The sequence below is a fragment of the Alteromonas macleodii ATCC 27126 genome (assembly GCF_000172635.2).
Lineage (GTDB): Bacteria > Pseudomonadota > Gammaproteobacteria > Enterobacterales > Alteromonadaceae > Alteromonas > Alteromonas macleodii.
In genome coordinates this window covers 2,133,846-3,056,591 of the sequence record NC_018632.1, presented here as the reverse complement: position 1 = coordinate 3,056,591, position 922,746 = coordinate 2,133,846, and the positions used below count along the sequence as shown (strand labels likewise).

General features: G+C 44.1%; 768 protein-coding genes, 8 tRNA genes, 4 rRNA genes, 13 pseudogenes and 1 other annotated feature (2 of these 794 running past the window's edge). Of the genes and pseudogenes, 404 read left to right on the top strand and 389 right to left on the bottom strand.

The genetic code is table 11. The features are described 5' to 3' along the window. Together MASE_RS13120 and MASE_RS13115 are read right to left on the bottom strand one after the other, a co-directional pair. On the bottom strand, positions 1 to 1,010 hold the 5' portion of the coding sequence (locus tag MASE_RS13120; protein WP_014950228.1) for a glycosyltransferase. It extends 220 nt beyond the left edge of the window; the window shows 1,010 of its 1,230 coding nt (coding positions 1–1,010); its start codon is at positions 1,008 to 1,010; its stop codon lies beyond the left edge, outside the window. A gap of 5 nt (positions 1,011 to 1,015) precedes the next feature. Continuing rightward, positions 1,016 to 1,960 carry a polysaccharide deacetylase family protein gene (locus MASE_RS13115; RefSeq protein ID WP_014950227.1) on the bottom strand — a complete coding sequence of 315 codons (945 nt, stop codon included), beginning with the start codon at positions 1,958 to 1,960 and terminating at the stop codon, positions 1,016 to 1,018. A gap of 162 nt (positions 1,961 to 2,122) precedes the next feature. Here MASE_RS13115 and wecB point away from each other — a divergent pair, with 162 nt between their 5' ends. The 5 genes from wecB to MASE_RS13095 all read left to right on the top strand — a co-directional run bounded on the left by wecB (position 2,123) and on the right by MASE_RS13095 (position 6,175). Then, entirely contained in the window at positions 2,123 to 3,250 is a 1,128-nt protein-coding gene (gene wecB / locus MASE_RS13110) for a non-hydrolyzing UDP-N-acetylglucosamine 2-epimerase (protein WP_014950226.1), read from the top strand. Further along, the gene (locus tag MASE_RS20430) at positions 3,247 to 3,381 is read left to right on the top strand and encodes a UDP-N-acetyl-D-mannosamine 6-dehydrogenase (RefSeq protein WP_014950225.1); all 135 of its coding nucleotides are present in this window, start codon (positions 3,247 to 3,249) and stop codon (positions 3,379 to 3,381) included. The genes wecB and MASE_RS20430 overlap by 4 nt, the downstream gene beginning before the upstream one ends. A 718-nt stretch (positions 3,382 to 4,099) precedes the next feature. Continuing rightward, on the top strand, positions 4,100 to 4,810 hold the full coding sequence (locus tag MASE_RS19830; RefSeq protein ID WP_014950224.1) for a right-handed parallel beta-helix repeat-containing protein: 711 nt from the start codon (positions 4,100 to 4,102) through the stop codon (positions 4,808 to 4,810). Between the two features lie 71 nt (positions 4,811 to 4,881). Continuing rightward, positions 4,882 to 5,124 (top strand): hypothetical protein, encoded by a 243-nt coding sequence (locus tag MASE_RS13100; protein WP_014950223.1) that lies wholly within the window; start codon positions 4,882 to 4,884, stop codon positions 5,122 to 5,124. Beyond that, positions 5,117 to 6,175, top strand: a complete 1,059-nt coding sequence (locus MASE_RS13095; protein ID WP_014950222.1) for a FemAB family XrtA/PEP-CTERM system-associated protein — start codon at positions 5,117 to 5,119, stop codon at positions 6,173 to 6,175. Before MASE_RS13100 ends, MASE_RS13095 begins: the two co-directional genes overlap by 8 nt. Here MASE_RS13095 and MASE_RS13090 read toward each other — a convergent pair. Beyond that, positions 6,165 to 7,277: a GNAT family N-acetyltransferase gene (locus MASE_RS13090; RefSeq protein WP_014950221.1), complete on the bottom strand. Its 1,113-nt coding sequence runs from the start codon at positions 7,275 to 7,277 to the stop codon at positions 6,165 to 6,167. The genes MASE_RS13095 and MASE_RS13090 overlap by 11 nt on opposite strands. Positions 7,278 to 7,361: 84 nt before the next feature. Here MASE_RS13090 and MASE_RS13085 point away from each other — a divergent pair, with 84 nt between their 5' ends. The 3 genes from MASE_RS13085 (at position 7,362) to MASE_RS13075 (ending at position 12,263) form a co-directional block, all read left to right on the top strand. After that, the gene (locus MASE_RS13085) at positions 7,362 to 8,438 is read left to right on the top strand and encodes a glycosyltransferase (protein ID WP_148275223.1); all 1,077 of its coding nucleotides are present in this window, start codon (positions 7,362 to 7,364) and stop codon (positions 8,436 to 8,438) included. Between the two features lie 16 nt (positions 8,439 to 8,454). Further along, positions 8,455 to 11,124, top strand: a complete 2,670-nt coding sequence (locus MASE_RS13080) for a tetratricopeptide repeat protein (RefSeq protein WP_014950219.1) — start codon at positions 8,455 to 8,457, stop codon at positions 11,122 to 11,124. Positions 11,125 to 11,291: 167 nt separating this feature from the next. Then, complete coding sequence (locus MASE_RS13075; protein WP_014950218.1) at positions 11,292 to 12,263, top strand: PEP-CTERM sorting domain-containing protein; 972 nt, start codon at positions 11,292 to 11,294, stop codon at positions 12,261 to 12,263. Between the two features lie 80 nt (positions 12,264 to 12,343). Here MASE_RS13075 and MASE_RS13070 read toward each other — a convergent pair whose 3' ends face one another. Next, on the bottom strand, positions 12,344 to 13,174 hold the full coding sequence (locus tag MASE_RS13070; RefSeq protein ID WP_014950217.1) for a PEP-CTERM/exosortase system-associated acyltransferase: 831 nt from the start codon (positions 13,172 to 13,174) through the stop codon (positions 12,344 to 12,346). 294 nt (positions 13,175 to 13,468) lie between these two features. Between MASE_RS13070 and MASE_RS13065 the strand changes: the two genes are divergently transcribed. After that, positions 13,469 to 14,254, top strand: coding sequence for a S1 family peptidase (locus MASE_RS13065; protein ID WP_014950216.1), 786 nt, complete (start codon positions 13,469 to 13,471; stop codon positions 14,252 to 14,254). On the opposite strand, the gene MASE_RS13060 is transcribed toward MASE_RS13065, so the two are convergent. Beyond that, positions 14,251 to 15,903, bottom strand: coding sequence for an FAD-binding oxidoreductase (locus tag MASE_RS13060; protein ID WP_014950215.1), 1,653 nt, complete (start codon positions 15,901 to 15,903; stop codon positions 14,251 to 14,253). The genes MASE_RS13065 and MASE_RS13060 overlap by 4 nt on opposite strands. Before the next feature lie 264 nt (positions 15,904 to 16,167). Here MASE_RS13060 and MASE_RS13055 point away from each other — a divergent pair, with 264 nt between their 5' ends. The 4 genes from MASE_RS13055 to MASE_RS13040 all read left to right on the top strand — a co-directional run bounded on the left by MASE_RS13055 (position 16,168) and on the right by MASE_RS13040 (position 20,093). Next, on the top strand, positions 16,168 to 16,848 hold the full coding sequence (locus MASE_RS13055; protein WP_014950214.1) for a twin-arginine translocation signal domain-containing protein: 681 nt from the start codon (positions 16,168 to 16,170) through the stop codon (positions 16,846 to 16,848). Positions 16,849 to 17,076: 228 nt separating this feature from the next. Then, the gene (locus MASE_RS13050) at positions 17,077 to 17,928 is read left to right on the top strand and encodes an HprK-related kinase A (RefSeq protein WP_014950213.1); all 852 of its coding nucleotides are present in this window, start codon (positions 17,077 to 17,079) and stop codon (positions 17,926 to 17,928) included. Beyond that, positions 17,925 to 19,073 (top strand): nucleotidyltransferase family protein, encoded by a 1,149-nt coding sequence (locus MASE_RS13045; RefSeq protein WP_014950212.1) that lies wholly within the window; start codon positions 17,925 to 17,927, stop codon positions 19,071 to 19,073. The genes MASE_RS13050 and MASE_RS13045 overlap by 4 nt, the downstream gene beginning before the upstream one ends. Before the next feature lie 3 nt (positions 19,074 to 19,076). Beyond that, positions 19,077 to 20,093, top strand: coding sequence for an NAD-dependent epimerase (locus tag MASE_RS13040; protein WP_014950211.1), 1,017 nt, complete (start codon positions 19,077 to 19,079; stop codon positions 20,091 to 20,093). 33 nt (positions 20,094 to 20,126) lie between these two features. Here the strand turns inward: MASE_RS13040 and MASE_RS13035 are convergent, their stop codons facing one another. The 4 genes from MASE_RS13035 to MASE_RS13020 form a co-directional block, all read right to left on the bottom strand. After that, on the bottom strand, positions 20,127 to 21,011 hold the full coding sequence (locus tag MASE_RS13035; protein ID WP_014950210.1) for a patatin-like phospholipase family protein: 885 nt from the start codon (positions 21,009 to 21,011) through the stop codon (positions 20,127 to 20,129). A gap of 397 nt (positions 21,012 to 21,408) precedes the next feature. Next, positions 21,409 to 23,604: a malate synthase G gene (locus MASE_RS13030; RefSeq protein WP_014950209.1), complete on the bottom strand. Its 2,196-nt coding sequence runs from the start codon at positions 23,602 to 23,604 to the stop codon at positions 21,409 to 21,411. A gap of 98 nt (positions 23,605 to 23,702) precedes the next feature. After that, positions 23,703 to 24,647: a LysR family transcriptional regulator gene (locus tag MASE_RS13025; RefSeq protein ID WP_014950208.1), complete on the bottom strand. Its 945-nt coding sequence runs from the start codon at positions 24,645 to 24,647 to the stop codon at positions 23,703 to 23,705. Between the two features lie 282 nt (positions 24,648 to 24,929). Next, on the bottom strand, positions 24,930 to 26,525 hold the full coding sequence (locus MASE_RS13020; protein WP_014950207.1) for an isocitrate lyase: 1,596 nt from the start codon (positions 26,523 to 26,525) through the stop codon (positions 24,930 to 24,932). 437 nt (positions 26,526 to 26,962) lie between these two features. Here MASE_RS13020 and MASE_RS13015 point away from each other — a divergent pair, with 437 nt between their 5' ends. The 3 genes from MASE_RS13015 to glsB all read left to right on the top strand — a co-directional run bounded on the left by MASE_RS13015 (position 26,963) and on the right by glsB (position 30,645). Further along, positions 26,963 to 27,922 carry a chemotaxis protein CheV gene (locus tag MASE_RS13015; RefSeq protein ID WP_014950206.1) on the top strand — a complete coding sequence of 320 codons (960 nt, stop codon included), beginning with the start codon at positions 26,963 to 26,965 and terminating at the stop codon, positions 27,920 to 27,922. A gap of 233 nt (positions 27,923 to 28,155) precedes the next feature. Continuing rightward, positions 28,156 to 29,634, top strand: a complete 1,479-nt coding sequence (locus MASE_RS13010; protein ID WP_014950205.1) for an alkaline phosphatase — start codon at positions 28,156 to 28,158, stop codon at positions 29,632 to 29,634. A gap of 102 nt (positions 29,635 to 29,736) precedes the next feature. Then, positions 29,737 to 30,645, top strand: coding sequence for a glutaminase B (glsB, locus tag MASE_RS13005; protein ID WP_014950204.1), 909 nt, complete (start codon positions 29,737 to 29,739; stop codon positions 30,643 to 30,645). Positions 30,646 to 30,685: 40 nt separating this feature from the next. On the opposite strand, the gene MASE_RS13000 is transcribed toward glsB, so the two are convergent. The 12 genes from MASE_RS13000 to MASE_RS12945 all read right to left on the bottom strand — a co-directional run bounded on the left by MASE_RS13000 (position 30,686) and on the right by MASE_RS12945 (position 42,728). Then, the gene (locus tag MASE_RS13000; protein WP_014950203.1) at positions 30,686 to 32,122 is read right to left on the bottom strand and encodes a lipocalin-like domain-containing protein; all 1,437 of its coding nucleotides are present in this window, start codon (positions 32,120 to 32,122) and stop codon (positions 30,686 to 30,688) included. Beyond that, positions 32,119 to 35,058 (bottom strand): ABC transporter permease, encoded by a 2,940-nt coding sequence (locus tag MASE_RS12995; protein WP_014950202.1) that lies wholly within the window; start codon positions 35,056 to 35,058, stop codon positions 32,119 to 32,121. The genes MASE_RS13000 and MASE_RS12995 overlap by 4 nt, the downstream gene beginning before the upstream one ends. A gap of 71 nt (positions 35,059 to 35,129) precedes the next feature. Further along, entirely contained in the window at positions 35,130 to 35,852 is a 723-nt protein-coding gene (locus MASE_RS12990) for an ABC transporter ATP-binding protein (RefSeq protein WP_014950201.1), read from the bottom strand. A 335-nt stretch (positions 35,853 to 36,187) separates the two neighbouring features. Then, a complete protein-coding gene (locus tag MASE_RS12985; RefSeq protein WP_014950200.1) occupies positions 36,188 to 36,889 on the bottom strand; it encodes a VC0807 family protein in 702 nt (233 codons plus the stop codon). Between the two features lie 46 nt (positions 36,890 to 36,935). After that, complete coding sequence (locus tag MASE_RS12980; protein ID WP_014950199.1) at positions 36,936 to 37,475, bottom strand: rhomboid family intramembrane serine protease; 540 nt, start codon at positions 37,473 to 37,475, stop codon at positions 36,936 to 36,938. Between the two features lie 19 nt (positions 37,476 to 37,494). After that, a complete protein-coding gene (locus MASE_RS12975) occupies positions 37,495 to 38,661 on the bottom strand; it encodes a glutathionylspermidine synthase family protein (protein WP_014950198.1) in 1,167 nt (388 codons plus the stop codon). 2 nt (positions 38,662 to 38,663) lie between these two features. Then, positions 38,664 to 39,332 carry a DUF1190 family protein gene (locus tag MASE_RS12970; protein WP_014950197.1) on the bottom strand — a complete coding sequence of 223 codons (669 nt, stop codon included), beginning with the start codon at positions 39,330 to 39,332 and terminating at the stop codon, positions 38,664 to 38,666. A gap of 10 nt (positions 39,333 to 39,342) precedes the next feature. Continuing rightward, positions 39,343 to 39,759: a DUF350 domain-containing protein gene (locus MASE_RS12965; protein WP_014950196.1), complete on the bottom strand. Its 417-nt coding sequence runs from the start codon at positions 39,757 to 39,759 to the stop codon at positions 39,343 to 39,345. 15 nt (positions 39,760 to 39,774) lie between these two features. Then, a complete protein-coding gene (locus MASE_RS12960; protein WP_014950195.1) occupies positions 39,775 to 40,419 on the bottom strand; it encodes a YjfK family protein in 645 nt (214 codons plus the stop codon). A gap of 11 nt (positions 40,420 to 40,430) precedes the next feature. Then, positions 40,431 to 41,486 (bottom strand): potassium channel family protein, encoded by a 1,056-nt coding sequence (locus MASE_RS12955; protein WP_014950194.1) that lies wholly within the window; start codon positions 41,484 to 41,486, stop codon positions 40,431 to 40,433. Between the two features lie 148 nt (positions 41,487 to 41,634). Continuing rightward, complete coding sequence (locus tag MASE_RS12950) at positions 41,635 to 42,315, bottom strand: PspA/IM30 family protein (protein WP_014950193.1); 681 nt, start codon at positions 42,313 to 42,315, stop codon at positions 41,635 to 41,637. Between the two features lie 23 nt (positions 42,316 to 42,338). Next, entirely contained in the window at positions 42,339 to 42,728 is a 390-nt protein-coding gene (locus MASE_RS12945; RefSeq protein WP_014950192.1) for a DUF2170 family protein, read from the bottom strand. 267 nt (positions 42,729 to 42,995) lie between these two features. Here MASE_RS12945 and MASE_RS12940 point away from each other — a divergent pair, with 267 nt between their 5' ends. The 6 genes and pseudogenes from MASE_RS12940 (at position 42,996) to secF (ending at position 49,248) form a co-directional block, all read left to right on the top strand. Next, positions 42,996 to 43,271, top strand: coding sequence for a DUF6471 domain-containing protein (locus MASE_RS12940; protein WP_014950191.1), 276 nt, complete (start codon positions 42,996 to 42,998; stop codon positions 43,269 to 43,271). Between the two features lie 434 nt (positions 43,272 to 43,705). Continuing rightward, positions 43,706 to 44,752: a tRNA preQ1(34) S-adenosylmethionine ribosyltransferase-isomerase QueA gene (gene queA / locus MASE_RS12935; RefSeq protein ID WP_014950190.1), complete on the top strand. Its 1,047-nt coding sequence runs from the start codon at positions 43,706 to 43,708 to the stop codon at positions 44,750 to 44,752. A gap of 173 nt (positions 44,753 to 44,925) precedes the next feature. Then, positions 44,926 to 46,038, top strand: a complete 1,113-nt coding sequence (tgt, locus tag MASE_RS12930) for a tRNA guanosine(34) transglycosylase Tgt (protein WP_014950189.1) — start codon at positions 44,926 to 44,928, stop codon at positions 46,036 to 46,038. Positions 46,039 to 46,062: 24 nt separating this feature from the next. Beyond that, positions 46,063 to 46,397: pseudogene (yajC, locus tag MASE_RS12925) on the top strand (preprotein translocase subunit YajC). Between the two features lie 55 nt (positions 46,398 to 46,452). Beyond that, positions 46,453 to 48,297 carry a protein translocase subunit SecD gene (gene secD / locus MASE_RS12920; RefSeq protein WP_014950187.1) on the top strand — a complete coding sequence of 615 codons (1,845 nt, stop codon included), beginning with the start codon at positions 46,453 to 46,455 and terminating at the stop codon, positions 48,295 to 48,297. A 9-nt stretch (positions 48,298 to 48,306) separates the two neighbouring features. After that, positions 48,307 to 49,248, top strand: a complete 942-nt coding sequence (secF, locus tag MASE_RS12915) for a protein translocase subunit SecF (protein ID WP_014950186.1) — start codon at positions 48,307 to 48,309, stop codon at positions 49,246 to 49,248. Between the two features lie 74 nt (positions 49,249 to 49,322). On the opposite strand, the gene MASE_RS12910 is transcribed toward secF, so the two are convergent. Beyond that, complete coding sequence (locus MASE_RS12910) at positions 49,323 to 50,219, bottom strand: LytR/AlgR family response regulator transcription factor (protein WP_014950185.1); 897 nt, start codon at positions 50,217 to 50,219, stop codon at positions 49,323 to 49,325. Positions 50,220 to 50,328: 109 nt separating this feature from the next. Between MASE_RS12910 and MASE_RS12905 the strand changes: the two genes are divergently transcribed. Next, positions 50,329 to 51,606, top strand: coding sequence for an acyltransferase family protein (locus tag MASE_RS12905; RefSeq protein ID WP_014950184.1), 1,278 nt, complete (start codon positions 50,329 to 50,331; stop codon positions 51,604 to 51,606). Positions 51,607 to 51,753: 147 nt separating this feature from the next. Here MASE_RS12905 and suhB read toward each other — a convergent pair whose 3' ends face one another. Then, on the bottom strand, positions 51,754 to 52,530 hold the full coding sequence (gene suhB / locus MASE_RS12900) for an inositol-1-monophosphatase (protein ID WP_014950183.1): 777 nt from the start codon (positions 52,528 to 52,530) through the stop codon (positions 51,754 to 51,756). Between the two features lie 255 nt (positions 52,531 to 52,785). On the opposite strand from suhB, the gene trmJ reads away from it, so the two are divergent. From trmJ to MASE_RS12785, 23 genes and pseudogenes are all read left to right on the top strand, one after another. After that, entirely contained in the window at positions 52,786 to 53,550 is a 765-nt protein-coding gene (trmJ, locus tag MASE_RS12895) for a tRNA (cytosine(32)/uridine(32)-2'-O)-methyltransferase TrmJ (RefSeq protein WP_014950182.1), read from the top strand. Positions 53,551 to 53,555: 5 nt separating this feature from the next. Next, positions 53,556 to 54,380: a serine O-acetyltransferase gene (gene cysE, locus MASE_RS12890; RefSeq protein WP_014950181.1), complete on the top strand. Its 825-nt coding sequence runs from the start codon at positions 53,556 to 53,558 to the stop codon at positions 54,378 to 54,380. A 168-nt stretch (positions 54,381 to 54,548) separates the two neighbouring features. After that, positions 54,549 to 56,003, top strand: coding sequence for a flavin-containing monooxygenase (locus MASE_RS12885; RefSeq protein ID WP_014950180.1), 1,455 nt, complete (start codon positions 54,549 to 54,551; stop codon positions 56,001 to 56,003). A gap of 49 nt (positions 56,004 to 56,052) precedes the next feature. Beyond that, entirely contained in the window at positions 56,053 to 56,964 is a 912-nt protein-coding gene (locus MASE_RS12880) for an alpha/beta fold hydrolase (protein ID WP_014950179.1), read from the top strand. Between the two features lie 248 nt (positions 56,965 to 57,212). After that, complete coding sequence (gene iscR, locus MASE_RS12875; RefSeq protein ID WP_014950178.1) at positions 57,213 to 57,698, top strand: Fe-S cluster assembly transcriptional regulator IscR; 486 nt, start codon at positions 57,213 to 57,215, stop codon at positions 57,696 to 57,698. 18 nt (positions 57,699 to 57,716) lie between these two features. Then, the gene (locus tag MASE_RS12870; protein WP_014950177.1) at positions 57,717 to 58,883 is read left to right on the top strand and encodes an IscS subfamily cysteine desulfurase; all 1,167 of its coding nucleotides are present in this window, start codon (positions 57,717 to 57,719) and stop codon (positions 58,881 to 58,883) included. Between the two features lie 394 nt (positions 58,884 to 59,277). Further along, positions 59,278 to 60,714, top strand: coding sequence for a Fe-S cluster assembly protein SufB (gene sufB / locus MASE_RS12865; RefSeq protein ID WP_014950176.1), 1,437 nt, complete (start codon positions 59,278 to 59,280; stop codon positions 60,712 to 60,714). 3 nt (positions 60,715 to 60,717) lie between these two features. After that, positions 60,718 to 61,479 (top strand): Fe-S cluster assembly ATPase SufC, encoded by a 762-nt coding sequence (sufC, locus tag MASE_RS12860; protein WP_014950175.1) that lies wholly within the window; start codon positions 60,718 to 60,720, stop codon positions 61,477 to 61,479. Beyond that, positions 61,476 to 62,732, top strand: a complete 1,257-nt coding sequence (gene sufD, locus MASE_RS12855; RefSeq protein WP_014950174.1) for a Fe-S cluster assembly protein SufD — start codon at positions 61,476 to 61,478, stop codon at positions 62,730 to 62,732. Before sufC ends, sufD begins: the two co-directional genes overlap by 4 nt. Further along, positions 62,729 to 63,946, top strand: coding sequence for an aminotransferase class V-fold PLP-dependent enzyme (locus MASE_RS12850; protein WP_014950173.1), 1,218 nt, complete (start codon positions 62,729 to 62,731; stop codon positions 63,944 to 63,946). The genes sufD and MASE_RS12850 overlap by 4 nt, the downstream gene beginning before the upstream one ends. Before the next feature lie 9 nt (positions 63,947 to 63,955). Beyond that, positions 63,956 to 64,312, top strand: coding sequence for a HesB/IscA family protein (locus tag MASE_RS12845; RefSeq protein ID WP_014950172.1), 357 nt, complete (start codon positions 63,956 to 63,958; stop codon positions 64,310 to 64,312). Positions 64,313 to 64,362: 50 nt separating this feature from the next. Further along, positions 64,363 to 64,896: a putative Fe-S cluster assembly protein SufT gene (sufT, locus tag MASE_RS12840; RefSeq protein WP_014950171.1), complete on the top strand. Its 534-nt coding sequence runs from the start codon at positions 64,363 to 64,365 to the stop codon at positions 64,894 to 64,896. A gap of 59 nt (positions 64,897 to 64,955) precedes the next feature. After that, positions 64,956 to 65,366, top strand: coding sequence for a SufE family protein (locus MASE_RS12835; RefSeq protein ID WP_014950170.1), 411 nt, complete (start codon positions 64,956 to 64,958; stop codon positions 65,364 to 65,366). A 271-nt stretch (positions 65,367 to 65,637) separates the two neighbouring features. Next, positions 65,638 to 66,069, top strand: coding sequence for a nucleoside-diphosphate kinase (gene ndk / locus MASE_RS12830; protein ID WP_012519000.1), 432 nt, complete (start codon positions 65,638 to 65,640; stop codon positions 66,067 to 66,069). Positions 66,070 to 66,383: 314 nt separating this feature from the next. Further along, a pseudogene (gene rlmN, locus MASE_RS12825) lies at positions 66,384 to 67,500 on the top strand (dual-specificity RNA methyltransferase RlmN). Between the two features lie 24 nt (positions 67,501 to 67,524). Beyond that, a complete protein-coding gene (gene pilW / locus MASE_RS12820) occupies positions 67,525 to 68,715 on the top strand; it encodes a type IV pilus biogenesis/stability protein PilW (protein WP_014950169.1) in 1,191 nt (396 codons plus the stop codon). A gap of 6 nt (positions 68,716 to 68,721) precedes the next feature. Continuing rightward, positions 68,722 to 69,759: a RodZ domain-containing protein gene (locus tag MASE_RS12815; RefSeq protein ID WP_014950168.1), complete on the top strand. Its 1,038-nt coding sequence runs from the start codon at positions 68,722 to 68,724 to the stop codon at positions 69,757 to 69,759. An 8-nt stretch (positions 69,760 to 69,767) separates the two neighbouring features. Then, the gene (ispG, locus tag MASE_RS12810) at positions 69,768 to 70,886 is read left to right on the top strand and encodes a flavodoxin-dependent (E)-4-hydroxy-3-methylbut-2-enyl-diphosphate synthase (RefSeq protein ID WP_014950167.1); all 1,119 of its coding nucleotides are present in this window, start codon (positions 69,768 to 69,770) and stop codon (positions 70,884 to 70,886) included. An 82-nt stretch (positions 70,887 to 70,968) separates the two neighbouring features. Further along, entirely contained in the window at positions 70,969 to 72,252 is a 1,284-nt protein-coding gene (gene hisS / locus MASE_RS12805) for a histidine--tRNA ligase (RefSeq protein ID WP_014950166.1), read from the top strand. 12 nt (positions 72,253 to 72,264) lie between these two features. Then, entirely contained in the window at positions 72,265 to 72,885 is a 621-nt protein-coding gene (locus MASE_RS12800) for a YfgM family protein (protein WP_014950165.1), read from the top strand. Between the two features lie 44 nt (positions 72,886 to 72,929). Continuing rightward, positions 72,930 to 74,189 (top strand): outer membrane protein assembly factor BamB, encoded by a 1,260-nt coding sequence (bamB, locus tag MASE_RS12795; RefSeq protein ID WP_014950164.1) that lies wholly within the window; start codon positions 72,930 to 72,932, stop codon positions 74,187 to 74,189. A 290-nt stretch (positions 74,190 to 74,479) separates the two neighbouring features. Beyond that, on the top strand, positions 74,480 to 75,925 hold the full coding sequence (gene der, locus MASE_RS12790; protein ID WP_014950163.1) for a ribosome biogenesis GTPase Der: 1,446 nt from the start codon (positions 74,480 to 74,482) through the stop codon (positions 75,923 to 75,925). Positions 75,926 to 76,344: 419 nt separating this feature from the next. Next, positions 76,345 to 77,070 (top strand): choice-of-anchor E domain-containing protein, encoded by a 726-nt coding sequence (locus MASE_RS12785; protein WP_014950162.1) that lies wholly within the window; start codon positions 76,345 to 76,347, stop codon positions 77,068 to 77,070. Positions 77,071 to 77,369: 299 nt separating this feature from the next. On the opposite strand, the gene MASE_RS12775 is transcribed toward MASE_RS12785, so the two are convergent. Next, the gene (locus MASE_RS12775) at positions 77,370 to 78,527 is read right to left on the bottom strand and encodes a hypothetical protein (RefSeq protein WP_014950160.1); all 1,158 of its coding nucleotides are present in this window, start codon (positions 78,525 to 78,527) and stop codon (positions 77,370 to 77,372) included. A gap of 15 nt (positions 78,528 to 78,542) precedes the next feature. Then, complete coding sequence (xseA, locus tag MASE_RS12770) at positions 78,543 to 79,895, bottom strand: exodeoxyribonuclease VII large subunit (protein ID WP_039228354.1); 1,353 nt, start codon at positions 79,893 to 79,895, stop codon at positions 78,543 to 78,545. Between the two features lie 100 nt (positions 79,896 to 79,995). Between xseA and guaB the strand changes: the two genes are divergently transcribed. The 4 genes from guaB to MASE_RS12750 all read left to right on the top strand — a co-directional run bounded on the left by guaB (position 79,996) and on the right by MASE_RS12750 (position 85,959). Next, on the top strand, positions 79,996 to 81,465 hold the full coding sequence (gene guaB, locus MASE_RS12765; RefSeq protein ID WP_014950158.1) for an IMP dehydrogenase: 1,470 nt from the start codon (positions 79,996 to 79,998) through the stop codon (positions 81,463 to 81,465). Between the two features lie 70 nt (positions 81,466 to 81,535). Continuing rightward, the gene (gene guaA / locus MASE_RS12760; protein ID WP_014950157.1) at positions 81,536 to 83,113 is read left to right on the top strand and encodes a glutamine-hydrolyzing GMP synthase; all 1,578 of its coding nucleotides are present in this window, start codon (positions 81,536 to 81,538) and stop codon (positions 83,111 to 83,113) included. A 211-nt stretch (positions 83,114 to 83,324) separates the two neighbouring features. Beyond that, positions 83,325 to 84,947, top strand: a complete 1,623-nt coding sequence (locus MASE_RS12755) for a methyl-accepting chemotaxis protein (RefSeq protein WP_014950156.1) — start codon at positions 83,325 to 83,327, stop codon at positions 84,945 to 84,947. A 109-nt stretch (positions 84,948 to 85,056) separates the two neighbouring features. Beyond that, positions 85,057 to 85,959, top strand: a complete 903-nt coding sequence (locus tag MASE_RS12750) for a histone deacetylase family protein (protein ID WP_014950155.1) — start codon at positions 85,057 to 85,059, stop codon at positions 85,957 to 85,959. A gap of 81 nt (positions 85,960 to 86,040) precedes the next feature. On the opposite strand, the gene MASE_RS12745 is transcribed toward MASE_RS12750, so the two are convergent. The 6 genes from MASE_RS12745 to folD all read right to left on the bottom strand — a co-directional run bounded on the left by MASE_RS12745 (position 86,041) and on the right by folD (position 92,369). Continuing rightward, positions 86,041 to 87,057, bottom strand: a complete 1,017-nt coding sequence (locus MASE_RS12745) for a phospholipase A (protein ID WP_014950154.1) — start codon at positions 87,055 to 87,057, stop codon at positions 86,041 to 86,043. A gap of 35 nt (positions 87,058 to 87,092) precedes the next feature. Then, positions 87,093 to 87,935, bottom strand: coding sequence for an MBL fold metallo-hydrolase (locus tag MASE_RS12740; RefSeq protein WP_014950153.1), 843 nt, complete (start codon positions 87,933 to 87,935; stop codon positions 87,093 to 87,095). 37 nt (positions 87,936 to 87,972) lie between these two features. Beyond that, positions 87,973 to 89,691 (bottom strand): proline--tRNA ligase, encoded by a 1,719-nt coding sequence (locus tag MASE_RS12735; protein ID WP_014950152.1) that lies wholly within the window; start codon positions 89,689 to 89,691, stop codon positions 87,973 to 87,975. A gap of 182 nt (positions 89,692 to 89,873) precedes the next feature. Then, positions 89,874 to 90,593 (bottom strand): tRNA (N6-threonylcarbamoyladenosine(37)-N6)-methyltransferase TrmO, encoded by a 720-nt coding sequence (tsaA, locus tag MASE_RS12730; protein WP_014950151.1) that lies wholly within the window; start codon positions 90,591 to 90,593, stop codon positions 89,874 to 89,876. A 237-nt stretch (positions 90,594 to 90,830) separates the two neighbouring features. Continuing rightward, positions 90,831 to 91,409 (bottom strand): DUF1415 domain-containing protein, encoded by a 579-nt coding sequence (locus MASE_RS12725; protein WP_014950150.1) that lies wholly within the window; start codon positions 91,407 to 91,409, stop codon positions 90,831 to 90,833. A gap of 105 nt (positions 91,410 to 91,514) precedes the next feature. Continuing rightward, a complete protein-coding gene (folD, locus tag MASE_RS12720) occupies positions 91,515 to 92,369 on the bottom strand; it encodes a bifunctional methylenetetrahydrofolate dehydrogenase/methenyltetrahydrofolate cyclohydrolase FolD (RefSeq protein WP_014950149.1) in 855 nt (284 codons plus the stop codon). Between the two features lie 195 nt (positions 92,370 to 92,564). Here folD and MASE_RS12715 point away from each other — a divergent pair. From MASE_RS12715 to dapE, 10 genes are all read left to right on the top strand, one after another. After that, positions 92,565 to 92,640 (top strand) — tRNA-His (locus MASE_RS12715). Between the two features lie 75 nt (positions 92,641 to 92,715). Continuing rightward, positions 92,716 to 92,792: transfer RNA gene (locus MASE_RS12710), tRNA-Pro, on the top strand. A 24-nt stretch (positions 92,793 to 92,816) separates the two neighbouring features. Continuing rightward, positions 92,817 to 92,893 (top strand) — tRNA-Arg (locus MASE_RS12705). Positions 92,894 to 93,391: 498 nt separating this feature from the next. Continuing rightward, the gene (tig, locus tag MASE_RS12700) at positions 93,392 to 94,696 is read left to right on the top strand and encodes a trigger factor (RefSeq protein WP_014950148.1); all 1,305 of its coding nucleotides are present in this window, start codon (positions 93,392 to 93,394) and stop codon (positions 94,694 to 94,696) included. 98 nt (positions 94,697 to 94,794) lie between these two features. After that, the gene (gene clpP, locus MASE_RS12695) at positions 94,795 to 95,424 is read left to right on the top strand and encodes an ATP-dependent Clp endopeptidase proteolytic subunit ClpP (RefSeq protein WP_014950147.1); all 630 of its coding nucleotides are present in this window, start codon (positions 94,795 to 94,797) and stop codon (positions 95,422 to 95,424) included. Between the two features lie 74 nt (positions 95,425 to 95,498). Continuing rightward, a complete protein-coding gene (gene clpX / locus MASE_RS12690) occupies positions 95,499 to 96,773 on the top strand; it encodes an ATP-dependent protease ATP-binding subunit ClpX (protein WP_014950146.1) in 1,275 nt (424 codons plus the stop codon). 341 nt (positions 96,774 to 97,114) lie between these two features. Continuing rightward, positions 97,115 to 99,466: an endopeptidase La gene (lon, locus tag MASE_RS12685; RefSeq protein ID WP_014950145.1), complete on the top strand. Its 2,352-nt coding sequence runs from the start codon at positions 97,115 to 97,117 to the stop codon at positions 99,464 to 99,466. 322 nt (positions 99,467 to 99,788) lie between these two features. Beyond that, complete coding sequence (gene hupB, locus MASE_RS12680) at positions 99,789 to 100,061, top strand: nucleoid-associated protein HU-beta (RefSeq protein ID WP_012518978.1); 273 nt, start codon at positions 99,789 to 99,791, stop codon at positions 100,059 to 100,061. A gap of 313 nt (positions 100,062 to 100,374) precedes the next feature. Continuing rightward, positions 100,375 to 102,267 carry a SurA N-terminal domain-containing protein gene (locus MASE_RS12675; RefSeq protein ID WP_014950144.1) on the top strand — a complete coding sequence of 631 codons (1,893 nt, stop codon included), beginning with the start codon at positions 100,375 to 100,377 and terminating at the stop codon, positions 102,265 to 102,267. Between the two features lie 534 nt (positions 102,268 to 102,801). After that, positions 102,802 to 103,977 (top strand): succinyl-diaminopimelate desuccinylase, encoded by a 1,176-nt coding sequence (gene dapE, locus MASE_RS12665; RefSeq protein WP_014950142.1) that lies wholly within the window; start codon positions 102,802 to 102,804, stop codon positions 103,975 to 103,977. Between the two features lie 76 nt (positions 103,978 to 104,053). Here the strand turns inward: dapE and olsF are convergent, their stop codons facing one another. The 3 genes from olsF to MASE_RS12650 form a co-directional block, all read right to left on the bottom strand. Next, a complete protein-coding gene (gene olsF, locus MASE_RS12660) occupies positions 104,054 to 105,772 on the bottom strand; it encodes a bifunctional ornithine lipid synthase OlsF (RefSeq protein ID WP_041693804.1) in 1,719 nt (572 codons plus the stop codon). A 235-nt stretch (positions 105,773 to 106,007) separates the two neighbouring features. Beyond that, complete coding sequence (locus tag MASE_RS12655; RefSeq protein ID WP_014950140.1) at positions 106,008 to 106,805, bottom strand: UDP-2,3-diacylglucosamine diphosphatase; 798 nt, start codon at positions 106,803 to 106,805, stop codon at positions 106,008 to 106,010. A gap of 103 nt (positions 106,806 to 106,908) precedes the next feature. Beyond that, positions 106,909 to 107,814 carry a LysR family transcriptional regulator gene (locus MASE_RS12650; protein WP_014950139.1) on the bottom strand — a complete coding sequence of 302 codons (906 nt, stop codon included), beginning with the start codon at positions 107,812 to 107,814 and terminating at the stop codon, positions 106,909 to 106,911. 119 nt (positions 107,815 to 107,933) lie between these two features. Between MASE_RS12650 and MASE_RS12645 the strand changes: the two genes are divergently transcribed. The 4 genes from MASE_RS12645 to MASE_RS12630 all read left to right on the top strand — a co-directional run bounded on the left by MASE_RS12645 (position 107,934) and on the right by MASE_RS12630 (position 111,857). After that, the gene (locus MASE_RS12645) at positions 107,934 to 108,833 is read left to right on the top strand and encodes a bile acid:sodium symporter family protein (RefSeq protein WP_014950138.1); all 900 of its coding nucleotides are present in this window, start codon (positions 107,934 to 107,936) and stop codon (positions 108,831 to 108,833) included. A 127-nt stretch (positions 108,834 to 108,960) separates the two neighbouring features. Then, on the top strand, positions 108,961 to 109,791 hold the full coding sequence (locus MASE_RS12640; RefSeq protein ID WP_014950137.1) for an SDR family oxidoreductase: 831 nt from the start codon (positions 108,961 to 108,963) through the stop codon (positions 109,789 to 109,791). A 183-nt stretch (positions 109,792 to 109,974) separates the two neighbouring features. Further along, the gene (locus MASE_RS12635) at positions 109,975 to 111,105 is read left to right on the top strand and encodes a phosphotransferase family protein (protein WP_014950136.1); all 1,131 of its coding nucleotides are present in this window, start codon (positions 109,975 to 109,977) and stop codon (positions 111,103 to 111,105) included. Further along, positions 111,105 to 111,857, top strand: a complete 753-nt coding sequence (locus tag MASE_RS12630) for an SDR family oxidoreductase (RefSeq protein WP_014950135.1) — start codon at positions 111,105 to 111,107, stop codon at positions 111,855 to 111,857. Before MASE_RS12635 ends, MASE_RS12630 begins: the two co-directional genes overlap by 1 nt. A gap of 182 nt (positions 111,858 to 112,039) precedes the next feature. Here the strand turns inward: MASE_RS12630 and rpsT are convergent, their stop codons facing one another. Beyond that, entirely contained in the window at positions 112,040 to 112,303 is a 264-nt protein-coding gene (gene rpsT, locus MASE_RS12625) for a 30S ribosomal protein S20 (protein WP_014950134.1), read from the bottom strand. Positions 112,304 to 112,753: 450 nt separating this feature from the next. Between rpsT and murJ the strand changes: the two genes are divergently transcribed. From murJ to MASE_RS12570, 11 genes are all read left to right on the top strand, one after another. Continuing rightward, positions 112,754 to 114,313 (top strand): murein biosynthesis integral membrane protein MurJ, encoded by a 1,560-nt coding sequence (gene murJ, locus MASE_RS12620; RefSeq protein WP_014950133.1) that lies wholly within the window; start codon positions 112,754 to 112,756, stop codon positions 114,311 to 114,313. 120 nt (positions 114,314 to 114,433) lie between these two features. Next, entirely contained in the window at positions 114,434 to 115,354 is a 921-nt protein-coding gene (ribF, locus tag MASE_RS12615) for a bifunctional riboflavin kinase/FAD synthetase (protein ID WP_014950132.1), read from the top strand. A 270-nt stretch (positions 115,355 to 115,624) separates the two neighbouring features. Further along, entirely contained in the window at positions 115,625 to 118,444 is a 2,820-nt protein-coding gene (gene ileS, locus MASE_RS12610; protein WP_014950131.1) for an isoleucine--tRNA ligase, read from the top strand. Beyond that, entirely contained in the window at positions 118,437 to 118,985 is a 549-nt protein-coding gene (gene lspA, locus MASE_RS12605; protein ID WP_014950130.1) for a signal peptidase II, read from the top strand. Before ileS ends, lspA begins: the two co-directional genes overlap by 8 nt. A 14-nt stretch (positions 118,986 to 118,999) precedes the next feature. Next, on the top strand, positions 119,000 to 119,467 hold the full coding sequence (gene fkpB, locus MASE_RS12600; protein ID WP_014950129.1) for an FKBP-type peptidyl-prolyl cis-trans isomerase: 468 nt from the start codon (positions 119,000 to 119,002) through the stop codon (positions 119,465 to 119,467). Positions 119,468 to 119,469: 2 nt separating this feature from the next. Continuing rightward, on the top strand, positions 119,470 to 120,414 hold the full coding sequence (ispH, locus tag MASE_RS12595) for a 4-hydroxy-3-methylbut-2-enyl diphosphate reductase (protein WP_014950128.1): 945 nt from the start codon (positions 119,470 to 119,472) through the stop codon (positions 120,412 to 120,414). 394 nt (positions 120,415 to 120,808) lie between these two features. Next, the gene (locus MASE_RS12590) at positions 120,809 to 121,459 is read left to right on the top strand and encodes a PilV family protein (RefSeq protein WP_080589202.1); all 651 of its coding nucleotides are present in this window, start codon (positions 120,809 to 120,811) and stop codon (positions 121,457 to 121,459) included. Beyond that, positions 121,456 to 122,313, top strand: coding sequence for a PilW family protein (locus MASE_RS12585; protein WP_014950126.1), 858 nt, complete (start codon positions 121,456 to 121,458; stop codon positions 122,311 to 122,313). Before MASE_RS12590 ends, MASE_RS12585 begins: the two co-directional genes overlap by 4 nt. Beyond that, positions 122,310 to 122,873, top strand: a complete 564-nt coding sequence (locus MASE_RS12580; protein WP_014950125.1) for a PilX N-terminal domain-containing pilus assembly protein — start codon at positions 122,310 to 122,312, stop codon at positions 122,871 to 122,873. The genes MASE_RS12585 and MASE_RS12580 overlap by 4 nt, the downstream gene beginning before the upstream one ends. 8 nt (positions 122,874 to 122,881) lie before the next feature. Then, entirely contained in the window at positions 122,882 to 126,952 is a 4,071-nt protein-coding gene (locus MASE_RS12575; RefSeq protein WP_014950124.1) for a PilC/PilY family type IV pilus protein, read from the top strand. Between the two features lie 2 nt (positions 126,953 to 126,954). After that, on the top strand, positions 126,955 to 127,419 hold the full coding sequence (locus tag MASE_RS12570; RefSeq protein ID WP_014950123.1) for a type IV pilin protein: 465 nt from the start codon (positions 126,955 to 126,957) through the stop codon (positions 127,417 to 127,419). Positions 127,420 to 127,499: 80 nt separating this feature from the next. On the opposite strand, the gene MASE_RS12565 is transcribed toward MASE_RS12570, so the two are convergent. Genes MASE_RS12565 through MASE_RS12550 form a run of 4 tightly spaced genes read right to left on the bottom strand, consistent with a single transcriptional unit; the run spans position 127,500 to position 129,952 of the window. Further along, positions 127,500 to 127,760, bottom strand: a complete 261-nt coding sequence (locus tag MASE_RS12565; RefSeq protein ID WP_014950122.1) for a hypothetical protein — start codon at positions 127,758 to 127,760, stop codon at positions 127,500 to 127,502. Between the two features lie 47 nt (positions 127,761 to 127,807). Next, positions 127,808 to 128,779, bottom strand: coding sequence for a hypothetical protein (locus MASE_RS12560; RefSeq protein WP_014950121.1), 972 nt, complete (start codon positions 128,777 to 128,779; stop codon positions 127,808 to 127,810). Next, positions 128,766 to 129,404 carry a potassium:proton antiporter gene (locus tag MASE_RS12555; protein ID WP_014950120.1) on the bottom strand — a complete coding sequence of 213 codons (639 nt, stop codon included), beginning with the start codon at positions 129,402 to 129,404 and terminating at the stop codon, positions 128,766 to 128,768. Before MASE_RS12555 ends, MASE_RS12560 begins: the two co-directional genes overlap by 14 nt. Then, positions 129,398 to 129,952, bottom strand: coding sequence for a prepilin-type N-terminal cleavage/methylation domain-containing protein (locus MASE_RS12550; RefSeq protein ID WP_014950119.1), 555 nt, complete (start codon positions 129,950 to 129,952; stop codon positions 129,398 to 129,400). Before MASE_RS12550 ends, MASE_RS12555 begins: the two co-directional genes overlap by 7 nt. A gap of 78 nt (positions 129,953 to 130,030) precedes the next feature. Here MASE_RS12550 and MASE_RS12545 point away from each other — a divergent pair, with 78 nt between their 5' ends. Further along, a complete protein-coding gene (locus MASE_RS12545) occupies positions 130,031 to 130,423 on the top strand; it encodes a type IV pilin protein (RefSeq protein ID WP_014950118.1) in 393 nt (130 codons plus the stop codon). Positions 130,424 to 130,461: 38 nt separating this feature from the next. On the opposite strand, the gene MASE_RS12540 is transcribed toward MASE_RS12545, so the two are convergent. Then, on the bottom strand, positions 130,462 to 131,007 hold the full coding sequence (locus MASE_RS12540) for a GspH/FimT family pseudopilin (RefSeq protein WP_039228301.1): 546 nt from the start codon (positions 131,005 to 131,007) through the stop codon (positions 130,462 to 130,464). 413 nt (positions 131,008 to 131,420) lie between these two features. Here MASE_RS12540 and nadE point away from each other — a divergent pair, with 413 nt between their 5' ends. After that, positions 131,421 to 132,257: an ammonia-dependent NAD(+) synthetase gene (gene nadE / locus MASE_RS12535; protein ID WP_014950116.1), complete on the top strand. Its 837-nt coding sequence runs from the start codon at positions 131,421 to 131,423 to the stop codon at positions 132,255 to 132,257. 2 nt (positions 132,258 to 132,259) lie between these two features. Beyond that, a complete protein-coding gene (locus MASE_RS12530; protein ID WP_014950115.1) occupies positions 132,260 to 132,598 on the top strand; it encodes a P-II family nitrogen regulator in 339 nt (112 codons plus the stop codon). Between the two features lie 84 nt (positions 132,599 to 132,682). On the opposite strand, the gene MASE_RS12525 is transcribed toward MASE_RS12530, so the two are convergent. Then, the gene (locus MASE_RS12525) at positions 132,683 to 133,168 is read right to left on the bottom strand and encodes an FKBP-type peptidyl-prolyl cis-trans isomerase (protein ID WP_014950114.1); all 486 of its coding nucleotides are present in this window, start codon (positions 133,166 to 133,168) and stop codon (positions 132,683 to 132,685) included. Positions 133,169 to 133,227: 59 nt separating this feature from the next. Then, positions 133,228 to 134,274 (bottom strand): CAF17-like 4Fe-4S cluster assembly/insertion protein YgfZ, encoded by a 1,047-nt coding sequence (ygfZ, locus tag MASE_RS12520; RefSeq protein ID WP_014950113.1) that lies wholly within the window; start codon positions 134,272 to 134,274, stop codon positions 133,228 to 133,230. A 187-nt stretch (positions 134,275 to 134,461) separates the two neighbouring features. On the opposite strand from ygfZ, the gene MASE_RS12515 reads away from it, so the two are divergent. The 3 genes from MASE_RS12515 (at position 134,462) to MASE_RS12505 (ending at position 136,116) form a co-directional block, all read left to right on the top strand. Further along, on the top strand, positions 134,462 to 134,713 hold the full coding sequence (locus MASE_RS12515; protein ID WP_014950112.1) for an FAD assembly factor SdhE: 252 nt from the start codon (positions 134,462 to 134,464) through the stop codon (positions 134,711 to 134,713). A 121-nt stretch (positions 134,714 to 134,834) separates the two neighbouring features. After that, positions 134,835 to 135,230, top strand: coding sequence for a hypothetical protein (locus MASE_RS12510; protein ID WP_014950111.1), 396 nt, complete (start codon positions 134,835 to 134,837; stop codon positions 135,228 to 135,230). A gap of 13 nt (positions 135,231 to 135,243) precedes the next feature. Continuing rightward, positions 135,244 to 136,116, top strand: a complete 873-nt coding sequence (locus MASE_RS12505; RefSeq protein WP_014950110.1) for a MaoC family dehydratase — start codon at positions 135,244 to 135,246, stop codon at positions 136,114 to 136,116. Positions 136,117 to 136,429: 313 nt separating this feature from the next. On the opposite strand, the gene nadB is transcribed toward MASE_RS12505, so the two are convergent. After that, positions 136,430 to 138,115, bottom strand: coding sequence for an L-aspartate oxidase (nadB, locus tag MASE_RS12500; RefSeq protein WP_051129059.1), 1,686 nt, complete (start codon positions 138,113 to 138,115; stop codon positions 136,430 to 136,432). A 197-nt stretch (positions 138,116 to 138,312) separates the two neighbouring features. Between nadB and rpoE the strand changes: the two genes are divergently transcribed. From rpoE to MASE_RS12450, 10 genes are all read left to right on the top strand, one after another. Then, positions 138,313 to 138,891, top strand: a complete 579-nt coding sequence (gene rpoE, locus MASE_RS12495; protein ID WP_012518957.1) for an RNA polymerase sigma factor RpoE — start codon at positions 138,313 to 138,315, stop codon at positions 138,889 to 138,891. 99 nt (positions 138,892 to 138,990) lie between these two features. Continuing rightward, positions 138,991 to 139,572 (top strand): sigma-E factor negative regulatory protein, encoded by a 582-nt coding sequence (locus MASE_RS12490; RefSeq protein WP_014950108.1) that lies wholly within the window; start codon positions 138,991 to 138,993, stop codon positions 139,570 to 139,572. A 124-nt stretch (positions 139,573 to 139,696) separates the two neighbouring features. Next, positions 139,697 to 140,881, top strand: a complete 1,185-nt coding sequence (locus tag MASE_RS12485; protein WP_014950107.1) for a MucB/RseB C-terminal domain-containing protein — start codon at positions 139,697 to 139,699, stop codon at positions 140,879 to 140,881. A gap of 18 nt (positions 140,882 to 140,899) precedes the next feature. After that, complete coding sequence (locus MASE_RS12480) at positions 140,900 to 141,361, top strand: SoxR reducing system RseC family protein (protein ID WP_014950106.1); 462 nt, start codon at positions 140,900 to 140,902, stop codon at positions 141,359 to 141,361. Positions 141,362 to 141,669: 308 nt separating this feature from the next. After that, positions 141,670 to 143,466 (top strand): translation elongation factor 4, encoded by a 1,797-nt coding sequence (gene lepA / locus MASE_RS12475; protein WP_014950105.1) that lies wholly within the window; start codon positions 141,670 to 141,672, stop codon positions 143,464 to 143,466. After that, on the top strand, positions 143,466 to 144,368 hold the full coding sequence (lepB, locus tag MASE_RS12470; RefSeq protein WP_014950104.1) for a signal peptidase I: 903 nt from the start codon (positions 143,466 to 143,468) through the stop codon (positions 144,366 to 144,368). The genes lepA and lepB (MASE_RS12470) overlap by 1 nt, the downstream gene beginning before the upstream one ends. Further along, positions 144,368 to 145,054 (top strand): ribonuclease III, encoded by a 687-nt coding sequence (gene rnc / locus MASE_RS12465; RefSeq protein WP_014950103.1) that lies wholly within the window; start codon positions 144,368 to 144,370, stop codon positions 145,052 to 145,054. Before lepB (MASE_RS12470) ends, rnc begins: the two co-directional genes overlap by 1 nt. Before the next feature lie 19 nt (positions 145,055 to 145,073). Further along, positions 145,074 to 145,985 (top strand): GTPase Era, encoded by a 912-nt coding sequence (gene era / locus MASE_RS12460; RefSeq protein WP_014950102.1) that lies wholly within the window; start codon positions 145,074 to 145,076, stop codon positions 145,983 to 145,985. Positions 145,986 to 146,198: 213 nt separating this feature from the next. Continuing rightward, positions 146,199 to 146,837, top strand: a complete 639-nt coding sequence (gene pdxH / locus MASE_RS12455) for a pyridoxamine 5'-phosphate oxidase (RefSeq protein ID WP_014950101.1) — start codon at positions 146,199 to 146,201, stop codon at positions 146,835 to 146,837. A 115-nt stretch (positions 146,838 to 146,952) separates the two neighbouring features. Beyond that, positions 146,953 to 147,774, top strand: coding sequence for a TatD family hydrolase (locus MASE_RS12450; RefSeq protein ID WP_014950100.1), 822 nt, complete (start codon positions 146,953 to 146,955; stop codon positions 147,772 to 147,774). Positions 147,775 to 147,791: 17 nt separating this feature from the next. On the opposite strand, the gene MASE_RS12445 is transcribed toward MASE_RS12450, so the two are convergent. Beyond that, positions 147,792 to 148,508: a hypothetical protein gene (locus MASE_RS12445; protein ID WP_014950099.1), complete on the bottom strand. Its 717-nt coding sequence runs from the start codon at positions 148,506 to 148,508 to the stop codon at positions 147,792 to 147,794. Between the two features lie 118 nt (positions 148,509 to 148,626). Here MASE_RS12445 and serB point away from each other — a divergent pair, with 118 nt between their 5' ends. Further along, entirely contained in the window at positions 148,627 to 149,610 is a 984-nt protein-coding gene (gene serB, locus MASE_RS12440) for a phosphoserine phosphatase SerB (RefSeq protein WP_014950098.1), read from the top strand. Positions 149,611 to 149,781: 171 nt separating this feature from the next. Here serB and MASE_RS12435 read toward each other — a convergent pair whose 3' ends face one another. After that, complete coding sequence (locus MASE_RS12435) at positions 149,782 to 152,307, bottom strand: PilZ domain-containing protein (RefSeq protein WP_014950097.1); 2,526 nt, start codon at positions 152,305 to 152,307, stop codon at positions 149,782 to 149,784. Between the two features lie 189 nt (positions 152,308 to 152,496). Between MASE_RS12435 and radA the strand changes: the two genes are divergently transcribed. Further along, positions 152,497 to 153,864, top strand: coding sequence for a DNA repair protein RadA (gene radA, locus MASE_RS12430; RefSeq protein ID WP_014950096.1), 1,368 nt, complete (start codon positions 152,497 to 152,499; stop codon positions 153,862 to 153,864). A gap of 108 nt (positions 153,865 to 153,972) precedes the next feature. Here the strand turns inward: radA and MASE_RS12425 are convergent, their stop codons facing one another. After that, positions 153,973 to 154,380 (bottom strand): PilZ domain-containing protein, encoded by a 408-nt coding sequence (locus tag MASE_RS12425; protein WP_014950095.1) that lies wholly within the window; start codon positions 154,378 to 154,380, stop codon positions 153,973 to 153,975. Between the two features lie 210 nt (positions 154,381 to 154,590). Continuing rightward, a complete protein-coding gene (gene ettA / locus MASE_RS12420) occupies positions 154,591 to 156,258 on the bottom strand; it encodes an energy-dependent translational throttle protein EttA (RefSeq protein WP_014950094.1) in 1,668 nt (555 codons plus the stop codon). A 292-nt stretch (positions 156,259 to 156,550) separates the two neighbouring features. Between ettA and lpxD the strand changes: the two genes are divergently transcribed. From lpxD to MASE_RS12370, 10 genes are all read left to right on the top strand, one after another. Continuing rightward, entirely contained in the window at positions 156,551 to 157,579 is a 1,029-nt protein-coding gene (gene lpxD, locus MASE_RS12415; protein ID WP_014950093.1) for a UDP-3-O-(3-hydroxymyristoyl)glucosamine N-acyltransferase, read from the top strand. Between the two features lie 154 nt (positions 157,580 to 157,733). Further along, complete coding sequence (glyA, locus tag MASE_RS12410) at positions 157,734 to 158,990, top strand: serine hydroxymethyltransferase (protein WP_014950092.1); 1,257 nt, start codon at positions 157,734 to 157,736, stop codon at positions 158,988 to 158,990. Positions 158,991 to 159,088: 98 nt separating this feature from the next. Next, complete coding sequence (gene nrdR / locus MASE_RS12405; protein WP_012517538.1) at positions 159,089 to 159,538, top strand: transcriptional regulator NrdR; 450 nt, start codon at positions 159,089 to 159,091, stop codon at positions 159,536 to 159,538. 50 nt (positions 159,539 to 159,588) lie between these two features. Further along, positions 159,589 to 160,728: a bifunctional diaminohydroxyphosphoribosylaminopyrimidine deaminase/5-amino-6-(5-phosphoribosylamino)uracil reductase RibD gene (ribD, locus tag MASE_RS12400; RefSeq protein WP_014950091.1), complete on the top strand. Its 1,140-nt coding sequence runs from the start codon at positions 159,589 to 159,591 to the stop codon at positions 160,726 to 160,728. A 20-nt stretch (positions 160,729 to 160,748) separates the two neighbouring features. Then, positions 160,749 to 161,411 carry a riboflavin synthase gene (locus tag MASE_RS12395; RefSeq protein WP_014950090.1) on the top strand — a complete coding sequence of 221 codons (663 nt, stop codon included), beginning with the start codon at positions 160,749 to 160,751 and terminating at the stop codon, positions 161,409 to 161,411. A 20-nt stretch (positions 161,412 to 161,431) separates the two neighbouring features. Further along, positions 161,432 to 162,532 (top strand): bifunctional 3,4-dihydroxy-2-butanone-4-phosphate synthase/GTP cyclohydrolase II, encoded by a 1,101-nt coding sequence (gene ribBA / locus MASE_RS12390; RefSeq protein ID WP_014950089.1) that lies wholly within the window; start codon positions 161,432 to 161,434, stop codon positions 162,530 to 162,532. 174 nt (positions 162,533 to 162,706) lie between these two features. Then, a complete protein-coding gene (ribH, locus tag MASE_RS12385) occupies positions 162,707 to 163,180 on the top strand; it encodes a 6,7-dimethyl-8-ribityllumazine synthase (protein WP_014950088.1) in 474 nt (157 codons plus the stop codon). 12 nt (positions 163,181 to 163,192) lie between these two features. Beyond that, a complete protein-coding gene (gene nusB, locus MASE_RS12380) occupies positions 163,193 to 163,615 on the top strand; it encodes a transcription antitermination factor NusB (protein WP_014950087.1) in 423 nt (140 codons plus the stop codon). Between the two features lie 48 nt (positions 163,616 to 163,663). After that, entirely contained in the window at positions 163,664 to 164,629 is a 966-nt protein-coding gene (thiL, locus tag MASE_RS12375; protein WP_014950086.1) for a thiamine-phosphate kinase, read from the top strand. Positions 164,630 to 164,670: 41 nt separating this feature from the next. Then, complete coding sequence (locus MASE_RS12370) at positions 164,671 to 165,171, top strand: phosphatidylglycerophosphatase A family protein (RefSeq protein ID WP_014950085.1); 501 nt, start codon at positions 164,671 to 164,673, stop codon at positions 165,169 to 165,171. A 135-nt stretch (positions 165,172 to 165,306) separates the two neighbouring features. Here the strand turns inward: MASE_RS12370 and dxs are convergent. From dxs to xseB, 3 genes and pseudogenes are all read right to left on the bottom strand, one after another. Beyond that, a pseudogene (dxs, locus tag MASE_RS12365) lies at positions 165,307 to 167,186 on the bottom strand (1-deoxy-D-xylulose-5-phosphate synthase). A 32-nt stretch (positions 167,187 to 167,218) separates the two neighbouring features. Next, the gene (locus MASE_RS12360; protein ID WP_014950084.1) at positions 167,219 to 168,109 is read right to left on the bottom strand and encodes a farnesyl diphosphate synthase; all 891 of its coding nucleotides are present in this window, start codon (positions 168,107 to 168,109) and stop codon (positions 167,219 to 167,221) included. Positions 168,110 to 168,138: 29 nt separating this feature from the next. After that, a complete protein-coding gene (xseB, locus tag MASE_RS12355) occupies positions 168,139 to 168,381 on the bottom strand; it encodes an exodeoxyribonuclease VII small subunit (RefSeq protein ID WP_014976981.1) in 243 nt (80 codons plus the stop codon). 412 nt (positions 168,382 to 168,793) lie between these two features. On the opposite strand from xseB, the gene pomA reads away from it, so the two are divergent. Both pomA and MASE_RS12345 read left to right on the top strand, forming a co-directional pair. Next, on the top strand, positions 168,794 to 169,555 hold the full coding sequence (pomA, locus tag MASE_RS12350; protein WP_014950082.1) for a flagellar motor protein PomA: 762 nt from the start codon (positions 168,794 to 168,796) through the stop codon (positions 169,553 to 169,555). Continuing rightward, on the top strand, positions 169,555 to 170,484 hold the full coding sequence (locus tag MASE_RS12345) for a flagellar motor protein MotB (protein WP_014950081.1): 930 nt from the start codon (positions 169,555 to 169,557) through the stop codon (positions 170,482 to 170,484). The genes pomA and MASE_RS12345 overlap by 1 nt, the downstream gene beginning before the upstream one ends. Positions 170,485 to 170,570: 86 nt before the next feature. Here the strand turns inward: MASE_RS12345 and MASE_RS12340 are convergent, their stop codons facing one another. From MASE_RS12340 to MASE_RS12320, 5 genes are read right to left on the bottom strand one after another with little or no spacing between them, the layout of a single operon-like run. After that, a complete protein-coding gene (locus tag MASE_RS12340; protein WP_014950080.1) occupies positions 170,571 to 171,827 on the bottom strand; it encodes an SAM-dependent methyltransferase in 1,257 nt (418 codons plus the stop codon). A gap of 2 nt (positions 171,828 to 171,829) precedes the next feature. Next, positions 171,830 to 172,573 (bottom strand): DUF1365 domain-containing protein, encoded by a 744-nt coding sequence (locus tag MASE_RS12335; RefSeq protein ID WP_014950079.1) that lies wholly within the window; start codon positions 172,571 to 172,573, stop codon positions 171,830 to 171,832. Then, a complete protein-coding gene (locus MASE_RS12330; protein ID WP_014950078.1) occupies positions 172,570 to 173,835 on the bottom strand; it encodes an NAD(P)/FAD-dependent oxidoreductase in 1,266 nt (421 codons plus the stop codon). The genes MASE_RS12335 and MASE_RS12330 overlap by 4 nt, the downstream gene beginning before the upstream one ends. A 10-nt stretch (positions 173,836 to 173,845) precedes the next feature. Continuing rightward, positions 173,846 to 174,565 carry an SDR family NAD(P)-dependent oxidoreductase gene (locus MASE_RS12325; protein ID WP_014950077.1) on the bottom strand — a complete coding sequence of 240 codons (720 nt, stop codon included), beginning with the start codon at positions 174,563 to 174,565 and terminating at the stop codon, positions 173,846 to 173,848. Continuing rightward, positions 174,562 to 175,017, bottom strand: a complete 456-nt coding sequence (locus MASE_RS12320) for a nuclear transport factor 2 family protein (protein WP_014950076.1) — start codon at positions 175,015 to 175,017, stop codon at positions 174,562 to 174,564. The genes MASE_RS12325 and MASE_RS12320 overlap by 4 nt, the downstream gene beginning before the upstream one ends. Before the next feature lie 256 nt (positions 175,018 to 175,273). Here MASE_RS12320 and MASE_RS12315 point away from each other — a divergent pair, with 256 nt between their 5' ends. The 3 genes from MASE_RS12315 to MASE_RS12305 all read left to right on the top strand — a co-directional run bounded on the left by MASE_RS12315 (position 175,274) and on the right by MASE_RS12305 (position 177,315). Continuing rightward, positions 175,274 to 175,849, top strand: a complete 576-nt coding sequence (locus MASE_RS12315) for an LON peptidase substrate-binding domain-containing protein (RefSeq protein ID WP_014950075.1) — start codon at positions 175,274 to 175,276, stop codon at positions 175,847 to 175,849. 118 nt (positions 175,850 to 175,967) lie between these two features. Beyond that, positions 175,968 to 176,579 carry a sigma-70 family RNA polymerase sigma factor gene (locus MASE_RS12310; RefSeq protein ID WP_014950074.1) on the top strand — a complete coding sequence of 204 codons (612 nt, stop codon included), beginning with the start codon at positions 175,968 to 175,970 and terminating at the stop codon, positions 176,577 to 176,579. Next, a complete protein-coding gene (locus MASE_RS12305; protein WP_014950073.1) occupies positions 176,572 to 177,315 on the top strand; it encodes a ChrR family anti-sigma-E factor in 744 nt (247 codons plus the stop codon). Before MASE_RS12310 ends, MASE_RS12305 begins: the two co-directional genes overlap by 8 nt. Positions 177,316 to 177,424: 109 nt before the next feature. Here MASE_RS12305 and MASE_RS12300 read toward each other — a convergent pair whose 3' ends face one another. After that, on the bottom strand, positions 177,425 to 178,189 hold the full coding sequence (locus tag MASE_RS12300) for an outer membrane protein assembly factor BamD (RefSeq protein WP_014950072.1): 765 nt from the start codon (positions 178,187 to 178,189) through the stop codon (positions 177,425 to 177,427). A gap of 186 nt (positions 178,190 to 178,375) precedes the next feature. Between MASE_RS12300 and rluD the strand changes: the two genes are divergently transcribed. The 5 genes from rluD (at position 178,376) to MASE_RS12275 (ending at position 184,817) form a co-directional block, all read left to right on the top strand. Beyond that, positions 178,376 to 179,359: a 23S rRNA pseudouridine(1911/1915/1917) synthase RluD gene (rluD, locus tag MASE_RS12295; RefSeq protein WP_014950071.1), complete on the top strand. Its 984-nt coding sequence runs from the start codon at positions 178,376 to 178,378 to the stop codon at positions 179,357 to 179,359. 16 nt (positions 179,360 to 179,375) lie between these two features. Beyond that, the gene (gene pgeF / locus MASE_RS12290; RefSeq protein ID WP_014950069.1) at positions 179,376 to 180,131 is read left to right on the top strand and encodes a peptidoglycan editing factor PgeF; all 756 of its coding nucleotides are present in this window, start codon (positions 179,376 to 179,378) and stop codon (positions 180,129 to 180,131) included. Between the two features lie 249 nt (positions 180,132 to 180,380). Continuing rightward, complete coding sequence (gene clpB, locus MASE_RS12285) at positions 180,381 to 182,957, top strand: ATP-dependent chaperone ClpB (protein WP_014950068.1); 2,577 nt, start codon at positions 180,381 to 180,383, stop codon at positions 182,955 to 182,957. Between the two features lie 231 nt (positions 182,958 to 183,188). Further along, the gene (locus tag MASE_RS12280) at positions 183,189 to 183,509 is read left to right on the top strand and encodes a hypothetical protein (RefSeq protein WP_014950067.1); all 321 of its coding nucleotides are present in this window, start codon (positions 183,189 to 183,191) and stop codon (positions 183,507 to 183,509) included. A gap of 180 nt (positions 183,510 to 183,689) precedes the next feature. Further along, positions 183,690 to 184,817, top strand: coding sequence for a DcaP family trimeric outer membrane transporter (locus MASE_RS12275; protein WP_014950066.1), 1,128 nt, complete (start codon positions 183,690 to 183,692; stop codon positions 184,815 to 184,817). Between the two features lie 62 nt (positions 184,818 to 184,879). On the opposite strand, the gene MASE_RS12270 is transcribed toward MASE_RS12275, so the two are convergent. Continuing rightward, complete coding sequence (locus tag MASE_RS12270) at positions 184,880 to 185,785, bottom strand: LysR family transcriptional regulator (protein ID WP_014950065.1); 906 nt, start codon at positions 185,783 to 185,785, stop codon at positions 184,880 to 184,882. A 160-nt stretch (positions 185,786 to 185,945) separates the two neighbouring features. Here MASE_RS12270 and MASE_RS12265 point away from each other — a divergent pair, with 160 nt between their 5' ends. Next, on the top strand, positions 185,946 to 187,655 hold the full coding sequence (locus MASE_RS12265) for an L-lactate permease (RefSeq protein ID WP_014950064.1): 1,710 nt from the start codon (positions 185,946 to 185,948) through the stop codon (positions 187,653 to 187,655). A gap of 37 nt (positions 187,656 to 187,692) precedes the next feature. Continuing rightward, positions 187,693 to 189,396, top strand: a complete 1,704-nt coding sequence (gene dld, locus MASE_RS12260) for a D-lactate dehydrogenase (RefSeq protein ID WP_014950063.1) — start codon at positions 187,693 to 187,695, stop codon at positions 189,394 to 189,396. Positions 189,397 to 189,414: 18 nt separating this feature from the next. Here dld and prsT read toward each other — a convergent pair whose 3' ends face one another. From prsT to xdp1 (MASE_RS12245), 3 genes are all read right to left on the bottom strand, one after another. Next, positions 189,415 to 192,228: an XrtA/PEP-CTERM system TPR-repeat protein PrsT gene (prsT, locus tag MASE_RS12255; RefSeq protein ID WP_014950062.1), complete on the bottom strand. Its 2,814-nt coding sequence runs from the start codon at positions 192,226 to 192,228 to the stop codon at positions 189,415 to 189,417. Between the two features lie 105 nt (positions 192,229 to 192,333). Continuing rightward, on the bottom strand, positions 192,334 to 193,200 hold the full coding sequence (gene xdp1, locus MASE_RS12250; protein ID WP_014950061.1) for an exosortase-dependent surface protein XDP1: 867 nt from the start codon (positions 193,198 to 193,200) through the stop codon (positions 192,334 to 192,336). A 182-nt stretch (positions 193,201 to 193,382) separates the two neighbouring features. Further along, entirely contained in the window at positions 193,383 to 194,318 is a 936-nt protein-coding gene (gene xdp1, locus MASE_RS12245; RefSeq protein ID WP_014950060.1) for an exosortase-dependent surface protein XDP1, read from the bottom strand. 376 nt (positions 194,319 to 194,694) lie between these two features. Here xdp1 (MASE_RS12245) and pssA point away from each other — a divergent pair, with 376 nt between their 5' ends. From pssA to MASE_RS12210, 7 genes are all read left to right on the top strand, one after another. Further along, complete coding sequence (gene pssA, locus MASE_RS12240) at positions 194,695 to 195,498, top strand: CDP-diacylglycerol--serine O-phosphatidyltransferase (RefSeq protein WP_014950059.1); 804 nt, start codon at positions 194,695 to 194,697, stop codon at positions 195,496 to 195,498. Between the two features lie 427 nt (positions 195,499 to 195,925). Further along, positions 195,926 to 197,458: ribosomal RNA gene (locus tag MASE_RS12235) — 16S ribosomal RNA — on the top strand. 273 nt (positions 197,459 to 197,731) lie between these two features. Further along, a 23S ribosomal RNA gene (locus MASE_RS12230) occupies positions 197,732 to 200,608 on the top strand. A 135-nt stretch (positions 200,609 to 200,743) separates the two neighbouring features. Further along, positions 200,744 to 200,859, top strand: a 5S ribosomal RNA gene (gene rrf / locus MASE_RS12225). 142 nt (positions 200,860 to 201,001) lie between these two features. Next, positions 201,002 to 201,117 (top strand): 5S ribosomal RNA (rrf, locus tag MASE_RS12220). The 16S, 23S and 5S rRNA genes sit together here, the layout of an rRNA operon. A 684-nt stretch (positions 201,118 to 201,801) precedes the next feature. Next, positions 201,802 to 202,539, top strand: a complete 738-nt coding sequence (locus MASE_RS12215) for a substrate-binding periplasmic protein (RefSeq protein ID WP_014950058.1) — start codon at positions 201,802 to 201,804, stop codon at positions 202,537 to 202,539. Positions 202,540 to 202,675: 136 nt separating this feature from the next. After that, positions 202,676 to 203,644, top strand: a complete 969-nt coding sequence (locus MASE_RS12210; RefSeq protein ID WP_014950057.1) for a sensor domain-containing diguanylate cyclase — start codon at positions 202,676 to 202,678, stop codon at positions 203,642 to 203,644. Positions 203,645 to 204,289: 645 nt separating this feature from the next. On the opposite strand, the gene MASE_RS12205 is transcribed toward MASE_RS12210, so the two are convergent. Continuing rightward, positions 204,290 to 204,628 (bottom strand): DP-EP family protein, encoded by a 339-nt coding sequence (locus MASE_RS12205; RefSeq protein ID WP_014950056.1) that lies wholly within the window; start codon positions 204,626 to 204,628, stop codon positions 204,290 to 204,292. Next, positions 204,606 to 207,956, bottom strand: coding sequence for an nSTAND1 domain-containing NTPase (locus MASE_RS12200; protein WP_232300869.1), 3,351 nt, complete (start codon positions 207,954 to 207,956; stop codon positions 204,606 to 204,608). The genes MASE_RS12205 and MASE_RS12200 overlap by 23 nt, the downstream gene beginning before the upstream one ends. 230 nt (positions 207,957 to 208,186) lie before the next feature. Between MASE_RS12200 and MASE_RS12195 the strand changes: the two are divergent. The 7 genes and pseudogenes from MASE_RS12195 to MASE_RS12170 all read left to right on the top strand — a co-directional run. Next, positions 208,187 to 208,507: pseudogene (locus tag MASE_RS12195) on the top strand (HvfA family oxazolone/thioamide-modified RiPP metallophore); the annotation flags it as partial. Positions 208,508 to 208,665: 158 nt separating this feature from the next. Next, positions 208,666 to 209,517 (top strand): HvfB family MNIO-type RiPP peptide maturase, encoded by an 852-nt coding sequence (locus MASE_RS12190; RefSeq protein ID WP_014950053.1) that lies wholly within the window; start codon positions 208,666 to 208,668, stop codon positions 209,515 to 209,517. After that, a complete protein-coding gene (locus tag MASE_RS12185) occupies positions 209,514 to 210,278 on the top strand; it encodes an HvfC family RiPP maturation protein (RefSeq protein ID WP_014950052.1) in 765 nt (254 codons plus the stop codon). Before MASE_RS12190 ends, MASE_RS12185 begins: the two co-directional genes overlap by 4 nt. A 153-nt stretch (positions 210,279 to 210,431) precedes the next feature. Continuing rightward, complete coding sequence (locus MASE_RS20425; protein WP_256253717.1) at positions 210,432 to 210,554, top strand: hypothetical protein; 123 nt, start codon at positions 210,432 to 210,434, stop codon at positions 210,552 to 210,554. A 22-nt stretch (positions 210,555 to 210,576) separates the two neighbouring features. Then, positions 210,577 to 211,113 (top strand): adenine phosphoribosyltransferase, encoded by a 537-nt coding sequence (gene apt, locus MASE_RS12180; RefSeq protein ID WP_014950051.1) that lies wholly within the window; start codon positions 210,577 to 210,579, stop codon positions 211,111 to 211,113. A 41-nt stretch (positions 211,114 to 211,154) separates the two neighbouring features. After that, a complete protein-coding gene (dnaX, locus tag MASE_RS12175) occupies positions 211,155 to 214,274 on the top strand; it encodes a DNA polymerase III subunit gamma/tau (protein WP_014950050.1) in 3,120 nt (1,039 codons plus the stop codon). A gap of 38 nt (positions 214,275 to 214,312) precedes the next feature. Further along, on the top strand, positions 214,313 to 214,639 hold the full coding sequence (locus MASE_RS12170; protein WP_014950049.1) for a YbaB/EbfC family nucleoid-associated protein: 327 nt from the start codon (positions 214,313 to 214,315) through the stop codon (positions 214,637 to 214,639). 136 nt (positions 214,640 to 214,775) lie between these two features. Here the strand turns inward: MASE_RS12170 and MASE_RS12165 are convergent, their stop codons facing one another. Next, positions 214,776 to 215,564 carry a ferredoxin--NADP reductase gene (locus tag MASE_RS12165; protein WP_014950048.1) on the bottom strand — a complete coding sequence of 263 codons (789 nt, stop codon included), beginning with the start codon at positions 215,562 to 215,564 and terminating at the stop codon, positions 214,776 to 214,778. A gap of 267 nt (positions 215,565 to 215,831) precedes the next feature. Between MASE_RS12165 and MASE_RS12160 the strand changes: the two genes are divergently transcribed. The 6 genes from MASE_RS12160 to MASE_RS12135 all read left to right on the top strand — a co-directional run bounded on the left by MASE_RS12160 (position 215,832) and on the right by MASE_RS12135 (position 222,007). Next, positions 215,832 to 216,524, top strand: a complete 693-nt coding sequence (locus MASE_RS12160; protein ID WP_232362761.1) for a hypothetical protein — start codon at positions 215,832 to 215,834, stop codon at positions 216,522 to 216,524. A gap of 241 nt (positions 216,525 to 216,765) precedes the next feature. Further along, positions 216,766 to 217,713 carry a hypothetical protein gene (locus MASE_RS12155; protein ID WP_014950046.1) on the top strand — a complete coding sequence of 316 codons (948 nt, stop codon included), beginning with the start codon at positions 216,766 to 216,768 and terminating at the stop codon, positions 217,711 to 217,713. Between the two features lie 5 nt (positions 217,714 to 217,718). After that, the gene (recR, locus tag MASE_RS12150; RefSeq protein ID WP_014950045.1) at positions 217,719 to 218,318 is read left to right on the top strand and encodes a recombination mediator RecR; all 600 of its coding nucleotides are present in this window, start codon (positions 217,719 to 217,721) and stop codon (positions 218,316 to 218,318) included. A gap of 240 nt (positions 218,319 to 218,558) precedes the next feature. Beyond that, positions 218,559 to 220,481: a molecular chaperone HtpG gene (gene htpG / locus MASE_RS12145; protein ID WP_014950044.1), complete on the top strand. Its 1,923-nt coding sequence runs from the start codon at positions 218,559 to 218,561 to the stop codon at positions 220,479 to 220,481. 338 nt (positions 220,482 to 220,819) lie between these two features. Further along, on the top strand, positions 220,820 to 221,464 hold the full coding sequence (gene adk, locus MASE_RS12140) for an adenylate kinase (RefSeq protein WP_014950043.1): 645 nt from the start codon (positions 220,820 to 220,822) through the stop codon (positions 221,462 to 221,464). A gap of 147 nt (positions 221,465 to 221,611) precedes the next feature. After that, on the top strand, positions 221,612 to 222,007 hold the full coding sequence (locus MASE_RS12135; RefSeq protein ID WP_014950042.1) for an MAPEG family protein: 396 nt from the start codon (positions 221,612 to 221,614) through the stop codon (positions 222,005 to 222,007). 517 nt (positions 222,008 to 222,524) lie between these two features. Here MASE_RS12135 and MASE_RS12125 read toward each other — a convergent pair. Both MASE_RS12125 and lepB (MASE_RS12120) read right to left on the bottom strand, forming a co-directional pair. After that, positions 222,525 to 225,119, bottom strand: a complete 2,595-nt coding sequence (locus MASE_RS12125; RefSeq protein WP_014950040.1) for a TonB-dependent receptor — start codon at positions 225,117 to 225,119, stop codon at positions 222,525 to 222,527. A 448-nt stretch (positions 225,120 to 225,567) separates the two neighbouring features. Next, positions 225,568 to 226,221, bottom strand: coding sequence for a signal peptidase I (gene lepB / locus MASE_RS12120; protein WP_014950039.1), 654 nt, complete (start codon positions 226,219 to 226,221; stop codon positions 225,568 to 225,570). Between the two features lie 330 nt (positions 226,222 to 226,551). Here lepB (MASE_RS12120) and MASE_RS12115 point away from each other — a divergent pair, with 330 nt between their 5' ends. The 3 genes from MASE_RS12115 (at position 226,552) to MASE_RS12105 (ending at position 231,523) form a co-directional block, all read left to right on the top strand. Continuing rightward, positions 226,552 to 229,467, top strand: a complete 2,916-nt coding sequence (locus tag MASE_RS12115; RefSeq protein ID WP_014950038.1) for a M16 family metallopeptidase — start codon at positions 226,552 to 226,554, stop codon at positions 229,465 to 229,467. A 258-nt stretch (positions 229,468 to 229,725) separates the two neighbouring features. Further along, positions 229,726 to 230,571: a formate/nitrite transporter family protein gene (locus MASE_RS12110; RefSeq protein ID WP_014950037.1), complete on the top strand. Its 846-nt coding sequence runs from the start codon at positions 229,726 to 229,728 to the stop codon at positions 230,569 to 230,571. Between the two features lie 91 nt (positions 230,572 to 230,662). After that, positions 230,663 to 231,523 carry an alpha/beta hydrolase gene (locus MASE_RS12105; protein WP_014950036.1) on the top strand — a complete coding sequence of 287 codons (861 nt, stop codon included), beginning with the start codon at positions 230,663 to 230,665 and terminating at the stop codon, positions 231,521 to 231,523. Between the two features lie 218 nt (positions 231,524 to 231,741). Here the strand turns inward: MASE_RS12105 and MASE_RS12100 are convergent, their stop codons facing one another. The 9 genes from MASE_RS12100 to hisG form a co-directional block, all read right to left on the bottom strand. Then, the gene (locus tag MASE_RS12100; protein WP_014950035.1) at positions 231,742 to 232,569 is read right to left on the bottom strand and encodes a lectin-like domain-containing protein; all 828 of its coding nucleotides are present in this window, start codon (positions 232,567 to 232,569) and stop codon (positions 231,742 to 231,744) included. A 261-nt stretch (positions 232,570 to 232,830) separates the two neighbouring features. Continuing rightward, on the bottom strand, positions 232,831 to 233,448 hold the full coding sequence (gene hisIE / locus MASE_RS12095; RefSeq protein ID WP_014950034.1) for a bifunctional phosphoribosyl-AMP cyclohydrolase/phosphoribosyl-ATP diphosphatase HisIE: 618 nt from the start codon (positions 233,446 to 233,448) through the stop codon (positions 232,831 to 232,833). After that, the gene (gene hisF / locus MASE_RS12090) at positions 233,445 to 234,257 is read right to left on the bottom strand and encodes an imidazole glycerol phosphate synthase subunit HisF (protein WP_014950033.1); all 813 of its coding nucleotides are present in this window, start codon (positions 234,255 to 234,257) and stop codon (positions 233,445 to 233,447) included. Before hisF ends, hisIE begins: the two co-directional genes overlap by 4 nt. Continuing rightward, entirely contained in the window at positions 234,239 to 234,976 is a 738-nt protein-coding gene (gene hisA / locus MASE_RS12085; RefSeq protein ID WP_014950032.1) for a 1-(5-phosphoribosyl)-5-[(5-phosphoribosylamino)methylideneamino]imidazole-4-carboxamide isomerase, read from the bottom strand. The genes hisF and hisA overlap by 19 nt, the downstream gene beginning before the upstream one ends. After that, on the bottom strand, positions 234,976 to 235,605 hold the full coding sequence (hisH, locus tag MASE_RS12080) for an imidazole glycerol phosphate synthase subunit HisH (protein WP_014950031.1): 630 nt from the start codon (positions 235,603 to 235,605) through the stop codon (positions 234,976 to 234,978). The genes hisA and hisH overlap by 1 nt, the downstream gene beginning before the upstream one ends. Then, positions 235,605 to 236,675: a bifunctional histidinol-phosphatase/imidazoleglycerol-phosphate dehydratase HisB gene (gene hisB, locus MASE_RS12075; RefSeq protein WP_014950030.1), complete on the bottom strand. Its 1,071-nt coding sequence runs from the start codon at positions 236,673 to 236,675 to the stop codon at positions 235,605 to 235,607. The genes hisH and hisB overlap by 1 nt, the downstream gene beginning before the upstream one ends. Then, positions 236,672 to 237,751 (bottom strand): histidinol-phosphate transaminase, encoded by a 1,080-nt coding sequence (hisC, locus tag MASE_RS12070; RefSeq protein ID WP_014950029.1) that lies wholly within the window; start codon positions 237,749 to 237,751, stop codon positions 236,672 to 236,674. The genes hisB and hisC overlap by 4 nt, the downstream gene beginning before the upstream one ends. Beyond that, the gene (hisD, locus tag MASE_RS12065) at positions 237,751 to 239,055 is read right to left on the bottom strand and encodes a histidinol dehydrogenase (protein ID WP_014950028.1); all 1,305 of its coding nucleotides are present in this window, start codon (positions 239,053 to 239,055) and stop codon (positions 237,751 to 237,753) included. Before hisD ends, hisC begins: the two co-directional genes overlap by 1 nt. 13 nt (positions 239,056 to 239,068) lie before the next feature. Beyond that, entirely contained in the window at positions 239,069 to 239,971 is a 903-nt protein-coding gene (gene hisG / locus MASE_RS12060) for an ATP phosphoribosyltransferase (protein WP_014950027.1), read from the bottom strand. Positions 239,972 to 240,021: 50 nt separating this feature from the next. Continuing rightward, positions 240,022 to 240,140, bottom strand: a sequence feature (His leader region). Positions 240,141 to 240,370: 230 nt separating this feature from the next. On the opposite strand from hisG, the gene MASE_RS12055 reads away from it, so the two are divergent. Beyond that, entirely contained in the window at positions 240,371 to 240,610 is a 240-nt protein-coding gene (locus MASE_RS12055; RefSeq protein ID WP_014950026.1) for a hypothetical protein, read from the top strand. Between the two features lie 15 nt (positions 240,611 to 240,625). Here MASE_RS12055 and MASE_RS12050 read toward each other — a convergent pair whose 3' ends face one another. Beyond that, positions 240,626 to 241,399, bottom strand: coding sequence for a ParA family protein (locus MASE_RS12050; protein WP_014950025.1), 774 nt, complete (start codon positions 241,397 to 241,399; stop codon positions 240,626 to 240,628). Between the two features lie 219 nt (positions 241,400 to 241,618). Here MASE_RS12050 and MASE_RS12045 point away from each other — a divergent pair, with 219 nt between their 5' ends. Further along, on the top strand, positions 241,619 to 242,602 hold the full coding sequence (locus tag MASE_RS12045) for an MBL fold metallo-hydrolase (protein WP_232362759.1): 984 nt from the start codon (positions 241,619 to 241,621) through the stop codon (positions 242,600 to 242,602). Positions 242,603 to 242,680: 78 nt separating this feature from the next. Here the strand turns inward: MASE_RS12045 and MASE_RS12040 are convergent, their stop codons facing one another. The 4 genes from MASE_RS12040 to MASE_RS12025 all read right to left on the bottom strand — a co-directional run bounded on the left by MASE_RS12040 (position 242,681) and on the right by MASE_RS12025 (position 245,609). After that, complete coding sequence (locus MASE_RS12040; RefSeq protein WP_232362758.1) at positions 242,681 to 243,670, bottom strand: hypothetical protein; 990 nt, start codon at positions 243,668 to 243,670, stop codon at positions 242,681 to 242,683. A gap of 303 nt (positions 243,671 to 243,973) precedes the next feature. Then, entirely contained in the window at positions 243,974 to 244,546 is a 573-nt protein-coding gene (locus MASE_RS12035; RefSeq protein ID WP_014950022.1) for a lipid-binding SYLF domain-containing protein, read from the bottom strand. A 180-nt stretch (positions 244,547 to 244,726) separates the two neighbouring features. Further along, entirely contained in the window at positions 244,727 to 244,996 is a 270-nt protein-coding gene (locus MASE_RS12030) for a DUF6482 family protein (protein WP_332306444.1), read from the bottom strand. Positions 244,997 to 245,126: 130 nt separating this feature from the next. After that, entirely contained in the window at positions 245,127 to 245,609 is a 483-nt protein-coding gene (locus MASE_RS12025) for a DUF2244 domain-containing protein (protein WP_014950020.1), read from the bottom strand. Between the two features lie 153 nt (positions 245,610 to 245,762). Here MASE_RS12025 and MASE_RS12020 point away from each other — a divergent pair, with 153 nt between their 5' ends. The 3 genes from MASE_RS12020 to MASE_RS12010 all read left to right on the top strand — a co-directional run bounded on the left by MASE_RS12020 (position 245,763) and on the right by MASE_RS12010 (position 248,393). Continuing rightward, entirely contained in the window at positions 245,763 to 246,671 is a 909-nt protein-coding gene (locus tag MASE_RS12020) for a sulfite exporter TauE/SafE family protein (RefSeq protein ID WP_014950019.1), read from the top strand. Between the two features lie 113 nt (positions 246,672 to 246,784). Next, complete coding sequence (locus tag MASE_RS12015; protein WP_014950018.1) at positions 246,785 to 248,089, top strand: alpha-amylase family glycosyl hydrolase; 1,305 nt, start codon at positions 246,785 to 246,787, stop codon at positions 248,087 to 248,089. Between the two features lie 85 nt (positions 248,090 to 248,174). Then, positions 248,175 to 248,393, top strand: a complete 219-nt coding sequence (locus tag MASE_RS12010; RefSeq protein WP_014950017.1) for a hypothetical protein — start codon at positions 248,175 to 248,177, stop codon at positions 248,391 to 248,393. A gap of 50 nt (positions 248,394 to 248,443) precedes the next feature. Here the strand turns inward: MASE_RS12010 and MASE_RS12005 are convergent, their stop codons facing one another. The 3 genes from MASE_RS12005 to MASE_RS11995 form a co-directional block, all read right to left on the bottom strand. After that, a complete protein-coding gene (locus MASE_RS12005; protein WP_014950016.1) occupies positions 248,444 to 249,139 on the bottom strand; it encodes an EF-hand domain-containing protein in 696 nt (231 codons plus the stop codon). 320 nt (positions 249,140 to 249,459) lie between these two features. Then, on the bottom strand, positions 249,460 to 249,858 hold the full coding sequence (locus MASE_RS12000; RefSeq protein ID WP_014950015.1) for a GFA family protein: 399 nt from the start codon (positions 249,856 to 249,858) through the stop codon (positions 249,460 to 249,462). A 47-nt stretch (positions 249,859 to 249,905) separates the two neighbouring features. After that, positions 249,906 to 250,961, bottom strand: coding sequence for an aromatic ring-hydroxylating oxygenase subunit alpha (locus MASE_RS11995; protein ID WP_014950014.1), 1,056 nt, complete (start codon positions 250,959 to 250,961; stop codon positions 249,906 to 249,908). Positions 250,962 to 251,122: 161 nt separating this feature from the next. On the opposite strand from MASE_RS11995, the gene MASE_RS11990 reads away from it, so the two are divergent. Together MASE_RS11990 and MASE_RS11985 are read left to right on the top strand one after the other, a co-directional pair. Next, on the top strand, positions 251,123 to 252,043 hold the full coding sequence (locus tag MASE_RS11990; RefSeq protein WP_014950013.1) for a cation diffusion facilitator family transporter: 921 nt from the start codon (positions 251,123 to 251,125) through the stop codon (positions 252,041 to 252,043). Between the two features lie 102 nt (positions 252,044 to 252,145). Beyond that, positions 252,146 to 252,478 carry a hypothetical protein gene (locus MASE_RS11985; RefSeq protein ID WP_014950012.1) on the top strand — a complete coding sequence of 111 codons (333 nt, stop codon included), beginning with the start codon at positions 252,146 to 252,148 and terminating at the stop codon, positions 252,476 to 252,478. Between the two features lie 152 nt (positions 252,479 to 252,630). Here MASE_RS11985 and MASE_RS11980 read toward each other — a convergent pair whose 3' ends face one another. Then, a complete protein-coding gene (locus MASE_RS11980) occupies positions 252,631 to 252,870 on the bottom strand; it encodes a hypothetical protein (protein ID WP_014950011.1) in 240 nt (79 codons plus the stop codon). Positions 252,871 to 253,122: 252 nt separating this feature from the next. Here MASE_RS11980 and MASE_RS11975 point away from each other — a divergent pair, with 252 nt between their 5' ends. The 11 genes from MASE_RS11975 to MASE_RS11925 all read left to right on the top strand — a co-directional run bounded on the left by MASE_RS11975 (position 253,123) and on the right by MASE_RS11925 (position 263,854). Beyond that, entirely contained in the window at positions 253,123 to 255,042 is a 1,920-nt protein-coding gene (locus MASE_RS11975; protein ID WP_014950010.1) for an ATP-dependent DNA helicase, read from the top strand. A 78-nt stretch (positions 255,043 to 255,120) separates the two neighbouring features. Next, positions 255,121 to 255,837 (top strand): tRNA (adenosine(37)-N6)-threonylcarbamoyltransferase complex dimerization subunit type 1 TsaB, encoded by a 717-nt coding sequence (gene tsaB, locus MASE_RS11970; protein WP_014950009.1) that lies wholly within the window; start codon positions 255,121 to 255,123, stop codon positions 255,835 to 255,837. 128 nt (positions 255,838 to 255,965) lie between these two features. Beyond that, on the top strand, positions 255,966 to 256,259 hold the full coding sequence (locus MASE_RS11965; RefSeq protein ID WP_014950008.1) for a hypothetical protein: 294 nt from the start codon (positions 255,966 to 255,968) through the stop codon (positions 256,257 to 256,259). A gap of 343 nt (positions 256,260 to 256,602) precedes the next feature. Continuing rightward, on the top strand, positions 256,603 to 257,256 hold the full coding sequence (locus MASE_RS11960) for a Slp family lipoprotein (protein WP_014950007.1): 654 nt from the start codon (positions 256,603 to 256,605) through the stop codon (positions 257,254 to 257,256). A gap of 99 nt (positions 257,257 to 257,355) precedes the next feature. After that, positions 257,356 to 258,195, top strand: a complete 840-nt coding sequence (locus MASE_RS11955; RefSeq protein WP_014950006.1) for an alpha/beta fold hydrolase — start codon at positions 257,356 to 257,358, stop codon at positions 258,193 to 258,195. Between the two features lie 121 nt (positions 258,196 to 258,316). Beyond that, positions 258,317 to 259,969: a long-chain-fatty-acid--CoA ligase FadD gene (gene fadD, locus MASE_RS11950; protein WP_014950005.1), complete on the top strand. Its 1,653-nt coding sequence runs from the start codon at positions 258,317 to 258,319 to the stop codon at positions 259,967 to 259,969. A gap of 62 nt (positions 259,970 to 260,031) precedes the next feature. Beyond that, positions 260,032 to 261,189, top strand: a complete 1,158-nt coding sequence (gene rnd, locus MASE_RS11945; RefSeq protein ID WP_014950004.1) for a ribonuclease D — start codon at positions 260,032 to 260,034, stop codon at positions 261,187 to 261,189. Between the two features lie 120 nt (positions 261,190 to 261,309). Then, positions 261,310 to 261,606, top strand: coding sequence for a YcgL domain-containing protein (locus MASE_RS11940; protein ID WP_014950003.1), 297 nt, complete (start codon positions 261,310 to 261,312; stop codon positions 261,604 to 261,606). Between the two features lie 6 nt (positions 261,607 to 261,612). Further along, positions 261,613 to 262,695 carry a lytic murein transglycosylase gene (locus tag MASE_RS11935; RefSeq protein ID WP_014950002.1) on the top strand — a complete coding sequence of 361 codons (1,083 nt, stop codon included), beginning with the start codon at positions 261,613 to 261,615 and terminating at the stop codon, positions 262,693 to 262,695. Then, complete coding sequence (locus MASE_RS11930; RefSeq protein ID WP_014950001.1) at positions 262,695 to 263,363, top strand: fumarylacetoacetate hydrolase family protein; 669 nt, start codon at positions 262,695 to 262,697, stop codon at positions 263,361 to 263,363. The genes MASE_RS11935 and MASE_RS11930 overlap by 1 nt, the downstream gene beginning before the upstream one ends. Next, on the top strand, positions 263,360 to 263,854 hold the full coding sequence (locus tag MASE_RS11925; RefSeq protein ID WP_014950000.1) for a YcgN family cysteine cluster protein: 495 nt from the start codon (positions 263,360 to 263,362) through the stop codon (positions 263,852 to 263,854). The genes MASE_RS11930 and MASE_RS11925 overlap by 4 nt, the downstream gene beginning before the upstream one ends. Positions 263,855 to 263,869: 15 nt before the next feature. Here MASE_RS11925 and MASE_RS11920 read toward each other — a convergent pair whose 3' ends face one another. From MASE_RS11920 to nhaB, 3 genes are read right to left on the bottom strand one after another with little or no spacing between them, the layout of a single operon-like run. Then, on the bottom strand, positions 263,870 to 264,424 hold the full coding sequence (locus tag MASE_RS11920; RefSeq protein WP_014949999.1) for a GNAT family N-acetyltransferase: 555 nt from the start codon (positions 264,422 to 264,424) through the stop codon (positions 263,870 to 263,872). Continuing rightward, positions 264,421 to 264,948: a disulfide bond formation protein DsbB gene (dsbB, locus tag MASE_RS11915; RefSeq protein WP_014949998.1), complete on the bottom strand. Its 528-nt coding sequence runs from the start codon at positions 264,946 to 264,948 to the stop codon at positions 264,421 to 264,423. The genes MASE_RS11920 and dsbB overlap by 4 nt, the downstream gene beginning before the upstream one ends. Positions 264,949 to 264,951: 3 nt before the next feature. Continuing rightward, positions 264,952 to 266,526 carry a sodium/proton antiporter NhaB gene (gene nhaB, locus MASE_RS11910; RefSeq protein ID WP_014949997.1) on the bottom strand — a complete coding sequence of 525 codons (1,575 nt, stop codon included), beginning with the start codon at positions 266,524 to 266,526 and terminating at the stop codon, positions 264,952 to 264,954. 430 nt (positions 266,527 to 266,956) lie between these two features. Between nhaB and fadR the strand changes: the two genes are divergently transcribed. The 4 genes from fadR to MASE_RS11890 all read left to right on the top strand — a co-directional run bounded on the left by fadR (position 266,957) and on the right by MASE_RS11890 (position 271,668). Continuing rightward, complete coding sequence (fadR, locus tag MASE_RS11905; RefSeq protein WP_014949996.1) at positions 266,957 to 267,667, top strand: fatty acid metabolism transcriptional regulator FadR; 711 nt, start codon at positions 266,957 to 266,959, stop codon at positions 267,665 to 267,667. Between the two features lie 354 nt (positions 267,668 to 268,021). Continuing rightward, on the top strand, positions 268,022 to 270,199 hold the full coding sequence (locus MASE_RS11900) for a S9 family peptidase (protein WP_014949995.1): 2,178 nt from the start codon (positions 268,022 to 268,024) through the stop codon (positions 270,197 to 270,199). 176 nt (positions 270,200 to 270,375) lie between these two features. Next, positions 270,376 to 270,735 carry a phasin-related domain-containing protein gene (locus MASE_RS11895; RefSeq protein ID WP_014949994.1) on the top strand — a complete coding sequence of 120 codons (360 nt, stop codon included), beginning with the start codon at positions 270,376 to 270,378 and terminating at the stop codon, positions 270,733 to 270,735. Positions 270,736 to 270,918: 183 nt separating this feature from the next. Continuing rightward, entirely contained in the window at positions 270,919 to 271,668 is a 750-nt protein-coding gene (locus MASE_RS11890) for a hypothetical protein (protein WP_014949993.1), read from the top strand. Positions 271,669 to 271,896: 228 nt separating this feature from the next. On the opposite strand, the gene MASE_RS11885 is transcribed toward MASE_RS11890, so the two are convergent. Next, the gene (locus MASE_RS11885; RefSeq protein ID WP_014949992.1) at positions 271,897 to 273,330 is read right to left on the bottom strand and encodes a hypothetical protein; all 1,434 of its coding nucleotides are present in this window, start codon (positions 273,328 to 273,330) and stop codon (positions 271,897 to 271,899) included. 78 nt (positions 273,331 to 273,408) lie between these two features. Next, positions 273,409 to 274,869, bottom strand: coding sequence for a DUF3336 domain-containing protein (locus tag MASE_RS11880; protein WP_014949991.1), 1,461 nt, complete (start codon positions 274,867 to 274,869; stop codon positions 273,409 to 273,411). A 411-nt stretch (positions 274,870 to 275,280) separates the two neighbouring features. Here MASE_RS11880 and MASE_RS11875 point away from each other — a divergent pair, with 411 nt between their 5' ends. From MASE_RS11875 to MASE_RS11865, 3 genes are read left to right on the top strand one after another with little or no spacing between them, the layout of a single operon-like run. Further along, positions 275,281 to 276,489 (top strand): DUF445 domain-containing protein, encoded by a 1,209-nt coding sequence (locus tag MASE_RS11875; RefSeq protein ID WP_014949990.1) that lies wholly within the window; start codon positions 275,281 to 275,283, stop codon positions 276,487 to 276,489. 56 nt (positions 276,490 to 276,545) lie between these two features. Beyond that, positions 276,546 to 277,211: a TetR/AcrR family transcriptional regulator gene (locus MASE_RS11870; protein ID WP_014949989.1), complete on the top strand. Its 666-nt coding sequence runs from the start codon at positions 276,546 to 276,548 to the stop codon at positions 277,209 to 277,211. 10 nt (positions 277,212 to 277,221) lie between these two features. Beyond that, positions 277,222 to 278,661 carry a wax ester/triacylglycerol synthase domain-containing protein gene (locus MASE_RS11865; protein WP_014949988.1) on the top strand — a complete coding sequence of 480 codons (1,440 nt, stop codon included), beginning with the start codon at positions 277,222 to 277,224 and terminating at the stop codon, positions 278,659 to 278,661. A gap of 28 nt (positions 278,662 to 278,689) precedes the next feature. On the opposite strand, the gene MASE_RS11860 is transcribed toward MASE_RS11865, so the two are convergent. Continuing rightward, complete coding sequence (locus MASE_RS11860; RefSeq protein ID WP_014949987.1) at positions 278,690 to 279,415, bottom strand: DUF1439 domain-containing protein; 726 nt, start codon at positions 279,413 to 279,415, stop codon at positions 278,690 to 278,692. A gap of 215 nt (positions 279,416 to 279,630) precedes the next feature. On the opposite strand from MASE_RS11860, the gene MASE_RS11855 reads away from it, so the two are divergent. After that, on the top strand, positions 279,631 to 281,283 hold the full coding sequence (locus MASE_RS11855; protein WP_014949986.1) for a GMC family oxidoreductase: 1,653 nt from the start codon (positions 279,631 to 279,633) through the stop codon (positions 281,281 to 281,283). A gap of 43 nt (positions 281,284 to 281,326) precedes the next feature. On the opposite strand, the gene MASE_RS11850 is transcribed toward MASE_RS11855, so the two are convergent. Continuing rightward, positions 281,327 to 281,947 carry a TetR/AcrR family transcriptional regulator gene (locus tag MASE_RS11850; protein WP_014949985.1) on the bottom strand — a complete coding sequence of 207 codons (621 nt, stop codon included), beginning with the start codon at positions 281,945 to 281,947 and terminating at the stop codon, positions 281,327 to 281,329. Between the two features lie 137 nt (positions 281,948 to 282,084). On the opposite strand from MASE_RS11850, the gene MASE_RS11845 reads away from it, so the two are divergent. The 3 genes from MASE_RS11845 (at position 282,085) to MASE_RS11835 (ending at position 285,587) form a co-directional block, all read left to right on the top strand. Beyond that, complete coding sequence (locus tag MASE_RS11845) at positions 282,085 to 282,924, top strand: crotonase/enoyl-CoA hydratase family protein (RefSeq protein ID WP_014949984.1); 840 nt, start codon at positions 282,085 to 282,087, stop codon at positions 282,922 to 282,924. Positions 282,925 to 283,042: 118 nt separating this feature from the next. Further along, on the top strand, positions 283,043 to 285,085 hold the full coding sequence (locus MASE_RS11840; protein WP_014949983.1) for an NADPH-dependent 2,4-dienoyl-CoA reductase: 2,043 nt from the start codon (positions 283,043 to 283,045) through the stop codon (positions 285,083 to 285,085). Positions 285,086 to 285,227: 142 nt separating this feature from the next. Next, positions 285,228 to 285,587 carry a HopJ type III effector protein gene (locus MASE_RS11835; RefSeq protein WP_041693793.1) on the top strand — a complete coding sequence of 120 codons (360 nt, stop codon included), beginning with the start codon at positions 285,228 to 285,230 and terminating at the stop codon, positions 285,585 to 285,587. Positions 285,588 to 285,650: 63 nt separating this feature from the next. Here MASE_RS11835 and MASE_RS11830 read toward each other — a convergent pair whose 3' ends face one another. The 3 genes from MASE_RS11830 to MASE_RS11820 form a co-directional block, all read right to left on the bottom strand. Then, positions 285,651 to 286,886 (bottom strand): retropepsin-like aspartic protease family protein, encoded by a 1,236-nt coding sequence (locus MASE_RS11830; RefSeq protein WP_014949981.1) that lies wholly within the window; start codon positions 286,884 to 286,886, stop codon positions 285,651 to 285,653. Beyond that, entirely contained in the window at positions 286,883 to 287,332 is a 450-nt protein-coding gene (locus MASE_RS11825) for an acyl-CoA thioesterase (protein ID WP_014949980.1), read from the bottom strand. The genes MASE_RS11830 and MASE_RS11825 overlap by 4 nt, the downstream gene beginning before the upstream one ends. A gap of 64 nt (positions 287,333 to 287,396) precedes the next feature. Beyond that, entirely contained in the window at positions 287,397 to 288,107 is a 711-nt protein-coding gene (locus MASE_RS11820) for an FFLEELY motif protein (RefSeq protein WP_014949979.1), read from the bottom strand. Positions 288,108 to 288,261: 154 nt separating this feature from the next. On the opposite strand from MASE_RS11820, the gene MASE_RS11815 reads away from it, so the two are divergent. From MASE_RS11815 to MASE_RS11785, 7 genes are all read left to right on the top strand, one after another. Beyond that, positions 288,262 to 288,984: an elongation factor P hydroxylase gene (locus MASE_RS11815; RefSeq protein ID WP_014949978.1), complete on the top strand. Its 723-nt coding sequence runs from the start codon at positions 288,262 to 288,264 to the stop codon at positions 288,982 to 288,984. 13 nt (positions 288,985 to 288,997) lie between these two features. Further along, positions 288,998 to 290,161, top strand: a complete 1,164-nt coding sequence (locus MASE_RS11810) for an ATP-NAD kinase family protein (RefSeq protein ID WP_014949977.1) — start codon at positions 288,998 to 289,000, stop codon at positions 290,159 to 290,161. Between the two features lie 96 nt (positions 290,162 to 290,257). After that, a complete protein-coding gene (locus MASE_RS11805) occupies positions 290,258 to 290,551 on the top strand; it encodes a YfcL family protein (protein WP_014949976.1) in 294 nt (97 codons plus the stop codon). A 204-nt stretch (positions 290,552 to 290,755) separates the two neighbouring features. After that, positions 290,756 to 293,509 carry a M16 family metallopeptidase gene (locus tag MASE_RS11800; RefSeq protein WP_041693791.1) on the top strand — a complete coding sequence of 918 codons (2,754 nt, stop codon included), beginning with the start codon at positions 290,756 to 290,758 and terminating at the stop codon, positions 293,507 to 293,509. Positions 293,510 to 293,775: 266 nt separating this feature from the next. After that, positions 293,776 to 297,897: a hybrid sensor histidine kinase/response regulator gene (locus MASE_RS11795; RefSeq protein ID WP_014949974.1), complete on the top strand. Its 4,122-nt coding sequence runs from the start codon at positions 293,776 to 293,778 to the stop codon at positions 297,895 to 297,897. A 67-nt stretch (positions 297,898 to 297,964) separates the two neighbouring features. Next, the gene (locus tag MASE_RS11790; RefSeq protein WP_014949973.1) at positions 297,965 to 299,272 is read left to right on the top strand and encodes a short-chain fatty acid transporter; all 1,308 of its coding nucleotides are present in this window, start codon (positions 297,965 to 297,967) and stop codon (positions 299,270 to 299,272) included. Between the two features lie 85 nt (positions 299,273 to 299,357). Further along, positions 299,358 to 299,915, top strand: coding sequence for an isochorismatase family protein (locus MASE_RS11785; protein WP_014949972.1), 558 nt, complete (start codon positions 299,358 to 299,360; stop codon positions 299,913 to 299,915). A 32-nt stretch (positions 299,916 to 299,947) separates the two neighbouring features. Here MASE_RS11785 and MASE_RS11780 read toward each other — a convergent pair whose 3' ends face one another. Next, on the bottom strand, positions 299,948 to 300,472 hold the full coding sequence (locus MASE_RS11780) for a cysteine hydrolase family protein (RefSeq protein WP_014949971.1): 525 nt from the start codon (positions 300,470 to 300,472) through the stop codon (positions 299,948 to 299,950). Between the two features lie 125 nt (positions 300,473 to 300,597). Between MASE_RS11780 and MASE_RS11775 the strand changes: the two genes are divergently transcribed. The 3 genes from MASE_RS11775 to MASE_RS11765 all read left to right on the top strand — a co-directional run bounded on the left by MASE_RS11775 (position 300,598) and on the right by MASE_RS11765 (position 303,523). Continuing rightward, positions 300,598 to 301,554, top strand: a complete 957-nt coding sequence (locus MASE_RS11775) for a GlxA family transcriptional regulator (RefSeq protein ID WP_014949970.1) — start codon at positions 300,598 to 300,600, stop codon at positions 301,552 to 301,554. Positions 301,555 to 301,635: 81 nt separating this feature from the next. Next, the gene (zigA, locus tag MASE_RS11770; protein ID WP_014949969.1) at positions 301,636 to 302,838 is read left to right on the top strand and encodes a zinc metallochaperone GTPase ZigA; all 1,203 of its coding nucleotides are present in this window, start codon (positions 301,636 to 301,638) and stop codon (positions 302,836 to 302,838) included. 1 nt (position 302,839) lies between these two features. Beyond that, complete coding sequence (locus MASE_RS11765) at positions 302,840 to 303,523, top strand: DUF1826 domain-containing protein (protein WP_014949968.1); 684 nt, start codon at positions 302,840 to 302,842, stop codon at positions 303,521 to 303,523. 223 nt (positions 303,524 to 303,746) lie between these two features. Here MASE_RS11765 and MASE_RS11760 read toward each other — a convergent pair whose 3' ends face one another. Continuing rightward, entirely contained in the window at positions 303,747 to 305,273 is a 1,527-nt protein-coding gene (locus MASE_RS11760; protein WP_014949967.1) for an ATP-binding cassette domain-containing protein, read from the bottom strand. Between the two features lie 119 nt (positions 305,274 to 305,392). Here MASE_RS11760 and MASE_RS11755 point away from each other — a divergent pair, with 119 nt between their 5' ends. Then, the gene (locus MASE_RS11755; RefSeq protein WP_014949966.1) at positions 305,393 to 306,124 is read left to right on the top strand and encodes an SDR family oxidoreductase; all 732 of its coding nucleotides are present in this window, start codon (positions 305,393 to 305,395) and stop codon (positions 306,122 to 306,124) included. Between the two features lie 5 nt (positions 306,125 to 306,129). After that, on the top strand, positions 306,130 to 306,618 hold the full coding sequence (locus MASE_RS11750; RefSeq protein ID WP_080589185.1) for a GNAT family N-acetyltransferase: 489 nt from the start codon (positions 306,130 to 306,132) through the stop codon (positions 306,616 to 306,618). Between the two features lie 60 nt (positions 306,619 to 306,678). On the opposite strand, the gene MASE_RS11745 is transcribed toward MASE_RS11750, so the two are convergent. Further along, on the bottom strand, positions 306,679 to 307,098 hold the full coding sequence (locus tag MASE_RS11745) for a helix-turn-helix domain-containing protein (RefSeq protein WP_014949964.1): 420 nt from the start codon (positions 307,096 to 307,098) through the stop codon (positions 306,679 to 306,681). Between the two features lie 90 nt (positions 307,099 to 307,188). On the opposite strand from MASE_RS11745, the gene MASE_RS11740 reads away from it, so the two are divergent. From MASE_RS11740 to MASE_RS11705, 7 genes are all read left to right on the top strand, one after another. After that, positions 307,189 to 307,686 carry a DUF2938 domain-containing protein gene (locus MASE_RS11740; RefSeq protein ID WP_014949963.1) on the top strand — a complete coding sequence of 166 codons (498 nt, stop codon included), beginning with the start codon at positions 307,189 to 307,191 and terminating at the stop codon, positions 307,684 to 307,686. Between the two features lie 73 nt (positions 307,687 to 307,759). Further along, the gene (locus tag MASE_RS11735; protein ID WP_014949962.1) at positions 307,760 to 308,197 is read left to right on the top strand and encodes a GNAT family N-acetyltransferase; all 438 of its coding nucleotides are present in this window, start codon (positions 307,760 to 307,762) and stop codon (positions 308,195 to 308,197) included. A gap of 45 nt (positions 308,198 to 308,242) precedes the next feature. After that, positions 308,243 to 308,617: a VOC family protein gene (locus tag MASE_RS11730; RefSeq protein WP_014949961.1), complete on the top strand. Its 375-nt coding sequence runs from the start codon at positions 308,243 to 308,245 to the stop codon at positions 308,615 to 308,617. Then, complete coding sequence (locus MASE_RS11725) at positions 308,614 to 309,033, top strand: GNAT family N-acetyltransferase (RefSeq protein WP_014949960.1); 420 nt, start codon at positions 308,614 to 308,616, stop codon at positions 309,031 to 309,033. Before MASE_RS11730 ends, MASE_RS11725 begins: the two co-directional genes overlap by 4 nt. 410 nt (positions 309,034 to 309,443) lie before the next feature. After that, positions 309,444 to 310,109, top strand: coding sequence for a FlgO family outer membrane protein (locus tag MASE_RS11715; RefSeq protein WP_014949958.1), 666 nt, complete (start codon positions 309,444 to 309,446; stop codon positions 310,107 to 310,109). A 4-nt stretch (positions 310,110 to 310,113) separates the two neighbouring features. After that, positions 310,114 to 310,878 carry a FlgO family outer membrane protein gene (locus tag MASE_RS11710; RefSeq protein ID WP_014949957.1) on the top strand — a complete coding sequence of 255 codons (765 nt, stop codon included), beginning with the start codon at positions 310,114 to 310,116 and terminating at the stop codon, positions 310,876 to 310,878. Between the two features lie 10 nt (positions 310,879 to 310,888). Beyond that, positions 310,889 to 311,614 (top strand): FlgO family outer membrane protein, encoded by a 726-nt coding sequence (locus tag MASE_RS11705; RefSeq protein WP_014949956.1) that lies wholly within the window; start codon positions 310,889 to 310,891, stop codon positions 311,612 to 311,614. A 124-nt stretch (positions 311,615 to 311,738) separates the two neighbouring features. On the opposite strand, the gene mnmC is transcribed toward MASE_RS11705, so the two are convergent. Next, positions 311,739 to 313,799 (bottom strand): bifunctional tRNA (5-methylaminomethyl-2-thiouridine)(34)-methyltransferase MnmC2/FAD-dependent 5-carboxymethylaminomethyl-2-thiouridine(34) oxidoreductase MnmC1, encoded by a 2,061-nt coding sequence (gene mnmC, locus MASE_RS11700; RefSeq protein WP_014949955.1) that lies wholly within the window; start codon positions 313,797 to 313,799, stop codon positions 311,739 to 311,741. A 3-nt stretch (positions 313,800 to 313,802) separates the two neighbouring features. Beyond that, positions 313,803 to 315,077: a Kelch repeat-containing protein gene (locus MASE_RS11695; protein ID WP_014949954.1), complete on the bottom strand. Its 1,275-nt coding sequence runs from the start codon at positions 315,075 to 315,077 to the stop codon at positions 313,803 to 313,805. A gap of 223 nt (positions 315,078 to 315,300) precedes the next feature. Between MASE_RS11695 and MASE_RS11690 the strand changes: the two are divergent. From MASE_RS11690 to MASE_RS11675, 4 genes and pseudogenes are all read left to right on the top strand, one after another. Next, positions 315,301 to 316,865 (top strand): annotated as a pseudogene (locus MASE_RS11690) (AMP-binding protein). 293 nt (positions 316,866 to 317,158) lie between these two features. Continuing rightward, positions 317,159 to 318,373 (top strand): beta-ketoacyl-ACP synthase I, encoded by a 1,215-nt coding sequence (gene fabB, locus MASE_RS11685; protein WP_014949953.1) that lies wholly within the window; start codon positions 317,159 to 317,161, stop codon positions 318,371 to 318,373. Positions 318,374 to 318,727: 354 nt separating this feature from the next. Continuing rightward, on the top strand, positions 318,728 to 318,958 hold the full coding sequence (locus MASE_RS11680; RefSeq protein ID WP_012518842.1) for a type II toxin-antitoxin system ParD family antitoxin: 231 nt from the start codon (positions 318,728 to 318,730) through the stop codon (positions 318,956 to 318,958). Continuing rightward, on the top strand, positions 318,955 to 319,224 hold the full coding sequence (locus tag MASE_RS11675; protein WP_014949952.1) for a type II toxin-antitoxin system RelE/ParE family toxin: 270 nt from the start codon (positions 318,955 to 318,957) through the stop codon (positions 319,222 to 319,224). Before MASE_RS11680 ends, MASE_RS11675 begins: the two co-directional genes overlap by 4 nt. Before the next feature lie 67 nt (positions 319,225 to 319,291). On the opposite strand, the gene MASE_RS11670 is transcribed toward MASE_RS11675, so the two are convergent. Then, positions 319,292 to 319,981, bottom strand: a complete 690-nt coding sequence (locus MASE_RS11670) for a Crp/Fnr family transcriptional regulator (RefSeq protein ID WP_014949951.1) — start codon at positions 319,979 to 319,981, stop codon at positions 319,292 to 319,294. 176 nt (positions 319,982 to 320,157) lie between these two features. Here MASE_RS11670 and MASE_RS11665 point away from each other — a divergent pair, with 176 nt between their 5' ends. From MASE_RS11665 to purF, 10 genes are all read left to right on the top strand, one after another. Then, the gene (locus tag MASE_RS11665; RefSeq protein ID WP_014949950.1) at positions 320,158 to 320,913 is read left to right on the top strand and encodes a class II aldolase/adducin family protein; all 756 of its coding nucleotides are present in this window, start codon (positions 320,158 to 320,160) and stop codon (positions 320,911 to 320,913) included. A 237-nt stretch (positions 320,914 to 321,150) separates the two neighbouring features. Next, on the top strand, positions 321,151 to 322,353 hold the full coding sequence (locus MASE_RS11660) for a 4-phosphoerythronate dehydrogenase (RefSeq protein ID WP_014949949.1): 1,203 nt from the start codon (positions 321,151 to 321,153) through the stop codon (positions 322,351 to 322,353). A gap of 29 nt (positions 322,354 to 322,382) precedes the next feature. Next, positions 322,383 to 323,399 (top strand): aspartate-semialdehyde dehydrogenase, encoded by a 1,017-nt coding sequence (locus tag MASE_RS11655; RefSeq protein WP_014949948.1) that lies wholly within the window; start codon positions 322,383 to 322,385, stop codon positions 323,397 to 323,399. 520 nt (positions 323,400 to 323,919) lie between these two features. Continuing rightward, positions 323,920 to 328,806, top strand: coding sequence for a FimV/HubP family polar landmark protein (locus MASE_RS11650; RefSeq protein WP_014949947.1), 4,887 nt, complete (start codon positions 323,920 to 323,922; stop codon positions 328,804 to 328,806). A 204-nt stretch (positions 328,807 to 329,010) separates the two neighbouring features. Further along, positions 329,011 to 329,802: a tRNA pseudouridine(38-40) synthase TruA gene (gene truA, locus MASE_RS11645; protein ID WP_014949946.1), complete on the top strand. Its 792-nt coding sequence runs from the start codon at positions 329,011 to 329,013 to the stop codon at positions 329,800 to 329,802. Between the two features lie 309 nt (positions 329,803 to 330,111). Then, on the top strand, positions 330,112 to 330,957 hold the full coding sequence (gene accD, locus MASE_RS11640; protein WP_014949945.1) for an acetyl-CoA carboxylase, carboxyltransferase subunit beta: 846 nt from the start codon (positions 330,112 to 330,114) through the stop codon (positions 330,955 to 330,957). Beyond that, positions 330,957 to 332,288, top strand: coding sequence for a bifunctional tetrahydrofolate synthase/dihydrofolate synthase (gene folC, locus MASE_RS11635; RefSeq protein ID WP_014949944.1), 1,332 nt, complete (start codon positions 330,957 to 330,959; stop codon positions 332,286 to 332,288). Before accD ends, folC begins: the two co-directional genes overlap by 1 nt. A 46-nt stretch (positions 332,289 to 332,334) precedes the next feature. After that, complete coding sequence (locus MASE_RS11630) at positions 332,335 to 332,955, top strand: SPOR domain-containing protein (RefSeq protein ID WP_014949943.1); 621 nt, start codon at positions 332,335 to 332,337, stop codon at positions 332,953 to 332,955. Positions 332,956 to 333,121: 166 nt separating this feature from the next. Beyond that, positions 333,122 to 333,610 carry a CvpA family protein gene (locus MASE_RS11625; RefSeq protein ID WP_014949942.1) on the top strand — a complete coding sequence of 163 codons (489 nt, stop codon included), beginning with the start codon at positions 333,122 to 333,124 and terminating at the stop codon, positions 333,608 to 333,610. A 14-nt stretch (positions 333,611 to 333,624) separates the two neighbouring features. Further along, positions 333,625 to 335,148, top strand: coding sequence for an amidophosphoribosyltransferase (gene purF, locus MASE_RS11620; protein WP_014949941.1), 1,524 nt, complete (start codon positions 333,625 to 333,627; stop codon positions 335,146 to 335,148). A gap of 76 nt (positions 335,149 to 335,224) precedes the next feature. Here purF and MASE_RS11615 read toward each other — a convergent pair whose 3' ends face one another. After that, entirely contained in the window at positions 335,225 to 335,824 is a 600-nt protein-coding gene (locus tag MASE_RS11615) for a Yip1 family protein (RefSeq protein WP_014949940.1), read from the bottom strand. A 216-nt stretch (positions 335,825 to 336,040) separates the two neighbouring features. Then, entirely contained in the window at positions 336,041 to 336,817 is a 777-nt protein-coding gene (miaE, locus tag MASE_RS11610) for a tRNA isopentenyl-2-thiomethyl-A-37 hydroxylase MiaE (protein WP_014949939.1), read from the bottom strand. 182 nt (positions 336,818 to 336,999) lie between these two features. Between miaE and MASE_RS11605 the strand changes: the two genes are divergently transcribed. The 4 genes from MASE_RS11605 to MASE_RS11590 all read left to right on the top strand — a co-directional run bounded on the left by MASE_RS11605 (position 337,000) and on the right by MASE_RS11590 (position 341,321). Further along, on the top strand, positions 337,000 to 337,587 hold the full coding sequence (locus tag MASE_RS11605; RefSeq protein WP_014949938.1) for an acyl carrier protein phosphodiesterase: 588 nt from the start codon (positions 337,000 to 337,002) through the stop codon (positions 337,585 to 337,587). 150 nt (positions 337,588 to 337,737) lie between these two features. Then, the gene (locus tag MASE_RS11600) at positions 337,738 to 339,354 is read left to right on the top strand and encodes a S10 family peptidase (protein ID WP_014949937.1); all 1,617 of its coding nucleotides are present in this window, start codon (positions 337,738 to 337,740) and stop codon (positions 339,352 to 339,354) included. Between the two features lie 178 nt (positions 339,355 to 339,532). Continuing rightward, a complete protein-coding gene (locus MASE_RS11595) occupies positions 339,533 to 340,789 on the top strand; it encodes a nidogen-like domain-containing protein (RefSeq protein ID WP_014949936.1) in 1,257 nt (418 codons plus the stop codon). A gap of 157 nt (positions 340,790 to 340,946) precedes the next feature. Then, on the top strand, positions 340,947 to 341,321 hold the full coding sequence (locus MASE_RS11590; protein WP_014949935.1) for an invasion associated locus B family protein: 375 nt from the start codon (positions 340,947 to 340,949) through the stop codon (positions 341,319 to 341,321). A gap of 16 nt (positions 341,322 to 341,337) precedes the next feature. Here MASE_RS11590 and MASE_RS11585 read toward each other — a convergent pair whose 3' ends face one another. Next, entirely contained in the window at positions 341,338 to 342,267 is a 930-nt protein-coding gene (locus MASE_RS11585; RefSeq protein WP_170826510.1) for a LysR family transcriptional regulator, read from the bottom strand. A 99-nt stretch (positions 342,268 to 342,366) separates the two neighbouring features. Between MASE_RS11585 and MASE_RS11580 the strand changes: the two genes are divergently transcribed. Both MASE_RS11580 and MASE_RS11575 read left to right on the top strand, forming a co-directional pair. Continuing rightward, on the top strand, positions 342,367 to 343,380 hold the full coding sequence (locus MASE_RS11580) for a zinc-binding alcohol dehydrogenase family protein (RefSeq protein WP_014949933.1): 1,014 nt from the start codon (positions 342,367 to 342,369) through the stop codon (positions 343,378 to 343,380). Positions 343,381 to 343,456: 76 nt separating this feature from the next. Beyond that, positions 343,457 to 344,218, top strand: a complete 762-nt coding sequence (locus tag MASE_RS11575; protein WP_014949932.1) for a TerC family protein — start codon at positions 343,457 to 343,459, stop codon at positions 344,216 to 344,218. Positions 344,219 to 344,282: 64 nt separating this feature from the next. Here MASE_RS11575 and MASE_RS11570 read toward each other — a convergent pair whose 3' ends face one another. Continuing rightward, positions 344,283 to 345,278, bottom strand: a complete 996-nt coding sequence (locus MASE_RS11570) for a YhdH/YhfP family quinone oxidoreductase (protein ID WP_014949931.1) — start codon at positions 345,276 to 345,278, stop codon at positions 344,283 to 344,285. Between the two features lie 228 nt (positions 345,279 to 345,506). Between MASE_RS11570 and MASE_RS11565 the strand changes: the two genes are divergently transcribed. Continuing rightward, positions 345,507 to 345,947 (top strand): winged helix-turn-helix transcriptional regulator, encoded by a 441-nt coding sequence (locus tag MASE_RS11565; protein WP_014949930.1) that lies wholly within the window; start codon positions 345,507 to 345,509, stop codon positions 345,945 to 345,947. Between the two features lie 212 nt (positions 345,948 to 346,159). On the opposite strand, the gene gtfA is transcribed toward MASE_RS11565, so the two are convergent. From gtfA to MASE_RS11550, 3 genes are all read right to left on the bottom strand, one after another. Further along, positions 346,160 to 347,656, bottom strand: coding sequence for a sucrose phosphorylase (gene gtfA, locus MASE_RS11560; RefSeq protein ID WP_014949929.1), 1,497 nt, complete (start codon positions 347,654 to 347,656; stop codon positions 346,160 to 346,162). Between the two features lie 373 nt (positions 347,657 to 348,029). Further along, positions 348,030 to 348,209: an oxidoreductase-like domain-containing protein gene (locus tag MASE_RS11555; RefSeq protein WP_014949928.1), complete on the bottom strand. Its 180-nt coding sequence runs from the start codon at positions 348,207 to 348,209 to the stop codon at positions 348,030 to 348,032. A 230-nt stretch (positions 348,210 to 348,439) separates the two neighbouring features. Then, positions 348,440 to 349,195 (bottom strand): SDR family NAD(P)-dependent oxidoreductase, encoded by a 756-nt coding sequence (locus MASE_RS11550; RefSeq protein WP_014949927.1) that lies wholly within the window; start codon positions 349,193 to 349,195, stop codon positions 348,440 to 348,442. A gap of 112 nt (positions 349,196 to 349,307) precedes the next feature. Between MASE_RS11550 and MASE_RS11545 the strand changes: the two genes are divergently transcribed. Beyond that, entirely contained in the window at positions 349,308 to 350,213 is a 906-nt protein-coding gene (locus MASE_RS11545) for a LysR family transcriptional regulator (protein WP_014949926.1), read from the top strand. 58 nt (positions 350,214 to 350,271) lie between these two features. On the opposite strand, the gene MASE_RS11540 is transcribed toward MASE_RS11545, so the two are convergent. The 4 genes from MASE_RS11540 to MASE_RS11525 all read right to left on the bottom strand — a co-directional run bounded on the left by MASE_RS11540 (position 350,272) and on the right by MASE_RS11525 (position 354,144). Further along, the gene (locus MASE_RS11540) at positions 350,272 to 352,041 is read right to left on the bottom strand and encodes a flotillin family protein (RefSeq protein WP_014949925.1); all 1,770 of its coding nucleotides are present in this window, start codon (positions 352,039 to 352,041) and stop codon (positions 350,272 to 350,274) included. An 18-nt stretch (positions 352,042 to 352,059) separates the two neighbouring features. Further along, the gene (locus MASE_RS11535; RefSeq protein WP_014949924.1) at positions 352,060 to 352,674 is read right to left on the bottom strand and encodes an OB-fold-containig protein; all 615 of its coding nucleotides are present in this window, start codon (positions 352,672 to 352,674) and stop codon (positions 352,060 to 352,062) included. Between the two features lie 113 nt (positions 352,675 to 352,787). Then, positions 352,788 to 353,513: a UDP-2,3-diacylglucosamine diphosphatase gene (gene lpxH, locus MASE_RS11530; RefSeq protein ID WP_014949923.1), complete on the bottom strand. Its 726-nt coding sequence runs from the start codon at positions 353,511 to 353,513 to the stop codon at positions 352,788 to 352,790. A 139-nt stretch (positions 353,514 to 353,652) separates the two neighbouring features. After that, the gene (locus MASE_RS11525) at positions 353,653 to 354,144 is read right to left on the bottom strand and encodes a peptidylprolyl isomerase (RefSeq protein WP_014949922.1); all 492 of its coding nucleotides are present in this window, start codon (positions 354,142 to 354,144) and stop codon (positions 353,653 to 353,655) included. Positions 354,145 to 354,329: 185 nt separating this feature from the next. On the opposite strand from MASE_RS11525, the gene cysS reads away from it, so the two are divergent. Further along, entirely contained in the window at positions 354,330 to 355,712 is a 1,383-nt protein-coding gene (gene cysS / locus MASE_RS11520; protein ID WP_014949921.1) for a cysteine--tRNA ligase, read from the top strand. A 122-nt stretch (positions 355,713 to 355,834) separates the two neighbouring features. On the opposite strand, the gene ctlX is transcribed toward cysS, so the two are convergent. Next, the gene (gene ctlX / locus MASE_RS19825) at positions 355,835 to 357,841 is read right to left on the bottom strand and encodes a citrulline utilization hydrolase CtlX (protein ID WP_014949920.1); all 2,007 of its coding nucleotides are present in this window, start codon (positions 357,839 to 357,841) and stop codon (positions 355,835 to 355,837) included. Positions 357,842 to 358,054: 213 nt separating this feature from the next. On the opposite strand from ctlX, the gene MASE_RS11510 reads away from it, so the two are divergent. Continuing rightward, positions 358,055 to 358,489, top strand: coding sequence for an Lrp/AsnC family transcriptional regulator (locus MASE_RS11510; protein ID WP_014949919.1), 435 nt, complete (start codon positions 358,055 to 358,057; stop codon positions 358,487 to 358,489). 19 nt (positions 358,490 to 358,508) lie between these two features. Here the strand turns inward: MASE_RS11510 and MASE_RS11505 are convergent, their stop codons facing one another. The 4 genes and pseudogenes from MASE_RS11505 to gloB form a co-directional block, all read right to left on the bottom strand. Then, a complete protein-coding gene (locus tag MASE_RS11505) occupies positions 358,509 to 358,934 on the bottom strand; it encodes a halomucin (protein ID WP_231506506.1) in 426 nt (141 codons plus the stop codon). A 120-nt stretch (positions 358,935 to 359,054) separates the two neighbouring features. Beyond that, on the bottom strand, positions 359,055 to 360,086 hold the full coding sequence (locus MASE_RS11500) for a hypothetical protein (RefSeq protein ID WP_014949917.1): 1,032 nt from the start codon (positions 360,084 to 360,086) through the stop codon (positions 359,055 to 359,057). Between the two features lie 80 nt (positions 360,087 to 360,166). Further along, positions 360,167 to 361,830, bottom strand: a pseudogene (locus MASE_RS11495) (lytic transglycosylase). 64 nt (positions 361,831 to 361,894) lie between these two features. Continuing rightward, positions 361,895 to 362,686 (bottom strand): hydroxyacylglutathione hydrolase, encoded by a 792-nt coding sequence (gene gloB, locus MASE_RS11490; protein WP_014949916.1) that lies wholly within the window; start codon positions 362,684 to 362,686, stop codon positions 361,895 to 361,897. Between the two features lie 84 nt (positions 362,687 to 362,770). On the opposite strand from gloB, the gene MASE_RS11485 reads away from it, so the two are divergent. Further along, positions 362,771 to 363,628 (top strand): class I SAM-dependent methyltransferase, encoded by an 858-nt coding sequence (locus MASE_RS11485; RefSeq protein WP_014949915.1) that lies wholly within the window; start codon positions 362,771 to 362,773, stop codon positions 363,626 to 363,628. A 187-nt stretch (positions 363,629 to 363,815) separates the two neighbouring features. Here the strand turns inward: MASE_RS11485 and MASE_RS11480 are convergent, their stop codons facing one another. Beyond that, positions 363,816 to 364,655: a mechanosensitive ion channel family protein gene (locus MASE_RS11480; protein WP_014949914.1), complete on the bottom strand. Its 840-nt coding sequence runs from the start codon at positions 364,653 to 364,655 to the stop codon at positions 363,816 to 363,818. Positions 364,656 to 364,997: 342 nt separating this feature from the next. Then, complete coding sequence (metG, locus tag MASE_RS11475; RefSeq protein WP_014949913.1) at positions 364,998 to 367,025, bottom strand: methionine--tRNA ligase; 2,028 nt, start codon at positions 367,023 to 367,025, stop codon at positions 364,998 to 365,000. Positions 367,026 to 367,133: 108 nt separating this feature from the next. Here metG and apbC point away from each other — a divergent pair, with 108 nt between their 5' ends. From apbC to MASE_RS11460, 3 genes are all read left to right on the top strand, one after another. After that, positions 367,134 to 368,240: an iron-sulfur cluster carrier protein ApbC gene (apbC, locus tag MASE_RS11470; RefSeq protein ID WP_014949912.1), complete on the top strand. Its 1,107-nt coding sequence runs from the start codon at positions 367,134 to 367,136 to the stop codon at positions 368,238 to 368,240. A 224-nt stretch (positions 368,241 to 368,464) separates the two neighbouring features. Then, positions 368,465 to 369,058 carry a dCTP deaminase gene (gene dcd, locus MASE_RS11465; protein ID WP_014949911.1) on the top strand — a complete coding sequence of 198 codons (594 nt, stop codon included), beginning with the start codon at positions 368,465 to 368,467 and terminating at the stop codon, positions 369,056 to 369,058. 124 nt (positions 369,059 to 369,182) lie between these two features. Further along, positions 369,183 to 370,619: an SLC13 family permease gene (locus MASE_RS11460; protein ID WP_014949910.1), complete on the top strand. Its 1,437-nt coding sequence runs from the start codon at positions 369,183 to 369,185 to the stop codon at positions 370,617 to 370,619. On the opposite strand, the gene MASE_RS11455 is transcribed toward MASE_RS11460, so the two are convergent. Continuing rightward, on the bottom strand, positions 370,606 to 371,502 hold the full coding sequence (locus tag MASE_RS11455) for an AraC family transcriptional regulator (RefSeq protein ID WP_014949909.1): 897 nt from the start codon (positions 371,500 to 371,502) through the stop codon (positions 370,606 to 370,608). The two genes, MASE_RS11460 and MASE_RS11455, sit on opposite strands and share 14 nt — an antisense overlap. Positions 371,503 to 371,630: 128 nt before the next feature. Between MASE_RS11455 and MASE_RS11450 the strand changes: the two genes are divergently transcribed. Together MASE_RS11450 and MASE_RS11445 are read left to right on the top strand one after the other, a co-directional pair. Beyond that, complete coding sequence (locus MASE_RS11450; protein ID WP_014949908.1) at positions 371,631 to 372,092, top strand: YHS domain-containing (seleno)protein; 462 nt, start codon at positions 371,631 to 371,633, stop codon at positions 372,090 to 372,092. A gap of 111 nt (positions 372,093 to 372,203) precedes the next feature. Next, a tRNA-Pro gene (locus MASE_RS11445) sits at positions 372,204 to 372,280 on the top strand. A 151-nt stretch (positions 372,281 to 372,431) separates the two neighbouring features. Here the strand turns inward: MASE_RS11445 and MASE_RS11440 are convergent. From MASE_RS11440 to MASE_RS11410, 8 genes are all read right to left on the bottom strand, one after another. Next, positions 372,432 to 372,602: a YrhK family protein gene (locus MASE_RS11440; RefSeq protein WP_232362849.1), complete on the bottom strand. Its 171-nt coding sequence runs from the start codon at positions 372,600 to 372,602 to the stop codon at positions 372,432 to 372,434. A gap of 28 nt (positions 372,603 to 372,630) precedes the next feature. Beyond that, positions 372,631 to 373,122, bottom strand: a complete 492-nt coding sequence (locus MASE_RS11435; RefSeq protein WP_014949906.1) for a carboxymuconolactone decarboxylase family protein — start codon at positions 373,120 to 373,122, stop codon at positions 372,631 to 372,633. Between the two features lie 5 nt (positions 373,123 to 373,127). After that, positions 373,128 to 373,484: a helix-turn-helix domain-containing protein gene (locus MASE_RS20270; protein WP_014949905.1), complete on the bottom strand. Its 357-nt coding sequence runs from the start codon at positions 373,482 to 373,484 to the stop codon at positions 373,128 to 373,130. A gap of 14 nt (positions 373,485 to 373,498) precedes the next feature. After that, entirely contained in the window at positions 373,499 to 373,828 is a 330-nt protein-coding gene (locus MASE_RS20265; RefSeq protein ID WP_014949904.1) for a hypothetical protein, read from the bottom strand. 195 nt (positions 373,829 to 374,023) lie between these two features. Beyond that, on the bottom strand, positions 374,024 to 374,887 hold the full coding sequence (locus MASE_RS11425; RefSeq protein WP_014949903.1) for an alpha/beta fold hydrolase: 864 nt from the start codon (positions 374,885 to 374,887) through the stop codon (positions 374,024 to 374,026). 144 nt (positions 374,888 to 375,031) lie between these two features. Further along, positions 375,032 to 376,384 (bottom strand): sensor histidine kinase, encoded by a 1,353-nt coding sequence (locus MASE_RS11420; protein ID WP_014949902.1) that lies wholly within the window; start codon positions 376,382 to 376,384, stop codon positions 375,032 to 375,034. Then, on the bottom strand, positions 376,381 to 377,910 hold the full coding sequence (locus MASE_RS11415) for a DUF3369 domain-containing protein (protein ID WP_014949901.1): 1,530 nt from the start codon (positions 377,908 to 377,910) through the stop codon (positions 376,381 to 376,383). The genes MASE_RS11420 and MASE_RS11415 overlap by 4 nt, the downstream gene beginning before the upstream one ends. A 242-nt stretch (positions 377,911 to 378,152) precedes the next feature. Then, a complete protein-coding gene (locus tag MASE_RS11410; protein ID WP_041693780.1) occupies positions 378,153 to 379,655 on the bottom strand; it encodes a catalase in 1,503 nt (500 codons plus the stop codon). A 229-nt stretch (positions 379,656 to 379,884) separates the two neighbouring features. Here MASE_RS11410 and MASE_RS11405 point away from each other — a divergent pair, with 229 nt between their 5' ends. Further along, entirely contained in the window at positions 379,885 to 380,556 is a 672-nt protein-coding gene (locus MASE_RS11405; RefSeq protein ID WP_014949899.1) for a nitroreductase, read from the top strand. Between the two features lie 146 nt (positions 380,557 to 380,702). Here MASE_RS11405 and MASE_RS11400 read toward each other — a convergent pair whose 3' ends face one another. From MASE_RS11400 to MASE_RS11385, 4 genes are all read right to left on the bottom strand, one after another. Then, positions 380,703 to 382,586, bottom strand: coding sequence for a putative bifunctional diguanylate cyclase/phosphodiesterase (locus MASE_RS11400; RefSeq protein WP_014949898.1), 1,884 nt, complete (start codon positions 382,584 to 382,586; stop codon positions 380,703 to 380,705). Positions 382,587 to 382,733: 147 nt separating this feature from the next. Next, positions 382,734 to 383,840, bottom strand: coding sequence for an NADH:flavin oxidoreductase/NADH oxidase (locus tag MASE_RS11395; protein WP_014949897.1), 1,107 nt, complete (start codon positions 383,838 to 383,840; stop codon positions 382,734 to 382,736). Between the two features lie 65 nt (positions 383,841 to 383,905). Further along, positions 383,906 to 385,060, bottom strand: a complete 1,155-nt coding sequence (locus MASE_RS11390; RefSeq protein WP_014949896.1) for an iron-containing alcohol dehydrogenase — start codon at positions 385,058 to 385,060, stop codon at positions 383,906 to 383,908. A gap of 14 nt (positions 385,061 to 385,074) precedes the next feature. After that, a complete protein-coding gene (locus tag MASE_RS11385; protein WP_014949895.1) occupies positions 385,075 to 385,941 on the bottom strand; it encodes a type 1 glutamine amidotransferase domain-containing protein in 867 nt (288 codons plus the stop codon). Between the two features lie 108 nt (positions 385,942 to 386,049). On the opposite strand from MASE_RS11385, the gene MASE_RS11380 reads away from it, so the two are divergent. Then, a complete protein-coding gene (locus MASE_RS11380) occupies positions 386,050 to 386,958 on the top strand; it encodes a LysR family transcriptional regulator (RefSeq protein ID WP_014949894.1) in 909 nt (302 codons plus the stop codon). A 110-nt stretch (positions 386,959 to 387,068) separates the two neighbouring features. Here the strand turns inward: MASE_RS11380 and MASE_RS11375 are convergent, their stop codons facing one another. After that, on the bottom strand, positions 387,069 to 387,473 hold the full coding sequence (locus MASE_RS11375) for a type 2 periplasmic-binding domain-containing protein (protein ID WP_014949893.1): 405 nt from the start codon (positions 387,471 to 387,473) through the stop codon (positions 387,069 to 387,071). 163 nt (positions 387,474 to 387,636) lie between these two features. On the opposite strand from MASE_RS11375, the gene MASE_RS11370 reads away from it, so the two are divergent. The 6 genes from MASE_RS11370 to MASE_RS11345 all read left to right on the top strand — a co-directional run bounded on the left by MASE_RS11370 (position 387,637) and on the right by MASE_RS11345 (position 398,863). Next, positions 387,637 to 387,888: a hypothetical protein gene (locus MASE_RS11370; protein WP_014949892.1), complete on the top strand. Its 252-nt coding sequence runs from the start codon at positions 387,637 to 387,639 to the stop codon at positions 387,886 to 387,888. 206 nt (positions 387,889 to 388,094) lie between these two features. After that, on the top strand, positions 388,095 to 390,014 hold the full coding sequence (locus MASE_RS11365) for a methyl-accepting chemotaxis protein (protein ID WP_014949891.1): 1,920 nt from the start codon (positions 388,095 to 388,097) through the stop codon (positions 390,012 to 390,014). A gap of 226 nt (positions 390,015 to 390,240) precedes the next feature. Further along, positions 390,241 to 392,889, top strand: a complete 2,649-nt coding sequence (locus tag MASE_RS11360; protein ID WP_014949890.1) for a M1 family metallopeptidase — start codon at positions 390,241 to 390,243, stop codon at positions 392,887 to 392,889. 337 nt (positions 392,890 to 393,226) lie between these two features. After that, the gene (locus MASE_RS11355) at positions 393,227 to 397,237 is read left to right on the top strand and encodes an ExeM/NucH family extracellular endonuclease (RefSeq protein WP_014949889.1); all 4,011 of its coding nucleotides are present in this window, start codon (positions 393,227 to 393,229) and stop codon (positions 397,235 to 397,237) included. An 11-nt stretch (positions 397,238 to 397,248) separates the two neighbouring features. After that, positions 397,249 to 397,860 carry a PEP-CTERM sorting domain-containing protein gene (locus MASE_RS11350; protein WP_014949888.1) on the top strand — a complete coding sequence of 204 codons (612 nt, stop codon included), beginning with the start codon at positions 397,249 to 397,251 and terminating at the stop codon, positions 397,858 to 397,860. A gap of 115 nt (positions 397,861 to 397,975) precedes the next feature. Next, positions 397,976 to 398,863, top strand: coding sequence for a WYL domain-containing protein (locus MASE_RS11345; RefSeq protein WP_014949887.1), 888 nt, complete (start codon positions 397,976 to 397,978; stop codon positions 398,861 to 398,863). 52 nt (positions 398,864 to 398,915) lie between these two features. Here the strand turns inward: MASE_RS11345 and MASE_RS11340 are convergent, their stop codons facing one another. The 4 genes and pseudogenes from MASE_RS11340 to MASE_RS11325 all read right to left on the bottom strand — a co-directional run bounded on the left by MASE_RS11340 (position 398,916) and on the right by MASE_RS11325 (position 405,038). Continuing rightward, a complete protein-coding gene (locus MASE_RS11340) occupies positions 398,916 to 401,039 on the bottom strand; it encodes a response regulator (RefSeq protein WP_014949886.1) in 2,124 nt (707 codons plus the stop codon). Between the two features lie 91 nt (positions 401,040 to 401,130). Beyond that, a complete protein-coding gene (locus MASE_RS11335; protein ID WP_014949885.1) occupies positions 401,131 to 402,321 on the bottom strand; it encodes a pectinesterase family protein in 1,191 nt (396 codons plus the stop codon). Between the two features lie 13 nt (positions 402,322 to 402,334). Next, positions 402,335 to 403,799, bottom strand: a pseudogene (locus tag MASE_RS20490) (glycoside hydrolase family 28 protein). 33 nt (positions 403,800 to 403,832) lie between these two features. Then, on the bottom strand, positions 403,833 to 405,038 hold the full coding sequence (locus tag MASE_RS11325) for a glycoside hydrolase family 88/105 protein (RefSeq protein WP_014949883.1): 1,206 nt from the start codon (positions 405,036 to 405,038) through the stop codon (positions 403,833 to 403,835). A gap of 681 nt (positions 405,039 to 405,719) precedes the next feature. Here MASE_RS11325 and MASE_RS11315 point away from each other — a divergent pair. Beyond that, positions 405,720 to 408,419: a TonB-dependent receptor gene (locus MASE_RS11315; protein WP_014949881.1), complete on the top strand. Its 2,700-nt coding sequence runs from the start codon at positions 405,720 to 405,722 to the stop codon at positions 408,417 to 408,419. A gap of 203 nt (positions 408,420 to 408,622) precedes the next feature. Continuing rightward, on the top strand, positions 408,623 to 409,558 hold the full coding sequence (locus MASE_RS11310) for a rhamnogalacturonan acetylesterase (RefSeq protein WP_014949880.1): 936 nt from the start codon (positions 408,623 to 408,625) through the stop codon (positions 409,556 to 409,558). A 144-nt stretch (positions 409,559 to 409,702) separates the two neighbouring features. Here the strand turns inward: MASE_RS11310 and MASE_RS11305 are convergent, their stop codons facing one another. The 11 genes from MASE_RS11305 to kduD form a co-directional block, all read right to left on the bottom strand. Next, positions 409,703 to 410,674 (bottom strand): sugar kinase, encoded by a 972-nt coding sequence (locus tag MASE_RS11305; protein WP_014949879.1) that lies wholly within the window; start codon positions 410,672 to 410,674, stop codon positions 409,703 to 409,705. Further along, entirely contained in the window at positions 410,671 to 411,309 is a 639-nt protein-coding gene (gene eda, locus MASE_RS11300) for a bifunctional 4-hydroxy-2-oxoglutarate aldolase/2-dehydro-3-deoxy-phosphogluconate aldolase (protein WP_014949878.1), read from the bottom strand. The genes MASE_RS11305 and eda overlap by 4 nt, the downstream gene beginning before the upstream one ends. Continuing rightward, positions 411,309 to 412,850 carry a mannitol dehydrogenase family protein gene (locus MASE_RS11295; protein ID WP_014949877.1) on the bottom strand — a complete coding sequence of 514 codons (1,542 nt, stop codon included), beginning with the start codon at positions 412,848 to 412,850 and terminating at the stop codon, positions 411,309 to 411,311. Before MASE_RS11295 ends, eda begins: the two co-directional genes overlap by 1 nt. A gap of 2 nt (positions 412,851 to 412,852) precedes the next feature. Then, positions 412,853 to 414,268, bottom strand: coding sequence for a glucuronate isomerase (gene uxaC, locus MASE_RS11290; protein WP_014949876.1), 1,416 nt, complete (start codon positions 414,266 to 414,268; stop codon positions 412,853 to 412,855). Between the two features lie 11 nt (positions 414,269 to 414,279). Then, positions 414,280 to 415,770, bottom strand: a complete 1,491-nt coding sequence (locus tag MASE_RS11285) for a UxaA family hydrolase (RefSeq protein WP_014949875.1) — start codon at positions 415,768 to 415,770, stop codon at positions 414,280 to 414,282. Positions 415,771 to 415,979: 209 nt separating this feature from the next. After that, positions 415,980 to 416,996, bottom strand: coding sequence for a LacI family DNA-binding transcriptional regulator (locus MASE_RS11280; RefSeq protein WP_014949874.1), 1,017 nt, complete (start codon positions 416,994 to 416,996; stop codon positions 415,980 to 415,982). Between the two features lie 146 nt (positions 416,997 to 417,142). Further along, positions 417,143 to 418,438 (bottom strand): TRAP transporter large permease, encoded by a 1,296-nt coding sequence (locus MASE_RS11275; RefSeq protein ID WP_014949873.1) that lies wholly within the window; start codon positions 418,436 to 418,438, stop codon positions 417,143 to 417,145. Next, entirely contained in the window at positions 418,438 to 418,923 is a 486-nt protein-coding gene (locus MASE_RS11270) for a TRAP transporter small permease (protein ID WP_014949872.1), read from the bottom strand. Before MASE_RS11270 ends, MASE_RS11275 begins: the two co-directional genes overlap by 1 nt. A 2-nt stretch (positions 418,924 to 418,925) precedes the next feature. Continuing rightward, positions 418,926 to 419,909: a TRAP transporter substrate-binding protein gene (locus MASE_RS11265; RefSeq protein WP_014949871.1), complete on the bottom strand. Its 984-nt coding sequence runs from the start codon at positions 419,907 to 419,909 to the stop codon at positions 418,926 to 418,928. Between the two features lie 30 nt (positions 419,910 to 419,939). Continuing rightward, the gene (kduI, locus tag MASE_RS11260; protein ID WP_041693774.1) at positions 419,940 to 420,785 is read right to left on the bottom strand and encodes a 5-dehydro-4-deoxy-D-glucuronate isomerase; all 846 of its coding nucleotides are present in this window, start codon (positions 420,783 to 420,785) and stop codon (positions 419,940 to 419,942) included. 40 nt (positions 420,786 to 420,825) lie between these two features. After that, positions 420,826 to 421,584 (bottom strand): 2-dehydro-3-deoxy-D-gluconate 5-dehydrogenase KduD, encoded by a 759-nt coding sequence (gene kduD, locus MASE_RS11255; RefSeq protein WP_014949869.1) that lies wholly within the window; start codon positions 421,582 to 421,584, stop codon positions 420,826 to 420,828. Between the two features lie 178 nt (positions 421,585 to 421,762). Here kduD and MASE_RS11250 point away from each other — a divergent pair, with 178 nt between their 5' ends. The 3 genes from MASE_RS11250 (at position 421,763) to MASE_RS11240 (ending at position 427,108) form a co-directional block, all read left to right on the top strand. Beyond that, entirely contained in the window at positions 421,763 to 422,992 is a 1,230-nt protein-coding gene (locus MASE_RS11250) for a DUF4861 family protein (RefSeq protein WP_014949868.1), read from the top strand. 451 nt (positions 422,993 to 423,443) lie between these two features. Then, positions 423,444 to 425,300, top strand: a complete 1,857-nt coding sequence (locus tag MASE_RS11245; protein WP_014949867.1) for an alkaline phosphatase PhoX — start codon at positions 423,444 to 423,446, stop codon at positions 425,298 to 425,300. Between the two features lie 65 nt (positions 425,301 to 425,365). Then, a complete protein-coding gene (locus tag MASE_RS11240) occupies positions 425,366 to 427,108 on the top strand; it encodes a hypothetical protein (protein ID WP_014949866.1) in 1,743 nt (580 codons plus the stop codon). 31 nt (positions 427,109 to 427,139) lie between these two features. Here the strand turns inward: MASE_RS11240 and MASE_RS11235 are convergent, their stop codons facing one another. Genes MASE_RS11235 through MASE_RS11225 form a run of 3 tightly spaced genes read right to left on the bottom strand, consistent with a single transcriptional unit; the run spans position 427,140 to position 429,432 of the window. After that, the gene (locus MASE_RS11235) at positions 427,140 to 427,733 is read right to left on the bottom strand and encodes a DUF1989 domain-containing protein (protein WP_014949865.1); all 594 of its coding nucleotides are present in this window, start codon (positions 427,731 to 427,733) and stop codon (positions 427,140 to 427,142) included. Positions 427,734 to 427,760: 27 nt separating this feature from the next. Further along, positions 427,761 to 428,426: a guanitoxin biosynthesis heme-dependent pre-guanitoxin N-hydroxylase GntA gene (gntA, locus tag MASE_RS11230; RefSeq protein WP_014949864.1), complete on the bottom strand. Its 666-nt coding sequence runs from the start codon at positions 428,424 to 428,426 to the stop codon at positions 427,761 to 427,763. Between the two features lie 22 nt (positions 428,427 to 428,448). Continuing rightward, on the bottom strand, positions 428,449 to 429,432 hold the full coding sequence (locus MASE_RS11225) for a glycosyltransferase family 2 protein (RefSeq protein WP_014949863.1): 984 nt from the start codon (positions 429,430 to 429,432) through the stop codon (positions 428,449 to 428,451). 555 nt (positions 429,433 to 429,987) lie between these two features. On the opposite strand from MASE_RS11225, the gene MASE_RS11220 reads away from it, so the two are divergent. Then, positions 429,988 to 430,536, top strand: a complete 549-nt coding sequence (locus tag MASE_RS11220) for a hypothetical protein (RefSeq protein WP_014949862.1) — start codon at positions 429,988 to 429,990, stop codon at positions 430,534 to 430,536. Between the two features lie 17 nt (positions 430,537 to 430,553). Here the strand turns inward: MASE_RS11220 and MASE_RS11215 are convergent, their stop codons facing one another. Then, positions 430,554 to 431,537, bottom strand: a complete 984-nt coding sequence (locus tag MASE_RS11215) for an endonuclease/exonuclease/phosphatase family protein (RefSeq protein WP_014949861.1) — start codon at positions 431,535 to 431,537, stop codon at positions 430,554 to 430,556. 400 nt (positions 431,538 to 431,937) lie between these two features. On the opposite strand from MASE_RS11215, the gene MASE_RS11210 reads away from it, so the two are divergent. Then, entirely contained in the window at positions 431,938 to 432,537 is a 600-nt protein-coding gene (locus MASE_RS11210) for a BON domain-containing protein (RefSeq protein ID WP_014949860.1), read from the top strand. A 120-nt stretch (positions 432,538 to 432,657) separates the two neighbouring features. Here the strand turns inward: MASE_RS11210 and MASE_RS11205 are convergent, their stop codons facing one another. Together MASE_RS11205 and MASE_RS11200 are read right to left on the bottom strand one after the other, a co-directional pair. Next, positions 432,658 to 433,464, bottom strand: coding sequence for a TIGR03915 family putative DNA repair protein (locus tag MASE_RS11205; RefSeq protein WP_014949859.1), 807 nt, complete (start codon positions 433,462 to 433,464; stop codon positions 432,658 to 432,660). 16 nt (positions 433,465 to 433,480) lie between these two features. Then, a complete protein-coding gene (locus MASE_RS11200; RefSeq protein ID WP_014976821.1) occupies positions 433,481 to 434,722 on the bottom strand; it encodes a putative DNA modification/repair radical SAM protein in 1,242 nt (413 codons plus the stop codon). A gap of 464 nt (positions 434,723 to 435,186) precedes the next feature. On the opposite strand from MASE_RS11200, the gene MASE_RS11195 reads away from it, so the two are divergent. Further along, complete coding sequence (locus MASE_RS11195; protein ID WP_014949857.1) at positions 435,187 to 435,564, top strand: hypothetical protein; 378 nt, start codon at positions 435,187 to 435,189, stop codon at positions 435,562 to 435,564. A gap of 77 nt (positions 435,565 to 435,641) precedes the next feature. On the opposite strand, the gene MASE_RS11190 is transcribed toward MASE_RS11195, so the two are convergent. The 3 genes from MASE_RS11190 to MASE_RS11180 form a co-directional block, all read right to left on the bottom strand. Next, complete coding sequence (locus tag MASE_RS11190) at positions 435,642 to 436,550, bottom strand: 5'-methylthioadenosine/S-adenosylhomocysteine nucleosidase (protein WP_014949856.1); 909 nt, start codon at positions 436,548 to 436,550, stop codon at positions 435,642 to 435,644. 195 nt (positions 436,551 to 436,745) lie between these two features. Then, positions 436,746 to 438,182 carry a pyruvate kinase gene (gene pyk, locus MASE_RS11185; RefSeq protein ID WP_014949855.1) on the bottom strand — a complete coding sequence of 479 codons (1,437 nt, stop codon included), beginning with the start codon at positions 438,180 to 438,182 and terminating at the stop codon, positions 436,746 to 436,748. 238 nt (positions 438,183 to 438,420) lie between these two features. Continuing rightward, entirely contained in the window at positions 438,421 to 439,272 is an 852-nt protein-coding gene (locus MASE_RS11180) for a MurR/RpiR family transcriptional regulator (RefSeq protein ID WP_014949854.1), read from the bottom strand. A 284-nt stretch (positions 439,273 to 439,556) separates the two neighbouring features. Here MASE_RS11180 and zwf point away from each other — a divergent pair, with 284 nt between their 5' ends. Genes zwf through MASE_RS11155 form a run of 5 tightly spaced genes read left to right on the top strand, consistent with a single transcriptional unit; the run spans position 439,557 to position 445,181 of the window. Beyond that, positions 439,557 to 441,050 (top strand): glucose-6-phosphate dehydrogenase, encoded by a 1,494-nt coding sequence (gene zwf / locus MASE_RS11175; protein ID WP_014949853.1) that lies wholly within the window; start codon positions 439,557 to 439,559, stop codon positions 441,048 to 441,050. Between the two features lies 1 nt (position 441,051). After that, on the top strand, positions 441,052 to 441,744 hold the full coding sequence (gene pgl, locus MASE_RS11170) for a 6-phosphogluconolactonase (protein WP_014949852.1): 693 nt from the start codon (positions 441,052 to 441,054) through the stop codon (positions 441,742 to 441,744). Between the two features lie 9 nt (positions 441,745 to 441,753). Next, entirely contained in the window at positions 441,754 to 443,580 is a 1,827-nt protein-coding gene (gene edd, locus MASE_RS11165; protein ID WP_014949851.1) for a phosphogluconate dehydratase, read from the top strand. Continuing rightward, entirely contained in the window at positions 443,580 to 444,533 is a 954-nt protein-coding gene (locus tag MASE_RS11160) for a glucokinase (protein WP_014949850.1), read from the top strand. Before edd ends, MASE_RS11160 begins: the two co-directional genes overlap by 1 nt. A 3-nt stretch (positions 444,534 to 444,536) precedes the next feature. Then, a complete protein-coding gene (locus MASE_RS11155; RefSeq protein WP_014949849.1) occupies positions 444,537 to 445,181 on the top strand; it encodes a bifunctional 4-hydroxy-2-oxoglutarate aldolase/2-dehydro-3-deoxy-phosphogluconate aldolase in 645 nt (214 codons plus the stop codon). Positions 445,182 to 445,303: 122 nt separating this feature from the next. Here the strand turns inward: MASE_RS11155 and MASE_RS11150 are convergent, their stop codons facing one another. Then, on the bottom strand, positions 445,304 to 446,155 hold the full coding sequence (locus MASE_RS11150; protein ID WP_014949848.1) for a D-hexose-6-phosphate mutarotase: 852 nt from the start codon (positions 446,153 to 446,155) through the stop codon (positions 445,304 to 445,306). A 188-nt stretch (positions 446,156 to 446,343) separates the two neighbouring features. Then, complete coding sequence (gap, locus tag MASE_RS11145; RefSeq protein WP_014949847.1) at positions 446,344 to 447,339, bottom strand: type I glyceraldehyde-3-phosphate dehydrogenase; 996 nt, start codon at positions 447,337 to 447,339, stop codon at positions 446,344 to 446,346. A gap of 235 nt (positions 447,340 to 447,574) precedes the next feature. On the opposite strand from gap, the gene malQ reads away from it, so the two are divergent. The 5 genes from malQ (at position 447,575) to msrB (ending at position 456,660) form a co-directional block, all read left to right on the top strand. Beyond that, complete coding sequence (gene malQ / locus MASE_RS11140; protein WP_014949846.1) at positions 447,575 to 449,773, top strand: 4-alpha-glucanotransferase; 2,199 nt, start codon at positions 447,575 to 447,577, stop codon at positions 449,771 to 449,773. 158 nt (positions 449,774 to 449,931) lie between these two features. Further along, positions 449,932 to 452,115, top strand: coding sequence for a 1,4-alpha-glucan branching protein GlgB (gene glgB, locus MASE_RS11135; protein ID WP_014949845.1), 2,184 nt, complete (start codon positions 449,932 to 449,934; stop codon positions 452,113 to 452,115). A 47-nt stretch (positions 452,116 to 452,162) separates the two neighbouring features. Continuing rightward, the gene (gene glgX / locus MASE_RS11130) at positions 452,163 to 454,250 is read left to right on the top strand and encodes a glycogen debranching protein GlgX (RefSeq protein WP_014949844.1); all 2,088 of its coding nucleotides are present in this window, start codon (positions 452,163 to 452,165) and stop codon (positions 454,248 to 454,250) included. 328 nt (positions 454,251 to 454,578) lie between these two features. Further along, entirely contained in the window at positions 454,579 to 456,132 is a 1,554-nt protein-coding gene (gndA, locus tag MASE_RS11125; RefSeq protein ID WP_014949843.1) for an NADP-dependent phosphogluconate dehydrogenase, read from the top strand. A gap of 99 nt (positions 456,133 to 456,231) precedes the next feature. Further along, positions 456,232 to 456,660 carry a peptide-methionine (R)-S-oxide reductase MsrB gene (gene msrB / locus MASE_RS11120; protein WP_014949842.1) on the top strand — a complete coding sequence of 143 codons (429 nt, stop codon included), beginning with the start codon at positions 456,232 to 456,234 and terminating at the stop codon, positions 456,658 to 456,660. Positions 456,661 to 456,812: 152 nt separating this feature from the next. Here the strand turns inward: msrB and MASE_RS11115 are convergent, their stop codons facing one another. Next, a complete protein-coding gene (locus MASE_RS11115; RefSeq protein WP_014949841.1) occupies positions 456,813 to 457,697 on the bottom strand; it encodes a DUF2989 domain-containing protein in 885 nt (294 codons plus the stop codon). Between the two features lie 191 nt (positions 457,698 to 457,888). On the opposite strand from MASE_RS11115, the gene MASE_RS11110 reads away from it, so the two are divergent. The 7 genes from MASE_RS11110 to MASE_RS11080 all read left to right on the top strand — a co-directional run bounded on the left by MASE_RS11110 (position 457,889) and on the right by MASE_RS11080 (position 466,461). Then, positions 457,889 to 459,334 carry a glyceraldehyde-3-phosphate dehydrogenase gene (locus MASE_RS11110; RefSeq protein ID WP_014949840.1) on the top strand — a complete coding sequence of 482 codons (1,446 nt, stop codon included), beginning with the start codon at positions 457,889 to 457,891 and terminating at the stop codon, positions 459,332 to 459,334. A gap of 168 nt (positions 459,335 to 459,502) precedes the next feature. Then, the gene (locus MASE_RS11105; protein ID WP_014949839.1) at positions 459,503 to 460,642 is read left to right on the top strand and encodes a M14 family metallopeptidase; all 1,140 of its coding nucleotides are present in this window, start codon (positions 459,503 to 459,505) and stop codon (positions 460,640 to 460,642) included. Between the two features lie 109 nt (positions 460,643 to 460,751). Then, positions 460,752 to 462,410, top strand: a complete 1,659-nt coding sequence (locus MASE_RS11100) for an alanine/glycine:cation symporter family protein (protein WP_014949838.1) — start codon at positions 460,752 to 460,754, stop codon at positions 462,408 to 462,410. 266 nt (positions 462,411 to 462,676) lie between these two features. After that, the gene (locus MASE_RS11095) at positions 462,677 to 463,003 is read left to right on the top strand and encodes a zinc ribbon domain-containing protein (RefSeq protein WP_014949837.1); all 327 of its coding nucleotides are present in this window, start codon (positions 462,677 to 462,679) and stop codon (positions 463,001 to 463,003) included. Continuing rightward, positions 463,004 to 463,297: a YeaC family protein gene (locus MASE_RS11090; RefSeq protein ID WP_014949836.1), complete on the top strand. Its 294-nt coding sequence runs from the start codon at positions 463,004 to 463,006 to the stop codon at positions 463,295 to 463,297. Further along, the gene (locus MASE_RS11085) at positions 463,287 to 466,229 is read left to right on the top strand and encodes a DUF349 domain-containing protein (RefSeq protein ID WP_014949835.1); all 2,943 of its coding nucleotides are present in this window, start codon (positions 463,287 to 463,289) and stop codon (positions 466,227 to 466,229) included. Before MASE_RS11090 ends, MASE_RS11085 begins: the two co-directional genes overlap by 11 nt. Before the next feature lie 13 nt (positions 466,230 to 466,242). Next, entirely contained in the window at positions 466,243 to 466,461 is a 219-nt protein-coding gene (locus tag MASE_RS11080) for a hypothetical protein (protein ID WP_014949834.1), read from the top strand. Between the two features lie 83 nt (positions 466,462 to 466,544). Here MASE_RS11080 and MASE_RS11075 read toward each other — a convergent pair whose 3' ends face one another. The 13 genes from MASE_RS11075 to MASE_RS11010 all read right to left on the bottom strand — a co-directional run bounded on the left by MASE_RS11075 (position 466,545) and on the right by MASE_RS11010 (position 476,915). Continuing rightward, complete coding sequence (locus MASE_RS11075; RefSeq protein ID WP_014949833.1) at positions 466,545 to 466,739, bottom strand: hypothetical protein; 195 nt, start codon at positions 466,737 to 466,739, stop codon at positions 466,545 to 466,547. A 38-nt stretch (positions 466,740 to 466,777) separates the two neighbouring features. After that, on the bottom strand, positions 466,778 to 466,954 hold the full coding sequence (locus MASE_RS19930) for a DUF1328 domain-containing protein (protein WP_014949832.1): 177 nt from the start codon (positions 466,952 to 466,954) through the stop codon (positions 466,778 to 466,780). Between the two features lie 246 nt (positions 466,955 to 467,200). Next, the gene (locus tag MASE_RS11065; protein ID WP_014949831.1) at positions 467,201 to 467,896 is read right to left on the bottom strand and encodes a DUF2490 domain-containing protein; all 696 of its coding nucleotides are present in this window, start codon (positions 467,894 to 467,896) and stop codon (positions 467,201 to 467,203) included. 116 nt (positions 467,897 to 468,012) lie between these two features. Next, complete coding sequence (locus tag MASE_RS11060) at positions 468,013 to 468,657, bottom strand: hypothetical protein (RefSeq protein ID WP_014949830.1); 645 nt, start codon at positions 468,655 to 468,657, stop codon at positions 468,013 to 468,015. 516 nt (positions 468,658 to 469,173) lie between these two features. Beyond that, positions 469,174 to 469,752 carry a CC0125/CC1285 family lipoprotein gene (locus MASE_RS11050; protein WP_014949828.1) on the bottom strand — a complete coding sequence of 193 codons (579 nt, stop codon included), beginning with the start codon at positions 469,750 to 469,752 and terminating at the stop codon, positions 469,174 to 469,176. A 24-nt stretch (positions 469,753 to 469,776) separates the two neighbouring features. Continuing rightward, positions 469,777 to 470,034, bottom strand: coding sequence for a hypothetical protein (locus tag MASE_RS11045; RefSeq protein WP_014949827.1), 258 nt, complete (start codon positions 470,032 to 470,034; stop codon positions 469,777 to 469,779). A gap of 52 nt (positions 470,035 to 470,086) precedes the next feature. Next, the gene (locus tag MASE_RS11040; RefSeq protein WP_014949826.1) at positions 470,087 to 470,644 is read right to left on the bottom strand and encodes a hypothetical protein; all 558 of its coding nucleotides are present in this window, start codon (positions 470,642 to 470,644) and stop codon (positions 470,087 to 470,089) included. 4 nt (positions 470,645 to 470,648) lie between these two features. Further along, positions 470,649 to 470,978, bottom strand: a complete 330-nt coding sequence (locus MASE_RS11035) for a hypothetical protein (protein ID WP_014949825.1) — start codon at positions 470,976 to 470,978, stop codon at positions 470,649 to 470,651. A 230-nt stretch (positions 470,979 to 471,208) separates the two neighbouring features. Beyond that, positions 471,209 to 473,293 (bottom strand): response regulator, encoded by a 2,085-nt coding sequence (locus tag MASE_RS11030; protein ID WP_014949824.1) that lies wholly within the window; start codon positions 473,291 to 473,293, stop codon positions 471,209 to 471,211. An 88-nt stretch (positions 473,294 to 473,381) separates the two neighbouring features. Beyond that, positions 473,382 to 473,834 (bottom strand): response regulator, encoded by a 453-nt coding sequence (locus tag MASE_RS11025; RefSeq protein ID WP_014949823.1) that lies wholly within the window; start codon positions 473,832 to 473,834, stop codon positions 473,382 to 473,384. Next, positions 473,824 to 475,338, bottom strand: a complete 1,515-nt coding sequence (locus MASE_RS11020; protein ID WP_014949822.1) for a sensor histidine kinase — start codon at positions 475,336 to 475,338, stop codon at positions 473,824 to 473,826. Before MASE_RS11020 ends, MASE_RS11025 begins: the two co-directional genes overlap by 11 nt. Positions 475,339 to 475,342: 4 nt before the next feature. Then, complete coding sequence (locus MASE_RS11015; RefSeq protein ID WP_014949821.1) at positions 475,343 to 475,567, bottom strand: hypothetical protein; 225 nt, start codon at positions 475,565 to 475,567, stop codon at positions 475,343 to 475,345. Between the two features lie 16 nt (positions 475,568 to 475,583). Continuing rightward, positions 475,584 to 476,915, bottom strand: coding sequence for a sigma-54-dependent transcriptional regulator (locus MASE_RS11010; protein ID WP_014949820.1), 1,332 nt, complete (start codon positions 476,913 to 476,915; stop codon positions 475,584 to 475,586). Positions 476,916 to 477,460: 545 nt separating this feature from the next. On the opposite strand from MASE_RS11010, the gene MASE_RS11005 reads away from it, so the two are divergent. Further along, positions 477,461 to 478,066: an exopolysaccharide biosynthesis protein gene (locus MASE_RS11005; RefSeq protein ID WP_014949819.1), complete on the top strand. Its 606-nt coding sequence runs from the start codon at positions 477,461 to 477,463 to the stop codon at positions 478,064 to 478,066. Positions 478,067 to 478,074: 8 nt separating this feature from the next. Here MASE_RS11005 and MASE_RS11000 read toward each other — a convergent pair whose 3' ends face one another. After that, complete coding sequence (locus MASE_RS11000) at positions 478,075 to 478,998, bottom strand: LysR family transcriptional regulator (RefSeq protein ID WP_014949818.1); 924 nt, start codon at positions 478,996 to 478,998, stop codon at positions 478,075 to 478,077. A 56-nt stretch (positions 478,999 to 479,054) separates the two neighbouring features. Further along, positions 479,055 to 479,405 (bottom strand): rhodanese-like domain-containing protein, encoded by a 351-nt coding sequence (locus MASE_RS10995; RefSeq protein WP_014949817.1) that lies wholly within the window; start codon positions 479,403 to 479,405, stop codon positions 479,055 to 479,057. A 184-nt stretch (positions 479,406 to 479,589) separates the two neighbouring features. Here MASE_RS10995 and MASE_RS10990 point away from each other — a divergent pair, with 184 nt between their 5' ends. Further along, positions 479,590 to 479,901, top strand: coding sequence for an ArsR/SmtB family transcription factor (locus tag MASE_RS10990; RefSeq protein WP_014949816.1), 312 nt, complete (start codon positions 479,590 to 479,592; stop codon positions 479,899 to 479,901). 96 nt (positions 479,902 to 479,997) lie between these two features. Here the strand turns inward: MASE_RS10990 and MASE_RS10985 are convergent, their stop codons facing one another. Together MASE_RS10985 and MASE_RS10980 are read right to left on the bottom strand one after the other, a co-directional pair. Further along, positions 479,998 to 480,747, bottom strand: coding sequence for a PRC-barrel domain-containing protein (locus MASE_RS10985; protein WP_014949815.1), 750 nt, complete (start codon positions 480,745 to 480,747; stop codon positions 479,998 to 480,000). 192 nt (positions 480,748 to 480,939) lie between these two features. Beyond that, entirely contained in the window at positions 480,940 to 481,296 is a 357-nt protein-coding gene (locus MASE_RS10980) for a MaoP family protein (protein WP_014949814.1), read from the bottom strand. Between the two features lie 399 nt (positions 481,297 to 481,695). On the opposite strand from MASE_RS10980, the gene MASE_RS20075 reads away from it, so the two are divergent. The 7 genes from MASE_RS20075 (at position 481,696) to MASE_RS10945 (ending at position 491,348) form a co-directional block, all read left to right on the top strand. Next, complete coding sequence (locus MASE_RS20075; RefSeq protein WP_014949813.1) at positions 481,696 to 481,863, top strand: hypothetical protein; 168 nt, start codon at positions 481,696 to 481,698, stop codon at positions 481,861 to 481,863. 126 nt (positions 481,864 to 481,989) lie between these two features. Then, the gene (locus MASE_RS10975; protein WP_014949812.1) at positions 481,990 to 482,820 is read left to right on the top strand and encodes a LysR family transcriptional regulator; all 831 of its coding nucleotides are present in this window, start codon (positions 481,990 to 481,992) and stop codon (positions 482,818 to 482,820) included. Positions 482,821 to 482,892: 72 nt separating this feature from the next. Beyond that, the gene (locus MASE_RS10970; protein ID WP_014949811.1) at positions 482,893 to 483,243 is read left to right on the top strand and encodes a DUF2750 domain-containing protein; all 351 of its coding nucleotides are present in this window, start codon (positions 482,893 to 482,895) and stop codon (positions 483,241 to 483,243) included. A gap of 124 nt (positions 483,244 to 483,367) precedes the next feature. Further along, positions 483,368 to 483,601 (top strand): DUF2789 domain-containing protein, encoded by a 234-nt coding sequence (locus tag MASE_RS10965; RefSeq protein WP_014949810.1) that lies wholly within the window; start codon positions 483,368 to 483,370, stop codon positions 483,599 to 483,601. A gap of 68 nt (positions 483,602 to 483,669) precedes the next feature. Further along, a complete protein-coding gene (locus MASE_RS10960) occupies positions 483,670 to 485,058 on the top strand; it encodes a ribonuclease J (RefSeq protein ID WP_014949809.1) in 1,389 nt (462 codons plus the stop codon). 216 nt (positions 485,059 to 485,274) lie between these two features. Further along, on the top strand, positions 485,275 to 489,447 hold the full coding sequence (locus MASE_RS10955) for an EAL domain-containing protein (protein WP_014949808.1): 4,173 nt from the start codon (positions 485,275 to 485,277) through the stop codon (positions 489,445 to 489,447). Between the two features lie 221 nt (positions 489,448 to 489,668). Further along, positions 489,669 to 491,348, top strand: coding sequence for an AMP-binding protein (locus tag MASE_RS10945; RefSeq protein ID WP_014949806.1), 1,680 nt, complete (start codon positions 489,669 to 489,671; stop codon positions 491,346 to 491,348). A gap of 159 nt (positions 491,349 to 491,507) precedes the next feature. Here the strand turns inward: MASE_RS10945 and MASE_RS10940 are convergent, their stop codons facing one another. Next, positions 491,508 to 492,161: a dUTP diphosphatase gene (locus tag MASE_RS10940; protein ID WP_014949805.1), complete on the bottom strand. Its 654-nt coding sequence runs from the start codon at positions 492,159 to 492,161 to the stop codon at positions 491,508 to 491,510. A 635-nt stretch (positions 492,162 to 492,796) separates the two neighbouring features. Here MASE_RS10940 and recC point away from each other — a divergent pair. Genes recC through recD form a run of 3 tightly spaced genes read left to right on the top strand, consistent with a single transcriptional unit; the run spans position 492,797 to position 502,632 of the window. Then, on the top strand, positions 492,797 to 496,429 hold the full coding sequence (gene recC, locus MASE_RS10935; RefSeq protein ID WP_014949804.1) for an exodeoxyribonuclease V subunit gamma: 3,633 nt from the start codon (positions 492,797 to 492,799) through the stop codon (positions 496,427 to 496,429). Beyond that, positions 496,426 to 500,391, top strand: coding sequence for an exodeoxyribonuclease V subunit beta (gene recB / locus MASE_RS10930; protein ID WP_014949803.1), 3,966 nt, complete (start codon positions 496,426 to 496,428; stop codon positions 500,389 to 500,391). Before recC ends, recB begins: the two co-directional genes overlap by 4 nt. Positions 500,392 to 500,424: 33 nt before the next feature. After that, positions 500,425 to 502,632: an exodeoxyribonuclease V subunit alpha gene (gene recD / locus MASE_RS10925; protein ID WP_014949802.1), complete on the top strand. Its 2,208-nt coding sequence runs from the start codon at positions 500,425 to 500,427 to the stop codon at positions 502,630 to 502,632. 54 nt (positions 502,633 to 502,686) lie between these two features. On the opposite strand, the gene MASE_RS10920 is transcribed toward recD, so the two are convergent. Next, positions 502,687 to 503,094 (bottom strand): hypothetical protein, encoded by a 408-nt coding sequence (locus MASE_RS10920; RefSeq protein ID WP_014949801.1) that lies wholly within the window; start codon positions 503,092 to 503,094, stop codon positions 502,687 to 502,689. A 107-nt stretch (positions 503,095 to 503,201) separates the two neighbouring features. After that, complete coding sequence (locus MASE_RS10915) at positions 503,202 to 504,629, bottom strand: aminotransferase-like domain-containing protein (protein WP_014949800.1); 1,428 nt, start codon at positions 504,627 to 504,629, stop codon at positions 503,202 to 503,204. 259 nt (positions 504,630 to 504,888) lie between these two features. Between MASE_RS10915 and MASE_RS10910 the strand changes: the two genes are divergently transcribed. The 4 genes from MASE_RS10910 (at position 504,889) to MASE_RS19820 (ending at position 506,726) form a co-directional block, all read left to right on the top strand. Continuing rightward, positions 504,889 to 505,509, top strand: a complete 621-nt coding sequence (locus MASE_RS10910; protein WP_014949799.1) for a LysE family translocator — start codon at positions 504,889 to 504,891, stop codon at positions 505,507 to 505,509. Positions 505,510 to 505,594: 85 nt separating this feature from the next. Then, positions 505,595 to 505,933: a nuclear transport factor 2 family protein gene (locus MASE_RS10905; RefSeq protein WP_014949798.1), complete on the top strand. Its 339-nt coding sequence runs from the start codon at positions 505,595 to 505,597 to the stop codon at positions 505,931 to 505,933. A 39-nt stretch (positions 505,934 to 505,972) separates the two neighbouring features. Next, positions 505,973 to 506,353, top strand: coding sequence for a VOC family protein (locus MASE_RS10900; RefSeq protein WP_014949797.1), 381 nt, complete (start codon positions 505,973 to 505,975; stop codon positions 506,351 to 506,353). 37 nt (positions 506,354 to 506,390) lie between these two features. Continuing rightward, positions 506,391 to 506,726, top strand: coding sequence for a hypothetical protein (locus tag MASE_RS19820; protein ID WP_052160396.1), 336 nt, complete (start codon positions 506,391 to 506,393; stop codon positions 506,724 to 506,726). 16 nt (positions 506,727 to 506,742) lie between these two features. On the opposite strand, the gene MASE_RS10890 is transcribed toward MASE_RS19820, so the two are convergent. The 3 genes from MASE_RS10890 to MASE_RS10880 form a co-directional block, all read right to left on the bottom strand. Beyond that, entirely contained in the window at positions 506,743 to 507,342 is a 600-nt protein-coding gene (locus MASE_RS10890; RefSeq protein ID WP_014949795.1) for a DNA-3-methyladenine glycosylase, read from the bottom strand. 28 nt (positions 507,343 to 507,370) lie between these two features. Then, positions 507,371 to 507,589: a hypervirulence associated TUDOR domain-containing protein gene (locus MASE_RS10885; protein WP_014949794.1), complete on the bottom strand. Its 219-nt coding sequence runs from the start codon at positions 507,587 to 507,589 to the stop codon at positions 507,371 to 507,373. A gap of 297 nt (positions 507,590 to 507,886) precedes the next feature. Then, positions 507,887 to 508,771, bottom strand: a complete 885-nt coding sequence (locus MASE_RS10880) for an EamA family transporter (protein ID WP_014949793.1) — start codon at positions 508,769 to 508,771, stop codon at positions 507,887 to 507,889. A 247-nt stretch (positions 508,772 to 509,018) separates the two neighbouring features. On the opposite strand from MASE_RS10880, the gene MASE_RS10875 reads away from it, so the two are divergent. Next, positions 509,019 to 509,468 carry a GyrI-like domain-containing protein gene (locus tag MASE_RS10875; RefSeq protein WP_014949792.1) on the top strand — a complete coding sequence of 150 codons (450 nt, stop codon included), beginning with the start codon at positions 509,019 to 509,021 and terminating at the stop codon, positions 509,466 to 509,468. Positions 509,469 to 509,541: 73 nt separating this feature from the next. Here the strand turns inward: MASE_RS10875 and MASE_RS10870 are convergent, their stop codons facing one another. From MASE_RS10870 to MASE_RS10855, 4 genes are all read right to left on the bottom strand, one after another. Then, positions 509,542 to 512,382 (bottom strand): TonB-dependent receptor domain-containing protein, encoded by a 2,841-nt coding sequence (locus tag MASE_RS10870; RefSeq protein ID WP_014949791.1) that lies wholly within the window; start codon positions 512,380 to 512,382, stop codon positions 509,542 to 509,544. A 727-nt stretch (positions 512,383 to 513,109) separates the two neighbouring features. After that, positions 513,110 to 514,150: a methionine synthase gene (locus tag MASE_RS10865; protein ID WP_014949790.1), complete on the bottom strand. Its 1,041-nt coding sequence runs from the start codon at positions 514,148 to 514,150 to the stop codon at positions 513,110 to 513,112. A gap of 125 nt (positions 514,151 to 514,275) precedes the next feature. Then, on the bottom strand, positions 514,276 to 515,250 hold the full coding sequence (locus tag MASE_RS10860; protein WP_014949789.1) for a DUF1852 domain-containing protein: 975 nt from the start codon (positions 515,248 to 515,250) through the stop codon (positions 514,276 to 514,278). 299 nt (positions 515,251 to 515,549) lie between these two features. Beyond that, entirely contained in the window at positions 515,550 to 515,813 is a 264-nt protein-coding gene (locus MASE_RS10855) for a DUF7218 family protein (RefSeq protein WP_014949788.1), read from the bottom strand. A 370-nt stretch (positions 515,814 to 516,183) separates the two neighbouring features. Here MASE_RS10855 and MASE_RS10850 point away from each other — a divergent pair, with 370 nt between their 5' ends. Beyond that, entirely contained in the window at positions 516,184 to 517,365 is a 1,182-nt protein-coding gene (locus MASE_RS10850) for a pyridoxal phosphate-dependent aminotransferase (RefSeq protein ID WP_014949787.1), read from the top strand. A gap of 74 nt (positions 517,366 to 517,439) precedes the next feature. Here MASE_RS10850 and MASE_RS10845 read toward each other — a convergent pair whose 3' ends face one another. The 4 genes from MASE_RS10845 to trhP form a co-directional block, all read right to left on the bottom strand. Then, positions 517,440 to 518,615 (bottom strand): saccharopine dehydrogenase family protein, encoded by a 1,176-nt coding sequence (locus tag MASE_RS10845; protein WP_014949786.1) that lies wholly within the window; start codon positions 518,613 to 518,615, stop codon positions 517,440 to 517,442. Positions 518,616 to 518,752: 137 nt separating this feature from the next. After that, on the bottom strand, positions 518,753 to 519,982 hold the full coding sequence (locus tag MASE_RS10840; RefSeq protein ID WP_014949785.1) for an aminotransferase class I/II-fold pyridoxal phosphate-dependent enzyme: 1,230 nt from the start codon (positions 519,980 to 519,982) through the stop codon (positions 518,753 to 518,755). Between the two features lie 117 nt (positions 519,983 to 520,099). Next, positions 520,100 to 520,345 (bottom strand): YfhL family 4Fe-4S dicluster ferredoxin, encoded by a 246-nt coding sequence (locus MASE_RS10835; protein WP_014949784.1) that lies wholly within the window; start codon positions 520,343 to 520,345, stop codon positions 520,100 to 520,102. A 3-nt stretch (positions 520,346 to 520,348) separates the two neighbouring features. Next, positions 520,349 to 521,845, bottom strand: a complete 1,497-nt coding sequence (trhP, locus tag MASE_RS10830; RefSeq protein WP_014949783.1) for a prephenate-dependent tRNA uridine(34) hydroxylase TrhP — start codon at positions 521,843 to 521,845, stop codon at positions 520,349 to 520,351. Between the two features lie 333 nt (positions 521,846 to 522,178). Between trhP and MASE_RS10825 the strand changes: the two genes are divergently transcribed. The 6 genes from MASE_RS10825 (at position 522,179) to MASE_RS10805 (ending at position 527,950) form a co-directional block, all read left to right on the top strand. Continuing rightward, positions 522,179 to 524,626 (top strand): zinc-dependent metalloprotease, encoded by a 2,448-nt coding sequence (locus MASE_RS10825; protein WP_014949782.1) that lies wholly within the window; start codon positions 522,179 to 522,181, stop codon positions 524,624 to 524,626. A 15-nt stretch (positions 524,627 to 524,641) separates the two neighbouring features. Further along, positions 524,642 to 525,298 carry a hypothetical protein gene (locus MASE_RS10820; protein ID WP_014949781.1) on the top strand — a complete coding sequence of 219 codons (657 nt, stop codon included), beginning with the start codon at positions 524,642 to 524,644 and terminating at the stop codon, positions 525,296 to 525,298. Positions 525,299 to 525,391: 93 nt separating this feature from the next. Further along, positions 525,392 to 525,649, top strand: a complete 258-nt coding sequence (locus tag MASE_RS10815) for a type II toxin-antitoxin system Phd/YefM family antitoxin (protein WP_014949780.1) — start codon at positions 525,392 to 525,394, stop codon at positions 525,647 to 525,649. Positions 525,650 to 525,696: 47 nt separating this feature from the next. Further along, positions 525,697 to 525,933, top strand: coding sequence for a type II toxin-antitoxin system RelE/ParE family toxin (locus tag MASE_RS19925; protein WP_232362845.1), 237 nt, complete (start codon positions 525,697 to 525,699; stop codon positions 525,931 to 525,933). A 222-nt stretch (positions 525,934 to 526,155) separates the two neighbouring features. Next, positions 526,156 to 526,941 (top strand): hypothetical protein, encoded by a 786-nt coding sequence (locus tag MASE_RS19815; RefSeq protein ID WP_014949779.1) that lies wholly within the window; start codon positions 526,156 to 526,158, stop codon positions 526,939 to 526,941. Positions 526,942 to 527,074: 133 nt separating this feature from the next. Continuing rightward, entirely contained in the window at positions 527,075 to 527,950 is an 876-nt protein-coding gene (locus MASE_RS10805; protein ID WP_014949778.1) for a DUF5677 domain-containing protein, read from the top strand. A 339-nt stretch (positions 527,951 to 528,289) separates the two neighbouring features. On the opposite strand, the gene MASE_RS10800 is transcribed toward MASE_RS10805, so the two are convergent. After that, positions 528,290 to 529,408: a M14 family metallopeptidase gene (locus MASE_RS10800; RefSeq protein WP_014949777.1), complete on the bottom strand. Its 1,119-nt coding sequence runs from the start codon at positions 529,406 to 529,408 to the stop codon at positions 528,290 to 528,292. Between the two features lie 90 nt (positions 529,409 to 529,498). Then, positions 529,499 to 530,269: a HesA/MoeB/ThiF family protein gene (locus tag MASE_RS10795; protein WP_014949776.1), complete on the bottom strand. Its 771-nt coding sequence runs from the start codon at positions 530,267 to 530,269 to the stop codon at positions 529,499 to 529,501. A 124-nt stretch (positions 530,270 to 530,393) separates the two neighbouring features. Here MASE_RS10795 and moaB point away from each other — a divergent pair, with 124 nt between their 5' ends. The 7 genes from moaB to MASE_RS10760 all read left to right on the top strand — a co-directional run bounded on the left by moaB (position 530,394) and on the right by MASE_RS10760 (position 535,428). Then, entirely contained in the window at positions 530,394 to 530,900 is a 507-nt protein-coding gene (gene moaB, locus MASE_RS10790) for a molybdenum cofactor biosynthesis protein B (RefSeq protein WP_014949775.1), read from the top strand. Then, positions 530,897 to 531,376, top strand: coding sequence for a cyclic pyranopterin monophosphate synthase MoaC (gene moaC / locus MASE_RS10785; RefSeq protein ID WP_014949774.1), 480 nt, complete (start codon positions 530,897 to 530,899; stop codon positions 531,374 to 531,376). Before moaB ends, moaC begins: the two co-directional genes overlap by 4 nt. A 154-nt stretch (positions 531,377 to 531,530) precedes the next feature. Next, complete coding sequence (locus MASE_RS10780; RefSeq protein WP_014949773.1) at positions 531,531 to 531,779, top strand: MoaD/ThiS family protein; 249 nt, start codon at positions 531,531 to 531,533, stop codon at positions 531,777 to 531,779. A gap of 2 nt (positions 531,780 to 531,781) precedes the next feature. Next, entirely contained in the window at positions 531,782 to 532,255 is a 474-nt protein-coding gene (locus MASE_RS10775; RefSeq protein ID WP_014949772.1) for a molybdenum cofactor biosynthesis protein MoaE, read from the top strand. Beyond that, positions 532,237 to 533,487 (top strand): molybdate ABC transporter substrate-binding protein, encoded by a 1,251-nt coding sequence (modA, locus tag MASE_RS10770; RefSeq protein WP_014949771.1) that lies wholly within the window; start codon positions 532,237 to 532,239, stop codon positions 533,485 to 533,487. Before MASE_RS10775 ends, modA begins: the two co-directional genes overlap by 19 nt. Positions 533,488 to 533,489: 2 nt before the next feature. After that, positions 533,490 to 534,185 carry a molybdate ABC transporter permease subunit gene (modB, locus tag MASE_RS10765; protein WP_014949770.1) on the top strand — a complete coding sequence of 232 codons (696 nt, stop codon included), beginning with the start codon at positions 533,490 to 533,492 and terminating at the stop codon, positions 534,183 to 534,185. Position 534,186: 1 nt separating this feature from the next. Continuing rightward, entirely contained in the window at positions 534,187 to 535,428 is a 1,242-nt protein-coding gene (locus MASE_RS10760) for an ATP-binding cassette domain-containing protein (RefSeq protein ID WP_014949769.1), read from the top strand. Positions 535,429 to 535,430: 2 nt separating this feature from the next. Here MASE_RS10760 and hemN read toward each other — a convergent pair whose 3' ends face one another. Then, positions 535,431 to 536,804, bottom strand: a complete 1,374-nt coding sequence (hemN, locus tag MASE_RS10755; protein ID WP_014949768.1) for an oxygen-independent coproporphyrinogen III oxidase — start codon at positions 536,802 to 536,804, stop codon at positions 535,431 to 535,433. Between the two features lie 161 nt (positions 536,805 to 536,965). On the opposite strand from hemN, the gene MASE_RS10750 reads away from it, so the two are divergent. From MASE_RS10750 to MASE_RS10740, 3 genes are all read left to right on the top strand, one after another. Next, the gene (locus tag MASE_RS10750) at positions 536,966 to 537,703 is read left to right on the top strand and encodes an SGNH/GDSL hydrolase family protein (RefSeq protein ID WP_232362754.1); all 738 of its coding nucleotides are present in this window, start codon (positions 536,966 to 536,968) and stop codon (positions 537,701 to 537,703) included. Positions 537,704 to 537,785: 82 nt separating this feature from the next. Beyond that, positions 537,786 to 538,463, top strand: a complete 678-nt coding sequence (locus MASE_RS10745; RefSeq protein WP_014949766.1) for a DsbA family oxidoreductase — start codon at positions 537,786 to 537,788, stop codon at positions 538,461 to 538,463. A gap of 27 nt (positions 538,464 to 538,490) precedes the next feature. Further along, positions 538,491 to 539,483, top strand: coding sequence for an XdhC family protein (locus MASE_RS10740; RefSeq protein ID WP_014949765.1), 993 nt, complete (start codon positions 538,491 to 538,493; stop codon positions 539,481 to 539,483). Here MASE_RS10740 and MASE_RS10735 read toward each other — a convergent pair. After that, positions 539,480 to 542,110 carry a TonB-dependent receptor gene (locus MASE_RS10735; protein ID WP_014949764.1) on the bottom strand — a complete coding sequence of 877 codons (2,631 nt, stop codon included), beginning with the start codon at positions 542,108 to 542,110 and terminating at the stop codon, positions 539,480 to 539,482. The genes MASE_RS10740 and MASE_RS10735 overlap by 4 nt on opposite strands. 338 nt (positions 542,111 to 542,448) lie before the next feature. Between MASE_RS10735 and MASE_RS10730 the strand changes: the two genes are divergently transcribed. The 4 genes from MASE_RS10730 to MASE_RS10715 all read left to right on the top strand — a co-directional run bounded on the left by MASE_RS10730 (position 542,449) and on the right by MASE_RS10715 (position 546,539). Next, positions 542,449 to 543,135: a histidine phosphatase family protein gene (locus tag MASE_RS10730; RefSeq protein ID WP_014949763.1), complete on the top strand. Its 687-nt coding sequence runs from the start codon at positions 542,449 to 542,451 to the stop codon at positions 543,133 to 543,135. An 11-nt stretch (positions 543,136 to 543,146) separates the two neighbouring features. Next, complete coding sequence (locus tag MASE_RS10725; protein ID WP_014949762.1) at positions 543,147 to 544,382, top strand: acyl-CoA dehydrogenase family protein; 1,236 nt, start codon at positions 543,147 to 543,149, stop codon at positions 544,380 to 544,382. 49 nt (positions 544,383 to 544,431) lie between these two features. After that, the gene (locus MASE_RS10720; RefSeq protein ID WP_014949761.1) at positions 544,432 to 545,490 is read left to right on the top strand and encodes a phosphotransferase family protein; all 1,059 of its coding nucleotides are present in this window, start codon (positions 544,432 to 544,434) and stop codon (positions 545,488 to 545,490) included. A gap of 74 nt (positions 545,491 to 545,564) precedes the next feature. After that, positions 545,565 to 546,539, top strand: coding sequence for an NADPH:quinone oxidoreductase family protein (locus MASE_RS10715; protein ID WP_014949760.1), 975 nt, complete (start codon positions 545,565 to 545,567; stop codon positions 546,537 to 546,539). A gap of 78 nt (positions 546,540 to 546,617) precedes the next feature. On the opposite strand, the gene MASE_RS10710 is transcribed toward MASE_RS10715, so the two are convergent. The 3 genes from MASE_RS10710 to MASE_RS10700 all read right to left on the bottom strand — a co-directional run bounded on the left by MASE_RS10710 (position 546,618) and on the right by MASE_RS10700 (position 549,498). Then, on the bottom strand, positions 546,618 to 548,033 hold the full coding sequence (locus tag MASE_RS10710; RefSeq protein WP_080589184.1) for an alpha-amylase family protein: 1,416 nt from the start codon (positions 548,031 to 548,033) through the stop codon (positions 546,618 to 546,620). Between the two features lie 175 nt (positions 548,034 to 548,208). Further along, on the bottom strand, positions 548,209 to 548,850 hold the full coding sequence (locus MASE_RS10705) for a YchJ family protein (RefSeq protein ID WP_041693515.1): 642 nt from the start codon (positions 548,848 to 548,850) through the stop codon (positions 548,209 to 548,211). Positions 548,851 to 549,087: 237 nt separating this feature from the next. Beyond that, a complete protein-coding gene (locus tag MASE_RS10700; RefSeq protein ID WP_014949757.1) occupies positions 549,088 to 549,498 on the bottom strand; it encodes a hypothetical protein in 411 nt (136 codons plus the stop codon). A gap of 328 nt (positions 549,499 to 549,826) precedes the next feature. Between MASE_RS10700 and MASE_RS10695 the strand changes: the two genes are divergently transcribed. Next, on the top strand, positions 549,827 to 550,225 hold the full coding sequence (locus MASE_RS10695; protein ID WP_014949756.1) for a YqaA family protein: 399 nt from the start codon (positions 549,827 to 549,829) through the stop codon (positions 550,223 to 550,225). Positions 550,226 to 550,247: 22 nt separating this feature from the next. On the opposite strand, the gene MASE_RS10690 is transcribed toward MASE_RS10695, so the two are convergent. The 5 genes and pseudogenes from MASE_RS10690 to MASE_RS10670 all read right to left on the bottom strand — a co-directional run bounded on the left by MASE_RS10690 (position 550,248) and on the right by MASE_RS10670 (position 555,405). After that, the gene (locus tag MASE_RS10690) at positions 550,248 to 550,907 is read right to left on the bottom strand and encodes a protein-methionine-sulfoxide reductase heme-binding subunit MsrQ (RefSeq protein WP_014949755.1); all 660 of its coding nucleotides are present in this window, start codon (positions 550,905 to 550,907) and stop codon (positions 550,248 to 550,250) included. Positions 550,908 to 551,004: 97 nt separating this feature from the next. Further along, a complete protein-coding gene (gene msrP / locus MASE_RS10685) occupies positions 551,005 to 552,012 on the bottom strand; it encodes a protein-methionine-sulfoxide reductase catalytic subunit MsrP (protein ID WP_014949754.1) in 1,008 nt (335 codons plus the stop codon). Between the two features lie 152 nt (positions 552,013 to 552,164). Then, the gene (locus MASE_RS10680) at positions 552,165 to 553,508 is read right to left on the bottom strand and encodes an anti-phage deoxyguanosine triphosphatase (protein WP_014949753.1); all 1,344 of its coding nucleotides are present in this window, start codon (positions 553,506 to 553,508) and stop codon (positions 552,165 to 552,167) included. Between the two features lie 76 nt (positions 553,509 to 553,584). Further along, entirely contained in the window at positions 553,585 to 554,184 is a 600-nt protein-coding gene (gene yfbR, locus MASE_RS10675) for a 5'-deoxynucleotidase (RefSeq protein WP_012519109.1), read from the bottom strand. Between the two features lies 1 nt (position 554,185). Further along, positions 554,186 to 555,405 (bottom strand): annotated as a pseudogene (locus tag MASE_RS10670) (pyridoxal phosphate-dependent aminotransferase). Between the two features lie 271 nt (positions 555,406 to 555,676). Between MASE_RS10670 and MASE_RS10665 the strand changes: the two are divergent. Both MASE_RS10665 and MASE_RS10660 read left to right on the top strand, forming a co-directional pair. Further along, positions 555,677 to 556,471 carry a DUF2189 domain-containing protein gene (locus MASE_RS10665; protein WP_014949751.1) on the top strand — a complete coding sequence of 265 codons (795 nt, stop codon included), beginning with the start codon at positions 555,677 to 555,679 and terminating at the stop codon, positions 556,469 to 556,471. A gap of 417 nt (positions 556,472 to 556,888) precedes the next feature. After that, on the top strand, positions 556,889 to 557,233 hold the full coding sequence (locus MASE_RS10660; RefSeq protein ID WP_014949750.1) for a DUF3718 domain-containing protein: 345 nt from the start codon (positions 556,889 to 556,891) through the stop codon (positions 557,231 to 557,233). Positions 557,234 to 557,358: 125 nt separating this feature from the next. On the opposite strand, the pseudogene MASE_RS10655 reads toward MASE_RS10660, so the two are convergent. From MASE_RS10655 to MASE_RS10635, 5 genes and pseudogenes are all read right to left on the bottom strand, one after another. Beyond that, positions 557,359 to 560,537: pseudogene (locus tag MASE_RS10655) on the bottom strand (efflux RND transporter permease subunit). Continuing rightward, positions 560,534 to 563,917 (bottom strand): efflux RND transporter permease subunit, encoded by a 3,384-nt coding sequence (locus MASE_RS10650; RefSeq protein ID WP_014949749.1) that lies wholly within the window; start codon positions 563,915 to 563,917, stop codon positions 560,534 to 560,536. The pseudogene MASE_RS10655 and the gene MASE_RS10650 overlap by 4 nt, the downstream one beginning before the upstream one ends. A 25-nt stretch (positions 563,918 to 563,942) precedes the next feature. Continuing rightward, on the bottom strand, positions 563,943 to 565,076 hold the full coding sequence (locus MASE_RS10645; protein WP_014949748.1) for an efflux RND transporter periplasmic adaptor subunit: 1,134 nt from the start codon (positions 565,074 to 565,076) through the stop codon (positions 563,943 to 563,945). 213 nt (positions 565,077 to 565,289) lie between these two features. Continuing rightward, positions 565,290 to 565,682 carry an OsmC family protein gene (locus MASE_RS10640; RefSeq protein ID WP_014949747.1) on the bottom strand — a complete coding sequence of 131 codons (393 nt, stop codon included), beginning with the start codon at positions 565,680 to 565,682 and terminating at the stop codon, positions 565,290 to 565,292. 84 nt (positions 565,683 to 565,766) lie between these two features. Continuing rightward, a complete protein-coding gene (locus MASE_RS10635; protein ID WP_014949746.1) occupies positions 565,767 to 566,651 on the bottom strand; it encodes a CvfB family protein in 885 nt (294 codons plus the stop codon). A gap of 65 nt (positions 566,652 to 566,716) precedes the next feature. Between MASE_RS10635 and MASE_RS10630 the strand changes: the two genes are divergently transcribed. The 4 genes from MASE_RS10630 (at position 566,717) to MASE_RS10615 (ending at position 570,137) form a co-directional block, all read left to right on the top strand. Beyond that, positions 566,717 to 567,454 (top strand): 5-oxoprolinase subunit PxpA, encoded by a 738-nt coding sequence (locus tag MASE_RS10630; RefSeq protein WP_014949745.1) that lies wholly within the window; start codon positions 566,717 to 566,719, stop codon positions 567,452 to 567,454. 135 nt (positions 567,455 to 567,589) lie between these two features. Next, complete coding sequence (gene pxpB, locus MASE_RS10625; protein WP_014949744.1) at positions 567,590 to 568,330, top strand: 5-oxoprolinase subunit PxpB; 741 nt, start codon at positions 567,590 to 567,592, stop codon at positions 568,328 to 568,330. Next, on the top strand, positions 568,327 to 569,274 hold the full coding sequence (locus tag MASE_RS10620; RefSeq protein WP_014949743.1) for a 5-oxoprolinase subunit C family protein: 948 nt from the start codon (positions 568,327 to 568,329) through the stop codon (positions 569,272 to 569,274). The genes pxpB and MASE_RS10620 overlap by 4 nt, the downstream gene beginning before the upstream one ends. Further along, positions 569,271 to 570,137, top strand: a complete 867-nt coding sequence (locus MASE_RS10615) for a D-amino acid aminotransferase (RefSeq protein ID WP_014949742.1) — start codon at positions 569,271 to 569,273, stop codon at positions 570,135 to 570,137. The genes MASE_RS10620 and MASE_RS10615 overlap by 4 nt, the downstream gene beginning before the upstream one ends. Positions 570,138 to 570,187: 50 nt before the next feature. On the opposite strand, the gene fur is transcribed toward MASE_RS10615, so the two are convergent. After that, positions 570,188 to 570,616, bottom strand: a complete 429-nt coding sequence (gene fur, locus MASE_RS10610; RefSeq protein WP_014949741.1) for a ferric iron uptake transcriptional regulator — start codon at positions 570,614 to 570,616, stop codon at positions 570,188 to 570,190. A gap of 315 nt (positions 570,617 to 570,931) precedes the next feature. Between fur and MASE_RS10605 the strand changes: the two genes are divergently transcribed. Continuing rightward, on the top strand, positions 570,932 to 572,938 hold the full coding sequence (locus MASE_RS10605) for a methyl-accepting chemotaxis protein (protein WP_014949740.1): 2,007 nt from the start codon (positions 570,932 to 570,934) through the stop codon (positions 572,936 to 572,938). A 98-nt stretch (positions 572,939 to 573,036) separates the two neighbouring features. On the opposite strand, the gene fldA is transcribed toward MASE_RS10605, so the two are convergent. The 5 genes from fldA to MASE_RS10580 all read right to left on the bottom strand — a co-directional run bounded on the left by fldA (position 573,037) and on the right by MASE_RS10580 (position 576,963). Next, complete coding sequence (gene fldA, locus MASE_RS10600) at positions 573,037 to 573,561, bottom strand: flavodoxin FldA (RefSeq protein ID WP_014949739.1); 525 nt, start codon at positions 573,559 to 573,561, stop codon at positions 573,037 to 573,039. 26 nt (positions 573,562 to 573,587) lie between these two features. Continuing rightward, complete coding sequence (locus tag MASE_RS10595) at positions 573,588 to 573,806, bottom strand: DUF2788 domain-containing protein (RefSeq protein ID WP_012519093.1); 219 nt, start codon at positions 573,804 to 573,806, stop codon at positions 573,588 to 573,590. Between the two features lie 124 nt (positions 573,807 to 573,930). Then, a complete protein-coding gene (locus MASE_RS10590; RefSeq protein ID WP_014949738.1) occupies positions 573,931 to 574,710 on the bottom strand; it encodes an alpha/beta fold hydrolase in 780 nt (259 codons plus the stop codon). A gap of 82 nt (positions 574,711 to 574,792) precedes the next feature. Further along, positions 574,793 to 575,191, bottom strand: a complete 399-nt coding sequence (locus tag MASE_RS10585; RefSeq protein WP_014949737.1) for an H-NS histone family protein — start codon at positions 575,189 to 575,191, stop codon at positions 574,793 to 574,795. A gap of 122 nt (positions 575,192 to 575,313) precedes the next feature. Then, the gene (locus tag MASE_RS10580) at positions 575,314 to 576,963 is read right to left on the bottom strand and encodes an electron transfer flavoprotein-ubiquinone oxidoreductase (RefSeq protein WP_014949736.1); all 1,650 of its coding nucleotides are present in this window, start codon (positions 576,961 to 576,963) and stop codon (positions 575,314 to 575,316) included. Between the two features lie 371 nt (positions 576,964 to 577,334). Between MASE_RS10580 and MASE_RS10575 the strand changes: the two genes are divergently transcribed. Then, positions 577,335 to 578,087, top strand: a complete 753-nt coding sequence (locus MASE_RS10575; RefSeq protein ID WP_014949735.1) for an electron transfer flavoprotein subunit beta/FixA family protein — start codon at positions 577,335 to 577,337, stop codon at positions 578,085 to 578,087. Further along, positions 578,084 to 579,010, top strand: a complete 927-nt coding sequence (locus MASE_RS10570) for an electron transfer flavoprotein subunit alpha/FixB family protein (RefSeq protein ID WP_014949734.1) — start codon at positions 578,084 to 578,086, stop codon at positions 579,008 to 579,010. Before MASE_RS10575 ends, MASE_RS10570 begins: the two co-directional genes overlap by 4 nt. A gap of 120 nt (positions 579,011 to 579,130) precedes the next feature. On the opposite strand, the gene MASE_RS10565 is transcribed toward MASE_RS10570, so the two are convergent. Further along, on the bottom strand, positions 579,131 to 579,439 hold the full coding sequence (locus MASE_RS10565; RefSeq protein ID WP_014949733.1) for an isoamylase early set domain-containing protein: 309 nt from the start codon (positions 579,437 to 579,439) through the stop codon (positions 579,131 to 579,133). 380 nt (positions 579,440 to 579,819) lie between these two features. Between MASE_RS10565 and MASE_RS10560 the strand changes: the two genes are divergently transcribed. The 4 genes and pseudogenes from MASE_RS10560 to MASE_RS10545 all read left to right on the top strand — a co-directional run bounded on the left by MASE_RS10560 (position 579,820) and on the right by MASE_RS10545 (position 586,904). Then, entirely contained in the window at positions 579,820 to 581,055 is a 1,236-nt protein-coding gene (locus MASE_RS10560) for an efflux RND transporter periplasmic adaptor subunit (RefSeq protein WP_014949732.1), read from the top strand. Next, positions 581,052 to 584,185 (top strand): annotated as a pseudogene (locus tag MASE_RS10555) (efflux RND transporter permease subunit). The gene MASE_RS10560 and the pseudogene MASE_RS10555 overlap by 4 nt, the downstream one beginning before the upstream one ends. A 47-nt stretch (positions 584,186 to 584,232) precedes the next feature. Then, the gene (locus MASE_RS10550) at positions 584,233 to 586,395 is read left to right on the top strand and encodes a prolyl oligopeptidase family serine peptidase (RefSeq protein ID WP_014949731.1); all 2,163 of its coding nucleotides are present in this window, start codon (positions 584,233 to 584,235) and stop codon (positions 586,393 to 586,395) included. A gap of 152 nt (positions 586,396 to 586,547) precedes the next feature. After that, complete coding sequence (locus MASE_RS10545; protein WP_014949730.1) at positions 586,548 to 586,904, top strand: hypothetical protein; 357 nt, start codon at positions 586,548 to 586,550, stop codon at positions 586,902 to 586,904. 94 nt (positions 586,905 to 586,998) lie between these two features. Here MASE_RS10545 and MASE_RS10540 read toward each other — a convergent pair whose 3' ends face one another. Both MASE_RS10540 and MASE_RS10535 read right to left on the bottom strand, forming a co-directional pair. Next, positions 586,999 to 589,245: a TonB-dependent receptor gene (locus MASE_RS10540; RefSeq protein ID WP_014949729.1), complete on the bottom strand. Its 2,247-nt coding sequence runs from the start codon at positions 589,243 to 589,245 to the stop codon at positions 586,999 to 587,001. Positions 589,246 to 589,507: 262 nt separating this feature from the next. Beyond that, positions 589,508 to 590,440 (bottom strand): GlxA family transcriptional regulator, encoded by a 933-nt coding sequence (locus MASE_RS10535; protein ID WP_014949728.1) that lies wholly within the window; start codon positions 590,438 to 590,440, stop codon positions 589,508 to 589,510. A 142-nt stretch (positions 590,441 to 590,582) separates the two neighbouring features. Here MASE_RS10535 and MASE_RS10530 point away from each other — a divergent pair, with 142 nt between their 5' ends. From MASE_RS10530 to MASE_RS10515, 4 genes are all read left to right on the top strand, one after another. Further along, the gene (locus tag MASE_RS10530) at positions 590,583 to 592,385 is read left to right on the top strand and encodes an acyl-CoA dehydrogenase (protein ID WP_014949727.1); all 1,803 of its coding nucleotides are present in this window, start codon (positions 590,583 to 590,585) and stop codon (positions 592,383 to 592,385) included. A 77-nt stretch (positions 592,386 to 592,462) separates the two neighbouring features. Next, complete coding sequence (locus MASE_RS10525) at positions 592,463 to 593,230, top strand: SDR family NAD(P)-dependent oxidoreductase (RefSeq protein WP_014949726.1); 768 nt, start codon at positions 592,463 to 592,465, stop codon at positions 593,228 to 593,230. A 76-nt stretch (positions 593,231 to 593,306) separates the two neighbouring features. Then, positions 593,307 to 594,068: an SDR family oxidoreductase gene (locus MASE_RS10520; protein WP_014949725.1), complete on the top strand. Its 762-nt coding sequence runs from the start codon at positions 593,307 to 593,309 to the stop codon at positions 594,066 to 594,068. Between the two features lie 25 nt (positions 594,069 to 594,093). Next, complete coding sequence (locus MASE_RS10515) at positions 594,094 to 594,552, top strand: YaiI/YqxD family protein (protein WP_014949724.1); 459 nt, start codon at positions 594,094 to 594,096, stop codon at positions 594,550 to 594,552. Between the two features lie 126 nt (positions 594,553 to 594,678). Here the strand turns inward: MASE_RS10515 and MASE_RS10510 are convergent, their stop codons facing one another. The 4 genes from MASE_RS10510 to MASE_RS10495 all read right to left on the bottom strand — a co-directional run bounded on the left by MASE_RS10510 (position 594,679) and on the right by MASE_RS10495 (position 599,607). Then, positions 594,679 to 594,930 carry a hypothetical protein gene (locus MASE_RS10510; protein WP_014949723.1) on the bottom strand — a complete coding sequence of 84 codons (252 nt, stop codon included), beginning with the start codon at positions 594,928 to 594,930 and terminating at the stop codon, positions 594,679 to 594,681. A 104-nt stretch (positions 594,931 to 595,034) separates the two neighbouring features. Continuing rightward, positions 595,035 to 597,200, bottom strand: coding sequence for a S46 family peptidase (locus MASE_RS10505; RefSeq protein ID WP_014949722.1), 2,166 nt, complete (start codon positions 597,198 to 597,200; stop codon positions 595,035 to 595,037). A 286-nt stretch (positions 597,201 to 597,486) separates the two neighbouring features. Continuing rightward, positions 597,487 to 598,677 (bottom strand): amino acid aminotransferase, encoded by a 1,191-nt coding sequence (locus MASE_RS10500; protein WP_014949721.1) that lies wholly within the window; start codon positions 598,675 to 598,677, stop codon positions 597,487 to 597,489. A 147-nt stretch (positions 598,678 to 598,824) separates the two neighbouring features. Next, the gene (locus MASE_RS10495) at positions 598,825 to 599,607 is read right to left on the bottom strand and encodes an NRDE family protein (protein ID WP_014949720.1); all 783 of its coding nucleotides are present in this window, start codon (positions 599,605 to 599,607) and stop codon (positions 598,825 to 598,827) included. Positions 599,608 to 599,848: 241 nt separating this feature from the next. On the opposite strand from MASE_RS10495, the gene MASE_RS10490 reads away from it, so the two are divergent. Then, positions 599,849 to 600,484, top strand: a complete 636-nt coding sequence (locus MASE_RS10490; protein ID WP_014949719.1) for a 1-acyl-sn-glycerol-3-phosphate acyltransferase — start codon at positions 599,849 to 599,851, stop codon at positions 600,482 to 600,484. Positions 600,485 to 600,581: 97 nt separating this feature from the next. Next, positions 600,582 to 601,823 (top strand): cystathionine gamma-synthase family protein, encoded by a 1,242-nt coding sequence (locus MASE_RS10485; protein ID WP_041693510.1) that lies wholly within the window; start codon positions 600,582 to 600,584, stop codon positions 601,821 to 601,823. A 110-nt stretch (positions 601,824 to 601,933) separates the two neighbouring features. On the opposite strand, the gene MASE_RS10480 is transcribed toward MASE_RS10485, so the two are convergent. Then, on the bottom strand, positions 601,934 to 604,399 hold the full coding sequence (locus tag MASE_RS10480) for a CHRD domain-containing protein (protein WP_014949717.1): 2,466 nt from the start codon (positions 604,397 to 604,399) through the stop codon (positions 601,934 to 601,936). A 239-nt stretch (positions 604,400 to 604,638) separates the two neighbouring features. On the opposite strand from MASE_RS10480, the gene MASE_RS10475 reads away from it, so the two are divergent. Then, positions 604,639 to 605,241 carry an FMN-dependent NADH-azoreductase gene (locus MASE_RS10475; protein WP_014949716.1) on the top strand — a complete coding sequence of 201 codons (603 nt, stop codon included), beginning with the start codon at positions 604,639 to 604,641 and terminating at the stop codon, positions 605,239 to 605,241. 170 nt (positions 605,242 to 605,411) lie between these two features. On the opposite strand, the gene MASE_RS10470 is transcribed toward MASE_RS10475, so the two are convergent. Further along, positions 605,412 to 605,966, bottom strand: a complete 555-nt coding sequence (locus MASE_RS10470; protein ID WP_014949715.1) for a glutathione peroxidase — start codon at positions 605,964 to 605,966, stop codon at positions 605,412 to 605,414. Between the two features lie 177 nt (positions 605,967 to 606,143). Between MASE_RS10470 and MASE_RS10465 the strand changes: the two genes are divergently transcribed. Further along, positions 606,144 to 608,639 (top strand): S9 family peptidase, encoded by a 2,496-nt coding sequence (locus MASE_RS10465; RefSeq protein WP_014949714.1) that lies wholly within the window; start codon positions 606,144 to 606,146, stop codon positions 608,637 to 608,639. Positions 608,640 to 608,843: 204 nt separating this feature from the next. Here MASE_RS10465 and rrtA read toward each other — a convergent pair whose 3' ends face one another. Continuing rightward, positions 608,844 to 609,428 carry a rhombosortase gene (gene rrtA, locus MASE_RS10460; RefSeq protein WP_014949713.1) on the bottom strand — a complete coding sequence of 195 codons (585 nt, stop codon included), beginning with the start codon at positions 609,426 to 609,428 and terminating at the stop codon, positions 608,844 to 608,846. Between the two features lie 111 nt (positions 609,429 to 609,539). On the opposite strand from rrtA, the gene MASE_RS10455 reads away from it, so the two are divergent. After that, a complete protein-coding gene (locus tag MASE_RS10455; protein ID WP_230598867.1) occupies positions 609,540 to 610,304 on the top strand; it encodes an enoyl-CoA hydratase in 765 nt (254 codons plus the stop codon). 14 nt (positions 610,305 to 610,318) lie between these two features. Beyond that, complete coding sequence (gene ggt / locus MASE_RS10450; protein ID WP_014949711.1) at positions 610,319 to 612,076, top strand: gamma-glutamyltransferase; 1,758 nt, start codon at positions 610,319 to 610,321, stop codon at positions 612,074 to 612,076. Positions 612,077 to 612,233: 157 nt separating this feature from the next. Here ggt and MASE_RS10445 read toward each other — a convergent pair whose 3' ends face one another. From MASE_RS10445 to cysK, 17 genes are all read right to left on the bottom strand, one after another. Further along, positions 612,234 to 613,025 (bottom strand): PhzF family phenazine biosynthesis protein, encoded by a 792-nt coding sequence (locus MASE_RS10445; protein ID WP_014949710.1) that lies wholly within the window; start codon positions 613,023 to 613,025, stop codon positions 612,234 to 612,236. Further along, positions 613,015 to 613,392: a DUF3703 domain-containing protein gene (locus tag MASE_RS10440; RefSeq protein ID WP_014949709.1), complete on the bottom strand. Its 378-nt coding sequence runs from the start codon at positions 613,390 to 613,392 to the stop codon at positions 613,015 to 613,017. Before MASE_RS10440 ends, MASE_RS10445 begins: the two co-directional genes overlap by 11 nt. Positions 613,393 to 613,405: 13 nt before the next feature. After that, positions 613,406 to 613,774, bottom strand: a complete 369-nt coding sequence (locus MASE_RS10435; RefSeq protein ID WP_014949708.1) for an MmcQ/YjbR family DNA-binding protein — start codon at positions 613,772 to 613,774, stop codon at positions 613,406 to 613,408. A gap of 26 nt (positions 613,775 to 613,800) precedes the next feature. Next, on the bottom strand, positions 613,801 to 614,655 hold the full coding sequence (locus tag MASE_RS10430) for an acyl-CoA thioester hydrolase/BAAT C-terminal domain-containing protein (protein ID WP_014949707.1): 855 nt from the start codon (positions 614,653 to 614,655) through the stop codon (positions 613,801 to 613,803). A gap of 392 nt (positions 614,656 to 615,047) precedes the next feature. Beyond that, positions 615,048 to 615,317 carry a hypothetical protein gene (locus MASE_RS10420; RefSeq protein WP_014949705.1) on the bottom strand — a complete coding sequence of 90 codons (270 nt, stop codon included), beginning with the start codon at positions 615,315 to 615,317 and terminating at the stop codon, positions 615,048 to 615,050. Positions 615,318 to 615,479: 162 nt separating this feature from the next. Further along, positions 615,480 to 615,932, bottom strand: a complete 453-nt coding sequence (locus MASE_RS10415) for a DUF3291 domain-containing protein (RefSeq protein ID WP_014949704.1) — start codon at positions 615,930 to 615,932, stop codon at positions 615,480 to 615,482. Positions 615,933 to 616,567: 635 nt separating this feature from the next. Further along, on the bottom strand, positions 616,568 to 616,933 hold the full coding sequence (locus tag MASE_RS10410) for a DUF7674 family protein (protein WP_041693755.1): 366 nt from the start codon (positions 616,931 to 616,933) through the stop codon (positions 616,568 to 616,570). A gap of 117 nt (positions 616,934 to 617,050) precedes the next feature. Next, a complete protein-coding gene (locus tag MASE_RS10405; protein ID WP_014949702.1) occupies positions 617,051 to 617,461 on the bottom strand; it encodes a thiol-disulfide oxidoreductase DCC family protein in 411 nt (136 codons plus the stop codon). Positions 617,462 to 617,574: 113 nt separating this feature from the next. Continuing rightward, complete coding sequence (locus MASE_RS10400; RefSeq protein WP_014949701.1) at positions 617,575 to 617,925, bottom strand: hypothetical protein; 351 nt, start codon at positions 617,923 to 617,925, stop codon at positions 617,575 to 617,577. A gap of 48 nt (positions 617,926 to 617,973) precedes the next feature. Next, positions 617,974 to 618,816 carry an IS3 family transposase gene (locus MASE_RS10395; protein WP_041693506.1) on the bottom strand — a complete coding sequence of 281 codons (843 nt, stop codon included), beginning with the start codon at positions 618,814 to 618,816 and terminating at the stop codon, positions 617,974 to 617,976. An 11-nt stretch (positions 618,817 to 618,827) separates the two neighbouring features. After that, complete coding sequence (locus tag MASE_RS10390) at positions 618,828 to 619,139, bottom strand: transposase (RefSeq protein WP_014949699.1); 312 nt, start codon at positions 619,137 to 619,139, stop codon at positions 618,828 to 618,830. 166 nt (positions 619,140 to 619,305) lie between these two features. Continuing rightward, entirely contained in the window at positions 619,306 to 619,749 is a 444-nt protein-coding gene (locus MASE_RS10385) for a hypothetical protein (protein ID WP_014949698.1), read from the bottom strand. A 78-nt stretch (positions 619,750 to 619,827) separates the two neighbouring features. After that, a complete protein-coding gene (locus MASE_RS10380; protein WP_014949697.1) occupies positions 619,828 to 620,262 on the bottom strand; it encodes a hypothetical protein in 435 nt (144 codons plus the stop codon). A gap of 63 nt (positions 620,263 to 620,325) precedes the next feature. Next, positions 620,326 to 620,745: a hypothetical protein gene (locus tag MASE_RS10375; protein ID WP_085929483.1), complete on the bottom strand. Its 420-nt coding sequence runs from the start codon at positions 620,743 to 620,745 to the stop codon at positions 620,326 to 620,328. Positions 620,746 to 620,942: 197 nt separating this feature from the next. Beyond that, positions 620,943 to 621,272 (bottom strand): hypothetical protein, encoded by a 330-nt coding sequence (locus tag MASE_RS10370; protein ID WP_014949694.1) that lies wholly within the window; start codon positions 621,270 to 621,272, stop codon positions 620,943 to 620,945. A 616-nt stretch (positions 621,273 to 621,888) separates the two neighbouring features. Then, entirely contained in the window at positions 621,889 to 622,347 is a 459-nt protein-coding gene (locus tag MASE_RS10360) for a nuclear transport factor 2 family protein (RefSeq protein ID WP_014949692.1), read from the bottom strand. 245 nt (positions 622,348 to 622,592) lie between these two features. After that, positions 622,593 to 623,558, bottom strand: a complete 966-nt coding sequence (cysK, locus tag MASE_RS10350; RefSeq protein ID WP_014949690.1) for a cysteine synthase A — start codon at positions 623,556 to 623,558, stop codon at positions 622,593 to 622,595. Positions 623,559 to 623,829: 271 nt separating this feature from the next. Between cysK and MASE_RS10345 the strand changes: the two genes are divergently transcribed. Genes MASE_RS10345 through MASE_RS10335 form a run of 3 tightly spaced genes read left to right on the top strand, consistent with a single transcriptional unit; the run spans position 623,830 to position 626,615 of the window. After that, complete coding sequence (locus tag MASE_RS10345; RefSeq protein WP_014949689.1) at positions 623,830 to 624,666, top strand: AAA family ATPase; 837 nt, start codon at positions 623,830 to 623,832, stop codon at positions 624,664 to 624,666. Continuing rightward, positions 624,666 to 625,847: a vWA domain-containing protein gene (locus tag MASE_RS10340; protein WP_014949688.1), complete on the top strand. Its 1,182-nt coding sequence runs from the start codon at positions 624,666 to 624,668 to the stop codon at positions 625,845 to 625,847. Before MASE_RS10345 ends, MASE_RS10340 begins: the two co-directional genes overlap by 1 nt. Positions 625,848 to 625,895: 48 nt before the next feature. Then, entirely contained in the window at positions 625,896 to 626,615 is a 720-nt protein-coding gene (locus tag MASE_RS10335) for a nucleotidyltransferase family protein (RefSeq protein ID WP_014949687.1), read from the top strand. A 55-nt stretch (positions 626,616 to 626,670) separates the two neighbouring features. On the opposite strand, the gene MASE_RS10330 is transcribed toward MASE_RS10335, so the two are convergent. From MASE_RS10330 to cmoA, 9 genes are all read right to left on the bottom strand, one after another. Further along, positions 626,671 to 628,044, bottom strand: coding sequence for an MATE family efflux transporter (locus MASE_RS10330; protein WP_014949686.1), 1,374 nt, complete (start codon positions 628,042 to 628,044; stop codon positions 626,671 to 626,673). Positions 628,045 to 628,144: 100 nt separating this feature from the next. After that, the gene (gene moeA / locus MASE_RS10325) at positions 628,145 to 629,359 is read right to left on the bottom strand and encodes a molybdopterin molybdotransferase MoeA (RefSeq protein WP_014949685.1); all 1,215 of its coding nucleotides are present in this window, start codon (positions 629,357 to 629,359) and stop codon (positions 628,145 to 628,147) included. Between the two features lie 138 nt (positions 629,360 to 629,497). Next, positions 629,498 to 630,169 carry a phosphoglycolate phosphatase gene (locus tag MASE_RS10320; RefSeq protein ID WP_232362753.1) on the bottom strand — a complete coding sequence of 224 codons (672 nt, stop codon included), beginning with the start codon at positions 630,167 to 630,169 and terminating at the stop codon, positions 629,498 to 629,500. A gap of 99 nt (positions 630,170 to 630,268) precedes the next feature. Continuing rightward, positions 630,269 to 632,023 (bottom strand): sugar phosphorylase, encoded by a 1,755-nt coding sequence (locus MASE_RS10315; protein WP_014949683.1) that lies wholly within the window; start codon positions 632,021 to 632,023, stop codon positions 630,269 to 630,271. Between the two features lie 5 nt (positions 632,024 to 632,028). Continuing rightward, positions 632,029 to 633,252: a glycosyltransferase family protein gene (locus tag MASE_RS10310; protein WP_014949682.1), complete on the bottom strand. Its 1,224-nt coding sequence runs from the start codon at positions 633,250 to 633,252 to the stop codon at positions 632,029 to 632,031. Between the two features lie 12 nt (positions 633,253 to 633,264). Further along, the gene (locus MASE_RS10305; protein WP_014949681.1) at positions 633,265 to 634,074 is read right to left on the bottom strand and encodes an HAD-IIB family hydrolase; all 810 of its coding nucleotides are present in this window, start codon (positions 634,072 to 634,074) and stop codon (positions 633,265 to 633,267) included. Further along, the gene (locus MASE_RS10300) at positions 634,071 to 634,943 is read right to left on the bottom strand and encodes a kinase (protein WP_014949680.1); all 873 of its coding nucleotides are present in this window, start codon (positions 634,941 to 634,943) and stop codon (positions 634,071 to 634,073) included. The genes MASE_RS10305 and MASE_RS10300 overlap by 4 nt, the downstream gene beginning before the upstream one ends. Positions 634,944 to 635,037: 94 nt before the next feature. After that, positions 635,038 to 636,036, bottom strand: a complete 999-nt coding sequence (gene cmoB / locus MASE_RS10295) for a tRNA 5-methoxyuridine(34)/uridine 5-oxyacetic acid(34) synthase CmoB (protein WP_014949679.1) — start codon at positions 636,034 to 636,036, stop codon at positions 635,038 to 635,040. A gap of 53 nt (positions 636,037 to 636,089) precedes the next feature. Then, positions 636,090 to 636,821, bottom strand: coding sequence for a carboxy-S-adenosyl-L-methionine synthase CmoA (gene cmoA, locus MASE_RS10290; protein ID WP_014949678.1), 732 nt, complete (start codon positions 636,819 to 636,821; stop codon positions 636,090 to 636,092). Between the two features lie 173 nt (positions 636,822 to 636,994). Here cmoA and MASE_RS10285 point away from each other — a divergent pair, with 173 nt between their 5' ends. Next, positions 636,995 to 637,630, top strand: a complete 636-nt coding sequence (locus MASE_RS10285; protein ID WP_014949677.1) for a response regulator transcription factor — start codon at positions 636,995 to 636,997, stop codon at positions 637,628 to 637,630. A gap of 35 nt (positions 637,631 to 637,665) precedes the next feature. Here the strand turns inward: MASE_RS10285 and MASE_RS10280 are convergent, their stop codons facing one another. From MASE_RS10280 to purM, 5 genes are all read right to left on the bottom strand, one after another. Next, a complete protein-coding gene (locus MASE_RS10280; protein ID WP_014949676.1) occupies positions 637,666 to 638,379 on the bottom strand; it encodes a CAP domain-containing protein in 714 nt (237 codons plus the stop codon). After that, complete coding sequence (fadE, locus tag MASE_RS10275) at positions 638,363 to 640,825, bottom strand: acyl-CoA dehydrogenase FadE (protein WP_014949675.1); 2,463 nt, start codon at positions 640,823 to 640,825, stop codon at positions 638,363 to 638,365. The genes MASE_RS10280 and fadE overlap by 17 nt, the downstream gene beginning before the upstream one ends. Positions 640,826 to 641,211: 386 nt before the next feature. Next, the gene (locus MASE_RS10270) at positions 641,212 to 641,973 is read right to left on the bottom strand and encodes a DUF3108 domain-containing protein (protein ID WP_231506486.1); all 762 of its coding nucleotides are present in this window, start codon (positions 641,971 to 641,973) and stop codon (positions 641,212 to 641,214) included. Beyond that, a complete protein-coding gene (gene purN, locus MASE_RS10265; RefSeq protein ID WP_014949673.1) occupies positions 641,933 to 642,583 on the bottom strand; it encodes a phosphoribosylglycinamide formyltransferase in 651 nt (216 codons plus the stop codon). The genes MASE_RS10270 and purN overlap by 41 nt, the downstream gene beginning before the upstream one ends. Next, on the bottom strand, positions 642,580 to 643,620 hold the full coding sequence (gene purM, locus MASE_RS10260) for a phosphoribosylformylglycinamidine cyclo-ligase (RefSeq protein WP_014949672.1): 1,041 nt from the start codon (positions 643,618 to 643,620) through the stop codon (positions 642,580 to 642,582). Before purM ends, purN begins: the two co-directional genes overlap by 4 nt. Before the next feature lie 304 nt (positions 643,621 to 643,924). On the opposite strand from purM, the gene MASE_RS10255 reads away from it, so the two are divergent. Beyond that, entirely contained in the window at positions 643,925 to 645,376 is a 1,452-nt protein-coding gene (locus MASE_RS10255; RefSeq protein WP_014949671.1) for a DUF2066 domain-containing protein, read from the top strand. 6 nt (positions 645,377 to 645,382) lie between these two features. Beyond that, a complete protein-coding gene (gene hda, locus MASE_RS10250; protein WP_014949670.1) occupies positions 645,383 to 646,120 on the top strand; it encodes a DnaA regulatory inactivator Hda in 738 nt (245 codons plus the stop codon). 131 nt (positions 646,121 to 646,251) lie between these two features. Here the strand turns inward: hda and MASE_RS10245 are convergent, their stop codons facing one another. The 4 genes from MASE_RS10245 to arsC all read right to left on the bottom strand — a co-directional run bounded on the left by MASE_RS10245 (position 646,252) and on the right by arsC (position 649,705). Next, positions 646,252 to 648,219, bottom strand: a complete 1,968-nt coding sequence (locus tag MASE_RS10245) for a hypothetical protein (protein ID WP_014949669.1) — start codon at positions 648,217 to 648,219, stop codon at positions 646,252 to 646,254. Positions 648,220 to 648,262: 43 nt separating this feature from the next. After that, positions 648,263 to 648,685, bottom strand: coding sequence for a DUF2069 domain-containing protein (locus MASE_RS10240; RefSeq protein ID WP_014949668.1), 423 nt, complete (start codon positions 648,683 to 648,685; stop codon positions 648,263 to 648,265). A gap of 76 nt (positions 648,686 to 648,761) precedes the next feature. Next, positions 648,762 to 649,352: an NAD(P)H:quinone oxidoreductase gene (gene wrbA / locus MASE_RS10235; RefSeq protein ID WP_014949667.1), complete on the bottom strand. Its 591-nt coding sequence runs from the start codon at positions 649,350 to 649,352 to the stop codon at positions 648,762 to 648,764. Continuing rightward, on the bottom strand, positions 649,352 to 649,705 hold the full coding sequence (gene arsC, locus MASE_RS10230) for an arsenate reductase (glutaredoxin) (protein WP_014949666.1): 354 nt from the start codon (positions 649,703 to 649,705) through the stop codon (positions 649,352 to 649,354). The genes wrbA and arsC overlap by 1 nt, the downstream gene beginning before the upstream one ends. Before the next feature lie 218 nt (positions 649,706 to 649,923). Here arsC and MASE_RS10225 point away from each other — a divergent pair, with 218 nt between their 5' ends. Continuing rightward, a complete protein-coding gene (locus MASE_RS10225; protein ID WP_014949665.1) occupies positions 649,924 to 650,436 on the top strand; it encodes a TlpA family protein disulfide reductase in 513 nt (170 codons plus the stop codon). Positions 650,437 to 650,453: 17 nt separating this feature from the next. On the opposite strand, the gene bepA is transcribed toward MASE_RS10225, so the two are convergent. Next, the gene (bepA, locus tag MASE_RS10220) at positions 650,454 to 651,917 is read right to left on the bottom strand and encodes a beta-barrel assembly-enhancing protease (RefSeq protein ID WP_014949664.1); all 1,464 of its coding nucleotides are present in this window, start codon (positions 651,915 to 651,917) and stop codon (positions 650,454 to 650,456) included. Positions 651,918 to 652,261: 344 nt separating this feature from the next. Between bepA and MASE_RS10215 the strand changes: the two genes are divergently transcribed. Next, on the top strand, positions 652,262 to 653,335 hold the full coding sequence (locus tag MASE_RS10215; RefSeq protein WP_014949663.1) for an AI-2E family transporter: 1,074 nt from the start codon (positions 652,262 to 652,264) through the stop codon (positions 653,333 to 653,335). A 161-nt stretch (positions 653,336 to 653,496) separates the two neighbouring features. On the opposite strand, the gene bcp is transcribed toward MASE_RS10215, so the two are convergent. Together bcp and MASE_RS10205 are read right to left on the bottom strand one after the other, a co-directional pair. After that, on the bottom strand, positions 653,497 to 653,961 hold the full coding sequence (gene bcp, locus MASE_RS10210; RefSeq protein WP_014949662.1) for a thioredoxin-dependent thiol peroxidase: 465 nt from the start codon (positions 653,959 to 653,961) through the stop codon (positions 653,497 to 653,499). Beyond that, positions 653,939 to 654,502: a glycine cleavage system transcriptional repressor gene (locus MASE_RS10205; protein ID WP_014949661.1), complete on the bottom strand. Its 564-nt coding sequence runs from the start codon at positions 654,500 to 654,502 to the stop codon at positions 653,939 to 653,941. Before MASE_RS10205 ends, bcp begins: the two co-directional genes overlap by 23 nt. A 178-nt stretch (positions 654,503 to 654,680) precedes the next feature. On the opposite strand from MASE_RS10205, the gene dapA reads away from it, so the two are divergent. The 6 genes and pseudogenes from dapA to MASE_RS10175 all read left to right on the top strand — a co-directional run bounded on the left by dapA (position 654,681) and on the right by MASE_RS10175 (position 662,224). Beyond that, positions 654,681 to 655,565, top strand: a complete 885-nt coding sequence (gene dapA, locus MASE_RS10200) for a 4-hydroxy-tetrahydrodipicolinate synthase (RefSeq protein WP_014949660.1) — start codon at positions 654,681 to 654,683, stop codon at positions 655,563 to 655,565. A gap of 12 nt (positions 655,566 to 655,577) precedes the next feature. Beyond that, on the top strand, positions 655,578 to 656,681 hold the full coding sequence (gene bamC, locus MASE_RS10195; protein ID WP_014949659.1) for an outer membrane protein assembly factor BamC: 1,104 nt from the start codon (positions 655,578 to 655,580) through the stop codon (positions 656,679 to 656,681). Between the two features lie 12 nt (positions 656,682 to 656,693). Beyond that, positions 656,694 to 657,407 carry a phosphoribosylaminoimidazolesuccinocarboxamide synthase gene (gene purC / locus MASE_RS10190; RefSeq protein ID WP_014949658.1) on the top strand — a complete coding sequence of 238 codons (714 nt, stop codon included), beginning with the start codon at positions 656,694 to 656,696 and terminating at the stop codon, positions 657,405 to 657,407. Positions 657,408 to 657,595: 188 nt separating this feature from the next. Then, positions 657,596 to 658,471, top strand: coding sequence for a DMT family transporter (locus MASE_RS10185; protein ID WP_014949657.1), 876 nt, complete (start codon positions 657,596 to 657,598; stop codon positions 658,469 to 658,471). A gap of 170 nt (positions 658,472 to 658,641) precedes the next feature. Continuing rightward, a complete protein-coding gene (locus MASE_RS10180) occupies positions 658,642 to 659,826 on the top strand; it encodes a diguanylate cyclase (RefSeq protein ID WP_014949656.1) in 1,185 nt (394 codons plus the stop codon). Positions 659,827 to 659,891: 65 nt separating this feature from the next. Continuing rightward, positions 659,892 to 662,224: pseudogene (locus MASE_RS10175) on the top strand (sensor domain-containing phosphodiesterase). Between the two features lie 37 nt (positions 662,225 to 662,261). On the opposite strand, the gene MASE_RS10170 reads toward MASE_RS10175, so the two are convergent. Further along, the gene (locus MASE_RS10170; RefSeq protein ID WP_014949654.1) at positions 662,262 to 663,359 is read right to left on the bottom strand and encodes an NADH:flavin oxidoreductase; all 1,098 of its coding nucleotides are present in this window, start codon (positions 663,357 to 663,359) and stop codon (positions 662,262 to 662,264) included. A 330-nt stretch (positions 663,360 to 663,689) separates the two neighbouring features. Beyond that, the gene (locus MASE_RS10165; RefSeq protein WP_014949653.1) at positions 663,690 to 664,001 is read right to left on the bottom strand and encodes a hypothetical protein; all 312 of its coding nucleotides are present in this window, start codon (positions 663,999 to 664,001) and stop codon (positions 663,690 to 663,692) included. 326 nt (positions 664,002 to 664,327) lie between these two features. Between MASE_RS10165 and MASE_RS10160 the strand changes: the two genes are divergently transcribed. Beyond that, positions 664,328 to 664,570, top strand: coding sequence for a DUF2164 domain-containing protein (locus tag MASE_RS10160; RefSeq protein WP_014949652.1), 243 nt, complete (start codon positions 664,328 to 664,330; stop codon positions 664,568 to 664,570). 82 nt (positions 664,571 to 664,652) lie between these two features. Here the strand turns inward: MASE_RS10160 and MASE_RS10155 are convergent, their stop codons facing one another. From MASE_RS10155 to ubiG, 5 genes are all read right to left on the bottom strand, one after another. Then, a complete protein-coding gene (locus MASE_RS10155) occupies positions 664,653 to 665,390 on the bottom strand; it encodes an SDR family oxidoreductase (protein WP_014949651.1) in 738 nt (245 codons plus the stop codon). Positions 665,391 to 665,504: 114 nt separating this feature from the next. Continuing rightward, positions 665,505 to 665,777 carry a class I ribonucleotide reductase maintenance protein YfaE gene (yfaE, locus tag MASE_RS10150; protein WP_014949650.1) on the bottom strand — a complete coding sequence of 91 codons (273 nt, stop codon included), beginning with the start codon at positions 665,775 to 665,777 and terminating at the stop codon, positions 665,505 to 665,507. A gap of 12 nt (positions 665,778 to 665,789) precedes the next feature. Then, positions 665,790 to 666,920, bottom strand: a complete 1,131-nt coding sequence (nrdB, locus tag MASE_RS10145) for a class Ia ribonucleoside-diphosphate reductase subunit beta (protein ID WP_014949649.1) — start codon at positions 666,918 to 666,920, stop codon at positions 665,790 to 665,792. Between the two features lie 122 nt (positions 666,921 to 667,042). Next, positions 667,043 to 669,364, bottom strand: a complete 2,322-nt coding sequence (gene nrdA, locus MASE_RS10140) for a class 1a ribonucleoside-diphosphate reductase subunit alpha (protein WP_014949648.1) — start codon at positions 669,362 to 669,364, stop codon at positions 667,043 to 667,045. A gap of 549 nt (positions 669,365 to 669,913) precedes the next feature. Next, positions 669,914 to 670,618 (bottom strand): bifunctional 2-polyprenyl-6-hydroxyphenol methylase/3-demethylubiquinol 3-O-methyltransferase UbiG, encoded by a 705-nt coding sequence (gene ubiG, locus MASE_RS10135; protein ID WP_014949647.1) that lies wholly within the window; start codon positions 670,616 to 670,618, stop codon positions 669,914 to 669,916. Positions 670,619 to 670,920: 302 nt separating this feature from the next. Here ubiG and gyrA point away from each other — a divergent pair, with 302 nt between their 5' ends. From gyrA to pyrF, 10 genes are all read left to right on the top strand, one after another. Further along, positions 670,921 to 673,635 carry a DNA topoisomerase (ATP-hydrolyzing) subunit A gene (gene gyrA, locus MASE_RS10130; protein WP_014949646.1) on the top strand — a complete coding sequence of 905 codons (2,715 nt, stop codon included), beginning with the start codon at positions 670,921 to 670,923 and terminating at the stop codon, positions 673,633 to 673,635. Between the two features lie 145 nt (positions 673,636 to 673,780). Further along, positions 673,781 to 674,866 carry a 3-phosphoserine/phosphohydroxythreonine transaminase gene (gene serC, locus MASE_RS10125; RefSeq protein WP_014949645.1) on the top strand — a complete coding sequence of 362 codons (1,086 nt, stop codon included), beginning with the start codon at positions 673,781 to 673,783 and terminating at the stop codon, positions 674,864 to 674,866. 1 nt (position 674,867) lies between these two features. Continuing rightward, the gene (aroA, locus tag MASE_RS10120) at positions 674,868 to 676,151 is read left to right on the top strand and encodes a 3-phosphoshikimate 1-carboxyvinyltransferase (RefSeq protein WP_014949644.1); all 1,284 of its coding nucleotides are present in this window, start codon (positions 674,868 to 674,870) and stop codon (positions 676,149 to 676,151) included. Positions 676,152 to 676,334: 183 nt separating this feature from the next. Next, on the top strand, positions 676,335 to 677,006 hold the full coding sequence (gene cmk, locus MASE_RS10115) for a (d)CMP kinase (protein ID WP_014949643.1): 672 nt from the start codon (positions 676,335 to 676,337) through the stop codon (positions 677,004 to 677,006). Positions 677,007 to 677,124: 118 nt separating this feature from the next. Next, positions 677,125 to 678,795, top strand: a complete 1,671-nt coding sequence (gene rpsA, locus MASE_RS10110) for a 30S ribosomal protein S1 (protein ID WP_014949642.1) — start codon at positions 677,125 to 677,127, stop codon at positions 678,793 to 678,795. Between the two features lie 76 nt (positions 678,796 to 678,871). Beyond that, positions 678,872 to 679,159: an integration host factor subunit beta gene (ihfB, locus tag MASE_RS10105; protein ID WP_014949641.1), complete on the top strand. Its 288-nt coding sequence runs from the start codon at positions 678,872 to 678,874 to the stop codon at positions 679,157 to 679,159. A 206-nt stretch (positions 679,160 to 679,365) separates the two neighbouring features. Next, positions 679,366 to 681,708, top strand: a complete 2,343-nt coding sequence (locus MASE_RS10100; RefSeq protein WP_014949640.1) for a PilZ domain-containing protein — start codon at positions 679,366 to 679,368, stop codon at positions 681,706 to 681,708. 129 nt (positions 681,709 to 681,837) lie between these two features. Continuing rightward, positions 681,838 to 682,095: a LapA family protein gene (locus MASE_RS10095; RefSeq protein WP_014949639.1), complete on the top strand. Its 258-nt coding sequence runs from the start codon at positions 681,838 to 681,840 to the stop codon at positions 682,093 to 682,095. Further along, a complete protein-coding gene (gene lapB, locus MASE_RS10090; RefSeq protein ID WP_014949638.1) occupies positions 682,095 to 683,264 on the top strand; it encodes a lipopolysaccharide assembly protein LapB in 1,170 nt (389 codons plus the stop codon). Before MASE_RS10095 ends, lapB begins: the two co-directional genes overlap by 1 nt. Before the next feature lie 6 nt (positions 683,265 to 683,270). After that, entirely contained in the window at positions 683,271 to 683,969 is a 699-nt protein-coding gene (pyrF, locus tag MASE_RS10085; protein ID WP_014949637.1) for an orotidine-5'-phosphate decarboxylase, read from the top strand. Between the two features lie 115 nt (positions 683,970 to 684,084). Here the strand turns inward: pyrF and ald are convergent, their stop codons facing one another. Beyond that, positions 684,085 to 685,218 (bottom strand): alanine dehydrogenase, encoded by a 1,134-nt coding sequence (ald, locus tag MASE_RS10080; protein WP_014949636.1) that lies wholly within the window; start codon positions 685,216 to 685,218, stop codon positions 684,085 to 684,087. Positions 685,219 to 685,403: 185 nt separating this feature from the next. Here ald and lrp point away from each other — a divergent pair, with 185 nt between their 5' ends. The 9 genes from lrp (at position 685,404) to MASE_RS10035 (ending at position 699,189) form a co-directional block, all read left to right on the top strand. Then, the gene (lrp, locus tag MASE_RS10075) at positions 685,404 to 685,889 is read left to right on the top strand and encodes a leucine-responsive transcriptional regulator Lrp (RefSeq protein WP_014949635.1); all 486 of its coding nucleotides are present in this window, start codon (positions 685,404 to 685,406) and stop codon (positions 685,887 to 685,889) included. Between the two features lie 284 nt (positions 685,890 to 686,173). After that, the gene (locus MASE_RS20460) at positions 686,174 to 688,969 is read left to right on the top strand and encodes a DNA translocase FtsK (protein WP_014949634.1); all 2,796 of its coding nucleotides are present in this window, start codon (positions 686,174 to 686,176) and stop codon (positions 688,967 to 688,969) included. A gap of 16 nt (positions 688,970 to 688,985) precedes the next feature. Then, a complete protein-coding gene (gene lolA / locus MASE_RS10065) occupies positions 688,986 to 689,810 on the top strand; it encodes an outer membrane lipoprotein periplasmic chaperone LolA (RefSeq protein ID WP_014949633.1) in 825 nt (274 codons plus the stop codon). Then, on the top strand, positions 689,797 to 691,104 hold the full coding sequence (locus MASE_RS10060; protein ID WP_014949632.1) for a replication-associated recombination protein A: 1,308 nt from the start codon (positions 689,797 to 689,799) through the stop codon (positions 691,102 to 691,104). Before lolA ends, MASE_RS10060 begins: the two co-directional genes overlap by 14 nt. A 72-nt stretch (positions 691,105 to 691,176) precedes the next feature. Then, entirely contained in the window at positions 691,177 to 691,560 is a 384-nt protein-coding gene (crcB, locus tag MASE_RS10055; RefSeq protein ID WP_014949631.1) for a fluoride efflux transporter CrcB, read from the top strand. Positions 691,561 to 691,570: 10 nt separating this feature from the next. Continuing rightward, on the top strand, positions 691,571 to 692,872 hold the full coding sequence (serS, locus tag MASE_RS10050) for a serine--tRNA ligase (RefSeq protein WP_014949630.1): 1,302 nt from the start codon (positions 691,571 to 691,573) through the stop codon (positions 692,870 to 692,872). A 495-nt stretch (positions 692,873 to 693,367) separates the two neighbouring features. Then, positions 693,368 to 696,304, top strand: coding sequence for a TonB-dependent receptor domain-containing protein (locus MASE_RS10045; RefSeq protein WP_014949629.1), 2,937 nt, complete (start codon positions 693,368 to 693,370; stop codon positions 696,302 to 696,304). Positions 696,305 to 696,368: 64 nt separating this feature from the next. After that, positions 696,369 to 698,333, top strand: coding sequence for an alpha/beta hydrolase family protein (locus tag MASE_RS10040; protein WP_014949628.1), 1,965 nt, complete (start codon positions 696,369 to 696,371; stop codon positions 698,331 to 698,333). A 142-nt stretch (positions 698,334 to 698,475) separates the two neighbouring features. Then, entirely contained in the window at positions 698,476 to 699,189 is a 714-nt protein-coding gene (locus tag MASE_RS10035) for an SOS response-associated peptidase family protein (RefSeq protein ID WP_014949627.1), read from the top strand. Between the two features lie 76 nt (positions 699,190 to 699,265). Here MASE_RS10035 and MASE_RS10030 read toward each other — a convergent pair whose 3' ends face one another. Further along, positions 699,266 to 699,703: a host attachment protein gene (locus MASE_RS10030; RefSeq protein WP_014949626.1), complete on the bottom strand. Its 438-nt coding sequence runs from the start codon at positions 699,701 to 699,703 to the stop codon at positions 699,266 to 699,268. A gap of 377 nt (positions 699,704 to 700,080) precedes the next feature. Here MASE_RS10030 and MASE_RS10020 point away from each other — a divergent pair, with 377 nt between their 5' ends. Next, positions 700,081 to 700,857 carry a hypothetical protein gene (locus MASE_RS10020; protein ID WP_232362752.1) on the top strand — a complete coding sequence of 259 codons (777 nt, stop codon included), beginning with the start codon at positions 700,081 to 700,083 and terminating at the stop codon, positions 700,855 to 700,857. Positions 700,858 to 700,901: 44 nt separating this feature from the next. Here MASE_RS10020 and MASE_RS10015 read toward each other — a convergent pair whose 3' ends face one another. The 5 genes from MASE_RS10015 to MASE_RS09995 are packed head-to-tail and all read right to left on the bottom strand — an operon-like array spanning position 700,902 to position 703,080. Then, on the bottom strand, positions 700,902 to 701,249 hold the full coding sequence (locus tag MASE_RS10015; RefSeq protein WP_014949623.1) for a TusE/DsrC/DsvC family sulfur relay protein: 348 nt from the start codon (positions 701,247 to 701,249) through the stop codon (positions 700,902 to 700,904). Further along, the gene (locus MASE_RS10010) at positions 701,246 to 701,602 is read right to left on the bottom strand and encodes a hypothetical protein (RefSeq protein ID WP_014949622.1); all 357 of its coding nucleotides are present in this window, start codon (positions 701,600 to 701,602) and stop codon (positions 701,246 to 701,248) included. Before MASE_RS10010 ends, MASE_RS10015 begins: the two co-directional genes overlap by 4 nt. Then, complete coding sequence (locus tag MASE_RS10005) at positions 701,602 to 701,970, bottom strand: DsrE family protein (protein ID WP_014949621.1); 369 nt, start codon at positions 701,968 to 701,970, stop codon at positions 701,602 to 701,604. The genes MASE_RS10010 and MASE_RS10005 overlap by 1 nt, the downstream gene beginning before the upstream one ends. After that, positions 701,970 to 702,359 (bottom strand): sulfurtransferase complex subunit TusD, encoded by a 390-nt coding sequence (gene tusD, locus MASE_RS10000; protein WP_014949620.1) that lies wholly within the window; start codon positions 702,357 to 702,359, stop codon positions 701,970 to 701,972. The genes MASE_RS10005 and tusD overlap by 1 nt, the downstream gene beginning before the upstream one ends. Positions 702,360 to 702,414: 55 nt before the next feature. Next, complete coding sequence (locus MASE_RS09995; RefSeq protein ID WP_014949619.1) at positions 702,415 to 703,080, bottom strand: Bax inhibitor-1/YccA family protein; 666 nt, start codon at positions 703,078 to 703,080, stop codon at positions 702,415 to 702,417. A gap of 239 nt (positions 703,081 to 703,319) precedes the next feature. Between MASE_RS09995 and MASE_RS09990 the strand changes: the two genes are divergently transcribed. Both MASE_RS09990 and MASE_RS09985 read left to right on the top strand, forming a co-directional pair. Then, a tRNA-Ser gene (locus MASE_RS09990) sits at positions 703,320 to 703,411 on the top strand. Positions 703,412 to 703,554: 143 nt separating this feature from the next. Beyond that, entirely contained in the window at positions 703,555 to 705,021 is a 1,467-nt protein-coding gene (locus tag MASE_RS09985) for a DUF3360 family protein (RefSeq protein WP_014949618.1), read from the top strand. Positions 705,022 to 705,203: 182 nt separating this feature from the next. Here MASE_RS09985 and MASE_RS09980 read toward each other — a convergent pair whose 3' ends face one another. Further along, entirely contained in the window at positions 705,204 to 706,109 is a 906-nt protein-coding gene (locus tag MASE_RS09980) for a LysR family transcriptional regulator (RefSeq protein ID WP_014949617.1), read from the bottom strand. A gap of 194 nt (positions 706,110 to 706,303) precedes the next feature. Here MASE_RS09980 and MASE_RS09975 point away from each other — a divergent pair, with 194 nt between their 5' ends. Both MASE_RS09975 and MASE_RS09970 read left to right on the top strand, forming a co-directional pair. After that, on the top strand, positions 706,304 to 706,753 hold the full coding sequence (locus MASE_RS09975) for a DoxX family protein (RefSeq protein ID WP_014949616.1): 450 nt from the start codon (positions 706,304 to 706,306) through the stop codon (positions 706,751 to 706,753). A gap of 176 nt (positions 706,754 to 706,929) precedes the next feature. After that, positions 706,930 to 707,820, top strand: a complete 891-nt coding sequence (locus MASE_RS09970) for a DODA-type extradiol aromatic ring-opening family dioxygenase (protein WP_014949615.1) — start codon at positions 706,930 to 706,932, stop codon at positions 707,818 to 707,820. 282 nt (positions 707,821 to 708,102) lie between these two features. Here MASE_RS09970 and MASE_RS09965 read toward each other — a convergent pair whose 3' ends face one another. Continuing rightward, positions 708,103 to 708,504, bottom strand: coding sequence for a hypothetical protein (locus MASE_RS09965; RefSeq protein WP_014949614.1), 402 nt, complete (start codon positions 708,502 to 708,504; stop codon positions 708,103 to 708,105). Between the two features lie 429 nt (positions 708,505 to 708,933). Between MASE_RS09965 and ovoA the strand changes: the two genes are divergently transcribed. The 17 genes from ovoA (at position 708,934) to MASE_RS09880 (ending at position 723,494) form a co-directional block, all read left to right on the top strand. Further along, positions 708,934 to 711,045, top strand: a complete 2,112-nt coding sequence (gene ovoA, locus MASE_RS09960) for a 5-histidylcysteine sulfoxide synthase (protein WP_041693498.1) — start codon at positions 708,934 to 708,936, stop codon at positions 711,043 to 711,045. Between the two features lie 137 nt (positions 711,046 to 711,182). Then, a complete protein-coding gene (locus MASE_RS09955; protein ID WP_014949612.1) occupies positions 711,183 to 712,646 on the top strand; it encodes an aminotransferase class I/II-fold pyridoxal phosphate-dependent enzyme in 1,464 nt (487 codons plus the stop codon). A 207-nt stretch (positions 712,647 to 712,853) separates the two neighbouring features. Continuing rightward, positions 712,854 to 713,582, top strand: a complete 729-nt coding sequence (locus tag MASE_RS09950) for a pirin family protein (protein ID WP_014949611.1) — start codon at positions 712,854 to 712,856, stop codon at positions 713,580 to 713,582. Between the two features lie 180 nt (positions 713,583 to 713,762). Beyond that, complete coding sequence (gene uvrY / locus MASE_RS09945; protein ID WP_014949610.1) at positions 713,763 to 714,407, top strand: UvrY/SirA/GacA family response regulator transcription factor; 645 nt, start codon at positions 713,763 to 713,765, stop codon at positions 714,405 to 714,407. Positions 714,408 to 714,438: 31 nt separating this feature from the next. Continuing rightward, entirely contained in the window at positions 714,439 to 716,256 is a 1,818-nt protein-coding gene (gene uvrC / locus MASE_RS09940; RefSeq protein WP_039227661.1) for an excinuclease ABC subunit UvrC, read from the top strand. Between the two features lie 123 nt (positions 716,257 to 716,379). Then, a complete protein-coding gene (pgsA, locus tag MASE_RS09935) occupies positions 716,380 to 716,952 on the top strand; it encodes a CDP-diacylglycerol--glycerol-3-phosphate 3-phosphatidyltransferase (protein WP_014949608.1) in 573 nt (190 codons plus the stop codon). A gap of 169 nt (positions 716,953 to 717,121) precedes the next feature. Beyond that, positions 717,122 to 717,197: transfer RNA gene (locus tag MASE_RS09930), tRNA-Gly, on the top strand. A gap of 42 nt (positions 717,198 to 717,239) precedes the next feature. Continuing rightward, positions 717,240 to 717,313 (top strand) — tRNA-Cys (locus MASE_RS09925). A gap of 59 nt (positions 717,314 to 717,372) precedes the next feature. Further along, positions 717,373 to 717,459: transfer RNA gene (locus tag MASE_RS09920), tRNA-Leu, on the top strand. Between the two features lie 128 nt (positions 717,460 to 717,587). After that, the gene (locus MASE_RS09915) at positions 717,588 to 718,280 is read left to right on the top strand and encodes a tRNA-uridine aminocarboxypropyltransferase (protein WP_014949607.1); all 693 of its coding nucleotides are present in this window, start codon (positions 717,588 to 717,590) and stop codon (positions 718,278 to 718,280) included. 74 nt (positions 718,281 to 718,354) lie between these two features. After that, positions 718,355 to 718,852, top strand: a complete 498-nt coding sequence (gene tpx, locus MASE_RS09910; protein ID WP_014949606.1) for a thiol peroxidase — start codon at positions 718,355 to 718,357, stop codon at positions 718,850 to 718,852. 122 nt (positions 718,853 to 718,974) lie between these two features. Further along, positions 718,975 to 719,805 (top strand): sulfurtransferase, encoded by an 831-nt coding sequence (locus MASE_RS09905; protein WP_014949605.1) that lies wholly within the window; start codon positions 718,975 to 718,977, stop codon positions 719,803 to 719,805. An 82-nt stretch (positions 719,806 to 719,887) separates the two neighbouring features. Beyond that, positions 719,888 to 720,613 carry a Sir2 family NAD+-dependent deacetylase gene (cobB, locus tag MASE_RS09900; protein ID WP_014949604.1) on the top strand — a complete coding sequence of 242 codons (726 nt, stop codon included), beginning with the start codon at positions 719,888 to 719,890 and terminating at the stop codon, positions 720,611 to 720,613. 12 nt (positions 720,614 to 720,625) lie between these two features. Further along, on the top strand, positions 720,626 to 721,252 hold the full coding sequence (locus MASE_RS09895) for a LysE family translocator (RefSeq protein ID WP_014949603.1): 627 nt from the start codon (positions 720,626 to 720,628) through the stop codon (positions 721,250 to 721,252). A gap of 82 nt (positions 721,253 to 721,334) precedes the next feature. Further along, positions 721,335 to 722,066 carry a YciC family protein gene (locus MASE_RS09890; protein ID WP_014949602.1) on the top strand — a complete coding sequence of 244 codons (732 nt, stop codon included), beginning with the start codon at positions 721,335 to 721,337 and terminating at the stop codon, positions 722,064 to 722,066. Continuing rightward, positions 722,059 to 722,850, top strand: coding sequence for a glucosaminidase domain-containing protein (locus MASE_RS09885; RefSeq protein WP_014949601.1), 792 nt, complete (start codon positions 722,059 to 722,061; stop codon positions 722,848 to 722,850). Before MASE_RS09890 ends, MASE_RS09885 begins: the two co-directional genes overlap by 8 nt. After that, positions 722,847 to 723,494, top strand: a complete 648-nt coding sequence (locus MASE_RS09880; protein ID WP_014949600.1) for a DUF2987 domain-containing protein — start codon at positions 722,847 to 722,849, stop codon at positions 723,492 to 723,494. The genes MASE_RS09885 and MASE_RS09880 overlap by 4 nt, the downstream gene beginning before the upstream one ends. Before the next feature lie 14 nt (positions 723,495 to 723,508). Here MASE_RS09880 and MASE_RS09875 read toward each other — a convergent pair whose 3' ends face one another. The 12 genes and pseudogenes from MASE_RS09875 to ccoN all read right to left on the bottom strand — a co-directional run bounded on the left by MASE_RS09875 (position 723,509) and on the right by ccoN (position 734,813). Beyond that, entirely contained in the window at positions 723,509 to 724,531 is a 1,023-nt protein-coding gene (locus MASE_RS09875) for a patatin-like phospholipase family protein (RefSeq protein WP_014949599.1), read from the bottom strand. Further along, positions 724,532 to 725,485 (bottom strand): tRNA 2-thiocytidine(32) synthetase TtcA, encoded by a 954-nt coding sequence (gene ttcA, locus MASE_RS09870; RefSeq protein ID WP_014949598.1) that lies wholly within the window; start codon positions 725,483 to 725,485, stop codon positions 724,532 to 724,534. Positions 725,486 to 725,633: 148 nt separating this feature from the next. After that, positions 725,634 to 726,557 (bottom strand): universal stress protein UspE, encoded by a 924-nt coding sequence (uspE, locus tag MASE_RS09865; protein WP_014949597.1) that lies wholly within the window; start codon positions 726,555 to 726,557, stop codon positions 725,634 to 725,636. A gap of 244 nt (positions 726,558 to 726,801) precedes the next feature. Next, positions 726,802 to 727,539 (bottom strand): fumarate/nitrate reduction transcriptional regulator Fnr, encoded by a 738-nt coding sequence (gene fnr / locus MASE_RS09860; RefSeq protein WP_014949596.1) that lies wholly within the window; start codon positions 727,537 to 727,539, stop codon positions 726,802 to 726,804. Positions 727,540 to 727,584: 45 nt separating this feature from the next. Continuing rightward, positions 727,585 to 728,244: a sulfite exporter TauE/SafE family protein gene (locus tag MASE_RS09855; RefSeq protein ID WP_014949595.1), complete on the bottom strand. Its 660-nt coding sequence runs from the start codon at positions 728,242 to 728,244 to the stop codon at positions 727,585 to 727,587. Next, positions 728,231 to 728,461: a cbb3-type cytochrome oxidase assembly protein CcoS gene (ccoS, locus tag MASE_RS09850; RefSeq protein ID WP_014949594.1), complete on the bottom strand. Its 231-nt coding sequence runs from the start codon at positions 728,459 to 728,461 to the stop codon at positions 728,231 to 728,233. The genes MASE_RS09855 and ccoS overlap by 14 nt, the downstream gene beginning before the upstream one ends. Before the next feature lies 1 nt (position 728,462). Beyond that, positions 728,463 to 730,930: pseudogene (locus MASE_RS09845) on the bottom strand (heavy metal translocating P-type ATPase). Continuing rightward, a complete protein-coding gene (locus MASE_RS09840) occupies positions 730,930 to 731,409 on the bottom strand; it encodes a FixH family protein (RefSeq protein ID WP_014949593.1) in 480 nt (159 codons plus the stop codon). The pseudogene MASE_RS09845 and the gene MASE_RS09840 overlap by 1 nt, the downstream one beginning before the upstream one ends. Before the next feature lie 216 nt (positions 731,410 to 731,625). Then, on the bottom strand, positions 731,626 to 732,579 hold the full coding sequence (gene ccoP, locus MASE_RS09835) for a cytochrome-c oxidase, cbb3-type subunit III (RefSeq protein WP_014949592.1): 954 nt from the start codon (positions 732,577 to 732,579) through the stop codon (positions 731,626 to 731,628). Between the two features lie 16 nt (positions 732,580 to 732,595). Next, positions 732,596 to 732,757: a cbb3-type cytochrome oxidase subunit 3 gene (locus MASE_RS09830; RefSeq protein ID WP_014949591.1), complete on the bottom strand. Its 162-nt coding sequence runs from the start codon at positions 732,755 to 732,757 to the stop codon at positions 732,596 to 732,598. 1 nt (position 732,758) lies between these two features. After that, positions 732,759 to 733,364 (bottom strand): cytochrome-c oxidase, cbb3-type subunit II, encoded by a 606-nt coding sequence (gene ccoO / locus MASE_RS09825; protein ID WP_014949590.1) that lies wholly within the window; start codon positions 733,362 to 733,364, stop codon positions 732,759 to 732,761. Positions 733,365 to 733,379: 15 nt separating this feature from the next. Next, positions 733,380 to 734,813 (bottom strand): cytochrome-c oxidase, cbb3-type subunit I, encoded by a 1,434-nt coding sequence (gene ccoN, locus MASE_RS09820; protein ID WP_014949589.1) that lies wholly within the window; start codon positions 734,811 to 734,813, stop codon positions 733,380 to 733,382. 229 nt (positions 734,814 to 735,042) lie between these two features. Here ccoN and MASE_RS09815 point away from each other — a divergent pair, with 229 nt between their 5' ends. Continuing rightward, positions 735,043 to 735,522 carry a hypothetical protein gene (locus MASE_RS09815; RefSeq protein ID WP_014949588.1) on the top strand — a complete coding sequence of 160 codons (480 nt, stop codon included), beginning with the start codon at positions 735,043 to 735,045 and terminating at the stop codon, positions 735,520 to 735,522. A gap of 122 nt (positions 735,523 to 735,644) precedes the next feature. On the opposite strand, the gene bfr (MASE_RS09810) is transcribed toward MASE_RS09815, so the two are convergent. From bfr (MASE_RS09810) to MASE_RS09800, 3 genes are all read right to left on the bottom strand, one after another. After that, complete coding sequence (gene bfr, locus MASE_RS09810) at positions 735,645 to 736,112, bottom strand: bacterioferritin (protein ID WP_014949587.1); 468 nt, start codon at positions 736,110 to 736,112, stop codon at positions 735,645 to 735,647. Next, a complete protein-coding gene (gene bfr / locus MASE_RS09805) occupies positions 736,112 to 736,588 on the bottom strand; it encodes a bacterioferritin (RefSeq protein ID WP_014949586.1) in 477 nt (158 codons plus the stop codon). The genes bfr (MASE_RS09810) and bfr (MASE_RS09805) overlap by 1 nt, the downstream gene beginning before the upstream one ends. Positions 736,589 to 736,722: 134 nt before the next feature. Continuing rightward, entirely contained in the window at positions 736,723 to 738,294 is a 1,572-nt protein-coding gene (locus MASE_RS09800) for a cation:proton antiporter family protein (protein WP_014949585.1), read from the bottom strand. 339 nt (positions 738,295 to 738,633) lie between these two features. On the opposite strand from MASE_RS09800, the gene MASE_RS09795 reads away from it, so the two are divergent. After that, positions 738,634 to 740,265, top strand: coding sequence for an FMN-binding glutamate synthase family protein (locus MASE_RS09795; protein WP_014949584.1), 1,632 nt, complete (start codon positions 738,634 to 738,636; stop codon positions 740,263 to 740,265). 77 nt (positions 740,266 to 740,342) lie between these two features. Here MASE_RS09795 and MASE_RS09790 read toward each other — a convergent pair whose 3' ends face one another. Beyond that, on the bottom strand, positions 740,343 to 740,819 hold the full coding sequence (locus MASE_RS09790; RefSeq protein ID WP_014949583.1) for a c-type cytochrome: 477 nt from the start codon (positions 740,817 to 740,819) through the stop codon (positions 740,343 to 740,345). A gap of 203 nt (positions 740,820 to 741,022) precedes the next feature. On the opposite strand from MASE_RS09790, the gene MASE_RS09785 reads away from it, so the two are divergent. Both MASE_RS09785 and MASE_RS09780 read left to right on the top strand, forming a co-directional pair. Continuing rightward, the gene (locus MASE_RS09785; RefSeq protein WP_014949582.1) at positions 741,023 to 741,445 is read left to right on the top strand and encodes a universal stress protein; all 423 of its coding nucleotides are present in this window, start codon (positions 741,023 to 741,025) and stop codon (positions 741,443 to 741,445) included. A gap of 125 nt (positions 741,446 to 741,570) precedes the next feature. Continuing rightward, positions 741,571 to 741,927 (top strand): diacylglycerol kinase, encoded by a 357-nt coding sequence (locus tag MASE_RS09780; RefSeq protein WP_014949581.1) that lies wholly within the window; start codon positions 741,571 to 741,573, stop codon positions 741,925 to 741,927. Positions 741,928 to 741,965: 38 nt separating this feature from the next. On the opposite strand, the gene MASE_RS09775 is transcribed toward MASE_RS09780, so the two are convergent. The 3 genes from MASE_RS09775 to MASE_RS09765 form a co-directional block, all read right to left on the bottom strand. Beyond that, positions 741,966 to 742,316, bottom strand: coding sequence for a hypothetical protein (locus tag MASE_RS09775; RefSeq protein ID WP_014949580.1), 351 nt, complete (start codon positions 742,314 to 742,316; stop codon positions 741,966 to 741,968). 204 nt (positions 742,317 to 742,520) lie between these two features. After that, positions 742,521 to 743,717 carry a tyrosine-type recombinase/integrase gene (locus MASE_RS09770; RefSeq protein ID WP_014949579.1) on the bottom strand — a complete coding sequence of 399 codons (1,197 nt, stop codon included), beginning with the start codon at positions 743,715 to 743,717 and terminating at the stop codon, positions 742,521 to 742,523. 1,771 nt (positions 743,718 to 745,488) lie between these two features. Next, a complete protein-coding gene (locus tag MASE_RS09765; RefSeq protein ID WP_014949578.1) occupies positions 745,489 to 746,793 on the bottom strand; it encodes a DUF2254 domain-containing protein in 1,305 nt (434 codons plus the stop codon). 160 nt (positions 746,794 to 746,953) lie between these two features. On the opposite strand from MASE_RS09765, the gene MASE_RS09760 reads away from it, so the two are divergent. Then, complete coding sequence (locus tag MASE_RS09760) at positions 746,954 to 747,643, top strand: response regulator transcription factor (RefSeq protein ID WP_014949577.1); 690 nt, start codon at positions 746,954 to 746,956, stop codon at positions 747,641 to 747,643. Beyond that, positions 747,640 to 749,014 (top strand): annotated as a pseudogene (locus MASE_RS09755) (histidine kinase sensor domain-containing protein). The gene MASE_RS09760 and the pseudogene MASE_RS09755 overlap by 4 nt, the downstream one beginning before the upstream one ends. Before the next feature lie 19 nt (positions 749,015 to 749,033). On the opposite strand, the gene MASE_RS09750 reads toward MASE_RS09755, so the two are convergent. The 12 genes from MASE_RS09750 to MASE_RS09695 all read right to left on the bottom strand — a co-directional run bounded on the left by MASE_RS09750 (position 749,034) and on the right by MASE_RS09695 (position 764,251). Continuing rightward, the gene (locus MASE_RS09750) at positions 749,034 to 750,155 is read right to left on the bottom strand and encodes a heparan-alpha-glucosaminide N-acetyltransferase domain-containing protein (protein WP_014949575.1); all 1,122 of its coding nucleotides are present in this window, start codon (positions 750,153 to 750,155) and stop codon (positions 749,034 to 749,036) included. 44 nt (positions 750,156 to 750,199) lie between these two features. Beyond that, a complete protein-coding gene (locus MASE_RS09745; protein ID WP_014949574.1) occupies positions 750,200 to 751,741 on the bottom strand; it encodes a PepSY-associated TM helix domain-containing protein in 1,542 nt (513 codons plus the stop codon). Positions 751,742 to 751,987: 246 nt separating this feature from the next. Beyond that, positions 751,988 to 752,323, bottom strand: a complete 336-nt coding sequence (locus MASE_RS09735; protein ID WP_014949572.1) for a hypothetical protein — start codon at positions 752,321 to 752,323, stop codon at positions 751,988 to 751,990. A gap of 38 nt (positions 752,324 to 752,361) precedes the next feature. After that, positions 752,362 to 753,207, bottom strand: a complete 846-nt coding sequence (locus MASE_RS09730; RefSeq protein WP_014949571.1) for a sugar phosphate isomerase/epimerase family protein — start codon at positions 753,205 to 753,207, stop codon at positions 752,362 to 752,364. Beyond that, complete coding sequence (locus MASE_RS09725) at positions 753,204 to 754,457, bottom strand: DUF6005 family protein (protein ID WP_232362839.1); 1,254 nt, start codon at positions 754,455 to 754,457, stop codon at positions 753,204 to 753,206. Before MASE_RS09725 ends, MASE_RS09730 begins: the two co-directional genes overlap by 4 nt. Before the next feature lie 74 nt (positions 754,458 to 754,531). After that, a complete protein-coding gene (locus MASE_RS09720; RefSeq protein ID WP_014949569.1) occupies positions 754,532 to 755,836 on the bottom strand; it encodes an AMP-binding protein in 1,305 nt (434 codons plus the stop codon). Next, on the bottom strand, positions 755,829 to 757,643 hold the full coding sequence (locus MASE_RS09715; protein WP_014949568.1) for an IucA/IucC family protein: 1,815 nt from the start codon (positions 757,641 to 757,643) through the stop codon (positions 755,829 to 755,831). Before MASE_RS09715 ends, MASE_RS09720 begins: the two co-directional genes overlap by 8 nt. Beyond that, positions 757,633 to 759,525 (bottom strand): IucA/IucC family protein, encoded by a 1,893-nt coding sequence (locus MASE_RS09710; protein WP_014949567.1) that lies wholly within the window; start codon positions 759,523 to 759,525, stop codon positions 757,633 to 757,635. The genes MASE_RS09715 and MASE_RS09710 overlap by 11 nt, the downstream gene beginning before the upstream one ends. Positions 759,526 to 759,605: 80 nt before the next feature. Further along, positions 759,606 to 760,982 (bottom strand): MATE family efflux transporter, encoded by a 1,377-nt coding sequence (locus MASE_RS09705; RefSeq protein ID WP_014949566.1) that lies wholly within the window; start codon positions 760,980 to 760,982, stop codon positions 759,606 to 759,608. Positions 760,983 to 761,145: 163 nt separating this feature from the next. After that, a complete protein-coding gene (locus MASE_RS19915; protein WP_014949565.1) occupies positions 761,146 to 761,298 on the bottom strand; it encodes a DUF2256 domain-containing protein in 153 nt (50 codons plus the stop codon). Continuing rightward, positions 761,285 to 762,823, bottom strand: coding sequence for a cryptochrome/photolyase family protein (locus MASE_RS09700; RefSeq protein WP_014949564.1), 1,539 nt, complete (start codon positions 762,821 to 762,823; stop codon positions 761,285 to 761,287). The genes MASE_RS19915 and MASE_RS09700 overlap by 14 nt, the downstream gene beginning before the upstream one ends. A 3-nt stretch (positions 762,824 to 762,826) precedes the next feature. Continuing rightward, complete coding sequence (locus MASE_RS09695) at positions 762,827 to 764,251, bottom strand: cryptochrome/photolyase family protein (RefSeq protein WP_014949563.1); 1,425 nt, start codon at positions 764,249 to 764,251, stop codon at positions 762,827 to 762,829. 111 nt (positions 764,252 to 764,362) lie between these two features. On the opposite strand from MASE_RS09695, the gene MASE_RS09690 reads away from it, so the two are divergent. Both MASE_RS09690 and MASE_RS09685 read left to right on the top strand, forming a co-directional pair. Further along, the gene (locus MASE_RS09690) at positions 764,363 to 765,670 is read left to right on the top strand and encodes a DASH family cryptochrome (RefSeq protein WP_014949562.1); all 1,308 of its coding nucleotides are present in this window, start codon (positions 764,363 to 764,365) and stop codon (positions 765,668 to 765,670) included. A 12-nt stretch (positions 765,671 to 765,682) separates the two neighbouring features. Next, entirely contained in the window at positions 765,683 to 767,314 is a 1,632-nt protein-coding gene (locus MASE_RS09685; RefSeq protein WP_014949561.1) for a cryptochrome/deoxyribodipyrimidine photo-lyase family protein, read from the top strand. A gap of 5 nt (positions 767,315 to 767,319) precedes the next feature. Here the strand turns inward: MASE_RS09685 and MASE_RS09680 are convergent, their stop codons facing one another. Beyond that, positions 767,320 to 767,607: a hypothetical protein gene (locus MASE_RS09680; protein WP_051129053.1), complete on the bottom strand. Its 288-nt coding sequence runs from the start codon at positions 767,605 to 767,607 to the stop codon at positions 767,320 to 767,322. A 208-nt stretch (positions 767,608 to 767,815) separates the two neighbouring features. On the opposite strand from MASE_RS09680, the gene fabA reads away from it, so the two are divergent. Continuing rightward, entirely contained in the window at positions 767,816 to 768,334 is a 519-nt protein-coding gene (fabA, locus tag MASE_RS09675; RefSeq protein ID WP_014949559.1) for a bifunctional 3-hydroxydecanoyl-ACP dehydratase/trans-2-decenoyl-ACP isomerase, read from the top strand. Positions 768,335 to 768,435: 101 nt separating this feature from the next. Here the strand turns inward: fabA and rmf are convergent, their stop codons facing one another. The 28 genes from rmf to MASE_RS09535 form a co-directional block, all read right to left on the bottom strand. Then, positions 768,436 to 768,612 (bottom strand): ribosome modulation factor, encoded by a 177-nt coding sequence (gene rmf / locus MASE_RS09670; protein ID WP_014949558.1) that lies wholly within the window; start codon positions 768,610 to 768,612, stop codon positions 768,436 to 768,438. 302 nt (positions 768,613 to 768,914) lie between these two features. Beyond that, entirely contained in the window at positions 768,915 to 770,672 is a 1,758-nt protein-coding gene (locus tag MASE_RS09665; RefSeq protein ID WP_014949557.1) for a DUF3466 family protein, read from the bottom strand. Positions 770,673 to 770,684: 12 nt separating this feature from the next. Continuing rightward, positions 770,685 to 772,625 (bottom strand): ATP-binding cassette ATPase Uup, encoded by a 1,941-nt coding sequence (gene uup / locus MASE_RS09660; protein WP_014949556.1) that lies wholly within the window; start codon positions 772,623 to 772,625, stop codon positions 770,685 to 770,687. Then, on the bottom strand, positions 772,622 to 772,855 hold the full coding sequence (locus MASE_RS09655; RefSeq protein ID WP_014949555.1) for a glutaredoxin family protein: 234 nt from the start codon (positions 772,853 to 772,855) through the stop codon (positions 772,622 to 772,624). Before MASE_RS09655 ends, uup begins: the two co-directional genes overlap by 4 nt. Further along, entirely contained in the window at positions 772,852 to 774,948 is a 2,097-nt protein-coding gene (gene rlmKL, locus MASE_RS09650) for a bifunctional 23S rRNA (guanine(2069)-N(7))-methyltransferase RlmK/23S rRNA (guanine(2445)-N(2))-methyltransferase RlmL (RefSeq protein WP_014949554.1), read from the bottom strand. Before rlmKL ends, MASE_RS09655 begins: the two co-directional genes overlap by 4 nt. An 84-nt stretch (positions 774,949 to 775,032) precedes the next feature. After that, positions 775,033 to 776,040 carry a quinone-dependent dihydroorotate dehydrogenase gene (gene pyrD / locus MASE_RS09645; protein ID WP_014949553.1) on the bottom strand — a complete coding sequence of 336 codons (1,008 nt, stop codon included), beginning with the start codon at positions 776,038 to 776,040 and terminating at the stop codon, positions 775,033 to 775,035. Positions 776,041 to 776,206: 166 nt separating this feature from the next. After that, a complete protein-coding gene (locus MASE_RS09640; RefSeq protein WP_014949552.1) occupies positions 776,207 to 781,045 on the bottom strand; it encodes an NAD-glutamate dehydrogenase in 4,839 nt (1,612 codons plus the stop codon). Positions 781,046 to 781,241: 196 nt separating this feature from the next. After that, on the bottom strand, positions 781,242 to 783,560 hold the full coding sequence (locus tag MASE_RS09635) for an efflux RND transporter permease subunit (protein ID WP_014949551.1): 2,319 nt from the start codon (positions 783,558 to 783,560) through the stop codon (positions 781,242 to 781,244). Positions 783,561 to 783,575: 15 nt separating this feature from the next. Beyond that, positions 783,576 to 784,622 (bottom strand): WD40/YVTN/BNR-like repeat-containing protein, encoded by a 1,047-nt coding sequence (locus MASE_RS09630; RefSeq protein WP_014949550.1) that lies wholly within the window; start codon positions 784,620 to 784,622, stop codon positions 783,576 to 783,578. A 79-nt stretch (positions 784,623 to 784,701) separates the two neighbouring features. Continuing rightward, positions 784,702 to 786,069, bottom strand: a complete 1,368-nt coding sequence (locus MASE_RS09625) for a DUF1329 domain-containing protein (RefSeq protein ID WP_014949549.1) — start codon at positions 786,067 to 786,069, stop codon at positions 784,702 to 784,704. Between the two features lie 11 nt (positions 786,070 to 786,080). Continuing rightward, entirely contained in the window at positions 786,081 to 788,141 is a 2,061-nt protein-coding gene (locus tag MASE_RS09620; protein ID WP_014949548.1) for a DUF1302 domain-containing protein, read from the bottom strand. A 333-nt stretch (positions 788,142 to 788,474) separates the two neighbouring features. Next, positions 788,475 to 788,717: a DUF2835 family protein gene (locus tag MASE_RS20410; RefSeq protein WP_014949547.1), complete on the bottom strand. Its 243-nt coding sequence runs from the start codon at positions 788,715 to 788,717 to the stop codon at positions 788,475 to 788,477. Beyond that, entirely contained in the window at positions 788,704 to 791,313 is a 2,610-nt protein-coding gene (pepN, locus tag MASE_RS09610; protein ID WP_014949546.1) for an aminopeptidase N, read from the bottom strand. Before pepN ends, MASE_RS20410 begins: the two co-directional genes overlap by 14 nt. Positions 791,314 to 791,360: 47 nt before the next feature. Next, positions 791,361 to 792,836, bottom strand: a complete 1,476-nt coding sequence (nhaC, locus tag MASE_RS09605) for a Na+/H+ antiporter NhaC (protein ID WP_014949545.1) — start codon at positions 792,834 to 792,836, stop codon at positions 791,361 to 791,363. A 72-nt stretch (positions 792,837 to 792,908) separates the two neighbouring features. Next, positions 792,909 to 794,243, bottom strand: coding sequence for a sodium-dependent transporter (locus tag MASE_RS09600; RefSeq protein WP_014949544.1), 1,335 nt, complete (start codon positions 794,241 to 794,243; stop codon positions 792,909 to 792,911). Between the two features lie 82 nt (positions 794,244 to 794,325). After that, positions 794,326 to 796,368, bottom strand: coding sequence for a carboxy terminal-processing peptidase (gene prc / locus MASE_RS09595; RefSeq protein WP_014949543.1), 2,043 nt, complete (start codon positions 796,366 to 796,368; stop codon positions 794,326 to 794,328). Between the two features lie 3 nt (positions 796,369 to 796,371). Next, positions 796,372 to 797,040 carry an RNA chaperone ProQ gene (gene proQ, locus MASE_RS09590; RefSeq protein ID WP_014949542.1) on the bottom strand — a complete coding sequence of 223 codons (669 nt, stop codon included), beginning with the start codon at positions 797,038 to 797,040 and terminating at the stop codon, positions 796,372 to 796,374. A gap of 16 nt (positions 797,041 to 797,056) precedes the next feature. Next, a complete protein-coding gene (locus MASE_RS09585; RefSeq protein ID WP_014949541.1) occupies positions 797,057 to 797,347 on the bottom strand; it encodes a hypothetical protein in 291 nt (96 codons plus the stop codon). 2 nt (positions 797,348 to 797,349) lie between these two features. Beyond that, positions 797,350 to 797,805: a GAF domain-containing protein gene (locus MASE_RS09580; RefSeq protein ID WP_014949540.1), complete on the bottom strand. Its 456-nt coding sequence runs from the start codon at positions 797,803 to 797,805 to the stop codon at positions 797,350 to 797,352. A gap of 12 nt (positions 797,806 to 797,817) precedes the next feature. Next, complete coding sequence (locus tag MASE_RS09575) at positions 797,818 to 798,549, bottom strand: SIMPL domain-containing protein (protein ID WP_014949539.1); 732 nt, start codon at positions 798,547 to 798,549, stop codon at positions 797,818 to 797,820. Between the two features lie 391 nt (positions 798,550 to 798,940). Continuing rightward, complete coding sequence (locus MASE_RS09570) at positions 798,941 to 800,062, bottom strand: pyridoxal-phosphate-dependent aminotransferase family protein (protein ID WP_041693493.1); 1,122 nt, start codon at positions 800,060 to 800,062, stop codon at positions 798,941 to 798,943. Positions 800,063 to 800,581: 519 nt separating this feature from the next. Beyond that, positions 800,582 to 801,106 carry a gamma carbonic anhydrase family protein gene (locus MASE_RS09565; RefSeq protein ID WP_014949537.1) on the bottom strand — a complete coding sequence of 175 codons (525 nt, stop codon included), beginning with the start codon at positions 801,104 to 801,106 and terminating at the stop codon, positions 800,582 to 800,584. A gap of 10 nt (positions 801,107 to 801,116) precedes the next feature. Next, positions 801,117 to 801,977 carry an acyl-CoA thioesterase II gene (tesB, locus tag MASE_RS09560; protein WP_014949536.1) on the bottom strand — a complete coding sequence of 287 codons (861 nt, stop codon included), beginning with the start codon at positions 801,975 to 801,977 and terminating at the stop codon, positions 801,117 to 801,119. Continuing rightward, complete coding sequence (locus MASE_RS09555) at positions 801,970 to 803,850, bottom strand: protein kinase domain-containing protein (RefSeq protein ID WP_014949535.1); 1,881 nt, start codon at positions 803,848 to 803,850, stop codon at positions 801,970 to 801,972. Before MASE_RS09555 ends, tesB begins: the two co-directional genes overlap by 8 nt. Before the next feature lie 83 nt (positions 803,851 to 803,933). After that, the gene (locus MASE_RS09550) at positions 803,934 to 804,812 is read right to left on the bottom strand and encodes a 23S rRNA (adenine(2030)-N(6))-methyltransferase RlmJ (protein WP_014949534.1); all 879 of its coding nucleotides are present in this window, start codon (positions 804,810 to 804,812) and stop codon (positions 803,934 to 803,936) included. A gap of 146 nt (positions 804,813 to 804,958) precedes the next feature. Further along, on the bottom strand, positions 804,959 to 806,659 hold the full coding sequence (locus tag MASE_RS09545) for a dihydrolipoyllysine-residue acetyltransferase (protein WP_014949533.1): 1,701 nt from the start codon (positions 806,657 to 806,659) through the stop codon (positions 804,959 to 804,961). A gap of 16 nt (positions 806,660 to 806,675) precedes the next feature. Then, positions 806,676 to 807,653 carry an alpha-ketoacid dehydrogenase subunit beta gene (locus MASE_RS09540; protein ID WP_014949532.1) on the bottom strand — a complete coding sequence of 326 codons (978 nt, stop codon included), beginning with the start codon at positions 807,651 to 807,653 and terminating at the stop codon, positions 806,676 to 806,678. Continuing rightward, positions 807,653 to 808,840, bottom strand: a complete 1,188-nt coding sequence (locus tag MASE_RS09535; RefSeq protein ID WP_014949531.1) for a thiamine pyrophosphate-dependent dehydrogenase E1 component subunit alpha — start codon at positions 808,838 to 808,840, stop codon at positions 807,653 to 807,655. Before MASE_RS09535 ends, MASE_RS09540 begins: the two co-directional genes overlap by 1 nt. 710 nt (positions 808,841 to 809,550) lie before the next feature. Between MASE_RS09535 and MASE_RS20405 the strand changes: the two genes are divergently transcribed. Then, positions 809,551 to 813,309, top strand: a complete 3,759-nt coding sequence (locus tag MASE_RS20405) for a S8 family serine peptidase (RefSeq protein ID WP_014949530.1) — start codon at positions 809,551 to 809,553, stop codon at positions 813,307 to 813,309. Positions 813,310 to 813,351: 42 nt separating this feature from the next. Here MASE_RS20405 and rmuC read toward each other — a convergent pair whose 3' ends face one another. Together rmuC and MASE_RS09520 are read right to left on the bottom strand one after the other, a co-directional pair. After that, positions 813,352 to 814,641 (bottom strand): DNA recombination protein RmuC, encoded by a 1,290-nt coding sequence (gene rmuC, locus MASE_RS09525; RefSeq protein WP_014949529.1) that lies wholly within the window; start codon positions 814,639 to 814,641, stop codon positions 813,352 to 813,354. A gap of 233 nt (positions 814,642 to 814,874) precedes the next feature. Then, entirely contained in the window at positions 814,875 to 816,404 is a 1,530-nt protein-coding gene (locus MASE_RS09520) for a fumarate hydratase (protein ID WP_014949528.1), read from the bottom strand. 268 nt (positions 816,405 to 816,672) lie between these two features. Between MASE_RS09520 and pabB the strand changes: the two genes are divergently transcribed. The 3 genes from pabB (at position 816,673) to MASE_RS09505 (ending at position 820,274) form a co-directional block, all read left to right on the top strand. Next, entirely contained in the window at positions 816,673 to 818,112 is a 1,440-nt protein-coding gene (gene pabB / locus MASE_RS09515) for an aminodeoxychorismate synthase component I (RefSeq protein WP_014949527.1), read from the top strand. Positions 818,113 to 818,174: 62 nt separating this feature from the next. Further along, positions 818,175 to 818,747, top strand: coding sequence for a CoA pyrophosphatase (locus tag MASE_RS09510; RefSeq protein ID WP_014949526.1), 573 nt, complete (start codon positions 818,175 to 818,177; stop codon positions 818,745 to 818,747). Between the two features lie 153 nt (positions 818,748 to 818,900). Then, the gene (locus MASE_RS09505) at positions 818,901 to 820,274 is read left to right on the top strand and encodes an L-serine ammonia-lyase (protein WP_014949525.1); all 1,374 of its coding nucleotides are present in this window, start codon (positions 818,901 to 818,903) and stop codon (positions 820,272 to 820,274) included. A gap of 85 nt (positions 820,275 to 820,359) precedes the next feature. Here MASE_RS09505 and cysB read toward each other — a convergent pair whose 3' ends face one another. Further along, positions 820,360 to 821,334: an HTH-type transcriptional regulator CysB gene (cysB, locus tag MASE_RS09500; RefSeq protein ID WP_014949524.1), complete on the bottom strand. Its 975-nt coding sequence runs from the start codon at positions 821,332 to 821,334 to the stop codon at positions 820,360 to 820,362. A gap of 208 nt (positions 821,335 to 821,542) precedes the next feature. Between cysB and MASE_RS09495 the strand changes: the two genes are divergently transcribed. Then, positions 821,543 to 822,247 carry a sensor histidine kinase gene (locus MASE_RS09495; protein ID WP_014949523.1) on the top strand — a complete coding sequence of 235 codons (705 nt, stop codon included), beginning with the start codon at positions 821,543 to 821,545 and terminating at the stop codon, positions 822,245 to 822,247. Between the two features lie 95 nt (positions 822,248 to 822,342). Beyond that, positions 822,343 to 823,101 carry a hypothetical protein gene (locus tag MASE_RS09490; protein WP_014949522.1) on the top strand — a complete coding sequence of 253 codons (759 nt, stop codon included), beginning with the start codon at positions 822,343 to 822,345 and terminating at the stop codon, positions 823,099 to 823,101. Between the two features lie 37 nt (positions 823,102 to 823,138). Here the strand turns inward: MASE_RS09490 and MASE_RS09485 are convergent, their stop codons facing one another. Next, positions 823,139 to 824,023 (bottom strand): LysR family transcriptional regulator, encoded by an 885-nt coding sequence (locus tag MASE_RS09485; RefSeq protein WP_014949521.1) that lies wholly within the window; start codon positions 824,021 to 824,023, stop codon positions 823,139 to 823,141. A 122-nt stretch (positions 824,024 to 824,145) separates the two neighbouring features. Here MASE_RS09485 and MASE_RS09480 point away from each other — a divergent pair, with 122 nt between their 5' ends. The 4 genes from MASE_RS09480 (at position 824,146) to MASE_RS09465 (ending at position 827,855) form a co-directional block, all read left to right on the top strand. Beyond that, a complete protein-coding gene (locus MASE_RS09480; RefSeq protein WP_014949520.1) occupies positions 824,146 to 824,853 on the top strand; it encodes a CoA transferase subunit A in 708 nt (235 codons plus the stop codon). After that, the gene (locus MASE_RS09475; protein WP_014949519.1) at positions 824,853 to 825,506 is read left to right on the top strand and encodes a CoA transferase subunit B; all 654 of its coding nucleotides are present in this window, start codon (positions 824,853 to 824,855) and stop codon (positions 825,504 to 825,506) included. Before MASE_RS09480 ends, MASE_RS09475 begins: the two co-directional genes overlap by 1 nt. A gap of 245 nt (positions 825,507 to 825,751) precedes the next feature. Next, the gene (locus MASE_RS09470) at positions 825,752 to 827,077 is read left to right on the top strand and encodes a DEAD/DEAH box helicase (protein ID WP_014949518.1); all 1,326 of its coding nucleotides are present in this window, start codon (positions 825,752 to 825,754) and stop codon (positions 827,075 to 827,077) included. Between the two features lie 244 nt (positions 827,078 to 827,321). After that, the gene (locus tag MASE_RS09465) at positions 827,322 to 827,855 is read left to right on the top strand and encodes a hypothetical protein (protein ID WP_014949517.1); all 534 of its coding nucleotides are present in this window, start codon (positions 827,322 to 827,324) and stop codon (positions 827,853 to 827,855) included. Between the two features lie 155 nt (positions 827,856 to 828,010). Here the strand turns inward: MASE_RS09465 and MASE_RS09460 are convergent, their stop codons facing one another. From MASE_RS09460 to MASE_RS09435, 6 genes are all read right to left on the bottom strand, one after another. Next, entirely contained in the window at positions 828,011 to 828,526 is a 516-nt protein-coding gene (locus tag MASE_RS09460) for a restriction endonuclease (RefSeq protein WP_014949516.1), read from the bottom strand. Positions 828,527 to 829,300: 774 nt separating this feature from the next. Then, positions 829,301 to 830,578, bottom strand: a complete 1,278-nt coding sequence (locus tag MASE_RS09455; RefSeq protein ID WP_148275222.1) for a hypothetical protein — start codon at positions 830,576 to 830,578, stop codon at positions 829,301 to 829,303. Between the two features lie 224 nt (positions 830,579 to 830,802). Beyond that, complete coding sequence (locus MASE_RS09450) at positions 830,803 to 831,441, bottom strand: hypothetical protein (protein WP_014949514.1); 639 nt, start codon at positions 831,439 to 831,441, stop codon at positions 830,803 to 830,805. 430 nt (positions 831,442 to 831,871) lie between these two features. Next, positions 831,872 to 832,120 (bottom strand): EF-hand domain-containing protein, encoded by a 249-nt coding sequence (locus tag MASE_RS09445; RefSeq protein WP_039220280.1) that lies wholly within the window; start codon positions 832,118 to 832,120, stop codon positions 831,872 to 831,874. A gap of 52 nt (positions 832,121 to 832,172) precedes the next feature. Beyond that, the gene (gene trhO / locus MASE_RS09440; protein ID WP_014949513.1) at positions 832,173 to 833,168 is read right to left on the bottom strand and encodes an oxygen-dependent tRNA uridine(34) hydroxylase TrhO; all 996 of its coding nucleotides are present in this window, start codon (positions 833,166 to 833,168) and stop codon (positions 832,173 to 832,175) included. Positions 833,169 to 833,317: 149 nt separating this feature from the next. Then, positions 833,318 to 833,872: a VC2046/SO_2500 family protein gene (locus MASE_RS09435; RefSeq protein ID WP_014949512.1), complete on the bottom strand. Its 555-nt coding sequence runs from the start codon at positions 833,870 to 833,872 to the stop codon at positions 833,318 to 833,320. 121 nt (positions 833,873 to 833,993) lie between these two features. On the opposite strand from MASE_RS09435, the gene MASE_RS09430 reads away from it, so the two are divergent. Then, a complete protein-coding gene (locus MASE_RS09430) occupies positions 833,994 to 835,634 on the top strand; it encodes a response regulator (RefSeq protein ID WP_014949511.1) in 1,641 nt (546 codons plus the stop codon). A 19-nt stretch (positions 835,635 to 835,653) separates the two neighbouring features. Further along, entirely contained in the window at positions 835,654 to 836,199 is a 546-nt protein-coding gene (locus MASE_RS09425; protein WP_014949510.1) for a hypothetical protein, read from the top strand. Positions 836,200 to 836,319: 120 nt separating this feature from the next. Here the strand turns inward: MASE_RS09425 and MASE_RS09420 are convergent, their stop codons facing one another. After that, a complete protein-coding gene (locus MASE_RS09420; RefSeq protein WP_014949509.1) occupies positions 836,320 to 837,162 on the bottom strand; it encodes a DUF6279 family lipoprotein in 843 nt (280 codons plus the stop codon). 176 nt (positions 837,163 to 837,338) lie between these two features. Here MASE_RS09420 and MASE_RS09415 point away from each other — a divergent pair, with 176 nt between their 5' ends. Continuing rightward, complete coding sequence (locus tag MASE_RS09415; protein WP_014949508.1) at positions 837,339 to 838,343, top strand: ATP-dependent 6-phosphofructokinase; 1,005 nt, start codon at positions 837,339 to 837,341, stop codon at positions 838,341 to 838,343. A gap of 111 nt (positions 838,344 to 838,454) precedes the next feature. Here the strand turns inward: MASE_RS09415 and MASE_RS09410 are convergent, their stop codons facing one another. The 4 genes from MASE_RS09410 to MASE_RS09395 all read right to left on the bottom strand — a co-directional run bounded on the left by MASE_RS09410 (position 838,455) and on the right by MASE_RS09395 (position 841,710). After that, positions 838,455 to 839,282, bottom strand: coding sequence for a LytR/AlgR family response regulator transcription factor (locus tag MASE_RS09410; protein WP_014949507.1), 828 nt, complete (start codon positions 839,280 to 839,282; stop codon positions 838,455 to 838,457). A 1-nt stretch (position 839,283) separates the two neighbouring features. After that, the gene (locus tag MASE_RS09405) at positions 839,284 to 840,357 is read right to left on the bottom strand and encodes a sensor histidine kinase (RefSeq protein WP_014949506.1); all 1,074 of its coding nucleotides are present in this window, start codon (positions 840,355 to 840,357) and stop codon (positions 839,284 to 839,286) included. 147 nt (positions 840,358 to 840,504) lie between these two features. Beyond that, positions 840,505 to 840,966 (bottom strand): Mpo1 family 2-hydroxy fatty acid dioxygenase, encoded by a 462-nt coding sequence (locus tag MASE_RS09400; protein ID WP_014949505.1) that lies wholly within the window; start codon positions 840,964 to 840,966, stop codon positions 840,505 to 840,507. Positions 840,967 to 841,026: 60 nt separating this feature from the next. After that, complete coding sequence (locus MASE_RS09395) at positions 841,027 to 841,710, bottom strand: PilZ domain-containing protein (RefSeq protein ID WP_014949504.1); 684 nt, start codon at positions 841,708 to 841,710, stop codon at positions 841,027 to 841,029. A gap of 192 nt (positions 841,711 to 841,902) precedes the next feature. On the opposite strand from MASE_RS09395, the gene MASE_RS09390 reads away from it, so the two are divergent. Further along, entirely contained in the window at positions 841,903 to 843,729 is a 1,827-nt protein-coding gene (locus MASE_RS09390; RefSeq protein WP_014949503.1) for a M61 family metallopeptidase, read from the top strand. A gap of 96 nt (positions 843,730 to 843,825) precedes the next feature. On the opposite strand, the gene MASE_RS09385 is transcribed toward MASE_RS09390, so the two are convergent. The 3 genes from MASE_RS09385 to yejK form a co-directional block, all read right to left on the bottom strand. Beyond that, complete coding sequence (locus tag MASE_RS09385; RefSeq protein ID WP_014949502.1) at positions 843,826 to 844,734, bottom strand: M23 family metallopeptidase; 909 nt, start codon at positions 844,732 to 844,734, stop codon at positions 843,826 to 843,828. 38 nt (positions 844,735 to 844,772) lie between these two features. Continuing rightward, entirely contained in the window at positions 844,773 to 845,648 is an 876-nt protein-coding gene (locus MASE_RS09380; RefSeq protein ID WP_014949501.1) for a 6-carboxytetrahydropterin synthase, read from the bottom strand. Between the two features lie 66 nt (positions 845,649 to 845,714). Beyond that, positions 845,715 to 846,821 (bottom strand): nucleoid-associated protein YejK, encoded by a 1,107-nt coding sequence (gene yejK / locus MASE_RS09375; RefSeq protein WP_014949500.1) that lies wholly within the window; start codon positions 846,819 to 846,821, stop codon positions 845,715 to 845,717. Positions 846,822 to 846,980: 159 nt separating this feature from the next. On the opposite strand from yejK, the gene MASE_RS09370 reads away from it, so the two are divergent. Next, complete coding sequence (locus MASE_RS09370; protein ID WP_014949499.1) at positions 846,981 to 847,199, top strand: YejL family protein; 219 nt, start codon at positions 846,981 to 846,983, stop codon at positions 847,197 to 847,199. A gap of 8 nt (positions 847,200 to 847,207) precedes the next feature. Next, positions 847,208 to 848,734, top strand: coding sequence for a DUF3413 domain-containing protein (locus tag MASE_RS09365; RefSeq protein ID WP_014949498.1), 1,527 nt, complete (start codon positions 847,208 to 847,210; stop codon positions 848,732 to 848,734). 887 nt (positions 848,735 to 849,621) lie between these two features. Here the strand turns inward: MASE_RS09365 and MASE_RS09360 are convergent. The 3 genes from MASE_RS09360 to MASE_RS09350 form a co-directional block, all read right to left on the bottom strand. Further along, positions 849,622 to 851,361: an AMP-binding protein gene (locus MASE_RS09360; protein WP_014949497.1), complete on the bottom strand. Its 1,740-nt coding sequence runs from the start codon at positions 851,359 to 851,361 to the stop codon at positions 849,622 to 849,624. A gap of 368 nt (positions 851,362 to 851,729) precedes the next feature. After that, entirely contained in the window at positions 851,730 to 852,308 is a 579-nt protein-coding gene (locus MASE_RS09355) for an EF-hand domain-containing protein (RefSeq protein WP_014949496.1), read from the bottom strand. A 302-nt stretch (positions 852,309 to 852,610) separates the two neighbouring features. After that, positions 852,611 to 854,980 (bottom strand): DNA polymerase II, encoded by a 2,370-nt coding sequence (locus MASE_RS09350; protein WP_051129052.1) that lies wholly within the window; start codon positions 854,978 to 854,980, stop codon positions 852,611 to 852,613. Positions 854,981 to 855,281: 301 nt separating this feature from the next. Between MASE_RS09350 and MASE_RS09345 the strand changes: the two genes are divergently transcribed. Beyond that, entirely contained in the window at positions 855,282 to 856,313 is a 1,032-nt protein-coding gene (locus MASE_RS09345) for an MBL fold metallo-hydrolase (protein WP_014949494.1), read from the top strand. Positions 856,314 to 856,382: 69 nt separating this feature from the next. Here MASE_RS09345 and MASE_RS09340 read toward each other — a convergent pair whose 3' ends face one another. The 6 genes from MASE_RS09340 to MASE_RS09315 form a co-directional block, all read right to left on the bottom strand. After that, positions 856,383 to 857,711: a sensor histidine kinase gene (locus MASE_RS09340; protein ID WP_014949493.1), complete on the bottom strand. Its 1,329-nt coding sequence runs from the start codon at positions 857,709 to 857,711 to the stop codon at positions 856,383 to 856,385. Next, on the bottom strand, positions 857,711 to 858,295 hold the full coding sequence (locus MASE_RS09335) for a chemotaxis protein CheX (protein ID WP_014949492.1): 585 nt from the start codon (positions 858,293 to 858,295) through the stop codon (positions 857,711 to 857,713). The genes MASE_RS09340 and MASE_RS09335 overlap by 1 nt, the downstream gene beginning before the upstream one ends. Beyond that, on the bottom strand, positions 858,292 to 858,657 hold the full coding sequence (locus MASE_RS09330; protein ID WP_014949491.1) for a response regulator: 366 nt from the start codon (positions 858,655 to 858,657) through the stop codon (positions 858,292 to 858,294). The genes MASE_RS09335 and MASE_RS09330 overlap by 4 nt, the downstream gene beginning before the upstream one ends. 267 nt (positions 858,658 to 858,924) lie before the next feature. Further along, positions 858,925 to 860,100, bottom strand: coding sequence for a pyridoxal phosphate-dependent aminotransferase (locus tag MASE_RS09325; protein ID WP_014949490.1), 1,176 nt, complete (start codon positions 860,098 to 860,100; stop codon positions 858,925 to 858,927). 19 nt (positions 860,101 to 860,119) lie between these two features. Continuing rightward, positions 860,120 to 860,941 carry a sulfite exporter TauE/SafE family protein gene (locus MASE_RS09320; protein WP_014949489.1) on the bottom strand — a complete coding sequence of 274 codons (822 nt, stop codon included), beginning with the start codon at positions 860,939 to 860,941 and terminating at the stop codon, positions 860,120 to 860,122. Positions 860,942 to 861,057: 116 nt separating this feature from the next. Then, on the bottom strand, positions 861,058 to 863,706 hold the full coding sequence (locus MASE_RS09315; protein WP_014949488.1) for a TonB-dependent receptor plug domain-containing protein: 2,649 nt from the start codon (positions 863,704 to 863,706) through the stop codon (positions 861,058 to 861,060). 401 nt (positions 863,707 to 864,107) lie between these two features. Here MASE_RS09315 and MASE_RS09310 point away from each other — a divergent pair, with 401 nt between their 5' ends. After that, positions 864,108 to 865,088 (top strand): LysR family transcriptional regulator, encoded by a 981-nt coding sequence (locus MASE_RS09310; RefSeq protein ID WP_014949487.1) that lies wholly within the window; start codon positions 864,108 to 864,110, stop codon positions 865,086 to 865,088. A gap of 80 nt (positions 865,089 to 865,168) precedes the next feature. Here MASE_RS09310 and MASE_RS09305 read toward each other — a convergent pair whose 3' ends face one another. Both MASE_RS09305 and MASE_RS09300 read right to left on the bottom strand, forming a co-directional pair. Beyond that, a complete protein-coding gene (locus MASE_RS09305; protein WP_014949486.1) occupies positions 865,169 to 865,879 on the bottom strand; it encodes an endonuclease/exonuclease/phosphatase family protein in 711 nt (236 codons plus the stop codon). Next, positions 865,867 to 868,083: a VTT domain-containing protein gene (locus tag MASE_RS09300; RefSeq protein ID WP_014949485.1), complete on the bottom strand. Its 2,217-nt coding sequence runs from the start codon at positions 868,081 to 868,083 to the stop codon at positions 865,867 to 865,869. Before MASE_RS09300 ends, MASE_RS09305 begins: the two co-directional genes overlap by 13 nt. A 253-nt stretch (positions 868,084 to 868,336) precedes the next feature. Here MASE_RS09300 and MASE_RS09295 point away from each other — a divergent pair, with 253 nt between their 5' ends. Continuing rightward, complete coding sequence (locus MASE_RS09295) at positions 868,337 to 870,079, top strand: PAS domain S-box protein (protein ID WP_014949484.1); 1,743 nt, start codon at positions 868,337 to 868,339, stop codon at positions 870,077 to 870,079. An 84-nt stretch (positions 870,080 to 870,163) separates the two neighbouring features. Here MASE_RS09295 and MASE_RS09290 read toward each other — a convergent pair whose 3' ends face one another. After that, positions 870,164 to 870,760: a porin family protein gene (locus tag MASE_RS09290; RefSeq protein WP_014949483.1), complete on the bottom strand. Its 597-nt coding sequence runs from the start codon at positions 870,758 to 870,760 to the stop codon at positions 870,164 to 870,166. Positions 870,761 to 871,274: 514 nt separating this feature from the next. Between MASE_RS09290 and katG the strand changes: the two genes are divergently transcribed. Together katG and MASE_RS09280 are read left to right on the top strand one after the other, a co-directional pair. Next, complete coding sequence (gene katG, locus MASE_RS09285; RefSeq protein ID WP_014949482.1) at positions 871,275 to 873,575, top strand: catalase/peroxidase HPI; 2,301 nt, start codon at positions 871,275 to 871,277, stop codon at positions 873,573 to 873,575. A 212-nt stretch (positions 873,576 to 873,787) separates the two neighbouring features. Further along, on the top strand, positions 873,788 to 874,273 hold the full coding sequence (locus MASE_RS09280; RefSeq protein WP_014949481.1) for a hypothetical protein: 486 nt from the start codon (positions 873,788 to 873,790) through the stop codon (positions 874,271 to 874,273). Between the two features lie 48 nt (positions 874,274 to 874,321). Here MASE_RS09280 and MASE_RS09275 read toward each other — a convergent pair whose 3' ends face one another. Continuing rightward, complete coding sequence (locus MASE_RS09275) at positions 874,322 to 875,647, bottom strand: mechanosensitive ion channel family protein (RefSeq protein WP_014949480.1); 1,326 nt, start codon at positions 875,645 to 875,647, stop codon at positions 874,322 to 874,324. 721 nt (positions 875,648 to 876,368) lie between these two features. Between MASE_RS09275 and MASE_RS09270 the strand changes: the two genes are divergently transcribed. Continuing rightward, complete coding sequence (locus tag MASE_RS09270) at positions 876,369 to 877,820, top strand: DEAD/DEAH box helicase (RefSeq protein ID WP_014949479.1); 1,452 nt, start codon at positions 876,369 to 876,371, stop codon at positions 877,818 to 877,820. 189 nt (positions 877,821 to 878,009) lie between these two features. Here the strand turns inward: MASE_RS09270 and MASE_RS09265 are convergent, their stop codons facing one another. The 3 genes from MASE_RS09265 to MASE_RS09255 all read right to left on the bottom strand — a co-directional run bounded on the left by MASE_RS09265 (position 878,010) and on the right by MASE_RS09255 (position 881,339). Next, positions 878,010 to 878,858, bottom strand: a complete 849-nt coding sequence (locus MASE_RS09265; RefSeq protein WP_014949478.1) for a putative RNA methyltransferase — start codon at positions 878,856 to 878,858, stop codon at positions 878,010 to 878,012. 136 nt (positions 878,859 to 878,994) lie between these two features. After that, complete coding sequence (locus tag MASE_RS09260) at positions 878,995 to 880,125, bottom strand: enoyl-CoA hydratase/isomerase family protein (RefSeq protein ID WP_014949477.1); 1,131 nt, start codon at positions 880,123 to 880,125, stop codon at positions 878,995 to 878,997. A gap of 59 nt (positions 880,126 to 880,184) precedes the next feature. Then, on the bottom strand, positions 880,185 to 881,339 hold the full coding sequence (locus MASE_RS09255; protein WP_014949476.1) for an acyl-CoA dehydrogenase family protein: 1,155 nt from the start codon (positions 881,337 to 881,339) through the stop codon (positions 880,185 to 880,187). A gap of 259 nt (positions 881,340 to 881,598) precedes the next feature. Between MASE_RS09255 and MASE_RS09250 the strand changes: the two genes are divergently transcribed. Then, a complete protein-coding gene (locus MASE_RS09250) occupies positions 881,599 to 883,182 on the top strand; it encodes a response regulator (RefSeq protein ID WP_075176671.1) in 1,584 nt (527 codons plus the stop codon). 145 nt (positions 883,183 to 883,327) lie between these two features. On the opposite strand, the gene MASE_RS09245 is transcribed toward MASE_RS09250, so the two are convergent. Further along, on the bottom strand, positions 883,328 to 884,203 hold the full coding sequence (locus MASE_RS09245; protein WP_014949474.1) for an NAD(P)-dependent oxidoreductase: 876 nt from the start codon (positions 884,201 to 884,203) through the stop codon (positions 883,328 to 883,330). An 88-nt stretch (positions 884,204 to 884,291) separates the two neighbouring features. On the opposite strand from MASE_RS09245, the gene MASE_RS09240 reads away from it, so the two are divergent. After that, positions 884,292 to 884,777: a glutathione peroxidase gene (locus MASE_RS09240; RefSeq protein ID WP_014949473.1), complete on the top strand. Its 486-nt coding sequence runs from the start codon at positions 884,292 to 884,294 to the stop codon at positions 884,775 to 884,777. Between the two features lie 174 nt (positions 884,778 to 884,951). Then, positions 884,952 to 885,992: a 2-hydroxyacid dehydrogenase gene (locus tag MASE_RS09235; protein ID WP_014949472.1), complete on the top strand. Its 1,041-nt coding sequence runs from the start codon at positions 884,952 to 884,954 to the stop codon at positions 885,990 to 885,992. A gap of 94 nt (positions 885,993 to 886,086) precedes the next feature. Here the strand turns inward: MASE_RS09235 and MASE_RS09230 are convergent, their stop codons facing one another. Continuing rightward, the gene (locus MASE_RS09230) at positions 886,087 to 886,833 is read right to left on the bottom strand and encodes a methyltransferase (protein ID WP_014949471.1); all 747 of its coding nucleotides are present in this window, start codon (positions 886,831 to 886,833) and stop codon (positions 886,087 to 886,089) included. A gap of 15 nt (positions 886,834 to 886,848) precedes the next feature. After that, positions 886,849 to 887,610: a Nif3-like dinuclear metal center hexameric protein gene (locus MASE_RS09225; protein WP_014949470.1), complete on the bottom strand. Its 762-nt coding sequence runs from the start codon at positions 887,608 to 887,610 to the stop codon at positions 886,849 to 886,851. A gap of 230 nt (positions 887,611 to 887,840) precedes the next feature. Here MASE_RS09225 and MASE_RS09220 point away from each other — a divergent pair, with 230 nt between their 5' ends. After that, positions 887,841 to 888,188, top strand: a complete 348-nt coding sequence (locus MASE_RS09220; RefSeq protein WP_014949469.1) for a hypothetical protein — start codon at positions 887,841 to 887,843, stop codon at positions 888,186 to 888,188. A 175-nt stretch (positions 888,189 to 888,363) separates the two neighbouring features. Here the strand turns inward: MASE_RS09220 and MASE_RS09215 are convergent, their stop codons facing one another. From MASE_RS09215 to MASE_RS09200, 4 genes are all read right to left on the bottom strand, one after another. Further along, complete coding sequence (locus MASE_RS09215) at positions 888,364 to 888,987, bottom strand: TetR/AcrR family transcriptional regulator (protein WP_014949468.1); 624 nt, start codon at positions 888,985 to 888,987, stop codon at positions 888,364 to 888,366. Between the two features lie 101 nt (positions 888,988 to 889,088). Further along, positions 889,089 to 890,135: a protease SohB gene (sohB, locus tag MASE_RS09210; RefSeq protein ID WP_014949467.1), complete on the bottom strand. Its 1,047-nt coding sequence runs from the start codon at positions 890,133 to 890,135 to the stop codon at positions 889,089 to 889,091. Positions 890,136 to 890,254: 119 nt separating this feature from the next. Then, complete coding sequence (locus MASE_RS09205) at positions 890,255 to 892,777, bottom strand: acylase (RefSeq protein WP_014949466.1); 2,523 nt, start codon at positions 892,775 to 892,777, stop codon at positions 890,255 to 890,257. Between the two features lie 240 nt (positions 892,778 to 893,017). Continuing rightward, a complete protein-coding gene (locus MASE_RS09200; protein WP_014949465.1) occupies positions 893,018 to 895,615 on the bottom strand; it encodes a VolA/Pla-1 family phospholipase in 2,598 nt (865 codons plus the stop codon). Positions 895,616 to 895,935: 320 nt separating this feature from the next. Between MASE_RS09200 and MASE_RS09195 the strand changes: the two genes are divergently transcribed. Beyond that, positions 895,936 to 896,679, top strand: coding sequence for a YciK family oxidoreductase (locus MASE_RS09195; RefSeq protein WP_014949464.1), 744 nt, complete (start codon positions 895,936 to 895,938; stop codon positions 896,677 to 896,679). 95 nt (positions 896,680 to 896,774) lie between these two features. On the opposite strand, the gene glnS is transcribed toward MASE_RS09195, so the two are convergent. Next, a complete protein-coding gene (gene glnS, locus MASE_RS09190; RefSeq protein WP_014949463.1) occupies positions 896,775 to 898,442 on the bottom strand; it encodes a glutamine--tRNA ligase in 1,668 nt (555 codons plus the stop codon). A gap of 296 nt (positions 898,443 to 898,738) precedes the next feature. On the opposite strand from glnS, the gene MASE_RS09185 reads away from it, so the two are divergent. Beyond that, entirely contained in the window at positions 898,739 to 899,761 is a 1,023-nt protein-coding gene (locus MASE_RS09185) for a LacI family DNA-binding transcriptional regulator (protein WP_014949462.1), read from the top strand. An 88-nt stretch (positions 899,762 to 899,849) separates the two neighbouring features. Here MASE_RS09185 and MASE_RS09180 read toward each other — a convergent pair whose 3' ends face one another. The 11 genes from MASE_RS09180 to MASE_RS09130 form a co-directional block, all read right to left on the bottom strand. Continuing rightward, positions 899,850 to 901,547, bottom strand: a complete 1,698-nt coding sequence (locus tag MASE_RS09180) for an alpha-amylase family glycosyl hydrolase (RefSeq protein WP_014949461.1) — start codon at positions 901,545 to 901,547, stop codon at positions 899,850 to 899,852. Position 901,548: 1 nt separating this feature from the next. Continuing rightward, positions 901,549 to 903,030 (bottom strand): MFS transporter, encoded by a 1,482-nt coding sequence (locus MASE_RS09175; protein ID WP_014949460.1) that lies wholly within the window; start codon positions 903,028 to 903,030, stop codon positions 901,549 to 901,551. A gap of 38 nt (positions 903,031 to 903,068) precedes the next feature. Further along, positions 903,069 to 905,009: a glycoside hydrolase family 13 protein gene (locus tag MASE_RS09170; RefSeq protein WP_014949459.1), complete on the bottom strand. Its 1,941-nt coding sequence runs from the start codon at positions 905,007 to 905,009 to the stop codon at positions 903,069 to 903,071. A gap of 156 nt (positions 905,010 to 905,165) precedes the next feature. After that, positions 905,166 to 907,118: an alpha-amylase family protein gene (locus tag MASE_RS09165; RefSeq protein WP_041693485.1), complete on the bottom strand. Its 1,953-nt coding sequence runs from the start codon at positions 907,116 to 907,118 to the stop codon at positions 905,166 to 905,168. A gap of 122 nt (positions 907,119 to 907,240) precedes the next feature. After that, positions 907,241 to 908,137 carry a PEP-CTERM/exosortase system-associated acyltransferase gene (locus tag MASE_RS09160; protein WP_014949457.1) on the bottom strand — a complete coding sequence of 299 codons (897 nt, stop codon included), beginning with the start codon at positions 908,135 to 908,137 and terminating at the stop codon, positions 907,241 to 907,243. 96 nt (positions 908,138 to 908,233) lie between these two features. Then, complete coding sequence (locus MASE_RS09155) at positions 908,234 to 908,722, bottom strand: RNA methyltransferase (RefSeq protein ID WP_207198495.1); 489 nt, start codon at positions 908,720 to 908,722, stop codon at positions 908,234 to 908,236. A gap of 784 nt (positions 908,723 to 909,506) precedes the next feature. After that, complete coding sequence (locus tag MASE_RS09150; protein ID WP_014949455.1) at positions 909,507 to 910,367, bottom strand: patatin-like phospholipase family protein; 861 nt, start codon at positions 910,365 to 910,367, stop codon at positions 909,507 to 909,509. Between the two features lie 166 nt (positions 910,368 to 910,533). Beyond that, a complete protein-coding gene (locus tag MASE_RS09145) occupies positions 910,534 to 914,865 on the bottom strand; it encodes an alpha-1,6-glucosidase domain-containing protein (protein ID WP_041693747.1) in 4,332 nt (1,443 codons plus the stop codon). Between the two features lie 83 nt (positions 914,866 to 914,948). After that, the gene (locus tag MASE_RS09140) at positions 914,949 to 917,999 is read right to left on the bottom strand and encodes a TonB-dependent receptor (RefSeq protein ID WP_014949453.1); all 3,051 of its coding nucleotides are present in this window, start codon (positions 917,997 to 917,999) and stop codon (positions 914,949 to 914,951) included. A 290-nt stretch (positions 918,000 to 918,289) separates the two neighbouring features. Then, the gene (locus MASE_RS09135) at positions 918,290 to 919,810 is read right to left on the bottom strand and encodes a tryptophan halogenase family protein (RefSeq protein ID WP_014949452.1); all 1,521 of its coding nucleotides are present in this window, start codon (positions 919,808 to 919,810) and stop codon (positions 918,290 to 918,292) included. A 130-nt stretch (positions 919,811 to 919,940) separates the two neighbouring features. Next, positions 919,941 to 922,746: the 3' portion of a TonB-dependent receptor gene (locus MASE_RS09130; protein WP_014949451.1), read on the bottom strand. Its footprint extends 56 nt past the window's final position; 2,806 of the gene's 2,862 nt are visible here — the last part of the coding sequence; the start codon falls outside the window, past its right edge — the gene reads right to left on this strand; the stop codon is at positions 919,941 to 919,943.

The window sequence follows — 922,746 nt, the reverse complement described above, 5'->3', positions numbered from 1 at the left end:
TTTGCTCTAATGTACTCATAGAGCTTACCTGGAATTTGCAGTTTAAAAACCGCATCTTGGATGAGGCAAAGTGCATCAGCAGCCATCATATTTTTGAGTGACTCGAGAAAAGAAACCGACTTTTCGAACTTAACCATTTCGTTTATTTGCAGTTCTGCGATGAGGTTCCTGAACCGACTACCATTGCCTGACCCCTGAAATACTAACTCAAAATTGGAGGGCGCTATGATTCCATTTTTTTTAAGCAAACTTAATGCGTTAAATAGCGGTGTTGGATCTCTTCCATCAGGATACAGGACACCACTGTAATAAAGTGAATATTTACTTTTATTAAAAAGTGAAGTGTTTGGCATCAAGTCTAACTTTGTAAAGTTTGATTCGTCATATCCATTTTCAATTACGGTACATAAAAGGTTTTCGGGTAGACAGTGAAATCGACGATAGGCAGACATCGCTTGTTCAGTTACAAAAATCAAAGAATGCGCGCGCTTTATTGCACTTTTTTCTACTTTGTAACTAATTTTTTTCTTTAAAGCGTCGACATTGTTCTTATGGATATAAGCGTATGGGTCTTGATAATCTAAGACCAGTGGAGTTCTCGTTATCTTTGCTAGTATATTTCCAACGATGTGAGCGCTCATCGTTGGGTAGGTAGCAACAATTACTTCGGGTTCGTATTTTTTTATAATATTAATACCTTTGATTATCGCGCCAGGTATCCAAGTCGACCATCTGTCGATAGCTTTCATCCAGCCCAAATGTTTTCCATTAATAGATAAATGACGATCGACATCCAATGCCCCCGTTCGATAAATATGCTCATACATATGCTTTGGAATTTCTTGTGATTCATCCAACCCTTCATAAGCACTGTTTTTAGCCGTAAGGACTAGTGGCTGCCAGCCAAACTCTGGAAGGTATTGTGTCATTCGTAATGTTCGTTGCCCCGCTACCGACTTACTAGGTGGATAGTCAAAGGAAATAAAAAGTACTCTTTTGTTTGGCTGCATATCTGCTATTCACCTGCAATTTTTAGTATTGATAAACAAAACTGATTAATTTCTTTTCTGTGGGGCATGAAACGCGGAATACATGTTTTTCGAGTTTGGATCCTTACTCCTCCATCATTGGTAGATAACCCAACCGATAAGCCTGCTCGAATAAGCATTGCCTCGTGCTCCTGATTAAAGTCTGAAGGGAAGTGACCATTTGGATAAGCAAATAACTCAATCTTTTTATTTAACAATTTGTTGAGGTAGTCAATCGACGAATTAATTTCCTGTTCTGCCACCTGATTACTTTGACACCCTAAAATACTGTGAGTTGCAGTATGTGCGCCAACGTCATGACCACCTTCGGAAAGCGCTAATAATTGCTGTTTATTCATCATAAGTCTCGGAATTGATATTTTTCCCAATTGTGATGTAATAAACTTTAAGCTTTCGTCTCGTTCTTGATTCGTCATGAATTTGATACTATTGGTCAATGACAAATAACTCGAAGCTTTTTCCTTATCATTACTTAGTGCATATTTTCGTTTTTTAAACATTAATGTCAGCTTCGACGTTTTTTTAATTGTATGTGCTAATTCATCTCCCCAAAGGTAACCTTTCTCTGTACCGTCGGTTGCGATGAAAAAGCTAGCCTTTACTCTCAAGCGCTCAAGTACCGGAAGTGCTTCGGTATAATTATCTAGATACCCATCATCAAATGATAGACAAAGTGTCCTAGGAGGGAGACAGCCTTGACTCTGAAGTTTCAAAGCTGTTGATATCGGAATTACGTTGAAATGCTTGTTCAAAAATGTCAAAAGTCTATCAAAACTATCGAGGGTCCAGTCATCAGGGCAGAAAAGATTAGGCTCTCTCAGCACGCGATGAAAATAAATAATCGCAAATGAATGCTCTCTATGGCGTACCCAATTTAACCCAGAGATAAATTTTAGACCAAACTCTAACACCCTGATACCTTTAAGTGATTTTAATTTGATGAAGACTACACGGAGTTTCAAAAAAAGTGAATCTATCAAATCAGGTCAAAGATTCAATATTATAAAAATGACTATAATCTTTCCTTTATCTAAGGCAATATGCTTATCGATTTAAAAGGAATGTAATACCATATGAAAAAAGTTTTGACAGTATTTGGAACACGCCCAGAAGCGATAAAAATGGCACCGCTAGTACATGCATTAGCAGCCAGTTCAGACATAAACGCAAAGGTTTGTGTTACCGCCCAGCACAGAGAAATGCTAGACCAAGTACTGTCTCTTTTTGAAATTACACCCGATTATGATTTAGATATCATGAAGCCAGGGCAAGACTTGTATTCGGTAACCACGAGTATATTAGAAGGGTTAAAGCCGGTACTCGAAGAATTCAAACCCGACGTTGTATTGGTTCACGGCGATACCACAACTACATTTTCTGCATCACTAGCCGCATTCTATCAGCAGATTAGCGTAGGGCATGTTGAAGCTGGGTTAAGGACCGGAAACTTATACTCACCATGGCCCGAAGAAGCGAACAGAAAGCTGACCGGCGCTCTTACTGAATACCATTTCGCTCCAACTAGTTTGTCGAAAAGTAATCTACTTGCTGAAAATGTGCCTGAAAGCAAGATAGCCGTCACGGGTAATACCGTTATCGATGCGCTTTTATGGGTACGGGAAAAACTAAGCAACGTCAATGCACTTTCTGAAACATTTGAAAAAATGTTTTCTTTTATCGATAAAACTAAAAGGCTTATTTTGGTTACTGGGCACAGAAGAGAAAGTTTTGGTGGGGGCTTTGAGCGTATTTGCAAAGCGCTTGCTGAAATTGCGGAACAGCGTAGCGATGTTCAAATTGTTTACCCTATGCATTTGAACCCGAATGTAAGAGAGCCAGTAAATAGGCTCCTTTCGAAGCACGATAATATCATTCTAATAGAACCACAAGATTACCTGCCTTTTGTTTATCTTATGGATAAAAGTCATATCATTATTACAGACTCTGGCGGCGTACAAGAAGAGGCTCCCTCGCTGGGTAAACCAGTGCTGGTTATGCGCGATACCACGGAAAGGCCAGAAGCGGTAGAGGCTGGAACCGTTAAGCTGGTAGGTACAGATGCAAGAAAAATTGTTAGCGAAACGCTTGAATTATTAAACAATGAAGAAAGTTATAAAACCATGTCGATGGCACATAACCCTTATGGCGATGGCAAGGCTTCAGGCAGAATAGTAGCCACACTGTCAAAGGACTCAAAGTGACGGAATCTAAAAAAGAATTAGTAATTGGTTTAGGGTCCATTGGCTTGCCTACCTCTGCAGTTATCGCTTCTCGTGGGATTGAGTTGGTGGGTGTGAAAATAAACCCAAAAGCGGTCGACACCATATACTAAAGCAAGGTTCGTATTGTAGAGCCCGATTTAGACATTGTAGTAACTGGTAATGTTTCTACCGGTAATTTTCTGGCTTCGTCATAGGTTACATCAGCGGAAGCGTTTGTGTACGAGGTTTTGAAGCCTTTTTTGAAAGGCTAAAATGATGCGAATGGCCCACGCCTTATCTCCGGAGAAAACGCAGTTAAGGCGATTGTTCCAATGCTAGAAAAGGCGACTCGGTCGTTTAAACGCTAGAAAGTTCTGTAGTTACAACAGTGAAGCTTATAGGTTAACCTAGAGAAGTCCGCGACGAACTCATGCTTTATACGATATTTAGGTGGCAAGGTGATGTGTTTGTTGCACATCGTCATGGACGGGGAATTTAGTTATGTGTTGCAAGAATTGCATGTTTAACTTTGGTGTTTAAGGCAGGTATTGACAGATTGCGTGAAGGCTTTAAAGTTCGGAGCTCAGCTGAACCGACTTCAATTTCTAATCTTTCATTGTTAGCGAATGAGCCTAAAAGAGATGCGTTTCCGGTGGAATTAAATAAGAAAGGTATATATTCATTTCAATATTCCACGCTCTAAGAAAAGCGAACGCTATTGTTCTATCAATCGACCGTAAAGGGTTTAATCCAATAGGGAGAAACAAGTTTAGCAGGGAAAGTAATCATCAATACAAGAGGTATTATTTAGTTCATAAGTTAACGAGATGCTTCGCAAATAGGATGTTTATGAGATATTTTTTGTTTATTTTTCTCGCGCTGCCAGCGCTTATAAACAACGTTGCAGCAGGAACCATATATGTGGATGGTAATCGCTTTGAGTCGCTAGCTGAATCCATACCCTCGATTAAGGATGGTAGTGTTATTTATTTAGAAAGAGGCATTTATAGAAAAGGTGCTTACATTAGTAAAAGTAACATCTCTATTTTAGGCGAGACCGGTGTTGTTTTTGACAATGCAGCTGTAGAAGGTAAGGCTGCGCTGGTGTTAACTGGGAAAAATGTACTTGTAGAATCAATTGAATGTAAGAATATTTCTGTCTCCCATGGAAACGGCGCATGCATTAGGTTTGAAGGTGAAAACTTAACCGTAAAAAATTTATATGTACACGATTCTCAATCAGGAATAATGACCTCGTATATCAAAGGTTTTGTTAAAATTGAATACTCAAAGTTCGAGAATTTAGGTAACCGTGGAGGTTATTCTCACGCTATGTACATAAATGTCGATGAACTTTCTATCAGATACTCTCAGATTTTATCTACAAAAAATCAAGGCTCTGGAATAAAATCTCGTTCGAAAAAGGTGATTGTTGATAATAGCGTGCTTGCGTCGCTTAGTTCAAAAGACAGTAGGCTTATTGATATGGCTAACTATGGTGAGCTTATCGTCAAAAATTCGATTTTGCAGCAAGGGGAAGAGTCTCAAATAGTCAACTGATATCTTATGGTTTGGAAAAACGTGTTGAGAGAAAACTGTCGGTCAACAGAGTTGTTCTTAAAAATAATTTAGTGATCTTTGATAGAAGTCGTGCCAACGTACTCCTTCAAAGTAGGTTGGTTGATGAAGTGGTAGTAGCGGGCAATATTTTTGTCGGAGATTTTAATGATCCAGACAAGTATGAGGAAAATAACCTTTGGTATTTGTCGCGTGAAGATGCTGGAGTTGAGAAACTTCCATATTTACCTCCTATTCACGAGCGCCAGCTTGTAATGGACAGAATTAGAATTATTGGTGAAGCACAGAATGACTAATGGAAGTAAGGCATTGTATAGCGTAGAAGAAGTTAAAAACGAAGATTACAAGCTGTGGGATGCCTACGTAGAGCAGCACAGCAGCGGCGCTCTTTATCATAAAATGGCTTGGGCCAAATTAATAGAAAGAACATTAAGCCAGAAACCACGTTATTTTTTAGCTAAAGACACGTCAGGCAAGGTGGTTGGCGTGTTGCCTTTAGTTAATTTGAAGAGCGTGGTATTTGGTAATTTTCTCGTTTCCATGCCTTATTTTAATTATGGCGGGGTGCTAGCTGATAACACAGACGTAAGTACTATGTTGGTAAATGCAGCTACTGAGCTTGCCGATAATCTTAACGTGTCTCACGTGCAGTTTCGCTGTAGCGAAGAAAATATGCCCTCTGATTTTCATTTGTCGACACATAAAGTAAATATGATATTAGATTTGCCAGAAAGCCAAGACGCATTAGGTAAATCTATCGGGTCTAAGCGCCGCTCACAAATAAAAAGGCCTATTCGCGAAGGCGTTAGCCATAAGATTGGTGGCAAAGAGCTACTCGACGATTTTTATGATGTTTTTTGTCAAAACATGAGAGATCTGGGTACGCCAGTTTACAGCAAGAAGCTTTTTGCTGAAATACTAAATACATTTGAAGCCAATGTCCATATTTGTGTGGTTTACTGGGAAGGAAAGCCCGTATCTACCGGATTTCTAATGCATTACAAAGACAAACTTGAGATCCCGTGGGCAAGCACTGTTCGTTATGCCAATCGCATTTCGGTAAACATGTATTTGTATTGGCAAATCTTAAGTTATGCCATTGAAGAAGGGTTTAAGCAGTTTGACTTTGGCCGTTCATCTATTGATGCAGGTACCTATAAGTTCAAAAAGCAGTGGGGAGCACAACCTCATCAATGTTATTGGTATCACTATGTACCGAAAGGTAAAGCATTGCCAGACTTGTCGCCAGATAACGAAAACTTTGGTTTAGCCATTAAAGTATGGCAAAAGCTTCCAATAGGCATTACCAAATTGATTGGGCCTCACATTGTTAAAGCTATTCCCTAGAGAATAGCCTTTTTTTTGTTCCTCTTAACCAATGTTCAAGTTTCGTCTTCAAAGAGGGGCGTTGAAAGAATAAGTAGCTGAACTGAAGTGTATTGTCAGTAAATGAACGTTTGTAGCGGTAATCCCCCGCCAAAAAATCGTAATACTTTAAGCCCTGTTGGGAGCACCAATGAATCACAAAGTGATGAAGACTGAGGCCATATTTGATCTTGTTATTGGTACTAGTCTCGTTGGCTGATAAGTAGTAATAAAACGTATCTTTGTGCACAAACCCAATCAGTACTGCAACGACATTGTTTGCATCTGACAATTCGGCACTAATCAGTGCCGTGCTGTCGTTGTATTGCGTTAGTAATTCCATATGTTTTACAAAAGTGCCGGTGCAAAACCCGCTTTCTTCTTGCCACGTGTTTTCATGCATCGGCTGCAATTTAGTAATTGCAGACGAATAATCCTTAATATCTCTGGAAACGGTAAAAGTGAGACCCATCTGCTCAATTAATTTATTACTCCTTCTAATTTGAGAGCGTGCTTGTGCACTTTTGTACTTGGTGTCGCCGTCAGCGCTTATTGGCAGCTTGTATCCATTTGAGTGAAGATAGTCTCTAACCAAAAAACGCTTGAGAATTGCACTTGTTTCATCGCACACGCCTTTTTCGCTTACACCTAAAACAAACTCGTCAACGTCAGAGAAATGAGAGATGACAAAAGACCACATGGCTGCTCGAATAGCCTTGGGAGCACGCGCATCAAGCACAAAATCGTTGTACTCTATCCAACTCTTATCCAGTGCGTCATCACCAGTTTTGTGAAGATATAATTGTGTATAGCGAAATAGAATATTTCGGGTTTCTTGTGTCTTAACAAAAAGGCCTAGACCAACTGTTTCATCGCAATGCGCAGCCTCGGTAAGATAGAGTGTATAGCCACTATCCAATGCATTGTGAGCAAAACTGGCTATCCAACGCCAACTCAAAAAGAATTTACTATCAGCACGATTAAACAGCGTGGTCCACTTATTTTTTAAAAGGAGTAGTTGTGTTGTGGAATTCACTTTATGAGACTTAACGATAATCTCGGACGATGGGATGGTTTCACTCAAAACAATGTTTTTCTTCTGTTAAATCGAATATAGTAAATAAGCAACATAGTAACCTCAGTATGGAAAATGAGAATCGGTGAGTCAATGAAAAAGAAGGTTGTGCATCTTGTCTATAGCATGGGATGCGGAGGATTAGAGAAAGTAATTGTAAATCTCATCAATGGCTCTTACGAAGAGGTTGAGCACATTATCATATCGCTCACCCCAGAGTTTGAAATGACCGCGGGAATCATTCCCGATATAAAAATTTTTTGTTTGGATAAAAAACCAGGCAAAGATATCGGCTGCCACCATCGCTTATATAAATTGTTAAAGAAGCTCTCCCCTGATGCAATAAATACCTATAACTTCGGTACCATTGAGTATCATCTCACTGCATTTTTGGCTGGTGTAAAAACGCGCGTTCACAGTGATCATGGACATGGCGGCGATGCCCAAGATGGATTGAATAAAAAGAATAACTTTATTCGAAAAGTGTCATCATTCTTTATCAATGACTACGTTGTAGTTTCTCAAGACCTGATGGATTGGGTAACTAGAGTAGTGAAGGTGAAGCCGCAACGTTTACATTTAATTCAAAATGGCGTTGATGTACCTGACGAAATTTTTTTTCCAAGTAAAGCAAAAGGGGAAGAGAAAGTTGTTTGTACAGTGGGGCGACTAGATCCTGTAAAAAATCAGGCACTTTTAATCGCTGCCTTCAAGGAGGTATTGTTAAAAACTGTTCAACCAGTCCGGCTCAAAATTATAGGAGATGGAAGCGAGAGAGAGAACTTAATTCATTTGGCAAAGACGTTGAATATAAGTAATAACGTTGACTTTCTTGGTTATCGCGACGATATCCATTACCAGCTAGTATCTTGTGATCTGTTTGTGTTGTCATCGCACTACGAGGCTATGCCTATGACAATACTTGAAACAATGGCTGTTGGTCGGCCTGTTATCACCACAGATGTTGGAGGGATAAGACATTTTATTGATGAAAGTGTCGTTTCTTTTGTGAAGCCCGGTAGTGTTATTCAATTAGCTGAAGAAATGCTGCTAAGTATCTCTAATTTCCCGATAGAAAAAGTGAAAAACGCTCACAGATTAGTACAAGACAAGTACTCTTTGAGAGCGATGTGCGAACAATACGTGAATATTTATAAAAGAAAAAAATAGAACGATAGAGGCAGATATGAGAGCAAAACAAGTATATGTAAGTGCAGCCCTTTTGTTGTTGTTGAGTAGTTGTAGCGATAGCGTGGTTGATGATATCAAATCTGCGTCAGAGAATATCGAAGAAGGTAATTATAAAACGGCTGTAGTGCTATTAAAAAATGCAGTAAGTAACGATCCGCAAAACTATAACGCTCGGCAAATGTTGGGGGAGGCTTATCTTGCTACTGGAAACTATGCTGCTGCAGAAAAAGAGTTGGAGATTGTTTATAAAAGGGTTGAAACAGTAGATGATTCTGTTGCCGAGCAGTTAGCTATGGCAATGTATCGAAACGAGTCATATATAGAGCTTCAGAAATTATTCTCTGAATATTCAGGACATGGTGAAGGACTTAAATATTATTATGCTTTGGCGCTAAGAAAGCTAGGTGACGAAGGTGAATCTAATAAGATACTTAAAGCCAACGCAACTAGCGAATCGAAATACTCACTGCTTTCAGGCGTTATTCTTTCCCTGCTAGCGAAGGATTACGCTGAGGCTTTGAGCCAAGTGAATGAAGCTGAGACAGCACAAGTTTTAAGCGAAGAAGTTTCTTGGCTTAAAGTTCAAGTTTTAACGCTTTCCGGAGATTCACTACTTGCCACTAGAGAGTTAGAAAAATATACAGAAAATAAGCCAGATGATTTAAAAGCGACACTACTCCTCGCCGTAGAGTATATTCGTAGTAAGCAGTATGATAAAGCCGAGCCAATAGTAGACAGCCTTTACAAAAAAAACAGTAAGAGTGGATTGCTTAGTGAACTCAAAGCTTACATTGCTTTGAATAACGGAGATAAAGAATCAGCGTTGCCTTTATTAGTAAGTGCCTATCAGTCTGGAAGAAAATCTCCTGGGCTCTCATTCGAGATTGCTAAAATTGCTTTTGAAATTGGGCAATATGAAACTTCTCATCGGTTTCTCTCTCTTATCGAGGATGGTTACGAAAAAGATAGAGAGCGTATTAACCAACTCAAACTTCAAGTGGCCCTTAGGTTGGGTTATACAGAAGAAGCTCTGAAGTTGTATAGTCCTTCTAGTCGGTATCTTAATGACGCAGTTGCAGCTGAATTAGGTTATCAATTGAAAAGAAATGGACAACCACTTTTAGCATTTGATGTTACGCAAAATTACCTCTCCGAAAAAGCTAAAAATGATCCTTTCTTCCAAAATGTAATTGGTTATATTGAAGGTGAAGAAATCTCATTGGAAGGCCTTTATAAGTCAACCAAAAATGCAGGTGAAGAAATAGCTCTCCTAATAGCAACCGCAATCAGAAAGAATGATCTTGAGAATGCGCTAACTATTGCTGAGGACTGGGCTGAGAATGCCGAGGCAAAAGATAGGGCGCTAGCACTTGAGTTTGCGGGTTTTGCAGCGATGAAAGCTGGAAAAACGAAGCGGTCAGACGATTATTATTCGAGATTACTATTACTTGAGCCATCTAATATCTCAGCGAATCTAAATGCACTAAAAAAAGACATTGCACAGAGTAACTGGAGCCGTGTTGAACCTGTTGTAGCTAAGCTGTTATCAGAGTCTCCGCATAACGAGAAACTTTTAAAACTCTTATTAGATGTACAAGTTGCCAATGGAGACGCATCTGAGGCCTTTTATTATATAAAGAGCCATTTTGAAGATAGAGGAGATTTTAGGTCATCTTTGCTTTATGCCCACTCGTTGTTTATTCAAAGGAATTTCTCTTCGGTCGTAGAAGTGCTCAAAAAGTTCTCGGATCAGAGTGTTCCCGACGTCAACTTTATTCGACTCTATACACTATCATTGTCAGCATTAGGAAAAATAGACCAAGCTGTAGAGTTTCTTAATAAAAAAGAGAAGAGCTATCCTGACGATGGAAACGTAAAGATGTTTCTAGTTTTCATGCTAGAAGCTCAAGGGAAATTTGAGGAAGCTGAAAATGTGGTTCATCAATTGATCAAGATATATCCTGATGATCCAAGACTCATATTTGCTAGGGTTGAACTACTCATAAAAAATAATGAATTCTCTGAGGCTGAAAAGGCACTTGCATCTGTTCCTAATGAACTTAGAAATATAGATTTGTATAAACTAGCAAATGGCAAAATTCAATTGGGTCGTGGGCAACCGCTTGAGGCAGTCAATATTTTGTCCAGAGTTGTAGATACTAATAGTCGAGGTACAGATGTACTTTACTATGCGTACGCATTAGCGTCAGTCAAAAAACATGAAGAGGCATTTGACCTATTAAGAAAATACCTTTCTCGTGAGCCAAATGACATCCCAGTAATAACGGCTCTAGCAGACGGGCTAAAAAGTACGAAGCCATTAGAGTCTGCTGCCTTATATCGTAAATTGTATGATCTTGACAAAGATAATTTGTTGGCTCTCAATAACGCTGCATATTTATATATGGAAGGGGACGACCTCGTAGCTGCGCAAGAACTTATTGACAAGGTGTTAGTTCCGAAGGGAAATCCTCCCTATTTAATCGATACTGCTGCGCGCTTATCTGTGAAGTTAGAGGGAGTTGAATCTGGCAATAGATTATTTGAAAGTTTAATTGGAGACAATCCAAGTGGAAGTCTAAAAAAGCTTCAATGCCAATATTTTTCTGACACGGGCCAAGAAGAGCGGGCCCAAACTTGCTCTAGTAATTACAAACAATACTAAAATGATAATAATTTCGGCAACTGAATACAGTTGTCGACTTCTTTTACACTTCAAACCATTAGTAAATACTGATTTTTACTATTTCCCTTTGAATCAATGCCTTACAATTTTGGCATGCTTATCGCTTAATCAAGGTGTACTTATAAAACCCGTAAAGGATTGAGACTATGAAAAAAATTCTAAAGGCAGTTGCTGTTTCTGTGGCACTAGGAGCATCTTCGCTAGCGAGTGCTAGTGTAGTAAGTCTTCCTGGTAATGTTACGCTTGATCCACTTCAAGGTGCTGACCCGACGCAAGGTCAAGGTAACTTCAATAATGGTTTTGAGTTTGTTCAGTGGTGGGAGAGTGCTGGTACACCTACATCTCTTTCTAGCCTCACTCTTGGTAACTTGGGAAGCTTTACCCTAAATGGTTACGGCGAACTAACAGGGTCAGGTTTAGGAAAGTTCGAATGTAACGGTTGCGAATTGACTTTTGAATTTTCTAACATTGGTCTAGGTTTCAATCCTTTAGCCGGCTCTCGAACTGAAGCTAACCTGCGCACTGCGTACGAAGATAGCGGAGTTGCTGACTTTGGTGTGACTTTTGAAGATTTCATTCAAAACCAAGTGAACAATGGAAACTTGTTTGAAGATCCTCAAACTGGGGAGATTTTGTTTCTAGGTATTCAACCATCGTCAGGCGTGTTGGATATTTTTATTGACTATACACCTGATCTTGAAATTGACGAGAACAACGTTCTTGCAAACGCTCCAAATGCAGGGGATGGTGATCTATGGCTTAAGTTGAGCTTTATTGATTCAGTTTACAGCGCTGAAAGCATCGGAGATGGAGTTTTTGGTCTTTCTGCTGGGGATACTGACTTCTCTCTAGACGCTATAGGCGGTCTTGCTATGACTAGCTTCACAGAAGCAGAAGATATTAGCTGGGCAGAAGCTGGCTTAGAATTATTGAGCGATGTTATCGGCTTTGGTCTATCAGCGCAATTTAACGATGCATCAGATGGCACCCTAGAGGTTTATTCTGCAGCAGGTAATGGTAACGTTCGAGGAAATGTAGTTTCTGCACCGTCTACTATCGCATTGTTTGGTTTGGCTTTGATTGGTATCGGCGCAATCAATCGTCGTCGCAAAGTTTAGTATAAACATTCTTGTTAAAACGGCTCCGTTACGGAGCCGTTTTTGTATCTTAAAAGAAAAAATTTATAGTTAATACAGAGTTAGAACTCCTGCCTTTCCAGTGCGGCAAGTATATCTGCAAGCATTTTCGCAAAGCCAGGGCGAAGGCTTTTCTGTAGTAGGGACTTATTTATATAATAAGGCGCACGTTTACCATGATATTCGACCACAGGGCCAACTTGCTCGAACTTGATGCCGATGAATTTCATACTACGCGCTAAACGCGGCTCCATCATTACATAAGCGTGTTTTATATCTTCTTCGATTGCTAACGCTGCTGCAGAGAGGTAAAGCCCAACTGCAATAAAAGGAAAGCAGCGAACTTCTTTTTCAGAGTATGTGTGCTCGTTGATAACTGCCACTCCAGCCCCTGCGAATTTATCCATTACACGTCGACGAAACTCTTTAGGAACAGCTAATCGCGATATTTCACAAATATCTTTGCGGTCAAACTGAGAGGGGTCTAAATCTTTTCGCGTGATGGAGTTTAGGCAATATTTTTCTATTGGAAGCTGTTCATCGGGCTTTGTGGGCCTCACCATTCTCACTGTGCCCGCAAAATGCTTACTTTTATGGTGTTGTATTAAGCAGTGAAGTGAAAAGCTGTCGAATTCATCAAACTCTAAACCACTCTCTTTTATTGGCTCAAATCCAAGTTCTTCACAATACACTTCATGTCTTATAGTAAAAACATCATTTTTCAACTCTTTAGAACTCGCAACAACTGGCGCCAAATATGCCGAAAAATGACTAGAAATATAGTTCGCTTCTTCCAGCTTTCTATATCCTGAAATAAGCTTTCCTATTTTACTTTTCTCACCAACTATAGTCCCTAACTTCTCGAGCAGGGTTTGCTTTTTACTTTTAACCATAGATGAAGCGATATCCAATACTTTTTATTCAGTCTAGCAGAGTTTTACCATTAATTTACATAGACTTTGTACGTAAAACTAATTCATTCAAACGAAAAACAAATAAGTGTGATAAGCAGTATAGATTATTTCAAAAAGCTTAAATGTTTACCGCACTATTATAGAGTAACTTCTACCGAGAAAACGGAGATGCACGTGCAGTAAAGTCGCTAAGTTTAATGGAGATATAAAGAAAAGCACTATATGCTTTAACAATTCCATGTTGCTACCTTGTAAAAAAGAGATTCGTCAATCATGTCCTATTTATCGCACTATTCCAACGTATTACTGGTTTTTACATCTCTATTTTTTTCACCTTTTTTAAGTGCAAATGCAAGTTATTCGTTTGTTGATATAGTGTCTGAGACAACGGATTCTGTCGTTGCTATCGGTTTGTATACACCACTGGAAAGTGATGGTAATCAAGTTCTTGGTACTGGCTTTGTAGTTGGCAACGGTAAATGGGTCATAACCAATTATCATGTGGTTTCAAAAATTCTAGATCCCCAAATCGTGCAACACTATGTTGCTATTCACGGTGAAGGTCGAAACGTCACTGCTCAAAAAGCAGAAATTGTCGATATCGATCCTGTTCATGATTTAGCGCTATTGAAAATCAGTAATGAACTAAAGCCATTAAAAATGGGAAGCGAAACTTTATTGAAGCCAGGCAATGAAATTGCTTTTACTGGGTTTCCATTAGGTGCTGCAATTGGACTTTATCCTGCTACGCACAAAGGACTAATATCAGCTATTACGCCTGATGCGATACCTGCGAGGAATGCAGATCAGTTGACAGTCTCAATGCTCAAGAGACTAAAAAAGCCTGAACTCGTATATCAACTCGACGCCACAGCATTTCCAGGTAATTCAGGTAGCCCTGTTTATAATATAGAGACAGGGCATTTGGTGGGTGTGATTAATAAAGTCTTTGTAAGCCAGGGCAAAGAAGCAGCTCTTTCATCTCCAAGTGGAATTAGTTACGCAATCCCAGTTAAACACGTTATGGCAATACTTAATAAAAATGACGTAAAGTATTAGGGTTTATAAGGGTTGTATCTGTCTGGACTTATAATGCCAGCAGGATCTAATGCGTGAGCGATTTTCCCGGCCGTTTTCCAAAACGTACTGTTAGCATTTAGTTCTAATTGCTGTTGAATGTTTAATCGGTAAGGGATGAACCCCTGTTTCACGCCCTCATCAAACAATGCCTGTAAGCATGCGTGTGCATCTTCTACTGCTTGCGGATTTTCTAAATCAAACACAATTGGGATAGTGCTGTCAGTCGAAATCCCACTAAGGTTTGTAAAGGTTATCATGGGTTCAATATTATATTTGGGGGTAATACTTCGAACCATTTCAATAAAAGCTTTCATTGAGCTTACTTTAGCTGGTACAAGAGGGGCGTACCAAAGCAGACCACAACCGTCTTTTGCGGGGTTCATCAATCGTGACTTATCTGGTCGAACTCTAGGGTTGCGCCAATAAGCTAGAGGTAAAGCAACCTGACTGGGCTTGCCCTGCATGACCTCCATTCCCGCAGAGAGCTTTTCAAGTTGCTCTCTTGCACTATCTAATATCGGAAGGCTAAGCCTTTTAGTAACAACTTGACCTAATCTAACCAATAGGTCGCTAGAGAACAGAACTTGATCGGCTTTTCCTTTTGCAATTTTTTTGATATCACTTTTTGCAGCCTTTGCTACCGAATGTGTGCCGTAGACCGTTCCTACTAATGTCCATTCAGGTACATCGTAATGTTTAGAAATTGCGTCTACTTGTTCATCTGTCATTACTTTATGGCTACCACAGCCTTGGGGGTTGTCTGCGACCATCGCGGCGACACGCCTTTTATCCATCAAATTTATTGACCCTACAACGCCTTCTAAATTGTGGAAAATTTCTTTCACAACCGCATAAGCGTTATCGAAACTTTCTTTGTCGAAAAAGCGCATATAAAAAGAGTCAAATGCAGGCTTTACACGAGCTAATGATAGAGTTATTTCGGTTACAATCATGTTTCCAGATTGAGTGAAAATTCCGTCGAGATAAGGGCCGTGTTTCCATTTAAATGTTTTATCTACGTAACATTCACTATTTTTTCCATTAGCAGTATCGCTCATACATTGAAGAGAAGACTCGTAAAAGCTTCCATCTGCTAAAAAACCTTTTATCGACATTACTGAGGTGAAGTGGTCAGCGATCGGCGTAATACCATAGCCACGCTCGAGAGCGTTACTTAAAATGCTTGTAGTCGGGCCTGCACCTGTAACAGGAACCATGTAGGGATGATTATTATCATGTAAGTAGTCAAATAGGTGTTGTTGGGTCACACCGGGCTGAAGAGATACGATACCGTTTTCTTTATCGAAATGAGTTATGCTATCGAGCGAAGAAAGATCTAATATCACGTTTGATTTAGACCCTTCTATTGGAACAGAAGAGCCATATCCCCAATTTTTTCCTGTGGATAAAGGGTGAATCGCAAATTCAGGAATAGCTGTCTCTTGGCAATTGTTTGCAATATTCAGAATACTCTCTATTGCGCCAATGGTTAAAGGTTTGACAACGCAAGTTATGGTTGAATTGAAACCTTCCGGAGAGTTTAAGTATTCTGCAATTAAACCTGAGTCACAAATGACTACTGCGATACCTTTAAGCCTCTCCTTTAAAATTTTTTCGATGGCTAACATTTTGATGCACTCTCTAGTATACAAGTTTGATTTAAATTGCCCGAATAATAGAGTACACTATAGTTTATGGGTTAAATAGTATGCGTATATAGCGCAGGCGATTAACGAAGCATGACAAATCATTATCGATGACTTTGTCAGAAAACTTTACAGTTAACTATTTTTTTTACTTTTTCTCTATTAAATCAGAAGTTTAACTGTTGGCTTGGTTTTTGCAGAGAAAAGATCAAGAAGTATTTATCGATTAACGGTGGTTTGTCAGAAATGGACGAGTTAAAAACAAACTCTAGTGCAAGTCGTAGAAAATTTGTCAAAAGAGCGGCAGCAGGTACGGCCTTACTGAGTTTACCTGCAAGGTCGGTTTGGGCAAATGGTACAGTGAATTCGATAGTGGCTTCAGGTCATGGGTCAGACTGGGCTAGTGGTGAGCGTATAATGCTTCGTTCACATGGTTATTGGAAAAACAATATACCAGATAGTGACAAGGTGACTTTTAGTTCGGTTTTCGGGTTTGATGCTTTAAGCGACTCTGGAAATTCAATTAAGTTACCAACTTATTTAGGTGGATTTGAAGCGCCAAAACTCCATCACTTTCTCAAGTCAGAAGGCGATAGCGGGGTGTTAATTGCTGGTGTAACGGACGACACAGACGTATTTGTAAAGCGCACGAGTAAACTCGACAGGTTGGGGAATCCCAAAAACAAGTTTGATTTATCGGGCCCCGATAACGTTAACTGCCATATCGTTAGCATGTATTTGAACGCAAAATACCACGGTATGCATGGTGTGCATTACCCTGTTTTAGCTTCGTTTGGCTCTTTGCAAAATTACGTTGATTACTTATCCGAACTCTATAGTTCCAATGCTGGCAAGTTAGGTATTGAACTTGCCGCAATAATCGACCAGTGTCAAAATGGTTGCATTGCATCTGAGGTAACAGTATAAAGTGTGTTATGTTTTGAGGGATGAAGTATTTGTTCATCCCTTTAGTGATAACTCTGGTATTGCACTTTACAATTCAAGCAACTTTGAAGTGGTATGTGTCAGCTTTAACATCCATTGTTTCATGAAACTGTTACGTGAAACAACTTTTAACGATAGTCCTCTTAATCACTCTTCGAAAGTAATTTCCGAGTTAGCCGCAAAAGAAATGATAGAGAGAAGCCGTTGAGTATGCCACTTAGCCTCTCGCTAGCCCCCTTTAGTTTTAAACTTTCTACTAATATACCTTTGGTAAATTCCAATCTTGAGAAATTGTACCCTTCATATTGTTTTGAGGAGCAAGCTTTTACAGATTACTTTTTACAAGTTCATAACTCTGGGCTAATTCGCCAACTTTTTCGAAAGCAAGCTAGATTTTTGTGCGACTTACGAGAGCCGTTTAAACCACTGGACTATAGTCAGGCATTTGCGATGCTTGAGTGGGGGATGAATTGGACAGTTGCGTCTCATGAAATGTCTTTTTTACTGGTCCATTCCGCAGTGCTTGCCAAAGATGGTAAAGCAATTTTGTTTCCCGCTCCGCCAGGCAGCGGAAAGAGTACAATCACAACACATTTAGCATTTAACGGGTGGCAGTTATTATCAGATGAAATGGCACTGATAAACCTAAAGACTGGGCGCTGTCATCCATTTGTTCGGCCAATATGTTTGAAAAACAACTCCATTAAGTTGGCTAAAAAATGGTTTCCTCATGCGTCGTTTTCATCAATAGCCAAAGATACGCACAAGGGGGATGTTATACATGTATCTCCTCCTATTTCATCGTGGGATATGAGGTTTGAAGAAGCTGAAATAGTGGGAATAATCTATCCGCAATACACGGCTGGAAATATTCTAGAAATAGAAGCGTTGGATAACTCAAACTCGTTTATGCAATTGAGTAACAATGCTTTTAATTTCACTGCTCTCGGAAAGATTGGGTTTGACACGATTGTTAAGACGGTGGAAAAGGCTAAATCATTTAGAGTTTGGCACAATAATCTTATTGACCTTCAAGATTTTATAGAGGAAGAAATTTTGTGAGTCAGTCATTGTTGAGTCAAAAGTCAATTATACAGTTGTACACAGAGCCCCAATTAGCAACTTCTGTTTCATTGAGACAGTGGGAATCCCTTATTTTAGTAATGAGGAGCGAGCAGCTTTTGGCTAGGTTTGGCTATCGGTTTCGCGATGTTGGGGTGCTAGCAACTCTCGAGAAATGTGTCCAACGGCATTTTGAAAATGCTATAACCCTAGCCGAGCACCAACATACGCAAATTCGCTACGAAGCAGAAAAATTAAGCACCTATTTGAAAGGCAAAACTAAAAAGCTAGTTTTTCTGAAAGGGGGGGCTTATGTTTTAAGCAATTGCTCCGCTAGTATTGGAAGAACGTGTGGTGATGTTGATGTTATAGTAAAAAAAAGCGATATTACAGCGGTTGAAAAAGCACTTATTCTAGCAGGCTGGTGCCATAAAGATATAAACGATTATGATGACCAGTATTATAGAAAGTGGGCGCATGAAATTCCTCCGTTGACGCACGGAGTAAGGGGAACTGTACTGGATTTGCACCATAATTTAGTACCAATAATATCTGGGCGGATGGTAGATACAGAAATACTGTTTAGATATACCAAAACGCATTCGCATGGCATTGAGACTTTGACAGAGCCCGCGATGTTTGTGCATAGCAGTATCCATTTGTTTTTTAATGAAGACTTTAAGTATGCTTATAGAGATTTCTTCGACCTTTATTTACTGTCTAAAGGTAAAAGTTCTGAATTTTGGATTGAAGTGATTAACATAAGTAAGGCGCTTAACTTTAAGAGCGAAGTTGAAAGAGCTATTAGGTATTTATCTCTATGTTTCGAGCTGAAATTACCATCCGAAACAATCTCCCTTTTTGATAAGAAGTTATTTGTTTTTGAGCTTTCTTTTAAGGACAAAGTTTTCATTTCAGGATTATCACCTAAGCATTATTTAAGTACTGATTTTTTTGGAATAATCTCTGCATGGCTGCTTATGCTGAGAGGACATTTTTTGAAGATGCCTCTTCCAATATTGTTTTACCATCTGACTGTAAAATCTGTGCGAGCCATATTAGAAAGCGTGCTTGGGAAGCATATTTTCACTAAAGTAGAAAATTCGAAAAGTATCCAGAACAATCTGACGAGTAAAAGGGATTAATAAATGAAAATCTTAGTCACCGGAGCAGCTGGTTTCATTGGTGCAGCTGTATCGCAATACCTTATCAATCGTGGTGACCAAGTTGTCGGGATTGACAACATTAACGATTATTACGAAGTGAAATTAAAGCACGCTCGTCTAGACGAGATTAAATCATCTACTGCTGCTGATTTATTTTCATTTATCGAGATGGGGGTAGAGGAGCGCGACAAAATGGCTGCGCTTTTTGAAGAGCACAAATTTGATAGAGTGGTGCATTTGGCTGCTCAAGCTGGTGTGCGTTATTCACTTGAAAATCCTAACGCTTACGTCGACTCAAATATTGTTGGCTTTGTGAATATTCTAGAAGGATGTCGCCATAATAAAGTCGAGCATTTGGTGTACGCGTCGTCTAGCTCAGTCTACGGAGCGAATGAGACTATGCCGTTTTCAGAACAGCATAACGTAGATCATCAAGTTAGCTTGTATGCGGCTTCTAAAAAAGCTAACGAGCTAATGGCTCATACTTATAGTCACCTGTATAACTTGCCTACAACGGGGCTGCGCTTTTTCACTGTTTACGGGCCTTGGGGCCGTCCAGACATGGCGCTTTTCAAGTTCACTAAAGCTATTTTGGAAGGCAAAACAATACAGGTTTACAACTATGGTAACCACCGTCGTGACTTCACTTATATCGATGATATCGTTGAAGGCGTAATTCGCTCATTGGATAATGTGGCTAAACCTAACGAGAATTGGGACGGCGGCAATCCAGATCCAAGTACGAGTAAGGCGCCCTATAAGGTGTACAATATTGGTGCGCAAACACCAGTGCACCTTTTGAAGTTTATTGAAACCCTTGAGAGTGCATTGGGTATTGAGGCGAAGAAAGAACTTCTTCCTATGCAGCCAGGCGATGTGCCTGACACCTATGCTGATGTGTCGTCGCTAGTTGAAGATACTGGATACCAGCCATCTACCGATGTTGAAACAGGCGTAAAAGCGTTTGTCGACTGGTATCGCGACTTTTATAAAGTGTAAGCGCTAGCGACTTATAATTACTTTCTGAAACCGTTAAAGTGCACTGCTTCTCATAAATCCCGCACACTTTTTGGGCAAGAACTCTTTCGTGGTTGCATAACCGAGCTCAAAAAGTGTGTTTTTAATTTCAGGTGTAAGCGAAAAATCTACCGCGGAAATCTCCCCGGTATTCACCACCACCGTATTGTGCCAATACTTCGCATTGACGTACTCCCTGGATATTGCCGTCATAAACGTGCGAATAAGCATGCTGATGTATTGGGGCAGTTGAAGTAAGTTCTTTTTAATAGCCTTGCGTTTTTGTTCGGTGCTTTGCAGTCTGAAGCATACTGATGGCGTGCCATCGCCTCGCCAATCTTCAAACAGCGCATCTTCAGACAATATAGCGCCGTCTACTAGCAGGTGCTCTTTAAAGGGTTTGAACGAGAAGATGAGCGGTATCGACATAGAGTACCGCACTGCTTCTGACACCTTCATATCTGGAGAGGTTTGTTTGTTGAACAAAACTGGTCCGCCGCCGTTTACGTCGGTAGCGAGAATATGCAAGTTGAGTGGGAGGTCGGCAAACACTGCGCCTTCCAACTGTTCGTCAATCCATCGTTGAAATACGTCGCCAGAAGAAAGTCCGCCTTCCCGGAGTAATCTTACGAGTGAAAATTCAGTGAATTGCTTGAAATCGGTAACCAGTGCGAGCTCTCGCATTTGCTCCACTGTGTAACCTTTGGCATAAAGCGAAGCGATAATCGAGCCACCTGATACACCCACTAAAGTGTCGAAGCCTACGTCCATGTCCTGCAGCGCTTTAATGATGCCGATATGGGCGCTCAATCTTGTTCCTCCACCTGAAAAGATGGGCACAATTTGCGTGACGTTCGCCTGTAATAAATTATTCGGTATTGCTGCCGAGGCTATCTGCATGTGCATACTCCAAACTAAGGAGGCTTTGCGCTAAGTGTTTAGTTCCAACGGAATAACAAACGCTGCGCCCCACACTATAAAAGCGTAGTTTACTCATACATTATCAGCAAAGTATCAAGGGGGAGATAAGCGATATCTTTAGTCTAAAGTGTTGCCATATCACTACACAGTTCGCTTTTGAGTGTGTTTGCGAAGTGATTTCACGCGTCGCGACAATAAATGCAAACGCATTAGTAATACACCAGCAATAAATAAAAAGGCTCACTGCTGTTGACTAACAGAGTGAGCCTTATTCAAATGCGTCTGATGAGGCTTGAAACTAGCTAGCTAATTCTTTGGTGTTTTACCGTATGGAATATAGCTTTTAGTTTCCAATTCTTAGCCCTCATATTTTGTGCTAGCTCGCTGCAAGTTTTGCCTTCATTTCGCGGCGACGGGCGTGCAGTAAAGGTTCTGTGTAACCGCTAGGCTGCTCTTTACCTTTGAAGATTAGATCGCTTGCGGCTAAGAAGCCAATTGAGCTGTCTAAATCAGGTGCCATAGGGATATACTCAGGATCCCCCGCATTTTGCTCATCTACCAAGACAGCCATACGGGCCAAAGACTCTTTTACCTGATCTACACTTACAATGCCGTGCTCTAGCCAGTTAGCGATATGCTGCGATGAAATTCGCAACGTCGCGCGGTCTTCCATCAAGCCTACATTGTTGATGTCCGGAACCTTCGAGCAGCCTACGCCTTGGTGAACCCAGCGTACAACGTAGCCTAAAATGCCCTGAACGTTATTGTCAATTTCACGCTTAATACTCTCACGCGTCAAAGTAGAGGCATCTTCTAACAATGGAATGGTAAGTATGTCAGCAAGGCCACTAAAGTTTTCATCTAGCGACTTTTGAACGTCAAACACATTTACATCGTGGTAATGAAGCGCGTGCAGTGTTGCTGCAGTAGGTGAGGGAACCCAAGCAGTATTAGCGCCAGCCTTAGGGTGGCCTATTTTGGCGGTCATCATATTTTGCATTTCATCAGGTATTGGCCACATGCCCTTACCAATTTGCGCTTTGCCAGAAAGGCCGCAGCGAAGGCCTACTGCAACGTTTGCAGTTTCATAAGCCTTAATCCACGCCATAGACTTGAGCGCGGCTTTTTCTGCAAAAGGGCCGGCAAGCATTGAGGTATGAATTTCATCACCGGTTCTGTCTAAGAAGCCCGTGTTAATGAACACAACGCGTGAAGTAGCCTCGGCAATACAAGCTTGTAGATTAATACTCGTACGGCGCTCTTCATCCATTATGCCCATTTTAAGGGTGTTAGCTGGAACATCGATAATCGCTTCGATAGCACCAAACAATGCGTTAGAGAATGCAACTTCTTCTGGCCCGTGCATTTTAGGTTTAACAATATAAATACTGCCTTCGCGGCTGTTTTTAAATTTGCTGTTTCCTAAAAGATCATGCTTTGCGATAAGTGAAGTGACTAAACCGTCCATGATCCCCTCTGGCACTTCTTCGCCGTCAAAGAGCATAGCATTGTTAGTCATAAGATGGCCCACGTTTCTAACAAACATAAGGCTTCGACCAGAAAGTACTAGTTCGCCATCTTTTAGCTCGTCTTGTGAAGCGTGTTTAGACGGCTGGTAGCTTCTATCGTCATGCATAGCGCGAACAAGCTGCTTGCCGCCCTTTGTCATTTCAATGCTTAGCGAGCCTTTCATTAAGCCTAACCAGTTGCTATACACCAAGGTTTTATCTTCAGCGTCAACAGCAGCAACGGAATCTTCGCAGTCCATTATGGTGGTTAATGCGGCTTCAACCAGTACGTCTTTTACGTTTGCGGCATCACTCTCGCCAATAGGGTGAGTCGGGTCTAGTTGAATTTCAAAATGCAGACCGTTGTGTGCAAATAGCAGGCTTGACGGTGCGCTAATGTCACCTTGGTATCCTTGCCATTGCTCTGTGTTTGCTAAGGTGGTTTCATCGCCGTCGGCAAGAGTGATCGCCAATTTACCCGATTCAATCTTATACTCAGTAACGTCAGCGTGGCTGCCTTTCGCAAGGGGTATCATGCTATCTAGATAGTCTTTCGCTTTCGCAACTACTTTGGCGCCGCGTACGGGGTTGTAGCTTTTTCCCGCTTCTGCTCCACCTTCACTGCTGATGACATCAGTGCCGTATAGTGCGTCGTAAAGGCTACCCCAACGGGCATTTACCGCGTTAAGTGCATAGCGAGCGTTGTTGATTGGCACGACTAGCTGAGGGCCTGCCATTGTTGCTATTTCGGCGTCTACATTTTGTGTTTGTGCACTTACTTGTGACGGCTGCTCAACAAGGTAACCGATGCTTTTTAGGAAGTCGGTATATTCGTTTCCGTTTACCGGGTTACCAGCTTTATGATAATCGTCGATAGCGCGCTGAAGCTGTTCTCGCTTTTCTAATAGTGCGCGATTTTGAGGAATGAATTTTTCGAAGAGGGTTTCTGCACCTTGCCAAAAGGTGTCTTTATCTACGCCTGTGCCAGGAAGTGCCTGTTCATTAATAAAGTTATCGAGTTGTTCGGCAACCTGTAATCGGCCTCTAGTAATATATCCTTGCATAACTACCTCTATACATTTGTCTGTTCACCCAGTGTAGTGTGTATAGAGATAGTTTTTTAATTTATGGTTTGTATTTCTGCCATATATTTTGTGAATGTTTAACCCGCATTCATTTCGCTAGCTACATCGCTGATTAAGCGGCGCAACCAAATGTGACCTGCGTCGTGGTGAAGTAGGGCACTCCACGCCATTTTTAGCGCAATAGGTGGTATGTCGAAAGGCGGCTCTTTAATCACCACATCAGGGTCGTGTTTGAATAAACGTGCCGCTTTGCTTGGTAAGGTAGCAATGAGTTTTTGCTTTTTCGCAATCTGAAGCGCTGCATGGTAATGACGAGTAAATACGCGAATAGCACGCTGTTTGCCAATTTTTGTAAGCTCTGCGTCAACCCAACCCAATTTTTGTACTTCATTTGGATCAATACCTACACCCACGCCAAACCCAGTTTTACTTACCCAAATATGCTGGGCACTCAAATAGCCTTCTAGGTTGCATTTTTCTACTAGCGGATGGTCGGAACTCATTACGCAGCTAAAGGTGTCATACCAGATAACTTTTTGGTGAAACGACAAAGGCAATTCATCGAAGCGGTTAATTGCCATGTCCACTTTACCTTGCTCGACATCGTGAAACGTCACGTCACTCGGCGTAATAAGGTCAAGCGTAATATTGGGCGCTAAATCCGCCAGTCTTCCAACAAGTTCAAGTAACAAGGTACTCTCTGCATAGTCACTGGTCATAATGCGGAAGGTTCTGTCGCTGGTTAACGGATCGAAATCAGTCTCGGGTTGAATAGAGCTTTCCAATCGACTAAGCACATCGCGAATAATGGGTTGTAGTTCAAGCGCGCGCTTAGTGGGGGTCATCCCATCGCTGGTACGCACTAAAAGTGGATCTTTAAATAGATCGCGAAGACGCTTCAGGCCGTTACTCATTGCTGGCTGAGTAATGCTTAGCTGGTTTGCAGCTTTTGTTACACTTCCTTCGCGCAACAGCACATCTAAATAAACCAATAAATTCAGGTCGACCTTCGCTATATTCATTATTCTAATGCTCTTTTTAAACCTAATTAAACATAGCTATTATAAAGCTTTTTTATTTCAATGTCAGATAAGCGTTTAGTCTTAAATTGGCCGCCGTTATACCTATAAGGTATTGAAATATAATTGTTATATTGTTTTTTTATGAAATTTAGGAAAATATGGCTTTTTTTGTTTTATGCAAAAAGCATAAGTGAAGTGAATGACGTGCACAAAAAAGGGCACCCGAAGGTGCCCTGTAGGAAAGGTTGGGATACTTTCCGTTTAACTCATTGCCTGTTCGCGTTATACGTCGAACTGGTTCATGGTGTTATCTTCACCAGACGCTTTAAGTGCACCTTCACCAGAGAAGTACTCTTTGTGTGTATCACCTAGGTCAGAACCTGCCATCGCTTGGTGCTTAACGCACGCTAGACCTTGGCGAATTTCTTGACGCTGAACACCGCGAACATAAGCAAGCATACCTTCTTCACCGAAGTAACCTTTTGCAAGGTTGTCAGTAGACAGCGCTGCAGTGTGGTAAGTCGGTAGCGTGATAAGGTGGTGGAAGATACCCGCTTCGCGTGCTGCGTCAGCCTGGAAGCTCTTAATCTTCTCGTCCGCTGCTGCTGCAAGTTCGCTGTCATCATAGTCGGCAGACATAAGTTTCGCGCGGTCGTAGCCAGATACGTCTTTGCCTTCTTCTGTCCAAGCATCAAACACTTGCTGACGGAAGTTAAGCGTCCAGTTGAATGATGGAGAGTTGTTATAAACCAGCTTTGCGTTTGGTACTTGTTCGCGAATAGCGTTAACCATTTCAGCAATTTGGCCAACGTGAGGCTTTTCAGTTTCAATCCAAAGCAAGTCAGCGCCGTGCTTAAGTGACGTTACGCAGTCAAGTACTACACGGTCAAAACCTGTGTTGTCTTTAAAGCGGAACAAGCCGTTTGGTAGACGCTCAGGCTTAACCAGTTTGCCACCTTGCTTAAGAACTAGGTCACCTTCACTTAGATCTTCTGCCCCTGCAACTTCGGTAGTTTTAAGGAACGCATTGTACTGAGCAGCTAAGTCGCCTTCTGATGTAGATACTGGGATCTTCTGAGTAAGACCAGCACCTAGTGAGTCAGTACGTGCAACAATTACACCTTCATCAACACCTAGTTCAAGGAATGCATAGCGTACTGCATTGATTTTCGCTAGGAAGTCTTCGTGTGGCACGGTTACTTTACCGTCTTGGTGACCACATTGCTTCGCGTCCGATACTTGGTTCTCAATTTGGATACAGCATGCACCTGCTTCAATCATTTGCTTTGCAAGTAGGTAGGTTGCTTCTTCGTTACCAAAGCCCGCATCGATATCTGCGATAATTGGAACTACGTGAGTTTCGTAATTGTCGATTTCAGCTTGAATCGCAGCTACATCACCACCGTTTTTCTTAGCGTCGTCTAGCTTGTGGAAAAGGTCGCCTAATTCACGCGCATCTGCTTGGCGAAGGAAAGTATAAAGTTCTTCGATAAGCGCAGACACTGATGTTTTTTCATGCATTGATTGGTCAGGAAGAGGACCAAATTCAGAGCGAAGTGCTGCTACCATCCAGCCTGAAAGGTAAAGGTAGCTTTTGTTAGTTGTGCCTTGATGCTTTTTAACTGAAAGCATTTTTTGTTGGCCTACGAAGCCATGCCAGCAGCCTAGTGACTGTGTGTACTGAGACGAATCTGCGTCGTATTCAGCCATGTCTTTGCGCATAATGCTTGCAGTGTAGCGAGCAATGTCTAAACCTGTTTTAAAACGGTTTTGAACCTTCATGCGTGCAGCGAATTCTGGGTTGATACCTTCCCAAGTTCCGTTTTGTGCTGCCTTTAATGTGGCGAAGTTATCAATGTCTTGTTGATATTGCGACATGAGCGTCTCTCCCGACTATAATTAAAATACTTAACGTTGTTTATGTTTACGCTGTAGGGCGTTCCCGTTGATTCCATTTCATCCTAGTGCCGGATTTGGAATAATAGAAATATATATTTTGCATTGCGGCCATTTATTTTGTGAATGACTGGCGCCGAGAGAAGTCTAGATACTGTAAATCTTTGACACCTATGTTTGGTGGTTTTAAGGCAATGGGGCAGCAGCGGGGCAAGAAGTGGTCGGTAATAAATAACTTACGTAGGTTGCAAATGCTTGCTGGTGTTGACTATTTCGTCTGTCTATTAGCTAAAAGGGTAATAGCTTTGCCGGTGTGAGCAAGGTAAATTTAGGCGTAAAGCTTCACGCTAAATAATCTTGTCCGATACGAGGGCGCATTTGTTTTAGCTTGTTGATATATAATATGAAAAGTGGGTGTTATGAGTAGTAGTGTATTGTCGTCAGTTGACCAAAGAACCAAGCTTGTTGGCGAAAACAGGCTTGAGCTTTTGATGTTTCAACTGGGAACGCGACACATTTTTGCCATGAACGTCTTTAAAATTAAAGAAGTTATAAACGTACCCAAGCTCAATATAATGCCGGGTTCACATCACAACCTGAAAGGCGTGATGAACTACCGAGGAAGCTCCATTCCAATTATAGACTTGCGTCAGGCAATCAAAATGCGCGGTGCAGCTACGCAAGCAACAGCGAAGAATGTCATTATCACTGAATATAACAGAAGCGTGCAGGGCTTCATTATTGGTGAAGTGAAAAACATAGTGAATACATCGTGGGGAACCATTCAGCCACCCCCTAGCGGCATTGGAAAATCCAATTATTTAACCGCCATAACTCAGGTGAATGTTGAGGGTAAACAAGAGCTGGTAGAAATCATCGATGTTGAAAAAGTACTCGCGGAAATCATCGATTACGACACATCTATCTCTGAAGAAGTGCTAGATAAAGACATTGTTAACCACTTCTTAGGCAAGAAAGTGTTGATAGTAGATGACTCAAGCACAGCAAGAAAACAGATTAAAGATACGTTAGAGCAGCTAGGTATAACAATCATCGAACGTAAAAACGGCGCTGAAGCGTTAGCGCTGCTGAAGGAGTGGGCCGATGAGGGGAAGAATCCAACCGACGAAATTTTGCTAATGTTTACCGACGCAGAAATGCCAGAAATGGACGGCTATCGGCTTACTTCTGAAGTGCGTAACGATCCTCGTATGAGCAATTTATTTATAGCACTCAACACATCATTAAGCGGAAGCTTCAACGACGCCATGGTAGAAAAAGTTGGATGCAACAGGTTTATCTCCAAATTCCAGCCCGACATGCTCGTTGACGTGGCACAACAGCGCATGCGCGAATACCTCTCATCACAAAATAAGTAGTCGCTTCCTTCTTAAAAGTTGCTAATTTAATGAGATGACCAGATGGTCATCTCATGCTTGCGTTATTTTGTCCAAAAGCTTTGAGCATCTTGCCAGCCTGCTTTACACTATTGCATCTTATCGCTTTGCTAACACCATTATGATCACCAAAGAATCATTCGCGATAGTGTCGTTATTGTTGTATCTGCGGGTATCCAGGCCAGTAGGTACCTTACTTACTCAGGGAAGTTTAAATGATTAAACAATTTGTTCGCACATCACTACTAAGTTGTGCGTCTATTGCTGTTCTTGCGGGTTGTGGTATCACTGAATCTATGACCGAATCAGCAAGTGCAACCGGTACGCAAACTAAAGGTGTACCGAAAAATATAATAATGGTTGTAGCCGACGGTATGGGGCCTGCCTATACCACGGCTTATCGTAATTATGTAGATGACCCGTCAACACCGAAAATCGAATCGGTTGTGTTTGACGATATTTTAGTGGGCAATGCTTCAACGTATCCTGCGCAAGTATCTGGTTACGTTACCGATTCAGCCGCAGCTGCAACCGCTCTTGCTACTGGCGTTAAGTCATACAACGGTGCAATTGGTGTTGATGTAAATAAACAACCAGTAAACTCTGTTATGTACCATGCTAAGAGTAAAGGCATGCGTACTGGTTTGGCAGTAACGTCTCAAATTGTTCATGCGACACCTGCGTCATACATTGCGCATAACGAAAGCCGTAAGAACTACAACGAAATAGCTGAAGATTTCTTTGATGTTCGCGTGGACGGTAAGTTTGTCGCTGACGTGATGCTAGGCGGTGGAACGTCTTACTTTGAACGCGATGACAGAGATATTTTGGCGCAGTTTATTGATGCTGGCTACGAATATGCCGATTCATATAACCGTCTGGCTTCAGTGCCTGCGGGAAGTAATGTTCTCGGTCTGTTTGCTCCAGTAGCGCTGCCTGCGGTATTAGATGACAAGCGCAAAAATCGTCTTGAGTACCTAACTCAACATGCTATTAAACACTTAGAAAACGACAATGGGTTCTTTCTTCTCGTTGAAGCAAGTCAAGTAGATTGGGCTGGTCACGCAAACGATATCGCGTCTGCCATGGCTGAGATGCACGACTTAGCGCAAACCATGGAATATTTGCGAGATTATGTAAAAACGAATCCTGACACCTTGGTTATTTTGACGGCGGATCACAGCACAGGTGGCTTAACCATTGGCGCAAACGGCGACTACCGCTGGAGCCCTGAACATCTTAAGTCTATGTCAGCCTCGGTAATGACAATTGCTTTAGAGATGGCAAATGAAGAGAACCCTGGCGAATTTGTGGCGCAGAAGCTTGGCTTGTCGTTGAGTGAAGAAGAGCTTGCCACGCTAGATAGCGTATCAAACCAAGATGATGAAACTCGCTTCATGGCAGTAAAAACCTTCTTAGACACCAAAACAAACACGGGGTGGACAACAGGCGGTCACACTGGTGTAGATGTTGAAGTATTTGCTTTTGGCGCTGGTTATCAATCGCTTATGGGGCAAATTGATAACACGGATATTGCAAAAACAATCTTCAGTTTTATCGATAAAAAACAGCCAGTAATAATCGATTCCGATTCAAATAAAGTATCAGAAAAGGTATCGACCAACATTGAGCTTACGTCAGACGAAGATGATGATGGCTTGTGTGACTTTAAGGAAGATTGGCGCTGTAACTAATCGCTACATTGTTTGTATAGAAATTAAAGCGCCAGCGTTTTTATAACAAGGCGCTTTATTTTTATCTGTGGTAAGCAGGAAAGGGGAACTATGAAAAACGAAATGCTGGCACTACTTCAAGATATCTATGATGAAGTTGAGCCCATGTTGGGCATGGGAAAAGTTGCCGACTACATCCCTGCGTTGGCCACGGTTAATCCACGGCAATTTGGCATTTCAATTTGCGATACAAACGGTCAAATAACGTCGATAGGCGATGCGAGCGTTCCTTTTTCTATTCAAAGTATCTCAAAAGTCTTTAATCTTGTTTTAGCTATTAATCACTACGGTGAAACTATGTGGGAGCGAGTTGGATGCGAGCCATCCGGCCTGCCGTTTAATTCTCTTGTACAGTTGGAATATGAAAACGGTATTCCCCGCAACCCCTTCATTAATGCCGGTGCGCTGGTGGTTAGTGATATGGTGCAATCTCGGTTCGCTTCCCCTTATATTGCCATGCGAGATTTCGTAAGACGCTTAAGCTGTAACGGCGATATCGTGGTAAATAAGGTGGTGGCGGAGTCTGAATACGAGCACCGCTCTCGCAATGCAGCAATGGCATATTTGATGAAAGCCTACGGAAATTTTGAAAACGAAGTGGAAGATGTGCTTCGTAATTACTTTCACAACTGTGCGCTAGAGATGAGTTGTGAGGACTTGGCGCGCTCAACGAGCTTTCTTGCTAACGCAGGTTTTTCTACTTGTGCAAATGAAAAGGTGCTAACGCCTTATCAAACCAAACAAGTGAACGCGCTTCTGGCGACTAGTGGGATGTATGACGAAGCTGGAAGCTTTGCTTTTAAAGTAGGCTTGCCGGGTAAAAGTGGCGTAGGTGGAGGCATAGTGGCTGTTGTACCAGGACGCTTCTCAATATGCGTATTTTCGCCAGCGCTTAATAGCGTGGGTAATTCTCAGCTAGGTGTGGCGGCTTTGACATCGCTAAGTGAACGCATCAATTGGTCTATTTATTAGGGGCTATTACGCTTCGCTGTATATCAAAGGTCAACAGGCCTTAGTAGCCTGTCAATTCCATAAAGCCGCTCCCTGAATGGGAGCCTTTTATATCCACTCGCCCTTCATAATAGGGAAATAAGCTGTTATTCCATTGGCTTTCCTTGAACGGGCGAATGGATAGGTCGATATCTTTTTCTGGTATTTGAATGCGCCAAGCGGTGGGAACAGAGCGAGCTGACTCTCCCTCGTTGATTGTTTCATAGGCCGTTGGCGTAATTGATACGTTGGCTTGGTCGATAGTTTCTTTCGTGCCATTTTCCGCTATATAGCTAGCCGTTGTGAATATTTCGCTGTGTTTGCTTTTGCTATTTTTCATGTTTTTATTCATGGCGTGCATGCGAAACGCCATCAATTTACTTCCATCGTCTAAATGCAGCGAGAACCAATCCCATCCCATGGCTTCACTGTTGGCTAAGTGGCTCGTCCATTCGTGATCAAACCAGCCTTTACCCGTAACTTTTACGCTATTGCCCTCTATGTTTAACGTACCTTCCGCGTTAATGAACGGCTGGCTGTAATAGTAGGAGCGAAGGCGTTCGTCTTGTGTTTTTTTACTGTAGCCGTTATCACCCTGTTTGATGAAAGGCCCATAGGTATCTAGATTAAGCGAGACTTTGACGGCGCTAACGCCCAGTGTATCATTTAATTCTGATAAGCTGTCTGCGGCGGTAGCGGGGATTTTTCCATTTATTTTGACCGGATGATGCGTGCTGCTTTGCCCAAAAGCGACTTTTAACACGGACGGGAACATGGCTTTGCTTTCTGCACCTGTTTGGACCTCCGCCTGTGCCGCTTTCCAAACCCAATCGTCAATAACTGTTGTAAAGGGTTGTTGATTCACATAGGCATTACCTACACCGCCGCTTGCAAATCGTTCTTCGAAATAATGCTGTTCAGCGGTGTGTAGCGAAGCATGTCCCATCCACTGCTGGCCATTGCTCCAGTTTTTTGCGATATGGTTGTTGGCGTTAGTATGGAGGTTATCTTCAGAGCTATGACTAGCACTAGTTTCGGCACTACTTTCGGATTTACTTTTGGCGTTAACTTCAGCACTATTTTCAGCATTAGCCTTAACGCTTGGAGGGGCATTTAGCTCAGTATTGAAACGAAAAAGCGTATATTGAAGGCCGAACTCTTGCCCGTCTTCAGTACCTAACACAAGCGTAAGGTACCACCACTCTAACTGAAAATCGGGATGACTCATGTGATCGCGCGGTAATTCAACAGTATTGCCCCGCTTTACTGGCGTAAAGGCGTCGCTCGACTGCATGTTTCCAAAAAAGCCGTTTGGCGTGGAGGTTCCCAGAGTTTCGTTTTCATCTTTTGGGTTTTCAGTACATGCATTCAAAGTGAAACAAACAGCTACAAGTACTAAAAAGATGTTGGCTTTAAATCGCAAAAACGTAGTGTTGGCGCTACCTAAATGGTTTTTCATAGCTGAACTTCCTGCCTTAAATCAATTTTCGGCTTAAGTTTTCCTAAAGGTAACAACAGAACCAGTGAAACGATAAGCAGCGATAACCCCACGCTAGAGAGAATAACCTCTGCATTAATTGAAAGCGGGTACACCCAGTTAAATGCATGCCGGTTTACTTGTTGAATAAAGACATAGGCCAAGTACACGCCAAAAGGAATGGCGAGCAAGGCTGAGATAAAACAAAGCAGCAGATATTGCGCAAACAGAGATGCTTTTACTTTAAGCTGACTAACGCCAAGGGCACGCAATACAGATAACTGCGCTGCGCTGCCTATGGTTAGCACCGTCAGCGAAACAGCGAAGGCGACGCCCGCCACCAATAGGGTAGTAATGTTAAGGCCGTCGGTTAATACAAAGGTACGATCAAAGGTCTGCATAGAGGTATCTAACAGCGCTTGTCGGGTATAAAGGGCAATTTCGCGGTGTTCCCCTAACTGTGATTTTAGCTGCTGTTCGAGGATGTCCTTTCCATAGGTGCTTTGTTTGTTGTCGCCTATCACGTTAGTCTCAATAGGCGGCTCTGGGTAAATAGCCACTACACCGGAAAAAAGTTGATCCCTGATAAGGACATCGTTTCGATTAAATGAGGGAAGAGGCACTAATATTTGCCCGTTCAGGTTACCGTAGTCGGGATAAATACCCAGTACTTTCCATTGAGGCGTCGCTGCAAATACGTTTGAGTTCGACGAACTGCTTTGTGAGCCTTGTGTTGGGTCAGTAGTTTTATCTTGTGGCGAGCTATAAGCCTCGCTAGATGGATTAACCGCCGAAGAACTTGAATTCGCAGTTTTACGAAGGCGAGTATTTTCTATATCTAGCGTGTGTCCTAACTTTGCGTTAAGGGCAAACGCTAATTGCTGATTGATGAATACCCCTTTCCCTTCTGTAAACTCACGCCACGCTGTGTTGAGGTCGTTGTTTATTACATCATCGAGGACAAGCGCCTTTTTACCGTTTTGGTGAACGGGGTAGCTACTGATAGAAACGTGGGTGGGCGAGCTGTTACTGACTTCACGTGTTTCTTTATGTATCTCTTTATGTGTCTCTTCTTGAGCATGTGAGCCAATAACAGCTCCCTCGGCCTTAAGTAAAGGAGTTAAAGCAAGCGGAGGTAACGATTTGGTAGATAACGTTTCGATACGACTAAGTGGCGCGTCGGTGTACAGATAGAAAGGCGCGTAAAGCCTTTGCGTTAACCACTGTTCAGTGGCGTCTCTAAAGCTGTCCGTCATGGTGTTCATACCAATATTTGCGGTTAGCGCGATAAAGAATGCACAAACGGCGAGACGGGTTTTGCTAGACAGTAAATGCATATTAGCAATGACGTAGTGGAACACGGGCCACTGTCTTGGTACAAATCTAGTCAGTAGCTTAGAGAAAATAGGTAACCAAAGAAGAATAAGCGCGCAGCTGGTAAGGAGTAACAGTGCAACAAAGAAAAGTGCTGAAGCTGCAGAAGATACGAACCCCTCAGCGATAAATAACAGTAGTAGGGCACATAATGAGATAAGACCTACGGCAAATTGGCCTAACGCATTTTCTTTTTTGACAGGCGCTACGGTTAGGGCATTTGAAAGCTTAACTATAGAAACTAACGAAAAAACAACCAGCGATATAAAGGTCGTTGTTAATGCGAAGCCGAAGGTGAAAAGCAGATTAACGTCTGGGTTAACAAATACAGCGTTAAACAACGACGTAAATGTACCGTTTATCACAGGTGACAACCATGACGCCGCTTGAAAACCGATGAACATGCCAATTGGAATACTTATTACGCAGTAAACAAGCAACTCGGTGAATAGGGCAATGCTTAAAATTCGCTGAGATATGCCCAGCTGCCGTAAACGAATGATATTGGGTAGCCGCGTGCGGTACATCAAGTTTAGCGCGTTAAGTACTATAAAAAGCGCCACAACGCCCATCAGTCCACTCATCGCCCAAAGATTTAGTCTAAAACTATCTGGCAACGAACCGGTGTCATTGTCTGTATTGCTAGTGGTTTGCTTTACAGGTATTCCAAGTAGGGTTTCTATTTGGGTTAAATGCTGATGTGATAGCGGTGAAAGTGTAATAAACCCGGAAAGTGGGACGTAAGCTTTCTGTTGCTTTGCTTGTTTCTCTTGCGCGCGTTTAGCATTGTCAGGAATAACAGGCTTAACAGGTTCATCATTCTCAATCGTTACCCCGCCTCTGTAAAACTCATCGATAGAGATCAAAATTGTATTTTGCGGAGCAAAGCTGCTCACATACGCGCTTACCGTTGCAGGCCAGTAGGGACTTGGCGCGGATTTTCTATGGATTTCATTGAGCGTGTCGTGACAAGCCAGTTTTGCGTTCGTTAAGGGGTGAATAAGCCCATTTACAGCGAAGTCGCCCCCAGAATTTGAGCGCAATTCGCGTCCCGCTGGCGTCTGCTGGTTTTCCATTTCACTAAATTTCTTCGCATTTTGCGATAAATAGGATAGTGAAACAGCGCTATCGTTTAGGGAAGGCGCCTCAAAACCTCTCGTTCTAAATGCACTTCCTAAAATAGGCTGAGTATCAACACCAAGTAATGTGAGAGTTGTTGCTGTGGGCTCGCTGCCATTGCACGATAGGGTAACGTCTCTTTCAGCTATCGCAACAAGCTGGGTAAAACCCTGCTTGCGAAGCGTGGCATAATCGCTTTGTGTAAAGCGAGCTCTACTGTCTGCTGGAGTGATGATACTGCCCAAGGTAAGCCCTTGCTTTGACTGTAACAGTTCACCTTGTGTAGCGCCTTCGTTTATCAATAAAACGGTAACTAAGCCAGCATTGGCCAGTACAATCGCGGTCATAATGAGCAGAGGCTCCCACGGCCTTTGCTTTGCCATTGCTAGTAAGCTAGAAAGCGTTAATAATAAAGTGCGTAGCACGTTATCTTCCTACTTGCTGTTTTCGGTGGGTTTTTCACAGGGCGCATATCGCTAACGTTTTTCACCTGTAATTAGCTTGCTGCTACTGGTGAAGATAAGGTTTGTTCTTTAGTTTTATATTTCACACTCTCTAATACCCCTTTATGTAGTCGCAAAGCGGCGTCTGCTTTTACTGCGACGTCTTGGCTATGAGTTACCACAACAAGAGAAGTATTGGCCTCTTTACAAGTTTTAAAGAGTAAGTCAGACACGGTTTCGCTAGTGGTTTCGTCTAAATTGCCGGTGGGTTCGTCGGCCAAGATAAGCGAGGGGCGATGTACAAGTGCTCTAGCAATGGCACAGCGCTGCTGTTCACCGCCAGATAACTGACTTAGCGGCTTTTGCGCTAGGGGTAATATCCCAAGCTGCTCCATTAATGCTAATTGGTAGTCGTTATCTACATTACCTTTTAGCCTTGCAGTAAAGGCAATGTTGTCCCACGCATTAAAGCAGTCGAATAGATTGAAGCTTTGAAACACAATACCTAAATGCTGTTTGCGAAAATTATCAATATCCTTCGCTTTAAATGTATTATCGAGTTTGCTATTGCCAGCAATCGACAATCCATTTACCGAAATATCTCCACCGTCGGGCGTCTCAAACCCAGCAATAAGCGACAGCAAGGTAGATTTACCGCAGCCAGAAGCCCCCTGAATACTCACCGATTCACCTGTCTTTACGGTAAGGCTAAGGTTGTTGATGAGCGGAGCCCCTGTCTGTGTAAAGGATTTCTTTAAGTCTTTTATGGTCAGCATAATTTGCCGTTTCGTATTGAACCGTCTTAGTGTGAACATGAAGGAGCAAGCATGCGCGCAATACACAATATTCAGCGCTTGTGGCGTAATGCTAGAGGTGCTATGCGCGCTTTAAATTAGCGCCAACATGTTCTAATAGAATGGGTTATTTTTATCATTGAGAGTATACGTAATACTCACGCTTTTTGGTTAAAAGCGGTGTGGGAATTTGATGGCTAGTATTCTTCTGCGTTTCAGGAAATTGCTTTAGTAGCCTAAATTACAAAATATGTAATAGCTTCAGTCGTAGGGAAGGGCATGTTAAAGGGGCGTTAAGCCCCTTATCGATTGTCTTTTTACTGATTAATAAAGTTATCGAGTTCTTCGCCAGTAATTTTTTTGATTTGAGCGAATAAATACCAGAGCGCTGCAATAAGCAAAATCATGCTCGGGATCACAATGACTGGATAGCTAAGCGCAGTCATTCGGCCAAGCTCTTCAGTGTAGGCCGTAGTGCCTGGCTCACTGACCAAAATCATTTTAGCTAAAATATAGTTAAGTGCAGAAGAGAGGAAAAACGAACTGGCTACGATGTAAGAGCTAACCGCGACTTTCTTTTTAAACTCGCTCTGCTTTCCTTTCGCATCAAGAACTTGGTTTAGGTGTGGCCAGTTTATGATTTGGTCGTTCAAAATAAGCATTTTGACCAAGGGTTTATTAGAGTACTGGGTTACCAGTACAGCAATACCGATAATGCCTGGGATAGCGGCTTCTTTTATCGCAATATACTCTGCGGGCAGTTTAAGTAAGCTAAACCCGCCGGTAAGTAGTACGCTGATAATGCCTAAAATGGAAAAGCCGTTGACCTTTCCCGACTCTTTTAAATCCCATAGGCCATAACCAATAGGAAAGCTGAGTGCCGCCACAATGCTCCACGCAGGGCCTAGGTAATCTTCCGAACTTGCATAGCTCATTAGCACCACAGGAATAACAATGTTAAACGCGAGGTTGCCGAAAAAGCCTTGGTTTTTTTGTGTAGGTTCTTGTACTGCTGACATATCTAATTACAACGTCTTATCTTGAGGCTAATTATACGTAAACTAATTAGCGTGCCCAGTGCCATGCGGCAAATAAGCCGCCAATAAAGCCAAACAGATGATATTCAAAGGAAATAAATTTGGATGTGGGAAGCACACCAACCAGCATTCCTCCGTATAGCGCTGCAACTACTAGTGAAATAAGCAAATACCGCACTTTGTTACTTCTAAATCCTGCTAGCACGAGGAAGCCGAAGTAGCCATATACCATGCCGCTCGCGCCAATATGCGTAGCGCTTCTACCGAACAGCCACACGCCCAAACCACCTATAAGCAGTGCGCTTAGCGTAGCGATAAGAAACGTGCGTTTTCCCCACTGCATAGTAAGCCACATGAACAGCAAAAGAGGCACCAAGTTAGCCATCAAATGCGTGGGTGTACCGTGAAGGAAAGGGGCTGTGAATATATATGGCAAGGTTGACAGTGTACGAGGCACTACACCAAACTGATTAAGTGCATTGCCGGTAAGTAAGTTTGCTACTTCTATTACGATTAACAATGCACCTAGCGTCAGTAGAACGCGAATTTGGAAAGAAAGCGGCTTCATCGAACGCCCCTAAAGTAGATTACAAAATAATATGAGGAAGGTAGCGAGAGAGATCTTGGGTAATAGCAGATACATCTTCTCTTACTGAAATACCTGCTGGCATGTCATCTACCAACCAACTACCTATGAGTGTATGGTTACCTTCAAAAACGGGTAAAGGTTCAAATACTTGAACAATATAGCCTTCTTCGCCGTAAGGACCATCGCTAAGCCTATTCTCAATTCCACCTTCAATGATAGAAACATTCGCGCCCTCCCTTGAAAACAGAGGCTTTTTAATCCACTTTCCTGATAGTGTGTTTGTGTTTATTTCATCTGAAAAATAAGCGGGAAGCAGGTTAGGGTGGCCTTCAAATTTATTCCAAAGCTGAGGAAGCAAGGCTTTATTGGAAATTATCGATTTCCATGGGGGCTCTATCCAATTAACTTGGGCACCTTCTAACACATCGCCAAACTCTTCGCGCAGCATAAACTCCCAAGGATAAAGCTTGAAGCAGTCTGTAATTGGCGCGTCTTGAAGATCGGTAAAAACGCCCGTGTCCGCTAACCCAATGTCTTCAATAAAAACGAAGTCAGCTAAAAGCCCGGCCTCTGTAGCGCAGTCTTGTAGGTACTGCACTGTTCCGCGGTCTTCTACGGTATCTTTACAACACGCCATGTGCAGTTGATTAATGTTGTAGTGCAATGCTATTTCGCGAAAGCGATGAACTAGTTTTTCTTGCAAGCTATTGAACTGATCAGCGTGCAGGGCGAGTTTGCCGGCATCCACATTTTGTGAAAGCCACAGCCACTGCCAAAACCCAGATTCATACAAGCTGGTGGGCGTATCTGCATTATTTTCTAGCAGCTTAGCTGGCCCTTTGCCGCTGTAGACAAGGTCAAGGCGTGAATACAAACTGGGGGCTCTTTCCTGCCAGCTGTCTCTTACTAAGTCCCAATGTTGCTCTGGAATTCGAAAACGAGTAAGTAATTCCTCACTATTAACCACATCTTCGGTCACTGCCAAGCACATTTGATGTAGCTCGGCTGTGGGGTCTTCAATGTCGTTTTCAATTTGCGCTAGCGTGAATTGGTAGTAGGCACTTTCATCCCAATAAGGCTCGCCATACATGGTGTGGAAATGAAAACCAAACTCGTTAGCCAACTGCTGCCAGCCCTTGCGAGGCTGGCAAGGCATTCTAAACATAGTTATCCGCCCCAGCCGCCTTTACGGCTGCTGCTACCCCAAGATGATTTTGCACGAACGCTGCTACCAAACCCGCCTCGTTTCATTGTGCGGTTCACGGTAGGCTTAGGCTTATAAACGTCTTTGTTTACGCGATATTTTCTTTTGCGAATGTCACCGTCGAACACATAGCCGTCTGCCGTTATCCAGCGTGAACGAAACGGTGAATTATATGAATAGGAAGTATATAAGGGCTGTGAGTAATAGCGATTTGGCGATAGCAGAGAGCTCACCATGTAGCCTGCCATGAACGGCATGAAAAAGCTGCCGCTACTATTATTCACATATTGGCACTGGTTAGGGCCAAATTCATGTTCGCAGTCGTACTCAGAGCTAAAGCGCGGACTGGTGCGCATGGCCTCGTCGACCGCTGTCTGGTAGGCAGCTTCACAACGCTCTACTGCATCAGGAAAATCCTGTTTACAGTCTTCTAGCGAGGTGTAAATAGTGGCGTCTTCTTTTTCGCCGCCACAACCACTTAAAATAACGCTGGCCACACCCAATGCTAAAGGCTTCACGCTAAAACCTTTGCGCATGCGACCAAGGTCAATATGTTTGGTGCGTTTTAATGCGGGCTTCTCACCTTGCACGCTATCAATAACATCAAGCTGAGTATTTCGTTTATCAGTCATCGCTGCCCCCTTAATAGGTCATGCAAGCGGCATTGAGTAAGCCTACGGCAATAGACATGCTGGCAAGCATAACGCCCGCAGAAACTTCGTTATTGTTTATGCGCTCAGCGATTTTCGGCATAAAGCTGAAACGCAAAATGGCAAACGCTAGGGATTGTGCAATCACAGCAACAAGCGCCCAAATAGCAAAATCTACTACAGCAACCGAGTTTGAAGCTGCGCTGCCAAGGGCGATGGCAAAACCGATTATAGCGCCACCAAAGCCGATGGCAGCGGCAACGTTTTTCTCTTCTTTTACCAGCTTCCATTCATCGTGAGGTGTGACCAAGGCGTACACCAATTTGAAGATAAACAAAAAAACAATCGACAAGCCGAAGTAAAGCGCAAAGTTATCCAGGCCAGCCAAAGATTGCATGATCGTATCCATAGTTATTCCCTTTTATTAACCGTTTATAGTGATATCTGCAGGTTCAACATCAAACCCCGTTGAAATCACCAAACATCTATCTAAATTATTACCTACTTGCTTTTCTTCACCCACAACAAGCAGGGTTTCAACTCTGTCATTACTGATTGGGCGTTCATACAGCATCATAAACTGATCAGTAGTACTCACATCACCATCTTCTTCATAGGTAGTTTCAGTGACGGCAACAGGCGGTGACTCATCGCCCACTGCCCCCCACACGCGGATATAGACCTTACCGTCAAGCTCATAGGTGGGCTGGCTGATAATGTTTTTCAAGCATTCGTTCCACTGAGCAGTATTACCAATGGTTTTCGTTTCATAAAAGTGCCACAGCTTAACATCGGTAATGTGATTCTCAGACAAGCCGCCGTCGGTGACCACCTGTAAAAATCCATCGTCGTCGGTGTAAAAGCGAAGCAGAGTGCCACCTGTATCTAAGGGCGCTTCTCCTACCGCTTGAATTAATTGAGAACGGGCTGCGCCTTCAATAGTGAGCTCCGGTTCTAATAGCGAAAGTTTCAAGTTATCTAACTCGAAAGAGCCACCTAAATAAAGCCCCATTATTTCTGGCGACTTAGGTTTTTTAGGTTCTGATTTTTTAAATAGTTTACTAAACATGTTTACGCCTCTTAATCAGCGTCTAGAGAAGACCAGTTAATTGCGTTAATGCGGCGCTCAGCAATGTAAAACAAAGTGTCGCCCGGGTTTAACGTAACGTCCAACGGTGGGTTTACCACCATTTCTTTCACAAGACCATTTGGCGCATAACCAATAAAGATGGCATCGTGTTTACGTTTCAAATTAATAAATAACTTAGCAACAGAAATGGCGTGGCTACTTTCTGGTATTTTTACTGAAAATTGCGCCTGGCCTTCTTCAATACTCAGTAAGTCGTGATGAAGCATACTTGAACCAGGATCAAAAGCGGCTTTAACTAACATTTCTATTGCCACGCTGGGTGTACACTCCACTTTAGGGCAGTGATCCTGAAGTAAGCTCACTAGACTATCATCATCAAAATAAGCCACCTGATGTGCATCAGGATTACGCTTAGTACAATACAGCGCGGTAGTCATGGTGACATCGTCTTGTGGGTTATCGATAAGAATAGTTCGGGCGGTGGACACGCAGGCGCGATCCATATCTTCGTCTTTGTTAAACGAATCTACCTTCACGAACTCAATCACGCCAGGCATGGGATTAGTGATGTCGGCCTTCACGCACAGTACAATATCGGGGCGCTCTGGCATGGCATCGCGTTCTTGCAGTATTAAATCAAGCAGCAGCATAGTACGCTGCTCATTCCACCCAATTACCAAGATATGCTCATTTAGTATCAAGCTGTTCATACCCAACAATCCTTTCTTCCACGTTAATGAAACCCAAGCTGCAATCCGGCCAATTACCATGGCGAAGATACTCAAACCAAGCGGTATGACGTAAAGCGCTACAATCAGTTTTCCCGCTGGCGTGACGGGTGACAAATCACCATAGCCCACTGTAGAGGCGGTGACCGCCAGCCAGTAAACAAAGTCGGCGTTGGTAATTAAATCGTGCTCGTCTGCAGCGTATAGCAGCCAATAACTTGTTACTGCGTAAAAGGCGGTGGCACCGACAATGGTGTACCAACGTGATTCTGCAAAATATTGCAGCATGATTTTTCGCAGTTTTATCCATGGAGACATAAAAGAAACAGCCCTTGTTATGCGTGCCCTTACTCTGCCTTGAAGTACTTGATTTGTCTAGATTCGCGCTTTACTTAACAGTAATTTACGCAGGAAATTATTGTAACAAGAATTAAAAATGGGAGCGCGTAGCTCCCATTTTTCTAACTTACTTGCCTAGAATTCGCGCTAGCTCGTCATCGGCCGAGGTTTTACCCCCTTTAATGCCCGCTTCGGCTAAGCGTTTTTCTAGATCGCTGCTCGATTCATTGTTTGCTAACTCTTCTGCAGCTTGTAGCTCAGCATTGCGCATCTTTTGCTTATCTTGAATACGTGACAGTGACTCTGTCGCCGTTTTCATTTTGCTATTCGCACCCATGTGGCGTGAAGAAACCGCTACTTGCGCCTTCTGAACGCTTTCAGTGGCTTTTACCATATCCACTTGCTGCTCTAAGCGACGTAAATTCGCTTTCGCCTGTTGGATATTTTGTGCCAGCTGCTTTTCTGACTGCTGGAACTGATCAAGATATGTTTGTTCTTGGTCTCGTTCTTCTTTAAGTTCGGACACCTTTTGCGCACAGTCTAACGCGAGTTGGCGGTCGCTATCGATGGCCTTGCGCGCGTGAGCTTCGTATTCCGCAATTGACGAATTGAAGCTATCCACTTTTTGCTGAGAAAGTTTACACTTTGCCAAGATTTGGGTACGTGCATGGTCTGACTTACGCAATTCTTCTTTGGCTTCTCTAATTTCTTGTTCCAGAATTCGAATAGCCTGACTGTCTACGACAGATTGAGCAGCTTCGGTTGCACCACCTTTTACTGCAGTTACTAATTTTTTCCACACTGACATTCGCTTCTCCTTAGAAGTAAATTTTAGTTAAGGTGTGTTTCGTAGGCATCTAAGAAAGATGCAACATTCTGAAACAGGGTTTCCACTTCAATAACGATACTTTCGGCTTTTGACTGGGCACTTAGCGCACCAAAGGCAGTGTAGTACTCTTCACCACCAATGTTTGAAATGCCTACCGTGGTCAAAGGGAACACCATATGAGTAGACAATATTTCATGATCTAGCGCTGGCTTATCTTTTACTTCCGACGCTGCAAACAAAAGACTCTCTACTAAGATCTGCTCTCCGCTGATAGCAAGCCAGGCATCTATGCCGTCTTGATTAGCAATAAGTAAGCAGTTTTCCTCACGTGTTACCACAAAGTCATCATGCTCTTTAAATAAGGCTTCGATGCTTTCCAGTTCCCAGCTCATACCTTTCTCCTTTAATTATTGAAGCGATAGTTGTGAAAATGAATGTCGTGTAAGTGGTGTGTTATACAACTGCACTTTATTAAAAACAGATACTTTGCTGTATTAACCACCGAAGTTACTGTAACGACTATTTTCATCTTCGCCAATATCTAGACTTGCAGTGTAGACCTGTTGTGCCATAATCGTCAACATTAAATACATGCTATAAGTGTAAAAAAGTGTGTTTTGTAAAATATATATCACATTTGTGTGGTTTTTGGAGGCTGTGTGAACACTGGAAATACGCAAGGTGCTAAAAATGCGTGGCGGCAAACGGTAGCAAGAGTCGTGAAATCTGAGATGTCTGTGCGCGGCGTAAAATATCAAGCGTTAAGCCAAAGGCTGGAAGAGATTGGCGTGGAGCAAAGCGCAGATAATCTTAGAAATAAGGTAAATAAAGGTATTATGGGCGCCGATTTACTTCTGCAGATTTTGTACGTGTTGAAGGCGCGTCCATTAGATGCGGCGCTTTTAGAGGAAATCTTAACTGATCTTCAGCAATAAACAGCGTAAAATACCGCCGTTTATAAGATATCGATATTCAACTAACCTGTCGCGCAGAGGAATCGAAGCTTCGTAATAACGTTGCGATGAGTGAAGGTAGGCAGGGAAAATAAGCAGATAAAAAAATACCCAGCAAGTGCTGGGTACGAATGATAAGGAATGTTTATGGGAGAACATCATCACTATCTGCAGGTATCTTAACCGTTTAAGGAGTTAAGTGCTATTTAATAAATTGAATTGTACGTATATTGTTCAATATAAAGTTATTTTATAATATACGTTAATTTTTAATTTGTTGATAATCAACATTTTTTGTTTTTATTTTGACTTTAGCTTAATCTGTAGATCTATTTTTATTAGCCTTTAGTTGCAACTTAAATAACACTTAATATTCTACTTTTGTCTAACTTTTATGCCGTAATTTAGTCGTATTTATGAAACTATCAGATTTTAGCTTCGAGCTACCCGAAAAACTTATCGCCAAATACCCAACTCAGCAACGTACAGCGAGTCGCTTGTTACATTTAGATGGGAAGACTGGCAATGTAGCGCACACGATGTTCGCTGACATGCTGAAATTTGTAGAGCCAGGCGACCTCTTGGTGTTCAACAATACGCGGGTTATTCCTGCACGTTTACTGGGCAAAAAGGAAACGGGCGGACAGGTTGAAGTTCTGATCGAACGTATAACATCAGACAATACAGCGTTGGCGCATGTTCGCGCGAGCAAGGCACCTAAACCTGGAACTACGCTTATTCTTGAAGAAAAAGTGAATGTTACGGTGACAGGGCGAGACGATGCGCTATTTATTTTACAGTTTGACCACGATGAGACCGTATTAACGCTGCTAGAAGCCCATGGCCACATGCCGCTACCTCCTTACATCGACCGTCCCGATGAAAGTTCAGACAAAGAGCGCTATCAAACCGTTTACAATCAAAAGCCGGGCGCGGTAGCGGCGCCTACTGCAGGACTACACTTTGACGATGCAATACTGGCTGCGTTAAAAGAAAAAGGCGTGAATTTGGCCTTTGTAACTTTGCACGTTGGCGCGGGTACGTTCCAGCCTGTGCGCGTTGATAATATTCAAGAGCACAAGATGCACGCAGAGTTCGCCGAAGTACCACAAGACGTTGTTGACGCTGTTTTAACCACAAAGGCCAACGGTAAACGCGTTATTGCAGTGGGTACAACCTCTGTACGCTCTTTGGAGTCAGCGGCAAAGGCAAGTGCAGAGCGCGGTGACGAGGAAGTTATTGCGCCATTTAACGAAGATACTGAGATTTTTATCTACCCTGGTTTTGAGTTTAAAGTGGTAGACGCAATGTTCACTAACTTTCACCTTCCAGAGTCCACGCTAATGATGTTAATTAGCGCATTTGCTGGCAAAGAGAATGTCATGAAGGCGTATCAAGAAGCGATAGAGAAAGAATATCGATTCTTTAGCTATGGAGATTCTATGTTTATTGAACGCGCCTAAGCACATTCGCCCAAGGACATTAGGCGTTTAAATCGGTGTTTTGCAGGCCTTTCTAGCTTAGTTACAGATAAACATAGATACGGGGCATGATCTCAGCCGAATTACTGGTATAATCGCCGCCAATTTATTTTTATACCCAGCGCAAAAGCGCACCAAAGTGGGAATGCTTTCACATGCAATTTGAGTTGTTAAAAACCGAAGGCCGAGCACGACGCGGTCGTTTGGTGTTTGAACGCGGTGTTGTAGAAACCCCAGCGTTCATGCCCGTAGGTACATACGGTACCGTTAAGGGAATGACCCCTGAAGAATTAAAAGACAGCGGTGCACACATCTGTCTTGGAAACACGTTTCACCTGATGCTTCGTCCTGGTACGGGCATTATTCGCCAGCATGGCGACCTGCACGACTTCATGAATTGGGACAAGCCAATCCTTACGGATTCGGGCGGCTTCCAAGTGTTTAGCTTGGGTGATTTGCGTAAAATTACCGAAGAAGGTGTAACATTCCGCTCTCCGATAAACGGCGAAAAGATCTTACTTACGCCTGAAAAATCGATGGAAGTTCAGCGCGATTTGGGCTCTGACATCGTGATGATTTTTGATGAGTGCACGCCGTACCCCGCTACTGAACAAGAAGCGCGCGTTTCAATGGAAATGTCGCTACGTTGGGCCAAACGTAGTAAAGAAGCCCATGGCGATAACCCAGCAGCACTGTTTGGTATCATTCAAGGCGGTATGTACGAAGGTCTGCGCGACGTTTCACTTGCTGGCCTTGAAGCTATTGGCTTCGACGGTTACGCCATTGGTGGTCTTTCAGTAGGTGAGCCGAAAGAAGATATGATCCGCATTATCGATCATACCGCGCCTAAAATTCCGGAAGATAAACCTCGCTATTTAATGGGCGTGGGTAAACCTGAAGATTTGGTAGAGTCTGTGCGTCGCGGCATCGATATGTTTGACTGTGTAATGCCAACGCGTAACGCCCGAAACGGTCACCTGTTTGTGACTGAAGGCGTAGTGAAGATTCGCAATGCGAAACACAGAAACGACACCTCGCCATTAGATGAGAATTGTGATTGCTACACTTGTAAAAACTATTCTCGCTCTTATCTACATCATTTGGACAAGTGTAACGAAATCCTGGGTGCGCGCTTAAACACCATCCATAACCTTCGCTACTATCAGCGTGTGATGCAGGGTCTTCGCGATGCGATTGACGCAGGTACGCTTGATGAGTTTGTACAAGAATTTTATGAACAAAAAGGGTTGCCGGTTCCGGCACTATAACAACGATAATATTTGGGGAATTTTATGAGCCTATTTATCTCTAACGCTTACGCACAGTCTGCTGGTGCGCCGCAAGGTGGCGGCATGGAAATGATCATCATGCTAGCTGTATTTGGTTTAATCTTTTACTTCTTGCTTTACCGTCCACAGGCTAAGCGTGTAAAAGAGCATAAAAACCTAGTATCGTCACTTAGCAAAGGCGATGAAGTGTTAACACAAGGTGGTTTGGTAGGAAAATCACTAAAGTGTCAGAAGAAAAAGACTTCATTGAAGTTGCACTTAACGATTCAAACAACATCGTTGTTCAGAAGTCTTCAGTAACTGCTGTGCTGCCTAAAGGCACGATGAAGTCACTGTAAGTAACAAAAGCCGGGGCCGGGACGCTTCCCGGTACTGGCACGAAAGGATTATCCAGTGCTAAACAAAAACTCTATTTGGAAAGTACTGAGTGCACTCATTGTGGTTGCAATGTGTGCACTTTATGCGCTTCCTAACATTTACGGTGAAGATCACGCCGTACAAATCTCAGCAGGCCGTGACGCTGTGGTAACTGACGCCACTGTGGAACAAGTAAAAGCCGCGCTAAGTGAAAAGAATATCTCTCCAAAACGTGTTGAGTTTGAGAACGAACAAATATTAGTTCGCGTTTCGGATTCTGATACCCAGCTTGTAACGCGCGAAACGCTTGAAAAGGCGCTTGGTGATGACTACTACGTGGCTATGAACCTTGCCCCTGACACGCCAGAATGGCTTGAAGGCCTAGGTGGCGCGCCAATGAAGCTAGGTCTTGACCTTCGCGGTGGTGTTCACTTCTTGATGGAAGTGGATATGACCGAAGTGATTGCTAAGTCGCTAGAAGACGCAGAGGGTGGTTTCCGTACTTCACTGCGTGAAGAAGGCATTCGTTATCGCGGTGTAAAACAGGTTGACGATCATATCGACATTACGTTCCGTGATGAAGATGCGCTAGACAAGGCAGAGTTCTTTTTGCGCAACCAAAGTCGCGACCTAACCTTTAACCAGGTGGACGACTTAACACTTCGCGCTATTTTTGCTGAAAGCAAGCTTCAGGAAATTCGCGACAACGCGGTTAAGCAAAACATTACCATTATTCGCAACCGTGTAAACCAACTTGGTGTGGCTGAGCCGCTTGTACAAAAGCAAGGTGCTGATCGCATTGTTGTGCAGCTTCCAGGTATTCAAGACACCGCCCGTGCGAAAGAGATTCTTAATGCCACAGCAACACTAGAATTTCGCATGGTAGATCAGAAGAACGATATCCGTGATGCATTGAACGGCCGCGTTCCTCCTGGCTCTCAAGTGATTGAAGATCAGCAAGGCATTCCTCAGCTTCTTGAAAAGCGTATTATGCTTACCGGTAGCCATATTATTGATGCGAATAGCGGTGTTGATGAGTACGGACTTCCGAACGTAAACATCTCGCTTGATTCTGAAGGCGGTAATAAGATGTCTCGCTCAACTCGTGGGAACATTGGTAAACCAATGGCTACGGTGTTTATCGAATACAAGTCGACTGGCGAACGTAACAAAGACGGCAAGCTAGTGTTTGAAAAACACGAGCAAGTTATCTCGGTTGCGACTATTCGTGCGCAGCTGGGTAGCAAGTTCCAAATCACAGGTCTTGATTCACCGAAAGAAGCCCGTGACTTAGCGTTGCTACTTCGCGCAGGTGCACTGATTGCGCCAATTCAAATTGTTGAAGAGCGTACGGTTGGACCAAGCTTGGGTAAAGAAAACATTGAGCTGGGCATGCAGGCTATTATGTATGGTCTGGCAGCGGTACTTGTTTTCATGTTGATTTACTACAAAGCGTTTGGTGTGGTAGCGAACATCGCTCTGATTACAAACCTAGTTATGATTGTGGGCATTATGTCGATGATCCCTGGTGCAACGCTTACGCTACCGGGTATGGCAGGTATTGTACTGACCGTTGGTATGGCGGTAGATGCAAACGTGCTTATCTTTGAGCGTATACGAGAAGAGATACGTGATGGCCGCAGCCCACAGCATGCCATTCATCAAGGTTACGACAGTGCTTTTTCTACCATTCTAGATGCTAACATTACCACCTTCATTGCAGGCTTAATCCTGTTTGCCGTGGGCACAGGCCCAATTAAAGGCTTCTCGATTACACTGATGATTGGTATAGCAACCTCGATGTTTACCGCAATCCTTGTTACGCGCGTTATTGTTAACGCAGTATGGGGCGGTCGACGCGTAGAGAAATTGGCGATTTAAGGAAGTAACATGCAATTATTAAAACTATCCGATACCGTCAATTTTATGCGCCTTCGCATTCCTGCGATGGTGTTATCAACGGTACTCATTTTAGGTTCGTTCGTGTCGCTAGGCGTTAATAGCCTTAACTGGGGGCTAGACTTCACTGGCGGTACGCTAATTGAAGTTGGCTATGAGGACGCTGCTAACTTAGAAGGCATTCGCGCCCAGCTAAACGAAGCGAACTTTGAAGATGCTATAGTGCAAAACTTTGGCAGCAGCCAAGATGTACTTATCCGCATTGCTCCTCGTGATGGCGTTAAAGCCGTGACTATTGGTGAACAGGTACTAGCTGCCTTGCGCGCTGCCGGTACTGAGGTTGATATGCGTCGTATCGAGTTCGTAGGTCCTAACGTAGGTGAAGAGCTTACCGAACAGGGCGGCCTTGCGATGCTAGTCGCACTCTTGTGTATTCTAGTTTATGTCGCGATGCGATTTGAATGGCGATTCGCTCTAGGGTCAGTGTCGGCACTAGCTCACGACGTTATACTTACGCTGGGTTTGTTTTCAGTACTTCAAATCGAGTTTGACCTAACGGTACTTGCAGCGGTACTAGCGGTAATTGGTTATTCACTTAACGATACCATCGTTGTGTGTGACCGTATTCGTGAGAACTTCCGCAAAATTCGTAAAGGTGAGCCTGTTGAGATTATCAACATCTCGCTAACGCAAACCCTAAACCGTACTATCATCACATCATTAACCACGGTGTTGGTATTGGTTGCACTATTCTACAAGGGTGGGGCGCTTATTCACGGATTTGCAACCGCCTTGTTGTTCGGTGTAGTGGTTGGTACTTACTCATCGGTGTATATCGCAAGTTCAGTGGCACTTGCATTGGGTATTAGTAAAGAAGACCTAATGCCACCACAAGTGGAAAAGGAAGGCGCAGATTTAGATCCTATGCCTTAGTTTTACACGCTTGAAACGTACAAAAACCGCATCTACGATGCGGTTTTTTTATGCTTTATCAAAAGTGGAATTTACTATTGATTGGGGGCTAATGCTTGTTTCAGATCATCTTTATATCGCCTGGAAAGCGCTACTGATTGACCGTTATTGAGCATTATTGTTCCATCCCCTGTTTCTTCATAACTTATAGACACAATGGCAGGTATTCGCACTGCGTGCGACCGGTGCACTCGCATAAAGCCTTGATGCGCTCCTTCTTCACAAAACCGGCCAAGGGTATAACGCAAGGGGTAAACGCCCACGTGAGTATGAAGGTTAATGTAATTTCCTGAGGCTTCTACTCGCTGTATGTCAGTGACTTGAACCAAAAACTCCTTATTGAGCTTTTTCACTAATAAATAGTCAGGTAAGGTGCTGGCCACGTTGTCATTCGTTATCTGTGATGTGTCGCGTGTAATAGGTGATGCTTCACCAATTAAGCGTTGATAGCCAAACCGTGCAATATAGTAAAAAGTAATCAGAGTAATATAGCCCCATACATCCTTTCGATATTCGTAGATGAACTCATTGAGCCATATCCCAAAGTCATAATTGCGTTCAGAGAATAAATAGACGAGCTTTCGAAATGCTACCATTAATGATACATGGGCTACTGAAAATAAACTGGCGAAGGCAAAATGCCACCCAAGCCATGTCGCTCCCACTTTTACCTTCTGATCGAGTATACGTATAGCGATAATTAATGGGATGACGAGCAAAGCGGTGCTCAAAGCACTCGAGTATTCCCAAACGTACGGCTCCCAAAGTGCTACGCTGTTATTGTCGCTTCGAGAAAATTCAGTCCAACTAGACGCAGCATTGATTGAATTGTTTATAAACAAATAGGCTGTAAGCAAAACAAATGCAGCGTATTTATGTTTTGATTCAGAATCCCTAAGAAACTGACTCCATTTTTCATCCCAGTTATTCACCGCTTAACCCTTTTTCCCTTAATTCTCGTCACTTAGGCGTTTGCTGTCGGACGTCTATCACATTAGATGCAACACGTTAGTTAAACACTATTGAATAGGAGTGAGGACATTGACGCAAGCATATGTTGATCAGGAAGCAACGTTTGTTAACAGAACTTCAAAGGGGGAGGCGAAAGAGAAGGCCGTGGTCGAGAGTCCTGTCACTCAGCGTTATTTCGAGTTGGATGCACTGCGTGTCATCGCGTTTGGTGTACTCATTTTTTATCACATCGGAATGTATTACGTTCTAGAGTGGGGCTGGCATATAAAAAGCGACGTGCAATTTCCACTTTTACAAGATGTGATGATATTGACCAACCAATGGCGTATGTCTTTATTATTTTTGATCTCTGCCATGGTATTTACCGTCGTGCTGCGCCGCGCTTATGGCCAAACGACCTCTCGCTGGCGTGTATCTCTTTCACTACTGGGGAAGAGGGCGTTGCGGATATTAATTCCTCTTGTATTCGGTATGTTTGTTATCGTCGCGCCACAAGTTTATGCAGAGTGGACAGTCAGCGGAGCACTAGCCATGCCGTTTAGCGAGTTCTACGTTGCTTACATCAATCCAAATACTGACTTGTTTATCGACAAACAATCGGTAATTGGCTTACTGACATGGAATCACCTTTGGTTTTTACCTTACCTTTTTGTGTATAGCGCTTTCATATTGCTGTTTTTCCCGCTTATCAGATTTGTGGAAGTAAGGGCGTTGAGAGTACTCGATAGTTTGGCGCTGTTTAGCGTGTTAGTGGTTACGATCATGACTGCCATATGGCTGGAACTACGAGTAGCATATCCCACGTCGCACGACTTGCTTAATGATTGGTATAGTCATGCAAAGTACTTTTTTGTGATGCTGGTAGGTATTGTGGTCGCGCTTAGACCCGCATTGTATGCTGCAATTATGAGGTCCCGTTACGTAAGCTTAACCATTGCGATAGTACTTTACAGCGTCATAATTTTAGACCGTCACGACTTGCTAGGCCCTACAGGGCAGTTAATGGAGTCGTCGCCTGGGTTTCGTGTTTTGGTTGGTGTAATCGTTGTACTTAATCACTGGGCATGGTTGGCAGCAATATTGGGGTTCGGTCGAAAATATTTGTCTCACCCGAGTAAGGTGGTGAGCTATTTGAACAAAGGCGTGTTGCCATACTATATGGTGCATCAAACGATAATTGTGGTGGCGGCGTTCTTTTTGAGCTCCCGTGTATCGTCGACACTCGAAGAATTTATTTTAATAATGCTAATAACCGTTGTGGGGTGCGCACTGACATACGAAGTCGCCAAGCGCTTTTTAATACTTAGATTTTTGTTTGGCCTAAAGTTAAACGAAAACTATAAATGAGAAAAAGAAAAAGGCGCTATGTCACGTCATTCGTGTCATAGCGCCTTTACTGTTTAACTGTGCTTGGTTTATCGGCTCAGTTTATGTGCTTACGAGCGATTTATTTAAGCTGCTTTTACTTAAGGTGCTTCTTACTTAAGATGCTTCTTACTTAAGATGCTTAACTAGGCCTTGAACCACCTTCACGCTACCAGCAACAATTTCGCCTTTGTGAAGCGGGTCGTTTCCGCCTTTAAAGTCTGTTACCAAACCGCCAGCTTCACGAACAATAAGCTCACCTGCTGCGATATCCCAAGATTTAATGCCGCGCTCCCAGTAACCGTCGTGGCGGCCAGCTGCAACGTAAGCAAGGTCTAGCGCTGCACTACCTGCGCGGCGAATGTCGCCCACTTCGTGGAAAATTTTGTTAAGGCTTAGTGCATACTCGCCAAATTGAGACTTGTTCTTAAACGGTAAGCCAGTAGCAATAATGGTTTCAGAAAGGTCACGAGGCTTAGAAGCACGAATACGATAACCGTTAAGCTGCGCGCCTTGACCACGGCTCGCGGTGAATAGTTCGCTGCGAATTGGGTCGAAAACAACCGCTTGATCTAAGCGACCTTTGTGAAGAAGTGCAATTGAAACGGCAAAGTGAGGAATGCCTTTTACAAAGTTAGTGGTGCCATCTAGTGGATCGATGATCCACTGATAATCAGTTTCTGTGCCCAAAACTTCACCCGATTCTTCACCTAGGAAGCAATGGTTCGGGTAAGACTGCTGAATTTTGGCAATAATTGCTTGTTCTGCTTCTTTATCAACTTGAGTAACGAAGTCGTTTAAGCCTTTTGACTCTGTTGCTACTTCATTATGTTTTTCAAAACCACGAACAATAACTGTTCCAGCCGCACGCGCAGCGCGCACCGCAATATTCAGCATAGGATGCATAGATAAACCACCAATTGTAAAAGACCAATGAAACAAACTAACTGTACAAAAAATAGCTAGTTGTTTTCGAAAACGGGCGGAGTCTACCAGAATCTATGCGCGATGCAAATGAAATCCCAGCACAATAGCGTGAATAGCCATCTATACTGCCGCTGTGTTAAACTTCACGCTATTAAGGTCTGTAAGATAGCACGCCAAAAGCGCGTATTATCGAATTAAAGACGCTATCCAAATAAGTACGTAGGTATTACACGCATGCTCGAGAATATTCGCATTATTTTAGTTAACACGTCTCACACGGGAAACATCGGCTCGACAGCAAGAGCTATGAAAACCATGGGGCTGAGCAGCTTATATCTTGTCGACCCAGTAAATGAGCCAGACGGCCAAGCCAGTGCATTGGCGGCAGGGGCTGGTGATGTGCTTGCTAACGCGAAAATTGTAAGCACGCTGGAAGAGGCAGTTAAAGACTGTGGCTTGGTAGTAGGGACGTCTGCACGCTCTCGCACTCATTCATGGCCTATGTTAGGCCCGCGCGACTGTGGCGAAAAGCTGGTCCAAGAAGTAGAAAAGTACCCGGTAGCCTTGGTGTTTGGGCGTGAGAACAGTGGTTTAACTAATGAAGAGCTGCAGCAGTGTCACTTCCATATGTGTATTCCAGCCAACCCTGAATACAGCTCACTTAATTTAGCAGCAGCAGTGCAAACCCTTTGTTATGAAATTCGCATGGCCTATCTAAATCGCGAAACCTATCCAAGTGTTGAGGAAGAATATCCACTGAATGACGATTTAGAGCGTTTTTATACGCATTTGGAAACCACGCTAGAAGGCACGTCATTCATTCGCAAAAGTCACCCGGGTGTGGTTATGACTAAGCTGCGCCGCTTGTTTAACCGAGCACGCCCTGAGTCTCAAGAGCTTAATATATTGCGCGGTATATTGGCGTCTATCGATAAATCGGTGAAGAATGCTAACTCTGGCGATGCAGACCCTGCACCAGCGATAGAAGAAAAAGAGTAAACACTATGTTCGCCCGTATAAAAGATGATATTCAAGGTGTTTTTCATCGCGACCCAGCGGCCAGAAACACCTTTGAAGTGCTAACTAACTATCCTGGCCTTCATGCAGTGTGGCTACATCGCATCAGTCACAAACTATGGAAGGCTGAATGGAAATGGTTGGCACGCAGTTTATCAACCTTTAGCCGTTGGCTTACGGGGATTGAAATTCATCCTGGTGCCACGTTAGGACGACGGGTATTTATCGATCACGGTATGGGTGTGGTTATTGGTGAAACTGCAGAAATTGGCGATGATGTCACCCTTTACCACGGCGTTACTCTTGGAGGCACTAGCTGGAGAGCAGGTAAGCGCCACCCAACCCTTAAAAAAGGCGCTGTAGTTGGGGCTGGTGCTAAAGTGTTAGGGCCTATTATTATAGGTGAAAACGCTAAAGTAGGGTCTAACTCTGTGGTCGTAAAAGATATTCCTGATGGCGCTACGGCGGTGGGGATCCCGGGTCGTATCATTATCTCGAAGCAAAAAGAGATGAATGCGTCGGTAAACCCTGAGCGAGATAAAATTGCCCAGAAATATGGTTTTGATGCCTATGCTGTCGCGCCAGATAACCCTGATCCTGTGGCCAATGCGATGGGCATAATGCTAGAGCATATGCACCAAATGGACACCAAAGTGGAAGAGATGTGCAAGGTCATTCAGTCACTAGGTGGCGATGTGTGTACCGATAATTTACACAATATTAGCGCTGAAGATTTCGCAGAAACGGGTTTCGACCTAACGGAAACCCAAGAGCGAGAGAAGGCGCATTCTTCTTTCGACCCCGCTATTTAACTCTAATTCCGCATACTATTTTCGGGTGCTAAGGCCGAGAACCTTCACCCTTATATAGTAAATATTCACAAAGGCTTGTTTTTACACTACATTAACAAGCACATTGACTCATGCATAACTCCAACATACATTGAGATGAAAGGTTGATCATCACTTTTCAGGGACGTTATGCAAGAAACAGCGCCATTACTCGACGTACTAATTGTTGGAGCCGGAATTTCGGGTATCGGCTGCGCCTACCACATTCAAAAAAAATGTCCTGACCTTTCATATTCTATTATAGAAGCCCGCGGTGATTTGGGCGGCACATGGGACTTATTCAAATACCCGGGAATACGCTCAGATTCTGATTTATTCACCTTTGGCTACGAATTCAAACCTTGGAAAGAGAAAAAGGCCATTGCTGATGGTCGTTCAATAAAGGCTTACGTAGAAGAAACCGCGGCTGAAAACGGTATTAAAGAGCACATACGTTTTTTAACTCGTGTGGTAGATATAGATTGGCAAAGCGATAAACACTATTGGCGGGTTACGTTAAAGTCAGAAGAGAGTGGGCAGCACGAGCACATTGCCGCCAGATGGATATTTAACGCTTCGGGTTATTATCGATACGATAAAGGTTATGCACCACATTTCAAAGGGCAATCACAATTTAACGGTCAGATTGTACATCCACAGCATTGGCCTGAAGATCTGGAATACGAAAACAAACGCGTCGTGGTAATCGGAAGCGGTGCAACGGCGGTAACGCTGGTTCCCGCACTAGCGAAAAGCGCATCGCACGTGACTATGCTGCAAAGAACGCCATCCTACGTATTGCCTGTTCCCGTAGATGACCCAATCGCAAAACATTTACGCGCGTGGTTTAGCGAGGATACAGCGTTTAAAGCTGCGCGTTGGTTTAACATAGCGAAACAGCGTTGGGTGTACGCATTTTGTCAGCGCTTTCCGCATCGTGCGCGCAAAATAATACGCAGTCTTAATGCAAAAATGTTACCCGAAGGATATCCAGTAGATATACACTTTAACCCACCTTACAATCCTTGGGAGCAACGACTGTGTGCAGTTCCGGGTGGAGATTTATTCGAGTCGATTTCGAAAGGTAAGGCGTCGGTTGCAACAGATACTATAGATACGTTTACTGAAACGGGCATTAAACTTGATTCGGGCCAGCATATTGAAGCAGATATTATAGTAACAGCCACTGGATTAAACCTTCTGCCTTTAGGAGGAATAGTGCCAAAAATTGATGGTGAAGCTATTTCGCTTCCAGAATGTGTTACGTATAAAGGTATGTTACTCAGTGGCGTGCCTAATTTTGCTATTGCGGTGGGCTATACAGCTTCATCGTGGACACTAAAAATTGGCCTTCTATGTGAACATTTCACGCGATTGCTCAATCATATGGAAGAGCACGGCTTTACACAGTGTACACCTGTAGCAGACCCAAATATGGAAACACAACCGTTGCTAAACTTTGGCGCTGGCTACATCCAACGCTCTTTAGAACAGTTGCCACGTCAAGGCATGCAGTTTCCTTGGTCTATGTCGTTCAATTATGCACAAGACGTGAAAATTTTTCGGAAAGGCCGTGTAGACGATCCAGCGCTTAAGTTTGAATAGAAATTTTAATAGACGCACACTTACTTTTATTAAATCACGAGAGCTTTAAATGAGTTTAGCCCAGCATCATGAGCAATACGTAACGCTTAAAAGCGGTGATAGGTTTTGCTATGCCGAACATGGTGTCGGAAATACCGATACCATTGTACTTATTGTGGGTTTAGGCCTTCAGTTGGTTTATTGGCCAAACGCGCTTATTGAGCGTTTAGTTGCTAGTGGATTTCGCGTTATTTGCTTTGACAATCGTGATGCAGGAAGGTCAGTACGCAGCGACACGCCGCATCCCAGCCTATTACAGCAGTTAAGAGGAAGGTCGCCGAAAGGTGCATATGGACTTGAGCGGATGGCTGAAGATACTGCACAGTTGTTAGAGGCGTTAAATATAACAAGCGCACATATCGCAGGAATGTCTATGGGAGGGATGATTGCACAGACCCTCGCAAGTCTGCATCCTGAAAAAGTGATATCTATGACGTCTATTTTCTCGACGACAGGAAATCGCCGCGTAGGGCAACCCTCTTATTCAACGCTATGGCGAATGGCAAGAGCTAAAGCGCCAATGAACGAAAATGACGCAGTAAAAAACTATCAGGCAATGATGACGCATATTGGCGATGTAGCTGCAAACGGAGCCGTAAACCAATGGCATCAGTACGCGCGTTTGGCATGGCAGCGCAATGGTGGCAAAAGTGATGCAAAAGCGATGTTCCGGCAAATCGGTGCTATTATGAAATCCGGGGACCGAACGCCAATGCTTCAAAATGTCAAAGCTCCAACATTAGTGATTCACGGAGATGTTGATCACATGGTGCATCCCAGTGGCGGTGTTGCAACAGCTAGAGCTATATCAGGTGCTAAACATCAAGTGTTGCGTGGGTTGCGCCATCAAATTGATACCGTTCAATCACATCGGATAGCAGACAGTATTCTTGCTCATATTCACTTAAATGCAAACAAATAGCGCTTATGGTCGCCAATATTATTTACCCTTCAAATAAGCCATTCATCGCCTTTTATTAGCAGACCTTTCCGCGCAAATTTTGCGCCTAATAGTGCTTAATAGGATGGTGCTTAAACGAAACGAAAGTCCTGATACAAAAAAGCGATGAATCGAATCAATAATACCTGACTAATTTACTGGGTCTTATACTTGACCATTTTAGTCGGGTATGTGAAAATTCCCGCACTATAAAACGGCGGGAGAATCCAATGAAACTCACTTCGAAAGGGCGCTATGCGGTTACCGCAATGCTTGATGTCGCTTTGCATTCAAAGCGTGGTCCAGTGCCTCTTGCCGACATTTCAGAACGACAAGAAATTTCTTTATCTTACCTTGAACAGCTTTTTTCTCGATTGCGTAAAGAGCAATTAGTAGACAGCGTTCGCGGGCCTGGCGGCGGCTATTTGTTAGGCCGTGAAGCAAGCAAAATTGCGATAGGCGAAGTCATTCGCGCCGTCGACGAGTCCATTGATGCGACACGTTGCCAAGGACAAGCAGACTGTCAAGGCGGCGATCGCTGCCTAACGCACAGCTTGTGGCAAGACCTAAGTGATCGCATTGCGGCGTTTTTGAATTCAATTACGTTGGGCGAGTTAATGGCAAAGCGTGATGTGCAAGAAGTAGCCGACCGCCAAGACGGTAATGCATCACTTCGTCATATCACCAAAGATATCGAAGTTAGTATTCAACTTTAAATTGGTATTGAGTAACGCATGGCTTTATCAACACCCATTTATTTAGATTACGCAGCAACAACACCGGTAGACCCAAGTGTGGCCGAGGCAATGGCAAAATGCCTAACGCTGGATGGCAACTTTGGTAACCCAGCTTCTCGTAGTTATCGCTTCGGCTGGATGGCAGAAGAAGCGGTTGATGTTGCTAGAAATCAAATCAGCGACGCGATTAATTGCGACCCTAGAGAAATTGTTTTTACTTCGGGGGCCACTGAATCGAACAATCTTGCTATAAAAGGCGTCGCCCAAGGTTATGCCAATAAAGGCAAACATATCATTACCGTTAATACCGAACACAAAGCGGTTTTAGATACCTGTGAGTACTTACAAAGCCAAGGCTTTGAGGTTACGTATCTTGAAGTACAGTCGAACGGGTTAATTGATTTATATGCGCTTGAAAATGCGTTGCGCGACGACACTATTTTGGTGTCGGTGATGCACGTTAACAATGAACTTGGGGTTATCCAAGACATTCAAGCTATTGGCCAGCTTTGTCGTGACAAAGGCATTCTTTTTCATGTGGATGGTGCGCAAAGTGTGGGCAAAATTGCCATTGATTTAGCTGAGCTTCCTATAGATTTGCTGTCTATATCGGCGCACAAGATATACGGCCCGAAAGGTATGGGGGCACTATATGTGCGTCGCCGTCCCAAAATTAATCTGGTGGCACAAATTCATGGCGGTGGCCACGAGCGCGGCATGCGGTCGGGTACATTAGCCACCCATCAAATTGTTGGAATGGGTGAAGCCATCGCGCTAGCCTCCTCAAAAATGGAAGAGGACAGTGCGCGCATATTAGCGCTGCGTGAATCGCTGTGGCAGGGCCTTCAGCAGCTCGACGATGTCTATTTAAACGGACACGCCACACAGCGAATCCCAGGCATTCTAAATGTGAGTTTTGCGGGTGTAGACGGCGAAAGCTTGATGATGGGCTTAAATGATATTGCCGTATCTTCAGGGTCGGCATGTACGTCAGCGAGTTTAGAGCCTTCGTATGTGTTAAAAGCGATTGGCCGCAGCAATGAATTGGCGCATGCAGGAATTAGATTCAGCGTGGGGCGTTTTACGACCCAAGAAGACATCGATTACGTAATACAAAAAGTAGTGGATGTAACCACAAGACTACGCCAAGCGGTTTCAGCATAAACGCCTATACCGTCGTTGAGCGCGGTTTTTTGTAGTAGGCAAAGCGTAGTTAGTGTTAGCGCATTCTTTTTTATTTTAGTGAATGTGGAAGAAAATTAATGCGCGTTTGAAGGAAATGGACCTTTAAGAAGCGTTTAAAACGCGTAAGTGGCCATAAATTAATGGCTGAATATTTGAGTGAAATAGTCGGGTATTATATACTACGGCACCAAAATTTTAGGCTGTCCGCAATGTAACTGGCAGTTTTGGCAACTCTTTTGGGCGTAAACCCAAATAAATGACGTTGTTGAAGTTGAAAGTCGATATAAATTACCAAGACCGTGGGGTGATTTATTTGCCAGTTAAATAGAAAGGTTAGTGGCAGCAAATGCAGGCAAACAAGTGAGATCCCAACATGAGTGAACAGATCGAACAGGCGTTAGAAAGAAAGTACGATGCGGGTTTCTATTCAGAAATCGAATCGGAAACGTTTGAAAGCGGCCTGGACGAGTCGGTTATCCGCCGCATATCAGCAATGAAAAACGAGCCTGAATGGATGCTTGAATGGCGTTTGAAGTCTTATCATGCATGGCTAGAAATGGAAGAGCCTGATTGGGCGCATGTCGACTATCCGAAAATCGATTATCAGGCCATTTCTTATTACTCGGCACCAAAGAGTATGAAAGATAAGCCTAAGTCGCTAGATGAAGTTGACCCTGAGCTACTTCGCACCTATGAAAAGCTGGGCATTCCTCTACACGAGCAGGAAATGCTGGCAGGCGTAGCAGTAGATGCGGTATTCGACTCGGTATCGGTTGTTACTACGTTCCGTGATAAGCTTGAAGAAGCGGGTGTGATCTTTTGCCCAATTTCTGAGGCAGTACAGAAGTACCCGGACCTTGTAAAGAAATACATCGGTTCGGTAGTGCCGCGCACAGATAACTATTTTGCTGCGCTTAATAGCGCTGTATTTACTGACGGTTCATTTGTCTATATTCCAAAAGGCACACGTTGCCCAATGGAGCTTTCTACTTATTTCCGTATTAACGAAATGAACACCGGTCAGTTCGAGCGTACCTTGATTGTTGCTGATGAAGGCAGCTATGTAAGCTACCTTGAAGGTTGTACTGCACCACAGCGAGATGAAAACCAGCTGCACGCGGCAGTGGTTGAGCTAGTGGCAATGGACGATGCGCAAATTAAATACTCAACGGTACAGAACTGGTACCCGGGTGACGAGAACGGTAAAGGCGGTATCTACAACTTCGTGACAAAACGTGGTGTAGCGCATACCAATGCCAAAATCTCGTGGACGCAGGTAGAGACAGGTTCTGCGGTAACGTGGAAGTACCCAAGCTGTGTACTTAAAGGCGACAACAGTGTAGGTGAGTTCTACTCAGTAGCGCTTACTCGTGGTCGCCAGCAGGCTGATACCGGTACTAAGATGATCCACGTGGGTAAAAACACCAAGTCGACCATCATCTCTAAAGGTATTTCAGCGGGTAACAGTAACAATGCCTATCGCGGGCTGGTTCAAATGGGCCCTCGCGCAGACGGTGCACGTAATTTCACCGAGTGTGACTCGCTACTTATCGGTGACAAATGTGGCGCGCACACATTCCCGTATATCGAAAGCCGCAACCCTTCAGCCATTGTTGAGCACGAAGCAACAACATCGAAGGTGAGCGACGAACAATTATTCCTGTGTCAGCAACGTGGCTTAGACACAGAAAAGGCCGTTTCTATGATTGTTAACGGTTTCTGTAAAGAAGTATTCAAAGAGCTGCCAATGGAATTTGCCGTAGAAGCCGGCAAGCTGCTCGAAATTAGTCTTGAAGGTTCAGTGGGGTAATCAATGCTTAGTATCAAGAATTTACATGCCAGCGTGGAAGAGAAAAACATCATTAAAGGTCTTAACCTTGAAGTTAAACCTGGTGAAGTACACGCTATCATGGGCCCCAACGGAGCCGGTAAAAGTACACTAGGCTACGTCCTATCTGGTCGTGAAGGTTACGAAGTAAGCGAAGGCGAAGCCACGCTTAACGGTAAAGACCTATTAGAGCTTGAAGTAGAAGAGCGTGCCCGTGAAGGCCTTTTCCTTGCGTTCCAATACCCAGTTGAAATTCCTGGCGTAAGCAATATGGAATTCATGAAAGAGTCAGTTAACGCTATGCGCGAACAGCGCGGCGAAGCGCCATTAACAGCTGCTGAGTTTTTAAAGAAAGCAAAAGAAGCGTGCAAGCAGGTACAGCTTCCATTGGATTTCTTGAAGCGCGGTGTAAACGAAGGCTTCTCTGGTGGTGAGAAGAAGCGTAACGAAATCATGCAAATGATTTTGCTAGAGCCAAAGCTTTGTATTCTTGATGAATCAGACTCTGGCCTTGACGTTGATGCACTTCAGGTTGTTGCCGATGGTGTTAACAGCCAGCGCGATGGCGAGCGAAGCTTCATCGTTGTTACCCACTATCAGCGTCTCCTAGACTACATCAAACCTGACTTTGTACACATTCTTGCCGACGGCAAAATTGTGAAAAGCGGTGACGCGTCACTAGCGCTGGAAGTAGAGAAGAGCGGATACGCATTCCTAGGTAAAGCGTACGAGGAGGCTGAAGCATGAGTCAATGGCTAGAACAGGTCATTGATGCGGCGCAAATCTCCGATTACTTAGCGCCCGTGCGTCAGCAGGCCTTAGAAAAGTTAAAAGCTGATGGTTGGCCAGCCCGTAGAAACGAAAGCTGGCGTTTTACGCCGCTAACACCCGTTGAAAAGCGTGAAGCTAAGCAAGCGGTTCAGGCAGACAGTTTACCGGTACCCGCTATCGATAACCTAAATGCTATCGACCTAGTATTTGTAGACGGTGTCTTGGTCACGCAGGTTAATACGCTAAATGTGCCAGCGGGCATGAGCATCACGTCGCTTAATAATGATGATACTGCCACGCAGCAAGCAATCAGCAGTGTATACGGTCAGGTTAAACCAACCCGTCATATGTTTGGCCTAGTTAACGATGCGCTGTGCCAACACGGTATATTTATTAATGTTGAAGCAGGTGCGAGGATTGACACGCCAATTCGCATTGTGAACATGGCGTCGCAAAATGTTGATGCTCATACGCGTGTGGTGGTGAAGGTCGCTGAAGGCGCAAGTGCTACTGTTATCGAGCAAGGTTTTGGCGATACTGAAAGTTTAACCACAGCGTTTGCTGAATATGACCTTGCTGATGATGCACACCTAGAGCACTATCGTTTTGCTATGTTTACCGGCAAAGCCAAGCAATTAGGCGGCAGCCACTTCAAACTTCATAACCGCACCACGCTTAACAGCACCATGGTGGGCTATGGAAGTGAGCTTTCCCGTTTAGATGTAGACATTCATCACGCCGGCGAATTTGCCGATGCAAAAATGAATGCCATTTATCTTCTGGCGGAAGGCGAGTTATTTGACCTTCACTCCACCATTGAGCACGCGATGCCTAATGGCACAACAGAAGAAAACGCGCGTGGGATTGTAGGCGATAAAGCACGTGCCGTGTTCAATGGTCGCATTCATATTCATCGTGATGCGCAAAAGACATTGGCTGAACTTAATAACCGCAACTTGTTGCTATCTCGTCGCGGCGTTATCAACACCAAGCCTGAGCTTGAAATTTATGCTGATGACGTAAAATGTGCCCACGGTGCAACGGTTGCTGAAATTGAAGAAGAAGCCTTGTATTACATGCTTACCCGCGGCGTTTCTCGCAGTAAAGCACTGGTAATGTTCAACTTTGGCTTCATTCAAGAGCTTATAAATGACGTGCCTAATGCGGCAGTCCGTGAATGGCTAGCACCAATTTTAAGTGAGCGCTTCGCCCAAATGGAGGTGAAATGAGCTTAGACGTTGCAGCACTTCGTGCCCAGTTTCCTATTTTATCTAAAACGGTAGACGGCAAGCCGCTGGTCTACCTAGATAACGCGGCAACAACACAAAAACCTCAGGCCGTTATCGACGCCTTAGTAGATTTTTACACGGGGACGAATGCAAACGTGCACCGCGGTGCGCACCATTTATCGGATGAAGCCACGCGCCGTTACGAAAATGCACGTTCCAGCGTTGCAAAGTTCATTAACGCGAAAGCGCGTGAAGAAGTTATTTGGACATCCGGCACCACAGAAGCCATCAATATAGTCGCCAATGGTCTTGGACAGCTACTAAGCGAAGGTGACGAAGTAATGGTGACCGAGCTTGAGCACCACGCAAACTTGGTTACTTGGCAACAAGCGTGTCGCCGTTCTGGTGCAACGCTAAATGTTGTACCTATTTTCGACAGCGGAGAGTTAGACGTAGACGCTTTCGATAGACTGCTGTCTGAAAACACAAAGCTAGTGGCGTTTCCCCACGTATCGAATGCACTAGGTACGGTGAACCCAATTAAACTGCTGACTGAAAAAGCGAAAGCGGTTGGCGCATGGGTGCTGGTTGATGGCGCACAGGGCATTGCTCACGGCGGTGTTGACGTACAAGACATTGGCTGTGATTTTTACGCGTTTTCAGGCCACAAGCTATTCGGCCCAACGGGCATTGGCTGTCTGTGGGGCAAAAAAGAGGTGCTAGAAACCTGGCCTGTTTGGCAGGTAGGCGGCGAGATGATCAAAGACGTGACCTACCATGAAGCCACATGGGGAGCATTGCCAAATCGATTAGAAGCCGGTACGCCAAACATCGCAGGTGCCATTGGTATGGGCGCTGCAGTAGATTGGTTTAGTGCTCTTGATGTCAATGCTTTGCATGAACATGAACAAAAGCTGCTTGCCTATGCTACAGAGCAGGCCGAAGCGTTTGACGGTATGCGGATAATCGGTACGGCACCTAACAAGGTAGGCGTGCTGAGCTTTCTACTTGAAGGTGCGCACCCGGCGGACGTGGGCTTCATTCTGGATAGACAAGGCGTTGCGATCCGCACCGGTGACAACTGTGCACAGCCGCTAATGAAGCGCTTCGGTATACCGGGTACTGCCCGTGCGTCGTTCTCAATTTACAATACGCTTGAAGAAGTAGACAGCCTATTTGCTGCGCTTAAAAAAGCAAAAATGATGTTGGCCTAAGGAGGCATTATGAGTGTTGAAACTTTCGTACCTAGTACAAAGCTCATTTCGCTAACTGACAGTGCCGTTAAGCATTTCGAAAGTAAGCTTAAAGACAAGCCTGGTCAGTTAATTCGTTTATCGACAAAAGTAAGCGGCTGTACAGGTTACGCTTATGTGCTTGATTTCGCAGATAGTGCGCAAGCCGATGACGAAATTGTTGAAATTTCGCCACTACTTAACGTAGCCGTTGCTGCAGATGCCACCGACCTACTGCGTAATACTGAAATTGATTACGTTACAGAAGGTGTGAACGGCGTCATTAAATACAACAACCCGAACGTGGTTGATGAGTGCGGATGCGGTGAAAGCTTTAACGTTGGCTAAGTGCCACGTCAAAGGCCATCAGTGGTAGAACAAAGAGTACTAAGTAGCTTATGAAGCAAAAAATGGTGACCACCGAGCGCGACTGTAAAGCGCGCTTGGTTCCAGCGGGCAATCCTACCGTGATCCCTGAAGGCGAGTTTGTGAATATCACCCAAGAGCTCGGTGGTAACTATACGGTAACGTGGCGCGGCAACATGTACCGCATCGACGGTACTGATGCAGGTGCTATTGGCCGTAAGGCGATGACATTAAGCTTTGACGCGCCAGAAGATGGTCACATTAGCGAACAGCAAGTGTGGGATGCGCTTGAAACTATCTTTGACCCTGAGATCCCTATCAACCTTGTATCCCTTGGTCTTATCTACAAAGTGGAAATTGACCAAGGCACAGGCAGCGTTAATATTGATATGACCCTGACCGCACCAGGCTGTGGCATGGGCCCAGTATTGGTTGGCGACGTTGAATACCGCGTTGCCATGGTTCCCCATGTTAAAAACGTCAACGTAGAGCTTGTATTCGACCCTGCATGGTCCCGTGATATGATGAGTGAAGAAGCACAGCTTGAAGCAGGCCTGTTCTTCTAATCATCCACACAGTGAAATTTAATCACACAATTTTTCAAACAAATTAAGCGGAAATAGCAATGCAACTACCTAGCAGTGACGAAATTATTGATGATTTAGCGTTCTTCGACGATTGGGAACAGCGTTATCAGTACATCATTGATTTAGGGAAATCTATTCCGGGCTTGCCTGAAGATGCTAAAACACCCGAGCGTTTGGTCAAAGGGTGTCAGAGCAGCGTTTGGCTGGTGGAGTCTTACGACGGCAATAAAATCAACTTTGACGTAGACAGCGATGCAGTTATCGTTCAAGGGCTGCTTGCGTTAGTACTTGCCGCTTATAATGACAAAACGCCAACAGATATTTTGGCGTTTGATATCGACGGCTATTTTGAAGCACTAGACCTAGAGCGTCATATAACGCCAACCCGCGGCAATGGCTTACGCGCCATTGTGGGTAAAATTCAAGAATTAGCAAAAGCCAACGCTTAACTTTTTAAGCGTTGGTTTCTTTAAGCCGTTTTAGGGTTTCATAGTAAAGGCAGTGGGGCAGGTGAGTCCTCGATAATTAGTTCTGTGCAAAATAATCTGTACGCTGTCATCATATTGTCATCGCCAACAGGCTAACCTTTCTCTACATTTGCGCATAAAAACAGTACTTTATATCTGATTTGATAAAGGCTCTGGTCAAGCTGCTATTTATTGCCTATAATTCGCGGCCAAAATTTTAAAGATACACACACTATTTGTTTGGAGAGAGAACATGGCTCTTGAGCGTACTTTTTCGATTATCAAGCCTGATGCGGTAGCTAAAAACGTAATCGGTGCAATTTACAACCGTTTCGAATCTGCAGGTCTTCGCATCGTGGCATCTAAGATGATCCACATGAGCAAAGAGCAAGCAGAAGGCTTTTATGCAGAACACAAAGAGCGTCCTTTCTTCGGCGCACTTGTAGACTTCATGACGTCTGGTCCTGTTATGGTTCAAGTACTAGAAGGCGAAAACGCAGTTCTAGCTAACCGTGAAATCATGGGCGCAACTAACCCAGCTGATGCAGCTGCAGGTACACTGCGTTCAGACTACGCTGCGTCAATCGACGAAAACGCAGTTCACGGTTCTGACGCACCTGAGTCAGCAGCACGTGAAATTGCTTACTTCTTCTCTGAAGAAGAAATCTGCCCACGTACTCGCTAAGATTACGTAGGTAGAATTAACGGGGCTATAAGCCCCGTTTTTTGTTTCTGAGCGTCTGAGCACGCTTTATGCTGCTTTGCTCGGCGCTCATTTAGGCAAGCTAAACCACGCTTCTCGCGCATTGCCAAACTTAACGTTTCTCTGCGTTAAATCGGCTTTTTCTCAAATCTCATCTGTGGTAAAATCCGCGCAAATTTTAATCAGCGCTTTTCTTTTTCTTAAATGTCGTTCAAGACATAGTCGAATCGCTGGTTTTTACACCGTATTCAGTAGTAAGAGGGGCATCCCTCGAAGGTAAAAGGGTCATCTTATTCATGGCAAAAACTAACTTATTAAACTTAAATCGCGAAGGCTTGCGCAATTTCTTCAAAGAAATGGGCGAGAAACCGTTTCGTGCCGATCAGGTGATGAAATGGATTTACCAGCACGGTATCAGCGATTTCGAGGAAATGAGTAACCTCAATAAAAACCTTCGCGCGATGCTCATTGAAAATTGCGAAATTAAAGCGCCTGAAATTGCATACTTTCAAGAAGCGAGCGACGGCACTATTAAGTTTGCACTTACCCTTGAAGGTGGTCAGGAAGTTGAATCTGTTTGGATCCCAGAAACTGACCGTGCAACGCTTTGCGTGTCATCACAGGTAGGTTGCGCGCTAGAGTGTACTTTCTGTTCAACGGCGCAGCAGGGGTTTAACCGTAACCTAAGTGTAAGTGAAATTATTGGTCAGGTATGGCGTGTAGCTACTTTCCTTGGTCTTTCAAAAGACTCAAGCAAACGCCCTATCACTAACGTAGTAATGATGGGTATGGGTGAGCCACTGCTTAACCTTAAAAACGTTGTACCAGCAATGGATATTATGCTGGACGATTTCGGTTTCGGCCTGTCTAAACGCCGCGTTACGCTAAGTACATCTGGTGTAGTACCTGCGCTAGATATGTTGGGTGACCAAATAGACGTAGCGTTAGCTATTTCACTACACGCACCCACCGATGAGTTGCGCAACGAAATCGTGCCTATCAATAAGAAGTACAATATCGAAGCCTTCTTAGCAGGCGTACGTCGTTATCTGGCCAAATCTAAAGCGAACCAAGGCCGTGTAACGGTAGAATATTATGCTTTCAAACATCAATGACAGCACTGAACAAGCGCACCAGTTGGCAAAGGTATTGAAAGACACACCTAGTAAAATAAACTTAATACCATTTAACCCTTACCCAGGTTCGCCTTATACATGTTCAAGCAATTCGCGTATTGATAGATTCGCAAAAGTGCTTATGGAATATGGGTTTACAACCGTTGTGCGTAAAACGCGAGGTGATGATATCGACGCAGCATGCGGTCAATTAGTGGGTGATGTGGTAGACAGAACGAAAAGAATGTTAAAAAAACAGGTGAAGGGCGAAGCAATTTCAGTAAAAATGGCCCAATAATCATTAAGATATTAGGGTAAGACTATGGTTGCGGGATTGCGAACTTCACTTAAAATTGGCTTTTTAAGCGCGATTATTTTCACTTCTGGCTGTGTCAGTAATAGCCAGTCAGGGTTGTATGGCGGTAACTTCGATCACGAAGAAGCTGCCAAAACACGCATGTCCCTTGGTCTTACCTACCTTCAAAATAACAACTACACGCAGGCAAAAAAGAACCTCGACAAAGCGCTTGAGTTTAATCCACGCTCTGCAGACGTTCAGTTCGCTATGGCATATTACTATCAACTGGTGGGCGATAACCTTCGAGCGGAAGAGTACTATGAAACTGCTATCGACCTAGCGCCTAACAATGGCGATATTGCCAACAGTTATGGCGCGTTTAAATGCCAAAACGGCGAATACGAAAAAGCCAAAGCGTATTTCTTTGATGCGATAAATAACAGGCTTTACGCTAACGCAGCGCAAACCTACGAGAACTTGGCATTGTGCGCGCAAAGTCAAGGTAAGCTAGATGAAGCGATCGGCTATTTTCAAGACGCATTAAAACATCAGCCTGCTAGGGGCAAAAGCCTGTTCTTACTCAGTGAACTTTACACGGTTTCAGAACAGTGGGAACTTGCTGAATCTACGTTACGAAAATACGAACGTGTTGCCAAAGTTACGCCAGATTCATTGTGGTTAGCTTATGAAATAGCCAAAGGGAAAGGGGATCTAGAGACTGCAAAGGGGTATGGCGAAATGATGATGTCATTGTTCCCTGAAAGTGAGCTTACTAAACGTTACTTAGTGCAACGTGAAAGTATGCAAAACAAAGTGGTTAAAACCGTCAAATCTACACAGCCAAACGATTTTGAAACACAAATAAGCGAAAACCAAACAAATACCGACGGGCTTACACAAACATCATCAAACGATAAAGAAAATGAAAAGAGCGTCGCCCAAGACAACGACGCTCAGCGTCAATCTCAGAGCAATAACACCGACAACGCTCCTACAGCCACAGCTAACACACCAGAAAAAGCACAAAATACTGAATTATCTGTGCAAAGTGATAAATTCCATGTAGTAAAAGAAGGTGAAAACTTATATCGTATTTCTTTATTGCACAATATCAAAATGGCAACACTGCAAGAGTGGAATAACCTTGAAAATACTGGCGCTATTATTGCTGGTCAGACGCTTTGGTTAGTACCACCGAGTATGCAGGAGGAATAAGGTTTAATGGTGTCGGAAGAAAAAGCGAATCAAGAAGTTACTTCGCAACAACAAGAAAACACGCCAAGTCCAGGGGCAATGCTAAAAGCGCGCCGTGAAACGCTAGGTTTGTCTCAACAAGATATTGCTGATAAATTATTTTTGAAAGCTAAGCAAATCAATGATTTAGAAAATGATGTCATTGATGAAAAGTCTTCGGTGACTTTTACAAAAGGATACGTGAGAAATTATGCCAAGCAATTAGGCATGAATTCTCAAGAAGTTATTGAGGCATTCGAACGCTTCCACAATCAAACATCTGTACCGTCTTCAGAGAAATTACAGAGCTTTTCAAAGCGTGTCGCAAAACAGACACACGATGACAGGTGGATGATGGTAACTTATGTTATTTTACTTCTTATTATTGCCGCCGTTGTCGTGTGGTGGTATCAACAGCCTAGTGACGACACGGTAGCTGAACTGCCACTTAGTGAGGCTGTTAAGCGAGAAGCCGCTAATACGCCTGTCCCATCGGCGGGCACAGATACCGACAATGTAACTACTGACGCCTCGTCGTCGCAGGGTGATACGGCTGGAAACAATCAGCTAGACACGGGCGTGAGCGATAGTACAAGCTCAGAAACCAGCGGTGCATTCAGCGACCAAGATAGCGGTTTTAACCAAGACGGTAGCTTGAATGATGGTGCAATCTCAGCACCCGATACAGAGGTAAATGATAGCAATAACCTAACCGCTCTGGTTGATTCTGCGAATAGTAACGAACCCCAACCCAACCTTAATGTGAATAGTCAGTCTGATGCAGCGCCAATTGCTATGGTTTTCACTTTCGACGATGACTGTTGGGTTAATATAAAAGACGCGTCTGGAGAAGCTATTGCCTATGGGGTAAAGCTAAAAGGACGAGTTATGGAAATTCAAGGCGTTCCTCCTGTTGAAGTTACGCTCGGTGCACCGGATAATGTGCGCATATCAGTTAACGGCGAGTCTGTTGATATTTCTTCATACCAAAACGGTAAAACAGCTCGCTTCGCACTTCCTTTATAGGTAATTAGATGTTTGCAGAAAGTCCTATTAAACGCAGAAAGTCTACGCGTATTAATGTAGGTAACGTCCCCATTGGTGATGGCGCTCCCATTGCTGTTCAATCTATGACGAATACGCGAACCACTGATGTGGCAGCGACCGTCGATCAAATAAACCGTATTGTTGCAGTGGGTGGGGAGATCGTTCGAGTATCTGTGCCCACGATGGAAGCGGCTGAAGCATTTAAAGAAATTAAAAAGCAGGTGAGTGTGCCACTCGTTGCAGACATTCATTTCGACTACCGTATCGCACTTAAGGTTGCTGAATACGGCGTAGATTGTCTGCGTATTAACCCAGGTAACATAGGTAATATGGAGCGTGTGCGCTCTGTGGTCGATTGTGCAAAAGACAAAAATATTCCTATTCGCATTGGTGTGAACGGTGGCTCGTTAGAAAAAGACTTACAAGAGAAGTACGGTGAGCCAACGCCAGAAGCGCTGGTTGAATCGGCAATGCGTCATGTGGATATTCTCGATAAACTTAACTTTGATCAATTCAAAGTCAGCGTTAAAGCGTCAGATGTTTTCTTAGCTGTTGGCGCCTATCGTTTATTGGCACAAAAAATAGACCAGCCGCTTCACTTAGGTATTACCGAAGCCGGTGGTCAGCGCGCCGGCGCCGTGAAGAGTGCCGTTGGCTTAGGTATGCTATTGGCTGAAGGTATTGGTGATACGTTGCGCGTATCGTTAGCCGCTGATCCGGTGGAAGAAATCAAGGTAGGCTTTGATATTCTGAAGTCACTGCGTATTCGCTCGCGCGGTATAAACTTTATTGCTTGCCCGAGTTGTTCACGACAAGAATTCGATGTAATCGGCACGGTGAATGCTCTTGAGCAGCGATTGGAAGATATTCTTACGCCAATGGATGTCTCTATCATCGGTTGCGTGGTTAACGGCCCAGGCGAAGCAGAAGTGTCTGATTTGGGCCTCACTGGCGCACGTAACATGAGCGGCCTATATGAAGACGGTAAGCGCGTTAAAGAACGTCTTCCTAACGACGATCTAGTGGATAAGCTTGAAGCTAAGATTCGCGCCAAAGCATCGCGTATGAGTGAACAAAATAAAATTCAGGTCTCGGTTAAAGACTGAGACATTTTTTGTTCATTGTTGTTTATTCCCAAAGCCCCTATAATGCGGGGCTTTTCACTATTTAGCAGTATGAGAATTTCACGTGGCTAAGACTATTCAGGCAATTCGAGGCATGAATGACTGCCTACCGGAGATTTCCGGTACATGGCAGAAGGTAGAATCTGTACTTCGTCAGGTTGTGGCGAGTTATGGTTACCAAGAAATACGTACTCCCATCGTTGAAAGCACCGACTTGTTCAAACGTTCTATCGGTGAAGTTACCGATATCGTTGAAAAAGAAATGTATACCTTCGAAGATAGAAATGGCGACAGCTTAACGCTACGTCCAGAAGGTACGGCAAGTTGCGTGCGCGCAGGAAACGAGCACGGCTTATTGTACAACCAGCAGCAACGCCTGTGGTACATGGGGCCAATGTTCCGTCATGAACGTCCACAAAAAGGGCGTTATCGCCAGTTCCATCAGTTCGGTGTAGAGACCTACGGTATGGACGGCCCTGACATCGACTTAGAAGTGATTCTTCTTAGTGCACGCTTTTGGAAAGCTTTTGGTATTGAGCAGCACGTAAAACTTCAAATTAATACGTTAGGTTCAAACGAAGCTCGCGCTGCATATCGCGATACGCTGGTTGAATTCTTAAAACAGCGTGCAGACCAGCTCGACGAAGATTCACTGCGTCGACTTGAAACGAATCCACTTCGCGTACTCGATTCAAAGAACCCTGATGTTCAAGCTGCGATTGCCGATGCGCCAGCGCTAATCGATCATCTTGATGAAGAATCTAAAGTACATTTTGAAACCTTGTGTTCGCGCTTAACGCAAGCAGGCATTGAGTTTGAAATAAATCCTCGACTAGTGCGCGGATTAGATTACTACAACCGTACTGTGTTTGAGTGGGTAACAGACAGCCTGGGAGCCCAAGGTACAGTGTGTGCTGGAGGCCGTTACGATGGCTTGGTAGAGCAACTCGGGGGCAAAGCAACGCCTGCGGTTGGTTTTGCTATGGGTATTGAACGTTTGGTACTGTTGCTAACCACGTTAACCGAAGAAGGTCAGGACTCAAGTTTCGCAGACGTTTACGTAACGGCGATGGGCGAAGAGGCACAGCCATACGCTATTGAGGTAGCAGAGCATCTTCGAAATACGCTTCCTAATACACGCATAATGATGCACTGTGGCGGCGGCAACTTTAAAAAACAATTAAAGCGTGCAGATAAAACAGGCGCACGTTTAGCGCTGCTTTTAGGCAATGACGAAATGCAGTCTCGTGAAGTAGGTGTTAAACCACTGCGCGATGGTCAAGAACAAGTTACGGTCAGCTTCGATGCCTTATCTGATAAGGTTGCAGAGATGCTGAGCGCAAAATAAAAAGAGGACATCATGGAACAGTTCGCAACAGAAGAACAACAAGTAGAAGCGATTAAACGTTTTTGGAAAGAGCACGGTACTGCAATTATTGTCGGTGCAGCGCTTGGTCTAGGTGGCCTTTGGGGCTGGAGAGCGTATTCAGAAGCGCAAATTGAAACTAAAGAAGCGGCATCGGTTGCCTATCAAAATGCCGTAGAGACTTTTGGTACCGAAGGCAGTGACGCAAAAGTTAAAGCTTTTATCGAAGAGAACAAAGACAGTGGTTATGCAAGCATCGCTAGTCTTCTTGCTGCTAAGCAAGCGGTAGATGCCGGTGATTTAGACGCTGCAGCTTCTCACCTAAATAGCGTAGTAACCTTTGCCGAAAATGACGAATTGAAAGTACTTGCCTCACTTCGTTTGTCGCGTGTGCAAATTGAAATGAACCAGCTGGACGCGGCGTTGTCTACGCTTAGCAATGTAACAAACGACGCATTTGCAGCAGAAGTTTCTGAATTAAAAGGCGATGTGTATCAAAAACAAGGCAAGTTTGATGATGCTCGCTTAGCTTATTCAAATGCGTTAGAAAAAAATGCCAACAATCCGCTTTTACAAATGAAGTTAGATAACCTATCGGTATCTGCTGCGCAATAAGCGAAAGCCTTAGGGCTGGTATAAATAATAAAGAGGTACGCAATTTGTTTCACAACACGTGTGGCCGTAAAGGTCGATTTGCTCGCACGATAGGTATGGCACTCGCGGTGTCTATCACAATGTCTGGCTGCTCAACTATTTCAGACTGGTTTGCAGATGATGAAGAATTAGAGATTCGTCGTTTAAAGCCTATTGAGGCTAAATTCACACCTAAATTAGTGTGGGATCGCGATATTGGTGATGGCGTTAATCATTACTTCTCTCGTCTTCGCCCTGTTTATGCCTATGACAAGCTTTATGCTGCCGATCGCCATGGCGCCGTTGTCGCGATGGACCCTGAGTCGGGTAAAGTGTTGTGGGAGAAAGATTTCGCACAGTTTCGCTCTGAGGGCATGCTAAGCTCAGTCACTAATTTGTGGCGTAGCGGTGAGACTGCACGTATTGGTGGTATCGCCGTAGCAGACAGACACGTATTCATTGGTACAGAAAACGGCTATGTAGCTGCAATGGATGCAGAAACCGGAGAGTTAGTTTGGGATGCGTCTGTTCCCGGTGAGATTTTAGCGGCTCCGGCAGCTGATGAAGGTATCTTAGTGGTTAACACGGGTGCTGGTAGCTTATTTGGTTTTAATACCCGCACTGGTGAACAGTTGTGGAGACACGAAGGTGATACTCCTCCGCTAACATTACGTGGTATTTCTGGCCCAATCGCATCTAACGGTGGTGCTATCATCGGCACACCTACAGGTAAAATTCAGGTTAATCTTATCGAAACAGGTGTACTTGCTTGGGAAACGGTAATTGCAACGCCTTCTGGTGCAACAGAGTTAGAGCGTATTGTTGATATCGACACAACGCCTGTTTTATTTGGCGGCACGGTTTACACGGTTTCTTACAACGGAACATTAGCTGCTGTAGAGTTACGTTCAGGTCGTGTAATTTGGAAACGTGAATATGCATCGTTTCGCAATTTGAATATCGACGGCAATAAAATTTTTGTTGTAGACAACAACTCTAACGTTTATGCCCTTGATAGACGAAACGGCGTAGAGCTTTGGTCTCAAGGTTCACTTAAGCATCGCTCATTAACGGCTGCTACTCCAGTAGGCGACCATGTGGTTGTTGGTGATAACTGGGGCTTTCTACACTGGATTGAACAAGAAACAGGTGAAGTTGTTGCACGCCTAGATGTTGGCGGCGATGACGAAGATGATTCAATCTATGCTGCGCCGTTGAAGGTTGATGATAAGATTATAGCGGTAACACGTAATGGCGTAATAGCGTCGGTGCAAGTTCCAAAGTAACAGGAACGTTTCGCTAATATTTAAACAGAAAAGGTGCTTAAAGCGCCTTTTTTTATACCCCGCGGTTTTTTCGGGCCTAAACTTGGGAATTACCAATGGGTAGACGGTTTCTCTTCGTGTTATTGAACGCCATTGGTATTAGGTAGTGAACAAGGTATAATGCGCCCATTCTCAAAAGCCTCATAGTAATTCACCTCTCGTTAGAGAATACAGCTCCCGAACGTTAGTTGTAATAGATGGTGTATGCGGCTTGTGCTTTTTTAGCTTTCATGACCCCTAGGATCTGATAAATGTTACCCGTTGTTGCTTTGGTTGGCCGCCCTAATGTTGGTAAGTCAACCTTGTTTAATCGCCTTACAAATACCCGTGATGCACTAGTTGCTGACTACCCGGGGCTAACTCGCGACCGTAAATACGGCCAAGCGAAATTTGAAAAGCGCCAGTTCATAGTAGTGGATACCGGCGGTATTACGGGCGATGAAGAGGGCATTGATGCTGAAATGGCACAACAGTCTTTGTTAGCTATAGAAGAGGCTGATGTCGTATTGTTTTTGGTTGACGCCAGAGCAGGTATGCTGCCAGCCGACCAAGGTATTGCTGATCATCTTCGACGCATAAACAAAAAAGTGTTTGTTGTGGCGAACAAGGTTGATGGAATTGACGGCGATAGCGAAAGTGCGGAATTTTATTCCTTAGGCTTAGGTGATATTAAGCAAATAGCTGCGGCGCACGGTCGCGGTGTTAGCCAATTGCTGCAGGACGCCTTAAAGCCACTTGAATCTGATTTCCCGGACATGGAAATTATCGATGAGGAGCCTGAAGAAGAAGAGGATGCTGAAACGCAGCGTCAACGCCTGCAAGAGTTACCTATCAAACTTGCTATCGTAGGTAAGCCCAACGTGGGTAAGTCGACACTGACAAACCGCATTTTAGGTGAAGAGCGCGTGGTGGTGTTCGACATGCCAGGCACCACCCGTGACAGCGTGTACATTCCAATGGAAAGGGATGAGCGTGAATATATCCTAATCGATACCGCGGGCGTGAGAAAGCGCAAGAAAATTAGTGAAGCCGTAGAGAAGTTCTCTATTGTTAAAACTCTTCAGGCAATTGAAGAAGCTAACGTAGTGCTATTGGTTATTGATGCCAGAGAAGGTATTACCGACCAAGATCTTAGCTTATTAGGCTTTGTGCTTAATTCAGGTCGTTCATTAGTAGTTGCCGTGAACAAGTGGGACGGATTAAGTACTGACGTGAAAGACGACATAAAGCGCGAGATGGACCGTCGTTTAGGCTTTATCGACTTTGCTCGAATTCATTTTATTTCTGCGCTTCATGGTTCGGGTGTTGGTAATTTATTTGAGTCTGTACAAGAAGCGTATATGAGCGCGACCAAGCGTATTAATACCGCGCTGCTTACACAAATTATGGAAATGGCTCAGGATGACCATCAACCTCCGCTGGTGCGTGGGCGCCGAGTTAAAATGAAGTATGCTCACGCAGGTGGTTACAACCCACCGGTTATTGTTATTCACGGTAATCAAGTGGATGACTTACCAAGCTCTTATAAGCGTTTCTTGATGAATTACTTTAGAAAAGCGCTAGAAATTATGGGCACGCCTATCAAGATAGAATTCAGAGAAGGCAACAACCCGTTTGAAGGTAAGAAGGCTAATTTGACCTTGGCGCAGCAGCGCAAGCGCCGTCGTATGATGTCTTATTACAAAGATAAAAAGTAGCCTTGTTAAGTACATCGCTGCGCTTATTAGCGTAGTGATGTACAAGTCCGCTATTATAAAAAGTATTAATGTCTCTTTCTTACCACGCTAGTTTTTGCCGCGTTAACAGACCCAAGTATCTATAGCGTTATCAGTGTACTGCATGCATTGCATCAGCCTACCTAAGTTTCAACCCTCCTTTGCTGATTTTACTAAAGCATCAGCCGTGCCAAACTATATTCTGTCGGTCATAATTACAACTAAAGTGTAATATTTTCTATCAGTGAATAATTTTTAGCTTTCATTATATAACCTTAAATTTTGTTAACCCATGCTACATGCGGTATTGCACATAAATTAATCTATGGTTTCTTTCTTGCAGTCACAGGGAGCCCCTTCGACCGTCGGGGTAATTCTAACTATATGAGCAGGATGAATTTATGAATAAGCGAATTATTGCCGCTGCCATCATCGCAGCGACTACAATGCCAATAAAAGCAGCAATTATTACGCAAGAAGTATCCTTTGGTGAACAAGGAAGTCCTTTCGACGTGGCAGAAGTATCGCCGCTATCGGAAAGTGTGTTTATTGACGCATTTGATCAAACACTGGGTACACTGAACGCTGTAAATATAACGGTCTATGGACAGATAGACAGCGAAGGAAGATCCGTTAATGGAAGCTCTGAAGCAGGTCGCACTGACGTAGATATCTTTCTAGCGTCGAACTGGCAAGTATCCAGTAGCGTAGCTGACACATTTGTATTTGAACAAGCAAATTTCGTTAATCCGCTTGTCTCTGCACAAAGCTCACCAGAGGGGACATTCACAATGATTCCAGGTGAAGATTCTGCCGAATTTGAGTTTGATGTGACAACAGGCGAACGGTCGGGGATGCTAGCAAACGTAGACTTGTCGGCCTTTCTAGCCGGAACTCCAATCGAATTTTTGTTTTCAACGGATGCGAGAACGAACGTATTTAATCAAGTAGACGGGGGAACGGGTAGCTTTACAAATGAATTCTCAACGGGTTCTTGGGGTAAAGTATTCGTAGAGTTCGATTACGCCCCGACAGCCACTAGTGTTTCTGAGCCAGCGGCATTTAGCTTATTTGGCGCAGGGCTTTTGTTCTTATTATCAAACAGAAGAAAAGTAATCAAAAAATGAGTGTAACGTCTATCGATTATTACAATTTCGACCGTTTATAATCCAGACAAAGGAAGAATGATGTCAGTGGAAAAATTACACTCAGCGAAGCAGCCGCTTCAAAAAGACCAGGTTTACAATTGGTTTGATAGGTATAAACCGAGAGAACAGGCGAAAGTTCACATTTTAAGCAGTGACGTGAAACGTAAGTCAATTAATCCTGTAATGCGATTTATTGAAAAATAAAAACAGCAACGGTTCGCTCTTACCCATTGGCCAAAGTTTAGCAACTAGTGATACAACTAATCTTTTCTATGGTATCAATTGGCGCTTTCTAAAAGCAGAGAGCGAACCTTTTTCATCATTTCAGACTCTTGCGGAACTTCTACGTTAACAATCAATTGATTGACAATATTGTCTGAAAAGTCAGGAGGAAAAGTCGTAGACACTTTTACGATTTTATCTTGTAGCTTAAAGACATAGGTTGTCGCGTAAATTGTTGGTGATGTTTCAGATGTCGCGCTTAGCCCCAACCTCCATCCTCTTAATGCGCTGTTAACCTCGTAGCGTGAGGCTGGACTGATTTGAGACAAAGTTAACTGCTGTAAATCGGCTGTAGCACTAGCTCTTTGCAGATCACTTTCTAGTTGCTTAGGAAGTAGCTCGTTTTCATCTGAAGAAAGCTGATCTAAAAAGGGATATACGGTGACGTCAACGAGCGCATCTTCAAACTCAGGGTGTATATAGCGAGTAATTGCACCGTTAAACGGGTCTGGATATAACTGAGTATCTAATTTAGTGAAGTCGCCAATGGCGTTTGGTACCTGTAATCCACCCTTATAGTCGCTAGCTTCTAGCGCATCGAACAAAAACTGGCTGGTAAATAATCCAGAATGTTTGGCATGTTGAATCCAGCGGGTAATCAACGATTGAGCTTCTTCTTCGGCTAAAGCGGTTTCCGTTTTCACATCTGTGTTTTCTAGAGCACTCGCATCAAATGAAGATGAGTCAATTTCTATCCCTCGCCATTGTAAAGTGAATTCTGCAAATTGTTTTGCGTGCTGTCGATGCATGCCAGGCGCTGCGCCAACATTAGCAATCAATAGTTCGTAGTCGTTTCCTTCGCCATAAGGGAACAAATGACTGAACTCTCCTGATTCGCTTAGGAGTTTAATAAAGCTGTCGGGCGAAATAGCATCTTCAAAACACAAATTAGTGGATTGAGAAGCATTAGCTTCGCTTAATGCTCGCTGGGCTCCACAAGCCCTGAGTAACGTCTCGCTCGGGTAGGTAGAAAAAACAGAGACAGGTTGATTGACCATAGAAGCAAAGGTGAAGTCAGGCACTAGTAACAGAACAAAAACGCACAAAGGTGTCAAAATTTTTGGTACAGCGAACCGCTGTGACTTTAGGCTCCAAAATGCACAGGCCCGCTGGTAAATACTGGAAAAGGAAAACGCGTTTACATGAACGGGCATAATACTTAAGGCTACCTATTGCCGTTGAATGTGTGTCACTGTACTGGTTATTTCTCCGTCAGTCACCCGAGATTTTATCTCATCACCTACATTTACTTTATTCACGCTATTAATGGCTGCTTTGTCGGACAAAGTAATGCTGTAACCACGGGCGAGCGTTGAAAGAGGACTTACGGATTGTAAGAGGCTAACTTTACCACCAAGTTCATTTTTTTTGCTTCTAATAAGTGTGTTCATGCTTGATAAGAGCTTGGTGCTAGCATAGTTTAATTTGTCTTTTGCACGCGCCACGTTTGCTGATGGCGATTGTTTGTTTAGCCTGTAATCAAGACCTTGTAATCGCTTCTCTGCTTTTGCCAAGTCGTTTTGCATCTTATGCGCTAAACGAAGTTGTAGTCTGTCTAACGTTTGCCACTGCGATTGGATGCGGCTTTGTGGATGCAACGCATTTAGCCGTTGTTTCTTTAAAACAAGCTGTTGTTTACTCGTTTGAAGGTACTGATGTATTGCCCTTGCTAAGCGTTGTTTTTGCTGACTTAGCGTTTGGTAAAGAGCGGCAGAATCCTGACTTAAGATTTCGGCAGCAGCAGATGGGGTAGGGGCGCGAACATCGGCGACGAAGTCACTAATGGTGAAGTCTACCTCATGGCCTACGGCGCTAACTATTGGAAGGGCACTTGCAGCGACTTCTCTTGCTAAGCTTTCATCATTAAAACACCACAAGTCTTCTAATGAACCGCCGCCTCGCGTAAGTAACAGCACATCCACTTCTGCGCGGTGGTTAGCCGTTCTCAACGCATTAATTAACTGTAAAGGTGCAGTTTCACCCTGAACCATCGACGGATAAACAATGATTTCGGTTTGTGGGCTGCGTCGTTTTAATACACTTAATACATCGTGAAGCGCTGCACCGCTTGATGAAGTTATTACGCCGATGCGATTGATACGTTCAGGTAGCGCACGCTTGTTAGCAGTATCGAACAAGCCTTCATTGTTGAGTTTGAACTTTAAGGCTTCGAACGCTTGCTTAAGCGCACCTTCGCCATCGCTTTCCATGTGTTCGACAACCAGTTGATAGTCGCCGCGTGCTTCGTAAAGGCCAACCGACGCTCGCACTAAAATTTTGTCGCCTTCTTTAGGGCGAATACGAACATTGCGGTTTGATCCCTTAAACATGGCCGCGCGAACTTGGGCTTTGTTGTCTTTGAGCGTGAAATACCAATGCCCTGATGCGGCTGCCACAAAGTTGGATATTTCGGCAGATAGCCAAATAAGGCCAATTTCGCCTTCCAGTACGGTTCTGGCTAAGCGATTTAGCTTGGTAACTGTTAAAATTTGTCGAGACGTAGATGGCGAATTTGTAAACATAAAAAAAATCACTGGGTTTAATACATTTAGAGTTTACCTGAAAACTAAAAAACACTACAATTGCGCCGCAATTAACCCTCAACTGAATAGGTGTTGTTGCATGCTACGTATCATCCAAGAAGCCCTGACGTTCGACGATGTGTTGCTGGTTCCCGGCCACTCGACCGTCCTCCCTCACACAGCCAACTTACAAACACGCCTTACGCGTGGCGTAACGTTAAATATTCCAATGGTGTCTGCTGCCATGGACACGGTTTCTGAAGCCCGTCTAGCTATTGCGCTAGCCCAAGAGGGTGGTATTGGTTTCATTCATAAAAACATGAAGCCCGAAGAGCAAGCCAAACACGTACGTGAAGTTAAGAAATACGAAAGTGGTGTGGTATCTGACCCGGTAACGGTTGAAGAGAATGCGACCATCGGTGAAGTTATCGCGCTTTCTAAGCGTCTTGGTTACTCTGGCTTCCCGGTGACTGACAAAGATAATAACCTAATTGGTATTGTGACAGGCCGCGATCTTCGCTTTGAAAAGCGTTTGAATTTGCCTATTAGAAACGTAATGACCGGTAAGGATGATCTGGTTACCGTTAAAGAAGGTGCAAGCTCTGATGTGGTGTTAGACCTAATGCACGAACACCGCATTGAGAAAATTCTTGTCGTCGACGACGCGTTTAAGCTTACAGGCCTGATCACTGTTAAAGACTTCCAGAAAGCAGAAAACAAGCCTAACGCATGTAAAGACTCGCTTGGTCGCCTACGTGTTGGTGCTGCGGTAAGCGTTGGACCAGGTACTGACGAACGTATTGCACTACTTGTAGATGCAGGCGTTGACGTTCTACTTATCGATACCTCTCACGGTCACTCGCAAGGTGTTATTGACCGCGTGAAAAAGGTACGTGCAGACTATCCAGATGTACAAATTATTGCGGGTAACGTTGCGACGGGCGATGGCGCGAAAGCACTTGCCGATGCCGGCGTAGATGCTGTTAAAGTGGGAATTGGCCCTGGTTCAATTTGTACTACCCGTATCGTAACCGGTTGCGGTGTGCCTCAAATTACTGCGGTATCAGATGCAGTAGAAGCGCTTAAAGATACTGACATTCCAGTAATCGCTGACGGCGGTATTCGTTTTTCGGGTGACATTGCTAAGGCGTTGGCTGCTGGCGCAAGCTGCGTAATGGTTGGCAGCATGCTAGCAGGTACTGAAGAAGCGCCAGGCGAAGTAGAACTTTTCCAAGGCCGTTATTACAAGTCATATCGCGGTATGGGTTCACTAGGCGCTATGGATCAAAGCCACGGTTCGTCAGACCGTTACTTCCAAGATTCTGATAACGCTGAGAAATTAGTACCAGAAGGTATTGAAGGCCGGGTAGCGTACAAAGGTCCAATTGCTAATATTATCCATCAGCAAATGGGCGGCTTGCGCTCAGCCATGGGCTTAACGGGCTGCGCAACGATTGAAGAGCTCAATACCAAGGCACAATTTGTGCGCGTAACTTCAGCCGGAATGGGCGAGAGCCACGTTCACGATGTAAGCATTACCAAAGAAGCGCCAAACTACCGTTTAGGTTAAGGCGACCGACGACTGCGAGGCTGGTACTACACCAGCCTTTGTTCTTTTATTTAACGGGTAAAAATAAAACATGACCACAAATATCCACGACCAACGCATACTTATTTTGGATTTTGGCTCGCAATACACGCAGTTGATAGCACGTCGTGTTCGCGAAATAGGCGTTTACTGTGAGCTTTGGGCTTGGGATGTGACCGAAGAGCAAATCCGCGAATTTAATCCTCAAGGGATTATTCTGTCAGGTGGCCCAGAGTCAGTAACCGAAGAAGGCTCGCCACGCGCGCCCGAATACGTATTTGAAGCCGGCGTGCCAGTGCTAGGCGTGTGCTATGGCATGCAAACCATGGCACAACAGCTAGGTGGTGGCGTACTGGGTTCAGACAAGCGTGAATTTGGTTATGCGCAAGTAGAAGTGATTAAGCCAAGCCCGCTGCTGGATAAAATTGAAGATGCCATAGGTGATAACGGCGCGGCGCTGCTTGACGTATGGATGAGCCACGGCGATAAAGTGGCAGCTATTCCTGAAGGTTTTGAAACCATCGCGCAAACCGCTTCATGCCCACATGCTGCAATGTATAACGCAGAGAAGCAATTCTATGGCGTGCAGTTCCACCCTGAAGTGACTCACACTCGCCAAGGCATGCGTCTATTAACTCACTTTGTGATGGACATCTGTAAGTGTGAAAAGCTCTGGACAGCTGGCGCAATTATTGACGATGCCATTGAGCGTATAAAAGAAAAGGTGGGCGATGAAGAAGTTATTCTTGGCCTTTCAGGCGGCGTAGATTCTTCAGTAACAGCCATGCTGCTTCACCGCGCGATAGGTGACAAACTTACTTGTGTGTTTGTAGATAATGGCCTGCTTCGCTTAAATGAAGCTGATCAGGTAATGGAAATGTTTGGTGACCATTTCGGCCTTAACATTATCCGTGTAGACGCTGAAGAGCGTTTCCTTGATCGCCTAAAAGGCATTGAAGATCCTGAGCTTAAACGTAAAGCTATTGGTAATGAGTTCGTTCGTGTATTTGACGAAGAAGCGGGTAAGCGTGAAAACGCGAAGTGGTTAGCGCAAGGTACTATTTACCCAGACGTTATTGAATCAGCGGGTTCTGCAACGGGTAAAGCGCACGTAATTAAGTCGCACCACAATGTGGGCGGCCTTCCTGAAGATATGGAGCTGGGTCTTGTTGAGCCACTGCGTGAACTCTTTAAAGACGAAGTACGCAAAATCGGCCTAGAGCTAGGTTTACCGTACGACATGCTTTACCGTCACCCGTTCCCTGGTCCGGGTCTAGGTGTTCGTGTACTTGGTGAAATTAAGAAAGAATATTGCGACTTACTACGTCGTGCTGACGCTATCTTCATTGAAGAGCTATATGCAGCTGACCTATACCAAAAAGTAAGCCAAGCGTTTACCGTATTCCTTCCAGTGCGCTCAGTTGGCGTAATGGGTGATGCGCGTAAATACGACTGGGTAGTAAGCCTTCGTGCAGTAGAAACCATCGATTTCATGACAGCTCACTGGGCACATTTACCCTACGACTTCCTAGGTAAAGTGTCGAATCGTATTATCAATGAAATTGACGGCATTAGCCGCGTAGTATACGACATTTCTGGTAAGCCACCTGCTACAATTGAGTGGGAATAAACGGGTGTAAATTTACCGAAATGAAAAGAGAGCCTTCGGGCTCTTTTTTTTATCTACTTAAAAAAGAACAAGTTAATAAGCCTGTTACTATAAGGGTGTATATTTTCGCATATATTGGTATGTTGATTCATACCAAATTTGTAACCATACCGTCATAAAAATATCATTTAATGGCGACGTCCTTCTTTAAATTTATACTAAAGGTTAAGCCGTGTTCAATTACACAAGCATCAGCCGTTTGGTGATGACGCCTGTTCTCGCCAGCTTTTTAATTCTTGTACTATTAAACGGTGCCTCAATTCTAAAGTCTTTCTCGTTACTTAATTCATTCGATGAGTTAGAAAACACCCTTGTTCAGTCAGAACGAGACGTCAATACCACGCTAAGTACTTTCAAAACTCAAGTGCAAGAGTGGAAGAACGTATTGTTGCGTGGCCACAAAAAAGACGACCGAGAAAAATACTGGGAGCGATTCAAGCAGAGAGAGGCCGACATCACTCGCCAGTTTGACCTGATGCTATCAAGTAGTGTGATAAGTGAAAGCGTGAAGTCAGATATCAGGCAATTTCAAAAAGCCCATGCAGTCATGGCCGAGAAATACCGTGAAGGATACGACGCATTTATTAACTCAGGGTTTGATCCAAAGGTTGGAGATAGCTTTGTTCGAGGTATTGATAGAGAGCCTGCTAAGCTCCTCTCAGGTATCGCGGCGGAAATTGCAGCCGATTCAGCGAACGCGATTGCTGAACTTAAAGCCAATACGCGCACTATGCTCTGGATAATTCTACTGGCAGCAATCGCGCTTTCTGTGCTTTCTGTTGCTTATGTGATTGCTCGTTTGCGCTCTCAGGTTATTAAACCAACGAAGCAGGTTGCGGCGTGTATATCCAACTTGGCTCATAGCCGTTACGACTACGCGTTAACGTATTCCAGCGACCATGAATTGGGCATGCTGGCAGAATCAGCCAGGGCATTACAAAACAAATTAAAAGATTCGGTTGCGCAGCTTCAACAAGCGGAGACCGAAATGGAAAAGGCGTTTGGCACCCTCGGTAACGTCAGCCAATCCATTATGGAAGGCGCCAATGGACAACGGGATGCGTCGCGCTCGCTTGATAGCAGTACGGATAAACTTAAAGAGATTGTGCAAAATTTAGTGGCAATCACCGACCAAGTTGCTGTGGCGACAAATAACTCTGAAAAGAACGTGGCAAGTTGTTATGCCACGTTTGAAAGCGCCAATGCAGGCTTTAAGCAGCTAGCTAAAACGGTAACCGAATCAAGTAATATCGTGTCAGAACTGCAAAGCCGCAGTACCAATATTCTAAAAGTGGTAAATGTTATTAATGAAATTGCCGATCAGACTAACCTGCTGGCTCTAAACGCAGCAATTGAAGCTGCTAGAGCAGGTGAGCATGGCCGTGGTTTTGCTGTGGTAGCCGACGAGGTTCGAGCACTTGCAGCTAAAACACAGCAGTCGACCAAGGAAATTAACGACATTTTAAGTAGTTTTGAAGCTGAAGCAAAAGGGGCCGTTGCGGCGATGTCGTCAGGCAAGCAGCTGTCAGACACAAACGCAGCAGAAGCAGCGACAGCGCTTGAAACACTCAATAACGTGGTGAGGGATATTCAAGAAACGGCGAGCGTAGTTGTGGCGCTTAACGAAGCCGCAGATGAGCAAGAGGCTGTACTTCAGCAGGTGGAAACAATTATCAGTAATGTGGTCACATCATCTGAAAAATATCATCAACTTGCTCAGCGTGATGACATGTCACGCTCAATGAAAAGTATGTCAGAAAACGTTGAAAAGGTGGTGAACAGTTTGACCCGCTAACTGTGCTTTGTCAGTATAAACACGTTAAAAGGGAGTGTTTGGACAATGTTCACGCTCCTTTTCTTTTATCTGTTATAGATGCGCGCGCCCTAAACTAGTATTGATAATAATGACAACACCACTCGTATTTCATTCTATTTATAGCCAGTTAGATCTTCCTGAGCGACACCGATTTCCCATCGAGAAGTACGTAGGTATTCGTGATGAATTGTTAAATCGTGGTGTGGAAGCATCGCGTTTTGTTACTCCATCACCGGTTGATCTTTCTTTTCTAACTGCCTATTACGATCCGGACTATGTTGATGCACTAAGTACTGGCGCATTAGATAAGAAAGCCATGCGCCGCATAGGCTTTCCCTGGTCGCAGCAGCTGATTGAGCGTACCCGTACTGCCGTTGCTGGAACCTGTTTAACAGCCAAGCTAGCTCTAGAGCATGGAAAAGCATTGAATTTAACGGGCGGCTATCATCACGCGTTTGCTGATTTTGGTTCAGGTTTTTGCTTGTTCAACGATCTATATTTGGCAGCGAAAACTATGCAGCAAACCCCGTCCGTTGAAAATGTGCTTATTGTCGATTTAGATGTGCATCAAGGCGATGGCACAGCAAAACTTGCCGAAAACGACCGTGATATTTTTACCTTATCTATTCATGGTGAAAAGAACTTTCCTCACAGAAAGCAGTGTTCCGATATTGATATAGGGCTCGATAAAGGCACCGAAGACGATGAGTATCTAACTACGCTAGAACAAGCGCTAACGATGGTAATGAGACAATTTCAGCCCGATGCCATCATCTATGACGCAGGCGTTGATGTGCATGTAAACGACGACCTTGGTCATTTGCATATCTCTACGCAAGGCGTGTACGAGAGAGATACGCAAGTCTTTGCGTTAGCCGAGCGTTTAGGCGTTCCGATTGCTGCGGTAATTGGTGGAGGCTACCAAAGAGATATTGCAGCGCTGGTAGAGGTGCATATTCAGCTTTATCGCGCGGCAGGCGTGATTGATTAGCAAACAGTGATGTCGAAATGAGAAGAGCACGCCATGCAAAAGCGGTTTGGCGTGCCCATCCTGTGTCTACGTGGTTATTTATTACAAAAAGTGCAGCTGAAAACCGATACCAATACGTTCTTGTGAGCGGTTATAGTCGATAAGCGAATCGCCATAGCCATTGAAGTATTGAAGCAAGACTTCATAGCGGTCAGAGATAGGGTAGGTGAAGTCTAGCTGGATGCTGCCTCGGTTCTCATCTACGTCGAGGTTATTTCGTAAAAGCGCCAGTACTTTAAACGCGCCAATTTTCCTTCCATAACCAAGTTCCATTCTACCGTAATAGTCTTGTATATCAGGGTTATCGTCGCCGGTAGGATCAAGCGGGTCTGTTTTCTCGTCTTCAGGAATACGGTACCACGTCTTTAGGTAGTAGATATCGTCATCGTCGCTAAAGACAATAGAGGCAAATATACGGTTCCAGCTTCGAGAGCGCAGCCCGCTTTGACCGTTAGACATATGATTGAAACCAACTTGAAAAGTATTAAATTTGTAGCCAAGCACGGAATAATCGGCTGTTTCTTGCCAAAAGACTTCTGGTTCGTAATTGGTCTCGCGAAACGGCTTCGACGCTTCGCTGTTATAAAGCTGCCAGAAAGAGGTTAGCGTAAAGCCAAAGTAAACACCGTCGAATCCTGTATCTTCCAAATAAAGCGGCAGCTTTGCGCTTACCTGAAATTTTGCTTCTTTATTGTCTATGTTCTCGTTTGTGAGTTCTTCACTTGCCACAGAGCTTGGGTTGGAAACGTAAGTAATTGGAAGTAGATAGTTTTGTCTATGCTGAGTGATAGCAAACACATTATCCAGTGCTTCTTTATCGCCTTCTAATCGGTTATCCAGTGCACTTTCCGTGATGGTGTCACGCTTGATGATATCGATAACTTCAATACCGCTTTCATCCTGTGACGATTGATTTTCTTCATTTTCAATAGTGCGCTCTTGTTCACTATTTTCTGAAGATGACGCTTGTTCGCTTACCACTTCTTGTGATTGTTGAGCGCAAACAGGCGTGCAAGCAGCAAATGCTGCCAAAAATACAAAAGGCTTTAACAAAGACACCTTTAATTCTCCGTAACGTGGGGTTGTTGTTATGCTTAACTGAAGTCCAGTGCTTGGCCTTCTGAAGATGCAAATACTTGTAGATTAGACTCTGCCACTGTGACGTATACATTACAATGGTTTACAACATCATCTATATCGTCATCAGTCCGTTCTGGATCATGACTATATAAAGCTAATTTTTTTGCGTTACATGCCATTGCTAGTTTCACCGCTTCTTCCGCGACCGAATGACCCCATCCGTTCTTAGCTGGCATGTCAGACAACATGTACTGTGCATCGTGTATTAGCAGATCGGCATTTTGTGCAAATTTTGCGAAATCGATAAAGTCTGTTTCTTTTTTGTAGGGGGGGTAAAGCTCATTATCTGTTATGTAAGCCACCTTTGCGTCATCGGCTTCAATACAATAGGCACTGCCACGACCGGGGTGGTTCATGGCTAAGCGAGTTATGGTTGCGCTTCCTACTGAAAATCGGCTTGTAGACTTGGGAATATCGACAATAGAAATGTTAGCTTTCAGCGCACTTCGGGGGACTGGAAATAACGACCCTTCCATTTGCTTTAAAATTTGATCAGGTTCATCAAGGAGGGTTTGACCCGGGTATATGTTGATTTCGCGTGAAGCCTGATAGATAGGCGCAAAAAAAGGGAAGCCTTGAATATGATCCCAATGGTTGTGGCTCAACAGCAGATTAATGGGAGTATCTTTTTGAATAAGGCGCTCGCCGAGCACGCGAATCCCTGTGCCTGAGTCGAGGATGATATCGGTACCATCCTCAAGCTCAATGTGAACGCATGCAGTATTACCACCATAGCGGACGTAAGCTGCTCCCGGGGTAGGGATTGACCCTCTTACGCCATAAAATGTTAACCGCATACGTCCTCTTTTCTAATCTAATCGGCGAGATCAGGCGCTAGAGTGCGGCTACAAAGTCCTTTGCTGCGCTAATATCTAACAACTGCTTTTCACCAGTACGTCTATTCTTATACTCAACCTGTTGATTATCTAGGTTTCTTTCACCAATAACAATGCTGTGAGGTATGCCAATTAATTCCATATCATTGAACATGACACCCGGACGCTCTTTTCTGTCGTCAAACAACACTTCTACGCCAAGGGCAACAAGCTCTTCATAAAGCGCTTCCGCTGCTTCTTTAATGCGATGAGACTTATGCATATTCATTGGTATTAATGCAATTTTAAACGGTGCAATAGGATCTGGCCACTTTATGCCAAATTTATCGTGGTTTTGCTCAATAGCTGCCGCTACAATTCGAGATACGCCTATACCGTAACAACCCATAGTTAAGGTTTGGTGCTTACCTGATTCGCTTAGTACGCCGCAGTTCATGGCCTCTGAATACTTGCTGCCAAGCTGGAAGATATGACCCACTTCGATGCCGCGTTTAATATCTAGCGTGCCTTTCCCGTCAGGAGATGCATCGCCTGCTACAACGTTGCGAATATCAACGCCAGTAATATCTTCAGACCAGTTTACGTTAATATTTACCTTACCGCCTGCGCCTGCGCCTGTAGTGAAGTCAGCAAGGGCAGCTGCACTGGCGTCAATATAAGCGGGTACAGGCAGGTTGGTTGCATCAGCAAACAATGGTGACACGCCAAGAATATCTTTTGCTTGTTCAAATGATGCTTCAACAAGCGGGCTTGCAACGCCGTCTAACTTCTCTGCTTTTACATCATTAAGCTCATGATCAGCACGAAGTACAAGGGCTACCCATTTATCAGAAACTACTTCTTCGCCTTTACTGTCTACTTCATTAGCGGCTTTCACTACTACGACTTTAACCGCGTTTGTCACTTCGGCTTCTACGCTTTTTAAGATGGCATTGAAATCTTTGCCTTTGGCATCTTTAGTCTCAACTGCAGCGCCCGATGCGACAGCTTTTTCAGGCGCAACAGCTTCAGCCATTTCAACATTGGCTGCGTAATCACTGTCGCTTGAGAAAGCGATATCGTCTTCACCTGATGCGGCAAGTACGTGGAATTCGTGAGAGTGATTACCACCAATAGAGCCAGAGTCGGCAATGACTGCTCTGAAGTCTAAGCCCATACGCGAGAATATATTGCAGTAAGCGTCGTACATTTTTTGATACGTTTCTTCTAAACAGCTGTCTTCTAGGTGGAAGCTGTACGCATCTTTCATGGTAAATTCACGACCACGCATAATGCCGAAACGGGGGCGCACTTCGTCGCGGAATTTAGTCTGAATCTGGTATAGATTGAGCGGAAGCTGCTTATAGCTGCTAATTTCATTACGCACAAGCGCGGTAATAACTTCTTCGTGCGTTGGACCTAATACGAAATCACGCTGGTGGCGGTCTTTAATACGAAGTAACTCTGGACCGTATTCTTCCCAACGTCCAGATTCTTCCCACAGGTCTGCAGGCTGAACAACGGGCATTAGCACTTCAATCGCGCCTGCTTTGTTCATTTCTTCACGAACAATATTGGCTACTTTGTTGAGTACACGAAGACCAGATGGCAACCACGTGTATAGACCCGAGGCTAGCTTTCTGATCATACCAGCTCTTAGCATTAGCTGGTGGCTGATAACCTCTGCATCTGCAGGTGTTTCTTTCTGCGTGGCAAGCAAATATTGACTAGTGCGCATGTAAAGCAGGTATCCTGTTATAAATGTATTTATTACGGTTAGTGTGATGCTCTTTCGCAAACGGCAATTCGCAAAACAAAACATTGCGAAATGCTTGAACCGAGATAAGGTGTCACACGTTTGGGCGTATTCTAATTAACTGTGAGCTATTTCGCCACAGACTGTTAACACTAATAGTGTAATTATCCTAAATGAACCAGTTCGGTCACCTTAACGGCGGCATCTCTTATTTCAAACCCTACATCAATATCGTATAGCGTCACGCGGTAGGTTTTCTCATCATTTTCAATATGCTGTTTATAGGCTGGGCGAGGGTCTTGGGACAGTACCGCAGTCACCAAGGCAGAAAAACCACGGTGCTTTTTCTCTATTTCAGCAAGTGTGGGCTGGATTGTATCGGCGAATGATACGTCGCGATTGGGTATGGGGTTAATGTCATCAAGATTATCGCTGGCGCTAGGAACACTATCAGCGTACGCGATATAGGGTTTGATATCGACAAGTGGTGTGCCGTCGACTAAATCTACCCCTTCAACCACTAACTGTGTCTGTCCATTACTGCTAACCACACCTTTGTTTTTCACCACAGACATGCCAATCCCATTAGGTCGGTGGGTACTGCGACTTGCCAATACGCCCATAGTTGCATTACCACCTAGACGAGGGGCTTTTACCGTATTTTTCCAACCGCGTTCAATGTTTTGGTGAAAGATAAAAAGCAGCCACAGGTGACTGTAATTCTCTATCCCTTTAAGCAAATTGATATCGTTAAAGCCTTCTTCGAAGGTAATAACACCTTCGGCGTTAGCCAAGTTGGGCTGCCTTGGAATAGCAAACTTTTGCTTGAAAGGCGTAGCGACGGTCGCTATCGCCTCGAGAGAAAATGAATTGTGGGTATTCACGTTTTAGCCCTAACGAAGTCAAAATGTGTAACGTTGTCATATTACTCACATAATTTGCAGGTAAAGTGACGTTTCAAGTGAAAGCTTGAGCCAAATAAACATCCTGCTTGTTATAAGGCGCTGCTTATTTGGGTTCCCTGGAGTAATCCAATACTTTAGGCCTGCTCGCATCACGAGCTTATTCTCTTTTTAGTGCGTGTTTTTTACATTGTACAAAAAAGGTAAGCTTCCCGTGTTTTATCGAGCGGGCTTATCTTTTTTAAGCGTGTCTAACACGCCCTCAAAATAAGGGCACCCAAGCGTCCGTGCTTTTTCAATGTTATGGCTGAATATCTTTTCGGCATCCTCTTCTTTCTTCATGTAGCGTGTGATATCAGCTTCACGAATCAAATGCAAAAGCGGGTAGGGTGAACGATTGGTATAGTTTTCAGCATCGTCTACGTCGCTACCGTCGAATACATAATTGGGGTGGAAGCTGGCAAGTTGGTAAGTGCCGCTGTATCCCCAGTCGTGTAGCATATTATCGCTAATAGCCAATACATCGAGATATTCGTTGAAATCAGCAAGGGTTGAATGCGTGAGTGCAATTAGTGTTGTAGCGGTGGTGTCGTTATCTTCTAAATGCCGCAACTCATCGTATAGCGATTGAACGACATTTCCCGCATCGCCCTCAATTACCACACACCGAATTTGATGAGGTGTTCTTACATAGCGCGCAAAGGGACAAAAGTTGTGTTTTATCACAATGTCGTCAACCCATTTAAGCGTTGCATCAATTACGTGCTGTTCCCATAAAGGAGATGTTGGTTCTGCCATAAAAGGTGTAGGTCAGTTTGAGTCTGTGTTCAACGTGAGGGGAGTATAAAACAAAAAGGCAGAAATTTGATTTCTGCCTAACATTTAGGTTGAACTATTTGTACTTTAAGAATGATATTTTACGTAAGCTTCCAGCGTATTCTCTATCAAACTGGCTACTGTCATCGGCCCAACTCCGCCTGGAACGGGGGTTATCCAGCCTGCGCGCTCTTTCGCTTTTTCGAAATCAACATCGCCAACAAGTGAACCATCATTAACGCGATTAATACCTACATCAATGACAATCGCGCCCTGTTTTACCCAGTCACCAGGAATAAAGTTCGGTTTACCTACCGCGACTACCAGTAGGTCTGCACGTTGAACGTGACTTTTAAGGTCTTGAGTAAACTTATGACAGGTAGTAACGGTGCAGCCTGCTAAAAGCAGTTCCAGGCTCATAGGGCGCCCCACAATGTTCGACGCACCTACAATGACCGCGTCTAAGCCTTTTACAGGGCGCTTGGTTGACTCTATCATGGTCATGATGCCTTTTGGCGTGCAGGGACGTAGTGCAGGAATACGCTGTGCAAGGCGGCCAATGTTGTATGGATGAAATCCGTCGACATCTTTATGAGGGTGAATACGTTCAAGTACCTTTTCTGCATTTAACCCTGCAGGTAAAGGAAGCTGTACCAGAATTCCGTCTATCTCTTTATCTTCGTTTAGCTCGTCCACTAAATTTAGCAAGGTCTCTTCTGTGGTATCAGAAGGAAGGTCGAAAGAGCGAGAAACGAACCCCACTTCTTCGCACGCTTTACGTTTATTGGAAACATAAACTTGAGAAGCTGCATCACTGCCAACAAGGACAACGGCTAGGCCTGGTTGTCTTTTACCTGCTTGCGTAAGCGATTCAACATAGGAGGTTACGTGTTGGCGAACTTGTTTGGCAATTAGTTTGCCGTCAATAAGATGGGCGGTCATAGTCTTGTACGATTCTTATATGGTTGGGTGGTCAACAAGTGCCCTATATTGTTTCATAAAATAGGACTAATACTCTAGTAGTTATTACTCTGCAATTATTCGCCACAAATGTTCAACGTAAACGACCGTTAATGGAAAGCCTGATGCTTACCCTTTAAAAGAAGCGCAAACCTAGGCTAAAGACAGGCAAATATGGTGGGCGTAGCTCAGTTGGTAGAGCCCCGGATTGTGATTCCGGTTGTCGTGGGTTCAAGTCCCATCGTCCACCCCACTTTTTCGCGGAAGTGGTGGAATTGGTAGACACGCTGGATTTAGGTTCCAGTGCCTTTAAGGTCGGTACGACAGTCGGTGAGTGGCGCAGCTTGGTAGCGCACTTGTTTTGGGTACAAGGGGTCGCAGGTTCAAATCCTGTCTCACCGACCACTTTTTGCAGCGAAGATTCGCCAAGCGCCCGTAGCTCAGCTGGATAGAGCAACGGCCTTCTAAGCCGTGGGTCGCAGGTTCGAATCCTGCCGGGCGCGCCATGCGAGTCAGGTAGGTCCTGATAGCAAGGCTGAATTTTCGTATTTACACTGCTAAAATAAAGCGTGTAAATTGCAAACACACCCTATGGTGGGCGTAGCTCAGTTGGTAGAGCCCCGGATGGTCGCAGGTTCAAATCCTGTCTCACCGACCATTATCTTTCTCTCCTCTCTATTCATTGCTCAATAAATTCGCATAAATTCTGTCTTTTTCGCTATTTAGGCTATTAGTTTCGCTATTTGGTCAAAATGCGTTCAAATGGTTGTTACAAACTTGTGTTTGCCTCTCGACTCTTGTGGTATGCGGCTGTATACTACCGCGTCTTTTTTTAACCAGTACGTTTGTTTCAGGTTGGCTTTTTGACACAATTTCGTGTCCTAACTTTGATTTTATAAACGTCGAATAACGACCTCTACCCCGGAGTGATATGCAACTCTTGCATGACGGGAGAGGGGATTGAGAACAAAACGCCTGTAAAGGCGTATAGTTGAGGTAACATAATGCAAGTTTCAGTCGAGACGACCCAGGGTTTAGAACGCCGTCTTACTATCACCGTTCCAGCTGACACGGTTGATTCAGCAGTTAAGTCACGTCTACAGCAATTGGCGAAAACACAACGCATCAACGGCTTCCGTCCAGGTAAAGTTCCTGTAAACGTAATCAAAAAGCGTTTCGGCCAAGCTGTTCGCCAAGAAGTTGCTGGCGATGTTATGCAGCAAAACTTCTACCAAGCAGTGATTCAAGAAAAAATTCAGCCTGCTGGTATGCCGAAGTTTGAACTGACTAAAGACGAAGACGGTCAGGACCTAGAATTCACAGCATCTTTCGAAGTTTACCCAGAAGTAGAAGTGAAAGGTGTTAGCGATATCGAAATCGAAAAGCCAGTAGTAGAAATTACTGACGAAGATCTAGATAACATGATGGAAACACTTCAGAAGCAGCACGCAACTTGGAAAGAAGTTAAGCGTAAAGCGAAGAAAGACGACAAAGTTATCATCGACTTCGTTGGTTCTATCGACGGTGAAGAGTTTGAAGGTGGTAAAGCAGAAGACTTCGCTCTTGAGCTAGGTAAAGATCGCATGATCCCTGGTTTCGAAAAGCCACTTGTTGGCGCGAAAGCGGGTGAAGAAGTGACTATCGAAGTAACTTTCCCTGAAGACTACCACGCAGAAAACCTAAAAGGTAAAGATGCAGTTTTCCAAACTACCGTTAAGAAAGTAGAAGGCCTAAACCTTCCAAAAGTTGACGAAGAGTTTGCTAAACTATTCGGTGTTGAAGAAGGCGGAGTTGACGCGCTTAAAGCAGAAGTTCGTAAGAACATGCAGCGTGAACTAAATCAAACGCTAAAAGCGCAAGTTAAAGAAGACGTTATTGCTAAGCTAGTTGAAGCTAACGAGATTGATATTCCTCAAGCGCTTATCGATCAAGAAGTGAACGCACTTCGCGAGCAAGCTAAACAACGTTTCAGCCAGCAAGGCGGTGGTCAGAACCTTCCAGACCTACCTGCTGAATTGTTTACTGACAACGCTAAACGTCGCGTATCTATTGGTCTTCTTCTAGGTGAAGTGATCAAGCAGAACGAACTTAAAGCAGACGAAGCTAAAGTTAACGAGATGATCGAAACTGCTGCTTCAGCGTATGAAGATCCGCAAGAAGTTGTTGATTACTACAACAACAACCAAGAGCTTATGCAACAAATGCAGAACGTTGCACTAGAAGAACAAGCTATTGAGTGGGTTCTTGAGCAAGCAAAAGTTACCGAAGTAACTAAAGCTTTTGACGAGGTTATGAACAAACAGGCGTAATTTTTTACTGTCTGATTGACATTACTTGTCAGCAACTGCTTAAATGCTCGGAGCCTTCCGAGCATTTTTGTTTTTAACGCTAGATAATCAAGGTAGCTATGACTAATACCCCGTTTGACCCAATGAATGCACTTGTTCCTATGGTTGTTGAGCAAACCTCTAAAGGTGAGCGCTCATACGACATTTATTCTCGCCTATTGAAAGAAAACGTAATTTTCTTGGTAGGACAAGTTGAAGATCACATGGCCAACCTCATCGTTGCTCAAATGTTGTTCTTAGAAGCTGAAAACCCAGAGAAAGATATTTTCTTATACATTAACTCACCAGGCGGTTCGGTAACTGCTGGCATGGCAATTTACGATACGATGAAGTTTATCAAGCCAGACGTGAGTACAGTATGTATGGGCCAAGCTGCAAGCATGGGCGCATTTCTACTATCTGCAGGAGCAAAAGGTAAGCGCTACTGTCTACCTAACTCGCGCGTAATGATTCACCAACCGCTTGGTGGCTTCCAAGGTCAGGCATCTGATTTTGAAATACACGCGAAAGAAATTCTGTCTATTAAAGAGAAATTGAATCGCCTTATGGCGGACCATACTGGTCAAGACTATGAAAAAGTCGCGCGTGACACAGACCGTGATAACTTCTTGAGTGCAACTGAGGCAAAAGAATATGGCCTTGTTGACCAAGTTTTAGCAAATCGATCTGACGTAGCCGCAACTAAGTAGTATAGTTATAGTAGACCTGAGCCAGTGCATAGCACGTTTTGGTTTTCGGCTCAGGCAAGGCAGAGGCAAAAGTAATGAGTGATAAGCAAAGCGGTGACGGTGATAATAAGCTACTGTACTGTTCGTTTTGTGGCAAAAGCCAACACGAAGTAAGAAAGTTAATAGCAGGCCCGTCGGTATTCATTTGCGACGAGTGTGTTGAGTTATGTAACGATATCATTCGCGAAGAAATTAAGGAAATCGCGCCTAAGCAAAAGCAGGACGCTTTACCTAAACCAAGTGAAATTCATGCTCACTTAGACGATTACGTTATCGGGCAAGAACATGCAAAGAAGGTGTTATCAGTAGCGGTATATAACCACTACAAGCGCTTGCGCAATGGCGACGTTCACGAAGGCGTAGAACTTGGCAAAAGTAATATTTTGCTAATAGGACCTACCGGTAGTGGTAAAACGCTGCTAGCGGAAACCCTAGCGCGCCTGCTTGATGTTCCGTTCACCATGGCTGACGCAACCACGCTAACTGAAGCTGGCTACGTGGGCGAAGACGTTGAGAACATCATCCAGAAGTTACTGCAGAAGTGCGACTACGACGTAGAGAAAGCGCAGCGCGGAATTGTTTACATCGATGAAATTGATAAGATTTCTCGTAAGTCAGACAACCCATCTATCACTCGTGACGTTTCGGGTGAAGGTGTACAGCAGGCGCTTCTAAAGTTGATTGAGGGTACGGTTGCGTCTGTTCCTCCGCAAGGTGGACGTAAGCACCCACAGCAGGAATTCCTGCAGGTTGATACCTCTAAGATATTGTTCATCTGTGGTGGTGCGTTTGCTGGTCTTGATAAAGTTATTGAGCAACGCGCACAAAAAGACACGGGTATTGGATTTGGTGCTACGGTTAAGTCGAAAGACAACAGCAAACAAATCAGTGAACTGTTTAAGCAAGTTGAGCCTGAAGACTTAGTGAAATATGGGTTGATTCCAGAGTTCATTGGACGTCTACCGGTAGTAACAAGCCTTGAAGAGTTGAATGAAGAAGCACTAATTCAAATTCTACGCGAGCCTAAGAATGCAATCACCAAGCAATATGGTGCATTGTTCTCGATGGAAGATGTAGAGCTAGAGTTCCGTGACGATGCACTTAATGCTATTGCTAAAAAGGCAATGGATCGCAAAACAGGCGCACGTGGTCTTCGCTCAATCGTTGAAGCGGTTTTGCTTGATACTATGTATGACCTTCCTTCAATGGAAGACGTGAGCAAAGTTGTTATTGATGAAACCGTTATTCGCGGTGAATCAAAACCTATCTTGATTTACGACAGCAACGAAAAGAAAGCCGCCTCTGAATAGATGCTGGTTTTGTGAAAAAAGGCCCTTTAGGGCCTTTTTTTGTTTTTAACAGCCAAAGTTTCAGACTTCGCTGTCTAATCTGATCTACGTTTAACCAAAGGGTATACCTTGAAAGTGGGTGATTTTTGAGCGGTTAAAACAAATCTCGCTATCCTTTCTACTAGATTTTTGCGTTTAGTATTGCCATTCGAGGCAAAATCGATAATGGTTATACTAAGGTCAACAGGCCCTAGAGCAGGGAAGGTAAGGTTAAGGAATTAACGCACTTTAATAAGTTTCGATTGAACTTTGCTCTTGCATCCCCATATAAAAATGACATTTCAAACTAATTGAGAACAAGTATGACAGTTGAGCGTGAAAATCGCATTGAAATTCCTGTGCTTGCCTTGCGGGACGTGGTTGTTTACCCGCATATGGTCATACCCCTATTTGTTGGGCGTGAGAAATCAATTCGTTGTCTAGAAGCGGCAATGGATAATGACAAACAAATTTTTCTAGTAGCACAAAAAGACGCTGGCGTAGATGAGCCTGAAGCGGACGACATCTATACCGTCGGTACTATTGCTACTATCCTACAACTTCTAAAGCTACCCGACGGTACGGTTAAAGTGCTGGTAGAAGGTAGTGTACGCGGTGAAATTGAAAGCTATAAGCAATCAGAGCCGTTCTTTGTTGCTAATGTAGACAAACAAACTGATGAAGAGATTGATGAGAGTGAACAAGAAGTGCTTATTCGCTCTGCGGTTTCTCAGTTTGAAGGCTACGTAAAGCTAAACAAAAAAATTCCACCAGAAGTACTGACATCACTAAATGGCATTGAAGATGCGCCTCGTTTAGCCGACACCATGGCTGCACATATGCCTCTTAAGCTTACTGAAAAGCAAAAAGTGTTAGAGATGCAGGGCGTCAATGAGCGTCTTGAATATCTGATGGCGCTGATGGAAGGCGAAATTGATTTGCTGCAGGTCGAAAAGAAAATTCGTACCCGCGTTAAAAAGCAAATGGAAAAGAGCCAGCGCGAGTACTATTTGAACGAGCAGATGAAGGCCATTCAGAAAGAGTTGGGTGAACTGGATGACGCACCTGACGAATTTGAAGCGTTATCTAAAAAGATAGCCGACGCTAAAATGCCTAAAGAAGCGGAAGATAAAGCGAAAGCTGAACTTCAAAAGCTTAAGATGATGTCACCAATGTCTGCAGAAGCTACCGTGCTTCGAAGCTACATTGAATGGTTGACTAACGTGCCGTGGAACAAGCGCTCGCCGGTTAAGAAAGATCTTTCCCGCGCAGAAGGTGTGCTTAACGAAGACCACTACGGCCTTGAGAAAGTGAAAGAGCGCATTCTTGAGTATTTAGCCGTTCAGCAGCGTGTTAAGAAGCTAAAAGGCCCAATTCTGTGTCTTGTTGGTCCTCCAGGTGTAGGTAAAACTTCATTAGGCCAGTCGATAGCTAAAGCGACAGGTCGCAAATATGTGCGTATGGCACTAGGTGGCGTACGTGACGAAGCTGAAATCCGTGGTCACCGTCGTACCTACATTGGTTCATTGCCAGGTAAGCTAGTTCAAAAAATGGCGAAAGTAGGGGTTAAAAACCCGCTCTTCTTACTTGATGAAATCGATAAGATGTCATCAGATATGCGAGGCGACCCTGCGTCAGCGCTGCTTGAAGTACTAGATCCAGAGCAAAACAATAGCTTTAGTGATCATTATCTGGAAGTCGACTACGACCTGTCAGACGTTATGTTCGTAGCCACCTCTAATAGCATGAATATTCCAGGCCCATTACTTGACCGTATGGAAGTGATTCGTCTATCTGGCTACACAGAAGATGAAAAACTCAACATTGCAAAGAACCATTTAATTGGTAAGCAAATGGAACGCAATGGGCTTAAAGCGAAGGAGTTGGAAATTACCGATTCTGCCGTTATCGGTATGATTCGATACTATACCCGTGAAGCCGGGGTTCGTAGCTTAGAGCGCGAAGTATCGAAGGTATGCCGTAAAGCCGTGAAAGATATTTTGCTTAAGAAGAGCAAAGACAAAGTAGTAGTAACTCAGGATAACCTTAAGGACTATCTTGGCGTTCAGCGCTTTGACTACGGTAAAGCGGACAAAGATAATCAAATTGGCCAAGTTACAGGACTTGCTTGGACGCAGGTAGGTGGTGACTTACTGACCATTGAAACAACGTCGGTTCCGGGCAAAGGCAAAATGACATCAACGGGTTCGTTAGGTGATGTCATGCAAGAGTCTATTAAGGCTGCTATGACGGTGGTAAGAAGTCGTGCAGAAAAGCTTCGCATAAACGATGACTTCTACGAGAAACGTGATATTCACGTGCACGTACCTGAAGGTGCTACGCCGAAAGATGGCCCTAGCGCAGGTATTGCTATGTGCACTGCACTTGTCTCGTCACTTACGGGTAACCCTGTGAAGTGCGATGTAGCTATGACCGGTGAAATCACCCTACGTGGTGAGGTGCTTGCTATTGGTGGACTTAAAGAAAAACTATTAGCTGCGCATCGAGGCGGCATTAAAACTGTCGTTATTCCAAAAGATAACGAGCGTGATTTGGAAGAAATTCCAGACAACGTGAAGAAAGATTTATCAATCCATCCGGTTAAGTGGATTGATGAAGTTCTTGATATTGCACTGCAGGAACCTGTAGAAAGCGTCAAGGTGGTTAAAAAATAACTTAATCGACTGGCTACAATCCTTTGTTTTTAAAGGCGTGTAGCCGTTTTTTTGCTATAAAATTGCAATAATTGAACAAAAAATGTGCATTGAGCGAAAGAAAACCTGATTTTTTTAAAATTAGGGCTTTCAAGTCGCAAAAGTTGTGTTACCTTTAAGTGGTATTCGCTTGAAGCCTTGCCACAAAAGGGATTGCAGCGATTCATTAATAAAGTTAATTATTTGTGACTGAAGCTTGATGTTAACAATCAAGCTTGCTATAACGTTCAAGCAAAATCGTTTTGGACAAACAGTATAATAACAATCGAAGGGGATCATAATTGTGAACAAGTCTCAACTTATCGACCAAATCGCTGCTGGTGCAGACATTTCTAAAGCAGCTGCTGGCCGCGCTCTTGACGCATTCACTGACTCAGTAACTGCGGCGCTTAAAGACGGCGACCAAGTTGCACTAGTAGGCTTTGGTACTTTCTCAGTTCGCGAACGTTCAGCTCGCAGTGGCCGCAACCCACAAACTGGTGAGACTATTCAGATTTCAGCAGCGAAAGTTCCATCTTTCAAAGCTGGTAAAGCACTGAAAGACGCTTGTAACTAAGCACAAAAATTATAGAAAAAGGCGATGGCTAGTCCATCGCCTTTTTTATTTCTAAAACAAAGAATTCAATATTGGGGTGAGAGTAATGACTCTGACCCCAATATTTTAAGAGTAGAAATAACCCTTCGAGGCTTGGTAAGTTTTATACATATCCTCGCAATGCACGAACTTAACGAAAGACAGTACAAATAGTGCGTTTTGGTCGTTTATATTCGGCAGCATTGGGTTATAATCAGCGCTTATTTTATCTCGCACTCACGGATTTGTGATGGTTTGAGGTAACTGTAGTAAGCAACGGAGTTGAAGAACAATCATGCTAGAAAGAATCAGAGAAGGTTCTCAAGGCCCATGGGCGATGGCGATTATCGCGCTTATCGTTTTAAGTTTCGTATTCGCAGGTGTAGGTAGCTACCTAACATCATCAGGTACTACTGCAGTAGCTACTGTTAATGGCGAAGAAATTTCGGCACAAGAACTAGAGCGTGCATATCAGAATCAGCGTGCACAAATGGAGTCTCAATACGGCGAAAGCATCGCACAGCTTTTCTCTAGTGAGCAATACCTCGCAGATTTCAGAAGAAATGTACTGGACAGACTTATTGCTGAAAAATTAATTCAGCAACAAGCGACGGACATGGGATTGCGCGTAAGTGATAAACAAATTCGCGAAACCATAACACAAATGCCTGAATTCCAGTTTGGTGGTCAGTTCGATAACGAACGTTTCCAAGCCATTCTTCGTCAAAACGGTTTTCAAGTAGCCGATTTCCGCGATTATCTGCGCGTTCAAATGACACAAAACCAGTTGGCTGCAGCGCTAACGAATTCTTCATTTGCGTTGGACGGTGAAGTACAGCAAGCGAATGCGCTACAGCGCCAAACTCGTGATGCGAAATACGTGCTAGTGAGCTCTGATGAGTTTGCCGGCTCAATCGAAGTGACAGATGCGGATGTTGAAGCTTTTTATAATAACAACATCGCCTCTTTCGATACTGACGAGCAGGTTAAACTTGCTTACGTTAAGTTAAGTGTCGATGACTTGAAAGATCGCGTTTCGGTTGATGAAGAAGCGGTTCGCACGTACTACGAAAATAACCTGGGAAGCTACGGCAAAGAAGAAGAGCGCCGTGTTTCTCATATTCTTATCGAAGCGGGCGATGATGCCGATGCAGCGAAAGCAAAAGCAGAATCATTAAAAGCAGAACTCGACAACGGTGCAGACTTTGCGGCTCTTGCAGAAGCAGACTCTGATGACACATTCTCTGCCGAAAACGGTGGTGACTTAGACTTCATTACACCAGAAATGATGGACCCAGCGTTTGATGAAGCAGCTTTTGCTTTACAAAATGTTGGCGATGTATCCGACGTAGTTGAAACCGAGTTTGGTTTTCACATCATCAAGTTAACAGACTTAAAAGAAGCACAAGTTAAATCTTTCGATGAAGTAGCGGGTGAGATTCGCGATACGCTTCTTTATGACGCGGCTATGGAAAAGTACTTTGAGCTTCAAAATACGTTAGCTGAAATTGCGTTTGAAGTACCTGATACGCTAGAAGATGCAGCGAACGCGGTTGATTTGCCTGTGCAAGAGTCAGTGGTATTTAGTCGCAACACCGCACCTGCTGATCTAAGCTTCCCTGGTTTACTGGACGTTGCTTTCTCTTCTGAACTTATTGATGAAGGGCTTAATAGCGATATTATAGAACTAGACGACGAAACCGTTGTTGTTGCGCGTGTTATTGAGCATCAGCCTCAGCGTACTCAATCTCTTGAAGAAGTACGCGAAGGCATCGAAGCCTCTGTTAAGGCAGAAAAGTCGAAAGAAGCTGCAGAAGCTTGGGCGTTTGATATCGCACAAAAAGTGCGTGCTGGAGAAAGCGTTGAAAGCGAGCTAGCTGAAAAGTCTGTGTCTTGGGAGACAGCAGCTGCTGTTCCGAGAGCGGGCGGTACACTTGCACGTGCACTCGTTGACACGCTTTTCTCTCTTGCCCTTGAAGGCGAAGATAAAGTTGATGTTGCAACAACGGTAAACGGTGACGTTGCTGTTGTTATGCTTGAAAACGTTAACGCAGCACCAGAGCTTGAGAATGAGTTGGGTGAAAGCCTGAAGCAGCGCCTTGCTCAGGTACAAGGCCAGCGCGTTTATCAACAATATATTGATGCGCTTCGCGCAAATGCAGAAGTGACTATCTCACAGACGCTATAAGCACTGCTGCGTAAAAGTTGTCGCTGCGACTAGCAGTGACACCGGTAATTACTAAAAAGCCAGCCTCTTTCATAGATGCTGGCTTTTTTTATACAACACAGTGATTGGGTGTTTGTTTGAAGTGCGTTAGTTCGTTAAGAACAGCATCAGTGTATAAAATGCCGCAATAACACCAGATAACACGAATATGTACAGAAACCCTTGCTTGCCTTGCTCCAGAGTGTATTTGTTGGCTTGTAAATAGCCAAACCAGAGTAGTGACAAAATAAGGGGTATTAAAACAATGATTTTTAACACAGTAATGCCTTTCTTTAAGTTATGTTCTAGTTATAACAACGCGCGTTGATTTAGACAAATCTTAACGAGCCAGTCCTAGTCGCCAACTCACCCATTGTCGCCTTCCTTGTTATCACCCTTTATTATTTTTAGCTTCAGGTTACTTTGTCCGCTGTCATGGCATTGTCGTAAATCTGTTATTGCCGTGTCACTTTACATTTGTGTAATAGACTCACGTTTCATAAAGGTTTCTTATGCATGTCAATTCAGCCTTTACCTTCCATAGCGCCAGCTCGCAGTATTTATTTTGCCGAAGTGCTTATGGCAAGAGCGTCGATTACCCCGCAGGACGCTGGTTGCCAAAGTTACCTGATATACAAGCTCGAAAAACTCGGTTTCTTTTGTGAAAAATACACAATTAATGGTGTGAGCAACCTCGTCGCAAGGTGGGGGCAGGGCCCGAATCACTTTGCATTTAGCGGCCATACTGATGTAGTGCCCCCAGGTCCTCTTGATAAGTGGAAGTCACCGCCTTTTAGTCCCGTAATTAGCAAAAATAAATTATATGGACGTGGAGCTGCCGATATGAAAACAGGCATCGCAGCCATGCTAGCGGCCACAGAGCGAACCATTGCCTCGTTAGATAAGGAAAAGGTCTCTTTCTGGTGGCTAATCACCAGTGATGAAGAAGGGGAGGCGGAGTGGGGCTCTAAATGGATAGCTGAATATTTGGCATCTAAAAATGTCCAGCTTGATATGTGCCTAGTCGGTGAACCTTCTGCATCTGCATCAACCGGCGATACAATTAAGATTGGCCGCAGGGGCTCACTTTCCGGCACTATCCATATTGCAGGAAAGCAAGGTCACGTGGCTTATCCAAAGACAGCGGTAAATGCTATCCACAAAGCGAGTAACGTGATTAATGCGCTAACACAGTACCCATTTGACAAGGGGAGTGATGATTTCCCTGGTACTACGCTTCAAATAACACACATGGACACGGGAAGCTTCACAGATAACATAGTGCCTAGTGCTGTTCGTATAGAGTTTAATGTCAGATATTCGTGGCAGTTTAATCAAAACAGTTTATCGGTATTGCTGCGCAGTATTATCAATAGCATTGATACAGAAGCCAAAGTTAGCTTTTCAAGACCCTGTGAAGCTTACTTGAGCAAGCCTAAGAGTAATGCGGAGCATTGCTTAATTGCCTGCGTAGAAAAAGCGATAAAGGGCGCTACAGGGCGTTACCCTGTTATCAGTACATCCGGTGGTACTTCTGACGGGCGTTTTTTTGCTAGTGAGCACACACAAGTGGTTGAAGTGGGTGTGCCAAACACCACCATTCACCAAATAAACGAACACATTCATGTGTCTGATTTACTCACTCTTGAAGATATTTATACCGACATTCTTAAGTATGTTGGCGAGCGATAACGACTTCTGAAATTTTCAGTAAAGCGGAAGGCCGTAGAATGAGAAAGGGAGCGTTTGTCAGAAGCTCCCTCTTCGCTTAGGCTGTGGCTTTAAGCTGAATATCGGTTAGATAGCGTTTGCGCTTTTTCTCAGTAAGTGTTTGCATATCAACCACCACCAGTCCGTCGATACAGTCGTTAAAATCTGGGTCGACATTAAAGCCTAAAAATGCCACCCCGCCTTCTTTAGCCACTTCAGAATACTGCTTATACAGCGTTGGTACGTTTACGCCCATGTTAGCCAGTAAATGCTTTAGCTGCGTAAATTCTGCCTTGTAATCGTTACCTGTAAATTGATGTAACGCGTCGTTCGCCATTTGATAAGGTCGCTTGCAGGTCGCTTCGCCAAACTTGGCAGGGAAGTACGTGGAATAGAATTGTACCAATAAATCTTTAGCGGGTTCAGGGTAGGCATTACTGAGTGACACCGCACCAAACAGATAGCGATACTTTGGGTAGCGGCTTAAAAATGCCCCGATACCAAACCACAAATAATCTAAACTACGCTTTCCCCAATAGCGAGGCTGGACAAAGCTTCGCCCTAGCTCTAAGCCTTCTTTGAAGAGTTTATCGTTGTCCTTACCGTAATTAAATAAGGTCGCAGAGTAGAGTCCGGTAGGGTGGTCTGGCGCTGTCAAAAGCTCAGCATCGCCAAAGCGGTAGGCACCCACAATTTCTAAATCGTTGTCATCCCAAAGTACAAGGTGATAATAGTGGGAGTCGTACTGATCGATGTCTCTACGCTTGTTAGTACCTTCGCCCACGGCTCGAAACGCCACTTCGCGCAGGCGGCCAATCTCTCGCATAATCGGTGAACAGCTTTTGTGTTGGTATAGGTAAATAGATTTTCCGTCGCCAGTTTCACCTAAATGTTCGCAGTCTCGCATAGCGCGGGCCAGTTCTTTTCTGTCTTCTGGCATGGCAATAGAAGCCTGGGTTTCAAATACGCCTTTCTTGTTACTGCCAATGCGATACAGATGGCGCTTAAACAGCTTTACCTGCTCTTTTAACGGTATATTGGTTTGCTGGTACGCTTCAAATGGAATAAGTTCGCCAATGCGCATAGGTAAATGCTTCTTACGCTGTTTGAACATCTCTTTGACGAGCAGCGCGGTGGCTAATGGTTTGTACACCATGGACACGCCGTAAAAAAGCGGGCTATTTTTCGCGTCTATATAAACCGGCAATATCGGTGCTTTTGCTTGCTTTGCAATGCGTAAAAAACCTGTGTGCCATCTGGTGTCGCGAACACCTTGCGGGCGTAATCGAGAAACTTCACCGGCAGGAAAAATCAATATGGCGCCGTCGCTGTTAAGGTGTTTTTGAATTGCCGATAAATGCTGTTTTGGTGTGCCTCCCTGCATATTGTTTACAGGTAACAGCATATCGTGAAGCGGTTCAATGGCCATAAGCATTTCATTGGCGACCACTTTCAAGTCGTGACGTACTTCACTAACCAGCTTTATAAGCGCAAGTGCGTCGAGTGAGCCAATCGGATGGTTAGCAATAATCACCACTCTACCTTCACTTGGAATGCGCTCTTTTTCTACATCGCGCGTGGAGTAGCTGATATTAAAATATTCAAGCACTTGCTCTACGAAATCGATATCTTCGTAATGTGGATAGGTTTCGCCAAATTCGGTAATTTCACGTTCGTGAAGAAGGTGCCTTAAAACGAAAGACAGCGATTTAAATAGAATGGGGTTATTTGCTACTTGAGGGTAATGCTTGTTCAGTACGTCGTTTACAGTAAACATAGAACCTGTTTCTCTTCCGGTTTTGGCGAACAATAGCAGGGCAATGTGACGCTTTTCACACAGTTTCATGGCAGTTATTTGACAGTGTTAAAAAGTTGTAACTATGACCTGTTAACCTATGATATGAGGCACAGGTCAGCAGGCCCTAACCTTGATGGATGGGTTTGGAATTCACCTGTTGCTTGGTGAATAGCAAAAGTCAGGGGCCGTTACAGCCCCATTTGCGTAATGCCAGCTATGCTGCTTCTGAGCGAGAGGTTTTGGTTGTAATTGGTGTTACGGTGGCTGACTCTAATGAATCAAGGTAATGAATAAGAGATAAGTTACCGTTCACGTCTTCGGACAGTGCACTGCAATTTTCTATCCAGTCCCCATCATTGATATAGTGAATGCCGTTTTCAAAGCTGCTTTCAGGGTGATGAATATGGCCACACACAACACCGTCGAGCCCCATTTCATCGGCGCGCCTGCAGCATGCTTCTCGATAACGGGCGATGGCTTCATTCGCTCCCTTAATGTGTTTTTTAATATAGCCCGCAAGTGACCAGTATGCTCGCTTGCGCCACGCGCGTAGGCGATTAAACTCTCTATTTAGAAAAAGCAAAAGGTCGTAACCTTTATCGCCAATCCACGCATGGAATTTGCCCATAGTCACATCGCCATCGAACTGATCGCCATGTAAGACTAAATAACGCTTCCCTTGTGCTGTGGTGTGAACCAACTCTCGCTCTATTTCTATGTCACCGAAGGCCATACCCGAATAAGACTGAATTGGCTCATCGTGGTTTCCGGGCAGGTACACCACACGGGTGCCTTCCTGACTCATTTGCATGAATTTATGCATGACTTGATTGTGCGCCTTTGGCCAGCGAAATTGTTTGGACATTTGCCACATATCAACAATATCACCCACCAAATAGAGGGTGTCTACGGTTATGCTATCCAGAAAGGAAAGTAAGTATTCAGCTTTGCAGTCGCGATTACCCAAATGGATATCTGAAAGCCAAAGTGTTCGATAGTGTGTCTTTTTCATAGCGGTTTCCCAAAGCGATGCCTTGGATCGTCACTATAGGTTTGCAAATTGACACTACCGTGACGCTTGCTTGACCATTGTGTTACAGCAACACAAATACGCGCTATAACCCCAACTTATTCGCCACGTCTAAAAGCCTATCCCGCATCCATACATTCACTAAGTCTTCATCGGCGTGTTTGTGCCAGTACATGTGTACGGGGAGTGGGGGGACGTCAAATGGAAGGGGCAGAATTTCGATATCGAATTTATTACTGAATTGTTGGACGAATCGCGTTGGCATGGTCAGCAAAAGATCGCATTGGCTAACTACGTTAACGGCGGCAAAGTAGTGTTCACACTGCAATGCGATGTTGCGATGTAAATTGTGCTGAGCAAGGGCTAGATCTACCGTATCTAATTTAGAGTCTTTTAAAGATACAAGCGCATGCTGTGCAACTGAGTAGCTCTTGATACTCTGGTTATCTACGTAGCTATTGCTAGGCGCGCATACCACGACAAACGTTTCTTCGCAGATAAACTGTGAACGAATGTCACGGCTGGTGGGAACTAACGCGTCAATTACGATATCAAGCTCTTTAGCGGCTAACGCGGGAGCAAGCTCGGGCCAGGTAACCTGTCTACTATTCACCGTGATATTGGGAGTATGTTTAACAAGCTCAGGAATAAGCACGGGAAAAAATATAGATTCTAAAACATCTCTTAAGCCAAGGTTCACCTGACGGGGTTTATCACTTATATCAAAGCCCACTTTACCTTTTAACGTACTTTCAAGGGTTTCGATTGATTTCACAACCGATGCAATAATGCCTTGGCAAAATGGGGTAGGCACGACTTGTCGTCCATGACGAATAAACAGCGGATCATCAAATTTCTCTCGTAGACGACCTAAGGCGTGACTCACCGCAGGTTGAGTAATATGCAGTGCGTTGGCGGCTTTCGTAATGCTGCCCTGATCGTAGACCGCGCGCAGCACAACAAACAAATTTAGGTCTAATTTTCCATGCATATCATTTATGGGTTTCCATAATAAGGCATCATTTTTATTTATTATTAAACAGGGTACACTGGCTTAAATGTTAATAAAAGGTTTCTTTTATAGAGGCTTCTTTTGTAAGGGGCGTGTGCATGCAGGCATCTGTACTTACCGAGGTGTTGTTACCTCTAGCGTTGGCATTTGTTATGTTTGGCATGGGGCTAACGCTAACCCTTGCAGACTTTGCCCGACTACTTAAAGCACCTAAAGCAGTAATAACGGGTTTTATAGGGCAAATTATATTGCTGCCTATGTTGGCGCTAGGACTGTGCTTTGTTTTTGGTCTACCCGATTATATTGCGGTTGGTGTCATGGTTTTAGCGGCATGCCCAGGCGGCACGACCAGTAATTTAATCAGCCACATCGCAAAAGCAAATCTGGCCCTTTCAGTAAGCTTAACCGCTATTTCTACCATCGCTTGCGTTTTCTCAACGCCCTTTATCATTCAATTTGCTCTTGATTACTTTGTAAAAGAAAACGCGCCAGACTTTTCTATTATTCAAACAGTGATTGGGCTGGTTGGTATATCAATTGTACCGGTCATTTTAGGCATGACCATTCGTCGCTTTAACAGCAGGTTTGCTACTAAAACTGAAAGCTTCTTCCGGCAGTTTTCTATGTACTTCATGTTGCTTATGATTGTGGGCGTGCTGGTTTCAGAAAGAAACAATTTAGCCGCGTCCTTTGAAAGCGCGTTTTTGGTTTGCTTAACGTTAAATTTATCATCGGTATTGTTAGGGCTCGGGGTTGCTAAGCTTTCAAACCTAGCATTTAAAGACTCGCTCACGCTGGCCATTGAAATAGGCGTGCAAAACGCGGCGCTTGCAATGCTGATATGTATTACCTTTTTAGATGCGCCTGATTACGCGATTGCACCTGGTGTATATGGCGTAGCAATGTACATCGGGCCCGCACTATTGGCCCTGTGGGCAAAACGAAAAATGCGTAACGAACAGCCATCAGTGTCACTGCAAAAGACGGAATCAGTTTGATTGGATTGATAAGGCGGTCAATTAGAGAGAATAGTGAAGTACTGATTAGCGCTTAACACAATAAAGCGCAACTAAACATAAACGCCGATACAAGAAAAATGAAACAAGAACAGTTAGGAAACACATCATGCGCGTATTGATTACCGGTGGCGCTACCGGCTTAGGTCAGGCCATTGCCCTTAAGTGGGCGGAAAAGTGGGCAGGCAAAGACGAGGGGGTAGATATTTGCATTGCCGATATTAACCAAGAAAGAGGCGACGAAACAGTAAATACGCTATCCGCCCAAGGTGCCAATGCGTTTTACATCCATTGCGATATAACCTCTGAAAATGATGTTCAAACGTTAGCGAACACCTTGGAAACTCGCTGGGGCGGTGTTGACACTGTATTTAACAATGCGGGTGTTGCTTCTGGTGGCAGCCTTTTAGATGAGAGCATTGAGCAGTGGCAGTGGGTGTTTGATATTAATGTGTTAGGCATGGTGAGAGTCAGTCGTGCACTCTTACCGTTAATGCGAGAGCAAGGCGGTGGCTATTTCATTAATATTGCATCGCAAGCGGGGCTAACGCCTATTCCTTATATGGGAAGTTATAACGCGGTTAAAGCTGCAGTCGTGTCGTTTTCTGAAACCATGAAGTTGGAATTAGCACCTGACAATATTGACGTTAGTGTAGTTTGTCCAAGCTTCTTCAAAACGAATTTAGATGAGTCGATGCGAAGCAGCAACCCAGCGTCGCACAAGATGCTCAATAAGTTCTTTGCCAAAGCAGACATGACGAAAGAAGACGTGGCTGAGTCCATATTTCAGCAAGTCGACAAAAAGCAGTTTCTTATTCTTACCCATAAACTGGGTAAACGCGCTTTCCTGTTAAAGAAGCTGCTGCCAACCCAGCGCTATATCAAAAATATGCTCAATCAAACGAAGATGATGAAGCGTGCAATGGAAAAGCAAAGTTAAAGCAAAATTAGAGCAAACTTAGGCAAAACGGAATCGGGCTCACGTATGTTTGTCGCCAAGCTATCTGAAGATAATTGTCGAGCTGCTCTTGTACAGGCACAAACAGAAGTATCTTCTAGCCAAAGATTGTGAGTTAGCACTTTGAATAGGCCCTTTGAAACAGAATTACAAGAAGAATGAGATATGCAACAACAGGTCGTAGATAAAGCTGACAGCGTACGTGCAGGCGAAGAGCTAGACGTCAGCGCTGTACACAATTGGCTTAAAGAAAATATTAGTGCCTCGAGTCCATCATTGAAGGCCACGATACAAAGTAGCGATAGCTTTCCTCAAGTCACCCAGTATTCTGGGGGCGCGTCTAATTGGACGTACTGCTTGGACTATCAAGGCAGTAAACAAAACCAGAGCGAGCAAACGTCGTTGATTTTGCGTCGGGCACCAGCAGGTACTAAAGCCAATGGGGCTCACGATATGGGGCGGGAGTTTCGATTACAGCATGCGTTAAAGCCTGTTTATCGCTATGTGCCAGAGATGCTTGGACTTTGTGAAGACGAGAGCGTTATAGGCACAGAGTTTTACGTAATGGAGAAGTTTACCGGCGTGATACCACGTAAGAACTTACCCAAAGGCTTAAACACGTCTGAGCAGCAAAGCAAACAGCTCTGCACTAATGTACTTGATAGCTTAATCGAGCTTCATAAAGTGGATTATAAGAAAGCGGGGCTTGAGCACTTAGGTAAAGGTGCTGGCTACATAGAACGCCAAATAAGTGGGTGGAGCGAACGCTATAGTAAAGCAAAAACCTGGAATGTCCCCTCGGGTAAAAAAATAATGCGCTGGCTAGAAAACCACATGCCCGCTAATGAACGCATTTGTATTACCCACAATGACTTCCGATTTGACAACGTGGTGTTAAAGCCAGATAACTATACGCAAATTATCGGTGTGTTGGACTGGGAACTGGCGACCTTAGGCGACCCGCTTATGGACTTGGGTAATACCTTGGCGTATTGGGTACAACCGGATGATGACTTTTTGGCCCAATCAACGCGCCGCCAGCCTACTCACTTACCCGGTATGCTAACTCGAAAGCAGGTGGTTGCGTACTACTGCAAAGAGATGGAAATAGATGTAGATGATTTTACCTTTTACGAGGTATACGGGCTTTTCCGTTTAGCCGGTATTGCCCAGCAAATTTACTATCGATACCACCACAAGCAAACCAATAATCCAGCGTTTAAAAACTTTTGGATCTTCATTCATTATTTAATGTGGCGTTGTAATAAGGCCATAAAAGCATCAGGAAAACGATAATGACAACAAGACGCAATATTCTGATCACAGGCGCGAGTTCAGGCCTAGGCAAGGGAATGGCGATTGAGTTTGCCAAACAGGGTTGTAACCTAGCCCTATGCGCAAGACGCTTTGAGAATTTAGAAAAATTGAAAGACGAATTGCATTCAATTAACCCAAACATTGACGTGTATATTCGCTCGCTGGATGTCAATGATCACGATGCGGTGTTTGAAGTGTTTGACGCATTCAAAGATGACATGGGAACTCTTGATAGAGTTATTGTGAACGCAGGAATGGGCAAAGGCGCGTCGATTGGTACGGGGTATTTTCACGCTAACAAGCAAACGGCGGTGACTAACTTTGTGTCGGCGCTAGCACAATGTGAAGCGGCAATGGCTATCTTTAGGGCGCAAAATAGTGGTCATCTTGTGACGATTTCGTCCATCAGTGCTGTGCGCGGTTTTAGACGCGCCATGACCGTATACGCAGCAACGAAAGCGGGCCTTACATCTATGACTGAAGGCATTCGAATGGATGTAATGAATACGCCAATTAACGTCACCTGTATTCACCCCGGTTTTATTCGCAGCGAAATAAACGAAAAGGTGGAAAAAGTACCGTTTATTGTTGATACAGATGTGGGCTGTCGCGCGATGGTCAATGCAATCAACAAGGAAAAAGCGAATGCGTTTGTACCAAGCTGGCCGTGGGCCATCCTTCACTGGATCATGCGTATTGCACCGGCAAGCTCAATAAGGAAGATGAGCTGATAAGTGGATAGCTGGGGGAGGAACACACCGCAAAGACTTTTTATCTAGTGACAAAGCTCGCCTAGTGGTGGGCTTTATGCCTTTAAGTCTAAATTTGGAATCAGTAACCCATGCTAATTAGCGTCGATTACAGATACAAAAAAAGCGCCGAAGGGCGCTTTTTTAACTACTAATCGTAAAGATTAACCTAGTGCTTTGATTTGTGCAGCTAGACGGCTCTTATGACGAGCAGCTTTGTTCTTGTGAATCAAGCCTTTAGTAGCCATTCTGTCAAGTACTGGAGTAGCAGCAGTAAGTGCAGCTTGTGCCGCTTCTTTGTCACCGCTTGCAATTGCAGCGATAACTTTCTTGATGCTTGTACGAGTCATTGAACGACGGCTAGCGTTGTGCTGACGACGCTTTTCGGCTTGGATTGCACGCTTCTTAGCAGACTTAATGTTAGCCAAGGTGTAACTCCCAAAATAAATTCATGTCAAAAACGAGGGTGCGGATTGTGCCTACCAAACGCCCAAATGTCAAACGATTTAAAACTTAAATCGTTCCGCGTTAAAACGCGCAAGCTATTGAACACAAAGTATGCTCAACACGTTGCACATTCTTTGCGACATTTCTCTGCGACATTTTTTGAAAGAGATTCGTAGTGATATTCTTTCAAGACATTTCAGCGATAGACATGCATAAACGACAGCACCCCATACCGGGCGCGGATTATAACAAGAAAGTTGTTAAAGATGCACAACTATTTTGAAGAAATCGTTTCGCCTGCGATAGCCTTTGGTTATTATGGCTCGCTTGCAACCTAGCGTTGCCGCTTTACGCTTAGCAAACGCCTTTGACTATCTTTCAAATGGCTGATGCTATTCAGCCTATTCTTTACCTCTTATTGGAAGTGTGACGTGTCACGGAAGTTAATAAAATCTGGTCTTATCGTCAGTATTATGACCTTGGTCTCGCGAGTATTAGGCTTGGTACGTGATGTTGTTGTTGCCAAGCTTTTGGGCGATGGAGCAGCCGCTGACGTATTTTTCTTTGCTAACAAAATTCCTAATTTTCTTCGTCGTCTATTCGCTGAAGGTGCATTTGCACAAGCGTTTATTCCGGTATTAACCGAAGTCCACGAGAACGACGATAAAAAGCAACTCAGAGAGTTCGTTGCAAAAGTCAGCGGTACGTTGGGCGCTATTGTTTTTGTAGTTTCTATCATAGGGGTAATAGCATCACCTGTTTTGGCGGCGTTATTTGGTACAGGCTGGTTTGTGGCGTGGCTCGAAGGGGACGAGGCAGGAGATAAGTTTGTGCTTGCGTCGACCATGTTGAAAATTACCTTTCCTTATTTAGCGTTTATCTCTCTGACTGGGTTGGCAGGGGCGATACTCAATACGCTAAATAAGTTTGCGGTTGCTGCCTTCACCCCTGTTTTACTTAACGTGTGCATTATTGCATGCGCTATATACTTAGCTCCTACGCTTAATCAACCCGCTTACGCGCTAGCGTGGGGCGTGTTTATCGGTGGTATTGTACAGTTCTTGTTTCAACTACCGTTTTTGTTCAGGGCAGGGCTCTTGGTAAAGCCAAAGTGGGGCTGGCATGACGAAAACGTGGTAAAAGTACGCACCCTGATGATCCCTGCCTTATTCGGTGTGTCAGTAGGGCAAATCAATTTGTTGTTTGATACTTTCATCGCCAGCTTTTTAGTTACCGGTTCTATTAGCTGGTTATACTATTCAGACAGGCTGCTTGAATTTCCCCTAGGGTTGTTTGGTATTGCCATCGCAACAGTCATTTTACCTACGCTATCCCGAAACCATGTCAGTAATAACCCCAAAGCGTTTGCTGCGAATATCGATTGGGCGTTTCGCATGGTGTGTTTATTAGGCATACCTGCTGCAGTGGGACTTGGCGTGATGGCAAGGCCTATTCTGACCGTTATTTTTCAGCGGGGCGCGTTTACCGCAGAAACCGCCATTATGGCGTCTTACTCGCTTACCGCGTACTCGTTTGGCTTGCTCAGCTTTATGCTGGTAAAAATTCTCGCGCCAGGGTTTTACTCCCGCCAAGACACCAAGACGCCAGTGAAATTTGGTATTTGGTGTATGGTCGCAAACATGGTGTTTAACCTTATATTAGCGATTCCGTTTGGTTATGTAGGGCTTGCTGTTGCTACCAGTATGTCAGCTACGCTTAATGCCGCTTTGCTCTATATAACGCTGCATCGCCAAGGCGTGTTTGCGTTAAGCCGCACATCGGTTTTGTTTATTGCCCGTGTAGTTATTGCAAGTGCAGCCATGGGCGGGCTTATTTATTATCGCGATCAAGGCTTAGGTTTCTTTGATTTGTCTCTTTCCGCCCAAATGTTAGAAGTAGGAATAACCATATCGCTGTCGGTCATACTGTTCGTGACAACCATGGTGGTGCTGGGCATGCGACCCAGGCATTTCAGAAGCGGCGGCGATTAGTATTCAATAGATGCGAAATAGAGCATGGAGCCAGAATGGCCCGTGTGCTTGGTATTGTGCTCGCGGTCGGCTATAATCGCGAGCTTTGATTTTCTAGCAGTTAAAAGGTAGTGGCTAACAGTGGAATTTATCCGCGGGCTAAACAATGTAAAACCGCACCATAAAGGGTGTGTGCTCACTATTGGCAAGTTCGACGGCGTACACCGTGGTCATCAAGCTGTGTTGGCTAACGTGCTTGAAAAAGCGAAATCGCTATCACTTCCTGCCACCGTAATGGTGTTCGAACCTCAGCCTGAAGAAGTCTTTATGCCTGATAAAGCACCAGCGCGTATAAGCCCTCTTCGCGAAAAGTACGAGTTGCTGCGCCAACAAGGTGTCGACAGACTGCTTGCTGTGCGATTTAACGCGGAGTTTGCTAAGCAAAGTGCCGATACCTTCGTTCACGATTTATTGGTGGACAAACTGGGTGTTAAATTTCTTGTTGTTGGTGACGATTTCCGTTTTGGCAATGGCCGCAAAGGGGATTTCGAAATGCTTGAGGCGGCAGGTCGCCAATACGGTTTCGAAGTAGTAAGCACCCACAGTTTTACCATGCATGCCCATCGAATAAGCTCTACCGCGGTGCGAGAAGCGTTGGCTGACAGCGACTTCGGTTTGTCTACCGAAATGCTAGGGCGCCCGTTTGCTATTCACGGTAGGGTGGTTCACGGCGAGAAAAAAGGTCGCACCATTGGTTTTCCCACCGCGAATGTCATGCTAAAACGTCAAAAAACGCCAATTCACGGCGTGTTCGCAGTTCGTGTCGACGTAGATGGAAAACACTATAACGGCGTTGCGAACATTGGTACCCGTCCTACTGTTAACGGGGTAAGAAACCAGTTAGAAGTCCATATTTTTGATTTGTCATCTGACCTTTACGGCAAGCCCATTACGGTGTTTCCGATGGCAAAAATAAGAGATGAAATTAAATTTGATTCTTTTGAGGCGTTGAAAGATCAAATTCAAGCAGATGCAGCACAAGCGCGTCTGTTATTAGCATAGTTAAACGTGATAAAGTCACGAAAAGTTTTTGCGCGTATTAATTTTATTGAGCTCGATTTTTTTAAACGTGGATCCTTGTTCGCGAAACGCGTAAGTAAGTCACTGTGCTAGAACATATAATGTCAGCCTTGCGCTAGTAAGAACGACACACAGTTTTACGTTGAACCTTTTACATTCAGCGTTTTAATTTGAACATCGCAAAATGAATATCGCCTTCACAATGTGTTAGTGCATTGGGTGAAAATTAAGGTAACCGGATAATACAATTTTATGAGTGATTACAAAGCCACACTGAACCTTCCAGAAACTGCGTTTCCTATGCGCGGTAACCTTGCTCAGCGCGAGCCGAAAATGCTTAAAGACTGGCAGGAAAAAGGGGTATACAGCAAAATTCGTGAAGCGAAAAAAGGCAAAAAGCCATTTATTCTTCACGATGGCCCTCCTTATGCAAATGGCGATATTCACATTGGTCACGCGGTTAACAAAATTCTCAAAGACATTATTGTAAAGTCGAAAAACCTTTCTGACTTCGATTCTCCGTACGTTCCTGGATGGGACTGTCACGGTTTGCCGATTGAATTGATGGTAGAAAAGAAAGTTGGTAAGCCAGGTAAGAAAGTTACTGCGGCTGAATTTCGCCAGAAGTGTCGCGAATACGCACAAAAGCAAATTGACGGCCAAATGGCTGACTTTAAACGCTTAGGTGTGTTTGGTGAATGGGATAACCCATACAAAACCATGGACTTCAAATCTGAAGCCGACATCATTCGTGCATTAAGTAAAATTGTAGACTCTGGTCACTTAGAAAAGGGCTTCAAACCTGTTCATTGGTGTACAGATTGTGGTTCAGCACTTGCTGAAGCAGAAGTGGAATACAAAGACAAAGTATCACCTGCTATCGACGTTAAGTTCCCAGTAGCTGATGTGGCTGCTATTGCAGAAGCGTTTGGTGTGTCTGAAGGTGATTTAACCACACACAAAGCAGGTGTAGTTATTTGGACTACCACACCGTGGACACTGCCAGCCAACCGTGCAATCAGCTTACACCCAGAGCTTACCTATGCGATTGTTGAAGTTCAGCCTTCAAATGAATGGCTAGTGGTAGCGCAGGACCTGCTTGAAAGCTGCATGAACCGTTACGGCGTTGAAGATTTCCGTGAAGTGGCAACCTGTACTGGTGCTGCGCTTGATAAGCTTAAAGTTAATCACCCATTCTTAGACCTTGAAGTTCCGTTAATTCTAGGCGACCACGTTACGACTGAGTCTGGTACAGGTTGTGTACACACAGCGCCAGCCCATGGTGTTGACGACTTTAACGTGGGCAAGCAATACGATATCGAAGTGTACAATCCGGTAGGCAACAATGGCGTGTACCTTGAAAACACACCGCTGTTTGCAGGTCAGTTTGTATTTAAAGCCAACGATGAAATTATCGAAACGGTTAAAGAGAAGGGTAACCTTGTCCTAAACGTAAAATACGAGCACAGCTACCCGCATTGCTGGCGCCACAAAACGCCAATCATCTTCCGCGCTACGCCTCAGTGGTTTGTAAGCATGGATAAAAAAGGCCTTCGCGCTGAATCACTTGAACAAATTAAGCAAACCAAATGGATCCCGGACTGGGGCCAAAACCGCATTGAGAAAATGGTTGAGGGCCGTCCAGATTGGTGTATCTCTCGTCAACGTACGTGGGGCGTGCCTATTCCTTTGTATGTGCACAAACTTACCGGTGAAATCCACCCAGAGTCTGCGGCGTTAATGGAAAAGGTGGCACAAGAAGTTGAAGCTAAAGGCATTCAAGCGTGGTGGGATCTCGACGATGCAGCCCTGCTTGGTAGCGAATTAGACAACTATGAAAAAGTGACCGATACCCTAGACGTTTGGTTCGACTCGGGTGTAACGCATTACTTCGTTGTCGATCGTCGCGATGACATTCCGGCCTCTGCCGATTTATATCTTGAAGGTTCTGACCAGCATCGTGGTTGGTTTATGTCTTCGCTTATGTCATCAACTGCCATGCACGGTCACGCGCCTTATAAAGAAGTGCTAACACACGGCTTTACGGTAGATGCCCACGGCAGAAAAATGTCGAAGTCGGTAGGTAACGTTGTGGCGCCTCAGGAAGTCACTAACAAATTAGGCGCAGACATCCTTCGTCTATGGGTAGCATCTACTGACTATCGCGGCGAGATTGCGGTATCGGATGAAATCTTAAAGCGTGCTGCAGATGGCTACCGCCGCGTACGTAACACTGCACGCTTCTTGCTAGCGAACCTGAACGGTTTCTCGGTTGAAGATGCGGTTGCAGAAGAAGATATGGTCGCGCTTGACCGCTGGATTGTTGCTCGTGCTAAGGCACTTCAAGAAGAGCTTATCGAAGCGTATGACAACTACGACTTGCTGGTAGTGTCACAGAAGCTTACGCATTTCTGCTCAATTGAGCTGGGCTCATTCTATTTAGACGTGATTAAAGACCGCCAGTACACAGCTAAAGCAGATGGGCTAGCCCGTCGCTCATGCCAAACGGCCATGTATCATATCATTGAAGCATTGGTTCGCTGGATGGCGCCTATTACCAGCTTTACTGCACAAGAAATCTGGGAAACGCTACCAGGTGAGCGCAGCGAGTTTGTATTTACTGAAACCTGGTACGAAGGTTTTAACAACTTCACGCAAAGCGATACGTTTAACGATGCCCTATGGCATCAAGTGCTAAGCGTAAAAGACGCCGCAAACCAGGCGATGGAGCAGGCGCGTAAAGATGGCGAGCTAGGTGGCTCACTAGAAGCGAGCATTTCGCTTTATGCTACTGAGTCGTTGTACAACGTACTCGCAAAACTTGAAGACGAGCTACGCTTCGTACTTATTACATCAGGCGTTACGCTAACTAAAGTTGACGGTGCACCGTCTGATGCGAAAGCCACAGACGTAGAAGGTTTATGGTTGAGCGTTAATAAAGCAAGCGGTGAAAAGTGTGTTCGCTGCTGGCATCACCGTGAAGATGTGGGCTCACATGAAGGTCACGAAGAGCTTTGTGGTCGCTGTGTGACAAACATTGACGGTGATGGAGAAGAACGCCACTATGCTTAAGCTTTTTCGCGAAACAGGCTTGCAGTTTTTGTGGATAAGCGCAATTGCGTTTATCCTCGACCAATGGAGTAAGTACACGGTTATCGACAGTATGTCGTTGTATCAGTCGATACAGGTATTGCCGTTTTTTAACTTTACTTACGTACATAATTACGGCGCCGCATTTAGTTTTTTAGAAAATGCAGGTGGTTGGCAGCGCTGGTTCTTCACTGCCATTGCTGTCGTGGTAAGTGTAGTGATTTTGTGGTGGCTGAAGCAGTCACCCCGTTCGCAAAAAATGCTGCCCGTTGCGTTTGCCTTTATTCTAGGTGGTGCACTAGGTAACGTTTACGACCGTTTAGTCCATGGTTATGTCATCGACTTCTTAGATTTTTACGTAAACAATTACCACTGGCCAGCGTTTAACATTGCTGACAGCGCAATATTTATAGGCGCAGCTTTACTTATTATCGACATGTTTAAAAATGGCGACAAAAAAAGTGAAGGGAACGGTGCAGACGCGCGAGCCAGTGCCGCGGACAATAGCGAAACCATTAAGTAGTATTCGGAAAGGTTATGACAGACTCATTGATAATTGGTGCTGATAACGAAGTTATTCTTCACTTTGATTTAAAGCTAGAAGATGGCTCTGCCGCTGACAGTACTCGTGTAAACAACAAACCTGCCAAAATGGTGATGGGTGACGGTAGCCTTACGCCGAATTTTGAAGCGTGTTTACTTGGGCTTAAAAAAGGTGACAAAAAGTCATTTAAATTAGGCCCTGAAGATGCATTCGGCCAGTCTGATCCGAATAATATTCACTATATGGATAGAAGCCGCTTTGGTGCAGATTTGCAAGTTGAGGAAGGCATGATTTTAGCGTTTGCTCAGCCTGACGGTTCAGAGATTCCGGGGATTATTCGAAGTGCTGCTGGAGACTCTGTTACGGTAGACTTCAATCACCCGCTAGCAGGGCAAACGGTTATCTTTGACGTTGAAATTATTGATGTTAAACCTGGCGTGTCAGCACAAGGTGGAAACTAGTTATGCAAATTCATTTAGCTAACCCTCGTGGTTTCTGCGCGGGCGTTGATAGAGCTATCACCATCGTTGAACGCGCGCTTGAAATGTTCGAGCCGCCCATCTATGTACGCCACGAAGTGGTACACAATAAATTTGTGGTAGATGGGCTACGTGAGCGTGGTGCGCTATTTGTTGATGAGCTTCACGAAGTACCAGACGACAGCATAGTTATATTTTCTGCCCATGGCGTATCGCAAGCGGTAAGAAAAGAAGCGGAAAATCGCGGTTTAAAGGTCTTTGATGCCACGTGCCCCTTAGTGACGAAAGTACATATGGAAGTTACCCGCGCTAGCAAAACGGGCACTGAATGTATCTTGATTGGTCATGCTGGTCACCCTGAAGTAGAGGGCACCATGGGGCAGTACAGCAATGAAGATGGCGGTATTTATTTAGTTGAATCTGAAGCTGATGTGGCAACGCTTGAAGTTAAAGATCCGACCAACCTTTATTATTGCAGCCAAACTACGCTGTCTGTTGATGATACCGCCGATGTTATTGATGCACTTCGCGCTAAGTTCCCCAAAATCAATGGTCCGAGAAAAGACGACATTTGCTATGCCACGCAGAATCGCCAAGACGCGGTTCGCGACCTAGCCCAAGATTGTCAGGTTTTACTGGTTGTTGGGGAACAGAATAGCTCAAACTCGAACCGTCTTCGCGAGTTGGCTGAAAAAATTGGCGCAAAAGCGTATTTGATTGCTGACGCTAATTGCATTCAAGAGGAATGGCTAGAAGGTGTAGAGCATATTGGCGTTACTGCAGGCGCGTCTGCACCGGAAGTGTTAGTGCAAGGTGTGGTAAACAAGCTCAAAGCGTGGGGTGCTGTTTCAGCTTCTGAGCGTGCTGGACGCGAAGAGAATGTGGAATTTGCTGTACCTAAAGAGCTGCGTGTTAAGCAGGTCGTTTAATTTATCCTCACTATCAAAATAAAAAAACACCACACTTAGTTGCGGTGTTTTTTTATGCTTTTGTCTACTGGAAATTCAACAAGTTGCGAATGGATAATAATACCTTTAGAACAGGGTATTTTAACATGAACAGGCTACACGGTTCGGCTTTGAGGTAGCGCCTTTTATACCGTAAACGTACATCGTAAAGCGGTGTTATAGCTCGCTTACCTTTTAGAGCCGGTTACTTTAAAGATAAAATGGTTGAACAGTCTGCCCTGTACTTGCTTGCTAGTACAGGTCACAGAAAATTATACGTTTTAATAACCATTGATACCCAGTGTTATACGCTTTTGTCTTACTATACTACATTGGTGATAACACCAATTTGAATGTTAGGTATATGGCAAAAAAGATGATTGCTGAAAAGGTGATAATGAAGCGAGTGAAGGGAAGTCATATTCGCGCACAACACGGTGCAGGTCTTATAGAGATCTTAATCACCTTATTTATATTAGCTGTGGGCTTACTGGGTGTTGCTGCGCTCCAGTTTACGGGCTCTTTTGCCAATAAAGACGCAATAAGCCGAACTCAGGCCGAGATGGTGGCAGCACAAGTTGCAGAACGATTGAGAGCCGCCGCTCGCCCAGCAACAGTGGGAGACGGCATGGTAGTCAACAATGCGTACTTCTCTAGCGATACCTATAATTTTGCCACGTTAAGTTGTTCTGGCTCGTCTCACCCTTATCACTGCTACTGTCTGGCAAGGCCGGCAGGGATCCCAAATTGCGAAGGCCAGGCCTGTACTGAAGCACAGATGGCTGAGTACGATGGTTGGGCGCTATCGTGCTCAGCAGTACAAACCAATCCTCAAACTAAAGTGTCGGTATCGTGTGACGACAACAATACGGCAGATATTTACAGCTGTAGTGCAGGTTCTCGTGTAGAAGTGTTGTTGACGTGGCCTGTCGCTTCTTCGGGAAATCAGACCTATACCCTTAATGCGCGATGTAACGAATCTGAAGGTGACAGTAACGCATGTGTGTTTAAGGACATTACATTATGAATGCACGTCGCCACCGCCCACAGCAGGGTTTCTCCCTTGTCGAGTTAATGATTACGTTAACGCTGGGGTTAGTGATATCAGGCGCGATTATTCAAGTGCTCGTCAGTAGTAGCGTGACGAATAAGCTCAATCAAGCCGTGGCTCAAGTACAAGAGTCAGGCCGCTTTATCATGGCTCGCCTCTCAGCAGAATTCTATGAAGTCGGCCGTTATGATCAGATAGTCGCGGATGTGGATACATCCGTTGATATCGTTGCCGAAGCGGCCTATGTGGAAAATCACCCCATCGCTGTAGCAGGGGATTTCGCTACCAACGCTACACTAGGCAGCATACAAACCTCTAGTGGCGGCAGTGATAAGCTGGTTGTGAGCCTACTAAGTGACGAAGATTGTACTGGAAACCAGCACGGCTATGGCGGTCTCGAGTTTCACGTTGTTAATCACTACTTTGTAAGCGGCAGTACACTTAAGTGCACAGGATATGATGGTCGGGTACTTCGTGGCCTAAAGGTGCAGACAGTGTCGCCCCTTACCGTAACATTGCTCGATAACGTCGAAAGTTTCCAAGTGCAGTTCGGCGTTTCAAGCAGCATTACCAATTCTCAAGGGCAAGCTGTTTCGTATGTAACCGCAGATGAAATTGAAGATTTAAGGGCGCTTAATCAACAAGTTGTGTCACTGCGCTGGGCGCTAATGCTTAAAAGCTATCAAAATGAAGTGAGACAAACACAGTCTCAGAAATATGCGCTGTTAAACGAAGCATCTAAAACGATGGACACGGCCCATTATTATCAAGTGTTCTCAAAAACGTTGGCACTTCGAAATATGAAAAATTTTGTCAGGAGTTCGCGATGAAACAACAAGGCTTAGTGATGGTATTCGCACTTCTTGTGTTGCTTTCAATCACTGTTTTAGGGGTAAGCGCGGTAACCAGTAGCTTGTCTCAGTCTAAAATGGCAGTGTCTATGCAGCAAAGTGGTTTGGCTTTTGATGCTGCTGAAGCAGCGATCGCGGGCGTTTTCTTTGAATCTGAAGATGAAACCCTACTTACCGACCCGAATAAGACAGACCCGCTCTCGGAAGCTCGGCAGGGTAACGTGTTTGACCCTGAAGCAGATTCAATGAGCTGTTTCGATGACGGGGAGTGGACTGACAGATACATGACTGAAGGCGGCCTTGCTGTTGGTGACAGACATGTGGTGGATGGCACGTATCAAAGTGAGGCCTCGTCAAAGAGTTGGTCGCGCACTGCCTTTATCAGAGAGCAGGCTTGTCGAGGCTCGAGTAACGTGATTGGTGGAAGCAACGTCAATTGCCATGTATTCATTATCAGAGGATGTGGGAAAGTGGCGGGTAAATCTTCTGTTGTGGCGAACAGCTTGGCTGCCTCTGTATTTGGCCCTGCGTCTCAATAGGTATTAATATGAAGAAACTCTCGACTTACCTTGCCTCTATTATACTATTTAGCTGTATCGGTTTCTCTGCGTTTGGTGACGACCTCGATATTTACCTAGGCAACGCAAATAACGCCGTAACCTATAACCCGAATGTGCTGTTTATCATGGACTCATCGGGAAGTATGGGATCGTACGATAACACCAGCCAAACTCGAATGTTGCGCGTACAGAATGCACTAAAAGAAGCGCTCGGTTCGGCGACCAATATTAACGCAGGTTTGATGCGTTTTTCGGATTACGGTGGCCCAATCCTCTATCCGGTTCGCAATATAGATGAAGCGGTAAGACCTGAAATTATCATTTCAACCAACGACGACGATCACGACGCACATGAAATAGACGGTAGCGTTACCACTGACAGCAATGACCTTGTATTAAGCAGCGGTACCCAAACCGTAACCTCTGGTCTGCGTTTTACCGAGTTAAACATACCTCAAGGCGCGACAATCGTTAATGCCAGTATTAGGTTTACTTCAGAAAAATTCAATGTGGCGGGTACATCCCTTGTTATATCAGCTGAAGCATCGGCATCAAGTACAGCCTTTGCTTCGTCTTCGAACAATTTGAGTGCGCGAACGAAGACCGCGGCTAACGTTGAGTGGGCAACCGACAATAGCTTTCCCGCCTCAGGCGAGGTGATAACCACACCTGACATAAGTGCAGTCATTCAAGAAGTCGTCGATTTATCGGCATGGTGTGGCGGCAAGAACCTTAATATTTTAATAGAAGGCTCTAGCACCGATTCAGCAAGCTCTCGTGAGGTAAGAGCCAGTGACGTAGGCCAAAGTGGTGCGCCACAGTTGGTGGTAACTTATGATGACTCTACCGCTACGGGCTGTGTTCAAGGCGAAGCAATTTATCAAGTAGCCAGTTCACGAGATAACTTGGAAGAGAACGTAAACGGCTACCCGAATACCGGTAGTGAACTGACCTTCCACCCATCTTACAATGATTACATAGGCGTTCGATTTCGCAATGTGAACATTCCTCAAGGGGCTGTAGTAACAGAAGCGTATCTTGAGTTTACTGCTTACAGTACGGTGACCTATGGTAACCCGAGCATGCGTATTAGGGGCGTAGCTGATGATGATGCGTCTGATTTTCATCCAGACCGTCGTAACCGCTTACGAAATTTGCCTAAAACATCGGGTATTACTTGGTCCATGCCTGATTTTTACAACAATTATACCTACCGTACGCCTGACGTGAGCAACATTGTTAAGCAAATTGTTGATCGTTCAGGTTGGCGGTCAGGTAACGATATGGCTTTTGTTCTTGATGATTTTGTGTCGTACCGCGGTGCGCATACGTATAACAACTCGCCATCTAAAGCACCGAAGCTTATTGTGAAGTTTAACGGCTCGGCGACACCTGGCGCTTCAGCAACGGTCCGTGAACATTTGATCAGCAAAATAGATGAGCTTAGCGCCAACGGTCTAACCCCTATAGTAGACACATTGTTGGAAGCGGCTAACTATTATGGCGGTAGAGACGTAGATTATGGGCGAAAACGTGGGGAAAGTGACGTTAGCAGCTCTGTGCGAAGAAGTACTCGTGTGAGCCACAGAAGCTCTTATATAGGTGCAGATTCAATTTTGCCTTCGGGCTGCTCGGAAGACAACTTGTCAGACAGCGACTGTATCACTGAGCAGATTCCAACACCGGCAAGTTACATTTCACCGGTGTCTGACCTACAGTGTCAAACAAACAATCACATTGTTTTATTGTCCGACGGTGAAGCGAACAACAACCACAGTGTTTCGAAAATTCAGACGTTACTTGGTAAAAGCTGTACCGGAAGTAGCGGTGAGAAGTGCGGCCTAGATTTAGTGAGAAATATCAGTGAAGCGTCAACGTCAGTAATAGGCCCAAGGGTTATTACACACACCATCGGGTTTGCGGCGAACAATAACGCCAACAACTTCCTTAATCAGCTTGCTTTGCAAAGTGGTGGTGGTTTCTATCAGGCAGATAACAGTACGGATTTGCTCGAGGCGTTTAATACTATTTTGCGTTCTGTAAAAGATATTAATGCAACCTTTGTGTCGCCTGGTGTGGCGGTTAACCAGCTAAACCGTCTAACCCATAGAGATGAATTATACTTCGCATTGTTTAAGCCGAGCGAAGGGGCGATTTGGCCTGGGAACCTTAAACGTTATCGCTTAAGTGGTGATGAAATTCTCGATAAAAACAGCCTAAATGCGGTGGATAGCGTTACGGGATTCTTCGCTGAAAATGCACACAGCTATTGGTCAACCCTTGCTGACGGCAGCGAGGTGAGTGAAGGTGGAGCAGCCAGTCGCTTGGGCGGGAACCGAAATATATACGTGTTCAATGATACGGGTAGCATTGTAAGAAGTGCCAATGAATTACACGAAAACAATACGAATATAACGAATGCTGACCTTGCCATTCAGGATGAAACTGACGCGAATGCACTAAGAGATGCCATCTTAAAGTGGACTCGAGGCGTGGACGTAAAAGACAGTAACGGCGATGGAAGTACAACTGACTATCGCTCTCAAATGGGCGATCCCATTCACTCTCAGCCTATAATTGTTAACTACGGTACTGACGACTCGGCCATTTTTGTCGCCACCAACCAAGGAATGTTGCATTCATTCGACACTTCAACAGGCGAAGAGAACTTTGCCATCATGCCTAAAACATTGCTGCAGAATCTACATCATTTTTATAAAGACACATCATCGCTAGAGCACAAATATGGCTTAGATGGTGACATGATTCTAAGAACAGTTGGAGACAACAAGTACCTTTATGTTGGTATGCGCAGGGGGGGACGTAATTATTATGTCTTTGATGTGACGCAAAAGACCTCACCCACGCTGAAATTCAAAATTGAAGGCGGGGCGGGGACGCTGGCAAAGTTGGGCCAGACGTGGTCGAGACCAACAATCACTAAAGTGAACATGGGCGGACAAGTTAAAAATGTCATGATTGTTGGCGGTGGCTACGATGACGCACAAGATGATCGTGCTATTCGAGCAAATGATGTCGTTGGCAATGCTGTGTTTATGTTCGACGCTGATACTGGCAGCCTCTTGTGGCATGCAAGTAATGAAGATGCGGATTTAAACTTAACGAATATGACTTACAGCGTTCCAGGGCGAATTTCAGTTATTGATAGGGATAACGATGGGTTTGCGGACCATATGTATGTGGCCGATATGGGCGGCCAGTTATTCAGGTTAGACATTTATAATGGAAATTCAGGTACGAATTTTATAAAAGGCGCGCGCATTGCCGACTTCGGTGGCGACACAGCAGAAACCAACCGACATTTCTACTATGGGCCAGACGTAACAGAGATAGCGCTAGGCGATGAGTTGTATTATGGCATAGCCCTTGGCAGTGGATGGCGTGCATCTCCGCTAGATACCGTAGTTGAAGACAACTTTTATATGCTTAAAGACAGCGGCGTATTTAACCGTGATGTAAATGGGAATTACACATTTATGCAAACGGTTTATGAGAGTGGAATGTACAACGCCACGAGTCATGCCTTAAATAGTAGTGACGAGGGGGAGCGCGAGTTGGCTTCACAGGACTTTGCTAACAAGGCTGGGTGGTATTTGAATTTAACCACTAACGGTGAAAAGGTACTGTCTTCTCCGCTAATTATCGATTACAAGGTGTTCTTTACGACCTATGTTCCGGCGGTGAGTAGTACCAGTGCATGTGCTCCGCCCACGGGTAATAGTCGCGCTTATTTAGTCAGTATGTTTAATGGCAACGCCGTCACAGATGTAAATAATGACGGAGAAGTTAACGACGCTGACCGCTCAGCAGAATTGAAACAAACTGGCATCGCACCAGAGACCAAAATTCTTATAGAAGATATTGTGAGTCCAGTGGTTTGCTTGGGTACTGAATGTGTCTCAGCAGTGATTGACGTTGATGAAGATGGCAACGACGAGGCATGTACTAACGCATTTGAGTGTTTAGCTGAAAATATTTACGGAAGATTCGAGCGAATTCAGCGTGGTAGTTGGCACTCAGAAACAGAGAGGGAATAATTGTGAAGCATAAAAAAACAGAGAGCGGATTTTCATTAATTGAGCTTATGATAGTTGTGGCGATAGTGGGCATTATTGCCGCCATTGCATACCCTTCTTACCAAGGTGTTATTGCCGATGGATACCGCGGCACAGGGCAGGCTGACTTGTTGGGGTTCGCATCTGCAATGGAACGTCATCACAGTGGTTCTTTCAGTTATGAAGGTGCGGCAAGTGGTGGCGCAAACACCGGCGCGCCAGCCGTTTTTTCTACTTATTCTCCGTCTTCTGAGCCCCAAGCAAATCGCCGTTATAATTTAACTATACAAGCGGCCAGCGCAACAGCTTATGAGTTGAGGGCAACGCCAGTCAGCGGCACAGGTCAAGCATCAGATGGCACGTTGTTTTACTTCAGTGATGGGAGAAAGGGTTGGGATAAAAATAACAATGGATCCCTTGAGTCCGATGAATATTGCTGGTCATGCTAATTATTAATACTGGTAGATATTCGTTAAGCGATTAATGCCACAGGTCGTTTTGACGCCTTAAAAAACGTGGCGTTGATGTGCTATTGGGCTGAAATTACCAGTAATGACGGTTCACCAAATATTGCGATGTCATCCCAACGTTGGTCAACCGGGTCGTTAACTAGAGCGAGTCGATCCGAATTCAATGAGACATTGTGCTCAGCGTTTTCATCCAAAGTCACTTGAAAGAGAAGCCTAGAATCAATGCGAGTGGCAAGTAGATAGGTGGTAGTGCTTGTTAAAATAAGCAGTGCCAGCAACACTTCAATTAAAATACTTCCTGTATTTTTCAATTTAGGCATCTTTGAGGATCCTCTATTTCTGGTTTTTCGTTTACCTAATATTCAGCTCAATCGTTTGTTGAGTTATTCCTATACCATGAACCCGGGATAGGGATAATTTTAGCGAGTGTAGTGTGCGATTGAAGGTTTTTTAGCACCGCGGTGGACGGTGTTAATGGCCCATCAAGATTCGTGTTCAAGGGGTGGTTGGAAACGTAAGCGCCTTTTATAGATGCCTCAGGTGAAACATGCAAAGTGTGCGTATATGGAGTGGTGGAAAGCATAACTATCAAACCATGGAATTGCGTATCGGCGTGAAGTGAAAGGTCGCCATCCACTATCAGTAGCATTAAAGGCTGGTTTTCGTCTGAGTGTGCTATATCTTCGTTATCCAATTGGCAATCTCCCTCTATCCAGAAAATACTGGCAGGCGGAAGGTTCACACAATCCTGTTTAGCAACGCTTTGAGGAAAATACGTCGCACTCAGGTGCTCTATGCTTCGATTAAACAGCCATTCGGTAAGCTGATTGTCCCATGATAATTGTTGAGTTGAAGTAGGTAGCCTTAACAGTGACGGATAGCGCAGAAATTTAGCTGTGTAAATCATATTACTTTCGTCTTGGGAAACCCGCACGTCAAAGTGTTGCAAAGGCTGCTGTTCTTCACCAACTAAATCGGTCTGCTCAATAAGTATCGTTGCATTGGATGTGTCTATCCTATTCAACGTTTGCGAGGCCGAATGACTTCGTAACAACGTGGCGATTTCTTTGACTTGCTGCATGTGTGTAACATGTGCCTTCTCGGTATCCCGCTTTGTCTTTTCAATCGTATAAAATTGTTGAACCTGCTGTGATGTACTTATAGCTGAGAAGGTAATAGCGCTTAATAATATGGCCACAATTCCCAACACGGCGATGCCTTGCTGAAAACGAAGCGGTGCAGTATGGCGTGTAGGTACAACCCCTCCATGGCTTGTTCTAAACTCAGTTTTTCTGTTGCCTCTTTGAGGGCACTGCATTTCGGAATTAGTAGTAGGCATTGACAGCCTCAACTATGAACGTTCTGGCGCTTTTGACGGTAGGATCAACTTTACTGTGCAACTCTATTTCAATTTCATAGGCACTTCCCCAGCTACTGCTGTGCCTTCGGTTAACCGTGAATTTGGTGGCAACGGTAGTTTGCGTATCGGTTAAGTCGTACCAACCCCTTTGAATACAGGAATGTCCTGCTACTCGGTACTCGATGGCATTGTCGTGCAATCGGTATCCAAAAAACTCCCCCTGAGCCTGCGATACCACGCCGTCCTTGTTCTTATCATAAGAAAAGGTAACACAGCTATTTTCAGGTTCATTTGCGCGGTGGCCAGTGGTTACTTCGAATACCGTATTTTCGATTGTGGTCGCACCGAAAGGTGATAGGGTGTTAGGGGAGTAAACAAAACCCGCTTTGCTTAGGTGTTGTGTAATTGTACTTTGTAGCGCACGTATGTCGTCTTCTACGCTGGTAGCGTGTTGAATTGATGAGTGTGCAATGTGCGACCGCGCCGCTTGAGTTGCAACGGCTGAAATCACTATACTTGCCAAGCCACAGGCCACCAGCAGTTCGGTGAGACTATATCCACAATACGGCTTGATTGCGCCACGACGCATTACATGTTTTAGCATGGCGCTATTCCAGAAATAGACTGAACGCTACATAGCTTTATTCGCCCCAATGTATTAATAACTAACTTTGCCCTGAAGCGCTGGCTTGAAAGCGTTAGCGTCGTATTACTCGCAAAATTGAGGGTACCGTTTTTATTGAACGCGACAATCTTGTCCTCATTATTGGTTGTGCTCAATTCTGTATTCCACCGCGAAGGCAGTGACAAGAAACTCGACTCAGTCAAGGCACAGCTTGGGCGGGTGGCGCAAGAGCACGAGTCTTCTTCGCTCACGAGTACACAGCTATTGTGTTCAATTTGCGCAATCAGGAACATGTTCTTTTTGTTTATTAGTGCTTTCATTCTCGCCTGTTTTGCGAGTGAGGCTATTCCGGTGGCAGCATGTTTAAAGGCATTTCGCTCATTCCATGCATCAAATGAAGGAATAGCAATTAACGATAGGAGACTGATTACTGCCAGTACAACTAGCATTTCTAAAAGCGTAAACCCATTCAATCTCCGTTGTGGAATGCTTAGCTTGTTGTTGGATGTGTAAGCGTGAAAAGCCATGCGTAAGTCCAGTTACCCTGCTTAATTCATATTGGTAATCTCAATGTACTGAAATTCAATTAGAGAGATAGCTGTACCATGGAAGGGAATTATAAAGCGTACATACAACATCATCTGACTGAAGGGTTTTCGCTTGTAGAAATACTGGTTGCAACGGCTATAGCAGGCATATTGTGCGTTGCGACTACGTCGGCAATTACCGCTAGCAAACAACTAAGTCAGCTCAACAAGGTCAAAGTGTACCTTCTGTCTGCCCAAGCAATTCAGTCGCGAAGTTGGCTACTCACAGGCGAGTACGTAACGCACGATGCGTTGCCACCCTTTGGAATAGCCAGCGTACGCATCTCACAAACCATCAGCGACACGGGAATGTATGAAATTAGTGCTACACTGACATCTAGAGCATCTACGGACAGCTGTAGAGTAATAAAAATACGTGAAGACGCACTGACGCCCACAGAATGTTGGTAAGAAAATGCTCGAAACTTAACGATACGAAAAGTGAACGGTTAGCTACAGCTTAACTCATTACCTTCTAAGTCTTCTTTTTTGCCGTTGTCATCACTGTCTACGGCAACAGATATTCTTCCGTAAAGCGATAATAAAAGTGCTGATGCATAGTTTGCATCGTTGTTATTGGGACATAAGGTGATGGTTGCGGCGCGGTCTATTCCGCCTTGCTCGTCGAAGATAAGGCTGCCGGTTATACCGGAGATGGTATTGGCATTACTAAGTGGATCGCTTGCTACAATTAAGACCTCATTGTTATCCCGGCCGCCGTTTCCATTTGCATCTATAAACACCATTTTTGCATTGCGCCAACTCGACGTGCAGGCTGTATAGTTTTGCGTAGGGCACAGCACTACGTTGGTTTGTTCGTCTACCGCAGAAAAGCGAGCGCGTTGAACCACTGCACTTAAATTGTTTAAGTCAGAGGTAATTCTATTTTTGATTACGATATTTTGAATGCCAGGCGCAACTGTGGTGAGAATAATGGCAAGAATAGCGACGGCAACAAGCATTTCTAGAAGGGTTAGTCCTTGCTGTCTCGACATTATGGATAGTCGTGCTGTAAGCCTAGTGTTTGTCATAAACGGTATTCGATTCCACGCGTTGCTATAAAGAGAAACAGGAGGGTTTGCTTTTGCGCCGCCTTTCTCCAATGTAATGTTGTAGCGCCATAATTTTACGCTACTTACTCATATTTTAGGGTAAACTAATTTGAGTTGGCAAAGGTATGTTTTACCGCGCAACCGCATATTTGGCCATACGCCTTACGTTTAATGGCTTGTCGTTCTGCTGTGCTTGAATCTCAACTTAATAATAAATAAATTGCTGACCTTAAGTGCTGCACAACTGCAATACCAGAAGAGTAAATCCAAATAGATGCGCGGATACCACTAACATCTGCGGTCAGATTGTCGTAGAATCAAGTTCCAGGACGCCCCAAAAATACGTGGATATAATGATGCAAAAACAAGCAGTTATTGATGAAATGAAAGTGCTGCCTGAAATTGACGTAGAGTACGAAGTCGCACGTCGAGTCTCGTTCATAAAAAAGCAGTTACTTACTTCTGGTTTAAATTCGCTGGTACTGGGTATTAGTGGCGGCATTGATTCATGCACATTGGGTCGGTTAGCTCAATTAGCAGTAAATGAATTAAACGATGAGCACCACGAAAAATACCAATTTATCGCGGTTCGTTTACCTTATGATACCCAAGCCGATGAAGACGATGCACAGAAATCTATCGACTTTATCCAGCCCTCTCATTCTCTTGCAGTGAATGTAAAACCTGGCGCAGATGCTATTCATGCGTCTACTTCACAAGCGCTTGCCAGTGCTAACCTTCTTCCCGACAATGAAGCGAAACAAGACTTTGTGAAGGGAAATGTTAAAGCACGTACTCGTATGGTTATCCAGTATGAAATTGCTGGGATGGTTGATGGCCTCGTTTTAGGTACCGATCATTCGGCTGAAAATATTACAGGGTTTTATACCAAGTATGGTGATGGTGCATGTGACCTTGCGCCGTTGTTTGGTCTCAGTAAGCGCCAAGTACGTGCAGTGGCAGCCCATTTGGGTGCACCACATAACGTCATCACTAAAGCGCCAACTGCTGACTTGGAAAGCCTGTCTCCGCAAAAAGCCGATGAGCAAGCATTGGGCATGTCTTACGACCAAATTGATGACTTTTTGGAAGGAAAGCCAGTTTCTGCGGAAGTGGAAGAGAAATTGCTCTATATTTATGAGCGTACACAGCATAAACGTGTGCCAATTCCAACAATTTACGATGAGTTGTAGTCATGAAAAAAATTGAAGCTATCATTAAACCGTTCAAAATGGACGATGTTAGGGAAGCGCTAGCTGAAGTCGGTATCGCAGGGATGACAGTGTCAGAAGTGAAAGGGTTTGGTCGTCAAAAAGGCCATACTGAACTTTATCGCGGTGCTGAGTACCAAGTTGACTTCCTACCCAAGATCAAAATTGAGCTTGTACTGGACGATGACCGCGTTGAGCAAGCGGTTGAAGCTATTCAAACGTCAGCTAAGACAGGCAAAATTGGCGACGGGAAAATCTTCGTTTACAACGTTGAGACCGCCGTACGAATTCGTACCGGTGAACAAAACGAAGACGCGATTTAATTAAATGGTGTTTATTAAAAAAAGGAGCCAATGGCTCCTTTTTTAATATACTAAGTATTTATTAAAGCTTAATAGCAACGTGACTTAGTGGTCGTGACCACAACCGCCTTCACTGTGTACATGACCGTGCTCAAGCTCTTCTTTCGTTGCTTCTCGTACGTCAACAACAGTTACGTCAAAAGTTAGCGGAATACCGGCAAGAGGGTGGTTACCGTCAACAACAACCTCTTCGTCAGTTGTTTCAATGATAATGACCGATTGCTCACCTTGTGGCGTAGTTGCGCGGAAAGACATACCCACTTCAACATCCATACCGTCAAACATTGAGCGTGGTACAGTTTGTACAAGTTCGTCAGCACGTTCACCGTAAGCTTTTTCAGGGTTTACTGAAACGTTGAAGCTATCTTCCTTCGATTTACCAATAAGTGCATCTTCTAGTCCTTCAATTAAGAAGCGACGGCCTAGTAGTACTACTAGTGGCGATTTCCCTTCTGAAGAGTCTAGCGTTGTGCCGTCTTCGGTAGATACGGTGTAGTGTAGCGTTACAACGCTGTCAGAAGTAATTGTCATAACAAATCCTATCTTGGCCCTTTAATAAAGGGCAATAAATGTAATGCAGTAAAAACTGCTTATCGACGTTTTTTCACAATATTGCTAGCTTTCTGCTCAATACTGTACGGCAAAGTATTAGGGTAACAGGTAATGGCGTTATTATCAGCCAATCTGTGTAAATCTTCGCTGGTGGTATCGTTGTTGAGCACTGCAATAAACCAGGTTTCATTATCAAGCGATGCAACATTGAGTATTTTGCCCGCTATACGCCAATTTTCGCCCAACTGCTTTTCTAATGCATCGCCAGGTTTAATATTTACGTTACCTTCAAGCTTAAAGCTGTAGGCGGCGCGTTTGTTTTTACCCAGAAAGCGGGTTCGCGCAACCACCTCTTGCCCCATATAGCAGCCTTTATCAAAGTCGATACCGTTGAGCGCCTGCACATTAATCATCTGGGGCACGTATTCCGCCACTGCGTCGCCTTGCACTAAAGCGTGTACGCTTTGAATTTGTATAGCGTCAAACACGGTTTGGGGATAGCAAGAAAGGGTTTGCGCCTCTATTAACGAATTTATTTGCTTTGCGCCATTATCATCTAAAAGAACAATAATTCCTTTGCAGCTAGTATTGGCAAAATAGGCGACGCCGTGTTCGCTCTCGACCTTTTCAAGAGAACCATTGTCAGGAGTATCGCTCTCAAGAAGGCGTTCCACTTCGTTTTCGGAGAAAAGCTGGCTTAACGCTGCCTTTACTTCGTTAGTTTTCACTGCATCAAGCGAAATAAAATAAGCGCTGTATGTTCGTGTGTCGTCGAGAATATCAACCTTAGAGAACACACCATACTTATTAAGCTGTGCTAATGAATGACTACCCGCATCTTCATTGGTAACCAACAATAATTTGTTTTGGTGGCGAGTTACGTACCCGGTAGACCACGTTTTGCCTTTATTATCACAATGGGCGAAATGCCTGGCAGTATTCTCGGTTAGCTTATTAATGTTGACCGTAATTTGCCCTTGCAGGTAACTGTCGGCCTGTTCTCCTTCCAAAGAAATTATCATGGCATTTGAAAGCTTGACCACAAATTCACTTGGAAGACTTTGTAATGATGCGATAGATGTCATATTCACCACTGTAAAATTCGCTGTATGTACTCAAGGTATGGTAAAACCACCAATATTCAAGGGCAATACATGGGAATGTGCGCAGATTAAGTTCTATTTAGTTTGCCTATCTGACCAAAAGAGCAGTGATCCCCACGCATAGGGCATGGTATTATTGTTAGCGAATAAAAAACGGTATGAAAGACATATGTTTGAACCAAAAAGATTAGCGCGATTAAAGTGGGCGTGTCGCAGAGGCATGCTAGAATTAGACGTACTTTTACTTCCTTTTGTGGAAGAAGCCTTCGATTCTTTAAGTTATGAAGATCAAGAAACATTTGAACGTTTACTTACCAGTGATGACCCTGATTTGTTTGCATGGATCATGGGACACCAAAAGTGCGAAGACCCTGAACTAGCCGCCATGGTGGCGACTATCGTCAACCGTGTCAAAGTATAGAATTTGCATTACGCACAATAGGTTTAGAAGGTTATTTGGGGAAGTATGCGTTGCTGTTTGTCTTTTCGCAGCATTGTGCAGCCTTCCTCAATACTTGTGGTCTTGGCTGAGCTTCTCAAAATTGATAGCGCTTGTTGCTGTTGCAACCACGTTAGTTATTTTCTGGCGTCTTTATGACGCGTTTAGTAACAAAATTTCTGCTACTCAATACGCTCTCTCTTTGACCAGCGATGGTATTATCCGGGTTGTTGACGACAGCACGCTCCCACTGGATTTGCAAAGCATGCCAAAAGGTAGCTTGCTAGTTGATGCTCAGGTCGACGGCACATCAATGAACATTCATCATTCTTCCCAGCTCTTTACTTGGGGGCTGTGTATCAATGTGCTGCGCCAAAAACGCAGATGGTTTGAAAAAGATCATAGCCATCTCGCTTGGATCTTAAAAGGTGAGTGCTGCGAAGCAGACTATCGCCGGTTGGCTAGAGCCATTATCTTGGCCCGAAAAGCAACGCCTTAAAGGAATTAAAAAGATGTTTCGTGAGTATACCAAAGCGTTATTTAAACGCGTTGACGCCAGGCAGCTTATGCAGTTTAAACCGCCTACGTTGCCTCAGCGCATCTATACCAAAACGCTCAATGTCGACAATGTGCACTACGCTTCTTTTTGTCAGGAAGATGACTGGCCGGCAAATGAGCATGCCCATCCACTTTATTTGCAGATGCTTTCCTTACCATTGCAAATGCAGTGTTTGCTGGACAAACAAAGCCCATTTCCATTGCTTGGCCTTATCCACGCCGCTAACAAAGTATCGGTAATAGACCATTGCGATTTAAGCGAACCCTTTGAATGTCGCGTGCGCTTTCACGATGTGAGACCGCATAACCGAGGTTGGGAAGTAGATGTAATGTTAGAGGCGCTGCAGGCAGGGAACCTGGTTTACAGGGCGATAAGTAGTTACTTAGTGAAGGTGAAAGCCGTTCATGTAGCTCCACTTGGTGCAAAAAATGACTTACATGACGATTGTGAATTAGAGAATAGGGCGCTCATCGGCGAAATTAGTGCTTCGGCTAATACAGGTCGCCGCTATGCAAAGCTTTCTGGCGACTATAATCCTATTCACTTGTCTGCAATATCTGCCAAAGCATTTGGGTTTAAACAGCCTATAGCACACGGCATGTGGACATTGTCACGCGCTGTGTCGGCGTTTGTAAGTCATCAAGACTTCAGACAATCTATGAGCGTAAAAGAAGTAAATTGCCGCTTTAGAAAACCCGTGTTTTTGCCCTGTGACATTCATATTCAACAACACTGTAAAACAGATAATAGTGTGCTAATAGACGTTACCGATAGTAATGACAGCCTTGTGCACTTATTGGCTAGTTTAGTGTTTAATCAGGCCTGAATTAATGTTTAATCAGGTGCAGATTAGCAAAAGATAAGCGGGAGATAACCTAAGGTTAATACCAATCTGCATAGATCATTGCTCACTCAGAAGGCGCTGGCAAGTTTCCTAGTAAAGCGTGGGAATCTGAAAGGGAGCAGCTTGGTATGATACTGTGGACGGTGAAAAGAGAGCATGCTGTGATGCTCTCTTTTTGTTTAAGGTGTTTTATTGAGCGCTAAATGATGCTGTGTAAATGTATTGTCCAGTTATTAAAAAAAGGCGCATTAACATTAGCGCCTTCTTTAGACTGATACAAATCTTACTTTATGCACTAGTCGGCATCGGCGAAGCTGTCTTGAGTAATTAGCGAGCCAACGTCGGCGCCTGACAGCTGTTTTCTGGGAATAAGTATTGTAGGAGCGGGGTTGTCTAACTGTTCAGGGTAGTCCAAATTAAAGTGTAACCCTCTGCTTTCCTTTCGCTCCATCGCGCATCGCACAATGAGTTCTGCAACCGTAACAAGGTTTCGAAGCTCTAGCAGGTTGTTACTTACCCTGAAGTGTGAGTAATACTCAGTAATCTCTTGCTCTAATAGCTTTATGCGACGCATGGCCCGTTCAAGGCGCTTATCCGTGCGTACAATACCTACGTAATCCCACATAAACAGCCTAAGTTCGTGCCAGTTATGTTGAATGATGACTTCTTCGTCAGAGTTAGACACTTGGCTCTCATCCCAAGGCGCAATAGACTCTTCACAGTCTGCACTGGGAAGATTTTTAATAATATCTTCTGCTGCAGCGCTGGCAAAAACCACACATTCAAGTAAAGAGTTAGATGCCATGCGGTTGGCGCCATGCAGGCCTGTGTAGGCCACTTCACCGATTGCGTATACATTATTCAAGTCGGTTTTGGCATTAAAGTCGGTCATCACTCCGCCGCAGCTGTAGTGCGCAGCGGGCACAACTGGGATAGGTTCACGGGTTATATCGATACCAAGCGAGCGGCACTTTCGATATATATTAGGGAAGTGCTTAACGATAAAGTCAGCCGGCTTATGACTGATATCCAAATACATGCAGTCAGCGCCCAATCGCTTCATTTCATAGTCGATTGCGCGAGCGACTACGTCGCGCGGCGCAAGATCGCCACGCTCATCAAATTTGTGCATAAAGCGGGTACCGTCGGCGTGGCAGAGGTTTGCGCCTTCGCCGCGCAGCGCTTCTGTAATCAAAAAGTTACGTGCCTGCGGGTGGAATAAGCAAGTCGGATGAAATTGATTGAATTCCATATTGGCCACGCGACAACCCGCTCGCCATGCCATGGCAATGCCGTCACCGCTCGACACATCGGGGTTCGATGTATACTGGTATACCTTGCTACCACCGCCAGTCGCTAGCGCAACGAAAGGGGCGCGAATTACTTCAACGTGCTCTTGTTGTCTATTCCAAACATAAGCACCCACCACGCTGTTCTTTTCTTCCTTTGAAGGAATGAGATCAATGGCGTTATAGCGCTCAAATATGTGAATGTTTGGATGGGTCGATACCGCGTCGTTTAATGTAATTTGAAGCGCTTCGCCTGTGGCATCTGCAGCGTGAAGAATTCGCCGGTGGCTGTGTCCGCCCTCACGGGTAAGGTGAAAGCGCTCCTCACCAGATTCACTTTTTTCTGTATCAAACGGTACACCGTAACTGATAAGCCACTCAAGTGACGCCTTTGCTCGTTCTGCAGTAAATCTTACGGCTGGCTCTTCGCAAAGCCCAGCACCTGCAGCAAGCGTGTCTTTTACGTGTGCGTCTATGGAGTCTTGTTCATCGAATACTGCGGCAATACCACCTTGTGCATAGCGGGTAGAGCCTTCATTGCGGTCACTTTTACTAAGTACAATAACCTGACAATGGTCGGCAAGCTTAAGCGCTAAGCTCAATCCTGCCGCGCCACTCCCAATAATCAATACGTCACAACGGTGTTCTATTGCATTTGATGTGGAAGTTAGTGAAGACGATACAGATTTCATGTATTTTTATATCAATTCAAACGAGCAAAGGTTCGGCAAGTCTAAAGGATGAGTAGCAAAACACAATCATTCTTGCCCCCTGGCCTAAGCATTTTTTAAAATATTTAATGCTTTTACAGAACTTTTGTAAAAAGAACGCGTCTATACACATGCTTGTTAGAGCTATTGTGTAGTTGAAGTAGGGAGTAATGGCTCGAATGAGCGAGCAGATAACCGACCAACAACTGGTCGAAAAAGTACAGCGTGGCGATAAAAATGCGTTCAATTTGTTGGTAACTCGTTACCAACATAAAGTGATGCATCTCGTTTCTCGCTATGTGAAAAATACCGGTGACGTTGCTGATGTAACGCAAGAAGCGTTTATCAAAGCATACCGTGCCTTACCTAATTTTCGTGGCGACAGTGCATTTTATACTTGGCTTTATCGGATTGCGGTAAACAGTGCCAAGAACTATCTTGTATCTCAAGGTCGCAAGCCGCCTGCAAGCGATGTCGATGCTGACGAAGCAGATTTCTATGAGGGTAGTGATGCATTAAAAGAGCAATCTACACCCGAGCGAAGCCTGTTATCTGAGGAAATTGAAGAAACCCTGTTTAAGGTAGTTGAGAAGCTGCCGGACGATTTACGTATGGCGATAACGCTGCGTGAAATTGAAGGGTTGAGCTATGAAGAAATCGCGAACGTAATGTCGTGTCCTGTGGGTACGGTGAGATCCCGTATTTTTAGGGCTCGCGAGGCGATTGATAAAGTTATTCAACCGTTGTTAGAAAATTAAAAAGAAATAAAATCAAAAAAAGATGAACTTTCTTTTTTCCACGATGACTAACAGCTGTGTTAGGGTAGTTAACGATCACTTTGATCTGGAAATGAATATATGACGCAACAGCAAGAAAAATTGTCCGCATTCATGGATGGTGAGATAGAAGGCAATGACATCATCGATGCGATTAAGCAAGATGAAGCGCTTCAGGCCAAATGGCAACGTTACCATGTGTATCGCGGTGCAATGCGAAAAGAAGCAAGTGTTGCTCCACAGTTGGACATCACCGCAAGCGTAGCAGCTGCGCTTGAAAACGAGCCAGCTATAGTCGCACCTAAACGCTCGCGCTGGCAGTCGGTACCATTGATTGGCAATGTTGTTCCTTTTGCGAAGCAGTCAGGCCAGTTTGCAGTAGCTGCGTCGGTGGCAGTGGCAGTTATCTTTGGTGTTCAATACACTAATCAAGAAGCGCCTACCGAGCCATTTATGACAGCGCCAACGATTGCTCCTCAAGGTGGATTGTCTCCAGTGAGTTTGGAACAAACCAGAACGTTACCACGTAACGACATGAATGAAATGCTTGAGAAGAAGCGCAAAATTAATGCATTGATTGCTGATCATGAGCAGCAAATAAAGCTTAAGCAAGCGCAAGAGGACGAAGGTGAAAGCGAAACAAGTGGACCAGAGCGCCCATAAGTTATCGCAGCCAGTCAACATTAGTTGGAATGTGCTTTCGCAAGTAAATTGCGACTGACATACATTTCATATTTTAATCATACCAGCATATACTGCTGGTATGTTTGTTTTAAGGCAGGAAAAAATGCGCTGTAGTTCTATCCTTGCACTTTTTTTCATTTCGGGCGCGGCTATTCAGCCCACTATTGCCCAAACTACTTCGCTGAGCGAAGAAACGAAAGCTCCTATTGCCCCAGTCCAAAACGTGAATGACGGCGACGTTGAATTAGACGCTAACTCAGAATCAAACACGAGAGCTGGCCGACTAGATGAAGCTGATCAAGAAGAAGCAGTGCGAGAAGACGTGATTCAAGAGCAACTTGAACAAAGTCGAAGCGAGCAAAATGCATCTGCTTCTCGCACACGAGAGCCTCAATCGGCCAATCAGTGGCTAGCTGAACTTCAAAACATTATAACCAATGCCAATTTCCAAGTGTCTTTTGTGCAAACTATTGCAGGAAAGGAAACCGTTCCATATTTATGGCGCCACGGGATAATGGAAGATGGTTCTGAATTAGAGCAGTTAAATCTTCAAAATGGACCAGGCCGCGAGCTTATTCGTGTGAACGATGTGGTGAGTGTATTTGAGCCAGATGTACAACCCTATAGCTTGCGTTCAAAGCATATCAACGGTCCAATACCAAGTGTATTATTGTATCATCCTGAACAGCTTGCCGAAGCCTATGAGTTCGTCGCTGTGGGAAGAGCGCGGGTGGCAGGACGTTCAGCGCAACAAATTCGAATAGTCAGCCGAGATAACACGCGATTTGGTTATCAACTGTGGCTGGATGAGTCGTCTGGTATGTTGCTCAAACTGAACATGCTTGATTTGCAAGGGGCGCTATTAGAGCAGATTCAGGTCACGGCCTTTGCGATATCGCCAGAGCCTGCTGATTATTTCTCACGAATTAATTCTGCGTCGTTACCCGCGCCCATGGCGCTGAGCAACACGCCAAATCGTGCACACAAATGGGATGTCACTTATTTGCCGGCTGGCATGCGAGAAATAAAGCAAGATACAAGACGATTGGCCTTAACAGGGCAAATTGTAGAATATAAACTCTTTTCAGATGGATTGGTTGACGTATCTGTGTATGTTCAGCCTGCGGAAGATGCGTTAGGTGAAACGCTGGCGCTGCGCAATGAAGTGAGTACGTTCTTAACGTTGACAGACGGCAAAGCCCAGGTGACAGTGGTGGGAGAAATACCTTTGCAAACCGCTAACGCTATTGCTACGTCTTTACGCCCCGTCAGCAGTGTAAGTGAATAACCGCGCAATTGAGTAACAATGATAAGAGAAACCGCCACCGTAGTTGCCGTTAATGGGGATACGGTCACCGTAGAAGCAGCGATTAAATCGACCTGTAACGCATGCCAAGCACAAAGTGATTGTGGTACCGGCGTTATTTCTCGTGCGCTTGCACCGAAAACGCAGCAGTTGACGCTGCGCACTCCCATGCCTGTGCGGGTTGGCCAAGAAGTGACTGTAGGCATACCGGAAGCAGGTGTTTTAAGTGCATCGGCTTGGTTGTATTTGCTACCGCTCATAGCGTTTATCGGGGCATATTCGGTGTCGATATCATTACTTAGTAGTAACGGATTTACTCACGAGTTATGGGCCATGCTGCCAAGTGGGTTAGTAACCTTCTTTGCCTATAAGCTAATTGCTTACAAGTTGCGTCGTGTAGAACGTACGAAATATCAACCTGTCCTATTGGGTCAACAAGATCACAGTGCAATAGAACATTGATTTTTTGAAGGGCTTTACGCTGCTCAATGGTTTAATACGGGACTGCTCCATACGAGGCCAATTTATACGAGATTATAGTGTTAACTCACGCTCATCAATGTAGCCAAGTTTTGAGATAGGCCGAGGAAGTCACGTCAGGTTGCCACTTCCATTCGTTATGTTTCTTGAAAGTAATAAATTTTCCACCACGCCAATTCGCTTTTCGCGCAAGAAATGGGTAAAATCCGCACGCGCTGCGTATAACCCTTTAAGCAAGGCAAGCAGCATTTTTTGTTTAATGAATTTTTCTGCAGGTAATTTCCAGCATTATGCAACAATCGCACATTCGTAACTTCAGTATTATCGCCCACATTGACCACGGTAAGTCTACGCTGTCAGACCGTCTAATCCAGCATTGTGGAGGGCTAACAGACCGTGAAATGGCTGAACAGGTTCTCGACTCAATGGACCTGGAAAAAGAGCGCGGTATTACTATCAAAGCGCAAAGCGTAACGCTGAACTACGAAGCGCGCGACGGTGAAACTTATCAGCTTAACTTCATCGACACTCCAGGGCACGTTGACTTTACCTATGAAGTATCTCGTTCTCTTGCTGCCTGTGAAGGTGCGCTTTTGGTTGTTGATGCAGGTCAGGGCGTAGAAGCACAGACATTGGCAAACTGCTATACCGCCATCGAGATGGATATGGAAGTGGTGCCTGTACTAAATAAAATCGACCTGCCTCAGGCTGAACCAGACCGCGTTGCAGAAGAAATTGAAGATATTGTTGGTATCGATGCGCTGGACGCTGTGCGCTGCTCAGCAAAAACCGGTATCGGTATTGAAGATGTACTTGAAGTCATTGTAAATAAAATTCCGCCGCCAGAAGGTGACCGCGAAGCGCCACTTAAGGCGCTGATCATCGATTCTTGGTTCGACAACTACCAAGGCGTTGTTTCACTGGTACGTATTGTCGAAGGCCAGTTGACCAAGAAAGACAAAATTCAAATTATGTCAAACGGTCAAACGCATCAGGTTGACAAAATTGGTGTATTTACGCCTAAGCCACTCGATACAGGCACATTAAGAGCCGGTGAAGTAGGCTTTATCATTGCAGGGATTAAAGATATCCAAGGCGCGCCTGTGGGCGACACCATTACCTTGGCTCGCGAGCCAGCTGATGCAATGCTGCCGGGCTTTAAAAAGGTTAAACCTCAGGTTTATGCCGGTATTTTCCCAATAAGCTCAGACGATTATGAAGATTTCCGTGATGCCCTTGCGAAATTAAGCCTGAACGACGCTTCACTGTTCTATGAGCCAGAAAGCTCTGCAGCGCTAGGTTTTGGATTCCGTATTGGTTTCCTTGGCATGCTGCACATGGAAATCATTCAAGAGCGTTTAGAGCGTGAATATGACTTGGGTCTTATCACTACTGCGCCTACCGTAATATACGAAGTAGAAACGACCAAGGGCGAAACCCTTACCGTAGATAGCCCAGCTAAATTGCCTCCGGTAAATGATATCGCTGAAATTCGTGAGCCTATGGTTGAAGCCAATATTCTTGTGCCACAAGAGTATCTAGGCAACGTAATTACACTTTGCGTTGAAAAGCGCGGTATGCAAACCAACATGACATACCACGGTAAGCAAGTGGCGGTAACTTATGAACTGCCAATGGCAGAAGTGGTGCTCGATTTCTTCGACCGTTTGAAATCTACGAGCCGTGGTTTTGCATCGCTTGATTACAACTTTAAGCGTTTCCAGACATCAGACATGGTGCGTGTTGATATTCTTATTAACGGTGAACGTGTAGACGCGTTAGCAGTAATTACACATAGAGAAAACTCTCAAGGCCGTGGTCGTGAGCTGGTCGAAAAGCTTCGCGAGCTTATTCCACGACAAATGTTCGATATCGCTATTCAGGCGGCTATCGGTAACCATATTGTTGCAAGAAGTACAGTTAAACAGCTACGTAAAAACGTAATCGCGAAGTGTTACGGCGGTGACGTAAGCCGTAAGAAGAAACTACTTCAAAAGCAGAAAGAAGGTAAAAAGCGAATGAAGCAAGTGGGTAATGTTGAATTGCCACAAGATGCGTTCCTTGCAGTATTGAAGGTGGGCAAATAATGGCGAATTACTTCTCCTTAATTTTGGTGGCACTCACCTTAATAACAGGATTAATCTGGCTAGTGGATAGCCTAGTGTTTGCACCAAAGCGAAAAGCACGTTTACAGGCTGCGGCAACCGCAGAAGGAGCGGGCTATGGAGAAGATCCTCAACTGCCGTACCTTGTTGATACTTCGCAACAGATTTTTCCTGTTATTGCTTTCGTATTGGTATTGCGTTCGTTTTTATATGAACCATTTCAAATTCCTTCAGGCTCAATGATGCCCACCCTGTTAGTGGGTGACTTCATTTTGGTTGAAAAGTTTGCCTATGGCGTGAAAGACCCAGTTTTCAGAAGTAAGCTTATTGAAACTGGCGTTCCAGAGCGTGGCGATGTGGTGGTTTTCAAGTACCCTGAAGAGCCTTCAATTGACTACATTAAGCGCGTGATCGGTTTACCGGGCGATACCGTGGTTTATCAAAATAAACAGGTTTATATCAAACCGAAGTGTGAGACTGGCAACAACTGTCCTAAATTGAAAGCCGTACCGCTGACGTTCCAAGAGCGTGGTGAGTTCGTACAGGACATGGCGCAGCTTATGCGTTACACCGAAGATTTAGGCACAGTAGAGCATGACATTTTGCGCCACCCAGTACGCGAGATTTCGCCGGTTAATTTTTATACCCAGCCTGGCACACGCAGCAATGAGTGGATTGTGCCAGAAGGTCAGTATTTCGTGCTAGGCGATAACCGTGACAACAGCCGCGACAGCCGTTTCTGGGGTTTTGTGCCAGATGCAAACTTGGTTGGAAAAGCGGTGGCGATCTGGATTTCATTTGAATTTGAGCGCAGTCCGTCAGACTTCCTTCCAACTTGGGTACCAACAGGTGTTCGATTTGAGCGAGCAGGTGGCATTCATTAATGCAGGGAATTGATAAATATCGTCGTCTGTACAAGGCGATAGGCTACACATTTACCAATGAAGCTCTATTGGAACAAGCGCTTACTCATCGCAGTGCGGCTAAACAGCACAACGAGCGACTAGAATTTCTGGGTGACGCTATTTTAGGCATGATTGTTGGGGAAACGCTGTTTAAGCGATTCCCAACTGTGCCAGAAGGCAAACTCACACGAATGCGCTCTACTTTGGTTAAAGGAGACACACTGGCAGAACTTGCAAAGGAAGCCAGTGTGGGTGAACTACTTAACTTAGGGCCCGGTGAGCTCAAAAGCGGTGGTCATCGTAGAAGTTCGATTTTAGCCGATGCAGTTGAAGCTATTTTAGGGGCTATTTATCTCGATTCCGGTATGGACGAGGTACGAGGCGTTATAGACCGTTTATGGGAAACCCGCATTAACAAACTAGACCCTAATGCTCACCCTAAAGACAGCAAAACTCGTCTTCAGGAGTTTTTACAAGGTCGTAAACAAGCGCTACCAACCTATGAAGTGCTGTCTATTTCAGGGAAAGATCATGCTCAGACTTTTGAAGTTAGCTGTCAGGTAGAAAGTCTACCAGAAGCGGTAGTGGCGTCTGGCAATAGTCGCCGAAAAGCAGAACAAGAAGCTGCTCGTTTAACATTGGAGAAGCTTGATGACAACGCATGATGAATCGAATTTGCCAGAAATGCCTGATATTCAAACTCGCTGTGGCCTAGTTGCCATAGTAGGTCGCCCTAATGTGGGTAAATCGACCTTGCTCAATCGCTTGCTAGGTCAAAAAGTAAGCATTACGTCGCGTAAGCCGCAAACTACTCGCCACCGCATTCTTGGTATAGACACCGATGGTGACTATCAAGCTATTTACGTTGATACTCCAGGGCTTCACCAAGACGAAAAGCGCGCGATCAATCGCTACATGAACCGCGCGGCATCAAGCTCTTTGGCTGAAGTTGGCCTTGTGCTATTCGTTGTTGAAGGCGATCGATTCAACGCCGAAGATGAAATGGTATTAAGTAAGGTTAAACAAGCAAACCTTCCTTGCTATCTCATCGTAAACAAGATGGATAAGGTTGAAGATAAAGAAAACTTTATGGTTCACCTTAAAAAGCTTGGCGAAAAGCACCCGTTTGAGCACATGATCCCTATCAGTGCTAAACAGGGCCGAATGGTCGACGAAATTAGAGAGTTAGTGGCCAAGTCGCTACCTAAAAGTGAATTTTTCTTCCCAGAAGATTACATTACTGACCGCTCAAGCCGTTTTATGGCTGCTGAAATCATTCGCGAAAAGCTTATGCGCTTTACCGGCGATGAATTGCCTTACTCTACTACTGTGGAAATTGAGCAATTCAAAATGGCAGACAATGGTGTTTATCGTATCAGCGGGCTGATTTTGGTAGAGCGTGAAACCCAAAAACGCATGATCATCGGCAAAGGGGGAAAGCATTTGAAAACCATTGGTGAGCAAGCGCGTAAAGATATGGAAAACTTGTTCGACAACAAAGTATTTCTAGAACTTTGGGTGAAAGTGAAACAAGGCTGGGCAGACGATGAACGTGCTCTGCGCTCTCTAGGTTACGGAGACGACAGTAACTTCTAGTTCACGCTAATATTATCTTTATAACGCTAGTTAGCTGTAACTGGCGTTATATTAGCAAATAGAGTGAGTCAGCATTTTCGCCAAGTGGTGTAGCTGATGGCTTGTGGACAACTACCTCAGTTAGATGCGCTTATGTGAGCATTTACACGGTGGTTTATTTACTCGGTTTCAACATCTCTAGCAGGCACAACAACTTCTTTTTAGGAGCGGTATATGGCAATTTCAGATATGCGCAGGCAGTACTCAAAGGGCAGTTTGAGTGAGTCAGATATTACTTCAAGTCCATTTATCATGTTCGATAAATGGTTAAAAGACGCCATAGACGCCGGAATTCCTGATCCTACTGCAATGACGGTTGCCACCGTCGATGCCAACGGCCAACCCTCTCAGCGTATTGTTTTGTTAAAAGATGTCAGTGAAAAGGGCTTTGTGTTTTTCACTAACTTAGGCAGCCGTAAGGCACAAGAGTTAGCGGTAAACCCTAAAGTGTCGTGCCACTTTCCCTGGTTTTTTATGGAACGTCAGGTTCGCGTATGTGGCAGCGTTGAAAAGCTTTCTGTTTCTGAGAATGCTGCTTATTTCTTTTCGCGACCGAAAGACAGTCAGCTAGCAGCGTACGCGTCAAAACAAAGCAAACCTATTGGCAGCAGGGAGCTTCTACTGACCCAGTTTAAGCAGTTAAAAGATAAGTTTGCTAACAAAGAGCTTCCCGTGCCGGACTTTTGGGGCGGTTTCAGGATCGTGCCTCATCAAATTGAGTTTTGGCAAGGTGGAGAAGATAGGCTACATGACCGCTTTGAATACAACAAAACTGAAGATGGCGCGTGGGTAACACAGCGCCTAATGCCGTAGGGAATAAGTTCACCTTTCGTTCCAGCTAAAGTACTTCTCTAGAATGTGAGCCCGCTTAACTATTGAGCTTGTAGATAGCGTGCGGCGAGATAAGTAACAAGGAGGCATCTAAGCCGTGATTGATAGTCATTGCCATCTCGACTTACTTGCACAAAAGAAAGATCTTAGAGTTGCATTAGAAAGCGCCAAAGCCGCAGGGCTTACCCGCATCATGGCGCCTAGCATTAACCCCGAATCTTGGCAGACGTTACAAGCGCTCAGTGAACGCTACGAAAGTCTTTTATCTATAGATACTGCGCTCGGGCTTCACCCTTATTTTTTGACTGGCAGCGAGCTTGAAAAGCCAGAGCAAACACTCAAGGAGAGTCTTCGTCAACTTGAAGACGCTACGGCTAACTTGCACCCTTCGGTAAAAGCCGTGGGGGAAACAGGTATCGATGGGCATATAAGCGTGGCATTCGCGCTTCAAAAGGAAGCGCTACATAACCATTTGAAACTTGCCGATAAAGTATCGTTACCCGTAATTTTACATCACAGAAAGAGTCATCACTTGCTAGTTGAAGCATTGAAGCAAACCAAATACCAAGGTATAGGCGTTGTGCATGCTTTTTCAGGAAGTATTGAAGCGGCCAAAGGGTATATTGAGAGAGGGTTTTACCTAGGTATAGGCGGTACGATTACCTATGAACGTGCTCAAAAAACACGAAACACTCTTGGGTTTTTGTTAGAACACCATTTTGATAAATTGCTTTTAGAAACGGATGCCCCTGATATGCCCATGTGCGGTAGACAAGGAGAAGCAAACGAACCTCGTTATTTATCAGATGTCGTTGATGTTATAAACGACCGCTATGGCATGTCACATAAAGAAATAGTGTCCACCACCACAGCGAACTACACTCGACTATTTGATATTGATGCTGGAAGTGAAGCATAGACTTCCAAATTAGCTATCTAGCGCTTCTCTTTATTTCTTTTTGATTCGATTACCTGAATAAACCATGGGCGAGATTTATAAAAGGCCCGGGTTAGGTAAATACCTAGCATGAGCGCTAAAAAGACGAGAATACACGCAATAAGAGCAAGCTGGTAACGCAATGTCAGTGGACTCTCGAGGACAGCCTGCGTGTTCATGTGAATATTCACATAACCTAGTAAATTTTCATTATCGTCAGTGATAACGCCAACATAGGTTAGCGGCGTTACACTTTGCGACTGACTCATCGACACCACACTGGCAATTTGAGGCAAAGGAGCAATATACCTCCCGTCCTTATCAAACACAGACAAGGCAAGAATGTGTGGCTCGTCGACCAAAATAGAGGCGACACTTTCAATATACTCCCGTTGAGTGAGAGTATCAGATAGCGCGGAATCTACATTGTTCTCAGTTTCCTGATTCGAAAGTGCGTCAGCGATAAAGGCAGGTTGTAGCAGTTTTGCATACTGCCTTGCTATGCTCTCACCAGAGAAGCGAGTTTGCACGGTAAGCCAGTCGTTTTGGTATTGTTGGAATAACAGAAGCAATACCACTATCAAAGCAAACACCGCACTCACTACTATTGTGTGGAACAATCGCTTTAGAACTGTGTACAACGAATGCGAGTCATTCTTTGTTTGTGAAGCTGCTTTGCTTAGCCCGTCTACCAATTCGCTTTTCCATAAAGTCACGAGGGTTGCCTAACAGTAGGATAATTCGAAATAATTTAAAAGGAGATATTTTATTAGTTAGCCTAATTGGTTAGCATTAGAGCACCATTTGCCAATCACCGCAGTTTCTGTGTGCGTTATGAAAGACACTCTTCTTAATAATATCGATAATGACGATATCCATTTAGCTTCTTTTTTGTCTCATGTAGTTAGCAATAGTCACAACGACAGTGCGTATTCACATACGTTAACCGTTATTGGTCAAGCTGTAACACCTTATCTACTGCACAGCGTTTTAATTAAACTCAACGATGTGTTTACTCCTTCTAGCGCTGCTTTCCATCATTTACACAAGCAAATGGGGGATGATGTAATAGAAATTAGAGGTGCTTTGCAATACACTGAACTTGAGCAGATTAAGCCACTGCTGGGCGACGTATCCAAGGCATATAATGTTGATGTTGGTTTGCAGGGCTCTCGCCCCTCATTGTCTGAGCCAGGACTACTGGTCATGGACATGGATAGCACTGTCATCGCGATTGAATGTATCGATGAAATTGCTAAATTGGCGGGTGTTGGCGAGCAGGTGGCAGAAGTTACCGCTAAGGCAATGCGTGGAGAAATTGCGTTTAATGATAGCTTAACGCATAGAGTGGCCTGCTTGGAAGGCGTGCCAGTTAGTCACCTTAATCAAATTCGTGACAGCATACCTATCATGCCCGGCATTCAAGCCTTGCTTACTCACTTGAAACAGCATAATTGGAAATTAGCGATCGCCTCAGGTGGATTCACCTTTTTCGCTGACCACCTAAAAGCAAGGCTTGGACTCGATTTTGCCATTTCTAACACGCTTGCGGTGAAAAACGAGCAGCTGACTGGAAAAGTAGAGGGTGAAATTGTCAATGCAGACGTTAAGGCGCGAACCGTAAACGCCCTTGCCGAGAAGTGGCAAATTTCAGCCAAACAAACCGTTGCTATGGGGGATGGGGCTAACGATTTGGTCATGATGGCTGAATCAGCGCTAGGCGTGGCGTGTCACGGTAAGCCACTGGTTAATGAAAAGGCGGATGTGGCAATCCGCATTGGCAGTTTACATAGCCTTCTGTATTTTCTAGACAAGTAGTTAACGAGAGTCTGTAATACAAGCGCTAGTTTTGGGGCAATAAAACTAGCGCTTCACACTTTATCGATTACCTTTCACCGGCCACAAGTTTTCAAAATCTTGTGATTAAAATCCTCCCGTGATGGGTCTTAACCTACGGGCTCATTTAAATTGATAGGCTTTGCGATTTCACTACGCGTTGCGCGCAATGGCTTTAGGTTGAACCGCACTTTTTAACGTTTTATTAGCCGTGATATCTTCTACTGTAAAGCCGTATCTTATAAGCACTTCATCTGTGACATCGACCAGGTGAGAACACGCTGCAATACTCCACATTTTCTTCTCTAGCTCACGGGCCCGGTGCATGGCGTACATGGTGACGTAATTGATTTCCGTTTGCAGCATGGTCATGTCTGGCTTGCCAGTTGTGGTTAGCATGACATGAATAGCTACGAACTGGCCGCGAACCATAGCTTCTCTAATAAACGCTCGGCGCTGCTCGTTATTTTCGAATTTATCGGAATAGCGAGGAATGATCGCCATTCGCGGCTCTTTTTGTGATGCATCGAATGAGATAAATAATTCCTGTCGCAACGGCATATTTTCAAGCTTAACGGCCTTAATGCCACTTTGTACAAAAGGTATATCTTGTTTTCTGTCTCTAAAGAGAAACTCTAAATTCACTTGCCCACGTTCGGCGTATTGCGTGGTTAGGGTGGTTATGCGTTCGTCCTGCTTTCCGACAATACAAGCCTGTGGAGTGTAGCGAACACCTTCCTTACTCATTAAGAAGGATAGGGAAGTAGCGTTTCGCGCATTAATACAACGAAGCGCCTGTCCCATGCCTGGTACTTCTTCTTCGTCGTTCTCTACTTTAAGGCTGCCTTTGTTCTTTTTAATCAGTTCTTCAAAGAAGTTTCTAGCACTTTTGCCTTCGTCGCCCGGCATAGTTTTTAAATGAAGAATGTTCTTGTCGACGTTGTGATAAATGATTTCGTATTGCAAATGCATGACATCAAAGGAACTGGCAATTTCTTGCAGACGAGGGAAAGCGACTTCTACTTTGCCCTCTAAATTACCTTTATATTCTTTGCTCAACTCTATACGAAGTCCAAGTCCATGCACCGAAATATCTTCGCTGATCCCTTTGTGCACCAGTTCTTCATTATTGAAGCGAGCTTCAATTTGGGTTCTCAGCTGATAGCGACTTTCTATGCGTTGCTCTTCATATTTAAACCTGACAACCTGAACATTCGAAGGAGCGCGATTGCGCGGATGCCCAAAATTTCGCAGATGAGAGAGGTTTTCTCGATTAAACTTAAATTCGTTGTAGGTCTCTTGCCCTGTTACTGAGGTTACATCGGTTACGTGTGCCAAGAATCGCAGGTTTTTCAGCTTTGACATTAGTCGAGCCGATGGCGGAGTGTTCAGTTTTTTAACTTTATTACCGACAGAATCCGGAATGGAAAGCGGAATATGGGCCTGCTCAGGGTCAACCTCTGTTAAGGTTATTTTAAATACACGCCAACTCGCTTTTTTAGAGCCAAACCCTAAAAATACTCGGGTTAGTACGTCTTTTTGCAAGAGTTCCTCGTAAGAGGCTGAGTAAAAGTAGACCTTGTCGTTCTGCAAATGAGTAAAACTAAATACGAAAATCTCTCTTACTTCTTCTGACTTCTGCAATAAGCGCATAAGCCTTTCCTGGGTGAGTAAGAAGTTCAATCGACAGTTATCGTCTTCGTCTTGCCAATACTGCACGGTTTCGCGGTTCACTTCGTTAACCATAGCAAACCGGGGAACCAGCGTTTTATTAATGACGTCTATATACACCGGCAGCGTGGGGCTACGCGGCGAAAAGTACTGCTCACAAATCTTACTGGTAATCGCCTCAATCGTATTGCTCATATTAACTTTATATCGGCGTTTATTGCCGTGTATAAAGCTTTCTAAGAATTTGTCGAATGCGGGGCTTGGCTTTTCTTTATCTCGTTGCAAGGCAAGATAGTTAACATCGTTTTTAGTTATTATCTTTACGAGCTTATATGCAATGCCATTCTTTTTGTCCATGGCAAATTCATTCTCTAAGCCCCTAAAGAATATAAACAGCGTTTCTCCTTTTTTGAAAAACGCGTCTTTAGAGAGTTTTACCTGTAAGCCTTCAAGAGATATATCAACACTCAAACCGCGCATTGATTGATTGGCGCTATTAAATAATTCTACCGCCACAGCGAAGTTCATGCGTTCAGTGTTGCGCTGTCTGTAATCAAGCAGGTTTACGGTAGGAACTTTAAACTGCTCCAATACTGCTGAGCGCTTTTTGAGTTCAGGATTTTCTTTATCAGCGCGTTCTTGTGCGAGTTCTTTTTCGCGCATTAAGCGAAAGTTGTTTTCGGTGTTCTGTACCGCTTCGTAAACACCGTAAGTATATCGGCCAAATACCCTCAACTGCTCTTCAAACTTGTCAACAGCGACGTCATCCATGTAGTGGCTACGTCCTTCGTGTACATATTTATTGCACTTTCCGTCAACATGACCACGCAAGTCTATGGTGCGCATACAGGGTTTGGCTAGGCGTTTCACTTCCATTTTGATGAGGAAGCGCTTTTCTTTCGGCACATCAGATGCAGTTTGAAGCAATACCTGGTTAAACTCAGGCTCATTAACCATGGGCTTTAGCTGTTCAATAATATCAGCATATTGCTTTAAATCTTGACTCATGAATGCGCAACTTTGTTGTTTAGTATCATTATTTTAGTTGTTATCGGCAAATCAGCAAAACTCATTAACCCGTAAAGTCGTTATACTTTTGTACCGTTTTACTGGAGGAGAACTGACCTTAGGTTTGTGCTTAATTCACCGTTGTTAAGTGTTAGAATACTCTTTTTAAGCAATGGATAAAACTGGAATATGGCAAAACGTAAAACTGCTTATGTGTGTTCTGACTGCGGTGCAGAGTTCCCTCGCTGGCAAGGTCAATGTTCGGAGTGTAAAGCGTGGAATACGATAAGTGAGTTTGTGGTTGCAAGTGCCAAAAGTGTCGCACGCCAAACCACGTCAGGCTATGCTGGGCAAACCGCTGCCAAAATTGAGACATTAAATGCAATAGATCTCGAATCACTACCGCGATTCTCGTCAACATTTAAAGAGCTAGATAGAGTGTTAGGGGGCGGAATAGTCCCTGGGGCAGCTATGTTAATTGGTGGATCGCCAGGAGCGGGAAAGAGTACGCTTCTGCTTCAAGTAATGTGTCAGATGGCAAAAAGTGAAACCGCGCTTTATGTCACGGGGGAAGAGTCGCTTCAGCAAGTCGCTATGCGAGCAAAGCGCTTAAATCTACCTGACGACAAGCTTATGATGTTAGCCGAAACAAACGTGGAAACTATCTGCGATTTAGCGCTTACGAAAAAGCCTAAAATTATGGTTATCGACTCTATTCAGGTGATGCACGTGTCAGACGTTCAGTCTGCGCCAGGCAGTGTGTCGCAAGTACGAGAAAGCGCGGCGTATTTAACGCGCTTTGCCAAGCAAAATCATATTGCTATGTTCATTGTTGGCCATGTAACAAAAGACGGTAACTTGGCGGGTCCGAAAGTTCTTGAGCACTGTATCGACAGCTCTATGATGCTAGAAGGAGAAAGTGATGGTCGCTACCGTACGCTTCGAAGTCATAAAAACCGCTTTGGTGCGGTAAATGAGCTCGGCGTGTTTGCCATGACAGAAAAAGGCCTTAAAGAGGTAAGCAACCCATCGGCCATATTCTTAAGTCGAGGTGACAATGAAACGCCAGGGTCTAGCGTTATGGTTATCTGGGAGGGCACCCGCCCGTTACTTGTAGAAATACAGGCGTTGGTAGACTATTCGCAGATGTCGAACCCAAGGCGAATCGCTGTAGGGTTGGATCAGAACCGTTTGTCTATGCTGCTCGCGGTTTTGCATCGCCATGGCAATGTGCAAATGAACGATCAAGACGTTTTTGTCAACGTGGTAGGCGGTGTAAGAGTATCAGAGACCAGTGCAGACTTAGCCTTATTATTGGCCATGATTTCAAGCTTTAGAAATCGCTCACTGCCCAGAGATTTAATTGTATTCGGCGAAGTCGGGCTAGCCGGCGAGATTCGCCCGGTTCCTAACGGAACGGAACGCATTATCGAGGCGGCGAAACATGGTTTTAAGCGGGCGATCGTGCCAAAAGCCAATGCGCCTAAGCAAGCCATTAATGGTATGAAAGTGGTGCCGGTAGCGCGCTTATCTGAGGCGTTAGACGCGCTTGAGTAATGCGGAAGGCTCAACATTTAAGTAAAGTGTTGACGGTGCCTGTTAAATTGAAAGGCCTATTAAATGGGCCTTTCCTGCATTAAACGAGTGAAACGCGTTTTTTAAAGGTTAATGTGGCGCCTGATAAACCGCATCAACTAATGCATTCAGGTCTTTCTCTTCAATACTGGCGTCGTCGCTGTTTAAAGTAATTAAACGACGAAGGGCGCTAATGCTGTCTACATCCATTCGCTCAACTTTACAGCCTAATGAAACCCGTTCTTTTCTACTGTCGGCATGACGATACAACTGCGAAATAGAAAGGGTTATTACAGGACTGTCTTCATTTGCTTGGAAGGTAGCAGTGTAAGGGTCGTGACTGTCAAAAGGTAAGTGTGACAACGCCGTTTCGGTAGCTTGAAGTTTAATGCCTTGAAGCGATACGTCGCTGACTACCACATCAATACTAACGTCATTGTGTGCCAGTGTGCCATTTACATTCAGTGACACCCGTTGAAATTGGCGCTTATCCGTCATTTTTCAAATACCCAGTTATCATTAACGCTGTTATATCAGTCCGCGTAGATAATTGCCCACTGAGTGGGTAATGACCTATGCGGACTGGTATTAGTATTGGCTAATTTGCGTGGGTTCGCAATGAAAAGCGAACAAATAAAAAAGCCGCTATCAGCGATAGCGGCTTTAGACGTAAAGCAGAGATACAGATCTTACATCTCTGAATTTGTGTTATTTAGACATACGCTTATATTTAAGGCGGTGCGGTTCAACCACATCTTGTCCAAATTCTTGCTTCAACCAGCTTTCGTAGTCTGAGTAGTTACCTTCGAAGAAGTTGATGTTACCTTCATCGCGGTAATCCATAATGTGTGTTGCTACACGGTCTAGGAACCAACGGTCGTGCGAGATAACCATGGCACAGCCTGGGAACTCCAACAACGCGTTTTCCAAGGCGCGAAGTGTTTCTACGTCTAGGTCGTTGGTTGGCTCATCCAGTAGCAATACGTTACCGCCTGCTTTAAGCAGTTTCGCAAGGTGAACACGGTTACGCTCACCACCTGACAAGTCTTTGATGAACTTCTGCTGGTCGGTGCCTTTAAAGTTAAAACGGCTGCAGTAGGCGCGGCTGTTAATTTCAAAGTTACCAATGCGAATAATGTCTTGTTCGTCAGAAATTTCTTTCCACACGGTATTGTTTTCGTTCATGTGGTCGCGGAACTGTTCTACCGCAGCAATTTGAACGGTTTCACCTAAATCGATGGTGCCTGAATCAGGTTGCTCAGCACCGGTAAGCATTCTGAACAAGGTTGATTTACCCGCGCCGTTAGGGCCTACGATACCTACAATGGCACCCTTTGGTACTTTAAACGTTAAGTCGTCGATAAGTACGCGATCGCCATACGACTTTTTAAGGTTGCTTACTTCAATAACCTTGTCACCTAAGCGTTCACCTGGTGGAATGAAAAGCTCATTGGTTTCATTACGCTTTTGGTAATCGCTGGTAGATAGTTCTTCAAAGCGGGCCATACGAGCTTTACTTTTAGCATGACGACCTTTCGGGTTTGAGCGTACCCACTCAAGTTCCTGTTTCATGCTCTTCATACGCGCCGTTTCGGTACGCTCTTCTTGCTCAAGTCGGTTTTCTTTTTGCTCCAACCAAGAAGAGTAGTTACCTTCCCACGGAATACCTTCACCACGGTCAAGTTCTAAAATCCAACCTGCAACGTTATCAAGGAAGTATCTATCGTGGGTAATAGCGACTACCGTACCTTCATAATCGTGAAGGAAACGCTCTAGCCATGCGACTGATTCTGCGTCTAAGTGGTTAGTGGGTTCGTCTAGAAGCAACATTTCAGGCTTTTCTAGAAGTAGGCGGCACAGCGCTACACGGCGGCGTTCACCACCAGATAGTTTGCTAACGTCCGCATCCCACGCTGGAAGGCGAAGGGCATCAGCAGCACGCTCTAATGCATTTTCTAAGTTGTGGCCATCTTTGGCTTGAATAATAGCTTCTAACTCGCCCTGCTCTTTAGCAAGGGCGTCAAAATCAGCGTCTGCTTCTGCATAAGCTGCATATACTTCATCTAGGCGAGTTAATGCGTGTTTAACGTCGGCGACGGCTTCTTCTATATTGCCGCGAACATCTTTTGTTTCATCAAGCTGAGGCTCTTGTGGAAGGTAGCCCACTTTTAAGCCCGGTTGAGGACGCGCTTCACCTTCGATGTCGGTATCTACGCCGGCCATAATGCGAAGTAAGGTAGATTTACCTGCACCGTTTAGACCTAGCACACCAATTTTGGCGCCTGGGAAAAAGCTAAGTGAGATATTTTTTAGAATGTGTCTATTAGGTGGGACGATTTTGCCCACGCGATGCATACTGTAAACGTATTGCGCCATGCTCTATCCTCGCTGAATAAGCGGTGAAAAATAAAAAAGTGATTGGGGTCTATTCTACTCGTAACAGGGTAGTTTGTGCCAGTTACTTACGCTTAGTGTATTTGTGCTTGGCGATATTTTAATCACTCATGCCAAAAAGATCGATTTATGCATCGGTTGGCGAGTTGATTTAAGGTAAACTTGTTTTTATAAGCATGAGTAAACATGGGCTTTAGGGTGAGCTAGCAAACAGCAATAAAGAACCCAAAGCGATAGACTCAACACTATTCATATCTCTGAACAGGTAATTATGATGACCGCTATGAGTAAACGCACATACAGTCTGGAAGAGCTTGCCAAACATGTAAGTGGGGAAGTGCAGGGCGATGGAAACATTACTATCTCTGCAGTAGGTACGTTATCCGGTGCAGCATCGCACCAAATTTCGTTTCTAACAAATCCTAAATACAAGCCGCAGTTAAAAGATACTCAGGCTGGTGCGGTAATTCTGCACAAAAACTTAAAAGATGATAGCCCAGTTCCTGCGTTGGTTGTGGCAAACCCTCATGCAGCGTTCGCCCTTATCGCTCAGTTGTTTGATACTACCCCAGCGGTAGCGACAGGTATTGCTGAGACAGCGGTTATTGCGCCATCTGCCCGCATCGGCAGTGATGTATCGCTAGGCCACAATGTAATCATTGAAGAGAACGTGGTTTTAGGCGATAGAGTTACTGTAGGCGCGAATACGGTTATTCGCAGAGGTACCCATATTGGTGAAGGCTGCACCATTCACCCGAACGTAACTATCTATCATGACGTAGTAATTGGTAAGCGCGTGACAATTCATAGCCAAACAGTTATTGGTGCGGCAGGCTTTGGTTACGCAAATGATAAAGGCGTTTGGATCCCTATTCCACAAACAGGGTCGGTTCGCATTGGTGACGACAGTCAGATTGGCGCAAGCAGCAGCATTGACCGCGGCGCCATGGAAGATACGATTTTAGGCACTAACGTTATTATCGATAACCAAGTACAAATTGGCCACAACTGTATTATTGGTGATCACTCTTGTATTTGCGGCGCTACAGGAATTGCTGGTAGCTGTCATATCGGCAAGCACGTTATTATCGGTGGTGGAGTGGGCATTAATGGTCACATTAGCATTTGCGATAATGTTCAGGTGACTGGCTATACCATGATTGTACAAGATATCACTGAACCGGGTGTTTATTCTTCTGGCCAGCCAGCACAAACCAACCGTGACTGGCGCAAAAATACGGTTCGCCTTGCCAAAATTGGTAGTTTATTTGACCGTGTTAAAGCCCTGGAAAAACAGGTCTGATCTCGCGCTGGCGCAGGTATTTCGTTAAACCTGCGCCATTTATATTAATTTGGTCACAAAGCGGTATACAAGCCCCCGAAAATGACTAGAATATGGCTCGAATTTGAGCAATCAGTGCGTAACGCCATATAAAAACCGCAGTTAAGGAGCCCCCATGTTTTCTCGCGAAATGAATATAGCCGACTTCGATCCTGAATTAGCCGATGCAATGTCTAAAGAGGTTGAGCGTCAAGAACATCACATAGAGCTAATTGCCTCTGAGAACTACTGTAGCCCACGTGTAATGGAAGCACAGGGTTCGCAGCTTACTAACAAGTACGCGGAAGGCTACCCAGGCAAGCGTTACTACGGTGGTTGTGAGCACGTAGACGTTGTTGAACAACTTGCGATCGATCGTGCAAAAGCACTATTCGGTGCAGACTACGCGAACGTTCAACCGCACGCTGGTTCACAAGCTAACTCTGCCGTATTCATGGCACTACTTGACGCAGGCGATACGGTATTGGGAATGAGCCTTTCTGAAGGTGGTCACCTTACTCACGGTTCACACGTAAACTTCTCTGGTAAAACCTACAATGCTGTTCAGTATGGTCTGAACAAAGAAACCGGTGAAATCGATTACGCTCAGGTTGAGGCACTTGCTAAAGAGCACAAGCCGAAAATGATTATCGGTGGTTTCTCTGCGTATTCTGGCATTGTTGATTGGGCAAAATTCCGTGAAATCGCTGATAGCGTTGGCGCTTACTTGCTCGTAGATATGGCGCACGTAGCAGGTCTTGTAGCAGCAGGCGTTTATCCAAACCCGCTTCCTCATGCTCACGTGGTAACAACGACTACTCATAAAACGCTAGCGGGTCCACGTAGTGGTCTTATCCTATCTTCATGTGGCGATGAAGCGATTTACAAAAAGCTTAACAGCTCGGTATTCCCAGGCAACCAAGGTGGCCCTCTTTGCCACGTGATCGCAGCTAAAGCGGTTGCATTCAAAGAAGCACTACAGCCAGAATTTAAAGTGTATCAGCAGCAGGTTGTTGCAAATGCGAAAGCTATGGTTTCTGTAATGCAAGAGCGCGGTTATAACATCGTCTCTGGCGGTACTGACAACCACTTGTTCCTTCTTGACCTAATCGACAAGGACATTACAGGTAAAGATGCTGACGCAGCACTTGGTGCCGCAAATATTACGGTAAACAAAAACTCAGTGCCAAATGACCCGCGTTCACCGTTTGTAACCAGCGGTCTTCGTATTGGTAGCCCAGCGATTACTCGCCGTGGTTTCAAAGAAGAACAAGCTAAGCAAGTTGCAACATGGATTTGCGACATTCTAGATAACATGGGCGATGAGTCTGTTATCAAACGTGTTCAAGACGAAGTGGTTGCACTTTGCGCACAATTCCCTGTTTATAAATAAATAGGTTTGTGTTTTATTGCGTACTTTGGTACTAATGCTGGACTAACTAGTCTAGGTTCAATTTAGATACCTAAGTACGCAATATTTAAGGATTATTCATGTTTTGCCCGTTTTGTTCAGAACAAGAAACAAAAGTCATTGATTCTCGTTTGGTTGCAGAAGGGCAACAGGTGCGTAGACGCCGTGAATGTATGGTGTGTCACGAGCGCTTCACGACCTTTGAAAGTGCCGAGCTCGTGATGCCTCGCGTTATTAAACGCGATGGTTCTCGTGAACCGTTTAACGAAGATAAACTTCGTGCAGGCTTGCAACGCGCACTCGAAAAGCGCCCTGTGAGCACAGAAAAAGTTGAACAATGTATCCTCTCACTTAAGTCACAGTTGCGCGCAACCGGTGAACGTGAAGTGAGCAGTGAACTGCTCGGCAACCTAATTATGAAAGCCCTCAAAGAACTCGATAAAGTTGCTTATGTCCGGTTCGCCTCCGTTTATCGCTCTTTCGAAGATATTCGTGAATTCGGAGAAGAGATTGCGCGATTAGGAGATTAAGTCGGCGACCTCTCAAACATCAGACACTTAGGGCTACAACAGGAATCCAAGTGAACCACGATACGGTTAAAAACGATTATTTTTGGATGGCAAAAGCCATTCAGCTTGCCCAACAAGGGCGTTTTACCACTTCTCCTAACCCTCGCGTAGGCTGTGTAATTGTTGACGAAAACAATCAATTGCTCGGTCAGGGATATCACATTCAAGCTGGTACACCCCATGCCGAAGTGCATGCATTAAGACATGCATCTAACGCACGTCCGCAGGGCGCAAAGGGCGCGACGGCATACGTTACACTTGAACCTTGTAGTCATTTTGGGCGCACACCGCCTTGTGCTGTTGCCTTGGTAGAAGCAAAGGTAGCGCGTGTTGTTATTGCTATGACCGACCCGAATCCAAACGTATGCGGTAACGGTATTAGCATTCTGCAGGAAGCAGGCATCGAAGTGGTAAGCGAAGTGATGGCTGCTGAGGCCGCAGCGCTAAACCCTGGGTTTATTAAACGCATGCTTACCGGTGAGCCCTTTGTTCGCGTGAAATTAGGCATTAGCCTAGATGGAAAAATAGCCCTTCAAAATGGGGTGAGTCAGTGGATTACTGGAGCAGAGGCAAGACGGGATGTGCAACAGTATCGTGCACAAAGTTGCGTGGTGCTAACAGGCTCAGGTACGGTGAAAGCCGATAACCCTAGTTTGTTGGTTAGAGAACAAGAAGCACAGTTCACTAATTATCCTCTGGAACACATTCGTCAACCTGCCCGTGTTGTTGTAGATAGCAAAAGTAAGCTTACTAGAGACTACACACTTTTTAACGACGGCAATATTACGTTCACGGCGACGTCACAGGCTCACCCAGACACCGCTACTCAGCACTATCTCCAACTGGACGAAAAAGACGGTAAGCTCGACTTACATGCGCTAATGTCAGCATTGGGTGACAAGCAATACAATGAAGTCTGGGTGGAAGCAGGCCCTGGCCTTGCCGGTGCATTATTGCAAGAAGGGCTGGTGGATGAACTTATTTGCTACCAAGCGCCTAAGCTTTTAGGTGATAAGGGAGTCAGTATGGTTAATTTACCCGCGTTCACGTCGCTAAATGAATGTATTTCGCTTTCGCTTATTGAAAATCGTCAAGTGGGTAACGATATTAAGCTTATCTTCCGTCCTGATGTTAGCAACATCCGTGGTTAACGCGATTAAAGAGGAACTTTATGTTTACTGGAATTATTCAAGCGCTAGGTACAATTAAGAAGCTTGATAACCGTGGCAACGATATTCGACTTACCGTTTCATCGCCTACGCTTGATATGTCTGATGTCGCACTCGGCGACAGTATTGCGACCAATGGTGTTTGCTTAACAGTTACTGATATGGGCCCCGATTATTATTGTGCAGATGTGTCGGCAGAGACCATCAAATTAACGGGCTTTGCACATTACAGCGCAGGCTCTACGGTGAATCTTGAGAAAGCGATGCGTCCAAGCGACCGTTTAGGTGGTCATATCGTTTCCGGTCACGTTGATGGTGTAGGCGAGGTTACACAAATCATTAAGCACTCAGACTACGTAGAGTTCTGGGTAAAAGCGCCAGAAGCCTTGGCTAAATATATTGCGCATAAAGGCAGTATCACCGTTGATGGTATCAGCTTGACAGTTAATGAAGTTAACGGTGCAGAATTTATGCTTTGGATCATTCCTCATACGTTGCAAGAAACAATTATGGGAAGCTATAAAGTGGGCACAGCGGTGAACCTAGAGGTTGATGTTATTGCGCGCTATTTAGAGCGATTGATGCTGGGCGACAAAGCCGCCGAGCCAAAAAGCAAAGGCATTGACATGGCATTTCTTGCCGAGAACGGATTTTTAAGAAAATAACCCTACAAGAAGCACACAACATGGCATTTAACACTACACAAGAAATTATTGAAGACATTCGCCAAGGTAAAATGGTTATCTTGATGGATGACGAAGACAGGGAAAATGAAGGCGATTTGATAATGGCGGCAGAGCATGTGACGCCTGAAGCCATTAACTTTATGGTAACCCACGCTCGCGGTTTAGTGTGTTTACCCATGACGCAAGAGCGCTGTCGCACCCTGAATCTTCCGCTTATGGTGGATAAAAACGAAGCACAATTTTCTACCAACTTCACTGTGTCTATTGAAGCGGCAACCGGCGTGACCACAGGCATTTCGGCGGCAGATCGCGCAACAACCATTAAAGCTGCTGTAGCGAAAGACGCGAAAGCGACAGACATTGTACAGCCGGGTCATATTTTTCCGCTAATTGCTAAAGACGGTGGCGTGTTAAACCGCGCAGGTCACACAGAAGCCGGTGTAGATTTACCGCGTTTGGCAGGGTTAGAGCCTGCTGGGGTTATTGTAGAAATCCTCAATGAAGACGGCACGATGGCCCGTCGTCCAGAACTAGAAAAGTTTGCTGAAAAACATAATCTTAAAATCGGCACCATTGCTGATTTAATTGAATATCGCAATCTCAACGAAACCACCATTCAAAAGGTCGCTCAATGCAATATGCCAACCGAGTATGGTGATTTCGAGCTTCACACGTTTAAAGACAGCATCGACAACCAACTTCATTTCGCACTTAAAAAAGGCGAAATTAAAGAAGATGAGCCGACACTTGTACGTGTACACCTTCACAATACGTTTAGTGATCTTCTTGGGTCTACCCGCGGTATTCATCGCTCGATGACGCTTGCAGATGGCATGCGCAAAATTTCAGAAGACGGTGGCGTATTGGTGCTATTAGGTAAAGAAGAGCATATTGAAAGTCAGGTACGCCGCTTTGCCGCAGAAGACCGAGGCGAGCGCCCGACTGGCGCTGACTGGCAGGGATCGTCACGCACTATTGGTGTAGGCAGTCAAATTCTAGCATCAATGGGCGTACACAAAATGCGTCTTCTTAGTAAACCAATTAAATATCACGCACTTTCAGGTTACGGCCTTGAAGTAGTGGAGTACGTGCACGACTAGTACTTAGCTGTAGGGCGGAGCTAAAGTGGATAGGGTTTGCGACGAGCACTCCCTTCCCCCATTGAGTCAAGCTAACGTACCCGTTTACGAATAGTTGAAGTTAAAGAAACAATCGATTTAGTTTGGGCGCAGTTGTGGTATACTTCGCGCCGTTTTTTCTCGAGGAATGAATCCATGCAGGTAATTGAAGGTAATATCAGAGCAACCGGTAAGAAATTTGCTATCGTTGTATCACGCTTTAATAGCTTTGTAGTTGAAAGCTTACTTGAAGGTGCACTAGATACACTAGAGCGTCACGGTGAAGTGAGTGATGACGATATCACGTTAGTACGTGTACCTGGTGCTTACGAGTTACCTGTAGTAGCGAAGAAATTAGCTGAGAAAAAGTCATTTGACGCCATCATCGCACTAGGTGCGGTTATTCGTGGTGGTACGCCACACTTTGATTTTGTAGCAGGCGAATGCAACAAAGGTCTTGCGCAAGTTTCTCTTGAATACGGTGTACCCGTATCATTTGGCGTAATTACAACAGATTCAATTGAACAGGCTATCGAGCGTTCAGGAACCAAAGCGGGCAACAAAGGTGCAGAAGCTGCACTTGGTGCGCTGGAAATGGTTAACGTTATCGATGCTGTTGAAAAGCTTTAAGGTAAACATTAAGTGAAAGTTTCAGCTCGTCGTAAAGCCCGTGAACTCGCTCTGCAAGGCGTGTATTCATGGCAAATGAGTCACAACGATATTCAGCAGGTTGAACTGGCGCTAGCCACCAGTAACGACATGCAAAAGGTAGATATGGCGTATTTCCAAGCTCTGCTTCGCGGTGTTGCACACAACGCAAGTAAACTTGATACGACCATCAAGCCTTACCTTGGCCGTTTGCCTGAAGAGTTAGACGCTATTGAAAAAGCAATCTTGCGCATTGCGACGCTGGAACTGACCGAGCGCATTGACGTCCCTTACCGCGTAATTATTAATGAGGCGATTGAGCTTGCTAAAGCATTTGGTGCTGAAGAAAGTCACAAGTTCATTAATGGTGCACTGGACAAAGCAGTGCGCACATTGCGCAAAGACGAGCGCGACTAACCTTACCGTGGCGGCATGGACTGCCGCTAAAAGGGTTTAAAAATTACCGTGAAAGAATTTGATCTTATCGGCCGCTACTTTTCAAACAGCGGCCACAAACGCAAAGACGTTGTTATTGGTATTGGTGATGACTGTGCTGTAACAACGGTTCCTGAAAACCAACAGCTTGCCGTTACCACAGATACCCTGGTTGCAGGTGTGCACTTTTTGAAAGACGCACCGGCGAAGTCTGTTGCGTATAAAACAGTGGCGGTAAACTTAAGCGACCTTGCCGCAATGGGCGCAGAGCCAGCGTGGATTAGCTTATCTCTGTCATTACCGGAAGTGGACGAAGCTTGGCTAGATGACTTTGTTTCGGGCCTTTATGAGCTAACTCAGTACTATTCTGTACAGCTAATCGGTGGCGATACGGTTAAAGGTCCAATGGCGTTCACGATTACAGCTCAAGGCTTTATACCGCCGGGTTCTGAGCTAACACGTAGCGGCGCTAAGCCAGGTGATTGGCTTTATGTCACGGGAACGCTTGGTGACGCAGGTGCAGGTTTAGACATCCTGCAAAATAAGCTGAGTGTAAGCGGTGAAGCGAAAGATGTCTTGGTAAATCGTCATTACTTCCCAACTCCTCGCGTAGCGGTGGGCACAGCTATCCGACGTATTGCAACGTCGTGCATTGATATCTCTGATGGTTTAATTTCAGATTTAGGTCATATCCTAAAAGCGTCTAATTGCGGTGCAAATGTTCATGTAGAGCGTTTACCGTTGTCACGAGCATTAACAAGCGCGGTTACACCAGAGCAAGCTATCGAATACGCGCTGTCTGCAGGCGATGACTATGAGCTTATCTTCACTGTAAGTGAAGAGCAGCGCGGAAGTCTTGAAACCTCGTTGGCAAGCACAAACGTGAAAGCCACATGTATTGGCCAATTAACCGGTCATAACGGCACACTTTCATTGCTCAAAGACAACGAAAAGTACACACCTGTTAACGTGTCAGGTTACGAGCACGCCTTTTAGGCGGCCTATTTGTCCGACAAAAGCAATAAAAAGGAAAAAGCATGCAGGCTGAGTTTCGCGCTAGAGTGAGTATGAAAAATCCCGTGCATTTTCTTGCACTAGGTTTTGGCAGTGGACTTATTCCTTTCATGCCGGGAACCTTTGGCTCACTTGCTGCGTTGCCCCTACTTATTGCCTGTAGCCAGATTTCCCTAATTTCCTTTATCGCGCTTACGCTGATATTCTCAGTTGTAGGCATTTACCTGTGTGGCAAGACTGCTGACGATATGCAGGTTCACGATCATGGCTCTATAGTGTGGGATGAAATAGCGGGCATGTTTGTGACCTTTCTGTTTGTACCTATTTCAGCGTCCTCTTTACTTGTAGGCTTTGTTCTATTCAGGCTTTTCGATATCTTGAAGCCTTGGCCAATAGGTATCATAGATAAGCGCTTACATGGCGGTACAGGCATTATGCTTGATGATCTTATCGCTGGCGCCATGGCATGCGGTTGTCTACATTTACTCATAGCGTTTTGGCCTGCCGCATTGGCTTTGTTTTAATTCATTACGAATATTCGCCGCCATTTTGTTAGACTTACCTCAAAGGAAAGCCAGTTGACGGTGAGCAAACTATTTACGAAAAAGCCCGCAAAATAGCGGGCTTTTTAATGTCTTAGTAATGATTTTAAAGCTTAATTAGTTAGCACTTAAACTGCTAGCCGCCGCAATAATACCTTCAGCATCTAAGCCGTGCTCTTTGTACATTTCCTGCTGAGTGCCTTGTAATATAAAGCTATCAGGCAGACCTAACATCTTCACCGCTTTTAATACGCCATTTTGCTGCAAGTGTTCAAGCACCGCACTACCAGCTCCACCCATAATACAGCCGTCTTCCAACGTAATAAGTGCACTGTGCTCACTGGTAGCTTTTAATACTGCGTCGCCGTCTAACGGCTTAATGAAACGCATGTCGATAACGGTAGCGTCAATCGCCTCTGCAGCTTCAAGGGCATAGGGTAATAGACAGCCAAAGTTTAAAATGGCGATACTTCAGACTTGCCTTTTGATGATTCTCGACACGTACGAGATTTACCAATCTCAAGCTCTGTCATAGCTTCGTCAGGCGTGACACCCATGCCAGCACCGCGAGGGTAACGAACAGCAGCTGGTTTTTGTAGCTTGTGACCCGTGTAGAGCATTTGACGACATTCATTTTCATCTGAAGGAGCCATAACCACCATATTCGGAATACAGCGCAGGAAGGCGATATCAAACGCCCCCTGGTGAGTAGGGCCATCTGCGCCAACAATACCGGCTCTATCAATGGCAAACAATACGGGTAAGTCTTGAATCGCCACATCGTGAATGAGCTGGTCGTAGGCGCGCTGCAGGAACGACGAATAAATAGCAACAACCGCATTCATACCGTCTTTGGCAAGGCCCGCGCCAAAGGTCACCGCGTGCTGTTCAGCAATCGCAACATCGAAATACTGCTCTGGAAAACGCTGAGAAAACTCAACCATGCCTGAACCTTCGCGCATGGCTGGCGTTACCGCCATTAGCTTAGGGTCTTGTGCCGCCATATCACACAGCCATTTCCCAAAGATTGCAGAGTAGGTAGGGGCTGAAGGCTTAGATTTTGGCAAAGCATTGTCAGCCGGATTGAATTTTGGTACCGCGTGGAACTTGATAGGGTCTTCTTCAGCAACCGCGTAACCTTTACCTTTCTTGGTGACTACGTGAAGTAGCTGCGGGCCGTCAAACTTGCGCATATTGCGTAGAGTATCGACAACACCATTTACGTCGTGGCCATCGATAGGGCCAATGTAGTTAAAGCCAAGCTCTTCAAATATCGTGCCCGGGACAACCATGCCTTTAATGTGTTCTTCTGCACGGCTGGCAAACTCCTTAATAGGAGGTACATTGCTTAGCAGCTTTTTGCCGCCATCGCGTATAGAGTTGAAAAAGTTGCCTGTGAGCAAGCGAGCTAAGTGACTGTTCAACGCACCTACGTTTTCAGAAATAGACATTTCGTTGTCGTTAAGTACAACTACCATGTCTTTCTTGATATCACCAGCGTGATTAAGGGCTTCAAACGCCATACCAGCGGTCATAGCACCGTCGCCAATTACCGCTACAACCTTTCTGTTTTTGCCTTCTTTTTCGGCAGCCACAGCCATGCCCAGCCCTGCACTAATCGATGTAGACGAATGACCAACTGCAAAGGTGTCGTAGTCGCTCTCAGGCGGCCATGGGAAAGGGTGCAGACCATTCTTTTGGCGAATGGTGCTCATGCGCTCTGCACGGCCTGTAAGGATTTTGTGCGGATAAGCTTGGTGACCTACATCCCACAGCAGTCGATCGAAGGGGGTGTCGTACACATAGTGCAAAGCGACGGTCAGTTCCACTGTGCCTAAACCAGATGCAAAGTGCCCACTGGTTTGGCTTACGCTGTTAAGTAAGTACTCACGCAACTCATCGGCGAGCTCGCGTAATTTGTCTTGGGGCAACTGCCTCAATTTATCGGGTGTTTGCGCAAGCGCAAGCGTTGGGTAATGTTGGAGATCTAAACTCATGTACTTATTATCTTTTTCAACATGGCGCGTGGCTAATGGTCGCGTTTTACCAAAAGCTCGCTAAACGCAATTAAACTGTCAGTATTGTAGGGTAAACGCGCCAATGCTTGAAGTGCATTATCGTGAAGCATTTCTAATTCTTGTTTAGCGCCTGTAATACCAAGTTTGGCTGGAAAGGTATTTTTCCCTAACGCTTCGTCTGACCCCGCGGGTTTACCTAATTTTTCGCTACTGCCTTCCACATCTAAAATATCGTCTTGAACTTGGAAAGCTAGCCCAATATCCGCGGCATAAGCCATTAAGTCAATTTTAGTTTGAGGCAGTAAGCCTTCACTAACAATGGCGACCATTTCTACGCAGGCTTTTAACAATGCACCGGTTTTCAATCTATGCAGCTGTTTTAGTTCTTCTAGCGAGATGGTTTTGCCGGTGCTGGCTAAATCGATAGCTTGCCCACCGCACATACCTATGTAACCCGCACTTTTCGCAAGTACAGACAGTAACTGGCTACGCTTTGTTTCAGCATACGTGCTTAATGGAGCATCAGCTAACACTGTAAATGCAAGTGCCTGCAGCGCATCGCCAGCTAAAATAGCGGTAGCCTCATCAAAGGCAATATGGCAGGTTGGCATACCGCGGCGCAAGTCGTCGTCGTCCATGGCTGGTAAATCGTCGTGGACTAACGAGTAGGCGTGCACACATTCAATGGCCATACTAATAGCCATTTGGTCTTTTTTGGGCACGTCTAGGGTGTTACCTACTACTTGAACAAGTAGTGGCCGCATCCGTTTACCGCCAGCAAGTAAGGCGTGACGCATTGCGTCTTTCAAGCGCGGCGCGTAATCGGGTAATTCGTCAATTAATGTAAGAAGAGATGCATCAGTTTGCTGTTTAACTTGCTGATGCAAAGCAGAAAAATTCATAGATTGCCTGTTAGTTAAAAATGAACGATTTATGGCTGTTCACTTTCAGGAAGAGGGTGGAGCGTTTCTTCGCCTTGTTCACTGAGCAGTATCTTTACTTTTTGCTCGGCGTTTTCAAGAGATTGTTGGCCTTGGCGGGAAAGTGCTATACCGCGCTCAAATTTTTCTAGTGCTTTATTAAGAGGCAGATCACCGCTTTCCATTTCGTTAACGATAGCTTCTAGTTCTGATAAAGTTTCTTCAAAAGACGCTGATGCTTTTTCTGTCGTCATAAAAACACTCAATATAGTGGCCAAAATACGTATACCGCGCACATTAACCGAGGGTTGCACAAGGGTCAAATGGTTTGTCCGTATATCGCCTATATCACAGTAACATAGCTTTTTTTTCATCCAGTTCAAAAGGCAACATACAAGCAAATTGTGCTATATTCGATGCAGGGTTCACTAACCTTTCAGAAGTAACCGTGTTATTTACTGTGAAGGAAAAAGTAAGGCGCTGAAAAAGCGCTAGATATTTTTAGTTTATAAAAACAGACAAAGCAGCGCTTTTACATAGAACGTACTTCATAATAAACAAATAAATGTGATATTTTTCAATAATGTCGTTTTAGTATTTCTATCTTTTGCCGATAGGGTATTTGTACACTAACAGCACTGACTGCGCATAAATGGGGAAGAGTGAGTGGATTTAGCAACCGTCATAGGTATGTTGGGCGCCATTGGTTTCATAGTTATGGCTATGATTCTGGGCGGCAGCTTGGGCATGTTCATCGACGTGCAATCAATACTTATTGTATTCGGGGGAACACTATTTGTTGTCCTATCTCAGTTTACGTTGGGTCAATTCTTCAGTGCGGGTAAAGTTGCTGGCAAAGCGTTCATGTTCAAAATTGAAACGCCTGAAGAGCTAATCGAGAAGATTGTTGAAATGGCAGATGCTGCACGTAAAGGCGGGTTTCTGGCATTAGAAGAAGCGGAAATTTCAAATGAGTTCATGCAAAAGGGTGTGGACATGCTGGTTGACGGTCACGACATTGAAGTGGTGAGAGAAACGTTAGCTAAAGATATTTCTATGACAACGGAAAGGCATGAGTTCGGCGCTTCTATATTTAAAGGAATGGGCGACGTAGCACCTGCGATGGGTATGATTGGTACTTTGATCGGTCTGGTTGCCATGCTTTCAAACATGGATGACCCTAAAGCTATCGGCCCTGCCATGGCGGTAGCGCTATTAACCACGCTTTATGGTGCCTTTTTTGCCAACGTCGTGTGTTTGCCAATTGCCTTTAAACTGGCGGTAAGAGCCGGTGAAGAGAAGTTAAACCAGAGTCTTGTTCTTGACGGTATTGTGGGTATTGCCGACGGCCAGAACCCACGTGTTATCGAAGGGGTATTAAAGAACTACCTTGCGGCGAGTAAACGCGGAAGCGCAGAGGAAGAGTAATGGCCGAAGAAGAATGCCCAAAATGTCCCCCCGAGGGGCTTCCAGCCTGGATGGGAACCTTCGCAGACCTGATGTCGTTGCTTATGTGCTTCTTTGTACTGCTACTTTCGTTTTCGGAAATGGACGTACTGAAGTTTAAACAAATTGCGGGCTCTATGAAGTTTGCTTTTGGTGTGCAAAATAAAATTGAAGTAAAAGATATTCCAAAGGGTACCAGTGTTATTGCAATGGAGTTTCGACCTGGCAAGCCTGACCCTACGCCTATTGAGTCCATTCAGCAGCAAACCAACGAAATGACCCAACAAATGCTGGAATTTCAGGCTGGTAACGAAGACTCTGCCGGCGGAAGGCAGAAGCAGCGCGGCGAGCAGCGTGGCGGACAATCTCAACAAACGGCTACTGAGTCGTCTTCATCGGCTGAGCAAAGCACCGATCAGTCGCAAATGGCTGAACTGATGAAAAAAGTAGCGCAGCAATTAGAAAAACAAATTCTAGATGGTTCGGTGGAAATGGAATCGTTGGGTCAGCAGTTAACCATTCGAATTCGTGAGAACGGTTCCTTCTCGGCGGGCTCAGCCTTTTTGCAGCCCCAATTCCAACCGGTGTTGAGAAAAATCGGTACGCTGTTGGCGGATGTGCCTGGAGAAATCGAAATTTCAGGGCACAGTGACGGTCAGCATATTGCTAATGAACTCTATCGTTCTAATTGGGACTTGTCAGCGCAGCGCGCTGTCGCGGTCGCTGAAGCCATGCGGACCGCGCCAGGGTTTGACGAAAGTCGTATGTCGGTAGTGGGTAAGGCAGATACCGATCCAATTGTAGAAAATGCCACTTCACCTTCAGACCGAGCGCAAAATCGTCGCGTTGAAATTAATATTAATCAGGGTAAGCCAATGCTGTCTAAGCCTATATCAGTTGTAGATGAGTAGTGCTTTGACCTAGTGTCAGCTTCAAACAAGAAAGCGGCGCCAAAGGGCGCCGCTTTTTTTGTCACTACTATCGATAATTAGCGTTGTTAAACACGAGCCAAATCAAGTCTGTAATGAGGCTTTGAAATCACAAGCTGAACGGTACTGATTGTTCTTTCTAAAAAACCACCTTCACAATATTTCAGGTAGTAGGTCCACATTCGCATAAAACGCTCGTCATAACCGTCGTTTAAAAGCTCATCTTTTGCAGAAATAAATGCTTCATACCAATGGTTCAATGTTTTCGCATAGTCAATCCCGATGTCGTGTAAGTCACGAATCATCATATTAGTGTACTTTTTCAGGTGAGCGTTAAGCTGGTGCTGAGAAGGTAAAAATCCACCCGGAAAGATATATTTCTGAATAAAGTCGACACTATTTGAATAGCTGTCGTAACGTCTGTCATCAATGGTTATTGACTGAAGCAGCATTAGGCCATCGTCTTTTAAAAGTGACGAGCATTTCTCAAAGAAATTTCCTAAAAATTGTTTGCCTACAGCTTCAATCATCTCGATAGACACGAGCTTATCGTACTTGCCTTCAAGTAGGCGATAATCCTTTTTCAGCAAAGTGATTTTGCTTTCAAGTTCTTCTCGGGCAATCCATTCTTTTGCCCATGCATGCTGCTCTTCTGAAATGGTAGTGGTCGTTACGCGGCAACCATAATGCTTAGCAGCATAGACGGCTAGCCCGCCCCAGCCCGTGCCAATCTCTAGAAGATGATCGGTTTCGCTAAGCTGTAACTTGTCGCAAATGGCTTTGAGCTTGTAATTTTGTGCATCATTGAGAGTTGCATTCGGATCTGGGTATATGGCTGACGAATACATCATTGTTGGGTCAAGGAAGCGGGTATAAAGCTTATTACCCAGATCGTAATGCGCCTCGATATTTTTCTTGGCTTGGTCCTTTGTATTTCGACGTGCAAAGTGTTGAATCTTGTTGATGGGCATAGTCACCCATTTAAATTTATTCTCCCATTCGTCAAGGGTAGATAAATTCCTAGCAAACACTCTTACCACGGCTGTTACGTCGTCACTGTCCCATAACCCATCCATGAATGCTTCTCCGGCGCCCACACTTCCGCCAAGCAATAAGCGTCGATAGGCTTGTACATCCTTGATATTTACCGTTGCACGCAAATCGCTTTCGTCTGTGCCGAAACGCGCAACGACATCGCCGTTTTCTTGAATGGTTAAACTGCCAAAAGGCAGTTGTTTTAAGCATTGTAGGAATAGAGTTCTACACGCTTTATCTACAAAGGAGACCTCTGAGGTGGTCAGTAGTACAGATTCACCAAAAGACATTGTTATTGTTCCTGACTTTTTTCTGGGTGTGTATACAGTGGCGTTCGTTTAAGCAATAGTTTAAGCGCGTGCCAATAAATTCCAGCCACAGTTTTTATTGTCATACTGGGTATACGTTTAAGTGCCGCAGATAGATTCGCATTATCTAAAGTAAATTTAGTCAAATTTATCCCTGCACTGAACTCTTTGTCGTCTCTTACACAATCCATCGCAAGTGACAGTCTAGTCGACGGCTGCGATATCGACCATTTGTAGGTCATATCCATTGGATTAAACGGGGAAACATGAAAAGCTTTTGGCGTATCGTCTTGAGTATCTAGATTTACAAGGTAGTGATGACGCTCATTCCACGGCGTATTACTTACTTCGGCAAGCATATGTGTATACTTACCTTCGGCATTGCGTAGGTAATAGAAATTCACCGGGCTGAAATACAGCCCCCACATACGCAGTTGTCCCAGCATAAAGACATCGCCTTGAAGCGTCTTCCCTCCGTTTAACTCTGTCATTCTGTCTATTACTGCCTGACCTAGAGGTAAAGAGGGATCACCTAAATAGTCTTCACGCTTGAAACGCACTCTAGCCTTGTCGTATGCAGAGAAGCGTTTTAACGTACTGGACAAGGTTTCGAGTTCGTTGCTCTCAAGCTTTAGCCAAAATAAATAAATGTCATAGTCAAATTTATGCTGAGTAGGCTTAAACCGTTGGTGATAAACCTTACCCTTGTAGATGGCACTTTCTATCACAGGGCTTCACCAAAGCGAGAACAAACATCAAGTGCGCTAGTTACGCCGTCTTCATGAAAACCGTTATACCAGTAGGCTCCACAAAAATGTAAGTTGTCTACGCCACAAATTTCATTTCTTCTTGCTTGGGCGTTGACCATGCTGGCACTGTATTGCGGATGTGCGTACTGATAGCTTCGAAGAATACTCTTTTGGTCTATTTCCGCAGTATTATTTAACGTTACACAGTAGGTGCTTTGTGCTTCAAGGCGTTGAAGAATATTCATGTTATAAGTGACAGAAGCGGGGCGGGCTTCCTCACTTGCGTCTTCTTTTAAGCTGTAATTCCAACTCGCCCAAGCTAATTTTCTTTTAGGCAGCTGTGAAATATCTTTGTGCATCACCACGTCGTTTTCTGCGTAAGGGATATTTCCAAGGATATCTCGATGCAGCGAAGTCGGTGAGTGAATCATTTTTAACGCTTGGTCACTGTGGCACGCAAATACCACATGATCATACATCGCAGCGTTGCCTGAAGAGTCGGTAACCTGCCACTTATCATCGCTTTTCGCTACCGACAGAACGGCCGTCGATAGTTTTATCTTAGACTCAAATGGTGCGATTAAAGGCGGAATGTATTGGCTTGACCCACCTTTAATTGTGTACCACTGAGGACGGTCGGTAATATTGAGCAAGCCATGGTTGTTGAAAAACTGCAAAAAGAACGTGAGTGGAAACTTTCTCGTTTGCTCTAAGCTGCTGGACCAAATTGCGGCGCACATAGGCAAGATATAATAACGTGCAAAGTCATCGCTGAGTTTTAATTCTCTAATGACGTCTTCTAACGTAAGTGAAGAAGTATCACGGTTTTCTGCGACCATCGCTTTACAGGCTTTGTTAAACGTCAATATGTCTTTCACGATGCGCCAAAATTTAGGCCTCAGAATATTACGCCGCTGTGCAAATAAACTGTTTAAGTTATTGCCGTTGTATTCGAGGTTTGCCTTTTTACTCATCACAGAGAAGCTCATTTCTGTTGGTTGATACTCAACGTTTAACTGATTAATGAGCTTAATAAAATTAGGGTAGGTCCAATCATTAAAAACGATAAAACCTGTATCGATATGGTGAGTTTCCCCGTTGTCGCTTATTTTCTTCGTTGCAGTATGACCACCTATATAGTCATTTGCTTCGTACACTGTGATGTCGTGCTGCCTATTTAGAAGGTGCGCGCAGGTCAAGCCAGAAATACCTGTGCCAATGATGGCAATCTTATTGTTCATTCATCTTCTCTTATTGTTTTTCTCTCATTGCCAACGACAATCGCTTTTGCAGTGGGGTTGGCAGTATATGCATAAAGCGCAGAATAAAACCAAAGAACCGAGGGAAGAAAACTGTTTGTTTGTTGCCCTCTATTCCTTTAAGCATAGCGTCAGCGGCTTCTTCAGCGCTAATTTTCATTGGCATTTCAAAATCGTTTTTATCTGTGAGGGGCGTTTCTACAAATCCAGGAGACACCGCTTGCACTTTCACGCCTTTGTGGTGAAGGTCTACTTCTAATGATTTAGTAAAATAATGTAGGGCAGCTTTGCTCGCACCGTACGCTTGCGTTCGTGTGAAAGGGAGTAGGCGAGCCATGCTGTCAACAATCACAAGCTTGTCGCCTTGCTTAAGTCGTGGAAGAAGAGCATCTACACAATGAACAACGCCAAAGAAATTAGGTTCGAATACGCGGCGAAACATGTCTGGCTCGAAGTCGTCGATATCTACATATTCGCAGGTACCAGCGTTGAGTACAGCAATGTCAAACTTAACCGTTGCTAGCGCCCGTCGAGTATCGTCAAGATCAGTGACATCGAACTGGCATGCGCTAATATTATTATACTTACTGAGCTCGTTGAGTGTGTCTTCATTTCGACCACAGGCAATCACTTGATAACCGCTGTTTGCAGCCTTTATTGCTAATGCTTTACCAATACCCGATGTGGCGCCAGTAATTAGAATACTTTTCACTTTGCTAGCTTCCCTTTAATTTTTTTTACGACAAAACCTAGGATGGGTACGTGCTCATAGACCATTTCGCCCAAGTCGTAATAATCTTTGTGGTAAATAATGCTGTCACCGCTGACACCAAGTTGCGTGGTGCCATCTAGCGTAATTTGCTTATCACTATCTTTCAGCGTAAGGGTCATCGTCCAGTTTGCGATATGGGTAACCTTTGAATGACTTGATGGATACTCTTTTGCGCCATTGGGCGAGCAAGTAAAAATGTCCGCAATGTCGAACTTACAGCTTTCGGCCTGCGTCAATAAGTTGGAAAAATAGCGTTTTACTTCATCAATGCCATGGTGTGTAGTGATTGGGTCGATAAACAGTATGTCGTCGGCATAGATATGTTCTAGGTCGTCTGGAGAAATTTGACATATATCTGTGTAAATTTTACAAAAGCGTCCAATGACGTCCATGGCCTTTCCTTAACTCATAATTCAAAATCAGATTTGCATATCGGTAATGTCGACGCTTAAAAAAATTCGCGGTTATTTTCACGTTCAAATTGCAAGTCTCTGATATGAAATCTGTTAATGTTTTATTTAAAAACTAAGTTACATTAATCGTCGTGCTAAAGATCATGTTTTTCCATTTATATGTGAAAAATTTTCCCATTCGATCCTAATTGTTCTCACTTGCGTAATTATTTTCGTGTTTTCGGAAGTGCTGAGTATGAGTGTAGAACGTTTTCCTTTATTTCCTTTATCTGCGCACCTTTTGCCGGAAGGTAGAATGGCATTGCGCATTTTTGAGCCACGATACGTGCGAATGGTTAAGCAGGCATGTGCTGAAAATAAAGGCTTTGTGATGTGTATGCTTAATGCTAACGGTGACAAAAATTTGAATGAGCATATTCATAAAATAGGTACTTATGCGCAGGTTGTTGACTTCGACATGCTCGATGATGGGTTGCTTGGCATAAAGGTTGCTGGCTCTCATTTAGTTGAGGTAAGTAGTATAGAAGTTGAAAAAGATGGTCTTCGTACCGGTAGTTGCAAGGTGTTAGAACCTTGGCAGTGCGATTTGGCTCCTCAACAAATAGCGCCTATGGACGAGCGACTTAAAGAAATATTTGGAAATTACGAAGAGTTGGCATCGCTTTATGAATCACCAAAGTTTGATTGCCCTAATTGGGTATTAAATCGGTGGTTAGAATTATTGCCAGTAGACGGCTCGCAAAAACAGCACTTTTTAGCGCAAAGAGAATGCACCAGTTTACTGAACTATCTCTCTGCACTAATCGCTTAGTCGTTGAGTCGGATAAAGACATTACAAATTCGTAATCCAATATTAGCGATTTTCGCAAACGTTTTAAGTCATAACGCCGTAGAATGATACAACCAAAACGGAAAAGCGGACGAATCTTATGTTAGTTGGAATTCCTTTGGAACAAAGTAACAGCACAATCAAGCCTAAAGAGTGTGCAACTGAAATGTCTGATTACCTTGTCGCGGTTGCAGATACCCGATGCAAGCGTTCATTTGCGAGAGTGTTTAACTACTTCGCGCCTCGGCTGCGTTCTTATGCACTGAAACAGATGGGTAATGAGGCACTGGCCATGGAACTGGTACAAGATACTATGTCGAATGTATGGCAGAAAGCGCACCTGTTCAATGCAGAAAAGGGTTCTCCGTCAACGTGGATTTTCACAATCGCACGCAACATTCGCTTTGATATGCTTCGAAAGCTGCAGAATAGAAAAGAGGATGTTTGTTCTGACGATCTATGGCCGGTTTTATGCGAACAAACAGCCGATGCAAACGAGGCGCCACTTGACGAACAAGTTACTTTAGAGCAGATTGGCTATTTGTTCGAATCACTACCTGTAAAACAGAAAGCAGTGGTTGAAGCTATCTATATTGATGGCAAGTCACAACAAGAAGTCGCCGATGAGCTTTCAATTCCATTAGGTACAGTAAAGTCGCGGACACGTTTGGCACTTCAACGATTAAAGGTCATGTTAAACGATAATGATTAGGTTTCACCCAAGTGCCCAGCAACTTAAAGATTTTGTTGAGGGCACATTGTCACCTGCTATATCACTGATGGTCTCTGCACATTGTGACATGTGTGAGAAATGTCAGCGTTTTGTTGAAATTGAAACGGAAAGTCTTGCTGCTCAAATGGTTTCGAACGCCAATTCATCGGTAAGCGACAGAGCTGAAATGTCGCTTCAGTTTGGTGACATGCTATCCCAAATTACGCAGCTCCCATCATCGAAACAAAATAATGCTTTGATGGAACAGCCCACAGCGTATCGTGAGCCCGTAAAGAGGCGGGCGGCCTTGCAGGCGCAGGCAAGCGCAAATACCATCGAGTTAGATGGAAGGGTATTCACTTTACCCAGAACACTTCACCGCTACATCGATAAGACAGGTAACTGGTCAAGTTTGGTCGGGAAGCTGTGGCAGGCGCCAGTTGACCTTGGAAACCAAGGTGTAGCTAATTTTATCTTTATGGGAAGTGGTGGTAGTGTACCTGAGCACACGCACCGTGGAACGGAATATACATTAGTCATTGATGGTGAGTTCAGTGATGGGCTAAGTCGTTATGATACCGGCGACTTTATTTTCATGGATGGTGATAAAACGCACACGCCAAAATCCGAAGGTAAAGAAGGCTGCCTTGTATTTAGCATTGTCGATCAGCCATTGCACTTTACTTCGGGCCTTGCAAGATTGTTAAACCCTTTTAGTCACTTGTTTTTCCGCTAGTAATCTATCAAGCGAACGCTCAATATGTGACATCCAGATACAAAAAAACGCACAAATGTGCGTTTTTTTATTGGTTGCATAAAGCTCTAGCAAAACAGAATAGCCAAATCTAGCTAATAAATTCGCTGTCAGGGTAGTTAAGCTTTAGTGTCTTCATCGCATTGTTACGCAATTCATCTAGGCCAAGCTGCTCATAACTTGAAACCATAATTTCGAGTGCTTGTTGCACTTGAGTGGTATTCGGGAAGTGCTCTATAACATAGCGACCACGGTTTGCTGCAGCGACATAAGCCTGGCGTCTCATGTAGAAACGTGCAATAGCGATTTCATAGCGAGCCAAGCGGTCTTTAATATGAACCATGCGCTGTTTCGCATCTGCGGCATATTTGCTATCTGGATATTGTTGAATCAGTCTGCGGAAATCTTCAAACGCAGCACGAGACTTCGACGGGTCTCTATCCGTACGGTCAATATTCATTAACTCTTGGAAAAGGTTGCTATCTGATTCCATGTTAGTTAATCCACGCATGTAATACGCGTAATCGACATCTGAATGGTTTGGATTCAGACGAATAAATCTGTCGATAGTGGCAAGCGTTTCTTCGTTTTTACCTGACTTATAATAGCTATAAATAAGGTCTAGCTGTACCTGATGGGATAGGGGACCGAACGGGTAGCGCGAATCTAGCGCGCTTAACGTTTGTGCTGCAGCGCTGAAGTTACCTACTTCCATGCTCTGCTTTGCTCTGTCGTACAGTTGCTGCGCACCCATGTTAGCTAATACGGCTTTTTCTTCATTATCTGAAGAGCTACATCCTGCGACAGATACCATAGCACCCAATAAAACGGGGGCCAGTAGACGAAATGATTTCATAATAATTCTATTTTCCTGCTAAACAGTTTTAATACTTCGCTGTCTAAGCTCATGTGTTAAACAACAACACTTTAATTGCATTCTAACGTACTAACGATGAGAAAAACCATACAAAAACGTAAACAAGGCAGTGTACAGCGTGAATACTTGTTATAATACCCTTTTTTAGACGTAATCAATGGTGTTATGACACAGTCGCCGAACACAATACAATTAGAAGCTTCAACGGAAGCTGCGCATTTTGGTTTACGGTTAGATCAGGTTTTGGCTGATTTGTTCCCTGAATATTCTCGTTCTAAGCTAAAAACTTGGATCCAAGATGGGAATGTTGCTGTAAACGGTGAAGTAATCACCGTGCCTCGCCACAAAATGCAAATGGATGAACTTGTTACTGTACAGGCCGAAATGGATGTACAAGTAACGAGCGAAGCGCAAGACATCGCGTTAAACATTGTTTATGAAGATGAACACATCCTAGTCATAAACAAACCAGCAGATTTGGTTGTGCATCCAGGTGCAGGGAACCCAAGCGGTACCGTGCTAAATGCCTTGTTAAATCATTGTCCAGAGATAGACAAAGTTCCACGTGCGGGCATTGTCCATCGCCTTGACAAAGACACGACGGGGTTAATGGTAGTAGCAAAAACAATTCCTGCTCAAACGCATCTTGTTGACCAACTTCAACGTCGGGAAATGAGTCGTGAATACGAAGCCGTTGCCTTAGGTACGATGGTCGCTGGTGGTATTGTAGATGCGCCTATTGGTAGACACGCAACAAAACGTACGCATATGGCAGTACGTGAAATGGGCAAACCAGCGGTCACTCATTTTCGTGTTATCGAAAAATTTCGCGCATACACGCACCTGCGTTTGAAGCTTGAAACTGGCCGTACGCACCAAATCCGCGTACACATGGCCCACATTAAGCATCCTTTGCTTGGCGACCAAGTTTATGGCGGGCGTCCTCGTCTTCCTAAAGGGGCGTCAGAAGAATTTATCGCTGCGCTTCGCGGATTCCAACGTCAGGCGTTGCACGCCGCACAGCTCTCGCTGTTTCACCCTGAAACTGAAGAGTGGATGACGTGGAAAGCTCCCCTACCTCAAGATATGCAGGACTTGCTTAAAGCCGTGAAAAAGGACACCGCGGACAATCCACAAGATATGCTTTAATGAGTAAGGCGAACTTATGACATTGTCAGCTGCGAATTCACCTATTTCATCCACGCTGGATTTGATTACGCCAGCGTGGTCATGTCCCGCAAATGTTGTTGCATACACAACGACAAGAATGGGAGGTACAAGCATAGGTGATTTTGCAGGTTTGAACGTTGGCGCCCACGTGGGGGACGACCTCCTACTAGTGAAAGCCAATAGAAGCCTAATTCCACATAGTGAAAAGATCACATGGTTGGAGCAAGTGCACAGCAACCGCGTGGTGTCATTGCCGAGCGCAGATACCACCGCTGATGCGTCGTATTCTTCTTCAACATCGCATTTTTGTGCGGTAATGACCGCAGACTGCGTGCCCATTTTATTGTGTGATGAAAGCGGTCAAGAAGTGGCGGCAGTACATGCTGGTTGGAAAGGTCTCGATACTAACATTATCGGAAGTGCTGTTTCACACTTTGGCAGCGATGCAAAAAAACTCATCGCTTGGGTTGGTCCTGCAATCAGCGGGCCCTGCTACGAAGTTGATGTACAGTTGGCGAGTAAGTTTCGCCATATAGACGGTGCCATTGCCAATAGCTCTAATAGAGGGAAGTACTTATTAGATCTACCTCTAGTGGCACAGGTGCAATTGCAGCAAGCTGGCGTTGAGAGTATTACACAAAGTAACTTGTGTACTTACACTGACGAACAGCGTTTTTACTCCCATCGAAGAGCTACGCATCAAAACAAGCGCACGACTGGGCGTATAGTTAGCGTAATAGGCCTGCTTTAAATTGTTTCGAAAAAAGGCGGCAGTTTTAGTCTGATCACACAGTTGCGCTAGATCAAACTTCATACATTATTTGTTATCTTTTTGGCTAACTTTTTAATCTCATACTTGAATCGCAATTGAGCAGCCTACATAACTAGAACATAAAGAATACCATTCCGCATAGATCATTACCCACTCAGCGAGAGTTAAAATGTTCGTAATTGCGGCGTGTTACCGCAGGTATAGTTGTTCATTAATTAGGTTGAAATTATGAGACTAGATAGATTTACCAGTAAATTTCAGCTCGCAATATCCGATGCTCAATCACTCGCATTGGGGCGAGATCATCAATACATTGAACCTGTCCATTTAATGACTGCCATGCTAAATCAGCAAGGCGGGTCAGTACGCCCTTTGCTTGACCAAGCAAACATCAATGTAAATGCGCTACGCTCAGCACTGAGCCAAGCTATTGAGCGCCTACCTCGTATTGAAGGCATTGGGGGAGATGTTCAATTAAGTAAAGACAGCGGCATTTTGCTAAATCTTTGTGACAAGATAGCGCAGCAGCGAAAAGACGAATACATCACTTCAGAAATCTTTGTTCTAGCGGCGCTACAAGATAAAGGGCGCTTGGGGGAAATCCTCAAAAGCCTGAATATCACTAAAGAAGCTATTGAAAGCGCAATAGACGACATGCGTGGTGGCCAGAAGGTCACGGATCCTAATGCTGAAGATGTACGTCAAGCGCTTGAAAAATACACGACAGATTTAACCGAGCGAGCAGAACAAGGTAAGCTCGACCCGGTCATTGGTCGAGACGATGAGATTCGCAGAACTGTTCAAGTACTGCAGCGTCGAACCAAAAACAACCCAGTACTCATTGGTGAGCCGGGTGTGGGTAAAACGGCTATTGTTGAAGGGTTGGCTCAGCGCATCATTAATGGCGAAGTGCCTGAGGGCTTAAAGAACAAGCGTGTTCTTGCCCTTGATATGGGCGCGTTAGTGGCGGGAGCTAAATATCGCGGTGAGTTTGAAGAACGCCTTAAAGCAGTGCTTAATGAGCTGGCTAAAGAAGAAGGCCGCGTGATCTTATTCGTTGACGAACTGCACACCATGGTAGGTGCAGGGAAGGGCGATGGAGCGATGGATGCAGGTAATATGCTTAAACCTGCGTTAGCCCGTGGTGAACTTCACTGCGTTGGTGCTACAACACTGGATGAATATCGTCAGTACATTGAAAAAGACGCAGCACTTGAACGTCGTTTCCAAAAGGTATTAGTTGAAGAACCAAGCGTTGAAGACACTATTGCTATTCTGCGTGGCTTAAAAGAGCGCTATGAGCTCCATCACTCGGTAGATATTACTGATCCCGCTATCGTTGCAGCGGCAAGTTTGTCGCATCGTTATATTAGCGACCGCCAATTGCCAGACAAAGCCATTGATCTTATAGACGAGGCTGCGTCTAGCATTCGATTGCAAATAGACTCCAAGCCCGAAGAGATGGATCGTCTAGAGCGTCGTATCATCCAGCTAAAATTGGAAGAGCAAGCTCTGGCCAAAGAAACAGATGATGCGAGTCATAAGCGACTTGAGATGATTGAGTTAGAGCGTGAGCAAGCGGAAACCAAGTACGCAGAGCTTGAGAAAGTGTGGTTGGATGAGAAAGACGCCATGCAGGGCACTCAAACCATTAAAGGGGAGCTTGAGCAGGCTAAACTTGACTTGGAGATAGCGCGACGTGCATCTGATTTGAATCGTATGTCGGAACTTCAGTACGGCCGTATTCCAGAGCTTGAAGCAAAGTTAGAGCAAGCGGCTGAAAACGAAACTCGCGAGACGACGTTACTTAAAAATAAAGTGACGGACGTTGAAATTGCAGATGTGCTTTCGCGGTGGACGGGTATACCTGTAGCGCGAATGCTTGAGGGCGAGCGTGAGAAGTTGTTGCGTATGGAAGACGTACTTCACAAACGGGTTGTTGGACAAGAAGAAGCGGTTGAAGCGGTTTCAAACGCAATTCGACGTTCACGTGCTGGGCTTGCGGATCCAAACCGACCTATTGGCTCATTCTTATTTTTAGGGCCAACTGGCGTGGGCAAAACTGAGCTCTGCAAAGCCTTGGCAGGCTTTATGTTCGATACTGAAGATGCCATGGTGCGTATCGATATGTCAGAGTTTATGGAAAAACACTCGGTAGCACGCTTAGTGGGTGCACCTCCTGGCTATGTTGGCTACGAGGAAGGTGGCTATTTAACCGAAGCGGTGCGTCGCAAGCCATACTCGGTCATTTTGTTGGACGAGGTTGAAAAGGCACATCCAGATGTATTCAATATTCTGCTTCAAGTATTGGATGACGGCCGGTTGACTGACGGACAAGGACGTACTGTAGATTTTAAAAATACCGTGGTGATCATGACGTCCAACTTAGGCTCAGATATCATTCAAGATAAGCACAACGAAAGTCAGTATGACGATATGAAGGCGTCGGTAATGAGTGTTGTAGGGCAACACTTCAGACCGGAGTTCATCAACCGCGTCGATGATATTGTGGTATTCCATCCATTAGGGAAGGAGCAAATAAAATCTATTGCTAAAATTCAGCTTGCCTCGCTTCGCGCTAGGCTCGCAGAAAAAGGTTATAAGCTTACTCTGTCTGCCGCGGCTATGGATAAATTGGCGGACGCGGGTTTCGATCCAGTGTTTGGCGCACGTCCGCTTAAGCGAGCGATACAAGTGCAGGTGGAAAATCCACTCGCGCATCAATTACTCGCTGGCGAATTAATACCGGAATCAACCATTCGTATTGATGCAGATGACAGCGGACTTTTCGTTGTCAGCAATTAAAACCAAAAGGCACTTCAGACAGTGCCTTTTTTATTGCCAGTAGATTCCGCGAAAGACCATTAATTGGCAGCTTCATAACAAAAAACGATTTACTAAAAAGCCACTGGTCGAATAGCGACAGATTACGCTTTCTTGTTTAATGAATTTTCTTAATACAGCTAATTAATTTTCTTGATTTAATAATGATAACGATTATCATTAACTTATTGTTGAGAGGGTTAAGAGGTTGCGATGCAGTTATATAATTCAAACGAAGCGGTAGTTTCTGCGCGCTCAATGCCCCGAGATATAGCTAAGCTTTGTGCGCATTTCATATTATGCATGATTGTGAGCGCAGTCGGTGCCATAGGTACAGGTTTTGCCGTATTTGCATTGAGTGTAAATCAAGCGACATTCTCGCCTGCAGATACCATTATGTCTGCACTTACCGTGTTTTCTCTGTCTTTGTGTTTAAGTTGGTTTTCGCAAAGTTGGGGTAAGACACTTCAATCAATATCATTACTTTCACTTATCGTGTTAGCAACAAGTAGCCTTTTATTATTTTTCTATTGAGCGATTTATGCTCAATATTCTTCATCTCTTTACACAATTAACATTCAAAAAGTAAACCTCTGATTATGCGAATTTAGGAAAAAGTTAATATTCTAAACTCGGTTTATCCTCTAAGCACGAACGAATACATTATCCGCCCGTTAACGACATGTTAAATAGTTTCAGCTATTAGGACGAATAATGAAAACAAACAATAAATACACCCTACGCTTATCTGCTTGTGCATTAGCGCTAATTCTTAACCCTTCTCACGGCATAGAGTTGTTCAACGGGAAGGTCGGTAACGAACACGTTAAGGTTAGTGTTGGAGGTTATGCCAAAGTAGATGTCAGGCATGTTGAAGGGGATATTGCTTATCAGGATTATTGGATTGGTAATTTTCCTGGCGGGGAAGCAATAGAGACATCACACACAGGTTTCAATGTAGGAGAGTCACGCTTAAATATGGGCGTTTCTATAGGGGAGGTGAGTACTTTTATAGAAGTCGATATGTATGGCGGAGGCGGTAACGAAGCGGTAAGTAACTCTACTAACTTGAGATTACGTCACTTCTTCATCACCTATAAGAACTGGAGTGCGGGGCAAAACTGGAGCACCTTTATGCCGCTTCACGTTATTCCTGAGTCGTTAGATTTTGGTGGTCCTCATGTAGGAGAAGTGTTTGCAAGGCAAGTTCAGGTTAGATACACCTCTGGAAACTGGCAATTTGCCATCGAAAGCCCAGAGACCATTGGGGATGGTGATACCGACGCACCTGCCAATGCCGTAGGGCTTACAGGTGTAGCCGCTGACCCTGATGAGTCTACGCCCGACTTTGTTGTACGATACAATTTAGATAGTCAATATGGGCAATATGCTTTCGGCTCTGTAATACGACTTGTCGATCAAGGAGGGGTTGAAGAAGTTACAGCAGCAGTAAATATCGCAGGCAAAATACTACTTTTTGCAAAAGATGATCTACGTTTTCAATTAACCGCGGGTAAGCCCGGTCGGTATGCTGCGGCCGGCATGACTGCTGATGTTGTTGAGGATCCTGCAACTCAAACATTGGAAACGGAAAGTACGCTGGCTTATACCGTAGCGTATCGCCATTTTTGGACCGAAACCCTCCGCAGCACTGTATTTTATGGAGCAGCTAAAACAGATATTTTGGGGCGCAAACGTTCGCACTGGGCGGTGAATGTAATTGATACGGTAGCGCCGCGTCTTGATGTCGGCCTAGAGTTTGGTGCTTATTCTATCAATGATGACAACATAGACAGCATTGACTCCAATTACATCCAAGCGTCAGCTAAGTTCGCGTTTTAAGATCGCTTCAATTATGTTTAGCGCCATGTTTTTGATGTAAACGGAGATTACTTCAATGTTTATCAATAAAAATAGGCGCTTCTATTGCCAAACGCCTCTTGAAGGTAGTTGACCAGTAGCTTTAGCTTTTTGTCAGGCTGACGCGAACGAGGATAAACGGCATAAATACCCATAGTCTTAGTTACGTACTCGGCAAGTAGAGGCGAAAGCGCCCCATCTTCGATATCTTCATGCACTAATGCCTTGGGAAGAAATGCTACACCCACACCTGCAATAGCGGCTTGCCTTAACGCATCCAAGTTATTTGACTGTATTCGCCCGCCAATTTGAACGTTATGAAGCTCTCCTTCAATATGAAACGGCCAGAAGTCTGGGCCAGTGCTATCGTACTTGTAAATTAAACAATTATGTTCAGTTAAGTCGTCAGGATGATTTGGGCGGCTTTTGTTTTTAAGATATGTGGGGCTTGCGCATACTATCCATTTTGAATCTATAAGGCGTTTAGCAATAAGAGAGGAGTCCTCAAGATGTGCTGTACGAATGGCGAGATCGTAACCTTCTTCAATGATATTGGTAACGCGATTGGTAATTGCAAGCTCTACATCCACCTCTTCGTGTAAATTGCAAAACTCGGCAATTGCGCGATTTAAGACCAGTTTTGCCGATACATTGGGCATAGTAATTCGGATTTTTCCACGCACTTCATCACTGTAACCACTGACGGCATCTTCTGCGTCTTGAATGGCTAAATTGGCGATTCTCGCCTTATTGTACAGTGTTCTTCCTGCATCAGTTAAATTGAGCTTTCGTGTAGAGCGGTAAAGCAATTGAACGTTCAAATCTGACTCTAATCGTGCGATACGCTTACTTACTACAGAATTAGTTAGGTTGAGTTTTTGAGCGACCTTTGAAAAAGAGCCTTCATCAACTACGTTCACAAAAAGGATAATATCGTCTGCTTTTGCCACTATTAGTCCAAAAATGGAAATAAACTTTGTCTTTAATGCATATATATCAACACGTGAGAAATTAGTACAGTCGCACACCTAAATTTTAACCCTGCATTAACATCGATTTTCTAACGTTAGAAACTCGAATAATTAACTAATTATAATAAGAGGAAAACTCATGAATGAGATAACCCTTGGATTATTAGCATTGTTACCTATAACGCTTTCAGCAGTGCTGCTATTGGGTTTACAGTGGTCTGCGAAAAGAGCAATGCCGGTTGTATTAGCAAGTACAGCACTTATGGCACTTTTAGCATGGGATATGTCGGCAGTACGGGTGGGCGCTTCAATTCTACAAGGCTTAGTGATTACAGTATCTGTTTTGTGGATTGTATTTGGTGCAATTTTTCTGCTCAACACATTGAAATATACTGGAGCAATTGATGTTATCCGCCAGGGTTTCACCAACATTTCACCTGATAGAAGAGTCCAGGCAATAATCATTGCTTGGTGCTTCGGAACTTTTATTGAAGGTGCTTCTGGTTTTGGCACGCCGGCCGCTATAGCGGCTCCTTTGCTTGTAGCCATCGGTTTTCCTGCATTGGCTGCCGTACTTATTGGTATGATGATACAAAGCACCCCCGTCTCTTTTGGCGCAGTGGGAACGCCTATAGTTATTGGTGTAAACAAAGGCTTAGACGGCCAAGCGATCAGTCAGACTTTGCAGGCTCAAGGCTGGCAATGGGAGCAGTTTATTCAACTAATCACCTCTGAAGTGGCAATTATCCACGGAATTATTGGCTCATTTATGCCAGTTTTAATGGCTGTAATGCTCACTCGCTTTTTTGGCTCCAACAAGTCTTGGCGCGAAGGGTTACAAATTCTACCTTTCGCCTTATTCGCAGGCGTCAGCTTTACCATTCCTTACGTATTTACCGGCATTGTATTAGGCCCTGAATTTCCTTCGTTGATTGGAGGATTGGTGAGCTTGGCAGTGGTTGTTACTGCAGCTAAAAATGGTTTCTTGATGCCTAAAACAACATGGGATTTCCCGCCGAAAGCGTCATGGGACAAAGGTTGGCTGGGTAATTTGGAAATAAAAGCAGACGACATAACGTCACAAAAGGCCATGAATTGGGTTACGGCTTGGGTCCCTTATTTAGTTGTTGCACTTTTGCTCGTTATATCCAGAGTGTTTCCAACAATAAAAGAATTTACTACGTCGCTGACACTCTCATTTGACAACATACTGGGTGAAACGGGTGTAAGTGCATCAATCAGTCCGCTATATCTTCCTGGTGGGTTGTTGTTAATAGGTGCATTGGTTGCAGTAATCATTCAAAGTAAAAAGGTATCCAAGGGAGAAGTGTTGTTTAAGGCTTTCAATGATTCCAGCAAAACGTTGCTAAGTGCTGGTTTTGTATTGATGTTCACAATTCCTATGGTTAGGCTTTTTATAAATTCAGGTGTGAATGGCGCCGACATCGTCAGTATGCCGATAGCTGGCGCGCAATTGTTCGCCAATATGTTTGGCGAAGCTTTCCCATTAATTAGCCCTACCATTGGTGCATTAGGTGCATTTATCGCAGGCTCGAATACAGTATCAAATATGATGTTCAGCCAGTTTCAGTTCGAAGCAGCACTAAGCCTTCAATTGTCACCTGCACTAATTATCGCAGCGCAAGCCGTTGGGGCGGCTGCCGGAAATATGATTGCAATACACAATGTTGTAGCTGCGTCGGCAACAGTAGGATTAATGGGGCAAGAGGGAGCTACTTTAAGAAAGACTGTTATCCCAACTATATATTACGTTGCATTTGCAGGTATTTTAGTATGGTTGGGGGTTTATGTGTTTGACGTCGGCGGTCCATTAGTCGGCACAAACTAATTTTTAATACGCATTGCACTGTTCTAAGGAGTTATACATGCAAACAACCCCAATTATTGACGCTTTTAAACGCGTACTCGGGGAAAGCAATCTTGCCGTAGGAACGCGCCAAACTGAGCACTATCGCAAGGGGTGGCGGTCAGGCGAGGGCGAAGCATTGGCTGTACTTTTTCCACATACGCTAATGCAATATTGGGAAGTGCTAAAGGTTTGCGTTGAATATAACTGCATCATTATTATGCAGGCCGCGAAAACCGGCTTGACCGAAGGCTCAACGCCAAGTGGAAGCGACTACGATAGACCAGTGGTGGTTATAAATACGTTAGCAATGGACGATATTGTTCTGGTTAACGACGGAACGCAAGTATTGAGCTTTCCGGGAGCAACACTGTTCAAACTTGAAAAGGCGTTAAAGCCACTCGGGCGAACGCCTCACTCTGTAATTGGGTCGTCATGCCTAGGTGCGTCTATTGTCGGTGGTGTTGCAAACAACTCAGGTGGGGCACTTGTCAAAAGGGGACCTGCCTATACTGAGTTATCGCTGTTCGCTCAGGTGGATAAAAACGGAGAGCTAAAGCTTGTTAATCACCTAGGGATAGATTTAGGCGACACGCCAGAAGAAATTATCGGAAACCTTTCTTCTGGCAACTTTCCAAAATCTCTACCTGAAACCAGTATGAAAGCGTCGGCAAGTGATTATGAATACATCGTTAGAGACGTAAATGCTGATACGCCGAGCCGCTTTAATGCCGATCCAACACGGCTTTACGAAGCCAGTGGATGCGCAGGTAAAATTGCTGTTTTCGCGGTGCGCTTAGACACATTCGAAGTGCCTAATAAAGAACAAACGTTTTATATCGGTACGAATGATGCCTCTGTACTTACTCGTATTCGCAGAGACATACTGACTCAATGTAAAAACGTTCCTGAGGTGGGTGAATATCTTCATAGAGAAATGTTCGATATTGCAGATGTTTACGGAAAAGATACCATCATAAGTATTCAGCGTTTGGGAACTGACTCGCTACCTAAAATGTTTGCACTCAAAGGGCGGGTGGATGCCGTGCTCAACAAGTTACCTCTGCTTCCTCCTTACCTAAGCGATAGATTGATGCAGTTCGGTAGTAAGTTCTTTTCTGACCAAATACCCTCGAGTATAAGAACTTACCGCGACAAGTACGAGCATCATCTAATCCTTAAAATGAGCGATGGTGGCATCGAAGAGGTTAAAACGCTTTTGGCCAAGCTGTTTAACGAAGAGAAGCTAGATGGTGACTTCATTACTTGTAATGAAGAAGAAGCGTCTAAGGCGTTTTTATTACGTTTTGCTGCAGCTGGCGCCGCGGTTCGCTATCAAACGTTACACCATAAGCAAGTAGGAGACATCTTAGCATTGGACATCGCATTGCGCCGCAACGATGATTTATGGGTCGAGAACCTGCCTGAGCACATCGCCAAACACGTTGAAAAGTCACTTTATTATGGACATTTCTTCTGCCATGTCTTCCATCAAGATTACATACTTAAAAAAGGCAGCGACGCCAAAAAAGTAAAAGCAGATATGTTGGCACTATTAGACAGTCGTGGCGCTAAGTATCCGGCTGAACACAATGTAGGTCATTTGTATGAAGCCGAAAGTAACTTGCAGAAATTTTACAAAGACTTAGATCCAACCAATACGTTTAACCCTGGTATTGGCAAAATGGAAAAGCACAAACGCAACTGTTCGTGCTGTCTATAGCTGCATGCGAAGAGAGCCTTATAGGCTCTCTAATAGCGTTCTTGCTTGAGGACGCTTAAAGAAAGGGCGTTCCACTTTTACTGCATATTCTAACTCTTTTTTCGCCTCTTCAATTCTATTGAGCTTGGCTAGCGTGTAGCCCAGATGATAGCGAATATTTGGGTCGTTGGCGTCTCTGGCGAACGCATCCCTCAGCATTTTAAGGCTGCCTTCATAGTCTCCTTGTAGCGCTTTGATGTGACCGTAGGTATCCAATATTTTTGCTGAGTTTGGTTGAAGCTCGTAGGCCTGACGTGCATAGTTTTTTGCAGTGACTAGCGATTCCTCGATATGCATGATCGCTAGGCGATTGTAAGCCTCAGCAGGGTTGAGTAAGTTTGGTTGCTCAACAAGTTCCTTGTAAAGCGCTATCGACTCATCGAACTCTTGAATGAAGAATAAGTATTGCGCCAACAGGTTTTTTGCCAGCAGATTGTTTTCATTCTCACTCACCAGTTTTCTTGCCGTATTCAAGAATACATCAACAAACTGATCGTTCAGTGCGTAGTTGTAAATGGCAACAAAAGCCTGTGCAAAAGTAGCGTCTACGTCTAACGCTTTTTCAAACTCTTTGATAGCTTGTTCACTGTTTCCCTTATTTGCTGCCAATCGGCCTTTCAAGAAATAATAAACCGGATTTTGTTGTTGGTTTGCGGGAATGGTTGTTAGCAATGATTGTGCTTTGTTGTTGTTTTGCATGTCGAGCAGTAGGCTCACATAGCGCAACGTGACAAACGTACTTGTATTCGCTATTTCATACGCTCGGGCCATGGCGTCTAAGGCGTTTCCATCATTATCAACACTTCGAGCTTGATCAGCATATGCGATAAGCTTGCCGGCATCGTCATTGATAAAATTCCTCACAATACTTAGCGTTTTTTCTGCATCGGCACGTTGACCTGCTTCTAACTGAAGCGCTGCTTTTCGAAGGAGATAATCGGCGTTGTCGAAATCGTCTTTGATTAAGAGGTCTAAGTGATAGAGCGCATTTTTTGTGTCGCCTTGTTGTTGATACAAAGATGAAACGCGCTCTCTCGCTCCAGTATTTGAAGGCGTGAGCGTCAATATATCGAGATAAATTTGCTTAGCTTCTTCTAGATTTCCTGCTTTGCTTAAATTGAACGCTTTCAGCATCAGCGTTTCATTGTGTTGGGGAGACAGAGCAAGTAACTCTTCTACTAGCAGGTTAGATTTATCGACATTTCCTAAACGGCTTTCCGTGGCTGCTAAATTGAATTTCGCAGGGAAAAGCGTCGGGTTTTGCGCTAGCGCTTTTTCTATGTTGATCTTGGCTTCTTCTAATCGACCCTGTCTAATCAATATACCGGCTTTAAGATTGAAAACTTCTGCTTCGTTTGGAAACAAAGCGCTTAGTAAGTCAGCGCCTTTTAATGCATTCTTAAATTGCTGAGCTTGTAAATTCATCAATGAATAAGTGAAAAGAAAGCCGGCATTATCCTTGTAGGTAGATAAGTTATTTTCAAGAATCGATAGCGCTTCATCTTGCTTACCTCTAGCAGCCATTAATTTAATCTTAAATAGCTGGAGCTTGTTTTCATTCGGGTATTTATATTCAAGATTTTGCAAAAGTCGCTCGGCTTTAAACGCTTTGTTTTGGCGAATAAATAAGTCACCTAAAAGCAGTGCTGAGTCTGGGTCTTCCATTAACGCATCCTGATGACGTTCAAGCAGGGCAAGGGCCTGCTTATCTTGTTGAGTCGCCATGTAAACTTGGCTCAACATCAATACCGCCTGTAAGTCATCAGGCTCTTGTTGCAAATAAGCGTTAAAATCTTTCGCGGCTGTTTCCATGTTGTTATTAAAGAAGTTAGTTAAACCACTTATGTAAAGCAACATGGGCTGTGAGGTAATAAGCTCAGGATCCAGTTGAGCCATGAAGTCGTTAAGTTCTTTTAGTTTTTCGTTATCGATAGCTTGCTGGTTGTCTCTGCTTTGTAACCAGCTATTAAGTAAGATGGCCAGCGGATCATTGGGTGTATCTTGGATTATCTCATCTACGAACAGTTTTGCCGTGTCGTAGTCTTTCGCTTCTAAATACAAATCAACAAGATTCCGTAATGCAATGGGATCGTCTCGATTAAAAGTCAGCGCTTTCTGTAAATGTGCGGTTGCAGCGTCTGTATCACCCTGTCGGTATGCAAGTTGCCCCTTCAATCGCCATGTTATTGCATTTTTTGGTTCTAACGACATGGCTTTATTGATAAGCGAGGTCGCTTTGGATAAATCTTCATTTTGAAGAGCAATGGAGGCTAAGCCATTTATTGCAGGTACAAAATTAGGCGTGCGTGAAACGATTGTATTGTAATCACGTAGAGCACACGACTCGTCTTGCAGTCTAATACACGCAGTTGCACGTATCATCAGCCACTCGCGCTCTGCATCACCTGACAGTTTGTTTAGATCAGAGAAGTCTACAATTTCTTGGTACCTGTTCAAAAACAACCAAGTGTTGCCGAGAGGCTCTGCCAGAAGGTTGATATCTGCACCCATTTCCAACGCTTCTACAAACTCCATTTCTGCTGCAGTTAAGTAGCCATTAATAAGCAGTATTTCGCCCATTAGGATTTTTGCAGCAAGGTTTTCAGGATCTTTTTGTAAGCTGTTTTTAAGGTGGATATAGGCTTCGTCGTATTCGTTTTGATTAAACGCGGTCAGTGCTTTTTCGTAGTCTTCTGACGTAGAAGCAAAACTGTTAAAAGCGATTAATGATGAGGCAACTGCAGAGACAATAGCGCGTTGTACAACACGCTTTTTATTATTAAAAAAATCCATATATACCTTCGAAACTTAGCCTAGCCGCTGGCTTAAAAATAGCATAAAAAAAGGTGGCCTAAGCCACCTTCTAAAGATACGTGTTTTCTATGCGTTTTTAAACAATTAAACGCGGCGCTTACGTCTATAAAGAACAAGACCTAAACCCAACCCCATCAGTGCTAGGGCGCCAGGCTCACTAACTTCTGCGGTTGGTTGAGTCATTGACACACCAATGGAAGACAGTTTTAATTGTACGCTGTTAAAGTTACTCTTAGCGTTATCGTCGAAAATGGTATTGTATGCACCTATTAACCAGTATTTTGCACTACCAGTTAGCTTCGTAAATGTTGATTCGTACAAACCGTTTGAGCCTTTTGAACCTACGCCATAGTGACCTAGTGTATTCTCAACAATAGCGCTTGTAACAGTGTTCCAAGTTGAGTTGGCTCCGCTCTCAAATGCCGCAATACTATTAAGACCCGCAACAGTAACTTCTTTACTATCATTGTCGCCGACTACCCAAGTGAAGGCTGCATTTTCAAGAGTCACTGACTCGCTAAATGACAGTAAGAACATATCAAAATCTCTGCCACCGCCGTCACCGCTATTATCAACTGCGTGACTATCACCTCCCCAAGAATAATCACTATTTTTAATTCCGTAGCCAACGTGTCTATTTGCTAAAGTACAACCATTATGACCAAGCGTACAGTTCCACCAACCTTGAATATTGCCCTGGGCAAGTTTGTCGTCGGCGTGTCCTGCAGAGTTTGACCAAGCAGTGATTCCTACATCAACTGTAACGCCGTTGATCTCGATTGAGGTATTGCTGTTTTGCGCATTGGTCGTTTGTGAGTAATTAGCGCTGCCATTAGAATTGGCGAGTGTGTATTGTGCATCATACTTTGCACTGTTGAGGCTTGAATCTGTAGCGAAAACTGATGAACTAACAGCAAGTAATAGTATTGTCAGCGATGTAGAAAACTTCATATTTTGAACTACCCAAAAAGCAAAATTAGATGATTATTTCTAATGTTATGCTTATTTCGTGCCAGTTTGTTTAAGTTTATGATTTTTAAGTTAATGTTATAATTTGAAAAGGGACGATATGAGAGAGGGTAAAAAAAACTGACAGATTTTCCAACCTGTCAGTGATCTAAAGTCTAATTTCTTCAAATGGATTTTTTGCGACGCCACATCACGAGAAGTGAACAAGCCATGAGTAAGCCAATGGTGCCAGGTTCAGAAACTTCTGTTGGCGTTGGCGTACCGGCAGACTCTGTTACAGAGAAGCCAACATTAGCAAGCTTAAAGGCATCATTACCTACATGGCCGCCAATATTTCCGAATACGGTGTTATAAGCGCCAACCAACCAATATTGAGCGGACTCAGTGAAAGTAAAGTCAGCGCGGTGATCTAAATATTCACAGTTTTCAATATCAAATGAGGCTGAAGTTAAGGCGTTAGCGACAATATCGCTCCACGTGTTAACACCTGAGGTTAGTTTCGAAGTATTACTTAGTGCTGCAACAGATACTTGGCTGTCGCTGCCACTGTAAAGCCATGAAAAACTTGCGCCCGTTAGTGTCACCGCAGAGTCGAAAGATAACAACACGAAGTCATAGTCACGTTCTACGTTAGTCATACCACTATAATAAGCGTTCGCGCTACCTTGAGAGTAATAGTTGATATTGTCAATAGCGTGGTCAGCGTCGCCACGATAGTATGCTTCATCATTGTTTGTTATGCCGTAAGCCCATTTATCTGAGATTTTTTCTAACTTGGCGCCAACGACTGTTTCGCCGGTAACTCCTTGTGTGTCAGAAAAGGCGGACATATTAATATTTAATCCGTCTATTTGAACAAAGGAATTATTCGTCTGATTGGTTTGTGTCACTTTGTTATCGACTAGATCGTAGGTGTATTCTCCCAACGGAGAGTTACATACATTGCTTTGTTCGTTGCTTTGGCTCGATGACCCACAGTGAGAATAACTTTGCTTTTTATAATAGGTAGCGAATGCTGAATTAGCACTCAGGGTAGATAGCAAAGCTGTGGAAAGTAATAGTACAGTTTGCAAAGAAAACGTTTTTTGTAGCGTTCGCATAATTGCTTTCCTATATATGAAGCGCAAAGCACTTCAAGTACACGCCGAGTGATGTGTGCGCATATTATGCGAACACAAACTTGGTAGTACCTAATTTCAACATGGACTTGTATGATATATGAACGGTGAGCTATTTAAGGTATGTAACCGTATACCTAGTTATTAGTTGTTTGTTTGATCGTGAGCATACGCGGTCCTGAATAAATAGAAGCCAAGCGCCGGCATTGTGGTAGGAGTACGTGTAATCAATGCAAAGCTAATAACGTTTTGCAACGGCGTTATGTAAAGGAACGAGGCAGCCTTTTTACTTTGCTATGCGTTCCTGCATATCTATGAAATAATTAGTGCAATTGTATATGTAGAAGTATGAGGACATATGTCTGATCAAAAACGTAAAGGGATATACTTACTTCCCAACTTATTAACAACAGCAGGGTTGTTTTCGGGTTTCTTTGCTGTGGTTTCGTCAATGAACGGCAGGTTCGAAGCCGCGGCAGTGGCTATCTTTGTTGCTATGATTTTTGATGGCTTAGATGGGCGTGTGGCAAGAATGACGAACACGCAAAGCGACTTTGGTGCTGAGTATGACTCAATGGCAGATATGGTTTCATTTGGAATGGCACCTGCACTTGTTGCTTATAATTGGGGGTTAACTGAGCTGGGCAAGTTAGGCTGGTTAGCGGCTTTTATATATGTAGCGGGTGCAGCTCTTCGTTTAGCTCGCTTCAATACGCAAGTTGGTATTGCCGATAAGCGTTTCTTCCAAGGTCTCGCAAGTCCGGCTGCTGCGGCTGTTGTCTCTGGTCTTGTATGGGTTGGAGTTGAGTATGATGCTGTTGGTACCGACTATGGTTTAATAGTTGCTGCAGTAACTGGCTTGGCAGGTTTGCTGATGGTGAGTAACTTTAAATACAATTCTTTCAAAGAAGTTAATTGGCACGGTAAGGTTCCATTTGTAGGCCTTCTTTTAGTTCTTCTGATATTCGTTGTTGTGGCAACAGAACCCGCTTTAGTATTGTTCCTTGTTTTTGCACTATATGCGTTAGCTGGACCTATCAATACGTTTCGTACCGTTGAGAAAGTAACGTTAGACGATGTAGTGGGCGACCATGAAGAAGATGCAGACTTCAATGCCGATAAAAAGAAAAGCAATGAAAGTGTAGACAATAAGCAGGAATGATTACGTAGCAATAATCAGATGTATTCGCTCAATAATAAAGAGGATATGCCTTTTTGAGCTGATAGAATAAGGATATACAAGCGTAAACGCATGCTTAATGTACTAATAGATTAAAAAGCGACCGAATGGTCGCTTTTTTTATATTTATTTAAAAAAGGGTGTTGACGATGCTACAGGAATGCGTAGAATGCGCGCCTCCTCAACAGGGAACAGCAAAACGCTAACAACTGATGAGGATGTCAAAAACCAAGTTTAAAAATAAATAAACAAAAGTTGTTGACAAAAAAAAGATGCGCTGTAAGATACGCATCCGCTTCGGGAGAGGCAGCTAGCAAAAGCTAGTAACGTTCTTTAAAAATTTAGACAAGACAATCTGTGTGGGCACTCGTTAAGAGTGTCACAACGACGATTCATATTTCGATATATTTAATTGAAGAGTTTGATCATGGCTCAGATTGAACGCTGGCGGCAGGCCTAACACATGCAAGTCGAACGGTAACATTTCTAGCTTGCTAGAAGATGACGAGTGGCGGACGGGTGAGTAATGCTTGGGAACTTGCCTTTGCGAGGGGGATAACAGTTGGAAACGACTGCTAATACCGCATAATGTCTTCGGACCAAACGGGGCTTCGGCTCCGGCGCAAAGAGAGGCCCAAGTGAGATTAGCTAGTTGGTAAGGTAACGGCTTACCAAGGCGACGATCTCTAGCTGTTCTGAGAGGAAGATCAGCCACACTGGGACTGAGACACGGCCCAGACTCCTACGGGAGGCAGCAGTGGGGAATATTGCACAATGGGGGAAACCCTGATGCAGCCATGCCGCGTGTGTGAAGAAGGCCTTCGGGTTGTAAAGCACTTTCAGTTGTGAGGAAAAGTTAGTAGTTAATACCTGCTAGCCGTGACGTTAACAACAGAAGAAGCACCGGCTAACTCCGTGCCAGCAGCCGCGGTAATACGGAGGGTGCGAGCGTTAATCGGAATTACTGGGCGTAAAGCGCACGCAGGCGGTTTGTTAAGCTAGATGTGAAAGCCCCGGGCTCAACCTGGGATGGTCATTTAGAACTGGCAGACTAGAGTCTTGGAGAGGGGAGTGGAATTCCAGGTGTAGCGGTGAAATGCGTAGATATCTGGAGGAACATCAGTGGCGAAGGCGACTCCCTGGCCAAAGACTGACGCTCATGTGCGAAAGTGTGGGTAGCGAACAGGATTAGATACCCTGGTAGTCCACACCGTAAACGCTGTCTACTAGCTGTGTGTGTCTTTAAGACGTGCGTAGCGAAGCTAACGCGCTAAGTAGACCGCCTGGGGAGTACGGCCGCAAGGTTAAAACTCAAATGAATTGACGGGGGCCCGCACAAGCGGTGGAGCATGTGGTTTAATTCGATGCAACGCGAAGAACCTTACCTACACTTGACATGCTGAGAAGTTACTAGAGATAGTTTCGTGCCTTCGGGAACTCAGACACAGGTGCTGCATGGCTGTCGTCAGCTCGTGTCGTGAGATGTTGGGTTAAGTCCCGCAACGAGCGCAACCCTTGTCCTTAGTTGCCAGCATTAAGTTGGGCACTCTAAGGAGACTGCCGGTGACAAACCGGAGGAAGGTGGGGACGACGTCAAGTCATCATGGCCCTTACGTGTAGGGCTACACACGTGCTACAATGGCATTTACAGAGGGAAGCGAGACAGTGATGTGGAGCGGACCCCTTAAAGAATGTCGTAGTCCGGATTGGAGTCTGCAACTCGACTCCATGAAGTCGGAATCGCTAGTAATCGCAGGTCAGAATACTGCGGTGAATACGTTCCCGGGCCTTGTACACACCGCCCGTCACACCATGGGAGTGGGATGCAAAAGAAGTAGTTAGTCTAACCTTCGGGAGGACGATTACCACTTTGTGTTTCATGACTGGGGTGAAGTCGTAACAAGGTAACCCTAGGGGAACCTGGGGTTGGATCACCTCCTTACCATTACGTCGAAAGACGCCTTGATGCAGTGCCTACACAGATAGTCTTGTTTTTATTGAACAAAACTTATGTTCTTTAACAATTTGGAAAGCTGATATTAATAGTAATCAATCAAAATTGAGTAACTGAGAAATCGAAAGATGACTTTTTACTCTACTTGACTGAATTGCTTGTTATCAATCGATGATTTGATAGCAAGGCAATTCTTCCGATTAGCTTGTCATTCATGCGACATAACTTAGACAGAAGTCAAAAGGCTGTTTGGGGTTGTATGGTTAAGTGACGAAGCGTATACGGTGGATGCCTTGGCAGTTAGAGGCGATGAAGGACGTGTAAGTCTGCGAAAAGCTGTGGTGAGCCGACAAAATGCATTTGAGCCACAGATGTCCGAATGGGGAAACCCACCTATTTATAGGTATCGTTAACTGAATACATAGGTTAACGAGGCAAACGAGGGGAACTGAAACATCTAAGTACCCTTAGGAAAAGAAATCAACCGAGATTCCCCTAGTAGCGGCGAGCGAACGGGGAGCAGCCCTTAAGCTGTTTAGAATTTAGTGGAATCCTTTGGGAAGAGGAGCGATACAAGGTGATAGCCCTGTACACGACGGATTCTTTACAGTGAAATCGAGTAGGTCGGGACACGTGTTATCTTGACTGAATATGGGGGGACCATCCTCCAAGGCTAAATACTCCTAACTGACCGATAGTGAACCAGTACCGTGAGGGAAAGGCGAAAAGAACCCCTGTGAGGGGAGTGAAATAGAACCTGAAACCGTATACGTACAAGCAGTGGGAGCCCTTCGGGGTGACTGCGTACCTTTTGTATAATGGGTCAGCGACTTATATTTAGTAGCAAGGTTAAGTGAATAACGGAGCCGTAGCGAAAGCGAGTGTTAACTGCGCGTTTAGTTGCTAGGTATAGACCCGAAACCCGGTGATCTAGCCATGGGCAGGTTGAAGGTTGAGTAACATCAACTGGAGGACCGAACCCACTAACGTTGAAAAGTTAGGGGATGACCTGTGGCTGGGGGTGAAAGGCCAATCAAACCGGGAGATAGCTGGTTCTCCCCGAAATCTATTTAGGTAGAGCCTCGGACGAATTCCATTGGGGGTAGAGCACTGTTAAGGCTAGGGGGTCATCCCGACTTACCAACCCTTTGCAAACTCCGAATACCAATGAGAACTATCCGGGAGACACACGGCGGGTGCTAACGTCCGTCGTGGAGAGGGAAACAACCCAGACCGCCAGCTAAGGTCCCAAAAATATTGCTAAGTGGGAAACGATGTGGGAAGGCATAGACAGCTAGGAGGTTGGCTTAGAAGCAGCCACCCTTTAAAGAAAGCGTAATAGCTCACTAGTCGAGTCGGCCTGCGCGGAAGATGTAACGGGGCTAAGCAATATACCGAAGCTGCGGCAGCATGTTTACATGCTGGGTAGGGGAGCGTTGTGTAAGTGGATGAAGGTGAGTTGTAAAGCTTGCTGGACATATCACAAGTGCGAATGCTGACATGAGTAACGATAATGGGAGTGAAAAACTCCCACGCCGGAAGACCAAGGTTTCCTGTCCCATGCTAATCAGGGCAGGGTAAGTCGGCCCCTAAGGCGAGGCAGAAATGCGTAGTCGATGGGAAACGGGTTAATATTCCCGTACTTATATAATCAGTGATGGAGGGACGGAGAAGGCTAGGCAAGCTTGGCGTTGGTTGTCCAAGTGAAAGTGAGTAGGCTGGAATTTTAGGTAAATCCGGAATTCTAAGGCCGAGACACGAGACGAGCTCCCAAGGGAGTGAAGTTGTTGATGCCCTGCTTCCAGGAAAAGCTTCTAAACTTATGATTATATGAACCGTACCCCAAACCGACACAGGTGGTCAGGTAGAGAATACTAAGGCGCTTGAGAGAACTCGGGTGAAGGAACTCGGCAAAATTGTACCGTAACTTCGGGAGAAGGTACGCCTCTGTTTGTGAACACTTCGCGTGGTAAGCAAATGGAGGCCGCAGTGACCAGGTGGCTGGGACTGTTTATTAAAAACACAGCACTCTGCAAACTCGTAAGAGGACGTATAGGGTGTGACACCTGCCCGGTGCCGGAAGGTTAATTGATGGGGTTAGTTTTCGGACGAAGCTCTTGATCGAAGCCCCGGTAAACGGCGGCCGTAACTATAACGGTCCTAAGGTAGCGAAATTCCTTGTCGGGTAAGTTCCGACCTGCACGAATGGTGTAACCATGGCCACGCTGTCTCCACCCGAGACTCAGTGAAATTGAAATCGCAGTGAAGATGCTGTGTACCCGCACCTAGACGGAAAGACCCCGTGAACCTTTACTACAGCTTGGCACTGAACATTGAACCTACATGTGTAGGATAGGTGGGAGGCTTTGAAGCACAGTCGCTAGATTGTGTGGAGCCGTCCTTGAAATACCACCCTTGTATGTTTGATGTTCTAACATTGTTCCCTTATCGGGAATGTGGACAGTGTCTGGTGGGTAGTTTGACTGGGGCGGTCTCCTCCCAAATAGTAACGGAGGAGCACGAAGGTTAGCTAATCACGGTCGGACATCGTGAGGTTAGTGCAATGGCATAAGCTAGCTTAACTGCGAGACAGACACGTCGAGCAGGTACGAAAGTAGGTCATAGTGATCCGGTGGTTCTGTATGGAAGGGCCATCGCTCAACGGATAAAAGGTACTCCGGGGATAACAGGCTGATACCGCCCAAGAGTTCATATCGACGGCGGTGTTTGGCACCTCGATGTCGGCTCATCACATCCTGGGGCTGAAGTCGGTCCCAAGGGTATGGCTGTTCGCCATTTAAAGTGGTACGCGAGCTGGGTTTAGAACGTCGTGAGACAGTTCGGTCCCTATCTGGTGTGGGCGTTGGATGATTGATGGGAGCTGCTCCTAGTACGAGAGGACCGGAGTGGACGAACCGCTGGTGTTCGGGTTGTCATGCCAATGGCATTGCCCGGTAGCTATGTTCGGAACGGATAACCGCTGAAAGCATCTAAGCGGGAAGCCGGCCCAAAGATGAGTCATCCCTGACCTTTAAGGTCTGGAAGGGTTGTTATAGACGATGACGTTGATAGGCAGGGTGTGGAAGCGTTGTAAGGCGTTAAGCTAACCTGTACTAATTGCCCGAGAGGCTTAACCATACAACGCCCAAGAAGCTTTAGGCTTCTGAGTGTTGTAGACAAGCTAAGCTCTGAAAAATGAGCAAAAAGTAGAGTGAAAAGTAGTTACTCACTGATTGAATTGATATCCAGTTTTCTAGATTGTTACCAGTTTTTCCTGGCAGCCATAGCGATACGGTACCACCTGATCCCATTCCGAACTCAGAAGTGAAACGTATTAGCGCCGATGGTAGTGTGGGGTTTCCCCATGTGAGAGTAGGACACTGCCAGGTCCCATTAAGAAGAACCCGCCTAACGGCGGGTTTTTTGCTTTATATAGAAGCTACAGCATTTTATGTATGCGAGCTCACAGAATTTAGTGAAGTTGATAGAGAATCAGCTTTACGCAGTAAACACTACTGCAAACCAGTTTTTCCTGGCAGCCATAGCGATACGGTACCACCTGATCCCATTCCGAACTCAGAAGTGAAACGTATTAGCGCCGATGGTAGTGTGGGGTTTCCCCATGTGAGAGTAGGACACTGCCAGGTCCCATTTAAAGAAACCCGCCTAGCGGCGGGTTTTTTGCGTCTGGAAGAAACAAATAATTGGGGTCAGAGTACATTAATACTTCTAATACTCCTCGAAATCAAAACAGCCCTTAACGAAATGCTCGAGAAATGAAAATGTACTCTGACCCCCAATTATGGGCAGCCTAAAGCCTCTATTTCCTTATCATAAAGAGGTTGAGGCACATCATCTCAAATATAGAATAATGGGGTCAGTGTACTTTTTTGACTCCCCCAGCAAAACCTCAAATTGGGGTCAGAGTGCATTTCTCAGATTTAGCGGCACTGGGGAATAATGGAATAACTATGTTCTGATGTTTAAAGTAATAAAGTACTCTGCCCCCATTTTTTAGAGATATACAAATCTACTCTGACCCCCAAATAAAGACGAGTTACTCTTCGGCCGTTTTCAATGCTTAGGCATTTCCAGAACGCATGTAATAAATAGTTCACTACATTCAATCAGCTGAAAATAATATAGGGGTTAGAGTACGTTATTACTTCCACTCTTTCTAAAGCGAAAAAATGTACTCTGACCCCATTTCTTGTGTGCTTGTGCTGTAAGCATATTTTGACTGGGAGAGATCTAGTAATAACATCTCCTTCCTATAATTTATTCACAAAATCCTATATAAATAATTTATCAGTGAATAAATCGGTAAAAATGTGAAACGTAAGGTTCTTTTAGGTTACTGCTTAATTCTTATTTCTTGGGCGTATTGCGCAAGCTCTGAAGAAAATTTAAAAACAGAAAAGTCTATTACGCTTGGTGTCGTTGAGTTCCCACCATTAGTGATTAAAGAACCCGACTCTTCGCGTTGTCATGGTGTAGCGATAGATGCAACTGTAGCTATATTGACTAAAATGAATTATCACGTGTTAGTTGAATGCATGCCTCCGGCCCGTTTGTTTGAACGTGTGAAGACCGGGAAGGTCGATGTCACAATTAATGTCAGAGGTACTTCAGCGTTAGATCAGAACGCTACATTTATAGACGCTCCATTTGTTTACTTATCTATTGTACTTCTACATAACGGACAACTTGCGGATGATAAGTCAATTTCGGCAATTCGCGGCTATGACTATTTAGGAATTCGACAGGCACTTCAGCAAGAAGGTTTTGAATTTTTTGATATGCCGACAAGTAGCGACGCGATTCACCTTTTTGATGTTGGAAGAACGTCTTATCTAGTTAGCTACAAACAACCCTATCAATTTTATACAGAGTCCTTAGGTAGTCGATTGGTTGAGGTAAGTATTTCAGACAAATTGACCGTACCTTCCTATTTTGCAGTTTCAAATCACAGCAGATACAAAGATGAACTTGTTGATAGTTTGAATCTGGTTACTACACATATAAGTGACTCTACAATATTAGAATCCTATCGAAGTGCGAATAAATAACTATTTCCTTTTGCTTCCTAAATTTAAAAAATCACTTAAAAACAGTAATTTAAAGAGGAAGGTGTTCGGAAGGTACGTTTAATAATATCAACGTAATCTTGTATGCAATTCAGGGCCTATAGAGCGGAATATTGGAATGCGTACATCAATGTTAAGTAAAAACAAATCGACAACATCCCACCTTGAACTGTTCAATTTCTACAAAGACAGTTCTCTTGCAAGAATGATAAATTTTATCAATGAGGCAATAGTCGTTGTAGATAGCAATGGCACAATGGAAATGGTTAATACCAATGCCTCTTCACTCTTGGGCTTGTCTCGTGATGAACTTTTAAGTGAAAATTTACTTAATTTCATAAATGATGAAACGGGTCAAATACAAAGCCATGTCATTCAGTGTTTAGATAACGCTGCGCAGAATGCTCTAGAAACGCCACCCTTCGAAGTTTCTCTTACGCAAAGAAGTCAGTCGCACCGAGATATTAGTGTAGAAATCTCAGTTTCATCGTTGCCAGAAGAGCTATCGTCTAGTAACTCGTTATTCTTCTGCATTCTACGTGACCTGACGCTCCATAAAGCCGAGTACGCTGCATTGAAAAGAAAGGCAGAAACTGACTTTTTAACAGGATTGGCGAATCGTCACAAATTCTCGGACTACTTAAGTAGCCAATGGACTAAATGCAGTAGCGAGGGGTCACCGTTAAGTGTCATTTTAATCGACATAGACCACTTTAAAGCTTTTAATGACGAGTATGGTCATATAGCTGGAGATCGTTGTTTGAAACGTATTGGTGAACTTCTGAGTTTAAGTATGCCTAACCGTGACACCCTGGCGGCACGTTATGGTGGAGAAGAGTTTGCGATTATTTTACCCAATTGCGCTTCACAAACCGCCCAATTATTGGCTATACGAATAAAGCGTCACCTTGCCCAGCTGAGCGCCAGGCACTTCGTACTGGCATCGAATAAAAAGCTCACTGTTAGTATGGGGGTGGCAACGAATGAAAATCAACGCTATGAGAACATAACATCGCTATTGCAGGCGGCCGATACGCTTTTGTATCAAGCCAAATCTCGTGGAAGGGACCAAATATGCTTCCTCTAGATTTAAGTGATGGTGCTAGTTACTAATATAAAAAACGCGTTGCTCTAGGCAGAGGCTGGTGAGCTAGGATATTTACAATCGACTGTTAAAACACAAATTGCATAAAAACGTGAGTGTTGATTATTAATAGTTCAATGCCGAGCCCATGATGCATAACGCAGTATTCCAGCCTCAGTTAGCATCGATTAAACTAAGATACTCACGAATTTAAAATCATTTGGACTTGTTGCGTTGCCACTGGTTGTTAGAGGCTTCTCATAGCTTTAAGGTTTGAATTTGTCTATTTCAGCTCTGAATCAAACGGCTATCAAGCTCAAGCGCGATAGGTAAAGCCAATGGTTTTTTGATGCGGATGGTGTGCTCAAAGCTTAAATATGAATGCAGCTAAGTTATTACATGTCGCAAGTATTCAGGACTAAAAGCCTATCAGAAAAAACACTCATTTTTAGGCATGAAGTTGATGTTGAGCGTTTAGTTAGTGCGTGAGAGGGAGAGTCTGAACGATAGTAGCAAGCACGAGCTGTTCGTGAAAATGTACTTGCTACGTGCTTTTTCAGATAAAGATAAGCGCGCCGAAAAAAATACCTAGACGTCATATCTTGTGGAGTAAAAATCACTTTGATAGGTACCCCAGAATCTACCTATTTAAACAGGCTCGTTTTTTACTTGAGGGTCTGGGCTAATAAATCCGGTAACTAGTTTTACGCAAATCGCGTTTTCTTCGTCAGCGTCTGAATCAGTAATAACAATGCACCTACCCGAATCCTTAATTTCCCAAGTTAAATCCCCTTCAGGATCATTCGTTATTTCGGGGGCTAAAAACACCATGGCAGCTGGGGTATCTGAGGTAAGAGTATAAGTTATAGTTGTATTCGGCACAGTAACGGTAATGGGCGACTCTGGAGCACCGCCCTCCGGTATAATGGTAAAAACTCCTTCTGCGTCAACGGAAACGCTGTAGTTATAGTTCGGTGGTGTTGTCATTGTTCAAATCCTTATTGATGTTGGTAAAATAAAGTGGCATCGGTACTTTCATAAGAGCGAGTTGCCTTCGTACTTTGGCTACTACTGTTTGTTTATTTAAACAGTATCCCGCGAATACATGGGCTTGTAAGAATAAAGGGTGTTTACTTGTGTTGACTACCGAGTTTGTAAGAGAAAACAGTGTTTCACATTCCTTTTGAACTATATCTATATTTTTTCCCTCATCGTTGAGCGTTTGGCGAATACTCGCGATTTGGTATAGGACATAGTTTTCTAATTCCCTAACATTTATGAATTCTGCCTTAATATTCTTATTTAAATTCTCTTCAATGGCGTGCTCTATATTTATTTGAGCTAGCAAATTTCTACTGATTTGCCATTCCTGACGATATTGGTAAGAGAGGACTGCGTAAATCTTCGAAGAGAGGCGTGCTCCATCTCTTAACAGTTCATCAATAGTGATATCTTGTTTTACATTTTGATTGTGTAATGCAGAGATTGGGTTTAGTGATCTGTGGTAGTCCAGTAACGCCCTGGCATGTTTATAGTACGACTGCCATGAACTGTTTGCAGGGTCCTGCTCAAGTAATTGAATCAACAATTTTTTAGCATCATTTAAAAGTTCAATGGAAGTATTAAGGTCTTCAGTAAATTGGCTACTCTTTGCGGCATTCATTTTAATCAAACTAAGTGTTTCGATTATCTCTGCATTCCCTGAGTAGGTAGATAGACTTTTCTCTAAAATAGCTTCTGCTTTCGCAAAGGTTAATTGTGCTTCGTTAATACGGCCCTTGTGAATGTGTGTAGACGCGATCCAAGAATAAGTATCTGCAACTGCGGTTGCGGTAATAATAGGTGACTCTGATTTTTCAAAAAGTTTTTGCTTATAAGCCAGAGATGATTCGAAGAACGAAAGAGCTTTGTCAAAATCTTGTCGACGAAACGCGACACTACCAATCGAGTTAGTTGCATAACTCAGCTCTAGCAAAGCATCCGAATTGTTGGGGGATACCTTCAGCATCTCCTCGCTAAAGCGCAAATAACGATTAAACTGCTCATCTGCCAGCGCAAAATTGTAGTTTCTTAATTCAATGTCTCCCAACCAGAATGCATTAGCGCCTGCCGCTAATAATAGTTTGAAGTTGTCGGGCTGCTCCTCAAGTAATGCGCCCAATCGCTTATCGGCTTCTTTATACAATTGCTGGGCAGTATCGGCATCATCGCGATAAAATCGCACTTCAGCCATTGCTTGCAAAGACAGAGCATGTTGGAAGCGAAGTTCAAAACTAGGCTTCGGCGTTGACGATCCAATCCATCCCGTTTGAATTTCTTGGGCTTGGGTGACGTATTTAAGCGCCTGTTCACTAATACCTTCTAGCAAATCCATTCGTTTTACGCTTCGAAGCTTATCGGCAAAATCGCCAATCATAAACCCCATCAGATTTTCGGCTTCCAATCGCTTTCGTTCAGCTAAAGCTTGAGAATGGTTACTGTGCAGCATAGCCGCAAAGGAAATAACAGATAGTGCGGCCAACAGTGCGGCAGTAAACGCTTTAAAGAGGCTTTTCCTTCTGAATTTACGCTGACTTTGATGAATAAGCTCCCGCTCTTCATTCGATAGTCGGATGTATTTTGCATCAAGAAGTGTCGAGGCATCTAGAAGCGGCTTTCCTGATTGAAGAAGATACGCGTCATCTTTGTCATTCTCTGCCCATGTTTTTGCCTGTTCATAAAGGGCTGCCTTAATTGAAAGTGTATTTTGGTGCTGTGCTATCCATTGCTGAACCCGCTCCCATTTTCTTAACACTGCCTCGTGAGCAACTTTGAAGCTGGCTTGCCCTTGATTTAAAAATGAAACGAAAAGGCGCTGTTCTACCATGAGCTCGACGAACCGACGCTCATCATCGCCTTTTAGCTCATCCCAACTGGCTGTTTTACTTGTCATCGTATTGCCCATTCCAGGCAAGTTAACAATAAGAGGAAGTACTGTGTTTAACGCATTTTGCACTGATGCAGGCATTTGGGAGTAGGTTGATTCGGCTTTGTGGCCGATGGCTCCATCGATTTTTCCTAGCGCGTAGTAGGTATTCCGTTTAAGTAAGTTACCGTCGCGTTGTAAGTAAAGCTCTTGGAGCGTGTACTGAAGAAGTGGAAGGCAATTGGGCTCTAGGCTTGCATCAGAAAGAATAACATCGTCGAGAGTGGCGTTTGTTGTCCCGTCGCGCTCCCATTGCAATTCTGCTGCCAGAGCGGGAAGCTTGATTATTTGACCAAGCTCACTTAACGAAGGTGGCGCTATATCTACATGCGCTCCCCGAGACTTATTTTTCATCAATACTTCGAAATTAGAAATAAGCGGGTAGAAGTCGTTTCTGCTAATTAAAACGACAAGAAAAAGGTTGCTTTGACTTAGTGTCTCTAAAAGTGTGAATACAGCCTGCTTGTCTTTGTGCTCTATTTTCGTGTCGGCGAGGAAAACTTCTAATCGGTCTAAAATGATTGCGTAAAAAGAGTAGGAGCTTTTTGTATGATGCTCGTGCTCTTCGCAATAACGCTCAACAATATCAACAATTGATTGCGGAGAAGTAAGCAGTTTGTCGGCAAGAAGCGATGCACTATAACCTTCAAAAACCGCTTTTTCGTCATTTCCCCAATCCAACATGTGAGCCGCTATCTCATCTATGATTGCAAATGGATTGCCGTTAGGGTTTATATCGGCAAGGTCAACGCTCAAGTAATCATGTGCATGCAACCCATTTACTCCTTGTTTTTCGAGTAACCTAGGTAAAAATCCGGCATGGATCAGCGAACTTTTGCCAGAACCACTTGGGCCAAGCACCATCAAAAGAGGTCGTTTACGATTGAAAAGTTCTGAACTGCGAGAAACTAAATCACGGATTAGTGCATCTCTGCCAAAGTAGACTTGGCTTTCGTTGGCAGAAAATGCATTCAGTCCAACATACGGCGAAGCATCTCGCCATTTAGTTTCAGAAGCTCGTGCCTGCTCATCACCTATAAAATGAACCTCAGCAACAATCCGGTATCCTCGTTTCCTGATAGTTTCAATATATTCAGGTGCTGAAGCTTTATCTCCTAATGCACGTCGCAAATTGGTAATAGCTTTGTGTACAGGGTTGTCTCCAACCACAGATCTAGGCCAGCACTGAGCAACGATCTCGTCAGAGGATACTACTTCTCCTTTTTGCTGACACAACAGCAGCAGAACATCCATGGTTTTCGGCTCTATAGTCCTCTTAAGCTTGCCGAGAGATAGAGTATTGCTGGTTACATCGACTTGCCATTGACCTAGATAAAATTGTTGCTTCACCGCGTTTACCCTGTACTTTTTGTAGGTACTGTACTTAACTTTTTCTGTTAACTTATTGTAAAAGTATGCAGATGCACTTTTGTTAATATAAAACCTTTTAATATCAATGTCATAAAAATTAATTGTAAAAAAATTAATTTTTGTGAAATATCCTTTAAGCCCACAGGGTCTTTTAAAGTACACGTGCTTACTGTGCGTCAAACATGACTAATATTATTGAGGGTACATCAATGAAACAAATCAAAAAATCATCAGTAGCGACAGCGTTGGGTGCAGTTGTAATTGGCTCTTTGGCGTCAACGGTTGCAGTAGCTGATGTAAATCCATTTGGTATGCAAGCATTAGAATCTGGTTATAGCCAATTCGCTGCGGAAGGCAAGTGTGGCGAAGGAAAATGTGGCGGCGACAAAGCAGAGAAAGAAGGCAAGTGCGGAGAAGGTAAGTGCGGCGGCGACAAGAAAGCTGACAAAGAAGGCAAGTGCGGCGAAGGTAAATGTGGTGGCGATAAGAAAGCTGGTAAAGAAGGCAAGTGCGGCGAAGGTAAATGCGGTAGCATGTAACCGCCATTCAAAAAACATCGTGTAGCTTGAAAAAGAATGATGAAGGCTACACGAGTTACGCTTAGCAAAAAGTGGCTGTCGAATGATGGCCTTTTTTGTCTAGTAACGTACGTTACTATTGTGCAATCCCATGCGGTAAAGGGGAAGATATGAAAAACATCTGTGGCGCAGGTCTTGGGTTTCGTCGGGAAATGCTAAAAGCGCTTTTACCTACATTGCCATCTGAAGTCGATTTTTGGGAAGTAGCCCCTGAAAATTGGATCCCACTTGGTGGGAAGTACCAAGAACAATTTCAGCAAGCGTCTTCGCAAGCTCCCTTTACAACTCATGGTTTATCTTTGTCTATCGGAAGTAGCGACAAACTAGATGTCGAGTTTGTAAAAACCGTTAAGCGATTTTTAGATGCAAACAATATTGCATTGTATAGCGAGCACTTAAGCTTTTGTTCTGGCAACGGGCATATGTACGATCTGATGCCAATTCCTTTTACTGAAGACGCGATTAAGCACGTAGTATCTCGAATTGTTCAAGTTCAAGATATCATCGAACGACCGCTGGTCTTAGAAAATGTCTCTTATTACATTGCGCCAGGCCAAGAGATGGATGAGCTTGAATTTACTAAGAGCATACTAAAAGAATCGGGGTGCAAAATGCTTCTCGACGTAAACAATGTTTACGTGAACAGTATCAACCATAAATACGATGCGAAAGCGTTTATTAACGGCTTACCCTCAGACAAAATTGTGTATGGCCATATTGCTGGTCATTATGATGAAGCTGAGGATTTGAAAGTTGATACTCACGGGGCTGATGTCATTGAGCCAGTTTGGGATTTGTTGGAGCACGCTTACCTCACTCACGGCGTATTTCCAACGTTACTAGAGCGTGATTTTAATATTCCCCCGTTAAGCGAATTACTGGCAGAAGTGAAGAAAATTAAGCAAATTCAAGCAAAATGCGAAGCTGTTCGAGTATCAAACGTTAAAGGAAGTGTCGCGTGACTCAGTCATTTCAAACCACTCAAAAAACGTTCGTTGATGCGATCAAAGACCCTCAGACATTTTGTGATACCGACGCTGAAAACATTCGTCGGATGCAAATCTATCAATCCCTGTTTTTTAACAACATCGATAATTTCGTCAGTACCGGTTTTCCAGTTTTAAAATCTATTGTGGTAAAACAGTATGGTGAAAAAGGATGGGAGAGTATTGTGCGTCAATTTTTTATTGAGCACGAGTGTCGTTCCCCCTATTTTGCAGAAATAAGTAAAGAGTTCGTTGAATACCTATCAACACAGCCAACCTTCGATATTACTCTTCCAGATTTTACTGCGGAACTTGCTCACTATGAGTGGCTAGAGCTTGACATCAGTATCAGAAAGAACGAAGACAACGTTGAATTCTACCAACAAGGAAACAACGTTACAGCAATAAGGGTGTCCCCTTACGCCTCTTTGGCAGCGTACCGATTTGAAGTCCATTTAATTGGTGAGGATTATATCCCAGAGCAACCTGCTCAAGAACAGCAGTTCTACGTTGTTTACAGAGACCGTGAGTTTGATGTTCAATTTACTCATGTTAATCCAGTGACGGCTATTTTAGTCAATACGCTGGAACAGCACGAAGTGGGAATGGAAATAGAACAATTAGCTGAGTCGTTGTGCCAGCAACTTCCCCAAATTCCTTCAAACGTGCTTATAAATGGTATGAACCAGACCCTCACTGACATGCTACAAAAAGGAATACTCCTTCCAGTATCCTAAGTAACCATTACTATTTACCTGCTTTATATTAAACTTTCGCCAGGATCTGGTCTGAAAGTGAGCGATCGATCATATTAGCGCTGTCAATCGGGCTTGCTTTCGATTAACATTTAGCACCATTTTTTTGTTCACAAAATTGTTTAGGTAGTGCAAATGGCTGACAATTCAGATTTCAAAGAAGTCTATAACAAGTGGTACTTTCTAGCATCGCTAGTAACTCTAATCGCGTTCCCGTTGATGCATATCATCGCCGGCTGGTTCACCTTCTGGTTATAACGCAGACATTCAAGGCATAATTGTGACTGCAGAATATATTAAATCAGTAGTGAAAACCGTACCTGACTATCCAAAGCCAGGTATTTTATTTAGAGATGTGACCAGCGTTTTAGAAGATCACAAAGCATTTAGTAGCTGTATCTCGTTACTTGTAGAAAAGTATCAAGGTATGGGATTTACCAAGATAGCAGGTACTGAAGCACGCGGGTTCCTTTTTGGTGCGCCATTGGCCATCGAAATGGGCATTGGTTTTGTTCCAGTGAGAAAACCCAACAAACTTCCTCGTGAAGTAGTTAGCGAGAGCTACGAGCTTGAATATGGCATGGATACATTGGAAATCCATAAAGATGCCATTGAGCCAGGTGATAAAGTCCTTCTTATTGACGATTTACTTGCAACTGGTGGAACGATAGCCGCTTCTGCGAAACTAATTCGTTCACTAGGCGGTGAAGTAAACCATGCAGGTTTTGTTATTAACTTACCGGACTTAGGTGGCGAGAAGAAATTGAGTACGCTTGATATAGAAAGCTACTCTATTTGTGAGTTTGAAGGCGAATAATCGCTATAAAGCATAACTAGCAAAAGGCGAAATACGTAATAATGAGTTATCAGGTACTAGCAAGGAAGTGGCGACCGGGCAAGTTCAGTGAACTTGTGGGTCAGGAACATGTTGTCTCTGCCATTTCAAATGCTTTGGATAACGATCGTCTACACCACGCTTATCTGTTTACAGGTACGCGAGGCGTAGGTAAAACTACCATTGCACGTATTTTTTCGAAAAGCCTTAACTGCGAAGAAGGACAAGGGGCAAACCCTTGCGGTCAATGTAACACCTGTAAAGATATAGAGCAGGGGAACTACGTTGATTTGTTAGAGATTGACGCTGCATCAAGAACCAAAGTTGAGGATACTCGCGAGCTTCTTGATAACGTGCAATACAAACCCACTCGCGGGCGTTACAAAGTGTACCTTATCGATGAGGTACACATGCTTTCAAAACACAGCTTTAATGCGCTGTTAAAAACGCTGGAAGAGCCACCTCCACACGTTAAGTTCTTACTGGCTACCACCGATCCTCAAAAGCTTCCGATAACCATCTTATCCCGTTGCTTGCAGTTTAACTTGAAAGCCATGTCTCGGGAGCAGATTGTTGGACAGCTGCAGCATATTTTAGAGCATGAACAGCTGCCTTTTGAGCCACAAGCGCTAGCGCTTTTGGCAAGAGCCGCCCAGGGCAGTATGCGTGATGCGCTGAGTTTAACTGACCAAGCGATTGCACAGGGTGGAAATCAAGTGTTGGCATCGGTGGTAACCGATATGCTGGGGCTGATGGACAAGAACCAGTTGCTTAAAGTGGTTCATGCTGTGGTAAGTAAAAGTCCTGCTGATGTATTGCAGTTGGTCAATGACATCGCAGAGCAAGCCCCCGATTATGACAACGTACACAGCGAATTGGCTAGCCTGCTGCACCAAATAGCATTAACGCAATGGGTGCCTGAAGCATGTAAGCTAGAAACTACATCGGCTAAAGCGATATTTCAATTAGCGAAAACTATTCCAGCTGAGCAAGTGCAGCTGCTTTATCAGATTGCACTGCAAGGAAGAAAAGACTTACCGTTTTCTGCGGATGGAAAAAGTGCGTTTGAAATGACATTGATGCGAATGATGTCGTTTGCTCCAAATACCCCCATCAACGACACCGCAAGCGAGATTGAAAACGGGAGGAGTGAGCATAGTTTACCTGTAGATCATGCTTCTTCCAGTGGTGGCCCGGGAAACGTCGGTAAGCAGGAGGAAGCGCCGTTAAGCGAAACTTCTGCAACCAATGTGCAGGAGGAGAGGCCTTCACATCTATCGGTTGAATCTACCTCTGCTCAGTCGTTAGAAAGTGCGCCATCTACCCCTGATTCACTTGCTACATCAATAAGTGAAAAAGAGCAGCAAGAACAATCGACGTCTCCATTTGAATCACAGCAAGAGCAGAAACACGCAGCCGCTGATGAAAGCGAGTTGAGTGGAAGTGATACTCTGTCGGCGCTACCTCATGCAGAGTCAGGTGCAACGACGACTCAAACAACGGCACTTGAGCGTGATGCTTCACATGATGATGAATCCGTAAAGCCAGCTCCAACTTCGTCTTTTGAAGAGCAACCCGTAGAAAACACCGCGGTACAAGCGGTACAAACAGAGAGCGTTGTTGCAGAGCTTGAACCAACGCCAAGTGAAGTCAGTGCGCCCCATAACGAAGCAGCGCAATATTTCGATGGACCTCCGTTAGATGCTTACATGGACGATATGCCACCTCCGTCAGAAGATGATGGTTCCTTAGGTTTTGAAGGTTTTCAAAGCGCTGAAGGCTCTTATGACGCTGAAGGTTTTCATAACGTTGAAGGCTCTCATGACGCTGAGGGCTCTCGTAACGCTAAAGGCTCTGATAAAAACAGCGAGTCGTTGGCACACGAGAACGAACCGTCCTCATTAACCGCCGAAGAGCAGCTTACCTCTACGGCTGATATGTTGGCACTTCGTCAAAAGTTAAAGCAAAGAAAAGCACAAGACGCAGAGTCAAAAAGTACCAGCGCAGCAAATGCTAAGACCGAAAGTGCAAGTGATATTCAAGCGCGCTTTACCAGAAGTAAAGCCGAGGCTTTGAGTACTGCACAAACTGCACATGGAGTTAACAAGGGTAGCGATAATAGTGCAGGGCAGGCTAACGCTGGTAACGAAATCAAGAGTGGTGATTTAAACCCCATTGGGCATGAAGACAGCCGTGAGCTGCAAGACCATAGCTCTGAGCCTCTAAATAGTAGCCCTAAGCCTCTAAATAATAGCCCAGAGCTTAGAGAGAACATAGATAGCGGCTCAGAACATAAAGACAATAGTGTTGCGCGCGTTGACACTCCTCAACTGGAAAGTACAAATTCAGGCTCGTCTTTAGGTAATACTCACGCGCATTCTTCTAACACTATGCATACTAGCGAGTCAGAAAAGAGTCATTCTAGCTCAAACAACACGAGCGATTTCTTGCTTGATGAATTTGAAGAGGATATGCCTTTTTCAAATGACGAATCTGAGGCGCAATCAAACTCGGAAACACCGGTTGAGGATATGCCACCTTGGGCTACTGATTACGATAATCAACCACCTCAACACGTTGAAGGTGCTGATTATGTTGAAGCGCCCTCAGATAGCAGTTCGAATTACGACAGTGCCCCTGAGCAGATGGAAAGTGCGGGAGATCGGTCTTTTGCGCGGGATGCTCTAAATTTTGATACGCCGCTGAGCAGTACCTATAACGGGCAGTTAAAAGCGTACTTAAATGACGGAAGCAAATTAACTCACGCTAGCCAAATTGACGAATGGAGCAATCTAGTTGAGCAAATGCCAGTTGCTGGTCTACTCAAACAGTTGGTGCTGCACGCATCATTTTCTCGAGCGGGCAATCAAGTGTCCCTTGAAATTGACCACAGTCAGACGCATTTATTAAATGATAGTGCGAGAAAGCAATTGGTTGATGCAATTCATCATGGGTTGGGTGAAAACGTTGAAGTAAATATCACGTTAGGTGAACCAGCATCTACACCTTTTGCGTTACAACAAGAGATTCATGCCATGCGCCATGCGCATGCACACTCGGTGATTAAAACCGACGATACAATTCAAGCATTGCTATCGACTTTCGATGCGTCAGTGCTAACCGATTCGGTTAAAGCGCGATAGCAGAATTATTAACACCAAAACGAAGCGAGACAAAAATTATGTTTAAAGGTGGAATGGGCAATATCATGAAGCAGGCGCAGCAAATGCAAGAGCGCATGCAAAAAGCACAAGACGACCTAGCCAAAATTGAAGTAACAGGTGAAGCGGGTGCAGGCATGGTTAAAGTAACCATGACGTGCAACCACAACGTACGTCGTGTAGACATTGATGAGTCATTGATGGACGACGACAAAGATATGGTTGAAGATTTGGTTGCTGCAGCATTTAACGACGCGGTACGTCGAGTTCAAGAAACTAGCAAAGAGAAGATGGGTGATGTAACTGGCGGAATGCCATTACCTCCTGGCTTCAAAATGCCGTTTTAAATAATTATGTAAAGCTAGAAGCGATACAGCTTGCAAGTATTTTGCGAGTGAAATCATAGAAAATCGCCGGCAACACGCCGGCGATTTTTATTGAGAATTTAAAATGTTGCCGATAGTCAGGCCAATGCGTTGCGCATTACTTTTCTATAAATGCTTGTTCAATTACATAATGCCCCTGACGGCGCGAGTTAGCTTTCGAGAAGCCCTTGTCGTCTAGCATAGACATAAGGTCTTGTAGCATATTGTCGTTGCCACATAGCATGAATCTGTCATTTTCAGTGTCTAATTCAGGCATACCTATATCATCCAGCAACTTTCCGCTTTCAATTAGCTTCGTTATCCGTCCTTCGTGAGCGATACCGTTTTTCTCATAACTTTCTCTCGTAACAGTAGGATAGTAAATGAGTTTCTCACGCACTTCGTCACCGAAATAAGGGTTGTTAGGAAGTTGGTGCTCAATTTCGTTTTGATAGGCAAGTTCAGAGCGCCACCGCGTTCCGTGAACTAATATAATTTTTTCAAAGCTTTCATAAATGAAAGGATCTCTGATAATACTCATAAATGGTGCTAGACCTGTACCAGTGCTGAGCAAATAAAGATGTTTTCCGGGTAACAAGAAACCAGGCACGAGCGTACCTGTAGGCCTAACATTAATCATTACCTGGTCACCAGGTTCTATATTTTGAAGGCGAGAAGTAAGCGCACCATCTGGCACCTTAATACTAAAAAATTCCAATTCCTCATCATAATTTGGGCTTGCGATGCTGTAGGCCCTCATCAGTGGCCTACCATCTACTTCAAGACCAATCATAACGAATTGACCACTTTCAAAACGAAAAGATGATTCTCTCGTTGTTTTGAAACTAAACAGAGTGTCATTCCAATGGTGAACTTGGGTTACGGTTGCGTTTATAAGATTTCGCATTCGTTTTCCTACTTACTTAGTCATCAAGCCATGCTGCCATTCTCGCACACTTTACAATATGATAATAGTTATCATTAACGTTTGTGGTGTCGGTATACGCACGTAAAATCTAACGTGCTATCAGTTTTAAATAAGTATTTTTAGCAATAGTTCAACCAGGCCTTTCTTCCGTAACATTAAAACACTGTCACATTCAGTCATTTAGCTTGCGCATAGCAAAGGAACACAAATAATAGAATGTGGCAGTTCGAAATGAGGGAGGACGCTGTGTTAGCAAAAATGTTAAAACGCTTTCAGGCCCAACGTGATTGTGCCGTCGAAAACCCGTCTATCAATAATACCGCTGTATCCCTTTGGAAGGACACAGGCCAAGTCTACTATCTAGAGAACACGCTGAAGCTTACTTATCAGTCCAACACGGGAAAGATAACAATTGAAAAGCTCTCAATGACGTCTTTACCTCAAGTTCTTGCTGAGCTTCAAGCATTGGATACCGTCTCAACGCTAGCGCGAAAGGAAACTGCTAATCAGGTGGATGCATTTAGTGTTAGTGTGTGTGGTGTAACTTGGCAAACCGCAGACAATGGTCAGAGCGTCCGTATTAAAGCGCTTCCAGAAGCTGCTACTCTGCGCAGCCCTACTGCCTGCTTCACAAAGTCTCAAGCAATTTTCAAACACGCCTTTATGCTTGAACATGATGACTTACTCACACCTGCATCATTGAGTAAGCCCGGGATCTTTACATACAATCGGATATCGTTAAATGATTTCATTAGTCAGTTAGCGCTGGCTAACGAAAAGTTAGCAAATGGGCAAAAAGCTACAGTGAGCGTTGGTCACCAAAATTTTGAAACTGCATTTACTGACCATGAGCAGTCAATCATTGAAAAATTCATAAAGCACGATGAAACCGTATTCAATAAAGATGGACGTCAACGTCTACTTACTGATAAAGGTTAGGTTTGTTTTCAGCATGATACGTTGATAATTATGGGCTGATACACAGCTTACAAATATTGAGCGCATGCCCAACTCATCGACATTAACTGTAAAATCTCATTTAACCGTTGTTCCGTAGAAAAAGTGTCCCAAATAGTTGAATGATCGTTGTATCATTGCGTTTTTTATCTTTCAGAAAACTCAACGTGTTCAGTTAACCGCTAATCGCGAAAGTTAACTCGTTAAAATAGAGGTTTTAGTAGTGCTAAGGAAAGGCTTAGTTATCACCACGGTTATTTTACTACCCATCGCAACTGTGTTGTTTTTTATGAGTATTCACGACCTGTTTAAAATGAAAACAGTAACGGTCGACCCGAAGCTTAAGGAAATTTCAGGTATAGAATACGATAAATACAAAAGGCTTTGGGCCATTAACGACAGTGGCGATGGACCCATCCTTTATATGCTCAATAAAGATGGAACTATTGAGAGGGAAGTTACAGTTACAAATGCCAAAAACGTCGACTGGGAAGACATGACACAAAACAGTTTCGGTCATTTCTTTTTGGGAGACTTCGGCAACAATGACAACAAGCGACGCTGGTTAACGATTTATAAAATTGAAAACCCCATTGACATAAAAACCGATACCACAGAAGCAGAAATCATTAAGTTTACTTACCCGGAAATGGGAAAAGGAAAAGTAAAACCGAAAGACAAGAACTACGATTTGGAAGCGTTTGTAGAGTACAAGCGTAACCTCTACCTGTTTACAAAAAATAGAACAAAACCCTTCGATGGCATCACCAAGTTGTATAAGGTGGGGGATCATGCCGCTAACTTTGACGCACAGCTCATCGGCGAATTTAAAACCTGTACCACCCTTGAAAAGTTATGCTGGATCACATCGGCTGCAATAAGCCCTGATAGGACTAAACTGGTGCTGTTAGATTCAACAAGCCTGTGGTTATTTGAAAATTTTGAAGGCGATAACTTCTTCAGTGGCGATGTGTCGCGTATTGATTTAGGCGTAGTCACACAAAAAGAGGCAGTGACGTTTTATGACGACAACACGCTGGTTTTCACCGATGAAGAGTACAAGGGGTTATTTGGGGGCAACATTTATGAAGTTAAGCTCGACCAAGCAAAGCGGAACGTGATTAAATACCGCGAAAGCTCGAATCAAAAAGAAAAAGCACCAAAGCAGTAAATACTATGAAGTTCAGTCCGCTACTCTCAGAGTTAATTCAGGCACTAACGTGTCTTCCCGGCGTTGGCAACAAGAGCGCTCAGCGTATGGCATTCCACCTATTAGAGCGTAATCGCACTGGGGCAATTGATTTAAGCAACGTATTACACAATGCCATGGAGCATATTCATCATTGTAAGCGCTGCAGAACATTTACTGAAGACGAGCTATGTGACATTTGTCGTCACCCTGAAAGAGAAGCAAGTGGCTTGTTATGTATTGTTGAAAGCCCACAAGACGTACTAGCAATCGAACAAACCTTAAGTTACAAGGGGCAGTATTTTGTGCTTATGGGTCATTTGTCTCCTATTGACGGCGTTGGGCCAGAAGAAATTGGTCTTACTGAGCTTGAGGCTCGTCTTGCCGCAGGTGGGATAAATGAAGTTATCCTCGCCACAAACCCGACTGTAGAGGGGGAGGCCACGGCACATTATATCGCTCAACTTTGTGCAAGCCATAACGTTGATGCGTCTCGAATTGCCCACGGCGTGCCGGTTGGGGGAGAGCTCGAGTATATTGATGGTAATACTCTCACCCACGCATTTTCGGGTCGCCGCAAACTATAGTACTGTAAATTGGGGTATACCCATTCTTAGTAATTAAAACACTCAACGTGGGACCGCATCTGGCGGGCCTACGTCACGTTCTCTCTTATCGTTCGCCCACAAAATATTCAACACCAGACTTTATTGAAGATAAATCTCCTTATAAAAAATAAATTTTCGTTCTAAACGTTGAAAAGTGCGTTGAGCGACCTTACCTGTTTAACATCAAACGTGATCCATTCAACGAGGAGATATTGGATTATGGCTGAAGCAGCCCACAAAGAAACCCACGGTTTTCAAACAGAAGTAAAACAGCTTCTTCATCTGATGATTCACTCTTTGTATTCAAACAAAGAAATTTTTCTACGTGAGTTAGTGTCAAACGCGGCAGATGCTGCGGATAAGTTACGCTTTCGTGCGCTAGAAAATGACAGTCTTTACGAAAACGATGGCGAGTTAAACGTAAAGCTTAGCGTCGATAAAGAAGCAAATACCGTCACCATTACCGATAACGGTATTGGTATGACTCGCGATGAAGTCATTGCGAACTTGGGTACAATTGCTAAGTCAGGTACTAAAGACTTCTTTAGCAAACTTTCTGGCGATAGCGCTAAAGACTCACAACTCATTGGCCAGTTCGGTGTTGGCTTTTACTCTGCGTTCATCGTAGCTGACAAAGTAACGGTGCGAACTCGTGCTGCTGGTGCAGATGCATCGCAAGGTGTTGAGTGGATTTCAGACGGTGAAGGTGAATTCACTATTGCCGAAATCAACAAGCCTACACGCGGCACCGAGATTACGCTTCACCTACGCGAAGACGAAAAAGAATTTGCTGATGCATGGCGTTTACGCTCTATCGTAAGTAAGTATTCTGATCACATCAGTATTCCTGTGCAGATGTGGAAAGATGAAGTGCCTGAAAGTGAAGGCCCTGATGGCGAAAAAATTGAAGGCCAGCCTGGTGAATGGGAAGTTGTAAACAAAGCCACCGCTCTTTGGACTCGTGAAAAGTCTGAGATTACTGATGACGAGTATAACGAATTCTACAAGCATATCTCTCATGACTTTGCTGATCCTCTTGCATGGGCGCATAACAAAGTAGAGGGTAAAACAGAATATACAAGTTTATTGTATATCCCTTCTAAAGCGCCGTTTGATATGTGGAATCGCGACCAAAGTCATGGTCTTAAGCTTTACGTTCAACGCGTTTTCATTATGGACGACGCCGAACAGTTCATGCCTACTTATCTACGTTTTGTTAAAGGTTTGCTAGACAGCAATGATCTTCCGCTTAACGTGTCTCGTGAAATTCTACAGGACAATAAGATAACGCAAGCGCTACGCCAAGGTTGTACTAAGCGCGTATTACAGATGCTTGAAAAAATGGCGAAGAACGACAATGAAAAATATCAGTCGTTCTGGAATGAATTCGGCAACGTGTTAAAAGAAGGGCCGGCTGAAGATTTCAGTAACCGCGAGAAAATTGCTGGCTTGCTACGCTTCTCTTCTACACACGGTGAGTCTGATGCACAAACCGTATCATTAGCTGACTATATTGAGCGAATGAAAGAAGGCCAGGATAAGATTTACTATGTGACAGCAGATAGCTTGCAAGCTGCCAAGTCTAGTCCTCACCTTGAGATTTTCCGCAAGAAAGGAATTGAAGTGCTATTGATGGGCGAGCGCATTGACGAATGGTTAATGTCTCACCTTACTGAGTTTAACGAGAAGCAGTTTGTCTCAATTGCGAAAGGAAACTTAGATTTAGGCGACTTAGAAGACGAAGAGTCTAAGAAGGCGCAAGAAGAAGCAGAAAAGCAAGTTGAAGGTGTTCTTGAGCGAGCTAAAACTGCACTTGGCGATAAGGTTGTAGACGTTAAATTTACCCATCGCTTAACAGATTCACCTGCGGTCATCGTAGCAGATGACAATGGCATGACTACGCAAATGATGAAGCTTATGCAGGCAGCAGGGCAGACCGTGCCAGACGTGAAGTATCACTTTGAACTTAACCCTGAGCATAGCTTGGTGAAGCTGCTGGCGGATACCCAAGATGAAGAGCTGTTTAATCAGTGGGTAGGCGTATTGTTTGATCAAGCTGCACTGTCAGAACAGGGGAGCTTGAAAGACCCATCTAGTTTTGTACAGAACTTGAACACACTGCTAATGAAGTTAGCTAAATAAAGCAATAAACCATTAGGTTTACATTTAAAAACGGGCGTAATGCCCGTTTTTTTATTTCTACGACTAACAAAAGTAAGTTTAGCCATTTTATTGTGCTATATTTTGGCGGTCTAAAATTTCAAGTTAATCATATTAAGAGTTAGCTTATTCATCTTAAATAAGATGAGTTACTGAATGGGTGTAGGCGCAAATTTACAAAAGTGCCTATAAGCTGAACATATATTCGCCATTAGTCTTAAGATTAACTTTACGGTACTGCTTACACTTGTCACCCCAGTGTTGAATGTGTAAAGTGCCCGAAGTAAAAAGTTTAAAAATCATAAGCGGAGAACGCACTCATGCGAATCATTCTTCTCGGCGCTCCTGGCGCGGGTAAGGGCACACAAGCTCAGTTTTTAATGGGCAAATATGGCATTCCACAAATTTCAACGGGCGACATGCTTCGTGCTGCAATTAAAGCAGGTACAGAGCTAGGCCTTGAAGCAAAGCGTGTAATGGATGAAGGCAAACTAGTATCTGATGAGATTATCATTGGCCTAGTAAAAGAGCGTATTGCACAAGATGACTGTAAAGACGGTTTCTTGTTAGACGGTTTCCCTCGCACTATTCCTCAGGCTGACGCAATGAAAGAAGCAGGTGTCACTGTTGATCATTGCATCGAATTTGACGTTCCTGATGATGTAATCGTAGAACGTATGGGTGGCCGTCGTGTACACCCTGCATCAGGTCGCGTTTACCACGTTGTTTACAACCCACCAAAGGTGGAAGGTAAAGACAATGAAACAGGCGATGACCTAATCGTTCGTGATGACGACAAAGAAGAAACAGTGCGCAAGCGTCTTGCGATTTACCATGAGCAAACAAAGCCGCTTGTGAACTACTACAGCGCTGAAGCGGAAGCTGGAAACTGTGAGTACCACAAGCTTGACGGTACACGCCCAGTTGAAGAAGTGAGTGCTGAACTTGCTGAACGTTTAGGTTAATTGCCAACAACGTCAACAAAAGGTCGCTTAGGCGGCCTTTTTTGTTGCTTGTAACTTATTAGCGGATAACGTTTAATGACAACCATGAATGTTGAATTAAGCGCTGATTAATACAGCGCGATATAACTAGAACATGTGGAGTAGACCATGGTTTTGCCAATCACGGCGTTTTACGCCAGCTTACTGGGTATTTGCTACCTGTATTTGTCGTTTTTAGTCATTGGCGCCAGACGTCGCCACCAAGTGGGAATTGGCGATGGTGGTCACGAAGACCTGGGTCGTTTGACAAGAGCACATGGCAACTTTAGCGAGTACGTACCCATCACCCTTATTATGATAGCGTGTTTTGAAGCCAATACTGGCCAAGTGTGGGCTGTTCACGCATTGGGGAGCGCACTGTTATTTGGCCGTGTATTACATGCCTATGGCTTAGGTCGTCACTCAGGCGTTAGCTGGCAGCGCTTCGCGGGCATGATCCTGACTTTCCTTGCTATGCTATGTGCAGCAATAGGTAATTTGGTGCTCATTCATTTCGGATTGTAAGTGTTGCAAAAGAAGTGAATACATACAGAAAAATGCCAGCTTAGCTGGCATTTTTTTTACCTCATTTCCAATCAGGTTGAGCTAATTCAGATATTGAGGACAGGTTCGCTGTGTGTGCTGCGAAGGTATAGTCCCTGCAACAGAGGAATAACCGCATCGAAGCGACTAGACGGAACTTTTGCCACCTAAGAGTTTGTCCTGTTTGGCCGTTTAACCAATTCGGTTGGAGTCTAAATGCTAAAGATTCTTATAATTTTGGTATTTCTAGTTTTTTACACCTACTTGCTGAAGCGTAGGTTTAAAGTGAAGATGATGGAGGCATGGCGCGCCGAAAAGGTGGGGTCTGAGGTAATGGTTTATGTGATGATTGTATTGCCTGTGATTCTCGCATGGCTCACTACGGTACTCTTTGAATATCTTTTTTTCTAAACACACGTTAATACATGAATGAAAAAAAAGCGCTCAAGGCATGCCATTGTTAAGCAATGCCGTTGAGCGCTTTTCGTCTTATAGGCTTTTAGAAGCGGTAAGTTAGTTTAGAGTATACGAAGCGGCCACGCGGGTTGTGCACGCCGCCTACATAGCCGTATAAGTCGCCATCACCATCACCAATAGCAAACGGAGGCTCTTCGTCAAGCAAGTTGTTTGAACCAATTACAAGGCGAAGGTTATCGCTGTAGTTGTAACCAAACTGCAAGTCCACCAACATTTGAGAATCAACCGTTCTCGAGGTATTTTCTTCAAAGTCCAACACACCGTCGAAATCAATGTCAGGCGTGTCTTCAAACTCACCAACAAAGCTAATGTTCAAGTTGGCATCGAACGCACCTTTAGACCAAGTTGTGCCGAATAACCAACGGTGTTCTGGATAGCCATATTCGCCAGTGTACTCAAGACCGTCTTTTTCGAACTCGTTCATGTAAGACCAATCAAGGTTAAAGCGTACGTTACCGAACTCTTGCAACTCCATGCGGTAGTTAGCGCTGAAATCAACACCAGACGCTTCTTGAGATGATACGTTTTGGTAGGTGTTGAAAATCTTTTGAATTACACCTAATGACTCGCCTGGCTGCGGATCTAAGCGAACACAGATTGTGCTGTCTTGGTTATTACATTCCGCGTCGTAAACTAAACCGAATTGCTGCTCATCAATTTTGTTATCCTGCGTAATACTCCATACATCAATGCTCAGGCCTAATTCTTGAATAGGTGCGTAGATAACACCTACGTTCCAAGATTCTGACTCTTCTGCATCCAAGTTAGGGTTACCCGCAAACTCGATATTGTAATCCAACGATTCACAATCTTGACCTGTTGCATCACAGCGATATTTGTCTACGAAGAAAACACTTTTCTGTGATGGGCCAAGGCCAACTTGTGCAAGAGACGGTGCTCTAAAGCCCTGAGCCCATGAACCGCGCACGGTTACTTCATCACTTGGCGCCCAACGTAATGCTATTTTAGGGTTAGTTGTACTACCAAAGTCACTGTAGTGGTCGTAGCGGCCAGCTAGTTGAAGCTCAAGCTGTTCAGCTAAAGGTATAGATAGCTCTAAGTATGCAGCATACTGGTCGCGTTCAGCAGAGGCAGAAACCGATTCTGTACCGAAGATTAATCCGCGCTGGAACTGAACATCAGGAACGTCAGATACTTGCTCTTCGCGATATTCAACACCTGCTGCCATCATGACAACATCGTCGCCGAAGCTGAATGCTTCACCGGTAATGTGAGCGTCAACGCTGGTCATTCGAGATTCACCACGGCGCACAAGGCTAGTAGTAATATCATCAATTACACTTTGTGGGTTAGTAACGCCACCAAACGGGTTGTAATTACCAAGGTTAATTTGTTCCTGAAGCCAATCAACGCGAACCCAACCTTGTGACTGATCACCACTTTGTTCTGAACGGCTGCGGCCTTTTTGTACAGATGCTTCCCAATCGTAATCATTGAACGTGCCACGAAGGCCAGCGACTAAACGAAGGGTGTCAGATTCGATATCCCAGCGACGGGCACCTGCGTCAACAGGGCGGTAGCGACCAATTTCAATGTCTTGTCCAAACGGGTTATCAGGATGAGTACCCGGAACGGTTAAACCAGCATCTTCATCAAGAGGTGTTGCTGCACCGCCTGCTTCAGACGTATTGTGCTGCATTGCAACTTCCATAAATGCTGTGGTTTCGTCGCCAATTTTATAGTCGAACTGACCAATAAAGCCTACGCGCTCAGAAGCCGGTATGGTTAAACCAAATGGGCCATAATCGAACAGACAGCTGCCAGACGCCGTTGCGCTATCTTCTGGACAATCAGGGTCGATAGTTTTTACACCATCCACATAGAAGTAACCTGGGTAACCTCGTGAAGAACGGAAGTCCATACCACCATAAGGTGATTGGTTAGCTGTTCCGAATCGACCCATTTCGTCAGCGCCAAGCGTGCTGTTGTTGAAATAGTCGATGATAACTGTAGCACTGCTTTTATCGCTTTGAGAGCCCCATAGAATACTGGCGGTGGTCTCATCATAGCTTGGGCCTGTTGTACCACCATAACCTGCATTAATCTCTAGACCTTCGTAGTCTTTCTTCAGTACTACGTTTACTACACCAGCAACAGCGTCTGAGCCGTAAATCGCAGAAGCGCCATCTTTTAATATATCGATTCGTTCGATGGCGGATACAGGAATAGAGTTAATATCAACAAATGAGTTAGTGATACTTTCAGCAAAGGCACTTATTGCCACGCGACGTCCGTTTATTAGAACAAGCGTTGCATCTGGTCCCATACCTCTGAGGGATACCGCTGCCGCGCCATTGGCTGTTGAATCTTGGCTGTTATTACGTGTCGAGAAGGTACCCGCACCTGTGGCCGGCATACGCTCGAGTAATTGTTGAAGGTTTTCATAGCCCATGCCTTCAATCATTGTTGCATCTATTGATTGAATAGGTGAAGGGCCTTCCATATCTGTACGTTTGATACGAGAACCGGTGACTGCAATTCGTTCAAGGTTGGCTGCTTCTTCGTCAGCTTGCTGTGCATACGCAGGAGATAGAGAGGTTAATCCTGAAAGTGCTAATCCCACTGCAATTGCACTTACTTTACGACCTTGTTTCATTGTTATTTCCTTATTTCCATTTTACTTGTTGTGTGTTTTTGCAACACGATGATGTTGCAAAATTATGAATAGCACTCCTAATACTTAAGTTGCAATAGGGGAAAACACGAAAGATGTGACACTTGGTTACAAAGTGTGTAAACCATGTATTACTTTTTTAAATGTGAAGCGGGATGAAGCGGCCGTGAAGTTAAACTAAAAACAGCGTAAAAATAAAGGGTTGCGGCTTAGTTAATTGGTGTTGAGGAAATGGGAATTTGATAAGGAACAAGACCGCTATTTGTAATTCATTAGTAAGAATTTACGTATATGCAATTGCCCCTACATTTTTCTTTATATACGTAAATATCACCGCTTTATCAGATCTGACCAGATTTTTTTTGCCGAAAAATTGAACGCAAGTAAAGGTCTAGCTTGGCCTTTTTGCAAGTAAGGGTATTGTTCAGCCCTACTGAAGTGATGTGAAAAGCCTGTCTTTTCGCGGTAAATACATATCGTCCGGATCTAGTGAAAATGCAACTGAGTTGGCTTTGCCCTGAATTTCTTCAATTGGAATGAAGCCATAATAACGAGAATCAACGCTGTTGTTCCTATTATCCCCCATTGCCAGCACGTGATCTCTGGGCACAGTGATCAAGTTAAAGTTTTTCGCAGGGCTAGGTAATGGGTTAAGCGCTATGGTTCGTGTTTGCCCTAAAATCTGCTCGGAATAAAGATTGTGACCTTTGACGCTTAACGTTGCTTTTTCACCATTGATAAAAAGAACGTTGTTTTCTAATTTGACCTTATCACCTTCAATGGCAACCACACGTTTAATGAGTCTGGTATCAGCTGCATTACTGTCAATAATTACAATGTCACCGCGATTGATGTTACCAGTTTTCGCGACAACAACGTCTGTGAACGGTAATTCTAGCGTGTAGGCTGATTTATCAACCACTACGCGGTCGCCTACTTGAATGGTGGGCTCCATAGAGCCTGTAGGGACATGATACCAATCAGCAACACTGCTTCGAAACGAGAAAAGCAAAACCATAAATAAAATGAAAGGCAGGTTGTTCTTTACGCTCTGTTTTAGATTTAACACGGCTTCGGTTCTCACTTTTCGTACATTGCTCGTTAGATCAAAGTTTTATCACGACATGGCTTGTGTAATAGATGTAGATTGTAAATTACCTAATTTGTTCAAAATTGAGGTGTGGAAAATGTAACGAACTATGTCGGTAGCTAATTAAGGTTGCTCTAGCTTCAGGGTATTGAGCGTTGAAAAAAAGCAATAAAACTCATATCAATCATATGTTTATATTGCACTCTGTAAAAGATGAACGCCGCCCGTTTAGGCATGCTAAAAATGTCTGAAAAAGGAATGTCATGGCACTGGTGGTGCACTTGTGGTACTTGTTACATTTTTGACTGGCAAAGAACATATATAATGCTTGAAACATTCAAACGAACAAGAATGTACACTGCAATTGCTGTAATAACACTAAGTGCAGTTTCGACAGGGTGTACGCATAACACCAATGATCCACAAAATGTACGAACTGCTTCCGATATAACCAGCGAAACAACCGCTAATGCAGATAATAGTACTGCTTCCCTAAATACGTCACTGTTCAACGTGGACTACGAGCGTTTTACTCTGGATAACGGGCTTACCGTTGTACTGCACGTTGACAGGTCTGATCCCGTTGCTGCAGTCGCCCTCACTGCGCATGTGGGTTCAGCCAGAGAAAAAGAAGGGCGAACAGGCTTTGCGCACTTGTTTGAACACTTACTTTTTCTCGAATCAGAGAACTTGGGAAAAGGCGGTCTTGATAAACTCAGTGCGAAAATTGGCGGCTCAGGTGCAAATGGCTCGACGAGTCGTGATAGTACCAATTACTTCCAAACTGTACCCATTGATGCTTTAGAAAAAATGATCTGGGCTGAAGCCGATAAGTTGGGATTTTTCATTAATACCGTAACAGACCCTGTGCTCGCCAAAGAAAAGCAGGTGGTGAAAAACGAAAAGCGCCAGAGTGTGGATAATCGTCCTTATGGTCACAATCAATATGTGATTGATAAAAACCTTTACCCTGAAGGGCATCCTTATAGTTGGCAAGTGATTGGGTCGTTAGATGATCTGCAAAACGCAACGCTTGCTGACGTGAAAGAGTTTTTCAAAAAATGGTATGTACCTAATAATGTGGTGCTTACCATCGCGGGTGATATTGACGTAAATCAAACTAAAGCGTGGGTTAAAAAGTATTTCGATGAAATTCCTGCGGGAGAGCAAATCAATAAATTACCGCCTCAACCTGCGAAGCTCAATGAGACTAAAAAACGATTCCATATAGATAATTTTGCACAAGCGCCACTTTTAACTATGGTGTGGCCAACCGTACCTGAATATCACGATGACTATTATCCACTTCAAGTACTTTCTCAGTACTTAAGCCAAGGCAAAAATGCTCCGCTGAACAAGGTGCTTGTTGACGAGAAGGAGCTCACCAGTGATGTTTATCTTTATGGCTATGATGCTGAGATCGCTGGACAGCTACAGCTGCAGGTTATGGCATTTAATGGCGTGAACTTAAACACTGTTGCAGATGGAGTTAACGAAGCGTTCGCCCGCTTTGAGAAAGACGGGATTTCTTCCAAGGATTTGGCGCGCATAAAAGCAGGTCAAGAAACAGAATTTTATCAAGGACTTTCAAGCGTCTTAGGTAAAGGTTTTCAATTGGCGCAATACGAAATCTTTGCGGGCGGGGCTGAATTTATCAGCCAAGATGTTCAGAAAATTCTGGGCGTTTCACAACAAGATGTAATGCGTGTTTATAGCACCTATATCAAGGATAAACCGTTTGTCGCCTCTAGCTTTGTACCTAAGGGACAGCAAGAGTTGGTGTTAAGCGGCTCTACTGAAGCTAATGTAGTGGAGGAGCAAATTGTCGCGGGGGCGGAAGAGAGCTTTGATGCGTCAGTTGCGGCTGAATACGAACGTACTCCGTCATCGTTTGATCGCACGAAAGAGCCTGCTTATGGTGAATCAATAGAAATTACACCACCTAAGGTTTGGCAAAATACACTGTCGTCTGGCATCAAAATAACGGGTATTGCTAATGACGAAGTGCTATTGGTCGCGTTTGAGTTAAAGCTAGATGGTGGCATGCTTCTAGACTCAGAAGGTAAAACAGGAACCGCCAATTTACTTGCCGCAACCTTGCTTAAAGGTACGGCGGAAAAAACACCCGAGCAGCTGGAACAGGAAATTGAGCTTTTAGGCGCTTCTCTGGAGGCCAGTGCTTCTGAAACTGACATTACTATTAGCGGAACGGTATTGTCTAAGCACTACAGTGACTTAATGCAGCTCGTCACTGAAGTGATACTTTCTCCTCGCTTTGATGAACAAGAGTTTGAATTAGCTAAAGACGATACGATCAACCAGATTGAACAAATAAAAGCGAACCCTAATGCCATTGCATCGGTTGAGTTTAAAACACTGCTTTACGGAAAGGCGCATCCGTTTGCTCAAACGGTTCTTGGTGATAAGCAAACTGTAGATGACACAACGCTCGAAGATGTTAAGAAATATTACGAGAAATACTTCACACCGTCATTGGCAAAGTTCCATGTTGTGGGAGACATCAAACAACAGGACGTTGTAAAAAGCCTAGCGCCACTTAATGCGCGATGGTTACCAAAAGATGTTACTTTTGCGAAGGTACCAGAGCCCAAGCTGCCAGAAAGCGCCCAACTCTTTTTCTATGACGTTCCTGGGGCTAAACAGTCAGTGCTTTATTTCGGCCATTCCGCCCCGAATGTTACTCATGATGATGCTTATAAAGTCAGTGTGATGAATTATCGTTTAGGCGGGGGCGGTTTCGCCTCACAGCTTATGCAGGAACTACGTGAAAACAAAGGCTACACCTATGGCATTCGTTCATCGTTTTCTAGCGATCAATATACGGGTGAATTCACCATACGAAGCGCCGTAAGGTCGAACGTTACCTTAGAAGCAACGCAAGCTATCATGGATATATTAGCAGCGTTTGGCACAAACTATTCAGATGAAGATTTAGACGTTACGAAAGGGTTTACACTTAAATCTGGCGCTAGGGCGTTTGAAACGTTAGGCGCTAAATTGAATATGGTTAGCGAAATTAGCGACTTTGGCTTGCCCAATGATTACGTTTTACAGCAAGAAGCTGAGGTAAAAGCGTTAACCGTTGGTGAGATAAAGCGCCTTTACGGTAAATATGTACATCCTGATAGAATGATTTATTTGATAGTAGGGGACAAAGATACCCAGTTTGAGCGTTTACAAGCGCTTGGGTTAGGGCAACCAACCTTGTTGAACCCTTAGTTCATGTTTTACGTTTTGCGAGCATTATAACGGCCGTTAATAAGATCAAAGCCCGTGTGAACAGCGTTCACGCGGGCTTTTTTATTAAAATGAGTGCTATATCTGAAATAGGCAAAATTATTGTGACCAAAAACGTACTTAATCAACGTAACCGAATAGGGTGGTCTGTTAGTGCCTGTTAAATAACTGTGTGGTAGACCAAATACTATGTAATTGAGGCAAACGTCCTAGTTAAGCAAAGAGTTGCAGGAGACATGAGTGACGGAAAAAATAAAGGAGTCTGGGCGCCAAGAGCAAGACGTTGCCCTTAGTCATACTGAAGAAAAAGATGTACGAGATAATCAGAGCTTAAATTCTGTTTCTTTGTACGCCATTGTCCACAGGGAAGGGTTAGAAGAACTTCAGCGTCCTATGATGTCATTGTGGTGGTCTGGTGTGGCGGCAGGCATTGGCATCTCGATTTCAATTCTTGCTGAAGGAATTTTGCATCACCTCTTTGCAAATTCTCCCAATCAGTTTGTTATCGAAAACCTGGGCTATACGGTTGGTTTCGTGCTGGTGATTGTTGGTCGACTTCAATTGTTCACCGAAAATACGCTTTCGGTCATTCTACCCTTGTTGAGTAAACCTTCGTTCAATATGGGCTTTTGCATTGCGCGCCTGTGGTTCATCGTTTTCACCGCCAATATGTTCGGCACCTTTTTGGCTGCGTTTTTCAGCTTTTCGCTGCAATCTGTTCCACCAGAGCTGGTTGAAGGGATGACCGCTATTTCTGAACATTATGCCAAGCTATCACCATCAGACGCTTTCTCATACGGCATTACGTCCGGGTTTATCATTGCCGCTATTGTATGGATGAAGCCTTCGGTTAAGCATTCTCAAATATTGATGATAGTTATTTTTACTTATTTAATTGCTATAGGAAATTTTACGCACGTGATAGCCGGTTCAACAGAACTTTTCTTGTTAGCACTGCAAAATAAAATAAGCGTTCTTGAAACACTCTCACTCATTGGTGCAACATTATTAGGAAATATTGTGGGCGGAACGGGGCTGTTCGCGCTGCTGGCTTATGGCCAAGTGGTAAGGGAAATCGAGAAATAGAGAAGTCAAAAGGTGACCCTAGGTGTGCAAACAGTGGTTAATTGAAATTAGCTGCGTTATAACATGCCGTTTAAACCACTAAGAGGTTACGGTGCTTCGCTTTCTAACAGCAATAATTCTTGTCGGAAGTGCATTTTCATGTGCTTTTGCTGAATCAATCATTAAACCTATCATTTCTGAAGCGTCTGTTTCGTTACCTAGAAGCAAAATGGTGACAATAGAAGATACGGAAACTGCACGTAAATATACGTTATTTGTACAGTTGCCAAAAAGCTATAACGCATCTCCTTCCAAGGATTACCCCGTAATATACACAACAGACGCGCCTTACAGTTTTCCTATTATCGTAAGCTCTATGCGAATGCCAGTAAACGTAGGCCAAATGGAAGAAGCGGTCATAGTGGGGTTGTCTTATTCCCTAGAATCAAAAGGCGTAGAGAGTAGAGTAAGGGACTACACTCCTGCCATAGCCAATAGTTGGAAACTGGAAACCGGTCTTGCTGCGGAGTATCTGTCATTTATTAGACGAGATGTATTAACATTTATTGAGTCTACATATCGAGTAGACGCCAATCGACGGACTTTTATTGGGCATTCATTAGGCGGGCTATTTGGCGGCTACGTGCTCATGCAATCTCCTGAAACCTTTTCTAATTATGTGCTTGTTAGCCCTTCAGTGTGGTTTAATGACGATTACTTGCTAACCTTAGAAATGGCTGAAACTCAATCGCCCAAGCGTGTTTACATTGGTGTGGGAAGCTTTGAAACGCCTGAGTTTGGCGAGGGTCAAGATATGGTTGCGGGGAGCAAAGCATTGGCAAGTAAAATCAACGCTAAGGCAGATCAAAACATAACACTACAATTGCATGTTATCGGCGGCGCGTCGCATGCGACCGTATTTCCCACCGTTGCTATCCATGGAATAGATTGGATATTGGGAACGCCGCGCTAGTCGCGTTTCTTTAACCGAGGGCTCACTTTTTGTTCGATTGTTAGACAGGCTAAGCAGTATTAATTTCAATAAAGTGCAAAGCTCTGCGATACAAAAATGCCCTTCGTGTAGAAAACGAGAAGGGCATTTTTATATAAGAATGTAATTTAAATCAACGCCTTAATCAGTACGCTAGTTACCGAGTTGTTGAAAGTAGAAACATTACTGCACTTTGAGAGTTAAGACCTCAAAATTTGCTTTTTTCTTCGAAAAACCAAAAAAGCTAAAGCACTCATCATTAAGCTAAAGGTTGCTGGAGCGTTTACAGGAGTGTTTGTTGGTATTGAGGATGTATTTGTGAACGTGGCCGAAAGTATTTCATGAGTACTTGCATAGGAGCCTGTTCCGGATGTGAATCCCAAGAATGCATCGGTTGAACCTAAAATAGAGGCCACATCTAAAATTCGTGAAATGCTACCTCCTTTCGTTGAATCGGTTTCCATGGACCAAGAAACATCGAAAAGCTTGCTAATTCCGTCGAAAGTTATCAGAACATTCCAAACATCTCCTTCATTGAATCGGAATGGTTCATTGACGTTATTAGAGGTATTAACGTTGCCGTTAATACCTATGCCAACGTGGTTGCCGTTATTATTATCCCAACTGGTGTTATTAAAGGTATCAAACTCAACCGCAACTGAATTATTTATACCCTGATATCCTAAACCACCACCAGCACCGCCCACGTTTGCATTTTGTGTCTGTATTACAAAAGCAAGACCGTCTGCTCCTAAGCCGTCAGTATCACCGCCTAAACTGTTATTGTCTATTTTGAAAGAAAAGCTTGTCGCAAATGAAGAGTCGTTGATGAGAGAGATTGCATTTGTGGTAAAAACTGAACCGCCTTGCCACGCAATATTATTCGTTAGCTGCAGGTTGTTATTTACTACCTGCGTGTTGCCGTTTAGCGTAAGCCCCGTAGTGTCGGAGAAATCATTGTACTGAATGACTGTTGCAAAAGACGAGAAGCTTCCTAAAAGCAAAAAGCATGAAAGTACTTTTTTCATTACATATCCTTATGTGGTTAGTGAACATTGTTAATTAAACAATCACAGTGTAAGCATTATCCATGCCTTCAGGTAATCACATTGAAAGTATGAGATTTTTTCTGCGAATACGAACTCATTGTAAAAAAAGTGGACAATTTTAGAGCGATGTTTAGCTTTTTGAGGAGCGTTGGGAGATATATTTAGGAGTTCAAAGGCCTCTAATACGTGAACGTTTAGAGGCCTTGAGTTTAACTTCTGCGTAGATCGCTGTCGCTATTACTATTTATGGCGCTCACGCAACACATCAAGTGCATCGTTAAGGGACATATCGCTCGCCTGAAGCAGTACCGTTAAGTGGTACAACAAGTCAGCGGCTTCATTCTTTAGCTCTTCTTTGTCGTGTACAGTCGCAGCCAATGCGGTTTCTACACCTTCTTCGCCCACCTTCTGTGCTATTCGCTTAATGCCTTTGTTGTAAAGGCTAGCGGTATAGCTGCTTTTAGGATCCGCGTCTTTACGGGAAGCCAATACACGCTCTAAATCTGCAAGAAACGTAAAGGCTGGTGTGTTGCCGTCGAACCAACAGCTTTCAACACCAGTGTGGCATGTCGGGCCGTTAGGGTTGGCAAGTACCAACAGTGAATCTTGATCGCAGTCACAAGCAACGCTCACTAAATCTAGCGTGTTACCAGATGTTTCACCCTTGGTCCACAGACGCTGTTTTGAACGGCTGAAGAATGTCACTTTGCCCGTTTCAAGGGTTTTCGCCAATGCGTCTTGGTCCATGTAGCCCTGCATTAATACCTTACCAGACAGTGCGTCTTGCACAATGGCGGGTAGTAGGTTGTCCATTTTGTCCCAAGCTAATTTATTGCTGTTTTCGTTAGTAATGATCACGGGTTTACTCCTTCTGCTTGCGCCGTTAATCCGTGACGCTTACGCATGGCAACGCCATTGCTGGTCAACTCTGCTTTCAACTCATCAATATTGATGATGCCCTTGTGAAATACTGATGCTGCAAGCGCGCCATCTACGTCAGCCTGTTGAAACACATCCGTAAAGTGGGCAATTTCACCTGCGCCACCCGACGCAATTAGCGGCACTTCACAGACATCGCGCACGGCTTTCAGCTGCTTCACATCGTAGCCTTTGCGCACGCCGTCTTGGTTCATGCAGTTCAGTACAATTTCACCCGCACCGCGCGACTGAACTTCTTTAATCCAATCGATGGTTTGCCACTGGCTTTTTTGCGTTCGCGCTTCATCACCAGTGAATTTGTACACTTCGTATTGGTCGGTTGCTTCGTTATAAAAGCTGTCGATACCAATCACGACGCACTGTTGACCGTATACGTCGTGTAGCTGGTTAATTAGATCTGGGTTATTAAGGGCAGGGGAGTTAATCGAAATCTTATCTGCACCCATTTCCAAAATGCGCCCGGCGTCTTCAATGCTCTTAATGCCGCCCGCTACGCAAAACGGGATATCAATAACCTGTGCTATACGGCTTACCCAGCTTTTGTCTACCACACGGGCATCAGAACTTGCGGTGATATCGTAAAATACCAACTCGTCGGCACCTGCTTTCGCATATTGCTCAGCAAGAGGTACAATATCACCAATAATTTCGTGGTTTCTAAACTGAACGCCCTTAACAACTTTGCCGTCGCGTACGTCTAGGCACGGTATTATGCGTTTTGCCAGCATGCGATAGCCTCCTTCACCGTAAACTTACCTTCAAGTAGTGCGCGCCCAAGAATAACGCCGCCAACGTTTGTGGGTTTTAGCGCTTCGATATCAGCGATGCTGCCAATACCGCCAGACGCTTGCCAGCTAACGTGTGGGAAACGGGCTGCCATTTCTTGATACAGCTCGGTGTTCGCGCCTTGTAGCGTGCCGTCACGGCTAATGTCGGTACACAGTACATGCTTTGCACCAACAGAAGCGAAGTCTTCAAGCAAGCCTTCAAGGGCTACGCCAGAATTCTCTTGCCAACCGTGGGTGGCAATAAGCTTTTCACCGCTATCGCTGATATTGATATCCAGGGCCAGTACAATGTGCTCTGGACCGTACTTTTCTACCCAAGACTTCACTAGTTCAGGTTGCTTAACGGCCAAAGAACCAATCACTACGCGGCTGACGCCAGTTTCTAGTAATTGCGCCACTTCTTCTTCGCTTCGAATACCGCCGCCGGCTTGAAACTTCATGCGCTTGGTATCGACCATAGACTTAATTAGTGAAAGCTGACGTTTACTGGTGTCTTTAGCGCCTGTTAGGTCAACAATGTGCAGCCAGGTTGCACCTTGGTCGGCATAGTCGTGAACCACGTCTACTGGGTCCAGTTCGTATTGGGTTTTCTGCTCGTAGTCGCCTTGATAAAGGCGTACTACGCGTCCGTCAATAAGATCAATCGCTGGAATAATCATTATAGGTTCACAAAGTTAGTCAGTAATTGTGCTCCGGCCTCGCCAGAACGCTCTGGGTGAAATTGCACCCCGTAAAAGTTGTCTTTGTTTATGGCAGCTGAAAATACGTTGCCGTAAGTACAGCTTGCAAGCGTATGCTCGTACTCAGGTACAGCAAAGCTATGCACAAAATAAAAGTACGTATCTTGTGGAATGCCTTTGAACAAACTTTCGTTGTTATGCGTCACAGTATTCCAACCCATGTGAGGCAAGCGCACGCCTTTTGATTTCATGCGCGCCACATGACCTGGCATTAGGTTCAAACAGTCGATGTTGCCTGTACCTTGAAAACCACCTTCCGCACTGGTTTCAACCATAAGTTGCATGCCTAAACATACGCCTAGCACAGGTTGGGTAAGCGACTGCAGGGTTTCCACTAACGCTTTTTGCTTAATGCTTGCCATCGCTGCTGCCGCTGTTCCTACGCCGGGTAAAAACACTTTATCAGCGCTTTTAATCACGTTTACATCGTCAGATACGTCCACTTCAACGCCTAAGCGCTCAAGGGCGAAGCGTACCGATGAAATGTTCGCGCAGCCGGTATTTACTATGACTATTTTTTGTCGCTGGCTGGGGTTTACCACTGACATTACAGGGCTCCTTTACTACTTGGTAGCGCGTCGCCTTGGCGCGTAATGGCTTGACGTAGCGCACGGCCAAATACTTTAAACAGGCTTTCTACTTGGTGGTGAGCATTACCTTCGCTGGTGGAAAGGTGCAGCGATAGCCCCATGCTTTGTGCAAGCGAATAGAAGAAGTGCGGAACCATTTCGGTGGCCATTTCACCTACCTGGTCGCGGCTAAATTCAGCGTCAAACTTAAGGTGTGGACGGTTTGATATGTCCATAATGCATTCCGCACGACATTCATCCATTGGCAACGCGAAACCAAAGCGACCAATACCGCGTTTGTCGCCTAGTGCCTTTTTAAGCGCTTCACCAAGGGCAAGCGCGGTGTCTTCTACACTGTGGTGATCGTCAATATGCAAATCGCCATCGGTAGTCAGGTTTAGCTCGAAGCCACCGTGGGTCGCAATTTGGTCAAGCATGTGGTCAAAAAAGCCCATGCCGGTTTGAATTGTCGACTTCGCCTGCGAATCAAGATCTACACGCACGCGAATGTCGGTTTCAGAGGTGGTACGTACCACCTCTGCAATACGTGAAGACGCTAACAAGCTTTTCTGAATATCGTTCCAGTTTAAGCTTTCACGGTTGTACTGAAAGCTGCGAATACCCATGTTTTCAGCAAGCTGTACATCGGTAATTCTGTCACCAATAACAAACGAACGAGTGAAGTCCACTTTGCCTTGCTGTAGGTATTCTTGTACTAAGCCAAGCTTTGGTTTGCGGCATGTGCAGTTATCAGCATCGAAGTGCGGGCAAATAAGCACATCGTCAAACACTACACCCTGGCTTTCGAAAATGGCCATCATGGCATTGTGTGGCTTGTCGAAGTCTTCTTGCGGGAAACTGTCTGTACCCAAGCCGTCTTGGTTACTTACCATCACGAGTTTAAACCCAGCTGCCTTTAGTTTAAGTAGCACAGGAATAACATTTGGCTCGAAAACAAGCTTCTCTAAACTATCTAATTGCTTATCTACTGGCGGCTCTTCTACGAGTGTACCGTCGCGGTCAATAAATAAAATGGCTTGCTGACTCATGCCGCGTCCTCATTATTTTTAAATTCGTTAATTAGCTGCATTAAACGCTGGTTTTGCTCTTCAGTGCCTATGCTTACGCGTAAACAGTTTTGTAAGTTAAGCTGTTTTGATTGATCGCGAATAAGCATGCCTTGGTTTACCAAGTACTGCATTAGGGCTTGCGCTTTTGCGTAGCGGAATAAGATAAAGTTTGCTCGTCTATCACCCACTAATTCAAAGCCTTCGATAGATTCCAGCGCTTCGGCTAGTGCCTCTTTTTCCCGGTTAATGGTAGCCACCTGAAGCTCAAGTAACGTTAGCGATTCAGCCGACAATGCTTGTGCAGCAATCTGCGCTACTGGCTCTGGAATGGGATAGGGCGCTATCACTTTAAGTAGTGCTTGGATGACGGGTGCCTGAGCAAGTGTAAAACCACAGCGAAGACCGGCAAGAGCAAACGCTTTAGACAGCGTACGAAGTACCACCAAGTTTGGATAGTTGTTAATCTCATTTGCCCACGTATTGTCGGCATCGAACTCAATATACGCTTCATCTACAACAACCAGTGCTTTATCGGCAAAGTGATTGAGCACGGTTTTAATGTCTTCACGAGCAACTGGCGTACCGGTTGGATTATTTGGCGCACAGATGAAAATCACGTTAACGTCATCTTCAGCGCATACAGCATTCACGTTAAGGCTAAAGTCGTCGTTAAGCGGCACTTTCTTAATGCCCACATCACAGGTTTCAGCACTGATTGCATACATACCGTAGGTAGGCGGGCATATCAGAATGCTGTCTTTACCCGGCGTGCAGAAGGTGCGAATAAGCAACTCAATGCCTTCATCTGCGCCGCGGGTAACTATAAGCTGCGATTTGTCTAGCCCGGCGTAGTTAGCGTAACCACTGACTACCGCTTCGGGCTGACATGACGGATAGCGGTTAAAGTTACTGCTATCTACGCTGTATTCGTTGGCATAAGGTGACTCGTTGGCATTAAGCCAGTCTTGACCACCTGAAAATAAGCGACGAGCCGATTCATACGGCTTTAGCGGCACTAAATTTTCGTTAATTAGGTTATCGATAAGTGCCGACATTAGGCGTCTCCTTGCTTAAGTGCCTGCATGCGAAGTGCAACGGCCTGTTCGTGTGCATCCAAGCCCTCGGCAGCTGCAAGTGCCATAATCGCAGGGCCTAAATTACGCATGCCGTCTGCGCTTAGTTCTTGAATAGTGTAGCGACGCATAAAGTCTAATAATCCAAGGCTAGAGTAATTCTTAGCATAGCCATAGGTTGGCAGTACGTGGTTAGTGCCCGACGCGTAATCACCTGCAGATTCTGGTGACCACGGGCCTAGGAATATAGAGCCTGCGTATTTAATTTTTGGCAAATAATCACGGGCATTCTCTATTTGTACAATTAAGTGCTCAGCAGCGTAGGCGTTACTTGCTTCAATGGCTTGCTCAATGGAATCAGCCAAAATATAACGCGCATTTTCCATAGCAGGGCGGGCAATCTCAGCGCGAGATAGGGTTGCTAATTGACGTTCAACCGCGGCTTTTGCTTCTTCAATAAGTGTAGCGCTGTTAGACACCAAAATAGCCTGCGAGTCTGGACCGTGCTCGGCTTGGGAAAGCAGGTCGGCCGCTACAAACTCAGGGTTTGCGAACTCATCAGCAAGTACCAACACTTCTGATGGGCCGGCCGGCATATCAATAGCTGCACCATCAGCACGTTGGCTTACTTGCTGTTTAGCTTCAGTCACAAAGCTGTTACCCGGGCCAAAAATCTTATCTACTTGAGGAACGCTGTCTGTTCCCAAGGCCATAGCGGCGATTGCTTGGGCACCACCACACAAGAAGATCTTGTCGATGCCGCATTTTCTGGCCGCATACGCAATTTCAGGCGCGATAAGCTGTTCTTTGTTTGGTGGAGTACAAAGTAGCTTATTTTCGCAGCCCGCCACCAATGCAGGTACGCCTAGCATCAATACGGTAGAAGGAAGCGGCGCGCTGCCGCCTGGAATATAAAGACCCACTGCATCAAGGGCAGTGAAGCGCAGCTCGCATTTAACACCAGGCGTTGTGGTTAGCGCGATATCACTAGGCATTTGCGCTTCGTGAAACATTTTTATGTTGTTGAACGCAGTATCGATAGCACTTGCTACCTCTGGCGTTACCTTCGCAGCAAGAGCATCAATGTTTTCTTGTGAAAGTACAAGGCTAGTTAAGTCTGGGCAGTCAAATTTACGTGTGTAATCAAGTACTGCCTCATCGCCTTCTTTTTCAACGCGGGCGATAATGTCGCCCACGGTCTGCTTTAACTGTTGGCTATTGGCCATAGCCGGGCGGGCTAGCGCCTGTTTTTTCTCATTTACCGAAAGAGATGACCAAGTAATCATAATTGCCTGCCTTTTAGCCCATCATTTTTTCGATTGGCATTACAAGAATAGAGCTACAACCAAGGGCTTTAAGTTTCTCCATGGTTTCCCAGAACAAGGTCTCTGTAGAAACAACGTGGATAGCAACTTGTTCTTCATTTCCAGCAAGTGGTAGAACCGTAGGATTTTCAGCACCTGGAAGTAGGCTTTTCACCTGCTCTAAATACGCTTTTGGTGCGTGTAGCATGATGTACTTGCTTTCTTTTGCTAGTAATACGCCATCAACACGTGGCATTAGTCGGTTAACCAGTGTTTCTTTCTCGTCGCTAAGCTCGCCATCAGCGCGCTTAATAAGTACCGCTTTACTGCGGAAAATAACGTCTTTTTCAACAAGACCGTTAGCTTCAAGGGTTGCACCGGTAGATACAAGGTCACAGATAGCGTCAGCTACACCTGCTCGTGGGGCCACTTCCACAGAACCTTGTAGCATTACAGCCTTTGCATTTATGCCCTGTTCTTTGAAGTAGCGCTCAAGTAGGTAGGGGTAAGTTGTTGCTACTTTTTTGCCTTCTAGCGACTGGATTCCTTGATAATCCATCTCATTAGGTACCGCTATAGACAGGCGGCAGCCGCCGTAGTCTAGACGACGCAATACTTCATACTCGAATGGCTTGCCCGCAGCTTTACGCTCTAGCATTTTCTCTTCTAGCTCATTTTCGCCAATAAAGCCTAGATCTACTACACCATCCATAACAAGACCTGGAATATCGTCGTCACGCACGCGAAGCAAATCAATAGGCTGGTTCGTAGAATGCGCAATCAGCAGGCGATCACGAATATTGAGTTTAATGCCTATAGCTTTCAGTAGGGCAATGCTGTCATCGCTCAATCGACCTGATTTCTGTACGGCAATTCGAAGTCTTTTGCTGTTACTCATTGAAACGTTCCTTACACGTTGTGTTTTAACTTTTGATTGCGCCTAAAACGAAAAACCCCCGGAAGTTTCCTTCCGAGGGTCGAGAATTTGTTTTATCTGCGCCACTGGAAGGATACATAGACCTTCCAGCACGAACCTGAAAGGTTATGCTTTGTGGTGATGGTGATGTTTCGTCGCGCAGTTAATCATTTTGAAAATTTTAATTCCTAATTTCGAACGGCTGAAACATTAGCGTTTTGAATTAGGATTTGCAAGGTTAAAGTGAACTCTTTTGGCACATTAACTCTAATTTAATGTGTATATAATAAAACAATTCGTTATGAATTAGTTTTGAACCGTAATTTTAGGCAACTCGTTGCCGATAAGTTATAGAGACAAATGCAAACTTCTGGAGGGCGTATGAGCAACGATCTACTGTTTCCCATTTTGCCTCGCAACACAAAAGTGCCGATTGAGACGGACGACCGCGTGAAGAAAGTGCAAAAGACCAAAAAGTCCGAGCATTTCAGTGAAGAAGAGCGCGATCAGTTTCAAGATGTGAAGCGAACTGAGATTATCGAAAAATCAGCTGAAAACTCGAAAGATAAAGAGCGAGGTAACAGCGAGGGTGGACTTAAGCATATTGATATTGATGTTTAGCGAAACTTGTTAGCGTTAGGTTTTGCTCGCATTGAGTTCTTCAAATAAAGCCGCAATTTGATTCGTCACTTTGTGCTTAGGTAAGTAGAAAGGCAGCGGCATTCGCTTAGAGTGAGACTCTTTCACTTTTACCGTGGCACTTATATAACTTTCTAACACTGGCAAATCTTGCTGCTTAAGTGTCTCAATTAACTCTCTTGGAAGCTTTGCTTGGCTATTGAATTGATTAACAACAATACCCAACAAACGCAGTTCAGGGTTGTGGTCTTCTTTTAGTTCCATTACATTTTCAAGTAAACGCTCAATCGCCTGTGCCGAGAAGTCGTCGCAATCAAAGGGGACGCAAAAGCCATCAGCAGCAATAAGTGCCGCTTTAGAATAAAAATTAAAATTAGGAGGCGTGTCGATAAAAATGTTGTCGAATTCGTCTTTTAACTCCTTTAACGCGTCTTTAAGTTTAAAAATTTTGTATCGTGACTCGAGCTCTCGCTCGACTTCTGCCAACGCAGAAGAAGAAGGCATAACGAAGAGGTTTTCATAAGGCGTTGCATGCACGAACGCGTTAGGCTTCTTGGCTGTTCTGAAAATGCCAACTACTTGTTTGAACATATCGGCCACGGTAAGGCTTTGTTCACTGGCGTTAAATCCCACGTAGTGAGTACTATTTCCCTGAGCGTCTAAGTCTACCAATAAGGTCTTATGACCCAGCTTAGCGCTTTGCGCAGCTAAATTGGTGCTAATGGTCGATTTGCCTACGCCACCTTTTTGATTAAACACCACGATTATCATAAGAAATCCCTTTGTCAGTTGTGTTTAAAATATGCCCAATTAAAAGTCCTTATGCAAAATATTGTTTGTGGTTTAATGCAAACTGAATACAGTTGTCCCAAACAGTGAAAAAATCAACACCGCAAAACAACGTGGTTTTATACACCTAGAATGGAAAGCGTTATGGTTAATATAAAAAAGTCTGTATGGCGGCTTGCAATAATGCTTCTGGCGGTTTGGATGTCCAATAATACTTACTCAGCCGATGTATACACTGCGCAATATTACGCGGATAAAGGATTGAAAAGTGCTAAGCATTTTTCTGGATTGGCGAGTCTTTGCGATATTAGTCAAGAGCCGCGGGATATGTTCGTTATTAACGAAAATCGGCGCGAGAGATCCAAGCGCAGTAATGGTGATAGCGAAGTAAAAGGAAATGCTAAAGTCCGTCGTCAAATTCCACCTCAACAGGTCTTCGATAACCTTTATTATGTCGGCGCTGGAAACGTGGCGAGTTGGGCAATAGATACAGGCGAAAGTATAGTTTTAGTAGACGCGCTAAATAATAACCAACAAGCTCAACAGTATATTCTTAATGGACTTTCGGCACTGGGTTTTGGAGATAAGCCTGTTTCCCATCTAATCATATCTCATGGACACGGCGATCATTACGGTGGTTTTGGGCTGATTAAATCAGTTTATAGTCCACGTATTGTGATGAGTGAAATTGAGTGGCACGTGTTAGAAAACGACGCGTTTGCAAGCTATCGCTGGGGAACAAAACCTGAAAAAGATTTACTGATTGAAGATGGGGATGTACTCAACGTGAATGGCACTGAGTTAGCGTTTTATGTAACGCCTGGACATACACCGGGTACGCTTACTATCGTTCTCCCTGTGATCGATGGAGATGAACGGCATCGCGCTGTATTATGGGGCGGCACAGGGCTCAATTATGGTCCGGATGTCGCAAGAATAAAGTCTTATACAAACTCGGCCAATGCAATGAAAGCGCTGGTGAAAGAACAAAATATTGATGTATTTTTGTCAAATCACCCTGGAAGAGACGGAACAAGAGATAAGCTTAAGGCGTTAACGGATAGGAAAGATAATCAGGCACATCCATTTATACAAGGAGAAGATGTGGTTGTTGAAGCATTTGAGCTTCTCGAGAATTGTACAAGAGCACAGTGGATGCAGATTGAGGAAAACCGTGCTCAGTAAAATGTGAGCGATATGATTCTCAAGGCAAGAAAGAGAGAAACCGTAGACTTGCTCCTTCTGCCTTGAGATTTTCAAACGTTATTTCTGTAGCATTTTGTGTTTATTAAATCTTCTTGCACTCAATAAACTTACTGCGAAAATAAAAATTGCAAATGTAGAGGGTGCACTTACCTCAGTTGAAGAAGAGGTTGTAGCAAACGAGCTAGCTAAAATGATCTCGCCGTTGACAATCGGGTTGTTGGTCAAGTTAAACACAGGCCCTGTTAACGGCCCGCCAGCAGGGAATAGTGCATCGTAAAATGCATTTAGTGAGAAATCATCGAAAGATACTCTAACCGCGTTGCGTGATTCTGTGCAAGAGGTGTTGGAACACGACTTTTCGACTTCATTAACAAATATTCCCAAGCCAAAGTCAGCGATATTCAAACCTGCAAAGAGAGACTGATTTTCAAGTGCAGTAGCCGTTACGGTATTTCCCCAAAGATTCACTTCCACATCCACGATGTCTGATGAACCTGCTGTAGATAGATTCACATTTGAGCCGGTCGTGGCGTTTCCGTCAATTTGCGAGATTGTGGAAAGTACATCAGCACTTAGCGTTAAAAAGCCACTTATTCCAAGTAAGTCTGAAAATAAGTCAAGATTAAGGTCGTTTATGGTTCCGCGGCCTGACGTAAAAAAGCTTGCCGGAACAAAACTCGTTAAAGACGATTGAGATTCACCTTCAATAATGGCGGTGGATAGCGCGCCATCAAACTCTGTAACGTCGATGGGGCTGCCCAACGTACCCGAAGCATCTGAGCTTGCGCCAATGATAGTGTCAATCTGAGAATAATTTTCAGGAGCACTACCGCTGGTATGAGCTAAGTTGATAGTTGAGTTAGCGATTGCAGAGACCATACCTCCTACATTACTTGTAATGGAAAGATCGACATGGACTGCATTCCCATAACTGCTGCCTATTATTGCCGCGTTAGTTGAAAAGCCTACCGTCGCCGAAGCGAACAATGCGCTCGTTAATATTGTTCTTACTACTGCTCTTATCACTTTGTTGTTTTGTGGTTGCATGATGAAACCCTCGTTTATGGCTTAGCGTGCTGCTAAGCGAGCCTTTTACAAGTAAAGCGTAGTCACCAGTGTTCAATTCAGTTATGAGGGTTTCCCCCTAAATTTAGACTTTCGTATACACGGCGGTGGTAAGAGAAGCTATGGGAACACGACACTGCTTATTACTGTGATTCAGACAGCCTAAAGATTTAGAGCGGTAGCGGGCAGTTGTGCAGAAAAAATAAAAAGGCCTCTTGCATTCAAGAGGCCTTCGGTGTGTTGGAGCGCTAATCGCTAATATGGTTAGGAATAGTTAGGGCAGAATTAGTTTAGTTCTTTATCTACCCAAAATTTCGTGCCTTTAACAGTGGCCTGTAATGTAAGGCCGCTTTCAGTCATAGTATACACTGTGACGTTACCCAAGTAGCCTTCGCCTTCTGCAGATGCGCCTTTGTTACCGGCTTTCGCTGCTACATCCGCGTTACCACCTACAGTCCATCCATTTTCAATAAAGTGATTCATCGCTTTTTGTGTGTGGAAAACCATAACAATTCGGTAATCTTTTGCGCCTAAGCCAAGGCCTACGCCACCTTCGGCCATATTCATATATGTTTTTGCGCCGGTTACATTATTGTTTACAACACCGTAGCCTGTGCCCGCCGCCACAAAGAATACGTTGATGTTAGCATTGGTAAATACGGCGTAGCCGGCAGCGTCTTTTACCTGAGAGCGCGTATCGGGCTTTTCAGAATAAAGGCGGGCAAGCGCGTTATCTTGCATATCTAAAATAGCTTGTCGCTTTTCAGCAACAGTTCCGTCGCCCATCGAAGCGCACGCCGTCAAGGCTAACACGGCAGCCACAAACACAGATTTAATAGCTAACTTACTTATTTTCATGCAATTCTCCTTAGCATGTAGGTATTTTATTAACTACAGAAGAAGACCATTCTTACTGTTTCTAATTCAATAAAATACCGTTTTAATTTACGTCACATTAGTTGTACGCAAAAAACGTGCTAAGTGGTGCATGGAACATTGAAAACTATTGGTCTTACTTGCTAGTACACCTGCAAGTCGCTACCACTCAATTTCAAGCTCTAACGCACCGGGATGATCGGTTTGACCAACCATTTCTTCATACGGTGTGCTTTGAAGGAGCCAAACTTTCTCAAAGGCTTGAGAGTCAAAATGCTCCCTAATCTCGTTCAAACAGTGAAACGTTTTAGGTTGTGACTTGTTGTCGCGAACCAAGGTGCGTGAGGCGCCCATACCGGTTGATGCGAGGTAATTGCCGCCTTCTAGTGACTCGATGTATAAGTTCATGGTGTAACCCTCATTAGGTCGCAACTCGTTTTAGCTGCGTCTTATATCTAATTAGTCGAAAATAGCCACAATGATCATTAATTTTGTGTCATGCACGATAAGGAGCCTTGCGCATTAGTCGCATTTCAAAAGTTGCATTTCAAAGCAACACGATTTACCACCACTTATTCGAACATACTGCGATCCCCGCCTTTTGCATACATTCATGAACACGCTCTTTGTCTTCTAAATTTAAAAATGATCCCACTTCAAATTGCTGCAGAGGGGCTTGTAGCACAAGCTGTGGCGCACATTTTAAGCTCAAGTCTTTTTTATAGTACAAGGACGTATCAGGGCGGAAGAATTCTATGCTGATACCGTTCGAGCTAGTGACTTGAATGCTGTTTGATGAAATTAAGAGCGTCTCCCAGCGGTATGTTGCTTTAGAAACCAAATACATAATCAGTGCAAGTAACCCGACCTCCAATCCTGCAAAAGGTAATATGACCCACGCACCGGCCAGTGACCAAGCAATAGCTATCGAGCTGATAAAAAGGGCAAAAGCTGCAATAAGGTGCTTTGTCTGTTGCCATGTTGCTGAGCGGTTTGGCGAAAGATGCAGTTGCACCTGGTGCTCAAATGTAGATACTTCAACCATGTTTTTTAAAATGCTGTATATGATATCTGTGTAAGTAAAACCTTATACGTAGTGGGATAACAATAGTTTGAAAATTGTACAGATGCTAGTTGGCTGCGTACTTAGAAAAGTCATGCCGTGTAACTTGCCGTATTTTCTGCCTTAAGGACGTATGTGATTTCTCTCATCAAGCAAAACGCTGGTAAAACAGCGTTGATAGTACTTTTATTTTTATGGATCGGCAGTTTGCTAGCGCAACCAGCCCCTATTGAGCTTGTTAAAGACTTCGGGCTTTTCAGCGTTCTTGGCGTTATTGGTGCTATATTTGCGAATGCCACTGGAGCTGGCGGTGGCGTGGTTTTCGTTCCGTTTTTTAACTACCTGTCATTTTCTGCGCAAAGCGTTGTGGCAACGAGTTTCGCCATCCAATGCTGTGGTATGACCGCGGGGGCACTAACTTGGGCCGCGTATTATAAACACCAACACAAGTATGATCAGTATTGGAAAGCATTACCCAGTGTACTGATGTTAACGGTTCCCTCGTCAATATGCGGCATAGGATTCGCTCAGTATTCATCTCAAAGTACAAGGCTTCTAGAGCATTTGTGGGGTGGGGCCAATAACCTTCACATCGCTTTTGGTAGTTTTTCTATTCTATTAGCAATCGCAATATTTGCTTCTATTCCGCTAATGAAGCGTACCCATTTCAAAAAAGACTTACATACGAAAGATCTTTTGCTTTTACCTTTCATTGGTTTTTTAGGCGGCATTATCACCGCGTGGCTTTCGGTAGGAGTAGGAGAGTTAGTCGCTGTTTACCTCATAATTCGAGGGTTTAATGTAACTTTGTCTATTGCCAGCGCGGTTATCTTGTCGGCTTTTACTGTGTGGTCTGCATTGCCGTATCACGCTTTTATAAGCGAGTCTGTGGTATGGCAGGTTGTTTTGTTTGCTGGGGCAGGTGCAATAGTCGGTGGAACGATTGCAAAGTTTGTTGTTTTAGCATTTTCGGTTCAGCGTCTAAAACTTTTTTTCGGTATTTGGGTACTAATTTTAGGTGTTACAAGTTTACCTATTCTTTAAGCCACGAGCTTGCGGCAGTTAAAAGCCCAGCTCGCTGCAATTTGAAGCCTAAAGTAACGCGACGCAGAACCAGATTCTTTTTCTAAACGCTAATCTCGATAAGGAAAGATAATATGGATATCAATCCTGTTCCTAAGAAACGATATAACGTGCTTCAGCCAGAATGGTCATCTCACGCAGTTATTTATCAGGTCAACACTCGACAGTTTTCAGAGCAAGGTAATTTTGAAGGAGTGAGAAAAGGGTTAGCTCATATTAAATCACTTGGCGCTGATATTGTTTGGCTAATGCCTGTACATCCTATTGGGGAAAAAAACAGGAAAGGGGAGCTTGGTAGCCCCTATGCGGTAAAAGACTATCTGGCCATAAACTCAGAATTTGGTAGCGAAGAAGATTTCAAAGCGCTGGTGGATGAAGCGCACAAGCTTTCGCTAAAAGTCATCATAGACTGGGTGCCAAATCACAGTGCGTGGGATAATCCTTTGGTTGAACAGCACCCCGAGTGGTACGCCAAAGACTACAAAGGAGATTTTCGTCCATCTCCGTGGTGGGATTGGAGCGATATCATAGAGTTTGATTATGAACACGTTGGCCTTCGCAAATACATGATTAACGCGTTGTGTTATTGGGTTGAAAAGTTCGACATTGATGGGTTTCGCTGTGATGTAGCGGGGTATGTCCCCAACGATTTTTGGCAGCAAGCAGTGCATACGCTAAGCGCAATCAGACCAGTCTTCATGTTGGCTGAATGGGAGAATCGAGATCTTCACGAAAATGCGTTCAATATGACATACGCATGGAGTTGGAACGAGACGCTACACGAACTCGCACACGGACAATGTTCGCTGGATAGGTTGCGCAAGTATTATTCGTGGAACGAACGCAGCTGGCCTCACTCCGCTTACAGAATGACCTTCGTTAGTAATCATGACAAAAATGCCTGGGATGGCACTCAGCGCGAACAATTTGGTGATGCGCTTGAAGCCTGCATTGCGTTGTCAGTGGTAGGTGAAGGTATGCCGCTCATTCACAACGGGCAAGAAGCCGGGGAAACCAAGCGTTTAGCGTTCTTTGAGCACGATCCTATACACTGGCAAGAACATGAAATAGGCAACTTGTACCGCAAGCTAATTGCTCTTAAAAAGTCCAAAGCCGTGCTAGGGAACGGAGAGTACGGGGCAAGAATGATACAGGTGCCAAACTCTAAGATGGATAAGGTTTTTAGTTTTGTACGTTGTAATGAAAATGAAAAAGTGTTCGTTGTGATTAATTTTTCAAATGAGCAGCTTGATGTAACGTTTGAAGAACCATTGTTTGAAGGTGAGTATGCGCACTGGGAGCGCGACGAAAAGAAAATCTTCGGAGCTGATTCAGTGTATAAACTCACGCCTTGGCAGTTCGAGATATGGGTGGCATAACGGTGTGATCGTTTAGTGTCATCTTTAACTACAAAAGGTAAAAAGCACTAATGTTTTTTTACTAAGTGAAAATTAAGGATGAACGATGACTGCGAATGAATCAGCTGAAAAAACAGAAGACCGATCGTTAAATAATCATGCAGCGCTTAAAACTTCTATTGCCAATGGTGATGTTGAAGAGGTAAAAGCGCGACTTGAAGGACACACTTTGGATAAGCTAGAAAAAGGTTATCTTATCGATCTCGCACGCTTGTGTGGTAACAGTGAAATCGAGGAAGTGATTAAGTCCACACCCGAAAGTTAGATGCTAAAGAATCTAGCTCAGATTTAATCTGAGCTAGTACAACTTAGTCATTACTCTTCAGAACTATCACTTGAGTTATTTTCAGACTTACTCTGATAACGCTTAAATTCCGTACGCGTAATTAATTCATCGTCATTTGCGTCAATATTATCAAAATCACGTGTTACACCACTTCGCGAGGCTTCAGCTTTAGTAAGCTTACCGTCGCTGTTAGCGTCCATCATCTCAAATTTACTGCGCGCAATGACCGCTTCATCTGCGATAACCGTATTATCGTGAACAACAGTATCTTCAGCGACTTTGTCAACGTTTGTCTTTTCTAAGTTTCCGTTAGCCTTCAACTCAGTCTTAGCTCTTAGCTCGTGAGTCAGCCTTTTGTCTTTCGTCGCGGCAACCACTTCATCGACATCAGTATCAACTTTAACTTCCGTTTCCATTGTACCTTCTGTACCCATACTCTCTTTCATCGATTTTGCCGTTGCAAGCACGTCGTCATCGAAATGTTGAGGGTGCTTCGTTACATGAGCATTGAACTCTTTAATTGAAAGCTGCATGTCTGAATTGGTATCAATTTTGGAAAAGTGCGCATAAATCTCATCGTCGTCAGCTTCTTCTCGTGAAATATAGCCGTTGTCATCGTTATCCAAATCGGCAAATGTGGTGTCTATTTTTTCGATACCATTGCCGGCAAACGCGGCAGTCGAAAGTGCGGCGCTGATTAGTGTAGCAATTGTTAATTTTTTCATATCTAACTCCTTGGTTTTTCGGCCTCCATACTGCTTAAAAACGGAGGAGAGTATTCACATGGAGTTATTCACAGCATATGCCATTTCAATAAAGTGTTTTTAGATCATTGGTTTATGTTTTTTGAAAGGTTGGGGGACGACAGGCGGAATTGTGAGATCTATAGAATTTTCTGAAAAAGTTACTCGCTATTTTTGACAAAAACGGAACACGTTAAGCGGAGAATGTTGTGAATGCGAGCAACAATCGACCTGCCGTTATTCAAGCAGCGAATTTTGTTTAGTATAAAGCCATTAGGTTTCGAATGAGTATTCAATGTTTGTTACGGTAAACGTTCAAATTTTGTGATGGTTTCTAAGTTTTCTTCCCACGCAGCTTTGCTTACGCCGAAGATATGTGCAGTAGGTTTAATCAGTAGTTTTGTATCCAGACATCCAGCGGGTACGGCTAGAATGTCACCGAGTTGAGTACAAGGAAGGGCTGAACCGCAAATTTTACAGAAACTTTTGCTATGACGCGTGTTCTCTAGCGTGAAGTTGACTACAGCGTCAACACCCGATGCCCAAGTTAACATAGCCGAACTTGAAAACAGGTTGGCTGCGAAGGCCGAACCTGTATCCTTTTGACAGTGTTTACAGTGGCACAGATAAAAACTGTCAAAATCACCCTCAATTTTAAAAGTTACCGACCCGCACAAACAAGACCCTTTGTAATTGTTCATCAAAACTCCTTTTTTGTGAAATACCACTATTTAGAGCACTAAGACTGCTACTGTTTAGCAAGCCAATCGTAAAAGTGCGCCACGCCCGCTTCTAAAAACGGTTCTATAGGACCGTGTTCTTCTTCGCCTGATAAATAAAGTGCACGTCGACCTTTTTCTAGCAATAGGCAGGCTTCTTCATCTTCTACCGCTGTTTCCATATAGGCCGCTTTTTCCGCTGCAAAGTAGTCTGGCATATCTTTATAAAGTGCTTCGGGATAATAAAATTCAACGTGGTTTACACATGCGCCGGCGCCCTTGGGGTAAATCGTGCTGACGACAATAATATCTGGGTACCACTCAATCATAATATTAGGGTACAAAAAGCACCATATTGCGCCAAAGCGAGGAAGTGTTTGCCCAAATCGTGCCAATAATGCGTCTTGGAACTCTCTGTAACGCGGTGTTGTGCGCTTGGTAAGCTGGTCGCCTAGCCCAACTTTTTGAACTGAAAAATCATCGCCAAACGACCATTCTAAATCATCGGGTTTAACAAACTGGCGAAGCCCAGGGTGCATGGAGTACACGTGATAGTTCTCTAGATAGATTTCGATGAATGTCTTCCAGTTAAATTGATATTCCGTGGTTTCAGATCCGGCGTAAAAGTAATCGGTAAAGTCGAGATAGTCCTCAAGCCCAAGGGCAGATAAGTCCATATTAGGAGATCGCCCTCGAAATAGAAGACCGTTCCACACTGACAGTGATTCCTTTTTCAACTGACCGCTAGGGGCATCCTTAAAGTGGGGCGCACCTTTAAGCTGGCCTGTATTGTCATAGCCCCAGCAGTGGAGTTTACAAACTATGCTGCGTGCCCGGCCTTGCCCTTCAAGAAGTTGAGCTTGTCGATGTAAGCAAACATTGGATATAAGTTCATAATTCTCACCTTGATTAAACAACGCATAACGGTCGTTAAAGTGAGGCAGTACTTGATAGCTAAACTTCTCTGGCACCATTAGGGAATGGCCCGCATAAGCAAGCCCTCGAGAGAATGCCTGCTCGACTTCCTGCCGGCTTTCATCTGCATCAAAGTAACTTTTTATAGAAGGATGGGTAACGATTTTCATAGTTTAAAACGGGTGCTAAAAACGCAGTGCGTTGAGTCGAAATAATATAGGCGCTATGTATCACTGAATTGCTTAAAAAAATAGCAATATTTTATTTAAAGCACTATTTTTTTTAAAATATAGGAGTAGAATCCGCGCACCTTAATTTCGAAGTGATTTTCATGGACATTGGCTTCCATCACCTTGAAGAGAAGCGTCTATTAACGCTTTCTTTTTATATTGCCGGCGCATTTGTCATTATTGCGCTTGGTTTTGCCATTTTAACGAGCTCAGGCGCTATTTTATTTGATGCCGCGTACTCGTTAATCGCTTTTGTTATGTCAATGCTAACGCTTAAAGTGGCCAATTTGGTTCAACGCCCTGACGATGACCGGTTTCACTTTGGTTACACGGCAATTGAACCTACGCTAAACATGTTTAAGTCGCTTATTATCATTGCCACGTGTGTGTATGCCGTCGCGAGCTCTGTTCAGAGTTTATTAGCAGGTGGGCACGCAGCTGAGTATGGTATTGGTATGGTCTACGGTGTTGTGGCAACGGTTGGCTGTTTTAGTATCTCTCTGTACATGCGAGTAAAAGGTAAGCATTTACTGTCTGATTTAGTAAAAGTGGATTCTCACACTTGGATGATAGACGGCGTGCTAAGTGCATCCATCTTGTTCGCTTTTATTTTGGCCTACGCGTTAGAGTTGACGGAATATAGAACACTGTCGCCGTACGTTGATCCTGTTTTATTGATTATTCTTGGTTCGGCAATGTTGCCGGTGCCTTTTAAGATTTTGCGTGAAAGCCTTAATGAAGTAATTAACAAAGCGCCGCCTGAAGCTATCTCGGCGGTAATCGAGAAAAAATTCAAAAAAACGTTGGCTGACGTCCCATACGAACATGTGGAAGTGAGAATTAGTAAGCGGGGTAGGGATGTCTATCTGTTAGTCCATATTATCGTGGATGACGCATTCTCGATTGCAACGATCAGTGAGTTAGACGAAATTCGACTGAAATGCGAAGCAGAAATGCGCGAGTGGGATCCTGCAATCATCATGGATATCTTGTTCATAAAAGATCCTGAACTTGCAGAGTAATGATACGGGGGAGTGTGAAATTTCTCGCATTCTCCCCTTACTTGGCTGGCAAAATCCTCCAAACTTTCCGATAATCAACTCTTTAAGCTAATTGAAGATGTGATGGAAACGCGACTTCCGCTATATAAAAAGCTGCTGGTAATGTACCGCATAGAACCGGGATGTCTTGGGCCGCAAGGTGCTGACTACGTCGAGGAGTTTTGTGTATTTGCCAAAAAAAGGCTAAAAGACAACCATGGTCATTGTTTGCGATGGACCATTAAGCCCCGCTACGACAAGACACTGCCAGAGCTTGAGTTCCAGATAAAAAATGCCGTACTTTCCCGTGACAATGCGGCTAAATATATGGATAGCTTTGGTATTGATATCGATGCTTTCGAAGAAGAGCTAGAGGAGTCACTCGCCGATTTGGTTGATGCATTTTTTGAACGCTGATGCGTTTAACTAAAGCACCTTCGCATGCATTGCTATATACAATGCTAGGGAACTCGAAAAGGCATCTCAAAAGCAGGGCACAAAAAAGCCCCGCCATTTCTGGCGAGGCTTTATCATTCAGTTAAAGTGAATCAGTAACTCACCTTAATAGATCAGTTTAAAGATTTCAGTTTCTGGTAACCTTCAGCTTCTAGCTCATCATTTACGCACTCTAATACAAATACGTCTTCCGATTTGCCTTTTGTACCTTCTTCTTCAGCGATTTCTTTGCAGAACTGGGTTAATTCCGCTACCAGCTCTGCAGGTGCTTCTTCTGACGCAGCTGCAATTACAGAGAACGCCATTGCGCTTAAACCTACTAAGCCTAAACCTATAAAGCGTAAATCTTTCATAATTACCTCGTTTAATAGTTGAGTATAAACATTTACAAGCTGGATATTGCGCCTAAGTGTTAAGATTAAAAAGCTAATTTTTTTGTTCTAGAAGACAAATTCTTTTCATCAAAAATTTAACAATTGCTTTGACTCTAAAAGGCGTCATGTAGCAAATACTGACGCTAAAATGCAAACCTTTAATGGGCATTCCATAGGCTTTTTGGCATAATGCGCGGCCTAAAGTAGAAAAGTAATGACAGCGCTTAAACCATGCCCACAATTAATAACGTATTCTCTTCAGATGGCCTCCTTGCAGGTGCTATCAAGGGGTTTGTACCTCGCGAAGCTCAAACTGAAATGGCAAAGGCGGTTAAGCGCGCTATTGATACCACTGGTAGTTTAATAGTAGAGGCCGGTACAGGAACGGGAAAGACTTTCGCTTATCTCGCTCCGGCATTGTTGAGCGACGGAAAAGCCATTGTTTCTACAGGGACTAAAAACTTACAAGAACAGCTATTTCACCGCGACTTACCGCTGGTAAAAAAGGCCTTAGGCAGCAAGCGAAAAACTGCACTGTTAAAAGGCCGTTCAAACTATCTTTGTCTACACCGTGTAGCGCAGCACAGCGGCAACTCTACGCTCGTTGAAAAAGAGGTATTGGGTCAGCTTTCAGAAGTGAAACGTTGGTCTAGTACTACGAAAACAGGTGATATGGGGGAGCTTAAAACCCTTCCCGAAGATGCCCGTGTTTTACCGCTGGTTACCTCTACAGTGGATAATTGCTTGGGCCGCGATTGCCCAGATTATGAAGATTGCTACTTGGTAAAAGCGCGCAGAAAGGCGCTGGATGCTGATATTATTGTGGTAAACCACCACCTTTTCTTTGCTGATATGGCACTGAAAGACACAGGGTTTGGCGAACTTATTCCAGAAGCTGATGCGATTATTTTTGATGAGGCTCATCAAATTCCCGATATTGCCAGCGATTACTTTGGCGAGTCACTTTCGACAAGACAAATTCACGATATTGCGAAAGATATCACGCTGTTGTTCAGAACAGTGCTAAAAGATGCTGGTCAGCTAGATAAAGCGGCTGACAAATGCAGGATGATTGCCTCTGACTTACGGTTATTATTCCCAGATACGGCTGAACGCGGCAACTGGGCTGAGGCGTTAGACCGTGACGACGTACGCATGCAGGTGGGCAAGCTGGCCGAAGCGCTGGGTGTACTGCATGAAGTGTGTAAGCTACATATTGGCCGCGATAAAGATTTAGACAACATGTATGAACGTGTTGTGGCTGCAAGAGAGCAGTTAGATGCGTTAAGCGACAATAAGCAAGAAAATGTAAGTTTGTGGTATGAAACTACTCAGCGCCACCTCATTATGCATTTAACGCCCTTATCAATTGCCGCTAAATTCAGACGTTTCGTATCATCGCCGCCGCGCGGGTGGATTTTTACCTCGGCAACCTTAATGGTAAACGGCGGTTTTGATCACTTTCAGCGCCGCATGGGCTTAGAAGACGCAGAAACGTTAGGATTAGATAGCCCGTTTAATTACCCCGAACAGGCCATGCTTTGCGTGCCCCGATATTTACCAGAACCAAACAGCTACGCTATGCGCGAAACTTTGCTAGAAACAGCCAAACGGCTAATCAAAGCAAGTCGCGGGAGATGTTTCTTGTTGTTTACTAGTCACGCTATGCTTCGAGAAATTGCGCAGAAGCTAGAAGATGAGATAGATAATCCGCTACTGGTGCAAGGGACTACCACCAAGCAAGCATTGCTGGATGCGTACCTTGCAGATGAAAAAGCAGTATTAATGGGCACAGGCGCGTTTTGGGAAGGAGTAGACGTGCGCGGCAACGACTTGGTTTGCGTGATGATTGATAAGCTGCCCTTTGCGTCACCTGATGACCCGCTGCTTCAAGCCCGTATGGAAGATGTAAAAAAACGTGGAGCAAACCCGTTTGGTGTTATTCAAATTCCCCAAGCTGTTATTACGTTAAAGCAGGGCGCGGGAAGACTCATCCGAGATCCTTCAGATAAAGGCGTGCTGGTTATATGTGACAATCGATTAGTGACGAAGCCTTACGCCAAAACCTTCGTCGGAAGCTTGCCAGATATGAAAAGAACAAGAAGCTTGGACGAAGTGGAAAAATTTTTAGCCGGCATTGATGAAGCCTAAGTTAAAGCACTGAAAAAGCGGTAAGCGTGTATTACGCCATTAGCCCCGTTTTCAGCTTATATGAAATAAGAGATAAACATGAACATTTTAGCTATAGATACCGCAACCGAAGCTTGTTCGTTTGCGCTTCAATTCAAAGACACCGTCATAACGCGTTTCGAGATATGCCCTCAGCAGCATAGTCAGCGACTTCTTCCTATGGTCGATGAGGTGTTAAAAGAAGCAAAGGTTTCGCTGGGCGACCTAGATTTACTGGCCTTTGGTCGAGGCCCAGGCAGCTTTACCGGTGTTCGCATAGCGACGGGAATGATTCAAGGTTTAGCGTTAGGGACAGGCTTAAAAGTAGCTGGCGTGAGTACGCTTGAAGCTATGGCGTTTGAAGTAGCGTCTAAAACTCAGCACAAAGATGCATTGATTGCCGTCGCGTCTGATGCGCGTATGGGGGAAGTGTACTTCGCGGTTTACTCTCAGTCGCAAAATGGGCTTGTACTTTGCGTTGAAGAGCAAGTTTGTCCGCCCGAAATGGCTATTGAACAGCTAAAAGTACTTAGAGAAGAAAACGGCGCGGCTGTGATTGCAGCTGGCACCGGCTGGTCTGCCTATCAGGAGCTTGATAACTGGAAGTCTGAAGTATGTGGTGAGGTAGCGTCTGACATCACACTTCCAAACGCGCAATACATGCTTAAACTTGCAACAGATGCACATAGTAAAGGCGAAGTATCTGATGCTGTGAATGTAGAACCTGTATATCTGCGCGATAAAGTTACGTGGAAAAAATTACCAGGCAGAGAGTAACGACACGCTGCCAAATATTGGGCGCCCATTACTAACAATAAATAAATCGAGCAACGGGAAAAGAGGAGCGAGTCTTAAGGTTAAAGCTCGCTTCCCAATGGTATGATTCTTGCCTCAGTTAACTCTGTATGATTATCAATAATAATTTCGCCGTACCGTCTTCCGAACCTTCGCAAGGCCGTGTCGCTAAAATTAACAAAGACCCTGAACAGCAAAGTAAAGGGCAAAGCGAATCGTCTGCTAGGGCGATTGTTGTTGCGCCCGACGAACAGGGAACGGATAACGCCAAAGCGTACCAACAATTCATTCGTGAAGATGGCAACACGTATTCTCAAAATGCCATAGCGTCATACACAAGCTTTGAAAAGCAGCAGCAACGCGAGTCTATTCAATCTATGTTCGGCGTGGACATCTACGCGTAGTTCAATTCCAAGCACCATAATTCACACCGTAGATAAATTTAACAAATTGTTAAAACCCGCTGTTTATTTTGAACAAAAGCCTACCGTACATACTCTACAAATTGTTGGTTGGGATGATCTATCTCATTTAAGCGACATAGTGTTTGAACGGCAGTGGTTGTCCATTCGTATAAATGCTAATGTTTGGTTGTTGGTATTCGGTTTTTCTTTTTCTCATAAAGAGATACATGAAAGTAGAGGCGGGTTGTAATCGAAATTTCACTGTATTTTTTAAACAACCCAGTGCTTGTAGACTGACTTTTATTCAAACGCAGCATTTTCTAGGATTTATAGGAGCTCGTCGATGTCTCGGTATTTAGTTTTACTTACAGTCTTTTTATTTGCGGGCTGCACAATAGTCCCAGATAGCATAGAAGTGCCTGAAGGAACGCAGCTAGTTAGCTATTCGAAAGCGGTTACGTCGGGGGCGAACGCGCAAGGCCAAAAGGCCAGATGGGGAGGAATGATTGTTGGTGTTGAAAATAAGCCCAACAAAACGTTCATTGAACTCGCTCATTTTCCGCTAAATCATTATGGCAAGCCTTCAACAAATGGAGAGACGTCGGGTCGATTCAAAGTACAAATTGATGGCTTCGTCGACCCAATTGTTTTTGAAGAAGGGCGTGCGGCAACGTTTCTAGGTACAGTTACCGCTCCAACTGCGGGCATGGTGGGTGAGCAGCCCTACATTTATCCCACGATCATTGCCGATGACTACCACATGTGGAGGAAGCAAGAGGTTTATGATGTAAATACTTACTTCTTCAATTACCACACAGGTTGGTATTCACCCTTTTATCGCTTCAATGGCCCTTGGATGTATCCGCATTTTAATCGAACGCGCGTAATTCGTTACGAAAATGCGCCGAGCAAGGCCACGCTTCCTTCTAAATCTAAGTCTACACGAAGCAAGACAAAAGCAACGATACAGCCCGCAAGGCAGGATAAAGCGAAGTAAAAATCTCATCATGGAGGCGGCAAAATATTGCCGCCTTTTTTTTATTTTTAGGACGGTCATGGAAAGCGCGCGGCGATTTATTGCCGTAAAGGATGAAAGATGATTGAAACAGAATTTAACATTGGGGCATTACATTTAGCTGCGTTAGATAATCAAGGTGTCGGCAAAGTCGTACTTGGTTTACACGGCTACTTGGATAACGCAGAGAGCTTACGGCTGTTAGCACCCTACCTACAAACTCACCGCTTTATTGCGCTAGACCTAGCTGGTCATGGTCGTTCTGGTCACCGTGCACTAGGCGCTCATTACAATCAAGCTGATTACCTGCAAGACCTTTATGCGCTAATAGAATCTCAAGCGTGGGAAGAAGTCATTTTATTAGGACATTCTCTCGGCGGAATACTAGCGAGCCTTTTCGCTGCACTTTTTCCGGAAAAAGTCACTGCTGTAATAAGTATTGATGCTTGTGGGCCGCTTACCGAAACTGAAGAAACAACCGCAGCACAAATGCGTGACGCAATAATGAGTCGTCACGCGAAGTCGCGAAATAAACTGCGAATCGTTGATTTAGACGACGCAGTTAAAGCCAGGTGCAAGGTATCCGATATTCCTGCCGAACACGCGCGTTCTATTTTATCGAGAAATTTGACCCAAGATGCAGGGGGACATTGCTTCTGGTCGAGCGACCCGAAGCTTCGTACAAAATCTACACTAAGACTTACAGAAAAGCAGGCAGAATCGCTAATGCGTGCTATTGTATGCCCAATTCTTTTTATTGGTGCATCTAACAGTTTTAAAAACCTTGAGACTGTTTTCCCCAATCGCAAGGGGTGGTTTTTAAATGCGCAATACGAACAATTAGTAGGCGGTCACCATATTCACATGGAAAATACTGACGATGTAGGGGTATTAATTCGTCATTTTGTTGAGCAATTGTAAATTGTGCCGTTTATTTTTTTTTACACATCCTATACTATTCGCAAGTTATCAGACCAGTTATATAAGTGCAGCTCCCCATGCGCTTATAAAATAGTATAAGAATAAAGTAGAGGAGGTTTTGGTGGAAAAAACCTGGCTTAAGCATTACGACCCTCGCGTTTCCGCAGAAATTGATGCCGATCGTTACGCATCTGTAGTAGACATTTTCGAGCAGTCGGTAAAGAAGTTCAAAAATAAAGAAGCCTTCATAAATATGGGGCATTCAATCACGTTTGAAGAGTTAGATACCTTATCAGCTCAATTTGCTGCTTATTTGCAGGCAAGCGGACTAAAACGCGGTGATGCTGTGGCAATTATGATGCCCAACCTTCTTCAATATCCTGTTGCCATGTTTGGTATTTTGCGCGCAGGGATGGTTGTGGTTAACGTAAATCCTCTCTATACAGCTCGTGAGTTAAAGCACCAACTAAATGATGCTAATGCGAAAGCCATCGTTATTGTTGAAAACTTCGCGTGTACTCTAGAAGAAGTCATCGCAGATACAAATCTACAAGAAGTCTTTCTGACCGCTTTAGGCGATATGCTTCCGGCACCTAAGCGCTGGATCGTGAACGCAGTAGTGAAGTACGTTAAAAAGATGGTGCCTTCGTTTAATCTTCCTGAAACGACATCGTTTATGTCGGCGGTTAAAAAAGGGCAATCTCTTGAATATAAACGCCCAGATATCGATAGCGGCGATTTAGCGTTTCTTCAATACACAGGTGGCACGACTGGAGTTTCTAAAGGTGCCATGCTTACTCATCGCAATATGGTGGCTAATCTTGAGCAGGTCTCGGGAATTTTAGAAACAGTGATTGAAGAAGGCGAAGACTTTGTTGTTACCGCGCTTCCGCTCTACCATATCTTTGCACTACTGGCGAACTGCTTGATGTTCGTTAAATACGGGTGCCGTAACTTGCTTATCACCAACCCGCGTGACATGCCGGCTTTTGTAAACGAACTTAGCAAATATCCGTTCACCATTTTACCTGGTGTAAATACCTTGTTTAATGGCCTGTTAAATACGCCTGGATTCAGCGAACTTGATTTCAGCAAGTTTAAGTTTGGTTTAGGCGGCGGTATGGCTGTTCAACGTCCCGTAGCAGAAAAGTGGGAAAAGGTCACCGGTACAGTGCTTCTTGAAGGATACGGGCTAACAGAGTGTTCGCCTGTGGTAGCGGTTAACCCACCACAGATTGAAGCTTATAAAGGCGCAATCGGTATGCCTGTTCCTTCTACAGACATTAAGCTTCTTGATGACGACGGTAATCCTGTTGAAAAAGGTGAGCCTGGTGAAATGTGGGTGAAAGGCCCTCAGGTAATGAAAGGATATTTGAACCGACCAGAAGCGACAGAAGAAATTCTAAAAGACGGTTGGTTAGCCACAGGTGACATCGCAACGGTAGATGATGAAGGTTACTTCTATATTGTTGACCGTAAAAAGGATATGATCCTAGTTTCAGGCTTTAACGTGTTTCCTAACGAGATTGAAGAAGTGGCTGCAATGCATGAAAACATTGTTGAAGCAGCTGCGGTTGGGGTTCCTCATGAAGTCAGTGGTGAAGTTGTGAAATTATTCGTAGTTCGAAATAGCGACTCACTTACTGAAAAAGACGTTATCGCGCATTGCCGTAATCACTTAACGGGTTACAAAGTGCCTAAGCAAGTTGTTTTCAAAGACGACTTACCAAAAACCAATGTAGGTAAAATACTGCGTCGGGAGCTTCGAGACTAATTTCGTTGAAATAGTTTTGTGAAAGCCGGCGTAAGCCGGCTTTTTTATTACTGTGCAAAAATATGCAATATCAATTAATTACAACATCTGAACAACTCGAAAAAGTGTGCACTGCCGCACAGCGTCAAGAGGCGGTAGCCTTAGACACCGAATTCGTAAGAACGAAAACCCTCACTCCTCATTTAGGCCTTATCCAGCTCTATGATGGCCATCAGCTGGTACTCATTGATCCGCTCGCCATAGACAATATGCAGCCATTTATCGATCTCATGGAGAATACCGAAGTCGTAAAAGTACTGCACTCGTGTTCTGAAGACATTGAGGCGTTCCTTACCGCCTTTGATACCGTACCAACGCCTGTGTTCGACACGCAGCTTGCGGGAAGTATTTTGGACATGGGACCGTCACTTGGCTATGCAAAGCTTGTAGAGTTGCTGTGTGATATCAGTTTGGACAAAGGGGAGTCGCGAACCGATTGGTTAGCCAGACCTCTACGTGAAGCGCAGCTTAGCTACGCAGCGAATGATGTGCTGTATTTACTGCCTTGCTACCAACAGTTAGCCAGTAAAGTACAAGAGGCGGGGAAAGTGCACTGGATTTACCAAGAGATCGCTTTGCTAGTTGATAAGAAGCGCGCTCAAATGCCTGAAGATTTTGCGTACTTAAGCATTAAGAATAACTGGCGATTGAACAGCGAGCAGCTCACTGTATTACAGGCACTAGCGGCATGGCGTTTGAATACCGCACGAAAAAAAGATCTGGCTCTAAACTTTGTGTTCAAAGAAGGGCATTTGTTTGAAGCGGCGCAGCGTCTTATCGATAGTAAATCTGGCCTTTCTCGAATTAACGGCGTGAATCATCAATCGGTACGCCGCTACGGCGACACCATCATCACGCTAATTGAAGAGGCAAGAGCAAAGTACGCGCAAACGCCAGAAAAGCTCAGACTTCCGGTTGTGCTGCGGTTAATTGATATCGCCAAGTACAAAAAAACGTTGGCCGAGCTTAAAGTTATCAGCGACCAGATAGCGAAAGACAATGCTGTAAATAGTGACGTTATTGCCTCTAAAAAACAGCTGAATCAACTGTTAAAATGGTACTGGTTTTCGGTTGATGAGACCCGCGTGCAGGGACTAATGCCCGATGTACTGTCGACGTGGAGAGAGCCATTGTTTCGCTCTCACGTAACCCGCTTACTTGGCGACGCTCCGGCCCAATAGTGCTTTAAAAGCAAAATGGGTGAGCAGTATTGGCGAGAGGTGTATGCTCTCTGGCCAATTCAATCTGCATAGTGACCCCAAAAGAACTAAACAAACGAATTAAGAAAGAGTAAAAATTCTATGTTATGCGCAGTTTATAAAACGCGAAAGAAAGACGGCATGTATTTGTACGTGCCAAAGAAAGACCATTTTGAAGACGTGCCGGAGCCGCTTATGGCGAAGTTTGGTCGCCCAGAGCTAGTGACTATCATCGCCCTAGAAAAGCGTGAGAAACTTGGCCTGGTTGATAAGCAAAAACTTATCGACGAGCTTAATGAAAAAGGCTTTTACCTTCAAATGCCGCCAAAAGAAGATAACTTGCTAGAGCAACACCGTGAATCTCTTGGGCTGTCAAAAACGCCCGATAAGAAGTTTTAAATTTCCATGTTATTAAAGACTCTAAACCGCTTAGTTAACCGAATTACCTTTATAGCTAAGCGTAAAAACCGTAGCTTATTTCCTCAACCGCGCAATATTGCCCTAGTTTTATCGAGTATAACCTTAAGCTTTTCACTGACAGTTCATGCCGAAAATCAGCCAAGTAATGACAGTGGGCTTAGTGAGACGGGCTTCAAAAGCTACGTTGCTCAACTGAAAAAAGAAGCGGCCGAAAAGGGCATAGATAAGACTAAATTAGATTTAGCGTTTGCTGACATTACTTTCAGGCCCACGGTGGTCAAGTCTGACAAAAGCCAGCCAGAGAAAAAAATTACGTTAGATGATTATCTAGCAACGCGAGTACCCGACTGGAAAGTGAAGCAGGCGGTTGAGCAGTACAATGAACACAAAGTACTGCTTGACGAAATTGCTCAAAAATATGGGGTTCAGGCCCGCTTTATTGTTGCGCTGTGGGGTAATGAGTCTAACTTTGGTAAAATTCAGGGCAACTTTAGTGTGCTGTCTGCACTGGCATCTTTGGCGTATGAAGGGCGAAGAGAAAAGCTGTTTAAAGATAATTTTTTTGCGGCACTTCAGATTCTAGATGAAGGGCATATCTCTGTAGAGGCGCTTAAAGGCTCTTGGGCCGGTGCGATGGGACAAACACAGTTTATGCCCATATCCTTTCTAAATTACGCAGTGGACTACGACGGCGACGGCAGAAAGGATATTTGGGGGACCAAGGCAGACGTATTTGCGTCAATCGCCAACTATCTATCATCTGAAGGTTGGGATAGTGAAGGGACGTGGGGACGCCAAGTAATACTAACCAAACCAGTACCTTTTTCAGGGTTAGCGAAGTCTAACATGAAGCCGTTGGCCTTTTGGCAGCAGAATGGCGTCAAGCGCTACAACGGAAATGAACTCCCCAATGCAGAAATCAGTGCATCGCTTATTATGCCAGATGGTGAGCAAGGCCGAATTTACTTGGTGTATAACAATTTTCACATACTGATGAAGTGGAACCGCTCGTCTTACTTTGGCGTTTCGGTTGGGTATTTATCAGAGCGGATAAAACGAGGTTACTAGTGGATTATCGTCACATCGATTCTCAAGGCAATGAAATATCACTACCCGTTAGTAAAGTAGTGTGTATAGGTAGAAATTACCTCGACCACATTCAAGAAATGAATTCTACCGTATCTGAAGCACCCTTGCTGTTTATGAAGCCAAAGGCTGCCTTATGTTATATGCAGAAGCCTATTGCCATTCCTACCGACAAAGGCGAGTGTCACAACGAGCTTGAAGTCGCTGTGCTGCTAAAATCATCATTGAAGAATGCGAGTGTAGATGACGTAAAAGCCGCGGTATGGGGTATTGGACTTGGTCTCGATTTAACCCTTCGCGAGGTTCAAGCCGAGCTTAAGAAGCAAGGCCAGCCTTGGGAAAGAGCGAAGTCTTTTGACAACAGTGCACCGCTGTCAGGTTTTGTGCCGTTAAGTGAAATAGAAAACTTGGAAGACCTGCGTTTTACCTTAACCATAAATGGGGTGATTAGACAGCAGGGACATACCGAACTGATGCTGCACAAAATCATCCCACTTATCGCCCATATGTCATCTATATTTACGTTAGACAGTGGTGACGTGATTCTTACAGGCACGCCCAAAGGGGTAGGTAAGCTTTGTTCGCAAGATACGATTGTTGCAACGCTAGACAATCATTTAACCGTGGAAACTGAGGTAATAGCAGAATGACGGCAGCGTTTTGGGAAACCAAATCTTTAGAGGAGATGACCCAAAAGGAATGGGAATCACTTTGTGATGGATGTGGTAAATGTTGTCTGCAAAAATTTATCGATGATGACGCGGTAGAAGAATACGAAGTGACCGACCATATTAACGATAATGAGAAGATTCACTATACCAATATTGTGTGTACGTATTTGAACACAAAAAAATGTGAATGTACCCAATATGAAAGGCGCACAGAGCTGGTGCCTGATTGCGTGAAGCTGACAAAAGAAAATCTGAAGGATATCTTTTTTATGCCTAATAGCTGTACCTATCGTCGCCTTTATGAGGGAAGGGGCATACCATCGTGGCATCCATTGTTAAACAAAGGGAAGAAGCACGTGATGCACGCAAAGGGCATGTCGGTACGCAATAAGACTGTTTTTGAAACCGATGTGGATTTAAATAATTTTGAAGACTATATAGCCATTTGGCCTTTAGAAGACTTAGATTAACGCGCAGAACGCGCGTTAATCGCCATTAACAATAGCATAAAGCAGCGCATCGCGCCCGAATACACGTTTGCGACAAAGCCCTTCTTTTGTACCACCAATTCGCTCTGCTACACGTATGCTTGCCTTGTTGTTAGGCTCTATAAAGCATTCTAATCGATGCAAATTCATTTGAGAGAACGCAAGCTTCTTCAAGGCTTCACAAATCGCGGTAGCTAAACCTTTCCCGCATGCGTCTGGTCTGAGCCAGTAGCCAAGATTAGCGGTAAGGTGCGTGTGGTGAATATGATTGATAATGCCCATACCTAAGCACTTTTCGTCGTGCATTAGCAAGTAGGTAAGTCCATAGCCTGTATCTCGGGCCTTTTCCATGTTGGCGATGCACTGCTTGGAGAGTGCAGGCGTAACAGGGCAAACCGCTGAACCAAACCAAGGTTTTACGTGATGGATAGACTGTTGCCCAGCCTCACAAAGCGCATAGCAGTGTTTCTCCGCAATGCGCTGAATGGAAATGGGGCCTTGCTCCGTATGTATTGGAGGTAGGCGTGACGGTAGAATGGATAAGTCGATCAAAAGGGTTTCTTATCCAATAATCGACATGCAAACACAATAGCGAATACAGCAAAGTAGGCAGCAAAAATAATCTGCATCCACTCAGCCATTCCCATAGACAAAAACTGCCATGAATCTTCTAAACAGTCACCTTCAGCAGCAAATACAGCGGGTAGCCACTCGTGAAGTTGTAACCACGAAGGGAAGTTTGGCACAATTTCGCAGCTGGCAAAAAATGGGTTCGCAGCATTGAGAATGCCAACGTGTTCTTTGGCAATTAAGAAGCCCCATCCTGCAGATACAGCCCAACCAGCGAAACCAAGCATGCGTGTAAAGCCATTGTTTTTAATAACGACAATAAGTGCTGACAACACAATACCGTACATGGCGGTTCGTTGATAAATGCACATAATGCACGGCTTTAAACCCATGCCATACTGAAAGTAAAGCGCAGCAATTTCTAATGCCAATGACGTGGCGAAAAGCACAAGCCATGAAGACTTGTGCTCTGCCCATTGGCTAACGCTGTGAATGATTCCACGCATAGACTAGTGACCTACCGCTTGAGCACCCGCTTCAGCAGCGGTGTGGTGTTCAATGAGGTGCATGTCGTAAAGCACCTGAGTAGCATCAGCAAGTCCAATGTAAGTTGCTAACAAACCAACGATGGTCAGTACTATGGTATATGGCAATGCCATCATAACCATACGGCCGTACGACAAACGAAGCAGTGGCGCGATGGCTGAGGTTAGCAAGAATAGGAAAGCAGCTTGACCGTTTGGTGTCGCCACACTAGGTAAGTTGGTTCCCGTATTGATTGCTACAGCAAGCATATCGTACTGGTCACGTGTGATTTGACCGGCCTGTAGAGCAGCTGTTACTTCAGTGATATAAACAGAGCCCACAAACACGTTGTCACTCACCATCGAAAGCACACCGTTAGCAAGATAGAACATAACCATTTGCGTTTCGCCTTCAAACGACAGTACCCAATGGATTACCGGCTGGAAAAGGCCTTGGTCAATGATAACGGCTACTACACCAAAGAATACGCAAAGTAATGCGGTAAATGGCAGTGCTTCCTCGAACGCTTTTCCAAGTGCGTGTTCTTCGATAACACCGCTCATAGAAGTAGCAAGTACAATAACTGACAGACCAATAAGACCCACTGACGCCATGTGCGTAGCAAGACCAATGATTAACCAAACACCTATTAGTGCTTGTACTACCAGCTTAGCGGTTTCACGCTTACTGCGGCCCTTGTCCATATGGTCGTTATAGTCGACCAAGATCTGTCTTACCGCTGCAGGTAATTTTGCGCCGTATGAAAACATACCGGTTTTTTCCAGAATTACGGTGGTAAGTAGTCCAAATACGAATACTGGGATAGTAACAGGTGCCATACGGATGAAAAATTCAACGAAGTCCCAGCCAGCCTTGTCTGCAATAATCAGGTTTTGTGGTTCACCTACCATGGTCATAACACCACCAAGGGCAGTACCTACCGCTGAGTGCATCATAAGGTTGCGTAGGAAAGCTCTGAAGTCTTCTAAGTCGTGGCTTCCCAGCTCGTCGTCGCTTGTGTGGTCGTGATCAGAATGAAACTCCTTGCCCGACGCTACTTTGTGATAGATAGAGTAAAAGCCCAGACCAACGCTGATAATTACAGCAACTACCGTTAATGCATCGAGAAACGCCGATAGAAATGCAGATGCAAAAATAAACGATAGGGATAAAATTAACTTGTTGCGAACCTTAATCACTAATTTGGTGAACAAGTACATAAGCAGGTCTTTCATGAAGTAAATGCCCGCTACCATGAATACCAGTAGCAATAGCACTTCTAAGTTAACTTCAATCTCATGCATCATATGGCCAGGCGATGTCATGCCTATAAACATCGCTTCGATGAGCAGCAGGCCGCCTGGTTGAAGCGGGTAACATTTCAATGCCATCGCTAAGGTAAAGATGAATTGGATTACAAGCGTCCAGCCCGCTACATATGGGTCCACCATAAAGATAAAGGGATTAACAATGAGAAAGGCAATAATGGTTTTTTTATACCAGTCGGGCGCATGTCCCAGGAAATTCTTATAGATCGCCGCGATCATTGAGGTTTGCATGAGTTCCTGTTCCTTTTACAACAAAGCACGCATTTTTGCGCATCTTTATACTGTGTAGTTCCGGTTATTGCATACATAAACTGCTGGCGCTATGCGATTTATTTCGCCTTACCGCGGTTTTGCTGCTGTCATTATAGTCGGAAATTAAGCGTACATGATATTAACGTCTTGAGAAAGCAATTCACAGACCCCACCATGTGAAAGTCACTGAATATTTATCACTTTTTTTATGATAGTTATCATTGAATTTGAAAATACGTAATATTTCGAACATAAAATGTACAAGCAGTGTTTAATGGTGTTTGAAATAACACTTTAATTTTAACAAGTTGTTAAAAGCTTTAGTGGACGAGGCATAATTCATTGTGATAATAAAACAGCATCTGGTACAATCAGTTGCAAAATAACAATAACGTGCAGGCGATTAGTTATGATTTATAAGGCACAGAGTCCAGCTGGATTCGCCGAAGAATATATTGTTGAATCTATTTGGAGTGGAAGATTTCCACCTGGCACCATTTTGCCTGCAGAAAGAGAGCTTTCTGAGTTAATTGGTGTAACGCGTACTACACTGCGTGAAGTACTTCAGCGTCTAGCTCGTGATGGTTGGTTAACAATTCAACACGGCAAGCCGACCAAGGTTAACAATTTCTGGGAAACGTGTGGGTTAAACATTTTAGAAACTCTCGCTCGTTTAGACCAAGAAGGGATCCCTGAACTGGTTGATAATTTATTAGCAGCGCGCACTAATTTAAGTGCGGTTTTCATTCGAGGCGCAATTCGAAACAACCCTCAAGAGTCTGCTGAAATTATTGCCCGTTATAAAAATGTGGAGCAAGAAGGTTTAGCTTTTGCCCAGTTCGACTATCAAATGTCACATGACTTGGCGTTAGCGTCTAACAATAACGTATTTGTTTTGATGATGAACGGTTTCCGTGGTTTGTACTCGCGTATTGGTGGCTATTTCTTCTCGCACCAACAAGCACGCGACGTGGCAAACAAGTATTACGCAGACTTGCTTGATGTTGCTGAGAAAGGCGAATACGACCGTGTCCCTGTAGTAGTTAGAAAGTACGGTATAGAAAGTGGAAAGGTGTGGCTTGCTATTCGTGATGACATGCCTAAAGATTTGGTCGACTAAACACTAGGCTGCCAAAAGCTGTTGGTTTCCATACGACGGCTTTTACAATAAACAACAAAAGCGCCGCATTATTTCTGAATATGCGGCGTTTTTTTATCGCTTTCTACTAACGCTCGTTGGTGAATTTACAGCGATGAAACACAGTTTCACATATCTTGTAACATTTTAACCCTTACTTAGTCTCATTCGCGTTAAGTAACGCTAGACCCTAAATCGTAATTATATATACTCACTTTACTTATAAACTTCGCTTAGTTTAGCTGCTTTCTTAAATCTTCAATGATCAAAAGTCGATTGTCTTCAATCGCTTGGCGGTAAACAAAGCGCCAATAAAAGTGCACAACAGGAATAATAATGAAATATCTATGGATAGCACTTGCCGCAGGTGGCTTGGTAGCAGGCTGTGGCGTCGAAAATAAAACTGAAAATCCTCAACAAGTAGCTGAAAGTGCAGCGCCATCCGTTATGCTAAATACTCAAGTAAGTGCGCCTGTGGCGAAAAAAGTGCCGCATGAAATGACCGCACATGGTGTCACCCGTAATGACAATTACTATTGGATGCGTGATGACTCCCGCACCGATGAAGAGATATTGTCCCATTTAGAACAAGAAAACAGCTATGTTGAGACTGTTTTGGCTCCTCTTAAGAAAAACCGAGAAGCGCTTTATGAGGAGCTCGTGTCTCGGATTGAGAAGGACGACTCAACCGTTCCCGTTCTCGACAATGGTTACTGGTACTACACCAGCTACTCAGGTGAAAATGAGTATCCTATTTATTTAAGAAAACCTTCACTTGATGCTGAACCGCAAGTATTGCTTGATGCAAACCGAATGTCTGAAGGGCATGATTATTTCAGTATTGGCAGCTACGCGGTAAGCAGCAACAACAAGTTGCTTGCGTATTCTGAAGATACGCTTAGCCGACGCATCTACACTGTGTATGTCAAAAGCCTAGAGAGTGAAGAAAAGCTTGATGACGTTTTAGAAGGTACGTCTGGAAGTGTAGTTTGGGCGAACGATAATACCCACCTCTTTTACGTGAAGAAAGACCCGCAGACTCTTTTGGGATACCAAGTCTATCGCCATAAATTGGGCACGTCTCAAAGCGAAGATGTTTTAGTTTATGAAGAGAGCGACCCTACCTTTTATACCTATATCAGTAAAAGTAAAGACGATAGTGTCATATACATTCACCATGACAACACCGAAAAAACAGGTGTGACTTTGATTGATGCGAATAACCCAACGTCTCAAACAAAAGTATTCTTGCCCATTGAAGACGGACAAGAATACAGTGTAGCAAAAGCGAGAGACGGTTATTTTGTGTTGACCAATATTGGTGCGAAGAATTTTAGAGTGATGAAAGCACCATTAGACGCCACTAACGATGTGTCGAAATGGCAAGAAGTGATTGCACATCGTCCAGACGTTTTCCTTCAAAGTATTGAAGTAATGAACAACCACTTAGTGGTTAAAGAAAAAGAAAACGGGATGCTGCGCTTGGTCGTTCACAATCTGACGACAAACGAAGAGAAAGTTATTCCAGCTCAAGATCCAATTTACGGTGCGTATTTTAATGCAAACCCTGAAATGGATACCAATAAGCTTAGAATTTATTACAGCTCGTTGACCACGCCTGGTTCTATCATTGATATCAACTTAGATACCCTTGAAAGCGAGGTGATGAAACAAACCCGTGTATCTGACACTTTTGACTCCTCTCTCTATGCCTCTGAGCGCGTGATGATTGAAGCGAGAGACGGTACGTCGGTTCCCGTTTCGTTGGTTTATCGCAAAGATAAGTTTAAGAAAGACGGCACCAATCCATTATATCAATACGCCTATGGCTCATACGGTTCGACTGTAGACCCAACGTTTAGAAGCAGCTGGTTATCTTTGATAGACAGAGGTTTTGTTGTCGCGATCGCACACATTCGCGGAGGTCAAATGTTGGGGCGCGAGTGGTATGAAGACGGCAAAATGCATCAGAAAATAAATACCTTTACTGACTTTATTGACGTTTCAAAAGGACTTGTGGCAAAGCAGTACGCAGACAAAGACCGCGTCTTTGCTATGGGCGGCAGCGCGGGTGGCTTATTAATGGGCGCAATCGTAAATATGGCACCTGAACTCTATCAAGGTGTGAGCGCGCACGTTCCATTTGTTGATGTAGTGACTACAATGAGCGATGCGTCTATTCCGCTGACTACCGGTGAATATACCGAGTGGGGTAACCCAGCCAACAAAGCTGAGTTTGACTATATGCTTTCCTACTCGCCTTACGATCAGATTGAAGCGAAAGACTATCCACATATGTTGGTCACAACCGGACTACACGACTCACAAGTGCAGTACTTTGAGCCAATGAAGTGGGTGGCGAAGCTAAGAGAATACAAAACAGACGAAAACTTATTGCTTTTCAAAACCGACATGGAAGCGGGTCACGGTGGAGCTTCAGGACGTTTCAAACGATTCGAGTCTACCGCGCTTGAATATGTGTTTGTGTTGCATCTCGCAGGTGTTCCTCTCTAACTCTACACTCACCTTTTTAAAACCAGTCTCCTCTGGTATTTCGCCCGAACAAGTTAGCGCTTTTTCGGGCATTTTTATGTTTTTTGTGTTTTTAGTATGCGGATTCTAATTGTTAATCGTAAAGTAAAGCCATGGTGTTGAAATACACTCTCATTTAGCATTCATAGGAGCTGAACATGACTACTACTGACACAATTAAAGGTAAAATCAACGAAGCCGAAGAAATGGCACGTAAAATTTGGTTAGCAGGCCTAGGCGCTTATGGTAAGAGCGTTGAAGAAGCGCAGGGGCGCTACGAGAAGCTAAGCGAAGAAGCGAACAAAATGTTTGACGAGCTAGTGACAAAGGGCGAAACGCTAGAAGAAGACGCAAAAAGTAAGTTCAAATCTACGACTAACGATGTTGAAAATCGCGTTGCAGACGTGCGCAAGAAGCTTGGCCTTGATTCAGAGCCAGCTGATCAGCGCATCGAAGAGCTTTCAGCAAAAATCGATGCCTTGACTGAAGCGGTTGCAAAGCTAGCTGCCAGCAAGTAAAACGGTTTTCCTTCCGGGCACCATTTTGTGGTGCCCTCCATGCAGTTTTCATAAGCTTTTCAGTGCTGAAAGCGCGTTTTAAAAGCTGCAATTGAGTGACAGCGAAGCATTTTTACAAAGTTCAATGACTGTAGAAACCGTTTTATGCTGTCATGCTTAGTAAATCTCCGTATTGGAGGCGTTATGAGCGACAAAAAAATTCCATCTACAGAATCTGTGTCGACAGTCGATCAAGATTCATCAGTACTTAACGGTACTGCTACTTCACCTCTTAAATCGTCACCTCTATTTGGTTGGCTTTACGCTGGCTCAGATTTGTTATCGGCGAAATTAGACCACGCTGCAGGCGTTGTTAGTCAGAAAATTGATGACACGCAAGAAACCATAAATTCGATGCAGGCGAAAGGGCTTGAGGTTGAAAGCGAGTTAAGACGAACACTTAACCCCTTTGCCTTGGTTGATGCTGCTCAGAAATTAGTGGCGTCAACGCCGCTTTTTTCTGCATTCTCAGGCGGCCAGAAGCGCCAGCAAAAAGAGCAGCAGCTTGAACTATTAAGCGCAAAAGTTGACTTGCTTGTAGAGCAGGTAGCCCTTTTAGCAGCAAAAGAGGCTGCTAAAAAAGCCGAGGCTAAAAGCGCTGCTAGCAAGACTGCAGCGCCCAAGAATACCTCACCAAAGTCTACGCAAGCAACGAGGAGTACATCGACAAAGTCGTCTTCGACCGCTTCTTCAACTTCTCGTGCTCGCAAAGCCAATACAACCAAATCGGCATCTGCATCATCAAGTACGACTAAAAAAGCTTCTGCGGGAACAACTAATAAGCGTACTGCGGCCAAATCGACAACTACTAAGAGTGCGGCACAAAAGAAAGCGGCTAGTGCAGAAGCAACGTCGACCAAGAGCGCGACTGATACAACCAAGAACGACGAATAAAAGCACTTCCTAAAGATAAACCTCGCTTTCGGCATGAGCGCCAATTAACTACATATGTGGTTAATTGGCGCAGCTTCGTCCAGAAACGCTTTAGATAGACATAGTGATAGCTGTAGCTAAGTTTAGTTTTACATTTTCTTGAGAGGTGTTTTGTAGAAGTTGTACTATGAGCTTTTATTGAAGTGAAACTTCAATTTTTCCATCACAAACTTCACGTAACTAAGCCCACTATTTATTTTTCGCCCACAAATTCTGATGCTTTTTAAAACCGAAGAAGTCATAGGGTTCCCAGAAACTCGGTACTAAATCGTCAAGTGCGTCTGGAGTGAAGTTGCTCGACAATTGACTCATAATTTCACTTAATCTGTCTTTCCCTACGCGCATGAGTTTCTTGCGGTTAGCTGGGAAATAAAGGTTTCTTCCTTTGGGAATGATTTCTTGCGTACCGCTGGTAATGTACTTCTGATTTCTTGTTACCACTTTACATAAAGGCTCAGCTGGATTTGCAGGGTTGAGGCCAATCACTATTGCACATTCGTACTGGTCCTTTTCATGACCTTTCTCATTCATCGGTATGTAGGTAATGCCGAACCCTTGTGGGAAATACCCCACAAGCTCAACAAAGTCCTGCGCTAACTGCTTATTTAAGCCGCCTTTTTTCGCTAATTGTTCAATGAGCATGTAGCCTTTAGGCAAGCTCATACGTGAGTAGTCAGACTTAGTTGAAAGCACAATCGAAACATAAATTTGAGGGATCTTTACAATCTCTCCCAGCCCCGTTTTCGACACAAATGCATCTTTTACCAGCTGCTGCAAAAATTCATTGGCTTCTTTGTGAGTTTGAACAAAGCGATCCCTGTCTTCTTTGTTGTTTCCTACATACTTAGGTAGGCCTAACCCCTCAGACAAGTACTTTAAAGTGAAGTGATAGTTTAGCTTCAGAAGATCCTTTCGCTGCGACTCTTCCAGCAAACGAAATTCGTCTAGATCGCCATTTTCCCCTTTCAAGATAGTGAGTGCGGCAGGGCTTTGCAGGCCAATATCTTGAAGTAACGCTGCGGTAATTAGCGGTCGTCCAAGCTCAGTTTTCCATTTATCGCGCCAATAGCGGTTCCCACGAAACCGGGATGCAGCTTCGCGATACTTCGAGAGGTATTTGTGAGCAATCGTGTCGTGCTCTAACAGTCTATCGACTAAGCGCAGTGTAAGCACCGCTTTGTAGAGCGGTTTGAAGCGCATGTGCACACGTGCAAAGTTGCCCTCTGGTCCTCGTGTGAGCAGCATAAGTGTACCAAGCAACTTAGCGCTGAGCTGTTGTGTTTCTTGCCAGTTGTCGCCCTCACAAAGCTCAATAATTTTGGTGCTTACAGCGTCAAGCCGCTCTATCCTTGCCAGACGCTCTTCTTCAAGCTTTTCAGTGCTGTTTGTTATTTGCTTGGTCAGTTGCTCTGCAAGCACTTCTTTGTTTTTATTTCCCTCAATTTTCTTAAGCTGAGCTTTCAAGTCTTCAATGTGCTGCTCAAGAGAGGGGGTAAGCGAAAAATAGTGACTCGCATCCTCGAACACCGAACCGTAGCCCGTTTCTTGAGGATAAATCATATTGATTAGTTGTTTTACTTGCTGCGTGTAAATGCTGTCGGGGTTTTGGCTTTGTGCGCTCACCGTTTTCCTTTCAAAAGATGCTGCGAATTGCCATTACTTTGCTATTGGCAATTCAAGACAGGTCAAGCGACGCACACGCTATCTTACTTCGTGCCCAAGCTCTACTGCCTCACGTTTTTTCAATTGGCCTAAATGATACCGTAAATTTTCGCTAATTTTGGTATTTCTTTTAATAACATGAAGTTGCGGCCATGATGCCCGTTCGCCACTGACAATCAACTGATTGATGCTTTCGCGCGTTGGATTAGACAACACCTGCGATAAATTTCTAATTTGGCGCTTGGGTAAAATATTGATGTTACCTACGTATTGCTGATCAATGATAGAACGAACTTTATGAATAGCCAATTTGGCACTTTTATTACCGGTTAACCTTTCAATGATATCAATGGCGAAAATACTGTTAGTTTTCGCTAGTTGGCTAAGATGGCGCGCAGACATGTCCCACAGCGAGTTGGGGTCAATGCGGTTTGCGGAAATGAATGGCACTGCCAACGGGTTTGTTTGGCTCACGATACTGTGATTTACGCCATATAGCCTCGCTAAGCGCTCGAAGGGAAGGTCGGCCATTAATGAGCCATCGGCAAAACGACGGTTAGGAATATAAGGCACAATCTCGCCTGAGGGCGTTTTCGCTCTTAACTGTACAGGGCTAAAAATGATGGGAACTGCACAGGATGCACGTACCGCTTGAGTAATAATTGCATTCGGTGAGGTTTTAGCATTTAACAAGCGCGAATGTTGATGGAGGTCGGCAGGGGATACCGTCACAGTAATGTGTCGACCTGTTTTCTTAAAAGCTTCCTCAAAAGTAGTGAGGTCGAAAAGTTCAATCAGTGCATTTTCGAGCACGGAACTATCAAATAGCCCTTTCTTTCCAAGACCGGCAAAGCTTCGCCAGTGTTTAAAAGTCTCGTAAATAAAGTCGGCGCTGAGTGCTTCTAATAATTGGTCGTGAGTTCGTGTACCCAACATGGCTGCGATGATAGAACCAGCGCTAGAGCCAGACACTACGGTAGGTAACAAATTCTTTTCGTTTAATGACTTAACCACGCCAGCATGGAAAAAGCCTAAGCCTGCGCCACCTGAAAGCATAAGGCAGCTGCGCCCGAAGGCGTGTGCAGTCTCTTCAAAAAATGACAGTTTCTCGTAAAAGTCTACATCTTGCTCATCGGCGTGATAAATTTGCTCTAGCGCCAATATCACTTCGTCAATAAACTGTTCAATAAGATATTTAGTGCCTATTTTACACTGGGTAAGTAATACGGGGTTGGCAATATTGCCTAAATTGCCGTGTAGCCCCTCGTGCAGAATCGACATAAGCGCATGTAAATCGCCTTTGCCTCTAGCAAGCTGTAGGCGCTGAACCCGTTTGCGAATTAGTTTGTAGTCGTAATCATCGCTAGCGTCTTCGGCTTTCCATTCCTCAGCACCAGACAATGCATCGTGCGCTAAGCACGCGGCCTCATATTCATCATAATTGCCTGCATGCTCGATTTCATGTTCAAGCTTTTTTAACCGCAAGTCGAATACTGCCATGACGAGTACCTATTTTTGATTGATGAGGGCTGTGCCTTCTCATTGGAAAAAGTACACTGACCCGAAAAACACCAGCAAAACGATAGTTTTCACTTAGAACGCATTTCTCAAAAATTGCAGGTCTTTAAATGTCCATATAACGAAGACTCAAAGCAAGGGCTTGAGAACAGCGGTTCATAGATTATTTTGAGTGTATGGCGTAAATTTAGAATTCACTACCTAATCGTTTGTTGTTGAGAAAACTGATGCACTTTAGGTGAATCACACAAGGTCAAACGTTCTAACTTTTAGACTTTCATTTAGCTGTTTTCAATCAACAATTAGCAGTAATTTCACTTTTTACATTGACCATTTCATAAGCACTCAGTAGCCTGAGAGAGAAAATAACAAATTGGACCACATGTTCGTAGTATGGAATGGAACTTTGAAACGCTAAGTCTGCTATCAATTCCTTTTATTAGCGCTATTGTTGGATGGCTAACCAACTATCTGGCGGTAAAAATGATGTTTTACCCCATTGAGTTTGTTGGTATTAAGCCTTTCTTAGGATGGCAGGGACTCATTCCTGCGAAGCGCCGCCAAATGGCCGAGATTGAGGTTGAGCTAGTGCTAGGCAAACTGCTTAGTGTTGAAGAGTTAGCACGGCGTTTAGACGCAGACGAGCTCACAAAAGCAATTGAGCGGCGTTTAAGTCAAGTTATTCGCAAAGTCGTTAACGATGTAATGGCAGAATCTGCTCCTCAACTTTGGGCTGCGTTACCTGTACAGGGCAAAAATTTAGTCTATCAACGTATCGAAAACGACATTCCTAATGTGGTTCATAAAATGGTGGACGACTTTCAGCACAATGTTTCAGAAATTTTAGATATTAAAGAGCTGGTGGTAGAGCAGCTGGTGAATGCGCCCGAGCTCGTTAATGAAATTTTCTTAACGGCAGGCAGCAAAGAGTTTCCGTTTATAGTGCGTTCTGGCTTCTATTTTGGCTTTTTGTTTGGTTTGCCCACCATGCTACTTTGGTATTTCTACCAAGCATGGTGGATTCTGCCGTTAGGTGGGCTGCTTGTGGGTTATGCCACTAATTGGATTGCTATCAAAATCATATTCGAACCCAAACGCCCAAGAAAACTGGGGCCTATTACTATTCAAGGTATGTTTTTAAAGCGCCAAAAAGAAGTGTCCGAAGTCTATTCAAACATTATTGAAGAAAAGCTTATTACGCCTAAAAACATCACCCATGTAATCTTGCATGGTTCAGGCTCAGCCCAGCTTTTAGAACTCATTGAGCTTCATGTCAACGACGCTATTGAACGCTATGTTGCTATAGCGCAACCGTATTTTGCGTTGGGTGTGGGGTCAGAAAATTACCATAAAATGAAGGCACTAGCGGTGCGTCAGATATTTGATAATTCTGATAAGTATCTGCTTTATGCGTTTGATTACGCTAATAATGCTATGCAGATTGGGCACGATTTAAGTGAGCGCATGCAGGCGTTAAGTGTTGAAGAATTTGAAGGCGTTTTGCGCCCAGCGTATCAACAGGATGAGTGGAAGCTCATCGTAACCGGCGCTATTCTAGGTATGGTAGCTGGTATTGCTCAACTCTATCTGGTGTTTATGTAGCGTGTTTCACGAATAAAAAATTAACGCACTGGGTTGGCAAAGGATTGAACTAAATTATGAAAACCGCGCAGAAAATACTTCTCACCGCGCTAACCTTATTTAATGAGCACGGCGAAAACACCGTTACCAGTGTTGATATCGCTATTGAGCTGGATATTAGTCCGGGGAATCTCTACTACCACTTTAAAGGCAAGGACAGCCTGGTTAACGCGTTGATGAAAATGCATGAGCAGCAGATGCAGAAGATACTAAGCCGAGAAAAGCTCGATACACTTCACCCTGAAGAAATTATGTATTACCTCTACTTGCTTATAGATAGTATTCATGTATTTCGCTTTTTCTACCGTAGCCCGGCTGACTTAGCAGAAAAATATCCCAGTATCGTGCGCCCTAGACAACACATATTATCTAGCTTGAATAAACAATTAGCGTTTCTTTTTGAGTCACTATCGAAACGAGACATTCTTATTGCCTCAAAGGCAGACAGGGCACTTATGGTGGATTTAATGTCCTTAATCATCACACAGTCTTGTCAATTTGATGAATTAAACAGCCATATGGATAGTACGCTGCAGCGCTATCATGCCTTGTCGCTGATGATGGTAAGCGTATTGCCAAGATTGGCGCTATCCGATGAACAAAAGCAGCAGTTAGAACAGATGCTCGACTCTCATGACTTTATGAGAGATGCCTCAACCCTGTCACCCCTCGACTTCGCGTAAAGGAATAGTAATGGCAAAAACGCTCAGTTTCTTAGATAAGTCATTTTGGATAACCGAGTCAGACGAGAATCCAAAACATGTAGCTTGCTTGCAGCTACTTGCCATACCTAAAGGGGCAAAAAGTACCGAATATGTCCCTCAATTATTCCAGGAAATAAGAAGCTTTGCCCGTGCTACTTCTCCCTTCAACTGTGCGGTAAAAACGGTATTGGGGTACCCGGTGGGGTTTGCGCCGGTAAAAAAGCTCAACATGGATTATCACGTTCAAATTCATCGTGTGGCTGATGTTACAAACCGCGAAGCACTCGATGCGTTCGTAGCAAGATTACATGCTTCGCGGTTAGATCCCGACAAGCCCCTTTGGCAATACCATTTCATCTTTGATGACAACAGCGAGACGTTTGCTATTTATGCGCGGGTTCATCATATGTATGGCGATGGGGCAACCTTAGTGCGCTGGTTCCAAGCGGGATATGTATCAAACTCTCACGAGACTAAGTTCACACCAGTATGGGCAGTAAAACGACTGCGCCATAAGCGCAGAGAGCCTGTGAGCTTTTACAAGCGCTTAGTGGGAGTGGGTTACGCGCTTAAAACCGCGCTCGATTTGCTAATTATCTTTATTCGTATATTCATGAAAGTGCTGCGAGTGAACCCACATTATATGCCTATTCCTTTCACTGGTACGAAAACAGTGCTGACTGGACAAGTGAAAGCGGGAAGGGCTGTGGCTACCATGGACTTAGACTTTAAGCGTGTGAAAGCCCTGGCAAGGCGAACGCGCTCTACGGCAAACGAGGTGTTGCTATGTGCCTTCGATATTGGCGTACATAAACTGCTGCAAGACCACGGGCAAGTATTTAAAAAAGCCTTGTTCACCAATATGCCAATTAACTTGCGTAAACCCGGCGAGAAAACCACGGGCAATAAGATAGCTATTGTGCCGGTGCAGCTTGCTCACGGCGAAACCGATCCTTATTTACGTTTGCGCCAAATTGTAGTGAATCACCGCATTGTAAAACATGCAGCGCAGCACGCGCGGCCCGCAGCATTTAGCGGCTATACTATTGTTATTCAATCGCTTGCGCTGGTCTTTGAGTGGTTAAGGCTATCTAGCGTAGTCAAACCCATTGCCAACATCTTGATCTCAAATGTACCTGGGCCAAAAGATACGCGGTATCTAAAAGATGCAGAGCTTCTGGCTTGTTACCCCATTTCTACCATGACGCCTGGTGGCGGGGTAAATATTACGCTTATGACATATGCAGGCACGGCAAATGTGGGATTAGTGTGCTGCAATAAGAATATTGAATCGCTACAGCCGTTAGCGCGCTACGTCAAAGAGGCGTTCGATATGCTTGAAGCAAGTGTGGACGATCCCAGGTTAAACATCGACGATATTGGTGAACAGGTGGATACCGTCCCTGTTTCTATTGTGTCAGATCACTAGCGTGCATTGTTCCAAACAGTAAGCGTTGTCATTCAATGAGGTAAAAGCGCAGTACGTCGTCTTCTACACGCACGTTTTGGCCAGCTTTTGAGAACAGAACCTCGCGCCAATGGTCGTTACGCATGGTATGGCTTAAGTCTTCCTGCTTAATTTGCTTTTTAATGGCGTTGTTAATGAGAGGGATGTGGTAGTCCAACACTGCTTGTTTCGAGCCAGATAAATAGACCTTTAGATAGTCTGCAGCCATATCGGATGTGCCGGCGCTAAACAGTGATAACGCTGATTTTAAAGAGCCACCAAGCAAAGAATTAACGCTTTTGGGGAAGAGTCGCGACATCAGAAATTGCGTGTCTTTAATCAACGCGTAATCATCGTTAACTAAGGTGACGCTATCAGTGGCAACGCCAGTCAAATAGAGTGTACTCATATTTTTGTCGTAATAGGGTGAAGCCGACACGGTAAATACAACATGAGCGCGATAAATAGTCGTGGTGGCAACCACAATATTAAGCGCAGCGAGGCACTGCAGACCAATACGGTTGCTTTCACTATCTAGCGTGATATTTCCTTCAAGCACGGTAACCGTGCCAGTTCCCATGGGGATATCGAAAGTGAATGAGTAAGGAAAGCTGCCTTTTACGAGGTCATGAAGCTCTGATTTCGTGAAGTCGTCGTGCGTCAGCTTGCCCCATTTCACAAGCCATTGTGCAAGGTAGACTTTACATTTGTCTTTAAACGATAAGTTTTTGGTCAACGTTCATTCTTAGCCTAAATCTACTAGGCGGTGGCTTGTTGTTAGTTTTTTTCAGAGTAGGGGCTACTTCGATATAGCACTTAAGTTATCAGGATTATTAGATTTTTTAAATCTTACAATTTAAGTCTTTTCTTGGCGAAGTGTTGTTTGGTAATCTGGTCGTACCACAACGTTTTTTTAACATTTAATAGTCTTGCCCTCAAGGAGTTGGCGAAATGAGCGAAGTACTGAGCAAATACGATTACATTATTGTAGGCGGCGGTTCCGCAGGCGCGGTGCTTGCCACCCGTTTATCAGAAAACCCCGCGTTAGATATTTTGCTATTAGAGGCTGGCTCAAAGGACACTAATCCGCTTATTCATATCCCGTTTGGGTTGTCTTTACTCAGTAGATTTGAGGGGATTGGCTGGGGTTATCACACAGCACCCCAAAAAGAGATGTATGACAGAGAACTGTTCTGGCCCCGCGGTAAAACCTTGGGCGGCAGCAGTTCGGTTAATGCGATGTGTTATATTCGCGGGCAAAAAGAAGACTACGACCGCTGGGCTAATGAAGAAGGGGCTGAAGGTTGGTCGTTTGATGAAGTACTGCCTTATTTCAAACGCTCTGAGAACTTTGAAGAAGGTGCTGATGAATACCACGGCACAGGCGGCCCACTCAATGTTAGCAAGCTTAGGCATACCAGCGTGCTGTCAGACGCATTTGTGAACTCAGCGTCGATTGCAGGCTATCAACAGCTGGACGACTTTAACCGAGACGACAGGGAAGGGTTAGGGTATTACCATGTTACACAGGCCAACGGGCAACGCTGTTCAACGGCGAAGGGGTATTTAACGCAGGCCAAGCATCGCAACAATTTAACTGTACTTACTAGAGTCGCAGCCGAAAAAGTGCTGTTAAAAGAGGGGCGTGCAATTGGCGTTCAGGTACGTGAAAAAGGCGTAGTAAATCGCTATTTTGCTAAAAGCGAAGTTATCCTGTGTGGCAGCGCGATTAATCCACCACAACTTCTGATGCTTTCAGGTATAGGACCCAGAGCAGAGCTAGAAGAAAAGGGGATTTTTGTTCAGCAAGATTTGCCTGGTGTGGGCCAAAACTTACAAGACCATCTTGATGCAATTGTACAATATACTTGTAAAGCGAGAGAGGGCTATGCCGTGGCATTAGGGGCATTACCTTCCTACGTAAAAGCCACCGCAGACTATGCGTTTAGGCGCAAAGGTATTTTCTCGTCCAACATAGCCGAAGCAGGTGGCTTTGTTAGCTCAAGCTTAGCGACACAAGGCCCAGACATTCAGTTTCACTTTCTACCGGCAATTCTAAACGACCATGGAAGACAGTTAGCTTTTGGTTACGGTTATGGCCTTCACGCATGCTGTCTATACCCCAAAAGCCGCGGCACTATTTCGCTTCAAAGCAACCATCCTGCTGATCAAGCCCTTATTGACCCCAATTATTTGACTGCAGAGGAAGATCAGCAAGTCATGATTGAAGGTGTGCGCATTGCCCGTAAGCTGCTATCTGCACCAGACTTCGACAAGTTCCAAGGCAGTGAACTATATCCTGGGGTAGAAGCACAAACAGATGAAGAAATTTTAGAGTTTTTACGTGAGCGTGCTGAAACCATCTATCACCCAATTGGTACCTGTAAAATGGGCAGTAATGACGATGAGATGGCAGTGGTTGATACCCAATTGCGGGTAAGAGGTATAGCAGGTCTTAGAGTGGTAGATGCTTCTGTGATGCCCAGCCTAATTGGCGGCAATACCAATGCACCCACCGTCATGATTGCTGAACGTGCTGCTGAGTTTATTAAAGCGACGCACGAAGGCCAGCCAGTATCTATGGCTAAAGCGGAATCGGCGTAACTAAAAAAGTGCTACGAGCGAGTCTTCGTCTCGCTCTGGCAATTCATCCGTTATAAGCATCCATTTGCTTTTGCATAAACAAATCTGCTGCACAATCACACATTTCCTCGATATGACTGCTGTCAGCGTAGATACCATCAATGAGCAATCGTGCGATCCCGTGCAACGTGCCCCAAGTAACCTGTGCGAGTCTCAGCGCATCCTGATTATTCGGGAGAAGCCCTTTATCTTGCCAATAGCGCGTCATCGTCACCTGAAACTGAAAGCAGGGAAATGCAACCTCTTTCAGATCGTTGGTCGCCGCTTGGTTTTGCCAAATTGTGCGACCAAACATCAATTCGTACATCTCTGGGTTGTCGGCAGCGTAGCCAATGTATTCGTGCACAAATTCGCGGAAACGTGCCTGCGGTGTTTTGTCTTCTTGTTCGAAGATTCGTTTAGCTGCGGTATGCCAATCGCTAAAGCCTTTGGCTGCAATGGCGCTTAAAAGCGCACTCTTGTCCTTAAAATGGTGATAGGGCGCAGTACGTGACACTCCGGCATCTTCTGCCAGCTTTCTGAGAGATAAACTATCAACGCCGTATTCAGACAGACGCGCCGTTGCCGCCTCTATCAGTGCGCTGCGCAAGTCGCCGTGATGGTAGCTTTGTACTGCATTAGCCATAAACCCGATGTTTCCATTTTCAAATTGAGACGAATAGATAACGTTTTATCTTGACACTGTCAACATAGCCTTTTATCTTGACGCTGTCTAGTTTGCAAATTTGTTAACAGGAACAGCCCAAGGAGACAGCGCAAACCATGAAGTACTCTACATTAGAAGTAAAACAAGAGGGTCATATTGCCCACGTAGTACTAAACCGCCCCGACGCAATGAACAGCATGATCCCAGAGTTCTGGACCGAATTGCCAGCGGCTATTCGTGAAATAGACGATGAAGGCAACGCCCGTGTCATTGTTATTTCATCAACGGGTAAGCATTTCTCTGCCGGTATGGACTTATCGGTGTTCCTGAATATGAAAGAAGACTTTAAGGGCGACCCGTCGCGCAGAGCAGAGCGTATGCGCCGTATGGTGATGTTGCTTCAAGATAGCTTTACCGCCATAGAGCAGGCACGTATGCCGGTTATTGGTGCCGTGCAGGGCGGGGCAATTGGTGGTGCAGTAGATTTGCTTAGTGCATGCGACATGCGCTATTGCACACAAGATGCTTTTTTTACTATTAAAGAAACCCAATTAGGCATGACAGCCGATGTCGGCACGCTTCAGCGACTTCCAAAACTCATTCCCATTGGCATAGTTAAAGAACTGGCTTATACAGGTCGCAATTTTGGTGCAGCAGAAGCGCAGCAGCTTGGCTTTGTAAATCAGGTATTTGACGACCAAGAATCATTGCTAGACGCAGTGATGAAAATAGCGCAGCAGATTGCAATGAATTCGCCGTTAGCAGTTTCAGGCACTAAGACTATGATTAACTACGCGGTAGAACACACGGTGGCAGAGAGCTTGACCTATATGGCCACATGGCAAGCGGGCATGTTCCAAATGGAAGATGTGTTTAAAGCCATGGAAGCACAGAAAACCAAAACGCTGCCGGAATATCCGCCATTACACCCAGCCATTAAGAAAATGAATTCGTAAGTGATTGTAATTCGTTGAATTACATAGCGCCTTCAGAGAATGAGCGCATTAGATAAGAATATTTAAACAGGCTTTTTAACGGCTTTTACCAAGCCAAAACGACTTTCAGGAATGTATCATGAATCAGACCGTTACCGATCATCCCGTTTACCCTCATTTATTTCGTCCTTTAGACTTAGGCTTCACTACCCTAAAGAACCGCGTGCTAATGGGCTCTATGCATACAGGCTTAGAGGAATTACCCGACGGCCACAAACGCATGGCGGCATTTTATGGTGAACGTGCCAGAGGTGGCGTAGGGCTTATCGTTACAGGTGGTATAGGACCAAACGAAGAGGGCGCTACCCATCCGTCAACGTTTCGTTTAGATACAGACGAAGCGGTGAAAAACCATAAAGAAGTGACTGACGCGGTGCACATTGCTGGCGGTAAAATCTGTATGCAAATTCTGCATACGGGCCGCTATGCGTATAGCCCAAAGCTAGTGGCACCTTCTGCGGTACAAGCACCAATTAACCCGTTTAAGCCAAAAGCACTTGAAGGTGACGAGATTGAAAAGCAAATTAAAGATTTCATTACTGCCGCAACTCAGGCTCAGCGCGCGGGTTATGATGGTGTTGAGATCATGGGGTCTGAAGGCTATTTCCTTAATCAGTTTATTGCAAAGCGCACAAACCACCGTGACGATCAGTGGGGGGGCGAATACGAGAACCGTATCCGTCTGCCTATTGAAGTGGTACGCCGCGTGCGCGAGGCGGTAGGTAAGAACTTCATCATTATTTATCGCTTATCGATGCTAGATCTGGTGGAAGGTGGCTCTACTTATGATGAAGTCGTGCAGCTTGGCAAAGAAATTGAAAAAGCCGGTGCAACTATTATTAACACCGGTATTGGTTGGCACGAAGCGCGTATCCCAACCATTGCCACTAAAGTACCGCGAGCGGCATTTACGTGGGTTACCGCAAAATTCCGAGAAGCGCTATCAATTCCTGTTATTACATCGAACCGTATCAACACGCCTGAAGTGGCTGAAGAAGTGCTGTCTCGCGGCGATGCTGACATGGTGTCTATGGCACGTCCGTTCTTGGCAGACCCTGATTTTGTGCGCAAAGCCCAGCAAAATAAGGCCGACGAAATTAATACCTGTATTGGCTGCAACCAAGCATGCCTTGACCATGTTTTCAACGGCAAAATGACTAGCTGTTTGGTAAACCCTCGTGCCTGTCACGAGCTTGAAATTAACGTAAAACCAGCAGCAACCAAAAAGCGTGTTGCAGTGGTAGGTGCTGGCCCAGCTGGACTAGCAGCGGCAGTGACTTCTGCCAAGCGCGGTCACGACGTGGTGATTTATGATGCATCTAGTGAAATTGGTGGTCAATTTAATATCGCCAAACAAATTCCAGGCAAAGAGGAGTTCTACGAAACGCTGCGTTATTTCAAGCGCCAAATTGAGCTTCATAATAATATTACCCTTAAACTCAATACTTATGTTGATGCGGCTGCGCTAAACGACGAAGGTTTCGATGACGTGATGATTGCGACGGGCATTAAGCCGCGCACGCCAGCGATTGAAGGCATTGAGCACGAGAAAGTGCTAACCTATATCGAAGTATTGAAAGAAAAGAAACCCGTTGGCAATAAAGTGGCTATTATCGGTGCTGGTGGTATTGGTTTTGATACCGCTGAGTACTTGTCTCATGGCAAAGAAACGCCAAGCCAAGATATTCCTGCATTTATGAAAGAGTGGGGTATTGATATGACCTTCTCTGCTCGCGCGGGCATTGAAGGCGTTAAGCCACAGCCTGAGCCATCGCCAAGAGAGATTTTCCTATTGCAGCGCAAGACAACCAAAGTTGGCGCAGGTTTAGGTAAAACAACGGGGTGGGCGCACAGAGTAGGCCTGCTTGCCAAAGGCGTGACCATGATCCCAGGTGTAAGTTACGATAAAATTGATGACGAAGGGCTACATATTACGGTTGATGGTAACAGCCAAATATTGCTGGTAGACAACATCATCATCTGTGCAGGCCAAGAGCCGATGCGTGATATTGTTGAAGGCTTAAACATGCCTTATCACTTAATTGGTGGTGCAGACGAAGCATTAGAGCTAGATGCAAAACGCGCCATCGATCAGGGGACGCGCGTGTGCGCTGCGGTTTAACGAGCTAGTAAACCCAACCTTGTTAGCATTATAAGCGCCTCATGAAGAGGCGCTTTTTTCTGTTTATATCAAAAGTGAACCTGTTGTGGTCTTTTGTAAAGACATAGACCTGTTATTATCGTTTTCTTTTTTTGAGATAAACATGGCATACAGCTGCACCCAAGACTTAGTTCAAGCAGTCACTAATTCCCCAGATACTATCGAATTTAACGACGTTATCACGCTCGTTGATAGCGCGTTTGTTTTCACGCCCACCGCTTTCACTAATGGTGACGTAAAAAACGAAGCCAATCAGAACAATGGCTCTTGCAAACTGCTCGCACTCGGTCAGCATTTAAACCTAAACCAAGCTCAAACGCTGGCCTTATTTGGACGTTTTTATCGAGAAGATGTACTTAATAACCCTAACGGCGACGACCATGCCAATATCCGCAACTTTATGGAAACGGGCCACGAAGGGGTGGTGTTTGAGACATTTCCTTTAGTTGAATTGCAAAATTAATACATCGCGCTATAGAGCCTAAAAGGCAAGAGGCGCAAAGCTCTCGCCCTTGTGCAGACTGCATTAATCACGCTCTGTCAAAATCAACTCACTAGACTGGGGCATTATTGCAAAGTCAAACTGACCTAGAACGTTCATTCCCAACAATCCGTCGGCATCGGGTAGAGCGTCTTCGGGCAGCACGATGGCAGAAACATCGTTGAACTCGTAGCCAGCAAAGTAAAATCGGGGTATTTGTACCAGAGGGGCTTCAATGGTTCCTGATGCGGTTCTAATGTTGAAGTTACCAATGAACGTGAGGTTTCGCATACGGCCTAAACGCGCAAAGAGTCGCGATGATATTGCGGTGGTACTGGCACCCGTATCTAAAATCATGGTGGCTTTTTGGTTAAGCGCCTTTACATCAAGGCGATATTGATCGCCAATGCGCTCTAAGGTTACACGGGTTTGATAACGTGCGGCTTCAGAGCCTGTTGGCTCTATTTCACTCTTGTTCGGCGTAGCGTCTGCGTTGGCAATATCGCGCATTTCATAGGCTTTATTGCGAATGATATTAGCGTCTCTGTCGTTTGATGGAAGGGCAGCAAGCACGTCTTCCATTAACGTAAGCTTTTGCTGATAAGCGTACGCTTCAGCCAAATTAAGGGTGTAGTGCCTAGCGTCAGGTATGCGTTGATACAGTGGCTCATTTAATCTGGCAACCAATTCCCATTGTTCGTCTTGACTTAACTGCGTCTGCGCCTGTTGATACAAAGTGGCAATTTTTGCGTCAATAAATGAGAGAGTTTCAGTTGAAAGAGGCAGTTCGGCCAAGTCGTAGTAGTGCACTATGGCCGTTGAAAGAGGCTTGGTTAACTCAATCAGTTCACCCTCTAGCAACAACAGAGATTCGTTGAGCGGGTCATATTTTAAAAGGTTTGTTAATTCAGTGGCGAGCAACGCGTATTGCTCGTTATTGAGTAGGGTAGTCAGTGACTCTAATTGCTCTTGATTAACGAGTGGTGAAGAGGTGCGTAGATCGTCAAGTGCGTTGGGTGCCGTGTTAGTGCCTGTCATAGGTGAAAAGTTGGCGGGAGAGCGTTCATTGTTGAAGGGCTCAGCTTTTTCGTTTACCTGAGTTTCATCCACCAACTGTGCTTGGGTTTCTAGCTGCTTGTCACTATCTAAACGGTGTTCATAACTGGCCTCTAGTGCATAAGCTTTATCATTGTGCTGCTTTAAACTAAGCCATAGGTAAACGTTTATGCCTAACGACACAATGAGGAAGAGCGAAAGCACTATCGCTAGCCACGTTTTCATTGTGCCACACACGCTTTGCCATAGATGTCTACGAATTGTTTAGGCATTCGCTTTGGGGCGCCAGTATCAAGGCTAACACATACGAATGTGGTCATAGCATCAAATACGGTTTTGTTTCGCTTTGGGCAGATAAATTGAAACTGGCGTTTCAAAGTAAGTTTGCTGTCACAATGCACTATCCATGTAGCGCATTCTAACGTTTCTCCAAGATGTGTTGGCAGGTGGTAGTTTAGCTCGTGGCGCTTAATGACCATGCCACGGTTAAGCGATTGATAATCGGCAAACTGCAAGCCAAGCGCGTTTGAATGGGCCCATGCTAGGCTTTCTAACTGCGACAGGTATGCCACATTATTAACGTGCTGATAGTGGTCGATGTGCGTTTCATCAATATGCCACTGCTGCACATAGGGGGCGTCTAACATCCAATTAAGCGTTGGGGTGCTCAAATCTTTTCCTTATTCATATTTTTGCTTTGATCTACTCTGCTTCTTCACGTTCAGGCATTGTGCCTCATACCACAGGCAGGGGATTATCTTCAGGTAACGTTAAATCATCGCTTAACAATAATTGCATTATCGCTTTTTCTCTCACCAATACGGGGTCAATAAAGCTCTGCACGTCACCTATCGCTTTAAACGCATCAAACCCTCTTTCCAAAAATTCATGCAATGCGAGTAATCCTGCTAATTTAGCCGGACGACGGGACAGTGAAATTAACATACCTATACCACGAATTTTTATAACGTCTGCGAGTTGATCGCCCAAATGGGAAATTATGTCGATTTGATGCTTTCTATCCTCAATTCTGCCCACATTACGATACGCCAAAGCGTAGTTATCTCGGTTGATAGGTTCTCCGGGAAATTGGCTTTGTAAGTACTGAGCCATCGCCATATCCAAATCGAACGATAGTGCATTTAACGACAATGCGTCGTCCATAGCGTTCATAGCTTTGTCAGGCAATACTTTTGCGAGCTTCGGAATAACTCGCACTAAATCGGCGTCCCGTTGGCTAAAATCTTTTGGCCCGTACAATTCATCTACAAAAAAAGCCATGGCTTTTTGGTAACGTTTTTGCTGTGCTAAATCGTCGTGAGTGACCAGTAAGCGTTCGCATTGCCAGTGTTGCAATTGATGAATGATAGGCATTACACCCAACTGATTGGCTAAGTCACGAAGGGCATTGACCCGATGAATATGTTTAATTATCTCTTGCGCCAAATGACAAACTCCCTGTTGAGATAGTGTGGCTAATTCGTTGTTGTAAACCTAGATTGACCTAAGCAAGCGAGCCTTTCAAGTGAGAAGACAAAGTTTTACTGGTATACTCCACCGCCATTGAAATAGCTCTTTTGTGTAGAATTTATTAGCCGCCATGAACATCGCAAGTCATCACGCATTGTTTGCCAAGACTGAAACTAAAAATACCGATACTAAAGGCTCAAACGTTGAAAGCCTAAAAAGTGAATATCCGGGCATGCACCGAGAAACGACTACGGGGTCGGATCACTCAGAAGCAGACGTTGATGTACCTGTGTTAATCGCGTTGTTTAATTCGACATTTGAAGATTTTAATACGCGCTTGGTTTTAGGTGATGACGAACCCATTTACATCCCAGCAGACAGCGCAACACCTTATCATCAAGTCGTGTTTGCTCATGGATTTTTTTCAAGCGCTTTGCATGAAATTTCGCACTGGTGTATTGCGGGTGAAAAGCGTCGACTATTAGAAGATTACGGTTACTGGTATTGCCCAGATGGCCGCGATGCATCACAGCAAGCTGACTTCGAAAAAGTAGAAATTAAGCCCCAGGCCATCGAGTGGGCGTTTACAGAAGCAACAGGAAGAAAGTTTCAGGTAAGCACGGATAACTTAAACGGCGCTGAGCCCGACAGAGAAGGTTTTACGCGAAACGTAGCCGCTCAGCTTGAACGCTATAAATCTGAGGGCTTTCCGCCTCGGGCTGAACAATTTATTAATGCGCTGTCATCTACGTTTGGTAAAGGTAAGTCGTCAGGTTCATGTAGCAGCGTAATAAATAGCACGGTAACAGACACGTCAAAAAATACGCTAAAAGCAAATTGGGTGGCGGGATAGGAGTAGATGCCGAATGAATCATACTGATCTTAGCCAATCAACGTTTGATAACAAACCCAAATTCAAATTGGGTGTTGTGGTAAATCCCTTTGCCGGCATAGGCGGAGCACTCGCGCTTAAAGGCAGCGACGGTGCAGAAATTCGCGAAAAAGCACTGGCTATGGGAGCAGAGAAAAAAGCCAACGAAAAAATGGCGAAAGCGCTCAGCATTCTAGAAGCCTTATCTGGGCAATTTACCGTCGTGACAGCATCGGGCGATATGGGTGAAACAATCTGTGAATCTCTAGGTATTCCTTATGAGGTAATCTACACGGCTGATGCCGTGCAAACCGAGGGCGAAGATTCAGAGCGTGCAGCTAAAGCAATGGTGGACGCCAACGTCGACTTACTGCTTTTTGCCGGTGGCGACGGCACAGCCCGTAATATCTGTAGCGTAGTTGGCACACAGGTGCCCGTGCTAGGTGTGCCTGCAGGTTGCAAAATTCACTCTGGCGTTTACTGCGTGTCGCCGTCAGCGGCAGGGCAGGTAGTAAGTCAGATGATCGCAGGCGAGCTTGTGAGTGAAATGGACGCCGAAGTACGTGATATTGACGAAAACGCGTTTCGCGAGGGCAAAGTTATTGCCAAACACTATGGTGAAATGCGCGTACCCGCAGAGCTCACTTATGTTCAAGCAGTAAAAATGGGCGGGAAAGAGGACGAGGCCTTAGTGCTTGACGACATTGCCGCTTATGTTGGTGAAATTATTGACGATGAGCCTGACACCTATTTTGTCATGGGATCCGGCTCCACCGTAGGTGCGGTCATGGACTTTCTTGGCCTAGAAAATACCTTGTTAGGTGTGGATGTGGTTAAACAAGGTGAGCTAATCGCAAGTGACGTTACTGCGAGCGAACTGATTGCGCTGACTCATGACAAGCCCACTAAAGTCATTTTGACGGTGATCGGTGGTCAGGGCCACATATTAGGTCGCGGAAATCAGCAGCTTAGCCCTGCTTTTATCCGTCAAATTGGCAAGCAGAATATGCTCGTTGTTGCCACTAAACAAAAACTACAGGCATTAAACGGTAAGCCGCTTCGCTTAGACTCAAGCGATGCAACGCTAGACGCTGAACTCGCAGGCGCGTTCACGGTTATCACTGGGTATAAAGATAAAGTACTTTGCCAAGCTGTTTAAAGACGCAGTTTGATACAACACAGCACATGTATAGCCATAAAAAATGAGTTTATCTCGAACTAAGATTTGATATTGAAAAACAGGAAGGAGTAAGACGTGTTACCACCTGCTGCAGCACCAGAAAGTGTCGTTAACGCCATCGCAGATATTGAGGCATCGCTTGATGACGTGGTAAATCACGGTAGTGATGACGAATTGTTTATAGCCAGCTACTTGCAAGGTCACTTTGCAGTAGAGGCTCGCCAGTTAGAAATGCAAGAAGATGCTACGGTTGCGATGCTTAATGATAAAATGCTCGAAAGCCTTAATAGCGCATTCGCCAACAACGAATTAGAAAGTGAAGACGCTAAACAAGTTAAAGCGCTTTGGGCACGGCTAGTCGCAATATAATTGCGACTTTCTTCCTTACTTTTCCCCTATCAATTTTTCTTCGTTCGTCGTTTATCCTCTCTTTTACAATCCGTTACAGTTTTCTGCATCGTAACTCTTTATAAACTACCAAATTGATTTATGTTTAGTATCGGCGTAAAGCCGTTTTGTGGTGCCTGGCACATTTTGGTGTTCAGCACAGATAATAAGATTAAGGATGACGAAATGACTGTACTTAAGCATCTCACCAAGCGCTTAAAAGTAAGTGTAGGTGTGCTGGCAGTAAGTAGTACGCTGGTTGGCTCAGCGTTTGCTAAAAACGATATCAATATCGACTACGAAAAGTTCACTACCGATAATGGGTTAACGGTAATTGTTCATGAAGACCGCAAGGCCCCAGTGGTTGCCGTTGCGGTTTGGTATAAAGTGGGTTCAAAAGACGAACCAAACGGCAAATCAGGGTTTGCGCACCTATTTGAACACTTAATGTTTAACGGCACAGAGAACTATGACGATGAATGGTTTGGGCCGTTACAAGAAGCTGGGGCAACAGGATTAAACGGTACCACAAACTTTGACCGTACTAACTATTTCCAAACCGTTCCGACACCTGCACTAGATCGTATTCTCTGGATGGAATCTGATCGCATGGGGCACTTGTTAGGTGCGGTGACACAAGAGAAATTAGACGAACAGCGTGGCGTTGTACAAAATGAAAAACGTCAGGGCGAAGACCAGCCTTACGGAAGCGTATTCACTCATATTTTTGAAGGCTTATTTCCCATAGGGCATCCTTACCATCATACGGTGATTGGCTCGATGGAAGATCTTAACTCCGCCTCGTTAGATGACGTTAAGGGCTGGTTTAACCAATATTACGGACCGAATAACGCAATACTGGTGCTAAGCGGCGATATTAACGCAGAAGAAGCCAAACCTCTGGTTAACAAGTACTTCGCTGATATTGAGCCGGGCCCAGCACTGTCTAAATGGGAAGCATGGGTACCCAAGCGCAATGCAAATACCCGAGAAGTGATTCAAGACAAGGTGCCTCAATCGCGCATATACCGTCTTTGGGTTTCACCTGAAAATACCTCTTCAACCGCAACAGACTTGTTCATTGCCGCGAGTGTCATGGGCGATGGTAAAAACTCACGCCTTTACAAAGAACTGGTGTACAACCAACAAATTGCTACCAATGCCTCGGTGTTTAACTACGAGCTACAAATGGCGTCTATTTTTGGTGTGACGGTTGACGTAAAAGATGGCGTTGACGTTGCGACAGTGGAAAAAGAAATAGATAAAGTCATTAGCGAGTTTTTGCGTAAAGGTCCAAGCAAAGACGAAGTTAAATTGGTGTCGACTAAGCGACGTGCTTCAATTATTCGCGGGCTTGAAGAGGTTGGGGGCTTTGGCGGTAAAGCCGATACGCTTGCTAGTGGTGAGTTCATTGCTGGCGACCCTAACTACTTCAAAACTGAATTGAGTGAGCTAGGACAGGCTACTCCTAAAGGGGTTAAAGCGGCTGCGAATAAATGGCTAAAAGAAGGGTGGCATCAAATCACGGTTGTTCCGTTTATTGAGCACACAGCATCTACCGAAGGCGTTGACCGCAGCTCTGGCTTGCCTTCAATCGATGCAGAGACTCAACTGAGCTTTCCTGAGGTGACAGAAACTACGCTTTCTAACGGTGTAAAGGTAGTATTTGCAAAACGCTCTACGGTTCCATTGGTGAATGTTGCGGTGCAATTCGACGCAGGTTACGCTGCTGATGCGGGTGGCAAGTTAGGACTTGCGAGCTTCACCACACAGATGCTCGACGAAGGCGCGGGAAAATATGATGCGCTGGAGCTTGCGGCAGAGCTTGAGCAGTTGGGTACTGATTTAAACGCCGGCTCAAACCTAGATACCACCACAGTTACCATGTCAATGTTAACAGAGAACATGGAGCCTTCTTTGGCGCTGATGGGGGATATCTTGAAATCACCAACGTTCAAAGAGGAAGAGATTGAACGTCAACGAGCGCTTATATTAAGTAATATTGCACAGCAAAAAACACGCCCTGTAAGTATTGCGCTTACGTTACTTCCGCCTCTTATTTATGGTGAAGGCCATGCGTACGGTATTCCGTTTACAGGGACCGGAACTGAACAAGACGTACAAGCGATTACGCGAGATGACCTTGTTAACTTTAAAAATACGTGGCTACGCCCAGACAATGCGACAATTTTTGTTGTTGGCGACACCACGTTAGGTGCCATTAAACCCATGCTTGAGAAAGAGTTTGGCAAATGGAAGGTAGAAGGTAGCAAAGGTGCGAAGCAAATTGCTGAAGCGTCAATGCCTGAGCAAGGCCAAGCGATTATTATCGACCGCCCTGGTGCACAACAGTCACTTATTCTGGCTGCACATTTAGCGCCACCAACAGGGGCTGACAACAATATTGCAATTAATGCCATGAATTTAACCTTAGGTGGTGCTTTTACTGCTCGCGTTAATATGAACTTGCGTGAAGATAAAAGCTGGTCTTATGGCGCGTACACCTTCCTGCAAGATGCTAGGGGACAGCGCCCGTTTATGGTTTATGCGCCGGTGCAAACCGATAAAACAGGTCCATCACTGCTTGAGCTTAAGAAAGAGCTTAACGCTTACTTAGGTGAAAAGCCGCCAATGGCGAATGAACTTGAAAGGGCGCGGTTAGACGAAGTTCGCTCTTTGCCAGGTCAATTTGAGACGGCTAACGCGGTATTGTATAGCTTACTGTCGAGTGAAAGATTTAACAGACAATATAACTACCCAGAGTCTTTGGTCGAGAAATACAACAGCTTGTCTTTAGACGATTTGAGTAACGCGGCGAAAGAAGTGCTGCACCCAGAGAAATTAACCTGGATAATCATCGGAGATGCCGAGAAGATTAAAGCAGAAGTTGAAGCGGCTCAGCTCGGGCCTGTTAGCGTGCAAAGCATGAATTCACTGTAATTGGTAAATAATTAACCAAGAGATAAAGGGCCGATATCATTTTCGGCCCTTTTTTATGTGACAAATGCGTCTTTTGTAGAATAGATTGCGTTCAATAGATGCTTTATGGTTAAGAAAGTTTAATTTAATGTCTTGATTCCACTTTGAAGAATGCCTTCTTTGCGAGCATAACAAATCCTGTACTTGCACCAGTGCGCTTGTTTGCAATAGCTCTTCTCTGCCTGTTTTATGTTCCCTGTGTTTATCCATCTAATGCAGACAAGCTGATGAATGAGTATTCGGTTGAGCTTTTAACTGCCGAAGATGGCTTCGTCTCATCAGAGATTTATTCCATTATCCAAGATCGCCAAGGCTTTTTGTGGTTTGGTACTGCCGAAAACGGTGTAATGCGTTACGACGGTCGTAGAGTTACGTTGTTTGAGTCTGACAGCGATCCTAGCCAAGGGCTATCACACAACGACGCTGGCAATTTGATGTTGGATGCAGAAGGCAATATATGGATTGGAACGTGGGGAGGTGGAGTTAACAAGTACGACCCAACAACAGGTCGCTATTCTCGTTACTTGAATGATCCAGACAACCCTCGCTCCATATCTTCAAATCGAATCCAATCACTCTTCCACGATAAAACGGGCCAAATTTGGCTAGGTTCGTATGACCAAGGTTTAAATCGTTTTCTAGGAAATGGGGAATTCGAAAGGGTTCAGAAGAAAAGCAATGAAGACCATAGTCTGTCTCATAATCGCATTTGGGACATTATGGATAATAATGACAACAGCCTGTGGGTAGCCACCAGTTTTGGCTTGAACTTATTAGACAAAAGAACTCTCGCCACCAAACACTTCTTTCCCGACCCTGATAATCGTACTGCGACAGGAGCCAATGAAATACGTAGCTTGCTGCGAACTTCGTCAAGCCAATTCTATGTGGCGACTCAGGAAGGCCCTTTTCTTTTCTTTCCAAGTTCAGGCGTATTCCTTGCACAAACTACGCGAGACGGCAAAGCATTAGGCCAAGTGAACTCAATGATTGAAGATCACGAAGGGTGCATTTGGTTTGTGACCACCACGGGTCTTTATAGACATACAGGTGAGGGAAATTACGTAGAGAAGATGGACTTCGGCTATGACAACGGACTTCGCATAATATATGAAGACCACACTAAAACAAAATGGGTAACCAGTGAAGTTCACGGCATATTTAAACTATCTCCTCGCCGTAAAATCAAGCAGATCAATAGTGACTCATTGGTTTCACCCAGTGGCATTGAGCTAGATACCTTCAAAAATAGTGGCGATGTATTGATTGCTACAGCAAATGCTGAAATTTATACATGGAAAGTGAAAGAGCAAATACTCCAAAAGGAATTTGACTCGGTATTTAAAGAAGACAGTGAATATTCAAATAGGGGAGTTATAGAACGACCTATTATTGTCCCCGATAAACACGGCAATATTTGGGTGGCACAAGACAACTTTATTGCACGTGTTAACAGAAAGAATGGAAATGTAAGTCGCTTAGAATATCCCAGAGAAGACAGCAAGTATCGCCAATTCAGAGAGTTCAGAGCGTTAGCGTTAGATAACGAAGACAATGTATGGATAGGTACCTACAAGCATGGTGTTTATATATACAACGTGCAATCTGGCGTCTTTAGGCATCTTTCAACGACTGACGGTTTAGCTCACCCAGAGATTCACGCCATTGTAAATGACTCTCAAGGAAATATGTGGATTGGCACTGGAAGTGGCGTAAATTTATGGTCCATTCAGGACAATACTTTCACTCAGATTGAATATAATAAAGATCACAATGCAGGTCTGTTGGGCAGCATCGTCGAAGATATTCATGAGACCAAAAACGGCCAAATTTGGATTGCAACCCAACGGGGGTTGAACCTTTATAAGCCCGAATCGAAATCCTTCGAGTGGTTTGGGGAGCAGAAAGGGTTGCCCGCTACCTTAGTAAGAGCGATTGCAGACGGCGACGAGGGCCAGCTCTGGCTTACCACGAATAAAGGGATCTTTCTTTTTAATCCGGCTACTGAAAGTGCCATTAATTACACTAGCACTGCCGGGGCTGTAAGTCAGAATTTCTATTCAAACAGTTTACTTAGAGCCACTAACAACACGTTCTTTACCAGTAGCCAGCGAGGTATTGAATACTTTGAGTATGTGCCAGGACAGTCTGAGTTGGTCGATTCTAAAATTGTGCTAACTGGCTTCAACAAAATGGGCGAAGCAGTAAGCCTTGATAAGCCACTATCCTACGTTACGGATATTAATCTTTCCTACGAAGACTATTTCTTCTCATTAGACTTTGCTCTTCTAGACTTCTCTGATCCCAAGCGTTCGCATTTTTCCTACAAATTAGAAGGGTACGATGAACAGTGGATTGATATCGGAAATCACAACAACGTTTCATTTACTAACCTAAATGGCGGCACCTATACATTGCTGGTCAAAGCAATGAAGCCCAATGGTGAATGGGGCAATGAAGTCATGTCGGTTAATTTGCATGTAGCAGCAGCTCCTTGGAAAACATGGTGGGCATACAGCATTTACATTGCGTTTTTACTCGGCATTGTTCTGATGATCATTTATTTAAGAACCCACTTACAGCAAACAGAAATTACCAAGCAGAAGCGCTTTGTTCAGGCGCTAGAGCAACAAGTTTCAGAAAAAACAGCTTCGTTGAAAGCACAGGCCAACGATTTGAAAAAGGCGCTGGAACAAGCCGAAGAAGCAACCAAGTTGAAGTCTGAATTCCTTGCAAATATGAGCCATGAAATTAGAACGCCAATGAACGGCGTGATAGGGATGCTGGGTCTGCTTAAGAAAAGCAACCTAACTACTGAGCAATCACAGCGCGTCAACATCGCAAGCTCAAGCGCTAATTCTCTACTGGCCCTGATTAATGATATTTTGGATTTCTCTAAAATAGAAGCGGATAAGCTCGAGATTGAGTCCGTTGAATTTGATGTAAGGGAATTAATTGAAAGCATTGCTCAATCGGTTGCGCATTTAGCGCAAGAAAAAGGGCTGGATGTTGTTGTAGATTTGTCAAAGGTCAGTGAGTCGAAAATAAACTCAGACCCCAGCCGAATTCAACAAATCCTCACAAACCTTTTAAGCAACGCCGTTAAATTTACCGAGCAGGGAGAGCTCTCTGTCACGGCAGAATTGCTTCCTACTAACAATCAGAATACTGCGCTTATGCATATTGCGGTGGCAGATACGGGCATTGGTATTCCCGCGTCAAAACTACCTCACTTGTTCGATGCGTTTACACAGGTCGACGCTTCTACAACTAGACGCTATGGCGGAACAGGGCTTGGGTTGAGCATTACCAAAAAGCTATGCCAATTGTTAGGAGGAGACATAAGTGTTACCACCGAGCTTGGCAAAGGCAGCCGTTTTGATGTGACATGCGAAATTCGCTACGCCGAGCAACGCAACGCTGTGCGCCCTCAGCTTGCTAAACAAGACATGTGTTGCCTGATTATTGACGACAATGCTTCAACAAGGCGTGCCATGCAAAGCCAGCTGAAACTTTGGGGAGTGCTTACGCTGACCGCATCTTCGATTGAGGAAGCGATTAGCTTATATTTGAAAGACAGCGAGCAAGAGATACCGGCAATACCCATTGATGTTGTATTTCTGGAGAAAGCAGAAGAGGAGGAGTTTTCACAACACTTCGGCCAGATACTTTTAGATAACCACAGAACAAAACATACGCGTTTGGTATTAATGACGCAGCTAAGCGACATGGAGAGTTCTGTTGTCTATGGCGGAGTAGACGTTGATGAGAGTCTTCCTAAGCCACTGACCTCTTCAGATTTAATTCGAATTGTAGAGGAATCAGTTAATACATCTGATTATGAAGCTAAACCACGCTTTAAAAAACGCGAGGATGATCCGGTTCGTATTATCGAAGGCAACACTCAGCACGTGCAATCACCTGAAGAAAACGCAAAATACACCTCTGATGATAATGCTTATCGAATCTTGTTAGTAGAAGACAATGCCATTAATCAAATAGTGGCCACCAATGTTCTAGAAAGCGAAGGGTATGTGGTTGACGTTGCCAACAACGGTGTAGAAGCGTTAGAACTGTTAAAAAGCAGCAAGCTAAAGGCGCATTACAGCGCAATTGTCATGGATTGCCAAATGCCGGAAATGGACGGGTTCGAAGCAACCAAGCTTATTCGCTATGGTGCAGCCGGCGAAGTTTACAAACGTGTTCCCATCATAGCGATGACGGCGAATGCTATGCAGGGCGACAAAGATATGTGTATGAAAGCCGGTATGGATGATTTTCTCACCAAACCCATAGAGCACAATAAAGTAACTTCAACATTACAGCACTGGCTCAACAAAGTTAATTAGACCCTCGCCAACGGGGAAATAAACGCGTTAATATGCAACAAGTTTTTAACATGTTGTGAGAGCGTTAATGCTAAACCGAGCATCAAAACCCTTCGTCAAACTCGTCGAACGATATCTTCCTGACCCCTACATTTTCGTTTTATTACTCACCCTAATTACGTTTGCGTTTGCAGTGGTCATTCAAAATCAGTCTCCACTTACAACTATTCAACAGTGGGGTGACGGATTTTGGGGGCTGCTCACATTTTCAATGCAAATGCTTTTGGTACTAGTCACTGGGTTTATGCTGGCATGCACGCCATTAGTAAAAGCTTTACTTGAAAGGCTTGCGAGCTTAGCAAAAAGCCCTGGGAGCGCCATTGTGCTGGTCACGTTGGTGTCGCTTATCGCAAGCTGGATAAACTGGGGCTTTGGTCTTGTTGTAGGCGCGTTGTTCGCTAAAGCCTTAGCAAGAAAAGTGTCGGTAGATTATCGGTTATTGGTGGCAAGCGCGTACTCAGGCTTTATTGTATGGCATGGCGGTTTAGCGGGCTCTGTGCCCTTAACTATTGCAACGCCGGGTCATTTTTCAGAAGCACAAATTGGCGTAGTTGGCACTGGAGAGACTATTTTCAGTGGGTTTAACTTGCTGTTATTAGCAATCATGTTCGTGATTATTCCTCTTGTTAATCGTTTAATGTTACCGCCTGAATCTGAAAGCATTATTGTCGATAGCGCCAAGCTAAAAGACGACACTTTGCCTTCGGCAACAAACGAGCGGCCCGCCGACAAACTTGAAAACAGCAAGGTGCTTGGGTTACTCGTAGGCTTTGCAGGGCTTGCTTATCTCACTAACTACTTTGTTTCAGGGGGCGGGCTTAATCTCAATATCGTTAATACGCTATTTCTCTTTCTCGCTATTGTCCTTCACGGTACACCACGCAATGTACTGCACAGCCTGCAGCAAGCCGTTCAGGGCGGTAGTGGTATTGTTATACAGTTCCCATTTTATGCAGGGATCATGGCGGTAATGGTTCAATCAGGATTGGCCCAAACCATGTCAGAATGGCTGATTAGCTTTGCATCTGCAGAGTCGCTGCCAGTATGGAGTTTTATTAGCGCAGGCATTGTTAATATTTTTGTGCCTTCGGGGGGAGGTCAGTGGGCAGTGCAAGCCCCAGTAATCTTGCCGGCTGCCGCTGAACTTGGAGCCGAAATAAATAGAGTTGCCATGGCGGTAGCGTGGGGTGATGCGTGGACTAATTTGATTCAGCCATTTTGGGCGCTACCCGTACTTGCCATAGCTGGCCTGAAAGCCAAAGACATTATGGGCTTTTGCTTAGTTCAGCTTATCGTAACCGGTGTCATTATTTCCTTGGTATTGCGGTTTATGTGAGGATTTAGAGAGCAATTTAACGCCGTCAAACAAGGCGAATAGAGCCGAATATGAAGCCACAACTTAAATACAAGCGGTGTGAGTGATGCATTTAGACGAAGAAAAGGTAGGGTTGTTGATCGTAGATGTTCAGGGCGCGCTGGCTCGAAAAGTCAATGATAGCCAGACAATGATCTGCAAAACGGTGAAGTTAATACAGTGTTGTAAATTGCTCAATATTCCCGTAGTTGTACTTGAGCAAAATCCTGATGGCTTGGGGAGAACGGTCCCTGAAATCGAAACTCATGTCGCAAGCGATCCTCACTTTAGGAAATTTACTTTTAACGCTGTAGCGGGTACTGACCAGTGTTCGTCCGAAATACTGGCGTACATTGGTGAAATGGAACTAAGTCGATGGCTGGTTGTAGGAATTGAAGCGCACGTATGCGTTTATCAAACGGTAACGGGTTTATTGGAAAATAACCACACTGTGGAAGTAATACAGGACTGCATTTCTTCAAGAGAGTCTTCAAATGCTGTGCTCGCCATCCAAAATATGCGTGAGCAGGGCGCACGGATCAGCAGTTTTGAGATGACATTTTTTGGCCTTTTAAAATCATGCCAACACCCAAAATTCCGAGAAGTGTTAGCGCTCATCAAGTAGTCGAACAACGTGTTGAGCGAAACAAGTCGGAGCTAAGCAAATGCAGTTTCTATTGATACAATATCAATGCCGCGCACTTGCATAGAATCCAGCGCCAATAGATGACCAATGGCGTCACGCGTACAGGTGCAAGGTTCAATGACTTTGGGGGAATACTTGGCAGCAGCTGGTGATAATGCTGTGTGAGTTACGCAGTTGTGCGTCATCATACCTGCCAGAAGAATTTCATCCACGCCCAATGACTGTAAGGTTTCTTCTAAATTGGTGTTCTCAAAACAATCGGCGTGTTGCTTTGTGATGATGGGCGCATTCGGGGCTGCGGCTATCACCTCTTTATGAATTTCAGCGCCGTGAGATCCTTCATAGAAAAACAACCCTTCTCCGGCCTCAACAGGCACAAGGTGCTGTATGTGAATAATCGGAATGCTCTTTTCCTTTGCAATAGCCATCGCTTTAAGTGTTTCTTGCATCGCAAGCTCTGGTTTGTGTAAAGGATACTTCCCTTCAGGAAAGTAATCGTTTTGAATATCTATAACAATAAGTGCTTGTTTAACCACGGTCTTACCCTCTTTTTCCAAGAAATAGTCTCTAGCACGGTTTAAGTTGTGCTTACTCGATATTGACTATTTTGCAGATTTTCACGTGTAATAGAGAGTGACGATAATGACAAAAAGCGCGCCAAATGCGACAGCGTTCACAGAACGACAATGAAACGATGAAAGAAATAAAAATAGCAGTAATAAACTATCCAACCGCAAGCCAATCTGCGCTTTACGGCATCGTTGAGATGTTAGAGTTAGCAAATACGATGTGTGAGCAAATCAACGCTGATGTGGCATTTAGCGCGAGTATTTACAAAGCGGAACAGTTGAATTCAAATGCACTGGTTGATGTGGTCATCTTGCCGCCAAGCATGAGTGAAACATTTTTTGAGCATGACTTCACATCACTCATCAACTATATGGAAGTCATGCAGTCCCAAGGTGCATTGCTCGCATCTGCTTGCGTAGGTGCATTTATTCTTGGCAAAGGGGGATTTTTAGATAACAAAGTGTGTACTACACACTGGCGAATTGCCGATCACTTCATGGCAACCTTTCCCACAGCAAAGCTAGATGCTAAGGCTATCGTGGTAAACGGGGAGGGTGTAATAACAGCTGGCGGGAGAATGGCGTGGATTGATCTTGTGTTTGAAATCATATCGACCTTAAGTTCACCCACCATTGCCTTGAATCTTTCTAAAGAGATGGTGGTGGATACAGGTTACAGGGAGCAAGGCTTTTATCACCAGTTTTCACCTAAAAAAGATCATGGCGATGCTCTCGTTGTTAAAGCGCAAAATTACTTGGCAAACCATTACAGTCAGCCAATTTCTCTTAGCGATTTAGCTAGCCACACTTTCGTTAGTCAGCGAACCTTACAGCGAAGATTTGCGCAAGCGTTAGGTATGTCAGTCATCGATTATCTGCAGAAGCTGAGACTTCATCATGCTTGTCAGCAAATTGAAGTATCAACGCGCAGCATTGCTGATATTGCATTCAACGTGGGCTATCAAAACGTCAATGCGTTTAGGAAGATATTCCGTAAAGAGTATGGGCTTAGTCCGGTGGAATACCGCAAGCGTTTTGCAATAAATTAATCATATCGTTATTTTCATTTTAATTGTTATGTTATAACATTTATTAAATTCGAGATTTAAAATGAAACTTAGCGAGTCGTTATGTCAATTCAAACTCAGCTTCCCGTTACCGTACTTTCGGGCTTCCTAGGCGCCGGTAAGACCACGGTTCTAAATCATATTCTGAATAATCGTGATGGATTAAGAGTAGCCGTTATTGTTAACGATATGAGTGAAATCAATATCGATGCTGCTACGGTGAAAAATGAAATTAGCTTTAATCGAGCCGAAGAAAAGCTAGTTGAAATGAGCAATGGCTGTATTTGCTGCACGTTGCGAGAAGATTTGCTTGAAGAGATAGAGCGTTTAGCGCATGAAGGTAAATACGATTATCTGGTAATAGAGTCTACAGGTATTTCGGAGCCTTTACCTGTAGCTGAGACCTTCACGTTTGCCGATGAAGACGGTAAAAGCTTGTCGGAAATATCACGCCTCGATTCGATGGTTACCGTTGTCGATGCATTGAATTTTCTTAAAGACTATGACGAAGCTAAGTTTCTCAACGAAGTGGGTGAGAGCTTGGGGGAGGAAGACGAGCGAAGTGTGGCAGACTTGTTGGTCGAACAAGTGGAATTTGCTGATATATTGCTAATAAGCAAAACCGACTTAGTCTCTGAACAAGAGTTGGCGCGCCTTAAAAGTATTCTGCAAACCCTCAACACCGAGGCTATTCAAGTTCCGATCGAGCATGGAAAAGTGCCCCTCGACAAAGTGCTGAACACAGGGCGATTTAGCTTCGAGCGTGCTCAGCAGTCGCCCGGTTGGCTGAAAGAAATGCGTGGCGAGCACGTACCAGAGACTGAAGAGTTTGGTATAAGCAGCTTTTCGTACGAAGCGCGACGTCCGTTTGATCCGCAAAAGTTTTATGATTTTATTCATAGTAAAGACATTGCAGGTAAATTAATTCGTTCAAAAGGCTTCTTCTGGCTGGCAACACGCCCTCAATTAGCGGGCAGCTGGAGCCAAGCTGGCGGTATGGCGAGATACGGGGCCGCTGGACTATTTTGGAAAGCCGTACCCAAAGAGCAGTGGCCAGAAGACCCTGAATACCTTAAAGCGATTGAAGAACAATGGATGGAGCCCTTCGGTGACATGCGTCAAGAGCTGGTGTTCATTGGGCAAGGGCTTAATAAAAACGACATTATCGAGCGGTTAGATAGTTGCTTGTTAACAGACGAACAGCTTATTCAAGGTCATCATGTTTGGGCTGAAATGCCTGACCCATTTCCTGCGTGGGAGCACTAATATGCAGGCGCTACAAGACCACATTACTTCCTTTGAACACAGCGAATCTTGGCGTTCAAGCGCCGATGCTATGGTGTTGGGCGATATCTTTGATAAAGGTATTAGCGTTGCCATATGGACAAGGCCCGAAACGCCACTCATCTCGCAATATTATGACGACATTTTTAAATCATTAGGAATGGGGATTCGCGGTGTTTTCTCTTTAATATCACTGAAAGAGGAAATCGCAAAGCTTTTACCTGATGGAAGAAATAGTGCCGGAAAGCAGGCTGCCATTGACGATATTTATTTGCTGTCTGACATGCTCACCACGCTATTTGACTGTGACAGTGTGGGCGTAAGGTTAGTGCCCCTTTCATCAGCAATGTGCCCAAGCTTTCATGTGGACAATATTCCTGTTCGGTTGGTGAATACTTATTTAGGCGAAGGTACAGAGTGGCTGCCGAAAGAAAGTGTGGTTACACGCCAAATGATTGGTCTTAACGACGCGAATACACAAGGGCTTACTAAGAATAGGTTGGGCCAGCACTATCGAGAGAGCAGCGTTAGGCAAATGAACGCGTTTGATGTGGGTTTACTTAAAGGTAAGTCGTGGCAGGGCCATGAAGAATTTGCCGCCGTGCATCGGTCCTGCAAAGTCATACCTGGTACTCATCGCGTGTTGCTTACCCTGGATCCCATGTAGTTTTTAAGTTCTTATTGTACCTCACCCTCGGTTACTTCGGCGCTATCACTTTTTCCATGAGTTTTCCCTTGTGATAGCGCTTTTTTCTTTCTCGGTACCTAGCCTCGCTAATATTTTTAAATATTAGCTTTTAAGCTTCCAGCTTTAAGGCTAATTGTCTTACAGGCAAGTGCCACACCTTTTTAGCGAAAACTTGAAAAGCCAAGGTTTTCAACATATACCCTTAAACATTATAGTCTTTCATATTTAACGTATTGTGAATGCTAGGAATGCGTTCTTCTGCATGGTGATTCACATACAGCAGTGTACTTGTGCCAGCCCTAGCCAATATATCAATAAGCTTAAGCGCTTTCTGTCGGTTGAAGTCATCTAAACCATTGCAAGGTTCATCCAAAATAAGCACGGCGGGGTGCTTAACCATAGAACGTGCAATAAGTACTAATCGCTGGTCACCAAAAGACAGCGACTGAAACGGCGAGTTCTTTTTCTGTTTCAAACCCAGTACTTCAAGCCACTGCTCTGCCACCATGCGTTCCGCTAGCGTGGGGCGAGTGTACAGACCAATACTGTCGTGAAAGCCTGAAATGATAACGTGCTCAACACTTGCATTCACTTTGTACTGCATGTGGAGCGCATTCGACATAATTCCAATGTGCTTTTTAATGTCCCATATGCTTTCGCCTGTGCCACGTTTTATGCCAAACATTGTTAAATCGTTGGTATAACAATGGGAATTATCACCGGTAAACATTTGAAGCAAACAGGTTTTGCCTGACCCATTTGGACCAGTGATCTGCCAATGCTCATTTTTGTTAAGCGTAAAGTTAAGCTTTTCAAATACGGTTCGCTCATCGAAGCGCACGAATCCATCTTTAAGCTGAATTAAGGTATGAGGAAGTGAATCTAACTCACTGTTTTGATCATTGAGGTTTCGGTTATTGCGATTGGGGTCATCGCCGTGTTTGTCTTTAGCGTTAAGGGCTGAGGGAACATCGATATCATCAGACTCTAGTGCAAACCAGGTGCTTAGTTCTGAGCGCAAACCGTCATAGTTAAGTTTATCTTCAGATTTCCACGTAATAGCCAAGTCATCCATGACAATCAACTGGGCTTGCATATTCTTTGGAATATCTGCGAGTTTGTTGGCGGTAAGTACTAAAGAAGCTTGCTGCTGAGAGACAAGAAAGCGACTAAATGCGCTTATCGCTTCAGCATCTAAACCTTCGAAGGGTTCATCAAGCAAAATAATAGAGGCATTACTTAACCATGCCAACATGATAATAATCTTGCGGGTTTCACCTGTTGAAAGTGAAAGAAACCCATTATCTAGCAAATGCTCAATTCTAAGCGCAGAGGCGAGTTCGTCGTAATAAGGGTGGTTTTGATAATCCTCATTAGTCTGTGCGAATAGTTCGCGAACCTGTGTTGGCTCAGCTATTACGTCTAAAATATCTGCACTGTCTTTTTGTTTTTCTTCTTCAATTATCGCTTGCTGTTTAAAAACCGATACCTCTGCAACAACCGAAGTACATTCACGACTACCGCTTGCTACCTTCCCATTACCGGCAAGCGCGGAAATTAAGAGTGACTTTCCGCTACTGTTTCTACCTGCAATAAGGAAGTGGGACGGCGCACTTTCAGTACAGAGCGCTAGCGAAAATGCAGGAGTAATGTATTGATTAGAAAGCTTTATTTGAAATTCAGAAAGGTACAGCATTAATGATCGCGAGTGAATATAAAGTAGAACCATTGTGAAGTTTTCTGTTTATGTGTCAATGGTGAATAAGACTTTCTGAAGCCAGAACTAGCTGGTAAGTTAGTCTTATAAAATTAGCGCCACGTTCAATGGCCAGTTAAGGGAATCAAATTGTGGGCAAGGTAGTTATTGTCACAGGTGCTAGTCGTGGTATTGGTGCCGCAACTGCTAAATTGTTGGGAAGTAACGATTATAAGGTTTGCGTTAATTACCTATCAGATAAAAATGCTGCGGATAGGGTGTGCGCGTCGATAACTGACAACGGAGGCATTGCATTTGCTCATAAAGCCGATGTTTCAGATGAAGCGCAAGTGCTGGACATGTTCGAATATGTAAGGGAACAGTGGGGGGAGGTAACGCATTTGGTTAACAATGTGGGTGTTTTATTTACCAAAACTGAGTTAATTAACGTCAGTGCAGAGCGCTTCACCAAAGTACTTAATACCAATGTGCTTAGCGCATTCTTGTGTTCAAAGGCTTTTGTAAAACAAAGCGTTGCAGGAGGCGCAATCGTTAATGTTTCGTCCATTGCCTCTCGTACTGGTGCTCCTTTTGAATACGTTGACTATGCGACGTCGAAAGGGGCAATGGATTCATTCACCAAAGGGCTTTCATTAGAACTTGCTGCGAAGAACATTCGTGTAAACAGCGTCCGGCCTGGTTTTATTAAAACAGACATTCATGCCGATGGTGGTGAACCTGGCAGAGTAGAACGGTTAAGCTCACAAATTCCTATGCAGCGGGGCGGTACAGCAGATGAAGTCGCACAGGCGATAGCCTGGCTTCTATCACCTCAGTCTTCATATGTTACAGGGTCGTTTATTGATTTAGCGGGTGGGAAGTAAAGCGCGTGATAACACTCAGAGATTTTAAAATGAGCGATGTAGGTAGACTGGTAGATATTTTGAATCAACCGTCGGTCACGCAATTTCTGTCGACAAAAATTCCCAGCCCTTATACAAAAGAAGATGCCACATGGTGGATTCAAGAGGGGAGCAAAGAGGGTTTTATAAAAGCTGTAGAGTACGACGGCGAGTTAGTAGGGTGTATTGGTGTTAACCCTGGAAACTTTGAATATGAAAGAGCCGGAGAGGTCGGGTACTGGCTTTGTTCATCACATTGGCGAAAAGGGATTATGCGTGACGCGCTGCGCCAAATTATCGCCCTTACTTTCTCAAACACAAGTATAGAGCGCATTTTTGCCTGCGTATTTTCATCCAATCTTGCTTCGCAAAAGCTGCTGTTAGATGCAGGGTTTAAGCAAGAAGCGATATTGCAACGCGCCATTTTTAAAAATGGACGGTTTTACGATAGCCATATTTTTGCCATTTTGAGGTAGCTCTGCGATGGTGATTTTAGTACCCGCAAAGCGCTGAGTGGTTTCCATTGATACGGATTTTTATTTTACTGCTTTATTCGCGGCAACGCCTTCAATCACCCCTGCGGCTGCAAGGTTCATCAATCGACGAAACCTCGGACATTCCAAATGACTCGGTGCTGTGCAAGCAGCTGCATGGTGCAGACCATCACGCATTGCTTCTAATTTTTTGATTGTTTCATCTAATTCGTTCGCTTTTTTAAGTAGTAGATCGCGATCTATATCAGGCTTTGCATTGGTTCCTAATATCCCAGAAATTTCTTCCAGCGAAAAACCTGCTGCGCGGCCTAGTGCGATTAATTCAAGGCGCTCTAGTACGTTTGAGCTAAATACGCGACGTATACCTTGTCGACCAATAGATTTGATAAGGCCTTTTTCTTCATAAAAGCGCAGTGTTGATGCCGACACTCCTGACTTTTTGGCGACCTGAGATATTTCCATACTTTTCCCAAAGGAATGCTTGACTTAAAGTTAACTTGAAGTTGTAGGCTAGCATCTCATGTTAATTGAAACTAGTTATTGAGAGTGAATATGGAAAGTATTGTTTTTATCTTGCTGATAGGTATTGGAGCTACTTTAGTGATGGATTTATGGGCCTTGTTGAGAAAGCAATTGTTTGGTATTTCCCCTACCAATTGGGGCATGGTGGGGCGCTGGATAGGGCACATGAGAAAAGGGCAGTTACGTCATACTTCTATTTCAAGTGCCCATGCTGTTCACGGGGAAAGTACTATTGGGTGGACAGCCCATTACCTAATTGGAATTGCCTATGCAGCACTGCTTATTTTCATATGCGGAGAGTCTTGGTTGTTCGAACCGACGCTAGGTCCAGCAGTGGCGCTCGGTATCGCTACGGTCGTTGCACCGTTCTTTATATTGCAGCCAGGTATGGGCGCTGGTATTGCCGCATCGAAAACGCCTAACCCTAATACCGCTCGGTTACACAGTATTATTAATCACGTCGTATTTGGCGTTGGGCTGTACCTTTCGGCTTTGTTAATTAGGCCTTTACTATCAATATGGCTATAAACGACTAATGATGACTTGAGTGAACTTCAGCTTATAATGGCAAGAAAGCAGCGTGCATTTATAAGAAGACAGGATGAAAATTTCACTGGAAGAAATAAACAAATCTAACTATGAGCAGGTTTGTGACTTGGATGTGGCTGATGATCAACAAGCGTTTGTAGCGTGCAATATGTGGTCGTTGGTTGAGTCTTTCTACAACGAGAACCATACCTGCAAAGCCATTTATTGCAACGACCAGCCCGTAGGGTTCTTGATGTGGGTTCAGGAAACGCCAACCAAAGTGTCCATTTGGCGCTTTATGATTGATGAGAGCCATCAGAATAATGGAATTGGCAGAGTTGCTTTATCTCAAGCTATCACGCTTATAAAGCAAACTTCTGAGCTCAAACAGATAGAGATATGCTATAACCCCAAGAATCCTGTCGCCAAAGCCTTCTATTCAAGCTTTGGTTTCGAAGAGGTGGGGTTAGATGAAGATGGCGAAGACATGCTTGCTGTTATTGCCATTTAGCCACGACTTAAATTTAAAGCAGCGAAATGCGAGGGATCTCAAGATATGGACGTCATAGATATTAAGACTTTTATTCCAAGCAAAAACTACGATATTTCTAAAGCATTTTATTCTGAGATTGGATTTAATGCTTCATACGTAAATGAAGACCTAACACTGTTTGAGAATGGTGATTGTCTCTTCTTTCTTCAGCGCTTTTATAATCCTGAATTGGCGAATAACTTTATGCTACAAATATGTGTAGCAGACATTCAGGATGCTTTTGATTTGTGCTCACGCTCGTTACATAAAACGAAAATTTCATCAATTGAGCAACAACATTGGGGAAGTGTTTTCTATCTATGGGGCCCGTCGGGCGAACTACTTCACATTACCGAATTAGGTAGCTTTTGCGAAAACGAGGGGCGGAATGACGAATGATGCATACGAATTACACCGTTAAAGAAAGTCCTCCGTCAGCTGAAGACTTTGCCAGTCTGAGAAAATTGATTGGATGGAGTAACCCGTGTTTATCGGTTGTTCAAAAAAGTATTGATGCCTCGTTGTTTTGGGCAACAATTTACCTCGACAGCAACCTTGTAGGCTGTGGTCGGGTGATTGGCGATGGCGCAATGTATTTTTATATTCAAGACGTCATTATTCATCCAGGACATCAGAATAAAGGCTTGGGATCGAAAATAATGAACACGTTGATTGCACATTTGGAGTCTTGCTGCGCACCTGGCGCAACCATTGGCTTGTTGGCTGCGCATGGTAAGGAAAGTTTTTATCTTAAATTCGGTTTTGAACCTCGTGACGGTGAAAGTTTAGGTTTAGGCATGTGCAGGTTTATTTAGCTAATTGGTCATTAACGCGGCATGAGAGTCCCGGGAGTTCTCAAGCTTTTTTAATCACTTGGCATTGTGATCATTGCCTATTTAATTATCGGCAGCTTTCTGTCCTAAGGCGGCAAGTCGCCTCCGCTTTTCATGCACGGCCTGACGATAAACATCAAGTTCTTTTAACACTGAGAAAGGTATATCTCCTTAAACTAGGCGCTTTACGTCACTTGGTTATCAGCAATTTTATCAATGTAACCTTCAATGTAACGGTCAATGCTGCTTGTAGCCTCTCTTTGGTGTGAATTTTGCAAAAGCATGTTTAAAGACACTAAAAATGTCGGTTTGCGTAGTAGCTGATCACTGTTTTTCGATGAGTTTTTGCTTCTTTCCGATAGAAATTTGACGTTTTTCACTGGACACGTGTAATGAAAAGTATGACAAAACCTGTCTCTCACGCTTTGCTGACAGAAAATGGTCGCTTAGTCGTGAAAGCCTTGGCATATACCGCGCTTCTCATGGGCTTACTCTCTGGTTGCTCTTCATCTGACGAACCTAAGAGTCAATTTGCGCAAACCGATGCCAGCGACGTATCGGCGTTGGGTAATGTGGAATACCATACCTATATGTTGGCGAACGAACTTTTTGCTGATGTGGGTCCAGCACGTCAGTCTCGCTATGCGGTAGTTGGCTTTGTACCTGCTGATACTATGAAATACAGTGCTGGCCATCAACATCCGCTAATGTTGTTGGGCCATCAACTTGAACAAGGAATGATTACTGAGGCCACGAAAAGAGGCTTTTCTACTCAAGAATTTAAGCTTTCGAACGATATAATTGTTAGTAACGAGAGCGACAGAGTATTAACCCGCGATATCGACCAGCTTTCCAACATTGAGCGCGTCGATTTTTATATAACCGGCACTATGGTGTATCAAGAGTCTGGCGCGGTGGTTAACGCTCGAATTATCAACGCTAGAAATAAAAACATTGTCGCTGCAGCAACACGCTTTTTCCCTGCCGAACTATTTTGGCGCGAAGAACAAGTAACCACCAGAAACGGCAAGTTATACAGAACTGAAGGTACGAGGTAACCCCATGAAAAGACGAAATCAATACGCGGCGCTTTCGCTTTGTGCTTCACTGCTAAGCGTCAGCGGGTGCTCTATGATGATGGGGGAAGAAGAGGTAGCCGAACAAGCGCCTCAGCGCCCGGCCATGAACGTGATTGATATTACTGCCGCCGACCGCGCTCCCTCAAAGCCAGTTGAAAATACCAGTGATACCCAGTCTCAGGGTATGGACGCGTACGGCGCTATCGGTCAACCTCCTTTGTATTCGAGCGTACAGGGCGCGTATAAGGGTCGACCTCTAACCAAGCATATTGGCGACTATGTGAAGAACATGGCGCAAGACTTAATTGCCAATATGGAATATGTGAATAACAAGACACCTATTGGTGTAACCCATTTCGCACTACTAGATACTGACTTGCAGAAAACAGATTTGCTTGGTCGTCAGATGGCGGAATCTTTTGTTCACGAACTGCATAAATTCCGCGTGCCGGTTATCGACTTCAAAGCCACTGAATATATTCGTATTACTGACGATGGCGATTTTGTATTAAGCCGAGACTATCTGGAATTGAGCAGCAGCCTTCCTATTGAATACGTGTTAACGGGAACGATGACAAAGCACCAAGGTGGCGTGTTAGTTAACGCTCGTATTTTGGGCATGGAGTCGCGCGCAGTTGTGGCAACTGCGCAAATGTTAGTGCCGTTCTACGTAGTAGATGCACTTATTCCAAGTGACGGTAGCCAGCAAAACGGTATGCGCGATGGCGTTAAGCTAAGTCGCGGCTAGGAGTTTCAGTATGGTGTTTACAAAGAAGCTTTTGCCAAGCAGTTGGGTAGCCGTTGGCGTAATGCTGAGTGTTTGTATGACAGGGTGCACTAGCACGGAGTCTATGGGCTCGTTCTGGTTAGGGGAAGACGGTGAAATTACTCATCACGCCGAGCCAGTACCTGTACCAAGCCGTTCAGGGCTGGAGTACACACCAGATTCTCGCGATAGACAATATCAACAGCACGTGGAAGTTGAACCCGGCTATAAAGACCCACTACACCATGGCTATTCACCTTCACAAACGCATAAGCGCTTAAATGATTACGCCTCGCAACTTGCGATGGAGTTAATGGACAATGCAACCCGTCTTACGCAGCAAGATATGGTGGGTGTGGCGAGTTTTGTGAGGCTTAATCAGTCGTTGAGCGACAGCACCGTGTTAGGCAATCAGCTCTCAGAGTATCTAATAGCCGAGCTGCAAGACTTTGGGTTAGCGGTTGTCGACTTTAAGCTTGCAGGTGGCATTACCGTGACGCCAGTCGGCGATTTCGTACTTACTCGAGATGGTACTGCACTCGCTAAACAGGTTGAAATGGACCATGTTGTAACTGGCACCATCATTGAAGATGACAGAGGCGTCCGCGTAAACGCCCGTATCGTGTCGCTGGAAAATAAACAAGTGGTGGCAAGCGCCAACGTATACATTCCTGCGTTTATCGTGATGGATTTAAATAAAATGGCTAGCGTAAACTAGCCATTTACTTCCATTGCGCTCTGTTTTTTCAAAGCGAACTCCTTTCATGTTCGCTTTAAAACCTTTAAACATCCGATCTTTTGTGTCTTGCACAGGAGAATTTTCACAAAGGCCTCTTGGTTTATTAACCCTGACTTCTAATTGCTTCGCGAGTCATAAAGCGGCTTGTGTTCACTGCATTAAGCAAATCGTTGCTCAAAGGTAGCGGCTCATTACATAGACTGCTCACCAAGATCTCTGCCATTAAAGGCGCTGTAGTTAACCCTCGTGACCCTAAGCAAGTAAGCGTGGAAACTACGCTGGTTGGCAACACTGGCGCGCTGGTTAACGGCTTGCCCACACCAAGCATATCGTAGTGTTTTTTTAGCGCATTAAAATCATGCAGTGCACCTACTACTGGCTGGTGGTCGGGCGAACCTAAACGCGTAGCCGCTCTGGCTTTACCGTCATGTTGTAATGCTTGCACGATGTCGGTGTTTGCCAGCGCCTGTTCGTGGGTGGCGAGGTTCATTTCAGTTTCATCGCCTCGTACATCGGTACTTAAGTCGTTTTTAACGTAGGTTGAACCTAACGCATGCCGACCTTCGAATACAGGTGTCATATAGCCTTTGTGACACAACACAGTGTTAAGCTGTTCAATTGGCATTTGGGTGGGAATAGCTTCAACCTGCCCGCGAACAGGACGAAGGGACAGGCTGTTAAAATCGCTAGCGTTTACCGCACCTGCACCAAGGGCAAGAATAAGGTGATCGGCACTAATAACTGCTTCACTCTCAGCGCTATCTAAGTTAAAACGAATTTGCACCTGCTGCTTTGTTGTCTCAACTGCCTCATGAGATACATAGGTATGATTGGGTTTCAACTCGAGTTTGCCACTTTGAAGTGCTTCTTTAATCATGGCAGTAACTAGCTGTGGAGGAGAAATCCAACCGCCTAAGCCAATGTATAAGCCAGAGTAGGGAAGAGCTAGGTTAGCTATATCGCTCACTTCTTTGCTGTCCACGGGCTTGATCAAAGCTTCAGGCCATACGTCGGCAGCAGCCAATTTATTTTGGCGTTCTGCTACCTTGTCGTTAAAGCTTAGTTGAATAACGCCACAGAAATCATGGGCAACGTCGGCTAGGCCACAGGCTTTTGCATGTTCAATTGTGTGGTCGTAGGCTTGTCTAGCATACAAAAAACTGTGCGCCTGAATGCGGCTGGCAATACTTGCTTCGCTATGGAGCTGCGGGTAAAAGCCGCCTTGCGGGTTGCCAGATGCGCCGCTTGCAAGGGTGTCACCATCAAAATACAAAGTGGTGCTAATGCCGCGTTTTACTAAAGCCAAGCATGCCGTAGCTGCTGCAAGGCCGGAGCCTACTACCGCGACTTTACTTGTTTTATCTAAACTGTCGTTCGCGTACCTATAGTAGGGGCCAACAGGCAGGCGAAGTTTATGCTGAACATTCTCATTGTCTTGGTTAAAAACGCCGGTCAGCATGTCGCGCTTACGGCCAAAACCGTTGCGTTTTTTAATGGTAAAACCCACACCAGCTAGCCCACGCTTTACGATGCCTGCGGCGGTAAAGGTTCCAAAGGTTGTGCCAGTTTTCGACAAGCGAGCCATTTGGCTAAACAGAGCATCTGTCCACATATCAGGGTTTTTGCTTGGTGCAAAACCATCTAAAAACCAGGCATCGATGAGGCCATTTACAGGAGAATGCCATTGAGGCAAAAGCTCGTGTACATCACCAATCCACAAGTCGAGTGTGGTTGAATGGTTATCAAAATGAAGGCGATGACAACCTTCAAGGCCCATGGGGTAAAGTGAAGCGAGTGCTTGCGCTTCGTCTTTAAGAGCAGGAAAAGCTTCTAGCGCACGCTGCATATCCTGTTGAGGCAGTGGAAACTTTTCCGTGGTAATAAAATACAGGCGCTTTAACGGATGATCAGGGTTCGCTGCTCTAAATTCGTTAAAGGCACGCATGGCGACCAAAAAGTTCAGCCCAGTTCCAAAACCTGTTTCAGCGATGACAAAAGTAGGGTTGCGCCACTGTTGCCAGCGCTCAGCAAGGTCGTTGCCTGCAACAAAAACGTGTTGGGTTTCATCAATTCCGCTGTCGTTAGAAAAATAAACGTCGTCAAAATGGTCGGCGACAGGCGTACCGCTCTCATTAAAATGAACCTGTGCATGCTTAGATTTCACTGTTTATTTTTCTCCGTTTATATTGTTTTGGTGTTGGCACTTTGAATTGGAGGCGGTTTTCACTACTTCAACAGCTTGCCCATCCGATCCTTGTTTTGAAACGCCAGAGCTAGCCTGGCTTTTAGATAAACAAGACATTTCTGCGAGTGTTGAAAAGTGCGGAATTACTTTACTGGTCACGAGCTGTGCGCCAAGCATACCGCCAACGGTGTACCAAGAACCGTTAACGTTAATTAATCCGCGATGATCCATCGTAGGTGCTTCAGCTTCTGTTTTCGAGATAACCCAAGTGCCTTCAGCAATATCAAAGATCCAGATGGCGTCATCTGCAGTTGAAGGCTCGCCGTTATAGCCAATGCCATTGTAGTTGTACGGATTAGTCGAGCCGCCAACAAAATAGATTTTACTGGTGTCCTTATCGCCCGCTGCCGCCATGCGATAGCGCGCAGAACCCGTTGGATGGTCAAGCGTACGCCAATCAATTTTGAATGGATTTTCCTTGTCAATTTCACCTTTAAAGCAGGCTGTTTCTGGCGCGAAGCTGCGGCGTTTATCGCTGTGAGGTGTTACTGATACGCCGTCACAAATTACCATAGTGCTGTTAACGATGCCGCCAGCTTGTCCGAATACCGGACTGCCAAGAAAAGGGCTCGCCTGTTGCCATTGGGCGGTTTGCGTATCGTAAACCTGCACAAGGTTTACGTTCCCATCGTTGTGCCAGCCAGAAATTAAGTACACGTAACGGTCTTGGTAAACTAAAGCAGTTGCATCATCAACAGGCACGGGCATAGGCGTTAATAGCTTATATTCCCCTGTTACAGGAGCGTATTTATAAACTTCTGGCGTACTAATTTCATTGTGATTTTCATCAACCGTGTAACCGCCAAAAATATAAATGCTGTCATTAACGCCCACTGCTATGGAGGCTAAACGGCCTTTAAGCGCAAGGCTGGATGGAACTGGGGTAAGGGCTTGCCATTGCAAAGGTTTATCTTTGTTGTTGATAACAAGTTGCCAAGCACGGTTGTGCACGTCTTTATGGGTCTTGCCTTTGCCCAGCCCCATAAAACTAAATACATATTGTGTGTCGTCTATGGTTACAGAAGCTACGGCATTGTTTGAAACTGGCTCTGGTAGCGCGGGGAGGACGATAGGCGCAGCTGTTACTGAGACAGTCGCTGCAGAAGCAATGATAAAGGCAGCCACCACGAAAGAAAGTCGGGGTACCGTACTTTGAAAAATGCGTAGAGCAATGGTTCTTGGCTTTTTTAATAACACAGCAATCTTCAGTTTTATCTAAATTTCGAACGTTTGGCCGCGTATTCTACCTGTCACCTTTTTGTTTTTCCGCAAAAGTTTGAACCTGCTTAAAACTCTTCTTTTCTTATTGCTTTTGCAAATAACAATCTATCAGTAAAAACAATACGTTTATTTAATTGTTATTGTAAATAATTTGTTAAATTTAGCGCTAAGTCTATTGAACATAGTTCAGGGAGAAGGTATGGCGGGCGTGTTTCACCAATGTGGTCAAAGCATTTGCAAACGCACTAGAGACGAAATGGATGATCGTGCACGTATCATAGCACGTGCACTGGCTGAGCAAGGTGTGTGCGATAACGATGTGGTAGCTATTTTTATGCGAAACCATGTCGATATATTTGAAATAGTTGAGGCATGCCGATATGTGGGTTCGCGCTATGTTCTGCTTAATTGGCACAGCCCTGTTGCCGAACTTCTGCCTATTTTAGACGACTGCAGCGCTAAAGTGCTGTTCGCTCATCGCGATTTATTAAAGGGTGAGAATGACCGCCAAACCTTATTACAAGTTCCCACCTTGTCTGCGATATACACGATTAAAACGCCGGAAAGTATTTTAGAGCGCTATCATTTAACAGATAATTCACTGTTAGCATCAGAGGCGAAAACTGGGGAACAGTACCAGTGTCTTGATACGCTATTAGCTGCCCCAAACGCAACGCGCCACGATGAACCGCCAAAACGCTTTAAGGGCATGTTTCCCTACACATCTGGCAGCACCGGAAAACCCAAAGGTATTAAGCGAGATGAAGACCTAACGCGGCCAGACCCTTATTTAATATTTAAAGGGCTGTCTGAAGCGTTAATGCAGCTATCAATAGGTGATCGCTTTTTCGTCTCGGCACCGCTTTATCACAGTGCACCACACGCGCTTACGCTCTGCTGTTTAGCAGCGGGCAATATTGATGTATACATTGAGCCTCAATTCGACCCCGAACGCTTTTTACAAGACATAGAGCGGTTTAAGCTGACTCACGCCTATATTGTTCCTACCATGATGGTGAGGCTACTTAAACTGCCCGAGTCGATAAGAAGCAAATACGACACTTCAAGCTTGCGATTTGCCTTATCAACCGGGTCCGCACTGCCAAGCGATGTGAAAGAAGCAATGATTAACTGGTTTGGTCCAATTTTCTATGAATCTTATGGTGCTAGTGAATTAGGCTTTATGACCCTAATTTCATCTCAAGAAGCATTAGATAAGCCAAATTCTGTGGGTAAGCCCATTCCCGGTGCCGCGATTAAAATATTGAGCGACGATAAAGAGGAGTGCGAGGTAGGTGGTGTTGGCGTTATATATGCGCACCTTTCCATGTTCGCGCCATTCAAATATACCAATACTACGGGCACGCAAAGCGACTTACATGTTGGTGAATTCACGACATTAGGTGATATGGGTTATGTGGACGAAGATGGCTACTTATATATTTGCGATAGAAAAAAGACATGATCATCTCAGGTGGCGCCAATATATTTCCTGCTGAAATAGAAAGCGTCATCATCGAAATGCCTGAGGTTGCAGACTGCGCGGTATTCGGTGTGCCTGATGCTGAGTATGGCGAGAAAGTGGTGGTGGCTGTTCAATGCTCACCCGACAACGCGCTGTCGATTGATGCGCTACACGGGTATTTAGATGGCAAACTGGCGCGGTTCAAGTGGCCTAAAATGTTGCAAATACTCGATTCTCTGCCCAGAGAAGATACGGGTAAAATATTTAAGAACAAACTTAGAGCTCACTTTGGTCAATAAAAGAAACCGCTAAAGCTATTTTGAAGGTTTTGTGAAGGTATAAATTAACGCTGGTCATGACCCTGTGCATTCGTGCTACATTGGAATTATTCCGAATAAGAAAGCTTAGACGAAGACGGCAAAAACGAAAAAGAAGGGAAGTGGGAAACTACCTGTTTATACACATAAGCCCAGAATTGAAACAGGTACTGCAACGCTGAAACTTGGCAAATTTGAGTATGGCAATTGGCAGAGCAGACCACTTTACCATTCAAAATCGTTACCATAAGCCGCAACAACGCAAAGGGTAAACTATGAGAAGAGCAGTTATCACCGGTCTTGGTATCGTATCAAGCATCGGCGTAAATAAAGAAGACGTACTTGCTTCACTTAAAGCGGGTAAGTCTGGAATTACATTTTCAGAACAGTTCGCCGAAATGGGCCTTCGCAGCCAAGTTTGGGGCAACATCGACATCGATTTGAAAGACCATATTGATCGTAAAGCCATGCGCTTTATGGGCGATGCGGCAGGCTACGCATACGTAGCGATGCAACAAGCCATTGCAGACTCTGGTTTAGAAGAAAGCGACATTTCAAACGAGCGTACAGGTATTATTGCTGGCTCAGGTGGCGCGTCTTCTGAAAACCAAGTGCTTTCTGCTGATATTCTTCGCGAAAAAGGCGTTAAGCGTGTTGGTCCATACATGGTTCCTCGTTGTATGGCATCTACGGTATCGGCTTGCTTAGCGACACCGTTTAAAATTCGCGGCGTGAACTATTCAATTGCCTCTGCGTGTGCAACTAGTGCCCACTGTATTGGTAATGCGCTAGAGCTTATTCAGCTTGGTAAGCAAGACGTAGTATTCGCTGGTGGCGGTGAAGAATTACACTGGTCACTATCAAGCCAATTCGATGCTATGGGCGCACTAAGCTCTAAATATAACGACAATCCTGCCGTTGCATCACGTACTTATGACGCAGCACGCGACGGCTTTGTAAGTTCAGGCGGCGGCGGTATGGTTGTTGTTGAAGAACTTGAGCACGCGCTTGCACGCGGCGCAAAAATCTACGGCGAAGTAGTAGGTTACGGCGCTACATCAGACGGTTTCGACATGGTTGCACCGTCGGGTGAAGGCGCAATTCGCTGTATGAAAATGGCAATGCAAAATATTGATGCGCCTATCGATTACTTGAATACCCACGGCACATCTACGCCTGTAGGTGACGTGAAGGAACTTGCGGCGATTCAAGAAGTGTTTGGCCAAGCGGGCGTACCTATTAGTGCAACTAAGTCACTGACAGGTCACGCACTAGGTGCAGCGGGTGTAAACGAAGCTATCTATAGCTTGTTGATGATGGAGAATAACTTTATTGCGCCATCAATTAATATCGACACGCTAGACGACGCGGCACAAGGGCTAGATATTGTTACTCAAGCACGTGAAGCAACGTTAAACACAATTATGTCTAACAGTTTTGGTTTCGGCGGCACTAACGCAACGCTTGTTATGCAGCGTTATAACGGTTAATTAAAACCGCTTGAACCAGTAAGCTTTTTTAACTTCAGTTAAGAAGTTTCAAAGAAGACAAAAGGGCGTAAACCTGAGCACCGTGGGTGCTTGTGTTTACGCCTTTTTTATTGCTATTATTTTTAAATAAAACCTGTGTTTTCAGAAGCGGCCGCTTAAGCGATTGTAATTGTGTATTTTGTTCGTGAATCAGAATGTCAAATTTTTACTAAGCGCACTGTTTCGAGTGACACTAAATTTGTCGTTCAACTAAGTGCTCTGAGCTATCGGTTAAACCTAACTTTCATTACTTAATTGGCAATCTTTGTCAATGTTTGCCATAAATTTAGGGTGGTGAACATTCGGAAATAGACAATGGCAACTTTAAATGTGTCGCTTCCTGACGAAATGCGTACGTGGATTGATGAACAAGTAAAAACTGGCAAATTTGCTAATGCTAGTGATTATATTCGCGATTTAGTACGTCGCAATCAGAGTGAGCGAGAGGCAATTAGCTTAGCTCTCATAGAAGGTGAATTGAGTGGGAAAAGTGATAAGAATGTTTTAGATATTATTCAAGCTAAGAAAACTCGAGCCTCAGAATGAATAAATATACCCTCTCTAATAAAGCAGAGGAAGATATCTCCGGGATTTACGATTATTCAGCCAATATTCATGGCGTAACTCAAGCTGAAGCCTATCTTGTTGCCCTACACGAAGCTCTAGTTATTCTGGCGGAAAAACCTAGTTTTGGTACTTCAGCAGAGTATATCAGAAAGAATTACTTTCAATTGCCAGTTCATAGGACATGGTCTTCTTTAAAAAAGTCGATGACGGTACTTTCGTCATTAGGGTACTTCATCAACAGATGAAATACTCTATACATCTATGCGATTGAAATACGAAGGAAAGACCCAGTAATGTGGCGGAAGCGTCAAGTTAAATAAACTGATAACGACTAAACAAGGTATCTGGCTCGGGAATAGTGATTTTCCCGTAATGCCGTTTTACCAAACCTTCTTGTTGAAGTTCACCTAATAACTGGTTCACCGTCTGCCTACTGCTATTTATCATTTGCGCTAAAGACTCTTGCGAAAGCGTAAGTGTAATCGCGTTATGTTTGGGCAAATGCTGACCATAGCTGGTGGTAAGCATTAAAAGCCGTTTTACCAGCTGGTGCTTAAGGCTAAGACCCGCACTTGAGTCAATAAATTGAAACGCGCTGCGCACTCGTGTGCATAAAAGGCGGGTGAAATGCGGGTAAAGTTCAGGGAACTGTTCAAGCAGTGCTTTAAACGCGTTCTTTTGAATAATCGCCACGGTGCAATTTGTCTCACAGAAGTTGTCGTGAGTACGAGGGAGGTCGTCAAACATCGATATCTCACCAAACCAGGTGCCGGGGCCCAGTAGCGCAAATAGCATTTCGCGACCATCCACGCCCACAGTGACAACTCTTAAACGGCCCTCGCATACACCATAGAAACCGACACCGTCTTCACCTTTGGCATGCAGTTGCTGCCCGGCTTTTAGGTGTTTTAGGCGCATCTTGTCGAACATGGCTTCCTGCAAATAGGGTGGGATCGCGCCAAACCAAGTAGAGCTAGCGAGAACAGGTTTAAACTTTTCCATTTAACAAATTTCTTACAATGTCGTATATCCGACAGTGTATAGCAATTACTGCGCGTAATGTAGGCGGTAAGAAAAAGTAAGTGGAAGTTTCATTGAAACGCTCAAGGTATCGAGCCTTCCACCTAGGGCTCACCCGCCTCAAATGAAATTAATTTGTACGTTAAAAGAGTAAAGCTATGACAGATTCAGTAAAGTCGAAAGTTAGCAGTGAAGAATGGCAAACCCGTGTTGATCTTGCCGCATGTTATCGCGCAGTTGCTATGTATGGTTGGGACGACCTTATTTTTACCCATATTTCTGCTCGTGTTCCTGGGCCTGACCATCATTTCTTGATTAATCCCTACGGTTTAATGTTTGATGAAGTTACGGCATCAAACTTGGTTAAAGTTGATTTACACGGTAACAAGGTAATGGAAAGTGAGTACGACATTAACCCAGCAGGATTTACTATTCATAGCGCTGTTCATGAGGCTAGAGACGATGCCAAATGTGTGTTGCATTTGCATACAGCAGAAGGTGTGGCGGTATCCATTTTAGAAGAAGGGCTGCAGCCTTACTCGCAACAGTCGCTTTTCCCGCTGGCGTCGCTTTCCTATCATGCCTACGAAGGCGTGGCGCTAAACCCAGAAGAAAAAGTGCGATTGGTTCGCGACCTTGGCGATACCCAATTTATGATTTTGCGCAATCACGGGCTTTTAACCTGTGCAGACAATATTCCCGATGCATTCTTGTTTATGTTTATTATGCAGCGCGCCTGTGAAATTCAGTTAAAAGCGCAGGCCACAGGCAAACCGCTTATTCCAATTCATTCGGCAATTCTAGATGGCATTCGTACACAAGCCGATCAAGTCACTCGGCAGGCTGGTGGTTCGTTAGCATGGCCGGGTATTAAACGACGCGTTGAACGCCGTTTCCCTGGTTACGACAAGTAACTATTTAAAGTTAACGTTATCCAATACCACGTTCGCAAAGGGTGAGGTGGACAAAAAACGTGAGCTAAAGCGGTTTGCTTCAAGCGTTCCCGTGTTAAAGGATTGTATGAACTTCGGCCGTCTCTTTAATGTTGCGGCCAAACGTGCATCAAAATGACGTAAATTAAACGAATCACCGACAAGATAAATCAAGGGCGCTGGGTTACTAAAAGCCTAAGTTAAGGTACACTTAGCACCATGAAAATACTTCTTGAAGACACCATTCCGTTTGGCACCGATTACCTTAATAGCGTAGGTGAGGTTGAAACCTATGCATGGCAATCTCTTGTGCCTGAAATGCTGCGCGATGTAGATATTCTTGCGCTACGTTCTACTACCAAGGTTACCCCTGAACTGCTAACCAAGGCTAACAAGCTCAAGTTTGTTACTACGGCAACGGCGGGAACCAATCATCTAGATAAAACGCATTTAGATAGCGTGGGTATTATGCATAGCAGTGCGGCAGGCTGTAATGCTGTTGCGGTTGCCGAGTACGTGTTAAGTGTTTTGCTGCACGCGCAAAAAGCCCAAAAGCTCGATTTATATAATGCGACAGTGGGAATAGTAGGTGCGGGTAATGTGGGAACTGCATTATCAAGAATTTTAATGGCAATTGGCGTTAAACACTGTCTGTATGACCCACCGCTACAGCAAGCGCTAGCAAAATCTGGTAAGAAGGAGCATAACGGTCAGTCATTTGTAGACTTAGCGCAAATAGCAAAGTGCGATGTTATCTCGCTTCACGTGCCTTTTATTAAAGGCGGCGAATATCCTACATATCAGATGATAGACGAAGCGTTTCTGGAAGGATTAACGTCAAACCAGCTGCTTATAAATGCATGCCGGGGTGAGGTTATTGATGAAGTGGCACTACTTAGTGTACTTCGAGGTGAAAAACCGCCAACGGTGGTACTCGACGTATTCGACAATGAGCCTGCCATAAATACAGCATTATTTGACTATGTTTGGTTCGTTACACCACATATCGCGGGGCACTCTGTAGAAGGCAAAGTGCGCGGTACGCAAATGATTTACGAGCAAATTTGTGACGTAGTGGGCAAAGCCCCAGACAAAGTGCTTAGCGACTTTTTAGAGAAAACCAATCCGATCAAAGTTGCGTTAAATTCGCCTGAGGCGGTGCGGTTGTCGGTTGAGGATCTCATTGCCGTATTCCACGATGTGTATGATGTAGCTATTGACGATGAGATAACGCGAAACGCGTTTGCGTCAGGCCATAATGAAACGCCAGAGACACACATAGCAAATACGTTCTCTACATTGCGCAAGCAATACAGAGTGCGTCGCGAGTGCAGCGCCTATGCGTTACACTTGCCAAAAAACACCAGTAAGCAAATCCAAGACACATTCACCAAACTGGGCTTTCACGTAAGTCTGGTTTAGTTATTTTAATATTAGGAGCATAAAGCATTATGTCGCAAGCGTTTGACGTAGCGGTACTTGGCGCCACAGGTCTAGTGGGCCAAACCATGATTGAACTATTAGAAGAGCGAGACTTTCCGGTAAACCGTTTGTATCCGCTTGCCAGTAAACGTTCAGCAGGTAGTACCGTGTCGTTTAAAGGCGAAGACATTGAAGTATTAGATGCTGATGATTTCGACTGGTCATTAGTGCAATTTGGCTTTTTCTCAGCTGGAGGCAGCATTTCTGCAAAATTTGCTCCGATAGCGGCAGAGGAAGGCTGTATTGTTATCGACAATACTTCAGAGTTTCGTTACGAGCCAGATATCCCACTTGTGGTGCCAGAAGTTAACGCCCATGCACTGGCAGAGTTTCGCAATAGAAACATTATTGCGAACCCAAATTGCTCAACCATTCAAATGTTGGTTGCACTTAAACCTATTCAAGACGCTGTTGGTATTGACCGTATTAACGTGTGCACATACCAGTCAGTTTCTGGTGCAGGTAAAGAAGCCATGGAAGAACTGGCTAAACAAACCGCAGGTTTGCTAAACGCACGTGAAGTAAAGCCAGAGTCGTTTAGTCGCCAAATTGCCTTTAATGTCATACCTCAAATCGACGTATTCCAAGACAACGACTACACCAAAGAAGAAATGAAAATGCTGTGGGAAACCCAAAAAATCATGGGCGATCAAAGTATTTTGGTAAACGCGACGGCTGTGCGCGTGCCGGTTTTCTACGGACATGCTGAGGCCATTCACCTTGAAACGCGTTCGCCAATAGATGCGCAGCATGTTAAAGAGCTTTTAGCCGATGCGCCAGGCGTAACAGTTTACGACGGCAATGAGCAATTCCCAACGCAAGTAAGCAGTGCTAGCGGCAACGACATTGTGCATGTAGGGCGTATCAGGAATGATATTACTCATCCTTGTGGTTTAAATTTGTGGGTGGTGTCAGACAACATTCGCAAAGGTGCAGCGACAAACAGCATTCAAATTGCTGAAACACTCATTCGCGACTACTTGTAAGTATTCTACAGAGGTTCAGCCTCTGATTAATCGGATAAGCACAGGAAAAGGTAAACATTTTTCTGTGCTTGCCGATATGCAATGAAAGGGGCATTACCTGTTACAATTGATAAAAGCATTTAATGCATCAAAGCGGCAGTGTTCAACACGATAGAGTGAATGTATTTGAAGCAACGAAATGGCGGTTTTTAGCGAAAATTTGAGCATTAGAGCGCTTCAATACTACTGTCTAACTAGATCACCCTTAATAACTGGTTTATAGTTTGTAAAGTTAGGAATAGAACAACGTTAAAAACAATACTCAGTCAGACACTTAGGCGAAGGGTAAGAATTCTATAAAGCGCAAATAAATCTTACTGCTAAGTTCAAAAAGACTGTAAAACGCTGGCTTGATTATTAATGGTTTCAAGGTGGCTTAAGAATAAAAATAAAAGCCAATATTTTCTTCCGTACTGATTGGCTAGAAAATCCGCCCATACGTCTCGGGTGGTAAAGACGCTTGAGGGCATATAGGACTGCTATGAAATTGCATTTGACGGGCTTACTTTTACTAACACTTTGTTTGTCTGGCCCTATTATCACTGTTGATGCACAAGAACGCGCTACCTTCTTAAAAGGTCCCAAAGACGCAACTGATCAGTATTCGGGCCTAGAATACGGCCCTATCGACGCCAACGATACCCTATGGCGCATTGCTGAGCGCTATCGCCAAAACAATAACCTGAGCGTATATCAGGTTATGACCGCCATTTACGAGCTCAATCCAAACGCATTTGAAAACGGCAATTTAAATTTATTAGTTGATGGTGCGGTATTAAAGCTACCATCAGAGCGCTATATTGCCAGAATTGATAAGCAAAAAGCCCAGATGCGCGCTGAGCAGGATGATAGAGCATTTGCTGAATTGCTTAATAAGCCCGGCAGTAGCGTAAGAAATATCAAGCCTGCATCGCCTTTAGTCAATCAACAAGACTTAACTCAAACCCAAACTGATATTGAGCAGAAAATCACTCGCTTGGATCAGGAGCAAACCCGACAATTCGACGAACTGCGTATGCAGTTTGCAGCCTCATTGGAAAATGTTGAAGCAATTCTTAACGAAAACAGACGCTTGTACGAGCGTGTTGAGGCCGTTAATGGCGAACTAGAAACCTTGCGTGGGCAAGTCGAAGGAGATGTTAAGAGCCAGCTAGATATGCAAGTGGCGCTTCAGCAAGAATTGCTCGACATGATCAAGGCCGAGCAAGCGCAGCGCGAAGCAGAAAAGCAGTCTTCGTTTTTAAGCGCACTTACCAGCCCACTCAGTCTAATCATAGGCTCTGCAATTCTGTCACTATTGTTAGTTGGTGGTCTTATCATGTGGCTGCTAAAACGTAATAGTAAGCCTGACGAAGCGCCTGCGGCTGGACCTACGATTACAGCCGATAACGATGAAGTGCCGGTACCTGATTCTGACATTGGCGATCTTTCAAGTGCACTGGTCCCTGACTTTGATGATAAAGCAGAGTTGTCAGATGATGACTTGTTCAATGACGACGACCTACTTGATGACGTACTTACCTCAGATTTAGAAGAAAGCCTAGATGACGAACTAGAAACCTTCGCTGACCTTGAAGACGACATGTTGGTGCCAGACGATGGCAGTGATGACTTGTTTGAAGCTGGCGATGATGAGCTTGATCAAAGTGAACTAGATAGTCTGTTTGATGACGATGACCTGTCAGATAAAGTATTAAACGAAAACGACACTGACGACCTTGAAGGCTTCGACCTGTCAGGGGATGACGACATCTTTGATGAAGATGCTGCCGATGAAAGCGATCCAAAGACGGAAGTTGCTGACGAGGCGGCCTCGACAGATGACGATGATTTTGACATTGATGACTTGCTTGATGATGTACAAAGCCAAGACGCGGCAGAACTTGAGAGTGATGAGCTAGATGAGTCGGGCGACATAGACCCTGACGACATACTGGCTGAGGTCAACGGAACCGCTGAATCTGACAATGTTGATGAAGACGATATCGACGCGTTGCTTGCCAGCTCAGTTGATGACTTATCTGACGCTGACGAAGAAACAGAAAGTGTTTCTTCTTTGCCAAGCGTAGAAGATGAGGACGATAAGCCTGAAATCAGTATTGACGATTTGCTAGAAGAGCACGGCGTTGATGCAGGTCTTACTGATGAGCTAGACAGCAATGACGACCTTATCAATGAGGATATGCTGAGCAAGCTCGACGACGAGATTAATCAGCAAAATAAAGAAATTGATAAAATCACCGACGATTTGTTAAATGAAATTGAGCAAATCGAAATGATGGGTGGCCTAGGTGAAGAAGATGACGAAGACGAGGATGACCTTGAGGAAGAAATAACAACATCTTCGCCGTCGCCGCAGTCTATTCAGAGTCTTGATGCCATTACCGACGATTTAGACGAAATAGTCACGGACGAAATCGAAACTAACGCGGACTTCAGTGACCCTCTTTCCGATGAGCTTATTGCTGAACTACAGGCGGAAGATGAGCTTGCTGAAGAGCCTTCAGCGGATCAAATGCCCTCAGCGGATCAAATGCCTTCAGCGGATCAACTGCCCTTAGCTGATGAAGAGCTCGATGAAAGCGCTTCTAGCGATTTACCTACTCAATCCGATGAGGAAGGTGATTTTGACGATCCGTTTACTGATGAACTACTTGCAGAGCTTGAAGCAGAGTTGGATAGCGAGCCTGAAGTTAGTCCTGAAGCTCACGATGAAGACGTAGACCTTGAAACGCCTGAAAGCGATGAAGAAGGTGCTAGCGAAGATGATTTTAGCGACCCGCTAACTGATGAGTTACTTGCTGAACTAGAAGCTGAAGAATCTAAAAGCAGTGAAGATGTAGATTTGCTGACAGACGAGCTACTTTCTGAGCTTGAGTCTGAAATAGAACCTGATGATGAAACAGATGCAGAGTTCGAACCTGAAGCTTTGAGCGAGTCAGAAGCAGAAGCTGAGCGAGAAGCTGACTTTGAAGATGAAGTAGAACTTGAGACGGAAGCCGAAGGTGAACCGCAGTCAGAACTAGAATCAGAGCTTGGCACTGAAGTAGAAGCAGAGCAAGATGCTGAGATTGAGCCTGAACTAGAAGCGGAACTTGAGTCTGAGCCGGAGCCGGAATCAGAGCTAGAATTTGAAGCTGATTCTGAATCTGAATTCGAACAGGATTTCGATTCTGAAACAGAACTAGACCAAGAAGCAGAAGAAAAAGCTGAGCCTGAAGCCGCCTCGGAAGATGCAGTAGAGTTAGAGACGGAAGCCCAGGATAAAACGGAGTCAGAACTAGATTCAGAGCCGGAGTTTGGCACTGAGGTAGAAGCAGAACAAGACGCTGATATTGAGCCTGAACTAGAAACAGAACTTGAGTCTGAACCAGCGACGGAGTCAGAGCTTGAATTTGAAGCTGAGCCTGAGCTTGAATCTGAATTCGAACAGGATTTCGATTCTGAAACAGAACAAGACCAGGAACCAGAAGAAAAAGCTGAACGTGAAGCTGAACTTAAAGCCGACTCGGAAGATGAAATAGAGTTAGAGACGGAAGCCGAGGGTAAAACGGAGTCAAAACTAGATTCAGAGCCGGAGTTTGGCACTGAGGTAGAAGCAGAACAAGACGCTGATATTGAGCCTGAACTAGAAACAGAACTTGAGTCTGAACCAGCGACGGAGTCAGAGCTTGAATTTGAAGCTGAGCCTGAGCTTGAATCTGAATTAGAACAGGATATCGATTCTGAAACAGAACAAGACCAAGAACCAGAAGAAAAAGTTGAACCTGAAACTGAAGCTGAACCTGAAGCCGACTTGGAAGATGAAGTAGAGCTAGAGGCGGAAGCCGAAGGTGAACCAGAGTTTGACACTGAAGTAGATGCAGAACAAGACGCTGAGCTTGAGCCAGAATTAGAGGCGGAACTTGAATCTGAGCCAGAGCCAGAATCAGAGCTAGAATTCGAAGCTGAGCCTGAAGCCGACTCGGAAGATGAAGTAGAGCTAGAAACGGAAGCCGAGGCAGAACTACAGCCAGAAACAGACGTAGAGCCAGAGCTCGACGCTGTCGATGAAGACGCTGAAGAAAAGGCAGGGCAAACGTCAGACGATCCACTAGATGACGCTATTGAGGCGTTTGAAAGACAGATGATGGATGATATTCCTTCGTTCAGTCAGATGGATACGGAAGAGCCATTAGCGCAGGAAAAGCCATCAGCGCCAGCGGAAGATGCTTCAGCAGAAGACAGTGATGAATACGACGACAGCCTGTTAAACGCTGCGTATGACGAAGTAGAAAGCTTTGAATTAGAGCAAGAAATTGACGGTGTAGTAGACGGTGAAGATGAAGGTGACGAAATATCATCAGAATCTAGTGCTGCTGAAGAATCGAGTTCACCTGAAGAAACTGATTTAAACCAAAGCGATTCAGATAAGAACAGCGAAGAAGACTTTAACGAACTTGACGATGTTCCTGGCCTTGACGACTGGCTGTCTGCTTCCGATGACGACGATCATGTAGACGACAACGAGATTCTTGACGATCTTGACAGTGCTGAGTTCGATGAGCTTCTTCAAAGTCTTGAGTCAGACGCTATTGTTGATACAAGTGATGTCGACACCAGTGAAATTGAAAGTGATGACGACGGTCAGGATCCAGAAGCATCTTCAGCAGAGAGTGAAGATACTTTCGAACTTGAGCAGGAAGATGATGAAGCCACATTCGAGTTAGAAGGGAGTGACGACAACCTTGGATTCGACGAAAGCGATGATACGTTTGAACTAGACGAAGAAGATGAAACCTTTGAGCTAGACGAAGATGGTGCTTTTGAGTCTGAGCAAGAAGGCGACGAAGATACTTTCGCCCTTGAAGAAGATGATTCGGAACTTGCATTAGACGACCTTGAAATTCCAGATGATGTGGAATTGGATATTGCCACGCCAACTGAAATTGAAGAGGACGAACAAGAGGCTCAATCCGTTGAGACTGAAAAGGCTCAAGAGGATGATCTTAAACTCGATAACCCTGATTTAGATCTTGCCGCCTTACTTAGTGATGTCGATGGTGAAAGTGACGCGCAAACGCCACCAGAAGACTTCCTCGATGTGGAGGCTTTAATGGACGATGGCGATGATGCAGATGCTATTGACCCGGATAGCCAAGCGCTAGATCTTGATGTAAGTTTATCTGACTTCACAGGTGTATCTGATGAAGATACGGTGATTGATATAGATAAAGACGCAGGGCAAAACGCTAACTTGGATTTGGCTCGTGCCTATATTGAAATGGACGATGTGGACGCTGCAAAAGAGTTACTTGAAGAAGTGATGAAAGAGGGTAGCGAAGAGCAAAAACAGGAAGCCGCATCGATTTTAGCGAATATTGCTTAAGTAGTTTGCTCTTATGCGCATAACCGCGCTCTCGTTTGAGATTTTGGACGGCCAGTATATTTACAAGATATACAGGCCGTTTTTGTTTTAGGTGATGTACATTTATTTTCTATGACCTAAAAGAGTTTTGCGTATTAGCGCCATTGCATGTTGCAAGCGACATGACTACACTTAGCGCCTTTTCAGAAACGGGGTAATACAGATATGGGGCGAATTGCCTTAGGGATTGAATACGACGGTGCTGCTGTATACGGATGGCAACGCCAGCGTGAAGTACCAAGTGTTCAGGAACATCTTGAAAAGGCACTATCGACAGTAGCCAACGAACCCATTGAAGTGCAGTGCGCTGGACGTACCGATGCTGGTGTACATGCTACTGGGCAAGTGGTTCACTTTAACTGTGATGCACCACGCTCAGAGCGCGCTTGGACACTCGGCGTAAATGCGAATCTGCCTAACTCTGTTGCTGTTACCTGGGCAAAGAACGTCAGCGATGACTTCCATGCACGTTTTTCTGCTACCCATCGCCGCTATCGTTACGTTATTCATAATGCGAAAATGCGTCCTGCTATTCTCCATTCCGGTGTTACCCATATTCACCGCGAATTAGACGAGAAAAAAATGCATGTTGCCGCACAAGCATTGCTAGGCGAACAAGATTTTACCTCTTTTCGCGCAGCGTTGTGCCAAAGTAAAACACCATTTCGCAACGTTACTGACGTAAGCGTATATCGCCAAGGGCGATACGTTATTATCGATATTCGCGCCAATGCTTTCTTGCACCATATGGTTCGCAATATCACGGGCGCGCTAGTTGAGATTGGGGCAGGGGAGCAAGACGTAAATTGGATAGCTCACTTGTTAAGCCTGAAAGACAGAAGTAAATCTGCAGCCACGGCGAAGCCAAATGGGTTGTACTTGGTCGATGTCACATACCCAGACGAGCACGGTTTGCCTAAGCCGCCTTTAGGGCCGCTATTCCTTCCAGAAGCCTAATCTATCTACCTTCGCCTTTAAATTTTTCAATCTGAGTTAGCTGCACATCGGCTAGCAGTTAACTCAGGTTGTATTGAAGCGTGTATCTTCAAATCATCCCTTGCCAACTTCTAAGACCAGTTTTGTTTTTTCCATTTCGTTGTATTGTGGTCTAATAGCGCGCTATATTAGGTAGCTGTTCTATTGTGTTACGTATTTTTTCTTTGTAATACAGTATGAAACTTAAAAAATTAATGTGTTGTTGACCACAAGTATGAACAAACATCAATCGTCATGGTCGGCAAACAAAAAACAAAGGATTCAATTTCCATGAGCTGGATTCAAAAAATTCTTCCTCGCACGCAAACATCAACCAAAGGTAACGTACCAGAAGGTATCTGGACGAAGTGTGGTTCATGCCAAGCTGTGCTATATAAGAGCGAACTGGAAAAACTTCAGGAAGTTTGCCCTAAATGTGACCATCACATGCGTATTACGGCACGCCGCCGTATCGATGCGTTCCTAGACGATGGCGATCGCGTTGAGTTAGGTGCAGAGCACGAGCCACAAGACGTACTTAAATTCAAAGACTCTAAGCGTTATAAAGACCGTATTGTTGCTGCACAGAAGGCAACAAACGAAAAAGACGCACTAGTGGTAATGCAGGGCAAGCTAAAAGGTATGCCGGTAGTGGTTGCGTGTTTTGAGTTTGCGTTTATGGGCGGCTCAATGGCATCGGTTGTAGGGGCTCGCTTCGTTGCTGCTGTTAATGCATGCTTAGAAAACGATATGCCGCTTATTTGCTTTAGTGCTAGTGGCGGTGCGCGTATGCAAGAAGCACTGATGTCGCTAATGCAAATGGCTAAAACATCTGCAGCGCTTGCCAAAATGAGTAAGAAAGGCCTGCCTTATATCAGTGTACTTACAGACCCTACAATGGGTGGTGTATCTGCAAGTTTGGCAATGCTTGGTGACGTAAACGTAGCCGAGCCAAAAGCGCTTATCGGCTTCGCGGGCCCTCGTGTAATCGAACAAACAGTAAGAGAAAAGCTGCCTGAAGGTTTCCAACGCAGTGAATTCCTTGTTGAAAAAGGTGCAATTGATATGATTGTTGACCGCAGAGATATGCGTGATAGATTACACAGCCTGTTGGTAAAGTTGCATTATAAGAATTAGTGAATAACGAAAACAATCTAAATACTGGCTCAGCGCCACACGCAGAAAACGCCTCAGCGTCTTCACCTTCGCAAAAAAGCCTGAGCCAGTGGTTATCCTACCTAGAATCTATTCATCCTAGCGCCATCGATATGGGGCTAGACAGAGTGAAAGAAGTGGCCAATGCCATGGCACTCTCACTCAGCCAGTCTTTGGTTATTACTGTAGCAGGCACAAACGGTAAAGGCACAACGTGCCGCTTACTTGAGCAGGCCATGCTTTCGCAAGGCAAAAGTGTTGCGGTATACAGTTCACCCCATTTAACCGACTATCGTGAACGCGTGCGTTACAACGGCGAATTACCGCCTGCCGATGAATTTGTAAATGCATTTGAGTTTGTTGAGAGCGCGCGAAAAGACACGGGTGGCGAACCTATTACTCTAACTTACTTTGAGTTCGGTACACTGGCTGCCATGAAAATGATGCAGTCATGGGCTGTTGATGTGGTCATTCTTGAAGTAGGCCTAGGCGGACGTTTGGATGCCACCAACATTGTTGATCCCGACCTTGCTGTTATTACAACTATCGATCTTGACCATCAAGATTGGCTTGGCAATACCCGTGAAAAAATTGCTCGGGAAAAAGCGGGCATTATGCGCAAAAACGGCAATGCAGTAGTTGGTGAGCTGTTTCCTCCATCATCGCTTTACGATGTGGCTAACGAGCTACAAGCTAACGTACGTTGGGCTACACAAGATTTCGAAACAGTGGTAGCAAGTGATTACAGTGAGTGGAGCTGGAGAGGGAAGAGCAATAGTTATACGTCGCTACCTTATCCTAAAATTCCACTTCAAAATGCGAGTACTGCGTTGGCCGCGCTAGAACTTTTAGACTTGCTGCCCGAAGAACATGTGGTTAGAGATATTATTGAAAATACCACCATGCCCGGGCGTCAGCAGACTATTAGTGAATCACCCCTCGTAGTTGTTGACGTTGCCCATAATCCACAAGCGACGACAGCTATGCAAGATTGGCTAAACCGTTACGATGTAAGCCAAATGCGCGTTGTGGTGGGCATGCTAAAAGATAAGTCTATTGCAGAGACCTTAGCGCCACTGGCGACACTTAATGCCAAGTGGTACGTAGCGTCAACGAGTGGTCCTCGGGGCTGCAAGGCAGAAGTACTTGAAAATGCACTTGTTAATGCCGGCACAACCATAGAGAATATAGACACGTTTCAGGACGTGACCTCGGCATATCAGCGCGCGCTTGCAGATTATCAAACTGGTGAACTTATTCTCGTTTTTGGTTCTTTTGTTACCGTAGCAGACGTGCTTGCTGAGCAAAACTAACACGCGCATTGTAGAGTAAAACCGTGTATTCAAGCAGGAGAGCACAGTGACATCGGCATTAAAGAATAGACTGGTGGGGACAATTATTGTTGTCGCCCTAGCGGTAATCTTTTTACCAGACTTTCTTGATGGCAAAAAGCAAACAAACAGAGAACCTTTTGTCTCTGTACCTGCTAATCCGCCTAAAAAGCCCATCGTAGAGCCAGAATCTTTTCCATCAGAGCGCGTGGCGAAAGCTGCGGTGCCAGCGGTTGAAATTCAAGATGAAACGGCATTAGATGATGATCTGGATTCTTCTGGCGCAGGGGAAAGTGGTCGTGCAGGTGAAGCCACTACCGCAAAAGCGCCAGCGGTGAAAACCTTTGAAGAAGAGGACAATCTAGCAAGCCAAACGGTGGTTAATACAAAAAGTGCCGCAGACGATGACGCTGGTTGGGTTATTCAACTTGGTAGCTTCCGCCACGAGAAAAACGTAAAAGCGCTGTTAGCTAAGCTAGAAAAGGCTGGATATCGTGCGTTTAGTCGCAAAATTCAGACCAGTTCTGGCCCGCTTAATAAAGTTTTCGTTGGCCCGGATTTAGACAAGAAGAAACTGGAATCGGCACTACCGCATTTAAAAGAGCTGACGAGCCTTAAAGGTAAGGTCACTACGTTCAAAGTTGAATAGTGCGCATTGTTCTTGGTGCTAATCGAATTCGAATTAAGCACGGACAGAGCAACAGGGATTGGTATTACAGACTAGTAATATTTTTATCTTCTGTTAGAATGCGCGCCATCTCGCCAAAGGCTCGTTGCTTTACGATAAAAAGCAACATCAACGCAATAAAGAGACGATGAACTGGGTAGACTTTTCCATACTGGGTATCATTGCGGTATCTACCTTAATAAGCCTGATCAGAGGGTTTGTTAAAGAAGCCATCTCGTTAGTGGTATGGTTTGCTGCACTCTTTATTTCAAGCAATTTCTACGCTGACCTCGCCGTTTACTTCACAGCCATTGACGATCCTTACTTAAAAAACGGTGCTGCAATTGCAGCATTGTTTGTCACCACGCTCATTCTTGGCGGCATGATCAATTACGTGATTAGCCAATTGGTTCAGGCAACTGGGCTGTCTGGAACAGATAGGGCCCTCGGTATAGTTTTTGGCGCACTGCGTGGCGTGCTTATAGTTAGCGCATTGCTCTTTTTTATGGATACCTTTACTGGTGCAGCTTCCTCAGATTGGTGGCAAGCATCGGTACTCATTCCAGAGTTTGGTGTCATCATTGAGTGGTTTTTCAGCTATGTGAAAGACTCCTCCAGTTTCTTAAATCCCGCTTGAAATAGGTAACGCACATGTGTGGTATAGTCGGAATAGTTGGTAAAACGCCCGTAGCTCAGTCACTGTACGACGGTCTAACGGTTATTCAACACCGTGGACAGGATGCCGCAGGCATAATGACTATCGACCAAAATATGTTTAATTTGCGTAAGGCAAATGGTTTGGTTCGAGATGTTTTCCATACGCGTCATATGAAGAGGCTGTCTGGCAACATGGGTATTGGCCATGTTCGCTATCCTACCGCGGGTACATCAAGCTCTGCAGAGGCGCAACCGTTTTATGTGAACTCGCCGTTTGGTATTGCCTTTGCTCATAACGGCAACCTCACCAACGCCCATGAGCTACAGGAAGAAGTATTCCGCATTGCACGCCGCCACATCAACACCACCTCAGATTCAGAATTATTGCTTAACATTCTTGCGCATGAACTGCAGCAGGTAGCAGGTTTAAGCGTAAGTGCCGAACACATTTTTGAAGTGGTAACGAAAGTTCATAAGAAAATTCGTGGTGCCTACGCAGTTGTTGCGGCCATCATCGGCCAAGGTATTGTAGCGTTTCGCGACCCGCACGGTATTCGTCCTCTAGCACTCGGTAAGCGTATGAGCGAGCTGGGTGAGGAATGGATGGTGGCATCTGAAAGCGTGGCGCTTGATGCTGTTGGCTTCCAGTTTGTACGCGATGTAATGCCAGGTGAAGCGGTATTCATTACCGAAGAGGGTCAACTGCACACCAGACAGTGTGCCGAGAATCCAGTAACCTCTCCGTGTATCTTTGAGTTTGTTTATTTTGCTCGCCCAGATAGCTTCATAGATGGCATTTCAGTTTATGCATCGCGTGTAAACATGGGCCGTAAGCTAGGTGAAAAAATTAAGCGCGAATGGGCAGATCTGGATATCGACGTGGTTATTCCTATTCCTGAAACGTCGATGGATGTGGCGCTTCAAATCGCAAACACACTGGATTTGCCATATCGCCAAGGCTTCGTTAAAAACCGCTACATTGGACGTACTTTCATTATGCCTGGCCAAACCATGCGTAAAAAATCAGTACGCCGTAAGCTAAACGCAATCTCATCTGAGTTTAAAGGTAAGAGTGTACTGCTTGTCGATGACTCTATCGTGCGCGGTACTACATCGGGTCAAATCATTGAGATGGCGCGTGAGTCAGGTGCGAAGAAAGTATACTTTGCGTCAGCTGCTCCAGAAATTCGTTTCCCAAATGTGTATGGTATTGATATGCCATCGGCAAACGAACTGATTGCTTATGGTCGTGAAATAGATCAAATTGCAGAGCTTATCCAAGCAGATGGCCTTATCTTCCAAGACATTTCTGACTTAGTAGATGCCGTTCGCGAAGAGAACGAAACCATTCAGCGTTTTGAAACGTCTGTTTTTGATGGTAACTATATTACTGCGGATATCGACCAAGAGTACCTTGAGCGAATTGATATGTCGCGCGGTGAAGCGTCAAGAAAAGCGCCAGTGGTGCAAGCAGAGCTTAGCAACCTTGATGTGCATAATATTGATGCCGCTGATTAATGTAAGACGCTCTTTGATATAACAAAAAGCCGCTTTTTAAAGCGGCTTTTTTAATGCTTTATTTCAATGAAAGAGGCTAGTGAACAAATACTGGCCCGCCAGACAGTCCCCACACCAAAACTGAACCTGTCATTAGAATAACGAGCAATACTAGCCCACATGTCACTACCGAGCTTGAGTAAATGAACCCTTTATCTTCTGGCATATGCATCAAAATTGGCACGCCAGAGTAGAGCAGGTATACCGAATAGCTAATACCGACTAACAGCGCCGTCATCACTACCCAGAGTTCTGGGTAAAGACCTGCGAAGCCCACCATAAACAACGGTGTAGCCGTGTAGGCCGCAAGTTCCAGCGACTGCGTATAAGTTGGCGTCGCATCAAACGCTTTAGCCAACTCATGAATAAGTACAGCCAATGCGACTACGCCTGCAATCAAGCCAAAATACATGCCTATACCCATCATAATGGCGGTATTTTCGCTAAGGCGAATTATGTCACCTGCGCCGATACTCCAGCCAGTATGGGCACTGGAATAATAGGCCACGAGTGATGGAATGAGAGATATAAAAGCGATATGGGTAAGCGCGTAAAAATAGGTTTCGTGTTTGGTATCAATGGTTTGCCACTCTTCTTTTGGATGAGTGTAAATACCAATTAAATGATTCAAAATCATAAAGTCCTGCCTTGTTCACCAACGTTATTATTTTAAAAAATATTGTTGTGAGGCAGGGAGAACACACGGATTAACCGTAAAACCAAGGAAACACAAACACAGCGCAAAGCGCTAAACACTGCCGTTAACAATATGTTTACAAATTGAGTGTGCAGCAGAATGACTAAGCCGTCAACATAAATTGATTAATTTATAAACGGATGCAAAGCGTTAACTTTAGCGTGGTGCGCCTGAGTGGAAACGCAATTCGTCATCGTCGCTTTCAATCAATGATCTTTCAACGTTTCCGAAGTGGGCAACGCGCTCTGAAATATCAGTTTTAGCGATTTGCCCAGCCAGCGTTAGGTAGTCTTCAAAGTGTCTGGCCTCAGAGCGCAACAGCGACACATAGAACTTGCCTAAATCTTCGGAAACATACGGCGCAAGTTTGGCAAAGCGTTCACAGGAGCGCGCTTCAATGTAGGCACCACAAATGAGCTTGTCGACAAGCTTTTCAGGTTCGTAAGTGCGTACGTGACGCAACAAGCCATTGGCGTAACGACTGGATGTTACCGACTTATATTCAAACCCCAACTCGTGCATAATTTCTAGCACTTGGTAAAAATGATGAAGCTCTTCTTTAATTAGCATGACCATTTTATCAAGCATGTCTTTTTTAAAAGGGTCTAGCCCTTCAGTGTTAAATACATTTTTGGAAAGGTGCTTAGTATTAAGCGATTGCCAATCGCCTTCGTGGCGGTAAGTGAAGTCTTCGTAAGGTTTCAACCAGCCCAGCAATACCTTACTGGTTTCCTCATCGGCTACATAGCGGCGAAGTAGGTACATAGCCGACTGAGCCGCTTTAAGCTCGCAAATTAGGTGGTCAGTAAGGATAACGCGAAGGTTTTCCTCTTTCTGCGCTTCGTCTATCCACGACTGTGGCGTCTCGCAATGTAAAAAGGCATTGATTGGTGAAAGTAGAGACGTGACTTCAGAAGTGGAAATTACAGACATGTTGAAACTCAATTTTAAGTGCTACGGTTTTTCAGTTACATTTGAATTTGGCTGCTGCCAACGCTAGTTTCGGCAGTTTCGGTTTATAAAAGCACAAAATTCAGCGTATCTGAATTGAACCGCAATTTTACTTGATACCTACAAGCCCTTACAACTTAAAATAGAGGCCAATAAATTACAAAATGAATTATCTTGCCCATCTTTTCTTAGCCCGACCAACTGCCGATTCTCAATTCGGTAACCTACTCGGTGATTTCAGGCGGGGTGTTGATATTAAAGAGTTTGGACAAGCGGTACGGCTAGGTCTTAAAAACCACTATGAAGTCGATAGGTTCACCGACAGTCATACCAGCGTCTTAGCAGCAAAGGCGTTATTTCATAAAAGTCGTCGGCGCTTTGCACCTGTGGCGCTGGATATCTACTTCGATCACTTGCTAATTAAACATTGGGCGTCGTTTACAACACAGGGTTTTGACGAATTCAGGGAACAAAGTTTCGCATTGTTAGAACAGCGATTGCCCACTATGCCAAGAACGATGCAGCACAGTGTCGGGCATATGATAACCCATGACTGGTTTGAAGATTATGCTAAGGAAGAGGGCATTGCTAAGGCGATTACTGTGGTTGCTAAACGTATTCGTTTTCCCAACACGTTTCATCTTGCTGTGGATGATATTAATGCGAACAGAGACGAGATTGAAGCGAGATTCTTAACGTTTTTCCCTGAACTCATTACACACATAAAAATCAATGGCCCTGAGAATATTTGAAAGGCTTAACCGTGTTACAGAAATGTATCGAAGAAATTGGTCGTTTTGTCGTTCATTGCTAAGCTGTCATGTGAACAGCGATATAGTAAAGCGTGCAATACAAAGACAACACAAAAAAGATAAAATTAACGACACTCAAAGATAATAATGATGAATATTCAATCCTTAGTTAGAAATACATCGCCCGTATTATTAAGTCTGGGTAAAAATAAACACAAAGCGCAATCGCACGCGACCCTAGCATGGTTAACGGCAGCCTTAATTGCTTTTGTAAGCTTAACTACCAGTGCTTCAGCGCAAGAAGAAAGCGCATCTGCCCATGCTCGTTCAATAAAAATTGATAGCAGTGTAGTGACAGAGCACGAAACTAAAATCCTAGGCAAGCGCGTAAAGTACAGTGCTACCACGGGTACTCAACCGGTTTGGAACAGTAAAGACGAAGCGGTTGCCACTTTGTTTTACACTTACTATCAGCGCACTGACGTAAAAGAGAATACTGAGCGCCCGCTTATTATTTCTTTTAACGGTGGTCCAGGCTCTGCGTCAGTGTGGATGCATGTAGCCTACACAGGCCCTCGTATTCTTAATATTGACGATGAAGGCTATCCAGTTCAGCCCTATGGTGTTCAAACCAATCCTTACTCCATTTTGGATGTGGCTGACATTGTGTTTGTTAACCCAGTGAATACAGGGTACAGCCGCGTGCTGCCTAAAGCTGACGGCAGCATGCCATCGCAAGATGAACAGCAGAAAATGTTCTTTGGTGTAAATGCCGATATTAGCTATTTGGCAGACTGGGTGAATACTTTTGTAACGCGTAATAATCGCTGGCGTTCACCTAAATATCTTATCGGTGAAAGTTACGGCACGACGCGTGTGTCAGGATTAGCATTAGAGCTTCAAAATCGCCAATGGATGTACTTAAACGGCGTTGTGCTTGTATCGCCAACCGATATTGGTATAGAGCGCAACGGGCCGGTAAAAGCCGCTAATCGACTGCCTTATTTTGCTGCCGCGGCGTGGTATCACAATAAGCTTGAACCCGCGTTGCAAAACAAAGATCTTACTGAGCTATTGCCTGAAGTTGAAGACTTCACCATCAATACGCTTATTCCTGCTCTGGCCAAAGGTGGCTTCATTGGTGAAACGGAAAAGCGAGATGTGTTAACGCAAATGGCACGCTATTCTGGGTTAAGTGAAGCGTCTATTGCGCAAAACAACTTAGACGTGAGCACTGCATTTTTCTGGAAAGACTTACTGCGCGACGAAGGGAAGACGCTAGGTCGTTTAGACAGCCGCTATTTGGGTATAGATGCTAAGCAAAGCGGCGACCGCCCTGACTATTGGGCTGAGCTAACATCATGGCTTCATTCGTTCACGCCCGCTATTAATTACTATTTGCGTGAAGAGTTAAACTACAAAACTGATATTAAGTACAACATGTTTGGAAACGTGCACCCGTGGGATAGAAGCAATAATCAATCGGGTGAGAACTTGCGATTAGCCATGGCGCAAAACCCGTATCTGAATGTGATGATTCAAGCTGGCTATTACGACGGCGCAACGAACTACTTTGATGCCAAGTATACGATGTGGCAGCTCGATCAAAGTGGCAATTTAAAAGACCGTTTGAGCTTTAAGGGATATCGCAGCGGCCACATGATGTATCTGCGTCGCGACGACTTAAAACAGTCCAACCAAGACCTACGCGAGTTTATTAAAATGAGCACACCAGGCAAAGGCATACCTGCTGAATACAAGCGATAGTACGTCTGAAAATCTAAAGACAAGGATGTCAGGTTTTTTTACATTATATTAAACTAATTCATTATTTATTTTTTAAGCTTCTGTATTTAAAAGCTATTTTAGATTTGGCTTACACTTTGCTAAATCGGGTCTGCTAAATAATGAAATTCTTATTAACATAAACTACAAGGACGTATACATGAAAAAGTCTTCGCGTTTTTCATTATCCCTGTTGGCGAGCGCAGCGCTAGCATTCTCAATCTCAAGCACCACAGCCAATGCTTCAGTGCTCCTTTCCGGCTGGGAAGGCTCTACTGAAAGTGGATTTGGTAACTTAGCGATGAATGGTAACGACGACGGTTCATCGGGCGCTATCGTATTTGACGCATTTGAATCGCTTGCCTTCGATAGTGGCGTAAATTTCTTTGGTACTTCATACGATAGATTCTTCATTAACAATAACGGTAATATAACCTTCAATGGCACCGTGAGCTCCTTTACGCCAAGACCCTTCCCCATAAGCAACCAGCCAATGATCGCGCCATTTTGGGGCGATGTAGATACGCGCTGTGCAGAGTGTGGCGACGTGTTTATCGGTTCACCGAATGAAAACACGCTGGTAGTGACATGGAACGATGTTGGTTACTACAGTCAAAACAGTAACCCCACAAACACGTTCCAATTAGTGTTAATTGATCGGGAAGACACAGGTGCGGGAAATTTCGACGTTGAGTTTAGATATGAAGATATCGGCTGGACTTCAGGTAGTGCGTCAAACGGCGTTCCAGCACAAGCGGGTTATGACGCGGGAGATGGGGAAAACTTTTTCACTGTGCCGGGGTCTCAAACCGCCGCTATCGCTGATATAGACGAAAGTAACAGCAACACGGGCACGCCTGGTATTTGGAAGTTTGCTATTCGCGATGGCGTACTACCGGGTGATACTCCAGAAAACCCTATATTGCCAATTGTTAATCCAGAAACACCGACAGACTATGAATTTGAATTCTCTATCGATGATCCAGATGAACTTGTATTCATCGACCCAGATGTGGCAGTAGGCTATGACTATATTGTAAATAGTGGTCCAAACATCGCGTCAGTGCTTTTGCCTGAAGGTTACGACGACGACATGTTTGACCTATTTCTTTGGGACAATGTTCTGATGGATTGGTTCGATACAGGCACAGATATCACTGGTGGTGAGGAGTACGACTTCAATACCCCAGTTGACCGCTTCAGAATTATGGGAATTGATGTTTCGAATATGCTCGAGCCTACGCCGGACGCATTTGTAACCGGCCTCACTTTCGATGGTTCTGGCGTTGTTAATATGAACCAGAATGCCGTTACTGTGTTTGTACCTGATCCTGTATCTGTGCCAACACCCAATACTCTATTTCTAATGCTAAGTGCAATGTTTGCTACGCTTGTTATAAGAAAGCGGAAGCAATAAAGTTGTCATAAAAGAGGGGGAGCGTGCGCTCCCCGTTTTGCTAAGAGGTGAAAGTGAAATATTTAGTAGCAGTTAGTTTAGTACTTGCATCGTTTTTTCATGGGCTGTAACCACAAGTGACTTTGGTAGTTGGAGTTTGCTATGTAATGATTCGTCTGTGTGTACGCTTAGCCAGCTCGTTGCCAAAGACAAAGAAGCAAAAAAAGTGCTATTGGGCGTCAACGTTGACTACTCCTATTCGCAAGATTTTCCAGTATTGAAAATAAAGCTTCCAAAAAATACACTCACAAAAAATGGTGTAGGAGTAAAAATCGACGATTTTGCATCCATACAAGTGCCATTCTCAGGCTGTGACGAGAAGTCTTGCCAAAGTATAGTGAAAATCGACAATGAGCTTTTGAAACAAATGCACAATGGACAGACTATGCTAATAGCGTTTCAAAAATCTGAAAACCAGCAAGTTACCTTGCCCATATCGTTGACAGGTTTTGAGGAAGCTTACGCACAGCTAAATCAAAGTATTCAAAAGTAAATGCACAGATACTCGTCTATTTTTGATATTTTGATACGCTGAATGCGGCTAGCTGCGCTAAACATTCAGCGCAGCGCTCTTTCAGCATATCTCTGAATAGTCTTACTGCTGGAGTAATAGATTGGCGGCTAGGGCAAATCAGCCAAAGCTGTTTCGGTTTAGGTTGATATTCGGGCAACAAGGTTACAAGTCGACCCTTTAAAATGTCGTCGCACGCATCTAAGCCAGATTTAACAGCAATACCTTTACCCGCAACGGCCCAACGCTTTACTATCTCTCCGTCGTTTGCGGTTCTGTTGCCTCGCATTTTTATCTTCAGCGGTGTCCCTTTGTGAAAAAACTCCCATTCGTTATATACCTTGTCGTGTAGTTGGTAAAAAAGTCCGTTGTGTGTTTGCAAGTCTCCAAATTTTTCAGGGGCACCATGAGAGCTGATATAAGAAGGGGAGGCAACAAGTAAACTTGGTACATCACAAATTTTGAAACCGTATACATTCGCATCGGTTGGAGTACCGTACCTTAGCGCTAAATCGACGGGATCGCGATAAAAGTCAATGTTGCTGTCACTCAGGTTGAGCTTTACGGTTATTTTGTCATGCAAATCCATAAAGTCATCTAGCCACGGCGCAATCACATTTCGGCCTAAATCAGACGATAAACCTAACCTAAGCTCGCCCTCAATCACGCCTGTATCGCCCTTTAAGTTCTGCTTGGCATTAGCCAGCATTGACATGGCTTCTTGGCACGTTGGCAAAAACCTTTCACCCGCAGACGACAGGCGTAGTGAGCGTGTAGTACGAACAAATAATTCGGCACCAAGGGCCTGTTCTACGCGTTTTACCGCAGCACTTGCGGTTGCTGTACGCATATTCAAATGTGTCGCTGCTGCAGTAATGTTTCTAAATTCAGCAACTTTTATCACTACATTCAAGTCGTCGAGTAACATGGCTTTCAAAAACTATTTGATAATGTTTCTTTTATTGTGCTGTTTATCCAAATTTAATCAAGAGTATGATGATGATATTACTCAAAGGAGAGACAAATGATGAAAGCTATTGGTTATACCCACTCACTTGGTATTAATGAGCCTAATGCACTGGTGGATATTGACATCGAAAAGCCCAGCGCGTCGGGTCGAGATTTACTTGTAAAAATAAGTGCGATAGCAGTCAACCCGGTCGATTATAAAATTCGTCATCGCGTTAATCCTAATGGAGGTGATCCCAAAATTCTGGGGTGGGATGCAGTAGGTGAAATCGTTGATATAGGCGCTGATGTTACCGAGTTCGCAGTTGGTGACAGAGTTTACTACGCTGGCGACCTTACCAGAGCCGGCTCAAACGCAGAGTTTCAATTAGTTGATGAACGTATTGTCGGTAAAGCGCCTAAGTCTCTGTCAGACAGCGATGCTGCGGCACTTCCTCTAACCACAATCACAGCATACGAATTGTTGTTTGAGCATCTTGCTCTAAGGCAACAAAGTGAAAAGAGCGATGAGGTTGTGCTTGTGGTAGGCGCAGCTGGTGGCGTGGGTTCTATTATGCTGCAATTGCTTAAAGTACTAACGGGGGCTACCGTGATCGCCACTGCCTCGCGTGAAAGCTCAAAAAGCTGGGTTCAGGAGTTAGGTGCCGACTACGTAGTGGATCACAGCAAGCCTATGGCTGAGCAAATCAAGGCCTTAAACATTGGTGAAGTGACGCATGTCGCAAGTTTAAATAACACACACCAGTACATTGATAGCTTTGTTGAAGTTATGAAGCCGAAGGGCAAACTAGCGCTAATTGACGACCCAGAAAGTCTTGACGTAGCCAAGCTTAAGCAGAAGAGCTTGTCACTTCATTGGGAGTTTATGTTTACGCGTTCAATGTTTGAGACCGACGATATGGCAGAGCAAAGCCGTCTGCTTACTCATGTAGCATCGCTTATTGACGAAGGCAAAATTAGAACTACCGTTGGCAAACACTTAGGTAAAATTAACGCTGCTAACTTAATCGACGCGCACAAAATTTTAGAAGAAGGGCGAGCTATCGGTAAGTTGGTTCTAGAGGGCTTCTAAAGAAAGCGTGCTTGAGATGATATTCCGTAATACTATGCGCTAAATTAGGTGGTTTTGGCTAAGGTTTATAGCGCAAATGTTTGAATGGCTTGCGAGTCCAGAAGCTTGGGTGGCATTAGGCACCTTAATGGCATTAGAGATAGTGCTTGGTATTGATAACATAATCTTTATTTCAATATTGGTGGGCAGGCTACCTGATCATCAAAGAAATAAAGCACGTCAAATAGGCCTTGGTTTAGCCATGGGCTCGCGACTGTTATTGCTATTTAGTTTGGCTTGGGTAATGGGCTTAGTTAATCCGTTATTTAGCCTCTTTGGGAATGAAATATCTGGCCGTGACATTATTTTAGTGTTGGGCGGCCTCTTTCTTATTGCAAAATCAACCCACGAAATACATGCCAGTTTCGAGGTGACCGAAGCATCAACTACGGAAGTAGCAGCTTCTGGTTTTTTCTCAATTTTGGTTCAAATTGCGGTGCTCGATGTTATCTTTTCTCTCGACTCTGTTATCACAGCAGTAGGGTTAGTTGAACATTTGAGCATCATGGTTATTGCTATTGTTGCGTCAGTAGCAGTGATGCTAGTAGCTGCAAAGCCGATTGGCGACTTTGTGGATGCAAACCCAACCATCAAAATGCTGGCTTTATCGTTTTTGATTTTAGTGGGCTTTACCTTAATAACAGAAGGCTTTGATGTTCATGTACCTAAGGGGTATGTTTATTTTGCGATGGCGTTCTCGTTTATTGTAGAAATTCTGAATATTAAGGTTCGCTCGCGAAGAGCAAAGCAGGTCAGCACCATTCACTTGTCTAAAAAAATCAGTAACGACGGAAACTAGTTACTCGACGGGGCGAGTCAGATAAACCGAAGGCACCATATTAAGGTGCCTTCTTTTTATGTACTTAGCCTTGAATATTAACCAAAGTACGGCCAGAAATCTGCCCTTTTAAGATTACGTCTATTTTTTCATTTACCGCATCAAGGGTCACTTCCTCGGTAAGGTTATCAAGGCAGTTTAGCTTCCATTCACTAGCAAGCTTGTCCCACAACCTCAATCTTGGAGGCATTGGGCACTGCACAGAGTCGATTCCAAGCAATGAAACGCCTCGCAAGATAAATGGAAATACGCTCACGTTAAGATCTGCAGCAGCCGTAAGACCGCAGCACGTCACCGCGCCGCCATATTGCGTAGCTTTGATTGCCTGTGCTAGATACTCTCCGCCTACTGTATCAACGGCGCCAGCGAATTGCTCCTTAAGCATGGGGCGTTCTTTGTTTTCTAATAGTTCGTCGCGAGTTATCACTTTGCTTGCGCCAAGTGTCTTTAAAAATGACTCATGCTCTTTTTTTCCGGTGCATGCCACAACCGAAAAGCCAGCTTTGGCCAATAGGGCAACAGCGACAGAGCCCACGCCTCCTGTAGCGCCAGTGACTAGAATATCGCCTTTGTCAGGAGTCACGCCGTGTTCAACCAAGCCTTGTACCGATAGTCCTGCAGTAAAACCTGCGGTACCAATGATCATTGACTCTCTCAACGTAAGTCCATTTGGCTTAGCTACCGCCCATTCACTTGGAATTCTGATGTATTCGCCAAAGCCTCCAGCGGTGTTCATGCCGAGGTCAAATCCGGTGACAATAACTTCGTCTCCTTCTTTAAAGCGATTGTCACCACACGATACCACCGTGCCTGCTGCATCAATTCCTGGGGTATGAGGAAAGTTTCTGCTCACACCTGGATTGCCGGTGGCTGACAGTGCATCTTTGTAGTTAAGCGATGAATAATGCACCTTAATGAGTAGCGTGCCTTCAGGCAAGTCATCAAGTGAACGCTGCGTTACTTTACGCGTAAAGGATTTATCTTCCTGCTTTTCTACAAGCAAAGCTTTAAACGATGTCATACCTGTCTCCGTTAGTCGAATGATTACGCTACCCATTGTGACAATATATAAACTTTGCGCAAGTATGCACTTTTTAGTAGGGTAGTAACCTAAAAGATACTATTGGCGTGATGTAAATCCTTTGTTCGACTGGTCGCTTTAACAAAGACCACTGACATCAATGCTGACATTAATAATAATGCCTTTTACGTAGTGAATATGAACGTAATTACTCTAAGAGGGAGTAGTATGACCGCAACTTTGAACAGTGTAGTGGCAGAGGAAAGTGATGTGACATCAGACATTGATAATAACGCCGTCCTAAAAAGCCAGAAACAAGATAATGAGCCCAATGCTGCAGAAAATAAGAACGACTCAAATCAATACATTTGTGGCGTAGCAGTATCCCTTGAGATAATAGGCGGTAAATGGAAAGGGGTTATTTTGTGGCACCTTTGCCATAAAATGCTACGTTTCAGTCAGTTGCGTAGACGATTGCAAGGCGTTACCCAAAAAATGCTTACACAGCAACTCAGAGAGTTAGAGCGTGATGGGTTGGTAAACAGGAAAGTGTATGCTGAAGTGCCCCCTCGTGTAGAGTATTCTCTTACCGATTTAGGCCGTACACTAGAGCCAACTTTACGCCAGCTATGTGACTGGGGTAGGGCGTATAACGACGACTACAGATAAAACACCAACACAAAATAATACGTCGTTTAGGTAAACGAGTACTGAGTTAATTCACAACAATACCAGTTCTTCTGGTGGGGCTTGTAATACTTAAATCGTAATGGCTAATCCAAGGTTTACGTGCCGCTAATGCGTATAAGCGCATTGACGGCACGTGTTAGTTCCTGAATAGCTGAGCGCTAAGTAGCTAAACTATCGCTAAAGATTGCGTTTTAAGCAAGTAGCGTGTTGATTGACAACACGCTTTCTTCACCATTATCCACCGTATGAATAGTTGCATCCATTGTGCTGAAGTTCACGTTTAGTGACGCCGCATGGTTGCCGTTTTTCCACGAAAGCACGAATACGTTGTTGATGTAACTCACGTCAAATACACCGTTAAAAGCATCGCTTTCGTTTCTTAGCCTAATAAGCTGCATCAGGCCTTTAACCACTGGCTTTTCAACGGCTTCTTTTACCATGGCAGTAGACAAGTATGGGCGGTTGATGTCGCGGCCAACATTGGTTTTAGCAAGTAAAGCCATGTCGTTTTCAACAGCAAGCAAGCCACCGTAATAAACTTGAGGGATACCCGGGCTAAAAAATTGAATGGCGCGTGCAACCAAATAAGCGAAGTCATCTTTACCTAACGCATCGTAATATGTGCAGTTTACCTGGTAAAGGTCTACATTATTTGCAGCGGCACCGGTGGCTTTTTTAGACTCGCCATTGGAATTTTCATGTATTTGGTCAACGAGCGAATTAATCGCATCTGCGGTAAGCAGGCCTGGTTTGTCACCATTCGCGCCCACGTCAACAATGCCGATGCCATCGTGAGTATCTAGCACGGTAAAGCAGTTACGTGGCGAAATTGAAAGCCAGTATGCCAATGCCTCTGCATTTTTAGAGAACAAGGTGTGTAGTACAAGCGGAGGTAAAGCGAAGTCGTAAACACTGTCGCAACGCGCAGCAATATCAATTTGAGTTTGATAGTGACTGTGTATTTCGACCAAACACTGCATGCCCATACCACGTGCGCGGTTTGATAATTCTTCGATAAATTCGAAGGTTTCTTCAAGCATAAAGCAGTTCGAACCCGCGCGTTTAATTGCATAGCCCGCCGCATCTAAGCGAATAAGATCAACATTACTTTCAGTAAACGACTGAAGAATAGAAGATAGGTAGTCTTTGCCTAACTGTGACTCCACATCAATATCAATTTGATTAGAGGTAAAAGTTGTCCAGAACGGCACGGTTTCAGGGTTACCAGTCTCTGTGCCCACCTCGTAATCGCTGAAAAACGGTGTGGGTCGAGGGCGGAACACTTGTGCTATTTGTTCGTCAATTTGCGTTTGATCGTTGTCCTTAAAAATATCTTCCTTGGTTAAGAACAGCGGCCAATAACTCGATTCGCGCCCGTTTTTCAGCACGTCTTTGAACGCTTCACTTTGCCCCGACATATGGTTAACAATGAGGTCGGCCATGATATCTACCGATTCGCCAAGCTTTTTAACGTTGTCCCAATCGCCCAAGCGCTCATCGACCAAGGTATGATCGATAGGATCGAAACCCGCGTCTTCACCATCGTAAGGGTAGTAAAAAGGAAGGATGTGAACACCCGTAAACAGGCCACCTAACGGGCCCTGAAGTATGCTTGTTAGACTCTCGATGTTGCCATCGCCTAGTCGGTCTGCATAGGTGATTAGTTGAACGCCATTGCGTATAGACATGATAACTCTCCAAAATTCAGCATGCGCTTGCTCGTACTTCTCTTACGTATCGCGAGCACACATTACTACGAATTAAGCACTACCAGTCTGGCAGATTCAAAATTAACCATGTAACGGGTTTAGCTTAATTCTTAATCTTCTGCTATTGACTGACCAAATTTGGTTGAGACTCACAGAAAATCAAAATCTTAATCGATTAAGATAAAATAGCAGTAGAATAGAAATTTGTAAATGAGAAGTTTAAAAAATGGAACTGTCGAACGCTCATGCGGCGGTTTAAATTAGGCAAGTTCTAAGGCAGGATAGCTTGTTCGAGGGCTGTTCAATAGTAGGAAATAGCGAACAGGGCATTTTTAAATACGAGTACGGACCGCTAGTCTGGAGACCTTGTGTCTGATGACTCATTATTCGCTAACTCGTCAAATTCTCGCTTTGCTTCTTTCCACTTAGCAAGCTTTTCGTAGTATACGTCCCAAATACATGGGCAACACGAACCTCCGCCGCAACAATCGTCTCTTAATGGTTTCTCTGGTTCTTCGGGTAGCGACTTCATAGCACTTATCCTCGACTTTCTTCCTTAAAAATATCTCAATCTCAGATAATATTTTCAAGGCTTAACAATATCCTCACGTGCAAACCTAATGTTTAAGCGCAGAGAATACAACTTTGCCTGTGTATGTTACTCCTTATGATACGCCTTTGCAGCTTGAAAGGTTACAAAGGCGTTTAAGCTATTTTCGTTAATAAGTGAAAGCTGACATCAACGCCATCATGCTTATGGTGTTACAACTTCATACCACCAGATGCCTCAATCCTTTGGCCGTTAATCCAATAACTATCATTACTTAATAGCGCTGCCATAACGCCACCTATATCTTCGGGTTGGCCAACGCGGCCTAAAGCGGTCTGAGAGGCTATAGCATTATTGACTTCGCTATTATCGCGAACATAGCCACCGCTAAAGTCAGTCTCAATGGCACCTGGAGCCAGGGTGTTTACTCTAATTTTACGGGCTCCTAACTCTGCAGCCAGGTAACGACTCATTACCTCTATGGCTCCTTTAGCCATACCGTAGGCGCTGTATCCCGGGAAGCAGAATCTTGCCAAACCAGAGGAAATATTCAGTATTGCTCCGCCATCCTCAATAATAGGTAACAGTGTTTGGGTTAAAAAATAAGGTCCCTTCACATGCATATCAAATAGCGTATCGAACTGTTTTATACTTGTTTCTGCAAAAGAAGCATTTAGACCAACGCCGGCGTTGTTTACCAGATAGGAAATAGCCTGTTTGCCAAATTGATTATTCAGCACGTCTTTAAGCGTAACCAGAAATTCCGGGAACGAATAATGCGAGGCGGCAGTGTTAAGGGGCAGGGCACAGGCTTTTCTTCCAATGCTCTGAATCTCTTTAACAACCTCATCGGCCGCTGCTTCGTTAGTGTTATACGTGATAACAACGTCTATCCCTTTTTTCGCCAGTGCTAATGCGCCAGCGCGCCCAAGACCTCGACTTCCACCTGTTATTAATGCAATCGCCATTGTTATCTCTCTTTGTTGGTTAATTCGTAGACGATTATATTGACTAAAATTGGTATGAAAAACCTACCTAAAGCGATAACATTGTTCTTATTTGGTGAACAATAGGCGAAAGATGGACAGGTTCGATATGCTTACACGGTTTGTAGAAACCGCGAGATTGGGAAGCTTCAGTGCGGCGGCCGCACTTCTTGGTTTACCGAAATCGAGTATTTCTCAAGCGGTAACAAATCTTGAAAAGCAGTTGGGCACGCGCCTTTTTAACCGAAGTACGCGAAGCGTTTCTCTCACCTCTGATGGAGAAACGTTTTTGCCGCAAAGTATTGCCTTATTGAGTGAATGGGACGCCTTACAATCACAATTCATAACGTCAGCAGACAGCGTAAGTGGCGAGCTTCGTATCGATATGCCAAGCCGATTTGCAACCAATATTCTGCTTCCCATTTTAGGTGAGTTTATCTCTACTTACCCCAAGATTACGTTGCGAGTAAGCAGTGTCGATCGCAAAGTTGACCTTATTAAAGAAGGGTTTGACTGTGTGATTAGGGTTGGTGCATTAGCGGGTAGCAGTTTGGTTGCCCGTCGCCTTTTAACTTATCCAATTTATAACTGTGTAAGTCCTGATTATGCGACGAAGTGGGGCGTACCGCAGTCGCTGGAAGATTTAGCTAATCACAAGCTTATTGATTATTCCCATACCCTAAGTCACAAAACACCAGAATTTGAATTTATGAAAGGTGAAGAACTCCAAACTGTCGAAATGCAAAGCTTGTTAAGTGTTAACAGTACCCAGGCCTACTTCGCGGCGTGCGCAAGTGGATTGGGTATTGCGCAAATTCCAAGTGTGGGGGTTGAGTCAGAGCTGAAAGAAGGAAAACTAATTCGTGTGCTTCCTGAATTCGAGGCCCAGGCGATGCCGGTAAATCTTCTGTACCCCTCTAGAAGACAAATGCCACTTCGATTAAAAGTATTTTCAGAATGGTTAGTTGATAAATTACGTGAAAACAAAAAGCCCTGTTGAATTACAGGGCTTAGGATGTTGTGTCGTATTAGCTAGCTAAATACTAGCTCAATGAGCATTAATCAGCTGGAAGCTCTTCCGACGGTTTATTACCATTTAGGTTTTCTGGTGCTGCCACAATAGGTTTAGGTTTTACGGCATTGGCCTTGGTCAGTATGTCGCTGTTGCCTGTTACCAAATCATCTAATGTGCCTTTTTCCGCATCGACCAAGCCCACTTCACGCAACATAGAGTCTACCAGTGGGGCGTTAGCACGATAGCTTAGTGCGGCTTGCGTTACTTGTTCAGCTAAACCACTACCAGCAGTAGCAACGGTGTGATCGCCTTTCACGCCACTCCCTTGGCCGTAGCCTTGAAGAATTTTAATACCTTCTATGTTTTCAAGTGGCTTAACGGCGTGTGCCACAAGCTCAGGCAATATTTTGAGCATGGCAAGGGCTTTTTGCAGCTCAATTTGCTCGGTCTTAAGCGTATTTTCAGCCTCATAAAGCGCTTGTTTACCTTGTGCTTCAACAGCAAGCACTTTCTCATCAGCTTCAGCCTGAAGCATTTTTGCATCGGCAGCAGCCTTAGCTTCCGTAAGAATGGCGGCAGCAGAGTTTTCAGCTGCTTCTTTCTTAGCTTGTGCTTCTACGGTAATGCCCACAGCCTCACGCTCTGCCTCTTTACGCGCGTCTATAACTTCAATTTGCTTCTTACGCTCAGCTTCTGCCACCATTTTCGCTGTGGTTACTGCTTCCACTTTTTCCACTTTAGCTTTTTCCGCTTCAGCAGCTTTAGCACGCGCGGCCGACTCTTCCTCAGATTTTGTCGCAACGGCAATTTGTTTAATTTGCTCAGAAACCTCAACTTCTTGCTGCTGACGAATGCGCGCTTGCTCTAATGCCTGACGCTTAGCAATTTCTTGGGTTTCAATTTCCCGTGATTTTTCAATTTCCGCAGCCTCGATAGCACGGTTTTTAGCGATCTCTGCTTCGCGCTCTTCCCGTTCTTTCATTTCGCGCTGCTTAGCAATTTCTGCTTTTTGTTCCTGACGTTTAAAGGCTAGAATTTGCTCTTGGGCTAAGCGAGCTTCTTCTTCGTCTCGTTTCACCTCTAGTGATTGTTTCTCAGCAGCCAAATTACGCTGTTCAATGAAAATGCGGTTTTCTTGTTGAATATCGTTGGTTTCTTTGCGTTTTTCTTCAATGATCTTCGTTAAGCGTGCACGCCCCTCTGCATCGAAAGCGTTGTTCTCATTGAAAAACTGTAGGTCGGTTTGGTCAAAACCAGTCAAGCTCACCGATTCTAACTCAAGACCGTTCTTTTCAAGGTCGTTAGCCACGCTTTGCTGAACTTTTTGTACAAAGTCAGCACGCTGTTCATGCATTTCGGTCATGCTCATTTCAGCAGCTACGGCACGTAGTACGTCAACAAACTTAGACTCCATTAGTTTCTTAACTTCTTCAGCGCGAGTGGTGCGCGTTCCTAGCGTTTGCGCAGCCATTGATATGCCATTGGCATTGGGGGCCACGCGTAAATAGAAGTCTGCCTTAACATCAACACGCATGCGATCTTTGGTAATAAGCGCGTCTTTTTGAATTTTTTCCACTTCTATACGAAGGGTGTTCATATTTACTGGAATGATTTCGTGAACGACAGGAAGCACGATAGCGCCACCGTCCTTAATGACTTTTTCACCGCCTAAACCGGTTCTTACGAACGCTGTTTCTTTCGTCGCGCGGGTGTAAAGTTTGGCAAAGATAAGGCCAATAACGATAAGCCCTACAACAATAGCACCGGCAATAAAGAGTATTGACGGCAAGCTAGATGGTTGAATTGTATCCATACTTTTATCTCTTTTAGGTTATAGGTAGCGGGTTGCTAACCAGCTGTGTTGTTTTTTCTGAACTAAAATGACGCGCTCTCCCTGTGCGAACAACTCTTCATCTTCGAAAGGCTCTACTAACACAAAATGAGGCTGTGAATAATGGTCGGTAAACTTTGCTTCAGCTGGGTTGCCTCGGCTTGCTTTTCCAATCGTGATTTCGGCCACAGACCCAATGAAGTCATCGCTGTTAACCGCGCTAGACTCTACACTAGGCAACAAGCCTGAAATTACCTTTACGGTTTTAGCTGTTACGAATGCGCCAATAACAAATGCAAGAGGAACGGATAGGAAAGCTGGCAAAGTATAGCCGAGTGCACTCGCTGTTAAGCCGTTAACCATCAAGCCAACTAAACCGAATAGAGTAAGAAGTACTACCAGGTAAATAAGAAAGGGAACTTTATTGATATTAAGCCAGTTGGCAAACGAGGTATTAAGAAACCCATCGCCATCAAACTCTGCAAAATCATCGCCTAACCCCAACAGGCTTATACCAAAAATAGTGCTAACAAGTTCTAGTATGAAAATAAAGAAAACGGCTATAAGCGAAATGCTAAACCAGAAGTTTGTAGGGGAAAGAAGAACATCTGTCATTTACACCATCCATGATGACTAACTTGCTTTTATTCTTTATACCACAGAACAAAAATTAAGCCAGCGTCTAACACATGTACTTTCGGCTAGTTTGTAACAAATAGTGATGGTGACTAACTGAAGTTATGTTTCTGCAGCATCACATCATTTTCAGTAACCTTCAATACACTGCCTTGATCATACCAATCGCCAAGTACAATACGAGTTGCAGGCTTGCCGTTTGCTGTAAGGCTATGAATGTTGGGTCTGTGTGTGTGGCCATGTATCATGCGCTGCACGCCCCATTTTTCCATGACTTTCACCACTTCTTCAGGCGTGACATCCATAATATCTGGCTTAAGATTTTGCTGCTTAGCCTTACTTTCCTTACGACCGTTATCGGCAACACGCTGTCGATACCATAACGGAAGCGCAAGCATTAAACGTGGCCACCACCAACCGCGGGATTTCTTGCGAAACTTTTGATAAGCAACATCGCGAGTGCATAGTTCGTCACCATGAGTAAGCAGGGTAGGTGTGCCGTATAAGTCTACAACTTCTTGTTCGTTTAATAACGTCATGCCGGCTTTTGATAGCCACTTTTCACGTATGGCGAAATCGCGATTACCGTGAATGAAGTATATAGGGCAATGCTGACTCACTGCCTTGAAAGCTGATGCTATGGCAGTGTTAAATGGAGTAACGTTGTCGTCGCCAATCCAAACTTCAAACAAGTCACCAAGAACGTAAAGTGCATCAGCATTAATCGCATCTTCTTTTAAAAAGCGCATTAAGCATTCTGTAATGTCAGGGCGGTCGGCACTTAGGTGCAAGTCGGCAATGAAGTAGGTGAACGACATAAATCTTCTTATTGTGGTTTAAAAAGCCGCGTTAAAGTAACGCGGCTTGTTCTTAACTCAAGGCCTTAGTATGTCTTGAAAATCATATTGGCCAAGGCGTTATTGAGACAGCTATTCAAGCATAGATGTCAGCGGCTATTTAAGAAATAGTCGCTTTTTCAATGATAACAGGCTCAACAGGAACATCCTGGTGATAGCCGCTGTTACCGGTTTTAACAGCCTTAATTTTTTCAACAACATCCATACCTTCAGTTACTTTACCGAATGCACAGTAGCCCCAACCATTGACAGACTTGCTAGAGTGGTTAAGGAAGTCGTTGTTATTTACATTAATAAAAAACTGAGCCGTCGCAGAGTGTGGATCTTGGGTACGCGCCATCGCGATTGTACCCACTTCGTTTGCTACGCCGTTGTCCGCTTCGTTTTCAATAGGGTCTTTTGTGTCTTTCTGATCCATATCTGGCGTAAAACCACCACCTTGGATCATGAAGTTGTTGATTACACGGTGAAAAATAGTGTTATCAAAAAAACCGTCTTCAACGTAAGAAATGAAGTTAGCTACCGTTTTAGGCGCTTTATCTTCAAAAAGCTCTAGGGTGATGTCACCGAAATTTGTTTTTAACGTAACCATTGTGGTTTGTCCTGTGTGTTAGCATACATATAAAGTGGCGGCATTTTAGCGCAAAACGAGTCGTTAGCGCAAAGAGACGGTTATCGCAAAACCCAGCCATATCGTTGCAAAAGGCTTGTACCATTTAAATCGTGACAGTGCTAAACTTTGCGGCCGAAAAATTATGACAAATAGGAAATATAGACATGCTACATCTTTACAACACCCGAACCCGTGAAAAAGCGAAGTTTGTACCGCTTCAAGAAGGGAAAGTGGGTTTGTATGTTTGTGGTATTACCGTTTATGACCTAAGTCATATGGGTCATGCCCGTACTTACCTGAGTTTCGATGTCTTAGTACGCTACATGCGCCACCTTGGTTTAGATGTGAAGTACGTGCGCAATATCACCGATATCGACGATAAGATTATTGCTCGCGCCAATGAAAATGGTGAAAGCTTTGAGGCGCTAACTGCACGCACTATTGCCATGATGCACGAAGACTTTGCGGCGATTAACTTACTAGAGCCAGACGTCGAGCCGACAGTAAGTGGTCATATGGATGAGATCATTGCAATTATCCAGCGACTCATGGACAAAGGTTACGCCTATCAAGCTAAAAGCGGCGATGTACTATTCGACGTAAGCAAGTACGAAGATTATGGCAAGTTAAGCAAACAAGACTTAGATCAGCTTAAAGCGGGTGCTCGTGTTGAAGTGGCGGCAGGAAAAGACGACCCGCTAGACTTCGTACTGTGGAAAACCACCAAGCCTGGTGAGCCGGCATGGCAATCGCCATGGGGCGAGGGACGTCCGGGATGGCACATTGAATGTTCTGCAATGAATCATAAGCATCTTGGTGCGCACTTTGATATTCACGGCGGTGGCTCAGATTTAACGTTCCCACATCACGAAAACGAAGTGGCTCAGTCGTGCTGTGCGTATGACACACCTTACGTAAACGTGTGGATGCACGCGGGTATGGTACAGGTTAATGACGAAAAAATGTCTAAGTCATTGGGTAACTTTTTTACCTTGCGCGATGTGCTTAAAGAGCACGACTCAGAAACATTGCGTTTCTTCCTGATGTCGGCGCATTACCGTAGCCAGTTAAGTTACTCTCAAGACAATATTACTCAAGCGAAGGCCGCCCTAGAGCGTTTGTATACAGCCCTTCGTGGTGTTGAAGTAGATGAAAGCACTGATCTGAGCTACGGTGGCTATCTGAAGCGTTTCGAAGCAGCAATGAACGACGACTTAAACGTACCTGAAGCTTTTTCGGTGTTATTCGACGTGGCACGTGAGCTTAACCGCCAAAAAGACAATGCTGACGAAGCGGGTAAATTGGCCGCGGTTCTTAAAGGCCTAGGCGCAATTTTGGGTATGCTTCAAAGTGATCCAGACACCTTCTTGAAAGGCGGTGAAGGCAATGACGACGAAGCGGCTGAAATTGAAGCGTTAATTAAACAGCGTAACGATGCCCGTGCCTCCAAAGACTGGGCAGCGGCAGATGCCGCGCGCGATGCGTTAAACGCAAAAGGCGTAGTGTTAGAAGACGGTCCGAGCGGTACTACGTGGCGTAAAGCGTAATTAGCACCCAAGACTTTTTAACAGAATAAAAGCCCGCATTTGCGGGCTTTCTTTTTAGTTAAGCTCAAAGCGCACACCGAGCTTTCGTCATTGAACAGCGGTTTTTGGATATACGCACGAGGCTAAACATCTGAAAGTAAGATGGTATCTCCCGAGCTAACGTTTAATGCTTGTGCTGTTTTGCGAGAGATAACAGCTATTTCGTCTTGTTCTTCGGTTTCTGCCATCATTGCATAAAAAGGCTGGCTCAACGTGGCGACAAGCGTCATTTTACTCTCGGTGACATGCTTCGTACCTTCGCAAACTTTTTTTCTTACTTGCCTTGTTGATTTGACAGTTTTTAGGCTTGAAACTTCAGCTTCCATACTTGGCGCACCATCAAAAATATCGATGTAGTTCGTGAATTTAAACCCTTCTTTTTCTAGCATTGCCATAGCGGGTTGGCCGTCGTTATGTGGTTTACCAATAGCCAACTGAGCCTCTTTGGGTAACATATTTACATACAGTGGAAGTTTGGGCATTAAATCAGCAATAAATTGATTTCCGTTTACGGCACCATATAAATCCGCTTCAGCGTATGTCATAGGAAAAAAGTGACGTCCGACGGCATTCCAGAAAGGCGATTCCCCATCCTTATTTACATAGCCTCGTAGATCGGCCATGACTTGCTTTGGAAATACATGCTGATGTAAACCCATAAAAAGGTAGCGTACTTTTGAAAGTAGTTTTCCGTTGAAGTGTTTTCTGTATTCAGGCAGTAAGTAGAGTGATGCCACTTCCGCGTACCCCTCAAAATGGTGACTTAGGTGCAGTATGTCGTGGGTGTAGTGTGCGCCTAGTGATTTATTTCGCTGTGCGACTTTTTCTCGCTTGTAACTATAAAAACTGTCCTCTTTTCCTAATTCACCAAAAATTGCAGATGTACCAATAAGCTTGCCAGTTCGAAGGTCCTCCAATACAAACAAAAGGTAGTCTGGACGCTCTTGACGCATAAGTTTTTGTTCTTCTCTAATTGAACGCTTTAATTTGTTATCAAGCGTTGCTCTATCCGGTGGGAAGGTTGTCATACCTGGCGATGCAGCTTCAGCTAACGCAAGCAAGCCTTCCAAGTCATCACCTTTTGCTAGCCTCACGCGGGTGTCAAAGCTGATGTTATTAGTCGTAGTTTGTTTAGCGCCAATCGTTTTACACTCAAGGTGAATACCCGCGACCATGCAGCGGACGGAGCCTCCTCCCATTTCAATAGTAGGCACTGCGATGGGAAGTAAAGTAAGATCGTTGGGTAGTAAAGCTAGTTGCTCTTCGTTCATTGAACTAAAAGCAGTGTCTGATATAAGCAATAAACGTTTTCCATTGCTATTCAAAAGCTCTAGGCAGTTTCCGGCAAAACTATTCACTTGTTCTTCGCTAATTTCGATGACGTTTTTACCTGTTTCCTTAAGTGTTGAAAGCACCACATTTTTGTCGCTTTCTTCTATCATGCTAGTAGCAACAATGGCAAAATCACTGCCCACACACATCATTACGTTGGTGTGGTAAATCGCCGTACCAGCAGTATCAAAGGCGCTAAAACATATAGGCGTTAAACCAATAGCTTTACACGCCGATATTACAGCTCTCTTATTGGCTCGTTGGGATAGGCAAACATAGGCTAGCGCGTTTACATGGTCGATCACCATAGCCCCTGTACCTTCAACAATATCTCCGTCATCTTCAAGGAAAGATAAATCTTTAGCTTGCTGTACGATATAGTGTTGCTGCAGATAACTGACAATATCGTCACGACGCTCCGCTCGGCGGTTTTCACAGTACATAGGGTAGGTGACAAGCAAACCGTTGGGATGTGTACTTAACCAATTATTTGGAAATACGGCATCGGGCGTGTTTTTCCTTTCTGTTTCAAACACCTCTACCGTTATGTGGTTCATACGTAAAGTGCGAACCATCTCATCAAATTCCGCACACGCATTCTTTGATATTTCCGCTCTATTTCTTCCCGTCGATACAAGGGGCTTCTGAAAACTATTGTCTTTGGCTGTTTGTTCGTTGGGGCGAAAGGCACAGGGGCGTACCATTAAAACGGAATTTGGTGTAGTTGATCGTGAGTTTTTGATGTGACTGGCTTGCATATAACGTCCTACAGCCCTTAGCTGAAATATTTCCACTGAAAAGAGCGTGTATTTTATTCTCTGGCGAATTCACTTAACCATGCTCAAGGTGTTGCAAGTTGTTATTTAGTTTAAGCATATTGCTCAATTGTTTTATCATTATGCTTTTCGCTAATTAGTCTTGGAGAACGAGTTAATGACTCGACGATTTGTTTATCTATTGGGGAAACGACCATGTATGTAGATTTAGATGCGAAAGATCGCGAGCTTCTCGATATATTGAAGCGCGATGCGCGAACACCTGTAACCGTGCTAGCTGAAGTCCTCTCGTTATCGCGAAATACGGTGCAAAAACGAATCGACAGGTTAGTAAATTCGGGGGTGATCGACGGTTTTACTATTCGTGTTAACGAGCAGCTTCAACCAGACAAAATAAAAGCTCTTATGTCAGTCGAGCTTGAAGGGCTTAGTACAACACAGCTTATTAGTAAGCTTAGGCAGGTGAATGGTGTTGAGCGGTTTCATACTACAAACGGAAATTGGGATTTACTTATTGTTATAACCGCCGAAAGTCTCGCGCACTTAGATGGCATTTTAAAAGAAGTGCGCGGCGTTAAAGGCGTGCTTAATAGTGAGACGAGTATTATTCTGTCTACTACTGAAAAATAGTGTGTACGCCTTATCAGTCTTAGCAGCTATTGTCGCCATTTATCCATCGATTTACATCATCACTTAAATTTAAGTCTGTGCCCAAGTTAAACTCTCCTTCTCGAACAGATACCTCGCTGCCGTAGGTTGAGTGGGTAACGGTGACGTGTAAAAAAGGATATTGCGGGGTGCTCCCTTCTTTACGACTGGCCGTGAGTTTGTAGCCGTTTTGTATTGTATACGTGTTTACGACTATATCGCTATGGATTGGCTGATGCAGTGTGGACCAGCATCGGTTTGCATTGTATTCAATGCGCTCAACTATTTTTTCAGGTTCTTGGTTGGTGGAAATAGAAGAGGTCGGCAAGATCACCATACAGCCTGAAGCAAATGCCGCTATACAAATTACTAGTATTGCGTGGTTAAATGAGCGGCTGAACGTTCGGCAGCGTTTACTTTTCATCATAAGTCCCTCTAATCGTTATAATTATATTCATAAGGACTTTATATTAGCTTATTTGTATGAACAGTGGCTGAACAGAATACTGGCTAGCGTTCATTTTGACTCTACCGCTTTGCAAATTAATTAAATTTCGGGCTTGCCAGTGGGAATAGCCGATTCTTTTTCGGTGAGATGTGACTTCCAACGCTGCTGTGCAACGTGCGCTTTCACCAGTTCTAAGCATTCGTTTACAACGTTAAGTACTTCTTTATCAAGTGCATCGGCGGTAGGGGTATAGTCGTGCATGCCGACTGAAATGAAATGGTCGATGCGCTCTGCGTCTAAGTCGCTTAACAGATTAACTAGCGATGTGGTCACGATATCGGTGACTGACTCTTCCAACGTATTTTCAATGGTTTTGCCGATAACAGGTAGGTAATGCAGGGAAGAAACTTGTGCATTACTTCTCACCGCTTTACCCACGCTCTTGCGCACGTGCTCCCGTATCACCTCGCCGTGCTTTTCGCTTTGAATTGACTGGCCTAAATTGTTGATAACGCCAGCCATCCATTGGGTAATGACAGGACGGCGGGGGGCCAGTACCTGTGCGTTGATATCGTCTAATAAAGGCGAACCTGCTGAGATGTCTTTTTGCGCATCGCTGAGCACTTTTACAACAATCCGGTCGCTTAACTCTTCAACAAATACATCGTAGTAAAACGCAAAAAAGCGAAAGACCGCGGTTTGATTTAAGTCGATGATTTCGAATTTGTGCAGGCGGTGCAAAATAGAAAATATGCGCAAGAAACGAAATAGGCGGGTAGGTCCAGTAGGGATTAGACCTATGATATCGTACCAATGCAAAAACGGAAAAAAGTACCAGCGTAAGTGTTCTTTACGCACAATAGCTACAACCCACCGGAAGCAAAATTCGCTGAAGAAAATGGCGATAAACACCAAGTCGACCAACAGAAAGTTGTTGTGAACGGGATCGTAAGCACTAAGAAAAGCGGGAAAATACGTGCCCAATAGACCATAGACAAAGTCGGTGGCGTATAAGGCATCGAAAATGAGCCATGTTAGGTTTACAAAAAGTATACCTAACATGACTAAATCTAAGATTAACCAAGGCGTTTCATGACTGTTTCGCAAATTTTCTCGGTTAATTCTTAGCATTTCCTTATCCTGTATTCTGACTTAAAGCGTAACGTAAATGCAGTTAGGCATGAACAGTATTGAACTTTAAGTATTAAAGGTTAGCTTGATGCGTTTAACCTTGTTACGTCTACATAAAGTTTTAGCTTCTGACCAGGTTGTAGATAACGCTTGGTATTAAGTGAATTCCACTTGCCTATGTCGCTTACTCTAACATTAAACTTGCTGGCGATACGAGACAACGAATCGCCATTTCTTACTGTGTAGGTCACTTTTTTGGTAACACCGTCTTGCGCTTTACCTTCCTGCCAGATAACTAAGGTTTTCCAGGGTGAAGCATATCGCCAGGGGCCATACCGTTCCATTTAGCTAACTGTTTAGTGCCTATATTGTACTTACGGGCAATATCCCAAAGCGTATCACCAGATTGTACGGTATGACGTACTTTTTGCTTAGACGTGTTGCCGTTCTGCAAGCTGGCTAGACGCTGTTCCTGAGATAATGTGTAGCTGTCCAGTTCTTGAAGTGCTACTGGTACCATTATCGCTTGACCCACGCGGATTATGGACGAGTCTAGCTCATTCACTTTTTTAAGAACTTTCACGGTGGTGTGATACTGCTTAGCGATTTTACCTAAGCTGTCGCCGGGCTTCACCGAGTGGCGCACCCAGTTCAATCGCTCTTTTTGATCAATTTTAGCCAGTGCTTGAGAGAACGCAGCAGCCTTATCAAGGGGAAGTATTAATCTATGTGGTCCTTCTGGTGACGTTGCCCAACGATTGAACCCTGGGTTTAACCCGTGTAGTTCTTTTAAAGACATACCAGCAAGTTCGGCGGCAAACGCCAAATCGACCTGTGAGCCGATATCAACAACTTCGATAACCGCTACATTCTCAACTTCAGGCCACGCATACGCATATTCATCTTTATTTTTTAGAATATCAGCCAGCGCAAGCAATTTAGGCACGTAAGCACGTGTCTCTTTGGGTAAATTTAAGTTCCAAAAGTCGGTAGGTTTACCCGCGCGTTTGTTAGCTTTAATAGCCCTTTGAACGCGGCCTTCGCCACTATTATAGGCGGCAAGTGCGTGCAGCCAATTACCATCAAACATTTCGTTTAGATAGGTTAGATAGTCAAGTGCACCTTGTGTTGAAGCAACAACGTCTCGACGTCCGTCATACCACCAATTCTGTTGCATACCAAAGCGCTTGCCTGTGCCAGGAATAAACTGCCACATACCAGCCGCTCGGCCATGGGAATAAGCAAAGGGATCGAAAGCACTTTCTACTATTGGTAAAAGCACAAGCTCCATCGGCATGTCGCGCTTTTCAATTTCTTCGGTAATGTAATAAAGAAAAGGCTTGGCACGTTTTACAACGCGAGCCATATACTCTGGGTGCTTCAGGTACCATTTACGCTGTGCGCTAATGCGTTTGTCGTCAGGGATAGGTAAGGCGAAATTCGCACTTGCACGTTCCCATACGTCAGTAACGACCGCCTGCGTATGCATATCCGGTGTATCGGTAAGCTCAGCGCCTTCTTCTAGCGTATCATCATTGGGGTGAACAACATCAATAACACCGTCTCTTGCAATTTCACAATCAGAAATGGCTTCTTCGTTGTTATGAATTTCACTGCACGCTTCTAGCGAAGCGGTTTCGTTACTTTCTAATTGTGCATTGTCGTTATTATTATCGGTTAACTGACAACCCGTTAAACCTAGCGCCAATATCAGTGGCGACAGTGGGAAAAACTTCAACTGCATATATGAAGAAACCTCGTGGAGCACTGCAAACCGACCATGTTACGATAATCGGCTTACTTTTGCATCAAAACTCATCTTTCCAGCGGCGAACTGCAGCAAATACCGCTACATCGTCAGCCAGGTTATTTTCGCAATAGGCTTCGGCAGCAGTTTTCACAGAAAGTTCATGAGCCCGTAAAAATGGGTTTATGTTTTTTTGCTCTTTGAGATTACTTGGTAGTGTAGGCTGACCTTGAGCGCGTTTTTCTGCCACCCACTGTGCGTAGTCACACAGCGCTTTATTGTCTGGCTCTACGGCTAAAGCAAACTGGACGTTAGCCTGAGTATACTCATGTGTACAGAACACTTTCGTGGTGTCGGGCAGTCGCTTTAACTTATTCAGTGAATGATGCATTTGCTCTGGCGAACCTTCAAACAATCGTCCGCAACCTGCTGAAAATAACGTGTCGCCGCAAAACAATGCGCCATGCCCGAAGAAAGCAATGTGATCAAGGGTATGACCTGGCACTTCCATTACTTGCAGCGCCATTTTAAAAACAGGTAGCGAGACAGTATCGCCTTGAGAAACAGATTTAGTTATTCCTCTTATGTGATTGCCTCTTGGGCCAATAACTGGCAAATCTGGTACTGCAGATACTAATTTAGCAATACCACCTGTGTGGTCTCTGTGGTGATGAGTGATGAGAACTGCGCTCAGCGTTAAGCCTTTGGCTTTAATAAAGGTCAGTACTGGCTCAGCATCACCTGGGTCGACAACAATAGCGCTACTCTCGTTATAAATACACCAAATGTAATTGTCGGTAAAAGCGGGAATAGGATGAATGGCTACGCCTGAAGGAAGTGTTTCTGCCGTCATAAGAGTACCTGCTTGTGTAGGTAGAATTATGCGTTACTATAGGGACTTGTGAAGAGCAGAGCAACCTAAGAGCGCGCAGTGTTAATGAGATCGGCGTTTAAAGCCAAACCGCCACGCTACCCTACAAATTGGAATGATTTCCCCGCGGGAGAGCACATTCGACATGCGGTCAATGCAGTTTGTAGCGATTATGCTGAGCGAATTTTTGGGTATCACTTTGCCAAACTAGGCTCGCTAAGTGCCGATATAAATCTCGACACTAGTCCAATCCGACACCACATCAATCACGTTCCGTTTAGTGACCTAGCTAGCGAGCGGCCACACCACAATGAAACAAAAGAGGGCTTTCCCAATCACAATGCATCGGGTATATCGTTAGGCGGTGATAAACGCGAACCGAAAATAAGTAGAGAAAACACGGTAGTGGGGCAGTCGCACTGCTTACCCTTCGCCGAAAATAGCATTGATGGCTTTCTACTTGCTAATGAATTAGATTTTGCGCAAGACCCTCACGAAATATTAAGAGAAGTAGACCGCGTTATTACACAAAACGGTTATGTGATCATAAGTGGCTTTAACCCCTTAAGCCTCGCCGGAATTGCCAAATTTCTACCTGTTAAGCGCGGAAATATCTTACACGATGCACGCTTTTTTACGTCCTATCGCATTAAAGATTGGCTTCAGCTGCTGGGATTTGAAATTGTTGAACAACGTCAAGTGATGTTTTCAACGCTCTTTTTTCAACAAAAATGGAAAGGGGCGGTTAAGCTTCAAGACTATTTAGCATCTTATTTGCCATGGTGCAGTGCGGTGTACGTAATACTCGCGAAAAAGCGGGTTATACCCATGACCGCAATAAAACCCAAACGCAATTTGAAGCCGCGTTTTTCGGCGGTGGGCGCCAGTGTAAGGACCTCTACGATGAATCGCACGCTGCGCTAGTATTGTTAATGTGTATGCCATGTGCAAAGAGAGCACGCCACGCTCTTAACTTGAAAGCAGCGACAGACGCTAACCATCTTCTATATTTACCAAGATGTTGTAACTAAAACGGATGGCTTTCGCGTTTTTACGCAAGTTTGAAAGGGGAATTGGAGATAGCATAGAACGCTATCTCCAAACTGAGACGTTAGTCGTCACTCGTTTTATAGAGGTGCACATCTCGCTGTGGATATGGGATGCTAATGCCTTCTTCATCAAAAGCTTTTTTAACTTTTTCCTGCATATCCCAATAGTAAGGCCACAAGTCATCTGTGGCGACCCACGGTCTAAACATCAAATCGACTGAGTTATCGCCTAATCCGCCTACACAAATCCTTGGTGCAGGGTCGGTTAACGAGCGCTCATCTTCTTCAAACAGACGCTGCAACACCTTCTTTGCTTTATCGATATCGTCATCGTAGCCTATACCAAATGTCATGTCGCAACGGCGTTTATCATATACGCTAACGTTAATTAACGTGGCATTAGATAGGCTGCCATTGGGAATAACTATGCGCTTATTGTCAAAAGTGTTAAGTACAGTATAAAGAATTTGTATCTCTGACACTGAGCCTAAATGACCCTCTGCTTCAATGGTGTCACCCACTTTAAAGGGTTTAAAAATCAGTATTAGCACACCGCCAGCAAAGTTCGCCAGGCTGCCTTGTAATGCCAGACCAATAGCTAAACCTGCTGCACCTACGACGGCAATAAATGAGGTGGTTTCAATGCCTATCATTGAGGCAACTGAAATCAACAGCATTACTTTTAGCACCGCACTGATAAGTCCGCACAGAAACTTATTTAACGTGGGATCCTTTTTACCTAGCCGATGATCTAATAGGTTTACAAAACGATTCACTAACCAGAGACCCACCACCAAAGTAAGAATAGCCAACAACAATTTGGGGGTGTAAGTCATCACCAGTGATATAGCTTTTTCGGTTAATTCCGATAAATCGATATTAGTCCCGAAGAAATCTTCCATAAATACCTCTTTTATTAATTAACCACGTTGATTACGTTAAAAAAAGAGGGTTAGATCGCCTTGATTCAAACCGAACGGAACTGCGCTGTTTTTTGACAAGAATTTTCTAGCCGATTTGCCTTATGCAGATAAGGTTAGTGAGTGGGTAAGTAATTAGTGAGTGAGGAGTGTAGGATGATAAGGCTTATTAGCATACCAAGTTACGTGCTTGCACCTTGATTCTGGTTATATGATTTTTGCTTTATAAATCTAAGCGCCGCTTTGACCGCCCAATAAAAAGGTGACATCCCGTCGCGTTATAGCGCTGAATGTCACCTTACTTTTAAGGGGGCGCTTTACAGCTTACTTAACACGCATACCCGGCTTTGCACCTTCGTGCGGCTCAAGAATGTATAGCTCGTCGCCACCAGGGCCCGCGGCTAATACCATGCCTTCACTCATGCCAAAACGCATTTTACGAGGGGCGAGGTTCGCTACCATTACCGTGTGCTTACCGACTAGGGCTTCAGGCGAGTAGGCCGACTTAATACCTGCAAAAACTTGCTTAGTTTCGCCGCCTAAATCTAGCTCTAAGCGTAGAAGCTTATCGGCTTTTTCCACGTGTTCAGCTTTAGCGATACGCGCAATACGCAAATCTACCTTGGCGAACTCATCAAACGAGATAGTGTCGCTGATAGGGTCTTTAGCAAGCGGGCTGTCTGGGTCGATTGCCGGTGCTGCTGGCGCTAGGCTTTCTTTTGAATCTTCAACCATGGCGTCAATTTTCTCCATTTCTACACGCTGCATCATCGGCTTAAATTTGTTGATGGCGTGGCCTTTCAATAGGGTTTGCAGTGAATTCCAGTCGAACTTATCGTTTAGGAATTCTTCTGCTTTTTCTGCAAGTACTGGCAGTACAGGCTTTAAGTAAATCACCAACAGACGGAACATGTTAATACCTAGCGAGCACACATCGTGTGTGAACTGCTGCTTAGCCTCGTCTTTAATGGTTACCCAAGGTGCGTTGTTGTCGATGAACTGGTTTGCTTTGTCAGCAAGGGCCATGATTTCGCGCACGGCTTGGTGGTACTTACGCTTCTCGAAAAGTGCAGCAATGCTCTCTGACGCGTTTTGGAACTCAGCAATCAGCTCCGGCTCAATCACGTTCTCAGACAGCTTTCCGTCGAAACGCTTGGTGATAAAGCTTGCACAGCGGCTCGCAATGTTAACCACTTTACCTACCAAGTCTGAATTCACTTTTTGTGCGAAGTCAGTAAAGTTAAGGTCGATGTCGGTAACACCGTCGCCTAACTTAGACGCAAAGTAGTAACGCAGATATTCTGGGTTCAGATGGTCAAGGTAAGTACGGCCTTTAATAAACGTACCGCGCGACTTTGACATTTTCGCGCCGTTCACCGTTACGAAACCGTGAATATTTACGCCAGTAGGCTTACGGTATCCCGCACCTTCTAGCATGGCAGGCCAGAATAGGCAGTGGAAGTAGGTAATATCTTTACCAATAAAGTGATAAAGCTCAGCCTCTGAGTCTGCTTTCCAGAAATCATCAAACTCTAAGTTGTTTTGGTCGCAGAAGTTTTTGAAACTTGCCATGTAGCCAACCGGCGCATCTACCCACACGTAGAAGAATTTGTTCGGCGCACCTGGAATTTCAAAGCCGAAGTAAGGCGCGTCACGGCTGATGTCCCACTGTTGAAGACCTTCAGTAAACCATTCTTGCAGCTTGTTAGCCATTTCTTCCTGCAGGGCACCTGAGCGGATCCACTCTTTTAACATGCCTTCAAATTTTGGCAGGTCAAAGAAGAAGTGCTCAGACTCACGTAGTACTGGTGTAGCACCCGATACAACGCTGCGCGGGTTCTTTACTTCTGTTGGGCTATACGTTGCGCCACATACGTCACAGCTGTCGCCGTTTTGATCTTCTGCGCCACAGCTTGGGCAGGTACCCTTAACGAAACGGTCTGGTAAGAACATTTCTTTTTCAGGGTCGAACAGCTGGTTAATGGTGCGTTTGCTGATGTAACCCGCGTTATCTAAACGGGTGTAAATTTCTTCACACAGCGCCTTGTTTTCTGGCGAATGGGTTACATAGTAGTTGTCGTAATCTACGTGAAAATCAACAAGGTCTTGGTGATGTTCAGCACGCGTTCTTGCCACCATTTCTTCTGGTGTAATGCCAAGCTCTTGGGCTTTAAGCATAACCGGCGTACCGTGTGCATCGTCGGCGCAAACACTGTAACATTCGTTTCCGCGAAGGCGCTGAAAACGAGTCCAGATGTCGGTTTGAATGTGTTCTAGCAAATGACCTAAGTGAATAGAGCCATTTGCGTATGGCAACGCACTGGTTACCAGAATTCGGCGTTTTTCTGACATAATGACGTTATTGATTCTTTGCGTTTCAAAATGGCTGCAAATACTAGCGGAAAACCGCGTTTTTTGCATTACGTAATTCACACAATTCTACTACTAGTAAGGCATTTTATGTTCTTTTCTCGCAAAGCAGAGCCGGTAACTCAAAAAGTTGCTGTAATTTTGGCCAAGTATTTTTCGTTAGATGTTGAAGATACCTTGCCATGGTGTGCTTTTAGCCAGCCAGAAAATGAAGATGGCGGTGTGACAGTTACTTTGCCGTTTTGTATTGCTACACAGCTAGACGCGCTCAAACAAGAAGTGCTTAACCAGCTAAAAGGGAAGCTTGGCGATGAGCTGCTTACGTTTAAACAAAACGTAGCGAGTGGAGAAACTGAAGTAGCACCGGTCACCAACATTAAAAACATCATAGCGGTGGCCTCTGGCAAGGGCGGCGTAGGTAAGTCGACAACCAGTATTAATTTAGCGTTTGCGCTTATGCAAGAAGGGGCGAAAGTTGGGATTTTAGATGCCGATATTTATGGGCCGTCTATTCCCATTATGTTGGGCAACCCCGATGCGCACCCTGAAAGCGAAGATAATAAGCACATGCAGCCCCTTATGGCACATGGGCTAGTGGCGAACTCAATTGGTTACTTAGTGCCTCAAGAAGACGCGGCGGTATGGCGCGGACCCATGGCAAGCAGGGCATTAAAGCAGTTATTAGATGAAACCCTATGGCCCGTGCTGGACTACTTAATTGTAGATATGCCACCAGGAACAGGCGATATCCAACTGACGATGGCGCAACAGGTACCGCTGACTGCTTCAGTGGTAGTTACAACGCCGCAGGACTTAGCACTAGCCGACGCCCAAAAAGGCATAAGCATGTTTGAAAAAGTGAACGTACCTGTATTAGGGCTTATTGAAAACATGAGTTATTACCAGTGCAGAGCCTGTGGTACCAAAGACTATGTGTTTTCAAAAGACGGGGGCGAGGCGCTTGCCGAACGCCACGGACTGCCACTTTTAGGTCAGCTACCGCTTGATATCCATATTCGCGAGCATGGCGATGCCGGTACGCCATTGTTAATTACCTCGCCTGAAAGTGCATTGAGTGAAAGTTATCGCGAGGCTGCTCGCGCCCTGTCTATGCAATTGGCCCTTACTGTTGCGCCACGCAAAGGGGCAGTTAAACACATTAAGGGCAACCCTATTGGCATTGTTGGTAAAGAGTAACTAGCTTGAAATATCTAGGTAACAAATATCAGGAGTGCACATCGGATAGGTAAATTCAGACAGGTGTAGTAAAGGTGAATTATAGCCAGGTTCGATTGCTTAAATTTAAAATTTGATAAAACTATACGAAAATTGCGCAAAAGCAGATAAAACAAGCCTTTGAGCAGTTGAATGCATGCGGCGACATACGCATAATAGCGGCCTAACGAAATGAGGAATACACCATGCGCTTGTGCGACCGCGATATCTACCAACATCTGCAAGATGGAAAAATTAAAATTGACCCTACACCCAGCTACGATCAAATAAGTGGTGTAACGGTAGATATCCGCCTAGGTAATAAATTTCGCGTGTTTGAAGATCACCAAGCGCCGTTCATCGATTTAAGTGGGCCGAAAGCACAGGTTCAAGAAGCGCTCGACCATGTTATGAGCGATGAAATTGAACTAGAAGAGGGTAAAGCCTTCTTTCTACACCCCGGGGAGCTAGCGCTTGCCATTACCCACGAGTCAGTAACCTTGCCTGACAACATCGTAGGTTGGTTAGACGGGCGTTCTTCGCTTGCGCGTTTGGGCTTAATGGTTCACGTGACCGCGCATCGAATAGATCCAGGCTGGGCGGGCAACATCGTTCTTGAGTTTTACAACAGTGGTAAGTTACCGCTGGCGCTTCGCCCTAAAATGAAAATAGGGGCACTTAGCTTTGAGGTGCTATCGGCGCCAGCCGAAAAGCCGTACAACGCACGAGTGGACGCTAAATACAAAGGCCAAGCAGGTGCAGTTGCAAGCCGAATCTCGTCTGACGACGAGAGTAAATAAAAGAAACCGTCTTAAAAACACGTTTTTTTCGCAAAAGCGTAGTGCGTTTCCCGCTAATTACTGATAGAAAATATAAGAGCAATAACTAGCACTTATAATAAAGCTATTAGTAACGGGAAGCGCAATGCACACAAACTCTGAACCTTCTTCAGAAACTCTACAACGAAAGCCAACACGTAAAAACAGTATAATTCTATTTGCCTTTATCGCTTCAGTACTATGTGGCTTGGGATTGTGGGCTATTGCTCAGCCCAGCGAGATCATTTTTACCGCAGCAATTACGCTATTTGTCGCTGTGCTCTGGGTGACTGAAGCGCTCCCCATTCCCGCTACCTCACTTTTACCCTTCGCGCTATTTCCGCTATTTGGTGTGTTGTCTCACAGCGAAGCTGCCTCTGCTCTCGGAAGCCACGTTATCATTCTATTAATGGCTGCTTTCATGCTTTCAAAAGGGTTGGAGCGTGCTAACTTACACAAGCGTTTCGCCATTTACATGTTGCGTATAACGGGCAGCGGCAGCCCGCTCAAGCTGGTACTGGGCTTCATGTTAACAACCGCAGTACTCAGTATGTGGATCAGTAATACGGCAACAATCCTAATGATGTTGCCAATGGCTATCGCTATTATCAACGCAGTAGACAATCCGCGATTTGGCGTGGCGCTTATACTTGGTATCGCTTATTCGGCAAGCTTAGGTGGGGTAGGGACACCGATTGGGACGCCACCTAATATTATCTTTATGAGCGTGTATGAAGAAACCCAAGGTATTGAATACAGCTTTATCGACTGGATGAAAACAGGCGTACCAATCGTAATACTAGGCGTACCTATTATGGCCTTATGGTTAGCGCGCGGTATTAAACAAGTGGGGAACATCGATTTACCTGTCCCAGGCACATGGACAAAAGCCGAGAAGCGTGTTCTTGCTATTTTTGGCACTGTCGCTTTAGCTTGGATTTTCAGACCTTTTTGGACTGCTTGGATAGGCATAAGCACAATAAGTGACAGTACTATTGCCGTAGCGGGTGTTGCTGCTATGTTCTTTACAAACAGCGGAAACGATAGCGGTGAAGTAGACGAAAAAGGAAACAACGACAAACTGCTTGATTGGAAAACCGCAAACGATATTCCGTGGGGCATGTTGTTATTGTTTGCTGGCGGTATTTGTATAGCCAAAGCATTTATGTCATCGGGCTTAAGTGTTCTTATGGGAACATGGTTAACGGGACTTTCTACGCTTCCTGTTCTTCTGTTGGTACTTGGAATTTGCTTGTTCGTTACCTTCTTGACGGAAATTACCTCTAACACGGCAACATCTACACTACTGATGCCAATTCTAGCGGCCGCGGGTATGGCTGTGGGCGTAGATCCTAAGTTGTTGATGATCCCCGCGGCAATTAGCGCAAGTTGCGCTTTTATGCTGCCAGTAGCTACAGCGCCTAACGCCATTGCATACTCAACGGAAAAGTTCGACATAAAAACTATGGCCAGAGAGGGGGTGGTGCTAAACGTGTTAGTTGCACTGGTAGTCACTGGGGTGTGTTACGTTACGCTGGCCTAGCTTGAACGCGCTTTTGTGAAGGAGATACGCCAATCTCTCTTTTAAAGGCCTTTGAAAAAGAAGCTTCCGTTTCGTAACCATATTGGTTTGCAATGGTAATTAACGGCTTGTTGCTTTGGATTATTTCTGTGCAGGCACAACGCAGGCGCCATTGCGTTAGGTATTTAATTGGAGTTACGCCTGCACAGGCTTTGAACTTTGCTGCGTAGTTAGATTTAGACATATTCGCAATACTCGCCAGCATTTCTACGTTCCAATGTTGTTCAGGCGCGTTATGCAGCGCTTGAAGGCTATTTGCTATGGCCGGATGCAGTAGAGCCCCTAAGGTTGATGAGTACTTGCTCATTAAATGCTTCACAATCAAAAGGAATACAACCTCAGCGATTTTGTTTAGCAGAACCGACGAAGTGAAGGTTGAGTCCGACACTTCTAACGACGCGCTGATAAGTAACTGCAGACTTTCATGTAGCACTCTACTTTCTTTTGATGCTTTTTTAATTATCCAAAATTCTGGCAGTTCTTTTGTTATTACTCTCATTAAAGGGTGCTGATACTCGAAGTAACCGCAAAGTAGCACCGGGCCTTCAGCTCTTAGTTTCTCGCTAACAGGAATAGAGCTTGCGCTAACATTTTTGTAAGTGTGAGTTTTTGTAGGGCTTAAAAGGTGTGGGCTATCAACAGGCAGTAAAACCATGTCGCCTTTTTCTAACAGAACTGGGCCGTCGTCGTTACGGTGTAAGTAGCATTGACCGTGAGTTACGGCGTGAAAATTAATAAAGCCGGTGCCAGAAGTGTCAATTTGCCAGTTACCGCAATATTGTCCGTTGTGAAATACATTGGTGGTTATTTGAAGTTGGTCAAAAAGGCTTTCTAAATTTTTCATGGTGTTTTGGACAAGTATTTAAGCGTTTGGAGCATGTTTGTATAAGACCGAAGTACGTACCATATTCTTCGAACTTATACAGAGATAGTGTGAAAACACTCGAAACACCAATGTGGAGAAGAAATAGCATGAGAGCATTCTTAAAAGGTAGTTTATTTGCAGTTTCACTAATTGCTAGTGGGGCGGTATTCGCTGGCGTTGATACAGAGACCGACGAAAACGGAATTATTTTAGCCGGGCACGACGCTGTAGCTTATTTTACTGAAGGTAAGCCAGTGCTGGGTAAAGCGACTATAACGGCTGTCCACAACGACGCAATTTACCGATTTTCATCGCAGAAAAATAGAGACATGTTTGTAAGCAACCCAGACAAATACGTACCAGCGTACGGCGGCTTTTGTGCCTACGGAGCAACGTTTGGTAAGAAATTCGAAATAAACGGCAAAGCGTTTGAAATTGTTGATGGCGTACTTTACGTGAATAAAGACGAAAGTGTATACAAAGCATGGGCCAAGAACATTCCTACTCATATAGATGAGGCGAATGAAGAATGGCCAGAAATCAAAGATGTAAGTGCAGACGACTTGTAATAAGCTTCGTTTTAGATGGGTTTTGATTACCAAATAATCGTTTAGGCGGTTATTTGGTTTTTTTACATTGCAAAGTCGTTGAAATTGAGTAGACTTGTCGGCTCTTTCGGTCGGTGTGTAGCGCAGCCTGGTAGCGCACTGTCATGGGGTGTCAGGGGTCGGAGGTTCAAATCCTCTCACACCGACCAACTTCTCTCTCCCCATTCAATGGCTTATGCCATATATATCTCAAAGTAAAATCGAAACTCACTTTTCTTGTACCAATATACAGCAGTAAATTTAGCTCAATAAAAGAGTGCATACTTGTATATACACTCTTAAACATTATTAGCGCAAAGCCTAGTTGGTTTTAATGCTCAAGATGTCTAAAAGCATCAATAGAGAACCCGCCATAAACATCCATACTCCAGCGGTTGCAAATTTGCTGAAGGCTGGCAAGAAAAGGGTACTTCCCCAAAAAAAGCACAAGCAGGCGGCTACACCCAATTTGTTATTTTGTACTTGTTTCATGATAGTCATTTTCACGTCTTCCTTACTACTAAATAGAAGGTTGAAACTGAAGGCTTACTGAAATACGGTTCCAGCTATTAATTTGAAGAATAATAGACGTGAGTTCTATCAGCCCTTTTTTTCCGAAGGTGCTTTCTACACTGTTATACATTTCTTCAGTAATAGTGGAAGAGTGGATAAGCGTTAACGCTTCCGTCCACGCTAATGCTGTTCTCTCTTCAAAACTGAAACAATCTAGCTCTCTCCATGCAGACAATACATCAAGCCTTGACTGATTTTCATCAGACTCTCTCGCTTCTTCGGCGTGCATGTGTTGGCAGAAGCCGCACTGATTAATTTGTGACGCACGAAGCTTAACTAAATGTATGAGTTTATGACTTAAAGTACTTTTGACTGAAGGCTTAACCAAGCCTGTGAGGTGTTCAAGAATATGGGGATATTCAGAATATAGCTCAGATTGTGTAATACGTTTTTCATAGTGATCTCCTTTAAACTGCGGAGAACTATAAAGTCTAAGCAAAACGCTTAATTGTAAATTTGCGACAACTTTCGCTTTCTATACTGAAGGGGCGTTTCCAGCGCGAAATCACTAAACGAATGCGTAAAGTGCGCTTGGTCGAAGTAACCACATGCCAATGCGATGTGGCTCAGCGCTTCAGAATTTGAGGTTAATAACGATCGAGCATGGCGTATTTGAGCAAATTGATACAGTTTGTTTGGCGAGAAACCAAAGTTAGTGCGAAATTGGCGCTCCAGCGTTCTTCGGCTGACGCCGAACTGATCGGCAAGATGTTGTGGGGGCACCAGTAAATTCATCGACTGATAAAGCATGCGCTCCCATTTCTGAAAGGCTCCATCAGTATTTTCTGCTAGCTCAATCAACCAGTGCTGTATTGCTAAGCACTGCTGGCTAATAGTTTTCCAATAAGATAGGCTTGCAGTCGTTGATAGGAATCACGCTGCTTAACCATAGCCAACGCGATGTCGATTTGTTGGTTTTTACTGTCATCAAAGGTTAAACCGAACAAGTATTTCAAGGCACCGGGCCTAAATCTTACACTTATTTGTCTGCAAGCCAGTTCCCACGGCATGGCGCAGACCTGAGTATGGTAAAACAATTGTGCTTCACAGTTAGTTTGATCGAGATAAAAAGTCAAACTAGAACCTGCATCGGGATAAAATTTTTCGTTTAGCGTTGTAGCTGAGCCTTCTGGGTTATCAATCACCCATATGCATTATACAAACCGTTTTATGGAAGCAGCAGGGGTCACGAAACCAATATCAATCTGCTTAAAGCTAGCGGCAGGAATAATTTCGTTGTTGGTTGAAGCGTCCATAAACGTTGGTTGCGAGTCTAGAGTTAAATCAGTGAAGCGTTATATTACCCCTGTCGCGTGCCGTATCAAGACAAAGTTTCACGTTTAGTTAGCGTAGCGACCTAAAAAGCTTGCTATAGAGTTCACCACGGCTTCAGCACTTTCAATTTGCGGATAGTGCCCAATTTGATCGAGCTCAATTACGTCTGCATTAGGAATGAGTTGTTTGTACCGCGCCACCATATGCGCGCCAGAGATTGGATCAGCCATACCTGCGGTTAGTCGAAGAGGGGCATTGGCATTTTGCAGTGCACTTACCCAGCGCTCTCGGTATTGTTTACGCTGCTTCATATAGTCCAAAAGCAAGTGCATGTGTTGGTGACCATTATTTGTACTGATAAGTATCCAAAAATCATTGATGTCTTGATCTGAAGGAGGTGTGTTTGGGCCAAATATGTTGTGCATGCTTTTTCGAATTGCATTTTTGTTTAAAAAGCGAATGAGTAAACCACCAATTGGAGAGAGCAGCAGCTTTTGAATGGGCAGAGCACGATGTGTCTCAGGAAAAAGCCCACCGTTAAGTAAGTGCAGCGATTCGATGCGAAAGGCGAGGTCGTCTTCCAATTGCCGCGCCATCATTTCTTGCGCAACCGTATCACCGTAATCATGAGATAGAACATGGGCACTTGTGATACCTAAATGCCTTATTACCTCACTTATCGTGTCTGCTTGCTCTTTAATTAAGTATTTTTTTGGTGACTTATCGCTAAAACCAAACCCCGGCATATCGAGCGTCACGCAGCGGAACTGGCTTGTAAGTGCTGGCCATATTTTAGCCCAATCAAAACTTGCGGTGGGGTATCCGTGAACGAGTAATAGTACTGGTCCTGTGCCTTCTGTTTTATAAAAAACTTGCTGACCGTCGACGTTTAAAAAGTGGCCGGAACTTCGCCATTGTGAAAGTTGCATTTCTACATGCCTTGTTATGTTTTTGTATTTAGCTTGCCCAGCCTTTGATTTCAGGTCTGTCGTGAGGGCGACATTTTAATAATGTCGCGCGCTGCACAGGGAATTTATAACGCAGGGTATAGGTAGTGGAAAATGAGAGGCACGCTAGTCTTCAACCGGAATACAGACGGTTACTTTCGTTCCCTCTCCAGGGGTTGATGTTAAGTCAATCTCACCGTTAAATTTTTGTCGTACTAAGTTGTATAAAATATTTAGGCCCAGCCCTGTACCGCCTTTATCACGAGCTGTGGTGTAAAATGGCTCGAATACCTTCTTGTGAAGCGCCTCTGGTATACCTTTGCCATTGTCTTGTACGCTAATCACAATGCCTTTGACATTTTTACTGCAGCTCACACTCACTCTATTCACGTCGTTATTTACCGATGGACCAAAAGCGTGACGCTGAGCATTCGATATTAAATTTGTTAGCAATTGGGCAATTATACCGGGGCAGGTGGTTATCACTAAATTGGGCGTAACGTCTATGCTTAGCTCAACTTGTTCTTTGCGAAGCATGGGTTTTAAAGGGTTACAGACTCTAGGGATATATTCGTCTAATGCAATTTCTTCTATTTCTAACGACGTTTGGTCAGCAGAAGTGCGCTTAAAGTCTTGTACTAAATTCGCTGCCCGCATCAGGCTCGTTTCAGCCAAGTTTAGCCCTTCAGAGCAAATAGCTTCAAAGTCTTTAAAACCCTGCTCGGTTAATTCATCGTTTTCGAAGTCTCGATAGATGTCTTTTAGTTCTTCTTTGCAGTTACTGACGGAGGTAAGTGCAATGCCTAACGGCGTATTTACTTCGTGAGCAATGCCTGCGACTAGATTTCCTAACGCCGCCATTTTTTCTGACTCGACGAGCTTTTCTTGTGCGGCCTCAAGTTCAGCCGTGCGGTCTATTACTTTTTGCTCAAGGGTTTGGTTGGCCTCAATTAGCCTCTGCTCGTAATCTGCGCGCTCATTTGCACTCACTGCACGCCCGTAAAGGTCTGCCAGTGACGCCGCAAATACAACTTCATCGGCATGCCATTCACGGGCTTTGCCTTGGTGTTCACAGCAAATTATCCCAATCATTTTGCCGCGGTGGCGAATAGGGACATCAAGCATAGAGCTAATCCCAAGCGGCGTTAAATACACTTCTGCAAATTCAAATGTTGCAACATCTGTTAATGCGTCGTGGGCCGCAATGGTTCTCTCTGAATCTAGCGCCTCGAAATAATGAGGAAAGTCTTTCCGGGTAAGCACTAAGCTTTCGTGGTCCAGGTCATTACCCTTATCAATGAGCAATGTGCACTGTACCAGTGTTTGCATTTCATCATAAAGCCAAATGCCAGCTCGAGTAATTCGCAAACCCTCACACACCGAGTTGATAATAAGTCTAGAAGCAACGTCTAATTCACCTTTATCAATATCTGCACTTTGGCTAACGCGTAATAAGATTAATTCTAGCGTTTCTTTCATTCATCTTCGTCCGGTTCTGTGGCTCTGATTTCAAGGATCCTGTCGAAGTGCTCTATCATAATGTGGGTGATTAGCGGGTCGAATTGTTTCCCGGAATTCTCATGAAGATAGGCTTTTACTTCCTGAGGACTCCATGCCGGTTTATAGCAGCGCTTAGATAGCAATGCGTCGACAACGTCGACAATTGCCATAATACGACCCTCCACGGGAATGTCGTCTCCAGCTAAACCTTCTGGGTAACCTTGACCATCCCACCGCTCATGATGCGTTTTCGCAATGATGGCGCCCATTTTAGCAACGATGCGATCAGATCCCGCAAGTAGCTCGTAGCCTTTTTGTGCATGGGTCTTCATGATCTCCCATTCTTCTGGGTCGAGTTTGCCCGGCTTATGTAAAATAGTTTCAGGAATGCTAATTTTACCCACGTCATGAAGTGCGGCTGAATACCGTATGGTCTCAATAAACTCTCGGCTCATGTGAAGCTTTTCAGAGAGAAATTCGGTCATAAGAATGACCCTTCTCACATGGCCACCGGTCTCTTTACTCCGCATTTCGATTGCGTCGCTAAGCACCATAATGAGTTCTTTTTGGGTTTTTTGTATGTCTTCTTTTTGCGTGAGATTTTGGAATATTACCGCCACATTAGAGGCAAACATCTCTAAGGTCTTGCGCTGCAGAGCATCCAGTGGATGATCTAATTTAACATACAAGATGTTGTGGCTATCTTCTCCAGTAGGGTAGTAGCCGATGAATAAATCTTTAGACTGATAGTGACTTTTGCTTTCTAAGACTTGTTTGATTTCTTCTTCGATGGTTTCAGGAATTCGGCTAGAAATTCCAGGTTCGCATAATCCAACTAGGTCGCCGCTGGCACCTAGCACCGTCATGGTCGTATCGCCATATAAGTCGGTGTGCTGAGTAGACAAGTAGAGTACAGAGTTGTTTAGGTTAAGCAGTGTAAGTGTCTGTTTCAACACTGCGGTGCCAAATTGGGCTAAAGACTGGCTTGCTAAAACGGAAGACGAGGATTTTAAAACGTCTTCCATACCGCGCTTACCTTGCTCAATAGTCTGAATATCCCGATACGACCTTATTGCTGTGTACACACAAGACTTAAGTTTAAGCGATGATAATTCAGTTTTGGCTTTGTAGTCGTTTATGTCGTAACGCCTGATTACCTCTTCTTCCGGCGCCTGACCAGGTTGACCTGTTCGCAGAATAAGGCGGGCGGTATGGTTATTGAGCTCGTTGCGAATGGCATCAACCAAATTCAAACCCGCATCGTCAGTTTCCATCACCACATCAACGAAAGCGAGAGCGATGTCTGGATTTGCTTTGAAAAGTGCTAGGCCTTCAGCGCCACTGTGAGCTGACAGAAATTCAACCCCGCGTTTTTCGAAATTAAATTTCCGCAGAGTGAGTTTAGTGACCTCATGTACGCCTTCTTCATCATCGATTATGGCTATTTTCCATGGAGCTTGGCGAGAGGTGGATTGTTCTGTTTTTGACTTCTTAAATAACGACATACATAGCGCTATAAACGTTTAGATACATTAAACGTAAGCCACAATTTTCAATCTCGCAAACTTACTCGACAAGTTTTGTTCTAAAGTTCAATGAGCATATTTTGATGACAGAAGTCTCTTTATCATCAGTTAGATGTGTTTTAGGCAAGTATTAAAAATATGCCATGTTTGTTAAATTGTGGAGCCCAGCAGATTCCAGTAAGAGAAAACTGCTGGGCCGCGATACCTTACAACAATAGCGTTTAGCTATCTTCGATAGGGGTATTTTCAGTAATCGGTACCGTATTTACGTCGGTATCTAAGCTTTCTACCGCATTTCGTACGCCTGCGGCGTAGTCTGGATGTACCTTTTCTAGCACGGCGTACCAACGCTCTTTTACGCTATCTGAGCACGGGCCCATTGCAGCAGCGTAGTTTTTATACAGCCGTTCTTTTTGATCATCAGAAAACATCTCATACAGTTTTCGCGGCTGCACGTAATCCACATCTGTTTCATCTTGATGATATCTATCAGCGTCTCCATCAATGCGAAGCGGGGGCTCTTTCACTGAAAAGTCAGCCACCGGACCTTCGTATTGATTGGGCTCATAGTAGGCGTCAGGGTTACCAAAATCATTGGTAAAGAAGCGCATCGCGCCGTCTTTGTGATAGTGGTTTACCTTGCTATTTTTCGGCGCGTTAGCGGGGAGTGCTTCATAGTGTGTGCCCAAACGATAGCGATGGGCATCAGCATAAGAAAATATGCGAGCCTGAAGCATTTTGTCAGGGCTAAAGCCAATACCAGGGACAACATTTGACGGACTGAATGCTGCGTTTTCTATCATTTGAAAGTAGTTTTCTGGATTTCTGTTCATTTCCAGTTCGCCAACTTCAATAAGCGGATAGTCATCGTGCGGCCACACCTTGGTTAGGTCGAACGGGTTATAGCTTTGTTGTCCTGCTTCCTCTTCTGGCATGGCCTGAATGTACATTGTCCACTTTGGGAAATTGCCTTCTTCAATGGCGTTATATAGCTCTTCCTGATACTTTTCCCGAGTGCTTCCAATGATTTTTTCAGACGTTTCATTGGTGTAGTTTTTAATGCCTTGTTGAGTTTTGAAATGGAACTTCACCCAATGACGCTTGCCTTCTTTATTCCACATGCTGAAAGTGTGGCTGCCATAGCCGTTCATGTGCATAGGTGACACCGGAATACCACGGTCCGACATTAAAATGGTAACTTGATGCACGCTTTCTGGCTGTGCAGCCCAAAAGTCGAACATGGCTTCTGGTGAGCGCAGGTTAGTTTTCGGATGACGTTTTTGCGTACGAATGAAGTCAGGGAACTTGTATCCATCGCGAATGAAGAAGATAGGAGTATTATTACCTACCATATCCCAGTTGCCTTGTTGTGTGTAAAACTTCAAGCTAAAGCCTCGCACGTCACGCTCGGTATCAGCTGCGCCTGATTCTCCTGCTACCGTAGACCACCGGCTTAATACTTCAGTTTGTTTGCCCACTTCTGAGAATAAGTCAGCGCATGTGTAATCGGTAATGTCGTGCGTGACCGTAAATGTGCCCTGTGCACCCCAGCCTTTCGCGTGAACGACACGTTCTGGAATTCGTTCGCGGTTTTGATGCGCTAACTTTTCGATTAGTTGATAATCTTGTAAGAGGGCGGGGCCGCGCTCTCCTGCTGTTTTAGTGGTTTCGTTACTTACTACGGGGGCGCCTGCCGACGTGGTTAATTGCGGTTTCTTAGCCATTATAAAACTCCTTTCGTATGCTTCTTTTGAAAGCCAAACTTCCATAAACATCATGTGTGCCTGACTCATGACATGCTTTTGCTACGCACTGCTAAATGAAAGGGTTTACAAACTTCTATATATATCTATAAAAACAAACAATCTGAATTAGGTTTGCCACCTATTGAAGAGCAAACTCGTCGTGTTTACTCTAACTTAACAAGTTCAATTACCGCGTTTAAGGAAGTGTATGAATTTTGCCGAGTTTGCAGCATCAAGAAAGAGTGTTAGAGGGTTCACTAAACAGCCTGTTACTAAGGAAACAGTAGACGCGATTATCAACACAGCGAAGTGGGCGCCATCGTCCTATAACACGCAAACCTGGAAAATTCATGCAGTAACAGGCGACGTGCTTGATAAAATTCGTGAAGGCAACACCAAAAATACACTTGAAGGTAAACCGCACGTTCGAGACTTTCCATACAAAGAGGATTACGAGGGGATTCACCGTCAGCGTCAAATTGATGTAGCCATACAGCTGTTTGACGTAATGGGAATAACCCGAGAAGACAAGGAAAAGCGTATGGATTGGATGATGCGCGGCTTTAGGCAGTTTGATGCGCCCGTTTCTTTGGTGCTTACCTATGACAAGGCTTTAGAGCCAGCAGGGATCACGCAGTTTGGTTTAGGGTCGCTGGCGTATGGCATTGTGCTAGCTGCATGGGACTTAGGGCTTGGTTGTGTTATCAATGGTCAGGGCATTATGCAGTCCGATGTAGTACACAAGCACGCTAACATCCCTGATGATGAGGCCATTATGATTTGCATAGCCTTGGGCTATCCAGACCCAGAGTTCGCTGCAAACGAGGTTCGCTCAACTCGCGCCGACAACGAAGAGTTTGTGACGTATCACGGGTTTTAGCGTTTTTCGATTTAGGCAGATTGTTATTTTTTCAGCAAGCCAATGCTGCGTTAAGCCATCGGCATGAAAACGTCCGTTTGAAATATCATGAGCTTCTAAAACAGCGCCTTCACAACGGAACATTTCCGACGTCTTAGTGTAAGTGGTTACTTTGTTGGATGATTACTTAAGAATCGTTCTACCTCGGGCGCGGGGAGTGGCTTGCTCCAATAATAGCCTTGCCCCAAGTCACATCCCATTTTTATTAGCTTTTCTAAAGCGGGTTTACTTTCAATACCTTCAGCTACCGCTTTCATGCCAAGGCTGTCGGCAATGCTAATTATTGCTGCAACTAAAGGTGCGTCGTTTTCCCCAATGCCCAAGGTGTTGATAAAAATGCGATCTATTTTGAGTTTGCGAGCGCTAAATGTCTGTAGATAATTTAAATTAGAGTAACCGGTACCAAAATCATCAATAGCAAAGTGCACGCCTAACGATTTAATCGCTTCGAGTTGTTCGCCAGTGGTGCCATTTTCATCCGCGAGTATGGTTTCAGTTAGCTCCAGCTCTAAAAATTGCGGTGCTAATCGTGAATTTTGCAATGCCTGCTCAACGACAGCGGGGAGCGTACCATCTTTGAATTGTGCAAAGGATAAGTTTACGGCAACCGTAAGATTAGTATGACCGTTCTCATGCTGTTTAGCGCAAAATTCACAAGCCTGGTTTAATACCCAAGCACCAAGAGGGATGATCAAGCCACTGCTTTCCGCTAAAGGTATGAACTTGTCGGGGAATATCATTGAGCCGTCTTTCTGAGGCCATCTCAAAAGCGCCTCTACTGCTTGAACCTCGTTAGAGGCAAGGTCTATCAACGGTTGGTAGTACACCTCGAATTCATTGGCCTGTACAGCCGGGCGCAAACGCTGAATAAGTGTGAATTTTTCATCGTTTTCTTCGTCAAAGCGAACGTCATAGTATTCGTATCTATTTCTACCGTTGCGTTTCGCTTCGTACATGGCAATATCAGCTTTTCGGCACAGCTGTTTAAATTTAATTCCGTCATAAGGCGCTTGTGCTACACCAATTGAACCCGATACTACCACTTTGGTTTGCAGCACTTCGAATTCGTTCGAACACCACGTAATTAAGTTCTTACATAAGTCATCGATTTCAGATTTGTCTGATATTTCTGGCGCCAACACAATAAACTCATCGCCACCGAAGCGTATTAAACTTTGCTTTGTGGATAGGTGGTCGGTGATGGTTTGAGATATTTTTTGAAGAAACCGATCGCCCGCAGCATGGCCAAGAGCGTCATTCACGGGTTTAAAGTTGTCTAAGTCTATGAACAGCAGCGCGAGCTGAAGCCCTTTTTCTTCACTCTCGCGTAGCTTTTCGTTGAAAAGTCGCTCGCCCAAAATCCTATTTGGCAAGTTTGTGAGCGGATCGTGATGTGCTAAGTGCTGGATATGTGCTCTATTTTGCTCAACTTTAGACACCTCTTGCTGCAGTGACTGCATAAGCCGACGAATATCCTGTATCAAAATAAAAACGCTGAAGCCCGTAATAACGTAAATAACCATGATGAAGAGCACGTGAGACCAGCTCAAAATAGGCGGGTTTGGTGTTACTACATCGTGCATAATCAACCACGTAAGCGTAATGCACTGAAGAAGCACTAAAGATAAAACGGTGCCAAATAGGGCAATTCCACCTAATAAAGCCGCAAATATGATGACGCCAGGATAGCCAATCATGGCGATATCAAATACGCCTGCACCTGTTGCGGATAGGGCAAACAGCATTGACGACATAGCGCCCAAAAGTAGGTAACTGCTGGTGGTAACGTAATACTTGTATGCGAGCGAGCCAGTGACGATTAATGAGAACAAGCCCAGTAAAAAGATATCAAAAGTTATGCCTCTCGCGACCAGAGATGAAGCGAAAAGCCCGAAGCCTGTTACCGCGCTTATTTGAATGACACGGCGCCTTCGGAGTGACGTTAGATCAGCAAGCTTTGCTGATGAGGAAAAAAAATCTTTAACCTGCATTCTTCCAAATCTTGAAGGAGGTTTATAGCAACCTTAAACCTAACTTGGAAAAAAGCAAGTGCAGAGACGCAACGTTATACGTTATTGGCAAAAGACGAGGAAAAACACAGCAGTGCTCGAAAACACTGCTGCCTGTAAAGTCAATAATTACCTTTCGTCTGATGGTGCGTAACGCTCCAACCAGTGTGCATATGGTGCAGGCATTACCCAAGATGGTTTTTCAACGCCTAGCTTTTTCGCTGCAAAGTAAGACCAGTGTGGGTTAGTAAGATGCATTCTACCTACCATAACAACGTCAAGTTGTTGGTTTTCAATGGTATCGTTGGCGAGCTCTGGTGTGTCTACTCCCCACGCTGTAGCAACCGGGATCCCGGCTTCATCACGTACCTTTTTCGCAATTGGAGCAAGGAAAGCCGGGCCCCAAGGAATATTCGCATCAGGCGTGTTAAAGCCAACGCTAACGCTAACGAAATCAGTACCAATTTCTTTGAACTGTTTTACAAGTTCGATAGACTCGCTCAACGTCTGTTCGTCATCACCATCGTATTCGATAACGCCAAAGCGTACGGTAAGCGGTAGGTTTTCAGGCCAAACCGCACGCACTGCGCTCAGTGTTTCAAGTAAGAATCGGCCACGGCCTTGCGCATCACCGCCGTATTCGTCGGTACGCTTATTGGCGTGCTTCGAGAAAAAGCTTTGAGCCAAATAACCGTGGGCAAAATGCAGTTCAAGCCACTCGAATCCAGCTTCAAGCGCGCGCTGGGCACCTTTCACAAAGTCACTCTTAACGCGCTCAATATCGGCTTTGGTCATTTCTGTAGGCGTAACAGGTAAGTGTGCCCCAAAGGCTTCTGCCGAAGGTCCAATAGGCTGCCACCCTTTTTCTTCACTTGGCTGAATGTGGTCATCACCTTCCCAAGGGCGGTTAGCACTCGCTTTGCGCCCGGCATGTGCAATTTGAATTCCAGCAACAGCGCCTTGGCTTTTTATCCGATCAGCAACATTTTTTAAGCCACTAACGTGTTCATCTTTCCAAATACCTAAGCAATTTGGCGTGATGCGTCCTTCTGGCGAGACGGCGGTTGCCTCAACGATAACCAATCCAGCACCGCCTCGGGCAAATGACTGGTAGTTTGCTTCATGCCACTGATTTGTAAACCCATCTTCTGCAGAGTATTGGCACATAGGAGGCACAGCAATACGATTGCGAAGCGTCACGTCTTTTAACGAAAATTGTTCAAATAATGCAGTCATATTTCTCTCTTTTTAAATAAACACAGAAGCACTCAGCGAAGGCTGAGTGCTTTAAAATCTAGGGGTTATGCCGCAAGAGTTAGAATTTCACGGGCTTTAGCAAGATCGATGTCACCATGCTCGCCAAGCGCTGTTAAGCCGTTGCGTTCAAGGTTCTCGATTAGCCCATCAATGGCAGACTTTTCAATGTTGTGGTCTGACAGGCGGGTTTTAACCTGCATAGTTTCAAAAAAGTCCTGAACCGCTTTTATGGTTAAGTCGATGGCCTTTTCTTTGTCATCTTCCTGAATGCCAAACACGCGCTCACCTAGCTGCAGAATTTTTTCCTGCTTTTTGTCGCGCTGCACGAACATTAACGACGGTAGAACAATTGCTAAGGTCACGGCGTGATCTAAACCGTGTAACGCAGTAAGTTCGTGACCTATCATATGTGTGCCCCAGTCTTGCGGTACACCTTTGCCGATTAATCCGTTAAGCGCCATTGTTGCTGACCACATTACGTTTGCACGCACATCGTAATCTTCAGGCGTCGCTAACGCTTTAGGACCTTCTTGAACTAAAGTTTGTAAAATTCCTTCTGCAAAGCGGTCTTGAAGCGGTGCGTTTACAGGGTAGGTAAGGTATTGCTCAATCACGTGAACAAAAGCATCAACTACGCCGTTCGATACTTGACGTGGTGGAAGTGAATAGGTGAACTCAGGATCAAGTACGGCAAAAACAGGCTGAACTGTTTCAGAAGAAAACGCGCGTTTTTGCGACGTTTCTTTTCTGTTTACTACCGAGTTACCGTTACTCTCAGACCCTGTCGCAGGTAAAGTAAGTACTGCGCCAATAGGTAATGGATTTTCAAATGCTGCACCTTTAACAAGTATGTCCCACGGATCGCCTGCAAAATTAACGGCAGCAGCTACGAATTTCGCGCCATCAATAACACTTCCACCGCCAACCGCAAGAATGAAGTTCACGTCATTTTCACGGGCGACATTCACAGCTTTCATCAGTGTTTCAAATTCTGGGTTTGGTTCAACACCCTGAAATTCAATGACTTCAGCACCTGCTAGTGCAGTCGTTACTTTATCGTAAATACCATTTTTCTTAATTGAGCCGCCACCGTAGAGGAAGAGGACTTTTGCTTGTTTCGGCAAACGTGAAGACACTTCACTTAGTTGCCCTTTGCCGAACAGAATTTCGGTTTGATTCTTAAACGTAAAATTAAGCATAGTGTTGCCTGTCCTTAATTAGATTGTGAATTTAACTGTTGTAAAAGCTTTTCAGCTAACAGTTCATCAGAAAACGGGTTTTGGCCTGTAATAAGCTCACGGTCTACTACTACATTGGGCGCCCACATTCCTTTGAATTCCATCTTGCCACCCGCTTGCGCCATGGCGTCTGCTGGGTAGTACAATAACGTTGCGTCGTTTAACGTGCTTTCAAAATAGGCCTCTTCCGGTGTGGAGAAGATTGTCATTTTGTAGCCATCATAAATCCAACTCTCAGATGAGGCTTGCTCACCGGATTTCAATGCCAGTTCAAATGCCTGCGGGTTAGATTGCCCAGAAAGTAAGGCGATTGGGCCATGGCAGATAGCGGCAGTAGGTTTTCCTTCACTGTGAAAGTGAGACAAAATTTCACCCACTTGAGGATTGTTTGCCAGGTCGATAAGCGGTGCATGACCGCCTGGAATGAATACGCCTTCAAACTCTTCCAGCCCTTGTCCAATCACTTCGCTCAATGACAGCGTGTCATCAATGCCTTCTATTGACGCTACAAACGTTTGAATGTCTCGCATTTGCGATTCGCCGCCATCAAAGTATTGCGGTATTACTGACTTTTTATCTACAGATGGCGCATTGCCTTTTGGCGTGGCCAATACCAGTTTGTAGCCTGCGTCTACCAATGCTTTTGCCGGCACACCAAACTCGTTAAGGTAATAGCCTGTAGGCTCTGTTTTGCCATCTGCAAGCTGCATTACATTTTCACTTGAAAGTAGTACAAGTATTTCGCCTTTACTGGCATTCGCAGCTTTAACGTCTGCCGCATAGGCCGACTGTGATAAACCCGCAATAATGGCGAGCGATAAAATTGATGATGCTGATTTCATGTGCAGCTCCTGTCGCATTAGAAAGTGCGTGTATCTTAGAGAGGTTGGCTTACATCGAGAAGTCAGATAAATTGTGATAAGTCATCAAAAATCTGATGGGTAGGGATTATGTCTTACTTGACACAGTTAAAAACCTTTGTAGAAGTTTATCGAAGCGGCAACATTACGCGTGCTGCAGCTCGCCTTCATATGTCTCAGCCAGCGGTTACTTCTCACATACAAGCTATGGAGAATATTGTCGGTAAAGAGTTGTTCATAAGAAAAGCGAGAGGCGTTGAGCCAACGGCTATCGCTGATGACTTGGCGCTGCAGGTCGCCAGTCACATTGATACGTTAGAGCAGAAAGTGGCTTCTATTCGCAGTCGTGCTTCCACCGATCACGGCACGTTACACCTTGCAGGCCCTGCGGAGTACCTCAGTCTGGTGGCAGGTCCGGCACTCGCTAACTTGCTTCAGGCCGATAAAGTGAATTTAGTGATCCATACCGGCAACAAAAGTAATATTTATCATTTGTTGGAGAACGATGTAGCGGAGCTTGCCATTACCGCCTCTGAGCCAACTGACGCGATGTATGAATATCAGAAGTTGGATAAAGAGCGTTTAATCTTAGTGATGAACCGTGTGCAGGGAAAGTTGCTGGGAGAAAGAGAAATATCGGCAGCGCTACTCAACCAACATAAAGTAGTGACGTATGATGAACAGTTACCGCTTGTTCGGCGATACTTTTCGGAGGTATTTAATGCCGCGTGTGAGTCGCCTGTCGCGGCTGTTTGCCCCGATATAAGAGCAATAAGTAGTATTATCAAAGCGGGAATTGGTTATTCCGTTTTGCCTGACTACTTATGTAAAGAAGGTATTGCAAAAGGCGAATTGGTCGCGCTGGGCAAGCCAGGCCCAGAAAATGATGTTTATTTAGTGTGGAAAAAGGGAGCGCTTCGTCATCCTAGGGTCGACTTCGCCAAAGATGTCATAATGGCTTTTGCAAACATTAACTATCTTTCGACACTTCCTGATTGAAGCTAGACGCCTAAAAAGGGCGACGCATTTAGACAAGGCGTCGCCAATTGTTCCTAGTTTAAATAACCAGGGCTTGTTGGTCTTTGCTGAATATTAAACAACAGCAGGCCCTAAAATGTACCAACAACTTTTACCGTGCCATCAACTTTACCTTCATCCACAAAACCTATGGTATTGGGGTTGGTCGCGACGAGATTTAACATCTCATCCTCAGTTGCTATCATTTCAGGTGGTGTGCCTCTGCCAGTAAACACAAGCTTCGACCAGAATGCAGAGTATTGTGATTCAGATTTTCCAAGCACATTATTATTAAAAGCGTCTCTGATATTATTACCTTGTTCGAAGGTAAGGGGAATTGCGCGACTTCCATCGGGAAATGCTTTTACTTTTCCCAAATATATTTTCTTGACGGTATCGATATCGATCCCAGAATTGTTGTTGGCATTTATTATCACGGCTGTACCGGCATAAATCGGCGCAGACATTAAAAAGCACAGGGCTGCAACTATCTTCATTGATATTACCTTCGTTCTTAACTCGCTAACATCGAGGCAAGCATGCTAGTGGTTTGTACCCAAGGGCGACGCGCCCTCACGAAAGTATAACCGAGATTTACAATTTGTCGCATTTCGACAAAAGGTGAAATTTGAAGGATCCTAAAACATACAAAGAGAAATTATGGCAAAACCTAATGCAAAAGGGCCGGTCAGAACCGTGCAAATTTATTGCTCCAAGTGCAAATTCCAGCTATTTAAATATCGAAAAGGCGGCAAAGGCGCGTTGGTTAAATGCTTTAAAGAGAGAATAGTTGAGGACTTTACTCATGAAGAAGGAATATGTCCTTCTTGTCACGGACAGTTTGCAAGGAATGCTTTAATTCGAGGTGCACCGGCACTGAAAATTGTTGGCACAAAGGTGACCATGAAGTAGCACAGACTGATAATCGGTTGTTAATTGGACAACTTTTTTAAAATATAAACGTTTGGATAATTTGCTCTTACGTAATTTTTGCCTAAATTAATATAAAGGGATTGCTGCCTCAAGCCGTTGTGCTGTTTGGTAAAAAAATTTAAGGCCGAGGTTAGAAAGCGCAACGGAATGGCTTTGTATTAAACGTCTACATATCGAGATGATAAATGTCCATTCAAAGAAAGTTTCTATTTTCTATTTCTGCTGTTATCGCTTTGTTCGCTTTAATTGTTGCCGTGGCAACGGTTATCACCACTTCCTCAAATGTTTCAACCCTTGTTCAAGAGCAAAAGAAGAACACCGCCGATCGTTTAGTGAATATTCTTACTGTGACTGACTCTATCATGCTTGAACGCGTCAAAAGCAGTATGGCGTTGCTTAAACAACGAGGTGAGGCAATCGGTGAACCCAATCAAACCGATATTGTTACCGTTAAAAATACGCAGGCTCGGCAGCTAAGGTTGGGCAATGCGGAGCAAGCCAACACATTCGATTTGGTCGATAACCTGACAAGCGTAATGGGAGGCACCGCCACGCTTTTTAGTAAAACAGGAGACGACTATATTCGCGTGAGTACCAATGTCATTAAAAATGGCGAGAGGGCGATTGGCACTAAGTTGGCCCCTGATGGCAAGGCGATCAAAAAGATTAATCAGCAGGAAGCGTATTACGGTGCGGTTGATATTTTGGGTAGCCCTTATTTAACAGGTTACGAGCCAAGGTTTAACAGCAGTGGTGACGTTGTGGGCATCTGGTATGTGGGATACTCAGCCGACCTTAACGTCTTAGAGCAAGCCATTAAGCAAAGTCACGTGCTAAAAGAAGGCTTTGTTGCCCTTCGTGATGCAAAAGGTAACATTCGCATGCATTCCGCACATGTGAATGATCGGCAGGTGGCCGACGCCCTTCAACCTAATGATGACTGGGTTGTAGAAGTGGTACCGTTTTCGCCTTGGGGGTACGATATTATATTAGTGGCGTCGACGTCAGAAAAATCGGCTATGGTTCGAAGCTCTGTGTTGGTTGTTGTACTTAAAATCGTATTGGCGAGCGTGGGAATTTTGATCACCATTTGGTTGCTCGTTAAGTATATTGTTGGCAAGCCACTTGAAGAATTCATTGGGGTAGTAAACAACTTGTCTTCTGGTGAGGGAGATTTAACGTTCCGTTTTCAGGCATCAAGAAGCGACGAGTTTGGCACCATGGCAAGAGCGTTTAATGGGCTTCTTAGCCAGTTACAAGACACGTTGCAGAGTGTGGACGAAGCCACCGACCACATGCTAGCAAAGTCAGAAAGGTTAAATGCAACAGCGTTGCAATCCAAAGATACCGTTTCACAACTTAGCCGAGAAACGGAGTCAATTAATAACGCCATTTCGTTAATGCAGCAGAATGCACAAACGGTGTCGTCAACCATTCGCAGTTCAAGTGAAGCGGCACACGCTGCCGATCAAGATACGCGAAACAGCGTAAGCGTTTTGGCGCAAACCATTAAAGACATCCAGTCTCAGGCAAGCGATGTGGACGCGTCAGTACAGGTTATCACTGAGTTGGCTCAGGCAAGTGAAGAAATTAGCGGTGTAATGGAAGTTATCAGGAATATCGCGGAGCAAACGAATCTACTTGCGCTTAATGCAGCTATTGAAGCGGCTCGCGCTGGTGAGCAGGGACGTGGCTTTGCCGTTGTCGCTGACGAAGTCCGCTCGCTAGCAAGCAGAACGCAGTCTTCCACGGAAGAAATTCGCAATATGATTGAACGTCTTCAGCAAGGTAGCCGCGTGGCTTCTGAGAAAATGCAGCAAAATAAAGAAACCGCCTATAAAACCGTGGACACCACAAAACATGCTGGCGATTCGTTAAAGCAGGCGCTTGACGCTGTTGCACGCATCACAACGTTAAACCGAGACGCTGCCACAATGGCTGAAGGACAAACAGAAGTTGCTAACGATGTGAATAAAGGGGTAAGCAGTATTCAACAGGTGGGCAATGCCAATACTACCTATGCAAAAGAAGTGGTAGATAACTGTGAAGCCTTAGTTCAGCAAGTTAAGCAAATGCAAATGCAGTTGCGACGATACCATTTCTAGAGTTGCTGGCTTATTCAATCAATTTGGCTGTCAGCAGGCAGCGAAGCAGAAACAAGATAAATCGCCAGAGTCAATGTACGCTGAAATGCACAATTCTTGCGGTTGACATGAATAGTAACAATTTGAACCAATGCCAAAAGGGCTTTAGATTGCTAAGGCCCTTTTTGATATTTATTCTTACCCATGGATGAATATAGGGATTTTCCCATAACATGGATAAACCATAATGAAACAACTATCTACACTAGCTGGTGTGGTTGCGAGTGTTTTTGCATTCACATCGCTATCGACAACGGCAGTAGTGGCGCAAGAAGCGCAAACTGCATCTGCAGTCGTATCACCCGCGAAAAAGACACTTGCTGATGTTGAATACCGCTTACCGTCAACAATCGCTCCCACATTTCAACACATTCACTTAAATATCGACCCTGACAACCCTACATATTCTGGAAAAACGAATATTGATGTAACGGTTAAAACCCCAACTAAGAAAGTGGGCTTTTATCAGCAAGATTTGACCGTGACTTCTGCACGTTTAGTGTCTGGAAGCAGCAGCTTTCCTCTAAATGTTACGATTGGAGAATACGACATCAATTGGGGCGAATCGCAAGATGAGATTGCGCCTGGGAAGTATACGTTAGAGATTACGTTTGAAGGGAAAGTGAACACGTCTTCAGATGGCATGTATCTGTCACGTTTTGAAGAGACCAACTATATATTTACCCAGTTTGAAGATATGCATGCGCGAAAAGCGTTTCCAAGTTTTGATGAGCCAAACTTCAAAATTCCTTATCAAATGACCATCAGTTCTCCTGAACATCAGGAAATTGTGGGTAATACACCTGTTGAAAAAGTGACAGTGGAAAACGGGATAAAAACCGTAGTGTTTGAAAAAACTAAGCCCATGCCGACTTATCTTATTGCCTATACCGTAGGGCCTTTTGATAGTGCTGAAATTTCTGGGCTGTCGGTGCCAGGAAAAATATACGTTCCAAAAGGGTATGCCGATAAAACCAAATTTGTTATCAAACACATCCCAGAAATCCTAGCCTCGCTAGAAGATTTTTTTGGTATCAAGTACCCCTATAAAAAAATGGATTTTGTTGCCGTACCCAACTTTACCCACGGTGCAATGGAAAACGTAGGTTTAATTACCTATCGCGATAGTTTGTTACTGCTAGAAGATAACCCAAGCGTCACAGAGCGTTCACGACCGCTAAATGTTATTGCGCATGAACTTGCTCACCAATGGTTTGGCAACTTGGTAACAATGGCGTGGTGGGATGACCTATGGCTGAACGAAGCGTTTGCGTCTTGGGCTGCAAGTCATACTATGAAAACCTTGTATCCAGAGTTGAACTACGCCGATCGCATAGTACAAGAGGGAGCATTTGGTGCAGATGCTAGTCCCACGGTGAAACCTGTTAAAAAGGTAGTGAAAAGTCAGCCAGATGTGATGGATGGGTTGGGCTTAAACTACTCAAAAGGTGAATCAATTTTACAAATGATTGAATCGCTAATTGGTACAGAAAAGTTTCGTGAAGGCGTTCAAAACTACATGAATACCCATGCTTGGGGTAATACCGTAGCAGATGATTTGTGGCGCGCCCTAGATGAAGTGTCTGATTTCAACTTAAGCGCCATGATGAAAGCTTACTTGGAACAGCCGGGCTACCCACTTATTCATATTTCAAAAGATGGCAAATTAACCCAGTCCCGTTTTCACCTTGCAGGCGCGACCGTGGAAGATAAGACATGGGCAGTTCCATTAAAGCTGACTTATCAATCAAACGGAAAAATACTAAACGAAGTGGTTTTTATTGATAAAGAAACCACAGTTTTACCTCAGCTTGCTGAAGCAGACTGGGTGTACCCTAATGACAATGCAACAGGTTACTTCCGTTGGTCAATTGAACCAGCTCAGCTAAACGCACTGCTAAATAACATTGACGCGCTAAATAAGCGTGAAAAGAAAAATGTGCTATACAACTACCAGGCGCTGTTAAACGCAGATCAAGTAGGTGTAGACAGCGTGATGAAGGTGCTTAATAGTTTGGCAAAAGATGATGACCCTGCGGTCATTCGTGCGGCTGTTGGCGTGTTAGCTGAGTTTAGTTATTTAGTAAATGAAGACAATAAAGCCGCCTATGCAAAGCTTCTAAATCAAAATTATATGCCTTTGTTAAACAAGCTAACCTTGTCTCAAAGTGAGCAGGATAACGCAGATGTCATTCGCCTGCGTAACCAGATATACAGCTTACTGGGTACTCATTCGAACAATGATCAACTTGTTGAACAAAGCGTTAAAATAGCGAAACAGTACCTTGCAGATACTAACAGTGTTCCTTCCGGTATTGCCGGTACAGCAATTGAAATTGCTACGCGAAATAGTGAACAAGGCGAGCAGGGCACATGGTTTAATACAATTGTAGAAGCATTTAAAAAAGCACAGTTGCCAAATGTGAAAAGCACGCTGGTGTATTCGATGTACTTTGAAGACAAAGCGACCGTCTTTAAAATGTTAGATTTAGCGCTTACCGATGATATTACGCCTGCAAATACCATGTATATGGTGGTGAGAGTAGCACGTAACTTAGACGATCATACGCTATTGTATGAGTGGCTTAGTAAGAATAAAGACGCGCTACTAGCAAAAATGCCTGATTACCATGTAAGCAGAATGCCGGAATTTGTTTCAACAACCTGTTCGGCTGAAAACTTAGAAAAGGCCAATGCGTTCTACGCGCCAATTAGCGAGACCTATCAAGGAATGGCACGCGGTGTCGAAATTATGCAGGACGAGTCTCAACAGTGTATGCGGCTGAAATCTGCATTTCAGGCAGACTTTAACGCCTTCTTAAACGAGCAGTTATAGGCAACAACGAAAAGGCGTTTACCCAGCGCTTTTTGTCCTAAAGTTATGATTGAAAGAGCGTCCACTAGGCGCTCTTTTTTTGTGCATAAAACTGTAACATGCACCACGGCGAGTCACTAAAATATTTCAAAGCTGAAACATTTACGCATTGTGACAAATCAACTTTCCCTGTACCAAAGTTCAGCAGAGTTAATCAATAAGTAAGTTTATTTTAAACGTCTAAGTTTCTGATTTTTAACGTTTGTGACGTTTATATTATTATTTTTATTAAGTGCTTGCTGTATATACGTATGTATAAGAATTTATACCTTCCTTATACAAAAAAGCGGAAAGCAAAATGATTCATGAGGGTAACACACAAAAGTATAAGCTGAGGAAATCAGCTAAAGTAGTCAACGCGTTGTTGGCGGGCGCATTGTCGTTAGGCGTTGTTTCTATTAATGCCTCTGCAGATACAGTATGGCAAGAGGACTTCGAAGCAAATGAACTGCAAGGCAAGGGCGCAACTGGCTCAGACCCAGCGGGAGCAATTGTTGAACTTGAAGGTGTTGATCGTTGGTCAGTAGACGTGTCAGCGAGTGAGCTAAGTGCCACTTCAGACTGGTTCCGTGTTGAAAGCGGCGCAATGCAAGCACGTGATACTGACGGTGAAGTAGTCTGGTTGAGCGAGTCTATCGATATATCTGGTGCCGGTGATATCACCATAAATGCCGTGCTTTCTCAAAGTGGAAATTTTGAGTCGACAGACTACATCGATGTATTTTACTCATTAGATGGTGGCGCATTCGAGCTTATTACGCTTTCAGAAGGGGCAACGAATACGGTACAGGAAGACTTTGGTTCTGCAACACTGACCGAAACGATAGGTAGCGGAAGCACTTTAGAACTGAAAGTAGCCATGGCTAACAACTCGGGTACCGAATATCTCAATTTAGACAGTATTTCAGTAAGTGGAAATGAAACTACCGATGGTGGGGATACTGGCGGTGACCCTGACAACGGCGGTGAACCTTCAAATGAACTTCTTTTCTTAAGTGGTACTTGTTTTAACTGCCCTGATTTGGAAGCAGTTAACCTAGCCAGCGACTTTGTTGCATCTGACTATTACGCAGCTCTCGACACAGCTATTGCAAACGGTGAAAGTGCGCAAACGTTAAAAGACACGGCGCATAACATCATTGAAAATGGTCATCGTACGCTTTCTTACTCAGAAGTGTGGACAGCACTCACTTACACTGATGAAGATCCTGCTAACACCGATAACGTTATCTTGTTCTACAAAGGCATATCACAAGGCAAGTTTACCAACGGTAGCGGTAGTCAAAGCACCAACCCAGACAATTGGAATCGCGAACATGTTTGGGCTAAGAGCCATGGTTTTCCTAGCTCAAGCCTAACGGCATACAGCGATATTCTGCACCTGCGTCCTACCGATATTTCTGTAAATAGCTCGCGCGGCAACTTAGATTTTGATTTTAGTGATAGCGCGCTTTCTGAAGCTCCGTTAAATCGAGTTGATGGTGACTCTTTTGAGCCACGTGACGCAGTAAAAGGTGATGTAGCACGCTCAATGCTATACATGGACGTGCGTTACGATGGAAATACAGCGGGTGATACCGAAGACGACTTAGTGTTAGTAAATCGCCTTACCTCTACTAGCGAAGCCGCGTTTGGTAAGCTTTGCGTATTGCTTCAATGGCATGAAAGTGATCCAGTGGATGATTTCGAACGTCGTCGTAACGAGCGCGTTTATGAATTCCAAGGAAACCGAAATCCGTTTATTGACAAACCTGAACTTGCTTCACTTATTTTCAACGAGAGTTGTGATAGTACAGGTGGTGATACTGGCGGTGACACGGGTGGCGATACCGGCGGCGACACAGGTGGTGATACCGGCGGCGACACAACACCTTCTACCAGCAGTATTTACATTTCAGAGTACATCGAAGGTGGCGGTTTCAATAAAGGTATAGAGCTTTTCAATAGCTCGACACAACCGGTAAGTCTAGCGGGTTATGAGTTAGTTTTACTCTCCAATGGTGAGACCGCAGATGCTGACCGTAAAGTGTTAGCACTTGAAGGCACAATCCCAGCAGGTGGCGTAGCAACATTCGCTCACGGAAGTGCAGATGCACTGTTAACTGCCGGCTCAACGATTAGCAGCTTCGTGATTAATTTCAATGGCGATGACTACATTGAGCTCGTCGCTAACGGTCAGGTTGTTGATGCTCTAGGTACGTACGGCGTTAAAACTAACTGGGGTAAAGACGTTACTTTGGTACGCAAGAGTTCAGTAACAGCAGGCAATCCTAACCGCAACCCAGCGTTTACCCTTGAAGAATGGGATAGCCTACCAAAAGATACGCTTAACAATTTTGGTTCGCACAATGGATCTGTTAGCGAGCCTACGGATCCAACTGACCCGACCGACCCAACTGATCCTACAGACCCAGTTGGTGAAGTAGTCTTAATTAGCGCTATTCAAGGTGAAGGCGATACCTCGCCACTTACAGGCAATGACGTTGTTATTGAGGCAGTAGTGACTAAAGTTGTGCCGGAAATGAACGGATTCTTTATTCAAGAAGAAGCCGCCGACTCTGATGGCAATGCTGCGACGTCTGAAGGTGTATTTGCCTACTCGACAACCTTCACTGAATACCCATCTGTTGGTGATGCTGTGCGTGTTAGCGGTGCAGTGGCTGAATACAATGGCATTACAGAAATTGTACTAAGCGCCAATGCTGAAACGCTAGGTGCAGGTGCTGATATACTAACGACAAGCATTGAAATGCCATTTGACGAGAGCGTTAACCTAGAGTCACTTGAAGGTATGCAGGTTCAATTCCAGCAAACTTTGAACGTGACAGACGTTTACAATCTTGGTCGATATGGGCAATTCAACGTGTCATCAGGCCGCCTGATGATTCCTACAAACCAATATGCCGCGGGTTCAAGTGAAGCTATTGCCTTGGCTGAAGCGAATGCACGCAACACATTGTTGGTTGATGATGGCTCAAGCGCACAAAATGCTGACGATATTCCTTTCCCAGTTGGAGGTTTATCTCATGCGAATCCTCTGCGTTTAGGCGACAGTGTAGAAGGCTTGGAAGGTGTAATGCACTACGCATTTGGTGCTTATAACTTAATTCCAGTTGGCGCTCTTCAAACTGTACGCACAAACCCAAGAACAGATGTGCCCCAGTTAGACGTACAAGGCGATGTCAAAGTGGCTAGCTTTAACGTGCTTAACTACTTTAATGGTCCGAACTTCCCTACCTCTCGTGGTGCAGACTCAGAAGATGAATTTGCCCGCCAGCAAGCGAAGACAGTAGCAGCCATCGTTGCGATGGACGCAGATGTACTTGGCTTAGTAGAAATCGAAAACGATGGATACGGGAGTGATTCTGCCATTGCTTCTCTTGTAAATAGCGTAAATGCTGAACTTGGTAGTGACGTGTATAGCTATGTAGCACTTGAATCATTACTTGGTGGTGATGAAATTGCGGTAGGTATTATTTATAAGCCTGCAACGGTCACACCACAAGGCGCAGCGGTTACTTCCTCTGAAGCTCCTTTTGACTACGGTAACCGCCAGCCGCTGTTACAAACCTTTAGCGTAAATAGTAACAGCGAAGCGTTTACGCTCGCGGTAAATCATTTCAAATCAAAAGGAAGCTGTGGCAGTGCAACAGGTAATGATGCTGATTTGGGTGATGGACAAGGCTGCTGGAACGAGCTACGTACCCAAGCTGCGTTAGGGCTGACAGCGCTTGTGCAAAACAGTGAAGGTTTGTCTGACCGAGTTATCGTAATGGGTGACCTAAATGCTTATGCGAAAGAAGATCCAATTCTTGCTCTCGAAGACGCCGGTTACAGCAACTTGGTGAACCTCTTCCACGGCGAAAGTGCTTATTCTTATAGCTTCGGCGGCGAAATAGGTTACTTAGATCACGCGCTATCAAGCTCAACTTTGACTGAGTATGTGGCAGACGCAACGGTTTGGCATATCAATGCTGATGAGCCTCGTGTCTTCGACTACAACGTTGAATATAAGTCAGAAACACAGCTTTCTAGCTATTACGGGGCTGATGCTTATCGTTCATCAGATCACGATCCAGTAATTGTTGTGCTGGATTTCCCTGAAACGAGTGAGCCGGAGCCAGTAATTGGTGATTTTGATGGCGATAGTGACATAGACAACACCGATATTGTGGCGTTCTACACCTTGCTTCTGCAACGTCAAGCGACGGTTGAAGAGCACGACTTTAACAATGACGGCAGATTAAACATCTACGATTTATACGCGTTAATGTCTATGTGTACACGTACCGCATGTGCAGTTCAGTAGTTGGAAAGAAAATGAAAAAAATTATTTTAATGGTATTGGCAATTGCTACTTTTAATGCAAATGCCGCAATAATTGAAATCTCTACGGATAAATCAATTTATCAAGTAGGAGAAACTATCACGGCGACGGTAAGCTTTTCTAATGAAGATGCTTTTTTAGGTATCGTACCGTTTCCTCAACCGTTTGATGTATATAACACGACAATTGGTTTTAACGATTCGCTCTTGAGTTTTATTGGCGCTTCTACGTTAAATCCTTTTGGCTCAGTTAGCAGCTTGGGGAACCCAGTGTTAGAGATGTTTCTACCTCCTTTTCTACCGGGGGGAATTTTAGAGATAGGTTCACTAGCTTACTTGGAACAAATTGATTTGTTCTATCAACTGCAGACACCAGTGATTGGTTTATACACCGTGCAATTTATCGCACAGTCTGTTGGTGACATTACAATTGATGGGTTGTCAGGTTCTTACATTTTTCAAGGCTCTCAAGGGGGGCAGCTGACGCCTATACAAGTGAGTAGCGCAAGTTTCAGTATTGCAGAAGTACCTGCACCAGGTACCTTCGCGCTTTCGCTTCTGGCTTTAGGTGGTATGTTTTTCGCTCGCAAACGTGTGAAGTCATAAACCTTAATGGCTAAAAGTTTAAGCCCAGCCACGTGCTGGGCTTTTTTATTTCTATTGCTATTTACATACGGCTTTAAATAAACCACACTGAATAAAAATACAATAAGTGCGCACCATGTTAGAAACCATTTCTTTTTCTCAACGCCAACGACTGGCGTATATCGACTTCTGCCTTTTGTTTAAAGGGGCTATTCATCGCCAAGACTTAATAAATCGCTTTGAAGTGGGACTATCGGCTGGTTCTCGTGACTTTACACTATACAAAGAGCTCGCCCCTGATAACTTAGTCTACGATCCAAGGGAAAAACGTTACTTTCAAACAGAAAGCTTTATTCCGGTTTTTGAACACGATGCAAAGCGAACCCTTGTGAAGCTTGCCAACGACATATCAGATGGATTTGATGCGATCGGTGACATACATTTCCCTGTTGAAAGTGCATCTTCACTTAATGTTCCTGATATTTTTGTGGTGGCGAAAGTGGTACAAGCCATCGTGAACAAAAAGGCGATGAGTGTAATCTATACGTCGCTTTCAAGCGGCAGTGGCGCAAGAGAGTTAGTGCCTCACAGTATTGTTGACAACGGTCAACGCTGGCATGTTCGCGCATTCGACAGAAAATCACAAAGTTTCAGAGATTTTGTGCTAACTCGAATTAGTAAGGTAACGGTTAAAGCAGAACCTGAAACCCATGAATGCATAGATTGTGATGAAGAGTGGGGACGACTTATCTCACTTGAAATTGTGCCGCATCCTAAGAATATTAAGTATGCTACCGCAATAGAGCTTGATTACGCCATGGAAGAAGGCGTGCTTATATTGGAAGTGCGGGCTGCCATGGCGGGGTATCTGCTTAGACGTTGGAATGTTGATTGTACAAAACATGCAAGCTTACGTACCGGTGAGTATCAACTTTGGCTTAGGAATCAGCAGAGCCTTGCGAATACCGACAATTTAGCCATCGCGCCAGGGTACATTGCAGAGCAAGAACCCTATACCGTATAAAATGTGGAAGTGGTCTGCCAAACAGCACCTTGTTGAGTGTTAGTACATGCAGCTAACCGATATATTTCTTGATACAAACCAGTAGCGTGTCTTTGTCTAAAGGCTTGGCTAAAAAGTCAGTCATGCCGGCAGCCAAGCACTCCTCTTTGTCTTCTGCGAAGGCGTTTGCAGTGAGCGCAACAATTGGTGTATCAACCTCCAGTGCTTTGCGTAATATTGTTGATGCCTCAATACCTCCCATGACGGGCATATTGCAGTCCATCAAAATAAGGTCGAATTGATGTCGCTTGCCCACGTCTACGGCATCTTTTCCGTTCTTAACATGCAGGAACTTATAGCCTTCTGACTGCAATATAGTCTTCACGATTTCGGCATTGATTTCGTTGTCTTCAGCTAGCAGTATGCGTTTCTTCTTATTGCCTTCTTTAACATCATTATGAGATACGGGTTTTGTCTCAATTAACTTTCCTAAATCATGCTCAAGTTCTCGACGATTAATGGGTTTAGCATGCGTACGCCAGATAAGTTCAGAAACATCATTTTCATCTTCTAGTCGTTCCAGTTCAGCAGAGATAAGAATGATTTTAGGAAATTTATCTGGGTTCATCGCCTTCAACTGTTCTAGCAAATCGACCCCGCTCATCTCTGGCATAGACAAATCAAGAATAATAACGTCAAAAGCCATTGGGCTGTCTGATAGGTAGGCTTTTGCACTATCATAACTTTGGGGCACAATCGACATGGAAGTAACGACATGCTCAAAATATTCGCGGCTGGTTTGTAAATCATCAACTATCGCACAGCGCAAATTAGCACTGGGTTCAACGTTAATGTCGGGTAGCTGAGATTCTTCCGCTGCCATAGTAAAACTGAAGGTACTTCCTTGACCTACAAATGAAGTTACATTGATGTCGCCGAGCATGAGTTTCGCCAACTGCTTCGCAATACTTAACCCTAGTCCTGTGCCCCCGTATTCGCGGGTGGTGGATTGGTCGGCTTGCTCAAATTTCTTAAAGATATTATCAAGCTTAGATGACTCGATACCAATGCCGGTATCAATAACATCGAAGCTTAAATAATTGCCGTTTGGGCGTTTGGTATAGGTGACCTTTAACGTGACAGAACCTTGTTCAGTAAACTTAATTGCATTACTTAACAAGTTGTGCAGAATTTGCGAAATACGAGTGATATCGCCTTTAATGACGTGAGGTAAGTCAGGGTCTTTTAAGTAATGAAATTCAAGACCTTTTCTTTGGCAGTAAACCCGCTGTAACGACACCACATCGTCCAAGACTTGTAATAAGTCGACTGGCGCCTGTTCAATTTTGATTTTGCCTGCTTCAATTTTTGATATATCGAGAATATCGTTGATTAACACAAGGAGTTGCCTACCAGCAGTTTTGGCTTTTTTAAGGTAGATGTTGCTTTTGTCAGGGTTGTCTATGGCCAACTCGATCATGCCAAACAGGCCGTTCATTGGTGTGCGAAGTTCGTGACTCATGCTTGAAAGAAACTCTGATTTTGCTTTGCTTGCTCTACGAGCCTCATCAGCCGAACTTTCCGCTTGCTCTTTCAAGCTCGTTAGTTTGGCAAATGACCGTTTAACGGTGCGCTCCATAGGGGAAAAGATGAATGCTGCCTCGATACATAATAGAGCGAGTGTGGCTAGCCATAAGTAAACTTCAATCGAAAGAACCACATCTACTCTAGCAGTGGCGTCTTGCTCGAACCGCGCGACGACATAATCAAGCTGTTGTAATAGCGATGTCAGCGCTTGAATATCTAAAAGCGTAGTGGGCTGACACTGTGCTGCATCTAAAATTTGATCGGCGCTTTTTATGTATCGGTTTACTTTGTTGTCGAGCTGGCCTTCGTTAAAGTAAGTATTAGAGATAGAGGAGGGAAGGTTATCGAGTGACACAAGCTGTTGATGATTTTGTTTGAAACGTGCTAACGATTGCGCCAAATACCTTTGCTCTTCACTGTCGTCGCAAATGTTTGGTGTAGAGGTGAGCAACGCAATACGCTGTGAAAGCATGCGTTGCTGACCCGCGATATTGATAATTTCAGCATCTTTCTTCTGATCACTGATTAATTCATAAAGAACAATAAAAGAAAGAGTGACGAGTGTAGCGGTTAGCAATAACGCAACGATATAACGAACACGTATAGACATAAGGGTAGTAGTGGCACAGTGATAACTAAAAGATAATAGATACCAAGTGGTTACGCAATGTGCCGAGCAAATTACTTACGCTAATGTTGCACTATTTAATATCGTTCTGGGTGTTATAAGGCACCCAGCCTCGCAATACCGCCTCTTTAGTGTAAAAAGCCGCGTTTTTATCATTCAGAAAATGAGAGTTTATTGCTGGTGAGGAGACTGCTTTAGGTGCACCTTCTCCATGAGATTGGTACTCGGAAAATCTTGCTTCTGTGTGGGGATTAAATGGTCTCTTTGTACCTGATGGCGTAGTTCCACCCATGGTAGTCCAGCGCTTTTGTCTGATATGACCTGCCATATAGGTGTTGATAAACGTGGTTTTACCTACAGCGTAAGGGTTTGCATATCGGCCATCTGAAAAGGTGGTTGTAGGATGCCAAGGCCTTCCCAGTGCCACGCTTTCATCTGGAACGCCGTGTTCTCTTTCAAGCCTACAGTTATTGAACGTTAACCCATAAGGACGCTGTAAATGAGTGCTTGGGGCGGTAATGTAGCCTGTTAGTCCTTCGCTATCACCGCCAGAATAACGTTTACGGGAAACAATAGAAACGCTTTCAAAAAACGCGGTGCCCTCACCAAAAATAAAGTCAATATGTCCTGCTATTGTTCCGCCTTCAATCAGAGCGCGGTCACCTTTTAAATAGAGGGTATCTTGGTAACCCCAGAGTGCGACATTTTTAAGGTAAGTGCGATCGGAGTTCACATCGGTTTTAAGCGCTACTGCCTGCGTACCTGATAATCGAGTAGGGTCGTCTTTTGCTTTGACCTCGTTACCGGGATAATCAAAATCGTTGGTGATAGTGATATTTTCCAGAGTGATATTATCACCTAAAATCTCCACAGTGGCAGTGCGACGAGTTCCCCATTTTTTTTGAGAATTCTCTGCGACTTGTTGACCTGCATATCGATTGAAAACGATAGTCGTTGTTTCTTGCGACTGGCCCACAAAGTTAACATTATCAACGTTTATGACGACACGCTCTCGATAAATGCCTTCGCTAATAAAGACGGTCCATACTTTATCTTTTTGTGGCTTGTGAGACGCGATATAAGCAACAGCTTGGGACACAGAGCTAAAACGAGGTAAAGCGTCCTTAGTTACGTCACTGTCATGTGATTTAGCTACCACTACATCCGTTGTTGCTGGCATTGCCGCGCTTAATCCACTGAAAAATATACCCGCCAGCAACACAAAGGCTAAACTAAGACTGACACGTGCTTTATTAAATTCCATAGTATTTATTCTTCTACAGCCCATGCTTGTTAAATGGTTGGCTATTAATAAACACATTGTTTATTGAAAGATGCGCTACGTTTTCGATAACGGCATCTTTAAGTGCACGTTTTATCGTTATGTTGTTCAACGTCAACCCAGAAATAGGCGTATGGTCATACCCGCGAAGCACAAAGGCCCGGTTAGCTGACGCTACGTTTAAGTTCTCTATAGTGATATCTTCCAGAAGAGGAGGGAAGTTACCGGCATCACCTTCTTCGTAGAAGAAATTCACGACAACAGCGTCTTTCACCGTCCCAATATCGATATTGCGATAGTTTAGATTTTTTAGGTGACCACCCCGAATACTGTTGGTTTTAATTCTAATGCCGCGGTCTAAATCAGGGCTACTCATGGTGCAATGCTGAGCATAGAGATTCTCTACACCGCCGGATATTTCACTGCCGATTACAACACCGCCATGGCCAGCCTTCATCTCGCAATGTTCTATGACGATATTACTGCAGGGAACATTGACCCTTCTGCCGTCTGCATTGCGTCCAGATTTAATGGCAATGCAATCGTCCCCTGTATCAAATGTACAGTTAGAGATAAGAACGTTCGTGCAGCTTTCAGGGTCGCACCCGTCCGAATTTGGGCCGAAACTTTTACAGTACACGTCGTTAACGGTGACGTTCTTGCAAAGCACAGGGTTAACTAACCAAAATGGAGAGCGCAGGATGGTAACACCCTCGATAAGTACATTTTCACAGCGGTAAGGTTGTATAAACGGAGGGCGCAGGTAATTATTTCAAAAACGCGGTCACTAACGGGTGTCCCGTTTCTACCATTTCTTGCAGCGTGTCTCTGGTATATTTTTGGTTCTCAACAGGATCGTCACCCCATGTTGAAGCCTTCCACTTACCTTTCCATGGCCACCAGTTGTCTTTCGCCGCGCTACCGTCAAGCGTACCTTTGCCGGTGATTGCGATATTACTTTGCTCAAAAGCATAAATAAGAGGGGAGTAACCCATTAACTCCATACCTTCCCAGCGAGTAAAAACATATGGTTTGTAATCATCAGGATTGGTAGAAAATCGAATTGTTGCGCCTGCCTCAATATGAAAGTTTATATTCGACTGTAAGTGAATTGGGCCGCTGCATAGCCAGTTGCCTTTTGGCACAACCACTTTGCCACCACCTTGGCGTGCGACTTGGTCGATAGCTGCATGTAACGCTTGCTTAAAGTCACTGCCATTTTCATTTAAAAAGTCGGTAACATTAGCTTCGCGCTTTGCAAAGGTGGGGCGCTTTATCATCCCTTTAATAAGGTTTGCTTCGGCGTCCCACTGGCGTTGAGTCCTTCCCGTTTCGGTCACATTTGCACATCCGGATAGGAATGTAGGAACACCTACAGCCATCCCAGAAGCTGCAACAGTGGTGGCGAGACCAGACTTTAAGAAGTGACGTCTGGCATTCGGTGAGTTAGGTCGGACCATCATATACCCCTTTTATTTACAATTTAGCGCTTTTTACTTATTCAAATAATGTGCAGCCAGAATGAATGGGCCTACACCTTTCGCATCGTTTGCTCTGATTGGCTCACTCATGTAGTAGTCGAATGAACCATCTCTATATGGATTTCCACCAAGACCAGCAACGGCGCAAACTTGCTCAAGGCTGATAACGTTAGTATCTGGATTAACCGAAATCATTTGATCAAGAAGTCCAGCAAACCCTTTTTCTGCATGAGCTTTGTATTCCTCAGGAAGAAACTTAAGGCTTGCACCTTTAGCCATAGCATAGGTCAACATTGCTGTACCTGATGCTTCAAGGTAGTTTCCTTCACGGTTTCCCAAGTCAGTAACCTGATACCAGGTGCCTGAATTATGTTGATAGGTAAGCGTAGCGTCGATAAACGCTTTAAAGCGCGCTTTTAGCCACGGTGTTTTTGGGTGTTCGGCAGGAACAACTTCTAGCACATCCACCATTGCCATAGCATACCAACCTAGCGAACGTGACCAGTGATGTTGAGAAAGACCTGTTTCTTTATCAGCCCACTTTTGCTTTTTAGATGCGTCCCAGCCATGTAAGGGGAGGCCTGTTTTTTCGTCGTAAAGGTGCTCTTCAATGAGTTCAAATTGCAAAAATACATCGTCTAGCTCTTTCATATCGCCGTACTTAACAATGTATTCAGCGTAGAAGGGGGCCCCCATGTATAGGCCATCAAGCCACATTTGGTCTGGATAGCGTTTCTTGTGCCAAAAGCCACCTTGCTCGGTACGTGGGTGAGTAGTAAGCTGCGTTCTAAGTAGGTCAGCGGCTTTTTTGTATTTAGGGTTGCCGGTTTCTTCATAGAGGAAAAACAGCACTTTACCAGGGTTAACCATATCAATATTAAACTTATTGATATCATAGGTTTTGATACTTCCGTCTTGTTGAACCAACATGTCGTAGTAACCTTTTACATAAGACAGGAGACGGGGATCTTTAGTATCTTGATAGACTTCTGTTATGGCAAGGAGGTTGAGACCGTGAACGTAATCCCATTGTGGCTTCTCATCCCAATCGATTTGCCAAGCTTCTGGGAAACGCACCATCTCAGACTCTATCATTCTCATAGACCATGATTGTGTGTTGTCGAGAGGCATTTGTACCCAATCATTTGCATTAGCAGCGGAAGAAACAAACGCCGTGCAAGCTACAACGGAAGCTGCGCGTAGAATACCTTTTAGCATAACAAACCCTTATTTTTATAACATTGTAAATACACTCTGTGCTACCGGTAGCATGATGGTTTTTATTTGCTCATATGTCAACGGAATTATTTACATTTTTTAACTTTTATTTTACGCGTTGAAAAAGTGGCCGATATGACGTAAGTGACTGTTTTTAAGTGTTTTAATTAAAGTGCTCATCCTGCTTTGGTTAGTTTCTATAGTCTCTTCTTCTTTCATCATTGCATATCAAATTTCTTCTTATTGTAAATTTTTTCAACAAAATTGTTGCCACCGGTAGCATAACTGTTTAGGATGTAAATCAAATGTAAAGCTTGAGTGTTGTTTTCGAGGTTTACATTATTGCCGAAGAGAAGTTTTGCGTTAATTAGAAAACATAGCTGTACCCTGCAACTCTTCTCATTCAAGGTTTTGGTCGTTTACGAGACCACTATAGAGAATGAATTAGAATTGACGCGTTTTCGCTTCCTTAACAGCCAAGACGTGCTATCGGATAAATGTAAAGCATTGACGGTATTAATCACCAAAATGTTATCCGGTGGCATAAAGGGGAGTGAAATGGTTAAATACGATAAATGTTGAATTTGTGTAAATTTGAATAGTTCACACACGTTTCAAAAGCATCTTCACCTTTTGTCAGTATGCGCGTCTCTTATAAATATAAAAACCGGAGAAACAACAATGTTACCAAAGAAAAAGCAACTCGCTGTTCTTGTTACGCTAGCGTTGTCAGGCGCACATATTCATGCGCAAGAAGCCACAGACGAACAAGCCAGTGAAACCGAAGCGCAAAATATGGAAGTCATTGAAGTATCAGGCTTTCGTGGATCACTTAATAAATCACTGATGGAAAAGCGAACATCAGTTAACAGTAAAGAATCAATTGTTGCGCAAGACATTGGTAAATTCCCGGACTTAAATATTGCTGAGTCAATTCAACGTGTACCCGGCGTAGCCATTTCTCGTGAAGGTGGAGAAGGGCGCCAAATTACTTTGCGTGGTTTGAGCCCTTCATTTACCCGCACAACACTTAATGGCATGGAAGTGCCAGCAAGTACAGATGGCACTGACTCAGGTGGCGGTGTAAACGGTGGACGTGGCTTTGACTTTAACATTTTCGCTTCTGAATTGTTCAACCGCGTAGATATTCAAAAATCTCCTACCGCCTCTATGGAAGAAGGCGGCATTGCAGGTACGGTTGATCTGTACTCGGCAAAGCCGTTTGATTACGACGGTTTTAAATTCGTTTCATCTCTTCAAGGCGGCTATAACAGCATTACAGAAGAGACCGATCCTCGCGCCGCTTTCATGATCAGCAACCGTTTCGCTGACGACAAAGTCGGTGTGCTTTTCTCGGCCGCGTTCTCAGAGCGCACAGTAAGACAGGAAGGTTTTGGTACAGTTCGTTGGACTACTCCAGTTCGCGATGGTGGTGGCATCTTTGGCGATACATCAAACACGGTTGTTAACGGCACACCTGACGTAGATGATTGCCAGTATGAAGGTGAGTCGGTAGACCCGATTAATTGTTTATGGACACCACGTTTACCTAGACCTGACTACTTTGGTAATGATCAAGAGCGTGTAGGCTTCACCGGTTCAATTCAGTGGGCTGCAACAGATAATTTCACACTTACGCTAGACGGTTTAGTGTCCAAACTTGATAACACCCGTACCATGTATAACTTCTTCCACATGTTCAGAAGTACATTCGAAGAAATTACGCCTACCTCTATTACTGTTCATCCTAATGGTCAACAGGTGCTGGCTGGTACGTACGACGGTATCAAATCGCGTATTGAAAGCCGTTTACAAGAATCAACTACTGACTTTAGCCAATTCGTAATTTCTGGCGAGTGGTTTATTGGTGAAAACCTTAAACTTGATATGATGGCCGGTACAGCAGAGTCTGACGCTCGTTCAGAGCAATATCGTTACAATATGACGCTGCTGGAAGAAACCAGCTACGGCTTTGACTTTAGCAATAACAGCAACGCGCCAGAAGTGACTTACGGTTACGATGTTAACGATGCAAGCAACTATAACCTAAGCGATGGCCGATTACGTGCTACTGATGTATTGCGTGAAAACGACACGGTCAAATTTGATGCGACATACTTAGGTGATGAAGTCACTATTAAGGCTGGCTTTGCCTACAATGACCGTGTTGTAACCTACAGTGAAGAGCAAATAAATGGCTTCCCGGATCAAGACTCGGCAGTAGGTTTTGCTGAAATTATGCCGGTAGACGATTTCGGAAGTGGTTTTGATGGCCCTCTTGACCCGTTCCTTGTAGCCGACTTTGACGCTATTAATAGCCAATTGTTAGATGTTGTTTGGACACCGCGTTCTGCACAAAGCTGGCAAGTAGGCGAAGAAACATCAGCTATGTACCTTGAGCTTGATACGAGCTATGAGATTGCCGACATGTTACTTCGCGCTAATTACGGTGTGCGTTATGTGAAAACAACCACCACCTCTGAAGGCTTTATTCAAGGCGAAACGGTACAAATCGAAAACGAATACAATAACTTTTTACCAGCAGTTAACTTAGCACTTGAAGCAACTGATGACGTAGTTGTTCGCCTTGGCTTAACACAGTCTATGACTCGCCCAAGCCTGAACTCATTAAACCCTGGTAACCCAAGCTTTGATTATATTAACGGCTCGGTGAGCGTGGGGAACCCATTCCTTGATCCGTTTACGTCGAACAACGTTGACTTTGGTGTTGAATGGTACTTCGATGACGAAGCGCTACTAGCAGCAACAGTGTTCTACAAAGACATTGATAACTGGATTGTTCGCGCATCAGAAGAGCGTTTAGTCGACAGTGCTTACTACGACTTTATCGACAACGATGCACAGTTTGACCCTGTAATTGCGCTAGACCCACGCACTATTCCATACGAGCATAGCAGTCCAATTAACGCTGAAGACAGAAGTGTAAGCGGTTATGAGTTAATTTATCAGCAGCCGCTAAGTTTCTTACCAGGACTGTTCGAAAACATGGGTATCGTGTCGAACTATACGCACGTTAATGCTGACGACATCGAAGGTATGAGTGAAACATCGTACAACTTTACGGTGTATTACGAAACAGACCAATACGGTGCGCGTGTGTCAGTTAACAAACGCGACGATTACCTGACAGACTTTACTGGCAGCAATGGTAACGTTGCGCACGGTACGACAGGACCTACGCAGGTAGATTTCTCGTCATTTTATAACGTAAACGACGAGCTAACGTTGACCTTTGAAGTCATTAATCTTACCGATGAGTACGAGCGCTTGTTTACCACGGGTGATGGCTCTTTGAACTTGGTACGTGAGTACAACCACACGGGCCGTCAGTTCTTCCTTGGCGCTCGTTATACTATGTAAAAAAACAGGCCGGCCAATTATGTTGGCCGGCCTGAGATAATAATTAAATGTTGTGTTCCGTGAAGACGGGTGTGTTTGGCCATCGTATTGATGGCCTTTTTTATGTGCAAAAAGTGTAGGCCGGGAGGAGTTCAGCACGCCTCTATCTCACTTTTTGAGCAATTTGCATCGCAACAATAGAAATATTGAAAAGGAGAAAAGGTGTGAAAAATTCAAGTAAACCCACCACAGGGAAAATATTCAACGCGCTGCGCTACAGTCTTGCAAGCGTTTTTGTTGTATCGAGTACTTTTACAGTGGCAGACCAGCAAGGCACGAGTACACTTCACATTAGTTACGCGGCGCAATCTAGCGCTTATGCACTTACCAGTTCGGGTTCCCAAAGTGCTTCAATCCAAAGCGCTACTAATAAAGGCAGTGAAGAGGCTGTAAAAGCTCCACCCTACAAAAAGCCAGTTACCCTACATCTGGTTGGCGACTCAACCATGTCAGACAAGCCTATGTTGTCATATCCAGAACGTGGGTGGGGGCAATTGCTTCCTGAATTCATGCTGCCCAATCTTAATATTAAAAACCACGCGGCTAACGGCAGAAGCACAAAGCGATTTGTAGATGAGGGACGCTGGCAGCTTCTGTTATCCGATCTGTCTGAAGGTGATTTTGTGGCTATTCAGTTTGGTCATAACGATCAAAAACAGTCGGATCCTGCTCGCTATGCCGACCCGGAAAATGCTTATCCAGCTTACTTGAATCAGTTTGTTCAGGATGTTGAAGCAAAAGGGGCATCAGTGATTATCGCAAGTAGTATTTGCAGGCGTCATTTCACTGAGGAAGGTGTATTAAAACGGACGTTGCTGGCGTATGCCGATACAGCGAAGAAAGTGGCAGCACAAAATAACGTGCCATTTATTCCTATGAACGCTTTAACTTGCGATTTTCTTGCTCAGGTAGGCGAGCCTAACAGCAACCATTACTTCATTAAGGTGCCCGCCGACCTTTATGCACGCTACCCTGAAGGAAAAACGGACGACACTCACTTGAACGTAGTAGGCGCGGCTAAAATGGCGCAAATATTTGTGCGAGAGCTAAAAGCGACAGCGCACCCACTGGCAAAATACGTATATCGAGACACGTTGTAAGCTCACATAAAAATGAAGTGGCGCGTTATTGCGGGCGTGCCGCGTTTTTTAGTGGGGGATCGCCTTTATCTTAATTAGCGTGCTTGCTTATGGTTACAATGGCAGGAAATAGAAGAGAAAAGAAAGAGGAATGTCACATACCGACTATAGCGACGGTATGTGATTAGTGAAGGCATCGCCTGATATAATGGCACCGGGGTAGGTAATCACAGTCGCTGCCACTTTTGCCCCATAGCTTGCGCTCTCAACAGGTTTTCTACCTGCAAGTCGAGCGGCCATATAACCGCCATTAAATGCATCGCCAGCAGCCGTTGTATCAACCACCTGTTCAACACGCTCAACAGGCACAATACATTGTTCTTGTTGACGGAGTATATGAACGCCAACCGCCCCGTTTTTCATAACGATTTCTTCAATTTGTTTGTCGGCTAAATAGCTAAATATTTCATCAGCATTAGTGTGGCCAAACAGCATTAAATGGTCGTCTGCACCTGGGAACGCCAAGTCTGCTTCAGCATATGCCTTACCCGTCCAGTATTTGGCATCTTCTTGAGATGACCAAAGACGAGCTCGATAATTAGGATCAAAGGCAATCTTACTGCCTTTGGCCTTGAGGGACGAAATCAGTTCGAAAAGTGTAGCGCGCTGTTCGTCATCTAAAATGGCAATAGAGATACCGCTCAAATAAAACCAATCACAAGCAAATTCAGCGCCCTTCATAATGTTGAGCGTCTGTGTTGCTGCAGATTGGTTACGCCAATATGCAAAGGTTCTTTCACCTTCGTTGTCGTTGCGGATCATATACAGGCCAAGGTTACGCGACGACGAGCGAAACACTAAATCAGTGTTAATTTCGTGCTCACCCATTTTAAACAGCAGCTCATCGCTTAAAAAGTCTGCGCCGATCGCCGTTAAGTAACTAATGGAAGATGAAGGCAAGCAGCGTTTTAAATAAACCGCAGTGTTGTACGTGTCGCCAGCAAAGCTTTTCGCCATCAGATTATTATCTGTGTTTTCATCGCGTATACTAACTGATGATTCACGCTGAGTGCTTCGAAGCTCTACCATGCACTCGCCAAAAATAACCATTCTTTGGTTGGTATCAACTATGCTCATGCCGCAGCCTCATCAAACAATGTTAGGCTTTGTTGACATGCCAAAGTTATAGCTTGCCAATTTTTTGCTTCAATGGCTGCCTTCGGCATCATCCATGTACCGCCTACTGCTCTTACATTGCCAAGCGAGAGATACTCATTCGCGTTTTCGCCATTAATGCCGCCGGTAGGGCAAAAGCAAACATCGCTAAATACGCTTGAAATCGCTTTAAGAAAAGGTGTACCGCCGCTAAGACTCGCAGGAAAGAACTTCATTTCGCGTATGCCTTTTTGGTGCGCCAAAAGAATATCGGCAGGCGTAGCGACGCCCGGCAAAAAGGGTGCATTTGAAGCAATCAGTGTATCGAGCAATGTCTCTGAGCTTGTGGGCGTTATCAAAAATTGCGCGCCTGCATCCAACGCTTCAAATACGTGGTTGCGATTTAACAATGTGCCCATACCCACAACGAGTTCAGGAAACTGTTTTCTAATCGCTGACAGGGCTTCAAATGCTGCGTCGCTGCGATTCACTACTTCTATGTTGCACAGGCCGCTATTTGCAATTGCTTCTGCTAGGTGAAGCCCCTCGTCAACAGATTTAGGCTGAATAATAGGGAGTAATGGGGCGCCTTTAAGCATGGAAAAGGTACTTTTCATCACGCGGTTCCTTTTAGTGAATCTAGCGAACTTTCTGTTAACGTAGTGGTAGCAGAGCCTTGCTGAATGTCGTTGCTATTTTCGTGCGATAAAATATCAAGTAGCTGATTAACTTTCTCGAGCACCTTTTCCTTGAACGTATTATTTACCGACAGTTCGGCGAACATGGTATCGAGTGATAGCAATTTTTTAGCAAGTTCTATCGCCTGAAAGTCTACCGATTTTGCTGTAGCCCTTAACATACTATCTAGCGGGTCGGTGATAGTTTCGTTTAAACGTGCCTTGTTGTTTACAAATAGGCACCAGGCCGCAACGGCACTGCAGAGCAAATCAATATTTCGTTTTGCTTTTAGGTTATCGCGTACTGTGTCGAGAATTCGAAATGGGATTTTCTGTGACCCATCCCAAGCAATTTGCGACAACAGGTGGCGAATATGCTTATTCTCATAGCGCTTAACAATGTCTTGTGCGTAAGCGTTCAGATCGAAGTCTTGTGTTCCGCTATCGGTATTCTCGTTATCACTGGATAGAGACGGAACAATTTCTTCTTTCAACATGGTTTGAATCAGTTGCTTTATGGCTGGGGTACGCATTGCGTCGAATACGGTTTCCTTGCCAAGCAATAACCCTATGTAGGCCAGTGTTGAATGTGTGCCGTTTAGAATGCGAAGCTTAGCTTTTTCAAAGAAGCTCACATCATGAGTAAAAGTAACGCCAACTTTATCCCAAGCGGGTCGTGGGCCAGAAAAATTATCTTCAACCACCCATTGAGTAAATGCCTCTCGCTGAATAGGCCAGTTATCAGTTAAACCCAGCTCAGCGGCAACATTGGCTTTGAAGCTGTCTTCAGTTGCTGGCGTAATACTGTCAACCATAGTGCAGGGGAAGGCGATGTTCTCGCTGATCCATTGGCCGAGTGATTCATCCGTTTTATTGGCGAACTCGGTCACCGCTTTTTGCAGCTTTTTACCGTTGTCTGACACGTTGTCACAGCTGATAATGGTAATATCTGCATAGCCTGCCTGCTTACGTTGAGCTAGCGCTTGCACAATTAGGCCAACTGCACTTACCGGTGTTTCTGGCGTGACTAGATCAGCTTTAATATCCGGGTGATCAGTATCTAGATGACCTTGCGCATTAAGGCAATAGCCCTTTTCTGTCACGGTAAGCGTCACAATTTTAGTTTGCTTGTTTACCAGTGCAGCAACAATGTCTTCACGATCATGTGCTAATGTAGAAAGGGTTTTAATTGCGCCGATAATGTGGGTTTCAGGCTCGTTATCAACAATACACAACGCATAGAGATTGTCTTGTGTACTCAACGCTTCTTTAAGTGATGCGCTGCGCATTGACACACCGTGAATGCGCCAGTCACCGCCATAAGCCAGCGCCTTTTCGGTATAATACGCTTGGTGCGCACGGTGAAAGGCACCTGGACCAATATGCACAATGCCACAACCGGTTGCTTCCAGATCGTAATTTGGTTTACTTACGCTGTCACTTAAAAGAGGTAGCGTTGAAATTGATAACGGCTTTGTCATGATTACCCCAGTTTGTACGCTTGTTTAGCAAAATCATAAGTGAGTTTTCTTGCAATGCTGGCCGCTTCTGTTTCACTGATGCGGTGCTCCACAACTAGCTGTGCAAGGAAGCGACAATCAATGCGTCTGGCAACATCATGACGTGCAGGGATAGATAAGAACGCGCGCGTATCGTCATTAAAACCAACAGTATTGAAGAAACCTGCGGTTTCTGTCACTTGATGTCTAAAGCGCAACATGCCTTCAGGGCTATCGTGGAACCACCAAGACGGACCAAGTTTCAGGCAAGGGTAATGACCCGCTAGTGGCGCTAATTCACGGCTGTACGTGGTTTCATCTAATGTAAATAGAATAATGTCGAGGTTAGGCTCGTTACCGTATTTACCGAGTAACGGGCGAAGCGCTTTAACAAAATCTGTTTGCATTGGAATGTCGTGGCCTTTATCGCGACCAAACTGTGTAAAGAGCTGACTGTTGTGGTTTCTAAACGAACCAGGGTGAATTTGCATCACCATGCCGTCTTCTACACTCATTCCCGCTAATTCGGTAAGCATTTGCGCTCTAAATAGCTCTTGCTCTTCAGGGTTACTGTTTCCACTTCTTACTTTATCGAATAAAGCAATACACTCAGCTTCACTTAAATCAGCTGTGTTCGCCGTTGGGTGTCCGTGATCTGTTGCTGTTGCACCGTGCTCTCTAAAGACGGCACGTCGTGCACGAATTGCGTTCAGGTAGCCCTGCCAGGTTGCAGTGTCTTCACCGGTGAGTTCACCAAGTTTCTCAATGTTTGAAACAATATCTTCGCGTGAAGCATCGACTACATCATCAGGTCTAAAGGTGGTGATAACCCGCTTTGCCCACGGTGTATCTTTAATCGCTGCGTGATGGGGAAGGGCATCAAGCGCGCCTTCGGTGGTAGCAATCACTTCAATATTGAAGCGGTCCATCAGCGCACGGGGTTTAAAGTCATCCCCTTGAAGCTGCGCAGTGATGTGGTCGTAATAATGCGTTGCGTTGTCGCTACACAACATCTCTCGCAAACCAAATACATCGTGAAATACAGTGTCTAACCACAAACGGGACGGTGTGGCAGCAAAGAGATGATAGTTATCTGCCAGAAGTTTCCAGATTTTACGTGGATCCTGTTCCGTTTCGCCGCCGTCCCAACGTGGCACACCAATATCGGTTAATTTAATACCTTGGCTATACAGCATTCTGAACACATAGTGATCAGGGGTGATAAACAACTCGGTTGCATTGGTGAAATTATTGTTTTGTGCAAACCAACGTGGGTCAGTATGGCCATGTGGACTTATGATAGGGAGATCTCGAATTTCCTTATACAGCGCCTTTGCAACACTTCGGGTTGCTTCATCGGCAGGAAAAAGTCTATCTTCATGTAATAATATCGATTCCATAACGCTCTCTTTTAGAGGGTGACGCCACGTTTCCAAATAGCAATCTCATGGCTGCCATTCTTCTCGTTGCAGGTTTGTTGACCAGATGCCACTGCCAAGCAATGTTGGAGTAGCGCTTCGGCACACTTATCGATAGAGACGCCTTCTAGAACTTGTCCAGCGTTAAAATCTATCCAATGTGGCTTCTTATTAGCGATATCTGAATTTGACGATATCTTGACTGTGGGTACAGGAAAACCAAGGGGCGTGCCTCGGCCTGTGGTGAATAAAACGATATGTGCCCCCGATGCTGCCAACGCCGTTGAACTAACGGCATCGTTACCAGGTGCTTGTAATAAACTTAGGCCTTTATCTTGCTTGGGCTCGCCATACTGCAAGATAGACTGAATAGTAGACGTTCCACCTTTTTGAACCGCGCCGAGAGACTTTTCCTCTAGCGTGGTTAAACCGCCTGCCTTATTGCCTGGAGACGGGTTTTCGTAAATAGGTTGATTGTGGGCGATAAAGTAGTTCTTAAACTCATCAATCAGCGAGTTAAACGCCTCGAATACGTCTTTGTTTTTAGCGCGATTCATTAAGAGCTGTTCGGCACCAAACATTTCTGGCGTTTCGGTTAAAATGACCGAGCCACCTAGATTACACATTAAATCGGTAACACGCCCTACTGTTGGGTTGGCAGTAATACCGCTAAAAGCGTCGCTACCACCACACTTCATGCCTAAGGTTAATTCGCTAGCGTCGATAGGCTCACGTTTGTCATTAGCCATTACTTTTAACAAGTCATAAACCGCATTGACGCCTTCTTCTAACTCATCTACCACTTCTTGTGCGTTGTAGAAGCGAACCCGATTTGCCGGTTTATCAACGTGAGGCAGTAAACTCTTAAGCTGATTGTTTTCGCAACCCAAGCCTACAATTAACACCGCACCAGCGTTCGGGTGAGATGCGAGAGAGGCTAAGATAGTGCGCGTGTCATCTAAATCATCGCCCAGCTGAGAACAGCCAAAAGGGTGGGTAAATGCGCGGAATCCGTCGCACTCGCTAGCGAAACGACGATTACATTCGTTGGCAATACGGTCTGCTGTTCGATTTACGCAGCCTACGGTATTGATGATCCATACTTCATTGCGAATACCCACTTTTCCATTTTCTCTTCTGTAGCCCATGAACTGTAACCCAGAAGTAAGATGGTTTTGTTTTGAAGCGGTATTTGACGGCGCGTAAACGTATTGTTCAGTGCCTTTTAACTTAGTCTTTGCGTTATGGCTGTGAACATGTTCACCAGCATTAATTTGGCTTGTTGCAGCACCAATGCTGAAACCATATTTCACGATGTCGCCACCGTCTGACAGGGTAACTAAGGCAACTTTATGGCCAGCAGGAATGTCTTGGCTAACTGTAATGTCATATTCAGCGATGTAAGTGCCAGCCACGATAGGGCAGGTTGCAACCGCAACGTTATCGTTATTATGCACTTTAACTAGTTGTGTTTTAACGTCCATTACAAGTCCTGCTTTATCTTTACGGCTTATTTAACTGCCAAGCGTTGTTAAATAAGCACTGTGTACTTAAAAAGAGCGATAGATTAGAAAACGTTGCTTTTTACGCTCTGTTTACAAATTGTTTATTTTTAACATTCTTTTTTATTGTCGTGCCACCGGTGGCATAATAGGTCGAAAAAGAAGTGTTAGCAACACTTCATTGTAAAAAATCACACTTTTTTGATTGAATCGCGAATAATTAGGTGAGGTTTGACCAGATACGTTTCGGTTTCACTAACTTCACTGCCTTCGATATGCGCGATGATTTTACGCGCTGCGATAGCTGCCATATCGCCAACGGGACGTTGAACAGTGGTAAGGGCAGGGATTACGCGGGCAGCAAGTAAGTTGTCATCGAACCCCGCGACGGATAGTTCGTCAGGTACGGTTATTCCCATTTCATGAGCCACTTTCAATACGCCTGCTGCCATTTCATCGTTGTTTGCAAAAATAGCTTTAACTCGTGGTGACTGAATAAGCAATTGACGCGCGCATTCTATACCGCTTTCGAAGCTGTTTTTACCCTCAATTACCCTGTTTTTAGGTACATCGACACCCAGGCCGTTAAGCGTTTCAACAAAGCCTTCCAAACGCTCTTTTGAGGAATAATACTGTTGCGGACCGCTGATGATACCAATGTCTTTATGGCCTAGTGAAACCATATAGCGCGCTAAGTCACTTAAAGCAGCTCTGTCGTCACTCACTACGATATTTTGATGGTCATCTAAATCTACTGACGCCATTCGCACATAGTTAATACTCTTTTGTTGCAGCGCGTCGGCTAATAACTTCGATTCGGATACCGGTGGCAATATGATGACACCATCTATGTTTGAACGACGCACAAAGTTAATACAGTCTTCTACAAAACCTTCGGCATTATAACTACAAGGGTGTACAACTAACTCATAACCCTTTTGAGAACATATGCTTAACACGCCTCTTTGTACTTGGTCTATATACAAGGCATCGGGGTTGTCATAAATCAAGCCTATCAAGTAAGAGCGGCTAGTACTTAAACCACGCGCTTGTTTGTCAGGGGCAAACCCCGTTTCTTGAATGACCGCTTCAATGCGCTCACGTGTTGCTTTTCCCACATTGGTCGCACCGTTAATGACGCGTGACACGGTACGCTTTGATACACCTGCTAGGGCTGCAACATCATTGATAGTCGGGCGCTTGTTCATAATTCTCTGTTTTTCCGCGCTATTATGTCGTTACTTCCGATATTACCATACAAATACGGGTAATACGTTTTTGTTACTTAAAAGTGAAAGTTCGTGTGATCAAACTACGCCTGACCACACTTTTCAGTTTTGATGATTCTACCTTACTAAAATCCTAGTGCACGTGGTAGCGCTTCGCTGAACCATGCGACATACGTAACTAGCATAAGAACGACAAACATAGCCACATATAAAGGTATTAGCGGTCGAATGATGTTCTCAAGTTTGGTTTTGGCAATGGCACAGGTAATGAAAAGTACGGCGCCGACGGGCGGTGAGCACAATCCAATAGACAGGTTGAGTACGAGCATGATGCCGAATTGCAGTTCGCTCATTCCAAGTTCTAAGGCCACCGGCAAAAATATGGGCGTAAAAATAAGTACGGCAGGTGTCATATCCAAGAATGCACCAACTACGATAAGCAATAGGTTGATTAAGAGAAGAATAAGTAATGGGTTATCGCTTATCGACAACAGTGCGTTACTTAAGGTTTGCGGAATGTTCTCAAACGACAATAGCCAAGACATCGCTGTTGAGGCCGCGATAAGCAGCATTACAATTGCCGTCGTTTCTGCCGCCTTCAAGAAAATATCAGGTAGGGCTTTCGCATCCACTTCTTTATAAAACACCACAGCTAACAGCAATGAGTAAACCACCGCAATGGCACCAGCTTCGGTAGCGGTAAAAACGCCGCCCACAATGCCGCCAATCACTAAGAATATGAGGAATAGGGAAGGGAGTGCTGCGATAGTTTTTTCGACAACTACTTTAATAGGAAGCCGCGGCGATAGGGGGTATCCCTTCATTTTTGCGTAGATAAAGCACACCAGCATGAGCGCTAGACCCACCATAATGCCTGGAATATAGCCAGCCATAAAGAGGGCGGCGATGGATACGCCACCGCTAGCGATTGCGTATACAATTAAGATATTACTTGGCGGAATTAACATTCCCGTAGTTGATGCAGCGGCAGTGACCGCTGCGCTAAAATTCGGCTCGTAGCCCGCTTTCTTCATTTCGGGCAACATGAAGCTGCCAATAGCAGACGTAGTCGCTACTGCAGACCCTGAAATTGCACCAAACAGCATGCAGGAAACAACATTCACCAAGGCTAAACCACCGGGAAGCGCACCAATAAGCGCCATTGCACATTCAATTAATCGCTTGGCTATCCCGCCGCGTCCCATGATAAGGCCAGATAAAACAAAAAATGGGATTGCCAAGAGCGCAAAGCTATTAAGACCACCTGCCATACGCTGGGCAATAGTAATGGTAGCCGGAGCAATGTCCATGCTCATTACCATAGCAAGCAGCGTGGCTACACCAATGCTGATTGAAATAGGAACATTTAAAAGAAGGAGTACAAAAAAGGCGACGACTAAGATAATACCGGTCAGTTCCATTACGCTGACTCCTTATTGTTGTTTCGCCAAAGTGCAGTAATGTTAACCAGTGCATAGGCAATGATAAGGCCTCCAGATAAGGGAAGCACGCTATAGATGAAGCCCATTTTCACACCTAGCGCTGCTGAGATTTGCTCTAGCTCTAATGTAAGAGACACTAGTTCAGCGCCGCCGTAAACCATCACCAAAACACAGAAGATAATGACAATGACTTCAACGCAGGTAAGTAGAAGGCGTTTCACTTTACGAGACTGACGCTCAACAATTAAGTTGAACCCCAAATGCGCGTTTTGGCGATAGGCGTAGGCCGCACCTAAGATGCCTATCCAAATAAGTATGAACCTAGACAACTCTTCGGTGACCGAAGCGGGGTCTTTAAGTACGTAACGTGAGACCACTTGCCAAATTACGGTAAGTAAAATACTTACCATGGCAATAATAAGGGTGCCGGCTAAGGCTTTATCGATGAGGCGTATTATTGTCATTGTTACATCGCTTTTATTTGCGTAATTAAGTCGCCAATTGGCGTGCCTTCAAAGCTCTTATGAAAAGGCTTTACCGCTTCGACGAAAGGTGCTTTATCAGGCGTAATAACTGTGACGCCTTCGGCTTTTACCTTTTCTAAAGAGGCTTGCGTAGATGTTTTCCAAAGTTCGCGTTGGTATTCAACAGAGTCTTCCATTGCTTTGGTTAGCCACGTTTGCTGCTGTTCATTCAAACTTTCCCATACCGGCAGCGATGCCAGCATGACGTCTGGAACACTGGTATGCTCGTCAAGGCTGTAGTAACGGGCAATTTCATAATGACGTGAAAGGTAGTAGCTGGGCGGGTTATTCTCTGCGCCGTCTACAACGCCTTGCTGAAGCGCAGTGTACAGTTCTCCCCAGGCAACGGGGGTTGCAGCTCCTCCAAGTGCGCGAACTGTTGCTACTGCAGTGGGGCTGTTCAACACGCGAATTTTGAGTCCGTTCAGATCGCTTGGTGTTTCTATTGGTTTGTCGTTGGTGTAAAAACTGCGGCTTCCCGCATCGTAATAGCCGAGACCTTTAAGTCGAAAGTCTTCAACACCAGATAGCAACTCATCGCCTAAATCGCTGTTTAATACACGCCAGAAGTGTTCGTTATCGCGGAAAATGTAAGGAATGCTAAAAATCTTCATTTCGGGAGCAAACCCTTCCAAAGGACTTGCCGACACCTTAGTCATGGCGAGTGAGCCAATCTGCAGCAGTTCTACCATCTCCCTCTCGGTTCCCAGCTGGCTGCTTGGGTAAATAACCACACTCATTGTACCGTCAGAATAGTAATCTAGGCGCTCTCCAAGATATTCCATTGCTTTATGTACTGAGTGTTGAGTGTCCAACGTATGCCCCAAGCGCAATACGGTGACTTCGCCTTGCAGTTCATTTTGCGAACACGCCGAGGTTAGCAACAGGGCCGTGGCTGACAGTGTGAGTTTTATATACCGCAACATAATCATTACACCTATTTAGAGCAGGGCTGCTTAACGCAACTGTGAAGGCGGAAACTTATCCATATCATCGTAATCCAGGTTTTCACCTGCCATTCCCCAGATAAATGCATAGCTTCCAGTACCTACACCACAATGAATGGACCAAGGTGGCGATACCACGGCTTCTTCATTTGCTACAAAAATATGGCGAGTTTCGTGAGGTTCGCCCATGAAGTGACATACGCGGCTTTCGCTATCCATATCAAAGTAAAAGTACACTTCATTGCGTCGGTCATGTTGATGAGCTGGCATGGTGTTCCAGACGGAGCCTGTGTGCAGACGCGTTAGTCCCATTTGAAGCTGACAAGTATCGACAACAGTATTGATAAGTAACTGTTTGATATCACGCTTGTTGGAGGTTTCCTGACTGCCTAAGTGAAGGATGTTTGCATCTGTGCTGCCTATTTTTTTGCAGGAATAGGCGTGGTGAGCCGGCGCCGAGTTTAAGTAATATTTGGCAGGATTGGACGCATTGTCCGACTCAAAAATGACTTCTTCATTGCCTTGTCCGATGTACAAGGCCTCTTCATTATCTAGGTGATAAGTGGTGCCTGAAACAGTAATGGTTCCAGGCCCGCCGATATTAATTACACCGACTTCGCGACGGGCGGTAAAGAACGGCATCTTTAACTGATCTTCAATGGTTTCTAGCGTTAGCGCTGACGTTGTCGGTACGGCACTTCCAAGCATAAAGCGTTCGTAGTGGGTGTATATCCATACGACTTCACCTTGTGTCATTAGGGTGTCGACTAAAAATGCGTCACGCAATTCCTGCGTGTTGTAAGCATTGGCCTCTTTACGACCGATAGCATATCGGGTATCTATTTTCTTGCTCATGTCTTTTCTATCGCTCATGGCTGTATCCCCCATTCGTTAATTAACGTGCTAGAAAGCCGCCGTCGACAGCAAGGATATGGCCGTTTACGTAATTGCTTGCTGCGCTCGCAAGAAATACCGCCGCACCTGCTAAATCATCACTTTCCCCCCAGCGATTTGCTGGAATGCGGGCACAAATTTCAGCACTGCGCGTTTCATCATCTTGCAGTGCTTGGGTGTTATCGGTTTTGATGTAACCTGGCGCAATAGCGTTCACCTGCACATTATATTGGCCCCATTCGTTTGCTAGCGCTTTCGTAAGACCCGCGATGGCGTGTTTACTCGCTGTGTAGGCAGGAACGGTGATGCCACCTGTATAACTTAACATTGATGCAATATTGATGATTTTGCCTTGTCCCCGTTCTACCATCGTCTTGCCAATAGTTTGGCTAAGTAGGAAAGCTGAATCGATGTTGACAGCAAGCACGTTTTTCCACTCGTCAAAAGGAAAGTCGGTTGCCGGTGCTCTGAAAATAGTGCCGCCGTTATTCAGCAGGATGTCGATGTGTCCTTTAATGCTTAACGCATCTTCAGCAAGTTTAACTACCGCGTCGGCATCAGCGAGGTCGGCATCTAATGCCATGGCTTGACCACCTTCACTTTGAATTTTACGTAGTGTCTCGTCACATCCACCTGGTCGAGAACTGGCGCAGATGACGAAGGCGCCAGAAGTGGCGAGTGCTAAAGCAAGCGCTTGGCCTATACCTCGACTTGCTCCGGTCACAAATGCGGTTTTACCTTCTAGGCTAAAGTTGACCATGTAATTTACCTTTCACTAAATGGTTCATGGGTATGACGAATTTTATCGACATACTAAATTGAAAAATCTCGTTAACAAAATTTAAAATAATTGCCACCGGTGGCATTTGTCAATATATTGTTTATAAATATCGTTAATTAGTTAAATGCGTTAACAACCGATGGAGAGCATAAAAGTGATGAAATTTAGTAAGATAGGTCTAATTTTGGTGCCATTATTGGCAAGTTGCTCACAAGGGGATATAAATTCGGCTTTGTCTGTTAAGGTGAAAAATTCGGCAGACGGTGGTAGCGGCGATCAAACTTTTGAAGTATCTCTGCCCCCGCAATATTCGGGGTGGAAGTTAAAGCAATTTCCGTCAGAATGGATTGAGAATAGCGAAGGGCAAGCGGTGTTACTAGGTGCAGCATCCATTGCGCCAGGAAGTAGTGCGTCATTGGAACTTATGCCACCTGAGCAAGCTACGAATGTTAACCTCCAAGACCGGGCGCACGCTGAACTTTCCGTAAGAACAGGAGGAGATTGGCAAGACGCAGTATATAGCGCTGAGGGTTTTTCTTTTGAAGAAGTTACCTCATTCACATCGCCTCCGCAATTGACCGATCATTCTTACTTTTTGCGTTACGAAGGACCAGGCTGGGAGTCTGATCAAATGGGCTATCGCCTTTATCTTGATTGGCGTAACGCTATTGATGTCTTTGTTAAAGCGAACGACAGTGTAGTATTACCTGAGGTGGGGCAAGACGGCTACGATAGCTATCATAATTTATCTTCGTGGGGTGGAGACGCGCTTAAAGTTGGTAAATCGTTGGGCGTGGGTGCGCTAGGTCGATTAACAGAACAAGAAACCCAAGACTCCTCAACGCAGACAGTTATGCACTTTCAGCATGTAGAGAATACGCAATACCAATTAGTCTCGAACTCTCAGTTGCGGGCTGAGTTCGAGGTTGGCTACGAAGGGTGGTCATCGTCTGATGCGAAAGCGGACAGCATCGACGTTACCACGCACTATCGAATTGATGCGTTTGACCCCACCACCCACATCAGCGTTTCTGTATCAGAGCCATCGGATAATATTGTCGCAGGTCTAGTGGCGCATGATGGAATGCAGGTGATTAAAGCCGAGCGTGGTGAGTGGGGCGTTGTAGCGACTTGGGGAACGCAAAGTATCTTGGCAGATAATGACAACTTAGGATTGGCCGTTGTTTATCGATTAGATCAGGTCGAAAAGGTATTCGAGGGTGAACATGACCACCTTGTATTGTTCAAACCTTTAACCGCTTTAGATTATAAAATTCTCGCGGTTTGGCCTGAGCGCAGTAGTGATGTACAAACTGCAAAGCAGTTTGAAGATTATCTGGTTAATAAATTAAAGATGTATAATCATCCTCTTACCGTCTTAAACTAAGTAATACTTAGCGACCAGGCTAGCGGGCCGTAGCGAAATGCGTAGCCCGTTAGCTTATACCGTGTCTTTCTCTAATTGCCTTCTCCAACTACCCTCTTTTTCCATTTTAGCCCATCCAACTTTCAAGCAGTTATGTGCTGTTGTGTTCACGGGCACAAAGCTCTGACCAGTATTGTGAAACAAATAATTCATAAACTGACTGAGTGGTTTAGGTTTTCTTGATTGAGCATTCAATAATCCCAATGATTACAGCGCCTTCGTAAATCTTCGCATTTGTTTTATTCGTTTTTTCAGACCCTTGTGTCAATAAAGCTTCATTTTGGTGTCAATTCACTGTCACCGGAATGTCACAAATGTCCTCCAGACTTTCGCCCGCTAAGACCGTTTACTGAGGTGAGTCTTCTGCTTACCTCCACTCAACATCGAAAACAAGTATAAGCAAGGAACTATAATGAAAAGCGAAACTCTTCGTGGAATTAAGTATTCAGCGATAGCACTGGCTGTAACACTAGGGATGACTGCCTGTTCACTGGAAGGTGACGATGGCGAAGACGGTGTACAAGGCCCTGTAGGTGAGCAAGGCCCAGTAGGAGATCAAGGCCCGGTGGGCGACCAAGGTCCTCAAGGTGATAGTGCAGGTACGCTAACACGTATTGCTACGGTTCCACTTGGTGCAGAAGTGACCGGTATATTCTTAACAGACGAAGGTGATTTATTTTTTAACGTTCAGCACCCGTCTGGCACTAATGCGGCGACAACCAGTGTAAATGCAATGCCTATCAACACCGGTACAGTGGGCGTGCTTGCAGGTGCTAACTTCAACAATCTGCCAGTAACATTACCAAATTCACCTGTACCAAGCTCAGATGAAGAAAAAGAGCTGGTGGTTTCTGCCATTGGTCAATATCAAGTACTTGGACAAACGGGCGACACTTTCGGTACTGACCTACCAGAAGGCTTAGGTCACATCTACACGTTGGATGGCGAAGAGTTGGTTCTTGAAAATGACATGCCTGATTTTAACGGCTTCATATCAACCGCCGAAGGCGAAGGTTACCTTTTCTCGAACTGGGAAGAGCTTCCTGGCGGTATGAGCCGCATGAAAGTTGAAAAAGACGAGTTTGGTATGTGGGAAGTAACTGAAGCCATGATGCTGGATTTCTCGCCAGTATGGGGAACGGCGGCAAACTGCTTTGGTTCAATGTCACCTTGGGGTACACCGCTTACTTCAGAAGAGTGGGTGGTTGATTCGGCGGTGGATACGACAACATCACCAAGCTGGAATAACCCAGAGGCCGTTTCTACAGATGCGCGCTTAGGTCGTATGTGGCAAATGACGGCGCCAGATGCGCCAAACCCTTACAACTATGGCTACATTGCGGAAGTAACAGAGCCGTTGGCTGATGAGCCGGTTATTGTTAAGCATTTTGCCATGGGCCGTTACGAGCATGAGAACTCAACGGTCATGCCTGACGGCAAAACGGTTTACCTTTCTCAAGATGATACGGGTGGCGTACTGTTTAAGTTTGTCGCAGACACAGCTGAAGACTTATCGGCAGGTACACTTTACGGCGCTAAGCTCACTCAGGACGCAGGTCAGAATGATCCTGCGACAACTGGTTTTGCGGTTGAATGGGTGGAATTAGCTAGCGGTGATAACCTGACTATTCGCGCGTGGATTGATGAATACAATGGTATTGGCACCGACGATTACGTGGATGGACAAAGTTCTTACATTACTATGGCCGACGTTCAAGCATGGGCTGATGGCGATGCGACCTATCCAACGGTAGAGGAAGGTGGCTCTAGCGTAACAGCAGGACAGCCAATGGATAACCGCGTAGCGTTCTTAGAGAGTCGCGCAGCGGCCCGTCTTAAAGGGGCTACCGCAGAGTGGAGAAAACTGGAAGGTATCTCAATCAACCAGAAACGCGCAAAGGAAGCGGTTGAAGGTGTAGATACTATCGAAGGTGAAGTGGTACAGAATGCATACCTTTACATCGGCATCGCTGATATCGACAACACAATGATTGACGGTGAAGGCGATATGCAGCTTTCAGCCCGCGTTAAAGACTGTGGTGGCGTTTATCGTGCCAAGCTTGAAGAAGGCTATAACATCTCTCGTATTGAACCTGTGGTGATGGGCGGTACGTACCGTTCAAGCCTAACTGGCGCCGAGCGTTGTGACGTTGAACAGCTTTCTCAACCAGATAACGTAGTGGTGATGAACGACGGCCGCATTCTTATCGGTGAAGACGGTTTCCAAGAAAACAATACGCTGTGGATGTATGAGCCAGCAGATAAGTAAGTTTTCTTTTTAATTTAAAAATACTCCGGGCACTTATGTGCCCGGATTTTTCCGTTGTGACGATTATGAAAATGTTAAAAATAACTTCAGGTGTAAGCATTCTGCTTTCACTACTTATCAGTGTAGGATGCACTGATAACACGGGTACTGACGTGAACAATCAGTCAAACTATGAGCAAAACTCAACAAGCTTTACAGTTGACACACAACTGCCTACTTCTACTCACGAAAAGACCGACAGCACCCACGCTTATCCTTATCGAGAAGGCGATGCTATTCCCGCTCTGGCATATATTGAACACGATGAAGTGTATAACCCTGAATCGGTTATTCCTCCCCAGTGTTACACCAAAACAGAAGGTGTTAACAACCCATGTTATGCATGCCACCAAAGTTACGATTCAATGGAAAAGCGTCCTAATCAAATGGGCGATGGTACGTTACAGGGCAACTACGAATTTTCTGACGTAGGGTTAACAAACAGCTGGAAAAACCTGTTTATTGACCGTACATCACTAATTGCGGGCATTGATGATGCCACGATTAAAAAATATATAGCGCAAGACAACTATACCGCTTCGCTTAACAATGACGCCATGCCAGACTACATGCGTATTGAAAATTTGAGCGCCGCTGACAAGGCATTTGATGGCGACGGTTTTGCTAAAGATGGCAGTGGATGGGTGTCGTATAATTACAAGCCTTTCCCAAGTACTTTTTGGCCGACTAACGGGTCAACCGGCGATGCTATGATCAGACTTCCTGAAAGCTTTCAAAGGCTAAATAGCAAGTATAATAAGGCTATCTATACATTGAACCTAAGCTTGGTTGAAATGGCACTTAAAGAGCTGGATACGTTAACTGTGGCGCCGGTCAACGAATTAGCGTTGAACCTTGACGTAAACCAAGACGGAAAACTTACCAATTCAGTGACTGAAATCGCTCGTTTGTCGCATTATGTTGGCGACGCAAGCGATGTTCCGCTAGCGCACATGCTTTACCCCGAAGGTACAGAATTCTTACATACCGTGCGCTACATTGGCGTGGATGAAAACGGGAATATTTATAACGCGCCGCGTATGAAGGAAGTGCGCTACATGAAAAAGCATATGTTCAGAAGCAGAGAAAGCTTAGCATCTGCCTATTATGCGGAAGCAAAAGATAAGCATTTTGAAAAGCTACCCCAAACCCGCTACCTAGGTGAAAAAGGGATAGACAACGGCTTTGGCTGGACAATTAATGGCTTCATTGAAAATGAGCAGGGCGAACTTCGTGCACAGCACGATCAAGAGCTTGCGTTTTGTAACGGCTGTCACAAAACAGTAGGGTCAACCTTCGACCAAACATTTTCATTTGCACGGAAAGTTCCCGGACAAGCAGGGTGGGGCTATATAGACCTGCGTGAAATTGAAGATGTGCCAAATATTAACGAGGAGAAAGGCGAGTTCCTTACTTATATGGAGCGCGTGGGCGGTGGCGATGAGTTCCGTCAAAACGGAGAAATGCTGGCCAAATGGTTTGATGAAAAAGGCATGGTCAAGGTGGAAGAAGTGCAACGTGCCAAGTCAGTGTACGACATCATTACTCCTTCACCAGAGCGCGCGTATGCGTTGAACAAAGCGTATTTGACCATAGTGAAAGAGCAAAGCTATTTGTTCGGTCGCGACGCAACGCTGACTAAGGCGACTAACGTGTTAAGCACTATTGATGCCGAACAGCCACCGCTTAAGCCTGAACATCGTTTCAAGTGGGATATGCGACTTAACTGGCAACAAGAAAAGCCAAGCGCCATTGCAGAAGCTCGGTAGCGCTTGTTTATTTAGAAGATAACGCTCGCGGCTAGATGTTAGCCGCGGGTAAAATTTCAAACTGAATCGGTTTGTAACGGAAGTTATTTGACTCGCCCGCTGAACACGCGGTTAACCCTACGATTAGATCCATCTTTGCTTCAAATATTGTGTAATCACCGGCATTAGACTTAGGAGGAAGAACAGATATTTTACCCTTGGCGTCTACCTCCACATTCATAAAGGTATTGAATGTGGTACAAACGTGATGCTCTGGGATGTCAAACTCTGAAAAAGCCGCGACTAAATTGCCGTGGCACCCAGGTACAGGCTCTTCATTGGGATAAAAATGCTTAAACGTGTCAACACTGCAAGGAGTCAAAAGAAAGTCATGGTCTTCTACAGTGTCTTCAATAATTTCGAGCATCACGTTACTTTGATTAGAGTATAGCAAGCTGCCTTTTTTGAATTGGATGCTTTCATTGTAATCTAAACTTCGTCCTGAAGAGATAAACTCATTTTTATCGTGTTCATTGAACGCATAGAGGTCGGCCACTTGTTCACCTTCTGGATCAATAACTTTAAGTCTTTCCCCTTTTTTCATAGTAAATGCAGTGCCGCTTCTTGGCTGTATAGTTTGTAACATTATGTGACTTGTCCCTTTTATTTAGGTTTAGTGCTTAATCCGCTTGAACGGGCATTCCCAGTTTTCGGAATGTTTTACACCACTATATTGATATACCTCTGAGCTATCACCATGATTTGCGAGTAGCTCATTTTTACTTCCGCAGTACGCGGTATCTCGTTTACGAATGTGGTCTTTGAATGCTTCAAAACGCTTCTGCTTTCTCAACATGTCAAATTGCTCGTGTAAATTAAACACGATGGCAGGGTAGGGAAATCGACGGCTTTTTCTTGATGCATTTGGATGCAGTCCAACTACAAAGAAACCCTTTCCGCCTAAACTCAAGCTAAACTGAGCGTTATGAGGGTCACTTGATACTTTACTATCCCAAGGTTTTAAACAGGCGTCAATCTCGTGTAAACGCTGCAATTTTTCCCATAAAACCCGATCAAATTCAGTTTCGCTTATCGTATCTGGAAGCTCAAAAGTTGCGACCAAAGAGGAGTACATGTCCCGTTCAAGATCAAACGACTCTACAAATTGGTGAATTGACGCCAACATATCTGTCTCGTTGAGAGGACAGCGAATATCGTCGTATTGATTCACATGAATTTGGCTTTTATTGAGGGCTGTTTTGGCTCCGACGCAGGGGAAATCGGCTTCCCCTACAAACGACAAAAAGCGCTCGGTTAGATTCGGTTTCAATAAAGACATTCCATATCTCCCTGAAAGCGTTTTATGCGGTCGTGCTTAAAAGGTCAGAGCCTTTCTCCGGCGAATGAAAAGACGTAAATTCAACATTGTTTTGGGCGTTGGTTACCGTTAATTGCTCAACCGGCGCGTCCGCCTTGTCTTCCTCTACCTGCTGGGGGAGGTGCTTGATCTTAATGCCGTTTTGCTTGAAGTCAGCATTAATAAAACCTTGGTCTGCATACGCGTTCAATACATTGACGCATGGGTAAAATCCCCACTTCGAGTGAAAACGCTGCGCATTATGAACAAAGTCTAAAAGGTGATTTATCGGGCATTGATAATTAGGGCGGTGTGGTGCAAATGTTCGCGTGGGCAGTTGCTCTAACGAAAACCCTAATGCTCTACAGTTAGTGAAGAAATCTTCGTCATTTAGTCCGAAACCCGCGTAGCCTTCATCGAAGCCGCCGGTTTTCTGAAAGTCTGCCTTACGAATAAAAAACACTGTAGAACAAATACTATCGTCACTAAACTTTCCATGATTAATTTCCTGATCTCTTGAAGGTATTTCGTTATTGTCGTCTTCGGGTAACGTGTCGTCATTACTTGCTAAATAACCGATTTCTTTTTCATCTTTTGAAATTTGTCGGTAGGGCTTACAACAGCGCTCGTTGGGTAAAAACACCACTGATGTGAACACTACGGTGTTGTCACGAAGCGCAAGCAAGCCATCTCTAAAAAGCGATGGGGCAATAACTGCGTCTACGTTTAGGTAAACTAAATTCGCGTGCTTGGCCGCTGACATACCCTTGTTGCGCGCTTTCGCTATCGGAAGAGCATCTTGAGTCACAAACTTGTGAACAATGTCGAATTTGTCACTGCGTACGAGTGACAAATCAGAAGGAGGTGCCATCCAAACAATGACTAGCTCATCTGGCGTTGGAGAGCATTGCTCTAACTGAGTAATCAAATTGGCCAGTTTCTCAGTTCTGCTCTTAACAATAGTTACTGCACTTATTGGTGAACGCATACTCTTCCTCCCTTTCTAATTTGTTGAACCTGTAATAACGACGACATGAAACGTTGAACGTTATACTTTCGTAGAAGCAAAGAGTGTTCCTGTTTTGTAAATTATTGATTTTTTGATAAAAAGTGTAATTTCAAGTTCTGTTTTTGAGTGTTTGCAGCAATGGTTGAGCGCCAAGGCAAGCAAGAGGTGCAAAGTGAGAGAAAAATTTACAAACGAATGTATGGAGGCCAACAGCAGTTTTTTATGTTAATTTTTGGTGGTCTGTTCTAATTTGCAGATTAACATGACGCTTCTTTTCATAAGTCTTGTTTTACTGTGCATCTAGCGCGTAATTGCTTTGCCGTTCCCACATATTTTGATATGCTTGGTTAGTAGGTTAAACATTACAATTCAATAGTTTAAATATTCCTACAAATATTGCTTAACACGTTTTCTTTCGAGTAGAACTAATCTCATATTATTGGTTTTTACTCACTCAGAGTGTAGGTAAATCTTCAGCCTTACTTGTAACGTATTAATTTCTGAATTTCGTATTTTTTCTGGTGGACAAAGGCTGTGGAATCACAATCGTCTGTATTTATTCGACACTATGACAAACAATCATTAAAGGTGGTTGATGTTATATCTGGTATCTCACCAAATGCTATGCGCAGAGTATTTGGCGGCTGGATATTTTTCGCAGCTGTTGTCGGCGTTATTGTAAGCGTAGCACCAGATTTGAGCGCTCAATTTATCGGTTTAACACTTTTCGTTCTTGTTGCTTTTACACTCGTAATGTTTGGACAGAGCAGAATAACGGAAGGCTGGCCAGCTATAATTTGTGACAACAACTACATCGGCGTGGTGAGAGACCCTGTTAAGAGAGAGTATATTTGTGTGAACTCTGCTCTGGTCAAAGAAGCTAACCCCACATTAATAAAACCCAACAAAAAAGCGGTTGAGATAGTGTTAGATAGCGAACAACTATCGGCAGAAGATCAAGAGGTGCTAAACCAAGCGGTTTGGCCTCGGGATAACAAGCTAATAGGGCTAGCCCATTTTAAAAAGCGTGAAGAGGCGTGTGATAGCCTCATGTGGTGTGTCAAACACCGTAGCTCTCATTAGATTTACAGTCTTGAGTATTACTCCTTGTCCGTGATTAGCGCTAGTTCGGTATAAAGCGGGTAGTGGTCTGAGCCTATGCTTTCAAGTTTCTCTATATTGACCAATGCAAAATGTTCCGAGTGAAATACGTGGTCTAACGGCCATTTCACTAAAGGATATTTCGCGTGAAATGTATTGAAAAAACCGCGCCCCTCTCGTGGGTCTAAAAGTCCGCTTATTTTCTTGAACTTTCTGGTAGTAGGTGACCAAGCTACATCGTTAAGATCGCCAGCGACGACAATAGGGCCCTCTGTTTCAGCTATTTCTTCCCCCACAACAGTAAGTTCTACGTCTCTGGGCTTTGCATACGTGTTTTCTGTTGGGCTTGGTGGTTTTGGATGAAGAAAATATAGCGTGACATCTTGTCCGTGGTGATTGATTTTAACTTTCATAGACGGCACATCTTCTTCTATTAGAAATCGCAATGAGACCTCTTCAAAGGGAAGCTTACTATAAAGATGCATACCGTAGAGGTTCTCGAGTGGGCAAAATTTACGATACGGGTATTCAGATTCAATTTCACTGATGCCTTTCTGCCACTTCTCATTAGATTCCAACGTTACGAGAAAATCAGGTTGCTTATTACGTACATGTTCAATGAGCTTGCGAAAATCGTCATTAGGCATATACACATTGCTTGATAAAACACTTAGCTTTTGGCTCGCACTCTCCACCTCGACGTGCCTAACTTCTCTTTTATACAGAGGGGTATAAGGAATGATCCAGATAACCTGATAAATAAGGCTAACTGTTAATCCAGCGACAATAATTACTGCTAGGCTATCTATCTGTGCGTAATAGGTTGATTCAAAAATATGCCCAGCAATTAACAAAGAAATGATAGCTGCTATTTGTAGTCGCGGAAATTCCCACACTCTTATTAACCAATGAGAAGAAGGAAGCAAAGGGGCCCAGCTTACGGCTATAAATAAGACTGAAACAGCAGTAAGTGCAGTATCCATGTCTAGTTGGTCCTTGAGTTTAATTAACGAAAAACACTCCACCTGTTGCTTCTGTCTGCAAAACTAAATTGATGACTATAGCTAGTGAAGCGACACAAATCGTTATAACTACGGCAGCTTTGTGAAATAAGTTTAACCTAAGTATCACTGCAACTTAGCGGCGGCCAACGACAAAAAGTTATCCCTTAGTACAATTGATAGGTGCTTTTGTTAAGTGAAGTTGACGAGTTTTGGGCATTAACAAAATTAAGTAAAAAGTTCTCAAACAAAGGCAAAGTTTGCAAAACAAAACTTACTTAACTAGCCCTGGATATTAATATTTATCATATAAAACAATGCCTTATTTTGTTGGCAAGGAATTGGCATGACTATCTACGAGTTTCGACAAAGGAGAAATGTTATGAAACGTTCACTTATTTCTATGATTGTTGCTACAACTTTGACTACAGCTGCATATGCAGGTGACATGGACACAGACAACAAATGGGAGAAAGGTGCCAAAGACGCATGGATTGATGGCAAAGCAGAAGCAACGCTGTTGTTCAATGGTAACCTTGATTCATTCGACATTAACACTGACGTTAAAAACGGTAATGTCGTTCTTACTGGTAAGGTTGAGAACTCTGTTGATAAAAAGCTAGCGGAAGAGCTAGTAGCGAATATTGATGGTGTAACGTCTGTAGACAACAAGCTAACGGTTGTCTCTGACAAAGATATGGAAGGCGACATGTCAGATGACATGGAAGATACTGTTGACGAAGGCACAAGCGAGTTAACTGACGCCAAAATCGCCACAGTAATCAAAACTCGTCTTCTTATGGATACCGATATTTCAGGTTTCGACATCGATGTTGACGTAGAAAACGGTGTAGTAACACTGACTGGCGACGTTGATTCTGATGCTGAGCGTGACCTAGCTGTGGAAATTGCCAAGAATGCGTCTGACGTAAAAGATGTTGAAAGCAACCTTCGTGTAGTTACTGAAACTGCGATGAACTAATATCATTGTTGCTTTACACAAAAAAGGGGCCTCGGCCCCTTTTTTCTGGTCACGTTTTACAGAGCTTTTCAAATCGCAATAAACAAAGGAAGCACAGCTGCTAATATTTGTCAGGAGGACTCATTCACCATTCTCCACCTTTTTTCCATTTAGTATCATCTTACGTGCTCTAGCATCCGAGTGGCGTATCATATCGTTAATAAGCGACGTCTCAGGCATATTCTTCCAGTATTTTTTTGGCATTGAACTTAACATTGCCTTTGTTTTTACGCGGGCAGGATTAAATATATTTGCATAATACGTAAGCCAGTATTTTTCAATTCTGTCATCATTTGGAATAATACTTGGGTCAGGATTATCTTCCAAAACAAGTGTTTTAGTATTCCAATGCGCAGCTCGATAAGGGGTAAGTATTGACCAACACATATTTTTAAAACGAGTCCGAAAAAAATCGAGCTTCAATTCCAAGCTGAAGTGTTCTGGTTCATACCACGCAATAAAATGCTCTTGTCCGTCAAGTACAACTTCTCGAAATCTCAAAAAAGCACTTATCTTATATGCATCGCGTTTTACTGCTTTAGCCAGCACGTTGAGACGCAACACATCTTCGTCAGTTTTTAAGTGAATAAGGTTTCTGTTTTCGAAAACTACTCGCCATAAAACGCGGTAACATAAAGCGAAACGATCGGGGGCTTGGTGGCATAACGCATACTTCAACAGCGTTAAAACTGATCTGGGAATTCTGAAATTCGTTTGGCTTTCACCAATAGCGTTGGCCGAATCGGTCACGGCAAACAAGTCGTCTTGGTTAGATTGCGAAGTTTGCCATGTAACGTTCTCCGGAGGTATGTGTTGGGCTAGACATTCTCTCGATGCTTTTCGCCATTCGTCGTATCCGGGCACTGATGAAATTGTTACTTTTTTCATTGTAGTACCAATTAGATTAGGCGCTGAACAATTCAAACTGTTTTGGTTGTTTAAATTGCTGTTCAAAGTTACTGCTATCGAGCAAATGGATAGCGGGGGAATAATCACTAACAGTAATGAACGGTTTTAATTTTTGTAAGGGTAAACGCATTTTTGTGAGATCGAACCAGCTAAGCTTTGTGTAACGTCGAATAGCCAAAATTTTTTGTACTGTGCGTGCTCCCAGTCCAGGAACTCGCAATAAAAGTAGCTTGTCAGCTTTGTTTAAATCGATGGGAAATATGTGGCGATTGCGTAGCGCCCACGCAAGCTTGGGGTCGTGCTCCATATCTAGCATGTCGTTGTGTACAATTTCATCTAAACCAAATCCATAAAAGCGCAGGAGCCAATCGGCCTGATAAAGTCGGTGTTCACGGATAAGTGGGGCTGGTTTAAGAGGCAAGACTTCAGACGCATCTGGGATGGGCGAAAATGCAGAATAGTAAACGCGCCGCAATTTTTGTTGACCATACAGTTTGACACTCGTGCCAAGGATAACTTTATCATTTGAGTCATCGGCTCCTATGATCATCTGAGTGGACTGTCCGCCAGGAGCAAAGCGAGGTGGGCGTTTACCCGAGTAGGTTTTATCTACTTTGTGTTCATTTATTTTGTCTTTCAATGTATTCATTGAACCGTGAATTTCACCAAGGTCTTTTTCCGGGGCGTATTTGTTCAACGAATTTTGTGTCGGCATTTCGATGTTTATACTTAGCCTATCGGCATATAAGCCAGCTTCAGCCTGTAGTTCAGGAGATGCATTCGGAATGGTCTTAAGATGAATGTATCCTTTAAATCCGTGATCAATGCGAAGAGACTTCGCGATGCGTACCATGCTCTCCATAGTCAGGTCAGGAGAGCCGACAATACCGGAACTTAAAAATAATCCCTCAATGTAGTTACGCTTATAAAAATTAAGCGTTAAATCAACCGTTTCTTTAACGGTAAAACGCGCTCGTTGAACGTTGCTAGACACCCTATTGATGCAGTAATGGCAATCGTATATGCAATAGTTGGTCATTAGGATCTTAAGTAATGATACGCATCGTCCATCAGGGGTAAAGCTGTGACATATCCCTGACCCTCCTGTGAGCGAACCTATTCCTGTTTTGTCAGTTTTACCTGCTTTTCGTTTACCGGCGGAGCCACTTGCGCAAGAAGCGTCATACTTAGCGGCATCTGAAAGAATTTCGAGTTTTTGAATGAGTTTGTCATGCATCGCAAATGGTCACTTTCTCTAGGCAAATGTACGTGGTAGACGGTCTGAAAAAAAACAAGATTCCATACCAGTACTTTGCTTGTTGTGGTATATCTTAATGCTGTATGAGTGTACAGTATTAAGGGGAGTGAGTTTATTAAATTTGAAAGGAAAATTTTATCTTGCTGTGTGTAGAAAGTACCTTATACAACTTTAGTATAAGTTTTGGGTTGGTCTAAATTACTGAAAAACAAAGATTAACTATATGGTGCGGAAGGTGCATATGGTTAAGTAGATATGAGTGAATTACTTGATGTATTGAATAGACGAAAGTATGTATTGTCAGGCAGAAAACATCTGCTGCAACGTGAAAGCTAGAAACTTAAAAAGTCGAATGACTCAATACATTGGTGATAAATAGTTTTAATTAAGTGGATTGTAGCGAGCTTATCGATACAAGTGCAAAATCGTTCAAGGAGTGGGGCATGAACTTTTTAAAGTGGGTTTATTCAGGCTTAGTGGTATCAGCAATCATTGTTATAGTCGGTGTAATTGGGCAAGGAAAGCTATCCGTAAGCCAAGCATCAGCTGATGACGAACAGCGCCCCGTTCACATGGATATTCAAAAAGTACAGCGCAACTTCTCATTGGTAGAATTTGATTTGTCGAAAAAGGCACATCTATTGAGAAAAACGCGTCTAGAGCACTACATTGCACAGGCTAAGCAAGCCGATTTAAGAGGTTGGAAATTTAAGCGTGATGAGTTTGTTGAGCGCGCCGAAAATATTCTAAATCATCATCTTACTCAATACGCGAATGATGTTAGTCAAGATGCGGAAACTTATACCGCTCAAGCAATCTAATACAAAGGTTATACATGAAAACGCGCCTTACATTTTTACAATGTAGGGCGCGTTTTTCGTTTGAGTGTTTTCCAATTTTATTCCGACAGCGCAGAAATATAAGCTCTTACCACTTTTTCAACAAAGGCCTGACAATCTTTGGCCGTGGTTGGGTCATATTCACCATGGTTGGTAATATTGTTCGACAATACGCGAATACCTAAAAAGGGAACGTGGTAGGCATGTGCAATCTGCGCTGCAGAAGCGGTTTCCATTTCTTCCACACTCGTTCCCATATTCTTATGGAGCCATGCTATTCGATCTAACTCGTTATTCCAAAAGTTACCGCTGCCAATCGTTCCTTTAACGACGTTCCCGCGTTTGTACTGCTTGGCTAGCGATAGAGCTAGGTTGATGAGCTGTTTGTCTCCTAAATAATAACGCAACTTTTCTGCGTCCTTAGCGCTACTTCCTTCTCCCGCGCTGCCTTCTGACGCCATAAGATCCATCGGTAGCCAATTAAACGGATGAGAACCTTCTCCTTGAGCCAGCTTAGGCGTTTTAAAATTGGATGCATTAATACTGCGTTCGCCAAGAACAATATCACCAACTTTTAAGGAAGGATCGTGGCCACCTGATGTTCCCTGATTGATGATAAGGCGAGGGTGGTATCTCTCTATGCCAATGGCGGTGGCGGCCGCTGTATTTTCTAAACCCTTACCGGTTTTAGCTACCACAATGGGATACCCGTCTAGTGTCCCTTTATAGAATACCGCATTACCTGAATACTCTGTTGTAGTGTTATCCAAAAGCGCAGCAAAGTATTCGGCTTCAATGGGCATGGGGCCTTGAATCATTATTGGCTGTAACGGAGCGTTCTGTGAAGCTACTTCTACACGCTTCATGGTGTGTACGTGCTGTGTATTTGCCCATACGCTATGAGTGAAAAGTGCCAAGAGCGTTATAATTGCTGAAAAACGTGTGTAGTGATTGAAAACGAGCTGCATGTCTATCCTTATTTTTGTCGTTGTTGTCCCGAGGAGTGTTAACGAATTCTCGTTGTTTTGTTGGATATGTTTTTTGTAATTTTGATACTGACTTAGTTGAGTGTTCTTATTATAAGCGTCAGCTTACCACTGCTTTAGTAAATTACAGGCAAAAAAAAGCGAAGCATTTGCTTCGCTTTAATAGTGTATACGTTGCTATTCGACTTCTACGATTTTAAGGGTATTGGTCGCGCCCACTTTTTCCATTTCATCGCCGTAAGTCAGGATGATACTGTCGCCGCTTTTCACTAACCCTTTCTCTTTAAGTGATGCAATGACATCGTACTTCAATTTGCCAGGTTCACTGTTTGAAGAGTCAAAGAAAACCGGCTTAACGCCGCGGCAAAGCGCCATCGTGTTAAGCGTTGATTCGTGACGAGACATCGCAATAATTGGCAGAGATGTAGTAATGCGAGACATTAACGTTGGTGTAGTTCCACTTTCAGTTAAACCTACAATCGCTTTAACACTTGGCAAGTGGTTCGCGGCGTAAACCGCAGACAGAGCAATTGACTCGCTAGTAGAAGAAAACTGCTGATCCATGCGGTGCTTGGAAATTTTAACGCTAGGATGTGTTTCCGCGCCTTCACAAACACGAGCCATAGCTGCAACTGTTTCAATAGGGAAATTACCCGCCGCTGTTTCAGCTGAAAGCATTACCGCGTCAGTGCCGTCTAGTACAGCGTTCGCAACGTCCATTACTTCTGCACGTGTAGGCATAGGGCTGTCAATCATCGACTCCATCATTTGCGTCGCGGTGATCACAACCTTGTTGAGCTGGCGAGAACGGGCAATCAGTTTCTTTTGAACACCAACAAGTTCCGCATCGCCAATTTCTACACCCAAGTCACCACGAGCAACCATTACCGCATCTGAAGCGCTGATGATATCCGTCATGGCTTCGTCAGACGCCACCGTTTCAGCACGCTCGACCTTTGCACAAATTTTTGCGTAGCAGCCAGCTGCTTCGGCAAGTTCTCGCGCGTAGTTCAAGTCTGCGCCGCTGCGAGGAAATGACACTGCAAGGTAATCAACACCAATTTTCGCGGCGGTTTTAATGTCTTCTTTGTCTTTTTCGGTAAGTGCATCTGCAGAAAGACCACCGCCTTGACGGTTAATGCCTTTATTGTTTGAAAGCTTGCCGCCTACTGTTACTTCAGTAATCACTTTGCGGCCTTCAACGCCTGTTACTCGAAGCTGAATACGACCGTCATCAAGAAGCAGAATATCGCCTGCTGATACATCATCAGGAAGCGCTTTGTAATCAATACCTACTTGATTAATATCACCTTCGTCGCGGCCTAATTCAGCGTCTAGAATGAATTTTGCGCCTACCTCTAAACGAACTGCACCTTCGGCAAAACGAGCAACACGGATTTTAGGGCCCTGAAGATCACCTAAAATCGCTACGTATTTACCTAGGTTCTTTGCTGCCTGACGAACGCGCTTTGCACGTTCAATGTGATCTTCGGCTTGTCCGTGTGAAAAGTTCATGCGCACAGTGTTTGCGCCTGCGGCAATAAGTGCCTGAATCTTTTCAAGTGAGTCGGTTGCAGGTCCTAGGGTGGCAAGAATTTTCGTTCTTCTGGTCATGTGATTCCGTCGCTGTTTCTAAGTTAGAAAAGACAAAGAGTGATAGGCTACGCGTTTATACGGTATGCCTGTAATCGCTTTACGTAATTTTATTACAGAATAATAGTTGAATTTGACAAAAATGTGAATGAATTAAACAAAAACGCCTAACTGGCTCGACCAGTTAGGCGTTTTAGCTGATTTATTGAACCAATTTTTCTACGGTAAGTGGTTCTTATTTGATCACGTGGGAAGAAAATTACTCACCACGCTTTTCATAACGTGAACCACGCAGCGTATCTTTTACTCGCTTCAGATTCTCTCTGAACTTGTTGCCGCGGCGCAGTGTAAAGCCGGTTGCCAGTACATCAATTAGCGTGAGCTGCGCGATGCGAGAGGCCATAGGCATATACATATCAGTATCTTCTGGCACTTCCAGCGATAACACGTAACTGCATTCTTGTGCCAGCGGGCTATCTGCTGAGGTAATTCCTACTACAGTAGCGTCGTTCATGCGGGCAATTTGCGCTATTTCTACTAAGCTTTTAGTTCGGCCCGTGTGGCTAATCAATACAACAACATCGCCATCTGAACAGTTCATGCAGCTCATGCGCTGCATCAGAATATCTTCAAAGTAGACCACTGGAACATTGAAGCGGAAAAACTTATTTAGTGCATCGTGTGCCACTGAAGCTGAAGCGCCTAGGCCGAAAAATGAAATTTTCTGTGCCTGTGTAAGTAAATCAACAACGCGATTTACCACGTTCACATCCACAGATTGGCGCGCCACTTCCAGGGACGCCATGGTCGACTCGAATATCTTATTGGTATATTCGTCTGGGCTGTCGTTTTCATCAACATGGCGGTTTACATAAGGCGTGCCGTTAGCCAGGCTCTGCGCTAAATGCAGTTTAAAGTCTGGGAAGCCTTTTGTATCAAGTCTTCGGCAGAAACGGTTTACGGTAGGCTCACTAACATCCGACATCTTAGCGAGGGTTGCTATACTCGAATGAATGGCCGTTTGTGGGTTAGCTAGAATTACTTCAGCTACCTTTTTCTCAGATTTACTGAATGCCGCTTGGTTTTGTGTGATTTTTTCTAAAATGTTCATACAGATATAGCAATTAGTTAGCACAATTTATTGTAAGGTACACCCGTAATAGTACCCAATGTGACGTCTGTGACAAGAAAAATGTAATTTTTTGACAATTTTTGTTATTTCAATCGGGTTAAATGAGGGTAAACTGAGGGAAACAGTAAAGATTCAGATCCTATAGTTGGTACAAGTTGTAATTTTACTACATTTGGTGTTAACTATACGGTAAAAATAGTCGTTAGTGTTGTAAATAACTGTACAATACGCCGCGGACACATACATTTAAAAGGTCGACGAATATGGTATTGGATAATTCCTACGAACCCTGTGATTTTGTACTTTTCGGTACACTGGGAGATCTTTCACGACGCAAGTTGTTGCCTTCTTTATATCAGCTTGAAAAAGCAAACTTGATGCACCCAGACACCACTATTGTGGGTGTTGCGCGTCAAGAAATGGAGCTGGATGCCTATATTGAAGAAGTTCATGCCAACCTAATCAAGTTTGGCGAGAAGAACTTGTGTGAAGCCACTTGGGAAAAAATGAAAGCGCGTTTGCACTATGCATGCGTAGACATGAAGGACGTTGAAAGCTATTGCGTATTAGACGACCACGTTGACCCAAGCCGCACCATGGTTTGTTATTTAGCGACGCCACCGGCGATATACGGTGATATCTGTCGTGGCCTGCATAGCTGCAAAATTATCGACTCAAGCGTTCGCGTTGTGCTAGAAAAGCCAATTGGTCACGATTTGGCATCGTCTAAAGTGATCAATGAGCAAGTTGCAGAATACTTCGACGAAAAGCAAATTTACCGCATTGACCATTACCTTGGTAAAGAGACAGTACTAAACCTAGTATCACTGCGTTTTGCCAATTCTATTTTTGCTACTAACTGGGACCACAACTGCATTGACCACGTTCAAATCTCAGTTGCAGAGTCAGTGGGTATTGAAGGGCGTTGGGGTTACTTTGACGACGCGGGTCAAATGCGAGATATGGTGCAAAACCACTTGCTACAAATTCTAAGCTTGGTAGCGATGGAGCCTCCGACAACGCTCGACGCTGACAGCATTCGTGACGAAAAATTGAAAGTGCTTAAAGCGCTTCGTCCGATTAACTCGTTTAATATTAATGACAGCACTGTACGCGGTCAGTATACCTCTGGTTTCGTGAAAGGCGAAGAAGTGCCTGGGTACCTTGAAGAAGAAGGTGCTAATACGCAAAGTAAAACCGAAACCTTTGTTGCTATTAAAGCGGAAATTGACAACTGGCGTTGGGCTGGTGTGCCGTTCTACCTACGCACAGGTAAGCGCATGCCAACTAAGGTGAGTGAAGTTGTTATTTACTTCAAGCGTCAGCCACACAACTTATTCGGTGACAGCTTCAAGAATCTTCCGCCTAACAAGCTGGTTATTCGTCTGCAGCCAGACGAAGGTGTAGAAATCACTGTAATGAACAAAGTGCCTGGCTTAACTAGCTCTGGTTCTATGGATCTACAAAAATCGAAGCTTAACTTAAGCTTCTCTGAAGCGTTTGCCGATGAGCGTATTCCTGACGCATACGAAAAACTCCTTCTTGAAGTTATGTTGGGTAATCAGGCGCTATTCGTTCGTCGTGACGAAATTGAACAAGCCTGGACATGGGTAGACTCAATTCTTGAAGCGTGGAAGCAATCGAGTGAGCCACCAGAACCGTATCAAGCAGGTACGTGGGGGCCGGTAGACTCTATAGGTCTTCTTGCTCGCGAAAATCGCAGCTGGTACGAAAGCAAAACAGGGAAGAAAAAGTAATATGGCGTTAACAACTCTATCATTCGAAACACCTGATGCATTGACTGACGCATTTGCGCAAGACTTAGTCAGCATTTTAAAAACAGGTATTAAAACTCGTGGTCGCGCATCGCTTGTAGTGAGTGGTGGTCGCACGCCGCTGGCGCTTTTCAAACAGCTAAGCGAAACCGATCTTGAGTGGGATAAGGTTGATATCACCCTTGCTGACGAGCGCTGGGTTGAAGAGGGCCACGAGGCCAGCAACACCAGCCTAGTCAAAAATAATCTAATTCAAAATAAAGCCGCAGCAGCTCGTTTTATCGAATTGAAAAGCGATGCTGATGATGCAAACGAAGGCGTAAATGCCGCAGAGTCAAATCTGGCTAGCATGTCACAACCTTTTGATGCATTGATTCTTGGCATGGGGGAAGATGGTCACACTGCATCGCTTTTCCCTTGCTCTGAACAAGTACTTGACGGCTTAGATATGAGCAGCGGCAGAACCTGCATCGCTGTTCAACCTACAACAGCACCTCATCAACGTATTTCATTAACGCTACCAGCGTTACTCAATAGCCGTAATATCTTTTTGCATTTAACAGGCGAGAAGAAAAAACAAGTCTTACTTGATGCTATTGAAAATGCCACCGAAGCGCAAAAGCCCATCACCGCCGTAGTTAACCGCGCGCCGGTTACTTTGATGTGGGCGCCATAGGAGACAAACATGAATCCAAAAATTGCTGAAGTTACGCAACGAATTATCGAGCGTAGTAAAGAAACGCGTAAGGCGTATCTAGAAAAAATTGAGAGTGCACGACGTCAAGGACCACACCGTGGTGTGTTGTCATGCGGTAACCTTGCTCACGGCTTTGCAGCATGTGGAACAAGCGAAAAATCAGATCTTCGTTCAATGACCAAAGCCAACGTGGCAATTGTGTCTGCGTATAACGATATGCTTTCAGCGCACCAGCCTTACGAGACGTATCCTGCGCTCATTAAGGATGCAGTGAAAGAGGTAGGCAGCGTAGCCCAGTTCGCAGGTGGCGTACCTGCTATGTGTGATGGTGTTACACAAGGCCAGTCTGGCATGGACTTAAGCCTAATGAGCCGTGATAACATTGCTCAGGGGGCTGCCATTGCGCTTTCTCACAACATGTTCGATAGCGCACTGATGCTAGGTATCTGCGACAAAATCGTTCCTGGGCTACTAATGGGCGCACTAACGTTTGGTCATTTGCCAACCGTTTTTGTGCCAGCCGGTCCAATGCCATCGGGTCTTCCAAACAAAGAAAAAGCCCGTGTTCGTCAAGAATTTGCCGAAGGTAAAGTAGGGCGTGACGCGTTGCTTGAAGCTGAATCTCAATCTTACCACTCTGCGGGTACCTGTACGTTCTATGGAACGGCAAACTCGAATCAGCTAGTGGTTGAAATGATGGGCTTGCACCTTCCGGGTTCGTCGTTTGTTAATCCGGGCACACCTTTGCGCGATGCGCTAACAAAAGCGGCTGCGGTTCAAGCAACACGCTTAACTGACCTTGGCGACAACTATACGCCAATTGGTCACATTGTAGATGCAAAAGCCATTGTGAACGGCCTTGTAGGTCTTCTTGCTACGGGTGGTTCTACTAACCACACCATGCACCTTATTGCGGTAGCTCGCGCTGCAGGTTACATCGTAAATTGGGACGACTTCTCAGATATCTCTAATGCTGTGCCTCTTCTTACTCGCATTTACCCGAATGGCTCAGCTGACATTAACCACTTTGTTGCAGCAGGTGGTATGTCATTGCTAATTAGACAGTTGCTTGATGCGGGTCTACTACATAACGATGTTAAGACCATTTGTGGTGAAGGCTTAGACTTCTACACTAAAGAGCCTGTGCTTAAAGACGGCGAATTAGAATGGCGAGACGGCCCGACTGAATCCCTTGATAAAGAAGTGCTAGCAACTGTTGACGCACCGTTTAAGCCAGATGGTGGTTTGAGTGTACTTGACGGCAATCTTGGTCGTGGCGTTATTAAAACCTCAGCACTTCGCACGCCTCACTGTAATATCAAAGCTCCAGCGGTTGTGTTTGAAGACCAGTTTGAACTCGATGACGCGTTTAAGTCTGGCAAGCTAGACAAAGACTGCATTGTAGTTGTTCGCTTCCAAGGTCCTTCAGCGATTGGTATGCCAGAACTTCACCGCTTAACGCCACCTCTTGGGGTGCTTCAAGATCGCGGCTTTAAAGTGGCGCTAGTTACTGACGGTCGTATGTCTGGTGCATCAGGTAAAGTTCCTGCAGCTATCCACGTGACTCCAGAAGCTTATAAAGGCGGTCTACTTGCTAAAGTGCAAGAGGGCGACATTATTGAGCTAAACACACAAACTGGTGCACTAACACTGCATGTGGACGATGAAACACTGGCTGCACGTGAAGCAGCGCCAGCGAACTTAGCTAAGCATCACGTTGGAATGGGACGTGAAATGTTTGCGGGTATGCGCGCTATTCTGACGGGTGCAGAAGAGGGTGCATGTTCACTGTTTTACACGCAGGAGCAAGCATAATGAGCCAGAAGTTTGTGGCTGATGTTGGCGGTACGAATATTCGTGTTGCAAGGGTAACCGAGTCAGGTGTAGCCGACATCAAAAAATACATGTGTAATGATTTCGCCAGCATCGACCTCGCTATCGCGCAGTACTTTAGCGACATGCCGGAATACAGCTTTTCGCAAGGTTGTATTGCAATTGCATGTCCAGTATTGGGCGATCAAGTCGAGATGACGAATCACAGCTGGGCATTTTCTCAAAATGCACTTCGCTCTCAGCTTAAACTAGACGCGTTGTTCGTTATCAATGACTTCACTGCCGTAGCGCACTCTTTGCCTGTATTGGGCGAAGAGCAAGTGGTACAAATTGGCGAAGGCACTGCGAAAGAAAATGGCAATATCGCTGTTTTTGGACCTGGTACAGGATTGGGTGTTGAGCATATTACAATGACCTCAACTGGCTGGCAGACGCTGGACGGTGAAGGTGGTCATGTAGACTTTGCACCGGTAGATGAAACCGATGTTGTCGTATGGCGTCACCTTCAATCTACCTTAGGACGTGCTTCTGCTGAAGAAGTAATGTCTGGACGCGGTCTGCATAATATTTACACCGCGCTAGCAAACCACGCATCAGCACCAGTTGTATTTACCGAGCCGGCTCAAATCACTGACGCTGCGCTGAACGGTACCTGTAAAATTGCTGAAGCGACGCTTACCCAATTCTGCCGAATTATGGGAAGCTTTGCGGGTAATTTAGCACTTAACATGGCAACCACGGGCGGCATTTTCATTGGTGGTGGCATTGCTAACCGTTTCCCTGAATTTATTCAAAATAGCGATTTTAGAGCGCGTTTTGAAGCGAAAGGGCAAATGAAGCACTACGTGAAAGACATTCCCACCTATTTAATTGCAGAACCTGATCATGGTTTATTGGGTGCGGCTGCATATCTGAATCAAAATACAGCGAGCTAAATTATGACAACGAAATGGAAATACTCTCCAGAGGAAATTTTTGCGGCCGGTCCAGTTGTACCTGTTTTGGTAATCAATGACGTAGAAAAAGCGGTTCCTCTGGCAAAAGCGCTGATGGAAGGTGGTATTAAAGTACTAGAAGTAACGCTACGTACCCCTGCTGCTATTGACGTGATTAAGCGAATTGCACAAGAAGTGCCTGACTCGCTAATTGGTGCTGGAACCGTGACTAACGCCCAGCAGCTTAAAGCGGTAGTTGAAGCTGGCGCTAAGTTCGCAATTAGCCCAGGTATGACGGCTGATTTGCTAAAAGCGGGTATGGATTCAGAAATTCCACTTATCCCTGGTATCTCTTCAACTTCTGATTTGATGAAGGGTAAAGATGCGGGTTATACCCACATGAAATTCTTCCCAGCAGAGGCTTCAGGTGGCGTTAAAGCCATTAAGTCAATCAGTGGTCCTTTCCCTGATGTGACGTTTTGCCCAACGGGTGGCATTGGCCCAAACAACTACAATGACTATTTAGCGCTTAACAACGTTAAATGTGTAGGTGGTTCGTGGCTTGCCCCTGACGACGCAATTGAATCAGGTGACTGGGCGCGTATTACGCAGCTAGCAAAAGAAGCTGTTGCGGGTGCTAAACAGTAATTTGCTGAACCTTTAAATGAAAAAACCTGCTCATTGGCAGGTTTTTTTATATCTCTTGATCGTGAACTGCGACTGTCTACCTTCCGAAGTGTCAGCGAAATTGCGCTTGCACTTCAAATAATTTACTTCGGAACAATAGATTGTTTCAGTGTGTGGCTAGCACCGGGGGACAGTGTCTTTCCCTGAGTTAGCGATGTTTCTACGCACAACATATGCTTATAGCCAAATGGGTCCATGTCTGAAATAGACGCTGCGCCTAACCACGGGTTCCACACTACCAAAGAGTCATTGCCGTCGGATACCACTTCCGTGAACGCGTTGCCTTCGACTTCAATTTCTGCCGTTTTAATCGGCGCAACATGAATGCGATCCGTTTCGCCTGTGATGGTGTAAGGACTCGGTGTCGTCTTTAATCCCCAGTCGTCAAGTTTGTCTTTATATTGGCCTTCAATTCCAGTTATTTGGGTATGTTGAATGTGGTCAACGTGGAAATATGTATGTAGCGCACAGTTAAATTCGAATGGTACAACACCCGTATTTTCTGTAGTTAGCGCGACGTCCATCGTCTCACCAACTGTAATTACCATGGTCACGTTACAATCGTTCTCAAACCCTTCAGCTCGGGTAAAGCTTGGCGAAAGCGTAATCGTTGTTCCGCTTTCTGTATCTTCTGAATGAATCAGCTTCCACACTTGTGTTCTCAAAAAGCCGTGAGCGGGGAGGGCACCTTTTTCTCGACCGTGATCATCGCTAAACCAAGGCCAGCACACCGGAATACCACCGCGAATAGGTCGCTCTCCGTTCAAGTAAGCATGGGGGCTTACCCAAAGACGCTCTCTGCCATCGCTTTTAGGCACATATGACAAGATATGACCGCCAAATAGGCTAATACGCGCAGAGGCAAACGCATTATCTACGTCTAAAAAGGTAAGTCCATTAGACTCACTAACGGTAACTGAACTCACAGGTGGCATAAGCCCTCCTTGGACTAATAAGAAAACAACAAAGGGTAAGCGACGGGAAAGCGTATGTCGCTGGAATATCGTTATTATGCGTGTTTACGACCACGAAAAACAAAAAAGGTGCAAACGCCGTGTTTACACCTTTAGATTAACTCAACTTTAGCGTGAATAGTTTAACTATTTTTGCTTAATACCGTTAATTACTTAGAAATGTGAGCCACAAGGTCTAGAACCTTGTTTGAGTAGCCCCATTCGTTGTCGTACCAAGAAACGAGTTTAACGAATGTATCAGTAAGTGCGATACCTGCAGTGGCGTCAAATACCGATGTGCGAGCGTCGCCAAGGAAGTCGTTAGACACAACCGCATCTTCTGTGTAACCCATGATACCTTTAAGCTCGCCTTCTGAAGCTTCTTTCATTGCTGCACAAATTTCATCGTAGCTAGCAGGCTTCGCAAGGTTTACAGTAAGGTCTACTACTGAAACGTTTGGCGTAGGTACACGGAAAGCCATACCTGTTAACTTGCCGTTAAGCTCAGGGATAACTTTACCTACTGCTTTTGCTGCACCGGTTGATGATGGAATGATGTTTTGACCAGCACCACGACCACCACGCCAGTCTTTCATTGAAGGACCGTCTACCGTTTTCTGTGTTGCAGTTGTTGCGTGAACCGTTGTCATCAAACCGTCTACAATGCCAAATCTATCGTTAAGCACTTTGGCAAGTGGAGCAAGACAGTTAGTTGTGCAAGACGCGTTTGAAACAATAGTTTCGCCAGCGTAGCTTTCTTGGTTAACACCCATAACGAACATAGGCGTGTCATCTTTAGAAGGTGCAGACATAACAACTTTCTTCGCGCCAGCTTCGATGTGCTTCGCGGCAGTTTCTTTAGTCAGGAACAGACCTGTTGATTCAACAACCACGTCAACGTCTACTTCATCCCACTTAAGTGCAGCTGGATCTCTTTCAGATGTAATGCGGATAGTTTTGCCGTTTACAACTAGGCTATTGTTATCTACTGTAACTTCACCGTCGAATAAACCGTGAGTCGAGTCGTATTTCAATAGATAAGCAATGTAGTCCGTGTCTAGTAAGTCGTTTATTGCAACAACTTCGATGTCGTTGCGCTCTGCTGCTGCGCGCATTACTAGGCGTCCAATACGGCCAAAACCATTGATACCGATGCGAATTGTCATAACGTACCCCGATTATTTAAATAAAATGAAAATAAATTACGTAAAGTATGGATCAAAATGCCATAATTAGCAAAATAAAAAGCCAAAGTGTTGCAAAATTACGAATAAGTGCTATTGCAATCGTATTCAGATATCGCCAAGCCCTTGTTTCTAGAATAATGTTAAAAATTTGTTTGTAGACGCACTATGCTTAATTTGCTTTGCGTCTTTTACCGAATAACAGGAATGACACACCATGACACAACAACTTCTGCAACAACTGGTTGAAATGCGGGGAATTGAAACCCAATACGTCGACGCATGGGGAAAGCCAGCAACCATCGCAGAATCAAGTAAAGCAAAACTGCTTAACACACTTGGCTATGACACCAGCAGTGATGAAAAAATTCAGTCACAAATTACACAAGATATAAAGTCGGTATGGTTGTCGCCGTTAAATCCTGTTCAAGTGGTTCGCAATACCCAAGAAATTAATCTAGCTGTTCGTTTGCCTATCGAGTTAGTGAACGATGATCACACGCTCACGGTCACCTGTGAAAATGGTGACGTGCTCACTCATCAATTTACGCCAGTTGACCAAGAAATGACGACGATGGCGCATATCGACGATGTAGAGTTTCATGAATACGTAGTAACACTGCCTTTGGATTTGCCCCTTGGTTATCACGATGTAGCCTTAAGCGCTGATGACGATGAGTTTGCGCGTTCTCGCTTAATTGTGGCACCAGAAGCGTGCTACACGCCAAACGAAATTAAAGAAGGCAAAAAAATATGGGGCTTAAGCGTTCAACTTTACTGCGTTCGCAGTGAAAAGAACTGGGGTATTGGTGATTTTTCTGATTTAGCTCTGCTTATTGAAAAAGCCGCTGGTGTGGGCGCAGACTTTATCGGACTCAATCCTATTCATGCGCTTTACCCCGCAAATCCCAACGCGTGCTCGCCTTATGGACCAAGCTCACGTCGCTGGCTTAATTATTTGTATATCGATGTGACTGCCATTGACGGGTATGACGATGCATCAGTACAAGCGGTAGTGCGCAGTGATGAGTTTAAAGCCACGCTTGAACATGCACGTAACGTAGAACATGTAGACTACGAGGCAGTCGCCCATGTGAAATTGGCTGCGCTTAAAGCAGTATTTGATGTTTACGATGCCAAATACCTTCGTAAAAGCACAAAGCAAAATAAAGCGTTTAAAGCCTTCGTAGAAGCGGGCGGTGAAAGCTTAGATATGTTAGCGGTGTACGACGCCCTGCAATCGCACCTAAAAGCTGAAGGTAAAGACAGCTGGGGATGGCCGGTATTCCCACAAGAATACAAAGACTATTACAACCCAGCCGTGGCTAAGTTTAAGAGTGCAAACGAACAAGACGTCAAATTTTACTTGTTCCTACAGTGGATTGCCGCCCAACAGCTTGAGCTTGCAAGCAACAAAGCTACTGATGCAGGCATGACCATTGGTCTTTATCGGGACTTGGCGGTAGGCGTTAGTGAAGGCAGTGCAGAAATTTGGGGTAACAAAGACCTATACTGCACAGGCGCAAGCGTAGGTGCTCCACCGGATATCTTAGGTCCACTAGGCCAGAACTGGGGGCTGCCGCCTATGGACCCTCGTAAGCTGTATGAACAGGGTTACCAACCTATTATTGACTTGTTTGCGTCTAACATGGCGTCGTCAGGCTCATTGCGTATCGATCACGTCATGGCGTTGCTGCGTTTATGGTGGGTTGTGAAAGGCGATAACGCTAAAGATGGCGGCTATGTTTATTATCCTGTAGACGATTTACTCGGTATTCTAGCGCTAGAAAGTCACCGCAATCAGAGCCTGGTTATTGGTGAAGACTTGGGTACTGTACCAGAAGAAATTCGCAGCAAGCTTGCTGATAATGGCGTGTACTCATACCGTGTATTTTTCTTCGAACAAGCGGAAGACGGCGGTTTCTTCTCACCTAGTCATTACCCTGTTCAGTCTATGTCAACGTTGACTACTCACGATATGCCAACGCTGATTGGTTACTGGCACTGTTTAGATTTAGAGCTAGGCAAAGAAATAGGGCTTTATCCAACAGAAGAAATCCTTCAAACGCTTTATGCGGATCGTCATGAAAATAAACAGGCGATACTTGATACGTTGCACGGCCACGGTTCAATTGGCGACAATGTAGGCCGCGATGTTAATCATACGGGTATGAATCGCGAACTGAATAACGGTATGCAGGTGCACATGGCAGGTGGCTCGAGCGCATTATTGAGCCTGCAATTGGAAGACTGGTTAGAAATGGATAAGCCGGTCAATATTCCTGGTACTTTTGACGAGTATCCAAACTGGCGAAGAAAACTCACAGAGAATATCGAGTCGATGTTCGATAGACATGATATAAATGAGTTGGCGTCTAAACTTACTCATGCCAGAAAGCAAGCAAGTCAGGGTTAATTGCCATTATCAAAGAAATGATCATAGGCGGTTGCCTGGGTAACTTAAACGAGTAAGATAAAGTACCAAGACGGTACTTGATAGAGCTTAAATGTATACAACGCATTTAAGCTCACAATTCAACCCGCTGCCATGCGGGTTTTTACTAGGAGTAGCGAATGCAATTAGCGCAGCAGTTTGAACAGGTATTATGTTCTCAGCCGTTTTCCCATTTAGGTGTAGTTAAAAATCAGCAGAAGTCGGTACTTCGCGTTTGGCGTCCTAATGTCAGCAAGATAACGATTGAATGGGAGAATGCAGCGCTAGCAAATGTAACCGTTACCTCCAAAAATGGTCTTTTTGAAACACCACTGCCTAAAGAATATCAGGGTGAGGTTTATCGCGTTATCGCCGAAGGCTTGAATGACGATAAGGGCTATATCGATCCTTATCAATTCTCCGAGCAGGCGTATCATGCGGTACACTACATCGATAGCAAGCCTTCAAACTTGTATGAGCAAGCGGGCGCGCAACTTTTAACACTCACTTCATCACAAGGCGATGCGATAAAAGGTGTCAGGTTCTGCGTTTTCGCGCCCAATGCGAGTACGGTGTCGCTCATTGGCGATTTCAATCAGTGGGATGGGCGCACGCATCCTATGGAAAAGACCTCTATGGGATACTGGGTACTGTTTGTGCCAGAACTCGCAGAGGGAGAGCGCTACAAGTATCACATTAAAGATGCACACGGCCACGACCTACCGCACAAGGCTGACCCACTTGGCTTCAGTGCAGAGCAGTATCCTTCTCATGCTTCGAAAATTTACAACCACAATAACTATGAGTGGAATGATAGTGCATGGATGGAAAAGCGAAAGGGGAATAAATACAACAGCCCAATGAGCATTTATGAGGTGCACCTTGGCTCTTGGAAGCGCCCGGGTATTGAAACTGATGCGCGCTATCTTACCTATAAAGCGCTGGCCGATGACTTAATAAGCTACGTCAGCGATATGGGTTACACTCACGTTGAATTGCTGCCTATTTCCGAGTTTCCTTTCGACGGTTCATGGGGCTATCAGCCCGTGGGAATGTTCGCACCAACGAGTAGATTTGGAAACCCAGATGAATTTAAATACTTTGTTGATAAGGCTCACCAAGCAGGTATAGGCGTAATTATCGACTGGGTACCTGCACATTTCCCGGAAGACGGCCATGGCTTGGCGCGATTTGATGGTTCTTGTGTTTATGAATATGAAGATCCGAGGAAAGGTTGGCATCCGGATTGGAATTCTTGCATTTACGATTTCGGCAAAGACACAGTTCGTCAGTTTTTAGTTGCAAACGCACTGTTTTGGCTAGACAAATTTCACGTTGATGGACTCAGGGTTGATGCAGTGGCATCCATGCTTTATCTCGACTATTCACGCAATGACGGAGAGTGGATCCCGAATGTGGATGGTGGCAACGAAAACTACGAAGCCATCAGCTTACTGAAATGGATGAATGAAGAAGTGTACAAGCACTTCCCAGACGCCATGACAATTGCCGAAGAATCAACGTCGTTTCCCAAGGTTTCTCGCCCAGTATTTGATGGTGGTTTGGGCTTTGGCTTTAAGTGGAACATGGGGTGGATGCACGACTCATTACACTACATCGCTAAAGACCCCGCCTATCGCAACTATCACCATGGCGATATTACCTTCAGCATGGTTTACGCGTTTGACGAAAACTTTGTGCTGCCTATCTCGCACGATGAAGTGGTACACGGCAAAGGCAGTATGCTGCATAAAATGCCTGGCGATGAATGGCAGCAAGCTGCTAACCTGCGTTGTTACGCGGGCTTTATGTACGGTCACCCCGGCAAGAAGCTTAACTTTATGGGGAACGAGCTTGCGCAGGCACGAGAATGGAACCATGACAGTAGTTTAGACTGGCACTTGCTCGATTACGAAAAACACAAAGGCATTCAAGCGCTTTATAAGGCGCTCAACCACCTCTATACGTCTACGCCAGCGCTTTACGAGCAAGACCACGAACCAGGGGGCTTTGCTTGGCTCGACCACAATAATGCAGACCAAAGCGTGGTTTCATTTGTTCGCATGTCAAAAGATGCGAAGCAAAAAGTATATGTGGTATCTAATTTTACGCCTGTGCCACGTCAGAACTTCAGAATAGGCGTAGATGATGCATGCACGCTAACGCTAGCACTAAACACTGATGATGGTGCATATTGGGGTAGTGGCTACGACGTTGCTTCTACTGTTAATACGCAAACCATACCTTGGAATGAGCGTACTCACTCTGCAGAAATCACGTTACCGCCGCTAGCCACGGTATTTTATGTTGCCAATGTGGATTAATCCGACTAGGGCGACACGCCCCAGTGAAGAGATAAATTGAGAACGAAGTGAACGAAATTCGAGACACCGCACTAATTGTAGAAAGTGGAATGGGGAAGGCATATCCACTTGGCGCAACAGTTACACAAGACGGTTGTAATTTTGCCGTATACGCGCCCGATGCGAAGGCGGTCGTGTTGTGTTTTTTCAATAGTGACACAGAAGAGGCGGTGAGTGAGCATCCATTGCCTGAGAAAACTGGTGATGTTTGGCACGGTCGTTACAGCGGCGTTAGCGCAGGACAATACTATGGTTATCGCGTAGAACGCGGTGAGGGAGGGTTACATGCGGTACCCACCGACAAACTGCTAATCGACCCTTACGCCAAGAAAATTAGTCGCGCAATAAAATGGGACGCTAGGCAATACAAACACGACTCTCAGTTTATGATCCCCAAGTGCATAGTAATTGATCAAAATGACTATGCGCCGAGTCATGTGAGCGCGCCTGTTATACCGAAACACAAGCGAGTAGTTTACGAAGCACATATTAAAGGGCTAACAAAACTCCATCCCGATGTACCTAAAGAACACCGTGGCAAATTTATCGGTGCTGCCCATCCGAGTGTCATCAAGCATCTCAAAGCATTAGGCATAACCACGGTGCAATTTATGCCGTTGTGTTCATTCATGCCTGAACCATTTATTACAGAGAAAGGCTTAACCAATTATTGGGGATATAACCCGGTTAACTTCTTTGCACCTGAACCACGCTACGGTGTGTCAGATGCGCTTGCTGAACTGAAGTCTATGGTAGATGCTTATCATACTGCCGGACTTGAGGTTATTGTTGATGTGGTATTTAACCATACAGCAGAGGCAGGCAATGGCGGTCCTATTCTTTCTTATAAGGGGTTTTGTCCTTACCAAGCGTACTTATTAGAGCAAACGAAAAACGGAGAATTGGTTTATTCTAACCACTCTGGCTGTGGTAACACGGTAAATACTGCGCAGCCATTTATGATGGGACTTATTTTAGATGCCATGCGCCACTGGGTATCCGTAATTGGCGTTGACGGCTTTCGTTTCGATTTAGCAGTATGCTTGGGAAGAGAGCCACAAGAATATAGTAAAAAATCTGGGCTGCTGAGAGCCATTAGTAGCGACCCTGTTCTAAAAGAGAGGGTATTGCTTGCCGAACCCTGGGATATTGGGCCTGGCGGCTACCAAGTGGGTAACTTTCCGTCCCCGTGGTTAGAGGTGAATGATAAATACCGCGATACGGTGCGCGCCTTCTGGCGTGGAGACGATGGCGTTACCGCGGACTTTGCTACCCGTTTAATGGGCTCACGAGATATATTTCACAAAGGCCATCGACATATCAGTACGTCGGTAAATAACGTGACATATCACGATGGGTTCACGCTGCACGATATGGTGACCTACGCCGAACGTCACAATCTCGATAACTTAGAAGAAAATCGAGATGGCCATGGACACAACCTGTCTGCCAATTATGGTGTTGAAGGGGAAACGAATGACGAGCAGATACTCGCTATGCGTGAGCGTCAAAAGCGCAATCTCTTTGCAACTCTGATCTTCTCGCAAGGTACCCCGCATATTCTTGGTGGCGATGAATTAAGCCGCACCCAAAATGGCAATAATAATGCCTATTGTCAGGATAATCCTATTAGCTGGATGAATTGGGAATTAAACAAGCGCAAGCAAGATTTTCTTAGCTTCTGCCAATATGTGATCCGTTTGCGTCAGTCCTCTTCACTGTTAAGCGAACTAAAGCTGCACGATGATACGTTTACGCTCTCACGAAATGTAAAAGAAATAAATTGGTATAAGCCCGATGGTTCTGACAAAGCGTCTGAAGACTGGAATGCGCATCATAACAAAGCGTTTGGTGTGGAAATAAAAGGTTGTGTAACGGGCGAACAGAAGCCAGAGCACTGGTTCTTGTGTGTTAATGCAAGTGAAAGCGACGTGCGTTTTCACCTACCTTCTGTCATACCCAGGGGAGGGTGGACCATGCACTTGGATACGCGCTACAGCTCTCTTGAAGAACAGCCTTCAATTTGCATTCAGAAGGTGTTTTTACAGGCCAGCAAATCGCTAACGTTGTTCAGTTTTTCTCAGTTCTCTGGATAGAATAATGGCTTACAATACGACCTTATACTTGGTTAAGGATGCCTTTAAAGAATTTAAGAGTACCGCTAAACGGCACCAAACCCAATGCACGTTAGCTGAATAAGAAACAGAGTCTTTACCTTTGTGTAAATTTCATACAGCATGGGTAAAAGCGCGTAACGCAGGTGCTGAATGCGTGCCAAAATCTCGGCTAAACTAGCTTACAAAACCCGTTAATGTTTACCGCTGGTGACAATTACACCACTGCGCACTAAATTGTTAGCTTAGACTGTTCTTTATTCTTTCAGGTGGTATCATGCGCAGCCATCTGAAATGTGAGGGTGTTCCTATGCAAAAGAAAGGTGGTAATTCGCACGAAGACAAGTCGTGTGATATTGGTTTTATCGGTTTAGGGGTGATGGGTAGTAACCTAACCATGAACCTAGTGGACCATGGCTATCGCGTAGCGTGTTTCGATTTAGACCAAAACAAAGTTGAGTCTATTCTTGCCAAAGACGCAAGCGAAAGAGCTGAAAATACTGAGCCTCGTGTTGAAGGCTGCAGTTCTTACACCGAGCTTTTAAGCAAGTTAAAAGCCCCGCATCTTATTATTATCTCTGTGCCTGCTGGCGATCCTGTTGACCACGTTTGCAATCATCTTATTGACGCCGGAATTCACGCTGACGATATCGTGGTTGATACTGGCAACAGTTTGTGGACAGACTCTGTAGCACGTGAAGAGCAGTACAAAGGTAAATTTATCTTCTTCTCTACCGCCGTGTCAGGTGGTGAAGTAGGCGCTCGTTTCGGGCCATCTCTTATGCCTTCAGGCAACCCTTATGCATGGACACGCATTGAGCCTGTTCTTAAAGCTATTGCTGCAAAGGTTGACCCAGAAACAGGTAAACCATTAGAAAGCCATACGCCAGGTCAACCAGTGTTAGAAGGCGAACCATGTGCGACCTACATCGGTCCGGTTGGAGCCGGGCACTATGTAAAAATGGTTCACAACGGTATCGAATACGCCGACATGCAGCTTATCTGCGAAACTTACCATGTTATGCGCGAAGCGCTACATATGGCGCCAGCTGAAATAGCAGAGGTGTTTCGTCGCTGGAACGAAGGCAAGCTGAATAGCTACCTGATGGAAATTAGTGCTGAAGTTCTTGAGCAAATGGATCCAGAAACACAGCAGCCGTTGGTTGATGTGATCTTAGATAGAGCAGGTCAAAAAGGTACAGGCCTTTGGACTGCAGTAAGCGCATTACAGGTAGGTAGTCCGGCACAGACCATCACTTCTGCGGTATTCGCGCGCAGTATTTCTAGTTTGAAAGACGAGCGTGTAGCTGCGAGCAAGGTTCTTGCTGGCCCTGATGCGCCATCGTTCAGCGATGATGAGAAAATGTCGATCATTAACAAGCTAGAGCAAGCGCTTTATTGCTCTAAAATCTGTGCGTACGCACAGGGCTTCCAGTTAATGGCTATGGCAGGCAAAGAACACGGCTGGACACTGGAGTTTGGTGAAATAGCGAAAATATGGCGTGCAGGCTGTATTATTCGCGCCGTATTTCTTCAGTCTATTTCTCAGGCTTACGAGAATAACGAAGACTTAGCCAACTTGCTATTGGACCCGTTCTTTGCGGAACAAATTACGCAGTATCAAGCTGACTGGCGTGAGTCAATTGCACAGGCGACACTGGCTGGCGTGCCTTGCCCTGCAATGATGTCGGCGCTAAGCTATTATGATTCGTATCGCACAGCCGTGCTACCTGCTAATTTGCTGCAAGGCCAGCGCGATTATTTTGGCGCACATACTTATCAGCGTGTAGATAAGCCAGCAGGCAAAAAGTATCACATCGAGTGGAGTGATCCTGCACGTCCGCAAACCGCTATCAAAAAATAGTATGAACTAAATAGTGTTACACGCGCTCATAATTGAGCGTAAACTATCGAAAGGTGTATTTGTTTTCAAATACACCTTTTTTGTTTTAAGAGGTAAGTTATGTCGACAGATGAAAAAGCAAACGCATCAGTAGCTAAAAAAGACTGGAAAACTGAGCTCACTGACGAGGAATATTATGTATGCCGCGAAGCGGGTACTGAGCGACCTTTTACTGGAGTATTGCTAGACGAGCAGCGAGATGGATTGTACGTGTGTAAGTGCTGCGAAGCGCCACTTTTCCCCTCAGATACTAAATTTGATGCTGGTTGTGGATGGCCTTCTTTCTATAAGCAGCTTGATGACGGTAATGTAGATTACAGAGAAGACTTGAGTCACGGTATGCGTAGGGTTGAGATTTTTTGTAAGCAGTGTGGCTCGCACTTAGGCCATGTATTTCCAGATGGTCCTGCGCCAACGGGTCAACGCTACTGCGTAAATTCGCTATCTATGACCTTTAAAGGCGAAGATGATACACAAATTAAAGGTTAAAAAGCCCTAGGTGAGCGCTTGATTAAGGTAAACATCTGATTAAATTTTGACCTCATGTGGAAAGTAGAGAGATCCAATCATAAAAAACCGCCCATAAACGGCGGTTTTTTTAATTATTTACCAATGAAATTGTGTAATTGAGTTTCAAAAAATCAGAGCTTATCCAGTTTCAATGAATCTGCGTTGAAGGTCGCGCTATTCAAGTTACTGACTATTTCATCAACAATGTTATCTAGAATGCCTACTGGAAGGGCATAGCGTTGTCCAAGTTGAACACGCTGAGTGTCGCTAAGTCTCTCATCGAAGGCTTCAGCCACACCATACCAAACATAGGCAAGGCGATAGTTGTCCATATCCATTCCCATTGAAGCAAGCGAGTAGAAGATACTGACATCAATGTCGTCGCTATCTGTATATAAACTTAGCGCGCGATATAAGGTTTCAATAGTACGCTTTTGGTCTGTTTTAATTTGAACAGAGGCCAGTGCGACCAGTAGCTTTGGATCGCTTACACGGTTGCTGGCAGCGTAGCGCTCAAAGCGATGAAAAGCCTCTTTGTCGTTATACCGTGTCCAATGATAGTAAGAAAGGTAAGGATCAAGGGAGTCTTTCGTCTCGCGGCTTAGGCGTTTAATTTCACGCTGAGCAGTAATAACGCCTTTTAGCCGTGTCGCTTCCTTGCCTTTGCGTTTAACGTGTTCGATATGCTGCACTTCTTCAACGCAGGTTAGATACTCTTCGAAGTTCAGAAGGAGCGGGTACTTGTAAGCGTCGTCTTTTGAATCTTGATTGTAGTAACGCAAGCGAATAATCTCAGCTCGCTCGCCGCGACAACGGGCATCCAAACTCAAATCTAAGCAAATCTCGCTGTGAGATTCACAAATTTCACTGATAGTAGGTTCAAAAAGATCGCCACAACCCGTCAGTGTTGTCGCTGCTGCCAGCCACACCGTCGTTACATAACCTTTTGTTGGAAACTTACTAAATAAACTCTCTGTTATACGAGTTTTCATAGAGGTTTTGAAACTTATCAACAATTTGGTCTTCCTTGCTTGTTTATTTAAGATACTGCTCGTCACCGTCAGGCGAAAACTCACCTAGTGTACCCTAAAAATAATAAAAAGCTGACGCGTAATTAGGATTAGTTATGTGTGTTTGTGCCACAAAAAATTGGCCGCGCATACAACAATGACAACACCGTTAAATTAATATCGATGAAGGCAGAAGCATGAATCAACAGTTTGAGCAGGAATTACAAAGCAGCTGGCAAGAGCGTCAGGAATACGCAGAAATGATGTTGCCCCTTATTGGTAAATTGTATCGCAATAAGGCAGTTGAAATTTCGGTTTATGGACGCTCGCTACTGAACGCCAGTGCTATTGATGTTATTAAAGCGCACCGCAAAGTGCGTCTGCACGAAGGTATTAAGCTACGCCTACGCGAAAGCTATCCAATCTTAGAAGCCTTGAGCAACATGAAGCTTGCTCCTGCACAAATTGATATTGGTAAATTGGCTTTTGATTTTCACTACGGTTCTGCGGTCGACAACAACGACCTTACGGCCTACCTTAACGAAAAACTAAACGACGTTGCCGATAAAGAGGACGATCAGAAACCTCAGGACGTTGTACTATATGGTTTTGGCCGTATAGGTCGTTTACTTGCTCGCTTGCTTATTGAACGCCAAGGTAAAAACAATAAGCTTCGCTTACGTGCCATTGTGGTTCGTGGCGGGCGCGATGGCGACCTAGAAAAACGCGCAAGCTTACTGCGCCGCGATTCAGTGCATGGGCCATTCAACGGCAGCATCACAGTTGACCACGAGCGTAACGCGCTAAAAGCAAACGGTTCATACATTCAAGTCATTTATGCCAACAGCCCAGATGAAGTGGATTACACGCAATATGGTATCGATAACGCTATCATCATAGACAACACGGGTATTTGGCGTGACCGCGATGGCCTTGGCCTACACCTTAAAGCTAAGGGTGCAGCGAAAGCTATTCTTACTGCCCCGGGTAAAGGTGACATCAAGAACATCGTACACGGTGTAAATGACGAAGAAGTAACTCCAGAAGATACAATTGTATCTGCTGCTAGCTGTACGACCAACGCAATAACGCCGGTACTTAAAGCGCTAGACGAAGAATATGGCATTGAAAACGGTCACGTTGAAACCGTTCACTCTTACACTAACGACCAAAACCTTATCGATAACTACCACAAAGGTGATCGTCGTGGACGTAGTGCGCCACTTAATATGGTTATTACCGAAACGGGCGCTGCGAAAGCCGTTGCCAAAGCGTACCCGAAACTGGCAGGTAAACTTACCGGTAATGCTATCCGCGTACCTACACCTAATGTGTCGCTAGCGATTTTGAACCTAAACCTTAAAACACCGGTGGATCGCATTGCAGTTAACGAGTTCTTGCGCGATACCGCGTTGTTCTCAAAGCTTCAACACCAAATTGACTACACGGCAAGTAAAGAGATTGTGTCAACAGACTTAGTCGGCTCTCGCGCTGCGTCTGTGGTTGACTCTCAGGCGACCATCGCCGCTGATAACCGCCTGACACTATATGTGTGGTATGACAACGAGTTTGGTTACAGCTGTCAGGTACTGCGCGTGGTTCGTGATATGGCAGGGCTAAGTTTCCCTACGTTGCCGCTTTAAGCAACACGCAGTTTAATTAACTGTATAAAAAACCGACCTAAGTGGTCGGTTTTTTGATGGTGTAAACATTTTGTATACTTTCTATAGTACAAAACCCGCTGTGCGCGTGGAATTTGTGTTTACGTCTATGCTAAATTAGCGCTCAAATAATGAGGAAAACGACAGTCTATGCATATTTCCAGTCAATTCGACAGCGGTAACATTGAAGTTGTTAGCGCACAATCACCAGACGATATCCGTCTAACCATTCCCAACGACAACCAATCTGAATTTGCTCAGTGGTTCCATTTTCGTTTAGTGGGCGAAACTTTTGTAACTCACACAATGACGATTGGTAATCTGGCTAAGTCAGCGTATCCAGAAGGTTGGAAGGGATATAACGTTCTAGCGTCTTACGACCGTCAAACTTGGTTTAGAATTCCTAGCGAATTTGACGGTGACAATCTTACGTTCTCACTAACGCTAGAACAGCCAAGTGTGTACTTCGCGTATTTCATTCCTTTTAGCTACGAACGTCACCTTGACCTTGTACACGACGCGCAGATGTCACTACTGTGCGAGCACAAATTCCTAGGCCTTACCCTTGATGGCCGTGATATGTCTATGCTGGTTATCGGTGAAGAAACACCAGAAAAGAAAAAAGTCTGGATCACGGCACGTCAACACCCTGGCGAAACCATGGCCGAGTGGTGTGCCGAAGGTATTATTTATCGTCTGCTCGACGAGCAAGATGGTTTGGCGCGACAGTTGCTTGATAATGCTGTTTTCTACATTGTGCCAAACATGAACCCAGACGGCAGCGCACGCGGTCATCTGCGTACCAACGCTGTAGGAACCAATCTAAACCGTGAGTGGGCAACGCCTTCGCAAGAAAAAAGCCCAGAAGTACTTTACGTACTGAATGCAATGAGCGAAATTGGTGTAGACATGTATCTTGATTTGCACGGTGATGAGGCATTGCCGTACAACTTTGTCGCAGGAAGTGAGGGTAACCCTAGCTACAATGACACCATCAAAATGCTTGAAAATACGTTTAAAGATGCGCTGTTGAACGCTACGCCAGAGTTTCAAGATGAATTTGGTTACGATAAAGATGAGCCAGGCAAGGCTAATTTAACCGTAGCGTCAAATGCGGTGGGCGAGAAATTCAAATGTATGGCATATACAGTGGAAATGCCATTTAAAGACAATGCAGATGTACCGGACGATATCTACGGTTGGTCGGTACAGCGTAGCCGTCAATTAGGTGAAGATTTACTTATTGGTGTGAATGCAGTTGTTAAAAAGCTAAAAGCATCAGAGCAATAAAACAAGAATAAGGAAGCGAAAGCTTCCGCAAAAAAGGCCTCGACAAAAAGAGGCCTTTTAATTATTAAAATAAAACAACAATTAAACATAATAAAAAAGGGGAATAACGTTGGAAGGGTTATATGGTTTTCTAACTATGCTCGATGGATTCTTAGGAGGCGCGTTCTGGTTTCCTTATGTACTGTTAGGCGTAGGTCTTTTCTTTACGGTTTATCTTAAATTTCCGCAAATTCGTTTCTTTAAACATGCCTGGCAGGTTGTTACCGGTAAGTTTGATAAAGAAAGCGATCCAGGCGACACCACGCACTTTCGCGCACTTACAACCGCACTGTCTGGTACCGTAGGTACAGGTAACATCTCAGGTGTTGCATTCGCTATTTTCCTTGGTGGCCCCGCTGCACTATTTTGGATGTGGGTAACCGCCTTTTTAGGTATGACTACAAAATTCGTTGAAGTTACTCTGTCGCACAAATATCGCGTAAAGACAGAAGACGGCACCATGGCCGGTGGCCCTATGTATTACATGGACCGTCGCCTAAACATGAAGTGGTTAGCGGTTGCATTTGCTGTTGCAACGGTAGTCAGCTCATTTGGTACCGGAAACCTTCCTCAAAGTAATGGTATCGCGCAAAGTATCGAAGCAACATTTGGCTTCGAGCCTTGGATGGTAGGTAGTGTACTGGGTATTCTTCTAGCCTTGGTTATTCTTGGTGGTATCCAACGCATTGCCGCGTTTACAGCGCGTGTTGTTCCAGTTATGGCTGTTATTTACCTCATCGGTGCGCTAGCGGTTATTTTCGCTAATCTTGACAACATAGGGCCTTCGTTTGCCGCAGTTATCGGTGATGCGTTTACTGGTTCAGCTGCCGCAGGTGGTTTCTTGGGAGCTTCGTTAGCTTATGCGTTTAACCGTGGGGTTAACCGAGGCTTGTTTTCAAACGAAGCGGGTCAAGGCTCTGCACCTATCGCTCACGCAGCAGCAAAAACGAAAGAGCCTGCTTCAGAAGGTATGGTGTCACTGCTTGAACCCTTTATCGACACTATTCTAATTTGTACCGTAACGGGTTTGGTTATTCTGTCGTCGGGCGTGTGGAAAGAAAAACACGAAAACGTCTTCGATCGTTCAGACATGTACTTTGTTGCAGGTCAATACGACGACTCGAATCAGGATGACGTAAACAAACTATATGGTTACTTGAATGAAATTGAAGGTAACAATGTACAGCCTTATACTGGTTCAATTACCGTTGTTAACGGCACGGCTGTAAGCGATGGTTTTACACTGCTTAACGCTAGGTCTGTAGCAGAAGACGTGAAGTATGCAGTAGGTAGTGAAGACTTGTTTACTGGCACGCTTAAGATTGTTGACGGAAAGCCGGTTAAAGAGAACCTTGAAGTAAGCGGTAAGTCACTGGTTCACTCGGCAGCGCTCACCACCATTGCCTTTACTCGCGGTTTCTTTGGCGATTTCGGTCAATATATCGTGTCAATTGGGCTTATGCTGTTTGCGTTCTCAACCGCCATCGCTTGGTCATATTATGGTGATCGCGCTATGACATATTTGTTCGGTCCTCGTTCCGTAATGCCGTATCGCGTCATCTACGTCGCCGGTTTCGTTTGGGCTGCATTCTCTGACACCACATTAGTTTGGGCACTTTCAGCTGTGGCTATCGTGGTAATGACCTTGCCAAACTTGTTCGGCATCATGTTGCTTTGCAAAGAGATGAAAGAAACGGTTAACGACTACTGGTCTCGACATAAGAAATAAGGTGAGTATTGCCTAAAGCATCGCCCCCTTTTGAGTTTCACTGAAGGGAAATGCAACTTGGCTATCAGGTAAAAATGCGTAGCGGTGAACTTTGTATAAAAGTTAACACCCTGCGCATTTTTGTTTTATGGCGATAAGGTTAATCCACAGAATCGACTTCATTGTTGTGATGAACTTAAGTATGATACCCATCCGCGTATAAATGCGTCTACGCTCAATAGCGAGTTGCGCATTTCCATTTCGCACCCAATAAACAGGAGCAACATATGGCATTAGTTGACTGTCCTTCGTGTAACAAAAAAACGTCTGACAAAGCGAAGACGTGTCCTCACTGTGACTTTAAAATCGGTGATGCGACCTCTGAAGATATAGAGCGCAAACAAAGCTTACAAAGATTTAAAAAGTTAGCCAGTATCCAGAACCAATCCCTTCTTGCTATGCTGATATTCGTTGCGAGTTTTGGCTTCATGTATTGGGGCGGAACACGCCCAGGTGATTTGCAACATAATTTAGCTATTTTGGGCGCAGTGGTTGGCTTTGTTTGGTACTTAGTAAACCGCGCGCGTATTGTTTACATAAAGCGTTTTTCCTAAATGAATATAGAAGCACTTTTAGCCAGCATGACGCCGGAGATTTACGAGCGTCTGCGTCAGGCTGTTGAAACAGGTAAGTGGCCAGATGGCACGCCTTTAAACGAAGAGCAAAAAGCAAGCAGCATGCAGGCTGTTATGCTGTATCAAGCAAAAATAGAAAAGTCCTCTGAGCATATGACAGTAGGTGAAAGCGGCGAAATCGTACATAAAAGTAAAGCCGACTTTAAGCGCTCGTTACGCGATGAGCAGGATGATAATAATACAATAGCGCGGTTTAAACAGGATGATATTTAGTCGTATATTTGCGCCTTCACACCAAAGCCCAAAGCCTGAAAAACGGATGCAGGCAATCGAGAGTCTCTCTCCCGAAAAGGCACAGGAAAAAACAATTCTTCACGAACTGGCATTTAATGACGAAGATGCAAATGTCAGTTTAGCAGCACTCGAAAAGCTTAATAGCTTTGTGCTGTGGCTTAAAATGTCACAAATTGCCAAGCAGTCTCGCGTTAAAAAAGCGGCAGAGAAAAAGGTAAACGCCGCTTTGTTAGGCGAGGGGGATGTCACACTCTCCCGCCAAGAGATATTCTCTTTTTTAACTGAAACAGCCAACGCCGATTTGGTAGTGCAGTTAGTACCACAAATGTTGAAGAAAGAGCCTATGCTCTTACAAGATGATGCGCTAGCTAGCGCGCTAATCGAAAAAGTAGCGAAGCCATCTTTCACCCAGTTTGTTTTTTTAGAAGGCGCAAGTCCCCAACTGCAGACTCAACTAGTCAACGCACATTCAGACGTATCAGATCTGCAAAAGCTTGCTAAGAAAGTGTCAGATGATGCCCTTGTTACGAAAATTAATGCGCGGATAGATGCTATCAAAGAGGCTGCAAAGCGCCCAGTGGAGCTTAAAAAGCAGCTCACTCTGGGACTTTCAAAATATCAGGCTTTACTCGACAAATCAGATGTAGAAACCATTGATGAAAAGCGCAACGAACTTGAGAGCGAATTGACAGGGCTATTTGCTCAAATTGATTTACTCACTTCAGAAGAACGCGCTGATTATGAAGAAAAGCGCGCGCGTATTGGTGAGCAGCTCGAGCGATATTTAAGCCGTATACGCCCGGCATGGGAAGAGAAGCAACAAGCGTCGCAACGTGCCAATACCAAAGCATTGTGCGAACAGCAGCTTACTCATGCCAAGGAGCAGGTAGCTTGGTTGTACAATAACAGGCTTTGTGAAGCGACGCTTGCTGATGTTGCTACGGTTAATGAAAGCGTGCGCGGTGTTGAAGCAACGCTCGAACAGCTAGCGCGTCTCGATGATGAATCTGCAACTGATAAGCGAATTACACAGATTAAGCACTCTGTCGACGAACTAAACGAGCAGCTTGATCGCTTCTCTATGCAGCAGCAATACGGCCAAAAGCTACTGATAAAACTTCAGTCGCTCGAAGACATTGCCGCTAAGATCGTTTCGGCAAGCGATAGCGAGTCGGGTAAAGATACCCGTGATGTGAGCGTTGAAGAAGCTAGCGCATCGACTGAGAATTTGAGTCAGGTAAATGGTGGCGACGCATTACAAAGCAGTAGTGTAGTGGCTCTTAAAGCGGAGTTTGACGAAGCACGTCAAGCGTATAAAGCGCTTAGTCGCGAAATCGATGCCATTCCTAAGGCGTTGTCTAAACGTTTCAACGCAGCGACAAGCAGTGTAAATGCCAAAGAGCGTGCTCAAAAATCCAAAGAAAATGAGCAAGTAAAACACATTAGAAAGCACATTAGCGTTATCGATAACTTAATTGCTCAGGGTAAATTCCGCGTTGCTATTTCAAAATTTGCAAAGCTTCAGGAAAGTTATGCTGCGCTTCCTGGTTCAGCGAAAAAGTATGTAGAGAAACGTTTTGAAAAAACCGCTGGTGATGTGTCGCGCTTAGAAGGATGGCAGGATTACCTTGCTGCGCCGCGCAAACCCGCTCTTGTAGAAGAAGCAAAAGCGTTAGCCAGCGCTGACGCAGAAAATATTAAGCAAAGAAGTGAGGCCATTAAGTATCTGCGTAAGCAATGGTTATCACTAACACCGTCATCGTCAACGAGTGAAGAAAGTAGTGATGACGCGTTGTTACAGCAGCAATTCGATGATGCACTTGAAAAGGCCTTCGAGCCTTGTAGAGCGCATTACGCGAAGTTAGATGCACAGCGGGCTGCTGCGCGTGAACAGCGTATGTCGATTATCGCTACCGTTAAGGCAATGGACATTAACATGCCGGAAGCCGAGTTAGTGAAAGTTTTCGATAGAGTGTCTAAACAGTGGCACGCTGCAGGTCAGGTTGAACGTGAAATTTATGAACAGCTGAAGCAAGAATGGAAGGCGGTATCATCGCCCATTCAGGCTAAAGTAAATCAATGGCAAAGCGACAACCAAGCCCAAAAGCGTGCGTTAGTCACCCAAGCTTGTCAACTTGCTACGGAAGAAGATGTCGCTGGCGCTGCCGACAAGGCTCAGCAATTGCAAAGCCAATGGAAGCAAGTAGGCCATGCAGGTAAACGTGAAGAGAGTAAGTTGTGGGCAGAATTTAAGGCTGCCAATGACACCGTATTTGAACGTTTAAAAGCCGAGCGGAAAGTACAGAATAATGCATTTAACGCGTTAGTAGATTCGCTACTCAAGCAAGTGGAAGCTGTTGACATCAACAGCGATGATGCAACGTTCAGTCAATCAATAAGCGACGTTCGCGCTCAGTTAACCGACTTGCCTAAAGCGCAACGTACGAAAGTAGATAAAAAGATTGATTCACTTGAAAGTAAGCGCGCGGCGCAAGCGAAAAATGCACAATCTCAAGCCCGATTGGCGCGAGCTCAGGCTCTGATTTCTTTACTACAGCTAAGTGTAGGTGAGGGAAGTGGTGACGAGCAAGCTCTAGCGGAAACGTTAGGGAAGCGTTGGGCAAGCGTATTGGGTCAGTCTACTGGAAATAAAAAAACTCAGCACGATAGACGATGGTTAACGGTAGCATTAGAAGTCGCAACAGGTATGCCAAGCCCAGATGCAGACGCATCTATACGCTCTAGCGTACAGCTACAGATGATGACATCTAAGTTGGAACAAGGCGAAGCGGCAACAGCTCCCGACATTCTTGCTGACTGGTTATCATACGACTCGATAAGCGAAGAAGATAACCATTTGCTGCAACGAGTTGTTTCAGTTATTGATACTCATCCTGAAATTGTTGCTTAAACGGAAAGCCTAAATGGAAAACAGTGTTGAGTTTCAATTTGAAACAGAAATGTCTGCCTATCGCTTTTTGAATACCGTGAAGCATATTGACGCAGAAGGGTTAAGAGTGAAGTTCGGGCGTACGGATCATCACGTGAGTGTAAAATACCGTTACGGCGTAGGTGAATTTGATTCGACGCTATCTACACTAGACGATCTTGCTCGTGAGTTAGGTGGTGAAGAAGTGTCTTAACTAACCAGTTAGGTCAAACCACGTCGACTGTAAACACAAAAAGGGCCAGACAATTGTCTGGCCCTTTTTTGATAAAAACGTGATTAACAGTCTTTATCTTCAGCGTCTACGCCTTCTTTCACATCTTCACAAGCGTCTTCAACGGCATTACCTGCATCGGTAACAATTTCGTCTAGCTCTTCACCTGCGTCTTCCGCTTCACCGTCACCGCAAGCTGCTAGTGATAGTGCAAATGCTGATGCTACTAGTACCTTTGATAAGTTTTTAAATGAAAACATATCCTTACTCCTTTTTCCTATTAAAATACTTCTAACTCTTAGGCTCTTGGTGCTCTACCACGTAACGCATTTGCGATAAGTGAGATTACGAGCAACGCGATAAACACAAAGAAAAGAAACTGTGCGATACCTGTTGCTGCACCTGCGATGCCTCCAAAACCAAAAACTGCTGCAATAATGGCGATGATAAAAAATGTGATTGCCCAACCTAACATAACTAAATCCTCGTATTGCTTCCGTTACTTTCACTTTAACTAATGCTATCTTTATGCCTATTTTTTAAGTTATTGAAATATATTGATATAATTTAATTTTTCTCTGGTTGTTAGGCCATATCTGCAGGCAATTAACGTCACGATTACACGTACGAATGCATTTTTTACATGATTGAGTAAGGCCCTAGCCACCCAACTTTACTCTAAGTGTGTTAAGGGCCTTTGGTTGAGGTTATTCTTTGATTCTTACCAGCTTCCGAAGAACGTGAGAGCAAGGTTGTGGTTTGTTATGGCGTCTGAATTGGCGCCTGGCGACGCAATATGATTATGTAAGTATCCCATCTCAACGCGCCATTTCTTGTTGAGGTGATAGGCCGGTCCCACGTAAAGTCTATTTTGATCAAACCCGCTATTTTGGCCCCAGTCTGTGTCGTTCAAACCCAAAAATACCTCGTCCCACACGACCATTGACCATTGCTCATTTAAAGGTTTCGACCACCGTATAAATTGTCTAAACCTATAGCCTGTATCATCGCCTTCATCGCTCCTGAATCGCTGCTCCAAACGACTTCTACCTGAAATGGTACCGCCCATAAATTTGCTTAATGAATACGTAGCTTGCTGCCACACCCTGTCTTCTTCAATTGAACCGTTGTCTGAGTCTATCGTTACTCTTGCAACACCCAGCCACAAGGTCGTATCGCTTGATAGTTTGTAGCCGACACCGGGACGAACGATAGAAACGCCTAGGCGAGATGCGTCGTCTTTAAAGCGTAAATGACCGTCAAACCAAAATTGCCATTTACCTTTATCATCGGCATCTCCAGTGAGTGCGAGGGCGTTCCAAGATTGAAAATCTGACTCGGCGTGTGACTTAACGCCGGCTGTCATCGCCATTACAAGTAGTAAGACGCAACGCGTCATAATTCGTTTTGCGCACATAGTTTTTCTCGTTGAAAATAAAAAAGAGGCAAAGCGAAAGGGAAGGGACGCCTTGCCTGCAAAGGGAGAGTGTTTCGCCCCTCACACTTCCTAAGAATGGAGGGGCAATGGCCTATTTAGTTACCGTTTGGGTTGTAAGGTAACGAAGATTGGTGAGCAACAATACGCAGGTCGCCGTCACTATCTTTGACATAGGCAAACGTGTATTCCACCTTCGTTTCGCCACCTTTTGTATCGGTAAAGAAGTAGTTGCCCATCGCCACGGCCATGCGACAGCTGTTGTTGATAATACCCACATTATCGAATTTCACATTTGTGTATGGCTTTATAGCAAAGCCTTTGTCCTCTTCGTAAGCGTCATTACCGCCAACAAAGTATGAAAGCGCAGCATCGAAGCTTGAACGGAACTGGTCGTTAGCTGCAAGCGTTGGTTTAAACAGTACGCTGCTTAAATCGTAACCATACATAGCTTGGATGAAATCTGCGGCTTCGCCAGAGTAATCACCATCATTGCTAAATACTGCACCAATTCGCACTATGCCGTCGCCCCACATCTTTTGTGCCGTTACCACTTCTCGCTCAGTAATACATTCGTCGGAATAAAGTAATGCGTTGTCGAGTGCTTTAGCTTTTAACGCCGGAACATTCGAACTAGCTGAATGCTCCATCTGCGGTTTTGCCACTGCACTGCAACCAGTCACCAACATTACTGTAGCTGCTACAAGAGTAGTTTTTGTCATTAACGTGCTTAGCTTTCTCATCGCCTGACTCCTTAGTCATTTGCAAAATAAATATGTGCTATTACCTGATTCAATTGCTTAGAGCAGTACCGCTACAACGTTGTTGCTAGAGGTTTATAAATCTGCTCTGCAGTTCATGGGTTTAATGATAGCTAGCTATGATGACGGAGACTTTTGTACAACATTAATAGAAGATTAACGGGCCATTAAAAATCCAGGAAGCACTTCAGGAGAATGGATAACAGCTATAAATTAGAAAAAAGAGCTGTGATAGCAGCAGTGTCATCGACTTTTTCAAGAAGAAACGAATATGACACCGGTCAAGTTTGTAGAAAAGTGAAGAATGCAGTTAGCCAGTGGTCTGTTAGCCACAACAGAAAAGTAATAAAGACTAGTGCACAGGTTGTTGGCTTTAATACACATTACGGTTTTGCTCATGTGTTTGAGCGATGCTTTTCAATAATTGCAACTAGGGCCTGAAAAGCATTTCTATTAAAACTGATGTTTTAGAGCATAAGTGAGCGGCAAAACGCTCAGCTAGTTGCCATTTTTTGGCTCAAGAGGCTCTGATAGTACCTCTAAGACAGTAAAAGCATTTTTACCTAGACGGGTTTTATCATTCGCCATCATTACATTAATAGTAAAGTAGATGTCGTTAATTTGAGTTTTCACAACGTCGTTTGAGCTTGGGACGGCCATAGGCTGTGCCACTTCATCGCAGCCTGACATAGTGCACTGCCTGTCTGTTTGAAATGCCACGGGCTCTTCCTTGTTCGCCATAACTTCTCGCGCAACAACTGGCTTTTTATCCACGTTGGTTTTAACAATAGCTAAATAGGTAAAGCCTTGCTTTTCAGCAATTTCCGCTGCTCTGTAAAGGGCATATTGCTGTACTTTATCAGCAGGAGTTTTGTCTGTTGCCTTAAAAAGAACCTTGTATTCGTTCTCAGAAATTTTTTCGCTCGAATAGCCGTAGGCAGCTTTGGAACTCGCTGACTTATAAGGGGTAGGGGCTGCTACAGGGGTCGATGAACAACCTACTATTGCAAGGCTAAACGCCACACCAACACAGGCAAGCGTCAAACGACTTTTCTTCATATTTTTTTTGTTGTTCATCTCACATATTCCTTAATACTGTGATCATTGAAATAACGACAATAGCGCAGTCCTACTTATTGCCATTAGGGCTTGATTGCGTTTTGCTTTGGGTTTTGCATCTACCGCACCCTTGTATGCGCCAAGGGTTGCGATGCCAAGCAACGTTTCAGGCTTTCCCATCATCAGTTTACATTGCCTCTTTGCTTGTGTAAGTGCAACATCTGCATGATGTTTTTGCGAAAAATAAGCATGCTCTTTCTGTGCTATATCTTTCATATTCGATTTTAAAAAAATGTTCATCGCTTTTCCTCACTATTGGCGGTGGCTTTTTACGCAATGGTAAGCATTTTCACTATCCGAAAACCCGTCGCCACGTTTGTATGAGTCTGCTAAAGCTCAGGTAATTGAATGCATTTTGTGCAAGCTTAAATAAACAAAAGGCCGCAATGCTGTTGAACACCAACAACAGGAGTGGAACTACCACATAGCTAACGCCCACACTATGAAGTATAGCGCCAATGGCGATGTTTAAAATGAGCCAACATACAGTGCCCACTGCAAATGCCGCTAGACATGCAAAGACTGTAACAAAGAAACTCTTTTTAATGAGCATCAATTCACTGTTAGTGAGCTCTAGAAATGCCAAACCCTGCGCTTTTCGCTGGGTCAATGCTTCGGAGAATGCCGAGAAGATATCCGAAAACGATGGGTCGGGGTAATTCTGTTGCGTTGACTTGTTCTGTTGTGTTGACTTGTATTGTGCAGAGTGTTCAGAGGTTGCTGATGCAGCGTTAGCATTGTCACCGTTGCTCGTAACATTAGGATTCGCCTGCGCCGCGGGCGGCGTCAGGCGAAAAGGATTTTCTGTGCACAAATTGAAATTTGCTCTTCGAAAATCTGGTACAGTCATCGTATTACTTCTTACGTAAAAGTGACGTCACTAACATTCCTGCTGCGAAAGCGATACCCGCTGTCGCTACTGGGTTCTCAATGGCATATCTACGTACTTTCGACGCCTGCCATTTTTGCTGTGCCAGACGCTTTCTCGCTGACATGTTCTCTGCAGACGATGTCGCAGTGCGACGAATGTTTTCCTCTGCAATGCCTGCACTGTCTGCTAACTTGTCTACTGACGCATGAAGAGAATCTTTCAGTTGATCCGTTACTGGGTGACTCGGCTCAGCCACGCCGTTTGTACCGTTACGTTTAACTGTTTGCGATTTAGCTGAAGCTTGTGTAGCCATAATACTCTCCTTAATATTTTGGGTTCACATAGATAGCTGCAACTGGTATACCAAACTATTATCTTACTGTTTTATATAGCTTAATTTTATTTTTCTATTGTTGCGTGAGGTACTTATGTGCAAGTCTCACACACTGTTGTGTCTTACGTCTGTAATATTTTCTTGGTCTTGATGATGCGCTGCTCAACCTCCGACATTCGGTACAGGTTGGCAGCGATAAAATTAACTTTTCAGCCCACTACCGAGGCTAAATCGTCTTTGGTGACAGGTTTGAGCAATGCACTGTTGATCCCTATGGTTGTCATCGCTTCGGAGTCCGCTTCGTGACCGCTTACAATAGTAAGAATGGCATCTGGTAGCTTTTGCTTGAGCTCACTCGCTAAGTCGTAACCGTTATAATCGGGAAGGGTAAGGTCCATAAGAATGTGATCGAAACTTTGATTTTCTGCAGCCTGTAATGCTTCAGCACCGCTGTACTGAGTAGTGACCGTATGACCTAAGTGGGAAAGAAACAATTGCAGTAACTCCGCCGCATCCTCATCGTCTTCAATCACAAGTATGTGCTTATTGGCAGGCTGATCTGAATTACCATTTGAATCAGTAGACTGGATTTTCTGCTCTGCTTGCCCAGGGTTTGCAAGCCCTCGATAAGCGGTCTCTTCCTCTGGAGCATACGGCTTGTTCATTGGCATGTCTGCAACTTGGGCTTCCACGTTGGTAAATGTTACGTGATTACCTGGCGGAAGGTATTGCGAAAGCAAGTTAGCCAGTGCAAACCGGTCAATGGGCTTTCCAATTACGTCGTTAAACCCTTCGCGAATTAACGATTCTCTTAAGCCTTTGCGGCTTGCTGCTGTCACGGCAATCACTGGGATATCCTGCCCATGTCGTCTAATCGCATGTAGGGCTTCTATGCCATTCATCACTGGCATATGAATATCCATTAAAACGAGATCGAAGGGCTGGTTGTGTTCATCCGCCTGCAAAACGGCTTCTAGTGCTTTTACGCCATTTTCAGCGTAGCTAATGTCAGCTTGAGATTGACTCACAAGGTGGCCAGTTAGGCGTCGAATTTCTCGCAAGTCATCAACAATTAATACGCGTCCAGTTACGTTTAAATTGATGCTACTAGACTCGACAGGTTGAATTTGGCCTAATTCAAGATCTACACGAGGCTGCTCGCAAACATCGCCAGGGTTTATATCAAATGTAAACGTGCTGCCTTCTCCCAAACGAGACTTAACATCAATGTCGCCGCCCAATTTAGTGACAAGCTCTTTACAAATGGCAAGTCCCAGTCCTGCTCCGCCATGATTGGCACGCATCACATCTTCTATTTGTTCGAAAGGCTGAAAAATATTGATGAGCTTATCAGGCGGCATGCCGATACCTGTATCATCTACAGAAAACCGCAGCAGTGTTTGACTCGAATCGTTTTCAGACGGCTCGTCGAGAGAGATGGTAAGCGTGATACTGCCCTTATCAGTAAATTTCACGGCATTCGAAATAAGGTTCAATAATACCTGACGCAGGCGGGTAGGATCTGTGTGTATAAACTCTGGTATTTTTGTTTTTGAAACAACGTTAAGGCTTAGTCCTTTGTCTTTGGCATTTAAACGCATTAATGAGTGAATATCCGTCAAAAACGCGCTTAAGTTCACTTCTTTAATGTTGAGTTCAAGTTTCTCTGCCATTATCCGCGACATGTCTAGCAAATCATTGAGTAGGCTTAACAGGTGCTTGCCATTAGAGTGAATAATAGATAACTCTTGTTGAAAAGGGCTGTTTCTCGCATCGTCTAAAAGCAGTTCGGTGTAGCCAAGAATAGAGGTGAGGGGGGTGCGCAGTTCATGCCCTAAATGCGCAAGGAACTTATCTTTGGCCTTGTTCTTTTGCTCTACTTTGTTTCGCTCAATTCGCTCGTTCTCGATGTCACGGCGAACCATGGCGTATCTAATCGTGCGCATAAACCGCGGTGATTCAATTTCAGATTTTTGTAAATAGTCTGCGGCACCTGCTCGCATGACCATTTCATCCACCGTAGCATCCGACTGTCCGGTAAGTATCACCACGGGTAAATTGAATTGGTTAGATTTTAAAACACCCAGTACATCAATCGCGTTCTCAGCACCCAGTAAGTAATCTAACAAACACAGGTCGAAACTTTGTGTCTTTAGTACCTCTACTGCGTCTAAGCTATTCGTCACCCACGTCAACTCAAACGTAGGTGACTCGCACTGTGCTAGATAGTCAGAGGTTAAGAAGTAATCATCTTCATCATCCTCTACCAATAAAATTTTTATTACCTCTGACATCTAGTACCTCGTTTACCGATGCGGTATTTTTGAAATTTTATTGAGTAACATGTTTGGGTTGTCAAAAATTCAACTAACCCTTATTTGTTTACTCGTGTGGTAATTCTACGAACTCTATCCAGTAACGTCCGAGCGCGCGCATTAGTTCAACCAATCCTTCAAAGTTCACTGGTTTTGTAATGTAAGATGCGCAACCTAGATCATAACCGCGAAGCATATCTTCCTCTTCTTTAGAGGTGGTGAGAATTACCACTGGGATACTGCGAAGCTTGGGGTCGTTTTTCAGTTCTTGCAGCGCCTCTCTACCGTCTTTTCTTGGCATATTTAAATCCAGTAAAATAAGACTAGGTCGCGGTGCCGATGCAGGATCTGTATATTTACCTTCATGTCGAAGAAACTCTAATAATTCAACGCCATCTTCAACACAAAACAGATTGTTTAGAACGCGGCTCTCTTTGAGCGCGTCAACCGTAAGTAGGCGGTCGTCTTCGTCATCGTCCGCCATAAGTATATTGATAGGCTGAGTTTGTTTACGCGTCATTGTGTGCTTCTCCATTATTGTTGCTAGAACCAAACGGTTCACTATTTTTGGGTATTATTATCGAGAACGTTGCCCCTTTTCCGGGAGAACTAACTGCGGTTATTTGACCGTTGTGCCGTTCTACAATACGACGACAAACGGCAAGCCCAATCCCCGTACCTTTGTATTCACTTCTACCGTGAAGGCGTTGGAAAGGGGCAAATATTTTTTCAGCAAACGATTGCTCGAACCCTATACCGTTGTCTGATACGGTGATTTTTGTCCAGTCATATTCTTCAGCAAGCAGAATGTCTTTCGTTTCTTCTTCCGTCGCGTCCCTTGCAGATATCGTTACTTCTGGCCTCACGCCCTCGCTCTGAAATTTCAGTGCGTTAGACACTAAGTTTAAAAACAGCTGCTCTAATTGCGATTTGTCACCGCGAATAGTCGGCATATCGCTAACATGTATTTGCGCAGACTTTTCATCGATAGCGATTTCCAAATCGCCCATGATGCTATCCACTACGGTGTCTAGATTAACGTCGTCAAACTCTTTACCTCGTGTGGAAACGCGAGAAAAGGCGAGAAGGTCTGAAATAAGCATGGACATCCGCTCTGCTGCATTGAGCATGCGCGCAAGATAATCTTTGCCTCGTTCGTCTATCACGTCGTTGTAGCCCGATTCTAAGCGGTTACCAAATGCCCGAATTTTTCTTAATGGTTCTTGAAGATCGTGTGACGCCACAAAGGCAAAATCTTCCAACTCTCTATTACTTCGTGCTAATTCGTCTGAATAAACACTTAACTCTTGCGTTCTATCTGCTATCCGAGATTCTAGATCTTCGTTAACAGACTCTAGATCAGCTTGGTATTTCTCATGCTCACGGGAATTTATTTTGAGCAATAAAAATACCGTAATAATCAGTAGCAGAGTCGTTGCAGAGGAAATGATCAGCGTATTAACGGAGTCCCTTCTTAGGCTCATTAAGTTGGCTAAATGCGTGCCTTGCATATCTCGTTCTGAACCGTCGATTTCTCTAAATAAGGTTTCAAACTGTTTGTAGAGTTTTATACCCTTATCGCTATTCACTAAAATGACAGCTTGTTGCTCTTTCCCTTCTTTATACAGCTCAACTACTTCAATGACTTCATTGATTTTTGCTTTGGTTAAAGACAAAAGTTCTTCGATGCGGATGGACTGGTCGTTAATATCTGAAGAGAAGGAGCTTACTTCTACCTCATCCATTAATTCGCCGATTACGCTTAACGTTTCGGTGTAGTCGGTAAGATATTCTTCATCGCCAGTTAGCATATAGCCGCGCTGACCAGACTCCACGCGAAGTACAGCAACGTGAAGGCGGTTAACTGCATTGATAACACGGTTCGTAGTGAACAGCCGCGCTTCCAGAGCAGAAAGGTCATTCAATGTACTAACTACGTAAAATGAATTAGCAGTTATTACAATAATGACCAGAACAACTAAAATTATCCAACTGTATAGTGAAGACAATACTTTAGTAATCATTTACTTAATCCGAAACATTGCCACTTAACTCTGATGTCATTTCAGCAAGAGTATGGCTGCAGTCTTTAGCACTGCTTATTATTTTATCCAACGCCACCAATGCCTTTTCAGGTGGAACGTCACCGTTTAATGCCATTTTTACTAGCTCAGCTTGCATTGATATTCTGTTTAATGGTTTGCGTGCATCATGCACATAAACACTTAGTCGAGAAAATTCTTCGCTAGTCATGCCGAATACCTCTTACTTAGTCGTCTTTACTTAAGTCACCATATGCATGAAGACGGTTGTAAAGCGTTTTCGTACTAATTCCCAGCATTTCTGCTGCGGTGGTCTTATTGCCATTCACTTTTTCCAACGTGGCATAAATTAGCTCTTTTTCCACGTCTTCAATGGTTCTACCGGCTTGAAGTGCCGGTGTCGTACTCTGTTTTTGAGCAAATGGTGACTCAATGGTTTTTGGTAATTCAATCTCACTCTTTTCAGGGTCGCTCATAATGGCAGCGCGATGCACAAAGTGTCTTAGTTCACGCACGTTACCGGGCCAGTCGTAGGCTTGTAACGTATCGAGTTGACTATCTTCCCACTTAAATTGCGAGCCATTATCTTTATTGAATTCAGCAATAAAGGTTTTTGCTAGTAATGGAATATCTTCCTTTCTTTCACGTAGCGGAGGAATGGTGATTGGGAACACCGCAAGTCTGAAGTAGATGTCTTCGCGCAGTACTTTGCTTTGCGCAATCTCTTCCATTGTTCGGTTCGTGGCAGATACAACGCGGCAGCTCACCGGGATGGTCTTCGTTCCGCCCACACGAATAACAACCTTGTTTTCTAAAACGCGGAGTAAGTTGGGCTGCATATCAATGGGCATTTCTGTGATTTCGTCCAAAAAGAGCGTGCCGCCCTCAGCTTGTTCGAAAACACCTTCTTTACGTCCTACAGCGCCGGTAAATGCTCCTTTTTCGTGACCGAAAAGTTCGCTACCTATTAGTTCTTTTGAGAATGCACCACAGTTGGTTGCAATATAGGGACCTTCACTTTCTGAAGCACGATGAATTGCGGCAGCCACCACTTCTTTACCTACACCGCTTTCACCAAGCAGCATTACGTTAGCGCTGGTTTTACTCACTCTAGAAATCAGCTTGTAGAGCTCTTTCATAATTGGTGATTCACCAATCAGCAAGTCAAAATGTTTCTCTATTTTTTCTTGTGCAGGTGCTTTTTCTTTTGGCTTTTGACTTAATACGGCCTCTATTTCCTCCCGTTGAATTGGCTTAACAAGGTAGTCGACCGTGGGGCCACACAGACCCTTTATCACGCTTTTCACAGAAGGGTGACCCGTTATCAAAGTAACGCGAGGGCGCTTAGGAAGTGCATCTAATTCATTGAACAAGTGCGCGCCGCTTCCATCGGGTAGCATGAAATCAAGCAGTACATGGTCAAAGGTTTCTTTCTCTAACCAGTCGCGGGCTTCTTTGAGTGTGGCAGCGGTAAGTACTTCGTGGCCAAGAAATTCGATGATAGTACAAGCTACTTCTGTGAACTCGGCGTCGTCATCAACTAAAAGTACGGTAAGCACGTGGATGTCCCTCTCTTCTTTCGTTTCCTATCCAGAAAAAATATGGAATAGAATCAATGTTATAGTTTTATCATACGCTACTAACAACTGAATGCTAAAGCGCATATTTAAAGTTTATTTATACGCTGGTTTAAATTGATAAAGCGTAAGCGCATCGGAAAATATCTAAGCGCTTCAAGCAACCCGGAAATCTTGAACATTTGCCTAGATGCCAGGGATAGTCGGTTGCGCTAGTTCTTCTAATTTATCAACTCTTTGCGATCAGCGGTACACATCGCACTAAAGTACAGAATGTCTATATCTGTCTTTGTTTTATTAGGTGATTTTATTCTACTTATCAGGGGCATTTGCAAAAAGTATTCCTGTCTTCAACACACCGTCACATGCAATCGATGGCATATTTTTCGCACGATTTGCCTGTCTAAGGTTACTTGCAATCTCACTATGGCAAATCGAGTAGGTGCAAGAAATGTATATTAATTAGGCGAGGAGCCCGTCTGATTAATGCGACGTTCGCTGGTAAGGTGATATCAAAGGAATTGAAGATGTGGGGAAAAACAGCTGTAAGATCAATGACCTTGTACGAGTTGTTGGGGAAAATGCAGCCGCGAGCAAGACAAGATACGTTCGAGTTTGCTGAGTTTTGGGATGTGATGGAGAAAAGAGGCTTTGGACCAATGTTGGCGCTGCCATCTTTTATCGCTTGCACACCGATTGGGGCCATCCCTGGGATCCCATCTTTAGCGGGTGGGACAATTTTACTCATCGCGTTGCAAATTTTACTCGGTCGTAGGCATCCTTGGTTACCGCAAAAAGTGATGCAACTAAACTGTGACGCCGTTCAGCTTCGCTACATTGTCGAAAAGGTTAAACCGTATGCAGTACGCGTAGACCGCTTTTTAGTTCCTCGGTGTTTTTTCATGCGCCAGCCTGTGTTCAGATCACTCATCGCATTATGTTGTGCAGGTTGCGGACTTGTAATGATTCCTCTGGAGCTTATTCCCTTTATGGGCCTTATTCCCGCTTTTGCTGTTTTTATTATGGCAATAGGCATGGCCACAGACGATGGTGCTGTGGCGTTAGTTGGTGTTTCATTATCGCTATTTGGCTTTATACTTGGATTTGAACGCCTTGCAGTCGCTCTAAGCTGATGGTCAAACTACTCAGTACACGAATCGAGCATAAAATCTGACGATGGAAGGTTCATTGTTTGATATCGTAGCTCACCAATAAAAGCACGGGCAGCTGGCCCCAACGTATCGCCGTCTTCAAAAGACAGATAAAGGAGCGCCTTACGCAATGCTGCATTATTATCCAGGGGAAGGGGAACGAGTGTACCGTCTTCAAGCTCATCTTTAATTATTGCTATAGGCAGCCACGCAAAACCCAACCCCTGAGCAATAACATCTAATGACGTTCTAACGTGGCTTACGGTCCAGCGTTGCTCTGCACCTAACCAGCCCACATCAGCTTTACGTTCCGCGGATGAATCCCTTACCACAATTTGACGATGCGCTTTTAAGTCTTCCAGTGTGAGCGTTCTATCTAATTGGTGTAGTGGATGGTCGGCGTGAGCGACAGCTGCAAACTCAATTTCGCACAAGTCTTCGCTAAAACCATTTGGAAATACGAAAGGAGAGATGCCTAAATCAACTTTACCATTGCTCAAAAGTGAATTTGCGCCACTGAGCACAGTTTCTTCTATCTCGATACGAAGCAGCGGAAACTCAGCAGAAACTTTCGCTAGCACGTTATAAAGCAATTCAGACGGAAAAATAATATCCACCGCTATGCGTAAAGTTGTTTCTGTGCCAGATTGAAGGCTATTGGCAACGGCCTCGAGCTTGTGTGCTTCGCTCAGCAAAAAAGAGGCACGGCGATACATAAGTTCGCCTTTCGGCGAAAGCTGGACTTTACGTCCAATATTCTCAAACAACGACACACCAATGGCGTTTTCAAGCTTTTGAACCGCGTGGTGAACGCTCGATTGACTTTTGTGAACTTCAGCAGCAGCTTGATTAAAGCCGCCTGCATCGACGACGGCTTTGAACATTCGCCATTGTTCTAACGTAGATTTCAGCATACAGCGCCTTAAAACTCTTAATTAACGATACTTATAGCATACACGTGGTTAAGAAGTCATTTTCGGTTTGCTTGGTTTATCGTGGGTACAGGGCATGTCACAACCGAAACGTTCTCATAGCCCATTTTTATAAGTTGCTCTGCTGCTAGTTTTGCTCGAATGCCCGACGCACAGTGAATATAAAGTGGCGCTGAAGCATCTTTAAACTGTTCCAGTGCCTTCATTTCGAGCACGCCGCGTGGTATGTGAAGCGCAGAAGGTACGGGCTGATTGGCAACTTCGGCACTCTCCCGTACATCAATCAGTATACCGCTATTGTTTCGGCACTCACTGGCCGCTTGCTCCGCAGATACAGTGCGTAAGTTATCGTCTATGTTTTCTATTCGAGTCTTCATATCTATAAGCATACTTTTCCTTTTTGCCTAAACTTGGTTAAAATAAGTAAAATCTAATATATTGATGTCAGCGTAATAAAACAATGTAAAATACAGGGATTCGTCGCATAAATTGGCAGGTCGGCAAAATGTCTTATACTTTAGTATAGTAAATGGCTAAATTGGTGCCGAAATACTTTACAGATAGAGAGTGCTTATGTCCGAGGATATGGTAATAGGTTCAGATGATATAATGGAACACGCTGCGGAAGCCGAGATCTTCCTAAAGCAATTCGCGAATAAAACACGCCTTATGGTGCTTTGTTCGTTGCTGAAAGAGGAAAAATCGGTAACCGAACTTCTCGAAGTTGTTAGCGTCTCGCAGCCAGTGATTTCTCAGCATCTTGCTTTATTGCGAGAATCAAAAATGGTGGCCACAAGAAGGGAAGGTCAAACTATTTACTACCGCTTAGCAGACGAGCGCGTCAAGCGTTTGATTGCTTTGATGTACGAATTTTTCTGCGAGTAATCTTCTTTTTGTATCCTAAGCTACAATGTCCGCCTTCAACAACGGACATTGTAAAGTTCCTAACTAAAAATCGCCAACAGTGACATTCTTCGGTTATTAATTTCCGTTTTTATTCAGTTGCTCGCAAAGCATAGGCACATAGCCTTCTTCAGATATTTTTTCACTTTCCACTTCAGGTCTATCAACCAATTCGTCGTGACTTAAATTGACTACTACGCTGTGCGCCGCCCAGTCGATACTTTCGATATCGCTAGGTAGAAGTGCGAGATGTTTGCCACCCGGAAGCCAGTTGTTGGTATCTACCACTAGCATGATTATCTTCCAGCTCTCGGTGTCAATGACGAAGTTACTGATGTGGCCAACGTTATCAGTGGTTGTAGCAACTTCATATCCACCAACTTCGCCCACTGCTCTTAGGTGGTTGGTGCTCTTTTTCGGGTTTTCAGTTTCAGACTCTTCAGCGCGCTGTAATTCGACCAGTTCATTTGGATGTGCGAACTCCCCCCAAGCTCCTGGTCCAATCCAATAGTATCCGTAACCAAAATATTTGAAGAGATTTTCTTCGTATTCACGTGACACAGGCTTATGTTCGTCAATAGAGGGGCTGTTTTTTAATGTATCAACTGTCATATTGATATGAACAGACTCACTATCTTCATCTAACTGTTTGACAGATATAGGTGATATCACCACTTTACGGCTAAGCGGTAGCCAAGTATTGGTATCTGCGACCAAGTAGCGAACAGTGAAAGTTTCGTCGTCGAAAAGGATATCGCGGATGCCGCCCACTTTGTCATCAAGGGCATGAATAGAAAAGTGAGTAAGCTGTTTTGAACTGATGATCATCGTTGCGCCTCCTTTGCATGGGCTCGTTTTTCAGAATGAAATGCATGATTCACTGCACATCACTCTGTATTACTACTAAGTGTAGACAGTCCTTAATGTTTCTTCATTTTGTTCTTGTCTGAAGTTGATTGAGATCATTTGTTCAATAACAAAAAAGCTCGCCGGAGCGAGCTTTTTAGTAATGCTGTAGCATTATGCTACATCGAATTCTTCATCAGAGTAATCTTCATCATAGTCTGACTGGTTACTCGCACTGCTGTGAAGGGTGTAGAAGTGCTTTTTGCCCCTTGCTAATCTGACGTATTTCGCCCAGGCTTTTTCTAGGTTATTGCTAGCTTCAACTTTACCTGTAACGAATTCGACGAAATGTCTCTCATCATCACTTTCAGGCGACAATTCGCCACTTTCAAGTCCTAGCAGTGTTTTGCCGTAGTGGGTTAGAAGATCGGCTTCAGTAATACTGAAGTCACCTGATTTACGAAAACCGTATGGAAACTTCTGACGGTCAATATAAGGTTTTGCAGATTGTCGAATAGCTAAACTTTTCATGTTGTACCCAACGTAATGTTTTGTTCAGCGCACTTTTAAGATAATTAAAAACGAAGATAAAACAAAAGATTTTTCTCTTATCAATAAAAAATTTTTAACGGTATAAAATCTAACACTAAATTTAAGATTGCGTTTGAAAAGTATACAGAAAGTGCGAGGGGATAACCTCAAGCGTGATATGCCTAAGTTTTTGAAATTAAAGTAAAATGTAAGTTTTTATTTATTGGCCCTGCAACGGGCGTCGCTATTACACGAGCGTAAATGAGTTGGACGTTAAAAGTCTATGAAAATCACTGATGGGAATAATCAAAAATTCTTGTCGCTACGATGATTAAAATTCGTTTTCTATTTTGTCGCTTAAGATAATAATTGAGGTGTGTTAACAACCCAGAGAAGTCAATGAGTAAAGACTATCGTTACCAGCGTGATGAATGGGACTCGGTAGAAGAGGAAGATTTTCACGCTAAAAAGCCAAATTCCAAACGTCAAAGTACTGTAAAGGAAAAGCAGAAGCGTGACCTGCAACGCCGTGACAAACAGCGTCGCCTGCACCAAGAAGAGTATTAATTCAGCGAGTTGGTGAAATTTTAATAAAGCGTACCGTTTATAGCGGTGCGCTTCTGTGCTTTTGTGTTTACTTGCCGTATTATCTGTGTCAATTTAGACCCACTTTGATTCGGTTGTACAATAAGCATGGATATACGCTTTCTCACCACCTTTATAGAGGTGGCAAAAACTCGTCACTTTGGTAAAGCGGCTGAAAACCTTTACCTTACTCAATCTGCAGTCAGTGCGCGCATAAAGCTACTTGAAGAGTATTTTCATACCACGCTTTTTATTAGGCAACGCAACAGTATACAGCTCACTCAATCTGGTGAGAAACTTCTGCCTTACGCTAGGCAATTATGCGCAACGCTAAACGAAGCAAAACAAGAGCTCCAAATTCAATCCTCTGAATATGTTGTTTGCGGCGCAACACAGCTGGCGAGCGAGCTGTTATTGCCTCAGATGCTCAGTCACCTACACAACTCGTTTCCCGATTGGTCAGTAAAGGCTGAAGTTCTTACGTTAGATACCCTTTCGCGACAATTGCACGAAAGGGTGACAGACTTATCATTCTCCACTGAACCGTTGAAATCTGAAGAAGTAAACAGTGATGTATTGCTAGAGCAGGATTTGGCGCTATATAGAATTGGACAAGCGTCTGAGACTATTGATGCAGCAGATTTTGTGGCTATTGATTGGGGAACTAAGGCAAGAGACTGGTTGCTTACTGCTTACCCTCAACTTCGCGATGCAAAGTTAAGAACCAATTCGTTGAATCTTGCGCTCAACAATTTACAGAGCGAAGGTGGTATTGCCGTATTACCGACCAACGTTGAGAGTCAGTTACCCGGTAGTGTGATAGTGACCAGAATTGAAACGTTAGAAAACGTATCGTTTAAGGTGTATGTGCACAGCATGAAGCAAGTCAGACGAGTGGGTCTAGCAGAGATAATAGAAAGCGTGTCTAAAGCGTGTTAACCGCTGCCAATAAATTTACCCACGGTGCCTAATTTAAAGGCATGTGAATCGCAGAATTAAAGAGAGAAACTTATGTCACAATTACATCCTTTATTGGAAAAAAACGCATTTCAACGACTAGAAGCAAGCCTTGCAACAATTAAAGCGGAAGAGAAACTCTTCATTCTTAAAGATGAGCACGGCTGCGTAATGCTAACTACTGATGAAGAAGATGGTGTTCCGGTTTGGCCTGATGCTGAGTTAGCACTGTTGTGGGCAACCGAAGACTGGGCACACTGTGAAGCGATGGAATTAAGCACCGAAGAGTTTTTGACTAAGTGGGTGCCGGGCATGACGCAAGATGAATTAATGGTCATTGTATGTCCTGTACCTGCTGAAGAAGGAGAGGTGATTACGCCAGAAGAGTTCGCTGACTACCTTTAAGATGTGATCTCAAGGGGAAGACAAAGGGTAATTATCCAGTAAGCAAATGGGGCATAAAAAAGTTAGTTGGGTACAACGTATCTGGCGTTTATTGTGCCCTTAATTGATAACCCAAGGAGGCGTTATGTTTACTGAGCAACCCACAATGAATAGTCTATTCAGCCAACTAGGTTTAGGAAGTTCAGACGAAGAAATTGCTGAATTTTTTGAAACACATCGAGGGCTGAATAAGAGCCAACATCTTCATGAAGCGCCTTATTGGAATGAAAGTCAGTCTGCATTTTTGAAAGATGCCATTGTTGAAGACGCTGCGTGGGCCGAAGTGATAGACCAACTTAATGCTGAATTGCACGAATGATGGCTCTGCGCTCATAGATTTAAACGTCAAACTAATATTCAATGCTCTGAGAAAAGGTAATAGCCGTTTTGTTGCACCCATCTGCTGATGATTTGTGGTTTCTTCCGTTAGGCGGAACGGGCGAAATTGGGATGAACCTCAATTTGTATGGTCACGATGGTCAATGGTTAATGGTTGACTGTGGGGTTTCTTTTGATGAGTCTCTCGTACCTGCCTACAAAGGCGTCAGCCAAGCGTCTAACCAGAATACGTTCAAAGCCACTACGCATCGCGTTGTGGCTCCGAACCCTTCATTTATTGCTAAACAAAAAGAAGCACTGGCTGGCATTGTCATTACCCACGCCCATGAAGATCATGTAGGCGCAATTCCTTACCTTTGGGAACGTTTCCAAAAGCCAATTTATACTACGTCTTTTACCGCCGAAGTGTTAAGGCGAAAGCTTGCAAGGAGCAAATTGGCTAACCGTATTGCCATTATTGAAGTCGATGCAGGCGATACCAAGCAAATTGGGCCTTTTAGCGTTAACTGGCTAGCCATTACTCATTCGCTTCCAGAACCCTTCGCACTAAAAATCAATACACCAGTAGGCACAGTATTGCATACAGCAGACTGGAAAATTGATGCCAACCCCATAACAGGTTTACCTTTTGACGTTAGCCTTTACAAGCGACTAGGCAGTGAGAATATTCTTGCCATGGTTGGAGACTCTACCAATGCAACAAAACCGGGCTTTTCAATTTCAGAGAGAAATTGTTACGACGGCCTATTAAGCACTATCGCGCCGTTAAAGGGGAGAGCGGTGGTAGGATGCTTTGGTAGCAATATAGCACGGCTAATTTCGCTGGCTAAAGTCGCGAAGAAAACTAAGCGCTACATGGCGCTGTACGGTCGTTCGTTAATGAACATGTACGGCATTGCCAAGCAACAGGGCATTTGGCCAGACGATTTACCTGTGACCGATCCCCAACATTTAGGTTATCTTCCCCCCCATGAAGTTTTAGCCGTAGCGACAGGCAGCCAGGGCGAGAAAAATACCGCGCTGGCGCGTTTTGCAAAAGACACTCACCCTCACCTTAGTTTAGACAAAGGGGATACTGTGCTATTTTCTTCGATAGTTATTCCTGGAAATGAAGAAAGTGTAGGCCGACTAAGTAAAGCGCTGCAGGAAAAGGGAGTAACGGTTATTCACAGTGAAGATAGCACGCTGCCAATTCATGCCAGCGGTCACCCCTGTGAAGAAGAATTAAAGCTCATGTATCATTGGGTAAAACCTACCATAGCTATTCCGGTTCACGGCGAGCATCAACACCTTCAAGCACATGCAAATATTGCTAAAGCGTGCGGTATTAAAAAGACCTATGTAGGGCAGAACGGTGATTTGTACAGGCTAGCGCCACAGCCAAGCATTCGCAGACAGGTTGTTCCAGTTGGTCGCATTCCTGTACAGCAAGAGTAAAATAAAAATATCGAAATAGCCCTAAGTGTATTTAGTCGGACGCGCCTTTTGCTTTTGTTCATATTGTACGCTTTAGAAAAATTAATATTTATTTATCAATGCGATAGATGTTTCCTTCACGTTTATAAAAACCTCATTTTAGAAGCTGCCCAAGTTTAAAACATTCTGTTACACTTGGGTTTATAATAAAAATTTAAAACGTGCGACCCATTTTTGATGAGATATTTCAACTATCTTTTACTGCTGGTTTTAGTTGTAAGCCTACAAGCGGTGGCCTCACCGCGACTATCTAATCCCGTCTTTCAGTCTTTATCGACCAAAAATGGCCTTCCGCAAGATATCGTCAACGACATTGTTATAAACGAAGATGGCTTTGTGTGGATAGCCACAGAAGGTGGTTTGGTTCGTTGGGATGGAGTAAGAACTAAACGAGTAGCAGGTCCAGACAATTCTCTTATAGACTCATCCATTTATCGACTTGCCCTTCAAGGTACTGAAGCGTTGTGGTTTAGCGTGTACGGCAGAGGAGTTTATTATCTCGATTTAGCCACTCAGGATGTGGTGCAATTAGAGCCAACGTACTACCACGACTTTGAAGGTTTTGTGCAACATGCGGAAACCTTTCATTGGCAAGATGACACGCACCTTATCATTGCACTGACAGAAGAAGTGCATAAATTTAACACGCAAACTAAAACCCTTGAGCGAATAGCAAAGCTCCCTGAGCCGCTGTTGGGTAACAGCCAAAGCATCCGGGCGGCAATCACCGTTGAAGACACCTTACTGGTAGCCACTACATCGGGGGTGTACGTCAAAAATATCAACAATTTAGAACAGCCTTTACGTCGACTTGATTACCTGGGGGATATTCCCGAAAACCTCGATAACGGCAATGCAAAGTTTCTACTTTTAGACGATAAGGATAGGGTGTGGATTTCAACGGTTTTGGGCGTATTTGTTGCTCAGAAACAAGATTTTCTCAAGCAGGTACAAGGCGAAAAAGAACATGTCTTTACACAGGTCGTATCCGACAGAAACGTGTGGACGTTGGTTCAGTACAAAGACAACGCTTTTTGGATGGGCACTAATAAAGGGCTATATCAGCTGAGTAAAAAAGCAGGTGGTTGGGAATACGAACACATCTTAGAACCGCATAACGGTTTCACCGAAATTTCAAACAAAAAAATTATCGCCATTGCCAAAGATGAATCTGACAACCTCTGGTTAAGTTCAGTCTATGCTGGCGCGCTGTATTTCGGTGTGAAAAGTGCGGATATTTTTGCCATCCAGAATGAACGAGCAGGTGAGGCTAGTGTTTTGACTAGCCATGTGGTGTGGTCGTTTGCCGAGACTGAGCCTAATAAAATTTGGATAGGTACAGAAAATGGGCTTAATCACTATGATTTCACGACAAAAAAGTCTGAGAAGTATCTGTATTCAAAAAGTGAAAGAGCGATTATTGGTGAAGGAGCCGTAGACAAAATTGTTCCAACCCAAAGTGGCGAATTGTTTCTCAATACGTACAACGGAATACGGTTGTTTGATATGGAAACAGGGGAGGCTAACCGGCCAGAGGTATTAAAAGGTGGCGATGACACCATATTTGATGCGTATGGCACGGGAATGATGCTTTCAGATAAAGGGGATTTGTACTTTATTGGCAACGAAGGTTTTGTAAAGTATGACGTGGACGAAAAAGAAATTTCCTCTTTAGAGCTGGACCCTCGTGTTTTTGACATAAATTTTTCATTGGGTTTTTTGGGGCAGTCTCATTACCACAATGATCGATTATTTTTTGCTACCGAAGGTGGTTTGTGGTTAATCGACCCAGAGACGTTTCAGCATGAATTGGTCTATCGATTCTCAGAGCTACAGCGTGGCCGAGATCGCTCTATATCGTCGTGGGTTATCGACGATATGGGGGTGCTGTGGCTTGCATACAGTGGCGTAGGGTTGGTTGGTATAGACGCAGACACGTTTGAGCCGTTGTACAACCTAAACGAATCGAATATTTTATTATCAAACATTGTTTACGGGCTGCAAAAAGACGAAGCAGGCAATATCTGGTTTAGTTCGCACAAAGGGTTACACAATTACGATCCGTCTACCGGCCAAATTAAGAACTTTATCTACGGACGAGAGCTAAGTGTTTCTGAGTTTAACCAGGGGGCTTCGCTTAAGCTTAAGGACGGTCGACTGGCTTACGGTTCGACGAGCGGCGCTGTGGTTTTCTCTGCATCGCAATTGGAAAGCTTGGAAGTTGGAAGAAGTTTGCTCAGTAAGCAAACTGCTATAACGGAAGTTGCCGTAGACAATAGGGTGCTTAATCAGCCGCTTAAAAACCTAAGTGGACATCATTTCGATCTCGATTACGAAGATTATGGGTTAACAATCCATTTTTCGTCATTAGCGATGTCAGGCATAGGAAAAGTAAAGTACTACTACAAGCTGTTGAACGGTGATCGCGTCGTTACAGAAGGCGTGACTGACGATGCAAAAATAACCTTTACCAACATAGAACCGGGAGACTACGTTTTTTCTGTTGCCCCCACGCCAGGTAGTTTCGACTATAACGTGCTACCGGCTGAAATTACGCTTTATATGCCACATGCGCCTCTGCGTTCACCGCTTGCATATACTATTTACGCAGCGCTCATCGTAAGTTTATTCGTAGCATATTTACTCTCCCGTCAACGCCAACTGTTTAGACTACAAAAAGCTCAGCAGCAGGTAACGCTATTCAGTGACGCTTTTAGACAAACTCGAGACTGGGTTTTAATTTTTGATAAAGAAAAGCGTTTAGTTGCCGCGAACCCAGCTTTTGAACACGTGTTCGGCTTTAATAATAAAGAGCCGTTACCCAAGCAGTTGGCACGACTTTATTTGCGTTACCCAACGTTGAATAGACACCTTTCTGGCAAATTACCGGAAATGCAGGGAGGGGATTTTTGGAAAGACGAGGCCGTGATCGATGGTGCTGATGGCAAGCGCTACGACGTGCTTATTGATATAACAGCGGTAAGTGGCGAAAGTAATACTGCAGAGCATTACCTAATTGTTATTTCCGACATCACAGAACAAAAAAATGCTGAGCGCAAACTTCTGAAAATCGCGACCTACGATGGCTTAACAGGCTTGGTCAACAGAACATTGCTGCTAGACAGACTGGAGCATGCTATTGGGCTTGCCCGTCATCATGAGCATCGTGTGGCGGTGATGTTTGTTGACTTGGATAGATTTAAAGGTATTAACGACTCACTTGGGCATGACTACGGTGACAAACTGCTGCGCATTGTAGCCAACCGAATGCGAAACCTTGTGGCTGAGTCGGGCACCGTTGCGCGATTAGGCGGCGATGAATTCGTTATTGTTATTGAGGAAGTTAATGCCAATGACGACTTGAGCTCATTCGTGGCACAAATCATTGAATCAGTAGAAACGCCTATATCGTTAGCAGAGGAAGTGCTTCGTGTTTCGTGCAGTATTGGTGTGGCGTTTTATCCCGAAGACGCCTCTGAGCCTGCTGAGCTTATCAAGCAGGCTGATGTGGCTATGTATACGGCGAAGAAGGACGCATTAAGCGGCTTTACCTACTTTACGACAGACATGAATGAACGTGCCAAAACGCGTTTACAGCTTGAAAATAAAGTAAAACGAGCCTATTCAGATGACTGCTTCTTCAATCACTACCAGCCAATTATAGATGCCAGAACCAATACCACTATTGGGGTTGAGTTACTGCTGCGAGGAAAACTGGATAACGAGCCTCTTTTCCCCGATCAGTTCATTCCGGTACTTGAAGAATTGAAGTACATAATAGAAGTTACACGACAGGCAATGCGAAGAGCGGCAGAGGACTTGTCGTCCTGGTACAGCCAAGGCTTCACGGGGTTTGTCTCTATTAATCTATCTGCACTTCACTTCAAAACCGAATTCGACTTAACCGGTGTGCTAACCCTGCTTGATGAGTTCAATCTACCCAAAGAAGCGTTTCGATTCGAGATTACCGAAGGCGTATTGATGGATGACAGTGACAATGCGTTAAGACAGATTAATCGGTTTGTGAAAGAAGGTTTTGTATTAGCCCTTGACGATTTTGGTACAGGTTACTCGTCTTTAAGCTATTTAAAGCGTTATCCGTTGTCGGTATTAAAAATCGACAAGAGCTTCGTTAACGAAATGGCGCCGGGTAATGCAAACGAAGCGCTGGTAACAACAACCATTACGTTAGCGAATAACTTGAATATGAGTTGTGTTGCGGAAGGCGTTGAAACAAAAGCGCAAGCAGAAGAATTGATTGGAAAAGCGTGTTATTTCCACCAAGGCTATTTCTACGCCAAGCCTTGTACCGCCGAGGAAGTTGTACCGCTGTTATTTAAAGCGTGGTAAAACGTCGATATTTACCGCGTTTTTCTAACAGATAAGACCATAAAGATTCAAAAGCCAAATCTATAAGAAAACTAAATTTAGCCTCTAAAGCCTTGTTATTCGTCGCATAGAATGTAAACGCTTGTTTAAAAAGCTTGTTTTTCAATAAAAAATAGGGCTTATTAGAAGTCTGTGAAATCATTGTAAAAATGAGCTACATTATAACAACATATGAGTGACTTATGCCGCTAGACATGACAGCAAACGCAAATACCACGGAAGTAATAACATCGCCATTAAGTATGTTGTACCACTGGGAACAGAGCCGTGGGAACGACGTATTTCTTACGCAGCCTATTAACGGTGAATACCACGACTACACATGGAAGCAAGTCGCCGAACAAGCCAGAAAAGTGGCAGCACGTTTACGTGAATTCGATTTCCCGCAAGGCAGCCGTATAGGTATCTTTTCAAAAAACTGTGCTGAGTGGTTTATCGCTGATCTGGGCATTATGATGGCAGGTCACGTGTCGGTACCTATTTTCTCAACAGCCGGTCCAGACACAGTCCAGTATGTATTGAAACATGCTGACGTACAGCTATTGTTCGTTGGAAAACTAGATAATACTGCGGAACAAGTTGCCTCTATTCCTTCAGAATATTTAACGGTTGCCTTTCCTTATCCAAACATTGCTACTAAGCAACAGTGGAAAGCGTTTATGGATATCGCGCCCATAACAGACTCGCCTGTACCTGATATGGATGATTTGATGACAATCATTTATACGTCTGGCAGTACCGGTCAGCCTAAAGGGGTGGTGCACAGTTACAATACGGCTTGTTGGGCAGCGCGTCGCTCGCTCGATCAATTGGGTATTAACCAAAACGATCGCACAATGAGCTACTTACCACTTGCGCATATTACAGAGCGTGTATTGGTCGAGCTTTCAAGCTACTACAGTGGTGGCAAAATTCACTTTGTAGAAGATTTAACTACCTTCCAACGGGATGTAGGTCACTGTCAGCCAACGCTATTTATTTCGGTACCGCGTTTATGGACAAAGTTTCAGATGGGCGTGTTAGCGAAAATGCCGCAGAAGAAACTGGATACGCTGCTTAAAATTCCAATTTTGAACAAAATTGTTGCGAAAAAAATTCGCGATGGCTTGGGCATTAATAACGCACGTTTGTGGGCAAGCGGTTCGGCGCCACTTGCACCAGCAGTCATTGAATGGTTCGCGAAAATTGGTATCTACATTTCTGAGGGATGGGGAATGACCGAGAACAGTGCTTATGGCACCGGCAGTGTACCTTTCCGTCATGATAAAATCGGCTGTATCGGCAAGCCATACGACGGCGTAGACATTCGCACGTCAGAAGAAGGTGAGATTCAAGTTAAGTCGCCGTGCAATATGCTGGAATACTACTTGGAACCACAAAAAACGGCTGAAGTCTTTACTGAGGATGGTTATCTGCGCACTGGCGATAAAGGGGTCATTGATGCTGATGGCTACGTTAAAATTACTGGTCGTTTAAAAGACATCTTTAAAACCGCGAAGGGTAAGTATGTTACGCCAGCGCCGATTGAAGCAAAATTCATGGAAAACCCTATTGTTGAGCAAGTGTGTGTAACGGGGACTAATTTGCCTCAACCTGTGGCTTTGCTAGTGCTTAGTGAAGAAGCGCAGAAAAAAGACAAAGCGGGCATTGAAGCAAGCCTTAAGAAAACATTCGAAGCTATCAACGCAAAACTGGAAAGCCATCAAGTTATGGACCGCGTCGTCATTATGAAAAACGAATGGAGCATCGAAAACGACTTGCTGACTCCGACGCTCAAAGTAAAGCGTCATGTTTTAGAAGACCGCTTTGTTGATATTATCCAAGGTAGCTATAGCGACAAATTAGTTTGGGTTGACGCGTAAAATCGTCGTTGAGTCTTTTGCTTTGGCAATAATTAAAAAAGCTCTGTCTATGACAGAGCTTTTTGTTATCAGAAGGAGACGCAATAAGCGTTGAAACTGTGTTGAGCTATAAGCACTACAGCGATGCTACATCGCGTCAAATGAAACGCAATGGTCGATTTAAGAAGGGTAGCGAGAGCGTAACCCTTCATACACTAAGTCGCTAAACTCTGGCTTCGTTAAATCTAGGGCATCCATTACTTCTACCAGGTGCTCGTTGTCTTCACGACCTTCCCACACCTTTATGTAAGTGCCTTCTTTATAGCCGTTATCTTGGCGGAAAAAATTGAGCACATTTTTACCTACGTACTGACGATAAAGTTCGTCAGCTGACATTTCACACTGGCTTACGATGAACATGAATAGTGGCACGCTAAAGCGTTTGGCGGCGCAAAGGCCCGTCATGAGCTCTAAATTATCAAGAAGCGACAGATTTGACGCGTCGTAGTCCTTTCCATCGAAGGTTACTAACGTTTTGCCACTTGCTAATTCAGAAGCAATACTTTTTGCAGATTCAGCGATATCGCCTTTATATTCAATAATGCAGGCACTTAGTGCAAAGTGCCAGATATCCACCAATTCCATTTGAAGCTGTGGCAAGTCTTTTTGCTGTGCTTTCCACCATTTCCAGCCGTGATGTTCAATTGCTTCAACTGACTCTACCATTGCTGCACGCAAGTATCCGTAACCAGCATTTAGCCAGTCTGGGTTTACTTTGGCGTTCATTTTATCCTGAAGAGAAAGCATAGTGGCGAGTTGTTGCGCGGTTAACATTGTTGCTCCTGACCGTGAAATTGTGTTGCGTTTCGTAAAGGCGAAATTGTACTTGAATGACGCTTCGGGAGAAACTGCTAAATTTACGGCAGCGAGAGTAAAGCGCTTTCTTTAATGTCTGCTTGCTCGTGGTGCACTTGCACCACGGTAAAACTATGTCTTGTTGGTCATGTTTTCTATTTTTGTTTAAGTTATTGATATTTCAGGTTTAAAAAGTTGGCATTCAACCTGCAAAACATAAATCGTTAACAGTGCTGCTCAGTAGCGCTAACGTGAATGAGTGCCAGGCAACGCTTATTCACGTTGTTACTGAGTAGACCGTAAACCTTACCCATACAGATTTTTCGTGTCCTGAGGTCTGTGTGGGTTTTTTTTGTCTGAAAATCGCCCACACACGCTTCTTTGTACTCATTTACTGCGCCAGATCCCTCTATCACTTTGCTTAGAACTCTCCGAGTATTGATTTCGCCATGCCCCCAGTATTTGTTTTATTATCATAAGACATTTGCTTATCTAAATTTTGGAGAAATAACTTAACTACTGAGCCCAATGCGATACACTAAATTATAAGGTCGACGATACCTGTACAGTCTTTGCACAGTATCTAAAAGCACGTTCTACAAAGGATTTTTCGATTGCTTGCGCTATATCCCTCTAATAAATTAGAACACTTAAGTTTTCTTCTCACCACGCTTTTACGTCAGCAGCCCATGGGCGTATTTACGCCAGAAACCATCTTGGTTGAAAGCCCGGGAATGCAGCACTGGGTCAGCATGCAGCTTGCCACAGAACACGGCGTGGCAATGAATATTGATTACCCTTTACCAGTACGCTTTATGTGGAATACCGCACGTACCGTACTTGGACAGGACAAAGTACCCAAGCAATCTCCATATCGTCGTGAAGTACTGACATGGCGTATCGACAATATTCTCCAAGATGGCTCGCTAATGAGCGCAGAAGCCTTCGAGCAAGTTAACCGGTATTGGCAAAATGCGGGAAGTGAACAAGAGCAGGGGTTACAGCGCCTTCAGCTTGCTACCGCTCTGGCCGACGTGTACGAGCAATACTTACTGTACCGCCCAGACTGGTTGTTTAAGTGGGAAGCGAACGAACGCGCTGTATTCGATGACATGGAGATATGGCAAAGCGAAATTTGGCGCATATTGGTCAAAGAGCAACCGCTGCATCCTGCACGTTTGCATCAAATGACCCTAGAGGCGTTAGGAGCGTTAGAAGCTGGTCATTTACCAAGCGAGCCAACGAACAAGTTGCCTGATCGTGTGATAGTGTTTGCTATTAATACTATGGCCCCACAGCTTATCGCATTTTTTGACGCCCTCGCGCAGCACATTGATATTCATATATTTCACCTAAACCCCAGCGTTAATTACTGGGGTGAAGCGAAAAGCAGTAGCGAACAGGCGAAATTATTGCGGTTAGAAGGCCTTAAAAAATGGATGGAAGAAGATCAGTCAAACCCGCTGCTTGGCAACTTAGGTAAACAGGGCAGAGAGCTATTCAACTTACTCACTGAACTGGATACCTTTGAGATTAGTGCGTTTGATTCACCGGATTTTGAAGAAACAAACGATAACGCTGGCAGCGACAATGCTCGTGGTCTACTCGAGTATATTCACAACGATATCTTGCAGGCCGCTCAACCGAAGCCACTTGCTCATGATTTAAGAGAAAAAGACGATAGCGTTACTATCATGTGTACCCATTCCGCACTTCGCGAAGTGCAGGTATTACACGACCACTTACTACATTGGTTATCTCAAGATAAAACGCGCACCCCATCTGATATTCTGGTGATGTGCCCCGCCATCGAAAACTACGCGCCATTTGTTGATGCTGTATTTCACAGAGTAGGCACAAAGGCTTTGGCTGGCAGGGGGCAGGTTACGCTTCCTTGTACCATTGCAGATAGAAGCCCAATGGATGCAGAGCCGTTGATTGCGGCGTTTATGGCGCTGTTACAGCTGCCGGATAGCCGTTTTGGTGTGTCGGACATTATGGATTATCTGCAGCTAGATTCAGTGCAAAAGCGTTTCTCAGTATCCCAAGATGATATCGAGCAAATGGTGGTATGGCTAAAACAAGCTCATATTCATTGGGGTCTTAATAGTGCTCATAAAACGGCCGTTTCAGAAGGCGTTGATCTAGACGACACTTACAGCTGGTGGTGGGGAATTCGCCGGTTACTTATGGGTATGCTGGCACCAGATAGTGAAGTCATTGTGAGTGACTTACTTACTATTCCCGACGTTGAAGGACAGAGTGCGCTTACGTTAGGCAAGCTTATTGACGTTGTGGCGCTGTTGGGTGAGTTTGCCCAAGTATTAACAGCCCCAAGGACGGCCGCGCAGTGGTCTAAAGCCTTAATATCGCTTAGAGATGCGTGTTTTATGCCGATACAAGAGCAGCAGCAAAGTTGGGATCTTATTGCCAAAGTTGCTGCCGATCTTGCTGCACGGTGCGAAGAGGCAGCTTATGAACACGAACTCACCCTTCGTCAGGTTCGCGACCTGCTACTCAATCGATTCTCGTCGCCAGATGCTGGTAACCACTTTATGACCGGTCAGGTTACGGTGTGTTCAATGCTGCCCATGCGAAGCATTCCGTTTAAAAAAGTGTGCATTTTGGGGCTGAACGACAGTGAATTCCCCAGAAAATCAAGCCCGCTAGGCCTCGACTTAATGGCGGGCGCTGGCCGCCAGATTGGTGACCGCTCACGACGTTTGGAGGACAGATATTTATTCCTCGAAGCCATTATTTCCACCAGAGAGAGCTTATATTTAAGCTACCAAGGAAACGACGTTACTAATAATAGTGAGCGACAACCCAGTCTGGTATTGGCTGAGTTCATGGATATGCTAGAAAACAGCTACGCACTGGAGTTATCAAAGTACAGCGTTAATGCGCCGCTACACCCGTTTAGTGAAGAAGGCTTTACGGGAACCTTGCCGAGCTACGAAACAGGGTGGTTACGGTTAGCTGACGCGTTACAAAAAACGAAATTAAATACCGACGAAGCAGATAATGAATCTACCGATGATGGTAATTCGGCAACGCTAGCGCCATCAGCTGATACGCTTTCAACGCAAACGTTTCGTTTATCAGGTATTCAAATTGCGAGAGCTTTCAAAGATCCGCTGGAGTATTTTTCCGTCCAACGGCTGGGCGTGAATCTGTCTCAATCGTTTACGCTACTTGAAAATAGCGAGCCGTTTGAAACCAATGCGCTGCTGCGCTACCAGGTGCTCGACGCTATCTTTTCGTCTGCAGAGCGCGTTTCGCCAGAGAAAGATGATGTTACCCAGCTTTCCTATAGTGAAAAAGTGATCAAGTTTGCTTCGCTTAGAGGGGATATTCCCAATAACCCCGTTGCCAGAGATGAAGTTGACATGTGGAAAGAAGGGGCGTTGGCTTTAAGTCAGGCCATGGGCCCTCATGACGCAGAACCTAAAAAAGCACACTTTCAAGGCAAGTACATCACCTTTACTTCATCGGCTTTATTAGGCAGTGACGCGCTAGTCGAGCTATGTGCAGGCAAAGTTGACGCACATCGCGCCCTGGGATCCTTCATCTCCCAATTAGTTTTTTCAAGTAGCGTTGAAGAAACCAGCTACAGCAATTATCCGCTGGATATCTATTCGTGTGCTTGGGAAAAGGGCGAAACCATTTTGAAAAAGCAGCGCTTCCCCGCTTACGACCGGGAAACTGCTGTGCGGTTACTTTTGTTTATTGAACAGCTTTACATGGCTGTTTATACAGCGCCGACACCTATTCATTTAAGTTTGTTCGGTACTTTTATGCCCGGAGCCAGAAATTCAGACACCAAGCCAGTAGTGGAAAGCATAAAGCCTGAGATGTTTACCGACATTCTGCATGCGCTACTAAATAGTGCGGACGGGACTAGTGAAACCGACAGAGCAATACTTGGACAAGTTCAACATGCAATTGACGAGATGTGCCCGTTCACTGATAAAGACAACGCTGTAGCTAGCGAAACGACAAATGAAAAACATGAAAAAGCGAAACAGGCGGTGGATCAAGCCGCTGCACTTTTTAACACGATAGAGTTACAGCGAGCATTAATCGACTGGCAGCAAAGTAGCGGGCAGTTCAGCGCCGATATGGCAAGCAACCCTTACTTACATTGGCTGTTTCCTCAGGGCGTGAGTTGGAATGATATACCGCATTTAAGTGCTTTTGTGCTGCTCGCCATGGTCAACAATGCGTCTCAGGAGGAGAAGCTATGAGTTACAACCCTACATCCTCTGATAACCCTATAGACGAACAATCTCAGCCGCAAACCGACGACCACAGCGGCACTGAAGCGCAATTACTCGATGTAGTCGCTATGCCGTTAAAAGGGCGCCACCTTATTGAGGCCAGCGCTGGTACAGGTAAAACCTTTAATATTACGCGCTTGTATCTGCGTCTATTGCTTGAAAAAAAGCTCACCGTCAAAGAAATATTGGTGATGACTTTCACCAAAGCCGCGACCGAAGAAATAAAGGGGCGTATTGCGGCAACACTAAGAGAAGCCCTCCTTATTTGGCAGCAAGCCAAAGATAACGGCAATGAAATAGACAGTGGCTGTGACCCGGTTTATCAGTATTTATTTAATAGCTGTGATATTGACGAGAGTTTGGCACTTTTAAAAGCGGCGCAGCTGGAGCTTGATGAAGCCTCGGTGTTTACTATTCACGGCTTTTGTCAGCATGTTATTACCCAATTAGCATTTAACAGCGGCTTTGCCATGTCGCTTAATTTGGGCAATGACACCAGCGACTTATACCTTGAAGCTGCCGAAGACTTCATTCGAAAAATTAGCAAAAGCGAGGACGAGTTTAGACTACTGGCAGAGTCAGGCTGGCATACACCCGACAGACTGCTGCAAGAGTTTAACGCCAGCATTAAAAGTACTCTGACCCCAATATTACTTAGCGAGGAGGATATTGAAGCGGCTTGTAAAAAGCAGTTAGATGAAGCGCCGCATACGTCTTTAGCCTACGTGAAGTCTCTACTTCAAAACGTAGAAGACAATGAAGGGCTGTTGGTAGAACAGCTCATCAAAACACCGGCCCATAAAAAAGAGCGGCCGCAGGAATTGGCTGCACTTAAAGCTTGGTTGCGTTCTTGCGTGGATGAACAAAGTTATTATCTTCCGCCGCCGGAAGCGGAAGCCTTTGTTAAAGGTAACCGATATGCGCGAAATTCATCCGGCGTAAAAGAGATTTTAACGCCTATAAAAGATTTTGCAGTGACGCTTAAAAAAGCCTTTGGTGAGAAAGACAAAGCGCTTAGTAAGGTGCCTGTATTCAAGCTGGTGGTTGAAGCCATTGCGTTCATCAAGTCCCGCGTTGAAAAGCAGAAAAAACAGCTTGGCGTTATCGACTTCGACGATCTTATTCGCATGCTCGCCGACGAGGTGGTGAAGCCAAATAATACTCTTGTGCCTGAACTTCGCAAAAAATTTCCCGTAGCACTTATTGACGAATTTCAAGATACCGATGCAAAGCAGTACGCGATTTTAGACGCAGTTTATCCCAATCTTGAGAATGCTAACGAAAGCGCGTTATTAATGATAGGTGACCCCAAGCAGGCGATTTATCGCTTTCGCGGTGGCGATATTTTTACCTATTTAAAGGCGGGCAGGCAGGCTGATTACCGCTGGGTAATGAATACCAACTGGCGCTCGGTAGAGGGCATGGTTAAAGCCTATAACCGATTATTCTACGGTGCGCCTGTAGCATCAAATAAACCCGCCGATGTGTTTGGCTTTAACATCAAATACAACCCTGTGGAATTTACGCCTAAAGCAGCCGCGGCAAAAACGCCACTTATCGACCCTGCCGAACAAGACAATGTAATGAAAAGTGCTGTAATGAAGAGCGGTGTAATGAAAAGTGTTGTAACGAAACGCAGCGCAATGAACTACGTTAGCATGTGTTTGGACGACAAAGAAAACGCCCACATTATGCGTCGCAAAATGGCTCAGTGGATTGCGCAAGAGATTTACCGCTTATTGAACGAAGCGCACTTTCAAACCGCCAATGGTGGCACCGCGCCTGTTAAGCCTCAGGATATCGCTATCTTGGTGAAAGACAGGACCGAAGCTGGCGCTATCAAAAGTGTACTGCAGCAAAAAGGCTTGGCGTGCGTTTATTTAAGCGATCGCAGTAACTTATTTGCCAGTGCCGAAGCCAAAGATGTACTGCGGTTACTTAACGGTATTTGGCATGCTAACGACACCAGTAAAGTAGCGTCGAGCTTGGCGTCACCGCTTTGGGGTTATAGTGCCCAAACACTTATTGAATTGCTATACCATGAAGATGACGCGCAGTGGGATGCGGCTATCGACAAGGTATTGTCGCTGCGGGATATGTGGCTGCAAAAAGGGTGCATGAGTGTGCTGCTGTATCTAATGCAAGACAGCTATCAACCTCATGCTGACAGCGTGGAACGCGCCCTTACTAACTATCAGCATTTGGCCGAAGTGCTGGAAAAAGCTAGCACTACTCACCAGCGCCCAGAGCAGCTACTCGACTGGTTGAATAAGCAAATTCATAAGCCTGAAAGCGATGAAGAGCTTACTTTGCGCCTTGAAAGTGACAGCCAACTTATTCGACTTATTACTCAACACGGCTCGAAAGGGCTAGAGTACCCCATCGTGTTTGTTCCTTTTGCCACCGGCTACAGAGACGCCGCTAAAAACGGCAACACTACATCGCAAATATTTACCTATTACGACGAGGAAAAACAAGATTTACAAATGCAGCTTGGGCAGACGCCACAGGCCATAGCTCGCGTTCAAAGCGAGAGCGAAGCGGAAGACATGCGACTGGCCTATGTGGCGGTAACACGAGCTGCCCATCGCTGTTACATGGGCGTTGTACCGCTGACTAACAATGAAAGAAGTGCATTAGCACGAGCACTCGGTGTAGGTGGCGACGGCAGCAACAACGATTGGTCGAGTGTGTTAAACCGTGTTGCTGAAGAAGAAGCGTCCCATGCCAGCCATATCGACGGTGATGAGTTTGAGGAAGTGTATACTGGCTTTGAACAAGAAGATGAGTTACCTCAGCTTACCGCGTTGCAATTTACCGGCACGGCAAGCGAAGAATGGCGACTGTATTCATTCTCAGCAATGAGCCGTTTAACCACGGTTGGTGCTAACCAAAGCGTTGAAAGAGGCACAGCAGCAGAGTCCGGCGCAACAACAGAGCCCTTGGGTCAAACCCTTCCTAGTGTGCCCGTACTCCAAACCATTCGAGATGAAGAAGTGTATGCAAGCGACCCCCTTATGGGTGAGATGGGCTCAATTGATGCAGACATCAATTCCTCGGCAGGTATTGAAAGTACGGTAAGTAAAAGTGATCTGCGTTTTACCCTAGAGAAAGGTGCGAGCGCAGGTAATTTACTTCACGATATTCTAGAGCACAGTGACTTTAGTGCGCCCGATTGGGGAGAAACGGGTAAGGAACTGGTTAACCGCTTCGGGTTAGATGAAAAGCGAACGCCGCTACTTTATGAATGGTTAGAAGAAGCGCTACAGACGCCTCTGTATCCCAATATGCAGCTAAGTATGAGTGATTTGCCCTTAGTGCAAACCCTGCGCGAAGCCGAATTCTATTTTCCAATGAACGACACGCAATGGACTCAGCTTCGTGAAGTACTCGCTACCCATAGGCAAAACGTAGCTGACGTTATTGGTGGCGAGATGGAAACAGCGCCTCAATTAATCACAGCTAAATTACAGGGAATGATGCACGGGTTTATTGATTTGATTTTTGAACATGACGGTCAGTTTTATGTGGCAGACTACAAATCAACCTGGCTTGGCGATACCCTTGATAGCTACACGCCAACAGCGCTGTTTCACAATAACCAGCATCACCTTTACGACCTTCAGTACTTAATTTACTGCTTGGCGCTACATCGCTATTTAAAGAATACGCTGCCTAACTACGACCCAGATATGCATTTTGGTGGAGTGTATTACTTGTATCTACGCGGTATGCACCCAGAAAACGAGCGCGGGGAAGGGGTATTTTATACTGATGTTCCATCGTCTGTACTCAATCGATTAGACGGGATATTTGCGAGCAAAGACGATGCCCAGCAAGGCAATAGTTCTTCGAATGCAGGCAGCTCTCACCAGCCTTTGGAACAAACGTCTTCGGGTCAGCAGCAGTTTAGTTTCGATGACGAGTAGTCAACATCATAGAGGCTAAAGCAAAGGAAAATAATGAAAAGCAATCAACACTCTGTACCGTCATTTTTTGATAACTTGTTTGGCATCGAGGCGATCGACAAATTTGTCGCAAAAGAATTTGGCTTTATTGATGAACTGGAGCAAGAAGAACAGTTTATTTGGGCTGGGATCTTAGCATACTTGTCGTATATGCAGCGCAATGGCCACAGCTGTATCTATCTAAAAGACATAGCGGGTACGACGCTTTTTAAAGAGGTAGTAGCAGAACAAGAAGCAGTCTTGGCGGCCGAAACAAATGTGCATAGCAATAACGGAGCGGTTGGGGCATCTAAGTCGCCGGTAGAACAAACCGAGCAGGAAAAAGCGCCCAAAGCAGGTGTTGACGTGCCACAACTAACGCCGTTACTTAGAATTGTAAAAAGCGCGCTGAGTAACGAGCAGGTGGCTCAACTGTTTGTCTATAGCAACGGCAAGCTGTACAGCCGTCGCTACTATGAATTTGAACAAGAAGTAGCACGAAATGTTGTAAAACGAGCGGCGCTTACGCCCTTAAGTGATGAAGCTAGCGAAAAAGTAAAGCAACTTTGGCCAGCAATCTTTCCTACCGAAACAACCGACCGGCAAGATTGGCAGCAAATAGCAGTGGCGAAAAGCCTAATGCAGCGCTTTTGCGTTATAAACGGTGGGCCAGGAACAGGTAAAACCTATACTGTATTGCGCTTATTACTGGCGCTACAGGCTTGCGATGAAAACTTAAAAATTGTGCTGGCAGCGCCTACAGGTAAAGCGCAACAGCGTATGACGGAGTCTATCATGAACAGCATAGACGGACTTCGCGGCAAGTTGGACGACGCAGTACTTAACAACGTGCCTACCGATGCTGTGACGCTACATAGATTACTAGGATTGCGCGAGCACGGTGTATCGACTAAGTTCAATCAGCACAATCAATTGGCAGCAGATGTACTCATTGTCGATGAAGCAAGTATGGTCGACTTAGCGCTAATGACGCGCATCGTACGAGCGTTACCAGACCATGCGCGACTCTATTTTATCGGTGATGCCGATCAGCTTCCAGCAGTTGAGCTTGGCAACGTGTTAGAGCAGCTAGTTAGTACCGAGGCAGCAAGTTTTGACGAAAATGCGAATGTGCCAAATGGTACAAATAGCTTAAACAGCAATGACAACGCGTTTTCTTTAGGTGGCGTGCCATCGTTAATGCGTCAGCACATCGCTACGCTGTGCCCGCATTTGCCTCTGTTACCTGTTGATGAGCAGGCAAAAAGCTATGTAGCAACTCTGCAAGCACCGCAGCGCTTCAAAGGGCAGGTGGCAAAAGTTGCAACGGCCATACAGCGAGGTGATGCAAGCGGTGCACTTGCCGCTATTACCGACAAGGCTAGTGACAATGATGAAACTGCTGGCCTCAACTCAAATATCGATTCAACTCTTGTTTCAAAGACTGCATCACGCCTACAATCTGGCGTTCACCTATGGCCAGAGCACCAGGTTAGCGGCCGTGATTTACACCAGTTGGCCAAAGAAAGCTTCCTGCCTATTTTTGATGCTGGCAGTGCCGAAGAGGCGCTTAATCGTCTGAATGTGGTTAGGTGGCTAACCCCGGTCCGCAAGGGCGGAATGGGCGTAGAAGGCCTGAATAATTTGGTGTTCGATGCTATCAAGCACAAAATCAGAAAGCGGGAAGGCCATTTCTATCAAGGTCAGCCCATTATGATTGTAAAGAATCATCATCCTCAACGACTATCAAACGGTGAGGTTGGTGTAATCTGGCCTGACAGCAAAGGAAAGCTATATGCGTGGTTTTACCAGGATAGCCAAGCTTCGGGTCAAAACGGTTCAAGTCAGAAAGCTTCGGCAAATGCGGGAGACAGTGCTGACAAGACGCTAGCGCAAAAACAAGCGTTGCGCAGCATATCGCTATCAAGAGTACCGCAGTTTGAAACTGTGTATGCCATGACCATACATAAATCTCAGGGCTCTGAGTTTAACCAAGTTGTGCTTATTCTACCTAAGCCTGATAGCGAAAAAGCCGCCAATTTATTTCATCGAGGCCTAGTATACACAGGGTTAACCCGTGCTAAAGACGGCTGCTTAATCATCTCTGACACCGCTACATTTAGCCACATGGTTCAGCGGGTGGATAAGCGTTATTCCGGGATGTCTGAAGCGATTAGCCTGCACCTAGAGAGCACATCAAACGCCACCCCAGAGATTGAATAGAAATAAATGTACTCTGACCCCAAAATTTTGGGGTCAGAGTACATTTCTGTGTGGTTATTTTACTGGCGTAAAAAGGCACAGGCCGCGTTTGTTAATATCAATTGGGGTTTTGCTGATTAGATAAATGCGAGTGGGGGCAGTTACACGCAAAATTCCGCCTTCGGCATTTAAAAACTGTGAAGGCAAAAGTACAGACGTGTCTTCACTTTCTGAATTGTCGGTCTCGGCTTTCACTGCAAAGTGTGACAAACCGCAGTGATCCAGCCAACCTAATATATTATCTGGCGTTGCCACAAAATTATCGTGCCTCAATACGCTGCTATGTAGCGTAATATTCGCACCGAAGACGGGCTTATTCTCTATCGCCATTTGCGTGTTAGGCTTTAAATGCAGACGGTATAGTCCGTGTGCTTCAGGCACAATGTCATCATTCGCATCTGTATTATTCACTAACGTAAGCATACAAAGTTTCACAGGTTAGTTTGGATGGTTTTATTTTGGTGGACTTACGGCTAGCCTGCGTTGATGTGGATCAACTGCCTTTGGGTTTACGCACTTTGTATAAAAAATTAGGCTTCTTGTGCAACAAGCATCTCACCAAGACGCTGAATAGCTTCGGTGCGTGCAGCCTGCGTACTATCAATGAAATTAAAACGCAGGCAATGTCGATACTTACCTGTTGCCGAAAATAGTTGCCCTGGCGCGACATAAATTCCTTTTTGCTTGGCTTCGTCAGCCAGCTTCACGGAGTCATAACGGCTGTTTAGCTCTACCCAAAGCACATAGCCCCCTTGAGGGTAGCTAATACAGGTGTCGGCGGGAAAGTAACGCTTAATGTCTGAACGTAGTGCGTCTCGTGCACTTAGGTAATGGTGACGCATAGCCCGAATATGTTTGTCATAACCGCCTTGCTCAATGAAACTGGCTATAGCTAATTGGGGTAGAGTAGGGCACATAGAGCTACTGACATATTTAACGTGGAGCACTTTATTTCTATAGCTTCCCGGCGCTATCCAACCCACGCGAAAACCAGGCGCTAGCGTTTTTGAAAACGAGGAGCACAGTAAAACGCGCCCATCTTTATCGAACGATTTAATGGTTTTTGGACGAGGGTAGGCGTAGGCAATATCGCCGTAAATGTCGTCCTCTATAATGGCTACGTCGTACTCTCTGGCCAATTCATATAACGCTTTCTTTTTCGCCTCAGGCATAACAAATCCTTGAGGGTTATTTACCGTTGGGGCGACTAAAATGGCCTTGATCGGCCATTGGTCAAGCGCTAGCTTTAATGCCTTTAAACTCAGTCCTGTTTCAGAGTCGGTGGGGATCTCTAACGCTTTTAATTCAGCGCCTTTTATAGCTTGCATAGCACCGTAGAATCCGGGGGATTCTACCGCTATCACATCGCCGGCGCTCGCCACTGCGCGAAGGCACACAGATAAGGCTTCCTGGCAGCCAGAAGTTACAATGAATTCGTCGCTTTGCAACACACAGCCAGATGCTGCGGCCAATCGGCTTAGCTGTTTTCGCAGAGTTTCATCACCTTTTACGTCACCGTATATCATGCCGTCCAAGGCTCGATGTTTGGTGAGTTCATGCAGGCGTTTTATAAGCGGTTTAAGGGTTTTGGCAGTCATGTTGGGCATGGCATGCTGAAACTGGCACAGGGTTTTAGCGTCATGATCTTTATTGAAGGTATTCAGCAAAGTGTCTAGCACACCTTCCCATTGAGACACATCCATAGGGCGTTGCGGAGGCTTCGTCATGCTAGGGGTGTTATCTATTAAGATACTACGGGCGACAAAATAACCTGATTTAGGTTTTGCCTCTACCAGTTGCTGCGCTTCTAACACTCGATATGCTTCCTGCACGGTAGCTATACTTACTTTATGCTCCGTTGACAGCTGCCTAACCGAAGGTAACTTGTTCCCCACCTCAAAAACACCACGCTCGATTTGGGCTTTAAGTTCATTGGCTAATGTTTCGTAAAGCGTCATCGCAATATTTATTCTTATGAAGTTATCTGCATACAGATAACTATATCTTAATTGACAGGAGCTTTTAACCATACAGATTGGTGAAATAACTACCATACAGACGTTACCATGACTAAACTGTATGGCTGTTTTTAAGCGTATTTGGGTATGATGCATACAAAAATATGATTGTATTGTGTTGGTGAAAAACAAGCGTTTGGTTAACCGACCCCTTTCTTTTAAAGAAACGCATTGCTCACCTCAACACATAAGGACTGTCATGGAAACATCTTTACTCATCGCGCTTGCGACATTCGCGTTCATCAGTACGGTAACGCCTGGCCCGAATAATATGATGCTATTGGCTTCTGGAGCACAATACGGTTATAAACGTTCGCTGCCGCACATGCTGGGTATTGTAATTGGTGTCGCAGGTCTAATGATAAGCACACTGCTGGGCATTGGTGCGCTGTTCAACATATTTCCCGTACTGTACAGTGTGCTAAAAGTACTTGGCGTGGCATACCTGTTATGGTTAGCATTTAAAATTGCCACTGGCCCCGTAGATGAGCCAGTAGGCCTAGTAGAAAACAAAATTAAATCGACCAAACGCCAAGGGCCGCTCAAGTGGTGGGAAGGGGCATTATTTCAGTTAATTAACCCTAAAGCATGGATGATGGCGTTAGCTAGCGTAGGCACGTTTTCACTGCCTGGCGAGCACTACATTCAATCTGGTATTGCGATTGTTACCGCTTTTGCCGTGATTGGTTTTCCAAGCATCTCGCTTTGGGCAGCGGTAGGCGCAAAAATACGCGTGTGGTTGAGTTCGCCAACTCGAAGACGGCAGTTTAATCTTACAATGGGCGCGGCCACAGCAGCCACGTTATTTTTGATAGTGTAACGGTTATATTAACTGGACGCTGGCGTTTTGGGTGTAAACCGATTGGCTGATGTCTTTTAAAAAACTGATAAAAGGAACACGTAAAATGGAGTGGGTCGAAGTCTTTATTCAATACTTAAGAGCCTATGAACAAAAGGACCTAGACAGTGTTTCCGATATGTTTGCGGATGACATTGCATTAAGGGACTGGAAAATTTCTGTAAAAGGTAAACGGTTAGCCGTTGATGAAACACGTAAGAACTTTGAGAACGCTGATTCGATAGAAATAGATGTGCTGTCTACTATGGCAAACGAGAACATGGTGTGTGGTGAGCTTAAAATTGTAGTGGATAAGTCTGAAACACTGTTTGTTGTTGATGTCTTGAAATTTAATGAAAACGGCAAAATCACCGCTATTCACGCCTATCTAGGACGCGACGATTAAATCTAGCGCAAACAATACAAATACAAGGAGCAGGTCTTCATGGAATTGAACCAAGTTACGTTACCCGTTACCAATATGGTCGAAGCGGTGGAGTTTTACCTTACACTTGGGTTCACTCAAATTGTAGATACACCGCACTATGCCAGATTCACGTGTCCTGAAGGCTCGTCTACTTTTTCGCTCTCTTTAGAAAGCGAAAGTGCTCAAAATCACAGTGTGATCTACTTCGAACACGAGGCGCTAGATGAGCTGTATACCTCTCTTGTGGAAAAAGGTATTCGTTTTGAGCAGCCGCCAACGCAGCAGCGCTACCTTTGGAAAGAGGCCATTTTAAGCGATCCATCTGGCAACAAAATAAAGCTGTACTGGGCAGGAGAGAATAGAGTGAACCCGCCTTGGAAAGTGGAAATAAAGCAGTAGCCATTTGGATAAACTTCAAGAAAAACCGAGAATACCAGTGACAGAACCCCAAATAAGTGTGCACTTTCGCTTAACAACGTTAGATGCCATGCAAGCGTACACGCTAAAACGAGAAATTGAAGGCGCTTATTTTATTAAGCGTGAAGAATGTGTAGATAAAAAAGGCCCAGATGCGTTCATTGGTATGGTGCCGTTAAAAGAAAGCCTGTTTGACGAACTCAACGACTACGTTATTCGCCAGCAAATTCAATATGATGACTGCGATATTTATGTTGAATCAAAAACTGCTAGAGGTGATATTGCTGTACCAAAGGTGGTAAATAAATTGCTCAAATACATCGACTGCAAGCTGACCTTCGCTGTTGCGAAGTAGTCTTTATTGAAGTGCGCTACTTTAGCGTGAACCGCCAAGGCAAGGTTGTGTCATCCCGTGGACCTTGCTTACCAGTATGCTCGTCTTTTGCGTAGTCTATGCCAATGCGAGGCGAACTAGTAATGTGATCACTGACAATGGTGTAGTTACTTTTCTCAATCCAAATCAATGTATTGTTTAACACAGGCTCACCGTTAAGCGCAGGCGTTATCGCAAGAGCTTGTGTCAGCTTAGCTGGACCGTCACATAGATTACGCAATGATGTGTTCACGCCGCGACGTTCACGCATTTTGTCGACACCTTCTGTAGGCTTAATTTTTCGGATCAGAACAGAATCGGTGTGGTCAGCGTCATTGGTAACAATATTCAACATACTGTGAGAACCATAAATGGTGTAGATGTAAGCAACGCCGCCTTGCTTTTTAAGTGTTGATATCGAAGAAGGGCGCCGCAACAGGTGTTTTTCCATGGCAAGATCCTGATGACCACGGTAGGCTTCCGTTTCTGTTATCGTTCCCCCGGTTAGTACGCCGTCGATATTACTAAACAGGTAGTTACCAATGAGCGACTTCGCTATATTGACGACACCGCTATCAGTGAAAAAAGAACGCTGCATTTTTCGTTTAGGTTTATTAATCAACAAATTAAGACGACTTCGTAATTTCGCTGTGAGATTTAAGCACTTTACTGCCGTCGTCCTGTTCAATGAGATAGGCTGGATCGCTGTCGCTTGCCTCTCGTTTTACCGACGAACCCTTAATCGTGCGCTCTACATCATTGGTAAATTTTTCTCTGATATTTCCCGTTGCACTACCGTTTCCCCATTCCCATTCTACTTCTGTGTTTACCGCATAATGTTTCATAAATATTCCCTAAGCCACTAAATCAACTATTAACTTAATTTGTTTAACGAAAAGAATAAGACCTGAGTTCAAAAAGGGGAAAATAAGGATGGTAAAAAAGTAAAGAAAGTTTGAAACCCTAGGGCCTGTTGACCTTTGTTGTGCATTTTTGCAGCGGTCTGTGTGCCATCTAGACAAGGCGGATGTTTGACGGTTTAGTGGTTCTAAATCGAAAACACTCGCTAGGCTTGCAGGACTGTTTCGCGATTAAAAGGCTTCCATTTAGACCAAAATTCGTACACCAAAGGTCAACAGGCCCTAAGAAAGGGTTTCAATTTGTTTTTGTTTGGGTAGTTGTTTTTGCGTAGCTGAACTCCCGGCGGTAGCAATAACGACTAAAGCCACTGCAAACCATTGTGAAAGCGTGAGGGTTTCATCAATAATGATGAACGCCGCTATGGCTGCAACGGCAGGCTCAACACTCATCATAATGCTGAAGGTTTGCTTAGGCATATTGCGCATTGCACTCATTTCTAACGTATACGGGATAGCCGACGAGAATACGCCTACAGCGAACCCGATGAAAATAGCCTGTGGCGAGAGTAAGGCGATACCTTGACTTGCAACGCCAATAGGCACTACACAGATAGCGGCCACTAGCATGCCTAATGTTACCGTAACACCGCCAGAACCTTCGTTGCCTGTTTTGTTTCCAAATACGATATAACCGGCCCAAAACGCTCCGGCTGTAAGGGCAAGAATAACGCCGACGGGATCTAAACTTTCAGCAGACGCGCCGCCAATATCGGGAAGCAGCAAACAAACGCCTGCAACGGCTAAAATAGCCCAAGCAAAGTCTCTCTTTTTTCTGGCACTAAAAAATGCCACAGCCAATGGTCCGGTGAACTCAAGCGCAACACCTATGCCAAGGGGAATACGCTCAATCGCAAGATAGAAGATGATATTCATTGCGCCTAAGCAAGCGCCGTAGAAAATAACGTTACGCCATCCTTTTGCGCTTAAGCGCGCTCTCCAAGGTCTAAAAATTACTGTTAACACCAACGCGGCGAAAAACGCACGAAGAGCACTGGTGCCTTCAGGGCCAACTATAGGAAAGAGTTGTTTCGCAAACGATGCACCAGACTGTATGGTTACCATCGCCAAAAGCACTGCGACTATGGCAAGTAAAAAACGTTGATTCACAATATATTGCAACCTGGATGAGACAAAACCGGATTATATTTGTTCTAAAACTGAAATGCTCGTTGATAAGGGAAAGTATTGAAAATTAAAAGGCGATAACAGCTAGTTTCATTATTTTAAACCAATGAGCCTTTTACTTTGCAGTTAGAATACACATGAAAAGTAAGTGAAATAACCAAGATCTGAATGGTGGGCAAAGCACAAGCGTGTATCATGATTATCTCGCACAAATAAATGGAATAAAGACATGGAAATGCGACAACTCTCTTCACCGATAGATATTAAAGGCTTTTCGGTGATTACCAATAATCACACTGAATTCTCACCACAGGGAAAGATACCCACACTTTGGCAAAAGTTTGATAATTCGATAGCTGTTGACTATAAAGGCGGCGAGCGAGTGTATGGCGTGTATTTCAACTACGAATCCGATCATTCCGGTGACTTTTCCGTGTTGGCTGGGTTTGACGGTGACTCAGTGCCCGAACATTTAAAGGTTGAGCACATCACTATTCCCGCAGGAAAGTATCTCGTTTTTTCGCGACAAGGTGAAATGCCGCAAATTGCCATTGATGCATGGAGCGATATTTGGCGCTATTTCACAGAAGGAGGTGCCGAGTATGAAAGGACGTTTTCAATAGACTTCGAGCACTATGTGAATGGCAACCATATAGACGTTTATATAGCAATAAAATGACGTCATGTTAACTTTATAATAAAAAAACGGCGCTAATAAGCGCCGTTTTTATCATTGCTCAATATTACGTAAATTACATTTTGTACGCTACGGTAACGTATCCGAAGCGGCCAATGTTGTCGTACGCGCCGTCTATTGAACCCGTGCCTGTCGTGCCCGTCGGTAGCGCACGGTTAAACAGGTTATCAATACCCACGGTTAGGCTAACACCGTTAGCAAAGTTGTAACCCGCGGTCACGTCAGTCACAGCGTATGAAGGCAGTTCCATACGGTTGCTCGGATTTGGGTTACGCGCTAACTCTTGGTTGTCGTAAAGGCTTGAACGTTCTAGGTAGCGAGTTTTCCAGCTTGCTTCCCAATCACCACGGCTATAGTTGATGGTGAATACACCCTGCCAATCAGATTCACCTGCCGTACCTGCGTACTGATAGAATACTTCAGGGTTATCTTGGAATGGGAATTCTTTGCGGTCTTTAAGGTAAGTCGCAATCAAGCTAGTACGGAATGCGCCTTCTAGCGCGTCGAAATCATATCCTAGTTCGAAGTCGATACCCTTGGCTTCTTGACCCGCGATGTTCAATGCATAGCTACGAATCTGAGTGATTTCACCGGTAGTTCCATCACGGTCGATAAGGCCACAGTATACGTTGTTAATACCCGACTCAGAGTCAACACAGCGGTCCAAAATTGTTTGGCCGTCAATAGACGAAATCGCGTCTGTCAGCTCGATTTCCCAGTAGTCAACAGTAGCGGTAAAGCCTTCAAACCAGCTAGGAGTATAGACAACACCTAGTGTTTTAGAGATTGAGCTCTCCGCTTGCAAGTCGATGTTTCCACCGTTTACGCCTTCTAGCGTTGCTGAGTCGTAATCAGAGTTGAAATCTGCAGGGATACCTAACGCTGCACAGTTTGCAATGCGTTGGTCGGCGTTGGCTAAGTCAGCAAGGTTGTCTGTACGACATGGATCGTCTACGCGGAAGAAGGTTTGGCTTGCTTCACCATAAAGTTCACCGATGTTCGGCGCGCGTAGTGCAGATGATTTTGTCGCACGTAGACGTAAATCTTCATACACTTTCCAATCTAGACCAAGCTTCCAGCTTTTCGCGTTGCCAATCGAAGAGTAGTTGGCAATCCGCGCCGCAGTATCAAATGTCAGCATTTCTACGCCAGGGAGATCGGCAAGTAGTGGAATAGTAACTTCAGTAAATACTTCTGATACATCGTAATCGCCTTTATCTTCACCTAGAGTGTTGAAAAAGGTACCCGCTGCATTATCAGGTTCTTCAATTTCGCTTTTTTCTTTGCGATATTCAACACCGGCTGCAAAGCCAACGTATCCTGCAGGTAATTCATAAATACCAGAGTTTGCGATGGTTGCGCCAGCGTTGTATTGTTCAATTTTGCTTGTGCCAACTGATGTAGTATTGACGTAGTCAATTGCTTCTTGTGAAGGCTGACCAAAGCCCATAATGTTCAGCGGTACACAGCCGTCATCACTACCTGACGCACAAACAATGTTTCCGTCGCCGTCAGTTATTGCGTTAAGTGCATTCTCGAAGTTTTGCAAAACAAGGTTGTTGCGGTTCTCACGCTCTAATTCAGTTTTGCCGTAGTTTACAAATGCCTCGTAGCTCCACTCGTCACCAATGTAGCCTTCAATACCTAGCACGTAGCGATAAGTTTCACGCTCGTCTGCTTCGGTGCGGCGCCCTAGGTCAGTCATCATGCGGTTAAGCTGAATGCTGTCTAGTTCGTTTTCATCCATGTATGCGGCAACGCTATCATCTAGAAAGGCATTGTTACGATAAATGGTTGTCTCTGAGCCGCCATAGAAGAAAGCAGGCTGACCCATTGTAATTGCACGAGTACGCGCGTACTTAGCCTGTGCATACACTGTGGTGTCGTCGTTTAGCTCGTAGTTACCTTTTACATTTAGGTTAGTACGATCAAACTCAGGCTGAAGCTGCGTAAACTGGCGCAGGTTAAACGAATCACAGTTTGCGCAGAACGCACCGTCTACTTGGTCACCGGTGTAGATTTCGCGAATTGAACCGTCAGCGTTGAAAGTCTGAGAGTTGCCGCCAAAAACGCCAGAGTTGTTTAGTGTGTAGTAGCCCGCATTAGCAGTGTAAAAGTTGTCAGGAAATGCCGTTGAATTTAACTGGTCTTCACTGCGCTCGTATCCCATGATGCTTTCAAAGCTCATATTACGATACGACGTTGCAGTCCAAGGGTTGTCAAGGGCCTCTAAAGCTTCTTGTGAGCTGTATTCGGCTGCAAAAGCAATGTTGCCGCGATCATTGTCGAAGTTAAAGCCGTATGATGCTTGGTATTTATCGTTCTTATAACCGTTTTCCTGTGCAAAGCCTTGCGTCGCACTCACGTCGAAACCTTCAATGTTCTTTTTAAGAATGAAGTTAACAACCCCAGTTACTGCATCTGCACCATAAACCGCAGAAGCACCGCCAGTAACGATTTCTACGCGCTCAATCCACGAAGTAGGGATGGTGTTGGTATCAACCGCTGCAGAACCTGCTGAAGAAGATACGTGACGTTTACCGTCTACCAATACTAATGTGCGGTCAGTACCCATACCACGTAGGTCAAGAATATTTAGACCAGCAGTTCCAATAAATTGACCTGAATTACCCAATGAGAATGTGTTTGCAAGTGAAGGAAGCTCATTAAGCACCTCACCAATGTTCATCGCACCTGAATTAAGAAGTGACTCACCAGAAATGGCTGTTACTGGTGATGGAGCGATAGCGCCCTGACGAGAGATACGAGAACCGGTGACCTGAATTTTTTCAACGTCAGCGCTTTCATTTGTTGAGTCCTGTGCAAGAACGTTGCCTGAGGTCAACGCGACACTTCCAGCTAATGCTAACTGAACTGCAGTTGCAATATTTTTCATGGATTGTTCCTAGTGAATTAGATTTACGTGCTTGTTGTTGGTTAACGCCCCGTAAATAGGCAAGGGCTAGCCAAATTGCATGCGTAGTTTTTACTTATGTTGCAATGGCGCGCATTCTAATTATCTAGTATTAAATAAATCAATTTTTTGCGGTGAATTAAATTCTAGCTATGAAAGAGTTAACTTATTTTTAAAGAATTTATAAATAGTAGGTTTAATTAATATTTTTAAGTTTTGTATTAATAATACCCAATAATTGTTTTTATATTGACCATGTGGTCGAAAAGTGTCTTTTTAGGGCGCTTATTAAGCAGTTTTCGTCTTATGTTTCATTTGCTTGATTAATTTTGAGTTAGAAGGTTTTTGCTCGTATATTGCACTAACTGAGTAAATTTAAACCGTGTATATTAAGGTTTCTTTTTTTAACGTGAATAATAGTTGTTTTGTCGCTGTTTTAAATCAGGTAATTGCTAATGTTGCTAATAAGTTAAATATTCGTTACTTCTCCATGTGTTATATTTTCTCTCTTATTTCTTAATGATGTTTTTAATTATCCTTGATTCTGTGGAAACTATAAATAATGTAAGGGAGTTAACTTTAAATAAGGTCGAATAGATGAGAATAACGCTGATACGGTTTTGAACCGCTAGAAATAAAAAAGCCCACGTTGATGTGGGCTTTAGTGCGCTTTCAAAATGCTCTTGCTTAACAAAAGTTTTGAGGCGTATTAAGCACTGAGCTTCTGAGCTAATTCCTGCCTTACTATTTCAGCGCCAGCGCTGAGCGCCTCAAGCTTGCCTCGAGCAACCTGTCGTGAAAGGGGCGCCATACCACAGTTTGTACAAGGGTAGAGTTTGTCGGCATCCACGTACTTTAATGCTTCACGTAATGTAGCTGCTACTTCTTCTGGTGTCTCTATTGTGTCAGTTGCAACATCAATAGCGCCCACCATCACTTTTTTGCCTTTAAGAAGCGAGATCAGTTCAATGGGTACATGAGAGTTATGGCACTCCAGAGAAACCATATCAATATTGGATTTTGCTAGCTTAGGAAAGCTCTCCTCATATTGTCGCCACTCAGAGCCCAATGTCTTCTTCCAGTCGGTATTAGCTTTGATGCCATATCCGTAGCAAATGTGTACCGCAGTTTCGCATTTAAGCCCTTCAATGGCTCTTTCTAATGCGGCAATACCCCATTCATTGACTTCATCGAAAAATACGTTAAACGAAGGTTCATCAAACTGGATAATGTCAACACCAGCAGCCTCAAGCTCCTTTGCCTCTTGGTTTAGTATTTTGGCAAACTCCCACGCAAGTTTTTCGCGACTTTTATAATGGTCATCGTACAGCGTATCAACCATCGTCATAGGGCCAGGTAACGCCCATTTTATGGGCTGATCGGTTTGGCTCCTTAAGAACTTTGCGTCTTCAACGAACACTGATTTTGGCCGTGTAACAGCATGGGTAACGACAGGTACGCTAGCGTCGTAGCGATTGCGAATACGTACGGTTTTACGGTTTTCAAAATCAACACCGTCAAGGTGCTCAATAAAGGTAGTTACAAAATGCTGACGGGTTTGCTCACCGTCACACACAATATCTATGCCTGATAGGGCTTGTTCCTGAAGCGTAACGCGAAGCGCGTCTTTTTTGCCTTCCTCTAATGCTTCATCTTCTAGCTTCCACGGCGACCACAGAGTTTCAGGCTGTGCAAGCCACGATGGTTTTGGAAGACTGCCTGCAATAGAAGTGGGGAGTAGTTTTTTCATGTGATTCGCTTTCTTTTAATCAATAATTTGTATGGATGCGCGAAGGGCAGAACGTGCTGCCCTTATCATAGTTTTGTTGTCGCAACGTGTGCGGTTTGAATATCGCAAGTATTTAAATGAACGGATCAGGCGTAGCTTGCTGTGAATTGCGCTAACTTGTGTTGATAAGGCTTTATAAAGTTCTCTTCTACGAACTTGCCTTGTTCAACGGCTAGATGAGTCCGCTCCTCACGGTCATAAACAATGCGAGTCACTGAGTGATCGCTATTTTTCAAGTTTGGTTTGTAGCTTAAACCTGCCTGGGCGTTAGCGTTATAAATCTCAGGGCGATAAATTTTCTGGAAGGTCTCCATCGTAGCAATAGTGCTGATAAGTTCTAAATTGGTGTAGTCGTTTAACAAATCACCAAAGAAATAAAATGCAAAAGGAGCAGCACTGTTTGGTGGCATGAAATAGCGCACGTTTAAGCCCATCTTCTTGAAATACTGTTCAGTTAGTGATGATTCATTAGGCTGATATTCAACACCTAAAACGGGGTGCTGATTTTCTGTTCGACGGTAGGTCTTATTGTCGGAAACGCTTAAACAAATGACCGGCAGCTTTGAAAAATGTGCTTTATAGGCTTCTGAATTAACGAAATACTTAAACAACTTTCCGTGCAGATCACCAAAATCGGTAGGGACACTGAACGAAGACTGGCCACGATTGTGATTAGATAGACGAACGCTAAAGTCATAATCGCGAACATAAGACGAGAAGTTGTTTCCTACAATACCTTGAGTGCGTTTACCCGTTTTTTTGTCAATTATATTGGTTTGTAAGATTTCGATAGTTGGGAATGTGTTGCCGTTACCCTCAACGTCGATATCTACCGACACAATTTCAAGTTCGACAGCATAGCGATCGCCACTTTCATTATCCCAGCTAGCCAGTGCATTGAAGCGGTTGTTTATCATGCTTAGTGCATCGCGCAAATTTTCTTTGCGGCGTTGACCACGAGCTAAATTGGCGAAGTTGGTGGTGATGCGTGTGTTGTCTGAAGGGCGATAATCTTCATTAAACTGAACGCTGTTAATAGTAAAAGAGAAATCTGTGTTCACGTTGTTGTTCATGAGAATGCGCTTCTATTCCTAAAGTTAAACCGAGTAGTGAGACTGCTGTAAAAGCTATGAACACGTTATACATTGATTTAACTATGAATAAAAATGACTTATTTTCATTTTATCATGAAATATTGTCATGCATTGGGCGGGCGAAGAGCTAGTCGCCTACTGTTGAGGCGGTATATCTTTACTTGAAGTTGAGGTTTGCCACGAAATGCACAAATTATGCGTGTCTGATAAAACGTAATCATCACCGCCACAGTGACCAGTTTTTGTATGTGGCGGTCTATCCGCCACTAATGATTGCGTAACGCATCAATTAATTCGTCTTTGCTCATGTTAGAGCGACCTTCAATGCCGACTTCCTTGGCCTTTTGATACAGTTCCTCTTTAGTGCGATCCTCGTACTTTTTGCCTTTTCCACCATCTTTAGAAGGCGTTTGTTCGCTATTGGCTTGCGCATTGGCAATGCGCGCCGACTTCTCTTTGCTATAGCCTTCCTCGCGAAGGGCTTCGTAAGTATCGTCGTTTTTAATTTGGTTGCCGTGGTCCTTAGCCATATTTAATTCCTGTTTTGCACACTGGGTAATCGATGAATGTTTCGTCGTAATTTTTACTTTTTATTTATATAGATGGATTACACAGTCGTTTAAAAGGCAGGCTTCAAGCGCGGAGAACCAATAGAGAGAGAGTGCTACGCCTTTAACATCAAAAAAAATGTCATTCATCGCAAACGCCAAAAAACACAAAATAAGGCTGCACCGCAATGTTACGGCTTAACGCATTAAAACTTCGTATGTTGTCAATTTTAGTGCGCCATATGCACGTAAAAAGTGCATTAATGTCAATGGGTTAGGGGCTTTATGCTATTGCGCGTTCAAAATTAAGCCTTTAGTCTAAAGTGAATGTAGACGGAAGGCAGAGCGAAATATGAATAAAAATGAGCAACAAAGCACCGTGAATTCTTCACGCCGTAATTGGTTAAAGTCAGTGGGATTAGGTGCAGGAGCAGTAGCGCTAACGACCAGCGTTGACAGTATTATGGGCGACCTTCGTGCCGCAGGTATGCAAACTGAACACTTTCCATCCGCTACACCTAATGTAAACGATGGTCTTATTCGCCTATCGTCGAATGAAAATGCTTTTGGGCCCTCGAAAAAAGCGGCAAAGGCAATGCAAAGCGAGCTATTAAACCTAGCGCGTTATACCGACGCTACGGTGGAAGTGTTAGCGCAAAAAATTGCTAAGCAAGAAGGCGTATCTGCTGATCAAATCGTTATCACAAACGGCTCTTCACCTATTCTGTTTGGCTATGCTGACTGGATCACCAAAAACGGCAACAAGCTGGTTACGTCTATGGCAACCTACGAAGGCGTACCACGGGGCGCTGAGTTCATGGGGGCAGATGTGACCTACGTGCCGCTAGCCAATGATATGACCTTTGATCTGGATGCCATTGAAGCAGCGGTAACCGAAGATACTACCGCCGTGTATGTATGCAATCCAAATAACCCGACAGGTAGCATGGTAGATGCAGAGAAGCTTACCGCTTTTGCTAAACGCGTATCGAAGAAAGCGCAAGTCTTCATTGACGAAGCCTACATTGAAATGTCTGATGCTTACCCCGCTAATGTGCAATCGAAGCTAGTAGCTGAAGGCTACAATGTGGTGATTTGCCGCACTTTTTCTAAGATTCACGCCATGGCGGGCCAGCGTCTCGGTTACGCCATCATGCCTGCTGAGCAAGCTAAAACAATGGGCGGTATGCTGCGCATGGGTGGTGTGAACTACTTAGCATTAGTAGCGGGTATGGCGAGTATGGATGACCATGAGAACTTAGACACGATGCGCTCACGCATTAAAACTGAGCGTGAAAAGTTAGTAAAAGTAGCTAAAGAGTTAAAGCAGCCGTTTGCGCCAAATCCACAAGGGAATTTTATTTACATAGATACGGGCATGCCGCACGACAAATTTGCAGAAAAGATGAAAGCTCAAGGTATAAAGGTCGTAGGGCGTACGTGGCCTGGGTACGACTCATGGTCACGCATTAGCGTAGGGACACCTGAAGAAACTGACGCGTGCGTTAAAGCATTAAAAGCGGTACTCGCTTAAAAAACAACAATAACACCTAGCGCAGAGAGAAAAGGCTGAACGCAATTTGTGTTCAGCCTTCGTTTTTTGAATCGTTATTTCTCGATAGCAAACGTTAAGCCTGCTTTTTCTTCTAAACGGCGGATAAGCTTGTTACCAAGTGCTGCCGCAGGTGTGAAGAAACCACCAGATAAACTAACGTCTTTGCACAAGCAAAGGGCAGATTCTGAAATCATTTTACTGGTAGAGCCGTAACCTGGATCCTTGTCGCCTTTTACCGATACGGCTAGCATATCACCATTGGTAGCGGTACCCACAAACATGACATCGTAAAAGCCATTTTCGCGCTCTTCTTTGCTCGGGCCTTCACCTGGTTTAGGGCCATCATCACTTGCAAGCGACTTATCTTTGGCAACGTGATTCGCCATGGCTTCACCTTTCTCACCTGGGCCAGTCATCATCATTTCATCATATTGAAAGTTCTTGCCGTAGCTATATCCGCCCAGGTAGTTCGTGCGATGAACGTTTTTAGTATTGATGGCCGCCATAATAAATGGTGCAACCCATGTGCCTAACTGCTCATCGAAGTAAGGTTTATTGCCATCGGGCTGTGGCTGATTTGACGCGCCATCGGTTAATGAGTGCGGGTTAATAAGTGCCGCCATGACAGACTTATCTTTGTGCGCAGCCGCCATGGTCGCTTTTAAACTTGCAGCCGTACCGCCAGAGAACGTGCCCTGCATTTTACGAACGCGACCTTTTACATATTCAATGACATCGCCAGTTTGCTTTTTTGCATGTTCTTGAAGGTAGTACACACCAAGGTCAAAAGGCACAGAGTCAAAGCCACACGAGAACACAATGTTTGCGCCGGTTTCTTTAGCTTTCGCTTCGTACTTATTGATCATTTGGTGCATCCAGGCTGGCTCACCGCAAAGATCTGTATAGCCGGTGCCGTTATCGACACATGCAGAAAGTAACTTTTCACCGTAAATTTGATACGGACCAACAGTGGTAAGTACAACGGCTGTGCGCTTCGTCAACGCATCTAGCGCGTCGTCATCATCACCATCGGCTACAATGCTAGCAACGCTTTCACTAATGCCTAGCTCCTTTTTTACGCCGTTGAGTTTAGCTTCGTTTCGGCCTGCGACCGCCCACTTAACGTTGTCATCGCTGCCATACTGAGCCTGAAAATATTCAGCTACTAACTTACCCGTAAAACCTGTAGCACCGAAAATAACTACATCAAATTCCCGTTCGTTACTCATTGTTTTGTCCTGTTTTATTTCGTTTCGACACGTGTCATCAATATGCGTTACTCAATATACGCACAAGCACCCATATCTATCATTTTTTTCGGTAATATTTGTCTATTCACGAAATTAAATGGTGAGCATAAAAAGCGTTAGCTTAATGATTCTACAAACTCAGCTAGCCGTGAAAGCCCTTCCTCCAAGCGTTCAATGCTAGTGGCGAAAGACAGTCTTACGTAATGGTTTGCATTGTGCTCACCAAAATCATTACCCGGCGTAAGCGCTACATGATGTTGTGAAAGTAGGGCATCACAAAATTCAATTGCACTTAGCCCTGTGTGCTTAATATTGATGTAGGCATAAAACGCACCGTCAGGCTTTGCATCTAAACCAAGCCCCATATTTTCAAGTGCACTAAAAACAAGGGAAGCACGCTTTTCCAGCGTATGGCGGTTTTGCTCGCATTGCGCCAATGCTTCTGGTGTAAAGCATGCAAGAGCAGCCTTTTGCGATAGGGTAGAGGGGCAAATAAACAAATTCTGCGCGAGTTTTTCAACGATGGGCGTCATCGCTTCAGGTACCACACACCAGCCAAGACGCCAGCCGGTCATGCCAAAATATTTGGAAAAACTGTTTATTACGACCACTGTTTCTTCAAGCTGTGCATTGGCAAGTACGCTTTGAAGTTTGGTATCAGTGCCCAAGGTCGATTGGGAAGCGAATGTATCATTGCGTACATCAAGATCAGCCGAAAGCGATAGATCCAAGTAAATTTCGTCAACAATTAAAAAGCCACCTTTGGATTTGCAGTACTCGCCAATTTTAGTCAACTCTTCTGCATCTATAACCATACCAGTAGGATTGGCAGGTGTGGCAATAAGTACGCCTTTCGTGTTGTGCTTCCAATTATCGGCAACACTTGTTGCGGTTAGCTGAAAGTTATCCTCACTGCGTGTTGGTACCAGCGTTACCTCTGCGCCAAATGCGTTTAAAAAACGTCGGTTACAAGGGTAAGACGGGTCGCCCAATATCACGTTGTCGCCTGGTTCAACCAAGGCAGCACTTGCCAAAAGTAAAGCGCCAGAAGCCCCAGCGGTCACGACCACTCTAGAAGGGCTTAACGCTACGCCATGTTTAACTTCATAAAAGCGTGCAACGGCTTCACGTAGTTCAGGCATGCCCAGCGCCGAGGTATAGGGAAAAACTGGGGCATTTAAGCTTTCTTTCATTGCGGCAAGCACTGCTGCGGGTGCGCCGAAATCAGGCTCGCCTAAATTAAGTCTTATAACATCTTTACCTTGCTGTTCTAGTGCCGTGGCTTTTTCGCCATAGGCCATAGCAAGAAACGGAGAAATCGCTGTAGCGCGAGAGGCAAACTTCAAAATAAAACCCTTATTAGTAGTGCCAATTCAAACTGTACCGCAATTAGGGATCACTCTTGGTTATGATTCAAGGGAATTCTTCGAGAAGTACAATTAACTCGCTGACTTACTTCATAGCTAACTATTTAAACGAACAAACTTTTCGGCCAACTCGTCTAGTGATTCTTTATTGTGCGGGTCAGGCTTAACAACATCTATTGGGCATACCGCTGCGCAAGTAGGCGCATCGTAATGCCCCACGCATTCTGTACAGCGTAACGGGTCTATTTCATACACTTTATTACCCATGCTTATAGCGGCATTAGGGCATTCGGGTTCGCACATGTCGCAGTTAATGCAGCTATCAAGAATAAGCAGTGCCATGCATTATGCCTCGCTCGCGTTTTCGGGTGTTACTGCACTAGGAGCTTTTCGAAACGGATTGCGGGTATCAACGCCTTCATCTAAATTTCGCAGCAGTAGGGCAAAGTTTAGAGACACATCGCTGGGTATCGGTATTCTTACTTGGTGTCCTGAACCCTTAGCATCCGTAATAGAATGGTTTCTCTTTTCCAGCATCTCATTTAGAGTAAAGGTAATGTTGCCGCTTGGCGTCATCAACTCAAGCGAGTCACCTACACAGAATTTGTTTTTAACGTTTATAATTGCATAGCCAGACTCTTCACAACGGTCAATCACTTCACCAACAAATTGCTGTTTATCGCTGACTGAGTGGCCATACTCATAGTTCTGATATGCGTGGTGCGCATGGCGACGCAAGAAACCTTCGGTATAACCTCGATGAGCTAAAGTTTCCAAGCTTCCCATTAATGTACTATCAAATGGCTTCCCTGCTACCGCGTCGTCAATTGCTTTGCGATAAACTTGTGCTGTTCTAGCGCAGTAGTAATGTGATTTAGTGCGGCCTTCTATTTTTAAACTATGCACGCCCATTTGGGTTAACCTGCCAACATGTTGCACGGCACGCAAATCTTTAGAATTCATGATATAGGTGCCATGTTCGTCTTCAAAAGCTGGCATCAGTTCGCCAGGCTTTTCCTTTTCTTCTAACATAAACACTTGGGAGCTTGGCGTGCCTTCACCAAGGGTAGGAGTTATCATTTCAGGCGCTTCACCTGCATTATCAATCTGAATAGCTTGAACAATGTCACCGGTTTCGTTTTCTTCGCCCGTCTTAACATCGTAAGACCATCTACAAGCATTGGTACAAGTGCCCTGATTCGGATCGCGTTTATTCATATATCCAGACAATAAGCAGCGCCCCGAATACGCCATACAAAGCGCGCCATGCACAAACACTTCCAATTCCATGTCTGGAACATGCTCGCGAATAGTTTCAATTTCTTCCAAAGAGAGCTCTCGGGACAAAATAACGCGCTCTATGCCTTGTTTCTGCCAAAACTTCACCGTGGCGTAGTTCACCGCATTGGCCTGTACACTCAAGTGAATAGGCATTTCAGGAAAGGCGTCGCGCACCATCATAATAAGCCCTGGGTCTGACATAATTAACGCATCGGGCTTCATAGCAATTACTGGTGAAATATCTTTAAGGTAGGTACCTAGCTTACTGTTGTGCGGAGCAATGTTGCTTACTACATAGAACTTTTTACCTAAAGCATGTGCTTCTTCTATGCCTATCGCTAAGTTCTCAAGGCTGAATTCGTTGTTTCTTACGCGAAGCGAGTAGCGTGGCTGCCCAGCATAAACAGCATCAGCGCCATAGGCGAAAGCGTAGCGCATGTTGCGTAAGCTACCCGCAGGTGCAAGCAACTCTGGCGCGATTAACGTTTGGTTTGGCAATGTTGAAACTGAGTCTTCACGTAGGTTAGAAGAGCTGCGATTAGGTGATAATTTTGAAGTCATAGATAAAAACCGCTACTAGACGCTTTAAACAAGGCGGCGGATTTTATAAGCCGTAAAATACCTCTACAACTCAAACAAAGCTTGGTGTTGACCAAGATCAAATAATTTGTTGTCGCTTGTGTTTTTGAATGTTTAAACGGCAATTGAGCAGAGTCAATGCCAGCTGTTTTCTTCCATATAGTTGCGTTTTTAGTGCATTACCTTCGGTAGGAAAAAACAAGCCTGTTCACAGCTAAATAACAAGCAAAAAGAGCGCATTAAACGATGAACTACCATGGGCAAAACCCACCACATAGGGTAGGCTAGAAATTCACAATAATAAGGACTAACTGCATGCTGCAATTGAACATTTTTCATAAAGCGGCGCGACAAGTAAAAGCATCGGGTAAATCGGCCATTGCGATTACGGTATTATTTGTCGTGTCTACGTCTTCCGCGTTGGCTGCGCTGCCAAGCATTGGTGAATTCACCAGCGATATGACCAAAAAAGATGGTTTAATTCCTGTTTACTATGACGATGAAAGCGACAAAGTTTACTTGGCGGTGCCAACAGCCCACGCCGAATACCTGTTTCAAAGCAGCTTGCCTTACGGCGTAGGGTCTAACGACATTGGCCTTGATCGCGGCCAGCTAGGCAATACGCGTTTAGTAAGCTTTGAAAAATTTGGAAACAAGGTTTTATTAAAGCAGCACAACACCAAATACCGAGCAGCTCACGGCAGCGACGCTGAGAAACAGAGCATCGATGAAGCCTTTGCTGATTCGGTTATCGCAGGTTTTACGCTGGTAGCCAAAAATGACAGCGCCAGTCTAATAGATTACACACCGTTCTTATTAAGCGATATTCACGGCATTGGCAATCGCTTAGCGGGAACTAACCAAGGCAGTTTTAGTGTAGATAACATGCGAAGCGGCGTGTATTTACCTAAAACCAAAGGCTTTGAAAAAAATACTGAATTAGAGGCTTTAGTCACCTTTGCAGGTAAGAAGCCAGGCGAATACGTGCAGCAAGTTACGCCCGACCCAGAAAGCTTGTCGGTGCACTTGCATCATTCGTTTGTGGCTCTGCCTGATGATAATTACACGCCCAGAGAGTACCACCCGTACTCGGGCTACTGGAAATTCAGTTACTTTGATTATTCAACGCCTATCAGCGAGCCTACTGAACAGCGTTTTATTACCCGCCATCGTTTAAACAAGAAAACCCCGCATGCTGCAATGAGCGAAGCAGTGGAGCCTATTGTGTATTACCTAGATCCTGGTATTCCAGAACCCGTAATGACCGCGCTTAAAGAAGGGGCGAGCTGGTGGAATCAAGCCTATGAAGCCGCAGGCTATAAAGATGCGTTTCAGGTGAAAGTATTGCCCGAAGGTGCCGACCCAATGGACGTGCGCTATAACGTAATCAACTGGGTACATCGCGCAACGCGCGGTTGGTCTTATGGTTCGTCGGTTGTCGACCCGCGCACTGGTGAAATTATCAAAGGTCACGTTACGCTCGGCTCATTGCGTGTAAGACAAGATTATTTAATTGCCCTTGGCCTAACCAGTCCTTTTAAGGACGGCAGCACCGACACCACTGCACAGCAAGAAATGGCTTTAGACCGCATTAGGCAGCTTTCAGCCCACGAAGTAGGGCACACATTGGGTATAGCCCACAACTTTGCGGCAAGTGAAAATAACCGTGCGTCGGTAATGGATTATCCTCATCCCAAAATTAGTATTAGAAACGGCAAAATTAGCTTGGAAGGCGCGTATGATAAAGGCATAGGCGCATGGGATATTCACGCCGTAGCGTATGGCTATCAAGATTTTGCCAGCGACGTAGAGGCAACCGAAGGCTTGGCAAAAATTATCGTAAAAGGCCGTAATGAGGGTTTAAGTTTTAAGTCAGATCCCGATACCCGCAGTAGTCGCCATGCATCGGCAAACGGCCATATGTGGGAAAACGGTAGCAATCCGCTAGATGCTTTCGATGAAATTTCACAAGTACGCGAACTGGCGTTAGCCAATTTAGGTTTAGACACCTTAAGCCCAAATAGCAGTTTATCCTCGCTTGAAAATGCTTTAGTGCCTATTTACTTACTCCACCGTTATCAGTTAGAAGCCGTTGCAAAGCAAGTCGGCGGCTTAGTGTATGAATACGAACGCAAAGGTGACTATACCAAAGCACAGGGCCAACAGTTTGTAGCGCCTGCAGTGCAGCAACGCGCTATGCAGCAGTTAATTACAGCTACTACCGCTGACTACCTGACGATACCTGAATCGGTACTCGCCCTTATTCCACCGACAGCGTATGGCGACGATATTACTCGCGAGCACTTTAAGGGCAAAATGGGGTTAATGTTAGACCCTGTTTCTGCCGCTGCTTCAGCATCTAACTTTGCGTTTGAATTACTATTGCACCCAGAGCGCTTAAACCGCCTAGAGTGGCAAACAAGAAGCACTAATGACCGACGCAAAAAAGTAGGCGTTTCTATGCTGGTGAAGCAAATACTTAACGTCCACTGGTATAAAAATAAGTCACAAAGCCCATTAGCAAAACGCTTACAGTTAGTGGCGTTAAATGCAGTGATGAAAGCAGTAACTAACGATAAGTTGGCGCCTGAAGTAAGAATGGAAGCCGAACTTGCTCTGCTTGAATTTAGCGAATGGTTAGACGACAAAGCAGACGACAATCAGTATGAAATACTGAAAGAACAGTTCGATACTTATTGGGCTAGTAAGGCATGGCCAAGTACCTTTGAAGTAGAGCCGCTACCGCCAGGTTCGCCGATTTAAGGAAGTTGATAATTAATGTTAGGGACAACGCAATTAGAGCAAAACCATAGCCCGAGTAACCAGCAAATGCCGCAAAGAACCTTTGCGGCCTTGATCATTCCCTTACTCGCTGTGCTACTTCTAATATTAGTTCCATTAGTGGAAAGTCTGCATGGTGGTGTGCTGTGGGGCTTAAACTACCATTCCCCCAAGTTTATGTCACAGGTCGGCGACGCGTTAGCCTTAGTTAAGCTTATAGCGCTTTGCGCAGGGGTGTACCTGCTTTTTACGCAGCACGGTACATTTAGGCATCTTTTTAAAAGTAAATGGATGTCTATTGTTTTTAGCTGTGTTTTAGCAATAGTGGCGCTCATTCAGATTGCGATAGGTCTTATAGGTGTACTGATTGATGCAACACTAGGAACTAACCGAGATTACTTTCATAAAGAATTTGCAATAGAAAATAACACTATTTATGTGTTTACCGCAGATCCAGGTGCCATGGGGACGGCCTACCATTATTTTTATTTAGAATGCCCACTTCCTTTTAACCGCTATGAACTAACATTTATTGAAAAAACAAATTGGGTATGGGAGCTAGAGCTTAAAGCTTCTGATAATGGTTTTGACGTATTTAATCAGCGTGGTGAGTTTAAATATCGCGTTAGTATGGGTGAAGTAGGGTGTGGTTAGTTACCTTGTCACTCTGCTCTGAGCGAATGAAATCTTGTGTGGTTATCGTTAAGTGATACTATAGTGGTACATTTGAAAGCTGGAACCTGCATCGTGAAAGTAGAATTAGTTACTACACTGAAGAGACAAGCCACAAAAATTTTGCAAGACCTGCACACTTCAAAAGAGCCTGTTTTGATTACTGAACATGGTCAGCCATCGGCTTACTTAGTCGATGTTGATGATTATGAGATGATGCAGAAGCGCATGTCGATTCTGGAAGGTATTGCAAAAGGTGAGCAGGCAATAAGAAATGATGACGTTTTAACTAACTTGCAGGCCAAAGAGAAAATGGATAAATGGCTGAAATAGTATGGACAGAACCTGCTCTAAATGACTTGGACAAGATTGCAGAATAGATAGCGGTATCTAATTTAGTTGCGGCAAAGAAACTGGTTAAAGAAGTCTTCGCCAAAGTAGACATACTTGAGGAATATCCTAAATCAGGCAAGTCAGTCTCTGAATTACCATCTCTCAATTACCGCGAGCTTTATGTGAAGCCCTGTCGAATTTTTTATAAATTTGAGGACAACAAAGCCTTTATTTTGCACGTAATGCGGCACGAACAAGATCTTAGGCGTTTTTTATTAGATTAGCGTTGATTCATTTTAAGTACATTTGGTGAACACAGCAGTTTTTTCCTTTAATTCCGGCTTGTGTCAGAAGCAGCCGTTCGAGTATTTGTAATTAAACGGCAGAAGAGTACGTGAAGCGGACATCTAACATCCCGTCCCATTAAAACACAGAATATGATTTTTCAAGGGAAACGGAAAGCTATGAAAGTCACCGTAAAAAATTTTTAGCAGCTGGAGGGAAATTTGGGTATTTGCGCATATTGTGAAGAAGATAAGGGTTTGACGAGAGAACATATAATTCCTGATTTTATATATAAATTAGAAAAGGGAAATGGACCTCTTGTAGGCTGGAATGAAAAAGCAAAGAAAATAGTTGGAGGTGAGGGGAAAATAAAGGATGTGTGTGCGGACTGTAACAACGTCAAATTAGGAACATTAGATGGCTACGCAAAGATAATGCTTCAAAATTCCGGTGTTCTGACTCAAAACTATTTAAGAAAGATTATAAATTTAGAATACGATTACGATCTATTTAAGCGATGGATTCTAAAAGTTTCCTTCAATTCAGCGAGATCTTCAAACAATAACCCTAAAAGTTTCAAAAAATTTATACCCTATATTTTAGGTAATGAAAAATCATGTGATGATGTTGTTATTGTCGCCGGTCTTTATAAGCCTGAAATACTTTCCGCTGAAGAAATTTTAAAATATAAAGGAAAATTTGAAATCGGCCCGAATGGAGAGTTTAATCCTTTTCATGCAAGGCTTGCTTGGATGCCACAAGTTGATACAGACTTTAAAGTTCGCGTTATTGTTGTAGGAGCTCTTTTAATACAAATTGTTATGTTTAAATCCAATTTACAAGCAGGCTACAAAAGAGCAAAACTAAGACAATGGTTAAAGCTGAATCCCCTTATGGTGGAGGTTAGTCCTAAACGTAAAGCTCTAACAGTACACCAACTCGACACGACGTTTATTGACACTCAAGAAGTCCAACATTTAAGAATGGAAGCGTTAGGTGCTATTTAGAGAAACTACTAACAAACAACTGTTGCCTCGTATTAAGTTCGCTGGGATGCATACATGCGGGGCGGCTTCGAAATGATGCCCTACTTACCTGCGTCCCTCATTTAAACGTTAGCCATTATATTCGAGAGTATCTATGGATGAAATTGCTGAAGTAATGTCTCGCTATAGTGAAGCATATATATCAGAGAGCCTTACAAATTTGAAAACTATTAATAGTTTTACGGGTACTTTCGTAAAAGATGTTGCAGAAATATATGACTGCATCACTCGCGTGAGAAATGTCGAAAGAAACCCAACGGGTTTTTCTCTAGATGATGCTCCAATCTTGGGGTTGCTTACTAGAATTTGGAAGCTTCTCAAAGAGATCGCTCTTTATTATGAGCGTGATAACGCTGAGATTATTAGTATACTTGAGCGTCCACTATTAGAAGCCTCGATTACCGCTCAGTATCTAATGCAGCAAGATATTTCAGTTATGGAGGACTATCGAAAGTGTTCATATAAGGACCGATTACGGATATTGCGAGAACTGAAACAAGGATCTCGCTTCTTTGAAACTAAGGCGGGAAAAAGACTCCTTGTTTCAATTGAAGAAAAAATGAACATAGAGGGCTTTACTGAAGCGGACTTTAAAATTCAGAAAAATAACCGGTGGAGGCTTCAAGGAAAGTCATTCTTTGATATATTCAAAGAAGTGTCAGATGAAGACCTTTATAAGTGTACTTATGGAATGATGTCCGAGTCTATTCATGGGTCATGGAACGAATCTATGGATTGGTGTCTACAGAAAAATGAAGATAATACGTTTACTGTATATCCATTTTACCATGGCGCTGATGTAAGGCTTATATGCCCTACAATAAAATTCTGCAATAAGCCATATAAAATGTGGCTAGACAGAATTGATTGTCAAGATAAATACCTAAGTGGCGTGTTAGACTGGGTTGAGAGAGTGAATAAGAGTATCTTCATGGTATTTGATCAAAAATACGATGGCGTAAATGGCTAACAAGTTTGTCAACAGGCCCACTTTTTTTTTTCGCTCCGTTTTGCGGTGGCTGCGCCACTATACAAAAAATGCTTGTTACAAAGGCCTTAACCGTCCGCTCTTTGTCTGAAGCGGTCTCGCGAGTTAGAAATATCCAATGTCCGCTTCACGCTCATTGCTGCCATCGAAGTGCCTTTGTGCGATGGGCAGCTTAAGGTACTCTTCTGCCGTTCAATACAATAAATTGAACGGCAGAAAGTAATTCAAAGAATAAACCAGTAGCTTGCGGGAGACGTTTTTATATACCCTAATCAACCATGTTGTAATAAAGTTTTACTCCATCAACTTGCGTATAAAAACCTACAACTCCTTGTAATTAGTAAACACCTTGTACAACTGTGTACCACTCAATACCGAAGCCGACGGGAAGTGCAGAATAGGAATTAAATCGCAAGGCGCTTCTAATGTTCTGCTGCCGTTGTCGGTGTCTAGGTCGTCAATATTCAAAATTTGCGCCAGTGGTTCGCCTTTCTTCACCGTTTGGCCTGGTTTCGCCATGTACTCCACCATGCCGCCCCAGTTAGTAAACAGGGTTTTATAGTCTTTTAAATACACGCCTAAACGCTTCATTTCTGTCGGTTTAATATCGCATTCGTGCAATACGCCTTTGGCGTTTAAGTAGCTAAGAATACTGGTGGCGTCTATATTACCTTCGTTAAAGTCGATAACTTCTTGGCTACCCATTTCAAGCGTAAACGCTTCAACGTTAAAGCTTACCTCACGCGCTAAATTAGTTTTTATGCTTTCTTGCAGTGTCCACCATGGGCAGAACGTCGCTTCGTCCAACGCCCCCGCAAATACGTTTGGAATAAAAATACAATGGGGAATGTTAAACAGCTTAGCACTGTCTTTGGCGTACTCGGGAATATAAACGTGACGGGTAGACACCGGGCCGTTGTGGAGATCTAACACGAAATCGGCATTTACTGCCATTTGCTGTAGCTTTAGGTTCAACTGCTGCGCTAGTCCTAGGCCCCAGGGTTCAGCCAGTTTGTTGTCGATAGCGTTAGATAAGTGAGCACGAAAACGTTGTTTTATGCCTTCAATAGACTCTTCGCGGGTGACTGTTTTGGCGAAATGTTCAACTGCATCTTTATCGAAGAAGTAGCCGCGGTTCCAGTTTGTGCCGTTCACAGGATCGAACCGGCCTAATGTGTACTCACCGGCTTTAATGTTAGTACCAATGGGATTACAGTTGGGCACTAGGATAATTTCGCCGCAAATATCCATGTCTTTTAAGCGCTGAATGAGATGGTAAATTACCACGTTGCCTTGCACTTCAGCGCCGTGAATAGAGCTTTGAATATACACGGTGGGGCCAGGACGCGCTCCTTTCATTCGATAAATTGGCACGTTCATGTTACGTCCAGACGCGTTTTGCGCCACTACCATGTGTTTTTTCACTACTTGGGTTGTCATTTAAATCAACCTATTTTCTGTCTTGTTCTTTGTTTTAGTCTGTTGTTTTTAATCACGTTTTTAGAATTCATGCCGCAAATGCACATAAACTTAACAAGCACATAGCTCGCAATCTACGCCTTTAGGTAGCTTCCAGTTTCGCCACTCGTGCGACAGAGCATCAAACGTCATTAACGTGTTTTTAGGAATACTATCGAAATCCATCAATACTTGCATAGCTAGCATCGCTTGATAAGTACCAACAATATTCACCACTGGCGAGAATATACCTGCCTCTACACAGCTTAAATCGGGCGATTCAAATAGCGTCCGTAAGCATGCATAGCAACGGCTCTCACCGGGTATAGCGACGAAAAGCTGGCCTTCAAAGCGAATGGCCGCGCCCGATACTAGCGGGGTATTTAGTTTAAAACACAGTAGGTTTATTAAATCTCGCGAGTTTGTATTGTCGGTGCAATCTAGCACAACGTCAGCACGCTCTATGGCTTGTTTTAATACTGGTGAAAGCTGAGTAGAGCTGGGCGCCGAAAACGGTTCTGCTATTACGGTAATGTCGCAGTCGCTGTTTATTTCACTAAGCCGCGCTTTAGCCGCCTCTACTTTATTTGTGCCTACATCTTGTTCGCTAAACAAGGTTTGCCTTGGCAGGTTGGTGGCCTCAACTGTGTCGTGGTCGATAAGTGTAAGAGAGCCCACGCCACTGGCGCAAAGGTTAGTAGCAGCCGCGGTGCCAAGCCCGCCAATACCAATGATACAAATATTGGCGTTTAGCAGCGCTTCTTGACCGTCTAGATCCACTTTTGGAAGCACGATATGGCGGTTATAACGCATAGCCTGCTGATGAGTTAGGCTTTTAGACATAGTTTATGCCAACTTAGTTGTTGAATTCATGGCATGCACCCTTATAAAGTGATTACCAAATAGTATTTTGGCTGGTACTTTATCAAAAACCGCCAAAATGTCGCATATCAAATTAGGATTTCATATGTCAGTTGTCAGCCAACCCCTTAATATTGCCGTACTCACTATTTCAGATACGCGCACCCTCGAAAACGACAAGTCGGGAGACTACTTGAAAGAGGCGCTTACCTCGGTTGGCCATAACCTTTACGATCGCGATTTGGTGAAAGACGATATTTATCAGCAGCGCGCCGTGGTGTCGAAATGGATTGCCGATAAAAACATTCACGCTGTATTAATTACCGGTGGTACAGGTTTTACCCACCGTGACTCAACGCCAGAGGCCATCAGTGTATTGTTCGACAAAGAAGTCGACGGCTTTGGCGAGCTATTTCGTCAAATTAGCTATGAAGAGATTGGAACATCAACCATTCAGTCTCGCGCGGTTGCGGGCTTTGCTAATAATACGGTTATTTTCTGCTTACCAGGGTCTACAGGGGCGTGTCGCACAGCGTGGGAAAAGATTATTTCTAGCCAACTTGATGCCGACTTTAGACCGTGTAACTTTGTGAAGCATTTGGTGGAAGCATGAGCACCTTTAGCCATTTAAACGCTGGCGGTGAAGCCAATATGGTCGACGTTAGCGACAAAGACGTTACCAAGCGAGAAGCCACAGCAGAAGGTTTTTTATACGTAAGCGAAGACGTTATTCGCCAAATCTCTGAATCAAAAATTGCAAAAGGTGATGTATTTGCTGTTGCCCGTGTAGCGGGTATTCAAGGGGCGAAACGCTGCGCCGATCTTATTCCTCTTTGTCACCCATTGGCACTGTCAAAGGTGGATATAAACTTCGACATTCAGGCCGACCAAAATCGAATTCAAGCCACCTGCTATTGCAAGCTAAGCGGTAAAACCGGCGTTGAAATGGAAGCGCTCACGGGTGTAAATGTGGCGCTGTTAACCTTGTTTGATATGTGCAAAGCCATCGACCCTGGCATGCACATGGAAGGGGTACGGGTACTGGAGAAAAAAGGCGGTAAGACAGGCCATTGGCAGTCCGACACCTAGTTCAATTAAAGGCCAGTGAGCTAAAAAAGTAACGTGTATAAAGCGAACAAGCATTCAAAAAGCAACGCACTTTAGGCTCAACCCATTTCAGAGGCTTGGCAAGATTAATTAGCGCGCACAAAACAACCTTAACAACGTAGATAACAGGCAAAGCATGCAGGTAACGGTAAAAACATTCGCACAAACCCGAGAGATTACGGGAGAGGACAATATCGCGCTTCATATAAGCGAGAACAGCACTATTGAGACCGTAATATCGCAGCTTAAAACACGTAGTGACAAGTGGGCATTAGCACTAGAGGGCAGTGTGCTTACTGCCTGTAATCAAGAGCTTTGCGATCTCCAAACAGTACTTAGCGACGGTGATGAGCTGGCGCTATTTCCACCTGTGACAGGGGGCTAGCTATGTTCGCGCTAGTTCAAGTTGAAGATTTCGACCAAGGAGAGCTTTACGCTAGGCTAAAACAGTCGGCAGATGAGAAGGCCTGCGGCAACACCGGCGCGATTGTTACTTTTACTGGGCTAGTGCGAGATTTTAATAACGCTGGCGACATAGACGGCATCGAATTAGAGCATTACCCGGGCATGACTGAAAAAGCATTAATGCTTCTGGTTGAACAAGCGAGCGAACGCTTTTCACTTAACAGTGCTGGCGCACTGCACAGAGTAGGGCGCATACACAACAACGAGCAAATTGTATGGGTAGGTGCCGCCGCTCCCCACCGCCAGGCGGCGTTTGACGCTGCCTGCTACTTAATGGACATGCTTAAACAGTCGGTACCGCTTTGGAAAAAAGAATTTAAAGGCGATAAATCTGAATGGGTTGCGGCGAAAGCATCTGACGATAAAGCGGCACTTAAGTGGATGCGCAAAAAGTAATGGTTTGTTCTTTAGCAATGCGACTTTCAAGCTTTGTTAACTTGGCCATGCTTATTTTGGTAAGTGTTAGCGCAAGTGCAAGTGCAAGTGCAAGTGCAAGTGTAGTCCCAGATGTTACGTTTTTTTCCAGCTCTGCAGCACATGCGGGTAGTTTTGAAGCGGCAAATGATAAAGTAAATGAAGGGAGCGTTATTAGTGCCGAAAAACAAAACCATTCAGTAAATTTCGAGCGCGACGAAAAAATTCACGTAGCTGTTGCGGCAAACTTTGCAAAACCGCTAAAGAGTATTGCCGAGCAGTTTACTGAGCTAACCGGCATAGAAGTCGCGGTAACGATATCCTCTAGCGGTACTTTGTATGCGCAAATTCAACATGGTGCTAGCTTCGACGTTTTTCTATCTGCAGATCGCGCTAGGCCGCAAGCGTTGGTTGATAACAACGTAGTTCACCACGGCAATCTGGTGGATTACGCTAAAGGCAAGCTTGCGTTTGTCTATGCTGGCGACTTATCAAGTGAGGCATCACATGAAACATCCGGTAAAAGGAATTGCGAGCAAATCGCGCGCTCATCTACTGGAGACACCACTGCACAAATAAACGTTCAGCTTGCCGATTGCTTGTCGAAGCAGCTTGTTCAATTAATGGAAAATCCACAAAACAAGGTAGCTATCGCAAATCCTAAACTGGCCCCCTATGGTGATGCTGCGCAACAGACGTTGCAAAACTTATCCTTATGGCAACAGTTTTTACCTCACAGAGTGATGGGTAAAAACGTGCTACAAACCTTGCAGTTTTATACCACCGGCAGCGTGAAAGGGGCGTTCATTGCGTACTCATTGGCCTTAGATTTGCCCGCAGACTTATCCTCTAATTTGCCTTCTAATTTTAACAGTGTTGTGAATACCAAAAGCGCCGATGCTGTTACGGTTATCGTCCCAGTACCTGAAACCTTGTATCAACCCATCATTCAGTCGTTGGTGGTTAATAGTAAAACGGTAGCTACATTATCTCCGAATCTGTTCGAACCACTTCCAATTAAAAATGCGGCAGCGCCAGTTGATGAGCCTATTCACAACGACAACGTTGAGCCAACCAGAGCATTTCGTTTGAGTGACGCTAATGGAGTGTCATCACCCAGCCTGTTCGTACAGTATTTAATGTCGCAAGGGGTGCAGCACAGCTTAATTGAATGGGGCTATGAACCTACCATTGCATCGGGCGTAGGTAACTAAGTATGCTCACAGAATTCTTCGGGGCATCGACACTTGAAGCCATATTACTCACCTTAAAACTGGCCTTTATAACCAGTGGTTTGCTGTTGTTAATCGCATTGCCGCTAGCGTGGTTTTTAGCGAACTGGCAGAGCAAAGCTAAGCCTTTGGTTATGTCGATACTCGCGTTGCCTTTGGTGTTACCGCCAACTGTGCTGGGTTTTTATTTGCTTATTGCTTTTTCGCCGCAAAGTGCGTTGGGGCAGGGATGGCAAAGCCTAACCGGGAGCAATTTAGTATTTAGCTTTGAAGGTTTGGTGTTGGGGTCTGTCATCTACTCCCTACCATTTGCTCTGCAGCCTTTGTACAGCGGCTTTTCACAATTGGATAACCGTTATTTAGATGTAGCAAAAACGCTGGGGTTTTCGGCTTTTGAAGCGTTTATAAAAATAGTGCTGCCTTTAAGCAAAGCGCCCATAGTGGTAGCATTAGGCTTAAGCTTTGCACATACCATAGGCGAGTTTGGCGTAGTATTAATGATAGGTGGCAATATTCCTGGAGAAACTCAGGTGCTGTCTATCGCGCTATATGAACAGGTAGAAGCGTTGGAATATAACAGTGCACACAACCTTGCGTTGGCCCTTTTGATTTTTTCATTCGTAATGCTCGCGGCGCTCTATCGCTTTAACGGTATCACACAAAGTGATGAGGCGCGTTAACATGCAAATATCTGCGCTACTACCAAATCGCATTAACGCACAAATCTCATTGCAGCCACAAAGCCGATTCATTGGGGTTACCGGTCCATCAGGTGCGGGAAAAAGCAGCTTGTTTCGCGCCCTAGCTGGCGTAGAAAAAAGCGCAAGTGTGCAAACGCCGTGGACCTCTCAAAAGGTCGGCATCGTTTTTCAGCAGCCCATGCTATTTCCCCATACCGATGTGCGCGGTAATTTAGCCCTTGCGCAGCGTCACGCAAGCCCTAATGCAATGTCTATCGATGCGTGTTTGCGCGGCTGTTATTGCGAACATTTAATCGATAAGCCTGTTCAGGCGCTTTCTGGCGGAGAAGCGCAGCGGGTCGCGATGGCACGGGCGTTGGTCAATGGGCCAGATGTGTTATTGCTAGATGAATCGTTAAGCGCAATTGATATCTTCACCCGTCGCAAAATTTACCAGTTTTTGAACAATTTGTGTGTGTCGGGGAAGCTCACCTGCCTTGTAATCTCTCACGATTTAGATGACCTTGCCTTGTTCAGCGATGAGTTGGTTTTTATTGACCAAGGCCGTACCGAGCTTTGTGGAAAAACGCGCGATGTGTTGACTCAAGTATTCGAAAAAGAAGGATTTGCGACACCGTCTAGCGTACTTGAGGGATTTAAAGTTACTGCGCAAAGCGGAGCACACGACAGCAACCAGTCACAAAGCGCCGTTGTCAGCTACAAACACGGTAGCCAAACGCAACAAGATCAAAATGTTCTAACCTTACAAGGCAATGAGCAGTGCCAGTCGGAAAACGGAATTGAGCGCGTTGAGGTAGCGGGGCAAGAGATATTCGTCACTGCAGAATCAGTGTCCTATTTGCCTCAGCAAAGCGGTGAGCAAGTTTCTGTTCGTTTTGCAGTTAAAGCTTGTGATGTAAGTATCGATACCAATATTACTGACTTTGGCAATGCCAGCACAATCAGTATTTTAAATGCGCTGCCATGTGTTATATCTAGCATCGAACCCGTGGTGAATCCACTCAGTCCCCTGAACGAGCCTGAAAATAACGCCGATACAAAACTCGCAGATACAAAGTTAACTTCTAAAAAGCTAGCGACCGTAAACAGCGCGAAAGTGTTGTTAAAACTTGATGTACTAGGCAGTAACCAAACCCTTTATGCCAGCATTAGCTGTATCTCTCTATCGCGTCTTAAGCTTGATGTAGGGATGCAAGTGATTGCGCGGTTTAAATTGCCCTAGGTTTAAATGGCTTTGGAGTAGCTACTGAGTATTTCACTTGCGTTCAAATAAGCGTCGAAACGCGCACAAATAGCCCGAATGTAAATGCGAGCAGACTCTGGCACTCGAATATACCGAGATGTCGTTTCGATAAGCCCGTCTTCTTTAAGTTCTTCAAGGTTGTTTAAGGCTGAAGCAAAGTATTCATCAAAAATGATGTGGTGCTTGTCGGCAATTGCTTGCTTGTCTACCGCTAAATTGCACATTAAGCTAGAAATCACGTCTCTGCGAATAAGGTCGTCGACACTTAATGACAGCCCAACCTTAGCATTGGGCAGGTGGTTGTCTAACCGACTGTAATATTCTTTTAGCTCCTTAGCATTTTGCGCAAAGGCATTACCTACCGTGCTAATGGCTGATACGCCGAACCCTATAAGGTCGGTGTCGCCACGTAAGGTATACCCTTGAAAGTTGCGGTGAAGCTCGCCTTTATTTTTCGCAATAGCCAGTGAGTCTTTGCTTAAGGCAAAATGATCAAGACCAATCATTTCATAACCTATGTTTGTAAAGCTGTTAACGGCAAGCTTGTAAAGCGCCGCTTTTTCTTCACTACTTGGCAGTGTTTCTTCAGCAAATTTACGCTGCGCTGCGAACCTCTCGGGAAGGTGTGCATAGCTAAAAAGCGAAATACGATCTGGCATCATGGCTTTTGTCGCGGCGATGGTTGATGAGAACGTTTCAATTGACTGATTTGGTAAACCATAAATTAGATCTAAGTTAACTGAGTCGAAACCCAGCGACCGAGCCTCGAATACTAAATCGGCAATGTGAGACGTGCTTTGTATGCGATTTATGGTTTTCTGAACATTGTAATCAGTATCTTGTAAACCAAAGCTAATGCGTGTGTAGCCGAGACATTTTAAGTTTTGAAGATAGTGTTTATCGATATTTCTGGGATCTAACTCAATTGACAGTTCAGCACCTGCTTCAAAGGTAAAGTGTTTCTTAAGCAGGTACATTAAATAAGTATGCTGAGTCTCGCTCAAAAAACTGGGTGAACCGCCACCCAAGTGCAGAGAAACTGCACGCCTGCCGTCAGTTAAATAACGCTTAGACAGGATTTCTTTTTCTATGTAATCTAAATATTCGTCCGCTTTTTCATTGTGACGCGTCACCATTTTATTGCAGCCACAGTAGTAGCACAGCGTTTTGCAAAATGGAATGTGCACGTAGAGACTTACTGCCGGCGCTTTTGACACTGCAAGTGCTTGTGGAAGTATGTCATCTTGTAGCGGTTCAAATTTAAGTGCAGTAGGGTAAGAGGTATAGCGAGGAGCATTCAACGCATATTTGGTAATGGTTGATACGGGGCGTTGTTGTACGGCAATTATTGTCATATTGGCTCTGCACTTATATGTAGATAACTAGGCGCGAATTCAATTCGATGGTTAAAGCTTAATGGATTGCTTAGGAGGCTGATTTGATCTACTTCAAGGTTTTGGTGTTAAACCTGATAATTGTTTTATTTCTTCCAGTCATTTTGTTTCAAGCATTGTGGGTGAGGAAGAAGACCGCTGTACTGCCAGAGCCCGACGGCGAGCGGGTATTAACCTCAGCCGATAGTAAATTGCTATTAACTAATAACGTTTTGGTTATAGGCGATTCTGCTGCCGCTGGTGTTGGTGCAACGACGCAAATGGGGGCACTCACAGGTCTGCTGTACTCAAACCTTGTTAAGCATGGGCCAACGCGAGTGACGTTGAATGCTAAAACAGGTTTTAAAAGTGAAGATGTGCTCAAGCTTCTTCATGAAATGCCTGCCGAGCACTTTTCGTCGGTGCTCGTCTCTGTTGGTGTTAACGACGTGACCAAATTTGTACCGTTGAAACGGTGGCGACAAAACATCGATGCTATTAGTACGCTACTGTCAGATAAATTTGGGGGCGAAACAATATTGTTTACTGCGCTACCGCCAATTCATTGCTTTCCTGCGCTTCCGCAACCTTTGCGTGCACTATTAGGTTACCGCGCGTGGTTACTAAACCAAGCTTTGGCTGATAGCGTAACAGCCCGGGCTAACGCAGACATATTATATGTTAGTGCACTTAATGTGGGCGGAACTATGACGGATATTCAGCAAAGTGGTTTGATGGCAGAAGATGGCTTTCATCCCTCCACTAAAGGCTATGAAATATGGGCACACTCAGCCCTTGAAAAGCTTTCCACGCTTTACAGCACCACAATGGGCACGACAACAAAAGTCACAGCAGAAACTGATGTAACTGCGACGAAATAATCGAAGTTTGGGGTTGAAGTTTCTTTTTGTAACCTTATCTAAGCCCTTATATCTTCATAAATTCAATAAAGCGAGGCCTATCATGGCAGCAAGTGAGCAAGGTGTACAAAGTGCGAGCGGTATGCAGATTGTAACAGTTAATATGGTTTCTGACGTAGTATGTCCATGGTGTATTGTTGGGTACCAGCGTTTGCAAGAAGCCATTAAAACCCTTGATAACATTGAAGTGGATATTAAGTTTCACCCGTTCGAGCTAAACCCCAATATGCCAGAAGAAGGGCAAAACCTTCGCGAGCACATAATGGAAAAGTACGGCATTAGTGAACAGCAAAGCGCGCAGAACAGAGCGCGGTTAGTAGAAGCGGGCGAGCAATTAGGCTTTTCGTTTAACTTTACTGACGACTCTCGCATGCAGAACACGTTTAAGGCCCATCAGCTTATTCACTTTGCTGCAGAAAACGGCCTTGAAGAAGAAATGAAGCTGGCCTTATTTAATGCCTACTTCACAGACGGTAAAAACATTAATGATCTAGGTGTTCTAGTAGCGTTGGCACAAACGGTTGGCCTTGATAAGTCTGAAGCTGAACAAGCGCTTAAGAGTGAAAAATACGCGCAAGCAGTGCGCGAGGAAGAAGCCCTTTGGATGCAGCGTGGTATTCAGAGTGTACCTACTTTTGTCATTGGTAATCAGGGCGTAGCCGGGGCACAAGAGCCAGCAACATTGGCCGCATTTATTGCCCAAGCAGCATCACAGCAATAAGCAGGTTAAACGGGTGTAGAGGTAGTTATGAGTAATCACGTTAACCATTTGTTGGCCCAGTGGCTTCCATTTAAAAACAAGCATAAGTGGGTGTTAGGTTTTATTTTTAAAACCGAAGGCTCATGCTATCGAAAAGCAGGCGCCATGATGTTGTTTAGTGACGCTGGGCATCAGTTAGGTATATTAAGCGGTGGCTGCTTAGAAAGTGACATCGTTAAAAAAGCCCAGCGAGTAATGACAGACGGGGTAAGTCGTACCGCGGTTTACGATGACGAAGATGAAGAAGACATCGCGTTTAAGCTAGGTGTTGGATGCGGCGGTGTGGTGCACTTGGCACTCGTACCAGTTAACGAGAGTAACCAGTATTTATCGTTGGATGTGGTTAGCAAAAGCTTATCAAACGGAAAAGCGTGTGAGTGGCGCTGCGCTGTAGACGGTACTTTGGGTGATTGCACGGAATTGGAAGACCATTCTGCTAAACGTAGAAAAGCTGTGCTAGACACCGTTGATGGCAAGCGCATGTTGTCGGTTTTGATGCTGCCGCCTATCCACCTACTTGTTGTTGGAGGTGGGTACGACGCTACCTTTATGACTAAGCTTGCTAGTTTGCAGGGCTATTTAGTCAGCCTTTGGGATCCAAGGCCTGCACAAGCAAGACTTGAACATTTTCCCGAGGTAAATTACTTGATTGAAGACCCGTCTACTGAAGGCTTACGTCTTCACATGGGCGAACATAACGTTCAAGCAGCAGTGCTTATGTCCCATCACCGTGAAATTGATGCAAAGGCGCTGCAGGTGCTAAGCAAGCAATCGTTAACCTATACGGCAATGCTCGGGCCACTGCACCGTAAGCAGGAAATTATGGATTTAGCCGGGCTTGGCGATACCAACTTTACTCAGTATTTTGCAAGCCCCGCTGGTTTCGACATTGGTGGTGAGCTACCAGAGCATATAGCGCTGTCTGTTATTGCTCAGTGCCATGCGGTGTTTCATACCAAACCTACGCATTTAAAGCGTTAGAAAGACTTTCTGAAGGTAACGCCAAAGCTTCTAGGTGCGCCTGGGTAGGCCATGATCTTTCCGGTTTGTACAGGTACATCAAAGCCACTTCGTGCAACGTACTCTTCATCGAAAACGTTGCGCGACCACGCAATAATTTCGCTATCCCATTGTGGGATAGTGAAACTGACGCGAACGTTAAATAATGAAAAGTCGTCAGCGTGTTTGTACGGATCGTTCGCATCATCAAGAAATACGTCGCCCGTGTATTGGTAGTCAATACTGGCGGAGGCAGGATAATTCCCAACTTCGAAATAGTGATTCAGCATAAGAGATAGTGAGTTCTGAGGCTCGAAGCCTACGCGGTCTCCGTCTCTTGAACAGAACGGGTCGTTTGGCTCCACACGGCCCGGGTCGTCAATGCCCGTGTGCCACGTGTATGCTACCCAACAGGTACCGCGTTTAAACTCATCAAAATTCGCCAATGTGCGCGACGCAACTGCATGTAATTCGGTGCTTTCTGTCATTAGCCATGTGGCTTCAAGCTCTATGCCTTTTACTATGATATCGCCCGCATTTTGCAGGTTGAATCCCGTTCCGGTAAAGGTCGTCGCCTGAAAGTCGCTAATTTGTGTATAGTGCGCCGCAGCATTTACGCGCACGCCGTATTCTTCAAAGTCGTGTTTTATACCTATTTCAGCACTTCGCGATTTTTCAGCATCAAAAAGCGGGCTAAGCGAAGGTAAGATTCTGTCGGTATTCGTACCGCCGGCTTTGTAACCAGTCGCAAAACTAGCGTAGGTTAGCGTGTTGTCATTAGGGTGATAAGCCAGTTTTACCGTGCCGGTTAACTGTGAATCATCAAGCTCTTCGTTTAAGTCAGGGCGCGGCATAACCGCTGCAGATCCCAAGAAAAAATATCCCCAGCCCGCTTGTTGAAATGGTGCTATAGCGTTAAGGGACTGTGCTGTAGGGGCTTGTCCCGCCGCTAACGCAGCAGCGATGTTTTGTAACCCAAATACAGCACGACCTACATTAGGCCATTGCGCTGGGTCTTGAGTTAGTCCGTCAATACCAGGCCCTTGCTCATCGTAGGCTCCGACAATCGACTTTTCTTCGCGGGTATAGCGTAAGCCCGTTGTTAAGGTGAAATCACTGTTTAACAGCCAATCCAGCTGAGAGAATAAAGCAATACTATCTTGCTCTTGATAGGCGCTGTGCGCGAAAGCAGTACCGGACGGCGCGGGTGCTGCAGCAGGCGCAATAAAGCCTGATGTAACTGCAGATAGCTCGTTGATGGCGTTAGCCAAAGGCAGCAGATCGGGCGCGGCGGCATTAAAGAACGCACTAAAATCATCTTGCGTGGTAGTATCAAAGGTTAGATCTAAGTTTTGGCTGTAATAGTAAACACCTATTAAACCGCGCACATCTTCACTGGTGTAATGTAATCTAATTTCTTGAGAAAACGACTGCTGCTTGGCGTCGTTAGTGGCAGTAAGAAGGTCCGCATCAGAAAAGTCGGTATCTACCGTATCTAAGCTGTCAAACGCGCGGTACGCGCTTATGCTCACAAAATCCCATGCTTTGTTTAAAGCCACATCTACTTGAACTGATAGTCCTTTGTCTTTCATTTTTGAAAGGGGAGTTTGCGACAGCGAGGTTTTATAGTCATAAAAGTTATCGCGCCCGTAAATAGTTGCATTAAACGGCGGTTGTAGCAGCAGCGCATCAGTGCCGAATTTACCCGCTATGTCATTAGCCTGAATGTTGTTTTGAAAAGTAAGTGCGCCGCAGCATCGTTCGTCTAGCTCGCCGTAATCAGCAATAAGTCGCACGCTAATTTCATCTGTTGGAGTGTAAAGCAACTGTGCTTTTATCGCAGAACGGTTACGGTTATTTAGGGTTTGTCCGCTGCGCTCGTCGGTAATGAAACCGTCACTGTGAGAACTAAAGCCAGATACTCGCATGGCGAGTACATCGTCGATTAGCGAAAACGACGAGCCAGCGCTTAAACGAACCAAGTTATCATTGCCGATGATGGCTTCGGCAAAGCCGTCGCGTTCGTCGTGTGAAGGTGCGACCGTAGTTAACGTCATTGCGCCAGCGGCGGTATTCTTTCCGAATAGTGTGCCCTGTGGCCCACGCAACACTTCTATGGATTCAATATCGACTAAGTCGTTTATTAACGCGTTTTGTCGTGCACGGTACACACCATCTACGTATAAACCCACCGAAGACTCGAAGCCGAAGTTTTGTGAAGACGTGCCAATGCCGCGTATTGAAAACCCTGAATTTGTTACGCTTTGATTTTGAAACGCGCCAAAGGCAGGTACGTAGTTTTGCAGGTCAAACACATCTCGGCTAACTGTTTCAACTAGGTCTTGACCTGAAAGCGCAGTGACCGCAACGGGCACATCTTGCAAGTTTTGACTGGTCTTTTGCGCCTGTACAACAATGTGTTCCAGCGCCTTTTTGTTATGCGGAGTAGATAGAGCATTCTCATCGGCGTGAGCGTGGGGAGCCAAAGCAAGTGTCGACGAAACAATAGAGGCAATAAACGGCGAACTACACAGGCAACGCGTAATGGCGTTTTGTGGTGTAGATATGCTTAAGCTATTACAAGACAAAGCGTGTGTAAGTGACTTCATTTTGGTTCTTTTTATTTTTCAAAAGCGGGGGGCTTTAAACAAAATTAATCACGACAAGGTCGCGTCCAAATGCGTACAGTCCTTTACATTTTAAATACGCCAACTTCCCTATGACGTCGTGTAGTGCTTTTTCACTATACAATCTAATGAACATATATTGCACGCATTTGAAGCTATCATGTCAAATTTTGTTCGTAACGTGCAAAAAGCGAACGGATATTTGGCAGTGAATAGTTTCACATGATGCATACTCATTCAAAATATCAATTAAACTTATATCGCTGTTTTCCTTAGTATGTTGGTTGAAAGTTAACATATTAATAACATCAGGCAGCGGTATGACAGACATCTATTTAGTGCGACATGGTCAAGCGTCTTTTGGCAAAGCGAACTATGACAAACTTAGTGAACTGGGTGGGCAACAGGCCATTTGGCTTGGTGACTATTTCAAGCATCGCAATGTTGAATTTGATGCAGTTTTCTCTGGCGACATGGTAAGGCATCACGAAACCAAAGACGGTATTGCCTCGGGTATTGCTACTGAAGACTATACGCTACCTGAAGTTACGGTGAATAGCGCCCTGAATGAATTCAATTTTCAGGCAGTGGCTACCGCCTATTTAACACGCTACCCAGAAGCAAAAGTACCTGAAGGTGCATCGCCTTCTGAATATTACCGATTGCTAAAAAAAGCAATGCTTGCCTGGTCGCAAGACGAATTGGCGCATGAACTCCTTGATGAAACATGGGGTCAGTTCGAAGATAGAGTTCACAGTATGCTCACGCACCTTCAAAGTATAGATGCGAAGCGCGTACTTGTTGTGAGCTCGGGCGGCGCAATTGCCATGATGCTTAAACATATTCTTGGCTACGATGCGGCCACCGTTGTAAATATGAATTTGCAGATCCGAAATGCCAGTTTTTCTCAATGCTTTGCCAATGCGCGAGGCGTTCACCTTAATAACTTCAACAGCGTACCTCACCTGGATGTGATTGACAGGTTACACGCCATTACCTACAGCTAAATGGGGCAGTTATGAACTTTGAATATAATGAAAAGACCCAAGCACTTTTAGAAAAACTAAAAGCGTTTATGAAAGAAGAAGTGTATCCAATCGAAAAGGAATACATTCACGCCGTAGAAAATGGCTCTGCCAACAATGGCGAAGGCCGTTGGAAAACGCCTGAAATGATGCATACATTGAAAAAGCGTGCAAAAGAAGCGGGCCTTTGGAATTTGTTTTTACCTGAAGAATATAAGCCATATGGCGCGGGCTTGACTAACGCAGAGTATGCACCACTTTGTGAAGAAATGGGCAGAGTTTTGTTTAGCTCTGAAATCTTCAACTGTAGTGCGCCAGATACCGGCAATATGGAAGTGCTTGCGAAATACGGTAACGAGAGTCAGAAAAAGCAGTGGTTAGAGCCTCTCTTAAACGGGGAAATACGCTCAGCCTTTGCTATGACAGAGCCTGCAGTGGCATCAAGTGACGCGACAAACATCGAAACTTCCATTAAGCGCGATGGCGATGAATACGTTATCAACGGCCGTAAGTGGTACACCAGCGGTGCTATGAATGAAAACTGTAAAATTATGGTGGTAATGGGCAAAACTGATTTCGATGCGCCTCGTCACCAGCAGCAGTCTCAAATCTTAGTTCCTATGGACACCAAGGGTGTAACTATTGTTCGCCCAATGGCAGCAATGGGCTATTACGACGAGCCTATTGGTCATGCTGAAGTCTTGTTTGAAAACGTACGTGTACCGGCAGAAAACTTACTGCTTGGTGAAGGGCGTGGTTTTGAAATCGCGCAAGGGCGCTTAGGCCCGGGCCGTATTCACCATTGTATGCGCCTTATTGGCTGTGCACAGCGCGCGCTCGATATGGCCTGTGAACGAGTTGAAAGCCGAGTGGCGTTTGGCAAACCGTTGTCAAAACAGCAATCGGTTAGAGAAAGCATTGCGCAGATGCACTGTGATATTGAACAGGCGCGTCTGCTTACGTTGAAAGCGGCTGATAAGATGGATCGCTATGGCAACAAAGTATCGCGCGACCTTATCGCTGCTATCAAGATAGTTGCACCTACTATGGCCTGTAACGTTATCGACCATGCCATTCAGATGCACGGCGCTGCAGGTACAAGCCAAGATTTCGTATTGTCTGCCATGTACGCTTATGCGCGTACTATCAAGCTGGCAGATGGCCCTGATCAGGTTCACATGATGCAGTTAGGTCGTAATCTTATTGCTGAAAAAGCAGTCGCTGAATAAGTCAGTGTTGTAAATAAACAATACAAAAAATTACGGGTAAGGAGTGAATGTGTCTAAAGACAATGCGAAAGCCCCACATGTCATAGATTTAGCAGTGCTGAATTCGTATTTATCTTCTGCGTGCCCGAGTATTGGGCACGTCAAAAGCGCTGAGAAATTTGCGGGTGGGCAATCGAACCCGACGTTTAAACTTACTACGGATAACGGCGTTTATGTATTACGCCGTCAACCTCCGGGCAAATTACTGAAATCGGCCCATGCAGTTGACCGAGAATTTCGCGTTATCAACGCGTTGCAGGGCTCAGAAGTGCCTGTGCCCAAAGCGTACCATTTATGTGAAGATACCAGCATAATCGGTAGCATGTTTTACATTATGGCCTATGTTGAAGGTGACATTTTCTGGAATAGCGCACTGCCTGAAATAGCATCTTCTGCTACTCGTGGTGCCATGTATGATGAAATGAACCGAGTGCTTGCAGCGCTTCACAGTGTAGATATTGAAAGCGCAGGCTTACGCGATTATGGAAGGCCTGGCAGCTACTTTGAACGTCAGCTAAGCAGGTGGACAAAACAGTATCGTGCATCTGAACTTGAGCATGTTGAAGAAATTGAAAGTCTTATTCAGTATCTTGAGGCCAACCTGCCAAAAGATGATGGTCAAGTCTCGTTGGTCCATGGCGATTTTCGTTTAGACAACATGATGTTTGATATGTCTGACCCTAAAAACCCAAGAGTAGTCGCGGTACTTGATTGGGAATTATCAACGTTGGGGCATCCGTATGCCGATTTGGCTTACCAATGTATGCAGTTGCGCCTTCCCTCTGACATTGCGCACGCAGCTGGGTTAGGTGGTTTAGACAGAGAGCAGTTAGGCATTCCAAGTGAACAAGAATATATCAATGCGTATTGCGAGCGAAGAGGTATTGATAGCATTAGCAATTGGACGTTTTACCTCGCATTTAGTTTTTTCCGTTTAGCCGCTATTTTACAAGGCGTGGTAAAACGCGCACACGATGGCAATGCGTCAAGCGAGAAGGCTATGCAATTAGGTGCAATGGTGCGACCTCTGGCGCAAATTGCGAACCAAACCATTCACCAAAGCGAATAAACGCCATATAACGTATTTAATGACAGGTCATGCTATCAATAGCGTGCACGTCGAACAAAGCAACTGGAGACAGTATGAAAGCAATTGTATGCGAATCTTTTGGACCACTTGAAGAACTTCAATTTAAAGACGTTGCAGACCCAGAAGTAAAAAAAGGGCATGTAGTCGTAAATGTTGAAGCCGCAGGGGTGAACTTTCCAGACGGACTATTGGTGCAAGGTCTGTATCAAATGCAGCCAGACTTCCCGTTTATTCCTGGCAATGAAGTGGCAGGCACCATATCTGAAGTAGGTGAGGGCGTAAGCCATTTAAAAGAAGGGCAACGAGTTATTGCGTTGTCTAACTTAGGTGGTTACGCAGAAAAAGCGCTGATCCCTGCCACTCATGTTATGCCGTTACCTGATCCCATCCATGTTAATGAGGGGGCTGCTCTTGTAACTGCGCATGCGACAGCACATCACGCGTTAAAGCAGCGCGCAAAACTGCAGCCAGGCGAAACACTGGTTGTAACCGGCGCAGCGGGTGGTACTGGCTTAGCAGCAGTGCAAATAGGCAAGATTATGGGCGCTAAAGTTATTGCAGTTTGCTCAACAGAAGAAAAGCTGGCGCTTGCTAAAGAGTATGGCGCAGACGTTTTAATTAACTACAAAGAAAAAGATCTCAAAGAAACGCTGAAAGAAGTCACAGGCGGCAAAGGTGTCGATGTAGTTTATGAATGCGTTGGCGGTGACACATTCCACGCTTGCAGCCGCAGTATGGCATGGGAAGGGCGTTTACTTGTGGTTGGCTTTGCTGGCGGTGAGATCCCGAAATTTCCGGTTAATTTAGCGCTGGTAAAAGGCTATTCGGTTATGGGCGTATTTTGGGGCTCGTTTACTCAGCACGATCCAAAAGGCTTCGCGGAAAACATGCAAGAGCTTTTAACTTGGTATGTGCAAGGTAAGGTTAAGGTGGTCGTAGATGAAGCATTACCCTTAGAACAAGCAACGAAAGCCATGGCCAAGGTAATGAACCGGGAAGTGAAAGGTAAGATGGTGCTTGTGCCCTGATCCTACAAGCCTGACAAGAAGGTAACTTAACGAAAAGCCTGAACAATCGATGTTCAGGCTTTTCTTGTTAACAATGGGTTATTCCATAAGCCACATTCGGGCGCTTCTTCCTGGTACATAGAACTTGTGCCACTGAGTTGTAATATATTGCACATCATTACTTAACGTATCGCGGTAATTTCTATACCACCACAAATTGTCCGTAGATGTATCTACCCATATATCTTGGCCGTCTGCGCATTTATTAATACCCACAACGCCTTGATGGTCACGCTTGAAGAAAATAACGCAGTCATTATGACTTACCACTTGCATGCCACTGCCCTGAACTCCGTTATGGAATTTAACCATACCCTTGATGTCATCACGCTTGTACAAATCTACCCAACGATTATCACCACTTTCATTGTTATCTGAGTACAGTAATGGAACACCACCGTCACGGCCTAGTACATAGGCATTTGCCAAATGTTCGTCGGTAGGGTCAAGTAACTGGTAGCGGAAGCCGTCGTTTAGCGGGATGTCGTGGGTAATACTAAATGTGATGGCCTTGTCGCCTGATAAAGCCTGACCGTACGCACCTGGGTCAACTAAGGCATTCATCGAACCACCGAAGCTAAATGCACTGCGTATTTGCGCGAAAAGCGGGAAGTCGTAGGCCGAGTGACCTGTTGCTGATAAATAAGGTGCAAGGAAGTTATCATACTCACTAGAGCCTGCACCGCCCGTGGTAATTATTTCTCCGAAAACATGCACGCCGTTTTTTATATTGCTGTCGAACACCGCGTTGATATGATAGTTGGTCATGTGCTTTGCAGCATCAACGCGGAACCCGGTTACACCCATGTCTTTTAACGCCTGAAGATACGCTTTTTGCTGGGCTACTACCCAATTATTGGGGTCTAGGTCGGGCAAGCCAGGATCTGGCGCGGCGCCGCATAATCTATTGTACTGAACATCGCCCACGTCGCTGTAGTTACTAATGCACTTAGGACCACCTTGATCATACGTACCGTGGAAGTCACCACCGCCAAAAAGGCCGCTACTTACATCACCAAATAATGTGATGCCATTGTAGTATCCCTGATTTGATGAGTATTGCTGTAGTACTTCACTTCCGGGGTAGTTTAAGTCTGAACGTTTCCATGCTTCGTTCGCCATATGATTAAAGACAATATCCGCATAGGTCTCTACACCTTTGGCATTTAATGCATTAACCATCGCTTGAAAGTCAGCAGTGTCACCAAGTGGGTTATCAATAACTCGATAGTCCTGTGGTTGATATCGCGCCCACCACTGGTCACCTGTCGATTTATAAGCAGGCGAAACAAGTACTTTGGTGTAACCAAGATCCGCAATTTCCTGGGCTTTTGCGGCTACGTCGTCGTAGGTCCAGTTAAATGCGTGTAGTATAACGTCGGCATAGCTTTGATAACTTAATGTACTCAGTGCTGCGCCTATTAGAACGCCTGCCGCATGTTTCTTCATCTTCATAGTGTGTCCTATTTTATGTGGGAGCGAGATAAAAGATGAAAGTAATGCTTACATTTTGTTTACAAATAATAAACATCATGCATACGTATTCAATTCACCTTTAATTTTAAATTAAAGGAAAGGTGAACAATCAAGATGCGCAGGGAAGGGAGTACAGTTAGTTATTGCAATTGGGTTAGCGGCTCTTAGTTGCGCAGCACTGTTTGAATTTTTTGTTGCTACCGCAAACACAAGGTAGGTTTCTCCCGTATTTAATTTTGCCGCAGTCGTCGTGTAATACGCCGTCGTGGTAACGCCACTTACCGTCTTCAACACTAAAATTCGACGTTTCGTGAAGCTGATACATGCTTTTATTTTCAAAATAGTAAGCAGTGAATTCAACAATGGCATTATTGGGTTTGGTGATGGGTTTGGAGATGGACTTTAAATTAGTCTTAGAGATTGGCTCGGCGTTGGTTACTGCTTCGACTTTAGCGTCAGCATGTACAGTACTGTCTATCGAACTATCTTCAGTACTACTGACCGAGTTACCTACCAAGCTATCTACGGAGTTATCTACGGAGCTAGCCGCTAGAGTGGGGTGAACTTTAAGTGCGAACCATGTCGCACCTTGTGCGCTTTGCGCCAAATCCTCTACAGAAAGACCCTGCTGCTTTTCTTTGGTGTAGGTTTCAAGAATATACTGATAATGCGCTGTAGCGTAGGCTGAAAAACGGGAGCGCATAAGTTGCTCTGCAGAACTAGGGTGTTTATCACCCTTAATAAAAGGCCCGCAGCATTCGTCGAAGGATTTTGATGAGCAACAGTAGCAGCGCATAAGACAACTCGCAGTTTAAGAGTAAAACAAAGCGCTACAGTATAAGTATAAGTTGCGTGAGCCCCAACTTTTTTAGACGTAAATATTGCCGATATTCAAAGATTCCTTGGCGGTCCATGCCAGAGGGTACATGTCAGAAATTCCAAGCCAAAGAGTTGTATGAAAATAGATATTTAGGTTTTGTTTACGCACCGCTACTCAGGCAAACGTAAAATGTAAGCATAAACAGGCTTTGTATTACCAAGGACCTAATGCTACGTTTTGTTCGTCATTAATGCTGTTAACACGTACATTCACCAGGCTGACAGAGTAAAGCTCACACAGCTTTCTGATCATTTCACTGTCGGTTGGTTGAAGGTCTAAATCAATGTTTTCCACATACAGTGTTTTACACTGGCCACCTGTAATCAGCTTACTGATCCATTCAGGCATTTTTTCTTTTTCAGGTTTTTGAATACGGATAGCGTGATCTACAGTTTTCGAAAACGACACCGTATTTGAAAGCAGATAATTCCAACCTTTGTCGTTACTTCCTTTTCCATTACCTTGTTTTTCGCTAGGAAACCCTTCTATCGGCAAAGGTAGTTGAACAACATTTGAAACCGAAGCGCGTAAAGCATTGAATCGTGAAACTGAAGATGTGTTCATAGTAAAACCCTTTATGCATTTGCCCTTAAGTTCATAAATCGAACTTCAGGAATATTGTTATTGATTGATACTGGTTGTTTGTACAGTGTGTATGTGTATACAGTATTCTTAAAGGAGGACTTTGGCAAGTATTTAGTTGTACTTTTTTCACACAAATTGGTGTTTTCTCAGTAACTACATAAAAGATAATGGTTTTTTTGTGCTATCGAATTCTGAAGGAAGTATTCATACTCCGATTAAGGTAAGATGCGCGCGAATTTTACATAGAAAACTACTGTATAAAGCTGGAGGAGCGTTGAGCGCATTAATACATTTAGGCTACTTGGGGATGTTCTTATCGGCATTTTTGGCAGCCACTATATTGCCTTTTAGTTCTGAAATCGTGCTTAGTGCTTTATACAGTAGTGGGTTGAACTGGGTGTTGTTGCTTGTTGTTGTTTCGTTGGGAAATGTACTTGGCTCGGTGGTTAATTATGCATTGGGCTTCAAGTTCGGAAAAGAAATTGCGACCGATAAGTTAAAAGTGAGCGAAGCGGCGTTTAAACGTGCAAGCTACACCTTTACAAAGTGGGGGAAGTGGAGCTTGTTTTTATGCTGGGTACCTATTATTGGCGACCCTATCACTTTAGTAGCAGGTGTACTTAGAAACCCGTTTTGGTTTTTTATTCTCGCGGTAACGCTTAGCAAAACAGCGCGTTATGCTGCGTTGCTGTACGTGCTTGTTTAAAAGGTTTTCGACTTTAGTTTTCTCACACCACTGCGTTTTTGTCTCTCGACTTCTTTTGACTTTTCTTCTGATACCTCACATACCACTGCTTCATTCTTGGGCTCATTAATATCAGTCCAATCATCCAATACCAAACGGGCTCTTGCCAAAACGTCTTCTGCGACCAGCTGAAATGAAGTAGTGCAAGGGGCAGGATCAGGTAAATGCTGTTGTGAAGATTCTGCCACTTTTTTCCCATGTTGCGCTGGATATGCTTGAACGACGTAGCGGTGAGAGCAAAAAGAAGAAGTAACGCTGCCATGCCAACAATGATGTATGGCCTGCTTACTATCTCGCTAGCCACTAGTGCCATATCAAGCTGGATTTCAAACACAATGTATGTGAGCAGGTGTGCAAAGGCGTACACAAAGGTGTATACGCCAATCATACGTCTGAATTGCATCGGTTCTGGGCTTGGTAGCCATTTAGCAAGTGGGCTAAGAGTAAGCGTTAGTAAAAGAAAGTGAATTGCCCAGGTTCCAGTCTCATTGATGAGCGTGTTTACAGGGTCTGGACCAAGCTGATCGGTTACCCCTGCAAAAAACAACCAGGCGATATAGCCCAATGCGAAAAGGTGAATAAGACCTTTTAGGCTGCGGCGTTGCCAAACAGAGAGTCGAAATGGTTTTTTTCTTAACGGCATTAAATGAACAACTTAATAATAATGTTTAATAGCTTCGGTCATGAGATATTGGTTAGAAGAGCTAGCTATTTGCTCGTAGCCCTATAAAACGTACCAGCTAGTAATAACGGGATAAGTCCATATCTTTGTATAGCGGCGCGACTTCGCTGTAACCGTTGAACATTTGGGTGTCGATGCGATTTCTGGCGAGTAGCCCACCTGTGGTTATTCTACGCTCGCTGGCCTGGCTCCACCTTGGGTGCGACACGTTTGGATTCACGTTGGCGTAAAAGCCATACTCGTTGGCGGCCAGTCGATTCCATGTGGTAGGCGGTTTCTTATCGGTAAGGCGAATTCTCACAATAGACTTAATGCTCTTAAAACCATACTTCCACGGTACAACAAGCCTGATAGGCGCACCGTTTTGAGGTGGCAAGGTCTTCCCGTAAAGACCAACCGACATGAGCGTTAACGGGTGCATGGCTTCGTCAAGACGCAAACCCTCTACGTAAGGGTAATCAATACCACCACCGGTAAAGCGGCTTCGTTGACCGGGCATTTGCTCAGGGTCGTACAGGGTTTCAAACGCCACATACTTGGCTGACATTAATGGCTCGACTTGTTTTAACAACGCCCCCAACTCAAACCCAATCCAAGGCACCACCATCGACCATGCTTCCACACAGCGCAAGCGGTAAATGCGTTCTTCAAGGGGAAAACGCTTTGTCAAGGCATCGTGATCAAGCTCAATGGGGTTTTTAACCATCCCGTCAACTTTTAACGTCCATGGATTAGTTTGAAATTCAGTCGCATTTTTGGCTGGTGCATCTTTAGATGTGCCAAACTCATAGAAGTTGTTGTAGCTGGTCACTTTATCTTCAGGCGTTCGGGTTTCCGTTATTTGAAACTCAGGGGGCTGACTAAACTCCAGCGCCTTTCCCTTAAACGCTGCCTTCTCTTCTTCATCTTCCCAAAACCAACCGGCAGCGCCTGCCGACTTCGCCAACAGCGTAGACGCTCCCACAAAGCCCATAGATTTGAGCAATGAACGGCGACTCTTGTAAACGTCTTCATTGGTTACGTCGTTATCAGTTAATTTTACTGAGGGTTTAAATGGTTTTGGCATTACGTCACCTAAATTATGATAAGACTATGAGAAATGGTCGTCACTTCGCCCAGTACATTTAGCTACGTTAATGTAACGAGTAAGTTCAACATAATAAAAAAGACCGAGAGTACGGTCTTTTCATTTCAATTAATTTGGAAAAACAAAACAATCTACATATGCAGACTATCTTGAATACCGCCTTGTTTAGGTGAAAAGATATTACTGTATAGGCGAGATGCGAATTCATCGGTCATACCCGATATATAGTCGGCGAGAACGCGCATACCATTGCCGCTCTCGCAGGCCTTACGCCAGCGAACTTGAGTGTTTTCGGGAAGTAAGCGGTCGGGATCTGATGCAAAGGCTTCAAAAAGCTCCATAACCACCAGCTGTCCTTTGTATTCAAGAAGCTGCACATCGGGGCGGCGTATTACTTTGTTAAACACAAAGCGTTTGAAAAGCTCCAAGGCTTGTGCAAAATGTTCAGGCATTACGGCGTTGAACGCCAGTAACGGGTGAGCGAAACCCTCAACGCCTTTTATTTCAATAGCTGTAATAAAGCTATTTACCAGCGCGCCTATGGCATTTTTTCTTTCGTGATGTGCAGCGCTAAATAGCTTATTGGTTAGCACTTCTATATTGTCTGACAGCCACGGTACATCTAGCGCTTTTAGCGGCGTGGTTACATCCTCGACAAAGTGATGCTTGTCGACCATATCCATTACAATGGCATCTTCTAAGTCGTGAATGCCATAGGCGATATCGTCAGACAGTTCCATAATTGAGCAGTCGAACGATTTAAATTGCGTTTTACTGTGTGCATTCAGTTTTGCAGTAAACTGCATAAACCCATCTTTATCTTCATTGCTAAATGGCGTAAGTAGCCAGTCGAACAGGGGCTCATCGCAGCGAAACAGACCTTTTGGCGGATGCCAGTCGTGGGCCTTCACCTGACGAAGTGAAACAGGGCGCTCTGGCGTAGGTCCTTTACTATGAAGGGCATCGATAAAATTCGGATATTTAACCAAGCCTAACACGCTTCTTCTGCATAAATTCATGCCGTGTTCGGCGGTATAGGGCTCTAGCTGAGTGATGATCCTAAAAGTTTGTCCGTTTCCTTCAAACCCGCCGTATTGGTGCATCATGTAATTAAGCGCAATTTCACCACCATGGCCGAATGGGGGATGACCAATATCGTGAGCCAAACAGAGGGTTTCGATTAACGTAGGATCAAGCGCTAACGTCGAGGCAATATCTGGAAATTTCACCCAAAGTTGGGCAGTAATACCGGTGCCAATTTGGGCGGCTTCTAGAGAGTGGGTTAGTCGAGTGCGATAGAAGTCGCTCAGCCCCACACCGAGCACCTGGGTTTTTGCCTGCAATCTACGAAAGGCGGCGCTGTGAAGAACGCGCGCTTTATCACGTTGATATGGATTGCGATGATCGCCGTCTCTTGTTTCGCTACGGGGTAAACGACGCTCGTGTAATGCTAATTCCCAATCGCTTGTTGCCAAAAAAACCTCGCTGCCTTGCTGTGTATGCTACTTCTATTCGTCAGTATAGTGATTTATGGGCTGTTAGCCGCCTCGCTCACATATCGTCTTGCGTAATTTCATCAAGACTTAAAGAAAAGCTTGGTACGTAACGCGTTAAGAAGTAGTCCACCTCTTCAGAATGATATTCTTTAAGGGTTTTATCTAATCTTTTCTTAGCCAGCTTAAACTCTTGGTTACCAGCAGCTAATTCTTCAAGCGTTTTTAGGTAAGCGCAAAGTACGTCTGCTGCTTTCACAATAAAAGCTTCTTCTTCGCTATGGTAGTGATGATCAATCAGTGCCGCATAGTCTTCACGAAACGCTTCAGGCGCCATTTCAATGAGCTTGTTCTCTGCAATTTTTTCGATCTTTTTGTATTCTTCTTTAATCGCAGGGTTAAAGTATTTTACTGGAGTAGGCAGGTCTCCGGTGAGCACCTCCGACACGTCGTGAAATATTGCCATGGTAGCAATACGATCAGGGTTTAGTGTGCCGCCAAAAAACTTATTTTTTATTAAAGCAAGTGCGTGGGCAACCATGGCCACCTGCAAACTGTGCTCCTGCACATTTTCTGTGCGCACGTTGTGCATTAGCGGCCAGCGATTAATAAGCTTTAAGCGCGCCAGGTGCGCAAAAAAGTGACTTTTATCAGACACATTACGCCCCTTGCTTATACGTTCTAAAGAAGTTGCCAATACGATGTAGTGCAGGCACTAATACATCGCTGTGCGGTAAAAATACTAATCTGAAATACGTGCCTTCAGTAAGGTTAAACGCGCGACCATGTACCAGCAGAATTTTTTCAGAGCTTAATAAGTCCAGCACCATTTGTTCGTCGTTTTGAATGTTGAATTTCTTCTCATCCACTTTAGCGAAACAATACATGGCACCTTTAGGTTTAACGCACGAAATACCGTCAATGCCGTTTAGCATATCTGTAGTCACGTCGCGCTGAATGCGAAGACGCCCGTTTTCTTTCACCAAGTCGTCAATGCTTTGATAGCCGCCTAACGCAGTTTGAATAGCACTTTGACACGGTACGTTAGCGCACATTCGCATGGAAGACAGAATATTAAGCCCTTCAATATAGTCCGACGCCAGGCGCTTATTGCCGCTGACAACTAACCAACCTGATCGAAAGCCCGCCACGCGGTAGTTTTGCTTAAACCGCCAAAGGTAACAAAAAAAACATCGTCAGCCAGTGAAGCAATACTGGTGTGTTTTGCTTCATCGTAAAGAATTTTGTCGTAAATCTCGTCGCTAAATACAACAAGTCCGTGTTCGCGGGCGACTTCAACCACATCTTGTAAAAGGGCTTTGTCGTAAACTGCGCCGGTTGGGTTGTTAGGGTTGATCAGTACGATCGCGCGAGTTTTACTGGTGATTTTACTTTTTATGTCGTCAATATCTGGGAACCAGCCTGCTTGCTCGTCGCAGCGATAATGAACGGGTGAACCTGACGAGAGGCTAACTGCTGCTGTCCAAAGCGGGTAGTCAGGGCTTGGAATAAGCACTTCATCGCCATGATTAAGTAGCGCCTGCATTGCCATCATAATTAACTCAGATACGCCGTTACCAATATAAACGTCGTCTACACGGATGTCTTTAATGTTGCGCTGCTGGTAGTACTGCATCACGGCCACACGGGCAGCATAAATTCCTGTCGAGTCTGAATATCCTTGAGACGTAGGCAGGTTATGAATAACGTCTTTTACGATATCGTCAGGGGCTTCAAATCCAAATGGGGCAGGGTTACCGATATTCAGCTTTAATATGCGGTGTCCTTCGTCTTCCATTTTGCGTGCTTGCGCAGCGATTGGGCCTCTAATGTCGTAACAAACGTTATCTAATTTATGTGAGCGAGATACAGTTTTCATGGTCTATCTGGTTGATTTACATACCCTGAGATTATCGCAATACAAAGCCATATGCGATGGCCTTTTTGCAGTATTTCTGCTTTAAGCACTACTTTTTTCACCAAGTGGCTATTTATTAACCACATAACGAGATGAATGATCCGCTTGTCACTTAAGTATAAATTTATGTTAATAGCTTGTGAACTTTTCATTCAGCGCCTATCGTAGTAGTAAGGCGTGTATAAAAAACGCGTTAGTAACAAACAGGCTAACAAGCAGAGGTGATAAGAATATGTCGCACCATTTCAAAGAAACACCAGAGAATGCAATCACGCAAAGTGGTATAGCACGCGTTATTCCCTGTAAAGAATTAGACGTTGGCGACCCTATAAAATGGTTGTCATTGGCATTACGAGACGCTATGCGCGCACCAGGTCTCACATTGTTTTATGGCGTTCTCTTCGCGGTTATTCCGTGGTTTATTATGTACTTGGTTGAAATGACAGGTTGGCACTTGGTCATTCTACCGGCCATTGTTTGCTTTATGTTGGTAGGTCCATTTTTGGCTGCTGGTCTTTATGATGTGAGCTGGGAAATGGAGAAAGGCCATAAGCCCACGTTACGCCATTCTTTGCGTGCAATGCGCAGAAATGCGTTTAACGAGTGGGGCTTTGCCATTTTACTTATGGTGATGATGATATTCTGGTTGCGTGTTGCATCGCTAATCCATGCACTTTATCCGCCTTATATCGAAAACGATTTAGAAAGCTTATTACCATTTTTAGCACTAGGCACAATTGTTGGTGCGGGTTTTACATTGGCCATGCTTTTCATTACGGCGTTTACCCAACCAATTTTGATGGAACGCAAAGTTGACCTTGCCACCGCTGTATTAACCAGTGTTAACGCAGTGTGGCTTAATAAGGTGCCCATGCTTATTTGGGGGGCGATCATCTTTACCACCGTTGCGATTGGTTACGTAACCGGGTTTATTGGTTTTATCGTGTTAATGCCTATAATCGGCTACGCGTCATGGCATGCTTATATTGATGCCATTGAAACTAAGCGCGAACGCAAATATGAGTAATTGCCCACGCTTTCTGTAATTTAATTACGGAAATGGTGAGGTTTTCTGTACGTTAGATGCGCTTTATCATTATATATTTTGTTAAAATTACAGTTTTAAGGCCCCAAAAGGGGCCTTTTTATACTTAAGTCTTATATTTCTTTCTTCCTACAAGTTCCATCGCTAGATACATTAGTAATATGTAATCTAAATTAATCTCGATAAAACAGTGATTTAGCCTTGTAACAATGGTGTAACAAACTGATTTACCACACATTTACCCCCATTACACAATCATTCAACAGAAAAGTTCTAATTCTTGATGCATAAATAAAGGGCGTTGAGCGAACTGTTGATTGTTCAGCTTTGTTCAACCAAAAACTAAGAGTTTGCCACAAACTTGATTAAAGCCTTTATCTACACATTGAGGAATTAAACATGAAACCAGTTAAATCGAAACTAGCCAACGCGGTAAAAGTGCTAGCTGTAACTGCAACCGCAGCATTTAGCGTTAACGCAACTGCCGCAGCACCGCAAAAAGACATACGCTTTGTAGGCGAAACCCAATTCGCAGGGTTTTGTAAAGCTGTGATAAATGATGACGTTAGAGTACTTCGCTCTAGTCTTTCACGTAACGTAGGACGCATTGGTGCTAGTCAGCGTGAAGTGTTGCGTATGGTAACGTCTGAAGAAGGGTTGACGTGCAATGGCAGTAGTCTAATTGAGTTTTCAGTTGAACGTCACGCTGATGCCGTACATGAATACTTAACGTCGCGTAGCTAAGGCGTTGATTGCGGTAACGATAAATCCAGAAAAAGCGGGCTAGCTTGCACTCATCGTCAATCACGTTGACGTAAATGGTGAAAACTAGACCCGCTTTTTGTCTTACTTTTTTTAAAGTGTGCGCCTTAATTAGCGATTTTAATATACGTGGCTACACGCGCTTTACTGGTTTTAAACAAACGTTGCGTTTTAAACCTAAGCTTTAGTAGCAACACGTAAGCAAGTGGTACTAAGAACAAGCTGGTTAGTGTTGAGAACACCAGCCCACCAATGATTGCAATGGCCATTGGCGAGTAGGGAGGACCGTCGCCACCAATTCGAGTACTCCCCATCGCAAGTGGAATAAGCCCTAGAACTGTAGTGGCTACTGTCATCAGAATAGGCCTGATACGTGTCATACATCCTTCAATCACTGCGTCATACAGCGACAAGCCTTCATTAATTAGCTGATTAATTCTGTCTACCAATACGATGCCATTGTTAACCACAATACCCATCAGAATCAGCATGCCAATCATCCCCATGATAGACATAGATGTGCCTGTAACCATGAATGCCCAAAAAACACCTGTAAAGGAAAACAGTAGTGACGTAATTACAGATGTTGGAAGAATTAGCGATTCAAACAGCGCGGCCATCACAACGTATATCATGCAAAGCGCTAATAGCATATTCATTTGCATTACGGCATTGGCTTCATCCTGGCGAGAGAAGCTGCCGTCTAGCGTCCACTTATAGCCTGTCGGCAATTCGATATTAGCTAATGCTTTTTCTATGCGCTCACGAGCTTGTTCGGTGGTGGTTCACCCTCTAAGTTTGCACCAATAGCTAGCGCTGTTTGACGATAGTTGCGGTTAATTTGCGAAAGCTGTGGCACCACAGAGAAATCTGCAATCATGTTCAGCGTTACCGATTGACCCTGCGTAAACCCAATATTGATGTTCTTAAGTTCGCTTAGCGAGGCTTGAATATCGCTGCCAAACTTAAGCTGCACCGCCACTTCTCCGGCGTCACCATAGCGGAATGTACGTAAATTACTTCCGCGTAGTGCCGTAGAGATAAGTTTAGCCACATCGTTTACTTGTATGCCGAAGCGATTTGCTTTCTCTCTGTCTATGCGTATTTGAACCTCATCGCGGGTAGATCCCGTGTCGGCTTTTACATCTTCCAACCCATCTATGGTGGAAAGAATAGGAATGATTTGCTCTGAAATAGTGAGCAAGGTTTCTGAAGACTCGCCCAACAGCGTTACTCTCACGCCACCACCGTTGCCGCTATCCCACTGGAAAGAGGGGCGAGCACGCACGAATGAAGGCATGTTTTCGCGAATATCCTCCTTAATTTTACCCACACTTACGGGCAACTCGTCATTAAGCGTGATACCGCTTACTGCATGGCCGGCAGTAAAATAGGTATACACCTGCTTAATATGAAAGCGTTCTTGGTTTTCATAAAGATATGCTTCCATTTTATTTACGGTTTTTTCCACTTCATCCAAGGTGAAGTTTTGTGTCACATGGTAATTAAGCCAAATGCGCTCTTGGTTGTCGTTACCCTCATCGTCAGACGTTACCACCTGCATAGGCACAAAGGTCGACGCGAGAATAAGCAGAGCAATAACACAAGTTACACCCTGGTGTTTCAACATCCAGTTAAGCGCACGACCATAGCCTTTTATGTAGGACGGTGTTTGAGGCGTTTCTACAACAGGGATCTTTACCTTAGTTGTCAGCAAGGGAATAAGTGTTTTAGCAATGAAAAGCGACGCGAACAGAGATATACAGATAGCCACAGCAACGTGCTCTAAGAAAATAGTCACGTCTATTTTTACCCCAATAATATTAGGTAAAAACACTATTGCCGTGGTTGCTGTTCCGGCAATGACCGCAAGACTGACTTTGTTTACACCAATCTGGGTGGCTCGCTTAATGTCTCCCTCTTGTTGGCGTTCTTGAAATACGCTTTCAGTGATCACCACGGCGTTGTCTACCAGCATACCTACCGCTAGCATGAGGCCCATTAACGATAAGATGTTGAGTGTATAACCTAATAGATACATCACACCTAAGGTAATACAAATTGAGAATGGCACTGAAAGCACGACGATTAAGGTGGTGGTAAGCTGGCGCAAAAATAAGTACAGCACAATAACTGAAAGTAACGCACCTAAAAGGCCTGCGTTTAGCAAATCGCTCAGCGACGAAGTCACGCTTTTCGCGGTGTCGTCCATTACAAATAAACTAATGCCTGTAAACTCAGGGTCTTCCTTGGCTTTTTCGATAACCTTCATTACCGCGTCGGAAACTTCTACAAGATTGCTGCCCGATTCGCGAAATACGTTAAAGCCTACCGCAAAGGTGCGATCTAAATGACGTCCTTCATTGCGTTGAGGAAGCTCGTAAGTCACGCTGGCAATATCAGACAAGCGAACGCTGCGGGTAACCCACATATTTTTAAAGTCGTTTACATCGGTAAATTCGCCAGTTGGGTTAACCAGAATTTTTTCACCGTTATTGTACATATAGCCCGCGGTTAGCGAGAAGTTGGCGTTTTGAAGCTGCTGCTCTAAGCGTGTACCGTCTATTTGGTAGGCCGCCATTTTCTTAGGATCTAAGCGAATAGTAATTTGACGCTTCATGGTGCCGTATAGCTCAACTTTCGATACACCCGGAACACGCTCTAGCGGTCGCTTAAGGTTACGTTCAAGCAAGTCGTAAGCATTTGATAAGTCGCGGTCGCTCGATACACGCAGCTGGAATATAGGCATATCGTTGGTGTTAAATTTATACACCATGATCCGCTCTATATCGTCAGGAAGTTCGTGGCGAATAGCGTCAATCTTCTCCCGCGCTTCAATACTTTTGGCTTTAAGGTTTTCATCCCAATCGAACTCTACAATGACCTCAGCCATATTGTCGTACGACCGTGCCCTTAATCGCTTTATCCCCGACATGGTAGCAACGGCCTCTTCAACCGGGCGGGTGATCATGGTTTCAATCTCAACTGGCGTTGCATCAGGGTAGGGGATTTGCACTACCATTTCTGGAATATCAATCCCAGGGAATTTCTCTAAAGGCAATAAGCGGCCAGATACAATGCCGAACAGCAACATAGACAAAAACAGCATTCCGATGGTAACGGGCTTATTTAACGCAAAGCGTGCAAGCGAGGCGCCTATACCTGCAATTTTTGAAAGGTGCGGCTGTGGAGCTATGTCTGTCTCGCGTTGATTCGGGTCACGTGTTTGGCGCTTGTCAGTGTGGGTTTCAGAACTGTTATTAGCGTTGTGAGAAGGTGTACTCATAGTACACCTCCTTTCGACATTGCTCCTTCGTCACCAAAGCCCGCATTAGTGTTAACAGACGTTTTCTGCGCAACGTTTTTCTTCACGTCGAACAGGCTGTAAAGCACTGGCAGTAAAATGAGGGTGAGCAAGCTTGCAAACAGAAGGCCGTAAATAACAGTGATGGCCATTGGCGTGCGAATTTCAGCACCTTCACCAAAACCAAACGCCATAGGCAATAGACCCAACACCGTAGTAAGTGTAGTCATCACAATGGGGCGCAGGCGGGTCTTTGCAGCATCTAGAATAGCGGTGTCTTTATCTACTCCTTGACGGCGTAACTGATTTATACGGTCAACTAATACAATAGCGTTGTTCACTACAATACCGCACAGCATAATCAAACCGATAAATACCACCACGTTTAGCGGCGTATTGGTAAGCCACAATCCATACACGGAACCTGCACCGGCTAGCGGCACTGCGAACAAAATAAGCAGAGGGTGCAGCAGCGACTCGAACTGTGACGCCATAACCAAATACACCATGAACACCGCAAGTGCTAGGGCAAACTGTAGCGAACGGAAGCTGCTTTGCATGTCTTCACTTTGTCCAGTTACTGTTGCACTTAAAGATAGAGGAAGTTGGGTTTCATCAATGACTTTATTGGCAACGGCAACTGCTTCATCAAGCTTACCCTTAGCTAAATTCGCAGATACCAGCGCTACACGCTGCTGTCCAACGCGGGTGATCTCGCTAGGACCTACACTCATGTAAACGTCTGCCACGGCACTTAATGGAATAGGTTGTGCAGAGCCTGGATTAACAACAATGGCACGCACGCTGGCGATGTCATCTCGCTGGTTTTCTTGCGTTCTTACTAGCACATCCACCTTTCTATCTTCAACACTGTACTGTGTAGCGACACGGCCACCTACTTTGGCTGCAATAAGCTGAGAAACGGTTGATGCATCAAGCTCAAGTCGAGCAAGCTTAGCGTGATGGAAGGCTATCTTAAGCTCTGGGTTTCCGTCACGAATGCTAGTAGTTACATCGGCAAAATTACTGTAACTGGCAAGTTTTGTCGCAATGGCGTCGCCATACTGCTGTAATTGATTAAGGTCGTAGCCCGCAATTTCAATTTGAATAGGCGAGGCAAAGCTAAATAGCTCTGGCTCTGAAAACGTTGCCTGAACCTGAGGTTTGAAGGCTAGGTAATCACGAAGCGCACGCTTCACATCGTCCATGTCGCTAGCTGTCGCCGTAGGCTGCATGACAATGTTTAAACGACCCCAATGATCACCACCTTGGTTAGGCGCTGCGCTGATAAGGCTTCCTGTACCAGACATGGCATACGTGCGAAGCACCATGGTTTCGCCGCCATCATTGTTATTTACTGCAACCGCTGCAAGTTCGCTGATAATAGCGTCGGTACGCGCTAGTGGCGATCCTGCAGGGAGGGTCACTTCTACCGAGAACTCGCCTTGTGATAGGGTGGGGATAAGTTCCATGCCCAATCTCGGTATCAGCAACACCGCGCCCGCCGCAAGTACAAAGGCAATGGCAAGTACCAGTGCTTTTGCTCGAAGGCTTATACGTAGCAGTTTTTCATAGGCGGAAGCGAGAAGGTCAAACCCTTTGTTAAATACCCAAATAAGTGGTTTAAACGCAACGCTCAGTAATTTGCTGACGATATGCCATGCACCTATCACCAAGGTGACCAAAGCTGCAGGTAAAAATACAAAGATAAGTCTGAATACCCAACGGATTGGTAGGGTAAGGTAATACATAACTTTGCCAAACGTTGACGTAGGAGGGGGAGGCGCTGGTGTAGTGAACACCTCTTCGTGATCGAGCTGTTGCTTTTTCTTTTTGTGTGCCATCGCAGGAATTAGTGTAAGCGCGACAACAAGCGATGCAGCTAAAGCGAACGAGACGGTCAACGCTTGGTCTTTAAACAGCTGACCTGCAATACCTTCTACAAATATTAGCGGCACAAACACGGCCATAGTGGTCAGTGTAGAAGCCACAATTGCGCCAGAGACTTCTTTTGTTCCTTCGCTAGCGGCAGATGCCTCAGTTTCTGTGGCTTCTGCCGTCGTTTTTTCATTAGCTGTAGCGTTATCACTTCCAGCCATTTTTAACTTCTTATGACGATCGATATTTTCAAGCACAACAATGCTGTTATCTACCAATAATCCAACAGCAAGCGCGATACCACCTAAGCTCATCATGTTTAAGCTTATATCGTTGGCATACATTAGATTAAAGGTGGCAATTACTGATACCGGAATAGAAACCGAGATAATAACGGTAGCCCAGAAGTCTTTAAGAAAAAGGTACAGCACTAACATGGCTAAAATACCGCCCATCACTGCCGCTGACTTCACGTTGTCTATGGCTTGCTTGATGAACACGCTTTGATCGTATATTTCGCTAAGCGTGTAGTTAGAAGGCAGGTTGTTGTTCACCTCATTTAACCGGCTAGCCACCTTTTGCGCAACGTTAACCGCATTAGCATCGCCTTCTTTATAAATGGCAATTTCAATGCCTTCATTGCCGTTAAAGCGCGTTACCACATCACGATCTTTATAAGCACTCTCAACCGTTGCCACGTCTTTAAGTTGAATGTTTCTGCCTTCAAAACGCCCAATGAAAAGGTTTTCGATATCGCTGAGTGTTTCAAACTGATTCAGGGTTCTGACCAAAAACGCTTGGGCTGCGTTATCAATTCGACCGCCGGCCGCGTTAATGTTTTCGGCACTGACCCGGTCAATAATTCGGGTAATGGGAATAGACAGCTGACTGGCTTTCTGCTGGTCGATAAGGATGTGTATTTCGTTTTCTAAACCACCGCCAACGCGCACGGCTGCCACACCTTCTACCGACTCTAAAGCTCGTTTTACTTGCTGTTCGGCATATAAACGTAATCGCTTCATTTGCGCTACGCTTAAACCTGACGTATCGCGTTGTGCCGTCAGCCCCAGTTTAATTACCGGGTCTAGACTTGGGTTAAAACGAAGGAGTCTTGGTTTTTCTATATCAAGGGGAAGTTGTAATACATCAAGTTTCTCGCGCACTTCTAAGCTCGCGAAATCCATATCAGTACCCCATGCAAATGAAAGCACTACGTCAGACTGGCCTGCACGCGATGTGGACGTGACTTTACGTACGCCTTTTACTACGCCAATGGCTTCTTCAATGGGCTTTGAAACCAGTTGTTCGACTTCGCCTGGCGCTGCACCGTCGTAGTCAGTACGAATGGTGAGAGTAGGGTAAGATAAGTCAGGCAGTAGGTTAACCGACAGTCTGCCTAACGACACCATACCAAATAGCAATACCGCAAAAGTGAACATACTAACGGCAACAGGGCGCTTTACAGCAATATCTACAATACGCATTGTGTGAGTTCCTTGTTGGGCCGAATTAGCTGTTAACTACTTCAACAGGGGCGCTGTCTTTCAAGTTTTGGTGGCCTGCGGTAACCACTTCTTCATTACCGTTTAAACCATTAATAACTTCAACGACTTCGTTGTTTTCAAAACCTGTAGAAATATCAACTTTTTTAACTTTGCCGTTGTCGACAACGAATACACTATGATTATTATCGATGGTAACTAGCGCTCTACGAGGCAACAACGTGGCGTTAGCATGTGTTGCGTACTCAAGTGACACATCGGTAAACATGCCGGCTTTAAGTTTGTTATCTTCGTTAGGTACTTTTAAGGTTACTTTGAACGTGCCGGTGGTCGCATCGATGACCGGGCTTATACGTTCAACACTCGCGGTGATACTTCTGTCGCCTAAAGCCGCCACGGTAAGCATTGCACCTTGTCCAATCACTACGTTAGGTAGCTCATTTTCAGGCAGATACACAATGCCTTGAAGATTACGTTGCTGAACGATATGGAACATTCTCTCCCGTTGGAACGATTCAGTCAGGTTGCCCACTTTGGCATTCCTTTCTGCAATGTATCCATCAATCGGTGCTGTGATCGTTGCTTCTTTCAAATCAAGTTCAGCCAAGCGTACAGACGCTTTTGCTGATTCAAATTGCGAAGTGAGCTTGTCGTAAGTGTCATCGCTGATAAGCTTTTTGGAATAGACTTTGTTGACCTTTTCTAGTTCGCTTTCAATACCAGCTAAATCAGCCAAAGCTTTTGATAAGTTCAGCTCGTAGCGGCGTTTATCAAGCTGTGCTAGTACCTGGCCTTTTTCAACATAATCACCTTCTTCTACGAAGATTTCTTCGATAATTCCAGACGCTCGCGCAACCACAAATGCTTCTTCACGGGCTTCTAAAATAGCGGTTGTATCGTAAGTGGACGTGATGTCGCCAGTAACAATGGTTTGGGTTTCAACGGGAATAGCAAAAACGGTTTCTTCAACTTCGGTGGCGTTGGCTTGGTCGTTAATGGCATCAGCATCAGAACATGCTGTCATCGAGAGAGTAAGGGCAACAATACCGCTTCCAACAAGTAATTTGAGTGATGTTGGCGAAAACGGTAATAAAGAATGTGATGGTGACAAAGAGGTGTTGCTGTGCGTTGTAGTTTCCATGGTCAATAACCCTAACGTAGTTGTCGTTATATAATAATGACCATATACAGCAGCTAATATGCCAAAGATGTTAACTAATGTTAATTGTTAATAATATCAATCACTTATGAGTGTAACAAACAGTTTCAACGAAAAAGCCAACCCAAGTGGTTGGCCTTTTCTACTAATGCTTAGCGAGAATCGCTAAAAAGAGGCTGGTTCTACTATAGTTCATTAAACCAAAGTATAGCTTGTAGTGATCTCAACATTACCCGTTAGCATTAGCATGACGGAACAGTATTTTTCTGCAGAAAGCTGCACAGCGCGAGCAAGGGCCTTTTCACTAATGCCTTCACCTGACACTGTGTAATGCGCGTGAATTTTAGTAAATACACGAGGCGGCTCTTCAGCGCGTTCAGCTTCTAATTCACAGTTACAGGCTTCAATGTTAAAGCGCCCTTTTTTAAGAATATCTACCACGTCAATACTTGAACATGCACCAACTGCCAACAGCACTGATTCCATCGGAGATACAGCCTTACCGCTGCCGTCCATCACCGTTTTGTAACCGCTGTCTGTAGTTCCTGTAAAAGTTAAATCTTGATCCCAAGAAACACGTGCTTTCATTGTTTGTCCTAATGTCATAAAAATAAAAAAGGAAGCTGCAAGACAGGCCAGTTTAGCGCTTCAATGCAGCTGTGACATGTGCGTTTATTTGTTAAGGCGAACAGCATCTGGGCTAAGCGTGATTTTCTTTTGCTTATATAACGCCCCTAACGCTTTTTTATACGCCGCTTTACTCACGTTAAAATGAGAGTAAATGGCTTCTGGCGCACTCTTATCTGTTAGCGTAGAAATGCCACCGTGGGCTTCTAAGTCATCCAAAATGGCTTGTTGAAGTGCATCACGGCCACCTTTGTCTACGCGCTGAAGGGCTACATCTACCTTGCCATCGTCACGAATTGTTTTAATTACCCCTTCAGTAGCTTGCCCGACTTTAAGTGGCTTAAAGGCATCGCTATGGAAAATAAGACCTAAGCTTTTTTCATTGATAACGACCTTAAAACCTAAATCAGTTTTGGCATAAACCAAGCATTGCACTGTGTCGCCCTCGTTGAGATAGGCACTACTTTCCTTTAGAAAATAGTGAAGCTTGGTAGCACCTAAAATACGCTGGGTTTTATCATCAAAAAAGGTGTGAACAACATAGTACATACCTGGATTGACAGGTTGGGCTTGGTAGTCGTTGGGCATTAAAAGGTCGTTGTCTAAACCCCAGTCGAAAAATGCACCAAAGTTAGTGGCAGATACCGCTTTAAGTACCTTAGTTTCACCAACTTGAATCAAAGGTTTCTTCATGGTGGCATAGAGATCGCCGCGCTGATCTGTGGCTACAAATACGTCTATCTGTTGTCCTTCTGCGAGGGAAGTTTCTACTTCGTCAATCGCAAGGGTCACAGTTTGCAGCTCTTCAGCATCATCTATTTCTATTACGCAGTCGTTTTCGTCGTTGTTTTCGACAAGTGGCGCTAAAGCGTAGCCAAAAGGGTATTGGGCTACCACGCGTAATGTATTAATTTTTCCAATATTTATCATCAGCACTGACTTTTTAAAAAGAACAGGTAACATGATACTGGAATGAACGTAAGAGCTAAACCATTATGAAGTTAAATTGCGATTTAGGTGAGAGTTTTGGCGCATGGTCTATGCCGGTGGAAGCGGCCATTATGGCAGAAATTGATCAGGCCAACATTGCTTGTGGTTTTCATGCGGGTGATCCGTTAGTGATGAAGCAGGCTATTCGGTTAGCCAAACAACATGATGTGGACATAGGTGCCCATCCAGCCTATCCAGACTTACAGGGATTTGGTCGCAGAAGTATGGCGATTGCTGCTGATGAACTCAGCGCTATGATCCAATATCAAGTGAGTGCATTGAGTGGAATGGCAAAGGCTTGCGGGGCCAACGTAAGTTATGTGAAACCTCATGGTGCGCTTTACAATGACATGATGAAAGATACAGCTGTCATGCGCACAGTAATGCAAAGCATAGCTGAAATAAATATGCAGTCGTTAGATTCGCCCCTTGCGCTAATGGTACAGGCTACGTCGCAAAATGCAGCGCTTAAAGACGCTGCGCAAGAGTGGGGGCTGCCGTTGTATTTTGAAGCGTTTTCAGACAGGCGTTATACCGATGAAGGTTTACTGCAATCTCGCTTGATCGAAGGTGCCGTGTTAAGCGAGAGCGACGCATTGCTTCAAGCTAAACAACTTATATCATCGGGAACAGTAACGACAGCTTCGGGAGCAACACTTGCAATAGAAGCGGATTCTCTGTGTGTACATGGCGATACTAAAGGGGCGGTGAATATTGCAAAGAAAATCAGAACATTTCTATAAACCTGCCTCATAAAAAACACATTTTACAAGAACAATACAAGAGGCTGTTACCCATTGTTGTGCTGAGAGTGGTATATCTAAAACTAAGTACTCAGAACCAAGCACTGACAGCCGTTTAAATAACAAGGACAGTAGATGCAAGCTTTCGGTCGCATTAAGCGAATAGTTACAGCAAGTGCAGACGCCATTATTTTGTACTTTGATGGCGCAAACCTGGACGACGCGAATAATGCCTGTCATCACATGCTGGCAGCGATAGATAGCAAAAAGGGAAGCGATTCGTGGGCTTGGCTGCGTGAGTGTGTGCCTTCCTATGACAGCCTGTTGATTATTTTTGATATGGCATTAATTGATAGCCACGGTGTATACCGTGCCATAAGTAATCTAAGCGCTGAAGACATGAGCCTGCAATCATTCTCTTTGCAAGCAAAAGAGAATGAAAGTAGCGCCGTGATTGAAATTCCTGTTTGGTACGGTGCGCCTAATGCAAGTGATTTAAGTGTAGTGAGTAAGAAAACGTCACTGTCTATTGAAGAGATTATCGAATTGCACACTAGCACGACTTATAAAGTATACGCAGTGGGTTTTTCTCCGGGCTTTGCCTATATGGGTGATATTCCAGAAGCGCTCAAATGTGCGCGACTAGGCACACCGCGCAAACGCGTACCTAAAGGTGCGGTTGCAATCGCTGACAGGCAAACTGCTGTCTACCCCAGTGAATCACCTGGAGGATGGAATTTATTGGGGCTTACGGCATTCGACATGCTCATTCATAAAAATGAGCAAAGTGAAGCGCGGTTAAAAGCAGGTGATGTGGTTAGGTTTGTTTCAGTTACTGAACAGGAATATAGAGCAGGATTGCAGGTTGAGCGATGAGAATTGAAGTACTCAGTAAAGGATTGTTTAGCCTTATCATAGATAACGGACGGGTAGGGCGACAACGGGATGGATTTTGTGAATCAGGCCCTATGGATAGTAACGCCTATGATTGGGCCAATTTTCTAGCCTTCAATTTAGACGGTACGCCATGCTTCGAAGCGATTGGTGAAATGCGATTACGGGTTGATGAAGATTGTATTATTGCTGTGACTGGCAGGGAACCGTCACTCGACGTAGATGGAAACGTTAAAGCAACATACCAGAGCCAACATGTACCGGCAGGTGCAACTATTACGTTTGGCAGCGCTCTACTTGGTAGCAAAGCCTATTTGGCAATAGGTGGAAATTGGCATGTGCCAAAAGCGGTAGGGAGTGCATGTACGGTAGTACGCGAACAACTTGGTGGGTTGGATGGTAAGGGATGCGCGTTAAAAGATGGCGATTGCATCGACATTTCAGCTAACAGCAGAATTAAAAGCACCGCTAGAATGCGCACTCTCTCGCGGCAGCACATAGACAACTATGGTTTTTTAGAGTCTATTCGGGTTATTCCCGGGTATCAGTTTTCGAGTTTTAGCGCTGTTGCTTTACGCACGTTTGAAACAAGCAGCTATACGGTTTCATCGGCTATCGATCGCATGGGCTTTAGGTTGACCGGTGAATCAGTTAAGGCCGATATAGAAAACATGCGCTCAGAGGCAATTCATTTAGGTGCAATTCAAGTTCCCGGCGACGGGCAGCCTATTGTAATGATGCGCGACAGACAAACATTAGGGGGTTATCCAAAACTTGGCTGTGTAAGCCCCTGTGATATAAGTCGCTTGGCCCAAGCCGTGCCAGGCGAAAAAGTGAATTTTGTTTTTCAACATGAAGAAGAAGCAAGGGCAGACTGGCTACTGATGACAAGTAGGCGTCGCCGACTACAAGGAGAAATATTGTGACGATTGCGTTTTTAAACGGTGAGTATATGCCTCTTTCTGAGGCTAAAATTTCTCCGATGGACAGAGGCTTCCTTTTTGGTGATGGTATTTATGAAGTCATTCCAACGTATTCTGGTAGCGCAGTAGGCTTCAAGGGGCACACTTCGCGTATGGCGCAAGGCCTTAAAGCTATTGAAATCGCTAACCCTTATTCAGCAGAAGAATGGCAAGACATTTTGACCAGCTTGGTCGAAAAAAACAAAGCATTTATAGAAAGCGGAAACATTGGTGTTTATTTCCACGTAAGCCGTGGCACCGATACAAAACGTTTTCATGCATACCCTAAGAATATAGCACCTACGGTATTCGGGTTTGCTTTTGAAATAGCGCCACCACAGCCCACAGCAAAATCTGAAGCAAGGCCTTTCAAAGTTGCGCTTCAACAGGATAAAAGGTGGCAACGCTGCCATATCAAATCCACATCCTTGTTAGGCAATGTAATGCACTATCAAGCAGGTGTTGACGCAGGCGTTAACGAAACTATTTTGTACAACAGCGAAGGTATGATAACCGAGGCAAGTTCATGCAACGTGTTTATGGTGAAAGACGGATGTATATCTACGCCCCCCTTAAACCATGAACTTCTTCCCGGTATTACTCGCGCCATTGCAATTGAAGCATTTAAACAGGCAGGCCTGGTTGTTACAGAAACTTGGTTTAGCAAAGATGAGTTGCTGGAGGCAGATGAAGTATGGTTAACCTCTTCAAGCAAAGAAGTTGCCCCGGTAGTTGAAGTAGACGGAAAACCTATTGGCACAGGGGAAGTGGGTGACGTGTGGGAGAAAGCAATTAAGGCTTACCACGCATATAAGTTTAAAGCGTAACGAAAAAAGGCCCGCTTAAAGCGGGCCTTTTGCTAGAATAAAACTGTTACTTATTCAGGTAAGTTATCGCAGTTACCGTCTGTACACTCACCGTATAAGTAAAGGCTGTGATGCGTTAGCTTCATCTTGTGTTGCTTTGCAATCATCTCTTGGCGTTCTTCGATAATGTCATCTTCAAACTCAATGACCTTGCCACACTTCAAACACACAAGGTGGTCGTGGTGATCTTTGTGACTGATTTCAAATACAGATTTTCCACCTTCGAAATGGTGGCGATTAAGAATGCCTGCATCATCAAATTGGTTTAACACGCGGTACACGGTAGCAAGACCAATTTCTTCACCCTGTTCGATAAGGATTTTGTAAACGTCTTCAGCGCTGATGTGTTGGTTTTCTGGCTCTTGCAGAATTTGTAAAATTTTAAGGCGAGGCAGAGTGACTTTTAGCCCTGCTTTTTTCAATTCTTTATTTTGATCCATTACAACCTACTAAGAACGAGTGAATAAGTATTTGGTGGTTATTATAGGTAAGTTGAAACAATTTAAAAGCAAAACCGTGGAAACTTTGTTTTCTCGCTGAAAATTTATCCATTGCCCTGGTGCGATAAAAATTGTTACTTCGGTACAGCCCGCATGGTGTCTGGCCTGACCAGATTGTAAGTGCAAGATTTATCTAACAAATGTGCAAAATAAATAAAACTTTTGATGCATTGAGTTAACATCCTGTTAAACTAAACTTAAAAAGGCGATACAACCCTTTTTATTTTTTGGCATGTTTTTTTGGTGGAAGTGCCCATGCAGTTAACAATTATAAATAAAATCACGTTAGGCTTTGGCTTATTCGGCTGCTTATTATTACTTACCAGTATTCTTTCCTATTTTGGTCTTAGCGGAATAAAAGATTCTGCACAAGACGTTGTAGAGCAAAAGATGCCAGTTCAGACCAGCATGGTAAAAGTAAAGACTGAGATCCTATCTTTATCAGTGATTACTGCCAACGGATATCATGTCGAAAATAGAGAAGAGCTGGTCGCAAACAAAGAGACGTTTGATACTTTATCTTCCGCATTCTCTGACGACTTGTCTCGTTTAAACTCACTTATGCCAAATAACGCGGTAGCCAGTAACGCTGTCGACGTTAGTCTAGCCTACGTTAATAGTAGTAACGACATGTATACCGCTATCAACGAGCGAATGAATATCGAGAAGGCTCTTGCTGCACAGCTTGAAAAAGTTTTAATGACGGCCGATGAGGCTAGTGCGTTAATGCTAGATCTTTCCTATTTAGAGGGAAATAACCCCAGTATTGAAACGCTAATTGGTGCGGGTACTGCAATAGACAACAAATTGCTCACAATGAATGATTCATTCATTGAACTGGCTGAAACCGATAACGCTACGCAAAGTGCGAGTATTATTGAAGATTTAGAATACCAATTGAGTAATTTGCAGGTAGATAAAGACTATGTAAATCGTTTGGCCACAGGGGTAGATGATGGCGGTACGATAGCTTCTTTTAACGAACAGTATGATTTACTGATGGAAGCGGTAAACGGCACAAATGGATTAATTGCTTTGCAGCGACAAAAACTTTCTGAAGTAGACAAAGCTGCGAAAGCTCAGAAGGAAGCAAAAGAAGCGTTAGAAACCGCACTTGCCGACATTAATACTTTGTTTGACGCTGTCCAGAAGCAATCTCTTGATGGGCAGAACGCCATTCTTGAATCTGTTCAGGCCAACCTTGTGCGCAATATCATTGTCGCGGCACTGGGCTTGGTTGCTGCAATATTTTTAGCGGTTATTGTAACCCGTAGTATTTCCAAGCCCCTTGGGCGTATCAATAAAGGCTTAAGTCAGCTAAGTAAAGGGGATTTAAGCACCAAATTGCCTCAAGAGGGCAATGACGAGTTTTCTGCCCTTTCCGCAAAAGTGAACAGCCTAACCGATAGTTTACGAGAGCTAGTGGGCAATATATTAGAGCAAGAAAAACGCCTTATAGACATTACAAAAGAAAGCGTAGAGCTGGGTAATAAGAGCTTATCTGAGGTAGACAAGCAACGTGAGCAAGTAACGGTAACGTCTACGAATACAAAACATGTACAGGAAAAAAGCCGCAGCAACCTCGCCCAAATTAATGAAGCAATGGACGCCCTACGCGATATAACAAAGCAAAGTACAGACATTGGTCAATTGGTACAAAAAAGCAGTCAGCAGGTGGGTAATCAAGCCAAACAGGCGGAGTCTTCGGCGCAGATCATTAATCGTTTGGACGACAACTCTCGCAATATTGGCAGTATCTTAGACGTGATTAAAACGATTGCAGAGCAAACCAACTTATTAGCATTGAATGCAGCCATTGAAGCTGCAAGAGCTGGTGAACAAGGTAGAGGCTTTGCGGTTGTTGCTGATGAAGTGCGAACGCTAGCCAACCGCACCCATGACTCTACGGAAGAAATTGAGCAGATGATTGGGAACTTACAAAAAGATGCTGCGCAGGCAGTAAAAGCAATTAATGCAGGGCGCGAACAAGCGCAAGAAGGGGTGGAAATTACCCAGCAAGTATCTCAACAAGTAGAGAGTATTAGAGAAATCATTGAGCGGTTAAGCGATATTAACGAACACATTGTGGCTGATACCGAACAACAAGATGTTTTACTTGGTGATGTTGCGAAAAGTTTGAACCGCATAGTTGCACTAGCCGACTCCAGTGCGCAAAGCACGCGCCAGTCGAACGAGTCGACAATGTTGTTGGATGCGCAAACTGAGAGCTTGAGAAAAGCAGTAGAGCGGTTTCACCTGTAATCGCTGAATTAGCGTAACTGACAGCAGGCGCAGCTGATTAATTATCAAAAAAAACCGCTCATCAGAGCGGTTTTTTGTATTCTTTTTCGCAGCAGTGCTTAAGCAAGTTCTGCCAAGCAAAGTTCATCGTGAATTTGCTTGCACCACGCTTTAACGCGCGAGTCAGTTAGTTCTGGTTGACGGTCTTCGTCAATACCCAAGCCAACAAAGTGATTGTCGTCAGCCATGCCTTTAGACGCTTCAAAGTCGTAGCCTTCAGTTGACCATTGACCTACTAAAATCGCACCTTTGGCTTCAACGATGTCACGTACCATGCCCATCGCGTCTAGGAAGTACTCTGCATAGTCTTCCTGGTCTCCACAACCAAAAATAGCAACTAGCTTGTCGTTGAAGTCAATTTGCTCTAGTTCAGGAAAGAAATCATCCCAATCGCATTGCGCTTCACCGTAGTACCACGTAGGGATACCAAAGATAAGCAAATCAAATTCAGCGATGTCTTCTTTACTGCTCTTGGCAATGTCTTTAACATCAATTAGCTGTTTACCCAATTCCTTCTGGATCATTTTCGCAACATGTTCGGTATTACCCGTGTCACTTCCGAAAAATAGGCCAACGCTTGCCATATCTAACCTCTATTAATCGTTACTAATTAAACGCCTGTGCTTAGCCAAAACCATTCAATAATGCCCTTCGCAAGAAACCCTAATGCGCCTAAACCTAGCACACCGTACGTTACCACTCGTCCAATAAGTGGCACATCGTTCTTACGCAGTACATCGTGTACAGCAAAACCCATCAACCCAAAAAGGATAGATAAGCCGCCATACAGCATGATGGACTCAATGAGTTCGTAATTTTCTGCAAGCATAGTGTTGTTACTTAAAAAAATCTGGCGCAACTATATCACAGTATATACGCCTGTAAGAGCCTAAAACGTTCAAAAATAGGTAATAATAGTCATTCTCATCTTAAATGATGATGAAAACCCTTCTTTAAGACGATTTATTGAGCGTTCTTTCTACAACGGCGTTAAAGACCGCTGGCTTTTCTGCATGTAACCAGTGGCCAGTACCTTCTATTACATGTGCTTTAGCCTTGGGAAAATAACGCGTTATTTCATCGCGATAGGCTGGCGTAATATAATCAGACTCACTGCCCTTGATGAATAAGGTTACGCCATCAAATGTTTGATTTGTTTGTTCCCAATCAATAATGTGTGAATAACTTGCAATTAATCCATCGACATTAAAACGCCATTTCCAATCGCCATTTTCATCTTGATATAAGCTCTTCAATAAGAATTGTCGAACGCCTGGCTCTTTCACATGTTTAGCCATTTCTTTTTCAGCATCTTTTCTACTTTGAATTGCATCTAAGGGAACGGCCTTGAGTCCATCAAATACGGTTTGGTGGCTATGGTCGTAAGATACTGGTGCAATATCGGCGACAATGAGGTGAGAAACAACGTCGCCGTGGTTTAAGGCTAATCTCATGGCTACTTTGCCGCCTAATGAGTGGCCTAAAACCGCGCATTCTCTAATATTAAGCGATTGCATAATATCGAACACCGCATTTGCAGCATCGTCGACAGAAAATGAAGATGTCCACGGGGACTCACCGTGGTCAGGCAGATCAATGCTGATCACATTGTAATTAGACTCAAAGTGACGCTTAATGCCGGCTAAATTATCGGCATTTCCAAATAGTCCATGAATGAGAATCAGCCAGGGAGAGGTAGAAGCGCATTCCGAAAGTTTGTAGTTCAACTTCACAATATACTTATCCGTTTCTGAACATGCTGTTCAAACAAAATAAGGCCTGTAAAAACAGGCCTTGTTTAATTCACAATTTCAATTAATTAATGGCGTAATCGTCGAGTGACTTACCGCTATCTAGCGCTTCTTTATAAACGCGAGGCATACGTCCAATACCTGTCCAAAGGTGTTCTTCACCCTTGCTATCAACAAGCTTGTATTTAACCGGACGTTTTTTGCCAACCTTTTTGTTTGTTTCTACATTTAATGCCTGTAGATCTTCAACATTTAAACCCGCTTCTTCCATTTGCTTTTTAATAGCAGCGAGCTTCTCTAATTTTTCTTTCTCAAGCTTTTCTTGTTCTACTAATTTTTCTTTTCTTTTCTCAATTATACCGCTAAGTTTTTCTTGAACTTGTTCAAGTTCTTCAATGCTTAATTCCTTAACAGCACCTTGTAAACGTCTTCCATGGGTTAAAATATCTAAAAAATCGCTCATTAATTAACCTTAATACGTTGTACTTAATTTCTATTGGATAATAAATAAAAGTAGCACAAAAAAAAAGCGAGCCAAGCTCGCTTTTTAAAAATATCCGTTAAATAGCAAATTAATACTTTAAATTACATGTTAGGGTAATTTGGACCGCCGGCACCTTCCGGAACTACCCATTTAATATTTTGACTTGGGTCTTTTATGTCGCAGGTTTTACAGTGAACACAGTTTTGTGCATTAATTTGGAACCGTTTTTCACCTTCCTCTTCAATTACTTCATATACACCGGCAGGGCAGTAGCGCTGTGCTGGCTCTGCAAATTTAGGTAAATTAACCTGCAAAGGAATAGACGGGTCTTTTAATTTTAAGTGGCAAGGCTGGTCTTCTTCGTGATTTGTATTAGATAAAAATACAGAAGACAATTTATCAAAGCTTAACACGCCATCTGGCTTAGGATATGAAATCTCTTTTGCATCTTTCGCTTCTTTAAGCTGTGCGTAGTCTTTATGTTCGTCTTTCATGGTGAAAAACAAATTACCATTAAAGATATTTTGCTCTAGCGTGTTAAATGCGCCACCCCAGAAATTTCCGAGTTTATGGATAGCGGGGCCAAAGTTGCGAGAGCGGAACAATTCGTCGTATAGCCACGATGATTTAAATTTCTCTGTAAAGCTTGTTAACTCTTTTACTGGTGCCTCAGCATTTTCTGAAATGGCTTCAAAAATACTCTCTGCTGCAAGCATGCCCGACTTCATGGCCGTGTGATTACCTTTAATTTTGGCAAAGTTTAGCGTTCCGGCTTCACAGCCGACGAGTAAACCACCTGGGAAGGTCATTTTAGGCAACGAGTTAAACCCACCTTTAGCGATAGCTCTTGCGCCATAAGAGACACGTTTACCGCCTTCAAGGTACTGTTTAAATACGGGGTGGTGCTTTAAGCGTTGAAATTCATCGAACGGGCTTAGGTATGGATTGTCGTAGTTTAGGTCTACGATTAGGCCAACGAACACTTGGTTATCTTCAGCGTGGTATAAATAGCTACCGCCTGTTGCATCGTCAAGTGGCCAGCCTGCACTGTGAACCACAAGCCCTGGCTGGTGCTTGGATGGGTCTATATCCCAAATCTCTTTAAAGCCAATAGCATAATGTTGCGGTGAACTGTCTTCGTCCAGCTTAAAGTGCGAAATGAGGTCTTTTCCTAAGTGACCGCGACAGCCTTCTGCAAACACTGTGTATTTAGCGCGTAGTTCCATACCTGGCATGTAGCCGTCTTTAGGTTCGCCGTTTTCACCCACGCCCATGTCGCCGGTAAGTACACCGCCAACACTGCCATCTTCATTGTAAATAACTTCAGAGGCCGCAAAGCCAGGGAATACTTCAACACCTAGTTGTTCAGCTTGATCTGCCAACCAGCGACACACATTACCCATAGACACAATATAGTTGCCATCGTTGTGCATGGTTTTCGGAGTAATAGCGTTAGGTAACTTTTTCGCTGAAGTCTCATCATTAAGTAGGTAAATGTGGTCTTCAGTTACTGGTGTATTGAGAGGTGCACCTTTTTCTTTCCAATCAGGGAAAAGTTCGTTTAGTGAACGCGGCTCAAACACGGCACCAGAAAGAATGTGTGCACCTACCTCGGAGCCTTTTTCGACCACACAAACCATTAGCTCTTGGTCTTTTTCATTTGCAAGCTGCATAAGCTTACAAGCCGTTGATAATCCAGCTGGGCCGGCACCGACGATGACTACGTCAAACTCCATCGATTCTCGTTCCACGGGAGGCTCCTTATGTTTGTATTTTTATAATGCACTATTGATGAAACAAATAATGCTTTGTGTCAAAAACATGTAAATTAATTGTCGTTTTGCAAGGTAATGCAGGTTGACGTTTACGTCAACAGTAAGTACATTGCAAAGCAGTTTACGTTAACGTTAACTGGCAGTGTATTATAACTGCTCGTAAACGTGGTGTTAACGGCGTTTTAAGGCTAGCCTTTAAAAAACGTACGTTCCACGGATTCTTTTTTAACGTAGAGCACATTGTTAAAGTTTCAAAAAGCGTGGTGAAGTAATACGTTTTTAATTATTAATAGTTAATTATTAATGAAACGTAATAGACACCGACGAACTCAACAATTGAGGTAAATATGAAAATACTCGTACCGGTCAAACGCGCGATCGACTACAACGTTAAGGTAAGAGTGAAGGCCGATGAGTCTGGCGTAGATCTTACCAACGCAAAAATGGCCATTAACCCTTTTTGCGAAATTGCTGTTGAAGAAGCCGTTCGATTAAAAGAAAAAGGTGTGGCCACTGAAATCGTTGTTGTTTCAATTGGTGATAAGAGCTGCCAAGAACAAATACGTACAGCACTAGCCCTAGGTGCTGACCGTGGTATTCAAATCGATACCGACCAAAATCTTGATTCACTTCAAGTGGCGAAGCTGTTATCTAAAGTAGTTGAAGAAGAGCAACCACAGCTTGTTATTCTTGGTAAGCAGAGTATCGACTCTGACAATAACCAAACAGGACAGATGCTTGCAGCACTTACTGGTATGCCGCAGGGAACTTTTGCGTCAGAAGTCGTTGTTGACGGCGAAAAAGTAAATGTAACCCGTGAAATTGATGGCGGTCTTCAAACTGTTGCACTTTCGCTTCCAGCGGTAGTAACCACAGATCTTCGCTTGAATGAGCCGCGTTATGCATCGCTTCCTAATATCATGAAAGCAAAGCGCAAACCGTTAGACGTTAAAGCGGCTGCGGATTTTGGTGTTTCACTTGACTCAAACGTTAAGGTGCTAAAAGTGACGCCTCCGCCTCAGCGCGAGGGTGGCATTAAAGTGGCAGATGTTGCTGAGTTGGTAGACAAGTTAAAAAATGAAGCAAAGGTGATCTCATGAGCGTACTCGTATATGCAGAACACGATAATGCAAGCTTAAAGACTGAAACGCATAAGCTTGTGAATGCCGCGCAGAAAATGGGTGGCGATATTCACGTGCTAGTCGCAGGTGAAGGTTGCCAAGCAGTAGCTGAAGCTGCGGCGCAAATTGACGGTGTTGCAAAAGTACTTGTTGCTGACAATGCTGCTTACAAACATCAGCTTGCTGAGAATACGGCTGATCTAGTTGTAGAACTTGCTGCTGACTACAACCACATTGTTGCTGCTGCAACCACTACAGGTAAGAACTTCATGCCTCGCGTAGCGGCTTTATTAGACGTAGCGCAAATCTCTGACATCATTGGTGTAGAGAGTGAAGACACGTTTGTACGCCCAATTTACGCAGGTAATGCTATTGCTACCGTACAATCATCTGACGCGAAAAAGGTGATTACTGTACGAGCTGCATCATTTGATGCTGCAACAACAGGCGGCAGCGCAGAAGTTACGTCTTTAGACGTTGTTAAAGGTAGCGAGAAGTCTGACTTTGTATCGGCAGAATTAACTGAATCTGAACGCCCTGAGCTCACTGCAGCAGAAGTGGTAATTTCGGGTGGTCGCGGTATGCAGAACGGCGACAACTTCAAGCTTCTTGAAGGCATTGCCGACAAGCTTGGTGCTGCTATTGGTGCATCACGCGCTGCGGTAGACGCAGGGTTCGTTCCTAATGATATGCAGGTAGGTCAAACAGGTAAAATTGTTGCGCCTCAGCTTTATATCGCGGTAGGTATCTCGGGCGCTATTCAACACCTTGCAGGTATGAAAGACTCTAAAGTCATTGTTGCTATCAACAAAGATGAGGAAGCGCCAATTTTCCAGGTTGCAGACTACGGGTTAGTAGGCGATTTGTTTGATGTACTTCCAGAGCTGGAAAATTCGTTGTAAATCGAATTTTAAGGTTTAGCAAAATGAAGATAAAGGCTGCGTATACGCAGCCTTTTTTGTAGGGAATCGTTATAAAATACCTAGAGTAGTTACGGGTGTGTTTTTTAATGGAACAATAATTTAAACGCGCACCACTGAGTTGTCTTCTATGCTCACAGGTGAGGGAATATAAGCATCTGCTTCCCAATCGTTTTCCCATTTTTCACCATCAATGAGATAGCGAAACTGGTACTCGTGATCCTTCTCTAAATCCACCGTTAACGTGAAGTCTCCACTTTTCAGCTTCTTCATCGTTAGTGGCTGTGATTTCCAGTCAGTAAAGTCACCACACAACGCTGCTTCTTTGGCGTCTTGCGCCGCTTCCGCATTTAGTCGAAATGTCACTTTGCACAGAGGTTTTGATTTAAGGTATTGTTTCTTAAGACTCATAATGTGTTTTCCCTTCAACGTAGCGAAATCATTCCCGAGGCTACTTCGCATTAAAGACTAAGCTCAAATAACAACCGCCGGTTAACTCATAACCAATGAGTGATTAAATAATCAACGAAAATCTGATAATTATCAATCTTACTTTGTATTCTTTTGATAATTTTTTATATTAGGGCGGCTGATTTTTATGTGTATTTTAAAAACAATTAACAGACACAAAATTTAACAATCTTAAGTGGGCACAATAACCACAAATCAGTACACTAGTGTTGAAACAATAACAATAGATTTTCGTGGGTTATCAGGTGGTATGTGAAAGTGCAATAAATCGTTGCGTCCGTTTCACTCGCGTGGATTTCCTTCGTTCCTAGGGATAGTAAATGAAAAACTCCATCTTGATGAAAAGTGGCATTCCACTAATCATAGTTTTGGTCGCGTTTATCGCCGCGACAGTCATGATCAAATCACGTAAGCCACCAGAGCAAGTACCCGTGGAAATTCCAGCTTTTTTGGTTGAAGCGAAAGAAGCAACAGCAGAGGCCGTGAGTTTTATCGTAAAGTCTCAGGGTAACGTTGTTCCACGAAATAAAACTGCGTTAAGTGCGCAGGTCAGTGGCCAAGTAGTGAGTTTGTCTGATGTATTTATAGCTGGCGGTACGTTCAAAAAAGGGGATGTACTGGCAACACTTGAACAAGATGATTATCGCACGGATCTTAAGCTTGCAGAGGCTGAATTGGCTCAAGCGCAAGCAGCGCTTCAAGAAGAAATAGCTCGCGGCAAAGTAGCCGAGCAAGAATGGCGTTCGGTAAGTAGCGTTGCACCGCCTGAGTTGGGTTTACGTAAGCCGCAACTGGCAAAAGAACAAGCAAACGTTAAAGCTGCAGAAGCCAAACTAGAGCGCGCAAAACGCAACTTGGCAAGAACGCAAATTACAGCCCCTTATAATGGCATTGTGGTTGAACGTAATATTGACCTGGGTCAGTTTGTATCAATGGGCGCAGTACTTGGTACCGTTTACTCCACCGATACTGCAGAAGTCAGGCTGCCTATTACTGACAGCGATTTAATGTTTATCAATATTGCCGGACAATCCAATGACGGCGCTCCGGTTTCGTTGACGGCCTCTGTGGGCGGTGTGAAACGTACATGGGAAGGTAAACTGGTGCGTTCAGAAGGTATTTTAGATACGGGCAGCCGAGTAGTATATGCCATTGTAGAAGTACAAGATCCTTACAATCTGAAATCTTCACACAATGCCCCCCTTCGTTTTGGTCAGTTTGTAGAGGCAGAAATCACATCTCGTCAGAATGAAGAATTGGTGGTGTTGCCTCGTAGCATTTTACGTTTAGACAATACCGTACTGACTGTTAACGACAATCGTGAGATTGAAATAAAGCCTGTTGAGGTTGCGCGTACAACCGCTAAAGAAGTGTTTATTCGTTCTGGCATTGAGCATGGAAGCCTGGTAGTGAGAAGTGCCGTACCAAACCCATATAATGGCATGAAAGTTCGTCTTCCTGGCGATGAACCTGTGCTTTCTGATGCCGCCGAATCAGATGCTAGCGAAGATACTGATAAAGTAGAGAGCACGTCCACCGAAGGTGATAGCGAATGAGCCGTATTGATACCAATAAAGGGCTTATTGCCTGGTTCGCGCGTAACAGCGTAGCTGCAAACCTTCTGATGTGGTTGCTTGTAGTTGGCGGATTATTTGGTGCCTTCAGTATTCAGAAGCAAGTATTTCCCAATTTCGAGATAGACGTTATTAACGTTCGCGTACCGTATTTGGGGGCCGCACCTCAGGAAGTAGAAGAGGGCGTACTGCTTAAAATTGAAGAGTCAATTAAAGACTTAGAGGGTATTAAGCAGCTTAATTCCACAGCAGTTGAAGGTATGGGTACGGTAAGTATTCAGGTGGAAGAAGACTATGATGTTCAATCTTTACTTGATGAAGTAAAAGTACAAGTTGACGCTATTCCGAGCTTCCCCGCAGACACTGAAAAGCCTGTTATTTACCGTCAAAAAATACAACAAGACGTAATTTGGCTCTCGGTTTACGGTGACGCGTCTGAACGGGAGTTAAAAGAGTTTGCCAAAGATTTGCGCGACGACATTGCTAACCTACCTGGTATTTCAAGTGTTCAAGTTGTTGGGGCAAGGGACTATGAGATTTCCGTTGAGCTTTCGGAAGTTGATTTGCAAAAATACAACCTTACATTCGCCGATGTCGTTGCGCGTTTAAGTCAAACCAGCGTCGACTTACCTGGCGGCTCAATTCGCACTGAAAATGGCGATATTCTGCTTAGAACGAAAGGGCAAGCCTATACAGGCTGGGATTTCTCGCAGATTGTTTTAGTAACAAACGGTAACGGCACGCGCGTGACATTAGGTGATGTGGCGTATATCAACGATGGTTTTATTGAAATAACCAATATGCGCTATTCGACGATAAACCCGCTGTTAGTTTGCGAGTGCGTGCGGTAGGTGATCAAAACGCATTAGAAATCTCTGAGCAAGTTAATACCTATATTGAGAGTCAGAAATCGGAATTTCCGGCGCATATTACAGCTGATACGTGGGGCGACAGTTCGTTCTACTTAGCTGACCGACTCAACATGATGCTGGAAAACATGTTCTTCGGCGCGCTGCTGGTTTTCTTGGTACTTTCTTTATTTTTAAAAATTAAGCTCGCGTTTTGGGTCATTGTGGGCTTGCCGGTTTGTTTTCTTGGCACCTTGTTAGTTATGCCGCTAGATATGGTTGGTGTGTCTATCAACATGCTTAGCCTGTTCGCGTTTATTCTTGTGCTGGGTATTGTGGTTGACGACGCCATTATCATGGGGGAATCGGCGTATTCTGAAATAGACAAAAAAGGCCATAGCGCTGAAAACGTGATAGCGGGCGTCAAAAAGGTCGCTATGCCAGCGACATTTGGCGTGTTGACAACCATTGCCGCATTCTCGCCCATGCTGATGGTATCTGGGCCGTTTGGAATTATTTGGAAAACCATCGGTATGGTGGTTATCGTGTGCCTTATTTTCTCGCTCATTGAGTCCAAACTAATATTGCCGGCTCACTTGGTACACATGAAGCTTAAGCCATACGATCCTGAAAAGGCGAACAGATTTCAAAAGTTCCGAGATTTCTTCAGCGAAGGAATTAAGACGTTTATAAATAATAAATACGCGCCATTTTTGGCTACAGCTGTACGAAATCGCTACACCACGGTTGCTGTGTTTATGGCTATGCTGATCCTCACAGTAGGCCTGTTCGGTGGTGGTATTGTACGTTTTGTATTTTTCCCGAATATTCCTAGCGATTTTATGATTGCAAGTTTCGAGCTTGAGCCAGGGTCTTCGCTTGAACAGCGTGATAATGTACTGACTACGCTTCGCGAGGCCATGCACCGCATGGACGACAAAGTAGCTGAAGAGTCGGGTGAAAACGTTATAAAGCACGCCATTGCCTTTGATAATGGCAACCTTGGGGGAGAGATTTTCGCAGAGCTTACCAAAGGTGAAACGCGTACGCTGACAGACTTTGAAATTCAAGACATGTGGCGTCAAGAGTTACCAGAAATCCCAGGTGTTAAGTCGTTTAATATTAGCTCTCCGGGTGGCCCTGGTGGCGGTTCAGACCTGAGCTTTGAATTTAGCTCAAGCGATATTAAGGCCCTTCGTTCGATAAGTGATGAACTTAAAGAAGCGTTGGATAAATACGAAGGTGTTACCGACATTAACGACACCTTCTCAGGCGGAAGCGAAGAAATTCAGCTAGCACTGAAACCTCAGGCTGATGCGCTAGGTATTTCTTTGCGTGATTTAGGTCAGCAGGTTCGCTTTGGTTTCTATGGTGCGGAAGTACAGCGTATTCAGCGTGACGATGAAGAAATCAAAGTGATGGTGCGTTATCCGAAAACGGAACGTAGCTCTATAGAGCATCTTGAAAACATGCGTATCCGCGCGCCAAATGGGCAAGAAATTCCGTTTGAGCAGGTGGCGACATTTACAGTTGGTCAGGGCTTTGATTCAATTATTCGTGTCGATGGTAAACGCTCGGTAACCGTAACTGGTGCAGTGGATAAAGCGTTGCTTGACCCGTCAGAAGTAACCAATGATGTGATTGAAAATCTGATGCCGGATCTATTAGCGCGGTATCCCAAGGTGGACTTCCAGCTTCAAGGTAACTCGAAAGAGCAGGCTGACGCTATGATCAGCCTAATGCAGGGGCTTCTATTTGCGCTCTTTGCCATTTACACCTTGCTTGCTATTCCGCTTAAATCGTACAGCCAGCCGTTTATTATTATGTCGGTTATACCTTTTGGTATCGTAGGCGCCATTGTGGGGCATTTGGTGTTAGGTATGGCGGTAAGCGTACTTTCTATCTGCGGTATAATTGCGTTGTCTGGGGTTGTAGTTAACGACAGCTTGATCATGGTGGATTTCGTTAACCGTGCGCGCAAAGAAGGCATGTCGCTAATGGATGCTGCTATTAGCGCAGGTACTCAGCGTTTCAGAGCAATTATCCTCACCTCACTAACAACGTTTATGGGGCTTATGCCAATTGTTTTTGAGCGCAGTTTACAGGCTCAAGTTGTGATCCCAATGGCTATTTCATTGGCCTTCGGTATTTTGTTCGCCACGGTGATCACCTTGCTGCTTGTCCCAGCGCTGTACCTTATTTTAAATGACCTTAAAAGCGTGTTTAAAGGTCGAAAACATACGCAAGTTACGACAGAAAGCTAAATAGAAAATGCCGGTTGAAACCGGCATTTTTCGTTTAAGGAATAAAAATGAAGAAAAATCTAATATACGCTGCCATAGTAGCGGCATCAGCAGGTTTAACCTTGGCGTGTACAAGCTCGTATACTGAATCTACTAATTCAGTGCAAGGTGAATCACAAAGCGGCGGCATGCCAAAAGTGTCTGACTATCCAGAAACCAAAACTGTGACTCAGCAAGACAACTATCATGGCACTGTAGTGAGCGACCCATACCGCTGGCTAGAAGAAGAAAAGAGCGAAGAGGTAAGTGCTTGGGTTGAGTCTCAAAACACCCTTGCTCGTCCTTATCTGGCTGAATTGCCCTCTAGAGAAAGATACAAAGAACGTCTAACAGCGCTGTGGGACTACGAAAAATATTCAACGCCTTATATGGTAAACGGCAAGCTGTTTTATTCTTATAACGACGGCTTGCAAAACCAGTATGTACTTTACATGGCTGATGGCGTTAATGGAAAGCCTGAAGTTCTGATTGACCCAAATACATTGAGTGAAGATGGCACAGTGTCTATGGCGTCAACTGAACTAAGCCCCAAAGCCTCGTTCTTGGCTTACATGCTTTCTGACGGTGGTACTGACTGGAAAACTATTCACGTTCGTGACACCAGTAAGAAGTCGGATTTAACTGACATTATTAAAGGCATTAAGTTTTCAAATATCGCGTGGTTGCCCGATGAAACCGGCTTTTTCTATTCACGTTACCCCCAAAATGAAGCTGGTAAGTATGATGATAGCCAAACCGTATCTATCTATTTTCACGCAATAGGTACAGCGCAAAGTGAAGACAAAAAGGTTTTTGCGTTTGACAATAAACCTACATGGAACCCTTATCCTTCGGTTGTTCAAGATGGCAAAACACTGCTCATTTCTGTGTTCGAGGGATATCAGGCGAATGGTGTTTATGCTAAATCGCTGGTAAATGATGACAGTGAGCTCGTTTCGGTTTTCGACAAATGGGATGGCCGTTACGACCTAATTGGCGAGCATGACGACGAGTTATTTTTCACATCTACAGCAAATGCCCCTACAGGTAAGGTTATTAAGGTTGATTTCGATGGCGGCGTTAAAGAAACGGAAACCGTAATTGAAAGTACATCTGATACCTTGTCGAGCGTTTCACTTTTGGGTGAAAAACTTTTTGCTCAGTATCTAAAAGATGTAAAAGGGCAGGTAAGTGTATTTGATTTAAACGGCAAGAAAATAGATGAAATTGCGTTTAATGATATTGGAAGTGTTAGCGGGTTTGACGGAAGCAAAAATGCCGATACAACGTTCTATAAACTTACGGGGTTCACTAACCCTGGCCAAGTATTTGCGTATGACGTAAAAAGCGGCGAGTCATCATTATTTAAATCCATCGATACAGGTGTTAATTATGATGACTTCGAAACAAAGCAAATTTTTTACACCAGTAAAGATGGAACAAAAGTTCCCATGTTTATTGTGCATAAAAAAGGCTTGAAGCTAGATGGAAATAATAAAACATTACTGTACGGGTATGGTGGTTTTAATATTTCACTGCTGCCCCGCTATTCAGTATCGCGCATGGTATGGGTAGAGCAGGGCAATGTACTGGCCATAGCTAACTTACGTGGTGGTGGTGAGTATGGGCAACAGTGGCACAAGGCTGGGACTAAGTTAGATAAGCAAAACGTATTTGATGACTTTATCGCAGCGGGCGAGTATTTGGTTGAAAGTGGCTACACCACGCCTGAGAAAATGGGTATTCAAGGTGGCTCGAATGGCGGTTTGCTTGTTGGTGCGACCTTAACACAGCGCCCGGATCTCTTTTCTGCTGCCTTACCTGCAGTCGGCGTGTTAGATATGCTTCGCTATCACACACCTAGTGCAAATGCGCGAGCATGGTCCTCTGATTATGGGTTAAGTGAAAACAAAGACGAATTTGAAGCGCTTTATGCTTATTCGCCACTTCACAACACTAAGCCGGGCACGTGCTACCCAGCTACATTAGTTACTACCGGTGATCACGATGACCGTGTTGTGCCGTGGCATAGCTATAAATTTGCAGCTCAACTACAGGCTGACCAAAGCTGTGATAACCCAATCCTGCTTCGCGTGGAAACCCGAGCGGGACACGGTGCAGGCACACCTACATGGATGCAAATAGAGGGGTATGCTGACCAGTGGGCATTCCTAGAATCAGCCCTCAATTAAGCTTTCTGACAACGACTAAACAGGAGCCGCTTGAATAAGCGGCTTTTTTGTTTGCATTTTAAACAAATAACCATATACTGTATAAATATCAGTATGGTTTATTTTGAGTCTCATCTTGGTTCGCTGATTAGCGCAACATTTAGGAGATAGTTATGCAAACAGGTATTAAAGCGGTCGACCAGCTTATTTTAAAACATGGCATAATGGCTGATTTAGGTTCAGATACGTTTCAGCGCCGTAGTCGCTTAACTGGTGGCGATGAGCGTGCAAATGCACTGCCTTTCTGTATGTATCAAAAAGTGGCACATGCCCCTTTGTCTCATCAATTCACGGTGCATCACTTTTATATGCCGGGTAGTAAAGGGAAGCTGGCGAGCTTTCTGTTTAATGAAAAAGGGCAGTTGATCGAGCAGGTCTACTATCAGAAAGTAGCGCGATGGGTGAAGGTGTGTAGGAAATTACAGCAGCTAGTGCAAATGCCTACATCTGATATTCATATGGCGGCGTAACAGATAAAAAAAGCGGTAACGTTTCTCAACGTCACCGCTTTTCTACTAAATAGATAGGTAGCTACAATGGAAGAGAGTAGCTACTTAACTTTTCTTAGTAATATGTGTACTTAAACTCAACACCCCAAATACGAGGTTCGTTTACAATACCCGTTAAGTTTGCAAAGTCGATTGCACCTTTAACGTTGTCTTCGTCTGTAATGTTACGACCGAATAGCGCTACCGTGTAGTTGTGCGCAAAGTTCTCATAACCAATGCGTAGACCGCCTTCGAAATTGTCGTCTGTAGTAAACTCAACCGCTTCATATAGGAAGATGTTGGTTTCACCTTGGAACGCCCAATCAGTAAACACGAAGAACTCACCGTCATCACCCATAGGGATAGTGTAACGTGCAGTGAAGTTAAAGATTGATTCAGGTGCTTGCGGGAAAGGGTTTCCATCAATGATTGCATTGAATCCATCTGGGCGCTCATCAGTTACTGTACAGTAGCCAGTGAAGCCATCAGATGCGCTTGTACCACAAGGTGCAACCGTTAGAGAATCATCTTTGATTTCAGTGTGGTTGTAGCTGTAGCCAGCAGTAAAGGTAAGTTCGTCAGTCGCTAGCCATTGAGCGTCTACTTCAAAACCATAAGCTTCACCTTCGTCAGCATTCACTAGCGCAGTAAAGTTGTTACCACCACCAATGGCCGAGAACTGCATGTCATCAACGGTATAGTAGAACGCAGCAGCGTTTAGACGTAGCGTGTCGTCGAATAGGTCTGACTTAATACCCACTTCAAAAGAGTTGATCGTTTCTGCGTCTGCAACTGAAGGTGCACCTTCAAATGCAACGTCACGACCTTGGATAGTTTGCGCTCTGAAACCATTAGCATAGCGAGCAAAAACAGACATGTCGTCAGTTACACGGTAGTTTGCACTTAGTTCAAAGCTTGTTTGACCGTCATCTACATTGATATCGTCATAATCTTGAACAGATGCAATACCTAGAACAACGGCAAACCCGTCAACGTTCTGTTCGCCAACAACAAGAGATTTCTTGTCGTGAGTGTAACGGATACCACCAGTAACGTTTAGCTTGTCGTTAACTTGGTAAGATGACTGACCGAATACCGCCCATGTTTGGTTTTCATGGAATACCGTAGTCGCGCCAAAGAAACCGTCGATGCTGGTTACGTTGAACGATGCATCGTAATAGAAAGCACCTACTTGCCAGTTCATAGGGTCACTGGTGTTGCTTGCTAAACGAAATTCTTGCGTGTACTGCTCTAGATCGTCAAGGTTATCTTGAGTTACAAAGTTTTGTGAAGCAATCGCGTCGCCGTCGATGTCGCCAAGGCTTGAACCTTCAGCGGTTTCAATTGCAGAGATTGAAGTAAAGGTTACATCGTCCATGTCGTATTCTAATTTAAGTGATGCACCTAAACCTTCGTAAGACTGTGGGTTGTTATCTGTACCGTTACCTTCTAGATCGCCGTCGTAGCTTACTGTTTCGCGGTCGTAGCTATCGTTAAGGTCATTGCTGCCTTTATTAAAAACGTTTCCACGGAAAATTGAAGCAGTACCGTCTAAGTCGCGGCCGTGTACGTTGAGAAGTGCAGAGAAATCCGCTGATGGCTCCCAAAGAAGTTGTAAGCGCCATGCTTTTTCGTCGAAGCCGCCTAATGCGTCGTTTTGACCTGTTGCTGCGTTGTCGATGTAATCATCACGCTCTTGTGACAATACCGAAAGACGGGCAGAAAGTTCGTCAGTAAGACCGCCGCTAATAGCGCCTTCGAAGTTCATTGTACCGTATGAACCGAAGCCTGCTTTCGCGTAACCTTCAACGTCTTGGGTTGGTTTTACTGTATCAAATTTAATGATACCAGCAGTGGTGTTACGACCAAATAGTGTACCTTGTGGGCCACGAAGTACTTCAACTTGCTGAACGTCGAAAAGCGGGAAGCTTTTAAGTACCACGTTTTCCATTACCACTTCGTCCATGATAATAGAAACAGGTTGTGATGCAGCAAGGTCGAAGTCGGTGTTACCTAGACCACGAATATAAAAACGCGGTGCAACACGACCATTTGATGACTCAGCATAAAGACCTGGTACGCGAACCGCTAGAGCAAGAATATCTTCACCGCCAGAGAATAGGCTTTCGAATTTCTCACCGCTTAGTGTCGCAACAGAAATAGGTACTTCCTGAATTGACTGAGTACGCTTTTGCGCAGTAACGGTAATCTGTTCAAGTGAGGCTTCTTTTTTTTCTGTCGTCGCGGCCTCTTGTGCAAGAACTGAAGAGCTGAACGCAGCACTAACGGCTAACGCTAGTGTGGCGATTTTGTGTGTTCTCATGTTTCCACCAAGATGATTTTAAATTTATACTTTTGTAGTGTTTTTAGCACAAAAATTAACAATCTATGCTTGGCTCTGCATTTTACACAAACTTTTACATAAAAACTTCAAATTTGTGCAAACCAAGGCGTTTTTCATCGAAAATGCACAATATTAGTTAGATTGAATATAACTAAAAAGCCTGTGTGCACAGGCATGGAACATCAAACTTAATAGAGAGATATTTTTTGGTGCAAGTAGTCTACTAACCATCTAAATCAAATTAGCCTCGCTTGAATTTCGCTCGGTATTGAGAAGGTGATAAACCAGTCGTTTTTTTAAATAGTCGGGTGAACGAGCTAAGGTCTTCATAGCCTACAGCGCTAATCACGCTCTCTAACGGCATACTAGAGGTTTCTAAGAGCTTTCTCGCGTGCTCAATGCGCAGCGACTGTAAATACTGACCTGGTGTAATATCACACGCGTTTTTAAATCTGCGTATAAGTGTGCGTTCGGTCATATTATGCCGTAGCGCTAGTTCGCTTAGCGTACATTTATTTTGTACGTTCTTTTCCAGAAAAGACTGTACCGCTTTAATGTCCTTGTCTGAGTGAAATCGTCGCTGACGACTGCTGGCGTAAATAGTTTGGCTTGTTCTGGACACATCCAAAACGTGGGATTTTGCCGTATCGCTCGCAATCTGATGACCACAGTAGCGTTCTATCAACAAGATAGATAAATCAATCCACGCCATGCCGCCGCCTGCACAAAACACCGTATCGTCTTCAGTAAATCCCCAATGTGTAGTGGCAATTTTATTGTCCAATAATTCGGATTGGGCCAAAAGGAAAGTACCGGTGCAATTGGCGGCAATGTCGGCCCCCATTTTCTGAAGACGCCTTATATGTACAAGCAGAGGCGCTGTGCTTTCTAGCACTTCATCAATATCGCCACCAATGGTGGGAATTAACAAGACATCAGTGTGTGAGACTTCTTCGATGGCGATATTGGGCTGTAGAACAACTTGATTAGAGCAAAGAATAGGCTGCCCATGGTGACTGGCCAACTGTACTTTGAACTGTGGTTTGGTTGGTAAGTTGTGTATTCGCTGCCAACTAATACCTGCGAAAGCAAATACATCGAGGGCTCCTGTAATGGCAGATGCCAAGGCTTGGTTAAAGCCGAGTACGGTAACGGTGAACTTCGTGTCATTCATAAAAATAATTCGAGTTATAAAATAAGATAAAACTCAGTGATTGTTGGCGTGATTGACCATTATTGTGTCATTAATGACAATAATGGCACGATAACGAATATGACACAATGTGTTAACAAGTTTTCGTAGAGGACAGGACACCATGGCCGATCAACTTATTCCCCGCCGTGAAATGCAATTTCAGCTGTACGAAGTATTAAACACCGCAGCCTTATGTGAAAAAGCTCGCTTCGAAGAGCACAATGTAGAAACCTTCAACGCTGTTATTGATATGGCCGAGAAGATGGCAGAAGAGTTATTTCTTCCACATAATGCCGTTGCTGATAAAAACGAGCCTACATTCGATGGCACCAAAGTCTCTATGATTGATGACGTAAAAGTGGCTTTTGACACATACAGAGAGTCTGGGTTTATCGCGGGTCATTTTGATTTTGAAGATGGCGGCATGCAGCTTCCTGTTACCGTGATGAATGCCTGCGCGGGCTATTTTTTAGCGGCAAACCCATCGTCAACCGCTTATCCTTTCTTAACTGCGGCGGCCGCCAATGTCATTAAACACTTTGCCTCCGAAGATATCAAAAGTGCGTTTCTATCAAAAATGCTAGCGGGTGACTTCACTGGCACCATGGCGCTTACCGAGCCCCATGCCGGTTCGTCACTTGCTGATATTCGTACATCAGCAAGGCCGCAAGATGATGGTACGTACCGAATCAAAGGCAGCAAGATTTATATATCAGGTGGTGAGCATGAGCTTTCCGACAACATCGTACATTTGGTGTTGGCGAAAATTCCAGGTGGTCCAGCTGGTGTAAAAGGCATCTCCTTATTTGCTGTACCTAAATACCGTCTCGACGCTGACGGCAATCCAGATGTGCGCAACGATGTAACCCTTGCTGGTCTTATCCATAAAATGGGCTACCGAGGTACGACTTCAACCGCACTAACCTTTGGCGAAAATGGTGACTGCCACGGCTACCTGATTGGCGAGCCGCACCAGGGTTTGCGCTACATGTTCATGATGATGAACGAAGCACGCATTGGCGTGGGCTATGGTGCTGCCATGATAGGGTATCGCGGGTACCGTTACTCACTAGAATACGCAAAAGATCGTACCCAAGGTCGCGCTGCGCCTAATCTTGCGCCAGAAGACGAGCCTACACCTATTATCAATCGCGGTGACGTGCGACGTATGTTGCTAGCGCAAAAGGCCTACTGTGAAGGCGGTATGTCCCTCTGCTTATACGGCAGCATGCTCATCGATGAGATGGAAACGGAAACTGACAGCGAAAAGCGTACCGAACTTTCTCAGCTTTTAGATCTTTTAACACCCGTGTTCAAAGCATGGCCTTCGGAGTTTGGCCCTAAAGCCAACGATTTGGCAATTCAAATTCTAGGTGGTGCGGGCTACACCCGTGAATATCCTGTTGAGCAGTGCTGGCGCGATAACCGCCTAAACCCAATTCACGAGGGTACAAATGGTATTCAGGCGTTAGATCTGCTGGGAAGAAAGTTATGGCAGCACGACGGCAAAGGTCTTCAAGTTCTGCTTTCTCGTGTAACCAGTGATATGAAGCGCGCAGAAACACCGCGAGCGCAGGCACTAGCTGCAAAATTAAAACCTTATCTAGACCAGCTTGGTGGTTTAATTCAACAGGCAGCAGCCGATTTGCGCTCAGATAAGCAACCAGTCTTGCTAACCAATGCGAGTTGCTTCTTAAACGTATTTTCAAGTTGTGTGGTGAGCTGGATTTGGCTACGCCAGGCAAATGTTGCCGAACAAGCACTCGCTAACGGTGCTGGCGAACAAGATGCTGACTTTTATGAAGGTAAATTAGCGGCCGCGGAATACTTCTTAAATTGGGAATTACCGCTGGTCAGTCGCGATATTGAAGTGCTTTCTTCACGCGAGGCAACGTGTAACAACGTAAAAGCGAGTTATTTTTAATCATTCAAAACAAAGAGCATGCGCAGTGACTTTTATTTAACAGCGTTGCGCTTGTTCACAAAATTGGAGTACAGCTAATGAATGTAGCTACAAATGTCGAAGGCAAGCATATTCTTATTACTGGTAGTGGCTCGGGTATCGGTGCTGCTTCGGCTCGCGTATTGAGTGCGCGTGGTGCAACAGTTGGTATTGCAGATCTAAACGAAGAAAACGCCATAACATTGGCTGAAGAAATTGTTGCCTCAGGTGGCAAAGCCTATGCGGTGGCTGTGGATGTTACCGAACCGGCTCAGGTCAAAGCGATGTTCGACACGGCGCTTTCTCATAGTGACAAAATTGACGTAATTATTAATAACGCGGGTATCGACCATTTTCCAGCTCCGCTAACTGAAGTCGATGACGCCATGTTTATGAAGAATATTCAGGTCAACTTAGCTGGCGTGTGGTATTGCATGAAAAACGCCCTCAAGCATATGACGGCGACAGGCGGTGGCCACATCATCAATATTGCCTCTGTAGCTGGATTGCGGTCTGCGCCTATGATTAGTGCTTACAGCGCTTCAAAACATGGGGTAGTGGGGCTTACTAAATCGGCGGCGGTGGAATACGCAAGGGCGAACATACGCATAAACGCTGTTTGTCCAAGCTTTGTAGATACCCCTATGGTGCAAGGCGTTTTATCAAAATTGGATGAAAGAGGCCAAAAAGGGCTTATTGGCGCAAATCCAATGAAGCGTTTGGGTAAACCAGAAGAGATTGCTAATGCCATTGCTTGGTTGTGTAGTGATGAGTCGTCATTCATGACGGGTCAGTCCGTAGTACTTGACGGTGGTATGTTGGCCTAGAGTAGGCACCGCAACAAGCGTTAATAATAGAAATTAAGCACAAAGCACTTTATCAGCAAGAATTAAGGATATGACAATGAAGAACCTTTTTGATTTAACAGGAAAAGTGGCACTGGTTACAGGTGCAAGTCGCGGTATCGGTGAGTCTATTGCCCGTTTGCTTGCCCAGTATGGCGCGCATGTAATTGTATCAAGCCGCAAAATTGACGGCTGTGAAGCCGTTGCTTCTTCAATTCGTGACGCAGGTGGTAAGGCGACAGCGCTAGCGTGTCATGTGGGTGAAATGGAGCAAATTACAGAAGCATTTAACGTCATTAAGCGCGATTTTGGAAAACTGGATATTCTAGTAAACAACGCGGCAGCCAATCCTTACTTTGGGCATATCTTAGATACTGATCTTGGCGCCTACAATAAAACTGTAGACGTCAATATTCGTGGCTACTTCTTCATGTCGATTGAAGCTGGCAAAATGATGAAAGAGCAGGGTGGTGGCGTCATTCTCAACACGGCATCGGTAAATGGTGTAACACCGGGCGACATGCAGGGGATTTATTCTATAACGAAAGCTGCGGTTATCAGCATGACTAAGTCATTTGCAAAAGAGTGCGGTAGCTTGAACATTCGCGTAAACGCATTATTGCCAGGCTTAACTGATACTAAATTTGCGTCAGCGTTAACAACTAATGAGCAAATTTTGAAGCACGCGCTTAAAGTTATTCCACTAGGCCGTGTCGCTGACCCAGATGAAATGGCGGGCACGGTATTGTATTTAGTATCAGACGCTTCAACCTACACGACCGGCACGACAGTGGTGGTAGATGGTGGTATGCTAGCGTAATTAGATACAGTTACGAGATACGACCATGCATATATGGGTTGACGCCGACGCGTGCCCTGCAGTGATCAAAGACATTCTTTTTAAGGCAGCCAGACGTACCAAGCTGCCTTTGTCTTTGGTGGCTAACCATTCCATGTCTGTACCACCAGACAAACACATAACCCTAACGCAAGTACCGTCAGGCTTCGATGCTGCTGACGATTACATAGTAGAGAAGTGTGAAGCGGGTGACTTGGTGATTACCAATGACATTCCATTGGCCGCTGATGTACTGGCGAAAAATGCGCTAGCGTTGAATAATCGTGGTGAAGAATACGACAAGTCGTCTATCAAACAGATACTGGGCATGCGAGATTTCATGGAAACCATGCGCTCAAGCGGCGAACACACAGGCGGTCCAAAAGCCTTCTCCCAACGTGACAAACAAAACTTTGCCAACGCACTAGACCGACTCCTCACCCAAGGCCTCCGCAACCTCAAATAAAATATTGGGGTCAGAGTACATTAATTTTGGGGTCAGAGTACATTTCTATAGCGCGATCTGATCAGCGAAAATAATGGGGTCAGAGTACTTTAAATACTGAAAAAAGTACTCTGACCCCATTGGGTTTTAGCAATCTCCACCACCGCCATCACTGCTGCAAGATGAGCTTGAGCTGCTGCTTGGTGTGTATATCGCTGAGGCGCCATCGCTTTGAGAGCCTGGCGTACCGCCGCGAGTCTTGGAAATAAACGTAATTAGGAACATCAACGCACATAGCGAAATAATAGCGATAGATGCTTTCCATTCACCGGTTATAGCTCCGCTATAACACGAGTACGCAGCCACGGCTAAACTAATAAGCCTTATTAGTAACCTCATAACGCTCTCCTTTTTACCGGAAGGCATTAGGGGGAAAATGTACTCTGCCCCCATTTTTGCTTTTTTATGGGGCAGAAAAGTACTCCAACCCCATTATTTGGTGGTTATTTAACGATGGTCATTTCTTCGATGAGGTTTGTTGCACCGTCAACGTATTCCATTACCCATAACATGTAGCGGCTATCTACATGGATGGTACGGGTTGTTTTCGGGTCAAAATCCCAATCAGAATTTACACTCTCGAATGTACCGTCAAACAACAGGCCGATAAGCTCTGCTTTTGCGTTGAGCGTTGCTGAGCCTGAGTTGCCGCCTGTTGAATCTAAATCCGTCAGGAAGTTTACCGGCACGCTGTTAATAGCGTCTAGTTTGTAAGGTCCGTATTTCTTGTCCTCAATAAGCGTAAGCTGCTTTTTAGGAGAGTCGAAAGGTGTCTCGCCTGTGTCTTTCTCAGTAATACCTTCAAGACGAGTGAACGGCTCGTAAATCAGACCGTCTTTTGGCGAGCCGCCCATTACGTTACCGTAAGTGACGCGCAGCGTACTGTTTGCATCTGGATAAGCAAGGCTGCCCAAAGATTTTTGCCACTCAATAATGGCACTCATGTATTTAGGGCGAAGCGCGGCAGCTTTACCGCTTAGCGTTTTGCTCTTATCTTCAATAGCCATCTCGGTATCGAACAGGGCAACCGCAAGTTTAATGAACGGGTCGTTGCTATTTTCGAAATCAGCGCGGCTTGCAGTTAACCATTTCAAACGTTCTTCAGTGTTAGTCAATGAAGTCTTGTCGTAAAACGCCTTTAACTTCTTGTGAAGTGTTTTCCCGTCAGTATCACTATCAATGCCTACTGCTTTATCGAACGCGGCTACTCGGTTTTCTTCAGGCTGTTCAAGGTACATACTAATCATTTTTTGCCAAACGGCCTGATCAACTACCGGATCAAAGCGACGCTCAATGCGCTCTACGCCTTCTTTCAGGCGAATTTGATCGCGCTCCTGAAATCCAGATTCACGTTCTGCGTCCGGCTTTTCTTTTTCGATGGCATTGCGATAAAGGGTTTGAGCTGACGACAAGAGTTGTGCACGACTTAGGTTGTTGTACCAGAAGTTTTGCTTGTTCATTTGCATTTGTTCAGCACTAACCGCATCAAGATCGGCAAGTGCTTGCTTCATTTCACTTTTACCGTTTTTATCAAGCCATGCTGCTAGTTGCTCTTCACGCTCAGCGCGACGTGGAACAAGTCCAACGCGTTTAGCGCCTGAAAGCTGGCCCAACGTATTTTTGTGGAAGTTGTTAAGTCCCGCTAACAATGCTTCGTATTTGATACGCGCATCGCTGCCTTTTTCAGATGCACTTTCGATAGTCTTGATCCACGCGTCTACCAGTTCAAGGTAAGTGGGATATAACCAATCAAACGTGTACGACACTTGTGATAAACGCGCATAGCGATTAGTAGAGCCAGGGTAGCCTGCTGCCATAACAAAGTCGCCGTCTTCAAGTCCAGCTGCCGAAACTTTTAAGAAATGGTCAGGTTTAAACGGCACGTTCTCTTCACTGTAATCAGCAGGTTTACCGTCTTTACCCACATAAGCTCGGTAGAAAGAAAAGTCGCCCGTGTGACGAGGCCACATCCAGTTATCTACATCACCACCGTATTTACCAATTGAATCAGCAGGCGCGTAGGCAATGCGCACGTCACGAATTTCCATTTGCTTAATTAGCTTATACTCAAGGCCTTGGAAAAACGAAGGTACAGAGCAGCGGAAGCCCGCTTCAGACTCACACTCTGCAATTAACGCTTTGCGGTTTGCTTCAATGAGGTCGTAGCGCTCGCGGCCTTGAACGTCATCACTGATGCCGCCAATGACGTTGTCGGTTACATCAGAAAAATCGACCGTAACGAACATGCGTGTACCCGGCGCGGCCGGCAGTTCTTCACCAATTTCTTTTGCTAGGAAACCATCTTTTAAATAGTTGTTTTCTGGGGTGCTGTTATATTGAACAGAGCCGCGCGCACAGTGGTGATTAGTAACGGCCAAGCCTTTGTCAGAGACAAACGATGCTGAACAGCCACCTAATGAAACGATCGCGCCCATAGGAAACGCGGTTAGGTCGTTAATACTACTAGCAGGGATTGCTAAGCCTGTTTCTTTTAAATCGCCGGCAATTGAAGGGAGTTGTTCTGGCGTGAACATGCCTTCCTTAGCATTTACTTGCATTGCACTGCCAAGTAGCGCGGCAGAAAGACAAAATACACTTACTTTAGACATGGGTGATCCTTGTTCTTGTCGTTAATCTCATTGTTATAAGTCAGTCGTAATAAATACCAAGTTAACGTGTACGTCAACATTGTTACAGTGTAACGATTATATCCGGCTTGCCCTACTAAAAGGCGTATAGCGCACTGCGTGAATTTGTTAAAAAGTGTGACTAACCGCTACTGACAGCGTGGTTGGGGCGTTCATCGCAGAAATAGGAAGACGGGTAATTTGAAGGCAATAAAAAAGGCAGGGTGTGAACCCTGCCTTTCGAATCTTAAGAATCAATAGTTCGTACTTAAAGCACTGATACCAATGCTTTAGCAAGTGTTTCTACGTTTTCTTGGTTGATGCCCGCAATGTTCACGCGGCTAGAATCAACAAAATACACACTGTGCTTTTCACGCACTTCGCGCACTTGCTCTGGAGTAATACACAAGAACGAGAACATACCTTTTTGGTCGTTTACGAAGCTAAAGTCTTTAGGCGAGCCATTATCGTGAAGGTTTTGAACTAGCATTGCACGGAGTGATTTCATGCGATCGCGCATTTCGTTCACTTCAGATACCCACTCGTTGTTAAGGGCTTCGTCAGCTAGGATAATGTCTACCAACGCGCCGCCGTAGCTCGGTGGCATAGAGTAGATGCCACGTGCGATTGACTGAATTTGACCCTGAGCAATTTTACGGGTTGCTGAATCTTCAGTAATGATGGCAGCCAAACCAACACGTTCGCGATAAAGGCCAAAGTTCTTGGAGCAAGAAGCTGCAACGATAACCTCTGGTAGGTTTTCTACCAACAAACGCATGCCGTACGCGTCTTCTTCTAAACCTTCACCAAAACCTAGGTAAGCCACATCGATGAAAGGCAGGAATTCTCGCTCTTTCGCTACTTCTAGTACTTCATCCCATTGTGCATTAGTAAGATCAGCACCTGTAGGGTTGTGACAGCAACCGTGTAGAAGAACGATATCGCCTTTTTCAGTTTTGCGAAGGGTTTCCATCATAGCGTCAAAGCGAATGCTTGCTGACGCTTTATCGAAGTACGGGTAGGTTTCGATTTTAAGACCCGCAGAGCCGATAAGTGGAATGTGGTTCGCCCATGTTGGGTCGCTTACCCATACTTTAGCGTTGTCGTTACAACGGGCAAGTAGTTCTGAAAGAATACGCAATGCACCGCAACCACCTGGAGCTTGAACCGCTGCAACGCGGTCTGCTAATAGAACGGGGCTAGTCTTACCTAATAGCAAAGACAACATACCGTCGATAAAACCTTGGTTGCCCTGAGGCGTGATGTAGGTTTTGCTAGTTTCGGTATCTAAAAGCACTTTTTGCGCTTTTGCGACACTTGAAAGAATAGGGGTATTACCTTGCTCATCTTTATATACGCCAACACCTAAATCGATTTTGTTTGGGTTGGTGTCTTCACGAAAAGCAGCTGACAGGCCAAGAATTGGATCTGGGGCGAGATGGGGTAATACTTCAAACACGATATGTCCTCACGTTACGTTGGTATGCAAAAGATAGCAGGCTGGCATTATGCCACCGATGGTAGAAAAAACGACCCCTAAAGGTTGAAAATATTTCAATTAGTCGAGGAAAGAAAACGTAAACGAAAGTTTCATTTCAAAAACACCCTAAATTGAAAAAGAAAAAGCGCGGGTTTCTTGTGCTTCGCCTTTGTCTGAAAAGCGTCGTTCTTTCCAGGTCAGCGTATTGTTTTTATCTACTAATAGCAGTGTAGAGGTACGCGTTCCGTATTTTTCGGATTGAATAAAAATGGAAGACAACGCCTTTTCCCACTCATAGCCTACGCCCGTGTCGGGTAACAAGGCATCGTCAGCTTTATTGTCGTAACGTAAAATATCAAATAAGTCTTCATCATTAATGATGTTTTGTTTGGTGACATAATTGTTCAATGCGGTAACGCCCTGCGTGACTTTTGGCCAAGGTGTGGCAATATCCGCGTTAGACAAACCGTAGACACCAGTGTCGATAATGTGGGTCGAATTGTTTACGTTGTTGTAAACCTTAAGCGAATTTATATCTCCGAATAACAGGTTGTAGCCGTTGTATCGGTGGCGCGTTTTTTCTAGCGTTGCCAAGTATTGTGATTGTGCAACAGACTTCATTTCGACTGAGTCGTGCTTCAGCCAGTTGGCGACTAATTCACCTCGCGATACCGCATTTTTATTGATGTTGTGTGGGTCCCTTACATTAGTAAGTGCCGCCACATATCCGTTACGCGTAACACCCATCCAGGTTCCATTAGCTTCTAAGTCTTGTCCGGCGAGCAAATGCGGGTGGCTTTTCCAGAATGAAGACGGCGCGGTTGGTCGTGCGTAAAACTCATCCCGATTCGCAGCGATGATAAGCGGGTAGTCATCTCGCATATTGTTTGCGATAAATAAAATACACATAGCTATATTAAGCCCATATTCTCTAAGAATTCAAAACGCTGCATTGTTAACAATTGCGTTACAAACCCATTTTGATTACTCTTCGCCAAATTGCGCACTCTCCAACGTTTTACTCTGTTAATTAATATGCGGGTACAATATGGAAAGTAAAGCGCTTTTCGTTACGGCATTCCACTTCGAAGCCTCAGAAAATAAATTAGCAAATAGATAACCTAAGTGTACTAAGCAGAGCATAATAATAATGACAAAAACCTCACACCCTCAAACCCACTCTCAACGGGCCAATAGTGTTAACGTTGGAGAGCATGTTCCTCGCAAGTGGCCCAACTGGTTGTCGTCGTTCGCAGCGTGGGTGCTGACAAAAAGGGGCTGGCGTGTAGAAGGTGAACTAATCAATCAGAAAAAAGCCATTTTAGCGGTAGCACCGCATACATCGAACTGGGACTTCTTTATTGGCTTGTTCGTGGTTTTTTCCTTTAAGCTAAACATTAATTTTTTCGGAAAGCACACCATCTTTGCGCCCCCTTTGGGCGCTATTGTTAAAAGATTAGGCGGCATTCCTATAGAGAGAAGTAAAGCGCATGGGGTGGTCACGTCTATAGCAAATAAGATAAAGGAAGCCGATCAATTAATACTCGCGTTAGCGCCAGAGGGTACGCGAAGCCCCATTTATCCATGGAAAACAGGCTTTATGCACATTGCACGAGAAGCCGAAATTCCTATACAAGTCATTGGGTTGGACTACGCCAGAAAGATGATTGTGTTGGGGCCAATTATTCAGAAAGTGACTAACATAGATGAACAAATGCAAACTATTTATACGTTTTATGATAATGTTTGCGCAAAATATCCTAAAAACTGCATTACAAAGCCATAATCATTTCTATTGAAGTGGTAAGTACGCAACCGTATCAACTCAGAGTACTGGTGCGCACTCGGCTCGGTCGCAAACATCTATTTTCGGAGCTTCACCCGTGACAAAATTGGGATTCACAACCCGTCAGGTTCATTCTGATCGCATGCTAAATACGCCTGAACATGGTGGTGTTCACAGCAGCACGTCTAATTCAGTTCTTTTCGAGTTTAAAGATGCGCAGGGCATCATCGATGCGTTTCAAGGTAAACGAGCTGCTCATGTTTATTCTCGTTCATCGTCACCTTCTGTGGCGGCATTGCAAAATATGCTTAATGATCTGGAAGGCGGTGTAGGTACTTTGTGTTACTCAACCGGAATGGCGGCGATAAGCAGCTCGTTATTTGCTTTACTCAAAGCCGGCGACCATTTAATTGTAAGCCAATACCTATTTGGTAATACGCGAAGCTTTTTTGAAACCATTAAAGATTTTGGTGTGCAGGTTACCTACACAGATGTGACCGACATTCAGCAAGTCAAAGAAGCTTACCAGCCAAACACAAAAGGCGTTTACACCGAAACCGTAGCTAACCCTGTGACACAGGTGGCCGACCTTCACGCCATTGGTCAATTCTGCGAAGAGAAGCACATGCTGTTTATGGTTGATAACACCATGACGCCACCCCCTGTTTTTTACGCTAAAGATGTTAAAGCGTCGTTAGTGTTTTGCTCGCTGACAAAATACATTGCAGGTCACGGTAACGTTTTAGGTGGTGCTGTCATCGATACGGGTAACTATGATTGGACTAAGTTTAGTAACCTAAAACCGGCTTATCAGGTTGCAGATACTGCACAGTGGGGCATTACACAAATCAAAAAGAAAGGTTTACGCGATTTAGGCGCTACATTGGCACCGCAATCAGCGACGGCCATTGCCCTAGGCATGGAAACCTTAGATTTACGTTTATCACGAAGTCAGCATAATGCTATGCAGTTGGCGACGTTCCTAGATAATCACCCCAAGGTATCTAAAGTCTTTTATCCAGGTCTTGCCGACCACCCTCAGCATTTCATGGCAAGGGAATACCTAAACGACGGCTACGGCGCAATTTTGAGTTTTGACCTTATCGACGGTGCTGATCCAGTGGCGTTTTTAAACGAAATGAAGTTAGTTATTTGCGCCACGCACTTAGGGGATAATCGCACCTTAGCGCTACCAGTTGCGCCTACTATTTATTTTGAGAACACGGCAGAAGAGCGTGAGTTAATGGGTATTTCCGATACCATGCTGCGTATTTCGGTAGGTATTGAAGACACTCAGGATCTGATTGCAGATTTCGACACGGCGCTAAATACCATATAGATAAAATCTTCTTGTCGAGAAACACAAAAAAGGGGCGTTTGCCCCTTTTTTTATTTTAGGTTCATTGGGTCTCAATATAATTGAAACACAATGGGTTTAGCAATTTTTTACTAGTCAAAACCTAGCGTAATTTGTCCACGAATTTCACCGCTTGGGAATGCATCTGAGTGGAAGTTAGTGTAAAGACCTCCGTCTGCCATAACATTCATTTGCTCAGCGGTTAACGTAGTATTAGCTGGCACAGACCACATACCGCTGGTTCCGGCAGTAAGTCCAATTAGAACATCACCATTTACGCCCATTTCACCCTCGTGAATGTGAGCCATGTTTGCTGTCATACCGGTAATGGTAACGCTGCCTGACAGTGCACCTGTAGATGTATTCAAAGTAAATGCACCAGCGCCGCTTGCTGTTGTAGTTACTGCAGGCACTTCTTGTAGGCCGTTTGCGATGATGCCGTACACTTCAATATTATCAGGCGTGATTTGGCCGCGAATTTCACCACCAGTATTAGCTGCTGTATGCACATTCACATAATGACCACCTGCCAGTAGTTGCGTAGCTGTGGCTTCATCTAGTGCTATGCTTCCGTCTGTCATCCAAACGCCAGCGGTGCTTTCACTTTCCACAAGTCCTACAAGTACGTCACCATTTTCACCAGCAAACCCAGTATGAATGTGCGCCATAGTCGCATTTTCAATAGTGGTTACCGCCACAAGAGAAACGTTGTTGTTTGTGGTGTCGAAGAGCGCATAGCCAGACCCCATTGCCATGGTGTCAACTGCTGGTACCTCTTGGCTGCCGCTTAGTGAGAATGTTACTACCGCAGTTGTGTCGGGAACAATCTGACCACGCACTTCACCGTTAGGGTTAGCGGTAGTGTGAACATTTAAATACCACTCACCGCTAGTCAGCGCGTCTAAGTTGCTAGGTGAAATATTAGTTTCAGCGAGAACATAAGTACCATTACCAGCATCAGTCAGTGGGAAAGCAACCGGACCATTCATACCAATGCCGCCATCGTGTACGTGTACACCAGTAACATCCGTTAAGCCTGATACGTCAACACTTACGCTAAACGCCGGTAAGTCTTCGTCAATTTCGACCACTGCAGTTGCCATAGACATAGTAGTTACGGCAGGCACTTCTTGTGACCCACTTAAGTTTACATTGTAAGTCATGTCAGCATTAAAAGCTGGTGGAGGTGGTGCTAGGCCATCAAGCAACGCTAATTGAGGTAAATCACCTTCCATCGCGCCATCTAGTGCGATAGCAGTGTAAATCTCACCATTCTCAAGCGTTAAAACGCCGGTTTCTATCGCTACTGTTTTGGTACCTGTTGGTGTAACAGTGACCACATAATCACCTTCAGCAAGACTTACATAACCAGTTTCAACCAAGTCACCTGTTTCATATGCTATATCAGCAAATGCTGGGTCGACAGCATTAATTTCACCATCTGCAGTTACATAAATATCGACGTTACCTGCTGAAGGTGAAGCATGTACAATACGCACTTTCGCTTCTGTCGCTACGGAGCGGGGCATATCAACAAGCACATCAAGTTCTGGTGCAGCCAAAACGTTGTTTGCGATAGCGGTATAAGACATACCTACTTCTAGCGTCAACTCAGCATCGTCAATTGCCACAACACTGTTGTCGCTATCGGCTACAACGTCAATGAGATAGTCACCGGCTGCAACAGACAAATAGTCTGTGGTGCGCGGGAACTGTATTCCGTCCACCAATACTATTTCGTTATTTGCTACAACATCAACCGCTGGTGCGTCGCTGATACCGTGCACAACGCGGATAGCAGCACCTGCTTCTGCATCCCATATCTTGAAGCTTCCATCACCGTCCGCGGCCAGTAATGTTACTGGTGAATCGCCTGTACCTACGTTATTAGTAGCAGCGATAAGCAAATCGGCACCGTCTGCAAGGTTTACCGTACCAGAGTCGTATACAACCGTTGTCTCACCGGCCGGTGTAATACGAATTTGATAATCGCCCGCGGGTACTTGAATCAAATCTGTCGCGTCAGTAAATTCAGCAGTAACAAGCGGCTGCTCGGCAGTGATATCTGTATCTGGTGCCGTAACATAAATATCAACCATAGGAGCCATTGATGCTGCATGTACAATCTGTACTTGAGCATTACCCGCGTCAACTGCGGTTTCCATACTGGTCACTGTTAAAAGCGATAACGACTCATCGCCAACATTACCTACGGCAAAAATATCGTAGTTCATGTCAGCTTCTAAAGTAACGTCAGCTTGCAGCACTTCAGCGTTTTCACCTGGAAGAATGCCTGTAACACCAATATCGTACATGCCTGTCTCGACTTCGAAGCGAGATGAAGCAACTTGGTAATCAACGCTTTCAAGATCGTTGAGTATGGCGTCGTTAGCAGTGATGTTTACCATTGGTGCGTCTGATGCTGCGTGAACAACTCGAATGTTTGCGTATTCCGGGGAGGGTGTGGGCTCTTGTACGACATCGTCGTCGTCATCCGAGCAGCCAATTAAAAACAGTGGTAATATTGAACATGCAAGGAGCGCTTTGGTCCTTCTCATATTTTGTATCCTCTTAATTGTGTTGTGGCAAACTCGGTTACGCTGAGCAAATAAGAGAAGATCAACCTCCTTGCAACATTAACGTAATGTAATGTTTTCAATAATTTCACATTTACTCTGTTCCTTGGCAGTTTGTTCTACAAAATAGAACGAAGCCTTCATGTTTTTGATATTTTCATCCCACCCGATTGCCGTAATATAGCCATATATTATCGAAACAACGAATATTGGAGTTCGGCATGAAAAAAGTACTGGCTATATTTTCCAGCCTAAATGGCAACCAAGGTAATTCTTCAAAGCTTGCAAACGAGTACCTTTCAAAAATTGAGAATGACGGTTCTGTGCACATTAACCGCGTGGATGTTGCCTCTCTGGCACTGCCTCATTTAACAGGTGAAGAAATGCAAGCGTGGATGACTGAGGCGTCTGAGCGAAATGAATCACAACAGGCATTGGCAAAAGTCTCTGATGACATTGTTGAAGCAGTAAAAGCGGCTGACGAAATTGTGCTAGCCGTGCCAATGTACAACTTTGGCATCCCATCGAGCTTAAAAGCTTACTTCGACCGTATTGCAAGAGCTGGTATAACATTCAAGTATACCGAGACAGGTCCTGTCGGATTGCTAGAAAATAAATCAGCGACTGTTTTTGCCGCGCGTGGTGGTGTGTATGCAGGTTCAGACTTTGATACGCAAACGCCGTATTTAAAACACTTTTTAAATTTTGTTGGTATCAGTGACGTTAAATTCGTTTACGCTGAAGGACTTAACATGGGCGAAGAGCAAGCAAACAAGGCTTTTTCTGAAGCAAGCGAAAAAATTATTGAACTAACCAACAACTAAACACACTAAATTAATGCAGTTAGCTAAAACGTAGGAAGTATGTTTTCAGCTAAAAGTGTGTTCCAAGTTGAGTGTGCTTGATTGCCCCGCGTGTTACGCGGGGCTTTTTTATGCGCGGCTTTTAGATTCTCGTTTGGTCTGACCTATAGGCAGCGTTGATATTCGCGGTTTTATTCGCTTTTGAGGAGTGCCTCTATGTCAGCGATAAAAGCCGGATCAGTGGGCTTTGTTGAACTAGGGTAGTGGGTTATTTGCTTACCAGAGCTGTCAATAAGGTACTTATTAAAGTTCCATGATGGCGCTTTGCCGGTGGCGGTTTTTAGCATTCTATACATAGGATCGGCGTCTTCTCCTTTTACCGATATTGGTTCAAACATCGGAAACTTTACGCCATAAGTCAATTCACACAGTTCTGCCGTTTTGCCTTCATCATTATCTTCTTGGTTAAAATCGTGCGACGGGAAGCCAAGTACTACAAAATCTTTGTCTTTGTAGTCACTATAAAGGGCTTCTAAACCTTCAAATTGTGGCGTGTAGCCGCAATAGCTGGCTGTGTTCACCACTAAAAGGGTCTTTCCGGCATATTCGTTACACAAATTCACCGTTTCTTGTGAGTTGAGCTTACGCTTCATGAACTTTAGTACGCTGGGGCACTCGCTCGCAAAGCTAGGAGTCGTGAAAAAGCTGAGCGCAAGCAACGCAGGTACAAAACCTTTCGCTTTCATAGTGTTTTACCTCATCAGTGAATTTTTGTTATTTTGTTCAGGCCGACAGACCAGTTTCACAACCATAAACGCAGATGGTTTACGTTTGGTTCACTATCTCAATCGATGAACGTTAGCGTATTAGTAACTGCTCTGCGTATAATGTTAACGTTTTTTACATAACAACGACTTAAAATAATGAAAAAATACTCTTCTTTACTCATCGCGGCTAGCGTTACTTTTGCGTTGGGCGGATGTGCAAGCACTACTAACGAACCATCTAGCCAAGCAGCGTCTACATCGCTTCCTGCTGCCACTGTCCAGCAAACCGTTACACCAGATGTCGCGCCTCAGAACAGCGCGAAAAATGGTGAAATTACTTTGAAGCAAATAATGTCAGACCCTCAATGGATGGGCGCGTTACCCGAAGGTATGGGGTGGTCGGTCAATGGCGATAAAATTGTTTTTGAAAAAGAAAGACAGAATAGCGCGTTAACAGATGTTTATGTTGCTGAACTCTCAAACCCTGCCAATGCCGTAAAAGCGCCATTATCAGATTTACACAAGTATCGTTTTGACGAACGTGTAGTAAGAAATGATGGTGTAATTGCTTATTCATTTGAAGACAGTGTTTATGTGCAATTTACCAACGGTGAAACTGTGCGTATCGCGCGTGGCGGGAATGCGCTGTCAACGCTTTCATTTATGACTGATGGCCGCTTAATGGCGTTAAGCGGTAACAAATTTATTGCTATAGACCTATCTAACGGCACCCGCGAAGAATTATTGAGCTGGGAGTTTAGCGACGAGCCTAAAGCGGTTGAGCCGCCTAAAGATTATATTGCCGAGCAGCAGCAGTCGCTGGTGGAATACATCAAACTACAGCGCAAAAACAGGCAAGAAAAAGACGACGCGCATAAAGCGTTGGCTAAAGAAAACAGCAGTGTAGCACCTACGCCTTTTTACTTTGATAAGTCGCATCGACTAGCGGGTATTAGCGTATCACCTGCGGGTAACTTTGCAGTAGTCGCCACCACGGAAAGTAAGCCGACTCGTGATGACAGCGACATCATGCCGCATTATATCCAAGAAGACAGCCGTATTGCCGCGAAGCCGGTACGCCAACGTGTTGCAGATGCAGAATCGGTAAATCATGAACTGTGGCTGCTAAATTTAAAAACTGGTGAGAAAAGTGAACTTAAATACTTTAATTTGCCTGGCTACAACGACGATGTTCTTGCAGATGTAAAAGAAGAAAACGCGAAAGCAAAAGGCGAGACCTATGAAGTTAATCGTATGCCTCGCGACATTACCTTACTGCAAAGCTGGTACTGGACTAAGCCTTCGATTCGCTGGCACAAAAACGGTAACGCCGTCGCCGTTATGTTAGAAGCGTGGGACAACAAAGACCGCTGGATTGCAACGGTCGACCTAGCAAATAAAACGCTAGAAAACCAACATAGGCTTCACGATGACGCGTGGGTAAACTACCGTTTCAACGCGTTTGATTGGCTAAATGACAGCGAGACGCTTTACTATCAGTCTGAGCATACCGGTTACTCGCATTTATACATTCAAAAACCAGGCGAGAAACCTGTCGCGCTAACCAGCGGCCGTTTTATTGTTGACGATCTAACCCTTTCTGGTGATGACAACTATATCTACTTTAAAGCTAACATGGAGCATCCGGGGCTTTACGAAGTTTATCGTGCTGATTTAAGTGACAATACCATCGATACCATGACTGATTTGAATGGTATGACAGATTACTCACTTAGCCCTGATGGCAAAAATTTGCTGCTAAGCCATAGTAAAGTTAATCAGCCACAAGAGCTTTACATTAAGCCAGCAGATGAAACAACTGCAGCAAAGCAAATTACACAAAGCACCAGTGCTACTTTCAACGCACTTCCTTGGGCGGTGCCTAACATCGTTGCTATTGAATCGTCGCATACCGATGCATTTATCTACGCACGAGTGTATCTACCGGAAAATTACGATAAGTCGGCACCAAATAAAGCGGTAGTGTTTAATCACGGTGCAGGCTATTTGCAAAACGCCCACATGGGGTGGTCTGGTTACTTTAGAGAATACATGTTCCACAGCATGCTAGTGCAGCAAGGCTATGTCGTACTAGATATGGATTATCGCGCTAGTGCTGGCTACGGACGTGATTGGCGAACTGCTATTTATCGTCAAATGGGTACGCCTGAAGTGCAAGATTTGCGTGATGGTGTTAACTGGCTTGTTGAAAATGCAAATGTAGATCGTGAGCGTATTGGCACATACGGCGGTTCATACGGCGGCTTCTTAACCTTTATGTCTATGTTTACCGCGCCAGATCTGTTTGCGGCAGGTGCAGCACTTCGTCCGGTAACCGATTGGGCCCATTACAACACGCCATATACAGCAAACATTCTAAATACGCCTGATATTGACCCCATCGCGTTCGAGCGCAGTTCGCCAATTTATTTCGCAGATGGGCTAGAAAAGCCATTGCTTATCAATGCGCCTATGGTTGATGACAATGTGTTTTTCCACGACACCGTGCGATTGGTACAGCGCCTTATCGAGCTTGAAAAGGAAGATTTTGAAACGGCCATTTATCCGGTAGAGCCACATGGCTTCGTACAACCAAGCTCTTGGCTTGATGAATATCGTCGTATATACAAGCTATTCGAAGAAAACTTATAGGCAAAACTGCGAGTGCAACCCAGTGATTAAGAGCCACTGAGTTGCTCACAGCGCGGTAGCTATAAAGACGGAAAAAGCTTACAAAAAAGGCCCAAATTCAATGAATTCGGGCCTTTTTAGATCTTCATTTTTTGTTCCAGCACATTTTATCTGTTTTAACGAATTAAAATGCGCAAAAAGAGTGGCACTATATCGCTCAAGTTTCTATTTTCTTTTCGCCGTAATAAACATAAGTAAAAAGATTGCGATACCCGTAAGCGCACCGAATAAATGCGCGTCTACGGCAACTTTTGCGTCAATCAGGTTTGCAACTTGTTCACTACTACCGTCAATTTGTTCGTATCCCACCTTGATGGCTAGACCTATAAGCAATAACCAACCCGACTTCATTTTCTCTTTTATATCAACACAGGCGCCCCATGCGAAAATACCGTGTAATGCGCCAGACAAACCCGCGTACCATATTAGATCTGGAGAGAAGAAATAAAGCCCGACACTGGTTCCTAAGCAGCACCATACAAAAACTTTTAAATACAAACCAATGCGATAATGTTCACCGTGTAGGGCCCACAATAGCGCCAGACCTGCTAAATTTAAAAGTAGGTGGTAGCCATTGGTATGCACGATATTGCCGCTGACTATTCGCCAAGTTTCTAGACCTTGAATGGCGTACCTGTCGTAAGCCAAATAATTGCCAGACATAGGCTCAAAGAAAAACGCGACAACGGAGCATAGCGCAATAAATAAAGGACCAGCGCTATACTTAAGCGAAAACGGCAGTGACATCATCAGTGTTAGTTATTTTTGAAATTAGAATTTGCTGGCTATGATACAGAAATTGCCTACAGGGTGAAAACTGAAGTACGCCCAAAACAAAAAGACGACAGTAAAGGAGTAATTATGTCTTACATTATTACCGAAACAAATCAGCAATGCTTAACCATTACACTTAACCGAACCGATAAGAAAAATGCGTTAACACGCGACATGTATCAAGAAATGGCGAATGCCATATTAGGTGTTAAGAACGATGGCTCAACCAAAGTGGTGGTTATTAAAGGCGCGGGCGATTGTTTTACTGCAGGAAATGACATTGGAGACTTCGCACAGCAACAAGATCACGCTCAGGTGCCAGAAACAGCTGCCTTTATGCGAGCTTTGGCGGCATGTAATTTACCGGTTATTGCACAAGTTCACGGATTAGCAGTGGGCATAGGCACAACGCTTTTACTTCATTGCGATTTTGTTTACGCCACTCCAGATACCCGATTTGTTCTACCATTCATCAACTTAGGGCTTGTTCCTGAATATGCATCAAGTTATCTTTTGCCTAAGGTTGCGGGTCATATAAAGGCGGCAGAGTGGCTAATGCTGGGCGAACCCTTTACCTCTGCTGATGCTTATCAATTTGGTATTCTGACAAAAATTGTCGACGCTCACGAAATAGATCAAACGGTTCAAACTACGGTAGAGAAACTCGTCGCCAAGCCTTCATTTTCGCTTAAACAAACAAAAGCGCTATTAAAAGGTGACGGAGAGCGAACAAACCAACAAATGAACGAAGAGTTTGATATATTTTTAGAAGCGTTGGGCACAACCGCAGCTCAAGAAGCGTTTGATGCGTTTCTTAAAAAACGCCCAATAAACCCCGAAAAATTTAAATAAGAGGAAGTATTATTTTGAGACGCAGTGCTTTTTTCAGAGCTTCAGTGGTAACTCTTGCATTATCTAGCTGTTTTATTTTTGGTGCGAACGCGAAGCAACCACGTGAAGTCGGAGAACCAGAAGCGGCAACAGGCTACATAGAGAAAAAGGCATTTGAAGCCGAAGATTATATGGTTGTAGCGGCAAATCCCTATGCGTCTTGGGCGGGAAAGAATATTTTAGAAAAGGGCGGAAGTGCGATCGATGCAGCGGTAGCTGTGCAATCGATGCTTTCGCTGGTTGAACCACAATCGTCAGGTATTGGTGGTGGTGCGTTTATCCTTTATTGGGATAATAAGAACAAAGTACTTCACACCTTTGACGGCCGTGAAACCGCACCGAAAGCTGTCAATTCTCATTGGTTTATTGAAGGTAATAAGCCAATGCGCTGGTTAGATGCAGTAGTAGGCGGTAAGTCAGTTGGCGTGCCTGGTGCAGTAAAAGCGCTAGAAATGGCTCAGGGCGAGTTCGGTAAGCTGCCTTGGAATACGCTGTTCGACGATACAATCAAAACAGCTGAAGACGGCTTTAAAGTATCGCCGCGTTTAGCCAAACTTGTTGCATTGGACTATCACCCTGGTCTTAAAACTTTTCCTGCAAGCTCTACTTATTTCTTCCCGGCAGGCCTGCCGTTAAAAGAAGGCACGGTTAAGAAAAACAAAAAGTTAGCTAAAACCCTAAGAGGTATTGCGGAAAAGGGCAGCGATTATTTGCTGAAAGGCGAAGTTGCCGAAAAAATAGTGGAAGCGGTTAATAATGCGGAGATTAACCCTGGCCAAATGTCGTTGGAAGATTTAGCAAGCTATGAACCAGTAAAACGTGAACCCGTATGTGGCTTGTACCACGAAAAACGCATTTGCGGTATGGCACCACCTAGCTCAGGTGGCGTAAACGTTTATCAAATTCTAAAAATGTTAGAAGGTTTTAACCTTAGTCAATACGCACCGGATTCAGTAGAGTTTGCCAACCTTTATACGCAAGCAAGTGCGCTTTCATATGCCGACCGCGAGAAGTTCATTGCGGATAGCGATTTTACTAACTTGCCGTTTGCGGCCATGATTAATACCGCTTATCTTCAGCGCCGAGCTGAGAGTATTGCTGTTGATAAAGAGTGGCGCCGCAAACGCGCGGGCAATCCCTACGCCGATGCGAATGTAGCACTTGGTACGTCAATGGAGCTGCCCAATACCTCACACGTTTCTATAGTAGACAAAGAGGGCAATGCAGTATCAATGACTACCAGCATTGAATTTATGTTTGGTTCTGGGATTATGGTAGAAGGCTTCCTGCTTAATAATCAGCTTACCGACTTTTCATTTTCGCCAACCAAAAACCGTTTTCCAGTACCAAATCGCGTAGAGCCTGGTAAGCGTCCTAGAAGTGCTATGAGCCCTACAATGGTGTTCGACAAAGAAGGGAATTTAGAGGTGGTTGTAGGCTCGCCGGGCGGCTCTAGAATTGTAAGCTACGTCGCTCAAACCCTAATTGGAGTTTTAGACTTTGGCTTGGATATTCAGCAAGCCATCAATCTTCCTAAAATTACTAATCGAAACGACTACACTGCGTTAGAGAAGGGCACACCAATAGCTGAGCTTGAAGAGCCGTTAAAGGCACTCGGCCATAACGTTAAAGTAGTGGATTCAAACAGCGGTCTTCATGGCATTCAGTTTAAATCAGGTAAATTAATTGGCGGCGCAGATCCTCGCAGAGAGGGCATTGCAGTAGGGCGCTAATATTACATTTGCCTAGTTAAAACTAGATGCAGCAATGCGCTGTTGCGTGAGTGAAAGCGGAAGGTTAGATATCTTCCGCTTTTTTGTTTGAGGCGGGCAGTAACACTCGAGAGAAGAGTTCTCTTTTATCGATTAGTTCATGTAAGGCAATCAACCATCAAATATTAATGTAACCTTCAAGGTAAGACACCGCTTGGCCAGAAATAAGCACGCGGTCACCTGCCACCTCACATTTTAATGTGCCGCCTCGTTTAGATGCCTGATAAGCCATAAGTTTTGATCGTCCAAATACTTTTGCCCAATAAGGCGCTAGCCCAGTGTGGATTGAACCGGTAACCGGGTCTTCATCACCGCCGTTCGCAGGCCAGAAGTAACGGGATACGAAGTCAAATTGCGTACCAGGCGCTGTCACTACCACATCATAAGGCGCTAGTGTTTTTAGCTGCTCGCTGTCTTGAATTACGCTTAAAACGTCGTCTTCGTTAGAATAAACAGCAAAGTAAGCTTGGTTATTTTTTAAAATGCTTTTGGGCTTGATAGAGAGCCCTTTTAGTAACGCTTCAGGCACTTCACCGACAGGGCTGGGCATTCTATTGGGGAAATCCATCTGAATAAATCCGTCGCTTTTTTTAACGACTTTCATCGTACCAACCGACTTGGCGAATAGAGAAATGTGCGGTAATTGGTAATTTTCGCTAAAGATTACGAACGCGGATGCCAGCGTTGCGTGGCCACAGAAGTCGATTTCCGTCACAGGGGAAAACCAACGTATAGCGAATACGCCATTATCATCTTCAACTAAAAAGGCGGTTTCTGAAAGGTTATTTTCAGCAGCGATTTCTTGCATTTTTTCATCGCTAAGCCATTTACCCGTTATAACTACTGCAGCAGGATTGCCCTTAAACCTTACATTAGTAAATGCATCGACAACGTTAATTTTAATTTTCATTCGAACGCGCTTTTTTTATGATCGTATTTAAGTCTGGTTTAATTGGCATTGCCTTAAATGGGCTAACGTTAGCGCCACCTGTATTTCCATGAGGTACTAGCCCAAAAACAGTTTTTGTGGCAGCGCCCGCAATTCTGAAAAGTTGACCAAAAAACTCACCAATATTGCCTTGTTTCACTGCCCATAAAAGCATTTGAACGTGTACTTTAACGTGTAGCCTTGTAGAGGCTTGACCAAGAACGTGGGCATTTTCTAAGTGTGAAAAAGCACACTGTTGGCTGTTTTGGTTTTGCTTTCTATGAGCTAGCGCTAGTTCAGCTTCTACATAAGGGCGAATATTGCGCGTAAAGCCTTTTGCTTTGAACATGGTGTAAGCACCTTTATTGAGGTTGATTTAAACCAAGCTCTTTTTGCATTTTCTTGGTTAACCCTAACGATACTAGTTTATAAGATGCGCTTAAATAGTATTTTAACGCTTCATCTTCATCACTCTCGCAATTGTACTGTTGTATCCATTTCATTCCACGACTAGCGAGATAGGGTGCAGGCCTATAGCCAGGCTTTTCTTCCAGAAAATAATAGTTTTGCTCAGATGTTTTAAAGGTAAAAGCGGGGTGTCCGTCCTTGCTAATGCTCCCTATAGCAAAGACTTTACCACCTACTTTCCATACTTCTGAATTCCCCCACTGAACGACGTGAGTAGTGTGGGGGAGTGCTTTGCAATAGTGATTGAATTCATCAATGGTCATATGATTCTATTTATTGAAGAAGCTGACTAGTGGTTATTGTGATTAGTAAGCATCTTAATAAAGGTTTGGTTCATATCGCTACCCTCTTTTAAGAACTCGTAGTTAAGCAAGTGGTCTGCCCCTTGGTAGTTTATGTGCTTACACTTATGTTTAGTGCGCGCATTCATTTTTTCACAAACTGTTTCAGCCATAGTAGGCGAGGGCCAAATTTCATCGTTTTCGCCAGTCATTAACACAACATCGGCGCTGATTTTCTGTACAGGAATATTAGCTTTACCGTTGTCTGCTCGATTTTCTAAAGATTGCGTATAGAGATCTAGCAAACCATTAACTTCACCCGACGGGTTGAAAGGAACAAACGCTAAGTCTTGCCCGTCGTAAGTCCAGCTGGAACCAGGCACTTTACTCCAATCTTTCAAAATACCTGCCCAAACAACAGAGCTAGGCGCAATAGCAACCACATTTGAAATACTTGGTTCTTTTGACGCTAGAAGAAGTGACAGTTCAGCGCCTTTCGACCAGCCAACTACAATAATGTCGTCCGGCGTGGTTTCTGGTTGTGATTTTAACCACGACATAGCCTGAATTACATATTCAAGAGGTATTCTCTCTAACTCTGGTGGTAAGCCTTCTTCCTTAAAATAAGCTAAAGCTAGGGTAGGGAATCCCGCTTCAACGATTGGACTAGCGAGCTTTTCTGGCACGCCGCCTTCGGATCCTCCAAGCACTAAAACGCCAACTTTACGTTCTTGTGACTCTGAAGAGTAATACGTAGCAACAAAACCATCATCTTCTATTTTTAGCGAACGCGTAGAGGCTTCACACGAGAAAGAGACTAGCAAGGAAAAGAAAAAATAGATAAGTAAGGTTTGTGTTTTCATTTTTTTACCCGTTTTTTTAACATGAAATTAAGGTTGAGTACTCAACTGAAATAGCGCGCTCAATTATTCAATGGTCTTATGATTTTGTATATCGTTGCATATTTCGCAATGGATCCGCTTTTTAAAATTGTAAATGCGGCGAGCTGCAAATATAGAAATAGATATAAAAGCCCATGTAACCCCGAATTCAAGAGAGTAGGAAAAAGACTGGCCTTTAAAGTATTGAACACTGGCAAAAATAGTGGCCAGCAAGGGAAATGCGACTAGGTATTGTAAAGTCCATTTTTTTATAGGCATTGTCGTTCCTTCGTGAATTTTCAAAATATAGATTTAGGCTATCACTAGTGTTCATCTACATATAAGCGTTGATAAAATGCGTGTCAATTTTAACCTTAAGATTGCTCATACATTTTAATAGGCATTCCATTTTCATTTCTGAGTATTCTTTTTGATTTTTTTCTTTCTAACTCAGCTTTCCATTCTGGCTTAATCACAAGATAGTAATAAACGATAAAGCCTAGCCATGATAATAAAAACGACATCAAGAACCAGATGACCTTGTTATTACCAGAAGCCTTTTTAGATATAAGTGCTAGAACCCAAGGTAGGATATTTATTGTGAAAAAAGAGATAAAAAGTACAAGTAAAAACGATAAGTTCATAAAATATCCTTTCTTATTAAACTATCTAATAGAGAACACGGCAGCCATCTAAGATGTGAAACTCGTGTGCGAAAATTAGAATCTACGTGTCGGGATCCGTGCTTACGTATTTCAACGGCCAGTTCGAGCTTCTTACTAGTGTGCCTTCTGACCTTGGAAACATCAATGATTCTCCAATTCAGGCTTGGGGTAACTACTTTTAAAACTAAATGCATCCTGAGATTCTCCATTTTCTCGAAGATGGTCTAATTTAGTGATAGCTTCCTGAAGGGTTGGAATATGACCCTTCGGTATCCACCAAAGCACATAAGATGCTTCGCTTAAGGGCAAAAACCACTCTTTTTTACGCTTAAGGAAATCAATGTGATGCGTCTTGAACATGAAGTTCTTAAGGGACTCTACGCTTTCCCAAACAGACATGTTAACAATGATATCTGGGTTATTTTCTACCTCTATATTAGTGGCATCACCTGATTCGTCTTTCAAACGCCAGATAAATCCTGGACTTTGTTCAGCAATGGCGTTGATAGGGTCTAGGTTATTTACAAAGTCCGCCATTTCGGGGGACTCCAAGTTAAACCTGACTTTTCCAATATTCAATTGAGCGAGATGCATATTGTCTCCTTGCCTCTTAACTTAGTGAACGCGTTTTATAAAGTTAATCTAGGTCTAGTACTTAGAAATGCCTGTCTTGGAATTAGTTTACGCATTTTCCAAATAACTTACTTTTGAATGGAGAAAACGGATAGTTAGCTCCAATTTTAAAACAGTTGCTTGAGCAGTCTGCTCAGATGCCTGTTCAGCACATTGGCACCCAAAGAATCGGTGTAAGCCATCTTTAAAAGAATAAATAGGTTAACTGGTTCTTTTGAAAGGGGCGCTCGATTCATTATTTACCTTGATGCATACCGCCTAGCTAAACTGGCGCAAAATAGCAGGCTAAAATTAGCGACGAAGGAGCGCAAGCTTGCTGTTTTTCGTCCCTTGGTTAAAGCGTTTGTTATGTTTAAAACACTCTTAACTGTAAGGTTCAAGCTTAACATCTAACTCAGGCACACCAGTTAGAATTGGGGTTAATCGCCAACCATTTTTCAGGTTATCGTAAGCCTCAGGGAAAAATAGAACACCAGACTTTTTAATCGCTTTATTGGATATAAAACGTCTTAATTTTTTAAAGACATCTTTAGAGCGCTGAGTTTCACAAAAGCCATCAATCGTACTTTGTAAAATTGTACTTCCCTCAACCTTATCTAAACCACTACCCTAGGTGGTTTACCATGAAAGTCCAAGTACAGTTTTTTGAGATTATCTGGGACGAGAGGCCAGCCACGTTCAATACCTTCTTTGGTACCTTTCCAGAATAAGTGCTCTGTATAATATACATCTATGTACTCGAATTCTGCTTCGGTTGCAGTATCTAGTTTCTCGCTCATGTACTGCAACTGCTCAAGTGCTTCTTCTAAGTCGCCTTGGTTTAACAAAATAGTCGTCAAATTTGCAAACTCTCCCATTAGAAATGTGAGTGCCCAATTTTCATGTTTTTCCATAAGAGGAACAACGTCAGGAAACTTAGTGCGGATCTCTTTTAAGAATCGTCTTATTTCTGATTTAGCCATTGATTTCTCAGAAGCTTCTAACATTAAGCTAAGAGGCGCATATGCGCTGAGCATAATGGCGAAGCCGCCCCGCGTGTATGCCTTCTAGTGACCAACGGGAACGGCTTTATTTGTTTGTTACATCGCAAGACCTCTGAACCTCCCTAAGACCTTTTTATCGGGTATTTGACAATGCTTTGTACCACCGAAAAGCTTAATACGGTTGCGAGCAAAAATTCTGTAGAAGAAGTCTCTAAAAGAACGCGGCAAGATTTTAGTTACACCGAATAAAAACCAGAACCCAGTTAAGTCTTTTGCGATTTCTAGTGCAGCGTCAGACCAAAGAAAAACGTTTCCGTTCTTAACTAACATAAAAGTATCAACACCTACAGTATCAACTTTGTAACGTTCGATAACTTCTTGAGCATATTCTGATTGCATTGGTGAGAATATAAAACGTTCAGTTTTGTCGCGCTTCAAAATAAAGGCAACTGCTCCATTACAGAAGTTACACACCCCATCGTAAATAACTAAGTACTTGTCTTCCATCGAACTATCCCGCGATATAACGCTAAGCTTTGAGGCAGTGACGTAGCGACATATCTACGAAGTGCCGTTGCGTTACTGTCCCAGTGACCAAAGGGAACGCGTTAAGCGCCTCGTTAAACACAAGTTTCAGCTAACGAAGTGCTGGCTTGCGATGTGTTTGAAAGCATTTTCTCCATACTTTGTTTTAGAACCATTACTTCCTTGGCCCTATTTTCGTTAAGAATTTGATGGCCAAGCTCTAGTAATTCGATGCGTGTTCTGACGAAACTACAGATGGCTTGTTTTGCGTTTTCTAATTCACCATTTTCTATTTGTTGATGAACAGAAGAAAGATGAATAATGCTGCTATATAACTCTGTAGAGTTTGAACTAGCGCCCGCCGACGTACTGATATATGCGCCGAGAAATAATCCCGAAGTAAAAATGGCTATTGAGAATAGTGAACAAATAATCTTATGTTTCATTCAATACTTCCTTGTGCTGGTCTTACCCACTAAAAGTGGACATCCATGTTAAGCGTAAGTTGCTTCGTATTCATATGGGCTGACATAGCCCAATGTAGAATGCTGACGCACGCGATTATAAAAAATTTCGATGTATTCGAAGATACAAGATTTGATTTCCTGAAGCGAGTTGAATTTCTCCCCGTATATGAGTTCGACTTTCATACGACTGAAGAAAGACTCCATAACTGCATTGTCCCAGCAGTTGCTCCTTCTGCTCATGCTGGACACAGCACCGATGCTCATTATCAGGTCTTGGTATCGCACAGAGCGATATTGAACACCTCTGTCGGAGTGAATGATTAACCCAGGCTCTATGTCTCGTCGGCTAATCGCCATATTAAGTGCGCGTATAATGAGTTCTTCGGTCATATGACTATCAAATGCCCAGCCAACAATGGCTCTTGAGTACAAATCCATCACGGTAGCCAAGTAATGCCATTGGCCTTTAAATCGAATGTAAGTGATGTCAGTGACCCACTTTGTATTGGGCTTTGTTGCTACAAATTGTCGGCGCAAAACGTTTTCACTCACGCGCACATTACTGTGACTATATTGCGAGTATCTAAACGCTCTACCGTTACGAGCACGTAACTGTAGTTGCTGCATGATTTTCGCAATGGTATTAACGCAGCAGGGGACGTTCTCAGCTTTCAAGGCGCGTGTTAACCTGGGTGCACCATAACGCTTTTGGTACTTTTCAAAGAGCGCCATGGTATGCTCACGCAGTTGTTTGCGACGCTGCTGATGCGCGGGAATACCTCGCATAAGGTACTTGTAATAGCCAGAACGAGACACTTTGAGTGCCCGACACATCACCGTTACTCTGAACTGCCCCGCATACACTTTAATGAGCGCGTACTTTACTCTTGGTCGCTCGCAAAGTACGCGGCAGCCTTTTTTAAAAACGCATTCTCTTCTTTAAGGTCAGCCAGCTGACGCTTGAGAGCTTGCACTTCGTCAGAGTCTTCTTGATGAAACTTCACACCTTGAATGGTTGAGAATTGATGACCCCCACAGCGCTTGAACTGTCGACGCCAGTTGTAGATTTGTTGTGCGGAAATCCCCAGCTCTGCGGCTACGGATTGGTTGGAGTTACCTTTTTGATCTGCTCGACGAACAGCCTCTTTACGAAACTCTTCAGTGTAAGCATGAACCTTCTTTTTATTAGCCATAAGTCACCTCTTATCTAACTATAGGAGATGTCCACTAAGTTTGGGTAAGTCCTGCGTATAACGCCCAACTTTGGGGCACAAATACATGGGCTAAAATAACGAGCGAAGCGAAGGGAGCCCATGTGTTTGTGTCCCAGCGAACGCAGTGAGCGCCAACAGTTGTTTGTTAGCTGCAAACCTGCTTATGGAAATATGCTCTATTGCGATATGTAAGACAAGCGGTTACTGGAATTGGTAGAAACATAGCAATAGCAAAAAGCCAATCTATATATGCCGCAAAAACAGTTGCAGTAAATGACGCTATACAGCCTAAAGATAGATAAACAATTAATCGACTAGGCGGAGTATCTGTTTTATGCGGATAAAGTGTCAGGTTGTTAAGTGCGAGCATCCCCCAAAAGCCTAAAAGACCAGCTAATACTATTAGGAAGGGGATCAGCGTTGCCATTTTACTCTCGAATAGCTGGTAGAGCCAAACGGGACTAAATATAACCCCAAGGGTTAGTAAAATCGCAGATGGTCCAAAAGATACAATTAAAACAACGAAATAAAGTATGCTTTTCATTCTTGCAGATAACTTTTCAATAACGGGCGCAGGCACGTAGGGCATAATGGCGAATCCGCCCTGCGTGTATGCGTCCCAGCGAACGAAGTGAGCGAGTTTATTGATTTGTTATATGCGTGCCTATTACAACACATGGACGTCGTTGATAGTCGCTGCATAAAATCCATTACCTTGCGGGATAAACTCAAACTCCACTGTTAAATCCGTAATCTCACTATTAGACGGAAGATAGAAACCAAAAATTAGGTTTCCAGATTCGGTTTCCAAATATTCAGGAAAACATTTGGAAAGGTCTTCATTTTGGAATGTTACTGGCGATGTATTGTTGTAATATTCCTGAACAGCAAACTTTAATTTGGCTTCTGTCCAAGTTTCTCCGTAGCTGTTTGGACAATCCAATAGTTTCTGGGCTTCGTTGAACTTTTGTAGAGAGAGCAGCCTTAACCAACTCTGACAGTAAGACTTCACATGCACTTCTTTGTTTTGTTCAGCGATAGATAGCATGAATTCCTCAAAAGCATATAACTTTTCAATAACGGGCGCAGTCACGTAGGGCATAATGGCGAAGCCGCCCTGCGTGTATGCGTCCCAGCGAACGAAGTGAGAGAGTTTATTGAGTTGTTATGCATCATTCTCTAAAACATCCAAGTTGCATTGGACTAAATCTGCTCCTTTTAGATTAGCGCACTCTGTAAATCCATGTTTTTTCAAAGACTCAATGACGGCGTTATTGGTACTGTAAGTTCCGGTATTTAAACCATAGTCATTTTTATAGATATCTCTCAGCCGAATATCGTCACGAAACATGAGCGACACTGCAAGAACATATTGAAACTTAGCCGTTTCCTTGTCCTGTAATGAGGCCTCATATAAAACAGTAAGAAGCTTGATTTCATTCCAACGATCTGAAGACAAATTGACAGTCGTAACTAACGCATCTATGTATTCTGAGCTCTTTTTTGAATGTGTAAAATATTTACCTGCTAAGAACGAAAAAACGGCTACTAATATTAAAGCGACAAAAAAGAGTTTATTTTGCATGTTCATCTTGATACATAACTTTTAAATAAGGGGCGCAGGCATGTGGGGCATAATGGCGAAGCCGCCCCGCATGTATGCGTCCCAGCGAACGCACTTTTCAATAACGGGCGCAGGCACGTTGGGCATAATAGCGAAGCAGCCCTGCGTGTATGCGTCCCAGCGAACGAAGTGAGTGAGTTTATTGAGTTGTTATGCACCTAAACCACCGTATATGAGAGTGTAACTGGTGAGCCAATAGAAAAAGAAGCTTTAGTGATAATATTTGGCAGATCAATGACTCTTGAATCGTACTCAGTAACAAATGAAACGAAGATATCTGTATTCTCTACTTCTACACAATTAGAAGTTACAAAACTTCCTATAAATTCCAGTGAAGATGGTGTCAGAGGAACGCACACTACAAAACCACCTAATTTTTTATTAGGTCTACAAGATGAGGCTTTAAGGCTTGATTTGATTTCGTTGGATAATTCTTCTGTAAGCGAAAAGAATCTAAAGCTGATATTTAATTCAATGTCTGAGTCCATTCAATGTGTCCGTAAGTGCATAACACTAAGCTAAGGGGCAAAAATACAATGCGATAATGGCGAAGCCGCATTGTGTTTTTGTCCCAGCCCACGCAGTGGGCGACTTGAGCGCCTTGTTATAAGACACTACTCGATGTCTCCATGATCGGAGCTTTCTAGTTCTTTCTTAGCAATCCACATATTGTCCTGGGATGCGCTGTTTTGCCAAAAGAGATCGTTATCGAGATATAGCATGAACAAAATTAATAGTCCGCCCACGACTGGCACTAAAAAGACTACTACGTACACGAAGAATTTACTTTTTGGTTTCATGCTTTTTGAGTTACGAATGGCAAACAATGAAAAAGCTAGAAGGAATATCCAAAAAACTAGAAAGCTAAATTGTAGAGTCGTCATTTCCATGTCTTATAACAATTTAATGTACAGAAAAAATCCTTTATGTAAGGTGGAAACTATCCGTATATCACTTATGAGCGTTTTAAAATTGTTATCCTAAAACAATACTTTGAACAAAAAATAAATGCCTTTAAGCATAAAAGCCGGAAAACATCTTTTTTATTTTCTTCATTTGTAAAAAGCTACGTTGCTGGCCATAAAAACAGCGTTTATCTACACGTTATAAATAGGCATCTGGATGAATTTTATTAACCTTCCATTCACCGTCTTCTTTAATCAAGTCTAGGCTACGCAAGTCTTCAATTTTATCGTCGTTGTATGTTCCACTTAAAAATACGGTGATTGTCGATTTTTCTGCGAACTCGTTGCGGCCAACTCGGCCTGCACTTTGAGGCGTGATGGTGACGGTGTCATATTTAAGGTTTAAGAGGTGGCGCTGAACGTTACTGTTAGTGTGATATCTCGTTAATATACGAGACAGTTTTTCGCTTGATAGGCGAATTGCTGTATCAAGGTTGTCATCTTCATAAACACTTTTGAGAAACGCTACGGTGGTGTACTCAGGGGTACTTTCATCAAGCATGCCGTACCGCCCGATGCCTTCTTCCTTTTTACCGCAAGCGGATAAAATCAACACTGTAAAAAGCCCGAATAGGGCGTACCACATACGCGTTTTCATTTGGATTACCTTAATGTAAAGAGGTCCGTTTCTTATTGATAGTTTTATATCTCAACGAAGTCAATGTGCTCGCCGCTTCGCTAATCTATGCTTTGATTATTCACAATATTGCGCACAAAAGCAAAGTAATAGAGCGTAAAACTCAGGTGTTTGTGTTCATGAAACTTCAGGAGAAACAGAAGAGAGTAGGCATAAAAAAACGAGGCACTAGGCCTCGTTTTTAAATGATTGAAACATTTTGGTGGTTATTGAACTTCTTCTTGTTCGTCGAACGCACCAGCAAACAGAGGGCTACTTAGGTAACGTTCTGTGCCGCTTGCTAGAAGTACTACAACCACTTTGTCTTTGTTTTCTGGGCGTTCAGCAAAACGCTTAGCGGCAACAACGGCTGCACCAGAAGAAATACCTGCAAGAATACCCTCGTCGGTCATTAGCTTGCGCGCCATGTCCATACATTCTTCGTTGGTAACTTGCTCAACTTCGTCAATTAGGTCTAGGTCTAGGTTACCTGGAATGAAACCTGCGCCAATACCTTGAATTTTGTGTGGGCCAGGGGTTAATTCTTCGCCCGCAAGCGCTTGGGTAATTACTGGAGAGTCTGTTGGCTCAACAGCAATTGAAGTGATCGCTTTACCTTTCGTATTTTTAAGGTAGCGACTTACACCCGTGATAGTACCGCCCGTACCTACACCAGCTACGAATGCATCTACTTTACCGTCTGTATCTTCCCAAATTTCAGGGCCAGTGGTTTTTTCGTGAATAGCCGGGTTAGCCGGGTTGTCGAACTGTTGAAGCAATACGTATTTGTCTGGATCTGATGCCACAATTTCTTGTGCAGCGGCAACGGCACCTTTCATGCCCTTAGGCGCTTCAGTAAGGACAAGGTTTGCGCCCAAAGCTTTTAGAAGTTTGCGACGCTCAAGGCTCATGCTGCTAGGCATGGTTAGCGTTAGCTTATAACCGCGAGACGCTGCAACAAACGCCAAAGCGATACCTGTGTTACCACTGGTCGGCTCTACAATTTCTTTACCTTCGGTAAGGACACCGCGCTTTTCAGCATCCCAAATCATGTTTGCGCCAATACGGCACTTAACGCTGAAGCTTGGGTTACGCGATTCAATTTTTGCGTACACATTACCTGATGTTACGCGATTTAGCTTAACTAGTGGCGTGCGGCCAATAGATAGGGAATTGTCGTCAAATACGTTCATTATAAATCCTTACCTCGTTCCTTATTTTATAGGAAACCCCGTCTGTCGTGATCTGTACGACCTTTTTAATAGTTAATAATTCAACGCGTGTGATAGTTAATAATTCACAGCCTGAATTAGGGGATTTCGTCATACCCTTATATCATTGGTCCCAATCAGTAAAATGCAAAGTGCTTTTTAGCTATATGTTATATCTATGGGCAATCATGAGAAGGCCTTGATATTATAGTTAAAATTGCAAAGACGAAAAATTATACGGAGTACAACAATAATGGCTTTTAGTGGCACGTCTAATTATATCGCAACCAAAGACTTACAGCTGGCGGTTAACGCAGCTATTACGCTAGAGCGTCCGCTTTTAATTAAAGGCGAGCCGGGCACAGGTAAAACCATGCTTGCTGAAGAATTGGCCGAGAGTTTAGGCACCGAACTAATTCAGTGGCACATTAAATCAACCACTAAAGCACAGCAAGGTTTGTACGAATACGACGCAGTGTCACGCCTTCGCGACTCTCAACTTGGTGATGATCGCGTTCACGATATAAGCAACTACATCGTAAAAGGTAAATTATGGGAAGCCTTTAGCGCAGAAAAGCGCCCGGTACTATTAATTGATGAAATTGATAAAGCTGACATTGAGTTTCCCAACGACTTGCTGCTAGAGCTCGATAAGATGGAGTTCTTCGTTTATGAAACGCAGGAACGTGTAGTCGCGAAGCAGCGTCCTATTGTTATTATTACATCGAACAACGAAAAAGAGCTGCCAGATGCTTTCTTGCGCCGTTGTTTCTTCCACTACATTCAGTTCCCGAATCCAGAGGAAATGCAAGAAATCGTTAACGTACATTTCCCAGATTTAAAGAAAAAGCTGCTTGATGAAGCGTTAAAGGCCTTCTTTGAAATTCGCGAAGTACCAGGGCTTAAGAAAAAGCCTTCTACCTCTGAACTTATCGACTGGCTTAAGCTCTTGGTTGCCGAAGATATTCCACCAGAAGCGCTTCACTCAAAAGACGGAAAAGCTGCTATTCCTCCACTTTACGGGGCACTACTTAAAAACGAACAAGACATACATTTGTTTGAAAAACTGGTCTTTATGGCGCGTCGCTAATGCTTATTCAGTTTTTTTATACACTGCGAAAATATCAGGTTAAAACCACGCTGCGCGAGTTGCTGGATTTGCTTAGTGCGCTTGAAAAGCACGTGGTGTATGCCGATATCGAAGCGTTCTACAGTTTGTCGCGTACCATAATGGTGAAGGACGAAACGCAGTACGATAAGTTCGACAGGGCGTTTGCTGAATATTTTGAAGGTGTCGAATCTGTCGATCTATTCGGTAAAGATATCCCTGAAGAATGGCTGCGTAAGGAAATCGAAAAAAATTTAAGCCCTGAAGAGCGTGAGGCGCTGCGTAAAGCCGGTGGCCTTGAAGAACTGATGGAAACGTTGAAAAAGCGCTTAGAAGAACAAGAAAAGCGTCACCAAGGTGGAAATAAATGGGTGGGCACCGGCGGAACATCCCCGTTTGGCGCTTATGGCGATAATCCCGAAGGTGTGCGAATAGGGCAAAAGGGCAATAGAAAGTTTTCGGCAGTAAAAGTATGGGATAAACGCGAGTTTAAAAACCTAAGCTCTGATGTAGAACTGGGTACGCGTAACATAAAAGTGGCTCTTAGGAAGCTACGCAAGTTTGCTCGCACCGGCGCCAGTGAGCAGCTAGATGTGCCAACGACCATAGGTGAGACAGCTAAAAAAGGTGGCTTACTCGATATCCACATGGCACCAGAGCGTCACAATGCGGTAAAAGTGTTGATGTTTTTTGATGTGGGAGGCTCTATGGACCCACATGTGAAAAGTACTCAAGAGCTTTTTTCTGCGGTGCAAAGTGAGTTTAAGTACCTTGAGTACTTTTACTTTCATAACTGCGTGTATGAGGAAGTGTGGAAAGATAACCTTCGCCGCAATAAAGAGCGCATTCCTATTTGGGATATCATTCATCGCTACGGAAAAGACTACAAGGTTATTTTTGTTGGTGACGCTACCATGGGGCCCTATGAAATTACCTACCCAGGGGGCAGCGTAGAGCATTGGAATGAAGAACCGGGCAGTGTGTGGATGCAGCGTTTATTGAACCACTTTAACAACGCAGTGTGGCTTAATCCGCAAGCTGAGAATTATTGGCCGTATTATTCGTCTATCAAAATTATTCGTGAAATTATGGAAGACAGAATGTATGGGCTAACGCTTGAAGGGTTAACGGCTGCTATCAAAGGGCTTAGCAGAAGCCGCTAAGCCCTTTGACGTATAACGTTTTATTTCTTTGATATAACGGATATTGAATTGAAGTCGGAAAATTATGCCGTAGCACTTGTGGTGTTGGCGGGCGGAAAGAGCGCTCGCTACAAGGGTAATAAGCTTTTATCGGAACACCCAATTTCTGCGCTTTCTCTTATACAACACAGTGTGGGGGAGGTAGTTAGTGCGCGCGATGACTTAGCGTTAACCAGTGAATTACCCATTACTGTTGTTACGGGTAAATGGCATGATTCCGTAAATACGCAGCTAAAACACTCTCCATGTAAAGTTTCTGAACTACCCATCAGTATCGTACACAACGCTAATTGGGATGAAGGCCTTGCATCAAGTATTCGCACTGGACTCACGCACCTTTTAAGCCTTTCATCACTGTCGAAATCAGTGTCCCCGACAGCAAAGGGCTTGTGTACAAGACCTACTCATGTGCTATTCACGTTGGCCGATTTGCCGAGTCTTGATACACAAGACTTCGTTCACCTTATCAACACTTCTTATGCGAACCCTAATCACATAGTATGCAGTGAATGGCAAAAGCAGGGAGAGAACAATAGTCGATTAACCGTGCCTGCTATCTTTCCTGAAGCGGTATTTAGTGAACTGCTAGCGTTAAATGGCGACATGGGAGCCAAGCCGGTTATTAGGAAGTATGCGAAATTAAGTAGGGTAACGGCTGTGTCTATACCTAACGCACAATTTGATATAGACACGCCACAAGACTGGGACAAACTGAAAAGCAGGGGGTAACTGCTTTGGTTCAATTGAACGGTTTAAACGTTCAGCGTGCTTATGCGGATTGGTATTATGCATTCGCGATACGATGCACAGCACTGGGCCTTTGGATGTAAAGAAGGCGTGCACCTAGCATAACAGCTGCGGCACTCAATCCTACAATGAAGCCAATCCAAAACCCTGCTGCGGCCATTGGTTCTGCCGTTATCCAGTTTGTTCTACCTAAAATAACGCCTGTAGGTAGACCTATTAACCAGTAGGACACAAAGGTAATAACAAACATCGCTGTTGTGTCTTTATAGCCGCGTAATGCATTAGCCGAAATCACCTGAACCGCATCAGACAATTGGAATAACGCCGCATAAATCAATAGCGCATTTGCCAAGGTATATACGGCTTCGTCGCTGGTGTACAGGCCAATGATGAATCCCTTTGCTAGCAGGGTGAAGCTAGCCGTACACGCAGCGGTGAAAAAACCGATCAGAATAGCGGTTCGAGCTGCAATTTTTGCCTGTCGTGGGTTATTTTGCCCTATGCGATAGCCAATGCGAATTGCTGCTGCCATACCAATACTCATAGGAAACATGAACATCAGGGCCGAGAAGTTCAGTGCGACTTGGTGGGCCGCTACCGTTGTGGCACCAAAAGGGGCTAATAACAATGCAACCAGTGAAAACAGCGTCACTTCAAATAGGATAGTCATAGCAATAGGTAAGCCCATTTTGAAGGTGCGATTTATGGTTACCATGTTAGGTTTATATAACTGTCCGAACAAATTGTACTTTTGCAGGGCAGGGGCAAAACGAACATAGATAACGGTTGCTATAAGCATAGTGTAAATCACAATGGCCGTTGCAATACCACAACCCGCACCGCCCATAGCTGGTAATGGGCCTACACCATAGATAAACAGGTAGTTTCCTACAATGTTCGCCATCAGCCCGATAACCGTAATAATCATAGTGGGTTTGGTTTTACCCAAGCCTTCACAATAGTTTCTAAGCCATTGGTAAAGTGCAAATCCAGGCATAGCGAACAGCACATACAGTACGTAGTCTACGGTAATGCTAAATAGCTCGGGCGCCATAGGGAACAGCGCGACTATGCTTTCAGTAAATGGAATTAAGCCTGCTACCGCTAATCCCACAAAGAAAACCAGATAACCAGCTTGCTGACTTGCGTCGGCAATACCACTTAAATTTTTGTTTCCCTGCAGCCGTGAAATGATTGGGGGAAGTGCCAGCGCTATACCCTGTATAAAGCAAAGCAGTGGCACAGTGATGCTAAATCCAAGTGCTACCGCAGCCATGTCGGTTGCACTGTAACGCCCAGCCATAATAGTATCGCTAACGCCCATTAGCATTTGAGTAATCTGCGCAACCAACAATGGCCATGCTAGTTTTAAAATGTCTCTTCCTTCTAAAAGAAAGCGTTTCTTATTCACGGTAATGTGTCTCTATATGGGTCGCCTAGGGCGATAAAAATGCAGAAAATAAAAACGAGCTTAAAAGCCTTAACGAAGTAGCGTTTCAACAACGAACTTGTTAAAAATGTAGCGGTATAACCGGAACCGTATCGCCAACTTTTAACTCACTTATATCTTCATGTACTACCATTAGGCAGTTAGCAGAAGTGATTGAAGTCATAACGCCAGAGCTTTGTGACCTAAATGGTGTGACTTCCCATTCACCTTGATTATTTCTTACCATGGTTGCACGCTGAAAGTCTCGGCGGCCTGCACGTCGCTTAAGAGGTGTCGTAATGCTAGCGTTAACAAAGAACTGCTCGTGCGGTTGTACTTGCCCTTGCATTTTTTTGATAACAGGCACAACCAATAATTTTGCGGTAACAAATGAAGACACAGGATTGCCCGGCAAACCGCAAAACAACGTGTTGTTTATTTTACCCAGAGCAAAGGGTTTACCCGGTTTAACTGCGACTTTCCAAAAGTCGATAGTGCCCAATTCAGCGATGATATCTTTTACATAGTCGGCATCGCCCACAGATACACCACCGCTACTTACCATTACATCTACACGCTCGCTCGCCTCAATGAAGAGTTTACGCAAAGAAGCTTCGTCGTCTTCTACAATGCCGAAATCAACAAGCTCTACGTTTTCATTGCTTAAAATGCTGCTTACACCAACGCGATTAGACTCGAAAATTTGTGTCGATTTACAGGGTTCGCCAGGTGCAGCAAGTTCAGAACCAGTCGCGACTACACCAACGCGAAGTTTTCTGAATACTGCCACCTTACTGTTTCCTTGGGAGGACAGCAGCATAAGGTGTTCGGCGTGAAGGCGCGTGCCCTTGCTTATTAGTGTATCGCCACTGGCGATATCATTGGCCTTTTTACGTATATTCTCTTGCGCCGATGGAATTTTATTGATCAAAACCGCGCCATCATGACTTTCGGTATTCTCTACCATTACAACGGCGTTAGCATTGGCAGGCACCGGGGCCCCCGTCATTATTTTAAATGCTTTGCCTTTTTCAAGCGGCTCATCAGCACTCATGCCAGCTGTAATTACACCCTGTACTTTGAGTTTATCACTGTGTTTAAGATCTTCCGCATTTACGGCATAGCCATCCATTGCTGAATTATCCCATGGCGGGACATCAACGTGGGCAGTTACATCTTGGGCCAAGATGCGGTTGTTGGCGTCAAAAATGCTCACTTGCTCAACGTCGTTTATCGCTTTTGCAGCGTCTAATGCTTTAGTGAGGGCTTCTTCTAGTGAAAGCCATTTAGATGACATACCAACAACTCCATGAAATGATTTAACACGCGGATATTACAGAAAAAGCGGCCTTATACCAAAGGTTAAAGCGTGAAATAAAAGAAAGTATGCGTAAACGACGCAATTGAAGTTTCATCAACGGCTATGTCAGATGAATTAAGAAGCGAGCGTTAATATCTCTTCAAAGTCGTCGAAAACCCAGTTAGGTTTATATTTTGCGATGCTCTCACCATAGTTATACCCATAGGTAAGCCCTATACTCTTTATGTTCGCGGCTTTTGCGGCAACAATGTCATTTTTAGAATCTCCAACCATTACACACTGTGAGGGTGAAACACCAAGCTTTTCACAGGCATGCACAAGGGGAAGGGAAGAAGGCTTTTTTTCCGGTAAACTATCACCGCCAATGGTAAGCGAAAACAACGAAAATATTGAGAACGAAGAAAGAATAGGCTCAATAAATTCCGAAGGTTTATTAGTGATTAATGCTAGCGTGAACCCTTGTTCTTTTAGCGCGTGAAGTGTTGCGAACACGCCGTCGTACAGCACTGTACTTTTAGTATCTAGCGTTCGGTAATAGAACAGAAATTTTTCTAAAGCGGCATCAATCTCGTTTGATGTGTAATGGTGTCTGATCTTTGCGTTGCCGCTCAATCCGCGTTCTACCAGAACACGAGCACCATTTCCAACCCAGTGTCTAATTGTCTGCTCGTTATACGTTGGTAATTGGTAGTCGTTTAATGTTTGGTTTAACGCTGTTGCCAAATCAGGAACAGAATCTACCAAGGTTCCGTCTAAATCGAAAAAAAAGGTATTAATTTCTTGCATTACAAACTTTTGATTTGCTAACTCGTGTGACAAGCATAACACCGCAGTATCCTTACCGCGGTAGATTTATTGGTCAACTGGCGTTATAAGCTCAAAGATTCATTCAAAATCTTGGTTGCTGATCCAAAGCACTTGATAAGGCTTCATTTGTAAGAAACCACTAGAAAGGGCTATCTCGTCACGGGTGATGAGATCAATCCAATTATCTGTGCCAATAAGATTTATGTCAGACAGCAAAATTGTTTGTTCTTCGTCTGAAATATTACTAATACAGAAAATACTTTGCTTTCTATCGAGACTTTGTCGCCAGTAGCCAAATAATTGATTACCAAGCTGCAATGTAAACTGCGTTGCATTGGGGTGAAATGCGGGCTGCGCTTTACGTATGCGTATAAGCTGCGAGATTCGAGTGAGTACTTTATGATGCTGTGAAAAGGGCGAGTCTAACAGAGCCTCTAACTCGTTAAAGTCCCAACGTTTTCTGTTGATTGAACGATTTTGTCCTGTATTAGCGACTTTTTCGTAATCGTTGGATGTGCCGAGTAAACTGTGAATGTAAATTCCTGGTATACCTTCCATACCTAACATTATGGCGTGAGCACAAATAAATCGATCCACTTGATACTTATCAGGGCCCTTGGTGGTTCCTTGCAGCGCGTCGAACAGGGTGATGTTTATCTCGTAAGGCTTTTGCTGACCGTGATCAGAAGCGCGCCACGACACCTTGCCGCCAAAGTGCTGCATTGTATGCACAAGCTCTGAAATTTCTTCATCTGACAGTAGGCCTTCCGCCGGACGCAAGCCAATACCATCGTGCGAAGCGATAAAGTTAAAGTAGGCTGTGCCGTTTTGCGCCGGTGGCATACTCATCATCCAGCTTTTCAAATACGTACAATCACCCGTTACTAATGTATTTACAAGTAACGGCGGAAGCGAAAAGTTGTAGATAGCATGGGCTTCGTTAGCATTACCAAAGTACGTTAGGTTTTCCCTGTTGGGAATATTGGTTTCGGTAATGATTATGATGGAAGGATCCACATGTTCAATCAGCGTTCGGATCAAACGTATGACTTCGTGGGTTTGGAATAGATTAATGCAGTTTGTACCTACAATTTTCCAAAGAAATGCCACTGCGTCTAAGCGAAAGATTTTAGCGCCTTTATCAATATAAAGCTTGATGATATCGATAAACGCTAACAACACCTTGGGGTTTCTAAAGTCAAAGTCAACTTGGTCGTGACTAAATGTGCACCATACATGCTTTGTACCGCTGGCGGTTTCCGTTTCTCGCAGCAAAGGCGACACACGAGGGCGAGTTACCATGGAGAGGTCATCGGATGGATCTGCTGTGAAGAAAAAGTCAGATCCTGGTCCTTCACCCTTCACAAAGTTATCAAACCACACGCTTCTTGCAGAGCAGTGATTGATAACTAGGTCGGTCATCAAGCCATAATCCTCAGCAATGACTTCAATATCGTCCCATGACCCTAGTGCTTCATTCACCGTAGAGTAGTCGATAACCGAAAACCCATCGTCTGAGCTGTACGGAAAGAAGGGCAGGATGTGAACATTATTAACGGTGTTCTTGCAGTAGCGGTGCAAAAACTTATTTAACGTAACCAGCGGGCGCTCCCCTTCGTCAATGACACTATCACCGTAGGTAATCATGATAATGTCATCTTCATCCCAATAATTGTGATGAGACTGAGGTGAAGCAATATCCGTTTGCTGCTGAATGCCTATAGTGTTCATTAACTCAGTCGCTAGCGTCTCATACGAGACGTCAAGCGATACATCGGCATAAATGCTTTCTAAATGGTGTTTTACTTTGTCATGGAGATGGTCCCATGCCATATTACTTACTCCATATATTCTGCAGTATCGGCTTCAACCGCTTCTAATAGTCGCTCTAAAATATCGGGTACCGCGCTGGTCACGCGGTTCCAGCTTGGTATAAACGGCGTTTCCATAGGGTTTTCTAAAAAGTTTTGCCCCGCTTTCATGATGTTACTGGCAAACATTTCTACTGCTTTCTCTTCGCTGTGAATGTCTAAGTTCAAGCCATTCATTACCGCGTCATTGTGGTAGGTTTCTATAAAGTCTAGCGCAATACGGAAATAGGTGGCTTTAATTGAGCGGAACATTTCGTTGCTAAACGTATAGCCTTGCGTGGCAAGTTTTCTGAAAATGGCTTTGGTAATGTCGATAGACATTTTAGACAAACCACCTTGGTCGTTATTAAGCGATAAATCCTGATGTTTATGGTCGTAAATATCACATATATCTGCCTGACACAGGCGGTTGTGCGAATAGTTGCGGTGCATTTCAGACAGCACACCAATTTCTAAGCCCCAGTCACTTGGAATGCGAATATCGTTTAGTACGTCGCGTCTAAACGAAAATTCACCCGCTAATGGATAGCGGAAGCTATCCATAAACTCCAAGTATTCGTTGTCTCCCATAATGCGTTTTAATGCACGAAGTAATGGCGTAACAAGAAGTCGGGAAACACGGCCATTAATTTTGCCGTTAGCCACACGCGCATAGTAACCCTTACAAAACTCGTAGTTAAACATTGGGTTGGCTACAGGGTAGATAAGCTTGGCGAGCAAATCTTTGTTATAGGTAACAATATCGCAATCGTGTAACGCAACTGACTCTGCGCGATTCGATGCTAGTACGTAGCCCATGCAGTACCAAACGTTTCGGCCTTTACCTAACTCCTTTGGCGCCAAGCCTTGAGCCTGAAGCTCTTCATCAAGTGCTTTAAGGCGAGGACCGTCGTTCCATAGCACTCTGTGATGCTGAGGAAGTTTGCCGAAGAATTTTAGTGCGTGTTTGTACTGCTCTTCATTGGCTCGGTCCAGACCGATGACAATTTCTGATAAGTAGGGTACGTCTGTTAATTCGTTGACGATATGTGGAAGTGCGTCGCCTTCTAATTCAGAAAAGAGCGACGGTAAAATAAGTGCCATAGGGCGCTTCTGTGAAAACTGTAGAAGCTCTGCTTCAAGCTCTTCGGTAGGACGACGAGCTAAGTTATGTAACGTAGTAACCACACCATTTTGATAAAAATCAGCCATGTGTCCTCCTGATCATAGGGATAGCAATTGAGTAAGCATTTCGTTCCAGCCTTCAGGGCCGGTTAGGGTGCTGGTATAGACCTCTTCTTTTTTTACTGCTGGTGGAGGATTTACCGGGGATAAAATGCGAATGGGGACGTGCGCCGCTTCAAGCATTGCAACGTCGTTCTTACCATCGCCAAGGGCAATAGTGTTAACTTTGGTGGTATGTTGCTTTTGATATTCATTGGCCAGCCACTTGAGAGCCTGGCCTTTATCGCAATTACCTGAAATATGAATGAAGCGGCCGCCTTCTAGAGGGAAAGCACCGCGATCTTTTACTACCTTTAAAAAGCGTTGTTTTTCTTCGTCAGTGCCAAGCCACAAAACCGGCTCGCCAAACTGGCGTTTGGCAGCAAGTGACGCTGACCTTTCGTCAAGCCCAGTACATTCCTGAATTTCTTGAATCGACATTTTTGAGAATTGTTTATACTTGCCGTCAAATTCGCTACCTATTTTTTCAAGTAGCTTAATCCAGTAATTTTTGTTTGAGATAAACGCCTTACACCAGTAGCCATCTATCCAAACCGTACCGCTGGGTTTTTGTTTGAAAAAGCCATGAGGGATGAAAATAGCGGCGCCATTTTCAATAATAAAAGGCCCGTCTAAACCAATACTCTCGCGCAGCGGTTGTAATTCAGCAAAGGTTTTGCTGGTAGTGGGAATAACGGGAATGTCCTTTTTTTCTAATGCCGTTAAAGCCGGTTTCGCCGCCTCGAAAGAGTAGGTATGGTGGTCTAACAGCGTGCCGTCCATATCGGTGAAAACAAGCGTTTTCGTCATCGTTTTACGTCCTGTTTAGTTATCGTTCTTGTTTCATCTAGATAAAACACGGTGTCGCACTTTTCAGGCAAGTGACGTAATGCGTGTTCAGTGATGCGTTGGTAGTGTTGCACAAAGTTTGCCACTTCTTCATCAGACATCACTCCATCGCTATCTTTTAACGCTTTTTGGGCGAGTTTATGTTCTTGTTCTAACCGCCATTGATACACACAGTCGAAACTCGGTGCTTTTAGCATAATGCGGTAGTCTATTTTGTCGAACAACGTCTGATAATCGCCTGCTAGTTCAGTGTTTACAAAAGAGCGCCAAATGCCCAATGGGTCCTCTACTTCTTCAAGGTGGTTTACTGGCCGTTTAAGTTCGCTAGATGTTTGCGCAATAGCGCCCACACACCATCCTTCAAGTATGATGAAATCGGGTGAAGATTCGATTACAGGCCACTGTTCTTTGGGGAACGGGTTATCTGTAGCTTTGTTAAAGCGGGGCAGCGATGTACACGTGCCTTTTTCTAAACTGCGAAACGTATTTAACGCTAGAGGAATGTCATGAGTACCCGGTACACCACGAGTTGCTAGAAGCGGGTGAACTTTTATTGCTAGCGCATTTCGCTGCGACTGGTCGTAGTAAAAATCGTCAATTGAGAGTGATACCACTTTTTTGTTGTGGACCGAGGTAAGGAAGGACTCGATAAAACTGGTCAGAGTTGATTTACCTGAACCCTGACTGCCATTTATGCCCACGATAAATGGTTGTGTTGCACCGTCTTGGTGCTTAAGCAGTTGCTCACATAATGGAGTGAACCATTTTTGTGCAGTTTCTGCATAGGTACTTGGCAATTGATGCGTCGTTAGAAAGCCATGTATATCCATGTTGTCACCTTAATCAATGCAGAATTCGCACGTTCTTCTTGATTAAGATAACAACATTTGTGCCAATAGGGTAACAGAGGCGTGGTCTTACGACTTACTTCTTGTTAGCGACAATAACGGCCCTTTGTGGTGCAGGGTAACCTTCGATAGTGCGAGTAATATCTTCCGGATCGAGAAAATCTTTCAAAGATTGCGTTTCCATCCAAGGCGTTGCGCGCTGCTCATCTAGGGTTGTGTGGTTGATATCTACAACGCGAATATTTTCAAAGCCTAAACGGCCTAACCAAACAGAGAGGGCTGCAGTGCTCGGTAAGAACCACACATTTCGCATTTGTGCATAGCGTTCACCCGCCATCAATACTGTATTTTCATCACCATCCACAACAAGGGTTTCAAGAACCAGTTCGCCACCTTTTCTTAGCTGGTCTTTAAGTTGCTGCAGAAACGCCATTGGGTCTTTACGGTGGTAAAGTACACCCATAGAAAACACAGTGTCGAAAGCTCTCAGTGGCTGCATGTCTTCAATGCCCATCGGTAGAAAATGGATATTCTCGGAAGGCGCACTACTTTTACTAATAAATTGTTTAATGGCGTGAAACTGAATAAGAAACAGTTGGGTAGGATCTATACCTATTACGTTATTGGCACCTTCACCCAGCATGCGCCACATGTGATAACCACTACCACAACCTACGTCTAAAACGTTTCGGTCTTTCAGCGAACTAATATGAGGTGCTACGCGATCCCATTTCCAGTCCGAACGCCACTCTGTATCAATATGAATTCCATGAAGATTAAATGGCCCTTTTCTCCAGGGCATAAACTGCTTTAGTAATCCTTCAATTTGTTTTTGGACATATTCATCTACGTCATTTTCGGTGCCAATGGAAACGCTTGAGGCTAAATCAACACAACTCGGCGACGTAGTCGGCAGCTTCGAAAGTAAACGGCACCATTTATCAAACTCACCGTGTTTAGCAGTTCGCTGCCAGGTGTCCATTTGTGCCGGCAGCGTTTGAAGCCAATGTGATAGCGGGCTGTCTATTAACGATTTGTAGCAATCGGTAAACCAAGTTTGTTCTAATTTGCTCATACTGTTCTTAATATGTGTTGGCGTTGCGGAAAGACGGACGTAGCGAGATTTGTTTAGCCTTTAATGGCAACCATAGACGTGAAGTTATAACATTTGTACCACATCACAACATCGGTAAACCCGACTTTTCTCAAGCGAGTATCATGCTCGTTAAATGTATCGGTTAGCATAACTTTTTCTAACGCGGCGCGCTTTTGGCTCACTTCTAGTTCACTATAACCGTTGTCGCGCTTAAATTGATGATGTAAATCTACCAGCAGTTCATTGCCAGTAAGGGTAGGGTGGCGTATTTTTTCTGATAGCACCAACATACCGCCGGGGTTAAGCCCGTCGTAAATGCGCTTTAATAACGCTTCGCGGTCAGCGGGTGGGATAAATTGCAAAGTGAAATTCATCACAACCAAAGAGGCATTCTTAATTTCTACACTTTGTGCAAACCCATGCTGAATAACAATTGGGTTTGGCAGTGTGAAGGTCTGTACGACGCGTTTGCAGCGTTCTACCATTGCTTCTGAAGCATCCACACCAATAATTTCACATGTATCGTTAGGTACAGCTCTTGCCACAGATAAACTTGCAGCACCTAAGCTACAGCCAAGATCATAAACGAAGGTATTGGGCGTAACGGCAATTTTAGCCAATTCGCCTATGGTGTGAACAATGGTTTCGTATCCAGGCACTGAGCGCTGAATCATATCGGGAAACACATCAACGACAGACTCGTCAAATTTAAAGTCATCTACTTTATTGAGTGCCTTTGCGTATATATTGTCGTGTTTCTTCACAGTGGGTCTTCAATTAACTAATTTGGGGCGCAATTTTACCGTTTGATACGTAAATGCCAATGGAAAACACCAAATTTGTTATATTTTGCGTGATTTTTCTGGTTTAGGGCTTTTCGTTAATGATCTAAAGTATTAATCTATACTCATAATACAATAAGGAAGCAGTAACGCTAATGACAAGAATTCTAGTAGCAGACGATCACCCATTGTTTCGCGAAGCTTTGAGCGGCGCGTTGGAACCTTACTTTGAAAACGCACAGATAATTCAAGCAGGAAGCTTGGATGATGCGATGGCGAAGCTAAACGAATTCGACGGTGTTGAGCTGATCCTTCTTGACCTTAATATGCCTGGCGGTGAATATTTTAACGGCCTTATTACCCTGCGTGAGCAATATCCGAATATTCCTGTTGGTGTAGTTTCGGGCAGCGATACTGTTGAGGTTGTCGCTCAAGTAATGAGCCTAGGTGCTCAGGGCTTTATCCCCAAAGTGTCGCAAACACGAGAAATTGCTCAGGCTATTGTAGACATTATTGGTGGCAAAAAGTGGCTTCCAGAAGGTATGGAAGAAGAACTAGAGAAAGTTGACGATGAGCTTAAAGTTCTACTTCAGCGCTTCCGTGAACTTACACCTAAACAGATTCAAGTGCTTTCTTACTTACGCGCAGGCTTAATGAACAAGCAAATCGCTCACGAGATGAACGTTACCGAAGCCACAATCAAAGCACACATTAGTGCCATTCTTCGCAAGCTAGAGATCAACACGCGTACGCAAGCCGTATTGTTGATGGATAAACTCCAACTTAGCTAAACTAAGTATTTATCTAGCGCTAATAAAAAACCGGATTATTCATCCGGTTTTTTTGGCTGTAAAATAATTTCACCACTTTCCGTGACGATCCCAAGACCTTTATCAGGGACATGGTCAAACTTCTTTTGACGCTTTATTAGAAGCGTAGTTGTTGTGTCATCCTTTAAGTCATTGTTAGACGCTTCTGTGTCAATCAGTTTGGTCAAGTATATGGCCCAGTATTCAACGTGAGGCGTTGAGTAATCTTTGTAAAAGGCAATACCTATTTGATCTTGTTCTTGATAAAAAGGTAACTCTGCTAACAAGTGTTGACGGTGTGAAGTCGATGTTTTAAGTGCGTACCACACGTCATCAGCTGTTATATAACCACCAGCAAGGGCCTCCACTTGATTGCTCATCGCATCGCCATAATATTCTGGTAACGTTAAACCAGCATTGCGAATGCGAGTGTTCGGACTGCCGCCCAAAAAGTGAGACACCAAGCCTCTCTCAGCCATGTCTTTGGCTTTTGTTTCAGCCAGCATAACAAGCGTAGGATTACATTTTAGTACCGAACGTTGTTGACCTTTGTCGTTAGCAATTAATAAAGAGAGTTCTCTCGCCTGTTCGGTATTTCCGCAGGTTGTTTGATCGGCCAAGCAAAGGCTAGAAAATACGTAGGTGAGTGATGTTAATAGAATGAATCGTTGACGAAAAAGGCCGCGAGAGCGGCCCTTTTGTTTGGGTATGAAATTAAGCAGCTTTGCCACCTCGTTTCTTAGCAGTGGTGTTGGAATTAACCTTCGCTACTAATTCTTCGTGGTCGAAATCATCGACGTTGATAGTGCGAAGTCTTCCAGCTTCAGTCTTACGAAGTAGATTCGCTTCTTCTTCGTTAATAATTCCTTCTGCTAGCGCTTCGTCAGCAAGCACATCTAAACGGGTAAACGGTAGTTTAGCTTTTTTGTGCTTACAAATACGTTCGAAGATAGGCTCACTTGCTAGTACATCATCAAGAGTTTGCTCAAGATCGCCAAACAAGCTTCCTTCCTCACGGGTGAGGTACTGACCATAACCTAAACGGCTACGTGCAGTTGAAGGCGTTTGAAGCATTTGTGCAATAGCATGTTCTGTCTTGTCTGAAGGCTTACCAATACGTCGGCCAAACGGAATCACCATAACGCGAAGCGCTGCAGCGATTGCGCGGTTAGGGAAGTTAGCCAAGAAGTCATCAATTGCTGTCTCGATATCGTGCAATGTAGTTTGCATTGCCCAATGTAAAAGCGGTAAATCTTCTTTTAGACGACCTTCTTCGTCGAAGCGTTTAAGCGTTGTACTACCCATGTAAAGGCCACTTAGGATGTCACCTAAACGCGCTGATAAACGCTCGCGACGCTTAAGATCACCACCAAGCACACCCATAGAGACATCGGTTAGTAGTGCTAAGTTTGCACTGTAGCCTTGAAGTAGCTTGTAGTAACGCGCCGTTTCGTCAGTGAACGGTGCGCTGCTGAATGCGCCATTGGTTAACGAGAACCAAATACTGCGAACAGTATTAGCTACCGCAAAGCCAATATGACCGAATACCGCTTTATCAAACGCTTTCAACGCTTCTTTTTTGTCTTCGATAGACGCAGCTTCTATTTCCTTAAGCACGTAAGGGTGACAACGCATTGCACCTTGACCAAAGATCATCATGTTACGGGTTAGAATGTTTGCGCCTTCAACCGTAATTGATACTGGTACACCTTGATAGCCGCGACCAAGGTAATTATTTGGCCCAAGCATAACGCCTTTACCGCCGTGAACATCCATCGAATCATTAATGATTTGACGCATCTTCTCGGTTAAGTGGTACTTACAGATAGCCGAGATAACAGAAGGTTTCTCACCAAGGTCTACACCCACCGTTGAGAAGCGTGTTACGCCATCCATCAAATATGCGTTACCACCAATGCGCGCAAGCATTTCTTCAACACCTTCCATATGACCTACAGGCATACGGAACTGGCGACGAATACGTGCATATGCACCCGTTGCAAGAGATACTGATTTAGCACCACCAGCAGCAGATGAAGGAAGGGTAATACAGCGACCTACCGACAAACATTCAACCAGCATGCGCCAGCCGCGACCTGCCATTTTCGGACCACCAATGATGTAATCGATTGGAACGAAAATATCTTCACCCTTAATAGGGCCATTTTGGAATGGCGTATTGAGTGGGAAGTGACGGCGACCAATCTCTAAACCTTTAGTGTCGCGAGGAATAAGGGCACATGTTATGCCCGGCTCTTTGTTATCACCTAGAAGACCTTCAGGATCTTGAAGTTTAAAGGCAAGACCAATAACCGTAGCAACAGGCGCAAGGGTGATGTAGCGTTTGTTAAACGTTAGGCGCATACCCAACACTTCTTCGCCATTCCACTCGCCTTTACATACAACGCCAACATCAGGGATCGCACCTGCATCAGAGCCAGCTTCTGGGCCGGTTAATGCAAAACAAGGGATTTCTTCACCGGCAGCAAGACGGGGAAGATAATGATCTTGTTGCTCTTTTGTTCCATAGTGCTGAAGTAATTCGCCCGGGCCCAATGAGTTTGGTACACCGACTGTGCTTGATAGCACCGCGCTAACGCCTGCAAGTTTTTGAAGAACGCGAGACTGGGCATATGCCGAAAACTCTAGACCGCCATACTCTTTCTTGATGATCATCGCGAAGAATTTGTGTTCCTTAAGGAACTGCCAAATTTCAGGTGAAAGATCAGCATCTTTATGGTTTATTTGCCATTCATCGACCATTGAGCACACTTTGTCACAAGGACCGTCTAAGAATGCTTGCTCTTCAGCAGTGAGTCGACCTTTCGGAATGCGGTGTAATTTATCCCAGTCTGGCTTGCCGCTGAAAATATCACCGTCCCACCATACCGTACCTGCGTCGATAGCTTCTTGCTCAGTGCTCGACATTTCAGGCATAACTTTGCGGTAGAAGGCTAGCAGCTTCTTAGAGATGTGCTGCTGTCTGATATTTGCGAGCGTGAACGGCAGTGTTAAAGCAAGGAACACTACCCAACCAAGCAGGCCGATGTCACCGAAAAGGGTGCCTAAAATCATAACACCTGCGCCCATGGCAACCGCTGTTACCAAGCTGGTTCGCTGATAACTAGCTACCGCTAGTGTCACAACGACCAGTAAAAACCATATAAAATCTGCCATACTTCACTCCTGAAAGGCGTTAAACGTTACGCTAGTCTTAACTCGAGCATAGTGAGTTGCTTTATGAAAAGCAGTCACAGATCGAGGTCAGACCAGCATGCTGTAAACCTATTATTTAATAGGGCAAAGATCAAGATTTTTACATGAATATTCTATTAACAACGACATAAATAATAGGGTAGTGCGTTATCCGCTCTATAAGTATAGTCGTTGCTTATAAATACTGATTTAGAATGTGAATTGTGTTGCGAAACGAGAAGAGGTTACGTGAGGATAAGACAGCAACAGTGTAAATAAAAAAGCACGTCTGAATGCTAGTTCATAACGTGCTTTATTCAACAATTGTGAAAAAGTTGTTGAGACAAAAAACGGTTTATCTTTACGCTTTACTGCGTCTCAAACGATTTCAGTTTGATATCGCCCTGTTCATCGCCTTCTTTGAACTGTTGCAGACGAACTAACGTGTAGTTAAGTGATGGCGCAAACCAAGCAAACGTCTCACGCTTATTTGAGTCGCGAATAAGCTTAACTTTTACAGTTTCAATTTTACCGAAAGGTAAAGACAATACCTCTTCATCCACCACTTGAACGCCGTAGTGACGAAGTTCGCCACGATAATTTACGAAGTGGTATTCTAAAGATGTCTTACCTTCCGCTAACTGCTTTGCAAGGTCAATACGATAAATTTGGTTATCAAATTCACCGTTCCAATCAAATGTTTCGCCATTCTCGACTGCAATTTTGCCTTGTCCCTGATGACTAAACGTTACCTTAAGCTCTTTATCAGGTCCTGTGCCAGAACGATTATAGTAGTACTCAGAGGGTACGACGGTATTATCATTAACAGTAAAAATAGAATGTTCACTGCGTTTGTCAGACAAGAAAAACTTAGACACTTTTGACGTGTAAATTAGAGAATACTGTTGGTCACCTAATTTCGAGAGCTCAATATTCGCTTCGCCTACGTCGTCACCCCATTTGTAAGCGGTATAGGTTGCCTTGTAGGGCTGAAGCGGTAGCTCTGCACTATCCGTATTTTCTGTACTAGGGTTTGCTTGCGCGGCTACTGAAAGCGATGCTGCTAACAGTGCGCCTAAAGCAAAAGGCTTAGTCGCTTGCATAACCAGATTCTGGTAATTCTTGCTCATCTAAAACTGCCTTATTGTTTCGCATCGATAATCGGCCTGCACTAAACCAAGATAGTACAAGCGGATAGATACGACGTTCTTGTTCTTGAACACGCTCGGCCAGGTCGCTTGCTGTGTCGTCTTCAAACACAGGTACGCGGCTTTGAATGATAACAGGGCCGCCGTCGAGCTCCGGTGTAACAAAGTGCACGCTAACGCCGTGCTCCTTGTCTCCATTGTCGATAGCTCGCTGATGCGTATTCAAACCTTTGTACTTCGGCAACAAAGATGGATGAATGTTCACTAATTTTCCAGCAAAGCTGTCGACGAACTCCGGTGTTAAGATACGCATAAAGCCCGCAAGAACAACACAGTCTGCGCCAAAAGCCTCAATTTGTGCTTTGAGCGCCCCGTCATAAGACTCTCGTGAATCGAAGCCTGTATGATCTAAGCAAACCGCATTGATCCCGGCTTCTTTAGCGCGTTCCAGACCATAAGCAGTAGGGCGATTACTGATCACGCCGCTGACTTCCGCGTTTAGACGACCTGCTTTTATTTCATCGATAATGGCTTGTAAATTGCTGCCATTACCTGAAATAAGTACGCATAGTTTGGTTACACTGTTACTCACGCGTTGATCTCTACTTGCTCTTCGCCATCTTTTGCTGCGATATCACCAATAACCCAAGCATTTTCACCGTGTTGTTTAAGAATATTCAGTGCAGCATCGGTATCGCTTTCGTCAACAACGATTACAAGGCCAACACCACAGTTAAACGTGCGGTACATTTCGTGGCGAGTCACGTTACCGTTTTCTTGTAACCAAGAGAAGATTGCAGGCCATTCCCAGGTGCTTTCGTCAATAACCACTTTCGCATCTTCAGGTAGCACGCGAGGGATGTTCTCCCAAAAACCACCGCCCGTGATGTGAGAAATAGCGCTTACTTGCACTTCTTCAATCAATGCCAATACCGATTTAACATAGATGCGAGTAGGCTCGAGAAGTTGGTCGATGATAGGCTTGCCGTTTAGGTCGGCGTTTACATCTGCACCACTAACTTCAATAATCTTTCTAACTAATGAGTAACCGTTTGAGTGAGGGCCCGATGAACCAAGTGCAATTAGTTTTTGACCTGATTTAACGTTAGTGCCGTCAATAACCTTATCAGCTTCAACCACGCCTACGCAGAAGCCTGCAATATCGTAGTCACCATCGTGATACATTCCAGGCATCTCGGCTGTTTCACCACCAATTAATGCACAACCTGCTTGCTCACAGCCGGCGCCAATGCCGGTAACAACCGACGCGGCTACATCAACGTCAAGCTTGCCAGTTGCGTAGTAATCTAGAAAGAATAGGGGCTCAGCACCTTGAACAATAAGGTCGTTTACGCACATTGCCACTAAGTCGATACCAACACCGTCATGACGGTTAGCATCCATAGCAACTCTTAGTTTTGTACCCACGCCGTCAGTACCTGAAACAAGTAGCGGCTTTTTATATTTAGTAGGCAGTTCACAAAGTGCACCAAAACCACCCAGATTACCTTTTACTTCTGGTCTATGGGTTTTCTTGGTAACAGATTTAATGCGTTCAACAAGTTGATTACCTGCATCGATATCTACGCCTGCATCTTTGTAACTTAAAGAGGTTTTATTTTCGCTCACGGTTGGGCCCTGAAACTAAGAGGTAGAAAACCGCGGATTCTACCAGCAAGTCGTCACAAGTCCAATTTGTGAAGGCTATTTTATGCGCTTTTTGATCTTTTTTATTTTAGGGGTGAAATTAAACCCAATATAAAAGACAATAGAAGGCTATCTTTTGGTGAACATCTTGCTTGATAAAATGTCTCGCTCTAAAAAGTAGAGTGAATTGCGCGCAGGTTAGTCCAAGTTTACCGTATATAGGTAAACAAGATTAACTGACGATTCGATAGGTAAGGAATTGATTTTAAGAGAGTATGGAGTGTCAATGTTAACGGCAGTAAAGCGTAACACCAATGGAACTAATTTAACGAGAGTTAGCTTGAAAGGCATTCTGGGCATTTCATTTCTTGCTGCGCTGACTTACGCCCCCTTTACAAATGCGGCTCAACGCGTAGTGGTCAACGAAGCGCAGATTCAAGTTGAAGATCAAACTCAGCGCACCCAACAAAACGCGCTTAAAAAAGCATTAAGGCAGGTTTTTGTGAAAATGTCGGGCAGCACAAGTGTGCTCGATAATGCCGGTGTTAGAGCAGCCTTATCGTCGCCTCAATCGCTGCTTCGTTCCTATCGATTTGCTTTTGACAAAGGCAGAACGTATTACGTTGCGGAGTTCGATCAAGCAAAACTCAATGAACTTCTTCAGCGTGAAATGCTTCCGCTCTGGGGTGATAGACGCCCTGAAACGATAGTGTGGCTTGCGCAGGAAGACGAAAACGAAACTCGCATCATCTTAGACGAATCTCTCAATACAGAATTACAACATACGCTCAAACAAACAGCGAAAGAACGAGGCGTACCATTAAGCTTGCCTTTAATGGACCTTACCGACAATGTAAATATTTCTACTTATGATGTGTGGGGACGATTTGTTGAGCCTTTGCGCAAAGCATCTACACGCTATAGCGTCGACAACATTATTGGTGCCAGAGTTTATCGTAACGACGCGAGTGCAATTCCTGATTTGCCGGAAAATGTTGTGCCTTCTGGCACAGTAGAATCTCTTGATAGCGTGCTAGATGAAGAAGCACAGTTTAGAGCACAAACTGATGAACAAAGTTTCGATGAGCGAAATCCGCGTGTAGATAATACGGACGCACAGCGCACCTTTTCAGATAACGTTGAGTCCGGTGCGATGAATAACGGTGTTGATGCTCAGTTAAACAACGGTTATGACGAAACAAACCAAAACTTGAATAATACTGATGGTACCTCGGCGAAGGAGCTAGCGCAGGAAGAGAGCACAACGATGCCGTTCACCATGAACGAGTTTGCCAACTATGCGAAGCGTGCCGATGAAGGTGACTATGCACTAGACTGGGTGTTCGTTGGTGGCGGTAAGGTTAGCTATGGCAGCATATACGGTGATTCGCCCGAAGCTCTTGGCAATCAGTTAATCGATGCCTACTCAAATTATTTATCGTCGCTTTATGCAATCGTAGGAATCGAAGCGTCTGAGCGAGAAGTTATCAAGGTATCGATTGCCAATATTGGCTCGGTAAAAAGTTACGCCAGCGCTACTGACTATTTAAATAGTTTAAGTGTGATTGAAAACGCTACACTAGTAGAGCAATCTGGTTCTGTTGCCACGTACTCACTTACATTAATTGGAACGGTGGACGATTTACTTAACAGTATTAAACTAGAAAGCAAATTACGTCCCGTAACCGATTCGTACGGACAATCCGTGAAAGGACACAGTTTCTATTGGAGCAATTAATTTAGCATGCAGCTGCCTTTGCCTGTCACGCTACCTGTTGACGAAAACTTCGATAGTTTTGTCAATACGGGTAACGAAGAAGTAGTTTCAGTCCTTGAGCAGATTGCAGATGCGCTGCCACACTGGCGCGAGGCTCCTGAATTGGGGCCTTTAGCATCGCTTCAGCTGCCTTTGCTTACTTTACTAGGCAGTACCGCTATCGGCAAAAGCCACTTATTGTTTGCCACTTGTCATCAACTAGCCGAAAAATCGGTTAGTCACCTTTATTTAAATCTTAATAATTATGAAGCGTGGTCGCTCGATATTTTTGAAGGCCTTGAGAATCTTTCGTTAATCGCATTAGACAACATTCACGCGATAGCCGGCGATTTACGTTGGGAAGAAGCGTTATTCGATTTGTTAAACCGAGTGATTGAGACTAAACAAACCATGGTACTTTGTTCTAGTCACCTAGGCCCATCTAACCCGGCTTTTGTTTTACCTGACTTGCGTTCTCGCTTGGCGTGGGGGGTTATTTATCACGTAAACCAACTGGATGACAATGGTCGTGAAGAAGCCGTGCGCTTACGTGCAGCGGAACGTGGATTAAAGCTATCAAACCAAGCACTACAGTTTCTTTTGCACCATAGTGAACGAGACCTAAAAAGCCTCATGTCACTATTAGCCCGTTTAGACACACGCTCACTCCAAGAACAAAAACGCTTATCGGTGGGCATGGTTAAGCGCGAGCTTAACCTAAGATAGCCAAAGCGCGAGCTTAACCTAAATTAGTCAAAGCGCGAGCTTAACCTAAGTTAGCCAAAGCGCGAGCTTAACCTAAGATAGTCTAAGCGCGAGTTTAACCTTCGTTAGTCAAAGCGCTGCTGTGTTGCCGTTTATTGTTCTTTTCTTAAACTATGAGCGCTTGATGTGGTGCTAAATTCTTCTGCTACCGTCATTAGAGTTCCATCGGAAGTAACCGAATTGTTTCTGCCGTTCTGTAGCATTAACTTATCGCTCGCAGACTGTACGTTTGGATTTGTACTAGACGCAGAGTCCCGCCAGGTAATATCGTTCGGAAGCAGATAAGGGCTTGGAAGTGACGCTTGAATAGCAGGTACATCGAGTTCGGGTAAAATTCTACTTAATACGTAATCTACGCGCATAGTAACGTTATCATCATTAACACGGTTTCTCTGAGCCCAAGTGGGAATGAAACTGCCGTCTTCCAGTGTCTCTCTTGTAAATACGCCTACATCCGCTTCTGCCTCAAGCCGGTAAAGCATCATGAAGCGCTCGAATAACATGGCGAGATCTTCTCGTTCCGTAAAGTAAGAGTAGAAAGCAACCGCACCATCATCCTCAAACCAATTTGCCACTTGTAGCGCGGTATAATTTCGTTGCGCGCTTGAAGCGGTTGCGCCGCCGTATCGAACTTCGGCCAAAGCATGGAGTTGTGACGACGTAAGAGGCAATGAAGTTGTTAGCCCCGTAGAGATGGGAGAGCTGTCATCATAAGACGACAGTGGGCTCGCGCTATTGCTGAGTTGTTGCCATTCGGTGTAGTCGAAAAAGTCATTGGCGTGAGCTAGTTCGTGGTATAGCAAATAGCTTAATGCTGCTTCTACGTCGCTCACGTCACGTGGAAGTCTATCTGCTACGTTCGCTGTGCTGATATTAGGAAAATAATAGGCCCCGTTTTTCACGTAGCGCCATGACGTCGTAAAATCGAGCTCACTACCAAAACCACTTCTATAATCTGGGCGAGTATTTAGCGTGTCTCGCTCTTGCGGTGTGCGCCAAAAGTTGTTGGCATCTAAGTAAATGGCACCAGTGGCAACCCAATAAAATGACGGGCGGATATCGTAAGAAATCACAATCGCGTTAGTTGCGCGTAGTAACTTAAGCATGTCATCACGGGTTGCTGAAGTTTCTAAATACGTTCTAAATGCATCGCCCATCCACGGATGCGAGACGTATGTTCTATCTAAAATATCATCGATAGTGGGGCTTTCGGTGACTTGGCCAATCAGTGGTAGCTGAGAGAACGTACAGCTGTTTGAAACCTGATTGTTATAAACACAATCAATAAGTGCCGACGCGTAAGGGCTGTCGGCTCTATAGGGCTGCATATGCGCGCTTACCGTTTCGGGAATACTTGTCTCGTCATCTACAAAAAAGCCGCTATTGTTAATGTCGATGTTTTTCACTAGAACTTGCGCGCTATCGGTTAACACCTCGCCATTTGAGAGTGTAACGGTACTTTCTATTTCAATGATTGTGTCGTTGCTGACTCGAGGCGCTTGAAAATATATCGAATGAGAATAATCACCATCATCAAAGTTGAAGTTATTGACGATTGGTCCAAACGTTTGTTGCCACGTGATATTTGAGATTGTTAACCCTTGCGAGTTAACGGTGTCAACGCGAAGAGAAACTCTGCCGCCTTCGGATGCCTCATGACCCAATCGTAATGCGGCAATCGGCGCGGTACTTTCGTTCGTTTGTAACGTTATGGTGTCTGTAAGCGTTGTGCCATTTTCTAAGCTAACGTTTACGGCGATATCAAAGCTACCTGAAGAGGTAACATCAAAGCCGATAGCCTGCGTGTGAGCACTGAGAGGCTGCTGTGATACGCCTGAGACTTGCCAATCGATATCTACAATAGCGTGGCCAGTAGGCGAGGCGACAGCAAAGTCGACCGCATCGCCTACAACGGCATTTGTAGGGCCTGAAATGCTAATGGTTGGAGGAATGGAAGGAGTGCTTGGGGCTGAACTATCGCCTGAACCAGAACCTCCACATGCTGCAAGTAACGATAATGATGCGATTACTAATGTAAATTCAGGCAAATGGCGTGTCATATTAACCCCTTGGCAGCATGTGTTTTCGCTGTGTATTACATGATCATTGTTGACCTTGCTCAAAGCGTGCTTTTTCTTCTTGCATCTCTTCTTTAAGCTTTTTAAGGCCCAAACCCAATTCACGACCACGTTTTCTAGCATACGCACTACAGCCGACAAACATACCCGTGCATAGAATAATCTCTACCACTGCATACCAACGTTCATCAGGTACAGCGTATGCCACAGTGCATCCGTGAATGAGGTAAAACAAAACGACAAAATTGGCCCATGCGTGAGTATATGGTTTGCCTTTCAATATACCCCAGTAAGGTAACAATAAAGGTAAAATATAAAACAAGGCAATAAACAAAGGAGAGTAAGTATGCTCTTTAGTAAATGTAAATTGCCACAGTGTTATCCATACGATTAACCCGGTGTGGCTTATAAGTGCGAGATAGCGATAAAAACGCGTATCTGGTGCCATGGTATTGTCTCCGAAACAATTTGTTTTTTAATGTTCTTTATAAGGTCTATGTTTTATGCGCCAAATAACGTAACTGTTAGGCGTTGTCAGCTAGCTTTTTAGCGAACATTGCAAGTCGCTTACCCTGAGCAATGCATAGCGCTTTTTCATCTGCACTCAATTGCTCTGGTGCACTTAAACTGTGATGAGCGACGTGTGTTACACCGTAAGGGCTGCCACCCATTGTGGTGTTGTGTAGCGCAGGCTCACTGTAAGGTAGCCCGCAAATCACCATGCCGTGATGGATAAGCGGAACCATCATGGAAAGTAATGTGGATTCCTGGCCGCCGTGCATGGAAGAAGAAGATGTAAACACGCACGCAGGCTTATCAATCAACGCGCCTTTTAACCATTGACTGCTTGTAGAATCCAAAAAGTGCTTTACTGGCGCTGCCATATTGCCGAAACGCGTAGGACTACCTAACGCCAGGGCACTGCACTGTTCGAGTTCCTGAAGGGAAACCTCGGGTACAGCACTAGATTCCGCGTCATTAGCAGCATCGCTGATACTCTTGACTGTACGTACTATCACAGGAACATCGAATGACGATACACCTTGGGCGATGGCATCAGCTAACCGCTTTGTGCTGCCGTTGCGGCTGTAATAAAGTACGAGAACAGGTTGCACTATACAATTTCCAAAACAGATTCTGGCGGACGACCAATTCTGGCTTTCTCGCCATTAATAACAATTGGACGCTCTATCAACTTGGGCGTGTGCGCCATTGCTTCAAAAAGCGCATTGTCAGACAGTGCGCTGTCACCTAAGTTAGCATCTTTATATTCTGCTTCTTTAGTACGCATCATATCTCTAACCGATCCAAGGTTAAGTTTTTTAAATATCTCTTTCAGTTCTTTTGCGTCAAGAGGGTGCTTTAGGTATTCAACAATAACAGGCGCTACACCTTGCTCTTCAAGTAGTGCTAGGGTTTGTCTGCTTTTTGAACAGCGAGGATTGTGAATAATGGTAATGTCTGTCATAAATACTCTTGTTCGTGATTATATGAATTGGCGCGAACTATTGCGTTTTTGCCATAGAATATCAAGCAGTTTACCGATAACGGGTAATAAATTCGTACTATTCTTTGTTTACAGCATCGTTTCTGGAAAACGGTGCTTAAAAAGCGTGGTTGAATTTATGTTAGTGCGCGAAGTAAGAATCTGGCACTATGAAAAAATAATCAAAATTAGAAGGTTATATGTTGTTGTCACAGCCAAAAAGTAATGCAGGAAAAATAAAGCCTATACTCTTTCTAGTGCTGTTAGCGCTTGTTGCGTTTGCCGGTGCATATACGTATCAGCGTCTTCAACATGACTTTGAAACATTAGATGGAACTGCTTACCTTTGGCAAGATCTTGAGGGGAAGTGGGTTGTGGTAAATTACTTTGCGCCATGGTGTGCACCATGTCTACGAGAAATGCCTGAGCTCGTCACATTTAATCAGTCGCTACCTGACGATACCCTTCTTTTTGCTATTAACTACGACCTTAAAACGAAGCCTGAACTCAAAGCCATGGCTAAGAAGTTTGATATTGAATTGCCTGTTATTGTAAGTTCGCCAGACACTAAACTGCCCATGCAAAAACCCCCTTATTTGCCAGCGACCTTTATTCTTGGACCTGATGGGAAAATAAAAGATACGATAATGGGAGAAATTACGGCAGCGCATCTGCGTCAGCGCCTAGCTGAATTGAAAGGCGCTGACGAATAGCAGGGAAGTGCGATGGTCTAGAGTCGTTGTAAACGCTCTTCTTGGTCGCGAAATTGTTTTATTCTCGCTCTGATTCTTTGTTTTTCAAGGTGATCATCGCCTGCGAAATTATACGCATATTGAAGTTCGTCAACCGCGCGGTTATAAGCACCATACAATGCATATACTTCCGCTTTGCTCTGATGCATTTGCGAGAAACGTTTCGACTTTTGATACGCCTCACTCATCAACTGATGTGCCAGTTGATAATCTTTTTTAACCAGCAGGAAATCTTTAAGTAGAGACACCGCTTCTTCATATTTGTTTGCGCTTATGTAAGCATTGGCCTGGTTCAGCGCCAATACTTGATTTCTAGGGTTATGCGTAACGTGAGGTCTTAGCATTTCAACGGCTTTTAAAGGCTCACCTTGAGAAATATAGATATCTGTCATAGCGTCGAGATAAAAGAGGTTTCCTCTATCTTTTGCTATTAACTCATCCATAATGTCTTTGGCTTTTTCGATTTTTTCAGCGCGCATATAAGCAAGCGCTAAACCATATAATGACGCTTCTTTACTGCGCTGTACGTCTTGAGCCACGGCCGCTTCGAAATATTCTACAGCGTAATCAGCTTTAAACGAGTAGCGTGCCTTTATACGTGCTTTAGCCAACTCGAATTGCTTGTTAATGGGTAAGTAGCGTCTAGGATAGTCACCAGCGCGATTTCTCGCATCAGCAATACGGGTTTCGGTTAAAGGGTGAGTGAGCAGCCTTGCGGGTGGACGAGAAACCATGCGGTACTCTTCCGCCATGGTAGAAAAGAATGAAGCAGCCGCACTCGGATCGAAGCCCGCACGAGCAAGCATTGCGATACCAATTCTATCGGCTTCTTGTTCATTTGAACGGGTATAGTCGATTTGCAATTGTGCAGAGGCTGCGGTTCCTGCCTGCATGGCCGCAATACCCGCTTCTGGGTTGGCCATTGCGATTAGCACCCCGCCGATAAGTGACGCCAAGGCAAGGGGAGATGAGCGCTGCTGCGCCTGCATACGTCGTGCTATGTGGCGTTGAGTTACGTGAGAAATTTCGTGCGCTAGCACCGAAGCCAGTTCACTTTCATTTTCAGCACGACGCATTAAACCCGTGTGAACACCAATGTGACCGCCAAAAAACGCGAATGCGTTAATGGCATCATTATTTACCCAGAAAAATTCAAAAGGAAATTTGGCGTTGTCAGCATGGACAACCAATCGGTTGCCTACATCCTGTAAATATTCATCCAGCACCGGATCTGAGATTACAGGACTTTGACCGCGCATTTGCCGCATTACGGCATCGCCTACAATCATCTCTTTATCAAGCGATATGGCGTCTGACGCAACAACACCTATTTCAGGTAACGCATTTTTATTGCTGTAATTGGCATCTTGTGCAACAGCCGTGAGGCTCGATGTGAGCACGAAGGAAAGGGCAACCAAAGATGCTGAAAACTTTTTTCTCATGAACCTACAATCATTGTATACGGTTAATACTGCTTAATCCTTAGAGCGCTAAGTTGCTAAACAGTTTCAAATTTTATTTTTTTCTTATATGCATCATTTTCGAAGACACAAGGCAATATCGCCTATGCCATCTCGTTTATGACACGTCAGTTATACCAATGCGACACAAACGCATCCAGTTTATTCTTTTACTGTTGTAACAACCACTCTACACATTAATGCTTATACTGTAAAAACATCATACCAGTTTGATTTTGAAAGATTCTTAAGTGCTACTTATTGCTAAGTGCTAGCGCTATCAACTATGATGCGTGTCCTATTCTTAGTAATTTCTAGGCGTTTATATGATTAGCGTTTTTGGTCGTTGGTACCGACGCAAATTTTCTGATCCTGATGCAGCAATGTTGCTTATCTTGATCCTTTTGACCACGGCAGTGTTGCTATTGTGGGGCGGGCTAATTATGCCTGTGTTGGTTGCAGCAGTGATTGCGTATTTACTCGATTGGCCAGTCTGTCGCTTGGTAAATGTCGGCGTAAGTAGAACGCTCGCCTGCGTCGTTGTAATGCTCGGCTTTATCACTATAACCATATTGACCTTAATTGGCCTTGTTCCAATTATATCCAAGCAAAGCGTTAACTTGATTCAAGAAACGCCGCTAATATGGCAGAAAGCACAAGAATGGATATTAACGCTTCCGGACAAATATCCAGATTACGTTCAGGTATATCAAATCCATCAAATGATGGAAGGTTTAAATGACAAATTGGTTGAGGTGGGCGAAACCCTTATTTCTGCTTCGTTTAGTAATATCGCCAACTTAGCTGCGTTGCTCGTTTACGTTATCCTCGTACCGCTTATGGTGTTTTTCATGCTAAAAGATAAGCTTTTCTTTTTAGACAGCATATCTCGCTTGCTGCCTAAGGAGCGACGCTTAATTACGCAAGTTGGTCACGAAATGAACTCTCAAATTGCCAACTATATTCGCGGCAAAGTGATCGAGATTATAATTGTGGGCGCGGTGAGCTGCGTAACGTTTGTATTGATGGACTTACGTTATGCTATTTTGCTTGGCGTATTGGTGGGATTTTCAGTACTTATTCCGTACATCGGTGCAGCAGTGGTTACTATACCCGTGGCCGTTGTCGCTATGTTTCAGTGGGGTATTTCACCAGAATTTTGGTATTTAATGATAGCGTACGGCATTATTCAGGCGTTAGACGGTAACTTGTTGGTACCGCTGCTATTCTCGGAGGCGGTTAGCTTGCATCCGCTTTATATAATCGTTGCAGTATTAGTGTTTGGAGGTCTTTGGGGTTTCTGGGGCGTATTTTTCGCTATTCCTCTCGCTACCCTCGTGAAGGCGGTAATTACAGCGTGGTCTAGTAACCCCGTTATTGTACCGGAAGAGGCGAAGTAGTTATTCCCATTTGGCGAACCAGTCAGCGCCATCCAGTACGAGATTCAAAACGAGTACTGATTCAAATAGGCGTTATAGGTAAACACTGATACGAATTGAGTAAGTATAAAAAAAGCCCCGAAAACATAATGTTATCGGGGCTTTTTAAATTCTATACCGGTTTAGCTGTTTAGATAATCAAGTACTACAGTGTGGTGTTCTTTTGTTTTGAACTTGTTGAAAACGTGCTCAATAACACCGTTTTCATCCACGAGGAATGTTTGGCGATGAATGCCATCATACTCTTTACCCATAAACTTTTTAGGTCCCCACACACCAAAAGCGTCGGCAACGGCGTGGTCTTCATCAGAAAGCAACGTAAAGTTTAGGTTTTCTTTTTCGATGAATTTAGGCAGGCGTTTAACTGCATCTGGGCTAATTCCTAGCACAACCACATTTTTCGCCGTGAGTTCTTCGTTTACGTCGCGTAAGCCTTGGGCTTGTACAGTGCAGCCTGGCGTCATCGCTTTAGGGTAAAAATAAACCAGTACTTTTTTACCTGCGAAATCAGCTAAAGATACGGTTTCATCATTTTGGTTCTGCAATGAGAATTGTGGGGCTTTATCACCAGCTTGTAACGTTTTCATTGGGATCCTTTTTTTGTTTGTCTACAACTTTGCCTGTCACATTTAACGAAGTGAACAGAGACATTAGATCAGATTCTAGTGCGTCTACATTTTCATTAGAGGGAAGAGAAACAACAAATTTGCAACGCATGTTGTCTTTACCCGATGTCTTGTCTTTAAATGTGCGTTGTCTAAATGCGCTTATCATTGCATGACGCTCGGCAAAAAAACCGGTTACCGCTTTAATCAAGCCAGCTGCGTCTTCTCCGCTAAACTCGACATTAAAAAGATGGGCAAGGTTTTGCTTTTCGTGATGGCTAGTGCGCTTCATCATAGAAAGCAGGTCAAGGCGCTGAAATAGCGCAGGTAAAATACATTCAGCTTTGGTGATAGCGCTTTGCGTTCCTTCTATGATCATGGTCAGCGAGAACTCTTTGCCGTATATGGCTTGCCTGCTATCTAGAATATTGCACTGAGCTTCTGATACCGTCGTTGCAATTTCGCTTAAAATGCCACTTTTGTCTGTCCCCAAGATGGTGACGATAAGTTGGTGTTTCGACATCTACTTCACTTCAATGTTAATAATGTCGGGATGTTAGCACAGAGTTTTTTTATAAGTCAGCGCCTTTTTCTTGCCTTTGAATAAGATATTGTCAAATTCTTGTCATTTTACTTGCGCTATTACTTGTGTTTAAGCACCGACATATTTACCATGTGCGCTCACATTTTTCGGAGAGATTATGTTTACTGGTAGTTACGTAGCACTCGTCACGCCGATGTTCGAAAACGGCGATATTGATTACAAGTCTTTAGAGAAACTTGTGAAGTTTCATGTAGAGCAGGGCACCCACGGTATAGTGTCGGTTGGAACTACTGGTGAGTCAGCAACGCTACCTTTTGATGAACACATCAATGTGGTTAAAGAAACCGTTGCTATGGCATCGGGAGCAATTCCGGTTATTGCCGGCAGTGGCGCAAACTCTACGGCAGAGGCTATTTTTCTTACAGAGCAATTAGGCTCTACAGGTATAGACGGTTTCCTAAGCGTAGTACCTTATTACAATAAGCCTCAACAGGCGGGTATGGTCGCGCACTTTAATGCAATTGCAGACGCTAGTGACTTACCTGTTATTCTTTACAATGTACCAGGCCGCACCGTAGCCGACATGCTGCCTGAAACGGTGGCTAAATTAGCAACGCACAAAAATATCGTTGGTCTTAAAGACGCGACTGGCAATATTGCACGCCTTAAGGCTACTCAGCCTTTGGTTCCCGATGACTTTGTTTTACTTAGCGGCGATGACGGTTCAAGCTGCGAGTTTATGTGTGAAGGCGGTCATGGCGTTATCTCCGTAACGGCTAATATAGTGCCTAAAGCAATCGCACAAATGTGTGAAGCTGCGCTAGAAAATAATTTTGATAAATGTCGCGATATCGATGAAACCATTAAATTACTTCACAGCGAACTATTTATTGAACCAAATCCAGTAATGCCGAAGTGGGCATTGTATAAAATGGGCATGATGGAAAGCGCAGTTATGCGATTACCTATGGTTTTACCGGAACTATCAAGCCAAAAACGTATCGAAGAACTACTAAAAAAATACGCATTGATTTCTGGTTAATAAGGAACACAGATGAAAAGAACGCTGGCTATAGCAAGTTCAGTAGCGATGGTTGCACTTGCAGGTTGTTCAAGCCAAATAGATAGAAAGACCGCGTCTGGCAGCTACGAATACTTAAAAACTAAAGAACAAGAATCGCTAAAAGTACCTTCTGACTTAGATGCACCTGCTTTTTCTCGTGATTTTGTATTACCTGAGTTAGGTCAAGAGGCCGATTCAAATTTGGTGGGCAAGTCGTTGATGGTTCGCTCGCCAGCATTAGTTTTACCTTTAGTTACGGGTTCTCACATTGAGGAAGGTAAGAGTTCAGCAACCATTTGGTTTGACCAGGTTGACGATAGTCAGCCGCTAAGCCAAGCAATTTGGAACTCGCTTTTAAGTTTCTTAGATGAACAAGGTATTGGTGTAGATAGCTTTAGTCCAGAAGAGAAAGTGCTGGTTACTGACTGGATGGTGATAACTAGAGAAGTCGAAGGTCCTTGGTATAGCTTTATAGATGAAGAAAGCGAAATCGGTCGACGTTTTGAATTCAGCTTAGACGTTAAACCTCACGGCCGTAGTGCTGCGCTTACTGTTGAATTAAAGGACTATATGCAAACATTGGGCAACGACGTGGTTTCAGAAGTCTCTTCAATGGAAGAACGTCGCGAAGAAGTTGAGGTGTTGAACCAAGTTGTTGGTCACTATGAGTACCAAATTCAGCTAGCAGAGACACGAAGAATTGCTCGTATCCGTCAGGGTATCAATACCGAGATGGGCTTTAATGCCGATGGTGATGCGGCGTATATCGTAGAAGCTAAGTATGATGTAGCGTGGCCAAGAATGCTGTTAGTACTGCGTAAGCTTGGTTTTGACGTTAAAGATTTAGATAAATCAAACGGCCTATTATTTGTCACTTATAATGGTGATCAAGGTAGTTGGTGGGATGGTTTATTCTCAAGCGATAAAGAGTTACTAAAGAAAGGTGACTATCGTTTGAAAGTTGCAAGAGCGGGTGCAGATCGCACGTCAGTTACCTTCATGAATAATGAAAGTGTACCGTTTGAAGCAAATCAGGTTTCCGACCTTTACAGTGCATTTGCTGAGGTCATGTCAGAAGATAACCTTGATATATAACTGAGACTGAGAATGGAAAAACGCGACGAGCTTTACCGCGGTAAAGCAAAAACTGTTTATTACACTGATGATAGCGATAAACTTATTCTTCACTTTAGAAACGACACTTCGGCGTTTGATGGTGAGAAGATTGAACAGCTAGAACGCAAAGGTGAAGTAAACAACAAGTTTAATCACTTTATTATGACAAAGCTTGAAGAAGCAGGCATTGCAACGCAAGTTGAGGCGCTGGTTTCTGACACTGAGTCTTTGGTTAAGAAGCTCGACATGATCCCTGTTGAGTGTGTGGTGAGAAACTTGTCTGCTGGCTCTTTAGTTCGCAGACTGGGTGTGGAAGAGGGCAAAGAGCTTAACCCACCTATTTTCGAGTTTTTCTTAAAAAATGATGCACTTCACGACCCAATGGTAAATGACTACCATATTTTATCATTTGGTTGGGCAACCGAAGCGCAAATTGCTGAAATGAAAGCATTGACCTTCAAGGTTAACAGTGTTTTGAAAGCACTCTTTGATGACGCGGGTATGTTGCTTGTAGACTATAAACTAGAGTTTGGTGTCGACAAAGATGGCAATATCGTACTAGGTGATGAGTTCACACCAGATGGCTGTCGCTTGTGGGATAAAGAAACACGTAAAAAGATGGACAAAGACCGCTTTAGACAAGGTTTGGGCTCTGTTGTCGAGACATATATTGAAGTGGCTGAGCGCTTAGGCTTATCGCTTTAAAACTCTGATCAAGCAATAACTAATTTAAAGAGGACCTTTCGGTCCTCTTTTTCGTTTTAGGCAGTTTGACCTGTCTACGTCGTTGTAAAATATTGTCTCTTGCGTTTAAGCGTTTACTTTTCGATGCATTACGGGATAAGTTAGTGTACAGCTAAGCATTTTTGCGTTTAAAACTAGGGAGATTCGGTTTGTTGAAAACCTTTGTATTGGTCGCTATTGCCATGATTGCATTTGCTGCTAATTCGCTACTATGCCGCATGGCTCTTGCTAACACCGATATAGACCCTGCTAGTTTTACTATCTTACGCTTAGCGAGCGGGGCGATAGCGTTGTTACTTTTGTCTTCTTATTTCCTACATCGCAAAAGTGAGAGCGTGCCTTCTCAAGGCCTTTTTCATGGCCTAAAAAACAACGCCAGCGTACTCGGTGGCATTTCGTTGTTCGTTTACGCTATCTGCTTTTCATATGCCTATATTTCAATGTCCACGGGAACGGGGGCACTTTTATTATTTGGTGCCGTGCAACTCACTATGATTTCTGTAGGGTTGTTCAATGGCGAGCGATTTAAAAAATGGCAGTGGTTGGGGTTTGTGTTGGCATTTTTAGGCCTTGTTATCTTACTGTTGCCTAGCGCGGCAGCACCGCCTCTTTTAGCAGGCGCGGTTATGGTTTTGGCGGGTATGGCTTGGGGCGTCTATTCGCTTTTGGGTAAAAAAAGTAGCTCAGCCCTTTTATCTACATCGGGTAATTTCGTCTATGCCGCGTTTTTCTGTGTTCCTTTGGTTGGTGTGGTTTGCTTCGTGGGCGCAGATAATTTTGTCTTAGATAGCGAGGGGGTTTATTACGCGCTTGCATCAGGGGTGTTTGCATCGGGTTGCGGATACGCTATTTGGTACAGCGCGCTTCCCCTTATCAAATCAACCACCGCCGCGACAGTGCAACTGAGCGTGCCTGTCATAGCATCGCTGATGGGGTGGATAGCGCTTGGTGAGCCACTCACAATGCAGATCCTGGTTGCTTCAATAGCTACGTTGGGTGGCATCTACTTGGTTATAAAAAAATAGCGTTTTATACGCTACGTTTAAAACAGAAAAAGCGTTATTTTCCGCCGTGGCGAAATAGTTCTATAAAGTTTAATGGGGGAGCGTTAACGCATATTTCTAGACTAAAGAGCAATATTTGAATTTTCCAACAGTGCTAACGTAGTAGATCACTAAATAATGGGAACGCAGTTATGAACGCAGAAGATCCAATAACGATAAGAAATCCAGGCAGATTGTTAACGCTAACTTATGTTATTTCGCTTTCAGTGATTGCGGTACTGTCTCTGGTTGTTCACTTCATGTTAGATGAAGTCATTTCAGAGCAGAACAATACTGGCAAAATTGTTAACGTAAGTGGTCAGCAACGCATGCTTTCGCAAAGAGCCAGTATGTTTGCGGTCGATTACTTGCAAACTGGCGCTCAAAAATCAAAAAGACTCTCTATAGCTGCGATTGAGAAAATGAAGCAAAACCATCAGTTTCTGCTAGCACCACATTTTGAAGCATTATCAAAAGGTCAACCCAGCCCACTTTCTGAAGAACTGTATAACCTCTATTTTATGCCTCCCTCTGATGTAGATAAGAAAATAAAGTTATTTGAAGGCGAGATAAGGGCCGCACTTTCAGAAAATGGTAACGTTGGCGCTGTCCAGTTTTCTAACGGAAGTTTGATGTTTTTACAACTCGCAGAAAGCGACCTGCTAACACCGTTACACAACATTGTTGGGCAATATGAAAAAGAGAGTTTGGAAAAAGTAAACGACCTTAGAAATGCACAAAACGTAGTGTTGGGCATCATTATCCTCACCATATTAGTTGAAGCGTTTTTCATATTTCGTCCAATGGTGGCAAAGGTAAGTCGTTTTGCCACTAAGCTCCAGCGAGACGCTAATTTTGATTACCTATCTGGTTTGCTAAATCGACGGGCATTTCAGATTGTTTCCCAACAAGCAATAGCGGCTAGTCACCGCTACAAGCGATCGCTGTCAGTGGTGATGATCGACATCGATTTTTTTAAACGTATCAACGACACTCACGGCCACGACATGGGTGATAAAGCGATTAAACACGTAGCAAAAATTTTAAAAATGTCTTCGCGTAATGCAGATTGCGTAGCGCGCATTGGCGGTGAGGAATTCGTACTTTTATTGCCTGATACCGACCGCGCAGGCGCCTTCAAGTTAGCTGAAAAGTTAAGAGATCGAATAAGTAAAAACCCTCTAGATGTGAACGGGAAGTTTATTGATATCACTGTTAGTGCGGGTGTATCTTATGTAAAAGAACATCATGACACTATTGAGTCAGCACTATCGGAAGCCGATGACGCATTATATAAAGCCAAAGAGAGCGGCAGAAATAATGTCCAACTGGCTTAACCACGCTATTGAAAGCGTGTTGCACAATGTGCGCAATTCGACCGTGTTGGATTTAGGAGTGAGTTGTGCGCACACCCCCGACTATTGTAAATGAACATGAGAGGCTAGCTGCACTCAACAAACTGAGAGTGCTCGATACCCCACCAGAAGAGCGCTTTGACCGTATTACTCGACTAGCGAGTAGCATTTTTGATTGTAGATTCGCATCGGTCACATTTGTCGATGACAGTAGGCAGTGGTTTAAGTCGGCTATTAATCTCGATATGACTGAAACAGAAAGGGATGTCGCCTTTTGTGCCCATGCTATAGCGCAGGACAAAACCTTAGTCGTTCCAGATACTCAAGAGGACCCTCGCTTCAAAAGCAATCCTTTTGTGGTTGGTCATCCTCACATTCGTTTTTACGCGGGTGTTAGGCTGATGATAGAGGGGTTTGCGGTGGGAACGCTATGTGTGTCGGATAATAATCCAAAAATATTCAATTGCGTTCAAATACAGCAATTAGAGCAGCTTGCAAAACTTGTAGAGTCGGAACTACAGCGACAAGAATTCAATGATCTCTCAACTCAGTTGGAAGAGTACCAATTTAAGCTAGCTCAAACACAAAAAATCACCCGTGTGAGGAGCGCTATTTTAGAGAAAGTGGTAAATGCAGAGTCATTGCATACCGTACTCCACGACATTGTGAATGCTATAGAGGCCGAATACACAGATCAAATTTGCAGTATCCTGCTATTAGAAGATGGCAAGCTGAAAATGGGTGCTGCGCCTTCTTTACCCGACTTTTATAACGACGCTATCGATGGCGTTGAGTTTGGTGTAGGCAGGGGATCATGTGGAAATACAGCCGCGACGAACTTACCGACCATTGTTGAAGATATCAGTACGCACCCGTTCTGGACCGATTGGAAAGATTTAGCATTGCGCGCTGGTGTATGTTCTTGTTGGTCACAGCCAATACAAGGAGCTAATGGTGACGCTATTGGTACTTTTGCAATTTATCATAGAGAAAGAGCAGTACCGACAGCGGACGAAATGCGCTTAATCGAACAGTTCGCGCATATCGCTAGCATCGCTATTGAAAGAGAGCTGGCGAATCAACTTATATGGAAGCAAGCCAACTTTGATTCTTTGACAGGACTTCCTAACCGAAACCTTATGTTGGATCACTTACAGTTAGCCATTAAGGCTGCCGATAGAGAGAGCGATAAGGTAGCGGTGATATTCTTGGACCTTGATAATTTCAAAGATATTAATGACACGCTTGGTCACGATATAGGTGATAAGCTTTTAATTGAGTGCGCCAGAAGAATAAAGCAGTGTTTGCGTTCAGATGACACCGTTTCCCGATTAGGCGGTGACGAATTTGTCATTATCCTAAACGGCATTAAAGGCCTAAGTTCTATAGAACTGGTCGTACAAAAGCTACTTGGCGAGATCGTAAAACCTTATAGTTTAGAGCTGGAACGTGTGCATACTAGCGCGAGCCTAGGTGTCACCTTATACCCGGACGACGCAAAAGATGTCAAAGGCCTGTTAAAGAATGCCGACCAAGCGATGTACGGTGCTAAAGATCTCGGTAAAAACAACTATCAGTATTATACCCACGACATGCAAACTGCAGCAATCAAGAGAATGACCTTGTTGAATGATTTGCGCTATGCAGTTAAGAACAAAGAATTGTTTATTGAGTACCAGCCAATTGCATGTTTCAGCAGCCAGAAAGTGATGAAAGCTGAAGCGTTACTTCGATGGCAGCATCCCACGAAGGGGAGAATTACACCAGATGAATTTATTCCACTTGCGGAAGAATCTGGACTCATCATTGATATCAGTAATTGGGTATTTAATGAAGTCTGTGCCAATATCAAACAATGGAAAGCCCAAAACCGTCAAGAGCTGCAGGTGAGTATTAATACGTCACCTAGCCACTACTTCAATTTAGAATCTAATATAACTCAATGGTTAAACCTGCTTTTAGACCAGAAGATCTCTGCGCGTTCTATACTTCTTGAAGTCACGGAAAACTTATTAATGGAAGCCAATGAGATGGTGTCCAAGAAGCTTTTCCAGTTTAGGCAAGCAGGCGTTGATATCGCGTTGGATGATTTTGGTACAGGTTACAGCTCTATTTCTTATTTAAAGCGCTTTCCTACAGACTTTATCAAGATTGACAGGAGCTTTGTGAAGTCGATGACTGACGTTAGCAATGATAAGGTGCTGTGCGAAGCCATTATTGTGATGGCGAATAAACTCGGAATAAAGGTAGTAGCGGAAGGTGTCGAGACACAAGAACAATACGATATTCTAAAAAGCATGGGCTGTGATTATGCGAGGGTTATTTCATTGCAAAACCGCTCAGCAAATCAGACTTTGAGTCCTTTTGGGAGAGGCACTAGCGCAACTTTGCCGCGCTAGTGCTTAATTTAATAGGGCTTAAGACAGCGTTGCCAAGGCTTTACCAGAGTATTGCTCTAGTTCGTTGGTGCGGTTTTCTTTTATTTTGTTTGCCCAGTTCGGATCTTGTAGTAGCGCTCTTCCTACAGCAACCAGATCAAATTCGCCAGCGTCTAAACGTTCAAGTAAATCATCGACTGAGCGAGTGCTGGAATCTTGCCCTTTGAATGCGCCGAAGAAGTCGTCATTGAGCCCAACTGACCCTACCGTTATGGTGGGCTTGCCAGTTAATTTTTTCGTCCAGCCTGCAAGGTTTAAATCACTGCCTTCAAATTCGTTTTCCCAATAGCGGCGCTGAGAACAATGAAAAACATCTACTCCAGCTTCACTTAGCGGCAGAAGAAACTGTTCTAGTTCTTGGGGCGTGTGCGCTAAACGAGCGGTGTAATCTTGTTGTTTCCACTGCGAATAGCGCAGTACGATCGGAAAATCGGGACCGGTTGCATCACGTATGGCTTTAATTATTTCAACCGCAAATCGTCCACGATTTTCCATGTTACCGCCCCAACTGTCAGTTCGCTGGTTTGTGCCTTCCCAGAAGAACTGGTCGATTAGATAACCATGAGCACCGTGAATCTCAATTCCATCCATACCAATAGTTTTGGCATCTGCTGCTGCTTGTGCAAAGGCAGTAATCACGGATTCAATGTGTTCAACGGTCATAGGTTCAGCGCCCTGTTTTCCTGGTTTGAATAAACCTGAAGGCCCTGCACTTGGAAGTTCAGGATAAGGCGCTTTTTCCGCTACCCTCGCCATACCCACGTGCCATAGTTGAGGCATAATTTTCCCACCGACACTGTGAACTTCATCTACCACATTTTTCCAACCGGCTAGCGCTTCATCGCCATGGAATTGAGGGATATTTGCATCCATCGTAGCTACTTTATCGTTTACTGTAGTGCCCTCGGTGATAATCAAACCTGTGCCACCTTGAGCTCGGCGTTTATAGTAACCAGCTACATCGTTGGTAGGTACGCCGTTAGGCGAAAATTGACGAGTCATGGGGGCCATAACAATTCGGTTGGTTAACGATAAGTTGCCCTTTGAGTAAGGCTTAAACAGTGCGTTAGCTGCCATTTTTTGTTCCTGATTTCTTTATTGCAATTGGGGCCGTTTGTACTTTCATCATAGAAAATGAAACGCCGCCATTATTATAGAAGTGTTAAACAAGTCATTAAGTTGGGGATTGTTGAGTCTTGATGTACAACAAAGAATAACTGGCTCTAGTATATCCTGCGTGATGTGTTGCAGGAGTAACATGATGGCTACCCAACTAAAAAACTATGGTTGATTCCAGATACTACTGTCGAGTGAGGGCAAGTCAATTTTCAAATGTTGATAGTAAGCCATAAGTAAAAGTGAGCTAAGAGCTCCATATCAGAAGCTCTCTTTCAGATATGAGCAGGCTTAATCTAAAATCTCTACAATTTCCCTTGTGGCTTGAATAAGGCGTACCACTTTGTTTTCAATGCGAACTGTTACTAACCCGTCTCCTCCCAAAGGCACAATGATGCGGGCATGGTTGTAAATATCACGATCTAAACGATTTCCGACGGCTAGCTTTTTTTCCCAACCCGGCGGTAATTCACCTGTTCGTTCATACTTCTTCTCTATACCCGGAGGGAGTGATTTATCTTTATGAGGGTTAGGGTTGGCGCAAGCAGGTAAACTATTTGCTGCTAGTACGGTTGTTATTCCGATAATAGGTAGAACTTTCATTGTTAACCTCGCAAATTACGTGAAAGCGATGCCCCATTTTGATGTAATTATCTACGCAAACTATTGCGATAGTGCTTTGAACAAAAGGGCATGTAGACTCTGCATTAAAATAACTGTTTTTAGACAATCAGCAATTAAAAATAGAGAAGTCTACAAGGTGTATACGAAAATCATACCAGGCCGAGTCTACATGCTAAAAAAATCTAAAATTAGGCGTGCGGTGTGTTAACGTTAAAACGTTTATAATTGCTAACGAGCAAGAAAAACGATAGTTGAGTCTAAAACAAAGAACGTGACATTTTATAAGTGACGAATGAAGGATGACAATGAGTGATATTGCATTTACCCGTGAGGAAAAAGACGCGCTAGTCGCTAAACTGCAACGATATTTTGATGATGAATTAAGCGTGGAACTTGGTCAATTTGACGGAGAATTTCTTCTGGACTTCATTAGTAAAGAAATGGGCGCATCGTTTTATAATAAAGGCGTAAACGACGCGAGAGCCGTTGTTGCATCTCGCTTACAGGTCATTGATGAAGAATTGTATGCCATCGAAAAAGTACTTTAAATTCAGAAATAAATTAAGCCTGCATTTGCAGGCTTAATCATTAGATGGCCAATCAATACCATTACGTTAGCAATGAGCTGTATTAGAGTTCCTGACGGGTAGGTCTGATGATCATTTCGTTTATGTCTACGTCGCCAGGCTGCTCTATGGCAAACGTTACTGCACGTGCAATAGCATCTGCATCGATAGCATCGTCATACATATCATCTGCCATTTGCTTTGAGTCTTTGTGAGAAATGTGGTCAGTAAGTTCTGTCGCCACTGCACCAGGTGAGATGTTGGTAGAGCGAATTTCACCATTTGACTCCCTGCGAATGCCTTCACTTATTGCTTTAACAGCGAATTTAGTTGCGCAATAAACCGTTGCTCCAGGGAACACAACATGACCTGCCACAGAGGAAAGATTGATAATATGCCCGCTTTTTTGCTCTCGCATTTGTCCTAATACAGCTGCTACTCCATACATAACGCCTTTTATGTTTACATCTATCATCTGATCCCACTCGTCAACTTTCATCTCGTCAAGCGGAGCGAGTGGCATAAGACCAGCATTGTTGACGAGCACGTCAATACGCCCATAGGCATCTATGGCCGCTTTCGCAAGCGCCTTGACTTCATCCTTTTTCGTGACATCTACCGTTTGATAAGTAGCTTGGCCACCTGAAGATTCAATTTCATCTACAAGTTTTTTAAGACGGTCTTCACGGCGGGCGCCCAACACTAATTTAGCACCTTTATCCGCAAGCATTTTCGCCGTTGCTTCTCCAAGCCCGCTACTTGCACCTGTAATGATGACAACTTTTCCAGAAACTTCACTCATAACATTATCCTTACGTTTGATTAGTGTTAAGTTGCTACGTAAAACTATTGAAGTGGATTACTCTAACGCGCAGAAACACTGTGAGTGTGATAGTGAGAACGATGAATGAAGATTTTACAGCGGTACTTTTATTTTTAGCGGGCATTTAGCCACGCAACAACAAGGAAGAATTTCATCGTCGTCAATGAAGGCGAGGGGATCTGTGGTGTACTCAACTTCGCCTTCAATTAGCTTTGTGCGGCATGCACCACAAAAGCCTTCACGACAATGGTAGTGAATATGAACGTCCGCTGCTTCAAGGGCGTTTAAGATAGTGGAATCAGAAGGGGAAATAATCGCCCCCACATCGACAACGTCGATGCGGAGTGATTTATCGTTGCTGCTCATTAAGCTGTAGTTTTACAGCTCAAAATCAGCAAAGTCGTCTTCGCTCACGGCAGAGTCGATTTGACCAACAAGATAAGAGCTGATTTCAGACTCTTGAGGTGCCACTTGCACGTTGTCTGAATTCAAATAGTTATTCATCCATGGAAGTGGATTACTGCTTATCTCGAACGGGGTGTCTAGACCAATAGCAGACATACGTTGATTCGCAATGTACTCAACGTACTGGCAAAGAATTTCTTTATTCAAACCAATCATTGAGCCGTTTTGGAACAAGTAGTCAGCCCACTGCTTTTCTTGCTCAACAGCGTTCATGAAGATAGCGCGCGCTTCTTCTTTACACTCTTCTGCAATTTGCGCCATTTCAGGGTCATCTTTACCCTTAGCCCACAAATTAAGGATATGCTGTGTTGAAGATAAGTGCAGATTCTCGTCACGGGCAATCAAACGAATAATCTTAGAATTACCTTCCATCAGCTTCCGCTCAGCGAAAGCGAATGTGCAGGCAAAAGACACGTAGAAACGGATTGCTTCCAGTGCGTTCACCGAGTTCATGCATAGGTAAAGCTTCTTCTTAAGCTCATACATGTTAATAGTGTGTGCAACACCATTCACTGTATGTACGCCTTCACCCTGTGTCTGCCAAAGCTGAGTGGCGAAAATGAGATCATCGTAATATTTAGAAATATCAGCAGCACGTCGCTTAATTTCGTCATTCACTACGATATCTTCGAATATTTCGCTTGGGTCTGAGAACAAGTTTCTCAAAATATGAGTATACGAACGTGAGTGAATAGTCTCGAAGAAAGACCATGTTTCAACCCAAGTTTCTAACTCTGGTAATGAAATAATAGGCAAGAACGCGATGTTCGGGCTACGGCCTTGCACCGAATCTAACAGGGTTTGGTACTTAAGGTTTGAAATAAAGATGTGCTTTTCTGGGTCGGTCAATTTTTGGAAATCAACACGGTCGCGAGAAACGTCAACTTCTTCAGGGCGCCAAAAAAAGCTAATTTGCTTCTCAATAAGCTTTTCGAATATGGCATGCTTTTGCTGGTCGTAGCGTGCAACGTTTACGGGGTTACCGAAAAACATCGGCTCGATCAATGGATTAGTACTTTGCTGATTAAACGTAGTGTATTTCATGATGGCCTAACTAAAAACTTAATGATTAACGCGTATTATTGTTTGTGTTCTTGCTGCGAAACGTTAATGGCAAATGCAGTTAACTCCTTTTATGCATTTGCCATTTAAACAGGGGGCGTGTTCTAAATCTTACACGCACCGCCTGCACAATCATCATCTTCCTCTACAACCACTTCTTCTTGACGTGGCATAGGCTCGCTCGCTTTAGCATCGAGAGCAGATGTGTCTGACGCGCCGTCGCGAGTGTTATGATAGTAAAGTGTTTTAACACCCAGTTTATACGTAGTAAGAAGGTCCTTAAGAAGAAGCTTCATTGGTACCTTGTTACCTTCGTAACGGCTTGGATCGTAGTTGGTATTCGCTGAGATAGTTTGGTCGATAAACTTCTGCATGATACCAACAAGTTGTAGGTAACCATCGTTTGAAGGAATATCCCAAAGTAGCTCGTATTGGTCTCTTAGCGTTTCGTACTCAGGTACAACTTGCTTAAGAACACCATCTTTACTCGACTTAATGCTGATAAAACCACGCGGTGGCTCAATGCCGTTTGTCGCGTTTGAAATCTGAGAAGACGTCTCTGACGGCATTAATGCTGACAGCGTAGAGTTACGCAAACCGTGAGTTTTGATTTCTTCACGAAGTGCATCCCAGTCGTAATGAAGTGGTTCATTACATACGCTATCAAGATCTTTCTTGTAGCTATCAATTGGCATGATGCCTTGAGAATAGGTGGTTTCGTTAAACTTAGGACACGCACCTTTTTCTTTAGCAAGATTGTTCGACGCTTTAAGTAGATAGTACTGCATTGCTTCGAACGTGCGGTGAACTAGACCGTTCGCGCTGTGATCAGAATACTTAACGCCATTTTTAGCAAGGTAGTATGCAAAGTTGATAACACCAACACCTAGCGTACGACGTCCCATCGTAGCATTATATGCAGCAGGAACGGGGTAGTCTTGGTAATCAAGCAGGTTATCTAGCGCACGTACTGCAAGGTCAGACAACTCTTCAAACTCGTCCAGTGACTTAATCGCACCTAAGTTAAACGCTGACAGCGTACATAGTGCAATTTCACCGTTCTCATCATTAACGTGCTGAAGCGGCTTAGTAGGTAGCGCAATTTCAAGGCACAGGTTGCTCTGACGAACTGGCGCAACTTCTGGGTTAAACGGGCTGTGCGTATTACAGTGGTCAACGTTTTGTAGATAAATACGACCTGTGCTTGCACGCTCTTGCATGAACAAGCTGAATAGCTCCATGGCTTTAATTTGCTTTTTGCGGATGCTGTCGTCGTTTTCGTATTTAACGTATAGCTCTTCAAACTTCTCTTGGTCAGCGAAGAAAGCATCGTAAAGACCTGGAACGTCAGACGGGCTGAATAGTGAGATATAGCCGTCTTTCATCATGCGCTGGTACATTAGTTTGTTGAACTGAACGCCGTAATCTAGGTGACGTACACGGTTTTCTTCAACACCACGGTTGTTCTTAAGCACTAACAGTGATTCAACTTCCATATGCCAAATAGGGTAGAACAGCGTAGCAGCGCCACCACGAACACCACCTTGTGAACAGCTTTTAACGGCTGTTTGGAAGTATTTGTAGAACGGAATACAACCCGTATGGAATGCTTCACCGCCGCGAATAGGGCTACCTAGTGCGCGAATACGGCCTGCGTTTACACCGATACCCGCACGCTGGCTTACGTATTTAACAATGGCACTTGCGGTTGCATTGATGGAGTCTAGGCTATCGCCGGTTTCGATAAGTACACATGAGCTAAACTGGCGAGTAGGCGTACGTACGCCAGCCATGATAGGTGTAGGCAATGACAGCTTGAATGTTGAAGCGGCATCATAGAAGCGGCGGATGTAGTCCATACGCGTCGCTTTATCGTAATTTGCGAAAAGACATGCCGCCACTAAGATATATAGGAACTGTGCACTTTCGTAGATTTCACCTGTAACTCGGTTTTGAACCAGGTATTTACCTTCAAGCTGTTTAACTGCAGCGTAGCTGAAGTTCATGTCTCGCCAATGGTCGATATACGAGTCCATTTCAGCAAATTCTTCAGGCGTGTAGTCTTCAAGCAAGTGCTTATCGTATTTGCCCATATCAACCATCTTACCTACATGCTCAAGTAGGGCAGGCGGCTCAAATTGACCATAGGCTTTTTTGCGAAGGTGGAAAATGGCCAAGCGCGCAGCTAGGTATTGATAATCTGGCGCATCGGTAGAAATAAGATCTGCCGCTGATTTGATCAGGGTTTCATGGATCTCGCTAGTATTGATACCGTCATAAAACTGGATTTGTGCCTTGATTTCAACTTGTGAAACTGAAACGTTTTTAAGTCCTTTGGCTGCCCATGTCACGACTTTGTGGATTTTCTCTAAGTCGATGGACTCTTTTTCACCGTTGCGTTTGGTGACTAATAAGTTGTTGTTCATGTTACTGGCCGTTTGTCTGTTAGCGCTTGATGCGTGGGCTATGTAATGCCCATTTTCATTTTTAATTTATTGAGTGTGAGTGAGATTATCACCATTGGCTCACGCCAGATAACAACACACACGAAAGCGGCCTAAACCAATACCGAAAGTACAAAGTAGAGACTGCTCATTTAATTTTTTCACTGCATTTATATTTTCAGCGAGGTTGATGTCACACACTGCATATGGCATTGCCATAATCTCGTTAGCGATCTGTGCGATCCCAGAAAATCTGCATTGGGATCACGTGCTGAATTAAACACAAGATAGTGAGGTTTTAGTCTTAATGCAACCCAATATCTGGTGGTATTTCAAGCACTCAATCTGGCATGAAATTTATGTTAGTAACAACTAACTTTTTAGCGTTCTACAAGCGTAAAATATCTGGATTGCAAGCATTTTTAATTATTTCTTCGACATAAAAATTAATTTATTCTTAGAAAATAGTTTTTATATAAACACGATATATGGTGTTTAAAATATCGCCGCAACCCAATATATAGTGTTAAATTAATTTTGCGCTACTGTATATAGTAAGTAGTTAACGTCGACATTATTCGCAGAGAGATAAAAGCCTTGAGAAATTGGGTCCATGTGTAGACCTGTCATATCTCGAGGCAGCAAACCAGCATGATCGGTCATCGCCATAAGTTCAGATGGTTTGATGAACTTACTGTGATCATGGGTGCCTTTTGGAACCAGTTTAAGGATATATTCCGCTCCTACGATCCCCATCAGATACGACTTTAGGTTTCGGTTAAGCGTAGAAAAGAAAACATGGCCACCAGGCTTAACCAACTTAGCACAGGCCAGTACAACAGAAGCCGGGTCGGGTACATGCTCTAACATTTCCATACAGGTTACCACGTCGAACTGTCCTGCATTTGCTTCTGCGAATGCTTCGGCAGTTGAACATACGTAGTCAACTTTTACCCCTGATTCTAAACCGTGCAGCTTCGCTACTTCTAACGAGGCTTCTGCCATATCTAAACCTGTTACCGTCGCGCCTGCACGCGCCATAGATTCTGCTAAAATACCGCCACCACAGCCAATATCGACGACTTTTTTGTCAAACAGGCCTTCACTGTGTTGATTAATGAAGTCTAAGCGAAGTGGGTTAATAAGGTGCAATGGCTTAAATTCGCCTTCTGGATCCCACCAGCGTGAAGCGAGTTCAGAGAACTTATTGATTTCTTGTTGATCGACGTTCGTCATGAGTAAAACAATCCTTAATCTATCTCTTTTTAAGATATCGTAAATCGAGGTTGTGTTTCACTGTTTTTAAACAGAAATAGACAAATTATAAGAAGGGTCGAACGAAAAATAATCGCTTGCCTTTTAGTTGATTAATAAGCGTAATTAAGCGCTACATAATTCTGTCATCAAGTGGTACACTCGAAGCACGATTATGACCCACATAATAATAACAGTGCGCTCCCACGCCTTGTTTTCACAATGATGTGAAGCGAAGTGCTGGATAACGCAGAACAAACCAAGATAAAGGGATTAAGCAGTTTATGTCTGATAACGCTAAAGAAATCCTCCCCGTTAATATTGAGGAAGAGTTAAAGAACTCTTACCTTGATTACGCGATGAGCGTTATTGTCGGGCGAGCCTTGCCTGACGTAAGAGATGGCTTGAAGCCAGTGCACCGTCGTGTGCTGTTCGCAATGAACGAACTGAAAAACGACTTTAACAAGCCATACAAAAAATCTGCCCGTGTGGTAGGTGACGTAATTGGTAAATATCACCCTCACGGTGACTCTGCAGTTTACGACACTATTGTTCGTATGGCCCAACCGTTCTCACTTCGCTATATGCTAGTAGACGGTCAGGGTAACTTCGGATCGGTAGACGGCGACTCTGCTGCTGCGATGCGTTATACCGAAGTTCGCATGGCTAAAATTGCGCACGAGTTACTTGCCGATTTAGATAAAGAGACCGTAGATTTCGTACCTAACTACGATGGTACAGAGCATATTCCTGAAGTATTACCAACGAAGGTGCCTAACCTTCTTGTTAACGGTTCATCAGGTATCGCGGTTGGTATGGCGACGAATATTCCGCCACATAACCTCACCGAAGTAATCAACGGCTGCGTAGCGTTAATTCAAGATCCGTCTATTACCATCGATGACTTGATGACTCACATCCCAGGTCCAGATTTCCCAACGGCGGCGATGATCAGCGGGCGCAAGGGAATTGAAGATGCGTATCGCACAGGTCGCGGTAAAATTTATCTTCGTGCTAAGGCGGAAATTGAAACTGACAGCAACGGTAAAGAAACCATCGTTGTTAACGAGATCCCTTACCAGGTTAACAAAGCGCGTCTTATTGAAAAGATTGCTGAACTGGTAAAAGAAAAGCGCATCGAAGGCGTTTCTGCACTGCGAGACGAGTCTGATAAAGACGGTATGCGCATTGTTATCGAAGTTAAACGCAACGAATCTGCCGAAGTCTTACTTAATCATTTATATGCGAATACCCAGCTTCAAACGGTATTCGGTATTAACATGGTTGCGCTTGATAACGGTCAGCCTAAGGTATTCAACCTTAAAGAAACGCTAGAATGCTTTATTCTTCACCGCCGTGAAGTAGTAACACGTCGTACTGTTTTTGAATTACGTAAAGCCCGTGACCGCGCTCACATTCTTGAAGGTTTGGCGATAGCGCTTGCGAACATCGACCCAATTATCGAGTTGATTAAAGCGTCACAAAGCCCAGCAGACGCCAAGAAATCGCTTGTAGCACAAGGTTGGGACTTAGGTGATGTAGCGCAAATGCTTGAGCGCGCAGGCGATGACGCTGCACGCCCTGATTGGCTAATGCCAGAATTTGGTATTCGCGACGGCAAGTACTACCTGACAGAACAGCAAGCGCAAGCTATTCTTGACCTTCGCTTACACAAGCTAACAGGTCTTGAACACGAGAAAATTCTAGAAGAGTATAAGCAACTTTTAGAGATCATCGCTGAACTTCTTCACATCCTAAACAGCCCAGAGCGTTTGATGGAAGTGATTCAAGAAGAGCTTGAAAAAGTACGTGATGAATTTGGTGATGAGCGTCGTACTGAAATTACGGCAGCAAGTCACGATATTGATATTGAAGATCTTATAGAGCAAGAAGATGTTGTTGTAACGCTTTCTCGCGAAGGTTATGTGAAATATCAAAAACTTACAGACTACGAAGCACAGCGTCGTGGTGGCCGTGGTAAATCAGCAACCAAGATGAAAGATGAAGATTTCATCGAAAGATTATTGGTAGCTAATACTCACGATCACATACTTTGCTTCTCAACCCGTGGTCGCTTGTACTGGTTGAAAGTATATCAGTTGCCGTTTGCTAGCCGTAACGCGCGCGGACGCCCAATTGTTAATATCCTACCGCTTGAAGAAAACGAACGTATTACTGCTATTCTTCCTATTAAAGAGTTTGAAGAAGGCAAGTTTGTACTGATGGCGACGGCAAACGGTACGGTTAAAAAGACTGACCTGAGCCTATATTCTCGCCCACGTTCAAGCGGTATTATCGCCGTTAACCTGAACGAAGGTGATGAGCTGATTGGTGTTGATATCACTCATGGTGATGACGACATAATGTTGTTCTCTGATGCAGGTAAAGTGGTTCGCTTCAACGAGAAGCTTCGCGACAGCGAAACCGGTGAAGTTAAGCGTGACCCAGAGACGGGTGAAGAGCTTCTGGCACTTCGTCCTATGGGAAGAACAGCCACAGGTGTTCGCGGTATTCGTCTGCAAGATGGTCAAAAAGTGGTATCACTTATTGTTCCTAAAGGCGATGGCCCAATCCTGACTGCAACAGAGAATGGTTTCGGTAAGCGTACTCCGCTTGAAGATTACCCTGCGAAGAGCCGTGCGACACAAGGTGTTGTATCAATTAAGGTGTCTGAGCGTAATGGTAAAGTGGTTGGCGCGGTTCAAGTAGACGAAACCAATGAAATTATGCTTATTAGTGACCAAGGCACACTGGTTCGTACCCGTGTAGGCGAAGTGTCAGTAGTAGGCCGTAACACACAAGGCGTTCGCTTAATACGTACAGTAGAAGGTGAGCACGTTGTAGGGTTACAACGCATTGAAGAAGTGGAAGAGTTACAAGAATTCGACGAAGACGGTAACCTAATCATTTCAGACGATGCGCCAGAACAAGCAGAAACTGCTGTTCAAGAGCAAGAGAACACCGCAGAAGACGGTGACGGCTCAACGACAGAAGAGTAGGGATAGGGCGCAGGTATTCATACTTGCGCATTATCAGTGTTCTTTCAAACAAGCGGCTTAAGCCGCTTGTTTACCTAATAGACCCGCAAAACGTTCAAAACAAAGCGAGTTAAACGGTAATTATCTACAGGTGTTGAAAAACGCGATGAAAGAGGTTTTTAATTTTAGTGCTGGCCCGGCTATGCTTCCAAAAGAAGTCATGGAAAAAGCACAATCAGAATTTACAAATTGGCGCGATTTAGGCTGCTCTGTAATGGAAGTAAGCCATCGTGGTAAAGACTTCATTGAAATAGCGGCAAAAGCTGAGCAAGATTTACGAGATTTATTGTCCATTCCTTCCAACTACCATGTGCTGTTCACGCACGGTGGTGGGCGTGGGCAATTTGCCGCTGTACCGCTCAACTTATCAAACGCTAACGATACCAGTCTTCACTTAGTCAGCGGTTCTTGGTCTAAAGGTGCCGTTGACGAAGCAAACAAATACAACCACGCCAAAGTGGTGGGTGAAGTGTCTGAAAAAGACGGCTGTCACTACGTTGCGCAGCCTCAGCTGAGCGATATTGATCAATCTGCCGCGTATTACCATTTCTGTCCAAATGAAACCGTTGATGGAATCGCTTTTGATTGGCTACCAGAGTCGGGCAAGGTTCCGCTGGTTTCTGATATGTCTTCGACTATATTGTCACAGCCGTTAGATGTAGCAAAGCATGGCGTTATATACGCTGGGGCACAAAAGAATATCGGCCCAAGCGGCTTATCAGTTGTTATTGTTCGCGAAGACCTGGTTGGCAAAGCACGTAAAGAAACGCCGTCTATCTTCGATTATGCATTAGCGGCAAAGTCTGACTCTATGTACAACACACCGCCAACGTTCTCCTGGTACTTAGCGGGGCTTGTATTTGAATGGCTTAAAGATATGGGCGGCGTTGACGCTATGGCTAAACGCAATGCTGAAAAGGCGGCGTTATTGTATTCAGCTATCGATAGCTCTGACTTCTATTCAAGTAAAGTTCACCCTGACAACCGTTCAAAAATGAACGTGCCGTTTCATTTAGCCAATGCTGAACTTGACGGATTGTTCCTTAAACAGTCACAAGAAGCAGGGTTACTTGCTCTTAAAGGGCATCGTTCAGTTGGGGGCATGCGTGCCAGTATTTATAATGCAATGCCAGTAGAGGGCATTGTTGCGCTAGTTGAATTTATGCGCGAATTTGAAAGAGTGAATGGATAAAATGGAGCAGTTAACATTAGACCCGATTGCAAAAGTATCGGGAGAGGTCAATGTACCTGGCTCAAAAAGTCTGTCTAACCGCGCACTACTACTAGCCGCGTTAGCTGAAGGTGAAACTGAATTAACTAACTTGCTTGATAGCGAAGATATTGAGCATATGCTCAATGCACTCACTAAATTAGGCATAAACTATCGCCTTAGCGAAGACAAAACGCAATGTGTTGTACAAGGTAACGGTGGCGCATTCAACGTAGCTGAGCCTCTTGAGCTTTTCTTAGGTAATGCCGGTACCGCAATGCGACCTTTGTGCGCGGCACTTGCTGCTAGTAATGTCGACACAGTACTTACCGGTGAACCACGCATGGAAGAGCGTCCAATTGGTGATTTAGTGGATGCGCTGCGCGAAGCTGATGCTGAAGTAACCTATCTCAAAAACGAAGGTTTCCCGCCGCTTCAAATTAAAGGTAAGACTTTAAACGGCGGTGAAATGTCGGTGGACGGCAGTGTATCTAGCCAGTTTTTAACAGCCCTTTTAATGGCTGCGCCGTTATTTTCTGGTGATGTGACTATTCGCATTAAGGGCGAATTGGTTTCTAAGCCTTATATCGATATCACGTTAGATACCATGGCGAAGTTTGGCGTTACTGTTGAAAATGATAACTACCAAACGTTCACGGTTTCTGGTGACGCTAAGTATATTGCGCCGGGTAAATTTATGGTTGAAGGCGATGCATCGTCAGCATCTTACTTCCTTGCAGCCGGTGCCATTAAAGGTGGAACGGTACGCGTAACCGGAATTGGCCAGAACAGCATTCAAGGTGACATTCGTTTTGCTGATGTACTTGAGGCCATGGGTGCAACGGTGGTTTGGAACGATGAGTATGTTGAAATAACGGGTGCGCCGCTTAAAGGCGTGAACATGGATATGAACCATATTCCAGATGCGGCCATGACCATCGCGACTACGGCATTGTTTGCTGAAGGTCCAACTACCATGACTAATATTTATAACTGGCGTGTTAAGGAAACAGACCGTCTTGCGGCTATGGCCACCGAGCTTCAAAAGTTGGGTGCGAAAGTGGAAGAAGGGCATGACTATATTAAAGTGTGGCCGACTGACTCGCTAAAACATGCTGAGATAGACACGTATAACGACCATCGCATTGCCATGTGCTTCTCGCTTGTTGCGTTAAGCGATACTCCGGTAACAATAAACGATCCGGGCTGCACGCGCAAAACGTTCCCAGACTACTTTACCCGCTTTAAAACACTGTATAGCGCGTAAAGGCTCAAAAAATATTCCTCTTAAATAATGGTAGGCAATGCCGGTAATCGCCTCACTTGCCCCATTGATCTGAATCAGGTTTAACCTGATGTTCAATGCCGCCAATTAGAGGCGGCATTGCTTATCTCTCACTAAAGCGTATAATTGCGCGCGATTTTTAGTAATTTAAACGATGGAGCAGGTATGCATTCCACACCCGTAGTCACGGTTGACGGTCCTAGTGGTGCTGGTAAAGGTACGTTAAGTAGCTTGCTGGCAAAGAAATTAGGGTGGCACTTTCTAGATAGCGGCGCAATTTACCGCGTATTGGCAGTTGCTGCACTTCACCACGACCTTCCGTGTGATGATGAAGAATGTGTTGTTCCTCTAGCAACCGGTCTCGATGTTAGTTTCGAGACGAATGGCGATACCACTCGCATAATCTTAGAAGGTGAAGACGTTACTGACGATATCCGCACCGAAGAAGTTGGCGCCGTGGCGTCAAAAGTTGCGGCATTACCCCGGGTTCGCGAAGCACTACTTCGCAGACAGCGTGCTTTCCAACAAGATCCTGGTCTTGTTGCCGACGGTCGCGACATGGGTACAGTGGTATTTCCCGAAGCGCCTGTAAAGATTTTTCTTACAGCAAGCGCAGAAGCCCGTGCAGAACGCCGCTATAGCCAGTTGAAAGCAAAGGGCATGGATGTTAATATTGCGCGCCTTTTAACCGATATCAAGGCAAGAGACGAGCGCGATACACAGCGTGCAGTGGCTCCTTTGGTACCGGCACAAGATGCAGTAATTATAGATTCAACGGACTTGGATATTGACCAAGTCTTTGAAAAAGCGATGGATATTATTTCCTCACGCCTTTAATGACGAGAGCTGATCGCATCCAAAGCAGTGTTGCTACAGGAAGTGGCGACTAATTTTAATAACCCCGCGTTATCCGGATAAGAAGCGTGGATATCAACTTAAAAGTTATTTGAGACTTATGACTGAAAATTTTGCACAACTTTTTGAAGAAAGCTTACAAGAACTAGAAACACGTCCTGGTTCAATTGTAAAAGGTACTGTTGTTTCTATCGACAAAGACATCGTTCTTGTTGATGCAGGCTTGAAATCAGAAAGTGCTATCCCAGCTGACCAATTCAAAAACGCTGAAGGCGAACTAGAAATCGCTATCGGTGACCAAGTAGACGTAGCACTAGATGCAGTTGAAGATGGTTTCGGTGAAACTATCCTTTCTCGCGAAAAAGCGAAGCGTCACGAAGCGTGGGTTGAGCTGGAAAAAGCTTACGAAGATAAAGCTACTATCAAAGGCGTTATCAACGGTAAAGTTAAAGGCGGTTTCACTGTTGAAGTTAACAGTGTACGCGCGTTCCTTCCTGGTTCTCTTGTTGACGTACGTCCAGTACGTGACACTACGCACCTTGAAGGCAAAGAGCTTGAATTTAAAGTTATCAAGCTTGACGCTAAGCGTAACAACGTTGTTGTTTCTCGTCGTGCAGTTATCGAAGCAGAAAGCAGCGCAGAGCGCGAAACGCTTCTTGCTAACCTTGAAGAAGGTCATGAAATCAAGGGTATCGTTAAGAACCTTACCGATTACGGTGCGTTCGTTGACCTTGGTGGCGTAGACGGTCTTCTACACATCACTGACATGGCTTGGAAGCGCGTTAAGCACCCAAGTGAAATCGTGAATGTTGGTGACGAAATCAACGTTAAAGTACTTAAGTTCGACAAAGAGAAGCAGCGTGTTTCTCTTGGTATGAAGCAAATGGGCAACGATCCATGGCAAGAAATTGCTTCTCGTTACCCAGAAGGTACTAAGATCAACGGTCAGGTTACTAACCTTACTGACTACGGCTGCTTCGTTGAAATCGAAGACGGCGTTGAAGGTCTTGTACACGTTTCTGAAATGGATTGGACTAACAAGAACATCCACCCATCTAAAGTTGTTAACCTAGGTGACACTGTAGATGTAATGGTTCTTGAAATTGACGAAGAGCGTCGTCGTATTTCTCTAGGTCTTAAGCAGTGCATTGCTAACCCTTGGGAAACATTTGCTGAGTCACACGAAAAAGGTGACAAAGTGTCTGGTAAGATCAAGTCAATCACTGACTTCGGTATCTTCATCGGTCTTGACGGCGGCATCGACGGTCTAGTTCACCTTTCTGACATCAGCTGGAACAAGTCTGGTGAAGACGCGGTTCGCGACTACAAGAAAGGCGACGAAATCTCTGCAGTTGTACTTCAAGTCGACCCAGAGCGTGAGCGTATCTCTCTTGGCGTTAAGCAAATCGAAGAAGATCCTTTCAACAAGTATCTGACAGATAACAAGAAAGGTGCTATCGTTACTGGTACAGTAACAGCAGTTGATGCGAAAGGCGTTACTGTAAACCTAGCTGAAGAAGTTGACGGCTACATCCGCGTTGCAGATCTTGCTGTAGAGCGTGTTGAAGACGCAACAGAAGTAGCAAGCGTTGGTGATAGCATCGAAGCGAAGTTCATGGGCGTTGACCGTAAGAACCGCACTGTTAACCTATCTGTTAAAGCGAAAGATCAGGCTGACGAAAAAGAAGCTATCGATAAAGTTAACCAGCAAGAAGATGTTGGTTTCGCTAACGCGATGGCAGAAGCATTTAAAGCTGCTAAAGGCGAATAATGCTTTTGTGGGTGTGCAGATGCACACCCAATTCGCGATAGCTGTTTAAACAATAATATTGACAATGAGGTTAAGCATGACCAAGTCTGAATTAATTGAACGGCTCGCGGATCAAGCGCGTCATATTCCGGCGAAGGAACTTGAGCTGGCGATAAAAGAACTTCTAGAGCAAATGGCGCAAACTCTCCAAAAGGGTGAGCGTATTGAAATTAGAGGTTTTGGCAGTTTCTCTCTTCACTACCGCGCTCCACGCGTAGGTAGAAACCCAAAAACGGGTGAGACAGTGAAACTTGACGGTAAATATGTACCGCACTTTAAGCCTGGTAAAGAGCTTCGCGAAAGGGTAGACGCCTCAATCGCATAATGCATTTTAAAAGCCGCTGAAAAGCGGCTTTTTTGTGTCTGCTGCCTTATTGTTATTTAGCAAAATTCAATAGTCTATTTGCCTTAGTTAAAATAAGGCGCTCGTTATTGCTGATATACTTTCGTTTAATTTTTGATACCTATTGACCCCAACTCGAATAGGGTTATATATTGTTCAAATAATAATAAACGGTATTCATAGAAGTAATGTCAGCCGGCGACGAACAAGCAATAATAAAACAATACCAGCCGCTCATTCGCGCGTTAATTCCTTATGAACAACAAAACAAGCTGTTAGAAGGAATTAACAAGTTTTCGAAGCGTCTACCTAGTAGTGTTCGAAAAGTAGTAAAAGAGGAGGTTGTTCGATTAACGTCGTTAACCGACGCACCTGCTGATAACTCTGCCTTTGCTCAATTCCCCGTCATGAAATTCAAGCACTTCGGGGTTCAAATGCGCCTTGATAAAGTCGGCGCGCAGATACTCAAAAACGAAACATCGCTTTATCAAGACAGATATACGGTAGGCGTGTTTGAGTCAGTAATGAACTCAGACTTCTACCAAAACCAAATAAAAAAAGAACAGTTCAAAAAAATTGTCGATGCTTTTAATGTTGAAAGCCAATCATTTACTGATATAGATTTCGGCGATGACATCGCAATTCGCCCAAATTTTACTATTTCTTCCCCCGATTTTGAGAAAGGCCGTCATTGTTCAATCAGTTCGATGTCACACAAAGGCATTGCTCTTGAAACGAAAAGGCCACCGAACGCTTCTACTGGTGACATTATTACGTTCACTATTCCTGAAGTTAAAGGACTTACTAAAGAACCGACTGAAATAACGCTTGAACTAGAGTCGGTAAAATACAACAAGCACTTAGGAAAGTATGAGACATCGTTTGTTTTTCAAGACGACGTGGATAAAGGCTTTCTTGCAACTCTTAAACGATATGTAGCGATTACTGCGTATAAACAGCCTTTGCAGCGTGATTTAGAAATAGAACGCGCCATGCAAGAGCTAGAACGCGACCGAATACTAGAAAATAGCCCGTGGTTGCCCGTGTTTCTCGCGCCAGAGAAGAAGTCGCTTAAGCCCATTATTGCCCTGTTTACCAAAGCCAATGTCGAGCATAACGACGCCGAAAAACTATTGGCTAGCCTACAAGATAAGCCTATCTTCGCGACGTTAGTTGACGAGCTGCGCAAGTACAATGAAGCGTATGTCTTTCATGGCAACATCAAAACCAAAAATGGTAACGTTCAAATAACAGCGACGCATAGACAACTGCTGGCATTAAAACAGCTTAACGCGTTGGTTTATCTTCTTGCCAAAAGTGGCGACTTCATCTGTACCCATTGTCGACTTGATAGCGTGACGCGAGAAGATAAACAAAAAGCGTTCGCTATTCACGATATTGCCAGTAAAGAATTTGAGCAACTGGCGCAGATTTCCCATGTTCTTTACTGTAAAGACGTGTCTGCTTATCTTACTAACCTGACCCTTTCAGCAAAATGCGATTTCAAACCCTTGTCAAAAACATTGAGGGCTAGCGGCAATAACTGGCGAATTGATTATGTTATGGAAGAGGATTTAGATAGACGTAGTGAGACACGTTACGTTATTGATAAACCTGCCTCTATTAAAGTTGGACTGCTGACATCGATTGATGCGCGGGTTGCTGATCTAAGTGCAAGCGGGATGAAGTTAATCGTTGCACCGAAAAGTGAGCTACAAAAGGAAATTCGTGTTTCAGTACCGGAACTGAAAATTAAAGGTGAAAAATATAAGGTTGTGCACTACCAAGCGGAAACGGGCGTGGTGAGGTTGTGTCTTGTTGAAGATACACGTAAGGCTAAAGTGAGCTCGAGCGTCGATCATATGGTTGAAGAAAATACCGCATATTTCAAAGTAAGAGATATTGCGCGTATTCAACGCTCAACTCACCGTTATATCTGGGAATTGGCGGTTAGGCATATGCCGTCTTTATCGGTACTATGTGTGATGAACCGCTTTACGTTAGACAGGCTCAAAACGGTGTATCAAAGTGACGCATCTGACGACCTTTATCCTTTTTCGCGCACTCAAAATATTATCCCACTGCACGGCTTTTTTGCAGACAAAGGGCAGGCTAAGCCCAAGTCACAAATTCTAGAGGCGATGTTTAAAGAAACATCTGAACAAGCGTTAGTGGTTCACTGCGTTAGAAAGAGCGACAGCCGCTTAGTGTATATAAAAGAGCGCGACTTCCTTTTTTCTAAGTTGCGAACACAGATAAAAACTCAGTTAGATGAAGAAAAAATACATCTCAGCGCCACAGATGTCACTGCTATTCGATGTCACGGTGCGATAACGCCATTAACTAAGAAGCGTCTTGCCCAGCTATCAAAGCTAGACAAAGCCATGTATGACAAGCTCGAAACGATGCAGGCGGGTTATACACACTGTATTTTTATTACTAATATGTCAGCCCTTCACCACGATTTAGTGGTAGACAATCTTATTGCCAAACCCCAACGTCAGGATCTAGAAAGCGAAGGCGCTGCTTAATGCCAAAGCCTTCTGAGTGGGCAAATATCTATGCGGATTGGTATAACATCATTTCACTTACGCTTTTAGTGTTATCTCTTTTCGCATTTTGCTATTCTTGTAAATAAATCAACAAAAAAGGGTTGAGTGTTGAAAGGGATCCTAACGTTTCTTATCATTTTGGTGCTACTCGCGATCGCGTTTGTCATTGGCTCACAAAATGAAGCACAAGTAACAGTTAATTATTTAATTGCTCAGGCGAATCTTCGCTTATCGACGTTAATAGCGATAACACTTTCAATTGGCGTTGGTATCGGAATTTTGGTAATGCTAATGAGCTGGCTAAAATTACGTGTTCAGCTGATGTCTGCGCAGTCTAAAATACAGAGTCTGGAACAAGAACACTAATGCTCGAACTGCTGTTTCTCCTTTTGCCTGTTGCGGCAGGTTACGGCTGGATAATGGGCCGAAATAGTGTCCGTCAAGCGCAGCGAAAGCAGTCTAGCATTCTATCTAAGCATTATTACAAGGGGCTAAACTTCCTTCTCTCAGACCAACCTGATAAAGCAGTCGATACGCTAATCAAAATGATTAACGTGAATAGCGACACAGTAGAGACGCATATCGCGATGGGGAGTTTTTTCCGTCACCGAGGTGAAATAGACCGCGCAATTAAAGTCCACCAGAATTTAGTTAGCCGTGATGAGCTCCAGCCGGCTCAACGAGAAAATGCACTGAGGGAGCTTGGTCACGACTACACACAAGCAGGCTTTCTAGAGCGTGCTGAAAATGCTTTTCTTCAACTGCTTAACAGCGATAAACACTACCTTGTAGCTCAACAGCAACTTTTCAGTATCTACCAGACCACGAAAGAGTGGGAAAGAGCCATCGAATTAGCCGAACGTATGGTGCAGTGTCATGGTGACAATGATGATTTGTGCGAACGCCTTGCACACTTTTATTGTGAACAAGCATCGGTTGAGTTGAAGAACGATAGCCAAGGGGCGGCATTGACCTTATTACAAAAAGCGGTAAATGCCGACGAACATGCGGTTAGGCCGTGGCTTATGTTAGGTGATATAGCGCTTGATCAAAAACGCTTTACTGATGCCAACGCGTACTTTACGCAAGTGGCCGAACGCGATATCAACTGGTTCAGCGAAGCCGTACCTAGTTTGGAAAAAATTGCTGAAGAAACTGACGACTGGGAAAGTTTTCAGAAGAACTTAGAAGCGCACTGGCAAGAGTGTGCTACGTCCTATTTAGCCATGGTTGATGTGCTTATGAAGCGCGGTGAAACGGCACAGGCGGCTGAATACTTACTTGAGCAACTTCGCAAACGCCCGACTATGCGCGGCTTTAAAACCCTTATGGGGCTTTACATTGACCAGCTTTCAGATAAAACCACGGCTGATAGCTTACGCTTACTTAAAGAATTGGTGGAAAAGCAAATGTTGCAGCGCCCTAAATACCGCTGTGGCAGCTGTGGCTTTTCCGGTCGAAAATTATATTGGTTATGTCCTAGCTGTAAAAAGTGGGGCGTAGTAAAACCTATCAAAGGGCTAGACGGAGAATAAAAGAACATGCATGACCCACGCGTTATTGTTGCATTAGACTATGACAATAAAGACACTGCATTGGCGTTTGTTGATAAATTAGATTCAAGCTTGTGCAAGCTAAAAGTGGGCAAGGAGATGTTCACCTTATTTGGACCGGAATTCGTAAAAGCGCTAATCGCTAAAGGCTTTGACGTTTTCTTAGATCTCAAATTCCATGACATTCCAAATACTGTAGCGAAAGCGTGTAGAGCAGCGGCGGAGCTGGGTGTATGGATGGTAAACGTACATGCATCGGGCGGCCTACCTATGATGCAAGCAGCTAAAGAGGCGATTGCAACAAGCAGCAACCCTCAAACTAAACTTATTGCGGTTACCGTTCTTACCAGCATGGATGAAGCGCAGTTGGCGGATGTAGTAAGCGGTGTGACACCAGAGCAACAAGTGCTGCGTCTGGCGGCACTTACAGAAAAAGCAGGATTAGACGGCATTGTCTGCTCGGCACAGGAAGCCAGCGCATTACGCGAAAAACACAGCGACGATTTTCTGCTAGTTACACCAGGTATTCGCCCAGTAGGCGCAGATGCTGGTGATCAAAAGCGCGTCATGACGCCTCCCGATGCTATGAAAGCTGGCGTGAGCTATTTAGTTATGGGAAGACCTATCACTAAAGCGGAAGACCCTATTGCCGTACTGAAAGCAGTAAACGCATCAATAAACGGTTAGACTTATTTCAAATACAAAAAAGCTCGGATGTGATGTTCACATACCGAGCTTTTTTATTCCGATATTCTTATTCAAGGGTATGGCCACAGCCCTACCCGAGACTAATCTTTAGAAATTATTCGCCTTTAAGCGCTACTTCAGCTGGTGTATAGGTAAGGCCTAGTTCTTCACCTAGCGCGTCAACCACAGCTTTGTACGTTACCTTACCTTCGTGCACGTTTAGACCGTTAAGCAAGTGCTTGTCTTCTAGCATCGCTTTCGCAGGGCCTTTGTTTGCAAGGGCTAAGCCGAATGGCAATGTGGCATTGTTAAGTGCCATTGTAGAAGTACGCGCAACGCCACCTGGCATGTTTGCAACACAGTAGTGAACCACGTCATCAACAATATAAACTGGGTCTTGGTGTGTTGTTGCTTTAGATGTTTCAAAGCATCCGCCTTGGTCGATAGCAACGTCAACAAGTACTGAACCAGGCTTCATTGCCTTAATCTGTTCGCGAGTAAGAAGCTTCGGAGCTGCTGCGCCAGGAATAAGTACCGCACCAACAACAAGATCAGCTTTTGAAGAGTAGTGCTCAATAGCGTCAACGGTAGAGTAAACCGTTTTTACTTGTCCGTTAAAGATATCATCGATTTGACGAAGACGAGGAAGCGAGCGGTCAAGAATAGTAACGTCAGCACCAAGGCCTAGTGCCATTTTTGCTGCGTTAGTACCAACAACACCACCACCGATAACCAGTACTTTACCTGGTGCTACACCCGGAACGCCACCAAGAAGTGTACCGCTACCGCCGTGTGCTTTTTCAAGGTAGTGCGCGCCAGCTTGAACCGACATACGGCCAGCTACTTCACTCATTGGTGCTAGTAGTGGAAGCCCACCGCGGTCGTCAGTCACTGTTTCATATGCGATACAAGTTGCACCAGACTCAACAAGCAGCTTTGTTTGCGTAGGATCAGGCGCTAAATGTAGGTAGGTGTATAGTGTCTGGCCTTTACGAAGCATTTTACACTCGTTAGGCTGAGGCTCTTTAACTTTTACGATCATTTCTGCTTCAGCAAATACTTGCTCAGCCGTTGATGCAATGGCTGCGCCTGCTTCGACATACATTTCGTTAGTGAAACCTATTGCTTCACCTGCGTTCGTTTCTACTAAAACGCTGTGACCGTGGCTAACAAACTCTTTTACAGCTGCTGGCGTCAAGCCAACACGGTATTCGTGGTTCTTAATTTCTTTTGGTACACCAACTAACATGTATAGTCCTCAATCTTATAGTGAGCTTCTAAGCGGCTCTGGTTGAACTTTTGATAAATAGTGTTCGGCTTTGAAGCACGTGAACATATTTGCGGAGTATACGTGATAAAAAAACGAACTATCTGCTGAAGAATGGGCGTTTGTAGCATATAATTCTCCTAAAAGATGCTTTTAAGATATTTTATATGCTGGTAAAGACACCAAAACACCTAGATCGAATAGACAGGAATATCCTGGTACAGTTACAGAAAAACGGGCGTATATCAAACGTCGAACTTGCTAAAGAAGTGGGATTAAGCCCCAGCCCTTGTCTTGAGAGAGTTAAGAGGCTGGAGGCTCAGGGCTATATAAAAGGATATCATGCTGTCGTTGACCCAGAAAAGCTCGGCGCAGCTATGCTTGTGTTCGTAGAGATTACGTTAACGAAAACATCGGTAGATATCTTTGCAGAATTTTCTGCTGCGGTAAAACTGCATGACGATATACAAGAATGTCACCTGGTGTCCGGAGATTTTGACTTCCTTCTTAAAGCACGCGTTGCAGATATGGGAAGTTATAGGAAATTATTAGGTGATACTTTACTGCGTTTGCCCGGAGTGAGTGAGTCGCGGACGTACGTAGTGATGGAAGAAGTAAAAAGTACATCGTCGCTGCGCATTAATTTGAAGTAATGAAAGCGTGGCTCAATAGCGTGGTTTTGTGGTAGGCTGTGCAAAAATACAGTGTTTGTGTTTTATCAAAGGATTAACAGCACGCTAAAGCACAGGGTAGGGGATGGGTGTATTAATTCAGTTGTACGCTCAGTAACTTACCAAAAAGTAAATCAATAATAATTATGTAGGAATAGCAAAGAGTTCGCTAAGCTCTTTGTTGCGGTTAGTACTGCGGTTACCGCATAGCGTAAAAAGCTAGCTGCGGTAATACATGCGATGGAAATTGAAGGTTTTTTAGGGTTATGGCGCGATTAACAGGGGTTCAGCGAGTGTGGGAAGCAGGTATGATCATCGCCTGTGTTTTCGCCTTCTTCTTATTGCTGGCACTAGCATCTTTTCATCCAGGAGACCCAGGTTGGAGTCAGGCTGGATTACAACTCGACGTTCACAACTGGGTTGGAGCAACAGGGGCGTGGGTCGCTGATCTTCTGCTATTCTCATTTGGTTTTTTAGCGTATTTGCTGCCTTTCGGCTCCGCCTTCTTAGGGTGGTTTCTATTCCAACACATTAAAGAACTCGATGAATTCGATTACCTTACTATTGGTTTAAGAATTATTGGTGGGCTGTTGATGGCCCTCGGTGCAACGGGCATCGCCAGTATTAATTTTGACGACATTTACAACTTTTCAGCCGGCGGTTTTGTTGGCGACGTAATTAGTTCAGCGCTAGTGCCTTACTTCAATACTGCTGGCACAATTTTGCTACTTCTTTGTTTCTTCTGTACGGGCTTTACCTTACTAACGGGTATTAGCTGGCTCACTATTATCGACAGGTTAGGGGAAGGTACGCTGTGGTTAGGACGTAAGACTCTTTCAGCGCCTCAGAGTTTGTTAGCATTCGAAATGCCGCGACTAGCCCTAGCTAACAAATCGTCTAATCAAAGTGGCGACGAAGGTGCAGAGCTAGATATTACTAGTATGCGCGCTGAACCTTTGGCTTCTACTGCACAGACAAAACCATCACAGACACAGAAAACTACGCCATCACGCAGTGAGCCTACTTTTGGCATTGACGATGTAGATGATGAGCCGCCGTTTTATACCTATGACGGAGACAAGTCTGTTCAATCTAATCCCAACGATACTGTCAACGCCGAGGAAGACGATGCGACATCAAGTGCAGATGTAGATGCAGCTGAGACGAAAAAGTCGTCGTTCTCATTGTCAGGTATGCGTAGTGCGGTTACTGGTAGCTTTAAAGACAAAGTGGGTTTGGGTAAATCGAGCCAAGATGACTCAGTTCAGTCAGAAGATGATAGCAGTCAACATGAGCATAAACACCAAGCACAGCAAAGTCCGCATATTAACTTTGACGACTTAGAAGAGTTTGATGAAGACTTGCCTTACGAAACTGGAAGCAAGCCAATAACTTCTGCAAATAACAGCGCGCCATCTGTTGAAGGTAGCGAACCAAATACGGAAACGCTACAGTCCCAAACTGTTGAAACTCAGGGAGCGAGTCAAGGTGCTAACCAAGCATTTACGCCTGCTGCACTAGGTGCCAAACCCGTGAAGGCGAGGGCAGGTGAGTTAGATCCTGATTTACCACCGATGCCGTCCTTTGATTTACTTGAACGTGCCGACAAACATGAAAACCCGCTTACGCCAGAAGAGATTGAAGGTATTTCTCGTTTGGTAGAGGAAAAACTGGCTGACTTTAACATTGAAGCGACGGTGGTTGGCGTGTTCCCAGGCCCTGTTATTACCCGGTTTGAGCTTGATTTAGCACCTGGAGTAAAAGTGAGCAAGATCTCAGGACTGTCGAAAGACTTAGCCCGCGCTATGTCAGCTATCTCGGTGCGTGTAGTGGAAGTTATTCCGGGTAAGTCAGTAATTGGCTTAGAACTGCCGAATAAAAAACGTGAAATGGTGCGGCTGAGCGAAGTTATTAGCTGCGATACTTTTCAGTCTAATAAATCACCATTAACCATGGTGTTGGGCGCTGATATTTCAGGTCAGCCAGTGGTGGTCGATTTAGCCAAAATGCCTCACCTTTTGGTTGCGGGTACTACAGGTTCAGGTAAATCTGTAGGTGTGAACGTTATGATTCTTAGTTTGCTTTATAAGAGCACGCCAGAAGATGTTCGCATGATCATGATTGACCCGAAAATGCTTGAGCTTTCCGTTTATGAAGGCATACCTCACTTGCTTGCTGAAGTGGTTACCGACATGAAAGAAGCCGCCAATGCCCTTCGTTGGTGCGTGGGTGAGATGGAGCGTCGTTATCGTCTAATGAGCGCTCTTGGCGTGCGTAACCTAAAAGGCTATAACGCGAAAGTAGAAGAAGCCATTGCTAATGGCACACCAATAAAGGACCCACTGTGGAAGAATGAAGAAAGTATGGATGCTGAAGCGCCTGACTTAGCCAAACTTCCTGCTATCGTGGTAGTGGTCGATGAATTTGCCGACATGATGATGATAGTGGGCAAAAAAGTAGAAGAACTTATTGCACGTATCGCACAGAAAGCACGTGCTGCGGGCATCCATCTAATCCTTGCCACACAGCGTCCGTCTGTAGATGTTATTACGGGTCTGATCAAGGCCAACATTCCAACCCGTTGTGCATTCCAAGTTTCTAGTAAAATAGACTCTAGAACCATTCTAGACCAACAAGGTGCAGAAACTTTGCTAGGGATGGGTGACATGCTTTATCTGCCTCCTGGTAGCCCTGTGCCAACCCGTGTTCACGGTGCATTTGTGGATGATCACGAGGTACATGCTGTAGTCGCAGACTGGCAGAAACGTGGTGAGCCTGAATACATTGATGAGATCCTGAATGGCGAAGCGACGGCTGAAGTCTTACTGCCAGGCGAACAGCCTGAGGGTGAGGATCAAGAATTTGATGCCTTCTATGATGAAGCCGTGGCGTTTGTTACTGAAACACGTCGAGCTAGTGTGTCGAGTGTGCAGCGTAAGTTTAGAATTGGTTACAATCGGGCCGCGCGCTTGGTTGAACAAATGGAAATGAGTGGTGTCGTAAGTGCACAGGGGCATAACGGGAACCGTGAGGTTCTTGCACCGCCGCCCCACAAAGAATAACGAATGGATTGAATAAATGAATAAAGCAGTTTCGGTTTATTTTGTAAGTGCATTGGTAACGGCAGGTGCAGCAATGACTGCTGCTAACGCTGCGGTAGAATTAGGTACTACAGGTTCAAATATAGGCAACAACAATGCTCACGAGGTTGTCAGTGTTCATGACGCTATTCAGGCTAATGCCACAGTAAACACTAGTCAGCCTAAAACTTCATCGCTTATCAATGATTCTGCGAGTACTTCACTGCAGGCTTTGTTAAGCAATATGAAGCTGTTTCGTGCAAGCTTTGCGCAGACAGTAGTCGATGCACAGCAAAATGTCGTTCACGAAGCACAAGGCACGCTGACCATGACCCGCCCCAATAAGCTTCGCTGGGAAACAACGTTTCCTGATGAAACCCTTTTGGTTGCCGATGGCGAAGCGGTTTGGAATGTGGATACCTTCGTAGAGCAGGTAACAGTCCTATCTCAAGACAATGCGATTAAAGATAACCCTATTGTTTTGCTTACATCGACAGATGAAGCAACGTGGTCAAAGTTCTCTATCAGTCAATTAAATAGCGGTTCATCGGCTGTAACACCTGAAAATGGCGCGGCAGACAACATCAATGGTGGTAGCGCAACAAAAAGCTACCAAATCACGCCTAAAGAACAGGGCGGCCAAATCGCTACGCTTACATTAACTTTTAACCAAGACAGTGAACTCGCTTCGCTTAATATGCTCGATGCGCAACAGCAAATCAGCACTTTGGTGTTCAGTAATATTGAAACGCGTTTTCCAGTGCCCGCTGATACGTTCTTAGTTGATATTCCAGACAGCTTCATAATTGATGACCAGCGTTAATCAAGATTTCGCGCCCCTCGCGGCGCGAATGCGCCCGGTCACCATAGAGCAGTACAGCGGTCAAGAACACTTACTTGGCGAAGGTAAGCCTCTTCGTAAAATGTTAGAGGCGGGTCACTGCCATTCTATGATTTTGTGGGGGCCGCCCGGTACCGGTAAAACTACCCTTGCTGAACTCATTGCTCAATACACCAAGGCATCTGTATTGCGTATTTCTGCGGTTACCTCTGGGGTAAAAGACATCAGAGCCGCCATGGATACGGCTGAAGAAAACGCCCGTTATAACCAGCGAACCTTGTTGTTTGTAGACGAAGTACACCGATTCAACAAAAGTCAGCAGGACGCGTTTCTTCCATTTGTTGAGTCTGGCGTTGTTACCTTTATTGGCGCAACGACAGAGAATCCCTCGTTCGAATTAAATAAAGCGCTTTTATCTCGTGTACGTGTTTATGTGCTAAAGACACTCGAACACGAAGCACTGTCAGAATTGATTGATAGAGCGCTGAGCGATACTGAAAAAGGTCTGGGTGACAGAGCCCTTGGTATTAAAGAAACAGCCAGAAACGCGCTTATCGATTTAAGTGGCGGCGACGCACGTCGTCTTCTCACCTATTTAGAGCTTGCTGCCGACTTCACCGGAGCAAACGAAATAACCGTAAGCGATGTTGAGCATGCGGTAGGCGAAAAAGTTGCTAGTTACGACAATAAAGGCGACACCTTCTACGACCTAATCTCCGCGTTTCATAAATCTGTTAGAGGCTCAGATCCAGACGCAGCCCTTTACTGGTACGCAAGAATTCTTGATGGCGGGGGAGACGCGCTGTATGTAGGAAGACGTCTACTTGCTATCGCGTCTGAAGACATTGGTAATGCAGACCCAAGAGCAATGCAACTTTGTATTAATGCCTGGGACACGTTTCACCGAGTAGGGCCTGCAGAGGGCGAGCGCGCTATTGCTCAAGCTGCGGTATATTGTGCGTTAGCTGCAAAAAGTAACGCAGTATATATGGCGTTTAACGAAGCAAAAGCATTGGCACGTAAAACCTCTGATGCACCTGTTCCCATGCATTTACGCAATGCGCCTACGTCGCTAATGAAAGAGCTCGGTCATGGCGATGGTTACCGCTATGCTCACAACGAGCCGAACGCGTTTGCCGCGGGTGAGTCTTACTTTCCGGAAAGCCTTACCGGAACTCGCTTGTACAACCCTAATGAACGCGGTTTAGAGAAAGCTTTGAAAGCCAAGCGTGAATTTCTCGATTCACTTAATGCGAGAAGTAACAATAAAAGGTAAAGTTGCAGACAAGTAACTCAACTAGTTCAGATTATATGAATTAGTTAATAAAAAATGCGCTAGGGAGTTTTCGTGCCTCAAGGGTTAGCTTTGTATTGTTTTATTGCCGCTGGCGGTGCGACCGGCGCCTGTTTACGCTATTTTGTTACCACAAGTGTTGATTCCTTATTTGGAAAACACATGCCGTTTGGTACACTAACGGTGAATGTGGTCGGGTCGTTTGCACTCGCATTACTGTACGGTTTTATCGAACGTCATGATTTAAGCGACTCTCCTTACCGAGCGCTTATCGGTGTAGGGCTATTAGGTGCCTTTACTACATTCTCAACATTTTCCGTTGAAACCTTAACTTTATTAGAAAACGGGTTGTGGCTTAAAGCCGCAGCAAATGTATTTCTTAACGTTGGCGCTTGCCTAATAGCAGGTTGGCTAGCCATTCAATTGATGAAAGGATAATTAGAAACACATGTTAGATCCAAAGTGTTTGCGAAGCGATATAGAACAAACAGCTAAGCGATTAGCTGCCCGTGGTTTTAACCTCGATGTAGCAGCTTTCAGTTCGCTTGAAGAAAAAAGAAAAACACTTCAGTCCAGAACACAGGATCTGCAAAACGAGCGCAACGTACGAAGTAAATCCATTGGTAAAGCAAAAGCGCAGGGCGAAGATATTGCACCGCTATTGGCTGAAGTGGGTAAGCTTGGTGACGAGCTTGACGCCGCTAAAGCGGAACTTAGCGAACTGTTGGAAGAAATTAACACCCTTACGCAAGGCATTCCTAATTTGCCACACGAGTCTGTACCAGCGGGTAAAGACGAAGATGACAATGTTGAGATTTCTCGATGGGGCGAACCACGCACGTTTGATTTTGAAGTTAAAGATCATGTTGATGTTGCTGAAGGCTTAAACAACGGCTTAGATTTCGCTACCGCAAGTAAGCTTACGGGAAGCCGCTTTGTAGTGATGCGCGGCGATATTGCTCGCCTAAATCGTGCAATTGCTCAATTCATGCTAGATACCCATACACAAGAACATGGCTACCAAGAGATGTATGTGCCTTACTTGGTTAACGCTGACAGCCTTTATGGCACAGGTCAGTTGCCTAAATTTGGCGAAGACCTATTTCACACCAAGCCAGCAACTGAAGAAGGACAGGGGCTTAGCCTAATTCCAACTGCAGAAGTTCCGCTAACTAATATCGCACGCGATGAAATATTAGATGCGAAAACGCTGCCTGTGAAAATGACAGCGCATACGCCTTGCTTCCGCTCAGAGGCTGGTTCGTACGGTCGAGATACCCGTGGACTTATTCGTCAGCATCAGTTCGATAAGGTAGAACTTGTACAGTTAGTTAAGCCAGAAGAGAGCTTTGACGCGCTAGAAGCACTTACAGGACACGCAGAAGTTATTCTTCAAAAGCTAGAATTACCGTACCGCAAAGTGTTGCTTTGTACTGGTGATATGGGCTTTGGTGCATGTAAAACGTACGATCTTGAAGTATGGCTGCCTGCGCAAAATACCTATCGTGAAATTTCTTCATGTTCAAACATGTTGGACTTCCAAGCACGGCGGATGCAGGCTAGATTCCGTAACCCAGAAACGAATAAAACTGAACTTCTTCACACATTGAATGGTTCTGGTTTAGCGGTAGGGCGTACGCTTGTAGCTATTTTAGAGAACAATCAGCAAGCAGACGGAAGCGTTACGATTCCAAAGGCGCTTGTGCCTTACATGGCAGGCCAAGAGGTTATCAAAGCGACTAGCGTGTAAATTTATTTTTCAGTTTAAATCACAACGTTAATTTAAGTCTAATAGTTGCGACTTAATTAATAACAACCCGATATCTTGTGAAGAGGTATCGGGTTTTTTCTTTTAAATGGTTACTTCCATACCTATTAAACAGTGACGCGTACAGCCTGTGCAAAATTATCTTTACATGTAATAATTTTGTTATATAAACAGCATCTTATAGTTCATTTATTAGTGCCATTAAAGTTGTTTCTAAATGTAAATAAAAAGCGTTTTTCCCCGTAAATTACTTATATTTCAGTCACTAATGTCACAATTGACACCTTTAGCTATATCTTATACTTTTGGCTAATGTTGCGCATTGCGTAACATTAATGAAATGTAAATCTCCCCAATCTTCAAAAATGAAAATAGGTCGCATTTACATTTTGCCTACATAAGAAAGCTTCATGGATAAACGGACTTACCCATCGGGTGTTTCTGTTTGTCCGGAAAGCAAATTTCCAGGGAATAGATATGGAAAATCGAAACACACTTAATAGATTATCTCAGGGGATAATCGTCGCACTTGGAATAAGTGCTGCTCCTTTCGTTTCTGCTCAGGACACAGTAGAAAAAGACGCTGACACAGTAGAGCAGATCTCAGTGGTAGGATCTCGTATCCGCACAGACTCTTTTGCTAATGATACGCCTATAGACATCATTTCAGTTGCGGACGCTGAAAATCAGGGCCTTAAGTCTTTAGGGGAGCTACTTCGTACGAGTACAGCTGCTGCTGGTTCCAATCAAATTACCGCGGCGTTAACCGTTGGCTATGTAACAGATGGGGGTACTGGTTCAGAAACTGTAGGCCTTCGTGGTCTTGGTCCAAACCGTACTCTAATTCTATTGAACGGACGCCGTGCAGGGCCAGCAGGTACTCGAGGAGCGGTTTCTTCTTTTGATTTAAACAGTATTCCTCTTTCGGCAGTAGAGCGGATTGAAGTGTTAAAAGACGGTGCTTCTGCGCTTTATGGTTCAGACGCGGTAGCCGGTGTAATTAACATCATCACCAAGAAAGGTGACGAGAAGACGGTAAACGTTGATATTAGCCAGCCGATGGAGTCTGGCGGCGAAGACCGTCGTGTTAATATTTCATTCGGTGAAGAGTATGCAGAAGGCTCTTTCCGAGTAACCGCTGATTACCGTAAAGTTTCTATGCTAAGCCGAGGCGATCGCGATTACTTAAATTGTACTGAGCGACTTCAATTTTCAGCTGACGGTTCACGAAACGATCCGATTGACCCCCGCACTGGTGACTATCATTGTTCTGAAACAGGGTATGGCCTTTGGCTTTACGGTCCTGTCTCGACAGATGGCTATGGCGGTAGTTTGCAGGCCGCTTTTGATTATGACAATTTTTTCGCCAACAACGGCTATGAAAGCATTAATGATGCAAACGTAGGTTTTACTACGCCGGAAGGATGGTATCCAGTTTCTTTCACTGACAACTATGCGAGTGAAGGTTGGTGGGATCAAAATCACCCATTTCTAGGACGAGAAACTTTAGTACCAGAAACTCAAAATGCATCAATTTATGCAACTGGTGAATATAACCTTAGTGATGATGTGACAATTTATGGTGAATTTATCCATAGTCAACGTACCACTAAGACTAATGGTTACCGCCAATTCTGGACCGCAGAGGTTGGTCCTCAAGACGCTTCGGTAGTCGATGGCTTTGACGGCGCTGGAAGCATCTTTCCAGTTGCACTTACCGACCATTTTTCATCTGAAATCGAAGTGGATTATACCCGAGGCGTAGTTGGTGCAATGGGTGACATCGGTTTTTGGGCGTGGGACCTTTCTTATCAATACAGTCACAACGACGGTACTTATACACAAGAAATAATTTTCCAAGATGCAATGGAAATGGCTCAAGCTAACTTCGCGAACGGCACAACATGCAGCGGCGCTGTTACGCAATTTAGCGGGAATACGTGCGTTGATATCCCATGGACTGATCCTCAATTTCTTTACGGCAACAGAACACCAGCACAAGAAGCTTTTCTTTTCGGTGAAGACGTAGGAACAACAACCTACGATCAGCAGACCCTTGAAGGTTTTATAACTGGTGATGTATTTACACTTCCAGCAGGTGAAGTCGGTGCAGCCTTTGGTTTCCAAATTCAAAAAGATGAAATTAAAGATAAGCCAGGTCAAAATACGCTAAATGGTAACTCGTGGGGTCTATCTGGTGCAGGCATCACCGCCGGTGATCAGTTAACTAAAGCGATTTACGCTGAGTTTAAGGTACCTCTACTGGAAGGCCTTACAGGAGTAGAAAAGTTAGATTTAACAGCTTCTGGACGATGGAACGATGTTAATACTTACGGAAATGATACTACCTATAAACTAGGTTTAAACTGGACGATAGCTGAAGGTTACAGCATTCGTGCGAGTCGCGGTACATCATTTCGTGCTCCAGCGCTATATGAACTATACCTTGCAGAGCAAACAGGTTTCTTGCAACAGTTAGCGTTAGATCCTTGTTTAGATTACGTTGCTAACTTTGCTTCAGGCGATATTACAGATACAGTGTTTGAAAACTGTTCTGCTGAGGGTATTCCAGAGGACTACGTTCAGGGTGGAAGCTCAGCTACATCTATTACTCGTGGTGGCGTAGGGCGACTAGAGGCTGAGACGTCTGTTGCTGAGGGTATTGGTTTTGTATTTACTAGTCCGGAAGATACTTACGCGTTCTCAATCGATTATTTCAACATTGAAATTTTTGACGAGATAGACAACTTAGGTGGTTCTGAAATTGTTGATCGTTGCTACGACTCAATTGATTTTGCCAATGAGCCACTTTGTGACCTGTTTACTCGCCGTAACAATACCGATACAAACGACTATGGGATTGATATTATAAATGGTGGCTATGTAAACATTGCTTATCAGCGTGTACGTGGTGTGGATTACCAATTCTCATACAATGAAGAATTTGATTGGGGTAATGTACGTTTCACCGTTGAACACACTATGCAAATTGAAAAGTTCGGTCTTCTATTTGAAGATACACCGTACAACAATGAAGTAGGAGAGAACGGTAGGCCTAAGCATGTTGGTGTTGCACGTCTTAGCTACGGCAAAGATGATTGGAGCGTTACATGGACAGCAAATTATTACGACGCAACGAATGACTATGAATTCTATGGTAGTGAAACCAACACGACGACAGTGAACAATGAAACAGTTACGTTTATTGATGAAACTAGTTGGACTACCTACCACTCTGTGTCAGGTTCGTATGCATTCGATAACTTTGATGTTCTTGTAGGTGTTGCTAACGTATTTGACGAAAAGCCCCCTCGCATTTCAGCAAGTGGTGACCAAGTAGGAAACGCTGCGCGTTTTTCTCAGTATGACTTTATTGGGCGTCGTGTGTTCGCCAATATCACTTACTCTTTCTAAGTCAGGTTAGAGTGCAAGTAAGCCCCCCGAATATAGGGGGCTTTTTACATGGAGATAATTATAAATGAAAGCTCGTTTATCGCTTTTGAAAACGATTATGCTGGGAAGCCTAGCTTTCTCTTTTTCTACAAATGCTGAAGTGAAAACGCCCGTTTTAGAGGCTTTCGCAAAACACTCTCAGTATTTACAAATTAAAATATCCCCAGATGGTAAATATCTGGCATCTACTTCCAGAGATGATGATGGCGTTGTTTTCCTTACGGTACTTGATATTGAAAAGCAAAAAGTACAATCGATCACTCGAGGAAGGGGAAAAGAGTCAGTCGGCAGTTTTAACTGGTTAAATGATGAACGTCTCTTACTGAGCATGGTGCGTGAAGTCGGCGCCCTAGAGCAACCAGTCCCGACTGGAGAGTTGTTAGCGATGGATGCAGATGGCAGTGATAACGTGGTCCTCACTGGCTACCGCTCTAAAAGTGGTGATACCCGATACTCTCAGGTCGTAGATTTTTTACCAGACGATCCAGATGCCATCGTCGTTTTTAGCGTTCAAGGGTCAACAAAAGAGCCTTTTTTGGATCTCTATAAAATGAAGGTGAGCAATGGGCGAAAAGCATCGTTGGGTAGAATGCCTTTACGTATGTATAAATCTACAGGAGATAGCTTACGAATCATAACCAACAGCAAAGGTGAAGCTTTGGCAATGACGAGCTCAGATCCTAATGAAAATAATCAAGTAACGCTAATGGTACGAAGTTCAGTAAACGACGACTGGCAAGTGGCATTTCAGGCGGAATCATTTGATTCATTTTTCAATCCATTAGTATTTTTGGCCGATGATAAAACGCTAGTTGGACTTAGTACCATTGAAACTGATACAGATGCTGTCGCAACTTATAACATTGATACTAAAAAGCACACTGTTTTAGCTGCCCATGAAATGGTTGATGTGGAGCCTATATTGCACGAAGTTAGAGGGCAAGTGCAAGAAGTCATAGGCGCGGAATATGAATATAAAGACCTCAGTGCTACTTACTTTAGTGAAGTTAAAAATACGGATGAACAACGAATTTTAGCTAGTTTACGTCAAGCGTTTAAGGGCAGTGTAGTGTCTATCACATCTTCGACGTATGACGGCTCAAAGATGATTGTAGCAGTTGGCGGGATTAATCAACCTACGGCTTATTATCTGTTTAATAAAAATAAAAAACAGTTAGCAAAACTGACTGATACGCGACCATGGTTAAACGATTTTGATATGCCCCAATCTAAAGTTGTTACCTATAAGGCAAGAGATGGTCAGGAGATTTCGGGCATTCTTACTTTACCAGTAGGTGTATCAAAAAACCTTCCTTTAATAATGCATCCACACGGTGGTCCTCACGGTTTAAAAGATACACTTACTGAAATGAGAAGCGATGCTAAAGTGTTGGCGGCTCACGGTTATGCTGTATTCCAACCTAATTTCAGAGGTTCAGGAGGCTATGGCTTAGAATTTCTGAAAGCAGGTTTCAAATCTTGGGGAACACTAATGATTGACGATATGACCGACGGCGTCAATTATCTAATTGAGCAAGGCATTGTTGATCAAAATAGAATGTGTGTTTATGGTGCTTCTTATGGTGGTTATGCCGCCCTCCAAAGTGTCATTAGAGAACCTGACTTATATAAGTGTACAGTAGGTTTTGTAGGAGTGTATGACCTAGCACTGATGAAATCTGCAGGCGACATTCCAGAGTCTCAATCTGGTATAAACTACTTGAATCGTGTATTGCCTGATGGTGATAGCCAATCTCCGGTAAAAAACGTCGATAAAATAAAGGTACCTGTATTCATCATCCAAGGTGAGGAAGATGTCCGCGTACCCAAAGAGCATGCTTTTGCGTTACGAGAAGAGTTAGAAAAGCGCAATAAACCGTACGAATGGATGATGAAGTCTGGCGAGGCACACGGTTTCTATAAAGAAGAAAACAACGTCGAGCGTTGGACTGCAATGATTGAGTTTTTTGATAAACACACCGCTAAATAGTTAGACTGAACAAACTGAAGTTTATCTTTAAAAAAGGAAAAGGGTGAATCCCTTTTCCTTTTTTCATTTACCATGCAATATTTTGAGATATGGAACCTATAGAATTTTAAAATGGCGGAAGCATTTTTCAATACGAGGACTTATGTGCGGATTTATACAGCGTATTACTGACTCACCTGACGTTATTGCGCTACTTGAAGAAGTCGGGCTTACACAAACCATTCCGCTTTTTGTCAATGAATCTTCCACAAGCAATGTTATTAACTTTTATCCTGCATTTGGAAAAGTGCCAGAACGACAAATTACCAATTTAATTGTATCTGGTGATAGCACCATCGATGCTACATGGTGGTTTGATGCTAAGCCCGTTGGCGACACGTTAGAGGTTGGCAACAGAACCACATTCAATGCCCGTAATCTAGAAAGCCCTTATTGGGGAAAGTTTATTCGTGAACGACGAGCTGTGGTTGTCGCAACTGCAGTAGGGGAGTCAAACCCACTTGGTAAAGGAAAAGCGCACTTTTTAATGAAACCGGCCACTGGTGCATTGTTAATTGGCGCGGTATACCGGCGGTTTAGTAATGGCCTATTTTCCTGTGCAGTAGTGACGCGCCCACCCGTAGAGGGATTTAGCAAGTATCATGAAAAATCCATTCCTTGCTTTCTTCCACATAATGCACATGCGATAAATGCGTGGTTAGCGGCTGACACACAAGGCTCATTGAACAATGAGGTAGAATATATTTTGAATAATCCTCGTGTTTATACCGATCTTGAAGTCACACGAGTAAAGACGTTTAAAAGCGCCGAGGCAATCGGTGAGGTTAATGTGTTAAAAGCTAACGAAAACCGCTAACTTTTACTTATAAGCGAGTAAGAGAAGGCGGCAATGACAACAGCCGCCTGTGACAATCTAACTACTAAATAACGTTTTATTTAAGGTATGAAAGCAAGGTTTCCTCGTCTGCACCTAAAACATTCTTTTTCACTTCTTTGTCGACGATATCTGAACATTGAGATGACATTTCGCCTCTCAATTTTCCAAGGAACCCTGGTCCACTAATAATATCTATAGAGCCCAACGCACCTCGTTTACGCTCACCATCTAGCCAGTCAGCAATGTCACTAGCAAATCGTTCATCTTCGAGTTCGGCGGCATCTTTTCGATTCATGCTATCAACGCCTGGTACTTGCGAAGCGGGAGCCGATTGTCTGCCGGGTTTATCTGTATAAATGTCTTGGTCACTCGCGTCACTAAACTCGTTGTGCCACTTTTTTACTTCAACAAGTGCACTTCCGTGGTTGGTATAGGTGTAAGCTGTGGCGTCGTCGTGGTTGGCCACAATTACGTAGTGTTTTTGAACTGTCATACAGCCTCCTATGTCCATTTATGTAAAACATTCACGTTTATGATGTTCGGTAAAAGGCAAGTATGAAAAATATGCCTGAAACCCGAGATAAAACGCTAATGTAAGAGGGGAGTTGCAATATCAACACCAAAGCTAAAGCAAATAACTGTAGGGCGGCTACTCTGCTCGCTACCTCGAATCGGGGTTCAACCCGTGCAAAGCGCTTGGTAGGAATAATAACTAGGAAGAAGCGAGTTATGCTTAATTCATAAGATTAATGTAATTTATCTAATCGTAATATATGTTTTTGAACAATAATATTGATTGTAAGGGGGTTGCAGTCTACATTAACCATTATAAGAAATAGGACATAAGAAATAAGAGATAAGGACTTTTCAATGAATAAAATAGGAATATTAGCGACGTTTCTATTCTTACCCGCAATAGTAAATGCTTCGACCATGAATGAATCTGAGCAGCCAAACTCCCTTAATAGTTCGAAAAAGGCCTCTTTTACATCAACTACAAAGGCATTATCTGAAACATCAGCCACATGCTATGTTGTTTCTGAATACTACAAAGGAGCAAGGAGGCAAAAAGTGGTCAGCAACCAAATTGAAAGTCGCATTATAGACCACGTGAACGCTAAAGATTTAAATCTCAATGATTTAGGTAAAGGTGAGGAATTGACTGGTCTAGAAATTGAAATTGATGGCCATTCAGTAGACCTTAATGTTTATCGTGACTTAAGTGGAGAGTCTAGCATTGCTATTGTTGGTGACGCTGAGAATCGCTTAGTTTTTCGACTTGGCTTTTTGTCGGAACTCTCTACAAATCATAAATATAAGTTAAATTCGGTAGCATTAAGCCTAGAGAGAGGCATGTCTAAAATTGATGGGATGACCCATGCGCTAGCATTTATGGATGGCGAAATAGATGAAACAACTAATACCATTGCTGACGACGAGCAGTGCCGAAGAGAACTTGCTAAAAAACAGGCAAAAAAACAATATTGGGGGGCTTATATTGGCCCAGGTCTAGATTCTTCAAATATTTTAGATACCGTTTCTCCAGGAATTTGCAAAAGAACAGTGAGTATGCGCACTTGCTATGCGAGTAATGGCCAGACTCCTTGTACAGAGACAGTGTACGCTTTTCCGGAGCGGTGCGATTGACGGAAAACAGAACTAAATTATGCCTGGCCTTTTCAGCAACGCCTTTACAAGCATTTGGCAGGTTTAGGTAACCCTGCCAGTTTGGTGGCTTGCTTAGCCGGGCCTTTTTTAAAGAGTCGCTGCAGGTAGCGGCTATTACCTTTTTCTGGCCCAAACTTATTGGCCATAGCTTTCACCAAAGCACGAATCGCTGGGCTGGTTTCGTACTCTTCATAGAATGCGCGTACGAAGCGCACCACTTCCCAGTGGGCTTCGGTTAATTCAATGTTCTCTTCTTGCGCCAGCAACTCAACCATATCTTCTTCCCAAAGGGTATAGTCGAGTAAATACCCGGCTTTGTCTGTAGGGATCGCTTGCCCTTTATAATTGAAGCTATAGGTTTCTTGTGTCATGAAAGGGGTATCCAGTGCTGATTTTTTGCTGATATTGCAGCAAGTTCTTTGTGAGAAATAGGATTAATATGTTCGGGAAGATTTGCGCCCCTGGTATCCGCATCTGTACTCAAGAACGACAGGTTTAGCGTTGGTTTGTCTTTTGCCGTGCCTTTTGTCGTACTCTCTACCGTACTCTCTACCGTACTTTTTACCGTATTGGCCAGCCGCTCAAAAAACGCGGTGTTTAATGCAGGGGCATAAACGCCATCACCAACAAATACAACATAAGTAGAAGTCGATTGCTCAAAAGTGGCTTCAATAAGCTGTTTGTATTCAGTGCTCAAATTTGGCGTTGAAATAGTAATAAGCATTAGAATGTCACCACATGATCTACGCTTTGGATAAGCGTGACCTTTTCTTCTGGGGTTATCCACTCACAGTCTAACTCATCAACTAGACTGTTATTAGAAAGAACCTGCTCAATGTCGTAGGTATCTGCACTTGCTTTACACACAAAGCATTCTTCGATATCGAAAAACGGCATGCTAGCTAAACGTTTGGTGTGATTTTTTAGTCCTTTGGTAGACGCTGCCTTAACAAGCTGCAGTACACCTTGGCTTTCAAAAAGCACTTTAACATCGTGCCCATAGTTTGTTGCAGCAAGCGCAAAATCTAAACCGTCTTGGCTTTTAGCATTGGAAAAAGGGCTTTGCGTAAACCTAATAAGTAGTTGCGCCATTAGAATTGTACCAACCTGTTGCAATCATGGAGCGCAGTGAAGAATTCGCCCAAGCCAGCTTGCTCGAAAGGCGTGGTTAAGTTGGCCTGAGACAACCCATTCTCTTTCGCCTCTAACTCACTAACAATACCTCGCTTAACGGCGGCGGTAATGCATACTAGTAATTTCACGTTGTGTTCAGTCGCTAGAGTCTTCCAGCTATCAAGTACGAACAGCTCGTCACCCGTTTTTAGCATTAAGTTATTAGTGTGGTGTACACCTTCGCTATAAAAGAAAACGTTGTTTATTACATCACCATTATCGATTACACCTTGTGCAAAGGAGAGGGCGCGTAACGCTGTATCGCCTTGAAACGGTGATGATGTGATAAGTACTGAATATTCTGCCATACAAATAAAAACACCCCGGTTAAGGGGTGTTTCTCTTTAAACCTTTAACGCTGTTTTAATCGTCGCCACCAAACGCACCTAGAAGGTGAAGGATAGACGTGAACAAGTTGTATATGTTCAAGTATAGCGAAACTGTTGCACGAATGTAGTTTGTTTCACCACCGTGGATGATACGACTTGTATCAAACAAGATGAAACCTGACATAATAAACACAATCGCTGCACTGATTGCTAAGCTTACCGCTGGAACTGCGAAAAAGATGTTCGCAATTGCCGCAACAAGCACTACAACTAGGCCTACAACCAAGAAGCCGCCCATGAACGAGAAGTCTTTCTTAGTGGTTAACGCGTAGCCAGATAGCGCGAAGAACACAAGGGCTGTTGCACCTAGCGCTTCCATGATCAAGCCTGGGCCCGCAACGCCTAGATAGAAATTAAGCGTGTAACCTAGTGATGCACCCATTAGACCTGTGAATGCAAACACCCAGTAGATACCAGATGCTGAATCAGCTTTTTTCTGAACTACAAATAACGTAATAAAAGCGCCGATAGTCATAACAAGAGACATCATAGGAGAAATGCCTACTGCCATTGCTATACCAGCACAAACCGCACTAAACGCCAGTGTCATCGCAAGCAGCATATAGGTGTTGCGTAGAACCTTGTTCGTCTGCAATACCGATGGTTGAGATGCACTTGAATACATCGAACGTTGATCCATTGTTTCCTCCAACAGGACTTATGATATGACCAAAATGGTACACAATTATTTAGTGTATGTTGTATGGGTTTTAGTTCCCATTTTCAAGTAGTTTCAGATGAAAATGGTGTCAGGTGAATATAAAAACATCTCTTATACGTGCTAAACAGTCTATTTGATTGAAATCTCGGCACTTAGACAACTTTTTTAATTTTTCGCTTTACAGTCATAAAAATATCATTAAGATACGCAGCAATTCAGGAGAGTTGGCAGAGCCCGGTTTAATGCACCTGACTTGAAATCAGACGTGGGGTCAAACCCACCGGGGGTTCGAATCCCTCACTCTCCGCCATATTATGAAAGCCCGCACATTGTTGCGGGTTTTTTTATGCCCGTCTACCTCGTTAGACTTTCGTATAAGACCACAGTCGCATTGTTACATTCCGTTCACATGTTTAGGCTTGCGCTTTTCTTCGCGCAATCTAAAGGTGTTATGTGTCACAAGAAAGTTCTTCTTATCAAAATCTTCACAAACCGAGCAGTAGTTTTAAATCAAGAGACGAATATTTAAATCACGAACTTCAAATACTTTCTCCAAAACGTTGGCGGTTGAACCTGCCTGGTAAAGACTACCGCGTTGAGTGGGAAGACTTCGTGCCAGGCATGGCGGCGACCATAGGAAAAATCGTTATGGTTGCCGCCGTAGTAGGTGCATTCGCAGCACCGCTAGGGCTATCTCCTGAGTTTGTTATTGAAAACGTGCGCTTTGAATTACTCATTGCAGCAGTCTTGTTCGTTGTTCTGATTTCCGGTTTCCTAAACCCGTCAGCTAATTTAGCAGGTACACACGGCCCCTTACTGCCCTTGGTACCCCTTATTGTTGCATCTGGCGGCCATCCCATGGCGCTCGGCCTGCTCATTGGACTATTTGGTTTTATTCTAGGAATAACGAAGGGCGGCAGTGTGCTTGCTAGGCTAACCAGTAACGGTGTATGCGGTGGGCTGCTGTTGTACTTAGGGTTTATTGGCATTACAGGCCAGGTGAAGAAACTCTTTGCGTGGGCAGAAAGCTTCGATATGGCTTACTTAGCCTTCGTGGTGATCATTGCCACTATTTTAATGTATGCATGGCTAGAGCATATTCAAAAGCGCTGGCTAGCCATTCCGCTTGGTGCGGTGATGGCGGCGGTCATTGCGTTTTCCTTCGGTGCGCCATTTGAGTTCACAACGTCGCCGGGTATGCCTAACTTGAACCCTGCTTATTGGTGGGGGGAAGACACAGGTTGGAAACTAGGTCTGCCAGACTGGTCACATTTCATTGCTGTGCTGCCTTTTGCTGTGCTGGCTGTGTCTATGTGGTCGCCAGATTTCTTGGGTCATCAAGTCTTCCAAAAGCTTAGCTACCCTAAAAAAAGTGAACGAGCGCACATGAATATAGATGACACCATGATTGCTGCATCTAGTCGTCAGGCAGTGGGAAGCCTACTGGGAGGGGGGAATATCTCATCTTCGTGGGGGACCTACATTATTCCGGCTTCAATCGCGCGCAGACCCATACCCGGTGGTGCATTAGTTACTGGCTTTTTATGCGTTGTAGCGGCACTTTGGGGTTACCCCATGGATCTAGCAATTTGGCCGCCAGTGCTTTGCGTAGCGCTTATTGTTGGGGTCTTTCTGCCGCTAATGGAAGCCGGTATGCAAATGACGCGTGAAGGTAAAACGACGCAATCTGCCGCATTGGTGGTGATCTCCTCTGTACTAGTTAATCCAGTATTCGGATGGTCTTTTACTATGCTTTTGGATAATTTGGGGCTCGTTGGGTGCAAAGATAGAGCTGGAGAGCTCGGCAAAGCAGGGCGTTGGCTAATTCCAGGAATTACGTTTTTGGTGTTATGTACCGTTATGGCACTAATTGGTATGTTCCCGGGTGTGCCCGCGATTATGGAAACCTTCAGAATGTGATGAGGGCTTTAGGGTAAGGATACTTCTTTAAAGTTCAATTTACTGAAACCAGATATGCTATTACGCGAACGGCGTCGGAGGTGTTTCTCCACGCCGTTTTTATTTAATTTATTATGCTGATATCACTCATCCACTGAAGTTACGTTTTTACCACATAAATTAAGCGTTACGCGTACCGCGATTTACTTGTCCCAGTAGGGCGTACTTTCAAAATAGCTTGATAAAAAGTCAATGAAAACCCTTAGCTTATTAGAAATGAGCTTACGATGAGGATAGACCGCATACAAAGAGATAGCTTGCGGTACGAAATCGTCCAGTATGGACACGAGTTCCCCGTTTTTGAGCGCTTCACCGGCAATGAAGGTAGGTTGAAGTACATAACCTTCACCCTGCTTTGCTACATTGGTTAGGACTTCTCCATTATTGGCGGTTAGTTTAGGCGTCACAGTCTGGGCATTTGCTTTGAGCGCCGCAATAAGCGCTGATTTATCGTTATCGTAGTTGACGTAGGAGTACTCAAGATAGTGTTCAGGTTTTAATTCAGCTGGATGTTGCGGTGTGCCATATTTTTCCAGGTAGGCTGGTGAAGCGCACAGGGCCAGCTTTATCGTTGTGATTTTCTTGGCCACCAGCGAAGAGTTAGCTAGGTGACCTGCACGTATTGCTACATCAAAGCCTTCGTCTATCACATCAATCTTTCTATCGTTTAGCTGCAAGTTTATCGATACGTGAGGGTGTGCTTGTTGAAACGCACTGAGTGCACTCGCTAAATGTAATGTTGAGAAAGAGACAGGGGCACTTACGTGCAGAACTCCCTTTGCTTCTGTATTGAGCAACCCAAGCTGACTTTCCATATCGGTTACGCTTTCAAGAATATGATTTGCATGTTGCAAACACTGTTGACCAGCCTCGGTTAGGTGAATTTTTCTTGTAGTGCGATTGAATAAACGCGTATCAAGTTGCTTCTCTAATTCGGCAACATACTTGCTTACGAGTTGATTTGACGTGTCTAGCTTTTCTGCAGCTTTTGTAAAACTGCCTTCATTCGCAACAACGCAGAAGGTTTTCAGTAGCGATAATTTATCCATCGTTTAGCCATTCGCCGCAATAAACAACAAATTGTTGGTAATCATTCAATATTTAACCGCTTTATTCAATAGGTGTTGGTAACTATTCTATATGCATCAGGTTAGCGCTGTGCCAACTCAATGAAGTCAGGCGGAGCGTTCATCACTTTTTAGATATGACACTTTCAATTACGAGAGACTTTGAGGATTCAACAATGAACAAGCAATTTCTGAAAAACATTTTTACTTCTAACAGCAGTATTTCTAGTTTGGTTTTACGTGTGCCTGTGGGCATTATTCTTACCGCACACGGCGCACAAAAGCTTTTTGCGTGGTTTGGTGGTTATGGACTAGAAGGCACAGGTCAGTGGATGGAAAGCATTGGTTTAGCGCCAGGCTTTTTAATGGCATTGCTGGCCGGCAGCGCTGAGTTTTTTGGCGGGCTAGCGCTTATTATAGGTTTTCTAACACGCCCAGCCGCTTTAGTAAGTGCATTCACAATGGTGATTGCGATTTTTAGTGTACATGCAGCAAACGGTTTATTTATGACTAACAACGGTTACGAGTTTGCACTAACGCTACTTGCTGCAACAGGTGCGCTAGCTATTCAAGGTGGCGGTAAACTTTCAATCGACTCTCTTATTAGTCACAAGCTTAATAAATAGCGGTTGTGAGATTCGACGACTAACGAAACCGGCCCAAATGCGCCGGTTTCAATGGCTATAGAGCCCTTATATCAATCCGCATAGATAATTGCCCACTCATAAGACGCTGGCAAGTTTCCTAGCGAAGCGTGGGAATGCAGGAATGGTATTCTCTACATCTAACAAGGTATGGTTTTATGCAACAGCGAACGCAAACTCGCCCGTCTGTGAGAATTAACACCGCTTATATTTCTCATGGTGGAGGGCCGCTTCCACTTCTTGAAATGCAGTCAGTAGGAGAGGCGAGAACGCCTGCCTATCACATTGAAATGATTGAAGCGCTCAAAGCATTATCAACAGATTTACCCAAACCTGATGCAGTCATAGTGATTAGTGCCCATTGGGAAGATACTGAAGTCTGTGTAACTACTCACCCAGAACCTTCCTTGATTTATGACTATTATGGCTTCCCTAAAGAGGCGTATTCCCTTGAATATCCGGCCAAAGGGGAAGTAGCACTCGCAACTTTATTACCAAAGCGTTTAGCAGAACAAGGCATTGCTGTACGGGAGGATAGGGCACGTGGTTTCGATCATGGAATGTTCATTCCCCTAAGTATTATGTATCCCAGTGCCGATGTACCCTGTATTCAACTATCCATTACGTCTGATTTGGATTCTAAAAAGCATGTGCTATTGGGGGAAGCAATTAGGAAAGCTGTTGAACTCGGGGTAGAGCCTGTAAATAGTGAAGCAAAGAACGAAGTGAATATTTTAGTATTGGGCTCGGGGTCTTCTTTTCACAATATGCAGGGCTTTTTTGATAGCTCCGATGAGGCATTGCGAAAAGCAACGCGCTTTAATAACTGGCTTCAGACAACTATGCAGACCAGTGCCTACAGCGAGAATGAACGCAAAGCTCGTCTTGTTGAATGGTACAGCGCGCCGGATGCGCGATACGCCCATCCTAGAGAAGAGCACCTTCTCCCTCTCCATGTTTGTTATGGTGTTAATAATAGAGCAGCTGATAAAGCCATGTCTTTAACGCTTCTAACCAAACCTGCAAGCATGTTTGTGTGGTGTGATTGACCAGTGCTTCACATTGCCGCGTCAGTGCAACACCTGATTGAATAACGCCTGCGTTAAACGAGAGCAATTAAATTTTGAACACTTTGATTATCAATTGGTCGTTTGAGTAAAAATGTTAAAATTAGTACTTTACAGTCCCACGTAAATCATTAAGATACGCAGCACTTCAGGAGAGTTGGCAGAGCCCGGTTTAATGCCCTCACTCTCCGCCAAATACGAAAAACCCGCACTTAGTTGCGGGTTTTTTTATGGGTCAAATAAAAACGTGCTGCTAGAACGTCTTCAACCAACCTCGTTACACGTTGTAGTGTCGATACTTATCACCGCATAAAAATCATTATTCTTATCGTTGTACAAATAATTAACTGTAATTCCATGTCGCCTAAAAATTTCTTGCGAGGGTGAAGTGCACACATACGGATAGAGCTTCTTTTGTTGTTCCTCTACAAATTGATTAACGCCTTTGTTTTGAGTCAACGTCATAGAGCGATAGTGATAAGTGATCTCTCCGTCACTGGTTGATAGGCGCTCCATAGTGAGTGTTGGGTTTACAATTAAAGGGGTACTCTTATTGCCTTTGCGAACGGCTTCATTGAGAAGCGCATTAGTATAGTTGTCAGCTGCAGTCGCGGGTGAACCGTACAACGAGAGCAGCGTTACTGCTATGTAAATTACTGATTTCATGTTAAGAAAAATCCTTTTTCGTTTCTGAAGGTGTGAAGGTATAAACGTATAAGTATGCTGTTTACCGACGCAGCTTAATTAGCCAACGTTGAATCGGGCATTTAGTAAGCTAGGTAAACGTAACATGATAACCAACGGTATCTCCATGCTTTTTATGATCACGAGCTTTAAGTTAAACGGTGTTTCACAGCATCATCGCAGGCATAAGTTTGTTATGAAATATTTTCTGATCTCATCCTGTCTGTATCTTGTAATTACAGGACATTCCATAAAAACCTAGTTATGTCGCGCTTTATTCATAAAAGCTTGGTATACATAAAGGGTTAGCAATCAACTGAAATCATTACGGCATTTTAAAGCGCTCTTCTTTTATTTTTACGGCGCTGGTCCTACGCAGTTGGTAGTAATAACAAAAATCGAGAGGACATTATGCAGGCAATGCCCACACTTAATTTACGGGACGGAACAGTTGAGCAAAAAAGACAGGAAATAAAGGCTTATTTCCTCGATTCCTTTGATACCTACGAATCGCTTTTCTCTTGTCTTGCCAATGATGACGTATTTTATCAACGACCTGAAAAGTTGCGCCATCCGTTAATTTTCTATTTTGGTCATACTGCTACTTTCTTTATCAACAAATTAGTACTGTCTAAGGCAATAAACGAGCGCATTAACCCAAAATTTGAATCGCTATTTGCCATTGGTGTTGATGAAATGAGTTGGGATGATCTTAACGATGAAAATTACGACTGGCCGAAGGTGGAAGAGGTGCGTCAATATCGTAATCAAGTGCGCACATTGGTATGCGATTTAATAGATACCATGTCTTTTAGCATGCCTATTGACTGGGAAAGCCCAATGTGGCCCGTTGTAATGGGAATAGAGCATGAACGTATTCATTTAGAAACCTCATCTGTTCTAATCAGACAGCTACCCATTGCATCGGTACGCCCCAGCCCAGTATGGCCTGCATGTGGCACTATGCAAACTAATGCTGAAGCGTTAGAGGCTAATGTTTTAATGACCGTTCCGGCACAGAAAGTCATAAATGACAAAGCGTGGGACAGTGCTTATTACGGCTGGGACAATGAATATGGTTCTCAGCAAGAATCCGTTAGCGAGTTTAGTGCGTCTAAATTTCTTGTAAGTAATGGTGAGTTTTTATCATTTGTGCAAGAAGGCGGCTATAACAACGCAAAATACTGGGAGGCTGAAGGCAATAAGTGGCGTGAATACACTAAAGCTCAGTATCCTGTATTTTGGATTAAAAAGGGTGATGATTATTTATATCGCAGCATGCTTGAAGAGCATCCACTACCTTTAGATTGGCCTGTGGATGTGAATTATCATGAAGCGAAAGCGTTTTGTAACTACTTGAGTGAAAAAACGGGTGATCTTATTCGTCTGCCGACTGAAAATGAATGGCAAGCGTTACGACAGCAGGCTGGTGTAACACAAACCGTATACAGCGAAGGGTTCAACATAGCGCTGCAAAAGTATGCGTCGAGTGAACCTGTTAATGTTAATAAGTCCGGCGAATTTTATGATGTTGTTGGCAACGTATGGCAATGGACAGAAACACCCATCTATCCATTTGAGGGCTTTAACGTTCATCCTTTATATGACGACTTTACAACACCCACATTCGACAATAAGCATAACCTCATTAAAGGCGGCAGTTGGGTATCTACAGGTAACGAAGCAATGAAAGATAGTCGTTACGCTTTTAGGCGCCACTTCTTTCAGCACGCGGGGTTTCGGTATGTTCAAGGAAAGCGAGTTATAGCAGTGAACGATTTTGATTATGAAAGTGATACACAGGTTTCGCAATACAGTGAATTCCATTACGGCGACGAGTACTACGGTGTCCCTAATTTTGCTAAAGCCAGTGCGCAGTTTTGTATTGACGCTATGCAAGGGCGTCAACACGCTAAAGCGTTAGATTTGGGGTGTGCCGTTGGTCGGTCTACCTTTGAACTTGCAAAATACTTCGATCATGTCGATGGCATCGATTTTTCTGCACGTTTTATAAAAACAGCGTTTGAGATGCAAGAGCGTGGTGAAATACGCTATAACCTTATAGAAGAAGGTGAACTTACGTCGTTTAAGGCGCGCAAGCTCTCTGCGCTCGGTTTAGATGACAGTGTAGACAACGTTGCGTTCGCACAAGGTGATGCGTGTAATTTGAAGCCGCAATTCACAGGCTACGACTTGATCTTCTTAGGCAACCTTATTGATAGAGTGTATAGTCCAAGAAAGGTATTAACGGACATGGCCACGCGGCTAAATAAAGGTGGATTGCTCGTTGTCGCCAGCCCCTTTACATGGTTGGAAGAGTATACCGAAAGAAGTGAATGGTTGGGCGGCTATAAAGATGAAAATGGTGAAACGCTTAGCTCTACTCAGGCGCTTGAAGATGCATTAGGTCATAGCTTTAAACGAATTGCTGAACCTAAAGACATTCCATTTGTCATTCGAGAAACAAAGCGGAAATACCAACATACGCTTTCTGAATTTAACGTGTTTGAAAAGATAGAATAACACGGTGTCTATTAAAGTGTGTGTGTAGCATAAAGTGAGCGCGGTACGCGTGTTTCGCGCTTATAAATATAATAGAATTCAGAAGGCCTTTAGCCAATAGTAAATGCGTAAGGCTATATAGATAGGATAATGTGAAGGTGAGCAACGCGCTAAGCCATCTCCCCGTGTTCAACGCTATGCAAAGCGAGTTTATGCCTTACAAGGATGTATGGCAGGCACCTTCTCACCTGAAACTCGATCAAACCCGTCTTAAATATTCAGCGATATTTCGCCGCTTTCAGGGCGCGTCTTCATCTCAAGCGAACGTTGTCGCGTCTCAGCAAGACCCTATTCCAATGTGGATAGCGGATATGGACATCCCGCCTTGTGATGAAATTCTCAGCGCGATTACACAAAACCTTCGCTCTACTTATGGATATCAGTCCCTTGATATCGGTGACGCGGTAGCAAAACGTTTTGAGCGTACCACGCAAAAAAGTAGTCGCTTTAAAGTAGAAAGTGGCGATGTTGTGGATGTTGCGAGCGTAATAGGAGCAATAGACGTTGCGCTTCACACTTTTTGCCAACCTGGTCAAAAAGTCATGGTTTTAACACCAACCTATTCCCCTTTAACAGAGACCATTCATAATAACGGCTTAACGCCAGTATCTATTCCAGTCATTCAAAACACGCGTCAAATTCAGACTAAGCTTTCTGAAGTTACCGCGACAAAGGATAGCGACAAGAGTCGTCAGGAAGACGTCGAAGGTTCTAACGCAACTATAGATACTTCAGCCTTCGATAGTGCTGCGGCTGCATTCGTGATTTGCCATCCTAATAACCCTACAGGTACAGTATTAAGTGCAGAAGAGCAGCGTGTTATTATGAGCTTCTGCGCCAAGAACGATATTTTAATGATCACTGATGAGGTGCACAGCGAGTTTGCATTTAACTCGTCAAATGAACCAACGCTAATCCCCATGTTTGGTGCAGAGGTAAGCAATAAGAGCGAGAGGCGCAAAGAAAGTCAAAACGGTGGTAACATCCATACTCATCAACTGCCACGCATTATCCACATCAATAGCGTATCCAAGGCGTTTAACCTAGCGAGTATTCCAGGTGCATCGTATGCGGTCATTAAGGATAAAACGATCAGAGAGACGTTTTCCCAAGCTATTAATAGCAGGCACCTGAACGCAAGTAATTTAGGAAAAGTTGCGTTGATTGCCGCCTATGAGAAGGGAAGTACTTGGTTAGACAGCGTAAAATGTGCGTTGAGCTTCAACCGAAAGCTTATTGTGCGCTTCTTTGAGCACTATGGTTTATCTGTTAATTATACAATGGGCAGCGCTGGTTATTTCTTGTGGCTAGACCTTTCAACATTCCCTTCGCATTTAACACAGCCGAACAGTATCGCTTCTGTGGATGGAGCTCCTTTAGGTGACGCTTCTCGTCAACCTCTCAAATATTCACCCGTGACCACTGTGGAAGGATGTATTGAGCGAGGCGTGATAGGTAACGACGGCGCGACCTTTGGTTCTCCACACCATATTAGGCTAAATTTAGCCTGTCACCCTGCGGTTGTAGAAACCGCGCTGCAAAGACTGTGCTTTATTTCTTAGCGTAGCTTAACCCGCATCTGTTGACCGACAGTTAGTTTAATTCTAAATATTAGAATAATAAGCTCAAATATATGACATTTTATTCCTATTAAAGAGGATTAAAATGGCCTTATTAAATAATTAGCCCTTGACACATGTTCTATCGCCCAGCGTTACTCCTGTTGGGGAGAAGAGCCAGTGGCGGCTTACGGTTATAAGGAATGCAAGATGATGTATTTGAGAAAAGCGAATGAAAGAGGAAAAGTGAACTTTGGCTGGCTAAAAAGCCAACATAGCTTTTCGTTTGGACATTATTATGATGCAAAACATATGGGGTTTTCAGCGCTACGGGTTATCAATGACGATGTTGTTCAGGCCGGCAGAGGTTTTGAAACCCACGGTCACAGAGATATGGAGATAATTTCATATGTTGTGAGCGGTGCTTTAAAGCACAAGGATAATACCGGTAATGAGTACGTAGTGCCTGCGGGTGACGTGCAAGTAATGAGTGCAGGTAAGGGTATTATGCATTCGGAGTTTAACCCTTCTACTGAAGAGCCTGTTAACTTTCTGCAAATTTGGATTGTGCCCAATGAAAAAGGCGGTACGCCCAGCTATGCGCAAAAAACCTTTGGCACACAGCCAGGTGGAAATAACCATGATTCAAAGCTTGAATTATTAGTAAGTGATGACGGTAGGGAAGGGTCATTACGCATTAAGCAAAATGCGGCAATCAGCCGTTTAACTTTGAAAGCTGGCGAAACATGGGAGCATGGCACTGAAGACCAAAAGGGTTACCTTCATATGATTAGCGGTAATGTACAGGCTGTGGTAGACAGTGAAACGAATGCAGTTGAAATAGAGGCAGGCGATGCTTTGGGTATTTACGAGCAAGACATCATTCGTCTGAAAGCCTCAGAGGAAAGTGTGGCCTTGTGGTTTGAATTACCTAAATAGCTGCCTAAAAGTAATCTAGATCAATAATTTAGTTTCAAATTGTGTATCTCTACTTCACGAATTCTTATCTCGTGGTATGATGACTTGGATAAGGTTAAAGGCTGGTAATACTTCTCATTAATGAACGTTATCAGCCTTTATTCCAGTTGTATGTAAAACTGAAGTCAGTGAGATACTAGAGTGATAAAAATAATCCTAGCAGATGACCATGATTTGGTCAGAACAGGGATACGCCGGATTCTGGAAGACGTAGACGATTTTACTATTCTCGCAGAAGCGAAGAACGGTGAAGACGCGGTACTTTTGTGCCGAAAAAACGCGCCAGATGTGGTACTCATGGACGTGAATATGCCCGGTATTGGTGGACTGGAAGCGACAAAGAAAATTGTTCGTATGTCTGAAAATACGCGTGTTATTTGTGTTTCAATGCACAAGGAAAGCCCTATTCCAATGCAAGTTATGGATGCAGGCGCATACGGTTTTCTGACAAAAGATGCAGAGCCAGATGAAGTAATACGCGCTATCCATAAAGTTGCGGCAGGACAAAAGTATGTTGATCAAGAAGTGGCCAATAGCATCGCCATCGGTAAGTTATTGCCTAGTTCGGATAATCCGTTTGACGAGCTATCGAGTAGAGAACTTACAATAGCAATGCGATTAACCGAAGGTCACAAAGTGCCGGATATAGCCCGAGAACTCAGTATTAACTCAAAAACGGTTAATACTTACCGTTACCGAATGTTTCAAAAGTTAGGCGTAAATTCTGATGTAGAGCTAACGCACTTGGCCTATCGTCATAAGCTTATCAATCCTAACACCTTTTAAGCGTCACTAGACGCGCAACGTCAAAGTGATTATGTCTGCATTTGATTCAGCAGCATTTCTTAAGAATCTAACCTCTCAACCTGGCGTGTACCGCATGTACAATAGTCAGGAAGAGGTTATTTACGTAGGAAAAGCCAAAAACCTTAAAAAGCGTGTATCAAGCTATTTTCGTAGTAATCTTGATAACGCCAAAACGCGTTCGCTAGTTAGTCAGATTGCGAACATGGATGTCACGGTTGTAAACAGCGAAACCGAAGCGTTCTTGCTTGAGAACAACTTCATCAAGAAATACAAACCGCGTTACAACGTGGTCATGCGTGACGACAAGTCTTATCCCTTTATCTTCTTATCCGACCACGAACATCCAAGGCTTTCTTTCCATCGCGGCCCTCAAAAGAAAAAGGGCGAATACTTTGGCCCATACCCCAGTGCTTGGTCGGTGCGAGAAAGCTTGCGTTCAATGCAGCGAATTTTCCCCGTACGTCAGTGCGAAGATAGCTATTACCGAGCACGCAGCAGACCTTGTCTTCAGTATCAGATGCAGCGCTGCAGTGCGCCGTGTGTAGAAGGCTATGTGAGCGATGAAGAATATAAAGAGCAGGTCAATTTTGCACGCTTGTTCTTGAAAGGTAAAAACCAGCAGGTCATTGGTGGGCTGGTGGAAAAGATGGAAGCAGCCAGCGAGGCACTCAACTTTGAAGCTGCTGCCCGTTACCGCGATCAGATTAATGCACTAAGAAAAGTTCAAGAACGACAGTGGGTTGCTGGTACTCAAGACGAAATGGATGTGTTTGGGTTTGCGTTCAAAGGCAATATGGCGTGCATTCAGGTAATGTTTATTCGTGAAGGGCAGTTGTTAGGCAGCAAGGCCTATTTTCCCAAAGTACCCAACACTGCCGATGAACAAGAAGTTTTTGAATCTTTCTTCCTACAGTTCTATCTGGCGGGTAACAAAGTTATTCCCAAGCAGATAGTACTTAGCAATACATTAACTGACGAAGACGCGATAGCAGATGTACTAGCCAGTGAAGCGGGACACAAGGTCCAGTTCTTCAAAGGGGCGAGGGAAGAGAAGCGCAAGTACCTGCAGCTGGCGCAGTCAAATGCGCAAACTGCGTTAGATGCTCAATACAGTCAGCAAAAGTCTGTGTTTGCACGCTATCTCGACTTAGAAGCGGCACTGGAAGTTGATACGCCTATTCAACGCATGGAGTGTTTTGATATATCACATACGTCTGGCCAGCAAACGGTTGCTTCGTGTGTGGTATTTAATCGTGAAGGTCCGCACAAAAGTGACTATCGCCGATATAATATAGAAGGCATCACCCCAGGTGATGACTACGCGGCCATGGCACAGGCGTTAAAACGTCGCTACAAGTCAGTGAAAGAAGTGCAAAAAATACCTGACCTTCTATTAATAGACGGTGGTAAAGGACAGCTTGCCCAAGCAGAAGCGTTTTTTGAAGATTGGCCCCATGATAAAAAGCCTATGCTGTTAGGCGTGGCAAAAGGCACCACCCGTAAGCCTGGCTTAGAAACACTAATACTGGCAGGTAGCCATCAGGTTCTGCCGATGGACAGCCATTCGCCAGGGCTTCACCTTATTCAGCATATTCGCGATGAGTCTCACCGATTTGCCATTACTGGGCACCGCAACCGACGCCAGAAAGTTAAAACCACGTCGAGTTTGGAAAGCATACCTGGTATTGGTGCTAAACGCAGACAAACACTGCTTAAATTCATGGGGGGCTTGCAGGGTCTTAAGAAAGCCAGCAAAGATGAAATTTCAAATGTACCTGGTATAAGCCCTGAACTGGCGGAAACTATTTACGACCACCTTCATCAATAAATGAATGAGTAACAAGCAATGCATTACAAATTAAGGTAATGTGTTACAAAAATGAAAGATGCAGAGCTTATACGCTACCGCGCTAAAACGCCCATAGAGGCATAACACCGAGACGTACTTTTTATGTGGACTGTTCCAAACTGTATTACTTTATTCCGAGTAATCCTTATTCCTGTATTTGTAGTTGTTTATTTTCTTGATTGGCGCTGGGCGCACGAGGCAGGCGCATTTATTTTTTGGCTTGCGGCAATAACGGACTGGTTTGACGGCTATCTAGCAAGAAAACTACAGCAGTCTACACCCTTTGGTGCATTCTTAGATCCTGTAGCAGACAAGCTCATTGTGGGCGCTGCTCTTCTTATGATTACTCATAGTTATGCAAACCTGTGGATCACGTTGCCATCTATTGCGCTATTGGTTCGTGAAATTTATGTGTCGGCGTTACGTGAATGGATGGGTTCGAATGGTGTAAGGGATGCGGTTAAAGTGTCTTTTATAGGTAAAGCAAAAACCACTGCGCAAATGTTAGCCTTAATTGGCTTGTTGTCGGGATTAGAAACCTTTATGGGCATAACTATTTATTGGGTTTCTTTAGGTTATATTCTTTTATATTTCTCAGCAGTGCTGTCAATTTGGTCAATGTTTGTTTATACAAAAGCGGCCTGGCCACACCTTCGAAGTGGCGCAGTAAAGTGAAATTGATCGTACATTAATCAAAGTGAATAAAAAAATAGCAAACGATCATAAAAAACCGCATTTATCTCAATTTAAACGCTTTTTTGTGTTGACAGTTTTGAATGGGTAGGTAGAATGCACCCCACATTTCGAGAGGACATCAACCAAACGAAATGGTCGATTAAGACATGCGGGAATAGCTCAGTTGGTAGAGCACGACCTTGCCAAGGTCGGGGTCGCGAGTTCGAATCTCGTTTCCCGCTCCAATCATCTTAGAGATGAGTTTTAATCACGCGCCAGACGCATCTGGCGGAATGGCAGAATGGCTATGCAGCGGATTGCAAATCCGTCTATCTCGGTTCGACTCCGGGTTCCGCCTCCAAACGCTGCAACGCAGCATCAGGTTCTACGCCTGACACCTTTGCTGAAAAGCAACCCGATGCCCGGGTGGTGAAATTGGTAGACACAAGGGATTTAAAATCCCTCGCTGGTAACAGCGTGCCGGTTCAAGTCCGGCCCCGGGCACCATTTATCTACTCCCAAACATTCCAAATTTTAATCAAAAAATTGATAAGATAATTGCGCTCTTTTATCACAAATTACTATGGTAAAATCCATAAAAATTTTGGCAAAGACGTACTATCTTGAATTCTGTTATGTCACTTCGTTTAGACGAGTTATCTCGTGCTGAACGTCCATTCCACGCTCGTGGGAGTAAAGTAGTTCGCTGCGACGCATGTCTGCTTCCAACGCAAAACTGTATTTGTGAATTTAAGCCTGAGGCTGGCACTGATGTGGCGGTTTTGTTCTTGATGTACAAAGGCGAATATTATAAGCCTACTAATACCGGTCGTTTAATTGCGGACGTGGTTAAAGATAACCACGCATTTTTGTGGAAGCGCACCGAGCCAGAAGAGGCGCTATTGGCGTTACTTCGCAACGAAAAATATTTTCCTATCGTGGTATTTCCACACGAATATGCTGCAGCTGAACGTTGTATTGATACGCCACCATTGAATACTGGGAAAACGTTACTATTTATTTTCTTGGATGGAACGTGGCGTGAAGCAAAAAAAATGTTCGTGAAGAGCCCTTACTTGCATGACTTTCCTGTGTTGGGCGTGAGTATGGACGTAGCGTCAGATTATTTACTACGCGAATCTACCCATGATTTCCAACACTGTACTGCTGAAGTTGGTATTAGCGTTTTAGACCTTGCGCAGCAGAAGCAAGGGGCGCAAACCTTAGCGCATTATTTCAGTGTGTTTAGACGGGAATATTTAAAAGGTAAGCCGCATTTGCAGCATAAGCTTGCGTTTGCAGAGTCGCAGGTTAAAAGTAACATTTAAAAAGCGTCACTTTTATTTGCGAAAGTATTGTTTTACATCCACTATTTCATATTAACAAAACACGGAGAAAGCGAATGGCATCAGTTACTTTTCAAGGCAATACAGTTACGACAAAGGGTCAGCTTCCTGAAGTAGGTACATCTGCACCAGACTTTACATTAGTGAAAGCAGATTTGGGTGAAGTAACACTGTCTGAGCTTGCAGGAAAAAATGTGGTATTAAACATTTTCCCTTCTATCGACACGGGAACATGCGCAATGTCTGTGCGTAAATTCAACGAAGAAGCGGCAAAATTGGATAACACTACAGTTATCTGTGTATCGGCAGATCTTCCGTTTGCAGCGGGTCGCTTCTGTGGTGCTGAAGGTATTGAAAATGTACTCACAGGCTCGACTTTCCGCTCAAGCTTTGGTGATGACTATGGTGTTACCTTTGAATCAGCGCCGCTTACTGGGCTGCTGTCTCGTTCAGTAGTGGTTATCGATGCCGAAGGCAAAGTGGTTTACACAGAGCAAGTTGCAGAAACAACAGAAGAGCCGAACTACGACGCGGCTATCGCAGCTCTTAGCTAAGTAGATCCGCAACATAGGTTAGTTGGTTAGCTAACTATGTGATGTGTTTGAATACGTACCGATTTGTTTTATCGGGGTATTACAGGGCACTCACTGATGTGGGTGCCTTTTAGGAGAATGTAATGGCATCGGTATTGCTCTCAGTTGGTGAATTAGCCAATGTAATGCAACAAAAGCCGGTAACGCTTGTACGAGCGTTAATGGACGACCCCGTTTCAAAAACACCAGATACGCGCACGGCAATGGTTTTACCTGCGTCAGTCGACTTTGACTTAGATAGTGAAGGTAGCGATCACACTACAGGTCTCCCTCACAGTATGCCTTCTGCAAATGACCTTGCAATTTATCTTGGTAATCAGGGTATAACAGCGAATACACCTATTACGGTATACGATACCCGTGGAATATATTCTGCGCCAAGAGTGTGGTGGATGTTAAAAGCGTTGGGCCACCAAGATGTTTATATATTAAATGGCGGACAGCCTGCATGGGAAAAAGCAGCGCTGCCGGTTTCAGAACAACAACAATACGGAAAATTAACCTATCAAGCTACGCCTAGGCCTGGTTGGTTCGCAAATTCCGGTGCAGTACTTCAGGCAATAAATACTGAAGCACAACTTGTTGATGCGCGCAGCGCGCCGCGATTCAAAGGAGAAGTGTCAGAGCCTCGTGAAGGAGTACGTTCAGGTCATATGCCTGGTGCGTTTAATATTCCTTTTGACACCTTACTCAAAAGCGGGCATTTTTTGCCAGTTGAGCAGCTTAAGGCTATTTTTGACCGCGCTAATATCGATTTACGCAAACCTATTATTTGTACGTGTGGTTCTGGCGTTACCGCCTGCATAATTGGTGTGGCGGCATTATTGTGCGGCGCTACTCAGGTTTCAGTATACGATGGCTCTTGGTCAGAGTGGGGCGCTGATACTCAATATCCTGTGGTCAAAGATATGTAAAGAGTCGCGGCTTTTAACTAAGTAAATATACAACATGCTAATCGTATAATTAGCGCTATAACTACAGAGTAAGAACAACCTGATGCCATCTGATCAATCTCTACCCAATATTGTTATTCTTACCGGTGCGGGGATTTCCGCTGAATCTGGATTAAAGACATTTCGGGATAATGACGGCCTTTGGGAAAATCATCGCCTAGAAGAGGTGGCCACCCCAGAGGCTTTTGAACAAAATCCTAGCTTAGTTTATCGCTTTTACAACGCTCGACGTGCGCAGTTACAGCAAGACGACGTGAATCCTAATGCAGCGCATGAGGCGCTGGCCAAACTTGAGAAAGCGTTCGGTAGCAACCTGATGTTGGTTACTCAAAATGTGGATGACTTGCATGAGCGCGGTGGAAGCCAGTCTGTTTACCATATGCATGGTAAACTGCTATCTGCGCGCTGCGCTATAACCCAGAAAACTTTTGACTGGAGTGATAGTTTTGATCACACCACTAAATGCCCGTGTTGCAACAGAGTAACCTTACGACCGGATATCGTGTGGTTTGGTGAAATGCCCATGTACATGGAAGAGATTTACGATGCGCTTTCAAAGGCTGATGTGTTTATTGCCATTGGCACATCAGGTAATGTCTATCCTGCCGCGGGTTTTGTTCAGATCGCTAAAGAAAGTGGCGCACACACCATAGAGGCAAATTTGGAGCCGGGCGTAACTAATGCATTGTTCGATGAATCGCTAACAGGCCCTGCTTCTCACATCGTCCCACAATGGGTTGATCAATTAATGTCAAAGTACGCGCTGTAGGAGGCGCATAACATGCAGTATATGAATGAGTTTCTTACCATTGCGTTGGTACACCTTGTGGCTGTTGCTAGCCCAGGGCCAGATTTCGCGGTGGTTGTTCGAAACAGCGTGGCCTATGGCAGACGTATCGCCATGTACACCAGTATAGGGATTGGCTTAGCTATATTACTGCATGTGGCTTACTCGTTAGTCGGGCTTAGTGTGGTTATTGCAACTACTCCATGGTTATTCACCACATTTAGCTATGCCGCCGCAGCTTATTTACTGTACCTTGCGTTTGGTGCGCTTAGAAGCGGGCCTGTAAAGCAGGACCAGGCAGTTAACGCTGAAAAGAAAACATCCCACATATCTGCAAAGCGCGCAGTTTGGATGGGCTTTCTCACAAATGGACTAAACCCAAAAGCAACGCTATTTTTCCTCTCATTGTTTACTGCAATTATTAGTATTGATACTCCATTTACAGTGAAACTTGGCTACGGTATCTATTTAGCTATAGCTACTGGACTGTGGTTCTGTTTTCTTTCATACCTTTTGAGCACCAGTAAAGTAGCTGAGCTTATTGGTAAAAAAGGGTATTGGTTAGACCGTGCGATGGGGGTGCTACTCGTCGGTTTAGCTGCGAAATTAGTACTAGGTTAACGTTTGTTTACCTTACAAACAGGCATTTGTTTTTGTGAATTGGTATAATCGCGCCGATTTTTCAAAAAGATAAGAGAGTTGTGTGAAAGACGTAAACCAAGACCGCCTGAACAATACGTTGTCTAAACAGTATCAATTTGATACCAAAGGTCTATTGCGCCGCGCTGCCGGTTTAACAAAGGCAAACTTTTCATCATTGCTGCAGGGAAGTGTTGTTCTATTTTTGACGTTTGTCGTGTTAGGTGTATTTGCTCAGCAGTACATCACAATAAATGACGATGGGACCTATGTATTCGAGCATCAGTCTATCATAGAAATTGTTGCAATCTGCATCGTTGCCCCGCTGTTGACGGGGTTGTATATGATGGGCGTTTTTGTTGCCCGCGGCACTAAAACTTCAGTATTTACCGTATTCCAGTTTTTCCCCTTGATATTTTTGCTGGCACTCACTCAGCTAGTAAACAGTATTCTTGTTCAATTAGGTATGATGTTGCTTATTATACCCGGCGTTTATTTTTATTTAGCCTCGTCCTTTTCACTTATGTTGGTTGCTGACAGAAAATTAACGCCAATTAGCGCGATCATCCTGTCGTGTCGCGTATTTAATGCATACTGGGCTCAAATTGCCAGCATATTTGGTGTGTTCTTTTTACTGTTTGTGTCGGTGCCATTAACGCTGGGCTTTTCACTTATTTGGGTATTACCTTTTTATTTTAGTATGATGGGCTTGCTCTATCAGGAACTGATTGGCGAGCAGGGAGTAAGCACGGAAGCATCTGAAAACGATGTGAATGAGTCTAGCTTCGATGCATAAGCGTGAAACCTTTAAAATTGTCCTTATTACGTTAGGCGTATTGGCGGTAATCGTCATTAACGCCATAATTTTTACTGAGGACGAACCGGATATTTTAGATATACCGCAAACGGTTGAAGCTAAAAAGCCGGTGCCTAACTTCTCTGCCTATACAGATGTAAAAGAGAAGAAGGAGGCGTTTTTTAACTATTTACGCCCCGAAATAGAGAAGCAGAATGCGTATCTACTCACGCTAAGACATTACGTACAAACCTTATATAGAAAGGCGTTAGCTAACGAGACGCTCTCTGAAGAAGATATGGCAAGGCTTGAATGGTTAGAAGAGGAATATCGAGTTAAGCCAACGCAGCCGCTAAAGTCAAAATTGCTAGCTTTACTACAAAAGATTGATGTTCTACCAGCCGAACTTGTGCTCGTGCAAGCCGCGAATGAGTCAGCTTGGGGCACCAGCCGGTTCGCAAGAAAGGGCTATAACTTCTTTGGATTATGGTGTTTCTCTAAGGGGTGTGGTTTTGTTCCTAACCGTCGAAACGATGGGGCATCTCATGAAGTTGCCAAATTCGACAGTTTGTCGCGTGCAACGTACACCTATATGCGAAACTTAAACCGCCACGACGCGTATGCGGATTTAAGAGAGATCCGCAGCCGACTGCGTGCAAACCAAATTCCTATTACTGGTGTTGCGTTAGCTGAAGGGCTAATGAACTATTCTGAGCGAGGAGCCGCTTATGTTGAAGAGCTTCAAACTATGATCCTATTTAACGAGGAGTTTTTATCCGAATGATACGCGCTGCTTTATTTTTTGCTTCATCTCTGTTTATTGGTGTAGGCAGTTCTTCCGTTGCTGCTGAAACGATAGATGTTGAGTACAGCCGTTTCTATAGCCATGTTAAAAAGCTGGATAATGAAGATACCCAAGCACTTCAGTTTGCATTCGGGTTTGTTCGTGTTGGCGAAGGGCGTTTATGTGAAGTTAACGGAGCGTCTATCGTAACCGATAAGAAAACAATGCCCTTAGAAGTGAGTGGTGAAGGGCGATTCACGGTGCCTACTGAAAAGGCCCTGAAACTTGCCAACGCACTGGTTCGCATCGATTTAAACGAACGCGCGAACGTGTGTGATATGTCGGTACAACTTGAAACCAAGCCGGAATATCTTAAGCAGTATTACACAAAAGACGACCTTACGTTTTTGTATGGTCAGTACGAAGCTTTCTTTAATGAAATGGGAAGCTTCTTGTCTTTCATGATGCCCTCGGTAAAGGGCTTGATGATTCAGTTTGATGACAAGAATTTAGATTTCATTACACCACAAGGTGTGCAAATCAATAACGGCGTGTTGCATATAGAACAAGATTGGATCAACGACGCAAAAGGCTTAACACTGCCTCATGCGCCGCTACGTGTTACCGCTATGGCTTCAAGCTAGATGCATATTTGGGATTAGGTAAGAAGCTGATACCTAATTTGCTCTGCTAACCGCGCGATTGTCTCTTCGCCTTTCGCGCATAGCTCTTCGGCTCTGTGGAATTCCATAATACCCACGTCGGTAAGCTGAGGCTCAATAAGAATGTCAGGCGGATCGCCAGCCAAGCGTGAACGTGTGACGCGAGCTTGAAGTATCTCAAGTGAACTGCTCATCACGCTCATAATTCCCGGCGGGTTTCGCTTGTTCACTTTAGCGGGGACTTCGGTCAACTCTTCTTCCACTTTTTCAATCACATCAGAAGCAATGCCTTCTTCAGTCTTTACATTGCCAGCCGTGACGCTGTCTTTTTCATCTTTTTTCTCTAGGGCTTTTTCTTCTTTGTTGTCAGGGGAGAACCATTGGCGTAGTACGTTTTGACTCTTTGTAAAAAAGTCCTCAGTTTTGCGCTGGTTTTCTTCATGATCTTGTCTCAACTTTTCAAGACGAAGTGGTCGGAAATCGGCGTTAAGGTTAACCGCGATCACAAAATCGGCCCCTAATTGGCGACATAAGTTCACCGGTACAGGGTTTACAACGGCACCATCTACCAACCAACGATCACCGTGTGCTACGGGCGCAAAAAGTGCGGGAATAGCGCAGGATGCTTGAATGGTGTCTCCGATAGGACCAGAGTTAAACACCACTTCACGGCCTGTATAAAGGTCGGTAGCCACAGCCGCAAACGGCTTAAGCATGTCTTCATAAGTCGATTCACAAAACTCGCTTGCTAGTTTGTCGAAAACCTTCTGTCCGCTTGCAATGCCGCCGCGTCTAAGTCCTACGCCCATAAGAGCAAGTACCTGCCAGTCGCTAAGGGAACAGGCCCACTCTTTCAACCCTTCCAGCTTGCCACTTGCGTAGGCAGCACCAACATAGGCACCAATAGAGCATCCCGCTACAACGTCAATTTTTACACCGAGTTTTTCTAATGCTTCAATTATGCCAATGTGAGTCCAGCCCCTTGCGGCACCGGCACCTAGCGCAAGTCCGATTTTCATTTACTTAGGTTCCATAATGTTTATTACTTCAATAGTATTATCTTCATCACTGAAGTCCGTACTATTTTCTGTAGTGAAAGAAGGTTCATCGAACCCGATATCACCGTCTTCTACCGGGCCTTCTTGAGTAGCTATAGCTTTAAAATCATAAAGGTTACTGTCGATTAAGTGTGAAGGGGCTACGTTTTGAAGCGCACGGAACATCGACTCTATACGACCTGGGAAGCGACGGTTCCAGTCTTGAAGCATAGCCTTTATGTTTTGGCGCTGTAGGTTTTCTTGTGAGCCACAAAGGTTACACGGAATAATCGGAAATTCAGCGGCTTGAGAATATTTCTCGATGTCTTTTTCTGTGCAGTACGCCAATGGACGAATAACGATGTGTTCACCGTTATCGCTGACTAGCTTTGGCGGCATAGACTTAAGCTTGCCACCATGAAACATATTGAGGAAAAACGTTTCTAGCATGTCGTCGCGGTGATGACCTAATGCAATTTTAGTCGCACCTAACTCTTTTGCCGTGCGGTACAAAATACCACGGCGCAAGCGAGAACAGAGAGAGCATGTTGTCTTTCCCTCTGGAATTTTGTCTTTAACAATAGAGTAGGTGTCTTCTTCTACAATTTTGTAGTCAACGCCAATGCTTTCTAGATATTCAGGCAAGATATGTTCGGGGAAACCAGGCTGCTTTTGGTCAAGATTAACCGCAACGATATCAAAATGAATAGGCGCAATCTTCTTTAAAAACAATAAAATATCTAGCATGGTGTAGCTGTCTTTACCGCCAGATAAACACACCATTACTTTGTCGTTGTTTTCAATCATACCGAAATCGCCAATGGCTTTACCCACATTGCGGCGAAGTCGTTTCTGAAGTTTGTTGAAGTTGTACTTTTGCTTACTTTGCGCAGCATTTAATGGCGACGCGTCAGCACTGTTTGTGCCTAAACTCATAATTAACTAGCTTGGTTTGTTATAAAGCCACCATTATACATTAAAGCGGCTTTTCGAGACCATGCTTGTGAAGTTAAATTTGTTGGTGACATACCGTGTTGGCCGCTAAGTAACGGCAAACACGGGCTATGCGGTACTGATAAAAAGACTACACCGACAACGGCGACACAAATCCATCTGGCTTAATAGCAAGCACATCGCAATTGAGTTCGTCGATCACGTGTTCTGCAGTGTTACCAATTAGGGCCGCTGAAATGCCCACACGGCCAACGGTACCAATAACTACCAGCTCTGCATCCAGTGTTTTTGCCACTTGCGGGATGACCTTTTCCGGAAGGCCTTCTCTTACTACGCATTTGTTCTCAGGAATACCGTACTTTAACGCGTGACTACGCATTTCCTTTAAATGATGATTTTTTACCGCGTCGTGATAGGTATCGGGGTCGAACTCAGGCACTTCTATGGCGATATTAAGTGGTGTAGAAGGGTAACTGTTGACCAAATTTACGCTCCCTTTCAATAAAGAGGCGTAGTCGTTAGCAATGAGGGTGAGCTTATCGTTAAGTGCGGCGTGCTCATCGTCTTCACTGCCTACGTTTACTGCAGCAATAATCTCTCCTCCTTCTGGCCAGTCGTGCTCTTTAACGAGCAATACTGGCCGAGGGCATTTACGCATTAAATGCCAGTCGGTGGGGGTGAAAATAACAGAAGCAAGATCGTCGTGCTTTTTGGTTGCCTTTACCACTAAATCTATCTGATTGTTTAGGGTGTAGTAAATAATCGACTCATACGCACGATTATTCCATTCTACAACGATATCAGTTTCAGTGAATCCTTGTTCTCTTAAGTGGGTGGCAAGCCATTTTGCATGCTCCTTTGTAACTGCATCGCGCATTGACTCGCGCTCATCCGGGCTAAGCATGGTCGTCATATCATAAGATAAGTCGTATACCACCATCATTGCGGTAACTGAAGCGCCTGTTTTTGAAGCGAGTTCATAAGCTCGGCTTAGTGCAGGTTGGTTATCGCGCTCGGCATCTACCACGGCCAGAATTCGTTTACACTCAATCATAACGTCCCCCTAACTACGAAACTTAGTAGCGGCTGTCGAAATCGAAGCTTTCTAATACTAACTATAAACGACATTGGGAAAAACGTAAGTTGTTTTAGATCAAGAATTTTACGAGGCGACCATGAGTGAACCTACCTAATTGAATATGGAGCAACCGGCGTGGCGCTGAAAGGGTAGATAAGTGGCTAACACAGGTTACAAAAAAGCGCGCTTAGTGCGCGCCTTATTTAACACTTAAAAAGGACTAACCGCAGACAACGCTAGGGCCGTTAAGCGCCGCTAGTTTGGTGTTTAGCCTATCGAAATCCAAAATAGTAATAAGCTTGCCGTCTACTTTTATGATGTTGTCTTTTTGAAAACGGCTTAACAGACGACTAATCGTTTCAATCGTTAATCCTAAATAGTTTCCAATTTCGTTGCGCGTCATGGTTAAGTGGAATTCTCTATGGGAAAAGCCACGCTCTTCAAAGCGTTGCGACAGGTGTGAGATGAAATACAGTAAGCGCTCTTCTGCAGTTCGCTTGTTTAAAAGCATGATCATGTCGTGATCTTGTTTTATTTCAGCGCTCATGAAGCTCATGATCTGGTGACGTAGCTTTGGAAATTGCACTGACATTTCGTCGAGGGTCTCGTAGGGAAGCTCACACACCATGGCAGTTTCTAACGCAGAGGTATAGCTTTGGTGCTTGTTCTCTCTTAATGCATCGAAACCGATAATGTCACCAGGAAAGTGGAAGCCGGTAATCTGTTCTTCACCTTCGGTATTAGTCACAAATGATTTGAATGAACCGGTTCTCACTGCAAATAGAGAACGGAATTTATCACCAGTTTGAATCAGCGTGTCACCTTTATGAAGCGGCTTCTTGCGTTCAATAATATCGTCAAGAGACTCGATTTCTGTTTTGTTTAACGCCACCGGTAAACACAGGTGACTGAAACTACAGTTTTGACAGTGAATAGAAAATTGGCTTCCTTTGCTCATAATGCACGCTCTCTAAAAGAATACCCGACAATAATACACCCATTTTTAAACGATTGCGCCATGAATAAGATAAGCTGCATATATTGCCATTATTACTGCAATAATTTGTCTAAAATGGTTATGTTGAAAACTTTGAACAATATATTGGCTACCAGCGCTTGCAGCGAGCAAGGTGGGTAATGTACCCAAACCGAAGAAGAACATAATAGCAGCGCCTTCTAGCGCGTTACCCGCCGCGAGAGACCAGGTAAGTGTGGAATACACCAAACCGCAAGGAAGCCAACCCCAAATAAAACCATAAGGCAACGCACTTAAAGGGGTCTTAAATGGCAAAAAGCGTTTTGAAAGCGGCTGGACTTTGGAAAATAGGCCTTTACCCGCATTTTCCAGCACTGTTAAGCCAGTCCACCACTTACCCAAATAACACGCCAGTAGAAGCAACATGATTCCGCTAAGTAGGGAAAGGGCATAGTTGGCAAGAGGTATATAATCTGCTGCAATTTTTCCAAGTGCCCCGGTTATTGCTCCGGCGATGGTATAGCTCACTATACGTCCCATGTTATAGGCGAGGGTATAGGGTAGTGCTGAAGCGCCTTTAGGCGATACCATCCTTAACGCAGCGACAATTCCACCGCACATTCCCACACAGTGAACTCCGCCGGCTAAGCCGATAAGAAAGGCAGAGAAGTAGTTAATCCCTTCCATGTGGCGCTTGGCTTTTGTCTACTTTACTGTCTTGAAGTTGCTTGCGTTGCTCAGCTAGCTTTTTTTCTTCTGGCGGAAGATCATCGTCAAACAATATGCTATAACCTTGGCGATCTAAATCTTCAAATTGATTGGTTTTCACCGCCCAAAAGAATATCACGATAGCGACGGCAACAATGATGATGGCGATTGGAATTAATACGTAAATAATACTCATGCTATTTGCTCAAAAGTCGCGTTGAGTTTGTGACCACAATGATACTGCTTAACGACATACCAACAACAGCCATCCACGGTGAAAGTAGGCCTGATACGGCGAAAGGTAAGATCAAAACGTTGTAACCTACCGACCAGCCGATATTTTGCCTTATTTTTTGCTTCACTTGATGCGCAGTTCGAATAAGCTCTGGTACAGAAAGCAGTTGATCGCCAAGCAGTATCACATCGGCGGCAGTTTTAGCCACGTCTGTGGCATTACCCACTGCAATCGCCACATCAGCGCTGGCAAGAACTGGAGCGTCGTTAATACCATCCCCCATCATCATCACTTTCGCGCCAGATTGCTGCATAGCTTGAACGGCTTCGTACTTTTGCTCAGGTGTTAGGCCACCTTTAGCGGTCGAAATTGGCAATGGTGCGGTAAGCGCATTAACGTTTTGCTGTGTATCACCACTTAAAACGGCGAGGGTATGGCTTGCAGCTAATATATCGAGAGTTTCTTGCGTATCTTCTCTTAGTGAATCCTTTACTTCATACGCCGCCATAATACGCCCCTTAACCGTGAGAAACACGTTAGCTGAAGGGAACGCTTCAATGAGTTTTAGCTGTGATTCGTGAACGCTGAATGCTGCAGAACCCATAGAAAACAACGTGTCATTGATCTCACCGCTGATACCACCTCCTGGCGTAACGGTAAAATTAGTCACTTTGTGTACCGTGTTATCGATAGCGTCAGCACTGCCGCTAGAGGCAGAAGTCTCGCTTAGGGCTACACCGTCGCTAAAGGCTATACCGTCGCTAAAGGCTTTGGCAATCGGATGTTCAGAGCGTGACTCCAAAGCGCGGGCAATTGATAGCGCACTATTACTATCCACACCGTCAGCGTACCAGGCATTTGAAATAGTAAATTTGCCTTTTGTGAGCGTGCCGGTTTTGTCTAATGCGATGGTGTCAATGTCAGTAATTTGTTCAAGCGCATCGGCGCGTTTTAGTAAAATACCTTGTCTGTTTAATTTTGCCATAGCGCAGGTTAACGCTGATGGCGTAGCCAATCCTAATGCGCAAGGGCAGGTTGCAACCAGCACCGATATGGTGATCCAAAATGCCTCGTCGCTACCCTGATACGTCCAAAAGCCATAGGTTAACGCCGAAATCAGCAATACCGCGGTAACGAAATAGCGAGAAAAATTATCGGCTATCTGCGCTGCTTTAGGTTTACTCGCCATGGCACTTGCTTGCAGCCTTACAATTTGATTTACCAGCGCATTTTTAAGGGTCTGCGTAACCGTAATGGTTAGCGTACCATCTTGACAAACCGTGCCGCCGTATACCGGGCTACTGTTCGACTTACGCACGGGGTTAAATTCACCGGTAAGCATAGATTCGTCAACCGCCGCGTTGCCGTCGGTTACCACCCCATCAATGGGGACTGTTTCACCAGGCTTCACCAGTACTACGTCATCAATTTTTAGCTGCTTAGCCAGACACTCGGTTAGGCTGCCATCCGGATTTAGTTTGGTCGCTGATACGGGCACATACTGCATCATATTGGCAGAGATCTGTGCGGCGCGATGACGACTGCGATGTTCTAAGAATCGGCTAAGTAACAGCAGAAAAATAAACATACAGATGGATTCGAAATACACTTCACCTTGCTCTAATACTGTAGAGCGAATTCCAGCAATGTAAGTACCGAATATGGCGAGCGTAACGGGTACGTCCATATTAACCGTTTTGGCGCTTAGCGCTTTAGCGGCGCCCACATAAAAGGTGCTGCCTGAATACAGCACCACAGGTGTAGTAAGCGTAAGGGCAACCCAATAAAAATATTGGCGGGTCTCTAACTCAATGGCGCCGAACCAATCAAATAAAGCCCAGTCATCAGCATCATAACCTGCATGGTCATAATGCCTGCTAGGCCAAGCTTTTTTAGAAAGGTCTTCTGTTCGCGTTTATAACTGGCTTCGTGTTCGTCGGGGTGAAATGGTGACCCAACATAACCAATGCGTTTTAGCGTAGATAGAATTTGGCTAAGCTTAATTTGAAACGGTGACCAAGTGACTAAAGCGCGGCGCTCTTGAACGTTCACCGCGACTTGCTTTATTCCTTCTACTTTCGACAACTGCTTTTCGATAAGCCAGCCACATGCAGCGCACGTAATACCTTCAAGGGTTAATTGAATCTGCTTGTCCTGACCTTCTTCAAACACGAACTCTTCTTGAAGGGAAGGGTCGTCATAGACTTTGAGCTTATCTAACGTTTCTAAAATACCGTCGTCAGATTTTTGCGCCGGTTCGGTTCTAAACTGGTAATAGTCTTCAAGGCCGTTGTTAACGATCGCTTCAGCTACCGCTAAGCAGCCAGGACAACACATGTCTCGTTGTTGCCCTAAAATGACAGTAGTAAATTTGCCATTGTCTGGACTCGCTATAGGCAAGCCGCAATGGTAACAGTCGTGCTTTGTCATTATGGATTGAATTTCATTTTGCCAGTGTGGGGCAGATAGACGGTGTTTTGAATTTTCCAGCTATCATCAATCGGCGTCAGCGATATGCGCCATTTACCGTCAAGGTTTTCTTCAATAAAGCCGCGATAAATACCGTTAGCGTCGCGACTCAATAAAACGCTAACATCGCGCTCTTCTAGCGTTACGTGATAGAAGCTTAATTTAACCGCGTTACCTTCTTGAGGAATCCCCGAATGAAATTGCAGCGCTATGCTTCCATCTTCAATGGTTAAATCAGTGGTGATATTCATGCGGCGGGCTATGGCTTCTTTGTCCAGACGGGCATTAATTGCTTTTCCTTCTTTGTAGTAGTCGTCTACCACCAAGCTATCTTCGGTAGAAATAGCAAGTTTTAATAACACGCCACCCATGATGAGGGTAATGATAGGAACGGCAATTAAAAACCAGGGCCAGAACTCTTTATACCAGGGTCTATTCATCGAAATCTTTTCTCGTATTTACTTCACTAACAACATATTTATTTTTACTTCCCCAACTACACGTAAAGCCGGCAAATAATGATAAATATAGTGTTGGCGAGACATGTTAAAAGTGTACAAAGAATGTTCGCATGGCACTCTCTATACCGCTGTATTTTCTCATAAAAAAAGCCCCGTAGTAACGAGGCTTTTTAAGATATTTAATGATTTAAATCATTAATCATTTGAAAGGCTGTATACATACGCTGCAACAACGTGAATTTTGTCATCACCCAAGGTTTTCTTGAATGAAGGCATTACACCGTTACGACCGTAAGTAAGCGTTTCTGTTACCGCTCTGTGGCTGCCGCCGTATAGCCAGATATTGTCAGTAAGGTTTGGTGCACCAAGTGCTTGGTTACCTTTACCGTCCATACCGTGACAAGCCGCACACGCTGCGAAACGAGCTTTACCTGCTTCTGCAAGCTGAGGGTCCACATCGCGACCGCTTAAACTAAGTACGTAGTTAACCACTTCTTCGATACCGTCTTCACCCATAGCATCTAGCCATGCTGGCATAGCTGCTTTACGACCAAGCGTAAGAGTTTCAACGATTTTCGCACCTGAACCACCGTACAACCAGTCGTTGTCCGTTAGGTTAGGGAAGCCGCCATTTTGACCACGTGCATCAGAACCGTGACACTGAGAGCAATTTTGTAGGAACAAACGCTGACCTACTTTATTTGCTTCTGGGTCTTTAGCCAGTTCTTCAACAGGAACTTGTGCATACGCTTCGAAGATCGGATCGAACTTCTCGGCAGCAAAATCTAGTTCACGATCATATTCTACTAGGTAGCCTTGCTCTTTAGCATCAATACGCGCCTGAGCTGACTCTTCTAGCGATTGAATATTTTGGTTAGAGCTCTTCCAACCCAAAATACCTTCATACGCACCTAGGCCAGGATAAAGCGCTAGGTATAAAAAGCCCCAAACGATGGTCATGTAGAACATAATTGTCCACCAGCGAGGAAGTTGGTTGTTCAACTCCTCAATACCATCAAATTCGTGGCCCATTGACTCACCTTCAGCTACGCCAGTCTTGTTAGAAAGGCACCAGCGAAGAAGGAAGTAGCAACCAATGATTAACCCTAGGGTTATCACTGAAATCCAAATTGTCCAAAACATACTCATGAGTTCGAGACTCCTGCTAATCTTCTTTTGATTTTTCTTTTTCTTCGTCTGCAAACACTAGGTTTGCAGCTTCATCGAATTTTTTCTTGTTGCGGCTGCTGAACGCCCACCATACAACACCGATGAAGCTTACAAAGACGATGACAGTAAAAATGCTGCCTACAATTCCCTGGTCCATATTATTTCAAATGTGTGCCAAGAGATTGTAGATAAGCAATAAGGGCCTGCATTTCCGTTTTGCCCTGTACTGCCGCTTTCGCACCCGCGATATCTTCGTCGGTATACGGAACGCCAAATCCACGGAATACTTCCATTTTTTCAGCTGTTAACTCGCCATTAAGCGTGTTTTCCGCAAGCCAAGGGAAACCTGGCATATTCGACTCTGGTACCACGTTACGAGGATTAAGCAGGTGAACTCGGTGCCATTCGTCGCTGTAACGACCACCAACACGTGCTAGGTCAGGACCAGTACGCTTAGAACCCCAAAGGAAAGGGTGCTCCCATACTGATTCGCCAGCAACGCTGTAGTGACCATAACGCTCTGTCTCAGCGCGGAATGGACGGATCATCTGGCTGTGACAACCTACACAACCTTCACGGATGTAGATATCACGGCCTTCAAGCTCAAGCGCGGTATATGGACGTAAGCCTGTTACCGGTTCCATGGTTTGCTGTTGAAACATCAACGGCGTAATTTGAACCATGGCACCGAAGCTGATAGCGATAAGGATTAATACCGTTAACAGACCGACGTTCTTTTCAATTAACTCATGTGCGTTTTTCATTATTCGTCTCCTTTACTACGCCGGCTGAGTCGCTGGGTCTGCAGCGATACTGCCTTTAGGTGCACGAACGGTTTTCCATGTGTTGTATGCCATAACAAGCATACCTGCTACCACGAAACAACCACCAATGAAACGAACCACATAGAAAGGCTTAGACGCTTCTAATGACTCAACAAAGCTATAGGTTAACGTACCGTCAGCATTTACTGCACGCCACATTAGACCCTGTAGTACACCAGACATCCACATTGCTACGATGTATAGAACAACACCGATAGTTGCGAACCAGAAGTGTACGTTAACTAGCTTGGTGCTATACATAGCGCGCTGACCGAATAGCACTGGAATTAAGTGGTAAATTGAACCAATTGAAACCATTGCAACCCAACCTAGAGCACCAGAGTGTACGTGACCAATTGTCCAGTCAGTGTAGTGAGACAGTGCATTAACGGTCTTGATTGCCATCATTGGGCCTTCGAAGGTAGACATACCGTAGAAAGACAATGAAACAATAAGGAAACGCAATACTGGGTCGGTGCGAAGTTTATGCCACGCGCCAGATAGCGTCATAATACCGTTAATCATACCACCCCAAGATGGAACGAATAGGATAATAGACATCACCATACCTAGTGACTGAGTCCAGTCTGGTAGGGCAGTGTAGTGAAGGTGGTGAGGACCAGCCCAGATATACAGAGAGATAAGTGCCCAGAAGTGAACAATTGAAAGTCTGTATGAATAAACCGGGCGACCAGCTTGCTTAGGTACGAAGTAGTACATCATACCAAGGAAGCCCGCAGTCAGGAAAAAGCCTACCGCGTTATGGCCGTACCACCACTGCATCATAGCGTCTACTGCGCCTGCATACAGTGAATACGATTTAGTGAAAGATACCGGAATAGCCATGCTGTTACCAATATGAAGAATTGCAACAGTTAACATGAACGCGCCTAAGAACCAGTTTGCAACATAAATGTGCGAAACTTTACGGATTACTAGGGTTCCGAAGAAGTTAATGATATAAGCGACCCAAACCAGTGCCAAAAGGATATCAATTGGCCATTCTAGTTCAGCGTATTCTTTTGAGCTGGTTAAACCCATAGGCAGGGTGATAACAGCTAAAACGATAACGGCTTGCCAACCCCAAAAGGTAAATGCGGCAAGTTTGTCACTGAACAGTCTTACCTGGCAGGTACGCTGAACGATGTAGTACGACGTTGCAAATAGCGCACAGCCGCCGAAGGCAAAAATAACGGCGTTAGTGTGCAACGGACGCAAACGTGAGAATGTTAGCCATGGTGTGTCAAAGTTAAGCATAGGTGCAAATAACTGCGCGGCAATAAATACCCCTAGGCCCATACCAATGATACCCCAGACTATGGTCATGATGGTAAATTGCCTAACTACTTTATAATTGTAGTCAGGTTGTGCTTGGCTTATTTCACTCATTTTAATGAATCTTCCACTTCAAATGAACTATGGTCTCCAACTGCCGGAATAGTACGGTCGAGACGTGTATCAGCTAAGGAATAACGCTTCACACCGAGCTCGGAAAGAGTAATAATTATTGTCTCCAAGCCAGTTGGTACGCGGATGATAAGGTTTTTAATTACAAAAAGATACCATAAACTACCTAAGCTTGATCTCCGTCAATGAAGAAATACACAAAATTTAAGAAATGCTAAATAACGATAACATTAAACGATCAAAATTTTTACATTCCCAGCTTCCATTAGTGGCTATTATTGTTGTAGCCGTGTGTGTATACCTTGCACATAAATTCCAGTCATCGGTGTTAAAAGACACTAGCGTAGTTAATGGAATAGGAAACAGCTGCAACTTTGTCAATGAAACTTGCGAATTCTTAATTGATGACAGGTTAGCAATTGCCACTTTTTCAGCCATGCCTGAAGCCGAAGAGTCAGTAACGGTTAAGCTCTTAGTTCCTGAGGGAGAGGAAATAGAGAGCGCATGGATTGAAGGGGTAAACATGTATATGGGCAAAATTCCCGTGCTGTTAGATAACGATGGTCAAGGAAAGTGGTCAGGTTGGTTTATGTTAGGTAGCTGTAGTGAGCCAGTGATGAAATGGCAGCTACGTCTAAATATTAAAGATAAAGAAAGCCCCAGCTATTTGTATTTTGTTACACAGCAGTAACTGTATTAAAAGCAATAAGACTCTCCCTAAAGAAAGGGGAGTAAACAAGCAAAAAAGGCCGCTCTTTATTTAAGAGCGGCCTTTTATTAATTACCTGTAAATTGTAGCGTGAATGCTATTTCTTACATTTGAGACTGAAGGTAGTTTTGAATACCTAGTCGCTTAATAAGGCCAAGCTGCTGCTCTAGCCAGTGTGCGTGATCCATCTCTGTATCGTCTAGTAGTACAATTAGCATGTCACGAGTAACATAGTCTTTCTCGGTTTCACAAAGCGCAATAACTTCACGTAACTTTGCATCAACTTCATATTCAACACGTAAATCGCTTTCAAGCATTTCAGGTACATCTTTACCCACTTTGAAGCCTGTGCGCTTCGTCATGTCAGGCGTACCTTCTAAAAACAGCATGCGTTCTATTAGCTTAGTTGCATGTCCACGCTCGTCATCAAATTCATGATCGATGCGTTCGTAAAGCTTATTCAAACCCCAATCAAGATACATCTGAGAGTGAATGAAATACTGATCCATGGCGGCTAACTCATAAGAGAGTAGTTCGTTTAAGCCATTGATGATTGCTTGGTTACCTTTCATTAGTCATCTCCCATTACTTGCGCTTGTAGGTAGTTCTCTATACCCATAGCATCAATTTGGTATTCTTGCGTTTCAATCCAGTCTAGGTGCTCTTCTTCATATTCAAGAAGGTCTTCAAGCAAATCACGAGAAACATAATCCTGCTTTTCTTCACATAGCGCGATAGCTTCACGAAGTAGTGGAAGCTGTTCTTTTTGAAAACGCGCATCACATGACAGCATTTCAACGGTATCTTCACCGATATAAAGTTTGCCTAACGCTTGAAGATTAGGAAGGCCCTCAAGGAATAAAATGCGCTCGATAAGATCGTCCGCTTGCTTCATGTCCTTGATAGACTTTTTATAATTCTTTTCGTTAAGTTCAGAAAAACCCCAGTTTTTGAACATACGAGCGTGCAGAAAGTATTGATTTATCGAAGTAAGTTCACTTGTCAGTACTTCGTTCAATTTTGCAACAACTTGTTTATCACCTTGCATTGTGTAAACCCTATTAACGTATTTGCGTGAAGTTTAGTCTAAATTTGACTGCATGTCAAAAAAGTCTTTGTAAAACAGTTGTTTACAAACGATAACGTTTCTCAATTCATCCATTGTTCGCATTTAGAACAGCATTACTGTTGTGCATGCGCATAAGCAAGACTTTCTTCAGCAAAACCAAGCCCTGCTTCGGTAAAGAAGTTGAAGACTTTATCTACACCGTTTTCTAATAGATGTGATACTTCATCCTCATATCGTGCAATGGCTGCAACTTTTCCAACATAGCCCGCGTTTTTAAGCTGACGTGTGATGTTTATTGAGTCCTGGATAGAAGGCAGAGCAAGCAAAACAAGCTGAATCTGTTTGATATCTAAATTATCCCACAAATCGACGTCTTCACCGTCGCCGCATATTACATTTAAGCCTTCGTCTGATAACTCTTTTACTTTTACTCGGTCGGCGTCCATTCCCCATACGCTCACATCACTTAATTTAGATAACGCATTGAAGGCACCGCGACCAACTCGTCCCATCCCCAACACTAAAAACTCCGCGTTGTGGAGAGTAGGATAAATGTCTTCTTTTAAGCGCTCGTTTTTCTCAAAACGTTTAATGGTGTGTTTATGATTGTGATATTGAGAATGAGAATTGCGATAGAGCACGCTGGTGATAACGAATGAAATAGATACGGCTAAAGCAATCACCACTAACCAAGAGTTTGCCAATAAACCTAATGAAACGGCTAGCGCGCCAACAATAAGGCCAAATTCACTGTAATTTGAAAGCACCAAGCTGCTCAAGTAAGCCGTGCGACCGCGAAGGCGAAGTGACGTAAATAAGCCGAAAAAGAGTGCTGCTTTTAACGGTATAAATAAGCAGAACACGATAGCTAGGACAATCATACTGAGATCGGGAAGGGCGGTAAGACCGATGGTAAGGAAGAAGCCGATTAAGAAGAGATCCTTAAAACTGAGCAGCGACTTCGCTAGCTCCGAAGCCTTTTCATGTTGGGCTAACATGATTCCAAAGATTAGTGCCCCAAGATCGCCTTTAATGTTAACCAGCTCAAACAAGTGATAGCCACCTAAGGCGAGGATAAAGCCAGTAAGCGGAAGCAGTTCACCGTGGCCCGACTTATTAATCATTTTGTTTATGATTGGCATTGCTGGGAATAAGGCCAACAACGCAAGCGCCCACACAGAGGGGAGCTTTCCAGTTGCTGCAACAAGGAAGATAACAGCAAAAACGTCTTGCATGACCAAAATGCCAATGGCAAGGCGGCCGTGGCGGGTTTTACTTTCGCCACTTTCTTCTAATACTTTAACCACGCAGACTGTGCTACTGAAACTAAGGGCAAAAGCGATAAGCGCAGCGCTTTTCCATGTAAGCCCATCAACGAAATTTGCAGCAACCGCACCAATCGCATAGACGCAACAGGTAATAACGCCCACCCATACTAAGGTATGTGAAACGCTTCCCGCCCAAACTTCTCGACGACTCAAATCGCGGATGTTAAGTTTCAGACCGATGGTAAAGAGCATAATGGTGATGCCCAAGTTGGCTATTTGGGTTAAATCTTCAGTGAGCGTGTAGCCTGCAAAATTTAATAAAAAGCCAGCTACCAAGTAGCCAACTAAAGGAGGAATGCCAATAAGTTTAACCGTTAAGCCGCAAACAAATGCGAAAAGAAGAAATGCATACTCCATGAATTACCTTTCAGAAAATGTTGAACGTAAAATCCGTTACCTTTGTATAGGTCACATCATCTATTAACCAGTGATAGCTACAAATCGCTCTCTCAACTCGCTAATTGAAAGGTTTTAGACTAGCATGCAATGGCTTGTTTTCGCAGCTAAAAAAGCATTGTAATTGCATATTTTGGTAACGCGTAACCCAATTGAGCTAAAAGCCGGCTCAGTATATTTAACTCCTAAATCAGTCATTTACCGCTAAAGTAAATCTAGTTCCCGATTTCAGGTGTATTGAACAGGGTTGTAGGCATATTATTTTGTTTTGATATGACCAAAAATAAAGAAGGACTTTGAATGCGTTTAACAATTCTAACTGTGCTAACCCTGCTGGTCGCTTTCAATGTGGTGATTGGCGTATTGTGGGCGCCCGTGTGGTGGTTTTTACTTTTATCAGTCACGCTACTCATTTTTGGTCTATATGATGCCTTCCAAACAAAACATGCCATTTTAAAGAATTTTCCATTAATTGGCAGGGTACGATGGACTGTCGAGGGACTAAGGCCCTACATCCAGCAATACATCATAGAAACCGATACTGGCGGAGCACCTATTTCCCGCATGTTTCGTTCGATTGTTTATCAACGTGCGAAAAACAGTAGAGAAACTGTTCCCTTCGGTACTCAGCTAGATACGTATAAAGATGGCTATGAGTGGATTGGCCATTCTTTATCTGCTCGCGAAGTGGAAGACATGGATGAAGATCCCCGAGTGACGGTAGGTGGTCCTCATTGCAAAAAGCCGTATCGTGCAAGCATACTTAACATAAGCGCAATGAGCTTTGGAAGCTTGTCAAAAAATGCCATTTTGGCGCTAAATAAAGGTGCTGCAAAAGGCGGGTTTTACCATAATACAGGTGAGGGTGGTTTAACCCCATATCACCTCGAAAACGGTGGCGATATCGTTTGGCAAATTGGTACGGGATACTTTGGTTGTAGAAGTAAAGATGGCGGTTTCGATCCTGTTCTTTTTGAAGAAAAAGCCAAACTCGACAATGTGAAAATGATAGAAATAAAGCTAAGCCAGGGCGCTAAGCCTGGACATGGTGGTATTCTACCTGCGTATAAAAATACCCCTGAAATAGCTAAAATAAGAGGTGTTGAGCCTGGAACTCAAGTTGATTCTCCCCCTAGACATAAAGCGTTTGCAACGCCTTTAGAAATGGTTGATTTTATTAGTCAGTTACGCAAGTTAAGTGGCTATAAACCAGTGGGTATTAAGCTGGCGCTGGGTAGAAAAAGTGAGTTCATTGCCATGTGCAAAGCCATGGTAGAGAAGGACGTAACGCCAGATTTTATAACGGTAGACGGGGGCGAAGGAGGTACCGGCGCCGCACCGCTTGAGTACACAAACTCTATAGGATTTCCTCTGCGTGAAGCGTTGGCGTTTGTTGACGATTGTCTCACTGGTTTTGGTATTCGCGACAAAATTAAAATCATTGCTTCTGGAAAAATCATTACCGCTTTTCAGTTAGCGAAAAATCTAAGTTTAGGCGCCGATTTATGTAACTGTGCCAGAGGAATGATGTTGGCACTTGGATGTGTTCAGTCGCTGTCATGCAATACGAATAAATGTCCGACCGGTGTAGCAACGCAAGACCCCAAGCTTGCCAAGGGCTTAAACGTTGAAGACAAGTACGAGCGCGTGTACCGCTTTCACAAAAAAACTATTCATGCACTGATGGATATCTTGTCTTCTACAGGACATGTGAGAACTAGCGAACTAAATCGTACCCATATATTTAGGCGAGTAGATCAGTGTCATATTGCGCGTTACGACGAAATTTTCCCGTTAGTTAAAACAGGAAGTTTCTTAACCGACGACGTTCCCGATAGATTTAAATTACACTTAAAAGAAGCAAATTCTGAAAGCTTTATGCCTTGTAGTTTATTGGCAGAAATAGAGAAAGAAACAAAAGCGGTATCTTAAAAAACTAAGCCATGACTCCTAATCAAATACCGATTGTGGAGTCACGCTTAACGATTTTTAATGCCTAAAACTGCGAGTTAATCTTTAGATTGCTCGCTTGGAATACGCAGTTGATAGAGGCGGTAATCACTAGTCCTGTAGGGTGTTACTTTATATTTAGGCTGAAGATACGCCACTAAATCTATTAGTTCGGAAACGGTTAGCTCGTCGTTTACAACTCGCATTAATGACACACCGTCTTCGCTGGTGAAACTGGCAGGCTGTCGAGGAGTAAGTTTGTGTGATGGGTTAATAATACTTGTCACCAACTCTGCATAAGTTTTAATTCTTCCACTGCTGCCTCCCAACGGAATAGGCTTCGCGACTAGGTATTGCGCATTGTCGGACTCTTTTTCTCCTGCAATTCTGTGACAGTCTTGGCACTGATACTTTTTAAATACCAAATAGCCTTTTTCCATATTGCCTTCGGGCAAGCTAAAACCGCGAGGTGACTGCGCGCCCTGGTCACAGGCGAAAAGGAGAAGCGTTGCTATAACAACTATTGCCGTTTTCATACTCATTTCCCTCTTTCTTTTACGGTAAAGATGCGTAACGTTCGCTAGAACTAATGTGTATACACTGATTATGAATGAGGCTGCAGACTAATCATTGACCTAGCTCAAAGAATAATTATTTGTATAGCACTACTATTTAATGGAATTAGTTAACGGTATGGTAGAAAAGCACTGCTACCTAACAAAAATTGAGGACAGCCACAATGCAAGGTTACGAGACAATTTTAGTACCTATAGATATTTATTCTGACTACGAATTAGTGGTGGAGAAAGCCATTGCAATAGCGGGCAATAGTCACAAAATTCACCTCCTGTATGTTGCTTATCCACAAACCAATGTAGAGCCTTACGGACTATTTTTAGAACGGGATTTTTCAGAGGAAGTAAGAGAGCAGGCATTAAGGCAATTAAAAGACGTTGCCGCAAAACATGATATACCTTACAGCCACATCAATGTAGAGATAGGTTCTCCTGCTGATGAGATTCACCATATGGCCGAAAAGATTAATGCAGATCTCATTGTTGTCGGCACCCATGGCCAGAGCGGACTTCGTTTGCTACTTGGGTCAACGGCCAATGCAGTACTACATGGTGTTAAAACAGACGTGCTAGCTGTGAAAGTATAAATTAATGCGGCGATTAGCGTCGAAAATGCCTTAAATATTCATGATAAATACCTTCGCCGTCATGCAGATGTAACGAAGGTCAGTTACGTTTTGTAAGGCTGTAACTAATCTTAAAATTACTTATCATGATAACGAAACGGAAAGGTATTTTACGTGTACTCTATGCCACTTACTATTCACTTAAGGGGCTTCGAGCAGCCTTTTTAAGTGAAGCTGCGGTCAGACAAGAAATTTTCGCAATATTGATAATGACACCTGTAGCGTTTTTCATCGACGTTACGCATGTAGAACGTATATTGCTGGTGATATCTTTACTGATAGTGCTTATCACTGAGCTACTCAACACCGCTATTGAGAAACTCTGTGATCATGTCAGTACAGACATCCATTTATTAATAGGGCGTGCTAAAGATATCGGCTCGGCAGCAGTGTTCATTAGCCTAATGATGGCCGGCTTTACGTGGATTAGCATTCTTTGGTAGTGCAATTTGCGATTTATAGGCGGAAAGAAAGCCCTAACTTATAGGGCTTTGATTTTCTGGTCACAACATTCTGAAACTAAGGTTCTAATTGTGCTATCTAAGTTTTTAATGTGCGAATAATGCAATGAAGTTTCACCACCGTTATTGATATCTTTTATCGTAAAAACAACATCATCGCCTCGTGAAGTTACGCAAATTCTCACGTAATCATCAGATTGAGCTAATGGCACGTGGAGATATAACGGCTCATTGTTTGAGTTTAAATAATCTAGTGCTGCTTCTTGTGACTTGAAAGGGTCTTGCTTCTCGGGTTGGACATTCCATGACGACGAGGGAACCACCATTTCCGCGAGTAATTTTCCATGCTTTGTATCAATACCGCTACTCATATATCACTCCTTTTATTTGAATGTTTGCCAACTTAGAAAAACTATTCATTAATATAGGTTTAGGGCAAATTTACCTTTTGATACGCGAGTAATACAGTTTCAGATTGGTAAAAGAATGAAGAGAGTAGGTGAGTTAGACATTGTTACTGATGTCGGTGGTTATGCGTAACCCTGCATTAATTAAGTTACTGTATTTAAGGAGCTTTATCTTTTCCGTTTTGCCGACAATTTTGCCATTCCACCACGCTTTACGTTAGCCTGTTTTGTATAATGCCCAGGCATTTCTGGTGATTGCCAACCTCCAGCCAGTTGAAGCTCGGGTAAAGATGCGCCATCTTCGGCTAGAGAAACTGCACCACCAACACGACCACTATGAGGGGTAATGTTTTCGCTAATACCTGCGCGTTGAGCAATACGTTGCCAAATCCTGTAGACACTCGAATAGTTAAGTACATTTGCCTTATGGCTGGGAATGTTCTCATCAAATGGCAAAAGTGCTGTTTTATGGTTTGTTAGTCGTCTAAACAAAACGCCTTTGTGCAGGCCGCGTAAATCTGAAGAAAGGCGGATTGCTTTAGTTTTTGGGTCAAGATTAGCTTCGTTAATATACTCTTGAACCATAGATATAGTGCTGGAAGAAACATAGCGATATTGACCCTGACCAGACTGGTCGCTTTTCGAAGAAACAACCAACAGGGTGTTATTACGCGCAGATATATCCTCGATGCAAACTCGAACTAATTCATCAGCGCGAAGCAATGCATCAAACATCAGGTTAATGATTGCAAGGTCGCGGAGTTCTAATAAAGAATCAGGAATAATTGCATTGTTTATTTGTTCAAGCATATCTATGGTAAGCGGAACCGCTTGTTTGTGAGACAAGCGAAACTTTCTATTCTCTATAAGCGATAAACGGATAAAGTCTCTTAGATACGCAGATCTAATAATGGGGTTTGGCAATTTAGCCACGCCCAAAAATTTACTAAGGGCAGATAACCGACGCTTAATGGTTCTATAGGCTAGGGGAGAACGACACAACGCTTCAACATATTGTTTAATGCAGATCTCATTGTGTTCGAAGTTGTTCTTAAAGCCACTTAATCCAGCTTGCTTACAAAAAATTGCGAACTCATTGTAGTCACTAATGTATGCCCGTTGTGTATTGTATGGAAGCTTAGTAAAAATATCTTGATAATAGCTTTCAACGTTTTTATCAGAAGATGAACATTGACTTGTTGTTAGGTCGTCAGAACCTGACGTGTGCTGCTTACCACGAGAGTACTCGATACCAAAAGCTGGAACCGTCGCGCTACTTGAGTCTTGTGGCTGTGAGCTGCTATTACTGTTGCTGTTAACTAATTGAGTTGTGAGCAAGTATGAGCTATTAGTTTTTGAGGGCATTGAGCAACCTGGTGAAGACATTATTGTAACTATTATGCTAGATTTAACAGAACTTGATAAGCTATTGATATATAACAATATTCACGCATGATAACTGTAATTATCATGCGTGAAGTTACGCACTAATCCATTCATCACTCCACAAACCGCTTTACTATTATAAGCTCAAGTACAGTGCTACTCTATCACATTACTGTATATATAAACAGTTTGGGTGTTTCAATGCCGTCAATTGTTGGCCTATCTCGTAATTATTCCAAACCATATCGCTAGATAAGGCTTGTGGCCTGCATAAGGCTTGTGGCCTGCTAATATAGTGCTCTTTTTGTGCAATTCAAATCGTGCGCTACGTGAAATCTGCAAGGTAACACCCCGAATGCGCGCTCAGATTTCACGTAGCGACGCCTAAAAAATAAGCTTAAAAGTGATGGAAAAACACCCTAAGAGCTTATTTATTAAAGAAGTACTTCACATGATTTACTTCCAACATGTTTGCTGGCTAATCGCACATTTTTCAAAACCAAACGAGATAAAAATAAACGTTACAAAAGCGGAATAGGCGATAACCTAGAAGTTATTACCTTTGCTTTTTATACGCTTTTCATAGAGCGCCTATCTAATTCGACTACAGTACGACGATAATAAGACGTGGATACGGTACGTAGCCGAATAAACGACGTCTACGCAGATATGAATTCAATAAACATCGCGTCGATAATTATTAATTCTACGTGCTATCCACGCCACCCAACTTTAAAACAACGAACGGTCTCCATGCACGATGTTTAATTTAATAAGAAGTATAGATAATTGATGGTATTTAAAATAAAGAGCAATCAATAAATGAGTTTTACGGGCCGTAATTATTACATGTAACGCTAAATGTTAGAAAAACCTTAACCTTACAGCTAGTCGTCTTATCTTAGAAATAATTAGGATCCTTTATTTAATACATCAGCGTTAAGCCTTTGGTTATTTGAGCTAGTAATTAATATCACAAGCTGTGCATTCATTATTTAAAGTAAAGAAGACTAAAGCCTGATAAATGTTTTTAGGAACATGATTAAGTCTATTATTTATCTGTGCTAGTTGTCATTAAACCTTACGAATACCTAAATATTACGAGAAGGATAGCGTAAAGCACCTTGCAAAGCTCCATCTGGCTCATTCACCATCAACTTTGATGTTCTATTTAACATAATATACATTATGCGTAATCAAGTGTATGGACGATTAGGGCGAAGATGTAACTCTATTCGGATGTTTTGTTGGCTGTGATTACTTACAGACTTTTATGCGTGGCAGCTATTTTTGTGCCTCGGCGTTACCGCACTTGCTTCAATTGTGTCAGTAGTTTCTATTGAAAGTTGCTATGAACTTTGGATTTAGACATGGAATTTATAAATCGTGCGCTACGTGAAATCTGTAGCACTACTCCTCGCAAAATGTATTTTTATTCACGTAGCGTCACGTTAGTTTTTTGATTAATTGTGGGTATAACTAACAAACAGAAAGACGCAGTCTTTGTATTTTTATACTAGGCTTTAATTTATTAAATGTGGATTTTTAGCTATTTAAAATGTTGCTGTGTTTATCTGAGTTGTAGTTAATCAGATTTAATCTGATTAACTACAAAAAGACACTCGATCGATCATTTACGTAGATTACATGGTTTGTGGTATGCAGAGATTATATAGACTGGCTAGCTGTTTACTTTAAGCATTTTTAGCAGCATTCTTAGCAGTGATTTTGGCAGTAATAACTTATACGTTTAGTTATCATTATAAACGCGCTCAATTCGCTTAATATCGTCTTCGTAATCCAATGCCAACTTTGCACGTTCGTAACTTTGCTTCGCTAACTTAGACGCCGCCTCAACAAAATCTCTTTCTATGCTTGTACCTCCATCTTTAAAGCACGCTTTAATTGTTTTTAGTGACTTTTGTATTCGGATAGCAACTTCAATGTTAGCAGCACCATCACGGGCAATGCTGGTGTAAGCATCGTCAAATAGATCATTCACATTTAACGCAGGCAATGAAATGCGGTCATATTTAAACTCCTCATGCTGAGCGCTATCGTTTTGTGAGTTTTCGGTTTCAGTTTCGGATTTGGGCTTGTGCCACAACAACATAAGGCGTGTAATGCTGCTAATGGTATTTATTGCAGTACCATGGTCATTAACCGATGGCGATAATGCACGAGATGCAATTTCGGCTAGTACGATAAAGCCAAAGCGAGGATCAGCCTCAAAGGACCTGGCTTCACCTATAGTAAATGCGTCAACAATTTCATCTGATACTACCTTTTTATTTGAATATGCTATGGCACGCTCTGGTGAAACAAACTCACCGGGTAACATGGCAACATTGATAAAACCGTCGTTTTTATCAGCCCAGTGTTGCAGCTTGGCAATGTCTATAAGCTGAATATAGCCCACTTGTTTAGTATAAATGGCATGCGTCCCCTGCTCTTTTATTTGCTCTTGCGGTACTGCGCCTAAGCACGGCATATCTATTCTATTTTTAATTGCGCGTGTCGTGGCGTGCTCCACTTTTAATAACGTTGACCCCACGCGCCCTAATCGTGCAACGCTGTCTACCCACCGGATAAAAGTTAAAATAACTATCGAAAAAGCCAGACAGGTTAGACAAAATAAAATGAAAAGCCCGGCTTCATCGAAAAAAGCTTGAGTCATTGCAGTAAGCGCTACAGCACTATAAATAAAAGCGCCTATGAAAACTGACAGAGCATTTTGTGATACATCATCGGATATTATAAGGCTTAGAGAACGCGGCGTTGACGACTGACTGGCCGAAGCATAAGCATTAACCATGGTACCTGCAGAAAACGTGGCGATCACCATCATGCTAGATGCCATAATTGAAAGCAGTGTTTCAACTGATTCGGGTTTTATTTCAGGAATATGCTCAGCCAATGAAGTCCCGTCTGCTACTTTAGCGACGAATACAGCAAAGATTGAGAGCAAACAAAAGCCAAGAGGTTTTACCCAAAGCTTTTCTTTTACACTGTATAAAAGGAAACGCAGTCTATCTACGGTAATCGGTGCTTCCACATTCTTCTCTTTTTATTAACTTTATTTCACTTAATACGGCAGTTAGGTGTTTTCTGATTTGTCCCAACTCAATTAGCCGGATCCGCCTTAGCATAAAACCTCATTGATAATGATAATCAATATCATTAAAATTGGTTAAAACAGTTTTAAGGTTATCAATATGGACGCTACAAAAATTCTTATCATTGAAGATGATATTACTCTTAATAAACAAATCGCTGCCTTGCTAAAAGACCGAGGCTTCGACGTACATCAATGCCACGACGGCAATCAAGGTCTGGTGACTGCACTTCGTGAAAGGTTCGACCTTATTCTTTTAGATGTATTGCTTCCTAACCTAAATGGTTTCTCGCTGTTAAGCCAACTTCGCAAACGGAAACAAACTCCTGTCATCATGGTTACTGCATGTGGTGCCGAACAAGAGCGTATAAAAGGCTATAGTAACGGTGCAGATGACTACATGCCAAAGCCGTTTAGTTTTGTGGAAATGATGCTTCGTATTGAAGCATTATTGCGTCGCTCTCTAAACGTAAAATCAAATGAAGTAACGAGAAACTCGATCGTCGTTGACGAAATAACACTTGACCGAAGAAACCTGAAGGCCAATTTTGCTGGCAAAGCACTAGATTTAACGTCGACTCAGTTTAAGCTTCTGTGGGTTCTGCTTGAAAATCAGAATGAGGTTTTAAGCAAACCATTACTTTATCAAACTGTTCTGGAAAGAAGTTTCAGCCGGTACGACCGAAGCTTAGATATGCACATGTCCCGAGTGCGAAAGAAACTTATCGAAGCTGGAATGTCCCCTACTCGTCTAGCAACCCAGCACGGCAAAGGCTACTTATTCTCATGAAAAAAGTGTTATTGAGAAAGCTTTTGGTCACTATAGCTTTAGGGACGGTTATTCTTATTTGGGTTATTGATTGGTTGTCAGCACATACAGAAACAACAATGAGTCACCTATCAGTAGAGCATCAGCGTGAACTCGTTGAATATGGCAAAGAGGCTGATTTAATTTACCGAAAAGAAGGTGAATTGGGTTTATCGAACTGGCTTCATGAATTTCAAGATAAAGAAAAAACATGGGCAGCAGTAGTAAAGTCAAACATTCAACCTATTGCGGGAAGCGTCATTCCTCAAAAGTACATTGATGAATTTAGAATAGGCCGCAGCGTGGAATGGAAAATTCACCTCTACTTTGAATATAACCCTATCATGGAGGTTCCTTTCTTAGATGAGAAATCACATCTATTAATCCAATTACCCCAGCGAATGAGACCGGGTGTTTATCTCACCTTTGTGGATATTTTGCTCAAGGTCGCACTGCCTTTTGTCGTTCTGTGTGTAGTGAGTTTAGTGCTTTACAGGCACGTAATGGTGCCATTAAGAAAGTTAGAGCATGCCACGAAAGCTTTCAGTCAAGGGCAGTTTGATGTGCGCGTTAGTAAATCATTTAGCAATAGAAGCGATGAGCTCTTCAACTTATCCGTAACATTTGACGGTATGGCCACACGAATTGGAAAATTAATTTACAACCAGAGAGAACTTTTATCCGATCTGTCTCATGAATTAAGAACTCCGCTAACGCGTATGGATATGGCCATCGATACTATTGAAAATGGTATCAATGACAGTGATACGTTAACTCGGCTTCGCTATGAATCCAACAATATGCGGGCATTAGTCGAAGACACGTTGACACTTGCTTGGCTTAACAATGAATCGCCTGTACTTAACACCGAGACTTTTGACCTTGCTGAATTGATTCAGGTTATTTGCGACGATGCAGCTTTTGAGTATTCCGAAACAAGACTAAATGTCGAATTACCTAACAACGCGGTAATTGATAAGAGTAGTCAACAAGCCCTCGGCCAAGCGATAGAGAACATTATCCGGAATGCGCTTAAATATACGCCAGAGCATAGCGGTGTTGTTGTAACGCTAAAGCAAAATGCAGATGTCTATATGCTTTCCGTCCTGGACTTTGGAAATGGTGTTCCAGAAAGCATGCTTAGCGATATTTTTAAGCCTTTTTTTTAGAGTAGATAAGTCTCATGGCCTTCATGTTGTTGGGCAAAAACGCGGCGGGTTTGGTTTAGGACTGGCACTAGCGCAGCGGCAAATAACCGCTGTTGGAGGAAAAATTAAAGCGTTTAACCACTTGATAGCTGACTCAGCAGGCGTTGGAGGTTTACAAATTGATATAACGCTACCGAAAAGGTAGCGTTATACAAACGTTATATTCAAGGCTTCAAAGGAACGGCAGAAACATGGGGCTTTGACGCTTTACTACTCTTAGCCTTATATTCATGCCAAGGTAATACTAGATAGTGACAGGCCGTTAAAACAACTATCATGGCTACCAAAGTATATGTCATTGTAAGCTGTTGCAGTCCAACGAGCATTAACCCCCATCCAATTAATATCCATTGTAAAACATATAGTGCAGTGACGTTTTTACCCCAGAAAGCGAATAGCGTAACCACATAGTTTTGCTTAAAGCGTTCAATGAGTATGTGAGTGGTGTAAATAAAAAGCATCACGATACCTGTCATTAAAAGAACAATACCAGGACCGCTTCTTAGGTTTGTTACAATGTGATATTCAGGGTTAGTGAGCGTGAGCCCTGTACCGAGGATTACACAAACTACGCCTAATTTAATGCACCAAACAAAGTTTAACGTGTCTTTATTTTGTTGCTTTAAGAAACGACCAAATGCCATACCAGCAATTGGGTATGCCGCCCAAGGAAAAATAGGAAACATAACTCCCGCTTCTTCGTTTCCTACAAAAAGCTTCAAAAATTCATTGAGTATAGGTAATGACGTGTACTTATCCCAGACGCTGTGTGATAAAAACGCAATGGCAATAGCCGTGCCGATCCAAATAGAGATTTTATTGGTTGCATGTTTCAATCCTGTACAAAGGAGTAGCGCTATACCTGCGAATTGAAAGACATCACCAATTAAAAATTCACTCAGCGGAGTGTGTGGAGCAACATCTTGGTACGTGACGAGCCCAATTTTAATCGAAAGCCACATGGGAATGGTTCCGCGAACAAAATTCAGTGCGTAACCTAACACAAACAGAGATATTGCTCGTTTGATATCCGCTTTCAGTGTCGATGATGGAGATAGGCCAACAAAAATCCCCATGATAAAGACGAACATTGATGCTGCTGGCCAACCCAATGCGAATTTTACCGTGGCTCCAAATGCACTAAACCGCACTTCAGGTAAGCCATAAAAGTCTAATACATGGATCATAACCATGAGTAAAACAGCAACACCTTTTGCTACGTCAAAAGTTTTCTGCCTGTTAATACTTGGCGTGCCAAAGTGACTAGGTACATAAAATAGTTTCATAGTTTTCACTTGTTTTTATTTTGTCTTTTAAATGTTTGATGTTGCTATTCTTTGCTCTTTTCATCTTTCTCAGACAACTTTATACCCAACCAAAATAACAGGCAGGCAAAAGCAAAAGAGACGAAGGAAATTGAAAAAGGCCCGGTGTAGCCATTATTTAGAAATTGGATTATTGCTTGGTTATGGCCAAGTGCCTCGATAAGGGATAAAAGTGCAAGAATGAGACCGCTTGCCAGTGCTGTTCGGCTTATCGCTAAATGTACATGCTTAGTGAAAAAAGCGCCTATGATCGATATGGCATAAACCGCAAAGAAAGCAGTTTCAACAATAAACGACCTGTTGTTTAAATCTGTACCAAGCACTCTCTCGAGTAAAAATGCAAACGCTGTCGCCGGCACGATACCAGCACATCCACCTAATGTAAGTGCAAATATGCTGTGTTTAAAGCGACTAGAAATACTGCGATTATTTTGAAACTTAGTAAGCCACAACATATTGCCAACAACAATTAAACCGCATACACCCAGCCCGAGTATGAAAAAAACAATTCTTATATCGACGCCTGCGAAGTGCCCAAAATGCAGTGCGTACAGAAAACGTGTCCCATCGGCGAAGGCATTTCTTTCAGCGGGATTTAAATCTGCTGAAAATTCATTTTCACGCACGCGGTAAGTCATATCTATACGTTGTGAAAAGTTCGATCTATGTTGCCCAATAATACGAATTAGCGCGTTTTCATCACCATAATTTGTAAGCCTAAGCGAGGAAGCTTTTGCATTCTCTTTCTCTTCCCACGAAGCTATAAGGGTATTCAGATCTGGCATCTCTCTTTCAATACCAGTGTAAGATTCGGTTACTCTTGGAAACCCTGTATCGTTTAGTAGCGCAGTCCTGTCTCCATCGTAGATAAACAAGAGTGTCACAATCTGAGAAATCAAACCAAAATTAAACATTAGACCGGTAAGCGCGTACATGAATGTATAGGGTAAGCTCATGACCCCTACTACGTTATGCATGTCTGTAAGTTGATATCGAAGAGTAGTGCTGCCACCTCGATAGTAGAAAAAGTGCGTGATCAGCTTTTTGAACTGAACGACTAGCCCAGTGAAAATGACAACGGTAAAAAACAGGGTCACAATACCGACAATGTGGTCACCCAGTGGCAAATTCAGGTCAATATGGAGGCCATAGAGAAAATCAGCTAAGTGAAAACTGTCTATAGACGCTACCGTTTCTCCATTAACCGGATCAACATAAATTGAAGTCAGTGCATTTTTATCCGACGGGGTTTCATTTACTGGAAGATGAAGCTCGTATAGAGGCATTGTTTCAGTTGGAAGGACTACAAACATTCTTTGTTGCGTATTCACATCATATTCTGAAAACACTGTGTCCAATATGTTGTTAAGTGGCAGCTGGTCCGAGACTGAACGATATTCTGTATGAGGTAGAACAGACCATGCTTTGATTTCCGGGTAAAACAAAGTAAGAGAGCCTGCCCAAAAAACGATGAATAGAGGAATGGAAATAAATAGCCCTATCCATCCGTGACCTTCCAAGGCTGAACGAATCACGCTGGCTTTCATGCAACTACTCCTAATTTAATTAGTACATTAAGCACAAGTGAAAAAGTCAAAACGGAAAGGCATTGAAGCGCTGGCTTTTTAGTCTTTTCGAAACAGAAAAAGTAACTCATTAACCCCGCCCAAATCAAAAATCCAAGTATGTAACCCACCAGCAATTTGACATCTACATCGAATGGTAAAAAGTGGTTAAGATTCAAAATGATGCTTGTGCTAAGTAGTAATCCAATTAGAAAGGACAGATAGGTTTTACGCCACATAAACCCCTCCTATGAGCGCTAATACAACGTTAACGCCTGTTCCATATGCAAGTAGCCTTAAGGGACGATTTTCGTGTGCACCCGTAAAAGTCACTAGCGCTAAATTAAAAATAATCATGGTAATCGTAGAAAAGATCATTGCCCAAGCGTTGTATTGCATTCCTAGAAGAAAGGCCGCCAGCACGATAGTGGCAACAAAAAGCGTGTTGGCTAAAGCCTTTGGCATTGATTGAGCGAACGTTCTTTGGTGATCAGACGAAAAATAAAGCGCTGTACATCCCCAGAAAATGGCTTGTAAAGCGAGAACATTTGAAATCGAAAACATATCGACAAGTCCTTTTGTATATATTTTTGCAGTTATACTTAAATGGCTTGAGCGGTAGTCGCGGCCTGGCTCATTTTCTGTAATTTATATCTGTCCTGACTGAGGATATTCTTGCAATTGTTCCCAAACCACTCGAGTGAAGAGTCAATATTTCGCAGAGTTGTTTTCGAGTACAGGTATTCAATAAACCTTTGATAATCTACAGCACCGTCGAAAATGGGGACCATGCCTTCTCGCGAGCCTGCTGCGGCATACACATTGTCTGGAGCAAACACACTTAAGTGTTTACTGCTACTTATGTTTTTAAAGTGAAAATGATTTATATATGGCGCGAGTTGTTCACAAGAGGAAATAATGTCAGCGCCAGATTCCCATACATGCAACACATCGTAATTTAGTTGCAAATTGTCTTTGTTAACTTTTTCAAACAATTCAATGGTAGAACCCACCGAGTCAGCGTAAGTATTAGGGTGTGTTTCGATAACTAAGTTAAGCCCATAGTCGCTAAGCCAATCACAAACAAGTTGTAACCGCTCGAAAAGCAGGGTTTTTCGGTCTTCAGGTATGGCTGCGCTGCCTTCGTTGCCAGCAAATGTGCGAATCTTGGTTGCCCCCCAGTGTTTAGCCAAACGACAAAGGCGATGAACCTTAAAATACAAAGCGTCGTTCCCTTCAAAAAGTGGCAGATAATCGCTTAGCATGGATGTTTTCAACGCGTAGCTTGAGAGCCACTCTTTCCCATACTCGGGTTGGTCTTCTAAATTCGTAGCATGTGCACCCCATAATTCGATCCCCTGAAAACCATTTGCCACAGACCATTTTGCAATTTCAGCGATTGAGATAAGTTGGTGCCTAAAAGTGATAGTGCATACTGAAAGATTCATACGGCGGCCTCCAAGTTTTCTACGCCCACGGTATTGTTAGCTTTTTTATCTTGAAGGTTGTGAAAAACTAGCCAGTCTTGGTACACAGTTTGAAGCTTACATTTAATTTTTCTCTCCGTGGTATCTTGCTCATTGAGTAATGTGAAAAGTTCATCAAACAACGGTAATGTGTCTTGATTCTCTTTAGCTAATTCAGAGAGCTTGATCGCTCGGTATTGTATTGCTTTGTATGTAGAAACCAGCTTTTCTATTTCATCACACCAGAGCTCGAATGTTACTTCTGGAAATCCAATGTCTCTCCAGAAAAAAGCAAAGCCATGTTCATAGGCGTATTTCCTAATTGCAAGAACGGGGATTTGCTTAAGGGCATTACCCAGTAATGCTCTATCAGCAGATTTTTTTTGATGAGCTACAATGACTTTCCGGATTGCATCCGTTAACACGTTGTGTTCAGGGAAAAATGTAGCATCGAAATAACTGGAAATAGCTTGCAGAGAAGAATGCGTTATATGATTACTATCAAATACGTAGCCCCCCGCAACATGTGGTGATGAAATAGCGTTGAGAACATCCTTACGCTTAACTTCTCCTTCCCACCTGAAGTCTGGGTCCAACATAAGCCACCGTTCCGTATCTTCCGTCTTCTTTAGCATTACATAGTGAGGGAAAGGATTCTGGTTAAACTTATTTTCTCGCTCAGGTAATAAGTACATATCTAGCATTACCATGATGTTCTGGGAAGGCGTTGCGTCATAGAGCAACCTTTCCAAATTGGCAATGTTCTGAGCTTTCGTCTGTTCATTGTTATACCAAGAGGTAACCTCTACGCCATAAATTTCCTTATACCATTGAATAAAAAAGTCGTGGCTAATAGATTCGTCGTGATAGGCAAGCATGTGGTCTTCATTGACGACTACCTCCGCGTCCCACACACCAAAATAAAAAGGACGATGATCGACTTTGGGGGATGCTTTTATACATTCACACAAACAGCTTACAAAACAGTGGACTTTAATGTCTTCGAAAGGCACTTCATCTACACTATCACTTACCTCAATGTTGTTGGTTTGCTGATAAGATAAAATGAAGTGAGCAAGGTTCTCGACAGTATTAACATCCTCCTGAGATATTGCACTTTCTGGTATTTCAATATCGTGATTCAACTCTAAATGGATAAGCAACTGCATAAGCAACACTGAATCAATATAGAGATCTTCGTTTAAACGAGCTCGTGGAGAAAATTTTTGCATGTGCTTGCATTCCATGTCATGTGCCAGCACGTGTTCAATTGTGTTTATTAAGGACTCTGAATTCATAACGTACTCTAGGCTGTAGCTGCTGTTGTTTCTGCTTCTAACTGGAAATTCTTTGCAATTTCGTTGCGATTTACTTTCCCATTGGGTAAGCGCTTGATCGCATCAACCTGTATGAAATCGAACGGCACCTGATATGTGGCTAGTTGCTTGTGGCACCAACTTCGCAACGCGGCCTTATCTTCATTCGAATAACGATGTGGCGCGCAAAATTGAAGATAAGCTCGATAGCCTGTACTTCTGTCCTTTACTTTAAATAAAACGGCATCGTCAATGTCAGGGTGACTAAGCACAACGTCTTCCACGTCTTTGGGGTACACATTAAGCCCCGATACAATAATGGTATCGTCTTGGCGGGCAACGAAGCACAGTTGGTGCACACCATCTTTGTCTTCAAAATAACCGAGATCATTGGTATAAATTTCGGCCGATTGTCCATCAAGCGGTTGTTTGATTTTGATAACTATTTCACTGGGAGCGCTTTGGCTGCTGCCTGCTTTAACATTAAGGTGAGGAAGGACTTCGCCTATTACATTTGTGCTTTCAAAGGTTTTACTTATTGCAACGCACCCGGCCTCAGAACATCCATACTGCTGATAAAAATGTTCCACTTTTGATTTGGCTCGCTCAAAGACAGGTCCTGACATGAGTGTGCCAGAGGTCATTACCGCGTGAAGTTTGCTTGTCTTGGGCCATAGCATACATACGGTATCTATCATTAACGGTGACGAATACAGCAATGGTTGCTCAAGTTTGAGCAATGCTTTTAGCAAATGTTTAGGGTTTATACTGGTAAAGATTCTGGGGTGCTTGCCTCTGGCAAGGCCAACGAATATACCGCAAATGAGCCCGTAAGAATGAGTAACAGGGCAAGCAATCACCGGAGTCATTGAATTGGGTGCACTGAAATGTGCAACATAAGCAGACACCTCTTGATCGATACTACGCCAAGACCGTTTTATGCTCTTTGGTGCACCAGTGGTTCCAGAGCTCATTTGAATTAATCCTGGAGTATTATCAGGCTTTTCGTTTTTAGGGAATATAATTACATTGTTTAGAGTTTGGTAAATGAGGGCATAGCAACCGGCATTTTCCGCGTATTTTTTCGCTAGTTTTTCTGGCGTACTGGCATGAATTGGCATCACGGTAAGGCCCGCTTCCTTCGCGTAAAAACACAGTGAAAGCCAGTCGCTGACGCTTTCTATGCACACAGCCACACTACCCTTTTTTGAGCTCAGATAGGGTGCGTTTGAAAAGATTTTAAATTTCGAGCTGATGTCTTGGGCTGAGAGGACATTATCGTCAATACTAAGCATACGATTCTCCGCAGGTATCTTTGGCAAATTTTGCTAAAGGGTTTGTAATGGTATGGTGGAACTCTTCATGCGCATTGCTTGCGTAGAGTTTTTTCTTCAAAAGCGACTCAGTAATAACCTGTGTTTCAAATATATTGAGACGGTTAATTCGGCTATGTGGCGTCACACCACTATCGTTGTAGGAACGCAAGACACTACATACCTTTGACCAAAAAGTGTTCTCATCACAATAGTTCTGCTCAGAGAAAAGAAACGACAGCTCGGTCAAGTTATAGACGAACACGGTATCGACAAATAGCTCTCGCAAGGCTTCGACGTCTTCCATCCAGTAATAAAGATTGGCAGGTGCGTTAACATACTCTGGATTAATCTTATCGAATTCTGGTACGTTACTTTTGTTCGCAAGAAAGTCAGGCACGAACTCTAAACTTTCGTGAAAGTCCCGCAGAATGACTTTCACAGGTAATCCATCTTTCAGTACAACGGACGTATTCTGAGCATGTGCCTCAATGGCTATACCGTGATGAATCAATAAATGCCAGACGGGAAGAACAACCGTGTTAAAAAGCGCTTCTAGCCATTTTTCTACTCCATGTTTCTCAATCCAGTGCGCCACGAAAGGCTTTCCGTCAACTTCAGTACTTGCAAGTACGGCGAATGGTACAGTTTGATAATTCGGTTCGTTCAGCACACTGGCATCGCGAAAGATAACACTAAGGCTTGGGGATAAATCATCAGCCCAACTGACATTTTCTCCACTATCCGCTGATTGCTTCAGCGAAATGCCCGCGTATTCACTTTGTATAGTTAGCGCATCACGGCTTTGTAACCACTCATCTTCGGCTATTAGGTTAGCCAACCAATTTGAGATATGTGGCGCAGTACAAACTGAATGAGGTTCAATAGTACGCAAAGAGGACGTGTTGACGATATTGAGCGGCAGTTTGACGCTCGCTTTGTTAACGTTACTTGTATTGAGCAAGGTTCTTAATGAAATACTGGCTTGATAATCGTCTCCAGCTAAGCCTAGAGAATAAACGTCACCGTTTGATAACGGTTTTTCAAGAGAAGGCTTTAGCTTGTCATATTGCCACGGATGAACCGGTAAAAAACAGTAACGTAGGTTATCCCCGCCGTGTTTACGTAAGCTGTCAGACAGATTTTTATAGGTAGATTGGCCTAGCTCTCTTTTCCAAAAACTTTGCTCTACTTCACCGTTGAAATTTACGGACAAGTATTCACGCTTTACTGCAAGCCAATGAAGCTTAAACGTATTGCTGGCTTCAGGCCCATATTTTTCGTGGTCTTCAATGCTAAAGCCACTTCTTGATTTAAAGCATGGATGGTACGGGTGGCCCTCAATCAGAGCAGATTCTAAGCGAATATAGCTCAGTGCTCGTCTACTTGAGAGTTGTAGCAGGTTTTGTTGATTCCAGCGGCAAAGTAACAGTGTATGTTTTAACTCTTCGACTAGCTTATTTTGTCTTTCTCTGCTGCAAGGAAGCGTATGGATAACTTTTGCTGCGTCAGATAACGTAAGAGGGTCACCGTTTATCTTAATAGAATTGGCATCTAGACGAACCCGACTGAAAAGCGTTTGTTTGCCATTAGCTGTTACAAAATTGTCGCCCACTTGAAAAGTGAAAAGTCCATCCTCAAAGCAGAAATCAACTAAGCCTTCGAAGATAAGCGCTTCAAATAATTGTCGAACAACGCGTTTCTCGTTTTTACACGATACTTTTCCCCTTGTTCCTGTAAGCACGCTGAGATGCTCTTCGGTAGTGTCTAAAGTGCAACTAGCAAGCATCAGCAATCACCTCTTCTAATTTACTCGCTTGTTTACAAACGAGCGATGGCGTTTCACTTCGAACCGCAACGCTTTTAAACGGGTTGGTTACCCAGACATAAACAGCTAGCTCGTCTTCGGCTTCTAACTCATCCACGTCTTCAACGCGAGTCAGAAGATTGGCCTTGAAAGGCAGTTTTTCTCGCCCCAATACCGATGTGACGAATGCTGTGCCCAACGAACCTAAAGTGGGAAGAATGGAATTTAGCCTGGTGTACACTTTTTGAAGTAGCGTACCTTCTTGAACAAGTTGATCGGCACCTAGGCGATTGATGACAGCGAATAATTGATTAAAGAATAGGTAGTATGTGAAGCGATTAATTATCATTTGTTCACCGTAAAACAGGTCATCGCACTGAGCGAGTCGCGGTTCCATAGTCTCAAGAATTTGCTGTCTTTCTTTTGACAAATAAAACCCTTGGTTATCACGATAATAGTAAGCAGTTGGGTAACCTTCGCTTAAATCCAGAAGCGAATTTTGCTGGTGCGCCTCTAACGCTATACCACACTGGTCAAAAAGTCTGATTGCTGGCTCAATTGCACAGTCTAGGTAATTATCAAACCAAGTTAGCGCGACATCAGCACATTCCTCGCCTTCTTTCTGGGCTAACATATGGATTATTTTGGCAAGTCGCGAGTAAGTTCCTGGTGCAAGTGGCTCTTGGACCAAGGCGGCTATAGATTGCGTTCCGCCAAGCCCTGTGATTTCATTTTTTGAGTTAAATGGATTTTTTCTGAGTATCAACTCAAACCCACTTTCTTTTGAGTCGCCAGCGTTCAATGAAATATAAGCCGGGTCGTCGATGAACTTGAATTTAGGATAAAGCCTTGAAAAGCCGCATCGTTGAAGCAGTCGACAAAGTGTTACTCCGGCCTCTAACTCATGGTGCATGTTCTTTCGCAACGAATTCGTTACTTTTACTGGTATCGATAGCTTAACCATGTAATTAAGCTCGGCGTTATACAACGTTCTGACGGAAGACGTAGGTGTAAATAGAGGCCCTAATTCGCCCAATTGAATCAACTCACCTTTGTTGAGCAGATCTTGAATGTGAGGCTTAGCGCACAACCAATCCGCTTGAAGCGGATGCAGAGCCAGCAGCTTTAAACTGTCTTTTCGAAGTTTTTCGATAAGTGTTTTTGTAGAATCTTTGCCATCGCTTAAAACAATATCTTCTAGTATCTCAAAGGCTGAAATTGACTCAGCACTATTAGAAAGAGTGATATCCTGCTTGGCAGCAAAATAATGCAGTCTAAATTTGCTTTTTAGCTCTGGGGTAAAAAGTTCATGCTGCCATCGGTGCATGCCCTGTCTTGACTTTGGCGTAGGGTGTAACCAATGACCAAAAAGTATAGCTTGTTCAGAATCAATAAACTTATTACTTGCGAGATCGGGATCGCCAGCACGGTTTTCTAAGTAAAGCGCCATAATCTGATGGCTTTCGATTGTTCTGGCGTAAAGCTCTAAACTCTGCTCGTCGACTGCATCATTTAGCTCATGGCTCTCTTTGCTACCACTGTATATTTCGTCAATAAGCAACAAAATAGCGTTCATTAATGATACTTCTTCCCATTGAAAACTATTGGGGAGTTGCTTGAAAACTGCTGTGAATGCATGACGACCTACTGTAGAGCGGTAGGATGCTGATATTGAAAGTCGAGTATTAGTAGAGGTTAAATATAGCTCTACGGCATAGTTGTCGTTTGGTTGTAACTGTATTCCTGTCCGAATTACCCAGTCTTCTTTTGTGTGCCAAACACCGGAATCGATTTCTTTAATATAAGCATTAAAAAACGCTTGAAACGACGCGATATTAGCTTGTTTCTTAGCTACTGAAGTCATGTACAGACCCTTTTAAGATGAGCAAATTACCGGGTCAATCTAGTGAGAATGGTTCTCATTAGCAATAAATTTTACATTTGTTACATGTGGGTATTTTTTAGGAAGTAATGTTTATAAACCAAAACCACTGCGAGTAAAAAGGTCACCCATTCAGCCGCAGGCAGCGCAACAAGGAAGGAAATGTTGATGTCGTTACCTTCATTAGCCAGGGGCGATGGCGTGAAGTGAAATAGCAATACTAGGAAACTAACAGGGAATAAAATACTTCTACCTAACGCTATGACAGCGGAATGTAATGGTTTTTCAATTGCAGTCAAAAATACACTGAGCAGTACGTTACAGCCATTTACAAGAAACAGTGGCCAAACATATAAAATGATAGTGTGCGCGTATTTAGTAGCTTGCTGTTGGGAAGGCTCGATAAAAAGCGCCACAAAAACATGATTAAACCACAGTAAACAAACCGTCAATATTAGCCCTGCTATGAATGCTGTAGTTAGCGCTATAAGCAGGAAAGCATTGACACGTGACGTGTGGCTCGCTCCGCGGTTGTAGCTGACGAGCAGGTGAAGCGCATCTGCTATACCGAAACTAAGCATAATGCTTAAAAAGATAAAGTAGTTAACTACACTGTATGCCGCAACGCCAATGCTGCCAGAATTGATAACGAGCAGAGTGTTAATTACAAGAAAAAGAACACCCACAGAAATTTCATTAGTAAACTCAGATAATCCATTTTTCACGGCTCTGAATACACGACGCCATGGCTTATTAAACGTCGAAAAGGTTATTGCACGATTTTTGTCACCAAAATAAAGAAGTAGTACAGAGAGCTGCACAATTTGAGCAGCAGCCGTTGCGTAAGCTGCGCCTTTAATACCGTATTCCAAGTACGCCACTAATAATGCGTCGAGTAAAATATTTGTCACTGCACCCAATGCTAATGCAATAGTTGCAAGCTTGGTGTAACCGTCTGCACGGACAAGATAGTAAAACACCATCGTAGAAAATTGAAAAATGAAGACCCATCGGATTACTGACAAATACTCTCTAGTCAACGGTACGACATCGGACGGAATGTGAAGAAGCCAGAATAGAAAAGGCTCTGCAACGAAGCTTACCACTGCCAACATAATATTAAGCGTTACAGCAACAACGATTATTTGTGTAAATAGCGCACTGGCAGATTTTGTGTCGCCCTTCCCCATAAAAGTACCAATCGATACGCTTCCTCCAATGGCTAGCATTAACGAGAGAGCGACCAGAAAGGTGATGTAGGGTAATAGTAATGAAACTGCGGCTAACCCAGATGCACCGACATATTGTCCTATAAAGATGCCATCGACTAGACTTGCAGTCGTTAAAGCAACAAGGCCTATGAGCGATAAGAAAGCTTGCTTAAAAAAAGTGCCGATCAATGGGTTGTGTAAGATTGCATCTTTTGTAGAAAGTGACATTACTACTTCTCTAAATCAATATAATGCAATCCTAAGTTTGTTATGTGGCGCAATCAATTAAGGTTACATTTGTCACACTTGTTAATATATTGTTGCTTTGTCGTCTTGGTAAGGGTTAATATTTTTCACGGTAAGAATTCATTACCTGCCCTTTCGCTTTGTGTCAGCAAGGCTCTTGATGTTTTGACTTTTTTGATGAAGCGCAACGTTTTGAGCAATAACGTACATTTTCCCAGTTCTTTTCCCATTTTTTGCGCCAAGTAAATGGTCTCTGACAAACCGGACAAATTTTGGTGGGTAAATCAGACTTCTTCATTTTTCGTTAGCTTAGTCAGGAATGTTGAGGCATCTTGCTTCATAGTTTCGATATTTTCTTCTTTCATTCGCCCGTAGGTTTTATAGATCATGGCCATGCGGTGATTGTTGCTCAATTTTTCCTTGTGTTTGTCAATAAAGTGCCAGTATAAGTAGTTAAACGGGCACGCTTTTGGTCCGGTCTTTTTAGAAACTTGGTATCCGCAATTTTTGCAGTAATTGCTCATCTTGTTGATGTAGCTTCCGCTTGCGACGTACGGCTTACTTGCTAGGTTACCTCCATCGCTGTACAAAATCATGCCCGCAACATTAGGAAGTTCAACCCATTCATATGCGTCGGCATACACTAACAGATACCATGCCTGCACTTCCTCAGGGCTAAGTTCAGTTAAAAGACTAAAATTACCAATAACCATCAATCTTTGTATGTGGTGGGCATAAGCGTTCTGCTGCGTTTCTTTAATACACTGGCGCATGCAGTTCATATTCGTCTGGGCGTCCCAAAAGAACGAGGGCAATGCGCGGCTGTTATTGAAGTAGTTATCAGTTTTTAGATTTGGCATAAAGTGCCAATAGAACCCTCTGACATACTCCCGCCAGCCCAGAATCTGGCGAATGAACCCTTCAGCAGAATTCAGTGGAACTTGCCCTGCATGGTAAGCTTGCTCGGCTGCATGAATGGCTTCTTTTGGCGTCAATAAACCGCAGTTCAAATAAAACGCGATATGTGAATGGTAAAGCCAAGGCTTGCCTTCCACCATGGCGTCTTGATACTGACCAAAGTTAGGTAATCTTTCTTCTATAAAAGTATTCAATACGCTGAGTGCGTCTTTTCGAGTTACCGCAAAGTGGAAGTTATTGATATCGCCAAAATGATCGCTAAACTCGCTTTTTACGAGCTCGATAACTTTCGAAGTAATGTCATCAATCTCAAACGTAGAATGCTTCGGTACTCTCTGGGTTTCAGGCATTGCTTCGCGATTCTGGGCATCGTAATTCCACTTACCGCCAATGGGATTTTTTCCTTCCATGAGCACGTTGTGTTTGCGACGCATCTCACGGTAAAAAAACTCCATTCGAAGTTGTTTCTTGCCTTCAGCCCAGTCCGTAAATTCTTGTGGGGACGATAAAAAGCGATTGTCATCACATATACTAACGGGTATGCCAAGCACGTTTTCCCATTGCTCCATGCTTTTGAGTAAGCGGTACTCTCCGGGCATAGTCACCTTTACTTCGTCAAAATCATTTCCGTTAAGTTCATGCTTAACCTGAGCGAGTAAATCGCCCTGATTGTTTTTGTCGCTATAATGAACATAGTTAACGTTAAAATTGTCGTCTCGCAACGCTTTGGCAAAATGACGCATTGCGCTAAACAAAAATGCTATCTTCTTCTTATGGTGCTTAACGTAGGTGGCTTCTTCACGTACTTCCGCCATCAAAATTGTGTCTTTGCTTTTTACTGCGTTAGCAATCGCTGGCAACGTCTCGGTAAGCTGATCGCCTAAAACTAAAATGAGTGCTGCCATACCCTACTCTTTTAATGTTTGGAATGCGTCTAGCGCGCGTTGACGCGATGCTTTTAAATCAACAATAGGTTTTGGGTATTCCTTACCAAGTTCTATACCTGCATCTTTCAATATCGCCGAAGGGGCTTCCCATGGCTTATGGATATACTTGTCTGACAGCTTTTTCAACTCAGGGCAATACTTACGCACATAGTTGCCCTTTTTATCAAATTTTTCGCCTTGTAGTATTGGGTTAAATATTCTGAAGTAAGGCGCAGCATCAGCGCCAGAACCCGCAACCCATTGCCAACTAGCACTGTTACTCGCAAGGTCGGCATCCAACAATGTATCCCAAAACCATCGCTCGCCTTCATGCCAACTAAGTAATAGATTTTTCACTAAAAACGAGCCCACAATCATGCGAACTCGATTATGCATGTAGCCCGTTTGCCACAGTTCGCGCATGCCAGCGTCTACGATAGGAATGCCTGTATTTCCCTTTTGCCACGCTTTGAGCGCTTTCGCATCTGTGCGCCAAGGAAACTTATCGAACTTTTCGTTGAAGTTCTTATTAGGCAAAGTAGGAAAATGGAACAGCAAATAATAGCTGAACTCGCGCCAACCTAGCTCACTCAAGTAGGTTTCAATGCTTTTGTCTTCACTATTTCCAAACTTGTCTTTTATCGCGTACCAAACTTGATTTGGAGACACTTCACCAAAGTGTAAATGCGGCGACAAACGCGATGTCCCATTGGCTGACGGTATGTCTCTGCCGTCTTTGTATTTACGTGCTGAATTTTCAATAAAGTCAGCTAAATTATCAGCGGCGCCGTCTTCGCCTGGTGACCACTCTTTTTCAATGGTTGCATCCCAGTTGATGGAAGGGAGTAAATCTAGCGATGTTAATCCATCGCTGTCGTTGTCGACATCCGCATAAGTAATACGTGCGGGTGGTGCTTTGGGATAACGAGGCTCTTCAACCTGCAGGCAGCCCTTCTTGTAGTAGGGTGTAAATACGCGATACGGTGTACCGTCTTTCTTCAATACTTTCATTGGCTCCCATAGTAAGCTGCCGTTACAGCTATGGGCTTCATATTCATGCTCGATTAAGGTTTTCTTGATCGTTTTATCGCGGTTTATTTGCCATGGCTCATAGCACCGATTCCAAAAGATACCTTTAGCGTTAAATGACTTCATTAACTTTGGAATAAGTGTCTGTGGGTCACCCTTAAATATTTGTAAATGTCCGTTCAAGCGTTTATTGAGCGACGAGAGTGAATGATGCAGCCACCATTTACTTGCCCCCCCAGGCTCTCTGCCATTAGGTGCAGTGTCATCATATATGTAGATGGGTACAATTTTTCCCATATCACAGGCAGCGTTTAAGGCCGGATTGTCTTTTACACGAAGGTCTTGTCTGAACCACATTATACTAACGGGAACGGTCACTTTTTTTCCTCAGGCATTGCGCCAAATCTTAATATTATTCGTATTGCATGTACTACGATAAAACTCGGATTCAGGATCCGTAGAAATAGTAAAAAAGTACTCAAAATTAGTATGATAAATCACCACCAACAAACAAAACGTACGAACAACAATCAACGAGGTTTATATTGGTTTCGACATGACCTTAGACTTCACGATAATGCTGCTATTTCTGCGCTGTGTGAAGCAGTACAGCAGGTTACTTTTCTTTATATTCTTGATGATAAAGCGTTTACACCTACGACATATGGTTTTGCGCCTATGGGGAAACATAGGCACACATTCCTGCTTCAAACACTTGTGGATTTAAAACGGCAATTAGCTAAGCTCGGACACGATTTGCTCATTGTCAAAGGCGACCCTGCTGAGTGTTTAGTTCAATTGATGAAGTCCGGACAATATTCTCACCTTGGGGTAAGCGAGCACTGTGGTTTTGATGAGAGAGCACAATTAAATGCAGTAAAGCGCTTTTTCGATTCGGTAACAGTAATAGAAACTCCGACTTTTGGCTTATTTGATGCACAAACCCTTCCTTTCAACATCGAAGAGATGCCCGACGTTTTTAGTCCGTTTCGCAGAAAAGTGGAAAAGCACTGTAAGCCATTATCAGTCCACCCACCCATGGATAGCTTACCAAGCCCTTTTACACCGCAATTAGATGAGTCTTTTTTATTCGCCATTGATACTGATTTACCAAGCCCGTCTCAATCATCGTTTGTTGGAGGTGAAACAGCAGCGCTGACGCATTTAAATACTTATCTCTTCGATTGGAAAGCTGCAGCAACGTATAAAGACACAAGGAACGCTTTAGATACTTGGCAAGACAGTACCAAGCTTTCGGCTTGGTTAGCGAACGGGTCGCTGTCTGCACGGGAAGTCATTCGGCAAGTTCAACAGTTTGAAGCAACCGTTGAAAAAAACGATTCCACTTATTGGATATACTTTGAATTACTTTGGCGCGAATTTTTTCATTGGTTACAGTGTAAATACGGGGCCAATTGGTTTCGTTTTGGAGGTATCCAGGGTAAAAAGCCGTCGACACAGCATTGTCCGGAAACCTTTGCGTTATGGTGCGAAGGAAAAACCGGTTACCCGATAGTCGATGCTTGCATGCGACAACTCGCTGAAACTGGCTATATGTCAAACCGAGGCAGGCAACTGGTTGCGAGCTGTTTTGTTCACGAACTAAGGCAGGACTGGCGATACGGTGCAGCGTGGTTTGAGCATCAATTAATCGATTACGATGTGGGGAGTAATTGGGGCAATTGGCTTTACTTAGCTGGTGTTGGAAGCGACCCTCGCGGCCACAGACAGTTCAACCTTCAAAAGCAGACTGAGATTTATGATTCGGACGGCCAATTTTGTAAAAAGTGGTTGTAGTTAGTTCGTCATATGGTTCCAGTACATTCTAAACAATCTGTGACTGTCATATGGTTTAAACGTGACCTTCGTCTTCGAGACCACGAGCCTCTCTACCGTGCAGTTGAAAAAAACGAAAACATTCTTCCGCTTTTTTGTTGGGAACCTTCCCTTATAGCCGACCCGCATATGGACATGCGTCATTGGCAATTTATCCAGCAAAGTATCGACGACATTAACGCCCAGTTGCCTTCAGGCGCCCGTTTACTGACCTTACACTGTGAAGTTATTGATGCGCTCGAACTTATTGCCCAGCACTACGCCATTTCAACGGTTAGGAGTTACCAAGAAATAGGGTTGAGCGTTACGCATAACCGTGACATTTCAGTAAGTAACTATTTGAAGAAAAAGAAAATAAACCATATTGAGTCCCAGTATGGCGCAGTGATGCGTGGTTTGCCTCACCGTGAGCAATGGCAGCAAAACTGGGATCGTCACTTTACAACGAAAACCTATGATATTGATATAAACAGCGTTAATTGGGTCGACTGGACCCAGCACAACAACATCAATACTGCTTGCAAAAATTTAGATGAGCTTGGTCTGTTTGATTGTCATATTACTAGTCAAACCGGTACTCATTTTAGCGAGAAATCGAATTATTATCGGCAGGATGTTTTAGACAAGTTAAAAAAATTAAACAAGATGCAGCCAGGCGGTGAAAGGCGTGCTTGGCAAGTATTAAAAGATTTTTTCGATGCTAGAGGACAATACTACCATCAACATATTTCTAAGCCGGAATATGCAAGACGGGCATGTTCTCGTTTAAGTCCCTACTTGGCATGGGGCAATCTATCAATTAAGCAAGTTTACCAAAGCGTTCAACATCAAAAGCAGACGAAAAAGTTACTGCCGAATTCTGATAGAAAACAATGGAGTCGCGCCCTAGCCGCTTTAACGTCTCGGTTACATTGGCACTGCCATTTTATTCAAAAATTTGAGAGCGAACACAGTATTGAATGGCGACCAATGAATAGTGGATACGAAAACTTTCCGTTTATAGATGGCCCAGAAGCCGAGCGTCGCTTTTACCTTTGGACAATGGGATTGACCGGCTATCCGTTGGTAGATGCCTGCATGCGAGCACTTAAGTATACCGGGTACTTAAACTTTCGAATGCGCGCCATGGTAACCAGTTTTCTGTGTCATCACCTAAATGTACACTGGCTAAAGGCAGCGCATTATTTGGCAACACAGTTCTTAGATTTTGAGCCAGGTATTCATTACCCCCAAATACAGATGCAGGCTAGCGTAACCGGCATTCACACCGTGCGGTTATACAACCCTGCAACACAATCTTCAAAATTAGATCCTGAAGGTGTATTTATCAAAAAGTGGGTGCCAGAACTTGCTAAATTACCCAGTGAAGCTGTTCACGCCCCTCACTTATTGCCGCCCCTAGAAGCGCAAATGTTAGATTTTGACGTTGAACGCGACTATGTGGAACCGCTCGTTGATATAACAGAGAATAATCGCATCACGGCAAAGCGCTTGTGGGACTATCGCGAGCGAGATGATGTGGTTAAAGAGGCGCATCGTATTGTTAAACGCCACACCATGCAAAATAGTCCAAGTCGTGCATGGCTGAAAACAAAAATTAAATAAACTGGCTAACGGTTATTTTTGCGAAGCCATTCATTCAGTAGTTTAATTTGTCCACATTTGTAAGCTGCGTACATAAGCCGCATGGCATTTGACATAGCTTCACTGTCAGTCCAGCCAGTTTTGTCGCGTATTTCATCATAACATGCCTTTGCTTCAGGGCTAACATAGCCCCGTACAAGTTTCTTACCTGCGTCTTTTTGCCTTTCTCTGAACCTTCGTTGTTTATCAGCGTTGGCTTTAGCTCTATCTGCGGCACTCTTTTTAATGCTTTTTTTCGTTATTTGTTCTGTCATAGTTTTCACACAATGTTACGTTACTGTAGAGCTTGTATTTAGAAGTAGTACAAAAATCACACGTGTAGAACGATGTTTGTACAAGCTAAAGTTGCTAAACCTATATTAGCATGCGTTTTTCTTCAGAAAAATGACTGTTCAGAGTTGTTTGGCGTACAACTGTTCGCTAAATTAGCAGCGTCACTTTAATAACAGCAACGAGTTGGGAATGTCAGAGAAGAAAAATAGTTTTAACAAAGAAGATTTATTGGCGTGTAGCCGTGGTGAAATGTTTGGCCCAGGTAACAGTCAACTTCCCGCACCTAACATGTTAATGATGGATCGCGTAGTTTCAATTACAGAAGATGGCGGTGAACATGGGAAAGGCGAAATTATCGCTGAATTAGATATTACCCCCGATTTATGGTTTTTTGATTGTCACTTCCCAGGTGATCCGGTAATGCCGGGATGCCTAGGCCTAGACGCGATGTGGCAGTTAGTTGGTTTCTTCTTAGGTTGGAGCGGCGGCCCTGGTAAAGGCCGAGCTTTAGGTGTAGGTGAAGTTAAATTTACCGGTCAAATCCTTCCAACCGCTAAGAAGGTAACGTATAAGATCACGATGAAGCGCGTGATAAAGCGTAAACTTTTCATGGGTATGGCAGATGGTTCAGTAGAAGTTGATGGCCGTGAGATTTACGTAGCGAAAGATTTGAAAGTTGGCTTGTTCCAAGATACCTCAAACTTCTAAACTGCCTTTATAGAGCTATAAGGTCAATTACCGTTGACCAACAAAAAAGCCCCTTTTCAGGGGCTTTCCTTTTTGCATAATCAGTTCATAAAAGAGAAGTGTTATTTAACACTTAAACCTAAGTGTCTGTCTTCTACTGCCTCGCGCCATCCACCTAACCACTGTGAACGTGCATCGTTTTGCTGAAATGGACAATTTTCCTTTGAACGACCGCTAATGCCAGCTTGATAGCCTTTCGAATGTGCGCGTGTCAGTTTATCTCTTTTTTGTCTTTTCATTGATTAGCCTCTTTTGTTTGTTGAAAGTACAACAAATCATTTTCTCGAGCGCTCTACATCATTTCGGTTGATAGTGCCGGAAAAGTGATTGCGTACAATACTGTGATAGTGCAATTAACTAAATGGTTCAAGAAAAATAAAAAATAAAAGGGCTTGACAAAATTTAAATAAATGAAGTTTCTATGAAATTTATGTTACATTTTTTATGCATAAATATGTCTTTTTTTACGTTTTTTAGACATAAAAAAAGCCACGCATAGGTGGCTCTTTTAATATTGATTACATATTGTCCAAATGGTCAGCTATTTCTTTAAACGTCTACGCATAAATACTGCAGCAAATAGACCAAAAAATGCGAGTAAACCTGTTGCAGCTCCTTTTCGCTCATAGGGCTGTTCGTCCTCAGGAATTTCACATTCATCTATGGAACCATTCGATAACGGAGACAGTTTAACCGCCACTACGGAGTCGATTTCTTCTGTTTCACCGTCTGAATTAATTATATCGTTACCCGTTACATACTTGTTCGTAGCTTTAATTCTCGCATTCGCAATGATCTCATTATCATCGTTGATATCTACTGCTTCAATTAGCTCATATGGGTTATCACAAGAAACTAAATCATTTAAGTTAGTAAACTCTTCAGTATCAATGTTGTACATAAATGCCGCTGTATCGCGAAGCGTATCACTCGTTGCATCCACGTCTGCCTTACCCACCACGATATTATTATTGTTAATGGCATTCGCAGTCACACCAGCACTCACGAAGAAGCCATCAGGGTAATGCTGTTCTTGGGTATCAAGGTTGTATACAAACAAACGAGAGCGTGCGATATCGCTTTGTGAACGAAGCACTGCACCCGTCACCCAATTTTCATCATTAATTGCGATAGCCTGGCTAATGATATTTTCTTCGCGTGGAAGAAGTTCAATGGTTTCACCGTCTCTGAAAACCGTTGCAACTCGTTCACTTTCAGTTCTGCCTGATGTATTTGGGCGCGTTATCGTAATGCGATCTCCAGTAAGGCCTTCACCGACTGCGATACCTTGGTTATTTATGTCATAGGCATACGTGAAATAGTGGCGTGTATCGTCTTCATCAGGTTCAAATAATAACGGGTAGGTATCGGTGCTGATTACATCGCCGTTGACATCGATCTGCCAAATGGTAGCGTTAACCTCAGACAGCAATACGAAGCTCGGTAAGTAATTTGTAGATGAATTAATGAAGTAGCTAGAAATACGTGGAACAGCAAAATCGCCATTATAAATAGTAAACAGGCAGCGACCTTCAGATGTGTCACCACGAGACTCATCGTCTGTACACGTTTCAACAGCATCGGCAACATCATCGCGGAAACTAACAGTACTGAAACCTGCAACCTGTAAGTTTGCGTTTATTGCTCGAGCTGAAGAGAACCCTCCTACAGTGTCATCAACAGCTGGAAGTACTTTAGTCTCTCCAGATGCTTGAACAAAGGCTTGTTGTGCTGACTCTGGATACGTGTAGTTTAATGTATCGCCATCTTCGTTCTCATATGGGTCTAGAACAACCAGTCCCGAAGAATCACCGACAATAAAGTTACCGTTCAAGCTGTCACGACCAGTCGATTCAACAGATCGCGTATAGTCATCAAATTTGTCTGTAACTTCATCAAGACCTGGTACTAATGATATATCTTGAGTGTCGGTTGCATAGGTTCTATACGACGCTAGCTTCTGTCCCGTTGTAAGATTTGGGTTCGATAGAAGATAGTTTACTACCGTGGTGTAGTCTATGTCTGTAAAAACACCCTGGCGTGCGTCATCTTCGTTTTCTAGACTCTCACCGAACTGGTCAAAAAAAGTCGTGTCTTCTTCAAGCTGCTCTGCGTCGATTGGTGGATTGAACTCCAGTTGAACGACAGACAACATTTTGCCTGAGTTATCAATCGAACGAGCAAAATTGTTTCTAGCGGTATCCTGTAAAGGAAGAGGCGTCACTGAATAGGTCGCGGCGAATGCCGAAACACTTCCTGTTGCCAACAGAACGGCGGCGGCAAGCTGAGTTCGTTTCATTTAAAATCCTATTTACTGCTGATTATCTTCCAGCATACTTTCTAGTTCATCCCAGCGCGCATATTTCTGGGAAAGTAATTCTTCTTTATCTGCCAGCTCGGCTAACGCCTTGGCAGTAATGTCACTGTCTTGTTTGAAAAAGTCCGGGTCATTCACTTTTTCTTGCATAGCCTCAAGCTCTTCCTCAAGTGTCTCTAGCTCTTTCGGTAAGGACTCAAGTTCACGCTGGTCTTTGTATGATAGCTTTTTCGTCTTACGGGGAGAAGACTTAGCACTAGGACTGTCTGAAGCTGAATTAGTTTCATTCTTTACCTTGGCTTTTTCTTCCTTTTCGATTTGCTGACGTTTTTCCTGTTGCTCTTTATACCAGTTTTCTACGTCAGTGAAACCCCCAATAAATTCGCGAAGCATTCCATTACCCTCGAATACCACGCTACTATTTGCTACGTTATCAACAAATTCCCTATCGTGACTGACTAAAAGCACGGTGCCGGTATATTCGTTGAGTAAGGTTTCGAGCATTTCCAAGGTTTCAACGTCTAAGTCATTGGTAGGCTCATCCAGCACCAAAACGTTGCTCGGTTTAAGCATCAGTTTTGCTAGCATCAGGCGGTTTTTTTCTCCACCTGATAGCGACTTAACCGGTGCATTAACGCGTTCAGGCGTAAACAAGTAATCTTGTAAATAGCTGATCACATGGCGTGGGTGGCCATTTACCATCAGATCTCGTTTACCGTCGCCTACCGCGTCTATCACAGACTTTTCTAAATCCAGCCCGTGGCGGTGCTGGTCAAAGTAAGCAACTTCAAGATTAGTGCCTTGTTTGCAGTTGCCGCTATCGGGCTGGAGTTCGCCTAGTAGAAGCTTGATAAGCGTACTTTTACCGCTACCATTAGGACCAATGAGAGCAAGCTTGTCACCACGCAAAACATTCAGGTTTAACCCTTTAACAATAGGCTTGCCTTCAATGCTATAGCTTAAGTCTTTTACTTCAAACACCATCTTTCCAGAGCGCGCGCCCTGGTGTTGATTGACTACCGCATTGCCCTGAACCGCTCTTCTCGCTTTACGCTCCTCGCGTAGTTTTTTCAGCGCTCTTACTCGGCCTTCGTTGCGGGTACGGCGGGCTTTGATGCCCTGACGAATCCATACCTCTTCTTGCGCTAGTTTTTTATCAAACTCAGCGTTTTGTGAAGCTTCAACCTCTAAATCGTGCTGCTTCTTTTCTAAATAAGTTTCGTAGTTACCCGGATAGCTCGTAACCGAGCCGCGGTCTAGATCAATAATTCGCGTAGCCATGGCACGTATAAATGCACGGTCGTGGCTTACAAACACAATTGCGCCTTGGTAATTACTCAAGCTGGATTCAAGCCAGCGGATCATTTCAATATCAAGGTGGTTAGTTGGTTCGTCTAACAGGAGCAAATCCGGCTGTCGAACAAGCGCACGAGCTAGCGCTGCTTTTCTGCGCCATCCCCCAGAAAGAGTAGATAGCGATATCTCAGGGTCTAGCTTTAGCATGGTTAGCGTCTGTTCAATTTGCTGTTCAAACTGCCACGCGTCTCTGGCTTCTAACTGTTCTTGTAGTCGCTGTAATTTATTTAAATTCGATTCGCTTGGATCTTCACCAACGATACGGGTTTGATGAAAGTAGGCTTTCAGTGTTTCACCTACGTCAGATAAGCCTTCGGCAACATAGTCAAAAAGCGTCACATCGGTAGTTTGGGGCGGGTCCTGCTCTAGGCGCGCAATGACCGTATTATTTTCAATTATACGCTGCCCATCGTCGGCAATAATATCGCCAGCAATAACTTTCATCAGTGTTGATTTACCGCTACCGTTGCGACCTACTAAGCAGACGCGCTCTTTAGGCTGTACAACCAGTTCGACACCGTCTAACAGCGGCGGATTCCCATAAATAACAGTGATGTTTTTTAACTGCAAAATGCTCACTGAAGAAACTCCTCTAAATCGGCGGTATTAAAAGGCCAGCCGATTTCTTTTTCATTATCTGCCCGTTTCAAAACGGGGATCCTTGCACCGTACAAATGATAAAGCTCAGTGCTAGTGCGAATGTTAACCTTCTCTATATTAAGCGATGAAAACATAGACGTTTGTTGAAGCTCAACATCGGCTAAGTCGCACAGGCTACATTGGGGCCCGGTGTAAAAATAAATTTTCATGAGCCTAGCACCCAGCACTGATGGATGTTGCCTTTACGTGCAAAATCTTCTGGAATAGTGTCTTTGGTAATATTGTCTACTGACAATCCCAGTTCACTCATGGCTGTCTCATCTAGCTTAAAGCCACGCTTGTTGTTAGAGAAGATGATGATCCCCTGCTCTTTTAAGCACGCTTTAGCATCGGTAAGCATTTTTACGTGGTCGCGCTGCACATCCCACGTATTTTGCATACGCTTTGAATTCGAAAATGAAGGTGGGTCGATAAAAATTAAGTCGTATTTGCCTTTATGCGTGCCTAACCAAGTGGTGCAGTCAGCTTGAATAAAAGCATGAGGCGCAGTGAGTTTGTTCAGCGCTACGTTCTTCTTTGCCCACTCTAAATAAGTATTAGACATATCCACTGTCGTTACAGACTTTGCGCCACCTTTAGCGGCGAATACCGACACACTACCCGTATATGAAAACAAGTTAAGAACGTCTTTACCTTGGGACAACGCCTGCACTTTTTGGCGGGTATTACGGTGATCTAAGAAAAGGCCTGTGTCCAAGTAGTCAGTAAGGTTAACCAGGAAACGAGCGCCATTTTCAAACACTTCCATCATGTCGCCAGTCTGATTAATTTTCTCGTACTGTTTTGTACCTTTTTGTTGGCTACGCACTTTAAGCGCTATCTGTTTTGGTGAAACACCTGTTACTGCTGGCAAATGAAGCAAGACTTCTTGCAGACGCTTGCGTGCTTTATCTTCAGAAACCGTTTTTGGCGGCGCGTATTCTTGAACGACCAGCCAGTCACCATATCTATCTACGGCAACGTTATAATCTGGCAGGTCAGCATCGTATATGCGGTAACAGTTAGTGTTAGCGTTCTTTATCCAGCCTTTCATGCGTTTGAGGTTTTTCTTCAAACGATTGGCAAACTCGTGGTTGCTAGCGTCCTCGCTAAACTGTACCGTGTTTTCTTCATCCAACACATAATTCGCTAAACGACATTCCAGCTTACCGTTATTCATGGCATAGTCTTTGGTGGCGCGAAGCTTTAAAACCCGAAGCAAATCACGATTGCTGCTAAGAAGCGACACATGCCATCCCTTCCAGGCTTCTTTAAAACGCTTACCCCAATCACTAAATAGCGGTATCAACGATGTTAGCTCGCCCAAACGTTCTCCGTAAGGAGGGTTTGAAACGACGTAGCCTGGTGTGGCAACGGGAGGAGAAGATTTTGTTGCGTCTTGCTGTGAGAACGAAATATCGTTAAATACGCCAGCAAAATCAGCGTTGGCTTTCGCAATGGCTACCATTTTACGGCTGAAATCACCCGCGTAAATACCACTGCAGCTTGGCTTCTGAACGGAAATAGCTTGTTCTACCAAATCATCCCAAAGCTTCTCTTCGTGGCCGAGCCACTTAGTAAAGCCCCAATACATACGCTTTATACCTGGCGCAATATTGCGAGCGATGTAGGCTGCCTCAATCGCGATGGTGCCCGAGCCACACATCAAATCGACCAATGGCGCATCGGTATTCTCTGTCCATCCACTACGCATTAGCATTGCGCTTGCGATATGCTCTTTAAGCGGCGCGTCACCGGTTTCTTGTCGGTATGCGCGTTGGTGCAGACTTGCCCCCGCTAAATCTATGCCTAAAATTACATTATCGCGATGTAGTCTTGCATACACAGAAATATCAGGGCTCTTTCGTTCTACTGATGGGCGCGGTAAGCCTTGCTCTACAAATGAATCTACTATGGCGTCTTTAACACGAACCGCACCAAATTGAGTGTTTTTTATGGCAAAGTTTGTGCCGATAAACTGTACAGATAAGGTATGACGTGAATCCATCTGCATTTGCCAGTCAATACCCATAGCCGTGTTATACAGTGCATCTGCATCGCCTGCTTTGCCTGATGCCAACACCCAAACTACGCGGTTAGCTAAGCGTGACCATAAGCAAAGTTTATACGCATCCTCTTTTGAGCCTTCAAACTGAATAGTGCCAGGCCCTTGCTTAACTTGCGCATCAGGGCAAAGGCGTAGCACTTCTTGTTTTAATAGTTCGTCAAGACCGCGACTGGTCGTAACCAGAATAGTATTCATTCATGTACCTGTTTTTGATGTACGTGCTTAAGAAAAAGCACGTACACGAGAGATTGGTTTCGGGTGTAGTTTACTTAGATTGTATTATAACGCGTTTACGATGCGTTTAACGAGCGATGGGCCTTGATAAATAAAAGCCGAGTAGACCTGCACCAGTGATGCGCCAGCGTCCAAGCGTGCTTGTGCCGCTTCGGGTGAGTCAATACCACCAACGCCAATAATAGGAATAGCGCGGTCAAGTGCTTTGTTTAGCTTGCGTGTTACTTCTAAGCTCATATCTGTCATAACTGAACCACTTAAACCGCCCATTTCCTCAGCGTGCTGTAATCCGGCAACGGCATCACGTGAAAGTGTCGTATTAGTGGCAATTACACCATCCATTTTGCTGTTAATTAGTGAAGCAGCAATACTGTCAATTTCCACATCGCTCAAATCTGGCGCTATTTTAATGAACAGCGGCACATATTTACCGTGGGTTTGCGTTAGCGTTTCCTGTGCTGCTTTTAGGCCAACTAACAGCTTATCGAGCGCTTCACCGTATTGAAGGTTTCTTAGGCCAGGTGTGTTCGGTGACGAAATGTTAATAGTGACGTAGCTTGCGTAAGGATAAACTTTGTTTAAACAAATCAGGTAATCGTCGAGCGCATTCGCTTCTTCGGTATCTTTATTTTTACCAATATTAATACCAATAGGCCCTTTAAACTGAGCCTTTTTCACTTGTTCGACAAGATGATCAACACCTTTATTATTAAATCCCATGCGATTAATAATGGCGTGCTTTTCCGGAATTCTGAATAAACGAGGCTTTGGGTTTCCTGGCTGCGGACGAGGCGTTACCGTGCCTATCTCAACAAAACCAAATCCCATGCTGGCAAACGCATCAATACAATCGCCGTTCTTATCAAGCCCGGCGGCAAGTCCTACCGGGTTATCGAAGGTCATGCCTGCAACGGTAACGGGCTTTTTAATCGTCGGTGTGCTGTACATCCATTTCAGCGGTGTATGTTGGGTCTTGTTTAACCAGTTAATGGTGAAATCGTGACTTTTTTCAGGTTCACACTGAAGCAAGAATTTTTGCACTAGAGATTGCATGGTTATTTTTACCGCTCGCTAATTAAGGGCCTGTTGATCATCAACGTATATTGCGCTTGTATGAGGTTTGCATTTACAAACGATGCTGCAAAAACGTACAGCAATGTTCAGTCGGCCAATAAAAAGCCCTGATAAACAGGGCTTAAATCATTAAGGTGCGTGTATTCTAATGGTTAGACTTCACGCTTAAAAGCATCAATTCACGTAAAGCGACAGAAAATTTCGCAAATTCGTGCGTTGTACTGGTCTTAAACTCAGACATCATGTGATACCAGCGCTTAAGTAGGACCTGATTGCTTTCAATCCACTCATCAAGAATTTGATCTGCACTGCTTACGTCTTCGCGAGAAGCTAAAAGATTTGCTGCAATGGAACGCTGCTGCCAATCTAACTCTTCACGATACGAGGCGCGAGCTAACGCTTGCCAGTGGTTGCTTACCGCCTGGTTGTTTATCTGATCTAAGAACCAGTGAAGTTCTAAACGAGAACCTAGCTGATAGTAAAGCTTAGCGACTACATCGGTATCGTGCTTATCTGCTTCAACGATTTGCGCAAGGTCAAAGCTAGAGAACATGTTAGAGAAGCTTGCAACCTGATAAGCGATGTCTTCTGGTACACCCTTATCAATGTATTTCTGCGTAGCGTTTTCAAGCTGAGTAAATTCGCTTTTAACCAAGTAGTTTTGCAGGTTCTTCGATAATATATCGAAGGTACCACGGTAGCTCGCGATGGCTTCTTCAATGGATTGCGTCTTATTACCGTGGCGAATATACCAGCGCGAAGCGCGACGCATAATTCTACGTGCTTCATCTAACATTTTAAGCTGTAGCTGAGCTGGAATAACGTTATCCAGTTGTTCGATGCGCTCCCACAGCGTCTTCATATTAAAGATACCGTGAACAATTGCGTATGCGTCAGCAATTTCGCTCACACTTGCGCCAGTTTCTTCCTGCATCCTAAACACGAAGTTAAGGCCCATGTCGTTAACCATGTTGTTGGTTAACTTAGTCGCAATAATTTCGCTTCTAAGCGGATGCTGTTGCATGTGTGTTGCGAATTTTTCGCGGAGCACTTTAGGGAATGCTTCTACTAACAACTTACCGTGGTAAGGATTGTCAGTAATTTCCGGAATATTAAGCGCATCTTTAAGTACCATTTTGCCGTACGCAATCAATACGCTTAACTCTGGGCGAGTTAAACCTTGATCCGTGGCTACGCGATCAGAAATCTCATCGTCACTTGGAATAAATTCCAATTCACGGTTTAGCTGACCTTCACGCTCAAGACCGTGGATAAAGCGAAGCTGTTCTTTAAGTTGCTTAACGCCAGCTAACTCAGTAATAGAGATAGACTGAGTTTGACGGTAGCAGTCTTTCAGTACAATTCGACTTACATCGTCGGTCATATCGTAGAGCAACTTATTACGCTGTTTAAGCGTAAGTTCACCGTCGTTAACTAGGCTGTTAAGCAAGATTTTGATGTTTACTTCGTTATCAGAGCAATCAACCCCACCTACGTTATCGATGAAGTCAGTGTTAACTCGGCCACCGTTAGACGCATACTCAATACGACCTAACTGCGTTAGACCTAAGTTACCGCCCTCGCCCACAATTTTAGCTTGTACGTCACGACCGTTGACGCGTAAATCATCATTAGCACGGTCACCTACGTCTGAGTGAGATTCTTTCTTGCTCTTAATATACGTACCGATACCACCGTTCCACAGTAGGTCGACTGGCATTTTCAATATATTGTGAATTAGCTCATTAGGCGTCATCGTTAGCTGACGCGTACCTAACCACTTTTTCATTTCAGGTGTAAGCTTGATAGATTTAGACGCGCGGCTAAATACGCCACCGCCTTTTGAAATCAGCTTACTATCATAGTCTTCCCAGCTTAGGCTTGGGTTTTCAAACAGGCGTTGACGCTCTTTATAACTTGCTGCTGCATCTGGGCTTGGATCGAAGAAAATATGTAAATGGTTAAACGCAGCGATTAGTCGCGTATGCTCTGATAGCAACATACCGTTACCGAATACGTCACCCGCCATGTCACCCACACCAACAGCGGTAAAGTCAGTGGTCTGACAGTCGATACCAATTTCTCTGAAATGACGTTTAACCGACTCCCATCCGCCGCGTGCAGTAATACCCATTTTCTTATGGTCATATCCAATACTACCGCCAGATGCAAATGCATCGCCCAGCCAAAACCCAAACTCTTCCGCAATACCGTTTGCGATATCAGAGAATGTGGCGGTGCCTTTATCTGCAGCAACAACCAAATAAGGGTCGTCATCATCAAGGCGAACAACATCCTTAGGAGGAACAATTTCACCATTTACAATGTTGTCAGTAATATCTAACAAGCTGGTGATGAAAGTGCGATAGCATGCTTGGCCTTCAGCCTGAATAGCTGCGCGACCTTCGCCTACAGGTAGGTTCTTACAAACGAAACCACCTTTTGCACCAACCGGCACGATCACCGTGTTTTTAACTTGTTGCGCTTTTACTAGGCCGAGTACTTCTGTTCTGAAGTCTTCTTGTCTATCAGACCAACGAAGACCGCCGCGGGCAACCTTGCCGCCACGCAGGTGCACACCTTCAACGCGAGGACTGTAAACAAAAATTTCAAACTTAGGCAGTGGTAATGGCATGTCAGGAATGAGTTCAGGCATCATCTTAAATGATACATATGATTTTTCATTGCCGGCATCGTCTGCCTGATAGAAGTTTGTACGTAACGTTGCAGACATCATATCCAGATAACGACGAATAATTCGGTCATCATCCAAGTTGCTAACGTTATCTAACTGTTCCTTAATAGTCTCAAGAATACCTTCCTCTTTTTTCTCATTGCGCTTTTTCTTAGGATTAAAACGCTGGTCGAAAAAGTCTACGAGTAAACGAGCAATGTCTGGATAGTTAGCTAGTGTGTTTGCGATGTAGTCACGGCTGAAAGAACTGCCGGTCTGGCGCATGTATTTAGCATAAGCACGGAGTACCGTAACTTTACGGCCAGTCATATTCGCGCCAAGGATAAGGCGGTTAAACGCGTCGTCTTCTAGTGTCTTGTACCACACTTTGGCAAAGGCATCTTGAAAGAGAACCTGGGCGTTTTCCATGTCAAAGTGCTGACCACTTTTATGTAACATGGTGAAGTCCATGACCCAGTTACGTTCACCTTCTGAACACGTGACTTTATAAGGGCTTTCATCGATTACGCGTAACCCAAAATTCTCAAGCATCGGTAACACGTCAGACAAATGAATAGGCTCAGCACGGTGGAAAAGCTTAAGCTTAACTACTTGGCTGTCAGCGTCTTCTTCTTGTGGACGATAGAACAACATATCCAATGTGTGGTTGTCGTCTAACATCTCTAGTTTGCCAATATCTACAAGCGCTGCTGACGGTAGGTTATGCTCCATATAGCTTCGAGAGAAAGCATTGTTGTATTTGCGTTCCAACGCTTTACCCGAAGCCTCTCCGTGTGCCGCTGAAATAGCTGACGCGAGTCTGTCATTCCAGGTTTTGGTCAACTCAATAATGTTTTGCTCTATTTCCTTCACATCGAATTCCGCGTTGTTGTCGTTGACTCTAGCAATGTAATGCGTACGGGCATATACAGACTCTGAGAAGAACGTAGTAAATTCCACTTCTTCAGTTGCGCCCAATGACGCTTTAAGTAGCGCTTGGGTTTCTTTGCGTAACTGGGTGTTATAGCGCTCTCTTGGCACAAACACCATGCACGAGAAAAAGCGGCCAAAAATGTCTTTTCGAATGAATAAACGTGAAATTCCACGCTCTTGCATTTGAAAAATACCCATCACAATTTGCGCTAGCTCTTCCGCTGGCGTTTGTAGCAACTCATCTCGTGGGTAGGTTTCTATAATATTTGCAAACGCTTTGTATGCGTGAGTTCCAGGCTCGAAACCAGATAGCTCACAAATACGTTTGATTTTTTCACGTAAAATCGGAAGCTGAGTTACGCTGTTGTTATAGAAAGAGGCAGAATACAGACCTAAAAAGCGGTGCTCACCAACAACCTGACCTTCTTTGTTAAACACCTTCACGCCTACATAGTCCATATATGCAGGACGGTGTACTCGCGCGCGTGAATTTGTTTTGGTCAGAATCAATGGGTTTTTGCTAAGCGCTTCGGCACGGGCCGACGCAGGTAAGCGAGACAACAAACGCTCTCGGTCGTTTACTGAGTTTTTAAGCAAACCCAAACTGGTGTCGTTTTGAGGGATCCATCTATGGTCCCCTTCAATGGCTTTAACGTCATAATAACGGTAACCCATCATTGTGAAGTTGTGATCGCCTAACCATTCTAAGTAAGCTTTAGTTTGCTTTTTGGCTTCTGCAGATACAGGCCAGTTAAATTTAGCATTGTTTTTAATTACGTCTTGCAAGGTATTTGTCATACCTTGCCAGTCTTGAACTGCCAAAGAAACTTCATCAACGACAGAGTGCAGTTCTTGTGTTAGAGCATCGATATCTTTTTTCGATGTTTGTCTATCGATTTCGATAAAGATGACCGTTTCTTTTTTCGCACCTTCAAGCGATTGACCTGGCTCAGCAAACGCTTCAACTTTGTTCGCTTTGTCGCGCTTGATGCCAATTGGGCTGTGAAGGAATAAATGTGCGGTGATGTTCAAACGATTTAGCAACATGCGCACCGAGTCAACCAAGAATGGCATATCCGACACAATAATCTCAACAATTGTGTGGCTTGAGTGCCAGCCGTGTTTGGCAATTTCCGGGTTAAATACGCGTATGTATGGCGACGTATGTTCAAACTTCGCCAAGCCATTCCATAAACTAAGTGTTGCACCATAAAGGTCGCTGTCGTTGCGATTTTCTAGGTCATCGCTTGAAATATTTTTATACAACAGACGTCCGAATTGCTGCACAAGAGACTTCTGCTTGGTATCTACTTTTTTGTCGATAAGTGCAAATACATTGTCTAGCAGTACTGAGTGTCGCTGTGAGGTGACTGTCATTTGTTAACCTTTTTTGAATGTCGTAATACCAATCCAGCTTGGTATAAGTGCCGAGTACCTAACTATTTTCTCTAATAAATGACGCTAATGAAAGCCCATTTTTAACCTTATATTAACAGCATAGATAAGTATGCAGAAAACACCCAAAAAAAAGGGCCTAAAGGCCCTTTTTAATGCTTAGCTATGCAAAAATATTTTATGCATCAGGGTCATTCTTGTTCCACCATAGGAATCTTGCTAGTGCAGGCAGTACAATTATTGCTCCAAGCATGTTCACGACGAACATAAATGTAAGCAAAATGCCCATATCCATTTGGAACTTAAGCGAAGAGAACACCCATGTGCTCACGCCTATTGCCAGCGTAATACCGGTAAATAGCACAGCACTTCCACGTTCTTTTAATGCAGCGAAATATGCTTCTTGAACGGTAGCGCCTTTCTTCAGCATTAAGCTCTTGGTAGAGAGTATATAAATACCATAGTCCACACCTATACCCACGCCAAGTGCGATAACTGGTAATGTAGAAACGGTGAGGCCAATTTGAAGGTATGTCATTAAGGCTTGCGCCAGTACAGACACCACATACAGCGGAATAACAACAACTAACGTAGCACGCAGTGAGCGGAAGCTAATTAGACACAACGCAATAACGGCGCCAAATACATAAAGCATCATAGGGTCTTGCGCTGCACTAACCGCTTCATTAGTTGCGGCCATCACGCCAACAGGCCCAGAAGCAAGACTGAACTTCATATCATCGGTTTGATATTCATCGCGATACGCTTTTACCGCTTCAACGACACGAGAGATCGTTTCTGCTTTGTGGTCTTCCATAAACAGAATAATTGGCATGACCGAGCAGTCGCCGTTAAGTAAACCAGACGACGTTGGAACGCGAGAAATTGCCTGCACCAATGTTTGCTGGTTACGAGGGAGTACCTGCCACTTAACGTTGCCTTCGTTGTAACCTGCGTTAACAATTTTGGCAACAGAAGCCAACGAAACCGCCGACTGAACGCCTTGAACATTTTCCATTTTCCATTGGAAATCGTCCATGGCCTTCATCACGCTGTGTGACGTACAAGCTTCTGGTGTGGTTTCAACCAAAATAGAAATGTAATCTACCGTTACTTCGTACTTATCGGTAATCAGGAAAGTGTCCTGATTGTAGCGTGACGTTTCATGAAGCGCAGGTGCACCCGCATGTAAGTCCCCTATCTTCATATTCTGAGCTTGGAAATGACCAAACACGAATAGGATAGCAGTAACGATAAGAATTATTGCCGCAGGCTTTTTACGTGAACAAGCGGCAATGACTTCCCAGAATTTCGAATTAGCGTGTTCTTTACCCGCGAATTTTTCGACATATTTCTGGTCAAGTTTTAAGAAGCTCATCAGCACAGGCAGCAGCAACAAGTTGGTAAGGATTATTACCGCTACCCCCATACTTGCCGTAATCGCCAACTCGCGAATAATGCCGATATCGATTACCAATAACGTCATAAAGCCAACCGTATCAGATAACAATGCAATTCCGCCTGGAACCAGCAAGTTTCTGAATGCCGCCATAGATGCCCGTTTAGCACCAATACCGGTTACTGCTTGTTTTTCTACCGCGTTTATCATTTGTACGCCGTGGCTCACACCAATGGCAAATACTAAAAATGGCACCAGTATTGACATAGGGTCCATACCAAAGCCAATTGAAGTAAGCAGGCCTAGCTGCCAGATAACGGCAATGATTGAGCATACTAATGGCAATAACGTAAGCATGATGCTACGCGAGAAGAAATACACCATTACGGCAGTAATCGCGATAGCAATGGCGAAAAAGATCAGCACGTCTTTTGCACCGTCGGCCACATCGCCAATCATTTTTGCAAAGCCAATTATATGAATAGACGTATTTTCGTTTTCATATTGACCGCGAAGCTGCTCTTCTAGTTCTGCCGCTAATGCCAACGTATTGAGAGGCTCGCCAGTTTGCGGGTCAATATCGAGCAATTGCGCTGTTACCATTGCGCAGCTGTAATCACTGGATACTTGTCTTCCGACGATGTTTGCCTTTTCTACGTTGGCAGCCACCAACTCTAATGCTTCTGGGCTTGCAGAATTAAAGTCTGCAGGAATGACCGGTCCGCCTGCAAAGCCGCCTTCCACAATTTCAGTAAAGCGGGTTGAAGGAGAGAAAAGCGAAATAACTAACGAACGGTTCACCCCATTAATAAAGAAGAGTTGGTCGTGAACATTCTTTAGTGTATCGAAGAAGTTTTGATTGTAGATGTTATCGTTTTTATCACACACAGAAACTAATATATTGTTAGCGCCACCAAAATCTTGGCGGTGCTCAATGTACGTTTTCATGTATTCGTGATTTAGCGGTATGTTCTTTTCAAAACCTGCGTCTAAGCGCATTTGTGAAGCTTGGTAACCAAGGAAAACTGTGGCTATAGCAAACAAGGCTACGACAATTTTACGGTTTCCGAATACTAATTTTTCAAGAAAATGGGTCATTGTTTTTATACTGCCCTATTTTAAATTCAACGTTTTAATGCCATTCGCAGTAACGGCAATATTCTTACCTTTAAACTGTGTTGCATTAAGAAGCGCGGCTTTGTCTTTAATTTGTGAAACGACAATGCCTTCATCAGCTTCGCAATCTGAAAGGTTTGCATAGGGGTCTCGCATACTGGTGGGTAAAGGTCGCTGTGCGCTTACCATCATCCCGTTGTTACCCAAAGCATAAACCTTCGATTCAGAACCAATTAGAATTGAATTTAGTGTGCTGGTTGAGCAAGTTTGTACGTATTCCCACTCACCTTCGTTTCTGTTAACAAATATATTTCCGCGAAGGCCAACCGCTAGAACGGTATTTTCATCAAGCGGCTTAATATCGAAAAACGATCCTGTATAGTCGACGTAATACCGTTCCCACGATTCTCCCATATTGGTACTTTTGGCTAGCAACCCGGCTTCGCCTGCTAGGTAAAGCGTATCACCATCAAGGGTAATTCTGTTTAAGTGGGGTAAAATAGATTCAAGTTCTTGCTGATAGAAGTCTTCATCTTCTTTTCGAATATCTTCAAGGTATTCTTGATCCATTGGGTCAAGCAGACTGGCATGACGTTCTGCCGTCCATGTTTTTCCACCGTCTAAGGTTCGATAGAACAAGCCATAGGCACCTGTAGCAATCCCCTGCTTTTCATTGAAGAATAATACGTCTAGAAATGGGCGCTGAAGGTCAGGTTGGAAATTTTGAATTTCCCACGTTTCGCCTTTATCTGAAGAATGAAGAATAACAGCGTCGTGGCCCACTGCCCAAATATTATCGCCTACAACAGTTGTCGCTGTAAGCGTTGATTGTGTTGGTACGGCTTTTTGAGTAAATGCCTCACCATCCTTTGAAACTAACACGTGACCGCGTTCACCGACAATAACGACAAATGTATCAGCGTCTATGTCCAAAAGAACCGATTGCTCAACCAGTGGTGCCATGAATGCTTCTTCGGCGATTGCAGTTGTAGAGTAATTAACTGCGAAAGTGGCGGCAATGCACGCTGCAATGGTTTTTTTCATAATTAACCATTCCCCCTATTTATAATTGTCTGCATACAAAAACGGTTGGCAATTGCCAACCGTTTGTTGTTTAAGGCGATTAGCGCATACCTTCTCGTCGTAACGCCTGAGGTGTGAATTCCACATCTCGTGGGCGTACGGTGAAGTCGTACATCTCTTCTTCGTTATCGAGGCCAATGGCCAGGTAACGACGAGAGTTCAAGTCATGGTACACATCCAGCGTAGACCACTGGGTAGGTACTTCATAATAGTTCACACCATACGCTACACCAACACGATAAAGTTCGCCACGATTATCATACATATCAGCAACTTGAATTTGCCAGCTATCTTCATCAATGAAGAATACACGCTTTTGATAAATATGACGGAAACCGTCTTTCAATGTGGCTTCTACTTCCCAAACGCGGTGTTTTTCCCAACGTGTTAGGTCTGGATTAACGTGATTTGGCTTTAAGATGTCATCGTACTTCGCATTATCTGAATGAAGTGCATAGTTGTTGTATGCAACGAACATTTCTTTCTTACCCACTAACTTCCAGTTGTAACGGTTTGGTGAGCCGTTAAACATATCAAAGTCATCGGTAGTACGAAGGCCATCAGCTGCAGTTCCAGGTGTATCATAAGCAATGTTTGGGGCCAAACGTACACGTCGCTGACCCGTGTTGTAGGTCCATGCTTTACGCGGCTCTTTTACTTGGTCAACTGTTTCATGTACAAGCAGTGCTGTACCCGCCAAACGAGCAGGCTTTGTTACTTTTTGTTTAAACATGAAAAGGACGTTTTCGTCAGTAAGCTTTTCTGGTGTAGCACCTTCTTCTGCGTACTTAATTAATAACTGCTCATCGAAACCGATTACGTTGTAATCACCGCCAGTTGTTACTGCAGCTTGACCACCATTACGCTGAACCGCTTCACCGCGATAGCGAAGTATATGGTTCCAAATTGCTTCAAGACCATTTTGTGGAATTGGGAACGGAATACCAAGAACAGCCCCTTTAATTCCGTTACCGCCGTCTAATAGCTCCGCGCTAGTTGCATTTACCTTAGTTGCATCGTAGATAGCCTGGGGATTAGACGCAGAACGACGCGTTGGGTAAACCGGCATACGGAAGGTTTCAGGGTAAGCTTCGAAAAGCTTTTTCTGACCTTCAGATAGAAAGTCCGCATATTCTTTGTAGTTTTGTGCCGTGATTTCAAATAGCACTTTATCTTCAGGGTACGGGTCTGGATGGTGATCACCCACTGTGTAGCCCGCTGGTGCTGAAGTAATACCGCCAGTCCACGCTGGGATACTGCCGTCTGCATTACCTGCTTTCATAGCGCCCAGTGGCGTCAATTCGTTACCTAGTTTATTGGCATCTGCGTCAGACACCTTTGCCATCGCGCTTGCACCTGACAGAGCAAGTGACAAAGCCGCAGCGATAATTCCTACTTTTCTAATCATAAATACCACTCTTAGATTGCATATTTGATGTTAAATGAAACGAAGTCTCTGTCTGATAGCGCATTAGTAGTACCAATACCGCCCCAGAAAGCGCTGTACGACGCTGTTGCTGACCACTTGCTTAGGTAGTCGAACGTCAATGAAATTGCAGCAGACTTAACATCTTCTGTGAAAAGGAATAGAGGGTCTGGTGTTGTACCCTCTACATCGTGAGAGAATGTTGCACGAGCACGTAAGTTAATTCCGGCCATGACGTCGTTGTAATCAGCGACAGCAAGTAAGCGGTAACCCCACGCATCGTCAGTAGCAAACGGGTTAGTCTCTGGTCCGTCTGATAGCGCTTGGTGTAAACCTTCACGACTATTGCCATTGATAGGCTCTAGTGACGGCGTACGTGCTGTACCAGGCGCATTTAAGCGAATTACGTTCGGATCTGGCATATCTACAACGTTCACATAACCTACTTCGCCTAATAGTACGAAGTTGTCAGAGCCAAATTTAGGGCCAAACACGTGTGAGGCAGTAAACTGCATTTGCCATGTATCAGAGAATAGATAACCTTCCGCTGTTTCGCCTGGGCCTACTGCTCTTCCGATATTGTTTAGCTGTGAAATACCTTCTAAATCTGGACGTAGCCCAGCATTCGCTAGCTGCTCTGGCATACCCATGTAAAGCAATTCAACATCATCGATTTGAAGCGGCTCATCTACACGGTAAGCAAATTCGCCCGCAAGAGCCGTAGTACCGATGTTAGTGTTAAAGCTCATACCATAAAGTTTGATATCTTCTGGGTAGAAGAACTCTGACTGTGTAAATGCACCCAGTTCAGTGATGTTGTCGCGAGTAACGGTATTAGACGCTAGGAACGCGAGATCCGCGCCAATTCCTTCAGCAGTAAAATCGGATGTCTTACCTGAAATAAGCGGGCGTTGGCTGTGGTAATTGATGTGATAGAAACTAAACTCTGTTTCATTCAAATTCTCAGCAAACCACGTCAAGCGTAAACCGTATTGACCCTGATCGTCCGCGTCATTGTGCGCTTCGTCAGAAAAACCGCGGATAGCCACTTTGGTTGGATAAGCAAGGTAGGCTTGCGAAATGTCAGCTGGATTAGCGCCAGAGCGAAGCAAATCGCCATATCCGTTTAACGCAGTGAGGAGGTGATCTAAGTCGATGTCTGGGTTACCACTGAAACCAAGCTGGATATTTTGGCGTTGACCGCCCTCACCTGCAAAGTCGTTGCCCGCGAAGTAGCTGCCAGAAACTGGAAGCCAGCTGCGCTGCCATTCGTACTGGTAGTAACCAGAAATACTCACTGTGTCAGTCAAACCTAAAGACGCGTACACCATCCCTACTGGAAGGAATACTTCTTTAAGTTCTGCACCTGGAGCACGAGCTCGTGTTACATCAACAGGGTTCGTTGTGTTAATACCGTGCTGGATGAATGTACTTTCACCCCAACTGATGACCTGACGGCCTACACGAAGCGTAAGTGGTTTGTCGCCAATCCACCAGTCGCCATAAAAGAATGCGTCGTAAAGACGTACATCGGTACACAGTAGGTCTTCTGCTTCAGGGTCTTGACACAAGTCGTATTGGTTACCCGTTATTGGGTTAGAGTATGGACGGTCGCCGTCCATTTGCTCAAAGTCGTAGAACCAGAAACCACGGGCGAAGAAACCATAGTCGCCAAAATTGATATCTAATTCATGAGTACCTGAAATTTGCGTTGCAAACGCGTCACCTGGATCGTGTGCAAGGTTACCAAGGTCACCATTGGTGGAATAACCACCATCTGCTAAACCCCACACGTCGCCACTTGGGTATAAAGGGTTGAAAGCTGCGTGATAACCGCTCCAGTCGAATTGAGGATGGTTACTGTTACCTATAAGGTCGTAATCTCTTGCCTCTGTTCGAATACTTGTAGCTAATGTAAATGTTGAATCTAAAGAAATACTTACATCACCCACTTGCCAATTCGCAGCGTGTGCTGGTACTGCAGCAGCACCTAGCAGTGAGAGAACTCCCGCTGCTACCGGTGATATCTTAAAAGCGCTAGGCCCGTTTTTCATATTTTTATACTCCCAAGTCGATGTGACTTAATACGTGACATCATGACCAACCATAACGATTAACAAAATCATTACATCATTTTGCCATAACCGCAAGAACTAATCCTACCAGTTAACAAAATTTACAACATTAGTCGTATCAAATAGTTATTGCTTTATTGTGAGTATAAAAGGCATTTATAAACTTGCAGGAAAAATGTACAGAAATATTGCGAAACTGTTGCGTTGAGTATTTTGGAACGCTCAATGACAAAAGAAAACGCATAAGTGTTACGTATGGGAGTGGTGAAAGCTCATATACAAGAGAGTAATTCGTCGCGTACAAAAAAGGCTCTATGCGAGCCTTTCAAAGGATTTTATTTTTTTGTTGGCATCAATAATCATCCTAAAACGACCTTTAATACCATCAGACGTAACAAATTGCCTGAGCCGGTTGGTCGGTACTTGGACGCTTAGGCCTGATTCACTGACCATGACCACATCTGGCATAGATGGAATATAAAGCACCTCACATTGCTTGTAAGGTGCATTTATTGAAAAGTAAAAAACCGAGTCAGTTTGGCTAATGCTTGTCATAAGCAAGGCTTTTACTTACTTTCTCAAACAAATCTTTACTTAAACCTTTGTGATTAAGCAAACGGCCAAGCTGTTGCTTCATATGAACCTGATGCTCGCTTGCAAAGCCCTGCCATTGCGTCAGTGGCGTTACAATACGGGCGGCAACCTGTGGGTTGACCGCATCGAGCTTAAGTAAGTAGTCGGTTACAAATTTATATCCACTGCCATCGAGTGCATGAAACCTTTCGCTGTTATAGAAAGCGAAGCTACCAATAACACAACGAACACGGTTCGGGTTACTCATTGCGAACTGAGGGTGCTCACATAACATTGTGATAGTCGCAAAGATATCGTCTCGATTTTGTGTAGCGTGGAGTGCGAACCATTTGTCCAAAACAAGCGGGTCATGATTCCACGATTCCTCAAACTGAGCCATCAAACTGTCGAAAGTGGTGGCGCTACAGTGTTGTGCGCTTCTCAACGCGCCTAGCGTATCTGTCATATTATCAGCGGTTTCAAACTGAGAAACCACAATATGCTCGTGTTGGGGTAAACGCGCTAAGTGTGCAAGCACGACATTTTTGCAGCGACGTTGATTCACCGCTTCTTGCGTGTAGCAATACGCGCTTTTCTCGATATTTTCGAAGACTTGTTTTAGCTCTTTTTCGAGTGCGCGAGCAAACTGGTCGCAGAACGCTTTTCTCGCTTTCGAAAGTGCGGAAACGTTTATGTTACTTCGGCTTTGGCACAGTGTCTCAAACGAAGGTATGACTAAACATTCACTCAGCAATTCAAGGTTGTTCTGCTCTTGGGCAATCGCTTGCTTGATACCGTTCCAGATTTCATTACTGATACCAGACCCCGGCGATTCCTCTAATTGCTTCACACAGCGGTCATACAATGTTTGCATTGCATCCCAACGATTAAATGGATCCTTCGCATGCTTAAATATAGTAAGTAAAGACTCTGTCCCCAATGGGTTTTCTACTTTCGCTGGCGCTGAGAAGTTACCCAATACTACAGGTGTTAAATTAGTAGTTTTGGCTTCTACAGTAAAACGCATAGCATCATCTTTTAAAATGACCATGCCGTTTTGAATTAACGACTCGTTGTCTGTATAGCTTTTCCCCTCATCATCAATAATCTCGATATTTACAGGAATATATAGAGGAAGCTTTTCTTTCTGATCGGAGGTTGCAGGTGTGTGCTGTGACAATGTAAAGCTATGCTTAACAATGCCATCATCATCGACCTCAGTGCTGTGTGCGACAGAAATCACTGGCGTACCAGATTGACTATACCAGCGGGTAAACTGGGTTAAATCTAAATCAGTAGCAGACTGCATTGCTGAAATGAAGTCATCACAGGTGACAGCCTGACCGTCGTGTCTTCTAAAGTACTCGTCCATACCACGTCTAAAGCCGTCAGGCCCCAGTAATGTGTGGAACATGCGAATAACTTCAGCGCCTTTGTCATAAACCGTCACCGTGTAGAAGTTGTTCATTTCAATGACTTCTTCTGGACGAATTGGATGACTCATTGCACTCGCATCTTCTGCAAACTGGTGTTCTCGCATAACACGAACGTGCTTTATACGATTACTTAACGCCGAAGTCATATCAGCGCTGAACTGTTGGTCTCTAAATACAGTAAGCCCCTCTTTAAGGCTAAGCTGGAACCAATCGCGACAAGTAACACGGTTGCCGGTCCAGTTGTGGAAGTACTCGTGCGCGATAACCGACTCAACATTGAAAAAGTCATCATCGGTGGCACTTTTTTGATCGGCTAAAACAAACTTACTGTTAAATACATTTAAGCCCTTGTTTTCCATCGCTCCCATATTGAAGAAATCGACGGCAACAATCATGTAGATATCTAAGTCGTACTCTAACCCGAACACATCTTCGTCCCACTTCATCGCCCGTTTGAGAGATTCTAATGCGAAAATGCCTTGAGACTTTTTGCCTTTATCAACATAAAGTTCTAGCGCAACCTCTTTACCGCTAGTGGTGGTGTAGCTATCGGTAAGTAAATCGAAGTCACCGGCAACTAGAGCAAAAAGGTAGCAAGGTTTTGGATGTGGATCGTGCCATTTAACAAAATGCGTATTTTCGTCAACCTCGCCCTTGTCCACTGGGTTGCCATTGGCCAAAAGCATCGGTACTGATTTGTCGGCAACTACCGTCACTGTGTAGACCGACAAAACATCCGGGCGGTCCATGAAGTACGTAATGCGACGAAACCCTTCCGCTTCACACTGCGTACAATAGGCACCACCTGATAAATACAAGCCTTCCAGCGCTTTGTTGTGCTCAGGGGCAATGGTATTGGTAATTTCTAAGACGAACTCATCAAGTTCAGTAACCACGCTTAAAGCGCTATCTGTTACCGTGTATTCATTATCAGATAGGTGCGTACCGTTAATAGAAATAGAATCTAGCGATAAATTATCGCCATCAAGTACTAATGGACTATCGTGCGCGCCATTACGAGTGACGGACAACGTGCTGATAACTTTGGTTTGCGTTGGGTGTAGCGTTATATGTAGGTCAACTGTCGCTATTGAAAAAGCGGGCGGCTGGTAATCCGCCCGGCGTTTAGCTTGAACTGACATAGATCCTCCTGGAAGAAAGCCTACGTGGGTTTAATTGGAACTCTGTGTTAAACCGTATCTTTGCTGTTTACTTCAACATGCGGTGGCGTAATACGTAAAATCTTAATACCTAAATACGCATAAATAACAGCAAGGATCGGGTTGATTACGTTGAAGAATGCATAGAATACGTAATCAAATGGATTGACTAATAAAACACTGTGCATGTAAGCACCACAGGTGTTCCAAGGAATAAGTGGAGACGTAAGTGTGCCGCCGTCTTCAAGGCTGCGAGAAAGATTCAATTGGTCTAAACCACGTTTTTTGAATTCTTCTTTGTACATACGGCCTGGCATCACGATTGAAATATACTGATCTGCAGTAACAAGGTTGGTACCAAAACAAGTAAGAATGGTTCTGCTCACCATATCCCCTGCAGACTTTGCACCAATTAATATGGCAGAAACTGCACGCTTTAATAGGCCAACACGCTCTAATACGGCACCAAACGACATTGCACAGATGATCAACCAAATGGTATTTAACATAGAAGACATGCCACCACGAGAAAGCAAGCTATTTAAGTTCTCGTCAGGTGTTGAGAAGCTTACGCCATCGAATAGCGCAGTCCAAACTACCTTCAACGCACCTACATTCACCGAGTCGTCAGCACTTGCCATAGAAGTAACCACATCCCACTGGAATACAACTGCCCAGACGCCACCTAACAAAGCGCCGATAAAAACAGCTGGAAACGCAGGCATCTTTTTAATCGCTAAAGTGAGCAAAACGACAAGGGGAATTAACAAATGCCAACCTAAGTCAAAAGACTCGTTTAACAAAAGTTGCATTTGCTCAATGCGTTCTGCTTTGGCCTCACCCACTTCACTAAAGCCCAGTACCGTAAATAGAATAAGCGCAATAACAAAGCTCGGAATCGTCGTCCAAAGCATGTAACGGATGTGCTCAAATAAATCCGTGCCCGCAACAGCAGGCGCTAAGTTTGTTGTTTCAGATAAAGGCGAAATTTTATCGCCAAAGTATGCACCTGAAACTACTGCGCCGGCGGTTATGGCTGCCGACATTTCCATGCCTGCAGAAACGCCCATTAGCGCAACACCCACAGTCGCCGCGGTAGTCCAAGAACTACCTATACTCATTGCAACAACCGCACAAATCAGACAAGCGGCAGCATAGAAAAACGAGGGGTTAAGCAACTCTAAACCGAAATAGATAAGCGTAGGCACGGTTCCGGCTAGCATCCATGTGCCAATAAGAGAACCTACCGCTAACAGAATTAAGCAGGCACCTAAAGACATTGAGATACCGTCTACAATGCCCTTTTCGATAGTTTTCCAGCTGTAGCCATTTTTCATTCCAATGATAGCAGCTAAGCCCATCGCTAGAAGAAGTGCAATTTGGTTTGGACCGTAAGAAGAGTTATCGGCAAACAAATAAACTGCGCTTCCCATCATTATGACTAACGCAAGAATAGGAAGCATTGCATCGAGAAGTGACGGCGTTTTTATTTCTTTATTCGTCATTGTCGTTTTTTAAAACCTTATTATCGTATTTGTAACGCGTTAAGCGTGCTGTCCGCTTTTTACCAGAATGCTTTAGAAGACTGAGCGGTAGAACATAAGCGCAATGATAACGGGACACACAAAGCGTACGTACCAAGGCCAAATCTTCCAGAAAATGCTGTGTTCAGCAAACTGATCACCTTGTTTAAGTTCATCGAGTATTGCATCTCTGCGCCACACCCAACCTGCGAAAATACACAAGGCGAGTCCTAGTAACGGTTGGCTATACTCGGTAGTTAATGCGATAACAAAGCCGAACAAGGTTTCAAAATTTAAAATGATGATGCAGCTTAATACAAAGATGACCGATGCCATTAATAACACGGCCTTTTTACGTTGAAGACCTTTACTTTCTACCATAAACGCAACGGGAACTTCTAACATTGAAATTGAAGACGTGACGGCAGCAATCGCCATTAGCGCGAAAAAGGTAAAAGCAACGAAAAGACCTACGCTACCAATGGTATCAAACAGTGCTGGTAGTACTTTGAAAATCAGCGTGTCACCTTGGATTAACGCGCCTTCCGGTGTGAAGATTTCAACGCCGTTGTTTAATGCAACGTACATGGCCGGGATAATAAGCATACCCGCAATAACCGCAACACCGATATCGACAAGCGCTACCGACGCACCAATGCTAGGTAGATTTTCATTTTTACTTAGGTATGAACCATAAACCAGCATGGTACCCACACCTAAAGACATTGAGAAAAAGGCTTGTCCCATGGCGTTAATTAATAAGTCTGGGTCTAGAACGCGAGAGAAGTCAGGTACTAAATATGCTGACCAACCTTCTACGGCACCAGGCTGTAGGCTCACATAAACAATCAATGCGAGAATGAGAATAACCAATGTAGGCATCAAACGCACTGACCACTTCTCAATGCCTGACTTTACACCACCGACAACGATAAATGCAGTTAAACCCATAAATAAGAAGCAGAAAATAATGTTACGCGTAACTGATGAAGTGAGTAGCCAGTCGCTAGCGCTCGTAAATCCCACCATGCTAACGGCAGCATCGGCGAAATAAACCAACATCCATCCGCCTACAATAGCGTAGAATGCAAGGATAAGTGACACGGTAACACAGCCCCAAATGCCCGTTAGCCTTCCGACGAAATTGCCCGATATTTTACCTAAAGCGTCAACCATATTTGAACGTGAACTACGTCCGATTATAAGTTCTGCCATAAGTACGGGATAAGCGAGTACAAAAGCCAGCAGTAAGTATACGAGAACAAATGCTGCGCCACCGTTACTTGCTACCTTTGTAGGAAAGCCCCAAATATTACCTAGTCCTACTGCCGAGCCTGCCGCTGCTAGCACGAACCCTATTCGAGAGGAAAATTCGCCTCTGATAGCCATGTTATTTCCCTTTATTATTGTTTTAATAATTTATAGACACAAAAAAAGGGCTGGCCCTAGACCAGCCCTTTTTTCTAATCACTTAATTTCTTGTGATAGCGTAACGGCCTGTTTCGATCATATCGAAAGTAATATTGGCTGCCTCGTCCAAGAATGGATCTAATTCTTCCATATCTTCAGGTAGGTCGTCCAATGTTGTGACAGTTTCCATTCCCAATCGCTGTAAACGTTCGTTAGCACGAGCAAGCGACTTCTCTTCCGCCTCTTTCTTCTCGCCTTCACGTACAGATTTAACTAATGAGATGAAGTTCTTGTCTTTATTTTCCTTATATTCCTTTATGTCGTCTTGAATATAAGAAAACTCAGGATCTTGTAAAATACGTTTGTTGTGCTTCGCTGTTAAAACATCAAGCGCAGCAGTACCGTCTGCAAACGTCGTATAGTTAGCGCGATTGATACTGTCCCATGGCAACGCATTTTCCGCTTGGCTTTCTCCCCATTCAGCTGGTTCAACTGCCGATGGATAAAGAATGTCAGGAATAACGCCTTTATGCTGGGTGCTGCCGCCGTCAATGCGATAGAACTTGGCGATAGTAAACTGAACACTACCTAATGGGTTGTCGTAAAGGTCATAAATTTTACCTAAACCGCGATGCTGCTGCACTGTCCCTTTCCCGAAGGTTTGTTCACCTACGATGAGAGCACGGTTGTAGTCTTGCATCGCTGCCGCAAAAATCTCTGAAGCAGACGCGCTATATCTGTCAACTAATACGGTTAACGGGCCATCGTAAGCCACTTCGCCATCTGTATCACGGTTAACGCTAACTTTGCTTTGACCGTATCGAATTTGAACCACCGGGCCTTTTTCGATAAATAGGCCAGTAAGTAACGTTGCTTCGGTTAGAGAACCACCGCCATTACCGCGCAAGTCTACGATAACGCCTTTAACGTTTTGCGCTTTCAAGCTTTCTATTTCTTTAGCAACATCCATACTAAGGTTGTTGTAAAAACTAGGAATGGTGATTACACCTAGAGGTTCACCCGCGTGAGGGCCAGTCTCTGGCACATATACTTCCGATTTGGCTGCGCGATCTTCTAACTTAATTTTATCGCGAGTAAGGCTAACTACCGACGTGGTTTTCGCATCCGTAGCTCCTTTTTCAACCTGTAGACGAACAGTACTTCCTTTCGGGCCTTTAATTAACTCAACCACTTCGTCCAATCGCCAACCAATCACATCAACAAACTCTTCGTCGTCTTGTGCTACGCCAACAATTTTATCTTCTGGTTTTATTGCGCCAGACTCATCTGCAGGTCCGCCAGGTACAACGCTTTTGATTACCGTGTAATCATCTTCGCTTTGTAATACTGCACCAATACCTTCAAACGACAAGTTCATGTCCATTTGAAAACGTTCAGCGTTACGCGGAGATAAGTAACTGGTGTGAGCTTCAATTGTACGTGCGAATGCATTCATTGCAGTTTGAAAAACGTCTTCGCTCTTTGCTTGCTTAGTGCGCTTAATCGCTCGTGTATAGCGTTTGGTAAGAAGCTCCTTAGCCTCTTCCCACGTTTTGTCTGCAAGTATTAGATTCAACGCGTCGTATTTAACGCGTTGACGCCAAATTTCATCCAGCTCAGCTTTATTGGCTGGCCATTCAGCATCTTCTCTGTCGTAAAAGAACTTATCGCCTTCTTTTTCAAAGTCGAACGGGCCTTTCTCTAACAGTGCAAGTGCAAATTCATAACGCTCAATGCGTCGTTTCGCGCTTACGTTATACATATCATAGGCAACAGAGAGGTTGCCTTTACTCAGCGCATCATCAAACAATGTGCGGTATTTCTCAAAACCCACAACATCAGACAGCAATAACACTTGTTTATTGTGATCTAATGAATCGATGAAGCGCTGGTAAACTCTAGCTGAGAGTGCATCATCCAACGATATTTCCTTGTAGTGCGCCCTGGTAAAGAGTGCGCTTACTCGCTTAGCTGCAACACTGTGTTGAGATTCCTGTTGTAAAATGGGAAGCTCGTCTACCTCTGGTGTTGACGTAACTGCGCCTGCTCCTACCCCAACGGTAAGAAAAGCACTGGCGATGGAAATTCGAAGGATGTCTCTCATATTTTACGACCTCTTGGAGCGTGCCAAACGTAAAGCGTCTGCGTTTACTTTAACTACCATGCCTGAGTCTAATTGAACGTGAATGCCATCTTTAGCTACTTCGGTAATTACTGCAGGCATAGGTGCTTTACCTAATTTAACGGTAACTTGCGTACCTTGCTGTAAATCGCTATCTGTCAATTTCGCAGGTGGTGTATTGTTTGGTCTGTTATTTTTCGGTTTAGTTCCGCGCTTAGTATCAGCATGGTCCGAATTTGCAGATTTTTCACCTTTTGGACGATTAAATTGACGTTTATCTTTTCGCTTAGGCTGCTGAGCTAGCTTAGCTTTGCGCTTTTCAGCTGCTTTTGCTTTGCTTTCTTCTAACTGCTGCTGCGCATGATCAGCGTGTTCTTTTTCAATTGCATCGCCTTCAACGCCGTCTAAATCTACACGGTTTGCACCTTCTTTGATGCTATGAAGATAGCGCCAGCTGTTGGTGTAATGTCGTAGTGTAGAACGAAGTAAGGTTTTGCTAACGCGTTCCTCTTCTTCTAAACGTGTGGCAAGATCTTGAAAAATACCGATCTTAAGTGGGCGGGCCTCGCCTTCAATGCTAAAACATTTCGGAAAGGTCTCTGCAAGGAAAGCTATCACTTCCTTACTGTTGGTAAACTTCTCTGGTGATTCCATTAACTTTCTAAATTATTCAGGAGATTTCATCGTTACTTGCATCATCCCAAGTTGCCAGCGTGTGGTCAACCCAATCAAGCAATTCGTCGTCATCTATTTCTAATAAATGCTTATCTTGTTGCCAAGATTCCCATGCGTAGTGCAAAATTTGCTCTAAACGCTGTGTTTCAATATCTTCTTCTGCATTGTCGTACACCGCATGTAAGATGAAATTTAAACGTTCAGATGCCTCATCTGGGTCATCATGAAAGTCTTCCATATCCTCATACGTGGATAAAACAACGTGAATATCAACACTGGATTTCATAATTATTTCTGCGAATCCATAAGAATTTGAGCAATTTCAACGAGCCCTTTTTCGTCTTCTTCGGTAAAGCGTTCAAAAACAGGGCTGTCGATATCAAGTACGCCAACCAGCACATCGTTTAGCACTAGTGGAACAACAATCTCAGAGTTTGACGCTGCATCGCAGGCAATGTGTCCTTCGAACTGATGAACGTCTGCTATACGCTGAACAGTTCTGGTACTTGCACTCGTTCCGCAAACGCCTTTTCCAAGTGGAATGCGAATACATGCTGGTTGCCCCTGAAATGGACCGAGTACCAACTGCTCTTCTTTATAAAGGTAAAAACCTGCCCAATTCACCTCTTCGAGGCTATTGAAAAGCAGCGCACTTATATTTGCCATGTTAGCGATAAGATCGTGCTCGCCAGAAACCAAGCTCTTTGCTTGGTTTATTAACTGACCGTACTGTTGTTCTTTCAAACGAATTTCCTGCTATTGAACAATGTTAAAAGACACATTAACACGCGCTTCTATGCGCTCTTGGCCAGGTAAAGACATAGACATGTCTTTGGCAAAAGCTTCTGCGCGCATTACTGGAATCGGCATATTGCCACCAGATTCTGAGATTGCAACAACTTCACCTACTTCAATCTCTAATTCTTTTGCTAATAAGTGTGCACGTTGCTTTGCGTCTTTTACCGCAGAGATAAGTGCTTTTTGATAGGCATCGCCTTCACCAACTGAAATAAAGTTGAATTGTTGTATGCGATCAACACCTCGTTTGAGCACGCCATCTAATACTTTGTCATAAGTTTCAAGGTCAGTAGATGTGACGGTGATATCTCGTGACAACGTGAAACCTTCTTGCTGACGGCCTTGAGGCGTATTGATATAGCGAGGTTGTAAGCGTACTTGCATACTCTGAATGTGCTTTTCATCTATACCTTGATTAAGCAAGAACTTAACAATAGAACGCAGATCCGAATCAAGCTGAGTGTTCAGTTTACCTACTGTATTACCTTCTTCTTCAACAACGAGTGTGACTGAATAAGCATTTGGTGTCACTTCTACCGCTCCTACGCCTTGCACATTTATAACCGCTTCTTGTGCGGCCTGTGCAGAAACCATAGGTGCAGATAAGGCAATAAATGATGAAGCTAACAATGCTTTTTTAACTACACTTTTAGCTGTCGAATAAGTATTAGTACGCGTGATCATTTTCATAGAGATTCCTTTTTTATGGTGCCTTTTAATTACGTTACCTAAAGGATAAATGTTTAAAACTGAATAGTTTATGAATATACGCAATAAACGAAATCTTAGCACTGAACTAAGACGAGAAGAGATATAACTTCGCCGAGATGCGCTTTTTATGAGGCAAGACCCAAAAATGGATAAGTAATACCAGTCAACTTGATGTAGTGCCACTATACCTGCGGTAACACGACGTGATTACGAAGATTTTAAATCTCACTGAGTGGGTAATGATCTATGCGGACTGATATCAACGCGCTATGTTAAATGGGTTTTATATGCTAAACGGCTAAAAGCCAACCGTTCAGCTAAGCATCTCGCTGAACGTGTTGACCGAAAAGATTAAAAGGCGCTAGGCGTTTTACTTAAGCACAGTGCGCAACGCAGCAAGGCAGTGATCGATATTACGGGGTTTACATGCGTATCCCATAAGACCAATTCGCCATACTTTACCGGCATGATCGCCTAAACCGGCGCCGATTTCTAAATTAAAATCTTCAAGCAATTGCTTGCGAACGGCAGCATCGTCTACGCCGTCTGGAATTTTAACTACATTTAATTGAGGCAAACGATAAGCACTGTCTACCGTTAGCTCTAACCCAAGTTCACTTAAACCCTGCGCAAGTTTTTCATGACCCAATGCATGACGCTGCCACGCATTTTCTAAGCCTTCTTCTTTTAAAATCAGAAGTGCTTCGTACATAGCGTACATACTGTTGACAGGTGCGGTATGGTGGTAGGCACGCTTGGCGCCCTGCCCCCAATAACCAACAATCAAGTTCATGTCTAGAAACCAGCTTTGCACTTTCGTTTTTCGGTTTTGAATAACGTTAACTGCTCTTTCACTAAATGAAACAGGAGAGATACCCGGCACGCAACTCAAACACTTCTGCGAACCTGAATAAATAGCGTCAATGCTCCAACCGTCAACATCTAACTCGACACCTCCAAGAGAGGTAACTGCATCAACAATGCTAAGACAATCATACTTTTTAGCCAGCTCACAAAGCGCTTTGGCTTCATTGCGTACGCCCGTAGATGTTTCTGCGTGAACAAAGGCAAGGATCTTAATATCCGGATTGGCTTTAAGGGTGTCTTCTACCACATTAAGGTCAGTTTGCTCGCCCCATGTATTGTTGACGGTAATAGCCTCACCACCACAACGCTCTACGTTTTCGACCATTCGATTGCCAAATACGCCGTTAATACACACGAGTACCTTATCGCCTGGTTCTACAAGATTAACAAAACATGCCTCCATTCCTGCTGAGCCCGGAGCAGAAATAGGCATAGTAAGTGCATTCTCAGTTTTAAACGCATACTGTAAAAGCTGCTTGGTTTGGTCCATTAACTCAATGAATAATGGATCGAGATGGCCCAGGGTGGGTCTCGCCATGGCGTTTAAAATTCTGGGGTTAACATCGGATGGTCCAGGACCCATCAAAGTCCGTTCAGGGGGAATAAAAGTAGAAAATGATTGCATAATCCATCCTCGTATTAATGTAAGAGCCTGTTTTTAGAGTCAGTATCACGCATATTTAGCATGAACGTTGACGTCATACTACAAGGATAATGGCATGGTACAACCGTCTGTTTTCAACATAACTTACATGAATGAAAGTAAGTCTATATATTTAAAAAGGGTATATATTAACAACGCTTCATCACGTGGATAAAATGTGTGCAACATGTGGATATAAACTGTACATCTTTTTCTCAAAAAACATCACATCCGACCAGTTTTTAGTCCATTGATTACTAACGTATAAGTTCTACAATTTAACTGACGTTGAGAGTGTAAGATAAAATTCACACAAAAATTGTTTATAATTTAAACAAATGTATTCTATACTCATTGTCCGTTTAAAAGATTTTATTTAAACTCTCCTGTGTAAAAGTTAGCGCACGGCTCAGCAATGAGCCATTCCCCTAGGCCCGGAACGTTTGTTCTGGGCATTTTTTATTGGGATTCAAAATATCGCGAACAGCCTAGTCTTAAATTTCAGCTATCAATTGGCTGTAATGATGACTTATATGTTTTGGCGTTATCTACGTAATGTTCAGCGGACGCTTTTAGTTTGGGTTCGATCTTCTCATCAAATGTTCTAATGACTTTACCAGGCGCTCCAACTACTAAACTGTAATCTGGAATTTCCATGTTTTCCGTTATCAAAGCGTTAGCGCCAATGATGCAGTACTTTCCAATTTTTGCACCGTTTAATACGACGGCGTTAATTCCTATCAAGGAATAGTCACCAATCTCGCAGCCGTGAAGCATGACTTTATGTCCTACTGTTACCCCTTCACCTAGCACTAAAGGAATACCTGCATCGGTGTGTAATACGCTGCCATCTTGGATATTCGTATTTTCACCAACGGTTATCTTGTCCATATCGCCGCGTATAACCGCATTGAACCAAACGCTTGAACCCACTTTGAGTTCAACATTACCAATAACATGTGCGCCTGGCGCTATAAACGTACTTTCATCAACCAGCGGTGATGTAGAACCTAATTTGTAGCGCATTACCCTCTCCCTATTCGTCTACTTTTCTCATTAATCCTTCTTGCATGGTTGACGCAACAAGTTCACCATTTTGGTTAAATATTTGTCCGCGTACCAAACCTCTAGAGCCTCCGCTAAAGGGACTCTCCATTGCATACAATAACCATTCGTTCATATTGATTGGGCGGTGGAACCACATAGCATGGTCTATCGTTGCGATTCGAAGTGATTTATCGGTTACCGCAACACCGTGTGGTTGAAGCGACGTACTGAGAAAATGATAATCTGATGCGTAAGCAAGCGCAGCTTGATGAACAGTCAATGATGCATTCATTGTGTCTCTTGCTTTTAACCAAATATAACGCGTCGGTTCGCGTTTCGCTGACTGGTAAGAGTTAGCTGCATCTACCGTGCGAATATCTACAGGTTTATGATAGCTCAACGCTTCTTGCATAGGCCGTGCAATTTTATTGAAGTTAGCTTCATAGAATTCAATGTCAGACTGCACATCTTCCGGCGCAGGCACATCTGGCATTGTTGGGTTTTGATGCTCCATGCCATCTTGAGGAACCTGAAAAGACGCTGTCATGTAGAAAATATTTCTACCATCCTGAATGGCTTTAACCCGTCGAGCAGAGAAACTTCTGCCGTCTCGCACTACTTCAACATCGTAAACTACAGGCTTTTTAGCATCGCCTGGTAGTAAAAAATAAGTGTGGAATGAGTGTGCGACTCTACCAGCCTCCACTGTTTCGTATGCAGCTGCTAACGCTTGCCCCAAAACTTGTCCACCAAACAAGGCGCGGAAGCCTAAATCCCAGCTTTGACCTCGATAGATGCCAGCTTCCACTGTTTCGAGTTCAAAAAGTGACGATAGTTTAATCTCAGACATGTTGTACTTTCTCTTCAATTACTGCTTTTGGGTTTCGCGGGTAGTACTTTTCAGGCAATTTTGCTTTATGCTCGAAAAAGCGCGTATCTTTATAGGGTAACTTCATAAACCCTGAAATGCCTAGCCCTTTTATTTTGGGAATTTGCTGAACGAGTTGCGCTAATAATGCGTAGAAGCGCTCTTCTTGGCTGTGATCAAGCAACGTGTAATAGTTGTGAATTTTCAAATGCCGCGGTAATGCTTCAAATATAATACAACCAGTGTGATGTATTGTATTAAGTTGAACGATGGTATCGATAATCTCCTGAGGCAGCTTTAATAGTTCATCTGGATCATCGCCATCTTCGAAATATGAGTGAGTACGGCTTTCATCCTTTTGTGCAGAAACCCGTGATAGTTCGTAGGGAATAAACATACCGCCTGCTGGTTTAAAGTCTTCATCTTCACTTTCGCGTTCAATGTGCAGCGTGTTTTTGGCGTTGAACATACAACATTTGAACACCGCGGGCTTGTGAATAGCCCTTGCTAAATTAATGACATTATTCACTGCTAAATCAAACGCTGCTTTCATTGATTCATCATATAAGTTCAAGCTCGAATCGACATATATACCTTCTGGCTCCCAGCGCACAGCCATACCGCCAACTACAGGGTAACGGCCTAGTCTGCTTATTGCAGAAACAAATGCTTTTTCGGTATCCCCCATGCCCTGTAAATAGTTTTTGTAGTAGCGGTCAAATTGCGCATCGTCTATATAACGAAGTTCCTCTACGTCTTTTTCATCTAACGAGTCAGACAGTCTTGCCTGTTGGCGTAGGTAAGATTTTCGAGAGCTGTAAACAACGGTTTCAATATCAGCACGGTTCTGAGTGTGGGCCAGCCATGTAGGGATTAACGGAGTATATTGTGTTGGCTTGTCTTGAGTGAAAACCATATTCTTCAAAACGTGGAGATGATTAAACAGGTAATCTCCGCCCTGCCTTCTCTTTTCTGGATCTTCACTGAGCATGTGCTCAAGGATATTAGCAAGCATTTTAGGAAGACCAAGGGATGAAGGTGTAATAACCTTGCTTCCGTAACGACACGATTGCCCTGATGCCAATGCATATAATGTACTGGCCAAGCCTTGTTCATCGAAGCGGGGGCTGGAGAGTGCGCCATTAAGCTGCTCCTCGCCAATAAAATAAACATCGCCAAGTCGAGCATTAGTTTGATGCAGTTCACCCGACATTAAATCCATTACATTGTTACCTACATATTGCCCAGTGATGTCAGTCTGTGCGAACACTGAAGAGCCCCAATCAATCAATCCAACCGATTCATTTTCGGCATCCCAAACCAGATTCGAGGGCTTTATGTCTCCGTGCACAATGGGTTTAATTTCTCCATTTTCACTGTATTGGCGAAAACTGGATAAAAGTTCGCCGACCTGCACTGCAATTTTGACGATAATACGGGGCGAAAGTGGGCCTGTTTTCAAGCTGACTTTTTCTAGGTCTTCGCCAGGTGCGCGCCCCATAACCAAGATGGATTGTTTGCGTATTTGTTGATATTCAATAAACCGCGGCACAAACTCATGATTAACGTGAGAAAGCATAAAAGCTTCCTCTTCTAGTCTATCTTGCACATGCTGCGGCAACGTTATTCGCGAAAACTTAAATACCCGTGATTCACCGCTTGGTGCATTCCCTGCAAACGCAAAACCAAAGGCCCCTTTCCCTAAAAGTTCGATGTCACTGTAACCCAACCCTTCTAACTGTGAAATGCAAAGGTTTACCCAGTCTTTTAGTTTTTTCGCATCCGCATGGGATAGCAAATATATCGACTGCTCATCGGGTATATAGAAATGTTTTAGGCCTTTGAGTTGCGACATGTTTTTTACTTCACGCTTTTAGTGACTTTTTGAAACAGATTAATCAGCAACAATACGCTTACCATTGTTAAACTGCACAGCAATCAATTATCTTCGTTTATCCAGGTAACATGCGCTGTAGCGTGATAACCCGTTTCATCAGCACCTAACATACCAACAACGCTTTCTAGCGCGCTCTCTAAATTAGCATCTAATTGCCAAGGCGGGTTTAACACGAATACGCCAGAACCATACATTCCAGCATCTGGGGTATTTTCTGCTACATGTATTTCTGCTTTAAAACAGGGTTTACCTAATGCTGCAAGCTTCTCGCACATAGCTTCACTTGCACCACTTTTGGCACCAGCCCTCTCTGACAATAGTGGATACCACACTACGATTTGTGCCTGCTGCCAGCGTTTAAATACCTGTTCCACACCCTTAACAAGGTCGCTATATTCATTCACGCGCTCATAAGGAGGGTCGATTAAAATAGCACCGCGATTGGGTTTAGGTGGCGTGAGTGCGCGAAGCCCTTCATAACCGTCTCGTTTATGTACGTGGCTATTACGGGTTCGTAAACGGGATACGTTTTTGTCTAGTTTATCGAATTCCGCAGGATGAAGTTCCATTAGGTGTAAATTATCACCATCCCTTTTCGCTTTTGCGCTTATTGCCGGTGAGCCCGGATATTGTTGTTGTGCTAAAAAAGGTTCACACAACGATAGATAGTCTGCCAACAAATTTGGCAAGTCCTGAACGCCTTTATCATCTATAAGCAAACGAGAAATACCCGTCTCGTACTCTTTATTTTTTGATGACATGGCATCGGTTAGATCGTAAGCGCCCGCGCCTGCGTGGGTGTCGAAAAGCGTAAAAGGTTTATCTTTTTTCTTTAATGCGTTGATAACGCCAATCCAACAAAGATGTTTGATGACATCAGCGTGGTTGCCCGCATGAAAGGCATGTTGATAACTAAGCACAAAACCTCAGTAAAATTTTCGTTTGTTTATAGTGCTCTATAATAACGTCAACGCGCTTTGAGGTATACAAAACAAAAAGGGCCAGTAGTTTTGCTACTGGCCCTTTTAAAATATTGCTACTGCAAATCAAATTGCTTTGAATGATATCACTTAAGGTGCATCAACATTTTTTCTGGCTGAGTTAGGTAACTCATCCATAGATTATTGAATCGCACCATAGTCGCACCATCAATAATACGGTGATCGCCGGACCAGTTTACCGCCATGATATTTTGCGCGCTAACATTCCCTTCATCATCAAAACGCGGAAGTTTCTGCGTTTTGCCGAGAGCAACAATAGCAGCTTCTGGCTTATTAATTACTGGCGTTGCGGTAATACCGCCTATTGCACCGATATTAGAGATACTAATCGTACCGCCTTTTAGGTGCTCGCCAGCCACGCGGCCCGCTCTGGCTTGTTCGATAATAACCTGCATTTGAACAGCAATATCTAAAAGCGAGAGGTCTTGTACGCGTTTAATATTCGGTACAAGCAAACCAATTTTAGAGTCTACTGCAAAACCAATATTGTGATCTGTGAAGTAGCTTATCTCAGTGGCGTCTTCGTTAAGCTGACTGTTAATGACAGGGAACTCATTAAGTGCCAACGACATTGCTTTAACGAAAAACGGCATAAAGCTGAGTTTTACGTTCTTCGCTTCAAATTCAGGTTTAAGCAGCTTGCGTAGCGCCATCAGGTTGTCCATTACCAACTCGTCACTTACTGTGAAGTGCGGGATAGTATAGACCGAAGCCGACATTTGCTTCGCCATAGCTGCCTGAATACCGCGTACTTTTTCTGTTCTAACGCTGCCTTTAAGCACAGTGCTTGTGCTATTCAAATCACCTTTTTCTGCGGTAGATGAGCTTGGCGCAGAAGATCTCGAATTTTGAGACGACGTGTCAACATTCGAATGTTGTAGATTCAACACGTCAGACTTAAGGATCCGCCCCTTTTTACCCGAGCCTTCCACAGTAGAAAGGTCGATATTCTTTTCTCTTGCAACACGTCTTACCGCGGGGCTAGCCAACACTTTACCTTCTATAGCGATAGGTGGCTCGTATTCGCCGTCGCTGAATTTTGAAGGAGAAATTTGCGCTGATTGCTGACTTGAACCGTTTGTTTGCGTGTTCACTGAACTTTGAGATACAACGCTTGAAGCGTTGTTTTTTGCCGATGGTGATTCGTCATCAGTACCGCTAGTAGTTGTGACTTCACCGGCAACTTCTAACGCAAACAATGCACTATGCACTTTCGCTATATCGCCTTGCGCGTAATAAAGACGATGCACGGTACCTGCGTTTTTAGCGGGGATCTCTACCACTGCCTTGTCGGTCATCACTTCTACAACGGCTTGATCTTCTTCAATTTCATCGCCTTCAGCCACGTTCCATTTCACAATTTCGCACTCGACAATACCTTCACCAATATCTGGCAAAATAAAGTCTTCGATGTGCTTGCCGTTTGAAGCGCCTGAAGAAGCACTATCATTCGCTGTCGCTGTTTCAGACGCATTGTCTTTTACTTCCGCTTGCGCGTCTTCATGTGTATCTGAGTTAGCGTCGGCATCATCTGGCGTCATAGAGAATAATGGTGCGTGCACTTTAGCAATATCGCCTACCGCGTAATGCAGTTTATTAACCACACCCGCATGCATTGCAGGAATTTGCACGGTAGCCTTGTCGGTCATTACTTCCGCGACAGGTTGATCTTCTTCTATATGCTCACCTTCAGAAACTAACCATTCCAGAAGTTCACATTCAACTATACCTTCACCAATGTCCGGTAAGATAAATTCAATTGTCATTTCATCGTCCCCCGGCTTAGTAGTGAAGCGTACGTTTTATGGCTTCGTACGTCTTCGTTTCATCTGGCATATATTCTTTTTCGTGCGCCAAAGGATACGGCGTGTCTAAACCACACACTCTTGCAATAGGCGCTTCAAGGTATAAGAAACAACGTTCCTGAATGCTCGCTGCGATTTCACTCGCAAAGCCACCTGTTAGCGGTGCTTCGTGGTTTATCAATAAGCGACCTGTTTTCATTACAGATTGCATAACCGTTTCAACGTCCCACGGTAATATGCTGCGTAAATCGATAATTTCACACGACACACCATCTTCAAGAGCCATTTCTGCAGCTTTTTGCAGAATTTCTATTTGCGCGCCCCACCCTAATAAGGTGATATCGCTACCTTCTTGAACAATATCTGCCTTACCTAATGGCAGTTCGTAATCTTCTTCAGGCACTTCCGATACAGATGCACGGTAAAGACGTTTAGGCTCCATAAACAATACGGGGTTTTTATCGCGAATTGATGCAAGTAACAAACCTTTCGCCTGATAAGGGTCACGAGGGATAACAATCTTTAACCCTGGGCAGTGAGCGAAGAATGCCTCTGGTGATTGACTGTGGTAGTGGCCGCCTGCGATACCGCCACCATAAGGTGTACGAATTGTTAGCGTACCAACATCGAACTGACCGCCTGAACGGTAGCGCCATTTAGCCGTCTCATTCACAATTTGATCGAATGCAGGGAAAATGTAATCACCAAATTGAATTTCAGCAATAGGTACAGAGCCTTGTGAGGCCAAGCCGTTCGCGAAGCCAATAATGCCTTGTTCAGTAAGCGGCGTGTTAAAGCAACGCGCCTTACCAAATTTTTCTTGAAGGTGACTGGTTGCACGGAACACGCCACCAAAATGGCCCACGTCTTCACCAAAGACCATTACTTTCTCATCTTCGGTCATGGCTGTGATGAGTGCATTATTAATTGCTTGAAGTAGATTCATCTTAGCCATTATTTTACTCTCCCTGCTGTTTTAGGGTACATCTTCGGGTACTTCTTAATATGCGCTTTCAATTCACTGAGTTGTTCTTTTAAGTGCCAAGGTGCTGTGTCGTATACATCTTCGACAATGTCTTCAATGGCACATACGTCAGTCTTTTCACAACTCTTCATTGCTGCTAAAACGTCTTGTCTTGCTTTATCGACGCGCTTTTGGTTCTCAGCCTCGTCAAACCAGCCTTTGCTTTCTAACCATTTCGCCATACGAGCGATAGGGTCTTTTGCACGCCACTTATCTTCTTCTTCACGAGAGCGATAGCCTGTTGGGTCGTCTGACGTGGAGTGCGCCGCTAAGCGATAAGTCATGGCTTCAATAAGTACAGGACACTTTTCTTCAATGGCGATACGACGGGCTTCTTTAGTAGCTGCATGAATGGCTAACACATCGTTACCATCAACACGGATAGTTTTAATACCGTAACCTAAGCCACGAGAAGCAATGCCGTCACCCGCGAATTGCTCTTCTGCTGGTGTTGAAATGGCGTAGCCATTATTTCGGCAAAAGAAGATTACTGGGCAGTTTAGTACAGCGGCCATATTTAGCCCTGCGTGGAAGTCTCCTTCCGACGCTGCACCTTCACCGAAGTAACAGATAGTAACCACATCTTTACCTGACATTTTTTGGCCATAGGCATATCCAGATGCTTGAGGGATCTGTGTGCCTAGTGGTGAAGATATAGTCATGAAGTTAAGTGGCTTGTCACCATAATGGATAGGCATTTGACGTCCTTTGTTAGGATCGTCTTTATTGCTAAACATTTGGTTCATGAATTGTTCTGTGGTGTACCCGCGGTAGGCTAAAGCGCCTTGCTCACGGTACTGAGACATGATCATGTCGTCATCTGATAGTGCTGCTGCACTTGCTACTGACGCCGCTTCTTCACCTGTACTGGCCAAGTAAAAACTAATACGACCTTGGCGCTGTGCACCCACCATACGTTCATCCAATACTCGAATGTAATGCATGGTATTAAATATTTTTAATGCTTCTTCTTTGCTGAGGTCAGGTTCAACTGCTTTTTCAATGAGTTCACCTTCGGCAGAAAGGATTTGCAGCATTGGGATATCAACAACCCCTTTAGTAATAATTTCGACCTTATTTGTTGTTTTTACTTCGGCCAAATGATTTCTGTCTTTCACGTTTGTTCCCCTTAAATATGAGGGTTAATAGCGACTTATAGTGATAACAATATGCTAGTTGAGAAAATGCAGGAGCGTCCTACTTATTCATTGGCATTTTTTCAAATGGGTGAAATAGACATACTCAATTAGTCTAAATGAAAAGGATATTCGTCCTAAAAACGTAAACCCCATGTAAAAAATATGAAAATCGAGTAGGACAGTCATTTCTCATTCACATCCAGTAATAGAGGTTCTAACGTTTCAAACGCTTATATATCCAATAATCTACTGCTTAGAACTTCAATGAAAAAAGGAAGTTATCTATGCAACGACTAATCGTCGTTAAATGTAACAAAATGTGTAAATTGTGTATTGCAGAAACACACGTTACAAAAAGAAAAAAAGTGTGCTAGTAATAGATAGTCACAGCGATAAGTTGCGTTTTAAAAAAGGCGAATGACCTTTTAAGCAAACAAAAAAATCGTTGGGCTCCAGGGAACTATTCACACGAGAATAATTATGAAAAAACAATCCTTAGTACGGTTATTGCTACCGCATTAGCAGGCTCAGCCTTTGGTGCACTAGCAATATCAAATCAATTATCTGGCCACAGCGTTGAACAACGTAACGCCATCGAAGCATCCTTCGACAAAAAGAATATTCTTGCAAATGCAATCCAAGCGGATAGTGATAGCGTACGTGTTATCGTACAACTTACTGACGTGCCTATGGCGCAATTCAGCGCAGTAAATCCAAGTGTAAGCAGCATGGCTGCCCACAAAGGTCAAAAGGTAAATTTCAAGTCAAATGCAGCGAAGGAATATCAATCTTTCCTTGAAGCTCAACAGCAATCGGTTATCCAGTCTATCAAGTCATTCGATAAGTCATTCAAAGCTGACATGTCTTACACAGCAGCATTTAATGGTTTTGCGGGTATCGTTTCAAAAAGTGCACTTGATAAGCTTTCCAGCCTTTCAACGGTAAAAGCGGTATACCCAGACTTAGTACACCATGCCCAAATGGACGCGAGTTTGGATCTGATCGGTGCAGTTCAAACGTGGGAACAGTTCGGCGGGAAGGAAAGCGCCGGTGCAGGCGTGAAAGTGGCGATCATCGATAGTGGTATTCGTCCAGAAAACCCTTTATTCAGTGGTGAAAATTTTACAGCACCTGATGCTGCGACACTTCCTACTGACGACTACTGTTCAGAAGTTCCTGATTTTTGTAACAATAAACTAATTGTTGCTCGCGCAGCAGACATCGTAGAAGGCTTCTCTGTTGTTGAAGAAGAATACGAGAGCCCGCTAGGATTCAATGGACACGGTACGCACGTTGCAGGTACAGCTGTAGGTAATTACGGGGTAATGGCAGAGCGCGATGGCGCAGAAGCTGAAATCTCTGGTGTTGCGCCAGCTGCTTATCTAATGGTTTACAAAGGTTTGTATGCCACACCAGCTAACCCTGCTTCTTCTAGCGGTGCTTCTTCAATGCTGCTTTCTATGCTTGAAGCTGCGCTTACAGATGGTGCTGACATTGTAAATAACTCGTGGGGTGGCGGTGCAGGTGGAAACCCTAACGGCTCAGTATATGAAGACGTACTTGAAGCCATGCACGATGCGGGCGTTGTTACCGTTTTTGCAGCGGGTAACGATGGTCCGGGTGCTGGCACTATTGGCTGTCCTGGTTGTTCAGAAGACGTAATAACGGTCGCAAATACAACAACGGGTCGTTTGTTCGCAAACGAGGTGACCGTTGAAGGCGATACCACTTTAGGTTCTATTCCGGCCCTTTACTCAGTGGGCAACCCTGCCATTGTATTTGATAGCCCAATTACTGCACCTGTTGTTTATGCAGGCGAAGTAGATGCGGCAAACGTAGAAGGTTGTGATGCATTTGCTGCGGGCGCGTTCGATGGTGCAATTGCGCTTATCAGCCGTGGTACGTGTGGTTTCGTGACTAAAATTGAAAACGCAGAGGCAGCGGGAGCAACTGCTGTTCTTATTCATAACGTTGATGGACGCGGTGAAGCGCCAATATTAATGGGCGGCTTAAGTGAAGCTCAAACAATTCCATCACTTATGCTTCCTGCTACACCAGGTTTAGCGCTTGCTAACCTAGCTGAAACTACTGAAGAGTCGCTAAATGTAACTATCGGTAGCGATATTGTTCGCGTTGTTTCAGACAGCCTTGCTGACATCATGAATGAAAGCAGCTCTCGCGGTCCTAACGGCGACCCGACGTTCCTTAAGCCTAATATTGCTGCTCCTGGTACTCGCATCTTCTCTGGCGAATCACCGGATGCACCAGGACACGAAGACCAGAACTTCTCGTTCAAGAACGGTACTTCAATGGCATCGCCACACGTAGCTGGTGCAGCTGCACTCCTTAAGCAAATGCATCCTGATTGGACTGCACAGCAAATAAAGAGTGCGCTTGTAACTTCTTCAATTCGCGATATTTTGAAAGAAGATGCGTCTACCGCAGCAGACAACTTTGACATGGGTGCAGGTCGTTTAGATCTTCCTCGTGCAACAACGGTAGAGCTAACTTATAGCGATTTAAGCTTAGTAGACGGTAACTGCTACCTGAACTGCGAAATGTCTATCACTGTAACAAACACCAGCGATGAAGAAGTTACAGTCGATGCTACAGCAATGTTTAATGACTCAGCTATTTCTGCAACCGTTACACCTCAAATGGCAACCCTTGCAGCAGGTGCTTCAGCTGAAATTATGGTAGCAGTAGATGTAACAACAGCGTCTACAGGGTCATGGTCTTTCGGTGGTATTAATTGGGCAGACACTGACGACACAACAACCGATTATTTCATACCAGTAGCTATCTATCCTATTAGCAGTGATGAACCATCATTGTTTGACAGCGATGTAAGCACGCAAGTAGCAGCTGAAGGTGAATTGGTGGTAACCGAAGCGTTTGCTACTAACACTGACGTAACTGGTATGATCAGCATCACGGGTGAAATTGACCACAAATATGCGATTAACCCTTCTACAATTTCTGCTGTTAAAAACGGAAACCAAGAGCCAGTGAGCTATGACGCTGACTCAGGTACCGTATATTGGGAAGGCGCACTTAACACTGCATCTTTCTCGATGAACGCAGATACTACTATTGGTGACATACTTGAAGGTTTTGGTCTTGACCGTTACGTACCAATGGCATCTATTGGTGTTGCGCCGCTAGAGTGCTCTGGTTCGTGTGATGACGCTTCAATTGAAGTAAGCCTACCTCGCACTATCACTTACTTAGGTAGCGAATACACAACCATGCAGATTTCATCTAATGGTTTTGTATCTTTAGGTACAAGCTCTGGCAACATTACTACACCGTTTGCAGAAGTATTGCCAAGCCTAAGTGAGCCAAACAATATTGTCGCACCTTATTGGACTGATTTTGACCTTGCGGGTGGCGGTGCAGGCGCTGGTAATATCTACGCAGTAAGCCTTACAACAGGTCACTTTGTTGTTGAGTGGGAAAACGCTCAAATTTGGAATGAAGATGGCACAAGCTTTAACTTCCAGTTGTGGTTTGAGTACGAAACAGGCAACGTAAACTTTGTATATGGTCCAATGGACTCACCTGTTTACGCAACGGTAGTTGGAGCTGAAAACATTTCAGGTAGCGTTGGTACAACGTACGCTGCACTAACATCTGCGGGCCTTCAAGGTACCCTTCCAGTTGAAGGTGACGAATTTGTACTAACTGCTAATGCGGGTGACGAAGTTACTATCAGCTACGCAGGTACTGTTGTTCCATCTAGTGAGTATATGGACGACATGTTGTCAGTTAACGAAGATGCGTCGGTAACGGCTAACATTCTTGCTAACGAAATGGACAGCACAATCATCAATAAATTCACCATGGACTCTCTGTCTGGTGAGTTCCGTACGTTTACGCCTATCACTATTGATAAAGCGCCTCTTGATCCATCAACAGTTGTAATTTCTGGTGAGCCAGCAAATGGCACAGTAACTGTAAATGATGATGGAACAGTAACGTATGCACCAAATACTGACTTCTTCGGTGAAGATTCATTTACATACACCGTTCGTGTTGAAGGTACAATTGATGAAAACGAAGAGCCAGTTGAAGGTGAAATTGTTGGTGAAGGCACAGTAACTGTAGCGGTTGCAGGTGTGCAAGATGCTCCAGTTATTTCAATATCTGCTCCAACTAGCGTTGATGAAGGTCAGTCTTACACTGTAACTGCTTCTGCAACTGACGCAGACGGAGACGACGTGACTATCACCATTAACGGTGTAGAGCGCACTTCGTTCACTGATACAGCGCCTAGTAACGAACAGTCTAACCGTGTAACGGTTCAAGTAACGGCTTCAGATGGTATTGAAACTACTACAGAAAGCGTGACTATTCGCGTTAACGATAAGTCTGGTGGTTCAATGGGCTGGATTGCATTGCTTCTTGCTCCAGCAGTTTACCTACGTAGACGCATGAAACGTTCATAACGTTTTTTGATAAGAGAAAAAAGGCCGCAATTGCGGCCTTTTTTAATCGTCTTGAGAAAGTTGCTGTAAGTGCTGAGACATTCGCTTACTGGGTTGTACGCCAAGTTCTCTAAACTTTTCTATTTGCCTTACCAAGTTCCCTCTTCCACTGGTTAACTTATTCATTGCTTGTTCGTAGTTTGCGTGAGCGGTATCCATCGACTTACCTACTTTTTCCATATCCGTCACAAACCCAACGAACTTGTCATAAAGCTTTGCTGCTTGTTCCGCAATAAGCTGTGCGTTTTGATTTTGGTACTCATACTGCCAAATGTTATTAATAGTACGCAGTGCAACCAGTAAATTAGTTGGGCTAACCAACATGATATTGTGATTAAGTGCCATTGTGACTAAATCTGGTTCTTCTTCGACAGCAATCAGAAATGCAGGCTCAATGGGAATGAAAAGTAACACATAATCCAGTGTCTTTATGCCTTTCAGCGTTTGGTAGTCCTTCGCGCCTAAGCCTTTGATGTGCCCTTTTATAGAAGCCACATGTTGACTTAAAAATTGCGCTTTCTCAGCTTCATCATCACAGTTGTAATACCTTTCATAGGCCGCCAAACTTACTTTTGAATCTATGATCACATCTTTATCATTTGGCAAATGCACCACGACATCTGGTTGAAATCGCTTGCCGTGCTCTGATGTTGCTGACATTTGTGTTTCAAATTCATGACCCTCGCGTAAACCAGATTCTTTGAGTATCCGCTCAAGCACTACTTCGCCCCAGTTTCCTTGCTTTTTATTGTCACCTTTTAGTGCATTGGTCAGCGCTGCAGCTTCTTCCGTAATTTTCTGGTTGAGAGCCTTTAAACTTAGAATCTCTGTTTTAAGTGAGGCTCGCTCCTGCCCCTCACGTATGTGTTGTTCTGAGATTTGACGTTTAAAACCATCTAACTCGTTTTTGAATGGCGCCAGAACAGCTTCTATATTGTGTTTTGTTTGTTGCGTGTAACGCTGTTGCTTTTCTTCGAATATACGATTTGCTAGATTTTCGAATTGCGTATGCAGACGTTGTTCAGATGCATTCATAGATGCAAGCTTATCTTCATGTGCAGCATGAAGCGCCTGAATTCTTGCTTGGTGCGCTTCGTTTTGTGCTTGAAGCTTGGCAATTGCAATACGCTCGCTATTCAAATCATTTTGTAGCTGCTCATTGATTTGCGAAAGCTGCGCTAACTTGGTGGCATTCGCCTGGCCTCGAATAAATGAATAAAGTGAAAAAGCACACACACTTACGAAGGCTGTAAGAAAGGAAATGGGTTCGCTAGAAATAAGGTTAATTAACATAGTGCACGTTCATACTGTTATTTTGTACAGCACTATAAACAAAATCAGATAAATATACCAACTGGTATAAATTTAAAATGAAATTGGGGCAAAACGTCTAGCACGTAAACCTTTGAAAAAATGAAACTACACAAATCAAAACGGGTGCTATTGCACCCGTTTTTTATATTGTTACGAAAAACCTAATTAGCTTTCTTAAGCAGAACGGCTCATCTTAAGTTTTGCCTTCCTCTCTATTTAGATAGCGAGGCATCAAGCTCTTCAATTTTTGCTTTCCAAATGGCCGGACCATTTTTGTGAGCATTGGCACCCGTGCTGTCTACTGCAACGGTTACTGGCATGTCTTCTACGTCGAACTCGTAAATTGCTTCCATACCTAAGTCCTCGAATGCTACGACACGAGATTTCTTAATGGCTTTAGATACAAGGTACGCTGCACCTCCAACTGCCATTAGATAAACCGCTTTGTGTTTAGCAATTGAATCAACGGTTGCTGGACCACGCTCTGCTTTTCCAATCATGCCAATAAGGCCTGTTTTCTCTAGCATCATGTCAGTGAACTTATCCATACGGGTAGCCGTTGTCGGGCCAGCCGGACCAACCACTTCGTCACCTACAGCGTCAACAGGACCAACGTAATAGATAAAGCGGTTAGTTAGATCAACGCCCTCTGGTAAACCTTCACCATTTTCCATCATGGTTTGAATGCGCTTGTGAGCAGCATCACGACCGGTAAGCATCTTACCTGACAGCAGTACCGTTTCGCCTACTTTCCACTCTTGGATATCTTCTTTTGTTACTTCATCAAGGTTAACGCGGCGAGTGTTTTCGCTCACTTCCCAAGTTACTTCTGGCCAATCTTCTAATTTAGGTGGCGTAAGCTCCGCTGGACCCGAACCATCTAGATAAAAATGTGCGTGACGAGTCGCCGCACAGTTAGGGATCATTGCTACAGGTTTTGACGCAGCGTGAGTAGGTAGCGACTTAATCTTAACGTCAACAACGGTCGTTAAACCACCTAGGCCTTGTGCACCGATACCCAGCTTATTTACGCGGTCAAAAATTTCTAAGCGAAGTTTTTCATCGGTAGTTTGCGGGCCGCGCTCTATAAGCTCTTGGATGTCTACTGGGTCCATAAGGCTTTCTTTTGCAAGTACCGCTGCTTTTTCAGCCGTACCGCCAATACCTATTCCCAGCATTCCTGGAGGGCACCAGCCTGCCCCCATCGTCGGCAAAGTTTTTACTACCCAGTCAGCAATATCATCGCTTGGGTTAAGCATTACCATTTTAGACTTGTTTTCAGAACCGCCGCCTTTAGCCGCGATCATCACTTCGATCTTTTCACCCGCTACCATGTCGATATGCACAACAGATGGCGTATTGTCTTTGGTGTTTTTGCGCGCACCGGCAGGGTCAGCAACGATAGAGGCGCGAAGTGGATTGTCTGGATTAAGGTATGCACGACGTGTACCTTCATCAACCATTTCTTGAACGGTCATGTCAGTTTTATCCCATGTCACACCCATACCAACTTTAACAAAACAGGTTACGATCCCCGTGTCTTGACACAAAGGGCGTTTACCCTCTGCAGACATGCGTGAGTTGATAAGAATTTGCGCCATCGCGTCTTTCGCGGCTTGGCTCTTTTCCTTTTTATAGGCTTCTTCTACGGCTTTAACGTAATCGAGCGGGTGATAATAAGAAATAAATTGCAGGGCATCTTCAATGCTGTCAATGAAGTCTTGTTGACGGATAACGGTCATGACATCCTCTTTTTATTTGGCTTTCGTGGTCTTAGCTAGCTAAAAAAGCGTATACTAGCGCATCTAAAGACAACGCACCATGTAAAACCATGTGCTTGTGGCTAATTCCAGTCATTTTTAAAAACTATGCTGAAGGGATATTTGAAAAAGCAGCCTAATGTGATCGGTTATTAGCCCTTATTTGTTAACGCCAGTTAAAAATAGAAGGAAGTTTGTGCTTAATTCAAGCACCAAACGCCCACGATAAAAAGAAGTACAGAAAACACCTATGTCACACGCAGATACTATTCACGTTCATGTTTCCCGTTTCACTGCAGAGGAATTAGCCGATAAATTAGCGCTAAATTGTGACGAGAACACAGCCGTTTTCAATGAACTTTTTAAGCGAGTCTCTACACACCCATATTCCCTTTTACTAGATACTTCTGGTTCGTCGAAAAGTGAAGGACGCTTCAATATTATGGCATTTTCACCTTCCGCAGTTATCGAAGCAAAAGGTGATAAGGTTCAACTCATCGAACTAAACACTTCAAAGCGTCAGCAATTGACATTGACCCCCTTTGAAGCGGTGCAAGCACACTTACATGCGCGCGTTTCAAATGTGGAGATACATGCCAGTGTAAATACAGCGCACCTCCCTTTTATTATCGGTGTGGCTGGTATGGCAGGCTATGACACCGGGCGCTTTTATGAAACGATGCCAAGCATCGCCAAAGATGACTACGAAACCCCTGATTTCGCGGTTGGCCTTTATCTTCGTTCACTTATTGAAGATACAAAAACAGGTTATATCTATTATTGCTCCGTTGACAGTCAACCGCTGACTCAGTTTTTTTCTTCGTTCAACGACGAAACACCTGAGCCAAATTTCAAGTTAACGTCGCGGTTCGAATCAAATTTGTCTAAAACGGAATATGAAGCTTGTTTGGATAAAATACACGCCTATTTGCGTGCCGGTGATTGCTACCAAGTAAATATGGCGCAACGTTTTAGCGCGGCGTTTGAAGGGAATATATGGCAAGCATATTGTGAGCTACGCAATCAAAATCAAGCGCCATTTTCAGCTTTTTATAACCTGCCCCAAGGCTGTATTGCTTCCATTTCACCAGAACGCTTTCTACGCGTTAAAGATGGGGTTGTAGAAACAAAACCGATAAAGGGTACACGCCCGCGATTTGAAGACAAAGCAGAAGATGCCGCCAGTGCTCAGAGCTTGCTCTCAGCAGAAAAAGACCGTGCAGAAAATCTCATGATTGTAGATCTGCTGCGCAACGATATTTCAAAGCACTGCAAACCTCACTCGGTGAACGTACCCGCACTCTTTGCTCTTGAAAGTTATCAGGCTGTGCACCATTTAGTAAGTACGGTAACTGGTGAATTGAATGAATCTTCTTCGCCTTTATCGCTTCTGGCATCAGCATTTCCTGGGGGGTCAATAACTGGAGCACCGAAAATCCGTGCGATGGAAGTTATCGATGAGCTAGAGCCTCACCGCCGGAATATTTACTGTGGCAGCGTGTTCTATATGGGTTTTCGTGAAGACATGGATTCAAGTATTTGCATTAGAACCGTATTGGCAGAGAACCGTCGATTACATTGCTGGGCCGGTGGTGGTATTGTGCTAGATTCGGTTTCTAGCGAAGAATATCAAGAAACCCTAGATAAAGTGTCTAGAATACTGCCAGTACTTGAATCAATTAACCAATAGCACAGTATCTGTATGTAATGTGCTAGCACAAAGGTAAGCATATAGGTTGTAAGTAAATATCTATGACAAAGAACGAATTTCTATCACAGTTTCACCACTTAAGGCAGCCTCACACCGAGCCAGATTTTCCGTTGCGAAAAACAGGGCGCCCTGCGGCTGTACTTATCCCCCTGATAGATTATGGCAATTCGCTTCAATTACTGCTTACCGAACGAGCGCACCACCTCAAGCATCATCCAGGTCAAATCAGTTTTCCAGGCGGAGCGGTTGACGAAGCTGATAACTCTTTTTTTGACGCGGCACTTAGAGAAGCAGAAGAAGAAGTTGGTTTACCCGCTACTCACGTAGACGTAGTAGGAATGTTGCCTAGGTACCGAACAATCAGCGGATATGAAATTGCGCCAGTTGTTGGCTTTGTAAATCCTGACTTTACACCGATTATTGACAAAAATGAGGTAGAAAGCGCTTTTGAAGTGCCTCTCGCACATGTTTTAGACAGAAGAAATCATTTAGTTCACACGACGCATCGCGATAAAAAGGCATTTCCAATTTACTTTATCCCATGGAAAAACCGCATGATATGGGGCGCAACGGCGGCAATGTTACGCAATTTATCTCATCATATTCATCCTTAGCCTTTGTATTTGCTTAACCGCTCTTGCGTGTACTATAAATTAAACTTTACAGCGTATTAGCAAAACTAATCCCTTTATTAGCTTTTCTGTATTGTGGTTTTTCCGTGGTGGATGCATGATCTTACTATTACTTTGTTTTAATTTTGAAAGTTTATGATCAGTGTATTTGATATGTTCAGCGTGGGCATTGGCCCATCGAGTTCGCACACCGTAGGACCAATGAAAGCAGGCGCCGAGTTTGTCACCGAACTCGCTCAGGAAGCTGCGCTTTTTGATTCAGTGGATAGCGTGAAAGTTGAACTGTTTGGGTCATTAGGCCAAACCGGTATCGGCCACGGAACAGGAAAAGCTGTTATCCTCGGTTTACTAGGAGAACTTCCAGACGTTGTCGATGTGGACAGCATCGAGACTAAACTTGAAGAAATACGCAACACGGAAAAGCTTTGCCTTAATGGCCAGAAATTAGTGCGCTTTCCTAACAAAAACGCCATTGTTTTTCACCGCCGTAAAACGCTCCCCAAACACGCTAATGCCTTAACGTTTTATGCGTACGCGAAAGATGAGCTTGTAAAACAGCAAACTTATTACAGTATTGGCGGTGGCTTCATCATAAAAGACGAAGACTTCGATGCGACCAAAGCGCATGCGGCCAGCCTGCAAGCATCAGTACCCTTCCCTTTTAAAACGGCCGGTGACCTTCTTGCTCTGTGTAAAACTAACGGCTTAAGCATTAGTTCACTGATGCTACGTAACGAATCAACTTTCAGGCCCAAGCACGAAGTGAAGCAACAGCTACACAACATTTGGTTAGTAATGAAAGCTTGTATTCAACGAGGTATCGAAAGCGAAGGTATTTTACCTGGCGGGCTTAAAGTAGTTCGCCGCGCACCTGGACTATACCGTCGACTTCAAACTGAACACACAAACGACCCTATGCAGACTATGGATTGGGTTAACTTGTTTGCTTTAGCTGTAAACGAAGAAAATGCAGCTGGCGGCCGTGTTGTAACTGCACCTACAAATGGTGCAGCGGGTATCATTCCGGCTGTTCTACAGTACGTAGATAAGTTTATTCGACCTGTTGATGAAGAAGTAGCAAGTCGATTCCTGCTTACCGCAGGCGCTATTGGTATTCTCTATAAAGAGAATGCGTCAATCTCAGGTGCTGAAGTAGGTTGCCAAGGAGAAGTAGGCGTCGCTTGTTCAATGGCTGCAGGCGCGTTAGCTGAAATTATGGGGGGCACAGCTGCCTCGGTAGAGAACGCTGCGGAAATCGGTATGGAGCACAACCTCGGCCTTACTTGTGATCCTGTTGGTGGTCTGGTTCAGGTTCCGTGCATTGAGCGAAATGCCATGGGTGCAATCAAAGCCATTAATGCTTCTCGTCTTGCACTGCGCGGAACCGGTGAGCAAAAAGTATCGCTAGATAAGGTTATTAAAACCATGCGCGATACCGGTAATGATATGAAGACTAAATATAAAGAAACGGCGAGAGGTGGACTCGCGGTAAATATTATCGAATGTTAGCGCCTCGTTCTAACTAGACAATGTATGGAATGAAAAAAGGGGCAATTAGCCCCTTTTTAATGAACGTTTTCAACAAGCGCTACGTTTACTTTACTGGAAGCGTCACGCCTTTAAACATTTTTTCCACTTCTTCGTTATTTTTCAGCATCATAGCCTTCTCAACCTTGTCCTTGGTCAGATGAGGCGCAAAACGCTCAATGAAGTCGTACATATAACTTCTTAAGAACGACCCTTTTCTGAATCCAATTTTCGTCGTGCTGTAATCGAACAGGTGACTAGCATCTATTTTCACAAGATCATCATCTAATTCTTCGCTTACCGCCATCGACGCAATAACACCAATACCGACACCTAAGCGAACATAGGTTTTAATAACGTCGGCATCTGTTGCGGTAAACACGATTTTAGGTGTTAGCCCTGCTCTTTCAAACGCTTGGTCTAATTCAGAGCGCCCGGTGAAACCGAAAACATAAGTAACCAACGGATATTTGGCAATGTCTGAAATATCGATAGTGCCCTTTTTCGACAACGGATGGTCTTTGTTTACTATTACACTGCGATTCCAGTGATAACAAGGAAGCATCACTAAATCGTTGTACAAGTGGAGAGCCTCGGTAGCGATAGCAAAATCGGCTTCGCCTTTGGCAGCCAGGTCGCTAATTTGAGACGGCGTGCCCTGATGCATGTGTAATGACACTTTTGGATACTTGCTCATGAAACCCTGAATAACATCAGGTAATGCATAACGGGCTTGCGTATGCGTTGTCGCAATATTGAGTTTACCTTGATCTGGAAGCGTGTGTTCCCTTGCTACCGCTTTAATACTCTCTACTTTGGCTAGTATTTCACGAGCTATATTGATTACATCATTACCGGCGTCTGTTACGTGTGTTAAATGCTTACCGCTACGGCCAAAAATCTGAACACCTAGTTCATCTTCCAACATGCGAACTTGTTTGCTGATACCCGGCTGTGAGGTATATAAACTTTCTGCTGTTGCTGACACGTTCAAATTGTTATTGAGGACTTCTACGATATACCGTAGTTGCTGTAGCTTCATATTTTACACCGTTTAATGCGATAGACTGACACTGTACTCCCTCCGTTATAACCAAAACCACCTTTTTTTACTAGTTGCTATTACGAAATTGGCATTATAAAGTTGAAAATAATTGAATTTTTACATTTTCGAGTGGGATTTATTCGCCTTTGTCCGATTTCTTCTACATTATGGGTAGGTGATTAAAAAGCACGGTGTTAGATAGATAATGAGTAGCAGTAAACAAGTTACATCCACAATTGATTTTTCATCGGTGTTGGCAGCTGCTGTGCACGATATGAAAAATTCACTTTTTCTCCTTATTCAATCTATTGAAACACTCAGCGACGCCCTTTCTCCTCAAGACGAGAAAGCTAGAGAGCAGGTTGCGAGTGTTCATTATGAAGCATCCAGGCTCAACACCAATCTTGTTCAAGTACTCTCTTTGTACAGGGCTGAATTAGAGAGTTTACCCATTACCGTTGACGAAAGCTTCATCAAAGATTTGGTTGAGGATGTTGTTGGCTCTAATGCGTTATATGTGTCGCAGAAAAATATTGATATAAGTATCGCTATCGAAGATGACCTTAGCTGGTACTTAGACAGTGAGTTAATTTATTTGTTATTAAACGATGTAATCATCAACGCTATGCGCTATGGAACATCCAAAATAATAGTAAGTGCCAAGGCAGACGAGAACGACTTCATGACCATAAAGATAGAGGATGATGGTCGTGGCTATCCTGAAGCGATGTTAACTAAAAGCCACGAAGAGCTCTGTGACTTTGAGTTAAGCCAAGGAAGAACGGGGTTGGGGTTATTTTTTGCGAAGTTAATTGCAAACGCACATTCTCAAGGAGATAAAGTGGGCTCAATTGCCCTTTCCAACGGCGGGAGTCTCGGTGGAAGTGTATTTGAAGTAAAAATACCGTAAGATTGACCGATAACATTAAGTAATACAAAAAGTAACGCTCGTACGTAGTAATACGTTAACGTTATAAAAAATAAAAAACAGACGGAAACACACGCATGTACGTGATTATTATTATATTAATTGTTGTTTTGCTAATCGCAGCTATCTTTATCAATGCAATGCAACAACATCGTCAAAAGCAAGAGGCTGAGCGCAGAACTGAACTTGCCAAACAGCGTACTATTGTCGACGAAACTGAGAACGTTATTGCCGCCTGTGTAAACATGCCTGTTTCTTCGCGCATTATGGGCATACTTCACAATCGTATTCTAAATGCCTTGAAAGCAATGAACGATTTATCGAGTACATCTGAACTAAAACAGCGTATCTCAAGCAGTGAGCAAGCAACCGCCGCTGCTCTTTCGGACAATAGCGGTATCACTAACGATTTCGCGTTACCCGACAACGACAAAATGATCATTCAATACATTCAGGCCGTTAAGAAACTGCGCATTATTCTTCGTTCAGAACATAGCAAAGGGCAAATTGATTCTAAAGTATTCATGGATGAAGATAAGCAGCTTGAACGCTTGCAGGTAAAAGTAAATGTAGAAACATTGATTAAGCGCGGCCGCGCTGCACTTCAAACCAATATGCTTGGGTCAGCCAGACAGTATTTTGAAAAGGCGAAAAACGCACTAGAAAATCAAAATCCCCAAGACGAATACTCAATGTCTAAACTTGCTACACTTAACGAGTGGTTACACGAAATCCAAAGTAACCTTAAGAGCGTGAACGAAAAAGATCGCGCCAAGAAGCAAGAAGAAGAAAGAGACGAATTAGACGAGTTGTTCGCACCTAAGAAGAAGTGGTAGGTCGAACCTTTTCTTAGAAACCATAAAGCGCATTATTTCACTCATAATGCGCTACGGCCATGTCCCACATAGATTGAGCCGGCAGCGATAACCCTTTTCGCGCATTTCGAATTATTCCAATATTTTTCACCAGAGGCATGTCACTAATTTCTTTTGTTACTAGCCCCAATCCCTCCATTTGCGCTTTACAAATCGCCGGCATAATAGATATACCTAAACCATTTAGAATAAGCTTTCCTAGTGTAGATAGCTGCCCCGTTTCCGCGATTATATTTAGCTCACCATATTGTGCTAGCTTAGATTGAGTCCAATGACGTACCGCAGATCCCCTATTCATCATTACCAATGGAAGTTTTAGACAGTCCTGCCAATGCAACTTGTCCCCTAAATGGGCTGATTGTGCTTTGTTGGTCACAACAACAAACTCATCAGCAAAAAGGCTTTTAAACACTAAACCATCTTTGCGCTCTGGCTCAAACGAGAACCCAATCTCGCTGCGGCCAGTAGTAACTTCATGAATTACCTGTTCCATTACTACATCGACAATTCGTAAGTTTACGTTTGGAATTCGTTGATGAAATACTGACAAGATATTCGGTAAATGAGACTCGGCAAATGACGGCATAGCGCAAATAGTAAGCTGCCCTTTCGCCATAGCAAACAAATTTTGAATATCAGAAAAAGTATTGTCCCAGTCGTGCAGTAGCCTCAAAGCATTTGGAAACAACACCTCTCCTTCTGGTGTTAGGCTTACATTGCGTGTATTGCGTTGGAATAGCTTACCGCCTAACTGCTCTTCCATTTTTTTAATTGCCGATGACAAAGCTGGCTGTGTTAAATGTAGATTTACCGCGGCTTCAGCAAAGGTTGATGACTTGGCCACTTCTACAAACGCTTTTATTTGACGGTATGAAACATCCATAAACTTTTCAAGTGATCTCAGCGATTAATAAATAGTTTTTATTAATCGCAAGATTAATTCGATTTTACAAATGAAGCAACAATGTCGATACTTATTTTTAACAAATGCATTGGAGATAGAGAATGGCGGGATTTAACAAAGTTGTATCCTCATACGAAGAAGCAATGGCTGGCCTTGAAAATGGTATGACAGTTATTGCGGGCGGTTTCGGATTGTGTGGTATACCCGAAGGACTGATAGGCCAAATTAAGAAAATGGGCGTATCTGGACTTACTGTAGTTTCTAATAACTGCGGTGTAGATGGATTTGGATTGGGCCTTTTATTGGAAGATAAGCAAATAGCCAAAATGGTGTCTTCTTATGTAGGTGAAAATGCCCTGTTTGAAAAACAACTGCTTAACGGTGAGTTGGAAGTTGAGCTTACACCTCAAGGAACGCTGGCGGAAAAAATGCGCGCTGGTGGTGCTGGCATTCCTGCCTTTTACACTGCCACAGGTTATGGTACGCCTGTTGGTGAAGGAAAAGAAGTCAAAGAATTCAACGGTCGCCCTTATATTCTTGAACATGCTATTACTGGCGACTTTGCCATTGTAAAAGCATGGAAAGCAGATACTTACGGAAACTGTATTTATCGCCATACAGCACAAAACTTTAATCCTATGGCCGCTACTGCAGGTAAAATCACTGTGGTTGAAGCAGAGGAAATTGTAGAGCCTGGTGAATTGAACCCTAGCGAGATCCACACTCCCGGGATTTATGTTAACCGTGTCATTCAAGGTTCATTTGAAAAACGTATTGAACGCCGTGTAGTTAGCAAGGAGTCAGTGTAATGCTTAGTAGAGAACAAATCGCAATGCGCGTCGCTCAAGAGTTTAAAGATGGCGATTACGTCAATTTAGGCATAGGTATCCCTACCCTTGCAGCTAACTATGTGCCAGATGACATCAGCGTGATGCTGCAGTCAGAAAACGGCCTTTTGGGTATGGGACGTTACCCGACTGAAAGTGAAATTGACGCTGATATGATAAACGCTGGTAAAGAAACGGTAACGGCTATCACAGGCGCATCTATTTTTAGTAGCGCCGAGAGCTTTGCTATGATCCGCGGTGGTCACGTTGACTTTACTGTACTTGGCGCATTTGAGGTTGATGTATCGGGTAATATTGCCTCTTGGATGATACCAGGCAAACTCGTTAAAGGCATGGGCGGCGCTATGGACTTAGTTGCTGGAGCAAAGAACATAATCGTTACTATGACCCATACCGACAAACACGGTAACCCAAAACTACTTGGCGAATGCACCTTACCGTTAACCGGTGTTAACTGTATTACGCGCATTATTACCGACTTAGCGGTGCTGAGTGTTGAAGACGGCGCATTTGTGCTTCAAGAACGTGCACCGGGCGTCAGCGTTGACGAAATTAAAGAGAAAACGGGCGGAAAGCTTGTTGTTCCTGAAAATGTACCTGAAATGCAGTTTTAAATTCTGCGTTTAATTGTGCATCGTAAGGTCGCGCTTATCACTTAGCATTTATGCTTTTGTGGTAAGCGCGCACCATTGAGTTAACTCACATTTTTGCTTTAACTTTATATTCTTCGTTGAGTAACGATTGTTACAAGTACCTGCCTTCAGTGTGCAAACTTATAAGCCTTTCCAATAAACCTTTAAATGCACCGTGCATTAAGGGATAATGCGCCCGAATGTCATTTTAAAAAGGCTATACCTTCTTGCTAGTTACTGATTTACCTGTTCACCACAAAATTATTTCAAAGCTCGAAACGAAAAACATTTCGACGCTAACCGAAATTCAAGAACGCACTATGCTGCCAGCTATTCAGGGCAAAGATATTATTGCGTCATCAAAAACGGGGTCAGGTAAAACCTTCGCCTTTTTAGTGCCAGCTATAAACAGGCTAATGTCGCAAAAAGCCCTTAGTCGTCAAGACCCACGCGCACTTATTCTTGCGCCAACTCGTGAGCTAGCCAAACAAGTTTTCATCGAAGCTAAATCAATGTGTACCGGGCTAAATCTTACTTGTTCACTTATTGTGGGTGGTGAAAATTATAACGACCAAGTTAAAGCGCTTCGCCGTAACCCTCACATTATCGTTGGTACCGCTGGTCGTGTAGCCGACCATCTATTAGATAAAAGTGTGTATTTAAACGGTTTAGAGTTGCTTATCTTTGATGAAGCAGACCGAATGTTAGACTTAGGCTTCTCTGCTCAGCTTAAAATGATTAACGACTATGCTGATCACAGAAAGCGTCAAACTATGTTGTTTTCTGCCACGCTCGATAATATTGAGCTAAAGCATATGACAACGCAGTTAACCAAAGGCGCTGTTCGTGTAGCTGTAGGAGACTCAACAGCAGAGCATGGCGATATCGAACAGAAGTGCTTCTTTGCAGACAATGTTGATAACAAAGATCAAATTTTACAGTTTGAGCTAGCCAATCGTACCTACAACCAAGCTATCGTATTTACAGCTACCCGTGAAGATACCGATAGAATTGCAGCACTGCTTAACGAACAAAACTTAGAAGCTATTGCGCTTCGTGGTGATATGCTACAAAGCCAACGCGCAGCAGTAATGAGTGCGTTTGCTCGTGGACAGCACAGTATTCTGGTTACTACCGACCTCGCCTCTCGTGGACTAGATCTATCAAAAGTAGGATTGGTGGTTAACTTTGACCTTCCTAAGAACGCGGATGAATACATTCACCGTATCGGCCGTACAGGCCGTGCTGGGCAAAAAGGCGAAGCATTCTCGCTAATTGGCCCTCGTGACTGGAACAGTTTCGAAGGGCTTAAGAATCACCTTCAATATGCATTAGAGTGTTCACCACACGACGAATTTTCGGCGTCTTTTAAAGGTTTTACCCCGAAGAAAAAAGTGTCGAAACAATCAAATGCGAAAAATGGTAAAAAGCGCGTAGCGAAACCAGCAAAACCTGGCACTAAAAAACGTGTCGATACCATGTCTGGAGAAGATATTGGTATGGTTCCTGTGAAACGCAAGCCAAGAAACACTCTGTCTGACGACGACGAGTAAAACTCTATATCGTAGTTTGAACCATCACCGCCGCTAGTCACAATTCACTATTGAATAGCGGTGTGTAACCTTTCACTTTGTTTTTAATCACATTTTCTTACAGCACTTTGATAGTACACCTCGCCATCATATGCTTTACTACGCATATAGCAACAAGTCGATTGTGCTGACTACACGCTTTAACTGTTTGTAACAATGCGTGTAAGCGGCACACACTCCCCCCTTTAAAATGGATTTTAACCACATGAAATTTATAAAGTTCGTATCGTTAGCCTTGTTTATAGTAATAGTCGTTGTGGCACTCTCCTATGAAAAAATAATAGTACGCGTATTGTTGCCGCAGTACATAGAGTGGGCACATGAAACAGATATGAAAGGCTTAAAAATAGGTCAACCGTTGAATGAACAAGAATTGGCGCTAGCAGTGGAGATAGGAATTAAACAGCCTAAGAAAGTAAGAATTGTTTATGTAGATGAAGTGCCATATCCCTACGAAAACTTCGCGCTTAAAGTGTTTGGCGAAGCCGTTGGACTTGTTGGAGAAGGAATAATAATTAACGCACAAGTTTTCGGCTATTCGATTTATGCTCGTAAAGATTTCGAGCTTAATAGACCCAAGTTAGCCCACGAATTAGTGCATGTGTTACAGATTGAACGAGCCAGTTTAGATGAAGTTGTCACCCAACACTTTTTCGACATGGCTGAATACGGTTACGATAAAGCCCCACTAGAAGTAGAAGCGTCCGCAGCCAATAAAATATACAGTGCTAATTGGTAATTTGTATTCACCAAGGATTGCATTTTAGGACGCCGGTACTTATTGCTTAGAGTAGCGTTTGTGTTAGAGGTCCGTTTTAGACAAATAGCGGACGTTTAACGCCGCGCTCTGCGGAAAATTTGTCCGGCAGCAGCGTCTTGTTAGGCTATTTTTTCTCATTCTGCATAGATCAAACTTTGAGTTGTAAATCTATTGCCACATTCCCCAATCCAAATTGATTTCTCATCAACATCTGGTGGCATAATTAATGTTTCAGGACGAATATTGCATTTTAAAAGTTCGAAGAGGCTTTGACCATCTATTAGTTGAAGTTCAAGCCTGCTGTTAATACTTTTGAGCTTTTCTGGGATTTTATTTGCAGGCTTAGTAAATTTATCTGCGGTTGTTACAAAAATACCTTTTTTAATGTCTTCTATTTCCATAGCACCGACAAAATTTCTTACTTCTGAAACTGATTCAGTGTTTTGAGAAATCCGCCTTTTTACTTGAACAGCACTAATTATGTTGCCGTTTTTAGAACACACATGCAGATCAATACCACCATCTGGGTCGTTAACATTAGCGGTTGAAGTAAGAACGTCACACGATAAATGTTCTTTTAATATAGACTGTACTAGAGACTCTGCGGCCCCTGCACTAATAAGTTTTCTATCCTCCCAACTTTTCAGCAAGTTGAGTTTAAGGTCATCGATTACTATTGAATTACTAGAAATATCGATTTCTTCTAGTACTGGGTAATGAATATATGGCTATAGGTATTTCAGCCAATTCCATTTAGCTGACCTTCTTTAGTTGAGTTCCACCAATTGCAAAAATCGCATAAATACAATATAGGAGACATTATTACCCAATCCCAAGGAGGTCGGTACTCGTCTTCAGCGAACGTCGGTGTATGATGGTATTTACTTACAGAACTTTTACAAATTGGGCAAAGTTTAGTTTTAAACGATTTTTCAATTAAATTCCAAGTATCTTTTCTACCTAAATCATCGATACCATGACCAAGTTCGATCAAACTTCTGTAGAATTGTCTTTTTATCATAAAGCTATCATTATTGTTTCAAACGAACACATCTGCAGCCTAACGCCAGCTTCCGGAGTCAGATTGCACGCCCTTGTTATGTTTCGTTAACGCCTAGTGTGCCTTTTTAGGGCTACAATTGTTTGCCATATCAAACTAGCGAAAATGACATAGAACACAAGGCTAGTAAACTCCATACCTTCTCGAAGTAATTTTTTGAGAGGTATTATATTTGCTGCTATTCCATTTAAGACACTTGATACTGAACTTATAGCTTCGTTGGCGGACGGCACTAAGTTATATAGCAGATTGCTTTCATGGCCAAGAATTAGCAAATAATAAATTATTGAGAAAAGCACTATCCATAAAACAGGCAATAAATAGCTCTGGCCAAAGTTAGAGCTCTTTTCATTTAGCCAGAAAATTAATTTCTCTTGATTGAAAGGCTTATCAGATAGCCCTTGTTTATATTTAGCCATTTCAAGAACAAAAACTTGTTTGCTTCGATATGATTTCCAATTTTATCGAAAGAGTCTTTTATTATTCTCAGAGTCTCCCTATTTGTGTTGTTTGATAACACTTCTATATTCAGAAAGTTCGGGGCTTCTTTTAAATTTGTGTTTTCTAGGTCAATACCCTGAAAGAACGTGGAATTTCTAAAGTTGGTAAAGCTCAAAAATGTAACATATCTAAATATTGATAATTGATTTAATTCATTATCTCCTTGCAGAGCTGCGAATTTAGATTTTTCGAAGCCTACGAAATCACTGAATATGCACTTAAAACAATAAAAACGACCATACTCTGTAGAATAAGAGTCGAAGAGTCCGTTGAAATTGGTGTTGATTAATTCAATTTCATCAATCAAACCTTCTTTTAATTCAAACTTGGCTTTAAATTCAGAGTTTTCAATCAACATATATTCAGCGTTTAGCTTGTTAAGTACAAACTTTCCATCTATCTCACAATTTTCAATCCGTAGCTTGTGGATTTTTATAAGGTCGTCATCCGTGTTATTAAATACAGGTTTTTTAAGGATGACACTTTCAAACGATAGGCTTTTATCAAAGGAGCAATTGTTAAATAATGGTACATCTAGCGTTGAACTGTGCTCATCACCCAAGTGTGAGCTGACATCTTCTCTAAACGTACAGTTTTGATATAATACATTATTTACATTTCCAAGCAGTTTGGACTGAGTGATAGTCCACCATTGAAAGAACTCACAATCTTGAAAAAATGCTTCGACTTTAGGAATCTCGATTGAGTGCGCAGTAAACTTGCAGTAGTTAAAATGTGCACCTTTAATTTTTCTTAAAAGTTTAAGGTAGTCAAAGTGATCTCTGCTTTCTCTACATGGAAAGAAGATAAAGTTAAATACTGTTACTTCGTTATTGCAGAAATTGACAACCTCATCACTGCCAACACCTTCCTGAAGGTAATTTTTAAATGACTCGGCATTTACTATTTCTGGGTTGTCAGGTTTTTTCCACTCAAAAGCCGATTCAGTTATATACTCGATTAATGCATCATAAAACGTTCTCAAAATGCCGTTATTTTGGAAATCGTGAGAGTAGTCATTTTTCTTGCAATGAAGGACACACTCAGTTGTGCTTTGAAAAACTTCTCGTGTGCAGTCATCGATACTACAGATTTGGCTCAATGTGATCACTCCATGATGATAGAAATTGGTCTTACCCACTAAAAGTGGACATCCATGTTATAGGAGATGTCCACTAAGTTTGGGTAAGTCCTAAATATAACGCCCGCACAAGGGGCAGCAGCAAAACGTAGCGGCGATTGGGACAAACTTGCGAAGCACCAAAACTAAATCGCCCCGTAGTTTTGATGTCCCAGCGAGCCTGCGAGCGACTTGATACGATTGTTAGCCCTACTTTACAAGCAGCTACCGTATGAGCCAAATAATCAGGCTCTAATGCTTATCCAATTAGATTCTTTGCCTGATAGCATATTTTCATATATCTCAGCATGTCTATCAGAGTATTCATCCCAAATTTTCCAGTACTTGTATTTCTTGTTCATTAGTCCCATAACAAGCTCAAGCACTACATCACCAAACAAACCTCTTTCATGTATCTGGCTAATTAACAATCTATATTCTCGCTCTGGCATAGACTTAACATTAAGCTCACCATTCTTGATGTATTTGACTCTGATGTGTTTCTCATTTTGCCCATTGAGGTAACCGTGAACCAATTGATTTCTATAATCTTGTATGAATATTTGTTCTTCTTCGGTAAAAGCACTCCATAGCTCGATAATTGAGTCAACGAGTTCGTAAGATTGTTTGCAATAGCGAACTAAATGGAGCTGATTTTTTGATACAGCCTCATTTTTAAAGCCATCTATTTTCTTGCTGTGTGAGCTCACCACATCAAGTAAGCTTGTAAATAGCAAAACCATAGCCTTTGTGATCAAAGGCCTATCACCTTGGTATTTGTCCGATAGCAAATATACCGCCCAATTATTCGTACAAATGTATGGGGTATGAAACAAAGAGTAAATTTTATTAATTATTTTAATATGTTGAATTTTTGCTTCCATTCTTTATCTCATTCCTCGTTGACCGAACCACCACATGTGGGGGTAACAGCTTATTACTGGGACTTCATAGTAACACCCGTTTCCCCTGAAAAACTATACTCTGTGTTTTCATGGGAAAGGACAATTCTCTGCTATACGTACACTAGAGACTGTCAGATTTGTTCTCGCTCTGTTATAAAAAACGTCAGATCAAGTGTTGAGCACTCCAACTCTGAATGTGAACACAAGGAACAACGCCAATAGTGAAGGCTATCGTATGGACGCTACATTTCGCCCTCAACACAAATCACCAAACTCAACACATAAAAAAACGAGTGCTTAAAAGCACTCGTTTTCAATTGGCTCTTTTACGTGGCCTAGCCCTCGTTTCCACGCTTAGCCTAGCGTATCGAAAAGCCTCAGTCGACGATAAGTGTTACTAAATTTAAACTTAGTATTCCCACCATCCTTCTTGCCACCACTCCAAAAACTCTTCAAAGTCGATGTAACCGTCGTCGTTACTATCGATAAGCTTAAAGCCTTCTTGTACGTGGCTAGCTTTCGTTTTTGGTGAAATAACGGTTAGAAGCTCGATGAACTCCGGCAAATCGATTTGGCCGTTGCCATCACGATCGAAAAAGCTGAAGTCCTTTCTAATTTCTTCAATTTTAGATTCTGAAAGTTGAGTGCTCACTCGCATTCCTTATTTCAACTGCAATAAGCACGAGTGTAACGCCCTTCTTTCTAGCTGTCTACGCCTGATTTTCTTTTGCTTTAAGTGCGCGTAAACGTTGAGCTTCTGCTTTTTCCTGACGCTTTTGTTCCATGGTCAAACGCGCTTCCGTTCCTACGTGCTCTTGTTGACGCTCTTTTGCCAGCTGAACCTGTTTTTCACGTTCTCTAAAGCGAGCAATTTGATCGTCGGTATGGGTACCAAAGCAGTGTGGGCAGCTTACACCCGGCTCATACTTATCACTCTGCTTGTCTTCTTCAGTAATTGGAAGTCTGCACGCGTAGCACTGCTCATAATGGCTTTTCTCTAAGTCGTGGTTAACTGCAACGCGATTATCAAATACAAAGCAATCGCCTTCCCACAATGACTCTTCTTTCGGCACATCTTCAAGGTACTGTAGAATACCGCCTTCTAAGTGATAAACCTCGTCAAACCCCTGCTCTTTCAAGTAAGCCGTCGATTTTTCACAGCGAATACCACCGGTGCAGAACATAGCCACTTTTTTATTTTTTGACGGGTCGAGCTCTTTCGCTACGTATTCAGGAAACTCACGAAACGTTTCGGTTTTAGGGTCGATAGCGTGTTTGAACGTACCAATTTCAATTTCATAACCGTTTCGCGTGTCAATAACCGTAACATCTGGGTCGCTAATAAGTGCGTTCCAGTCTTTAGGTTTTACGTAAGTACCAACGGTTTTGCGAGGGTCAATACCCTCAACGCCCATGGTCACAATTTCTTTTTTCAGTTTTACCTTGGTGCGATAGAACGGCTGTTCATCGTGAAGAGATTCTTTGCAAGAAATAGGATTAATACGCTCGTCGCTGTTTAAATAAGCAAGTAATGCGTCGATACCTTCGCGGGTACCAGAAACCGTACCGTTTATCCCTTCGTGGGCAAGAAGAAGTGTACCTTTAATGCCATTAGCTTCCATTGTTTCGAGAAGCGGTTGGCGGATTTCTTTGAAGTTTTCAAGCGCAACAAATTTATACATTGCGCATACAATATATTTAGACATATTTTAACCTTTGCTGATTGGAGCGTAAGACCAGTGCAAAAATGCGGCGCGCAATATAACAAAAAGGAATGATAAAAACTAGGGCGGATACGAATTAGCGCTCCTACGTCAACCCAAACTTAGCACGCAACAACGAATTGAAATGACTGCTATGCAATATTCTCAAAAGATGTGAAGTGTGACGAATTTTCTTGTTGTGAATGGTATTCTTTATCTTGTGATGAAAGGATATCGTATAGCAGCGTATTATCTTCCTTCACGGTGTTAGCGTATTCCTTTTTCAACCGCTTTTGTGTTGCCAAACTACAATTATCTACTACATCGTCGGGTAGACGTTTAGCATCATCAGTTTGTGAAAGTGGAGAGGGATTCATACTTAAATATAACCTTGCTGCCGCATAGTCTTGAGATACTAACTCAGACAAAACGCGCATTCTGCCCCATTCGCTTTCATTAGCGGCTAGCGATGGCCTTCTATAATAATTTAACGATGCAAGCTTGGATTCGATGCTGCTTTTATCATCAGATTCTGACGCTACCGCTTCAATTTCAAATGGCTCGGCAACACTATGTTGCTGCATAGCAAGATATAAAGAGAACAACGCTCCCTGCGCAGATGCTTTAGCAAGCACACCACTGCGCTCCCAGTATATACTGGGGTCAATAGGTATTTGCTCACGAGCTTCGACAGTTTCTTGCGACATTCTTATTTACAACTTCATTTGTATACTTATGTTTTCGGCAAGATAATGTTTTTCTTAAGCTTATTATCTAGAATTAGATATACTCCTATAAAGTAATCGCGCGCTCATTCATGGATTTGAAATGCAATTTAGCAACAAACAAGTACTGATTGTTGAAGACCAACGCCCTTTCCTTCTTTTATTGAAGGGGCTGATGCATTCGATGGGCGCATCTGATGTAGTTACGAAGTCATCTGCTGAACAAGCGGTATCACTATGTAAAAAGCATAAGTTTGATATTGTCATTTGTGATCTACACTTGGGAGCTGACAACAAAAATGGCTATGAGCTCATTGAAGAGTTGCGCACTCGAAGGCTTATCAGTCCCACATCGGTGTTCATTCTGATAAGCGCAGATAGCGCTCGACCGATAGTATTAGGCAGTATTGAACGTAGACCCGATGATTTTTTAATTAAGCCCTTTTCTCAAGTTCAGCTGAAGTCTCGTATTGTTCGTGCGTGGCAAAAAAGACAGTTTCTCCAGCAAGCGTTTAGTCTCGTTGAACAGGGTGAAATAAACAGTGCGATCGACCATATCGAAGCGTTACTTGACGCCCCTTCCCACTATAAAGGTCACTGTGAACAGCTATTAGTCGAGCTATATTGGCGTATAAAGCAACCCGATAAAGCGCTAGATGTGTTACGTGACTACATTGACGGAAAACCCGTGCTGTGGGCGCAAATAGCTATTGGAAAAACTTACTTGCTTTTAAAGGAGTATGAGAAAGCGATTTTAATTGCCAAGAGAACGCTAAAGCGAAACCGGTTCAATGCAGACGCTCACGATATTCTTGCGCAAGCACACCAAGCCACGACATCTGGCGACAGAGCACTAGATGCAATAAAAGAGGCAATAAAACTGTCGCCCTACTCCCTACCCAGGCATTTCAAAGCCTGTGAGATAGGTCGGCAAAATGACGATTTAGTGCTGGCAGCGAGTTCAAGCCAAGCGATCTGGGATTTATCAAAACGAACCGTTCACAAAACAAGTTTACACTGGTGCGGTATTATCCGAAGCCTTTTAGATGTCGCAGAGTTTGCAGACGACAAGCGCCAGCGCAATAAGTATCAGCAAGAAGCATTACTTACTCTGCAACGAGGAAAGTTCGATGAACATCTTCAAAAAATGGACAGAGATTTTGACGTAGATATATTTGGTACAATCGTCAACGCTAGAATTAGTGCTATTGACGGCAAGCTGATTGATGCCAAACGCCACTTAACAACGTCACAAACGCTTCTTGATGATAAGTACACGGAAGTTCCTACTGCGTTTATTCCTGACAGTATTAACGTTATGTATAAACTGGGTGAGTTTGATGATGCGCTACAGTTGAATGCACTTTTAACTTCAAGACAGGATGAGCTCGACCAAAACAGTCTAAACATGCTTGATGCGCAAGCCCTCAATGCTCAGAAAAACTTAGCCAGTTATCAACAGTTCAACCGCGAAGGCATTCAACACTATCAGCAGCAAGATTACGAACGTGCTAAAGCTTCGTTCGCCCTTGCTCAAGGCTTTGCTCCTGTAAATACAGGGGTTGCGCTTAATCTATTACAATGTCTTCTACAAATTGCAATCAAAGAAGATAAAGCCGAAATGAAACTCATTAATGAGTGTAAGCGGTTGTTTAAATTGATTGACGATATGTCACTTAAGGCGCCTTACAAAGAAAAATACACCAACCTTAGAGATGAACTCTCTAAATATATTGGCTTTTGAATTAGAAAACTGGTGAGCTATGAGATTGTTAGTTTTTTTACTGATGGCAATTTTAATCAACGCGGTTAGCGCCAATGAACAGGCGCTAGGTCAGAACGAGTCTTTTGTACTAGCCGATGCTGGTATTCACAGAATGACATTTGAAGAGCTAAACAGTGGTGAAATATTTGTTATTCGCGGATTAAAAGTACCTAGCACACAGCAATTCGAGGGTAGTCAAGCTAACGAGAAACACCTCCCAAAACTCGTCAAAGTTAAAACTGGCAAATACTATTTAAAATCGATAACTCCAGCATTTTCGAACATTGGGGTAAGACGTTTTAAAAAACCCGAATGCGATGGCTGCTTTTTCTCGCTTCAACCAAGCGCGGTTTCTTATCTGGGTAGGTGGAATATTGATTTAGAATACAAATCAAGGAATAAGGTAGAGTGGCATGTACAGAGGCAGTATTCCTACGAGAACCTTAAAACATTAAAACAAAAAAACACTAAATTGACCGAACTTCCCCTTTTCGTTGCTAACGAAGAAGGTAAAGTTCTTAAAATCGACTGGAAAGAATTATAACTTAATACCTTATTTAGTACTGAGTGCTACCACCATAAGTCGCAGCTTTCTTCTTGTATTACGAGAAGGCCAGTACTGTATCGACCGAGCTGAATGAGTACTGAGCCAAAGTATTACTAACTAATCCATAAAATTATCAACCGTTTCGATTAGCTCATCCACGTTTTCAATCAGTGTTTGACGCTGTTTCTCTGAAAGAGTTGAAAATATCTCGGCCAGTAGCGTTGCTGTCACAGTCATATTATGAGCACTACTTTGCTTGTACACATCGCTTTTATAATTATCCGGATTTTGCATTAGCGACACCAATTCTTGCTCAAACCTTTCGTTTTGCTTGCGCGAAACGAATAGCTTTCTTGCCGCATTTTGAATGTTTCTGCGATACGTTATCCAAGCGTCACCTGTAGAAATAAATTGTTGTGCGTAGGTGCTAACAATTTGTTTTTGCTCTTTACTTAGATCTCCAATACGCTCACTTATTGTTTCTTGTATTCGCTCAATTCTATCTTTAAGTCTCTCTGCTTCAGACTTTTCCAGCGCCTCTTGTCGCTCTTCCTCTTCTTCTTTATTGTCTTTTTCTAATGCCGCAAATAGGGTGACAACTTGTTCATCATCGAGTGTTTTAGCCATAGCCGCTAGTTCAGGACTGACCTCGTCTCGTACGCGCTCCCAATGCGATCTAGCTAGCTCAAGGTTGTTATAAACAATACTCGAATTAAGGGTGTCATTCTGAATCTGCTTTTTTATATCCTCTAATTGCGCTTTATAACGAATAAGTTCACTCTTCTTGTGCCAGCTCAACCAGTTTTGTAAATGCGCATCAAACTTCTCCTCTTGCTCATCTTTAAGCTCGATGTAGTCGTCCATGTACCAATACACCCACCAATCCAGGTTGTTATAGGCCAGCTTAGAACTGCATGAAGTAAGAAAAATAACAAAGACAACAACCAACAATGAACGCATAGTATTTCCTTTTTTACGTTAGTTACGTCGTGACAAGTAAAAACGCTTATTGCTGTGTACCGAAAAATTGAATTTTACTTTGATATTACGCAATAAATATCCGCAATAGAGAACTTTACGTTGCACAGCCTTTACTCTACTTTAATGGCATTGCCTGTAAAAAGAAGGACTTTAATGTGTCAAAACGTGTCGCAATTTTAACCTCTGGTGGCGACGCCCCAGGTATGAATGCATGTATACGTGCCGCAATTATTGCGTGTCAGAAAGCTAATTTTACCTTGCTTGGCTACAAGCACGGCTACAACGGATTACTACAGCAAGAGTTTATTCCTCTATCTCTTGATTCAACGCACAATCTTATCCAGCAAGGCGGCACCATACTACACAGCGCAAGGTGTAAAGAATTTAAAAATCGTGAAGGGCTTATAAAAGCGGCTGATAACTTGAGACAGGCCGAGATCGACACACTTATTGTAATCGGTGGTGACGGATCTTTTCGCGGCGCAGCAAAGTTGAGCGAACTATGGGATGGCCAGATTCTTGGTATTCCGGGAACAATTGATAACGATATAGCGGGCACTGATGCCACTATAGGCTACTTTACCGCAATAGATACCGCCATGAGTTCTATCGATAAAGTTCGTGATACAGCTGATGCGTTCGAACGTATTTTCCTTGTAGAAGTAATGGGTCGCAATGCTGGCTTTTTAGCATTAAATGGTGCCCTTTCCGCTGCGGCTGACTATGTGGTTGTTCCTGAGTTTTTTGAATCCGCTGAGACTGAAATCAAAAAGATCGTAAACCAGATAAAAGCGCAGCGTGCTTTGAAAGGGCCCGTCAGTTTTATTGTTGTAGTAGCTGAAAACGTTTGGCCTAATGGCTTAACAGGATTAACCGAAGCTTTGCAGTATCACAATATCAACGACGTTAGGCCAGTAACCTTGGGACATGTCCAACGTGGCGGCTCGCCGGTAGCACAGGATCGACTACTCGCCACTACTCTTGGCGAATTCGCCATAAGCTTAGTAGGAAGCGACGTCACCAACATAATGGTTGGTGAAGTTAATCAGCGCCCTATTACCGTACCCCTACCCAAAACTTGGGAAGAAACAAAGCCCCTCAATCAAGCCCGGGTTGACGCTATGCGCACCCTAATGAACGAAAGATACAGCTGCGACTAAGTAAGATGGTTCAGACGCTGTTTAATTTGAAACATTTATAGATTGTAAAAGCAAAAAAGGCGGTGCTTTATAATAAAACACCGCCTTATACTACTTAATGCTCAAGCCTCTTTACATTTTCATTGCCGCTTTCACTTTATCACGATGACTGCGACTCACTTTAAGCTCTGTATCATTTTGAAGTATTAAATGATACTCGCCACTAATATGGCTCACTAACTTTTTAACAAAACGGATATTAGCAATAGCTGAACGGTGCACTCGAACAAAGAACTGTGGGTTGAGTTCCTGCTCAAGTTCTTTCATGGTTTTCCGCATTATATGCATGCCATCCAGTGCGTGAACGCACATATAATCACCTGCAGCATCAATCCATTGAATGTCTTGAACGTTTACGCGCGTTACTTCTGAGCCATCTTTAATAGCCAATACATCTGGGTATGGATTGGTTTCAACCGGCTCACCATTAGCTAACTTGCGTAAAATCTCTTCGCAATCATCGCCAGTAAGCTCAGCAACAAGGCTTACCAATTTTTGTGACTGCTCATCTTGATGTTGAGTTGAGTAATATTCACGTACTTTGTTTAACGCCGCACCTAAGCGCTCGTCGTCTGCTGGCTTTAACAGATAATCTAAAGCATGCACGTCAAACGCTTTTATTGCGTAGCTGTCATATGCAGTTACGAAAACGATCATGGGAATGGGCTGTTTCAGTTCGCGCAACTTGTGAATAACCTGAAAGCCGTTTAAGCCAGGCATTTGAATATCTAAAAACACCAAATCTGGACGATGTTGAGAAATGCTACTTACAGCCTCTAGGCCGTTCTGACACTCTGCAAGCACCTGTACATCATCATGACGCTCTAACCTGGCACGAAGGCCCTTGCGTGCTAAAGGTTCGTCGTCCACTACAATGGTTTTAATCACTTGCTTTGTCATGTTATACGTCCTTAACTTCATAGGGAATGCGTATTCTAACTCGCACGCCTGAAGGCTGATTGTGTTCTATAGAGAATGCAAAATTACGATGATAGAGGGATTGCAAACGCTCTTTTATATTGGCTAGGCCTACGCCGTTTTCTCGACTAAGTGTTCCGTCTTTGATATCTGCACCAGGGCCGTTATCGGCAACATCCATTAACAAATCATTGCCAAATGTACGTGCCGTAATCGCTATACGACCACCATTTTCCATCTTAGATATGGCGTGCTTTATTGAGTTTTCAATAATGGGCTGCAAGATCATGCTCGGCACAAGTGCACTTTCACACCCTTCATCGATGTCCCATAGCACTTCTAGACGATCGTCAAAACGTACCTTCTCTATCTCTAGATAGAGTCGTAATGCCTTTATTTCCTGACCTAGCGGTACTCGCTTTATCGGGTCGTTGTCTAATGAATAACGTAGAAAGTCACTCAAACGCGACACCATCGCTTCTGCTGTGTCGTTCTCTTTTAAAAGAATAAGGGTTGAGATAGCGTTAAGCGTATTAAAGAGAAAATGCGGGTTGAGTTGATAGCGCAACATCTTTATGTGAGCTTGATGCGCCATGGTACTCGCCTTTAACGCGTTCTGCTTCTCTTTTTGAAGCATTTGGAAGTTCTTGATGCCAAAGTACACACCACTCCAACACCCCACCATTATTAGCGAGTTAATAGTGTTGGTAAAATACATATACCATTCGTCTGGGCGATATCCGTGCTTGTAGATTTCCCAGTAGTTAATGTTTTTTACCACGGCCCATAGCAAAGCAATTAAGTAGCACGACACAATCACTATGATGATCATGTTGAGCGGAGATTGCTTTCTTGCCCATCGATAGATGTAGCGAAGCGGAATGGTTAGCAACCATCCTGCATAGGCATTAAGCATGATGATGAAAACCCAAATGGGTCGAACATCATGGAGAAAAGATCCGATGTAATAAATTATTGCGAACCCTGCCCAGCCTGCACTGTGCAATGTCCAAAATAAACGTTCATTACTTTCTATTACACGCTGAAAGCGACTCACAATATTACCAATTTAAAAACTTATAAGAAGATTATACGCAAGCCTTGCCACGACCCAAGCGCCTTGGTCGTGCCCCTTATGCTTCTTGTCGCAGGGCAAAATCTTGAAATTAGACATGTTTTGGCTATATCAATTCGCTGAATAAGCTCAGTAACTGATATTCATTCTTTTCAGCCAGTGCACCCACCACCAGGCTGGGCCAACCAGCAAAAAGCGCAAATCGTCAAAAAACGAAGGCTTTTTGCCCTCGATATGATGGCCAATAAACTGCAAAATCCACATAACGACAAACAGTACAAGAGAAAATAACCATACTGAGATACTGAAGTGGTCTAGGGTATTAACTGCACCGAAACACAGTATAGTTAAGAGGGTCATTGCAGCCCCAATCGGACCAGACAACATAAAATAATAATACAATACGGGAACCGCTATGATATGCGCCCACGTTATATCGAACTGCGCTATCATTTCAGGTACCGGCAAACTCCACAGCAAACCTATCGTTACAAAATAGATGCTGGGTACGGCAATAGCATGGATGATAACGTTGGTCTTGTTTTGGTGGCTTTCACCGTACTGCATTAAAAGTCGCTCAATACTTCTCATGTAGATCCCCTTAGCCCGTTATTTTGATTATTATCTAAAGAGCACCCAACTATTGTTTTCCTACGTTAACAATGTGTGTCGGGACAACAGCGTTTTTATCAATTTTTCTTCACAGGTAAAGGCGAGCCCATAATAAACCACATCACTATCAAGCTTATGATTTTTAACTTTTGCAGTAAGCGCTACTTCTTTACCGTCCAACGAATAGTTTAGCTTAACCTCAGCTTCATCGAGCATTACCGGCCAATTTGGCTTGACCTGTAACGCTACTTTGCACCCTTTTTCACTTAAATCTATGATGATCCCCGTTACGTTTTCGTCACTGGGATAAACGTCAGCTTCTAACGTTACTGAAACGCCAAGTTGAGCACGCTTTACAGCGCGAAGCCCTATACTTTCAATACGTTTTGGAAAGGTTGTAATAAGTAAGCCTGATGGCTTTGAAAGCAATTTGAGTACTTTCACTTTAAACGCAATAACCTGGCCAGTATCGCCCTCAAGCACAGAACGCACCACGATATCGTTGCCAACAGTCAGAGCATCCCTAACGGTAATCCACTTCGCCGATGTTGGAATATGAAAAAGCAAACATTCATCAATAAGCATGCCTATGTAGTCAGTCTTCACACGCTTTGGCGCTGCAGGCATAGCAATTTGTAAATCTACTGTATCGCCGGGTACCAGCGTACGCAACGATTCCAAATTATCTTCGCTTAGTAAATTGCTTTGTATTTTTTCAGCCATTTGTATTTGTTATTGCTGGATTTAATGTCAATTAACTCAATGTACGCATCAAACAAAAACTTATCAATACTACGATTGAAAACCATGATCAATAAACGTAAATATTGCCCCTTTGTAGCAGGCAATCTATTGGGATTAACTCAATAGGTTGATATAGTTGAGGGATAGTTTTGCTTATCTTTTCGGACGTTTATGACCTCTGCTCTTCGCTATACGTTAACTATTTCCAATTGGCGTGCCCATCAATTTACTGTCGCGCTGCAAATACCTGAGCATTCTGGCTCATCAATTGAGCTTAGCCTTCCAAGCTGGATCCCGGGAAGCTACATGGTGCGCGATTTTGCCAAAAGCATTATCGAGCTAACTGCAAACACTTCTGAAGGTCATAGTACTGAAAATGTTGGCCATAGAAGCGTTTATAGCCTTTCGGTAACTAAGCTCGATAAACAAACTTGGCGTGTAGACACAGATGGAAAACCATGTACGGTCGTTTACTCGGTTTATGCCAACGACTTATCTATTCGCTCTGCTTTTATGAACGACCAATATGCGTTTATAAATGGAACCAGTGCGTTTCTAAACGTTTCCAGCTTCGAGAACGTGCCGTGTGAGGTGGACATTGAGCTTAACGACAGCGATTCGACAATCGCAGATTGGAAGGCTTATACGTCAATGCCTTCTCGTTGTGAAAGCACAAGCCCGTCTCGGTGGCACTTCGTTGAAAAAAATTACGATGAGCTCATTGATCATCCCATTTATGTGGGCATTGCAGACACTCACAGCTTTGAGGTTGACGGCATTACGTTTACGTTACTTTTCTCAGGTAACAACAATATTGATTATGAGCGCATAGCAAATGACTTAACGCCAATTTGCAAGCACCACCTAGATTTGTTTGGTGCTCCACAACCTATTAATAACTACCTGTTTATGACGCTACTTGCCGACAATGGGTTTGGCGGTTTAGAGCATAAGTATTCTACTGCCCTTCTTTACCCTCGCTTCGACCTTCCTCAAGTTGGTGAAAGTGAGAAAAAAACCGACAGCTACATCACATTCTTAAGTCTGTGCAGCCATGAGTTTTTCCACACATGGCATGTTAAGCGCATTAAACCTAGCGTAATGGTGAAACCAGACTTATCTCAGGAAACGTACACGAATCAGCTGTGGATTTATGAAGGCTTTACCAGTTTCTATGATGACGTCACCCTTGCTAGAGCCGGCGTTATTGAACCACAGAAATACCTCGATATTGTTGCGCAAAATGTCAGTCGACTTTTGCAAAACGCAGGTCGCTTTAAACAAAGTGCAGCAGAAAGTAGCTTCGACGCATGGACAAAGTTCTATAAGCAAGATGCGAGCGCTACTAACAATATCGTGAGTTATTACACCAAGGGAGGCATTATCGCCCTTGGGTTAGATTTACTCCTTCGTAAACAGTCAAACGAACAAGTGAATTTAGATACCTTGATGCAGTTATTGTGGAAACACTATGGCGTGGATGAAAAAGGTACGCCTGATGACGTGATCCAAAATCTATGTACAACGCATTTTGGCATTGATGTTTCAGAATACTTAAATCGCGTGGTGTATGGCACAGACGATGTAGAATTGGCTTCGTTAGTATCTGAAATGGGCGTTAACTATGCGGTTCGTGCTCGCGTGTCAGTTGAAGATAAAGGCGGTGCCTCCTCGCTGCCTGCTATTAAAAATCAGCTTGGCGCCACGTTAAAGCCAGCTACCTTCGGACTTACGGTGATGCAGGTATTTGAAGGCCTTGCCGCTATGAAGGCAGGTATTCTTTTAAACGATGTCATTATTGGGTTAGACGGTCATATCGTCAATGCCCAGAAGCTTCAGCGCCTATTAGATAATGCCCAAACGCCAAAGGTAGAATTAACGCTTATTCGAGACGGGCGGCTTCTAACTCTGCCTCTTGAGGTAACTCAAGCAAGAAAAGAAATGGCTTATTTTGAAATCACTGATGAAGAAAAGCTCAATCAGTGGCTGGGGAAATAACACCGCCCAGTAGCGTAAAAACTAAAAAGGCGCTTTGAGAGTTTACCTGAAAGCGCCTTTTTCTTTATGACTGTTAAAGCTAAATCAAATTAATGGTTACTGTTCAGGCGACCCCGAAATAATAGTCTGTGGGTCTAAACGAGTGTTGCCCAAATTAATACGCCAATCCAGATGCGGGCCTGTAGAGCGCCCTGTTGAACCTATTGTTCCAATCTGCTCGCCTTGCTTAACGGTTTCACCCACTTCTACCGTTATAGTGTCCATATGAAGAAACGTTGAAAACACGCGCATGCCGTGGTCGAGAATCAAGGTGTTACCCGAATAATAGAGATCATCAGCCATTGTTACCACACCATCAACAGGTGCATACACAGGCGTGCCCGTTTCATTGGCGATGTCCAAACCATAATGCGGCCATTTCGGCACGCCATTTAGAATACGCTGACTACCGTACACACCAGAAATCACGCCTTTAGCAGGCCATTCAAACCGGGTGAATAATGCATCTAAATCAGTATTACCGCTTCGCGCGTTAGCTACGTTGATATTGTCTTGCTTAATACGCGCCGTCACTTCTGCTGGCGGAGAAACCATTTTTTGCTCTAGCCCGTCAATTCGCTGAATGTTGTATTCGCGTTTTTCAAGGGTAATGTCTCGCTGCCACTTTTGGCCGTTGTCTAATTTTACAACCAACGTTTGCTGCAGTGGCGCTTCCCGTTCAAAGCCAACAACAAATTTTCCGTCTTTGTTGGTTTGAACAGTTTCGCCATTAAGCGTTACTTTGGCCCCAGCGGGAGCTTGCCCGCGCAGTAAGGCGCCTTGCGTAAACTTACCGTTCAACACAACGTTTACTTGCTCTTGACTAGATAACGCTTCGTTTTGGCCGTTTAACTCTACATCTGCGTAAGCAAATGGCATAGAGGCAACTGTGCTAATTGCCACTACACAACTCATTACACGAGATAGTGCGCTATGCAATGCGTTTCTTGAAAGCGTGAATGCCATAGTTGTTTCCTTTCCCTATAACGAGCTGTGGTCAAATGTTAACCCTTTACTGTGGCGCCTTTACCTACGCCCTCATAAGCGATAACTTGGCAAACGCCGTCAGGCGTGCGTTTCTTCTGCTCTTCAAGCAGATACTGCGCCAAACACTCAACTGTTGAGTCGGTTTCGATGACTTCACAATCTGACTTAGGAATTAATAGTTCAAAATAGCCCTGTGACGACTCGTAAGCAAAACAGTAGTAATCCGCTTCATTTGAAACTTGACCTTTAAGCTTTCTGTCGCTGTACGCTATTTCGTCTTCACGGGTGGCTATATAGATGTCGGCCCAACGGTCAGCCCAATACTGCTGACTTTCAACACACACTTTGCCGTCAAGGATAATATCAATACGCGAACGGTGACCGTGCGCTATGCGCTGACAATTACCGTCGTGCTTTTTAAGCCCGTGGGTATAGTGATAATACGGAGAATTAATGACTTCTTCACGTAAATGCAGCGTAATGTTTTCTACGTTTTCTGGAAGATGAGTCGCCAATACTTCTTTTAAGTAAACGCCAACAGATTCCATGTTTATCTCATCAGAATAAACAAATGCATAAGCTTCAGCGGGGCAATGTAGCATGATGCTACGCCCATCAATGCAGGTAAAGCGCGCTTCTACCTGTTCAGAATCGTCGTCGTGAATAACCTCTGAACCGCTGTATTCAGCAGGTACAAGCAACTTGTGATCAACATATTCGTCGATTAGTCGCTTTAAGTTCTTTTTCACGTGACCAAAGTCTTGAACCATGCTCTCTTCGTTGAGCTCACCGTCCAAAATCACATCGACAATCCAGCTTTCCCCTACCATGCCGCGTTTTGGGCAAAGGTAAGAGAAGTCCATCACTGTCAAATCATTTACAAATAATTGCATAACACCCTTGAATCGAGTTTATATTCTACTAACTAGTATACGTTTTTTATCTTTGCTTCGCAGCGACTAGTCCATTGAAGATTGGCGATTAAGCTGATCTTTTAAATTAGGTGGAATTCCACGGATTGTTAGCGTATCCGTAGCTGGGTCGTAAAATACCCGATCGCCCATTAATTTGCGTTCGAAGCTAAGCGATATACCACCGCCCTGACCGGTAAATTTAGCAAGTTGTTTCAGCGCTGCAGGGTCTGGCTGAATTTCTTTTTCAAGCGGTACTTCCATAGACTGTGTGAACGCAGAAAAGTTACTGCTAGTTTCTTCATTTTGTGGGAGTCGGTTAGCCAGTTCATCTACCGATAAACTCTCGCCCGCATCAATCTTTTCTTTAAAGTATGATTTAACTTCTTCCCTATGCTGGTGCTGCTCTTGCGGGTCTAGTGACTCACTGGCTAGGTAGGCATCAACTGTAGAAATCAATTGTTTATTTTGCTGTTTAACATCAACCAGCTCTTCGCAGCCTACAAACTGCATAAAGAAGTCTGATACCTTACGTCCCATTCTACCTTTAATAAAACTAACGTAACGCTGCTGTTCTGGCTGAATATCCCACTGGGTTAAATCGAACCGCACAGCGAGCTGCATTTTTGCTAAATCCAAGTGTTCACGCGCGGAAAGGTCTAAAGAGTTTGTCACTTCAACGTGCGAGCGGGTATTTAACAATGCAATCATCAAATACTGTGTGGCTAAATACTCATACTGGCAGAAAATAAGAAAACCGGTCTCAACCGTACCCGTTTCTGCCAAAGTGCGAACTAAGCGATTGGTCGCTGATACCGAAAACGCATGGAATGCATCTTCAACGTTATCACCCGCCGCTTTTTGAATATCCATGTATTGCTTAAGGCCTTCCGCGAACTCTGCTACGTTCTCGGTGCTTTTTTGCGTAGTCGCTTCGCCATCTTCGTTCTCCACTTTTGCTTCACGGGTAACTTCCTTCACGAAGTGGCCAACCCCTTTTCCAGGTTTAGCATTGAAACTGTGGTTTATTTGATGGGCAAGAAGCTCGATTTCCGGAGTAACAGCTAAGCAGTTGTCACGTGGAATTGCTTCAATTTTCTCTTCTTTGTTTACAATCAAACGATGTACAACAAAGTGATGAATCAGTGCACTCATAGAGTATCGGGTGTCCTGTTGCTTAAAAAGTGTCAGAAATATCCAAAGAATTGCGGGATTTTAGAATGAATGATTGTACTCACTCAAACAACGATTATAATCATTTTACGTGTAAAACCATTCTTTTTATCAAAGAAATCATAAAAAAGAGGCGTAGCAATGCCCCAACAGAGCCGCTATAGCAACGACGAATTCGAAACGCTAATGAATAACGTTATTCTAACCCTTGAAGAAGGCGGTGCAAACCGCGATCTTTCACTTATGGTATTAGGAAATGTCATTACGCACATTTTAAATACTCAGGTAGCCCCTGAAAATCGCGAAGCCATGGCAACGCAATTTGCCGACGTACTCAAGAAAAGCGTTAAAAATAGCTAAGGGATTGCATGATACTTGCCGAATCACCTCGTCGCCAGCGTGTTACTAAACTGGTAAATTGGGGGCATTGGTTTGCCTTGGCGAACATTATCATCGCCATAGTTATTGCCTCGATTTTTGTTTTCTCATCACCTATGCCTGGCACAGGTGTCGGCACCTTGTATCTTCTAGCCAACTGGTTCGGTCATATTGGTTTTATGACCTTTTTTGGCTTTGTCATTTTTATTCTCCCTCTTTGCTATTTGGTTAACAACCCCAGAGTCATAAAGGTCAGCGCGTCTATTATTGCAGCTGTGGGGCTAGCGCTCTTGGCTTTCGATGCGTTGCTATTTAATCGCACAGGCTTCCATATTAGTTTTCACGCCGCGGATTTACTGCGCAGTGAAGCTCAGTCAACAATGGCGATAGAAAGCTGGCAACAGTGGGCATTTTTATTTCTTCTGTTTATCGTTTGGCTTGGCTTCCAGCTGGTCTTAGCCAATGCAATCTGGAAACGTGTTGAACGCTTCACTCGCCATAAAGTGGGCATCCCTGTTACTACATTTTTTGTCAGCTGTTTTGTTACCAGTCACGCTATACACGTGTGGGCTGATGCCAAGTTGTATCAACCTATCATCAAGCAGGACAACATGTTTCCGCTTTCTTATCCTGCGACTGCTAAAACGACTATGTCGCGTTATGGCTTGCTTGACTTAGCGGCTTATGAAGAAAGAAAACAACTTCAGTTCAACCCTGATATTCACAATATCACTTACCCAGCCGAGCCGGTTTATTGTTCTATTGAAACTAATAGAAACTTAACCGTGGTTGTCCAGACTGATAACGTACAGGTGGTGGACTTAAGTAACATCAAGCGCAACACCTTAAACAAAGTAGCCAATTACTATTCGACGGCCAGCAGCATAGAAGGCTTAATGACTACTACGCTATTTGGTGTTCCCGAAATATACCAAGACGCTTTATCTCAAAAGCGTCCGGTGTTATTAGCGCTTCCATTGGGGTCTGGCATGCCGGTCTCTATTCACAGCGATGAAGCGTTGCCGTTGCCTCAATTAGCGGGATATTTGCAACCACTGAGCAACAATCATGATGGTTTGCATATTGCGTTTTTGAAGAGTGCTGATATCGAAAGCTATGTGAAAAACACGTTAGCGCGCAAACACGATGTGATTGTTGCAACTGGCTTTGGTAGCGAAAGTGGCAAAGGCACGCTGTACAGTACCCTTAAACTGAATGCTAGCTTAGCCAGCACGGAAGATTTAGCGCCTACTATTTTAGGAGCATTGGGATGCAACGCCCCTGCTACGTTTTATTCTACTGGCCAAAGCTTACTTTCTCCTTCAAGACCATGGCTAGTTAGCACCTCTGGTGAACGCATTGTTGTGTTCCATGACAATAAGCGTACTGACGTACTTAGTAACGGCAGCTATGAAATAAGCGACATGGCGACCGGCAAGCGCAGCAAAGAAGCGCTAAATGTCGATTTATTAAGTCAGGCTATTAAACACCTATCACGATTCTCAACACAGAATTAAAATTCTGGCGGCAGACTAAGGAAAGTCTGCCGTTAAGCGCTTCGGTGTTATGTACAACCACCCAAGATAGGTTACGCATAACCACTCATCTAATTGTTTTGCATAAATAACCTAGAAAACCAGCACTTAACGAAACACCGGCCCAAACGGGTTCTCGCAACACACTGTATTAAGGTCGCAAACTAATAAAGACTATAGTTTTAGGCCATCTAGCTAGAGGTGTGGATGTCTACCCACCATTGAATCCGATGGGTAATCCACTATATACCAATCCGCAAAGATAATTGCCCACTCAGAAGGCCTCAAATTGGGGTCAGAGTACTTTATTGCTTTAAACATCAGGACATAATTATTCCCTTATCCCCCAATGCCGTTAAATCAGAGTACTTTTAAGAACAAACGAATTTAACTATACGTGATTTCAAAACTGTGGGGGAGAAACTCTGAAATTCGTCAGCATGCCTTATTAGAGAAATGTACTCTGACCCCATTATTAAAATGTGTTTTTCTGCGACTGCTCTTTTTACCTACTTCTAGTCACTGTGAAAGTTTCATTTATCGAATAATTTAAGGCGCACAAACTCAGATACAGACCTTTAGTCTTTCACTCAGGAGTAAAGGGGTCAGAGTACTTTTTTAACATTCACACTTATTAAAACGAAGAAATGTACTCTGACCCCATTATTGTGGGCTAACTAAATAATCCGGGCTCTTTAACTCTCTAGGATATGTAACAGGCAGTTTGAAAATACGGTAGATAGGTACAGACTGTAGGTGCAAGCGTTGGAAATACGAATGTAGGGTCAGTGTACTTTAAAGCGTTATCTTTTAAAAAGTACTCTGACCCCAATCTTCGAAATGTACTCTGACCCCACTATTTGCTGGGATTATGCTTCGGTTTGTAGGGCTTGCTTCTTCAGTGTTTCTATCATGTATTCGCGCATTTTAAACTTCTGAAGCTTCCCTGTTACCGTCATGGGGTACTCTTTCACTACGCTGATGTATTTGGGTACTTTAAAGTAGGCTAGTTTGGATTTAAGGTAGTCGCGTATCTGATCTTCGTCTATATGTCGATTTTCCTTTTCCTTAATCCATAGGCATACTTGCTCGCCATATTTGTTGTCAGGAATACCAAAGACAGCGGCGTCTGACACATCCGCATGTTGATATAAGACTTCTTCAATTTCTCGTGGATAAATATTCTCGCCGCCGCGAATAATCATGTCCTTTATTCTACCAACAATAGTGACATAGCCTTCTTCGTCCATTTCTCCAAGATCTCCAGAATGGAGCCAACCTTCATCGTCTATGGTGGCTTTGGTCTTAACCTCATCACCCCAATAACCTTTCATTACACAGTAGCCTCTCGCGCAAATCTCACCCGGTTCTCCAATAGGCACCGTATTGCCTTGGGGATCTATGATCTTCACTTCTGTATGGGGCATAGCGCGCCCTACAGTTTTGACCTGCTTTTCAAATGGCGAGTCAATGTCAGTAATATGATTGATAGGGCTACACTCTGTCTGACCATAACCTATGACGACTTCTGTCATATGAAATTCACTATGGACCTTTCGCATGAGCTCTTCTGGACAGGTACTACCTGCCATGACACCTGTCCTTAGTGTTGATAGATCAAAGCTCTTGAAGTTGGATAGTTCGAGCTCGGCAATAAACATGGTTGGTACGCCATGTAATCCCGTGCACTTTTCTTCTTCTACTGTACGGAGTGTTGTCTCAGGGTCGAATGACTCCCCGGGGAATACTGCACATGCACCTGATGCTAAGCAAACTAAGTTGCCCAATACCATTCCAAAGCAGTGATAAAGCGGTACGGGAATACAAAGTTTGTCTTTGTGTGTGAACCTCATTGCTTGTGATACTAATAACCCATTATTTAGAATGTTTCGGTGCGTTAACGTTGCGCCTTTCGGATTTCCCGTGGTGCCGGAGGTAAACTGAATATTGATGTTATCATTCGCGCTAAGGTTCGATTCAACGGCCTCCAACTGAGATTTAAGCGCTTCCGTTGGTTCTATTTGCAATGCAGAAAAAGCCTGTAACCCTTCTACAGGCTTATCGCCAATAGTGTATACATATTTAAGTGAAGGCAACTTAGAAAGCGTTAGAGGACGCCTTGGTGTGTTCTTATCTTGGCTGTCTATTTCTGGCGCAAGCTCTTTCAACATGGCGACGTAATTTGACTGCTTGAATGACTGAGCCATGACTAAGTATTTTACGGAAACGTTATTAATAGCAAACGCTAATTCATCAGGGCGATAAGCAGGGTTCAGGCATACCATGATCGCCCCGATTCGCGCAGTGGCCATCTGTACGATCGACCATTCGATATTGTTCGGAGACCATATACCCACACGGTCGCCAGGTTCTACACCGTTTGCAAGTAAGCCGCAAGCAACACGTTCTACTTCATACCAATACTGCTGATAGGTCCAGCTAACGTCTTGATGTTTTACAATAATCGCTGGGTTATCGCCATAATTGTCGACAACATTTTTGAAATACTGACCGATAGTGAGCGACGTCAGCTCAGCGTCATCAGAGCCAGTAAACTCACTTTTCTGAAGAGGGAGTAGTGAGTTCGGTGTAAATTTTGATTCCATCATATCTTGCCTCCATGCGCGTACGCATCTGATTTATATATAAATAATTGAGTTGGCTGTTTCGGCTTTTGGTTCCAAATAACCAATGGCAACAATTGCAGTAAATGCTGAATATGCAACGAATAAAACAAATAATTCAATCTTTATTAACAATATTGTTGCAAACGAGTTTTGTCGACAAGATGTTAGTCGTATATGGGGTTATTCAACGATGAATTTGTGTGACTCGTCGTACACGCTGAAAGGAGAGTAATAACCAAAAGTGACAATGTATCTGATGTCTAAAGAAAATTTTCTCGACTCTAATGAAACAAAAAAGCCTCCGACGAAGGAGGCTTCCTAAAAATTTTTACTTTACGAGAGGTGAGCGTCTATTCAGACTCAATACCTTCGAAGTAGGCACGATATTCCATACGGGTAACGTAAGAATCGCCATTTTCGTCCATCATCTCAAAGTCACCTTCGACATGTGCAACCTTTAACTCCTCGGCTGTAAGCTTACCGTCGCTGTCTACATCGATTTCAGTAAACTTATTGTCGGCTGTGGCTGACATTTCAGTACGAAGCTCCTTATTCTTCTCTGATATCATTTCACCGTCTGCTTTAGAGAATAATTCAGGGTTGCCCTTTTCCGAGAGTAGAGCGTCATTGGTGCCTTCAGTTTTCACCTGAGTAATGATGTCGTCGCTAAACATTGATGGTTTTTCATCAACAAACTTGTTGAATTCAACACGGCTAATCATGCTGTCACCATCGGTATCCATTTTTGCAAGAAGCTTACTGTCAATAACGCCTGAAGACTCTGAACCGACGATATAGCCGTTTCCATCCTTATCCATTGCGTTAAATCCCATCGAGATCTTCTCTTCGTGGTGGCCTGCTACTGCTGAAGCAGATAGTGTTGCAGCAATAACAGCACTGGTAATCATACTTAGTTTTGTGATCTTCATAATCAAATTCCTTCTGGCTTTTACAGTGAACTCGGGCGTTCAATTGCCCTAACCACTAGGTCCACAGACCTCAACATAGGTGCAGATTGGAAGTAAGTTTCAATCTGACACCGCTAATGACTTACGTAATTCATTATTCATTGAATGTGCCAAATGCATAACTAACTGATTTAGTGAGGTAATAAAAGTTTAAGGCAAGGATTTCAATGTTATTGCTATGTTAAATTGTCGCAGTGTTTGCAAGATCTTCATACGTCAAACTTAAGCTGATCTCAGATATAGATAGAACCCCATTAATGAGATTAAAACAGCGAGAGTTGATCGTTCGCTATTGTCTCAAAATTCAGGCCGATAAGAGGCAAGATACTATCGGCAATGGGTTGGATTTGCTTTTCAATATAGTGGTCATATTGAAGGGGGGCCGTGGCAGTTTCTGCGGTTTGAGGGCCCTGTACCGTAATAACATAAGCAATGGTAGTATTAAACTGATAGCGAAGTGGCAACCCCTGTTCTTTATAGTACTCGTCCGCTAATCGCGCTGCCTTTACGTGGGGAGGCAGCGACTTGGTATACGACGACAAAGGCTTACGCAGCCGCTTTTTATAGACCAAAGCGTGATCCATTTCACCGGACTTTATCGCTGCTATCGTGCTATTTATGTAGTCTTCAACAGGCTGTCCAGTAAACACTTTTTTGTACAGCTCGTACTGGAAGGTTTTAGCTAGTACCGTCCAATCAGAGCGGACATTTTCTAAGCCTTTAAAGACAAGTTCACCGCCCTTCATTCCTGCGTAACGTTTTTTGCTGCCTTCGGAAGAGCCTCGGATCGTCGGCATAAAAAACGTAGAAAAGTGAGATTCAAACTCAATTTCTAAGTGGCAATCAATGTCGAACTCACTTTTTAGTAACTCTGTCCACTTTCGATTAATAATGCTAGCGAGCTCAAGTCCAGTTTCTGACGGCGAGCCTAGTGCATCATTCCCTTCTACATGAACAAACGTTGAGTCGGTATCGCCGTAAATAACCGTATAGCCCAGTTCTTCAATCCAACCCGCAGTGGTTTGCATGATCTCATGACCCCGCAGTGTAATAGAGCTAGCAAGGCGAGGATCGTAGAAAGGGCAACCGCCACTACCAAGCACACCATAGAAGGAGTTCATTAATATTTTGATGGCCTGAGAGCGCGGTGCGTCATTCTGTTTTTTGGCTTCGTCGCGCTGAAGCCATAGGTTTTCAATGATGGAAGGTAGAAAATGAGATTCGCGGCTAAATACTGCGCCTTTAAAACCTTCTATCGCCGTGTGGGGGGACTTAAGCCCTTCTGCAAGTCCCAACGGATCGATTTTAAATGTACGAATGATGGAAGGATACAGGCTCTTAAAATCTAGGACTAAAACGTCTTTATATAAACCTGGCTGGGAACGCATGACATAACCACCCGGACTAGCCAAGCCTCCATTTTCAGGTCTTACCCCCGCGACATAAGACTTGCGGTGAAGCTTAGGCAAGTACACATTTAAAAACGCGGCCACTGACCCTCCGGGGCGGCTCATATCTAGGCCGGTGAGAATACTGCGCAGTGCCAGAAAATCGATAAATTGGGTTTTATCCTGAATGCGATTGACCAGTTCCGTATCTTTAAAGTTATAGTTAGCGAGTGCAACAGGGTCGCTATGATAAAGACGCTTTATCGCTTCAAGCTTGTCTGCAGCCTGAATAAGCTTATTTTCGCCAAGCAGTTCTTCAGATACGTGATCGAGCGAGAACGACTCGAATTGATAAGTCATTGTTTTTAGTGCTTCGATACCATCAATAACGCATCGTCCTGGCACATCAACGAGGGTTTGATCTTCCCACTGTCTTACAGAAGCCTCTCTGCCATGGCGGCCGATAGCATACTTTAGCGAGTTAGCCCTAGCGCGGCGTTCAAGTACCGCCATATCGAACTGTTTAACGTTCCAGCCTAAAATGATATCTGGGTCGTAGGATGTAAGATAAGAAAAAAATGCTTCAAGCAGTACTTTTTCTGATTCAACGGTAATGAGCTCGTACGCGCTGTCTTCTTGTCCTTGCAATGTTTGCCCAACAAAACGTGGCGGGCATAGAAGCAGCACAACGTTGAGTCCCTCACCGGCTAACGCAATGCTAAAGAGTTCTTCATGCTCATTGCATTCGATGTCTATGCTAAGTGATGTAAATGTGGTTCTGAATTGACAGGGTCTGATTTGCGCATTTTCTATAACGATCTGAGGCGTATCGTCGAAATCTTGCGGAGCCAGAAATTCCACCGCACCATACACAAAGCGCTCCATTAAGTAGCGATCGGCAACGCGAATATCCGCTTCGTACAATATAATACTGCTTTCCTGCGCATGCTGGCGAAGCTGATGCATGTGTGATTCGGTTGCGGTTTTTACCGTCGCAACAGGAACTTGTTCCAGCGTGTGAAACCCGTCATCTGAAATACTGATCTTTGCAGAAATACGCTCGGCGATATTGCGTAAATCATTGGCGTGATCAACAGATACAAAGCAAGTGGGGTATTGGGGTGAAGAAATTAACCTAGCGGTGCTACTGGGCGTTTTTACCCATAGCTCAACATGCACCTTGCCTCGCCGGGTAAACGTACTTTTATTGAGTATGAACCCTTGTTGTATTGTTGAGGCTGACATGGATCTGATTTACTAACCGGCTTTGTTGACGTTAATTTCTTTAAATAGCCTCATGGGCGTGTACGTTTTATAAACTCGCATTACCATTATCTGTTCAATAACTGGCGCAAAGGTGCAATAAAAATGCGCTACCACTGTGCACGAGAAACGGCAGTAGGCTTAGTATAACGTTTGTTATCACCTACTCCTATAGATCTCTATTCGACAGATATGTTTGTTTTTGTAAGCAGCGCGAGTTAAAACGAAAACGTACAGTCTTTGTGCACGTTAGACCATGCACGATAGAAAAGGTGAGGGCGATATGGAATATCTATTCGATAAACAGGTAGAGCCGGGCGAGCTAATAGAAGTGGCCGATGGTGTTCTTTGGCTAACAATGCCGCTTCCATTTGAACTTGACCACATAAATTTGTACCTGATCCGCGGTGAAGGCGGTTGGGTGGTCATTGATACTGGCATAGGAACGTCCACCACCAAAGCTCTGTGGGAGCGTATATTCAAGCAATTAGACGGGCCAATAGTTGGTGTCATCGTTACGCACTTACATCCTGATCATGTAGGGTTAGCGGGCTGGATAGCCGACACGTATAATGTTCCCTTTTATATGTCTCAAACTGAGTACTTTACTGCCAGAGCGTTTGCGGCAGGAAGAAATGGCGCAACGAATGACCGGGATGTGCAATACTACCAGCGAGCAGGTTTAGACGAATCCATGATCGCAAAGCTTACTTCTGGTGAAGGCAACGGCTACAGCAGCGTCGTTTCACCACTACCTATTAGCTACACACGTCTAAAGCATGGTATGACGCTGTCGCTTGGCGGTAACGAATGGCAGATCATCATTGGCCGCGGCCACTCTCCTGAGCATGCGTGCCTTTACAATAAGCAAAAAAATATTCTCATATCAGGCGATCATATTTTGCCGATTATCACGCCAAACATTGGGGCCTACTCAACAGAGCCTGATGCCAACACCTTAGACGACTACCTTTCTACGCTGCCGCAATTCAAGAATTTGCCCAAAGGTGCGACAGTATTACCTGCTCACAAGCTACCCTTTATCGGCCTGCATGAGCGAGTAGATTCGCTTATTGCTCATCATCACGAGCACCTAAAAGCACTGTTAAATGCTTGCGAGCAACCTCAAACGGTCGTAGAGCTATTACCGGTTATGTTTAAGCGCAAGCTCTCTAGTCGCAACATGGTGTTTGCAGTAGCAGAGTGTTTGTCTCACCTTAATTACTTGCTTAATGAAGGAGCCATTTCGCGGACGTTAAACAGCAAGGGTGTGTATACATTTAAAGCCTGTGAAGTAAAAAAGCTTGCTTGTTAGTTCAGTCAGAGGACATACAAACAGAGTGAGGATTAACAACGTCTGACTCTGTACTGGGCTATCTGTTTTCTAGGCCGTTTGAGAGTTTTCCGTTTCGTTTTCTTTATTCTCTTCATTATCTTCACTGGACGGGGGCTGTGCTGCAGGCTGTTTCGGAATGGTGATCTCTACCACGGTTCCTTTTGCCTCTTTGCTGCTAATAGATATTTTACCTTGATGTTGTTCGATGGCGGTGTAAGCCACAGAAAGGCCCAGCCCTTGGCCTTGCCCTTCAGGCTTTGTAGTAAAGAAGGGTTCAAAGACTCGCTTTAGATGTCCTGTAGGAATACCGCAACCTGAATCCAGTATTTTGATGGTCACCAACGTAGGTGAATCGAGCACAGTAAGTTTAATGAAGCCCCTATCTTCTATGGCCTGCGCTGCATTTATCATGACGTTCATTAGCGCCTGTTTCAGCGGCCCAGGGTTTCCCATTACCTCCACTTTCTCTAATTCACATTCAAATTTATATTGGGGCGTGCTGTACTGGGCGGAAATAAGCGTGATCAGCTGGTGACACACGGCGCAGATATCTACTATCTGCACGCCTTCAGTAGTCTCCAGCGAAAAGTTCTTAAGGTTTTCGACGATGTCTTTTACGCGGGTAAGGCCATCTGTAGACTCGGCAATTAGCTCAGTAATATCGTCCTTTAACAAGTCGTAGTGATTAGACTCAAACAGTGCGTCAATCTGCTCTTTAAGTTCGTCGGTGAAGTGTTCGAGTTGCCCCTTAACGCCATCACAAATCGCAATAAGGTGAGTTGCGTATTGCTCAAGTGTATTGAGGTTAGCGCTCACAAAACCAATAGGGTTATTAATTTCGTGGGCTATCCCCGCCGCGAGCTGACCAGTAGAAGCCATTTTCTCTGCTTGAATAAGCTGGCTCTGTGCGGTATCGAGTTTGCGAATTAACTTTTTTTGCGCTTCGTGTTCTTTTTTCAGCGCTTCTGAAAGCTTTTGCTGGGCTCTAAAATAGCTAGCTTGGGCGGTCACATCTTGCAGAAAAATACACGCCAATTTTTGCCCTGTATTTTTGTCTTTAATGGGCAAGATTTCCATGTTTTGATACATCTGTGTTTCTTCACCCGTTATAGGACGAGAGCTCTTAAACGGAAAGATGTGGGGGCGTTGTTCCCAATAGCTAAAGCTAGGATGCTGCAGTACAAAAACTGACTTTAGTCTGCGTTTTAGAAACTTACCTTGTCCTTGAAATAACTCAACAACTGGCGTTTCTTTATAGCAGTCGCGCATATTGTGAGGAAGTCGATCTAAAAAGAAGTCGTTTAGATAAACAACCTTAAAGCTCTCATCGACTATACCAATTCCGACAGGTAATTTACCTACCAGTTGTTCAAACATTATGCGAGTAACTCATCCAATGTGTCTTTCATGCGTGCAAGAGATTCATCGTCTAAGCAGAAAACAACGCGCATGCTAAACGACGAGATCGCGATAATAAACTGCACTTCCATCACTAAGCTGTGCTGCCATTGCAACTCATCGAAGTTCGCTTTATCGGGCAAGAATAACGTGGGCATGTTCAAGTTAGTTGTAAGCTCCAACTGGTCGGAAAGACCAGCCAAACACGCACCTGCCAAAATGTTACAAAGCTCCAAGATAATCTCTTGAATGTCTTCTTTGCTTAACGGTTCATCGTAATCCATTAACGTTGCGACCTCACTCAATCCAGCTTGAGATAGCACAGACATCACTTCGCCGTGTACGTCGCCTAAAAAAGACTGACGGGTATAGAAAGCGTCTTCGGTTTCAAATAAGAGACTGTAAAGCTGGGTGGGAGTAACCGCTGAGATTTTTGGGATAGAAATATCAATTTTGGTTTCAATTAACTGCGCAAGAGAGTTAGCCGCTTGCCCCATGGAAATATTTAGGAGTTCTTGAAGGGCATCTCTTTGCTCTTCGTCTAGTGGTAGTACAATGCTCATAGATACCCCAACTCAAACAACGACATTGCTAATTCTTCTTTATCAAGCGGTTTGCGTAAAAAGCGCTTTGCCCCCAGAGACATGACAATTTTCTGTTTTTCTGGCTGAAAGTCAGCGCTAATCACAATTACATTTGGGGCGTCGGGCCTTTGGTGCAAGAATTCCAACACACCAACGCCGTCAACTTCTGGCATGGTTAGGTCTAAAAGTACCAATGCAAATTCACTTTCTGACAGCGCATTTATGGCTTCTTGCCCGTTTGTTGCTTCGGTGATGTCATACTCTAAATCTTGCGGAAGTGAGCGAATCACACTACGCCTCGACAACTTAGAATCATCAGCTACTAATACAGAAATTGACATTTACAGCCTCCTAGAGCGGCATTTAATGCGATGCCTTTTTAGTAAAGTATGTGCAACTTTAGCGTTACTGCAACAATACCGTAAAAATTTTCCAATCAGCGTATTCTTTGAGCAGTGGCGCTTTAAAATGAGTATATGACAGAAGTGACTTTTATGCGTATTAGACTTTTAGTTGAAAATGACTAGGAGAGTAAACGAGGAAGTAGCAGAAAATTTAAGTCTATAAATAGCGAGGTGTGCATCGGCCGACAATGCACACCCTTGCAGCTAAGTATTTTGCATAGTGTACATTTTTTCAAGTGCACTGGGCATGGCATCAACATAGCGTTTTACATCGCCAATTTTTCCCATACTTACGCGAGACCAGTTGTCGTACGTACGGTAGATTCCTCTAATCAGCACGTCCTGTTCAGCCATGGCTTGGCGGAAGTACTCTGCGTTGCCGTCACCTAAATTAACAAAAATAAAGTTAGTACTAGAAGGTAGCGCTGTCAATCCATTTGCTTTTACTGCGTCCATAACCATAGATTTACCTTCATAAATTTTCTCTTTAGAGAAAGTTAAAAAGGCATCGTCATTGTAGCTGGCGATAGCCGCGGCAAGGCCTGCTTGATTCAATGTATAGCCGCCCATGCCATAGCGATTGATCCACTCAGTGTTTTCCTCTGATGCGATTAAATAGCCCACGCGCATACCTGCTAAGCCATAAATCTTTGAGAAGGTTCTCGCTACAATGACATTATGACCAGCTTTAACGAGCGGAATCATTGAATGCTTAGGAGGCTCATCGATAAGCTCGTTATATGCCTCGTCGACCAACACCAGTGTTTTTTTAGATGCTTTTATGCAGAATTCGCGAAGCTTATTCGGATCGAGCACTTTTCCCGTTGGATTGTTCGGGTTACAAATGTGCACCATACCAATAGAGTCGTCTATTGCGGCGTACATTGCATCAAGATCAATATCAAGCTCTGCCGTATTAGCAACTCTCACTATTTCTGGCGCACCTTGTTTTTCAGGTGCTTTAGACGTGGTGTCCCAAAAAAGGTCCGGGCCCAGAATTTTTCCATTCTTGCTGGCCGCAAGGGCGGCGTAGGAAAGAATAGGGCTTGAACCTGCGCTCAAAGAAATGTGCTTTCGAGTAATGCCATAGCGCTCGGCAATCATATCCAATAGTGTCATAGCGGCAGGATAAGCATAGTAGGCTCCACCTTCCGCCGATGCTTTTGCGATAGCGTCTAGCGCTTTCGGGCTCGGCCCAAACGGGTTTTCATTGGCATTGAGCTTTGCAACCCCAGGCTTTGGTCCATACATAACAGACGATGGGGAAGCGCTTGCGCTAACAGATTGGGCGCTCACAAGGTGACTTATGCCACTCGCACCTATTGCTGACGCTGCAACTGTGCCACCAATAAACAAGCGTCTTGAACGGTTATAACTCACGGGTTGTCTCCTTCTTCTTTTAAATGGCTTTATAGAACATTGCGCTAGAAACGATGACGAGATAGATGCCAAATAAGCGCTTTAGCTTCTTTTCACTGAAGTTGTGCGCCATTTTGGCTCCGATTGGAGCGGTAAAGATTGCCCCAATACTGATAGCAATAAGCGCAGGTATATTGATGTAGCCAATAGTGCCTACCGGCAACGAGGCGGTTTCAGGGTGCTTCATAAACAAAAAGCCAATGGCACCTGGAAGCCCGATAAGAAAGCCGACGCCTGCGGCGGTCGCGACAGCCTGTTGAATGGTGCGCTGGCACATCACCATCGTGATTACTGTTGGCGTACCGCCGCCTATGCCAAGCAGAGCAGAGAAACCACCCAGAACAAACGCCAAAACCGCTTTGCCTATGCCTTTAGGCATATCGAAAACAAGCCCGGGTCTTACAACGAACTCAGGGAAAAGGAAGTATACGGAGTAAAGTAGAACACCAGCGGCGAACACGACCGTTAAACCATTGGCGCTGGAGTTGTTTGCGATGAGCAGCCCGCCACCAACGCCAAGAATAAGCCAAATACTCCACGAGCGAAGAATGTCAAAATCCACCGCACCTTTAGCGCGATGCGCCATCACTGACCGAGCGCTTGATACCACAATGGATGCCAATGATGTTCCGATGGCTACCTTAACGAGGGCTTCTGATGGAGGAGTAAAAAACGGAAAAACAGCGAGAAGAGCAGGTACCACAACAAACCCCCCGCCATTACCAAACAGACCTGCCGTGATACCTGCAATGGCACCAGTTATACACAAAGTAACTACAAACCACAGTAGCTCTATTTCCATTTGCTTTTTACTCCGCATGAAACAGCTTTAAACATGAATGACCTTTTAAGTTTTTCTTATATACAGTTAACTACATACACAAACACCGACTTATGTCGGTGTTTGCAAGGAGCCAGTTAAAAACGGGCTGCAAGTCGGGTGTAGTAATATCCTCCCTGCCAATCAACCACCGAGGCAGAGTCATAGACTTCACCGCAACAGGCGTCGCCGTTAGTACTTACATCTGGGTAATTGTCGAAGAGATTTCTTACCCCCACTGACAGGGTGAGGTTTTCGTTAATAAGATAGGAGCCCTCTATATCGAACATATATTCGTCACCAAAGGTTTGAATATTCGTGGCGTTTACCCCGTCATCGCTTCCCGCATTTTCGTATTCGCCAAAATAGCTAAGACGTGCAACGGCAGACCACACGTCGTAACTGTGGGTAACTGAGAAGACACCACGCATTTCGGGACGGCCATTTTCAAAGTCGAACTGATCCTCAGCGTTCAAGTATTCACTCGGATCAGAATCGAACTCTGTTTTGTTGTAATTCACAGAGCCGGTTAGCACGGTTGCGCCATACCTCGATTCCATCTTGTAAGTAGCAACAACGTCCACGCCTTCGGTTACGGTATCGAAAGCGTTTTGGAAGAAGAACACACCACCAATGGACTCGGCGCCAGAAACATTGGCACCTGCTAGGGCTAGATAGTTTTGGTATGCGTCATAACCGTCTGCTTGAGGGTCGGTAACGACAGTGGTGGAAACATCTCGGGTAGACACAGAGTAAAGGCGGTCTTCAAGCTTGATGTTGTAGTAATCAACAGTGAGCGTTAAATCGCCATAGTTCGCAGTCATGCCCAGCGTAAAGTTGGTCGATTTTTCGGGTGAAAGCTCGTTGGCACCAAGCGCCTGCGCTACTTCGCCGCCGGCTGGGAACAGACCTGTTGCTACTGGGAAGCCATCGGGCAGACGTGTAGATACGTTGGTCGTGCCTTGCTGACCTGGAGTAGGGGCTCTAAAGCCAGTGCCAAAAGACGACCTAAAGCCTACTTCGTCACTAAACTGATAGAACCCTGCAACTTTGTACACAACCTCTGAGCCAAAATCAGAATAGTCTTCATAACGCAGCGCAGCCTGAGCAAACAGCTCGTCTGTAATGTCACCAGAGATATCCGTGTATACCGCATATGAGTCACGCTCGTATGAGCCCGAATAGTCTGGTGAATAGCCAGGGAAGCCGTTGGAGCCAACGCCTACAACAGTATAAACGGCGTCTACTCCAGCGAATCCATCATCTTCAACCCCATCGTCGTTACTGTCAGCACTGGTGTAGTTGGCACAATTCAGAGTTGAACCGTTAGCAATGACAGCAGCGCCCAGTGCCGTAGTAGTGTAGTCGTCGTTACAAAACTCCCATGGATCAGATGTGGCGTAAGAGCCTGCAAAATAGGAACTTAGCTCGCCTTCAGAGATTTCGTATGACTCATCTAAGTAACTTGCACCGAAGGCAAGAACATACTGGTTCAAGTCATAGGTGAAGTCAGCTTGAATCTGTGTTTCTTCGTTGGTTAAGTCACCCGGCTTAAATGAAGTAGGTGACTCGTTACCCAGTGACGGGTTAATGGTATTGGCTAGTGTGTAAGAGATTTCATTATTGCCGTAACGACCACTGATATCATAAGTAAGGTCGCCCGACATGCCCTTAACACCACCAACAAATGAGTAGTCAGTCACATCACCGAAGAAACGAGGCGTGAAGCCACCGGTGAAGAACTCTAGCGGGTTCCAGATTGAACCGTCCTCAAGTCGAATGTCTTCAATGGTGCCATTGCCTGGATAGCGATAATAGAATGAACCGTCACCTTCACTTTCTGAATAGTTACCGAATGCGTAGAGTTCAAGTTCACTGGATAGTGCGTAACCGGCGTTAAAGAAAACACGCGTCCCGCTTGTATTTGGTTGCCCCCATGGTTGGACTACGTCTGAACCATGAACGCTGTTGGCCATGGCCGTAGCATCAGCGATGTATTGATCTGACTGGTCATCCACACAGAACCATGGCTCACAATATTGCTCACCGCGAAAGGTGGCTTCGCTGTCAGAATATTCGGCTGAAATACTGAAAAAGCCATCGTCGCCTAACGCGAAACCTTTATTCCCAGTAACGGTAATTTGATCGCCATCTCCTTCGTAGTAGCTGCCGTAGTCGGCAGTGAACGAGCCGCCTTCGGTGTTATTTTTTAATTGAAAGTTGATAACACCTGCAATGGCATCTGAGCCATATTGCGCAGCTGCACCGTCGCGCAACACTTCAACACTTTGAATTGCTGCGGTTGGAATTGTTGCGATGTCTGGCCCCTGTGTGCCAGAACCGCCAATTGAAACAAGCGCGGCCCTGTGACGACGTTTAGAGTTAACCAAAACAAGCGTTTTGTCGGTGGGCATACCTCGAAGCGTTGCTGGACGGATAAACGTTCCGCCGTCGGAAATGGGTTGACGGCCTACGGAATAAGAGGGAACGAGTGTCATAAGGACATTGTTCATATCGGTAAACGCAACGGCTTCAACGTCTTCGGCGGTGAGTACATCAACCGGTACAGGAGAGCTGGTTACTGAACGCGGTGCACCGCGGGCACCAACAACGGCAATGCGTTCTAGGTCTTTGGCTTCTGTGGTTTCTTCAGTCACTTCTTGCGCCTGTACAAGCAATGAAGTAGTGAAAAGTGTTAATCCGGTAAGTGCGTAACGTACTGCAGTGTGGAGCTTTTTCTGTTTCATTTGTGTTCCCAATCGTGCTTATTGCTACTTAGTTTTGTGGGTGTGGATTATTAAAATCTGCACTCTTTTTAGGCACGCACGAGCACTACTTTGATGCGAGAAGCATCTTGTTATTGTTGTCTAGCCACTCGTGTACAAGAACAAGGCTAAAAACTCTTTGGCTTTGCAGGAAGAAAGAAGATTATTCAGGGGTATAAGAAAAATATTGAGCCGTCTCACAGGGCGCTAATTTAATGCTATTAGACTTAAGTATGGGGGAAGACAAGATTTTCATGCCCCACTGCTTTTAGCCCATTTTTACAATTTTGCTTCATATAACTTAATGGAATGGCATATTCGTTGCTGCCGTCTTCATTAAACCGTTCCCGTTCTAGAACTCACCACCTTTGTAAGGAGGGCAAGTGCATTCAAAACAGCTGCATTATTTTGTTATGACTGTGCGTAAGGGTAGTATTGCTGCGGCGGCGAGAGCATTGGATATCGCTCAACCCGCCATTAGTCAGCAGTTGGCAAGTTTAGAAAGAGAGATGAAAGCGACGCTGCTTGAAAGAAGTTTTTCGGGAGTAAACCTAACATCGGCGGGCGAAGTTTTTTATAAACATGCATTAAAGCTGCTAACCGAAATAGACAACGTTAAGGCCGCATTGGAAACCTTTCAAACCGGACAAAAGAAGGTAGTAAAAATAGGAATGCTACCGTCAATCGGCAATGTGCTTTCTTTACCGCTGCTCACGGAGATAACGGCGAACCATAAAGGGCTCAAAGTCGAAATCAGCACTGGACCGTCTTACACCATTAATGATTGGCTTGAGTCAAAGCAGGTGGATATTGCGCTTACTTATCAGCAAGCTGTCGACCCTAAATTCATGCGAGTCACACCGCTAATTCAAGAAGATCTTCATTTGGTTTTTTCTGCTTCCTCATCGTGTGAACAATACGCCAAGCTTCGAGATAGAACGACGATCCGTTTCTGGGAAATCAGTGAATTACCTTTGCTGTCACCGGGTAACAAAGATGCATTGGGTCAACTAATTGCTGACTATGAAAAAGCAACGGGCGTTAGTTTGCAGCACGATTTGGCTTATTCTGGACAACTCATGACTGGCCTTAGGCAAGTTATGCAGGGAGAAGGCGTGATGATCCTTCCTACATCAGCTATTTTTCATTTAAAGGAGTCTGGCTTAGTTTCATCACTGAAAATAACACAGCCAGAAATGCAGCGTACTGTACTCGCTGCGACAAACAAAAGTGCCAAGACGCTACTAGATAGCAGTCCGATCATTGATATTCTCAGAAAAGTAGTGGCTCAAGAAAACGCACTGAAACACTGGTGCGGTACGTTAGAATTTGCCGCTTCATCGTTTATAGCGCAACCTGCATAGCACTATGCCAACACAAAATGATGCTAAATCTCGCGTACGACGAGAATAACGCAACCCGTTAAGTGCAAAAGATCACTGGGTTAGTCGTTCTGGGGCAGTTCAATATCAACAAGCACAGGTAAATGATCTGACAAGATTCGAGTTTTCGCATTTTTTAATTTTCTGCACGCTTTTACCTTGATGTCGTCAGACACCCATACTCTATCAAGTGCAAATACAGGAAAGTGGCTTGGAAATGTTGCCCCTACTTTTTGCTGTAATAGCAATTCATTAAGTGCTTTAAACGCTTTTGAGAAAAACTGCCACTCGTTGAAATCACCGGCTAGAACTAGAGGGATTTGCTTCTCTTTCATCTTCAAAGAAAGGTGCTCATGAAGCAAAGAAAACTGTGAGCGACGTTCTAGCTTCTTAAGTCCCTTATGGGTATTCACCACCGTAAGGGGGGTCTTCTCTGTCTTGAGCTCTACAATCTGAACATTTCTAGGCTGTCGCCCGTTTTGGCTGACATCCAGTGTATCGTGAGCTAATACGTCAAAGCGAGTGAGGATGGCGTTGCCATACCAGCCATCAGATTCCCTAATGGCTGGTGATGGAATGAGTTTAAACGTGTTTTCAGCGCAGATATCTTTAACGTCCTGTGCTGTACTTCGCTCAGAGGGACGAGTATCCATTTCTTGCAGCAGCACCACGTCGGCGCCACTGTTTGCCAAGAATTGACCTATGCGTTTGTAATCGTGCTTTTTGTCTCTGCCTATTCCGCTGTGAATGTTGTAGGTCACTATGCGGCACATTTCTCTACCTCATCTTTGTCACTATTATCACTGGCAGTATCTTGATTCCCCGACTCCTTCCGAGCTTGGTAGTAGCGGGCAAATTTTTGCGAGCCCCAAATCATAAGGCCCCATAAAACGATACCGCCAACTAAATAGCTAATGGTTTCCACAGAAGGGTTTTGCCAAATTTGTGCTATCGAATCACCCACAAGCCCTTTCGCAATCATGGGCGGGAACATGCCTAAAAATGTCCCTACTAAAAACTGGAAAATGCCAATAGATGAGATGCCCGCTACCAAATTCACCAAACTAAAGGGCGCTACAGGCAGCATTCGAATGGCCGCGACGCCAACGATACCGCTACGCTTTAGTTTTTCATCAACGGCAGCTACCTTTGGACCACCAATTTTTCTAAGCCCCGCGTTGCCTGATAGCTTGCCTATTCCAAACATGATTGCAGAGCTCATTAGTGCTCCCATGATGCCGTAGATGGGCCCCCATATAGGGCCAAAAATAGCAGCCACCGCAAGCGACAGTATAGTGACCGGGAAGAATAAAACGCCGCCGACCACATAAACCAGCAACACGGTAGGCAGAGCAAAGTAGGTTCCACGACTTTTCTCTAAAAAGGCGTTAATGCTGTCGGAACTTAACCATGGTATGGACTGGCTAGCCCAAAACATAAGCCCGCCAAGAACAGCAATGATGGCAAGACCGATCAAAATCATAATACTGCGACGTCTTGGGTTACGTGCAGGCATAGCAGCTCCATCAAAGGTTGGCACCGAAATAAGGGGTTCTTCAGGGTCAGATAACGCTCTGAACACATTCTTAACGGATTGTTCGGTAAACACCTCATCACGAACTTCGGTAAGTACGTAGCCGTGTGCTATCTGATCCTGCATTAATGCTTCAACCGGATATTCATTGTTGAATAACGCTGGCATTGCATCAATATCGCGTCCCGTGTGCTCTGCGAGTAAGTCGTTTCTCACTTGCTCAATACACGCCTGATTGTCTTTGGTGTTACCAAACAACACCGTGTCGATTTCGGTGTCTAGCGTCATTGAGCGATTACTCAAGTTTGATGACCCGATAACAAGGTATTTGTTATCAATGGTCATCACTTTGGAGTGGATGCGCTTGTATGCCTTGCGGCCTTGCATGTCTTCAATTGAAGAATAAGTCAGTTTTACTCGCTTAGGGTCAATCCCTTTTTCTAAAATTTCCTTGAATTCTATGCGGCTTGCCCAAAATGCTTCGCACTCAAACTTACCTTTTGGCTCGTAGGAACTTACGATAATGACCGAAAGATTAGGTTTCAGTTTGAGCTGCTTATTCAGCGCTTCAGCGATCTCCTGACGCGTTGTAAATTGATTCTCAATGTAGATTACAGACTCTGCTTCACCGATAAGATCAAGCAGCATATGACGTACCTCTTGAGCAGGCTCGACCTCATCCATAAATGGAATTGTTCTGGCAAGTGCACACTCTACGTCTTCAAAAAGGGGAGGATAATCTTGTGGCCAAGCATCAGGCAACGGGGCATTTTCATCAATGCGCGCGTCCTCGCGGATATCAATAGGTGAAGAGTCAGCAACACGCTGCCACCTCCATCGAACTAATTTTGAAAAGTCGGCTACTACAGGTCCACTTGATACCATTTGCACATCATGAAGAGGACCATACTCTCCATCAGGTCCATCACGCTCTTCTGAAACTACGGGATGGTCACGGGTATCCCAGCGGTTAGTAGATACATCCATTCCACCTGAGAATACGAGTTCATCATCGATAACCACAATTTTTTGGTGCTGACTTCCGCCCATCGGAATCGTGTCATCGAGCTCGGTTTGCACATTGTCTGGAGTTTTTTCTTCCCACACTTCCTTTGCCCACATTTCGCGCTGCGCGAAGAAGGCTAGCGATGAGTCCCAACGTAACAGGTAAATTTTAATGTCAGGGTTTTGCTCAGCTTTCCACTTAAGTAAATCACTTATTACGCTCGGCGCTTCACTGTTCGCTTCGTCGTCGCCTCGCAGCAAGCGAATGCGGCTATCTATATCCCATCCAACAATGAAGATACTGTGCTTAGCTTTAACGATAGAGCTGTGCAAGGCTTTATAATAGTTTCCGCAATCTATCAAAGGTGTAGAAAAGCGAGCCTTGCTCTCTACCCAACAGTTTTGACCGGGTTGAAATACACTCTTTCCTGATTGCATGTGACGTTTCCTATTTATTCATTTTTCACTATTTGTATTCTGTTGCAGAATTTGTACCTCTATAAAACGTAAGAGCGAAAAATGTAAGTAAATGATTTTTATTGATAATTAGAGTTTTTGAGCTCGTGTGTAAGATGTATCAGTTCGCAATGTGTAATATTTTCACTGTGAAACGAGTTTAATATTCACAGTTGGAAAAACAGGGAAAGATCTTCTATATAACTTAAAAAATTTAACGAGAAGGTCTAGATAAATGAAGTTTTTTTCAAAGGAAAATGCGGCGAAACAGGCGCTTGCTCAATCAATCTTGGCTGTAGTTACCATAGATGAAAAAAACAATATTACGTTTTACAACGATGCCGCTCAAAAGTTATGGGGCTATACGCCAAACGAGGTACTAGGCAAAAATATCAAACTATTGGTTCCCCACGAACACAAAGCAAATCACGACAATTATGTTAATTCTCATCGACAAACAAATGTTAATAAAATCGTTGGCAGCTCGCGAGAAGTCGAATTAGAAACAAAAAGTGGGGAGCGAATTTGGGTTCAGCTTGCTTTATCTCAGGTTATTGTTGCAGGAAAGAAGCACTACACCGCTTTCGTTCGAGACGTTACAGAAGAGCGAGAGTCTCGCGAAATAGTGGAGCAAACGTTAGAGCAAGCGTTAGATGCTGTAGTGTGTATTGATGAAAACAATAACGTAACCTTGTTCAACGCATCCGCTGAGAAGCTATGGGGATACACAAGAGATGAAGTAATTGGCCAAAATGTGAAGATGTTAGTGCCTCAGGCGATTCAAGCGAACCACGATAACTATGTCAACGCAAATAGAGAAACAGGACAAGACAAAATTGTCGGAACCAGCCGCGAAGTTAAAGTGGAGCGGAAAGACGGTAAAAGCCTGTGGGGCAGGCTGTCTTTGTCTAAAGTAAGGCTGGCTGACCGAACCCTCTACACAGCATTTATTAAAGATGTAACAGAAGAAGTAGAGCAGCGAGAGTTACAACGTATGCTTTCGCTGGTTGCCAACGAAACAGACAATGCCGTTATTATATCTGATGCAGATGGTCTCATAGAGTACGTTAATAACGGATTTTACCGGTTGACGGGGTGGGAGCTGGACGAAGTAAAAGGCAAGAAACCTGGATCATTTTTACAAGGTGAGGAAACCGATAAACGTACTGTGGATGTGATACGACAAAAAATTAAAAACCGCGAAGCATTTTATGATGAAATTCTTAACTATAGAAAGGACGGTACACCTTACTGGACTTCACTATCAATAAACCCCGTTTTCAAAGAAGAAAAACTCGTTAACTTTATCGCGGTTCAGGCTGATATTACTCGTGTTAAGCAAATGGCTTTAGATTTTACTAACAAATTAAAAGCTATAGGCAGTGCACTTGTTCTTCTTGAAATGAAGCCTAATGGTGAAGTCGTTGAGGCAAACAAACTACTACGCGACACATTGAACGGGGTAATGAGCTCTGAATCATTTGCAAATGAGGTAATGAATAGTCTTTCTGCAGAGGACAAGTCTACTCTAGAGAGCGCTGGTTTTGTTTCAAAAATTACTGAGTTTCAAATGGCTGGGCGTTATCTTGCCTTTGACGCGAGAATCAGCGCACTTAAGAACTTCAACGGGCAAGTAACACGTTATGTCTTTTTTGCCGTTAATATCACCTCTAGAAAACAAGCGGTGAACGATACTCAAGATTCTATGAAAGAGTTACTGGTTACCAGCCAGACTATAAGTAATATAGTGGGCACAATTAATTCTATTTCTGAGCAAACTAATTTGCTAGCGCTAAATGCAGCGATAGAAGCGGCACGAGCAGGTGAAATGGGAAGAGGGTTTGCGGTTGTGGCTGATGAAGTACGAACGTTAGCAGGTAACTCCCAGTCCTCATCCAATGAAATTGACAACTTAGTTAAAACGACAGTGTCAAAAATTGAGGAACTGGCGCAGCTCATCCAGAAAATAGACGGGTAGCAAAAAGTAAAAAGCCTTGGCTGTGTTGCCAAGGCTTTAGCATTCTCATTAAGTCACGTTGTTAAACGTGAGGCAACAAATGTCTTAGAAACGATACTCAACACCAATACTGGCTTGCTTAAGATCGGTTTCAAAATCGGTGTCGTCGATGTCATCAAACGCTTCGTCTGCATCAAGCTCTGTATCATAAACAGTGTACTCGGCGTTTACTAAAAAGTTACTAGTAATCGCGTAGCTTAGACCTGCGCCTACAAACAAGCTTTCGTCATCGTTATCACGTGAAACGCCAGCAAAGTTGTACTCGGTTTCTGACCAAAGTTGACCTGCTTTCGCGTAGAGAGAAAAACGCTCTGTTAATGGAAGAATACCCTTGATCGCCGCTGTGTAGCCGTCTGTTTCAGCACCTGCAAGGTCGTTACCGTAATCACCAAAATCGATGTAACCACCTTCAATTGCAATCCACTCATTGAATTTATATCCAACAAGGCCTTGCCAAACATCTTTGTCATCGTCAAAGTCATCTTCACCTTCAACGCGTAGGTAACCGTAATTACCACCTACATAAAAACCACTGTCTTTTGCTTCAATTTGATTTGATTGAGCATGCGCACCGAATGAAGCCATAGCACTGATAGAGGCAACAGCTGCAAGTCCGGTAAGTGTCTTAAGTGTGTTTTTCATAAGTTCATCCTCATTACTTCTTTAACATTCCATCGACTTCTTATCTGAAGTTAATGCGTCTTTAATTGCATCATCTCTGTATCAATTGCTGTGCCATGGTAGAAATTGCAGAATGTATTTCAATTAGATGAAAACTTTACATAAACCGACACTTTTTAGTTGGTTATTTAGCCGCTTATAGAAAGTATGGAAAAGTTTCACTCTTCAAGAAGCGAAAAAATTTCCCAATCTCTGAAAGAGATTCACAGATCTAGCTCATTTTCGGCATTACATAGTTCTACTGAGCGACAGTCGTTTACGTCATAAAGTGAACTGGGTTTTTAAAGTATTGAAATTAATCAATTTTTCATTGATTGGATTTTCTAATCAGTTGAATTCATTTTATCAACTGTAAATATTCTCTAAGCCTGTCTATCTTTTAACTGCTTATGAGGTAAACAAAATGTTAACAAATTAGTGGTGTGATTCGCACTCACGCTTTGGTAACTACAACAAACTCAGACGGGAAAAGACCATGACTATAAACAGGTTTAAAAAAACCACATTATCAGTACTTGTTGCCCTATCGCTTGGTGCAACAGGGGCTATTGCCAACGATCAAATTAGTAAGCCTGCTGGTGCTAAAGGCACGGGCACTGCTAAAGCTTTTCAAGCGAAAAATAATCAATTTTGGTGGCCTGATCAGCTCGATCTCTCTCCGTTAAGAGATCACGATAATCGCTCAAACCCACTAGGTGATGATTTCAGTTATGCAAAGGCATTCGCTAAGCTAGATCTCGACCAAGTAAAAAAAGATGTTAATGAGCTACTCACTACTTCTCAAGATTGGTGGCCGGCCGACTTCGGAAATTATGGTCCTTTCTTCATTCGACTTTCATGGCACAGTGCAGGTACCTATCGTACGCTAGATGGTCGTGGCGGTGGTGACGGTGGTCAAATGCGTTTTGATCCGCTGAACAGCTGGCCAGACAACGGAAATCTTGATAAAGCGCGTCGCTTGCTTTGGCCTATTAAGCAAAAGTACGGTGAAAGTTTATCTTGGGGCGACTTAATGATCCTTGCGGGTACCGTAGGCATGGAAAACATGGGCTTTGACACCTATGGATTTGCGGGTGGTCGTACCGACGACTGGGAACCTGACATGGTTTATTGGGGCCCAGAAGTGGAAATGCTTGCGAGCGATCGTGAAGAGCGCGACGGTAAGCTTCAGCGTCCGTTGGGGGCAACGCACATGGGCTTGATCTATGTTAACCCTGAAGGCCCTAAAGGTGTGCCTGATCCGATGGGATCTGCGAAAAATATTCGCACTGCATTTGGCCGTATGGCGATGAATGATGAAGAGACCGTTGCGCTAATAGCGGGTGGTCATACATTTGGAAAAATGCACGGCGCACACAAGCCTGCTGATTGTTTAGAAGCTGAGCCAGGCGGTGCAGGCTTAGAAGAGCAGGGACTAGGTTGGAAGAACAATTGCGGGAAAGGCAATGCAGAAGACACTGTAACGAGCGGTTTGGAAGGTGCTTGGACACAGCTACCTACTAAATGGACGAGCCTATATCTCCAAAACTTATTGGGCTTTGAGTGGAAACAAACTCGCAGTCCTGCCGGCGCTATCCAGTGGATCCCTACCGATGAATCGCTTCATAAATCAGTACCAGATGCGCACGTAGAAGGTAAGAAAAATCCTCCTGTGATGACTACCGCTGACTTGGCGCTTAAGTATGATCCAGAGTATCGAAAAATTGCCGAGCGCTTCTTAGCGGATCCCAAAGAGTATCAAACGGCATTTGCTAAAGCGTGGTTCAAGCTAACTCACCGTGATATGGGTCCTAAGGCACGTTACTTGGGTAACGATATCCCAGAAGAGAACTTCATCTGGCAAGATCCAGTGCCTAAAGCTGACTATAAAGCGATCTCTGATAAAGACGTTAAGAAACTTAAAGCTGACATCTTAGACAGTGGTTTAACCGTTCAGCAACTTGTGAAAACAGCATGGGCGGCAGCATCTAGCTTCCGAGCATCTGATTTACGCGGTGGAGCGAACGGTGCTCGTATTGCCCTTGAACCGCAAATGAATTGGGAAGCCAACGAGCCTGAAACCGTTCAAGCCGTTGTTTCTAAGCTTAAAGAGATGCAAGAAGACTACAATTCACGCATGTTTTCTAAGAAGAAAGTGTCTCTTGCTGACCTCATTGTGATTGGCGGTGCGGCAGCAATTGAAAAAGCAGCGGCAGATGCTGGCGTCAAGGTTACTGTGCCAGTGGTTCCGGGTCGAACTGATGCTACCCAAGAGCAAACAGACGTTAATTCGTTTTCATTGTTAGAGCCAACAGCCGATGCGTTTAGAAACTATTACAACGCAGAAGCTAGCTATCGTTCGCCAACCGACATGCTGGTAGACAAAGCCGATCAGCTTAATCTAACGGTACCAGAAATGACTGTTTTGCTTGGTGGTTTGCGTTCATTGGGAGCAAACACAGGTGGCACTAGCCACGGTGTATTTACTGACAAAGTAGGCACGCTTAACAACGATTTCTTCGTAACGCTTCTTGATATGGGCGTTAAGTGGAGAAAAACAGATAACCCGTCGGTATATGAAGGTGTAAACAGAACTACTGGTGAAGTTATGTATACAGGTACGCCTGTAGACCTGGTCTTTGGATCAAACAGTGAGCTGCGTGCAGTGGCCGAAGTTTATGCCTACGACAACGCGAAAAGCCGTTTTGTTAAAGACTTCGTCGACGCTTGGACCAAAGTGATGACGCTAGACCGTTTCGATTTACGTCACGATCTAAACGCCAGCTTGGGTAAATAGATGCGGTATAACTGCTATCGCGAATTAGCTTAACAACTAATTCTCAATAGACATAAAAACTAAAAGGGCGCTTCCGCGCCCTTTTTAATTGATTTCTATAAGTTATGTTATGAATTCTTAATGTGACTAAAACGCCCGCGAGACCATCGCAAACCCATCTTTAATTCGATACACTGAACCTTTATTTTTCGCTTCTACAGACAATTACCACAATGGCTAGTCTTCAACGAACGTTGGTCAATTTAGAAATGCTAAGCGACGATATTAATGCACTTCACGTCGACGCACTTAATACGCACGCCCACATTAAGCTTTTACACAATGTGTTGAATGAGCTAAAGAACGCCGAGCAATTTGTTGCCTTAGAAACAGAGGCCAGTTTCCAAAAGTCGTTATCTGGCTCACTGTTTGAGAACATATTTGAGCGAAAGCGTATGGTAGGTGTTTACATAAAGCTGGTGGGCTATGTTATTACAGCGTGGGAAGCGACCAATAAAGCGAATGCAATCATCAGTGAAAACTTCGATTCAAGTGCCGATAAGCGATTGGAGTTACTGCAGGTAAAAGCAATAAAAGCCAAATCTCAATTAAAAACCGTAGCGTCAGCGATGGGCAAAGAAGACTATGCAAAGTTTGTCCAGACGTTAGGTCTGTCTGCCCAAGAGTGGCAATGGGATACGCTTCGCGCTAGGTTTTAGCCAGCGCGAAGGTATGACTGAAAGCGCTCATGTCATGAGCGAGTTTGGCTACGGTGTGGTATTTCGAATACCAATGCCTTGTTCGTTGATAACCCTTACTTCGCGTTGAGGGAACGGTATTTCAATGTTGTGCTCGCGTAATGTTTCAAACACAGTAAGCAGCAAATCGCCACCCACGCGGTTTTTACCATCGTCCACCCCTTCCATCCAAAACTCAACGAACATGTTAACGCCAGAGTCGCCAAAGCTATCTATTTCACAGTCAGGCAGCTCTTCAAATGGAACATCATCGCCACTGATCACCTGCGGATGTTCCGATACTGCCTCTTTAATAATCTCTACCATCGCGCGGATGTCAGTTTTATAGGCGACAGAAAAGTCGATGCGGTAACGTTGTTTTTGGTTTTTGTGTGTCCAGTTTATTAGCAAGGAGCTGATAAACTTTTCGTTAGGCACCAGTACATCTTTACCGTCATATGTCTCTAATACGGCGTAGCGCATTTTAAATTCTCTGACGATACCTTTCTGCCCGTCTTCCAATTCAACGTAATCGCCTACGGTCAACGATTTATCCAATAGAATAATGATGCCCGAAATGAAGTTTGATGCGATGGACTGCAGACCTAAGCCTAAACCCACACCTACTGCACCACCAAACACGGCTAGTGCGGTAAGGTTAATTCCCATGACGTTAAGCAATAAAAGAAACACCACACAGAACAGGGCAACTTCAAACAGCTTTGCGAACACTTCTTTGGTAGAAACGTCGAGCGACTTATGGTTTCGAATAATATCTTGACCAATGGCGTTCGAGCTGCGGCCTAGCCAGAACAGCAAGCCACCAAACAACAGTACTCTTGTTACGCCATACGCTGAAATTTCAACATTGCCGACTGATATTGCCATTGACTCCAATGCGGAAGTTATCAGCGGAAGCACGCCAACTAAGTGTAAAAATAGGATAGGTAAACCCACCCATCGCATAAACGCTGCAATGGTGTTGTTTTCGACAAAACCAGTAATCAAGGAATTAACAAACAGCATTAGTGCTACAACAACGGCTATTTCCAATAGCCATGCATCAAACTGAAATTGCGCCCCCAACACGGTAGTAAGCTTTAGCATACTGATGGTGATAAGCGGGAATAGTGCCTCACCCAGATTGTATAAAAAGCCGTGCATAGTATGTGCGCCTTGCTGTGGCTTTTCTCGGGTAAACTTAAATGGCTTTTTTACTTGTCGTGCAAGCAAAAATGCAACGCAATAAATAACTGCGATTGTTGTAAGCTGGATAACAAAGCTATCAGACATCACCGATGCTTTAACTAAAGCCAACTTTTCCTCAAAGTGCTGGGTTAAACTATCAACATTCATGTTTTCTACTTCACTTGTTTACCACACTGCAGCAGCGTGGATGTAATTTGAGCGTGGAATAACTGCGCGCTTTTTATCTGTTATAACAAATATGGTAAAGCTTTTTTTATCTATCCAACAGAAATTGGCTATCAAGTTGTCTTTAATTTCAAAGGTTTTGAGGTGTTTTTACGTAGAAGAGCCCTGTTTAACTTGTTTTTTAACGCACACTTTTAAAAGCTAAATGTCTTAAGGTGTTGATAAATATAATTAAACTCTGTTACTTGAAAAGTTTACGTTTCTAGGTCGCAAAATTCGTATTAAATAGATATTTATCGTTTTGATAAAAATATAAATATAACAATATCTCTCCTAAAAATGAGGGAAGACAGTACGGTTTAAGACCATTCCCTTAGTGCGAAAAGCCGATGAAACTTCCCTTGCTGTTATGCTATGTAAATTGGAACTTATTAAGTGAAACGTCAGACAGGCTTAACTAGGTTTTGAACAAAAAATGCGCTGGTGGCTTTCGGCTTTTAGTGGTAGACTCCGCGCGCAATTTGTAAGAGTAAACACCTACGTTCTTTTCTTGATGTCAAACACCAATAAGCCAAGTTGGCAATGGCGTATCTCTTTAGGTTTTCCCAGTAATCTATAACCCCCACGGTTAGCAATAAAGCACTAACGCTTATACCTTTGCGGTATGCAATTTTTTATAAATACCTATGACAGGAGTTTATTAATGTCATTTACCCAATTAGGGCTCGCTGAACCCTTGTTAAAAGCTATTGAAAAACGAGGATTTAGTACACCATCACCAATCCAGGAAAAGGCAATACCAGAAGTATTGCAAGGAAAGGATGTGTTGGCAGCTGCGCAAACGGGAACAGGGAAAACTGCAGGATTTGGACTTCCTATTTTACAGAGATTGATGGAAGGACAACCTGTATCTGGCAACAATGTTCGGGCACTTATCTTAACACCCACGCGAGAACTTGCTGCTCAGGTAGAAGAAAGCATCAGAGCGTTCAGCGAGTTTTTGCCGTTAAAAACTGCCGTGGTATTTGGTGGTGTAGGGATTAATCCTCAAATGATGAAGCTGCGTAAAGGTGTGGATGTGTTAATTGCTACGCCTGGACGATTACTTGACCTCTACCAGCAAAACGCTGTTAAGTTTTCTCAGCTTGAAGTGTTGGTATTGGATGAAGCCGACAGAATGCTTGATATGGGCTTTATTCACGACATTAGGAGAGTATTGAAGCTATTGCCACAAGAGCGTCAAAGCTTACTGTTTTCAGCCACGTTTTCTGATGAAATCACTGCACTGGCGAAAACAATAACGCGCAACCCTGTGAGTATTTCAACCGCGCCAGCCAATACCACGGTAGAAGCGGTTCAACAGCACTTAGTGACCATTGATAAATCTAAAAAGACGACCGCGCTTATTTGTCTGATCAAACAGCAAAAGTGGGAGCAGGTGTTAGTGTTTAGCCGCACGAAACACGGTGCTAACCGTATTGCAGAAAAGCTAACTCGGTCAAAAATTCCAAGTGCCGCGATTCACGGTAATAAAAGCCAAGGAGCGAGAACTAAAGCGCTTGCTGACTTTAAAAATGGCGCAATTAAAGTGCTGGTAGCCACCGATATTGCAGCACGCGGCATCGACATTAGTGAATTGCCTATCGTTGTAAACCTAGACTTACCCAATACGGCTGCTGATTATGTTCACCGAATTGGTCGTACAGGGCGCGCAGGCGCTAGTGGACAGGCTTGGTCATTTGTATGTGCTGAAGAACTGCAAAACCTGAAAGATATTGAGACACTGATTCAAAAACTGCTTCCTCGTGAAACGTTGGAAGGTTTCGAGCCTCAGCAAGCCGTGCCTGTTACCACGCTTTCTAAGCCTAAAAAGCCCAAGAAGCCGAAAAAGCCGAAAGCACCACAAGGTGAGAGCGGCAGCGAAGGTAAACGAAGTGGCGAGAATAAAAAGTCGGGTCAACGTCAAGGCAACCGTAGCGGAAATGGTAATCCGCGCGCAGGTAAATCGGATTCGCGCAACAATAGCGGTGGAAAGCCTGCAGGTCGAAGACGCTCAGGAAGTGAAGGAAGTGCCGCTAAACGACCAGCTAAGCGCAGAAGTAATCCGTCAAATAGCACCACTAATAATACGGCGTCAAACAGGGCAAAAGCGTAAACAGTTGAACTGCGCTTCATAAAACCGAGTTTATTAAAAAAGGGCCGTTGGAAAGGCCCTTTTTAATGTCCGTACTCTTTGTTGCGTCACCTTTATGTAGAACCACTATACCTGCGTTAACACGGCGCGATTACGAACATTTTAACTCTCGCTGAGTGGGTAATGATCTATGCGGACTGGTATTAGATATTACTGTGGTGTTTTTTGCCATAGCTGAATATGGAAGTCTGCAGTTACGCTTTTCAACGTTTCAACAATCTCATCGATTTTGCCGTTTGGCAGTTTCCAGTAAAACGGCGTCATTCTGATAAGTGCCAGCGCATGTTCTTCGCTTTCGAAATGGATAGGAAAGGAAAAACATTCATTGTAAACCCGTGTAAGCCCATCTCGTTCTTGGTTGTCGATTTCATGCTGTCTTGGATTGTCGTACACCTGCTGTTTAAGCTCAAACAGGTGTTCAGGCGCAGGATCGACCGTCACTAAAAGGCCATTGTTTTTAAGAGCCCTCACATATTCTTCATTACTCCCAGGTGCGAAAACCTGAATCATCACATCTTGCGAGTTACCGCTTAGGGGTAAATCGAAACTGCTAGCAACAACGAACTGTGCTTGTTTGTACGCTTTAGCTGCCAGCTCTACTGCGATTTTGGCGATATCGCTACCTGCTCCTTCAACCTTTAAACCACTCGCTGAAAGTCCTTGTACCATCGCATCCAAGTAACTCCCCTCACCACAACCCGCGTCATAAACCTTTATGGCATTCTTTGATGCTTCTTCATTGGTTGCCGTTTCATTTAGTACCTTTTCCACCAGCGTCACTAATTTATCTTTCAACGGCTTATAGGCATTTAATTGATGGAATTCCCTTCTGGCTCTCACCATTGCTTTGTCGTCACCCGGAAGTTTCGATTTTTTAAATTGAACAGGCAAAAGGTTAACGTAACCAGATTTCGCTTTATCGAAGGTATGGTTGTTTTCGCAGCGAATAGGCGTTGTATGTAATGATATAGGGAGTTTACAAAGTGGGCAGTGCCACATGACAGGTTCTTTTTACTGAGAATTTGCCGTAAAGGATATCAAACCCGACACCTTTACGGCAATAAGCGTAACAACATCACACGCCGAGTTAACACTAATACTGGGCGCTTTCGTGCTTTTTTGGAGAACTTTTACACTACAGCTTTGCCAATGGATGTTGCTCTTCAGCCCATGGAGAAGTGAAGAAATGTGCTATTGCGCTTTGCGGCACTTCATCTACTGTTTTGTATTTCCACTGTGGTGACATGTCTTTATCAATCAAAAGCGCTCTTACACCCTCTTGGAACTCACCACTTTCTCCACATCGACAGGACATATCAGCTTCCATTCTAAAACAGTCAGCCAACGTCATATTCGCACCTTTCTTACATTGCTCGAACACCAAATGCATAGTGATAGGAGAACCTTTGGCTAGAGTGCTTTGCGCTCTTTGTAACCACTTATTCTCACTCATGTCTGCGTTAAGAATGGCATGAACTACGTCGGTAACATTGTCAGCCGAACACAAGTCATTAATAAGTGCCATATTCGGCTCAACGTTGCCATTGGGAAGTTCTTCAGGCGTTTTCATTGTGTCGATAATGTGCGAAACACTAGAAGCCAAACTTTCGCTGTCGGTCTTTTCCCACGTGTATTCTACAAGGGTATTAAGCAAAGTGTCTTTTTCGGTACTCGCCAGCAAACTGTCTGCAAGCCCTACAAAGCAAGCATCGGAGCCATTCATTTGGCCGCCTGTTAGACCTAGGAAGAGACCTGCTTTACCTGGTAAGCGAGGTAGAAAATAGCTTCCGCCTACGTCCGGGTACAAACCTATCGTAATTTCCGGCATAGCAAGACGAGAGGTTTCGGTTACTATTCGATGGCTTGCACCGCATAGAAGCCCCATGCCACCGCCCATAACAATACCACTGCCCCATACAACAATAGGCTTATTGTAATTGTGAATAGTATAATCTAGCGTGTACTCAGTTTCGAAAAATGTTTCTAAGAAAGCTGGAATTTGCCCATTAGCTTCCACCATCGATTTGTACATAGACACTATGTCACCACCGGCGCAAAATGCCTTCTCGCCAGCAGCATCGATCACAACAGCTACGATATCGTTGCGAGACTGCCATCGCTGAAGCGCGTCAAGCATGATGCCAGCCATTTCCAAATCCAATGCATTTAATGCCTTTGGCTTGTTAAGCGTTAAACGGCCTATTGTGTAGTCGTTGCTAGACGTCTTGATTTCATCAACAATGACTACCGATTCCACATCTGTCATTTTCACTCCTTCCCATAGTCCATTAAATCGTGCCCGAATTAGTTCGATAGCGAAGTGTACTACAGTACACTTCTCTCATCTGACAGCAAACGTCTACCAATGATAACGCGCATAATTTCATTGGTGCCTTCCAATATTTGATGTACGCGAACATCTCTGAAGTGACGCTCCAACGGATATTCTTTGATATAACCGTACCCGCCGTGTAGCTGAAGGGCATCGTTACATACATTGAAGCCAACATCTGTCGCGAACCTTTTCGCCATAGCGCAATAGGTGGTTTTGTCTGGGTCGTTATTATCCAGCTTACAAGCCGCCATACGTACCATTTGTCTCGCTGCAACAAGTTCAGTAGCCATATCAGCTAATTTAAACTGTAATGCCTGGAAACCTGCAATAGGTTTACCAAACTGCTCACGTTCATTCATGTAGTCACGCGCAACGTTTAGCGCCTGCTGTGCAGTTCCTACCGAGCAAGTTGCAATATTAATTCGGCCGCCATCAAGCCCTTGCATGGCCATTTTAAAGCCTTGTCCTTCCTCGCCAAGTAACCAACTAGCATCTAATTTCACGTTATCGAACGTGATCATACGAGTGGGCTGTGCATTCCACCCCATTTTTTCTTCGGCTTTACCGTACTCAATCCCGTCGGTATTAGCCGGAACCGCGAATGCAGATACGCCCTTAGGACCATCTTCCCCTGTACGCGCCATTACAACAAGAACATCCGTACTGCCAGCACCAGAGATAAACACCTTAGACCCGTTAAGGACATACCCACCGTCAGCTTTCGTCGCCTTTGTTTTTAGCGACGCTGCATCAGAACCAGCGCCAGGCTCGGTTAGGCAATATGATGCAAGTTTGTCACCGGTTACCAGTTGGTCACACCACATATCTTTAACTTCACTGGTGCCCCAAGTGGCAATCATCCACGTTGCCATGTTATGTATGGTTAACATAGCTGTAGTCGTGGTACATCCCATTGAAAGCTGCTCGAAGATTATGGAGGAATCGAGCCTAGATAAACCCAGCCCACCTGCGCTTTCAGGCGCATACAATCCACAGAAGCCTAATTCACCCGCTTTCTTTATTGTTTCTACTGGGAAGTGATGTTCTCTATCCCACATAGCGGCGTTAGGTGCTAGCTCTTGCTGAGCGAATTGACGGGCGGTGTCTTCAAAGGCTAACTGGTCATCGGTTAATTCAAAATTCATTAGGCATACCCTCAATTGATTTGCTTTTGGACTACAATAACCAATACTTACCCCTTACGTAAACGTAAAGGTAAATTATTATTTAAAAACATTGAGGGTTAACGTAAATATTTTGTGACGAGAAATGCTATTTCTCTATAGATTCCAGCACGAAGCAAAAAAAAGTTATCCTTTTTAATAATGCACTTTTATCTCGCCGCTGATAAGCTAGGTTGATGTAAGTAAACCTTGTTTGGTCGCCGTGGAATTCAGAATAGCTATAGTAGAAGACAATGCTACTGCTCGGACTGCGCTTCGAGGACATTTAATGTCAATTGCTAACTTATCGGTAAGTAGCTTTGCGTCTGGTGTAGAACTGAAAGCGGCACTTAAAAAGCAAAACTTTGAACTCCTGTTAATGGACTATCACCTAGGTCAAGGCAAAACAGGCGTCGAATGGATCCAGAGTTTAAGAGAGGCAGGCTTCATAAGACCTAGCACAGGCATTATTTTCTTAACGTCTGATCGCTCACCGCAAATTATTGGCCGTATAATGGATTTACAGCCTGACGTTTTGCTTATTAAGCCATACACCATTGCTTCACTAACCCGCCAAATTAACCATTACTTAAGTTATCGAGACTTTGTTAAAAACGTATTGCACGCGCTGGATAACAAACAACTTGACCGAGCAATTAGTGTCGTTAGAGCTAAGATCACCGAAGGCATTCCTCCTCGGCTTGTTGCTGAAATTAGAAAGCTTTATGCACGTCTTCTTTTCGAGAATGGTGATTTACAACGAGCGTTGAGTATTTATGACGACGTGTTAACCCGCTCTGACAAAGTCCTTTGGGCACAATGGGGAAAAGTAAAGTGCCAGTACGCTTCGGGTCAATGGCCACATTGCAAAAGCCATTTGAGCCAAATGGTTAACTCTAGCTTGGCTCGCGACAAGGCATTTGAATGGCTTGCATCCATATCATTTGAACAAGACTCCTACGATCAAGTAGAAAAATACTTAAATGAAATTAAGTTTAGTGAATTAAGCCTACCGGCTGCAAAGTTAAAAACCATTGCGTATCAAAAGCAGGACAAGGTTGTAGAAGCCATCGATCTCTTACAGAAGAAACGGGCTATGCATCGCAGTGCAAAAGATAGGTTCAATGACTTTACGTTTGAGCTCGCTGAGTTCTATTTGTTTCTTGCAGAAGAGTCGCCTGAAACCAATAGAAAAGAAAGCTTGTCTCAGGCTAGAAAATTAGTAGGCATTGCCGGAAGAAGTCAGGGCGACCCGCAGACTTTACAAAAAAGAGACTACCTTCTGGCTTTCTCGGCTGTGCTGGACGGCGACTTAGAAAAAGCGGCACATTTGCTTGAAAGCGACTACGTCGACAACTACCTTCGCACTGAGCCGTCTATCCTCGTTATTGCTGCAAAAGTACATCACGGTCTTGGAGACGAACGCAAAGCTGGTGAGTTACTCTTGATGGCTAAGCGCAAAAACGCGGAGTTACAAGCTATTTCAGAACAGGTTATGAATGACGAACTGATTTTTTCGGGTGGAGAAAGGTTAGGTTTAAATCACGAACAGGCCATTTCTATAAACGAGGCCGGCACACAACTCTTTATCGAAGGCTTATTCAACAAGGCAATGAGGCATTTTTATGATGCTTTCCAACTCTCCCCCGATACCGCAGCGTTTGGCTTAAACCTTCTTCAGTGCATGATTGAGTCAGACACAGGTGTTTACCGAAAATTTAACGTCAGACAGCTACTCGACAAAATAATGTCACTCCCCTTGAATGACGTTAACAAGGCCCGTTTGGAACAGCTTACGCTATCTGCTCAAGAACAGGCGCTGTAATGTTTAATTAGCAAATGACTAAAGCAACATCCATAACCTGCGTTATGGATAACAACGCACCGCTTCCAGAACGCCACTGTTTTTCGCTGTTTAGTACATCTTATTGTAAACCAGCGGGCCTTTTATTCTTGTTAGTCTGTTAGCGTTATTTTAGTCGGGTAAGCAAACTCGATGTATCCCAACGGCCGCCACCAAGCTTTTGAACATCTGCATAATATTGATCAACAAGTGCCGTAAGCGCCAAAGTCGAACCGTTCTTACGCGCTTCATCCAATGCAATGCTTAAGTCTTTACGCATCCAATCAACAGCAAAACCAAAATCAAAGCTGTTATTTAGCATAGTGCTGGCTCTGTTTTCCATCTGCCACGACTGAGCTGCGCCTTTGCTAATAACATCGACAACCGCATTACAATCAAGCCCAGCACGCTGGCCAAAATGTAGTGCTTCAGCCAAGCCTTGTACGATGCCGGCAATACAAATCTGATTCATTATTTTTGCTAGTTGACCGCTGCCACTCTTACCAAGTAGCTGACTATGCCGTGCATAATGTGCCATTACCGGCTCAACCGTGCTGTATACGTCTTCATCGCCGCCCACCATAATGGTCAGCTGCCCGTTCTCAGCCCCAGCCTGGCCACCAGAAACCGGTGCATCCAAGAAGCCAACTTGCTTATCTTGGCAGCTTTTATATAGTTCTCTGGCAATATCTGCTGATGCAGTCGTATGATCGACCAATACACTACCCGTCTTCATCACTGCTAACGCCTGTGTGCCCACATCTCTTACATCATTGTCGTTACCCACACACATAAATACGATGTCTGCGCCTTCACACGCCTGCGCAACGGTATTGCTAGCACTGACTTTAGCGTCGCCAGTGTTATAGGTTGTTAGCCAATCCTGCGCCTTTTGAGAGGTACGATTATAAACAGTGACCGAATAGCCAGCTTTGCTCAAGTGCCCAGCCATAGGATAGCCCATTACACCCAAGCCCAAAAAACTCACTTTCAAATTACTCATACAAAATATACTCTAGATACTTAACAAAGATGGTTGGATTACCTAAGAGTAACAGACTTAACAACAACAAAAATATAGGAAAATAATTTTGGCGCTCTATGAACACGCTATTACGTTGAACAACGGTGAACAAACTACCCTTGAACAATACAAGGGTAAGGTATTACTTATTGTTAATACGGCAAGCAAATGTGGCTTTACTCCTCAATACGAAGGACTAGAGTCGCTCTATAAAAAGTACAACGATAAGGGCTTTGAAATTTTAGGGTTTCCCTGCGATCAGTTCGGACATCAAGAGCCAGGTAGCGACGAAGATATTGCGCAATTTTGTAGCCTTAATTTTGGCGTTTCATTCCCATTATTTAAGAAAACAAATGTAAATGGTCCAGATGCCAATCCGCTCTTTGATGAATTGAAAAACGAAGCCCCCGGTCTTCTTGGCACAAAACGTATAAAATGGAACTTCACTAAGTTCTTAGTTAATGCTCAAGGCAAGGTGCTAAAACGTTATGCGCCTACTGTAAAACCAGAAGCCATTGAAAAAGACATCGCTAAGCTTTTATCAGCGAATTAGTACGCTTTGCAGTTTAGATAGCCGCCGACATGGCGGCAGTGAACGAGCGTTTTGAAATATACCTAATGCGTTAGTGCTCAATACATCCCGCTAGATTTATTGACCTACATCTATGTAGTTTGAATGTGAATGTGGTAATTTTTTGCCGTCAAAGTGACTTAACTGGGTACTAAAATGAATACCTCTGCACGTAAAAAAGCGCACGATAACCTCAGCGACCAACAACACAAAAACATCGCTTTTTTTAGTACTCGCTCTTATGAACACGCTCTGTTTTCTGAATTGCTGGAAACATTAAACGGTGCTAGTGACAAAACCATCAATGCCACATTTTTTGAACACCCACTGAACGCTTCAACCGCTGCGAGTTGCAGTGGATTCAGCGATGTTGTTGTGTTTGTAAATGACGACATTAATAGGAAAACCATTGAAGCTCTAAAACTCTGTGGCGTTAAACATATCGCGCTTCGCTGCGCTGGCTTCAACAATGTTGATGTGGATGCAGCAGCAAAGGCAGGTATCACTGTAAGCCGCGTACCCGCTTATAGCCCTGAAACCGTAGCTGAACATACAATTGCGCTAATCCTTACGTTGAACCGAAAAACACATAAAGCATACAACCGAGTACGCGAAGGCAACTTCAATCTTGGAGGATTGATGGGCTTTACGCTTCACGGTAAAACCGTAGGGGTAATTGGCACAGGAAAGATTGGACAAGCGGTTATACGCATACTATTGGGATTTGGATGCCATGTGCTTTGCTTCGATCCGCATCCAAACAATGATGTAACCACAATGGGAGCCCATTATGTAACGCTCAATGAACTACTTGAAAAAAGCGTTATTGTTACCCTGCACTGCCCGCTCAACGAACAGAGTCATCATATAATCAATGCGAAGAGTATTGATAAAATGCCTCAAGGCGTCATGCTAATTAATACGTCAAGAGGCGGGCTTGTCGATGACAATGCCATCATTAAAGGGCTTAAGTCGAAAAAAATTGGATATTTAGGGCTAGATGTCTACGAAAGAGAATCCGAACTGTTTTTTAACGATCATTCGCAAGACATAATTCAGGATGATATTTTTCAGCGCTTAACTACGTTTCCGAACGTTTTAATAACGGGCCACCAAGGGTTCTTCACGCTCGAAGCCTTAGAGGAAATCGCAAAAATCACGGTCAATAATATTATGACGGGTGAGAACGCGCTCTAAGGCGCCACTACAACTATCTACGTATTAGCGCGCTCATAACCCTATGTAGTCCGTCACGTAAATATCCCAACAAACTCTTTTTTACTGGCTTTTTCTATTTCTCTTTTTCTAGAATCAGCTGAAAATATTTTCCTAACCAAAGGTAAGGCGCTTGCCTATGATACTGCCGCTCTAGCGCAAGTAAGTCATCAAATTTGCTGCTTTGATGGGTTATATCTCGCATGTAATCATGGAAACAACGAATGCCTGCTTTTTCGATAATTTTGAAACCCAATGATTCACAATGTTCAACCACGCGGGTTGCACTTAACGGCTGTTTTGGATTCAGTCTAACTTGCTTTTTAACTTTCATCCCTTTCGCGATGTAATCAAAGTTTCCGTAGATAGCATTGGCAAACAAATTCGCATCTTGGTTGAAAAAGCTTAGGCTTAAACGGGACCCTGGCTTCATGTTCTTATACATAAAATCGATAGCATCAAAGGGCGCATCCAGCCACTCTAAAACCGCATGGCAAATCACTAAATCAAAACTGTCTAAATCCTCAATCTGCTGCAAATATTGATGCCTAATTGTAATATTTGGTGCATCTGCAAGCAGTGCCTCAGCTTGTTTAAGTACATCCTTCGACGCGTCAGTTAACACAACAGAATGCCCTTTAGAAGCAATATGCGCTGTCATTACACCTGTCCCCCCACCTATTTCAATAGCGCGAACAGGCGTGGTTAAATAAGGCTCGAGAACATCACATAATAAGGTGTGCCTGAGCTTTCCCTTAGTAGTGCCATATATATTGCTTGAGAATTTTTCTGCAATACCATCGAAGATACGATCGTTATTCATATACTACAGTCATCGCTAAGCAGGATTGTCAATATCAATAAACTCGACAGGCACGTCGAATTGCTGCCCAATGTGCTCTCCTAAGGATTTCACACCGTAGCGTTCAGTAGCATGATGACCAGCAGCAAAAAAAGTTATCCCCATTTCCCTTGCCGTGTGTACAGTTTGTTCAGACACTTCTCCGGTAATAAATGCATCGACGCCCAGTTCAACCGCTTGTTCGATGAACCCTTGTCCACCTCCCGTGCACCAAGCAAGCTTCGATATAGGTTTTGATACAGGCCCCTCAATCAGCACGTCTCTCCCCAGCAACTTCTGTAATTTAACCTGTAACGCTGACCCTTCAATTTCTTCTTCAAAATTTCCGTGCACAACAACGCCAACAGGCTTCACACCGCTCACCGCACTTATATTTTGAATGCCTAATAGCGATGCAAGTTGTCGGTTGTTGCCAAATTCAGGGTGTACATCCAGTGGAAGGTGATAAGCAAACAAATTGATATCATTTGACAGTAGCGCTTGAAGGCGGCGCTTTTTCATGCCCGCAATCACTTGTGACTCACCTTTCCAAAAATAACCATGGTGAACAATTAGCGCATCTGCCTTAGCTTCTATGGCGGCATCAACGAGTGCTTGTGACGCAGTTACACCGGTAACTATCTTCTCAATTTTACTTGCGCCCTCTACCTGTAATCCATTGGGGCAATAATCACTGATCTCGCTAACCCTTAACATTCCATCAAGATAATTTTGTAGTTCTAGGCGGGTAATAGACACAAGTCCTCCGGTTGAAAGTTAGACAAATTGTTCAAAAAACGTTATAAAAAGACGCGAACGTTTAGCATTATACCTGTAATTAGACAATTATGAGTGGTGAGTAGATCCAATTTTAGTTTTGCGACACTTGCTGGCTTGGTCGTTACGCTGGGCGAGTTTTTCTCAGCGTTATAGCAATTACATACGTCGCATAGCGTTCGTCATCTTAACAAAATAAAGAGCAAAAAAGCATGGCAAACTTAGACAAAGACGAAGTGGTAGCAGCATTTACCGAGGCTTATAAAAAGGCGAACGGCAAAGCACCATCTATTGAAAGCAAAAGTGGTTGGTACAGTGTAGATGGCGGTAAGAACGTCCGTTTAGCACAGCTTCAAGAAATGACAGCGTCGTTAGCTTCTGGCTCTTCTGACGCCACGAGTGAAAGCGAAGAGAAAAAAGCGCCAAAGAACGAGGCAAAAGCCGCAGCGAAACCAGCGAAGAAAAAGGCACCTTCATCCAAAAAGTCAGGATTTTCGGTAAAGGATTTCTGGGCAGAAAAGCTCAATGCAGAGGCGCCTGGCGCAACCCTTCCTCGATAATTTTGCATAACCTGATTTAATATCTAGTTTAGCTACTGGTGTAAAAACGCAATAAATGTCGCATACCGTAAGTGTCGTTGAGGCACTTATGTTATGTGACCCCTTCACTATTTATTATGAAATGATAATAGCTTACCACTCTTTCTCAACTGAGTATTTAACGAGCGCGCTTGGATTATTTGCCTGCTAGCCCTTGAGCTACGAATGGAACTAGGTGCTGGATAACTTCTTTAATATCGACATGCTTGTGAAAGTCAGACTCAGCTATTTCTGTTAGCGCTTGGCTCGACGCCATTGAAAATACAAAACTTCCCATCGCAAAATGCAAGCGCCAGAATAGTTCTTCCTCAGGTAGATCAGGAAGACAGCGCCTTATAGCGTCGACAAGTGCACGGATACAATCACCGTAATCATTCATTAAGAACTTACGCAAATGCCCCTGAGTTTCGTTGTAGCCACGTCCTAGCAACTTAACAAACGTGGAAGTACCCTGCTCTGAAATGGTGTTGAGGTTAAGCATAGGAGGGATCAACGAATACAAGAGTTGCTCAACGCCCTTCGCACCTTCCATAGGTGTCAAAGACGCCAAGCAAGACTCTACCTGCGGCATTAGGTGATCAAAGTACCTTTTAAACACGGCTTGAATTAAATTCTTCTTACTGCCGAAGTGATAGTTCACCGACGCCAAATTCACTTCTGCTCTGGCAGTAATCTCGCGCATGGATGTTTGAGTAAACCCGCTTTGAGAAAATAAGTACTCTGCCGCATCTAATATATCGGTTTTAGTATGCCGTGCCATATTCTTTTTATTATCTTTTTGTAGGTTAAAAATCTAACGTACGTCTGTGTTAACAATCGTTTTATCGGTCCTGAATTATCAACACAGACAAATTGTCGCTATTAAAACCAGTGACGCGCTTTGCTCATTGATTTCATAAACACGCGCTCAACAACATTTGCTGCAGACATCCCCAGTTTCTCTGCTACATTTTTCTTCACAGCATACTTAACACTAAATATTTCGCGTGCGGGATAATGAGAAAGAATATAGTCATCTGAGGTTGTGATGTCGTCAATTAAACCAAGCGACTTAGCTTTAATACCTGGCCAATACTCGCCTGTGGCGACTTTATCAATGTCCATATCTGGACGCTGGCTTTGAACGAAGTCTTTGAACAGTATATGAATCTCTTCAATTTCTTCTTTAAATTTCGCGCGGCCTTCATCGTTGTTCTCACCAAATACGGTTAGAGTACGCTTGAATTCACCAGCGGTGTGTTGTTCAAACTCAATATCATTTTTCTTCAATAGTTTATTGAAGTTAGGCAACTGAGCTAAAACGCCTATGCTGCCAATGTAAGCAAATTGTGACGCCAGTAATTTGTCTGCAACACAAGCCATCATGTAACCACCGCTTGCCGCCACTTTATCTACCGCAATCGTTAGTTTAAGACCCTTTTCCTTGATACGCTGAAGTTGAGACGCTGCAAGTCCATAGCCGTGTACAACCCCCCCACCACTTTCAAGTCGAACCAAGACTTCGTCTTCTTTATTTGCGACACATAAGATAGCGGTAATTTCTTCTCGTAAGTGCTCCACTTCATTGGCGTCCATCGAACCTTTAAAGTCGATGACATAAAGACGGGACTTCTCAAACTCTTCGCCCTGTTCTGTGATTTTGGCTTTGTTTTTTGCTTTATTTTTAGCTTTCGCTTCTTTTTTCTGTTCCTTGGCTAATTTCTTTAACGCATTCTTATCTAACAGAACCTGTTTCGCGTAATTTGTAATGTCTTTCAACTGCTCAGAAATAGACACGATCTCAAGTTGCCCTTTCCCATGCTTTTGCTTACTCGCTAAGCCAACAATGGTAGATACAACCACAATAAAAGCGATAACTAGCGTTACTGCCTTGGCAACAAACAAACCGTACTCGTACAAAAACTCCAAACTTTACTCCTAGTAAAATAAACGGGTAAGCGTCGTTGTTTACCCACAACGTAAATAGCGGCCTTGCTTTGTGAAAAGCAACGCCGCTTTGCTAATTACGTTATAATACCAGTCTCATCTTATTCTGACGATAGGGTAACTTGCTCTATCTTGTTAGCCTCTATCTCCTCGTCAGTAAAGAAGATATCTCTTAGCGTAGGCTGCGTAGAATAAAGCTGAGTTTGGTCTAAGAAATGTTCACTGCCATACTTGCGAGATTGTGAGTAGGTCAGAATACCCCGTCCCTTTGGGCCTTCATCAGTGAAGTTAATAACCATAGCCCAACTGGTGCCATAGTTAATATGGTAGCCCTCAGCTTCTGCACTCATTATGGTGTTACTATTCACAGGCTCGTAGTTATGACGTGGAAGCAACGTACCGTTCCTGTTGCTTATAACGTCAAACACGTTAAAGCCACCTTCAATATTGTGTGCACCAGCCCATGGTAGTTTGATACCAGACGCCGTGCCATCTGGCAGGCTTCGCTCAACAAACTGAACGTCCCCTAGCGGCGCGTCAAATGCGACACCTGCTTGCTCAATAACTTGAGTTGCTCTTGCCAATTGTTCAAGAGTAACGTCATTTTGCATCAAGCCAGAAGGCGTAGTGACTGGTGATTCTAGTGAAAACGGCGTCTCCCACTGTGGCGCTTGGTTAAACTGGAATGCAAATTCTCTAAACACGTGTGCACCAGTACTTGTAAGGTTCATGGTGCCATCCCAATCCTCCAACGCAGCACAGGCTTGTGAAACATCAACGCTAGTTCCGTCTACATCTACAGGTGTTGAACCTTGCGCGGCGCATAGCGAAAGCAATGAAGGCAAAATATTCTCTGCTAAATAACTTCTGTTATTAAACAGTAAGCCTTCCACTTCGTCTGGCGTAAAGGTTCCGTCACTTCCCGCTTCGTTTTCAATAAACTGTTGACCCATTCTTGAGCGTAGTGTTTGTTGATATTCCACGCTACCAAATAGCGGATTGCTTACAACAATTGGTGAGTTTAAATTCGTTAACCAATAGCTGTCGTTCGAGTTTTGAACTGAATCCGTGCCCTCGTACTTAGGCGCTTCTTCGTATGGAACGGGTCCTTCGAAATCAAACTGCGAAATGTTACCCGGTAATACGGTAAAGCCAGCAGCCGCTTTAGTTTGAATAAGTAACGGGTTTGTGGTTAGTTGCTCAATTGCGGTTTCGGTTAGATTCGGCACGGTTGAATCGTCAATGTAGAAGACTTGACCATCATCAGATGCAGCCATAGTATTATTGAAAATAACACCGTCGTAATCTTTAAACGCCTGCTTAAACTCGTCCATGGATGTCGCCATATTCATGGCAAGCCAATGGTCTACAATATCGAAGTTAGGCAGATTTGCGTCTTTTATGGCAAAGGCATTATTACCATTCCAATCAAAGTTACCAGGCACTTCAATCATTGGACCGTAGTTGGTGTAATACGCGGTCTTATTAAGCTTAATGGTTTGCCCTCCACCCACTGCGACATCAATTTGAAGTGGCTTTTCATAGATGGTGCGTCTGTTGCCATCAACCATATGGGTAAGGCCAGATTCATCATTTTCGTCGAGGGTCAGCTGATACACAACAAAATGTTCAGCCGTCGAGAAGGTGTGTGTCCATGCAACGTTTTCGTTAAATCCAATATTTACTGCACCAGGCAATCCCATCAACGAGCCACCTGTTACATTCAAGTGTCCGGGTACTTGAGCATGGAAATTCCAAAAGCGTAGGTTTCCTGTGTGAGGAAAATGCGGATTTCCTAAAACCATACCTTTGCCATTGGTCGTTTTATCGCTGCCTAACCCCCAACCATTAGAGCCCATTTCTTGAGGATTTTTTTCAGGCAGACCTACCGTTGGTGAAATCTTAAAGGTAGAAGCAACGTCACTTGAGGACGCAGCTGGAGTAGGTAGATAACTCTCACCTTCAGGCGCTGCAATAAACATAGGTCCTAAGAAATTAGCGGCCCCAGGTAATAGCGCCACGCCTAATGAGTACGTTAATAGATCCACACTATCAATTTCAGTGACCCATGGTTGGCCAGCACAGCTTTGATCTTGTTCTTCTACAGGAGTTTCAGCTAAGTACCGGTTGTATCCAGCAGTGTAGCCTTGAAACATTGCACGTGAATTAGCAGACAACCGAGGTAAATTCTCTTCTGCTAACTCTCTAATACCTAGAGTAAGAAAACCGAAATCGTTAATAAGGTGCTCTGAATCACCGCTACCAGGTACAGTATCTGGACCAAAATACTTAGCTCTCTCAGAGTTATACTTAACAATCTGGTCGGCCAGTACGCAAAGGTTATCGCGTGCAAACGCATAACCCACACCGTAAGCCATACTTTCTAGGTTATCGGCTTTCACATGCGGAACGCCATAGGTGGTCCAGGTCACATCCGCGGACAGTGTACCGTCAGGAGAAAATGCTGGAATTGGTGCTGGTGTTGGTTCGGGTGTCGTAGGCGTTGTGGGCGCTGGTTGTTCTACGTTAGAAAAGTCGTTATCGTTATCGCCGCACGCACCGAGAAGTGCAGTGAGTGATAACGCAATAAGCGTCCGTTTAGCGTTAAAGGTGTTGTCAATCATCTCAAATGTTCCCTAATGATAAATGAAAAAGGTCAACCACTCTTACCGCACGCGTCTTCAAAGCGGTGTTAATTACAGCATAAGTAAAACTGATCCGACCTGAATTCACACTACATTAACAAATGAAAACATTCAAACAACATTATAATTTTTCTACAAAAAAGCCGGCAATAACGCCGGCTTTCTTTCTATAAAATGTGAGCAGTTGTAACGCTGCCCATTGGAGCAAACTACCCTTGGTTAGTTCGCTACAACACTTTCATCAGAAATTGGCAGTACAAGTGCGTCAGACGCAATATAACCCGCCACTTCTTTTTGCATTTCCGTTGTTACCGCTGCGCTCGCCGCAGGGCTTAAGCTAGAAGCATGAGCACCACTATTGAACTGTACAATTCCGCTAATTGGATCTGTACCAGGACCTTGCGTGGTTGTCACTTGCTCTAAGCCAATGGTCGCTGCCAGAGGAAGCTGACCTGACAATGGTAACGCTGTTGAAATTGGAATAACTTGATCCGGAAGGTTCGCGTCGCTGCCATCACCCACTACGGTCATCATATGAACTGGCGTATTGCTACCCAGTGTCTGAGCGTAGTTAGTAGGGTCTCCTGCATCCATTACCGTTTGCGCAGCAAAAGCAAACTCTGCAAATACTGCATTTACTTGGGCAGCCTGCTCAGCAGTAAGATTTTCTTCGAAAATCGCTACCGCTGCGCGAAGTTGTTCTTCGCTCACATCAGTGGTTTCATACAGTTGATTTAGCAAGGCAACAAACTCTTCAGAAGCCTGAGACAGCAACAGACCTTTGATAAGAGGACCAAACGCGGCTGACTCAATTAGGAACTGAGCAACACCGCCCCCTGGAGACTCAAGAGAAGCTTGCTTGACAGCAAACATGCCATCAAGTGCTGCTAAATCGCCGCCCATCGACGTGTTTGCCACTGAAGCAAAATTACCACCAGTGATAGCGCCTAGAGACACACCCATAATCGATACACGTGACATATCAAACTTAACATTTTGCGCTGCTGTGGTATCGACAACTGCGTTTAGTCCTAAGCGTAGACCAAGTAAATCTGACACGCTTTGGCGTAGATTGTCGCGAGCCGTAGGCAAGCTGGCAAGGTTCATATAGTGAGTTGCGCTAACCGTAGTCGCGTTCAGTTCATCTGTACCGTCGCCATTAAGGTCAAAACCGCGGCTACCGTGTAATGGTTGGTCGATTGCTACTGACGCAATACCTGCTAGAGACAGAGTACCAGTGATGGCAAGCATATCTTCTTTTTGGCTGGTAATGCCGTGCGCTAGAATAACCACTGGCCAACCGGCTTCAGGCATGCTGATAGGAAAACCTAAAGCACCTGCAATTGCTGGGTCAGGAATAGTAACCTGAACGTCTAACGTTTCTGTACCCATGTTTCCGCCAGTAGGCTGTGGATATGGGTTGAATTTAGTAATGTTTCTTGCGCTATCTAACATTTCGCCGTTAATACGAACGTCAGCAAGGCCTAGTGAAGAACACATTGCTGCATTAGGACCTGGCTCTGCGTCTGCAAGTAATTCTTGAGGAGCACCAGCTAAAACAATTCCGCTGTCACAAGCTGCCTTCCAGAAATCATTTACTGGAGCAAGTGGGTTCTCTGCACTTGGAACACCCAAGAAATAAGGCAACGCAATATTACCTTCATAACGTTGAGCTGCACAGAATGGACCGGCTTGCGCTAAAATGCCCGTAGAAACACCAACAGCAAATTCGTTCAGCGCACCCCATTGAGCAGAAAGTTGACCAGACGCCGTACCCGCAAGTCCTGCACAAGTTTCTAACAAGCTGAAATCAGTAGCGTCAATCGCTGCTTGAATGTTATCTGGTAGACCTTGTTTACCCTGCTCTACTGCGCCAGCTACAACAGTAGCGTTTACAAGACCAAGTGCTTCCATGGCATTAGGCGCTGCAGATACATCGCTTACCGTGATTGCAGGTAGTGCAGTTGGAGCGGACGGGTCACCGCCAGCAGCCAGTTGTGCAAAACGGCTAATCATGACCTTCTTGATGGTATCAAGCGAGTTGGCAATAGACTGTGTGGTGAAAGCTGACACGTAAGTAATGTCTTCACGATCGAAACCCGCACCAAGCACTGGATTAACTAACGAATTAACTAAGCCTTGTAATTGAAGCTGTGCTGCACTTGATAGAGGATTAGTGTCGATGTCTTGTCTTACTGAGTCCCACGTAGTTGAACCCTGAACCGATTTGCCAGAAGAGTCTTTCAAATCAGTGGTCATTACTAACATGTAGCCCTGAGCTGCTTTTAGCGGCTTAAGAGGAACAAAAGTGATTGTGTTGCTATCAGCAAGGCTGAGTACGTAATCAACACCAAAGGTAAGTTGATCGCCAAGCTTACAACCCGCAGAAGGTGTTGTAACCTGCGCACAGTCAGGATCACTTTGGTCAAGACCTAACGTTGCTTCAAAAAGCAACACGCCAGAAGATAATGTACTTGCATCAAGCGATGCGCCGGCAGGTGTTTCTACATTGATTACAAACGGGTGTTGAGTTGACCAACCGTCTAACACGTTGAGTGCATTTTGCGGGTCAGCAAAATCTGTAGGGTCATCGACCGGAATATTCAGTGTGTAATCAAAGAAACCATCATCGCCTGGAAGCATCAGAAGGTCGTTTGGAATGTTCAAGTTCCCATTAGCTGGGTCAAAAACGATTCGTGAAAATGGTGTTTGGACTTCTGTTTCGGCCTGAATGTCGGAAAGGGTTTCATCGGAGCCACCACAGCCTGCTAGACCCAGCGCAAGGGCCACACTGGAACTTAATACGAGTTTTCTCATCTCTACTCCCTACAAGCATTGTTGTTATTCTGTGTCTAAAACTTAACTCTATTAAAAGTAGCTTGGTCTACCCTGTCTTTACAGGCGTAGATGATAGTTTTAAACATGTTAGACCAGTTGTATCTTCCTCAATCTTATTGACTTTGTTGCAACTTTGCAAAGTTTTGTTAACTACTTTTGTTAACTTTTTTTACGTTTGAAGAAATTTTCATTCATTGTTTTACTTGTGAGTCAGGCTGAGTATGATCTGGGGTTTGATTCTTAATTGGGTCTACAGGCCCCAATCATTGCGATATAAATGAACCTTTTGAAGGAAAATGATGAACGATTACAACGCACCAGCGGATTTATTGCGCGATAAAGTTATTCTTATCACCGGGGCTGGCGATGGAATTGGTGCACAAGCCGCAAAAACGTATGCTGCACATGGCGCTATTTGTATTTTATTAGGCCGCACCGTGTCTAAACTTGAAGCTGTGTACGACGACATTGTCGCAGCAGGTGGACAAGAACCCGCCATTGTTCCTTTAGATATCAAAGGCGCAACGCCCTCTCATTATCAGCAAATGACGCAAACCATTATTGACCAGTTTGGCCGATTAGATGGTGTTCTTCACAATGCGAGTATTTTAGGCCACCTAAGTGCATTTAAAGATATTGATGCGCAAGAATGGCAAGACGTGATGCAAATTAACCTAAATGGCATGGTCTTCATGACACAAGCGCTTATTCCCGCTTTAGAGAAGGCAGAAAGTGCATCGGTAATTTTCACCACCTCTAGCGTAGGCAGAAAAGGTCGCGCATTTTGGGGAACGTACGCCGTATCAAAATTCGCAACAGAAGGCGTTATGCAAACCCTTGCTGATGAATATCGAAATAAGTCACTGCGCTTTAACTGTATTAATCCAGGTGGTACCCGCACACAAATGCGCGCTCAAGCGTTTCCAGCAGAAAACCCTGATACACTAAAAACACCTGAAGATATTATGCCTACGTATCTTTATCTTATGGGCGAAGACAGTAAGGAAACAACCGGACAGTCACTTGATTGCCAACCAAAGTAATTAACGAAAGCAATGTTCCATTAAACAAAAAAACCGCTTAAGCAGCACTTAAGCGGTTTTTTATTTACAGCGCATAAATGGCTAAAGGCCAGTGCCTACTCGCCCATTTTGGCCCATGTATCTCTTAGACCTACAGTGCGGTTAAAGACCGGCTTGTCGTCTGTGCTGTCTTTATCTACACAGAAGTAGCCAGTGCGTTCAAACTGCCATGCTCCTACTTCAGGAACATTGTCTGCCAATCCGGCTTCTACCCAACCGTGTTTTACTTCCAACGAGTCAGGGTTAATCGCATCGGTAAAGTTCTCTTCCGCAGCTGGGTTAGGCACGTTAAACAAGCGGTCGTAAAGCCTAAACTCCGCTGCCTGTGCTGTTGCTGCATCCACCCAATGAATAACACCTTTAACTTTGCGGCCATCAGCCGGATCTTTACCTAAAGTATCCGCGTCATAAGTACAAAAAACGGTTGTTACATTACCATTCTCATCTTTTTCAACGCGATTAGCTTTAACCACGTAGGCGTTGCGAAGACGAACTTCTTTATCAAGCACTAAGCGCTTAAACTTCTTGTTCGCCGACTCTCGGAAGTCTTCTGCTTCTATATATACTTCGCGACTGAAGCCGATGTTACGCGTACCCATACTTTCATCGTTAGGATGATTGGGCGCAACAAGCGTTTCTGTCTGGCCTTCCTCATAATTTTCGATAACGAGCTTTATTGGATCTAGTACGGCCATTGCGCGAGGAGCATTTGCATTTAGGTCGTCGCGTATGCACGCTTCTAGCATGGACATTTCAACCATGTTGTCCATCTTAGTCACACCAATGCGTTTACAAAACTCAACGATTGAACCCGGTGTGTAGCCACGACGGCGTAAACCCGCAATGGTAGGCATGCGAGGGTCGTCCCAGCCATGTACATGGTTTTCGTCGACTAACTGAATAAGACGACGCTTGCTTAATACCGTATATTCTAGATTAAGACGTGAGAATTCATACTGTCTTGGCGTGCAGTCGATAGAAATGTTTTCGATAACCCAATCATAAAGACGACGGTTATCCTGGAACTCTAGTGTACACAGGGAGTGCGTTATTCCCTCAATGGCGTCTGAGATACAATGTGTAAAATCGTACATTGGATACACGCACCATTTATCACCAGTTTGATGATGGTGAGCATGCTTAACGCGATAAATTACCGGATCACGCATACACATAAATGGCGATGCCATATCAATTTTCGCACGCAGACTACACTCACCTTCTTTATATTCGCCTGCCGTCATTTTGGCAAACTCACTGAGGTTAGTTTCAACGTCTGTATCGCGATAAGGGCTATTTTGACCAGGCTCTTTAAGTGTGCCACGCATTTCGCGCATAACGTCTTGCGCTGAAAAATCTACATAGGCTAAGCCTTTTTCAATAAGTTCAACGGCGTATGCGTGTAGTTGGTCAAAGTAATTCGATGAATAGCGCGCTTCTCCGTCCCACGTAAATCCAAGCCATTGCACATCTTCCTTAATTGAATTAACGAAGGTAATGTCTTCTTTTGCAGGGTTGGTATCGTCAAAGCGTAAATTGCACGTACCTGTGTAGTCTTGAGCAATACCAAAATTCAAGCAGATAGACTTGGCGTGGCCAATATGTAAGAAGCCATTCGGCTCTGGTGGAAACCGTGTTTTAATTGCGTCATGTAGACCACTAGACAGGTCTTTATCAATAATCTGACGGATAAAATTGGTCGGACGATGTTCAGTCTCGGCCATTCGCTTGTTCCCCTTATGCACGTAATATTTCAAAATCTCGCTGAGTATAACACTCTCGCAATTACTTCAACCATGTTTTATTCAAAGAAGCCTGACAAGTGATTGAATTAAGAGCGATCTGCAAATACCTTCTAAAACTAAATGCCGTTATGACTTCCAAAATATAAATAAGCACTAACGAAATCGTAACTTTGCGTGGCATTTGAGCGACTGCGTCTCAAAATGCGCGCGTCATTATAAAAATATGGTAATCTAAATTCGCGACAACAAGGTCGTAGCAGCAAATCATGGTGTTTATGAAAGAAAAAGCAACCTCTTTTGACATTGCCCACTTGGCAGGTGTTTCGCAGTCGACGGTTTCGCGAGCGTTAAATAATAGCCCGCTAGTTAATCAAGAAACTAGAGATCGCGTTCAGCGTATTGCCCGGGAACTCAATTACAAAGTGGATAAAAACGCAAGTAACTTGAGAAAGCAAAAGAGCAGCACAATTGCCCTACTCTTGTTTGAAGATCCTACATCCGATGATTCGATGATTAATCCGTTCTTCCTAGCGATGCTCGGCAGTATTACCCGCGCGTGTGCGCAAGCAAACTATGATCTGCTTGTGTCCTTCCAAAATTTAGATGATGACTGGCACGCAGAATATGAAGATTCAAATAAGGCTGACGGCATTATTCTATTAGGATATGGCGACTATACTGATTATCAAAACAAAGTCGCGCAACTTGAATCACAGGGCACGCACTTTGTTCGTTGGGGTGCGCCAGATGAAGCCCACCCAGGGGTTAGTATCGGTTGTGATAACTATCAAGGTGGCCAAAGCATAACGTCACATTTAATTGGCTTGGGTAAAACTTCCTTTGCGTTTATTGGCGACAACGGCGATCACGCCCCTGAATTCAAAGCGCGTTTTAACGGTTATTTTGAAACACTTCAATCTCATGGGCTTGATCAGTCAAGTGTTCAACGCAATGCTATTTCGACTGAGGATGCGGGGTCAGAAGCGGTGAAATCATTGCTGCAAAGTGGCGAACTTCCCCAAGCAATTGTCTGCGCATCAGACCTTATTGCAATGGGCGTGCTTAGAGCGCTGCGCCAGGCAAAAGTGAATGTGCCTGATGATGTAGCCGTGGTTGGCTATGACAATATTGCGGTTTCAGCCTACACCACGCCTTCGCTCACCACTGTTCAGCAAAATACCAAACTGGCGGGAGAGTTATTGGTAAACACCTTATTAAAAGCCATTAACAACGAAGACGTTCAGGATTATTTAATGCCTGCGGATATTATTATTAGGCAGTCATGTGGCAGTGAGTAAGCGTGTGCAAATTACACGCTAGAAACTAAACAAAAAGCCCCGGGTGTTAAACAACCACGGGGCTTTTTTATTGTGCGCTAAACACGTTTTATTGGCGGGCCAACTGATGCTTAATTTGAGCAAGTAATGCGCTGTTACTTACTTGACCTTCGCGCACCCATACCTGAACGCCATTGGGCTTAACCGTTGCGGTTAACGCATCACCGGGTTCTACCGTTTGCGTTTCTCCAGATAATTGTTCCGTCCAGTCGCCCGATTGCATAAAGTCACTAACCTCAAAAGATTGTGCGGCATTACCCTTATTAAGCAATACAAGTGCAGTCTGCTGTGTTTCTGCAGTATCAACAACGCGATAAAACACCGCTTGATGACCGTCAAGTTCAACGTTGACTTGAACACCGCGCTGCAGTGCTACCGTGTTTTTACGCACATTGGCAATCTTTGTAAGCGCCTGTTGAATAGGATGTGTCTTGGCTTGGTCTAGGCGCTCTTGGCCAACATAGTTACGATTGCCAGCATGTTCCGCCGTACCGCGCATGAAGCCAATTTCAGATCCCATGTATACAACCGGAATGCCTCTTACTGTAAACAACCAATTATGCGCATTAATAAAGCCTTCATCAGTGGCATTAATGCGCGCCATATCGTGGTTATCATAGAACGTAGTTAATTCATATGGATTGTTATATGGCCCGTGCGTAAGATGAAGCACCGATTTTAAGTCAGCAAAATCACTCTCTAGCGGCTTTTCAAATACACTCACCATGGCCTTTTGCATAGGAAAGTCTAATACACTGACGCCCCCATTTTTCGGTAACGTATGTTGGGCAATGTTGTTCGCTTCATAGTCAAATGCTTCGCCAAACATAAAAAAGTCAGGGTTTTGCTCGCGTATACGATCTGACGCTTCACGCCAAAACGCATGAGGCACATGCCTGATTGTATCTATTCTAAATGCATCAGCACCTTGAGAAATCCAATACAAATAGCTGTTGATGAGATAATCGCGTACGGCGGGGTTTTCGTCATCTAGGTTAGAAAGCTTTACTAAATCTGGATAGTTGTGAAAAAAGCTATGAAGCGGGTTGTTTTCAGGGTCAAGCTCTTCAGGTGCCAAGTTTTGATGATCAGCAACCAGATTTCCATCACTGTCATATATTTCCCCGTAGCCAGGTAAGTCCTTCTCCATGGTGAAGCTTGGTGTGCCATGATTTGCCACAATATCAAACACGGACTTAAGGCCATGCTGACGCATTTTCGCCGTATAGTCACTAACGCTTAAATTGGCGCTAACCAGATGCTCGTCAGCTTTATAGAAATTCGTTGCCCAATAGCCGTGATAACCCGTTTTACCACCGTCTTTAAAGGCACCGCCATAAGTAATGGGTTCATCGCCATTAAACGCATAGTCCGGGTTATCGTGGACAGGCGTCATCCATACTGCCGTGAACCCCATTTCTTTAATATAATCGGCGTTGTTTAAGATACCCTGTAAATCACCGCCCATGTAACCCACATAGGCTTTCTTACCTTCAGGACCTTCTAAGGGCAGTTGCCACGTAGGGTGATCGCCTCCCTGCTCTTCATGATTGTTCGAAGGGTCGCCGTCTACAAAACGATCTGTTACAACAAAGTACACCGCTTCGCTAGCAAATGGCGTAGTGGTACCCACGATAGCGTGGCTGTTTTCTTGTATATCGTTAGATGAAGGAACAGATGTACTCGAGCAGGCTGAGCAAAATAAACCAGCTAACGTTAATGCGATTGTTGTACGATTAAATGACATATTAAGCTCCCTGCGCTTCTTCAATTTCTTGCTTATCGGCCTCGTTCACGAAGAAAACTGAAACCGCACCAATTAACATAGAAACTCCGGCAACAACGATAATGTACTTTGCGTCGTTGTCGAAAACAGAACTTAGAATCCAGCCAGCAGTTAGGCCCGATACAATTTGAGGGGCGGCTACGGTAAAGTTAAAGATACCCATATAAACACCCGTTTTATTTGCAGGTAACGCACCAGCTAACATAGCGTAAGGCATAGCAAGAATAGCAGCCCACGCAATACCTACGCCTACCATAGGGATTAACAGCTTCACTGCGCCCAAAGGTACAGTTACTTCAGTAATCAGTAAGTTTACGTTGATCATCGTTAGGTCTTGGAATAACAAGAAGCTTATGTAGCTCAGGCCACCTAGCGCTAAAGACGAAGCGTAAACCGTTTTGCGACCAAACTTGTCAGCAAGTTTTGCCAAGAAAATAGAAAAAATCGCAGCAAATACCGAATACGCAGCAAATAGAATCCCTACCCAATCACCAGCAGCTCCCTTGGCCATGATGATGGTTTCAGGCACCATCGGGGCTGCAGTAATATAAGCTGGGTCAAACCACTGCTTATCTACATTCCATATATGCTGCGTAATAGCAGGTGTGGTATATACCCACATAATAAAGAGCGCAAACCACGAGAAAAACTGCACGACAGCAAGTTGTTTCATCGTCTTTGGCATATCTTTTACTAACGTGAAAAACTCACTTAAGCGTTGTCCTAGCGGTGCTTTAGGCGCTTTTTCAGTTGCAGGCTGCTCTTCGATAAGCCCTTTATAGCGGTTGTATTCATCTGGTGCGTATTCTTTGGTACGAACTACCGTCCAAATGACCGTACCAAGCAGTACTGTAGCGCCAATGTAGAAAGCCCAAACAACAGAAGGTGCAACCTCACCCATTTGTGCCGTATTTTCAAGGCCAATAACATTGGTAAGTACAAATGGCAGTATTGAGCCGATAACTGCGCCTATATTAATCAGTAATGACTGAATCGAATAGCCAACATTGCGTTGCGACGGCGGTACCATGTCTGACACCAATGAGCGAAACGGCTGAAAGCATACGTTAAACGACGCGTCCATAAGTGCAACCATTAACGCGCCCATTACCATAGGTGCCAAGAAGGCAACAAATATCGGCGCATTCGGCAGTAAAATCATACCCAATACTGCGGCGATTGCACCAGCAAGAATGAACGGGCGGCGTCGACCTAATCGATTCCACGTTCTATCAGATGCTGAGCCAACAATTGGTTGAACGATTAACCCCATGATTGGCGCGACGAGCCAAAATAGTGATAGCGAGTGAAGGTCTGCCCCTAAGTCTGAAAGGATCCGACTTACGTTTGCGTTTTGCAGTGCAAAACCGAATTGAACACCTAGAAAGCCAAAGCTGACGTTCCATATTTGCCAGAAAGAAAGGCGTGGTTGAGTTGCTTGCATACTTTGCTCTATTTATTGTTTTACTATAGTTAATACGATTACTGCACAATGAAAACACTAGCAGACATTGCTGGTAAGCTTAAGGTATCCGTCGTCTTAAAAGATATCCCATCGCTAACTCGTGTTAACGTCTGGTGTGTGCTTAGCACCTCTGCATACTTATTTAGAGGCAGGTCCACTGGCTTTTTATTTAAGATGACCAATATTTTATCAGACTGATTAGTATTTGATTTATCTGCACCACTGGCTGAATCGACATTTGCCTCTCGAATATAGGTATATACCCCATTCTCCGGTGCAAAATGCTTCAACAGGCCTTTAAACTGCAAAGGGTGTGATTTACGCAGTTGAAGTAAGCCCTTCACACGCTGCTGTGCCCAACGCTCATCATCCGTTAAACCGTCCCCGGTAAAAGCGTTTTTGTCATTGTCCGAAGGCCACCCGCCTGGAAAGTCAGAACGAATAATACCGTGGTCTTCACTGTCTTCGTTACCCATCAAAATTTCTGTACCGTAAAAAACTTGTGGAATACCGCGCGTAGTGAGCAATAGCGTCATAGCCATATTCCATTTGTCTTTATCATGACCGAGCTGAGTAAAAATGCGGCTCATATCGTGGTTATCAGGAAAGATGACCAAATTATTCGGGTCGCCATACAAAAAGTCAGTAGCTAAGGTTTCGTATACAGAGATGAAGCCAGAATTCCAGCTTTCGTCATTGCTCAACGCTTCAACGACTGCGGCTTGAAGCGGGAAATCCATAACCGATGGTAGAGCGCTATCGTAATCATCATGGCGGTGGCTACCCGCCTGCCAATATGCCGTGATTGCGGGGTTAACTGACCACTCTTCCCCTACTATATTGAAATTCGGGTACTCGTCCATTATGCGGTTTGTCCATTGGCTCAAAAACGCCTTATCAGGATAGGAGTACGTATCCACACGTATTCCACTTAGCCCAGCGCTTTCAACCCACCAAATCGCGTTTTGAATAAGGTAGTTCGCTAAATGCGGATTGCGCTGATTCAAGTCCGGCATGGTTGGCACAAACCAACCATCGCTAAACCCTTTTATATCGCTTGCTATGGCGTGAGGGTCGTGAAGAGCTTCACGCTTGTGGGTTGTCCCTACAAATTTACCGTTGTTATTGATCCAGTCGTGTGACGGCGTATCTTTCATCCATAAATGATTACTGCCTATATGGTTAAGTACCATATCCATTATAATGCCAAGACCCTTTGACTCAGCTTCAGTACTTAACGCAATAAAATCGTCATTGGAACCAAATCGAGGGTCTATTTTGTAGTAATCCGTGGTGGAATAGCCATGATAACTGTATTTATCCATGGCATTTTCGAGCATGGGCATTGTCCATATTTGAGTAAAGCCCATATCCTGAATGTAGTTGAGGTTATCAACAATACCTTGAATGTCACCACCGTGGCGACCACCTTTGAATGAACGGTCTGCGGGATCGCCATAACCCTTAACATTATCATTTTCCATATTACCATTGGCATATCTGTCGGGGGCAATAAGATAAATAGCATCTTGAGGACCAAAGCCTTCGCGCGACGCTGAGCCTTGTGCTCTTTTTTCTAACGTGTAAGTTAAATCACGGGTCGTACCATCGCTGTCAGTAAGCCTGATAACTAATTCCTGGGCACTAGCATTCGACGTGTCTAGCGTTACGAATAGATAGTTTTCACTATCAAGGGCTTGGCTATGCTTAACTCTTACATCGCCTTTCGCTATTGAAACAGTGTCATCGGCAACACCATCACCATAAAGCATCAATTCTACATTACTGTTTTGCATACCAACCCACCAATTCGGCGGGTAAACATCAATGCCACTGTTTGCAGATGATTGAACTGAGAACAAAGGAAATGTAGTGATACAGCTGAGGAGAAGCGGAATTGCGCGCTTTTGGATTTTTTTATGACCACTGTCATTAGTTACACGATTACGTTTTGGCACATCAACCCCATGTTAAAAATACGTTAAGTACAAGATGGTGATGAGATACTACCTTGCCCGTCCGATCTGACCAATGCTCTGCATACGTATTCACGAAACACCATGTAAAAAAACATGGTGTTTCGCGTTAACTCAGCAGCATGTGATAAAACCTAATTAGAAGGCGAATACTTTAGTCTCAAGCCCTTCCAATGAGAACGAAGCGTTGTAGTTAATGCCCGCTTTTTCTAGTGTTATGCCTTCATGAGAAAGCATAGGCGCTAGCGTGATCCGATCGCTATCTTTACCTAAAACATTTGAAGGAACAACAAGCTTCATTACTCCTGTAGGCTTATCGTTAAAATTAGCCACAACCACAAATCCGTGCTCACCTTGCGCGCGCACAAAAGCAAATTGCTGCTCAGTATAGGCTGAATCTTTCACATCAAGATTGAGCGCGTGCAGGCTTTGATATTCACCTGTAACTGCAGGGTTTGTGGCAGCAATAGCCATCACGTCTTGGTAAAATTGGTGAAGTGCTTTTTCATCTTCGGTAGATTTCCCTGCATCAAACTTACCGTCGTTCATAAAACGCTGATGGGCAGGAACACCTACATAATCGAAAATTGACGTACGTGTTGGATCTCCAAAACCAGTCTCTTCGCTACCGTCTTCACCCACATCCTGACCAAAGTACAACAACGTAGGCGAACTGCTAATAAGCGCACTCACTGCGAGCGCGGGTTTACCTTTCTGGGCACTACCGGCAAAGTCGGGGCTGGCTATACGTTGTTCGTCGTGATTTTCTAAAAAATGAAGCATATGCGGGGCGATATCATTGATTTCATCATGAATAGTAACCAGTTTGCTTACTTCTCCACTCCCCTGCATAATCGTTTTTAATGTGTCGTAGAAACCCACCTTGTCGTAAAGGTAGTCCATTTTGCCTTGGTGGATATACTCGCGATACTTATCTGGTTGATAAACTTCCGCAAGCAAGAACGCATTGGGTGCCTTTTGTTTAATACTGCTATTTAGAAACGACCAAAACTCGACAGGCACCATTTCGGCCATATCGTAGCGGAAACCGTCGACACCTTTATCTATCCAATAATGTGCAATATCTCTGAATTTATACCACGAATCTGGTACGTCTTTTCCTTGCCAAAATGCGGCATGTTCTTCAAAAGACTTATCACTGTACTCTTCAGGTAAAACTGGAAAGTCGTAAGTGCCGTCAGGCTTCACGCCATAGTTCACTTTTACGGTCTCATACCAGTCGTTTATATCCGGTTTCGAAGCTCTAGCACCGTTGCCTGTCCATTTTGCTGGAAACTCTTCGAACTTACCGTCAGATAGTGGATGCTTTTCACCACCTAGAGGTTGATAGTTATCAGCTGTGGGCACTTGAAACGCTTCACCTACTACATAGTAAAAGTTGTTATCACGGGCGTATTCAACAGACGTGTCGTCGTGCGCGCCGAAATCACTTACACCTTCAGGTGCAGAAAGTGAATGGTAATCACGGGCGACATGATTAGGCACGATATCGATAATAACCTTCATTCCCGCTGCGTGAGTCCTGGCAATTAGCGCTTCAAATTCTTCTAAACGCTTGGCTGGATCATCGGCTAGGTCTGGATTAACGTTGTAGTAATCTTTAACTGCGTAGGGAGAGCCCGCTCTGCCTTTCACTACATCTGGGTCGTCGTTTGAAATACCAAATTCAGTGTAGTCATTAATCACCGCATGGTGCGGCACACCGGTATACCAGATATGACTGGTTCCCAAAGATTTTATGGCCTTTAGCGCTTCGGGAGTAAAATCACTAAACTTACCTACCCCATTGTGCTCAATTGTGCCCCAAGGCTGGTTATTTGTATTCGTGTTTCCAAACAAGCGAGTAAAAACTTGATAAACAACAGGTTTACCTTGCCTTTCAGCAGAATCGTTTAGCGTCGAACTTTCGCCGTTTTGACCAAATGGTTTCAGACTAGCGTCTTTGATCACCGGATTTTGATTATTCACTGGAGAGGTCGGCCCTATACACGCTGTTAATCCAATTGACAGCATAGCAATTGACAAGGGTTTAAGACAAAAACGAAATTGGAAATTTGGCATGGCAATCATTGTGATAAACGTAAATTATGCCAACAGGATACGCGTTAACTGGATGTTAAAAAACATGCATACGTATTCAAACATAAAAAAACCGCCTGACGAGGCGGCTTAGTATTCCAGATAGCATGGTGTCATGCTGCATGGGCTATGCGAAGAGGCTTTCGAGTATGCTCAATGGTGGGAACGGCCACATCGCCAATAGCTTGTAACGCACTATTTAGTTCTGAATGAATCTTTCTGTGAAAACCTTTTAGTGGTTTTGCTAAATCATCAAGCAGTACATGCGGTGACAATCTATATGGCATACGTTTGCCATTGAATTCAATAGCTTCACCTACTGGATTAAAATGAATACCGAATGCCTTCATTCTTCTTGCTAACTTAGGCTCCATAAGCACATAGGCGTGCTTTACGTTTAAATGAAGGCACACACTCGTTGCCATTAAGTACAGCGCAATTGAAAGATAAGGAAAATGCTCAACGTTAAATGGAACATTTTTCTTTTGTTTAACTTTTTCAATTTTTTCAGAGGGTAGGATTTTAGACCGTAACTGTCGCACTCTAAATTCTCTCGGTATTGCAAGGCGAGAGATTTCACAGACGCTTTGTGGGGACAAGTTTGAAGGTAGCAATGCACCATCGCCAATTACTTCCGCACACTTTTCTTCTAATGGAAGTGCCAAGCCAGCTTCAGTTGGCAAGACCAACCTTATCGTGCCTGCACACTCTCCTGTTGGCAAATGCTTGATGTAGCAATTGATAGCGCGATCATCAAACTTATCTTTTTCTAATGCAGTGGCATTTTTCTGCTCGAAGTTCATTTCTTCACAATACACTTTGTGTCGCGTTTTATAACTCACCTGCTTTTCACTTTCTTCGTTAGCAATCACAAGTTCGTAACGGCTAAAGAAGAAATTAGAAATACTCTCTTCGAGTGAGAAACGACTAGGGAGTACCCTAGAAAATGTTTGTGGTAGTCGACTCAGTTTGTTAGACACGGCGCCATTAAACGCTCGAACTGCGCTCATTGTTCTCATCTTCAACGCAAAGCTCCCCTGATTTAATTTATTATTAGGCTTGTGGGTAACTTCCTGTTCGCAACGACAGCCTTAGTTATTTAATTACTATTTAATCTTAGATTTGTTATTCGTATCTCTACTTTGTCTGATAAGTGCATCCCCACTTACGTAATCAGACTTTGACAGACGGTCATACAGCAACACATTTGCTGTGGCCGCTAAATTCATGCATGAAAAAGTAGGAACGTAGACAACATGATCGCACCAAGACAAAACGTCTTCGCCAATACTGCCATCTTCAGGACCTAGCAAGTAAAACGCATTGCTCGGGTGCTCAAACAAAGGTAGTGGTGTAGCGCCCTCTACCAGTTCAACCGCTACGACTGACGCACCTTCAGGCACTACTTCTTTTAAGTCGTCGACCCCAATGGTCGGAATGACTTTATGAAACGCTTTCGTATCCGCATTAAAATCTTTAGCAAATCGATAGCGCTGACCAGTATAAAAAACGCTAGCCACACCATAACAACCTGCAGCTCGCAGTATAGAAGCAACATTTACGGGATTTTTCGGGTTTATTAACCCAATTGACATTTTCTGATTCGCAATTTGCACGTTTGTATTTATTTTATTTTTTATTCAGCATTTGATATTGCCACGTTCTTTCTCACGCTTCTAGACAGGTTAGCGTAAACTAACCTTAAGTATGATTAAATTTATCTAAAAAGCGGTAGACACAAAACTCGCGATTCAACTATGCCAATAAGCATTTCTGCCAATGAGCATTGGTCTCCTCTTGTTATCGAGAAGCACGTGATATTGCAAAGCGTGGTCGATTATAATTTCTATATTTTAATAACGTGTGACAGTTTGGTCTATTTACTCAATCCCTTTTTTAAGAAGGATTTAATGTTGAGATAAATGAACCATCTGACATCTTCGCATCGTTAAAAAAACAGCGTTTATTGCCACCTGTTCAGCAAGATGCAGACCAGTTTAATGAAAATATTGCACATTGCCTGCAAAGTTTACATAAGAATGCTTCATAAACTCGATAAAATTCATTTTTTTCAAAATGTTACTAAAATAGGAAAAATGGCAACTTATGTTCAAACGGGAAGACAACAGCGCTCGTTATAAGCGATGTAAGGGAAATAGCGTTGCTAAATTCAACAATTCACGATGTGTAAGACTGGTACTAGAAGTAAGAATTAGTAACTTAAGTTTAAACTGTTGCCAAATTGAAACAGGGTAAGATACTGAAAATTAGAGTTTTATTGGAGATAAAAAAAAGCTTGGAAAAAAAACCAAGCTCTATAAGCCTTTTGTTGCGATTTGCATACAGGCTTTGTACAGAAAGAAGAAATCAGTCTGGTAGCTATGCGCTTTTGCGCTGTCTTTCCACTGAATTCTCATAGCAATGTTTAAGATAGCGTCTTGCCATGCGCCGCCCTTGACCGTAGCCTCGCAATAACTTCTTCTTATCCATAGTTAAACGCTTAACGCAAAAAGCTTCATCAGGCGCTATCACACGGATTGTGCAGTCGTCGGGTGGATTATTGAGAAAAGCTAACGTTTCGTTATAAATGGCTGCACGCTGCAACATCTTATCGAGTAGCGCAGGCTGGTTGCCATACATCTTTTGCATTAGCCAAACAGACTTTACTTCTGGTTTTGTAAAACCTAACGGTTGAGAAAGAATAACCGTGATATCCTTCGCACCCATTTTGTATGCTTGGATAGCAGGTATTGCATCTGCCACTCCCCCGTCCAAGTATCGCGTACCGTTTATTGAAATTTCGTCTCGGTATGCAGTTGGCAACGCACAGGAAGCTACCATTAAATCATCAACATTATCTTTGGTGGCTTGTATATATTCACATTCACCTGACTCTGCATTAGTAATCCCAACATACAGTGGCATGCTGCTTTTTTCACCTGGTGCAGGTATATTCATGGACTGTTTAGAGTGATGCCATAGCCAATGAACATCTGTCATGTGCCCACCTTTTATGAAACGAAGCGGGCTAAAAAACTCCCTCTTTGTGGCGTATTGCGTGATGATGGTTTTACTAAGCCCATGCATTTTCGACACGTAGGTTGAAAGATTAGTTGCGCCAGCTGAAACACCAATCGCGAAGTCGAACGAATGGTAGTCATGCTCCATGAATTTGTCTAACACGCCTGCTGCAAAAACTCCGCGCATAGCGCCACCTTCAACAACGAGTGCACGTTTCATTTTCATCTCCTTTTGAATAAATTCAACCACTCTGGTACGACCACTATTTTCTTGGTGATACTACTAGAGAATCAAGAGATATGCCAAAAACAAAAAACCGCGAACTACGTCGCGGTTTTTAAATCTTGGTTTATTAGAAATTTACCAAATTAGCGTTTATTCGGTCTTACTTTTTCGTAACCGTTAACGTAGGTGCATTTCCATCAGGGCCAGATACCTTAAACTCGTATAGACCAGACTCTGCAACTTCAATCATTAGATTATTGTTACTTGCGCCAAGTGTTTTCGGCTCGCTAGGCGTTACTACGTTGATTGCTGCATCGTTCGGGTTGCCAAGGTTTACTGTCGACCAGTCTTCAGAAGCGACTTTGAATTCAATACTACCTGCGCTCAATTCAATGTCTGCGGTATAAACACCTTCTCCTTGATATTCAAACATATCGACAGCTCCCCAGCCATTCATACCACCACGGATATAAACTTGAGTGTCGCCCCAAAACGCTTCTTTAAATACACCAATGGTTGGCGCATTTAAATCAGTGACGTTGAATACGAACACATAGCGGTCGGCGGTTTCAATGTTCAAAATAAGATTGTCGTTAGTAGCGGCGAGCCCCAAAGTCTGACCAGGCGCAAGGTTGCGATCTGAATCATCTGCTGATATCGCACCGAAGTTCACGGTACTCCAATCTTCTGAAGCAACCTTAAACTCGTAAGTTCCTGGTTCAACATCACGAGAGAAAGTGTAAATACGTCCGCCTTGGTACGCAAACTCCTCAGCCGTACCCCAGTCGTTCATTGCACCACGAAGATACACTGGTGTGCCAACATAGGGCTCTTCGTTTTCAACCATAAGGATTGGTGCTTCGCTATCAGTCGCATCAATAGTAAATAGGTAGGTCGCGCTCGTCGCTGGTGTAAATGAAAGGTTGGTATTAGTACGTGCAAGAACCTTTTCTTCGCCCGCTATTACTGTACCTTCTTCACCATCCGCTGCGCCAAAATTCACTGTACTCCAATCTTCAGATGCGAATTTGAATCCATATGTAACGCCACCTTCAAGTGTAGCTGTTACGGTGTACTTACCGTCACCCTGATAGGTAAATGCATCATCCGTTGACCAACCATTCATATCTCCACGCAGGTAAGCGATGGTGTCGCCGTAAGGAACAACATCAGGCGCACCAGACGTGGCATACGGTGATAGACCATAACCTTGAGCTCCAGACTGTGGTTTTACGAAAACAGCAATAGTTAGTGCAGGAACGGTAAAGGTTCCATTACCATCTTCACCTTCTACAAATGTGGCGCCGCGTACCGCTGCATCGACAGAATTCATTTGTGTGGCGTGAAGCGAAAAGCCTGTTGCTGTGTTTACCGTGATAGACTTCTCTTCATACCCTGTATTCACTAGCACCATAACCGCATCATTCATCATGTCTAAATCTAGGCGAGGTACTTCGCTGTTTTCAGATATGCCGTCATCAATGCTCATCGCTATAAGACCACGCTGCTGGCGTGCGCCAATATTGTGGAATCCTATACGGTCGATGATGTCTTCAGCGGTGGTTAATCTAAACAGCGGACTTGTCATTCGAATATTAAGCAATTCTGCAAACACATCAGAGGCAAACATTATATCTGCCATTGAGGCCGCGCGATTTGGATTGTAAATGAATTCACCCATTTCTTCCCAACGGGCTTCGTTGTCTTGTGCCAACGGTAAACCTACGTTCCAGTTGTTCGTTTCGTAGGTGAAATCGACGTAGTTAAACCAGTCGCCCGCATCATAGGTATTTCTATCCATTGATTTTGAGCGAAGCATGTCGCCGCCCATTTGTAAAAATGGAATACCTTGAGACACAAGATTAATACCCATTGCTACATTTTGGGCACGAACCCGCTGTTCTAGAGTAATATCTTGTGGAAGCGTGTAGTTTAACTGATCCCACAGTGTTTCATTATCGTGCTTCGACACGTAGTTAATGATATCCGCAGGATCTTCTGCATAGCCGCCTAAGTTACTGGTAGCGCCTGCACTTCCTGAAGACGTCTCCAAAACATAGTCTTTTAACGTTCCGATCATGCCCATTTTTACACGGTCTTGCGCGCTTAATAGCCCTTCATCTTCCGGTCTAAAGATAGCGCCCTGGCGAATAGCTTCGCGAATACGGTCGTTATAGGTACCAATCTCGGTACCAGCCATATTGAGCTGGCTCGCTTGCTCGTAACCGCGGTCTATTTTAGTCCAGCCTTCACCGTAGAAATAATTGTCAGCATCGATAGCTTGGACTGCATCACGCAAGCGTACCATAGTGTCTTTTGTAGCTTGGCTCATGATGTCGAAACGGAATGAGTCATACTTATAATGCTCAGTCCACATGAGCAGCGAATCTTCCATGAACTTTTCCATCATGACATTGCGAGGCTCTGTGTCATCACAGCACGTTTCACGAACAATCGCACCAGTATCCACTTCATAACGGTGATAGTAGCCCGGTACCGCTTTGTCTAATACTGACTTACTGAAAACACCCGACGCATTGGTATGGTTATAGACTACATCAAGTGCAACACGTAGCCCCATCTCGTGAAGTGCTTGGATCATGGCGCGCATTTCTACAATGCGTTCTACTCCCTCTGCACTCGACGCATAGCTGCCTTCCGGCGCGTTAAAGTGATGAGGATCATAGCCCCAGTTGAATGTATCTAGATTGCGTAAATCATTAGTAAGCTGCTGGGCTTTACCCGCTTGAGATAAAGGATCGTAACTGTTGTAAACGTCAATTAACAATGCATCAGCGCTTTCTTCTTCACATACCGCAGCATTGCTATTTAAGCGACACAGTTTGCCTACCGTATCGTATAAATCTACCGTTTTTGTTGGATCCTCATCGATGGTTGCAATGTCATTTGCTGGAAGTATATGGAAGTAAGTAAGCCCTGCTTCAACAAGCTTTTTAAGGTGCTCAACCGGTGCTGTGCCCTCTTCAGTAAAGGCAAGGTATTTACCTCTATTTTCCTCAGACGTAGACATATCACGTACGCTAAAGTCACGAACGTGCCCTTCGTAAATGACTGCATCTTCATAATTTTCAACCGTCGGAATAGTATGAGTATCCCAGCCTTGTGGTTTTAAATCATCATCAGCTAGATTTACGAAGCGAGAGAAACGGCCGTTTGTGCTTAGTGACACAGAATATGGGTCTGTAACAAGCAGCGTTTCTACATTCCCCGTAATAGGGTGATAGACGGTAACTTCATAACGGTAAAGCTGACGGTCTAGGGACATATCGCCTTCATGACGCCAGACACCAGACGTATCATCGCGAACCATATCAATACGTTGGCTTAATGTCTTGTTGTCGTTATAAATCAGAAGATCAACATTTGAAGCAGTAGGCGCCCACAATGCGGCAGTAATACCTGTATCAGAGTAGATACCACCAAGTTGAGCTTCGTCGGCATCGTCTTCACCGAGCGTATATAGTGCGTCTATTCCGTTAGCCAGCTGGATCCCGGTCGCAACAACAAGCGCACCGTCAGCATCGTAACCCCCTACTACGGCTTGTGTCGTCAACACGGTTTTAGCATCTTCGAACGACCAGTCGCCTTCCCAAGCCTGCATAGCAGATAAGTGCGGCGCACGGGCAGATTGCTCTTCGGTAAGTGTTGTACTCATTAACGTTACTTGAGTACCGTTAATACCCTCTTCCAGCGTGCTCTCTAAGTCAGCCTGTGCTGAATAGTGAAGTTTCACCTCTGAAACAGTTTCAGGTACGTCCCATAAAATAGTGTTGGCATCTAACCAATGCGCGCCAAAACCCTCGATATCAACAGGCTGAGGACCAAGAGACATGATAGGAAACTCGAATATGGTTGCCTCGCCAGAGAGGGTAAAATTCATGCGTACAAATGTTTCATCATCTTGTACTAAAGAACCCTGGAAGTCTCCGCCCCCCATTTCTTTTCCGGCATCGTCAGTGCCTTTGTGGATGATGAAATTGTGGCAGCTTCCATACCCTTCTTTGAGGTCTAGAATCCAATACGCACCATAGTTTGGATCGATACCGCTATGAATGCGACCGTTGGCCCAATCCGTGTCTGCGTCAGCATAAGCATCACACTCGTCATTATTCCAAGTATGTAGCCTCCAGCCTTCATAAGCTGCATCGTTACTTGAGTTATCAGCGTCAACAGCAGCCCGATTATAATAAAGTACAGCTTGATTAGATGAAGGGGTAAATACAGGTGCAGGTAAACTTGGATCAGCACCGGCTTCACATGCATCGTTCGCTTCATTAGGTACGAGCGGCGCATCGCATTGAATAGGTGGTGGCGGTTCACAAGCCGTACCTGTTGAATTAGGTACATTTGGCACCTCACAGGTAAGCAGATCGTTCGTGCCCGACTCTACGCCCGAGCCACCGCAACCTGCAAGTGTATATGCGCCTACTACGAGTAACGCAGCGCGCACTACTCTTTTTTTAGTAAACATAGAATTCTCCTGAATATTTTCGCTACTTTTGGCAACCGAATATTCCTTCGTGTTGCTAAATAAATTACCTAAGATGCTGATTTTCATAGTTGATATGTCATCCCTAGGTAATATTGCGTACCAAAGTATTGGATAGTGCCGGTTTGCTCTTCTGATGAGAAATAGCTCTTCGTTGGCTCGTCTGTTAGGTTGTTAACTTGAAATAGTACGCTCCAATTGTCGTTAATCTCGTACGACGCTTGGTAATCAATAACCAATTCTTCATCAAAATTAACCACCTGATCGTTTACCGCTACTTGCTGCGAAACAAATGCGTCGCGATATCGGCTAGACAAGCGAGTTTCAAAACCTTCGTATTCCCAAAACACGGTTAGCGTAGCAACGTTTTCAGAAAGACCTGGTAAGTTAGCGGCATACACGTCATCACCTAGCGTGCGTTGAATTTCACTTTCGGTGTAAGAGTAACTTGCGCTAACGCCTAAGCCTGACCACATGCCAGGCAGCATGCTATAAATTTGCGTATAGGCGATTTCTAAACCGCGAATATAGCCACCTTCGGCATTGTTTACGGCTGTGCTGTAGCTACCATTTTCAGTAGGGACGGTAATAAAGATGGGGTCGCCATTTTCATCGAGCGCTAGTTCGGCTTCCTGCCCTGCAAACTCTGGCGTCAAGTAAACCGGCACACTTACGTTATCAGGAATTACAATGCCGTTTGCTTCAAAATCATAAGGCTCTATTTCAATGTCTTCTACGAACGATTCAATGTCTTTATAAAAGCCAGCGACAACTAATGCGCCTTCCGTATCTGAGAAATAATACTCCCACGAAACGTCGTATTGAGTTGCATAGAATGGCTCTAAATAAGGGCTGTTACGGGCGCTACCACTAACCCTTGCCGTAGGGTTGGAAAGCGTAATTTCACCCGAGTCTCTGTCTTGGAAAGCGGTAACCGTTTCAATAGTGGTTGACGCATTTGCGGCAAAACGGTTTATTGGCGCTCTGCCCATCACTTTTGCAGCAGCTACACGAAGTTGCGTGTCATCTGTAAGTTTAAAGTTCAGGTTAATTGAAGGCAAAACGTCAGAATATTCGTGACTTATCAACGCTGGGCGATAAAAGTTATTAATTAACCCTACGTCGTCGGTAATGTTTTGTGCACCAGCCGTAGGGTCACTAACTTCAACCGATGTTCCGGTCTCAAGGTCTTCAATTAACTGAGTAGCACGCTGTAGTGTCGTTGAACTTTGTTTACTTTTAACGTAACGAACACCAACATTACCTGTAACAGGAATACTGCCAATTTCTGTATTAATGTTTGCCATCAAGTAAGCAGAATTCACAGTTTCAAATACATCGCCACTTTCTTGTAGCGTCCACGCAGTAGCAGGCCCGGTACCTGGACCATTGATAACGCCGGCAGCTCCTGGTCCCCACGTTTGAACAGGCTGTGGCCTACCGCTTGGAAACCAAGCATTAAGTGCACTGTCTAGATCAACGGAAAGATAACTTGGAAAATAACCAAAATCACCGCTCCAATTAACCTCTTCGACCATATCAGAAGTTAACTGAAGTGGCGGTTCGCTTACTGAGAATGCACTATCGTTGCCGTATTCAAACACAGAGCGGTCATTGTTATATTCCCGGTCTGAGTAACGATAGCCAAATTCAAAGCCAGAAATGATTGGCACATCGACATAATATTGGAAGTCTACGCGATAGGCGTCTAACTCATCTTTGTTTTCATACGGATAAATACCGTATTTACTTACCATTACACGGTCTAAGTCCGTAAAAGCATCACTTTGATTAAAACCGATATCAGGTAAGTTTAAACCGTTGAGTAAATAAGAAATTTGGACGTTTTCGTCGAACACGGGGTTTGCCGCTGTCGCATCTTCGCCAACAAGCGACCACAGTAAGCCGTTTCTGAAGTCGCTTTCAGCACTTGAACGGGAGATGTCAAACTGAACCGCTAAATCTGGCGATATCTCCCAGCTAGCATTCACGCCTAAGTTGGTAACACTGTCGAAATCTTGGTTGTCGTCGTTTACCAACTCAACACGGGTAAAGCTGTTGTCTGTACGAGAAAATGTGCCGCCAATTACGCTATTATTTACTACTACAGGATTAGTTATACCAGCGTTTATTCCACCTAGCTTAACGCGAAATCCACGTGCAAAGGCTTCGGAATCAAATTTCGAGATAAAAGCATCAGCTTTAAGTGTAAAGGTATCGATAGGTGCCCATTCAAACGCGGCAACGTAACCATCGCGAGTCTCTTCCCCGCCCTTGTGCTGCATTTCAAAGCCTTCTGAAATGAGTTCACAATTGGGGCAATCTGCTGGCCCGTCTATATCACCTTCAAGTCCGTCTACATCAACTTGACCGTTATAAGCTAAACCAATGAATTGAGTAGAAACGCTCGGTTGGAATAAACGAGCATAACCTAGTGATACACCTAGCGTATCGTCAAGGAATTTACCTTGATATGAAAAACTCAGTCTATGTCCATACTCTGTAGCATCACTTACCTCTGACGCTCTATCGTTGTACATGCCACGCATGTTGGCGCTGAATTTATGCTGCTCTTCAATGGCAAGTGGAGATGCAGTTTTAAGTTCTACCGTACCCGCTATACCCCCCTCAATAAGCGATGCCTTGGGTGATTTATAAACCGCTGCCTCACTAATAAGCTCTGAAGGATACTGATCAAACTCAATTGCCCGACTTCCGCTGGTCGATACCTGCTCTCTACCGTTTAATGTAGAAAACACAAAGTCACCGGATAGACCACGAATGTTTATCTGCGCGGCTTGCCCCCCGGTTCTTACCGCAGAGATACCCGGCAAGCGGGTCAGTGCATCCGCCATCGACACATCGGGAAGTCCGCCCAAATCGTCTGCAGATATTTGTTCAGAAACCGTATCGGAGAAGCGTTTCTGGTTTAGTGATTGGATCAAGCTGGTACTAAAACCACGTACTTCAATACGCTCTAAGGTATCTTCTTGTGGTCGTTCAACTTCGTCTATTGAGGTGTCTGGTGACTCTTGGGCATAAAGTGGAGCTGCGCTAAACGCGACCCCACTACTTATCAAGGCCGCCATGATAGTGCTGGGTTTGAATGTTTTCATTGGTGTCCCATTCCTTGTTTATTATCGACACTTTTAGGACTACCACACCCAAAAATGCCTCTTATGGTTCAACACCAAATACTACTGTTTTGTATAAAAAGGGAGCAATGCTATGCATACGTATTCATTTACATCGGCGCAACATATTTTTAATTTACCAGTAAAAAACCAGCATAATTGTAACAATTCATCCTTAAAAACGAATAAAGCAGCCTTTTGGCTGCTTTATCCTTTACCTGTTTAGTTAGCTAATGCGTTCGTTCGCAGCACTTCTAACCATATGAAATTATTCAACTCATTGCGCGCTTATACTTTGCAACCATCCCATTTATATACTCGTCATGTGTCGGCAACTTAGCAATGGGCTCTTTTTTGATTTCCAACAACCTTGTTAACATTTGATTTAACTGAACTTCAGGCACACTGTTTACCAAACCGTGATAATCCTTAGGAGTAATCCCCTGACCGTACAAGACCTGTAGCCATGAGCTTTCAAGGAATAGATCATTTTGTTCTCGTAGCAGATTACCGCTTTCTTTAAACAACGCAATTTTATGTGCTAGGGAATCGGGCAAAGTAATATTTCGCATGTCATTGAAAAAGGCACTATCGGTTCGCTCATTTACGGTGTAATGCAAAACAAGAAAATCTCTGATTTGTTCGAACTCTAATTCAGACTGCTTGTTATATTCCGTTTCCAAGCTCGGTGCAAAGCCGTTGTGGGGAAACAACTGAATTAAGCGAACAATTGCAGATTGAATGAGGTGAATACTGGTAGATTCAAGTGGCTCTAAGAATCCACTTGATAGACCTACTGCTACTACGTTTTTGTACCACTGCTTACGTCGTCTGCCCGTCGTAAACTTTATCAGTTTAGGGTCACCCAATGGTTTGGTATCTAAGTTTGACAACAAGGTGTCACAGGCCTGATCATCACTGATATAGCGTGAACTATATACGTGGCCATTACCATTTCTGTGTTGCAGTGGGATCCTCCATTGCCAACCTGCATCGTGGGCAATAGAGCGCGTGTAAGGCGCGGTTTTTTCATGTCGCTCAGACGGTACTGCAATGGCACTATCACAAGGAAGTAAGTGAGACCAATCGTCGTAACCAGCGCCCAGCGCTTCCTCTATCAATAGTCCCTTAAAGCCCGTGCAATCAACAAATAAGTCCCCTTCAACCACGTCACCACTTTCTAAGTGAAGTGCTTGAATAAAACCGCTGTCGGTAAAACGTTGAACACGTGAAATTTTACCTTCTTTGCGTACAACCCCCATATTTTCACTCAGCTTTCGTAAATACTGAGCGTATAAACTGGCGTCAAAATGATAAGCGAAAGGTAGCTCAACGACTGGGTCTTTGGCATTTATCTGCGCAAATCGTCCCGCTTCAGCGGCATGGTAATTTAGGTCAAAATCCCACAGGTCGTCTTTTAGGCCTTGCTGGCGCGCCTTTACCCAGTAGTGATGAAAATGACAAAACGCCATGCTTTTGCCCGGCGCACCAAAGGTGTGATAGTAGCTTTCACCCTTCGTTTTCCAATTTTCGAACCGTATAGCAAGTTTTATCGTTGCTTTAGTATCATGAAGAAACTGTGCTTCGTCGATACCTAACACTTGGTTTACTAGGCGTATTGGGGGGATGGTAGCTTCGCCAACACCGACCGTACCAATCGCTTCAGATTCAACCAGAGTAATATCAACTGCTTTACCCAACACCTTTTTCATTAATGATGCAGCTAACCAACCTGCCGTTCCACCGCCGGCAATCACTACACGCTTTATCGGTTTATTATGAGGATCTTGCATAAACTTCTCGCAATTCGTACCAAAAATTTTGAAGGGTTCCTTTCATACAAAAAGAAAAGCCACCATTTGCTCTCTCTTTTAGCACAAGCTAAAACAAAAAGCAGCAGGTGGCTTTACACACACGAAGAAATTAGAACTTGTAGTTAAATCCTAGCAAGTAGTTCGTTCCATAAGTTTGGAACTGCGTGATTTGACGGCCGTCAGCCGCTGACGCTTGAATATCATCTTCATCGGTCAGGTTCTGTGCTTGTAAAGTAACACGCAGGCCTTCTAGATATTCGATACCAGACTCGCTAAAGTCATAGCCAATTTGCGCATCAACAAGCGTACCGCCTTGCTTCGTTGCATCAACTAACGCCAAACTAACACCACGTTCTTCAGTTAGGTACTGATCGCGTTTTGTTGCCGCAAGACGGAATTCGAAACCAGCATTCTCATAGAAGAAAGTCATACTGTAAGACTCTTCAGATAGTCCAGGAATACGTGTTTCAGTTTGACCCGGAGCCGCGTCAACTTCACCATCCATAAAGGTTGCACTTGCGAACAAGCCGAAGCCTTCAAGTGAATCATGGATCATGTCAAATGGAAGTGAACCTTGTAATTCGTAACCGCGAACAAAGCCTTCGAAACCATCAAGAACACTGCTTACTTGACCTGTGAACAATACAGGAGTTTGACCTTCAGAGCCCTGATGTAGCTCAGGAATATAAAACTCTGTGAAATCAGCCACAATTGACGTGCTGCGGTGCCAATTTTTAATGTCTTTATAGAAGAACGACACAGCTACATAACCTGTATCTGCAAAGTAGTTCTCATAAGCTAAGTCAAACTGGTTAGCTTCAAGCGGACGCAATTCAGGGTTACCAGCACTACCACCCCATGGACCATTTTCAATTTCAGTGCTAGTAATTTGGTTATCGTTGAACGAGAACGTAACCTGAGTATTTGGACGCATGTCATCCATACGCGGACGAGAAATAACTTTGCTCAAGCCCAAGCGAACAAACTGGCCCTCAGCCACTTCTGCTGAAAGGTTAAGTGTTGGAAGAACATCTGTGTAGTCTGCGCCACCTGTTACAGGGCTAGCAATGGTGTAACCTTCGCGGTCAGACGTTGCAGAGAAACCTGTTGATTCTTGATCTGCACTTACTACTTGAAGGCCTACGTTACCGCGCACCCAAATATCGCCAACTTCCATTTCCAAATCTAGTTTGGTGTAAAGGGTAAGTAGTTCTTCATCAACGGTGTAAGTATCACCTAAGCGATCGTTTTGAACGCGGCTTGCATCGCTTTCAATGTAATAACCACTTTCGAAAAGACCTAGCGAGTCGTACGCTAACACGCCGTCAATTCCAATAAAGTTAAGGTTCGTTACGCCTAGCACTTCAGGAATAGCAGCATTTCCAGGATATGAAGGCGCTGTTAGGTAAGCACCGTTATTGTCTTTAGATTTAGAGCGGTCAGAATATACAACACCAGCAGATAGGCCTGTTACCACACCCCAATCTACATAGCCTTTAACGTCGAAACGAAGGGTATCAAGCTCTTCTTCGAAAAGCGGCTGGTTTACGAAACCATCCTGTGCATCAGACTCAAGTAACGGACGTGCGCCCCATGCTTGCGGACCAGCAAGGCTAATAAGTGTTGGGTCGGTAAGGTCAACTGGTGCAATAGTTGGGTGGTCAGAGAACATTACTCCAGAAGATGTCATTTCCCAGCTACGTGCAGTAATTGGACGGCCTTCAGTACCAGCACGACCTACACCTGAGTAGCTTTCTACATCGATAATTTCTTTTTCAACTTTACCGGTAGAGTAATCTAGTTCTAGTGTCCAAGAGTCGTTGATTTGGTATTCAGCATTAATGCCTACTGTGGTTAGGTCTGCTTCTTGACGACGCGCATCGTTACGAACAACGCTATAGAAACCATCAGAGTAACCACTAGTTACCAGACCGTTTTCAACACCAGTGATTGTGTAAGCGCTTGTACCCCACTCTGCACCGCCTTCTTCAAGACCACGGCGTACATCGTCTTCAACAAAATCGATATAAAGCGCATCAAGTTGAATATTGAGCTTATCGGTAGGCGCCCACTGGACTACAGCGGCAATTGAGTCACGTTCTAGCATTGCTGAACGCTGGAATGAATCGTGACCGCCCAATACAACAGTACCATCAGGAACGTCTACAGTGTCTTGACCATCATAACGACGAGGGTTCCAAAGAGGATTTCCGTTATCGTCAAACGTGTTTTCTGGTGTAGTGTTTACTGTGGCGTAACCCCAACCGCGGAAGTGTTGCTCCTGACGTGGAGACTCCATGCTCGCAACAGTTAGCGCTAAACCAATCGTATCGTCGGCAAATTGATCGACAAAGTTTAAAGAAATGCGATGACCGTCGTTGTCAAAATCTGGGTTTGGAGAGTCTTCAGCATTTTTCTCGAACGTGCCATTTACGGTAAACGTGCTTTCTGCCGTTAGAGGCTTAACCGTTTGAAGGTCAATTGAACCACCGATATTTTGGGTAGTCATGCCCGCTTCTGGTGTTTTGTATACCAGAATGTTTGAAATGATTTCCGTTGGATAAAGGTCAAACTCAACCCCACGGTTATCACCCATACCTAGAAGCTCACGACCGTTCAGTGACGTACCAACGTAGTTCTCGTTAAAACCACGAACAGAGATACCACTTGTACGACCGTTACGACGTTCACCAGTTACACCAGGAAGACGTGCGATTGATTCTGCAATACTGGTATCTGGTAACTTACCAATATCTTCTGCTGATAACGCTTCAACAATTGAAGTGTTATCCATTTTGATTGCTTGAGCACGCTGTAAGCTGCCGCGAATACCGCTAACTTGAATTACTTCAAGATTTGCTTCATCAACAGCATCAGTGTTTGCATCTTGTGCAAATGCTGGTGCACTACCAAAC

Coding starts and splice junctions, on each gene's coding strand:
- MASE_RS12950 (WP_014950193.1), bottom strand. CDS start 42,315: ATGTCAGTGTGGAAAAAATTAGTAACTGCAGTAAAAGGTGGTGCAACC.
- pilW (WP_014950169.1), top strand. CDS start 67,525: ATGGTTGCGGGATTGCGAACTTCACTTAAAATTGGCTTTTTAAGCGCG.
- uvrC (WP_039227661.1), top strand. CDS start 714,439: ATGTCTGCATTTGATTCAGCAGCATTTCTTAAGAATCTAACCTCTCAA.
- MASE_RS11980 (WP_014950011.1), bottom strand. CDS start 252,870: ATGAAAGATTTACGCTTTATAGGTTTAGGCTTAGTAGGTTTAAGCGCA.
- msrP (WP_014949754.1), bottom strand. CDS start 552,012: ATGCCAAAACCATTTAAACCCTCAGTAAAATTAACTGATAACGACGTA.
- MASE_RS09145 (WP_041693747.1), bottom strand. CDS start 914,865: ATGTTTACTAAAAAAAGAGTAGTGCGCGCTGCGTTACTCGTAGTAGGC.
- MASE_RS12525 (WP_014950114.1), bottom strand. CDS start 133,168: ATGACAATTACTTCTGACAGCGTTGTAACGCTACACTACACCGTATCT.
- MASE_RS10915 (WP_014949800.1), bottom strand. CDS start 504,629: ATGACGCTTTACGAAACATTAGCCAATGAACTTAAAGCCCAAATCGAG.
- MASE_RS09665 (WP_014949557.1), bottom strand. CDS start 770,672: ATGAAACGAACTCAGCTTGCCGCCGCCGTTCTGTTGGCAACAGGAAGT.
- MASE_RS11995 (WP_014950014.1), bottom strand. CDS start 250,961: ATGAAAATCGTTACCCATCCTTCTATAAAAAGTTACTTTGATGCAGAT.
- MASE_RS10040 (WP_014949628.1), top strand. CDS start 696,369: ATGAAAGCTCGTTTATCGCTTTTGAAAACGATTATGCTGGGAAGCCTA.
- MASE_RS11510 (WP_014949919.1), top strand. CDS start 358,055: ATGTATGTAGATTTAGATGCGAAAGATCGCGAGCTTCTCGATATATTG.
- MASE_RS12740 (WP_014950153.1), bottom strand. CDS start 87,935: ATGCGGTTAACATTTTATGGCGTAAGAGGGTCAATCCCTACCCCGGGA.
- lspA (WP_014950130.1), top strand. CDS start 118,437: ATGCTTAAGCTTTTTCGCGAAACAGGCTTGCAGTTTTTGTGGATAAGC.
- MASE_RS11060 (WP_014949830.1), bottom strand. CDS start 468,657: ATGAGAAAGCTAAGCACGTTAATGACAAAAACTACTCTTGTAGCAGCT.
- MASE_RS11110 (WP_014949840.1), top strand. CDS start 457,889: ATGAATCAACAGTTTGAGCAGGAATTACAAAGCAGCTGGCAAGAGCGT.
- MASE_RS13035 (WP_014950210.1), bottom strand. CDS start 21,011: ATGCAGATAGCCTCGGCAGCAATACCGAATAATTTATTACAGGCGAAC.
- MASE_RS09215 (WP_014949468.1), bottom strand. CDS start 888,987: ATGGCACGGCATACTAAAACCGATATATTAGATGCGGCAGAGTACTTA.
- MASE_RS09395 (WP_014949504.1), bottom strand. CDS start 841,710: ATGGCTGAAAAAATACAAAGCAATTTACTAAGCGAAGATAATTTGGAA.
- MASE_RS10035 (WP_014949627.1), top strand. CDS start 698,476: ATGTGCGGATTTATACAGCGTATTACTGACTCACCTGACGTTATTGCG.
- MASE_RS09905 (WP_014949605.1), top strand. CDS start 718,975: ATGGCATCGGTATTGCTCTCAGTTGGTGAATTAGCCAATGTAATGCAA.
- MASE_RS10310 (WP_014949682.1), bottom strand. CDS start 633,252: ATGGCTGATTTTTATCAAAATGGTGTGGTTACTACGTTACATAACTTA.
- MASE_RS13000 (WP_014950203.1), bottom strand. CDS start 32,122: ATGAAAAACCATTTAGGTAGCGCCAACACTACGTTTTTGCGATTTAAA.
- MASE_RS12435 (WP_014950097.1), bottom strand. CDS start 152,307: ATGAGTCAAGATTTAAAGCAATATGCTGATATTATTGAACAGCTAAAG.
- MASE_RS13030 (WP_014950209.1), bottom strand. CDS start 23,604: ATGCAAGGATATATTACTAGAGGCCGATTACAGGTTGCCGAACAACTC.
- guaB (WP_014950158.1), top strand. CDS start 79,996: ATGCTACGTATCATCCAAGAAGCCCTGACGTTCGACGATGTGTTGCTG.
- MASE_RS11600 (WP_014949937.1), top strand. CDS start 337,738: ATGAATATTCAATCCTTAGTTAGAAATACATCGCCCGTATTATTAAGT.
- MASE_RS11710 (WP_014949957.1), top strand. CDS start 310,114: ATGAAAAGACGAAATCAATACGCGGCGCTTTCGCTTTGTGCTTCACTG.
- tgt (WP_014950189.1), top strand. CDS start 44,926: ATGCAATTTGAGTTGTTAAAAACCGAAGGCCGAGCACGACGCGGTCGT.
- MASE_RS11340 (WP_014949886.1), bottom strand. CDS start 401,039: ATGTCTATACGTGTTCGTTATATCGTTGCGTTATTGCTAACCGCTACA.
- ygfZ (WP_014950113.1), bottom strand. CDS start 134,274: ATGACATCTATCGCATCATTACAAAGTCTTCCAAGTGAATTTGTGGTC.
- MASE_RS10385 (WP_014949698.1), bottom strand. CDS start 619,749: ATGCCCTACGTGCCTGCGCCCGTTATTGAAAAGTTATCTGCAAGAATG.
- msrB (WP_014949842.1), top strand. CDS start 456,232: ATGTCGACAGATGAAAAAGCAAACGCATCAGTAGCTAAAAAAGACTGG.
- MASE_RS10700 (WP_014949757.1), bottom strand. CDS start 549,498: ATGAACACATCTTCAGTTTCACGATTCAATGCTTTACGCGCTTCGGTT.
- MASE_RS09775 (WP_014949580.1), bottom strand. CDS start 742,316: ATGAGTAGCGGTATTGATACAAAGCATGGAAAATTACTCGCGGAAATG.
- MASE_RS09380 (WP_014949501.1), bottom strand. CDS start 845,648: ATGCAATTATTTGTAAATGATTTGACAGTGATGGACTTCTCTTACCTT.
- MASE_RS10760 (WP_014949769.1), top strand. CDS start 534,187: ATGCAAATATCTGCGCTACTACCAAATCGCATTAACGCACAAATCTCA.
- ttcA (WP_014949598.1), bottom strand. CDS start 725,485: ATGAGTTTAGGCACAAACAGTGCTGACGCGTCGCCATTAAATGCTGCG.
- MASE_RS12955 (WP_014950194.1), bottom strand. CDS start 41,486: ATGTCTCCATGGATAAAACTGCGAAAAATCATGCTGCAATATTTTGCA.
- MASE_RS09625 (WP_014949549.1), bottom strand. CDS start 786,069: ATGATTAGAAAAGTAGGAATTATCGCTGCGGCTTTGTCACTTGCTCTG.
- MASE_RS10870 (WP_014949791.1), bottom strand. CDS start 512,382: ATGAAAAATATTGCAACTGCAGTTCAGTTAGCATTAGCTGGAAGTGTC.
- hisC (WP_014950029.1), bottom strand. CDS start 237,751: ATGTCGGCACTTATCGATAACCTAATTAACGAAAATTTAGTGCCGCTA.
- MASE_RS10635 (WP_014949746.1), bottom strand. CDS start 566,651: ATGATAAATATTGGAAAAATTAATACATTACGCGTGGTAGCCCAATAC.
- MASE_RS11480 (WP_014949914.1), bottom strand. CDS start 364,655: ATGGAAGATTTCTTCGGGACTAATATCGATTTATCGGAATTAACCGAA.
- MASE_RS11350 (WP_014949888.1), top strand. CDS start 397,249: ATGAAAAAAATTATTTTAATGGTATTGGCAATTGCTACTTTTAATGCA.
- fadR (WP_014949996.1), top strand. CDS start 266,957: ATGATTTATAAGGCACAGAGTCCAGCTGGATTCGCCGAAGAATATATT.
- ctlX (WP_014949920.1), bottom strand. CDS start 357,841: ATGCAAGCCAGTCACATCAAAAACTCACGATCAACTACACCAAATTCC.
- proQ (WP_014949542.1), bottom strand. CDS start 797,040: ATGGAATCACCAGAGAAGTTTACCAACAGTAAGGAAGTGATAGCTTTC.
- MASE_RS11090 (WP_014949836.1), top strand. CDS start 463,004: ATGAATATAGAAGCACTTTTAGCCAGCATGACGCCGGAGATTTACGAG.
- MASE_RS11450 (WP_014949908.1), top strand. CDS start 371,631: ATGAGAGCATTCTTAAAAGGTAGTTTATTTGCAGTTTCACTAATTGCT.
- MASE_RS12785 (WP_014950162.1), top strand. CDS start 76,345: ATGAATAAGCGAATTATTGCCGCTGCCATCATCGCAGCGACTACAATG.
- secF (WP_014950186.1), top strand. CDS start 48,307: ATGCAATTATTAAAACTATCCGATACCGTCAATTTTATGCGCCTTCGC.
- MASE_RS09150 (WP_014949455.1), bottom strand. CDS start 910,367: ATGAAACGTGCACTCGTTGTTGAAGGTGGCGCTATGCGCGGAGTTTTT.
- MASE_RS11595 (WP_014949936.1), top strand. CDS start 339,533: ATGAAAAAGTCTTCGCGTTTTTCATTATCCCTGTTGGCGAGCGCAGCG.
- uxaC (WP_014949876.1), bottom strand. CDS start 414,268: ATGGAATCGATATTATTACATGAAGATAGACTTTTTCCTGCCGATGAA.
- rmuC (WP_014949529.1), bottom strand. CDS start 814,641: ATGTTAATTAACCTTATTTCTAGCGAACCCATTTCCTTTCTTACAGCC.
- MASE_RS09205 (WP_014949466.1), bottom strand. CDS start 892,777: ATGATTGACAACACCTTTAACGCTAAACGGACGCTTATTGCGTTATCA.
- MASE_RS11440 (WP_232362849.1), bottom strand. CDS start 372,602: ATGAAACAAGTACAAAATAACAAATTGGGTGTAGCCGCCTGCTTGTGC.
- MASE_RS10170 (WP_014949654.1), bottom strand. CDS start 663,359: ATGGCAGCTAACGCACTGTTTAAGCCTTACTCAAAGGGCAACTTATCG.
- bfr (WP_014949587.1), bottom strand. CDS start 736,112: ATGAAAGGTAACCAAGCAATCATCAATGGCTTAAACGAACTACTCTCT.
- MASE_RS09575 (WP_014949539.1), bottom strand. CDS start 798,549: ATGAAAATGATCACGCGTACTAATACTTATTCGACAGCTAAAAGTGTA.
- MASE_RS11675 (WP_014949952.1), top strand. CDS start 318,955: ATGAATAAATATACCCTCTCTAATAAAGCAGAGGAAGATATCTCCGGG.
- MASE_RS10315 (WP_014949683.1), bottom strand. CDS start 632,023: ATGGCATGGGACCATCTCCATGACAAAGTAAAACACCATTTAGAAAGC.
- MASE_RS09635 (WP_014949551.1), bottom strand. CDS start 783,560: ATGACCCATTTTCTTGAAAAATTAGTATTCGGAAACCGTAAAATTGTC.
- radA (WP_014950096.1), top strand. CDS start 152,497: ATGGCAAAACGTAAAACTGCTTATGTGTGTTCTGACTGCGGTGCAGAG.
- MASE_RS12280 (WP_014950067.1), top strand. CDS start 183,189: ATGCAGTTATATAATTCAAACGAAGCGGTAGTTTCTGCGCGCTCAATG.
- MASE_RS10215 (WP_014949663.1), top strand. CDS start 652,262: ATGATTAGCGTTTTTGGTCGTTGGTACCGACGCAAATTTTCTGATCCT.
- MASE_RS09885 (WP_014949601.1), top strand. CDS start 722,059: ATGCATAAGCGTGAAACCTTTAAAATTGTCCTTATTACGTTAGGCGTA.
- MASE_RS20460 (WP_014949634.1), top strand. CDS start 686,174: ATGGCGCGATTAACAGGGGTTCAGCGAGTGTGGGAAGCAGGTATGATC.
- MASE_RS11745 (WP_014949964.1), bottom strand. CDS start 307,098: ATGGAAATATCTCAGGTCGCCAAAAAGTCAGGAGTGTCGGCATCAACA.
- MASE_RS09770 (WP_014949579.1), bottom strand. CDS start 743,717: ATGCCCTCAAAAACTAATAGCTCATACTTGCTCACAACTCAATTAGTT.
- trhO (WP_014949513.1), bottom strand. CDS start 833,168: ATGTCTAAATATATTGTATGCGCAATGTATAAATTTGTTGCGCTTGAA.
- MASE_RS12025 (WP_014950020.1), bottom strand. CDS start 245,609: ATGGTTGAAGTATCTACATTTGAGCACCAGGTGCAACTGCATCTTTCG.
- olsF (WP_041693804.1), bottom strand. CDS start 105,772: ATGTTTACTGTAAACGACGTACTGAACAAGCATTACCCTCAAGTAGCA.
- MASE_RS11815 (WP_014949978.1), top strand. CDS start 288,262: ATGAACATCGCAAGTCATCACGCATTGTTTGCCAAGACTGAAACTAAA.
- MASE_RS13095 (WP_014950222.1), top strand. CDS start 5,117: ATGACTAATGGAAGTAAGGCATTGTATAGCGTAGAAGAAGTTAAAAAC.
- MASE_RS11375 (WP_014949893.1), bottom strand. CDS start 387,473: ATGAAGATAGTTGCAGCCCTGTGCTTTTTAATGTCTGCGCCGATTTAT.
- nrdR (WP_012517538.1), top strand. CDS start 159,089: ATGTTTTGCCCGTTTTGTTCAGAACAAGAAACAAAAGTCATTGATTCT.
- lon (WP_014950145.1), top strand. CDS start 97,115: ATGACAGTTGAGCGTGAAAATCGCATTGAAATTCCTGTGCTTGCCTTG.
- MASE_RS09565 (WP_014949537.1), bottom strand. CDS start 801,106: ATGCGCTACAAATTAGGTTCTACATCACCGCTGGTTGATGAAAGTACG.
- folD (WP_014950149.1), bottom strand. CDS start 92,369: ATGACCGCCCATCTTATTGACGGCAAACTAATTGCCAAACAAGTTCGC.
- MASE_RS11040 (WP_014949826.1), bottom strand. CDS start 470,644: ATGACTGTACCAGATTTTCGAAGAGCAAATTTCAATTTGTGCACAGAA.
- MASE_RS09495 (WP_014949523.1), top strand. CDS start 821,543: ATGAGTAGCAGTAAACAAGTTACATCCACAATTGATTTTTCATCGGTG.
- sufT (WP_014950171.1), top strand. CDS start 64,363: ATGAAGCAAAAAATGGTGACCACCGAGCGCGACTGTAAAGCGCGCTTG.
- MASE_RS09450 (WP_014949514.1), bottom strand. CDS start 831,441: ATGGAAGCAAAAATTCAACATATTAAAATAATTAATAAAATTTACTCT.
- MASE_RS12635 (WP_014950136.1), top strand. CDS start 109,975: ATGCAACAACAGGTCGTAGATAAAGCTGACAGCGTACGTGCAGGCGAA.
- clpB (WP_014950068.1), top strand. CDS start 180,381: ATGAGACTAGATAGATTTACCAGTAAATTTCAGCTCGCAATATCCGAT.
- MASE_RS10900 (WP_014949797.1), top strand. CDS start 505,973: ATGGAATTGAACCAAGTTACGTTACCCGTTACCAATATGGTCGAAGCG.
- MASE_RS11270 (WP_014949872.1), bottom strand. CDS start 418,923: ATGACAATAATACGCCTCATCGATAAAGCCTTAGCCGGCACCCTTATT.
- MASE_RS11550 (WP_014949927.1), bottom strand. CDS start 349,195: ATGGCGATTGCATTAATAACAGGTGGAAGTCGAGGTCTTGGGCGCGCT.
- MASE_RS12165 (WP_014950048.1), bottom strand. CDS start 215,564: ATGCGAAATCTTATAAACGCAACCGTAACCCAAGTTCACCATTGGAAT.
- MASE_RS10060 (WP_014949632.1), top strand. CDS start 689,797: ATGACCAGCGTTAATCAAGATTTCGCGCCCCTCGCGGCGCGAATGCGC.
- MASE_RS12650 (WP_014950139.1), bottom strand. CDS start 107,814: ATGCATGGAAAATTAGACCTAAATTTGTTTGTTGTGCTGCGCGCGGTC.
- MASE_RS12565 (WP_014950122.1), bottom strand. CDS start 127,760: ATGCCTAAATTGAAAAATACAGGAAGTATTTTAATTGAAGTGTTGCTG.
- lpxH (WP_014949923.1), bottom strand. CDS start 353,513: ATGTCGTTCACCTACTTCATTGCCGACTTGCACCTAAGTGCCGACCGC.
- recB (WP_014949803.1), top strand. CDS start 496,426: ATGAGTTACAACCCTACATCCTCTGATAACCCTATAGACGAACAATCT.
- hisH (WP_014950031.1), bottom strand. CDS start 235,605: ATGTCAGTGGTAAACCCCAGCCAGCGACAAAAAATAGTCATAGTAAAT.
- dapA (WP_014949660.1), top strand. CDS start 654,681: ATGTTTACTGGTAGTTACGTAGCACTCGTCACGCCGATGTTCGAAAAC.
- MASE_RS09485 (WP_014949521.1), bottom strand. CDS start 824,023: ATGGATGTTTCATACCGTCAAATAAAAGCGTTTGTAGAAGTGGCCAAG.
- MASE_RS11705 (WP_014949956.1), top strand. CDS start 310,889: ATGGTGTTTACAAAGAAGCTTTTGCCAAGCAGTTGGGTAGCCGTTGGC.
- MASE_RS12005 (WP_014950016.1), bottom strand. CDS start 249,139: ATGAAAAAATTAACAATTGCTACACTAATCAGCGCCGCACTTTCGACT.
- MASE_RS10160 (WP_014949652.1), top strand. CDS start 664,328: ATGAGTGATATTGCATTTACCCGTGAGGAAAAAGACGCGCTAGTCGCT.
- ribBA (WP_014950089.1), top strand. CDS start 161,432: ATGGCATTTAACACTACACAAGAAATTATTGAAGACATTCGCCAAGGT.
- ettA (WP_014950094.1), bottom strand. CDS start 156,258: ATGGCGCAATACGTTTACAGTATGCATCGCGTGGGCAAAATCGTCCCA.
- fadE (WP_014949675.1), bottom strand. CDS start 640,825: ATGGCAGATTTTATATGGTTTTTACTGGTCGTTGTGACACTAGCGGTA.
- bepA (WP_014949664.1), bottom strand. CDS start 651,917: ATGAGAAAAAAGTTTTCAGCATCTTTGGTTGCCCTTTCCTTCGTGCTC.
- MASE_RS10305 (WP_014949681.1), bottom strand. CDS start 634,074: ATGACGAAAACGCTTGTTTTCACCGATATGGACGGCACGCTGTTAGAC.
- MASE_RS11305 (WP_014949879.1), bottom strand. CDS start 410,674: ATGAGCATAGTTGATACCAACCAAAGAATGGTTATTTTTGGCGAGTGC.
- MASE_RS10705 (WP_041693515.1), bottom strand. CDS start 548,850: ATGCGCTGCTACTGTTGCTCATCAAAATCCTTCGACGAATGCTGCGGG.
- hisD (WP_014950028.1), bottom strand. CDS start 239,055: ATGATTACTTGGTCATCTCTTTCGGTAAATGAGAAAAAACAGGCGCTA.
- MASE_RS11785 (WP_014949972.1), top strand. CDS start 299,358: ATGCATTTAGACGAAGAAAAGGTAGGGTTGTTGATCGTAGATGTTCAG.
- MASE_RS10585 (WP_014949737.1), bottom strand. CDS start 575,191: ATGAGCGATTTTTTAGATATTTTAACCCATGGAAGACGTTTACAAGGT.
- MASE_RS09745 (WP_014949574.1), bottom strand. CDS start 751,741: ATGAAAGCCAGCGTGATTCGTTCAGCCTTGGAAGGTCACGGATGGATA.
- dapE (WP_014950142.1), top strand. CDS start 102,802: ATGTCAATTCAGCCTTTACCTTCCATAGCGCCAGCTCGCAGTATTTAT.
- MASE_RS11020 (WP_014949822.1), bottom strand. CDS start 475,338: ATGATTACTAAAGTATTGTCTTCACTATACAGTTGGATAATTTTAGTT.
- MASE_RS09160 (WP_014949457.1), bottom strand. CDS start 908,137: ATGAGCGCAGTTCGAGCGTTTAATGGCGCCGTGTCTAACAAACTGAGT.
- MASE_RS09840 (WP_014949593.1), bottom strand. CDS start 731,409: ATGAATAGACCCTGGTATAAAGAGTTCTGGCCCTGGTTTTTAATTGCC.
- MASE_RS11025 (WP_014949823.1), bottom strand. CDS start 473,834: ATGACGCGTAAACAAACTCAGCCTATCAATATACTTATGGCGGACGAT.
- MASE_RS09980 (WP_014949617.1), bottom strand. CDS start 706,109: ATGGATAAATTATCGCTACTGAAAACCTTCTGCGTTGTTGCGAATGAA.
- MASE_RS11650 (WP_014949947.1), top strand. CDS start 323,920: ATGAAATTGCATTTGACGGGCTTACTTTTACTAACACTTTGTTTGTCT.
- MASE_RS12515 (WP_014950112.1), top strand. CDS start 134,462: ATGTTTGAACCAAAAAGATTAGCGCGATTAAAGTGGGCGTGTCGCAGA.
- MASE_RS09185 (WP_014949462.1), top strand. CDS start 898,739: ATGAAAGAAAAAGCAACCTCTTTTGACATTGCCCACTTGGCAGGTGTT.
- MASE_RS11845 (WP_014949984.1), top strand. CDS start 282,085: ATGAAGTACTCTACATTAGAAGTAAAACAAGAGGGTCATATTGCCCAC.
- MASE_RS12555 (WP_014950120.1), bottom strand. CDS start 129,404: ATGCTAAAACATGTAATGCGTCGTGGCGCAATCAAGCCGTATTGTGGA.
- MASE_RS10940 (WP_014949805.1), bottom strand. CDS start 492,161: ATGTTAACCGCGCAACAACTCGCCACTATGCTTTCTCTTCAGGATAAA.
- fur (WP_014949741.1), bottom strand. CDS start 570,616: ATGGATCAAAATAAAGAATTGAAAAAAGCAGGGCTAAAAGTCACTCTG.
- MASE_RS11665 (WP_014949950.1), top strand. CDS start 320,158: ATGACAGATTCAGTAAAGTCGAAAGTTAGCAGTGAAGAATGGCAAACC.
- zwf (WP_014949853.1), top strand. CDS start 439,557: ATGGTATTGGATAATTCCTACGAACCCTGTGATTTTGTACTTTTCGGT.
- serB (WP_014950098.1), top strand. CDS start 148,627: ATGAAAGACACTCTTCTTAATAATATCGATAATGACGATATCCATTTA.
- MASE_RS10535 (WP_014949728.1), bottom strand. CDS start 590,440: ATGAATGACACGAAGTTCACCGTTACCGTACTCGGCTTTAACCAAGCC.
- MASE_RS10165 (WP_014949653.1), bottom strand. CDS start 664,001: ATGAAAGTTCTACCTATTATCGGAATAACAACCGTACTAGCAGCAAAT.
- MASE_RS11050 (WP_014949828.1), bottom strand. CDS start 469,752: ATGAACAACAAAAAAAATATGAAGAAAAGTCGTTTGACGCTTGCCTGT.
- MASE_RS12275 (WP_014950066.1), top strand. CDS start 183,690: ATGAAAACAAACAATAAATACACCCTACGCTTATCTGCTTGTGCATTA.
- MASE_RS10850 (WP_014949787.1), top strand. CDS start 516,184: ATGAATAAAAATGAGCAACAAAGCACCGTGAATTCTTCACGCCGTAAT.
- MASE_RS11830 (WP_014949981.1), bottom strand. CDS start 286,886: ATGAAAACGTGGCTAGCGATAGTGCTTTCGCTCTTCCTCATTGTGTCG.
- gap (WP_014949847.1), bottom strand. CDS start 447,339: ATGACAATTCGCATCGGTATCAATGGTTTTGGCCGTATTGGACGCCTA.
- ihfB (WP_014949641.1), top strand. CDS start 678,872: ATGACCAAGTCTGAATTAATTGAACGGCTCGCGGATCAAGCGCGTCAT.
- MASE_RS10530 (WP_014949727.1), top strand. CDS start 590,583: ATGGCCGATCAACTTATTCCCCGCCGTGAAATGCAATTTCAGCTGTAC.
- MASE_RS12425 (WP_014950095.1), bottom strand. CDS start 154,380: ATGACGGATAAGCGCCAATTTCAACGGGTGTCACTGAATGTAAATGGC.
- MASE_RS11790 (WP_014949973.1), top strand. CDS start 297,965: ATGCTAAACCGAGCATCAAAACCCTTCGTCAAACTCGTCGAACGATAT.
- MASE_RS10240 (WP_014949668.1), bottom strand. CDS start 648,685: ATGGCACCAGATACGCGTTTTTATCGCTATCTCGCACTTATAAGCCAC.
- MASE_RS11200 (WP_014976821.1), bottom strand. CDS start 434,722: ATGCATGACAAACTCATTCAAAAACTCGAAATTCTTTCAGATGCCGCT.
- MASE_RS10905 (WP_014949798.1), top strand. CDS start 505,595: ATGGAGTGGGTCGAAGTCTTTATTCAATACTTAAGAGCCTATGAACAA.
- MASE_RS11190 (WP_014949856.1), bottom strand. CDS start 436,550: ATGCAGCTCGTTTTCAATCACTACACACGTTTTTCAGCAATTATAACG.
- MASE_RS12540 (WP_039228301.1), bottom strand. CDS start 131,007: ATGTCGAGACAGCAAGGACTAACCCTTCTAGAAATGCTTGTTGCCGTC.
- tusD (WP_014949620.1), bottom strand. CDS start 702,359: ATGGCAGAATATTCAGTACTTATCACATCATCACCGTTTCAAGGCGAT.
- glnS (WP_014949463.1), bottom strand. CDS start 898,442: ATGGCCGAGACTGAACATCGTCCGACCAATTTTATCCGTCAGATTATT.
- MASE_RS10440 (WP_014949709.1), bottom strand. CDS start 613,392: ATGTTCAAAGCAAAAGGCTTTACGCGCAATATTCGCCCTTATGTAGAA.
- MASE_RS10180 (WP_014949656.1), top strand. CDS start 658,642: ATGAACGCAGAAGATCCAATAACGATAAGAAATCCAGGCAGATTGTTA.
- purF (WP_014949941.1), top strand. CDS start 333,625: ATGTGTGGTATAGTCGGAATAGTTGGTAAAACGCCCGTAGCTCAGTCA.
- MASE_RS11280 (WP_014949874.1), bottom strand. CDS start 416,996: ATGAACAAGCGCCCGACTATCAATGATGTTGCAGCCCTAGCAGGTGTA.
- MASE_RS19830 (WP_014950224.1), top strand. CDS start 4,100: ATGAGATATTTTTTGTTTATTTTTCTCGCGCTGCCAGCGCTTATAAAC.
- clpP (WP_014950147.1), top strand. CDS start 94,795: ATGACTAATACCCCGTTTGACCCAATGAATGCACTTGTTCCTATGGTT.
- MASE_RS10155 (WP_014949651.1), bottom strand. CDS start 665,390: ATGAGTGAAGTTTCTGGAAAAGTTGTCATCATTACAGGTGCAAGTAGC.
- MASE_RS12560 (WP_014950121.1), bottom strand. CDS start 128,779: ATGCCTACTACTAATTCCGAAATGCAGTGCCCTCAAAGAGGCAACAGA.
- ald (WP_014949636.1), bottom strand. CDS start 685,218: ATGTTAGTTGGTGTACCAAAAGAAATTAAGAACCACGAATACCGTGTT.
- MASE_RS11355 (WP_014949889.1), top strand. CDS start 393,227: ATGATTCATGAGGGTAACACACAAAAGTATAAGCTGAGGAAATCAGCT.
- MASE_RS12395 (WP_014950090.1), top strand. CDS start 160,749: ATGTTTACTGGAATTATTCAAGCGCTAGGTACAATTAAGAAGCTTGAT.
- purC (WP_014949658.1), top strand. CDS start 656,694: ATGGAAAAACGCGACGAGCTTTACCGCGGTAAAGCAAAAACTGTTTAT.
- MASE_RS11425 (WP_014949903.1), bottom strand. CDS start 374,887: ATGCAACTTTCACAATGGCGAAGTTCCGGCCACTTTTTAAACGTCGAC.
- glsB (WP_014950204.1), top strand. CDS start 29,737: ATGCTGGCACTACTTCAAGATATCTATGATGAAGTTGAGCCCATGTTG.
- MASE_RS09705 (WP_014949566.1), bottom strand. CDS start 760,982: ATGTCACTTTCTACAAAAGATGCAATCTTACACAACCCATTGATCGGC.
- MASE_RS12735 (WP_014950152.1), bottom strand. CDS start 89,691: ATGCGCACTAGTCAATATTTGCTTGCCACGCAGAAAGAAACACCTGCA.
- MASE_RS10975 (WP_014949812.1), top strand. CDS start 481,990: ATGGATATACGCTTTCTCACCACCTTTATAGAGGTGGCAAAAACTCGT.
- MASE_RS10620 (WP_014949743.1), top strand. CDS start 568,327: ATGAGAATTGAAGTACTCAGTAAAGGATTGTTTAGCCTTATCATAGAT.
- MASE_RS19915 (WP_014949565.1), bottom strand. CDS start 761,298: ATGAAGAAGTCTGATTTACCCACCAAAATTTGTCCGGTTTGTCAGAGA.
- MASE_RS09555 (WP_014949535.1), bottom strand. CDS start 803,850: ATGTCGCAACTCAAAGGCCTAAAACATTTCTATATACCCGATGAGCAG.
- MASE_RS11315 (WP_014949881.1), top strand. CDS start 405,720: ATGTTACCAAAGAAAAAGCAACTCGCTGTTCTTGTTACGCTAGCGTTG.
- MASE_RS09780 (WP_014949581.1), top strand. CDS start 741,571: ATGATAACGAAACGGAAAGGTATTTTACGTGTACTCTATGCCACTTAC.
- MASE_RS11240 (WP_014949866.1), top strand. CDS start 425,366: ATGAAAATGTTAAAAATAACTTCAGGTGTAAGCATTCTGCTTTCACTA.
- MASE_RS09300 (WP_014949485.1), bottom strand. CDS start 868,083: ATGCAATCAGGAAAGAGTGTATTTCAACCCGGTCAAAACTGTTGGGTA.
- MASE_RS09165 (WP_041693485.1), bottom strand. CDS start 907,118: ATGATTGCCATGCCAAATTTCCAATTTCGTTTTTGTCTTAAACCCTTG.
- rmf (WP_014949558.1), bottom strand. CDS start 768,612: ATGAAAAGACAAAAAAGAGATAAACTGACACGCGCACATTCGAAAGGC.
- MASE_RS10595 (WP_012519093.1), bottom strand. CDS start 573,806: ATGCTTGCAGAAAATTACGAACTCATTGAGTCCATCATGCTGTATGGC.
- MASE_RS09320 (WP_014949489.1), bottom strand. CDS start 860,941: ATGGAAATAGAGCTACTGTGGTTTGTAGTTACTTTGTGTATAACTGGT.
- MASE_RS11265 (WP_014949871.1), bottom strand. CDS start 419,909: ATGTTGCGGTATATAAAACTCACACTGTCAGCCACGGCCCTGTTGCTA.
- ndk (WP_012519000.1), top strand. CDS start 65,638: ATGGCTCTTGAGCGTACTTTTTCGATTATCAAGCCTGATGCGGTAGCT.
- MASE_RS09175 (WP_014949460.1), bottom strand. CDS start 903,030: ATGCAAGCAACTCAACCACGCCTTTCTTTCTGGCAAATATGGAACGTC.
- MASE_RS09895 (WP_014949603.1), top strand. CDS start 720,626: ATGCAGTATATGAATGAGTTTCTTACCATTGCGTTGGTACACCTTGTG.
- MASE_RS09630 (WP_014949550.1), bottom strand. CDS start 784,622: ATGAAAAAAACCATTGCAGCGTGCATTGCCGCCACTTTCGCAGTTAAT.
- MASE_RS12345 (WP_014950081.1), top strand. CDS start 169,555: ATGGCCGAAGAAGAATGCCCAAAATGTCCCCCCGAGGGGCTTCCAGCC.
- MASE_RS12975 (WP_014950198.1), bottom strand. CDS start 38,661: ATGTTTAGAATGCCTTGCCAGCCTCGCAAGGGCTGGCAGCAGTTGGCT.
- MASE_RS10510 (WP_014949723.1), bottom strand. CDS start 594,930: ATGAGGTTACTAATAAGGCTTATTAGTTTAGCCGTGGCTGCGTACTCG.
- htpG (WP_014950044.1), top strand. CDS start 218,559: ATGGCTGAAGCAGCCCACAAAGAAACCCACGGTTTTCAAACAGAAGTA.
- MASE_RS11390 (WP_014949896.1), bottom strand. CDS start 385,060: ATGCTTAATTTTACGTTTAAGAATCAAACCGAAATTCTGTTCGGCAAA.
- MASE_RS11015 (WP_014949821.1), bottom strand. CDS start 475,567: ATGACTAGCGAAGAATTTTCTCGACTAAGTGTTTATGTGCATGATGCA.
- MASE_RS09430 (WP_014949511.1), top strand. CDS start 833,994: ATGCAATTTAGCAACAAACAAGTACTGATTGTTGAAGACCAACGCCCT.
- pdxH (WP_014950101.1), top strand. CDS start 146,199: ATGGCAATTTCAGATATGCGCAGGCAGTACTCAAAGGGCAGTTTGAGT.
- MASE_RS12580 (WP_014950125.1), top strand. CDS start 122,310: ATGAAACAACAAGGCTTAGTGATGGTATTCGCACTTCTTGTGTTGCTT.
- MASE_RS09435 (WP_014949512.1), bottom strand. CDS start 833,872: ATGTCGCAAGAAACTGTCGAAGCTCGTGAGCAAATACCTATTGACCCC.
- MASE_RS10545 (WP_014949730.1), top strand. CDS start 586,548: ATGCAAACAGGTATTAAAGCGGTCGACCAGCTTATTTTAAAACATGGC.
- MASE_RS20425 (WP_256253717.1), top strand. CDS start 210,432: ATGGCTGACAATTCAGATTTCAAAGAAGTCTATAACAAGTGGTACTTT.
- hisA (WP_014950032.1), bottom strand. CDS start 234,976: ATGATTATTCCAGCGATTGATCTTATTGACGGACGCGTAGTACGCCTT.
- MASE_RS12100 (WP_014950035.1), bottom strand. CDS start 232,569: ATGAAAAAAGTACTTTCATGCTTTTTGCTTTTAGGAAGCTTCTCGTCT.
- pepN (WP_014949546.1), bottom strand. CDS start 791,313: ATGTCAGTTCAAGCTAAACGCCGGGCGGATTACCAGCCGCCCGCTTTT.
- MASE_RS09420 (WP_014949509.1), bottom strand. CDS start 837,162: ATGCGTTCATTGTTGGTTGTTGTCTTTGTTATTTTTCTTACTTCATGC.
- MASE_RS12990 (WP_014950201.1), bottom strand. CDS start 35,852: ATGCTGACCATAAAAGACTTAAAGAAATCCTTTACACAGACAGGGGCT.
- nrdB (WP_014949649.1), bottom strand. CDS start 666,920: ATGAAATACACTACGTTTAATCAGCAAAGTACTAATCCATTGATCGAG.
- MASE_RS10910 (WP_014949799.1), top strand. CDS start 504,889: ATGGAAACATCTTTACTCATCGCGCTTGCGACATTCGCGTTCATCAGT.
- xseA (WP_039228354.1), bottom strand. CDS start 79,895: ATGTTTACAAATTCGCCATCTACGTCTCGACAAATTTTAACAGTTACC.
- MASE_RS09135 (WP_014949452.1), bottom strand. CDS start 919,810: ATGCAAGATCCTCATAATAAACCGATAAAGCGTGTAGTGATTGCCGGC.
- MASE_RS11250 (WP_014949868.1), top strand. CDS start 421,763: ATGAAATTTAGTAAGATAGGTCTAATTTTGGTGCCATTATTGGCAAGT.
- MASE_RS09690 (WP_014949562.1), top strand. CDS start 764,363: ATGATAAATCACCACCAACAAACAAAACGTACGAACAACAATCAACGA.
- MASE_RS13010 (WP_014950205.1), top strand. CDS start 28,156: ATGATTAAACAATTTGTTCGCACATCACTACTAAGTTGTGCGTCTATT.
- MASE_RS10575 (WP_014949735.1), top strand. CDS start 577,335: ATGAAAATACTCGTACCGGTCAAACGCGCGATCGACTACAACGTTAAG.
- MASE_RS10285 (WP_014949677.1), top strand. CDS start 636,995: ATGACAAGAATTCTAGTAGCAGACGATCACCCATTGTTTCGCGAAGCT.
- MASE_RS09265 (WP_014949478.1), bottom strand. CDS start 878,858: ATGTGGCACTGCCCACTTTGTAAACTCCCTATATCATTACATACAACG.
- MASE_RS11065 (WP_014949831.1), bottom strand. CDS start 467,896: ATGTGCGCAAAACGAATTATGACGCGTTGCGTCTTACTACTTGTAATG.
- der (WP_014950163.1), top strand. CDS start 74,480: ATGTTACCCGTTGTTGCTTTGGTTGGCCGCCCTAATGTTGGTAAGTCA.
- MASE_RS11325 (WP_014949883.1), bottom strand. CDS start 405,038: ATGCTAAAAGGTATTCTACGCGCAGCTTCCGTTGTAGCTTGCACGGCG.
- MASE_RS10980 (WP_014949814.1), bottom strand. CDS start 481,296: ATGAAAAGTTTAGCTATTCGACAATCTGCAAAACCTTATATTGACCGT.
- MASE_RS11285 (WP_014949875.1), bottom strand. CDS start 415,770: ATGGACGTTAAAACACAACTAGTTAAAGTGCATAATAACGATAACGTT.
- MASE_RS09725 (WP_232362839.1), bottom strand. CDS start 754,457: ATGCAAAAATTTTCTCCACGAGCTCGTTTAAACGAAGATCTCTATATT.
- MASE_RS10400 (WP_014949701.1), bottom strand. CDS start 617,925: ATGAAACATAAGATTATTTGTTCACTATTCTCAATAGCCATTTTTACT.
- MASE_RS09790 (WP_014949583.1), bottom strand. CDS start 740,819: ATGAAAACGGCAATAGTTGTTATAGCAACGCTTCTCCTTTTCGCCTGT.
- MASE_RS10665 (WP_014949751.1), top strand. CDS start 555,677: ATGTCGCACCATTTCAAAGAAACACCAGAGAATGCAATCACGCAAAGT.
- MASE_RS11615 (WP_014949940.1), bottom strand. CDS start 335,824: ATGATTTTGAATCATTTAATTGGTATTTACACTCATCCAAAAGAAGAG.
- MASE_RS09140 (WP_014949453.1), bottom strand. CDS start 917,999: ATGAAAACATTCAAACCCAGCACTATCATGGCGGCCTTGATAAGTAGT.
- lrp (WP_014949635.1), top strand. CDS start 685,404: ATGCTGGTAAAGACACCAAAACACCTAGATCGAATAGACAGGAATATC.
- MASE_RS10985 (WP_014949815.1), bottom strand. CDS start 480,747: ATGATCATCAGTTCAAAACAGCTTACTCACTTTTCTATTCATGCCCTT.
- MASE_RS09710 (WP_014949567.1), bottom strand. CDS start 759,525: ATGACTTCAGTAGCTAAGAAACAAGCTAATATCGCGTCGTTTCAAGCG.
- MASE_RS10560 (WP_014949732.1), top strand. CDS start 579,820: ATGAAAAACTCCATCTTGATGAAAAGTGGCATTCCACTAATCATAGTT.
- MASE_RS09505 (WP_014949525.1), top strand. CDS start 818,901: ATGATCAGTGTATTTGATATGTTCAGCGTGGGCATTGGCCCATCGAGT.
- MASE_RS09365 (WP_014949498.1), top strand. CDS start 847,208: ATGATACTTGCCGAATCACCTCGTCGCCAGCGTGTTACTAAACTGGTA.
- MASE_RS12115 (WP_014950038.1), top strand. CDS start 226,552: ATGCTTGAAACATTCAAACGAACAAGAATGTACACTGCAATTGCTGTA.
- recD (WP_014949802.1), top strand. CDS start 500,425: ATGAAAAGCAATCAACACTCTGTACCGTCATTTTTTGATAACTTGTTT.
- MASE_RS11335 (WP_014949885.1), bottom strand. CDS start 402,321: ATGGAATTTAATAAAGCACGTGTCAGTCTTAGTTTAGCCTTTGTGTTG.
- MASE_RS11625 (WP_014949942.1), top strand. CDS start 333,122: ATGAACTGGGTAGACTTTTCCATACTGGGTATCATTGCGGTATCTACC.
- tsaB (WP_014950009.1), top strand. CDS start 255,121: ATGAACATTTTAGCTATAGATACCGCAACCGAAGCTTGTTCGTTTGCG.
- MASE_RS10805 (WP_014949778.1), top strand. CDS start 527,075: ATGGATGAAATTGCTGAAGTAATGTCTCGCTATAGTGAAGCATATATA.
- MASE_RS20075 (WP_014949813.1), top strand. CDS start 481,696: ATGAGTAAAGACTATCGTTACCAGCGTGATGAATGGGACTCGGTAGAA.
- MASE_RS11160 (WP_014949850.1), top strand. CDS start 443,580: ATGAGCCAGAAGTTTGTGGCTGATGTTGGCGGTACGAATATTCGTGTT.
- MASE_RS12205 (WP_014950056.1), bottom strand. CDS start 204,628: ATGACAACACCACCGAACTATAACTACAGCGTTTCCGTTGACGCAGAA.
- pgsA (WP_014949608.1), top strand. CDS start 716,380: ATGTGGACTGTTCCAAACTGTATTACTTTATTCCGAGTAATCCTTATT.
- MASE_RS13060 (WP_014950215.1), bottom strand. CDS start 15,903: ATGTTAGCCATCGAAAAAATTTTAAAGGAGAGGCTTAAAGGTATCGCA.
- rpoE (WP_012518957.1), top strand. CDS start 138,313: ATGAGCGAGCAGATAACCGACCAACAACTGGTCGAAAAAGTACAGCGT.
- MASE_RS11360 (WP_014949890.1), top strand. CDS start 390,241: ATGAAACAACTATCTACACTAGCTGGTGTGGTTGCGAGTGTTTTTGCA.
- MASE_RS10660 (WP_014949750.1), top strand. CDS start 556,889: ATGAAACCAGTTAAATCGAAACTAGCCAACGCGGTAAAAGTGCTAGCT.
- pyrF (WP_014949637.1), top strand. CDS start 683,271: ATGCATGACCCACGCGTTATTGTTGCATTAGACTATGACAATAAAGAC.
- MASE_RS11365 (WP_014949891.1), top strand. CDS start 388,095: ATGTCCATTCAAAGAAAGTTTCTATTTTCTATTTCTGCTGTTATCGCT.
- MASE_RS11000 (WP_014949818.1), bottom strand. CDS start 478,998: ATGCTGAAATCTACGTTAGAACAATGGCGAATGTTCAAAGCCGTCGTC.
- MASE_RS11395 (WP_014949897.1), bottom strand. CDS start 383,840: ATGACTGCATTATTTGAACAATTTTCGTTAAAAGACGTGACGCTTCGC.
- MASE_RS11030 (WP_014949824.1), bottom strand. CDS start 473,293: ATGTCAGAGGTAATAAAAATTTTATTGGTAGAGGATGATGAAGATGAT.
- MASE_RS13070 (WP_014950217.1), bottom strand. CDS start 13,174: ATGGTTAAAAGTAAAAAGCAAACCCTGCTCGAGAAGTTAGGGACTATA.
- rlmKL (WP_014949554.1), bottom strand. CDS start 774,948: ATGAATACTATTCTGGTTACGACCAGTCGCGGTCTTGACGAACTATTA.
- MASE_RS10855 (WP_014949788.1), bottom strand. CDS start 515,813: ATGGCTAAGGACCACGGCAACCAAATTAAAAACGACGATACTTACGAA.
- MASE_RS10495 (WP_014949720.1), bottom strand. CDS start 599,607: ATGTGTATTTTATTTATCGCAAACAATATGCGAGATGACTACCCGCTT.
- MASE_RS09965 (WP_014949614.1), bottom strand. CDS start 708,504: ATGAAATCAGTAATTTACATAGCAGTAACGCTGCTCTCGTTGTACGGT.
- MASE_RS12265 (WP_014950064.1), top strand. CDS start 185,946: ATGAATGAGATAACCCTTGGATTATTAGCATTGTTACCTATAACGCTT.
- MASE_RS09685 (WP_014949561.1), top strand. CDS start 765,683: ATGGTTCCAGTACATTCTAAACAATCTGTGACTGTCATATGGTTTAAA.
- yejK (WP_014949500.1), bottom strand. CDS start 846,821: ATGAGTGCACTGATTCATCACTTTGTTGTACATCGTTTGATTGTAAAC.
- MASE_RS10690 (WP_014949755.1), bottom strand. CDS start 550,907: ATGCCGTTAAGAAAAAAACCATTTCGACTCTCTGTTTGGCAACGCCGC.
- MASE_RS11850 (WP_014949985.1), bottom strand. CDS start 281,947: ATGGCTAATGCAGTACAAAGCTACCATCACGGCGACTTGCGCAGCGCA.
- hemN (WP_014949768.1), bottom strand. CDS start 536,804: ATGACAATAATTGCCGTACAACAACGCCCCGTATCAACCATTACCAAA.
- MASE_RS12485 (WP_014950107.1), top strand. CDS start 139,697: ATGCGCTGTAGTTCTATCCTTGCACTTTTTTTCATTTCGGGCGCGGCT.
- MASE_RS12985 (WP_014950200.1), bottom strand. CDS start 36,889: ATGTCAGCAGTACAAGAACCTACACAAAAAAACCAAGGCTTTTTCGGC.
- MASE_RS09425 (WP_014949510.1), top strand. CDS start 835,654: ATGAGATTGTTAGTTTTTTTACTGATGGCAATTTTAATCAACGCGGTT.
- MASE_RS10845 (WP_014949786.1), bottom strand. CDS start 518,615: ATGAGTAACGAACGGGAATTTGATGTAGTTATTTTCGGTGCTACAGGT.
- MASE_RS11455 (WP_014949909.1), bottom strand. CDS start 371,502: ATGAAAAATTTAGAAAGCCTTTTTGACCAACTTCAAATAACCACCAAT.
- MASE_RS12505 (WP_014950110.1), top strand. CDS start 135,244: ATGTTTCGTGAGTATACCAAAGCGTTATTTAAACGCGTTGACGCCAGG.
- MASE_RS12015 (WP_014950018.1), top strand. CDS start 246,785: ATGGATATCAATCCTGTTCCTAAGAAACGATATAACGTGCTTCAGCCA.
- wecB (WP_014950226.1), top strand. CDS start 2,123: ATGAAAAAAGTTTTGACAGTATTTGGAACACGCCCAGAAGCGATAAAA.
- MASE_RS11960 (WP_014950007.1), top strand. CDS start 256,603: ATGTCTCGGTATTTAGTTTTACTTACAGTCTTTTTATTTGCGGGCTGC.
- MASE_RS10990 (WP_014949816.1), top strand. CDS start 479,590: ATGTCCGAGGATATGGTAATAGGTTCAGATGATATAATGGAACACGCT.
- MASE_RS10795 (WP_014949776.1), bottom strand. CDS start 530,269: ATGTCTAAAAGCCTAACTCATCAGCAGGCTATGCGTTATAACCGCCAT.
- nhaC (WP_014949545.1), bottom strand. CDS start 792,836: ATGACGAATAAAGAAATAAAAACGCCGTCACTTCTCGATGCAATGCTT.
- MASE_RS10375 (WP_085929483.1), bottom strand. CDS start 620,745: ATGCAAAATAAACTCTTTTTTGTCGCTTTAATATTAGTAGCCGTTTTT.
- rnd (WP_014950004.1), top strand. CDS start 260,032: ATGCAATATCAATTAATTACAACATCTGAACAACTCGAAAAAGTGTGC.
- MASE_RS10605 (WP_014949740.1), top strand. CDS start 570,932: ATGCAGTTAACAATTATAAATAAAATCACGTTAGGCTTTGGCTTATTC.
- MASE_RS10890 (WP_014949795.1), bottom strand. CDS start 507,342: ATGCAGCGTTCTTTTTTCACTGATAGCGGTGTCGTCAATATAGCGAAG.
- serS (WP_014949630.1), top strand. CDS start 691,571: ATGTTAGATCCAAAGTGTTTGCGAAGCGATATAGAACAAACAGCTAAG.
- MASE_RS10370 (WP_014949694.1), bottom strand. CDS start 621,272: ATGGACTCAGACATTGAATTAAATATCAGCTTTAGATTCTTTTCGCTT.
- MASE_RS11095 (WP_014949837.1), top strand. CDS start 462,677: ATGGCATTAGTTGACTGTCCTTCGTGTAACAAAAAAACGTCTGACAAA.
- zigA (WP_014949969.1), top strand. CDS start 301,636: ATGTCAATTCAAACTCAGCTTCCCGTTACCGTACTTTCGGGCTTCCTA.
- gntA (WP_014949864.1), bottom strand. CDS start 428,426: ATGTCTTTATTGAAACCGAATCTAACCGAGCGCTTTTTGTCGTTTGTA.
- MASE_RS12725 (WP_014950150.1), bottom strand. CDS start 91,409: ATGGCAGAACCAACATCTCCTTTATGGGAACAGCACGTAATTGATGCA.
- MASE_RS10945 (WP_014949806.1), top strand. CDS start 489,669: ATGCCGCTAGACATGACAGCAAACGCAAATACCACGGAAGTAATAACA.
- fabB (WP_014949953.1), top strand. CDS start 317,159: ATGAGAAGAGCAGTTATCACCGGTCTTGGTATCGTATCAAGCATCGGC.
- MASE_RS11870 (WP_014949989.1), top strand. CDS start 276,546: ATGAAAACCGCGCAGAAAATACTTCTCACCGCGCTAACCTTATTTAAT.
- modB (WP_014949770.1), top strand. CDS start 533,490: ATGCTCACAGAATTCTTCGGGGCATCGACACTTGAAGCCATATTACTC.
- ispG (WP_014950167.1), top strand. CDS start 69,768: ATGTTTGCAGAAAGTCCTATTAAACGCAGAAAGTCTACGCGTATTAAT.
- MASE_RS11955 (WP_014950006.1), top strand. CDS start 257,356: ATGATTGAAACAGAATTTAACATTGGGGCATTACATTTAGCTGCGTTA.
- MASE_RS09245 (WP_014949474.1), bottom strand. CDS start 884,203: ATGAGTAATTTGAAAGTGAGTTTTTTGGGCTTGGGTGTAATGGGCTAT.
- MASE_RS09970 (WP_014949615.1), top strand. CDS start 706,930: ATGCAACAGCGAACGCAAACTCGCCCGTCTGTGAGAATTAACACCGCT.
- hisG (WP_014950027.1), bottom strand. CDS start 239,971: ATGAGTAACAGCAAAAGACTTCGAATTGCCGTACAGAAATCAGGTCGA.
- iscR (WP_014950178.1), top strand. CDS start 57,213: ATGAAACTCACTTCGAAAGGGCGCTATGCGGTTACCGCAATGCTTGAT.
- nadE (WP_014950116.1), top strand. CDS start 131,421: ATGCAAAAACAAGCAGTTATTGATGAAATGAAAGTGCTGCCTGAAATT.
- pyk (WP_014949855.1), bottom strand. CDS start 438,182: ATGACCAGAAGAACGAAAATTCTTGCCACCCTAGGACCTGCAACCGAC.
- MASE_RS09570 (WP_041693493.1), bottom strand. CDS start 800,062: ATGCAATCATTTTCTACTTTTATTCCCCCTGAACGGACTTTGATGGGT.
- MASE_RS12190 (WP_014950053.1), top strand. CDS start 208,666: ATGAAAAACATCTGTGGCGCAGGTCTTGGGTTTCGTCGGGAAATGCTA.
- prc (WP_014949543.1), bottom strand. CDS start 796,368: ATGAGAGACATCCTTCGAATTTCCATCGCCAGTGCTTTTCTTACCGTT.
- MASE_RS09290 (WP_014949483.1), bottom strand. CDS start 870,760: ATGAAAAACACACTTAAGACACTTACCGGACTTGCAGCTGTTGCCTCT.
- MASE_RS09295 (WP_014949484.1), top strand. CDS start 868,337: ATGAAGTTTTTTTCAAAGGAAAATGCGGCGAAACAGGCGCTTGCTCAA.
- MASE_RS10570 (WP_014949734.1), top strand. CDS start 578,084: ATGAGCGTACTCGTATATGCAGAACACGATAATGCAAGCTTAAAGACT.
- MASE_RS09400 (WP_014949505.1), bottom strand. CDS start 840,966: ATGAGAAGTATTGAGCGACTTTTAATGCAGTACGGTGAAAGCCACCAA.
- MASE_RS12750 (WP_014950155.1), top strand. CDS start 85,057: ATGACAACACCACTCGTATTTCATTCTATTTATAGCCAGTTAGATCTT.
- MASE_RS09220 (WP_014949469.1), top strand. CDS start 887,841: ATGGCAAACTTAGACAAAGACGAAGTGGTAGCAGCATTTACCGAGGCT.
- xseB (WP_014976981.1), bottom strand. CDS start 168,381: ATGACGACAGAAAAAGCATCAGCGTCTTTTGAAGAAACTTTATCAGAA.
- trhP (WP_014949783.1), bottom strand. CDS start 521,845: ATGACTTCAAAATTATCACCTAATCGCAGCTCTTCTAACCTACGTGAA.
- MASE_RS11605 (WP_014949938.1), top strand. CDS start 337,000: ATGAATTATCTTGCCCATCTTTTCTTAGCCCGACCAACTGCCGATTCT.
- kduI (WP_041693774.1), bottom strand. CDS start 420,785: ATGAGCAAGAAAATAGATACCCGATATGCTATCGGTCGTAAAGAGGCC.
- MASE_RS12880 (WP_014950179.1), top strand. CDS start 56,053: ATGAGTTTAGCCCAGCATCATGAGCAATACGTAACGCTTAAAAGCGGT.
- rpsA (WP_014949642.1), top strand. CDS start 677,125: ATGACTGAAAATTTTGCACAACTTTTTGAAGAAAGCTTACAAGAACTA.
- MASE_RS11245 (WP_014949867.1), top strand. CDS start 423,444: ATGAAAAGCGAAACTCTTCGTGGAATTAAGTATTCAGCGATAGCACTG.
- MASE_RS12965 (WP_014950196.1), bottom strand. CDS start 39,759: ATGGATACGATCATGCAATCTTTGGCTGGCCTGGATAACTTTGCGCTT.
- MASE_RS09465 (WP_014949517.1), top strand. CDS start 827,322: ATGAAATTTATAAAGTTCGTATCGTTAGCCTTGTTTATAGTAATAGTC.
- truA (WP_014949946.1), top strand. CDS start 329,011: ATGGGGCGAATTGCCTTAGGGATTGAATACGACGGTGCTGCTGTATAC.
- MASE_RS10340 (WP_014949688.1), top strand. CDS start 624,666: ATGCTTATTCAGTTTTTTTATACACTGCGAAAATATCAGGTTAAAACC.
- MASE_RS09975 (WP_014949616.1), top strand. CDS start 706,304: ATGAACAAGCAATTTCTGAAAAACATTTTTACTTCTAACAGCAGTATT.
- MASE_RS11680 (WP_012518842.1), top strand. CDS start 318,728: ATGGCAACTTTAAATGTGTCGCTTCCTGACGAAATGCGTACGTGGATT.
- MASE_RS10420 (WP_014949705.1), bottom strand. CDS start 615,317: ATGAACTTATCGTTTTTACTTGTACTTTTTATCTCTTTTTTCACAATA.
- fabA (WP_014949559.1), top strand. CDS start 767,816: ATGTCAGAGAAGAAAAATAGTTTTAACAAAGAAGATTTATTGGCGTGT.
- MASE_RS11965 (WP_014950008.1), top strand. CDS start 255,966: ATGATTATCAATAATAATTTCGCCGTACCGTCTTCCGAACCTTCGCAA.
- MASE_RS11810 (WP_014949977.1), top strand. CDS start 288,998: ATGAATCATACTGATCTTAGCCAATCAACGTTTGATAACAAACCCAAA.
- MASE_RS12645 (WP_014950138.1), top strand. CDS start 107,934: ATGCAGGCATCTGTACTTACCGAGGTGTTGTTACCTCTAGCGTTGGCA.
- MASE_RS12490 (WP_014950108.1), top strand. CDS start 138,991: ATGACGCAACAGCAAGAAAAATTGTCCGCATTCATGGATGGTGAGATA.
- MASE_RS10445 (WP_014949710.1), bottom strand. CDS start 613,025: ATGAAAATTAAAATTAACGTTGTCGATGCATTTACTAATGTAAGGTTT.
- MASE_RS12550 (WP_014950119.1), bottom strand. CDS start 129,952: ATGGCTTTTCACGCTTACACATCCAACAACAAGCTAAGCATTCCACAA.
- MASE_RS09815 (WP_014949588.1), top strand. CDS start 735,043: ATGCTAAATAACGATAACATTAAACGATCAAAATTTTTACATTCCCAG.
- uspE (WP_014949597.1), bottom strand. CDS start 726,557: ATGATTGAGTGTAAACGAATTCTGGCCGTGGTAGATGCCGAGCGCGAT.
- MASE_RS09200 (WP_014949465.1), bottom strand. CDS start 895,615: ATGAGAAAACTCGTATTAAGTTCCAGTGTGGCCCTTGCGCTGGGTCTA.
- MASE_RS12850 (WP_014950173.1), top strand. CDS start 62,729: ATGAGCTTAGACGTTGCAGCACTTCGTGCCCAGTTTCCTATTTTATCT.
- MASE_RS10825 (WP_014949782.1), top strand. CDS start 522,179: ATGCTGCAATTGAACATTTTTCATAAAGCGGCGCGACAAGTAAAAGCA.
- MASE_RS11205 (WP_014949859.1), bottom strand. CDS start 433,464: ATGAAAAAAGTAACAATTTCATCAGTGCCCGGATACGACGAATGGCGA.
- MASE_RS11975 (WP_014950010.1), top strand. CDS start 253,123: ATGCCCACAATTAATAACGTATTCTCTTCAGATGGCCTCCTTGCAGGT.
- tpx (WP_014949606.1), top strand. CDS start 718,355: ATGGCATCAGTTACTTTTCAAGGCAATACAGTTACGACAAAGGGTCAG.
- MASE_RS11565 (WP_014949930.1), top strand. CDS start 345,507: ATGACCGCAACTTTGAACAGTGTAGTGGCAGAGGAAAGTGATGTGACA.
- MASE_RS10225 (WP_014949665.1), top strand. CDS start 649,924: ATGTTGTTGTCACAGCCAAAAAGTAATGCAGGAAAAATAAAGCCTATA.
- MASE_RS13065 (WP_014950216.1), top strand. CDS start 13,469: ATGTCCTATTTATCGCACTATTCCAACGTATTACTGGTTTTTACATCT.
- MASE_RS20405 (WP_014949530.1), top strand. CDS start 809,551: ATGGCGCAATTCAGCGCAGTAAATCCAAGTGTAAGCAGCATGGCTGCC.
- aroA (WP_014949644.1), top strand. CDS start 674,868: ATGGAGCAGTTAACATTAGACCCGATTGCAAAAGTATCGGGAGAGGTC.
- MASE_RS09750 (WP_014949575.1), bottom strand. CDS start 750,155: ATGAAACTATTTTATGTACCTAGTCACTTTGGCACGCCAAGTATTAAC.
- MASE_RS11180 (WP_014949854.1), bottom strand. CDS start 439,272: ATGAACATTTTAGAAAAAATCACACAAAACCAAGCGGCATTCAGTAAA.
- MASE_RS09335 (WP_014949492.1), bottom strand. CDS start 858,295: ATGAGCATTGTACTACCACTAGACGAAGAGCAAAGAGATGCCCTTCAA.
- MASE_RS09445 (WP_039220280.1), bottom strand. CDS start 832,120: ATGCGAGTGAGCACTCAACTTTCAGAATCTAAAATTGAAGAAATTAGA.
- lepA (WP_014950105.1), top strand. CDS start 141,670: ATGCAACAATCGCACATTCGTAACTTCAGTATTATCGCCCACATTGAC.
- MASE_RS11985 (WP_014950012.1), top strand. CDS start 252,146: ATGGAAACGCGACTTCCGCTATATAAAAAGCTGCTGGTAATGTACCGC.
- MASE_RS12045 (WP_232362759.1), top strand. CDS start 241,619: ATGTCCAATAATACTTACTCAGCCGATGTATACACTGCGCAATATTAC.
- tig (WP_014950148.1), top strand. CDS start 93,392: ATGCAAGTTTCAGTCGAGACGACCCAGGGTTTAGAACGCCGTCTTACT.
- MASE_RS13080 (WP_014950219.1), top strand. CDS start 8,455: ATGAGAGCAAAACAAGTATATGTAAGTGCAGCCCTTTTGTTGTTGTTG.
- rnc (WP_014950103.1), top strand. CDS start 144,368: ATGCAGGGAATTGATAAATATCGTCGTCTGTACAAGGCGATAGGCTAC.
- MASE_RS11875 (WP_014949990.1), top strand. CDS start 275,281: ATGGAATGGAACTTTGAAACGCTAAGTCTGCTATCAATTCCTTTTATT.
- ccoP (WP_014949592.1), bottom strand. CDS start 732,579: ATGAGTATGTTTTGGACAATTTGGATTTCAGTGATAACCCTAGGGTTA.
- lolA (WP_014949633.1), top strand. CDS start 688,986: ATGAATAAAGCAGTTTCGGTTTATTTTGTAAGTGCATTGGTAACGGCA.
- MASE_RS09655 (WP_014949555.1), bottom strand. CDS start 772,855: ATGAAAATTTATTTTTACACCGGGCCCCAATGTAGCCTGTGCGACTTA.
- rluD (WP_014950071.1), top strand. CDS start 178,376: ATGACACAGTCGCCGAACACAATACAATTAGAAGCTTCAACGGAAGCT.
- fkpB (WP_014950129.1), top strand. CDS start 119,000: ATGACAGACTCATTGATAATTGGTGCTGATAACGAAGTTATTCTTCAC.
- dcd (WP_014949911.1), top strand. CDS start 368,465: ATGCGCTTGTGCGACCGCGATATCTACCAACATCTGCAAGATGGAAAA.
- MASE_RS11195 (WP_014949857.1), top strand. CDS start 435,187: ATGAACTTTTTAAAGTGGGTTTATTCAGGCTTAGTGGTATCAGCAATC.
- apbC (WP_014949912.1), top strand. CDS start 367,134: ATGTTCTTTTCTCGCAAAGCAGAGCCGGTAACTCAAAAAGTTGCTGTA.
- MASE_RS13075 (WP_014950218.1), top strand. CDS start 11,292: ATGAAAAAAATTCTAAAGGCAGTTGCTGTTTCTGTGGCACTAGGAGCA.
- malQ (WP_014949846.1), top strand. CDS start 447,575: ATGACACAACAACTTCTGCAACAACTGGTTGAAATGCGGGGAATTGAA.
- pxpB (WP_014949744.1), top strand. CDS start 567,590: ATGCAAGCTTTCGGTCGCATTAAGCGAATAGTTACAGCAAGTGCAGAC.
- MASE_RS11415 (WP_014949901.1), bottom strand. CDS start 377,910: ATGTCGTTATTTAAGAAGTCAAAAACAGAACAATCCACCTCTCGCCAA.
- MASE_RS12575 (WP_014950124.1), top strand. CDS start 122,882: ATGAAGAAACTCTCGACTTACCTTGCCTCTATTATACTATTTAGCTGT.
- MASE_RS11670 (WP_014949951.1), bottom strand. CDS start 319,981: ATGGAAAAGTTTAAACCTGTTCTCGCTAGCTCTACTTGGTTTGGCGCG.
- cobB (WP_014949604.1), top strand. CDS start 719,888: ATGCCATCTGATCAATCTCTACCCAATATTGTTATTCTTACCGGTGCG.
- MASE_RS11760 (WP_014949967.1), bottom strand. CDS start 305,273: ATGGTTCTACTTTATATTCACTCGCGATCATTAATGCTGTACCTTTCT.
- MASE_RS12960 (WP_014950195.1), bottom strand. CDS start 40,419: ATGTTTAGTAAACTATTTAAAAAATCAGAACCTAAAAAACCTAAGTCG.
- MASE_RS09950 (WP_014949611.1), top strand. CDS start 712,854: ATGATGTATTTGAGAAAAGCGAATGAAAGAGGAAAAGTGAACTTTGGC.
- MASE_RS09830 (WP_014949591.1), bottom strand. CDS start 732,757: ATGGACCAGGGAATTGTAGGCAGCATTTTTACTGTCATCGTCTTTGTA.
- MASE_RS10345 (WP_014949689.1), top strand. CDS start 623,830: ATGGCTTTTAGTGGCACGTCTAATTATATCGCAACCAAAGACTTACAG.
- MASE_RS09350 (WP_051129052.1), bottom strand. CDS start 854,980: ATGTCAGCCTCAACAATACAACAAGGGTTCATACTCAATAAAAGTACG.
- MASE_RS11730 (WP_014949961.1), top strand. CDS start 308,243: ATGGACGTCATAGATATTAAGACTTTTATTCCAAGCAAAAACTACGAT.
- kduD (WP_014949869.1), bottom strand. CDS start 421,584: ATGGTCAACTTTAGCCTAGAAGGTAAAACCGCATTTGTGACCGGAGCA.
- MASE_RS11085 (WP_014949835.1), top strand. CDS start 463,287: ATGATATTTAGTCGTATATTTGCGCCTTCACACCAAAGCCCAAAGCCT.
- yfaE (WP_014949650.1), bottom strand. CDS start 665,777: ATGAGCAGCAACGATAAATCACTCCGCATCGACGTTGTCGATGTGGGG.
- MASE_RS11575 (WP_014949932.1), top strand. CDS start 343,457: ATGTTTGAATGGCTTGCGAGTCCAGAAGCTTGGGTGGCATTAGGCACC.
- MASE_RS11660 (WP_014949949.1), top strand. CDS start 321,151: ATGAAAATACTTCTTGAAGACACCATTCCGTTTGGCACCGATTACCTT.
- ovoA (WP_041693498.1), top strand. CDS start 708,934: ATGCAGGCAATGCCCACACTTAATTTACGGGACGGAACAGTTGAGCAA.
- MASE_RS11570 (WP_014949931.1), bottom strand. CDS start 345,278: ATGACATCGTTTAAAGCTTTGCTTGTAGAAAAGCAGGAAGATAAATCC.
- MASE_RS11460 (WP_014949910.1), top strand. CDS start 369,183: ATGCACACAAACTCTGAACCTTCTTCAGAAACTCTACAACGAAAGCCA.
- MASE_RS12970 (WP_014950197.1), bottom strand. CDS start 39,332: ATGACTGATAAACGAAATACTCAGCTTGATGTTATTGATAGCGTGCAA.
- MASE_RS11765 (WP_014949968.1), top strand. CDS start 302,840: ATGCAGGCGCTACAAGACCACATTACTTCCTTTGAACACAGCGAATCT.
- ileS (WP_014950131.1), top strand. CDS start 115,625: ATGAGTGATTACAAAGCCACACTGAACCTTCCAGAAACTGCGTTTCCT.
- MASE_RS09880 (WP_014949600.1), top strand. CDS start 722,847: ATGATACGCGCTGCTTTATTTTTTGCTTCATCTCTGTTTATTGGTGTA.
- MASE_RS10455 (WP_230598867.1), top strand. CDS start 609,540: ATGTCTTACATTATTACCGAAACAAATCAGCAATGCTTAACCATTACA.
- moaC (WP_014949774.1), top strand. CDS start 530,897: ATGAGCACCTTTAGCCATTTAAACGCTGGCGGTGAAGCCAATATGGTC.
- MASE_RS09510 (WP_014949526.1), top strand. CDS start 818,175: ATGACAAAGAACGAATTTCTATCACAGTTTCACCACTTAAGGCAGCCT.
- MASE_RS11405 (WP_014949899.1), top strand. CDS start 379,885: ATGAATTTTGCCGAGTTTGCAGCATCAAGAAAGAGTGTTAGAGGGTTC.
- MASE_RS12050 (WP_014950025.1), bottom strand. CDS start 241,399: ATGATAATCGTGGTGTTTAATCAAAAAGGTGGCGTAGGCAAATCGACC.
- MASE_RS12170 (WP_014950049.1), top strand. CDS start 214,313: ATGTTTAAAGGTGGAATGGGCAATATCATGAAGCAGGCGCAGCAAATG.
- MASE_RS09785 (WP_014949582.1), top strand. CDS start 741,023: ATGCAAGGTTACGAGACAATTTTAGTACCTATAGATATTTATTCTGAC.
- MASE_RS11210 (WP_014949860.1), top strand. CDS start 431,938: ATGAAACGTTCACTTATTTCTATGATTGTTGCTACAACTTTGACTACA.
- MASE_RS10270 (WP_231506486.1), bottom strand. CDS start 641,973: ATGAGCAAGAATTACCAGAATCTGGTTATGCAAGCGACTAAGCCTTTT.
- MASE_RS11225 (WP_014949863.1), bottom strand. CDS start 429,432: ATGCGTTCACCAATAAGTGCAGTAACTATTGTTAAGAGCAGAACTGAG.
- MASE_RS12315 (WP_014950075.1), top strand. CDS start 175,274: ATGAGTGTAGAACGTTTTCCTTTATTTCCTTTATCTGCGCACCTTTTG.
- cysB (WP_014949524.1), bottom strand. CDS start 821,334: ATGAAGCTACAGCAACTACGGTATATCGTAGAAGTCCTCAATAACAAT.
- bamC (WP_014949659.1), top strand. CDS start 655,578: ATGAAAAGAACGCTGGCTATAGCAAGTTCAGTAGCGATGGTTGCACTT.
- MASE_RS10955 (WP_014949808.1), top strand. CDS start 485,275: ATGAGATATTTCAACTATCTTTTACTGCTGGTTTTAGTTGTAAGCCTA.
- MASE_RS09800 (WP_014949585.1), bottom strand. CDS start 738,294: ATGGAGTATGCATTTCTTCTTTTCGCATTTGTTTGCGGCTTAACGGTT.
- ubiG (WP_014949647.1), bottom strand. CDS start 670,618: ATGACGAACGTCGATCAACAAGAAATCAATAAGTTCTCTGAACTCGCT.
- cysK (WP_014949690.1), bottom strand. CDS start 623,558: ATGAACGTATTTGACGACAATTCCCTATCTATTGGCCGCACGCCACTA.
- suhB (WP_014950183.1), bottom strand. CDS start 52,530: ATGCATCCTATGCTGAATATTGCGGTGCGCGCTGCGCGTGCGGCTGGA.
- MASE_RS11540 (WP_014949925.1), bottom strand. CDS start 352,041: ATGGATACAATTCAACCATCTAGCTTGCCGTCAATACTCTTTATTGCC.
- MASE_RS10885 (WP_014949794.1), bottom strand. CDS start 507,589: ATGAAACATTATGCGGTAAACACAGAAGTAGAATGGGAATGGGGAAAC.
- MASE_RS10715 (WP_014949760.1), top strand. CDS start 545,565: ATGAAAGCAATTGTATGCGAATCTTTTGGACCACTTGAAGAACTTCAA.
- MASE_RS12305 (WP_014950073.1), top strand. CDS start 176,572: ATGATTAGGTTTCACCCAAGTGCCCAGCAACTTAAAGATTTTGTTGAG.
- MASE_RS12775 (WP_014950160.1), bottom strand. CDS start 78,527: ATGCCCGTTCATGTAAACGCGTTTTCCTTTTCCAGTATTTACCAGCGG.
- MASE_RS10525 (WP_014949726.1), top strand. CDS start 592,463: ATGAATGTAGCTACAAATGTCGAAGGCAAGCATATTCTTATTACTGGT.
- pgl (WP_014949852.1), top strand. CDS start 441,052: ATGGCGTTAACAACTCTATCATTCGAAACACCTGATGCATTGACTGAC.
- MASE_RS13015 (WP_014950206.1), top strand. CDS start 26,963: ATGAGTAGTAGTGTATTGTCGTCAGTTGACCAAAGAACCAAGCTTGTT.
- bfr (WP_014949586.1), bottom strand. CDS start 736,588: ATGCAAGGTGATAAACAAGTTGTTGCAAAATTGAACGAAGTACTGACA.
- MASE_RS10410 (WP_041693755.1), bottom strand. CDS start 616,933: ATGGCTAAATCAGAAATAAGACGATTCTTAAAAGAGATCCGCACTAAG.
- MASE_RS09370 (WP_014949499.1), top strand. CDS start 846,981: ATGCCCCAACAGAGCCGCTATAGCAACGACGAATTCGAAACGCTAATG.
- pgeF (WP_014950069.1), top strand. CDS start 179,376: ATGACATTGTCAGCTGCGAATTCACCTATTTCATCCACGCTGGATTTG.
- gtfA (WP_014949929.1), bottom strand. CDS start 347,656: ATGTCTATACGCAATGGCGTTCAACTAATCACCTATGCAGACCGACTA.
- MASE_RS12210 (WP_014950057.1), top strand. CDS start 202,676: ATGCGTACATCAATGTTAAGTAAAAACAAATCGACAACATCCCACCTT.
- MASE_RS11940 (WP_014950003.1), top strand. CDS start 261,310: ATGTTATGCGCAGTTTATAAAACGCGAAAGAAAGACGGCATGTATTTG.
- fnr (WP_014949596.1), bottom strand. CDS start 727,539: ATGAGCAAAGGAAGCCAATTTTCTATTCACTGTCAAAACTGTAGTTTC.
- MASE_RS12360 (WP_014950084.1), bottom strand. CDS start 168,109: ATGAATTTTTCTGCTTTGCATCAGCAAGTTAAACAGCAAACTGATGCA.
- MASE_RS11840 (WP_014949983.1), top strand. CDS start 283,043: ATGAATCAGACCGTTACCGATCATCCCGTTTACCCTCATTTATTTCGT.
- MASE_RS10920 (WP_014949801.1), bottom strand. CDS start 503,094: ATGCTTACGTTAGTGAATAATACAGATGCGAATGATGACATTGTGCCT.
- MASE_RS09305 (WP_014949486.1), bottom strand. CDS start 865,879: ATGTGCCGCATAGTGACCTACAACATTCACAGCGGAATAGGCAGAGAC.
- MASE_RS10360 (WP_014949692.1), bottom strand. CDS start 622,347: ATGAAAACGCGTATGTGGTACGCCCTATTCGGGCTTTTTACAGTGTTG.
- MASE_RS12815 (WP_014950168.1), top strand. CDS start 68,722: ATGGTGTCGGAAGAAAAAGCGAATCAAGAAGTTACTTCGCAACAACAA.
- MASE_RS12370 (WP_014950085.1), top strand. CDS start 164,671: ATGCAGGCTGAGTTTCGCGCTAGAGTGAGTATGAAAAATCCCGTGCAT.
- MASE_RS09730 (WP_014949571.1), bottom strand. CDS start 753,207: ATGAATCTTTCAGTATGCACTATCACTTTTAGGCACCAACTTATCTCA.
- MASE_RS10835 (WP_014949784.1), bottom strand. CDS start 520,345: ATGGCACTGCTTATTCTTGATAGCTGCATTAACTGCGACATGTGCGAA.
- MASE_RS11420 (WP_014949902.1), bottom strand. CDS start 376,384: ATGAAAGAAACGCTAGAATTAATCTTATTACGCGTTAGCCAAAGTGCA.
- MASE_RS11715 (WP_014949958.1), top strand. CDS start 309,444: ATGAAAAGTATGACAAAACCTGTCTCTCACGCTTTGCTGACAGAAAAT.
- MASE_RS10565 (WP_014949733.1), bottom strand. CDS start 579,439: ATGAGTCTTAAGAAACAATACCTTAAATCAAAACCTCTGTGCAAAGTG.
- MASE_RS10645 (WP_014949748.1), bottom strand. CDS start 565,076: ATGGAAACTACAACGCACAGCAACACCTCTTTGTCACCATCACATTCT.
- MASE_RS12870 (WP_014950177.1), top strand. CDS start 57,717: ATGGCTTTATCAACACCCATTTATTTAGATTACGCAGCAACAACACCG.
- MASE_RS09475 (WP_014949519.1), top strand. CDS start 824,853: ATGCTTAGTAGAGAACAAATCGCAATGCGCGTCGCTCAAGAGTTTAAA.
- MASE_RS09315 (WP_014949488.1), bottom strand. CDS start 863,706: ATGAAACAGAAAAAGCTCCACACTGCAGTACGTTACGCACTTACCGGA.
- MASE_RS11235 (WP_014949865.1), bottom strand. CDS start 427,733: ATGTTACAAACTATACAGCCAAGAAGCGGCACTGCATTTACTATGAAA.
- cysE (WP_014950181.1), top strand. CDS start 53,556: ATGTTCGCCCGTATAAAAGATGATATTCAAGGTGTTTTTCATCGCGAC.
- MASE_RS10725 (WP_014949762.1), top strand. CDS start 543,147: ATGAACTTTGAATATAATGAAAAGACCCAAGCACTTTTAGAAAAACTA.
- MASE_RS10970 (WP_014949811.1), top strand. CDS start 482,893: ATGTCACAATTACATCCTTTATTGGAAAAAAACGCATTTCAACGACTA.
- accD (WP_014949945.1), top strand. CDS start 330,112: ATGAGCTGGATTCAAAAAATTCTTCCTCGCACGCAAACATCAACCAAA.
- MASE_RS09230 (WP_014949471.1), bottom strand. CDS start 886,833: ATGAATAACGATCGTATCTTCGATGGTATTGCAGAAAAATTCTCAAGC.
- MASE_RS11345 (WP_014949887.1), top strand. CDS start 397,976: ATGTTAGAAACCATTTCTTTTTCTCAACGCCAACGACTGGCGTATATC.
- MASE_RS09545 (WP_014949533.1), bottom strand. CDS start 806,659: ATGACAATTGAATTTATCTTACCGGACATTGGTGAAGGTATAGTTGAA.
- MASE_RS12835 (WP_014950170.1), top strand. CDS start 64,956: ATGCAACTACCTAGCAGTGACGAAATTATTGATGATTTAGCGTTCTTC.
- MASE_RS10650 (WP_014949749.1), bottom strand. CDS start 563,917: ATGCGTATTGTAGATATTGCTGTAAAGCGCCCTGTTGCCGTTAGTATG.
- MASE_RS11075 (WP_014949833.1), bottom strand. CDS start 466,739: ATGTTTTCATTTAAAAACTTATCAAAGGTACTAGTAGCATCAGCATTT.
- MASE_RS12300 (WP_014950072.1), bottom strand. CDS start 178,189: ATGAAATCATTTCGTCTACTGGCCCCCGTTTTATTGGGTGCTATGGTA.
- MASE_RS10630 (WP_014949745.1), top strand. CDS start 566,717: ATGAAGTTAAATTGCGATTTAGGTGAGAGTTTTGGCGCATGGTCTATG.
- MASE_RS10030 (WP_014949626.1), bottom strand. CDS start 699,703: ATGACAGTTCAAAAACACTACGTAATTGTGGCCAACCACGACGACGCC.
- queA (WP_014950190.1), top strand. CDS start 43,706: ATGAAACTATCAGATTTTAGCTTCGAGCTACCCGAAAAACTTATCGCC.
- MASE_RS11795 (WP_014949974.1), top strand. CDS start 293,776: ATGAATGAGTATTCGGTTGAGCTTTTAACTGCCGAAGATGGCTTCGTC.
- miaE (WP_014949939.1), bottom strand. CDS start 336,817: ATGTCTGTAATTTCCACTTCTGAAGTCACGTCTCTACTTTCACCAATC.
- MASE_RS11925 (WP_014950000.1), top strand. CDS start 263,360: ATGACGGCAGCGTTTTGGGAAACCAAATCTTTAGAGGAGATGACCCAA.
- MASE_RS10100 (WP_014949640.1), top strand. CDS start 679,366: ATGTCAGCCGGCGACGAACAAGCAATAATAAAACAATACCAGCCGCTC.
- MASE_RS10965 (WP_014949810.1), top strand. CDS start 483,368: ATGTTTACTGAGCAACCCACAATGAATAGTCTATTCAGCCAACTAGGT.
- sufD (WP_014950174.1), top strand. CDS start 61,476: ATGAGTCAATGGCTAGAACAGGTCATTGATGCGGCGCAAATCTCCGAT.
- MASE_RS11105 (WP_014949839.1), top strand. CDS start 459,503: ATGCATATTTCCAGTCAATTCGACAGCGGTAACATTGAAGTTGTTAGC.
- MASE_RS12585 (WP_014950126.1), top strand. CDS start 121,456: ATGAATGCACGTCGCCACCGCCCACAGCAGGGTTTCTCCCTTGTCGAG.
- MASE_RS10255 (WP_014949671.1), top strand. CDS start 643,925: ATGTTAACGGCAGTAAAGCGTAACACCAATGGAACTAATTTAACGAGA.
- MASE_RS10505 (WP_014949722.1), bottom strand. CDS start 597,200: ATGTCTAAAGTAAGTGTATTTTGTCTTTCTGCCGCGCTACTTGGCAGT.
- era (WP_014950102.1), top strand. CDS start 145,074: ATGCCTGATATTCAAACTCGCTGTGGCCTAGTTGCCATAGTAGGTCGC.
- MASE_RS11150 (WP_014949848.1), bottom strand. CDS start 446,155: ATGCCACCTGTGAGTTCAGTTACCGTTAGTGAGTCTAATGGACTTACC.
- MASE_RS10300 (WP_014949680.1), bottom strand. CDS start 634,943: ATGGATATACATGGCTTTCTAACGACGCATCAATTGCCAAGTACCTAT.
- MASE_RS10045 (WP_014949629.1), top strand. CDS start 693,368: ATGGAAAATCGAAACACACTTAATAGATTATCTCAGGGGATAATCGTC.
- lepB (WP_014950104.1), top strand. CDS start 143,466: ATGGCGAATTACTTCTCCTTAATTTTGGTGGCACTCACCTTAATAACA.
- MASE_RS09995 (WP_014949619.1), bottom strand. CDS start 703,080: ATGGATCAACGTTCGATGTATTCAAGTGCATCTCAACCATCGGTATTG.
- MASE_RS12945 (WP_014950192.1), bottom strand. CDS start 42,728: ATGAGCTGGGAACTGGAAAGCATCGAAGCCTTATTTAAAGAGCATGAT.
- MASE_RS10245 (WP_014949669.1), bottom strand. CDS start 648,219: ATGACACGCCATTTGCCTGAATTTACATTAGTAATCGCATCATTATCG.
- lapB (WP_014949638.1), top strand. CDS start 682,095: ATGCTCGAACTGCTGTTTCTCCTTTTGCCTGTTGCGGCAGGTTACGGC.
- cmoB (WP_014949679.1), bottom strand. CDS start 636,036: ATGAGCAAATTAGAACAAACTTGGTTTACCGATTGCTACAAATCGTTA.
- recR (WP_014950045.1), top strand. CDS start 217,719: ATGAAGTTCAGTCCGCTACTCTCAGAGTTAATTCAGGCACTAACGTGT.
- MASE_RS12135 (WP_014950042.1), top strand. CDS start 221,612: ATGGTTTTGCCAATCACGGCGTTTTACGCCAGCTTACTGGGTATTTGC.
- ccoS (WP_014949594.1), bottom strand. CDS start 728,461: ATGAGTATTATTTACGTATTAATTCCAATCGCCATCATCATTGTTGCC.
- MASE_RS09760 (WP_014949577.1), top strand. CDS start 746,954: ATGGACGCTACAAAAATTCTTATCATTGAAGATGATATTACTCTTAAT.
- MASE_RS09355 (WP_014949496.1), bottom strand. CDS start 852,308: ATGAAGATCACAAAACTAAGTATGATTACCAGTGCTGTTATTGCTGCA.
- MASE_RS10995 (WP_014949817.1), bottom strand. CDS start 479,405: ATGCTTATAGATATGAAGACTCGAATAGAAAACATAGACGATAACTTA.
- hisB (WP_014950030.1), bottom strand. CDS start 236,675: ATGAGTCAGCAAGCCATTTTATTTATTGACCGCGACGGTACACTCGTA.
- MASE_RS11500 (WP_014949917.1), bottom strand. CDS start 360,086: ATGCTAAGAATTAACCGAGAAAATTTGCGAAACAGTCATGAAACGCCT.
- rrtA (WP_014949713.1), bottom strand. CDS start 609,428: ATGATGTCACTGCCGTTTTCGCTTAAGTATAGCGCTGGTCCTTTATTT.
- MASE_RS09345 (WP_014949494.1), top strand. CDS start 855,282: ATGGAATATCTATTCGATAAACAGGTAGAGCCGGGCGAGCTAATAGAA.
- MASE_RS11155 (WP_014949849.1), top strand. CDS start 444,537: ATGACAACGAAATGGAAATACTCTCCAGAGGAAATTTTTGCGGCCGGT.
- MASE_RS11275 (WP_014949873.1), bottom strand. CDS start 418,438: ATGGAACTGACCGGTATTATCTTAGTCGTCGCCTTTTTTGTACTCCTT.
- MASE_RS10490 (WP_014949719.1), top strand. CDS start 599,849: ATGACAAAAACCTCACACCCTCAAACCCACTCTCAACGGGCCAATAGT.
- MASE_RS09855 (WP_014949595.1), bottom strand. CDS start 728,244: ATGGAAGGGATTAACTACTTCTCTGCCTTTCTTATCGGCTTAGCCGGC.
- MASE_RS10730 (WP_014949763.1), top strand. CDS start 542,449: ATGACAGACATCTATTTAGTGCGACATGGTCAAGCGTCTTTTGGCAAA.
- MASE_RS12000 (WP_014950015.1), bottom strand. CDS start 249,858: ATGAACAATTACAAAGGGTCTTGTTTGTGCGGGTCGGTAACTTTTAAA.
- MASE_RS11400 (WP_014949898.1), bottom strand. CDS start 382,586: ATGCAGGTTAAAGATTTTTTTTCCTCATCAGCAAAGCTTGCTGATCTA.
- MASE_RS11900 (WP_014949995.1), top strand. CDS start 268,022: ATGAAATATCTATGGATAGCACTTGCCGCAGGTGGCTTGGTAGCAGGC.
- MASE_RS13085 (WP_148275223.1), top strand. CDS start 7,362: ATGAAAAAGAAGGTTGTGCATCTTGTCTATAGCATGGGATGCGGAGGA.
- MASE_RS09585 (WP_014949541.1), bottom strand. CDS start 797,347: ATGAAATCCAGTGTTGATATTCACGTTGTTTTATCCACGTATGAGGAT.
- MASE_RS11880 (WP_014949991.1), bottom strand. CDS start 274,869: ATGGCAGTATTCGACTTGCGGTTAAAAAAGCTTGAACATGAAATCGAG.
- MASE_RS19930 (WP_014949832.1), bottom strand. CDS start 466,954: ATGTTAGGTTGGGCAATCACATTTTTTATCATCGCCATTATTGCAGCA.
- MASE_RS10875 (WP_014949792.1), top strand. CDS start 509,019: ATGGAAATGCGACAACTCTCTTCACCGATAGATATTAAAGGCTTTTCG.
- gndA (WP_014949843.1), top strand. CDS start 454,579: ATGCAAAAGAAAGGTGGTAATTCGCACGAAGACAAGTCGTGTGATATT.
- MASE_RS11295 (WP_014949877.1), bottom strand. CDS start 412,850: ATGACAAAGCCGTTATCAATTTCAACGCTACCTCTTTTAAGTGACAGC.
- MASE_RS10735 (WP_014949764.1), bottom strand. CDS start 542,110: ATGAAGTCACTTACACACGCTTTGTCTTGTAATAGCTTAAGCATATCT.
- glgB (WP_014949845.1), top strand. CDS start 449,932: ATGCAATTAGCGCAGCAGTTTGAACAGGTATTATGTTCTCAGCCGTTT.
- MASE_RS11655 (WP_014949948.1), top strand. CDS start 322,383: ATGTCGCAAGCGTTTGACGTAGCGGTACTTGGCGCCACAGGTCTAGTG.
- MASE_RS12800 (WP_014950165.1), top strand. CDS start 72,265: ATGGAACAGTTCGCAACAGAAGAACAACAAGTAGAAGCGATTAAACGT.
- MASE_RS10695 (WP_014949756.1), top strand. CDS start 549,827: ATGTTCTTATCGGCATTTTTGGCAGCCACTATATTGCCTTTTAGTTCT.
- MASE_RS11080 (WP_014949834.1), top strand. CDS start 466,243: ATGGAAAACAGTGTTGAGTTTCAATTTGAAACAGAAATGTCTGCCTAT.
- MASE_RS10775 (WP_014949772.1), top strand. CDS start 531,782: ATGTTCGCGCTAGTTCAAGTTGAAGATTTCGACCAAGGAGAGCTTTAC.
- lpxD (WP_014950093.1), top strand. CDS start 156,551: ATGACCGCTATGAGTAAACGCACATACAGTCTGGAAGAGCTTGCCAAA.
- MASE_RS10470 (WP_014949715.1), bottom strand. CDS start 605,966: ATGAAAGCGAAAGGTTTTGTACCTGCGTTGCTTGCGCTCAGCTTTTTC.
- MASE_RS10010 (WP_014949622.1), bottom strand. CDS start 701,602: ATGCTTATTACTATTTCAACGCCAAATTTGAGCACTGAATACAAACAG.
- MASE_RS09180 (WP_014949461.1), bottom strand. CDS start 901,547: ATGTCATTTAATCGTACAACAATCGCATTAACGTTAGCTGGTTTATTT.
- cmk (WP_014949643.1), top strand. CDS start 676,335: ATGCATTCCACACCCGTAGTCACGGTTGACGGTCCTAGTGGTGCTGGT.
- MASE_RS11385 (WP_014949895.1), bottom strand. CDS start 385,941: ATGAAATCAGCATCATCAATTTTATCGCTCGCCATTATTGCGGGTTTA.
- MASE_RS11735 (WP_014949962.1), top strand. CDS start 307,760: ATGAAAATTTCACTGGAAGAAATAAACAAATCTAACTATGAGCAGGTT.
- MASE_RS09680 (WP_051129053.1), bottom strand. CDS start 767,607: ATGACAGAACAAATAACGAAAAAAAGCATTAAAAAGAGTGCCGCAGAT.
- MASE_RS13050 (WP_014950213.1), top strand. CDS start 17,077: ATGCCACTTAGCCTCTCGCTAGCCCCCTTTAGTTTTAAACTTTCTACT.
- MASE_RS10320 (WP_232362753.1), bottom strand. CDS start 630,169: ATGCAAGAAATTAATACCTTTTTTTTCGATTTAGACGGAACCTTGGTA.
- sufB (WP_014950176.1), top strand. CDS start 59,278: ATGAGTGAACAGATCGAACAGGCGTTAGAAAGAAAGTACGATGCGGGT.
- ispH (WP_014950128.1), top strand. CDS start 119,470: ATGCAAATTCATTTAGCTAACCCTCGTGGTTTCTGCGCGGGCGTTGAT.
- MASE_RS11740 (WP_014949963.1), top strand. CDS start 307,189: ATGGAAAGTATTGTTTTTATCTTGCTGATAGGTATTGGAGCTACTTTA.
- MASE_RS10515 (WP_014949724.1), top strand. CDS start 594,094: ATGCATATATGGGTTGACGCCGACGCGTGCCCTGCAGTGATCAAAGAC.
- MASE_RS10865 (WP_014949790.1), bottom strand. CDS start 514,150: ATGAAAAAACTACTCCCCACTTCTATTGCAGGCAGTCTTCCAAAACCA.
- MASE_RS09735 (WP_014949572.1), bottom strand. CDS start 752,323: ATGTTTTCGATTTCAAATGTTCTCGCTTTACAAGCCATTTTCTGGGGA.
- MASE_RS09875 (WP_014949599.1), bottom strand. CDS start 724,531: ATGAAAATCGGACTTGCGCTAGGTGCCGGTGCCGCAAGGGGCTGGACT.
- MASE_RS11555 (WP_014949928.1), bottom strand. CDS start 348,209: ATGAAGTCGCTACCCGAAGAACCAGAGAAACCATTAAGAGACGATTGT.
- prsT (WP_014950062.1), bottom strand. CDS start 192,228: ATGGATTTTTTTAATAATAAAAAGCGTGTTGTACAACGCGCTATTGTC.
- MASE_RS10740 (WP_014949765.1), top strand. CDS start 538,491: ATGAGTAATCACGTTAACCATTTGTTGGCCCAGTGGCTTCCATTTAAA.
- MASE_RS11005 (WP_014949819.1), top strand. CDS start 477,461: ATGTGGGGAAAAACAGCTGTAAGATCAATGACCTTGTACGAGTTGTTG.
- MASE_RS12035 (WP_014950022.1), bottom strand. CDS start 244,546: ATGAAAATAAGTAAGTTAGCTATTAAATCTGTGTTTGTGGCTGCCGTG.
- MASE_RS09340 (WP_014949493.1), bottom strand. CDS start 857,711: ATGTTTGAACAACTGGTAGGTAAATTACCTGTCGGAATTGGTATAGTC.
- MASE_RS10540 (WP_014949729.1), bottom strand. CDS start 589,245: ATGAGAACACACAAAATCGCCACACTAGCGTTAGCCGTTAGTGCTGCG.
- katG (WP_014949482.1), top strand. CDS start 871,275: ATGACTATAAACAGGTTTAAAAAAACCACATTATCAGTACTTGTTGCC.
- MASE_RS09270 (WP_014949479.1), top strand. CDS start 876,369: ATGTCATTTACCCAATTAGGGCTCGCTGAACCCTTGTTAAAAGCTATT.
- MASE_RS10780 (WP_014949773.1), top strand. CDS start 531,531: ATGCAGGTAACGGTAAAAACATTCGCACAAACCCGAGAGATTACGGGA.
- bcp (WP_014949662.1), bottom strand. CDS start 653,961: ATGAAAACGTTACAAGCTGGTGATAAAGCCCCACAATTCTCATTGCAG.
- MASE_RS10005 (WP_014949621.1), bottom strand. CDS start 701,970: ATGGCGCAACTACTTATTAGGTTTACGCAAAGCCCTTTTTCCAATGCT.
- moeA (WP_014949685.1), bottom strand. CDS start 629,359: ATGTCATCTAAATGGCTTTCACTAGAAGAAGCCCTCACTAAAGCATTA.
- MASE_RS09700 (WP_014949564.1), bottom strand. CDS start 762,823: ATGGCAGCACTCATTTTAGTTTTAGGCGATCAGCTTACCGAGACGTTG.
- ribH (WP_014950088.1), top strand. CDS start 162,707: ATGCAGGTAATTGAAGGTAATATCAGAGCAACCGGTAAGAAATTTGCT.
- MASE_RS12040 (WP_232362758.1), bottom strand. CDS start 243,670: ATGCAACCACAAAACAACAAAGTGATAAGAGCAGTAGTAAGAACAATA.
- MASE_RS10405 (WP_014949702.1), bottom strand. CDS start 617,461: ATGGAAGACAAGTACTTAGTTATTTACGATGGGGTGTGTAACTTCTGT.
- tesB (WP_014949536.1), bottom strand. CDS start 801,977: ATGTCTGAGATTAAACTATCGTCACTTTTTGAACTCGAAACAGTGGAA.
- hisF (WP_014950033.1), bottom strand. CDS start 234,257: ATGCTGGCAAAACGCATAATACCGTGCCTAGACGTACGCGACGGCAAA.
- MASE_RS12845 (WP_014950172.1), top strand. CDS start 63,956: ATGAGTGTTGAAACTTTCGTACCTAGTACAAAGCTCATTTCGCTAACT.
- MASE_RS12675 (WP_014950144.1), top strand. CDS start 100,375: ATGCTAGAAAGAATCAGAGAAGGTTCTCAAGGCCCATGGGCGATGGCG.
- MASE_RS09795 (WP_014949584.1), top strand. CDS start 738,634: ATGCGTTTAACAATTCTAACTGTGCTAACCCTGCTGGTCGCTTTCAAT.
- MASE_RS09260 (WP_014949477.1), bottom strand. CDS start 880,125: ATGACAGATGTGGAATCGGTAGTCATTGTTGATGAAATCAAGACGTCT.
- MASE_RS11580 (WP_014949933.1), top strand. CDS start 342,367: ATGAAAGCTATTGGTTATACCCACTCACTTGGTATTAATGAGCCTAAT.
- MASE_RS10435 (WP_014949708.1), bottom strand. CDS start 613,774: ATGACCATTGATGAATTCAATCACTATTGCAAAGCACTCCCCCACACT.
- nhaB (WP_014949997.1), bottom strand. CDS start 266,526: ATGCAAACCTCAATGATCGCGGCGATCTATAAGAATTTCCTGGGACAT.
- MASE_RS10820 (WP_014949781.1), top strand. CDS start 524,642: ATGTTAGGGACAACGCAATTAGAGCAAAACCATAGCCCGAGTAACCAG.
- MASE_RS12310 (WP_014950074.1), top strand. CDS start 175,968: ATGTTAGTTGGAATTCCTTTGGAACAAAGTAACAGCACAATCAAGCCT.
- MASE_RS09275 (WP_014949480.1), bottom strand. CDS start 875,647: ATGAATGTTGATAGTTTAACCCAGCACTTTGAGGAAAAGTTGGCTTTA.
- MASE_RS11585 (WP_170826510.1), bottom strand. CDS start 342,267: ATGTTACTCGACGACTTGAATGTAGTGATAAAAGTTGCTGAATTTAGA.
- MASE_RS09330 (WP_014949491.1), bottom strand. CDS start 858,657: ATGTCAATTTCTGTATTAGTAGCTGATGATTCTAAGTTGTCGAGGCGT.
- guaA (WP_014950157.1), top strand. CDS start 81,536: ATGACCACAAATATCCACGACCAACGCATACTTATTTTGGATTTTGGC.
- MASE_RS11045 (WP_014949827.1), bottom strand. CDS start 470,034: ATGAACATTTTTTTAAAATCGAATATGAAAGATATAGCACAGAAAGAG.
- MASE_RS11535 (WP_014949924.1), bottom strand. CDS start 352,674: ATGACAGATGTTCTTCTTTCCCCTACAAACTTCTGGTTTAGCATTTCG.
- MASE_RS11525 (WP_014949922.1), bottom strand. CDS start 354,144: ATGGTTACGTTAAAAACAAATTTCGGTGACATCACCCTAGAGCTTTTT.
- MASE_RS12125 (WP_014950040.1), bottom strand. CDS start 225,119: ATGAAACAAGGTCGTAAAGTAAGTGCAATTGCAGTGGGATTAGCACTT.
- adk (WP_014950043.1), top strand. CDS start 220,820: ATGCGAATCATTCTTCTCGGCGCTCCTGGCGCGGGTAAGGGCACACAA.
- MASE_RS11835 (WP_041693793.1), top strand. CDS start 285,228: ATGGCATACAGCTGCACCCAAGACTTAGTTCAAGCAGTCACTAATTCC.
- MASE_RS09520 (WP_014949528.1), bottom strand. CDS start 816,404: ATGACCGTTATCCGTCAACAAGACTTCATTGACAGCATTGAAGATGCC.
- ccoN (WP_014949589.1), bottom strand. CDS start 734,813: ATGAGTGAAATAAGCCAAGCACAACCTGACTACAATTATAAAGTAGTT.
- clpX (WP_014950146.1), top strand. CDS start 95,499: ATGAGTGATAAGCAAAGCGGTGACGGTGATAATAAGCTACTGTACTGT.
- pyrD (WP_014949553.1), bottom strand. CDS start 776,040: ATGCAATCTCTAGTGCAAAAATTCTTGCTTCAGTGTGAACCTGAAAAA.
- eda (WP_014949878.1), bottom strand. CDS start 411,309: ATGAAAAGTACCTTTTCCATGCTTAAAGGCGCCCCATTACTCCCTATT.
- dsbB (WP_014949998.1), bottom strand. CDS start 264,948: ATGCGTGGAATCATTCACAGCGTTAGCCAATGGGCAGAGCACAAGTCT.
- pssA (WP_014950059.1), top strand. CDS start 194,695: ATGTCTGATCAAAAACGTAAAGGGATATACTTACTTCCCAACTTATTA.
- MASE_RS12330 (WP_014950078.1), bottom strand. CDS start 173,835: ATGAACAATAAGATTGCCATCATTGGCACAGGTATTTCTGGCTTGACC.
- arsC (WP_014949666.1), bottom strand. CDS start 649,705: ATGACAGACATTACCATTATTCACAATCCTCGCTGTTCAAAAAGCAGA.
- MASE_RS11890 (WP_014949993.1), top strand. CDS start 270,919: ATGAGCGACAAAAAAATTCCATCTACAGAATCTGTGTCGACAGTCGAT.
- MASE_RS09715 (WP_014949568.1), bottom strand. CDS start 757,643: ATGCTTGCTAGTTGCACTTTAGACACTACCGAAGAGCATCTCAGCGTG.
- hda (WP_014949670.1), top strand. CDS start 645,383: ATGCAGCTGCCTTTGCCTGTCACGCTACCTGTTGACGAAAACTTCGAT.
- MASE_RS11545 (WP_014949926.1), top strand. CDS start 349,308: ATGGACAGGTTCGATATGCTTACACGGTTTGTAGAAACCGCGAGATTG.
- MASE_RS13040 (WP_014950211.1), top strand. CDS start 19,077: ATGAAAATCTTAGTCACCGGAGCAGCTGGTTTCATTGGTGCAGCTGTA.
- MASE_RS12545 (WP_014950118.1), top strand. CDS start 130,031: ATGGAAGGGAATTATAAAGCGTACATACAACATCATCTGACTGAAGGG.
- MASE_RS09385 (WP_014949502.1), bottom strand. CDS start 844,734: ATGGCATTCACGCTTTCAAGAAACGCATTGCATAGCGCACTATCTCGT.
- MASE_RS12055 (WP_014950026.1), top strand. CDS start 240,371: ATGAGCAACGATCTACTGTTTCCCATTTTGCCTCGCAACACAAAAGTG.
- MASE_RS09600 (WP_014949544.1), bottom strand. CDS start 794,243: ATGGCTATCAGAGGCGAATTTTCCTCTCGAATAGGGTTCGTGCTAGCA.
- MASE_RS12340 (WP_014950080.1), bottom strand. CDS start 171,827: ATGTCTTTTGGTGAATCTGTACTACTGACCACCTCAGAGGTCTCCTTT.
- MASE_RS20410 (WP_014949547.1), bottom strand. CDS start 788,717: ATGACAAGCATTAGCCAAACTGACTCGGTTTTTTACTTTTCAATAAAT.
- MASE_RS11725 (WP_014949960.1), top strand. CDS start 308,614: ATGATGCATACGAATTACACCGTTAAAGAAAGTCCTCCGTCAGCTGAA.
- MASE_RS09235 (WP_014949472.1), top strand. CDS start 884,952: ATGAATACCTCTGCACGTAAAAAAGCGCACGATAACCTCAGCGACCAA.
- ccoO (WP_014949590.1), bottom strand. CDS start 733,364: ATGAAAAACGCACATGAGTTAATTGAAAAGAACGTCGGTCTGTTAACG.
- MASE_RS09915 (WP_014949607.1), top strand. CDS start 717,588: ATGTCACTTCGTTTAGACGAGTTATCTCGTGCTGAACGTCCATTCCAC.
- MASE_RS11215 (WP_014949861.1), bottom strand. CDS start 431,537: ATGGATACTGCACTTACTGCTGTTTCAGTCTTATTTATAGCCGTAAGC.
- gloB (WP_014949916.1), bottom strand. CDS start 362,686: ATGACGGCAGAAACACTTCCTTCAGGCGTAGCCATTCATCCTATTCCC.
- MASE_RS09155 (WP_207198495.1), bottom strand. CDS start 908,722: ATGTCAATTGGGTTAATAAACCCGAAAAATCCCGTAAATGTTGCTTCT.
- MASE_RS09480 (WP_014949520.1), top strand. CDS start 824,146: ATGGCGGGATTTAACAAAGTTGTATCCTCATACGAAGAAGCAATGGCT.
- xdp1 (WP_014950061.1), bottom strand. CDS start 193,200: ATGAAGTTTTCTACATCGCTGACAATACTATTACTTGCTGTTAGTTCA.
- MASE_RS10415 (WP_014949704.1), bottom strand. CDS start 615,932: ATGCATCTCGCTCAATTGAATATTGGAAAAGTCAGGTTTAACTTGGAG.
- dnaX (WP_014950050.1), top strand. CDS start 211,155: ATGAGTTATCAGGTACTAGCAAGGAAGTGGCGACCGGGCAAGTTCAGT.
- MASE_RS10745 (WP_014949766.1), top strand. CDS start 537,786: ATGGCAGCAAGTGAGCAAGGTGTACAAAGTGCGAGCGGTATGCAGATT.
- MASE_RS12590 (WP_080589202.1), top strand. CDS start 120,809: ATGATTGCTGAAAAGGTGATAATGAAGCGAGTGAAGGGAAGTCATATT.
- MASE_RS12630 (WP_014950135.1), top strand. CDS start 111,105: ATGACAACAAGACGCAATATTCTGATCACAGGCGCGAGTTCAGGCCTA.
- MASE_RS09390 (WP_014949503.1), top strand. CDS start 841,903: ATGACCTCTGCTCTTCGCTATACGTTAACTATTTCCAATTGGCGTGCC.
- trmJ (WP_014950182.1), top strand. CDS start 52,786: ATGCTCGAGAATATTCGCATTATTTTAGTTAACACGTCTCACACGGGA.
- MASE_RS10465 (WP_014949714.1), top strand. CDS start 606,144: ATGAAAAAATACTCTTCTTTACTCATCGCGGCTAGCGTTACTTTTGCG.
- MASE_RS09540 (WP_014949532.1), bottom strand. CDS start 807,653: ATGGCTAAGATGAATCTACTTCAAGCAATTAATAATGCACTCATCACA.
- pabB (WP_014949527.1), top strand. CDS start 816,673: ATGTCACACGCAGATACTATTCACGTTCATGTTTCCCGTTTCACTGCA.
- MASE_RS10480 (WP_014949717.1), bottom strand. CDS start 604,399: ATGAGAAGGACCAAAGCGCTCCTTGCATGTTCAATATTACCACTGTTT.
- MASE_RS09255 (WP_014949476.1), bottom strand. CDS start 881,339: ATGAATTTTGAATTAACCGATGACCAGTTAGCCTTTGAAGACACCGCC.
- MASE_RS12980 (WP_014950199.1), bottom strand. CDS start 37,475: ATGAAGCCGCTTTCTTTCCAAATTCGCGTTCTACTGACGCTAGGTGCA.
- MASE_RS11380 (WP_014949894.1), top strand. CDS start 386,050: ATGTCTTACTTGACACAGTTAAAAACCTTTGTAGAAGTTTATCGAAGC.
- MASE_RS10550 (WP_014949731.1), top strand. CDS start 584,233: ATGAAGAAAAATCTAATATACGCTGCCATAGTAGCGGCATCAGCAGGT.
- MASE_RS12640 (WP_014950137.1), top strand. CDS start 108,961: ATGCGCGTATTGATTACCGGTGGCGCTACCGGCTTAGGTCAGGCCATT.
- MASE_RS09620 (WP_014949548.1), bottom strand. CDS start 788,141: ATGAAAAACGGGCCTAGCGCTTTTAAGATATCACCGGTAGCAGCGGGA.
- MASE_RS10520 (WP_014949725.1), top strand. CDS start 593,307: ATGAAGAACCTTTTTGATTTAACAGGAAAAGTGGCACTGGTTACAGGT.
- MASE_RS12530 (WP_014950115.1), top strand. CDS start 132,260: ATGAAAAAAATTGAAGCTATCATTAAACCGTTCAAAATGGACGATGTT.
- MASE_RS11505 (WP_231506506.1), bottom strand. CDS start 358,934: ATGATGAAAAGTAAACGCTGCCGAACGTTCAGCCGCTCATTTAACCAC.
- MASE_RS11855 (WP_014949986.1), top strand. CDS start 279,631: ATGAGCGAAGTACTGAGCAAATACGATTACATTATTGTAGGCGGCGGT.
- MASE_RS11865 (WP_014949988.1), top strand. CDS start 277,222: ATGGCAAAAACGCTCAGTTTCTTAGATAAGTCATTTTGGATAACCGAG.
- MASE_RS10710 (WP_080589184.1), bottom strand. CDS start 548,033: ATGAAGATGAAGAAACATGCGGCAGGCGTTCTAATAGGCGCAGCACTG.
- MASE_RS13025 (WP_014950208.1), bottom strand. CDS start 24,647: ATGAATATAGCGAAGGTCGACCTGAATTTATTGGTTTATTTAGATGTG.
- MASE_RS10205 (WP_014949661.1), bottom strand. CDS start 654,502: ATGTCGAAACACCAACTTATCGTCACCATCTTGGGGACAGACAAAAGT.
- MASE_RS13055 (WP_014950214.1), top strand. CDS start 16,168: ATGGACGAGTTAAAAACAAACTCTAGTGCAAGTCGTAGAAAATTTGTC.
- metG (WP_014949913.1), bottom strand. CDS start 367,025: ATGTCAGAAAAACGCCGAATTCTGGTAACCAGTGCGTTGCCATACGCA.
- MASE_RS11800 (WP_041693791.1), top strand. CDS start 290,756: ATGACTGTACTTAAGCATCTCACCAAGCGCTTAAAAGTAAGTGTAGGT.
- MASE_RS12320 (WP_014950076.1), bottom strand. CDS start 175,017: ATGGACGTCATTGGACGCTTTTGTAAAATTTACACAGATATATGTCAA.
- MASE_RS11775 (WP_014949970.1), top strand. CDS start 300,598: ATGCGACAGCGTTCACAGAACGACAATGAAACGATGAAAGAAATAAAA.
- MASE_RS12010 (WP_014950017.1), top strand. CDS start 248,175: ATGACTGCGAATGAATCAGCTGAAAAAACAGAAGACCGATCGTTAAAT.
- edd (WP_014949851.1), top strand. CDS start 441,754: ATGAATCCAAAAATTGCTGAAGTTACGCAACGAATTATCGAGCGTAGT.
- serC (WP_014949645.1), top strand. CDS start 673,781: ATGAAAGAGGTTTTTAATTTTAGTGCTGGCCCGGCTATGCTTCCAAAA.
- MASE_RS10475 (WP_014949716.1), top strand. CDS start 604,639: ATGAAAAAAGTACTGGCTATATTTTCCAGCCTAAATGGCAACCAAGGT.
- MASE_RS13020 (WP_014950207.1), bottom strand. CDS start 26,525: ATGTCGCAATATCAACAAGACATTGATAACTTCGCCACATTAAAGGCA.
- moaB (WP_014949775.1), top strand. CDS start 530,394: ATGTCAGTTGTCAGCCAACCCCTTAATATTGCCGTACTCACTATTTCA.
- MASE_RS11935 (WP_014950002.1), top strand. CDS start 261,613: ATGTTATTAAAGACTCTAAACCGCTTAGTTAACCGAATTACCTTTATA.
- MASE_RS10390 (WP_014949699.1), bottom strand. CDS start 619,139: ATGGCTAATAAAAAGAAGGTTCATGCTTACACTGAAGAGTTTCGTAAA.
- MASE_RS12480 (WP_014950106.1), top strand. CDS start 140,900: ATGATAAGAGAAACCGCCACCGTAGTTGCCGTTAATGGGGATACGGTC.
- sufC (WP_014950175.1), top strand. CDS start 60,718: ATGCTTAGTATCAAGAATTTACATGCCAGCGTGGAAGAGAAAAACATC.
- MASE_RS11895 (WP_014949994.1), top strand. CDS start 270,376: ATGACTACTACTGACACAATTAAAGGTAAAATCAACGAAGCCGAAGAA.
- gyrA (WP_014949646.1), top strand. CDS start 670,921: ATGTCTGATAACGCTAAAGAAATCCTCCCCGTTAATATTGAGGAAGAG.
- MASE_RS10015 (WP_014949623.1), bottom strand. CDS start 701,249: ATGACACAAGAAACCTATAGCTTCAATTATAAAGGGCAAGCGATCCCT.
- fldA (WP_014949739.1), bottom strand. CDS start 573,561: ATGGCAAGCGTTGGCCTATTTTTCGGAAGTGACACGGGTAATACCGAA.
- MASE_RS11035 (WP_014949825.1), bottom strand. CDS start 470,978: ATGGCTACACAAGCTTCAGCTAAATCGCAAACAGTTAAACGTAACGGT.
- nadB (WP_051129059.1), bottom strand. CDS start 138,115: ATGAAATCTGTATCGTCTTCACTAACTTCCACATCAAATGCAATAGAA.
- nrdA (WP_014949648.1), bottom strand. CDS start 669,364: ATGAACAACAACTTATTAGTCACCAAACGCAACGGTGAAAAAGAGTCC.
- MASE_RS09410 (WP_014949507.1), bottom strand. CDS start 839,282: ATGACAAAGCAAGTGATTAAAACCATTGTAGTGGACGACGAACCTTTA.
- MASE_RS11990 (WP_014950013.1), top strand. CDS start 251,123: ATGGACATTGGCTTCCATCACCTTGAAGAGAAGCGTCTATTAACGCTT.
- MASE_RS10020 (WP_232362752.1), top strand. CDS start 700,081: ATGAATAAAATAGGAATATTAGCGACGTTTCTATTCTTACCCGCAATA.
- MASE_RS10640 (WP_014949747.1), bottom strand. CDS start 565,682: ATGAAAGCACGTGTTTCTTGGGATCAAGATTTAACTTTTACAGGAACT.
- MASE_RS10800 (WP_014949777.1), bottom strand. CDS start 529,408: ATGACAACCCAAGTAGTGAAAAAACACATGGTAGTGGCGCAAAACGCG.
- MASE_RS11370 (WP_014949892.1), top strand. CDS start 387,637: ATGGCAAAACCTAATGCAAAAGGGCCGGTCAGAACCGTGCAAATTTAT.
- MASE_RS10380 (WP_014949697.1), bottom strand. CDS start 620,262: ATGCCCTACGTGACTGCGCCCGTTATTGAAAAGTTATATGCTTTTGAG.
- dld (WP_014950063.1), top strand. CDS start 187,693: ATGCAAACAACCCCAATTATTGACGCTTTTAAACGCGTACTCGGGGAA.
- xdp1 (WP_014950060.1), bottom strand. CDS start 194,318: ATGCGAACGCTACAAAAAACGTTTTCTTTGCAAACTGTACTATTACTT.
- MASE_RS10430 (WP_014949707.1), bottom strand. CDS start 614,655: ATGAAAACACAAACCTTACTTATCTATTTTTTCTTTTCCTTGCTAGTC.
- MASE_RS09360 (WP_014949497.1), bottom strand. CDS start 851,361: ATGATGGAATCAAAATTTACACCGAACTCACTACTCCCTCTTCAGAAA.
- MASE_RS09195 (WP_014949464.1), top strand. CDS start 895,936: ATGAACGATTACAACGCACCAGCGGATTTATTGCGCGATAAAGTTATT.
- MASE_RS11485 (WP_014949915.1), top strand. CDS start 362,771: ATGAGATCGGCGTTTAAAGCCAAACCGCCACGCTACCCTACAAATTGG.
- glyA (WP_014950092.1), top strand. CDS start 157,734: ATGTTTTCTCGCGAAATGAATATAGCCGACTTCGATCCTGAATTAGCC.
- cysS (WP_014949921.1), top strand. CDS start 354,330: ATGCTACATCTTTACAACACCCGAACCCGTGAAAAAGCGAAGTTTGTA.
- MASE_RS09720 (WP_014949569.1), bottom strand. CDS start 755,836: ATGCTTAGTATTGACGATAATGTCCTCTCAGCCCAAGACATCAGCTCG.
- MASE_RS11410 (WP_041693780.1), bottom strand. CDS start 379,655: ATGGCTAAGAAACCGCAATTAACCACGTCGGCAGGCGCCCCCGTAGTA.
- MASE_RS09640 (WP_014949552.1), bottom strand. CDS start 781,045: ATGACAGTCACCTCACAGCGACACTCAGTACTGCTAGACAATGTATTT.
- MASE_RS12655 (WP_014950140.1), bottom strand. CDS start 106,805: ATGAAAAAGACACACTATCGAACACTTTGGCTTTCAGATATCCATTTG.
- MASE_RS09490 (WP_014949522.1), top strand. CDS start 822,343: ATGTACGTGATTATTATTATATTAATTGTTGTTTTGCTAATCGCAGCT.
- MASE_RS12885 (WP_014950180.1), top strand. CDS start 54,549: ATGCAAGAAACAGCGCCATTACTCGACGTACTAATTGTTGGAGCCGGA.
- MASE_RS09280 (WP_014949481.1), top strand. CDS start 873,788: ATGGCTAGTCTTCAACGAACGTTGGTCAATTTAGAAATGCTAAGCGAC.